A 922,746-nucleotide genomic window follows, 5' to 3' on the forward strand; every position below is an offset into this window, starting at 1 on the left:
GCTTCCCGTTTCTGCAAACTCGATGGAATGCAACATTAAGCCTAAATCGGTGTTTAAATCCGCTAAGGGGCGATCGCTATCTTCTGGTTCTGCAAAATAGGCAACAAACTCTCGACAACCTAAAAATGGTTGCTGAAAACATTGTCCTTTGGCTACACGCCGCTTAAAAATTTCCGTATATTTGGTTAACGGATCGGTCGCATGGGATTGTAGGCGAATTTCTAGGGTGATCAAATAGGCCACATTGCGTAAAATCAGGGCGTGACGTTGAGTTCGATCCTTTTCAATTTCGATAACGCTCCCCGTTTTTGCCGAACGATCCGATTGACGGGATTTGATCATATTGCGAAGAATTGAAGTCTTTTGAATGGGATGTAAAACACCAATTCGCACAATTTCATAGGCAATTTCGGGCTTCCAAAAAATGGCCTCGGCCACACCCTTAGCCGCCGTTGGAGTGATTACATCATAGGACACCTGTTCAGTTTTAAATTCAGGTCGAGTGAAAAGAGCGCGATCGCCCCAAACCTTAAAGGTAATTTCCATCAGAACTGCCTCAGCGTTGAACAGAAAACAAGACTTGCCAGGAGCAATTACGGTGACTATTTTGCGACAAACAGTAAACTTCCCATGATTGCGAACGATAGGGCATTTTCCCTTCACGTTTAGCGCGGTTTAGTGTTGCTGTTGAGACATTCACCAATGCTGCTGCCCGTTGAGTTGAGCAACAGGACTCGATCACAACCTTCTGGGGCATATCGAACACACTCAGTTGTTTAGCTACCATTAAACTAACCCCTTAATTTCTACTAAAAATATTATGTCCATTAAACCAACCTATTGACAAGGGGGGAGCAAAAAAATATTTTGGAGTGAGGATTGAAACAGTTTAATGGTTCATGATAAGTAAAAGCAAACCTCAGTTATCTGGGGCTTTGAGGATTTCAAGACTCCCTCATCAGGGACAAACCCAAACCGTCAAAGACCATCTCCTCGAAACAGGAGCGATCGCCGCCAGGAACCTAGAACATCTGAGCCAAATTAACCTGCTTGTTATTTCCCTCGCTCAGACCGCAGGCCACTGGCACGATTTGGGTAAATTCAGCAACGAATGGCAAAGCTATCTCAACCAAGGGATTCCCAAAAAGTCCCCTGGCCATGCCAAACAGGGCGCGATTCTAGCCTTTCAACAAAAATGCTATCCCGTCGCCAGTGCGATCCTGGGTCATCATGCCGGTTTGCACAATTGGACAAATGTCGATAGTTTGCAAGAAAAACTCAAAAATAAGTCTGATTGGGATGGGATTAAGGCGATCGCCGAGCAAGAATTTTCCCCCGAATTTTTTCAAGCTCCCGACTACAGCTTGAAGGATTCTAAAAATGAAATCTCTAAAGATGAACTACTAACTCGCATTATTTTTTCTGCCCTCATTGATGCCGATCACGAAAGTGTGGCCCGTTTTATGGGAACTTGGCAAGAACCGCAAACTGTTAGTTTAGAAACTATCCGCGATCGTTTTGAAAATTACGTTCAAAAATTAACGAAAAACTCGGAATCTAGCCCCATTAATCAGATTAGAACCGACATTTATCAAACCTGTCGTCAGTCAGCCTTAAATGAGCCAGGCTTCTTTCGACTCAGTACACCGACTGGGGGCGGAAAAACTCTCAGTGCCATGATTTTCGCTCTGGATCATGCCATTCACAATCAACAAAATCGGATTATTTATTGTCCACCTTATACCAGTATTATCGAACAATCTGCTGATATTTACCGTCAAGCCTGCGGTGAAGATGTTGTCTTAGAACACCATAGTGGCGTAATTTTTGAGAACGAAGAAGAATTAAAAAATTATGAAATAGCGTCTCAACGTTGGGATTATCCCATTATTGTCACTACCACCGTTCAATTCTTTGAAAGTTTGTTCAGTCGTCACCCTAGCCAATGTCGAAAAGTTCACCGTATCACCAACAGCGTTATTGTTCTAGATGAAATTCAAGTTTTGCCCGAAAAATATCTCGCTCCGATCATGCAAATATTACGTGAATTGGTGGAAGATTGGCATTGCACCGTTGTTTTTTGTTCCGCAACTCAGCCTTGGTACGGTGTATTAAAACCACCCACTTTTGAAGATATTATCCCTCCGCAAAAACGCGACCAACATTTTGCTATTCTTGGCCAACGAGTTCACTATCATTATCAGCCGACTCCTTGGACTTGGGAAGATTTACTAAGAGATATTCAACAAAATCAACACCCAAATGCCCTGATTGTCGTTAGCCGTAAAAAAGCAGCTAAAACAGGATTTGAGGCTCTTTCTCTGCTCGGCAATTGTTATCATCTTAGCACTAATTTATATGCTCAACACCGCCGCCAAATTATTCAAGAAATTAAACAACGCCTCAAGGAAAAATTGCCCACTTTTTTGATTAGTACCCAGTTAGTTGAAGCGGGAGTTGATCTTGATTTTGATGCAGGCTATCGTCTGATTACAGGTCTAGATTCTATTATTCAAACCGCAGGTCGTATTAATCGCAATCATCGCCCCTCAAGTTCTCCGTTAACTATTTTTGACCTAGAAAATTGTGAAAGATTACCCAGCGATCGCCAACGAATACTTTATACTCAAAAAAAACTAGAAGATTTACAAAAACAAAATAAAATTCAAGCCTTGGATCAAGAGGAAAATTGTTCGGGCTATTTTAAAACCTTATTTACGGCTAAACATACTCAGTCCTCTAACCAAGTCAACAATTTTGATGAAGAAGATATTAACTCTAAAAGATTAAATTATGAGTTTAAAAAGGTTAGTGAGGCCTTTAAACTAATTGAAGAAAATAACAAAATTGATGTCATTATTACCCGCGATCGCCGTGCTTCTGAACTGATTAATAAACTTAAGTCAGATAACTTTCTCAATCAAAAAGAATGGCGTGAACTTTATCAATATTCCGTTAGTGTGACAACCGCGATCGCCCAAGCCAAGGGGGAAATCATCAATCAGAATGTTTGCCTATGGAAAGGTGATTATGATCAGTCTCTTGGTCTTATTTCGACAAATTAGACGCATGATCAAGACCCTCTCAACAAAAATTAAAAATGGCTCAAGCGGGATTTGAACCTGCGACCTTGGGCTTATGAGTCCCCTGCTCTAACCACTGAGCTACTGAGCCTAGTTTTCACTTTTCCTATCCTACACCAATATTTGCATCTAAGTAAACCTTTCAGACAAACTTTTAAACAAAAAAGAGAGCCGTTTAGCTCTCTCTTTCTAAAATCAAAATATAGTTTATATGCTCTATTCAAGAGAATCTAACATTTTATCGTTGAGGCAAAAAGGCGATCGGATTGACGGCCCCTGTACCATCGGGACGAACTTCAAAATGAAGATGAGGCCCTGTGCTACGTCCAGTACTGCCCATCTCTGAAATTTGTTCTCCCTGGGCAACCATTTGACCTTCGCGAACCAGAACTCGGCTGTTGTGACCGTAATAGGTGACACTGCCATCCGCATGGCGAATTTTAACCAAGTTACCGTAACCACCAGAATTCCACCCTGCCGAAACAACCTCACCATGAGCCGCAGCAAATACGGGCGTGCCAATGGGGGCTGCAATATCGATGCCTTTGTGCATCCGACCCCAACGACGGCCAAAGCCAGAAGTAAGCACGCCTTTTGCGGGCCAAATATAACCCGTAAATTGGGTGGGGGCATCGGGAAACTCAGGAATTGATAGGGGGGGCAAATTGGGATTTACCTCTTGACCGACTGGAATACGAAAACCGTTGTTATATTCCTGGGGGTCAACGGGAGCAGATCCCACAATCTGAGATGAGGAAGTCTGGGAGTTTCTGACCGAAGGACGATATCCTCGTTGCAGTTGATTTAAAGTACTTTTGGGAGCGGTCATTCTGGCTGGCAAGTTTTGTTCATTACGCCATTCTGGATTGATATCCTCGCCTTCACTCTCTAGGCGATCGCCGCCAACGGATTGAGAAACCACTGGGATTGATTGAGAAGAAGAATCAAAAGAACGGCTTGTCGGTTGAATACGGGCCACGTCCGATTTTAATTGATTAGTAAAGGTGGGCGATTCAACGGCAATCGGAATGACAGCAACTGTATTCGATTTAGACTGCACTGGGGCTGACGATTGAAAAACCACAGGACGATCATTATCAACCGGTGCGAAAGTGGGATCTTCTTTAGGCGCGATCACCATTGCAGAACGACTGGGAATAATCAAACGTTGATTCGGCTTAATCAGATTAGGATTATTAAGCTTATTGGCTTGCAGAATAGCTGCGCTGCTAACACCATGCTGACGAGCAATCCCATTGAGGGTATCACCTTGGCGAACTCGATAATGGTCTTGACCTTGCTCCTCTGGAACAGCAGAAAGAACTGTCGGAGGGGCTGGCTCTTCTACGGCAACAGGCACAACTGGCAAGGTCTTGGGAGTTGGATTATTGATCGAAGCTTGCACTGTTCTCAACGGCTCTAAGGCGGGAGGGGTAGCTGTGTTTGCTGGCGGCATAACGGGAATAGTGATCGGCTTGTCAAAATTCTGAGCCGAAGGTGTGAGGGCAACCGGAGCAGGAGGGTTATCGATCTTGGTAACAGACTGATTAACAGCAACGGTGGAATTAACCGATGACGGAACTGACTTCTGGAGTGGGGGTAAAACCACCGGTAAAATGTTACGAGCCGTGGAGTTATTAGGAATCGACTGAACTTCAATTTCTCGTTTAATCGGCGCGATTACATTCGTTTCTGGGGTAGGAACAGCGATCGGAATAGGTTGATCGAAATTCGCCGCTACTCGAACTGGAACAGGAGAAGCCGCAATGGGGGGAATATTGCCAGACGTTATACCCGCTTTGCGAGCAGCCGGAATTAAAGTCCCTTGAATGTCCGGCGAAGGAGGTAGAATCACCTGAATGGGCTGACTGACATCGGATACCGTTGCAGAGGTCTCTGGCGAGGGAACTGGACTGGCTAGAGCGACCGGACTTGACACGGCAGTTGGGACTAGCACCGATGAATGAGAGACTGCATTGGGAATAACGGTTGGAGCCGAAGCGTTAGGAAGCGTTTGGACAGCAAGGGTTTGAATAGTTGAGTTTGACTGTTGTCTAGGGGCAGCTGTCGGGATATTAATAGTCTGTCCCGTTGTTAAGGACGCATTGCGAGATAGTTGATTGGAAGCGGCGATCGCTGCGGGTTGAACTTGAAATTCTTTACTAATTTGCCAGACGCTTTCCCCTCTTTGGACTTCGTATTTGAGGGTAGGAGAAGCCAACTTGCTACTGCTATCGGCAATATTAATATTATGGGTCGCAACCGTATTTTCTGAACTTTCTGAGGAAGTAGTATCCCTGGCCACCGGCGTTTCTGCATCGGCATGGCTGGGAAGATTTGTCAGTGTTGCCTGGGGGTTCCCGGTTGCAGTCGTGGCATTGGCTTTATGGGAAAGAATCATGCCGGTGGCACTCATCGAAATTGCTAACCCAATCATGGCCGCCGAACGACGAACCCGACGGTATCCCTCGCTTGGGGCTAATGAATCTTCTAATGACTTAACCCATAATGCAAAGGTATCCTCTGGCGGCTCGGTTAAGCATGAGGGGATCGGTGTGACCTTCTGTGTGAATACGTCTTTCAAGAAGAACCTCCTGGTGTGTGAATGAGCGTTTAACACGCTTTATTGACTGTGAAAAGTAGTCGCTAAACGAAAACAGCAGCAATGGAGTTGGAGCATGACCTAAGCCAATATACTCATTTAAGGGATTGCTAAAGCAGATTAGCGTGCTTTGAAAAATTAAACAAGTCTAGAGAAGTAGAGAGGAAACACGGCTCTATCTCTAAAATGACAAGGAGTTAAACTTGAGCAGATGACGTAACAAGACCCAGAATGTTTCAGAGAAAGCCGCTATTTTTCTTGATCCCCAAGGCTTTACCTCTGATCAAAAAATAGGATCTATCGTCTGAATCCAGCCGCTTTAATAATGAGAGATAACAATGATTGATGCAGAACGGGTTAGTGGTAAGTCGATATAAATTTCTTATCAGTTGTGGCAATATTTTGACCGTCCACTGCGTATTTCTGCGTAATTCCTGGAGGACAGAGAGCTCAGTTCCATCGAGACAAGTCAGAAGCCAATGATGGAAAACAGAAGCTTTGTATTATCTTGGTCGTGATGTCGGTGATGGGCTTCAGGGAAGGCTTTGAGGGGAATATTCAAGTTGTCGGTATGCTTCAAATAATCCGATCGCCACGCTTACAGAGAGATTGAGACTGCGAACAACCGGTTGAGGCATGGGAATATAAAGCAATTCTTTACATTTCTCTCGTAACTCACTAGGTAGTCCATCCGTTTCACTGCCAAAGACTAACCAATCGGAGGCTTGATAGTGGTATGATAAATAGTTTTGCCCGCCTGCCACACTAAAGCCAATGAGGTTTCCGCCTAAGGTCTGCCAATGGGCTTGAAATGCTTGCAGATCAAGGTGATAGTGAAGATTGACCTGGGGCCAATAATCTAGACCAGCCCGCTTCAAATAGCGATCGCTCAATTCAAAGCCTAAAGGGCCAACCAGATGCAATTCTGAAGCCATTGCAGCACAAGTTCGGGCAATATTCCCCGTATTAGGCGGAATTTGGGGGTTAATTAAGACTATTTTCAGCATTGACTGGCAATTACCTTGTTTTATGGCGTTTTATAAGCTTTGATGTCCGTTTAAAAGCTTTCTGGCTAATTAATCACAATTTCTTATCATTTGGTCATAACTATCCATTGATTAAATTTTATTAAGGTTTTAGACCACTCCCCAGGCTTGACAAAGATAATCTTCCAGGGAGGCCTCTTCGGTTTCTAGCCCCAAAATGGCCTGCTCTAAAATTTGGTTCAGGGAAAAACCCATCTCATACTGACTTAACCACTGTTGAGCCGTATTGCCTTGGCGAAGAATAGATTTAAGCGGCGACAGAAAGCAACTAAAGCCTTGTTGTTTAGCCAAAGGATAAACCGTTTCATAAAGTTCACTGATCCAATCCCTGGCTAAAAGAGGATGACCATCCTGCCAGTGCAACAGGGTTGCATCTAAACTATGCTGGGCGGCAGCGACTTCATTGGCATCGGTCAAGGTTAACAATTCCGTTGGTGATAACTGACTTTGTTGGAGAGGATCTAGAGAAGGATCCGCCAACATTTGCATCAGACGGGCTTCCAGCAGGGCAATAATGGCCAGTAGGGCAATAGGATTGGTCACGAGATCACAGATGCGTAATTCCAATCGATTGAGGTTGTAGGGTCGATTATCTCCATTAGGTCGCACGGAGGCCCAGAGATGACGCACATTTTGCATTGTTCCTAGGACTAACTGTTCCTCTGTCCATTGCACAAAATGAGCATGACTCGTGAAAAGTGGGACTTGAGCAGGGGTTTTCGGAAAAACTTGCCAACGGGTGGAGTGGGAACCCATGACCTGACCGTTGAAAAAAGGAGAGGAGGCACTCAGGGCTAAATAGAGGGGAGCTTCTAGACGAATAAGGCGACAGGCTCGTATTAATTGTTCAAGGTCAGCGATGCCAATATTAATGTGAATGCTGGCTGTCACGACTTTAGTGCCGTAGGTTTGCTCAATATAATCATGGTAGGGATTTTGGGGATCAGAACGATAGAAGCGATCGCCGCCACCGAGAGACAAACAACTACCAGGGATAAGAGTATAGTTCCCTTGCTTGGCTAAATATTCCCGCAATTGACGACGGGGCCGCAAAATCGCGCAGAGCAATCGTTCATAGTTACTGAAGGGAGCGGTGGTATATTCCACATTACGGCTGTCAGGTTCTCTGACAAATCCACTTAAATCTCGCACAATCCGATCTGATAGGCCGATGATTTCTCCTTGAGGAGTCCCTGTGTAAATTTCAATTTCAACACCTTTGGTTAATAGCACCCATCACTCCTGATGACAAACGTTCGCCACTCTTTATTATCTGGCATCTGGTTCAGGTTTGATTCACCCTAGCGGATGGGAATCAAGTTTAGGTCGGTCAACCGAATTAACCCGTCTTGCTTCGGTTCCCTTGAATCTCAATATTCCCCTCAGTCGTTCAGACAGAATCGATGTGAACAACGACTTTGAGTTTCATCGGTATCATACAGCGATCGCCCTCTGCTTTCCTATTCCAAGTAATGGCAATTTTAAAGTTTAATCAACAAGGTGACAGCGATCGCACTATAGTTACAGGAATCCGCGATCGCGATTTTAAAGTTTAATCAACATGGCGATCGCCAATGAATAAAAACCGACTCAATCTTATTCACTAATCGGCTTAAGATTTGGGCGGATCGGGAATCGTGATATCGATGGTCTGAACCTTTTCCCCTAAATCTTTTAAATTAGGTTGAAGGACCTTTCCATTCCCGACAATCAGGGTCAGAATTTTATCCGGTTGTAGATACTGATTGGCAACTCGTTGAACATCTGCTGCTGTTGTGGCTTTTATCTGTTTTTGATAATCAAAGATAAAACTGGGGGGATAATCATAGTATTCGTAGGTCATCAATCGAGTCAGGGTTTGACTAGGATTTTCAAATTTAAAGACAAAGGAATTGAGAATAGATTCCTTAGCGTAGGCTAATTCCTCTGGCGTGACTGAAGTGGTACGAATACGCTCAATTTCCTTAAGTAAAGATTGGACAAAAGGAATTGTGGTATCGGTGCGAGTCTGGCCACCGGCGATAAACAGGCCTGGATAATCATAGCCAGCATTCCAAGAACCATAGACGGAATAGGCCAAGCCTTGTTTTGAACGAATATTGTTAAACAATCGGCCACCAAAGCCATTTAAAACCCCATTCATGACACTTAAAGCCGGATAGTCTGGACTATTAAATTTGCCGCCCAGCTGTCCCAACAAAATATTACTTTGGGTTAATTGGGGCTGATCAACTAAAAAAGCTGCCTCGGTTTGTTTTTGATTGGCTGTCGGAACCGGTAAATCAGGTTTAGGTGTATTAACTTGCCAATTGCCAAAATATTGGCTTACTAAAGCCTTCATTGGTTCGAGATCAAAATCTCCGACAATCCCTAAAATGGCGGTATCGGGTCGAATATAGGTCTGATGAAAATTGACGATATCGTTACGGCTAATCGCGTTCAGGGTTGAATATTCAATGGTACGAGCATAGGGACTAGTGGCTCCGTAGATGAGCTTACTAAATTCTCGACTTGCAATATCATCGGGATCATCATTGCGACGGGCGATCGCGCCTTTGAGTTGATTTTTGGCGAGGTCAATTTTATCGACGGTAAAGGCCGGATTTTGAATAACATCGGCAAATAGTTGAAAGACCGTTTCTGTATCCTTACTTAAGGTGTCAAAGCTGGCAGAACCTGAAGAGGTTCCCATACTGGTTTCGATGGCCGCCGCTCGTTGCTCCAATAATTTATTTAACTCATCTGCACTACGAGTAAGGGTTCCTCCCGTCCGCATGGTGGTTCCCGTTATATCGGCTAATCCCACTTTGTTGGCCGGTTCAAGACGCGAACCCGTCCGAAATAGAGCCGTGCCTCGGACTAAGGGTAATTGACGATCTTGCATTAGATACACAACCAAACCATTCTCTAACTGATAGCGAACATACTTAGGAATTTGGATTTCCGGTAGAGGCGGAAATTTGAGATCGGTATAATGCAGTGGAGTGGCAGGAGAAGTAGGAGCAACATCCTTGGCGATCGCTGGGCTATGAATCAGAAGTGTCAAAACCAAGGTTGCACCAACCCAACCCAACCAGACAGAGTGTTTAAATAAGCGTTTAATCATCAGTTTTTAAGTCAATAGTCCCTAAGGCCAATCCGATTCGCCCTAACTATCATATCTTTTCCCTTTCCTACTCAGTTAAACTTCCCCACTTAGGGATTGGGAGATGTGGGTTTTAACTCCGCTGGGGACTTCGTTGATGGTTTTGAGGTCGGTTTAACCTTTGTCGTCACGGAGGGAACGTTGGCCTGGGTTGTCGCGCTTGATATTCCAGACGGTGTAGTGGCTTTGAGATGTTGATAGGCAGTACGAGACATATTTTGGATCAGGATGCGGGCATCATTGTCATTGAAGGGACGTTTAGCCATCACGACCCCAATATAGCGTTTACCATTGGGCATATCGATGATACCGGCATCGCCTAGTACCGTACCAATATCTCCCGTTTTATGAGCAATAATGGCCCCTGGTTCCAGTCCCTGGGGTAACAGAGTGCGAGTTTTAGTTTGCTGCATAATTCCCAAAAGGCGATCGCGGGATTTGAGAGAAAGTAATTCCCCTTGATTTACCTTTAATAGGGCCTGGGAAAGGTCGTGGGGACTGGTGGTATTGGTTCCTTCTAGATCCGGTAGGGCATTATGGATCACAGTATTGCTTAAACCCCATTGCTGAATGCGTTGGTTGACAGCCGCTTTACCCCCTAAACGTTTGATGATCATATTAGTGGCGGTGTTATCGCTAATGGCGATCATTTTGGTAACGGTTTCTAGAGCCGTAAAGCTTTTCTGACCTTGCTGGTACTGCATATCCCCCGAACCGGAGGCAATGACATCTTTCCCTATCGGTAACACTTCATCTAGTTTGATCTTGCCCGCATCCACATCCTGAAAAAAGGCGATCGCGACGGGAATCTTAATGGTACTGGCGGCGGCGATCGGGGTATCTGCATCCAAATTTACATATTTGCCATTGTCTAGATCCACAAAATAGGCTTGGGGAATGATTTTCGGTTTAGCCTTAGCCACTAAAGTCATCAGTTTTTGCTTCAGTGCTGTCATTTCCTCAGTGGTCTGAAATGTTGTTGTTGCCGGTAATGTAGCCGTTGAAGGTAATGAGGCTGAAGAGTGAGAGTTCGCAGAATTGACCACCATTGCCAAAATCGCCTGGGGTTTCAATCCAGTTTGAGAATTATTCACAGAGACAGAAGATTTCCCATCCCCTTTTAACGCAGAAGCCTGGGACGACAAAAAACGGGTCGGAGTAAAAGTCGTTAAAACAGTTCCAGCCGCTACCCCCAGACCCAAACCTAAAATTCCCAGACGCAACGCGTAGAGCATTCCCGATCGCAGCAGACTGGGGGGCTTGCTATTTTTGCGAGGACGAGGAACAGCCGTCGAGAGGACAGGAGTCGCTTCAACCGTTAGAGTTGTCGTCGGTTTATCGAAACTGCTGCTGGGAGATGGAACCAGACTAAGATTACGGCGACCAGAGCGACGGGAATTAGATCTAGACATAGTGGTTGAGGAAAAAAGAAAAATTACGACAAAAGAGGGGGCTTATTCTCAGACAAGGTGGCAAACAAAAGTGGCAAAAAGAAGCCTGGGTGATTGCAGATCGAAATAGATCGGAATCAAGAAAAAATATCTATCTTAAGGAGTAGGCTTCTGACTGAGACTATGGCTGGCGGGTAATTGTTGCCAGAGCCAATCAACCTGTCCTAAGATACCCCGCAAAAGGGCAACTTCTTCTGAAGTCAGTTGAGCGCGTTGATAAAGCCGACGCAGTTTTTCCATTCTGGCATGGGCCGTGTGGGGATAAAGCACGCCAATAGTAAGGAGATTTCTTTCAAGATGTTGATAATAACCTTCTAATTGTTCTGAGGTGGCTAAGTTGAGTCGGTCAACAGGCAAAGTAACTTGCTGGTCAGGTTGGTCTTGAGCTTGAGACAGTTCATAAGCACAAATAGCGACTGACTGAGCCAGATTTAACGAAGTATAGTTAGGATTAGCTGGAATCCCCACGAAACGGTGGGCCTGATTCAATTCATCGTTACTTAAGCCTCGATCTTCACGTCCAAAAATCAGAGCCGTTGTTAAAGAGGGTTGGATCAACCAGGGCAATGCTTGACGAGGCGTTTCTAAGGGAGTTTCCAGGCTACGAGAACGGGCCGTTGTGGCGATCGCTCGATGACATCCCTGTAAGGCGATCGCCAAGGAAGGAACCTGCTGGGCCTGCTCTAACAACTCAACGCCATGAACAGCCATCCGTCGAGCCTCTTCTCCTAGGGGGTCGCATTGGGGAGAAACTAAGACTAATTGACTCAATCCCATGTTCTTCATCACCCGTGCTACGGAGCCAACATTTAACGGCCCGACAGGTTCTACGAGAATAATTTTGATCCCATCCAGTGAAAACATAAAGAAAATTGTAAACAGCAAATTGTTTTAGTTTTGGTTTCGGCCATTGTAGTTTTCCCCGGAAATGACTCAACCAGATTCTCCATTGTATCTATCAACAAAAAAGAACAGGTGCTAAAATTGGAGCCGTGTTTGCCGATAAATCAAAGGAAAAGCCGTGGCGGATAGTTATTCTGAGCCAATCACTGAGGAAATTGAAGAATCGGGAACTACGCCTAAAAAAGGATTTAGTATCCGTCCTTTTATTCGGATGGCGATTCGTAAATCCTGGCTCATTATCCTAATTACCACCATTACGGGGTTAGGAGGATTGACTCTATCCTTTTTTAAGCCAACGACCTATAAAGGTAACTTTTATCTCCTCGTAGAACCGATCACCGCCGCCGCCAAACTTACCGATCCGACCACCCTAACGCGAACAGAAGGCATCCCTCAGCGTCAGGATTTTATGGCCCTAGATTATCCGACGAATCTTGCCTTCCTCCAAAGCCCTGGCATGACCTACCGGATCGCCCAGGATGTTCATAACAAGCTCGCTCACCAAACCGTACCTGCTATCTGGAAAGACCTGAGAGAAAATTTTAAAGTAGAGTGGATTCGTTCTGCTTCAGGGCAGGATGCAACCAAAATTTTTGAAGTTTCTTACCAAGGGGAAAATGCCAAGGAAGTTGAGACAGTTTTACAAGTAGCAGCCAGAACCTTCGTAAAATATAGTGCAGAAGATAGACAAACTAGCATTAAAGCTGGGGTCAAATTTATTGATCGGCAGTTACCCGCCTTACAACAAGGTCTAAATGTTCTCAAACAAAAGCAACAGTTGATTAGAGAACGTTATGAACTCGTTGATCCCGCCACAAAGAATGAGGCATTGTTAGTTCAACTCAATGAACTATCCATACAAAGACTCACCTTAAAACAACAACTTAGCTCTCAAATGGAGCTTTATAGAAGTTTACAAGGAAACTTAAAAATTGATTCTAATCAAGCGATCGCGGCGGCGGTTCTCAATCAGGATCAAGAACGATTAGGCCTGATTAAAAAAGTCCAAGAAGTTGATGCTCAAATTGCGGCGGCGGCAGCCCTGGTGACCCCAGATAACCCCCAAATGGTTAATCTTAAAATACAACGGGAGAATTTTCAAAGACTCTTGACCCAAAGGACTCTAATGCTTTTGGCGAGTATTCGTTCCTCTGTTGCACCAAACTCTCCAATTCTCGATTTTCAAGATCCGACTCGGATTAAATTAACCGAACAGTTAATTGATGCCAAAAACCAAATTAATAGTATTCAAGCCCAGTCCCAGTTATTAGAGACAAAGATTAAGCAAATTGAGAAATTGATCAGCGTACTTCCTGATGTGATCAACCAATTTAACACTATTGCCAGAGATATTCGTTTGACGGAAGAGATCGTTGATAAATTACTCCTACAGAGAGAAAATCTAAAAGTAGAAGCCGCTCAGGAATTACCTTGGCAATTGATTTCTAAACCTCAGATTCCCCTAGATCAGCATGGTAATCCCGTCGGAGAACCCCCTTCACGTCAGAAATTATTGATCGCTGGTGTTGCTGGTGGTTTATTCATCAGTTTGGCAATCATTTTCCTCTGGGAAAAACGCAAAAATATTTTTTACTGTGCTGAGGATATCCAGGATATTTTGGGTATTCCTCTCATTGGCCTTATTCCTAACGTAGTCTCTTCCTCCGCTTCTCTTCAGAAATCGGTTGTCAACTTACCATTACTAGAGGAAACAAAAGAAAAAAACACAGCCTCGTCAGAATTGAACGTTCCAGAGTCCCTCGCTGAAAATAGCACTCAGGCTAATCGAGAAAACGACTTTCTTCTCTTTCTTGATATTTTTGATGAGATTTATTCGGAACTATCCTTTTTCTATCGTCAGCCAGCCCTTCGCTCTTTAGTTATTTCTGCAATTCAGGTGGGAGATGGTCAATCTACGATCGCCCTCAATTTAGCGATCGCCGCTTCCCAACAAAGCAAAAAAGTCCTATTTGTCGATGCCAATTGGCAGAATTCTCCCACCTATCCCTGGCTGAATCTCCAAAATGAAAAAGGATTAAGTAATCTTCTCCAACAAGAAATTAGTTTAGAGTCCGTTCTTCAGGTTTCTCCAGACTACCCTCATTTATTTTTGTTAAGTTCTGGCCCTAAACTAAGAACAAAACATTTATGGTCTAATCACTTCCAATATTGTATGTCTGAATTTCAGGCACACTATGATCTAGTTATCTACGACTTACCGCCCTTCCTTGACAATACGGATATTTATTTTATTTCGACCTATAGTGACGGCTTAATTTTTACAATTGGTGTCAAGAAAACACCCCAAACCCTCGCCAAGGAAGCGGTGAAAAAAGCCCAGGAACTTCGTTTACCCGTTTTAGGTGCTTTTGCTAATTTTTCTTGATGTTCTATCTGAATTAATTTGAATTAGGGCCCGATCAAATCTATTAATCCTTTTGTTTAAGAAAGTTAGCGATCATTTGTTGTTGACTGCTTTCTTCGTAGGGAAGAGTTTGACGAGTATCGGTAATCAACCAATCTAAGGCGGCGGCCTGAACATCGATCGCCGCCCCCGTCTTATCCACACAATAACGGCCAAAAACTAACTTATCGACCAAGCGAACCCCCGGCCCCAAGCGGGAATACTCAAAAATCACACTGTTATCAACCACCGCACCACTGCAAATACAACAACTGGGGCCAATCATGGCAGGCCCGATAATGGTTGCGCCATCTTCAATGCGGGTCATGCCGCCAATATAGACGGGGCCTTCAATGTGAACCTTGTCCCAATTGACCGCCACGTTAATACCCGTATAAATACCTGGCTTAACTTCAATTCCTGGGATAGAGACATTTTTAATCTCTTGGGACAAAACCCCGCGAATGGCTTGCCAATAGTCTGGAACTTTGCCAATATCGACCCATTCAAAATCCATATTGACCGCAAAAAAAGCGGCTCCCTTTTCGACTAAACGAGGAAAGAGATCACCACCGAGATCATATTCCTGATTGGGGGGAATAAAATCAATAATTTCCGGTTCAAAAATATAGATGCCGGTGTTAATCTGAGTACTTAAAGCCTCATCTACCGATGGTTTTTCCTGAAAGGCTTGAATCCGGCCATCCTCATCCGTCACCACCACACCATAACTTGATACCGATTCTCTAGGGACAGACTTGGTGACAATGGTGGCGATCGCCCCTTTTTCCCGATGGTATTGCAACGCGGCTGTCAAATCCAAATCAATCAGAGCATCTCCACAGAGAACGACAAAAGTATCATCAAAAAAAGGATTAAAGTCCTGGATGCGCCGCAATCCTCCAGCCGATCCGATCGCTGCTCCCACTAGGCGACCATCCTCAATCTGGCCTTCAAAGGAATAGGCAATTTGCACACCAAAGCGTTGACCATCACGGAAATAACTTTCGATCTCTTCAGCCAGATGACTTACATTTACCATAATCTGGTCAAAACCATGCTGTCTCAGTAATTCCAGCAAAAACTCCATGACGGGTTTCTGCAAAATGGGAATCATTGGCTTAGGGATAGTATAGGTGATGGGGCGAACACGAGTTCCTTTGCCAGCGGCCAAAATCATGGCTTTCATTAAATATCTTCCTCAACCTCAAGCCTTTAGTTTAATGTACAAAAGTTAGGCTAGATCAAGATCAGTTTACCATCTCGTTTGAATGCTGATAACCTTTTAGTCAGTCTTGCTAGATCAGAATTTCCCTTGATTGGGATGGGGTTTGCATCGGGTGGGGATCGGAGGTTGTCAAGTGTCCTATGCTACTGTAGCGTAGAGTTTGGACGATTGGGACATCAATATACAAAAGACTTTAATAAATGACTGACTTTCTTTTACAAAATAGTTGGTTTATTCCCTTTTATAGCTTAATTGGCTCCTTTTTGACCCTTCCCTGGTCAGTAGGACTGGTTAAACGAACGGGGCCGCGCCCGGCTGCCTATTTCAATATTTTAATGACCCTGGTTTCTGTCTTGCATGGAACGGCTGTGTTTACGGCGATTTGGCAGAAACAGACGATACAGATTGTCTTTCATTGGCTCCAGGTAGCGGATCTGGATCTTTCCTTTTCACTTCAGATTTCGCCGGTGAGTTTAGGAGCCTTGGAAGTCGTCACAGGGATCAGTTTGTTGGCTCAACTTTATGCCCTGGGCTACATGGAAAAGGATTGGTCTTTAGCTCGTTTTTATGGACTTTTGGGGGTTTTTGAGGCGGCTCTGGGAGCGATGGCTTTGAGTGATTCCCTCTTTTTAAGTTACGCGCTCTTAGAAATTCTGACCCTTTCCACCTATCTATTGGTGGGATTTTGGTATGCTCAACCCCTGGTGGTGAGTGCAGCGCGAGATGCCTTTTTAACCAAACGGGTCGGTGACATTATTTTGTTAATGGGGGTTGTGGCTCTCTCTAGTTATGGAGAGGGTTTAACCTTTTCTCAGTTAGATAGCTGGGCCAATTGCTCTCCTATTCCGCCCTTAACGGCAACCCTCTTGGGTCTATCTCTGATTGCCGGGCCAACGGGAAAATGCGCCCAATTTCCCCTTAATCTCTGGCTAGATGAGGCGATGGAAGGGCCTAATCCGGCGGGAATTATGCGGAATTCGATTGTGGTTTCGGCGGGAGCCTACGTTTTAATTAAACTTCAGCCGGTCTTTGCCCTATCACCCCTAGTTTCTAATACCCTTATTGTGCTAGGCACGGTGACGGCTATTATTACTTCCTTGATTGCGATCGCCCAAATTGATATTAAGCGGGCCTTATCTCATTCCACCAGTGCCTATCTAGGTTTGGTGTTTGTGGCGGTGGGTTTGGGCCATGTGGATATTGCTTTTTTAATTCTCTTTACCCATGCGATCGCCAAAGCACTGTTATTTATGAGTGCTGGTTCGATTATTCAGACCACCAGTAATCAAAATATTACGGAAATGGGAGGATTGTGGTCACGGATGCCAGCCACTACCACTGCCTTTGTCGTTGGTTCTGCGGGCATTATTGGGGTGTTGCCCATGGGGATGTTTTGGACTTGGCAACGTTGGTTAAATGGTTCCTGGGACATTAATTGGTGGATATTAATCTTACTCTGTTTTTTAAATCTACTCTCGGCTCTCAATTTGACGCGGGTATTTCGCTTAGTCTTTTTAGGGCCATCCCAGAGTAAAACTAGACGTGCTCCCGAAGTTCCCTGGCCGATGGCGGTTCCGATGGTGACGTTAACGTTGGCAACCTTAATTGCTCCTTTGGCTCCGATTCGCTGGCCCCTTTGGCTTTCTCCCACCATGCCGCTAATGAATCAGGATAGTTGGCTCAGTCAGTGGGGAATGGTTGTGGTTTTTGTCGCCGGTTTAATCGGTTTTGGCATTGGTAGCACTATTAAATTAGATCGGGCATTGTCTCGTTCTATGCAATTATCGGTGCGCTTTTGCCAAGATTTATTTTCCTATGACTTTTATCTTGACCGTATTTATGCCGTAACGGTGGTAGCGGCGGTCGCGAGTATTTCCCGTTTAGCAGATTGGTTTGATCGCTATGTCATTGATGGAGCGGTCAATTTGATCAGTTTAGCGACCATTTTCAGTGGTAGTGCCTTGAAATATAATGCTTCCGGCCAATCTCAATTTTATTTATTAACTATTCTGATGGGAGTCAGTTTGTTATTTTGGGTTGTATTAAGTGGTCAGTGGTCATTGCTGAGGGAGTTTTGGTCATCATGGATGTAGTTAACTTTTGTGCTAATTTTGCTAACAATTATTTGCCTTTTAATGCGTTCTATTAATTAACTAATTTACGAATGTTTATGATCCTAAGTTTGCTGGTTTGGATTCCTATTCTCGGAGCAATTATCCTTGCTTTTTTCCCCAAAGAAGGCACTGCTAACCAATGGCGATCGCTGTCTTTAGTGATTGCGGGGCTAATTTTGGTTTTGAATGTGGTTTTAGGGCTGCAATTTGAGGTCAATAATCCCCAGATGCAGTTTGTGGAATCTTTTTCCTGGATTAGCGGTATTGGTCTGAGTTATCACTTAGGGGTGGACGGACTTTCTTTTCCTCTGCTTTGTTTAAATAGTTTATTAACGTTGATTGCTATTTATAGCACTAATGTTGATACCTTAATTCGTCCCCGTTTCTACTTTTCCTTGCTCTTACTATTAAGTGGTGGGGTGGCTGGAGCCTTTTTAGCCCAGGATCTGCTCCTCTTCTTTTTGTTCTACGAATTAGAAATTATTCCTCTCTATTTTCTGATTGCCATTTGGGGCGGCGATCGACGCGGCTATGCGGCCATGAAGTTTTTACTTTATACGGCGGTCTCTGGCTTTTTAGTCCTGGTCAGTTTTCTGGGCTGGGTCTGGTTAACCCATTCTCTCAATTTCGACTATGATCCCCTGCGATCGCAAACCTTGCCCGTTAATTTGCAACTGTTACTGTTAATTCCCTTGCTGTTGGGATTAGCGATTAAAATCCCTATTTTTCCTTTTCACACCTGGCTGCCTGATGCCCACGTAGAAGCTTCGACACCCGTTTCTGTTCTTTTGGCAGGCGTTTTATTAAAGTTGGGAACCTACGGACTTTTGCGCTTTGGAGTCGGTTTATATTTGGATGCCTGGGTGAGTATTGCTCCCTGGTTAGCGACCCTGGCTGCCATTAGTGCCTTGTATGGGGCCTCCTGTGCGATCGCCCAAAAAGATATGAAAAAAGTCGTGGCCTATTCTTCCATTGCTCACATGGCCTATGTGTTACTGGCGGCGGCGGCAACCACTCGTTTAAGTATTACGGCGGCGACAGCTCAGATGGTCAGTCATGGATTAATTTCGGCGATGTTATTTCTTTTGGTGGGCGTGGTTTATCGTAAAACGGGCAGTCGGGATGTGGATTATCTACGGGGCTTGTTAACACCCCAACGAGGTTTACCAGTTGTGGGCAGTTTAATGATTTTAGGGGTCATGGCCAGTTCAGGAATTCCTGGATTAGCAGGCTTTATCGCTGAATTTTTGGTTTTTAGGGGCAGTTTCCCCATTTTTCCCGTACAAACCCTATTTTGTTTAATTGGTAGTGGTTTAACGGCTGTTTATTTTCTCTTAATGGTTAACAGGGTCTTTTTCGGACGTTTAACACCTGAATTAGCAAAATTACCTAAAGTTTTATGGCGAGAACGTTTTCCAGCCATGATCCTTGCCCTACTTATTTTTGTTTTAGGTATTCAGCCCCATTGGTTAACCCTGTGGAGTGAACCTCAAGCTGCCGTACTATTAACAGGTCAAAGTGAGGCTGTGGCTGAAACTTTACCGTTGATCGAAAAGATCAACAGTTAAGGTAAGGGTTTGGTTGCCAAATCCCTAGAGCTTTAAGATTAGCTGTTCTCTTTCCTGATCTAATTGCCTCTCGTAGTATTTTGAAAGGAGCTAATACTGAATAACGTTCGCAATTACGGATCAAAGGGAGCTTGCATTAATCAAGAATGTTAAAATTTGAGTGGGATAAGCTTAAAAATCAAGAAAATTAAAGAAAGCATAATCTTAGTTTTGAGGAAGCTAAAACGATTTTCAATGATCCCTACGCAATCACAATCAATGATCCTCTCCATTCTCAAAGAGAAGCTCGATTGATTGATCTAGGAATGTCGATTAATAATCGTCTATTAACAGTTACTTATACAGAACGTCAAGACGTTATCCGAATAATTAGTTGCCGTAAAGCCACCTTAACAGAGAGAAAACTTTATGAACAATCCTAACTCCTCCTTAAACCTTGATAGTGATGAAATGCTACCCGAATATGACTTTAGTGTAGGAACACGTGGAAAACATTATCAAGCCTACCGTCAAGGTCATTCAGTTACGATTTACCAAGAAGATGGAACAACGATTGTCCAAGATTATCCTGCTATAGAAGAAGCTATAATTCTGTTAGACCCTGAATGTTAAACCCTATTTTCCCGATTCCCAAGCTGTTAATCATGCTCTCCGTACCCTTATTAATCTGGTGCGATCGCCGACTCCTTTGTGATTTTTACTATGGGTGAGTAACTTTCGTATAAAATAAAATTGCTTAGAACGACAGACTTTCACCATGAAAACTCGAAACAGTAACAGTTACAATCATTAATCAATATTAATTATCAACTATGATTAAAAGTTCTTTAGAAGTATCAAAACATCCCCTGGCTAACTATATTTATCAACTGGAAGCCGGTCAAGCCTTACTGAATGACTCTCCTCATAATGTGACAGAAGTGGTTGGTATTCTCAAAAGCTATGGTGTTGTTTTAGATGCCTACTCCCGTAATTTAATTTATATTGCCGAAAACCAGTTTTTAGTGTTATTTCCTTTTTTTAAATATTTTAATGGCAAAATTAATTTTCAAAATTTAATCAAACATTGGTTCCACGATCGCATTAACTTCGAGTATGCTGAATATTGCATGAAAACGATGTTATGGCATGGCGGCGGCGGTTTAGATAATTACTTAGACGGAGCCGAATTTAAACAGAATATTGAAGCAATCATTCAGGCTAAAATTAAAACCAATCCTTTCATTTTAACCCTCCACAAAATTTTTCCAGAGTTTTTACCAGAACAAATACGCATGATGGCCTACTATTCGGGATTAGGTCAGTTTTGGCGAGTCATGGCCGATATGTTTCTAAGCCTATCGGATCGGTATGATTGCGGTGAAATCACAACCATTCCCCAGGTCGTTCAGCATATTCAAGATGCTTTAGTTGCAGATGCCCAAAAGCCAATTATTTATCAGGTGCAAATTCGGGAAAAAATCTATGATGTCTTACCGTCCTCGGCGGGTTTAACCTTTTTAGTGGATACGGCTATTCCTTACGTAGAGGCTGTTTTTTTCCGAGGAACGCCCTTTCCTGGTACGGTTTCCTACAATGCCCAAGCCTATCAAATTCCCTACGATCAGGCAACTTTTACCTACGGAGCTTTATATGCTGATCCCTTACCGATTGGCGGAGCCGGAATTCCTCCCACGTTACTAATGCAGGATATGCGTCACTTTTTACCCGATTATTTACATCAAATTTATCGCCAAAGTTTTCGCCAGGAAGAAGATTTGTTAGTGCAAATTTGTGAGAGTTTTCAAAAATCGATGTTTTGCGTCACATCGGCAGCCATTCGAGGTTTAGCCCCCCATCCCTTAGATACCCAAAATAGTGAGGAAAAGCAGGCTAATCGTCTCTATCTAGAACAATGGCTAAGTCGTTTTACCACCTCTCGTATTCAAGCAGCCAATGATGGCTAACTCCGAAAGAGGCGAGTATATTGGCTTTCGTGACCCATCGAGGCTAAACCTAAACCCCAACTACAGGTCTGCAATTGCTGATCGGATAGTTGCAGGATTTCTGCCGTTATTTGCAACAGGAAGGGGTGAAGATTCCAGATGATTTTTTGGCCAGTGGTCTGTCCCAACGGCACTAAACGAACTCCAGCACTGATTAAATTGCTAACCCAACTGGATAAATAACCCAGGATGGCTAAAGAAACATCAATGTGACAATGGGCCGCTGCTAGTCCAAAGGCGATCGCATAATTACAGGGTGTTGATACCTGGGCAAAATCGGAATCCAGTTCAGGGATTAAATCCAATAACAGTTTGCGTATGGATTGACCCATTTGCCAACTTTGCTGTCTCAGTTCTAGGCTTTCCCGACTGGCCGATAAATAATCATTCCAGCGATTTAACAATGGCCAATCTTGATCGAGACTGGCCTGGTAGGCCCGTAGCGCGATCGCCGCTTCCACACGAATAGAGCCAAATTGAAGTTCTTGCCGCAGCCAATGGTCTAGGGTATTTTGATCCCGAATGATCTGATGTTCAATTAACCATTCCAACCCTTCCGAATAACTATAGGCTCCGACAGGTAAGGCGGGACTGATTAACTGCCAGAGAGCGAGAAGGGAAACAGAATTACTTGCCCCTTGACAAAGACCTGGCTTTGCTTGAAAAGATAAAGACATCTTTATTCCAACCAGTTAAATTAAAATACTCCCCATGAATTCTATACGGATTGGTAATGGTTATGATATTCACCGTCTGGTGGCAGGACGGGATTTGATTTTGGGCGGAGTTAAGATTGCTCATCATCTCGGTTTGTTGGGCCATAGTGATGCTGATGTGCTGACCCATGCCATTATGGACGCTCTCTTAGGAGCCTTAAGTTTAGGAGATATTGGACATTATTTTCCGCCAACCGATCCCCAATGGGCTGGAGCCGATAGTCTAAAACTGTTAGCTCAGGTAAATCAGCTTGTGCAAGACCAAGGATGGCAGATCGGCAATCTCGATACGGTCATTGTCGCAGAACAACCTAAATTAAAACCCCATCTCCCAGCCATGCGAGAGAAACTCAGTCAGGTTTTAAGCCTAGAACCTGATCAGATTGGTATTAAAGCGACCACCAATGAAAACCTAGGCCCAGTAGGGCGTGAAGAAGGAATTGCGGCCTATAGTGTGGTGTTGCTCGTCAAATAACTTTTCCCTCGGCTGTAATGTCCCCAAGAAAAACCCCTGGTCGTCTTTCCGTGTTTCGACACCAGGGGCTTTTTGTTTACTCCTCACACACTGCTCTAATATACCGCAAGGTGTAGAAATCCGCATCTATTAAGGGTGACGCTTTTCCGTTTGTCCAATATTGGCTTGTTTTGTCATGAAAACTTGATATTTGCGGTTTGACCACTGAGCGTGATCGCTCCGGCTAACACCGAACCCAGTTTATGTCATGAAATCATGATATTAGATCCCCTAAGATCCTTAATAATTCGTTGAAAGGCTTGAAATTAGCGGATATAACCCTTGACGTTAAGGGGTAAGAGAATGTTACATAAGGTTAAGCAAATGATCCCCGCCCTCGGCGATCGCGCAACTCCAAAAAAAAGGAAAGTTAATAAGACAGTTACTTCATTCAACCCTTGGGTTTGTTTAACCTGTCTTCTGTACTACTAGGAGTTCTAAATGATTGGAGAGTTTATCTCATGACCCAGGAACGTCCACTTCTCGAAGAAATGACGCTGCGACAATTGCGGCGGGTTGCTAGTGAATACAATATTTCACGATATAGCCGGATGCGTAAATCCCAATTACTGGCTTCTATCGAACAAGCAATTCAAGAAAACAATCAAAACAAAACCTTTTTAACGAATACTAATCACTCTCAGGAGGAAAAAGCTGTGGAAGCATCAAAATTTGAATTGGGCCAGGATGACAAATTTGGCGGTCCTTTCACTTCTGTTGATGAAAATTTAGGCGATTTTCCAGGCGGCTACGGCGAAAGCAGGATTGTGTTGATGCCTCGTGACCCTCAATGGGCCTATGCCTACTGGGATATTCCCAATGAACAGAAAAATGCTTTACGTAGTCAGGGTGGCCAGCAATTAGCCCTACGTCTCTATGATGTCACCGATGTTAATCTCAACTATCAAAGTCCCCATAGCGTTCAGGAATATCTCTGTGACGAGTTAGCACGAGAATGGTATTTGCCGATCCCGGTCAGCGATCGCGACTATGCCGTTGATATTGGTTATCGCACCTTTGATGGTCGTTGGTTGGTGTTAGCTCGTTCCATTCCCGTTCGTATTCCGCCTGTCTATCCCTCTGATTGGGTAGAAGATGTGTTTATCACAGTTAACTGGGATGAAGAACTGAAAGGAAGAACCCTCTATAACTTAGTTCCCCCCAGTAAGCGGGCAGTGGGTGTCGGTAATGCGATTCACGATCAAGTTTATGATCTGGCTCAATCTGCTGAAGCCCAACGGATGGCAGGTTCACTCTATGGCTCCATGCAACAAGTGCCCGGCTCCATCCAACACGTAGCTGGTTCAGTTCAACACGTAGCGGGTTCCATCCAACAGGTCGCTGGCTCCATCCAACACGTAGCCGGTTCAGTTCAACAAGTTCCTAGTTATATGCAGCACGTAGCCGGTTCAGTTCAACCGATTCCCAGTTGGATGCAGCACGTAGCCGGTTCAGTCCAACACGTAGCCGGTTCTATTCAGCACGAACAAGCTCTTAGCTCCTACATTTTCCCCTCTGGTGTCGGGATGTGGGCTGCCCCCAATGTATCGGGTCTAAATATGTCAGGGATCGGCTTAACGGCTTCTGGTGCAGGCTTTATGGCTTCTGAAGCTCCCATTCGTCCTCGTCAGTTCTGGTTAGTCGCCGATGCAGAACTCATTGTTTATGGTGCAACAGAACCTGATGCCACTGTGACGATCGGTGGTCGTCCCATTAAACTCAATCCCGATGGCACTTTCCGCTTCCAAATGTCCTTCCAAGATGGCTTAATTGACTATCCGATTATGGCAGTAGCAGCTGATGGTGAACAGACTCGTTCCATTCACATGAAGTTTAACCGTGAAACGCCTTCCCGTCGTACCAATACCAAGGAAGAGGCGGTTTTAGAATGGCCTGTTTAGAAAAAGTACGCTGAAAAATGTACTTACAAAGATTGCCAACCCAGTTTCCCTGATAGTTTTTGTCAGGGGATTTTTTTTGTAATTTTTTTATAGAATTTTTAGCATTTATGGCAATTTTCATGGTGGTGAGGTACATTTTGAGGGTTCAAACCTTGAACCCCTACCAACCCCTTCCGTAGAGGGTTCAAACCTTGAACGGGTGCGACCTTTAGTTGATAAAAGCTGTTGTAATCAGGGTTCTACAGGGAACCCATATTGATCAAGTTTTGCCCAAAATTGACTCCATCGTTCCTTGGTCAATACCAAAGCTCGTAGGCTCAAAATAATTCCTGCTCCTTTTTCCTTCCATCGCATCCCTGAACAACATAATCGTTGTTTGACCAACGTCTTACAAGCTGCTTCCGTAACACCTGAACCAATCGGATACTTTTTCTCTAAGTATTCAGCATAATCCATTTGATGCTGATGATTCTCGTAATAAGTAATCGCCGCTTGTAGTTTCTCGGTAAGATTCTTAGAATGACTTTTTTCTTCTTTGACTTCTTTCATCAGATTTAGCAGTTCTCCTGCTTTTCCTTTTTCATGCTTGAGTTCTCGACAATTTTCAGTCAACCATTCTTTTTGTTTTGACACGGTATTCGGATGCAACGCTTCTGCCAAGGCACCTAAGTAACCAGAGGCATGATAGAAATCTAATATCTGTTCTTCCGTTTGCTTTTCTAAAAACTTCCAATTTGATTCTGCCCCGTCTGCTATCCCGACCAATGTTGCCTCTGGATAACGGTTTTTCGCTCGCTCAATTTCTCTTTCTAATCTTTCTAGAAAACTCTTTTTTCCATACTCTGGTGCCGCACCTAGATAGATTGTAGGTTGACGTTCGCCTTCACTATCGTATAGGGAAACGGTTCCCACCATTGCTTCACGGTAGCCATCCTCACACATCAGCATACAGGTTCCATCTAATCCTATTCCCACTGTTGCAATTTGGCTATCCTCCTTGGGCGGGGCATAACTCCACGCTTCTTCTTTTGCCTGTACCACACTTCCTACTGCTTCACTCAATCTTTGGATATAGGATAGCGCTACTTTTCTACCATGATTTTCTAATAAATCATTTTTCACCTCTTTGCCTGCCATCCCTGACATTTTTGAGGATACCTGTTTTGCCAATAATGGCGTTGATGTTATGATTATCCTTGCTTCTCTTTCTAAGGGGCAATACGTTTTTCCTCAAAGGTGAACGCTGATATACATGACGATTCACTATAACCTCACCATAAGGTGTTTGATATTCTTTCGGTTGCTCTCCCTTACTCTTCCAGATTTCTTCACCGATTTTTAAGGGTGAACCATCTGTATCTAAATATTTCAAGGCTTCTTTGCTGGCGATGCAACCTACTTCGTTTAAGCCTTTTTGAATATTTATTTCTGTATCCAACATTGAACGACTGAGTTCTAATGTTAGTTCTATTTTTATCTTTGAACCCTCTACATTAATTAGTTTTGCTGTCATCATTGTTTCCTCTTTGTCACTTTTCATCCCATGTTAACACTTTTCTTTTCCTTCATCAACTAAAGGTCACACCCCCTTGAACCCCTACCAACCCCTTCCGTAGTAAGGCTTACGCCCAAATCCTAACTATAGCGTTTTGCGATTTAGTGAGCCCTCTATAAATTTTGCTAACAAGGAGCTTAAGCCTCTTGCCTGTACCTCGTCTTTCTAAAAATTGCTATAGTCCATATCTGGCAAAATATTGATCTGGAAAAAATGAATGGTTTTATCTGGAGTATTTTTTTAGGGGTTTGGTTAAGCCGATCGCTTTTTCTGACAGAATTTTCTCCTCGGTTATTCAGCACATTGCCTGATCTTCTCACTCAGATTTCTGCTCAAACCAGCTTTGAGGATCGGTTGATCGAAGGGATGGATCGCGGAATGCAAGGAGATTATGGAGGGGCGATCACTATTTTTTCTCGTCTGATTCGTGAATATCCCCATGCTGCTGAGGCCTACTACAATCGAGGTCTGGCTAAACAGAAATTGGGCGATCAAAAAGGCGCGATCGCGGACTATAACCGAGCGATTAAACTCGACCAGAAACTAACAGAGGCTTATCAAGCCAGAGGCCTACTCAAACAAGAACAGAACAAATTTACGGAAGCATTGCAGGATTTACAACAAGCAGCAAAACTCTATCAAGCTCAAAATAATACAACCAGTTATGAGGCTCTACAACCTAAAATTCAGGAATTACTTATCCTGAAGAAACAAGAAAAATGACTTGGGTGTGACCTTTAGTTGATGAAGGAAAAGAAAAGTGTTAACATGGGATGAAAAGTGACAAAGAGGAAACAATGATGACAGCAAAACTAATTAATGTAGAGGGTTCAAAGATAAAAATAGAACTAACATTAGAACTCAGTCGTTCAATGTTGGATACAGAAATAAATATTCAAAAAGGCTTAAACGAAGTAGGTTGCATCGCCAGCAAAGAAGCCTTGAAATATTTAGATACAGATGGTTCACCCTTAAAAATCGGTGAAGAAATCTGGAAGAGTAAGGGAGAGCAACCGAAAGAATATCAAACACCTTATGGTGAGGTTATAGTGAATCGTCATGTATATCAGCGTTCACCTTTGAGGAAAAACGTATTGCCCCTTAGAAAGAGAAGCAAGGATAATCATAACATCAACGCCATTATTGGCAAAACAGGTATCCTCAAAAATGTCAGGGATGGCAGGCAAAGAGGTGAAAAATGATTTATTAGAAAATCATGGTAGAAAAGTAGCGCTATCCTATATCCAAAGATTGAGTGAAGCAGTAGGAAGTGTGGTACAGGCAAAAGAAGAAGCGTGGAGTTATGCCCCGCCCAAGGAGGATAGCCAAATTGCAACAGTGGGAATAGGATTAGATGGAACCTGTATGCTGATGTGTGAGGATGGCTACCGTGAAGCAATGGTGGGAACCGTTTCCCTATACGATAGTGAAGGCGAACGTCAACCTACAATCTATCTAGGTGCGGCACCAGAGTATGGAAAAAAGAGTTTTCTAGAAAGATTAGAAAGAGAAATTGAGCGAGCGAAAAACCGTTATCCAGAGGCAACATTGGTCGGGATAGCAGACGGGGCAGAATCAAATTGGAAGTTTTTAGAAAAGCAAACGGAAGAACAGATATTAGATTTCTATCATGCCTCTGGTTACTTAGGTGCCTTGGCAGAAGCGTTGCATCCTAATACCGTGTCAAAACAAAAAGAATGGTTGACTGAAAATTGTCGAGAACTCAAGCATGAAAAAGGAAAAGCAGGAGAACTGCTAAATCTGATGAAAGAAGTCAAAGAAGAAAAAAGTCATTCTAAGAATCTTACCGAGAAACTACAAGCGGCGATTACTTATTACGAGAATCATCAGCATCAAATGGATTATGCTGAATACTTAGAGAAAAAGTATCCGATTGGTTCAGGTGTTACGGAAGCAGCTTGTAAGACGTTGGTCAAACAACGATTATGTTGTTCAGGGATGCGATGGAAGGAAAAAGGAGCAGGAATTATTTTGAGCCTACGAGCTTTGGTATTGACGAAGGAACGATGGAGTCAATTTTGGGCAAAACTTGATCAATATGGGTTCCCTGTAGAACCCTGATTACAACAGCTTTTATCAACTAAAGGTCGCACCCTCTTCGATTGTCCATCGTCTTCGATATAAATCACAGACCTCTTCGGCGGACAGTTGTTCGGGAGACAACACATTTGTTAAATACTGATACCAGATTGTTCCCCATAATACTGAGACTAATCTCACCGGATGCTTGCAAGGATTAGAACGGTAATTTCCCATAATGATAATCTCATCTCTGTAATGACTACCTTGAGACAATACTTGTTTGGTTTTGTAAGATGTACCCGCTCTAAATCTGGTTAGAAAAAACTTTTTAGCTTCTGTTAACAAATCAAACCACACAAAGCTAAAAAATCCCATATCTACGAGAATTAAACCATTTTCTGGTAATTTAGCTGCCAATTCTTCACACCATATTTTATCATTTGATTTATCATTTTCTGTGTACCATAAAGTAACGGGTCTTTGGGTAAAGGCTTCCACTACCATCATTATTTTACCCCCCAATTTACTCTTTTCTTCTTTACTTATTTTCATATTTTTCCTTATCTGCTCTAGCGTTTAGCCATCTGCTATCCACACTGCACTAAACTTTTCTCTTATTTTTTCCCATTTTTCTCCTACTTGGAGCTTCTTCCCTTTTTCGGCTGCTTTTTCTAACACTTCTTTTAGTAATATTGCAAATATTTCGGCTGGCACATTCATCATTCTTTTTGATACTGCCTGTTTGCTTACTTTTAATGATGCTACCCATAGCAATCCCTCTTCCTCTAACAGTCTTACCGCTTCACTTATACCCGCTATTTGACGATACACTATACTTAACACTAATGCCACCATTACTGGTAAATTTAACACCCTATCTCTCATCATCTTCTCATGAGTTCCCTGTAAATATTTTAATGGTGTAAACATTGTGGGTTCTAGTAATTCAAACAACTCTTTTGTTATTTCAGGGATTTCTACCCCTGGCTGATTTGTCTTACGACGTAAGTCTGGGTTTCCTTTTCTCCGAGGATGTTGTCTTGCCATTTGTTTTTTGCTCACTTTTTTATATACTAACCTTTTTTTCAGCCTACTCTTACTTCTGCCTGCTTTTAGGCTAATCTTTTGTGAGTAGGCATTTTGGCTTAAGTTGACACCAATGGAGACGGATACGAGCCTCAGCCGTCGTGAATTGCCAATCTACCGACTTTTGGAAATGATTGCGCTGAGTGTACCAAGCCGTTGTTTCTTGCTCTAAAGTTTCCCGATCTGGAATTCGACGAGCTAGGCATTGCCGAGTCATTGCGGACAGCTCGTTTTCAGCAATATTAAGCCAACTGCCATTAGGGCGAACGCATCTTAAATTTTCTCCCCGTAAAACCTGAAGAAGATAATCTTCGTCCCAACCAGCACGCAGTCGCTTACCCTATAATACCGAGTTTTAGTTTCTTCTCCGTATGTGAGCAAGTTCAGAGCAGGGCAAACGCATCTAAATTCTAGACTCCTTATCTGATAAGACTTTCAGCGTTTCATAAAAAATCAATCATGATCTCGGAAACCCTTATCCAGCCTACTGGTCTGTCAATTTTCTATTTGTGGATAAAGACGCTTGAGACGGATACGAGCCTCAGCCGTCGTGAATTGCCAATCTACCGACTTTTGGGAATGATTGCGCTGAGTGTACCAAGCCGTTGTTTCTTGCTCTAAAGTTTCCCGATCTGGAATTCGACGAGCTAGGCATTGCCGAGTCATTGCGGACAGCTCGTTTTCAGCAATATTAAGCCAACTGCCATGTTTTGGGGTATGGTGAATTTCCAACCGTTCGACTATACTGAACACGGTCACAAGTTGCGAATTTTAAAAATAAGAGATAATATAGTAAAAATAGAAAAAGTAGTCAAGAGGCTGAGAAATGATTAAGTTAGAATTTACGGAAGAAGACAAAAGACTGTTGTCTTACGGTCGGTTTAATCACCCGCATCCTAGAGTACAGCTAAAGATGGAAGTTTTATGGTTAAAAAGTCAGGGATTATCTCATCAAAAAATTGCTCAATTCGCAGGAGTTTCAGTAAATACGGTGACAAGCTATATCCGTGATTATCAAGAGGGCGGGATAGAAAAACTAAAAGAAATAAAATTTAATCGCCCGAAAAGCGAGTTAACAGAGCATCAAGGGAAAATTGAGGCATATTTTGAGTCAAATCCACCAGCAAGAATAAATGAAGCAGTAAAAAGAATAGAAGAATTAACGGGAATAAAAAGAAGTCCAACGCAAGTCAGAAAATTTTTAAAGTCAATAGGAATGAGGTTTCTAAAGGTGGGAACATTTGCATCAAAAGCAGATGTAGAAGCTCAGGATAGCTATAGAGAAAAAGAACTAGAACCAAGGCTAGAAGAGGCAAAAGCAGGAAAAAGGGCAGTTTTCTTTGTAGATGCCTCTCATTTTGTAATGGGAGCATTTGTAAATTTTATATGGTGCTTCAAGAGGATTTTTATTAAGTCACGATCAGGGAGAAAACGTTTTAATGTGTTAGGAGCATTAAATGCAATTACCCATGAAGTAATTATGGTAACGAACAGTTCTTATATTACGGGAACTCAGGTTTGTGAACTCCTAGAAAAGATAGCAGAATTAGGACTATTAATACCGATTACGTTGGTATTAGACAATGCTCGTTATCAAAAATGCCGAATTGTGCAGGAGTTGGCAGAATCATTAGGAATAGAGTTACTGTACTTACCTCCTTATTCTCCTAACTTGAATTTAATTGAAAGACTGTGGAAGTTTGTGAAAAAGAAGTGTTTATACGCAAAATATTATGAAGATTTTACGCAGTTTTCTGCAGCAATTTCAGGATGTCTTGAAGATGCTAACGTAAAATATAAGGAGGAGCTTGATTCTTTGCTCACCTTACGATTTCAACGCTTTGATAAATCTCAGATTATGAACGTTTGAAGTATAGACGACGAGCCGTGGAAGGCTCAAATGCTTCATATAGTGAGGCAAGTTTGTGAGTATTTAGCTGATCACATACTAAAATGACTTTGTCGTTATCAGCATAGTCGTTATCGAGTAAATTCTTAATTTCTGTTGCCCAGTCAACCGATGTTCTACGTTCACTGACAACTGTCTTTCGCCACCCAGACAAGGGTTCTGTAAACATAAAGATATTGGCTGTTCCATTGCGTTCATATTCGTAATCATGCGCCTCTGGCTGTCCAGGTTTGGCTGGTAGAGGAAGGCGGGTTTCTTTGACCAATTGTATAGGTTGCTCATCCATGCAAATCACTGGACAATTGGGGTCATAGGGTCGGTGATAAATTTCTAGAACATCTTCCATGTTAGACACAAATTCGGCACTCTTTTCTGGTGGAATCACGTACATCTGTCGCAGATGAGGTTTTAGTTCGTTTTTTTTAACACTTGACGCACGGTTTCGTGACTAATTGCTGGCACAATTTCTAACTCGACCGCCTTGTCGGCTAGTAACCTCAATGTCCAACGGGCTTGACCAGCAGGCGGTTCTCCACAACGTAAGGCGATTAGTTTTGCTTCTACCTCTCCATCAATAATCGGTTGACGAGGCGGCGTTTTGCGGGGCTTGCGGCTTAATGCTGACTCCACACCTTCATTGACCAATCGCTCCCTGAGATTGGCGACTGTGTTACGGTGACAACTAAAGGCGGCGGCAGCTTCCTCATCCGTCCATCCTTGTCCATTCACATCAATGTTTAACAGAATATTGGCGTGCTTAATTTTGTAAGCCGCTCCTTTGCCGATGGATACCAAATCTTTTAGGGTCTGACGTTCTTCTTGACTTAATCGGACAATATAGGTCTTGAGCATGGTTACTTAGGGCTTGCTGAAAAAAGCTGAAACCTTTACGGAGAAAAATAGTAGGCGAATTAAGAACCGCTAGAATGCACGAAAATAGGGTAGAATGCCTCAAAACCATTGCATTAAGAAGAGAGAAAGCAGATGTACCGAAAGCAACAGTACTCAATTGAAACACCAGAAAACTTGAAAAATCTGTTCGGCGGGCAGTTAGACGAAGAAAATCGTTGGATAGAAATGTCAAAAATGATTCCCTGGGAAGAATATGAGGAAGAATATGCAAAAAACTTCATAGAAAAAAAAGGAGCCCCAGCCAAGTCATTTAGAATGGCATTAGGAGCATAATTATCAAAGAAATTTCAGGAAAAAGTGACAGAGAAACAGTAGAACAAATAAAAGAGAACCCTTATTTACAGTACTTTATAGGAATGGAAAGCTATAGTAGCAAAGAAGCATTTAATGCGTCAATGATGGTTCATTTTCGTAAAAAAATAGGAATGGAATTAATAAATAAAATTAATAAAGAAATAGAAAAAAAGCGACGGGTGTAGCGTCAGAAAAAAAAGAAAATGAAGGAAAGTTATTGTTAGATGCGACTTGTACACCAGCAGATATAAAATATCCAACGGATATAGGAATATTGAATGATGCCAGAGAAAAAACAGAAAAAATAATAGATAAGCTGTATGAAGAAATAAAAGAGAAAAGGAAAGAAAAGCCGAGGACTTATAGGGAAGTGGCAAGAAAAGAGTACTTAGCCATAGCAAAAAAACGTCGTGTGTCAAAAAAAGAAAGAAGAAAAGGAACAAAAAAACAACTAGGATATATAAAAAGAAACTTGTCTCATATAGAAAAAATGATAGAAGAGGGAGCAAAGTTAGAAAAACTAACGAAAAAAGAGCAAGAAGAGCTTGTAACGATAGGAAAAGTGTATGAGCAACAGTTAGAAATGTATGAAAAAAAGACAAATAAAGTAGAAAACAGAATTGTGAGTGTAAGCCAACCTCACGTGCGTCCAATAGTGCGTGGAAAAGCGGGAAAAGCAGTAGAGTTTGGAGCTAAAATATCGGCAAGTAATGTGAATGGCTTTGTCTTCTTAGACAAATTAAGTTGGGATAATTAGGGCTTGCTGAAAAAGTCAAAAAACGAAAGAAATGTGGGTTAGGGAAGTATGGACTGAAAAAGCATAGATAACTTATCCTTATGGAAACAAATCAAAATACAGATTTTGTTTAATCTATTGTTCCTTTCTGTCTAAAAAGGTCAACACAAATCACTCCTCACAAAAGAGAGGAAAATTAACACCATTTTTCACAAGAAAAACGACTCTACAACTTTTTACTTTTTGTCTTCTGAAGTAGAGTAGAAAGATGCATTACCAAAAAGTTCATCGCAATTACCGTTTCCGAGGTCTCAGGTAGTTTGGCCATCACTCGACCAAGACTAAATTTCCTCTTTCCCTGTCCGAATTTACCCTCAATGGCATTACGCACTCTTTCATCTGAGCGTGCCTCTTTCTTTTTTTCTTTGCTCACCTCTTTCGGCGGTCTTCCCAATCGGGGACCACTCATTCTTATATCCCTTTCTTTACAATAAGCTCGATTCGCTTTTGTTCGATAGATTTTATCCACATGAACCGATTCCGGATAACATCCTGTTTCCCTTTTATATTCTTCTATTCGCGCTTGTAAATCTCCCGATTCGTTGTAATTATCCCAACTTAATTTGTCTAAGAAGACAAAGCCATTCACATTACTTGCCGATATTTTAGCTCCAAACTCTACTGCTTTTCCCGCTTTTCCACGCACTATTGGACGCACGTGAGGTTGGCTTACACTCACAATTCTGTTTTCTACTTTATTTGTCTTTTTTTCATACATTTCTAACTGTTGCTCATACACTTTTCCTATCGTTACAAGCTCTTCTTGCTCTTTTTTCGTTAGTTTTTCTAACTTTGCTCCCTCTTCTATCATTTTTTCTATATGAGACAAGTTTCTTTTTATATATCCTAGTTGTTTTTTTGTTCCTTTTCTTCTTTCTTTTTTTGACACACGACGTTTTTTTGCTATGGCTAAGTACTCTTTTCTTGCCACTTCCCTATAAGTCCTCGGCTTTTCTTTCCTTTTCTCTTTTATTTCTTCATATCGCTTATCTATTATTTTTTCTGTTTTTTCTCTGGCATCATTCAATATTCCTATATCCGTTGGATATTTTATATCTGCTGGTGTACAAGTCGCATCTAACAATAACTTTCCTTCATTTTCTTTTTTTTCTGACGCTACACCCGTCGCTTTTTTTCTATTTCTTTATTAATTTTATTTATTAATTCCATTCCTATTTTTTTACGAAAATGAACCATCATTGACGCATTAAATGCTTCTTTGCTACTATAGCTTTCCATTCCTATAAAGTACTGTAAATAAGGGTTCTCTTTTATTTGTTCTACTGTTTCTCTGTCACTTTTTCCTGAAATTTCTTTGATAATTAATGCTCCTAATGCCATTCTAAATGATTTGGCTGGGGCTCCTTTTTTTTCTGTGAAGTTTTTTGCATATTCTTCCTCATATTCTTCCCAGGGAATCATTTTTGACATTTCTATCCAACGATTTTCTTCGTCTAACTGCCCGCCGAACAGATTTTTCAAGTTTTCTGGTGTTTCAATTGAGTACTGTTGCTTTCGGTACATCTGCTTTCTCTCTTCTTAATGCAATGGTTTTGAGGCATTCTACCCTATTTTCGTGCATTCTAGCGGTTCTTAATTCGCCTACTATTTTTCTCCGTAAAGGTTTCAGCTTTTTTCAGCAAGCCCTAATTACAACGAATCGGGAGATTTACAAGCGCGAATAGAAGAATATAAAAGGGAAACAGGATGTTATCCGGAATCGGTTCATGTGGATAAAATCTATCGAACAAAAGCGAATCGAGCTTATTGTAAAGAAAGGGATATAAGAATGAGTGGTCCCCGATTGGGAAGACCGCCGAAAGAGGTGAGCAAAGAAAAAAAGAAAGAGGCACGCTCAGATGAAAGAGTGCGTAATGCCATTGAGGGTAAATTCGGACAGGGAAAGAGGAAATTTAGTCTTGGTCGAGTGATGGCCAAACTACCTGAGACCTCGGAAACGGTAATTGCGATGAACTTTTTGGTAATGAATCTTTCTACTCTACTTCAGAAGACAAAAAGTAAAAAGTTGTAGAGTCGTTTTTCTTGTGAAAAATGGTGTTAATTTTCCTCTCTTTTGTGAGGAGTGATTTGTGTTGACCTTTTTAGACAGAAAGGAACAATAGATTAAACAAAATCTGTATTTTGATTTGTTTCCATAAGGATAAGTTATCTATGCTTTTTCAGTCCATACTTCCCTAACCCACATTTCTTTCGTTTTTTGACTTTTTCAGCAAGCCCTACTTAGGGTCTGCTGAAAAAGTCCACAAAACGAACCTAGATGCCACAGGAGGCGAAAAATGGTGACTTCAGAGAGTAGTTTCCAATTTCAACCCCCAGTTTTCCAACGACGTGCATGGGCTTTGAGCCTCCAAAGGCCATAACCTTGCACCTGATCGTTTTTAAAATGCTTGAAAGCATTATCTGGCAAGGGTTCTATACTTATTCAGCAAGCCCTACTTATTACGATATCTGTTGAGGTAATGAATAGCCTCTCCATTTTCCCTCAAATTCACAATCTTTAGCTTGACAGACCACTACCTTTCAAAAATAAGATGCGTTCGCCCTGCAACTGCCATGTTTTGGGGTATGGTGAATTTCCAACCGTTCGACTAGACGACGAGCCGTGGAAGGCTCAAATGCTTCATATAGTGAGGCAAGTTTGTGAGTATTTAGCTGATCACATACTAAAATGACTTTGTCGTTATACTTGGCACGGTCATGGATTGAGATTTTCGCCCCCTGAATCCCCCAATGCTGGGGGACTTTGAAACCGATAAATAGAGAATGGTTCCCCCAACACTTGGGGGGCTAGGGGGGCTGAACTAAAAAACGCAAATTATCACCGTGCGAGGTATATCAGCATAGTCGTTATCGAGTAAATTCTTAATTTCTGTTGCCCAGTCAACCGATGTTCTACGTTCACTGACAACTGTCTTTCGCCACCCAGACAAGGGTTCTGTAAACATAAAGATATTGGCTGTTCCATTGCGTTCATATTCGTAATCATGCGCCTCTGGCTGTCCAGGTTTGGCTGGTAGAGGAAGGCGGGTTTCTTTGACCAATTGTATAGGTTGCTCATCCATGCAAATCACTGGACAATTGGGGTCATAGGGTCGGTGATAAATTTCTAGAACATCTTCCATGTTAGGGGTGTGACCTTTAGTTGATGAAGGAAAAGAAAAGTGTTAACATGAGATGAAAAGTGACAAAGAGGAAACAATGATGACAGCAAAACTAATTAATGTAGAGGGTTCAAAGATAAAAATAGAACTAACATTAGAACTCAGTCGTTCAATGTTGGATACAGAAATAAATATTCAAAAAGGCTTAAACGAAGTAGGTTGCATCGCCAGCAAAGAAGCCTTGAAATATTTAGATACAGATGGTTCACCCTTAAAAATCGGTGAAGAAATCTGGAAGAGTAAGGGAGAGCAACCGAAAGAATATCAAACACCTTATGGTGAGGTTATAGTGAATCGTCATGTATATCAGCGTTCACCTTTGAGGAAAAACGTATTGCCCCTTAGAAAGAGAAGCAAGGATAATCATAACATCAACGCCATTATTGGCAAAACAGGTATCCTCAAAAATGTCAGGGATGGCAGGCAAAGAGGTGAAAAATGATTTATTAGAAAATCATGGTAGAAAAGTAGCGCTATCCTATATCCAAAGATTGAGTGAAGCAGTAGGAAGTGTGGTACAGGCAAAAGAAGAAGCGTGGAGTTATGCCCCGCCCAAGGAGGATAGCCAAATTGCAACAGTGGGAATAGGATTAGATGGAACCTGTATGCTGATGTGTGAGGATGGCTACCGTGAAGCAATGGTGGGAACCGTTTCCCTATACGATAGTGAGGGAGAACGTCAACAGACAATCTATCTAGGTGCGGCACCAGAGTACGGAAAAAAGAGTTTTCTAGAAAGATTGGAAAGAGAAATTGAGCGAGCGAAAAACCGTTATCCAGAGGCAACATTGGTCGGGATAGCAGATGGTGCAGAATCAAATTGGAAGTTTTTAGAAAAGCAGACGGAAGAACAGATATTAGATTTCTATCATGCCTCTGGTTACTTAGGTGCCTTGGCAGAAGCGTTGCATCCGAATACCGTGTCAAAACAAAAAGAATGGTTGACTGAAAATTGTCGAGAACTCAAGCATGAAAAAGGAAAAGCAGGAGAACTGCTAAATCTGATGAAAGAAGTCAAAGAAGAAAAAAGTCATTCTAAGAATCTTACCGAGAAACTACAAGCGGCGATTACTTATTACGAGAATCATCAGCATCAAATGGATTATGCTGAATACTTAGAGAAAAAGTATCCGATTGGTTCAGGTGTTACGGAAGCAGCTTGTAAGACGTTGGTCAAACAACGATTATGTTGTTCAGGAATGCGATGGAAGGAAAAAGGAGCAGGAATTATTTTGAGCCTACGAGCTTTGGTATTGACCAAGGAACGATGGAGTCAATTTTGGGCAAAACTTGATCAATATGGGTTCCCTGTAGAACCCTGATTACAACAGCTTTTATCAACTAAAGGTCGCACCCCATGTTAGACACAAATTCGGCACTCTTTTCTGGTGGAATCACGTACATCTGTCGCAGATGAGGTTTTAGTTCGTTTTTTTAACACTTGACGCACGGTTTCGTGACTAATTGCTGGCACAATTTCTAACTCGACCGCCTTGTCGGCTAGTAACCTCAATGTCCAACGGGCTTGACCAGCAGGCGGTTCTCCACAACGTAAGGCGATTAGTTTTGCTTCTACCTCTCCATCAATAATCGGTTGACGAGGCGGCGTTTTGCGGGGCTTGCGGCTTAATGCTGACTCCACACCTTCATTGACCAATCGCTCCCTGAGATTGGCGACTGTGTTACGGTGACAACTAAAGGCGGCGGCAGCTTCCTCATCCGTCCATCCTTGTCCATTCACATCAATGTTTAACAGAATATTGGCGTGCTTAATTTTGTAAGCCGCTCCTTTGCCGATGGATACCAAATCTTTTAGGGTCTGACGTTCTTCTTGACTTAATCGGACAATATAGGTCTTGAGCATGGTTACTTATTACGATATCTGTTGAGGTAATGAATAGCCTCTCCATTTTCCCTCAAATTCACAATCTTTAGCTTGACAGACCACTAGCCTATCGTTCAAAAATTAAGATGCGTTTGCCCTGTAGTGAAAAGGGATGCCTCGGATTAAGATTTGCGACTATTTTCTAGGGGAGTGAAGAATTGCTTGATATAACTATAAGTAATGAGATTCCCTGATTTTTAGTTCAATGGCAATGATTTGAACAAAGAGACAAGGGAATTTTCCTATTGAATTAACTGGAGGGAGTAAATACATGATTAATGATTGGGTCTATCCGTTAGGGGGACTGTTCACCGTTGTCGGAGGAATCGGCCTGTTTTTGCAGATGCGTCGGGCTTCAGAAGAACAGCCGGTCGTTATTCTAGAGGAACACACTGATGCTGATAAGGCCGCGTTAGAAAAGTCTAAAACGGATCTCGAAACTCGTTTAAGCACTTCTGAGGAAGCGACTCAATCCTATAAGCAAGAAGCATTGTCTTTGCAGGGTAAAGTTCATCATTTAGAAAAAGACTTGGCCCATCTTCAACAACACTTGCAAGAACGGGAAGATGAGAATAGTCATCTGAGGCAACAAGCGGCACAGTTCAAGCAATCTAGTGAATCTTTACATCAACAATTTAGTCAGTTAGAAGTCTTTCACGAACAATTGAAGGCAAGCCATCAACGGGAGATCCAGGAACTTCAGAAGTCTAAGGAGGGTTTGTCCCTGCGGTTACAGCAGGAGATGTCTAAACTGGCAGATCTACGGAGTCAGATTTTAGGGCTGGAACAGAATCAAAAACGGCAGCAGCAACAGGCGGTTCGAGTTCAGGAATTGGAGAAATCTCAGCAGGATTGGAATACGGAAAAATTAGCCTTGGTAGCTCAGGGTCAATTGCAGTTGGAACGGGTTGAGACATTGGAACAGGCATTGGAGCAGGAACAGAATACTGTTAAAGTTCTCCATACCAAAATTGAGCCGTTGCAAAAGACGATCGCTGAACGGGAATCTCAATATCGAGCGGCGATCGCCTTAACAGATAGCCTCAATCTTCAAGTTCAAACCCTGGAAACCCAGAAAGGAGAATGGCAGGCTCTAGAAACTGATTTGCGTCAACAGTTGGCTAATCTGGAAAACCTAGAACAGCAAGCAAAGTCCCAGGGGGAAGTGTTAACTGCCCAGTTACAAACCCTAGAAGGTCAGATCAAAACCCTAGAAGAAAGCCTCGAAAAGGATCGCCAAGGTTTTCTGAATGCTCAAACTCAATGGGAAAGCGATCGCCAAGGTCTAGAAATGGTTCAAAAAAACCAAGAGTTGGCTTATCAATCGCTCAAGTCTCAATTCGCCCTACTTCAACAGCAATACGAGACCTTAAACGCAGATAAAACTCAACAAGAATCTCAATTGCAATTAGAACAGTCGAAGGTGGCCGATCTCGAACGTCAACTTATTGAACTACAAGTAAGTATTATTCTGGCAGATGACGATGACGAATCTGAAGAGATACAGGAGGAAGAAGAACCTTCCACACTGCCTAATGATGAACTTGAAAACGAACCAATCTTGCTTGCTGAAACAGTTACAGAGAGGGAAACACCTGCGGACACCGTTCCTGCGGCTACCGTTCCTGACATCGTAACCGAAGTTTCTCCCGTTGCTACTCTGGAAACCTCTGAACATAGTCCTGAAACTCAAACCGCTACGCCAGAAATAGTTCCCACTGAAACGTTTGAAACGTCCTTGGTAGGTAAAAAATTTATTATTTTGGGAACTCTGAACCAGATTAACCGCGATCGCGCCAAAGATTTAATCCAGACGGCGGGTGGAACTTTGATGAGTTCTCCCAGTGCGAAAACGGATTATGCTTTAGTCGGTAAATCTCCTGGTGAAAAGTTGAAAAAAGTTCAGAAACTCGGTATTTCTCAACTCTCTGAATCTCAGTTTCTAAAACTTTTGGGAATTGAATCTTAACATTGTTGCCCATTCAATCCGCATAATTACTCACCAAGCAAAGTCTGTAGCAAGGGGCCTAAACCCCTTGTTTGCAATCATTTTGGAAAACACGATTCTTGATTTTTATGGCGCGAGGGAAACCAGTCTAGGTAGGGAATAAAGCTCAGGGTTAACCGAACGAGAATGAGCGTGTTCAGTTGATAGGTGTTTCAAACTTAAAATCTTTTGTTCGATATGTCGCGCTAAGTCAAACAATTCATTTAATTCCGAAAGATGCCGTTCAGTCCAAGCAGAGGATGTCATTTTATCTCTTCTCCACCGTAATTAATGGATGTTTTCGAGGATAGGCAGTGAACTTTGTTTTGAGCTATTTTCTAGCACCTTTAATAGTCGCTCTGACTTCTCTGAAAAGGGTGATCCATAGTGACACTTTTGTGGCTGGCTCGATCCAGTTCGGCGATCGCTGATAACCAAGCCCATAGATAAGCTAATAACTAATGAGTTAAAACCTGTAATAATCTGTTACGTCTCGGTTTTGGCCAGCCGCCATTGCCTACAATAGAAACAATTGCAAATTTTAATATCGTGCTTCTAGAAATTTTATGACTAAAACGGTTGGGGAAGTGATGACCCCGAATCCCATCACCGTCAAACCCGAAACGCCGTTACAGGAGGCGATCAAGCTGCTGGCAGAAAAGCGGATTAGTGGACTTCCCGTTGTGGATGATCAGCAAAAATTAGTGGGCGTAATTTCTGATACTGATTTGATGTGGCAAGAGTCAGGGGTTGATACGCCGCCCTATATTATGTTGCTTGATAGCATTATCTATCTTCAAAATCCTGCTCGCCACGATAAGGAAATCCATAAAGCCCTTGGCCAAACGGTGGGGGAAGTCATGAATGATCATCCGATCACCATTAAGCCTACTCAAACTTTACGAGAAGCGGCTCATCTCATGAACGAGAAGAAAATTCGTCGCCTGCCGGTGGTTGATTCAGCATCGGGGGATCTCATTGGCATTTTGACCCAGGGCGATATTATTCGTGATATGGCTCAAAGTAGTTAAGTAAGTCGGCTTAATTAATTGTTAGATGGTGGAACAGGCTTCTAGCCTGTGAACGGGCAGGATGCCCATCCCACGTTTTATATTTAATTGCAACCAGCTACTTAACTGACTGAAGCGATCGCAGTTTTAAACAGCTTTAAAACAAATCATGTCTGAGCATTTACAAATTCGTCCGGCTCAACGCAGTGATGTAACAACGTTAATTCATCTGATTCGCGCGTTGGCCGATTATGAGCAATTAACCCATCTTGTGACGGCCAGTGAGAACAACCTAACCGAGCATCTTTTTGGCGATCATCCCTACGCAGAAGCTATTCTGGCAGATTGGGACGGAGTCACCGTCGGATTTGCCCTCTTTTTCACCAATTATTCAACTTTTTTGACTAAACCAGGACTTTATCTCGAAGATCTTTTTGTCTTGCCTGATTATCGTCAAAAGGGAATTGGCAAAGCACTTTTGGGTCAAGTAATTGATTTCGCTAAACAGCGAGGAGCCGGACGAGTGGAGTGGAGTGTTTTAGATTGGAATGAATCGGCGATCGCCTTTTATCGTCGTATGGGGGCCGAAGTTCTACCGGATTGGCGGATTTGTCGTCTCATTCCGGCCTCTGAGTAAATCACTGTAAATTACTGTAAATCAGCCGCTAAACCACACTACCGCGCTTGCGGGCTTCTTTGTAGGATGTTCCCACATTTTGCAAGCCCGTTTTTAACATTTGCTGTTCTAAGAGGGCAAAAAAACGAGCGCGATCGCCCCCTCGAACGACCGCCTGATTATGAGCTTCAGCAATGGCAACCGGATAACCGTAGCCTTTGTTGACCTGGGCTAACATAATACTCAAGGATTGCTCCAATAAAGAGGAATCTTCTACCACCCAGGCCGGAACTTCAACCCGTGCAATTTCAGTCCCCACATTGACATAACAAAAATAGATGCGTTGGTCAGTGGAATAGAGATCCAAAATACGAGCCGAACTTTGCCAGAGAGGACTACGTTGCCCAGGTTCAAGAAGATAACTCCAAAAAGTGGCATCTCGTAGAGGTTCAAACAGTTGGCAAGGAGTAGTGTCCTGTTCTAAACCACTGCAATGGAGTCCACAATTTGGCGTTTCATAATTGCAGGCTTGCAATCGTAAAAAGTTCATGGCTTCTGAACTACGGGAGGCACTGAGATAACCTAATAGCGGAATGCGAGCTATTTTTAACTCCTCCCAGGCGGCCAACAAGGGCAATAAAATTTGATCCCTAGCTTCCTGGGGTAAACTTTCTAAAAACCAATAAATAAGCGACCCATCTACCATCGCTAAATTGGGATCAGTATGGGGGCCGGGGGGTCTAACCCAACGACAGGCCATTTCCGCCAAATATTGGGCTTCTAAAACACCCCGTCGATAGCCCATCCATTCTTCTGTGCGGATGCCCCATTGTTTAGAGACATAGAGATCTTCGCGACGGTAATAAACTTCAGGAATACTATCTAATAAAGGATGTAAATTTTGCCCATAGTGCAGCATAATGCGCCCAATGTTGATCAGATAGCAATAGGCGATTTCATGATGAGAAGGGGCAATTTGGGAACCATCGGTAGCAAAGACACTATGACTTTTGGGGGCAGTGGCAATCCTAACTTTGGTATTTAATGGTTCAATCGGTAAGGCAACGGAAAAAAAGAGGCGATCGCGCCAAAGATGATAGCGTTCTGTTAAAAGGTTCTGCTGAGATTGGGCTAAGTCAAAGAGTTGCAAAGCCCTTTCCAGCCGTTGACGACTAGCTGCCACTTCTTTTTTAAAGTGTTGACTCATGCCTGGAATTTTGACCGCCAGTTTAGCGAGATCAAGCATTCTTTTAAACCTTTGATTGTTAGGTTTTTAGTCTAATTTGCTCATTAAGCTTTTAGGTAAAGTGCAGGATCGGATCATCGGCATCTCGTTGGAATTGGGTCATGTCAGAAAAATGACGAAGTTCCGCTTGACGAATTTTAAAAATTTGGGGTTCACTTTCTAACCAATGATCATTAATTTGATTAAGTTGTTCTGTTGTCGTTTCAATATTAAAATTAGCCGGTATTTCATCAAAATAGCCCAGGGTAATATGGGCTGTAAAATTATATTGTTGCTCAATACCCAGAGCCATCAAACTAGGATTTTGATAGAGGGAACGTCGCAATTCCCAAATTGGAGGATAGTCGATCTCGGTTTTGGGCACTAGGGCGATCGCTAAGGCGCGGGGTAGAACTAATACCCCTAAAATTTGCCACTCGATTATGCCAGTGTTATTGCCAGGCGATTTATAGTTATTAAAACTTTTTTGGATAGAACTTTTCAGTTGTTGGTTAAATTGGGGATTTTCAGCGATCGCTTCCTGGTATTTTGTATCCCAAATGAGATCGGCCAGGGTGAGATGAAAACTTTGAGGTGGAAGGGAGCCTAGACAAGAACCAAAGACGGCTTTGAGTTTTTGTTGAATTTCCGTTAACTGTTCGTAAAGGGGAAAATTATCTGCATCTTCTTCCCCAGGCGGTGTGATCACACTACAACCAGGAAAAGGAACCGGCTGACCTTGCTCAAACTTCGGAGACGGTTGAATATTGAGGAGTTGACTGTGATAGGTTGCGGTCAGGGTTAGGCGAGCAACCCGATTGACATAAATTTGATAGGTATCGTCCAAGCTAAATCCTCCGCGACTAAATAAGCCGATAGTGACAAGTTTACGGGTTTTAGGGCTGAGAAGTCTGTTCTCAGGGGCCTTGACAAGAAAAATTTAGCCTTGGGGCAAACTTAAGCCTTTGGTGGCTAACCATTCTGCATTATAAATTCGGGACTGGTAACGCGCTCCACCATCGCACAAAATAGTAACAATGGTATGGCCCGGCCCCATTTCCTTGGCCAAGGCGATCGCTGCCCCCACATTAATCCCCACCGAACCGCCCATAAACAAGCCATCCTGACGTAATAGTTGATAAATCACTCGCAACGCTTCAGGATCATCGATTTGTAGCGCATCATCAATGGGAACATCCTGCATATTAGCGGTAATGCGACTATTGCCAATGCCCTCCGTAATGGAATTGCCCTCAATTTTAATTTCTCCAGTTTTGATGTAGCTATAGAGACCACTCCCCAAGGGATCGGCCACCACACACTTAATCTGAGGATTTTTTTCCTTGAGGTATAGAGCCACTCCCGCATAGGTTCCCCCCGTTCCCGTCGAAGCCACCCAGGCATCTACCTTACCATCGGTTTGTTGCCAAATTTCAGGAGCCGTTGTTTTGTAGTGGGCCTGACGATTAGCCAGATTATCAAACTGATTAGCCCAGATAGCATTATCTAACTCCGCCGCAATCCGTCCCGAAAGTTTGACGTAATTATTTGGGTCACGATAAGGCACGGCTGGTACTGTTCTCACTTCCGCCCCTAGGGTACGCAATAGTTCAATTTTTTCCACGGATTGGGTATCAGGAATAACAATCAAGCATTTATAGCCCTTGGCATTACAGATATGAGCTAATCCAATACCCGTATTGCCCGCCGTTCCTTCCACAACGGTTCCCCCTGGTTTTAAAATGCCCTGACGTTCCGCATCTTCAATGATTTCCAAGGCAGCCCGATCCTTGACCGAACCGCCTGGGTTCAGAAATTCTGCTTTTCCGAGGATTTCACAGCCTGTTTCGTCACTAACGCTATTTAAACGAATGAGGGGGGTATTCCCGACTGTCTCAATAAAACCGTTTTTGATGTTCATTCTCGCCTGAGCAGTTAATCGTTATAGGGTGGCAAATATTTCTATCGTACCGTTAAACTTACCGCGATCAATGATACAGTCACGTTGGATCGAGATTAAAAAAAAGTACGATTAACTCGGTGTCTTTGCACTATAACAAGAGCATCTCGGTGAACAAGGCGATCGCGCCCTCCCCCACCAACCAGAAAAAAGCGATCGCTACTCTTGGGATAAAGTCCCCAACATTCCTGAATTAAATCACATGATGAATTATCTATAATATTGGCTCCAATAACTAATTGAATCCTAGAAAATTAAGCATAATTTTGATTGCTATAATGGGAGCAGTTAATTTAAACCAGGGGACAAAAAAATGGCCGATCCCATCACCATATTCACCGCCAGCGCGATCGCGGATTTAGCGTTTCGAGAGTTTATCAAGTCGGGAGCGGGTGAAGTTGCCAAGAAGTTTTCCGCAGGGGCGATCGCCAAAATGAATGATTTGCGTATAATGATTGTTCATAAATTACGGGGCAAAGATGAAAAGCTGGATGTGGCCCTGACCGAAGCAGAAAAAGGTGATGTTAACGCGATCGCAACGGTGGGTGAACATTTAGAATCTGCCATGCAAGATGAGGCTTTTGCTCAAGCAGTGCAATCATTGGCCCAGCAAATTCAGCAAGATATTGATATTCAGCAGGGTGCAGGGGGAGAGGTTTGGAATGTGATTGGTAAGGCGGAGAAGAATGTATTTACGGATAATAAAGCACCGATTATTAAAGATAGCAGTGGTACTGTAAACATTAACTACGGTATGCCACCTCAATAATTCTCTTTTGCCAATATTGTTCTATCCCTTTTTGAGCTACTGTGTACACAAATCTCTTTATATTCCTAGAGGTTTGATCCCCCTGCCTGCGGCATCCCCCTTAAAAAGGGGGACTTAGGTTACTCCTAGGAATTTAGCTTCCCTGATTAAGCTGTTCTTTACAAAAATCTCCCAATCTAAAAACTCAAAGCCATACACAGTAAGCATTTTATATTCTCCCCCCTTTTTAAGGGGGGCTGGGGGGGATCTACAGGCTAGAAACCTATTTCACTTACATAGGAGGAAAAAATGTCAAACGAAACACCCGCTTCTGAGTCTTGGAATGTAACAGGTAAAGCCGAGCAGAATCTCTTTACCGATAACAAAGCTCCCATCTTTAAAGATAATTCTGGCCCTGTCACTATTAACAACTATGGTCTAGAGGGAAAAAATTCTCTAGCAGGAAATCCTTTTGTACCACCGCAACCCCGCGAGGGAGGATTGATTGGTCGGGAAACAGAGTTAGACAGACTACATGAGTTATTGCAAACTAAGAAGAATGTCTGTGTGGTGTCGGGTATGGGAGGAGTGGGTAAAACGGAATTAGTGCGGAACTATGCCACAAGCGATGATTGTAAGGCGCATTTTTCGGGAGGAGTATTTTATGTTGATGCACGGAGTCGTGAGAATATTGCGGCGGAGATTGTGGCCGTGACACAGTATCATTTTCAGGCACAGATAGAGGATAGTTTATCGGATACCCAGAAAGTAACTCAGTGTTGGGAAGCCTGGAAAACCCAGACCGAAGCAGTGTTATTGATTCTTGATGATGTGTCTGGTTTAGCTAAAAATTTTAAGCAATATTTACCGCCTACGGATTTAGGAAAGTTGCGGTTACTGATCACTTCACGGGATACACCTGATCCACGTATTGCCGAAGAATTGCCTCTAGAAGTATTGTTACCTGGGGCGGCAGTAGCATTATTAGCTTTGATTATTGGCGAAGAAAGAGTGGCAAGAGAAATATCCGCCGCAGAAAGACTTTGTGAGGAGTTGGGTTATTTGCCTTTGGCGTTGGAATTGGTGGGTTATTACTTAGAAGATGAAGATTATCAATCCCTCTCTTTGTCAGCGATGGGGGATAAGTTAAAGGAAAAGGTTAAACATCCTGCTTTGTCACCCGAAGAAGTGCCGATGGCCATCAAAGCGACCAGGGGAGTTCAAGCGGCTTTTGATTTGAGTTGGGATGAGTTGACACCAGAAGCAAAATATCTTGCTTGTGTGTTGGGATCATTTGCATCGGCGGCGATTCATTGGGTTTTTGTGAAAGGCATCTATGAAAATTTACAGGGTGAATCTTTTAGTGAGGATCATCTGAAAGATAAGTGGCTAAAATCTCTCAGGAAACTGCACCTTGTGCTGACGGTGGAGACGGATATTTATGATTTGCATCCTCTGATTAGGGATTATTTAGCAGAACAATTTAAAAAGCATCCCCAACACAGCGAGATTAAACAAGCATTTTGTGATCTATTTTTGATCGTTGCTAGTAACGTCGAGCAATCAAATACCCTAGCAGAATTCAATCTGATTGAACCTCATTTAAAAAAAATGATTGATTGGTGTAAAGGGAATGAAGACCCTCAATTTGCCCTTAGCCTACATCAATTAGCATTTCTTTATAATTCCCAAGGGAAATACAACGAAGCCGAACCTCTCTATTTGCGTTCGCTTTCTATCTTGGAAAAGCAATTAGGAGAAAATCATCCCTTCGTTGCCAGCAGTCTCAACAATCTAGCTGAACTTTACAATTCCCAGGGGAAATACAACGAAGCCGAACCTCTCTTTCTGCGCTCGCTTTCTATCTGGAAAAAGGAATTAGGAGAAGATCATCCCGACGTTGCCGGCAGCCTCAACAATCTGGCTGACCTTTACCGTAAACAAGGGAAATACAACGAAGCAGAATTTCTTATGGCGAGATCGCTTTCTATCAGGGAAAAGCAATTGGGAGAAAATCATCCCGACGTTGCGCAAAGTCTCAACAATCTGGCTGAACTTTACCATTCTCAAGGGAAATACAATGAAGCTGAACCTCTCTATCGGCGATCGCTTTCTATCAAGGAAAAGCAATTAGGAGAAAATCATCCCTTATTTGCCACCAGTATCAACAATCTGGCATTACTTTACGATTCCCAAGGGAAATACAACGAAGCTGAACCTCTCTATCTGCGATCGCTTGCTATCAGGGAAAAGCAATTAGGAGAAAATCATCCCGACGTTGCCAACAGTCTCAATGGTCTAGCAGAACTTTACCGTAATCAAGGGAAATACAACGAAGCAGAATTTCTTATGGCGAGATCTCTTTCTATCAGGGAAAAGCAATTAGGAGAAAATCATCCCTTATTTGCCACCAGTCTCAACAATCTGGCATTACTTTATAAATCTCAAGGGAAATACAACGAAGCTGAACCTCTCTATTTGCGATCGCTTTCTATCTGGGAAAAGCAATTAGGAGAAGATCATCCCGACGTTGCCGCCAGTCTCAACAATCTGGCGAATCTTTATTGTGACCAAGGGAAATACAACGAAGCAGAACCTCTCTATCGGCGATCGCTTTCTATCTGGGAAAAGCAATTAGGAGAAAATTATCCTCACGTTGCCTCTGGTCTCAACGGTTTGGCAGAACTTTACCGTAACCAAGGAAAATACAACGAAGCCAAACCTCTCTATTTGCGATCTCTTTCTATTGATAAAAAAATCTATGGAGAAGATCATCCAGAAATTGCAACAGACCTCAACAATTTAGCGTTACTTTATAACGACCAAGGTAACTATGCAGAGGCAAAAAAACTGTCTCAACGAGCATTAATCATTCGTCAACAAAAGTTAGGAGATCACCATCCCCAAACTCAAAACGCTCTATTGGCAACAAAAATGTTGGACGTACAAATCCTTATGGATTGCGATACACAAACATTATTAGGTCTTCTAGAAGTCCTTACTCAACAAGCAAACGTTCCCTCTCTAGATACTGAAACAATGTTAATAATGTTAGAAATAATAGCAATCTATCCCCAACCATTGCAGAGCCTACGGAAAACATTGCATGGTTAAACAATATTAATTCTATGCCATACATTAATATTGTAGAGAGACACATTATTATTGTAGAGAGATACATCGTTATTGCATGACGACACATTAATATTGCAGAGCCGACAAGAAACATTGTAGGGGTTTGGTTTCCAAATCCTGCTCTAATCCTTTATTCAAACCCTTATCCAAACCCTTAAACCATTGGACTTGGCGACCAAGCCCCTACCTCATCCTTATCCAAATCCTTAAACTATTGGACTTGGCGACCAAGCCCCTACCTCGGATTAAAGATTAAGGACAGGCTAGAAGTTTGTTATAAAAGACAGCCTAGAAGCCCCACAAAATACTATTTTTGCTATTGCAGAGCCGATGGGAAACATTTGTAGGGATAAAGCGCGATCGCGTTTTTATTGCATTTAGGAAATGCGATCTTTTTTTTGTTTGAGCAGGGCGATCACATTTTATCGAGTTTAGGAAGAGCGATCTCCTCTGAAAAAATACAAAAATGTAATTATTTGGGCTATAATCGAGATGACAGTTAACTAACAAGGTAATTATCAATGCAATTAAAAGAAAAATATATTACTGACGAGCAGGGTAATCAAATCGGTATTCTTTTAGATATAGAGGAATATCGAAAACTACTACAAGACTCCGAAGAGTTAGATGCAATTAGAGCCTATGATTTAGCTATTTCGGAAGAAGAAGAAATCCCTTTTGAAGTAGCGATCGCTACCATTGAAAATAGTCGTCAATGAGTTATACTATTACAATTAAAAAACGAGCTTCTAAGGCTTTAGAGAACCTCTCCCAGGATGGCTATCAGAAAGTTCGAGACGGGATTAGAGCATTAGCTGAAAATCCAAGACCTCCAGGATGTCTAAAGCTGACAGGACGAGAAGGTTGGCGGATTCGGATTGGAGTTTATCGCATTATTTATGGAATAGATGATTCGGCAAAAAAGGTAATTGTTCTAGATATTGGACATCGCAAAGACATCTACCGATAGGCGATCACTGTTTCGTTAAATTCTGGAAGTGCGATCGCTGTTTTATTGTGGAGAGAAGAGAGAGTGATCGCTGTTTCGTTAAATTCTGGAAGTGCGATCGCTGTTTTATTGTGGAGAGAAGAGAGAGTGATCGCTGTTTTTGTGAAGTTTGAAGTGGCGATCGCGTTTTGTTGAGTTTGCGAAGTGCGATCGCTTATTTTAATAAACTTTCGTATTCTTCATGACTTCCTATCCAAACCCAAATATAATCTTCACCATCTTTAAAAGCTAAAGCTCGATAGTTAATACCAACTCTTGCAGACCAAAATTTTCCAACTTTTTTAAAAGATAAAGAAGGATGATTGAGATCATTTTTTAACAATTCAAAATTCTTCCTAGCCAATATCTGAATTGGTTTAGGTAACTGATAAAAACACTGCCAAAATCTTTGATTCGTTCGATGCACTTACAACTCCTTTAACTGACCTTTACTTTTTTCTAATAAAGATTCCTCAATCAAAAAATCAAGTCTTCCTGAATTAGAATCTTCCTCAATTTGATTTTCCCATTGTTGAGCATCTAATTCATTAATCCAATTTTTTAAACAGGTAAATTCATCATCCGTAAGAGTTTCAATTTCTGTTTGAATTAATTGTAACTTTGTCATATTAGTGATCCCTATAATAACAGCTTCTTATTTTATCATTTTTCTATGATAATGCGTACCATGTAACAGATCCCTTCAGAATCACTTTTTTGAAGAGAGTTAAGGGAAGGCTCTTTTTAGGGCCGTTTAAGGAGCGATCGCATTTTGCTAAGTTTGAGAAGGGCGATCGGTGTTTGGTTGTGGAGAGAGGAGAGGGCGATCGCTGTTTTGGAAAGCTTGAAGAGGCGAACTAATCTTGCTGTAAATTTTTCGTTGATTATGTCTGATGTTATCACGGAAGTCTTATCATCCCTTTTGACAGGAAAAGCTATCAACTAATTATTTACAGGTAGAATTTCTTCAATTTTTTGACTTTTTCAGCAAGCCCTAATTAACCTTCTTAGTTTGGACAGCAGTTCGACTCTGCTCGGCTCCATTTCAATCGTGCCAAACTTAATCCTCCACGAGGGCATTAACATCTAGGAGCATTTCTCCGGCCATGAGGCGTTGGGATGCTTCTAAAAGTGCTTCTTCGATATAAGGTTTAACGAAATAACCCTTAGCTCCTTTTTCAGCGGCCAGACGCTGCATTTTTTGAGCCCCCCGTGAGGTGATCATCGCCACTGGAATCCGAGATAATTGCGGATCATCCTGTAACCGGCTCAGAAGCTCTAAGCCATTCATACGAGGCATTTCAATATCGCAGAGGATTAAATCACAGGGCAGTCCTGAACGTAGTTTTTCCCAGGCATCCTGGCCATCTCGCGCCACTTCGGTATCATAACCAGCCTTACGGTAAGTCAAAGACAGCATTTCCCGCACCATAACAGAGTCGTCAATGATCAGAACCCTGGGCGACACATCCATCTCATCTTGGAGAGGTGGAAACTGACCTGGATTAGTCTGTTTGGCTTTCTTAAAACGAGACAGGAAAGAATGGGGTTGCTTGATACTTCCTTGCAGTAAGACCTCGCCTTGCATCATGCGGGCAGCGGCATCCAGAATGTCTTTTTCGGTATAGGGTTTGGTAAAATAACCACTGGCTCCCAACCTGGCAGCAACTTTTCGGTGACGGTCTGCTCCCCGTGAGGTTAGTAGAGCAATGGGAATATTGGCTAATTGCTCATCACTTTGCATTTGTGAGAGTAACTCCAAACCATTCATGCGCGGCATTTCGATGTCACAGAAGACGAGATCACAGGGCAATCCCGATCGCAGTTTTTCCCAGGCTTCCTGACCATCCCGTGCTTGTTCCACTCGATAGCCGGCCTTACTGAAACTGAGAGAAAGCAGTTCCCGTACCGTAATGGAGTCATCCACAATCAGGACGGTTGGCTCCATTTGTAGGTCTTGGTTAACAGGGGTTGCCGTTTTACGCCAGAGTCCACCACCAATATCAGTCCGAATACGCCCTTGGGCAATTTCAATGAGTTCGAGAACATCCCCAATCGGCATAATACTACCATCGCCTCGAACCGTTGCCCCAGCAATACCTGGCGGCTTGGGCACTGGCCCCTCAATCTGTTTAATAACAATTTCTTCTTCTCCTAATACGTTATCAACCTGAATCGCCAGTAAATTACTTGCGCCTCCTCGTAAGACCACAATCGAGACAATTTCTTCTTCTTTCTTGCCGCCATAGACTGTACCCCGACTGAGTTGGCGATTATAGTTCAGTAAGTCCCCTAGACGATAGATCGGTAGTAACATATCCTGCCAATGAATACGGGTGTGACCTTTAGTTGATGAAGGAAAAGAAAAGTGTTAACATGGGATGAAAAGTGACAAAGAGGAAACAATGATGACAGCAAAACTAATTAATGTAGAGGGTTCAAAGATAAAAATAGAACTAACATTAGAACTCAGTCGTTCAATGTTGGATACAGAAATAAATATTCAAAAAGGCTTAAACGAAGTAGGTTGCATCGCCAGCAAAGAAGCCTTGAAATATTTAGATACAGATGGTTCACCCTTAAAAATCGGTGAAGAAATCTGGAAGAGTAAGGGAGAGCAACCGAAAGAATATCAAACACCTTATGGTGAGGTTATAGTGAATCGTCATGTATATCAGCGTTCACCTTTGAGGAAAAACGTATTGCCCCTTAGAAAGAGAAGCAAGGATAATCATAACATCAACGCCATTATTGGCAAAACAGGTATCCTCAAAAATGTCAGGGATGGCAGGCAAAGAGGTGAAAAATGATTTATTAGAAAATCATGGTAGAAAAGTAGCGCTATCCTATATCCAAAGATTGAGTGAAGCAGTAGGAAGTGTGGTACAGGCAAAAGAAGAAGCGTGGAGTTATGCCCCGCCCAAGGAGGATAGCCAAATTGCAACAGTGGGAATAGGATTAGATGGAACCTGTATGCTGATGTGTGAGGATGGCTACCGTGAAGCAATGGTGGGAACCGTTTCCCTATACGATAGTGAAGGCGAACGTCAACCTACAATCTATCTAGGTGCGGCACCAGAGTATGGAAAAAAGAGTTTTCTAGAAAGATTAGAAAGAGAAATTGAGCGAGCGAAAAACCGTTATCCAGAGGCAACATTGGTCGGGATAGCAGACGGGGCAGAATCAAATTGGAAGTTTTTAGAAAAGCAAACGGAAGAACAGATATTAGATTTCTATCATGCCTCTGGTTACTTAGGTGCCTTGGCAGAAGCGTTGCATCCGAATACCGTGTCAAAACAAAAAGAATGGTTGACTGAAAATTGTCGAGAACTCAAGCATGAAAAAGGAAAAGCAGGAGAACTGCTAAATCTGATGAAAGAAGTCAAAGAAGAAAAAAGTCATTCTAAGAATCTTACCGAGAAACTACAAGCGGCGATTACTTATTACGAGAATCATCAGCATCAAATGGATTATGCTGAATACATAGAGAAAAAGTATCCGATTGGTTCAGGTGTTACGGAAGCAGCTTGTAAGACGTTGGTCAAACAACGATTATGTTGTTCAGGGATGCGATGGAAGGAAAAAGGAGCAGGAATTATTTTGAGCCTACGAGCTTTGGTATTGACCAAGGAACGATGGAGTCAATTTTGGGCAAAACTTGATCAATATGGGTTCCCTGTAGAACCCTGATTACAACAGCTTTTATCAACTAAAGGTCGCACCCCCTCATTCAAGACCACATCACTGGGCAGATAGTCTTTGGTATCTTCTACGCCATCCATCGGAAAGGCAATACGGGCGCGATCGCTGAGACAGCAAAGAGCTTTACAGATACTGAGGGTTAAGGGCAAACGAATGCTAAAGGTAGTTCCTTTTCCTGGTGTAGAATCAATGGTGACAGAGCCACGAATTTCCAGTAAACTGGTTCGCACGACATCAAGACCTACTCCCCGCCCCGAAAAGTCATCCGCCTTGTCTTTTGTACTAAAACCGGCATGAAACAGCAGATCATAGACATCCTGTTCATTCATGCTATGGGCTTCTAATGGTGTAATCACTCCTTTTTCGATCGCTTTGCGCTTAACCCGCTCGGCATCAATACCAGCCCCATCATCAGATACGGTAATTAAGGTTTGGTTACCCTGTAGAAAAGCAGAAATACTGACTTCACCTTCGGGGGACTTACCTTTTCTTTGTCGTTCCTCTGGACTTTCAATACCGTGAGTGATGGCATTATTGACCAGGTGGGTCATGGGATTATACAAATGCTCTAGGATCATCTTGTCAATCAAGACTTCCCGACCTTCTACTTGCAGTCCGACCTGTTTATTCAGTTTCATGGAAACTTCGCGAATGGCACGGGGGAGGCGATCGGCTGTTTGGGCAAAGGGAACCATCCGAGATTTGGTCATGCCCTCCTGAAGTTGGGTTGTGACTTGCCGTAGGGTACGGGCCACCTGATCGGTTTCATCCACCAGGTATTGAATATCAGAAGTGGATTCTCGAACTCGCACAATCAATTCAATCATTTCCTGAGACAGCAAATGGAAACCCGTAAAACGATCCATCTCCAACGCATCTAGGGGTTGATCGCCTCCTTGGGTCGCGCCAGAAAAACCACCGCGATCGCGCACGGTGACAGTGGCTTCCCCTGAGTAAGTTGATTTAGGAGACTGACGGTTAGTATGACGACTCGCTAATAAAGCTCCCTCTAACAATGTCCGCTCATAGAGATCCTGCATTCGGCCACCCACATCACTTAAGCTCTGGGCCTGATTGAGTAAATTATCTAAAAATTGTCGTAGGCGTTCCTGATCCTGCTCTAGGCGATTTCGTTTAACGACCAGTTCCCCAATCAAATTACTGAGATTATCTAACTGTTTGACCGGAACTCGCATGGTCTGTTCAAAAACCTTGGTCTTCCCTGGGCGGTTGCGGGGTTGAAGACGTTGACCTCCCACCGCAATCATGGTTGGCGGGCCTCCCATCGTGCGATCGGCCTGCTCCAATAGGGCCTCTAAATCCTTGAATTCATCTTCTGCTTCGTAGTTGGTATAGGCAGGAGTATAAACAGGGGCAACGGGCACAGGCGTTTCTGCTATGACTGGAGCGGTAATAACAGGGGAATCAATCAATGCTTCCAGAGCTTGAATATTTAATGGTTCCTCAAGGGGCTGGAAACGAGGTGGTTCTGCTAACAGGGATTCTAACTGGTCAATATCATCATAAAACTGTAAAGATTCAGGAACGGCATTCCAAGCTGAGACAGGGGGAGATAACTGAGCGGTACTTTCATTAAAGTCATTAAAAAAGGCATTCGTTTCGGATTCAGAGGAAGAACTCGTGACTCCTAATAACTCTCGTAAATCCTCTAGTTCCGAAGGTCTGAAAGTAGAACTGATGGAAAAACTGGATTCTAAAGATTGCGGCGTACTATTGGAGCTGGGGGAATGATCTTCATGGCCGTTCGTATGAGACGAGCCTAGCAACATTTCTTCGGGAATACTTAAGGCTAAATCCTCTTCCGCTTCCTGGAACAAATTGTCTAAATCATCAAATCCGACCAAATTATCATTATTCTGCTGACTGAAAATAGGGTTTAATTCTGAGGCTGGAGTTTCAGTCGGAGAGGAACTCGTTGAGATTAGACTATCAAGTTCTAACCAACTAGAGGTTTCGTAGGGATCGAGTTCTGCTTCTTCCAATTCCGCTGGATCTTCAAATAGGGCTTCTAGCTCTGCATCAGCTTGATCTAGGGAAAGCGTCATACGTTGAGGCGTTTCTACCCTGGCAATAGGGGCATCTAGCTCAAAGAGACTTTCATCAAAAGCACTCTCATCAAAAGCACTTTCGTCAAATAGATTATTGAGGTCATCAATTCCCTGGGCATCACCTTCTGAGGACGTTTCCTGTTCTAAGTCCTTAAGAATTCCCTCGATTTCATCGTCAAACCAATTGTCCATTTCCGGCATATCTTGGGGGTTACTGCTCATCGTCATATTGATCCTAACAAGGGTCACAGGGATTGCAAGGGATGTTACCTCTAGTTAAGGCTTTAGGTTCTTGCTCTTTAAATGTACCTAAAACCATCATTAAATGTAATGATTTGAAACGTTACATTAAACTTTTAAGAAATATCTTTAAGAATATCTCGGTACTGTATTAGATATATTTAATGAAGAAAAAAATATCTTTCACTAACTATATCATTCATCCATCAAGGCCAGAGAAACTGACGTTACCATCAGCAATATAATACTATCCTTGGATTATTTATCAATCACTTTGAATTTGGATGCTTCATTTGGATGTATTTTCACAGATTTAGAACATTACGCTAGTGTTGAATGAGTTCAATCTTGTAACCGTTGGGATCTTCCACAAAAGCAATCACGGTAGAGCCATGCTTCATGGGGCCCGGTTCACGGGTGACTTTACCGCCCTTGGCCTTAATCTTGTCACATGTGGCATAGATATCATCCACACCGATCGCCACATGACCAAAGGCATTACCCAATTCGTATTGTTCGACTCCCCAGTTATAGGTTAATTCAATCACAGCCTGCTGAGATTCATCGCCATAACCGACAAAGGCCAGGGTAAACTCACCTGTAGGATACTCTCGTTGGCGTAGCAGAGTCATCCCTAAAACATCGCAATAAAACTGTAATGATTGTTCTAGATTGCCAACCCGTAACATGGTGTGAAGCATTCGCATTGTAAAAACTAGCCTCCTAAGCAATGGTCAAAATCCAGTCGATCTTAGCAAAAATAAAAAAGCCCGGCTACTGCCAAGGCTAGTGGGAGAAATCCAATGGGAAACCTTTTGTGGGATAAACCGAAGAAAATAAAGAGTCGTTATAGAATTTTGTTTTTATATCGAGAGATTGCTTTTTGCTCTCATGTAAATAAATGTAACGTCTTTGTTGCGAATTGTAAAGATAACTTGACAAAGCAATCCTGATTAAAGTCATAAGCAAAAGTCATGGGCTGACATTGACGGAGCTTGACCGGCAAAAAAAACTTAAGGTTTAGAGAGGCTGAGGGCCTTAAGATCCAGCTTTTCTAGACGTTGATAGGCTTGATCAATAAATCCTTGACCCCGCAAAAAGCCGGTATTCGCGCCAGGACAAAGATAATTTAAGGTGGTTGCCGAAAAGCGATCGCGGAGTTTAGCGACACTATTAAGCTGCCGTTGCCAATGAAAGGTTTTGGAAAGACGCAGAGGAGTGGGTTGACCCTGCTGATCGCTTAGTAAATGGCGACCTGTAAAGAGAACACCCCCTAAAACCGAGGTGTAAAGACAAGTCGAGCCAGGGGAGTGGCCCGGTGTCCAGATTAATTGCAGTTCTGAGTTTAAATCCAAACTGTCTTGAAAAGTTGTCACGGCTAAATTGGGTAGCAGGTAGGACTCCTGTTCTTGAATCAGGACTTGACAATTAAGCGTCTGTTGTAGGACAGCTAGAGATGGACTAATACCACCGCGATGGCTCAACGCTAACCAACGCACGCCCCCCAATTCCGCTAAAAATTGTTGATTTTCTTTATCCCAGGCGGGACAATCAATTAAAACGTTGCCCCCAGAATGCACAAACAGATAAGCTGTCCCCCCTAAAATATCTCGATTGGGAGGAAAGGCATAGATACCAGGAAGAATGAGACGAGGCGGCTTAAACTTGCGCTCAGAGGGACTTGGAAGATTCGACTCATCAATCATGGTGGGTTAGGGGGATAGGATAGCCTGAATTTTAGATTAGCAATAAAGTTCTACCCTATTTATCATAGAAAGATAGAGATAATGGTCACTAGCTAATCATTGTTCTTCTTTAAACTGATTTAATGTCGCCGAACAGACGCAACTAACTTCAAAATGTGGCTCTTTTTATTTCTACTCGGATTCATTACCTACTTTGTCGTCAAAAGCAGTGCAGCTAATGTCACACGGACTCCCGTTTGGCTACTCTGGTTTGTATTAATGATTCCCGCTCTGATTTGGACACTTTGGTCGGTGGTCTATGGGGAGGATCAGCCCTTACCGTTACTACTGATTCTGGGGCCATTTTTGGTGTGTCCTGGACTCTACTGGTGGCTCGTTCAAAAGGGGCGAATTACTCCAGAGAAAAAAGAAGAGACATCTCTAAACCCTGGCAGCGAAGAAGATAAAACCACAACGGATACAAAAATTCGTCCGATCAATGTCCAAGAGGAAAAATCCTTACGGGACTGTTTTCCCTGGGGCGTTTATTATTTGCAACAATTGGACTATCGACCTCAGGCGATTCTCTGTCGAGGAAAACTGCAAACTGCTCCGGAGATGGCCTATGAGCGCATTAAGGATAATGTGGAAAATGTTTTCGGCGATCGCTTTTTAGTCCTATTTCAGGAAAGTTTACAGGGGCAACCCTTTTTCGCGCTCATTCCCAATCCCGTTACGGAATCTCAACCGGAAACCACTTCGGAACCGCTTTCCCGACCTTGGATAGCCCTAGCCCTATTAGTGATGACGATCTTTACCACTACCTTGATTGGGGCTGAGATGAGCGGAGTGACCTCCAAGGAATTGCAAGCCGACCCGATGGTTTTAAGCCAGGGTTTACCCTATGCCCTCGGTATTATTAGTATTTTAGGGATTCATGAATTGAGTCACTATTTGACAGCAATTTACTATAAAGTACGGACGACCTTGCCGTATTTTATTCCGATTCCTTTCTTTTTGGGAACCTTTGGGGCCTTTATTCAGATGAAATCCCCAGTTCCTCATCGTCGTGCCCTCTTTGATGTGGCGATCGCCGGGCCTTTAGGCGGGTTAGTGATTGCTCTGCCTCTACTCTATTGGGGGTTAAGCCAATCATCGGTGGTTCCAATCAGTTCCCAGGGAACCCTGATCCAGTTTCAGGCACTTGATCCCCGTTTTTCGGTGTTGTTGTCTTTAATCAGTAAACTCGCCTTGGGAGCTACCTTAAAACCAGGGATGGCCTTGGATTTACATCCTTTAGCGATCGCCGGTTATATCGGAATTATCGTAACGGCCTTGAATTTGATGCCCTTTGGTCAATTGGATGGGGGTCATATTATCCATGCCATGCTCGGTCAACGGGTTGCCATCATCGTCGGTCAGATGACTCGGATTGTGGTGGTGATTTTGGCTTTTATCCGTCGTGACTTCTTTCTCTGGGCCATTATTCTATTATTGATGCCGGTCAGTGATCAACCCGCACTCAATGATGTCACGGAATTGGATAACCGACGAGATTTTTTAGGGATTTTTGCCATGGTGATTTTGGTGAGTATTTTGCTACCCTTGCCCAAAGTGGTTGCCGCTTGGTTAGGAATTTAACGCTGTTGACGAACAAAATCTGACAGCCAATTTAGTAAATTCAGACGATGTAAAATAATTTGTCTCGCTTCGGCGATCGCTTCTTTGGCTTCATGCCAGGCATCCAAGGTTGATGTCACTTCTTGGATATAGCCTAATCCCTTTGCATCTAAACTAGGCAAGCGTAAAAAAGATCCTGGTGGCAAAAGGCGATCGGCCGCCGTTCCTCCGTAGTAAATCGGTAAACACCAAGCTAAGAGCGCATCCCATAACTTTTCACTCACATACCACTGATTACCCACATAGTTTTCAACCGCTAAATTATAATAATAGGGGGACATCACATTCCATTTATTATTGACATTCCCCTCCGATTTAATCTCAGTTGGTAAATTCCGGCCATAGATATCAACATCTAGATTTTGGGCTTGTAAAAGGGACATAAAATTAAGACGTTGCTGATGATTCAGAGAGCGATTAATGCCAGAGGTAATCCAACTACAGGTTTTCACTTTTAAAGGACTAGACATCTCATTTAATTCTCGAAATGAGACATTTAGATACCAGATTGCTGGCATATAATCAGGGTAAGGGGCGGCATCATCGGGGCCAGAAACGTAACCACAATGACGATTAGCCCAATGATAATTTTCTTGATTAATCGCCATTACTTTAGCGTCTAGAGGTGGTTCTCTTAATAAATAAATGACGCGCTCTTTAGGAACCCCCCGAAAATCCACAAAGTTCTCTAACGGTTGCTTGAGGGCAGACTGATGCCACCATTGCCACCAGAGGCTAGAGGTCACAGAAACAGGACGATCAAATTGATAAAGTAATAAGTAATCTGGCTCAGAAGTAGTTGCCAGCATTTGTATCTGTTGCCAATAGCCAAAGGGCTGGGGGGTTTGTTTCCATAACCAATCGGCTTGATTGAGGTTTGGATAACTGCTGATCATACCAATGATTTTAGATTTCATGTCTGGCTCCTATGGCTTTTCCTGCTAACCAGGCAGTTGTCCAGGCACTTTGGAAATTGAAACCACCTGTTACTCCATCAATATCCAAAATTTCCCCGGCAAAATAAAGATCTGAACATTTTTTACTGCTCATGGTTTTAAAATCAACTTCTGGTAAATGAACTCCACCACAGGTAACAAATTCCTCTTTAAAAACGCCTTTGCCCTGAATTTGATATTCTCCTAAAAGTAAGGCTTGTGACAAAGCTTGGACGTGTTTTTTAGACAAATCTGCCCAGAGGGTTTTAGGTGCAATGCCGATGAAATTGACTAAATTTTGCCATAATCTTTTAGGGAGATCAACGGGAGAGAAGGTTAAAATTTGTTTCCGTTCTTGCTGTTGTTTGGTTTTCCATAAAAGGGCTTGGCAGGTTTCTAAATTATGATTCGGTAGCCAATTAATCATTAAATTCATTTGATAATGCTGGTCATAGAGTAATCTCGCGCCCCAGGCTGACAATTTTAAAACAGCAGGGCCACTAATGCCCCAATGAGTGATTAATAAGGGCCCGGTTTGCTCTAGTTTTTTGCGGTCTGGACTCACTAAACTGAGGCGAACCTGCTCGACCGTAATACCCGCTAAATCTTCTAAACGGGGATCTCGCAGGTTAAACGTAAAGAGAGAGGGAACGGGAGTTTCAATTTGATGGCCGAATTCCTTAGCCCATTGATAACCGAGAGGGTTACTGCCAGTGGCCAACAGGAGGCGATCGCTCCTTAACGTTTCCCCCGATTTAAGGGTAATCAGAAATTCCGAAGCCTTTTTTTGAACGGTTTGTACCGGAGCTTGGACACGACAATGTACACCGTATTCCCTTGCGGTTTGCAGCAAACAATTGACAATGGTGGCAGAATCATCGCTAATCGGAAACATCCGGCCATCGGCTTCCGTTTTTAAGGCCACTTGACGGTCAGCAAACCAGGCGATCGTATTCTGGGGTTGGAAACGACTAAAGGCTCCTCGTAAGGCCTTACCACCTCTGGGATAATATTGAACTAATTGAGCCGGATCAAAACAATGATGGGTGACATTACAGCGTCCTCCCCCCGAAATTCGTACTTTGCTTAAAAACTGCTTTCCCGCTTCTAATAGCGTAATTTGGGCTTGAGGAAAGGTCATGGCGCAGTTAATGGCCCCAAAAAATCCCGCCGCTCCCCCACCAATAATGATTACCCTGGGATTCTGAACCATGTTATTTTGTCAGTTTAGGTTGATTACGATAAAACTTTCACAGTTTTTGCTATCCATTGAAATTATTAGTTACATTGGGTCTTCTACGGTAAAATAAGGAAGTACATTAGCCTGTCAAATTACTTTGTCCCTTATGTCCCTAGAAGTGATTGTGATAGCTTATCGTTCTGATCCCGTAGGTTTTCTACAGTAAGTTTACACAGCTCAAATTCGATTAGTTTTTCTACGTTAAGTTCACACAACTCAAATTCGATGTCAATCAACAATGACTTTTCTTCAATTAAACTTTGATATTTATCCTTAAGACTATTCTGAAGTTCAATATCTGTAAGACTATTCCGAAGTTCAATATATTCGTTCATATGTTTTGCTAGTTTGCTTTCTAGTTCTAGCTTTTCGATAAGTTTTTTTTCAAATAGAGGATTTGTTTCATATTTTGTTCTTGGGTCTCTTTGACATCTGCCTTGCTTAAGCTTCGTAAATTCCTCAAAAATCTCATCACTGCAAGCTTCCATATTTTGCTTTTTTCCATGTTCTTCCATTTTTTTTAGGATTCGTTTAATCGACTCGTTACGACGATTACTACTCAATCGTTTAGTCTCACTCCAGCTAACAAAAGCAATACCTAAAACAACAGTTATTGTTAGACCAAATGGAGATGGACGACCAGCCGTGATTAAAAGCACCATCGCAAGCCCAAAAGCAACTTGATAAGTTTGCTTAAATAAGGATTGTAAATTTAACTTGGCTTCTTGATACCGACTAACCGTATTATGAGAAATAATCGCCATAATAATTTCTTCCTTATTTCCGCCGAATATCTTTTAAATCAACAATAAAACGAGCAATAAGTCGTCCTGCGAGGATAATCCAGAGCAAAAAGTCTGATGTGACAATGATAAAACAAGCATATCGAGATGGCCCCAGAGCATTCTCTTGCAGACAGACATCAAAACTGGAAAAGTCTTTACCTATGATTATCTTACCAATCAAACTTGGAATTTGGAGTAACAAACCTAAAGCGATCGCATCTTGGATGGATAAATATAGAATTTTCCACAGATCCCCTAAAAGACGTTGTCCAATCAAATCAATGGGTTCCAGTATGCTATCAATGGCCTTTTCTACCCATTGTCCACCTTTGGTTTTAGGACTTTGTGGATTAGGCAAGGGAGCCTGGCTCATACAGAACAATCCTAGAAATCGCTGAGATCACAATGTAAATTACAATACTAGAGTTTTTTAGAGTATTAAGTAAATAGAATTAGATTCTTTGTTTCTCCATAGAACTTTAGAATAGAAAACGCCCAAAACCTTGTCCTTGTTCCCTAAATGCTTGAAAACCTTCCTATTCAGACCACCAGCCATCTCTTTCCCATTGCCGATCACTTTGCCCATCAAGGACGGATTACCGGTATAAAAAGTTTTGGTAACGGCAATATTAACGATACCTTTCTCGTTACTCTAGACGATTTGGCCCAAACCTGTTTTGTTCTACAGCGTATTAATACTCAGGTTTTTAAGCAACCCCAGGCCGTCATGGCCAATATGTACACTTTAACGGAACATATTCACCACAAACTGCAAACTAATCCGGGCGATCGCCGTTGGGAAGTGCCAAGAGTAATCCTAACCAAGGGCCAACGCGATCATTTTGATACAGGGGATGGTTCCTACTGGCGGGCCATTAGCTATATTGAAGGGTCAGAATCCTTTGATATCTTGAAAGATCAAGACCATGCCCAGGAAGTGGGTTATGCGTTGGGAAACTTTCATCATCTGATTAGTGATTTATCAACCGATCGCCTGGTGGATACCCTGGTGGGATTTCATATTACGCCCCAATATCTTCAGCATTACCAGGCCATCATGGCCCAAACCGCCGTTAAAATTTCCCCTGAGGTGCAACATTGTCTCAATTTTGTCAGCGATCGCGCTAATTCCTGTTCTGTTCTTGAAAAAGCCAAGGAAGCGGGCAAATTACCGTTACGCTTAATGCACGGCGATCCCAAGGTCAATAATATTATGTTTGACTGTCAAACGGGTAAGGCGGTAAGTGTGGTGGATCTCGATACCGTTAAACCAGGGCTAGTTCACTATGATATTGGCGATTGTCTGCGATCAGGCTGTAATCCCCAGGGAGAAGAAACGGCAGATTGGCAAAGCGTTTATTTTGATCTCGATCTTTGTCAAGCTATGTTACAGGGTTATTTACAGGTAGCTAAGGCTTTTTTGACGGAAAATGATTATGTTTATTTATTTGATGCGATTCGTCTGATTGCCTTGGAATTAGGATTGCGTTTTTTCACTGATTATTTAGCCGGAAGTGTCTATTTTAAGGTGAAATATCCTGACCATAATTTAGCGCGAGCCTTAGTACAATTTAAGCTAACAGAAAGCATTGAAAGACAAGAGACAGCCATCCAAAAATTAATTACCGATTTAAAATGACGGGTTCTTCGGTAGATACTATGCAATAAGCTTATCAAAATACCATAGCTTGTTCAAGTAGTTCCGTCATAATAAAAATGTGCAAGATGTTTTTTCTATCACTATTTTACAATCAGATCAAAGCGATCGCCATTCTCGAAGCAATCAACTCCTGAAACGCGATCACTATTTTTAAAACAATTAACTCTTGTAACGCGATCGCCCTTCTGTGGTCTGTGGAGCGACCACAAGACCAAAACTCCGAATCGAGTAGAGGCAGGTACTAAGAAGCCGAAACCTACATTGTGAGGTTTATGAATCACTATCCATTTACGGCGGTGAGGATCTCAAGTGGAAAGCATCGGCAATTCCCAATTTAATGTTCCTGATTTAGAAGCCCTAGCTCAGGCTTCCCACGACAAGGGCATTCCCTTAATTGTGGATAACACCTTTGGCTGTGCAGTTTGCTTAGTACGATTTATTAATTACGGAGCCGATATTGTTGTCCAGTCGGCGGCTAAAGGGATTGGCGGTCACGGAACCTCGGTTGGCGGCATAATTGTAGATTCAGGAAACTTTAACTGGGGTAGTGGCAAATTTCTTCTATTTACGGAACCCTTGCCTGGCTATCACAGTTTGAATTTTCAAGCGGTTTCTGGCCCTGATGATTCCTTCGATGATATTACTATGACTGAACTGCATTCCTTAGATTCTTGGCAACCAGAAGACTTAGAAAAAGCCTTGCTAAATTTTGAAGCAATTCAAGAAGAACTTAACTATCAACAGGCCCATCATACTCTACAAAATTTAGTGGCAGATCTCGATCTTAATGCCCAAGAAAAAATTGGTTTAGAGCAAGAAATCGATCATCTTTGTACAATGTTAGAAAAACTGGATCAATCGGTGATTCAAATTGCTGCTTTTGGCCTAGTTGGTCGTGGTAAATCATCGGTTTTAAATGCTCTATTGGGAAAGCCCTTTTTTGAAGCTGGCCCCCTGCATGGTGTTACTCAAAAAGTTGATTCAACCCATTGGCCAGTCAACGAAGATAATCCTTCAGCCTATGGTCAAACTTTTACTCTATCGGGTTGGGGAAATTCCAAAATTCAGTTAATCGATACTCCTGGCATTGACGAAGTTAAAGGAGAAAGTCGTGAAATTCTCGCTAAGGAAATTGCTCAAAAAACTGATTTGATTCTCTTTATCATTGCTGGAGATATGAGTAAGGTTGAATATCAAGCTCTAGCTCAATTACGGGAAGTGGGCAAACCAATGATTCTAGTGTTTAATAAAATTGATCAATATCCTGAAGTCGATCGCCTAACCATTTACCACAAAATTCGCGATGAACGAGTTAAGGAATTATTATCTCCTGAAGAAATCGTTATGGTTTCAGCTAATCCTTTAGTAAGCGAATTACAAAAAGATTCTTTGGGTAATTATCAACGTAAACAATATCGAGGTACCCCACAAATCACAGAATTACGGTTAAAAATTATCGAAATTCTACAACGGGAAGGAAAATCTTTAGTTGCTTTAAATACCTTACTCTGTGCTGATACAGTGCAGGAAAAATTAATAGATCGAAAAATGGAGCTACGTGATACTTTAGCTAATGCACTCATTCATAAAGCAGTGATGCTCAAAGCGGCGGCGATCGCCCTAAATCCGGTTACAGTATTGGATTTATTAACGGGAGCCGGCATTGATGTGGCCATGATTCTTTCCCTGTCTCGGCTCTATGGCATTACCATGAATCATCAAACCGCGATCGCCCTACTTCAAAAGATTGGAGTTAGCATGGGAGGGATTAGTGCAAGTGAATTTTTGGCAACCCTGGGCTTAAGTTCTCTAAAAGGTTTACTGGGTTTAACGGTTCCGATGACGGGGGGAATGGCGATCGCGCCCTATCTCTCTGTGGCTGTGACCCAGGCTGGTGTGGCTGGCGTTTCCGGTTATGCGATCGGCCAAGTAACCAAAACCTATCTAGCCAATGGAGCATCCTGGGGGCAAACCGGGCCCAAAACTGTCGTCACTCAAATCCTAGCAACCTTGGATGAAAAATCAGTTTTAAATCGAATTAAAGAGGAATTGAGAGCTAAGTTAAAAACTGCTGATTTTCAAAAATATTAATTAATACATTTACTAGAACGAACTTCTTAGAAAAGATGATATAATTAAGTTGCTTAGATGAGTCAAACTATTTCTACTATTTTTTATCAATGAGCAACCTTGATGATATTTTACGAAAACTCAAGAACTGTCTTGAAAACAAAACCTATGAGCCAATGGAAACTGATGCTTTTGAATTAAAAGATCTATCTACTAAGGGTAAGTGGGATGAATTATATAAATCTGCTTGTGCTTTTTTAAATACACAAGGAGGAATAATTATAGTGGGTATTCACGAAAATCTTAACTGGCCGAAAAGCTACCAATTAACGGGTTACAATGATAATAATGAAAGTAAACTCATCAGCTTAACTCAACAATTTTCAGATTGTAGGGATAGAAGTTCAAGACCTCAAAATCTAGATCTAAAAGAATTTTTTACATGGGAAATCCATGAATTTTTAGACAAGAGGATTTGTATTATTAAAATTAGAGCTTTGCCAGAGGATCAAAAATATGTATGTTGGCAAAAAATTGCCTATGAACGAGCAATTACAGGTGATCATCAGATTGGAGAGGATAGAATTAATGCCCAATTAGAACAACGGGAAGAATGGAGACGAGCAAGGGAACTTTTGCCTGTTCTCAATGCAACTCTTGAGGATTTAGATTTGGACAAGCTCAATGAGTATATTCAATCTCTTAATCAATCAACTCGCATTGAAACGCTTAAGTCGGAATTACAATCGGCTATTCCGTTCTTAACTCGTAAATTTTTTATTAATAAAGAGCAAAAACCCACACTTTTAGGAATGCTAGTTTGTGGTAAATATGTTGATGATTTTATTGGAGGACGTTGTCAAGTGGATGCCTATGTTCAAGTTGATTCTGCGATAGCGTTAGCAAGAAATAAAAAAATATTTAAAAATAATATCTTAAAATTAATGGATGACAGCTATGATTTTTGCTTACAAAATATTCAAATAGGTGTTAGCTATGCTCAAGGTGGGAGTAAATTACCTGAATATCCTCTTAAGTTAATTCGAGAAACGCTTAATAATGCCCTTGCCCATCGAGATTACCGAAGTGATCAATTTACAATTATTACGATTAAACCAAATAGAAGCTTAGAAATTCAAAATCCAGGTAATTTTCGTCAGCAGATATTAATTACAATTAATCAAACTCAAAATAATAATCAGCATAAACTAAAAATTCGAGCCATTATTCCAGAACCAAAACCCAGTAATCCTAAATTAGCAGAAATTCTTAAAGTTTATGATAAATGGGAAGGTCGCGGTATTGGTATGGCATCCTTAACAAATGCCTGTTTAAATAATGAAATTGATGTTCCCTACTATAAATTGGGACTAGAAACTGTTAGCTTAGTAATTCCTAGTGGTAAAGTCTATGATGAATCGGAGGAATATTGGTTAGATAGTTTTTCTGGCTATCTTAAAAGAAAATACGATGGTTACGAACCTACTACAGAGGAAAAAATTGTACTTTCTTATTTTTTTAAAACTGAAAAATTAAATCGCTTGGAATGCTATACGATTCTACTGACTCAAAGCAATAATCATTTTGCAGTCATTGCTAAATTAGAAGATAAAGGACTCATTTATAAACATCCAGAAAGTCCTTCACCTTATGCTGTGTATTTAGTTGACAGAGAGCTTGTCAAAAGTGAATTTACATCAGAACTTAAGCGAATTTTTGGACAAGACTATGATTATCTGAGTAAAGATTATAAAGAGGTCTTAAATGTGATCTATCATCTTAATAACTATAGTGATAAGGAATTCGCTAGTGCAAATTTAGTTGCAAAAATTATGTATCTTCGTGATTCTAAAACAGTAATTAATATTAAAAATTACGAATCTTTCAAACGTAAAATTAGAACAATTTTTAAACAGTTAGAGACTTCCCATCTTATTGTTAGACCAGACCAAAATAAGCGAATGTTTTATATCAACAAAAATTTTCAGCGATCGCCGCTCTTTTAATCTCTTTCCGTACAAGGCTCAGGGTTTACTACTGCCCTGGACAACCTGTTTTAAAGTGGTAAAGGTTTCCAGACCAATTAAGCCGCGACGATGACCCTTTTGATTAGAAATACCCAGAAAAAGAGATTCTCCCTGTTTTGGATTACGGGAAAAACGCGGGGAAGTATTAATATAAACTAACGCACTATCAATTCCCATCGCAAATTGACGGCTTTCTTGGTAGGATTCGGTAGCAATACAGTCTGCATGGCCACTACTATGTTGGTTAATCCAGGCGATCGCTTCTGACAGAGTAGAAATAGTCCGAAAAGCAACAATTTTTTCAAGATAGGGTTTATCCCATTCCGCTTCCTTTGCGAGGGAAAGATAATTGGAAAATTCTTGACAGATGGCCTCATCTCCCCGTAATTCAAACCCTTTTTCCTGCAAATTGTTAAAAAGACGGATTAATAAAGCACTATTCTGAGTTGGACTAACCAATACTTTTTCAATGGCATTAACTGGATCGGGTTCACTGGCATGACTATCCAAAATCATCCAACGGACTAATTCCAAATCGCCTTTAGCTGACCAATAGAGATAACAATTGCCCATCGCGGCTCGAAGAACTGGGGCCCCCGCTTGATGACTGACCCGTTCCACTAAACTGGGACGACCGTAGGGAATAATGAGATTAATATATTTATCCTGAACGACCAAATCTTGGATCACTGGCACTTCATCACTGGATAAACTGGCTAAACAGCCTGACGGAAAGCCCACATCCGCTAAACTTTCTTGCAATATCTGGGTAATTGTCGCTGCCGAATGACTGGAAACACCACAACCCCGCAAAATTAAACTATTCCCCGTTTTGACACAAAAACCTGCCGCGATCGCCGCTAGTTCAGGAAAAGCTTCATAAATTAGAGCAACGACCCCCAGGGGCATCAATTGACAATAGGTTTGGGACGGATTGAGTTGATAGGGTGCATTCATCACCCGTTGAATTGGATCAGGCAATTCGGCCAATTGTTCTAAAATTTCGACAGTAAATTCCAATCGCTCTGGCGTTAACTTCAGCCAATCTAAAAAACAATCGGAAATCGCCATTTCTCGACTCATCTCTAGGTCTAGAGTATTGGCTTCCAACACCTGGTCAAAGGAGGCCGCCAATCCCTTCGCCATTGCCTGGATACCTCGATTGCGATTCTGTCCAGAAAGTTGTCCCAATTCCAGAAAGGCATCTTTAGCAGCCTGTAAAGTGGGAATAAGAGACGGTGGCAGGTTATCTTGAGCCATAGATGTTTAACGCCGATAGACTAACCAAAACACATAGTTGAGAACCAACAAAAAAGTTGTTGCCATCATTATCCCTAAAATGACGCTCAATAAGGGGTAAGCATGTAGGGCAAAAAATAGTGATCCTAGCAGAACCATCAGCATCAGGGCGAACACTGTGGGCAAGGAATCTGCTTGAGAATGAGGATTAACAACTCGCCAACGATAGCCATTCCAACGCCATAGTCGTTTGGCCGGAGAGGGGGAAGAGACCAGTTCAATTTCTTGATTTTTTTCATCAACCACAAAAATCTGTTTGCAGCGATCGCAACCAAAAGCCTCCGTTAATACAATCGACAGCAAGCGGCCCCGACGACAGAAAGGGCAGGGATACTGATGGTTGAAATCAACCTTGATCGGCTTTCGAGAACGCACAGAAATTTAAGCAGGGTCAAATTGGCTAGAAAAATAGCTGGTGTCTAATCGTCAGTATAGTAACTGAGTGGGAAAATTGGAGAAGTCACAAATCGCCCAACCGTTTAAAAAACCTCATTAGGGCTTGGTATTAACGCTCACCGGCCCATTAACCAGGGTCTGACAGGCGAGACGGTAGGAGTCTGGTTTTTTGCGTAAAACCTTTTCCTCAAAAGCTGTTCTGGGTGACAGGTTTTCTATTCCCGTTACGATTTCCACAACACAGGTTCCGCATTGGCCATAACCCCCACAGTTCATCAATTTTCCCTTGAGAGTATAGAGATCAATACCATTTTGTAACGCTTTTTCCCGCAGATTTGCCCCATTGGCAACAACAACATCTTTATTTTCCTTGACAAAAGTAATGGTCATTCGGACTCCAGTAAATAGGGCAGTAGGGGGGGACTCTATTAAGAATCTTGACGTTATTTTAAGTTATTTTACGCCATCTCCGTTAGAAGCAAGTTGTCTATTCTTTAGAATCTATGCGTACAAAAAGACTAAGGCTCTTTTGATCAGGCTTTTAAAAAAGTTAAGATCAACCTAAAATTCGCGATCGCCGAGTTTCTGAGACTTTTCTGAGATTTTTCTGAGACTTAAGGGCGAACTTCAAAGAGATTATTATCCGGCAGGTTACTGACAAAGCGTTGTAGGCTATTCAGAGATTGGTTATAACCAATAATGGCTTGTAAGAAACGACCCCGGGCATTGGCAAGATCCCGTTGAGCATTGATTACATCAGTTTGAGTCCCGACTCCCGCCTGAAAACGTAACCGTGCTAAACGCAGAGCTTCCTCAAAACGACGAACATTGGTTCTCGTACTACTGATATTGTCTTTATTAGAAATGAGGTTGTAGTAAGATTGTTCGACATCATAGCGAATCTGATCCCGTTGTTTAGCAAATTCACTTTGGGCTAAATCCATCTGCCGATAAGCCTTGCGAGCTTCAGCAAAGGCCCGGCCACCATCAAAAAATCGCCAAGTCACTTTAGCAGCAAAGGAATAGCCATCCACTACCCCCACAGAGTTATCAAAATTATTCTGATAAGTATAGTCTGCCAGAAAATCCACCTTAGGTTTAATGCCAGAGAGGGCAATATAGCTGTCCTGTTCGTTAATTTCAATTTGCAACAATTGTTGTTCCAGTTCGGCTCGGTTTTTGTAGGCTTGAACAATAGTCTGATCTAAGGGCATATTCCAGTTTCCCGCTTCTGTAATTTCATCCGCCGCCGTGAGTTCGACCTGTTGACCCACACCGAGGATTTGGGCCAGTTTACGTCGGGCATTGCGTTGATCGGCGATCGCTCTGGTTAAAGCTTCGTTAGCAGTGGCCAGGTCGCCTTCAGCCCGTAGAACATCAAAAAGGGTTCCTAGACCAGCTTGCTCTAACAAACGGGCATCCCGTAAACTTTGGGACGCATCTTCAACCGAAGCCTGGGCGATCGCTACCTGAGCATCTGTTCCTTGTAGAGCATAATAGCGATCTGTGGCATCAAAACGAGTTTGTTCCGCAATTACTTCTATTTGCAACCGGCTATTTTGAACCAGCTTTTCTGCCTTTGCAATCTGGGCGGATCGCTCTCCCCCTGTATAAATATTATAGGTCAATTGAACGTTCCCCTGGGCATTGGTTGACTGTTCGTTCTGCAAAGGAGTTTGAAACTGGGGAAGAAGTGTTTGATTATTGGCCGTGATCAGGGCGTTGTTTAACTCGGTTGATGGACTACTATCCCGACTAAATTGAAATTGCGTATCAAGGGTCGGAAATAAAGCTGATCGAGCCGCTTCAAGGTTTGCCTGTTCTACTTCAAGGGAAATATTCGCCTTTTGGAGGTCAATATTATTTTTGAGAGCCAATTCAATCGCCTGATTGAGCGTGATTGCCTGACGAATATTTGTATCGACCTCCCTCGCTTTTGTGGGGAATAAGAGAGGATTGCCAGAGGAATTCAGGTTATTGGGAGCCGGATTTTTGGGCAGTCGTAGAGAATCCTGGGAGGTTGGGGCGGGAAAAGTGGCTGGTTGGGCTGATGGACTTAATGAATCCGGGGCGGGAAAAGCAGAAGGACTCTCAGCAGGGGACTGAACATCCGATGGAGCAGGGGCTTTATCACGATTGGGCGCACCGGTCGAAGTTGATTGAGATAATTCAGAATTGTTGACGGGAGTTGTACTGGGCTTATTTTTAAAATTCTGTATTAAATTAGTTCTCTTGTCCGAAGAGGGGGTTTTATCTAAAGATTTGGCAAGCAGTAAAGATATGTCACTATCCAGTTCCTGACTGAGGGAATTTTGCAAAGGAGAGTCTTTTAAAATCTTTTCATCAAATTGGCTATCTGGTAAAAGGAGAGTATCCAAGGAACTCCCCCCGACCAATGGATTGACTTTTTTCGTTTTTGACCAAGGTGCGGGCGCGAGAGAAGGGGCAGTCTGGGCATTTGCCGTCCAGTTAAAGGGAAGCATTAAAACAACACTGGTTCCCAAGGTCATAAGCGATCGCCAAAGGCGCAGATTCAGGGGATGCGACATAGTCATGGATAGTAACAGGCGGGTTGATTTCATGGGAGTTTGTCCAGAAAAGTCGTCTCTTAACTAGAGCAGATACATCGACAATAAACTTCTCTCGCTAAATAACTTACCGCATTCGCAAGGAAATTGAAAATTTCCTTTAGACAGAAAGTCCCTTCAGCCTAAATTAAGGACGAAGAATGATCAACATTGACTCGACGAAAAGTTCTGCTTTATTTGAAGATCATGTACTTCCCTTAAAACATTACCTTCAGATTCGGTAACGTCCAAGTTTACTAAGACCTGGGATCCGTTGAAAGGTTCCAGGCTGAAGATCGTACTTTATTTCTCAAAACCATGATTTACCTGTATTATAGTGCTGTGCTGTATTTAGGCAATAGGCTGGATCTCACCTGTTGATTAACCCTGTATTCAAGCTAAGTCAGTTTAAAACGCAGGGGTTCACAAAACTTAGTAACGTCAGTTTCTAGGGCATACAACACAATTGGAGTGGTGAGTAGAGGATGACAAAGTTTGCTTTCGATTAAATGTTCTACCGTCGCAGCAATATTTCCCGCCAATAGGTCTTCTTGAAAATCCCCTTCACAAATGGCAACGCGACAACGTTTGGCTAATCCCTCTAACCAGTCATTGCGATCCGGTTGTTGACCCACTTGAATGCCCAAGGAAAGAGCCGCGTCCTCTAGATCACCTTCACAGTCTTCAATGGTATCTAAGGCAATCAAAGCATCGGGAATATGGGCTAATTGGGAACGATATTGGGCGATCGCTTGAGATGTTAATAAAACCATAGGGAAATAGTGATAACGCGAAGAAATGGAAAATTAGGACTTAAAGTTGAGAGCTTTGCGGGATAGTCCCTGATGAAGTTGCTGGGTATCGGAGCGGCCAATTTTCTGGAGATGACGATTCATTTCTAAGCTACAGACTAGCATCACTGTCCATTCACCCAAAAGGATCATCAAAGCATAAAGAGGAGAGGCATTATCCCCCGCAATCATCGGTAAAAAAGTGAGAAACCAGAGATTCGCATTGGCAGGTAAATGAAGGTGAGAAACGATTACTCCCCAGATTGGGGTGATCACCAATAGCCCTACGACTCCTAAGGCAAATAGCTGACGTTTTCTGGTATTCAAGAGCAGAATTCGTTGATAAATGACAGCATAAACGCCGGTAATACTTAAACCGAGGATAAATTCTCCCCAGACGGGCCAACGATAGTTCTCTAAGGGGAACAATAAAATAGCCGGTGTTACATAGAGAAAGATAATTCCTAAATTGACGGCGATCGCTAAATTGGCAGGGCTTTTTTCTCCTAACAGATAATCTTGCCAGAGATGACGAACCTGGGCGGGTTGTTGATGACGATAACGGGCCCAAAGTTGTAACATTGGACGTTCGGGACTAAGGGTCAGGATTAAAACGGCAATAAAACCAAACAGCAGAAATTGGAAAATAATAAAATTAAAATACAGTTGACGAGTTCCCACCTCTTGAGGGACAAATCCTAGCCCTAAAATAACGAAAGCAAAGGTTAAACCATAACTTTGAATTTTACTCAAAAATAACTTTTGAGAACTCCGAAAACGGCGATTAATAGCTAGGGTTAGCCAATAAGTCCAGATACCATAATTGATTAACATAAAACCTATTCCTGTCCAAGCATTGGCAAAAATAGGCTGGCCATACCATTTTAAACTGGTTAATACTGGCTCAGAAAAATAGTTAACGGTTCTAAACGGTAAAAAGGTTGACTGTACCAAATAGCCTAGAGATTGGCCCGGATAGAAAAGATTAATCCAATTTAAGGGACTATGGAAATTCACATCGTCATTCCAAAGACTCATCAAGGTCATTAGAAACAAAAATAGAAATAGAGAACTACTAGTTGCAAAGGTTTGTAAGCCGACTAAACGTTGACCCATCAAGCCGACTAATAGCGCGATATGGTAGAAAAAAGCACAACTCGCTAATAAAACAAGATAAAATGCCAAAATTAAAGGCAAGGAAATTTGAGCCATCCATCCTGCCCAGAGATGAAGCGGCAAAGTCATCAAGGCTAATCCATACAGGAGGATCGGCACTCCCAGTAATTTACCCAGAAAAATAGTTTGAGCTGATTGGGGACTAAGACGAATAAAATTAAGGGTTCCCTTCGATTCTTCCTGGGCTAGATCATCAATTAATAAAAAAGTGCCTGCTACTAACAGCGTGATGATCCCAATTAAACTAATGGTAATAAAGAGATCTAGCCACCACAATTGCCAGTTAATGACTTTATGACCTAATAAATCTAAGACACAAAAATTATTAAAAATGGGATGTTGACTCGGATAATTTTGATAACCATTCCAGCCAGGAGGAGGACTACCGAGACAGTAGCGATTAAATGGATTGGGATCAAGCCGATTGTAAGATGGCAAAAATCCTCGGAAGAAAAAATAAAAGAGAACTTGAGAAATCACACCAAAAGTTGTCAATAACCAAAGGTTACGGGTTTTAAGGCGACTTTTCAATTCTCGCAATAATTGAGGATTCCAGTCTCCTAGATGATCTAGCATTTGATCGAATTGGTGATGAAAGACTGACATAGTGATAATTCTCCTAATTTGACTAATTTATTCAATAACTCTCAAGCAATAATTTTTAAGAAACCTGTTGATGCCCTAATTTTAAAAAGATTGCTTCTAAATCTTCCTGAATAGTATGAAATTCCGTTACCGCTAAACCAGAGCCAATCAGCGATCGCAGTAAGTCAGCACTGGCTTGAGTATCCCCTAAAAACTGAATTTTCAGGCTATTGTGTTCAGGAAGCGATTCCCAGGTTTTTACCCAGGGAGATTGTTTGACTTCGGTGATTAACCGCTCTAAATTGTCCAACACCGAAATTTGTAATTGACGACCGGCACGACGGTCATAAAGGGTGCTAAGGGGGGTGCTTTCCACCAAACAGCCTAATTCCATGATCCCGATCGCCGTACATAATTCTGCCAGATCACTTAAAACATGGGAAGAAATAAAAATGGTCATGCCACTGGCTTGGAGAACCTTAATAATTTCTCGAAACTGCATTCTTGCTAAAGGATCTAGCCCCGAAACCGGTTCATCTAATAACAACAGTAAGGGAGAATGAATGATAGTGCGGGCTAAACTCAAACGTTGTTTCATGCCCCGTGATAATTGGGCAATTAGACTATGGCGTTTACTGGTTAATTGCACTAATTCTAGAACTTCTTCTAAGCGTTGACGACGCAGGGGCGGTTTCAAGAAATATAAACGGGCAAAATAATCTAAATAATCCCAAACCGTTAAATCTTCGTAGAGGGGAAAATCATCGGGTAAATAGCCTAAATACTGTTTCAGTTTGGCATTACTCTCGCCTCTGATTAAGCGATCGCCGAAAAGATAAATTTCTCCGGTGCTGGCCTCTTCGGCCATGGCCAACATTCGCATCAAAGTCGTTTTTCCAGCTCCATTGGGGCCAATCAAACCATAGACTGTGCCGGTTTCTACTTCGAGGTCAACATTATTGACAGCCCGTTGTCTTTCAAATTGTTTCGTGAGGCCCTGGGTAGCGATCGCGGCAGTTTCAGTCATAGGGCTTGTCCTGATCTAGGCTTCTACTCTACCGTTAGCTTAACCTGTCTCTGTGGAGATTGTTTGGTCTGTGGCTAAATTTTTGACTGTGTTTGTGGGGGGGCTAATGATGGGACTGGCCATGGCTCCCACGGCTGCTTTTTATCTGGCTTGGCTGGCCCTAGCTCCCCTCTGGTTATTCATTCTCAATGCCCAAAAACGTCCTTTACCTGCTCAACTCAGACAAACGGCGATCGCGGCGATCCTTTGGGGAGTGGGATATTATGGGCTGTCTTTGTTTTGGATTACGGGCATTCATCCGATGACCTGGATGGGAGTTCCCTGGCTGGCTAGTTTAGCCATTGCTTTAGGCTGTTGGTTCTTGATAACACTTTTTGGGGTTGGTCTAGTCCTATTCTGGGCTTGGGGACTAGTGCTTTGGGACAGTTGGCCGCAGCAGTTTAGAGCCAAAAGTAGAGCAAAAGAACGGACAAAATTTTGGCAGGCTCTAATAATTAGTGCGCGTTTGCTTTGGGGGGTTACGTTCTGGTGTGGACTGGAAGCATTGGGCAGTGCGGGGCCACTTTGGTGGAATTCTTTAGCGGCGAGTCAGAGTCCCCATAATTTACTCATTTTGCAATGGGGTCAATTCTCTGGATTGAGTACCGTTACCGCCGCGATCGCCTTAGTGAATGGTTTAATTGCCGAGATCATCTTTTTCTGTCGTTATCATCAAGTTACACCGAGACAATTGGGATTAGTCAGCAGTTTCCCGGTCAGTATTTTTCTGAGCTTGCATTTTTTCGGTTTTTGGCTTTACCAACAGCCGTTAGGGGATAATCCGCAACAAGCCATTAAAGTTGGTATTATCCAGGGCAATATTCCCAATGAAATTAAACTCTATCCTCAAGGATTGCAAAGGGCGATCGCGGGTTATACCGAGGGATACCAAAAACTAGCAAAAATGGGGGCAGAAGTCGTACTGACACCGGAGGGAGCCTTACCCTATTTTTGGGAAGATATTGTGAAAAGTAGTGCCTTTTATCAAGCGATCTTGCAAACTAAAATTCCGGTTTGGTTAGGGGCTTATGGGACTAAAGACGATGCCTATACCAATAGTCTGTTTGCGGTGACAGGAGCCGGCAAATTAAGCGGTCGTTACGATAAAGTTAAACTAGTTCCCCTGGGTGAATATATTCCCTTTAGTGCTCTATTGGGCAAAATTATTGATCGTCTTTCTCCGCTTAAGGGGGAATTAACCCCTGGCAATCCTCAACAGATTTTTCAGACCTCCTTTGGTCAAGCTATTGTCAGTATTTGTTATGAATCTGCTTTTCCTGAACGTCTTCGTGATCAAGCGCGACGGGGGGGAGAATTTATACTTTCTAGTGCTAATAATGCCCACTATAGTCCTACCATGCCAGCCCAACACCATGCCCTTGATGTGATGCGAGCCATTGAAAGCGATCGCTGGGTAGCCAGGGCAACCAATACAGGTTATTCCGCTATTATTTCTCCCAGGGGTAAAACCCTTTGGTTATCAGACTTAAATCATTACCAACTGCATTTAGACACCATCTATCGACGCAGAACTCAAACCCTCTATGTTGCCTACGGCGATCGCCTAACGCCTCTGTTAGCCATACTGAGTTTAATCTTCTGGATGGTACGAACTGGACTACTCTATACCCAAGGCTTCTAAGCGTGCCTGGAGAGCCAGCAGTTTTTGTTCGGCGGCCTCCCGTTTTTGACGTTCTTGCTCTAACTGTTGTTGAGCTAAGATCGCAGCTTCCTCTGGGGTCGGTACTAAATCCCCTGCTGCTGTGAAATACCTTAATTGCTGACCATAAACACCCAAATACAGACCTAGTTCCTGGCTCCATAACCAACCCTGTTCATTGGCGGCGATCGTCTGATATTGACCTTCCACGAGACGAAAGCCTTCTAGGACATGACTTTCTGGATCAAACCAAAAATAATTGGGAGTCCGAAAAATATCCTGATAGATTTGTTTTTTTTCTCCTCGATCCACAGAGGCAGTGCTGTCTGAAAGAATTTCAACAATCACATTCGGATATTTACCGTCTTCTTGCCAAACTACCCAACTTCTACGGTCTAGTTTCCGTTCTGTACCGAGTACAACAAAAAAATCGGGGCCGCGAAAAAATTCTGATTTACGTTGTTTAGGGCTGTAATAAATGGTTAGATTACCCGCCGCAAAATAGTCTTGACGTTCCTGCCAACACCATTCCAGACATTGAATGAGAATTAAAATTTGTCGAAGATGTAAGTTACTTTCCAAGGGAGGTTCATCACTCCAGAAATCACCCGTCGGAAAAATTATCTCATGGTTAACAGCCGGAGTAATGTTTGGGGCATTTGGTGAAGAAATAACTGGAGGAGATTCAATAAGAACAGTGGAAGTCATGGCAATTGGCCGTGATCTGTGCTGATAAGACTGAGTTTCATTTTATAGGAGTTCTGGTGATGATAGGATCTAACCGACTCTAAATTAATTTTGTATTATCTTTGCTTTTATGCCTAGTTATCTTAAAACGGATCTGTTGGTGGTGGGAGGAGGAACGGGAGGCACGGCGGCGGCAATCCAGGCGGCTCGTCGAGGTGTAAAAACCATTTTAGTGAGTGAAACACCCTGGCTAGGAGGAATGTTAACCTCAGCAGGAGTGGCGGCTCCCGATGGTAGTGAATTGGCGGCTTGGCAAACAGGATTATGGGGGGCTTTTTTGCGATCGCTGCGACAGGAACAACGGGGCGGCTTAAATCATGCCTGGGTAAGTTTCTTTACGTTTACGCCCAGGGTAGGAGCCAGCATTTTTGAGCAATGGGCCAATCAGTTACCCAATTTAACCTGGATTAAAGATCAGGTTCCTCTGGAGGTTTTACGTCAGGGCGATCGCGTTACAGGAGTTCGTTTTGCCGACTATCAGATTGCAGCCTGTATTACCTTGGATGGTACAGAATTGGGGGATTTATTAGCCATGGGTGATATTCCTCACCGTTGGAGTTGGGAATGGCAAGCGGAATTTGATGAACCTTCGGCCCCCATTAAACCGAATGTAGTCAGCAATCGCTATCCAGTACAATCTCCCACCTGGGTATTTTTGATGCAGGATTACGGCGATCAACCTGCCCCCAAAATTTCTCCTTTACCTGGCTATGATCCGACCCTTTTTAAGGATGCTTGGAAAAACTATGGAGTAGAGCGGTTTTTAACCTACGGACGTTTACCGAATCAGCAATATATGTTGAACTGGCCCATTTTTGGCAATGATTACGGCCATGATTTGAATCGGTTAATTGGCACACCCGCAGAGAAGCAAGCCTTTTTACAAGAAGCCTATGAACATAGTTATCATTTTGCCTATTTTTTGCAACAGGAGACGGGTAAAAATTTGGGGTTGGCTCTAGATGCCTTTCCAGCCATTAATAATCGTTCTACGGCCTTTGCTCTCCATCCCTACTATCGTGAAAGTCGCCGTTTACGAGGTCAAGTCACGATTACAGAAAGGATGATTTTACCTCAAGCCGGTGGTGTAGTTGCTCCCTTACCGCTCTATCAAGATCAGGTTTCTAGTATTGCTGTTGGTAATTATCCCAATGATCACCATTATCCAGGGTTTGAATTTCCCCTCGCGCCTAAATCCCTACGTTGGGGCGGATATTGGACAGGAACTCCCTTTGCCATTCCCTATCAATCCTTGGTTCCTGAAAAAATTCAAGGTTTTTTAGTCTGTGAAAAAAATATTTCTGTTTCCCACATGGCCAATGGTAGTACTCGTCTGCAACCCTTAGTAATGAATATAGGTCAAGTCGCCGGAATGGCTGCGGCCTTATGTATTGAGCAAAACTGTGAACCGGAAGCTTTATCGGTGCGATCGCTGCAAGAGGCATTATTGACGGATTCATTGGCCCCAGCAGCCGTTATTCCCTGTTTCAATTTACCGCCGGATCACCCTGAATGGCTAACCTGGCAACGCTATTACTTAGATCATCCTCAAGACTATCCTTTAGATGGAAATTGTCCCTCTGTATCTCAACCTTATCAGTTTCAGGGAAGCGAAGTTTATGAGGGAATTTTTGAGAAAATTAATGAACAAGAATATCATTTTCATGTTAATCTTGAACCAACTGTAACTTGGCAATTAGTGACAACCAGACCAGAGATCAACGCTCAATTCCAACAACTAGAAACCGGGACAAAATTGACGCTATCAGGGGATTATAATGAGTCAGAAAATTGGTTTATTGTGTATTAAAAATCAGGAGAATATTAGTTAAGCTTCCTTGATTTTCAGTTTTATTACTAATTATGACTAATCATTACAAATGGAGATTGTACGAGTTATTGTCGGTCATAATGACTCGATTACGGCCAGCATTTTTGGCACAGAATAGGGCCGTATTAGCTACTTGGATAACTGTTGGCAGAGTTAATCCTTGTTCAGGAAAACAGGCAACCCAAAATTTGCTTTTTTGCTTTTTCTCATTTTACCTAACCATCAACTAATTATTTACAGGTAGAAATTTTTTGGGTTTATGCCTAATCCCTAAACAGCGATCGCCCCTTACCAATTCGATAAAAAGCGATCGCCGCTTTTCCCTTCACCCTGATTGACTGACAAAAGTTATGCAGAAAAGTACTGATAAGAGTGGATAGTGAATTCGAGACGATGCAGTCGCTGACGATGTTGTGGGCATGAAGCCATAGAGGGTTCGGAGTTAAAATTAGAAGAGGAACGGACTTGATGAATGAATGAGATTCCAGGCATTGAGAACAGCCACCTTAATCCAATCACAGCCAATCCGAAAATAACTGTTGCCGCGAAACCAATGAGTATCGACCCAGCGACGATGCCCTCCATCAACGACAGCAAGACCTTGAGAGGTGGCAAAAAGTGTAGCCACAGCCATGATAAAACAGAGGCGTGACCAGCAATTCTAAATTTGCGCTGTAGCAAGGGTTTCAGGTTTTAGTTCGCATAATACGGGGTAAAATTCAACGGGATTAACAAGTTCATTTTACGTTGCCCCAAGCTGTACACCAACAAACACAACGCCATAATGAAAGTCAATGCCATAATCCTCTCAGGGGTTTTGAGGAAAACACTCGAAGCAAAAAACAGATAATGAACTTGAGTCTAGATGAGAACAGCAATCCCAAATTCAAAACTTGATAGCTCTGAAAACCTTATACCAAGAGGACTTTACAATTCTTGACAATTTGGTGAATCGCTGAAACGACGCAAAATCGTTCTGAATTTATTTTTGCTGGTTTCGGGCTGAGCCTCAGTTCGTGAAGGTCTGTGGACAGAGAAGTGCCGTCACCTCTGGTAGAAGCAGATAAAAACCATTTTGTTAGCAAATGTTAGTGTTTTAGGAGCGGATCAATTCTAAGAACTGTCTGCGATGAACAGTTTTCAGGGCCTCATCCTCTTTTAAACTAAACACTCAGTTATAAAATTTTTACCAATTCAAATTCACTATGAGCAATACCAGCGACTACATCGGCGAAGAGGCAGCAACTAGAGTTCGGATTCTTAGTGAAGCTTTACCCTACATTCAACACTTTGCCGGACGGACAGTCGTGATTAAATATGGGGGGGCGGCCATGAAGGATAGCTCTCTCAAAGATAAAGTGATTCGAGATATTGTCTTTATGGCTTCCGTCGGTGTACGGCCCGTCGTGGTGCATGGTGGTGGCCCCGAAATTAATACCTGGCTAGATAAGTTAGGCATTGAAGCCAAGTTCAAAGATGGTTTACGGGTGACAGACGGCCCCACGATGGATGTGGTGGAAATGGTTCTAGTCGGTCGCGTCAATAAGGAATTAGTTTCTCTGATTAATCAAGCTGGCGGTCAGGCCGTCGGTCTTTGCGGTAAAGATGGTAATCTGGTCACGGCTCGACAAATCTCCAACAAAGATATTGGTTTTGTGGGAGAAGTCAGTTCTGTTAATGCGCGTTTAGTCGAATCCCTAGGGAAAAGTGGCTACATTCCAGTGATTTCCAGTGTGGCGGCGGATGAGTCGGGACAGGCCTATAATATCAATGCCGATACCTTTGCCGGTGAAGTGGCAGCGGCTCTGGGAGCCGAAAAGTTGATCCTACTGACCGATACTCGCGGTATTCTACGGGATTACAAAGATCCTTCGACTCTGATTACCAAATTGGATATTCAACAGGCCCGAGATTTAATTAAAGAAGGTGTGGTGGCTGGCGGCATGATCCCCAAGGTGAATTGTTGTGTAAGATCCCTAGCTCAAGGAGTACGAGCAACCCATATCATTGATGGTCGGTTGCCCCATGCCTTGTTATTGGAAGTTTTCAGTGATTTGGGGATCGGTTCTATGATTGTGGCCTCTGGCTATAAGTACTAGATGCCGGTGTGTTTTTAAAGGAAGTGTAGGGGACTCGTTTCTCAGTTCCGATTGAGTCTATTACGATGCGAATTATTGCCTATCTTTATAGTGATCCCTGCCTCGAATCCCCTCCCGATCGCTTTATGTGGGGAGTAGAAGTAGATCAGGTTTATGTGGACTTAGGCAATTATCAACAACTGGAAAACTTATTACAGGATTGTCAATTATCTCCACCGAATTATCTACTGGTTCGTCGTTTAGAGGAGTTGGGGGCTAATTTGACGCAAATCGGCGATCGCTTAACCACCCTAGAGTCCTTGGGAATTGAAATTATTGCGATCGAACAAGATTACAGTACCACCTCTCCCCCCTCCCGTCCGCAATGGCTCCAACTGTTAGAAAATATTCAGCAACAACAGCAACGTCAACGCCAAAAACAGGGTCATGCCCGTAATCGTGTTCAAGGCTTACCACCACCAGGGAAAGCTCCCTATGGCTATCGTCGAGAACAGGGTCGTTATATCTTAGATCGCACCACCGCCCCCATCATAAAAGATTTTTTTGAGCATTATTTACTGTACGCTTCCTTACGAGAAGCCATTCGTTATTTGGATAAACGTTATGGCAAAAAAATTGCTGTTTCAACAGGACATAATTGGTTAAAAAATCCTGTCTATCGAGGCAATTTAAGCTATCACAATCAAGATGTCATTGTTGGTAATCATCCCGCCATCCTATCCAGAGAAGAAGCCGCCCAAATTGATCGTTTATTGCGACGAGGTAGCGACTTTGCCGCTAGAACAGCCAGTGCCCCCCGTTCCCTAGCCGGTTTAGTTTTTTGCCAAGTCTGTCAATCCTCTTTTACCGTTAGTCAAGTTAAACCCCAAAAAACAAAGAATCCGGCAAAAACCTATCTTTATCTTCGGGCTGCCAACTGTCAGAGTCAACCGAAATGTCGCGCAATTAACTATGAGCAAATTCTCTTTAAAATTATTAGCCAAATTTGTCAAGATTTACCAGCCACCGTCGCTCAGTTAAATCTACCTAATCTGGATCAAATGAAACAAGGCATCCGCCACGCTATTCAGGAAAAGGAAGAAACGATACAAAAATTACCCACTTTGGAAAGTCAAGGTCTTTTAGATTCACAAATAATAGAACTGCAAATCTACAAATTCAAAACCGAAATTGCCCAATTACGACAACAGTTAGATCAATTACCTCCCGAAGAACTCAAGAAAATCATTAAGACAGTGGCCATACCACAATTCTGGCTAGATTTATCAGAAATAGAACGGCGTTTTTACTTTCGAGAATTTATCCGCCAAATCCAAATTACGCCACCCAAGAAGTCCACAAATTCTGATTGGCAAATTAAATTAGTGTTTGTATTTTAGGAAAAAAATCCCTATGAATTGACACCGAAAACTTGCTTTTGAGCAATCTTTGTTAATAGCCAGAAGTTGATGTGGGAATTTTAGCAGGCTGTAAACCATAGGTCGGTTGGCTATTATTAAAATTCTGGGAAGAATTGGGTGCAGTGCTATAGGGTTGACTAGTGTTATTAATAGGAGAACTAGGATTGTAGCCGTTATTCGGATTTACTCCGCCATAGTTCTGAGGCAGATTGGGGTTAGGATTACCATAACTTCCTCCTAACCCGTTATTGGTGTTGGGAAGACTATAATTCTGCCCGATGGGATAGGCATTATTTTCCCTGACTGAATTCGTAGAACGAGGAAGCTGACTAGAAGGATTGGTACCGAAATAACGATTATTATCGACAGCAGTAAGGGGTGGATTGGTCAGTGGCAGACTTCGAGCCGGTGTTTCTATTGGAGAAGGATTATAATTTCTGGGAACAGGAGCAAATTCATCCACAGATTTTTGTAGAGGGTTAGCTTCTTCACTGGATAATTCTGTTTTTTGAAGGGCTGAAGGAATTGTGGGACGAGTATTATTGGCAGAAGACGGCGGATTTTTTAGTAAGGCGGGAAATAATGATGCTTGGGGATCTCGGTTGGTCATTAAGGGAGACTGATTAGAATTATTGTCCGTCTTTTTAGTCTCATCGGTTTGAGTGGTTAGCTTAGGTAAGCCAGGGACATTTCCCAAAAGATCTTTATTTGGGTTGTTGGTCGGTATGAGTAAGGGTGACAGGGATGACTTTTGGGGCTGGACTTTTGTGACGCTAGGATCGATAGGCGGTAGGGGAACACCATTTTCGATCGCTTCTTCACCCAGGGGATTAGGGACGGAGGCAGGTGTCTGGGACTGATTGATTTGTCTTAACCATTCAGGATGGGATTGATATTGCCAAAGCCCAAAACCCAGCAAAAATAAAAAACCAGGAACCGCCCACCATTGCCACTGACGGAAACGTTTAGCGGAGGAAAGAGAAAAACGAGCATTGGGGTTATTCATCGAAAATTGGGTCAAAATTCAAGTTTGGTCAAAATTCAAGTCAGACGAAATTCAGAAAGCGGTTAAACCTTAGTAGGCAATTTGTAAGGTGACAGAACCCCGCACCGATTGATCACCGCCAATGACCGGAGTTGGAGCCGGAGCGGCCGCTGCTTGTACCATATAATCTGTACGAAAACGGGGGGGGATTGGTACATTCGCGCCATTAATCTGGACAGATATCACGTCTTTGGGGGTTAGGTTGAGAGCTTGAAAAACAGCATTAGCTTGGGATTGGGCATCTTCTGTTGCTCTTTTGAGCGCGATTTTTTGGGCGGCGGCGATCGCTTCCTCGGCGGACATAAAACTCACCCCATTAATGCGAGTAGCACCAACCTTGACTGACTGATCCAATAAACCGCCCACTGCTTCTGTGGGTAGGCGAAAGCTGACGGTATTTGTGCCAGTATAGCCATTTAACTTGCGTTGATTGTTGGCATATTCATAGTTGGGTTGTAATTGAATGCCCGTTGTTTGTAGCTTTTCCACTGACCGCGATCGCAGCAAATCCACCACCGCATTGGTTCGTTTAGCCACATCCTGCTGTACCTCGGTTGCCGTCGGAGCCGTGACTTCTACCCCTAACTCCACCTGGGCTAAACTGGTGGCAATATTTTCAACCCCTTCCCCCGTCACGGTTAAGGTTCGGATGACTTTATCCTCGGCCTGAGCAGGAGGAATCAGGGTCAAGAAGCCTAAGGTTGTTGCTAAAAAGAGAGATTGAACCATTTTGGTCGAAATGATCATAGATTTTGGGATTTTGGCGTAAATTCACTTATCCCATTCTAGCGAAACCGTAATATCACTAAACCTTAACCTTGAAGATTAAGAAACCCTTAAGGAGCAACAAAATAGGGATATTATTGAAAACGTTGGAGAATCCGGATCTCATCTTCCTTTTTACAGCCCAATCCTGGTCTTAGAAAGTCTTCAAATAAAGCCTTCTACCTTATTTTATAAGTTATTGCTGATACGGCAAGGATTAGTTCTATGCTTGTTCTCTCTTTGGTTTCATTGGCGATCGCCTCCATCTCGACCTTTATTTTTCTTAACGTACAGGAAGATGTCATTCGTCCTTGCTTTGCGGTGACAGCCGCCTTGGCCTTACTGTTAACCCTTTGTTTGGCCCCTTGGGCCTTGAAACTCACCCTAGTGGCCATTCCGATTACCTTAGAACGCCTTTACGGTGGGGCTGTCTAGGCCGCTTGCGGAAAAGATTGCACGCCTAAAACCTGACGATAATATTGCTGTAACTGTTGAGTTGCTGCCGCCCAACCCCAGCGTTCAGCCTCCAGTCGAGCATTTTGACGTAATCTTTCCCGTTCTTCCTTGGCATCTAATAGCCGTTGGGTTGCTTTCACTGCGCCCTGGCTGTCTTGAGGATCAAAAAGATAACCATTGACACCATCAGTCACAATATCGGGAATTCCGCCAGAGGCTGCTGCAACCACTGGACAACCGGCGGCCATGGCTTCAAGTAAGACTAAACCGAGGGTTTCGGTGCGAGAGGGAAAAATAAAGGCATCCGCCGTCGCAAAGGCCGCCGCTAATTCTAGTCCCTGCATATAACCAGCAAAATAGGTGGGGGTGCCAGCAAAATGACTGATCAGGGTTTCACGGTGGGGGCCATCCCCGACAATAGCCAAACGAGCATGGGGAATGGCTTCTAGGACAGGTTTAATTTCATCAATTTGTTTTTCGGCAGAAACTCGACCCACATAGAGGAGTAAAGGCGCGTCGGGGTTTCCCTGGGAAAGGCGCGATCGCATTTGTCGAGAAAAGAGATGGGGCTGAAATAATTCTGTATCTACTCCCCGTTGCCAGAGATCGACCCGTTCAATGCCATGATGACGTAATTCTTCTACCATGGCGGTCGAGGTGCAAAGGTTGAGACTGGCTTGGTTATGGCCAAGTTTTAACAGTTCCCACAATAGGCCTTCCAAGGCTCCTAAACCGTAATGCTGCAAATATTGAGGTAAATGGGTGTGGTAAGAAGCAACCAGAGGAATATTCAGGGTTTTCGCATAATAAATACCACCAAGACCTAAAACGGCGGGATTAACCACATGGATCAGATCCGGCTGAAACTTTTCAATGACGGTTCTCAGATGAGGGCGGGGAATGGCTAATTTTAGTTCCGGGTAGAGCGGTAAGGGCATTCCCGTCACGCCATGAATTTTAGCTCCTTTGTATTCTTTTAAGCCGCCTTCTGGGCAGAAGACGAGCACTTGATTACCCTGCCGTTGGAGGTGTTCAACAGTATGCTTAAGACGGGTGACAATACCATCGATTTTCGGTAAGAAAGTTTCTGTAAAGAGAGCAATTCGCATAAAAACCGGTGCGGCGGGGTGAGTTTTGCCAAAATTGAGATTAGGTTATCACAATTGCGGATCTCAAAATTTATGCCGTCAGCAATTCAGTGGCTATTTTTTGCCTGACTCAGGATTCGTAACCCTTGTATTAATCTTTCTGTCCCGGTTGTGACGTTTTCTTGATGTAAGGCTCCATAGGCAATACGGAGATAACAACCTTCTTTCATGCCAAAGGTCGAACCAGGTAAAACTGCCACCTGATGCTCTCGGATCAATCTCTGCACGATTTCTAAATCCGGGTAGGGGAGATGAACTTTAATAAAATTGTAAAAAGCTCCCTCGGTTATCACCCAATCACAAAGATCTGAAATTTTCCCTAGGGCAGTGAGTAATCTGTGACGACTATGGGTAATTTCGGGTAAAAACTGTTGGCAATAGGCAGAACCAGCCTCTAAAGCCGCGATCGCCGCATATTGACCAACGACGGGAGGACAGATCAAGTTAGTATCCTGAATTTTTTGGACTGCCAACAGTAAAGATTGGGGAATAACCATATAACCGATTCGCCAGCCGGCCATGCCATAGGACTTAGATAAACTAAATAGGGAAATGGTATGGGCTGCGCTGTGGGGCAAAGAAGCAGGAGAAAAGTGCTGAACACTGTCGTAGGTAAAGTATTCATAGGCTTCATCGCTAATGTGATAGAGACCTTGCACCTGACAAAGTTGATTAATTTCCTGAAGGGTTTGGGCTGAATATACAGCACCAGTGGGATTGTTGGGAGAAATGGTGACGATCGCACGGGTTCTTGGGGTAATAGCTGCGGCGATCGCTTCTGGCTGGAGTTGATAACAGCTATTCGTGGGTACACAGATCGGTTGACAACCGACCATACGAATGGCCATTTCATGATTGAAGTAGTAGGGCGTATTGAGAATGATTTCATCGCCTGGTGAGGTAATGGCTAAAATGGCATTCAGAAAACCCATATTGGCCCCAGCCGTTACCATGACAGCATTCTGGCTTGCCTCAATCGTGATCTGATTGTCCTGGGCTAACTTGGCAGCGATCGCGGTTTGTAAGGAGGGAATCCCTTGCACCGATTTATACTGATGGTTAGTGACATCCTCAAAACTGGTGGCGATCGCCGTTAAAATCTGGGGCGGTGGGGGATAAAAAGCAATACCCTGTCCGAGAGAAATGGTGCCAGGATTTTCGGCAATCAACTTTCCGACGAGAGGAATAACGGGAGATTGAACAGCATCCATACGAGTCAGCAGCGATCGCTTGTTCATCACAATTTAGGCAACCTAGGTCAACAGCAATAATGATATTCTATATCATTGTCTTTTCTGCTAATGTTTGATCTAGTACCTAGGGTTTTAAGGGCGGAAAATTGGTCTGCCAATAAGCCAATAATTCCTGCCAAACCGTTTCCAATTCTGTCTCACTGCCCTTTGCTCCCGTTAACGAAAGTTGACCCCAGAGACAACGGCGATCGCGAAGAGTTTGTTTTCCACTTAATAAATTAAACCATTGAGAAGGATTAAGATAAGGGCGATAAAAGTAGGCAATAAATTGAGGAATAGTCGCTGTACTTTTGCCATGAGAATTAATACAAGCTGTTAAGTAGCGTTTTTGTTGTTCAGAAAATTCTAAGTGATAACCGTTGGCATTCGCTTTTTCAATAATTGTTTTAGGAGAGGGCAAATTCGGCAAGCGACTGAATTGCTGATAATATTCCCTCACATCACCCAAGGTTATCGGAATATAGTATAAATTGATCGTTAAAGTCTGACCATCTTTTTTGTAAGAATAGATCTTTCCTGACAAAATATCCTTAGTCTTATCTACTTCCCCCTCGGTCGTTGGTTGAGCCGCTTCTGCCTCTTGTTCTGGTTGTTGCTGTGGCAGAGGAATAGATTCAGCGTTGATAAGTTGCCAACCTGTAATCGACAATTGGGAGGGGAATTGATAGACAACCTTTTTCTCTAGACCCATACTAGGATTCAGCCACAAATTTAATAAAATGATGACTAAACTGACACCTGTAAATATTATCCAGACAGGACGCGATCGCACGTTTTTAGGTAAAGTTCCAGTTGGAGAGGGCGAGGAAATATGACTAGGTGAAACCAGAAGAATAATTATCCCAAAGGAGAATAGAGAAAGGAATGCAAGGAGGTTACTCCCATTGACACCATGCCAATAGCTAAATGCAGATTTATCTGTTACTGCTAAAGCAAGAATGATCAGCCTAGAAATCGAAAAAGTAACACTAATAATCCCTGCAAGAAGAAAAGGTAAATACTTATTTCTGAGAAGGTAAGGAAAAAGAAAAGTTAGTAAGAAAGAAACTTTTAATAGCAAGATTAGAAGCGGTATTGCCGTACATTCTGATAGAACTTCAATTACACCATTATTCACATAAACCAGAGATCCCTGAGTTGCTGATTCAAAACCAAGATACCACAAAATAAAAGCGGTAAGTTTCGCAGAGATAACTGTGATTTTAAACAGCATCCCAAAGAGCTTTACTAAAATAGTAATTAACGGAAATACGGTAATAAGAAACAACTCTCGCCAAAATTGTTTAATTCCCTGAAAACCTGAAGCTAATAGTGCTAATCCAACCGCACTAACAACGGGAAGAAATAACCAAAAAATAGAGACTTCTTTTACTGCAAATTCAGGTTTTAAGAAAGGAATAATAACTAAACAGAAACCGAGAATACTGGACGGGAAAGAGTTAACAAGAGTTAGGCTAAATCTGCGTTGGTATAGATGCCAAAGGATACTCAGGTATAAAGATAACTGTAAAAACCAGTTATTGAAATCTTCTTGCACTCGCCAGAAGAGAGTTAATTGAATGGAGGCAATTAACCCAAAGAGGAATAAGAGCAGAACTTTTTGATTCATTGGGCGAATTTTACTTAGGTTTCTAAGTTCATATTTGATAGGCAATCTCATCGTAAAATTAGGACTAAAAACCTGGACTATTCTTAATCAGAAAATGATCAAGGTGATGCTAGTAATCAACATTATGTATCAGGGTTACTAACAGTGCTTTATCATAAACTAAAATCAACATGGAGGAGAGTAATCTACACTACTTGACAAATTCAGTCCATCAATATACCATAAACGGGAGAGTAAAATTAAGTCGTAGTTTTAGGTACGCAAAGGCATACCTGAGTTAATGCAGCGATTTGTCCTTTCACATTCAGCTCCATTTCTGACTATATCGTAGTGATTATGAATGCTAGCAAAATTGGTCTTTTAACAGGTCTATCCATTGCGGGGATTATTGGTAGCAGTTCATTGCAGGCTGCCTCTGCCCTTACTATTTCTCAAATTGTAAATACGCCTGGATACTCCGAAACCGTCAATGGCATTACTTTTTCTGAGTTTTCTACTACCAGTAGTGACGCTAACTGGTTGGCTTATACCGTTGGCATTAATACAGTTAACCCAGTTGCTACTGGGTGTGACCTTTAGTTGATGAAGGAAAAGAAAAGTGTTAACATGGGATGAAAAGTGACAAAGAGGAAACAATGATGACAGCAAAACTAATTAATGTAGAGGGTTCAAAGATAAAAATAGAACTAACATTAGAACTCAGTCGTTCAATGTTGGATACAGAAATAAATATTCAAAAAGGCTTAAACGAAGTAGGTTGCATCGCCAGCAAAGAAGCCTTGAAATATTTAGATACAGATGGTTCACCCTTAAAAATCGGTGAAGAAATCTGGAAGAGTAAGGGAGAGCAACCGAAAGAATATCAAACACCTTATGGTGAGGTTATAGTGAATCGTCATGTATATCAGCGTTCACCTTTGAGGAAAAACGTATTGCCCCTTAGAAAGAGAAGCAAGGATAATCATAACATCAACGCCATTATTGGCAAAACAGGTATCCTCAAAAATGTCAGGGATGGCAGGCAAAGAGGTGAAAAATGATTTATTAGAAAATCATGGTAGAAAAGTAGCGCTATCCTATATCCAAAGATTGAGTGAAGCAGTAGGAAGTGTGGTACAGGCAAAAGAAGAAGCGTGGAGTTATGCCCCGCCCAAGGAGGATAGCCAAATTGCAACAGTGGGAATAGGATTAGATGGAACCTGTATGCTGATGTGTGAGGATGGCTACCGTGAAGCAATGGTGGGAACCGTTTCCCTATACGATAGTGAAGGCGAACGTCAACATACAATCTATCTAGGTGCGGCACCAGAGTATGGAAAAAAGAGTTTTCTAGAAAGATTAGAAAGAGAAATTGAGCGAGCGAAAAACCGTTATCCAGAGGCAACATTGGTCGGGATAGCAGACGGGGCAGAATCAAATTGGAAGTTTTTAGAAAAGCAAACGGAAGAACAGATATTAGATTTCTATCATGCCTCTGGTTACTTAGGTGCCTTGGCAGAAGCGTTGCATCCGAATACCGTGTCAAAACAAAAAGAATGGTTGACTGAAAATTGTCGAGAACTCAAGCATGAAAAAGGAAAAGCAGGAGAACTGCTAAATCTGATGAAAGAAGTCAAAGAAGAAAAAAGTCATTCTAAGAATCTTACCGAGAAACTACAAGCGGCGATTACTTATTACGAGAATCATCAGCATCAAATGGATTATGCTGAATACATAGAGAAAAAGTATCCGATTGGTTCAGGTGTTACGGAAGCAGCTTGTAAGACGTTGGTCAAACAACGATTATGTTGTTCAGGGATGCGATGGAAGGAAAAAGGAGCAGGAATTATTTTGAGCCTACGAGCTTTGGTATTGACCAAGGAACGATGGAGTCAATTTTGGGCAAAACTTGATCAATATGGGTTCCCTGTAGAACCCTGATTACAACAGCTTTTATCAACTAAAGGTCGCACCCGTTGCTACTTAGATCAATTTTACTAATATTGGTGGTTCCAGTGTCAGCCCTGGTTCCTATGACATTAGCTATAGGGTGACAAGCTCTTTACCGATTCTTAGCATCGGTGCTAACGTCAATGCTGTCTCAACCACTCTCACAAAAAGTATTGCTCTGACTTCAGGTGGAAGTAATATTAGTGGTTTTCCGGTTGTCGCTACCGACACTACTGGACTAGTTACTCAAAGTGTTAATCCAACTTTAACGTCATTTTATGTTAATGATGTCAATTTTATTGCCGCTGGTGGTGATTTGACATCTTCCTCCAATCGGTTTGCAGTTCCTTGGGAAACAGACGCGCTGCCTGTGGTAGGAGCAACGATCGCCTTTGGTGCTGGTATTTTTGCCAAACGGAAATTCGCTTCCTTGAAAAGCAAGAATGTTAAGCTAGATAGCTAAAAAGTTCTTAAAATCGAACTCAAAATGTTTTTTAAAATCTCCTCTTTTTTCTAATGAAGAAGGGGATTATTTTATGGGAAAATTTGCATTGCGGAATGAAGTTCTCCTTCTAAGCCATGGGCTATGGGGATTGATGATTTATTTAAACCCTCTCGTTTTTAGTTTTTCTGAATCAGTATCTTGCTGCTCTGGGTTACACTATTCAGTTAGACTCCTCTGCTTTTTCTAAATTGGAAGAGGATGAAGCTATTTATTTGAAGTTTAATACCCCAAAAATGCCAGACTTAACCCCTTCCACGGTTGTCAATTCCCTATCCCAAAATCTAGCTCTATTGAAAAGCTATAGTTGTTTGACGGTCAAAGTTCCTGCTTCAACGACTGAAAAAGAGGCACTACAACAAGCCATCATTCAGGTTTGTCAAGCATCAGAATACGAAAATCTCGGCATTTGTGCTGATCGTCTGGATGTGGCCATTACGACTTTAAATCAGTATCTTGCTGCTTTGGGTTACACAGGTCAGCTAGATTCCTCTATCTTTCCTGAATCAAAAGAGTATGAACCGATTTATTTGAAGTTTAATACCCAAAAAATGAGTCACTACAGCGATCGCTATGAAGGAACCTATCGCGGTGTTTTAATTGCCTGTCAATCGGAAGATCAGACTTTAGCTGGAACCTATGGTTATTTTCCGCTAGATTTATTTGCACCATCTTAGTTCAACATTTTGCGCTAATAACCAGGAACCTATCGGGGCGATCGCTGTTTTTTACCCATTATTCATCTGGCTCAATGGTGCTAATCAACCCATGATGGTTGAGGGTTTCACAATAAAATTCAGCATGTTCTAGGGCACAGGTAATCACCAGGGCTAGACCGTTGGTGTGGGCTTCCATCATAATATCGACGGCCTGGGGTTGAGTGAGTCCTGCAATTGTTTGTATGAGGGTTTGAACGACATATTCCATCGAATTAAAGTCGTCATTATGCAGGAGAACCTTATAGCGAGGGGCCGGTTTACGGATGGTTTCAGAGACGGTGGAACGCTTTTCTAGGACTTCTGTGGACACGGCTTTCTTCCAATTTACAGTACAAACAATCTGATCATTGATAGAGATATTGGCGACAATCCCTCCTCAATGATATCTAATGGTTCCTTACTTTGTTAAAAATTTTGGCGATAACTTGGTCAGCAATTTACTCGCTTGACTGGCAATGGTTAATTTTTCTCCTGTCTCTAAACCCCACACAACAGTAATCTTGGCGATCTCGGCGGATGGTTGACAATACTCCCAGGCAAAACCTTTGCCACTTTTAGAGGGTAAAACGCTTGGATAAGAACAGTTTCTTCAAGGCACTTGTTATTAAAACGTGTTACGGTACGCTATAAAAAACTGAATTTTGCTTACTCTTGCCATGTTCAAATCCTATTCTTCCCCCTACTCGATTACTTGGCATCAAAGAATTGCAGATATTCCCCAATCCGCTTGGGATGCTTTAGCATTACCCCTCAAAACGCCTTTTTTAGAATGGGAATGGTTGAATAATCTGGAAACCTCTGGCAGTGCTACAGCTAAAACGGGTTGGCAACCTTCTCATTTAACGATTTGGAAAAATAAAGAATTGGTCGGTGCGGCGGCTCTTTATATTAAGGGTCACAGCTATGGTGAATTTGTTTTTGATCATCAGTGGGCTGATCTGGGTCATCGTTTAGGCATTCGTTACTATCCCAAATTATTGGGAATGGCTCCTTTTACCCCCGCCGAGGGTTATCGTTTTCTGATCGCACCCGATGAGGATGAGTGGGAAATTACGCAGCAGATGGTATCCGCCATTGATCATTTCTGTGATCGCCAGGGTTTATCGGGTTGCAACTTTCTGTTTGTTGATCCTGAATGGCGAAAAATGATGGCTCATCTAGGGTTTTCCCATTGGTTACACCATAGCTATATTTGGAAAAATCAAGGTTTTGAACAATTTGAAGATTATTTGTCTATTTTTAATGCGAATCAACGCCGCAATATTAAACGAGAGCGAAAATCTGTCGTTCAAGCCGGATTAAATATTAAGGTATTTGCTGGGGAAGAAGTGCCTCATCATCTTTATCCCCTGATTTATCGGTTTTATAGTAGTACTTGTGACAAGTTTTATTGGGGTAGCAAATATTTAACACGAAAATTTTTTGAACAACTTTATCCTAAATACCGCGATCGCGTTGTTGTGATTGCCGCCTACAATGATGCTTTTGATCAAGTTGAGAATGAACATCCTGTTGGCCTTTCTTTTTGTTTACGCAAGGGAGAAAATTTTTATGGTCGTTATTGGGGCAGTTTACAAGAGTATGATTGTCTTCATTTTGAAGCTTGTTATTATCAACCTATTGATTGGGCCATTCAACAAGGGATAACCCTCTTTGATCCTGGGGCGGGCGGACAGCACAAACGTCGGCGAGGTTTTCCGGCTACCCCTAATTATAGTTTGCATCGTTTTTATCATCCCAAGATGACCCAGATTCTACAATACTATATTGACGAGATTAATCAAATTGAACAGGCTGAGATTGAGGCAATTAATCAGGATTTACCTTTTAGTAAACGGGAAATTGAGCTTAAGCTTTAATCAAAATCAAGACTTTACAAGTTTGCGATTATATTAGTTCGCATAAGCTACTTCGCTGCTTCGACAACCTGCGGAATGTGGGATCTAATCTCACTCGCTGTCTAATTCTAACGCTGAGTATTGACACTTAGTACTGATTCCTCTTTGTTCATTTTTACACTGGTCATTCTATCATCCCTAAACTCCACTTCCCATTGTTGAAGGAGTTTAGTTTATCTAAAAATCCCTCAGTTAAACTGTAACCAGTTGGGGCATTAATCTTTCTAAAATTTGTTCTAAAACTATTGCTGTCCAATCAATATCCGCGATCGCCGTATCTTTGCCAAAGGTCAGACGAATTCCGCCCAAAGCCGTCGAAGTATCGTAACCCATCGCCAACAAAATCGGACTGGGATTTAACTTGCCACTGTTACAAGCAGCCCCCGCACTAATGCCAATACCCGCTAAATCTAATTGTCTAACCAGCGTTTTGCCCGTAATCCCTTCCTTTCTCGAATCCGCAATCACAAAACTGGCATGGTGAGGTAAACGATAAAGGCGATCGCCGGTTGGGTCAAGAAAAGGACAATTAGCCAATCGATCGAAAAGATGATCTCGCAGGGCCCTCAAACGAGGTGTTTCTGTCGCCATCTCCTGAGCCGCTAATTCTGCTGCCACCCCAAAACCGGCGATCGCTGGTAGAGCTTGAGTCCCTGAGCGAAGTTTTTGTTCTTGGCCACCTCCATTGATTAAGGGCAATAAATTCACACCTTCCCGCACATAAAGGGCCCCTGCACCCTGAATACCATAAATTTTATGACTGGAAAGTGAGAGTAAATCAACGGGTAAACGTTGTACATCAAGGGGAATACGCCCTGCTACCTGAACCGCATCAGTATGGAAAAGAATTCCCTGGGAACGAGCAATTCTGCCTAATTCTTCAATGGGTTGCAGGGTTCCCACTTCACTTTGTCCATAGATAATTGAAATTAAAACAGTATTGTCTTGAATCGCCGCCATTAAATCCAACGGATTGACACGACCTTGGCGATTAACTGGTAAACGAGTGACTTGCCAACCTTGCTGGGCCAGAAAACGGGCAGGTTCAGAAATAGCGGAATGTTCAACGCTAGAAATGATCAGATGCTGAGGTTGAGAATATTGACGAGCGATACCCATGATCGCGAAATTATCTGCCTCCGTTCCCCCAGAAGTAAACACAATACTGTCCGGGTTCGGTGCATTTAAAAAGTTAGCAACTTGTAAACGCGCAGTTTCTAAGCTTAAAGCCGCCCGTTGTCCCCACTGGTGCAGACTAGAGGGATTTCCCCAACCTTCTCCTAAAACCTTTCGTACCGTTGCTAACACTTCCGGGCGAGGTGGTGTGGTCGCGCTGTAATCAAGATAAATTTGCATCTGATTTTTCCTCCGTTCCTAGCCGTTAGCAAAGCGGCGAATCATTTTGGATTGGCCCTTTATCCACCTGGTTTACAGACATTGTAATCTTCGTGAGAAACAACGGATTCAGGAATCAAAAACGATCCCTGATCCCGACAAAGCAAACGATAATTACGAGTAACAGGAATACTGATGACAAAACGATCATGTCTTAACCGTTTGCCATGAAAATCCCGATAGTCCTGATGATTAGCCAAACCGTCTAAAATCTGTCGAGCTTTTAAGACCACATTTTTAGGGAGATCTCGTAGATCAATCGGATCTTGAAGAAAAGTGGCTTGCCAATCTTCCTTCTCTTGTTTTTTTTGTTCCCATTGAGTCTGTTTTTGGGCACAGGAATGACAAATTTGTCCATAGCCCTTGTGACCGCAGGGAAAGATTTTTTTGCGCCTAGACATAATGCTAAAACGACCTAGGTCAAGCAGAAAACTACAAGGTTATTGGGCAATTATGCCGCCCCTGTGACAGCAACTTCTCTAAAGTAAAGGGATTTCTGTGCAACTTTTAACCTCGTCAAAACTACTCAAAAATGAATAATCCGACTCAGTATAGCAACTAATCCAAGGACTAGAAGGTGGTTGCCCACAAAGTCTACAGTTTCCTGTAAGCACTTAGTTAAAAACGAACAGTCCTAACAGGGTGTTAGCGTCGTTTGTTAATCTGCTCTTAGCCTTTGAAAAAATTTTACCCGTCCCCAGGGAGGCTAAAAACTGGGCGGAACCCGCTATCTTTTGTTGTTTAGGTGCGTTGATCTGGATTTTAACCTAATTGACCGCTAGAAGGCAATGAAGAATGGGGTTAAATCGAACAACACTAGACTAAATAGACAAAGATGGGCAGTTTTGTTAAGAAAAAAGACTACCAGCAACTACCTCTAGCCTTACTTATCGATTTTGGGATTCTTTTTCCAGCATACCCGCTTCTGTGAGTCTGAGAAAGGGAATCCGCTCTCTGCAATAGGGCGAACGCATCTAGAAATGGTACAGACGAAAGAACGTCATAGGGGGATGGAGAAGGGAAGATAAGCTAAAGTCTATAGAAGGGTGTGACCTTTAGTTGATGAAGGAAAAGAAAAGTGTTAACATGGGATGAAAAGTGACAAAGAGGAAACAATGATGACAGCAAAACTAATTAATGTAGAGGGTTCAAAGATAAAAATAGAACTAACATTAGAACTCAGTCGTTCAATGTTGGATACAGAAATAAATATTCAAAAAGGCTTAAACGAAGTAGGTTGCATCGCCAGCAAAGAAGCCTTGAAATATTTAGATACAGATGGTTCACCCTTAAAAATCGGTGAAGAAATCTGGAAGAGTAAGGGAGAGCAACCGAAAGAATATCAAACACCTTATGGTGAGGTTATAGTGAATCGTCATGTATATCAGCGTTCACCTTTGAGGAAAAACGTATTGCCCCTTAGAAAGAGAAGCAAGGATAATCATAACATCAACGCCATTATTGGCAAAACAGGTATCCTCAAAAATGTCAGGGATGGCAGGCAAAGAGGTGAAAAATGATTTATTAGAAAATCATGGTAGAAAAGTAGCGCTATCCTATATCCAAAGATTGAGTGAAGCAGTAGGAAGTGTGGTACAGGCAAAAGAAGAAGCGTGGAGTTATGCCCCGCCCAAGGAGGATAGCCAAATTGCAACAGTGGGAATAGGATTAGATGGAACCTGTATGCTGATGTGTGAGGATGGCTACCGTGAAGCAATGGTGGGAACCGTTTCCCTATACGATAGTGAGGGAGAACGTCAACCTACAATCTATCTAGGTGCGGCACCAGAGTATGGAAAAAAGAGTTTTCTAGAAAGATTGGAAAGAGAAATTGAGCGAGCGAAAAACCGTTATCCAGAGGCAACATTGGTCGGGATAGCAGACGGGGCAGAATCAAATTGGAAGTTTTTAGAAAAGCAAACGGAAGAACAGATATTAGATTTCTATCATGCCTCTGGTTACTTAGGTGCCTTGGCAGAAGCGTTGCATCCGAATACCGTGTCAAAACAAAAAGAATGGTTGACTGAAAATTGTCGAGAACTCAAGCATGAAAAAGGAAAAGCAGGAGAACTGCTAAATCTGATGAAAGAAGTCAAAGAAGAAAAAAGTCATTCTAAGAATCTTACCGAGAAACTACAAGCGGCGATTACTTATTACGAGAATCATCAGCATCAAATGGATTATGCTGAATACTTAGAGAAAAAGTATCCGATTGGTTCAGGTGTTACGGAAGCAGCTTGTAAGACGTTGGTCAAACAACGATTATGTTGTTCAGGAATGCGATGGAAGGAAAAAGGAGCAGGAATTATTTTGAGCCTACGAGCTTTGGTATTGACCAAGGAACGATGGAGTCAATTTTGGGCAAAACTTGATCAATATGGGTTCCCTGTAGAACCCTGATTACAACAGCTTTTATCAACTAAAGGTCGCACCCCTATAGAATAGGACAGGGCGAACGCATCTTAATTTTTGAAAGGTAGGCTGGATAAGGGTTTCCGAGATCATGATTGATTTTTTATGAAACGCTGAAAGTCTTATCAGATAAGGAGTCTAGAATATTAGATGCGTTTGCCCTGTCCTATATTCAATAAATCAGGCGTGAATTAAGTCTGTCTCTGTTTCAATATTGAGAGCTTAAGATCAAAAATCTAAGTCAAATGAAAAATTGTCATGGTACAGCTAATGGATTTTAAAGAAAAAAACCAAAGACATTGGTTAGATATCGCTGAGTTCTCCTGTTCTATGGTAATGATATTGGCTTTGATCGTGGGCTGGTGGCTGCAATCATTTTGGTTCCCGTTAACGCTGGTGGCGATCGCCGTTCTGGTTTCACAACTCAATCGTCTTAGGTCAGAAAGACTTGATCGTAAGCGAGCCAGCCATTTTTCTAAGCAATTACAGCGTTTAAGCCAAATGTTTGAAGCGTTGGAACAGGCTGTCAACCGATCGCCTTTGCCCCTTTCGCTACCATTTTCACCATCATCCTCTCCACCCCTCTCTGCTGATCTGGATAGACTGCATAGCCTAGAAGATTCTCTCTCTGAATTGGTTAAATATTTTCAGCAACAGGCGATCGCCGAACGCCTAGAACAGTTAGAACGGCGTTATCAATGGCTGAGTGTGGAAGCAGAGACTAGCCCGACCTTTACTCCGCCCCTGCCCACAGATGCTTTTCCTAGTCCTGTCGCCCAGGCAGTTCCCAATGGATTAGGGGTTTCTAGCTCCATACCGGCGATCATTCCCCAAGTCAGAATGCTGCGTCAGATTCCAGCCCATCGTAATGCGGTTTCTTCTTTGGCCATCAGTGAGGATGGACGTTTTTTTGTGAGTGCAAGTTGGGATCAATCGCTGAAAATCTGGGAAACCGATTCTGGCAATTTATTGGGAACTATTATTGCCCATAGCCAGGGGGTTTTAGCGACGGTGTTTTTAGCGACAACGGCCAAACTTGAGGATTGTCGGTTAGCCAGTGGTAGTTTTGATCAAACTTTAAAATTTTGGCGTGTTAAATCCCGCTCTCAGACTGGGTATGACCTAGAGCTAGAAAGAACCTTGACTGCTCATACTGGCTCTGTTTATCAGTTGGCCCTAGCGGCTGATCACCAATTGCTAATCAGTGCGAGTTATGACCAAACCCTAAAACAGTGGGATAGTCGAAGTGGAGTTTTACGGGAAAGTTCTCTGGATTCTCTCGGCTCCATTGAAGCGATCGCTGTCCATGAAGAAAGGGAAATTATTGCAGCCGGTGGAGGAGACGGAACAGTTACGCTCTGGCAATTGGGGACGGGTCAGAAACTTGGTCATTTAGTGGGTAATATTTCTTCGATTAAAGCATTAGCCATTAATCACGCTGGCCATTGGATTGCGGCAGCTTGTACCGATGGCACTATCAAGTTTTGGCAATTACCTCTTACCCTGCCACCTAATTTATCACTGCACCCTCAACAGCAACTGCTGGCTCATCAGGGACAAGTAACCAGTCTGTGTTTTACCAGTTCTGAGCAATTATTGAGTGCTGGCAATGACGGCGGGATCAAACTTTGGCAATCGGAACAAGGGGAAGCGATCGCGGTGTTAGTAGAGCCATCCCTTTTCGCTGCTCCCAAAGACATCGTGTTATCGCTAACCTTAAGTCAAGATGAACAATTCCTGCTTTCTGGTCATGCAGATGGTACAGTATCCATCTGGCAGTTTTTTGTCCCAAATTCCTAACGTTTAAGGGTTTTGGTTTTGATTTTGATACAGGATGGATAGTTATACCGCAAAAAGAGGATGATTAAAATGCCGATAGGTCTTGAATATCAATGGGGAAGACCATGAGTCAAAAAAAAGAAACCTTAATCCTGTTGCTTTCTCTCTGTTTAACCCTGGGGGCAGTGGGCATAGGCGTTAAGTTGTTAATGCCATCTCCTAGTGGGATAACTCAGTCTTCGCAAAATCCAGGGCAGCAAGAGACTGATTTAAGGCAACGTATGAGCTATGGAGAACGATCTCTGATTCCTAGCCCCACAAATATTCATAAAAGTGTCGCGATCCAAGCCTTTGCAGAGGGGAATTTTCCCAAGGCGATCGCCGAATTTCAACAATATTTACAGCTTGTTCCCAACGATCCAGAGGCTTTAATTTATCTGAATAATGCCAAAATTAGCAAAAATGCCTTAGCTTTTGTGGTTTCTGTTCCCATTGGTAAGGATCTCAATGGTTCTCAAGAACTGTTGCGAGGGGTGGCTCAAGCCCAAACGGAAATTAATCAAAAGGGTGGTATTAAGGGAGTTCCCCTCAAAATTTTGATTGCTAATGATGACGATGACGTTGGTATAGCCCAACAATTAGGACAGCAGTGGGTTAAGAATCCAGAAATTTTAGGGGTGATAGGTCATTTTGGCAGTAATACGACGATTGAAACGGCGAAGAATGTCTATGAACCCCAAGGTTTACCGATGATCTCACCGACCAGTACTTCGACGGAAATTTCAGAACTGGGTAATTATATTTTTCGGACAGTCCCCAGTGATTTGTTTGCCGGCAATGCTCTCGCTAACTATATGTTAAAAGATCTGAAAAAAACGAAAGCCGCCGTTTTTTATAATTCCCAAAGTAGCTACAGTAAATCCTTGAAAAATGTTTTTACCACCGCTTTGTTGGGGAATGGGGGAGAAGTGACCCTGGAGGCCGATTTGATGGCGGCTGATTTTAATCCGGTTGAAGCGGTCAAACAGGCTAAGTCCCAGGGAGCGCAGGTTTTAATGTTAGCGATGAATACCTCTAGTGTCGATAAAGCGTTATTGGTGATTCAAGCTAATCAAGGACAATTACCTCTTCTCGGTGGGGATAGTGCCTATAGACCTCAACTTTTGCAAAGTGGTGGCAAAAATGCGGTCGGGATGGTGGTGGCGATTCCCTGGCACGTTCTGGCCCATCCCAATAGTCCTTTTGTACAAGAAGCAGCCCAGCTTTGGAAAACCAGCAATGTGAATTGGCGAACGGCGATGGCCTACGATGCCGCCCAGGCCTTTATTACCGCTTTGGGACAAGATCCTTCTCGTCAAGGCATTCAAAAAGCTTTATCGAGTCCCACTTTTACTGCGCCTGGAGCGAGTGGTAATGTGCGTTTTCTCCCTTCCGGCGATCGCAATCAATCGGTTCAGCTTGTGATTGTTCAACCAGGAGAGCGATCGGGCTTTGGTTATGATTTTGTGCCGGTGAACAGCAATTCCAAATTCAGAATGTAGCTAAAGACAAAAAAACTCAAGGTAATGTTTTAGACCTGTGGAGCACTTTTCTAGAACGTTGTCAGCGAAAGAATTGCAATTGGTCTTATCCACAGATTCAGAACACTACCGATTCAGATACTGTTTTTCAATCTCTGCGGCTGGCAGGGGTTTAGAAAATAAATAGCCTTGGCCAAATTCACAGCCCAACGTTTGGAGCCATTGCTGCTGTTGGGGAGTTTCGATCCCTTCGGCAATCACCGACAAGTTCAATTGTTGACTGAGGGCCAGAATCGTATTCACAACATGATAATTGCGATTATGATCTTGAATCTCCTTAACAAAAGAGCGATCAATTTTAAGATTATCCACTGGAAAACGATGTAAATAACTGAGGGAAGAATACCCTGTACCAAAATCATCAATGCTAATTTGAATCTGGCGCGATCGCAGTTTTTCGGTTAAGTGAATTGCCATTTCTGCATTTTCCATAATCGCGCTTTCGGTAATTTCAAGTTTGAGATGGGAGGGCTGAATTTGAGTTTCTGCCAAAATGCGATCAATATCAGCTAATAAGGTCTGGCTTCCAAACTGTCGTACCGAAAGATTGACACTCATACTGAGATCTGTCCAGCCTTTTTGTTGCCAAGTTTGGAGTTGTTCACAGGCTTGCTTCAAAACAAAAAGATCTACATTGACAATTAAGCCAGTGGCTTCTAAACAGGGGATAAACTCAATCGGAGCAATCATGCCTCGTTCAGGATGTTGCCATCGGACTAAAGCCTCAAAACCGGCACATTTTTGGGTTTGTAGATGGATGATCGGCTGATAATAAAGAACAAATTCTTGATTTTCGAGGGCACGTTGTAAGTCATTTTCCAGATTTAAACGAGTTACCATGGCCAGGTGCATCTGGGAGTCAAAAATTTGATAACTGCCCTTGCCCCGTAACTTGGCTTGGTACATAGCAGTATCAGCATCCTGGAGGAATGCTTCCGGTAGTTGACTCTTGCCATTGTCCAGAGCTACCCCAATCGAAACGGTCATAAAAATATCACAGTTGGCAATGGAAAAGGGAGTATGAAAACTGTGCAAAATGTCTTGAATAAAGCTCTCTAACGCTTCTTTTGTCTCAATCTGTTGCAATAAAAAACCAAATTCATCTTCTCCCAAACGGGCTAAAACATCTCCCGATCGCAAATGCTGTTGTAAACGGTCGGCGATCGCGATCAGTAACTGATTACCAACCTCGTGACCAAAGGAACCATTAACCAACTTGAACTGATCACAGTCTAGGGACAGAATGGCAAAAGATCTTGGCTCGAATTGACATTGCTCCACCAATTTTTGTAGCAAGAAAGTTCGACTGGGAAGCTTGGTCAGAGAATCCCGAAAAATCATGGACTGTAATTGAGCCGTTCGCTGTTTGACCTTGGCTTCTAAATTGGCATTAAAATGAGCTAATTGCTGATACTGTTCATGGATACGTAACATGGAGCGCACCCTCGCTTTTAACTCCAAACGATTAACGGGTTTACTAATAAAATCATCGGCTCCAGCACTTAAACATTGAGCCAAATCAGTCTTGTTGGTAAGAGCCGTAACCATAATAATGGGGACTCCTTCCCATTGCGGCATAGCTTTAATGCGTTGGCAGACTTCTATGCCATCCAATCCCGGCATCATCACATCTAGCAAAATCAGATCGGGCTTAATCGCGTTGAGAAAACTAAGCGCCTCTTGACCACTAGCAGAATAATGTAGAGAATAATCCTGATCATTTAAAAGGACTTCGATGACATCAAAGTTTTCGGGTTCATCATCAACGATCAGAATAGAAGACATAGGTAGCTGTGGTTAGATAGTTAATACTTTTGGGCAAAAATGAAATAAACTGGGACAATTAATCGCCTAATTGCCAATAATGGGGAGAGAAATTGTTACCTTTGTTTCTCGCTTATAGACACTCTGAATAGAGAAATGACCGCCAGCCAGTTGAACAATTTTCATCACGATTTTTAAACCAATCCCGATACCTGGTTGTTGATGCTCCTTGCGCTCAAATTGTCTAAAGGCATCAATTCTAGAAATTTGATAGGCTGTCATCCCTCGTCCCCAATCATGAATGGAGATATTCAGCATCCCGTCGATAATCTGGCTTTTAATCTGGATCTCGGTGCCACAAGCAGAATATTTCAAGGCATTATCGACTAATTCTTTCAGTAGGATCGATAAATATTTTTCGGGCAAAGATAGGGTGGCTTCCTTAAGCTCAAATTTTAGATCTTTATTGCGTTCATAGCTTTTGGCATGAATTTCCAAAGCCATCTTAATATCAGCCGCCGAAAATCGCGTTTGAGCCGTTCCCAGATCTTTGTGCTGACTGACGGTTATTTCCAATTGTAAATACAGCAGGAATTTTTTGGTTAGTTCATTAAGGCGATTGGCCGATTGATCTGCCCAACTTAGTATTTCCCGTACTTCGGTAATTTCCATGTCTTGAATATTATCCTTCAGCACTTCAATTACGCCGATAATGCCATTGAGGGGAGTATTCAGTTCATGGGATAAACTAACGGCCAAATTGCCCGTTAATTCTTCTAAATTTTGTCCTAGGATGTTAATGGTGTCTCGTTGAATGACAGAGAACTCTTGAATCCGATCATATTGCTGTTTGATGCGTAACATCGATTTGACCCTAGCCCGCAATTCAAAACGATTGACGGGTTTACTGATAAAGTCATCGGCTCCAGCTTCCAAGCACCGTGATAAATCTTCCTTAGACGTTAAGGCCGTGACCATGATAATAGGAATGGCTTGCCATTGAGATTTGGCTTTAAGTTGTTGGCAAACTTCAATTCCGTCTAAACCTGGCATCATCACATCCAGGAGAATTAGGTCTGGACTAAAAGTATTGAGTAAAATCAGGGCTTCTTGACCACTCGCTGCATAGTGCAATTGATAGTCGGCATCACTCAAAAAAGTTTCAATGACATCAAAGTTATCTGGTTCATCATCAATGACAAAAATCGATGGTACATTCATTAGCTATTGACCTAACTTTCCAAAAGGTTATGAATCGCCTTTACTAACTCTTTCATTTTAACAGGCTTACTCAAATAATCATTCGCTCCCGCAGTCAAACAACGATCGCGATCGCTCGGCATGGCCAGGGCTGTTAAGGCAATGATCGGAATTTTAGCAAGGTTTGGATCTAGACGAATCTGTTTAATCGCCTCTAAACCGTCTAAATCGGGCATTTGAATGTCCATCAGGATCAAATCGGGTTTTTGGGACTGACTGAGGGCGATCGCCTCTTTCCCGTTTCTGGCGAGGAGTAGGATAAAGCCTTTGGCAGTGAGATAACTGGAAATGGTGATTAAATTGGCTTCATTATCCTCGGCCAACAGAATTAAAGCGGCTTTTTCGGGTTTTGACTGACTCAGCGTCATAGATAGCTCGGCCAAGGGATCAGGGATTGAAACCCAATCTAAACAATCCTGACAGGGAAGATCCACCGTAAAGCAACTCCCCTGACCAACCTCACTCCTAACCCCCACCCGCCCACCATGAAGTTCTACCAGACGTTTGACAAGCGCTAGTCCCAAGCCCGTTCCCTCATATTGACGATTTAAGGCCCCATCAAGCTGTACAAAGGGCTGAAACAGTTTGCTGATATTTTCGGTAGCAATACCAATGCCTGTATCCATGACTGCGAGACGTAAAAAGGATTGAGGCGGAGAAAATGGTCTGACTTCTAGGGTAATCTGTCCTCCCTTGGGTGTAAATTTAACCGCATTACTCAGCAGATTGATCAGGACTTGGCGAATCCGTCGCTCATCAATCACTAAGTCAGGTAAATTAGGCGGTAATTTTAGCTCTACTTGAATTTGTTTCTGGGATGCCTGGGCTTGGATCAAGGCGAGACTGGCATGACAAAGAGGAGCAATGGCGGTGGGACGACAATCTAACTCAATTTTATCTGCGCCAATTTTAGCAAAATCGAGAATGTCGGTAATGAGCGAGAGTAAATGTCATCCGTGTCAACTTAACGTGTAACTCTTGCTAATTAAGGCTTTGGAACCGTTTGATGACGAGCCGTTGAGCCTTATTTCGGAGGATTAGAAACTATAACGCTTGATTAATCGTTGATTGATGATGGGTTAGCATCGCATAATCCATCCTACGATCCTTATTTAGTAAGGCTTTTGGCTTAAGTTGACACCAATGGAGTAAATGTGTGCCACTACGTTCAACTGTTTGAAGAGATTGACGTTGTTTCGCATTGATTGGCCCATAGATTTCTTCCTGTAGTCCTTCGGTCATTCCCAAAATGGCGTTGAGGGGGGTTCGCAGTTCATGACTCATGGTGGCCAAAAATTCATCTTTGAGACGGTTAGCACGCCACAATTCAGTATTGTTTTCCTCCAGTTGGATCTCGGCTTTTTTGCGATCGCTGATATCGATAACCAAACAAACACAATTGTCATCGTCAGGAGAAAGTAAAGCGACACTGAGCAAGATCGCAATGGGGTGGCCATTCTTATGGTAATAAGCTTTTTCCCAAAGCTCAATAAAACCCTCCAGTTTGAGTTGTTCAATGGTCGCCAAATCCTGTGGCATATATTCCGGTGGTGTTAGCTGAACCCAGTTAATCCGATTAGCCTGAAGATCCTCTCGACTGTAACCAATGATTTCCAAAAAACGATCATTGGCATCGGTTATCTGACCATTAAAATTGGCAAACATCATGCCAACAATATTCGAGTCAAAGACTCGACGAAAACGGGTTTCACTTTTACGCAAGGCTGCTTCTGCCCTGTCCCGTTCCTGGAGGGTTGCTTGTCGTTGGCTAATGTCCTGAAACGCAATGATCGCATGGCTAACCATCTTGTGAGCATCGAAAACAGGGGTTTCCCACACCTCTAAGGCGATTCTGCCGTTATCTTTAAGCATCTCTAAATCATCAATGTGGCTGGCCTTGCCTTGCAAAGCATGAACAATGGGACGGCGATCGCGGGGATAGGGCTGATCTGTGCCAGTAATATAAAACTTATAATTAAGTGCTAACCCATCGATCCGACTCCCCAAAGTGAAATGACTGCCCAATAGCTCTTTGGCAATGGGATTGCAATAAATAACAATGCCATCGGGCTGATAAATAATAATTCCCACCGGAATAGCGTTTAAAAACTGCTGAAGTTCTTGGTTATGATTATTTAAGACTTGCAGCGCATTTTGAAGACGAAGAGAAGATTCCCTGATATCCGCAGCCATGCGATTAAAAGATTCAGCTAGGATATAAAGTTCGGTGACTAAAATATTTTCCGTTGACAATATTTGTTGCTTGCCCTCAGCCACTAATTGACTCGCTTGGCTCAGTGATTGAATTGGCCTCGTAATGCCATTGGCGATCAGGATACCAATCGCAATAGATAGAAATAGCGTCAGTCCACACAAGATCAGTATTCGTTGATTATTGGCCTCAATGTCGGCCAGGTAATCAGATTGAGGTATGGCAATTATGACTAACCAGTCAATCCCAATTTGATGACGATAGGGAGTAATTTGAATAAATAGATCTTGATCTTGAATATTTATTTTAGTATTGAGAGTTTGTTTGGTTCGATGTAAACTCTCTAATTTCTGATTAACGATTTTATTGATAGCTTGGGAAAGGGGATCTTGAATGTCCGCTAATTTTATCCGGTGAGCCTTGCCATTGATGATTTTATTGGGGTTCTGAGTCGCGGAACTAGCAACCAATAATCCAGAACGCTCTAGGATGAAAACCTGTCCCGATTTGCCAACGGTAATATGTCGCAAAAACTGACTGATTTTGGCCAAACTCAAATCTATGCCCAGAATTCCTAATAGTTTGTGGGAGGAGTTATAGACAGGCGCAGTGGCAGAGATCGAGATCTCTTCTGGTACACCATTCCAATTATAGATGGAACTCCAACTCCAAATGGGTCGTTTTGCTTCTAGGGCCTTGAGATACCAATCCTCATTGGTAGGATTTTCTTGCTTTACTATGACAGGAGGATAGAGACGGTTGCCTTGATCATCGGGTCGATAAATAGTAATTGTACCCAGTTGCGGTTGTTTTATTTCAGCAATTTCTAAGTTACCATCCACATAGCCTGAGCCAATAAATTGTTTTTGAAGATTGCCATAATTCATATAGGAAAAATTATAGTTAGTAACTTGTTGCCAAAACAGTTTTCCTAGCTTGTTAAAATTATTAACATCTATTAATCCTGAGCCAATGAGATCTCGATTGCTTTGATTGACCTTCTGGGCTATATCTAGATAGGAGTCTAGATGTTCGATGACGTGTTCTTTGGTTTCAGCCATCAAATGATTGACCGAGGCTGCCACTGATTTTTGGCCAACACGATAGGATAAATAACCCACGAGTCCCACCGCCCCGACAATTTGCACCACAAAGGGAACAATGAGTAGCCAGCGTAGCGAGAGATGACGAAAGAAGAAAGGAGATTTTTGCATGAATTATAAAGTTGCTCCCGTCTTTAATTTTGCTGTTCTAAAAGCTGTTGAATGGTCGTAACCAGTTGTTTCATTTTAACGGGCTTACTTAAATAGTCATTGGCTCCCGCCGCTAAACAGCGATCGCGATCATTAACCATGGCAAAAGCTGTTAAGGCAATAATAGGAATCGATGCGGATAGAGGGGCCAGACGAATTTGTTTGATCGCTTCTAAACCGTCTAGCTTAGGCATTTGAATATCCATTAAAATTAGATCCGGCTGGGCAGATTGGGCCAACGCGATCGCTTCTTCTCCATCTTTTGCAAAAATCAACTGATAGCCCTTGGCCTTTAAATAACTTGAAATCGTCCTAACGTTAGCATCATTGTCCTCAGCTAAAAGAATCACGGCTGACATTTCCGATGTTTTCAGAACGGGGACATTAGAGGAACTATCCGCTTCGGACGGAAAATTTGCAGAAGCCCTGATGGGCTGAGATTCAGTACAGGGAAGGGTCATGGTAAAGCGACTGCCCACCCCTAGCTCACTAGTGACCCCCACCTGCCCACCATGCAGTTCAACCAAGCGTTTAACCAAAGATAGTCCCAGACCTGTCCCCTCATATTGCCGATTGAGCGCGCCATCAATTTGGATAAAGGGTTGAAACAGTTTGTCGATATTTTCCGCCGCAATGCCGATGCCGGTATCAATGACCGCCAGTTCTAAAAAGGGAGGAGGAAGGGGATCAATGGTCTGGGGAGGCCTAAGGGGGGTCACTTCGAGGATAATCTGGCCACCCTCTGGGGTAAATTTGACTGCATTGTTGAGAAGATTGATCAAAACCTGGCGGACACGCCGTTCATCCACTAACAGGGCTGGCAAATGGGACGGTAATTTGCTCTCTAATTGGATACGTTTATTGAGGGCCTGTTGTTTAATAAAGGCCAGACTGGAGTTACAAAGGGAGGCAACCGCGATCGCGCTACAGTCTAATTCAAGTTGACCGGCTCCAATTTTGGCCAGATCCAGAATATCGTTAATCAAAGATAATAAATGAGAACTACTGCGCTCAATGGTTTGCAGTGCCTTGAGTTGTTCTGAGTTAATCATCCCAAAAACTTTTTCCTGAAGTCCTTCGGTCATGCCGAGAATGGCATTGAGGGGAGTACGAAGTTCATGGCTCATATTGGCCAAAAATTCATCCTTCAAACGATTGGCACGAACCAATTCTGCATTGGTTATTTGTAACTGAGCCTCCGCTTGTTTCCGTTCTGCAATATCAGTAATCGTTCCAATTAATCTCAGGGCTTGATCCCCGACTGCCCCAAGAACACGTCCCCTGGATAAAAACCAAGTGGGGGTTCCATTCATCTGGAGGAGTCGATGTTCGCAGGAAAATTCGGGCGTTTTATCGTTTAAGTGCAAATGCAGGGTTTCTAAAAAGCAGTCTCGATCTTCGTGATAAATGTATTCTATCCAATCGTTAAAGTGGGCGGGTAAGGCTAAATCGGCATACCCTAGCCATTCCTGAATCCCTTGATCCAAGAGAAACTCGTCGCTCTGCATATGCCAATCCCAGACCCAGATCTTCGCGGCACGGGTTGCCAGTTCATAGCGTTGGGCAACTTCTGCATATTTACGTTCGGCGATCGCCAATTCCATCTGTTTGTAAGCTTTTACCTGTTCAAAGACAGAGGCTAGGGTTGTCCCCAAAAAACCAATTTCATTGTTAGGTAGGCGAGGCAGTAAAAATTTTTCTTGATGTTCACTTTTGGCGATCGCTCCGTTAATTTTGTCCAAGGGAGAGAGAACTAAATGTTGAATCAGCCAGCCCATAAATAACAAAATCATCCCGCCACTGATGATCAAGACCCAAACCAGTGAAAGCGCACCTTGTAGGGCATCCTGTTCCATTTCTTGAAGATTCATCACGGAGATCGCCACCCCTCGATGCTGGGTTGGGGACGGGGAATGCGGATTCTGAGGCGTAAATAAAGTGCCACTAAATGGCAGCATTTGAACTACTACTGGTTGACCATCCAGGGTCGTGCGAATATTCGTTTCAATGCCATTTTGGGAAGCTTCGTGTTGAGCGGCGGCTAGAGTCGGACGCAGTTGGGCATAGGAGGTAGCACGATTTTGAATCGCAAAGGCATCACTATGAGCCAGAATCATACCGTCAGGGGCGACAATAGACACTTCAATTACCGTTGGTAGGGTGGCATAGTTTTGAACTAAGCGTTCCACCAGATAGACATCCTGCCGTTCAATCAGTCCTTCTGAGGCAAATTCCAAACCTTCCGTGATACTCTCTGCCCGTTGTTGAACTTGCCGTTCTAAACTATTTCGCAAAGAATGATAGGCGATTGAAAAAGTTGCCAATCCAACTACCATTAAAGAGGCTCCAAAACCACTTAGTAATTGTTTAGCAAGTTGTTTTTTTGTCGATGGCTGAGACTGCTTCATTGCTGCCAATTGCGAGTTGCTTTGGTAATCGGGCCAGCATCAATTTTTACATCGTTACGTACAATTCGCCCATGTCGAAGATCGGACAATAATAGCTGGCGAGTTTGTTGATAGGCCTCCTCTAATCTTCCTTCCACAAACATCCGACGATTCATCTCTAGATCGCCTTTTTTAAGTCCCTGGAAATCCGTTGCAAAGGTCTCTGGGGTTACGCCTAATTGTTTGGCTACAGTAGCAAAAACGACTTGTGGTTGCTTATTAACCGCCTCCATCGTCTCAAACCAGGCTTCAATAAATTGGATCAATTCATCCTGTTTATCGGCAATAAGACTGGCGCGAGTTGCCAAGCCATCAATCACTAAACTATCAAGATCAGCAGTGGTATGAATTACCTTGCCACCAACGGCCTTGGCTGTATCCGTTAACAGGGGTTCCCAAAGGACAGCCGCATCAATTTTGCCCTGTTTGATGAGAGCGGCTCCTCGCTCATTGGCCACATCGACAATCTCTACGTCGGTGGGTTTGAGGTTATTCGCCTTAAGGGCTTCTAGTAGAATTAAGTGGGATACGGTGCTAAATTTAGCACTGACTTTTTTCCCTTTTAAGTCCTTGACTGAGGTGAGCTTCGGGCGAGCAGCAATGCCATCTGAACCGGCGGAAATATCCACTACCATGACAAAAACGGGTTTTTCCTGATTCCAATCCACTTGCATGACTTCGGACAAGGGCGCAAAACTGACATCCTGGGAACCGCGCATGGTGGCGCGAATATTATCTTGTTGATTGTTAAAGCGGATGAATTTAACATCTAGCCCATGTTGACGATAAATACCCGCTTCTTTGGCGTATAGGGCGATTTGATAGCCGGGCCAAGTATTGAGTCCGACCTTAAAGACTTTTAAGGATTGAGTTTGCTCAAAACCACAACCTTTCAGGGCGATCGCAATTGTTCCTACTAGGCAAAATAGCATTAGGAAACGAAAAAACTTAAATTTAATCATTAAAATCATAATTATTAAGGGATAATGTCGATTAGGGGTTTTCGGGATAGCCCCGCACTTCAAAATAATTAATCTCAGATAGCAAAAAACTCCAGTATCCTAGAAGGTATCCTAAGCCAACTAAATACTAGAGTTTTTATGCCCGACCAAGTATACGTCGGTCGAAAATCTGACAAGCCCATTGTAGCCCCTTCCCTCTAAGATGGATACACATTCTTAGAATCCCTTTCAGAGAAAGACAAGTATTGGGATGTGTGCGACCTTTAGTTGATAAAAGAGCGTTGCTTAATCAGGGTATGAAATAGAATTTTGCATACATCTAGAAACCAGTGTGAGTCAATGTTTTAAAAATTGCATCTTTAGAGATTCATACCTCAAGTCAGCAACGCCTAACGCTTCATCGCCCTTGCCATATCCCGTTGATCATCACGCTTTTTGATCGCATCCCGTTTGTCGTGTAACTTTTTACCTTTCCCTAAACCCAGGGACACTTTCACAAAACTGCCCTTCATATACATTTTAAGAGGAACTAGGGTTAGCCCTTTTTGTTCAACTTGACCAATCAGTTTGCGAATTTCCCGACCGTGCAGTAAGAGTTTACGGGTACGTCGAGGATCGTGATTAAAATACGCGCTACTGGCATCGTAGGGAGAAATATGAACATTAATTAGCCAGGCTTCACCGTTCCGCAACAGCGCGTAGCCATCCCGCAAATTCACTTTGCCCGCTCGAATCGACTTTACTTCCGTTCCTTTGAGTTCAATTCCGGCTTCGTAGGTTTCTAGAATCTCGTAGAGGTGACGGGCTTGGCGATTGTCGCTGATTAATTTAAAGGTGTCGTTTTGATTACCCATATCTTAACTAGGATAACATCTTCACTTCCGTTAACGGTAGACTGATCACAGTCTTTTTGAGAGTGAGCGATCGCCTTGCTTGGCAGGATACCCCCAATTTTCCCCATAAAATTTGCCCAATGTGTTGTACTTTGAGGGAGAAATTAGCATTAAGGGCAAACCCGGACGAATGGAAATACCTCAACTGATTTTTAATGGCATTGCTGTGGGCAGTATTATTGCTCTAGCGGCGGTCGGACTAACCTTAACCTATGGCATTTTAAGGCTTTCTAACTTTGCTCATGGTGATTTTATGACCCTGGGAGCCTATTTGGCCTGGTTAGCCAATACCAGTGGGGTGAATCTCTGGCTATCAATGGGTTTAGGGGCAGCAGGAACGGCGATGGCCATGTTACTGTCCGAGTGGTTACTGTGGAAACCCATGCGCGATCACCGAGCTAGTCCGACCACCTTGATTATTATTTCCATTGGACTGGCGTTGTTTTTACGCAATGGTATTTTGTTTATTTGGGGCGGCAATAACCAAAATTACGTGGGGCCAATTATTCCAGCTCAGGAATTTTTAGGCTTAAAACTTGAGTATAATCGCATTATTGTTATTGGTTTGGCGATCGCCGCGATGGTGGCGTTACATTTGCTCTTACAAAAAACCAAAATTGGTAAGGCGATGCGGGCAGTGGCCGACAATATCGATTTAGCACGGGTATCGGGCATCAATGTGGAATGGGTCGTGATCTGGACTTGGATTATTACGGCGGTACTAACGGCTTTGGGCGGTTCCATGTATGGGCTGATTACGACCATTAAACCCAATATGGGTTGGTTTTTGATCTTACCAATGTTTGCTTCTGTCATTCTCGGCGGCATTGGCAATCCCTATGGAGCGATCGCCGGAGGTTTAATTATCGGTATTGCCCAGGAGGTCAGTGTGCCTTGGTTTGGCCCCGATTACAAAATGGGGGTAGCGTTACTGATTATGATTGTTATTCTTTTAATTCGTCCCCAGGGTTTATTCAAAGGAACCACCTAAACATTTGCTACAGACCATCTTGAGCCAGCAGATAGTCTCGAACCCAGAGCGCGCTAGCAGGTGCTAAGAGAATGCCATTGCGATAATGTCCTGTGGCAATTAACACATTGTCGTATCCGGCTAAGGGTCTAAGAATCGGTGAGGATTCCTCCTGGGGTTGAGGACGTTGCCCTGACCAAGAATGCAAAATCCTAGCCTTGGCTAAATCAGGACAAAAAGCGATCGCGGTTTCCAAGAGTTTTTCTAAACTCAAGGGATCTGGCTGCAAACTTTCTGATGTTTCTAAAAATTCAACGGTAGCTCCTAACCAGTATTCTCCCTTTCCTAAGGGCACAATATGGACATCTTCCCCCGTAATCACCGGTTGAAAATGATTATGTCCTAGGATCTGAGGTAATTTAACCCGTAAGGCCTGACCCAGGACAGGTTCAAGCTTAACGGTTTGGTGTAATTGTTGGGTTAGGGTAAGAGACTCTAAGCCCGCCGTGATAATTACCTGATCGGCGACAAAATCCCCTTGATCAGTTTGAACTGATTGGACGACTTGACCATGGGAAGCCCTGTGAGCCGGATGGACAGTAAAATCCTGAACCGTTACGCCACTGCGATAATCAACGCCCTTTAAACAAGCGGCTGTCACCAAAGCTTCTGTAAATTGCCGAGGCTGGATTTGACGGTCTTGGGGAGAATAAACGGCACTGAGAATATTTTCTCCTCTGATTTGCGGACATTTGTGTGCAAGCATTTCCCGATCCCAAAGCTCTAAACGGTATCCCTCGGCCTGACGTAGGATTTGCCGCTTATGCCATTGATTGTGTTCCTCTTCAGAAAAGAGCAGCAAGACAATGCCCTGATCATTGATCTCCAAAGTTTGGCCCGTTAATTCTTGTAATTCCTGAAGAAGACTCTCGAAACGGGCCAGGGTTGCTTGTCTGAGTGTCCAGGCCCGACCCTTTGTTTTTTTGCTAATCACCCCCATGAGAACGCCTAAAGCAGCCCCACTCGTTCCACTGGCAGCCTGATTTTTTTCAAGCAGGGTAATATTCAAGTTCGGCAGCAAACTTAATTCGTAGGCGATCGCCGCACCAATAACGCCAGCACCAATAATTACAATCTCAGTCATTCGTCAATTTCTCCTTGCCGCTTTGCAGAAAAGTCTCTCAGTTGGGGGTAGGAATCGATTAGCATAGAGAATAAATTGTTGTTTTAGTAACCCTTCAAAGGAGAGCATCGTGAATAACGTCCCAAAGTTTGTCTCGCTCAATGAATCCGGACTGGGTTGTGCGTTAACGGTTTTATTGGTGAGTCTGTTACTGGGGGCAGTGGGCTTAGGCTGGGTCGTGAATAGTGTTTTAATTCTTTTGGCTTTATTAGCGGTTGCTCCTATTCTCGGCTTTTTGGGTTTGCGTTGGTGGATGAAGCGCAATTTAGTCGAGTCTGACTGCCCTGTCTGTGGTTATGAATTTACCAGTTTTAAGGGCAGTGAATGCCGTTGTCCCAGTTGCGGAGAGTCATTAAGAGTAATAGAGGGAAAATTTGAAAGGATATCACCCCCAAACACTATTGATGTTGATGCTGTAGAAGTCTCAGTACAAGTATTGGAAGATTAGCCCAAAAACAAAGGCGATCACTATCAATGAAGATCGCCTCAAAATTTTTCTTCTTCTTATCAGTTTGCAAGGAGCATTAACTTTCCTGGGTAGAGCCTCTTGTCCCTGGTAAATCCCAATTATCAAAGGAGAGAGCATCATCAGAAAAGAGTTCTTCTAAACCAGACTCAGAAGCGGGGTGATTTTCTGGCTCATTGGTTTGCCCAAAAAGCTCATCTAGCCCTGTTGTTAATAAATAGGGTTCAGGACTAAATAAATCCCCAAAGATATCATCCGATTCTTCGATGGGAGGACGCTTGGAAAAATCATCATCTTCCGTTTGCAGCATTTCTAAAAACTCCACATCGGACTTCTCTGGCGTTGAGTCTGAAAAATTAATAAAAGGGGTCTCACCACTCTGGCCAGGCTCGGACAAAGGAAGCTCCGGTAAAACTTCTCGATCAGCTTGATCCTCTGGGAACATATCCAATAAAGACAGATCTTCTGAACCTAATTCTAGCTCTGCTGATAGATCCGATAATTCTTCTAAACTTTCTAGATCCTGCATTTCAGAAAAAGCTAACAGGTCAGGATTTTCTGTAATCGCATCGTCTTGTTGGAGGTCTAAGAGAAAGTCTAATTCCGATTCGGCATTCAATTCTTCAGTCAAGGATTCGAGACTGGCATGATCTGAGGGAATATCGGCCAAAAAGTCTGCGGGTAATTCAAGAGAGTCCATTGTAGTATCAATGGCACTAATCTCTTCTAACACGAGCGGAAAATCATTGGCGATTGACATTTCCATCGCATTATCGCCTTCCGCCCAAGCTCCTAGATCTGGTTCACTGAAATTAACTTCTTCTAGAGGGATATCTACCGCATCCACCCAGTTATCTTCCTCTACCGAGATCGGTGTTTCTAATGAAGGTGAAAAGGGATCGTCAAAGGGAGAGGTTTGCTCGCTGAGCCAAGGGGATTCGTCCTCTCTAAAGCTTTCTTCCTCCGTCCAATCACTGAGATCCAGTTCTGCAACACTCGCAATTTCTGGAGCAATTTCTGGGGTTTCTGGAGAAAGCTCAAAAGCTTCTTCTTCAAAGAGAGAGGATTCTAGGTCTAATAAAGCAGGGGCTTCTGCTCTAAATTCTTGTTCTGAGGGAGCATCGATCGCATCAACCCAATTTTCTTCTGGGGCGGTTTCTTCAACAACTTCGGTTTCTTCTCTGGGGGGGGCAATGGCTTCAAGAGGCTCTTCTTGTTCTTCCCTGGCAGGGCTAGGAGTCTCAACGGCTTCTTCATGACCCAATAGTCCAGAAACAGCCGCACCAGCTAATCCAGCAACGCCAGCGATCGCGGCTCCACCAGCAACAGTCCCTAACCAGTTGGGAGTTTGAGAGGGTTCAGGAGAGGGGGCAACCTCCGTTGTAGTCGGTAAAGGGGGAGGAGATGCTTGAGTTAAGGAGGATTGGAGAGCAGCAATTTCCTGTTGATGATTATTCTGTAATTCTCGGATTTGAGTTTCGTAGGACTGTAAAGATGCCTGTTGTTCTTGAATTTGTTTTTCATATTCACTCACTTTGGCCTGATAGTCGGCTTCCATTGAGTGGATTTTTGCCTCGGCAGTTTGTAACGCTCCTGACTGGGACAATTGCTGCGATCGCAAGTTATCCATATCGTCCGTGGCCCGATTAGCCCGTTTTAATTTTCCTTCTGCACTAGCCAGTTGACGCTGAAGTTTTGCCGAAGAGAAGAAATAAACACCACCGCCGCCAATGACTAAACCCAAAATTGCAAATAAAATTTCTCTCATGATGATCTCCAAAATAATGTTATTGCTACTATGCCCAAAAATCTTGATTAAGTTAACATGGCATTGTCTCCATTTCTAAATAAGTAATTTAGTTTACTTTAACTTTTTAAGAAAATCTCTTGATCGCAAGATAGTATCTTAAACTGCTTTAACAGAGTTCAAAAAAATTGAGTGATTAAATGTTTTTCACTGACAATACAGGGGTTAAGAAATCTTAAAAGTTGATAGTCCCTAATTAAACCTGACCTTGACGATAGGCGGCATAAACCCCCTGTACGTTATACCAATTTAGGAAAATACGGGCAATTTCCAGAGCGAGTTGGGGACGATCGCGATCAATTAACCATTGCAGCAGAGGAGCCATTGTTCGTTCATTCAAAGTACCACCGAGAGATAACAAACCCCAAAGTAATCGGTGGAGCCAAGTCATTTGGATCATGAGGCGTACCTCCCAGGTCGGATGTTTTTGATAAAATAACACACCCATGCGGCCTCGCTGTATCTCTTGATCAATTAATTTAGGAATTTGCTCTAGGGAAAAGGGAGGATGCCAATGGTAGCCCACTGCCCCAGGACATTTGATTAATTTTAGCCCTAGTTGTTTGAGTCGCACCCCTAATTCCAAATCTTCCCAACCGTAAAGCTGAAAAACCGTGTCAAATAAACCGGCCTGTTCTAACCATTTTTTGGCGATCGCCACGTTTCCCGTCGCAAAGTAGGCAGCCGAAAAGTCGGTAATTTTGTAAGGTTCCGCCGTGGGATTGTCAAAATTACAAGTATTGATCACTGCCCCATAGGTAAATAGGCGATCGCTATCCAGTTGGGTCTGGCCTGCCAGTAAAGCATCGGCATGGGCTTGCAGAAATTGGCTTGTTACCACCAGATCACTATCAATAAAAATAATAGTATCTCCCTTAGCTTTGGCCACTCCAAGGTTTCTCGCGGCGGCTGGCCCCTGATGATCTTGAGCATAGGCCACAACCTTGGGAAAAGTGGCAGTATGAGCCGCCAACCAGTCCAAAGTGCCATCGGTAGAACCATCATCCACCACCACAATTTCGTAGCCAGCCACCTTGGTATCCCGCAACGCTTGTTGACTGAGAGCCAAAAGGCATTTTTCTAAAATGGGCCTACGGTTATAGGTAGGGATAACGATGCTGAAAAACATGAGTAGCCTAATCGATAGTAAAAAAAGAGGTTACGACTATCTTAAAGCTTACTGTTGCCGATACCGACTCTCTAAGCAGGCGACGTTTTCTGTAATAATCAGGATTGGACTTGTAACTTTTTTTTGATTCGCAAGCAATCCAGTTCTGCTTTCGGGCGCGAAGCGTGCCATTGGTATCGCCCCTTAACCGCTTTTAATACAGCAGAAAATTCTATCCTCTAGGAGAAATCTTAGAAACCTTTACAAAAATATACAATTTAGACGGTTCATTATGGCTCAACTTACAGGTGCGTCCGATGTCCCCGATTTGGGTCGTCGTCAATTTATGAACTTATTGACCTTTGGGACGATTACGGGAATTGCGGCGGGGGCTTTATATCCCGTAGTGAAATATTTCATTCCTCCTTCTAGTGGCTCGGCTGGAGGAGGCGTAACGGCTAAAGATGCCCTCGGTAATGATGTCAAGGTAGGGGAATTTTTAGCAGCCCATAATCCAGGCGATCGCACCTTAGCGCAAGGTTTAAAGGGAGATCCTACCTATATTATCGTGACGGGAGAGAAAACCATCACTGACTATGGCATTAACGCGATCTGTACTCACTTAGGCTGTGTTGTGCCCTGGAATGCCAGTGAGAACAAGTTTATGTGTCCCTGTCATGGTTCCCAATACAATTCCGAAGGGAAAGTTGTACGTGGCCCGGCTCCTCTTTCCTTGGCCCTAGCCCATGCAACCGTTACTGAAGACGATAAATTGGTCTTTACGCCCTGGACAGAAACAGACTTTCGTACCAATGAAGATCCCTGGTGGGCTTAATCGAGCTTACGTCAGCCCTTTGCCCCAGACAATGGGAAAACTGTTAACCCTTAAATTATTTTGACCTAAAGATGAGAACGCCTGATTTTTCGGGATTGTGGCAACGGGGACAAAAAGCCCTGCTGAATATTGCTTTGATAGCGATCGCCACTACCAGTCTATTTTTATTGAGTGATCTGGCTGCCCCCCAATCTGCCGCCGCCTATCCTTTTTGGGCCCAACAAACGGCTCCCGCAACCCCTAGAGAAGCAACGGGTCGTATTGTTTGCGCTAACTGTCACCTCGCCCAAAAACCGGCTGAAATTGAAATTCCCCAAGCTGTACTGCCCGACACCGTATTTGAGGCAGTGGTTAAAATTCCCTATGATCTCAATAGTCAGCAAGTATTAGGAGATGGCTCTAAGGGCGGTCTCAATGTCGGTGCTGTATTAATGTTGCCTGATGGGTTTAAAATTGCCCCCAGCGATCGCATTCCCGAAGAAATGAAGGAAAAGGTGGGCGGTGTTTTCTTCCAGCCCTATCGTGAAGATCAAGAAAATGTGGTAATTGTTGGCCCCTTACCGGGTGATCAGTATCAAGAAATTGTTTTCCCCGTTCTTTCTCCCGATCCCGCCACCAACAAGGCGATTCACTATGGTAAATATTCTGTCCATTTAGGGGCAAATCGTGGTCGTGGGCAACTCTATCCGACTGGCGAACCGAGCAATAACAATGCGGTTAAAGCTCCTAAAAATGGAACCATTGGCCAAATTACTAAGCAAGAAGCGGGCGGTTATGAAGTCGTTCTGTCTACGAGTGATGGCGATGAAACGGTGACAATTTTGCCTGGCCCTGAGTTAATTGTCTCGGAAGGTCAAACTGTTGCTGCCGGAGATTTCCTGACAACAAATCCTAATGTGGGTGGTTTTGGACAAAAAGATACTGAGGTTGTGCTACAAAATCCAACCCGCATCAAGTTCCTCGTTCTTTTCCTCGCAGCCATTATGTTGGCTCAAATTTTCTTAGTTCTCAAGAAAAAACAAATCGAGAAAGTTCAAGCAGCAGAATTAGAATTCTAGTTTCTGTCCTGTTTTTTAAAGCAAGTTAGGGCTGTCACTTAAGCAATTATTTTGAACAGATGTTCAGGAAAAAATCTTAAGGGCAGCTTTTTTAAATTTTACATTTATAAATAGTACTCATACTCAAGGTAACTCTGATTGAGTGTCAAAATGAATGATTATGACAGAACATTTGTTAACTTTATTAAATAATGCATCTCAAGCATGGCTTCTTTTGGCATATGGAGAAGAACAAAATTATATTGGACATTCCGGTTATCAGGATATTGTTGAAGAGGTTTATAGATACGATAACTCCGTGCCTAATTACAGAAGAATATCTGATGGTGATTTAGTACTTGTTCGAGATCAGGAAAGACTTTTGGGTATGGCAAAAATTATACGAATTGAAAAGGAGACAGGAGTTAAAGAACGCAAGAGATGTCCTTTTTGCAATACAGGCGACTTATATAAAAGAAGAACTAAAACTCCAATCTTTAAATGTAAAAAGGGTCATGAATTTGATGATCCAATCTATAAAAAGGAGTGCTGTGAAAACTATAGTGCTTATTTTGGCAATACTTTTATTAACGTTTATCCAGAAATTGTAATTGATAGACACCAATTAGCGCAGATGTGTCCTAAATACAACCAGCAGCTATCTATGCAATTTATTGACTTAAACAAAATTAAGAGTAATCTATTGCCAAAGGCTTATCAAATTAAACATCAAGAAAATCTAGTTGTTAGTCAGATAAATTACCCTGATAAAGTTAACGAGAATTTCCATGAAGGAAAGGTAAAAGAGGTTAAAGTCAATATCTATGAACGAAATTTAAAAGCGAGGGAAATCTGTATTAAAAAACATGGTCTTACTTGTTCAATATGCGGTTTTAGTTTTCGTGAAAAATATGGAGAAATCGGAGAAAACTTTATTCATGTTCATCATCTAAAGCCACTCTCTGAAATTAGGACAGACTATCAACTTGATCCTATTAAAGATTTACGTCCTGTTTGTCCTAATGGGTGCGACCTCTAGTTGATATTAAATAAGGTTTTTAAAAAGTTTACTGGACATCGATTTTTCAATCAATCGTAACATACGATGTTCTGAAGTATCTACCGGCAAAAGGACTCATTAAACAAGGATTTATCAATTAGAGGTCACACCCGTCCTAATTGTCATGAAATGCTCCATAGAAAGGAACCAGCATACTCTCTTGAAGAACTTATCAATATAATCAAGGAAAACACATCTGATGATTAAACAGTATCAGGATAGTTAAAAATGAAACTTTATTTTTGCGAAACAAGCATTGGCAAAATTGGGATTGCTGAAGATGCGGGTAAAATCACTAACGTTTATTTTGCAACTGATATCATTCCACCAGCATTAGCACTTGAAGAAACAGCTTTGATCCGTGATGCTTTTCGACAATTGAATGCCTATCTGAAGGGTACATTAACAGCCTTTTCCCTACCGATCGCGCCTGCCGGTACCATTTTTAGACAGCAAGTATGGCAATTACTCGTTAACACCCCCTACGGTACAACCGCTACCTATAAAGATATCGCGATCGCCCTGGGCAACCCCAAAAGTGTTCGGGCCGTGGGACAAGCTAACCACCAAAATCCGATTCCCCTATTTATCCCTTGCCATCGAATTATTGGCAGTAATAGACAACTCGTCGGATATCGAGGTGGATTGGCGATCAAGGCAAAGTTGCTAGAGATCGAAAAACAAGGTTTGGCTAATCCCTGAAACTTGGAATAGTCGATTTTCGATAAAATATCCAAAATAAAATGTAAGATAAGTAAACATTAACCTATCAACTCAACAATTTCCGATTCATCCGAGGCTATCCCCATGAAATCAAGATCATCAGAGAATTGGCAACCCATTATAGGGGGACTCATCGCCGCCTTATTAGTTTTACTCAGTTTAAATGCCTTTGTGATTATTACGCCTGGCCAGGCTGGAGTCCTAAGCATTTTAGGGAAGGCTCAAGGGGGAGAACTCCTGGAAGGATTGCACTATAAACCACCATTTGTTTCTTCGGTAGATATTTATGATGTAACCATACAAAAATTTGAGGTGCCGGCCCAAAGCTCTACGAAGGATTTACAAAATTTATCTGCCAGCTTTGCCATCAATTTTCGCCTTGATCCGACCAAAATCGTCAATATTCGTCGTACCCAGGGATCATTACAAAATATTGTAGCCAAAATTATCGCGCCTCAAACTCAGGAATCTTTTAAAATTGCGGCGGCAAGAAGAACCGTAGAAGAGGCCATTACTAAACGCAGTGAACTCAAAGAAGATTTTGACAATGCCCTCAATTCCCGCCTAGAAAAATACGGCATTATTGTTTTAGATACCAGTGTCGTCGATTTAACCTTTTCACCAGAATTTGCACGGGCCGTTGAGGAAAAACAAATTGCTGAACAACGGGCCCAACGAGCGGTTTATGTCGCCCAGGAAGCAGAACAACAGGCTCAAGCTGATATTAATCGCGCCAAAGGAAAGGCTGAAGCTCAACGACTTTTAGCAGAAACCCTTAAGGCTCAGGGGGGTCAATTAGTCTTACAAAAAGAGGCGATCGAGGCTTGGCGAGAAGGGGGGGCTCAAATGCCGCAGGTGTTAGTGATGAGTGGGGAAAATCACGGTGCAGTTCCCTTTCTTTTTAATTTAGGAGATATGGTGAAACAATAGAAAAATTTTCAGGAAAACGATAATGACTGCGTTAATTACGCCCCCAACCTTAACGGAATCGACTTCTCTGGATTTACTACAAAATTTGCAAAAGGTAGCTATTTCTATTCCCCTCTCGACAGCGAGTTTAGGGACAGCAGAAACCAAGACAATCCTCACTAGCTATGTAAAACAAGGACAGGCAAAACCGCCAATTCTTCTGCTGCATGGTTTTGATAGTTCGGTCTTAGAATTTCGACGTTTATTGCCTCAACTGGCAGACCATCGTCAAACCTGGGCGATCGATCTATTGGGATTAGCCAATCCTCCCTTAGCTGCCCGTTGGATGTTTCCGCCTCTCGACCGTTGGGCAACTAATTTTCTAGCCAATCCCCAGATCCGTCAACGGATTAGTCGAGCCGCCTATCATGATCCTACTTTTGCTAGTGTGGATGCTCAAACTTGTACCTCGTTACACCTCAATTGCGATCGCTGGCGTGAGAGCAAGATTTAATCCACGAATACCGACAGAATGCGCTACTATGCGCTAGAATGGAAGCGTCGAATTGAGGGATTTATTATCGCAAAATATGTTAAACCCAAAACCGCAGCAGGAATGCTCGGAGTCCACGTCCGAACCCTGGTTAAATGGGAGCAGGAAGGGAAAATCCAAGCAATTAAAACCCCGTCAGGACAAAGGCGATACGACATTGAATCCTACACGGGGAAATAGGTTGAGCCAACTAGAACTACCGTTATTTACGCTCGTGTCAGCAGTAGGGGACAATCCGAAGACCTCTCAAGACAAGTCGCCGTCCTCCAAGAAAAATACCCGCAAGCGGAAGTCGTCAGCGAAATCAGGGGAGGACTCAACTTCAAAAGGCAAAAACTTACAGCCTTATTGGAACGAGTCATGTCTGGAGATGTCGCAACAATTGTGGTCGCTCACCAAGATAGGCTTGCCCGATTTGGATTTAATTGGCTTGACTGGTTCTGCCGAAAGTTTGGATGCTCAATCGTGGTTCGATAGGGAGACAAATCTCTCTCCTGAAGCCGAAATGGTTGAAGACATCCTCGCCATTCTCGATTGTTTCTCCAGCCGATTATACGGACTCGGAAAGTATAAAAATCAGAGCAAGAAAGATAAAAGTTTATCCCAGTCTGGAGTTGAAGAAACAGTGGAATAAATGGATGGCGGCTTGTCGTTATTGCTTTAATCAAGCTATTGACTACCAAAAGAAAAATGGCAGGATTGGCAAAGGTAAATTAAGGAATATCATCATGCAATCTAATCTTCCTGAATGGGTAAAAGACACCCCTTGCCATATCAGGCAGAATGCCATTTTTGATGCTCACCAAGCCTATACTGCCAGTCGGGATTGTAAGTTTAGAATTTGTAAGGCTCCTAGAAAAACAATTAAATTCAACAACTGTAACTTTAGTCATGGAACATGGTATCCCTTGTTAACAAAGGGGCTTGGTTTTATTTCTTCAGAAGCAATTCCTGATGTTAGTCTTTATGCAACTCAACTAATTAGGGCTTGCTGAAAAAAGCTGAAACCTTTACGGAGAAAAATAGTAGGCGAATTAAGAACCGCTAGAATGCACGAAAATAGGGTAGAATGCCTCAAAACCATTGCATTAAGAAGAGAGAAAGCAGATGTACCGAAAGCAACAGTACTCAATTGAAACACCAGAAAACTTGAAAAATCTGTTCGGCGGGCAGTTAGACGAAGAAAATCGTTGGATAGAAATGTCAAAAATGATTCTTTGGGAAGAATATGAGGAAGAATATGCAAAAAACTTCACAGAAAAAAAAGGAGCCCCAGCCAAATCATTTAGAATGGCATTAGGAGCATTAATTATCAAAGAAATTTCAGGAAAAAGTGACAGAGAAACAGTAGAACAAATAAAAGAGAACCCTTATTTACAGTACTTTATAGGAATGGAAAGCTATAGTAGCAAAGAAGCATTTAATGCGTCAATGATGGTTCATTTTCGTAAAAAAATAGGAATGGAATTAATAAATAAAATTAATAAAGAAATAGAAAAAAAAGCGACGGGTGTAGCGTCAGAAAAAAAAGAAAATGAAGGAAAGTTATTGTTAGATGCGACTTGTACACCAGCAGATATAAAATATCCAACGGATATAGGAATATTGAATGATGCCAGAGAAAAAACAGAAAAAATAATAGATAAGCTGTATGAAGAAATAAAAGAGAAAAGGAAAGAAAAGCCGAGGACTTATAGGGAAGTGGCAAGAAAAGAGTACTTAGCCATAGCAAAAAAACGTCGTGTGTCAAAAAAAGAAAGAAGAAAAGGAACAAAAAAACAACTAGGATATATAAAAAGAAACTTGTCTCATATAGAAAAAATGATAGAAGAGGGAGCAAAGTTAGAAAAACTAACGAAAAAAGAGCAAGAAGAGCTTGTAACGATAGGAAAAGTGTATGAGCAACAGTTAGAAATGTATGAAAAAAAGACAAATAAAGTAGAAAACAGAATTGTGAGTGTAAGCCAACCTCACGTGCGTCCAATAGTGCGTGGAAAAGCGGGAAAAGCAGTAGAGTTTGGAGCTAAAATATCGGCAAGTAATGTGAATGGCTTTGTCTTCTTAGACAAATTAAGTTGGGATAATTACAACGAATCGGGAGATTTACAAGCGCGAATAGAAGAATATAAAAGGGAAACAGGATGTTATCCGGAATCGGTTCATGTGGATAAAATCTATCGAACAAAAGCGAATCGAGCTTATTGTAAAGAAAGGGATATAAGAATGAGTGGTCCCCGATTGGGAAGACCGCCGAAAGAGGTGAGCAAAGAAAAAAAGAAAGAGGCACGCTCAGATGAAAGAGTGCGTAATGCCATTGAGGGTAAATTCGGACAGGGAAAGAGGAAATTTAGTCTTGGTCGAGTGATGGCCAAACTACCTGAGACCTCGGAAACGGTAATTGCGATGAACTTTTTGGTAATGAATCTTTCTACTCTACTTCAGAAGACAAAAAGTAAAAAGTTGTAGAGTCGTTTTTCTTGTGAAAAATGGTGTTAATTTTCCTCTCTTTTGTGAGGAGTGATTTGTGTTGACCTTTTTAGACAGAAAGGAACAATAGATTAAACAAAATCTGTATTTTGATTTGTTTCCATAAGGATAAGTTATCTATGCTTTTTCAGTCCATACTTCCCTAACCCACATTTCTTTCGTTTTTTGACTTTTTCAGCAAGCCCTAATTAAGGACAAGTCGGGTGATTGGTTCTGTGTTTTCCTACAAGAAACAAAAACGACACCCCAGCCGGAAAATCGCATTATTGCTCTTGACCCAGGAGTAGAACTTTTCTGACAGGATTTGATGGGCAAAACTTCCTAGAAGTCGGTTCATCAGACATGGGACGAATCAACAGGCTATGTAAGTATCTTGATGACTTGATGAGTCGAATTAGCCTGTCAAAAGTTGCTAAAGAACGACAAAAGATGAGACGGGCAGCCTCTCGGTTACGAGGCAAGATTCGTGACTTAATTGATGACTGCCATAAAAAAACAGCAAGTTACTTAACAAAAAAATATCCAGCTATCTTGCTGCCAAAGTTTGAAACGTCAGAAATGACCAATCGTTCCAAGCGAAAAATCAGAAGTAAAACTGCCCGACAAATGTTGACCTGGGCGCATTATCGGTTCAAACAAGTCCTTAAAAATAAAGCTGAGTTAAGTGGCTGTCAGGTGTTTGACGTGACAGAAGAATTTACCAGCAAAACTTGTACGAAATGCGGACATATCCACACAAAACTAGGTGGTTCTAAGGTTTTTCGATGTCCCGTTTGTGACCACGTTATTCCACGCGATTGGAATGGTGCTTTGGGTATTATGCTCAAGGCTTTGTCGGGTACGACCTTCACTCTCAGTAACGAGGGTGATGCTATTGTTGCAAAATGCGGTAATATACCGCTTTCTGTCGCATAAATGTATCAGCATAAGCGTTATCCCTATAAATTAAATTCAAGAATATGTTGTTATGAATAAATCCTTACCACTGCAAGTGCAGGAACTAGAGCACAAAATTGACCATTTACACCACTTAGTGATTGAGATCAGTAAACAGTTGTCTCGCCTAACTTCTGGTTCAACAACACATTCTGAAAAAAGTGTTTCTCATGCCTCTGTCGTTGAGACCGCCAATGAATCACTTTCCTTTTCGAGGACAATGTTTCACAAAGATGTTTTGTTGGATGATGACGAAACCCTACCTTTTTGGATGCTTAATAGTGATCAACCTGTTTCTGCCGATCTACAAATTCGCCGTCTGACAGCCCAATTGACCGCGGCCTATCATCGTATTGCGGCCCTAGAAGAACAAATTATGGCTCAACGTTTGCAATCTTGAGTGAATCTTGAAAATTTTGGTACTTTCAGACTGAAGTGGGCGATCGCGATATAATTGGGGAAATCCTGAATTTATCAACCTTATTTTCTCAAGTTAGCCATGCGATCGCTTCTGCAAACCATTCTGGCAATGATCCGTCGCTGGTGGTCGGAATTTACATTACAGACCCGATTAATGGCGGCGGCAACCTTGGTTGTGTCTCTATTCATGAGTGGCTTAACGTTTTGGGCAGTTAATGCGATTCAACGGGATGCCCAAATGATTGATACTCGTTTTGGTCGAGATGTGGGACTTCTATTAGCCGCTAATGTGGCTCCCCTGATCGCCGAACAAAATTTAACTGAAGTAGCCCGTTTTTCCGGTCGTTTTTATCAGAGCACCTCGAATATTCGCTACATGATCTATGCCGATCAATCCGGTCAGATTTTTTTTGGCATTCCCTATTCGGATAACTCTGTTCGTAACTCCCTCGCTATTGAACGCAGTATCGAGCTACCTGTTGCCGATTTTGAACAGTCGGATTTACCCCTCATTCGCCAACATCTCACCCCCAATGGAGAAGTCACGGATGTTTTTATTCCCCTCAAACATGAAGGTCGTTATTTAGGAGTTTTAGCCCTGGGTATTAATCCCAATCCAGCCGTCGTCAATTCCTCGAATCTGACTAGGGATGTGACGATCGCCGTTTTTATCTCAATTTGGATCATGGTGATCCTAGGAGCCGTCTTTAATGCTTTAAATATTACGCAACCGATCAAAGAATTACTATTAGGGGTTAAAAATATTGCTGCCGGCAATTTTCAACAGCGGATTAATTTACCCTTTGGTGGAGAATTAGGAGAATTAATTGTCAACTTTAATGAGATGGCCGAGCGTTTAGAACGCTATGAAGAGCAGAATATTGAAGAACTGACGGCGGAAAAAGCAAAATTAGATACATTGGTTTCGACTATTGCCGATGGAGCCATGCTCGTAGATACTAATTTACAGTTATTGTTAGTGAATCCCACCGCCAGACGCTTATTTTCCTGGGAAGGACAGGATATTCTGGGCAAAAATATTATTGAATATTTACCGGCTGAAATTACGGCTCAGTTAACTCAACCCTTGAGAGAAATGGCCAAGGATCACAGTTCACGACCTAGCGGTGAAGAGGTAATTGAAGAATCAGAAACGCCTTTTTTACCAGAAGAATTTCGCTTAACCTTAACTCAGCCTATTCCCCGTACCCTTCGACTGATGTTAACCCAGGTCTTTGATCAGTATCGGGAAACGTTAAAGGGAATTGTGATGACAGTTCAGGATATTACGCGAGAAGTAGAACTCAATGAAGCTAAAAGTCAATTTATTAGTAATGTTTCCCACGAATTACGCACGCCGTTGTTTAATATTAAATCGTTTATTGAAACCCTCTGTGAGTTTGGGGAAGATTTAACCGAAGCTGAACGGCGAGAGTTTTTAGAAACAGCCAATAATGAAACTGATCGCCTAACTCGTTTGGTTAATGATGTGTTGGATCTATCTCGCCTGGAATCCTCTAGAATTTATCAGCTAGAGGCGATCGATATTCACCCCTTAATGGAACAAACCCTTCGCACTTATCAACTCAATGCTAAGGATAAGGAACTGCAATTATGTCTAGAAGTCGAATCCAATTTACCCTCTGTTCTCGGTCATTATGATTTACTGTTGCAAGTTCTAACTAATTTGGTGGGAAATTCGCTCAAGTTTACAACCGCCGGTGGAAAAGTTGTACTGCGTGCCTTTAAGTTCCTTGGCCATCCTGACACGATCTCCCTGGATTCTCCCCCAGAAATTCCCCCAACCTATGTACGAGTTGAGATTTCTGATACTGGCATTGGCATTGATCCTGAAGATCAAGCTGCCATTTTTGATCGTTTCTTCCGGGTTGAAAATCGGGTTCATACTTTGGAAGGAACGGGATTAGGCCTATCAATTGTGCGTAATATTATTGAAAAACATCATAGCCAAATCCATTTAGTCAGTGAAGTGGGGGTGGGAACTACCTTTTGGTTTGATCTAATGATCCATCAAGCCAGTTAAGTAGCTGGTTGCAATTAAATATAAAACGTGGGATGGGCATCCTGCCCGTCCACAGGCTAGAAGCCTGTTCTACCATCTAACAATTAATTAAGCCCACTTACTTAGTGATCTGGTGATCGCCAATTATCCTGTTAACTTAGAGCGAAATCCTAGACGAATGGCTCAAAAACTATAATGAAGGAAAGATCAACCTGTATTTTTAGCTCTGAGCGATGCCCCTGCCCCGTCTGATTACCTTAATTGTTGGTTTAAGCTTAATTCTTGGGCTAGTCATCTGGCTAATTAATGCCATTTTTCGGCTGTATTTCCAGGTGTCCTGGACGGCTCCCTTTTTAGCTAATTTGCTCGTTTTGCTGATTATTGGCCTCCTAGGATTATTGATCTACGCCTTTTTTTACTATTTCAATCTTTCCACACGTCCCAAATCGGGAAAGAAGTCTGGACGACCCAACATTAAATTACCCGATCAAAAAACGGAAACTGCTGCCGCTAATCTGCAAGCGGTTCGTCGTCAAGTCCAGCAAATTCAAGATAAAGTGGCTCAGGAAGCTCTACTGCGTAAATCTCAAGCCATTCAGGAAAGTTTGCATCGAGGCAATCTTCAGATCGTTGTTTTTGGCACTGGTTCGGCGGGTAAAACGTCCTTGGTTAATGCCTTAATCGGTGAAATGGTGGGAGCGGTGGCGGCAACAATGGGAACCACTCAAATCGGCGAAACCTATCATTTACCCTTGCCTGGGTTAAGTCGAGAAATTTTGATTACTGATACGCCTGGCATTTTAGAGGCGGGTATTGCCGGGACGGAAAGGGAAACTTTGGCGCGACAATTGGCCACGGAAGCGGATTTACTGTTGTTTGTGGTGGATAATGATCTACGTCAGTCGGAATATGAACCCTTACAAGCTTTGGCTGCTATTGGTAAGCGATCGCTGTTAATTTTTAATAAAACCGATCTGTATGTCGATGAGGATCAAGAAATAATTCTTAAAACCCTGACGCGACGGGTGCAAAGTTTTATTTCAGCTAATGATATTTTAGCGATCGCCGCCAATCCGCAACCGGTTAAGATTGCATCGGGATTAATGGTTAAACCTGATCCAGAAATTACGCCCTTAGTGAAACGTTTAGTAGCAGTATTACGGGCAGAAGGCGAAGATTTAATTGCGGATAATATTCTCTTGCAATCCCAACGTTTAGGAGAAGAAGCGCGTCAATTAATTGATCAACAACGGCGACGGGAAGCGGATAAAATTATCGAACGTTATCAGTGGATTGGGGCCGGAGTCATTGCGGTTACACCTTTACCCGTTGTAGATATTTTGGCAACGGCAGCAGTCAATGCTCAAATGGTGGTGGAAATCGGTCAGGTCTATGGATGTGAATTAAACAGCGATCGCGGTAAAGAATTAGCTTTTTCCTTAGGGAAAACCCTGGTGAGTTTAGGGGTGGTTAGAGGGGCAGTGGAATTATTAGCAAAAGTGTTACAAACCCAGATGGCCACCTATGTGATTGGCAAAGCCATTCAAGCAATTACGGCGGCCTATTTAACTCGTATTGCTGGTAAAAGTTTTGTGGAATATTTTCGGGCTGATCAGGATTGGGGCGATGGCGGCATGACTGAAGTGGTACAAAAACAATTTCAACTCAGTCGTCGAGATGAATTTATTAAAGCCTTTGTTAAAGATGCGATCGCCAAGGTTGTGCAACCTTTTAATGATATTTGGGAAGAGGCTGAAACGGAAGGGGAACCTCTACCAGATTTGTCCCAATTACCTCAAATTAAAGCGGAATTAATCACCGATCAAATGTCTGAAACGCCAGCAGAAATTGAATATGAACCCGTACCGCAATCTCGCTATAGTGATTGGGAAAAGCCGAAAAAATATTTAGATGATTGGTAAGCGATCGCCTATTCAATGACTATTTAAACAGAGGCGACCAAAATCTGATCAATGGGATAGTTAGTAATAAAAAGCTCATTCCCTTTCTTAGCTTGTTTTTGTTTATAGTTATTCATGCCATATTGTAATTCCCATTCGTAAATAAAAGCAAAATCAAAATTTTCTCTGACTTGTTCACAGTCATCATAGGTAATTAGCCATTGATGAGGACAGTTCTGCATCAACTTCGCAAAGCGGTTATGATCAAAAAAAGTATGTAAATCTCCTTTTTTTCCGTATAGCCTAGATTGACTATTAGCTAAATAGGGCGGATCTAAAAAAATGAATACATTTTCTCCTGGTTCTTCCAGAAGTTGCCTATAATCCAAGTTAGTTATTATCGTATTGACTAAGGATTGATTTAAAGCAGCCAACCTATCAATAGAGGAGTCAGTAAATCTTCCTAGAAATGAAGCTTCAGAATAACCACCACTTTCAATTGTTCCAGAAAAAGAGATACGATTCAAGACAAAAAAACGGGTCGCTCTTTCTAAAGAGGTCATTTTAGCCGTGTCAGCTTTAGCCAACTGATTGAATAATTCTCTGCCACAAGTCTTACTTTTTTTAACCTGCCAAACCCGTTCCACTAATGCCGGTAAGTTGTTCTGAGATTGCAGCCAAAAATGACAGAGTTCTTCGTTTAAATCATTGATCCAGTATTTTATATCAGTATAGGTTTGACGAATATGAAGAAATACCGAACCACCTCCAATAAATGGTTCACGAAATTCATGAAAGGATTGGGGTAAATAGTTGGCAATTTGAGCGATCGCTCGTTGCTTTCCCCCTGGATAGCGTAAGGGACTTTTAATCATTAATTTATAAAATTTTACGTTAGAGACATTTTATCTTTTCCCCTATCTCTACAAAAGGAATATTTTGCATTTCCGTGTCCAACGTCATCACATAAGGTTTCTCCTGATCCGTAAAAACTTCTGCTTGTTGCCATTGCTGTTCCAACAGATCAACCGTTGTATCGGAAATATCCCCACTACCTTGCCAAAGGCGATCGCGGAGAGTCGATAAATTGGCTTGACAATGAATAATTTCTAGGGAAATGTGTTGAGCTGGGGCAGCTTTAATGATGGTAGAACGCCAGCAATAACGGTCATTCATAGCCGTACTATATAAACTGACATCGCCTTTGGTTTGCAAAGAAATGCCCGCTAAATGTTTACGAACGGCATCGGAACGAATCTGAATGGCATTAAGTTGAGGCGCGAGATGATTAGCCACCGTACTTTTTCCCGAACCTGATAGACCTGACATTAAAATGGTTTTGCCCACAGGAATTTGGGTATAATGCCAAGCCAGTTGATAATAATCCTTGGCTAAGGCGATCGCTCAAATCGACTGAGAGGGGAAACGCTGAAAAAACTTCTAACAACGTTTAAATTGAAAGAAGCTTTAGAATAAACATAAACAAGAGAGCATTTAACACTCAAATATACGGAGAGGGAGGGATTCGAACCCTCGGTACGGCCTTACGATCCGTACAACAGATTAGCAATCTGCCGCTTTCGACCACTCAGCCACCTCTCCTCGCTAATCGTTTTTCAGTTTAGCAAATAATGGCTACGATGTCTGCAATTTTTTGAGAGAATTTTGGCAAGGATAAATTTTTAGTGTCTTTCATGCAAGAAACTCCCCTCGGTTCGGTTATTCAAGGTTCTCTGAGCCAAGGCTTAGAAGTTCGGCTTCACCCTGATGTCTCGGTAGAAGAAATGCGGGTTGGTAAGTTTTTAGTGGTTCAAGGGGTGCGATCGCGGTTTTTTTGTTTATTGACAGATGTTTCCCTCGGCACGGCGAATCCGCGTATTTTGGCGAATCCTCCCAGGTTAGAAGATACCTTGATGCGAGAAGTTTTGGCGGGCAGTGGCACTTACGGCACTATTGAATTAGCTCCCATGCTCATGTTTACGCCCATTGAAGGACAACGCTGGGGAGAAGCGATCGCCCACAGTAATGGGAACGGTTTAGCCTCCTATGAAGTACAAAGTAATGCGGAAGTGGAATTGCAGCCCGTTAAAACCATTCCGGCCCACTTTAGCCAGGTTTTTGATGCCAGCGAATCGGATTTTCGTACCGTCTTTGGTTGGGAAGATGATCCCCATCGCCGTAACTTTTCCATTGGGCAACCCTTAGATATGGAGGTGCCGGTCTGTCTAGATTTAGATCGTTTTGTGGAACGGAGTAATGGCGTTTTTGGCAAATCGGGAACGGGTAAATCTTTTTTAACGAGGCTATTAATTTCGGGTATTATTCGTAAGCAAGCCGCTGTCAATTTAATGTTTGATATGCACTCGGAATATGGCTGGGAAGCCATGCGGGAAGGTAAAACAGTTTCAACGGTGAAGGGATTGCGCCAATTATTTCCTGGGGAAGTGGAGATTTTTACCCTGGATTCTGAATCGACAAAACGGCGTGGTGTGAAGGGCGCACAGGAATTATTCCTGAGTTTTGAACAGATTGAAATTGAGGATATTCGACTGGTGAGTTTTGAATTGGGGGTTTCCGAAGCGGCTTTAGATAATGCCAATATTTTATATTCGGAATATGGTCGTTCCTGGATTTCCCAGTTATTGCACATGAGCAATGAGGATATTAAGATTTTCTGTGAGGAAAAACAGGGTCATGCCGGTTCGATTATGTCCTTACAACGCAAACTGAAACGACTGGAGGGTTTAAAATATCTTCGTTCCGTTTGTACCCATAACTATATTGATCAAGTATTGCAATGTTTAGAAGTGGGAAAAAATGTGGTGATTGAATTTGGTTCCCAATCCAATTTGCTCTCCTATATGTTGGCCACTAATATGATTACTCGTCGCATTCATGGAACTTATGTTAAAAAAGCAGAAAAATTTCTACAAACCAAAAGTCCCAGCGATCGCCCCCGTCAATTAGTGATTACCATTGAAGAAGCTCATCGTTTTCTCGATTCCAGTATTGTTCATCAGACGATATTTGGCACGATCGCCCGTGAAATGCGAAAATATTTTGTCACCTTACTCGTAGTTGATCAACGTCCATCTGGCATTGATAATGAAGTGATGTCCCAAATTGGAACCCGTATTACCTGTTTGCTAAATGATGAAAAAGACATTGAGGCAATTTTTACAGGGGTTTCCGGCGGTCAAAATCTGCGCTCCGTGTTAGCGAAACTGGACTCTAAACAACAGGCTCTCGTCCTGGGTCATGCCGTCCCCATGCCCGTTGTGGTCAGAACCCGTGCTTACGATCAACAGTTTTATCGAGAGATTGGCATAACGGATTGGGTGGCAATGGCTGATGAAGAGGTTTTGGCGGCGGCGGAACTTGCTAAGGCTGATTTAGGATTTTGATCAGATTCATTTTTCGCGCTAAAAGTTTCTAGGTAAAAGTTTCATGCAATCTTTTTTTATCAAGTTTTTCTACGTCGTTGGCCGCGATCGCAATAAACTGCTATTTGTGCTTTTTTTCTTTACCCTGACCTCTCTAATTGATGCCATCGGGATTGGCTTGATGGGGCCTTTTATTTCCATTGCCTCTAACCCCAGTATTCTCAAAACCAATGCGATCGCACAATCCCTAACCACCCACTTAAATCTATCTAAAAGCGAATATCTAATTCCCATTCTAGGCTTTATTATTGTTGTCATATTTTTATTACAATTCGTTTTATATGTTATTTCCCAACAGTATGTTTTTAATTTTATTTACCGCCTCAAAATGTCGCTCGTGATGCGACTCAGCAATGCCTATTTGTATGCACCCTACACTTTTCACTTAACCAAAAACTCTGCCAGTATCAACAAAAATGTTGTTATGGAGAGTCAAGCTTTTGCTTCTCGATGTTTATCCGCAGTGATGCGAGTGTTGACTAATACGATTATTTTAGTCATTTTATTACTATTACTGGCTAAAACCGATCTAACCTTTTTACTTCTCATCTTATTGACCACCATTCCCACTGTCATTGGCTTTCAGTTTTTTGCTCCTAAATTGAGAGCTTGGGGTAAATCAATGTCCTTAACCCAGGAGTCAATTCTTAAAATCCTCAGTCATTCTTTAGGCAGTATTAAAGACACGAAAGTGTTAGGAGTAGAAAATTACTTTCTAAATCAATTAGAAGAGCAGTCCCGAGAAGAAACGATTGCTTTCTCGCGCTTTCAAGTTGCCCAAGTTGTGCCTCCTTTTATTATTAAAAGTAGCTTAATTATTTTCCTGGTAATTTTTATCTCCGTGGTTACGGTCTTTAGTCAAGACAATATGCAGAATCTTGGCAGCACTATGGCAGTTTTTGCGATCGCTTCCATTCGGCTCATTCCCTCAGCTAATTTTATTGTGCAGGCCATGGGAGAACTGAAAAGCACTTCCTATACCTTAGATGTCCTTTATTTTGACCTGAAAGAGATTGAAGAACAACATTTAGAACTAACAGAAACCCCGCTTCCGTCTCATCAACAAATGGCTTTTCAGCAGAAAATTGTTATTCAAAATCTTGGTTATACCTATCCCAGTAGTCAAAAACCAGCGATTGAACAAATTAACCTAACCCTACAAAAGGGAGAATCGATTGCCTTGATTGGCAAATCAGGTTCGGGAAAAACGACCTTAGTGGATGTCATTTTAGGGCTATTAGATCCCCAACAAGGAGATATTTTAGTGGATGGCATTTCGGTCTATGAAAATTTGCGATCTTGGCAAAACCTAGTCGGTTATATTCCCCAATCTATTTTTCTGACGGATGAAAGTATTGAGCAAAATATCGCCTTTGGGGTTCCTGAACTGGAAATTGCTCCAGATCGTCTTGCCCAGGCTATTCACTCTGCCCAACTAGAAGAATTAATTCAACAATTGCCCCTGGGCGTTAAAACCTTGGTGGGAGAAAGAGGGGTACGATTATCAGGGGGACAGCGGCAACGGATCGGCATTGCCCGCGCTCTCTACCATGAAAGAGAAATTCTCGTGCTAGATGAAGCCACTTCTGCCTTGGATAATGAAACCGAAAAATTAGTGACGGAATCGATTCAATCCCTCGCTGGTCAAAAAACGATGATTATCATTGCCCATCGTCTCTCAACGGTTGAACATTGCGATCGCCTCTACGTTTTAGAGAAAGGTCACATTGTTCGCACAGGAACCTATCAAGAAGTGGTTCTTTCAGAATTAGCAGCAGAAAATTAGGGGTTAAGGATAAGTTTTTTCATGGGCTAATTGTCCCATAATATAGGTCGCATAAATTGCCCGATCATCTCCCATAATCATGAGGGTAAATACGGCATCTGCTAATTCTTCCATAGTGGTGGGTTTAGGACTAGGATTACGGAAGGCCATTAGAGGAGTTGCCCGTAAATCTAAAACAATAAAATCGGCTTCTTTCCCCACTGCAAAGTTACCAATATAATCCTGTAATTCTAAGGCTTTTGCTCCTCCTAAAGTTGCCAAATAGGGTTTGCCGAATAAAGGCAGAACCTTTATCAGATAAGCTTTTCAGCCATTTTGAACACGATTAGGTGCAAGCTTATGGCATTTGAAGGCTCAAAATCCATGCACTTTGCTAGAAAATTGTGGGTTAAAATCGGAAACTGATTTCTGAAGTCACCATTTTTCGCGCCCTGTGGCATCTAGGTTCGATTTGCAGACTTATTCAGCAAGCCCCAAATAGAGTGATTGGAAAGAGGTCGCTTTGTTTCCTCTTAATTGAGCCACTTTATAGGCTTCATTGGCAGTTTGTAAAATAGAGAAACTTGTGCCAGCACCAACATCGGTTCCTAAGCCGACTTTAACCGGATATTCTGTAGATTTTGCCTGTTCTAATTTAAAGAGTCCACTGCCTAAAAATAAATTTGAGGTGGGACAAAAGGCGATCGCTGATTTTGCTTCCGAGAGACGTTTAAATTCTTCATCAGCATTTGTAACAAAATTTAACATTCGCCCTAACCCTTATATCTACTAGCTTTGTAGTAATTGACCATTAGAACAGGGGGTTGCTTTTTTTGTATTTATTGTTGCTTTTTTTGTATTTATTGATAGACTATCGAAAGTTAGCCCACTCAGAATCCTATTTAATTTCAATATTGCTGGAATAACTTCTGTTGTTAGAGATTCTCTTTTTCGCGGCTCTAAAGTTTTTAGATCATTCTCAATCAATACTTAACTTGTTACTATTATGAGCATTAACTCTGCCTTGAGCCTTGCCTATGACCAACTTAGCAACTTTGCGGGTTTGGAAAATTTCTGGAATTTGTTTGATACGGCGTTTGGAACGCAATACGATTATTTAACGGCTTTCACGCTTAAATCGCAATGGTTGGCGGGAGATTTTAGTCAGTTTCCGACCATTGAGGTGGTGAGTGATGAGGTGTTGGGGACGGCGAATGGGGCCTATGGCAGCAATGATACAATTTATGTGTCAGAGCAGTTTTTGAGTACGGCGAGTGAGTCGTCTTTGGTGGCTTTGTTGTTGGAGGAGTATGGGCATTTTGTGGATGCTCAAGTTAATTCGGTGGATAGTGCGGGGGATGAGGGGGCGATTTTTGCGGCGTTGGTACAAGGGGAGGATCTCGGAATTTCAACTTTACAGGCGTTGAAGGTTGAGGATGATCACGGGACAATTGTGGTTAATGGGGATGTTATTTCGGTAGAGCAACAGAATTTTACGGGAACAAATGGCGACGATAATATTACGGGAACATCGGGCAATGACGTTATTAGCCCTTTATTAGGAAATGACAATGTAGATGGAGGAGCAGGTAATGATTTGTTAATAGTGGACTACTCTAGCAATAACCAGAGTGGTATTTCTTCTTCTCTCACGAGTAATGGTACAGGTGGGTTTAATGGCGAGTATCAAGCTTACAATGGAAGTAATTATGATACGGTTAGTTTCAAAAATATAGAGCAATTTCAAATAACAGGAACAGGAGTAAGTGACACGATTTATACAGGAGGTGGTAATGACACTGTTAATGGGGGTGCAGGTAACGATGCAATTTATGGTGGTTTAGGGAACGATAGTCTTAATGGAGGCACAGGAGACGATTACTTCGATGCTACTCAAGGTAGCGATACAGTCAATGGTGGGGATGGTATTGACACAATTGTCTATGACTTCAGTAGTAGCAGCAGTAATTTAACCATAGATACAACTCTAGGAACCTCTATTGCACCCGCAGGGAGTTCCTATACAAATATTGAAGCCTTTGTATTAACAACGGGTAGCGGTAATGACCAAGTTAAATTAGGAAATTACAATGACAATCTTTCCACAGGTGCAGGAAATGACACCATTATCAGTGGATTACGTTCTGATACAGTAGATGGCGGAACGGGAAATGATTTGTTAATTGTGGACTACTCTAGCAATAACCAGAGTGGTATTTCTTCTTCTCTCACGAGTAATGGTACAGGTGGGTTTAATGGCGAGTATCAAGCTTACAATGGAAGTAATTATGATACGGTTAGTTTCAAAAATATAGAGCAATTTCAAATAACAGGAACAGGAGTAAGTGACACGATTTATACAGGAGGTGGTAATGACACTGTTAATGGGGGTGCAGGTAACGATGCAATTTATGGTGGTTTAGGGAACGATAGTCTTAATGGAGGCACAGGAGACGATTACTTCGATGCTACTCAAGGTAGCGATACAGTCAATGGTGGGGATGGTATTGACACAATTGTCTATGACTTCAGTAGTAGCAGCAGTAATTTAACCATAGATACAACTCTAGGAACCTCTATTGCACCCGCAGGGAGTTCCTATACAAATATTGAAGCCTTTGTATTAACAACAGGTAGCGGTAATGACCAAGTTAAATTAGGAAATTACAATGACAATCTTTCCACAGGTGCAGGAAATGACACCATTATCAGTGGATTACGTTCTGATACAGTAGATGGCGGAACGGGAAATGATTTGTTAATTGTGGACTACTCTAGCAATAACCAGAGTGGTATTTCTTCTTCTCTCACGAGTAATGGTACAGGTGGGTTTAATGGCGAGTATCAAGCTTACAATGGAAGTAATTATGATACGGTTAGTTTCAAAAATATAGAGCAATTTCAAATAACAGGAACAGGAGTAAGTGACACGATTTATACAGGAGGTGGTAATGACACTGTTAATGGGGGTGCAGGTAACGATGCAATTTATGGTGGTTTAGGGAACGATAGTCTTAATGGAGGCACAGGAGACGATTACTTCGATGCTACTCAAGGTAGCGATACAGTCAATGGTGGGGATGGTATTGACACAATTGTCTATGACTTCAGTAGTAGCAGCAGTAATTTAACCATAGATACAACTCTAGGAACCTCTATTGCACCCGCAGGGAGTTCCTATACAAATATTGAAGCCTTTGTATTAACAACAGGTAGCGGTAATGACCAAGTTAAATTAGGAAATTACAATGACAATCTTTCCACAGGTGCAGGAAATGACACCATTATCAGTGGATTACGTTCTGATACAGTAGATGGCGGAACGGGAAATGATTTGTTAATTGTGGACTACTCTAGCAATAACCAGAGTGGTATTTCTTCTTCTCTCACGAGTAATGGTACAGGTGGGTTTAATGGCGAGTATCAAGCTTACAATGGAAGTAATTATGATACGGTTAGTTTCAAAAATATAGAGCAATTTCAAATAACAGGAACAGGAGTAAGTGACACGATTTATACAGGAGGTGGTAATGACACTGTTAATGGGGGTGCAGGTAACGATGCAATTTATGGTGGTTTAGGGAACGATAGTCTTAATGGAGGCACAGGAGACGATTACTTCGATGCTACTCAAGGTAGCGATACAGTCAATGGTGGGGATGGTATTGACACAATTGTCTATGACTTCAGTAGTAGCAGCAGTAATTTAACCATAGATACAACTCTAGGAACCTCTATTGCACCCGCAGGGAGTTCCTATACAAATATTGAAGCCTTTGTATTAACAACAGGTAGCGGTAATGACCAAGTTAAATTAGGAAATTACAATGACAATCTTTCCACAGGTGCAGGAAATGACACCATTATCAGTGGATTACGTTCTGATACAGTAGATGGCGGAACGGGAAATGATTTGTTAATTGTGGACTACTCTAGCAATAACCAGAGTGGTATTTCTTCTTCTCTCACGAGTAATGGTACAGGTGGGTTTAATGGCGAGTATCAAGCTTACAATGGAAGTAATTATGATACGGTTAGTTTCAAAAATATAGAGCAATTTCAAATAACAGGAACAGGAGTAAGTGACACGATTTATACAGGAGGTGGTAATGACACTGTTAATGGGGGTGCAGGTAACGATGCAATTTATGGTGGTTTAGGGAACGATAGTCTTAATGGAGGCACAGGAGACGATTACTTCGATGCTACTCAAGGTAGCGATACAGTCAATGGTGGGGATGGTATTGACACAATTGTCTATGACTTCAGTAGTAGCAGCAGTAATTTAACCATAGATACAACTCTAGGAACCTCTATTGCACCCGCAGGGAGTTCCTATACAAATATTGAAGCCTTTGTATTAACAACAGGTAGCGGTAATGACCAAGTTAAATTAGGAAATTACAATGACAATCTTTCCACAGGTGCAGGAAATGACACCATTATCAGTGGATTACGTTCTGATACAGTAGATGGCGGAACGGGAAATGATTTGTTAATTGTGGACTACTCTAGCAATAACCAGAGTGGTATTTCTTCTTCTCTCACGAGTAATGGTACAGGTGGGTTTAATGGCGAGTATCAAGCTTACAATGGAAGTAATTATGATACGGTTAGTTTCAAAAATATAGAGCAATTTCAAATAACAGGAACAGGAGTAAGTGACACGATTTATACAGGAGGTGGTAATGACACTGTTAATGGGGGTGCAGGTAACGATGCAATTTATGGTGGTTTAGGGAACGATAGTCTTAATGGAGGCACAGGAGACGATTACTTCGATGCTACTCAAGGTAGCGATACAGTCAATGGTGGGGATGGTATTGACACAATTGTCTATGACTTCAGTAGTAGCAGCAGTAATTTAACCATAGATACAACTCTAGGAACCTCTATTGCACCCGCAGGGAGTTCCTATACAAATATTGAAGCCTTTGTATTAACAACGGGTAGCGGTAATGACCAAGTTAAATTAGGAAATTACAATGACAATCTTTCCACAGGTGCAGGAAATGACACCATTATCAGTGGATTACGTTCTGATACAGTAGATGGCGGAACGGGAAATGATTTGTTAATTGTGGACTACTCTAGCAATAACCAGAGTGGTATTTCTTCTTCTCTCACGAGTAATGGTACAGGTGGGTTTAATGGCGAGTATCAAGCTTACAATGGAAGTAATTATGATACGGTTAGTTTCAAAAATATAGAGCAATTTCAAATCACGGGAACAGGAGTAAGTGACACGATTTATACAGGAGGTGGTAATGACACTGTTAATGGGGGTGCAGGTAACGATGCAATTTATGGTGGTTTAGGGAACGATAGTCTTAATGGAGGCACAGGAGACGATTACTTCGATGCTACTCAAGGTAGCGATACAGTCAATGGTGGGGATGGTATTGACACAATTGTCTATGACTTCAGTAGTAGCAGCAGTAATTTAACCATAGATACAACTCTAGGAACCTCTATTGCACCCGCAGGGAGTTCCTATACAAATATTGAAGCCTTTGTATTAACAACAGGTAGCGGTAATGACCAAGTTAAATTAGGAAATTACAATGACAATCTTTCCACAGGTGCAGGAAATGACACCATTATCAGTGGATTACGTTCTGATATAGTAGATGGCGGAACGGGAAATGATTTGTTAATTGTGGACTACTCTAGCAATAACCAGAGTGGTATTTCTTCTTCTCTCACGAGTAATGGTACAGGTGGGTTTAATGGCGAGTATCAAGCTTACAATGGAAGTAATTATGATACGGTTAGTTTCAAAAATATAGAGCAATTTCAAATCACGGGAACAGGAGTAAGTGACACGATTTATACAGGAGGTGGTAATGACACTGTTAATGGGGGTGCAGGTAACGATGCAATTTATAGCGGTGCTGGCAATGACACCATTAATGGTACTAATCAAACTGCCCTTACCCCTGGTTCAGGAGAAATAGATATTCTTTCGGGGGGGACAGGAAACGATCTTTTCATTTTAGGTAGTGGCAATAATCCTTACTACGATGATGGGAATAATCTCGCTGATGGTAGCAGTAACTATGCTGATATTACCGACTTCAATACAGGAGACATTATTCAACTCCAAGGCTCAAGCACTAACTATCTTCTGAACGTCGTCGGCGCAGACACCCAAATCCTAATCAATAAACCTGGCACCGAACCCGATGAACTCATTGGCATTGTCCGCAATCAAACAGCCCTAAATCTCACCAGCAATAGCTTTGTCTATGCCTCCCTCTCCACCATCACCCTAGCCGTCTCCCCCGCCAGCGTTACCGAAAATGGTACAACTAATTTAGTCTATACCTTCACTCGCACCAGCCCCACTACCAACGCCCTCACCGTTAACTACACCATTGGGGGAACCGCCACTAACGGCACTGACTATACGAGCATTGGTACAAGCGTCACTTTTGCGGCCAACGCCTCCACTGCCACCGTCATCATTGATCCCACTGCCGACAACACCATTGAAAACAACGAAACGACCACTCTTACCTTAGCCACAGGCAACTACAACATTGGTACGACTACCGCCGTTACAGGAACCATTACTAATGATGATTTTCCCGTCCTTTCCATCAATAACGTCACCGTCGTTGAAGGCCAAGACAATAATGCTCTACTAACCATCAGCTTTAACAATCCCATCAACCAAACCGTCACCGTTAACTACACCACCACCGCTATTAACGCAACGGCTAACGTTGACTACACAAGCAAAACAGGAAGCCTTACCATTGTTCCCAATAGCTACTTTGCTACCCTTAGCATTCCCCTGCTCAACGATAATCTCAACGAAGGCGATGAAGCATTCCTGGTAACCCTCTCCAGTCCAGTAAATGCAGTTCTCGATCCAAATGCCAGCATCGGCGAAGTCACCATTACCGATACGTTACAAACAACCATAACCCGCACCCTATCCGCCAACGTTGAAAACCTCAAACTCAATGGGACTGACCCCATTAATGGAACAGGTAACGCCGGTAATAATGTTCTAACTGGTAATAGCGCGAACAATATCCTCAATGGAGGAGAGGGTAACGATACTCTCAATGGTGGCGCAGGGAATGACACTCTAATCGGAGGTCTAGGCAATGATGTTTACCAAGTTGATAGCACCACCGATGTCATCACCGAAAATACTGGCGAAGGAACTGATACGATTCAATCCTCTGTCACCTTTAGCCTAGCTGCTTTCCCCAATATCGAAAACCTGACCTTAACCGGTTTTAGTACTATTAACGGTACAGGGAACGCTGCCAATAACATCCTCAATGGCAATACAGCCAACAATACCCTCAATGGCGGTGATGGCAATGACACTTTAAATGGTAATACAGGAGTCGATACCTTAATCGGTGGTTTAGGTAATGATATTTACCAAGTCGATAGCACCACTGATGTCATCACCGAAAATGCCAGCGAAGGAACCGACACTATTCAGTCCTCTGTCACCTTTAGCCTTGCTGCTTTCCCCAATATCGAAAACCTGACCTTAACCGGTTCCAGTGCTATTAACGGTACTGGCAATGCTGCCAACAATTCTTTAACAGGGAATACTGCTAATAACACCCTAGATGGCGGCGATGGTAACGACACCCTCAATGGCGGTGCTGGTAACGATACTCTCATTGGCGGAAATGGCAACGATTTTGCCTACTATTACAGTTCAACTGGCAGTGTCACCGTTAATTTAGCAACCGGAATTGCCAGTGATGGTTTAGGCGGAACCGATACCCTCTCCTTTATTGAAAATGTTCAAGGCTCCAATACCGCAGGCGATAATCTCACAGGCAATACCGGCGTTAACGTTCTCTATGGCTACGGCGGTGCAGATATTCTCACAGGAGGAGGCGGCAATGATCTGCTCTATGTCGGCAGTGATACCGTTACTGATACTGTGAACTATGCCAGTGGCGATGGGGCTGATACGGTTTATAACTTTGTGCGTGGAGCCGGTGGAGATCTGCTCAAATTTACCGGCATTACCGCTATTGATGTCCAGGTTTCTGGCACGAATACCCTATTTAAAGTGGGAGATGGGATCTCAGGTAACTCTGGCTTTGGTTCAGGAACCTTACTGTTAACCACCAGTGCCACGACGGGTTTTGTCGCTGCTGATGTCAACGTCAATCTCTCAGGGGCAACCTTTGCTTTTAGTTAACTAGAAATAAGAAGGCGATCGCGTTTTTAATGGATAATTGAGAATGGACAATGGATAATTATCAACTATTCATTATTAACTATCAATTAATCGGCGATCGCGTTTTTAATGGATAATTGAGAATGGACAATGGATAATTATCAACTATTCATTATTAACTATCAATTAATCGGCGATCGCGTTTTTAATGGATAATTGAGAATGGACAATGGATAATTATCAACTATTCATTATTAACTATCAATTAATCGGCGATCGCGTTTTTAATGGATAATTGAGAATGGACAATGGATAATTATCAACTATTCATTATCAACTATCAATTAATTAGCGATCGCTTTTTAAATGGATAATTGAGAATGGACAATGGATAATTATCAACTATTCATTATCAACTATCAATTAATTAGCGATCGCGTTTTTAATGGATAATTGAGAATGGACAATGGATAATTATCAACTATTCATTATTAACTATCAATTAATCGGCGATCGCTGAAAATGCTAAAATTTAGCCATGTTTGATAATATCTGTAAATTTCTCGCCGAAAACTTTTCTGAAGATTATGCCACTTGGTTACTCGGTCGCCCTGTTACGCTGACCAAACTGAGTCCAACGGAATTATCTTTAGAACCGATTCGTGCTGACTCTCTTATTCTCGAACAATCGGAAGATTTGGTTTTACATCTCGAATTTCAGACGGAACCTGACGAAACAATGGGTTTTCGGATGTTGGATTATCGAGTCAGGGTTTATCGTCGTTTCCCAACTAAAACCATGCACCAAGTGGTTATTTATCTGAAACCAACCAAGTCGGCCTTGGTCTATCAAGATAGCTTTCAGGTAGGAGAAACAAATCATCATTATCGAGTTATTCGTTTATGGGAAGAATCTTCAGATTTATTTTTAAAGAGTCGAGGATTATTGTCCTTAGCGGTATTGACCAAGAGCCAAGATACTACGGTAAGATTAAGGGAAATTGCCCAGATCTTAGATAAAATAGAGGATAAAAGGCTCAAGTCTAACCTCATGGCTGCAACGGCGGTATTTGCTGGCTTGGTGATTAAACCTGAAATCATTAAAACTATTTTAAGGAGTGATGCTATGAAAGAATCTGCTTTTTATCAGGATATTTTGCAAGAGGGTCGCCTAGAGGGTCGTCTAGAGGGTCGTCTAGAGGGTCGTCTAGAGGGTCGCCTAGAGGGTCGCCTAGAGGGTCGCCTAGAGGGTGAGCGAGAAGGTAAATTAAAGGTTGGGCAACAGCTTTTACATTTGGGGATGTCTTTGTCTCAGGTTGCTCAGGTGACGGGTTTCTCGGAGCAGGAGTTACAGCAGAGTTTGTCAGGTTAATGGTGGTTTGGCTTTTTTACCGTTTTTAACTGATCGCTGTTTCTCTGTCCCTTTCTCTGTGGTGTTTAACAGGTCACTTTCTACTCATTAGAGTTTGTAACAAAATTTAATATTTGTCCTAGCCCTTATATTGACTAGCTTTGTAGTAATTAATCATTAGAACAGGGGGTGCTTTTTTTGTATTTATTGATAGACTATCGAAAGTCTGCCCGCTAAGAATCCTATTCAAGTTTAGTATTTCTAGAAAAACTTCTGTTGTTAGAGGTTCTGTTTCTCGCGGCTCTAAGGTTTTAAAAATCATTCTCAATCAATATAGTCACTTAGCTCATTACTACTATGGCCATCAACCCTGCCTTGACTCTTGCCTATAACCAACTCAGCACCTTTGCGGGTTTGGATGATTTCTGGAGTCGTTTTGATACGGCGTTTCGTACCAATTATGACGCACAATGGCTGGCGGGAGATTTTAGTCTGTTTCCCCAGATTAAAGTCGTCAGTGACACTTTGCTGGGCAATGCCTCCGCGGCCTATAAAACCGAATCTAATACTGTTTATTTGTCGGACAGTGTTGTAAAAACAGTGACTCCTTCTGCGCTCAATGCCTTGATTCTCAAAGAAATGGGGCATTTTGTAGAGGCTAAGGTCAATCAATCTGAATACCCAGGGGAAGCGGGAAAATTATTTGCCCAGGAGGGGCAAAGTATTGATTTAAGTTCTAGTGCATTAAAAACAATCCTATTACAACAGCCATTCATTGCCGCCGCGACTCCAGTGGTATATGAAACCATTACCCTTTCTCTTAATCCTTACAGTACTTACAGTTATAAATATTCTGGCAGTAATGTGATTTGGGTCGATAGTAAAGGCTCTAATTCGGTGTTAAAGCTCTATAATGGCAGTACCACCACGGCCATTGCCAATAGTGCCTATAGCTCTATTAGCGATTATTCGATCTCTGGTAGCACGGTAGTTTATGCCAAGCAAAACGAAATTTACCGATACAGTGCTGGAACCACCACGAAGCTGACCAATAACACCATTTCTGACTATGCTCCCCAGATTGATGGCAGCACGGTTGTTTGGTATGCCAATGATGGTACGGATGTAGAGATCTTTCGCAATAATGGGACAACTACAACCCAATTAACCAATAACAGCACCAATGAATATGACCTCAAGTTATCTGGAACTTATGCTGTTTGGGCGGGCTGGGATGGTAATGACTACGAGATTTATCTTAATAATGGGACAACCACAACCCAATTAACCAATAACAGCACTGATGACTATAATCCTATTCTTTCGGGTAATCAGGTCGCCTGGTTGGGGTGGAATGGCACTGCTGAAAATTTGTTTTACTATAACGGCAGCGCGACGAGTCAAGTTACCAGCAATCTAGATGTCTATAATCCTCAAATTTCAGGAGATAAGCTGGTTTACAGCAAATTTGATGGTACAAATTATTCGCTTCAACTTTACAACGGAACAAGCAAAACAACGACTCAATTGTCTAGTTCGCTAGAATATAGCTATGGCGGTTTTGAAATTGATGGTAACTCAGTGGCTTGGATTGAAATAAGTACGGTTCCCAACAATTATGGCGTTTTTCTAAAACTTTATAATGGTACTTCCACTGCCACCATTACTACGACGAGTTATTATGACTTCACACTTGCGGGCAATAAAGTTGCTTACCTTAATTATGATCCTACTAGTGGTGGCAGTCAAATTTTCCTGTATGATGGCACACTGAGTACTCCTACTAACACCCAGATTACGGCAGAGGGGTTTAATTATAATTATCTGGCTATTGTTGGAAATAGTTTTATTTCACAAAAGGGCGGCGGCGGCCTTTATGTGACTCGACCTTCAACTAAGCCGATTCTGAGCATTAATAATGTCACCGTTGTGGAAGGCCAAACCTCTCCTCAAAACGCCGTTTTAGCGGTCACTCTCTCGGCTGCCAGTACTGTTCCCGTCACTGTTCAATACACAACATCCTCTGTTTCCGCTTACAGTGGTTTAGACTATACGACTACCACTGGCACTTTGAGCTTTGCGGCCGGAGAACTGAGCAAAAACATCAGTGTTCCTATCCTGAATGACGACTACTCAGAATATGATGAAACCTTTACCGTTAAACTTTCCAATGCCGTCGGAGCAGTTTTCGTTCCTAACCAAAATATCGGAACTGTCACCATTACGGATACTCTACAAACCAGCGTTACTACCATCTTACCGGCCGGAGTTGAAAACCTTACTTTAACAGGCACCGCAAATATCAATGGAACTGGCAACAGTAATAGTAACAAAATCCAAGGCAATAGTGGCAATAACGTATTGGATGGCCAGGGAACAACAGGGTATAGCGATCAGTTAATTGGTGGGGCTGGTAATGATACTTATATTGTGAGTGGGTCGTCTTATTCCACATACATTACTGAAAACGCAAATGAAGGAGTTGACACTGTTCAATTCTCATCTACCAATTCCTATGACAGTTATACTTTGGCAGCTAACCTAGAAAACCTGACCATTACTGGTACAATTGGCAATGGTGGTTATGGTAATTCACTGGATAATGTTATTACTGGCAATAGTAGTGGCAATTATCTAAGTGGTTACGCAGGAAATGACACCCTCAATGGTGGTACTGGTAATGATCAACTTTCTGGGGGAGATGGTAATGACATTCTTAATGGCGATTCAGATAATGATTCGCTGTATGGTGACGCAGGAAATGATACCCTTAATGGTGGTACTGGTAATGATTACCTGTTTGGTGGTACTGGTGATGATATCTATATTGTCGATAGTACGGCTGATTCTGCCCTCGAAAACCCCAACGAAGGAACCGACACTATTCAATCCTCTGTAACCTTCTCGCTTGCCACTTTCTACAGTTTAGAAAACCTGACCTTAACTGGCTCCAGTGCTATTAACGGGACAGGCGACACCAACAACAACGTCCTAACAGGCAATGGGGCCAATAATCTTCTCAATGGTGATACAGGTAACGACATTCTGACTGGGGCAGCCGGAAAAGATACTCTCACGGGTGGGGCAGGTATCGACAAATTTGGTTACAAAACCCTAACCGATTCTCTCTTAGCCAACTATGACCTGATTACCGACTTCAACGCAACGACTGGCAATGATCTGTTCCTTGTCACCACCGCACGAGCCGGATTTACTACTGGCTTAACGGTTGCTACCCTTGATGCAACAGGGATTGGCACTGCCTTAACCACTACGAGTTTTGCTGCGAATTTTGCTGCCCAATTTACCTTTACCAGTGGAACGACTACTCGTACTTTTGTGGCGATTAATGATGCAACAGCCGGTTTTAATGCCAGTACTGACTCCATTGTGGAAGTGACAGGTTTAACCGGAACCTTGGTAATGGGTAACTTTGTTACAGCTTAACTTCGGATTTTTTGAATCGGGCGCAAGCCTTGCGCCCCCTACACAATTGTTTTTTTAAATGGATAATTATCAACTATTCATTATCAATTATCAATTATCAATTATCAGCGATCGCTATTCAAAAAGCCACCCTAAGAAGAGTGGCCTAATGATACAAAGCTAATAGCTTAAAAAGTTAACAATCGTAATAGAGCGCAAACTCATAGGGGTGTGGACGCAGACGCATGGGGTTCACTTCATTATCTAGCTTGTACTCAATCCAGCTTTCGATAAAGTCGGTGGTAAAGACTCCTGTATCGGTCAAGAAGCCATGATCCTGTTCGAGGGCTTCTAGAGCAGCTTCCAAAGAGCCAGGTGTAGAAGGAATTTTGGCCAACTCTTCAGGGCTGAGATCGTAGATATCTACGTCAAGAGGTTCCCCTGGATCAATCTGGTTTTTAATGCCATCGATTCCGGCACAAAGCATCGCCGCAAAAGCGAGGTAAGGATTGGAAGTGGCATCGGGACAACGGAACTCTAAACGCTTGGCTTTGGGATTCGTTCCCGATAAAGGAATCCGCACAGAAGCAGAACGATTGCCCTGGGAATAAGCTAAGTTAACGGGGGCTTCAAAGCCAGGAACCAGACGTTTGTAAGAATTTGTTGTGGGATTGGTGAGAGCGAGAAGAGCAGGAGCATGTTTGAGGATACCACCGATATACCAGAGAGCCATCTCGCTTAAGCCCGCATATTTATCACCGGCAAAAAGTGGTTGACCGTTTTTCCAAATCGATTGGTGGGTGTGCATTCCCGATCCATTATCATTGAAAATCGGTTTGGGCATGAAGGTAACGGTTTTGCCGTACTTTTTGGCCACATTTTTAATGCAATATTTATAGAGCATTAAGTTATCAGCAGACTTGACCAAGGTATCAAATTTAATCCCTAATTCGTTTTGACCACCCGTTGCCACTTCATGGTGATGTTTTTCGATAGGAACCCCGAATTTAGCCATCGTCAATAGCATTTCGGTACGAATATCTTGAGCAGTGTCAGTCGGCGCGACGGGGAAGTAACCTTGTTTATAGCCAGGCTTATAACCGAGGTTGGCTCCTCCCTCTTCTCGTCCACTATTCCAGCGACCTTCAACACTATCGACATAGTAATAGCTGGTATTTTCAGTTTGACCGAAACGAACATCATCTAACAGGAAGAACTCAGCTTCAGGTCCAAAGTAGGCGGTGTCTCCAATACCAGTACTTTGTAAAAATTCAACGGCTTTAGCGGCGATCGTACGAGGGTCGCGGTTATACCATTCTCCAGTACGAGGCTCCTTGATGCTACAGATCATGTGGAGCGTTTTCTCTTGATAGAATTCATCAATATAAGCCGTTGTCGGATCGGGAACCATGCACATATCCGATTCGTTGATGGCTTTCCAACCGCGAATACTGGAACCATCAAAGGGAACTCCCTCTGTAAAAGAATTTTCATCAATTTGATCGTAGTAGAACGAACAATGCTGCCAAATACCAGGGGTGTCGATAAATTTTAGGTCAATAATCTGGATGTTTTCATCTTGAATCCATTTCAGGACATCTTGGGGGGTCTGGGGCATGGGTAACTCCTTGATTAAGGTTATCAATATTTTTCTGTCTCAAAACTCTGATCCTAGTAACTGATTTGTTCGGACTTTGTATCTAAATATACAGAAACTATGGGATCAATCTTAATTGACTGTGAAGAATCGGGAAATTCAGACAAGGAGTGCGATCGCTGCTATTCTGGAGACAATTAAGTTTAACTAACAGTACAGACGGCAATTCTTGAGTCAACTAACCATTAAGATAACCTGGTTTTGTTATCTAATGTGAAACTAATTTACCCATAGGGGTGTAAATAAACAAAAATGGCTACAACTTCTGATTCTCGTCATAAAAAGCGGAAAATGAGTTCTTTGTTACTGGCAATAGGAGCAACTTTTTTAACCCTCATTCCCGCCCAAGCTGCCGAAAAGATTTTTTTTACCTATGATCCCTTAAATGTTTCAGTGCGGGTTAGCTCCCTCGAACTATTTGCCAAAGAGGGAAAAATTGATAAAAATTTAGCCTTTTATCTGCAATTTGCGAGTTCAGAACAAAAACAAGCCTTCCGAGAAGCCTTGTCGAAAACAGTGCCTCTGTCCCCTGTGGTAATCTCCCGTTTTTTTAATACCAGCATCGGAGAAGATATTCTGACACGTTTAGGAGGCGGTATTACCATTCAAGGCGGCAGAAATGGAAAATATGCTTTAAGAGCCGCTTTTGTTCAGGCAGCCCTTGATCCGGATGGCTTTAGCTTAATAAATGTCCTCAGAAAATTGCCAACGGATATGCAGCTTCAAGGGCCACTTCTGTTGGGATTTGCTAAGGAAGCCACCCTGTTTATCGATGCGACAGAAACGTTAATTACTGAGTTTCGTAAGCTTACGGCAGAGGAAGCCGCAACCGATCCCCGTGTAGATTATTCTCAACTGCCCGATCTTCGTCAACCTGGCCCCTATCAGTTGACAAAACAGGTCTGGAACTTGACTGATGCCAGCCGTAATCGATCTTTATACGTCGATGTTTATATTCCCCAAAACTTGACAGCCGGAAAAACACCTGTAATCGTTTTTTCTCATGGATTAGCTTCTCGACCAGAGGATTACGCGCAGGGTCTAGAACGCTTGGCTTCCTATGGCTTTGTTGTCGCGGCTCCCCAGCATCCTGGTAGCGATAGCATTTGGGCCAAGGAAGTTTTAGAGGGCTATCATCGAGATGCGTTTGATCTGAATGATTTTATCAACCGACCTAAAGATATTAGTTTTGTCATTGATGAGCTAGAACGACGTAATGCTTCTCAGTTTCAAAATAGGCTGGATTTACAAAACGTGGGCATGGGCGGCCATTCCTTTGGGGGTTATACGGCTTTGGCGATCGCCGGTGCAGAAATTGATTTCGATCATCTCAAAAAAGAGTGCGATCGACTGTATAGCGGCGTTAATGTTGCCCTGTTATTAGAATGTCGTGCCTTAGATTTGCCCAGACAGTCCTATAATTTCCGAGATAAGCGGGTTACGGCGGTATTTGCAGCGAATCCTGTCAATCGTGGTATTTTTGGGCCAAAAGGACTCAGCAAAATCACGATTCCCATCATGCTTGCTTCCGGCAGTTATGATCCCGCAACGCCGCCTGCCTTGGAACAAGCTGCTTCTTTTACCTGGTTAGGGAGTCCTCAGAAATATTGGGCGATGGTAGAAGGTCAGGCCCATGTCAATTTTTCGGAATTGGATGCAGGTCTGAGTAAGAGCATTGAATCTCTAACGCAATTGACTTTACCCAGCCAGGATCTGATCATAGATTATGCTTCCTCTATTCAGATTCCCTTTTTTGAAATTTATCTGAATCAAAATGAAAAATTTCGTCCCTATTTACAATCTGCCTATGCGGAATATCTCAGTCAAGGTAAAGAGTTTAAATTGGATTTTATCAGCCAGGCTTCTGTCCCGAAGTTAATTGATGCGATTGAAAGATTTAAGCGGGAACATGGTGCATTTTCTCCTAAATAATCATGACAAATACAGATGACCCATCAAACACCCATTCTCTTGATAGCTAGTTTGAGCGAATTAGGATAAGATGAAGTATCTAAAAAGTGGATCGGGTAAATTCTGTTTATGAACCGAGACTTTCAACCACAATTGCAAAAATTGATTGAGCGGGATGGGCAATCTGGCCACATCAAAACGCTTCTGATGGTCAGTTTTTGGGCGATCGCGGGTGGAGTTATCGGACTGCCGGTGCAAGCTTTACCCCAATCATCATTGCCAATCCCTAGCCAAATTGCCGTTAATCCAGAGGATGTCGTTGTGAGTGGGGAAAAAGGGAACTACGTTGTGCGTTTATTCGTAAATAGTTCTAAGGAAAATGTGTGGAAAATCCTGACTGGCTATACCGAATTATCCCGTTTTATGCCGGATGTGATCTCTAGTAAAGTCATTGAAAGTAAGGGAAGCCAAAAAATACTCGATCAAGTCTATTCTAGTGCTTATACTTTAGGCTTAAAGGCAAAAGTACGATTACAGGTGACAGAATCCTATCTCAAAGGCCTTAATATTGAACTTGTTAAAGCCGATTATTTAAGAAGTTTTCACGGCACCTGGACAATTGAAAAAGCACCCAATCACCCGAAACAGTTACTTCTCACCCATGCGATTAAAATAGATCCCAAAATTGATTTTGGCAAAGATATTTTCTATCAATTTTATCGAGAGGGATTAGAAGAAACGATGATTCGTTTAAAAAAAGAAATTGAATCTGGTTCCTAATTCATCATTTATCACGCCAAAAAACGAGGCGATCGCTCAGGGATTGAATACGGGTACCAGGATAATAAAAAGAGAGAATTTTTTCCGGCGACCAGCCTAACTGAGCTAACTTATAGGAACCAAATTGACTCATCCCGACCCCATGCCCTAAGCCGCCACCGACAAAGGTGAATCCTAGTAATTTCTGATTTTTATCGTAAATGGGATCAACGTAAAATAGGGTACTACGAGGGGGTGAAAAAGCGCTGCGGGCTTCATTTTTGGCTAATTCAATTATGCCCTTATTCGTCGTTACCTGTAGGATCAAAACTCGTCCTGACGGCGATCGCTTAGTGATCTGGATATTTTGAATGGTGGTAAAATCCGCTAGAGGATGCTGACGTTTTTTCAGATAAGTATGCAGATCCTGATTAAGATCATCTAGTTTCGCTTGAACACGCCACCGAAAAACCGATCTTCCTGTCTCATTAAAACCGTCTTTGAGACCAATAAATTTACGAAATTCCGCTTCATTTTCGAGGGAGTTTTGAGCTAGATCCCAAACTTGTTGGGAAGAATCAATCAAGATTCGTAAATAGGGACGTTCGGCTCCGTTCCAAACATCGCTAAATTTAGCCGTCACCCCCCCCGTCGTTGAAGAATAGAGGGCATCCACCAACTCGTCATTGTAGGTCAGGACTAAGCCCTTGGTATCCGATATGGCTCGATCCGCCTGAAGATTCGTCTCTTTTAAACCGAAATAAACCTGACAATGGGTGGTAGCGCAAAGTTCGTAATTATCTGCCTCAAAACGTCGTAGATTTCGTAGGGCATAGGTACGAGCAATAATAGTTTGGGCCTTAGCCGCATTTTCCGGTGCATTTTGGCCAATTTCGTGGGGAACGACTCCGCGTAGGTAGGTTTCGAGGGGAACGTTATTCACCAGGGTATAGTCCCCGTAGGCATTGGTCTGTAGCTTTAAACTGCCGCCATAGAGTTGAGCCCGTTGTTTTCCCGCCGTCACCTGAATCAGATTAGTGGGGGTTGTGACTTCTAGATCGTTGGTGAGATAGGATTTGCCATTTACATTCAAAACCGCTTGAGGTTTAATCCGCACGACTTCACTGGAAAGATAGGGGATTTGATAACCCTTCTCCCGTAAACTTTGCAATAACCAACGTCTTACTAAAGGACTACTATAAACGTCTCGTTTTGCCCATACTTGCCAGCGATCGGGCTGGGTAATTTCGACGGGAACCCCTAAGGCTCGCCACTGATTCGCGCTGTCTTCCGCCGTTTCAAAGGTGGCATGGTCACTTAAGACCAGTCGTTCCTCTAAAAATGGGGCAGATAAATTTGTTTCAGCGATCGCCAACTGAGCCTGTTTACTTTCAATCGTCTGACGTTCTCCCTGTTCGTCCAGAAACCGAATCGTTAAAATCTCTCCTTTAGGGCCTTTTAAGCTCAATTGATCTTTATTTTCATCGCCAAATCGCTGAATAATACCCACTTTGAGGTCAATATCCTTTGCCTGGGCCGATGACATTGCCAACCCTAACCCTGGTAGAGAAACCAGAGAAAAGAAAAATAAGGATAGATAATACGTCAAGGACTTTTGATAGACGGCAATGGGCATGGATTGGTAATAGGGATAAACAAAAACAGTCAGCAATATCTTATAGGAGCAGCAATTCCAAATTCAGAATGTAGTCCAAGATACAAAGTCTTGAAGTGCTTACGGTCAAGGGGTTTTGTTTCAATATGTGGAATCAGCGTAATGCTCTATTTAGTGATTGATCAAGTTTGTTTGCAGGTTGCTGACTCTCCAAGAGGCTAAGATTCGAGGAGGAAGTACAAAAAACGTCAGAAATCAGCGAAATCTCTCTTGACTCCATAAAAGCGAGATAATGTCTGTATCTTATTTTATCGTTTGAATTTGGAATTGCTGCGAAAAACGGTAGTATCTTGCAATATTTTGTAATATTTCGTGATAATAATAAAATCTGCTTACCGATCGCCCCTTCCTTAATAACTATTTTTGTGAATATTTCTGTTCTGACTTCAACCTTGATTCTGACATTGCTATCCCTCATTGGTCTGATCTTTTTTATTCGAGCCTCGGTGAAAGAGCGATCTAGTCTGCTGCAATGTTTAGTGGCTGCTTCGGATAGCGATCGCCTCAGTCAATTACAAAACTACTTTACCCAGCGAGCCTATCAGATTATTCAGGTCAATGCCGAGCAACAACAAGTCATTCTTGAAGGGTACGTTCGTCCCAGTTATTTTCTCGCTATTTTTTTAAGTACGATGGCAGCCTTGGGATTACTCTGTTTTGCCCTCGTGTTAAATATGCTTCTGCCCAATCTAGGCAATAGTGCGATCGCGATCATTGTCCTCTTCCCCCTTGCCGGAATTTTCTATTGGCAAAAAGCCGGACGATTAGAACAAATTTCCCTCAGTGTTCACCCTCTCCCCACGGAGAAGCAAGCGGAGAATCGGCTAGAAAATCACCTTCTCAGTATTCGTGGTCATCGGGATGAACTAACCCAACTCAAACAAGCATTTCCTTGGTCATGGCTAGGTGATACCCATTCTTAATTCTTTTCTGTTAGTCTAGGAAGACATTTTTAGACCTCAAATACTGAAGTCCTTCCATAGCAAGACTTTTGAGCTATTAAGTTAGGAGAAAACACACAGTTTATTTTATTCTCAGAAATAACGACAGAATACTTATTGAGCAAAGGTTGTAGAATTTGAGATTTAAAATCATTTCCTAAAGTAACAAAAGAGAGTTATCGTGATTCTCTTGAATTTTCTCATAAAAATTATAAGCTCTATTTAGCAGTGATAACTTCAATATTTAATACGTTCTTTCAAAGAAAATTTATTCAGGCTGTCATTAGGCATCATCAAATTAACTTTATTGTTTTCAATGGTAAAAAAGAGGAAATTACTTCATGGATAAAATTACAAAATATCGAGGATTAATCAAGGATATTCTCACACAGTATGATCAATTGGTGCATAAATCCCCAGATTATGATGCTGAAACTTGTTTAGTATTTGATGAAAACCAAGATCATTATATTTGGTTAACTGTTGATTGGCAAGATGATAAACGGAGAAAGTCAACTCATGTTCATGTCCGCATTAAAAACGGAAAAATTTACATTGAGGAGGATTGGACGGAAGAAGGAATTGCGACTGAATTACTCAGGGAAGGTGTACCGAAGGAGGATATTGTTTTGGCGTTCCATGCTCCTGAAACTCGTAAGTTAAATGAGTTTGCTGTTGCTTAAGATTAAGTGTCTCAATGGTTTGGACTATGTTTCTATGAATGGGATGTGTGAGGAGTTTACCTAATTTACCCAGAATTGAGGATATTTTGGGGATAACTAATCAGTAAGGTGGAGATAAATTAATCTGTTTCTATTGCAGACCTTGAATCTCACGATAAATTTCATCTAGGGGAGATTGATAAACAGGTAGCTCAGGTTCATCGGGACAAAACTCTATTGTCATTTTGACTCGAACCTTGCCTTTTTTCCAACTTGATTCACCTAATTTTAAAATCTCACAGTCTAAACCTTCCTCAATCCATTTTTTTCTTTTGCCTAAATTTACATCATCTTCTAATTGTTGAATATTACTAACGTTTAATACATCACAAATCATCCGATTTCTAACCCACTGGGCTTTAACCATAGGATCAGAAATCAGAAGAGAGTTAGGTGAGTTTTCTTTTAAAACAATGATAGTTTCCATGTTGGAAATTTCAACAAAATTTTGTTCTTCCATGTTAAGCTCCACAAATAATCAGTAAGGTTGACGATAAATTAATCTGTTTCTATTGCAGACCTTGAATCTCACGATAAATTTCATCTAGGGGAGATTGATAAACAGGTGTCTCAGATTCATCGGGAATAAATTCGACAGATACTTTTATTTTCAATTTTCCTTTTTGCCAGCCATTAGTTCCAGCCTTTAACATTTTACAATCGACACCTTCATTAAACCAAACATCTCGTTTGATCTTCATTTTGTTTCCTATCTCTCGATACTTTAAATGATCAATCAATTTTTGCTGTATTGGTTCTTCAAATGAATCTTCTAGCGCAAACTTTAGATCTTTAGATTTAACTAACTGATTAAAAATTTCTAGCACATCATCCTCATTCAGCGTTTCTAGATAACGATTATAGTTGAGCGGCATAATATATAAAACTCCTGATTAAGCTGAAATAATGGCTGTAAATAAATAATAGCTTAAGAGCATCACTGTACAAGAGCAATACTCCTAAGCTTTATTGTACCGGAAAAAATGAAGACAAAGATTAACTAAACATTAAAATCTTGATCTTTTAAATTTCTTCCATTGAGTAACCCTCCCAATCTGAATCGATTTCTTCTTTAATTTCTACAAACTCCGCATCTGTCACTTCTTTCACTTCTACAACAGAAGACAGTGTATCAGTATCAGTATTGGTGATGAGCGGTAACTGATCGGCAATTTGCATCGCCTTTAAACAATCATTAATGCCCTCAATACTTTGCTGATAGAGATCGATTTTTTGTTGAATCTCTGCCTGGAGTCGAGAATTACGGGCAATCTTTTCCTCAGCCTCCTGTTCCAAAGTTTTTTCCAAATAAGACCGTGCCACATCATACTGATTTAAAATCGTTGCAGCTTGCTCGGCTGCCTTGGGCAATAGATGAGTTTTCAGGGCATTGTTAATCGTTTGGCGGAAATTTTTGCGAACTGTTGCAAACACCTTTTGTTCAAAATCTAACTTTAATAGCTGCTTAATCGCGGGTTCCGCTTCCACGATCGCCTGAATATCGTAACCTTGAGAAGTTTGTTGTAACGTTTGACGGAAATGGTAGATCGAAAAAGTTCCCTCATCATAAAAACGAGGACTTTCTAACACATAGCGATCGCATTCTGTTCGGGCCGCTCCGACCAATACCTTGGTTACATCCTCTTTAACTTGTTTTAAACAAACCTCAATACCCGCATCATTCCCCAACAAACGATAAACTTGATGATAGCAATCGGCCTTATGGAGACGATCAAAAAGACGTTGAAAGAAATCCTTCATCATACTTTCTACACTATCCACCAGCGTATCTTCTAATTCATTGGCAAGATAATACAATGCCTCAACTAAAATAGCAATTAAGGGCGCAGTGGCATTTCGTTCATGGCTTCGGGTCGCACGACTGTGGGCATTTTTAACCGAAAAAGTCGTGATCAATTCCTGTAAACGAGTTAACAGACGAGCCTTAAGACGGAGAAAATCTTCATCAAACGCTTTATCTTCATTGGTGACAACATCATTAACCTGTTCAGCAATAAAGATCTGAAAAGCAACACCTAACTCCTGCATTGTTTGATTAAGGGCCGTGAGTTCCTGAGCCTTCATTGCCTCAATTTCACGAGGTTGGCTATCTAATTTACGATACTCCTCTAGATAAAATTGTCGTAAAACAATGCACAACGGTTGCAGATCATTTGCTAAATTAGCAAACAGTTCGGGATACTTTTCTTCCGTCAAATAAAGACTAATCGCACTGCGAAAAGATTCAATGCCACTGTCATTAATTAATTGCTCAATTAAGGGCTTACCCCACTCGCCTAAAATACGGACATAGTTTTCGTTAGAGGTTTCATAGCCATTAACAGATACCCTCAGTTGCGTTGTCAGCAATTTCCCAGAGTTAGCACAATAATTATTAAACTCACTGACAAATTGGGGCGTTTCTTCTTCTCCTCCTAGCCCTTTCACACTCTCAGCAAAAATAGAATCTAAGCCAAAGCGATCGCGACTGGAAGTGTTTTTAATTTGACTCCCATAAAAACCGAGCAAACCACTGGTTTTATAAAGGCGTGCATTGTCCCGAAATTCCGTCTGAATTAAAGCATCTAAACGTTGTCGTAATTGAGCCGCATACCAGGTTTCATCAATGCGATTAAACACATAGAAAACTCGATTGCGAATGCCTGGATTATTGCGAATCCGTTCTAATAGTTCCGTTTCTTCCGTAGCCAAATCTCCGGCGGCGGCAGCTTTCAAAACACAAACCACAGCAGAAGTATTCGGATCTTCAATTTTGCGGTAGGCCAATTCCTTATCTTTTTGAACTGGAGCATCAATCCCTGGCAAATCCACTAAAACATTACCATCTTCGAGCAAAGAATGATAACAGTGATAATCTAAACGCTTTAAGACCGCACTATTAATCCCCTGCCTGGCATAACTGGCTGCCTCGGAAAGGTTAGAAAAATTTAACTGATCCATTGAATAAATGCTATTCTGCACCGTCTGAATCCGTTCTCGATTGTGGACATAACCGTCCAATAGCATCAGTAAAGCATTCGCTTGTTTAGCTCGCTCTGTTTTGACCTTGCCCCCTTCTTCGTTGATAATACGTTGACAGGATTGTTTTAAAAGCTCAACTGCATCGTGTTGATTAATATTGAACTCGCCTTTTAACTGCAATCGTTGACAAAGGGCCACAGCCTGTTCTCGAATTTCTACCTCACTCAGGAAGGTTAATACAACTTTTTCTTGGTTCGGTTTTGCGTACTCAATATGACACTCTGTTCCGGTGGCATGACCCTCAGCACTGTAGAGCAATTCCCGTTCCAAAAGCGCGTTAATTAACATCGACTTGCCCGCACTAAAGGCCCCGGCAAAAACAATTTCAAAATTGGGCGACAAGACTTTACCGAGAGTGGTTTCGATGACACTGGTGTCCTGTTGGCTTCTCAGGGTTGATTCCTGACGTAACAAGGCAATTAATTGGTTTACCTGTTCGCGCAGATGTTGGCATTGGGGTGCGATTTCTGTCATACAAACCTCAAAAAGTTCCTGCTTTTATAATACAAGATTATGCTTTTGCTCTGGGGATTCGGCCCTACTTTTCACAAAAATTGATAAATTGCTTGCGTTTTTAATTGAAACCCGTAGCTTTTGAGACTGTCCCCTTGTTTGTCGAAGCCGTATTATATCGATATAGAGCGGGCATTCCTTGGAGAGACTTACCCGAAAGGTTTGGAGATTTTCGAGTGATTCACACGCGTTTTACTCGTTGGACGAAATCAGGGGTGTGGGAAAAGGGGTTCAAGTACTTAGGGCTTGCTGAATAAGTATAGAACCCTTGCCGGATAATGCTTTCAAGCATTTTAAAAACGATCAGGTGCAAGGTTATTTCCTTTGGAGGCTCAAAGCCCATGCACGTCGTTGGAAAACTGGGGGTTGAAATTGGAAACAACTCTCTGAAGTCACCATTTTTCGCCTCCTGTGGCATCTAGGTTCGTTTTGTGGACTTTTTCAGCAGACCCTAAATAAATCGGAATGGTCGAATCAGGCTCCCCCCCGCATCGTGTCTGCTGTCCCAGAACCGCTCCCGCCCCCAGAACCCAGACGAAGACCCACCAGTCTGGATATGGGAACCCTCTGGTAGAAACAATACATCCCAGATACAACCTTCTTCTCTAAAATAGAAAGTGAAATTGTAACAAATTGTTAAGAAGTTCATGGCTGATCAATTAATTCGAGCAACCGCCGCTGGTGGAGGCATTCGGGCCGTTGGTGTTATTTCGACTCGTCTGGTGGAAGAAGCACGGCAACGACATCAATTATCCTACGTGGCAACGGCGGCTCTAGGGCGAACCATGTCAGCAGGTTTACTCTTAGCATCTAGTATGAAACGGGAAGGCGCACGGGTTAATCTCCGTATTAAGGGAAATGGCCCTTTACAAGGATTATTCGTCGATGCAGGGGTCGATGGAACAGTACGAGGCTATGTTTTTAATCCTCAGATCGAATTACCGCCCAATGCGTTGGGAAAATTAGATGTGGGAGGCGCGATCGGTTCAGAAGGCTTTCTTTATGTGGTACGTGATATTGGCTATGGCTATCCTTACTCCAGCACAGTCGAATTGGTTTCAGGTGAAATTGGCGATGATGTCACTCACTATTTAGCCAATTCAGAACAAACCCCCTCGGCTCTCTTGTTAGGTGTATTTGTAGGAGCGCAGGGGGTTACGGCTAGTGGGGGCTTATTACTACAGGTGATGCCTAAGGCCGCACGGGATGAAGAATTGATCGCCACCTTAGAGTCACGGATATTAAGCTTAAAAGGATTTACCCCCTTATTGCAGTCTGGAAAATCTTTAACCGATATTTTTGAAGAATTATTAGGGGATCTCGATCTTGTTATTTTCCCCGATACACAATTAGTGCGTTTTGACTGTCGCTGTTCTTTTGATCGGGTTTTAGGAGCCTTAAAAATGCTAGGGGAAGTCGAGCTTCAGGACATGATCGAAAAGGATGATGGCGCGAAGGCCACCTGTGAATTTTGTGGTGAAATTTATCAAGCTAGTAGCGATCACCTAGCCCAACTGATTCAGGATTTACAAGCTGATTGTGTTTAAAACTAATACAGTTAACAACGAAAAATGATCCGTTGTCATTCAATAACCAAGGGGATTTTTGGGTTCTCTTGGTTTGATGGTTTCCTCTCTATCAAAATGGAAAGAATGCGATCGCGGGTGTCAAGAATTAGCGCGCTTTTCCTCGCTGTTTTTTGTCTTAAATGACAAATATTAGCCTGGTTTCTTGTCTGTCAATCTCCTGTAAGATAGAGTAATAATCAGTTGAACTCATTTAAATGAACAGAACAAAAGTTCTCCTTGCTGTAAGTTTTTTGTTGATTATATTTTCTGATGCGATCGCGGAAGTCTTACTGTGCCGTTTCACCGGATAAGCTATCAACGAATTATTTACAAGTGGAACTCATCTAGGCGGTTGGTAAACTATCTTGAAAAGTAAATATTTTTTTATATAAATCAGCACTTCTAGCCAGTGATCTGATCGGAAATTGATCATTTTCCATTGCAAATACCCTAAGTAATATTGAATAAAGTGACCCAAGAATCGTTTTCTTTTTTGGATAATCCAATTAAATTCTCTTTGTTCTTTTTCTGTAATAGAAATACTATCTATTTGCTTAGAAAATGACTCATTCAGTATCCCTAAAACACGTTGTATGTGTATAAAGTTATTAAATGGGATAGCAACATGGTACTTTTGAAGGTTGCTAATGATCAATTCAAAATTAGCGTTTTGGTTCTGCTGAAATTGTTTTATAATCATGATTATATCAGCCAACCAATATAGAGTAAAATTAAAATCTAATCTTTTAATCTTTGAACAAATATGAATAATTTGATACGGAAAATCCAAAATGGTAAAATTCAGATCATTGTTATTTAATACAGTAGTTTTAGAGATTAAATTATTGTATAGAATACCTTCCCATAAACGCCAGTGTAAATGTAAACTATCACCAACTTCATTCCAAAGATAAATACTAGAATAAAATTCAAAAAATGATTTTTTAATGATCTCAACTCTAGAATGCCAACCTAACTCATTTAATACTCTAATTGTATTATCAAAATCTTCTACCGGGATCATTAATTCCAGGTTATTAATTACGCGATCGCCTAAATTAGAATAAACAGAAAGATTGATTGCCAGATCTCCTAAAACAATGCAAGCAATTCCTGCCTCAGAAAAAGCAGACCAAATCTGAGTTAACTGATCTAAAAAGAATTGATTTTTATACCAATTTTTGCGATAGACACCTTTCAATTGGGTAATTTCACTATCATTAATCTGATGAATCAATAAATTACGATAAAGCAAAGGCAGTAAATGATAGGAGTCTGAGTCAATATTGTCAATATCAACGCGAATTTTCCAATCATGCCAAGCGGTTAAGCATAGAGCCTCATCACCTAAAGCCGCTTGTAACAGCAGTTTTTTCTCTACAGACAAGTTGTCTTGATAGTCAATATGAATACTTTTTTGCATTGTCTTAATAATGTAAATTTACTTACTGGGGTGCAAATAACTAGAATTAACTAAAGAAAATCCATTGTCAATTTTGAGAATAGTTCCCGTTGTAAAGTAAGAAAAATAATCAGCACTTAAATAGACTGCCGCTCTACCAATATACTCTGGATTGATTGTGCTTTGACGTAGAGGACTACTTTTATGATAATAAAGATCGCCATTTTCTTGTTCTTTTGTCCAGCCTGGTGCAATACCATTCACACGAATACCATGCGGGGCTAATTTTAGTGCTAGTTCCTGAATTGTCATAGCGATCGCGGCTTTAGAAGAAGAATAAGCAATATCTTGAAAAGTTAAATCTTGATGAATAGAACTGAGAAAAAGAATAGAACCTTGAATTTGATGTTCAATCATTGTTTGAGCAATAGAATAAGTTAGTTGCAATGGGCCAAATAAATTTGTTTCAAAAACATCCCGAATTAATTGAAGGTCTAGTGGATTAAATTCTGCTGAACGTTGGCCATGGATTCCCACAGAATTAACCAAAGTATCTATGGTGATATTCTGTTCTTTCAAATCATTAATTAATTTATTAACCTGATCTGGGTTAGAAATATCAGACAAAAAACCTTTGCTGATTATACCCAATTGACTTAATTCTTGTTCTAAAAATTGAATTTTATCTACTTGAATATCGGTGAAATAAATATTAGCTCCCTGTTTAGCCATTTCTAGGGCAATACTGCGACCAATATTTTGGACAGCCCCAGTAATTAAAACATTTTTATTCGCTAAAATTTTATTGTTGGGATATAATTCCGATGTTCGATCTTGAACTTGTATTCGATGTAATATTTTTACTCGATTCGGATTTATAAATGTTTTGAGAGTTTCTTGAAGCCGAAATTTTAAACTTACCATAAAAATCTAAATATCTAGAAAATGAGCATATTAGGTTTGACGAATAAAATCAACTATTTCTGAATAATCAAGAATATCATCATCTAAATTATCTGAAGATATTTTTTTAAGATTCGTCTGCATGGGAAAAGTCTCTAACCTCAAGTAATTGAAAGCTTTATCAGCAGTCTTTTGATGATTTTTTGTATTTAATTTATTATCAATTATTGACTGAATATTTATCACTTTGAATTATATTTTAGGTATTTTTATATTCTTATTGAGCTATGAATTTTCTCTCTTTTTATTTAAAGCTTGCTTAATCACTTGAACATATTCACTTTGGCGATCTTTTTTGATAATACCTATGTTGTTTTGATGGATACGTCGTTTAAAAAGAATATTAGGAATGACCATCATCTCAAGATTTAACGCTTTAGCTCTAATATACCAGTCAATAAATTCCACTCGTTGCCAATGAGAATCAAAATATCCCACGCTTAAAAAAGATTGCTTTTTAATTAACATTGTTCCTCTATGAATTCCTTGTATAATTTCTTTAGGAATCTCAAATCGTTGTCGGATTACGTTATCCAATTCAGGACTAATAAACTGTTGTACGTGGCCAAATACTATATCTAAATGAGGATTTTTCGCAAAGCATTGAGATTGGATTATTAACTTGTCTTTTAACCATAAATCATCACTATCTAAAAACGCGAGAAAATCTCCCTGACTTCTAAGTACAGGACAAAAGGCTTGAAAAGTATAAGAGAAAGGGGTTTCATGGAAGATGAACGTAATGTAAGAAAACCCATGAACCAATATAACGCATTGAAACAAGCCCTAAAACCCCATTTGGGATGGCATGGTGCCAGACTCTCCTTCCTAGCCTTGTTCTTACTCGCCCTCCTCAAAGTGAAAACGGTTAACCTTAAAGAATTGGCCCTGGGTTTTGAAGGTCGGGCATTGGTGGATTCTCATTACAAACGCTTACAACGCTTTTTCTCAGGATTTGAGCTGGATTACCATCACATTGCCCGTATTGTAGTCAGTTGGCTGGATATCCCTCAACCTTGGGTATTAAGTATTGACCGCACAACCTGGGAGTTTGGCAGTCATGGTTATAATATCCTCACTGTCGGCATTGTCCATGAAGGAGTAGCCATTCCCATCTTGTGGTGGATGCTTAGCAAGAAAAAGGGCAATTCTAACAGTGATGAACGAATGCGTTTTATCGAGGAGATGCTCAAGATTTTTCCCACCGCCCTGATTCGTTGTTTATGTGGCGACCGTGAGTTTATTGGTCAGGCTTGGCTTCGCTATCTTCTGCTCGAACCGCTACTGGCTTTCTGTCTGAGAATTCGGGCTACGGACAAGATTGAGCACAATGGCAAGCTTTTGGCCGCCAAAGTCATTTTTGCCCATCTTGCAAAAGAGTGAATCTCAACGTCTTCAAGGGAGTTGTCGGGTTTGGGGATATCCTGTTTCTGTAGAGGCTCTTCGCTTGCCTGATAATTCTCTACTCATCGTCATTGGACATCCCGATTCCCAAGGTCTTATTCACGATTATGCCCTGCGTTGGGGCATTGAAACCCTTTTTGGCATCTTTAAGACTCGTGGCTTTTGCTTGGAATCTACTCACTTTACTGACCCCAAGCGTCTTCGTAAGCTTTTGGCTTTACTGACTTTAGCTTTGGCTTGGTCTCTCAAAACTGGTCTAGCAATTCATCATCTTCATCCCATTCCCCTCAAGAAACATGGTCGCCTAGCGCAGAGTCTTTTTCGTCTTGGTTTTGACCATCTTCGTCATCTTGTTCTTAATCCTTCTCTACCCAATTTTTCTCTTTTTCTCGACTCCCTACATTTTTTGTCCTGTACTTAGCCCTGACTTAGTTTAATTCCATAATTCAATGGACTAGAACAGCTACCACTGTTTGGTTGATAATAGTATTTTACAGAGGGAATAAAACTTTTTGCAATTTCAGCACTTTTATCTGTTGAACCATCATCAATAATTAAAATTTCTAGCGGTTGATAGGTTTGAGATAAAACACTTTCTATCGCTTCACCTAAATAGCGATCGCAGTTATAAACAGGAATAATAACACTAATTAAAGGTTGCTCTGCCATAGAATTTATTTGTTCTGAGATTTATAATTTTTAGTGATCACATCCGCCCCAATGTATTCACTGATGGTTATCAAGGGGTTAATGAGATTATTGCTCAATGTCGCTTTAGTGCGTAGTCGCTCTAAACGTTTTTTATAAATATAAAATAAACCTAATGATCTCGTATTTTTTCCATAGGTCATGCCTCCTTTATGAAGATGATAAAATAGAGTCGTTTCTGGAATTACTTTTTTAACAATATTATTCTCCCATGCACGAATATACCAGTCAACATCTTCACCATACATCATACTTTCATCAAATAGACCAACTTTTTCAAAGATAGAAGAACGATAGATAGAACTTCCGAGCAAAATATATTGATAGGGTTCATAATAATGGGAACTTAAAATCTCTCCTGTTTCTAATTCTAGATATTTAACTTTTTGAATTAAGCCCTGAACAATCTCCACGTCAGGATTTTCCTTCAAACATTGTAACTGTATCGCTAATTTATGATCTGACCATAAATCATCTACATCTAAAAAAGCAATGATATTTCCTTTTGCTAGTTTGATACCTCGATTTCTAGCCGCAGAAGGGCCTGCATTTGCTTGGTAATGATAAATAATATCGGGATACTGTTTAGCAATATTTGCAGTATTGTCAGTTGATCCATCATCAATGATAATAATTTCTAAAGGTTGATATTGTTGACTTAAAATATTATTAATTGCTCTCGCTAAAAAATTCTCACCGTTATAAACGGGAATAATTGCACTGACAAAATATTGCTCACGGGAAGTCATAGAAATTATCTGAGTAAATTGAGAATAACCTGGGGAATTTGAGCTAAGTCTGTTCCGAGATTGAGATAATAACTCGGTAGTTTTTGAGTGAGTTGAGTCATGCGATCGCAGGCTTCTTTTCCTGTTCCTGGTAATTGTTTAATTGTGCTGGGGACTAAAGCCGTTAGAGCCGCGATCGCTGAGGTAGGTTCTAAGTTAGAGTTAATTTGACCAGTAACACGGGGAATAAGGATTGCTTTAAGGGGAAAATCATTGATAAGCCTCTCAGAAAAATGTTCCGCTAAAAAATAAAGTGCTTTTTCTTGATCCAGATGATTCGAGTTATGAATTAATGACTTTAACCAGGGTAGTCGCTCGATATCATTAGGCTTTTTTTTTGCACTACTGTAAAGACTATAGGCATGGGGCAAGGAATGAGTAGAAACTAAAGTATAGTCATCACTGAGATAAAATAAATCCGACTTTAAGCAAGCTAGAGCCGTTGTTGATTTCCCCATTCCTCCTTTTCCCACAATCAACACGCCTCCTGTCGAAAGACCGACTGCTCCAGCGTGAATCATTTGTTGATTCTGTTGACTAAACCATTGTTGAAAAATATTTTTGAGAGGAGAACCAGTCTCCCAATAGGGCAATTCCTCTGGTTTATTAACCCAATAAATACCTAAATTTCTTTCTAAATCCAGAACACTGAGGGCATTAGCTCCCCATTGAAAATAAGTACAAATGCGCTCATTACTGAGGCTCGAAATTTCTCCTCGCTTCTGTAGATCTTCTCTTTGCCAAACAGGAGGAGGCATTCGTGTTTGTGTTGTTGTGCTATCCCATAAAAAAATAGTTAAATCGGGATTATCAACCGTAGGAATAACAAGATGAGCCAGGGCAGGAGCGATCGCTGAAACTAAACCCTTTCCTGCAAAAGATAAACAGATTTTAGACTCCGCAATCTGATAAAAATAATTAATTTGTCCTTCCGAAGCAGCGATCGCTTGTTGGGAAATATGATAAATATTTTCAAAAAAACTGAGAGGATCTTCTGTCGGTAATAATTCAAGTGAAATGAGCGATTCCATGAAAATAAGACTTTATTTTTAATCTATTTAAAAAATGCCTTCCAATTTTGCATTCGGCCAGCCCGTTTCATCTACTTCATGAATCGGATCTAGAGCCAATAAATCTTCCATATCTGTATATTTACTCAGTTTCGGCATTTCAAAAGGAGGCGGCTCTCCCCTTGTCTGTGTGTAATGTTATGTTAAGAGTTAAAGCAAGCTAACAATTTAAGCCGTAGATGCTCAAAATTAGCAAATCCATAACTTTTCCTTTTTATTAATTTAATTTTTGTATTCATCCCTTCCGTTAATCCATTAGTTGTATGGTTTTCAAAATAATTGCATATACCTGTCAAATGAGTTTTCAGCATACCCACACTTTTTTTATAGAATAGGCACGCTGTTCTCATCCATTTTTCAAATTTTCTCCTTGCACCATTTGTCGTTCTTGAATGCTCATAAATATCTCTAATCTCTTCCTTCATTTCATACGCTATTCCTAAACAAGGATACATTTTCAATATCTCTTCTAACTCTTCTCTTTTTTCTTTTTTTAACTCTTCTTTATTTTTCCATAATAGGTATGTTAAACCCTTTTTATGGATATTCATTTTCTTTCTCAATTTATTCAATTCTTCATTTATATTTTTCATTACATGAAATCTATCATAGACGATTTTAGCATTTACAAATAACTCCTTTATTGCTGACGTAAATCCCTCCCACATATCCACACTTACTTCCTTTACATTCTCTCTAACCCTTGCTGGCTGCACCTTTAGGGCTTCTATTATCTCTTCTTTTTTGTGTCCTTTTATTACTTCTAACAATTCCTTTTTATTTATATCTATCACTGTTGTAATAAAGTCTTTTTTTCCTTTTCTATTACTAAATTCGTCTAAACTTATCTTTTCTGGTAATTCCCATTCCTTCTTTTCTGCCTGCTTTGCATACTCTTCAAATATTGATTCCAATGTTCCCCAACTTATTTCTTCTTCTTGCCTTACCTCTTCTACATTTTTCTTTTTTACTTGCTCATAAATCTTTTCTTCATAACGAATTGTATAATGTTTTCTTAGCCGCATAAAGTCCAGTCTTTCTGTTATGTATTTCTGACATTTTTCACAATGGAACTGGCGGCGGGGCACTTCCAGATATACTTTCTTTCCCAATAGGGATAAATCCCGAACCAAATTATATTCTATTTGATTTATATCTTCCAATTCTTTATGACAATTTGGACATTCTATTACTTCGTTTTTCATTTTTAATTTTAAGAACAAAGCACCATCTATTTCTCGATAGTTTACGACTGTTACCTTTGGCAAACCTAGTAGCTCATCCAAGTTTATCCACATACTCCACCTCCTACTGTGGTATTACTATTATACACTTTCCACACAGTTGGGGGAAGAGCCAGGAGGCTTATCGATCCCATTATTGACAAATCCATGAGAGACTATTTCATTTTCTGGTGTATCTTCTGCCAACTCAGTAATAATACCTTCTTCAATCAGTTGGTCTATAAATCGTTGAACGCCTTGAGCAATAATTTCTGGTTCTTCGTGATAGTTTTGAATTAATTGGGCAACAATTTGAGCAGATGATTGTTCTCGTTCAATCTCTGTCCAAATTTCCGCAGAGGTGTTGAGCAAACTGTAGTAATCACCTTGCTTAAGATTGACAATGATTACTTCACCGTCAATCAGTTCATGCACAATATTAGGGGTATTGATTTTAAATTTCATGGCTTTGCGATCGCTGAGTGTTAGAGTTTTGCTGGTAAATAATTTGGAGATTGTAAACTAATTTAAGTCAAAATGCAACTCTCACTGAGATTTTTCTTGTAACCACTGATTTAATAAATATTTTCGTCTCGTTACCGCCGAAACTTCTGTATTACCCAGCATCGATTGTTGAGTGTATTGATAATAACGTTGCCATAGATCTCGAATCCGAATTAGGTAATAAAAATAAAGTTTGGGGTCAGTATATTTAGATTCCACAGGATATCTTTCAGACATCATCTGAGCGTTAAGAAATATTTGTTGAATCATTAATTTAATTTTTTCCATAAAATGCGGTTGTTCAATAAAGTTCACCAAAGGAATAGTCATTTTGAAGCTGAGGTGTTGATTATTAGTACTGCGATTGACAAATAATTCGTCCTTCGTGATCGCCAATGTTGGTTGATCAATTCCGCCATGCTCAATAGCTTGTAGAATCAAATTGGGTAAATCAACTCCTAAAGAATAGTGAGCAAAAGCTAACATAATATACAAACCTTTTTGCCATTGCCATCGTTCAGCCGTCGTTTGTAGTGCTTGCCAATCGAGTTGATCCTGAAAATGTTCAATAATCCTAGCTAAATCGCATAGAGGACGAACCCCAATATTGAATTTATGATGATAGGACGCATGATGACAGAGATGTAACATCAAATCCTCTGGAGCCAGAGCCAGAGCCGTTTCTCCAAAAAAATCCGTATTTTTTGCTCTCTGCCATAGTTCTGTAAGGTCAAATTGATAGGTTTCATTGGGATCACAAATTGTCCAGTGAATTTCTATTACAGGCAGTGCAAAAGATTTGCGAAAAGGAGGAAGTTGATGGCCAGATGATTTTTCAACCTCTAGCGAGGCATCATAATCACCAATAGATTGATAGTCTAATATCTCTAATAATTTAGCGGCTTGTTCAACTTTATCGTCAGGAACTAAAAGATCAATATCGACCATTTCTCTTAAACCAATTTTAGAATAAACTTCCTTAGCTAGATACGCTCCTTTTAAAACAATGACTGGAATTTTGTGAGAGTTAAAAAGATTTAAAATAGATTTCAACTCTCCCATTAAAGCCATGTTAAAAAAGGTGTTTTTTCGGTATATATCCTTGAGAGATTCCTGAATAATTAATGGAACTCTTAAATCAGGTAAAGATTGCAATTGAAAATATAATAAAGCCCCCACTTGTTGCTCGATCGCCTTATCTAGTAAACCTTGCCAATTTTCTGGGCTAATTAAATCTGAACTGATAGTTTCATGGTTTGGCGATCGCCCTGGCTTTAATTTTAATAACTCTAGTAACCATTGATTAATTTCAACGTCTTGCATATTTTTTAATATTGTAAATAGTAAGAAAATTTTAGTTAAAGATTAACATCTTTCATTTGTTGTTTCCATGATTGAGCATAAAGTCCTCCGAGACTTAATAACTGTTGATGAGTTCCCGATTCTACAATCTTTCCGCAATCCATCACATAGATTTGATCAGCTTGCATGGCTGTCGTAAAACGGTGGGTAATCATAATCGCAGTCCGCCCCGCCACCAATTCCCGAAAACGTGACATCCATTCGGCCTCTGCCCAGGAATCCATTGCACTAGTAGGTTCATCCAAAAGAACAATTTCGGATTGTCGTAAAAAAGCCCTCGCCAGAGCAATTTTTTGCCATTCTCCCACACTTAAATCTGCCGTGCCTAACCATTTGCCCAGAACTTCCTGATAACCCTGGGGTAAACGAGCAATGACTTTATCAGCCCCCGAAACCTGAGCCGCCTCTTCAATCCTAGAAAAAGAGGGATGATTATCCCAGTCGCCATAGGCAATATTATCGACAGCAGGCTCATTGTAACGAACGGGTTCTTGGAATAAAACCGTAATAATTTGTTGTAAAGATTCGATTTGTAGATCCTTTAAATTATGGTTATCAATAAAAATATTACCCTCTGTTGGGTCATAAAAACGACAAAGCAATTTCATCAAAGTACTTTTACCCGCTCCATTTGTCCCAACGATCGCCACAACCTGTTCCACTTTAATTGTCAGATCAAAACCATCTAAAGCCCAACGAGAACTATGGGGATAACGAAAACGAATATTCTCAAATTGAATAGAATCTTTAATGGGAATAGGAATTGGGTAAGAATTAGCAGTTTCTTTTAAGATTGGAGTTAGATTTAAAAATTCTTTTAAATTCTCAATAAATAAACTATTAAAATAAATTTTCCCCGTATTACTGAGAAGATTTTTGATCAAACTTTGCCCTTGATTAAAAGCTTGATAAAGTAGGGTTAAATCTCCCAGGGAAATCTGAGCTTGCAATGCTCGCCAAACCATTATCGCCATTACAATTCCTGTCACGGTAATAGACAATGTCCCTGCCGCTAAATCAGCAAACGCTTGATTACGAATTAATTGTAATTGTTCGTTGCGTAGGCGTTGGCGTAGATTTTGATAGACCTCTCGAAAATGGGAACTTAGATTAAATATACGAGTTTCTGTAACATTTTCCCTTTTGGTTAAAATATTTTCATAATAGCGACTTCTTCGTTGTCGGGTTGTTACTGTCATTTGCCATTGATGACGACGATAATTATAGTAAAAAGTGATATAAAGGGCAGGTAAGGTACTCACTAAAAGTGCCAGGGGAACCCAGATACCAAATGGGATTAAAATTCCTGACATTGCCACTAAGGTAATACTACTTTGAAGTAAGCTACTCAAGTTTTCCAGAAGAGTAACGGGACGACTAATAGCATCAACTTTAGCTCTTTCTAGGCAATCATAATAGTTGGGATCATCATAGAAACTTAAGTCCAATTCACTAGCTTTTTGATGAATTAAGTCATTAATCCGATCTTGTACTAAGTCGCTTTGACTGGTTCGTACCCAATCCATTAACCCTTGCAAGGTTTGGGATAAAATGAGAATAATTCCTAATGCAATAACTAGTATTAATATTGATTGTAAACTATCATTATTAAAATTATTTTTACTAACTGGTACTAAATGATTAACTAAATCCCTGGTCAGATAAATGTTAACAATGGGTAATAATCCTTGCAAGATAATTAACGTCAACCAGGCGATCGTCCAACGGTGTGCTGATTGCCACACTAAGTTAATAGCCCAGGGTAAGTATTGAATTGTGGCAATTACTTCTTTAAAAAGATTGATATTACTCACGTTTTATTTAAACGTCCATAGTCCCCTAGGTTAGAAGCGTTAGGATTTCAACTCCATCTTCGGTAATGGCGATCGTATGTTCAAACTGAGCGGAAAGTTTGCGATCCTTGGTAATGGCTGTCCAACCATCGGCTAACAGCAAATGTTCATAGGTTCCCTCATTGATCATCGGTTCAATGGTAAAAACCATGCCCGGACGTAACTTGCGCCCCTTGCCTCGCACCCCAAAATGAGGAACCTGTGGCGGCGTGTGGAAAACATGGCTAATACCATGACCGACAAAATCCCTAACCACTGAAAATCCGTGAGCTTCTGCATATTCCTGAATTGCGGCTCCAATATCGCCCATTGTGCCGCCCGGTCTCGCTGCTGCAATGCCAAGACGCAAACATTCTTCTGTCACAGCCACTAACTTTTGGGCGGTGGGGGAAGGCGTTCCCACCATGAAAGTACGGGAGGTATCGCCATGATAGCCGTCTAGAATGGGGGTGACATCAATGTTAATAATGTCTCCATCTTTAAGGATTTGTTTCGGACTAGGAATACCGTGACAAATAACCTCATTCACACTTGTACAAATTGACTTGGGAAAGCCTTTATAGCCCAGAGGAGCACTTTTTGCTCCATGAGCGATCGTCCAGCGTTCGGCTTCATCATTGAGGGTCTGGGTACTAACTCCTGGCTGCACTATCGGGGCAAGATGATCTAATAGTTGCGCGGCTAACTGGCCAGCTTGTCGCATCTTTTCAATTTCGCGCTTGGACAAAAGGGTGATAGTTTCTCCCATGTAGGTTGAGTCAGAGATGATTTGCTAAAATTTGTCACTAACTATTCTATCGGTAAATTTGCGTTGAACGCATCGACAACTTAGCTTTAACCCATTCCCTTTCTTTTTGTCGATTTTCGGCGTTTTACAGATAAAACCATTGTTTGCCTTGCCACAGCAACCAGCCTGTTACTAAGAGACAGGCGATACCAGCTAAACCAGCGAGGGGATATTTGCCAATGCCGACCATCCAATCTGGGGAAGAATCAGGATAGTGCAATAAATCGGCTGCATCGAGGGAAGCTAAACCCCAAATCCAGGCAGCATGGAGTCCCCAGGCTAGTCCTAAACTACCACTGTTAAGTATTCTGGCTTCCACTAAGATCATGCCCATTAACCAAAGACCTGGTAATTGGGGAAAAGTGTTTTTTCGTTCCCAGCTCAGATGCAGTAGGGCAAAGATCAGACTGGCGATCGCGGCGGCTAGGCCCACACCATAGTCTTTTTGAAGTTCGGTCTGAAAAATACCTCGAAAGATCAGTTCCTCAGTCCATCCGATCCAGAGTCCCAGTAGTAGCAGGGGAAGAGATAGTTTGAGGGCCTTGCTCCAATGGTGAGTTTTCCATCCGATCCAACCGCCCCAGGTCTCTAGTCCAAAGGTTAGGGCTAGTCCTCCCACGCCTAAGCCTAATCCCAGGAGTAGGGAGATTGCTAGCTCACGATTCCAGAGGATGCCATAGTCAGCCAATGCAATATTTTGGCTATGTAATAGTAACCAAAGCAAGGGTGGAAAAATCAGATACAGGGAAGCAACTAGGGGTAATTTTTGTTGGGGGGTTGTTTCCTGGAGAGGATGCCATTGTAAACGATAAGCTAGGGGAATAGCTAAAGGCAACCAGGCCAAAAACCAGATTAATAAAAATAGTCCGATTTTGGCGATCGCCGGTAGATCTAGTAATGAGTTCATAGACAATAATTACAGCGGCCAATCACTCATTAATTTGATGCTTAACGTCTGAATAATCGGTAAACTATCAATCACCATCGCTAAACATAATAACATCAGATAAAAAATGGAAAACTTAAACAGAGAACGAGCGACCATTTTATCCATGGGAGCCTGTTTTAATTCCCAAGCTTTAACAATAAATTGCCATCCTAAAATAACGGCGATCGCACCATAGAACCAGCCACAACTATGCAGAGGATAAACTAAAAATAAGGTTAAGGGAACGACTAGTAGGGTATAGATCCAGATCTGTTTGACCGTTGCTTCCTCACCTTCAATGACAGGTAACATGGGTACATTAACCTGAGCGTAATCATCCTTAATCATTAATGCTAAAGCCCAGAAGTGGGGAGGAGTCCAAAGAAAAATAATGGCGAATAATAACCAAGGCGTTAAACTCAGATCGCCAGTAACCGCAGCCCAACCGACCAGAGGAGGAATAGAACCAGCCGCGCCCCCAATGACAATATTTTGAGTTGTATGGCGTTTTAAAAAATGGGTATAGATGAGCATATAAAACACAATGCCCGACATTGCCAAACAACCACTCAAGAGATTGACAAAAACCGCAAATAAGCTAAAGGAAATCAGTCCTAAAATGAAGGCAAAAATGAGAGCATGACGAGGTTTAACACGACCAGCCGGAATCGGACGTTCCCTGGTGCGTAACATTTCGTAGTCAATATCTTGGTCATAAACACAATTTAAGGTTTGGGCTGAGGCCGCCGCCAAAGTTCCGCCAATAAGGGTGATAAACAACTTTAAAAGATCCACTCGTCCTTCCGACGCAATCCACATGGCCGCCGCCGTGGTAATCAGGAGCAAAGGAATAATGCGAGGCTTCGTTAATTGATAATAGCTTTTCAGGACTGCGGGGAAATTGGCGTGATGACGTTCAATTTTTGTGATAGTAACCATTGTCAATCGTGAAGTATTAAGGGATAGCGGAAATCGGCAAAATCGCAGTCTGAGAAGAAGGAGTTGAGGCAGTTAAAATAACTAGACAAAGTTGAGGCGATCGCCGTCGGCTTGGCCTTCAGAGGGCTGAATATGTTGAGCAACGGAGGTTTGATCTCGTAAAGCCAGTACCGTAAAGGCCAGCATTGTGCCTAAAAGACTGGCTCCAATCGTATGGTGAGCTATGGTTAGGGGTTCAACCTGTAAATGTAACCGTAATGTTGCTGTCCCTAGCAGAATTTGCAGGAAAAGTAAGGCGATCGCCGTTTTGGCCAAAGGACGTAATCCCGAACCTAAGGCCGGAGTGCGCCAGGTATAAAAAGCCGTTATCAATACAGCAAGAGTAGCCGGAACCACTCCTATCAGGTGACTATTCATAACCTGACAAAATTGAGTGAGAGCCACATTTAAACATTGATGGGCTGCCCAGCGAGAACCCACTAAGCCTCCTAATAAACATTGAACATAGATCAATACCGTTGCGATCGCCCCCAGATAACCTAACCGTCCAGCATTGCCATAATACTGACGAGGCATTAAATTTAACGCAATCGTAATCAGAGTGCAAAAGAAAAGCAAGGCTGTGCCTAAATGAGCCGTCACAATATCAAAGCGCAACAGTTGAATAACCGTTAATCCCCCCAATACACCTTGAAAGAGAATTAGTCCTAAAGAAGCCAGGGCAGCCCAGGGAAGCCAACGCGGTAGGGACTGGCGAAACCAGAAACTTAAACCGACAAAAGCCAGCGTGCTTAAACCAATCAAGGCCGCATCCAAACGATGGAACCATTCCAAAAAGACCTGAAGATTCATCTGTTGTCGAGGTAGCCATTGGCCATAACACAGGGGCCAATCAGGACAGGCTAATCCTGCATTCATTACCCTGGTAGCACTGCCGACAGCCATCAGAAATAAAGTGGCGATCGCAATTTTCCAAACCAAACGACGCATCCAGGTTTGAATGAGGGAAGAATCGGGTTCGATAGGGTGTTGAAACGTGGATTCGGTCATAGCAGTAAGTTCATCTGAGCGTTCCAATATTGACAGACTGTCAATACCGACAGATTTTAACCAAGTCTTTCCTGCTTAGGGTGTTTAATTTGTACAAGTTCGATGATTCTTTAGATTTATTTCAGGATCAGTAAAAAGTATAGATCCCTCAAAAGTGAGCCTTCCATCTTGGTCAGATAAGTTAAACTAAAAAACAATTTAGCGTAAACCTTTACCTTTCAACCCTGACAACCATTGTGGCTCCTTCATCCTCATCCTTAGTACGTACCCCTCTGTTTTCCCTGATTCAAGCCCAAAAGGCCAAATTCACTGAATTTTCTGGCTGGGAAATGCCGGTTCAATTTACGGGACTCAAACAGGAACATACCGCCGTTCGTTCTGGTGTGGGAATGTTTGATATTTCTCACATGGGTAAATTCCTGCTGACGGGAAAATCTGTCTTACAGGCGTTAGATCAACTTGTCCCTTCCGACTTAAATCGTTTAACCCCAGGTCGGGCCCAATATACAGTCCTACTCAATGAACAGGGTGGCATTATTGATGACATTATCATCTATGACCAAGGACAAACAGACGACGGCGACCAAAGGGTGACAGTCATTGTCAATGCGGGAACGAGAGATAAGGATAAAAACTGGTTACTTGCTCATTTAGATACAACCACAATTGACTTTCAAGATCAATCCGATGAAAAAGTGTTAATTGCCCTTCAGGGGCCCAAAGCTGTCAGCACTTTGCAATCTTTGCTGAAAACGGATCTCACTAATGTACCGGCCTTTGGCCATTTAGAAGCCAATTTATATGAAGAAAGTGTATTTATTGCTCGCACAGGTTACACCGGTGAAGATGGCTTTGAAATTATGCTTTCGGCAGAACTAGGAGAAGATCTATGGCGATCGCTGTTTGGTCTGGGAGTGATTCCCTGTGGATTAGGGGCAAGAGATACCTTAAGACTAGAAGCGGCCATGTGTCTCTACGGTCAGGATATGGACGATAATACTACTCCCCTAGAGGCCGGACTAGGATGGTTAGTTCATCTTGATAGTAAGGGCGATTTTATCGGGCGTAAGGTTTTAGAACAACAAAAACAGCAAGGCGTGAAAAAACGTTTAGTGGCCCTGGAAATGGAAGGTCGTCATATTGCTCGCCATGATTATCCGGTCAAAGTGGATGGGCAAGTCGTTGGCAAAGTCACCAGTGGCACTTTTTCCCCCACCCTCGAAAAGGCGATCGCCTTAGCCTATGTCCCCCCAGAATTGAGTAAACTTGGCCAGACGCTCGGAGTAGAAATTCGGGAAAAAGTTTATGGCGGGAAAATTGTCAAAAAACCCTTTTATCGTGCTGCTCATAAATATAAATAACGGCTTTTTCAAATTACTGGCAATGGTTCAGTCTGATTATTGGAATTGCATCAAACCTCTGTGCAGCAAGGGATACAACGATTTTTGCCCTGAATCACTAAAATCCTTACAGGGCAAGACTTTCAGGCTATTTAACAACTAGGCTGAACCAGTGCCAGACGTAACTTCTCCTTGGGTGCATCCCACTTAAGATAATACATTGACACTCAAAAGAGGAGACTTAAGATAATACATTGACACTCAAAAGAGGAGAGTGATTGAGATAAGCACATCGTAGCCGAAGAATACGAGAAACATTATGAAGATGCCAACGTGCTCCCGACAATTTAACCCTAGCTCCCACCTGTTTAATCTTAGACTCCACATCACCAGAACCAATCACAATACCAAGCTGTTGATAGTATTGGTAATCAGGGATACGCTGATAATGCTTCGTCAAATAGGCTTGAAAATTCTTTGCCCTCTTGCTTTTGACTCCATCAAACGCATCTATTGCCTTGTTCACAAAACCCCGCCACAGTAAATGCTCCACTGCTTCTAGCCGTTTGAGAGAGCCACCCACTTTGAACAGATTCTCCTTGAGATGATACCAATCCAACACCTCTCGTCGTATCAGCCACGATTGAGTGGCGAAACTCTCTACCGCATTCCAGATTCCGGGATGACCATCTCCCAAAAAGGTCACTATTGGGGACAAAGGTTGAACATTGCTCCAATTCTTTAAGCCCTCTGGGTCTTGGAAAAAGGCTTCACAGACATTGCCATGAAGACTCACCAGTTTATAATCTCGCCACTGTCCCCCTTCCTTCTCCTCGCCCCGCAGACAAATCTTTCCCCCATCTATACTGACCCCCGCACTCTCTGACTGAGCTTGAGCTAAGGGCAGTTCTGTCCGTTCTACCAAGCGATGTAAACTGCTATGTCCTACTTTTATCCCCATCAACTCCTCTATATCTTCTTCTGCTTGTTGGTAGGATGTTTTCGCACTGGCTCTTAGACAGCATTTCTCTAAACCTGGACTTAAGACGATTTTTGGCGACACCTTTAGTTTTCTGGCTTGTTTTTGGCTTATTTCCACTTCTCCGACTAGGGTTTTGATTTTTCGCTTGTTTCCAGACCGTTTTTTTCCCCCTTCTGAAAAAAAAACTCCCCCATTGTTGGCCCCACAATTTCTAACATCTGGGTTCTGACTTCTACTTCGATGCTTCCAAAGTCCTTCTGTTTCTCTGGTTCCGTATATTTGCGCAGGATACGGGCTGATTCGGTGAGATGCTGTTTTAACAGTGCTTTTTCTTCTGGGGGAATCGGTAACATACTTTTTTCGCTCATCAGTTTTTTTCCATTTTACCCCAGATTCTATGTACTACTTTATCCGGGATGTACCCCTTCTCCTTCCTCTCATCTATAATTTTAACTTAGCTTTCATCTATAACTTTTTTTACGCGATATACAACTAAGAACGGCAGAATTAGGGTTCTAGAAAATAATCTAAACTTTGCTGATGTCTAAAAGCTTTGTAAATCAAGAAAAAAACTAGTAGCATAGTCCTCACTTGTTCTATCAGTTTAAAATTTTACTGCGTTTAGTTAGTGCACAATTGCGTTTATTAGTGTACAATTTTGTATTGATTTAGCTCACTATATTGTGATGATTTAACTTTATATAATTTTATTATAATTACCAAGTCCTGCGATTCTATGATATTTTGAAATCTGACTGCAAAAACTACAAAACTGGAACAATACTAACAGGTAATGTTCAGTTAAAGACCCTATTTTTGCTGACAACATCGTACTTGTTTGATCTTGAAAGATTTGGAATTTTAGTTATTATCTTATGGCTAGTTTGTTTGATCTTAATCTGACCTCCGTTTACAACCAGCTTACCAGTTTTTCTAATTTAGAAAGTTTCTGGAAACTTTTCAGGACGATATTTGGCACCGAATATAATCATCGAGCAGCATCAATTCTGCGTTCCCAATGGAGAAAAGGTGATTTTAGCCAATTTCCCCAGATTAAGGTAATTGATAGTCGCGACCTTCAAAATGCCAATGGTGCTTATTCAACTAAAAATAATATAATTTACCTATCAGAACACTTTGTAAGGACGGCTAGTCAACAGTCACTCAATGCAGTGATACTAGAAGAATATGGACATTTTGTAGATGCTCAAATCAATCAGAGAGACTCACCTGGAGATGAGGGAGAATTATTTTCGGCTTTAGTACGAGGAGTCGTCTTGAGTTCCTCTGAGTTAACTCGTATGCAAACCGAGGATGACCATGCCAGGATTTCTGTGGGAGGAGAGTCCATCCTTGTTGAAGAATCTTTTAATACAACGGGCTACAAACAATTTGGTTCTTCCATGTCTGATCTAGGTAATGGAATTACGACTGACGAAAGTGGGAACATCTACGTGGTGGGTGGAACCTCTGGTAATTTACCTGGCTATAGCAATTTGGGGGTTAGCGATGCTTTTCTGACCAAATATACTGCCAGTGCCAGTGGTAATCCAGTTTGGACTAAGCAGTTCGGTTCATCCAGTTCTGATACTGCCAATGGAATTAGCATAGATGATGATAACAATATTTATGTTACTGGCTATACCTATGGTGATTTTTCAGGGAATGACAATTTAGGCGTTTGGGATGCTTTCATCACCAAATATGATGCTAGTGGCAATAAAGTCTGGGCCAAACAGTTTGGTTCATCGACCAATGATTATGCCACTGCTATTTATACTGACATTGCTGGTAACTCCTATATTACAGGTTACACCTTTGGCGTTGTATCAGGCACTAAAACGGCTGGGGTTAGTGATGTTTTTGTTGCCAGATATGATGCAAACGGTAATCAAATTTGGATTGATCAGTTTGGTTCATTTAGTTCTGATAATGCCAATGGAGTCACTATCGATAGTAGCAGCAATGTTTATGTCGTTGGCTATACAGCGAGTACTTTACCTGGTAATACCAAACTAGGTGTCAATGATGCTTTCATCACTAAATATAATGCTAGTGGTGATATCGTTTGGATTAAACAATTTGGCTCATCTGTTTCTGATATTGCCTATGGTGTTAGCATGGATACTAGTGGTGGTATTTATGTCGTTGGTCAAACTTACGGCGCTTTGGCTGGCAATAGCAGCCTTGGTAGTACAGATGGAATGCTTGCAAAATATAATGGGAATGGTACTCAAAAATGGATTCGTCAGTTTGGTTCATCTAACAGTGATAATGCTCGTGCGGTTACGACTGATAGTAGCGGTAATATTTATGTTGCTGGTGATACCTATGGTAGTTTATCGGGTTATACCAATTTAGGAAGTAACGATGGTTTTTTGATTAAGTACAATGCCAGTGGCACTCAACTTTGGGCCAAGCAGTTTGGTTCATCTGGTTCTGACAACATCAATTCAATCCGAATCGATAAAACTGGCAATATCTATGTTGCTGGCTATACTAGTGGTAGCTTGCCTGGTAATAATAGTTCAGGCAGCAATGATGCTTTTGTCGCTGGTTTTGATACGGAGGGGAATCTGTTGGATCTAAGCAATGATCTACCGTTGGTTAGCGTTAGCTTGAACTATGGTTCTCTTTCTGAGAACGTACCGAATAACTTTGTCTATACTTTTAGTCGTTCTGGTTTAACAACCAATGCTTTGACTGTCAATTTTACGATCGGCGGGACTGCTATTTTTAACACTGATTATGTTCAAACAGGAGCGACTAGTTTTACAGGAACGCAAGGAGTCATTAATTTTGCACCGGGGTCTAGCACTGTCACCCTCACCCTTAATCCGATAGATGATAGTATTGTTGAGGACAATGAAACTATTGATTTACAGCTGATTGCTGGTGCGAATTACGGAATTAACACTGGCACTGTCCCAACTGTCCCAACTGCTACGATTGTCAATGATGACGGCACTCGTCAACAGGTTGGAGGCGACTTGATAGATGTTCTTCAGGGTGGGGCCGCAGCCGATTATCTAACGGGAGGAAAGGGTAATGATGTTTTAACCGGTGTAGCTAATAGTGATACTTTTACTTTTGCGGGTCTTGATCTGGGCACTGATACCATCGCTGATTTCACCCCCAGTGAGGATACCATTTTAGTGGATGCCCAAGGCTTTGGTGGTGGTTTAGTGTCGGGTGGGATCTTAGCGGACAATCAATTGTTCATCGGGTCAAGTGCTACGAATGCTAGTCAACGTTTTATTTATAATCAGGGGACTGGTGCCTTAATCTTTGATTCTGATGGTGATGGGCCCAACACGCCCATCCGATTCGCTAACCTTAGTCCTAACTTGTCTCTCCAACCTTCGAATTTCTTTCTTAGCTAGGTGCTTGACTAGGGACGATACTGTTTTGTCCAAAGAGCGGCAATAATCCTTTAAGATATTGCTGACTGTTTTTGTTGATCCCTATTACCAATCCATGCCCATTGCCGTCTATCAAAAGTCCCTGACGTATTATCTATCCTTATTTTTCTTTGCTCTGATTTCTCTACCAGGGTTGGGGGTGGCAATGTCACCGTCTCAGTCCAAGGATATTGACCTCAAAGTGGGTATTATTCAGCGATTTGGCGATGAGAATAAAGATCAACTGAACTTAAAAGAACCTAAAGGGGAAATTTTAACGATTCGGTTTCTGAATGAACAGGGACAACGTCAGACGATGGAAAGTAAACAGGCTCAGTTGGCGATCGCAGCGTCAGAGCAGGCAACTATATGGGAGCGTCAAGAGTTAGAAAAGGCAGAAAAAGTAAGAATTAAAGCACTACAGGTGATCGCGCCTAAAGCTAATGCAATGTGGGCAGAAATTGACACCCTGTTAGTTGCACCCAAGGCCCAAAATTACGATCAAGCCCTGAAATTATTAATACAATTGCGAGATTTAGCCAACTATCAAAATCAAACTGTTATTTTTCAGGAAAGGGTGCAAAGAATTGCTAAGAAATATCCCAACCGAACCGGTTTACTGGATCGATTACGTAAAGCTGAATTATGTTAATCTCAACTGATCTATTACTATGGAAGCAATCTTAAAGCTCATTTTTCCGATCAAAATGATTAAGCAGGTACTAATTTTTCCTGTTCTTCCCAAAACCAGGCGATCGTTTTAGCTAACCCTGTATGTAAATTGGTGAGCGTTAGATCCGGCAAGACTTTTTGTAATTTTTCGACCTCTAAACATTTTGATTTGGCACCAACATAGCGACTTGTATCAAATTGAATTTTCTCAAAATCATAACCAACCTGCTCACAAATCACCTTGGCAAAGTGACGAATCGTAAATTCTTCTCCTGCCCCAATATTGATTAAATCATGATCAACAGTTTGGGCAAGTTGAAGGGCAATCTGGGCAAAATCTTCTACATAAACCAGTTCTCTAGATTGATAGCCATCTCCCCAGAGAATGACAGGTTCGCCGTAAAGTTTTGCTCGAATAATTTTGCGGATCAGATCAAAAATAAAGTGCATTTGCCGCCCATCTGTGTGGTAGCCAGCCCCATAGAGTGTGGAAGGGACTAAACATAAATAATTTAACCCATACTGTTTATGTAGTGCTAATAAACCAACATAAAGCATTCTCTTGGTCATGGCGTAGGTGAAGAGACTATCAATCGGAATGCCAGTTAAATAATTTTCTTCTCGCAAAGGTAAATTCGGATCGTAGGCACAACTGGTTCCCATGCAGATAAATTTTGCTTGAGGTTGATATTGTTGCCACCAGGTCAGCATATTGGTATTGATTTGTTGATTAATAATCCACTGTTCTCCTGGATGGAAAAGACAAAAATCACCAGCCTGAGTCCAGGCGGCTAAATGATAAATTTGGTCGTAGGAATGATGATTAAACTGATCGAGAGAGTCCGCTTTTCTCAGATCAGCATTTTTGGAGTTGATCCGCACTAATTCATGGCCCTGAGCTTCTAATTGAGAACATAATGTTGTTCCCAAAAATCCGGTTCCACCGGTGACTAAGATTTTCATTTAGTTTGCCAGCTTTTCTTTATTGGTTTGTTGTGTTGAGCATTATAAACGACTAAGGATCTTGGAAAACCCCACTTCTCCATTAGGGCGACACACCATAGAAGGGTAAGGCTTCTGACCAGGGCGATCGCTGACCGGCTTGCCATGACTGATGGGCTAAAAGCAAGATCTGATCAACATTTTGGCCCAGGGCTTCTGGTGCGAGCAAGGGATGGAGATCGGGATCAATTTGGGCTAATTGCCTTTGCCAGTCGGGAGGATCTAAAAGGCGATCGCCGAAAATAATCTTGATAGACTGATCTTGGATCTGATAAACCGCACCGTAGATTTGGCCACGAGTAGCCGCCATTTGCACCGCAATTAAGCCAGATGGGGAAAGATGATCCACTTTGGAAAGGGCGAAGGCCGCTAAACTCGACAGGGCAAAGACCGGAATATGCAATTGTTGCCCCAAAGTACGGGCTGTTACCAGACCAATACGAATACTGGTAAAACTGCCTGGCCCCTGAGCAACCGCTAGATAGGCCATATCTGACCAGGTTTGGGGTTGAATAAATTCTGCTAAATGGAGATGTAATTGGTTAGATAATTCCCGCCCCAAATCCCAGGTTTGACTGCGGCTAATCTCACCATTGACGGCGATCGCCAACCCCAATTGTTGACTACTGGTATGCAAAGCCAGCCCATAGATGGGAGTCGTCTGAGTCGTCATCACGTTCCAAATCCCTCTCTTCTCATAAAATTTACTTAAGTTAATGAAGTTTTGTATATCTCCTAACCGCAGGGGCCTTAGCGGATGAGATAGGATAGGAACTATGAACTCTATAAGCCGATGTTGTTCTTACGCAAGATTCCCTTCGCTAGTTTACTGGGTCTGTAGCCCACTGGCCACATCTTTCACCTCTAGTCTGTGTTTCCCTTAATTTGAAAACTCTTTCCTTGAGGTCAATCAGCCCTCTTGGTATAAATACTTACGGTAAAATCGGCAATCTACGTTAAACTTTGTTTAGATTTGTAAATTGCTTGCAATTAGGAAGATTCCATCATGCAAACAATCTCGCCTCCTACCTTAAATGGTTCTGTTTCCCGTTTTGAGCATCCCCTGAAAATTATTGCTATGGGGGACAGTTTGGTCTATGGCTACGGCGATCCCATTGGGGGAGGATGGGTAGAACGTCTGCGCCGTCTGTGGATGGAAGGTGATGGCCACGTTCTCTATAACCTAGGCATTCGCGGCGATCGCGTTTCCCAGGTCGCCGAGCGATTAGAATTAGAGTTTCGCTATCGAGGAGAAATTCGCAATAAGGTTCCAGACCTGCTTATCCTCTCGGTGGGGGTCAATGATTCTCCCCGTTTAGGGCGACCCGATGGCCGTTCCTTTACCGATTTATTGTTGTTTGAAAAACAGGTTAATCATCTTTTAGAACAGGCCCAGCAACTTTGTCCCGTCTTATTTGTGGGCATGGTTCCTGTTAATGAGTCCAAAATGCCTTTTCTAGATTGTTTTTATTTCAATCATGCCGATCAATATAAGTATAAGGAACTGAGTAAACAACTCTGTGCGGCGCACAATATTCCTTATCTCGATATTTTTGATCTTTGGCAACAGCGTGGTGAAGCTTGGATTAACTCACACCTAATGGAAGATGGTCTCCATCCCAATGTGGCCGGTTATAAAGCGTTATTAGATGATGTGTTAGCTTGGCAACCTTTACATCACAAACTCCGTCCAGTGGCCTCTTTCTTGCAAGGAGAGCTTGCTGTTAGATAAGCAGCTAATGATCTTAAACAGATAAGGGCAAGGGGCTTAAGCCCCTTGTTGGGGATTTTTCGGTAAAATCACCAGATAATTTAAGCGGGTGAAAGTTGATCTTTTAAAGTTAGAAGACTAGTATAATTGACTCTTTTAATCACTACGAAGGGCGATAATTGCATCAAGTTTGGCCGCATTACGGGCTGGAACCACACCAGCAATTAAACCCACTGTCACCGAAATACCGAAGCCGGAGGTAATTGACCAGATAGAGATGACCAAGGGAATTTTCATGGTCTGGGTTGAGCCGATCGCGATCGTAATACCCAGGACAATGCCAATCACGCCACCCACTGTCGAAACCACCACTGCCTCTGTTAAAAATTGGGACAAAATAGCGGTATAAGTTGCTCCCAAAGCTTTACGGAGTCCCACTTCTTTGGTTCTTTCCACCACTGAAACCAGCATAATATTGGCAATACCAATGCCACCTACCACTAAAGAAATACCAGCGATCGCTACTACCATAACTGTAAACATACTGACGACACTGGTGAAAGTATTAATCACATCCACCTGATTAATAATGCGAAAATCATCTAATTCGGGAGGATAAATATTATGGCGCAATCGTAATAAATTGGTCACTTGAAATTGAGTAGCATCCAGTTGATTCCCATCCTTGGCCGCCACCCAGATCCCTGAAATTGCAACACCAGAAATGGCATTATTGCCCACAATTCGACTGGACATATTACTAAGGGGAATAAAGATGCGATCATCTTGATCTACATTGCCAATTGCCCCTTTAGGCGGCATCACACCAATGACTCGATAAAGTTGATTTTGAATCCGAATTTCTTTACCAATGGGGGATTCTTTGCCAAATAATTGATCCCGAACTTTAGTTCCTAAAATGGCAACGGGTTGGGCATTATCTAAATCCGTCTGGGTAAAAAATTGGCCGATTTCAGGATAGGAATCTTTGACATCAGGATAGTTTAAATCGGTTCCCAATACCGAAGTGGCGATATTTTGACCGCTATAGACAACCTGTATATTTCCCCGTTGTAAAAAAGCAGTAACTTTTCTAGCGGCTGTCACCTGAGCAGCGATCGCCTTAGCATCTTCTAAGGTCAAGGTAGAGGCCGAACCAGCCCCCTGACTAATGCCGCCACTACTAGCAGCCCCCGCTAAAACGAGAATCACATCCGAACCGAGGGATTGAATCTGTTGCTCCGTTGCTTTTTTAACCCCTTCCCCTAAAGAGGTAATCGCCACCACCGAACTGATCCCAATCACCATCCCCAACATGGTTAGCCCCGTTCGTAACTTATTATTCCACAGAGATTGGACGGCCATGGTTAGAATTTCTGTCACCAGGGAACGATTTAAAAGCTGTTCCTCTGGGGTTAACCCTGACTGATCTTTCTGTTTTAAGGCTTCATTCTTTTTTTTCATATTAAGTAGCTGTTTACAATTAAATTAAAGATAGATTTTTTGCTTGATCCCCCTGCCACCCTTAATAAAGCTGCCGTGTACACATAAGTTTTTGGTTTTCTGTTTCACCTGATCCAGCCCCCTAAATCCCCCAATACTGGGGGACTTTGAACCGCGAAAGAGACCGATCTCCCCCAATTTTGGAGGGCTGGGGGGCAAAATTTGGCAGGATTATTTTTCAGCATTTTCTTCGCCCCAAACCCTATCTAGAACCACCACCTAAACCGGGCATACCAGGGGAGCCTGGAACTTTAGAACGAGGTCGTTTACCATCAGGAAAGGTAATTAAAATACGATCTTTTTCCTGTAAACCGGAGCTTATTTCTGTTTTGTCATTAACCGTTAAGCCCGTCTTAATCGGCACAAACTCGGCTTGATTATTTTTCCACAGATAAACGCCGGTTCCTTCTTCTTGGCGAACAATGGCCACTGTCGGGACAACTAAAACATTCTTAACTTGACCGGCTGCGAATTCCACTCGTACATTCATTCCTGATCTCAGTAAATTTTGAGAATCATTTAAAATAGCAACTTTCACTTCAAAACTGGTGACATTTTGTTGCACAATCGATTGGGGAGCAATTTGAATAACTTTTCCGACAAAGGTTTTGGTGGGATAGGCATCGGCTTTAATCAGGGCTTTTTGGCCTAAACTCATCTGGGCAATGTTACTTTCTGAAACGTTAGTCACAATTTGATTGCGTGCTGCTAATGCCAAAATAGAAGACGAGGTGGCCGAAGAGACAGCACTGCCAGCAGTAGTTGGGGTAACAAAAGCACCAGGATCGGCGTATTTACGAGCCACAATACCATCGAAAGGAGCGCGAATTTCCGTATCTTGAATTTGGGTTTGAACCGTTTTTAAATTCCCCTGGGCGATCGCGACTTGAGCTTGAGCTTGGGCAATATCTTCGGCACGAGAGCCAGATTTCATTAAAGATAAAGCAGCCTGTTTTTGAGCAACAACCTCTGCGGCCTGTTGAATTTCCTCTGGACGAAAACCGGATTTGATTAAAGATAGAGCGGCCTGTTTTTGGGCTACGACTTCTGCGGCCTGTTGAATTTCCTCTGGACGAGAACCAGATTTGATTAAAGATAGAGCTTGTTTAGCTTCCCGTACCTGGGCGGCGGCATTATCCCGTTGAGTGCGTGAATTTTCCCAATCCCTTTCAGCGATCGCGCCTTCTTCATTAAGAGTACGATTCTGAAGGAAAACCAGATCCGCCTGGCGTTGATTACTGAGGGCATTTTCTAAGCGGGCTTGGGCTTGAGCAATATCTTGAGGACGATTACCTCTTCTTAACTTGTCTAAATTAGCTTGGGCTTGACCGAGTTCGGCTTGAGCTTGGGCAATATCTTGAGGGCGATTGCCAGCTTTTAACTTGTCTAAATTAGCTTGGGCTTGACCAAGTTCGGCTTGGGCTTGGGCAATATCTTGAGGACGATTTCCCGCTTTTAACTTTGCTAAATTGGCTTGGGCTTGAGTGACTTGACCCTGACTTTGTAGGAGTTGACCCTGGAAATTTGAGTCATCCATTTTGGCTAGTAACTGTCCTTTTTGAACGCGATCGCCTTCTTTAACAAACAATTGTTTGAGAATGCCAGAATTTTTAGGACTCACATTGACGGAAAGTTGGGGTTGTACTGTCCCATTGGCCATGACGGTGACAGTTAAATTTTGACGTTGAACGGAAACCGTATTTTGGAGGTGTTTGGCTTTAATTTCAGGAACAACCACATTTTGTTGATAGAGAGTCCAGCCCCCCCAACCACAAAGTCCCAGCACCATTAAGGCCATTACCCCCTTGAGGGGATTGAGGAGAGGATGGGATTTGGTTTTGGCAGAGAAGGATTGGGTTACAGCAGGACTCTCAGTGGGATTCTCGGTGGGATTCTTAGTTAAATTACTGTGCATCGAAGTCAACAGTTAGGTAAAAGTATTGAAGCAATGGTCGCAAGAAACCCAGGTGTCTAGAAATCAGGTCTATATTTTTTTAGACTTGAACCTTGATCATAACGTTCAAAGGCTTGGGAATCCTGAGGGGCTAAGGTAATTTGGAAAAAAGTTCAGAGCTTTCACTTTTGCTTGAATTTTTTCGACTATGTCCTAACTGTCCCCTTCAAAACGGGCGATCGCGGCCTGGATAGCTTCAATACGTCGCACAATTTCTCGTAGTTCAGTAATGACAATATTGTAATCTCGAAGGTAAGGGCGTAATTGTTGACTATCTTGATGATTACTAATTTCGCTTAAACGGGCTTGCTGGAGAGTTTGAAGGTGAGAAAAAATGTCTTGTACCGTTTCATTTAAAGCTGGCAGGGGAAGCGGTTTTTGATTATTTTGTAAAGACTGGGACAGCATGGTGAGAGCTTCTGTCACCTGTTGAGTAAATAAAGCAATATTGGGATGAGCTTCACTGCCACGATACTGCTCTAATTGGGTCAATAAAATGGTAACGCCTCGACCTAAACGGGGAATATAATTCGCTAAGGTAATGGCAGGTTCTATTTTGACAAAAGGCGTACTGGGATCATCCATCAAACGTTCCAGGGCAGTTTGCAAACAAGTATTAGCAATTCTGGCTTTGTTACGACGCTGATGCAGTTCCTCCACTTGATAAACGGTTTTATCTAAAAAGGCTGTCATCACGGCTTGAAAATAGAGATTGACTTTGTTAAGAGCCGTAATCGCAACCGTTGAAAAACGCCATTCTTCTTTTTGACGGAGCAAACCAAAAGATAAAGAAAAGGCTAAAATTCCCCCAATCAAGGTGCAAACAATTCGGTCAGTGATGCCTAGGCTTCCAGATGTTTGACCAGAAATTTGATGCAAAATGAGGGCAAAAGCGGTAATAAAAAAGACGGCTAAACTATAGTGAAAACGAATTAAGGAAATGGCGATCGCCATCGAAATAATGCCAATCATTTCTAGCCAAAGGGGATCTTGAACCGTCACCAAAATAATATAAACGGCTCCTACCCCTAAGATCGTACCTAAAATACGGGAGAAAAAGCGTTGAAAGGTCAAACTAAAGTCTGGCTTGAGGACAAATAAGAGGGTTAAACCAATCCAAAAACCCTGTCGAATGGGCAATAAAGTATAAATTAAAATACCCAATACGGCTCCTATACTTAAACGGAGAGCATGACGAAAGAGTGGCGATTCTATACTAAAATTTTCTTTTAAAGGTTCCCACCACGGCTGTTTAGAGCTAATACCTAAAGCTTTTATTTCAGATTTATGACGAGATAAAATTTTGGCAATTTTTTCGCGATTTCCGATGGGTTGTTTATGACTATCTCCAAGCTGAAGTTCCTGGGTGGTTTGAACCGTTAATTGCAGTTGAGATTGTAATTTCTCTAGCCAAATATTTAATTGTTCTACCGTAATCCAACTGGTATAGTCATCCACATCCTGAGTCAAGGTTTGCTGTTGTAATTGCTGTTGGAGAGCTTTGATCAGTAATTGGAGGCGATCGCAATCAGGCTTTTTCTGTTTACCTAAAATCAGTTGAGCAATATCTTCACAAATCAGTGCAACTTGTTTTAAAACATCTTCTAATAAAATTTCAACGGTTGCTAATTGGGGGAGAGAATGGAGTGTAACAATCTCCCGCATAGCGGTTAACGTCGTCATAATGCGATCGCTATCTTCAATTAAAACGATTAACAATTCCCGTAAATCATTGTGTCCCCAACTGCCTAGACGAGTATAGGTAAGGGTCTCTCTGGATTTCAAAAGTAATTGACGAACCTGAACAAAAGACTGATCATTTTGTTCTCTATCCAGTTTGACCGTTGATACCCGTTGGAGATGTTGAGCAATACCTTGAAAATTTTGAGCAACAACTTTACGTAAAGGATAATTGGGCTGAAACGGCCAAATAAATAAGGCCAGAAAGATTGACCACAATCCTCCCATTAATCCTAACAGCGATCGCATTAAGGCTGTATCCAGACCACCCTGGGGCAAAGAAATGGCTAATAACAGCGTAAAACCTAGAACTACTCCGGCAGCCCCTCCATTTTCACCATAAACCGTTAAGTAACCCGCTAAAAATAAGCCTATTGATACCAGTAATAACGTCCAACCGAGGGAGCCACTCACCAAAGTTCCCAAAAATAAAGCTAGGAAAACCCCAACCGTTGTTCCTATCAGGGTTTTTGCCCGTTGAGCATAGAGTCCTCCCACATCCGCCAACATCATAATCTGGGCAAATAGGGTGATCGTCAGCCAGTCCTGTTGTTCATGTAGTACCAGACCTAGCAAGCTCGGAATGGCCATCGCCATCAATGTCCGAATGCCCCTAGTAATTTCGATTTTTCCACCGGGACGTAATAGAAACGCAAACCGCTTAATCAGCATTTACCACCCATCAGCAAGCTATCTAACTACGTTAAATTAAATGAACAGTCTTCTCATTTACAACCGCTAAAAACAACAATCCTGAAAACAAGATAACCATTGCATAGCCATCCCATCTTCAGGATCGTAATTGGGTTAACCCCTAGAGGACTTATTGACACTCTCAGGTCTGAAAACACTGAGATTCTTGAATAGCCCAAAGTTTGAGCCTCAAAGGTGTAGTCAAAGCACCTCTATCACTCAAAACAACTACCTCGCGGTGCTGCCATTGTGTTTACCTTTCTTTTTTTGCTTGTTTTCAGAGTCCATCACTCAGCCAGTTTGGTACGCTCCCCCACCTGCCATTGCTTGCCATTGTCTGTGTCACCTCTCAATAGGCTTACTCGATTAGCTGGGATTTCACCACACTAGGAGGGTTCAATGCGTAGATAGTTGTTCCTACTCACACCTAAATTATAGCGCAAGGGGAATAAATTCCCCTGAGTCGTTTTTCCTCTCAGGTCTAAAGACGCTGAGTTTCCAAACTCCCATCCTTTTCTTATGAGGGCAAGACTATGAAGCCTACCATCATTCGATTTATTGTTCAGCCGTAGCCAGTTCTGCCTCTGTGCTACCCTGACTACGACGACGGGTCACAGAATTAAAGAGCATAATCCCGATCGCCTTAATTAAATTGCCTTCAAGTTCATTAAACATTTTCATGTTCATACCAAAAGCCGCATTCGCCTCTTCCACAATGCGATCGGCCGTTGCTTGATCTATGGGCAGATCATTCATTGCTTGACGATAAGTATTCTTAAAAGCTTTCTCATCAGGAATATCCGCAAATTCATAGAAAGCGGTACCGCCATCCTGTAGATTCATGGCATTTTGAGCAATTTTCTTGAGAATTTGACCACCAGAGAGATCGCCCAAATAGCGAGTATAGGAATGAGCTACCAACAATTCAGGATTGGTTTGGGCAATTTCATGGATGCGATCCACATAGGTTTGACCGGCTGCGGAAATTTTTACCTCTTGTCGCCAGTTAGGGCCATAGTAAAACAGCAGATCTTTCTCTAGGCTTTGTTTACGATTGAGTTCAGCGTAATAGATTTTGGAGACAATCGAATGATCCTGTAACTTATCCATCTCTTCTTCCATTGCACCATAGACAAAGTAGAGATTGCCGACCAATTTACGGTAGGATGTTTTTTCGACCACACCCTTAAGAAAACATTTTACAAAACCAACATTTTCTGCCATCGAATGGGATTTTTTTGTCCCTTCGCGTAACTGAGTGGCTAAATTGACGCTCATGTTTAAAATATCCTGGGTCTTAGGTGAACTGAATAGGAGGCTTATGAGAGAGTTTTAAAAAAATTCGCCTAATGTTCTAGGGTAAACTGCTTTGATGAGAATTTTTATTAAGTTTTTTTACAAATTAGCAGTCAATTCGTTACACTAGTCATAGTTCTTTCAGGCTTGCGAGATCAATCAGCTATGGCACTTTTCGGACTTGGCAAAAAGACGGCCATGCCCAACCCTTCCAATGCACTCCCCGGACGGACAACGGCGATGCGGGTTCCTGCAACTCACTTTGTCAATGGACATCCCCTTAAGCCTCCCTTTCCCGATGGCTTAGAAGTCGCAATGTTTGGCCTCGGTTGTTTTTGGGGCGCAGAAAGGAAATTTTGGCAACTAGCAGGGGTTTACAGTACAGTAGTTGGTTATGCGGCCGGTTATACCCCGAATCCCACCTATCAGGAAGTTTGCTCTGGTTTAACAGGCCACAATGAGGTTGTACTGGTGGTTTTTGACCCCAAAATCATTAGCTATGGGGAACTGTTAAAGGTATTCTGGGAAAGCCATAATCCTACCCAGGGAATGCGCCAGGGCAATGATACAGGAACCCAGTATCGTTCAGGAATTTATACCTATTCAGCTAGTCAAAAACAGCAGGCTGAAGCTTCTAAGGGAATGTATCAACAAGCCTTACAAGCATCGGGTTACGGAAAAATTACCACCGAGATTCTGGACGCGCCCGAATTTTACTATGCAGAGGATTATCACCAGCAGTACCTAGCCAAAAATCCGAATGGTTACTGTGGACTAGGGGGAACGAATGTTAGCTGTCCTTTACCCGTTGGTGTGAGTGCTTAAGGTTTGAACATAGATTGGCCCGCCGTTGCTAAATTCTCTGCCCCTCGACGGCTGGGTCTTTTTATTGCCTTTTTATTGGCTCTTTGGCTACCGATCGCTGCTCCTCTGTATTTAGTTTTCAAAAGTGATGCCAACCTAGCCTCAATTGTAACGATGCTTCTCCTGTTTGGAGTCTTTTTACTCTTGTTGCGGTTTTGGAGTCGCCGTGTTTACGGAACGCAGCAGCCCTTCGCTTTTTATGGTTTAGAGGGAACTAGACAAAATGGGTTAGAGATATTAAAAGGTTTAAGTATTGGGCTATTATTTACCCTAGCTTTATTTATCACGGAATCTCTGTTGGGTTGGGTAAAAATCCAAGCTTCAGATCAGTTTTTGTTAAAAATTGTTCTGGAAGGAAGTTTAACGGGTTTAGGGGTTGGTTTTGCAGAGGAATTATTTTTTCGAGGTTGGTTACTAACGGAATTAGAGCGAGATTATACACATCAAAAAGCTTTGATTTTAAATGGATTTTTGTTTGCTATTCTTCATTTCCTTAAACCCTGGGGAGAAATAATCCGAACATTCCCCCAATTTCCAGCATTATTTTTATTAGGTACGGCCCTGGTTTTAGCAAAACGCGCTCATCAACAACGTTTAGGAATTTGTATTGGTATTCATGGTGGTTTGGTCTGGAGTTATTATATTTTTAATATTGGTCACTTAATTGATTATACAGAGCAAGTGCCTAATTGGGTGACAGGCATTGATCAAAATCCATTGGCAGGGAGCATGGGGATTATTTTTTTGAGTTTATTAGGAATTTGGATGGGCAAGACTAAGACTGTTAGTTAAACACCCTTGTATGTTGGAAGTGTAGGGAAAAGAGTTATCCTAACCTCAAGAAGAACAAAAAAAGAGTGACTCTGGGCGCACCCTAAAGCAAAAAGCTTGTCTCGTAGATAAAGAGCCTCATATTTGTTCTTCTGAATGTCACCTTCCGCAGACTGGACAGTAAGTGATCATGCAAAATTAATTAGGGCTTGCTGAAAAAAGCTGAAACCTTTACGGAGAAAAATAGTAGGCGAATTAAGAACCGCTAGAATGCACGAAAATAGGGTAGAATGCCTCAAAACCATTGCATTAAGAAGAGAGAAAGCAGATGTACCGAAAGCAACAGTACTCAATTGAAACACCAGAAAACTTGAAAAATCTGTTCGGCGGGCAGTTAGACGAAGAAAATCGTTGGATAGAAATGTCAAAAATGATTCCCTGGGAAGAATATGAGGAAGAATATGCAAAAAACTTCACAGAAAAAAAAGGAGCCCCAGCCAAATCATTTAGAATGGCATTAGGAGCATTAATTATCAAAGAAATTTCAGGAAAAAGTGACAGAGAAACAGTAGAACAAATAAAAGAGAACCCTTATTTACAGTACTTTATAGGAATGGAAAGCTATAGTAGCAAAGAAGCATTTAATGCGTCAATGATGGTTCATTTTCGTAAAAAAATAGGAATGGAATTAATAAATAAAATTAATAAAGAAATAGAAAAAAAGCGACGGGTGTAGCGTCAGAAAAAAAAGAAAATGAAGGAAAGTTATTGTTAGATGCGACTTGTACACCAGCAGATATAAAATATCCAACGGATATAGGAATATTGAATGATGCCAGAGAAAAAACAGAAAAAATAATAGATAAGCTGTATGAAGAAATAAAAGAGAAAAGGAAAGAAAAGCCGAGGACTTATAGGGAAGTGGCAAGAAAAGAGTACTTAGCCATAGCAAAAAAACGTCGTGTGTCAAAAAAAGAAAGAAGAAAAGGAACAAAAAAACAACTAGGATATATAAAAAGAAACTTGTCTCATATAGAAAAAATGATAGAAGAGGGAGCAAAGTTAGAAAAACTAACGAAAAAAGAGCAAGAAGAGCTTGTAACGATAGGAAAAGTGTATGAGCAACATTTAGAAATGTATGAAAAAAAGACAAATAAAGTAGAAAACAGAATTGTGAGTGTAAGCCAACCTCACGTGCGTCCAATAGTGCGTGGAAAAGCGGGAAAAGCAGTAGAGTTTGGAGCTAAAATATCGGCAAGTAATGTGAATGGCTTTGTCTTCTTAGACAAATTAAGTTGGGATAATTACAACGAATCGGGAGATTTACCTGACTTTTCCCGTTAAGTCCAAAATCCAGCAATGCAAACTTCTAGAGGCTTTATCTGGCAAGGGTTTGAGTAATGATTCTCTTGACAGGAAAAAAATATTCTGAAGCCATCATCCCGCTTATCGTTCAAATTTCAAAAACAAAGGATGAAGGGAGTATGAGACTGTAAAATGGAGAAAATCTTAAAGGGCAGGTCAAAAAATGTTGGAATGGTGGACAAAAAACTTTGCCAGTTGTGAATTGGGAGACGAGAGGCTAAACAATCGTGCCTTCTCGATTGGGAAAAAGTTAAGTGAGGGGTTTGGAAAAGCCTTATCAGAAGTGTTTAAGGGAGGAAACGAGTTAAAGAGGGCCTATGAATTTTTGGGAATCCGAAAACAGACTTTGTCAAGATAATAGAGCCGCACTGTGAAATGACAACTGCCGCCGTAGAAGAATATAAGATAATGCTATCAGTCGGAGATACGACCTTCTTAGATTATCGCAATATCAAGGAAAAAAGGGAAGGGTATGGGCCGACTGGAAAAGGAGGGAATGGATTAATACTGCATAGTGCTTTAGCAATTGAGCCAGAAAAAGGACAAGTATTAGGTTTATTATGGCAAAAACTGTGGAATAGGGAGGTAAAAGAAAAGCCCCCAACAGATGAAACGGCGAAGCAGAAAAAAGAAAGACAGAAAGAACAAAGAAAAGCAGCTCGTCAAAGACCATTTGAGGAAAAAGAATCCTACAAATGGGTAGAGGCTCTAAACACCTGTGAGAAACAGGTAGAAAGTTCAACGAGGGTAATTCATGTATTTGACAGAGAAGGAGATGTTTCAGAAGTCTTTGACTCAGTGCGTCAACTCAAGCATACAGGAGTGCTGGTCAGAGCGTCTCATAATCGTAGTTTAGACAAAAATAGTGAACGACTTTGGCAACATTTGGAATCAGAACCGATTCGTTTTCATCAAGAAATCGAGATTCCGAGTACAGGAAAAAGAAAAGCACGGAAGGTTAAGCTTGCCGTCCGATTTTGCTCAGTTAATCTACGAACTCCCTATCGTTTTGATAATCGTGACCCGTTGAATGTCTATGCTGTTTATGCGACAGAAATCGATTGTCCCGAAGGCGAAACTCCTTTATCTTGGATGCTTCTGACTACAGAAGTTGTTGAGACTATTGAGATGGCTGTCACTATTCTTCGTTGGTACACCTACCGATGGCGGGTTGAAGAATTTCATAAAGTCCTTAAGTCTGGTTGTCAGAGTGAGCGTTATCGACTTGCCTCTGATGGAATGAAAACTCTTTTGGGTTTTTTAAGTGTCATTGCTGTTGAACTTTTACACGTTACTTATCTTCATCGTACCCAGCCCGATGCTCTCGCGATTGAAATTCTTAATCCTCTTCAACTTCAGGTGTTAAAAGCAGCCGCCTCTCAAAAACTTCCCCCTATTTTGACTGTTGCTTGGGCTGTCGAGTCTGTTGCTTTTCTTGGTGGTTATCTTGAACATCGTCGTAAAACTCCTCTCGGTATCCAAGTCCTTTGGCGCGGTTGGTTGAAGTTGCATGACCTTTGCCAAGGCTGGCAGCTTGCAATCCGCACTTAACGGGAAAAGTCAGGGAGATTTACAAGCGCGAATAGAAGAATATAAAAGGGAAACAGGATGTTATCCGGAATCGGTTCATGTGGATAAAATCTATCGAACAAAAGCGAATCGAGCTTATTGTAAAGAAAGGGATATAAGAATGAGTGGTCCCCGATTGGGAAGACCGCCGAAAGAGGTGAGCAAAGAAAAAAAGAAAGAGGCACGCTCAGATGAAAGAGTGCGTAATGCCATTGAGGGTAAATTCGGACAGGTAAAGAGGAAATTTAGTCTTGGTCGAGTGATGGCCAAACTACCTGAGACCTCGGAAACGGTAATTGCGATGAACTTTTTGGTAATGAATCTTTCTACTCTACTTCAGAAGACAAAAAAGAAAACAAAAAGTAAAAAGTTGTAGAGTCGTTTTTCTTGTGAAAAATGGTGTTAATTTTCCTCTCTTTTGTGAGGAGTGATTTGTGTTGACCTTTTTAGACAGAAAGGAACAATAGATTAAACAAAATCTGTATTTTGATTTGTTTCCATAAGGATAAGTTATCTATGCTTTTTCAGTCCATACTTCCCTAACCCACATTTCTTTCGTTTTTTGACTTTTTCAGCAAGCCCTAATTACAACGAATCGGGAGATTTACAAGCGCGAATAGAAGAATATAAAAGGGAAACAGGATGTTATCCGGAATCGGTTCATGTGGATAAAATCTATCGAACAAAAGCGAATCGAGCTTATTGTAAAGAAAGGGATATAAGAATGAGTGGTCCCCGATTGGGAAGACCGCCGAAAGAGGTGAGCAAAGAAAAAAAGAAAGAGGCACGCTCAGATGAAAGAGTGCGTAATGCCATTGAGGGTAAATTCGGACAGGGAAAGAGGAAATTTAGTCTTGGTCGAGTGATGGCCAAACTACCTGAGACCTCGGAAACGGTAATTGCGATGAACTTTTTGGTAATGAATCTTTCTACTCTACTTCAGAAGACAAAAAGTAAAAAGTTGTAGAGTCGTTTTTCTTGTGAAAAATGGTGTTAATTTTCCTCTCTTTTGTGAGGAGTGATTTGTGTTGACCTTTTTAGACAGAAAGGAACAATAGATTAAACAAAATCTGTATTTTGATTTGTTTCCATAAGGATAAGTTATCTATGCTTTTTCAGTCCATACTTCCCTAACCCACATTTCTTTCGTTTTTTGACTTTTTCAGCAAGCCCTAATTACATACTCAGTCCCGAAGCCTTCAACCCATATTCCGTACATAAAAGAAGAACAAAGAAAATAAGAAAAGCACCTATGACAAAAGATAATACTGACAAGTAGTAGCCCCAAAAAAGCCTAAAAGCCTCTCTCGCTCAAGCGTGAGATTGATAATTTGGGGACAATTATCCAGTACAACCCAATGAATCCCCCTCAAAGTCTGAAAAATCCAACGCAGAGTCGGAGGTTGAGTCGGCGTTCCCAACTGATTAGGCACAGTCTCCTCCTGCTCTGCCAGAGCCTGTCTCAGTTTACGTTGCCCCAAGCTGTACACCAACAAACACAACGGCATAATGAAAGTCAATGCCATAATCCGCTCAGGGGTTTTGAGGAAAACACTCGAAGCAAAAAACAGAGGGTCTTTAAGAAAGCGAAAACCCCGCTCAACCCCTTGCTGTTGCTTGTAGTGGACAAGCATTTGCTCATCGCTCAACGAGGTTTTATCTAACTGATTCTTGCTGTAAAATTTTCGTTGATTACATCTGACGCGAGCTCGAAAGCCCTATCGTACCGTTTCACAGGATAATCTATCAACGAATTATTTACAGGTAGAATTATTTTGAGCCTACGAGCTTTGGTATTGACCAAGGAATGATGGAGTCAATTTTGGGCAAAACTTGATCAATATGGGTTCCCTGTAGAACCCTGATTACACCAGCTTTTATCAAGAAAAGGTCGCACCTGTTCAAAATGCGATCACCCCTTCCTTTCTCAACCAGGAAAAAGCGATCGCCGATCAATTTAAGTATGCAGAATTAGACAAGACCAACTAGTTTTTTGCTTAAATCCCAGAGCTTTCTGGCCTTGGCATCATCACTACCTTCCGCCGATAATTCCTGGACAAAAGCCTCCCGACCTGCTTTTTGACGATTGCCCCAACTCCAATGCACACCCGAATCTTTAAACTCAGGATCGGCAACCACCTCAGCTACCCGTTCCCCTGATAATTCTTGGGTGACATAGCCGCCCGTAATATTTTTCTGGAACCAGGGGAAAATGGTACGGAAAAGAGGGTAATGGTTGCGGAAAAGGGGCGTATCAGCCACACAACCTGGATAAAGCGAACTGAAGGTAATTCCCGTTTCCTGATGAAAACGACGATGAAGTTCCCGCGCCGTTAACATATTACAGAGCTTACTATCTTTGTAGGCTTTACCCGATTTAAACTTTTCGCCATTAATCATGGCGATCGGAGCCTTAAAACCCGCTTCAAACCCTTCCAATTTACCAAGATCAGGGGGAGCCGGAATGGGAATTTTACCGCCGAGTTCCTTGCTATTGGCGGTGACAGTCCCCAGGATAATCAAACGCTTATCATCACCAGGACATTGTTTGAGGTCTTCGAGCAGTAAATTACACAGGAGAAAATGCCCTAAATGATTGGTCGCTACCGATAATTCGTAGCCTTCGGGACTGCGTAGAGGCTGCTTTTGTAACGGTAAATAGACGGCGGCATTACAGACCAAGGCATTAAGCGGTCTGCCCAAAACCCGAAAATTATTAACAAACCGTTTAACACTTTCTAGGGAAGCTAAGTCTAGCAGCATAACGGTATAGCTGCCCTGGGGAAAATTTAGGTCAACGGCTGCATTTTGACCTTTGTTGACATCACGACAAGCCATAATAACGTGCCAGCCCCTTTCAACTAGGGCCTTAGCTGCATATAAACCGACCCCCGATGAGGCCCCAGTAACAATGACAGTTTGGGTCATTTTCTTAAACTCCTAGATTATTATTCAGAACACTTTACTAACTAGGATCGCACAGGATTGAACCTGATTTCGGTTCTTTTTCCAGCCCCGATTCTAATCAATGGTTACGATTCCTAGCAGTCTGGGATTAGGGGCGAACCAGCAAACACTGACCATCGGGGCAGATATCCTGTAACTCAATTTGCACTGATTCTATGTTCCAAATTTCCTGACAGTATTCCCGAATGGAGCGATCGCTGGAAAATTTACCCATCCGAGCCACATTGAGAATCGCCATTTTTGTCCAATGCTGGGGATCTTGGTAAGCCTGGCTAACCTTTTCCTGACAGTCTAGATAGGATTGGTAATCTGCTAAGAGAAAATAGGGATCTTGATGAAGCAAATTCTCGGTGAGGGGACGGAATAGTTCGGTATCACCATGAGCAAAGAAACCGGAATTAATCAGATCAATCACGCCTTTGAGATCCTCATTCCCTTGATAGTAATCCCAGGGATGATAGCCCGTTGCTTGGAGTTGAGCCACTTCAGGCGTGGTCAGACCAAAGAGGAAAAAGTTTTCGCTCCCCACTTCTTGCCGAATTTCCACATTCGCGCCATCAAGAGTACCAATCGTCAAGGCTCCATTCATGGAAAACTTCATATTACCTGTGCCAGAAGCCTCTTTTCCTGCCGTTGAAATTTGCTCTGAGAGATCCGCCGCCGGATACACCCGTTGTCCTAGTTTAACGTTGTAATTATTTAAAAAGACCACTTTAAGGCGATCGCCGATGGCTGGATCTCGATTGACCACTTCTGCCACTGCATTAATCAATTTAATAATCAACTTCGCCATCACATATCCTGGAGCCGCTTTACCCCCAAAGATAAAAGTACGGGGTGGAATCTCCAGATTAGGATTATTTTTCAGACGTAGATAGAGACTAATAATGTGTAAAACACTGAGATGCTGCCGTTTATATTCATGGATGCGTTTAACCTGAACATCAAATAGAGAATCAGGATCAACAACTAAATCATTGTTGAGCTTAATATAAGCAGCTAGATCCTGTTTGATGGCTTTTTTAATGTCTTGCCATCGTGCCTGAAAATGACTATCTTCGGCAAAAAATTCTAATTGTTTTAATTCGTAAAGATTCTTAACCCAATTTTCGCCAATTTTCTCGGTAATTAATTGACTAAGACGAGGATTACTGAGAAGTAACCAACGACGGGGCGTAACCCCATTGGTCTTATTACTAAATTTTTCCGGCCAGAGTTCATAAAAGTCCTTGAGAATCGTTTCCTTCAGTAACTCAGAATGCAAGGCAGCTACCCCATTAATGGCATGGGAACCCACACAGGCTAAATGAGCCATCCGCACATACTTTTCCCCACTTTCATCAATTAAAGAAAGCCGGGCCAATTTATTCCCATCTCCTGGATAACGAATGCGGACTTCATCTAGAAAACGTTGATTAATTTCGTAAATAATTTCCAAATGGCGCGGTAAAAGTGAACCAAACAAACTCAGGGGCCATTTTTCCAAGGCTTCCGGTAAAAGGGTGTGGTTGGTATAGCCCAGGGATTTTTGAGTAATGTTCCAAGCCTTATCCCAATCAAAAAAATGTTTATCTACCAACAAACGCATCAATTCAGCCACACTAATGGCGGGATGAGTATCATTGAGTTGAATCGCAGAATGTTCATGGAAATTATCTAAACTAGGCTGTTCCGCTAAATGGAGACGGATCATATCCTGAAGGGAACAGGAAACAAAGAAAAATTGCTGAGTGAGCCGCAATTCCTTGCCTTGAAGTTGTTCATCATTGGGATAAAGCACCTTGGTTAAATTTTCGGAGGCCACTTTTTCGTTAACGGCTCCGTAGTAATCCCCCACATTAAAGCGTTGAAAATCAAAGGATTCTGCGGCTTCAGCTCGCCATAGGCGCATCGTATTGGCCGTATTCACTTTGTAACCTAAAATCGGCGTATCGTAAGGAATGCCTTTAATCACATGGCCCGGAACCCAACGCACTCGATACTGATCCTGATTATCTTTATAGGATTCTGTATGACCCCCTAGTTCAACCTGTACGGCTGCTTCTGGACGGGCTAATTCCCAAGGATTGCCGTACTGTAACCATTTATCGGTAATCTCAACCTGCCAACCATCCCGAATTTCCTGGTCAAAAATCCCAAATTCGTAGCGAATACCATAACCGATCGCCGGAATTTCCAAGGTAGCCAGGGAATCCATATAACAAGCCGCCAATCGACCCAGGCCACCATTGCCGAGACCAGGTTCTTCTTCTATCTGAATCAGTTCTTCGAGATCTAATCCGGAATCAGTGACAGCCTGTTTAACCTGTTCATACAAACCTAAATTCACTAAATTATTGCCCAGGTGTGGCCCGACCAAGAATTCGGCCGATAAATAGCAAACTACTTTATTATCGTCACTCAGATAGGTTTGAGCCGTATTTAACCAGCGTTGTAAAAGGCGATCGCGGATGGTATAGGCCAGGGCCATATAACAGTCATGACGGCTGGCAATCAGGGGAAACTTCCCTTGTAGATAAAACAGATTATCCGCTAAGGCCCGTCTTAAGGTTTCGATACTCAAACCAGTGCGATCGTCTTCAACTTGAATGAGAGGATTGGTTGTAGGTAAATTCATGGGGCTATCCAGAAAAAGTTTAGGCGGAATCAAGGACAATCTCAGTCCTATGCTACCAACTCCCTCTAGATAACGTACCTAGAAAAAAGATAAAGAATTTATACAATCACAGAACAGGGCAAACGCATCTAAATTCTAGACTCCTTATCTGATAAGACTTTCAGCGTTTCATAAAAAATCAATCATGATCTCGGAAACCCTTATCCAGCCTACCTTTCAAAAATAAGATGCGTTCGCCCTGAATCACAGAACAGCAAAAATAAATTCAGAACGATTTTGCGTCGTTTCAGCGATTCACCAAATTGTCAAGAATTGTAAAGTCCTCTTGGTGTAAGGTTTTCAGAGCTATCAAGTTTTGAATTTGGAATTGCTGATCACAGAACTTACGCATTGACAAAAAGACTAAAATGTGCATAATTTAGTTTTGGTAGCTTTAGATACAATTTTCTCTGAACTCTTGACAAAATCCTCTCCGATCTGATTTCCTGACATAAGGGTGTCTCTTTTTACCGAACAAAGCCATGAGAAACATTACTAAGCCAACAACGGCTAAATGTAATAGGGCTATTTATACCTTATTTTTGCTCTGTGAGCCTAAATATGTAAGCTGTGTTCGGTTAGCTCAAATTCTGGGCAATTTATCTCATGACAGTATCAATCGGTTCTTGTGGCGAGAGGACTATACACCCAAGGATTTATTTGATGAAGTGGCTCCGCAAATTGAACTAGAAGGCGGAACACTCAGTGTAGATGACACGGTAATTGACAGGCCTTATAGTAACCAAGCCAAGGCTGAGTTAATCGATTACTTTTACTCAGGTAAACACAAAAAGGTAGTCAAGGGTATAAACGTGGTTACCCTATATTAGACCGACGGGCAGGGATTGTCAGTTCCTGTCAATTATCGAATCGTTAATAAACAGGAGGGAAAGACAAAACATGAATATTTCTTAGAGATGTTGGCAGAAGTAAAAGCTTGGGGACTGAAGGCAGAGACAGCCACAGGAGATAGTTGGTATGCTTCGAAAAACAACCTGAATACCATTAAAGACAAGGACTTTCAGGGATTGTTCGCTTTGGAAGCAAATCGTTTAGTCTCGGTTGAACTAGAAACTAAATATGTTCAAGTTCAAACTTTAGATATTCCTCAAGATGGCTTAATTGTTTATCTCAAACAAGTGGGATGAGTCAAGGTATTTAGAACGGTTCTCAAAAACGAAATTCGTTACTACGTGATGTTCGTCCCCAATTTAGATAAACTGGACTCAATCACCTGGAGAGAATTCCAGAAAATTCATGACCAACATTGGGGAATTGAGGAGTATCATCGCGCCTTAAAACAAGTGTGTAATATTGAGAGGTTTCAAGTGAGAGAAAGTCGGGCGATAAGGACTCATATCTTTTGTGCCATTCGCTGCTTTGTTCAGTTAGAATGCCTCCGATTTAAAGGGCAAATTATCAATTGGTATTCCTTCTCATCAGCATACTGAACCACATCTCAATTTGATTGAGCCAAGAGCAATGCTTGGGGGTGAAGTGGAAGACAATTTTATGACTGGGCTCTCGCAAAAATTCAGAACGGCTTTGCATTGATTGGAGAATGCCTGATTTTCCTTTGATGCCCAAGTCGGTCTCAAGTCCTTCGACTTGCGCCACCCAAGCCTACTAGTGATTCTGATTGATGGGTGTTCAAGCAATCCATCAGCAGGTGCCACTTGACAGTCTTTGGGTCACTGGCAACCAACTGTTGAACATGATTGAGATAGTCTATCTCAGTGCGCGTGTCTCCCACACTGGCTTGGGCAATCTGACCTGAAACCACATTAAAACTGGCAATTAACGTCTGGGTGCCGTGACGAATATACTCAAATTCTCGCCTTTCTGGTTTGCCAGGTCGCATTGGTTGGGCAGGAGCCTTTCGTTCCAAGGCTTGAATGCCGGTCATCTCATCAATGGAAATTGTCTGTTCTCCCTGTTCTGCTCGCTCCATTGCACTCAGGTAGGTCTGACAAATGTCACTAACTTTCTCATCAAACTCAGGGTCGGGGGGAGGATTTAACCAATATTGCGATTGGTGTGGTTTCAAGTCGGCTTCCGCCAGCAATCGTCCCACATGGCGAGGGGAGATGCTCTCAACAATGCCTTGTTTGAGCATTTCATCCGCCAGTTCCCGCGCTGTCCAATGACTGAGCGGTCGGTCATAATCCGCCGGTGGCTCACAAGCTATCGCAAATAACTGAAGAATCTGCTCTAAGCTAAAGGTCATGGGACCTCCCGGTCGAGGTGCATCCGTTAATCGCTCCACCACCGACAGGGGCTTGCCACTCAGCTCTAGCCAACGATTGCGCCATAGTCGGGCCATATCTCGACTGATGTTAAGGGCGCGACCAATCTCTCGATGATTCTGTCCAGCATCGGCTTGTAGAATAATCTTGGCTCTGAGGACAATTTGCTGGGAAGTACTGTGCCGATTGACCAAATGTTGCAGTTGCTCTCGCTCCAGTTCGCTTAGGTGCAGTGGCGTTGGTGCTAATCTAGGCATTGTCCTATCCTCTGTTTTAAGTTCTCCCTAAATGGTAGCTCTATTCACGCCCAAGCCTACTAGGTTATTTTAACTCACATCAGACGTATAGTTATAGATTCTAACCTGAAGAGCCATCTTGCTTGCGATGAACTTTTCCACCATAACGCCTAAAGCCCCTGTTCTATCCTATTCTGAGACAACCCAAAAACGTGCTCAACGTGCCTTGGCTTGTTCTCCTTTTCGTTTAGCTTTGTTTATCAGCATGGTCAGCGAGAGTGTTCCGTTACCTCTCATTGCTCATCAGTCAGGAGTTGATAAGGGCTTTACCCTCAATGGTCTTTCAGAAAGACGGGTAGAGTCAGAGTTGTCATGGCTAATTAAAGTCGGTTTACTGCGCCGAGAAGTGGATGGACAGGGCATCACGGATAGCTTTCGCTTAACTCCTTTGGGGAAACAAGTTGTTCAAGAATGGACAAATTTAGGGGATTTGCCCAAACCGACCTGGTGGGAACGATGTCGAAATCAAGTACGACGTTGGTTATCTTTATCGTTCTAAAGTCAAAGGATTGAGTTTTGACATCCTCTCGGCCGTAGAACGGCGAAGATTCCTAAACCTCACAATTTAGGTTTCTGCTCTATAGCAACTGCCTCCACCCCCAAGGAGTTTTATGAGGTGGCCCCCCAAAACTGGACAGTAGTGTAAGCTCTAAATCGAACTCAGGAGAGCTATGAGCAACAAGAAAAAACAGTATGGAGCCCAGTTCAAAGCCAAAGTCGCCTTAGAAGCAATTCGAGGAGAGAAAACGGTATCTGAATTAGCCAGTCAATATGAAATTCATCCAACAATGATTAATGGATGGAAACGAAAAGAATTAGGCTTAAATCGAGAATTGTCTGACACCAACCTATCCCACCTTGAATTTCCTTGTCTTTCCAGCTTAAATGAATCCAGTTTTGCGATCGGAACTGGACAGTGGGAAGTTCTCGAGCAGGGTAAGTGAGAAAAGAAAATCGGACATGCGATACCCAAGAGTGCCGTTATGTCCGAAACTGGCTGATATAGAAAATCGATAGCCAGTGCTATCTATCAATTATGCAACTATGTCAGCGACTAGAGCAAATCCTAGAGAATCTCCGTCCCGCCTTTAGCCGAGAAGCAACGTACCAATGGTTTATCCTATTAGCCTGGGGAGTAGTGCTCAACAGCCAACCGAGCGCAATAACAAGCTATGTCAATGCCTTAGGGTTAACAGAGAGCTACTACCATCAGGCACTACATTGGTTTGAATCCAAGGCATTTAACGTCAAAGGACTGACCTTGGGATGGTCGAAGTGGGTAAGTCAGCATGAAAATCTATATCGAATCAAGGAAAAACGAGTGTATGTGGGGGATGGAATCAAAGTGGGGAAAGAAGGGCGCAAGATGCCAGGGGTAAAACGACTACACCAAGAATCCGGAAATGTGGCGAAGCCAGAATGGATAAGGGGGCATTACTTCAATGCCTTGAGTGTTTTGGTGGGAGCAGGAAAAGCCTGCTTTGCCTTGCCCTTAGTGTTGCGGCTAGACGATGGCATCAAGTCCAAAGCAACGGCAAAGGAAGGGAAAAAAGGCAGCAAAAAAGAGAAGACTACTCTAGTCACGAAAATGGGGGAGCTTTGCACTACCTACGCAGAGGCGGGAAGCTATGTGATTTTGGATGCTTACTTCGCTTGTGGAGCAGTGCTCAAAAGTTTTCGCCAAAATGCCTTGCATCTCATCACCCGAGTGCGTTGCTCTACAGTGGCATATGCTCCCTTTTCTTCCGTTCCGACCTTGAGGGGGAAAGGACGACCACGGCTTTGGGGGAGTTCAATAAAACTAGAAAGCCTGTTTGCTCTTGTGGAGGATTTTCCCACCGCTAAAGTCTGGCTCTATGGTCAACAAGTCTCCGTTTCTTATCAGTGCTTTGAGTTCCACTGGGATAGTCCCCATCAGCTCGTTAAGTTTGTCCTCACCCAATTGCCCAACGGACAAAGACTGATTCTGCTTTCTACTGACCTCTGTTTGACTGGACCTGAGATTATTGCCGCTTACGGTCTCCGATTTAAGATTGAAGTCACTTTTCGTCAATTAATCCATCTTTTGGGCGGCTTTGCCTATCGTTTTTGGCTTAAGGCTCTTCCTACTTTACCGACCTGGCCTAGCAATCTTATCCTCCCTGACTATCCCCAAACTGTTCAGACTCAGATTTTAAACAAAGTAGAAGCCTTTGAGCGTTTTGTTAATCTTCATGTCATTGTTCTCGGCTTACTTCAAATTCTTTCCTTAGAGTTACCCCAGGGGATTTGGGCTAATTTCCCTCGCTGGTTTCGGACTCTACCCTCCCATGGCTATCCTAGTGAACGCATTGCTCAACTAGCCATCCAACATCAAGCCCCAATGATTTTTCCTCAAAGTCCACCTAGTCTGCTTTTGCCTAAATTCCTTGCCGCTAAACTTGACCCTTTTCCAAGTCCTGATAGACTTACTTTGGCCGCATAGTCATTACCTTCTCTGCCATCCATAAACTTCCCACTGTCCAGATCGGAAAACCTATGATAATTTGGGGTGATTAATCAAAGCTTAACCATCAATAAAATTTTGGTTAACAAAAGATTAACTCCCCTAAACCGCTTGAGATATCAAGACTTCTAGCCATTTCAAGGTGATGGGAGCTTATCAAGTAAAGATAATCAAGCCCCTTGAATTTTAAGCAAAACCCATTATAATATTTTTGGGATATTTGACTTTGAGCAAGTTGACTGACTGAATCATACAACTGTTCATTAAAATGTGTTACTTAAAACACATAGACTTGTAATGGGTCTAGTGAATATGCCAACCTAGAACTATTGATAGGTGTGAGGATTAAAATGATGAAAAAAGTACTATGGCAGACTGCCAAAGTAATACCAGTGGTGCTAGGAGCTTCCTTCTTAGCCACCCAAGGGGCAATGGCTGCTTCTGAAGATAATGTCGATGTATCTCAAACGCAAAATCTTGCAACCCCGACCCAAGAGGTTGCTCCCGCAGCGATGCCAGCCTTGGCAACTCAAGCTGATGCTCTAGAGTTAATTCGTCACCGTCAGAATTTAAAAACCTTTAATGCTGCTCCCAATGGTGAGCAGGGAATGTCTCAAGTAACCAGTGTTTCTGAACTGCGAGACGTACAACCCACCGAGTGGGCCTATGAAGCTTTAAAAAGTTTGGTTGAACGTTATGGTTGTATTGTCGGCTATCCAGACCGTACCTTCCGAGGGAATCGCGCCCTCTCTCGTTGGGAATTTGCCGCCGGTCTAAATGCTTGTATGAACGTCATGGAGCGTTTATTACAAGAAAACGTGGCAGTTATTCGGGAAGATATCGACAAACTCAAAGCCCTTGCCCAACAATTTGAACAGGAATTAGCGGCCCTAGGAGCACGGGTGGATAACCTCGAAGCTCGGACTTCTTACCTCGAAGATCACCAATTCTCGACGACGACCAAGTTAAACGCCAATGTTATTATTGCTGTTACCGATCAATTTGGTAATGATAAGGCCCTGAACTGGCGACAGCAGACTACTTTTAATAATAACCAAGCGGCTGGGCGTAATCCCCAAAAAACGCCGGTTGATGAAAATACCACTCTCAGCGATCGCGTTCGTCTTAACTTTGACACCAGTTTTACGGGGAAAGACCGACTGCGTACCCGACTCGAAGCCGGAGATGTGCCTAACATGGCCGGAGCAACGGGAACTAGTATGGCCCGTCTCGGCTGGGATACTACCAACTATACAGGGTCATTGGGCAGTCCCACCCCCAACAGTGTTAATGTTAGCAAACTTTTTTATCGCACTCCAGTTGCGGGCAATATTGTCGTCCATGTCGGTGCTGTCGGCTTAGATTTAGATGATGTCTTTGATGTTCATAACCCCTACTTGTCCAGTAGTGAGTTAGGTTCATTAAGTCGTTATGGACGCTTTAACCCTCTGCTCTATCGTGGGCCATCGGGTGCTGGTGCAGCATTTCAGTATAAGTTCAGTAAAGAGTTAGCTTTGACAGCGGCCTACCTAGCGGATTCTACCAACCTATCTTCTAGCCTAGGGGGGTCTTCCCGTGTGGGCAATCCAGAGAATGGCAATGGTCTGTTTAACGGCCAGTTTAGTACTGGAACCCAATTAGATTGGAATATCACTGATACTCTCGGTATTGGCGTTGCCTATCTCCACTCCTATTTCCGGGGTGCTTCTGCGGCGGACTATACCTCTGGACAAACCATTGATCTAGTCAATGGAACCGGTAGTGCCGTCGCCCGTGATCCCTTCTTTGGTGCTCCAACCGTTCGGGATAGCTATGGTGCCTCTGCCAACTGGCGTATTTCTGATGGCATGAACCTTTCTGCCACAGGGGCTTATGCTTATGCCTATGCGACAGGTTTAGACCGGAATGAAGTGTCTCGTAATGGTTATGGTGCTGATCTATGGACATGGAATGCCGCTTTGTCCTTCTTAGATTTAGGAACCCAGGGAGCCGTTCTCTCCATTGGTGGTGGTTTAATGCCCTACGCTCCCACTGTCACCAACCGTCCGGGTGATCCCATTAATAATGATCGCAATGCTCCCTATCAGATTGAAACTCAGTACAGGTATCCGGTCGCCAAGAATATTACCCTAACACCTGGTTTCTACGTCATCTTTAATCCAGAAGCCAATGGTAATAACTCTAGTATCTGGGTTGGTACTCTGCGGACAACCTTTGTGTTCTAAAACGCTGTAATTAGTTGTATATCACTCGCTAGATTTTTCTTTATAGGGAGATCCAGCGAGTTTTTTGGCTCTCTCCTTGTCTGTGTGTAATGTTATCAAAAAAAATACCATTAAAAATAATAGAACATTGGAGAGATGTTTACAAATAGTTATTTTTAGGATTGTTAGGCGATCGCTATTTAAATCCTAGAAAATAGTCAGGAGCGATCGCTGCTTTGATAAAAATAAGTTGTTACTCAATAGTGGGGTCTGTCGTTTCCACTTCGGAAAGAACTTCGGTTGATTCAGCATCGGGAACAACTTCTGTCGCCTCAGTTTCTGAGAGAATTTCTGTCGTTTCCGCTTCAGGAAGAACAATAGGAGCCTTTGCTTTACCTGGTTTAGGGGGTCTAGCCAAAGCTGGATTGACGATTTGCGGAGTTTTGTCTTCGCGGGAACCCTTTTTTCCTTTACCCTTATCTCTTCCACGAGCAGAACGATCCTGACGCTCCTCTCTAGACGGCTGAGGGGGCGTACCGTTGCTAGTATCTGAATTAGCTGGACGATCAGACTTTTTGATTGGACGTTCTACCATTGTTAAATCCTAGTGACTATTTGTATCCTAGCCTATTCGGGATTCCAACAACACTTACTCAACCGAAGGAATGCAAATCACCTTGATTTTTCTTTACAGTACAGTATGCGCGACAATGAATAAGATCAAATACTCTAGAGCCGGGTTTGAGTTAATATAACCAGATGTCTGGGTCTTCATCTCCATATTTTATTTCTAACTGTGTCTGACTCTTTCTCTAAGCTCACCTCACCTTTACAGCAACTATTGATCTACAGCCGAGCCTATCGAGACGATTTTTGGAAGGCGGTAGCCTGTTCTATTCTGAATAAGCTTTTTGATTTGGCTCCTCCGGCCCTCATTGGTATGGCAGTGGATGTGGTGATCCAGCAACACAATTCCTGGATTGCCCAGATCGGCATTAAAGATATTGCCGGACAATTACTCTTTTTAACGTTACTTTCGGCCTTAATTTGGGGGTTAGAATCCCTGTTTGAATATGCTTACCAACGTCTCTGGCGCAATTTAGCCCAGAATATTCAACATGATTTACGGTTGGAGGCCTATGATCACTTACAAAATTTAGAATTAGCCTATTTTGAAGAGCGCAGTACGGGTGGTTTGTTATCAATTCTTAACGATGATATTAACCAGCTAGAACGATTTTTGGATGTGGGTGCTAATGATATTTTGCAGGTATTAACCACCGTGATTGTGATTGGTGGTGTTTTCTTTCTCTTTACCCCTAATATTGCCTGGATGGCAATGCTGCCTATTCCTTTCATTTTAATCGGAGCCGTTGGTTTTCAATCTTTTCTAACTCCTCGTTATGCTTTAGTCAGGGAAAAAGTCAGTTTACTCAATAGTCGGTTAGCCAATAATTTGAGTGGCATTATGACGATTAAAAGCTTTACCACTGAAGCCTATGAATTAGACCGATTAAAGCAAGAAAGTGAAGCCTATCGTTATAGTAATCAATTGGCGATCGCCTTAAGTTCCGCCTTTGTTCCCATCATTCGCATCGTCATTTTAACGGGATTTACGGCCATTCTCTATTTTGGTGGTTTGGAGGTGGTGAGCGGCAAATTGGCAGTGGGCAGCTATAGTATGTTGGTCTTTCTAACCCAACGATTGCTCTGGCCCCTGACGGATTTAGGCAAAACCTTAGATTTATATCAACGGGCAATGGCTTCGACAAGACGGGTAATGAAACTGTTAGCAACCCCGATCGCCATTCCATCCGGTCATTTGTCGCTTTTACCATCCCAAATTCGGGGTGATCTAGAATTGCGGGCAGTTACCTTCGCCTATCAAGATTATCAGCCTGTTTTGCAAAATCTTTCCCTCACCATTCCCGCCGGTAAAACCACGGCCATTGTTGGGTCAACCGGATCGGGGAAAAGTACATTAGTGAAATTGTTGCTCAGATTCTATGAAATTCAAGCGGGAACCATTTATCTCGATGGCATAGATATTCAAGAAATTCAGCTAGGGGATCTGCGGCGCAGTATGGGGTTAGTGAGTCAGGATGTTTTTCTGTTTCACGGGACAGTCCGAGACAATATTGCCTATGGCAAAGCTGATGCCACAGTGGATGAGATTGTAACGGCGGCAGAAACTGCTGAGGCTCATCGCTTCATTTTGAACTTACCCTACGGTTACGACACCATTGTGGGAGAACGGGGTCAAAAGTTATCGGGGGGTCAACGGCAACGGTTAGCGATCGCCAGGGCCGTTCTGAAAAATCCCCCTATTCTCATTCTTGATGAAGCTACTTCTGCGGTGGATAATGAAACGGAAGCTGCCATTGTCCGTTCCCTAGATCGCATTACCCAAAATCGCACCACGATCGCGATCGCCCATCGTCTTTCCACCATTCGTCATGCGGATTGGATTTATGTCCTAGAAAAAGGGCAAATTATCGAGCAAGGACTCCATGAAGATCTTCTCTGCAAACAAGGGGTTTATGCGGGATTGTGGCAGGTTCAAACCGGCGAAAGTCCTATTTCAATGGACAATTGACAAGGGATAATGGACAATTGACAAGGGATAATTATCAACTATCCATTATTAACTATCAATTAATTAGCTCTGTTATTTTCACGAAATTCCCTAAATAAAGTTCACCATGAATTACCCGTTTCTCATTGCTGTTCGTCAATTTTGGATTCGCCTAGGTTTAACGTTAATGCTCACACTGGTTTTAACGCTAGGATTGGGCTTTTCCCAAACGGCTTGGGCCAGTATTGATGATGACCGTCTAGATGGGAATATTTTTGTGGTCTATGCTGGCAATGGTTCCTTGGTGCCTCCTCGCCTCAATTTAACGGAATCCTTTGCCCGTAAATTACCTGTTATTCTGGTTTACTACCTAGATGACAATAGTGATTGCAAACAATATGCTTTTATTGTTTCTCGTCTTCAGGAATTCTATGGACGGGCTGCCAGTATTGTCCCGGTGAGTGTGGATTCTATCTTGCCAAAATCTTCTTATAAAAAGAATGAACCTGGTTACTATTATCAAGGTGTGATTCCCCAAACCGTTATCCTGGATCAAAAGGGAAAAATGATTTTCAATGGCAAGGGACAGATTAAGTTTGAAGTTATGGATGATATCTTGCGGGATCTATTCAATCTGTTACCCCGTTCTCAGTCAGTTCAGTTAAAACAAAAGACGTTTAACGAATTCAATAGTGAACTAGTTGAGAATTAAAAAACAAGATTCACCTTGATTCCTCATCCTGATGACAGAATTGCCGAACAATTTCAGCCAGTCTTTTGAGCCGCACCGGTTTACTAACATATTCATTGATTCCGACGATAGAACATTTTTCAGCCACTTCGGGTAGGGCTAAATCGGTAACGGCAATGATAGGAATTGCGGCGATCGCGACATCACTTCTAATTTGGGTGATCACCTTTGACTCTTCCAGATCAGGCATTTGCAGATCCATTAAAATGAGATCCGGTTTATGGCTTTTCGCCAGTGCAAGCGTTTCCTGCCCAGAATAGGCTAACAGAATTCGATAGCCTTTGATTGTAAAGTAGTCCTCCAGGGTTTTGGTAGTGCTTTCATTATTGTCTGCTAAAAGAATTAAGGGCGGTGGGGTTGAGGTCGAGACAGACAAAACATTCTCTAATGGAGAACTGGCCGCGATCGGTGAGGCTAACGTCTCCGAAGACTGGATGGGAAGATGAATGGTAAAACAACTTCCCTGACCTAGGGTGCTTTCGACGGAAATTGTTCCCCCATGCTGAGTTACCAAACGCTTCACTAAAGCCAGCCCCAATCCAGTGCCAGTATATTGACGACTGAGACTACTATCAATTTGGACAAAGAGTTGAAAGAGCTTGCCCAGATCGGACTCCTGGATACCAATCCCCGTATCCCTTACCGAAAAGAGGATTTCTGTGGGTTCTTGCTGCACCGCTAGGGTGACATTGCCGCCGGATGGCGTAAATTTAATCGCATTGCTTAGAAGGTTTACCAGAACTTGACGCAGATAACGTTCATCCCCCCAAATTCGGTCAATATGGCTGGCGATCCGGGTGTGTAATTGGATATTTTTAGAGAAAGCCATCTGCTGGACAAGGAGCGTACTACTCTTGCAGAGGCTCTGGACAGCAATCGATTCTCTTTTGAGTTCTAATTTACCTGCTTCAATTTTAGACAAATCCAGAATGTCGTTGATCAAGTCCAATAAATGTTTGCCACTGCTTTCAATTAGAGCGATCGCCTCTTGCTGTTGGGGATTAATTTCGCCAAATATCGATTCCTGTAGCGATTCCGACATTCCCAAAATGGCATTGAGCGGAGTTCGTAGTTCATGGCTCATATTCGCCAAAAATTCATCTTTGAGACGAGTGGCTTGGGCCAATTGCTCATTGGTTTCTTGTAATTTCAGTTCGTCACGTTTGCGATCCGTAATATCATTAGAGCAACCTAGCAAACCCATAATATTGCCCTGTTGATCTCTGGTAATAGAGAGTCGCAGGCTGGTATAACGGCGTTCACCCGATTTAGTGACGTTGATCAATTCAACTTCATGATAGCCATTGGCCAAAAGTGGTTCAAGGACTTTTGTATGGAGTTCAGAGACGTTTTCATAAAGAATATCCACATTTTGACCGATCACTTCCTCGGCTCGATAACCAAAGAATCTTTCCGCTCCTTTGTTCCAGGTTTGGATATTGCCCTGAAGATCGGTAGAAATAACGGCATCATTGATCTCATCCAGGATATGGCTTTGGAATTGGAGTTTTTTTTCTGCTTGTTGGTAGTGATAAATCAGGTTTTGGAGTTGGGATGTCCTTTCGGTGACTCGTTTTTCCAAAGATGTGTTGAGATCCTGTAAATTTTGATAAAGTTCGGCCTGCTGCAAGGCGATCGCCAATTTTACCGATAGACGTTGCAATAATTCAATATCGACTTCATCCCAGATACGAGGTGCAGAACATTGATGAGCAATGAGTAAACCCCAAAGTAAGGATTGCTGATCCGGGGAAGCGGGCAAGAGAATCGGAACGACGAGGTTGGCTTTAACCTGAAAACGTTCCAGTAATTGGAGATGACAATCCGTTAAATTAGCACGATGGATATCGGCAGCTACAAAAATTCTCCCCTGCTGATAGGCCCCGCCTAAATTTTGCTGAAAACAATTATCGATCACCTCTGTATTTAGGAATGATAACCAGGGCGAAACCACATCTTCAGCGACAATGACACCACTCATATCCGGCAGAAATTTGTAAACCATAACCCGATCCGCCGTCAAAAAGCCTCTCACCTCAGTCACGATCGCCTGATAAATCTCCTCTAACTTGAGAAATTGACGAATCTGTAAAGCAATGCGAGAACTAATCTGCTCCTGTCGCTGTAACCGTTCTAATTCTTGAGAGAGTTTAAACTGGCGGATCACATTGGCGACACAACGGCCAAGCACAGAAGCCGTAATATCCTCTTTAACCAAGTAGTCGCTGGCCCCCAATTTCATCGCCCGCACGGCCATCCGTTCGTCTCCCTGACCAGTGATCACAATGACAGGTAGTTGGGGATGGTTGCCTCGAATCATTTCTAGTAGTTCTAAACCATTGCCATCGGGCAAATTAATATCGACTAAGGCGATCTGAAGCAGTTGGGAGGAATAAATCCCGCTCTGGAATGACTGCCAGAGTGACAAACCCTCCTCTAGGGTTTCTGCTTCCACAATGTGATAATCGAGGCTTTTTTCAGCCCGAAGATAGCGGATATAGGTGTAACGATCACTTGCCGAATCCTCCACCATGAAAAGCTTGATTGGGGTCGTTAAGGGTTGAGCAGCGATTGGAAGCACAATATCTGGCATAGGAAAACTAATCAGTCTGTGACATACTCCCAGCACTAACCGCTTAGGCGGTACAGTGTGGGCTTCTCCCACCAGAAAGTCGTTCTACGATGGAACTGGACTGGAGCGTTTTATAGTGAGACGGTGCCCAACCCCACTTTTTGAAATTTCTTTTTCATCCTATTTGAACCATGCAACGGAGTCGCTTGTTATTGATCGAATCTTCTTCATTGAAGAAGTGCCAACAATCAGAGGCTTATCAGACATCTTACGGGAAGGAAATCAACCCTTATGGCAATCAGGTTCTTTATTGCCTTGTCCAAATAATAGCATTTTTTGTTAATCTTCGCGGCATTGAGCCACTCGATTCAGCAATTCTCAGTTTTAGACACAGCAAGCCTTTTAGGGATTTAAAGAACATTTTAAAGGGGTTTTTGGGGCAATCCTAGATGTACTATTGTGCCTAAAAGCTTGAAGACTCGTAAAATGAACTTGTTAATCCCGTTGAATTTTCCCCCGTATTACGCGAACTAAAACCTGAAACCCTTGCTACAGCGCAAATTTAGAATTGCTGCACTCGATTAACTCGACTTTCATCCCATCGCTCACCTGTCGGTAGAGCGTGGGGCTTCCCATCGAACTAGCTAAATTGTTGAGACTTTGGGCAACGTCAGGATGGTCTGCTCCTAACTGTTTTTCCCTGATAGAAAGAGATCGCAGATAAAGCGGTTCGGCTTCTGTGTATTTCCCTTGAACGCGATAAAGTTCCGCCAGATTGTTGAGAATTTGGGCAACATCAGGATGATTTTCTCCTAATTGCTTTTCTCTAATTGCCAGCGATCGCAGATAAAGAGGTTCCGCTTCTGCGTATTTCCCTTGAGAGCGATAAAGACCCGCCAGATTGTTGAGACTAGTGGCAACATCAGGATGATTTTCTCCTAATTGTTTTTCCCTGATTGCCAGCGATCGCAGATAAAGAGGTTCCGCTTCTTCGTATTTTCCTTGAACGCGATAAAGTTCTGCCAGATTGTTGAGACTAGCGGCAACATCTGGATGATTTTCTTCTAATTGCTTTTCTCTGATTGCCAGCGATCGCCCTTTAATCAAGCGGTTCTGCTTCTGCCTACTCTCCATAGCGTGTTTTGCACGAATAAAAGGATTCCCATTTTTCTTGAGTAATGAGAATATAACTGCGATTTTCACGAATGATCGCTACTCCATCTGGTTCTTTTTCTGTGCGATCGCAGAGTTCTTCGAGGTTGGCTTTGGCGTAATCAACGGTGACTTGATACATAATTTGATGTTTAATTTAGGGTTTGTTTGATTATTTTACAGAGTATTGAGATATCGCAATTCGCCCCTACAATGATTGTCGTAGGTGCTGCAATAGTTGAGGATTGGTTGCAATTGTTTCTAGCAGGATTAACTTTGTTTCTGTATCTGAATTAGGAAGGTTTGCTTGTTGGGCAAGGGCTTGTAGAAGACCCAGCAATGTGCCTGAATCACAATCTAGAAGGACTTGTACGTTAAACATTTTTGTTGCAAATAGGACTGTTTGAGTATCGGGATGATGATTGCCTAATGCTTTTTGCAAAATGTTTAAGGCTCGTTGAGACAAGGTTTTTGCCTCTGCGTAGTTGCCTTGAGCGTTATAAAGAAACGCTAAATTGTTGAGGTCTGTCGCAATTTCTGGATGATCTTCTCCATAAACTTTTTCATCGATAGCAAGTGATCGCAGGTAAAGAGGTTCGGCTTCTGTGTAGCGTCCTTGGGATTCGTACAGTACGGCTAAATTGTTGAGACTGGTGCCAACGTGGGGATTGTCTACTCCTAATTGTTTTTCTCTGATAGCCAGCGATCGCCGGTAGAGAAGTTCGGCTTCTGTATAGCGTCCTTGGGATTCGTAAAGTATTGCTAAATTGTTGAGACTGGTGGCAACGTCGGGATGGTCTGCTCCTAAGTGTTTTTCCCAGATCGCCAATGATCGCAGAATGAGGGGTTCAACTTTTGCATAGTTGCCTTGGGCTTTATAAAGTATTGCTAAATTGTTGAGACTGGTGGCAACGTCGGGATGGTCTGCTCCTAACTGTTTTTCCCTAATAGCCAATGATCGCAGGTGGAGAGGTTCGGCTTCTTTGTGGCGTTCTTGAGAATCGTACAGTACCGCTAAAGTGCTGAGACTGGTGGCGACGTGGGGATGGTCTCCTCCTAAGTGTTTTTCCCAGATCGCCAGCGCTCGTAGGATAAGGAGTTCAGCTTCTGCGTAGCGTCCTTGGGATTCGTAAAGTAACCCTAAATTGTTGAGACTGTAGGCAACGTCAGGATGGTCTACTCCTAACTGTTTTTCCCTGATAGCAAGCAATCTCGCCAAAAGTGGTTCGGCTTCTTTGTAGCGTTCTTGTGTGTAGTACAGTACTGCTAGGTTGCTGAGACTTTCGGCAACGTCAGGATGGTCTGCTCCTAACTGTTTTTCTCTGATCGCCAGTGATCGCAGAATGAGGGGTTCAGCCTCTGCGTAGCGTCCTTGGGATTCGTAAAGTAACCCTAAATTGTTGAGGTTTGTTGCAATTTCTAGACGATCTGCCCCATAAACTTTTTCACTGATAGAAAGTGATCGCAGATAGAAGAGTTCGGCCGAAGAGTAGCGTCCTTGGTTACGGTATAGTTCTGCTAAATTGTTAAGACTTCGGGCAACGTCGGGATGGTTTTCTCCTAATTGTTTTTCCTTGATAGCCAGCGATCGCTGGTATAGGGGTTCTGCTAAACCGTAGCGTCCTTGAAATTGGTACAAATCTGCCAAGTTGTTAAGACTTCGGGCAACGTCGGGATGGTCTGCGCCTAAACGTTGTTCCGTCAATCTTAGACATTGCTCACAATAGGGAAGTGCTTCGTTGTAGAGGCCTTGACCTTCACAAAAGCGACGTAAACCAGCAAAAGGCCAAGCTAAATCCTTATCTTCTAGCCATTCGTTTAACTCCTCAGTTGCAATTTTCAGGTGATCAATCAAGGGTTCGATCTTCGCAACATCTTCCAAGGTCAAAGTTTGCTTAATTTTTTTAGCAATAAACACCATCACAATACAGTAAAGTTTTTTAGCTCTATCTTTAAATGTTGATTCCTCTAACTTATCCCGTAAATAGGGCTTGCTGAAAAAGTCAAAAAACGAAAGAAATGTGGGTTAGGGAAGTATGGACTGAAAAAGCATAGATAACTTATCCTTATGGAAACAAATCAAAATACAGATTTTGTTTAATCTATTGTTCCTTTCTGTCTAAAAAGGTCAACACAAATCACTCCTCACAAAAGAGAGGAAAATTAACACCATTTTTCACAAGAAAAACGACTCTACAACTTTTTACTTTTTGTCTTCTGAAGTAGAGTAGAAAGATGCATTACCAAAAAGTTCATCGCAATTACCGTTTCCGAGGTCTCAGGTAGTTTGGCCATCACTCGACCAAGACTAAATTTCCTCTTTCCCTGTCCGAATTTACCCTCAATGGCATTACGCACTCTTTCATCTGAGCGTGCCTCTTTCTTTTTTTCTTTGCTCACCTCTTTCGGCGGTCTTCCCAATCGGGGACCACTCATTCTTATATCCCTTTCTTTACAATAAGCTCGATTCGCTTTTGTTCGATAGATTTTATCCACATGAACCGATTCCGGATAACATCCTGTTTCCCTTTTATATTCTTCTATTCGCGCTTGTAAATCTCCCGATTCGTTGTAATTATCCCAACTTAATTTGTCTAAGAAGACAAAGCCATTCACATTACTTGCCGATATTTTAGCTCCAAACTCTACTGCTTTTCCGGCTTTTCCACGCACTATTGGACGCACGTGAGGTTGGCTTACACTCACAATTCTGTTTTCTACTTTATTTGTCTTTTTTTCATACATTTCTAACTGTTGCTCATACACTTTTCCTATCGTTACAAGCTCTTCTTGCTCTTTTTTCGTTAGTTTTTCTAACTTTGCTCCCTCTTCTATCATTTTTTCTATATGAGACAAGTTTCTTTTTATATATCCTAGTTGTTTTTTTGTTCCTTTTCTTCTTTCTTTTTTTGACACACGACGTTTTTTTGCTATGGCTAAGTAGGGCTTGCTGAAAAAGTCAAAAAACGAAAGAAATGTGGGTTAGGGAAGTATGGACGGAAAAAGCACAGATAACTTTTCCTTATCTAAGTACAGGACAAAAAATGTAGGGAGTCGAGAAAAAGAGAAAAATTGGGTAGAGAAGGATTAAGAACAAGATGACGAAGATGGTCAAAACCAAGACGAAAAAGACTCTGCGCTAGGCGACCATGTTTCTTGAGGGGAATGGGATGAAGATGATGAATTGCTAGACCAGTTTTGAGAGACCAAGCCAAAGCTAAAGTCAGTAAAGCCAAAAGCTTACGAAGACGCTTGGGGTCAGTAAAGTGAGTAGATTCCAAGCAAAAGCCACGAGTCTTAAAGATGCCAAAAAGGGTTTCAATGCCCCAACGCAGGGCATAATCGTGAATAAGACCTTGGGAATCGGGATGTCCAATGACGATGAGTAGAGAATTATCAGGCAAGCGAAGAGCCTCTACAGAAACAGGATATCCCCAAACCCGACAACTCCCTTGAAGACGTTGAGATTCACTCTTTTGCAAGATGGGCAAAAATGACTTTGGCGGCCAAAAGCTTGCCATTGTGCTCAATCTTGTCCGTAGCCCGAATTCTCAGACAGAAAGCCAGTAGCGGTTCGAGCAGAAGATAGCGAAGCCAAGCCTGACCAATAAACTCACGGTCGCCACATAAACAACGAATCAGGGCGGTGGGAAAAATCTTGAGCATCTCCTCGATAAAACGCATTCGTTCATCACTGTTAGAATTGCCCTTTTTCTTGCTAAGCATCCACCACAAGATGGGAATGGCTACTCCTTCATGGACAATGCCGACAGTGAGGATATTATAACCATGACTGCCAAACTCCCAGGTTGTGCGGTCAATACTTAATACCCAAGGTTGAGGGATATCCAGCCAACTGACTACAATACGGGCAATGTGATGGTAATCCAGCTCAAATCCTGAGAAAAAGCGTTGTAAGCGTTTGTAATGAGAATCCACCAATGCCCGACCTTCAAAACCCAGGGCCAATTCTTTAAGGTTAACCGTTTTCACTTTGAGGAGGGCGAGTAAGAACAAGGCTAGGAAGGAGAGTCTGGCACCATGCCATCCCAAATGGGGTTTTAGGGCTTGTTTCAATGCGTTATATTGGTTCATGGGTTTTCTTACATTACGTTCATCTTCCATGAAACCCCTTTCTCTTATACTTTTCAAGCCTTTTGTCCTGTACTTATGGAAAGAAGTCACAATACAGATTTTGTTTAATCTATTGTCCCTTTCTTTCTACAAAAAGTCAACAAAAATCACTCCTCACAAAAGAGAGGAAAATTAACACCATTTTTCAGAAGAAAAACGACTCTACAACTTCTTACTTTTTGTTTTCTTCTTTGTCTTCTGAAGTAGAGTAGAAAGATTCATTAGCAAAAAATTCATCGCTATCACAGTCTCAGAGGTTTCAGGAAGTTTGGCCATCACTCGACCTGACTTTTCCCGTTAAGTGCGGATTGCAAGCTGCCAGCCTTGGCAAAGGTCATGCAACTTCAACCAACCGCGCCAAAGGACTTGGATACCGAGAGGAGTTTTACGACGATGTTCAAGATAACCACCAAGAAAAGCAACAGACTCGACAGCCCAAGCAACAGTCAAAATAGGGGGAAGTTTTTGAGAGGCGGCTGCTTTTAACACCTGAAGTTGAAGAGGATTAAGAATTTCAATCGCGAGAGCATCGGGCTGGGTACGATGAAGATAAGTAACGTGTAAAAGTTCAACAGCAATGACACTTAAAAAACCCAAAAGAGTTTTCATTCCATCAGAGGCAAGTCGATAACGCTCACTCTGACAACCAGACTTAAGGACTTTATGAAATTCTTCAACCCGCCATCGGTAGGTGTACCAACGAAGAATAGTGACAGCCATCTCAATAGTCTCAACAACTTCTGTAGTCAGAAGCATCCAAGATAAAGGAGTTTCGCCTTCGGGACAATCGATTTCTGTCGCATAAACAGCATAGACATTCAACGGGTCACGATTATCAAAACGATAGGGAGTTCGTAGATTAACTGGGCAAAATCGGACGGCAAGCTTAACCTTCCGTGCTTTTCTTTTTCCTGTACTCGGAATCTCGATTTCTTGATGAAAACGAATCGGTTCTGATTCCAAATGTTGCCAAAGTCGTTCACTATTTTTGTCTAAACTACGATTATGAGACGCTCTGACCAGCACTCCTGTATGCTTGAGTTGACGCACTGAGTCAAAGACTTCTGAAACATCTCCTTCTCTGTCAAATACATGAATTACCCTCGTTGAACTTTCTACCTGTTTCTCACAGGTGTTTAGAGCCTCTACCCATTTGTAGGATTCTTTTTCCTCAAATGGTCTTTGACGAGCTGCTTTTCTTTGTTCTTTCTGTCTTTCTTTTTTCTGCTTCGCCGTTTCATCTGTTGGGGGCTTTTCTTTTACCTCCCTATTCCACAGTTTTTGCCATAATAAACCTAATACTTGTCCTTTTTCTGGCTCAATTGCTAAAGCACTATGCAGTATTAATCCATTCCCTCCTTTTCCAGTCGGCCCATACCCTTCCCTTTTTTCCTTGATATTGCGATAATCTAAGAAGGTCGTATCTCCGACTGATAGCATTATCTTATATTCTTCTACGGCGGCAGTTGTCATTTCACAGTGCGGCTCTATTATCTTGACAAAGTCTGTTTTCGGATTCCCAAAAATTCATAGGCCCTCTTTAACTCGTTTCCTCCCTTAAACACTTCTGATAAGGCTTTTCCAAACCCCTCACTTAACTTTTTCCCAATCGAGAAGGCACGATTGTTTAGCCTCTCGTCTCCCAATTCACAACTGGCAAAGTTTTTTGTCCACCATTCCAACATTTTTTGACCTGCCCTTTAAGATTTTCTCCATTTTACAGTCTCATACTCCCTTCATCCTTTGTTTTTGAAATTTGAACGATAAGCGGGATGATGGCTTCAGAATATTTTTTTCCTGTCAAGAGAATCATTACTCAAACCCTTGCCAGATAAAGCCTCTAGAAGTTTGCATTGCTGGATTTTGGACTTAACGGGAAAAGTCAGATCACTCGACCCAGACTAAATCTTCTCTTTCCCTGTCCGAATTTACCCTCTATGGCATTACGCACTCTTTCATCTGAGCGGGCCTCTTCCTTTTTTTCTTTGCTCACCTCTTTCGGTGGTCTTCCCAAGCGGGGACCACTCATTCTTATTCCCCTCTCTTTACAATAAGCTCGATTCGCTTTTGTTCGATATATTTTATCCACATGAACCGATTCGGGATAACATCCTCTCTCCTTTTTATATTCTTCTATTCGCTCTTGTAAATCTCCCGATTCGTTATAATTATTCCAACTCAATTTGTCTAAGAAGACAAAGCCATTCACACTACTTGCCGATATTTTAGCTCCAAACTCTACTGCTTTTCCTACTTTGCCACGCACTATTGGACGGATGTGAGGTTGGGTTATACTCACAATTCTGTTTTCTACTTTATTCGTCTTTTTTGCATACATCTCTAACTGTTGCTCATACACTTTTCTTATCGTTACAAGCTCTTCTTGCTCCTTTTTCGTTAGTTTTTCTAACTTGGCTCCCTCTTCTATCATTTTTTCTATATGAGACAAGTTTCTTTTTACATATTGTAGTTGTTTTTTTATTCCTTTTCTTCTTTCTTTTTTTGACACACGACGTTTTTTGACTATCTCTAGGTAGTCTTTTCTTGCTGCTACTCTATACGTTCTTGGCTTTTTTTTCTCTTTTCCTTGTATTTGTTTATAAAGCTCATCTATTGTTTCTTCTGTTTTTTCTCTTGCTTCATTCAATATTTCTATATCCGTTGGATATTTTATATCTGCTGGTGTACAAGTTGCATCTAACAATAGCTGTCCTTCATTTTCTTTTTTTTCTGACACTACTCCCTCGAACTTCTTTACCATTTCTTTATTAATTTTATTGATTAATTCCATTCCTATTCTTTTACGAAAATGAACCATCATTGACGCATTAAATGCTTCTTCGCTACTATAGCTTTCCATTCCTATAAAATACTGTAAATAAGGATTTTCTTTAATTTGTTCCACTGTTTCTCTATCACTTATTCCTAACATTTCTTTGATGATTAATGCCCCCAACGCCATTCTAAATGATTTCGCTGGTGCTCCTTTTTCCTCTGTGAAGTTTTTTGCATATTCTTCCTCATATTCTTCCCAGGGAATCATTTTTGACATTTTTACCCAACGATTTTCTGCGTCTAACTGCCCATCGAACGGATTTTTGAAGTTTTCTGGTGTCTTAGTTTCGTACTGTTGTCTTCCGTACATATGTTTTGCCTCCTTTTCCGGCAAGGTTTTCAAGCCATTTTAACCTATTTCCCTGTATTCTGCCTGTCCTTAATTCGGCTACTATCTTTTCTCCGTAAGAGTTTCAGCTTTTTTTCGGCAAGCCCTAAGTACTCTTTTCTTGCCACTTCCCTATAAGTCCTCGGCTTTTCTTTCCTTTTCTCTTTTATTTCTTCATACAGCTTATCTATTATTTTTTCTGTTTTTTCTCTGGCATCATTCAATATTCCTATATCCGTTGGATATTTTATATCTGCTGGTGTACAAGTCGCATCTAACAATAACTTTCCTTCATTTTCTTTTTTTTCTGACGCTACACCCGTCGCTTTTTTTTCTATTTCTTTATTAATTTTATTTATTAATTCCATTCCTATTTTTTTACGAAAATGAACCATCATTGACGCATTAAATGCTTCTTTGCTACTATAGCTTTCCATTCCTATAAAGTACTGTAAATAAGGGTTCTCTTTTATTTGTTCTACTGTTTCTCTGTCACTTTTTCCTGAAATTTCTTTGATAATTAATGCTCCTAATGCCATTCTAAATGATTTGGCTGGGGCTCCTTTTTTTTCTGTGAAGTTTTTTGCATATTCTTCCTCATATTCTTCCCAAAGAATCATTTTTGACATTTCTATCCAACGATTTTCTTCGTCTAACTGCCCGCCGAACAGATTTTTCAAGTTTTCTGGTGTTTCAATTGAGTACTGTTGCTTTCGGTACATCTGCTTTCTCTCTTCTTAATGCAATGGTTTTGAGGCATTCTACCCTATTTTCGTGCATTCTAGCGGTTCTTAATGGGTGTGACCTTTAGTTGATGAAGGAAAAGAAAAGTGTTAACATGGGATGAAAAGTGACAAAGAGGAAACAATGATGACAGCAAAACTAATTAATGTAGAGGGTTCAAAGATAAAAATAGAACTAACATTAGAACTCAGTCGTTCAATGTTGGATACAGAAATAAATATTCAAAAAGGCTTAAACGAAGTAGGTTGCATCGCCAGCAAAGAAGCCTTGAAATATTTAGATACAGATGGTTCACCCTTAAAAATCGGTGAAGAAATCTGGAAGAGTAAGGGAGAGCAACCGAAAGAATATCAAACACCTTATGGTGAGGTTATAGTGAATCGTCATGTATATCAGCGTTCACCTTTGAGGAAAAACGTATTGCCCCTTAGAAAGAGAAGCAAGGATAATCATAACATCAACGCCATTATTGGCAAAACAGGTATCCTCAAAAATGTCAGGGATGGCAGGCAAAGAGGTGAAAAATGATTTATTAGAAAATCATGGTAGAAAAGTAGCGCTATCCTATATCCAAAGATTGAGTGAAGCAGTAGGAAGTGTGGTACAGGCAAAAGAAGAAGCGTGGAGTTATGCCCCGCCCAAGGAGGATAGCCAAATTGCAACAGTGGGAATAGGATTAGATGGAACCTGTATGCTGATGTGTGAGGATGGCTACCGTGAAGCAATGGTGGGAACCGTTTCCCTATACGATAGTGAAGGCGAACGTCAACCTACAATCTATCTAGGTGCGGCACCAGAGTATGGAAAAAAGAGTTTTCTAGAAAGATTAGAAAGAGAAATTGAGCGAGCGAAAAACCGTTATCCAGAGGCAACATTGGTCGGGATAGCAGACGGGGCAGAATCAAATTGGAAGTTTTTAGAAAAGCAAACGGAAGAACAGATATTAGATTTCTATCATGCCTCTGGTTACTTAGGTGCCTTGGCAGAAGCGTTGCATCCGAATACCGTGTCAAAACAAAAAGAATGGTTGACTGAAAATTGTCGAGAACTCAAGCATGAAAAAGGAAAAGCAGGAGAACTGCTAAATCTGATGAAAGAAGTCAAAGAAGAAAAAAGTCATTCTAAGAATCTTACCGAGAAACTACAAGCGGCGATTACTTATTACGAGAATCATCAGCATCAAATGGATTATGCTGAATACATAGAGAAAAAGTATCCGATTGGTTCAGGTGTTACGGAAGCAGCTTGTAAGACGTTGGTCAAACAACGATTATGTTGTTCAGGGATGCGATGGAAGGAAAAAGGAGCAGGAATTATTTTGAGCCTACGAGCTTTGGTATTGACCAAGGAACGATGGAGTCAATTTTGGGCAAAACTTGATCAATATGGGTTCCCTGTAGAACCCTGATTACAACAGCTTTTATCAACTAAAGGTCGCACCCTTCTTAATTCGCCTACTATTTTTCTCCGTAAAGGTCTCAGCTTTTTTCAGCAAGCCCTAAATAAATCCGAATCAGGGTATGTAATTCATACCGACTATCTCCTAAAGATTTAACCAAATTAAGATGAACTAAACTATCCGTTAACCATTCCTCGATATCATCTTCATCGTCTTCAGGAAATAAGCCATCAATTAACGGTTTAGGGAAAGGAGCGAGAGCAAATAAACTGAGATACATCGCCAACCTTTGAGCATTGGGTTCACTCTCTAATTCTTGCCAACTCAGATCAAACGCCGCTTTAACACCTCTTTCTGCGGTCATTTCTGAATCAAACTTCGGATTTTTAATTAAACTTTGATCCGCTAAACCATTTTCTGCTAACTTTTCTCGAATTTTAGCAACTGTCCAATTGGTTCGCCGCCTCAATAATCGCGCCACTAATTCCAAAGCGAGGGGTAAATAACCCAAATCTCGACAAAGTAAATTCGCTTGCTCAAGTTGATCATTAATTCGGCCATCAGTCACATAGGAACGCAATAAATCCAGAGCCGCTTCTGGTTGCAATATATTCACATGAAGGGTTTGAATTTTGGCGGATAACTCCTTCAATCGCGTCGTAATAATGACCTTAAACCGTTGATCAGCTTGGGGCGGTAAATAATTTTTGATTTTTTGATAATCCCGCACATCATCAAAAATAATTAAGGTTTGATCCTGCTGATTTTTTAACCAACCTTGCCAAACAAAACGAACCCGTTCAACTAACTCTCCTTCTTCGGGCAACGTTAACCCTAAATGAATTTGAGCAAAACTTAAAATACTCAAACCAGGATCACTATCCGCCACATTTAGCCAACAAATCCCACCACGATAGGTTTCCTTTGACCATTCTTGCCAAGCATACTGCAAAGCCAACTCCGACTTACCAATGCCACCCATACCCGTCAAAGTGGAAATAGCAACGCGATCAATTTGCTGTAATTGCTGATCTAATTGCGCTAAAACTTCGGCTCGTCCCACAAATTGCGCGACACCACTATTCGGTAAATTGTGAGCATTAGGTTTATGTTTTCTTTCTCCCGTAACATTAAACGTATTGTGTTGAACATTACCGAAGCCATCCTGTCCAATCTTAATCTCCATAAAAGTTCCTATCTTCCTTGTAGAAATTGCTCTAATGTTAACCCAATATCACTGGCAATGACCCGTAATAAAGTCGGTGAAATATCACGCCCTTTATGAGAGGAAACCGTTGTACCCCGACCATCTTCATGGCGGAATTGCTTGTGGGAACCTCGCTGGCGGACTTCCACAAATCCTTGCTTTTCCAACAGACGAATGACCTCCGATGCTTTGAGAACAGGAATCTTACTCATATTAAGCAACGGCAATCTGTTGTGTGCCGACAAACTCAGCTTCAATCGAAATGTCTTGATCTTCCAATAACATTTCAATTACCTCTTGTAAATTTTCTCGTAACTCATCTAATGTTTCTCCCTGGGAATGCGCTCCCACAAATCCAGGCACATAACCGACATAGAGATTGGTATCTACATCCCTTTCAATGATCGCCGTAAAAAGTTTCATAAATTATCTTTCTTTTTTAGAAAATGATGATCTAAAATAGTTAAGTAGCTGGTTGCAATTAAATATAAAATGTAGGATAAGCATCCTGCCTGTCCACAGGCTAGAAGCCTGTTCTACGATCTGACAATTAATTAAGCCCACTTACTTACTCACAAGCTAAAAGTGTTATTTTGGCTATTACCGATTCCTGATTGACTGACCGTAACTTGCTTATTTTGATTGATCATTTGAATAACATAGGGATTAGATTCATTTTCTTTGGTGACTTGTTCCGCCACTTCCCGCAATTCTTGATCTTCCAATAAAGTGGCCATTACCTCAATCGTTTTAGGTAAGGCCGCAGGATTCTTGGCCGTCGCCTCTAATTGCTTCCATATTTCAGGAGACTTCACCACAATCAAATTCTTCAACTGCGCGATCGCTCCATCCAAAGACAGTTCACCAACACGGGTTAAAGCTCCCGTCAGAATAATCGTTACACCCGTAGCCAGTAGGGTTAAAGGTTCCATTATTCAACCTCGTTTAAAAAACTGTTCTTATTATAGTAAAGGATTGGGCGATCGCAATTTGCCCCTACGATTTTTGGGAAACTATTGTTCCCTCACCCATCACCTCCAGAGACTAAAGCGATCGCCTGATTGATAATCGCCTCGCGATCGACCATTGCCCCCAACTCAGCCGATTCATAATGTCCACCGAACGCCTCAGTCGCAGCCCAATCTAGAGCAAGAGCGTATATCTCACTAAATGTCTCAAACAATTCAGAATCAGCAATATATTTACCACCAGCTTTACGCCGCCGATTTGTTCTCTGAATTTCGTTAACCGCATTTTTAATTGACAGATCCCAAGATCTAGTTGTGCGTTTTTCCGCAGCCCGTTTAATCAAATGCAAGATGACAATCTTCGCGTAGCTAGAAATCTTGTTGATTTTGTCATCCTTACTCATTTCTGTCATCTCCTCCACCAATAACAAAGCATCGGAGATATTGCCACCCATCAGCAATGTCCGTAATTCTAACAACTCTTCCATACTTTTAACCCCTAGCTTCGTAGCCTAATCTATGGTTTGCTTAACTTTAAAAACAGTATCATCAGTCGCTTTCACATAACGGATCAGACATTTTCTTCGCTCCTTGTTAAAAAAACTGTTTTTATTATAAACACGCAATCAGGTAAACACAATTCGCCCCTACAAGTTTCGGAGATTACTCTGATAATAAAGCAAAAACTTCTTCACTGCTAACATTTTCATCATCAAGACCTTCTTCTATTGCCTTAGCTAAAGCAATATCTTCCATAACTTCATAGATTAAGTCAGTTAACGTTTCCCGTTCCTGCAATAACAATTCATGCAAACTTTCCTTGCAATAGTTTATCAATCAGAGGTTGCACCCAATCAAAGTTACTATGATCTCAATCGTTTCAGACGATACCGCCGCATTTTGATCCGCCCCTTGTAATCGTTTAAGAGCATCAGGCGACTTGGCCGCAATCAAGTTCTTAAGCTCCGCGATCGCCCCATCCAAAGATAGTTCACCGACACGGGTTAAAGCTCCCGTCAAAATAATTGTCGCCCCCATCGCCAGTAAAGTTAAAAGTTCCATTATTCAACCTTGTTTCAAAAACTGTTCTTATTATAGAGATATGAACAGGCGAACTTGCCCCTACGAGTACTGGGAAGCTGTTGTTCGCTCACCCATCACCTCCAGAGACTAAAGCGATCGCCTTTCACCCCACCGAACCCACTTTGGCCAGTAGTAGTAAAGACAGCAGCATTAAACAATGGGATTTAAACCGCTTTGACTGCACCGCGACTTGGAAATCTCCTCGACTCTACGAAAATATGAATATCACGGGGGTAACAGGTCTTAACGCGGCTCAAAAACAATCCTTAAAACAGTTGGGAGCCGTTGAACACAGATCTACTCGTTAGCTTCAAAACCTCAACGCTCGTCAAAGGTTCAGCCAAAGCTCATCACTCAAATCCAAACCGCGATCGCTTTCATAAGCAAAACCTATAACTGTGATAATGAGAAATATTGTTAAAATCCGTTACAAAGCTTTACAAATCCAAAAAAAGCCCCTATAGTGTAAACAGTCAATCATTCGTACCTTGACAAATACATACAGGAATCATAAACCAATGACAACGACCTTACAACAACGCGAAAGCGCGTCAGTATGGGAACAGTTCTGTCAGTGGGTGACATCTACCAACAACCGCATCTATGTCGGCTGGTTCGGTACCTTGATGATCCCCACCCTCTTAACTGCCACCACCTGCTTCATCATTGCCTTCATCGCCGCTCCCCCCGTTGATATTGACGGTATTCGGGAACCCGTTGCTGGTTCTTTACTTTACGGTAACAACATTATCTCTGGTGCTGTTGTTCCTAGCTCCAACGCGATCGGTCTTCACTTCTACCCTATCTGGGAAGCTGCTTCCTTAGATGAGTGGTTGTACAACGGTGGCCCTTACCAGTTAGTTGTTTTCCACTTCCTTATTGGCATCTTCTGCTACATGGGTCGTCAGTGGGAACTCTCCTATCGTTTAGGGATGCGTCCTTGGATCTGTGTTGCTTACTCTGCACCCGTATCCGCCGCTACTGCCGTTTTCTTGATCTACCCCATCGGTCAAGGTTCTTTCTCTGATGGGATGCCTTTAGGTATCTCTGGAACATTTAATTTCATGATCGTGTTCCAAGCTGAACACAATATCTTGATGCACCCCTTCCATATGTTGGGAGTAGCTGGTGTATTCGGTGGTTCTCTATTCTCTGCTATGCACGGTTCCTTAGTAACCTCTAGCTTAGTCCGTGAAACAACCGAAGTTGAATCTCAAAACTATGGTTACAAATTCGGTCAAGAAGAAGAAACCTACAACATCGTTGCAGCTCACGGCTACTTCGGTCGTTTAATCTTCCAATACGCTTCCTTTAACAACAGCCGCGCTTTACACTTCTTCTTAGGTGCTTGGCCCGTAATCGGGATCTGGTTCACTGCGATGGGTGTCAGCACCATGGCTTTCAACTTAAACGGTTTCAACTTTAACCAATCTATCCTCGACTCTCAGGGTCGTGTTGTCAGCACTTGGGCTGATGTTTTAAACCGCGCTAACATTGGTTTTGAAGTAATGCACGAGCGTAATGCTCACAACTTCCCCCTTGACCTCGCTTCTGGCGAACAAGCTCCCGTAGCTTTAACCGCTCCTGCGATTCATGGTTAATTCCTGAATGTAGCTAACTACAATCTGAATATTTAAACAAAAGCACTCTCTAGTTTCAGGGGGTGCTTTTGCTATAAGTAAGTGGGCTTAATTAATTGTTAGATAGTAGAACAGGCTTCTAGCCTGTGGACGGGCAGGATGCCCATCCCACGTTTTATATTTAATTGTAACCAGCTACTTATTGGATTTGAGCATTTTAGAATCTGGGAGGTGTTACATGGATATTTATACGATTAACTTTGATGGTATTACCAAGATTGACGATGAACAATTTTCTCAGCTTTGCCGTTACAATCCTGAATTAAGTTTAGAGCGGAACCAAAAGGGAGAAATTATTATTATGTCGCCCACAGGTGGAGAAACAGGGAAGAAAAATGCTGAGTTAATGATTGATTTTGGTCTTTGGAATCGTCGTCAAAAATCAGGACAAATCTTTGATTCTTCTACTTGTTTTAAACTTCCATTAGGGAGTAATCGTTCACCAGATGTGGCCTATATTCAACAGGAAAGATGGGAGCAATTAACCCAAGACGAGAGAGAATCATTTCCGCCGATCGCCCCTGATTTTGTATTGGAATTAATGGCTAAAACAGATTCTTTAAAGCGACTTCAAGAGAAAATGCAAGAATATATCGATAATGGGGTCAAATTGGGTTGGTTAATTAACCCCGAAAAAAAGCAAGTAGAAATCTATCGTCAAGGGCAAGAAAAAGAGGTTTTAGATAATCCTCTAACCCTTTCAGGAGAAGATATTTTACCCGAATTCATATTAGATTTAGCCCTGATTTAGAAAAATTAGCAAATAGGTTATCTTGACAAATTTGGCTAGGTGCTGACTAGTTACTATTCTTGAACCAGACCAAATTGAACGGCTTGACTGGTTTCATCCTTATTTTTCGCAACTGCTTGGATGGTGTATTGAGTTCCAGGTGCTAGGGTGGGAGGGGGAGGAACATCTACTTGAAAATTGCCCTGACTATCAGCAGTAATCGTTTCATCAACTAGAGTACTATTGGATAGATTAACAAAACCACCTAGGATGGATAGGCTGGCGGTGACTTTGACCTTAACTTGAGCATTGGGTTGAGTCTGTCCTGTTAAGATAAACCCTCTGGTATTAATGCGATCGCCGTTTTGGTGACTGGTAAATAGAGGACGGAGGGGACGATTATTGCTTTGTCCATTGTTTGGCCTTGTGGGCTTTTCTGGCTGATTGGGGTTATTGGGTTGAGTTGGGGGAATCTCACCTGAACTTGCTTGTTTACTCAGCACGAGGGGCTGACTAGCGGCTCTAAAGGTTGTCTGATTTTGACGTTGTAGGCGGGCAACCACAATTCCCTCAGAAATATTGTCATTGGCGGTAACGTTAAGCGTGGCAACATAGACACCAGGAGACACTTCTTGCACGGGTAACTGACGCACCCCTTTCCCATTTTCCACTAGCAATACTCTTGTGTTGGCATTGGGCGTTCCCTTGATAGTTGCCAAAAAGGTAGAACCTGGCCCTAGAGCCTTACTTTCTGCATTATGGGTGACAGAAGTAATTTCAACCTTTGCCTGGGGCTGTTGAACATCAAACGTCCAAATAACCGTTCTATCTTTACCCTTCTCGTCTTTATAGGCCACTTTAACCTGGTTAGTTCCAGGGGATAGGGGGCGATCGGGACGGTAGCTAAAAAAGTTAGCGGTGATGGTACTTCGATTGGTGACATCCTGATCATTTACATAAATCCTGACGGAATTAAGATCCACTCCAACCCCGTCTTTCTTCCTGAACACACCCGAAATCGAGGCATCAGCCGGTACATCATCACTGTTTAACCCTGGACTAACATTACTAACTTGTTGGGCTAAGAGAGGAGCGGGTAAAAGGGCTGGCAGAATTAGATAACTAGCAGAGATCAAGGCGATCGCACTTAGGGAGTGAGTAAAAGAGGATTTTTTCATTGCCACTCATAGAAATCTGAAGATTGAGAGTCTTATCAAAATAACACCCTGTCTATCAGTTTACTGAAGGACTCGTTCTTTCTTGCTGTCAATCTTCATTCCCCAGCCCTCTAACTCTGTCACAACTTTCTCGACTAACTCCTCTAAATTAGTCGCTACCGTCTCAGAGAGTCTGACCCCAGAGGCCAAAACCGCAGGCTCTATTCCCCAAACCACCAAATCCGACGGCATGGTTCCTCGTAACTGGCAGAGTGCCAAGACTTCTTGAAAACCGACCTGGTGCATCGAGAGCTTGAGGGCAAAGGCAGCCGGAACCTCTTCTCCTGCTAAACGAACTATCGTTCCTGGAGGCTGGCCGGTTTGTACCGCATCAATGATCAGCCATTTTGTCATGCCCTCGGCATAGGCTAGTAACTCTAAGCCCAGGACTCCTCCATCCAGAACTTGAATAGTGTCGGGGAGACAATAGCGTTCCTGTAGCTGTTCTAAGGCTCGAATGCCCAGCCCTTCATCTCCTAGTAAAATATTGCCCAGCCCTAATACAAGGATTTCCGGTTGCACTATCACCTCAGTTGTTACCCATCAATCAGGTCAATCATTCTTTAAACCACCCGTACTTTTGTCACCTCGCTTCCTTGACTATCGAGTACATGAACAGCACAGGCCATACAAGGATCATAGGAGTGAACAGTACGGAGTATTTCAATCGGTCGATTGGGATCCAGAACGGCTGTGTTGAGGAGGGCCTGTTCCCAAGCTCCCCGTTGCCCCTTACTATCCCTCGGAGAACCGTTCCAAGTCGAAGGAATCACAATCTGGTAGTTGGCGATTTTACCATTGGCAATACTAATCCAATGACCTAAGGCCCCTCGCGGAGCTTCCGTCATGCCCAATCCCTGAGCCGATGCGGGCCAGGAAGTGGGTTGCCATTTAGTTTTGTTGAAAACATCCAGTTTCCCAGTATTCAAATTGGTGTTGAGTTCCTCTATCCAAAGCGGTAACTGTTCTGCGATGACCTGGGTTTCCAAGGTGCGGGCAAGAACTCGACCTAGGGTAGAAAAGAGAGCCGTTTTTTGTAGTCCTAATTTGGCCAGACTGGCATCAATCACTTGTTTCACTTTGGATTGTCCAGAGGCATAGGCCACTAGCATACGGGAAAGCGGGCCGACTTCCATTACCGTTGCATTATAGCGAGGAGCTTTGCCCCAACTATATTTGTCAGTACTACCTGTATTCAGAAAACTATAGGGCGGTGTGGGGCCAGTATATTTCGGTTGGGTAACGCCTTGGGAGGGATGGAGAGGGGCGGTGGTGTTGAGATACCAGGCACGGGTAACGTCTTCTGTGATTTTGGTCTGATCCACTGCTACCACCTTGGTCAAATCTTTGCCCATGACAATGCCTTTGGGAAAATATTGGACACCCGTTGCATTGGGAAAATCTCCGTAGGAAAGGTAGTTACCGACTCCTACACCAATATTGGCCCAATCGAGATATTTAGAGGCAATGTATTGGGTATCGGTGACATAGACCTGATTGACAAAATTTTGGGTTAGAGTTGCCAAGCTTTTTAATGTGGCGATCGCCGAATTATTAATAGCGGCAGGACTATTTGGGTCAAGGGGAGAGGCCATACCCATTGGTGTCAACTTAAGCCAAAATGCCTACTCACAAAAGATTAGCCTAAAAGCAGGCGGAAGTAAGAGTAGGCTGAAAAAAAGGTTAGTATATAAAAAAGTGAGCAAAAAACAAATGGCAAGACAACATCCTCGGAGAAAAGGAAACCCAGACTTACGTCGTAAGACAAATCAGCCAGGGGTAGAAATCCCTGAAATAACAAAAGAGTTGTTTGAATTACTAGAACCCACAATGTTTACACCATTAAAATATTTACAGGGAACTCATGAGAAAATGATGAGAGATAGGGTGTTAAATTTACCAGTAATGGTGGCATTAGTGTTAAGTATAGTGTATCGTCAAATAGCGGGTATAAGTGAAGCGGTAAGACTGTTAGAGGAAGAGGGATTGCTATGGGTAGCATCATTAAAAGTAAGCAAACAGGCAGTATCAAAAAGAATGATGAATGTGCCAGCCGAAATATTTGCAATATTACTAAAAGGAGTGTTAGAAAAAGCAGCCGAAAAAGGGAAGAAGCTCCAAGTAGGAGAAAAATGGGAAAAAATAAGAGAAAAGTTTAGTGCAGTGTGGATAGCAGATGGCTAAACGCTAGAGCAGATAAGGAAAAATATGAAAATAAGTAAAGAAGAAAAGAGTAAATTGGGGGGTAAAATAATGATGGTAGTGGAAGCCTTTACCCAAAGACCCGTTACTTTATGGTACACAGAAAATGATAAATCAAATGATAAAATATGGTGTAAAGAATTGGCAGCTAAATTACCAGAAAATGGTTTAATTCTCGTAGATATGGGATTTTTTAGCTTTGTGTGGTTTGATTTGTTAACAGAAGCTAAAAAGTTTTTTCTAACCAGATTTAGAGCGGGTACATCTTACAAAACCAAACAAGTATTGTCTCAAGGTAGTCATTACAGAGATGAGATTATCATTATGGGAAATTACCGTTCTAATCCTTGCAAGCATCCGGTGAGATTAGTCTCAGTATTATGGGGAACAATCTGGTATCAGTATTTAACAAATGTGTTGTCTCCCGAACAACTGTCCGCCGAAGAGGTCTGTGATTTATATCGAAGACGATGGACAATCGAAGAAGCCTTTTTATTAACGAAAAGACTTTTAGGACTAGCCTATTTATGGGTAGGGAATAAGAATGGTGTCCAAATCCAGATTATTTGCACTTTGATTTTCTATACGGTCTTAAATCAATTGGTAGGGGAAGTGGCGATTGCTCTAAATCAACCGAAAGAAAAAATCTCAGTAGAGATGGTGTTTCGGAGTCTATACTATGTAGCGAAGGCTATTGCTAGAGGAGAAAAGCCTGATACAGTAACCTATCTGGCTGAACGTGCTAAGTTATTTGGTTTGGTCAAAGCTGAGAGAAAGCGACATCGAGAAAAGGCCGCTCTCAATCAACAAATTTGGGAACCCATTCCTTTAAGTTGACACGGATGGGCCATACCGCCCACAAGATAGGTTTGAGGATGGGGATTTTTCCCCCCAATAATGGCATGAATTTTAATAATATCCCGTTGCCAATCCAAGGCTTCTAAATAATGAGCCATTACCAATAAATTACCTTCGGGGGGCAGTTTATAAGCTGGATGCCCCCAATAGCCATTGGCAAATAAACCTAGCTGTCCACTGTCCACAAATGCTTTGAGTTTTGCCTGTACTTGACTAAAATAATCAGGGCTATTATTCCCCCAAGTAGAAAGTGATTTTTGCAAGTTACTGGTGGCACTGGCACTAGCTGTTAATGCACTGGTAATATCGACCCAATCGGGGCCATGTAGATGATAAAAATGTATAACATGATCATGGACATATTGAATGCCTTCCATGATATTTCGCAAAATACGAGCATTATCAGGAATAACAATTCCCAAAGCATTTTCCACTGCCCGCACTGAAGCCAAAGCATTAACCGTTGTACAGACACCGCAAATTCGTTGGGTAAAAACCCAGGCATCCCTCGGATCTCGATCCTTTAAAATCAATTCCAGCCCCCGAAACATGGGGGTACAACTCCAGGCATCTGTCACCTTACCGTTATCGACTTGAACTTCAATGCGTAAATGTCCTTCCACACGAGTAATGGGATCGATCGCAATTTTTGCCATTTTCTTTTTCCTCAATAGTCAATTTCTTAAAATTTCAACCAATACTTAATCATCCCCTTCTCGATAAAAAGGAGTCATATTATCCCAAAAATGATCGTTAACACAGCCAATACAGTTGTGACCAGCATGAATTGGCCAACTAGTCCCCTGATTCCAGTTTTTGGTATAACAATTGGATTTTGTTTCTGGGCCACGACAGCCCATTCCCTTCAAGCACCAACCCTTTTTATGTCCCTCATCTCCCCATTCTCTGACAAATAAATCGGCTTCATAGTATTGAAAACGTTCACAATTGCCTTCTTGATGAATTTTCTCGCCATAAACAAATAGCGGACGATGACTACCATCCATCGGTGGTAGGGTCTTAAAGGTCAAATAATACACAATTGCTGCCACTAAATTCACGCCATTAACGGGACAACCTGGCATATTAATTAATCCAGGCACATTGGGAACCGCCGCTTGTAAACCCACAGCCCCAGTTGGATTCGGTTTAGCTCCAGCAATTCCGCCATCTAAAGAACAGGAACCCACGGCAATATTGATCAAGGCACTACTACACACGGTTTTCGCAATACTAAGAGCGGTTTTACCAGCGATCGTGCAATAAACACCTCCATCTTTGGTGGGAATAGAGCCTTCTGTGATGCAGACATATTTGCCTTTATATTTTTGCACTGTATCATTTAAAGATTTCTCCGCCATTGCTCCCGATGGAACCATGAGAGATTCGTGATAATCCAGGGAAATAATATTAAAAATAAGGTCAACAACGCTCGGATCAAAACTCCGCAAAAAGGACTCTGTATCGCCCGTACAATCCTGAAAGGCTAACCAAATCACTGGAACACGCGGGGCGGCCGCTAAAGCCTTGGCAATATGATTGACATAGGTTTCCTGCAAAGCCAAAGTTCCAGCCATGAGTCCACAAAACTTCAAAAACTTACGGCGATCAATACTGCCGATAACCTGAGAGGATTGACGATTTTGAACTAGCATGGATGACTCTCCTAGAAAAATTGAGGTAAAATAAGGCTTGAAATCTCTCAAATACGCTTCATTTCAGACATCTATCGTTATTTTCTGTTTTTGATAAGAATTGACCAGAAAAACTTACTCACTCTCCGTCCACTCTATTCAATCAAAGTAAAGAAGTAGGGAAGATGAAATGCCTTTTACAATTTGTCAAAAAAAATTATTATTATCCGGACAGTGCGAAGTTCTAGGAAAATCAACGAGTTTACTAGGGTTTCAGCCCCCAACGTCCTTCAACCCTCTTCCAGACTCACAATCGCTAAAAGGCTTTCAATGCAAGACTTTTAAGCATTTTATCAAAATGTCTGACAGAGAACTTCGCACTGTCCAGTTAGGGAAAAATGTAAAATTTATCTGCAAGTTCTCCCCATTTGATAAATATTTTGCTGAGAATTTGCTAATTTAAACAGATACGTTAAATCCGCCTCGGCTCTTTCATTCCTTCTCTTCCCAAGACCTATGGCTCTCATTGTCCAAAAATACGGTGGCACTTCAGTTGGTACGGCAGAACGAATTCAGGCCGTTGCTCAACGGGTTAGCAAAACGGTTCGTGATGGTAATACCGTCGTCGTTGTCGTTTCTGCCATGGGAAAAACGACTGATGACTTGGTCAATTTGGCCCATGAGATTTCATCCCATCCCTCTCGTCGAGAAATGGATATGTTGCTCTCAACTGGAGAACAAATTTCCATCGCCTTACTCAGTATGGCCCTTCAGGAGATTGGACAACCCGCCATTTCTTTAACGGGAGCCCAGGTGGGGATTGTGACAGAAGCAGAGCATAGTCGCGCCCGCATTTTAGAAATTAAACCCGATCGCATTAATCAATATTTAGAACAGGGCATGGTTGTCGTGGTTGCCGGTTTTCAGGGAGTCAGTAGCCTAGAAAATTGGGATATTACGACTTTGGGAAGGGGAGGCTCAGATACTTCGGCAGTGGCCTTGGCGGCGGCACTCCAGGCGGATTACTGCGAGATTCATACCGATGTACCGGGTATTTTAACCACCGATCCCCGTCTTGTGCCTGAAGCCCAGTTGATGGCAGAGATTACCTGTGATGAGATGTTAGAACTGGCCAGTTTAGGAGCTAAAGTATTACATCCTAGGGCAGTGGAAATTGCGCGTAATTTTGGCGTTCCCCTGGTAGTGCGCTCTAGTTGGAGTGATGAACCCGGTACTAAAGTTGTGCCACCGCCAAGCCGACCTCGCTCTTTGGTAGGGCTAGAAATTACTAAGGCCGTGGATGCGGTGGAATATGATCCCGATCAGGCCAAGGTTTCCATCTTGCGTGTCCCCGATTGTCCTGGAATTGCCGCTAAATTGTTTGGAGAAATTGCTCACCAAGGTATTGACGTGGATTTGATTATTCAGTCCATCCATGAGGGCAATAGTAACGATATCGCTTTTACGGTAGTAAAAAAGGTTCTAGGTAAAGCCGAAGCAGTGGCCGAAGCGATCGCCCCTGCCTTAAGAAGTCATCCCTCCCAAACCCAGGAAGCAGAAGTGCTGGTGGAAAAACGGGTTGCCAAAGTGGCGATCGCCGGTGCTGGCATGATTGGCCGTCCAGGGATTGCCGCCAAAATGTTTAAAACCTTAGCCGATGTGGGCGTGAATATTGAAATGATTGCGACCTCGGAGGTCAAAGTCAGTTGTGTGATTGATGAAGCCGAAGCAGATCGGGCCATCGGAGCTTTATCTCAAGCCTTTGGTATTTCCCTAGCAGCAAATCCAATCTGCAATGGAACAGCTAATTTACCCCCCGTCCGAGGTGTCGCCATTGATCAAAATCAGGCTCAGATTGCCATTCGTCACGTTCCCGATAAGCCAGGAATGGCTGCTAAAATCTTTATGAAATTAGCCGAACATAACATCAGCGTGGACATGATCATCCAGTCCCAGCGTTGTCGCATTATTAATCAGCAACCGACGCGGGATATTGCCTTTATCATTGCTCAGGCGGATATTCACACCACCCAAGCTGTTCTCGAAAAATTAGCCCAACAAATCGGCAGCCAAGAAGTAGTCGTTAATCCAGACATTGCCAAGGTGAGTATTGTGGGTGCGGGTATGGCGGGCCAACCGGGTGTGGCGGCCAAGTTCTTTGATGCTTTGGCGAAGGAGGGTATCAATATTGAAATGATTGCGACCTCGGAAATCAAAATTAGCTGTGTGGTTCCTAAAAGTGAAGGGGTCAGGGCCGTTAAAGTTGTCCATGATGCCTTTGGTTTAGCCGGTTTAGAAAAAGTACAGGTTCCAGCCTGATTAACCCGAATTCAGACATTCTCCATCAACCTGACCAAATTTTGCGAAAATAGAAAACAACCTGCGTTAACCCCTTCGCTGATTGTATGCAAACCCTGGAAAGACCGATTATCTCCACCCCTGCCGAATTCGATACCACTATCCATCGTCGTCAGACCCGCCCTGTTAAGGTGGGAAGCGTTACCATCGGCGGTGGCTATCCAGTGGTTGTGCAATCCATGATCAATGAAGATACCCTGGATATCGATGGTTCGGTTGCGGGTATTCGTCGTTTACATGAAATTGGCTGCGAAATCGTTCGTGTTACAGTTCCCAGTATGGCCCACGCCAGAGCTTTAGCCGAGATTAAAGAAAAATTAATTAAAACCTATCAAGTGGTTCCCCTGGTTGCCGACGTACACCACAACGGCATGAAAATCGCGCTTGAAGTGGCCAAACACGTGGATAAAGTTCGTATTAATCCAGGACTCTACGTTTTTGAAAAACCCAACAGCGATCGCGAAGGTTTTAGTGATCTAGAATTTGCTGAAATTGGCGATAAAATCCGCGAAACCTTAGAACCATTAGTGTTTTCCCTCAAAGATCAGGGCAAGGCGATGCGGATCGGGGTTAATCATGGTTCGCTGTCGGAACGGATGCTCTTTACCTATGGCGATACACCGGAAGGGATGGTGCAATCGGCGATCGAATTTATCAAAATCTGTGAATCGTTGGATTTTCGTAATCTAGTGATTTCGATGAAAGCCTCCAGGGTTCCTGTCATGTTAGCGGCCTATCGTTTGATGGTTAAACGCATGGACGAACTAGGCATGGATTACCCCTTACATTTGGGTGTGACTGAGGCCGGAGATGGCGAGTATGGCCGCATTAAATCCACCGCCGGTATTGCAACGCTGTTGGCCGATGGCATTGGCGACACGATTCGCGTTTCCCTCACAGAAGCCCCAGAAAAAGAAATTCCCGTTTGCTATAGCATCCTGCAAGCTTTGGGACTTCGCAAAACAATGGTGGAATATGTGGCCTGTCCCTCCTGTGGCCGAACTCTGTTTAATCTAGAAGAGGTTTTACATAAGGTACGTGAAGCGACAAAACACCTGACAGGACTAGATATTGCGGTGATGGGCTGTATTGTCAATGGGCCTGGAGAAATGGCTGATGCCGATTATGGTTATGTGGGCAAACAAGCCGGTTATATTGCTCTCTATCGCGGACGGGAAGAAATTAAACGGGTACCTGAAGATCAAGGGGTAGTGGAGTTAATTAATCTGATTAAGGCTGATGATCGCTGGGTTGAACCAGAAGCCCGTATTTCGTACTAGTTTTGAAAAAATAAAAATAGATTCAAAAATGGCTACAGAATAGTTAAAATAAAAAAGCTAATAAACCCAAGAGAAAATGACCCAATTAAACGTTAAAAATCTCGACCATTTAGGAATAATCGCGGCGATAGTTGATGAACTAGGTCTAGTGGATTATATCAATGAACAACTAGGAGAAAATGACCGTGCTAAAATCAGTGCGGGTCTGGTAGTGAAAGCGATGATTCTCAATGGCTTAGGCTTTATCAACTCTCCTTTATATTTGTTCAGTCGTTTTTTTGAAGATAAACCAGTAGAACATCTTTTAGGAAAAGGAATAAAAGCCAGCGACCTGAATGATGACCGTTTAGGGAGAGTCTTAGATTTAATCTTTATGGCCGGCATCAGCCGTTTGTTTCTCGGAATTTGTCTAAAAGCCGTAGAAATCTTCAAAATAGTGATGAAAAGTTCCCATTTAGACTCCAGTTCATTATCGGTACAAGGGGAATATAAATTATCGGTGGAGAGAGAAGACAAAGAAAGCCAAATAATCCATATCACTCATGGCTATTCAAAGGATAAGCGACCAGACTTGAAACAATTTGTCTTGAATCTAGTCTGTTGGGGGGATGGCGACATTCCCGCTTTTCTCGAATTAGGAGATGGCAATCAAAGTGATAAAAAAGAGTTTGCTAAACTCTTGAAAAAGTTCAATGAGCAGTGGCAATTCGATGGTTTGTATATAGCAGATTCAGCCTTATACAGTGCCGATAACTTGCAAAAGTTAACCGGCATATACTGGTTATGTTCTGTGCCGAAAACGATTAGAGAAGTGCAGGATGCGGTCAGTCAATTAGCCTCGGAGCAATTCATCACAACTGATTTAGAGGGCTATCGTCTTACCTCCTTAGAAAGTGAATATGGGGGAGTCAAACAACGTTGGATAGTGGTAGATAGCGAGCAAAAAAAAGCTTTAGACCTCAAACAACTGACGAAGAAGACAGAGAAAGCAACGGCTCAAGCTCAAAGACAATTAGAACAATTACAGCGTCAGGAATTTGCTTGTCGGGAGGATGCTTTAACCGCCCTGAGCCGATGGGAGAAGAGTTTAGAATGGCATCTTCTTCAAGACCTAACTGTCGTCGAAAAATGTCATTACGGTCATCGAGGTAAACCCCGTCCCCATGAACAGCCCATTCGTCGTAGCTATCATGCCCAAGCCACTTTCAGCCTCAATAGTGCGAAAGTTCAAGCTTCAGAGCGGGCAGCAGGACGTTTTGTCTTGGCGACGAATCAGCTAGATGGAGACTCTTTGAGCGATGAGCAACTGCTTGTCCACTACAAGCAACAGCAAGGGGTAGAGCGAGGTTTTCGCTTCCTTAAAGACCCTCTGTTTTTGGCGTCCAGTGTTTTTCTCAAAACCCCTGAGCGGATTATGGCATTGAGTTTCATCATGGTGTTGTGTTTACTGGTGTACAGCTTGGGACAACGTAAACTGAGACTGGCTCTGGCAGAGCAGGAGGAGACTGTGCCTAATCAGTTGGGAAAGCCGACTCAGCGTCCGACACTGCGTTGGATTTTTCAGATGTTGAGAGGAGTTCATTGGGTTGTACTGGATAATTGTCCCCAAATAATCAATCTAACGCTTGAGCGAGAGAGGATTTTGCGCTTTTTTGGGGCTACTACTTGTCAGTATTATCTTTTGTCATAATGACTTTTCTTATTTTCTTTGTTCTTTTTTTATGTAGGGCTTGCTGAAAAAAGCTGAGACCTTTACGGAGAAAAATAGTAGGCGAATTAAGAACCGCTAGAATGCACGAAAATAGGGTAGAATGCCTCAAAACCATTGCATTAAGAAGAGAGAAAGCAGATGTACCGAAAGCAACAGTACTCAATTGAAACACCAGAAAACTTGAAAAATCTGTTCGGCGGGCAGTTAGACGAAGAAAATCGTTGGATAGAAATGTCAAAAATGATTCTCTGGGAAGAATATGAGGAAGAATATGCAAAAAACTTCACAGAAAAAAAAGGAGCCCCAGCCAAATCATTTAGAATGGCATTAGGAGCATTAATTATCAAAGAAATTTCAGGAAAAAGTGACAGAGAAACAGTAGAACAAATAAAAGAGAACCCTTATTTACAGTACTTTATAGGAATGGAAAGCTATAGTAGCAAAGAAGCATTTAATGCGTCAATGATGGTTCATTTTCGTAAAAAAATAGGAATGGAATTAATAAATAAAATTAATAAAGAAATAGAAAAAAAAGCGACGGGTGTAGCGTCAGAAAAAAAAGAAAATGAAGGAAAGTTATTGTTAGATGCGACTTGTACACCAGCAGATATAAAATATCCAACGGATATAGGAATATTGAATGATGCCAGAGAAAAAACAGAAAAAATAATAGATAAGCTGTATGAAGAAATAAAAGAGAAAAGGAAAGAAAAGCCGAGGACTTATAGGGAAGTGGCAAGAAAAGAGTACTTAGCCATAGCAAAAAAACGTCGTGTGTCAAAAAAAGAAAGAAGAAAAGGAACAAAAAAACAACTAGGATATATAAAAAGAAACTTGTCTGATATAGAAAAAATGATAGAAGAGGGAGCAAAGTTAGAAAAACTAACGAAAAAAGAGCAAGAAGAGCTTGTAACGATAGGAAAAGTGTATGAGCAACAGTTAGAAATGTATGAAAAAAAGACAAATAAAGTAGAAAACAGAATTGTGAGTGTAAGCCAACCTCACGTGCGTCCAATAGTGCGTGGAAAAGCGGGAAAAGCAGTAGAGTTTGGAGCTAAAATATCGGCAAGTAATGTGAATGGCTTTGTCTTCTTAGACAAATTAAGTTGGGATAATTACAACGAATCGGGAGATTTACAAGCGCGAATAGAAGAATATAAAAGGGAAACAGGATGTTATCCGGAATCGGTTCATGTGGATAAAATCTATCGAACAAAAGCGAATCGAGCTTATTGTAAAGAAAGGGATATAAGAATGAGTGGTCCCCGATTGGGAAGACCGCCGAAAGAGGTGAGCAAAGAAAAAAAGAAAGAGGCACGCTCAGATGAAAGAGTGCGTAATGCCATTGAGGGTAAATTCGGACAGGGAAAGAGGAAATTTAGTCTTGGTCGAGTGATGGCCAAACTACCTGAGACCTCGGAAACGGTAATTGCGATGAACTTTTTGGTAATGAATCTTTCTACTCTACTTCAGAAGACAAAAAGTAAAAAGTTGTAGAGTCGTTTTTCTTGTGAAAAATGGTGTTAATTTTCCTCTCTTTTGTGAGGAGTGATTTGTGTTGACCTTTTTAGACAGAAAGGAACAATAGATTAAACAAAATCTGTATTTTGATTTGTTTCCATAAGGATAAGTTATCTATGCTTTTTCAGTCCATACTTCCCTAACCCACATTTCTTTCGTTTTTTGACTTTTTCAGCAAGCCCTATGTAGGGCTTGCTGAATAAGGATGAAATCCTTGCTAGACAATACTTTCAGGCATTTTACAAACGATCAGATGCAAGGTTATGGCATTTGGAGGCTCAAAATCCATGCACTTTGCTGGAAAAATGTGGGGTAAAACTGGAAACTGATCTCTGAAGTCACCATTTTTCGCGCCCTGTGGCATCTAGGTTCGTTTTGTGGACTTTTTCAGCAAGCCCTATGTACGGAATGTGGGGTAAAGGGAGAGTGCATGACTTCAAGCTATTCCAAAATAGTGGAGTAAGAGTAGGAGATTTGATAAAAATGATAGCGGACAAGGGATATCAAGGAATTGCCAAAATTCATAAATTAAGTGAAACACCGATTAAGAGAAAAAAGGGTAAAAAATTAAGTAAAGAGGAAAAGCAATATAATCGGTTGTTAAACCGTCTTCGAGTAGTAGTAGAACACGTTAATCGACGATTAAAAATTTTCAGAATATTATCTTCAACCTATAGAAATAGACATCGTAGATACTGTGTTAAGTGTCAAGGGGAAACAGGCAAAAAATCAGTTTCCTCCTCTAAAACAACGTTAGGAAGAGCCAACTTAGTCTGGTCAAACGGTTTCCCTGACTTGAGAACCCCGTAAACAATCCGAATGAGTTTGTGCATTACAACCCCAACGATCTGCATTTTATTTTTTCCTGCCTCTAAAAACCGTTCTCGCAAGTCCTTCATGGGAGAACAATGACGCATAGAACTCAATGCAGGAAAATAAAGAGCCTTACGTAAATGAGGATTACCAATTTTACACAACCGAGTTTTCCCTTTAACAGAGGTTCCCGATTGATGCTCTTGAGGTGTTAAACCCGCAAATGCCGCTAATTGACGAGCAGAAGAAAACTGATTAATATCGCCAATTTCTGCCAGAATTGTCATTGCTGTCGGCTCACCAATTCCTACAATCGAAGTCAATAAATCTGCTTGACTTTTTAGGGAACTATATTCGTTCAACAATTCTTTTTGTCGCTTTTTTACATTGTCAATTTGAGTTTCTAAAAACACAAGATGAGCTTCAATATCTTCTATGAGACTCTCATCAACTGTTGTTTTTAAACGATTTTTTTCTTGAGTTGCCATCTGCTCTAACGCTCTTAATCGACGGCTATAAGACTGTAATTGTGCCATTTCTGGACTTGGAGGTGTCCAAGCTTGTGGTTTAAGGGCTGCACAGAATCGTGCAATCGTTGTGGCATCTGCTTGATCATTTTTTGTTCGACTCAAGCGACTTTGAGCAAATCCCTTAATTCGGGCAGGATTAACAATACTGACAATGTGACCTAAACTGTGTAAATAAGTTGCTACTGAATGACCGTACGTACTAGTTGCCTCTAAACAAGCATGAACTCTTTCCAGTTGGTTTTGCTCCAACCATTGTTTGAGTTGCTCGAACCCTTCAAGGTTATTGGCAAATTCTTTAACCTGACTTTTTTTCTCTCCTTTGAGTAAGGCGGCTGAGAATTTTTCTTTACTAATATCTATGCCGAGAATGGCTTCTTTTTCGCTCATGATTTAACTCCTTGTGAGTCAGAAAAATAGTTGTCACTCTGCCGCGCTATCCTTGCAAATACTAGGTTTTTTGAGAAAAGCCACGTTGATACTGTCCAGTCTGCGGAAGGTGACATTCCGAAGAACAAATAGGAGGCTCTTTATCTACGAAGCAAGCTTTTTGCTTTAGGTTGGGTTCAGAGTCACTCTTTTTCTTGTTCTTCTTGAGATTAGGATAGCTCCTATCCTCCATTCCCAACATACAAGGTTCGGTTTAAGAGCAAATTTAATAGCAGGTATTTATAACTACGAATTAGAAACAAAAGAGTTAAAAACTAAGGTGGAGATGAAAACAGAATAATTTATTCAAGATAATTTATTCTTTAAGTTCAGCTTTTGGAGACAAGCTGAGCGGATTGAGTGTGCCAATTTTTTGTTCTTCTACTTTAAGACCCACATTCCGTACATAAAAAAAGAACAAAGAAAATAAGAAAAGTCATTATGACAAAAGATAATACTGACAAGTAGTAGCCCCAAAAAAGCGCAAAATCCTCTCTCGCTCAAGCGTTAGATTGATTATTTGGGGACAATTATCCAGTACAACCCAATGAACTCCTCTCAACATCTGAAAAATCCAACGCAGTGTCGGACGCTGAGTCGGCTTTCCCAACTGATTAGGCACAGTCTCCTCGGGTGCGACCTTTAGTTGATAAAAGCTGTTGTAATCAGGGTTCTACAGGGAACCCATATTGATCAAGTTTTGCCCAAAATTGACTCCATCGTTCCTTGGTCAATACCAAAGCTCGTAGGCTCAAAATAATTCCTGCTCCTTTTTCCTTCCATCGCATCCCTGAACAACATAATCGTTGTTTGACCAACGTCTTACAAGCTGCTTCCGTAACACCTGAACCAATCGGATACTTTTTCTCTATGTATTCAGCATAATCCATTTGATGCTGATGATTCTCGTAATAAGTAATCGCCGCTTGTAGTTTCTCGGTAAGATTCTTAGAATGACTTTTTTCTTCTTTGACTTCTTTCATCAGATTTAGCAGTTCTCCTGCTTTTCCTTTTTCATGCTTGAGTTCTCGACAATTTTCAGTCAACCATTCTTTTTGTTTTGACACGGTATTCGGATGCAACGCTTCTGCCAAGGCACCTAAGTAACCAGAGGCATGATAGAAATCTAATATCTGTTCTTCCGTTTGCTTTTCTAAAAACTTCCAATTTGATTCTGCCCCGTCTGCTATCCCGACCAATGTTGCCTCTGGATAACGGTTTTTCGCTCGCTCAATTTCTCTTTCTAATCTTTCTAGAAAACTCTTTTTTCCATACTCTGGTGCCGCACCTAGATAGATTGTAGGTTGACGTTCGCCTTCACTATCGTATAGGGAAACGGTTCCCACCATTGCTTCACGGTAGCCATCCTCACACATCAGCATACAGGTTCCATCTAATCCTATTCCCACTGTTGCAATTTGGCTATCCTCCTTGGGCGGGGCATAACTCCACGCTTCTTCTTTTGCCTGTACCACACTTCCTACTGCTTCACTCAATCTTTGGATATAGGATAGCGCTACTTTTCTACCATGATTTTCTAATAAATCATTTTTCACCTCTTTGCCTGCCATCCCTGACATTTTTGAGGATACCTGTTTTGCCAATAATGGCGTTGATGTTATGATTATCCTTGCTTCTCTTTCTAAGGGGCAATACGTTTTTCCTCAAAGGTGAACGCTGATATACATGACGATTCACTATAACCTCACCATAAGGTGTTTGATATTCTTTCGGTTGCTCTCCCTTACTCTTCCAGATTTCTTCACCGATTTTTAAGGGTGAACCATCTGTATCTAAATATTTCAAGGCTTCTTTGCTGGCGATGCAACCTACTTCGTTTAAGCCTTTTTGAATATTTATTTCTGTATCCAACATTGAACGACTGAGTTCTAATGTTAGTTCTATTTTTATCTTTGAACCCTCTACATTAATTAGTTTTGCTGTCATCATTGTTTCCTCTTTGTCACTTTTCATCCCATGTTAACACTTTTCTTTTCCTTCATCAACTAAAGGTCACACCCGTCTCCTCCTGCTCTGCCAGAGCCAGTCTCAGTTTACGTTGTCCCAAGCTGTACACCAGTAAACACAACACCATGATGAAACTCAATGCCATAATCCGCTCAGGGGTTTTGAGAAAAACACTGGACGCCAAAAACAGAGGGTCTTTAAGGAAGCGAAAACCTCGCTCTACCCCTTGCTGTTGCTTGTAGTGGACAAGCAGTTGCTCATCGCTCAAAGAGTCTCCATCTAGCTGATTCGTCGCCAAGACAAAACGTCCTGCTGCCCGCTCTGAAGCTTGAACTTTCGCACTATTGAGGCTGAAAGTGGCTTGGGCATGATAGCTACGACGAATGGGCTGTTCATGGGGACGGGGTTTACCTCGATGACCGTAATGACATTTTTCGACGACAGTTAGGTCTTGAAGAAGATGCCATTCTAAACTCTTCTCCCATCGGCTCAGGGCGGTTAAAGCATCCTCCCGACAAGCAAATTCCTGACGCTGTAATTGTTCTAATTGTCTTTGAGCTTGAGCCGTTGCTTTCTCTGTCTTCTTCGTCAGTTGTTTGAGGTCTAAAGCTTTTTTTTGCTCGCTATCTACCACTATCCAACGTTGTTTGACTCCCCCATATTCACTTTCTAAGGAGGTAAGACGATAGCCCTCTAAATCAGTTGTGATGAATTGCTCCGAGGCTAATTGACTGACCGCATCCTGCACTTCTCTAATCGTTTTCGGCACAGAACATAACCAGTATATGCCGGTTAACTTTTGCAAGTTATCGGCACTGTATAAGGCTGAATCTGCTATATACAAACCATCGAATTGCCACTGCTCATTGAACTTTTTCAAGAGTTTAGCAAACTCTTTTTTATCACTTTGATTGCCATCTCCTAATTCGAGAAAAGCGGGAATGTCGCCATCCCCCCAACAGACTAGATTCAAGACAAATTGTTTCAAGTCTGGTCGCTTATCCTTTGAATAGCCATGAGTGATATGGATTATTTGGCTTTCTTTGTCTTCTCTCTTCACCGATAATTTATATTCCCCTTGTACCGATAATGAACTGGAGTCTAAATGGGAACTTTTCATCACTATTTTGAAGATTTCTACGGCTTTTAGACAAATTCCGAGAAACAAACGGCTGATGCCGGCCATAAAGATTAAATCTAAGACTCTCCCTAAACGGTCATCATTCAGGTCGCTGGCTTTTATTCCTTTTCCTAAAAGATGTTCTACTGGTTTATCTTCAAAAAAACGACTGAACAAATATAAAGGAGAGTTGATAAAGCCTAAGCCATTGAGAATCATCGCTTTCACTACCAGACCCGCACTGATTTTAGCACGGTCATTTTCTCCTAGTTGTTCATTGATATAATCCACTAGACCTAGTTCATCAACTATCGCCGCGATTATTCCTAAATGGTCGAGATTTTTAACGTTTAATTGGGTCATTTTCTCTTGGGTTTATTAGCTTTTTTATTTTAACTATTCTGTAGCCATTTTTGAATCTATTTTTATTTTTTCAAAACTAGTACGAAATACGGGTTAAGAGATTATTTTGGCTTGATTTTCGATGAGTTGTTCACCGTTTTTGACAGTCGAGGCGAATTTTCTAGATTAATAGCAGGTATTTATAACTACGAATTAGGGCTTGCTGAAAAAAGCTGAAACCCTTACGGAGAAAAATAGTAGGCGAATTAAGAACCGCTAGAATGCACGAAAATAGGGTAGAATGCCTCAAAACCATTGCATTAAGAAGAGAGAAAGCAGATGTACCGAAAGCAACAGTACTCAATTGAAACACCAGAAAACTTGAAAAATCTGTTCGGCGGGCAGTTAGACGAAGAAAATCGTTGGATAGAAATGTCAAAAATGATTCCCTAAGAAGAATATGAGGAAGAATATGCAAAAAACTTCACAGAAAAAAAAGGAGCCCCAGCCAAATCATTTAGAATGGCATTAGGAGCATTAATTATCAAAGAAATTTCAGGAAAAAGTGACAGAGAAACAGTAGAACAAATAAAAGAGAACCCTTATTTACAGTACTTTATAGGAATGGAAAGCTATAGTAGCAAAGAAGCATTTAATGCGTCAATGATGGTTCATTTTCGTAAAAAAATAGGAATGGAATTAATAAATAAAATTAATAAAGAAATAGAAAAAAAGCGACGGGTGTAGCGTCAGAAAAAAAAGAAAATGAAGGAAAGTTATTGTTAGATGCGACTTGTACACCAGCAGATATAAAATATCCAACGGATATAGGAATATTGAATGATGCCAGAGAAAAAACAGAAAAAATAATAGATAAGCGATATGAAGAAATAAAAGAGAAAAGGAAAGAAAAGCCGAGGACTTATAGGGAAGTGGCAAGAAAAGAGTACTTAGCCATAGCAAAAAAACGTCGTGTGTCAAAAAAAGAAAGAAGAAAAGGAACAAAAAAACAACTAGGATATATAAAAACTGGAGAGTGCGAAGTTCTCTGTCAGACATTTTGACAAAATGCCTAAAAGCCTTGCATTGAAAGCCTTTCAGCGATTGTGAGTCTGGAAGAGGGGTGAAGGACGTTGGGGGCTGAAACCCTAGTAAACTCGTTGATTTTCCTAGAACTTCGCACTGTCCAGTATAAAAAGAAACTTGTCTCATATAGAAAAAATGATAGAAGAGGGAGCAAAGTTAGAAAAACTAACGAAAAAAGAGCAAGAAGAGCTTGTAACGATAGGAAAAGTGTATGAGCAACAGTTAGAAATGTATGAAAAAAAGACAAATAAAGTAGAAAACAGAATCGTGAGTGTAAGCCAACCTCACGTGCGTCCAATAGTGCGTGGAAAAGCGGGAAAAGCAGTAGAGTTTGGAGCTAAAATATCGGCAAGTAATGTGAATGGCTTTGTCTTCTTAGACAAATTAAGTTGGGATAATTACAACGAATCGGGAGATTTACAAGCGCGAATAGAAGAATATAAAAGGGAAACAGGATGTTATCCGGAATCGGTTCATGTGGATAAAATCTATCGAACAAAAGCGAATCGAGCTTATTGTAAAGAAAGGGATATAAGAATGAGTGGTCCCCGATTGGGAAGACCGCCGAAAGAGGTGAGCAAAGAAAAAAAGAAAGAGGCACGCTCAGATGAAAGAGTGCGTAATGCCATTGAGGGTAAATTCGGACAGGGAAAGAGGAAATTTAGTCTTGGTCGAGTGATGGCCAAACTACCTGAGACCTCGGAAACGGTAATTGCGATGAACTTTTTGGTAATGAATCTTTCTACTCTACTTCAGAAGACAAAAAAGAAAACAAAAAGTAAAAAGTTGTAGAGTCGTTTTTCTTGTGAAAAATGGTGTTAATTTTCCTCTCTTTTGTGAGGAGTGATTTGTGTTGACCTTTTTAGACAGAAAGGAACAATAGATTAAACAAAATCTGTATTTTGATTTGTTTCTATAAGGATAAGTTATCTATGCTTTTTCAGTCCATACTTCCCTAACCCACATTTCTTTCGTTTTTTGACTTTTTCAGCAAGCCCGAATTAGAAACAAAAGAGTTAAAAACTAAGGTGGAGATGAAAACAGAATAATTTATTCAAGATAATTTATTCTTTAAGTTCAGCTTTTGGAGACAAGCTGAGCGGATTGAGTGTGCCAATTTTTTGTTCTTCTACTTTAAGAGATTATTTTGGCTTGATTTTCGATGAGTTGTTCACCGTTTTTGACAGTCGAGGCGAATTTTCTAGATTAAATGTATTTTTCATATCAACCGTTAAAAAACTTTTGCAAGAGGTCTACTATAAACTTTGGCTAAAATTTGTCGATCATCTTGGCTTAGAGTAATGGCCATCCCGTTGCGTAAATTATCCAGAGCTTCCGTTAAAATTCCTTCATCAATTTGGGCATTGTCAATAAATGTTTGCTCCTCTGGCTGTTGAATCATTTTTACCCGCACCAGACGACAACATTCCTGGGCAAGCCTAATTTAATGGAGAAAATGACGGATTCCAGTGAACACCATGACTAAACCTAATTCATTGGCAGCAGCAATGGAATCTTTGTCTCGCAATGACCCTCCTGGTTGAACGATCGCCGTTATACCAGCTGCGGCTGCGGTTTTAACAGAATCATCAAAGGGAAAGAAGCCATCGCTGGCCAGAAAAGCTCCCTGGGATTCTTCCCCGGCCTGTTTAATGGCAATTTCAACGGAACCGACCCGATTCATTTGTCCGGCTCCTACGCCTAAAGTCCTGAGATTTTTAGTAACCACGATCGCATTGGATTTGACGTGTTTTGAGACTTTCCAGGCAAAGAGCAATTCCGCTAACTGCTCAGGGTTGGGCTGTTTTTCAGTGACAACTTGCCAGTCGTTGGGATTTTCTACCCTATCATCGGAGGCTTGGGTCAGGAAACCACCGGCGATCGCCTTAACCGTTTGGGCTGGCCCGGTCGTTAAATCTGGCAAAATCAAGAGACGCAAATTAGACTTTTTCCCTAAAATGGCTTGAGCTTCTTCACTGCAACCGGGAGCAACGATACATTCTAAAAAAGTTTGAGTTAGAGCCTGGGCTGTTTCCCCATCAATCGTTTGATTCAATGCCACAATGCCACCAAAGGCAGAGACCGAATCAGCTTGCCAGGCTTTTTCATAGGCTTGGGCCAAGGTATCTCCTAAAGCCACACCACAAGGATTCGTATGCTTAAGAATGGCCGCCGCCGGTTCCGTCGCATCAAATTCCGTAATTAAACGGCGGGCAGCTTCGAGATCGACTAAATTGTTATAACTTAATTCCTTGCCCTGTAATTTTTCGGCACTGGCCCAGCCGGTGGCTTGACGACCTGTTTGATACCAGGTGGCACTTTGATGGGGATTTTCGCCGTACCGTAGGGTCTGGAGAACGGTTCCAGTCAGATCAAAAGTGGGGGGCGACTGATTATTATCTAAATTTGCAAAATAAGCGGCGATCGCGCGATCGTAGGATTGAGTTAGAGCAAAGGCTGCACCCGCCAATGTTTGACGTAAAGTTAGGGGAATTTCGCCCTGTTCCCTTAATACCTGCAAATAGTCGGAATATTGACTAGGATTCGATAAAATGACTGTATGGGCAAAGTTTTTAGCCGTTGCTCGAATCATCGCCGGGCCACCGATATCAATCTGCTCCACCGCTTCTATCATCGTCACATCCGGTTTAGCAATAGTTTGTTCAAAGGGATAGAGATTGACTACTACTAAATCGAGGGGACGAATATCCTGCCTTTCTAAATCTGCTAAATGTTCGGGTAAATCACGACGCGCTAAAATTCCCCCATGAATCTTGGGATGAAGGGTCTTAACCCGGCCACCGAGGATTTCTGGCGAACCCGTGTAGTCGCTGACCTTGGTGACCGGTAAACCAGCCGACTGAAGTGCTTTAGCGGTTCCTCCACTGCTGATCAGGTCAAATTGAAATTCCTGAACTAATTGCTGGGCTAACTCAATTAAGCCGGTTTTATCTGATACACTCAGCAGTGCTAGTCGTCGCATTACGATCTCCTCAGTCAAATTTCATCAGGTTTTAAAATCCCGTTGAATTTCATTATTGCTCAAATGCTTACCAAAGATGCGGCCAATCCCTTTCTGACTACCAATTTCCGAAAAAATAAGTGTAAAAGTTCAAATCTGGCATTAAACTAAACTGAAAACGTTTTTGAGAAGACCTAATGTTCAAACAGCTTACTATTCCTCTCTTAAGTTTTATGTTATTACTGGCAGGTGCTAAAGCCAGTTTTGCTGAAACGGTGATCGAAAAAGTCGCCCGAACGGGAGTTCTGACTGTGGGGGCAAATCTTGATAATATTCCCTACTCCTATGTCAATGAAAAAGGGGAACTAGACGGCTACTCCATGAGTGTTATTAATCTCATTAAGGAAGAACTAGAGAAGAAACTGGGCAAAACAGTGACTTTACAGGTAGTAGAAGCGGGAGATATTACGGAGCGTATCCCCAAATTATTAGCCAGGGAAATTGATCTCTCCTGTGATACAGCCTTTACCTGGAAAAGAGATGAATACGTGGATTTTTCGGTCAGCTACAGTGTGACGGGCGTTCGTCTGCTCATTCCTAAAGGCAGTTCCCTGGGTTCTGCGGAGTCCCTCATCGGTAAACGCATTGCCGTTGTCCCCAAAACAATCTATGAAAAAGCGATTAAATTAGCCCAACCTCAAGCGGAACTGGTTCCAGTCAAGAGTCTAGAAGAAGGAGTCCTGGCTCTAAAAGCCGGTAAAGTAGATGGGGTTGCAGGAGATAGTATTTTGCTCGATGGTTTACGCCAAAAAGTTTCTTTTGATGATACTCAACTAGTTCCGAAGTCACCCTACGCTCGCTATGGCGTTGCTTGTATGCTTCCCCAGTATGATCCGAGTTTTCTTCACTTAGTTAATTACACTATTGTGAAGTTTATGGAAAGTTACTTAGCTGGTGATAAAGGCTCCACCGACATGGTGAACCGTTGGATTGGCCCCGATGGCATTGTCAATGTTGATCCCCAGGATGTTCGTGATTTCTTTAATTACACGTTGATTACCCACGAACAAATTCCTCCCGCGCAGTAAAATGCTTAACTATTTCAGACTTAACAGGAGACGATTGTGAATCTTTCTACCAAAATGGGCTGGGCTGCTTTTTTGGTTGCCCTATCTGCTTTTCAACTTCCCCCTGCTGAGGCCAAAAATTGTGATGTTCAAGCCAGTCAAAACGCCACTCAAGAGACATCTCCTGCCAACGTCAGCGGCTCGCAAACGGGATCAGTGCAAGATCGCCTGACTCGGATTTCTTCGACCTTAAAAGCAAAAGCGAGTCAACTCCCTGAAGCAGAGTCCCAAATCCCATCGGATGCGATCGCCATTGGCTGGGGAAATCTTCGAGGCGGCGGTGGTTTTGTCAATGTGAATCGTCCTGCTTGGCGGAATGGCTGGGGCGATGGCGGTGGTTTTCTGAACCGTTCCTGGCCCAATGGTGGTTGGGGTAATGGGGGGGGCTGGCGTAATGGGGGGGGCTTTTTAAATCGTTAACTAAGGAACAAAACATTGCCAAAATGTTAATGGTTTGGAGGTAAAGAATTGAGAAAAAAATTACTTTATCTCCAAAATCTATCAGAATTCACCCTCTGCAAACTTCAAGAAAATTTTTATGAACATTACAAACAAAATTGGCTGGGCAGCATTTCTAGTCGCGATCGCAACCCTTAATCTATCGGCTGCTGAAGCGACAGTTTCTTCTCAACCCAATCAGGTATCAAAGCCAACAGTAGAAGCTCGTCTAGAACGTATTGTTAACGTTCTTAAAACGAGAGAAACTCAACTTCCCCAAACCGAGAGTCATCCTCTGAATTTAGAACTGGCTGTCGGATGGGGCAATACTCGTGGTAGTGGCTTTGTCAATACTCGTGGGCCGGGTTGGGGTAATGTAAGCGGCGGGGGCGGGTTTGTTAATGTGAATCCCTGGCGCAATGGCTGGGGAGATGGTGGCAGTTTTATCAATCGTCGTTAATATTTAAGGCGGAAGAGAATTTTACCAAAGCAATCCAATTTCTTCCGTTTTTAACTTATCAATAATCGTAGATTTTAATAAACTTTTTTGAATAATGAATAATGAATAATGATTATTACTGATCAAAGTAAAGAAAATTCTCAAACCCTTGATATTTCTCAATTTGGCCCGATTACTCTGGTGGTCATTCAACCGACTTCTTTTTGTAACCTAGATTGTGACTATTGCTATTTACCCGATCGCGCCTTAAAAAATCAGCTTTCCCTCGAACTCATTGACCCCATTTTTAAACAGATTTTTACCAGTCCCTTTGCCACTGAGCATTTCACTATTTGTTGGCACGCGGGTGAACCATTAACCACACCGATCGCCTGGTATCGAGAAGCATTTGAGTTAATTGAACAGGCTAATCAAAAGTATAATCAACGTCAAGTTTGCTTTGATCTGTCTTTTCAAACCAATGCGATTTTAATTAACCAAGACTGGTGTGATCTATTTAAGGAATATCCCATTCATGTGGGTGTCAGTATAGATGGCCCTGCCTTCATCCATGATGCTCATCGTAAAACCCGCACCGGCCTAGGGAGTCATGCGGCAGCCATGCGAGGCGTAGAATACCTCCAGAAAAACGATATTTGCACCAGTGTTATTGCCGTTTTAACCGACGATTCCCTCGATTATCCTGATGAAATATTTAATTTTTTTAAAGACACTGGTTTAACCAATGTGGGTTTTAATATGGAAGAAACCGAGGGGGTTCATGCTCAATCTTCCCTCGATAAAGCGGATAATTTAAAACGTTACCGAGCCTTTATTCAACGCTTTTGGGAATTAACAGCCGCCAGTCAAGGTCAATTTCAAGTGCGGGAATTTGAATCTCTTTGTAGCATGATCTATACCGAGGATCGTTTGAAAAATACGGATATGAATAAACCCTTTGTAATTATCAGTATTGATAACCAAGGTAACTTTACCACCTTCGATCCTGAATTATTATCGGTAAAAACAGAGAAATACGGTGATTTTGTTTTTGGCAATGTTTTAAGGGATAGTTTTGAATCGGTTTGTTATACGGAGAAATTCAAAACGATTTACCAGGATATTCAAGCAGGGGTGAACCTCTGTCAGACAACCTGTGATTATTTTGGACTCTGTGGGGGAGGGGCTGGCAGTAATAAATATTGGGAAAATGGGACTTTTAATTGTGCGGAAACCCTTGCCTGTCGTTATCGCATTAAAGAAATTTCCGATGTGGTGATTGAATCCTTTGAGCGATCGCTGGGCTTAGAATAGCCGACTTTAGATCAATACAAACTAAGCCCATTATCAGCAATTCCAAATTCAGAATGTAGCTAAAGACCAAAAAACTCAAACTCTTTACTGGAAAGGGTTTTACCCTGAAAAATTCCAAGTAAGAAGAAATTAAGAAGAATTGGAAGCCGCAGAAGAAACGGAGTCATCCAGCATAAACTCTAAGCTAACCTCAACGGAGCTAGACTCGGTGATGCTAACCTCTTCCAAGCTCCAAGCTCCAACAGCAATTCTAAATTTGCGCTGTAGCAAGGGTTTCAGGTTTTAGTTCGCGTAATACGGGGTAAAATTCAACGGGGTTAACAAGTTCATTTTACGAGTCTTCAGGCTTTCGGGCATAGTAGTATACATAGAATTGCCCCAAAAACCCCCTTTGAAATGTTCTTTAAATCCCTAAAAGGCTTGCTGTGTCTAAAACTTGAAGCTCCAAGCTAACCTCAAAGGTGCCGACCTAAGCAGTGCTAACATTTAGGGTGCCAACCTCATCAATGCCAAAAATCTAACCAACGAACAGATTAAATCCGTCTGTAATTGGCAAGAGGCTATATAGGGCTTGCTGAATAAGTATAGAACCCTTGCCAGACAATGCTTTCAAGCATTTTAAAAACGATCAGGTGCAAGGTTATGGCCTTTGGAGGCTCAAAGCCCATGCAGGTCGTTGGAAAACTGGGGGTTGAAATTGGAAACAACTCTCTGAAGTCACCATTTTTCGTGTCCTGTGGCATCTAGGTTCGTTTTGTGGACTTTTTCAGCTGACCCTAGGTAAAGGTTTCAGTGATCATGATTGATTTTTTATGAAATGCTAAAAGGCTTGTCAAATAAAGGGTCTAGAATTTTGATGCGTTCGCCCTGTCCTAAGTTACTCTTCCCTGCTCCTAATCTTCCAATACTTCCTTGGCTTTTTCTATGCAATTACCGCTCCCACAATCTATTAGTGATCATCGACCGCCTTACCATCTTGCGGAGGTGATTGAAACCACTAGCACAGATTTTTTAGCCCAATGTTTAGAACCAGAGGATCTCAGTTTTCCAGTGATGCCTCCCTTTGGTAGTTGGGTCAAAGCTGTAGATGAGGAATCGGGCAATACGATTGTTGCCGTTGTCAGTTATGTGACCACTTCTCCCATTGACTCTATTCATCGCGCTAGGGCGTTAGGATTGTCTTTACATGAGTTGCGGGAACAACAACCTCAAATTTTTGCGATGTTAAAAACGGAATTTCGAGCGGCAATTTTGGGTTTTGAAGTGCCTGCTAGAAGTCGAAATGGTAATCTTAAACAACAGCGAGGTCAAATCTATCATTATTTGCCACCCCGTCCCCCCCAAATCCATCAGGCAGTTTATCAATGCGATCGCGAAGATTTGATTCACTTCACTGAAAAACCAGACTTTTTAAGGATTTTATTACAGGTTAAGGATGCACCCGTGGATGCCCTGATTGCAGCAGTGATTCGGGATATTTATACGTTGCGAAAATGCGATCGCCCTTGGTTAGTGATGTTAGGACGCAATTTAAGTTTATTACTCAAGGATGACTATGATCGACTGCACTATATTCTGAGCCAAATCATGCCCAATCCTGGCTTTTAGCGGAGGAGATAAGCTTGCCTAAACCTAGGTTGAAACCGTCGGTAAAGAAAAAGATAAACCACAACTACAACTACTAGCGGTATTGGGATTGGTAAAACGAAAGCCACCTCCCATTAAATCTTCGGCATAGTCGAGTTTAATATTTTCGACAAAGGGAAAACTGGTTTCATTGACCAAAATGGTTAACCCCTGGCTTTCAAATTCGCGATCGCTGTTATCAATCTCTCGAACCAAGTCTAAGGTATAGTACCAACCAGCACAACCCCCAGGCTTTACCCCTAAACGAAAATAATGGTGGGTTTGACCGCGACTTCGTTGCAGACGTTTAATTTCCTGGGCCGCAGTGGTGGTCAGATGAATCATGGTTGAATTTAAAAACTCAGTTAACTCGTATGACGAGAATAATCGTCCTGAAAACGGATAATATCATCTTCGCCTAAATATTCCCCATTTTGAACTTCGATAATCACCAATTTGATCACCCCAGGATTTTCAAGACGATGGGCAGTACATTGAGGGACATAGGTTGACTGATTGGCCTCTAGTAATTCGATCATGTCGCCACAGGTAACTTTTGCTGTTCCTGACAGGACAATCCAATGCTCACTGCGGTGGTGGTGCATCTGGAGGCTAAGACGGTGGCCCGGATTGACTTCAATTCGCTTAATTTTATAGCCAACTCCCTCTTCAATCGTCGTAAAAGATCCCCAAGGACGAGTTTCTGTTTCTAATACATTCGTCACTGCAAAGGACTGAGAGACAGGGGACACATTGACTAGACTGGCTACCATGAAAATTTTCTCCTCAAAACGGCGATCACTTATTTTTAACAAAATAAACTGCATCGGCTAACAATAACCGCGACTACCTTAACACAAATTCTTCTACCTGTAAATAATTCGTTGATAGATTATCCTGTGAAACGGTACGATAGGGCTTTCGAGCTCGCGTTAGTGTAATCAACGAAAATTTTATAGCAAGGTTTGTTTTATCTGAATCTGCGCAGATGTGGTCGATTCTAACGATTCTTCTACAGTTCGTCGGATTTGCTGGCTATAGGTTTCGGCTTTCCCTTTCACTAAATGGTCTGGTCACTCAATAAGTTTTCTCCTGTTACTCGCTCCACTAATCCAGCCACATTCTCATAACTGAGCCGATTGGCGTAATAACCGCATAATTCCTCTAGTCTCTGACTCACAAACCTTTCCTGCAATTGCTCCGATAACTGAAAATAGTTGCTTTCTTTTTTATTCGTTTGATACTTTTGTAAGTAAAACTCAAACTTACCGTGTAATGTTTTTATCCATACTTTTCTCGTACCATTACACCACAAGTTTAGTTTTTTTTTACTTTTTTCGTGAACTCGTTTTGTGCCTGTGCCAGTAAGGTTGCCTCTATTTCAGGCAATACTTTCTGTTTCATCTGTTCTACGCCTCCCTCTATGTCATGTAAGCTTTGGGTTCCTATTTCCATTGCCAATCGACTATTTTGGCTGAGAATATTGCCTATTTCGTCACGAATTACGAATTCTATCGTTACTTTCATCGTTTTTACTCCTTTTTTTTAGATAATCTGATTTTTTACTTTCTCTTCATTTTATCTAATCATCAACTAATTATTTACAGGTGGTTTTTTATTGGCCTGATGAGGAATTGAGTCGTGTTGGACGCTGACTCGGTTCAGAAAATATGGCTCTAAATTGCTCTTGACGTTCAGGTGGGGTTTCCAGTCCTAAATTCCAAAGACTTTCATAGAAAAAGAAGGAGACTCCCGCAAAATCTTGAGATCTGGCCCATTGGACTTGCTCTTGGATTAACGGCATCGGAGTGGGACGACCTTTTAGCCCAGACAAAATACCTACAATGACAGGGATATGGTTTTTTGCCTTTTGGACTTCGGGCTGATTTAACTCTTTAATGAAATCCGCCATTTTGGAACGATAGACTTGTAACACTAATTCCTCAATGAGTCCCTGTCTTTCCCAGCTATACCAATCACTGAGAAAACAGTTTTTAGAAAAGGTTTGGGGATTAGGGGAAACCGAAATTAGAATGTTAGGGTTTTGGGCTTTAATTTGCTGAAAAAGAGTTTTGAAATAGGCACTAATTTTCTGCGATCGCCAATCGACCCAGGCTTGCCATTGCGGATCGGTGGTGACACAGTTTTCATTCGGATTGAGGGCAATTGGGTTAGGCGGTAGTTGGCCGTTGTGTTCCTCTTGGTAGAGAGCCAGGGTAAAGGGATCATAGCCAAATTCGGCAGGATAGCCAAAATGATCATCAAATTGAATCCCGTCAATGGGGTAACGGGCCGCCAAATCGAGGATTAAATCACTGATCAGTTGCTGCACCTCTGGATGCAAAGGATTTAGCCAAACTCGTGGGTGTTTTTTGCCCTCTAGCCAAAGGGTTTCACCATTTTGTGTTTGCGTTAACCAGGTGGGATGATGCTGGGCGATCGCGGATTCGGCTGGAGCCATAAAACCAAATTCAAACCAGGGAATAATGGTCATACCCTGTTTATGGCCTTGAGTCAGCATTTTTTGCAGCCAATCGGGGTTATTTTTGGTGATAGTCGGATCGGGTTCTATACCGTTTTTCTGAGCTACCTCACTGGGATAAAGGGTATGGCCGCCATTCCAGACAGTGGGATAAAGGGTATTAAAGTGATGTTGGGACAGAGCCGCGATCGCGGTTTGGGTGTTGGTGGGGGTAAAGAGAACTTCACTGTCAATATTGGTTAACCATACGCCCCGCATTTCGGAAGGAATTTCCGGTTGACCCAATAAGGGCATAAATTTTGACCAGATTAATATCCAGAGCAGCCCTGTTAAAAATCCTAGTAACACAAGTGAGGATAACGGCGATCGCCGCTTAAAAATTCTTTTCACAGCAAGATAAAAAAAGAATCAGGGATAAAAGCTGAAGATGTTCAAGAAAGAAATTAACTTTTCTCAGAATACATCATTTATTTTAGATTAGCCCAAAAATCATAGGAAAATTAACTGTATTTCTCTATTTTTTTTACCTTAATATTGAGGCTAAATCGTTGTTTTCTCCTGATAATTTACTCTCTTAAAGATCGCCTTGGAGAAAAGCCTACGAAAAAAACGGCGATCGCTGAGCATCCTCTAACGGGTGTGACCTTTAGTTGATGAAGGAAAAGAAAAGTGTTAACATGAGATGAAAAGTGACAAAGAGGAAACAATGATGACAGCAAAACTAATTAATGTAGAGGGTTCAAAGATAAAAATAGAACTAACATTAGAACTCAGTCGTTCAATGTTGGATACAGAAATAAATATTCAAAAAGGCTTAAACGAAGTAGGTTGCATCGCCAGCAAAGAAGCCTTGAAATATTTAGATACAGATGGTTCACCCTTAAAAATCGGTGAAGAAATCTGGAAGAGTAAGGGAGAGCAACCGAAAGAATATCAAACACCTTATGGTGAGGTTATAGTGAATCGTCATGTATATCAGCGTTCACCTTTGAGGAAAAACGTATTGCCCCTTAGAAAGAGAAGCAAGGATAATCATAACATCAACGCCATTATTGGCAAAACAGGTATCCTCAAAAATGTCAGGGATGGCAGGCAAAGAGGTGAAAAATGATTTATTAGAAAATCATGGTAGAAAAGTAGCGCTATCCTATATCCAAAGATTGAGTGAAGCAGTAGGAAGTGTGGTACAGGCAAAAGAAGAAGCGTGGAGTTATGCCCCGCCCAAGGAGGATAGCCAAATTGCAACAGTGGGAATAGGATTAGATGGAACCTGTATGCTGATGTGTGAGGATGGCTACCGTGAAGCAATGGTGAGAACCGTTTCCCTATACGATAGTGAGGGAGAACGTCAACAGACAATCTATCTAGGTGCGGCACCAGAGTACGGAAAAAAGAGTTTTCTAGAAAGATTGGAAAGAGAAATTGAGCGAGCGAAAAACCGTTATCCAGAGGCAAAATTTGTCGGTATAGCAGATGGTGCAGAATCAAATTGGAAGTTTTTAGAAAAGCAGACGGAAGAACAGATATTAGATTTCTATCATGCCTCTGGTTACTTAGGTGCCTTGGCAGAAGCGTTGCATCCGAATACCGTGTCAAAACAAAAAGAATGGTTGACTGAAAATTGTCGAGAACTCAAGCATGAAAAAGGAAAAGCAGGAGAACTGCTAAATCTGATGAAAGAAGTCAAAGAAGAAAAAAGTCATTCTAAGAATCTTACCGAGAAACTACAAGCGGCGATTACTTATTACGAGAATCATCAGCATCAAATGGATTATGCTGAATACTTAGAGAAAAAGTATCCGATTGGTTCAGGTGTTACGGAAGCAGCTTGTAAGACGTTGGTCAAACAACGATTATGTTGTTCAGGAATGCGATGGAAGGAAAAAGGAGCAGGAATTATTTTGAGCCTACGAGCTTTGGTATTGACCAAGGAACGATGGAGTCAATTTTGGGCAAAACTTGATCAATATGGGTTCCCTGTAGAACCCTGATTACAACAGCTTTTATCAACTAAAGGTCGCACCCCCTCTAACCTCTAACAGGATCAAAATTATTGTTTGTTGTTGACCCTTGACAACTCATTAATGTATAATCTATGCCTAAATTTACTCAATTTAAATCAAGTTATATGAAGTGTCGTTGCAATAGGACTGATTTTACCTTATTGATTCATCAAAATTTATGGGTGCGATTATTACTACTGATGGTACTATGCTATAAGGTTCGGTGTGAGTACTGTCGTAGAAGTCGAATTGTCTTTCTACCTTATTTTTGGCTGTCGATGCTATTTGAACGTTAAACGTTAGATTTAGTACCAGACTCCTGAGAGCAAGAATGAGACAAAATGTGTAGATTTGTAACAAGCTCATAGTAAGTGAATATACTTACCATGTTATTGTTATTGTTATAGTCAGACAATATTGGAATTTAACTCTATGGCGAATAAGTCATTCTGGGCGGCATTTTCTATTGATTTTTGTCGATTTTTGATAAGGCGATTAATCTTTAGTCGCTAATTTAATAGCCGTCATTTAAAAAAGACGAGTTGTTGTAGGAAAAAAGTTTGAGTGAATAGAGAAGTAATTAATAGACTTCTTTTTTACGTTTTTTTGCCTAGCTAAAAATCGGCATTATCAACGCTTGTTTTTTTACGCTGCTGCTGATAATAGTAGCAAAAATATAAGTCCCAATACTGTTCGAGGAGAACACTATGAATGAGAGAGGTAACATCTTGAACCAATTGGCCGAAAAACGATGGCAAGTATCCTTGCGCTTAACATTGGCCATGGTGTTGATCTATTTCGGATTTATCTTACTAGTCGCCTTTAATAAATCTTTTTAGGAGATAAGCTGTTACGAATTTAAATTGCATAACGATTTTTCTGAAAGTCTTCTAACAACAGGCTTAAGCCCCTTGCCTATATGCGTTTTAGATAGTGAACAGCTTACCCAATATCGAGAAGGCTTTCCGGCTGTCGATGTCGATGTCGAATTGTAAGTTATTAATCGCTCTCTTTAGGTGTGTTATCAGAATAATTCACCTAATTTATTCACTTTCAGAAGCAACACCAAATTTTCCCAGTTCATCCCATAAATTAAGTCGTTTTAAATTGTATGGTAATGAAAATTTTATAGAAATTGTACAAAAAATTTCCTATTTTAATCTCGTAACCACTGAGCAATTTGAGACGTTAAAAATAAACCCGCACAGCAATTTCCCTGGGGATCTAGAGGGGGGCTATAAACAGCGATCGCGCCTTGGTTAGGAACGAGAGCAAGGAAAATACCACTAACGCCTGATTTACTAGGAAAACCAACTTTTTGAGAAAAATGTTCAGAGGCTTCATAAAGCCCACAGGTACTCATAATTGCTTGGACAAGTTGACAATGTTTAGGCCGCAGAGGTGGGGGCGATGTAATTAGTAATAAACCCAATTGAGCCAAGCTGTTCACTGTCCCTGCTAGGCAACAAATAAAATTATAGGTTTCTAATGCCAACTCCCAATTTTCTAGATAGCCATAACGATTCATCTCCTTGGCTAAAGCCTGATTTTTACGATTAGGGAGCGATTGAACAGAAGCCAGCATTTCTTGATCTAAAAAACAAGGAACTTCTAGCCATTGATTTAACCAGTTTTGTAATCCCAAATAACGCTCTTGGGCTGTCTCTCCTGGTAAGGCTGCAGCTAATTGAATTGCGCCACTATTAATCATGGGATTACGGGGAAAACCTTGATCTTGCTGTAGTTGTAGCAGCGAGTTAAAACTCAGTTCAGAAGGTTGTTGTCCTACCTTTGCCAAGACCCATTTTTCACCCCTTAAATGTAAAAGATACAGTAAAGAAAAACATTTAATGACGCTCATCATCGGGAAGTTTATCTGAGTATCTCCTTCCTGAACAATTGCTCCTGTTTTGTCCCAGATGGCAAGACCTAATGACTGGGGATTCGCTTGCTGGAGCAGGGGAATATAACTCGGTAATCGGCCCAATTGAGCAGCAGCGATCGCAGCAGATAACCAATCAGGCCAGGGGGCAGAGGTTAAAGATTCTAAAGCTTTAGTCATGGTGAAGAAAATCGGCAATTTTTTCGACGGCAAGTGTTAAAACATCCGGTTCATGAACCAAGGCAAACCGCACATAACCTTCACCTTCCTTACCAAAACCGGCTCCAGGAGAAACGGCGACTCCCGTTTTTAATACTAATTGTTGACAAAACTGGATCGAATTCTGTTGCCAAGCTTGAGGTAATTTTGCCCACACGTACATTGTTGCTCTAGGTGAAGGTATAGACCAGCCAATTTTTTCTAAGGCTTCAATAAAAATATCCCGTCGTTTTTGGAAGGTTAAAACCGTTTCTTCGACCAAGGTCATTGGACTATTTAAGGCCGCGATCGCTCCGTTCAAAATCCCTCGATATTGATTAAAATCTACCATTGCTTTAATCCGACGCAAAGCCAAAATTAAATCCTGATTGCCAATCGCAAAGCCAATGCGAAATCCGCCCATATTATAGGACTTAGAAAAAGTAAAAAATTCGATACTAAGGGATTTTTGGGGATCGGCTTGTAACACTGAAGGAAACGCAGGTGTGCCAGCAAAGCCAAAATCTAAATAGGGAAAATCGTGAACCAAAACTAATTGATGTTTTCGACAAAAGGCAACGGCTTCTTCAAAAAAAGCCAAGGGCGCGATCGCGGTGGTGGGATTGTGGGGATAGCTCAAGACCATTAACTTTGCCTGGGCTAAAATTGCAGCCGGAATATTGGCAAAAACCGGCAAAAAATTATTTTCTGGCCGTAGCGGCATTCCATAAATTTGTCCTCCTGCTAAATAAACACCACCCGCATGGGAAGGATAGCCCGGATCTAGTAAGAGGGCAAAATCGCCAGGATCAAGAATCGCCAAAGGTAAATGGGCTGTGCCTTCCTGAGAGCCAATCAGGGGCAAAACTTCCGTTTCAGAATTAACGGACAAACCAAAGCGTTGTTGATACCATTGAGCAACCGACTCTCGAAAATTTTGGGTTTCTCGGTGCAGTAAATAACCATGAGTGCTGGGATCATGGAGCGATCGCCCAATTTCCGCCAAGATGCTGGGCGCGACGGGTAAATCCGAAGAACCAAGGGAGAGATCAATAATGGTTTTTCCCTGGGATTTAGCTAGAGCTTTAGCCCGATCCATATCAGCAAAAACATTGGTTTCTAGAGACTGCAACCGTTGAGCGAAGCGCATAATGGGGAGTTAAGGAAAAGAGGGGTTTGCTCCAGGGTACTGTAAATAATCGGTAATAGCTGTTTACAACTCAACTAAAAATTAACTTTGCCCCCTCTTTCTCCCTTGATAAACGGCTAAACAAGTTCGCGATCACTGCTTAACAACTGTTGGGCCGCTTCGAGGAGATCGGGGCCTAGGTCTTGGATATCTGGCCGATTATCAAGATAGGTTTTAAGGGCCACCATTGGATCTAGACAATGTCCTACTCCCAGTTCCGGCAGTCGTGGTCGGGCCAATTGGCTGACTAATTCAGGGCGAATGGTATAGGAATGGCTGGCCTTAAGAAGTGCGTAAATTTCCTGATTATTAAGGAGTTCTAATTGCTCCGATCGCACCTTGTAAATGAGACGAACCACCGCGTCTTTAATCTCTTTTTTGGCGATCGCCTGAAGCAGGATCTTTTGAGGATCATTAGCTTCAGATAGATCCACTTCTAAAGTCTGAAAAGAACGGGATGGTAATGGACAAAACTGCCATTGGACTTGTCCCTTTTCAATTTCTAAATAAATATAACCCTTCTCTTCTTTTTCTTCCCCAAAATCCACCCGTTCAATACTGCCTGGATAAACCATTGGCGGATTATTATGGGGATTAAGATTTTGATGTTTATGAACATGACCCAAGGCCACATAGTCCCATTCTGGACGCATTAAAAGGGCAATCGGAATCGTAAAACCCTTACCCACCGCCAGAAAACGTTCAGCCCCAAAACTGGCTCGATCTGCCATTAAATGGGCCAATAAAATTGTTGGTAATTGGGGATTTAGTTGACGAATTTCCCCTTCTAAAGCGGGTTGTAATTTAGTAATTAAAAGGGCATTAATTTCTTCTAGGGATAATCCTTCGGTTTCAGGACGGGTCAGCAAGGTTGAACGGGTTAACCAAGGTAAGGTGACAATTTGAATATCACCATTTAAGGTCGGAATTAGATGGGTTTTCAGGCGATCGCCGACAATAAAGCCTGGTACTGCTAAGGTACGATAAATGGATAAACTGGCTCCCCCATTACCCTGGGAATGTTGATCATGATTGCCCACTAATAAAACTGTGGGAATATTGGCATCAGCTAAACGACGAAATTGAGAGGCAAAAGCTTCTTGAACATAGGGCGGTGGTGTGGCATCGGGAAAAGCATCTCCGCCAAAAAGCACTAAATCCACAGGTTCGGCGATCGCGCGATCCAGACAAAGACTGAGAGCCTTGACAAAATCTTCTAAACGAGTGTTTAAACCGGTGGCCGGATTAATGCGACCGTGAGAGAAACCACTCCCTAAATGAATATCTGACAAATGCAAAATCTTAATCATTGACGAAAATCTATCGGTAGTCTGGAATACGGCAGGATTGTGAGGGAGTCAAATTTTGCGGTAAAGTGAAGACCAATGGGAACCCTTATAGAGAGACAAACACCATGGCCTACGAACTTCCTGCCTTACCTTTCGGTTATACCGAGCTTGAACCCCTCATCTCTAAAAGCACCTTAGAGTTTCATCATGACAAGCACCATGCCGCCTATGTCAACAATTATAATAACTTGGTAAAGGGAACAGATTTAGACGATCAACCCCTTGAAGAGGTGATCACGGCGATCGCGGGCGATGCTTCTAAAGCCGGTATTTTTAATAATGCAGCCCAAGCTTGGAACCATACCTTCTACTGGAATTCTATTAAGCCCAATGGTGGTGGTACGCCGACTGGAGACTTAGCCGCAAAAATTAATGCCGATTTTGGTAGCTTTGAGCAATTTGTTGAGGCCTTTAAAACTGCTGCCGCCACTCAATTTGGCAGTGGATGGGCTTGGCTAGTATTAGATAAAGGTACCTTAAAAGTGGTTAAAACCGTGAATGCCGATAATCCCCTCACCGCCGGTCAAACCCCTTTGTTAACCATTGACGTTTGGGAGCACGCCTATTATTTAGACTTCCAAAACCGTCGTCCCGACTACATCAGTGAATTTATTACCAAATTAGTCAACTGGGACTTTGTTGCGGCCAATCTAGCTGCGGCTTAAAATCCTGATAGCCTACTCATTAACCCTCAAGGGAGAGCAGTGAAAACCGTTAAGGACATTGCTCTCTTTTTTAGGAGAAATGCTTTCCTTGTTCTCTGTGAGACATTTAACAAAATACCTAAAAGCCTCGTTGTGAGAGCATTTCAGCGATTGTGACACTTAAGGAGCGTTAGAACCTGAAACCCTAGCAAGTAGTCGTGCAAAATAAATGACCCTTTACAGAAGCCTAAAAAGCTTGCTGCATAAGGCCTACTTGTGTAAATAGGGCTTGCTGAATAAGTATAGAACCCTTGCCAGATAATGCTTTCAAGCATTTTAAAAACGATCAGGTGCAAGGTTATGGCCTTTGGAGGCTCAAAGCCCATGCACGTCGTTGGAAAACTGGGGGTTGAAATTGGAAACTACTCTCTGAAGTCACCATTTTTCGCCTCCTGTGGCATCTAGGTTCGTTTTGTGGACTTTTTCAGCAGACCCTAAATAGGGCTTGCTGAAAAAGGCTAAAACCCTTATAGAGAAAAGAGTATAGCCATAAAAACAACGTCAAAGATGCAGGAAAATAAGCTAGAATGAGTTGGAAACCTTGCATCCCTCCCCTCAACAGTATGTATCGCAAAGAACAGTACACAGAAAAAACACTGGAAAACTTCAAAAACCTGTTTGAGGGGAAATTGGACGAAGAAAATCGTTGGATAAAAATGTCAAAAATGATTCCCTGGGAGGAATTTGAAGGAGAATATGCTAAAAATTTCAAAGAAGAAAAAGGAGCACCAGCAAAGTCATTTAGAATAGCATTAGGGGCATTAATCATTAAAGAAAGGTTAGGAATAAGTGATAGAGAAACAGTAGAGCAAATAAAAGAAAATCCGTATTTACAATACTTTATCGGAATAGAGAGCTACAGTAGCGAGGAGCCGTTTGAAGCATCAACGATGGTTAATTTTCGTAAAAGAATAGGAATGGAATTAACAAATAAAATCAATAAAGAAATGGTAAAGAAGGTTGAGGGAGTAGAAAAAAAAAGAAGAAAATGAAGGTAAGTTATTGTTAGATACGACTTGTACACCAGCCGATATAAAATATCCAACGGATATAGGAATATTGAATGAAGCCAGAGAAAAAACAGAAAAAATAATAGATAAGTTATATAAAGAAATAAAAGAAAAAAAGAAAGAAAAGTCGAGAACCTATAGAGAAAAAGGGAGAAAAGACTACCTAACGGTAGCGAAAAAACGTTGTCCGTCAAAAAATTAAAAAACAGCTACAATATATTAAAAGAAACTTATTGTATGTAAAAAAAATGTTAGATGAGGGAGCAAAATTGGAAAAACTAACAAAAAAGGAGAAGGAAATGATTATAATCATAGAAAAAGTGTATGAACAACAACTAGAAATGTATGAGAATAAGACGAATACAGTAGAAAACAGAATTGTGAGTGTAACGCAACCTCATATCCGTCCAATAGTGCGTGGAAAAGCGGGAAAAGCAGTAGAGTTTGGAGCTAAAATATCGGCAAGTAATGTGAATGGCTTTGTTTTCTTAGACAAATTAAGTTGGGATAATTACAACGAATCGGGAGATTTACAAGCGCGAATAGAAGAATATAAAAGGGAAACAGGATGTTATCCGGAATCGGTTCATGTGGATAAAATCTATCGAACAAAAGCGAATCGAGCTTATTGTAAAGAAAGGGATATAAGAATGAGTGGTCCCCGATTGGGAAGACCGCCGAAAGAGGTGAGCAAAGAAAAAAAGAAAGAGGCACGCTCAGATGAAAGAGTGCGTAATGCCATTGAGGGTAAATTCGGACAGGGAAAGAGGAAATTTAGTCTTGGTCGAGTGATGGCCCATCCGTGTCAACTTAAAGGAATGGGTTCCCAAATTTGTTGATTGAGAGCGGCCTTTTCTCGATGTCGCTTTCTCTCAGCTTTGACCAAACCAAATAACTTAGCACGTTCAGCCAGATAGGTTACTGTATCAGGCTTTTCTCCTCTAGCAATAGCCTTCGCTACATAGTATAGACTCCGAAACACCATCTCTACTGAGATTTTTTCTTTCGGTTGATTTAGAGCAATCGCCACTTCCCCTACCAATTGATTTAAGACCGTATAGAAAATCAAAGTGCAAATAATCTGGATTTGGACACCATTCTTATTACCTACCCATAAATAGGCTAGTCCTAAAAGTCTTTTCGTTAATAAAAAGGCTTCTTCGATTGTCCATCGTCTTCGATATAAATCACAGACCTCTTCGGCGGACAGTTGTTCGGGAGACAACACATTTGTTAAATAGGGCTTGCTGAAAAAGTCAAAAAACGAAAGAAATGTGGGTTAGGGAAGTATGGACTGAAAAAGCATAGATAACTTATCCTTATGGAAACAAATCAAAATACAGATTTTGTTTAATCTATTGTTCCTTTCTGTCTAAAAAGGTCAACACAAATCACTCCTCACAAAAGAGAGGAAAATTAACACCATTTTTCACAAGAAAAACGACTCTACAACTTTTTACTTTTTGTCTTCTGAAGTAGAGTAGAAAGATTCATTACCAAAAAGTTCATCGCAATTACCGTTTCCGAGGTCTCAGGTAGTTTGGCCATCACTCGACCAAGACTAAATTTCCTCTTTCCCTGTCCGAATTTACCCTCAATGGCATTACGCACTCTTTCATCTGAGCGTGCCTCTTTCTTTTTTTCTTTGCTCACCTCTTTCGGCGGTCTTCCCAATCGGGGACCACTCATTCTTATATCCCTTTCTTTACAATAAGCTCGATTCGCTTTTGTTCGATAGATTTTATCCACATGAACCGATTCCGGATAACATCCTGTTTCCCTTTTATATTCTTCTATTCGCGCTTGTAAATCTCCCGATTCGTTGTAATTATCCCAACTTAATTTGTCTAAGAAGACAAAGCCATTCACATTACTTGCCGATATTTTAGCTCCAAACTCTACTGCTTTTCCCGCTTTTCCACGCACTATTGGACGCACGTGAGGTTGGCTTACACTCACAATTCTGTTTTCTACTTTATTTGTCTTTTTTTCATACATTTCTAACTGTTGCTCATACACTTTTCCTATCGTTACAAGCTCTTCTTGCTCTTTTTTCGTTAGTTTTTCTAACTTTGCTCCCTCTTCTATCATTTTTTCTATATGAGACAAGTTTCTTTTTATATATCCTAGTTGTTTTTTTGTTCCTTTTCTTCTTTCTTTTTTTGACACACGACGTTTTTTTGCTATGGCTAAGTACTCTTTTCTTGCCACTTCCCTATAAGTCCTCGGCTTTTCTTTCCTTTTCTCTTTTATTTCTTCATACAGCTTATCTATTATTTTTTCTGTTTTTTCTCTGGCATCATTCAATATTCCTATATCCGTTGGATATTTTATATCTGCTGGTGTACCTGACTTTTCCCGTTAAGTCCAAAATCCAGCAATGCAAACTTCTAGAGGCTTTATCTGGCAAGGGTTTGAGTAATGATTCTCTTGACAGGAAAAAAATATTCTGAAGCCATCATCCCGCTTATCGTTCAAATTTCAAAAACAAAGGATGAAGGGAGTATGAGACTGTAAAATGGAGAAAATCTTAAAGGGCAGGTCAAAAAATGTTGGAATGGTGGACAAAAAACTTTGCCAGTTGTGAATTGGGAGACGAGAGGCTAAACAATCGTGCCTTCTCGATTGGGAAAAAGTTAAGTGAGGGGTTTGGAAAAGCCTTATCAGAAGTGTTTAAGGGAGGAAACGAGTTAAAGAGGGCCTATGAATTTTTGGGAATCCGAAAACAGACTTTGTCAAGATAATAGAGCCGCACTGTGAAATGACAACTGCCGCCGTAGAAGAATATAAGATAATGCTATCAGTCGGAGATACGACCTTCTTAGATTATCGCAATATCAAGGAAAAAAGGGAAGGGTATGGGCCGACTGGAAAAGGAGGGAATGGATTAATACTGCATAGTGCTTTAGCAATTGAGCCAGAAAAAGGACAAGTATTAGGTTTATTATGGCAAAAACTGTGGAATAGGGAGGTAAAAGAAAAGCCCCCAACAGATGAAACGGCGAAGCAGAAAAAAGAAAGACAGAAAGAACAAAGAAAAGCAGCTCGTCAAAGACCATTTGAGGAAAAAGAATCCTACAAATGGGTAGAGGCTCTAAACACCTGTGAGAAACAGGTAGAAAGTTCAACGAGGGTAATTCATGTATTTGACAGAGAAGGAGATGTTTCAGAAGTCTTTGACTCAGTGCGTCAACTCAAGCATACAGGAGTGCTGGTCAGAGCGTCTCATAATCGTAGTTTAGACAAAAATAGTGAACGACTTTGGCAACATTTGGAATCAGAACCGATTCGTTTTCATCAAGAAATCGAGATTCCGAGTACAGGAAAAAGAAAAGCACGGAAGGTTAAGCTTGCCGTCCGATTTTGCTCAGTTAATCTACGAACTCCCTATCGTTTTGATAATCGTGACCCGTTGAATGTCTATGCTGTTTATGCGACAGAAATCGATTGTCCCGAAGGCGAAACTCCTTTATCTTGGATGCTTCTGACTACAGAAGTTGTTGAGACTATTGAGATGGCTGTCACTATTCTTCGTTGGTACACCTACCGATGGCGGGTTGAAGAATTTCATAAAGTCCTTAAGTCTGGTTGTCAGAGTGAGCGTTATCGACTTGCCTCTGATGGAATGAAAACTCTTTTGGGTTTTTTAAGTGTCATTGCTGTTGAACTTTTACACGTTACTTATCTTCATCGTACCCAGCCCGATGCTCTCGCGATTGAAATTCTTAATCCTCTTCAACTTCAGGTGTTAAAAGCAGCCGCCTCTCAAAAACTTCCCCCTATTTTGACTGTTGCTTGGGCTGTCGAGTCTGTTGCTTTTCTTGGTGGTTATCTTGAACATCGTCGTAAAACTCCTCTCGGTATCCAAGTCCTTTGGCGCGGTTGGTTGAAGTTGCATGACCTTTGCCAAGGCTGGCAGCTTGCAATCCGCACTTAACGGGAAAAGTCAGGCTGGTGTACAAGTCGCATCTAACAATAACTTTCCTTCATTTTCTTTTTTTCTGACGCTACACCCGTCGCTTTTTTTTCTATTTCTTTATTAATTTTATTTATTAATTCCATTCCTATTTTTTTACGAAAATGAACCATCATTGACGCATTAAATGCTTCTTTGCTACTATAGCTTTCCATTCCTATAAAGTACTGTAAATAAGGGTTCTCTTTTATTTGTTCTACTGTTTCTCTGTCACTTTTTCCTGAAATTTCTTTGATAATTAATGCTCCTAATGCCATTCTAAATGATTTGGCTGGGGCTCCTTTTTTTTCTGTGAAGTTTTTTGCATATTCTTCCTCATATTCTTCCCAAAGAATCATTTTTGACATTTCTATCCAACGATTTTCTTCGTCTAACTGCCCGCCGAACAGATTTTTCAAGTTTTCTGGTGTTTCAATTGAGTACTTTTGCTTTCGGTACATCTGCTTTCTCTCTTCTTAATGCAATGGTTTTGAGGCATTCTACCCTATTTTCGTGCATTCTAGCGGTTCTTAATTCGCCTACTATTTTTCTCCGTAAAGGTTTCAGCTTTTTTCAGCAAGCCCTAAATACTGATACCAGATTGTTCCCCATAATACTGAGACTAATCTCACCGGATGCTTGCAAGGATTAGAACGGTAATTTCCCATAATGATAATCTCATCTCTGTAATGACTACCTTGAGACAATACTTGTTTGGTTTTGTAAGATGTACCCGCTCTAAATCTGGTTAGAAAAAACTTTTTAGCTTCTGTTAACTGTTAACTGTTAACGGGTGTGACCTTTAGTTGATGAAGGAAAAGAAAAGTGTTAACATGAGATGAAAAGTGACAAAGAGGAAACAATGATGACAGCAAAACTAATTAATGTAGAGGGTTCAAAGATAAAAATAGAACTAACATTAGAACTCAGTCGTTCAATGTTGGATACAGAAATAAATATTCAAAAAGGCTTAAACGAAGTAGGTTGCATCGCCAGCAAAGAAGCCTTGAAATATTTAGATACAGATGGTTCACCCTTAAAAATCGGTGAAGAAATCTGGAAGAGTAAGGGAGAGCAACCGAAAGAATATCAAACACCTTATGGTGAGGTTATAGTGAATCGTCATGTATATCAGCGTTCACCTTTGAGGAAAAACGTATTGCCCCTTAGAAAGAGAAGCAAGGATAATCATAACATCAACGCCATTATTGGCAAAACAGGTATCCTCAAAAATGTCAGGGATGGCAGGCAAAGAGGTGAAAAATGATTTATTAGAAAATCATGGTAGAAAAGTAGCGCTATCCTATATCCAAAGATTGAGTGAAGCAGTAGGAAGTGTGGTACAGGCAAAAGAAGAAGCGTGGAGTTATGCCCCGCCCAAGGAGGATAGCCAAATTGCAACAGTGGGAATAGGATTAGATGGAACCTGTATGCTGATGTGTGAGGATGGCTACCGTGAAGCAATGGTGGGAACCGTTTCCCTATACGATAGTGAAGGCGAACGTCAACCTACAATCTATCTAGGTGCGGCACCAGAGTATGGAAAAAAGAGTTTTCTAGAAAGATTGGAAAGAGAAATTGAGCGAGCGAAAAACCGTTATCCAGAGGCAACATTGGTCGGGATAGCAGACGGGGCAGAATCAAATTGGAAGTTTTTAGAAAAGCAAACGGAAGAACAGATATTAGATTTCTATCATGCCTCTGGTTACTTAGGTGCCTTGGCAGAAGCGTTGCATCCGAATACCGTGTCAAAACAAAAAGAATGGTTGACTGAAAATTGTCGAGAACTCAAGCATGAAAAAGGAAAAGCAGGAGAACTGCTAAATCTGATGAAAGAAGTCAAAGAAGAAAAAAGTCATTCTAAGAATCTTACCGAGAAACTACAAGCGGCGATTACTTATTACGAGAATCATCAGCATCAAATGGATTATGCTGAATACTTAGAGAAAAAGTATCCGATTGGTTCAGGTGTTACGGAAGCAGCTTGTAAGACGTTGGTCAAACAACGATTATGTTGTTCAGGGATGCGATGGAAGGAAAAAGGAGCAGGAATTATTTTGAGCCTACGAGCTTTGGTATTGACCAAGGAACGATGGAGTCAATTTTGGGCAAAACTTGATCAATATGGGTTCCCTGTAGAACCCTGATTACAACAGCTTTTATCAACTAAAGGTCGCACCCCTGTTAACAAATCAAACCACACAAAGCTAAAAAATCCCATATCTACGAGAATTAAACCATTTTCTGGTAATTTAGCTGCCAATTCTTCACACCATATTTTATCATTTGATTTATCATTTTCTGTGTACCATAAAGTAACGGGTCTTTGGGTAAAGGCCAGGGTAATCGCATCTTATTTGTTACAAAAAATACAGACAAAAAGAGAGAAATATAGTGTAAAAAAGAAGCAGTCATCTAAGAGAAGAAAAGGCTATTATTTAAAAAAAGTAAGTGAGTGAGGTCAAAGATGGCAAAAGGCTTCGGCGCAAGAGTTCTAACCCCACAACAAGAAAAAGAAGTCAAAATTATCAAAAGAAGCATACTGAAACATTTTCAGTGCCTAAAAGAACCGAGAACAGGGAGAAGGCAAGACCATAACTTAACAGCAATTGTCACCATAGGAATATTGGCAGTATTGTCAGGGGCAGATGGCTTTGTAGCAATTGAAGCCTATGGCAAAGCCAAACGAGAATGGCTAGAAATGTTTCTAGAGTTACCAAAGGGAATTCCCTCTCACGATACCTTTGGAAGAGTATTTGGAATGTTGGAAACAGAAGAACTAGAAAAAAGTTTTCTGAGCTGGATAAGCAGTCTAACGGAGAAAATGGACATAGAGCTGATACAGATAGATGGAAAAACGAAAAGAGGTTCTTATGATAGGGAAAAAGGACTAAATGCGTTACACAGCATAAGTGCGTGGAGTAGTGAGCGGGGACTGATGTTAGCGCAAAAGAAAGTAGATAGTAAATCTAATGAAATAAAAGCAGTCCCCTTGTTACTGAAGTTACTTAACATCAAGGGGGCAGTAGTAACCCTAGATGCAATGGGAACGCAGACAGAAATCGCAAAACAAATAAAGCAAGGTGAAGGTGACTATGTATTGGCTCTCAAAGGAAATCAGGGCAAACTTAATAAACAAGTTAGGGATTGGTTTAAACAAGCGGTCGCTCAGAACTGGCAAGGAATTGAATACAGTTATCATGAGAAGACAGAAAAAGGACATTACCGTTTAGAAACTCGTCAAGTCTGGACAGTGTCAATCAATCAGCTTTCCGCATTGCATCGCCAAAATCAGTGGGTCGGTTTAGCAACTGCTGTGATGGTTAAAAGTAAAACTCAATTCGGTCATAAAACAACAGAGACGTTTCGCTATTATATTAGCAGTCTTCCTACGGATGCCGAACGTCATAGCCATGTGATTCGTTCTCACTGGAGTATTGAAAATAGTCTGCATTGGGTTTTAGATGTCACTTTTAATGAGGATGCGAGTCGAGTGCGTCAAGGTAATGCGGCTGATAATTTGGGCTTGCTCCGTCGTTTAAGTATTAATTTGCTTAAACATGAGCCATCTCAAAAAAGCTTGAAGATGAAGCGTTATTTGGCGGCGATGGACAACAATTTTCTTCTACAGGTTTTAGCAGCTAGTTCACGGGAGTGATATTCATGAGTATATTTAGCTTCAAATAGGAGGATTGGCAAAATATTGACACCAACAATTATGAATTAGCGAAATTACTTAATCTTTTAGAGTTTAAGTTGATTTTCTTCTCTTTTTAGTTTTTGATATAGTCTATTTTTAAGCTAGATTTCTTTTTTGATTCCACTCTACTAATATGCGATTACCCTGGGGTAAAGGCTTCCACTACCATCATTATTTTACCCCCCAATTTACTCTTTTCTTCTTTACTTATTTTCATATTTTTCCTTATCTGCTCTAGCGTTTAGCCATCTGCTATCCACACTGCACTAAACTTTTCTCTTATTTTTTCCCATTTTTCTCCTACTTGGAGCTTCTTCCCTTTTTCGGCTGCTTTTTCTAACACTCCTTTTAGTAATATTGCAAATATTTCGGCTGGCACATTCATCATTCTTTTTGATACTGCCTGTTTGCTTACTTTTAATGATGCTACCCATAGCAATCCCTCTTCCTCTAACAGTCTTACCGCTTCACTTATACCCGCTATTTGACGATACACTATACTTAACACTAATGCCACCATTACTGGTAAATTTAGCACCCTATCTCTCATCATTTTCTCATGAGTTCCCTGTAAATATTTTAATGGTGTAAACATTGTGGGTTCTAGTAATTCAAACAACTCTTTTGTTATTTCAGGGATTTCTACCCCTGGCTGATTTGTCTTACGACGTAAGTCTGGGTTTCCTTTTCTCCGAGGATGTTGTCTTGCCATTTGTTTTTTGCTCACTTTTTTATATACTAACCTTTTTTTCAGCCTACTCTTACTTCCGCCTGCTTTTAGGCTAATCTTTTGTGAGTAGGCATTTTGGCTTAAGTTGACACCAATGGTGATGGCCAAACTACCTGAGACCTCGGAAACGGTAATTGCGATGAACTTTTTGGTAATGAATCTTTCTACTCTACTTCAGAAAACAAAAAGTAAAAAGTTGTAGAGTCGTTTTTCTTGTGAAAAATGGTGTTAATTTTCCTCTCTTTTGTGAGGAGTGATTTGTGTTGACCTTTTTAGACAGAAAGGAACAATAGATTAAACAAAATCTGTATTTTGATTTGTTTCTATAAGGATAAGTTATCTATGCTTTTTCAGTCCATACTTCCCTAACCCACATTTCTTTCGTTTTTTGACTTTTTCAGCAAGCCCTAAGTATTCAGCATAATCCATTTGATGCTGATGATTCTCGTAATAAGTAATCGCCGCTTGTAGTTTCTCGGTAAGATTCTTAGAATGACTTTTTTCTTCTTTGACTTCTTTCATCAGATTTAGCAGTTCTCCTGCTTTTCCTTTTTCATGCTTGAGTTCTCGACAATTTTCAGTCAACCATTCTTTTTGTTTTGACACTGTATTAGGATGCAACGCTTCTGCCAAGGCACCTAAGTAACCAGAGGCATGATAGAAATCTAATATCTGTTCTTCCGTTTGCTTTTCTAAAAACTTCCAATTTGATTCTGCCCCGTCTGCTATCCCGACCAATGTTGCCTCTGGATAACGTTTTTTCGCTCGCTCAATTTCTCTTTCTAATCTTTCTAGAAAACTCTTTTTTCCATACTCTGGTGCCGCACCTAGATAGATTGTAGGTTGACGTTCGCCTTCACTATCGTATAGGGAAACGGTTCCCACCATTGCTTCACGGTAGCCATCCTCACACATCAGCATACAGGTTCCATCTAATCCTATTCCCACTGTTGCAATTTGGCTATCCTCCTTGGGCTACTGGGTCGTGTTCTAAACCTGTGGAAAAGAGTAATAATAAATAAATGTAAATCTTAAAATTGGTGTGCCATGCTATTCAAAGCAATTGTTTGCCCAAGTTGTCAAAGTACGGATATTGTGAAACACGGCCCCTCTGGGGAGGGGAAAGAGCGTTACAGATGTCGTAATACAGAATGTAAGCGTTGCACATTTATCTTAAACTATACTTATAAAGGTTATTTGCCAGAAGTAAAGGAAAAGATTGCCGAAATGGCAATGAATGGTAGTGGCATAAGGGATACAGCCCGTGTGCTGAGGATTAGTCCATCAACAGTGATTAGTGAACTAAAAAAAAAGAGTCTAGTTTAGTATTCGTCAACGAAAAAAAACTAGCAGAACTGGAACCCAGTCAGAGTATTGTAACGCTCTGCCAATGGAATGACGTGGAAGCAGAACTCGACGAAATGTGGGGTTTTGTGAAGAGCAAAAAAGAGCAAAGATGGTTATGGCACGCTATTGCTCATAAGACAGGTGAGATATTAGCTTATGTTTTGTCTGGTCACAAAGACGAAGCATTTCTAAGGCTAAAAGAGTTGTTAGAACCTTTTGGTATTACTCAATATTATACAGATGGATGGGGGGCTTACGAACGACATATTGAGCCAGCATTGCATGAGGTGGGTAAGTATAATACTCAAAAAATCGAACGAAAGCACTTGACATTGAGAACTCGAATAAAGAGATTAGCGAGAAAAACGATTTGTTTCTCCAAATCTATTGTGATGCACGATATTGTCCTTGGATTATTTATCAATCGCTTTGAATTTGGATGTCTTATTTAGATGTGCTTCCACAGATTCAGAACACTACCAAGATTATCCCTACCGTTGCGACTATGCAGTTGTCTTTGATGTTCTAGGAATGATTCACATTGCATTAGAAACAGGCTGAAACCACCTAGTACCGCCTCTTTTAGGCTGTAGGTTGTATTTGGACTGGGTTGGCGAGGGTCTTTCATTTTCTCTATACTTGCTACCAAGTACGCTATCAGACCAGTCATACTGATTATTCCTTGCATCTTTTCTTCCTCTCTGGCTACCCTGACTTTTCCCGTTAAGTGCGGATTGCAAGCTGCCAGCCTTGGCAAAGGTCATGCAACTTCAACCAACCGCGCCAAAGGACTTGGATACCGAGAGGAGTTTTACGACGATGTTCAAGATAACCACCAAGAAAAGCAACAGACTCGACAGCCCAAGCAACAGTCAAAATAGGGGGAAGTTTTTGAGAGGCGGCTGCTTTTAACACCTGAAGTTGAAGAGGATTAAGAATTTCAATCGCGAGAGCATCGGGCTGGGTACGATGAAGATAAGTAACGTGTAAAAGTTCAACAGCAATGACACTTAAAAAACCCAAAAGAGTTTTCATTCCATCAGAGGCAAGTCGATAACGCTCACTCTGACAACCAGACTTAAGGACTTTATGAAATTCTTCAACCCGCCATCGGTAGGTGTACCAACGAAGAATAGTGACAGCCATCTCAATAGTCTCAACAACTTCTGTAGTCAGAAGCATCCAAGATAAAGGAGTTTCGCCTTCGGGACAATCGATTTCTGTCGCATAAACAGCATAGACATTCAACGGGTCACGATTATCGAAACGATAGGGAGTTCGTAGATTAACTGAGCAAAATCGGACGGCAAGCTTAACCTTCCGTGCTTTTCTTTTTCCTGTACTCGGAATCTCGATTTCTTGATGAAAACGAATCGGTTCTGATTCCAAATGTTGCCAAAGTCGTTCACTATTTTTGTCTAAACTACGATTATGAGACGCTCTGACCAGCACTCCTGTATGCTTGAGTTGACGCACTGAGTCAAAGACTTCTGAAACATCTCCTTCTCTGTCAAATACATGAATTACCCTCGTTGAACTTTCTACCTGTTTCTCACAGGTGTTTAGAGCCTCTACCCATTTGTAGGATTCTTTTTCCTCAAATGGTCTTTGACGAGCTGCTTTTCTTTGTTCTTTCTGTCTTTCTTTTTTCTGCTTCGCCGTTTCATCTGTTGGGGGCTTTTCTTTTACCTCCCTATTCCACAGTTTTTGCCATAATAAACCTAATACTTGTCCTTTTTCTGGCTCAATTGCTAAAGCACTATGCAGTATTAATCCATTCCCTCCTTTTCCAGTCGGCCCATACCCTTCCCTTTTTTCCTTGATATTGCGATAATCTAAGAAGGTCGTATCTCCGACTGATAGCATTATCTTATATTCTTCTACGGCGGCAGTTGTCATTTCACAGTGCGGCTCTATTATCTTGACAAAGTCTGTTTTCGGATTCCCAAAAATTCATAGGCCCTCTTTAACTCGTTTCCTCCCTTAAACACTTCTGATAAGGCTTTTCCAAACCCCTCACTTAACTTTTTCCCAATCGAGAAGGCACGATTGTTTAGCCTCTCGTCTCCCAATTCACAACTGGCAAAGTTTTTTGTCCACCATTCCAACATTTTTTGACCTGCCCTTTAAGATTTTCTCCATTTTACAGTCTCATACTCCCTTCATCCTTTGTTTTTGAAATTTGAACGATAAGCGGGATGATGGCTTCAGAATATTTTTTTCCTGTCAAGAGAATCATTACTCAAACCCTTGCCAGATAAAGCCTCTAGAAGTTTGCATTGCTGGATTTTGGACTTAACGGGAAAAGTCAGTCTGGCTACCTTGTTGTCCTTTCCCATTATCCTTTTTTTCTACAACCCTTACCTCGCCTTAAATTTAGAATTGCTGTTGTCTGTTTGCCTGAATCTCACCCCACTCTTTATGAGTTTTTGGACTATGCCGAGAAGATTGGAGAGGTTTACTCTTTCCATGAGCGTCGTCGTCATGGTCGCGATTGGCATGACTATCATTATCGTTGGACTTATCACTTGCCCCTAAGAGATGGTTCCGCCGCCCTCAATACTCATTGGTTCGAGGTTACCGTTACTCGCCGTTCTGACGGTCAGGTTCTCTTTCACAACGATTGGATTACCGACCTTTTTCCCCAAGCCGATAACATTGTTGAGTTAGTCAGTGTCGCTCGCTCTCGTTGGAAAACCGAAAATGAGAACCATAATACTCTTAAGACTCAGGGCTACCATCTAGAACACAATTTTGGACATGGTGACCACCATCTTGCTACCTTTTTGCTCACCTTAAATTTACTGGCTTTCTTGTTTCACACCGTTTTACAGCTTTTAGATGAGTCCTACCAACGTATCCGACTACTTTTAGGGACTCGAAGATGCTTTTTTTCCCATTTACGCACTCTTACTACCTATTTTGTCTTTGATAGCTGGCAACACCTTCTTGATTTTATGCTTGAGCCATTTGACTCTCTGCCCGCCACTAATTCCTCCTGATTTTTCAAATTTAGAATTGCTGTATCGGGGGAAGGTTTTGGCTGCTTAAATTTTATAGCACCCAAACTTACGCCTTGGACTACTAGTGGTCTGTCAATTTTCTATTTGTGGATAAAGACGCTTGAGACGGATACGAGCCTCAGCCGTCGTGAATTGCCAATCTACCGACTTTTGGGAATGATTGCGCTGAGTGTACCAAGCCGTTGTTTCTTGCTCTAAAGTTTCCCGATCTGGAATTCGACGAGCTAGGCATTGCCGAGTCATTGCGGACAGCTCGTTTTCAGCAATATTAAGCCAACTGCCATGTTTTGGGGTATGGTGAATTTCCAACCGTTCGACTAGACGACGAGCCGTGGAAGGCTCAAATGCTTCATATAGTGAGGCAAGTTTGTGAGTATTTAGCTGATCACATACTAAAATGACTTTGTCGTTATCAGCATAGTCGTTATCGAGTAAATTCTTAATTTCTGTTGCCCAGTCAACCGATGTTCTACGTTCACTGACAACTGTCTTTCGCCACCCAGACAAGGGTTCTGTAAACATAAAGATATTGGCTGTTCCATTGCGTTCATATTCGTAATCATGCGCCTCTGGCTGTCCAGGTTTGGCTGGTAGAGGAAGGCGGGTTTCTTTGACCAATTGTATAGGTTGCTCATCCATGCAAATCACTGGACAATTGGGGTCATAGGGTCGGTGATAAATTTCTAGAACATCTTCCATGTTAGACACAAATTCGGCACTCTTTTCTGGTGGAATCACGTACATCTGTCGCAGATGAGGTTTTAGTTCATTTTTTTTAACACTTGACGCACGGTTTCGTGACTAATTGCTGGCACAATTTCTAACTCGACCGCCTTGTCGGCTAGTAACCTCAATGTCCAACGGGCTTGACCAGCAGGCGGTTCTCCACAACGTAAGGCGATTAGTTTTGCTTCTACCTCTCCATCAATAATCGGTTGACGAGGCGGCGTTTTGCGGGGCTTGCGGCTTAATGCTGACTCCACACCTTCATTGACCAATCGCTCCCTGAGATTGGCGACTGTGTTACGGTGACAACTAAAGGCGGCGGCAGCTTCCTCATCCGTCCATCCTTGTCCATTCACATCAATGTTTAACAGAATATTGGCGTGCTTAATTTTGTAAGCCGCTCCTTTGCCGATGGATACCAAATCTTTTAGGGTCTGACGTTCTTCTTGACTTAATCGGACAATATAGGTCTTGAGCATGGTTACTTATTACGATATCTGTTGAGGTAATGAATAGCCTCTCCATTTTCCCTCAAATTCACAATCTTTAGCTTGACAGACCACTAGGGTCATTTTTCAGTCCTCTTTTTAGTGGTTTTTCCCTTTTTCTAGTTTACACTCGACTTGTGTGTACACAGTAGCCAACATTGGGGGGCTGGAGGGGGCAAAACGGGGTTGACAGGTAGATGTGTGTACACAGTAGCCTTTGAAAGGGGGGAATCTGTGAATAGTGATCGCTTTTTGAAGGGAGAAAATGGGAAATAGGCGATCGCGCTTTTGGACTGGCCGAGTTGGGCCGCGATAGAACATTTCCAAACAAAATTAAGATAAGGTCTGCGATCGCGGTTTGGCAGATGATCAAGAGTGGTCATGGGAAAAAAAAGAAGAAAGGGGCGATTATGTTGTGAAGTGGCGATCGCGTTACCATGGAAGATTGTTCAACCTTGAAATACCCTCAGAGGAAAAACTGTGACCGTTAGAGTTCGTATTGCCCCCAGTCCAACGGGAAACTTACATATTGGCACAGCCAGGACTGCTGTATTTAACTGGCTATATGCGCGGCATCATGGCGGCCAATTTATTCTTCGCATTGAAGATACGGACTTAGAGCGGTCAAAGGCAGAATATACAGAAAATATTGAATCAGGACTGCGGTGGTTAGGACTAGATTGGGATGAAGGCCCATTTTTCCAGACCCAACGCCTTGAGCATTATCGCCAAGCCATCCAAACCCTATTAGATAAAAAGTTAGCATACCGTTGCTACTGCACCTCGGCAGAACTAGAGCAAATGCGAGAACAACAAAAGGCTGCCAATCTTGCCCCCCGTTACGATAATCGTCATCGTCATTTAACCCCAGAACAGGAAGCTGCCTTTATTGCCGCAGGTCGCAAACCGGTGATTCGCTTTCAAATTGAAGATGACCGTGAAATTGTCTGGCAAGATCAAGTCCGCGATCGCGTTGTGTGGAAAGGGAGTGATCTAGGGGGTGATATGGTCATTGCCCGTACTGCCGATCAAGAAGGAGCAACCTTTGGCCAACCCCTCTATAACTTGGCAGTGGTGGTGGACGACATTGATATGGAGATTACCCATGTGATTCGGGGCGAAGATCATATTGCCAATACTGCTAAACAAATTCTGTTATACGAAGCCCTAGAAGCTAAAGTTCCTGAATTTGCTCATACACCCTTAATTTTGAATAAAGAAGGAAAAAAACTCTCTAAACGAGATGGGGTCACTTCCATTGATGACTTTAAAAAAATGGGTTTTGTCCCCCAGGCAATGGCCAATTATATGACCCTATTAGGTTGGACTCCACCGGACTCAACGCAGGAAATTTTTAGCTTGACCCAGGCGGCAGAAAGCTTTAGTTTAGAACGGGTTAATAAGGCCGGAGCTAAATTTGATTGGGATAAATTGGACTGGATCAATAGTCAATATCTCCATCATCTACCGGCTCCAGAGTTAGTTAAATTATTACTTCCCTATTGGCAAGAGGCAGGTTACAATTTCACCCTCGAACAAGATGGAGCTTGGTTAGAACAATTAACCGTTTTAATTGCCCCCAGTTTAACCCGTTTACAAAATGCAGTGGCAGAAAGCCAACTTTTATTAACAGAAACGGTTGAAATTAAAGAAGATGCCCAACATCAATTAGAACAGGCTGGTGCAAAGGAGGTTTTAAGGCAAATTTTAGCTTTTCTGCAAACAGGGGAAACCCTAACAGCAGATGTGGCCAAGGAACAGCTTAATCAAATTACCAAAAGCTTGGGAGTTAAAAAAGGAGTTGTGATGAAATCTCTGCGGGCGGGTTTAATGGGAACATTGCAGGGGCCAGATTTAACGCAATCCTGGTTACTGTTAAATCAAAAAGGTTGGGATCAAATCCGTTTAAGTCAGGTTTTAGCAAACGGTTAATTTGACTTGTGCCTCTTTTTGAGGGGAGTGACCAGGGAAGCGGCGATCGCCACTGCTTGCCAAAGCAGATCGGGATGTTGCTCTAATTGGGGAAAAGTTCGATCTCGTTTTTCTAGTTCATTTAAGAGCGGGACTAATTGGGAACGGGCATAACTCCCATAGGCAATACCAGCGATCGCTCGACCATTAGACGGAGAATTGTCTAGCAGGTTAAGACTTTTGAGCTTAGAGAGGGTGTGGGCATTGGTTCCCCCCGCTAACTGCACATAGCCTGGTAAATCGGATGCCAGCACTTTCTGGGCTAAACGGATCGCCGCATGGGTTGTGCCTTTGCCAATATCTCCACTCATGGAACGACCGTCGGTTTGCCAAATGAGGGGACAGGGTAACGGCTGAATCAAGTGATCTAAAAAATGGAGATAGTCCAAAACGTCTGGCTGTTCAGGACAACTAATGGCCAATATTTTCAAACGTTTAACGCTAGGCGCGATCGCTGACCAGAGGGTTTGAAATGCCTGTTGATGACCGACCTGGGTATGGAGTTCTAGGGCATCAATAGGATAGAGCCTTAACAGCGAAGCAATTTCCGTCGGGATAACTTGATGGGAATGGGCTGTAATCAAACCGAGGGGACAAATCGGCAGACAACGACCGCAACCATAGCAACGTTGGGGCATAATGCCATTGTTATTAATCGCTTGGGCGGGGCAAATACTCTCGCAGGGACGGGGACAGTTGGTCGGACAATAAATCGGGTCAAAATAGGCTTTCCGAAAATGAGGATCTTCGCCATCATTCAAGCTAACCATCAGCCAGGGCGAGCTAGAGGGAGAAAAGCCCCGTTTTTGGGCTTCAGTGACTAAATTTTGGGCCACAGTGATGCCTTCCTGAACTGCTTCGATTACTGCCCCATCAGCCGCCAGATCAATGCAATCTATTCCTGCCAAACCATAAGTGATCGCCAAACTCCGTAAAGCCGGTAAATCTTGAAAACTTGCCCCACCAATTAATTTGACCCAGGTTCCCGTTTGTAGCGATCGCAAAGGAGAGGTTGAACAATTAAGGGTCATTACTAAAGTTATGCCTGCAAAATTTGGGTCGCAGTCAATTGTAGATCGGGAAAGAGTAAAATATTTAGGGCTTGCTGAAAAAGTCCACAAAACGAACCTAGATGCCACAGGGCGCGAAAAATGGTGACTTCAGAGATCAGTTTCCAGTTTTACCTCACATTTTTCCAGCAAAGTGCATGGATTTTGAGCCTCCAAATGCCATAACCTTGCATCTGATCGTTTGTAAAATGCCTGAAAGTATTGTCTAGCAAGGATTTTATCCTTATTCAGCAAGCCCTATTTAAACTTGTTAGATCATCAAAAAATCCCCCTAAAAAAGGAGGATCAGTAGAGATTAAAGTTTTGAACCTAAAAGCGTTGTATTTGGATTAGGCCATCCATTCCGTATGGAAGAATTCTCCCCTGGGCTTATCAGTGCGTTCGTAGGTATGGGCCCCAAAATAATCCCGTTGAGCCTGGGTAAGATTCTGCGGTAAACTGGCTCGGCGATAACTATCAAAGTAGTCTAGAGAAGCACTAAAGGCTGGAACCGGAATCCCCAATTCATTGGCGAGGATTAACACTTCGCGCCAGGCTGCTTGCCGATCCAGAATACTTTGTTTAAATTCTGGTGCTAATAACAAATTCGGTAGGGCCGGATTATCATTAAAGGCTTTTTTGATCTTATCGAGAAAACCGGCTCGAATAATACATCCCCCTTTCCAAATCCGTGAAATTTCGGGCAAGTTAATATTGTAATTGAACTCAGCCGAAGCTTTGGCAATTAAGGCCATCCCCTGGGCATAAGAACACATTTTAGAACAATAAAGTGCGTCACGTACCTTGGGAATAAAGGCTTCTACATCACCACTATATTGATGGGTTGGCCCTCTTAACGCTTGGGATGCCGCTACCCGTTCAGCTTTAAAAGAAGACATTACCCTGGCATTCACCGCCGCATACATGGTTGGGATGGGAACGCCTAACTCTAGGGAGCTAACAATTGTCCAACGCCCTGTTCCTTTTTGACCCGCCGAATCCAAAATTAAATCAATAAGATGCTGTTGGGTTTCGGGATCTACATAGCTGAAAATATCCGCCGTAATTTCAATTAAAAAGGAATTGAGTTCATCGGTGGTATTCCATTCACTAAAAACAGAATGTAACTTCTCATTACTCAAACCTAACCCGTTGTGTAGCACATCATAGGCTTCGGCAATTAACTGCATGTCTCCATACTCAATGCCGTTATGCACCATTTTGACATAATGACCAGCACCGCCGGGCCCTACATAGGTGACACAGGGGCCATCATCCACTTGAGCAGCAATTTTAGTGAGGATTGGCTCTAGTTCCTGGTAAGCAGTTTGGGTTCCTCCGGGCATAAGGCTTGGCCCTTTAAGGGCACCTTCTTCACCACCGCTTACTCCCATGCCGACAAAACCTAATCCCGTAGATTCAAGATCCTTTGTCCGACGTTCCGTATCTTCGTAGAGGGAGTTACCGCCATCAATGATCATGTCTCCGGCTTCAAGCAAGGGTTTAAGTTGTTCAATGACCGCATCTACGGGGCCACCGGCTTTAACCATGACCAGAATTTTGCGCGGCCGTTCTAAGGTTTGCACAAATTCTTCCAGGCTATAGGCTGCTTTAACGTCTTTGCCCTGGGCACGAGTGGCCATAAAGGTTTGAGTTTTTTCAGGACTACGGTTATAAACCGCAATAGGAAAACCCCGACTCTCGACGTTGAGGGCTAGGTTTTCTCCCATAACAGCTAACCCGATAACACCAAAGGTTCGTTTTGTCATAATTACTTCCGATGAGGCTGTTGGCAAGGTAAATTCACTAAGGCAAATTCACTTTTTAGGGTAACTTGCTTTTTAGGATTACCCACCATTCTCGTCGGAGATTCTTAACAAATTCAGGGTGTCAGCAGGATTAATTGTCGTTGTTGTAGCGATCGCAGTTTATCGGGGGAAAAGGGACAAGTTTCTAGTAATTGACTGACTGGGGCTTGGGGATACTGCTCACAGGCCTGTAAAAAAGCAAATTCCTCATCATCTAGTTCAATCGGTCGATAGTCATAGTCAAACAAGCTAGGACTAGGCCAACCTGTCATGCAAGGGTGTCGTTCTGGAATGGCTGCCAATAGGTTTGCATCCTCCGACCAATCGGTGCGAAAGAAAGGTGGTTTAGCAAGGAAAAATTCGTAGTGAGTAATCTCTGGATCAAGCATTTCAATCAGTCGGTAGCGATCGCGTTCGGTGAGGGATTGAGCACGTTCCATGAGATCGGGAGCTTTTTCAAGAAGACGTTCTAGCTGCCAATAAAGGGGATTGGAAAAACCGACAAATTCCAGACCGGCCACGTCAATGAGTTGAAAAAGAGTGTGAATATTGTAATCGACTTCCCGGGGATGGACATACATATCCGCAAAGGATTCATCCCGATGATTTTCCATTGACCATCGTTCTTTTTCCCGTTTAACGAGGCGATTATTTTCCGGCAAACTGGCTAAAATTTCTCGTCCTACCTTGACTCCATCTCGATAATCTCCTTTTTTTTCTCCCTGAAGTAAGGCGATCGCCTGTTGCATCAGTTGAATTTCCCAGCGACCCAGTTCGGCATAAACGAAAATATGAAACAAACCGCCAGCCGCTAATTTACTGGCCAAGGCCTTAATACCGGCGATCGGATCGGGAAGGTGATGTAAAACGCCCACACAGTTGATATAGTCAAAAGTTCCAGGTAACTGGGCGGCATTTTCCAGGTTGAGATGCTGAAAACTGACCCCAGATCGTACCACTCCCGACTGTTGACAGCGTTTTTGGGCCACTTCTAAAGCCTTTTCGCTTAAATCAATGCCCACAATTTCCGCTTCAGGATTGAGATAAATCAGATATTCCGTACCAACTCCAGTGCCGCAACCTGCGTCTAAAATCCGAATATTTTGTTGGCTGGGTTTTCGTCCTGTACAAAAGCTATAGACTGCATTCCAGTTCCATCGCCAGTTATAGCCTGGGGGTGGTTCATCCAGTAGAGGTTCTGGTGGAAAGGGGTAGGTATTGTAAAGACCTTGGACAGCTTGGTGTTGGGGAGAGTGGGGCGTTATCGTCATGCAGTGGTTCTGGGAGGCAAGTTAACCAAAGACCATTCTATAGACCTGTTGGTCTTTTTTCTCTATTGATCGACTGCCAGGTCATAATGGGAAAAGATCTAGGCGTTATCAAGAGATTAAAGAAATATAATGCGTCATTGTTTTGTTTTTATCACCGTTTTTTCGGAAGAAGGCGGAATTCAGTCCTATGCCAAGGATGTTTTGGCAGCTTATTTAGAGGGATTAGACCAGTCACCGTCCTTAGATTCCTCATCTCCTGTAGCCGAGATTTTTCTATTACGCGATTCCTCGGATTGTCACAATCCTTTTAATGATGATCGACTAAAATTCCATTATCTCAAAACATTACCAGCCTGGCGGGGTCGTCTGAAATTAGCGATCGCCCTTCTACAGGCCTTTAAACTGGAAAAACCCCAACGGGTATTCTGTGGCCATAGTAAGTTATCTCCCCTCATTGCTCTGCTCTGCCGTCTTTTTGGCATTCCCTATATGGTAATGACCTATGGCAAAGAAGTTTGGGACCCCTTACCCATCCTAGAAAAACTGGCCTTACATCAAGCAGACGCGATCTGGACAATAAGCCGTTATAGCCGCGATCGCCTCTGTCAAGCCAATCAGATTGAACCAGAGCGAGTGCAAATCGTCCCCTGCATCGTGGATGGAGATGTGTTCTGTCCTGGCCCAGCGTCTCCAGCGTTAATGGAGCAATATGGGTTAGCGGGTCATAAAGTTTTAATCACCATTGCCCGTCTTTGGTCTGGAGATATTTATAAAGGTGTGGATGTCACCTTAAGGGCCTTACCGCAAATTTTATGCAACTATCCCCAACTTAAATATTTGGTGATTGGTCGCGGCGATGATCAACCCCGACTAGTCCGATTAACCCAAGAATTAGGGGTGACTGAACAGGTTATTTTTGTGGGTTTTGTCCCCTCCGAAAATTTAGTGGATTACTATCGTCTTGCGGATGGTTATGTCATGCCTTCTCAGGAAGGATTTGGCATTGTTTATCTAGAAGCGTTGGCCTGTGGTGTGCCGGTGATTGCCGGTGATGCAGATGGTTCGGCAGATCCACTTCAAGATGGCCAATTAGGTTGGCAAGTTCCTCACCGCAATGTAGATGCTGTTGCTAAGGCTTGTATTGAGTTATTAAATAACAAAAATTGTCAAACTCTAAAACCTCAATTAAGGGAGAAAACTCTCAAAAAATTTAGCAAGATTGCTTTAGTGCAAGTTTTACAGTCTGTCGTAGAGAATTAATCTATCCTTAGATAGAGGTAACGGTTTTTGATTTCCAGAAAACTGGGAAATATAGGTAAAAATGCACAAAAAAGATTAAAATTCGGCTAAAGTCTGAAGATTGTCACCTTGAGTTTAGAGAGTTGTGTCAAAAACCTCTCTGATCTCAATATATCTTTGCGACATTTTTGCTCTTACTCACACAACTCTAAGGTAATTTTCGATGGATGTACAACTCATCAATATTGGTTTTGGTAATATCGTCTCTGCCAATCGAGTGATTACGATTGTGAGTCCCGAATCTGCTCCCATTAAACGGATTATTAGTGACGCTCGTGAACGGGGACAATTAGTCGATGCTACCTATGGTCGTCGCACTAGAGCAGTAATTATTACAGATTCTAGCCATGTAGTGTTGTCGGCCATTCAACCAGAAACAGTTGCCCACCGCTTTGTTATTAGCAAGGAACCTGGCACTAACGGCACGTAATTGATTTTATATTGATTTTACGGCGATCACGCTTTGCAATTATTAAGTGAGAATTAATAAAATAACCTGAGTTCGGGATAAGCTAAAAGCCAGAAGCCTTGCTGAATAAGGGCTGTTATCGTATCCATGACTCTATTGGGTTCGTTCTGAACTCGTGCTGAGACCGTTTATCTGGAAAAGTCTCAATATTGGAACTTGTCGGCTCCATTTTGATACGACACGACAGAATAACGGAAAAATTGGAGAAACATACATCCTTATGGAGTCGCCGTCGATAAAATTTTCTCTAATAATTTGTCTAAACTCGCCGCTTGAACTTGTCCATTGAGCACTTCTCCATTTATTATAATAAAAGGAGTTCCTGGAATTCCCATACTTTCTGCTAAATCAGTATCTTTTTTAATGAAAGCATCAGCAGAACTGCTATGTCGATCATGATTAAACTGATTAATATCTATCCCCAATTCCTGAGCAATCGACAGATATAAGGCCTCTCCCAATTTATCTTGATGTGAAAATAATGCATCGTGGTACTGCCAAAATTTTCCCTGTTGACCTGCCGCCCAAGCTGCTTTTGCAGCAGACATTGCATTAGGATGAACTGCTGTAAGTGGGATATTTTTATAGATTAGTGCTACATCATTTCCATGCTTTTCAATAAACTGCCTTATCGGTTCCTGAGCCTGTGCGCAGTATGGACATTGAAAGTCAGAAAATTCTATAAGGATAATCTTGCTTTGCGGAGAGCCTTTAATAGGAGATTGACCTATCACACTCTGAGGATTTGTCTTCATTCTCTCTAAAAATGCCTGTCTTTCTTGCTGCTGTTTTCCCGCCTTCTCACGTTGGTATGTCTGGATCGACTGAATTAGTATTTCGGGATGATTTCGTATAATCTGTAAAACTTTTTGCTCCAAGTCTGGTGTATCTGCTCGACTTGAAACTGGCCAAGTTAACATCACGAGAAAAATAGAACAAACAAGAAATTTAAATAGAGTTAATGAACTATAAAAGCGATTATCTACTGAGTTAAATAATGCCAATTTTTTACATAGCAAGTCCATTTCATACTGATAGAATTTAATATGCATACTTGAAGTCATGCTAGGTAAGAAAGTTAGAATTTTATTAGTAATGGCAAGTCGCAAACGTTATAGATTTTCAGGTGAAAAAAGGAAAATTGAGAGTTTTAAGGCATTGCTTTGTCTTAAGCACCGATAAAATTTAATTTGTAACCTCAAAGCGTTACTAAGAAAAGGGGATAAGATTTTGTCGGAAACGTCATGTGGTTAAAATGGTCGCTTTTCAAGTCATAAAACAAAAAGTGGGAGCCTTTAATTCTTAATTCGGCGTTGTCAAAATTAAAGATGATCTAAATGGGCATAGAGTTGAAAACGCTTTGATAGCAAGGTTTTCGCCATGTTGCAATTCATAATTCATATTCTGATCTGACAACGCTCTTAATTCTGTCGCGATTCCAAACCTTAATCAGGCTGTACCAACGTTCGCCTCTCTCGCAGAGTTTAATCTTAAATGAAAATGGCTGGAAAGCTTTGTCAAGCAAGGATAAGTAGTTATGCAAAATAAACTACCCCTTAGACAAAGCTGGAAGCATTGCTGCCTAATGTTTTACAATGCTGCCATCCAGCCAATATTCACGAACTTATTTCGTGCATAGATAAGGGCTCGTATCGTTATTCGCAGTACTAATACTTCCACCACAGCTACTGCCATACTCACTCGCAGCACTTGGTGTTGGTATAGTACCCGCATAAATTGGGAAATTTCCGCCACAGGTATAACAAAGTGCCGCAGAGTTCAGTGTGACTGTCCCAGTACCGGTTCCTATGTGTGGAACTGGTGTGGACTGCTTATTTGGTAGGACAGGCGAAGGAGGATCGTTCTGTAATTGCTGATTGGGGGGGTACTTCGTCTGAGCAGTCACTGCTACTGTTGTTAAAAAAACTGGCATCAAAGCCAATAATGCAATGTGTTTAATATTCATGGGGATCTCCTTAACGCTGATATACTAATAGCTCAATGCTACGTCATCTTCGTGAAAATAAACAATGTTTATTTACAAGTCTTAACATTAGCCAGGTGGACGGACAGGATAATGGGTGATCGGAGCAGAATAAAACCCTTATCTTAGGCTAACGTTCGGCAATAAGCTGTTTTAGCCTTGGCGACCATATAGCAATGGAACAAAAACAATCTTTTTTTTACAGTAACCTAACCCTGTCTCTGACAAAGGGGCAATCATTAACAGCTTAAAGTGGCCCTGGCGAGGGCGATTAGTTGAGCATAGGGAGCTTGAGCCAGATTGACTTTTTTGGCCGTGGCGCGATCGCTGCCCATCAGTCCCTGGGTTTGCCCCAATTGCAGAGCTAAGACTTTGCCCTGATCATTTTGAATTTTTAATTCCTGGGATTGGCGATTGTAGCTACAGCGATAAATGCGACCCTGATAGTCAAAATGAGTAGGAGATTTAGAAATTACGGTAGAGTTTAGGGGTAAGCGAATCCCCACTAATTCTAATTGTAGCGTTGTGTTGCTCTTAAAATGATTTTCCTGTAATTTATAGGCAATATCCACAGAGGACGGCAAGGGAAAATATTCTCCCCAACGCCAGGCGATCGCGCCGATCGCAGTTTGGCTCGTAGAATCTAAAAGCTCCAAACGGAGATGATTTTTGCCAACAATCTTTTGTTCCAGAATGCGAACTTGAGGAGTCCAAAAAATAGGAAATTCATTACCAATGCCCCAGGGTTGGAGTTGTTCAATTTGCTGACAAAGTTCAAAAGTCAGTTGGGAAAAATTGGCTTGGGCATCAATTTTAATGAGAGGTTTTAACTGTTCTGGTTCTAGACATTGATTGGCAAAAATGGATAAACGCTCTTGAAAAGCAGTTAAATTTTGGGACGGTAAACTAAAACCTCCGGCGGCCCGATGTCCCCCAAATTTACCTAATAAATCTTGACAGAATACCAGTGCCTCAAAAATATGAAATTCATCAATACCCCGTGCCGAACCTCGAATATTTGCTTCTCCTTCCTCTTCTGTCCCAATAAAAACAGGCACACCATACCGTTCAACCAAACGGGAGGCGACAATGCCAATGACACCATGATGCCAATGGGGCTGCACAACCACTAAAACTCGCTCTTTTTCCCAGGGAAGGGATTTACCCTCAATGTAGGCGATCGCCTCGGTTTCAATTTGTTCGCAAAGTTCCTGGCGTTGTTTATTAATTTGTTCACATTGCATGGCCCGCTCTAGGGCAATTCCTTCATCTTCAGTGGTCAACAATTCAATCACCACTTGAGGATCACCAATGCGACCGATCGCGTTAATGCGTGGCCCTAAGCGAAAGCCAATATCATCCGGTTTGAGAGCCTTTTGCTGATCATTAACACCGGCTAATTGAATGAGAGCTTGTATCCCTTTAATTTGGGAATGGGGTAATCTTTTTAAACCTCGTTTGAGCCAACGACGATTGACACCGACGAGGGGAGCGAGATCAGCAATCGTTCCTAAGGTATAAAGTTCTAATAGGGATTCCGTTAAGCCCTTAATTTTCTCTAATTTTTGAGCCGTTGCGATCGCTAAAATGTAAGCCACACCCACTCCCGCAATCCCATAATAGGGAGAAATTTCGGGTAATAGTTTCGGATTTAAAATCGCATCAGCCGGCGGCAATTTTTCGGGTAAATCGTGATGATCAGTAATAATGACCCTTAACCCTAGATCTACCGCCAGGGCGATCGCCCCATAGGCCGCAATACCATTATCCACAGTCAAAATTAACTGAATCCCTGAAGCCGCAAACTCCCGTACAATTCGTTCATTAATGCCGTAACCATCCCTCATTCGACTAGGAATGGCATAGTCCACATCAGCCCCCAAATGACGTAGAGCACGCAACAATAAAGCAGTGCTAGTCATGCCATCCGCATCGTAGTCACCACAAATGGCAATTTTCTGCTTTTCCCGAATCGCAATAGTCAACAATTCCACACTTTTCGATAGATCTGGAAATTCCATCAGAGGATCGGGCAAGTGTTGGTTTTCTGGCTGACAATAAATTTGGGCTAAGGCAGGGGTCGTAATACCACGATTGATCAAGACCTGGGCCAGGAGAGAAGAGAGTCCCGTCTCAGTGACCAAGGTTTGAACGGCTTGGAGATCTTCTGGGGCAATTTTCCAGCGTTGTCGAGGTAGGGAAGGGGTCATCATTTTGTTGTTTTAAGTTCTGTAAAGTACTAGCCAGAAATAGGAGCATAATTTCTCAACCTCCGTCATAATAAAGACCAGTTCAATGCGATTTAGCAACGAACTTTTTGCGGTGGTGTGGGTTTGGATATAGTCATGTTACTTAAGTCGGATTTTCGCAGGACGGAAACCTCTTTAGTGCCAAGGCGAAAAAATTTGGTGAAGTGCCTCTGGTGGGTGTCTCCAATCGTCGCGTTGGGATTGTGGTGGGGTTATCAAGAAGTTAATCGTAGCTCAAGTCAGCCCCAGGCGATTTTTGTCCTCGGTGGCCATGAAAATCGGGAACGAGCAGCAGCGAAATTGGCGGAACGTTATCCCCATTTACCAATTTGGGTGTCCTCTGGTAGTCCAGAGAACTATGTTAAACGCATTTTTCGACGGGCAGGAGTTGAGTCTCGACGTTTACACCTAAGTTATCAAGCGAGGGACACCGTGACCAATTTTACTAGTTTAGTGGATACCATGAAAGCCCAGGGAATTCATAGTGTTTACCTTGTCACCTCGGAAAACCATATGACCCGTGCTCGCTTAGTGGGAGAAATTGTCTTTGGGAGTCGAGGCATTAGTCTGAATCCGATCGCGGTTCCCTCCCAAACCAGTCAAGAATCTCCTGATAAATGCGTGCGAGACATCCTGAGAGCCTTACTTTGGGTAACAACTGGACGAACTGGAGAAACCTTGCTCAAGCCACCGTCCTAATGTCTGTGAAGGGTGTGACCTTTAGTTGATGAAGGAAAAGAAAAGTGTTAACATGAGATGAAAAGTGACAAAGAGGAAACAATGATGACAGCAAAACTAATTAATGTAGAGGGTTCAAAGATAAAAATAGAACTAACATTAGAACTCAGTCGTTCAATGTTGGATACAGAAATAAATATTCAAAAAGGCTTAAACGAAGTAGGTTGCATCGCCAGCAAAGAAGCCTTGAAATATTTAGATACAGATGGTTCACCCTTAAAAATCGGTGAAGAAATCTGGAAGAGTAAGGGAGAGCAACCGAAAGAATATCAAACACCTTATGGTGAGGTTATAGTGAATCGTCATGTATATCAGCGTTCACCTTTGAGGAAAAACGTATTGCCCCTTAGAAAGAGAAGCAAGGATAATCATAACATCAACGCCATTATTGGCAAAACAGGTATCCTCAAAAATGTCAGGGATGGCAGGCAAAGAGGTGAAAAATGATTTATTAGAAAATCATGGTAGAAAAGTAGCGCTATCCTATATCCAAAGATTGAGTGAAGCAGTAGGAAGTGTGGTACAGGCAAAAGAAGAAGCGTGGAGTTATGCCCCGCCCAAGGAGGATAGCCAAATTGCAACAGTGGGAATAGGATTAGATGGAACCTGTATGCTGATGTGTGAGGATGGCTACCGTGAAGCAATGGTGGGAACCGTTTCCCTATACGATAGTGAAGGCGAACGTCAACCTACAATCTATCTAGGTGCGGCACCAGAGTATGGAAAAAAGAGTTTTCTAGAAAGATTAGAAAGAGAAATTGAGCGAGCGAAAAACCGTTATCCAGAGGCAACATTGGTCGGGATAGCAGACGGGGCAGAATCAAATTGGAAGTTTTTAGAAAAGCAAACGGAAGAACAGATATTAGATTTCTATCATGCCTCTGGTTACTTAGGTGCCTTGGCAGAAGCGTTGCATCCGAATACCGTGTCAAAACAAAAAGAATGGTTGACTGAAAATTGTCGAGAACTCAAGCATGAAAAAGGAAAAGCAGGAGAACTGCTAAATCTGATGAAAGAAGTCAAAGAAGAAAAAAGTCATTCTAAGAATCTTACCGAGAAACTACAAGCGGCGATTACTTATTACGAGAATCATCAGCATCAAATGGATTATGCTGAATACTTAGAGAAAAAGTATCCGATTGGTTCAGGTGTTACGGAAGCAGCTTGTAAGACGTTGGTCAAACAACGATTATGTTGTTCAGGAATGCGATGGAAGGAAAAAGGAGCAGGAATTATTTTGAGCCTACGAGCTTTGGTATTGACCAAGGAACGATGGAGTCAATTTTGGGCAAAACTTGATCAATATGGGTTCCCTGTAGAACCCTGATTACAACAGCTTTTATCAACTAAAGGTCGCACCCTCTGTGAATAGTATATTTAAGTTTTTTATTCTTCTTGCTTTTCATGTCTAATTTTGCCCTTACCTCTGCTCTCGATCTTACTCAACAGATTCGCAGAAAAGAGATTTCACCGCTAGAATTGACCCATTTTTTCCTCAACCGCATTGAAAATTTTAATCCTCAGTTAGGCAGTTTTTCCTATTTAGCGGCTGAAGCCGCGATCGCCGATGCCACCCAAAAAACAGAACAATTGGCTAAAATCCGCGATCCTCAACAATTGCCCCCTTTCTTTGGAGTTCCCACCAGTATTAAGGATTTGAATACGGTTGCTGGAATGCCGACCAGTTATGGTGTGGCAGGGTTACAAGGCAATATCTCTGCCTACGATGATGGGGTCGTGACTCGCATTAAACAAGCCGGTTTTATCATTTTGGGTAAAACTGCGACTTCAGAACTTGGTTCCTTTCCCTATACCGAAACGCCTGGTCTTCCTCCAGTTCGTAATCCCTGGCATTTAGATTACACGGCGGGTGGTTCTAGTGGTGGGGCAGCCGCAGCCGTAGCCGCCGGATTTTGTGCGATCGCCCAGGGATCGGATGGTGGGGGATCGGTGCGTGGCCCGGCCAGTTGTTGTGGATTAGTCGGACTCAAACCTAGTCGCGGTCGTATTTCCCTGGCACCCGTTGGAGATTATCAAAGTGGGATTGCAGTGGCTGGCCCCTTGGCTCGCACGGTGGCGGATGCAGCCGCTTGGTTAGATGTACTGGCCGGTTATACGACGGGTGATCCCTACTGGTTGCCGGAACCGGAAGTCTCCTTTCTAGACGCATCCCGTCAAACTCCGACTAAACTTCGCCTTGCCTATACTTTTTCAGTACCTCCCTTTACGGCGGTGGATGAGGTCTGTCAACGGGGGGTAAGATGGGCGATCGCAGAACTGGAGGCAATGGGCCATCATTTAGAGGAAGCCTGCTTTAGTGGGGAAGGTTTAGTGGAATCCTTTACTCAAATTTGGCAAGCTGGAGTCGGCGCGACAGGTTTACCGTTGGCAATGCTTAGTCCGGTTAATCGCTGGTTAGGCGAAACAATCGGATCGGCAGGAGATTATCTGCAAGCGGTTCGACAAATGCAAGTGCTTTCCCGTCAAATTGTGGCTTTCTTTGATCAGTTTGACGCGCTGATTTTGCCAGTCTATGGACACCAACCGATCAAAATTGGGGAATGGGCTGATTTATCTCCCGCGCAAACCGTTGAAAGGATTATTCATTGGATTTCTCCCTGTCCCCCTGCTAATGCGACAGGATTACCGGCGATCGCTGTACCGGTTGGTTTTGATGAAAAGGGGCTGCCCTACAGTGTGCAAATTCTTGGCAAACCGGCGGATGAAGCAACGATTTTAGCGATCGCCAGTCAGCTAGAGGGGGTTAGCTCTTTCCCTCAAACTGTTCCGAAGTTATTTGCCTAAAACCTGCCATAGTCACACAGGAATTTAGCCAATCTTACAATCTCAAATAGACAGGAACTGGGAGAAGCTTTTTTCTCCCGCATCCTGGATTTATCAGTCAAGTTTTTTGATCGACAATTCTAAATTTGCGCTGTGGCAATAGTTTAAGACTTTAGAATTATCTCTACTTTTGTCAAACTGGGTTAAAATCTTGATTTATCGTTGGCTGAAACGTTGTGATTTCGTCAAAATATCCTTCAGTGACACAAGAGAGTTAAATCGATGAAAACCATTTTTCTATAACTGCTTCAAATTCAATTTGGTATCCAAACTCGCGTGTTAACTCCGCAATAAGTTGTTCTTTATCATCTCCCCATAAATTCCCATTATCGTAGTCAGCTTGGGGCTCTGATTGAGCTAAGCGCTGAACTATACTACAAATAGAACTATCTGGAGGTAAAGCTGACAAAATAGCTACTAATAAAGTAGCGAAATCTTCGGTATTGACAGTTCCCATAATTGCAAACTCCTATATTGTTATTTTTCACCTACTGATATTATCACAGATTTTATTGGATTTTATTGGAAAAACAAAAAATATTTGAAAGATAAAAAAAATGGCTCTCCGCTATTGTGTGTGATAATTCAGGCTTATGAATTCATGGAATCGTTGCATAGCAAGTCTTTTACCCTTATCATTTGTGGATTAGTGACTCTTATGATCTCATTTTTCATACAGTCAAGGGAAGAGCCAAAAACTCTCCAAAAAACTGACAAAGTTTAAGTTTTCCAGAGAATTTTTCTCTAATTTATTGAGGATTATTTTTGAGCAAAGTAAGCGGTTAAAGCCTCCTCCACAATTTGATTCATGGGCCGTTTTTCCGCCAGAGAAGCCGCTTTTAATTTCTCAAATGTGCCATCAGGAACACTCACCCTTCGCTGATTTTTTCGTTCTTGAATCGGTTGATAACTGGCCGAAAATTCCCGTAAACTTTCAAAGCCCACGCGATCGCAGAATTCTCCAAAACTTTCCTGGGGTTTACGATCCTGTTTGAAATAAACAAACAATGGTTCAAAGAAACTTTCCAGTTGATTAACATTTAACTTATCGGTGTAGGCACGAGCCAACTGGGTTTGATTGGGTGTTCCTCCTAACCAAATTTGATAGGTTTCTGGCACAATGCCAACAAAACCAATTTCGGCCATGTAGGGACGAGCGCAACCATTGGGGCAACCCGTCATGCGAATGACAATACTTTCATCACCTAAACCGACTTTTTGTAACAGCTTACGAATCCTGGCATTAATACTAGGGATAGCCCGTTCCGATTCTGTGACGGCTAAACTACAGGTCGGCAACGCAGGGCAGGCCATGGAATAGCGCACCAAGGTATCAATTTTGTTAGGATCAGTGACAATACCGTGATTTTCTAACAGCTTGGCGATCGCTTCTTGATCTTTAGGATCAATTTCATAGAGCAGAATATTATGATTAGCGGTTAAACGCATTGGTAATTGATACTGTTCAATCACCTGACGTAAAGCCGTTTTTAATTGAAATTTGCCTTCATTTTTAATGCGACCATTTTCGACGGAAAGACCGAAAAATAATTTGCCATCTCCCTGTTCATTCCAACCCAAAAAGTCCAGATATTGCCAATGGGGTAAAGGCTTAAATTGTCCTAATTTTTTTCCCAAATAGACTTCTACTTGTTCACGGAATTTTTCCACACCCCAATCCGCTAACAGATATTTCATCCGCGCATGACGACGATTATGGCGATCGCCGTAGTCTCGTTGAGTAGCAACAATGGCTTTAACTAAATCATAGACATCGGCTTTATCTACATAACCAATGGGATCGGCAGAACGGGGGAACGTTTCTTCTTTATTATGAGTACGACCTAAACCACCGCCAGCGAGGATATTAAAACCCTCTAATTGACCATGTTTATTGGTGATCACAACCAAACTGACATCATGGGTATAAACATCAATAGAATTATCCCCAGGCACAGTCACACTACACTTAAATTTGCGGGGCATGAATTGAGTGCCATAAATCGGCTCTAGCTCATCGCCTGTGTTGCTACCATTGAGATTGCGTTGACGAGCCGCTTTCACTTCCGGGGCTTCTTCCGCACTGATCGCTTTTTCCCCATCCAACCAAATTTCGTAGTACGCACCACTTTGAGGGGCTAATAAATCCGCCACATTATTGGCATATTCCCAGGCATAACCATATTCAGGTTTGTTTTTAAACGGGGCGGGAGGAGCCATGACATTACGGTTAATATCGCCACAAGCTCCCAGGGTCGAACCCATATTATTAACAATAGTTGTGATCGCGGTTTTGAGATTTTTCTTGAGAATGCCGTGAATTTGCAGACCCTGGCGCGTTGTCACCCGTAGCGTTTGATTGCCATATTCAGTGGCAAGGTCATCAATGGCTAGATAGAGTTGCGGCGGAATAAAGCCCCCAGGGTTGCGGGTGCGTAACATAAATTGATAATCCTTTTCCTGCCCCTTAACCCGATTATCCCGATTATCCTGTTGATAGGAACCATGAAACTTAAGGATTTGAATGGCATCCTCGGTAAAGTGGGTGGTATCTTGCAAGAGTTCTGTGGCGACGGGTTCCCGAAGATAGTTGCTGCGTTCTTTGATGCCTTCTACTTTGGAGGGGCGGAGGTCTGAGGTAGTTACCATTAGTCGGTTCTGGGTCGAAGTTAGCGATACTCTGCACAAGTGATTTTCGTGCGTTTTCCATTGTAACCTGATTCTCGGCGATCGCACTTTACGTTTGGTATCGGTCGTGACAGCAGGGGGTGAACGCTACAATGTGATCTGAAATTCTTCAAAAACAGCTTAACTCAACTTTTGGGATAACTAAAAAATGCAAATTACCCTTAGTTCACAACAGAGTCAAATTCTTGAATCCCTTGCGCGACAGAGTGACGACCTTTCCATCGAAGATGCTATTGACATGGCTCTTGTCCTACTAGCTGATGAAATAACCTCATTCAATTCCGAAGAAGCACCAGAATATTTAGGTTGGGTAGAACAAACCCGATTGAAAATTGAAGAAGGGGTTCTGGCCGCAGCCCAGGGTGATGTGTTACAAGTCTCAGAAGTACTGGCTCGATTACGCAATAAAGTGGAAGTAGCTAGAACACAATCAGCATGAAGAATTTAATCATTACTCTCCCCGCTTGTCGTGATTTGGAGGCAATTTCTGATTATTTTCTGGCGAGTAGTGTAGATGCAGGCGATCGCTTTGTAAAAGCCTTTGAACAAAAATGTCAACATCTGGCTCGTTTCCCTTATATCGGTAAATCTTACGCTCGACTTAAGCCTAATTTAAGAGGGCTTTTGCTGATGGATTACATCATTTTTTATCAAGTTATTGAAGACAGTGTTGAAATTCTTCGAGTCGTTAACGGTTATCGGGATTTAAAAGATATTATTTGAGAAATTAGGCGGGTTTATTGCCGCGATCGCGTGGCAGCAAATTTTACCTTTAGTAATAGTTCTTATGATTTAATCGGTTTAATGATAATCACTGTTAAACTGAGTTTGACAAAAGTTTGTGCAAAACGGGGCTAGGAGTCAATGGTTTGGGCTGTGGGCAGGACAATCAAAGATGGGCAGTACACTATTCAAGAAGTATTGGGAGAAGGACGGTTTGGGATTACCTATCGAGCCAGCGATCGCGGTGGTAATTCTGTGGTCATTAAAACACCGAGGGATGTGGGTTTTAAGGTGTGGGAATCTGAGCGATTACAGAAACTTTTTTGGCAGGAGGCGAGTAAGTTAAAGGGTTGCGATCATCCCCATATTGTCAAGGTCAAGGAGTTATTTTCTGAAGGCAAGGCTAACTGTATGGTGATGGAATATATTGATGGGATGACTTTAGATCGGCGATCGCAGAAAATTCTGTCGGAAAAGGAGGCTTTACGCTACATTGAGCAGATTGGGCAAGCTTTGATGGTGGTACATAGTCGCGGTGTTCTGCACAGAGATATTCGACCTGGCAATATTATGATTCGAGCGGGCAAACCAGAAGCGGTATTAATTGATTTTGGTTTAGCGTTGGATTTTGATGAGGAATTAACCCGAACTCGTACCCAGGAATTAGCCGCAGGTTTTGCTCCAATTGAGTGTTATTCCCGTGATGCTAAACGCGGAGCTTTTACCGATATTTACAGTTTAGGAGCAATGTTATACGAACTTTTAACGGGTAAATTACCTGTTAATGCTATGACTAGAAAAATTGATCATCAGCCTTTAATTTCTCCTCAAGGTTTTAATACAGAAATTAGCGATCGCACGAGTAGGGCAATTCTTTGGGCATTGGAATTAGAGGCAGATAAACGTCCCCAGTCTATTCAAGCCTGGTTTAAAAAATTAGATACTAATTGGAAAGAAGAGGAATTTCGTCCGCATGATTGGGTACTAATTTGGACAAGTATTGGGGCGACGGCTACGGTATTGGGATTAATTGTGACGATTTTGGATGTACCAGGGTGGATTAAACAAAATTTTAATCATCAACCAATTCCAGCCGTTTCACCTCAAAAATCTCCTGCTTCTAAACCTTAAAAGAATCAAGGGTGATCGCAATGTCTAAACCCTAAACAATTAAGGGCGAACGCAATTCGCCCCTACAAAACCCAAATTTTACGAACGTAGGGGCGCAAGGTGGTCAGTGAGTTTATCGAACTGCTTGCGCCCAGAAAACTTTACCCCAGAAAACTAATTTTTGGGTAAAAGTAGATTTTTCGGTACAATGGAAAAAATTGCGTAAATTTCTATGGTTTGGCAAGCAGGACACCTCCTCAACAATGGCAAGTACGAGATCCTTGAGGTCTTGGGACGGGGCGGTTTTGGCCTGACCTACAAAGCACGACATCGCCAACTTGCAATGGTGGTGGTGATTAAAACTCCTGATATTTTGCAAAAAAGAGATACGGAATACGAAGATTATGTTAAACAATTTGAGGCAGAAGGGCGTAAGTTAGCCAAATTTTCCCAGACTCCCCATCCTCACATCGTCAGAGTTTGGGATATTTTCATGGAAGGTCAAGTTCCCTATTTAGTGATGGATTTTATTCAGGGCCAAACCTTAATGGAAAAAGTTAAGGCTCAAGGCAAATTATCGGAAGCGGAATGTTTGAAATATATTCATCAAATTGGTAGTGCTTTAGAGGCGGTTCATCAAGCAGGAATGGTTCATCGAGATGCTCACCCAGGCAATATTATGATTCAGCCTAATGGGAATGCGATCTTGATTGATTTTGGTATTGCTAAAGAGATTATTCCTGCTAGTAGTAGTTCGACGGATTATGCGGCCAATCCCAGTTTTGCACCCTATGAACAAATTTATAAAGGCAGTAAAGCGAATCGTCAGCCCAGTGTGGATATTTACGCCCTGGCGGCCAGTTTTTATTATGCGGTAACGGGTCAAAAACCGACTCCTTCGATGGAACGTCGTTTGTCTAATCGCCCTTTAAAATCACCTAAAGAAATTAATCCTAATTTGAGTGAGTATATTAGCACGGCTATTACTCTGGGAATGGCTTTAGAAAAAGAAAATCGCCCTCAATCAATGTCCGATTGGTTGCAACAATTGGAGTTACCACCGCCTGCCGTAGAACCGAAATATTGGCAAGAAACAATCAATCCTCCGCGATCTGTTAATCTCCAGAAAGAGCTAGAAGCGGCTAAACAAAAACCAAAAGTTAACAGAAGATCTGCTCAAAATTCTATTCAAGAAAAACTCAAAGATATTCCCTGGGGTTGGTTGATAGGTTTATTTCTTGTTTATGGTTTAAGTGGCTACATTTTAGGAGTAAATTCAGCACCCTGGCAGGCTTTGGCTGTGGTTGTGGCTGGGAGTGGGGCTGTAGCTGGGAATCCGAATATGGATTGGGCTGGTTCTGTGGCTGCGGCTCTTTCTATGACTGGGGTTATTGCTGGGTCGGTGACTTTTATGATGGCTGAGGTTCATGCGATAAAGGCTGGGACTCAGGCTATGTTTGGGACTGCGGGGTGGGCTAGGGCTGGGCCTCTGGTTATGGCTGGGATTGCGGCTTCGGTTGGGACTGCGGTTGAGGGTATGGCCGGAGAAAAATTATTAAAATATTTTAGTCGCTTTCATTCTTTTTTAATTCTTGCTAGCACAAGTTTAAGCGGTTTAGGAAGCGGTTGGTTATTGGGTTTTCTCCTGCATCCCAAAGGCTAACAAAATATAAAAATATCCTCACAATTCCGTAGGGGTTTGGTCTCCAAATCCCTTCCCCAATCAGAACACGAATTACAATAATTTCGCTAATTTCACCGATTTTTTATGATTAGAAAAATAACAAAAAATAATCTGTGTCATCCTTTAATCCGTTTTAATCCGCGTTCACACACTTCCCCAATTTAGGACTTGGAAACCAAGCCCCTACAGGAAATCAATCCCCTACCTTAAAATTGACCTACAATATTATTCCGTGCGATCGCCGATCTGTGGATTTTTTTAAAGAACAAATGCAATCAAGAAGTTATTGATAGTGTGATTCTCTTTAAAAGACGCGATTATCTTTAAAAGGCGCGATCGCTGATTTATAGATTAAGTAAAGGAACGCAACCCGAAAAGTCAGACCGTACATTTATCGGGTGCTCTGTCTAGCGTTATAATGAAAAATTATCAATAAATAAATTGAAATCTATGATTATTAGAGCAATTTTAGAATGGGATGAAGAAGCCAAAAGCTATTCTGCCACCTGTCCTGAATTAAATCATGTCTCCTCCTGTGGTGATACAGAAACAGAAGCTATTGAGAATCTAAAAGAGGCGATTCAACTTTTCTTAGAACCCATCCCTAATCATTTCATTAATCTAAACAGTCAGACAGATGCGATTGAAATCCTAATTTAACCGAAAAACAGTCAGGAATAACCTTTTTATAAAAAAGCGATCGCATTTTCAGATTGTTTTTAGAATTGGCGATCACTTTTCTAGATTGTTTTTAGAATTGGCGATCGTATTCTTGAGGAGAGAGAGATTACATCATTAAATTTTCTAGTTAGTCGGTGCTTTTTGCCAACCACTTTTACGAGCTTCCTCCTCCGTACAAAACCACCTCTCTCCCTTATTTGTATGAATCTGCGTTTTTTCATAGTCTTTCATACCTGGCAGATGATACCATTTCTTGCCTGAGCTTACTGAAATATTGCCTTTAATAAGACATTCAGACTTTTTTGTGGGGGGAGTAGAGGATTTTTTCTGTTGAGCATTTACGCTAAATGTTGTTGTGAAAAAAAGACTAATTCCAAAAAACACTAGTAACTTTTTCATAAAATAAATGACTAAATGGAAAACATTATTTTCTTCCATTTAAGATAAATTTTTTATAATCGTCAAGTTGAATAACGACGTAAAAATGGCGATTACCCAGAACTGACGTAAAATTGGAAAGGCGAATAACCCAAAATCGGCATTATGAAGGCAACAAGCGACATCCTCATCATCGGCGGCGGTATTATCGGTCTGGCGATCGCCGTTGAATTGAGACAAAGAGGAGTCCAGGTAACGGTTCTCAGTCGGGATTTTCAACAGGCAGCCAGTCATGCTGCGGCTGGAATGTTAGCCCCTCACGCCGAACAGATCCCCCCTGGCCCGATGAAAGAGTTATGTCTGCGATCGCGGTGGTTGTATGGCGATTGGGTGAGTAAATTAGAAGCTTTAACAGGCTTGGAAACAGGTTATAACCCCTGTGGTATCCTCGCCCCCTTTTTTGAAATACCTGAACAAAACGAATCTCCTTCCCCTGCGTCCCAATGGTTAGATCGGGAAACCTTGCGGCTTTATCAGCCAGGTTTAGGAGAAGAGGCGATCGGTGGTTGGTGGCATCCCGAAGACGGTCAAGTAGATAATCGCAAATTAGTTAGTGCTTTACGACAAGCTGCCCAACAATTAGGGGTAAATCTCCAAGAAGGCGTAACCGTTCAAGCTCTACCGCAAAAGAACAGTCGAATTCAAGCAATTTTCACCAATAAAGGCGAATTTCAAGCAAATACCTATATTTTAGCAACAGGTTCCTGGGCAAAGGAATTATTACCGCTTCCAGTCGAACCCATTAAGGGGCAAATGTTAGCATTGCGAATGCCCGTTGATCCCCATCAACCCTTACCTCTGCAACGGGTCTTATTTGGCCCGAACACCTATCTAGTTCCCCGACGAGATGGGCGTTTAATTATCGGGGCAACGGCGGAAAAGGTGGGTTGGCTTCCCCATAATACGCCCCAGGGCATTAATACCTTATTAGAACGGGCGATCCGATTGTTTCCCGCCTTAGCAGATTGGACAATTGAGGATTTTTGGTGGGGCTTTCGACCGGGTACACCTGACGAATGGCCGATATTAGGGACTAGCTCCTGCGATAATTTAATTCTGGCCACAGGTCACTATCGCAACGGTATTTTATTAGCTCCCGTCACTGCCCAATTGATCGCCGATTTAGTCACCACTCAACGCCGCGATTCCCTAATAGCAAACTTTAACTGCAAGCGTTTTTTCCGCAAATCTCAACCGACCCTATCTGGCAAAACCATGACCCTCCTCTCCCCATCTCCCCACCTTCCCATCTCCCCATCCACTCCCACCGAAGACGTACTAACCATTGCCGGTCGTCCCTTTGTTTCGCGGTTAATGACGGGAACGGGCAAATACCCCAGCATTGAGGCCATGCAGCAGAGCGTTGAACAAAGTGGCTGTCAAATTGTCACGGTAGCAGTGCGACGAGTACAGACAAATGCCCCAGGTCACGAAGGATTAGCGGAGGCTTTGGACTGGTCAAAAATTTGGATGTTACCCAATACGGCTGGTTGTCAAACGGCAGAAGATGCGATTCGTGTGGCCCGTTTAGGTCGAGAAATGGCCAAGCTTTTGGGACAAGAAGATAATAATTTTATTAAATTAGAAGTTATTCCTGATACTAAATATTTACTACCCGATCCCATTGGCACTTTGGAAGCGGCGGAACAATTGGTTAAAGAAGGGTTTGCAGTGTTGCCCTACATTAACGCTGATCCCCTATTGGCCAAACGCTTAGAAGAGGTGGGGTGTGCAACGGTAATGCCCTTGGGTTCTCCTATCGGTTCAGGGCAGGGTATTCGTAACGCGGCCAATATTGGCATCATCATCGAAGAGGCAAAAATTCCCGTCGTGGTAGATGCGGGCATTGGTACACCCAGTGAGGCAGCCCAGGCGATGGAAATGGGAGCGGATGCGGTCTTAATTAATTCGGCGATCGCCCTAGCGGCTGATCCTGTGAGTATGGCACGGGCGATGGGGATGGCAACAGTAGCGGGACGTTTAGCTTATTTGTCGGGACGAATGCCGATCAAAGCCTATGCCAGTGCAAGTTCCCCATTGACTGGCTTGATTGTTTAAGGAGTTAGAATTATGCCTTTAAGAATGAAATTAAAAGTCGGGCGATCGCTTTTGGGTAGTGATTCGATAGTAGTGGTGGTCTAAATAGGGCTTGCTGAAAAAGTCAAAAAACGAAAGAAATGTGGGTTAGGGAAGTATGGACTGAAAAAGCATAGATAACTTATCCTTATGGAAACAAATCAAAATACAGATTTTGTTTAATCTATTGTTCCTTTCTGTCTAAAAAGGTCAACACAAATCACTCCTCACAAAAGAGAGGAAAATTAACACCATTTTTCACAAGAAAAACGACTCTACAACTTTTTACTTTTTGTCTTCTGAAGTAGAGTAGAAAGATTCATTACCAAAAAGTTCATCGCAATTACCGTTTCCGAGGTCTCAGGTAGTTTGGCCATCACTCGACCAAGACTAAATTTCCTCTTTCCCTGTCCGAATTTACCCTCAATGGCATTACGCACTCTTTCATCTGAGCGTGCCTCTTTCTTTTTTTCTTTGCTCACCTCTTTCGGCGGTCTTCCCAATCGGGGACCACTCATTCTTATATCCCTTTCTTTACAATAAGCTCGATTCGCTTTTGTTCGATAGATTTTATCCACATGAACCGATTCCGGCACTGGTATCGTCTAGCTAGAAGCTATAAACGTTGCAATACAAGAGGTTCAACAAATCAGGCGAATTTGGAGTAAGTCCTCCCAAGTTAACCCTTTTTGAATTATACCGAGAGCTACCGCAGGAACTTTTTTCGTCGTAAAATGGCTGCGAACAAAGTTATGAACCATCCAGAAAATATCTAGCACTCGCTGTAATCCCACAACAGATTTAGCATAAGTATTTGTTCGACGACGAAAGGCGGCTAAATAGCGTCGTAGAGAACTATTAAATGCCTCAACGTGGTTGGCATGAACATCCTTGTCTTCTGGTTTTTCTGTTGTCTCAGGATGTTCAGTTTTCGGAGTTTCTACTTTCTCTAGTTTACCCTCAGAATCTCGACGTTTACTACTCTTATTTTTTAATCTTACCACCATACCCTTCGGTAATACTTTGGTGGGACGACCTCGCTTCCCAGTCCTTAATACTTCGTGACAAATATTAAATAGCAGTTGACTATATCGCTTTTCTCCATCTGTAAATAACTGGAGAGATTCTGCACTCCTTTCAAATAATTCCGCTACCGTCATCATTGCTTCTAGAAATAATTTCTGCTCTTTTTTACCACATTTTAAATGCCAAATAAAGCGGCTAGCCCTGTCCATGAGCACGATTGTCCACCCCTCAGAGGCACTTGCTTCTTTATTTTTTCCAACTTTTGTGTATAGTTCATCCCCTTCTATTACTAATTTAACAAATTCATTCACTAAGGCGTATAAAAATAATGTCTCTTGTAATCCTGATAATTTCTTTTCCCAATTCAATATTGTTGTTTTTGCGTAGCCGAATACTCGGGCTGCTGCATTTAATCCTATTCCTTCCATTCTGGCTTTTAATACTTTTACAATTTCACTTAATGGGGTTTCTAAGCCAGCGATTACGCTACCATAAGTCTCAGCAAAACAAGAACCACATTCTTGACAGATGAACATTTTACGTTCCCCGTTACCTTTCGTTTGGTAATGAGAATGTATTTTTACTTTTTCACTATAGCAATGAGGGCAGTTTTTCTGAAATAAGGCTTCCTCTTTCTCTTGAGGTAAGCCAATATCACTTAGGAGGTCAATTGAGCTTTTATTCAATGTTGACATTGCTTTCCGTTTTCCCTTTCTTTAATATAATGACAATAATAATAGTATAACAAAAACGGGAATATGTCCAGTCGTAAGTTATTTTCTATTTTCTCAAACTCTTACACCATAACTTTTTCTAGCTTTGATCACACGATACCAGTACCCCGATTCCGGATAACATCCTGTTTCCCTTTTATATTCTTCTATTCGCGCTTGTAAATCTCCCGATTCGTTGTAATTATCCCAACTTAATTTGTCTAAGAAGACAAAGCCATTCACATTACTTGCCGATATTTTAGCTCCAAACTCTACTGCTTTTCCCACTTTTCCACGCACTATTGGACGCACGTGAGGTTGGCTTACACTCACAATTCTGTTTTCTACTTTATTTGTCTTTTTTTCATACATTTCTAACTGTTGCTCATACACTTTTCCTATCGTTACAAGCTCTTCTTGCTCTTTTTTCGTTAGTTTTTCTAACTTTGCTCCCTCTTCTATCATTTTTTCTATATGAGACAAGTTTCTTTTTATATATCCTAGTTGTTTTTTTGTTCCTTTTCTTCTTTCTTTTTTTGACACACGACGTTTTTTTGCTATGGCTAAGTACTCTTTTCTTGCCACTTCCCTATAAGTCCTCGGCTTTTCTTTCCTTTTCTCTTTTATTTCTTCATACAGCTTATCTATTATTTTTTCTGTTTTTTCTCTGGCATCATTCAATATTCCTATATCCGTTGGATATTTTATATCTGCTGGTGTACAAGTCGCATCTAACAATAACTTTCCTTCATTTTCTTTTTTTTCTGACGCTACACCCGTCGCTTTTTTTTCTATTTCTTTATTAATTTTATTTATTTATTAATTCCATTCCTATTTTTTTACGAAAATGAACCATCATTGACGCACTAAATGCTTCTTTGCTACTATAGCTTTCCATTCCTATAAAGTACTGTAAATAAGGGTTCTCTTTTATTTGTTCTACTGTTTCTCTGTCACTTTTTCCTGAAATTTCTTTGATAATTAATGCTCCTAATGCCATTCTAAATGATTTGGCTGGGGCTCCTTTTTTTTCTGTGAAGTTTTTTGCATATTCTTCCTCATATTCTTCCCAAAGAATCATTTTTGACATTTCTATCCAACGATTTTCTTCGTCTAACTGCCCGCCGAACAGATTTTTCAAGTTTTCTGGTGTTTCAATTGAGTACTGTTGCTTTCGGTACATCTGCTTTCTCTCTTCTTAATGCAATGGTTTTGAGGCATTCTACCCTATTTTCGTGCATTCTAGCGGTTCTTAATTCGCCTACTATTTTTCTCCGTAAAGGTTTCAGCTTTTTTCAGCAAGCCCTAAATAGCTTATATGGCAGGGATGATGTAGAATATCAACTAATATAAATTTTTCTCAAATCTATCCCCTAAATCAACGTTTTTATGACTAACATTTTTGCGCTATTATTTTTTGTCTTAAATCAATTGACAGTAGAACAGCAATTGGCAGAGAAATATTGTCTCTCAAAGACTAATTTTAAACAGCCTTGCCCAAGTTGTGGCTCTTATCACACTATTAAGAATGGTTCCGCCCATAATGGTAAGCCCAAAAATCTATGTAAAGACTGTGGTCGCCAGTTTGTTATTAACTCTAGTCAGAAGGTAATCGTTCAGGGGGACAAAATCTGATAATCTAAAAGTCATGGAAGAAAAACAGCTACTAGAGACAGCCGAAATTGACGAAAATGATTGGGAGCAAACCCCAGTCAGCGTCAGAAATCTGGTGGTAAAATTATTCGATAAGATAGAGCAACTAGAAAAACACCTCAAAGAATTGCAGGAAACAAACGAAAAGATTAGCGAAAAAGTCAATCAGAATTCTCAAAACTCAAATAACCCTCCTACGTCAGAGCCGCTAAATGTTGAAATTCCCAAGAAAAAAAAGAAACGCGAGTCGGGAGCATCCCAGATTTGCAATGAGTAAAAGTACTCAGGCAATAGCTTCATTGAGATAAGCACAGCGTAATCTCAATATTTGAGGAACGTTTTCTGACTTCCAACAAGCCCCTGCTATTTGTATTCTCTTGCCAATTTGTTTGATTTTTGACTCTACACTTCCTGAGCCAATGCAGATACCTAAGTCTTGATAGAGTCCATAATCTGGCATTCTGCTTTCATGTTTCTTCATATAATTGATGAAGTTAATTGCTTCCTTTTGTTTTGAACCGTTCAATTCTTTAATTGCTGAATCTTGCTCCCCTTGCCATAAGTACGTCTCTATTTGCCTCTTTACCTTTTTTGAAACTTTCACTTTATGGATATTTTCCACCAAGTGATACCAATCCAATACTTCCCTTCTTTCGTCTTTATCCCTTATCTTTTCTATCAGATTCCAAATCCCATCATGTCCATCTCCTAAGCAAGTTACTACTCTCGCTAATGGTTGATTATTTGTCCAAGCGATTAATTCTTCCTGCGCTTGAAAAAATGCCGCACATACCTGACCATGTAAGCTTACTGCTTTATAATTTTTGGTTCTACCAGAGTTGCTAGGTAGGGCTTGCTGAAAAAGTCAAAAAACGAAAGAAATGTGGGTTAGGGAAGTATGGACTGAAAAAGCATAGATAACTTATCCTTATGGAAACAAATCAAAATACAGATTTTGTTTAATCTATTGTTCCTTTCTGTCTAAAAAGGTCAACACAAATCACTCCTCACAAAAGAGAGGAAAATTAACACCATTTTTCACAAGAAAAACGACTCTACAACTTTTTACTTTTTGTCTTCTGAAGTAGAGTAGAAAGATTCATTACCAAAAAGTTCATCGCAATTACCGTTTCCGAGGTCTCAGGTAGTTTGGCCATCACTCGACCAAGACTAAATTTCCTCTTTCCCTGTCCGAATTTACCCTCAATGGCATTACGCACTCTTTCATCTGAGCGTGCCTCTTTCTTTTTTTCTTTGCTCACCTCTTTCGGCGGTCTTCCCAATCGGGGACCACTCATTCTTATATCCCTTTCTTTACAATAAGCTCGATTCGCTTTTGTTCGATAGATTTTATCCACATGAACCGATTCCGGATAACATCCTGTTTCCCTTTTATATTCTTCTATTCGCGCTTGTAAATCTCCCGATTCGTTGTAATTATCCCAACTTAATTTGTCTAAGAAGACAAAGCCATTCACATTACTTGCCGATATTTTAGCTCCAAACTCTACTGCTTTTCCCGCTTTTCCACGCACTATTGGACGCACGTGAGGTTGGCTTACACTCACAATTCTGTTTTCTACTTTATTTGTCTTTTTTTCATACATTTCTAACTGTTGCTCATACACTTTTCCTATCGTTACAAGCTCTTCTTGCTCTTTTTTCGTTAGTTTTTCTAACTTTGCTCCCTCTTCTATCATTTTTTCTATATCAGACAAGTTTCTTTTTATATATCCTAGTTGTTTTTTTGTTCCTTTTCTTCTTTCTTTTTTTGACACACGACGTTTTTTTGCTATGGCTAAGTACTCTTTTCTTGCCACTTCCCTATAAGTCCTCGGCTTTTCTTTCCTTTTCTCTTTTATTTCTTCATACAGCTTATCTATTATTTTTTCTGTTTTTTCTCTGGCATCATTCAATATTCCTATATCCGTTGGATATTTTATATCTGCTGGTGTACAAGTCGCATCTAACAATAACTTTCCTTCATTTTCTTTTTTTTCTGACGCTACACCCGTCGCTTTTTTTTCTATTTCTTTATTAATTTTATTTATTAATTCCATTCCTATTTTTTTACGAAAATGAACCATCATTGACGCATTAAATGCTTCTTTGCTACTATAGCTTTCCATTCCTATAAAGTACTGTAAATAAGGGTTCTCTTTTATTTGTTCTACTGTTTCTCTGTCACTTTTTCCTGAAATTTCTTTGATAATTAATGCTCCTAATGCCATTCTAAATGATTTGGCTGGGGCTCCTTTTTTTTCTGTGAAGTTTTTTGCATATTCTTCCTCATATTCTTCCCAAAGAATCATTTTTGACATTTCTATCCAACGATTTTCTTCGTCTAACTGCCCGCCGAACAGATTTTTCAAGTTTTCTGGTGTTTCAATTGAGTACTGTTGCTTTCGGTACATCTGCTTTCTCTCTTCTTAATGCAATGGTTTTGAGGCATTCTACCCTATTTTCGTGCATTCTAGCGGTTCTTAATTCGCCTACTATTTTTCTCCGTAAAGGTTTCAGCTTTTTTCAGCAAGCCCTAGGTAAAATTAAGAAACAGAAGCAAAACTTAGCTCACATCGTAGCACAAAGTTGTCGAAGTTTCTAAACCCATAACTGCGTCTCTTAATTACCTTTAGCTTATTATTTATTCCTTCTACAACCCCTTGAGTTGTTCTATTATCAAAATAAGCCACTATCTCCCCTAACCATCTTCTTATTACCCCACAACTCTTCGGTAAATAGTATATCGCTTTTCGCATCCAGTTGGTTATTCTTAATAAACCATCCGCCCAGTTTTCACAGGTGTTAAATAGGGCTTGCTGAAAAAAGCTGAAACCTTTACGGAGAAAAATAGTAGGCGAATTAAGAACCGCTAGAATGCACGAAAATAGGGTAGAATGCCTCAAAACCATTGCATTAAGAAGAGAGAAAGCAGATGTACCGAAAGCAACAGTACTCAATTGAAACACCAGAAAACTTGAAAAATCTGTTCGGCGGGCAGTTAGACGAAGAAAATCGTTGGATAGAAATGTCAAAAATGATTCCCTGGGAAGAATATGAGGAAGAATATGCAAAAAACTTCACAGAAAAAAAAGGAGCCCCAGCCAAATCATTTAGAATGGCATTAGGAGCATTAATTATCAAAGAAATTTCAGGAAAAAGTGACAGAGAAACAGTAGAACAAATAAAAGAGAACCCTTATTTACAGTACTTTATAGGAATGGAAAGCTATAGTAGCAAAGAAGCATTTAATGCGTCAATGATGGTTCATTTTCGTAAAAAAATAGGAATGGAATTAATAAATAAAATTAATAAAGAAATAGAAAAAAAAACGACGGGTGTAGCGTCAGAAAAAAAAGAAAATGAAGGAAAGTTATTGTTAGATGCGACTTGTACACCAGCAGATATAAAATATCCAACGGATATAGGAATATTGAATGATGCCAGAGAAAAAACAGAAAAAATAATAGATAAGCTGTATGAAGAAATAAAAGAGAAAAGGAAAGAAAAGCCGAGGACTTATAGGGAAGTGGCAAGAAAAGAGTACTTAGCCATAGCAAAAAAACGTCGTGTGTCAAAAAAAGAAAGAAGAAAAGGAACAAAAAAACAACTAGGATATATAAAAACTGGACAGTGGGAAGTTCTCGAGGCGTGTAAGTGGAGAAAAGAAAATCGGACATCCGATACAAAAGAGTGCCGTTATGTCCGAAACTGGCTGATATAAGAAAATCGATAGCCAGTGCTATCTATCAATTATGCAACTATGTCAGCGACTAGAGCAAATCCTCAATAATCTCCGTCCAGCCTTTAGCCGAGAAGCAACGTTCCAATGGTTTATCCTGTTAGTCTGGGGAGTAGTGCTCAACAGCCAACCCAGCGCAATAACTAGCTATGTCAATGCCATTGGCTGAACAGAGAGCTACTACAATCAGGCTCTACATTGGTTTGATTCCAAGGCGTTTAGCGTCGAAGGACTAACTTTACAATGGTCAAAGTGGCTAAGTCAGCATGAAAGTCTATACAGAATTAAAGGGAAACGGGTGTATGTGGGTGATGGCATCAAAGTGGGGAAAGAAGGACGCAAGATGCCAGGTGTAAAACGACTACACCAAGAATCGGAAGATGTGTCCAAGCCAGAGTGGATAAGGGGTCATTACTTCAATGCCTTGAGTATTTTGGTGGGAGTAGGGAAAGCCTGCTTTGCCTTGCCCTTAGTGTTGCGGCTAGACGATGGCATCAAGTCCAAAGCAACCGAGAAGGGGGAGGGAAAAGGCAAAAAAAAGGTGAAGACGAGCCTGGTGACAAAAATGGCTGACCTTTGTGTTACTTACGCAGAGGCAGGGAGTTATGTAATTTTGGATGCTTATTTTGCTTGCGAACCAGTGCTCAAAAGTTTTCGCCAGAACGCCTTGCATCTAATCACAAGAGTGCGTTGCTCCACCGTCGCCTATGCCCCCTTTTGTTCCGTGCCGACGCTGACGGGGAGAGGACGACCACGGATTTGGGGGAGTTCGATAAAACTAGAAAAGCTGTTCGCTCTGGCGGCGGACTTTCCGACAGCTAAAGTCTGGCTCTATGGTCAACAAGTCACGGTTTCTTATCAGTGCTTTGAGTTCCACTGGGATAGTCCCCATCAGCTCGTCAAGTTTGTTCTGACCCAATTGCCTAACGGACGACGACTGATTCTGCTTTCTACTGATCTCTGTTTGACTGGACCTGAGATTATTGCCGCTTACGGTCTCCGATTTAAGATTGAAGTCACTTTTCGTCAATTAGTCCATCTTTTGGGCAGCTTTGCCTATCGTTTTTGGCTTAAGAGTCTTCCTACTTTACCTACCTGGCCCAGCAATCTTATCCTCAGTGACTATCCACAAGCTGTTCAGACTCAGATTTTAAACAAGGTAGAAGCCTTTGAGCGTTTTGTTAACCTTAATGCCATTGCTTTAGGGCTACTTCAAATTCTCGCCTTAGAGTTACCCCAGGGGATTTGGGCTAATTTTCCTCGATGGTTTCGGACATTACCATCCCATGGCTACCCTAGTGAACGGATTGCTCAACTAGCCCTTCAACATCAAGCCCAAATGATTTTTCCTCAAAGTCCACCCAGTCTGCTTTTGCCTAAATTCCTTACCGCTAAACTTGCCTCTTCCCCAAGCCCTGATATGCTTACTTTCGTCGCATAGTCATTACCTTATCTGGCATCCATAAACTTTCCACTGTCCAGATAAAAAGAAACTTGTCTCATATAGAAAAAATGATAGAAGAGGGAGCAAAGTTAGAAAAACTAACGAAAAAAGAGCAAGAAGAGCTTGTAACGATAGGAAAAGTGTATGAGCAACAGTTAGAAATGTATGAAAAAAAGACAAATAAAGTAGAAAACAGAATTGTGAGTGTAAGCCAACCTCACGTGCGTCCAATAGTGCGTGGAAAAGCGGGAAAAGCAGTAGAGTTTGGAGCTAAAATATCGGCAAGTAATGTGAATGGCTTTGTCTTCTTAGACAAATTAAGTTGGGATAATTACAACGAATCGGGAGATTTACAAGCGCGAATAGAAGAATATAAAAGGGAAACAGGATGTTATCCGGAATCGGTTCATGTGGATAAAATCTATCGAACAAAAGCGAATCGAGCTTATTGTAAAAAAAGGGATATAAGAATGAGTGGTCCCCGATTGGGAAGACCGCCGAAAGAGGTGAGCAAAGAAAAAAAGAAAGAGGCACGCTCAGATGAAAGAGTGCGTAATGCCATTGAGGGTAAATTCGGACAGGGAAAGAGGAAATTTAGTCTTGGTCGAGTGATGGCCAAACTACCTGAGACCTCGGAAACGGTAATTGCGATGAACTTTTTGGTAATGAATCTTTCTACTCTACTTCAGAACTGGACAGTGGGAAGTTTATGGATGCCAGATAAGGTAATGACTATGCGACGAAAGTAAGCATATCAGGGCTTGGGGAAGAGGCAAGTTTAGCGGTAAGGAATTTAGGCAAAAGCAGACTGGGTGGACTTTGAGGAAAAATCATTTGGGCTTGATGTTGAAGGGCTAGTTGAGCAATCCGTTCACTAGGGTAGCCATGGGATGGTAATGTCCGAAACCATCGAGGAAAATTAGCCCAAATCCCCTGGGGTAACTCTAAGGCGAGAATTTGAAGTAGCCCTAAAGCAATGGCATTAAGGTTAACAAAACGCTCAAAGGCTTCTACCTTGTTTAAAATCTGAGTCTGAACAGCTTGTGGATAGTCACTGAGGATAAGATTGCTGGGCCAGGTAGGTAAAGTAGGAAGACTCTTAAGCCAAAAACGATAGGCAAAGCTGCCCAAAAGATGGACTAATTGACGAAAAGTGACTTCAATCTTAAATCGGAGACCGTAAGCGGCAATAATCTCAGGTCCAGTCAAACAGAGATCAGTAGAAAGCAGAATCAGTCGTCGTCCGTTAGGCAATTGGGTCAGAACAAACTTGACGAGCTGATGGGGACTATCCCAGTGGAACTCAAAGCACTGATAAGAAACCGTGACTTGTTGACCATAGAGCCAGACTTTAGCTGTCGGAAAGTCCGCCGCCAGAGCGAACAGCTTTTCTAGTTTTATCGAACTCCCCCAAATCCGTGGTCGTCCTCTCCCCGTCAGCGTCGGCACGGAACAAAAGGGGGCATAGGCGACGGTGGAGCAACGCACTCTTGTGATTAGATGCAAGGCGTTCTGGCGAAAACTTTTGAGCACTGGTTCGCAAGCAAAATAAGCATCCAAAATTACATAACTCCCTGCCTCTGCGTAAGTAACACAAAGGTCAGCCATTTTTGTCACCAGGCTCGTCTTCACCTTTTTTTTGCCTTTTCCCTCCCCCTTCTCGGTTGCTTTGGACTTGATGCCATCGTCTAGCCGCAACACTAAGGGCAAGGCAAAGCAGGCTTTCCCTACTCCCACCAAAATACTCAAGGCATTGAAGTAATGACCCCTTATCCACTCTGGCTTGGACACATCTTCCGATTCTTGGTGTAGTCGTTTTACACCTGGCATCTTGCGTCCTTCTTTCCCCACTTTGATGCCATCACCCACATACACCCGTTTCCCTTTAATTCTGTATAGACTTTCATGCTGACTTAGCCACTTTGACCATTGTAAAGTTAGTCCTTCGACGCTAAACGCCTTGGAATCAAACCAATGTAGAGCCTGATTGTAGTAGCTCTCTGTTCAGCCAATGGCATTGACATAGCTAGTTATTGCGCTGGGTTGGCTGTTGAGCACTACTCCCCAGACTAACAGGATAAACCATTGGAACGTTGCTTCTCGGCTAAAGGCTGGACGGAGATTATTGAGGATTTGCTCTAGTGGTCTGTCAATTTTCTATTTGTGGATAAAGACGCTTGAGACGGATACGAGCCTCAGCCGTCGTGAATTGCCAATCTACCGACTTTTGGGAATGATTGCGCTGAGTGTACCAAGCCGTTGTTTCTTGCTCTAAAGTTTCCCGATCTGGAATTCGACGAGCTAGGCATTGCCGAGTCATTGCGGACAGCTCGTTTTCAGCAATATTAAGCCAACTGCCATGTTTTGGGGTATGGTGAATTTCCAACCGTTCGACTAGACGACGAGCCGTGGAAGGCTCAAATGCTTCATATAGTGAGGCAAGTTTGTGAGTATTTAGCTGATCACATACTAAAATGACTTTGTCGTTATCAGCATAGTCGTTATCGAGTAAATTCTTAATTTCTGTTGCCCAGTCAACCGATGTTCTACGTTCACTGACAACTGTCTTTCGCCACCCAGACAAGGGTTCTGTAAACATAAAGATATTGGCTGTTCCATTGCGTTCATATTCGTAATCATGCGCCTCTGGCTGTCCAGGTTTGGCTGGTAGAGGAAGGCGGGTTTCTTTGACCAATTGTATAGGTTGCTCATCCATGCAAATCACTGGACAATTGGGGTCATAGGGTCGGTGATAAATTTCTAGAACATCTTCCATGTTAGACACAAATTCGGCACTCTTTTCTGGTGGAATCACGTACATCTGTCGCAGATGAGGTTTTAGTTCGTTTTTTTTAACACTTGACGCACGGTTTCGTGACTAATTGCTGGCACAATTTCTAACTCGACCGCCTTGTCGGCTAGTAACCTCAATGTCCAACGGGCTTGACCAGCAGGCGGTTCTCCACAACGTAAGGCGATTAGTTTTGCTTCTACCTCTCCATCAATAATCGGTTGACGAGGCGGCGTTTTGCGGGGCTTGCGGCTTAATGCTGACTCCACACCTTCATTGACCAATCGCTCCCTGAGATTGGCGACTGTGTTACGGTGACAACTAAAGGCGGCGGCAGCTTCCTCATCCGTCCATCCTTGTCCATTCACATCAATGTTTAACAGAATATTGGCGTGCTTAATTTTGTAAGCCGCTCCTTTGCCGATGGATACCAAATCTTTTAGGGTCTGACGTTCTTCTTGACTTAATCGGACAATATAGGTCTTGAGCATGGTTACTTATTACGATATCTGTTGAGGTAATGAATAGCCTCTCCATTTTCCCTCAAATTCACAATCTTTAGCTTGACAGACCACTAGTCGCTGACATAGTTGCATAATTGATAGATAGCACTGGCTATCGATTTTCTTATATCAGCCAGTTTCGGACATAACGGCACTCTTTTGTATCGGATGTCCGATTTTCTTTTCTCCACTTACACGCCTCGAGAACTTCCCACTGTCCAGCCTATAAGTCCTCGGCTTTTCTTTCCTTTTCTCTTTTATTTCTTCATACAGCTTATCTATTATTTTTTCTGTTTTTTCTCTGGCATCATTCAATATTCCTATATCCGTTGGATATTTTATATCTGCTGGTGTACAAGTCGCATCTAACAATAACTTTCCTTCATTTTCTTTTTTTTCTGACGCTACACCCGTCGCTTTTTTTTCTATTTCTTTATTAATTTTATTTATTAATTCCATTCCTATTTTTTTACGAAAATGAACCATCATTGACGCACTAAATGCTTCTTTGCTACTATAGCTTTCCATTCCTATAAAGTACTGTAAATAAGGGTTCTCTTTTATTTGTTCTACTGTTTCTCTGTCACTTTTTCCTGAAATTTCTTTGATAATTAATGCTCCTAATGCCATTCTAAATGATTTGGCTGGGGCTCCTTTTTTTTCTGTGAAGTTTTTTGCATATTCTTCCTCATATTCTTCCCAGGGAATCATTTTTGACATTTCTATCCAACGATTTTCTTCGTCTAACTGCCCGCCGAACAGATTTTTCAAGTTTTCTGGTGTTTCAATTGAGTACTGTTGCTTTCGGTACATCTGCTTTCTCTCTTCTTAATGCAATGGTTTTGAGGCATTCTACCCTATTTTCGTGCATTCTAGCGGTTCTTAATTCGCCTACTATTTTTCTCCGTAAAGGTTTCAGCTTTTTTCAGCAAGCCCTAATTGAAAAAGGGTTAACTTGGGAGGACTTACTCCAAATTCGCCTGATTTCTTGAACCTCTCGTATTGCAACGTTTATAGCTTCTAGCTAGACGATACCAGTGCCGGAAGCTCGCATTATCTAAAATAATCACAATCTTCGGACCATTCTTTTCAAAGTCTTCTTTTTTATTTCCTTGTTCTATCCATTCTCTTTGTATGTCTTTGTAAAATTTTAATAATACACTCTTGAAGTTCTGAGAGTTACCAGTGGGAATCAAATCAACCCACCGTTTTTTGTCAGTATATCTAATACCACCCATTACATTGACTCTTCCTTTTCTTCTATCTCCCCTCACTTTTTTACGCTTTCCTTTTTTTGTCCAATGTTTTCTCCGTATTACTCTTAAGCTGAAGCCACTTTCATCCCAAAACCATATCTGGATTGATTCTGGCTTTTCTTTCAAAAGCTTCTTGTACTCTTCAACTTTCTTTCTAAATTCCTCTCTTTTTTGCTCATCTTTTTTATCTTCTAGACTATATTTTGCCCAAATATAGACAAATCGCTTTTTTTTAAGCATATTTCTAAGTTGTGTATTTCCTAACAATATACCCGTTTCTTTTTCCATATGAGTTGATAGTCTTGCTACTGTCCAACGTCCAAATTCATATCCAAACTCTTCAGGCTCTTTGATTATTATCTCCGTCAATTTCTCTATGTATTCTTCTGTTACTTTCCTGTGATTTCCTTTTTTTCTTTTGTCTCTTAAGCTTTCTATCTCTTTCGGATTTCCATTATTACACCAGTACCACACTTGTCGTTTGCAACATCCTAATAATCCTGATATTTCATCATACGTTTTTCCTTCATTTCTCAGTAACATAATCAATATTCTCTCTCTTGTAACTGCGTGCTCTTCCGTTTTAAGGGCTTTTTGTAGCTCTTTCTTGGTCTTTTGGTCTAAGAAGTTTAACGTCAGCATAGTCATACAAAAAAGTAAGTCTATATATTCTACCTTATATCCACTTAGGGCTTGCTGAAAAAAGCTGAAACCTTTACGGAGAAAAATAGTAGGCGAATTAAGAACCGCTAGAATGCACGAAAATAGGGTAGAATGCCTCAAAACCATTGCATTAAGAAGAGAGAAAGCAGATGTACCGAAAGCAACAGTACTCAATTGAAACACCAGAAAACTTGAAAAATCTGTTCGGCGGGCAGTTAGACGAAGAAAATCGTTGGATAGAAATGTCAAAAATGATTCTTTGGGAAGAATATGAGGAAGAATATGCAAAAAACTTCACAGAAAAAAAAGGAGCCCCAGCCAAATCATTTAGAATGGCATTAGGAGCATTAATTATCAAAGAAATTTCAGGAAAAAGTGACAGAGAAACAGTAGAACAAATAAAAGAGAACCCTTATTTACAGTACTTTATAGGAATGGAAAGCTATAGTAGCAAAGAAGCATTTAATGCGTCAATGATGGTTCATTTTCGTAAAAAAATAGGAATGGAATTAATAAATAAAATTAATAAAGAAATAGAAAAAAAAGCGACGGGTGTAGCGTCAGAAAAAAAAGAAAATGAAGGAAAGTTATTGTTAGATGCGACTTGTACACCAGCAGATATAAAATATCCAACGGATATAGGAATATTGAATGATGCCAGAGAAAAAACAGAAAAAATAATAGATAAGCTGTATGAAGAAATAAAAGAGAAAAGGAAAGAAAAGCCGAGGACTTATAGGGAAGTGGCAAGAAAAGAGTACTTAGCCATAGCAAAAAAACGTCGTGTGTCAAAAAAAGAAAGAAGAAAAGGAACAAAAAAACAACTAGGATATATAAAAAGAAACTTGTCTGATATAGAAAAAATGATAGAAGAGGGAGCAAAGTTAGAAAAACTAACGAAAAAAGAGCAAGAAGAGCTTGTAACGATAGGAAAAGTGTATGAGCAACAGTTAGAAATGTATGAAAAAAAGACAAATAAAGTAGAAAACAGAATTGTGAGTGTAAGCCAACCTCACGTGCGTCCAATAGTGCGTGGAAAAGCGGGAAAAGCAGTAGAGTTTGGAGCTAAAATATCGGCAAGTAATGTGAATGGCTTTGTCTTCTTAGACAAATTAAGTTGGGATAATTACAACGAATCGGGAGATTTACAAGCGCGAATAGAAGAATATAAAAGGGAAACAGGATGTTATCCGGAATCGGTTCATGTGGATAAAATCTATCGAACAAAAGCGAATCGAGCTTATTGTAAAGAAAGGGATATAAGAATGAGTGGTCCCCGATTGGGAAGACCGCCGAAAGAGGTGAGCAAAGAAAAAAAGAAAGAGGCACGCTCAGATGAAAGAGTGCGTAATGCCATTGAGGGTAAATTCGGACAGGGAAAGAGGAAATTTAGTCTTGGTCGAGTGATGGCCAAACTACCTGAGACCTCGGAAACGGTAATTGCGATGAACTTTTTGGTAATGAATCTTTCTACTCTACTTCAGAAGACAAAAAGTAAAAAGTTGTAGAGTCGTTTTTCTTGTGAAAAATGGTGTTAATTTTCCTCTCTTTTGTGAGGAGTGATTTGTGTTGACCTTTTTAGACAGAAAGGAACAATAGATTAAACAAAATCTGTATTTTGATTTGTTTCCATAAGGATAAGTTATCTATGCTTTTTCAGTCCATACTTCCCTAACCCACATTTCTTTCGTTTTTTGACTTTTTCAGCAAGCCCCACTTAGAGTGATGACAGCTTAGTTGCATAATTGATAGATAGCACTGGCTATCGATTTTCTTATATCAGCCAGTTTCGGACATAACGGCACTCTTTGGTATCGGATGTCCGATTTTCTTTTCTCCACTTACCCGCATCGAGAACTTCCCACTGTCCAGTTCCTATGACTCCAATCAATATTCCCCCTGTGCTGGCGGACTGGTGTTCACAGAGGCTGGGCCCCTTTACTGTTTTGAAAACCTATCTCCAGGAGCAAAGAGACTCCCCGGTATGGCGTTTATCCACAGAAGCAAAGATTGTCTATCTCAAGGCTTATCACAGCCTGACAAAATGGGGGATGGAAGTCCATGCCTATGAAAACTGGGTAGCAGCGTTAGGCACTCAAGCACCGCGATCCCTGGCCGTCTTGGCAGAACCGATTCCAGCTATTTTGCTCACAGAATTATCAGGGTCAACAATGGATTGTTTAAAGCTTGAGCCAGAACAAGAACAAATCCTTTGGCGATCAGCCGGTGCAACCTTAGCGCAACTTCATGCTCTACCCTCTGGCCAATGGTTTGGTGTTCCCTTACGAGATGGCAGTCCTTTAGCCGAGTTTCCAGAAACCAATCCTGTCAATCTCATCTCCAGTTCTCTAGAAGCTTGGCTCCGACGAGGTGTCAATGACAATTTGTTAATGGCAGATGAAATCCAAACCATTCAGCAAGCCCTGGCGATCGCTGATGTCTTTGCCGGAGAAGAGCCAACACCCTGTCATGGAGACTATCAACCTCGAAACTGGATAGTTGCTCAGTCAGGGATTTGGCAAGGCGTGATTGATTTTGAACACGCTCGTTGGGATTTAAAAATGAGTGATTTAGGCTACTGGTGGGATCGGGGTTTACGAGAACGTCCTCATTTAAAAGCTGCGTTCTGGGATGGGTATGGAAAGTTAGGGGAACTAGAACAAAGACAGTTAGTGATTATTCGTATTTTGGGAGCCACTGGTAGAGTCATCTGGGGTCGTCAATATGGCGATCAAGCTACGGAAAAACTAGGTCATTGTGTACTCAAGGAACTTTCACAAGCATCCATAGAACAAACCAGCTAAAAGCTTAAACTAGCTGCAAAGAAGACAAAACTTTCGTCTTGACAGTGGCCGGTTTGCTGGGTGCTGGGAGAGGACACTTGACCAAATCCGCTAATTCTTGAAGTTGACTAATGGCTTCTGCCCCTTCTAGCTTCATCAATTCTCGATCATCTCGCATCTCAGTCCAGGTAATCCCATAATCTGATACCAAAAAACGGATCAGATGATCGTCTCCCAAGCTAACCATAAAAGATGCACTGTTAAGTTGGCCGCCACAGGTATAGCAGGATGCAAGGTAGCCGCGATTTTCTAGCACGATCGCTAAGGCCTGCAAATTCATAACTAAATCTTGAACAAAATCTCGATGCTGTTGTGCTAGTCGGGTAAACACGTTGCCTCCTGGGTGACACTTCTAAAATCTTAATACTTTTTTAAGATTTTTTTCAATAAAATCGTGTAAGTAAAATATACATGGTTAAAAAAGAGGATGATATCTAGACTCCGTTAAGGCTAACCTAGATTACCCTTGCTGTCTCGTATCAATCGTTACCTCTGGACGACTTCTGTTAACAAGTCCTCAAATTTCGCTAAGGGAATTGTTAAAGGCGAGGATAATATCGCCGATGACGAAGGTGAGTTGGAGATGGTTTCGTCCTCCCTAACTCCATCATGCCCATTTTCCAGGTCATTTGATGATACTGGAGGAAATAACTTAACAGTTTTATGAAGAAATTGTTACAGATAGGTTTGCTTGCTCTAATGCTCAATATCCTCAATCAGCTTAGGAACACCACTGGTTAAGACTTCAGAGCCATTGTGAGTAACTAAAACATCGTCTTCAATACGAATGCCAATCCCTCGCCATTGCTCCGGCACTTCTGGCTGCCCTTCCGCCGGTTTGATGTCAGGGGAAATATAAATGCCAGGTTCGACAGTGAGTACATTGCCGGTCTGTAACGCCTGCCAAGTTTCTTCGCCGCTCTTATAAACGCCGACATCATGAACATCGAGACCAAGCCAATGTCCGGTGCGGTGCATATAAAAAGGTTTATATTTTTCCTCTTTAATAATTTCTTCGATATCACCGACTAATAAATCTAGTTCCATTAAGCCTTCTACAATCGTCCGAACGGCGGTATCGTGAATTTGATTGTAGGGATTACCCGGCTTTACCTGCTCAATGGCATTGAGTTGAGCCTGTAGAACAATTTCATAAAGGGTCTTTTGTTCTGGGGTAAATTTACCACTCACTGGAAAAGTACGGGTAATGTCGCCATTGTAGTAACTGTAGGAACAGCCTGCATCAATGAGAATGAGGTCATTTTCCTGAACGGCTTGATCGTTATTAATATAGTGGAGAATACAAGCATTGACTCCGGTGGCCACAATGGAAGGATAGGCTGGCCCTAAACCACCCTGTAGTCTAAAGGTATGTTCAATTTCTGCCTGAATTTGATACTCGAAATGACCCACCTGGGCAAATTCCCTAGCACGGTTATGGGCCTCGGCGGAGATAATACAGGCTTTTCGTAATAGTTCTAGTTCTGTCTCACTCTTAACCAGACGCATGGGGTGAAGGAGATGGTGGGGATTTTCCATTGCTTTGGGGCCAGTTCCTCGCTTGGGATAGGTGGCCATTAATTTTTGCCAATGGCTGAGAATAATTTCATTAAAATGATGATCCCGTCCTAGATGGTAATAGATGCGATCGCATTTTTCGAGATACTGGGGTAATTTTTCATCGAGTTCAGCGATGGAATAGGCTTCATCGGCTCCATAACGTTCTTTCGCACCTTCGACACCATGAAGATAGCCTGTCCAGGTTTCCTTTTCAGGATCTTTGGGCTGGACAAAAAGAATAAATTTATGTTCTGCGTGATGGGGAGCGAGAACAACCACCGCTTCTGGTTCGTTAAAGCCCGTTAAATAAAAAAAATCACTATCCTGCCGAAACACATATTCCACATCATTGTGCATTACCGCAGTCGGGGCACTTTGAAAAATCGCGGTTCCCTGTCCTATTTTCTCCATAAGGCGATCGCGGCGTTGACGGTATTCGGCTTGACTGATGTGCATAGGTGGAATCGAAAATCAGTGAGATAGGAGGATTGGTGATAGTTTTAACTACTGTAGCTCGATTGTTTGAACAGGGCAACGAGGGCAACGACCACCAGAAAAACCACTTTGGCATTGTAGTTGAGCGGTTACGATCTTAAATCGTGCTTATCCCGAAGAACCTAAAAGATAACCACCGAATCTAAATGTCTCAATTAGGACAAGCTAAACAAAACCAGTCTAAATTAAGCCAAGATTGACAAGGCGGAAAGCTGAGATCGTCCCCCGATAGTCTTCCATTGCAGAAGAGATTAACTGGCCAAATATTCCTGAATAGAAGATTTGCGTTTGCGGAGTTTGCTTAAGGCTTCTCGCTCTATTTGTCGAACTCGCTCACGGCTAATGTTCAGTAATGTACCAATTTTTGCCAGGGTTAGGGGTTGACCATCGGTTAAGCCAAAGCGGAGAGCCAAAACTTCTCGCTGTTGGGGCGTGAGATCAGCCATCAGATTTTCTAAATCCAATTGGAGAGAAGCATGGGTGGCAAAATCTTCCGGTTGAGGGCCGGTATCTTCTAAAAGTTCTCCTAGTTCCGTGTCCTGGTTATCACCCACCTTAAGGTCTAGGGACAGAGGCTGTCTGGCCCGTTCCAGGTATTCTCGGACTTGCTTGGGCGTAATTTCCAATTCCTGGGCCAATTCGACAACCGTAGCGGCCCGACCTTTTTCTTGCGCCAGTTGTCGTTGCGCTTTTTTGATCTTGTTGAGTTTTTCGGTGATGTGGATAGGTAAGCGAATAGTACGGCTCTTTTCCGCGATCGCCCTGGTAATGGCCTGACGAATCCACCAGTAAGCATAGGTTGAGAAGCGATAACCCTTGGTCGGATCAAACTTTTCGACCCCTCGCTGCATCCCAATAGTGCCTTCCTGAATTAAATCCAGTAAGTCTAAATTGCGCTTCAGATATTTTTTCGCCACTGATACCACTAGGCGCAGATTAGCTTCCACCATTTTGCGTTTGGCCGCTTCTCCCGACGCGATCGCTACCAAGAGTTCAGACTCTGATAAACCAGCCTGGTCAGCCCATTGAGCTTGACTCGGTTCCTGGCCCAACTGCTTGGTTAGGGTTGCCTTGAGTTCAAACAGAGCAACAGAACGCTGAATGCGCTTGGCATAGAGAATTTCCTCTTCATGGCTGAGAAGGGGAACACGACCAATTTCCCGTAAGTAAGCTCGAACCGGATCTGGGCTATTTTTCGCAGTCTTCATGACGAAATATAAGAATAAAAATTAGGTCTAAAGCAGAGTCAGGGTTAAACGAGAAAAACAAGACAACAAAATAACTGGGTAATCAAAAACGAAATTTCCTGGGTATCGATAATGACTAAGCCGCTAGTCCGAAGACCAAATTTTAAAAAGTTTACTGATCAAAGAGGATTCATTAAGGAGGCTTCCTTAACAATACTAAACAAATCTTTACATTTTGTAAAGTTGTCGTTAAGGTTCAGAGCAAAGTTCCCTGGCCCGGCCGACACAGAATATACGAACTAAAACTGCGGCAAGCCAGAGGGAGTCTTAGAATGGTCGTGCTGGCCTTGGAAACGGCTAGACATTTTGTTTTTTTTTAGATAATGGACTGAAATGCTGAGTAATAATACTGGGGCTACCGCAAGGTTTCTGTTCATCTGGTACAAAAAAATAAAAAAGGGTCTGATCTTCTCAAGATGCAATTTTTAAGCTCTGCCCCAGAACGATCCCATGCCAAGCACGGATCAAGACGGGAATTGACGAGTATGATGATGAAAGGCAATTTTATTGACCCTTGTATTTTCTCTCTGTTCCTTTTCTGCTATGCAATTAACCCCCCAGGAAAAAGATAAATTACTGATTTTTACTGCCGCCCTCCTAGCTGAAAGACGTAAAGCGCGTGGTCTTAAATTAAACTATCCTGAAGCTGTTGCCTACATTTCTGCGGCTATATTGGAAGGGGCGAGAGACGGTCAGACCGTTGCCGAATTGATGGGTTTTGGGGCAACCCTACTGACTCGTGCCGATGTGATGGAAGGCATTGCGGAAATGATTCCAGAGGTACAGGTGGAGGCAACTTTTCCTGATGGCACCAAATTAGTCACCGTTCATGATCCCATTCGCTAAGTTTACTGTCTTTTCTTTCACATTACTGCCAAACTTATACTAATCTAGACGACTTTGGGGAGACCATGACCATGATTCCAGGAGAAATAGTAACTGTCCCAGGAGAGATTGAAATTAATACCGGACGGGAAACACGACAAATACAGGTGGCCAATAGCGGCGATCGCCCCATTCAGGTGGGTTCCCATTTCCATTTTTATGAGGTCAATACGGCCCTTTTGTTTGATCGGGAAGTGACCAGGGGAATGCGTTTGAATATTCCGGCTGGAACGGCTGTTCGATTTGAACCAGGGGATGAAAAAAGGGTGGAATTGGTTGCTTTTGTGGGAGAACGTCGAATTTACGGCTTTAATGGTTTAGTGGAAGGTTCTTTGGATGGGTGTGACCTTTAGTTGATGAAGGAAAAGAAAAGTGTTAACATGAGATGAAAAGTGACAAAGAGGAAACAATGATGACAGCAAAACTAATTAATGTAGAGGGTTCAAAGATAAAAATAGAACTAACATTAGAACTCAGTCGTTCAATGTTGGATACAGAAATAAATATTCAAAAAGGCTTAAACGAAGTAGGTTGCATCGCCAGCAAAGAAGCCTTGAAATATTTAGATACAGATGGTTCACCCTTAAAAATCGGTGAAGAAATCTGGAAGAGTAAGGGAGAGCAACCGAAAGAATATCAAACACCTTATGGTGAGGTTATAGTGAATCGTCATGTATATCAGCGTTCACCTTTGAGGAAAAACGTATTGCCCCTTAGAAAGAGAAGCAAGGATAATCATAACATCAACGCCATTATTGGCAAAACAGGTATCCTCAAAAATGTCAGGGATGGCAGGCAAAGAGGTGAAAAATGATTTATTAGAAAATCATGGTAGAAAAGTAGCGCTATCCTATATCCAAAGATTGAGTGAAGCAGTAGGAAGTGTGGTACAGGCAAAAGAAGAAGCGTGGAGTTATGCCCCGCCCAAGGAGGATAGCCAAATTGCAACAGTGGGAATAGGATTAGATGGAACCTGTATGCTGATGTGTGAGGATGGCTACCGTGAAGCAATGGTGGGAACCGTTTCCCTATACGATAGTGAAGGCGAACGTCAACCTACAATCTATCTAGGTGCGGCACCAGAGTATGGAAAAAAGAGTTTTCTAGAAAGATTAGAAAGAGAAATTGAGCGAGCGAAAAACCGTTATCCAGAGGCAACATTGGTCGGGATAGCAGACGGGGCAGAATCAAATTGGAAGTTTTTAGAAAAGCAAACGGAAGAACAGATATTAGATTTCTATCATGCCTCTGGTTACTTAGGTGCCTTGGCAGAAGCGTTGCATCCGAATACCGTGTCAAAACAAAAAGAATGGTTGACTGAAAATTGTCGAGAACTCAAGCATGAAAAAGGAAAAGCAGGAGAACTGCTAAATCTGATGAAAGAAGTCAAAGAAGAAAAAAGTCATTCTAAGAATCTTACCGAGAAACTACAAGCGGCGATTACTTATTACGAGAATCATCAGCATCAAATGGATTATGCTGAATACTTAGAGAAAAAGTATCCGATTGGTTCAGGTGTTACGGAAGCAGCTTGTAAGACGTTGGTCAAACAACGATTATGTTGTTCAGGAATGCGATGGAAGGAAAAAGGAGCAGGAATTATTTTGAGCCTACGAGCTTTGGTATTGACCAAGGAACGATGGAGTCAATTTTGGGCAAAACTTGATCAATATGGGTTCCCTGTAGAACCCTGATTACAACAGCTTTTATCAACTAAAGGTCGCACCCCTTTGGATTAGCAAGCAAGATGGGCGATCGCCGAAAACTTAAACAGATGGCAGCCAATCTTCTCCTTAGTTTAGGAGGTGTTGGTTTTGGGATCATTGTCATGGAAATTGGGTTACGAATTGCAGGAATTAGTTATCCCAGTTTTTATCAGGTTGATCCCTATCGGGGTCACGCTTTAATTTCCAACTATTCCGCCCAATGGACTCATGAAGGCAACGGTTATGTTTCCCTTAATCAGGATAGTTTGCGGGACAAAGATCATGATTTCGTTAAACCGTCTAATACCTATCGGATCGCTATTTTAGGAGATTCTTTTTCCGAAGCCATTCAAGTCAACGCCGAAGAAACTTTTTGGGCAATTCTAGCAGAAAATTTATCCGCCTGTGCTGCTTTTACTGGTAAAAAAATAGAAGTGATTAACTTTGGAGTAGGAGATTACGGAACGGCTCAAGAGTTGATGACTCTCAAGCATGAAGTCTGGAAATATAAACCCGATCTGGTACTGCTAGAGATTTTTACGGGTAATGATTTAGTCAATAATTCTAAAGCTCTGAGTCCCAGCGATCGCTTTGCGCCGTTTCTTGTTAAAAAGCAAGGGAAATTTGAATGGGATATGTCCTTTCAAGACAGTGATACCTATCGTCGTCGCGGAAGTCAATTTCGCCAAGCCCTATTTTGGTTAATTAATCATTCCCGTGTTTTACAAGTTATTAATGAAGCTAAACGGGCCATTACCACCCATCAGCCCTTAGTGGGCAATGCCAGTAATAGTAATAAAGATGATAAAACTGCAATTATTCCGGCTCTAGATTTTGATGTCAATCTCTATCGAGAACCCCAGGATCAAAACTGGCAAGAGGCTTGGGAGATTACCGAAGCCTTATTAAAGGAAATGAATCAAGAGGTGAAAGCCAAAGGAGCTAAGTTTTTAGCCGTAACATTGAGTAATCCTCCCCAGGTTTACCCCGATCTTCAGGTTCGAGAAGCCTTAAAACGCCAAGGTGCTACTAATCTTTTTTATCCCGATCAGAGAATCCAAAAAATAGGTCAAAGCAATGGCTTTGAGGTACTCAATCTAGCTCCTACTTTTCAACGTTATGGGGATCAAAATAATGTCTTTTTGCATGGCTTCGATAATACGGCGATGGGGATTGGCCATTGGAACAAAGCAGGACACCAGTTAGGCGGAAAAATGATTGCTAATTATGTTTGTACTTGGCTGAGTCGTTAATAATCAGTTGAGTATAAACGTAGCTAAATTCACAGCCGAGGAAAAAGATTTGAAAAATCAGATAAATCCAGAGCAACAAAACCATCACATTACCAATCACACCGTAGGCTTGAAAACTTTCGCCAATGCGAATGATGCCATTGCTGACAAAATTTTGGAGTAACATTAATAATAAAGTTGTTAATAAGGCTCCTAGCCAAACACTTTGCCAGGTGATTCGACAGGAAGGTAAGACTTTAAACAGGGCCATGATCACGGTGGCAATCATGAGATAGGAGATACTAGCTTGCACACTTTTAAAGAGCAGCAAATCATCTAACTTCAACCAGGGTATTAAAGAGTGAAAATGATTAATGATTTCCATGACAATTTGCAGAATGAGATTGGACAGCATGGAGAGTAAAAAGACTAAAACGGTACTCAGAACCAATAAAAAGGCAAGAATCTTATCTTTAAAAAAAGCTACTATCTGATTTTTTAACCCTGATTGGGTTACGGATCTAGGTTCTAGTTTCCAGACTTTATTAACGCTACGGGTTAGGGCTTCAAAAATCTTACTGGCCGTCAGCAGTAGTAAGAAAAAACCGATCAAACCTGCCTCTAGACTGCTTTCATTGAGATTGAGTAATGTCTCCTGTACGATTTGATAGGGTTCAGGAGGAAGGGCATTTTTTGCCAAGATCAGTAATTGAGCATAGCTATCTGTTTTTGGCCCTAGTAACCATCCCAAAAGACTTAACATGACTAGACAGATGGGAAAAAGAGAAAAAAGAGCATAATAAGCAAGGGCTGCTCCCATTTCCAGGCAATCATCTTGCTGCCAATGCCAGACAGTTTGGAGTAGTAATTGAACGGGTTTGGATGGGAGAATTTGAGTTTGAAGAAACTTGATCACGGTAATTGTTTAATTTCACAAAGAAATGCTAAGAATATTAACGATTAAATTGATAAAGCCACAATTTTCTTAACATAACTTATCGGCTCGAATGTCTTAAACCGAATTCTGAAGTTCGATTCAGCGATCGCGTCCTTGGCAAGATAAAATAACAAGCGATGGCTCCTTCAACTGTGAATTGACTTAGACCTAATGAGACCCTATCTTGCTGCTGCCCTGCAAATGACCAGTCAACCAGACCTCGCTCAAAATCTGGCCGAGGCTGAAGAATTAATTGAACTGGCGGTACATCGCGGTGCAGAATTAATTGGCTTGCCAGAAAATTTTGCTTTTTTAGGGAATGAGAGCTTGAAATTACAGCAGGCCAAGGAAATTGCTGAACAGGCATCCCGATTTGCTAAAACCATGGCCCAGCGTTTTCAAGTGACAATCCTCGCCGGTGGCTTTCCGGTTCCAGTGGAAAATAATGAGGGAAAAGCCTACAATACCGCTATTTTAGTCTCATCCAATGGCGAAGAGTTAAGTCATTACCATAAAGTCCATCTATTCGACGTGAATGTACCTGATGGCAATACCTACTGTGAATCGAGTACGGTGATGGCCGGTCAGACCATTGCCCCTGTCTATGATTCTGAAAAGTTTGGTTGTTTGGGTCTATCCATTTGTTACGACGTACGTTTTCCAGAACTTTATCGCCATTTATCTCAGCAGGGCGCAGAGGTTTTCTTTATTCCAGCCGCTTTTACTGCTTTTACCGGCAAAGATCATTGGCAAGTGCTACTACAAGCGAGAGCGATTGAAAATACCTGCTATGTGATTGCTCCAGCCCAAACGGGTTGTCACTACGAACGCCGTTTTACTCACGGTCATGCCATGATTATTGATCCCTGGGGTGTTATTTTGGCCGATGCAGGGGAAAAACCAGGCATGGCGATCGCCGAAATTAATCCCATTCGTTTAAAACAGGTTCGTCAACAAATGCCGGCTTTGCAACATCGCGTTTTCTTGTGACATACTCCCAGCACTAACCGCTTAGGCGGTACAGTGTGGGCTTCTCCCACCAGAAAGTCGTTCTACGATGGAACTGGACTGGAGCGTTTTATAGTGAGACGATGCCCAACCCCACTTTTTGAAATTTCTTTTTCATCCTATTTGAACCATGCAACGGAGTCGCTTGTTATTGATCGAATCTTCTTCATTGAAGAAGTGCCAACAATCAGAGGCTTATCAGACATCTTACGGGAAGGAAATCAACCCTTATGGCAATCAGGTTCTTTATTGCCTTGTCCAAATAATAGCATTTTTTGTTAATCTTCGCGGCATTGAGCCACTCGATTAACTCGACTTTCATCCCATCGCTCACCTGTCGGTAGAGCGTGGGGCTTCCCATCGAACTAGCTAAGGCTCGCCGCCCCATTGGGAACAGTTGACAGACAAAGGGCGAGAATGTCAAGATAGGTTCTTCTCTTCTAGTACCGTTTGCGAACGGGCTTGCAACTTCCTAGATCATGGAACCCGAATCCGTCAGTGAACGAGTCCCGCTCTTGAATACCGCTAGTCCTGAGACGATTGGCTGGGTGCTGTCAGTGTCTGAAGAACAAATTTATGAGCCTCAATCGATACTCATTCCGCCGGATGGTTGGGGCAAGTCGGTTTCCTTCATTATTTCTGGTTGGGTGGTCATTTCCACTCAAGTTCAACAACAGGAAAAAACCCTAGAAGTTTTAGGACAAGGGGATTATTTTGGGGTAATGGCCGTTCTTGATGATTATCCGCCGCTCAGTCAAGCGATCGCCCTTTCTGAAACACGCTTGTTAACCATTCCGGCCCAACGATTTTTACAGTTATTGCTTAAAGATAATCAGCTTCAACAACGAATGCTGCAATTAACTATTCAACGGGTACGCCATCTTTATCGGCGACTCAAATCTACCTCTCAATCCTCCACGCGGAAGGTTATGAAAACCTTGGTTTATCTGGCGGAGAACTATGGCAAAAGTACCGATAAAGGGATTGCTATCTGGAAACTATCTGAACAAATTTTTGCCGATTTAATTAACACAGAACCGGAAGTGATTAGGATAGTTCTCCAGCAACTCAGGGAGAATCATCTACTGGTCAGTAGCGAGGAAGATAATCAATTTTATATTACCAATCTTAAGCAACTCTATCATTTTTCTAAACAGTTTTAATTTCAATCAAAAGAATGCCTAAATTTACCTATCAAGTGGCGATGCCACAACCTAATTCTCACTATTTTGAAGTTACCTTAACCGTAGAAAATTGGCAACTTTCTCAACTTAACTTAAAAATGCCCGCTTGGACACCAGGTTCCTATCTCATTCGAGAATATGTAAGACATCTTCAGGATTTTGCCGCCTATCAGGAAACCACGCAAAAATCTTTAAATTATCAAAAGATTGCCAAGAACCATTGGTGTATTCAAACTCCTTCGATTGACAAAATCATTGTTTTTTATCGCATCTATGCCTACGATCTATCGGTAAGAACGAATCACCTGGATTATTCTCATGGTTATTTTAATGGAGCGGCTCTCTTCTTTTTTGTTCCTGATTTTGAGAAGTTTCCCATCACCCTACGTATTGTTCCCCCCCAGGCAGATTGGCAAGTGGCTACGGGCTTAACCGCTCTTCCCACAACCCATTCTCTGCCAACCTTTATTGCACCGGATTTTGATACCTTAGTTGATTGTCCCGTCGAAATTGGCCCCCATACTCGTTATGAATTTCAGGTTTTAGATAAGCTTCATCATTTTGTCGTTTGGGGCAAGGGGAATCTGAACAGCGATCGCCTCATTGCCGATCTACAAAAAATTATTACCGTAGAAGCCAATCTTTTTGGAGGTCTTCCCTACGATTATTATTGCTTTATCCTGCATCTTGCTAGTCAAGGCTACGGCGGACTAGAACACAAAAACTCCTGTAGCTTGATTTATTCCCGTTTTGGTTTTCGGGAACCAGAAAAGTATCAAAATTTTCTGCAACTAGTGGCCCATGAATTTTTTCATCTCTGGAATATTAAACGTATCCGACCGCAAGCCATAGAAAACTTTGACTATGAGCAGGAGAATTATACCCCTTCTCTCTGGTTTTCCGAAGGAACCACCAGTTACTATGATTTATTGATTCCCCTACGGGCCGGAATCTATGACAGTAATACTTTTCTCAAAAAACTGGGTCAAGAAATAACTCGTTTTTTGCTAACTCCTGGTCGTCAGGTACAACCTTTGGCTGAATCCAGTTTTGATGCCTGGATCAAGCTCTATCGCCGTGATGCCAATAGTGATAATTCCCAGATGTCCTATTATCTTAAGGGTCAACTGGTGACATTACTCCTCGATTTAATCATCCGCGATCGCTTTCAAAATCAACGTTCTTTTGATGACGTATTGCGACAGATGTGGGAAGAATTTGGCCGTATTGAAAAAGGTTTTACCCCCACAGAATTAGAAACAGTGATTGCGGAGGTTGCTCAACAGGATTTGACTGAATTTTTCCAACGCTATCTTTATCACACTGAAGAATTACCCTTTAACACCTATCTTGCTCCCTTTGGACTACAACTCCAAGCTATTTTTGAGGAACCATCCCTACCCTATCTAGGCATAAAAGTTCAATCAGAAAATAACAAAGAACTGATTAAATTTGTGGCCCGTCATTCTCCTGCCGAACAAGCTGGCTTAAGTCCCGATGATGAATTACTGGCCTTGAATGGGCTACGAGTTAATGCCGAACATCTATTCCAGCGTCTCAAAGATTATCAAGCCGATGATATAATTCAAATAACCGTGTTTCATCAGGATACGTTAAGAACCGTTACTGTTCAACTGGCGGCTCCCCAACCCAGTCGTTATGAGGTTGTCAAGATTCAAAATCCCTCTAATGACCAAAGGAAAAAGTTTGTCGGCTGGTTGGAGTCCCCCTAATGTCATCCATCTCTTTCTCCAGCAATGTTTTTGGGCAATGTCTAGAGTAAAAACCAAAAGTGATTCGCGTTGACTAATATTTTTATCTCTGAGTTAATCCCTGATTTCTGCAATGCACCAGTTTCTCCCGATCGCCTACTTTAAAAATCAATTTGTTCCCTTTGAAAATGCCAATCTTTCGGTGGCCACCCATGCTTTACATTATGGAACCGCCGCCTTTGGAGGATTGCGAGGCATTCCTGATCCCCAAAATCCCCAGCAAATTCTTTTATTCCGCCTAGATCGTCATTGTCAACGCCTTAGTCAGAGTGCAACTTTTCTTAACTATCAGATTTCAGCCGCTAAGATTCAACAAATTATTATTGATTTTATTCAGAAAAATCAACCGACGACTTCCTTTTATATTCGTCCCCTGGTCTATAGTTCTGGTCTAGGCATTGCGCCCCGTTTACACAATATTGAAAAAGATTTCTTAGTCTATGGACTAGAAATGGGAGACTTTTTATCGGCTGATGGTGTCAGTTGTCGCATTAGTTCTTGGTATCGTCAGGAAGATCGCAGTTTTCCACTCCGGGGCAAAATTAGTGGGGCCTACATCACCTCAGCCCTGGCAAAAACAGAAGCAGTGGAATCGGGATTTGACGAAGCGATTCTCATGAATACCCAAGGAAAAGTCTGCGAAGCAACGGGCATGAACATTTTTGTGGTTCGCAATGGACAGCTAATCACGCCTGGTTTGGAACAGGATATTCTCGAAGGGATCACCCGTGATAGTATCCTCAAGATTGCTCAAGATTTAGGGATTCCCACCGTTCAACGCGCCATCGACAAATCGGAATTATTGATTGCTGATGAAGTTTTCTTGAGTGGTACAGCAGCCAAAATTACGCCCGTTAAGCAAATTGAAACCTTTCATCTCCCCAAAGCACATCCGATCACAGACAAACTCAAGGAAACCTTAACCACTGTGACAGAAAATCGTAATCCTAACTATCAAGATTGGGTGTTTATTATTCCCTTAAATTCTTAAACTAGAAAAGCTAGTTAGCCCTATTGGATCAATGGTGTCAGTGGTTAAATTTGCTACTTTTGGGTGCAAGCCTTGTACCCCTACGATTCCTTAAAAAACTTATGTAGGGCTTGCTGAATAAGTCTGCAAATCGAACCTAGATGCCACAAGGCGCGAAAAATGGTGACTTCAGAAATCAGTTTCCGATTTTAACCCACAATTTTCTAGCAAAGTGCATGGATTTTACGCCTTCAAATGCCATAAGCTTGCACCTAATCGTGTTCAAAATGGCTGAAAAGCTTATCTGATAAAGGTTCTGCCTTTATTCGGCAAACCCTATGTAGGGGCGAATTGCGATCGCCCTTGCACTTTGTTCTTTATTTAAGACTAAACGTTCGAGTAAAGGCTATTGCGGAGTAAGGTATAACCCTTAATCAATTCACGAATCCCCCGACCCAACGGCCATTCTGGCTCAAAGCCAGTACTTAAAATGCGTTGATTCGAGACAATATAATCCCGTTTGTCTGGATCTTCCCCAATGGGAGCCTCCAGATAGACAAAATTGGGTAAATACTTCTGAATTTCTGCACAGAGTTCTAACTTGGAAAGATTAGCATCCTCTAACCCCACATTATAGGGTTGGCCCTTCATGGCTTCAAAGTTCTCTAAACCATGTAGAAAGACCTTAGCAACATCTCGGATATGGATATAATTGCGCTTAAAATGTCCTTCAAAAATCACTACCGCCCGATCATAAACTGCTCGATAGACGAAATCATTGACTAATAAATCGACCCGCATCCGAGGTGACATCCCAAATACCGTTGCCAGTCGGAAAGTCATACTATTTTCTCGTTTTAGTACAGCTTTTTCTGCTTCCACCTTAGTTACACCATAGAGAGAAATCGGACGCAGAGGACTTTCTTCTGTACAAAATTTACCTGCCTCGCCAATACCATAGCCACTATTGGTAACAGGCATTAAAATCCGTTGCTGAGGACTGGCTAATCGACAGAGCATTTGCACAGCATCTTGGTTAATGCTACGAGTACCAATTTCATCCCGACTACAGAGAGGTGCGCCCACCAAAGCCGCCAGGGGAATAATCACATCAGCGTCCTTTAGCAAACCTTTCATCAGTGACTCATTACGACAATCGCCGCGCACAATTTCAAAGGTGTCGTAGTGGCAACAATCTGCCAAACTTGTCTGCCGAAAGATTAAACTATCCACAACCGTGACTTCATAGCCTTGGGCTAACAAAATTGGGGTTAAAACGGAACCAATGTAACCGGCACCACCCGTGATCAAAATTTTCATAAGGGAACAGTAGGGAATCTTAATCTAAATTAATTTATTGAACTTAATCAGGATGCTGGAAAAACAGCTTTTGTTAAAGTGGAGAATGATGGATCTCACTTTGCTTGACCGCTTCGAGGTAATGAGAAATGGTATCTTCCGTGCTACCCGAAAAACGAATTTTACCCCGATCCAGCCAGATGGCTCGCTCACAGGATTCTTGGATGAATTCTAGTCCATGTGATACTACCAGAATTGTGGTGTGTTGATCCCATAATTTATCCATACGGGCCTGGCATTTATGTTTGAAACTCTCATCTCCCACCGATAGCACTTCATCTAAAATCAGAATATCCGGTTTCACATCAGTGGCGATCGCAAACCCTAAACGAGCCGACATCCCTGAAGAGAGGGACTTAACGGGGGCGAAAGAATAATCTTGAAGTTCAGCAAAATCTAAAATTGAGGCAACCCGCGTCTTCATTTCTTGACGAGAAAAACCCAACATCACACCGTAAAGAATAATATTATCCTTGACCGATAAATCAGGATCAAAACCGGCCCCCAACTCAATCAAAGGAGCAATATCTCCTCTTACTCGCAAACTTCCCTTGGTGGGTTTCAAAATACCACTAATCACCTTCAATAGGGTAGATTTTCCCGAACCATTGGAGCCGATAATGCCAATTTTCTCGCCGGCATTCACTACCAAATCTAAATTGTCGAGAATTAATTTTTTAGTAGGTTTACGATATTTCCCTTCAAAAATGGAGAGAATTGTTCGTTTGAGATCGTAAGAAAATTCCTCTTGGGTTCTTCGATACAGGGTCACATTGTCTAGGCGAATAACTTCAGTCATCTAAGAAAAGGCTTATAACAGATCCATGAATTGATTTTGCCAAGCTCGAAAACAAAGCCATCCAAATAGCAATAAAATAATACCATTCAGAAGCGAGTGAACAATCAGTCCCATATTGGGTAAGTCACCTGAGAGGGAGATTTGACGAATGCTTTCAATAATAAAAAATAAAGGATTAATGACTAGAAAACGCTGGATCGGTTCCGGCACAATTTTGGCGGGGTAAAAGATAGGAGATCCCATCCATAGTAAAAAACAAACCAGTTCGTAGAAGTAGGGCAAGTCTCGAAAGAAAACATATAGTGCACTTACTAAATAACCGACCCCTGTACAGACAAGCGTGAGGGCCAATAGCGGCAGCAAGAGAGCTAGAACATTCAGAAGATTGTGAGAATGTAAAAAGGTAACGATCGCCAAGAGGGGTAAGGGGCCAACCACTAATTGAAAAATATTAGCCACAATCATTGAGAGAGGAAATACCGTCATTGGCAAACGAATTTTATTCATCAAGCCACCACTTCCTACAACACTAGCTAGAGCCTGATTGGTTGATGAGGAAAAAAAGTTAATAACAATGAGTCCGGTAAAAGCAGCCAAAATATAATTAAAAATCGAACCTTCGTAAAAGCTTATAAAAAAATGCCCAAAAATTGCTGCGTAGATCCCTGTCATGAATAACGGGTTTAAAAGCGACCAATAGACCCCTAAGAGGGAACCTCGATACCGACCTTTAAGATTGCGTTCCACCAAGATATGAAGTAGCTCTAAGTATCGCTGCACGGGCGACCACTGCAAGCGTGTGGGTACCGATAGGGCCATAGTAACATTAAACCAGGAATCAAGGGCTAAGGAGCCATTCTATAGACTAGAGTAGCATTTGTCGAGGTAAGTTAACCGAATAGGCTAGGATATTAATGCCTAGACAGGATTTACTTTAAGAGGAAGATAAGCATTTCGGCTGACAGTTCCAGGATAGGTGGCAAATTCCGCTACACTAAGAAATAGTTCATGTACGTTAATTGTTAATTATCCGAATATGGCAGTAGAGATTGGACAAAAAGTACAAGTTTATCGTCTAAGAGATCGAGTTTCTTCGGATGTTGTCGGCAAACTTGGCAAGGTTGGCGTTGTTAAAGATTTTAAGATGACTGATGGCAGCGGCATTGGGGCAGTGGTTGCCTTTGATGATAAAACAGCTACCTGGTTTTTTGAAGACGAATTAAAATCTTTGTGAAATACTAGTAGCCTAGCTCTTGAATCATAATGTAATCATAATGTCATGGCTTTAATTGTTACCTTTCTGGGCAAAGGTGGAACAGGCCGAACCACCACCGCGATCGCGATCTCGAAAAAGTTGGCCATGCTAGGCAGTCGTGTCCTTTTAGCAGGGCAAGATCCTACCCTCGGATGGCTTTGGTCAGTCCCCTTAACCCCTAGTGTGACGGTTATCGAACCCAATTTAAGTGGTGTTCATCTATGTTCAACGGTTTTATTAGAGCAGGGCTGGGAACAGATTAAAGAACTAGAATCCCAATATTTGCGATCGCCGACCTTGAAGAATATCTATGGTCAGGAACTCGGTGTATTGCCAGGCATGGATGAACTTTTAGTCTTAAACGCTCTGCGGGAATATGCAAAAGGGGGACAATACGATGTCATTGTCTATGATGGGCCTGGCCAGCTAAATGCACTCAGAATGTTAGGCGTGCCCGAAATTGCGGATTGGTATTGGCGACGATTCCGCCAAGTACTGCAAGATTCCGATGTGGTCAGAACCCTGGCTCCCTTTATCCAACCGATCACCGGTGCTTTATTTAATAACGTGACCTCGAATAGGGATAATTCTTCCCAAAGTTCCTCAAGTCCTGAAAAATTTCTTACTGACGGCAAACAATTTCTAAATGATCCCAATCGCTTTTCGGCCTACCTGGTTACTACTTCTCAGCCCGCCGCCGTCATGGTAGCCCAACGTTTATGGGGAGGAGCACAGCAGATCGGTTTGACCGTTAAGGGGGTATTGCAAACGCCAGGGGGAAGTCTGACCGATTTAACCCCTACGTTTCAGCCTTTAACCCTAACTTCTCTCCCCCAACATTCAGGCCAATCCTGGGATAATTTAATCGCCGCCGTTCCTGATGTCAGACAATGGGCTGATGTGCCTAAACCGTTAACCATTGATCTGGCGGCTCGTCAAGTCAAGGTCTTTTTGCCTGGCTTTGATAAGAAACAGGTTAAATTAATCCAATCTGGCCCTGAAATCACCATTGAAGCCGGAGATCAACGTCGCAATATCGATCTGCCAGTACCCTTGAATGGTCAGCCGGTGACGGGAGCTAAATTTCATGAGGGTTATTTAATCATTTCTTTTTAGTCTTTATCTTCCTTTAGCAGACTTTTTACACTTCATCCGTTAAAGATAAGCCTAAACCTTCCTTACGACTTTTGAGATCATAGTAAATAACGGCTTTGATCGCCTGCCAAAAAGGAATTAAGAGTGCGCCTAGGGCTACGGTTAAAATCAAATCAATGAGGGAGGCCAAGGGACTCTCATCCCCTAAAAATAAAGTACCAAGATTGCCAATAATGGCGGTGGGTAAGGTAATTAAAATAGCCACAAAGAAAATGATTTGCAGGCGAACCACATAGCCCTGGGTTAATTGCCAACTACGCTTGATCGCCTGGACAGGATCGGTAACTGATTCAATGGCGATCGCTAAATCAGCAAGGGCAACACGAGAGTAAAACCAGATATAGCCAAAGAGAAAAAAGAAGATTAAGACAATGAATAAAAGCACAAAAACAATTGCTAAGGGCGAACCTCGTTGACCACTAAATCCCGCAAATAAACCAACCATTCCCATTACTAAAACAGTAATAATCACGCCACCAAAAACCATTAAGCCAATTAAAAGACCCGTTAATAAAAAACTCCACAGTCTAGGCTTAACTCGCAGCCGAGCTTCAGGAATACTTTCGGGTTGTTCCAAAACTTCATAAAAGGCTAAACGACTTAATAATCCTTGAATGGCTAAACATTTCGCCCAACCATAAACGGGAACCAGAACCCATAAATAACTTCTGAGAGCTTCTAGATAATAGGGTTGAAAATGATCTCGATAGATTCGTAACCCTGCACTCACTACATTTCCAACGCTTAGCGATTCCCCCGTTGCCCGAAAATCATTATCTTTAGACATTCCTAAATCCTCATCAAAACTTTCCCGTTATCTTAGTTATCTTAAACGACTTTTTCCTCCCTATTGCCTTAATTTTTCCTTAACTTTTATGAACATTCAACGTTGGATTGCTCGCCGCGAGTCGGATTGGAAACAGCTTGAACAGTTATTAGATCAGGCGGAGAAAAAAAGTCTGAAATCGCTATCGGGGTAGCAGATACAGCAATTGGCCAGTCTTTATCGATCGCTGTCGGCGGATCTGGCCAGGGGCAAAACCTTTCAAGTCGGAACGATTTTACTCCAGAAATTACAAAGTTTAACCGCTAGAGCCTATAACCAAATTTATCAAGGCTCCCGTCATCAGGAATGGCAAGCCGCTTTAGATTTTTATCGCTGGCGATTTCCTACCGTTGTTCAACAAACCTGGCTTTATACCGCGATCGCCATCAGTATTTTTAGCCTCGGAGGACTGATTGCTTGGTGGTACGGTTGGCAAGATCCCAGTTTTCTCGCCTTAGTCGTGCCGGCAGATTTGATTCATAAAGTGCGCGATCAGAAGCAATTGTGGATGGGGTCAATTTTAGGGATGGAACCCCTGGCCTCTAGCGGCATTATGATCAATAACCTATCCGTTACGTTTCGGATGGTTGGTGGCGCAATCACCGCCGGACTTTTTACCCTTTATGCTCTCTTTTTCAATGGTTTACTTATGGGGGCGATCGCTATTGGTGTCAACTTAAGTCAAAAGCCTTACTAACTAAATAAGGATCGTAGGATGGATTATGCGATGCTAACCAATCATCAATCAACGATTAATCAAGCGTTATAGTTTCTAATCCTCCGAAATAGGAACTGGTATCGTCTGATCAAAGTTGGAAAAAGTTATGGTGTAAGGCTTTGAGAAAATAGAAAAATAGTTTAAGACTAGACATCGGCCCGTTTTTATTATATTATTATTGTCATTATATCAAAGAAGAAGGAAACAGAAAACAATGTCAATATTAAAGAAAAGCTCTATGGAAATCCTGAATGATGTTGGCTTTTGCCAAGAGAAAGAGGATGCGGAACTGGTATCGTCTGATCAAAGTTGGAAAAAGTTATGGTGTAAGGCTTTGAGAAAATAGAAAAATAGTTTAAGACTAGACATCGGCCCGTTATTATTATACTATCATTATTGTCATTATATCAAAGAAGAAGGAAACAGAAAACAATGTCAATATTAAAGAAAAGCTCTATGGAAATCCTGAATGATGTTGGCTTGTGCCAAGAGAAAGAGGATGCCTTATTCAAGAAAAACTGTCCTCATTGCTATAGTGAAAGCGTAAAAATACATTCTCATTATCAAACGAAAGGTAACGGGGAACGTAAAATGTTCATTTGTCAAGAATGTACTTCTTGTTTTACTGAGACTTATGGTAGCGTAATCGCTGGCTTAGAAACCCCATTAAGTGAAATTGTAAAAGTATTAAAAACCAGAATGGAAGGAATAGGATTAAATGCAGCAGCCCGAGTATTTGGCTACGCGAAAACAACAATATTGAATTGGGAAAAGAAATTATCAGGATTACAAGAGGCATTATTTTTATACGCCTTAGTGAATGAATTTGTTAAATTAGTAATAGAAGGGGATGAACTATACACAAAAGTTGGAAAAAATGAAGAAGCAAGTGCCTCTGAGGGGTGGACAATCGTGCTCATGGACAGGGCTAGCCGCTTTATTTGGCATTTAAAATGTGGTCGAAAAGAGCAGAAATTATTTCTAGAGGCAATGATGACAATAGCGGAATTATTTGAAAGGAGTGCAGAATGTCTCCAGCTATTTACAGATGGGGAAAAGCGATATAGTCAATTGCTATTTAATATTTGTCACGAAGTATTAAGGACTGGAAAGCGAGGTCGTCCCACCAAAGTATTACCGAAGGGTCTTGTGGTAAGACTAAAAAATAAGAGTAGTAAACGTCGAGATTCTGCGGGTAAACTAAAGAAAGTAGAAACTCCGAAACCAGAACATCCTGAGACAACAGAAAAACCAGAAGAAAAGGATATCCATGCCAACCACGTTGAGGCATTTAATAGTGCTATCCGACGCTATTTAGCCGCCTTTCGTCGTCGTACAAATACTTATGCTAAATCTGTTGTGGGATTACAGCGAGTCCTAGATATTTTCTGGATGGTTCATAACTTTGTTCGCAGCCATTTTACTACTAGAGAAGTTCCTGCTGTAGCTCTCGGTATAATTGAAAAAGGGTTAACTTGGGAGGACTTACTCCAAATTCGCCTGATGTCTTGAACCTCTCGTATTGCAACGTTTGTAGCTTCTAGCTAGACGATACCAGTGCCATTTACTCTTTCTTACTATGTTTATCTGACGAAGATTCAATACAATTTTACTTGAAATATTTTGATGATTCTCATCTTGGCAAGCTTGCTGAAGGTAACATAAATACGAGAATACAAGCAAAAGGAACTGCTTCATTTGAAACCCACATTCCGCAGGTAAGTCAAGAGACAAAGTAGTACCTTTGACATGAAGAGCCAAGAAAGGAAAGAATATGTTGGGAGCATCCATCCGTGTCAACTTAAAGGAATGGGTTCCCAAATTTGTTGATTGAGAGCGGCCTTTTCTCGATGTCGCTTTCTCTCAGCTTTGACCAAACCAAATAACTTATACTGAACACGGTCACAAGTTGCGAATTTTAAAAATAAGAGATAATATAGTGGCACTGGTATCGTCTAGCTAGAAGCTACAAACGTTGCAATACGAGAGGTTCAAGAAATCAGGCGAATTTGGAGTAAGTCCTCCCAAGTTAACCCTTTTTCAATTATACCGAGAGCTACAGCAGGAACTTCTCTAGTCGTAAAATGGCTGCGAACAAAGTTATGAACCATCCAGAAAATATCTAGGACTCGCTGTAATCCCACAACCGATTTAGCATAAGTATTTGTACGACGACGAAAGGCGGCTAAATAGCGTCGGATAGCACTATTAAATGCCTCAACGTGGTTGGCATGGATGTCCTTTTCTTCTGGTTTTTCTGTTGTCTCTGGATGTTCTGGTTTCGGAGTTTCTACTTTCTTTAGTTTACCCTCAGAATCTCGACGTTTACTACTCTTATTTTTTAGTCTTACCACAAGACCCTTCGGTAATACTTTGGTGGGACGACCTCGCTTTCCAGTCCTTAATACTTCGTGACAAATATTAAATAGCAGTTGACTATATCGCTTTTCTCCATCTGTAAATAACTGGAGAGATTCTGCACTCCTTTCAAATAATTCCGTTACCGTCATCATTGCTTCTAGAAATAATTTCTGCTCTTTTCGACCACATTTTAAATGCCAAATAAAGCGGCTAGCCCTGTCCATGAGCACGATTGTCCACCCCTCAGAGGCACTTGCTTCTTTATTTTTTCCAACTTTTGTGTATAGTTCATCCCCTTCTATTACTAATTTAACAAATTCATTCACTAACTGGACAGTGGGAAGTTTATGGATGCCAGATAAGGTAATGACTATGCGACGAAAGTAAGCATATCAGGGCTTGGGGAAGAGGCAAGTTTAGCGGTAAGGAATTTAGGCAAAAGCAGACTGGGTGGACTTTGAGGAAAAATCATTTGGGCTTGATGTTGAAGGGCTAGTTGAGCAATCCGTTCACTAGGGTAGCCATGGGATGGTAATCATTGGTGTCAACTTAAGCCAAAATGCCTACTCACAAAAGATTAGCCTAAAAGCAGGCGGAAGTAAGAGTAGGCTGAAAAAAAGGTTAGTATATAAAAAAGTGAGCAAAAAACAAATGGCAAGACAACATCCTCGGAGAAAAGGAAACCCAGACTTACGTCGTAAGACAAATCAGCCAGGGGTAGAAATCCCTGAAATAACAAAAGAGTTGTTTGAATTACTAGAACCCACAATGTTTACACCATTAAAATATTTACAGGGAACTCATGAGAAAATGATGAGAGATAGGGTGTTAAATTTACCAGTAATGGTGGCATTAGTGTTAAGTATAGTGTATCGTCAAATAGCGGGTATAAGTGAAGCGGTAAGACTGTTAGAGGAAGAGGGATTGCTATGGGTAGCATCATTAAAAGTAAGCAAACAGGCAGTATCAAAAAGAATGATGAATGTGCCAGCCGAAATATTTGCAATATTACTAAAGGTAGTGTTAGAAAAAGCAGCCGAAAAAGGGAAGAAGCTCCAAGTAGGAGAAAAATGGGAAAAAATAAGAGAAAAGTTTAGTGCAGTGTGGATAGCAGATGGCTCAACGCTAGAGCAGATAAGGAAAAATATGAAAATAAGTAAAGAAGAAAAGAGTAAATTGGGGGGTAAAATAATGATGGTAGTGGAAGCCTTTACCCAAAGACCCGTTACTTTATGGTACACAGAAAATGATAAAATATGGTGTGAAGAATTGGCAGCTAAATTACCAGAAAATGGTTTAATTCTCGTAGATATGGGATTTTTTAGCTTTGTGTGGTTTGATTTGTTAACAGAAGCTAAAAAGTTTTTTCTAACCAGATTTAGAGCGGGTACATCTTACAAAACCAAACAAGTATTGTCTCAAGGTAGTCATTACAGAGATGAGATTATCATTATGGGAAATTACCGTTCTAATCCTTGCAAGCATCCGGTGAGATTAGTCTCAGTATTATGGGGAACAATCTGGTATCAGTATTTAACAAATGTGTTGTCTCCCGAACAACTGTCCGCCGAAGAGGTCTGTGATTTATATCGAAGACGATGGACAATCGAAGAAGCCTTTTTATTAACGAAAAGACTTTTAGGACTAGCCTATTTATGGGTAGGGAATAAGAATGGTGTCCAAATCCAGATTATTTGCACTTTGATTTTCTATACGGTCTTAAATCAATTGGTAGGGGAAGTGGCGATTGCTCTAAATCAACCGAAAGAAAAAATCTCAGTAGAGATGGTGTTTCGGAGTCTATACTATGTAGCGAAGGCTATTGCTAGAGGAGAAAAGCCTGATACAGTAACCTATCTGGCTGAACGTGCTAAGTTATTTGGTTTGGTCAAAGCTGAGAGAAAGCGACATCGAGAAAAGGCCGCTCTCAATCAACAAATTTGGGAACCCATTCCTTTAAGTTGACACGGATGGATGGTAATGTCCGAAACCATCGAGGAAAATTAGCCCAAATCCCCTGGGGTAACTCTAAGGCGAGAATTTGAAGTAGCCCTAAAGCAATGGCATTAAGGTTAACAAAACGCTCAAAGGCTTCTACCTTGTTTAAAATCTGAGTCTGAACAGCTTGTGGATAGTCACTGAGGATAAGATTGCTGGGCCAGGTAGGTAAAGTAGGAAGACTCTTAAGCCAAAAACGATAGGCAAAGCTGCCCAAAAGATGGACTAATTGACGAAAAGTGACTTCAATCTTAAATCGGAGACCGTAAGCGGCAATAATCTCAGGTCCAGTCAAACAGAGATCAGTAGAAAGCAGAATCAGTCGTCGTCCGTTAGGCAATTGGGTCAGAACAAACTTGACGAGCTGATGGGGACTATCCCAGTGGAACTCAAAGCACTGATAAGAAACCGTGACTTGTTGACCATAGAGCCAGACTTTAGCTGTCGGAAAGTCCGCCGCCAGAGCGAACAGCTTTTCTAGTTTTATCGGGTGTGACCTTTAGTTGATGAAGGAAAAGACAAGTGTTAACATGAGATGAAAAGTGACAAAGAGGAAACAATGATGACAGCAAAACTAATTAATGTAGAGGGTTCAAAGATAAAAATAGAACTAACATTAGAACTCAGTCGTTCAATGTTGGATACAGAAATAAATATTCAAAAAGGCTTAAACGAAGTAGGTTGCATCGCCAGCAAAGAAGCCTTGAAATATTTAGATACAGATGGTTCACCCTTAAAAATCGGTGAAGAAATCTGGAAGAGTAAGGGAGAGCAACCGAAAGAATATCAAACACCTTATGGTGAGGTTATAGTGAATCGTCATGTATATCAGCGTTCAGTAGGAGGAAAAACGTATTGCCCCTTAGAAAGAGAAGCAAGGATAATCATAACATCAACGCCATTATTGGCAAAACAGGTATCCTCAAAAATGTCAGGGATGGCAGGCAAAGAGGCGAAAAATGATTTATTAGAAAATCATGGTAGAAAAGTAGCGCTATCCTATATCCAAAGATTGAGTGAAGCAGTAGGAAGTGTGGTACAGGCAAAAGAAGAAGCGTGGAGTTATGCCCCGCCCAAGGAGGATAGCCAAATTGCAACAGTGGGAATAGGATTAGATGGAACCTGTATGCTGATGTGTGAGGATGGCTACCGTGAAGCAATGGTGGGAACCGTTTCCCTATACGATAGTGAAGGCGAACGTCAACCTACAATCTATCTAGGTGCGGCACCAGAGTATGGAAAAAAGAGTTTTCTAGAAAGATTAGAAAGAGAAATTGAGCGAGCGAAAAACCGTTATCCAGAGGCAACATTGGTCGGGATAGCAGACGGGGCAGAATCAAATTGGAAGTTTTTAGAAAAGCAAACGGAAGAACAGATATTAGATTTCTATCATGCCTCTGGTTACTTAGGTGCCTTGGCAGAAGCGTTGCATCCGAATACCGTGTCAAAACAAAAAGAATGGTTGACTGAAAATTGTCGAGAACTCAAGCATGAAAAAGGAAAAGCAGGAGAACTGCTAAATCTGATGAAAGAAGTCAAAGAAGAAAAAAGTCATTCTAAGAATCTTACCGAGAAACTACTAGCGGCGATTACTTATTACGAGAATCATCAGCATCAAATGGATTATGCTGAATACATAGAGAAAAAGTATCCGATTGGTTCAGGTGTTATGGAAGCAGCTTGTAAGACGTTGGTCAAACAACGATTATGTTGTTCAGGGATGCGATGGAAGGAAAAAGGAGCAGGAATTATTTTGAGCCTACGAGCTTTGGTATTGACCAAGGAACGATGGAGTCAATTTTGGGCAAAACTTGATCAATATGGGTTCCCTGTAGAACCCTGATTACAACAGCTTTTATCAACTAAAGGTCGCACCCGTTTTATCGAACTCCCCCAAATCCGTGGTCGTCCTCTCCCCGTCAGCGTCGGCACGGAACAAAAGGGGGCATAGGCGACGGTGGAGCAACGCACTCTTGTGATTAGATGCAAGGCGTTCTGGCGAAAACTTTTGAGCACTGGTTCGCAAGCAAAATAAGCATCCAAAATTACATAACTCCCTGCCTCTGCGTAAGTAACACAAAGGTCAGCCATTTTTGTCACCAGGCTCGTCTTCACCTTTTTTTTGCCTTTTCCCTCCCCCTTCTCGGTTGCTTTGGACTTGATGCCATCGTCTAGCCGCAACACTAAGGGCAAGGCAAAGCAGGCTTTCCCTACTCCCACCAAAATACTCAAGGCATTGAAGTAATGACCCCTTATCCACTCTGGCTTGGACACATCTTCCGATTCTTGGTGTAGTCGTTTTACACCTGGCATCTTGCGTCCTTCTTTCCCCACTTTGATGCCATCACCCACATACACCCGTTTCCCTTTAATTCTGTATAGACTTTCATGCTGACTTAGCCACTTTGACCATTGTAAAGTTAGTCCTTCGACGCTAAACGCCTTGGAATCAAACCAATGTAGAGCCTGATTGTAGTAGCTCTCTGTTCAGCCAATGGCATTGACATAGCTAGTTATTGCGCTGGGTTGGCTGTTGAGCACTACTCCCCAGACTAACAGGATAAACCATTGGAACGTTGCTTCTCGGCTAAAGGCTGGACGGAGATTATTGAGGATTTGCTCTAGTCGCTGACATAGTTGCATAATTGATAGATAGCACTGGCTATCGATTTTCTTATATCAGCCAGTTTCGGACATAACGGCACTCTTTTGTATCGGATGTCCGATTTTCTTTTCTCCACTTACACGCCTCGAGAACTTCCCACTGTCCAGTCACTAAGGCGTATAAAAATAATGTCTCTTGTAATCCTGATAATTTCTTTTCCCAATTCAATATTGTTGTTTTCGCGTAGCCGAATACTCGGGCTGCTGCATTTAATCCTATTCCTTCCATTCTGGCTTTTAATACTTTTACAATTTCACTTAATGGGGTTTCTAAGCCAGCGATTACGCTACCATAAGTCTCAGCAAAACAAGAACTACATTCTTGACAAATGAACATTTTACGTTCCCCGTTACCTTTCGTTTGATAATGAGAATGTATTTTTACGTTTTCACTATAGCAATGAGGACAGTTTTTCTGAAATAAGGCTTCCTCTTTCTCTTGGGGTAAGCCAATATCACTTAGGAGGTCAATTGAGCTTTTATTCTATGTTGACATTGCTTTCTGTTTTCGCTTTCTTTAATATAATGACAATAATAATAGTATAACAAAAACGGGAATATGTCCAGTCGTAAGTTATTTTCTATTTTCTCAAACTCTTACACCATAACTTTTTCTAGCTTTGATCACACGATACCAGTACCAATATAGTAAAAATAGAAAAAGTAGTCAAGAGGCTGAGAAATGATTAAGTTAGAATTTACGGAAGAAGACAAAAGACTGTTGTCTTACGGTCGGTTTAATCACCCGCATCCTAGAGTACAGCTAAAGATGGAAGTTTTATGGTTAAAAAGTCAGGGATTATCTCATCAAAAAATTGCTCAATTCGCAGGAGTTTCAGTAAATACGGTGACAAGCTATATCCGTGATTATCAAGAGGGCGGGATAGAAAAACTAAAAGAAATAAAATTTAATCGCCCGAAAAGCGAGTTAACAGAGCATCAAGGGACAATTGAGGCATATTTTGAGTCAAATCCACCAGCAAGAATAAATGAAGCAGTAAAAAGAATAGAAGAATTAACGGGAATAAAAAGAAGTCCAACGCAAGTCAGAAAATTTTTAAAGTCAATAGGAATGAGGTGTCTAAAGGTGGGAACAATTCCATCAAAAGCAGATGTAGAAGCTCAGGATAGCTATAGGAAAAAAGAGCTAGAACCAAGGCTAGAAGAGGCAAAAGCAGGAAAAAGGGCAGTTTTCTTTGTAGATGCCTCTCATTTTGTAATGGGAGCATTTGTAAATTTTATATGGTGCTTCAAGAGGATTTTTATTAAGTCACCATCAGGGAGAAAACGTTTTAATGTGTTAGGAGCATTAAATGCAATTACCCATGAAGTAATTATGGTAACGAACAGTTCTTATATTACGGGAACTCAGGTTTGTGAACTCCTAGAAAAGATAGCAGAATTAGGACTATTAATACCGATTACGTTGGTATTAGACAATGCTCGTTATCAAAAATGCCGAATTGTGCAGGAGTTGGCAGAATCATTAGGAATAGAGTTACTGTACTTACCTCCTTATTCTCCTAACTTGAATTTAATTGAAAGACTGTGGAAGTTTGTGAAGAAGAAGTGTTTATACGCAAAATATTATGAAGATTTTACGCAGTTTTCTGCAGCAATTTCAGGATGTCTTGAAGATGCTAACGTAAAATATAAGGAGGAGCTTGATTCTTTGCTCACCTTACGATTTCAACGCTTTGATAAATCTCAGATTATGAACGTTTGAAGTATAGCACGTTCAGCCAGATAGGTTACTGTATCAGGCTTTTCTCCTCTAGCAATAGCCTTCGCTACATAGTATAGACTCCGAAACACCATCTCTACTGAGATTTTTTCTTTCGGTTGATTTAGAGCAATCGCCACTTCCCCTACCAATTGATTTAAGACCGTATAGAAAATCAAAGTGCAAATAATCTGGATTTGGACACCATTCTTATTCCCTACCCATAAATAGGCTAGTCCTAAAAGTCTTTTCGTTAATAAAAAGGCTTCTTCGATTGTCCATCGTCTTCGATATAAATCACAGACCTCTTCGGCGGACAGTTGTTCGGGAGACAACACATTTGTTAAATACTGATACCAGATTGTTCCCCATAATACTGAGACTAATCTCACCGGATGCTTGCAAGGATTAGAACGGTAATTTCCCATAATGATAATCTCATCTCTGTAATGACTACCTTGAGACAATACTTGTTTGGTTTTGTAAGATGTACCCGCTCTAAATCTGGTTAGAAAAAACTTTTTAGCTTCTGTTAACAAATCAAACCACACAAAGCTAAAAAATCCCATATCTACGAGAATTAAACCATTTTCTGGTAATTTAGCTGCCAATTCTTCACACCATATTTTATCATTTGATTTATCATTTTCTGTGTACCATAAAGTAACGGGTCTTTGGGTAAAGGCTTCCACTACCATCATTATTTTACCCCCCAATTTACTCTTTTCTTCTTTACTTATTTTCATATTTTTCCTTATCTGCTCTAGCGTTTAGCCATCTGCTATCCACACTGCACTAAACTTTTCTCTTATTTTTTCCCATTTTTCTCCTACTTGGAGCTTCTTCCCTTTTTCGGCTGCTTTTTCTAACACTTCTTTTAGTAATATTGCAAATATTTCGGCTGGCACATTCATCATTCTTTTTGATACTGCCTGTTTGCTTACTTTTAATGATGCTACCCATAGCAATCCCTCTTCCTCTAACAGTCTTACCGCTTCACTTATACCCGCTATTTGACGGGGTGCGACCTTTAGTTGATAAAAGCTGTTGTAATCAGGGTTCTACAGGGAACCCATATTGATCAAGTTTTGCCCAAAATTGACTCCATCGTTCCTTGGTCAATACCAAAGCTCGTAGGCTCAAAATAATTCCTGCTCCTTTTTCCTTCCATCGCATCCCTGAACAACATAATCGTTGTTTGACCAACGTCTTACAAGCTGCTTCCGTAACACCTGAACCAATCGGATACTTTTTCTCTAAGTATTCAGCATAATCCATTTGATGCTGATGATTCTCGTAATAAGTAATCGCCGCTTGTAGTTTCTCGGTAAGATTCTTAGAATGACTTTTTTCTTCTTTGACTTCTTTCATCAGATTTAGCAGTTCTCCTGCTTTTCCTTTTTCATGCTTGAGTTCTCGACAATTTTCAGTCAACCATTCTTTTTGTTTTGACACGGTATTCGGATGCAACGCTTCTGCCAAGGCACCTAAGTAACCAGAGGCATGATAGAAATCTAATATCTGTTCTTCCGTTTGCTTTTCTAAAAACTTCCAATTTGATTCTGCCCCGTCTGCTATCCCGACCAATGTTGCCTCTGGATAACGGTTTTTCGCTCGCTCAATTTCTCTTTCTAATCTTTCTAGAAAACTCTTTTTTCCATACTCTGGTGCCGCACCTAGATAGATTGTAGGTTGACGTTCGCCTTCACTATCGTATAGGGAAACGGTTCCCACCATTGCTTCACGGTAGCCATCCTCACACATCAGCATACAGGTTCCATCTAATCCTATTCCCACTGTTGCAATTTGGCTATCCTCCTTGGGCGGGGCATAACTCCACGCTTCTTCTTTTGCCTGTACCACACTTCCTACTGCTTCACTCAATCTTTGGATATAGGATAGCGCTACTTTTCTACCATGATTTTCTAATAAATCATTTTTCACCTCTTTGCCTGCCATCCCTGACATTTTTGAGGATACCTGTTTTGCCAATAATGGCGTTGATGTTATGATTATCCTTGCTTCTCTTTCTAAGGGGCAATACGTTTTTCCTCAAAGGTGAACGCTGATATACATGACGATTCACTATAACCTCACCATAAGGTGTTTGATATTCTTTCGGTTGCTCTCCCTTACTCTTCCAGATTTCTTCACCGATTTTTAAGGGTGAACCATCTGTATCTAAATATTTCAAGGCTTCTTTGCTGGCGATGCAACCTACTTCGTTTAAGCCTTTTTGAATATTTATTTCTGTATCCAACATTGAACGACTGAGTTCTAATGTTAGTTCTATTTTTATCTTTGAACCCTCTACATTAATTAGTTTTGCTGTCATCATTGTTTCCTCTTTGTCACTTTTCATCCCATGTTAACACTTTTCTTTTCCTTCATCAACTAAAGGTCACACCCATTTGACGATACACTATACTTAACACTAATGCCACCATTACTGGTAAATTTAATACCCTATCTCTCATCATTTTCTCATGAGTTCCCTGTAAATATTTTAATGGTGTAAACATTGTGGGTTCTAGTAATTCAAACAACTCTTTTGTTATTTCAGGGATTTCTACCCCTGGCTGATTTGTCTTACGACGTAAGTCTGGGTTTCCTTTTCTCCGAGGATGTTGTCTTGCCATTTGTTTTTTGCTCACTTTTTTATATACTAACCTTTTTTTCAGCCTACTCTTACTTCCGCCTGCTTTTAGGCTAATCTTTTGTGAGTAGGCATTTTGGCTTAAGTTGACACCAATGATTGCGTTCGCCCTTTGGATAAGTTGCCTTAAAGACGATCATGATCTAAGTTCTTTACAAAAACTAGGGATTGCTTAATATTGGTATAGCCATTTTTTTCATAGAATAAGTGAGTCTCCTGACGTTTGATATTAGAATAAAGCATTATTCCTGCACAACCAAGCTGATTGGCCCATTGTTCAATAGACTGGATTAATGCTTGGCCAATGCCCTGATTCCGATAGTTTTCATCTACTACTAAACCCCAAAGAATGACTTGATTGGAAAGCATTAATAAATCGGTGACAGAAGCATGACCCCATACAACCACATAGTCATTAATTACAGTGGCAACGTAGAGAATATGGGCAGCATTACTTTGAATTTTTTAAGACGCTGTTCTATCTGTTTGAGAGTAGAACTATAGCCCAATTGTTCAGATAGCATCCGTGTTCTATCGGCATCTTGAATGTGGGATTGCCTAATGTCAAAAGGTTCATTAATAGGGAATTTCTCGTTCATAACCTGTTACAGTACTTTGTCGTTAAATTCCGTACAAGGCAAGGACATAATATATTATGTCCCTACAAAGGTTTTACGCCAAAACTATCGGGTTGCAACGTCATACACCTCCTGTTCAATATCTACCTCGACAATATAAGGTTCAATAGGACGTTTAAAAAATTCCATATTCCCTGAATCAGCTTTTTTTAGGTGAACATGACCTAAGTACAGGACAAAAGGCTTGAAAAGTATAAGAGAAAGGGGTTTCATGGAAGATGAACGTAATGTAAGAAAACCCATGAACCAATATAACGCATTGAAACGGGTGTGACCTTTAGTTGATGAAGGAAAAGAAAAGTGTTAACATGGGATGAAAAGTGACAAAGAGGAAACAATGATGACAGCAAAACTAATTAATGTAGAGGGTTCAAAGATAAAAATAGAACTAACATTAGAACTCAGTCGTTCAATGTTGGATACAGAAATAAATATTCAAAAAGGCTTAAACGAAGTAGGTTGCATCGCCAGCAAAGAAGCCTTGAAATATTTAGATACAGATGGTTCACCCTTAAAAATCGGTGAAGAAATCTGGAAGAGTAAGGGAGAGCAACCGAAAGAATATCAAACACCTTATGGTGAGGTTATAGTGAATCGTCATGTATATCAGCGTTCAGTAGGAGGAAAAACGTATTGCCCCTTAGAAAGAGAAGCAAGGATAATCATAACATCAACGCCATTATTGGCAAAACAGGTATCCTCAAAAATGTCAGGGATGGCAGGCAAAGAGGTGAAAAATGATTTATTAGAAAATCATGGTAGAAAAGTAGCGCTATCCTATATCCAAAGATTGAGTGAAGCAGTAGGAAGTGTGGTACAGGCAAAAGAAGAAGCGTGGAGTTATGCCCCGCCCAAGGAGGATAGCCAAATTGCAACAGTGGGAATAGGATTAGATGGAACCTGTATGCTGATGTGTGAGGATGGCTACCGTGAAGCAATGGTGAGAACCGTTTCCCTATACGATAGTGAGGGAGAACGTCAACATACAATCTATCTAGGTGCGGCACCAGAGTATGGAAAAAAGAGTTTTCTAGAAAGATTAGAAAGAGAAATTGAGCGAGCGAAAAACCGTTATCCAGAGGCAACATTGGTCGGGATAGCAGACGGGGCAGAATCAAATTGGAAGTTTTTAGAAAAGCAAACGGAAGAACAGATATTAGATTTCTATCATGCCTCTGGTTACTTAGGTGCCTTGGCAGAAGCGTTGCATCCTAATACAGTGTCAAAACAAAAAGAATGGTTGACTGAAAATTGTCGAGAACTCAAGCATGAAAAAGGAAAAGCAGGAGAACTGCTAAATCTGATGAAAGAAGTCAAAGAAGAAAAAAGTCATTCTAAGAATCTTACCGAGAAACTACAAGCGGCGATTACTTATTACGAGAATCATCAGCATCAAATGGATTATGCTGAATACATAGAGAAAAAGTATCCGATTGGTTCAGGTGTTACGGAAGCAGCTTGTAAGACGTTGGTCAAACAACGATTATGTTGTTCAGGGATGCGATGGAAGGAAAAAGGAGCAGGAATTATTTTGAGCCTACGAGCTTTGGTATTGACCAAGGAACGATGGAGTCAATTTTGGGCAAAACTTGATCAATATGGGTTCCCTGTAGAACCCTGATTACAACAGCTTTTATCAACTAAAGGTCGCACCCATTGAAACAAGCCCTAAAACCCCATTTGGGATGGCATGGTGCCAGACTCTCCTTCCTAGCCTTGTTCTTACTCGCCCTCCTCAAAGTGAAAACGGTTAACCTTAAAGAATTGGCCCTGGGTTTTGAAGGTCGGGCATTGGTGGATTCTCATTACAAACGCTTACAACGCTTTTTCTCAGGATTTGAGCTGGATTACCATCACATTGCCCGTATTGTAGTCAGTTGGCTGGATATCCCTCAACCTTGGGTATTAAGTATTGACCGCACAACCTGGGAGTTTGGCAGTCATGGTTATAATATCCTCACTGTCGGCATTGTCCATGAAGGAGTAGCCATTCCCATCTTGTGGTGGATGCTTAGCAAGAAAAAGGGCAATTCTAACAGTGATGAACGAATGCGTTTTATCGAGGAGATGCTCAAGATTTTTCCCACCGCCCTGATTCGTTGTTTATGTGGCGACCGTGAGTTTATTGGTCAGGCTTGGCTTCGCTATCTTCTGCTCGAACCGCTACTGGCTTTCTGTCTGAGAATTCGGGCTACGGACAAGATTGAGCACAATGGCAAGCTTTTGGCCGCCAAAGTCATTTTTGCCCATCTTGCTATTGGTGAATCTCAACGTCTTCAAGGGAGTTGTCGGGTTTGGGGATATCCTGTTTCTGTAGAGGCTCTTCGCTTGCCTGATAATTCTCTACTCATCGTCATTGGACATCCCGATTCCCAAGGTCTTATTCACGATTATGCCCTGCGTTGGGGCATTGAAACCCTTTTTGGCATCTTTAAGACTCGTGGCTTTTGCTTGGAATCTACTCACTTTACTGACCCCAAGCGTCTTCGTAAGCTTTTGGCTTTACTGACTTTAGCTTTGGCTTGGTCTCTCAAAACTGGTCTAGCAATTCATCATCTTCATCCCATTCCCCTCAAGAAACATGGTCGCCTAGCGCAGAGTCTTTTTCGTCTTGGTTTTGACCATCTTCGTCATCTTGTTCTTAATCCTTCTCTACCCAATTTTTCTCTTTTTCTCGACTCCCTACATTTTTTGTCCTGTACTTAGGAACATGACAGAACCATTCCTCATTATTTTTATCGGGATAATCCAAACAATAATGATATAAACCCCAACGACTTTCCTTGCGAAAGAGAGAAGCTTTAGCGGCCATTTCTGCACAATCTCGAATAAAATACAGGCACTGGTATCGTCTAGCTAGAAGCTACAAACGTTGCAATACGGGAGGTTCAAGAAATCAGGCGAATTTGGAGTAAGTCCTCCCAAGTAAACCCTTTTTCAATTATACCGAGAGCTACAGCAGGAACTTTTCTCTTCTCTAGTCGTAAAATGGCTGCGAACAAAGTTATGAACCATCCAGAAAATATCTAGGACTCGCTGTAATCCCACAACAGATTTAGCATAAGTATTTGTACGACGACGAAAGGCAGATAAATAGCGTCGGATAGCACTATTAAATGCCTCAACGTGGTTGGCATGGACGTCCTTTTCTTCTGGTTTTTCTGTTGTCTCAGGATGTTCTGGTTTCGGAGTTTCTACTTTCTTGAGTTTACCCTCAGAATCTCGACGTTTACTACTCTTATTTTTTAGTCTTACCACCATACCCTTCGGTAATACTTTGGTGGGACGACCTCGCTTTCCAGTCCTTAATACTTCGTGACAAATATCAAATAGCAGTTGACTATATCGCTTTTCTCCATCTGTAAATAACTGGAGAGATTCTGCACTCCTTTCAAATAATTCCGCTACCGTCATCATTGCTTCTAGAAATAATTTCTGCTCTTTTCGACCACATTTTAAATGCCAAATAAAGCGGCTTGCCCTGTCCATGAGAACGATTGTCCACCCCTCAGAGGCACTTGCTTCTTTATTTTTTCCAACTTTTGTGTATAGTTCATCCCCTTCTATTACTAATTTAACAAATTCATTCACTAAGGCGTATAAAAATAATGTCTCTTGTAATCCTGATAATTTCTTTTCCCAATTCAATATTGTTGTTTTCGCGTAGCCGAATGCTCGGGCTGCTGCATTTAATCCTATTCCTTCCATTCTGGCTTTTAATACTTTTACAATTTCACTTAATGGGGTTTCTAAGCCAGCGATTACGCTACCATAAGTCTCAGCAAAACAAGAACTACATTCTTGACAAATGAACATTTTACGTTCCCCGTTACCTTTCGTTTGATAATGAGAATGTATTTTTACGTTTTCACTATAGCAATGAGGACAGTTTTTCTTGAATAAGGCATCCTCTTTCTCTTGGCACAAGCCAACATCATTCAGGATTTTCATAGAGCTTTTCTTTAATATTGACATTGTTTTCTGTTTTCTTCTTCTTTGATATAATGACAATAATAATAGTATAATAAAAACGGGCCGATGTCTAGTCTTAAACTATTTTTCTATTTTCTCAAAGCCTTACACCATAACTTTTTCCAACTTTGATCAGACGATACCAGTTCCGCTAGTTGAAAAACGCCCAACTACACCGACAGGAGTTTGTAGATTAACGGCTGTTCCTGCAATGATGTATTTTGATCCTCTGGGATCATCCTTTTCAACCCGAACAATACGGCCATTTAAAATTGCCGTTTCTACATCCATGATGGTTAGATAGTCTTCAGCCATTTCTTCCATTGCATGGGCTGACATATCGTATTGTTGGAATCGAATTTTTTGGCGGATACGTTCAATGTCGTTGTTCGGCAAGAGCTAGGCTTAGTTATAATTGGCTGATAATAGCAAAATTGATCGCATCTTATCAAGATAATCTTATTTTAAAGAGGAGATCCCAGTTCTCACAGCAATTCTCAGTTTTAGACACAGCAAGCCTTTTAGGGATTTAAAGAACATTTCAAAGGGGGTTTTTGGGGCAATCCTAGGCGTACTATTGCGCCTAAAAGCCTGAAGACTCGTAAAATGAACTTGTTAATCCCGTTGAATTTTACCCCGTATTACGCGAACTAAAACCTGAAACTCTTGCTACAGCGCAAATTTAGAATTGCTGCAGTTCTCAATCCCATTATTTAAGGCGATCACGGTTCCCAACCCTGTGTTAAAAAGATGATCGCAGTTCTCTATCCCATGTTTAAAGGTGATCGCAGTTCTCTATCACGTTTTACAGAGGCGATCGCCGTTTCTTATCCTGTTTTAAAGAGCGATCGCTATCTTTTGCTAGAATATGGTTAGATTCTGACCTTACCCAGTAGCTCTTAAATCGTGAACTTTGAAATTATTAGCGAAATTTCGCAAGTTGAGATTATTGCTGTTGGGCGTTCTATTCGGGATCTACCCCGTTTGAATAAAACCTATGGTTCAGGAAGATGGCGCAAATTAAAAGGTATCGCCACTATCCGTCTTGCTAATGGCAGTATTCGTCTAGCGGAATTACATTGGTACGAAGCTCATGGTATCGGCAAGCTGGAAATCAAACGAAAATGTTATCTCGATTAATAGGAGAAACTATGTCTAATCAACTTCCTCGCTTTGTAGTTTGTATTAATAATACTGACTATCCTGCGTCTTTGGAACGCCATAAAATTTATCAAGTAATTCCCGATCGCGGTATCGAAGCAGATGGAGATTTACGCATTATTGATGAGAGTGGAGAAGATTATATCTATCCTGCCAGTTACTTTGTTATGATCGAAGTTCCTCAATTATTGGCAGAATCTTTATTACAGGTGGCATAGTGGCGATCGCTTTTTAACTTGAGGTTTAAGGGGTGATCGCAATCTATTATTCAACACCTTAATCTATGCTAATTCTAAATGTGTAACTGGAATTCTTTCTGTTTTTTCAGGAGTTTTTGTACCAGTGGCTACAGCATGGACAGTATGCAGTATTTCAGCAGAATAATACCGATTGCCACAGCTATTACACACACCAATCGTCACGTCTTCAAGAATGACAAAACCATCTCGATGTTTGAAGGCTTCACGTTTAATCAAACGAGGTTTAACCGTTCCTTCACAGTATTCGCATTGATAGTCGTACATGGATTTAGCCCTCAAATTTGGTGATTTCATAAACTGTAATAATCAAATAACGTCCGCTAGTTGAAAAACGCCCAACTACACCGACAGGAGTTTGTAGATTAACGGCTGTTCCTGCAACGATGTATTTTGATCCTCTGGGATCATCCTTTTCAACCCGAACAATACGGCCATTTAAAATTGCCGTTTCTACGTCCATGATGGTTAGATAGTCTTCAGCCATTTCTTCCATTGCATGGGCTGACATATCGTATTGTTGGAATCGAATTTTTTGGCGGATACGTTCAATGTCGTTGTTCGGCACGAGCTAGGTTTAGTTATAATTAGCTGATAATAGCAAAATTGATCGCATCTTATCCAGATAATCTCATTTTAAAGAGGTGATCGCAGTTCTCAACCCCATTATTTAAGGCGATCGCAGTTCACTCTAACATTTTTAAAGGCGATCACACTGCCAGTAAAGGAAGTTGGGATGTTATTATGTTTAACGGTTGTTCTAAGTTAGGGGAGTTAGACCGATGCCTACCGTAACAGAAAACGATATTAAAGAAATTAAAGATTTGATTGTTGTCCAATCGGCTCAAATTGCGAATATTCAAAGTCAATTCACAGATTTTTAAACTCAGATTACCGATAACATTCCGTTACTGAAATTTCAAATTTAATTTTTTACCTACAAAATCATGAAACTATTTCGACGAAATTTTTCCATAAATATTCCTAAAAGCAAATCATGGGTTCCTAGAAGCAAATCATGGTGGTTATCTATTATTCTTTTTGTTATTTCCATTTTGTTGATCGTAATTCCAGCTCACCTAATCGAACAAAAATACGCTCAAGAGACTTTCATTACTCATTCTGCAACTGGCATTATCAAGAAAAAAATACTACTTACCATATTGTTTACCATTGGCTCGGCTATTTTTTCCTCATGGGTTTATTTCGTTTGGTTTCAAAAAATCATTGCTAAACAAGAAGAATTAGAACAAAAAGCAGCAGAAAAAATCCCATTTAGCAAACGTGAATTTATCGAAAAAATAGAGGATTCAAAATCAAATACCAGTATTATTATAATGGAAACATGGACTGAGCTATTGCTTGATGATCTTGGAGAAAAGTTTGAAAAGGCAATTATGAAGCTTTTTAATCATGAAAACTGTGGATTAAAAATTTTACTCCTTGATCCAGAGAAAGACGACTTGGTTAGAGAAAGACAAAATGCTTTAAATTCAGGGAAAAAACCGTCAGAATATATAAATGTTAAAGAAAAAATTTGTTTAAGTTTAAAAAAGATTGAATCTATTATTGATAAACTTGATGAAAAACATAAAGATAGACTGGAGGGAAAGCTTTATCAAACACCACCTTCTGTTGCGATTTATGCAGAGCAAACTGAGCTACGCGTAACCTTTTTTAAGCTGGGCAAACTGACAACATCAGATGATGTTATAAAGTTTGAGCGAGAATCTGATGGGGGTAGATTTTTCCTTGAACATTTTAATATGGTATGGAATCAGGAAAAAAGCATAAATATGTTAAAGATATTTTATCTCTCAGTAGAATACAATGCTAAACAATTTGACAAAATAAAATACGTTGTTTATGAGGAAACATATTATTTGTATAATTTGGCACTACAGTATAGCTTGCTTAATAATAGAAGTCAAAGCACTTTATTTTTTAACAATGAGGAATACTCTTTTGAGTTTTTACACGACGAACAAATTGCAGAACTTTTTTATAATAAATATTCAGGTTTAGGCAGTGGCATTCTATTAATTCGTTTGTTCAGACCAGATAGCGTCTAGAGCAAATTTACGGTAGCATTCCTAAATCTTAATAAATCAATTTGTTCAATTAACCGCCGAAAATTTTCATAAGTTTCCCCAGAATCAATTAGATACTCAGCTTTTTCTACTCCTTTACGAAGTTGGTTAATTAAATTCATTTCAGATTCGACAACACCATCATTGGCAACTAAAAGCAGAGAAGTGTTTGCAACTAAAAAATCTCTTGCTCCCTGTAAATTTTCTTTTTTACCGCGTAAAACTCGAATAAAAGTATCTCTCTCTTTCTTCAGTTCTTGCTCTTGAATAGTTGTATAATTTGCACGTTCTAATCCAATATCTTCAGGGGAAAATTCTGCGAATTGTGTCGTTTCAGAATCTATTTTTATGACTAGATTGTTAGGAAGGTTTATAGATGTATCTACATAGGTATTAGAAATTTCATCAATGCCATCATAACAGTGAGCAATAACGCCTTTACTGTTAAGATGAAGATAAATTCCAAGCACATAAGGAAGCATTTTTAAATGGCAAACCCCTGTTGAATGATGAACAGGATTGAGAACTTGTGCATTAGGAGAAACAATTTTAAAAATATCTATGCTGGTTTTTAAATCGAGATTTTTCACAACTTCTTGCCAAGCTCTAGTACCTTGTTGATAGCTATAATTAATTTGCTCAACACTTTTATTCCATAATTTTCTTCTAGCGTTTCTGAGTGAATCAGAGTAAGGAAAACCCAAATAATCAAGGGGAATATAAGCAAAACCATATTTACGAAGTAAATTATTTAAAAAATCAGCATTAATTTGAAATTGATCATACCCAAATTCTTTGATTGCCTGATTACTACCATGTAAAGAAGTTACATTTTTTGTTCCAGTCTTACAGATTTTAACTAAAGGTGCTGCAATGATACAAGCTGCGGTCGTTGCGTGCATAGTCTTAATTAAATCACCACCACTTCCAAAAGCATGGTCATGGGGAATCAAATTAAGCTGATGTTCATCCTCTTTAAGAAAATTAGTGACTTTACGACGCAAGTGATCTACTAGAATATTGACCTGCCTAAAACCGATCTTGCCATTGCCTGGCTCTAAACGAAGTAAAAACTCCAGAATTTCTTGCTCATTTTTTGTAGGATCACTACAAGCATCAAAAATATTTATGAGTTCTACTGTGTCAAGGGGGCTAAGACGATTTTCATTTTCGAGGAACTGTGCAAATACAGGCTTTAACGTTCCTAACTTATCTAACACCCTTGCCTTCTCAGCTTCAGACGCATCAGAGTAAATTAGCCTTAGCTCACTTTTACTAATTGTGGATAAAAAAGCAGTCATAGCAACAATAGGTTTTGCAGTTTGAATAAGGCACTAACGCCATTGTAACTTAAGTTCGTTCAAAACCTTTCATATTTGGTTTTAATATTATGACCAATAATGAGATTCGCTATTTTAGAGAACCCCTTCCTGATGTAATCTTGTTGCCAAAGTAGGTGTTTCAGCCCCAAAGCGTGGTGCGATCGCCATCGCGGTGGGGTGCGTTAATGAAATGTAACACGCCTTGTTTTGTTTGAATGAAAGCATTTTCAGAGTAGATTCCAATCAGTGAGATCGCCTAGTGCCGCCAAGTGGTAGCAATCATCAAAAAAAAGATCGCCGATTAGTTGATAATTGTTCATTGAAAAAGCGATCGCCTGATTAAACTCTAAACTCTGAATCCCAGTAGCGATCGTTTACACATTAAGGCATAATTTTGAGAAAAATCGTGAGCTAAACGCCTGATTTAGTCAGAAATATTGATGTCTAGACTATAGTTTGCCACTTCATTGCGACGAGCGGCATTTCGCATCAAATAAACTCGCACTTTGTAGTCACCCGTTTTAGGAAGTGTGCCTTCAAATTGGTTGCCATCATTGGAGCTATTAAATATCGCAACATTCGTTTCACCAGGAGCAATCAAATTAAAGTAAGCAGAACTATTTTTGCTTCCCAGGCTGATGTTCGCTGATTGACCTTTGCGAGCATTAATCACATAATCAACCGTTTGATCGCCCTTAATGCTACCTTTGATAACTTTGCTACTCGCTCCAGATTTAAATTGAACTCGTTCGGTACGGATATTACTTTCCGCCAGGGTGACAGCAGGAGTAACCACAACAAGACTGGTAATAAGTAAGGAAGCTGATAATTTGGAATTTAACATGGATGAATGGGAATAACGTGTGGACAATTGAGATTAACAACTTAAAAAACAGTACTAGCCTTTGTCACCGTACATAACGCTACCTTTTTTCACTGTGCCATTTTTGGTTAATGCTTTTTAATCATATAGTTTAAGACGGCGATCGCTTTTTTGAATTTTGTTTAAGCAGCGATCGCCCTTGATCACATCTACGGTTTTACAGCCCGTTATTTTTTATTTCTTAAAGTCTGCCTTCATCCGTTATAGAGAAAATATAATTATAAAACTCATCCCCTGTTTTTTTGTTGATGACGGTTACATGGCTTGTGCTTTTATCATAGATCACTCTTACTTGTCGATCTTCTCCAATGAATATATTGCCAGAAGTTCTTTTTAATGTTCCTTTAAATTTGAACTCAGCATCTTTGATGGTAACGGCAATTTGATCACGACTTTTTTTCGTCATGGTTGTTATCGGTGCTTGGGCCACAATTAGAGGTGATGCTTGGAGAGTGTCAGCTTTAACGGTTGAAATAATTCCCCCAGTGGTTAATGAAATAACACTAGCGGTAGCGAATACAATGGATGCTTTTTGAATGATGTTCATATCAATACGAAAAAGTCTGATAAGCGGAAAAATTAAACCTTGTTTCCCTCAGACGTTATTTTAATCACAATGTTCCATTCCCGATGATTCAGAATCTGAGCGTGATCGCTTTTTTGAATTTTGTTTAAGCAGCGATCGCCCTTGATAATGTATTAATTCTTAAAGCCCGTTACTTCTTGGCACAGTGAGTACTGGAGTCGGAAACAAATGATACCAAGATTTTCAATGCTTCCGACTTCCATACATATCTTAGGGGGGATTTTAGGCTCTATTCCCTAGACAGTTTTTCTCTCTAAAGATCACCTTCGGAGCCAGTGTAACTAACACCCTGTACCCGTCCATTTTTGTCTGATAAGCACGACCAAGGCTCTTTGACATTGGGTACTCGAATCGTTACTCCGATACCTGCTTCAGCACCTTTGACATCAATAACCGAAAGCTTACTGGGTTTGAGATCAACCTTCTTGGCCACAGCACTTAAGCAGGCAGATTCGGCTTTACTGGTACTAGAATGGGAGCCACTGGAATGGGAATTTGAATTACTTGATGCGGCTGTTGCTTCCGAGCAAATCCCGTTGTTTCGACCTGGCCCCGTGTAAGATACGCTGGGTGTACCATCAGGGTTAATGGAGAGAGAAATAGTGACTCCAGAACCCTTTGCTTCGTAGTAATTTTCATTGAATACTTTTAGTTTTGCCTCCTTGCCATTAATGTAAATAGGGCCATGCTCGTCAGCATGAACCTCAATTTTGCCAGGGCAAGTGTAGTTAAGTTGAGGAATAGCAGCAACACTGACGGTGGCGGTAATGGCAATCTGAGCAGCCGCAACAGTAAGAGCGGAGGAAGCAATGGAAATCTTGTTCATGGTGTTTGTTATTTTGTTGAAGAAATTCAATTTTTTTGAGGTTTTTGAGAGGATAAAGTCGGGATTTTACTGAGCAAGTGCGACAGGAACAATCTTAGATCAATCATCAACATTATATTGGATATTGATATTATAACTTTGATTGGAAATCCAGTAAATTTGATTAATCTTGTTCACAATTAGCCACGTTGATACCTGCTTCAGTCCCTTTTACGTTAATAACAGAAAGCTGACTCGTTTTAAGATTAACCTTTGCTGGGTGAGCAAATCCCGTTGTTTCGACCTGGCCCTGTATAGGATACACTTGGTGTACCATCAGGATTGATCGAAATAGAAATCGTCACACTCGACCCTTTTGCTTCATAGTAATTTTTATTAAATACTTTTAGCTTTGCTTGTTTACCATTGATGAAAACAGGGCCACCTTGATCAGCATGAACATGGATTTTTCCAGGACAGGTATAGTTGAGTTGAGGAATTGCTGCAAGGCTGGCAGTGGCAGTAATTACAATTTGAGCAGCCGCAATGGTAAAAGCAGAGGTAGCAATTAATAGCTTGTTCATAGGGAGTGTTTCTGAGTTTTAACTATTTTCAGAAAAATCATCCAAGACAAATAGTAATGTTAATGGAATGAAGACTTTTTGACAATTTTGGGATGACAATTTTGGAAATGTACAAAGTAACTAAGTTGGGAACAATCGAACCGCAAAATTTATCAGTATTTCCGATAAACTCGATTAATTTTGCTCACAATGAAGCCTTTTGCTTGTATATCCCTCGCTACAATGACGGCGATCGCCCTTTTGGGTTTCCTTCTAAAGTTGTAAGTTGCAAGTCAAGTATAGTTATAAAGCATAAATGCTGTTCCAGCGTTTCCTTTCATGCTTTTAGCAGCAGCGTTGATTTTTCACTCGATACTCATGGCTTTGTCTTCTTTTAGTTTTAGGCAGTGCTCTTGTGGATAAGACTAATCGCAACGAGCGGACGGACTGCTTTCTAAAAATGCGATCCACAGGTCTAGAACATAAACTTTTTTTCATCATGCGGACGGAGAGACTCGAACTCTCACATCAAGGATACTAGAACCTAAATCTAGCGCGTCTACCAATTCCGCCACGTCCGCAGGCGTTTCTTTAACACTATACCGAACTTTGTCCCGATTAACTAGCCTATGACCATTAATTTACCTGTCCCGACTCTGAAAATTGCTGTTGTAGGAGATATTCATGACCAGTGGGAAGAACTCGATAATTTAGCATTGCAAGCTCTAGCCGTTGATTTAGTGCTGTTTGTGGGAGATTTGGGCAATGAATCCCTCTCGGTTGTCCGACTGATTGCCGATTTGCCCTTGCCCAAGGCGGTCATTTTGGGGAATCACGATGCTTGGTACACAGCCTCCGATTGGGGACGCAAACAAGCTCCCTACGACCATGCTAAGGAAGATCGGGTACAAACCCAGTTAGATTGGCTAGGGGAAACCGAAGTCGGTTATGGCAAGTTAGATTTCCCACAATTTCAACTTTCGGTGGTGGGGAGTCGCCCCTTTAGTTGGGGTGGGCCAGAGTGGAAAAGTAAGCGGTTTCTGCGCGATCGCTATGGGGTCAGGAACTTTCAGGAATCGGCAGATAAAATTATTTCCCAAGTTCAGGCCAGTTATCATCAAAACCTTATTTTTCTCGGCCATAACGGCCCCTACGGTTTAGGGCATCAGGCAGAAGCAATCTGTGGTCGGGATTGGCCGCCCTTTGGCATTGATCATGGTGATCCCGATCTAGCAGAGGCGATCGCGGCCAGTCATAATCTCGGCAAAAAAATTCCCTTTGTCACCTTTGGTCATATGCACCACCGTTTGCGCCATACTCAGACCCACCTACGCACTAGGGTTGTTCGGGATGATCACGGCACTGTTTATCTCAATGCAGCTTCAGTTCCCCGCATTCTTAACCATAACGGTGATCGCCTTTGTAATTTTTCGATTGTCACCTTTAGTCATAATCAAGTTCAGCAAATTGATCTGATCTGGGTTAACCAACATTTCGATATAAAAAGTGAGGAATTACTCTATACTCCCTATGCTACAATGATGACTGGTTAACCTCTGGAGAGGTGGCAGAGTGGTCGATCGCACCCGACTTGAAATCGGGAGACTAGCAATAGTCCGGAGGTTCAAATCCTCTCCTCTCCGTTATTTTTGCCTAGGCTAAACGCCTTCAATCCAGGCAACGCCAGCAAAAACATAAAACAGCATTCCCCCGATCGCGGTAATTTGACGTTCGGAAATGCGTCCGGCGATGAATTTGCCTCCTAATACGGCAATCAAGGCACAGATGGTATGACCCAGGATCGCGCCCAGGATTACGCCCCAAACTTGATTGGAAGCTGCTAAAGCAATCGTCGCAATTTGAGTGCGATCGCCCCATTCCGCAATGAAGGTTAAAATAAAACTCTCTAAAAAAATGCCCCAACTTTGGGAATAGCGTTTAAGGTTTTTATCACTTTTTTCAATGGCCTCTTCTGCTTCTTCTAAAATTGCCAGATTTGGCTCGTCGGACATTTTCCAGGCATCGACTAAGAGTTTAGTTCCAAAGAGTAAGAATAGGAATATTTCGGCGTAATAAACATAGACCTTCGGCAAAAAAGCGATCGCTTGGCCGATGAGAACCGATAACAAGGTCATCGCCACCAACGCAGAAACCACTCCCGCAAAAACCCAACGTCGCGGGTAACGGGTGGCCAAGATCAGACCAATAAAAAAGGTCTTATCCCCTAATTCAGAGATGGTAATTAATAATAAAGAAGCCGTAAACGCAGTTAACATCGACTCAAACTCCATCAGGATTGATAACATTCACTTTCTGAGATGAGCTTGAGGAACTGCCCAAACACTCCACCCAAGCTCACCCTAAAGATGAACCCAAGTGAAGGTCTCGCTTTCAGATCAAAGAACTGATTACCTGAACCAGGCATGATGCCAGTATGTTGACTCAGGAACCTAGACAATGAATATCTAGCAGCTACTCCCCTTCAAATTCTATTGGAAATTTAGACTATCATAATTTAATGGCAATGACAAGGGAAATCAAGATTATTTTTTTTACAAGATCTCCTCATTATATTTTCATTTTTCTTTCACAAAATTTCTGGATTTTTCAACTCAATCCATTGATACTTTGGGGTTCTTCGGTATTTGTTATGCCAAATATGAGGTTATCTACTCCAGAAACCATGTGGGTACATCCCGGATAAAGTAGTACATAGAATCTGGGGTAAAATGGAAAAAAACTGATGAGCGAAAAAAGTATGTTACCGATTCCCCCAGAAGAAAAAGCACTGTTAAAACAGCATCTCACCGAATCAGCCCGTATCCTGCGCAAATATACGGAACCAGAGAAACAGAAGGACTTTGGAAGCATCGAAGTAGAAGTCAGAACCCAGATGTTAGAAATTGTGGGGCCAACAATGGGGGAGTTTTTTTTTCAGAAGGGGGAAAAAAACGGTCTGGAAACAAGCGAAAAATCAAAACCCTAGTCGGAGAAGTGGAAATAAGCCAAAAACAAGCCAGAAAACTAAAGGTGTCGCCAAAAATCGTCTTAAGTCCAGGTTTAGAGAAATGCTGTCTAAGAGCCAGTGCGAAAACATCCTACCAACAAGCAGAAGAAGATATAGAGGAGTTGATGGGGATAAAAGTAGGACATAGCAGTTTACATCGCTTGGTAGAACGGACAGAACTGCCCTTAGCTCAAGCTCAGTCAGAGAGTGCGGGGGTCAGTATAGATGGGGGAAAGATTTGTCTGCGGGGCGAGGAGAAGGAAGGGGGACAGTGGCGAGATTATAAACTGGTGAGTCTTCATGGCAATGTCTGTGAAGCCTTTTTCCAAGACCCAGAGGGCTTAAAGAATTGGAGCAATGTTCAACCTTTGTCCCCAATAGTGACCTTTTTGGGAGATGGTCATCCCGGAATCTGGAATGCGGTAGAGAGTTTCGCCACTCAATCGTGGCTGATACGACGAGAGGTGTTGGATTGGTATCATCTCAAGGAGAATCTGTTCAAAGTGGGTGGCTCTCTCAAACGGCTAGAAGCAGTGGAGCATTTACTGTGGCGGGGTTTTGTGAACAAGGCAATAGATGCGTTTGATGGAGTCAAAAGCAAGAGGGCAAAGAATTTTCAAGCCTATTTGACGAAGCATTATCAGCGTATCCCTGATTACCAATACTATCAACAGCTTGGTATTGTGATTGGTTCTGGTGATGTGGAGTCTAAGATTAAACAGGTGGGAGCTAGGGTTAAATTGTCGGGAGCACGTTGGCATCTTCATAATGTTTCTCGTATTCTTCGGCTACGATGTGCTTATCTCAATCACTCTCCTCTTTTGAGTGTCAATGTATTATCTTAAGTCTCCTCTTTTGAGTGTCAATGTATTATCTTAAGTGGGATGCACCCAACCATGTCCAGAGAGGGTTTCCTTGTCTTTACACTCAATTCATGCCAAATCAACTGATTGTAAAGTTTGTTCCCTTGGGAAAAACCCATATCCCGTACTAATTTTGAAAAAATAAAAATAGATTCAAAAATAGCAACAGAATAGTTAAAATAAAAAAGCTAACAAACCGAGGAGAAAATGACCCAATTAAACGTTAAAAATCTCGACCATTTAGGAATAATCGCGGCCGTAGTTGATGAACTAGGTCTAGTGGATTATATCAATGAACAGTTACAAGAAAATGACCGTGCGAAAATCAGTGCGGGTCTGGTGGTTAAAGCCATGATTCTCAATGGCTTAGGATTTATTAATTCTCCCTTGTATTTATTCAGGGAGCATCTCACCTCTGCAATAAGTAGAAATACTTAACGAGGTAAATGAAAGAGTCAAAAAAGGTAATCATTTAAATAGGAACAGCGATGACGAAGGACTTGTGGTACATTGTCAGAATTCCAACTCGCACCAGTAATTTTAAGACGATGACCAATTTGTTTAACTTGAGATTCGACAGAGCCAGAGCCAATGGAAATGCCCTCTGCCTGCAAATAACCATAATTGACAATCCGATGTTTATGCTTGTTTAAATAAATGATAAAATTCTCAGCTTGAGGCTCTGACCATCCCTCAAAACAGGAGATAGCGGCATCCACTTCACCCGTCCAAAGAAAAGACTTGACCTCCTCAATTCGCTGGAATGACCCCCCAACTTTATAGAGGTTTTCAATTAAGTGATACCAGTCCAAAATTTCAATTCGCTCATGTTTCTGTCCTATCTCACGAAATAAGTTCCAGATACCATCATGTCCATCTCCCAAACAAATTAAAGGCTTAGCCAAAATTTGAGAATTAACCAAATCTAATAAAGCCGAGTTATCTTGAAAAAAGGCAGCTACCCCCAATTGATGAAAACTGACTCCTTTATAATCACGCCAAATTAAGGGTTCTCCCTTGGGAGTTCTGAGTCGTACCTTCCCACCATCTATGCTAATTTCTTCGACTTCTGTGTTAGAGCCCGTATTCCGTACTAGTCTTGAAAAAATAAAAATAGATTCAAAAATGGCTACAGAATAGTTAAAATAAAAAAGCTAATAAACCCAAGAGAAAATGACCCAATTAAACGTTAAAAATCTCGACCATTTAGGAATAATCGCGGCGATAGTTGATGAACTAGGTCTAGTGGATTATATCAATGAACAACTAGGAGAAAATGACCGTGCTAAAATCAGTGCGGGTCTGGTAGTGAAAGCGATGATTCTCAATGGCTTAGGCTTTATCAACTCTCCTTTATATTTGTTCAGTCGTTTTTTTGAAGATAAACCAGTAGAACATCTTTTAGGAAAAGGAATAAAAGCCAGCGACCTGAATGATGACCGTTTAGGGAGAGTCTTAGATTTAATCTTTATGGCCGGCATCAGCCGTTTGTTTCTCGGAATTTGTCTAAAAGCCGTAGAAATCTTCAAAATAGTGATGAAAAGTTCCCATTTAGACTCCAGTTCATTATCGGTACAAGGGGAATATAAATTATCGGTGGAGAGAGAAGATAAAGAAAGCCAAATAATCCATATCACTCATGGCTATTCAAAGGATAAGCGACCAGACTTGAAACAATTTGTCTTGAATCTAGTCTGTTGGGGGGATGGCGACATTCCCGCTTTTCTCGAATTAGGAGATGGCAATCAAAGTGATAAAAAAGAGTTTGCTAAACTCTTGAAAAAGTTCAATGAGCAGTGGCAATTTGAAGGATTGTATATAGCAGATTCAGCCTTATACAGTGCCGATAACTTGCAAAAGTTAACCGGCATATACTGGTTATGTTCTGTGCCGAAAACGATTAGAGAAGTGCAGGATGCGGTCAGTCAATTAGCCTCGGAGCAATTCATCACAACTGATTTAGAGGGCTATCGTCTTACCTCCTTAGAAAGTGAATATGGGGGAGTCAAACAACGTTGGATAGTGGTAGATAGCGAGCAAAAAAAAGCTTTAGACCTCAAACAACTGACGAAGAAGACAGAGAAAGCAACGGCTCAAGCTCAAAGACAATTAGAACAATTACAGCGTCAGGAATTTGCTTGTCGGGAGGATGCTTTAACCGCCCTGAGCCGATGGGAGAAGAGTTTAGAATGGCATCTTCTTCAAGACCTAACTGTCGTCGAAAAATGTCATTACGGTCATCGAGGTAAACCCCGTCCCCATGAACAGCCCATTCGTCGTAGCTATCATGCCCAAGCCACTTTCAGCCTCAATAGTGCGAAAGTTCAAGCTTCAGAGCGGGCAGCAGGACGTTTTGTCTTGGCGACGAATCAGCTAGATGGAGACTCTTTGAGCGATGAGCAACTGCTTGTCCACTACAAGCAACAGCAAGGGGTAGAGCGAGGTTTTCGCTTCCTTAGAGACCCTCTGTTTTTGGCGTCCAGTGTTTTTCTCAAAACCCCTGAGCGGATTATGGCATTGAGTTTCATCATGGTGTTGTGTTTACTGGTGTACAGCTTGGGACAACGTAAACTGAGACTGGCTCTGGCAGAGCAGGAGGAGACTGTGCCTAATCAGTTGGGAAAGCCGACTCAGCGTCCGACACTGCGTTGGATTTTTCAGATGTTGAGAGGAGTTCATTGGGTTGTACTGGATAATTGTCCCCAAATAATCAATCTAACGCTTGAGCGAGAGAGGATTTTGCGCTTTTTTGGGGCTACTACTTGTCAGTATTATCTTTTGTCATAATGACTTTTCTTATTTTCTTTGTTCTTTTTTTATGTACGGAATGTGGGGAAAAACTGTCTTAACAGACTATTAGTATGTTCATTTAATTCTCTTTCCTAAAAACCTTACGGATTAACAAAATAGAGTTGGGCTGATAATACTTGACTTAATTCGGGCTTGCTGAAAAAAGCTGAAACCTTTACGGAGAAAAATAGTAGGCGAATTAAGAACCGCTAGAATGCACGAAAATAGGGTAGAATGCCTCAAAACCATTGCATTAAGAAGAGAGAAAGCAGATGTACCGAAAGCAACAGTACTCAATTGAAACACCAGAAAACTTGAAAAATCTGTTCGGCGGGCAGTTAGACGAAGAAAATCGTTGGATAGAAATGTCAAAAATGATTCCCTGGGAAGAATATGAGGAAGAATATGCAAAAAACTTCACAGAAAAAAAAGGAGCCCCAGCCAAATCATTTAGAATGGCATTAGGAGCATTAATTATCAAAGAAATTTCAGGAAAAAGTGACAGAGAAACAGTAGAACAAATAAAAGAGAACCCTTATTTACAGTACTTTATAGGAATGGAAAGCTATAGTAGCAAAGAAGCATTTAATGCGTCAATGATGGTTCATTTTCGTAAAAAAATAGGAATGGAATTAATAAATAAAATTAATAAAGAAATAGAAAAAAAGCGACGGGTGTAGCGTCAGAAAAAAAAGAAAATGAAGGAAAGTTATTGTTAGATGCGACTTGTACACCAGCAGATATAAAATATCCAACGGATATAGGAATATTGAATGATGCCAGAGAAAAAACAGAAAAAATAATAGATAAGCTGTATGAAGAAATAAAAGAGAAAAGGAAAGAAAAGCCGAGGACTTATAGGGAAGTGGCAAGAAAAGAGTACTTAGCCATAGCAAAAAAACGTCGTGTGTCAAAAAAAGAAAGAAGAAAAGGAACAAAAAAACAACTAGGATATATAAAAAGAAACTTGTCTCATATAGAAAAAATGATAGAAGAGGGAGCAAAGTTAGAAAAACTAACGAAAAAAGAGCAAGAAGAGCTTGTAACGATAGGAAAAGTGTATGAGAAACAGTTAGAAATGTATGAAAAAAAGACAAATAAAGTAGAAAACAGAATTGTGAGTGTAAGCCAACCTCACGTGCGTCCAATAGTGCGTGGAAAAGCGGGAAAAGCAGTAGAGTTTGGAGCTAAAATATCGGCAAGTAATGTGAATGGCTTTGTCTTCTTAGACAAATTAAGTTGGGATAATTACAACGAATCGGGAGATTTACAAGCGCGAATAGAAGAATATAAAAGGGAAACAGGATGTTATCCGGAATCGGTTCATGTGGATAAAATCTATCGAACAAAAGCGAATCGAGCTTATTGTAAAGAAAGGGATATAAGAATGAGTGGTCCCCGATTGGGAAGACCGCCGAAAGAGGTGAGCAAAGAAAAAAAGAAAGAGGCACGCTCAGATGAAAGAGTGCGTAATGCCATTGAGGGTAAATTCGGACAGGGAAAGAGGAAATTTAGTCTTGGTCGAGTGATGGCCAAACTACCTGAGACCTCGGAAACGGTAATTGCGATGAACTTTTTGGTAATGAATCTTTCTACTCTACTTCAGAAGACAAAAAGTAAAAAGTTGTAGAGTCGTTTTTCTTGTGAAAAATGGTGTTAATTTTCCTCTCTTTTGTGAGGAGTGATTTGTGTTGACCTTTTTAGACAGAAAGGAACAATAGATTAAACAAAATCTGTATTTTGATTTGTTTCCATAAGGATAAGTTATCTATGCTTTTTCAGTCCATACTTCCCTAACCCACATTTCTTTCGTTTTTTGACTTTTTCAGCAAGCCCTAATTCTTCCTGTCCACTAAATCCTTTGCCATTACAGGGCGAACGCATCAAAATTCTAGACTCTTTATTTGACAAGCCTTTTAGCATTTCATAAAAAATCAATCATGATCACTGAAACCTTTACCTAGCCTATCATTCAAAAATAAGATGCGTTTGCCCTGTTTGCCGTTATCACAGGTAAATGTTTTTGAATTGGTGCACCTTTGCTTGATTCATCTTTGTATCTGACAATATAAAAAAATTCCCCTATCTAAAAGCTACTGTGTACACACATCTACCTGTCAACCTCATTTTGCCCCCCCAGCCCCCCAACTTTGGGGGGAGAACGGTATCTTTCGCGGTTCAAAGTCACCCAGTATTGGGGGATTTAGCGATTATCTTGTTTGTCAAGGCCTTGATAGGATCGCTATCAAATAAAATTAGTCAAAACAAACAACTCATCCTCATACAACTCGTCAGAGAATGAGTTATGTTAACTCTTTCAACCAATATCAGAGAATTAGCACGCTTGCAGTTTTTCCTCCTTTGTCTCTATATTTTCAGGACATCGCCAAGGTTTTTGACTCTTGACTATAGCATGAAGAAATCCCAATAGCTTATGAGCGCAGGCAATTAAAGCTACTTTTTTGGCCTTACCTGCCTGGAGCAATTTTTGATAAAACGCCTTAATTACCGGATTGTGTTGTATTGCCACTAGGGCTGACATATACAGCACGGCACGCACCCTTGCTCGTCCACCGATAATACGTCGTTTTCCTCGCATTTGCCCACTGTCACAGTTCATGGGAGCAATTCCCACTAGACTCGACAGTTTCTTCAATGGTAGCTCTCCTAATTCTGGCAACATTGATAGCAAGGTCACGGCCGTTACTCTGCCCACTCCAGGTACACTGGTTAATAGCTCATACTGCTTTTTACTCTCTTCGTTGTCTTGCCGCAGTTGGTCTATCTGCTCATCCATTCCTTTTATCCTTTGTTTGAGCCATTGAATATTAGTCTCAATGTCAGCTTTCGCCGTGCTACTACGAACACTGTGCGCTCGTTTTTGTTCACTGTTTAGCATTTCCACTAACTGACTACGACGATTGACCAAATCGGATAAAGCTACTTGAGATTCTGATGCTAACGGTTTTGGGCTTGGTTGCAAGGCTTCTCCAAAATGGGCTAATACCTCGGCATCTATTTTGTCCGTTTTCGCTAGACGACCTGATGCCTTGGCAAAATCTCTGGCTCTTTTGGGATTAATCACTGCTACCTTGAATTCCTCTTTTTGCAGCTTGTGAGCCACTCCTCTTTCCATTCCTCCTGTTGATTCGATGATGATTAACTCAATTTTGTATTTTTTGAGTTGTTCGCTTAATTCCTGCCAGCCTGACTCTTGATTGGTTACTTGCAAAACCTTATTCGCTGGACGTAAAGCTATGTCCAACTTGGCTTTGCTGACGTCTATACCAACCCATTGGCTTGCTACTTGAGTTTCCATGCTTTTACCCCTTTACTTTGAGTTTTTATCTTCATTACTCGACCTTGTTCACTACGGGTTCGTGACCCTCTCGATTTTTCGAGTTTTTGAAGGATTGATGAGTGGCGACCTAGACTAAATCTCGGCTTTTATAACCAAGGGGGAATCGGTCTACCACTCTTCCTTTAAGATACAAGGGGGCTAAATAAGGTTAAACAGAAAACCAAAGACTTGTGTGTACACGGTAACTATTTAAAAGGAGGATAATCTCGATATGGTGAACTGGTAAGTTAGTAGGTTTCAACGTGCCAACGGTGTTCTTTCTTCATTTGTTTTTGGAAATCAGACCACTTGGTTCCGTTATTTTCTGCCATTGAGGTTAATGCCTCTTCAATACCCGTTTCCATGCCTTTCAAACCGCACATATAGGTATGGGTATTGGGACTCTGCATTAAATTCCACATTTCCTCGGCATTTTCGGCTACTCGATGCTGAATATACATCCGGCCACCTTCTGCATTCTTTTGCTCACGGCTAATGGCATAGGTTAGGCGGAAATTATCAGGGAATTCTGCGGCCAGTTTTTCCAGATCATCTTTGTAAAGAATATTCTCCGTCTTAGGAATACCAAAAATTAACCAAGCTAATCCTCGGAACTTATAATTTTCGTGTTGTTCCTTAAACATCCGCCATAAATAAGCGCGGAAAGGAGCGATCCCCGTACCTGTGGCCATCATTATAATGGTGGCATCTTCCTCTGGGGGTAACAACATCTCTTTCCCAACCGGGCCAGTGATTTTTAGCTCATCACCCACTTTGATATTGCAGAGAAAGGTCGAGCAGACCCCATAGACTTTTTCGCCGGTTTGAGGATGGTCGTATTCCAATTGGCGCACACAGAGAGAAACAGTCTTATCATCCCCAAAATCACCATGACGGGTAGAGGCGATTGAATAAAGTCTCAACTTATTTGGTTTACCCTTGTCATCTGTACCGGGTGGAATAATCCCAATACTTTGACCTTCGATATAACGAAGATCGCCACCAGACAGATCAAAGGTAACGTGCTGAACAATACCAATCCCGCCTTCACCGACCAGGGGATAGTTTTCAATACATTTACCCACAAAGGGATTATTAGGACGATAGATATTAACCGGAATATCTTCTTCGTGTTTGGCTTTCGCTGAAGTCATAGCTTTACTTGGCTGGGTTTCCAGACTAGCGGATGGGGTTGCGATCGCTTGGGGCGTTGCCACCGAGGGACTTTTGGTCAAAGGGAGAGGACTATCACCCGCAAGCGGTTTAATGCTGACAATCTGGCCCCCCATTTGAGTAATACGGCGCATCTCTTGGTTCATCCGTTTAAAAGGAACCGTAATAAAAACATTGCCGCTACGACGAATGGGGAAGTCTAAACCATCAGTCGCGGTGCTTTGACTCAGTCCCACCACTTCATAGACAAACAGACGATTGCCAGAACCGCTTGGCCCAAAAGAAGTAGCCGCATAACCTTCTCTGTACATTCTTGAATCTCTCCCTACTCAAACTGAAAATCAATAAATAGCAGTATTCTTTAGCCTACCACTGGAAGGTGATGGAAATAGTAGGGAACAAGATAGAAATACAGCCCGATAGTCAGCTTCAGCATAGCAAGTCCTTAAGGTTTAAACTGTCAAAACAGTAGCCATTTAGCGTCTTGTTCCCAATTTTCTCAAGAAAGGGGTGGGGGAAATCTTGTAGAAGCGAATACAATCCTGATATGATTATCGTTCAGTATCTAAGAATTTGAGCCGAAGTGAATTTCAACTCCTGACCAGGGGTTAAATCATTTCAGCTTTAGCCTTTGAGGCTATGGGAAAAATCCACCTTTATAGGGGTACAAAGTAACCTGTAGCATCAGGGGTGACTCTTCCAAGGATTGGTAGAGACTATTTTCAATGAAAACCGGGTTAACAATCAGTTTTGCATTTAGAGGGAAGTTATGACCACTCAGCCAGACCGCGTGGTTCTTATTGGTGTTGCCGGAGATTCCGGTTGCGGTAAATCAACCTTTTTACGCCGTTTAACGGATTTGTTTGGTGAAGAGTTTATGACGGTTATCTGTTTAGATGACTACCATAGCCTCGATCGCCAGGGGAGAAAAGTGGCAGGTGTTACTGCACTGAATCCCAAAGCCAATAATTTTGACTTGATGTATGAGCAAATTAAGGCTCTGAAAAGTGGTCAGTCGATCATGAAACCGATTTACAACCATGAAACCGGCATGATTGACCCCCCTGAACTGATTGAACCGAATAAGGTGGTTGTCATTGAAGGTTTACATCCCCTCTATGATCAGCGAGTACGGGAATTAATTGATTTTGGGGTCTATCTCGACATTAGTGACGAGGTTAAGATTAACTGGAAAATCCAGAGAGATATGGCAGAGCGAGGTCATAACTATGACGATATTATCGCCTCTATTAATGCTAGAAAGCCTGATTTTACGGCCTATATCGAAATTCAAAAGCAGTATGCCGATGTGGTCATCCAAGTCTTACCGACTCAGTTGATAGAAGACAAGGAAAGCAAACTATTACGGGTTCGTTTAGTGCAAAAAGAAGGGGTTCAGTTCTTTGAACCGGCCTATCTCTTTGATGAAGGTTCGACCATTGATTGGCGGCCCTGCGGACGGAAGTTGACTTGTACCTATCCAGGCATCAAGATGTATTATGGGCCGGATGCTTTTATGGGCAACGAGGTTTCCATTCTTGAAGTGGATGGTCAATTCGATAATCTTGAGGAAATGATCTATCTTGAAAGTCATCTCAGCAAGACAGGGACTAAATATTACGGTGAAATGACCGAGTTACTGCTCAAGCACAAGGAATATCCTGGTTCGGAAAATGGCACAGGATTGTTCCAAGTCTTAGTCGGTTTAAAAATGCGTGAAGTTTACGAACAACTGACTACGGTTGTTAAGGTTCCGGCGGCTGTGTAGTATTCCGCTAACTTTTAGCGATAAAAGCGATAAATTTGGATCGTGGGAGAAGCTATTTATCTCTCACGGTTTTTTCATTTTGAGGATTTCTGACAATGCAATTTTTAGTCTTGATCGTTTTTTTTCTCTTTGCAGGGGTGGAATTATTTCAATGGCTAAAGGGTGTGATTTTACCTTTGCCGATTTATGTATTGGCAGGTGCTTTTTTGGCGATCGCCTCTAATTACGACAAGGGTTTAGGGTTGTTATCCAGTCAGAATGTTGTCCCATTAGAGAATCAGACACCACCGCTTGAGGTGTTAGATGCAGAAGTAGCCTTGTTCCAGGCGGAACTAGAGAATAATATACTGTCAGGATCAGAGACTGTTGTAGAGAAGGGAAAAGGCGAAATTTCTTAAACCATGGCCATTAAACGTTCGACTCCTAAGCCTGGAAAAGATCAACCTCCATCCGAGGCATCTCCCTCAGAATCTACGCCCATTTTGCAACCAACGGCGATCGCCGAAGATCTAGAAGGGGTAGAGGATAGTATTCGTCCCCAGCGTTTAGGGGAATACATTGGCCAGAAAGATCTTAAGGAAGTGCTCAATATTGCCATTCAAGCAGCTAAAAATCGAGAAGAAGCCATTGATCATCTTTTGCTCTATGGGCCGCCCGGATTGGGAAAAACCACCCTAGCTTTGATTTTGGCCAGGGAAATGGGGGTGACTTGTAAAATTACGGCGGCTCCAGCCTTGGAACGTCCGAGGGACATTACGGGCTTATTAATTAGTTTGCAGCCAGGGGATATTCTCTTTATTGATGAAATTCACCGCTTAAATCGCCTGACGGAAGAGTTACTTTATCCGGCCATGGAAGACTATCGTTTGGATATTACGATGGGTAAGGGCAAAAGTGCTAAGATTCGCAGTCTGCCTTTGTCAAAATTCACACTGATTGGAGCCACGACTAAAGTGGGAGCCTTAACCTCTCCTCTACGCGATCGCTTTGGCTTAATTCAACGATTACGATTTTATGAAGTGGATGAATTGAGTCAAATTATCCGACGCACTGCCCAAATTTTAAAAACGGCTATTACCGACGAAGGAGCCAGCGAAATTGCCCGACGGGCCAGGGGAACGCCTCGTATTGCCAATCGTCTTTTAAAGCGAGTACGGGACTATACCCAGGTGAAAAAAGAGTCAGAGATTACCTTGGATTTGGCCCATAGTGCTCTAGATATCTATCAGGTTGATAAACGGGGTTTGGATTGGACAGATCGGTTAGTTTTATCCACCCTAATTGAACAGTTTCAAGGAGGCCCGGCCGGCTTGGAGGCGATCGCGGCGGCCACGGGAGAAGATGCTAAAACCATTGAGGAAGTCTATGAACCCTATTTGTTACAAATCGGCTATATCAATCGTACTACCAGGGGAAGGATTGCCACCGTTGCGGCCTATCGCCATCTGGGTTTAACCGTTCCCAAACGGGCCAATAATGAGCAATTAACTCTCTTTGAACCTGAAGTTTAAAACTCGTGATTCACAGAAAACAACATCAAAACTTAAGGAGAACCTGAAATCTGCGCGGTTTCTGTCGGCGGAGCCATATCTCCCATAATGCGATCTGCCCACCAAACGTTATGGCCCTTTTCTGGACTACGCCCATAGCTGGGTTTAAGACCATAGAGTATTCCCTCAGGATGATTGAGATAACGCCCAATCTTTTGATAAAGCTCTGTTACTTTTAATCCCCTCGGATCACAGTGCGTTCCAATAATTTTTCCATTACCCTGATCCAACCAATAGTGGGTCACCATCTGGGGAAAGCGACCAGCTTCTAGGGCGATCTTTAAATATAATCTTGCCAAGGATTCATACTGATTTTCCGTATAGGCCCGACGGGAAAGGGTTTCGAGGGGAATGGCCCGACCACTGGATAATTTGTGGGCATCATCGGCGATCGCGTTAAAGGCATTAACTTCCGCATCATTGACAAAACAATCAGAGCCTTCCATCTGCACAATTTCCACATTGACCGACGAAGCCAGACGGGTGCGATTCGCTTGTAGTAACGGATTAACTCGACGACAGGCATTGATCAAGGGTTTAACGGTTTGAGGTGATGCGGCCCATTGTTTGGCTTGCTGCTCTTGACTTAAGACCTGGGAACATAAACCGGCGATCGCCCAAATGGCAGTGGTTTTACCGCCGTCCACTTGGTGAGGATGATCCGCGAGGTAAGCATCAAAGGCACTATCGGAGGCTGCATTAAACCAGAGGGCAGTACGATTGGCTAAATCTGGGGGACGTTCCTTCAGGCTGGCAATGACCTGTTGAATGGCCTTTTGTCTGGCCTTGGGGCTGGCTGCATTCCATACCTGTCGTAATTGCCGATTGCGATCGCTTTCCGACATAAAATCTAGCCCTTTTTCGTAGGCCGTGGCGGTGGGACGATAGGACGTAAAAAATTCGGGGCGAGTAATAATCGGTTTTCCTTCACGAGGCACATAGACTGCTATCCCATCTCCTAAAGGACTACGGGTATATTGACGACGATTGAGCAATTCTTCTCGACTGAGTTGGCCCGCCGTATCATGCAAAATCATTAGGGGTGGTTGGGGGCCAGGGACAAAACTGCTTTTTCGGCGCGGAGATTCTCCCAGAATTAAAAGGATTTTTTCTCGTTCCCTTTCCGTTAACAGACGACCCACTGGACTGCCATCTTTATCCACCGTATCCTCGAAGTGACTGGGAACTTCCGGCACATTGTCATCACCAGAGAAATCTGGAAAAAACAGCGATCGCGCCAGGGGAGTTTGATCCGCAAAGAATTGATCCAGCCCTACTGCCATAAACATCGTGCCACAGGCAACACCGAGAATACGTCGTTTAGGGGGAATGGTCAAATTATCAATACTCTTGCGAATTTGTCCTAAAAAATGTTTAAATTTAGGATGGTTAATAAAGTGAGTCATCGTCCTAGCAAATCGTCGAGATTGGGGTGGACAGTCAGATAAGGGGAGAAAAGTCTAACCAGGAAGATGAAAAAATAATTAAAAAGATGTTTTTCTTATATCACAGTTTTAAAATTCAATCAACAAGGTGAAAGCGATCTCACTACGAAGCGGTGATCGCACTAAGATTTTACCTTTATAGTCCTTTATCTTCTACATCAGAGATTGTCGTTTGAGGTAAAGTATTTAACCAAGCCTCTGTAGTAGCTTGAACTATGGAAAAATCAAATTCACCCTTTCGAGCTTTTTCAAATACAGAATCAACACTCCCAAGCGAGAATGACAAAATTATTTTATATGCTTGCGCTTTACTGTCATCGTCATTATAAGTAAGTTTTTCCATTGTTAGATTTAAAGCAGAAAGAATTCTCTCCCAAATTACAACCTCTTTTTCAGGACGGAGATCTCGTTGGAAGCCCTCAATCCATTGTTCAAGCGAAGTATCTAAAAGCTGTCGCATGGCAAACCAAAGATTTTGAATTCGGATTAGCAGTGCTTTATCAAGATCATGATACCGAATTGGCCCAATCTTTAGATCGGCAATTGGAAAATTCTCGATATAACGAGTCTCAAAAACTTCAGAATTGGCCTCTATTTGTGATAGATCGATAAGGTTTTTATATAGCTGTGGTCTAATCGTACGCAATATTTCGAGTGCAGTCTCCTTAATATTATTTGAATCACTTACTATCGAGAGAAGATCCGCAAGTGATGGATTCAATTTTGCAACATCGCTTCTGTTTACATCCAACCAAATGGGAATAAGGCGAGTATTTTCCTCAACAAATCGATTGACGAGTCCACTTAGCTCGTAGCGCGTCCAAGGTTTTCCAATAAACGACTTACTGATTACAAGAACACCTGAACGAGTTGTAGCAAGTCCTTCTGCAATCTTTTCGGATAGACGATCACCAGGGACAAGAACGAATTTATCAAACCAAACACGTACGCCAAGTTTTTTTAATTCAATCGACAGTGGCTCTACGAAAGATTTTTTGTCATTACTTGAGTGGCAAATAAAAACATCCCAGTTTTGCATTGATTTATCTATTTTTGAAGAAAAAAGTTATATTGTTTAGTGCGATCGCCGCTCCTTTAACTTGGGTTAACGAACACAACCCAATGATAGCCTTATTGTCCGTTACTGCAATTACTTTCCCTCGTAAAATGCGGTCACTGTTCTTGTAGGGTCATTATAACTGTGTTTTTGGCTAATTAGTTAATTTAATTGATTTTTTGAGATAAATTACTCCATTTCCCAGTCTTCCAATTGTAGTTGTGGAATGCGTGAAAATTCTTTAGTATTATGTGTAACTAAGATCAAATTGTTCGCTAAAGCAATAGCAGCAATTTGTAAATCGTAAGCCCCGATAGGTGTTCCTTTAGCAGCAAGTTGGGCGCGAATTTCTCCGAAAACTACAGCAGATTGGTCATCAAATGGCAAAGACAAAAATTGGCTCAAAAATTCTTGCTGTAACCTCAGATTACGCTCTGGGTTAGCACTACGAAGTGATCCATAAAATAATTCATCCTTCACAACTGAACAAACAGCAATTTCTGAAAGTAGAATATTATCTAGCTTTTGTTTTAAATGAGAATTTTGGCCCTTAAGGTAAACAATACAGACATTGGTATCTAGTAGATAAATCATCAAAATGGCTCTCTTTCTGCTTGTTCTGGCTGTGGATGTCTGATAAATGTTTCATCTTGAATACAACCATAAAAATCACTCAATTTTGTTTTTTTTTGGGGTGCTGACTCATAAACAAGAATAATATCTAATTCCGTTCCTTCTGTTGTTTCGGGTAATTGAATTTGTAAAAGTCCATTTTTACCAATTAGCGATCGCACTCTTATACTTTGCATAACTATTCACCTTTAATAAAATGTTTCTATAAATAAAGCAAAATCAAAATTCAACCCAATCTCTTCTGTCAATCTAGGAGATTTGAATGCGATCGCCGCTCTTGTGGATTTAGGTTAAAGAAGGCAAAGCAAATTATGGAAAATTATAACCTCATTGTGGATTACTTTATACTAACTCAAATTCGATCACCAGTCTCACAGGTAAATGATAACTGTGTTTTTGGCTCATTGTCAAGTTACTGCGATCGCTTTCTCTGATGAAGTGCGATCGCTATAATAGAAAGATATTTACTTTTGGCTCAATACTTTTAATATGGAAATCACAGCGACCTTAAACGAAATTGCCAGCCTTAACCTGGAAGATAGAATTCAACTAGTTCAAATGATTTGAGATGGTATTGCCGCAGAACAAGCTTATCCTGAGCTAACCGAAGCACAAAAGCAAGAACTAGATAATCGAATTAATGATCATGAAATCAATCCCGATAACACAATGACCTGGGAAGAAATCAAAGCATCTATTAAAAAACAAGCATGAATTACGCACTCGTATTTCGCCCAAAAGTTCGTGACGAGTTTAAGGAAAATTGTGGGTTACTGCGATCATGTTTGAAAACCGCGATCGCTTTGACCTGATTAAAGTTATGCGATCGCCTTTTTAAAGTTTAATCAATGACAAGACAGCGATCGCCACCTCCAAAATGATCGCCCATTTGCCATTCACCTCTCAAAAACGAGATCGCCTCCTCCAATCCCATCCCCACAAAAAGCGATCGCGACTTCCAACAGGATCGCCTCTCCAACTTTCCTAACAAACGATCACAGACATTCTGTTTTAATGCTGTTAAAATAGGGCAAGGTATTTCTGGATTAAAATTATGACGCAAATTACAGTTGAACTTCCTGATGAATTGGCCATACAGATTCAATCACAAATTGCTCAGGGAGAGTTTAGTAATCTGGGTGAGTATGTTGTGTATTTATTGCAGCAAGAGCAATCACAGCTTCGTTCTACTGAGTTAGAAAAAATGTTTTTGGCAGGTCTTGATAGTGGAGAACTAATTGAAATAACTGATCAATGGTGGGAACAAAAACGCCGAGAAACTTTATCATGACTCACCGAATTTTAATTACGCCTCTTGCCAATCAAGATATTGATGCTCATGTTAATTATCTTCGTGTTTACAATGAAAAAGCGGCTTTTCGCTTATTTGATGCGATTCGTCTAACTCTTACACAAATTGCAAAAATCCCGAAAATTGGAGTTAGCTATCCTTTACAAAATTCTCGTTTAGCAGGTTTAAGAAAATGGCCAGTCAAAGATTTTAGTAATTACATTATTTTTTATCTGGAAAAACCAGAGCAAATAGAAGTTGTTCGTATTCTTCATGGAGCTAGAGATGTTCGCTTTGTTTTGGAGAATGATTCATCTTTAGATTAAAATAAAGCGATCGCCTCCTCTAATCTCATTCCCACAAAAAGCGATCGCACTACAAGATTGCACTTTCAAAAGCCAAAGCGATCGCAGTTTTAAAGCTTAATCAATTAGATTACGGCGATCGCATTATTTTTTTAGATATTTTGAGAAGAGTCCGTTCTCTCTGCAAAAAAATAGATTAAAATGAGTGTGTCAGCCTGATTAACAAAATGAGTTATGCCAACACCGACTATCATCGAAACTGATTTACGCGAAGTTCTAGCAGAAATGAATAAGAAGCTAGATACAATTTCTAAAGATGTCAATCAAGTACAGATTCGATTGGCTACTGTAGAAACCAAAGTTGATAATGTAGAGAAACGATTGGATTCAATGGATAAGCGATTCTGACTTTTCCCGTTAAGTGCGGATTGCAAGCTGCCAGCCTTGGCAAAGGTCATGCAACTTCAACCAACCGCGCCAAAGGACTTGGATACCGAGAGGAGTTTTACGACGATGTTCAAGATAACCACCAAGAAAAGCAACAGACTCGACAGCCCAAGCAACAGTCAAAATAGGGGGAAGTTTTTGAGAGGCGGCTGCTTTTAACACCTGAAGTTGAAGAGGATTAAGAATTTCAATCGCGAGAGCATCGGGCTGGGTACGATGAAGATAAGTAACGTGTAAAAGTTCAACAGCAATGACACTTAAAAAACCCAAAAGAGTTTTCATTCCATCAGAGGCAAGTCGATAACGCTCACTCTGACAACCAGACTTAAGGACTTTATGAAATTCTTCAACCCGCCATCGGTAGGTGTACCAACGAAGAATAGTGACAGCCATCTCAATAGTCTCAACAACTTCTGTAGTCAGAAGCATCCAAGATAAAGGAGTTTCGCCTTCGGGACAATCGATTTCTGTCGCATAAACAGCATAGACATTCAACGGGTCACGATTATCAAAACGATAGGGAGTTCGTAGATTAACTGAGCAAAATCGGACGGCAAGCTTAACCTTCCGTGCTTTTCTTTTTCCTGTACTCGGAATCTCGATTTCTTGATGAAAACGAATCGGTTCTGATTCCAAATGTTGCCAAAGTCGTTCACTATTTTTGTCTAAACTACGATTATGAGACGCTCTGACCAGCACTCCTGTATGCTTCTGACTTTTCCCGTTAAGTGCGGATTGCAAGCTGCCAGCCTTGGCAAAGGTCATGCAACTTCAACCAACCGCGCCAAAGGACTTGGATACCGAGAGGAGTTTTACGACGATGTTCAAGATCTGACTTTTCCCGTTAAGTCCAAAATCCAGCAATGCAAACTTCTAGAGGCTTTATCTGGCAAGGGTTTGAGTAATGATTCTCTTGACAGGAAAAAAATATTCTGAAGCCATCATCCCGCTTATCGTTCAAATTTCAAAAACAAAGGATGAAGGGAGTATGAGACTGTAAAATGGAGAAAATCTTAAAGGGCAGGTCAAAAAATGTTGGAATGGTGGACAAAAAACTTTGCCAGTTGTGAATTGGGAGACGAGAGGCTAAACAATCGTGCCTTCTCGATTGGGAAAAAGTTAAGTGAGGGGTTTGGAAAAGCCTTATCAGAAGTGTTTAAGGGAGGAAACGAGTTAAAGAGGGCCTATGAATTTTTGGGAATCCGAAAACAGACTTTGTCAAGATAATAGAGCCGCACTGTGAAATGACAACTGCCGCCGTAGAAGAATATAAGATAATGCTATCAGTCGGAGATACGACCTTCTTAGATTATCGCAATATCAAGGAAAAAAGGGAAGGGTATGGGCCGACTGGAAAAGGAGGGAATGGATTAATACTGCATAGTGCTTTAGCAATTGAGCCAGAAAAAGGACAAGTATTAGGTTTATTATGGCAAAAACTGTGGAATAGGGAGGTAAAAGAAAAGCCCCCAACAGATGAAACGGCGAAGCAGAAAAAAGAAAGACAGAAAGAACAAAGAAAAGCAGCTCGTCAAAGACCATTTGAGGAAAAAGAATCCTACAAATGGGTAGAGGCTCTAAACACCTGTGAGAAACAGGTAGAAAGTTCAACGAGGGTAATTCATGTATTTGACAGAGAAGGAGATGTTTCAGAAGTCTTTGACTCAGTGCGTCAACTCAAGCATACAGGAGTGCTGGTCAGAGCGTCTCATAATCGTAGTTTAGACAAAAATAGTGAACGACTTTGGCAACATTTGGAATCAGAACCGATTCGTTTTCATCAAGAAATCGAGATTCCGAGTACAGGAAAAAGAAAAGCACGGAAGGTTAAGCTTGCCGTCCGATTTTGCTCAGTTAATCTACGAACTCCCTATCGTTTTGATAATCGTGACCCGTTGAATGTCTATGCTGTTTATGCGACAGAAATCGATTGTCCCGAAGGCGAAACTCCTTTATCTTGGATGCTTCTGACTACAGAAGTTGTTGAGACTATTGAGATGGCTGTCACTATTCTTCGTTGGTACACCTACCGATGGCGGGTTGAAGAATTTCATAAAGTCCTTAAGTCTGGTTGTCAGAGTGAGCGTTATCGACTTGCCTCTGATGGAATGAAAACTCTTTTGGGTTTTTTAAGTGTCATTGCTGTTGAACTTTTACACGTTACTTATCTTCATCGTACCCAGCCCGATGCTCTCGCGATTGAAATTCTTAATCCTCTTCAACTTCAGGTGTTAAAAGCAGCCGCCTCTCAAAAACTTCCCCCTATTTTGACTGTTGCTTGGGCTGTCGAGTCTGTTGCTTTTCTTGGTGGTTATCTTGAACATCGTCGTAAAACTCCTCTCGGTATCCAAGTCCTTTGGCGCGGTTGGTTGAAGTTGCATGACCTTTGCCAAGGCTGGCAGCTTGCAATCCGCACTTAACGGGAAAAGTCAGGTGGACTGGGAGATGATTATCTCGTCGGGGATACGGGAAATGATACTCTGAATGGAGGGGCAGGAATAGACACTTTAATCGGGGGTGCGGGAATCGATGTTTTAGCGGGAGGGGCAGAAAACGATATCCTCACAGGGGGGACGAACCCTGATTTCTTTTACTTCAATTCTCTGAGCGATGGGATTGATCGAATTACTGATTTTTCTGTCATTGATGATACTATTCAAGTCAATAGAAGCGCATTTGGCTTATCTGTAAATGGTACGATTCTAAGCAATCAATTCAGTATTGGATCTTCCGCTACTAGCGCATCCCATCGATTTATTTACAATAGTGTTACGGGGGCGTTTTTCTTCGATGTCGATGGGTCGGGAAGTGTCGCCCAAGTTCAAATTGCACTTTTGAATACGGGATTATCGCTAACTAATAATGATGTTATCGCGGTATAACGAAGTGCGATCTCGCTCGCCGCTCATGTGGAGACAGGATCACTGCATTTTTGGCTAATTGTCGAGTTACTGCAATCACTTTCTCTGATGAAATGCGATCACATTTTGTGAGAGTTAAGTTGGCGACTTATCCTCAGAATCAGATTTCTCCACAACCGACCTGGCTAGTTTAACCAGCGATCGCAAAGCTTCATTAACGGCGGCCGAATCCCGAAAAATTTCTGCCATATCTGGCTCAAGTACAACAACATTCGTTGCCTGTTGATACGTCTCATAATACTTGCCACGAACACCACCTGAAAAATCATATTCCGTTCTCATTTCGTCATCAGCAGTGATGCTTAAATTAGAATCCTGATTCATAAATTTTCCTCTCATTTCGAGTTACTAAACGAGCACTAATTAAACGAACTTCATTCTGTCTTTCCGTATGAGAAACCACTAAGAGACGCTGTAACTTTGATTGCCCTGTTGTTAAGAGACGGCACTCTTCTATTGAGTGATCAGGGTCAGAAATGGTTATAGCAAAGGGATCGCTAAACACAGTAACAGCTTCTTCAAAAGAAATACCGTGCTTTTTGATGTTACTTGACGCTTTAGCTGGGTTCCACTGAAACTTCATATAGCTATTCTAGCCTAATTCCTCATTAAGAAGGGAGATGCCGTCACTAATAATAGGGGGGTGATCGTTTTGTTGGGATGAGATTTGGAAGGGAGATCGCTTTCTCTGGTGAAGTGCGATCGCTTTCTCTGAATGAAGTGCGATCGCTGTATTCATAGTGTGATCAAACAGAAACCACTCGAATTATCTTAGTACCTTCATCAACAGAATAAACTATAGCAATTGTCATTCAAATGAGGTACGAATAAGGGGCTTAAACCCTTTGCCAGCAAGGTTCGTTGATACCTCACCAAAATGAAAAACGCTATAAACGATGTTTAATATTAATGCAAAGCTCCCATAAACTCAGCTTCCGTGACCCAATCATCATTTTCTTCCGCTTCTTTGATAGATGCGACTAAACCTGAAACAGACTGCAAATAGAGCGTTTCTTGAATATTTTCCCATTCTTGTTTAGAAATTATCACAGCATCTCCCTGACTACTCACTAACAATCGAGGTAAATGATCTTGATTGATCTTTTGTAACAACCCAGTTAACACACTTTCGGATTTATTGATATTAAGAGTTTCTAAGTCCAGCATAAAGGGCAAAAATTCTCGCCAAAAAAACAGGCTGTCTTCATTATAGCAATCGCGCTTCCTCTTCTATTTTTATAAACTGCGATCGTCTAAATGAAATACAGATAGAAAAAAGCGATCGCCTTAAGAGTTTATCCCAGAAAGTAATAAAAGATGTGTCTCTAAATGAAAAAGTAGTGGATATTTATCTATCATAAGAAAAGGATGGGAGTTTGGAAACTCAGCGTCTTCAGACCTGAGAGGAAAAACGACTCAGGGGAATTTATTCCCCCGTAAAATATGGGTTAAAAACTATAGGAGTAACCATCTTTACGATGAATTGCCCGACAGTATTTATGCCCAATTCCTTGTATTAGCTGTGAGGATGTTGAAATATTGAAACTACCACTAGAACGAACAGCAACTCGTCCAACGTAAGTTACGATTTTCTTTCCAGAAGTTACGATTGCCTTAACAATGTCACCTGTCTGAAATCCTTTAATAAACTTAAGGCGAGGGACATAACGAGATGGGAAGCCAAATTTATCGGTGCGACACATTTGACGGCATCCATGTCCTGTTGCCTTAATCAATAAAGGCTGCTTGGTGACAATCCGTAAAGAATCAATCGTTCCTACACAAGCGGCATCAATCCAATGAGCTTTAGTTAATTTTAATCGAGTGCGATTAAACTTAGTTTGTCCACCAGATCCCGTAGAAACAGGTAATCCAGTGATCTTTAAGGCATTAAATAAAGCCCAACGGGTCGAATTAACGGCGGCGGCATCCTTTAAAGGAGACTTTGCCTGACTCAATACTCGTTTCAAGACATCAGGTTTTCCTGAAAGAAAGTCTTTAATATCCTGAGTTCCCTTGCCAATATTACAGGGTTCACAGGCTAAACAAAGATTGGAAATGCGATTAGTTCCGCCCTTCGCCTTGGGTTGAATATGCTCAACTTGGAGAGGGATGTTCTTTGCTCCACAATAGGCGCATTGACGGTTCCATTTTTCCAAGAGATATTCCCGCACTTCGTAACCCTGTAACTCTCCTTGTTGGTATTCAATACCAGAGATTTCAGGGTTTTCCATTTTCTGTAAATCGAATCGAACCAACTCCTGAACAATGCTAGTGACAGGACAGTAACGAATCAATTTCTTGACCAAGGTTAGCGTGGTATCTACTCGATGTTGGAGACTGGGAGTTAACCATCCCTTTTCCTTTTTCCGATTAAGGAATCGAGCAGGACGATAGCGAGTTTTACGATTTCGGCGATTACGACGAATAGCGCGACGGGAATCTAAGTCGGACTTGATTTGTTGTCCTCGGTGAGATAATTCGGCTCCCCAAATGACATCTTCTCCATTGAGAATAGCAATCCCTGTTGCTTGAGAGCCTGGGTCGATTTTAAGAGTCAACGAATTGACTTCTACATCTTCTTGCTTCTCCTTGAGAATAATGGTGAAGGGATACCGACGAAATACAGCAGCTTTTTTCTGATTCAGTAACAATCGTGCTTGAGCAGGATGCACTGGATTACAAGGCTGTTTATCGGTATCAATAACAAAAACATAATTAGACATAGATAACTCCAATTTCTTGGGTAATGTTAGCCTCGGTAATGTTTTAAGAGCTTGTTAGGCTGAAAGCACTTCCTTAACCCCGTAAAGATGTTTAACTTTCAACAACACAGCGACAAACTGGCTACGCATTCGTCGGTGTTATGACTCAAAAAACGTAGTCCTCGAAGGACTTAACCTGGTCAGCTAACTGAAGTTAGAGGCACGAAGCCCCCGTACTTCAGTCGGGGGTGCTGACTCCCATTAAATCCAATGACTTAGAAATTCTAACTGTCCCTGCATTTCTGCTGAGGACTTAGTGTTTATCAGCCTCAAAACCCCCCTCATCAAGTCACCAATTCCGTATCGTTGTTGGGGAGCTAAAATAATTCCCGCATGAGATAAACCTTTACTAACGAGAGTAGTATGCAATCGGTAAAAGTCTCTAGTATTGAAACTAAAGATCACTCGACCATTTTGCTTCGCCCAATCTAGCTGTTCTTCATCCGAACGATGGAACATTCCTGCATCCGCAACTGTTAAAACATCCACATTGCGAACTTTCAAAGCTTTTACAAAGTCTTCATCCATTGAGTCCTCGTCAATGTACAAAAGTATCTTACTCATCTAAAAAATTGTTAAGCTTTCTTGCTGTGTAATTCTGCCAACTTCCAATATTCAGCGTCCTCTTCTGCCAAATTTGCTTCAATTTCATCGCGGTTAGCATGATAATAAGCCAAAGCAGCATAAACTTGAGCAAGGCTTAGATGACTCATACGGCGAGCAATTTCCTCAGCAGTTGCACCTTGTTTGTATAAGACAACTACTCGACGGACAGAAGTTCTTGTCCCCGCAATAAATGGGCGACCGTTACCAATGTCTGGGGAACAGATGACTAATGTGCCGATGTCAGTAGTTGTAGGCATAGTTTATCGTTTGGTGGTGGGCTGCGCCTTAGTGCGATCGCCGATCTTCTAGGGACATGATAACTTTATTTTTAGCTAATTGTCGAGTTGCTGCAATCGCTTTCTCTGATGAAGTGCGATCGCATCAAAATTCTAGACTCTTTATTTGACAAGCCTTTTAGCATTTCATAAAAAATCAATAATGATTGCTGAAACCTTTACCTAGCCTATCGTTCAAAAATAAGATGCATTTGCCCTGATCCGAAAAAACGGAAGATTGAAAACTAAGCAACTTTAGCTCTCGGATAAAGGGGGACTATATTGGACAGAACGACCAGGGGGACGCACCGCGATCGCCTTTTTCTGTCCTAGTTCCTCTTCTGAAGGTGAAAAGGAAAAGTATTAAATTACCAGAAAAATGGGTAAAAGCCTGGCTCTCCCCTTGTCTGTGTGTAATGTTATGTTACGAGTTAAAGCAAGCTAACAATTTAAGCCGTAGATGCTCAAAATTAGCAAATCCATAACTTTTCCTTTTTATTAATTTAATTTTTGTATTCATCCCTTCCGTTAATCCATTAGTTGTATGGTTTTCAAAATAATTGCATATACCTGTCAAATGAGTTTTCAGCATACCCACACTTTTTTTATAGAATAGGCTCGCTGTTCTCATCCATTTTTCAAATTTTCTCCTTGCACCATTTGTTGTTCTTGAATGCTCATAAATATCTCTAATCTCTTCCTTCATTTCATACGCTATTCCTAAACAAGGATACATTTTCAATATCTCTTCTAACTCTTCTCTTTTTTCTTCTTTTAACTCTTCTTTATTTTTCCATAATAGGTATGTTAAACCCTTTTTATGGATATTCATTTTCTTTCTCAATTTATTCAATTCTTCATTTATATTTTTCATTACATGAAATCTATCATAGACGATTTTAGCATTTACAAATAACTCCTTTATTGCTGACGTAAATCCCTCCCACATATCCACACTTACTTCCTTTACATTCTCTCTAACCCTTGCTGGCTGCACCTTTAGGGCTTCTATTATCTCTTCTTTTTTGTGTCCTTTTATTACTTCTAACAATTCCTTTTTATTTATATCTATCACTGTTGTAATAAAGTCTTTTTTTCCTTTTCTATTACTAAATTCGTCTAAACTTATCTTTTCTGGTAATTCCCATTCCTTCTTTTCTGCCTGCTTTGCATACTCTTCAAATATTGATTCCAATGTTCCCCAACTTATTTCTTCTTCTTGCCTTACCTCTTCTACATTTTTCTTTTTTACTTGCTCATAAATCTTTTCTTCATAACGAATTGTATAATGTTTTCTTAGCTGCATAAAGTCCAGTCTTTCTGTTATGTATTTCTGACATTTTTCACAATGGAACTGGCGGCGGGGCACTTCCAGATATACTTTCTTTCCCAATAGGGATAAATCCCGAACCAAATTATATTCTATTTGATTTATATCTTCCAATTCTTTATGACAATTTGGACATTCCATTACTTCGTTTTTCATTTTTAATTTTAAGAACAAAGCACCATCTATTTCTCGATAGTTTACGACTGTTAACTTTGGCAAACCTAGTAGCTCATCCAAGTTTATCCACATACTCCACCTCCTACTGTGGTATTACCATTATACACTTTCCACACAGTTGGGGGAAGAGCCAAAGCCTCGCCCTTCTAGGGCGACTTCCAGATCAACTCAATTTTTTATCTGCAATCTTTTGTGATAAACTAAGGGAATGATAGTCAGAGAAGCCAAACTACTGAACGGAACAAAAGAGCAATACCAGTCTCTTGAGGAAGCCATTCGGACTGTACAGTTTATTAGGAACAAAGCGGTTAGACACTGGATGGATAATCAAGGAGTCGGTAAAGCCGATTTGTATGTGCTATGCAAAGAATTAGCCAAGGAATTTCCTTTTGCGAAAAAGTTAAATTCGGCGGCTAGACAAGCTAGTGCGGAACGTGCTTGGGCTTCTATATCCAGTTTCTACAGTCGTTGCAGAAAAGGGGAAAAGAAGAAAGGCTATCCCCAGTTTAAAAAACATTGTCGCTCTGTAGAATATAAAGTCTCAGGATGGAAATTGTCTGATGATTGCATGAAAATTGCTTTCACTGATGGTTTTAATGCTGGCTCCTTTTCCCTATATTGCAACATTGCAACAAAGAAACGAGAGAAGACCTGTTTCGATTAAAAATTAATCGGGTTCGAGTGGTGAGAAGGGCAGATGGTTATTATGCTCAGTTCTGCTTTGACGCTGACCGCAAAGAACAAGGGGAATATACGGGTAACGTTGTTGGTTTGGATTTGGGATTAAAATATTTCACCAGAGACCAAAACGACAATGCTGTAATCTATCCCCAGTTCTTAAGAAAATCTGAGCTTAAACTAAAAAAGACTCAAAAACGCTTAAGCAAAAAGTTTGTGAAAGGGGCTAAACCCCAATCCAATAACTACCATAAAGCACGAAAAAGACTGGGTAAAACCCATCTTAAAATTCAACGCCAACGGAAAGATTGGGCAATTAAGCAAGCCCGAAACGTGGTGGCATCTAACGATGTCGTGGTGTATGAAGATTTAAAGGTGTCGAACCTGGTCAAGAATCATCACTTGGCTAAGTCAATTTCTGATGCTAGTTGGTATCAATTCACCCAATGGTTAGACTACTACGGGAAAATCTGGGACAAGGCGGTTGTGGCGGTTTCGCCCAACTACACTTCTCAGGACTGCTCTAATTGTGGTCATCGGGCGAGAAAGTCATTGAGTACCAGAACTCATTCTTGTCCCAATTGTGGAATAGAGATTTGTCGTGATACAAATGCGGCAATTAACATCCTTAAAAAGGGAATGGGAATTCTGGGAAGGTCATGGCAAAACAGTACCTTTGGGCAAAAGGAATCTGCCTCGGAAGAGGGAAAGCATAGGGAGAGAACCACCTCTATCATTGAAGGGAAACCAACAATCGTAAGTGGATCTCTGTGAACTATGAATAAGAATTCCCCGTCGTTCACGCGGGGGAGTATGTCAAACAATCCAACTTAACGCGATCGCCCTTTTCTCTTAGTTCCCCTTATGAGAGAGGGGAATCACCTTTTTTTAAGTAGTAAGTAGCCACCCTTATCAAGGTAGGGCTGATTCATTCTCGAAGACGAAGAAAAAAAGTAAGGTGAACAAACTCATATAAGATGAAAAATGTTTACCTTATTTTTTTATACTATGCCGAGGCTAATCGAAAAATTATGCCAGATCAAATAATAATAGTTCACTATCGGTTGCAGCTGTTAGCTCTAGTAACGACTCTTGGCTAATAGCAACTCCATCTCCTGTTTCTAGACTTAAACCATTTAACAACAGATTTCCCTTCGCCACTTGTAACCAACCATAACGCTGGGAATCAAAGGGGTGTTGCAGATTAGTTCCTGATTTGAGTTGAGCGGTTGATAAACTTATATCCTGATGTACCGTAATGGTTTGATCTCGACCATCGCTAGTGGCGATCGCCTGAAAACAACCTATGGAAGGACTGAGATCGATTTCCTTTTCCTCGTAACTAGGGGTTAAGTCCGTCTGATTCGGTAAAATCCAAATTTGTAGGAGATGCACTGGTTCCTGGGCAGAAGGATTAAATTCACTATGTCTGATCCCTGTACCGGCGGTCATGCGTTGAATTTTGCCATGCTGAATCACCGAACCATTGCCCAAATCATCCTTATGTTCTAATTGTCCTTCTTGAACATAGGTAATAATTTCCATATCTCGATGACCATGAGTCGGAAAACCCGCTCCAGCCTGGACAAAATCTTCGTTAATGACCCGTAAACTTCTAAAACCCAGAAAATTAGGATCATAATAGTCCGCAAAGGCAAAGGTGTGATAGCTTTTTAACCAACCATGATTAGCATAACCTCGTTCTTGACTTTTGCGATGCTGTAGCATAATTCTCTCCGTATTGAGGTGAGGATTGAGATAACGTTCGTTGTTTCTGAATAAATTTAAAGTAACAAAATTATTGTTAAAGTTGGAAGAGGATACCCAAAAGTGGCTAAGTTCCCTCAAGGATACTAACTGTATTCAACCACCATGCAACGCGATCGCCTTCCTCTTAGTGAATTACCCTGTCCGGCGGAAAATGTTTTAAAAATGATTGGTGGCCGTTGGAAACTACAAATTTTGCGTCAATTATTTACTGGCGTAAAGCGTTTTGGTGAATTACAAAGATCCCTCTCTCCCATTACCCAAAAAGTCTTGACTCAACAATTACGAGAACTAGAACAGGATCAATTACTCCAGCGAGTTGTCTATGCAGAGATTCCGCCCAAAGTCGAATATTCCCTGACTGACCTCGGTAACAGTTTGCAGCCGCTCATCTACGTCCTACACGATTGGAGTTTGGAGCATCAGGAAGTCAATCAGGACTAACCAGAGAAAAAACTGCCCCCTATCATATCGTAAATCCTAGCGAGTCGGACTACAATAAAGTTCCCCCTTTAAAGTCTTCATGATCAGGAGCTTTAACCATTTATACGCCTCCCCTTGCTCGTTTGATTGAACAACTTCAACGTCTCCCTGGAGTTGGCCCCAAGTCAGCCCAAAGACTTGCTCTCCATCTACTCAAACGTCCTGAAAAAGATATCCAAATGCTAACCCAGGCGATTCTGGATGCCAAAAAGCAGGTTGGTCTCTGTCAGGTCTGTTTCCATCTGTCTGCCGAACCAGTCTGCGAAATTTGTCGCAATCCCAACCGTAACAGCCAAATGCTTTGTGTGGTGGCAGATTCTAGGGATGTCATTGCGCTGGAGAAAACCCGCGAATATAGTGGTAAGTACCATGTTTTGGGAGGAGTCATTTCGCCAATGGATGGCATTGGGCCAGAACAATTATCGATCCAAGCCTTGGTAAAACGAGTCAGTCAAGCGGGAATTGGGGAGGTGATTTTAGCGATCGCTCCTAGTGTAGAAGGAGAAACTACCACCCTTTATGTTGGCCAATTACTGAAACCTTTTACCAAAGTAACTCGTATTGCGTTCGGTTTGCCGATGGGTGGCGATCTAGAATATGCCGATGAAGTGACTCTGGCTAGGGCTTTGGAAGGACGCAGAGAATTGGTGTGATCTCCCTACTGATCGCCCCTGAACCCCACCCCTAAGAATACCGTCTAAAAACTTGGTCTCTATAATCATGATCCCGATGATCTATGATGGAGATAAATCAAAGTCATACCGACTTCGTTCTTATTTTAATCCGGGTTGTAGATGTTTAATCTCATTCTGGGAAAGATAGGAGTAGCAACAAAGCAGATCTTCTGTTGGTTTTTAAGGAGTTAATGCCGCAATGCCCACCGCTAACCTCAACACCATGACAAAACAACCTTCTTACTCGGCGGATATGGTGCGGACTTATCTGCATGAAATTGGTCGGGTTCCGTTACTCACCCATGAACAAGAGATTATCTACGGCAAACAAGTGCAAAAGATGATGACTCTTCTGGAGCAAAAAGAGATGCTTGCTCAAACCTTAGGGCGAGAACCTAACAATGATGAATGGCTTGAGTCCGTTAGTCTCAGTCAAGAGGAGTTAAATCGTTTGCTGCTCCAGGGCAATCGGGCTAAACAAAAAATGATTGAAGCGAATTTACGTCTGGTGGTAGCGATCGCCAAGAAGTATCAAAAGCGCAATATGGAATTTTTGGATCTCATTCAGGAAGGCAGCCTTGGTTTAGAGCGAGGTGTGGAAAAGTTTGATCCGACCAAGGGGTATAAATTTTCAACCTATGCCTACTGGTGGATTCGTCAGGCCATTACCAGGGCGATCGCGCAACAGGGCCGAACCATTCGTTTACCCATTCACATTACCGAAAAACTTAATAAAATCAAAAAAACCCAACGGGAATTAGCCCAACGTCTAGGCCGCAGTGCCACCCCTAGCGAAATTGCTGATGTCCTAGAACTTGAACCCGGACAAATTCGGGAGTATCTCAGCATTGCCCGTCAACCGATTTCCCTAGATGTGCGGGTAGGAGACAATCAGGATACAGAACTCTCCGAACTGTTGGAAGATGATGGCATTTCCCCCGATCTATACATCACCCAGGAGTTAATGCGCCAGGATCTGCATAGTATGATTGCGGAATTAACCCCCCAACAACAAGCTGTCCTGACCCTTCGCTTTGGTTTAGAAGATGGAAAAGAGTTATCCCTGGCTAAAATCGGGCAACGCCTTAATATTAGTCGGGAGCGGGTACGTCAATTAGAACATCAAGCCCTGGCCCAACTGCGTCGTCGTCGTTCCAATATGGAAGAATATATTGCGGCCAGTTAAGTCTCTCACGGGAAAGATTAAACTTTTTGTAGGGCCAATCCATTCCAAGGAAGTGTTTTCTACCTGTAAATAATTCGTTGATAGCTTTTCCTGTCAAAAGGGATGATAAGACTTCCGTGATAACATCAGACATAATCAACGAAAAATTTACAGCAAGAAATCATTTCCTAAAGCAACACAAGAGAGTTATTCCGTACAAGAAGAATCTTGGACTCCAGAAATCTAGGGCGTGTCATCAATCAGGGCAAACGCATCTTATCCGAGTAAAACCTTAAGGAGATAGTCCTCGTCCCAACCAGCGCGTAGCCGTTTATTCTTGATACCAAGTTTCAGAGTATTTTCCTTTGTGAGCAAGTTAAGAGCGATATGGCGTAAGACGGCTAAATTCTCAGGAGCAAAATCCTTACGAATGCGACAAGCATCCTCATTGAAGGCCAAGTCTAGAACCCAATGTAAAGAGTTTTCTATCAACCAATGACTACGAACAGATTGGGATAATTTTTGAGCATTACTCGGCAGGCTACTGATATAGTAGCGAGTCTCATACTCTGTTTTGTCTTTCAATCGTCTCTCCGCTTTAATCATACAGATGCTCGTCAACTTTGCCCATTTCTCCCCACCCAGCAAAAATTCTGTTTGTTCCATCGTCCAGCAACGGCGAATTTCAATCCGTCCATGTCCCTTGTCTATTGTTTGATGAAAATCATGCTTAATTCCCGCAAAATTAACCGATTGAGCATGAGCAAATAATTGTTCAACATCCTCACATAGATTACAGGGCGAACGCATCTAAAAATGATACAGATACAAGAACATTATAGAGGGATGGATAAGGGAAAATAAGGAAAAGTGCATAGAAAACAAAAGCGATGAAACTCCGACCCAAATATAGACTGGTAGAACACTTTGCCGAAATAGATGACCCTCGCATCGAACGAACAAAACGGCATAAACTCATTGATATTCTAACGATTGCCATCTTAGCCGTCATTTGTGGAGCAGAAGGTTGGGTAGCCATGGAAAGTTTCGGCAAGGCTAAACATCAATGGCTAAAAAAAATTTTGGAATTGCCGAATGGCATCCCCTCCCACGATACGTTTGCGCGTGTATTTGCTAGTAGTCTAAGGCGTAAGTTAAGATACTATTATTAGGCAACCGATAAAAAGATAAATATAGGTATATAGGAGAAAAAGTCATGCCCCGATTAGCCCCCAAAGAGTTAAAGTTGGAAGCAAAAGAACGAGAACATCTAGAAAAACTGATAAATCGTCATACAACAGAGCAGCAAATTGCCTTAAGGGCAAAAATAGTGCTTCTGGCAGATGAGGGAGAAAATAATCGAGAAATTGCTAGAAAATTAAAAATCAGCCGAAAAATGGCAAGTCAATGGAGAGAAAGATGGATAGCAGGACAGAAAAGTGAAATAGAAATAACAGAAAGAATCAAAGATGCTGAACGTAGTGGAGCACCCGCCAAGTTTAAACGCGAACAAATCTTGAAGTTGTTCAAATTAGCCTGTGATGACCCAAAGAATTATGAGCGTCCGATAAGTCACTGGACAGGACGAGAATTAGCCGAGGAATTAGTAAAGCAAGGAATAGTGGAAAGTATATCTCCTCGACAGGTAGGAAGATTATGGGAAGAAGCAGATATTCATCCGTGTCAACTTAAAGGAATGGGTTCCCAAATTTGTTGATTGAGAGCGGCCTTTTCTCGATGTCGCTTTCTCTCAGCTTTGACCAAACCAAATAACTTAGCACGTTCAGCCAGATAGGTTACTGTATCAGGCTTTTCTCCTCTAGCAATAGCCTTCGCTACATAGTATAGACTCCGAAACACCATCTCTACTGAGATTTTTTCTTTCGGTTGATTTAGAGCAATCGCCACTTCCCCTACCAATTGATTTAAGACCGTATAGAAAATCAAAGTGCAAATAATCTGGATTTGGACACCATTCTTATTCCCTACCCATAAATAGGGCTTGCTGAAAAAAGCTGAAACCTTTACGGAGAAAAATAGTAGGCGAATTAAGAACCGCTAGAATGCACGAAAATAGGGTAGAATGCCTCAAAACCATTGCATTAAGAAGAGAGAAAGCAGATGTACCGAAAGCAACAGTACTCAATTGAAACACCAGAAAACTTGAAAAATCTGTTCGGCGGGCAGTTAGACGAAGAAAATCGTTGGATAGAAATGTCAAAAATGATTCCCTGGGAAGAATATGAGGAAGAATATGCAAAAAACTTCACAAAAAAAAAAGGAGCCCCAGCCAAATCATTTAGAATGGCATTAGGAGCATTAATTATCAAAGAAATTTCAGGAAAAAGTGACAGAGAAACAGTAGAACAAATAAAAGAGAACCCTTATTTACAGTACTTTATAGGAATGGAAAGCTATAGTAGCAAAGAAGCATTTAATGCGTCAATGATGGTTCATTTTCGTAAAAAAATAGGAATGGAATTAATAAATAAAATTAATAAAGAAATAGAAAAAAAGCGACGGGTGTAGCGTCAGAAAAAAAAGAAAATGAAGGAAAGTTATTGTTAGATGCGACTTGTACACCAGCCTGACTTTTCCCGTTAAGTGCGGATTGCAAGCTGCCAGCCTTGGCAAAGGTCATGCAACTTCAACCAACCGCGCCAAAGGACTTGGATACCGAGAGGAGTTTTACGACGATGTTCAAGATAACCACCAAGAAAAGCAACAGACTCGACAGCCCAAGCAACAGTCAAAATAGGGGGAAGTTTTTGAGAGGCGGCTGCTTTTAACACCTGAAGTTGAAGAGGATTAAGAATTTCAATCGCGAGAGCATCGGGCTGGGTACGATGAAGATAAGTAACGTGTAAAAGTTCAACAGCAATGACACTTAAAAAACCCAAAAGAGTTTTCATTCCATCAGAGGCAAGTCGATAACGCTCACTCTGACAACCAGACTTAAGGACTTTATGAAATTCTTCAACCCGCCATCGGTAGGTGTACCAACGAAGAATAGTGACAGCCATCTCAATAGTCTCAACAACTTCTGTAGTCAGAAGCATCCAAGATAAAGGAGTTTCGCCTTCGGGACAATCGATTTCTGTCGCATAAACAGCATAGACATTCAACGGGTCACGATTATCAAAACGATAGGGAGTTCGTAGATTAACTGAGCAAAATCGGACGGCAAGCTTAACCTTCCGTGCTTTTCTTTTTCCTGTACTCGGAATCTCGATTTCTTGATGAAAACGAATCGGTTCTGATTCCAAATGTTGCCAAAGTCGTTCACTATTTTTGTCTAAACTAGGGCTTGCTGAAAAAGTCAAAAAACGAAAGAAATGTGGGTTAGGGAAGTATGGACTGAAAAAGCATAGATAACTTATCCTTATGGAAACAAATCAAAATACAGATTTTGTTTAATCTATTGTTCCTTTCTGTCTAAAAAGGTCAACACAAATCACTCCTCACAAAAGAGAGGAAAATTAACACCATTTTTCACAAGAAAAACGACTCTACAACTTTTTACTTTTTGTCTTCTGAAGTAGAGTAGAAAGATTCATTACCAAAAAGTTCATCGCAATTACCGTTTCCGAGGTCTCAGGTAGTTTGGCCATCACTCGACCAAGACTAAATTTCCTCTTTCCCTGTCCGAATTTACCCTCAATGGCATTACGCACTCTTTCATCTGAGCGTGCCTCTTTCTTTTTTTCTTTGCTCACCTCTTTCGGCGGTCTTCCCAATCGGGGACCACTCATTCTTATATCCCTTTCTTTACAATAAGCTCGATTCGCTTTTGTTCGATAGATTTTATCCACATGAACCGATTCCGGATAACATCCTGTTTCCCTTTTATATTCTTCTATTCGCGCTTGTAAATCTCCCGATTCGTTGTAATTATCCCAACTTAATTTGTCTAAGAAGACAAAGCCATTCACATTACTTGCCGATATTTTAGCTCCAAACTCTACTGCTTTTCCCGCTTTTCCACGCACTATTGGACGCACGTGAGGTTGGCTTACACTCACAATTCTGTTTTCTACTTTATTTGTCTTTTTTTCATACATTTCTAACTGTTGCTCATACACTTTTCCTATCGTTACAAGCTCTTCTTGCTCTTTTTTCGTTAGTTTTTCTAACTTTGCTCCCTCTTCTATCATTTTTTCTATATGAGACAAGTTTCTTTTTATATATCCTAGTTGTTTTTTTGTTCCTTTTCTTCTTTCTTTTTTTGACACACGACGTTTTTTTGCTATGGCTAAGTACTCTTTTCTTGCCACTTCCCTATAAGTCCTCGGCTTTTCTTTCCTTTTCTCTTTTATTTCTTCATACAGCTTATCTATTATTTTTTCTGTTTTTTCTCTGGCATCATTCAATATTCCTATATCCGTTGGATATTTTATATCTGCTGGTGTACAAGTCGCATCTAACAATAACTTTCCTTCATTTTCTTTTTTTTCTGACGCTACACCCGTCGCTTTTTTTTCTATTTCTTTATTAATTTTATTTATTAATTCCATTCCTATTTTTTTACGAAAATGAACCATCATTGACGCACTAAATGCTTCTTTGCTACTATAGCTTTCCATTCCTATAAAGTACTGTAAATAAGGGTTCTCTTTTATTTGTTCTACTGTTTCTCTGTCACTTTTTCCTGAAATTTCTTTGATAATTAATGCTCCTAATGCCATTCTAAATGATTTGGCTGGGGCTCCTTTTTTTTCTGTGAAGTTTTTTGCATATTCTTCCTCATATTCTTCCCAAAGAATCATTTTTGACATTTCTATCCAACGATTTTCTTCGTCTAACTGCCCGCCGAACAGATTTTTCAAGTTTTCTGGTGTTTCAATTGAGTACTGTTGCTTTCGGTACATCTGCTTTCTCTCTTCTTAATGCAATGGTTTTGAGGCATTCTACCCTATTTTCGTGCATTCTAGCGGTTCTTAATTCGCCTACTATTTTTCTCCGTAAAGGTTTCAGCTTTTTTCAGCAAGCCCTAAACTACGATTATGAGACGCTCTGACCAGCACTCCTGTATGCTTGAGTTGACGCACTGAGTCAAAGACTTCTGAAACATCTCCTTCTCTGTCAAATACATGAATTACCCTCGTTGAACTTTCTACCTGTTTCTCACAGGTGTTTAGAGCCTCTACCCATTTGTAGGATTCTTTTTCCTCAAATGGTCTTTGACGAGCTGCTTTTCTTTGTTCTTTCTGTCTTTCTTTTTTCTGCTTCGCCGTTTCATCTGTTGGGGGCTTTTCTTTTACCTCCCTATTCCACAGTTTTTGCCATAATAAACCTAATACTTGTCCTTTTTCTGGCTCAATTGCTAAAGCACTATGCAGTATTAATCCATTCCCTCCTTTTCCAGTCGGCCCATACCCTTCCCTTTTTTCCTTGATATTGCGATAATCTAAGAAGGTCGTATCTCCGACTGATAGCATTATCTTATATTCTTCTACGGCGGCAGTTGTCATTTCACAGTGCGGCTCTATTATCTTGACAAAGTCTGTTTTCGGATTCCCAAAAATTCATAGGCCCTCTTTAACTCGTTTCCTCCCTTAAACACTTCTGATAAGGCTTTTCCAAACCCCTCACTTAACTTTTTCCCAATCGAGAAGGCACGATTGTTTAGCCTCTCGTCTCCCAATTCACAACTGGCAAAGTTTTTTGTCCACCATTCCAACATTTTTTGACCTGCCCTTTAAGATTTTCTCCATTTTACAGTCTCATACTCCCTTCATCCTTTGTTTTTGAAATTTGAACGATAAGCGGGATGATGGCTTCAGAATATTTTTTTCCTGTCAAGAGAATCATTACTCAAACCCTTGCCAGATAAAGCCTCTAGAAGTTTGCATTGCTGGATTTTGGACTTAACGGGAAAAGTCAGGTACACCAGCAGATATAAAATATCCAACGGATATAGGAATATTGAATGATGCCAGAGAAAAAACAGAAAAAATAATAGATAAGCTGTATGAAGAAATAAAAGAGAAAAGGAAAGAAAAGCCGAGGACTTATAGGGAAGTGGCAAGAAAAGAGTACTTAGCCATAGCAAAAAAACGTCGTGTGTCAAAAAAAGAAAGAAGAAAAGGAACAAAAAAACAACTAGGATATATAAAAAGAAACTTGTCTCATATAGAAAAAATGAGGCTCTTCCCCCAACTGTGTGGAAAGTGTATAATAGTAATACCACAGTAGGAGGTGGAGTATGTGGATAAACTTGGATGAGCTACTAGGTTTGCCAAAGGTAACAGTCGTAAACTATCGAGAAATAGATGGTGCTTTGTTCTTAAAATTAAAAATGAAAAACGAAGTAATGGAATGTCCAAATTGTCATAAAGAATTGGAAGATATAAATCAAATAGAATATAATTTGGTTCGGGATTTATCCCTATTGGGAAAGAAAGTATATCTGGAAGTGCCCCGCCGCCAGTTCCATTGTGAAAAATGTCAGAAATACATAACAGAAAGACTGGACTTTATGCGGCTAAGAAAACATTATACAATTCGTTATGAAGAAAAGATTTATGAGCAAGTAAAAAAGAAAAATGTAGAAGAGGTAAGGCAAGAAGAAGAAATAAGTTGGGGAACATTGGAATCAATATTTGAAGAGTATGCAAAGCAGGCAGAAAAGAAGGAATGGGAATTACCAGAAAAGATAAGTTTAGACGAATTTAGTAATAGAAAAGGAAAAAAAGACTTTATTACAACAGTGATAGATATAAATAAAAAGGAATTGTTAGAAGTAATAAAAGGACACAAAAAAGAAGAGATAATAGAAGCCCTAAAAGTGCAGCCAGCAAGGGTTAGAGAGAATGTAAAGGAAGTAAGTGTGGATATGTGGGAGGGATTTACGTCAGCAATAAAGGAGTTATTTGTAAATGCTAAAATCGTCTATGATAGATTTCATGTAATGAAAAATATAAATGAAGAATTGAATAAATTGAGAAAGAAAATGAATATCCATAAAAAGGGTTTAACATACCTATTATGGAAAAATAAAGAAGAGTTAAAAGAAGAAAAAAGAGAAGAGTTAGAAGAGATATTGAAAATGTATCCTTGTTTAGGAATAGCGTATGAAATGAAGGAAGAGATTAGAGATATTTATGAGCATTCAAGAACGACAAATGGTGCAAGGAGAAAATTTGAAAAATGGATGAGAACAGCGAGCCTATTCTATAAAAAAAGTGTGGGTATGCTGAAAACTCATTTGACAGGCATATGCAATTATTTTGAAAACCATACAACTAATGGATTAACGGAAGGGATGAATACAAAAATTAAATTAATAAAAAGGAAAAGTTATGGATTTGCTAATTTTGAGCATCTACGGCTTAAATTGTTAGCTTGCTTTAACTCTTAACATAACATTACACACAGACAAGGGGAGAGCCAAAAATGATAGAAGAGGGAGCAAAGTTAGAAAAACTAACGAAAAAAGAGCAAGAAGAGCTTGTAACGATAGGAAAAGTGTATGAGCAACAGTTAGAAATGTATGAAAAAAAGACAAATAAAGTAGAAAACAGAATTGTGAGTGTAAGCCAACCTCACGTGCGTCCAATAGTGCGTGGAAAAGCGGGAAAAGCAGTAGAGTTTGGAGCTAAAATATCGGCAAGTAATGTGAATAGCTTTGTCTTCTTAGACAAATTAAGTTGGGATAATTACAACGAATCGGGAGATTTACAAGCGCGAATAGAAGAATATAAAAGGGAAACAGGATGTTATCCGGAATCGGTTCATGTGGATAAAATCTATCGAACAAAAGCGAATCGAGCTTATTGTAAAGAAAGGGATATAAGAATGAGTGGTCCCCGATTGGGAAGACCGCCGAAAGAGGTGAGCAAAGAAAAGGGTGCGACCTTTAGTTGATAAAAGCTGTTGTAATCAGGGTTCTACAGGGAACCCATATTGATCAAGTTTTGCCCAAAATTGACTCCATCGTTCCTTGGTCAATACCAAAGCTCGTAGGCTCAAAATAATTCCTGCTCCTTTTTCCTTCCATCGCATCCCTGAACAACATAATCGTTGTTTGACCAACGTCTTACAAGCTGCTTCCGTAACACCTGAACCAATCGGATACTTTTTCTCTAAGTATTCAGCATAATCCATTTGATGCTGATGATTCTCGTAATAAGTAATCGCCGCTTGTAGTTTCTCGGTAAGATTCTTAGAATGACTTTTTTCTTCTTTGACTTCTTTCATCAGATTTAGCAGTTCTCCTGCTTTTCCTTTTTCATGCTTGAGTTCTCGACAATTTTCAGTCAACCATTCTTTTTGTTTTGACACTGTATTCGGATGCAACGCTTCTGCCAAGGCACCTAAGTAACCAGAGGCATGATAGAAATCTAATATCTGTTCTTCCGTTTGCTTTTCTAAAAACTTCCAATTTGATTCTGCCCCGTCTGCTATCCCGACCAATGTTGCCTCTGGATAACGTTTTTTCGCTCGCTCAATTTCTCTTTCTAATCTTTCTAGAAAACTCTTTTTTCCATACTCTGGTGCCGCACCTAGATAGATTGTATGTTGACGTTCTCCCTCACTATCGTATAGGGAAACGGTTCCCACCATTGCTTCACGGTAGCCATCCTCACACATCAGCATACAGGTTCCATCTAATCCTATTCCCACTGTTGCAATTTGGCTATCCTCCTTGGGCGGGGCATAACTCCACGCTTCTTCTTTTGCCTGTACCACACTTCCTACTGCTTCACTCAATCTTTGGATAGGGTGTGACCTTTAGTTGATGAAGGAAAAGAAAAGTGTTAACATGGGATGAAAAGTGACAAAGAGGAAACAATGATGACAGCAAAACTAATTAATGTAGAGGGTTCAAAGATAAAAATAGAACTAACATTAGAACTCAGTCGTTCAATGTTGGATACAGAAATAAATATTCAAAAAGGCTTAAACGAAGTAGGTTGCATCGCCAGCAAAGAAGCCTTGAAATATTTAGATACAGATGGTTCACCCTTAAAAATCGGTGAAGAAATCTGGAAGAGTAAGGGAGAGCAACCGAAAGAATATCAAACACCTTATGGTGAGGTTATAGTGAATCGTCATGTATATCAGCGTTCACCTTTGAGGAAAAACGTATTGCCCCTTAGAAAGAGAATCAAGGATAATCATAACATCAACGCCATTATTGGCAAAACAGGTATCCTCAAAAATGTCAGGGATGGCAGGCAAAGAGGTGAAAAATGATTTATTAGAAAATCATGGTAGAAAAGTAGCGCTATCCTATATCCAAAGATTGAGTGAAGCAGTAGGAAGTGTGGTACAGGCAAAAGAAGAAGCGTGGAGTTATGCCCCGCCCAAGGAGGATAGCCAAATTGCAACAGTGGGAATAGGATTAGATGGAACCTGTATGCTGATGTGTGAGGATGGCTACCGTGAAGCAATGGTGGGAACCGTTTCCCTATACGATAGTGAGGGAGAACGTCAACCTACAATCTATCTAGGTGCGGCACCAGAGTATGGAAAAAAGAGTTTTCTAGAAAGATTGGAAAGAGAAATTGAGCGAGCGAAAAACCGTTATCCAGAGGCAACATTGGTCGGGATAGCAGACGGGGCAGAATCAAATTGGAAGTTTTTAGAAAAGCAAACGGAAGAACAGATATTAGATTTCTATCATGCCTCTGGTTACTTAGGTGCCTTGGCAGAAGCGTTGCATCCGAATACCGTGTCAAAACAAAAAGAATGGTTGACTGAAAATTGTCGAGAACTCAAGCATGAAAAAGGAAAAGCAGGAGAACTGCTAAATCTGATGAAAGAAGTCAAAGAAGAAAAAAGTCATTCTAAGAATCTTACCGAGAAACTACAAGCGGCGATTACTTATTACGAGAATCATCAGCATCAAATGGATTATGCTGAATACTTAGAGAAAAAGTATCCGATTGGTTCAGGTGTTACGGAAGCAGCTTGTAAGACGTTGGTCAAACAACGATTATGTTGTTCAGGAATGCGATGGAAGGAAAAAGGAGCAGGAATTATTTTGAGCCTACGAGCTTTGGTATTGACCAAGGAACGATGGAGTCAATTTTGGGCAAAACTTGATCAATATGGGTTCCCTGTAGAACCCTGATTACAACAGCTTTTATCAACTAAAGGTCGCACCCTTTGGATATAGGATAGCGCTACTTTTCTACCATGATTTTCTAATAAATCATTTTTCACCTCTTTGCCTGCCATCCCTGACATTTTTGAGGATACCTGTTTTGCCAATAATGGCGTTGATGTTATGATTATCCTTGCTTCTCTTTCTAAGGGGCAATACGTTTTTCCTCCTACTGAACGCTGATATACATGACGATTCACTATAACCTCACCATAAGGTGTTTGATATTCTTTCGGTTGCTCTCCCTTACTCTTCCAGATTTCTTCACCGATTTTTAAGGGTGAACCATCTGTATCTAAATATTTCAAGGCTTCTTTGCTGGCGATGCAACCTACTTCGTTTAAGCCTTTTTGAATATTTATTTCTGTATCCAACATTGAACGACTGAGTTCTAATGTTAGTTCTATTTTTATCTTTGAACCCTCTACATTAATTAGTTTTGCTGTCATCATTGTTTCCTCTTTGTCACTTTTCATCTCATGTTAACACTTTTCTTTTCCTTCATCAACTAAAAGTCGCACCCAAAGAAAAAAAGAAAGAGGCACGCTCAGATGAAAGAGTGCGTAATGCCATTGAGGGTAAATTCGGACAGGGAAAGAGGAAATTTAGTCTTGGTCGAGTGATGGCCAAACTACCTGAGACCTCGGAAACGGTAATTGCGATGAACTTTTTGGTAATGAATCTTTGCTACTCTACTTCAGAAGACAAAAAGTAAAAAGTTGTAGAGTCGTTTTTCTTGTGAAAAATGGTGTTAATTTTCCTCTCTTTTGTGAGGAGTGATTTGTGTTGACCTTTTTAGACAGAAAGGAACAATAGATTAAACAAAATCTGTATTTTGATTTGTTTCCATAAGTATAAGTTATCTATGCTTTTTCAGTCCATACTTCCCTAACCCACATTTCTTTCGTTTTTTGACTTTTTCAGCAAGCCCTAAATACCCATCAGTCAGAATCTTTGGTTCGCTATGTAGCAGAATTTGAGGGACTTAATCTTGAATTAGGAGAGAAGGGCAAGAGTGGCATCCTTCAATCAATGGCGAGTAGAGCAACTTTTCTCAGTGACCCCAATCATCGAATTGTTTTTCACTTCACACCGAAGCATTGTTCATGGCTCAATCAAATTGAGATTTGGTTTGGTATTTTAATGCGTAAGTTACTGAAACGAGGAAATTTTCCCAGTCAAGATGATTTAAGAACGCAAATTCTTGAATTCATCGACTATTTTAACCGCACTATGGCGCATCCGTGTCAACTTAAAGGAATGGGTTCCCAAATTTGTTGATTGAGAGCGGCCTTTTCTCGATGTCGCTTTCTCTCAGCTTTGACCAAACCAAATAACTTAGCACGTTCAGCCAGATAGGTTACTGTATCAGGCTTTTCTCCTCTAGCAATAGCCTTCGCTACATAGTATAGACTCCGAAACACCATCTCTACTGAGATTTTTTCTTTCGGTTGATTGGGTACATCCCGGATAAAGTAGTACATAGAATCTGGGGTAAAATGGAAAAAAACTGATGAGCGAAAAAAGTATGTTACCGATTCCCCCAGAAGAAAAAGCACTGTTAAAACAGCATCTCACCGAATCAGCCCGTATCCTGCGCAAATATACGGAACCAGAGAAACAGAAGGACTTTGGAAGCATCGAAGTAGAAGTCAGAACCCAGATGTTAGAAATTGTGGGGCCAACAATGGGGGAGTTTTTTTTTCAGAAGGGGGAAAAAAACGGTCTGGAAACAAGCGAAAAATCAAAACCCTAGTCGGAGAAGTGGAAATAAGCCAAAAACAAGCCAGAAAACTAAAGGTGTCGCCAAAAATCGTCTTAAGTCCAGGTTTAGAGAAATGCTGTCTAAGAGCCAGTGCGAAAACATCCTACCAACAAGCAGAAGAAGATATAGAGGAGTTGATGGGGATAAAAGTAGGACATAGCAGTTTACATCGCTTGGTAGAACGGACAGAACTGCCCTTAGCTCAAGCTCAGTCAGAGAGTGCGGGGGTCAGTATAGATGGGGGAAAGATTTGTCTGCGGGGCGAGGAGAAGGAAGGGGGACAGTGGCGAGATTATAAACTGGTGAGTCTTCATGGCAATGTCTGTGAAGCCTTTTTCCAAGACCCAGAGGGCTTAAAGAATTGGAGCAATGTTCAACCTTTGTCCCCAATAGTGACCTTTTTGGGAGATGGTCATCCCGGAATCTGGAATGCGGTAGAGAGTTTCGCCACTCAATCGTGGCTGATACGACGAGAGGTGTTGGATTGGTATCATCTCAAGGAGAATCTGTTCAAAGTGGGTGGCTCTCTCAAACGGCTAGAAGCAGTGGAGCATTTACTGTGGCGGGGTTTTGTGAACAAGGCAATAGATGCGTTTGATGGAGTCAAAAGCAAGAGGGCAAAGAATTTTCAAGCCTATTTGACGAAGCATTATCAGCGTATCCCTGATTACCAATACTATCAACAGCTTGGTATTGTGATTGGTTCTGGTGATGTGGAGTCTAAGATTAAACAGGTGGGAGCTAGGGTTAAATTGTCGGGAGCACGTTGGCATCTTCATAATGTTTCTCGTATTCTTCGGCTACGATGTGCTTATCTCAATCACTCTCCTCTTTTGAGTGTCAATGTATTATCTTAAGTGGGATGCACCCGGTTGATTTAGAGCAATCGCCACTTCCCCTACCAATTGATTTAAGACCGTATAGAAAATCAAAGTGCAAATAATCTGGATTTGGACACCATTCTTATTCCCTACCCATAAATAGGCTAGTCCTAAAAGTCTTTTCGTTAATAAAAAGGCTTCTTCGATTGTCCATCGTCTTCGATATAAATCACAGACCTCTTCGGCGGACAGTTGTTCGGGAGACAACACATTTGTTAAATACTGATACCAGATTGTTCCCCATAATACTGAGACTAATCTCACCGGATGCTTGCAAGGATTAGAACGGTAATTTCCCATAATGATAATCTCATCTCTGTAATGACTACCTTGAGACAATACTTGTTTGGTTTTGTAAGATGTACCCGCTCTAAATCTGGTTAGAAAAAACTTTTTAGCTTCTGTTAACAAATCAAACCACACAAAGCTAAAAAATCCCATATCTACGAGAATTAAACCATTTTCTGGTAATTTAGCTGCCAATTCTTCACACCATATTTTATCATTTGATTTATCATTTTCTGTGTACCATAAAGTAACGGGTCTTTGGGTAAAGGCTTCCACTACCATCATTATTTTACCCCCCAATTTACTCTTTTCTTCTTTACTTATTTTCATATTTTTCCTTATCTGCTCTAGCGTTGAGCCATCTGCTATCCACACTGCACTAAACTTTTCTCTTATTTTTTCCCATTTTTCTCCTACTTGGAGCTTCTTCCCTTTTTCGGCTGCTTTTTCTAACACTCCTTTTAGTAATATTGCAAATATTTCGGCTGGCACATTCATCATTCTTTTTGATACTGCCTGTTTGCTTACTTTTAATGATGCTACCCATAGCAATCCCTCTTCCTCTAACAGTCTTACCGCTTCACTTATACCCGCTATTTGACGATACACTATACTTAACACTAATGCCACCATTACTGGTAAATTTAGCACCCTATCTCTCATCATTTTCTCATGAGTTCCCTGTAAATATTTTAATGGTGTAAACATTGTGGGTTCTAGTAATTCAAACAACTCTTTTGTTATTTCAGGGATTTCTACCCCTGGCTGATTTGTCTTACGACGTAAGTCTGGGTTTCCTTTTCTCCGAGGATGTTGTCTTGCCATTTGTTTTTTGCTCACTTTTTTATATACTAACCTTTTTTTCAGCCTACTCTTACTTCCGCCTGCTTTTAGGCTAATCTTTTGTGAGTAGGCATTTTGGCTTAAGTTGACACCAATGACTATGGCGAAGCCCTTTCGATGGACGTATCGGGGGAAGGTTTTGGTTGCTTAAATTTTATAGCACCCAAACTTACGCCTTGGACTACTAGTCTGAATCCAGAGCAATTTCAAGACTGTTTTCTGCATTGGGTCAAAAGTATAGCGGAGGTAAGTGAAGGGGAAGTGATAGCGATTGACGGCAAAACCCTTCGCCACTCCTATGATAATGCCAACGGAAAGGGCGCAATTCAGATGGTAAGTGCATGGGCAACAGCAAATCGTCTAGTACTAGGACAGTGCAAGGTGGAAAGCAAATCGAATGAAATCACGGCGATACCCAAACTCCTGAAAATGCTAGAGGTCAAAGGTTGTATCGTAACGATTGATGCCATGGGAACTCAGACAAAGATTGCCCAACAGATAGTAGGGCGAGGGGGAGATTATGTTTTGGCATTGAAAGGCAATCAAGGTAATCTATGTGAGGATGTTGAACAATTATTTGCTCATGCTCAATCGGTTAATTTTGCGGGAATTAAGCATGATTTTCATCAAACAATAGACAAGGGACATGGACGGATTGAAATTCGCCGTTGCTGGACGATGGAACAAACAGAATTTTTGCTGGGTGCGGAGAAATGGGCAAAGTTGACGAGCATCTGTATGATTAAAGCGGAGAGACGATTGAAAGACAAAACAGAGTATGAGACTCGCTACTATATCAGTAGCCTGCCGAGTAATGCTCAAAAATTATCCCAATCTGTTCGTAGTCATTGGTTGATAGAAAACTCTTTACATTGGGTTCTAGACTTGGCCTTCAACGAGGATGCTTGTCGCATTCGTAAGGATTTTGCTCCTGAGAATTCAGCCGTCTTACGCCATATCGCTCTTAACTTGCTCACAAAGGAAAATACTCTGAAACTTGGTATCAAGAATAAACGGCTACGCGCTGGTTGGGACGAGGACTATCTCCTTAAGGTTTTACTCGGATAAGATGCGTTTGCCCTGCATAGATTACCTTGATTGCCTTTCAATGCCAAAACATAATCTCCCCCTCGCCCTACTATCTGTTGGGCAATCTTTGTCTGAGTTCCCATGGCATCAATCGTTACGATACAACCCACATTCCGCAGGTTGTCGAAGAGGAACACTAGTTCACGCGAGCTAGTATCGGTACTTGTGCATTGATTTCGGGCAAGGATAAAAAATGTCAATAAAGTTCTAAAATGGAGTCTTGTCTTAGATAGGCGCTGGTATCGTCTAGCTAGAAGCTACAAACGTTGCAATACGAGAGGTTCAAGAAATCAGGCGAATTTGGAGTAAGTCCTCCCAAGTAAACCCTTTTTCAATTATACCGAGAGCTACAGCAGGAACTTCTCTAGTCGTAAAATGGCTGCGAACAAAGTTATGAACCATCCAGAAAATATCTAGGACTCGCTGTAATCCCACAACAGATTTAGCATAAGTATTTGTACGACGGCGAAAGGCGGCTAAATAGCGTCGGATAGCACTATTAAATGCCTCAACGTGGTTGGCATGGATGTCCTTTTCTTCTGGTTTTTCTGTTGTCTCAGGATGTTCAGTTTTCGGAGTTTCTACTTTCTTTAGTTTACCCTCAGAATCTCGACGTTTACTACTCTTATTTTTTAGTCTTACCACAAGACCCTTCGGTAATACTTTGGTGGGACGACCTCGCTTTCCAGTCCTTAATACTTCGTGACAAATATTAAATAGCAGTTGACTATATCGCTTTTCTCCATCTGTAAATAACTGGAGAGATTCTGCACTCCTTTCAAATAATTTCGCTACCGTCATCATTGCTTCTAGAAATAATTTCTGCTCTTTTCGACCACATTTTAAATGCCAAATAAAGCGGCTAGCCCTGTCCATGAGCACGATTGTCCACCCCTCAGAGGCACTTGCTTCTTTATTTTTTCCAACTTTTGTGTATAGTTCATCCCCTTCTATTACTAATTTAACAAATTCATTCACTAAGGCGTATAAAAATAATGTCTCTTGTAATCCTGATAATTTCTTTTCCCAATTCAATATTGTTGTTTTCGCGTAGCCGAATACTCGGGCTGCTGCATTTAATCCTATTCCTTCCATTCTGGCTTTTAATACTTTTACAATTTCACTTAATGGGGTTTCTAAGCCAGCGATTACGCTACCATAAGTCTCAGCAAAACAAGAACTACATTCTTGACAAATGAACATTTTACGTTCCCCGTTACCTTTCGTTTGATAATGAGAATGTATTTTTACTTTTTCACTATAGCAATGAGGACAGTTTTTCTTGAATAAGGCATCCTCTTTCTCTTGGCACAAGCCAACATCATTTAGGACTTCCATAGAGCTTTTCTTTAATATTGACATTGTTTTCTGTTTCCCTCTTCTTTGATATAATGACAATAATAATAGTATAATAAAAACGAGCCGATGTCTAGTCTTAAACTATTTTTCTATTTTCTCAAAGCCTTACACCATAACTTTTTCCAACTTTGATCAGACGATACCAGTGCCCTTAGATAGAATCAACAGTAAAAATGAATAACCTAAATATTAAAGACCTCGACCACTTAGGAATCGTAGCGGGAATTATAGATGAAATGGGTTTAGTAGAAATTATCGATGAGGAAGTGGGAACTCATCCTCAAGAAAAGCTCAGTGTAGGTACAATAGTAAAAGCAATGATATTAAACTGCTTAGGATGTATTAATGCTCCGTTATATTTGTTTAGTGAATTTTTTAAAGGAAAAGCATTAGAACACCTATTAGGAGAAGGAATAAAAGCAGAAGATTTAAATGATGACAAGCTAGGAGACAAAATATACATTGAAGAGAGGTGTGAATATGACAAGGCGTTATGCGTTACGGGATGACCAATGGGTGTGACCTTTAGTTGATGAAGGAAAAGAAAAGTGTTAACATGGGATGAAAAGTGACAAAGAGGAAACAATGATGACAGCAAAACTAATTAATGTAGAGGGTTCAAAGATAAAAATAGAACTAACATTAGAACTCAGTCGTTCAATGTTGGATACAGAAATAAATATTCAAAAAGGCTTAAACGAAGTAGGTTGCATCGCCAGCAAAGAAGCCTTGAAATATTTAGATACAGATGGTTCACCCTTAAAAATCGGTGAAGAAATCTGGAAGAGTAAGGGAGAGCAACCGAAAGAATATCAAACACCTTATGGTGAGGTTATAGTGAATCGTCATGTATATCAGCGTTCACCTTTGAGGAAAAACGTATTGCCCCTTAGAAAGAGAATCAAGGATAATCATAACATCAACGCCATTATTGGCAAAACAGGTATCCTCAAAAATGTCAGGGATGGCAGGCAAAGAGGTGAAAAATGATTTATTAGAAAATCATGGTAGAAAAGTAGCGCTATCCTATATCCAAAGATTGAGTGAAGCAGTAGGAAGTGTGGTACAGGCAAAAGAAGAAGCGTGGAGTTATGCCCCGCCCAAGGAGGATAGCCAAATTGCAACAGTGGGAATAGGATTAGATGGAACCTGTATGCTGATGTGTGAGGATGGCTACCGTGAAGCAATGGTGGGAACCGTTTCCCTATACGATAGTGAGGGAGAACGTCAACCTACAATCTATCTAGGTGCGGCACCAGAGTATGGAAAAAAGAGTTTTCTAGAAAGATTGGAAAGAGAAATTGAGCGAGCGAAAAACCGTTATCCAGAGGCAACATTGGTCGGGATAGCAGACGGGGCAGAATCAAATTGGAAGTTTTTAGAAAAGCAAACGGAAGAACAGATATTAGATTTCTATCATGCCTCTGGTTACTTAGGTGCCTTGGCAGAAGCGTTGCATCCGAATACCGTGTCAAAACAAAAAGAATGGTTGACTGAAAATTGTCGAGAACTCAAGCATGAAAAAGGAAAAGCAGGAGAACTGCTAAATCTGATGAAAGAAGTCAAAGAAGAAAAAAGTCATTCTAAGAATCTTACCGAGAAACTACAAGCGGCGATTACTTATTACGAGAATCATCAGCATCAAATGGATTATGCTGAATACTTAGAGAAAAAGTATCCGATTGGTTCAGGTGTTACGGAAGCAGCTTGTAAGACGTTGGTCAAACAACGATTATGTTGTTCAGGAATGCGATGGAAGGAAAAAGGAGCAGGAATTATTTTGAGCCTACGAGCTTTGGTATTGACCAAGGAACGATGGAGTCAATTTTGGGCAAAACTTGATCAATATGGGTTCCCTGTAGAACCCTGATTACAACAGCTTTTATCAACTAAAGGTCGCACCCCTCTAAGAGACCGAGATTCTAGGAGGGAATGCAAAAAAACTCAGAGATTAGGTCAATATCTCTTGTATCCATAAAAACAAGATCGTGTCTGTATCCTATGTTACCGTTTGAATTTGGAATTGCTGGTCATCAATCAGCAATTCCAAATTCAGAATGTAGTCAAAGATACAAAAGGCTCGATGTATTTACTGGCAAGGGTTTTGCTATGAAAATTGCCAATTAATCAACTAGGAAGAATTCGAGACAGCGAGAGAAACTGAGTCATCAAGCATAAAATCTAAAAGATGATGCCAGCTTTCAAAGAACAGATATTTGGTCAAAGAGAGAATATCTTGAAAGAATCCCTTACGAGTGCCGCGTTGGACGCGAATTCTCTGGTAACGTTCATCAACCAAACCTAAAACCGTGTGCAAGAGAAAAGCCAGCAAATTCAGGATAAGCAAAACAGAGGCGAGGTGTTGTTTACCATGCCCAAAATTATGCTCTAAGTGATAGCCTCGATTTTTGAGAATATTGTGATTCTCGTTCTCAGTACGCCAACGAGTCCGTCCAGCACGACAGACATCAAGAACGATGTGAGGGGTGAGAAAATGATTGGTAATCCAACTATTGTGATAAAGAAGTTGAGCATCGGATTCGCGGTGGATTTTTAGCTCACACCAGTTAACCAACAAAGCAGGCTGTTGGTCTCGCAGGGGAATCTGATTGAGATAACGGCAGTGCCAAATCTCGAAATACTTCCCATTCCAACGTCGGTGTTGAGTGGTTTTGACTTCTCCATTAGCTTCTAAATAGGGCTTGCTGAAAAAAGCTGAAACCTTTACGGAGAAAAATAGTAGGCGAATTAAGAACCGCTAGAATGCACGAAAATAGGGTAGAATGCCTCAAAACCATTGCATTAAGAAGAGAGAAAGCAGATGTACCGAAAGCAACAGTACTCAATTGAAACACCAGAAAACTTGAAAAATCTGTTCGGCGGGCAGTTAGACGAAGAAAATCGTTGGATAGAAATGTCAAAAATGATTCCCTGGGAAGAATATGAGGAAGAATATGCAAAAAACTTCACAGAAAAAAAAGGAGCCCCAGCCAAATCATTTAGAATGGCATTAGGAGCATTAATTATCAAAGAAATTTCAGGAAAAAGTGACAGAGAAACAGTAGAACAAATAAAAGAGAACCCTTATTTACAGTACTTTATAGGAATGGAAAGCTATAGTAGCAAAGAAGCATTTAATGCGTCAATGATGGTTCATTTTCGTAAAAAAATAGGAATGGAATTAATAAATAAAATTAATAAAGAAATAGAAAAAAAGCGACGGGTGTAGCGTCAGAAAAAAAAGAAAATGAAGGAAAGTTATTGTTAGATGCGACTTGTACACCAGCAGATATAAAATATCCAACGGATATAGGAATATTGAATGATGCCAGAGAAAAAACAGAAAAAATAATAGATAAGCTGTATGAAGAAATAAAAGAGAAAAGGAAAGAAAAGCCGAGGACTTATAGGGAAGTGGCAAGAAAAGAGTACTTAGCCATAGCAAAAAAACGTCGTGTGTCAAAAAAAGAAAGAAGAAAAGGAACAAAAAAACAACTAGGATATATAAAAAGAAACTTGTCTGATATAGAAAAAATGATAGAAGAGGGAGCAAAGTTAGAAAAACTAACGAAAAAAGAGCAAGAAGAGCTTGTAACGATAGGAAAAGTGTATGAGCAACAGTTAGAAATGTATGAAAAAAAGACAAATAAAGTAGAAAACAGAATTGTGAGTGTAAGCCAACCTCACGTGCGTCCAATAGTGCGTGGAAAAGCGGGAAAAGCAGTAGAGTTTGGAGCTAAAATATCGGCAAGTAATGTGAATGGCTTTGTCTTCTTAGACAAATTAAGTTGGGATAATTACAACGAATCGGGAGATTTACAAGCGCGAATAGAAGAATATAAAAGGGAAACAGGATGTTATCCGGAATCGGTTCATGTGGATAAAATCTATCGAACAAAAGCGAATCGAGCTTATTGTAAAGAAAGGGATATAAGAATGAGTGGTCCCCGATTGGGAAGACCGCCGAAAGAGGTGAGCAAAGAAAAAAAGAAAGAGGCACGCTCAGATGAAAGAGTGCGTAATGCCATTGAGGGTAAATTCGGACAGGGAAAGAGGAAATTTAGTCTTGGTCGAGTGATGGCCAAACTACCTGAGACCTCGGAAACGGTAATTGCGATGAACTTTTTGGTAATGAATCTTTCTACTCTACTTCAGAAGACAAAAAGTAAAAAGTTGTAGAGTCGTTTTTCTTGTGAAAAATGGTGTTAATTTTCCTCTCTTTTGTGAGGAGTGATTTGTGTTGACCTTTTTAGACAGAAAGGAACAATAGATTAAACAAAATCTGTATTTTGATTTGTTTCCATAAGGATAAGTTATCTATGCTTTTTCAGTCCATACTTCCCTAACCCACATTTCTTTCGTTTTTTGACTTTTTCAGCAAGCCCTAAATAGGGTCTGCTGAAAAAGTCCACAAAACGAACCTAGATGCCACAGGAGGCGAAAAATGGTGACTTCAGAGAGTAGTTTCCAATTTCAACCCCCAGTTTTCCAACGACGTGCATGGGCTTTGAGCCTCCAAAGGCCATAACCTTGCACCTGATCGTTTTTAAAATGCTTGAAAGCATTATCTGGCAAGGGTTCTATACTTATTCAGCAAGCCCTAAATACAAACTCTGTCGAGGCGATGTGGCGACGATTGTTGAGCATCATGCTGTTGCTGAAGGAGAAGATGGTTATAGTTTGGAAGTGTTTAATGCGACGGGGGAAATGATCGCCGTTATTACGGTGGCAGAGTCACAAATTACTCCTCTCAGCCGTAATACTATTTTGAATGCTCGTCTGTTGGAAGTGGCTTAAAATCCACATCTTCATAAATATCTTGAATGGTCATTTCCAGATTTAAGATCGGCGATCGCAGTGTGGCTTGAGGATTTTCGTAGGTGCGATAAAGCCAGGTCTCATCATCGGTTTTGCAATATTGTTCAACTTGTAATTCAGATTGTTTCACCAGCCAATATTCCCGAAAACTGGGAATGGAACGATAAGCTTTAAATTTATCGCCTCGGTCATAGTCTGACGTGGATTGGGACAATACTTCGATAATCAAGACTGGATTCAGGATGGTATCGGTACGGTTTTCATAAAACTGGGGTTCATCGTGGATAACCAAAACATCGGGGTAGGTATAGCGACGGGTTTCAGGTATCCAGACCCGCAGATCACTGGCAAAAACTTTACCTTTGTTCGGTTTTAAGGCAATTCGCAAAAATGTACAGAGGTTGATAATAATTTGATTGTGAATCAGGGAACCACCAGTCATCGGGATAATTACTCCGTCTAGGTATTCATTTCTCTGTTCGGACTTTTCTTCTAGGGCTAAATATTCGGCGGGACTGTATAGTTTGGGGGGAGATTCAACTAAAGTAGGCATAATTTTAAGCGGTTACTAAAGGTAGAGCAAAGGATTGAAGATTAATTTCATCAACATTTTGAGAATAATTATCGAGGGTAATAGCCACTACCTTACCTTGCTCGTCATAGTCCAAAATAAGATCATCTGATACCGCATCAGTTAAAACAACGGGGTTACGGGTCAATTCAATGGCTAAAGTATCAGTTTCAGAAAAGTATTGAATTTTCATTATGGCTCATAATAATAAAACTAAAGTCAGTGTACTTGTCTATGTCTAATCTAACTCCCTTTGCCCTACGAGATACCCCAGCCCTAATTGAGCGCATCTTTCCCGCCCAGAAAATTTCGGCGGAGGCACAGAAGGAACGAAAGGCAGGAGCGGGGCAAACTTTAACGGCGTTGGGGTCGTACTGGAAGGGTCGTAAACCGTTGATTATGGTGCGGGCTATTGTCTTGGGCTGTTTGTTACCAGTAACGGAAGATTTAGAGGCAGATTTACAGATTTTTGAGCAGTTGATGGCGATCGCCGATGAGTCTTTTTCTCGCAGGGAACCGAAATTAAAGGTGGCGGAGTTGGCGGAACGGATTAGGTTGGAGAATCCCTGGGATTTTTTTGATTACATACTACCGAAGGGGAAAAATTTGCCTCTTTTTGAAGGGGGGGACAATGAAGACAATATTGCCAACCTAACTTTTCCTTTGCAAATACCGCTTAAGGTTCGTTGGAAGCGGGGTTTACCAGACGCAGAGAAGCAAAAAATCTATGGCTTGGCGTTGGAGGGGTTGACCTATGAAGAAAAGGTAAATCTCTGTAAGCGACCAGAGGAACTTGATCCAGAGATGTTGTATGGCCCCATTTGGCCAGCAGTAAATGCCCATTTAGGTCGGTTTGGGATTTCGGCTCAGTCCCATCAGGAGTTGGTGGAGCAGTTGGGGATTTTGCGGTTTGGGCATCGTCCGAAGGTGGGAGATACGTTTTGTGGGGGTGGCTCTATTCCCTTTGAGGCAGCGCGGTTGGGGTGTGATGTCTATGCGTCAGATTTGAACCCTGTGGCTTGTATGTTGACCTGGGGGGCGTTGAATATTATCGGGGCAAGCCCTGAACGGCGGGCGGAAATTGAACAGGCTCAGAGAGAAGTGGCGGAAGCAGTGGATCAAGAAATTGTGACGTTGGGGATTGAACATAATGAACGGGGTGATCGAGCTAAGGCGTATTTAGGGCTTGCTGAAAAAAGCTGAAACCTTTACGGAGAAAAATAGTAGGCGAATTAAGAACCGCTAGAATGCACGAAAATAGGGTAGAATGCCTCAAAACCATTGCATTAAGAAGAGAGAAAGCAGATGTACCGAAAGCAACAGTACTCAATTGAAACACCAGAAAACTTGAAAAATCTGTTCGGCGGGCAGTTAGACGAAGAAAATCGTTGGATAGAAATGTCAAAAATGATTCTTTGGGAAGAATATGAGGAAGAATATGCAAAAAACTTCACAGAAAAAAAAGGAGCCCCAGCCAAATCATTTAGAATGGCATTAGGAGCATTAATTAGGGCTTGCTGAAAAAAGCTGAAACCTTTACGGAGAAAAATAGTAGGCGAATTAAGAACCGCTAGAATGCACGAAAATAGGGTAGAATGCCTCAAAACCATTGCATTAAGAAGAGAGAAAGCAGATGTACCGAAAGCAACAGTACTCAATTGAAACACCAGAAAACTTGAAAAATCTGTTCGGCGGGCAGTTAGACGAAGAAAATCGTTGGATAGAAATGTCAAAAATGATTCTTTGGGAAGAATATGAGGAAGAATATGCAAAAAACTTCACAGAAAAAAAAGGAGCCCCAGCCAAATCATTTAGAATGGCATTAGGAGCATTAATTATCAAAGAAATTTCAGGAAAAAGTGACAGAGAAACAGTAGAACAAATAAAAGAGAACCCTTATTTACAGTACTTTATAGGAATGGAAAGCTATAGTAGCAAAGAAGCATTTAATGCGTCAATGATGGTTCATTTTCGTAAAAAAATAGGAATGGAATTAATAAATAAAATTAATAAAGAAATAGAAAAAAAAGCGACGGGTGTAGCGTCAGAAAAAAAAGAAAATGAAGGAAAGTTATTGTTAGATGCGACTTGTACACCAGCAGATATAAAATATCCAACGGATATAGGAATATTGAATGATGCCAGAGAAAAAACAGAAAAAATAATAGATAAGCTGTATGAAGAAATAAAAGAGAAAAGGAAAGAAAAGCCGAGGACTTATAGGGAAGTGGCAAGAAAAGAGTACTTAGCCATAGCAAAAAAACGTCGTGTGTCAAAAAAAGAAAGAAGAAAAGGAACAAAAAAAACAACTAGGATATATAAAAAGAAACTTGTCTGATATAGAAAAAATGATAGAAGAGGGAGCAAAGTTAGAAAAACTAACGAAAAAAGAGCAAGAAGAGCTTGTAACGATAGGAAAAGTGTATGAGCAACAGTTAGAAATGTATGAAAAAAAGACAAATAAAGTAGAAAACAGAATTGTGAGTGTAAGCCAACCTCACGTGCGTCCAATAGTGCGTGGAAAAGCGGGAAAAGCAGTAGAGTTTGGAGCTAAAATATCGGCAAGTAATGTGAATGGCTTTGTCTTCTTAGACAAATTAAGTTGGGATAATTACAACGAATCGGGAGATTTACAAGCGCGAATAGAAGAATATAAAAGGGAAACAGGATGTTATCCGGAATCGGTTCATGTGGATAAAATCTATCGAACAAAAGCGAATCGAGCTTATTGTAAAGAAAGGGATATAAGAATGAGTGGTCCCCGATTGGGAAGACCGCCGAAAGAGGTGAGCAAAGAAAAAAAGAAAGAGGCACGCTCAGATGAAAGAGTGCGTAATGCCATTGAGGGTAAATTCGGACAGGGAAAGAGGAAATTTAGTCTTGGTCGAGTGATGGCCAAACTACCTGAGACCTCGGAAACGGTAATTGCGATGAACTTTTTGGTAATGAATCTTTCTACTCTACTTCAGAAGACAAAAAGTAAAAAGTTGTAGAGTCGTTTTTCTTGTGAAAAATGGTGTTAATTTTCCTCTCTTTTGTGAGGAGTGATTTGTGTTGACCTTTTTAGACAGAAAGGAACAATAGATTAAACAAAATCTGTATTTTGATTTGTTTCCATAAGGATAAGTTATCTATGCTTTTTCAGTCCATACTTCCCTAACCCACATTTCTTTCGTTTTTTGACTTTTTCAGCAAGCCCTAAATAAGAGTTGGATAATCTGCAAAATTCGCTGGCCGAGTAGTCGTTTAGAGGCAAATAATTCAAATAAAGACCAACTGGTTAGAATGGCAATTAAAATTCTTGGGTTAATACGCCCTAAAATTGGCACGTTTGACCATAGATCATCCTGTAAAAGGCCAATCATCAGGAGTGGTAGGGCAATCCGCATTCCGGCGGCTGCTGAGGCCGATAAAATGGCTAAAACACCAATAAGCATTCAAAAAAAAGATGGTCGCCCTAAAAGCTTAAGACAAGTACACTGTGAGTAGGGTAAGTATATCGCCTTTTTGTAAGTGTAAATGTTTCTTCCTGATTTGAGATGAGCAAGAGTTGAGGTTTGATGACCGTCTGATCGGGCTATGAGAATTGACTAGAATAAATGGAGTTCCTGGTGAATCCTATGTCTATTTCCCTTCGTACTTTAACCAGTTTTTGGCTATTGGTTTTGCTTGCTGCTCCGGCGATCGCCGAAAATATTAATCAACTGGCGCAATTACTGAGTACAAAAAAATGTCCTATGTGCGACTTAAGTGGTTCTGGGCTGGTATTTGCCGATTTAACGGGGGCTAATTTAGCGGGGGCCAACTTGGCGGGGGCCAATCTCAGTCAGGCCAATTTGAGTGGGGCCAATCTCACGGGAGCGAATCTGAGTGGAACATCTTTTAACAGTGCGAATTTAACCGGAGCCGATTTGCGGGGCGCGATCATGAATGGCACAGATCTGCGAGGAGCCTATTTAACCAATGCCAATCTGACTGCTACCAATTTGGATTCTGCCTTTGTCCAGGGAGTGGTGGGAATGCCGACCAATGCCGGAACTCCCGAACTCTTCTTCGGTTGGGGGTTATTGGAAAGCCGTAAGGGAAATTTTAAGGCGGCTCTGAGCAATTACAACAAAGCTCTGGATTTAGATCCCCATTTCGCGCCGGGTTATCTAGGACGCGGCTTGGCCTTGTTAAAAATGGGAGATGAAACGGCGGCTAAACAAAATGTCGAATATGCTTCCAAATTGTTTGAGGAGGAGAAAAATACCGATGGTTATGATACGGCCCAAAATTTTCTGAAAAATCTACAAGCAATGCAAGATGCCCGCGCCAATGGGGCCGGCACTCCTCAATTAGATGCGATCGTCCGAGGGGTAGCTTCCCTGGCACTGCAATTTCTGCTGCGCTAGATTATCCACAAATTTTTCCAGGAGAGATTTGTATTTAGAGCCACCCATGCTATGATGTTAAATCGTCGGTAAAAAACCGATGTTAAAAAAGGAAACGGGGGTGTGGCGGAATGGTAGACGCTGCGGACTTAAAATCCGTTGAGCCTTATAAGCTCGTGAGAGTTCGAGTCTCTCCACCCCCATCTGTTTTTGCGATGTTGTGTGTTTTTAATAATCGACAATAAGCTCCAAAACGAGTTGAATGCTTTGAGTGTAAAGTTTTTTGTCCATTAGAATAGCTGATTTTGTCAGTAAACAACTTGTCAATTCTGATTATTAATGATACAATTGGGCTAAACAAATTTAAATTTTAAGATCTCTCTTTGCCAGGCCTCTCATAACGCAATGTAGGCCCTATCCCCCCTCTTTATAATTAAATTTATTTAAAATAAGCTTTGTGAACTTCGGTTTAAATGAAATACTGAGGTGAGTTCTGTCATTTTTGGACAGACTTAGCAGCCATCCTCTGTCTATTAATATATCAAACCCATTTAGCTGGTGAGTACGAAAGTCAGGAATCTCTCCTAACAAGTTGATAGTTGATAAGCCGTTACGAATTTAAATTACATCATGATTCTCTGCTGAAAGTCTTGTAAACAGAGGCTTAAGCTCCTTTCCTATAGATGTTTTAGATAGTGAACAACTTAGTTGATAATTAGGGCTTGCTGAAAAAAGCTGAGACCTTTACGGAGAAAAATAGTAGGCGAATTAAGAACCGCTAGAATGCACGAAAATAGGGTAGAATGCCTCAAAACCATTGCATTAAGAAGAGAGAAAGCAGATGTACCGAAAGCAACAGTACTCAATTGAAACACCAGAAAACTTGAAAAATCTGTTCGGCGGGCAGTTAGACGAAGAAAATCGTTGGATAGAAATGTCAAAAATGATTCCCTGGGAAGAATATGAGGAAGAATATGCAAAAAACTTCACAGAAAAAAAAGGAGCCCCAGCCAAATCATTTAGAATGGCATTAGGAGCATTAATTATCAAAGAAATTTCAGGAAAAAGTGACAGAGAAACAGTAGAACAAATAAAAGAGAACCCTTATTTACAGTACTTTATAGGAATGGAAAGCTATAGTAGCAAAGAAGCATTTAATGCGTCAATGATGGTTCATTTTCGTAAAAAAATAGGAATGGAATTAATAAATAAAATTAATAAAAAAATAGAAAAAAAAGCGACGGGTGTAGCGTCAGAAAAAAAAGAAAATGAAGGAAAGTTATTGTTAGATGCGACTTGTACACCAGCAGATATAAAATATCCAACGGATATAGGAATATTGAATGATGCCAGAGAAAAAACAGAAAAAATAATAGATAAGCTGTATGAAGAAATAAAAGAGAAAAGGAAAGAAAAGCCGAGGACTTATAGGGAAGTGGCAAGAAAAGAGTACTTAGCCATAGCAAAAAAACGTCGTGTGTCAAAAAAAGAAAGAAGAAAAGGAACAAAAAAACAACTAGGATATATAAAAAGAAACTTGTCTCATATAGAAAAAATGATAGAAGAGGGAGCAAAGTTAGAAAAACTAACGAAAAAAGAGCAAGAAGAGCTTGTAACGATAGGAAAAGTGTATGAGCAACAGTTAGAAATGTATGAAAAAAAGACAAATAAAGTAGAAAACAGAATTGTGAGTGTAAGCCAACCTCACGTGCGTCCAATAGTGCGTGGAAAAGCGGGAAAAGCAGTAGAGTTTGGAGCTAAAATATCGGCAAGTAATGTGAATGGCTTTGTCTTCTTAGACAAATTAAGTTGGGATAATTACAACGAATCGGGAGATTTACAAGCGCGAATAGAAGAATATAAAAGGGAAACAGGATGTTATCCGGAATCGGTTCATGTGGATAAAATCTATCGAACAAAAGCGAATCGAGCTTATTGTAAAGAAAGGGATATAAGAATGAGTGGTCCCCGATTGGGAAGACCGCCGAAAGAGGTGAGCAAAGAAAAAAAGAAAGAGGCACGCTCAGATGAAAGAGTGCGTAATGCCATTGAGGGTAAATTCGGACAGGGAAAGAGGAAATTTAGTCTTGGTCGAGTGATGGCCAAACTACCTGAGACCTCGGAAACGGTAATTGCGATGAACTTTTTGGTAATGAATCTTTCTACTCTACTTCAGAAGACAAAAAGTAAAAAGTTGTAGAGTCGTTTTTCTTGTGAAAAATGGTGTTAATTTTCCTCTCTTTTGTGAGGAGTGATTTGTGTTGACCTTTTTAGACAGAAAGGAACAATATATTAAACAAAATCTGTATTTTGATTTGTTTCCATAAGGATAAGTTATCTATGCTTTTTCAGTCCATACTTCCCTAACCCACATTTCTTTCGTTTTTTGACTTTTTCAGCAAGCCCTATTTATATTGTTTGGAAACTCATTGTCCTGAAACAGGTTGGTTAGTGCCAATGTCTCCGAGTTGGGCTGTCTCGAAAAGGCATAATGTATATGCAAAGCTTATTCCTAATCCCCAAGAAAAACGGTTTGAGATTGAGATTATTACTGGAGCAAGTCAGGAGGAAATGGAAACAGCAGAAAAGGGTACGGTACAGGACGGAAATTTGATTTATGAATTAGACGAGAAAGTTTATCAAACTTCGATTAAAACGATTCGGGGGGATTACAAGGATCAAGATAAAGTCAATCGTAATAAGCTTAGACAATGGGAAAAGTCGGATTTTAAACCCCGTCCCGATGATATTTTTCAAGAACGGCTCTATTGTATTCAATGGATTGCGAAAGAAACTTTGGGAAAATCAACCTTAGACACTTATTTTGCGGCAGTAACGGCTTGGGATTTAGCCAATGAAAAAAAGGTGGAAGATATTGTTGGAAAAAGTTTAAGAACTTGGCAAGATAAGGGTTTAGTCCCTGATATGGAAATCGAGGCAGGGGCTAAAACTGATGAGCCAATTAGGACAAGAGGTTGGCGTTATTGGCATCATTTATTTAATCCAAGAAATATATTACTTATCAGTAATTTGAAAAAAATAAGTAAAGAGTCTATACATTTCTTAGGAATAGCAAGATGCTTAGATTATAACAATAAGTTAACACGTTGGTTTACAGGTTCTCGAACTGACGGTGGATCTGATTTTACAACTAATATGTTTTCAAATCAGGCTCTAAATACTCTGATTAATTGGGGATGTAGAGGAAGTCTTGACGGAATTGAACCTTTTACCAGAAAGACTGTGACGATTAAAAACAAAATATTAAATAATCACTCTGTATTTGTATTAGATGTTAAATCTTTATCTATTCGTAATGACATTTTTATAACCGATCCCCCTTATGCCGATGCAGTCAACTATGAAGAAATCACCGAATTTTTTATTGCATGGCTCCGTAAAAATCCGCCGCCCCCCTTTGATCAATGGATTTGGGATTCCCGCCGTAGTTTAGCCATTAAAGGCGATGGAGAAGACTTTCGCCGAGGCATGGTCGCCGCCTATAGTGCCATGACCCAAAATATGCCCGATAACGGCTTGCAGTGCGTCATGTTCATCCATCAAGACACCAGCGTTTGGTCAGATATGGTTTCAATCTTCTGGGCCGCAGGCTTACAGGTCGTCAGTGCCTGTGGTATATCGCCACCGAAACCAGTTCAGCCCTCAAACAAGGCGGCTATGTGCAGGGAACCGTTACTCTGTTACTGCGAAAACGTTTAGAAACCGCCAGCACCTTTAAACAAAGACTATTGCCCAAAATTCGTCAGGAAGTAGCCGCCCAAATCGAAGCCATGCTTAATCTCAACGAAGAAGCCTCAATGTATGGGGAAAGCGTCTTCAACGATTCCGATCTGCAAATGGCTGGTTATGCCGCCGCCATGAAAGTCCTGACCCAGTACACCGTCGTAGATGGCCGAGACGTGACTGCCCTAGCCCTACAACCCCGCCAAAAAGGAGAAAATACCGTCGTTGATGACATCGTGCAGTATGCCTCGGAAATTGCCAATAACCTACTCATTCCTGATCGCCTCAAAGCCCTGAACCCCGAAACCTGGGGCGAAATCACAGGCGTAGAGCGTTTTTACTTGCGGATGTTAGCCATAGAACAAACAGGAGCCAGTAAACTCGATCATTACCAGAACTTTGCCAAAGCCTTCCATGTCGCCTATCAACCTTTAATGGCTTCCCTTAAACCCAATAATGCTCGTCTTAAGGGAGCCAAAGACTTTAAACCCCGTGAACTCGCAAGTGGTGAACTGGCTGGAACCCTCTTGAGTGAAATTCTGATGGCGATCCAAGAACTCCTGAAAGACAAAGACCCAAAGGTGGTGATTAGCCAAATTCGCACTAGCCTTGATGATACCTACTTCCCTAAACGTCCCCATTTAATCGCTATGGCCCAATACATCGCTGAAATGTTAGACAATCAACACTTCCAGGAGGCCCAAAAAGCTCAGATTATCAGCGATCGGATTCGTAACGAAGGACTCGGAACCTAATCTACAATTCACTTATTTTTAAATACAAGGACATAAATTAATGAAAACTATCGAGGTGATCGCCACTATTAATGCGAATGGACAAATTCAACTCAGCCAACCTGAGAACCTGCCCATTGGCAAATTCAAAGTTGTCATTGTGATTGATGAATCTACTGACCCCGAAGCTTTAGAAACTACCGAGGTTGATAATTCTTTTTTGAGTACCGCAGGAGATATTATCGGAAGCTTACAAAGTCTTCCTGCTGATTTATCCACTAACAAACAATATTTTGAGGGGCTTGTTCAAGGCAATCAAGAGTCTAACTGGGATCATCTAGCCAAAGAAATTGAACAGAAAAGTAGTTTGTCTCAACAACAAAAATTAAAGAAATTATTAACGTCTTGGCTAGAAGAAGGTGATCAAAATGAGCAGTCAGAAACCTTTAAAATTATGTCAGAAGCAGAAGGGATTTCTATCTAATGACTAACTTAATTGTTCTAGATTCTAATCCACTCGGTTTAATCACAAATCCAAAAGTTTCTCCAATAACTTTACAATGTCAACAATGGTTTAAAAATCTTTCTAGTAGAAATTACTTTCCTGTTCTTCCCGAAATTATTGACTATGAAGTAAGACGTGAACTAATTCGGGCAGATAAGCAATCTGGAATTAAAAGACTTGATCAACTCAAGGCAGAAATTATTTATTTGCCGATAACCACTCCTGTCATGTTAAAGGCAGCAGAACTGTGGGCGCAAGTCAGAAAACAAGGAAAACCAACCAGTGATGATAAAGCATTAGACGGTGATGTAATTTTAGCATCCCAGGCAATTTTACTATCTGAATTGGGGTATGAGGTTATAGTCGCAACCAGTAATCCTAAACACATCTCTCTCTTTATTACTGCAAAAAACTGGAATGAAATCTAAATTTATTTCATGAATTTATCTCCTATCCACCGTTACTCTTCCCGTACCCATCGCATCGATCATTCTGTTTTGGTCGAACATTTGAAAGGGGCAAAACGTTACCATCGCATTGCAGGGTATTTCACCAGTTCTCTCTTTGAAATAGCGGGGGAATATTTAGAAGATATTAAAGAAGTCAAAATTGTTTGTAACTCTGATGTCAGAGCCGAGGATATTCGGGTCGCTAAAGTTCAAGAAGCTAAACTATTAGGACGGTTAAATAGGGCTTGCTGAAAAAGTCAAAAAACGAAAGAAATGTGGGTTAGGGAAGTATGGACGGAAAAAGCACAGATAACTTTTCCTTATGGAAAGAAGTCACAATACAGATTTTGTTTAATCTATTGTCCCTTTCTTTCTACAAAAAGTCAACAAAAATCACTCCTCACAAAAGAGAGGAAAATTAACACCATTTTTCAGAAGAAAAACGACTCTACAACTTCTTACTTTTTGTCTTCTGAAGTAGAGTAGAAAGATTCATTACCAAAAAGTTCATCGCAATTACCGTTTCCGAGGTCTCAGGTAGTTTGGCCATCACTCGACCAAGACTAAATTTCCTCTTTCCCTGTCCGAATTTACCCTCAATGGCATTACGCACTCTTTCATCTGAGCGTGCCTCTTTCTTTTTTTCTTTGCTCACCTCTTTCGGCGGTCTTCCCAATCGGGGACCACTCATTCTTATATCCCTTTCTTTACAATAAGCTCGATTCGCTTTTGTTCGATAGATTTTATCCACATGAACCGATTCCGGATAACATCCTGTTTCCCTTTTATATTCTTCTATTCGCTCTTGTAAATCTCCCGATTCGTTATAATTATTCCAACTCAATTTGTCTAAGAAGACAAAGCCATTCACACTACTTGCCGATATTTTAGCTCCAAACTCTACTGCTTTTCCTACTTTGCCACGCACTATTGGACGGATGTGAGGTTGGGTTATACTCACAATTCTGTTTTCTACTTTATTCGTCTTTTTTGCATACATCTCTAACTGTTGCTCATACACTTTTCTTATCGTTACAAGCTCTTCTTGCTCCTTTTTCGTTAGTTTTTCTAACTTGGCTCCCTCTTCTATCATTTTTTCTATATGAGACAAGTTTCTTTTTACATATTGTAGTTGTTTTTTTATTCCTTTTCTTCTTTCTTTTTTTGACACACGACGTTTTTTGACTATCTCTAGGTAGTCTTTTCTTGCTGCTACTCTATACGTTCTTGGCTTTTTTTTCTCTTTTCCTTGTATTTGTTTATAAAGCTCATCTATTGTTTCTTCTGTTTTTTCTCTTGCTTCATTCAATATTTCTATATCCGTTGGATATTTTATATCTGCTGGTGTACAAGTTGCATCTAACAATAGCTGTCCTTCATTTTCTTTTTTTTCTGACACTACTCCCTCGAACTTCTTTACCATTTCTTTATTAATTTTATTGATTAATTCCATTCCTATTCTTTTACGAAAATGAACCATCATTGACGCATTAAATGCTTCTTCGCTACTATAGCTTTCCATTCCTATAAAATACTGTAAATAAGGATTTTCTTTAATTTGTTCCACTGTTTCTCTATCACTTATTCCTAACATTTCTTTGATGATTAATGCCCCCAACGCCATTCTAAATGATTTCGCTGGTGCTCCTTTTTCCTCTGTGAAGTTTTTTGCATATTCTTCCTCATATTCTTCCCAGGGAATCATTTTTGACATTTTTACCCAACGATTTTCTGCGTCTAACTGCCCATCGAACGGATTTTTGAAGTTTTCTGGTGTCTTAGTTTCGTACTGTTGTCTTCCGTACATATGTTTTGCCTCCTTTTCCGGCAAGGTTTTCAAGCCATTTTAACCTATTTCCCTGTATTCTGCCTGTCCTTAATTCGGCTACTATCTTTTCTCCGTAAGAGTTTCAGCTTTTTTTCGGCAAGCCCTAAATAGTCTGCCCATCGAAGCCGAAACTCTACTGAATAGACCCCGTTATCAGTGGCTTTATAATTTTTTGAACCAACATCCCCAAGCCATTCGGGTTGCGCCCGATAATATCTGCGGATTTGTTCACGGTAAGGCAGGAGTGATTGAAAAAGCCGATGGGACAAAGATCGGGTTTATCGGTTCCATGAACGAGACTAGGCACTGGTATCGTCTAGCTAGAAGCTAGAAACGTTGCAATACGGGAGGTTCAAGAAATCAGGCGAATTTGGAGTAAGTCCTCCCAAGTTAACCCTTTTTCAATTATACCGAGAGCTACAGCAGGAACTTCTCTAGTAGTAAAATGGCTACGAACAAAGTTATGAACCATCCAGAAAATATCTAGGACTCGCTGTAATCCCACAACAGATTTAGCATAAGTATTTGTACGACGACGAAAGGCGGCTAAATAGCGTCGGATAGCACTATTAAATGCCTCAACGTGGTTGGCATGGACGTCCTTTTCTTCTGGTTTTTCTGTTGTCTCTGGATGTTCTGGTTTCGGAGTTTCTACTTTCTTGAGTTTACCCTCAGAATCTCGACGTTTACTACTCTTATTTTTTAGTCTTACTACAAAACCCTTCGGTAATACTTTGGTGGGACGACCTCGCTTTCCAGTCCTTAATACTTCGTGACAAATATTAAATAGCAGTTGACTATATCGCTTTTCTCCATCTGTAAATAACTGGAGAGATTCTGCACTCCTTTCAAATAATTCCGCTACCGTCATCATTGCTTCTAGAAATAATTTCTGCTCTTTTCGACCACATTTTAAATGCCAAATAAAGCGGCTAGCCCTGTCCATGAGCACGATTGTCCATCCCTCAGAGGCACTTGCTTCTTTATTTTTTCCAACTTTTGTGTATAGTTCATCCCCTTCTATTACTAATTTAACAAATTCATTCACTAAGGCGTATAAAAATAATGTCTCTTGTAATCCTGATAATTTCTTTTCCCAATTCAATATTGTTGTTTTCGCGTAGCCAAATACTCGGGCTGCTGCATTTAATCCTATTCCTTCCATTCTGGCTTTTAATACTTTTACAATTTCACTTAATGGGGTTTCTAAGCCAGCGATTACGCTACCATAAGTCTCAGCAAAACAAGAACTACATTCTTGACAAATGAACATTTTACGTTCCCCGTTACCTTTCGTTTGATAATAAGAATGTATTTTTACGTTTTCACTATAGCAATGAGGACAGTTTTTCTTGAATAAGGCATCCTCTTTCTCTTGGCACAAGCCAACATCATGGGTGCATCCCACTTAAGATAATACATTGACACTCAAAAGAGGAGAGTGATTGAGATAAGCACATCGTAGCCGAAGAATACGAGAAACATTATGAAGATGCCAACGTGCTCCCGACAATTTAACCCTAGCTCCCACCTGTTTAATCTTAGACTCCACATCACCAGAACCAATCACAATACCAAGCTGTTGATAGTATTGGTAATCAGGGATACGCTGATAATGCTTCGTCAAATAGGCTTGAAAATTCTTTGCCCTCTTGCTTTTGACTCCATCAAACGCATCTATTGCCTTGTTCACAAAACCCCGCCACAGTAAATGCTCCACTGCTTCTAGCCGTTTGAGAGAGCCACCCACTTTGAACAGATTCTCCTTGAGATGATACCAATCCAACACCTCTCGTCGTATCAGCCACGATTGAGTGGCGAAACTCTCTACCGCATTCCAGATTGCGGGATGACCATCTCCCAAAAAGGTCACTATTGGGGACAAAGGTTGAACATTGCTCCAATTCTTTAAGCCCTCTGGGTCTTGGAAAAAGGCTTCACAGACATTGCCATGAAGACTCACCAGTTTATAATCTCGCCACTGTCCCCCTTCCTTCTCCTCGCCCCGCAGACAAATCTTTCCCCCATCTATACTGACCCCCGCACTCTCTGACTGAGCTTGAGCTAAGGGCAGTTCTGTCCGTTCTACCAAGCGATGTAAACTGCTATGTCCTACTTTTATCCCCATCAACTCCTCTATATCTTCTTCTGCTTGTTGGTAGGATGTTTTCGCACTGGCTCTTAGACAGCATTTCTCTAAACCTGGACTTAAGACGATTTTTGGCGACACCTTTAGTTTTCTGGCTTGTTTTTGGCTTATTTCCACTTCTCCGACTAGGGTTTTGATTTTTCGCTTGTTTCCAGACCGTTTTTTTCCCCCTTCTGAAAAAAAAACTCCCCCATTGTTGGCCCCACAATTTCTAACATCTGGGTTCTGACTTCTACTTCGATGCTTCCAAAGTCCTTCTGTTTCTCTGGTTCCGTATATTTGCGCAGGATACGGGCTGATTCGGTGAGATGCTGTTTTAACAGTGCTTTTTCTTCTGGGGGAATCGGTAACATACTTTTTTCGCTCATCAGTTTTTTTCCATTTTACCCCAGATTCTATGTACTACTTTATCCGGGATGTACCCAACATCATTCAGGATTTCCATAGAGCTTTTCTTTAATATTGACATTGTTTTCTGTTTCCTTCTTCTTTGATATAATGACAATAATAATAGTATAATAAAAACGGGCCGATGTCTAGTCTTAAACTATTTTTCTATTTTCTCAAAGCCTTACACCATAACTTTTTCCAACTTTGATCAGACGATACCAGTTCCCGAGACTAAGGCGGGCTGGCAGGAACATTATGAAATTGTTTGGCTAGATGAAAGTCCTGAAGGCGTGGATTGGATACAACCCACATTCCGCAGGTTGTCGAAGAGGAGCACTAGTTCACGCGAGCTAGTATCGGTACTTGTGCATTGATTTCGGGCAAGGATAAAAAATGTCAATAAAGTTCTAAAATGGAGTCTTGTCTTAGATAGAATCAACAGTAAAAATGAATAACCTAAATATTAAAGACCTCGACCACTTAGGAATCGTAGCGGGAATTATAGATGAAATGGGTTTAGTAGAAATTATCGATGAGGAAGTGGGAACTCATCCTCAAGAAAAGCTCAGTGTAGGTACAATAGTAAAAGCAATGATATTAAACTGCTGGCTCTCCCCTTGTCTGTGTGTAATGTTATGTTAAGAGTTAAAGCAAGCTAACAATTTAAGCCGTAGATGCTCAAAATTAGCAAATCCATAACTTTTCCTTTTTATTAATTTAATTTTTGTATTCATCCCTTCCGTTAATCCATTAGTTGTATGGTTTTCAAAATAATTGCATATACCTGTCAAATGAGTTTTCAGCATACCCACACTTTTTTTATAGAATAGGCTCGCTGTTCTCATCCATTTTTCAAATTTTCTCCTTGCACCATTTGTCGTTCTTGAATGCTCATAAATATCTCTAATCTCTTCCTTCATTTCATACGCTATTCCTAAACAAGGATACATTTTCAATATCTCTTCTAACTCTTCTCTTTTTTCTTCTTTTAACTCTTCTTTATTTTTCCATAATAGGTATGTTAAACCCTTTTTATGGATATTCATTTTCTTTCTCAATTTATTCAATTCTTCATTTATATTTTTCATTACATGAAATCTATCATAGACGATTTTAGCATTTACAAATAACTCCTTTATTGCTGACGTAAATCCCTCCCACATATCCACACTTACTTCCTTTACATTCTCTCTAACCCTTGCTGGCTGCACCTTTAGGGCTTCTATTATCTCTTCTTTTTTGTGTCCTTTTATTACTTCTAACAATTCCTTTTTATTTATATCTATCACTGTTGTAATAAAGTCTTTTTTTCCTTTTCTATTACTAAATTCGTCTAAACTTATCTTTTCTGGTAATTCCCATTCCTTCTTTTCTGCCTGCTTTGCATACTCTTCAAATATTGATTCCAATGTTCCCCAACTTATTTCTTCTTCTTGCCTTACCTCTTCTACATTTTTCTTTTTTACTTGCTCATAAATCTTTTCTTCATAACGAATTGTATAATGTTTTCTTAGCCGCATAAAGTCCAGTTTTTCTGTTATGTATTTCTGACATTTTTCACAATGGAACTGGCGGCGGGGCACTTCCAGATATACTTTCTTTCCCAATAGGGATAAATCCCGAACCAAATTATATTCTATTTGATTTATATCTTCCAATTCTTTATGACAATTTGGACATTCCATTACTTCGTTTTTCATTTTTAATTTTAAGAACAAAGCACCATCTATTTCTCGATAGTTTACGACTGTTACCTTTGGCAAACCTAGTAGCTCATCCAAGTTTATCCACATACTCCACCTCCTACTGTGGTATTACTATTATACACTTTCCACACAGTTGGGGGAAGAGCCAACTGCTTAGGATGTATTAATGCTCCGTTATATTTGTTGAGTGAATTTTTTAAAGGAAAAGCATTAGAACACCTATTAGGAGAAGGAATAAAAGCAGAAGATTTAAATGATGACAAGCTAGGAAGGTCATTGGATAAGGTATTTGGAGTGGGGGTAAAAAACCGGTTCACGAAAATAGTCCTAAAAGCGGCAGCAATCTTTGGAATAGAACAAAAGTCAAAGCATTTAGACTCAACCTCAATGTCTGTACAAGGGAAGTATAAGGAAAGGATAGAAGATGAGGAAGACGAGCAGACAAAAGCCATAAAAATAAAATTTGGTTATTCCAGAGATAAACGACCAGACCTAAAACAGTTTATGTTAAATATGATATGTAGTGGAGATGGTGGTGTCCCTCTCTTTATGCAATTAGGAGATGGCAATGAATCGGATAAAAAGGTGTTTCCCCAGATAATCAAAGACTGTCAAGAAACGTTGAATATGGAAGGTTTATCGGTGATTGATGGAGCTTTTTATACGGCGGAAAATGTGGGCATGGCGAGGTCAATTCAATGGTTAAGTCGTGTCCCTCTGAAAGAAGCCACTGAGACTTTGGCAAATATATCAGAAGACCAATGGCAGCAGGGTGAACAGGACGGTTATCGTTGGCAAGTGAGGGCTTCGGAATATGGGGGTGAACAGCAACGATGGCTTGTGGTCGAAAGTGCTCAACGTCTCCAGTCCGATAATAAAGCTATAAGTCAAAAAATTGAGAAAGCCGATAAAGTTGTCAAAAAAGAATGGCAGAAACCAGCAATTCCAAATTCAAATGGTATAAATAGAGACAGAAAAACTTTGACCTATAGGAAGTTATGAATAAAGAGAAAAGTGTCTACTGATTTTGCAGAGAGAAAGATGGAAGTAAACGACCTAAGTTTTGACGGAATCGTTCACTGTTTAAACGAGGTCATTGGGAAGATAGATGACCCCCGTTCGGTTAGTAATGCAACGAAATATAGTCTAAGAGAGGCGATACTGGGGGCATTTGCCGCCTTTTTTATGCAAAATGAGTCATTTTTAGAGTACCAACGTCAGCTTAACAGCCGTTGTGGGCGAGATAATGCTCAGAGCTTGTTTGGACTAGAAAAAATACCAACAGTAGAACAGATTCGCAACATTGTGGATGGGGTAGCAGCGAGTAGTCTATTCCCTTTGTTTGGGTTAATTTACCAAGCATTGAGGAGCATGGGATTCTTGAAAGCCTATGAAATATTGAGGGGAAATCTTCTAGTAGCAATGGATGGGACAAATTACTACAGTTCGGAAAAAGTAAATTGTCCATGCTGTTCAACCAAAACGTCAAAACAGGGAAAAGTCACCTACTTCCATCAGGCATTATTGCCCGTGATTGTTTCCCCAGACCATGAATCAGTTTTTTCCTTACCCCCTGAATTTATTACCCCTCAAGACGGTTCTGAAAAGCAAGATTGTGAGCAAAATGCGGCGAAACGTTGGATAAGTAACCATGCTAGTTTGTTTGCGGGACAGAAGATAACTCTGCTAGGGGATGACTTGTACAGCATTGGTGTCAACTTAAGCCAAAATGCCTACTCACAAAAGATTAGCCTAAAAGCAGGCGGAAGTAAGAGTAGGCTGAAAAAAAGGTTAGTATATAAAAAAGTGAGCAAAAAACAAATGGCAAGACAACATCCTCGGAGAAAAGGAAACCCAGACTTACGTCGTAAGACAAATCAGCCAGGGGTAGAAATCCCTGAAATAACAAAAGAGTTGTTTGAATTACTAGAACCCACAATGTTTACACCATTAAAATATTTACAGGGAACTCATGAGAAAATGATGAGAGATAGGGTATTAAATTTACCAGTAATGGTGGCATTAGTGTTAAGTATAGTGTATCGTCAAATAGCGGGTATAAGTGAAGCGGTAAGACTGTTAGAGGGGGTGTGACCTTTAGTTGATGAAGGAAAAGAAAAGTGTTAACATGAGATGAAAAGTGACAAAGAGGAAACAATGATGACAGCAAAACTAATTAATGTAGAGGGTTCAAAGATAAAAATAGAACTAACATTAGAACTCAGTCGTTCAATGTTGGATACAGAAATAAATATTCAAAAAGGCTTAAACGAAGTAGGTTGCATCGCCAGCAAAGAAGCCTTGAAATATTTAGATACAGATGGTTCACCCTTAAAAATCGGTGAAGAAATCTGGAAGAGTAAGGGAGAGCAACCGAAAGAATATCAAACACCTTATGGTGAGGTTATAGTGAATCGTCATGTATATCAGCGTTCACCTTTGAGGAAAAACGTATTGCCCCTTAGAAAGAGAAGCAAGGATAATCATAACATCAACGCCATTATTGGCAAAACAGGTATCCTCAAAAATGTCAGGGATGGCAGGCAAAGAGGTGAAAAATGATTTATTAGAAAATCATGGTAGAAAAGTAGCGCTATCCTATATCCAAAGATTGAGTGAAGCAGTAGGAAGTGTGGTACAGGCAAAAGAAGAAGCGTGGAGTTATGCCCCGCCCAAGGAGGATAGCCAAATTGCAACAGTGGGAATAGGATTAGATGGAACCTGTATGCTGATGTGTGAGGATGGCTACCGTGAAGCAATGGTGGGAACCGTTTCCCTATACGATAGTGAAGGCGAACGTCAACATACAATCTATCTAGGTGCGGCACCAGAGTATGGAAAAAAGAGTTTTCTAGAAAGATTAGAAAGAGAAATTGAGCGAGCGAAAAACCGTTATCCAGAGGCAACATTGGTCGGGATAGCAGACGGGGCAGAATCAAATTGGAAGTTTTTAGAAAAGCAAACGGAAGAACAGATATTAGATTTCTATCATGCCTCTGGTTACTTAGGTGCCTTGGCAGAAGCGTTGCATCCGAATACCGTGTCAAAACAAAAAGAATGGTTGACTGAAAATTGTCGAGAACTCAAGCATGAAAAAGGAAAAGCAGGAGAACTGCTAAATCTGATGAAAGAAGTCAAAGAAGAAAAAAGTCATTCTAAGAATCTTACCGAGAAACTACAAGCGGCGATTACTTATTACGAGAATCATCAGCATCAAATGGATTATGCTGAATACATAGAGAAAAAGTATCCGATTGGTTCAGGTGTTACGGAAGCAGCTTGTAAGACGTTGGTCAAACAACGATTATGTTGTTCAGGGATGCGATGGAAGGAAAAAGGAGCAGGAATTATTTTGAGCCTACGAGCTTTGGTATTGACGAAGGAACGATGGAGTCAATTTTGGGCAAAACTTGATCAATATGGGTTCCCTGTAGAACCCTGATTACAACAGCTTTTATCAACTAAAGGTCGCACCCGTTAGAGGAAGAGGGATTGCTATGGGTAGCATCATTAAAAGTAAGCAAACAGGCAGTATCAAAAAGAATGATGAATGTGCCAGCCGAAATATTTGCAATATTACTAAAAGAAGTGTTAGAAAAAGCAGCCGAAAAAGGGAAGAAGCTCCAAGTAGGAGAAAAATGGGAAAAAATAAGAGAAAAGTTTAGTGCAGTGTGGATAGCAGATGGCTCAACGCTAGAGCAGATAAGGAAAAATATGAAAATAAGTAAAGAAGAAAAGAGTAAATTGGGGGGTAAAATAATGATGGTAGTGGAAGCCTTTACCCAAAGACCCGTTACTTTATGGTACACAGAAAATGATAAATCAAATGATAAAATATGGTGTGAAGAATTGGCAGCTAAATTACCAGAAAATGGTTTAATTCTCGTAGATATGGGATTTTTTAGCTTTGTGTGGTTTGATTTGTTAACAGAAGCTAAAAAGTTTTTTCTAACCAGATTTAGAGCGGGTACATCTTACAAAACCAAACAAGTATTGTCTCAAGGTAGTCATTACAGAGATGAGATTATCATTATGGGAAATTACCGTTCTAATCCTTGCAAGCATCCGGTGAGATTAGTCTCAGTATTATGGGGAACAATCTGGTATCAGTATTTAACAAATGTGTTGTCTCCCGAACAACTGTCCGCCGAAGAGGTCTGTGATTTATATCGAAGACGATGGACAATCGAAGAAGCCTTTTTATTAACGAAAAGACTTTTAGGACTAGCCTATTTATGGGTAGGGAATAAGAATGGTGTCCAAATCCAGATTATTTGCACTTTGATTTTCTATACGGTCTTAAATCAATTGGTAGGGGAAGTGGCGATTGCTCTCAATCAACCGAAAGAAAAAATCTCAGTAGAGATGGTGTTTCGGAGTCTATACTATACTTCAAACGTTCATAATCTGAGATTTATCAAAGCGTTGAAATCGTAAGGTGAGCAAAGAATCAAGCTCCTCCTTATATTTTACGTTAGCATCTTCAAGACATCCTGAAATTGCTGCAGAAAACTGCGTAAAATCTTCATAATATTTTGCGTATAAACACTTCTTCTTCACAAACTTCCACAGTCTTTCAATTAAATTCAAGTTAGGAGAATAAGGAGGTGAGTACAGTAACTCTATTCCTAATGATTCTGCCAACTCCTGCACAATTCGGCATTTTTGATAACGAGCATTGTCTAATACCAACGTAATCGGTATTAATAGTCCTAATTCTGCTATCTTTTCTAGGAGTTCACAAACCTGAGTTCCCGTAATATAAGAACTGTTCGTTACCATAATTACTTCATGGGTAATTGCATTTAATGCTCCTAACACATTAAAACGTTTTCTCCCTGATGGTGACTTAATAAAAATCCTCTTGAAGCACCATATAAAATTTACAAATGCTCCCATTACAAAATGAGAGGCATCTACAAAGAAAACTGCCCTTTTTCCTGCTTTTGCCTCTTCTAGCCTTGGTTCTAGCTCTTTTTCTCTATAGCTATCCTGAGCTTCTACATCTGCTTTTGATGGAATTGTTCCCACCTTTAGACACCTCATTCCTATTGACTTTAAAAATTTTCTGACTTGCGTTGGACTTCTTTTTATTCCCGTTAATTCTTCTATTCTTTTTACTGCTTCATTTATTGTTGCTGGTGGATTTGACTCAAAATATGCCTCAATTTTCCCTTGATGCTCTGTTAACTCGCTTTTCGGGCGATTAAATTTTATTTCTTTTAGTTTTTCTATCCCGCCCTCTTGATAATCACGGATATAGCTTGTCACCGTATTTACTGAAACTCCTGCGAATTGAGCAATTTTTTGATGAGATAATCCCTGACTTTTTAACCATAAAACTTCCATCTTTAGCTGTACTCTAGGATGCGGGTGATTAAACCGACCGTAAGACAACAGTCTTTTGTCTTCTTCCGTAAATTCTAACTTAATCATTTCTCAGCCTCTTGACTACTTTTTCTATTTTTACTATATTATCTCTTATTTTTAAAATTCGCAACTTGTGACCGTGTTCAGTATATGTAGGGCTTGCTGAAAAAAGCTGAAACCTTTACGGAGAAAAATAGTAGGCGAATTAAGAACCGCTAGAATGCACGAAAATAGGGTAGAATGCCTCAAAACCATTGCATTAAGAAGAGAGAAAGCAGATGTACCGAAAGCAACAGTACTCAATTGAAACACCAGAAAACTTGAAAAATCTGTTCGGCGGGCAGTTAGACGAAGAAAATCGTTGGATAGAAATGTCAAAAATGATTCCCTGGGAAGAATATGAGGAAGAATATGCAAAAAACTTCACAGAAAAAAAAGGAGCCCCAGCCAAATCATTTAGAATGGCATTAGGAGCATTAATTATCAAAGAAATTTCAGGAAAAAGTGACAGAGAAACAGTAGAACAAATAAAAGAGAACCCTTATTTACAGTACTTTATAGGAATGGAAAGCTATAGTAGCAAAGAAGCATTTAATGCGTCAATGATGGTTCATTTTCGTAAAAAAATAGGAATGGAATTAATAAATAAATAAAATTAATAAAGAAATAGAAAAAAAAGCGACGGGTGTAGCGTCAGAAAAAAAAGAAAATGAAGGAAAGTTATTGTTAGATGCGACTTGTACACCAGCAGATATAAAATATCCAACGGATATAGGAATATTGAATGATGCCAGAGAAAAAACAGAAAAAATAATAGATAAGCTGTATGAAGAAATAAAAGAGAGAAGGAAAGAAAAGCCGAGGACTTATAGGGAAGTGGCAAGAAAAGAGTACTTAGCCATAGCAAAAAAACGTCGTGTGTCAAAAAAAGAAAGAAGAAAAGGAACAAAAAAACAACTAGGATATATAAAAAGAAACTTGTCTGATATAGAAAAAATGATAGAAGAGGGAGCAAAGTTAGAAAAACTAACGAAAAAAGAGCAAGAAGAGCTTGTAACGATAGGAAAAGTGTATGAGCAACAGTTAGAAATGTATGAAAAAAAGACAAATAAAGTAGAAAACAGAATTGTGAGTGTAAGCCAACCTCACGTGCGTCCAATAGTGCGTGGAAAAGCGGGAAAAGCAGTAGAGTTTGGGGCTAAAATATCGGCAAGTAATGTGAATGGCTTTGTCTTCTTAGACAAATTAAGTTGGGATAATTACAACGAATCGGGAGATTTACAAGCGCGAATAGAAGAATATAAAAGGGAAACAGGATGTTATCCGGAATCGGTTCATGTGGATAAAATCTATCGAACAAAAGCGAATCGAGCTTATTGTAAAGAAAGGGATATAAGAATGAGTGGTCCCCGATTGGGAAGACCGCCGAAAGAGGTGAGCAAAGAAAAAAAGAAAGAGGCACGCTCAGATGAAAGAGTGCGTAATGCCATTGAGGGTAAATTCGGACAGGGAAAGAGGAAATTTAGTCTTGGTCGAGTGATGGCCAAACTACCTGAGACCTCGGAAACGGTAATTGCGATGAACTTTTTGGTAATGAATCTTTCTACTCTACTTCAGAAGACAAAAAAGAAAACAAAAAGTAAAAAGTTGTAGAGTCGTTTTTCTTGTGAAAAATGGTGTTAATTTTCCTCTCTTTTGTGAGGAGTGATTTGTGTTGACCTTTTTAGACAGAAAGGAACAATAGATTAAACAAAATCTGTATTTTGATTTGTTTCCATAAGGATAAGTTATCTATGCTTTTTCAGTCCATACTTCCCTAACCCACATTTCTTTCGTTTTTTGACTTTTTCAGCAAGCCCTATGTAGCGAAGGCTATTGCTAGAGGAGAAAAGCCTGATACAGTAACCTATCTGGCTGAACGTGCTAAGTTATTTGGTTTGGTCAAAGCTGAGAGAAAGCGACATCGAGAAAAGGCCGCTCTCAATCAACAAATTTGGGAACCCATTCAGCAATTCCAAATTCAAATGGTATAAATAGAGACAGAAAAACTTTGACCTATAGGAAGTTATGAATAAAGAGAAAAGTGTCTACTGATTTTGCAGAGAGAAAGATGGAAGTAAACGACCAGCAATTCCAAATTCAGAATGTAGTCAAAGATACAAAAGGCTCGATGTATTTACTGGCAAGGGTTTTGCTATGAAAATTGCCAATTAATCAACTAGGAAGAATTCGAGACAGCGAGAGAAACTGAGTCATCAAGCATAAAATCTAAAAGATGATGCCAGCTTTCAAAGAACAGATATTTGGTCAAAGAGAGAATATCTTGAAAGAATCCCTTACGAGTGCCGCGTTGGACGCGAATTCTCTGGTAACGTTCATCAACCAAACCTAAAACCGTGTGCAAGAGAAAAGCCAGCAAATTCAGGGTAAGCAAAACAGAGGCGAGGTGTTGTTTACCATGCCCAAAATTATGCTCTAAGTGATAGCCTCGATTTTTGAGAATATTGTGATTCTCGTTCTCAGTACGCCAACGAGTCCGTCCAGCACGACAGACATCAAGAACGATGTGAGGGGTGAGAAAATGATTGGTAATCCAACTATTGTGATAAAGAAGTTGAGCATCGGATTCGCGGTGGATTTTTAGCTCACACCAGTTAACCAACAAAGCAGGCTGTTGGTCTCGCAGGGGAATCTGATTGAGATAACGGCAGTGCCAAATCTCGAAATACTTCCCATTCCAACGTCGGTGTTGAGTGGTTTTGACTTCTCCATTAGCTTCTAAATAGTTTAACCATTCATAGAGTGTGGGATGAGAAGTCGGTAAACAGACGAAGATAAAGTTGAAATCGTGGTCGAGACAGTGCTGACAAGTGGGCTGACGACTGTACAAGTCATCCCCTAGCAGAGTTATCTTCTGTCCCGCAAACAGACTAGCATGGTTACTTATCCAACGTTTCGCCGCATTTTGCTCACAATCTTGCTTTTCAGAACCGTCTTGAGGGGTAATAAATTCAGGGGGTAAGGAAAAAACTGATTCATGGTCTGGGGAAACAATCACGGGCAATAATGCCTGATGGAAGTAGGTGACTTTTCCCTGTTTTGACGTTTTGGTTGAACAGCATGGACAATTTACTTTTTCCGAACTGTAGTAATTTGTCCCATCCATTGCTACTAGAAGATTTCCCCTCAATATTTCATAGGCTTTCAAGAATCCCATGCTCCTCAATGCTTGGTAAATTAACCCAAACAAAGGGAATAGACTACTCGCTGCTACCCCATCCACAATGTTGCGAATCTGTTCTACTGTTGGTATTTTTTCTAGTCCAAACAAGCTCGGAACTGGTATCGTCTGATCAAAGTTGGAAAAAGTTATGGTGTAAGGCTTTGAGAAAATAGAAAAATAGTTTAAGACTAGACATCGGCCCGTTTTTATTATACTATTATTATTGTCATTATATCAAAGAAGAAGGAAACAGAAAACAATGTCAATATTAAAGAAAAGCTCTATGGAAATCCTGAATGATGTTGGCTTGTGCCAAGAGAAAGAGGATGCCTTATTCAAGAAAAACTGTCCTCATTGCTATAGTGAAAACGTAAAAATACATTCTTATTATCAAACGAAAGGTAACGGGGAACTTAAAACCCATATCCCGTACTAATTTTGAAAAAATAAAAATAGATTCAAAAATAGCAACAGAATAGTTAAAATAAAAAAGCTAACAAACCGAGGAGAAAATGACCCAATTAAACGTTAAAAATCTCGACCATTTAGGAATAATCGCGGCCGTAGTTGATGAACCTGACTTTTCCCGTTAAGTCCAAAATCCAGCAATGCAAACTTCTAGAGGCTTTATCTGGCAAGGGTTTGAGTAATGATTCTCTTGACAGGAAAAAAATATTCTGAAGCCATCATCCCGCTTATCGTTCAAATTTCAAAAACAAAGGATGAAGGGAGTATGAGACTGTAAAATGGAGAAAATCTTAAAGGGCAGGTCAAAAAATGTTGGAATGGTGGACAAAAAACTTTGCCAGTTGTGAATTGGGAGACGAGAGGCTAAACAATCGTGCCTTCTCGATTGGGAAAAAGTTAAGTGAGGGGTTTGGAAAAGCCTTATCAGAAGTGTTTAAGGGAGGAAACGAGTTAAAGAGGGCCTATGAATTTTTGGGAATCCGAAAACAGACTTTGTCAAGATAATAGAGCCGCACTGTGAAATGACAACTGCCGCCGTAGAAGAATATAAGATAATGCTATCAGTCGGAGATACGACCTTCTTAGATTATCGCAATATCAAGGAAAAAAGGGAAGGGTATGGGCCGACTGGAAAAGGAGGGAATGGATTAATACTGCATAGTGCTTTAGCAATTGAGCCAGAAAAAGGACAAGTATTAGGTTTATTATGGCAAAAACTGTGGAATAGGGAGGTAAAAGAAAAGCCCCCAACAGATGAAACGGCGAAGCAGAAAAAAGAAAGACAGAAAGAACAAAGAAAAGCAGCTCGTCAAAGACCATTTGAGGAAAAAGAATCCTACAAATGGGTAGAGGCTCTAAACACCTGTGAGAAACAGGTAGAAAGTTCAACGAGGGTAATTCATGTATTTGACAGAGAAGGAGATGTTTCAGAAGTCTTTGACTCAGTGCGTCAACTCAAGCATACAGGAGTGCTGGTCAGAGCGTCTCATAATCGTAGTTTAGACAAAAATAGTGAACGACTTTGGCAACATTTGGAATCAGAACCGATTCGTTTTCATCAAGAAATCGAGATTCCGAGTACAGGAAAAAGAAAAGCACGGAAGGTTAAGCTTGCCGTCCGATTTTGCTCAGTTAATCTACGAACTCCCTATCGTTTTGATAATCGTGACCCGTTGAATGTCTATGCTGTTTATGCGACAGAAATCGATTGTCCCGAAGGCGAAACTCCTTTATCTTGGATGCTTCTGACTACAGAAGTTGTTGAGACTATTGAGATGGCTGTCACTATTCTTCGTTGGTACACCTACCGATGGCGGGTTGAAGAATTTCATAAAGTCCTTAAGTCTGGTTGTCAGAGTGAGCGTTATCGACTTGCCTCTGATGGAATGAAAACTCTTTTGGGTTTTTTAAGTGTCATTGCTGTTGAACTTTTACACGTTACTTATCTTCATCGTACCCAGCCCGATGCTCTCGCGATTGAAATTCTTAATCCTCTTCAACTTCAGGTGTTAAAAGCAGCCGCCTCTCAAAAACTTCCCCCTATTTTGACTGTTGCTTGGGCTGTCGAGTCTGTTGCTTTTCTTGGTGGTTATCTTGAACATCGTCGTAAAACTCCTCTCGGTATCCAAGTCCTTTGGCGCGGTTGGTTGAAGTTGCATGACCTTTGCCAAGGCTGGCAGCTTGCAATCCGCACTTAACGGGAAAAGTCAGGTTGTAACACAAAGGTCAGCCATTTTTGTCACCAGGCTCGTCTTCACCTTTTTTTTGCCTTTTCCCTCCCCCTTCTCGGTTGCTTTGGACTTGATGCCATCGTCTAGCCGCAACACTAAGGGCAAGGCAAAGCAGGCTTTCCCTACTCCCACCAAAATACTCAAGGCATTGAAGTAATGACCCCTTATCCACTCTGGCTTGGACACATCTTCCGATTCTTGGTGTAGTCGTTTTACACCTGGCATCTTGCGTCCTTCTTTCCCCACTTTGATGCCATCACCCACATACACCCGTTTCCCTTTAATTCTGTATAGACTTTCATGCTGACTTAGCCACTTTGACCATTGTAAAGTTAGTCCTTCGACCCTAAACGCCTTGGAATCAAACCAATGTAGAGCCTGATTGTAGTAGCTCTCTGTTCAGCCAATGGCATTGACATAGCTAGTTATTGCGCTGGGTTGGCTGTTGAGCACTACTCCCCAGACTAACAGGATAAACCATTGGAACGTTGCTTCTCGGCTAAAGGCTGGACGGAGATTATTGAGGATTTGCTCTAGTCGCTGACATAGTTGCATAATTGATAGATAGCACTGGCTATCGATTTTCTTATATCAGCCAGTTTCGGACATAACGGCACTCTTTTGTATCGGATGTCCGATTTTCTTTTCTCCACTTACACGCCTCGAGAACTTCCCACTGTCCAGCTTCAGAAGACAAAAAGTAAAAAGTTGTAGAGTCGTTTTTCTTGTGAAAAATGGTGTTAATTTTCCTCTCTTTTGTGAGGAGTGATTTGTGTTGACCTTTTTAGACAGAAAGGAACAATAGATTAAACAAAATCTGTATTTTGATTTGTTTCCATAAGGATAAGTTATCTATGCTTTTTCAGTCCATACTTCCCTAACCCACATTTCTTTCGTTTTTTGACTTTTTCAGCAAGCCCTAAATATCTGTCTTAGCTTTTCTTTTAGGCGATACGTACTCCCCAGCTCCTCATAATTTTTGAGGATATCATCCATTTTTTTCACCTCTTCTTCTTCCAAGTCTTCCCGATTTTTCAGTAAGACATATTTGCTATTTTTAAGTATTTCTAACTGGCTTTTTAATTCCTGTTTCTTCTTTTTGTTTTTTGCTTTTTTGATCCTTAATTCCATTTCTCTTTTCGCACTTCTTCTCGCTTTATCTAACTCCTCATTAATCTGCTTCATTACATGAAATCTATCCACCACTACCTCCGCTTCTGGCATCATTTCTTCCGCCACTTTTTGATAGGGTCTCCACATATCTATACTTACCTCCTCAATACCTAAAAGCACTTCTTCCCCCCATTCTTTCATGTATTTTATCAATTCTTCCTTGTTTCGCTTTTCTAATATCCCTAACAGCTCCCCCGTTTCTATATTTACTAATACTGCACAATAATTCTGCTTACCTTTTTCTAACGCTATTTCATCTATCCCTAACTTTTTCAGCCCTACTGGCTTCCCCTTTTTTAGTTCTTCTCCTTTGTCTTTTAGCATTGTTTGAATTTCTTGCTCACTCACTTCATTATTGAGCGCTGTATTTTTTATGTCACTATTGATGACTTCTTTGATAATCTTCTCTACCATTCTATTGGTAAATTTTCTGTTTTTCTTCACATAGCTTAATTCTTCGACAAATTTATGACCGCACTTTTGACATCTCATTTGACGACGATTAATATTTAAATGAACCATTTTACCCATCATCGGTAAATCTCTAATCAACTGGCTATCATTTCTATTTACTCTACCCGTTTTGCTTTGACATTTAGGGCATTCTACTATTGGACATTTATTCTCCACTGAAATGACTAGACCGAACTCAGGTATGAATCCAAAATTGATGACTTTTACATCATCTAAGTCTAAACATTTAGTTAAAAGGCTTAATTCACTATTAGAAGGCATAGGTTAACTTTATTAAAATACAATGATAACTGAAAGGCAATAAAATGCTTTTGGAGAAAATCCAAAACTTTATATTATGCTTTAAAACCATTTCTGAGAAAGGATTACAGCAATTATAGCATAAACTTCCCATGAACTTTATTGAAGTTTTATAATCTAGTTTTACCTCATAAGTTCGGTAGAGCCTAATTTTTCCAGATACTTTCTTCGCCTACGCTCGTTCGTATTCTTACTGTTCCGCCATCTATGCTTAGACTTTCTATTTTCCCTTTACCTTGAGCTTCTTGAAATTCATACCCTAATGCTAATCGGTGTTGACTGCTTTTTGAGATGGACATTCCCGTCGTCATCTTGATTGTTTTTTCTCCTCTCTCAAATGACTCACAGGCTACAATATTTAAGCAGCATTTTTCTAAATAAGGACTCACTTGTTTATTTTTTTCTAACCCTAGCTTTTTCGCCTGTTTTTCTGTAATTTTTACTTTTCCGATAATACTGTCCACTGTTCTTTCTCTTCCTGCTTTTGTTCCTGTTGCTGTTTCACAAAAAAAACGGCCAATAGCTGGACTTACGACCGTCAACATTTGCTCTCGTACCGCTAGTTCTATACTTTCAAAGCTTTTCAAGTCTTCTTTTTGCGTATTTCTGACCATGATTTCTGCGATAGCTTTGAGATGGTCGTCTAATTTTTGCTTATCTTCAACGTTCATTTTTTGTACTCTAATTTTTATAACTTTTTAGATTATCCCCTTTTCCCTTCTTTGTAACTAAGCATTTATACTTACTGCAAATTTGGGATGCTCCCGTTTTTCTTGTGAAAAATGGTGTTAATTTTCCTCTCTTTTGTGAGGAGTGATTTGTGTTGACCTTTTTAGACAGAAAGGAACAATAGATTAAACAAAATCTGTATTTTGATTTGTTTCCATAAGGATAAGTTATCTATGCTTTTTCAGTCCATACTTCCCTAACCCACATTTCTTTCGTTTTTTGACTTTTTCAGCAAGCCCTAAGTAAGGATAAATTTGATGCTCAGGGTTTCGCAACGTTGTTCTTTTCTTGGGGTAAATTGCTTGTATTCCCATTTGATTCATCAATCGTATTACTCTTTTTCGATTTACCTCATAACCTAATGTGTTGAGGTATACTGTCATCTTTCTGCTCCCATAAAATGGTGTTTTCATATATTGTTCATCCAACAGTCTCAATAGTGTCAATTCTTCGGAACTAATTTCCTTTGGTTCGTAATAATAACTCGAACGATTTATTCCTAATAATTCACATTGACGTTGAATGCACAATTCAGAATGTTTGGGGGCTACCAAGGTTTTTCGGTCGGTAGCCCCAATTGTACCGACCTGTCCACTAAAAAATCTCGCTCGACTTTTAGCTTTCCTATTTGCCGATATAGCTCATTTATCTGAGTTTCAGCATTTTCTTTGATTTCTTTTCCTTGGTTTTCTGTTTCAAAGATTTGACTAGCTTCGTCTAATACTTTTCGTTTCCATCCATTAATCATTGTTGGATGAATTTCATATTGACTGGCTAATTCAGATACCGTTTTCTCTCCTCGAATTGCTTCTAAGGCGACTTTGGCTTTGAACTGGGCTCCATACTGTTTTTTCTTGTTGCTCATAGCTCTCCTGATTTCGATTTAGAGCTTACACTACTGTCCAGTTTTGGGGGGCCACCTCAGTCCCGCAAACAAACTAGCATGGTTACTTATCCAAGGTTTCGCCGCATTTTGCTCACAATCTTGCTTTTCAGACCCGTCTTGAGGGGTAATAAATTCGGGGGGCAAGGAAAAAACTGATTCATGGTCTGGAGACACAATCACGGGCAATAATGCCTGATGGAAGTAGGTGACTTTTCCCTGTTTTGACGTTTTGGTTGAACAGCATGGACAATTTACTTTCCCTGAACTGTGATAGTTGGTTCCATCCATTGCCACCAATAGATTTCCCCTTAATATTTCATAGGATTTGAAGAATCCCATGCTACTCAATGCTTGGTAAATTAACCCAAACAAAGGGAATAGACTCCTCGCAGAAACCCTATCCACAATATTGCGAATCTGCTCCACTGTTGGTATTTTTTCTAGTCCAAATAAACTCTGAGCATTGTCTCTCCCAAAACGACTCTTTAGTTGGCGTTGGTACTCTAAAAATGACTCATTTTGCAGAAAAAAGGCGGCAAATGCTCCCAGTATCGCCTCTCTTAGACTATATTTCGTTGCGTTACTAACCGAACGGGGGTCATCTATCTTCGCAATGACCTCATTTAAACAGCGAACGATTCCGTCAAAACTTAGGTCGTTTACTTCCATCTTTCCCTCTGCAAAATCAGCAGGCACTTTTCCCTTTTTTCATAACTCCCTATCGGTCACAGTTTTTCTGTCTCTTTTTATACCATTTGAATTTGGAATTGCTGAACAAAAAGCTAGCATAGGGTCAAGCAAAAGATAGCGAACCCAAGCCTGACCGATAAACTCACGGTCACCACATAGGCAACGAATCTCGGCGGAGGGAAAAATCTTGAGCATCTCCTCAGAAAAACTGTCCTCATTGCTATAGTGAAAAAGTAAAAATCCATTCTCATTATCAAACGAAAGGTAACGGGGAACGTAAAATGTTCATCTGTCAAGAATGTAGGTCTTGTTTTGCTGAAACTTATGGTAGCGTAATCGCTGGCTTAGAAACCCCATTAAGTGAAATTGTAAAAGTATTAAAAGCCAGAATGGAAGGAATGGGACTAAATGCAGCAACCCGAGTATTTGGCTACGCAAAAACAACAATATTGCTGATTCTAATTAATTGTGTGTTTTGGGTAAAAAGGGAGGAAAATGGGGGTATGACCATCAGAGAGAGAAGAGGTCGATATGAGCAAGTCGCCCCCAACCATTCCAGGAGACAAGACAATTTGTCTTCCCATAGCCGATGAAAAGGAGAACTCTACACTGGTAAAACAGACGAAGAAGGTTCGGCAATACCTTGACAAACAGATAGCTCTACATCCCGAACTATTTCCAAGGTAAATAGAAGCAGGGTATCGTTTTCACGGATTTCGCACCTCAGCTAAATTAAAATTAGAGAGTCGGAGGATAAGATTGCTAAGCAACGGAGAAGTGTATCAACTGCGCCCCGATTTTGTCATGCCCTACATGATAGGGAAAACAGAAGAGGTGGAGAAAGGATTGTATCTCCGACAGTTTGGAGTGCCTTATGAGGCGATAGCCTATGTGATGGGAAAAGACCCAATGTATTGGTATCGAGCGTCGTTAGCATTGGGAAGACCGTCTTTAGTAGGAACCACCGTCAAGGATGGCGAAGCAATCCCCCCCTCAGCTATTAGCCGATGAAAAGCATACTTGGTGGCGAGGCGACAAAGTCTATGTAGCAACCACCGTTGCCGAGGGTTGTCTGTTAGGGGCGGAATTATCACAGACAGCGGGGAGCGATGATTTGCAGGCGGCTTATGGGGTATTTGCTGACGAAGCGAGAGAACTCAATCCGGATTATCAACCCCAAACTGTCAACACCGATGGCTGGGAGGCAACCCAAAAAGCTTGGAAAGACCTGTTTTCGGGCGTTACCCTTATTCTCTGCTTTTTGCACGGCACTGGTATCGTCTAGCTAGAAGCTAGAAAGCTTGCAATACGGGAGATTCAAGAAATCAGGCGAATTTGGAGTAAGTCCTCCCAAGTTAACCCTTTTTGAATGATACCGAGAGCTACAGCAGGAACTTTTTTAGTAGTAAAATGACTGCGAACAAAGTTATGAACCATCCAAAAACATCTAGGACTCGCTGTAATCCCACAACAGATTTAGCATAAGTATTTGTACGACGGCGAAAGGCGGCTAAATAGCGTCGGATAGCACTATTAAATGCCTCAACGTGGTTGGCATGAACATCTTTTTCTTCTGGTTTTTCTGTTGTCTCAGGATGTTCAGTTTTCGGAGTTTCTACTTTCTCTAGTTTACCCGCAGAATCTCGACGTTTACTACTCTTATTTTTTAATCTTACTACCATACCCTTCGGTAATACTCTGGCGGGACGACACCGTTTTCCAGTCTTCAATACTGGACAGTGGGAAGTTCTCGAGCAGGGTAAGTGAGAAAAGAAAATCGGACATGCGATACCCAAGAGTGCCGTTATGTCCGAAACTGGCTGATATAGAAAATCGATAGCCAGTGCTATCTATCAATTATGCAACTATGTCAGCGACTAGAGCAAATCCTAGAGAATCTCCGTCCCGCCTTTAGCCGAGAAGCAACGTACCAATGGTTTATCCTATTAGCCTGGGGAGTAGTGCTCAACAGCCAACCGAGCGCAATAACAAGCTATGTCAATGCCTTAGGGTTAACAGAGAGCTACTACCATCAGGCACTACATTGGTTTGAATCCAAGGCATTTAACGTCAAAGGACTGACCTTGGGATGGTCGAAGTGGGTAAGTCAGCATGAAAATCTATATCGAATCAAGGAAAAACGAGTGTATGTGGGGGATGGAATCAAAGTGGGGAAAGAAGGGCGCAAGATGCCAGGGGTAAAACGACTACACCAAGAATCCGGAAATGTGGCGAAGCCAGAATGGATAAGGGGGCATTACTTCAATGCCTTGAGTGTTTTGGTGGGAGCAGGAAAAGCCTGCTTTGCCTTGCCCTTAGTGTTGCGGCTAGACGATGGCATCAAGTCCAAAGCAACGGCAAAGGAAGGGAAAAAAGGCAGCAAAAAAGAGAAGACTACTCTAGTCACGAAAATGGGGGAGCTTTGCACTACCTACGCAGAGGCGGGAAGCTATGTGATTTTGGATGCTTACTTCGCTTGTGGAGCAGTGCTCAAAAGTTTTCGCCAAAATGCCTTGCATCTCATCACCCGAGTGCGTTGCTCTACAGTGGCATATGCTCCCTTTTCTTCCGTTCCGACCTTGAGGGGGAAAGGACGACCACGGCTTTGGGGGAGTTCAATAAAACTAGAAAGCCTGTTTGCTCTTGTGGAGGATTTTCCCACCGCTAAAGTCTGGCTCTATGGTCAACAAGTCTCCGTTTCTTATCAGTGCTTTGAGTTCCACTGGGATAGTCCCCATCAGCTCGTTAAGTTTGTCCTCACCCAATTGCCCAACGGACAAAGACTGATTCTGCTTTCTACTGACCTCTGTTTGACTGGACCTGAGATTATTGCCGCTTACGGTCTCCGATTTAAGATTGAAGTCACTTTTCGTCAATTAATCCATCTTTTGGGCGGCTTTGCCTATCGTTTTTGGCTTAAGGCTCTTCCTACTTTACCGACCTGGCCTAGCAATCTTATCCTCCCTGACTATCCCCAAACTGTTCAGACTCAGATTTTAAACAAAGTAGAAGCCTTTGAGCGTTTTGTTAATCTTCATGTCATTGTTCTCGGCTTACTTCAAATTCTTTCCTTAGAGTTACCCCAGGGGATTTGGGCTAATTTCCCTCGCTGGTTTCGGACTCTACCCTCCCATGGCTATCCTAGTGAACGCATTGCTCAACTAGCCATCCAACATCAAGCCCCAATGATTTTTCCTCAAAGTCCACCTAGTCTGCTTTTGCCTAAATTCCTTGCCGCTAAACTTGACCCTTTTCCAAGTCCTGATAGACTTACTTTGGCCGCATAGTCATTACCTTCTCTGCCATCCATAAACTTCCCACTGTCCAGTTCAATACTTCGTGACAAATATTAAATAGCAATTGACTATATCGCTTTTCCCCATCTGTAAATAGCTGGAGAGATTCTGCACTCCTTTCAAATAATTCCGCTACCGTCATCATTGCTTCTAGAAATAATTTCTGCTCTTTTCGACCACATTTTAAATGCCAAATAAAGCGGCTAGCCCTGTCCATGAGCACGATTGTCCACCCCTCAGAGGCACTTGCTTCTTTATTTTTTCCAACTTTTGTGTATAGTTCATCCCCTTCTATTACTAATTTAACAAATTCATTCACTAAGGCGTATAAAAATAATGTCTCTTGTAATCCTGATAATTTCTTTTCCCAATTCAATATTGTTGTTTTCGCGTAGCCGAATGCTCGGGCTGCTGCATTTAATCCTATTCCTTCCATTCTGGCTTTTAATACTTTTACAATTTCACTTAATGGGGTTTCTAAGCCAGCGATTACGCTACCATAAGTCTCAGCAAAACAAGAACTACATTCTTGACAAATGAACATTTTACGTTCCCCGTTACCTTTCGTTTGATAATGAGAATGTATTTTTACTTTTTCACTATAGCAATGAGGACAGTTTTTCTTGAATAAGGCATCCTCTTTCTCTTGGCACAAGCCAACATCATTTAGGACTTCCATTGAGCTTTTCTTTAATATTGACATTGTTTTCTGTTTCCTTCTTCTTTGATATAATGACAATAATAATAGTATAATAATAACGGGCCGATGTCTAGTCTTAAACTATTTTTCTATTTTCTCAAAGCCTTACACCATAACTTTTTCCAACTTTGATCAGACGATACCAGTTCCGCCAGAAGCACTATTTTTGCCCTTAAGGCAATTTGCTGCTCTGTTGTATGACGATTTATCAGTTTTTCTAGATGTTCTCGTTCTTTTGCTTCCAACTTTAACTCTTTGGGGGCTAATCGGGGCATGACTTTTTCTCCTATATACCTATATTTATCTTTTTATCGGTTGCCTAATAATAGTAAGCTGTCATCACTCTAAGTGGATATAAGGTAGAATATATAGACTTACTTTTTTGTATGACTATGCTGACGTTAAACTTCTTAGACCAAAAGACCAAGAAAGAGCTACAAAAAGCCCTTAAAACGGAAGAGCACGCAGTTACAAGAGAGAGAATATTGATTATGTTACTGAGAAATGAAGGAAAAACGTATGATGAAATATCAGGATTATTAGGATGTTGCAAACGACAAGTGTGGTACTGGTGCAATAATGGAAATCCGAAACAGATAGAAAGCTTAAGAGACAAAAGAAAAAAAGGAAATCACAGGAAAGTAACAGAAGAATACATAGAGAAATTGACGGAGATAATAATCAAAGAGCCTGAAGAGTTTGGATATGAATTTGGACGTTGGACAGTAGCAAGACTATCAACTCATATGGAAAAAGAAACGGGTATATTGTTAGGAAATACACAACTTAGAAATATGCTTAAAAAAAAGCGATTTGTCTATATTTGGGCAAAATATAGTCTAGAAGATAAAAAAGATGAGCAAAAAAGAGAGGAATTTAGAAAGAAAGTTGAAGAGTACAAGAAGCTTTTGAAAGAAAAGCCAGAATCAATCCAGATATGGTTTTGGGATGAAAGTGGCTTCAGCTTAAGAGTAATACGGAGAAAACATTGGACAAAAAAAGGAAAGCGTAAAAAAGTGAGGGGAGATAGAAGAAAAGGAACAGTCAATGTAATGGGTGGTATTAGATATACTGACAAAAAACGGTGGGTTGATTTGATTCCCACTGGTAACTCTCAGAACTTCAAGAGTGTATTATTAAAATTTTACAAAGACATACAAAGAGAATGGATAGAACAAGGAAATAAAAAAGAAGACTTTGAAAAGAATGGTCTGAAGATTGTGATTATTTTAGATAATGCGAGCTTCCACAAAAAGCAAGAAATTCTAGACGAGAGCACGGAAGAAATGCCAAACATTATTTTGGAGTTTTTACCCCCCTATAGTCCCGATTATAATTTAATGGAATTGGTATGGCATTCAGCAAAAGAATATATTGCAAATAAATTATTCAAATCAATTGAAGAATTAGAATCTCTCATCCATAAACTTCTTAATGAAGGTGGATTGACAATATGTTGGGGACGTAAAATCAAAAACAAGGGCTCAAGTATTATTGCAAGTTAAACTGATGACAGCTTATCTTAACTTACGCCTTGGACTACTAGAAGATTTCCCCTCAATATTTCATAGGCTTTCAAGAATCCCATGCTCCTCAATGCTTGGTAAATTAACCCAAACAAAGGGAATAGACTACTCGCTGCTACCCCATCCACAATGTTGCAAATCTGTTCTACTGTTGGTATTTTTTCTAGTCCAAACAACCTCTGAGCATTATCTCGCCCACAACGGCTGTTAAGCTGACGTTGGTACTCTAAAAATGACTCATTTTGCATAAAAAAGGCGGCAAATGCCCCCAGTATCGCCTCTCTTAGACTATATTTCGTTGCATTACTAACCGAACGGGGGTCATCTATCTTCCCAATGACCTCGTTTAAACAGTGAACGATTCCGTCAAAACTTAGGTCGTTTACTTCCATCTTTCTCTCTGCAAAATCAGTAGACACTTTTCTCTTTATTCATAACTTCCTATAGGTCAAAGTTTTTCTGTCTCTATTTATACCATTTGAATTTGGAATTGCTGATTGATGACACGCCCTAACGAACCGTTTCCAAACTTTCGATTTTCTTAGTAAATAATTCCGTAAATAGACTCATAACGGTACGTTTTTCTCGGACTTTGATATTCGCGGTGATTGACATCCCTGACTGAAGGAGAATTTTACGATCTTCGGTTTTTAGATATTGATGATCCATCTTGATTTTGACCGGAAAACGATAATAACGGTGATTTTCATCAGGAGGAAGCGCGTCAGAGCCAATCGTATCCACTTTTCCCTTAATCTCTCCAAACTCGCTATAGGGAAAAGAATCAATGCGAACTTCTGCCTTCATACCAGAGCGTACAAAACCAATATCCTTATTGGTGACATCCACTTCCGCCACTAAATAATCATCCGGAACAATTTTCAAAAGGGGAATGGTTTGGTTAGGAGGGGTTACATAGCCTGGCGTTGCCTTGAGATCAAAAACCGTACCATTAACGGGGGATTTAATAGCTTGATATTGCAACGTCACTTGGGAACGACTAATCTGACTATTGAGTTCATTAATTTTCTTCTTGTTCTCAACAATAATTTTTGTCAGTTGACTATCAATATCAGCAATTCTTTTCGTATTATCAGCAATGCGATCATAGACTTCTTTTTCCGTAACTGCTCCTGTGTTTACTAACCGCGCCTTAGCTTGATTAATGAGGGCATTGATCCGTTTTTTCTCCTCCTTCAGACGTTCAATTTCGGCTTCACGAGTTTGAATTTGCTGCCGTTGCTTATCATACTCCACTGAACCATTGATTTTCTCTTCAATCATTCTTTGGTTGCGATCATTGACCGATTGTTGTTGTTTATCGACCTGTAATTTAGCCAACGCTCCTTCTTCTAAGAGGGGTGTGACACTGCCTAAAATTCCTTTTTCAATGTTTAAACTTTTTTCAGCTTCGGCGATCGCCTTTTGATTACGAGAATTGAGATCGGCAAAGATCTTTTTATCATCAATTAACTGTCGTTGGCCTGAGTCAAGTTGTACTTGTGCCTGTTGTAATTGTTTTTGCAATTGTTCAATTTCCATCTGGGCCGCAATCACCCGCGATCGCAACTCAAAACGGGTCATGCGTAAGCGTGCTTCCTGTTCGGGCGTTAATTGGCCAATCGCCGCCGATTGACCATCCAAAAGCGTTTGATAGAGGCGATTTTCTTCTACCAAGGCCGTGCGATTTTTGGCGAGAGCCGCTATTTCCCATGGCAACCTGAGTTGGGAAATGGCCAGATCTAATTGGTTAGAACTGATCCCTTCTTGTAATACCGAATAGTAAAAAGCATTTTCTTGGAGCGTTGCCTGTTTAATCTTGCGGGCTGATTCTAAATCCGAAACGGTGGTAGTAGAGTCCATGATCACTAACGGCTGACCTTGGCGGACTCGCTCATTATCTTTGACTAAGACCGTTTTCACGACCCCATTAACAGGAGCCTGCACTTCTTTGACCGTATCCAACGGTTTGAGTTGTCCCGTTGCTGGAATCACTTCCTCCATTGTGGCCACATTGGCCCAGATCAGGGAAATGACCGTAACGCCCACAATGCCCCAAACTACCCCCCGTGACCAAACCGAGGACTGACGCAGAATCATGGATTGTTCCGTTGTCCAATGATCGGGAGTCGCTTTGATATTATTAGAAGCTTTAGGGGGAACCTCTCTTTCTTGCACGTCCGCTAAAGTACCATCATCCTCAACGGGAGGTTGAACTTTACCATTAGCTCGGCCATTAGGGGGGGAAAGACGATTAGTCATAGAAATTTATGAAAGATGAACAGAGGATAATTGTTTTTAAATTCAGGGTCGTACTACCCTGCAGTCTCCCATCTGAAGGGGGAGAAATAATGCCCAAAACTATTCAAAAGTTGTTTCTCCTTGCTGTTGGTAGAGATAGTAGTAGCGTCCTTTTAGGGCCATTAACTCCTCATGAGTTCCCTGCTCCACCACAGTCCCTCCATCCATCATAACGATGACATCCGCACTTCGGACAGAACTGAGACGATGGGTAATAAAAAAGACGGTGTGATCTCGAAAGGCTTCTCCCAGATTTAAACAAACCTGTTGTTCGGTTGTATAGTCTAGAGCACTGGTGGCCTCGTCCAACACGAGAATGCGAGGACGTTGTAACACTGAACGAGCGATCGCAATCCGTTGTCGTTGACCCCCAGAAAGAGCCGAACCCCGTTCTCCGACCCTGGTGTTGTAACCATTGGGCAGAGACATAATGAACTCATGGGCCGCTGCGGTTCGGGCCGCCCCCACAATATCTTCGGTACTAGCATCGGGATTCGTGAGAGCAATGTTTTCCTGAACCGTGCCATCAAAGAGCAGGGTTTCTTGCGGCACAACTCCGATTTGACGACGCAGGGAATAAAGTTCTACTTTACTAATGTCGTAACTATCTAACAAAATACGTCCCCCTTCTGGTTCATAGAGTCGAGATAGTAACTTGGTCAGGGTACTTTTTCCCGCCCCACTCTGGCCCACTACGGCCACAAAGGTTCCGGCCGGAAAAGCAAGATTAATATTATTGAGATTCAGGGGGCCGCTAGGTTTAAAACGAAAAGAAACATTTTCAAATTTGACCGCTCCCGACACTTCCGGCATGGGAATATTAAAACGATCTTTTTCTGATTCTTGAGGTGTATCCACAATATCGGCTAAACGTTCCAAGGAGAGAGCGGTTTCCTGGAAATTTTGCCAGAGTTGAGTTAACCGTAAAACCGGCGAAGTCACATAACCCGCAATAATCCGAAAGGCAATTAATTGTCCCAGGGTCAAGTCTCCCTGAAGCACTAAATAGGCTCCCACCCACAACACCAGTAAACCCGATAATTGATTGAGAAAATGACTGGTAGAACCGGCCAAGGTTGAAGTCACAACGGTTTTAAAGCCGGCTCCCATGTAACGGGCATAACGATCTTGCCATTGCCACCGCGATCGCAGTTCAATATTTTGAGCCTTAACCGTTTGAATTCCCGACATCACCTCCACTAAATAGGATTGAGTTTCCGCATTCCGTTCTGCCTTAGCCCGTAATTGTCGCCGAATCAGAGGCGAAAAAACGAGAGTCAAAATGATAAATAGGGGAACAATTCCTAAGGCCACCAAAGTTAAAATGGGGCTATAGATAATCATGACAATGATATAAACGACGGAAAACAGGGAATCTAGTACCACTGTTAAGGCCGTTCCGGTCATGAATTGGCGAATATTTTCTAACTCATTTACCCTGGTTGAAATCTCTCCCACTGGCCGTTTTTCAAAGTAGCGCAGGGGTAAACGCAGCAAATGATCAATAATTTCTGCTCCTAAGCTCATGTCAATGCGATTGGTGGTATCGACAAAGAGATAGGTTCGTAAAGTACTCAGAATGGCTTCAAAGAGGGCAATTACCAGTAAAAAGACCCCTAACACTTGCAGAGTGTCCTGGCTATTTTGGACAATTACCTTATCAATGATCACCTGGATCATCAGGGGATTGGCTAAACCAAAGAGTTGGACAAAGAACGAAGCAATAAAAACTTCAATTAAAACACGCCGATGTTTGGTTAACTCCGGTATAAACCAACGAAGTCCAAAGCGTTCCTGGGGCGTTTCCTTGGATAGCTGGAGCAGTAAAACTTCGCCTTCTTGTTCCCAGGTATCTAAAAAATCCTTGGGTTTGCGGCGGATTAATCCCTTTTCCGGTACAACTAAAACAATTTGCTTATCACTAATTTCATAAACAACCGTGAGATACCCTTGCCAACGAATGATTACTGGTACATTAAGCTGGGTAAAGGAAAAATTGGGAATGCGAACCAATTGACTGGTTAAACCCATTAACTCGGTAATCGCTCCACAAATCGGTAGGGAAAGAGACTCGTTGCGTCGCAATTCCTCTGTCACCACGCGCTGGATCACCTCTTTACGGAAGGGCATCCCAAAATATTGGCTAATCATCTGAAAACAGGCAACGGCCGAATCCAGGGGGGTATTGCCTTGTACTACAGGATAGGACTTGCGACTTTGATGCTTAGAACGGGGTCGAATGGGTTGCCCTAGAAGACTCTCATCGGCATAGGGAACGTCCTCGTAGGAAGCATCTTCTGGGGGGAGGACTGTGACAGAAGCGGCTGGAATGACTTCGGGAGCAGAGGGACGTTTAAGGTGAAGTTCTTCTAAGATCGGAATACCGACTAAACGGGCGGCTTGTTCTCCTTTTACCTCTAGACTGGTTTGCGGCTCCCTGGGTAACGTCTGACCAGTGGGAAAACCAGTAATTTCTCCACTACTCACTAACCAGAGGCGATCGCTGTTCCAGAGAGAAACATGATTAACGAGAGAAGTTTTACCAAGGGGTAGATAGTAAACTTGAGACTGTTCTAGGGTTTTGAGGGTTAATTCTCGTAGATTAGCTTCTCCCTGGGCCTGTTGTTGGAGTTGTTCTCCTAATAAATCAAACAGTTCTACGGAGCCACAGTGGTATTGAAAGGCTTCCTGCAACACGGGAGATTCGTTACAAAGGGCCAAAAAATCCTCATGGGTAAGGCTGACACAGACAGATTCGGTAGAGGCGATCGCTGTTTCACAGGCCAAGCCCCGCATGACATTGACCCAACCAATCACTTCTCCTGGCTGTAGTCGCTCCAAAGTTGCCGGCATTCCCGTTCTGGGATCATAGCCCAAGGAACGAACCTGACCACTGAGTAAAATAGAGACGTAGGGCGAAAATTTACCCCGCATCAGAATGACTTGGCCCATGCGATAACGCCAGGGCTGGAGCTTATCGGCTAAGGTCGTCAGAATTGTTGGTGAAAGTTGATTAAAGGGATAAACCCCATTTAAAAAGGATTGGTAGTCAGTAACGGAATTTTTCATGTTTCAAGGGAGTTCCACAGGCCATCTGCAAACAATAGCAAGTCTATACTAAATTATTGACATTTTAAAAGAGATGTTTCCTAGTCTGTTCTTTCCGATACATAGCTAGGGCGATCGCCTTGGGTCTGAGTCAAAAACTGGGATAATTCTGGCCATTGTTCCTGTTCAATAAAATTTATCACTTGATCTAATTGTTGGCGATAACCCGACAGCGATCGCAACAAACTCACTTGGTTAAACTGAGCCATCATCATGCCTAATTCAGGATTGCCCCCCCCCACTCGACTCGTATCCCGAAAACCAGAACTAGCTAATTTTTGAGCTAATTGACGTATCTGAGAATTCTTTTCACCACCACAGGCTCCAATGAGACTAGCACTGACCATGACGGGTAAATGGGAAATCCAAGCAACGGCCTGATCATGCTCTTCAGGAGAACATTGGTATAATTTGGCCCCCAGGTTTTTAATCAGGTCAATCAGTAAGGAAAGTCCCTGATCGGTGGTCTTAGTCATGGGTGTTAACACATAGGGAGCATTCACAAATAACCCCGACTGGACTGCTTCAATGCCCTGTTCTGCGGTTCCGGCCATGGGGTGCCCACCGATAAAGTTGGGCCAGAGAGCGGTGCAGGCTTCGACAATAAAACCTTTGACGGAACCTACGTCTGTAACCAAGGTTGGGGGTGAGAGAATTGGCATTAATTTTTGTAGCGTCGGAACAATGGCGGCGATCGGTGTACAAAGGAAAATAATCTCAGCCTCTGCTAATTGCTCTAAATTCTGTCCCGCTTGATCAACAATGCCTCGTTGGATGGCAGTTTGACAGGTTTGAATTTGACGAGATACGCCCAGGAGATAATGACCCTGGGTTCGTAAATCAAACGCCAAGGAACCTCCAATTAAGCCTAAACCGACGATGCCAATTTTCATAAATGCGTAGAAGCGAAAGGCCGACAACCCAAACTGAATCAGACCAGACTGCTTGTGTTATCTTAGTCAAGTCAGGAGCAACTTCACTGTAAATTTTTACAACTTTATTATCTATTTGTTAGCTTAAATTCAGAATGAAGCGGTATTGCTAACCATGTCTATGGATTTTCCCCTTAAAATTGACTCTGCCCCCTCACTTACCCAGGTATTCACACCTGTTAATGTTGCGATCCTGACCTCTGTTGGTTTACACGCTTTTATTCTAGGATTAGCTCTACCCAGCTTGCAGTGGTCACAGCCAAATCAAGCCTCTGGGAAAGGGCGGGTTAATGTCATTCAATTAACAGATGCGGAACAGAGTCGTCTGCCTGAGACTTCCCCTTTTAGCAATAGCAGTGCTTTTCTACCGAATACGAGTAGCGAGCTTCCCAGTAATATTCCTGATCTTTCCAGTAACAATCCATCGCTTAATTTACCGACGACTTCTCCTCCCCTCCCTAGCACAGATTACAACTATAATTCCCTCCCCAGTCAAATTCCGTTACCACCTTCCTTACCAAATTTGCCTGGCTATCCCAGCAATTTACCGCCCCTCAGTAATTATGGCTACGGTAGTCTCAGTCGAGTCGCAAGGGGGACTCCCCCTATCTCGCTACCCCCTTTACCTTCTTTTCCCATGCCTTCCTATCGTCGAAGCTCAGAACGGCCATCTCTGCCTGGGATGAACAATCTACCTAGTGGGAATAGTAATCTGCCGAATTTACCTCGTCCTCAATTCGGGGAACAGCAACCCTTGAGAGGAACCGATTTTATTACCAGAGCTTCCCAAGGTAACGGCAATCCGGTCAGTACGGCTTCCCCTAATGAGCCTGAATTACAAGCTCAGGGAGAAGATACTCCTTCTATGCAAGCGTTACAAAATGATCTCAAATGGCGAGCCTCTTTAGGGCGTCAAAAGAGTTCTGACATTGAAGCGATTACCCTATATGGCAGTTATCCTCGCATTGCCTGTCGTAATCGCACGGAGGCAACGGTTGTTTATAACGTCGATCCCAACGGAAGCATCACGCCGGTCAGTCTTTCCCGTTATCCTATTTTTAACGAATTGGCCCAACAAGCTTTTCAGTCTCAACGATTTACTAGACCAACCAGGGTAAGGGTCAATTTTAATTATGATCCCAAGGTCTGTGGCAGTATGGCAACGGCGGCTCCTCCTTTGCTGAACAATCCCAGTAATAATAATCCGGCGATCGCCCCAAACCCATCTTTGCCGAATAATTCAACCGTAAATCCTCTCAATTCAGCTTACCGACGAGGGCCTGAGTTACCAACCCTACCGCGTTCTGGTGGAACCGTTCCTAATTCTTCCCCTGTCCAAGGGCCATCCCAAACCCCTGTTCTCAGCCCCCCCTCTGAAAATCGCAACCCTGGGTCAAGAACGCCTGACTCGAATCCCAATCCGACTAACAGCAATTCGTCATCTCCCTCGCTGCCCCCCGCTTCACCTGAAACGGCCACACCAACGCAGCCAGAGATGACCCCTTCTCCTGCGATTATGCCTCCTAAACCTGCTGCTGTCGCCCCAACCATCCCTCCCGTTGAATTAAAACCCTCTGTTACACCCAAACCAGAGTCCACCGCAACCCCTTCCGAAAATCGATCGCAGCCAGAAACGAAGCGATCGCGTCTCTTTAATAACAATAATCGTCCGACTGTTCGGCTAAGTCCCCGTTCCTCTGTCAATACAACTCCTGATACTACTCCTGCTGAGGTTAAACCGACTCCAGAAATAACTAAACCGACGGATGGGTCAACAGAAAGCAGTTCTCTCGCTGCACCAGCCGTAGGCAAGAAATAGGGATTTGCATTTTGCCCAATCCCAAAGATACTCTTTTAACGCCAGTTCTGAGTAGTGATTTGGTATTAAGAAATGTTTACCCCATCCCTTCGATACAACAGACACAACCCCTATAATAATCAAACAAGGGACTTGCACAAGGAACCTCCCTGGAGTTGCTGGAGAAACAAACAAGCATGGCTAAAGTAGTCGGTATTGACCTCGGTACAACTAATTCCGTTGTCGCAGTGATGGAAGGCGGCAAACCTGTTGTCATTGCCAATGCTGAAGGGATGAGAACCACACCTTCTGTGGTTGGTTTTAATAAAGAGGGGGAATTAGTAGTGGGGCAAATGGCTCGCCGTCAAGGGGTGTTAAATCCCCAAAATACCTTTTATGCCATCAAGCGTTTCATGGGGCGACGTTATGGGGAACTAACAACCGAATCTAAACGGGTTCCCTACACCATTCGACGAGATGAAGCGGATAATATTAAAATTCGTTGTCCACGCCAGAAAAAAGACTATGCACCGGAAGAAATTTCTGCTCTAATTTTACGCAAATTAGCCGATGAAGCCAGCCGTTATCTAGGCGAAAAGGTGACAGGGGCAGTGATTACTGTACCAGCCTATTTTAATGATTCCCAACGACAAGCCACCAGGGATGCTGGACGGATTGCGGGGTTAGAGGTGCTACGGATTATCAATGAGCCAACGGCTGCTTCTTTGGCCTACGGTTTGGATCAACGCTTGAGCAAGAAAATTCTGGTCTTTGATCTGGGTGGGGGAACCTTTGATGTTTCCGTGTTGGAAGTGGGGGATGGAATTTTTGAAGTTAAGGCGACCAGTGGAGATACTCAACTCGGTGGAGCAGATTTTGATAGACGTATAGTGGATTGGTTAGCTGAACAGTTTTTAGAGCAGGAAAAAATCGATCTGCGTCAGGATCGTCAAGCTCTGCAACGCTTAACCGAAGCTGCCGAAAAAGCCAAAATTGAACTGTCTGGGGTTAGTGTCACGGACATTAATTTGCCCTTTATTACCATCACAGAAGATAGCCCCAAACATCTAGAAACACGACTAACGCGATCGCAGTTTGAAGAACTATCAGGGGATCTGGTGAGTCGGTTGCGGCGGCCCGTTAAACGAGTCTTAAATGATGCCGGTTTAAGTCCAGTCCAAATCGATGAAGTGGTCTTAGTAGGGGGCGGAACCCGAATGCCCATGATTAAAGCCCTAGTCCGTAGCTTTATTGATCGAGAACCCAATGAAAATGTTAATCCCGATGAAGTGGTAGCGGTGGGGGCTGCCATTCAGGCCGGAATTTTGGGGGGTCAAGTTAAGGATATTTTGTTATTAGATGTCACGCCCTTATCCTTGGGACTGGAAACCATCGGGGGAGTCATGAAAAAACTCTTACCTCGTAATACAACCATTCCTGTCCGTAAATCCGACATTTTTTCGACGAGCGAAAATAACCAAACCGTTGTGGAAATCCATGTTCTCCAAGGGGAACGGGAAATGGCCAGTGATAACAAATCCCTCGGACGGTTTAAATTATCCGGTATTCCTCCGGCTCCCAGGGGGATTCCCCAGGTACAGGTCGCCTTTGATATTGATGCCAACGGGATTCTGCAAGTCACCGCCAGGGATAAAACCACAGGACGGGAACAAAGTATTACGGTACAGGGTTCCTCTACCCTCAGTGACCTAGAGGTTAACCGTATGATCCAAGAGGCGGAAAGTTTTGCCTCGGAAGATCGAGAACGACGGGAACGCATTGAAAAACGCAATAGTGCTAAAGCTCTTACGGATCAGGCCCAACGTCGTCTGAAGGAAGTCACCCTGGATTTTGGTAGTGCTTTTACGGTTTCCTACCGTCGTCAGGTGGATTCGTTATCGGCAGAAATTTTAGAGAGTTTAGAAAAAGAGGATGAACGTCGTTTGGATCGGGCCCAAGCGGATCTACAGGATGTTCTCTATGAGTTAAATCGGGAAGTTCGTTTGCAATATCAAGACGAAGATGAGGGCTTCTTTAGTGCAATTCGTAAAACCTTTACAGGGGATTTTGAAGATGATGAACCCTATGGCACTCGGCGATCAGATTATCGGGATGACTATGCTCCTCGCAGTGGTGTAAATACCAGTCGCGATCGCGCAGCGCCACTTCGTGATCGCGCAGCGCCACTTCGTGATCGCGCAGCGCCACTTCGTGATCGCGGTGCATCCTATCGCAGTACCCGTCGTCCTGACTCCCAGCCCAAGGATTATCGTGATTCTGGCTATGGGGATTGGGAAGAACCTCCCAGTCGTTCTGTTCGCAATGACAACCGAGGTAGCGATATTAACTATGCAGAGAATTATGATTATCGTTCCCCTGTCCCCCGTCGTCCTTCCCCATTAAATAGTTCAAATAGTTCTCGCCTAAATGATCGTACCAATGAACGAGGCAGCGATCGCAAGAATGATCGTTCTCCCAATCGCAATCGCCCTCGTAATTTGCCCCCAGAAAATAATTGGGATGATGACGATGATGATTGGTTTTAAGGCTTGCTAAACTGACCCTAACGATTTAATCAAGAATTGCACCAAGGATCTCATCAACGGTGATCGCCTAGATTAACCTAACTTTAGTGATTATTAGAACCATTTATCTAAATTTATGCAACAACTGCGGAATTATTATCAAGTATTAGGAGTTCCCAAGGATGCAACGAGTGAAGAGATAAAAAAGTCCTTTCGGAAGTTAGCGAGACAATATCACCCCGATGTCAATCCCGACAATAAGGGGGCAGAGGAAAAATTTAAGGATATTAATGAAGCCTACGATGTGCTATCAGACGAAGTTAAACGAGCAGACTACGATAGTCAATTTTTTGGACGGGGTAAACGCAAACCAACTTCACGCTTCCAAAATCCCCCCCGTGCAGAGAATGGCAGAACGTCTGCTCCTCCTCGACCAGCAGCAGAATATTGGCAGGACTATAGCCCAGGTACCGCCAAACGCACTAAACCGGTTACACCGCCACCTCGCACTCCCCCTAGAGATGTGGAGGCAAAATTAACGATTCCCCTCGAAAAGGCCTATCGCGGGGGACGAGAACGAATTCGTTTAGAAGATGGGCGATCCCTGGAAGTAGAGATGCCAGCCGGAATGATCGATGGCCAAAGGATTCGTCTCAAAGAACAGGGGATTAATGGCGGTGATCTCTATCTGAAAATTGGCATTGCACCCCACCCCTTTTTTGAACTACAGGGTTCAGATATTGCTTGTCAAGTTCCTGTCACCCCTAGCGAGGCTATTTTAGGAAGCTCCGTAGAAGTCCCTACCATTGATGGTCTGGTCAAAATGACCGTACCGAAGGGAGTTAAACCAGGTCAAAAGTTACGGTTAGCTCAGAAGGGTTATCCCAGTGGACGCGGTGAAGGAAGAGGCCCAATGGGCGATCGCGGTGATCAATTAGTCGAGATTCAAATTGCCATTCCTCCCGAACCTAGCCCAGAAGAAATAGAACTCTACCAAGCGATTCGGAATTTGGAACAGTATAATCCTCGCCAAAAGTTTCTGTCCTAAAATGTATTTAAAATTGTTTTTTAAGCAGGATTAAGTAGGGCTTGCTGAAAAAGTCAAAAAACGAAAGAAATGTGGGTTAGGGAAGTATGGACTGAAAAAGCATAGATAACTTATCCTTATGGAAACAAATCAAAATACAGATTTTGTTTAATCTATTGTTCCTTTCTGTCTAAAAAGGTCAACACAAATCACTCCTCACAAAAGAGAGGAAAATTAACACCATTTTTCACAAGAAAAACGACTCTACAACTTTTTACTTTTTGTCTTCTGAAGTAGAGTAGAAAGATTCATTACCAAAAAGTTCATCGCAATTACCGTTTCCGAGGTCTCAGGTAGTTTGGCCATCACTCGACCAAGACTAAATTTCCTCTTTCCCTGTCCGAATTTACCCTCAATGGCATTACGCACTCTTTCATCTGAGCGTGCCTCTTTCTTTTTTTCTTTGCTCACCTCTTTCGGCGGTCTTCCCAATCGGGGACCACTCATTCTTATATCCCTTTCTTTACAATAAGCTCGATTCGCTTTTGTTCGATAGATTTTATCCACATGAACCGATTCCGGATAACATCCTGTTTCCCTTTTATATTCTTCTATTCGCGCTTGTAAATCTCCCGATTCGTTGTAATTATCCCAACTTAATTTGTCTAAGAAGACAAAGCCATTCACATTACTTGCCGATATTTTAGCTCCAAACTCTACTGCTTTTCCCGCTTTTCCACGCACTATTGGACGCACGTGAGGTTGGCTTACACTCACAATTCTGTTTTCTACTTTATTTGTCTTTTTTTCATACATTTCTAACTGTTGCTCATACACTTTTCCTATCGTTACAAGCTCTTCTTGCTCTTTTTTCGTTAGTTTTTCTAACTTTGCTCCCTCTTCTATCATTTTTTCTATATCAGACAAGTTTCTTTTTATATATCCTAGTTGTTTTTTTGTTCCTTTTCTTCTTTCTTTTTTTGACACACGACGTTTTTTTGCTATGGCTAAGTACTCTTTTCTTGCCACTTCCCTATAAGTCCTCGGCTTTTCTTTCCTTTTCTCTTTTATTTCTTCATACAGCTTATCTATTATTTTTTCTGTTTTTTCTCTGGCATCATTCAATATTCCTATATCCGTTGGATATTTTATATCTGCTGGTGTACAAGTCGCATCTAACAATAACTTTCCTTCATTTTCTTTTTTTTCTGACGCTACACCCGTCGCTTTTTTTTCTATTTCTTTATTAATTTTATTTATTAATTCCATTCCTATTTTTTTACGAAAATGAACCATCATTGACGCATTAAATGCTTCTTTGCTACTATAGCTTTCCATTCCTATAAAGTACTGTAAATAAGGGTTCTCTTTTATTTGTTCTACTGTTTCTCTGTCACTTTTTCCTGAAATTTCTTTGATAATTAATGCTCCTAATGCCATTCTAAATGATTTGGCTGGGGCTCCTTTTTTTTCTGTGAAGTTTTTTGCATATTCTTCCTCATATTCTTCCCAAAGAATCATTTTTGACATTTCTATCCAACGATTTTCTTCGTCTAACTGCCCGCCGAACAGATTTTTCAAGTTTTCTGGTGTTTCAATTGAGTACTGTTGCTTTCGGTACATCTGCTTTCTCTCTTCTTAATGCAATGGTTTTGAGGCATTCTACCCTATTTTCGTGCATTCTAGCGGTTCTTAATTCGCCTACTATTTTTCTCCGTAAAGGTTTCAGCTTTTTTCAGCAAGCCCTAAATAGCTTATATGGCAGGGATGATGTAGAATATCAACTAATATAAATTTTTCTCAAATCTATCCCCTAAATCAACGTTTTTATGACTAACATTTTTGCGCTATTATTTTTTGTCTTAAATCAATTGACAGTAGAACAGCAATTGGCAGAGAAATATTGTCTCTCAAAGACTAATTTTAAACAGCCTTGCCCAAGTTGTGGCTCTTATCACACTATTAAGAATGGTTCCGCCCATAATGGTAAGCCCAAAAATCTATGTAAAGACTGTGGTCGCCAGTTTGTTATTAACTCTAGTCAGAAGGTAATCGTTCAGGGGGACAAAATCTGATAATCTAAAAGTCATGGAAGAAAAACAGCTACTAGAGACAGCCGAAATTGACGAAAATGATTGGGAGCAAACCCCAGTCAGCGTCAGAAATCTGGTGGTAAAATTATTCGATAAGATAGAGCAACTAGAAAAACACCTCAAAGAATTGCAGGAAACAAACGAAAAGATTAGCGAAAAAGTCAATCAGAATTCTCAAAACTCAAATAACCCTCCTACGTCAGAGCCGCTAAATGTTGAAATTCCCAAGAAAAAAAAGAAACGCGAGTCGGGAGCATCCCAGATTTGCAATGAGTAAAAGTACTCAGGCAATAGCTTCATTGAGATAAGCACAGCGTAATCTCAATATTTGAGGAACGTTTTCTGACTTCCAACAAGCCCCTGCTATTTGTATTCTCTTGCCAATTTGTTTGATTTTTGACTCTACACTTCCTGAGCCAATGCAGATACCTAAGTCTTGATAGAGTCCATAATCTGGCATTCTGCTTTCATGTTTCTTCATATAATTGATGAAGTTAATTGCTTCCTTTTGTTTTGAACCGTTCAATTCTTTAATTGCTGAATCTTGCTCCCCTTGCCATAAGTACGTCTCTATTTGCCTCTTTACCTTTTTTGAAACTTTCACTTTATGGATATTTTCCACCAAGTGATACCAATCCAATACTTCCCTTCTTTCGTCTTTATCCCTTATCTTTTCTATCAGATTCCAAATCCCATCATGTCCATCTCCTAAGCAAGTTACTACTCTCGCTAATGGTTGATTATTTGTCCAAGCGATTAATTCTTCCTGCGCTTGAAAAAATGCCGCACATACCTGACCATGTAAGCTTACTGCTTTATAATTTTTGGTTCTACCAGAGTTGCTAGGTAGGGCTTGCTGAAAAAGTCAAAAAACGAAAGAAATGTGGGTTAGGGAAGTATGGACTGAAAAAGCATAGATAACTTATCCTTATGGAAACAAATCAAAATACAGATTTTGTTTAATCTATTGTTCCTTTCTGTCTAAAAAGGTCAACACAAATCACTCCTCACAAAAGAGAGGAAAATTAACACCATTTTTCACAAGAAAAACGACTCTACAACTTTTTACTTTTTGTCTTCTGAAGTAGAGTAGAAAGATTCATTACCAAAAAGTTCATCGCAATTACCGTTTCCGAGGTCTCAGGTAGTTTGGCCATCACTCGACCAAGACTAAATTTCCTCTTTCCCTGTCCGAATTTACCCTCAATGGCATTACGCACTCTTTCATCTGAGCGTGCCTCTTTCTTTTTTTCTTTGCTCACCTCTTTCGGCGGTCTTCCCAATCGGGGACCACTCATTCTTATATCCCTTTCTTTACAATAAGCTCGATTCGCTTTTGTTCGATAGATTTTATCCACATGAACCGATTCCGGATAACATCCTGTTTCCCTTTTATATTCTTCTATTCGCGCTTGTAAATCTCCCGATTCGTTGTAATTATCCCAACTTAATTTGTCTAAGAAGACAAAGCCATTCACATTACTTGCCGATATTTTAGCTCCAAACTCTACTGCTTTTCCCGCTTTTCCACGCACTATTGGACGCACGTGAGGTTGGCTTACACTCACAATTCTGTTTTCTACTTTATTTGTCTTTTTTTCATACATTTCTAACTGTTGCTCATACACTTTTCCTATCGTTACAAGCTCTTCTTGCTCTTTTTTCGTTAGTTTTTCTAACTTTGCTCCCTCTTCTATCATTTTTTCTATATCAGACAAGTTTCTTTTTATATATCCTAGTTGTTTTTTTGTTCCTTTTCTTCTTTCTTTTTTTGACACACGACGTTTTTTTGCTATGGCTAAGTACTCTTTTCTTGCCACTTCCCTATAAGTCCTCGGCTTTTCTTTCCTTTTCTCTTTTATTTCTTCATACAGCTTATCTATTATTTTTTCTGTTTTTTCTCTGGCATCATTCAATATTCCTATATCCGTTGGATATTTTATATCTGCTGGTGTACAAGTCGCATCTAACAATAACTTTCCTTCATTTTCTTTTTTTTCTGACGCTACACCCGTCGCTTTTTTTTCTATTTCTTTATTAATTTTATTTATTAATTCCATTCCTATTTTTTTACGAAAATGAACCATCATTGACGCATTAAATGCTTCTTTGCTACTATAGCTTTCCATTCCTATAAAGTACTGTAAATAAGGGTTCTCTTTTATTTGTTCTACTGTTTCTCTGTCACTTTTTCCTGAAATTTCTTTGATAATTAATGCTCCTAATGCCATTCTAAATGATTTGGCTGGGGCTCCTTTTTTTTCTGTGAAGTTTTTTGCATATTCTTCCTCATATTCTTCCCAAAGAATCATTTTTGACATTTCTATCCAACGATTTTCTTCGTCTAACTGCCCGCCGAACAGATTTTTCAAGTTTTCTGGTGTTTCAATTGAGTACTGTTGCTTTCGGTACATCTGCTTTCTCTCTTCTTAATGCAATGGTTTTGAGGCATTCTACCCTATTTTCGTGCATTCTAGCGGTTCTTAATTCGCCTACTATTTTTCTCCGTAAAGGTTTCAGCTTTTTTCAGCAAGCCCTAAGTAATAGTTCATTAGCAAAACTTTGGCGTTTTTCAAAATATAATGACCTAAATTGGGAACTCCATACCTGTTGATGAGAATTGACATATATCTCTCTTTTGTTATTTTAGGAAATAATTTTAAATCTCAAATCTTACAGCCCTTGCTCAACAAGGATTCTGTCGTTATTTCTGAGTATAAAGTAAAATGTGTATTTCCTCTTAACTTAATCGCTCGGAAGTCTTTCCATAGCAAGACTTCAGTATTTGAGGTCTGAAAATGTCTTCATGGACTAACAGAAGAGAGATACTTCATAGAGATCCCTCTATGATAAAAATTGCCTACAAAAAACCATAAAAATAGTAACAGTAGATGTGGTGGCTTTATCGGAGGAATATTGGGGATACACTTTAGCCTAAAATGATTCTAGTTTTGTATATTTGAGGTAAAATAAAAATCTTAAGTTTTTAGTCGCATAAGGAGAGTCTTGAGTTATGGCAAAATCTCAAAGTTTTGAAGAAACCTATCCTAATCTTGCTCGCTTTATTGATGGCAGTAGTGGCGGCTGGATTGAGCTTGGCGATAGTGAACATATTAATTCTTTTGCCAGAGCCTATGATATGGGAGGAACAATCTATGAAGGAAAAAGCTCATATAAGACGGTAGATGCGGCTTTACAGGATTTAGAAAAGCACGTTGCTGAGTATATGGAAGAAAATGGTATTGATTGAATGATTGCTATAAGATTTATTTTTTTTGCTAAGGAGATTAATTTAAGTAGGGCTTGCTGAAAAAGTCAAAAAACGAAAGAAATGTGGGTTAGGGAAGTATGGACTGAAAAAGCATAGATAACTTATCCTTATGGAAACAAATCAAAATACAGATTTTGTTTAATCTATTGTTCCTTTCTGTCTAAAAAGGTCAACACAAATCACTCCTCACAAAAGAGAGGAAAATTAACACCATTTTTCACAAGAAAAACGACTCTACAACTTTTTACTTTTTGTCTTCTGAAGTAGAGTAGAAAGATTCATTACCAAAAAGTTCATCGCAATTACCGTTTCCGAGGTCTCAGGTAGTTTGGCCATCACTCGACCAAGACTAAATTTCCTCTTTCCCTGTCCGAATTTACCCTCAATGGCATTACGCACTCTTTCATCTGAGCGTGCCTCTTTCTTTTTTTCTTTGCTCACCTCTTTCGGCGGTCTTCCCAATCGGGGACCACTCATTCTTATATCCCTTTCTTTACAATAAGCTCGATTCGCTTTTGTTCGATAGATTTTATCCACATGAACCGATTCCGGATAACATCCTGTTTCCCTTTTATATTCTTCTATTCGCGCTTGTAAATCTCCCGATTCGTTGTAATTATCCCAACTTAATTTGTCTAAGAAGACAAAGCCATTCACATTACTTGCCGATATTTTAGCTCCAAACTCTACTGCTTTTCCCGCTTTTCCACGCACTATTGGACGCACGTGAGGTTGGCTTACACTCACAATTCTGTTTTCTACTTTATTTGTCTTTTTTTCATACATTTCTAACTGTTGCTCATACACTTTTCCTATCGTTACAAGCTCTTCTTGCTCTTTTTTCGTTAGTTTTTCTAACTTTGCTCCCTCTTCTATCATTTTTTCTATATCAGACAAGTTTCTTTTTATATATCCTAGTTGTTTTTTTGTTCCTTTTCTTCTTTCTTTTTTTGACACACGACGTTTTTTTGCTATGGCTAAGTAGGGCTTGCTGAAAAAGTCAAAAAACGAAAGAAATGTGGGTTAGGGAAGTATGGACTGAAAAAGCATAGATAACTTATCCTTATGGAAACAAATCAAAATACAGATTTTGTTTAATCTATTGTTCCTTTCTGTCTAAAAAGGTCAACACAAATCACTCCTCACAAAAGAGAGGAAAATTAACACCATTTTTCACAAGAAAAACGACTCTACAACTTTTTACTTTTTGTCTTCTGAAGTAGAGTAGAAAGATTCATTACCAAAAAGTTCATCGCAATTACCGTTTCCGAGGTCTCAGGTAGGGCTTGCTGAATAAGTCTGCAAATCGAACCTAGATGCCACAGGGCGCGAAAAATGGTGACTTCAGAAATCAGTTTCCGATTTTAACCCACAATTTTCTAGCAAAGTGCATGGATTTTGAGCCTTCAAATGCCATAAGCTTGCACCTAATCGTGTTCAAAATGGCTGAAAAGCTTATCTGATAAAGGTTCTGCCTTTATTCGGCAAACCCCAGGTAGTTTGGCCATCACTCGACCAAGACTAAATTTCCTCTTTCCCTGTCCGAATTTACCCTCAATGGCATTACGCACTCTTTCATCTGAGCGTGCCTCTTTCTTTTTTTCTTTGCTCACCTCTTTCGGCGGTCTTCCCAATCGGGGACCACTCATTCTTATATCCCTTTCTTTACAATAAGCTCGATTCGCTTTTGTTCGATAGATTTTATCCACATGAACCGATTCCGGATAACATCCTGTTTCCCTTTTATATTCTTCTATTCGCGCTTGTAAATCTCCCGATTCGTTGTAATTATCCCAACTTAATTTGTCTAAGAAGACAAAGCCATTCACATTACTTGCCGATATTTTAGCTCCAAACTCTACTGCTTTTCCCGCTTTTCCACGCACTATTGGACGCACGTGAGGTTGGCTTACACTCACAATTCTGTTTTCTACTTTATTTGTCTTTTTTTCATACATTTCTAACTGTTGCTCATACACTTTTCCTATCGTTACAAGCTCTTCTTGCTCTTTTTTCGTTAGTTTTTCTAACTTTGCTCCCTCTTCTATCATTTTTTCTATATCAGACAAGTTTCTTTTTATATATCCTAGTTGTTTTTTTGTTCCTTTTCTTCTTTCTTTTTTTGACACACGACGTTTTTTTGCTATGGCTAAGTACTCTTTTCTTGCCACTTCCCTATAAGTCCTCGGCTTTTCTTTCCTTTTCTCTTTTATTTCTTCATACAGCTTATCTATTATTTTTTCTGTTTTTTCTCTGGCATCATTCAATATTCCTATATCCGTTGGATATTTTATATCTGCTGGTGTACAAGTCGCATCTAACAATAACTTTCCTTCATTTTCTTTTTTTTCTGACGCTACACCCGTCGCTTTTTTTTCTATTTCTTTATTAATTTTATTTATTAATTCCATTCCTATTTTTTTACGAAAATGAACCATCATTGACGCATTAAATGCTTCTTTGCTACTATAGCTTTCCATTCCTATAAAGTACTGTAAATAAGGGTTCTCTTTTATTTGTTCTACTGTTTCTCTGTCACTTTTTCCTGAAATTTCTTTGATAATTAATGCTCCTAATGCCATTCTAAATGATTTGGCTGGGGCTCCTTTTTTTTCTGTGAAGTTTTTTGCATATTCTTCCTCATATTCTTCCCAAAGAATCATTTTTGACATTTCTATCCAACGATTTTCTTCGTCTAACTGCCCGCCGAACAGATTTTTCAAGTTTTCTGGTGTTTCAATTGAGTACTGTTGCTTTCGGTACATCTGCTTTCTCTCTTCTTAATGCAATGGTTTTGAGGCATTCTACCCTATTTTCGTGCATTCTAGCGGTTCTTAATTCGCCTACTATTTTTCTCCGTAAAGGTTTCAGCTTTTTTCAGCAAGCCCTAAGTAATAGTTCATTAGCAAAACTTTGGCGTTTTTCAAAATATAATGACCTAAATTGGGAACTCCATACCTGTTGATGAGAATTGACATATATCTCTCTTTTGTTATTTTAGGAAATAATTTTAAATCTCAAATCTTACAGCCCTTGCTCAACAAGGATTCTGTCGTTATTTCTGAGTATAAAGTAAAATGTGTATTTCCTCTTAACTTAATCGCTCGGAAGTCTTTCCATAGCAAGACTTCAGTATTTGAGGTCTGAAAATGTCTTCATGGACTAACAGAAGAGAGATACTTCATAGAGATCCCTCTATGATAAAAATTGCCTACAAAAAACCATAAAAATAGTAACAGTAGATGTGGTGGCTTTATCGGAGGAATATTGGGGATACACTTTAGCCTAAAATGATTCTAGTTTTGTATATTTGAGGTAAAATAAAAATCTTAAGTTTTTAGTCGCATAAGGAGAGTCTTGAGTTATGGCAAAATCTCAAAGTTTTGAAGAAACCTATCCTAATCTTGCTCGCTTTATTGATGGCAGTAGTGGCGGCTGGATTGAGCTTGGCGATAGTGAACATATTAATTCTTTTGCCAGAGCCTATGATATGGGAGGAACAATCTATGAAGGAAAAAGCTCATATAAGACGGTAGATGCGGCTTTACAGGATTTAGAAAAGCACGTTGCTGAGTATATGGAAGAAAATGGTATTGATTGAATGATTGCTATAAGATTTATTTTTTTTGCTAAGGAGATTAATTTAAGTAGGGCTTGCTGAAAAAGTCAAAAAACGAAAGAAATGTGGGTTAGGGAAGTATGGACTGAAAAAGCATAGATAACTTATCCTTATGGAAACAAATCAAAATACAGATTTTGTTTAATCTATTGTTCCTTTCTGTCTAAAAAGGTCAACACAAATCACTCCTCACAAAAGAGAGGAAAATTAACACCATTTTTCACAAGAAAAACGACTCTACAACTTTTTACTTTTTGTCTTCTGAAGTAGAGTAGAAAGATTCATTACCAAAAAGTTCATCGCAATTACCGTTTCCGAGGTCTCAGGTAGTTTGGCCATCACTCGACCAAGACTAAATTTCCTCTTTCCCTGTCCGAATTTACCCTCAATGGCATTACGCACTCTTTCATCTGAGCGTGCCTCTTTCTTTTTTTCTTTGCTCACCTCTTTCGGCGGTCTTCCCAATCGGGGACCACTCATTCTTATATCCCTTTCTTTACAATAAGCTCGATTCGCTTTTGTTCGATAGATTTTATCCACATGAACCGATTCCGGATAACATCCTGTTTCCCTTTTATATTCTTCTATTCGCGCTTGTAAATCTCCCGATTCGTTGTAATTATCCCAACTTAATTTGTCTAAGAAGACAAAGCCATTCACATTACTTGCCGATATTTTAGCTCCAAACTCTACTGCTTTTCCCGCTTTTCCACGCACTATTGGACGCACGTGAGGTTGGCTTACACTCACAATTCTGTTTTCTACTTTATTTGTCTTTTTTTCATACATTTCTAACTGTTGCTCATACACTTTTCCTATCGTTACAAGCTCTTCTTGCTCTTTTTTCGTTAGTTTTTCTAACTTTGCTCCCTCTTCTATCATTTTTTCTATATCAGACAAGTTTCTTTTTATATATCCTAGTTGTTTTTTTGTTCCTTTTCTTCTTTCTTTTTTTGACACACGACGTTTTTTTGCTATGGCTAAGTAGGGCTTGCTGAAAAAGTCAAAAAACGAAAGAAATGTGGGTTAGGGAAGTATGGACTGAAAAAGCATAGATAACTTATCCTTATGGAAACAAATCAAAATACAGATTTTGTTTAATCTATTGTTCCTTTCTGTCTAAAAAGGTCAACACAAATCACTCCTCACAAAAGAGAGGAAAATTAACACCATTTTTCACAAGAAAAACGACTCTACAACTTTTTACTTTTTGTCTTCTGAAGTAGAGTAGAAAGATTCATTACCAAAAAGTTCATCGCAATTACCGTTTCCGAGGTCTCAGGTAGGGCTTGCTGAATAAGTCTGCAAATCGAACCTAGATGCCACAGGGCGCGAAAAATGGTGACTTCAGAAATCAGTTTCCGATTTTAACCCACAATTTTCTAGCAAAGTGCATGGATTTTGAGCCTTCAAATGCCATAAGCTTGCACCTAATCGTGTTCAAAATGGCTGAAAAGCTTATCTGATAAAGGTTCTGCCTTTATTCGGCAAACCCCAGGTAGTTTGGCCATCACTCGACCAAGACTAAATTTCCTCTTTCCCTGTCCGAATTTACCCTCAATGGCATTACGCACTCTTTCATCTGAGCGTGCCTCTTTCTTTTTTTCTTTGCTCACCTCTTTCGGCGGTCTTCCCAATCGGGGACCACTCATTCTTATATCCCTTTCTTTACAATAAGCTCGATTCGCTTTTGTTCGATAGATTTTATCCACATGAACCGATTCCGGATAACATCCTGTTTCCCTTTTATATTCTTCTATTCGCGCTTGTAAATCTCCCGATTCGTTGTAATTATCCCAACTTAATTTGTCTAAGAAGACAAAGCCATTCACATTACTTGCCGATATTTTAGCTCCAAACTCTACTGCTTTTCCCGCTTTTCCACGCACTATTGGACGCACGTGAGGTTGGCTTACACTCACAATTCTGTTTTCTACTTTATTTGTCTTTTTTTCATACATTTCTAACTGTTGCTCATACACTTTTCCTATCGTTACAAGCTCTTCTTGCTCTTTTTTCGTTAGTTTTTCTAACTTTGCTCCCTCTTCTATCATTTTTTCTATATCAGACAAGTTTCTTTTTATATATCCTAGTTGTTTTTTTGTTCCTTTTCTTCTTTCTTTTTTTGACACACGACGTTTTTTTGCTATGGCTAAGTACTCTTTTCTTGCCACTTCCCTATAAGTCCTCGGCTTTTCTTTCCTTTTCTCTTTTATTTCTTCATACAGCTTATCTATTATTTTTTCTGTTTTTTCTCTGGCATCATTCAATATTCCTATATCCGTTGGATATTTTATATCTGCTGGTGTACAAGTCGCATCTAACAATAACTTTCCTTCATTTTCTTTTTTTTCTGACGCTACACCCGTCGCTTTTTTTTCTATTTCTTTATTAATTTTATTTATTAATTCCATTCCTATTTTTTTACGAAAATGAACCATCATTGACGCATTAAATGCTTCTTTGCTACTATAGCTTTCCATTCCTATAAAGTACTGTAAATAAGGGTTCTCTTTTATTTGTTCTACTGTTTCTCTGTCACTTTTTCCTGAAATTTCTTTGATAATTAATGCTCCTAATGCCATTCTAAATGATTTGGCTGGGGCTCCTTTTTTTTCTGTGAAGTTTTTTGCATATTCTTCCTCATATTCTTCCCAAAGAATCATTTTTGACATTTCTATCCAACGATTTTCTTCGTCTAACTGCCCGCCGAACAGATTTTTCAAGTTTTCTGGTGTTTCAATTGAGTACTGTTGCTTTCGGTACATCTGCTTTCTCTCTTCTTAATGCAATGGTTTTGAGGCATTCTACCCTATTTTCGTGCATTCTAGCGGTTCTTAATTCGCCTACTATTTTTCTCCGTAAAGGTTTCAGCTTTTTTCAGCAAGCCCTAAGTACTCTTTTCTTGCCACTTCCCTATAAGTCCTCGGCTTTTCTTTCCTTTTCTCTTTTATTTCTTCATACAGCTTATCTATTATTTTTTCTGTTTTTTCTCTGGCATCATTCAATATTCCTATATCCGTTGGATATTTTATATCTGCTGGTGTACAAGTCGCATCTAACAATAACTTTCCTTCATTTTCTTTTTTTTCTGACGCTACACCCGTCGCTTTTTTTCTATTTCTTTATTAATTTTATTTATTAATTCCATTCCTATTTTTTTACGAAAATGAACCATCATTGACGCATTAAATGCTTCTTTGCTACTATAGCTTTCCATTCCTATAAAGTACTGTAAATAAGGGTTCTCTTTTATTTGTTCTACTGTTTCTCTGTCACTTTTTCCTGAAATTTCTTTGATAATTAATGCTCCTAATGCCATTCTAAATGATTTGGCTGGGGCTCCTTTTTTTTCTGTGAAGTTTTTTGCATATTCTTCCTCATATTCTTCCCAGGGAATCATTTTTGACATTTCTATCCAACGATTTTCTTCGTCTAACTGCCCGCCGAACAGATTTTTCAAGTTTTCTGGTGTTTCAATTGAGTACTGTTGCTTTCGGTACATCTGCTTTCTCTCTTCTTAATGCAATGGTTTTGAGGCATTCTACCCTATTTTCGTGCATTCTAGCGGTTCTTAATTCGCCTACTATTTTTCTCCGTAAAGGTTTCAGCTTTTTTCAGCAAGCCCTAAGTAAACTTTTTTGAACTTTTGAGCCTTAAAAGTTAACTGTTAACTAAACTTAAGCTATAGACAGATTAGTCTATATTTTTAACGGAGAGACTTTATGTTTTGTGAACAATGCGAACAGACTGCAAGTGGGAATGGTTGTCATCAATTTGGAGCCGGTGGTAAAAGTCCAGAGGTGAATGCTATTCAAGACTTAATGGTTTATTGTTTGCGCGGATTGGCTCCCGTTGTCATCAAAGCACGAGAATTGGGCATGGAAACCCATCAAGCGGATGTTTTTATCTGTGAAACGCTATTTGCGACGATGACTAATGTGAATTTTAGTCCCAAGCGATTCACGACTTATTTAGAGAAATGTTTAGATTTACGAGAAAACCTACGCGCAGAAATTGCTCAAACTTCTTCTAAATCCATTGAATGGTCAAAAATCAGCAATTATCACCCCAATTTTGATCAAGATTTAGCAGAACAAGGAGAAGATGCTAATTTACATTTCTTAAGTCAGGCTCAGGATGTAGATATTTTTTCGCTCAAGTTAACCGTTCTCTATGGTGTAAAAGGGTTAGCTTCCTATACTTTCCATGCCTACGAGTTGGGCCAAGAAGATGATAAAATTTACGCTTTTATTGAGGAAGCCTTAGCTGATTTAGATCGTAATGATTTACCTATAGGTGATTGGGTTAGCCTTGCTTTAAAAGTCGGTGAAATGAATTTACGGGCGATGGAATTATTGGATTTAGGTCATACAAGCAGCTTTGGTCATCCTACACCGACTCCTGTGCCTTTAAATCACAAACCAGGCAAGGCAATTTTAGTTTCTGGCCATGATATTAAACAGTTAGCTGCAATTTTAGAACAAACTAAAGATCAGGAAATTACTGTTTATACTCACGGTGAACTTTTACCGGCTCATGGTTATCCTAAACTTAAAGCAAACTATCCCCATCTTTATGGTCACTTTGGTACGGCTTGGCAAAATCAAACTAAAGATTTCGCTGCTTTTCCAGGGGCGATCGCTGTTACAACCAATTGTTTAATGCCGCCTCATGAAAACTATGGTGATAAAATTTTTACGGTTGGGCCAGTGGGTTATCCAGGCTTAAAAGCATTGATGACTACTGACAATACCAGTCCAGATTATTCTCCTTTAATTCAAAAGGCTTTAGAATTACCAGGCTTTACCGAAGAAAGTGAATATCGGCAAGTTTTGACAGGCTTTGCCCATAACGCGGTAATGACGGTAGCGGATCAAGTTATTGATGCGGTAAAAGCAGGAAAAATTCGTCATTTCTTCCTCGTGGGAGGCTGTAACGGCGCCAAACCTGGACGAACTTATTACACCGAATTTGTGGAACAGGTTCCCGATGATTGTATCGTTTTAACCCTTGCCTGTGGTAAATTCCGCTTTTTTGATAAAGAATTAGGTAACATTGGCAACCTTCCGCGTTTAATGGATGTGGGTCAATGTAATGATGCCTATTCTGCGATTCAGATTGCGTTGGAATTGGCCAATGCCTTTAATATTGGAGTAAATGAATTGCCTTTATCTATGATTCTTTCCTGGTACAGCAATTCTAAATTTGCTCTGTAACAAGGGTTTCAGGTTTTAGTTCGCGTAATATGGGGTAAAGTTCAACGGGATTAACAAGTTCATTTTACGAGTCTTCCGGCTTTTAGGCACAGTAGTACGTGTAGAATTGCCCCCAAAACCCCCTTTGAAATGTTCTTTAAATCCCTAAAAGCCTTGCTGTGTCTAAAACTGAGAATTGCTGTTCCTGGTATGAACAAAAGGCGGTGGCGGTATTATTAACTTTGCTTTATTTGGGTATCAAAGATATTCGCTTAGGGCCAACCTTGCCCGCCTTTATTTCTCCCAATGTCTTTAAGTTATTATCAGAAACCTATAATTTGCAAGCCATTACTACTCCTGAAACGGATTTAGCCGCTTGTTTGGGTTGATCCCCCCCCAGCCCCCCGTTCGGCTGAGCTCACGGCCGAAGCCTTAAAAAGGGGGGAGAATATGACTAAGATTCATCAAGCTTTTTGTAATTATCCATTATCAACTATTCATTATTAACTATTCCCTATGTCTGTAATTACTCTAACCATTAACGATACCGCGATCGCCGTAGAAGAAGGAGCAACTATTTTACAGGCCGCCAAAGAAGCGGGGGTTCATATCCCGACTCTTTGCCATTTAGATGGAGTTTCTGATACCGCAGCCTGTCGTCTTTGCCTAGTGGAAATTGACGGTATTAATAAACTTTCCCCTGCCTGTGTAACAACGGTAACGGAGGAAATGGTTGTTCATACCGACACTCCCAAATTGCAAGATTATCGCCGCATGACGGTGGAATTAATTTTCGCTGAAGGCAATCACGTTTGTGCAATTTGTGTCGCGAATGGCAACTGTGAATTACAGAATATGGCGATCGAAGTGGGCATGGATCACAGTCGTTTTCCCTATCGTTTTCCTAAACGAGAAGTCGATTTATCCCATCCGCTTTTTGGCATTGATCACAATCGCTGTATTTTATGTACCCGTTGCGTGCGAGTCTGTGATGAACTTGAAGGAGCGCACGTTTGGGATGTCGCTTATCGCGGGGCAGAATGCAAAATTGTCTCTGGTTTAAATCAGCCCTGGGGGACGGTTGAAGCTTGTACTTCCTGTGGTAAATGTGTGGATGCTTGTCCGACAGGTTCGATTTTTCATAAGGGCATGACCACTGCCGAGGAACACAAAGATAGCGAAAAATTGGAGTTTCTGGCCGCAGCCCGCGATCGCCAACAATGGACACGATAGCTGATGTCAATTAGTAAACATAAATGGAGTCATCTTAATCGTTATGAACGTCTTTGTTTACAACCCATTATGGATGTATATGATCAAATTCAAGCAATGGAGGAAGATATTTTAATAATTGCTGAAAATTATCAGTTGCCAACTCAAGAAATTGAAAGAGCAAAAGATTATGCTTTTGGTAATGGTGTGGCTCGTTATCAATTTTATCCTGATATAGATATGAGTAGAGCCTGGCTTAGACTTGCAAAGGGAGAAGGAACCGACGTAGATCGAGTGTTACTATTACACGAAATTTACGAATCTCAACTTGTCATTATTCAGGGCATGAATCAACAACAAGCTCACTCAATGGCTCAAAAACATTATCCTTGGTCAGACCTATTAAATCCGTCTAGCTAGAACAATGATCAACCCTATTTTTGAAAAGAAATTTTTAGAAGCTCTGGATTTATGTAATTCATTGTCGGAATTTGCCCGTCAACCTTCTAGCTATCCTTGCCAAGCCATTCACTTATTTTGTGAGATTGGTACGGAACCCGAAAATTTATTGGAACTAAATGCTTTGTACGCAGATCGGGTTTTGATTGCCAAAAAATCCATTGAAAAATATGCTAGGACTATTGACAACTGGAAAACTGGGAATTGCCCTTTGGGGGGTAAAGATCATTGTAATATTGTTAACTTTTTTTTGAGCCTTAAAACTCAAGACTTTTACTTTTTCCGAGGAGATAATTTTACTCCAGAATTGATTTGTGAGTTTCTACAGGAGTGGAAGGGAATTAATTTATTTTCTTTAATTACGAACTCTCCTCAACTCGTCACCCATTAAAACCATTAAATGATTAGTTCTCAACCAATAAAATTATGAGTAAGATTCGATTTGCAACGGTTTGGTTAGCGGGCTGCTCTGGCTGCCATATGTCCTTCCTCGATATGGACGAATTTCTAATAGATTTAGCCCAATTAGTTGATGTGGTTTTTAGTCCCGTTGGCTGTGATCTCAAAGACTATCCTGATAATGTGGATGTTTGTCTGGTTGAAGGGGCGATCGCCAACGAAGAAAATTTGGAATTGGCCCTAGAATTACGCAAGAAAACTAAAGTTGTTATTTCTTTTGGCGACTGTGCTGTGACCGCCAACGTTCCTGGAATGCGTAATATGCTAAAAGGGGCCGATCCTGTGCTACGTCGCTCCTATCTAGAATTAGGAGATGTTACGCCTCAATTACCCGATGAACCTGGTATTGTTCCACCTTTACTCGAAAAAGTTGTGCCATTACATCAAGTCATTCCCGTAGATATTTTCATGCCAGGCTGTCCCCCTGATGCCCACCGTATTCGCGCTACCTTGGAACCTCTATTGAAAGGAGAACATCCCCTTATGGAAGGCCGAGAAATGATTAAATTTGGTTAATACAGTCTGGAGGTGATCGTGATATTACTGAAGATATTCTTGGGAATAGTGACTGTTATTCTCTTCTTCGTGAGTATGACTTTTTGTGGATGGATTGCTTTTGCCGTAGGCCCGATGAGGTGTTCACTACCTAATCAATGCACAGCATTACAAATCAACCTATACTCTATTCTCAGTCTTTTTGTAATGTCAATCCCCTTTGTTTTTATCATAATTTCCTTCAAAGGAATCAATCGATTGTAAGCATTCCATCATTAAAATTCAAGAGAATCTAATTATGTCTAGAACCGTTGTTATTGATCCCGTAACCCGTATTGAGGGCCACGCTAAAATCTCCATTTTCCTCAATGATCAAGGAAATGTAGATGATGCTCGTTTTCATGTTGTTGAGTATCGCGGTTTTGAGAAATTCTGTGAAGGCCGCCCCATGTGGGAAATGGCGGGAATTACCGCTCGCATTTGTGGTATTTGTCCCGTTAGTCATCTCCTTTGTGCGGCGAAAACAGGAGATAAAATTTTAGCGGTTCAGGTTCCTCCCGCAGGTGAAAAATTACGCCGTTTAATGAATTTAGGGCAAATTACCCAATCCCATGCCCTGAGTTTTTTCCACTTGAGTAGTCCAGACTTTCTGCTTGGTTGGGATAGTGATCCGGCTCAACGTAATGTCTTTGGTTTAATCGCGGCTGATCCCGATTTAGCTCGTGCGGGTATCCGTTTACGTCAGTTTGGTCAAACGATTATTGAATTGTTAGGTGCGAAAAAAATTCATGCAGCCTGGTCTGTTCCTGGTGGTGTGCGATCGCCGCTTTCAGAAGAAGGTCGTCAATGGATCTGCGATCGCCTACCGGAATCTAAAGAGACTTTATATGTAGCATTAAATTTATTTAAGAATTTGTTAGATAAATTTCAAACAGAAGTCGCTGAATTTGGTAAATTTCCCTCATTGTATTTGGGCTTAGTCGGCAAAAATCAGGAGTGGGAACATTATGGCGGCCACCTGCGCTTTACCGATAGCGATGGCAATATTGTCGCTGATAATTTAAGTGAAGATAATTACCAGGATTTTATTGGCGAATCCGTTGAAAAATGGTCGTATCTTAAATTTCCCTATTACAAACCCTATGGTTATCCTCAGGGAATTTATCGAGTTGGCCCTTTAGCCCGTTTAAATGTTTGTCATCACATTGGCACACCCGAAGCAGATCGGGAATTAATTGAATATCGTCAACGGGCGGGCGGTGTTGCCACCTCTTCTTTCTTCTATCACTATGCTCGTTTGGTAGAAATTCTAGCCTCATTAGAAGCCATTGAGTTGTTAATGGATGATCCTGATATTTTGTCGAAAAACTGTCGAGCAAAAGCGGGGATCAACTGTTTAGAAGCGGTTGGTGTTAGTGAAGCTCCGCGTGGCACTCTATTCCATCATTACAAAGTAGATGAAAATGGTTTAATCCAAAAGGTTAACCTGATTATTGCAACGGGCAATAATAACTTGGCTATGAATCAAACGGTTGCCCAAATTGCTAAACATTATATTCACAATAATGATGTTAGTGAAGGTTTTTTAAACCGTGTAGAAGCGGGTATTCGCTGTTATGATCCCTGCTTAAGTTGTTCTACCCACGCAGCCGGTCAAATGCCTTTACAAGTTGAGATTGTCGATAGTCAAGGTGCAGTGATTAATTCTCTGCGTCGGAACTGAAAAGTTTAATTTCCTGATGAGCTAGGGTAAGCAATTAGAAGCTATCACGCTTTTTTCCAGCCATTAGCGATCGCTTTTCCAGCCATTAGCGATCGCTTCCCAAGCTTTTTTTAAATTTGTTGAGATTGGTTGGGTTGTATAGGATTTCGGATAGAAGATTACAGTCTTTATTGTAAGGGGCAGTTTGCGGGGTGGGAGACGGTTTTCCCGATAAGCGAGTGGGGTTTTCCGTTTTTTGAGACCAGATAGCAAGTTATTTTACTGGTGAATCAAGGCATTATGCGTATAATATATGTATGATAAACGGAGATAAAAGTTTATGAGACAGGAATATGATTTTTCTCACGGTAAACGGGGGGCGATTGTCTCTTCTCAGGAAAAAACTCGTATTACAATATATTTAGATAATGAGATTTTAGAACATTTTCGAGAACAGGCTGAGGCGGCTGGAATGGGTTATCAAACTTTGATTAATCAGGTTTTAAAGGAACATATTCAGGGAGATTCTAAAGCTTCTTTAACGGAAAGTGATTTACGTGAGGAGTTACTTGCTCTTGGTAAATAGTGCGATCGCAAACCTCATTTTAATGCTGTTCTCAGGGGCGATCGCGTTGCAGGGTTAATGGATGCTTTCCGTGAGGAAGATATGCCCGATCATAAGGGTGTCGAATAATAATGAATTTTTGTTACGAAGTGGGGGGCGATCGAAGAATCGGTGCTATGCCAGTCAGTGATTTTATCTGATTGTTAATGTTCTGTTCAAAGGAGGTTGTTTGCGGTCATTGGTGTCAACTTAAGCCAAAATGCCTACTCACAAAAGATTAGCCTAAAAGCAGGCGGAAGTAAGAGTAGGCTGAAAAAAAGGTTAGTATATAAAAAAGTGAGCAAAAAACAAATGGCAAGACAACATCCTCGGAGAAAAGGAAACCCAGACTTACGTCGTAAGACAAATCAGCCAGGGGTAGAAATCCCTGAAATAACAAAAGAGTTGTTTGAATTACTAGAACCCACAATGTTTACACCATTAAAATATTTACAGGGAACTCATGAGAAAATGATGAGAGATAGGGTGCTAAATTTACCAGTAATGGTGGCATTAGTGTTAAGTATAGTGTATCGTCAAATAGCGGGTATAAGTGAAGCGGTAAGACTGTTAGAGGAAGAGGGATTGCTATGGGTAGCATCATTAAAAGTAAGCAAACAGGCAGTATCAAAAAGAATGATGAATGTGCCAGCCGAAATATTTGCAATATTACTAAAAGGAGTGTTAGAAAAAGCAGCCGAAAAAGGGAAGAAGCTCCAAGTAGGAGAAAAATGGGAAAAAATAAGAGAAAAGTTTAGTGCAGTGTGGATAGCAGATGGCTCAACGCTAGAGCAGATAAGGAAAAATATGAAAATAAGTAAAGAAGAAAAGAGTAAATTGGGGGGTAAAATAATGATGGTAGTGGAAGCCTTTACCCAAAGACCCGTTACTTTATGGTACACAGAAAATGATAAATCAAATGATAAAATATGGTGTGAAGAATTGGCAGCTAAATTACCAGAAAATGGTTTAATTCTCGTAGATATGGGATTTTTTAGCTTTGTGTGGTTTGATTTGTTAACAGAAGCTAAAAAGTTTTTTCTAACCAGATTTAGAGCGGGTACATCTTACAAAACCAAACAAGTATTGTCTCAAGGTAGTCATTACAGAGATGAGATTATCATTATGGGAAATTACCGTTCTAATCCTTGCAAGCATCCGGTGAGATTAGTCTCAGTATTATGGGGAACAATCTGGTATCAGTATTTAACAAATGTGTTGTCTCCCGAACAACTGTCCGCCGAAGAGGTCTGTGATTTATATCGAAGACGATGGACAATCGAAGAAGCCTTTTTATTAACGAAAAGACTTTTAGGACTAGCCTATTTATGGGTAGGGAATAAGAATGGTGTCCAAATCCAGATTATTTGCACTTTGATTTTCTATACGGTCTTAAATCAATTGGTAGGGGAAGTGGCGATTGCTCTAAATCAACCGAAAGAAAAAATCTCAGTAGAGATGGTGTTTCGGAGTCTATACTATGTAGCGAAGGCTATTGCTAGAGGAGAAAAGCCTGATACAGTAACCTATCTGGCTGAACGTGCTAAGTTATTTGGTTTGGTCAAAGCTGAGAGAAAGCGACATCGAGAAAAGGCCGCTCTCAATCAACAAATTTGGGAACCCATTCCTTTAAGTTGACACGGATGGTTTGCGGTACGCTAATCTGGCTAACACGCTTTTGGGCGTAATATACGGAAAGTTTCTTGCGATTATGCCAAAATGGAGTGATATGACGAAAGTTTCCATATATCATTACACTGGAGAGAGTTATACGGAAAGTTTCTGTATAATCAATAGTTGGGCAGATTGTATATTAACGCAAAAATTATGACAACAAATCCAAAAATTGAAACGGAAAGAATATATCTTCGCAAATTAAATTTAAATGATTGCAGTGATCTGGCAAAAGTTTTGTCTGATCCAGTATCTATGATTCATTATGGCGGTGCTTTTTCTTTTGATAAAGTTGAACAATGGATTTTTAAAAACACAAAAAGATACGAGACTGACGACTATGGATTATGGGCTATGATAAGGAAATCCGATGACGCATTTATGGGTGATTGCGGTATTACTAATCAAATTGTTGATGGTGAGCTAATTCAAGAAATAGGCTATCATGTCATCCGTAATTATTGCAATATGGGATATGCGACTGAATCAGCATTAGCCTGCAAAATACACGCATTCAAGAATCTGAAAATACCAATAATTTACTCATATACTAGGGTTGATAATTTAGCATCAAGAAGAGTGGCAGAAAAAATTGGCATGATTGAGACAAAACGTTTTATGTCTAATGGCCATGAACAAATATTGTATGGTGTAATTAACAAATTATCTGCCCAACAAGTCGATGCACCGGAGCCGGCCACAATGGTCTCTCCTGCTTCGCAAACATCACATCGGCCGGCCCGGTGATCTCTGACGTTATGCTGACCCGCAACGAAATAGGCTTAGGGTTCTTGTTGGATAGCTCGACTTAATTTACAAAGGCACGAAGGATAGTTTTTCAGGAAAAGATATATGAAATCAGAACTACAGACTGAACTAATTTGTGTTGATCTGGGAGAAGGAGTTATTGCTCAGATCTGTAGGTTAGATTAACGAAAGGCAACCCAACTTTTTTAATTATTACTCATCTAAAAACTCATTAACCGTCATAATTTTAACATCTTGAAAAGGACATAAAACCAATAAATCATTATCTCCTGTAATCAAATAGTCTGCTCTACCATTAATCGCCACTTCCAGAAATTTATTATCCTTTTCATCTCGACAAAGATCAACCCTTTCAAGAATCTCAACTAATTCTGATGCTAACCTCAGCCTAAAAATAAATTCAGAGCGAACTTGCAAAGAGACATATCTAGGGCTTGCTGAAAAAAGCTGAAACCTTTACGGAGAAAAATAGTAGGCGAATTAAGAACCGCTAGAATGCACGAAAATAGGGTAGAATGCCTCAAAACCATTGCATTAAGAAGAGAGAAAGCAGATGTACCGAAAGCAACAGTACTCAATTGAAACACCAGAAAACTTGAAAAATCTGTTCGGCGGGCAGTTAGACGAAGAAAATCGTTGGATAGAAATGTCAAAAATGATTCTTTGGGAAGAATATGAGGAAGAATATGCAAAAAACTTCACAGAAAAAAAAGGAGCCCCAGCCAAATCATTTAGAATGGCATTAGGAGCATTAATTATCAAAGAAATTTCAGGAAAAAGTGACAGAGAAACAGTAGAACAAATAAAAGAGAACCCTTATTTACAGTACTTTATAGGAATGGAAAGCTATAGTAGCAAAGAAGCATTTAATGCGTCAATGATGGTTCATTTTCGTAAAAAAATAGGAATGGAATTAATAAATAAATAAAATTAATAAAGAAATAGAAAAAAAAGCGACGGGTGTAGCGTCAGAAAAAAAGAAAATGAAGGAAAGTTATTGTTAGATGCGACTTGTACACCAGCAGATATAAAATATCCAACGGATATAGGAATATTGAATGATGCCAGAGAAAAAACAGAAAAAATAATAGATAAGCTGTATGAAGAAATAAAAGAGAAAAGGAAAGAAAAGCCGAGGACTTATAGGGAAGTGGCAAGAAAAGAGTACTTAGCCATAGCAAAAAAACGTCGTGTGTCAAAAAAAGAAAGAAGAAAAGGAACAAAAAAACAACTAGGATATATAAAAAGAAACTTGTCTGATATAGAAAAAATGATAGAAGAGGGAGCAAAGTTAGAAAAACTAACGAAAAAAGAGCAAGAAGAGCTTGTAACGATAGGAAAAGTGTATGAGCAACAGTTAGAAATGTATGAAAAAAAGACAAATAAAGTAGAAAACAGAATTGTGAGTGTAAGCCAACCTCACGTGCGTCCAATAGTGCGTGGAAAAGCGGGAAAAGCAGTAGAGTTTGGAGCTAAAATATCGGCAAGTAATGTGAATGGCTTTGTCTTCTTAGACAAATTAAGTTGGGATAATTACAACGAATCGGGAGATTTACAAGCGCGAATAGAAGAATATAAAAGGGAAACAGGATGTTATCCGGAATCGGTTCATGTGGATAAAATCTATCGAACAAAAGCGAATCGAGCTTATTGTAAAGAAAGGGATATAAGAATGAGTGGTCCCCGATTGGGAAGACCGCCGAAAGAGGTGAGCAAAGAAAAAAAGAAAGAGGCACGCTCAGATGAAAGAGTGCGTAACGCCATTGAGGGTAAATTCGGACAGGGAAAGAGGAAATTTAGTCTTGGTCGAGTGATGGCCAAACTACCTGAGACCTCGGAAACGGTAATTGCGATGAACTTTTTGGTAATGAATCTTTCTACTCTACTTCAGAAGACAAAAAAGAAAACAAAAAGTAAAAAGTTGTAGAGTCGTTTTTCTTGTGAAAAATGGTGTTAATTTTCCTCTCTTTTGTGAGGAGTGATTTGTGTTGACCTTTTTAGACAGAAAGGAACAATAGATTAAACAAAATCTGTATTTTGATTTGTTTCCATAAGGATAAGTTATCTATGCTTTTTCAGTCCATACTTCCCTAACCCACATTTCTTTCGTTTTTTGACTTTTTCAGCAAGCCCTATTTAGAAGCTAATGGAGAAGTCAAAACCACTCAACACCGACGTTGGAATGGGAAGTATTTCGAGATTTGGCACTGCCGTTATCTCAATCAGATTCCCCTGCGAGACCAACAGCCTGCTTTGTTGGTTAACTGGTGTGAGCTAAAAATCCACCGCGAATCCGATGCTCAACTTCTTTATCACAATAGTTGGATTACCAATCATTTTCTCACCCCTCACATCGTTCTTGATGTCTGTCGTGCTGGACGGACTCGTTGGCGCACTGAGAACGAGAATCACAATATTCTCAAAAATCGAGGCTATCACTTAGAGCATAATTTTGGGCATGGTAAACAACACCTCGCCTCTGTTTTGCTTACCCTGAATTTGCTGGCTTTTCTCTTGCACACGGTTTTAGGTTTGGTTGATGAACGTTACCAGAGAATTCGCGTCCAACGCGGCACTCGTAAGGGATTCTTTCAAGATATTCTCTCTTTGACCAAATATCTGTTCTTTGAAAGCTGGCATCATCTTTTAGATTTTATGCTTGATGACTCAGTTTCTCTCGCTGTCTCGAATTCTTCCTAGTTGATTAATTGGCAATTTTCATAGCAAAACCCTTGCCAGTAAATACATCAAGCCTTTTGTATCTTTGACTACATTCTGAATTTGGAATTGCTGGTCATCAATCAGCAATTCCAAATTCAAATGGTATAAATAGAGACAGAAAAACTTTGACCTATAGGAAGTTATGAATAAAGAGAAAAGTGTCTACTGATTTTGCAGAGAGAAAGATGGAAGTAAACGACCTAAGTTTTGACGGAATCGTTCACTGTTTAAACGAGGTCATTGGGAAGATAGATGACCCCCGTTCGGTTAGTAATGCAACGAAATATAGTCTAAGAGAGGCGATACTGGGGGCATTTGCCGCCTTTTTTATGCAAAATGAGTCATTTTTAGAGTACCAACGTCAGCTTAACAGCCGTTGTGGGCGAGATAATGCTCAGAGCTTGTTTGGACTAGAAAAAATACCAACAGTAGAACAGATTCGCAACATTGTGGATGGGGTAGCAGCGAGTAGTCTATTCCCTTTGTTTGGGTTAATTTACCAAGCATTGAGGAGCATGGGATTCTTGAAAGCCTATGAAATATTGAGGGGAAATCTTCTAGTAGCAATGGATGGGACAAATTACTACAGTTCGGAAAAAGTAAATTGTCCATGCTGTTCAACCAAAACGTCAAAACAGGGAAAAGTCACCTACTTCCATCAGGCATTATTGCCCGTGATTGTTTCCCCAGACCATGAATCAGTTTTTTCCTTACCCCCTGAATTTATTACCCCTCAAGACGGTTCTGAAAAGCAAGATTGTGAGCAAAATGCGGCGAAACGTTGGATAAGTAACCATGCTAGTTTGTTTGCGGGACAGAAGATAACTCTGCTAGGGGATGACTTGTACAGTCGTCAGCCCACTTGTCAGCACTGTCTCGACCACGATTTCAACTTTATCTTCGTCTGTTTACCGACTTCTCATCCCACACTCTATGAATGGTTAAACTATTTAGAAGCTAATGGAGAAGTCAAAACCACTCAACACCGACGTTGGAATGGGAAGTATTTCGAGATTTGGCACTGCCGTTATCTCAATCAGATTCCCCTGCGAGACCAACAGCCTGCTTTGTTGGTTAACTGGTGTGAGCTAAAAATCCACCGCGAATCCGATGCTCAACTTCTTTATCACAATAGTTGGATTACCAATCATTTTCTCACCCCTCACATCGTTCTTGATGTCTGTCGTGCTGGACGGACTCGTTGGCGCACTGAGAACGAGAATCACAATATTCTCAAAAATCGAGGCTATCACTTAGAGCATAATTTTGGGCATGGTAAACAACACCTCGCCTCTGTTTTGCTTACCTTGAATTTGCTGGCTTTTCTCTTGCACACGGTTTTAGGTTTGGTTGATGAACGTTACCAGAGAATTCGCGTCCAACGCGGCACTCGTAAGGGATTCTTTCAAGATATTCTCTCTTTGACCAAATATCTGTTCTTTGAACTGACTTTTCCCGTTAAGTCCAAAATCCAGCAATGCAAACTTCTAGAGGCTTTATCTGGCAAGGGTTTGAGTAATGATTCTCTTGACAGGAAAAAAATATTCTGAAGCCATCATCCCGCTTATCGTTCAAATTTCAAAAACAAAGGATGAAGGGAGTATGAGACTGTAAAATGGAGAAAATCTTAAAGGGCAGGTCAAAAAATGTTGGAATGGTGGACAAAAAACTTTGCCAGTTGTGAATTGGGAGACGAGAGGCTAAACAATCGTGCCTTCTCGATTGGGAAAAAGTTAAGTGAGGGGTTTGGAAAAGCCTTATCAGAAGTGTTTAAGGGAGGAAACGAGTTAAAGAGGGCCTATGAATTTTTGGGAATCCGAAAACAGACTTTGTCAAGATAATAGAGCCGCACTGTGAAATGACAACTGCCGCCGTAGAAGAATATAAGATAATGCTATCAGTCGGAGATACGACCTTCTTAGATTATCGCAATATCAAGGAAAAAAGGGAAGGGTATGGGCCGACTGGAAAAGGAGGGAATGGATTAATACTAGACATCTCCAAAAACTGGAAAGCCTAGTCTAGCAAGCAGTGTAGCTAAATCTAGACTCAGTAGACTTCTTGGTACATAGACGAGTTTACAGGGCTTTCAGACCTCCAAATTCAATTCTGGCAAAAAACAATGACTCATCTTTACCTCAATTACCTGCCCTGATTCGCTACATTTTATAATGCTTAATATCAGCGCATTTATCCTTAGTCTCACCAATCCACATACTGTTGAGATTAATGACTTATATCTTCCCTTTCTTAGTCTAAATTTTTCTTGCATCACTTTGAATACTTTGAGCAATCGAATCATATGTTCAACCACTACTCGTCGAGACGATAACCAACTATTTCTTTCTTTTTCTTCTTTGCTTAATTCTCGCCCCTTTGGTTTCTTTTTTGGTGTTGTTAATTGGAATTCTCCCTCGTAGGCTTTATCACCTAGAAAGCCTTGTTCTTGATGGAATTTAGCCAATCTTTGACGTAATATTTGTACATCGCTCTTTGAACCTATTTCTCCTATCACAACATCCACAATCTCCTTGATTTTTGGGCAAATGATTATTTGGCTTTTTGAGGTATGCCTTTTTTGTTTACCTGAGTAGTATGGTTTTTGTGCCTCCTGCCCTAAAGGTCTTTCTACTGGTTGTTCTGTCGCATCCACTATTAGTTCATGTTGGATTAGCTCCTCTTTAACTTTTTCTATTTCTTCTGGCAACTTTTTTAGTTGTTCAAATAGACTTGCTGGTAAATTTTCTCCGAATAGTGACTGCCAATAATTGAATATATTATGGGCAGACGATTCACTTATTTCAAACATTATTCCTAGTAGCTGAAAGGTCGGATAATGCCTTAAGTAAACTAGCATTAAAACTATTTGCTCCTCCTCTGATAATTTCGGTTTATTTCCACCACCTGCTTTAATCAGTGTGGTTTTGCTTTCTTCAAATTCTTTTTTAAGTAATTTGCCATAGGTTATAAGCTCTAATAATTTTGGGTACTCTATTCCTAACAACCTCTTTGTTTCTTGAGGCTGTTTTTGAATATAAGCCCACATATAGATGTATTCAGGCATAGTTACTCCTGTCTAAATTTCTATGATTATAGCATATTTGTCGATTTTATAGTATTATGGAGATGTCTACTGCATAGTGCTTTAGCAATTGAGCCAGAAAAAGGACAAGTATTAGGTTTATTATGGCAAAAACTGTGGAATAGGGAGGTAAAAGAAAAGCCCCCAACAGATGAAACGGCGAAGCAGAAAAAAGAAAGACAGAAAGAACAAAGAAAAGCAGCTCGTCAAAGACCATTTGAGGAAAAAGAATCCTACAAATGGGTAGAGGCTCTAAACACCTGTGAGAAACAGGTAGAAAGTTCAACGAGGGTAATTCATGTATTTGACAGAGAAGGAGATGTTTCAGAAGTCTTTGACTCAGTGCGTCAACTCAAGCATACAGGAGTGCTGGTCAGAGCGTCTCATAATCGTAGTTTAGACAAAAATAGTGAACGACTTTGGCAACATTTGGAATCAGAACCGATTCGTTTTCATCAAGAAATCGAGATTCCGAGTACAGGAAAAAGAAAAGCACGGAAGGTTAAGCTTGCCGTCCGATTTTGCTCAGTTAATCTACGAACTCCCTATCGTTTTGATAATCGTGACCCGTTGAATGTCTATGCTGTTTATGCGACAGAAATCGATTGTCCCGAAGGCGAAACTCCTTTATCTTGGATGCTTCTGACTACAGAAGTTGTTGAGACTATTGAGATGGCTGTCACTATTCTTCGTTGGTACACCTACCGATGGCGGGTTGAAGAATTTCATAAAGTCCTTAAGTCTGGTTGTCAGAGTGAGCGTTATCGACTTGCCTCTGATGGAATGAAAACTCTTTTGGGTTTTTTAAGTGTCATTGCTGTTGAACTTTTACACGTTACTTATCTTCATCGTACCCAGCCCGATGCTCTCGCGATTGAAATTCTTAATCCTCTTCAACTTCAGGTGTTAAAAGCAGCCGCCTCTCAAAAACTTCCCCCTATTTTGACTGTTGCTTGGGCTGTCGAGTCTGTTGCTTTTCTTGGTGGTTATCTTGAACATCGTCGTAAAACTCCTCTCGGTATCCAAGTCCTTTGGCGCGGTTGGTTGAAGTTGCATGACCTTTGCCAAGGCTGGCAGCTTGCAATCCGCACTTAACGGGAAAAGTCAGGTAAATGAAAGCTGGCATCATCTTTTAGATTTTATGCTTGATGACTCAGTTTCTCTCGCTGTCTCGAATTCTTCCTAGTTGATTAATTGGCAATTTTCATAGCAAAACCCTTGCCAGTAAATACATCGAGCCTTTTGTATCTTTGACTACATTCTGAATTTGGAATTGCTGGTCATCAATCAGCAATTCCAAATTCAAATGGTATAAATAGAGACAGAAAAACTTTGACCTATAGGAAGTTATGAATAAAGAGAAAAGTGTCTACTGATTTTGCAGAGAGAAAGATGGAAGTAAACGACCTAAGTTTTGACGGAATCGTTCACTGTTTAAACGAGGTCATTGGGAAGATAGATGACCCCCGTTCGGTTAGTAATGCAACGAAATATAGTCTAAGAGAGGCGATACTGGGGGCATTTGCCGCCTTTTTTATGCAAAATGAGTCATTTTTAGAGTACCAACGTCAGCTTAACAGCCGTTGTGGGCGAGATAATGCTCAGAGCTTGTTTGGACTAGAAAAAATACCAACAGTAGAACAGATTCGCAACATTGTGGATGGGGTAGCAGCGAGTAGTCTATTCCCTTTGTTTGGGTTAATTTACCAAGCATTGAGGAGCATGGGATTCTTGAAAGCCTATGAAATATTGAGGGGAAATCTTCTAGTAGCAATGGATGGGACAAATTACTACAGTTCGGAAAAAGTAAATTGTCCATGCTGTTCAACCAAAACGTCAAAACAGGGAAAAGTCACCTACTTCCATCAGGCATTATTGCCCGTGATTGTTTCCCCAGACCATGAATCAGTTTTTTCCTTACCCCCTGAATTTATTACCCCTCAAGACGGGTCTGAAAAGCAAGATTGCGAGCAAAATGCGGCGAAACGTTGGATAAGTAACCATGCTAGTTTGTTTGCGGGACAGAAGATAACTCTGCTAGGGGATGACTTGTACAGTCGTCAGCCCACTTGTCAGCACTGTCTCGACCACGATTTCAACTTTATCTTCGTCTGTTTACCGACTTCTCATCCCACACTCTATGAATGGTTAAACCCATATCCCGTACTAATTTTGAAAAAATAAAAATAGATTCAAAAATAGCAACAGAATAGTTAAAATAAAAAAGCTAACAAACCGAGGAGAAAATGACCCAATTAAACGTTAAAAATCTCGACCATTTAGGAATAATCGCGGCCGTAGTTGATGAACTAGGTCTAGTGGATTATATCAATGAACAGTTACAAGAAAATGACCGTGCGAAAATCAGTGCGGGTCTGGTGGTTAAAGCCATGATTCTCAATGGCTTAGGATTTATTAATTCTCCCTTGTATTTATTCAGGGAGCATCTCACCTTTGCAATAAGTAGAAATACTTAACGAGGTAAATGAAAGAGTCAAAAAAGGTAATCATTTAAATAGGAACAGCGATGACGAAGGACTTGTGGTACATTGTCAGAATTCCAACTCGCACCAGTAATTTTAAGACGATGACCAATTTGTTTAACTTGAGATTCGACAGAGCCAGAGCCAATGGAAATGCCCTCTGCCTGCAAATAACCATAATTGACAATCCGATGTTTATGCTTGTTTAAATAAATGATAAAATTCTCAGCTTGAGGCTCTGACCATCCCTCAAAATAGGAGATAGCGGCATCCACTTCACCCGTCCAAAGAAAAGACTTGACCTCCTCAATTCGCTGGAATGACCCCCCAACTTTATAGAGGTTTTCAATTAAGTGATACCAGTCCAAAATTTCAATTCGCTCATGTTTCTGTCCTATCTCACGAAATAAGTTCCAGATACCATCATGTCCATCTCCCAAACAAATTAAAGGCTTAGCCAAAATTTGAGAATTAACCAAATCTAATAAAGCCGAGTTATCTTGAAAAAAGGCAGCTACCCCCAATTGATGAAAACTGACTCCTTTATAATCACGCCAAATTAAGGGTTCTCCCTTGGGAGTTCTGAGTCGTACCTTCCCACCATCTATGCTAATTTCTTCGACTTCTGTGTTAGAGCCCGTATTCCGTACTAGTTTTGAAAAAATAAAAATAGATTCAAAAATGGCTACAGAATAGTTAAAATAAAAAAGCTAATAAACCCAAGAGAAAATGACCCAATTAAACGTTAAAAATCTCGACCATTTAGGAATAATCGCGGCGATAGTTGATGAACTAGGTCTAGTGGATTATATCAATGAACAACTAGGAGAAAATGACCGTGCTAAAATCAGTGCGGGTCTGGTAGTGAAAGCGATGATTCTCAATGGCTTAGGCTTTATCAACTCTCCTTTATATTTGTTCAGTCGTTTTTTTGAAGATAAACCAGTAGAACATCTTTTAGGAAAAGGAATAAAAGCCAGCGACCTGAATGATGACCGTTTAGGGAGAGTCTTAGATTTAATCTTTATGGCCGGCATCAGCCGTTTGTTTCTCGGAATTTGTCTAAAAGCCGTAGAAATCTTCAAAATAGTGATGAAAAGTTCCCATTTAGACTCCAGTTCATTATCGGTACAAGGGGAATATAAATTATCGGTGGAGAGAGAAGACAAAGAAAGCCAAATAATCCATATCACTCATGGCTATTCAAAGGATAAGCGACCAGACTTGAAACAATTTGTCTTGAATCTAGTCTGTTGGGGGGATGGCGACATTCCCGCTTTTCTCGAATTAGGAGATGGCAATCAAAGTGATAAAAAAGAGTTTGCTAAACTCTTGAAAAAGTTCAATGAGCAGTGGCAATTCGATGGTTTGTATATAGCAGATTCAGCCTTATACAGTGCCGATAACTTGCAAAAGTTAACCGGCATATACTGGTTATGTTCTGTGCCGAAAACGATTAGAGAAGTGCAGGATGCGGTCAGTCAATTAGCCTCGGAGCAATTCATCACAACTGATTTAGAGGGCTATCGTCTTACCTCCTTAGAAAGTGAATATGGGGGAGTCAAACAACGTTGGATAGTGGTAGATAGCGAGCAAAAAAAAGCTTTAGACCTCAAACAACTGACGAAGAAGACAGAGAAAGCAACGGCTCAAGCTCAAAGACAATTAGAACAATTACAGCGTCAGGAATTTGCTTGTCGGGAGGATGCTTTAACCGCCCTGAGCCGATGGGAGAAGAGTTTAGAATGGCATCTTCTTCAAGACCTAACTGTCGTCGAAAAATGTCATTACGGTCATCGAGGTAAACCCCGTCCCCATGAACAGCCCATTCGTCGTAGCTATCATGCCCAAGCCACTTTCAGCCTCAATAGTGCGAAAGTTCAAGCTTCAGAGCGGGCAGCAGGACGTTTTGTCTTGGCGACGAATCAGCTAGATGGAGACTCTTTGAGCGATGAGCAACTGCTTGTCCACTACAAGCAACAGCAAGGGGTAGAGCGAGGTTTTCGCTTCCTTAAAGACCCTCTGTTTTTGGCGTCCAGTGTTTTTCTCAAAACCCCTGAGCGGATTATGGCATTGAGTTTCATCATGGTGTTGTGTTTACTGGTGTACAGCTTGGGACAACGTAAACTGAGACTGGCTCTGGCAGAGCAGGAGGAGACTGTGCCTAATCAGTTGGGAAAGCCGACTCAGCGTCCGACACTGCGTTGGATTTTTCAGATGTTGAGAGGAGTTCATTGGGTTGTACTGGATAATTGTCCCCAAATAATCAATCTAACGCTTGAGCGAGAGAGGATTTTGCGCTTTTTTGGGGCTACTACTTGTCAGTATTATCTTTTGTCATAATGACTTTTCTTATTTTCTTTGTTCTTTTTTTATGTACGGAATGTGGGGTTAAACTATTTAGAAGCTAATGGAGAAGTCAAAACCACTCAACACCGACGTTGGAATGGGAAGTATTTCGAGATTTGGCACTGCCGTTATCTCAATCAGATTCCCCTGCGAGACCAACAGCCTGCTTTGTTGGTTAACTGGTGTGAGCTAAAAATCCACCGCGAATCCGATGCTCAACTTCTTTATCACAATAGTTGGATTACCAATCATTTTCTCACCCCTCACATCGTTCTTGATGTCTGTCGTGCTGGACGGACTCGTTGGCGCACTGAGAACGAGAATCACAATATTCTCAAAAATCGAGGCTATCACTTAGAGCATAATTTTGGGCATGGTAAACAACACCTCGCCTCTGTTTTGCTTACCCTGAATTTGCTGGCTTTTCTCTTGCACACGGTTTTAGGTTTGGTTGATGAACGTTACCAGAGAATTCGCGTCCAACGCGGCACTCGTAAGGGATTCTTTCAAGATATTCTCTCTTTGACCAAATATCTGTTCTTTGAAAGCTGGCATCATCTTTTAGATTTTATGCTTGATGACTCAGTTTCTCTCGCTGTCTCGAATTCTTCCTAGTTGATTAATTGGCAATTTTCATAGCAAAACCCTTGCCAGTAAATACATCGAGCCTTTTGTATCTTTGACTACATTCTGAATTTGGAATTGCTGGTCATCAATTAAGGCTCTTGACATTAGTGGACAATTATGCTGTTCAAGTGGAGCTACGCTAACCATATAACTGATGCTGCCAGATAGATGCCTCCTAGAAAATTGGCTGTGCGCTTGTCGTAACGAGTCGCAAGCGCACGATATTGTTTGAGTTTCGCAAAGAAGTTTTCGACTAAATGGCGGGCTTTATACAAAAATGTATCATAAGGGCGAGGTTCTTTTCGATTACTTTTCGAGGGTATCACAGGCACTATCTCTCTTTCTTCTAAAACCTTAATTACTCTCTCGTCTGCGTCATAGGCTTTGTCCCCTAGCATCGCTTCTGCTTCCACGTTAGGCAACAAAACATCGGCTCCGTCTAAATCACAGGCTTGACCCGGCGTTAGAAAAAAAGAGACCGGATTCCCCAATGCGTCCACTACTGCATGGATTTTCGTACTTAATCCTCCTTTACTCCTTCCTATATCTTCTTTCTCTGCACTACTGTTTTTTGCTCCTGCACTGTGTTGATGGGCTCTCACAATCGTTGCATCTATCATTGCGTATTCATTATCGGCATCCTGTGCTAAATGCTTAAATATCTTTTCCCACACCCCTGATTTCGTCCATCGCGTAAACCGCGTGTGAATCACTCGAAAATCTCCAAACTCTTCGGGCCAGCAGCAATTCTAAATTTGCGCTGTAGCAAGGGTTTCAGGTTTTAGTTCGCGTAATACGGGGTAAAATTCAACGGGATTAACAAGTTCATTTTACGAGTCTTCAGGCTTTCAGGCATGGTAGTACACATAGAATTGCCCCAAAAACCCCCTTTGAAATGTTCTTTAAATCCCTAAAAGGCTTGCTGTATCTAAAACTGAGAATTGCTGTCGGGCCAGTCTCTCCAAGGAATTCCCGCTCTATATCGATATAATACCGCTTCGACAAACAAACGATTATCTTTGGCCGTTACTCCCACATCTCCCTCTTTTCCGGGCAATAGCTCTTTGATTCTTTCCCATTGGTCAGGGTGCGACCTTTAGTTGATAAAAGCTGTTGTAATCAGGGTTCTACAGGGAACCCATATTGATCAAGTTTTGCCCAAAATTGACTCCATCGTTCCTTGGTCAATACCAAAGCTCGTAGGCTCAAAATAATTCCTGCTCCTTTTTCCTTCCATCGCATCCCTGAACAACATAATCGTTGTTTGACCAACGTCTTACAAGCTGCTTCCGTAACACCTGAACCAATCGGATACTTTTTCTCTAAGTATTCAGCATAATCCATTTGATGCTGATGATTCTCGTAATAAGTAATCGCCGCTTGTAGTTTCTCGGTAAGATTCTTAGAATGACTTTTTTCTTCTTTGACTTCTTTCATCAGATTTAGCAGTTCTCCTGCTTTTCCTTTTTCATGCTTGAGTTCTCGACAATTTTCAGTCAACCATTCTTTTTGTTTTGACACGGTATTCGGATGCAACGCTTCTGCCAAGGCACCTAAGTAACCAGAGGCATGATAGAAATCTAATATCTGTTCTTCCGTTTGCTTTTCTAAAAACTTCCAATTTGATTCTGCCCCGTCTGCTATCCCGACCAATGTTGCCTCTGGATAACGTTTTTTCGCTCGCTCAATTTCTCTTTCTAATCTTTCTAGAAAACTCTTTTTTCCATACTCTGGTGCCGCACCTAGATAGATTGTAGGTTGACGTTCGCCTTCACTATCGTATAGGGAAACGGTTCCCACCATTGCTTCACGGTAGCCATCCTCACACATCAGCATACAGGTTCCATCTAATCCTATTCCCACTGTTGCAATTTGGCTATCCTCCTTGGGCGGGGCATAACTCCACGCTTCTTCTTTTGCCTGTACCACACTTCCTACTGCTTCACTCAATCTTTGGATATAGGATAGCGCTACTTTTCTACCATGATTTTCTAATAAATCATTTTTCACCTCTTTGCCTGCCATCCCTGACATTTTTGAGGATACCTGTTTTGCCAATAATGGCGTTGATGTTATGATTATCCTTGCTTCTCTTTCTAAGGGGCAATACGTTTTTCCTCAAAGGTGAACGCTGATATACATGACGATTCACTATAACCTCACCATAAGGTGTTTGATATTCTTTCGGTTGCTCTCCCTTACTCTTCCAGATTTCTTCACCGATTTTTAAGGGTGAACCATCTGTATCTAAATATTTCAAGGCTTCTTTGCTGGCGATGCAACCTACTTCGTTTAAGCCTTTTTGAATATTTATTTCTGTATCCAACATTGAACGACTGAGTTCTAATGTTAGTTCTATTTTTATCTTTGAACCCTCTACATTAATTAGTTTTGCTGTCATCATTGTTTCCTCTTTGTCACTTTTCATCTCATGTTAACACTTTTCTTTTCCTTCATCAACTAAAGGTCACACCCTCTTAGAGAGTCAGTAACCTGCAAACAAACTTGATCAATCACTAAATAGAGCATTACATTGATTCTAAATATTGGCATTAAACCCCTTGACCGTAAGCACTTCAGGGATTTTATATCTTTAGCTAGGGCTTGCTGAAAAAAGCTGAAACCTTTACGGAGAAAAATAGTAGGCGAATTAAGAACCGCTAGAATGCACGAAAATAGGGTAGAATGCCTCAAAACCATTGCATTAAGAAGAGAGAAAGCAGATGTACCGAAAGCAACAGTACTCAATTGAAACACCAGAAAACTTGAAAAATCTGTTCGGCGGGCAGTTAGACGAAGAAAATCGTTGGATAGAAATGTCAAAAATGATTCTTTGGGAAGAATATGAGGAAGAATATGCAAAAAACTTCACAGAAAAAAAAGGAGCCCCAGCCAAATCATTTAGAATGGCATTAGGAGCATTAATTATCAAAGAAATTTCAGGAAAAAGTGACAGAGAAACAGTAGAACAAATAAAAGAGAACCCTTATTTACAGTACTTTATAGGAATGGAAAGCTATAGTAGCAAAGAAGCATTTAATGCGTCAATGATGGTTCATTTTCGTAAAAAAATAGGAATGGAATTAATAAATAAAATTAATAAAGAAATAGAAAAAAAGCGACGGGTGTAGCGTCAGAAAAAAAAGAAAATGAAGGAAAGTTATTGTTAGATGCGACTTGTACACCAGCAGATATAAAATATCCAACGGATATAGGAATATTGAATGATGCCAGAGAAAAAACAGAAAAAATAATAGATAAGCTGTATGAAGAAATAAAAGAGAAAAGGAAAGAAAAGCCGAGGACTTATAGGGAAGTGGCAAGAAAAGAGTACTTAGCCATAGCAAAAAAACGTCGTGTGTCAAAAAAAGAAAGAAGAAAAGGAACAAAAAAACAACTAGGATATATAAAAAGAAACTTGTCTGATATAGAAAAAATGATAGAAGAGGGAGCAAAGTTAGAAAAACTAACGAAAAAAGAGCAAGAAGAGCTTGTAACGATAGGAAAAGTGTATGAGCAACAGTTAGAAATGTATGAAAAAAAGACAAATAAAGTAGAAAACAGAATTGTGAGTGTAAGCCAACCTCACGTGCGTCCAATAGTGCGTGGAAAAGCGGGAAAAGCAGTAGAGTTTGGAGCTAAAATATCGGCAAGTAATGTGAATGGCTTTGTCTTCTTAGACAAATTAAGTTGGGATAATTACAACGAATCGGGAGATTTACAAGCGCGAATAGAAGAATATAAAAGGGAAACAGGATGTTATCCGGAATCGGTTCATGTGGATAAAATCTATCGAACAAAAGCGAATCGAGCTTATTGTAAAGAAAGGGATATAAGAATGAGTGGTCCCCGATTGGGAAGACCGCCGAAAGAGGTGAGCAAAGAAAAAAAGAAAGAGGCACGCTCAGATGAAAGAGTGCGTAATGCCATTGAGGGTAAATTCGGACAGGGAAAGAGGAAATTTAGTCTTGGTCGAGTGATGGCCAAACTACCTGAGACCTCGGAAACGGTAATTGCGATGAACTTTTTGGTAATGAATCTTTCTACTCTACTTCAGAAGACAAAAAGTAAAAAGTTGTAGAGTCGTTTTTCTTGTGAAAAATGGTGTTAATTTTCCTCTCTTTTGTGAGGAGTGATTTGTGTTGACCTTTTTAGACAGAAAGGAACAATAGATTAAACAAAATCTGTATTTTGATTTGTTTCCATAAGGATAAGTTATCTATGCTTTTTCAGTCCATACTTCCCTAACCCACATTTCTTTCGTTTTTTGACTTTTTCAGCAAGCCCCAAATAGGCTTTTCCATGCACTTCGGGTTGCTTCCCAACCATCCGTTGTCACCGTTAACGGTTGATAACTGGGGGAGATTTCCTTTGCCTCCTCTTTAAATTCACCATCGGCTTGCCCTAAACCTTCTTTGCCCGCATCTTCACTTATCCCCGCTCCCCATAGACAACCTTGCCCTGCTGTTAGGGCGATATAGACTTTTTTCCCTGACACTCGCTATGTTTTTCATCCGCTACCAAATGTTTCGGTAGGTTCTCTTCTCTTTTCGCTGTACTTCCTACAAGAGATATTCTGCCTAGACTTTGACAGGCATTGTACCAATGCTTTTCGCTTTTTCCTAGCACATGGGCTATTCCCTCGTAAGATAGTCCTTTACTTTTCAAATAAAGGGCTTTTTCTGCCAATTCCACCCTTTCACTCATATACGGCATCACAAAGTCGGGACGGATTTGATAGGCCTCCTTATTCCTTATTCCTTATTTGCCTTCAATCTGATTCGTCTGGTTGTTAGTTTCTGACGCTTTGAGGTAACTAAACCCTGTAGTTTATATCCTTTCTCTATTTCCTCGGGGAATATTTCTGGGTATTTCCTGAGCATTTTATCTAGGTAGCCTCGATATCCATCGGGGTTTTGTAACAACAAATCGTACTCTATCCCCTCTTCTATCGGCAGACAGATTGTTTTATCTCCTGCCATCCCTCTTTTTTTTCTTAATGGCATTTTCTTTTCTCTCCTACTTTTTCTTTATTCTACCTCAGACACAAACTCATGCGGAATCAGACTTATTATTATAATCTTTACTCTGACGAGATCACCATCTATATTTTAGAACTTAAACAGCGATCGCGTTCTAAGTTTTCAAGTTGCGATCGCGTTTTCTAGGGCAATTTTAAGGTTTGTGTTGGTGATCTCCTTCTTTCAAAAGAGTTAACTATAGTAGTCTTCATTTAAAATTTGTTCAAGACTGAAAGGGCAAGTTAGGGGATAATCTTTTTCATCGGGAATGGGAATACCAAAGGCTGCTAGTTTATCTTCTTTGATTGCCAGTTTTCGGCTTTTGGGATAACTTGTATTTAAAATAGTGGGTAAATAAGATTTGAGAGAAGGAATATTTTCTAATTGCATTAAAAGACGTTCTCGATGTTCAATTATTGAACGATACCAACTGCTTTTCATGGTATCTGGAGCATCAGCTTGAACCTTGAGTTTAAGTAAGTGGGCCAATAAAATGACTAAGTTGCTTTCTAGGGCATTTTTATCGGATTTTCCCAAGTCTTTTAACTCCTCAATTAAGTGGTCAATGTCCAAATCATTAAAGTCTTTCTGTTCTAACTGGTTAATGGTTTTTTCCAGCCATTGGTAAAAGTCTTGATCATAAAGGGTTTGAGTTAACATAATTAGAATTTAGTAAAAAAATGATAAATGGCGATCGCCTTGTCTTTTTAGAACTTAAACTGCGATCACTTTTTAGCTATTTAATAATTCAATAAATTCATCAACGTCTAAATTTACTTGTCGAATGATGGCTCGAAGGGTTCCTTTATCGAGAGTTTTATGATTAGGAATAACAACTTCTGCAAACGGCTCATCTCGACACAGAATCATGTGACTGCCTTTTTGACGTTTAACAAAGAAACCTGCTTTTTCGAGAGCTTTGATACAGTCTTTTCCTGAAATTTGAGGAAGTTTACTCATACGGCAAGCATCATAGTTTCAACTTGATCATCGGGAATGGCACGACCTTCTTCTTGAAGCATTTCAAGATAGAGTTCAATGGCTTCTTTTATGTTAGTGATCGCCTCTTGTTTTGTCTGACCTTGGCTAATACAGGGGGGAAGGCTAGGACATTGGGCAATCCAATAACCGTCTTCTCCAGGGTAAAGAATAATTTGTCTCATAATATTCAGCCTTTATATTTCTTTTTATTTTATCAGCAATGAAAATTTTTTCCAAGAGTTCGCCTTCTATTTTTAGAAATTAAACTATGATCGCGGTTTCTAGGGAAATTTTAAGGTTAGTATTTGCGGAAACTGTATAGTTAAGTTTTTCAAAACCGATCACTTCGCCTTGTTGATTTTTCATTAAAATAACTTCGTCTCCTGTTTCTTCACAGAGATATTCTGAGGTGCGATCGCCAAACCAAACGGTTAGGGTATTACCCATTGGATCATAATAAACGTTTACTTCTGCCATGAAATTTCTCCTTCTTTAATTGCATCGGTGGGATAAGTTGTAATTAGGAAGCCATCGCCATTGAGTTTTCGGATAATGGCACAGAGCCAGCGTTTTGGCCGTTGAAGTTTATAAAAAAGATAAACGTTCGGATCACTGCGGCTGCGTCGAATTTCATCAGGTTGGCTTAGGGTTTCTTGGACTAATTTTTCTTGTCCTTTCATTATGGGATGTTTGATCTGGGTAATAATTTCCCAATAGGCAACAGTTACGCGGATCGTACAATTAAGAGGGGTTAAAATCTCAAAAAATAGATCGTTTTTGCTCATGCTTTGTCCTCATCATCAAATTCTTGATAGAGGTGAGTAAATTGATTCAGATCAGGGGTGAGTTGTGATAGTTTTGATTGAAATTTAAGGAAGGCGATAAAATCAGCAATTTGTTTAAGTTGTTGATCATCAAGGCTATCTATGGCTTGTTTAAGGGTTTCTTTTGTAATGGTTTGCATTAGGTTTTCTCCTTTTAAAGTTGAATATTTAAGTTTTGGAGTTGTTGATTGATCCAATCAGTAGCGGTGGTTTCATCGGTTTCAATCGCTTTTTCGACGGCTGTTTTAGCAATTTTTAGGAACTTAGATGACTTTGTTTGTAATTCTGATCCATTATTAAGTAATGATAACAATTTATTTTGAGAATCCGTAGTCAATAAAGGAACAATTAAGTTGGAGAAATTTGCAATATTAACATAAGGTTGAACATTACCTGTTTGCTGTTTAACAAGCAGTTTTTTACCAATTGCTTTGATATAAAGTGCTAAAACATAAGGATTAATAATATTCTTATTACAGGTAAGTCTGACAACATTTTGATTGATAATTGCGGGAGAATTTATTGAATAAACGGCTACGCTTCCGATTGTGCCTGTCATGGAAACAATTACATCATCTTTCTTTACACTAATTGACTTGTATTTATTAAAAACATCATTATCTATAGAATAAAGTGATTCTTCATTAATTCCAAAAGATTGATTAAATGCTTCTGTTCTAACAAACTTAGGCTTGTTTTTTATGTATTCTTTAATAACATCATCTGGAGTAGTTCCATTTTTAATATCTGAAATCAAAACGTTTCTAACAAGTGTAAACCCACCTGAATACCCTTTAATTTTAGACTCCAAATCATCATATTTAGGTTGGTAATATTCAGCATCAAGACGACCAGAGGACAAAAAAGATTCAGCAAAACTTTTGACTGCAACAGTTTCTTCTGTGGGTTGCCAATCCTTTAAGCAAAGCTCTGATAATAGCAAATCTTCAGCTTGTTGATATGCCAAATCTGAAGAATCTAAAAAATCTTGAGAACAATGGATAATATTTTTAACGATTTCTTGAAATTTTTTAGACAAAATTGGAATCATTATCTGATCCATATCATCTAAAATTAAACCCATCTGTATTGCGCCACGAGTAAAACGCTCAATCTGACTTTGGCCAAATGTTGATTTTAAAAAAGTTGCAAGATATTCTGTTTGTGGAGTTTTTGGCCTCAGAATAGCTAACTTACAATTACAGGTCGCAAGCTGATCTGTTGCAACCATAGAAACTCCGCCAATTGTACCTATAATTGATAAGAGTATGTCTCCTTTCTGAAGATGTGATCTAACCATAAATGGTTGTTCATAAGCTTCTTTATTTATGTAAATTGGGTTTGCTCTTTCAATGAAAAAAGTATGAATATCTTGACCTCTATAATATGGAATTCCTGTATCTGAAAAATTATCGCTTATTTTTAGATGATTCCCATCAGAAATATTAACAAAATTAGTAAGAGGTTGACTCTGTTTCGCATTAATTGATTTTTCTACTTCAATATGTTTTTTTGTGAAAAATTCTGAATCAATTCTTAGTGTTCTTTCTAATTGTGCGTAATTAATTTCAACTGCTTCAAACTCACCCATCAACCGCTCATACTTAACAGCATCAAACGGCATAACAGATGAGCCTAAATCAAAAAAACTTAAAGCCTCCTTTTTTGCAAACTCCATAAACGCCTCAGCAATCCCATCCTGCGTTAACCCATCGTGATTAAACAAATCATGATCCACAATGCGATGACCATGTTCATCTAACAGAAAATCCCCCGAACCATCCGATCGCTTAACATAAATCTTATCTCCTGAATTATCCTTACCCGACTTCTGCATCGTCGCAAAAAAGATATTGTAATCTTCCTTTCTCGGACACAATGGGCCAACTGTTGGAGCATCATTCCACTTTTGTAAAAATAACACCGAAGTTTTCGTTCCCGTGTGCGGCTTAAACGTATTCCCATGTAACCCCACCACCGCCAAAATTCGACAACGTTCCGCAATAAAATCTCGAATATACTTATCCGAAGAATTATTAAACCGACCTTGGGGAAGAACCACCGCCATCCGTCCCCCAGGCTTCAAAAAATCCAAATTACGCTCAATAAATAAAATATCGCGTCCGACTCCCTTATTGCCCTTTCCAACCTTGTCCCTAACCAAATCATAACTAGAAACAATCACAGACTCCTTTATATCCCCCGCAAATGGAGGATTCGCCATCATAATATCAAACAGAAAATTCTTATAATCATCTTTCTTTCCTGCTTGAAACTCTAGAAAACGCCACAAACCCGTGCTATAAATCTTTTGCCATTCTGTATCTTCTATGCGTTCCTTCCAACGCTTATAATCCAAAGTATTCAGATGCAAAACATTGGTTTCACCATCCCCTGCAATTAAATTTAGCGTTCTGGCTACCCTTACCGCCTTTTCATCAAAATCAATTGCAAAAACCTTTTCCTTTACATAATCCACACAGCGCGGCAGTTTCTCCTCCGCCGTAAACATATCACTTTGCTCTAAACCCTCATCTTCATAAATTTGTCGCCAAACATGAAACATCGAATGAACAGGAAAACCCGATGATCCCGCCGCCGTATCAATCATTGACTCATGCTCTTTTGGATTGAGCATCTTTACACACATATCAATCACATAACGTGGCGTAAAATACTGCCCCTTTTCTCCCTTACTACTTTGATTAATTAAATATTCAAATGCCTCATCTACCACATCCAAATTAGAATTAAATAACTTGTAACGCTCCAAATAACTCACACAAACCATTAAATGAGAGCCAGTTAAGGTAATCTTATCATCCGTTTTAAAAACGCCGCGCCATTTTTTCTTAGCCGCATCAAACAAATTTTGGATCTTTTCCTTTAACTCCGTTTCCGTTTGACCCGAATTATAAAACTCTAACTGTCTTTTTCCACTCTGACCCTTACGACCAGAAGACCATTCATCAAAAAGCTTCGTAAAAATTAACTTAAAAACCTCCTCAAAAACATCAACGCCCGCATTCGCTAAAACCTCATCCTCCATTTCATCAATAATTTCTTTTAAAGTTGACTGATTACCTTCTTGAGCTAACGCTTTTAAATCATCTAAGGTAAATTTTTTCTGTAAAATATCCGCTAAAGTTTGATTAGCCGCAGGAATCGCTGGAATTTTTTCAAAAAAGTTAGGGTCTTTACGTTGATAATGTTCAACCTGCTCGCCATTCGTCCAAACCCCCATCGGCGAACCAGTGGCATTGCAGTAGGATTTAAGCTGATCTTTTCCGTCTTTTAGCTTCGGCTTTTTCAGTTCAACAATGATGTAAGGCGTATCCAGACGATCCTTATCCATTACGGCAATATCAGCCCGTTTTTTCTCCTTGCCAAACGTTACCGTGTATTCCACCTGCACACGACTCACAGGATACTTTAACCGCTCCGTTAAAATCCGTAAATATAACTGACGAATAACCTCCTCTGGGGTTAACTTAATTTCTTTTTGCCGTACCAGACAAATCGTGTAGGGAACCTCACTACCTTTAACCGTTTTGAGAGCGATCGCCTCTTCTAAATGCTCTATCTCAGCCTCCGAAAACTGGGAAAGCTTATAATTAGAATCCTTGAGAATATCGGCTAACTTCATCACAAATGAGAAACTGACAGGATAAAATAACTTCTTTTACTTATAACAGCTTAAGTCACCGTTAATCATTAAACACTTACTTTTCTTAACATTCAGCTAAGACGAGACAATAACCGCGATCGCCGTCTCTTTGTTGGTTAAAATTTAAAAATGCGATCACCCCTTACAAAGATAAAAAAGCGATCGCCTTTCAGTATGACAAAAATTAGGGGCAATCTAGCGACAATGATAATAATCAGTTATCCTAAGAGAAGATACCTATTATTGAAAATTGGTTATGCATACTCTTCTTGCTGAACAAATTATGCCCTTGACTGTTGCCGAACGCTTGCAACTGATTGAAGAAATTTGGAATAGCATTAGTAATAACGATAGTGAAATTGTTCTAACTTATGCACAACAACAAGAAATAGATAGACGTTTGGAATCCTCTAGCGATGTCAAAAATCAAGGTAAATCTTGGCAAGAAATTAAACAAAAATTTATCTAAATGATGTACAGTATCAAGATTTCTGAAGAAGCTGAACTAGATTTAGAAGAAACTTTCTCCTGGTATGAAAGTCAAGTTAAAAAATTGGGTTCTGAATTTATTAGAGTCATTGATCAGAGTTTAACAACTATTCAAAAAAATCCTTTAGCTTGCCCTCTTATCTATCGCAATGTACATCGGAAATTATTACCTAGATTTCCCTATATGTTGCTATATTTTATTGATGATAATATCATTTTGTTTTTGCCTGTTTCCATGTTAAGCGTGACCCAACACAGTGGAAACGTAGGCTTTAATCTAAAGGCGATCGCCCTTCCCCTATTGTTAAAAATTTAAAAATCTGATCATCCCCAACACAAATAAAAAAGCGATCGCCCTTAGTTTAAGAAGTGGTTTGAAAATTAGCCAACTTTTCCTCAATCCAGCCCTTAATAATAACTTGTGACGGTAAATTAAGACGCTGACTCTCTTGATTAAGAGCCTCTATCATCCAAGAGGGACACTCAATCACAATTGTTTGTTCCTCAGAATTAGAACGTTTAATTTTAGTTAAATCTAAATATTCGATGATACTTTCTCCATCATCAAACTTGCGATCAAATTCTTCAGCTTTCATAGATTTTTACCTCTTCAGGTCTGGAGCGTCGGACTGAAATAATGCGGATGTTGGCTTCACGATAGGTAATCACGGCTGACCAATGCTTGCTGTTGAGTTCATTTCTGTCTAATTACCATATTACGGCATAACTAACCCACTTTTAACGGCGATCGCCCTTCCTAAACTCAATAAAAACGCGATCGCCTTTCAGTCCCTTTGTCCCGTGCCTAGAATTAAGACATCATTAGGTTGATTAAATTGATTAAAATAGTTAAAAAGAATTGATATTTTTCTGCCTATGTTGACCGATCTCAATGAACTAATGCTACCGCCTTCCTTAAAAGCAGGAGATTTGGTCATAATCGTTTCCAGTAGTGGAGCCTTAAAAGAACTTGCTGCCTTTGAAAAGGGTTTAGATATCTGGCGATCGCGGGGTTATCGAGTTGAATTTGCCCCCCATTGGCAGGATCAAGTTAGTTATTTGGCGGGAACTGATCGGGCTAGAAGAGAGGCTTTGTTAGCTGCCTGGACAAATCCAGACTGTAAAGCAATTCTCTGTACAAGAGGAGGCTATGGAAGTATGCGGCTATTGGAAGATTGGCAATGGCCATCATCGATAACGACTCCTAAATGGCTAATCGGTTTTTCGGATATTACCGGACTGCTCTGGAGTTTGGCTCAAAACGGAATCATGGGAGTTCATGGCCCCGTATTAACCACCCTGGCAGAGGAACCAGGGCGATCGCAGCAACGGCTTTTTAATTTTCTCGCAGGCGGCGATCTCGATCCGCTTCAAGGCGAGGGTTGGGGAGGCGGAAAAGTGACAGGAAACTTAATTCCAGCCAATTTAACAGTTGCCAGCCATTTATTAGGAACGCCCTTACAACTGCCCTTAGCCGGTAGTATTTTAGCCCTCGAAGATGTAACAGAGGCCCCCTATCGTATCGATCGCCTCTTAACGCAATGGCGATTATCCGGTCTTTTGCAGCAGGTTAAAGGCATCGCCCTGGGTCGGTTTAGTCGTTGTCAAGCTCCCCTCGGTAGCAACAGTTGGACAATTACAGAAGTTCTCCGCGATCGCCTGGGAGACTTAGGGATTCCAGTAGTATCCGACTTACCCTTTGGCCATGATGGTGAAAATTCCGCCTTACCTTGTGGTTGGCCCGTTGAGTTAGACGGCACGACAGGAGTTCTGCGTTTTCAACCCCGTTCTCGTTAACCTCCAGCGATAGGATTTCTACGCCTTAAGGAGCTTGCCAAATGCGTTGATGATAATCTTCTAACTTGGCATAGGGATCAACCGCAGCATGGTCGTGACCATGACCGTGATCATGATGGGAATGACTATGATGGTGATGAGCATGATGATGGCCAGGATCGTGACTATGGCCGTCGTGATGAGAGTGATCCTGTCCCTGACTTTTGAAGGCCAGACGAAACTTACAAGCTTCACAGTTCATCTGCACCTGACCCAATTGGGTTTCCACTTCCCGTTCCCGAACCAGTTCCAATAGTTGGGATTGAATGCCCATTTCTGGTAAACAGATCATTTCAATATCGGGAAATTGAGCCTGTTGTTGCTCAGTGGTGATAAAAATCTTTTTGACTAAGGCCCCTGTAAAGAGAAAATAGGGCAGTACAATAATGCGTTTGGGGTGATAAAGTCTGGCCCGACGAAAGCCCTCTTCTAAGCGAGGATGGGTAATACCGATAAAACAGGTTTCCACCGTTAGATAATCACTTCCTTCCCAGAGCATTCGCGCCATTTTATAGACATCACCGTTAGCATCGGGATCGCTCGAACCTCTACCGACAAAGAGTAAAACCGTTTCAGCACGGGAAATTTGCTGCGGGTTAGCCGTGGGACTATCTAATTCCGTCAGGCGATCGCGCCATAGATCGAGAATGGCAGGAGTAATGCCAAAGTGACGACCATAGGAAAAACGAATTTGAGGATATTTTTCTCGACTGCGATCCAGTTCATTCGTTACATCAAATTTATTATGTCTAGCTGCAAAGAGCAGAATCGGTAAGGCAGAAACATCGGTATAGCCCTTTTCTACGCAATAATCGACTCCTACTTGGATAGAAGGTTCAGTCAATTCTAAAAAACAGGGAATCACGGGACGACTGGGATCAAGTTCTTGATAGACCTGAGCAAAATCTAAAAACGTTTGGCGGCCATCTTCATCACGAGTTCCATGGCCAATCATTAATAGAGGACGCTGATAGGGGAGTGGAGAAAAGGATAGACGAGGGGAAATGGAGTTTACAATAGACATTCTTGCGTCACAAAGATTAAGCTTCAGGGACTGTTCAGAGAATACAGGCTTTATTATCGCAGTTATTTCAGAGTTGCGTCCATGTAGTATGCTCAAACTCAGCAATCTTAGAAACCTCCCCTCCTTTTTGAGCAAAAGTTTGTACTAGACCTACACCCACTTAAAGAAAGTGCAGCTAAACTGAGTACACTGGTCACAATTACTCCTTAAGGATGTTTTTTTGTAAAGATTTGTATTGTTTGTTTAAAAAAAAGCGTTTTGTTCATTCTCTTTCGTCTTTTCTGCATCTCTAGGCCGCTAGGCATGGCATTGTTCCCCACTCTGATCATTCGGTCATAATTCGGCGATCATTCGGTCATAATTCGGCGATCGCCGTTAAGCACAAGAGCAAATTAGAACGAAAAATTTAAGGATGACTCCCTAAATAGTTGAGTTCCTACCGTCAACCGCTAAAATAGAAAGCGAAAACCCTCCCATTCCTCCCCTAAACAAGTGTCTCAGTCAAACATTGTGATGGACGTTGAAGAACTTTTAAGACGATACAGTGCCGGAGAAAGAGATTTTCCCTGTATTGATTTGCGTGATCAGGATTTATTGCAGCGATCGCTAAGCGAAGTCAATTTTTCTGGGTCAGATTTTCGTCAAGCACGATTGGGAAAAAGCCATTTAGTGCGGGCTAATCTTCAGCAAACCAATTTTAGTGAAGCCCTGCTCTGGGGAACGGATTTAGAGGGAGCCGATTTAAGCGATGCCATTCTCCGAGATGTGGATTTAAGTGGAGCCAATTTAATGGGAGCCAACCTGACTAACGCCTATCTCTACAAGGCCAGTCTCAGTGGGGCTAATTTGAGTCATGCCACTCTACGGAATGCAACTTTGCTGGATGCTGACTTTCGCCCTACCGCCGAGCAACGGACTAATCTAGAACAGGCAGATTTACAAGGAGCCGATTTGAGTTATGCCAATCTCAGCGCAGCCAACCTACATCAAGCTAATTTTGACCATGCTAAACTCTGTCGAGCCAGTTTTCATGCCAGTCTTCAGGCCGCTTCTCTGTTGTCCGACTTAACAGGGGCCAGTTTTCGCGGTGCAGATTTAAGCTATGCCGATTTAACGGGAGCGATTTTGCAAAATGTTGATTTTACCGGAGCCGATTTAACCGGAACCATCTTCACCCAGGCGGATCTCACCGGCGCAATTTTGCCTGCGGGTTTTCCTGTTCAATAAGCTAATTTCTGTTAAGTAAAAAATACTAGAGCCACGCGATTTCTCTCATGGTTAAACCGGCTTCTGTTAGTGACCTTGATCGGGAAATGATGCAGTCTTGTCTGCAATTAGCCAGGCTTGCCTTAGGAAAAACGGCTCCCAATCCGATGGTGGGTTCTATTATTGTTAAAAATGGTCAGATTATCGGTAGAGGCTTTCATCCCCAGGCCGGCCAACCCCATGCGGAAGTTTTTGCGTTGAGAGAAGCGGGAGAACAGTCTCAGGGCGCAACGCTTTACGTTAATCTTGAACCCTGTAATCACTACGGGAAAACGCCACCTTGTACAGAAGCTATTATTGCGGCGGGCATTGAAAAAGTAATTGTCGGCATGGTAGATCCAAATCCTCTAGTGGCAGGCAAAGGTATTGAGCGGTTAAGGCTCGCAGGCATTCAAGTGGAAGTAGGAATTGAAGAAGCAGAATGTCAGCGTTTTAATGAGGCATTTATTCATCGCATCCAATATCAAAGACCCTGGGGAATTTTGAAATATGCCATGACCCTAGACGGTAAGATTGCAACTCGCACGGGCCATAGTACTTGGGTAACGGGAAAAGCGGCACGGAATTATGTTCATCAAACCAGGGCCATCTGTGAGGCAGTGATTGTGGGGGGCAATACGGCACGAAAAGATAATCCGCAATTAACTAGTCATGGGATCAGTGAGCAGAATCCTTTGCGGGTGGTGATGAGTCGATCCCTGGATTTACCTGAACAGGCCAATTTGTGGGATCTGAGTTTGGCCCTGACGGTGGTTTGTGTGCCTGGGGGAGCCAATCCTCAAGGCCAAGCAATGTTAAGGCAGTTAGGGGTGGAAGTGGTGGAATTAGAACCCTATGGCCCAGATACGGTGATGCAGTGGCTTTACAAAAAGGGCTGTTTAAATGTGCTGTGGGAATGTGGTGGGACTTTGGCAGCAAGGGCGATCGCGGCTCAATCTATTCAAAAAGTAATGGCCTTTATTGCCCCTAAAATTATTGGTGGCCCTAAATCTTTTTCTCCCATCGGCGAATTAGGTTTTGAGCAAATGACCCAGGCATTAGCCTTGACGGAGGTGAAAACAAACTTTCTAGGAGAAGATATTTTGATTGAAGGTTACTTAGCCCGATCAACTTAGAGAACAAAATTCGCATTGCTGATCGCTAATCCGCTCTGTAATTTCTAGAATTTTCTTGCTAAATTAGAGGCACACAGAAAACGTAGTTAACCGAAGTTAAACAGAGTCAACTGCTTTATATTCGCTCCCCGATTGACCGATGGAGGCTTACGCTTCCTTGGTTCTAGGGTCTGGGACTTGCCTTTGTCCGTTTTCGCCTCCAATAATCAACTTCCTTGTGGTATCAATTACTGGAAACTTCCGAGTCCGTTCTAGCAATATTTCCTTTGTTTTTTAAAAAACAAGGAGGCGGGGAGTTCAAAATCCTCCATTCTTGCAGGATACCGTCGGCAACATTGGTATTTGAGTGCAATACGACCCCATTATCTCTGGTAAACTGCTCCCCAGAGCGAGCCTCTTTAAGAGTCTCGAACTGAGAATCGAGTTGTGACGTATCAACACTTGTCAATTCCAACAATCGCGCAACCTACGCGATTTGAAACTTAATAACGATTGTAGCAAAAAAAGGGGGGAATTCTCTTATCGACAAGATTCTTTTTGCTCCGATTAACCCCGTTATACTTCGTTATTCCATGATCAGGTGTGTTGACCTATTGAGGTTAGGTTAAACCTCCTGACCCTTAGGAGGACAAAGTTATGCGACTGGTAAAGACTTTATTAACGATTGGCATCATTGGCGGCGTATTTTTCGTTGGCATTGGTGATCGATTTTTGCCCAAACCCCTCAGTACCTATAGCCGTAATACTCGCAATAGTATCAATCAAAAATTATTAAGTCTGATGCCGAGACCTAATCTCAAACGGCCCAGTGCCGAGCGCGAAAAACAAGTGGAAGAGTTAGAAAGAAATGCCGGACAAGAAGCCAGCCCCTAATTCATCAGTCTAACTATCCTACTTTCTGATCGCGCCCTCAGAGCCAGTCTAGGACTATTTTAGCCAACTAAACATGGCCCGTAGATCTTTGCCCACTTCCTCGATCAATTCTTCCGATTCCCGACGACGCATAGCAGTAAAGCCTGGTTTGCCAGCCTGATTTTCTAAGACAAATTCACGGGCAAATTGACCTGTTTGAATTTCTCTCAGAATTTTCCGCATTTCGGCACGGGTTTCATCGGTAACGATGCGAGGGCCACGGGTCAGATCGCCATATTCGGCTGTATTAGAAATACTGTCGCGCATTTTTGCTAAACCGCCTTCAACAATCAGATCAACAATTAGTTTCACTTCATGCAAGCATTCAAAATAGGCTAATTCGGGCTGATAACCTGCTTCTACCAGGGTATCAAAACCAGCTTTAATTAGAGCGGTTAAGCCACCACAGAGGACAACTTGTTCTCCAAAAAGGTCGGTTTCAGTTTCTTCCCGAAATGTGGTTTCTAAAACCCCGGCACGGGTTCCACCAATACCTTTGGCGTAGGCCAGGGCGCGATCGCGGGCTTGACCACTGGCATCTTGAAACACAGCGAAGAGAGCCGGAACCCCTTGACCCTGTTCATAGGTACGACGGACGAGATGGCCGGGGCCTTTGGGGGCAACCATAACCACATCAACGGTCGGAGGGGGGATAATTTGGGCAAAATTAATGTTAAAACCATGGGCAAAGAAGAGTACTTTGCCTTCGCTTAAATGGGGTTCAATTTCAGCTTGATAAATGGTTTTCTGAACTTCATCGGGTAGCAGAATCATAATCCAATCCGCCGTTTTAGCGGCTTCTGCCACAGATAGCACTTTTAAACCCGCCTCTTCTGCTTTTTTCACGGATTTACTGCCGGAGTACAGCCCCACGACAACATTAACACCACTGTCCTTCAAGTTGAGGGCATGGGCATGACCCTGCGATCCGTAGCCAATAATTGCGACGGTTTTGCCTGCCAACAGGTCTAAATTGGCATCTTGATCGTAATACATCCGAGCCATCTGTCTCCTTCCTGCAACGGTAAATTCTGCAAACGGTTATCTACAAACTCTTTATTATATCAGGGTGCGATCGCCTTTAAGGCCCTTTTGGGTTTTGTCCCAGCAATTCTAAATTTGCGCTGTAGCCAGGGTTTCAGGTTTTAGTTCGCATAATACAGGGTAAAATTCAACGGGATTAACAAGTTCATTTTACGAGTCTTCCGGTTTTTAGGTACAATAGTGCGCATAGAATTACCCCAAAACCCCCCTTTAAAATGTTCTTTAAATCTAATCTCTAAAAAGCTTGCTGTGTCTAAACCTGAGAATTGCTGAAGAATTACTGCAAAAGAAACGATAACCAATCAATTTATAGATTAACTTCGCCGTTGTAAATTCTGAGACAACGGAATCGCTAACGGGAGCTAATTCCATCACATCACAGCCAATCACCTCATGGCGTTCAAATACCCGACGCAAAAATCGGAGTGTTTCGTGCCAACCCATACCGCCTGGCTCTGGAGTACCGACCCCTGGCATAAAGCCCGGATCGAGACCATCTACGTCAATGGTAATAAAGACCTTAGCCGTTTTGATTTTGCTCAAAGCTTCCTCAATCCAATGGGGATTAACCGCCATTTCTCGCGCCCAGATCACGGTCATTTGTTTTTCCCTAATCAGATCCGCTTCTTCTTTGCAAATGGCCCGAATACCAACAGGTAAAGTGGGCAAACCCATTTCTAAAACCCGACGCATCACGCAGGCATGGTTATGTTGTGAACCTTCAAAGGAATGACGCAGATCGCCATGAGCATCGATTTGAATGACCGTAAAGGGTTCTGCTAGGCTTTGCTGATAAGCTCGCACTACTCCTGTAGTAATGGCGTGTTCTCCTCCCACCGCTACAACAAACTTGCGATCGCCAATCAAGTCTAGAACAGTGCTGGTGGTGACGGTTAGCATCGGCTCGGCGGTTAGCCCAGGATTTTGACGAGTATCAGCAATGTAGGAACAGGTGTAAATACCCACTTCATGACAGGTTTCCCGTTGTAACTCTTCATCGTAGGCTTCCAACTGATTTGAGGCAATTAATACCCCTTCTGGCCCCTGCTCACAGCCTTTTCGATAGGTCGTCGTTGCTTCGTAGGGAATGGGAAGGATCACCGCCTGGGCGATCGCGTAGGGAGTTTCGGCTTCTGAACCGAGGAATTGTTGCATGGTTAGGGAATGGGGGGACTGGGAGATAGGGGGATTGGGGAGAGGGGGGAGTTAGTCAGTGCGTTCTAGTTGCCAGAGGATTTGATTACCTTCCCGTCGCACCCTAGAAACAACCCAATTACGCCATGACCAATGATCGCCTCTACTGGTGACAGCACTCGCATTAATATCCATCAGATCAGCCAACTCTGAACTAGTAATTAAATAGCCTTTATTGGCAACTTCATCGGCTACTCGTAGCGTTTCGATCAAGTTTTTAATCTGAGTCACTCGCTCTTCACGAGATAAAAGAGATTCTTCGCTGATACTTGTCGAGGCTTCTATCATAGAGTTTAGTTAAGTAAGGGGTGACAGCTGAGAGACGCACAATCTTAGGGAACAAGCCAGTTATGAATAAAATTGGAGAGGTTAGGAATATTAAAACGATTTTCAGCCTCGTATTACAGCATAACGAGTTTTCGCGTGACTGTTTAGGCTGAACCCATAACTCTTATCAAGAATAAATGACTTTCGTTCAGTCAAATCTAGTTTATGGAGAAACCATCATCTCTAGACACCGCGAATAGAGCATAATGAAAGATTATATCGGCTCGAAAACTTGAAAACGATTGAATAGAAGATTGTCATGGCTACCCTAGATAAACTGGAACCAGCAAACAAGGCAGATGTATTAGTTTATCAGCCCTACTATCCCAGTAAGGATAAACAGAAACTTCTTCCTCTCGCCCTGAGTCTCTACAACCAAGGGAGATTGGAGGGAAAACGCCGCATTGAGTCTGGAGAAGGGATTTCCTTGGCGGCTTCCTGGTATGTCTCAAAACTGCCGTCAGAATTAACTCGCTGTCGTGTCCAATTTGAAGGTCAAGCGGAACTCAGTTATGAAATCACGATTCTGAATTCTGAATTTATTGATTATCTGATTGATCTCATCTTTATTTTCCGAGAATCTAAAGAGGTGGACTTTCCCCAGGCTTTTTATCGTAAGTTATTGCGTTTTGATGAAGCAGCTAACGCTCCAGCGTAAATTTTTCTCGAATTTTTCTAGCCTCATTGTGTTTCGATGGTTAATTATTGCAATTTTTAAGGAGTATTTTCGTGGCCAATTCTGCCCAATGTTTGTTAATCGGTTCCATCGAAGCCTATAGTGGCAAATCTGGTACTATTTTAGGTTTAGCGCAACAACTACAGCGGGAAGGATTAGCGATCGCCTATGGTAAGCCCATTGGGAACTGTTCTGGTGATCAAGATAACCCTCAAGAGGATGCAGATATTGCCTTTGTCGCTGAAGTTCTCGGTTTAAGTGCAAATCAGATCTTGATGCCGCTTTTGACCCTCAATACCCATACCATTGAAGCGTGTTTGCGAGGAGAAGGGGCAGTTAACTACCGCGAAAAGTTTCAATCTTCTCTTCAAGATATCCAAGCAGATATTGTCATTTTGGAAGGGCCCGGCAATCTTTGGGAAGGCAGTTTATTTAATCTTTCCTTTTTAGAATTGGCTAAAACCATTAAGGCAGGGATTTTACTCGTTGCTCGTTATCATTCCCCTTTGGTGGTGGATGGCTTTCTCAAGGCCCATCAAGAATTGGGAGAGTCTCTTTGGGGAGTGGTAATTAATGATATTCCGCCTGAGTCCATGACAGAGGTTCAGACCCTGGTTAAGCCTTTTTTAGAAAAACAGCATATTTCTGTGTTGGGTTTATTGCCCCAGGATCGCTTATTACGCAGTGTCAGTGTTCGTGAAATTGCTCATCAGTTAAACGCGAAGGTTTTGTGTCGTCCTGATCGTTTAGATTTGATGGTAGAAAGTCTGACGATTGGCGCGATGAATGTTAACTCTGCCCTAGAATATTTTCGTAAAGGGGAAAATCAGGCTGTTATCACCGGCGGCGATCGCACCGATCTCCAATTAGCAGCTTTGGAAACCTCAACCAATTGTCTGATTTTGACGGGTCATGTTACTCCCCAACCTTTAATTATCAGCCGGGCAGAAGATCTAGAAGTGCCTATTTTGTCGGTGAATTTGGATACCCTGAGAACAGTCGAAATTGTTGATAATGCCTTTGGCACAGTTCGTTTGCAAGAATCGATCAAAGTAGAATGTATTCAAAAACTTATGGCTGACAATTTTGATCTAGCTACTTTCCAAAAAAAGCTCAATCACGTTAAGGCTTAAATCCTACGAATTACCGCTAAATTTCGACGGTGAAAATAGAACCCTGGGGCTGATTAGGTGAAAGAGTCAAAGTCCCTCCCTGGGCTTCTACCGCCATTTTACAGAAGGCTAGACCTAAGCCAATTTGAGTCGTATTTTGTTGGATGGTTCCGATCTCAAACTTTTGGAAAATTTTCCCACCTGTAAATAATTAATTGATGATGGTTCTTCGGTATTCGTTATGCCAAATATGAGGTTATCTACTCCAGAACCCATGCCAAGAAACAGGGCGAACGCATCAAAATTCTAGACCCTTTATTTGACAAGTCTTTAAGCCCACATTCCGTACATAAAAGAAGAACAAAGAAAATAAGAAAAGCACCTATGACAAAAGATAATACTGACAAGTAGGGCTTGCTGAAAAAGTCAAAAAACGAAAGAAATGTGGGTTAGGGAAGTATGGACTGAAAAAGCATAGATAACTTATCCTTATGGAAACAAATCAAAATACAGATTTTGTTTAATCTATTGTTCCTTTCTGTCTAAAAAGGTCAACACAAATCACTCCTCACAAAAGAGAGGAAAATTAACACCATTTTTCACAAGAAAAACGACTCTACAACTTTTTACTTTTTGTCTTCTGAAGTAGAGTAGAAAGATGCATTACCAAAAAGTTCATCGCAATTACCGTTTCCGAGGTCTCAGGTAGTTTGGCCATCACTCGACCAAGACTAAATTTCCTCTTTCCCTGTCCGAATTTACCCTCAATGGCATTACGCACTCTTTCATCTGAGCGTGCCTCTTTCTTTTTTTCTTTGCTCACCTCTTTCGGCGGTCTTCCCAATCGGGGACCACTCATTCTTATATCCCTTTCTTTACAATAAGCTCGATTCGCTTTTGTTCGATAGATTTTATCCACATGAACCGATTCCGGATAACATCCTGTTTCCCTTTTATATTCTTCTATTCGCGCTTGTAAATCTCCCGATTCGTTGTAATTATCCCAACTTAATTTGTCTAAGAAGACAAAGCCATTCACATTACTTGCCGATATTTTAGCTCCAAACTCTACTGCTTTTCCCGCTTTTCCACGCACTATTGGACGCACGTGAGGTTGGCTTACACTCACAATTCTGTTTTCTACTTTATTTGTCTTTTTTTCATACATTTCTAACTGTTGCTCATACACTTTTCCTATCGTTACAAGCTCTTCTTGCTCTTTTTTCGTTAGTTTTTCTAACTTTGCTCCCTCTTCTATCATTTTTTCTATATCAGACAAGTTTCTTTTTATATATCCTAGTTGTTTTTTTGTTCCTTTTCTTCTTTCTTTTTTTGACACACGACGTTTTTTTGCTATGGCTAAGTACTCTTTTCTTGCCACTTCCCTATAAGTCCTCGGCTTTTCTTTCCTTTTCTCTTTTATTTCTTCATACAGCTTATCTATTATTTTTTCTGTTTTTTCTCTGGCATCATTCAATATTCCTATATCCGTTGGATATTTTATATCTGCTGGTGTACAAGTCGCATCTAACAATAACTTTCCTTCATTTTCTTTTTTTTCTGACGCTACACCCGTCGCTTTTTTTCTATTTCTTTATTAATTTTATTTATTAATTCCATTCCTATTTTTTTACGAAAATGAACCATCATTGACGCATTAAATGCTTCTTTGCTACTATAGCTTTCCATTCCTATAAAGTACTGTAAATAAGGGTTCTCTTTTATTTGTTCTACTGTTTCTCTGTCACTTTTTCCTGAAATTTCTTTGATAATTAATGCTCCTAATGCCATTCTAAATGATTTGGCTGGGGCTCCTTTTTTTTCTGTGAAGTTTTTTGCATATTCTTCCTCATATTCTTCCCAAAGAATCATTTTTGACATTTCTATCCAACGATTTTCTTCGTCTAACTGCCCGCCGAACAGATTTTTCAAGTTTTCTGGTGTTTCAATTGAGTACTGTTGCTTTCGGTACATCTGCTTTCTCTCTTCTTAATGCAATGGTTTTGAGGCATTCTACCCTATTTTCGTGCATTCTAGCGGTTCTTAATTCGCCTACTATTTTTCTCCGTAAAGGTTTCAGCTTTTTTCAGCAAGCCCCAAGTAGTAGCCCCAAAAAAGCCTAAAAGCCTCTCTCGCTCAAGCGTGAGATTGATAATTTGGGGACAATTATCCAGTACAACCCAATGAATCCCCCTCAAAGTCTGAAAAATCAAACGCAGAGTCGGAGGTTGAGTCGGCTTTCCCAACTGATTAGGCACAGTCTCCTCCTGCTCTGCCAGAGCCTGTCTCAGTTTACGTTGCCCCAAGCTGTACACCAACAAACACAACGGCATAATGAAAGTCAATGCCATAATCCTCTCAGGGGTTTTGAGGAAAACACTCGAAGCAAAAAACAGAGGGTCTTTAAGAAAGCGAAAACCCCGCTCAACCCCTTGCTGTTGCTTGTAGTGGACAAGCATTTGCCATTGGTGTCAACTTAAGCCAAAATGCCTACTCACAAAAGATTAGCCTAAAAGCAGGCGGAAGTAAGAGTAGGCTGAAAAAAAGGTTAGTATATAAAAAAGTGAGCAAAAAACAAATGGCAAGACAACATCCTCGGAGAAAAGGAAACCCAGACTTACGTCGTAAGACAAATCAGCCAGGGGTAGAAATCCCTGAAATAACAAAAGAGTTGTTTGAATTACTAGAACCCACAATGTTTACACCATTAAAATATTTACAGGGAACTCATGAGAAAATGATGAGAGATAGGGTATTAAATTTACCAGTAATGGTGGCATTAGTGTTAAGTATAGTGTATCGTCAAATAGCGGGTATAAGTGAAGCGGTAAGACTGTTAGAGGAAGAGGGATTGCTATGGGTAGCATCATTAAAAGTAAGCAAACAGGCAGTATCAAAAAGAATGATGAATGTGCCAGCCGAAATATTTGCAATATTACTAAAAGAAGTGTTAGAAAAAGCAGCCGAAAAAGGGAAGAAGCTCCAAGTAGGAGAAAAATGGGAAAAAATAAGAGAAAAGTTTAGTGCAGTGTGGATAGCAGATGGCTCAACGCTAGAGCAGATAAGGAAAAATATGAAAATAAGTAAAGAAGAAAAGAGTAAATTGGGGGGTAAAATAATGATGGTAGTGGAAGCCTTTACCCAAAGACCCGTTACTTTATGGTACACAGAAAATGATAAATCAAATGATAAAATATGGTGTGAAGAATTGGCAGCTAAATTACCAGAAAATGGTTTAATTCTCGTAGATATGGGATTTTTTAGCTTTGTGTGGTTTGATTTGTTAACAGAAGCTAAAAAGTTTTTTCTAACCAGATTTAGAGCGGGTACATCTTACAAAACCAAACAAGTATTGTCTCAAGGTAGTCATTACAGAGATGAGATTATCATTATGGGAAATTACCGTTCTAATCCTTGCAAGCATCCGGTGAGATTAGTCTCAGTATTATGGGGAACAATCTGGTATCAGTATTTAACAAATGTGTTGTCTCCCGAACAACTGTCCGCCGAAGAGGTCTGTGATTTATATCGAAGACGATGGACAATCGAAGAAGCCTTTTTATTAACGAAAAGACTTTTAGGACTAGCCTATTTATGGGTAGGGAATAAGAATGGTGTCCAAATCCAGATTATTTGCACTTTGATTTTCTATACGGTCTTAAATCAATTGGTAGGGGAAGTGGCGATTGCTCTAAATCAACCGAAAGAAAAAATCTCAGTAGAGATGGTGTTTCGGAGTCTATACTATGTAGCGAAGGCTATTGCTAGAGGAGAAAAGCCTGATACAGTAACCTATCTGGCTGAACGTGCTAAGTTATTTGGTTTGGTCAAAGCTGAGAGAAAGCGACATCGAGAAAAGGCCGCTCTCAATCAACAAATTTGGGAACCCATTCCTTTAAGTTGACACGGATGAGCATTTGCTCATCGCTCAACGAGGTTTTATCTAGGGTCTGCTGAAAAAGTCCACAAAACTTACATCTTGCAGCAGAACAAAAGAACGACTGGCGGAAAGGGTCAAGAAAGTGGAAAAAGGAGTAGAAGTGAAAAAACAGCAAAACAATGGAAACCATTCTTATACAAGCCCAGACCCTAGTTTATACATTGCTAGGTTTGATGCCGACCTCCTATCAACGCGATAGTTTGCAGGCAATGTTGGGGCTATTCCTAGAAGCTCAAGGTCATCCTCTACCCCAACATAGTCAAACAAAATCACCCTCGGCCTTAAGCCGATTTTTGAATCAGTATGATTGGGGTACTCGCCAAATTATCCGAGCAGTGCGAAAAGCAATTCTCAAAGAACTACTTACCTATGCTCCAAGAGGAAGACGACCTTGGTTGCAGGTGATTGTGGACTTAACGACACTGGAGAAATGCGGAAAATTTAAGGCTTTTGAGCATTTAATTCATGTTCTTCACGGGAAGAGGGGTTTACATCTTTTGGTGATTTATCTGGTGATAGGAGAATTTCTAGTCCCCTGGGGATTTCGAGTTTGGAGAGGTAAAGAAACAAGAAGTCCCGCTCAACTCGCGGTGCGATTAGTGGATAGCCTACCCAAAGAACTCCTGAGTGCTTTTCGGGTTGTCATTTTAGCCGATACCGCCTTTAGTAGTGTGCAATTCCTTCAAGCGATGAAAAAACGCCGTCTTGCGGTTATCGTCGGTGTGCGTTGTGACCGTAAATTAGCTGATGGTCGTCAGCTTCGTGATTTGCTCAAAAAAGGACAACAGGTCACTCTTGATGGATTATCTTTCCCTGTTACTATCTCTTGGTTCTACCTCAAACGTAACGGCAAACTCGAAAAACGCTTCGTCTTATCGACTCGTCCTCTTAAGTCCAGTACCATTATCTGGTGGGGACGGCGAAGATGGAGTATTGAGGGCTTTTTCAAGACCGTAAAACATCGTTTTGGTTTACATCGTTTTGGTCAACAAACTCTTCTGGGGGTTTATCGCTGGTTGCTTCTTTCGATGATTAGTTTTCTTCTTGCCCATTGGGTTTATCTTTCTACTGACTCCTCTAAACCACCTGATTGGGGTCAAGCTTCTGCTTCTGCTCTTCAGACACTTTTTCCTGATGTTGCTCTTTGTTCCCTTTTTTCTCAAGTCGAGCGATTACGTCCACTTTTGCAATCTTTTGGACTCCAACTTCAGTTAGTTGCTGTCACAACTTAGAACATGAGTTTTGGTGCAAGATGTAAGCAAAACGAACCTAGATGCCACAAGACGCCAAAAATGGTGACTTCAGAGAGTTGTTTCCAATTTCAACCCCCAGTTTTCCAACGACGTGCATGGGCTTTGAGCCTCCAAAGTCTATAACCTTGCACCTGATCGTTTTTAAAATACTTGAAAGCATTATCTGGCAAGGGTTCTATACTTATTCAGCAAGCCCTATCTAACTGATTCGTCGCCAAGACAAAACGTCCTGCTGTCTGCTCTGAAGCTTGAATTTTATCAATATTGAGGCTTAAAGTGGCTTGAGCATGGTAGCTAAGACGAGTGGGCTGTTCATGGGGGCGGGGTTTACCCCGATGACCGTAATGAGGTTTTTCTACTATGGTTAGGGCGTGTCATCAATCAGGGCGAACGCATCTAAAAATGATACAGATACAAGAACATTATAGAGGGATGGATAAGGGAAAATAAGGGAAAGTGCATAGAAAACAAAAGCGATGAAACTCCGACCCAAATATAGACTGGTAGAACACTTTGCCGAAATAGATGACCCTCGCATCGAACGAACAAAACGGCATAAACTCATTGATATTCTAACGATTGCCATCTTAGCCGTCATTTGTGGAGCAGAAGGTTGGGTAGCCATGGAAAGTTTCGGCAAGGCTAAACATCAATGGCTAAAAAAAATTTTGGAATTGCCAAATGGCATCCCCTCCGACGATACGTTTGCGCGTGTATTTGCTAGTCTGAATCCAGAGCAATTTCAAGACTGTTTTCTGCATTGGGTCAAAAGTATAGCGGAGGTAAGTGAAGGGGAAGTGATAGCGATTGACGGCAAAACCCTTCGCCACTCCTATGATAATGCCAACGGAAAGGGCGCAATTCAGATGGTAAGTGCATGGGCAACAGCAAATCGTCTAGTACTAGGACAGTGCAAGGTGGAAAGCAAATCGAATGAAATCACGGCGATACCCAAACTCCTGAAAATGCTAGAGGTCAAAGGTTGTATCGTAACGATTGATGCCATGGGAACTCAGACAAAGATTGCCCAACAGATAGTAGGGCGAGGGGGAGATTATGTTTTGGCATTGAAAGGCAATCAAGGTAATCTATGTGAGGATGTTGAACAATTATTTGCTCATGCTCAATCGATTAATTTTGTGGGAATTAAGCATGATTTCCATCAAACAATAGACAAGGGACATGGACGGATTGAAATTCGCCGTTGCTGGACGATGGAACAAACAGAATTTTTGCTGGGTGGGGAGAAATGGGCAAAGTTGACGAGCATCTGTATGATTAAAGCGGAGAGACGATTGAAAGACAAAACAGAGTATGAGACTCGCTACTATATCAGTAGCCTGCCGAGTAATGCTCAAAAATTATCCCAATCTGTTCGTAGTCATTGGTTGATAGAAAACTCTTTACATTGGGTTCTAGACTTGGCCTTCAATGAGGATGCTTGTCGCATTCGTAAGGATTTTGCTCCTGAGAATTTAGCCGTCTTACGCCATATCGCTCTTAACTTGCTCACAAAGGAAAATACTCTGAAACTTGGTATCAAGAATAAACGGCTACGCGCTGGTTGGGACGAGGACTATCTCCTTAAGGTTTTACTCGGATAAGATGCGTTTGCCCTGTTCTGGGTAAATAGGGCTTGCTGAAAAAGTCAAAAAACGAAAGAAATGTGGGTTAGGGAAGTATGGACTGAAAAAGCATAGATAACTTATCCTTATGGAAACAAATCAAAATACAGATTTTGTTTAATCTATTGTTCCTTTCTGTCTAAAAAGGTCAACACAAATCACTCCTCACAAAAGAGAGGAAAATTAACACCATTTTTCACAAGAAAAACGACTCTACAACTTTTTACTTTTTGTCTTCTGAAGTAGAGTAGAAAGATTCATTACCAAAAAGTTCATCGCAATTACCGTTTCCGAGGTCTCAGGTAGTTTGGCCATCACTCGACCAAGACTAAATTTCCTCTTTCCCTGTCCGAATTTACCCTCAATGGCATTACGCACTCTTTCATCTGAGCGTGCCTCTTTCTTTTTTTCTTTGCTCACCTCTTTCGGCGGTCTTCCCAATCGGGGACCACTCATTCTTATATCCCTTTCTTTACAATAAGCTCGATTCGCTTTTGTTCGATAGATTTTATCCACATGAACCGATTCCGGATAACATCCTGTTTCCCTTTTATATTCTTCTATTCGCGCTTGTAAATCTCCCGATTCGTTGTAATTATCCCAACTTAATTTGTCTAAGAAGACAAAGCCATTCACATTACTTGCCGATATTTTAGCTCCAAACTCTACTGCTTTTCCCGCTTTTCCACGCACTATTGGACGCACGTGAGGTTGGCTTACACTCACAATTCTGTTTTCTACTTTATTTGTCTTTTTTTCATACATTTCTAACTGTTGCTCATACACTTTTCCTATCGTTACAAGCTCTTCTTGCTCTTTTTTCGTTAGTTTTTCTAACTTTGCTCCCTCTTCTATCATTTTTTCTATATCAGACAAGTTTCTTTTTATATATCCTAGTTGTTTTTTTGTTCCTTTTCTTCTTTCTTTTTTTGACACACGACGTTTTTTTGCTATGGCTAAGTACTCTTTTCTTGCCACTTCCCTATAAGTCCTCGGCTTTTCTTTCCTTTTCTCTTTTATTTCTTCATACAGCTTATCTATTATTTTTTCTGTTTTTTCTCTGGCATCATTCAATATTCCTATATCCGTTGGATATTTTATATCTGCTGGTGTACAAGTCGCATCTAACAATAACTTTCCTTCATTTTCTTTTTTTTCTGACGCTACACCCGTCGCTTTTTTTCTATTTCTTTATTAATTTTATTTATTAATTCCATTCCTATTTTTTTACGAAAATGAACCATCATTGACGCATTAAATGCTTCTTTGCTACTATAGCTTTCCATTCCTATAAAGTACTGTAAATAAGGGTTCTCTTTTATTTGTTCTACTGTTTCTCTGTCACTTTTTCCTGAAATTTCTTTGATAATTAATGCTCCTAATGCCATTCTAAATGATTTGGCTGGGGCTCCTTTTTTTTCTGTGAAGTTTTTTGCATATTCTTCCTCATATTCTTCCCAGGGAATCATTTTTGACATTTCTATCGGGTGTGACCTTTAGTTGATGAAGGAAAAGAAAAGTGTTAACATGAGATGAAAAGTGACAAAGAGGAAACAATGATGACAGCAAAACTAATTAATGTAGAGGGTTCAAAGATAAAAATAGAACTAACATTAGAACTCAGTCGTTCAATGTTGGATACAGAAATAAATATTCAAAAAGGCTTAAACGAAGGGGTGCGACCTTTAGTTGATAAAAGCTGTTGTAATCAGGGTTCTACAGGGAACCCATATTGATCAAGTTTTGCCCAAAATTGACTCCATCGTTCCTTGGTCAATACCAAAGCTCGTAGGCTCAAAATAATTCCTGCTCCTTTTTCCTTCCATCGCATCCCTGAACAACATAATCGTTGTTTGACCAACGTCTTACAAGCTGCTTCCGTAACACCTGAACCAATCGGATACTTTTTCTCTAAGTATTCAGCATAATCCATTTGATGCTGATGATTCTCGTAATAAGTAATCGCCGCTTGTAGTTTCTCGGTAAGATTCTTAGAATGACTTTTTTCTTCTTTGACTTCTTTCATCAGATTTAGCAGTTCTCCTGCTTTTCCTTTTTCATGCTTGAGTTCTCGACAATTTTCAGTCAACCATTCTTTTTGTTTTGACACTGTATTAGGATGCAACGCTTCTGCCAAGGCACCTAAGTAACCAGAGGCATGATAGAAATCTAATATCTGTTCTTCCGTTTGCTTTTCTAAAAACTTCCAATTTGATTCTGCCCCGTCTGCTATCCCGACCAATGTTGCCTCTGGATAACGGTTTTTCGCTCGCTCAATTTCTCTTTCCAATCTTTCTAGAAAACTCTTTTTTCCATACTCTGGTGCCGCACCTAGATAGATTGTAGGTTGACGTTCGCCTTCACTATCGTATAGGGAAACGGTTCCCACCATTGCTTCACGGTAGCCATCCTCACACATCAGCATACAGGTTCCATCTAATCCTATTCCCACTGTTGCAATTTGGCTATCCTCCTTGGGCGGGGCATAACTCCACGCTTCTTCTTTTGCCTGTACCACACTTCCTACTGCTTCACTCAATCTTTGGATATAGGATAGCGCTACTTTTCTACCATGATTTTCTAATAAATCATTTTTCACCTCTTTGCCTGCCATCCCTGACATTTTTGAGGATACCTGTTTTGCCAATAATGGCGTTGATGTTATGATTATCCTTGCTTCTCTTTCTAAGGGGCAATACGTTTTTCCTCAAAGGTGAACGCTGATATACATGACGATTCACTATAACCTCACCATAAGGTGTTTGATATTCTTTCGGTTGCTCTCCCTTACTCTTCCAGATTTCTTCACCGATTTTTAAGGGTGAACCATCTGTATCTAAATATTTCAAGGCTTCTTTGCTGGCGATGCAACCTACTTCGTTTGGGTGTGACCTTTAGTTGATGAAGGAAAAGAAAAGTGTTAACATGAGATGAAAAGTGACAAAGAGGAAACAATGATGACAGCAAAACTAATTAATGTAGAGGGTTCAAAGATAAAAATAGAACTAACATTAGAACTCAGTCGTTCAATGTTGGATACAGAAATAAATATTCAAAAAGGCTTAAACGAAGTAGGTTGCATCGCCAGCAAAGAAGCCTTGAAATATTTAGATACAGATGGTTCACCCTTAAAAATCGGTGAAGAAATCTGGAAGAGTAAGGGAGAGCAACCGAAAGAATATCAAACACCTTATGGTGAGGTTATAGTGAATCGTCATGTATATCAGCGTTCACCTTTGAGGAAAAACGTATTGCCCCTTAGAAAGAGAAGCAAGGATAATCATAACATCAACGCCATTATTGGCAAAACAGGTATCCTCAAAAATGTCAGGGATGGCAGGCAAAGAGGTGAAAAATGATTTATTAGAAAATCATGGTAGAAAAGTAGCGCTATCCTATATCCAAAGATTGAGTGAAGCAGTAGGAAGTGTGGTACAAGCAAAAGAAGAAGCGTGGAGTTATGCCCCGCCCAAGGAGGATAGCCAAATTGCAACAGTGGGAATAGGATTAGATGGAACCTGTATGCTGATGTGTGAGGATGGCTACCGTGAAGCAATGGTGGGAACCGTTTCCCTATACGATAGTGAAGGCGAACGTCAACCTACAATCTATCTAGGTGCGGCACCAGAGTATGGAAAAAAGAGTTTTCTAGAAAGATTAGAAAGAGAAATTGAGCGAGCGAAAAACCGTTATCCAGAGGCAACATTGGTCGGGATAGCAGACGGGGCAGAATCAAATTGGAAGTTTTTAGAAAAGCAAACGGAAGAACAGATATTAGATTTCTATCATGCCTCTGGTTACTTAGGTGCCTTGGCAGAAGCGTTGCATCCTAATACAGTGTCAAAACAAAAAGAATGGTTGACTGAAAATTGTCGAGAACTCAAGCATGAAAAAGGAAAAGCAGGAGAACTGCTAAATCTGATGAAAGAAGTCAAAGAAGAAAAAAGTCATTCTAAGAATCTTACCGAGAAACTACAAGCGGCGATTACTTATTACGAGAATCATCAGCATCAAATGGATTATGCTGAATACTTAGAGAAAAAGTATCCGATTGGTTCAGGTGTTACGGAAGCAGCTTGTAAGACGTTGGTCAAACAACGATTATGTTGTTCAGGGATGCGATGGAAGGAAAAAGGAGCAGGAATTATTTTGAGCCTACGAGCTTTGGTATTGACCAAGGAACGATGGAGTCAATTTTGGGCAAAACTTGATCAATATGGGTTCCCTGTAGAACCCTGATTACAACAGCTTTTATCAACTAAAGGTCGCACCCTATAAGAATGAGTGGTCCCCGATTGGGAAGACCGCCGAAAGAGGTGAGCAAAGAAAAAAAGAAAGAGGCACGCTCAGATGAAAGAGTGCGTAATGCCATTGAGGGTAAATTCGGACAGGGAAAGAGGAAATTTAGTCTTGGTCGAGTGATGGCCAAACTACCTGAGACCTCGGAAACGGTAATTGCGATGAACTTTTTGGTAATGAATCTTTCTACTCTACTTCAGAAGACAAAAAGTAAAAAGTTGTAGAGTCGTTTTTCTTGTGAAAAATGGTGTTAATTTTCCTCTCTTTTGTGAGGAGTGATTTGTGTTGACCTTTTTAGACAGAAAGGAACAATAGATTAAACAAAATCTGTATTTTGATTTGTTTCCATAAGGATAAGTTATCTATGCTTTTTCAGTCCATACTTCCCTAACCCACATTTCTTTCGTTTTTTGACTTTTTCAGCAAGCCCTAATTACAACGAATCGGGAGATTTACAAGCGCGAATAGAAGAATATAAAAGGGAAACAGGATGTTATCCGGAATCGGTTCATGTGGATAAAATCTATCGAACAAAGGGTGTGACCTTTAGTTGATGAAGGAAAAGAAAAGTGTTAACATGGGATGAAAAGTGACAAAGAGGAAACAATGATGACAGCAAAACTAATTAATGTAGAGGGTTCAAAGATAAAAATAGAACTAACATTAGAACTCAGTCGTTCAATGTTGGATACAGAAATAAATATTCAAAAAGGCTTAAACGAAGTAGGTTGCATCGCCAGCAAAGAAGCCTTGAAATATTTAGATACAGATGGTTCACCCTTAAAAATCGGTGAAGAAATCTGGAAGAGTAAGGGAGAGCAACCGAAAGAATATCAAACACCTTATGGTGAGGTTATAGTGAATCGTCATGTATATCAGCGTTCACCTTTGAGGAAAAACGTATTGCCCCTTAGAAAGAGAAGCAAGGATAATCATAACATCAACGCCATTATTGGCAAAACAGGTATCCTCAAAAATGTCAGGGATGGCAGGCAAAGAGGTGAAAAATGATTTATTAGAAAATCATGGTAGAAAAGTAGCGCTATCCTATATCCAAAGATTGAGTGAAGCAGTAGGAAGTGTGGTACAGGCAAAAGAAGAAGCGTGGAGTTATGCCCCGCCCAAGGAGGATAGCCAAATTGCAACAGTGGGAATAGGATTAGATGGAACCTGTATGCTGATGTGTGAGGATGGCTACCGTGAAGCAATGGTGGGAACCGTTTCCCTATACGATAGTGAAGGCGAACGTCAACCTACAATCTATCTAGGTGCGGCACCAGAGTATGGAAAAAAGAGTTTTCTAGAAAGATTAGAAAGAGAAATTGAGCGAGCGAAAAACCGTTATCCAGAGGCAACATTGGTCGGGATAGCAGACGGGGCAGAATCAAATTGGAAGTTTTTAGAAAAGCAAACGGAAGAACAGATATTAGATTTCTATCATGCCTCTGGTTACTTAGGTGCCTTGGCAGAAGCGTTGCATCCGAATACCGTGTCAAAACAAAAAGAATGGTTGACTGAAAATTGTCGAGAACTCAAGCATGAAAAAGGAAAAGCAGGAGAACTGCTAAATCTGATGAAAGAAGTCAAAGAAGAAAAAAGTCATTCTAAGAATCTTACCGAGAAACTACAAGCGGCGATTACTTATTACGAGAATCATCAGCATCAAATGGATTATGCTGAATACTTAGAAAAAAAGTATCCGATTGGTTCAGGTGTTACGGAAGCAGCTTGTAAGACGTTGGTCAAACAACGATTATGTTGTTCAGGGATGCGATGGAAGGAAAAAGGAGCAGGAATTATTTTGAGCCTACGAGCTTTGGTATTGACCAAGGAACGATGGAGTCAATTTTGGGCAAAACTTGATCAATATGGGTTCCCTGTAGAACCCTGATTACAACAGCTTTTATCAACTAAAGGTCGCACCCCGAACAAAAGCGAATCGAGCTTATTGTAAAGAAAGGGATATAAGAATGAGTGGTCCCCGATTGGGAAGACCGCCGAAAGAGGTGAGCAAAGAAAAAAAGAAAGAGGCACGCTCAGATGAAAGAGTGCGTAATGCCATTGAGGGTAAATTCGGACAGGGAAAGAGGAAATTTAGTCTTGGTCGAGTGATGGCCAAACTACCTGAGACCTCGGAAACGGTAATTGCGATGAACTTTTTGGTAATGAATCTTTCTACTCTACTTCAGAAGACAAAAAGTAAAAAGTTGTAGAGTCGTTTTTCTTGTGAAAAATGGTGTTAATTTTCCTCTCTTTTGTGAGGAGTGATTTGTGTTGACCTTTTTAGACAGAAAGGAACAATAGATTAAACAAAATCTGTATTTTGATTTGTTTCCATAAGGATAAGTTATCTATGCTTTTTCAGTCCATACTTCCCTAACCCACATTTCTTTCGTTTTTTGACTTTTTCAGCAAGCCCTACTTAGAGAAAAAGTATCCGATTGGTTCAGGTGTTACGGAAGCAGCTTGTAAGACGTTGGTCAAACAACGATTATGTTGTTCAGGGATGCGATGGAAGGAAAAAGGAGCAGGAATTATTTTGAGCCTACGAGCTTTGGTATTGACCAAGGAACGATGGAGTCAATTTTGGGCAAAACTTGATCAATATGGGTTCCCTGTAGAACCCTGATTACAACAGCTTTTATCAACTAAAGGTCGCACCCTTTCTATCCAACGATTTTCTTCGTCTAACTGCCCGCCGAACAGATTTTTCAAGTTTTCTGGTGTTTCAATTGAGTACTGTTGCTTTCGGTACATCTGCTTTCTCTCTTCTTAATGCAATGGTTTTGAGGCATTCTACCCTATTTTCGTGCATTCTAGCGGTTCTTAATTCGCCTACTATTTTTCTCCGTAAAGGTTTCAGCTTTTTTCAGCAAGCCCTATTTAGTATGACGGCGACGACAGTGGGATTATCTAAAGATAAGGGTAAGGGTTGGAGGATGGCTTTACGTTATGGTTTAGGGGATACTCCTCAATCGGGGATTCACTCTGCTAGGAAAGTTAAAAAGAAGCCAGGGTCAGAGAATATTTTTGAGACATTGCCCCTATTTCAATCGTAGATTTTAAAAAAGATGAAGTTACCTTTTTTCCGAATAAGGAGTCTTAACGTTATGGCCCGTATTCCGTACTAGTCTTGAAAAAATAAAAATAGATTCAAAAATGGCTACAGAATAGTTAAAATAAAAAAGCTAATAAACCCAAGAGAAAATGACCCAATTAAACGTTAAAAATCTCGACCATTTAGGAATAATCGCGGCGATAGTTGATGAACTAGGTCTAGTGGATTATATCAATGAACAACTAGGAGAAAATGACCGTGCTAAAATCAGTGCGGGTCTGGTAGTGAAAGCGATGATTCTCAATGGCTTAGGCTTTATCAACTCTCCTTTATATTTGTTCAGTCGTTTTTTTGAAGATAAACCAGTAGAACATCTTTTAGGAAAAGGAATAAAAGCCAGCGACCTGAATGATGACCGTTTAGGGAGAGTCTTAGATTTAATCTTTATGGCCGGCATCAGCCGTTTGTTTCTCGGAATTTGTCTAAAAGCCGTAGAAATCTTCAAAATAGTGATGAAAAGTTCCCATTTAGACTCCAGTTCATTATCGGTACAAGGGGAATATAAATTATCGGTGGAGAGAGAAGACAAAGAAAGCCAAATAATCCATATCACTCATGGCTATTCAAAGGATAAGCGACCAGACTTGAAACAATTTGTCTTGAATCTAGTCTGTTGGGGGGATGGCGACATTCCCGCTTTTCTCGAATTAGGAGATGGCAATCAAAGTGATAAAAAAGAGTTTGCTAAACTCTTGAAAAAGTTCAATGAGCAGTGGCAATTCGATGGTTTGTATATAGCAGATTCAGCCTTATACAGTGCCGATAACTTGCAAAAGTTAACCGGCATATACTGGTTATGTTCTGTGCCGAAAACGATTAGAGAAGTGCAGGATGCGGTCAGTCAATTAGCCTCGGAGCAATTCATCACAACTGATTTAGAGGGCTATCGTCTTACCTCCTTAGAAAGTGAATATGGGGGAGTCAAACAACGTTGGATAGTGGTAGATAGCGAGCAAAAAAAAGCTTTAGACCTCAAACAACTGACGAAGAAGACAGAGAAAGCAACGGCTCAAGCTCAAAGACAATTAGAACAATTACAGCGTCAGGAATTTGCTTGTCGGGAGGATGCTTTAACCGCCCTGAGCCGATGGGAGAAGAGTTTAGAATGGCATCTTCTTCAAGACCTAACTGTCGTCGAAAAATGTCATTACGGTCATCGAGGTAAACCCCGTCCCCATGAACAGCCCATTCGTCGTAGCTATCATGCCCAAGCCACTTTCAGCCTCAATAGTGCGAAAGTTCAAGCTTCAGAGCGGGCAGCAGGACGTTTTGTCTTGGCGACGAATCAGCTAGATGGAGACTCTTTGAGCGATGAGCAACTGCTTGTCCACTACAAGCAACAGCAAGGGGTAGAGCGAGGTTTTCGCTTCCTTAAAGACCCTCTGTTTTTGGCGTCCAGTGTTTTTCTCAAAACCCCTGAGCGGATTATGGCATTGAGTTTCATCATGGTGTTGTGTTTACTGGTGTACAGCTTGGGACAACGTAAACTGAGACTGGCTCTGGCAGAGCAGGAGGAGACTGTGCCTAATCAGTTGGGAAAGCCGACTCAGCGTCCGACACTGCGTTGGATTTTTCAGACTTTGAGGGGGATTCATTGGGTTGTACTGGATAATTGTCCCCAAATAATCAATCTAACGCTTGAGCGAGAGAGGATTTTGCGCTTTTTTGGGGCTACTACTTGTCAGTATTATCTTTTGTCATAATGACTTTTCTTATTTTCTTTGTTCTTTTTTTATGTACGGAATGTGGGTTATGGGCTACGAATTATTTTCTAGAGTTGCGTTGACAGAAAATTTACCTAAATAGGGTCTGCTGAAAAAGTCCACAAAACGAACCTAGATGCCACAGGAGGCGAAAAATGGTGACTTCAGAGAGTAGTTTCCAATTTCAACCCCCAGTTTTCCAACGACGTGCATGGGCTTTGAGCCTCCAAAGGCCATAACCTTGCACCTGATCGTTTTTAAAATGCTTGAAAGCATTATCTGGCAAGGGTTCTATACTTATTCAGCAAGCCCTAAATAGTTTAACCATTCATAGAGTGTGGGATGAGAAGTCGGTAAACAGACGAAGATAAAGTTGAAATCGTGGTCGAGACAGTGCTGACAAGTGGGCTGACGACTGTACAAGTCATCCCCTAGCAGAGTTATCTTCTGTCCCGCAAACAAACTAGCATGGTTACTTATCCAACGTTTCGCCGCATTTTGCTCACAATCTTGCTTTTCAGACCCGTCTTGAGGGGTGATAAATTCAGGGGGTAAGGAAAAAACTGATTCATGGTCTGGGGAAACAATCACGGGCAATAATGCCTGATGGAAGTAGGTGACTTTTCCCTGTTTTGACGTTTTGGTTGAACAGCATGGACAATTTACTTTTTCCGAACTGTAGTAATTTGTCGGAACTGGTATCGTCTGATCAAAGTTGGAAAAAGTTATGGTGTAAGGCTTTGAGAAAATAGAAAAATAGTTTAAGACTAGACATCGGCCCGTTATTATTATACTATCATTATTGTCATTATATCAAAGAAGAAGGAAACAGAAAACAATGTCAATATTAAAGAAAAGCTCTATGGAAATCCTGAATGATGTTGGCTTGTGCCAAGAGAAAGAGGATGCCTTATTCAAGAAAAACTGTCCTCATTGCTATAGTGAAAACGTAAAAATACATTCTCATTATCAAACGAAAGGTAACGGGGAACGTAAAATGTTCATTTGTCAAGAATGTAGTTCTTGTTTTGCTGAGACTTATGGTAGCGTAATCGCTGGCTTAGAAACCCCATTAAGTGAAATTGTAAAAGTATTAAAAGCCAGAATGGAAGGAATAGGATTAAATGCAGCAGCCCGAGCATTCGGCTACGCAAAAACAACAATATTGAATTGGGAAAAGAAATTATCAGGATTACAAGAGACATTATTTTTATACGCCTTAGTGAATGAATTTGTTAAATTAGTAATAGAAGGGGATGAACTATACACAAAAGTTGGAAAAAATAAAGAAGCAAGTGCCTCTGAGGGGTGGACAATCGTGCTCATGGAGAGGGCTAGCCGCTTTATTTGGCATTTAAAATGTGGTCGAAAAGAGCAGAAATTATTTCTAGAAGCAATGATGACGGTAGCGGAATTATTTGAAAGGAGTGCAGAATCTCTCCAGTTATTTACAGATGGAGAAAAGCGATATAGTCAACTGCTATTTGATATTTGTCACGAAGTATTAAGGACTGGAAAGCGAGGTCGTCCCACCAAAGTATTACCGAAAGGTATGGTGGTAAGACTAAAAAATAAGAGTAGTAAACGTCGAGATTCTGAGGGTAAACTAAAGAAAGTAGAAACTCCGAAACCAGAACATCCAGAGACAACAGAAAAACCAGAAGAAAAGGATATCCATGCCAACCACGTTGAGGCATTTAATAGTGCTATCCGACGCTATTTAGCCGCCTTTCGTCGTCGTACAAATACTTATGCTAAATCTGTTGTGGGATTACAGCGAGTCCTAGATATTTTCTGGATGGTTCATAACTTTGTTCGCAGCCATTTTACGACTAGAGAAGTTCCTGCTGTAGCTCTCGGTATAATTGAAAAAGGGTTAACTTGGGAGGACTTACTCCAAATTCGCCTGATTTCTTGAACCTCTCGTATTGCAACGTTTGTAGCTTCTAGCTAGACGATACCAGTGCCCTAACATTCAGGGGTCAAAATCCTGTAGTGAAACTGATAGAAAAAGTTTATGAGACAGGAGTGAAGCTGAGCAAGGCTGGGATGGAAAAGGTTGAAGCACGGATTAATCGCCTTCCTAGCCTTAAAAAATGGTTTGTGGAAATCTTTGCCAAACCGCTATAATCATTGGATCATCTTTTTTCTGGTGTTCTCTTAGGATTTTCTGATCATTGCCGCTTATTCAATCGGATTACGTTTTTGAATCTGTTCGATCGCCTTACCCACACTTTCGGGGAAAATAACCACCAAGCCGCCCCGTTCTACTTGATTGAGTGCCGTTTCTAGAGCCTCTGTTTCTTGAAGCATAGTTTCAACCTGGACATTAGGATTAGTTTGCACAACACCCTTGAGGATTAAATCGGCCACTTCTCCCTGATCCCGTCCCCGTTTATCATCATCCTCTTTGATAATAATGCGATCAAAAATACGAGCAGCAATTTCGCCTAGTTCAATTAAATCCTCATCGCGGCGATCGCCAGGGCCACCCACAACCCCTAAGCGTTGACCCTGCCAATTACGAACAAAACCACCCACTGCTTCATAACCAGCCGGATTATGGGCATAATCAACGAGAACATGATAGGAATCCAGATTAAACAGATTCATGCGGCCAGGGGTTTGTTCTGATGAGGTTTTAAAGGTTCGGACTCCCTGACGAATCTCTTCAATATCGACCCCATTTACAAAAGCAGCTAAACAAGCCGCTAAAGCATTAGCAATCATAAAGGGAGCCATCCCTCCCATCGTCATCGGAATTTGGGTCGCCTGCTCAATGCGTAACGTCCATTTGCCCTCCATAATCGAGAGATAGCCATTTTCATAAACCGCCGCCATTCCTTCTCGTCGAATATGGCTCTTAATGATCGGATTATCAGGATTCATGGCAAAGTAAGCCACTTTACCCTTAACGTTATCAGCCATGGCGGCGACGAGAGGATCATCGGCATTAAGTACGGCGTAGCCCTGGGGACTGACGACTTCCGCAATCACGCTTTTAACCTTGGCCATCTGTTCAATAGTATTAATATCCCCTAACCCCAGGTGATCCGCCGCCACATTGAGCACTACCCCCACATCGCAACTATCAAAGGCTAAACCTGAGCGCAAAATCCCACCCCTAGCAGTTTCTAATACCGCCACTTCCACCGTCGGATCGCGCAGAATTACTCCGGCACTTTGGGGGCCAGTATTATCGCCTTTCTCCACGAGAAACTCATTGATATAAATGGCATCGGTAGTCGTAAAACCCACTGTTTTGCCAGTTTGTCGGTAGATATGGGCAATCAAGCGGGTTGTGGTGGTCTTGCCATTGGTTCCGGTCACGGCCACGATCGGGACTCGACTCGGTGTACCAGGCGGGAAAAGCATATCTAAAACCGGAGCCGCCACATTACGAGACAGACCGCGACTGGGGGAAACATGCATTCGGAAGCCAGGGGCCGCGTTCACTTCCACAATTACCCCGTTCGTCTCCCGTAAGGGTTTAGAAATATCGGATGTAACCACATCAATCCCGGCAATATCGAGTCCAATGACCTTGGCCACTCGTTCCATCAACCAAACATTTTCAGGATGAATATCATCGGTGCGATCCACTGCAATGCCGCCGGTGCTGAGATTGGCTGTCGCCCGTAGGTAAGCCGTTTCGCCTGACTTTAAGACGCTACTGAGTTGATAACCCTGACGATCAAGGACATCCAGGGCCGTTTTATTGACCACAATTTTGGTTAACACATTGTCATGGCCATCGCCTCGATTGGGATCTTGGTTGGTAATTTCAATCAATTCTTCGATGCTGGAGCGACCATCCCCCACCACATGGGCTGGAATCCGTTCGGCAACAGCGACTAATTTGCCATTAACGACCAATACTCGATGGTCACTCCCTTGATAATAGCGTTCAATAATAATGGAGCGGCTTTTAGATTGTTCTGTGGCTAGATCATAGGCAGCGATCGCTTGCTCCCAGTTGGTGATATCAATGGTGATACCGCGACCGTGATTGCCATCTAAGGGTTTAATGACAATGGGATAGCCCCCCACATCGGTAATGGCATCCTGAAGATCTTCAAAATATTGGATAGTCGTACCACGAGGAACTGGAATACCTGCCTCCTGAAGCATGGTTTTCGTGCCTTCCTTATCACAGGCCAGTTCTACCCCCAAAATACCGGAATAGGAACTCAAGGTGGCTTGAATGCGTTGCTGATAAATACCGTAACCCAATTGTACCATTGCCCTGGCACTGAGTAACATCCAGGGAATTTTTCGCGCGTCGGCTTCGGTGACAATGGTGTCGGTACTGGGGCCTAGGGCCGAATTGGCTTGCAAATCTCTGAGATCAGTCAGATCCCGTTCTAGTTCTTCCTGGGGATAGGTTCCCGTGTCCACAATCGCTTGGCAAAGACGAACTGCTGCTCTGCCGGCATAGCGTCCTGCCTGTTCTTCGACATATTCATAGACAACGTTATAAACTCCAGGCGTAGCAGTTTCACGAGTACGGCCAAAACCGGCGGTCATCCCCACCATTTCCTGGAGTTCGAGGGCAATATGCTCAATAATATGCCCCATGTAGGTTCCTTCCTGTACCCGTTCTAGAAATCCACCTCGATGACCTGGTGAACAAAAATGCTCCACTAGACTGGGTAAAACCCCAATGAGACCTTGATAAAATCCAGGAATTTCATTAGATGGCTTCTCCGCAAGATCTTCTAGATCTAGGCGCATTACGATGAGCTTGTTACGTCGGACACTCCAGTAGTTGGGGCCGCGTAATGTGAGGGTTTTCAGAATTTTCATGGTCGCTGTTAATCAGATCCGCATTGAGAAGCACAAAAAGCCATTTATTATTGTCTAAGGAAAAAAGCCAACCAAACTGTTCAAGATGAACAATCTTATCAGAGTCTCATTTCCGCTATCAATAAGCCTCGAAAGGGTGATCGCTACCCCATCCTAACTGCTATGTTCATCGCTTCAACCTATTTTACCCAAAGGCTTATATTGACGAAGATGATAGGCCTCTCCATGAGAAAGGATGTGTAACCGCAAGTTATGGAAACTAAGGGGATTATTGGGGCCAACTTCCCCCGCATTGCTATAGGTCATTTCCCGCGCATCCACAAAAGTAACTGTCCCTTGCCCAATAACTTGAACTAATCCATCTCGCTCAAACATCGCGCAGGTGTCCTCGTCAATACCAATTCCGAGACGTTCCGGGTGATTGGAAATAGCACTTAACAAACGGGCCATGCGGTTACGATTATGGAAATGCTGATCCACAATAATTTCGGGAACAATCCCTAGTCCCATCGCCATATCGACTAGGGCACGATTAGGCCATTCTCCACTACTCCCCCCAGCAATCATATGATGGCCCATAACAGCCGCTCCGGCACTGGTTCCAGCCAAGCTAATTTGTCCCAATTGCACCCGTTGACGAATGCGTTCCATGAGAGGCGTATCGGCCAAGAGTCCGCAGAGTCGCAGTTGATCACCGCCGGTCATAAATACCCCTGTACATTCTTCAACAAAGGCTTGAAAGAAGGCATCTTCTCCCTGAACGCGATCCCGAATATCCATGACCTTAATCGATTTGGCTCCCATCTCTTCAAAGATCTGCTGATAGCGTTGACCAATCAGGACAGGTTCTCTAGAAGCAGAGGGAATAATGGCAATGGTTGCTTCTGGGCCACCAGATCTTGTCCAAAAGGTATGCAGAATTTCACGTCCGTGAACCTTGTCTTCAGCACCGCCAATAATCAAGACGGCAGTTTTTGTCGGGAAGGGCATGGGATTATGGGGAGATTGGGTCTCGACTTGCAATATCATATATCCTGAGAGGGGACGAGGAAAAACAGCAGACTTGTGAAAAAGAGAGGCTAACAACCAAACCTATGTGGAATGAAGGCTTGCAATCAAGGCACAGCGAGGGCATTGTAGTTAATGCTGGCTTAGAAGCAAAGTTTTATTATTATGACACGGGCAGCTAGGGAGAAGATCATTACTGATGCGAAAAGTTGATTACAAAGCCTCAATTAAGGGATTTTTCTCACAAACAGGTGATCGTCTGACGGGAGACAGTAAAATAGCATTACCTCAAAATTAAAGCCTCCAGATTATTGTTGTGCAGATTGATATTATTAGTCTTTTTCCTGAATTTTTTGCGTCTCCCTTGCAATCCGGGTTATTAGGAAAGGCCCTAGCTAAGGCGATCGCCGCCGTTAACGTCATTAATCCGAGGGATTTTACCACCGATAAACACCATCGTGCTGATGATGAACCCTATGGTGGGGGCGTTGGCATGGTACTAAAACTGGAGCCAATTTTTGCGGCCGTGGAATCGATTTCTTTCCTACCGAAACGGGAGATTATTTTGCTCACTCCCCAGGGAGAAACCTTAACTCAACCCCTTTTACAAGAATTAGTAACCTACGATCAGCTGATTCTGATTTGTGGCCATTACGAAGGCATTGACGAACGGATCAGTCATTTGATTACACGGGAAATTTCCCTCGGTGATTTTGTGCTTACCTGTGGTGAAATTCCGGCCTTAGCTCTAGTCAATGGTGTGGTGCGCTTATTACCTGGAACGGTGGGCAAAGAAGAGTCTTTAAAATTAGAAAGTTTTGAAAGTGATTTACTGGATTATCCCCACTACACGCGCCCTGCTGTTTTTCGCGGTTGGGAAGTTCCCCCTGTATTACGCTCTGGCAATCACCAGGCGATCGCCGAGTGGCGACAACAACAACAACAGGATCGGACACAAAAACGGCGACCTGATTTATGGCAACGCTGGTTGGACAAGACTCAATCAAGCTAACTTTACCGCCTTCACTTTTATCACCTCCTCGGTGACGAAGTTAAATAGTTATGTGGTAATATGGGCTGTATTAGGAAGTCCTGTGGTGGGAATCTTCCGCTTCAGTGGTTTTTTATTAGTGTCTTTATTTATTCGCGCTCCAGATTTAGGCTTTCCGAAAACCTTATACAGTAAGGCTCGATTTTTTATCTTTGACCCAGCGCGAAAGATTCGTAACACTAACGGTTTTCTGCTAGAATAATTGCAAATAATTATCATTAACCTCAAACTAATGACCCTCTTAGACCTTTCTGTTGGTAAAATCGCCCTCGTAGATCAAGTTAATTTAGGCTTATATGGCAAGGGTTTAGCCGCTCGTCTAGAAGCAATGGGAATTATTCCTAATAAACCGATTCGAGTCTTACGGAAAAGTTGGTTGGGCGGGCCACTTCATATTCGGGTAGGAACAACGACCGAAATTGCTATTCGTCGTCAAGAAGCGAAAAACATCCTTATTCAATCCCATAACTAAAATGACCTGCCATACTGTAAGTACTAATGTTGATGTAACCAAGGCGGTTAAACGGGTTGTCCTCATGGGAATGCCCAATACAGGAAAATCAACTTTTTTTAATCGCATTACCGGATCCTCAGCCTTTGTTGGTAATTGGCCAGGGATTACGGTTAGTTTTTTGCAGGCCCAGGTCAAAATTAATGGTGAGCTAACAGAATTTGTCGATTTGCCGGGCATTTATGATCTGAGTGGTTTTTCAGAAGATGAAAAAGTTGTCCGACGTTTTCTCGAAAAATATCCCGTCGATCTGGCCATTATTGTACTCAATGCTTCCCAGTTAGATCGTCAGATTCGTTTGCCGTTGCAATTTCAGGTTTTGGGAATTCCGGCGGTGGTGATTCTCAATATGGTGGATGAGGCCGAACGCTATGGTATTAAGATTCTGGCAGATGAGTTGGGCCAACGGTTGGCCATGCCAGTTTGTCTGATGAGTGCCAAATATGGACGCGGTTATACCAGAGCCTATCAGGCCATTTGTCAGTCCTTGGCGGCTGAATCGGTTCCTGTAGCGATCGCCGATACGACGAACCATTTATCAGAACTCGCCAATATTACGGCGGAATCCCTAGAGACAGTGCTTCAGGCGACGGTGTTTATGCCCTCCCAGATGGCCATTACCTTAACCAATCGTTTAGACCAAATTCTGCTCCATCCGCTCTTCGGTTTACCGCTATTTTTTGCCGGTATGTTTGGTGTTTTTTGGCTAATTTGGCAGTTTGGTTTGCCGTCCCAGGATCTTATGGATCAGTTGACTGGCTGGCTACAAGCGACCTTCATTGCTCCTTTAGTCAAACCCTTACCAGAACTGATGCAGAGTTTTTTGGTGGATGGTTTATGGGGGGGAATTGCCACGATCGCCTCCTTTGTCCCCTTATTAGTTTTATTTTTCATGGTCATGGCCGTTTTGGAAGATAGTGGTTATCTATCGCGCTCGGCCTATTTAATGGATGCCTTTATGGCCCGTTTAGGGTTAGACGGTCGTAGTTTTGTGATGCACATGATGGGCTTTGGCTGTAATGTCCCTGCCCTGATGGGAACCCGTGTGATGCGCTCCCAAGCCTTGCGTTGGTTAACGATGCTGGTGATTCCCTTTTCTCTCTGTTCTGCCCGACTACAGGTTTTTGTTTTTATTCTGGCGGCTGTCTTACCTGGCACCCAGGGCGCGATCGCCTTATTTTCCCTCTATATTTTGAGTTTTGTCGCCGCCATTGTCACGGCCTTTTCCTTTCAGGGAGTCTTTAAAAATAGTGAACCCTTTGTCTTAGAATTACCCCCCTATCGCCTGCCCACTGCTCAACAGGTATTGTTGCGAGGTTGGGGAGAAGTTAAACAATTTTTAACCAGAGCATCGGGTTTTATTGCTTTTGGTTGTGTAGCCATCTGGACTATTACCCATATTCCACCCGGAGCGACAGGAATTCATACCTTAGGCGGCCAGATCGGAGAATTTTTACAACCCATTATGCGGCCAATTGGGATTGATCCCTATTTAACCCTAGCCTTGATTTTTGGCATTATTGCCAAAGAAGTGGTACTGGGTTCCCTCGCCGTTATTTATGGATTAAATGCAGAAGCCGTTAATCAGTATTTAACCGCTAATTTAACCTGGATACAAGCCTACAGTTTTTGTATTTTTTGTCTTCTTTATACGCCTTGTTTAACCACCTTTGTGACCATCCTCAATGAATCAAAGTCATGGCGATTCAGCTTGTTCTCCCTGGTTTTCTCCTTGGTCTTAGCTTGGATTTGTAGTTTCGTATTTTATCAAAGTGCCTTACTTCTATCCACTCTTTAATCATTGATGAACAACAGTACACTGCTATTAATCCTGCTGGAAATTGCCATTATTATTGGTTTAGCTCGTCTAGTTGGGATGCTATTCTTCTACTTCAAACAGCCTCAGGTAATGGGGGAGATCGTGGCGGGGATTATGCTTGGCCCTTCCCTATTAGGTTGGATTGCGCCGAACTTTTTTAAAACGTTGTTTCCACCTACAACGGGTGTGACCTTTAGTTGATGAAGGAAAAGAAAAGTGTTAACATGGGATGAAAAGTGACAAAGAGGAAACAATGATGACAGCAAAACTAATTAATGTAGAGGGTTCAAAGATAAAAATAGAACTAACATTAGAACTCAGTCGTTCAATGTTGGATACAGAAATAAATATTCAAAAAGGCTTAAACGAAGTAGGTTGCATCGCCAGCAAAGAAGCCTTGAAATATTTAGATACAGATGGTTCACCCTTAAAAATCGGTGAAGAAATCTGGAAGAGTAAGGGAGAGCAACCGAAAGAATATCAAACACCTTATGGTGAGGTTATAGTGAATCGTCATGTATATCAGCGTTCACCTTTGAGGAAAAACGTATTGCCCCTTAGAAAGAGAAGCAAGGATAATCATAACATCAACGCCATTATTGGCAAAACAGGTATCCTCAAAAATGTCAGGGATGGCAGGCAAAGAGGTGAAAAATGATTTATTAGAAAATCATGGTAGAAAAGTAGCGCTATCCTATATCCAAAGATTGAGTGAAGCAGTAGGAAGTGTGGTACAGGCAAAAGAAGAAGCGTGGAGTTATGCCCCGCCCAAGGAGGATAGCCAAATTGCAACAGTGGGAATAGGATTAGATGGAACCTGTATGCTGATGTGTGAGGATGGCTACCGTGAAGCAATGGTGGGAACCGTTTCCCTATACGATAGTGAGGGAGAACGTCAACATACAATCTATCTAGGTGCGGCACCAGAGTATGGAAAAAAGAGTTTTCTAGAAAGATTGGAAAGAGAAATTGAGCGAGCGAAAAACCGTTATCCAGAGGCAACATTGGTCGGGATAGCAGACGGGGCAGAATCAAATTGGAAGTTTTTAGAAAAGCAAACGGAAGAACAGATATTAGATTTCTATCATGCCTCTGGTTACTTAGGTGCCTTGGCAGAAGCGTTGCATCCGAATACCGTGTCAAAACAAAAAGAATGGTTGACTGAAAATTGTCGAGAACTCAAGCATGAAAAAGGAAAAGCAGGAGAACTGCTAAATCTGATGAAAGAAGTCAAAGAAGAAAAAAGTCATTCTAAGAATCTTACCGAGAAACTACAAGCGGCGATTACTTATTACGAGAATCATCAGCATCAAATGGATTATGCTGAATACTTAGAGAAAAAGTATCCGATTGGTTCAGGTGTTACGGAAGCAGCTTGTAAGACGTTGGTCAAACAACGATTATGTTGTTCAGGAATGCGATGGAAGGAAAAAGGAGCAGGAATTATTTTGAGCCTACGAGCTTTGGTATTGACCAAGGAACGATGGAGTCAATTTTGGGCAAAACTTGATCAATATGGGTTCCCTGTAGAACCCTGATTACAACAGCTTTTATCAACTAAAGGTCGCACCCCCTACAACAACTCCTTTTCTTTATTTATTGTCAAAAATTGGGCGTTGCTGACTTGAGGTATGAATCTCTAAAGATGCAATTTTTAAAACATTGACTCACACTGGTTTCTAGATGTATGCAAAATTCTATTTCATACCCTGATTAAGCAACGCCAAAAATTGGTCTGATTTTCTTCATGTTTTTGGTAGGCTTAGAGTTAAATCCTAAATAGGGCTTGCTGAAAAAGTCCACAAAACGAACCTAGATGCCACAGGGCGCGAAAAATGGTGACTTCAGAGATCAGTTTCCAGTTTTACCTCACATTTTTCCAGCAAAGTGCATGGATTTTGAGCCTCCAAATGCCATAACCTTGCATCTGATCGTTTGTAAAATGCCTGAAAGTATTGTCTAGCAAGGATTTCATCCTTATTCAGCAAGCCCTAAATATCTACGCCATAAATTAAAAATAGCTGTTCTAACCTCTAATATTAGTATTTTACTACCTTTTATTTTAGGAGGGGTGCGACCTTTAGTTGATAAAAGCTGTTGTAATCAGGGTTCTACAGGGAACCCATATTGATCAAGTTTTGCCCAAAATTGACTCCATCGTTCCTTGGTCAATACCAAAGCTCGTAGGCTCAAAATAATTCCTGCTCCTTTTTCCTTCCATCGCATCCCTGAACAACATAATCGTTGTTTGACCAACGTCTTACAAGCTGCTTCCGTAACACCTGAACCAATCGGATACTTTTTCTCTAAGTATTCAGCATAATCCATTTGATGCTGATGATTCTCGTAATAAGTAATCGCCGCTTGTAGTTTCTCGGTAAGATTCTTAGAATGACTTTTTTCTTCTTTGACTTCTTTCATCAGATTTAGCAGTTCTCCTGCTTTTCCTTTTTCATGCTTGAGTTCTCGACAATTTTCAGTCAACCATTCTTTTTGTTTTGACACGGTATTCGGATGCAACGCTTCTGCCAAGGCACCTAAGTAACCAGAGGCATGATAGAAATCTAATATCTGTTCTTCCGTTTGCTTTTCTAAAAACTTCCAATTTGATTCTGCCCCGTCTGCTATCCCGACCAATGTTGCCTCTGGATAACGGTTTTTCGCTCGCTCAATTTCTCTTTCTAATCTTTCTAGAAAACTCTTTTTTCCATACTCTGGTGCCGCACCTAGATAGATTGTAGGTTGACGTTCGCCTTCACTATCGTATAGGGAAACGGTTCCCACCATTGCTTCACGGTAGCCATCCTCACACATCAGCATACAGGTTCCATCTAATCCTATTCCCACTGTTGCAATTTGGCTATCCTCCTTGGGCGGGGCATAACTCCACGCTTCTTCTTTTGCCTGTACCACACTTCCTACTGCTTCACTCAATCTTTGGATATAGGATAGCGCTACTTTTCTACCATGATTTTCTAATAAATCATTTTTCACCTCTTTGCCTGCCATCCCTGACATTTTTGAGGATACCTGTTTTGCCAATAATGGCGTTGATGTTATGATTATCCTTGCTTCTCTTTCTAAGGGGCAATACGTTTTTCCTCAAAGGTGAACGCTGATATACATGACGATTCACTATAACCTCACCATAAGGTGTTTGATATTCTTTCGGTTGCTCTCCCTTACTCTTCCAGATTTCTTCACCGATTTTTAAGGGTGAACCATCTGTATCTAAATATTTCAAGGCTTCTTTGCTGGCGATGCAACCTACTTCGTTTAAGCCTTTTTGAATATTTATTTCTGTATCCAACATTGAACGACTGAGTTCTAATGTTAGTTCTATTTTTATCTTTGAACCCTCTACATTAATTAGTTTTGCTGTCATCATTGTTTCCTCTTTGTCACTTTTCATCTCATGTTAACACTTTTCTTTTCCTTCATCAACTAAAGGTCACACCCTTTAGGAGTTATTTTAGCGTTCACAATTTTATATAAAATTAATAATCTTTCCCAGGTTTCCTTTGTTGCTTTTGCCTTGTTTGTGGGAGCGGCGATGTCAATTACCACTTTTCCCGTTCTCGCTAGAATTCTAACAGATAAAAAACTAGTAGTCTAAGGCGTAAGTTAAGATACTATTATTAGGCAACCGATAAAAAGATAAATATAGGTATATAGGAGAAAAAGTCATGCCCCGATTAGCCCCCAAAGAGTTAAAGTTGGAAGCAAAAGAACGAGAACATCTAGTAGTCTAAGGCGTAAGTTAAGATACTATTATTAGGCAACCGATAAAAAGATAAATATAGGTAGGGCTTGCTGAAAAAGTCAAAAAACGAAAGAAATGTGGGTTAGGGAAGTATGGACTGAAAAAGCATAGATAACTTATCCTTATAGAAACAAATCAAAATACAGATTTTGTTTAATCTATCCGACATTCCGCAGGTTGCCGCCACCCATAGAGTAATTAATTTAAACTACTCTATTCATGGTGTATTAAAACAAATTAACGCCATATAGAAAGAGCATCTATTTGTATTTATGCGCTATCTGTAGCGTTTGCGGAATGTGGGATCTATTGTTCCTTTCTGTCTAAAAAGGTCAACACAAATCACTCCTCACAAAAGAGAGGAAAATTAACACCATTTTTCACAAGAAAAACGACTCTACAACTTTTTACTTTTTGTCTTCTGAAGTAGAGTAGAAAGATTCATTACCAAAAAGTTCATCGCAATTACCGTTTCCGAGGTCTCAGGTAGTTTGGCCATCACTCGACCAAGACTAAATTTCCTCTTTCCCTGTCCGAATTTACCCTCAATGGCATTACGCACTCTTTCATCTGAGCGTGCCTCTTTCTTTTTTTCTTTGCTCACCTCTTTCGGCGGTCTTCCCAATCGGGGACCACTCATTCTTATATCCCTTTCTTTACAATAAGCTCGATTCGCTTTTGTTCGATAGATTTTATCCACATGAACCGATTCCGGATAACATCCTGTTTCCCTTTTATATTCTTCTATTCGCGCTTGTAAATCTCCCGATTCGTTGTAATTATCCCAACTTAATTTGTCTAAGAAGACAAAGCCATTCACATTACTTGCCGATATTTTAGCTCCAAACTCTACTGCTTTTCCCGCTTTTCCACGCACTATTGGACGGATATGAGGTTGCGTTACACTCACAATTCTATTTTCTACTGTATTCGTCTTATTCCCATACATTTCTAGTTGTTGTTCATACACCTTTTCTATGGTTATAATCATTTCCTTCTCCTTTTTTGTTAGTTTTTCCAATTTTGCTCCCTCATCTAACATTTTTTTACATACAATAAGTTTCTTTTAAATATATTGTAGCTGTTTTTTAATCCCTTTTCTTTTTTCTTTTTTTGACACACGACGTTTTTTTGCTATGGCTAAGTACTCTTTTCTTGCCACTTCCCTATAAGTCCTCGGCTTTTCTTTCCTTTTCTCTTTTATTTCTTCATATCGCTTATCTATTATTTTTTCTGTTTTTTCTCTGGCATCATTCAATATTCCTATATCCGTTGGATATTTTATATCTGCTGGTGTACAAGTCGCATCTAACAATAACTTTCCTTCATTTTCTTTTTTTCTGACGCTACACCCGTCGCTTTTTTTTCTATTTCTTTATTAATTTTATTTATTAATTCCATTCCTATTTTTTTACGAAAATGAACCATCATTGACGCATTAAATGCTTCTTTGCTACTATAGCTTTCCATTCCTATAAAGTACTGTAAATAAGGGTTCTCTTTTATTTGTTCTACTGTTTCTCTGTCATTTTTTCCTGAAATTTCTTTGATAATTAATGCTCCTAATGCCATTCTAAATGATTTGGCTGGGGCTCCTTTTTTTTCTGTGAAGTTTTTTGCATATTCTTCCTCATATTCTTCCCAGGGAATCATTTTTGACAGGGAGCATCTCACCTTTGCAATAAGTAGAAATACTTAACGAGGTAAATGAAAGAGTCAAAAAAGGTAATCATTTAAATAGGAACAGCGATGACGAAGGACTTGTGGTACATTGTCAGAATTCCAACTCGCACCAGTAATTTTAAGACGATGACCAATTTGTTTAACTTGAGATTCGACAGAGCCAGAGCCAATAGAAATGCCCTCTGCCTGCAAATAACCATAATTGACAATCCGATGTTTATGCTTGTTTAAATAAATGATAAAATTCTCAGCTTGAGGCTCTGACCATCCCTCAAAACAGGAGATAGCGGCATCCACTTCACCCGTCCAAAGAAAAGACTTGACCTCCTCAATTCGCTGGAATGACCCCCCAACTTTATAGAGGTTTTCAATTAAGTGATACCAGTCCAAAATTTCAATTCGCTCATGTTTCTGTCCTATCTCACGAAATAAGTTCCAGATACCATCATGTCCATCTCCCAAACAAATTAAAGGCTTAGCCAAAATTTGAGAATTAACCAAATCTAATAAAGCCGAGTTATCTTGAAAAAAGGCAGCTACCCCCAATTGATGAAAACTGACTCCTTTATAATCACGCCAAATTAAGGGTTCTCCCTTGGGAGTTCTGAGTCGTACCTTCCCACCATCTATGCTAATTTCTTCGACTTCTGTGTTAGAGGGTAATTCTTCAAAATGATAGCGATGTACAAGGCGTTGTTGCGTACTGTGAGAAACAGCAATTCCCGTCAATGATTGGATTTTCTTAGCTGCTTTTTCATAAGACTCATCGCCACTCAGTAGCAAACAGTTCTTCTCTAACATTGGACTCATCTGAGTTCGAGGCTTTAGTTCTAATTTCTTCGCTTGTTTTTCTGTAATGGGCAATTCCCCCAAAATACTTTTTACTGTTCGTATCCGACCTGTGGTTTCCTCGGTACTTGTTTTGACAAAAAAATACCTATTTCTGGGTTGACATACTGAATCATTAAGTCTCTGACAGTCTCCTCTATTTCGCCCAAATTATTAAATGTTTTAACTTGAGATTGTTGATAGAGACATTCTCCCAACTCTTGACATAACTCTTGAATCCTTTTTTCATTTTCTGATAACACTGATAACATGAGATTGTTCCTCAATTGGGATAGATTTTGGAAAGTGGGTCTCGACTATTATACTCTCATTTCTTTTTTTGATAAAGTTCGATAAAGTTCAAAGTCTTATTTTTCTGCCCCATAAGTATTAATACTTATGGCATAAGTGAGATGCTCCCGTGGTAAAGGGAGAGTGCATGACTTCAAGCTATTCCAAAATAGTGGAGTAAGAGTAGGAGATTTGATAAAAATGATAGCGGACAAGGGATATCAAGGAATTGCCAAAATTCATAAATGAAGTGAAACACCGATTAAGAGAAAAAAGGGTAAAAAATTAAGTAAAGAGGAAAAGCAATATAATCGGTTGTTAAACCGTCTTCGAGTAGTAGTAGAACACGTTAATCGACGATTAAAAATTTTCAGAATATCATCTTCAACCTATAGAAATAGACATCGTAGGTTCGGTTTAAGAGCAAATTTAATAGCAGGTATTTGTAACTACGAATTAGAAACAAAGGAGTTAAAAACTAAGGTGGAGATGAAAACAGAATAATTTATTCAAGATAATTTATTCTTTAAGTTCAGCTTTTGGAGACAAGCTGAGCGGATTGAGTGTGCCAATTTTTTGTTCTTCTACTTTAAGAGATTATTTTGGCTTGATTTTCGATGAGTTGTTCACCGTTTTTGACAGTCGAGGCGAATTTTCTAAATTAAATGTATTTTTCATATCAACCGTTAAAAAACTTTTGCGGCTCTTCCCCCAACTGTGTGGAAAGTGTATAATAGTAATACCACAGTAGGAGGTGGAGTATGTGGATAAACTTGGATGAGCTACTAGGTTTGCCAAAGGTAACAGTCGTAAACCATCGAGAAATAGATGGTGCTTTGTTCTTAAAATTAAAAATGAAAAACGAAGTAATGGAATGTCCAAATTGTCATAAAGAATTGGAAGATATAAATCAAATAGAATATAATTTGGTTCGGGATTTATCCCTATTGGGAAAGAAAGTATATCTGGAAGTGCCCCGCTGCCAGTTCCATTGTGAAAAATGTCAGAAATACATAACAGAAAGACTGGACTTTATGCGGCGAAGAAAACATTATACAATTCGTTATGAAGAAAAGATTTATGAGCAAGTAAAAAAGAAAAATGTAGAAGAGGTAAGGCAAGAAGAAGAAATAAGTTGGGGAACATTGGAATCAATATTTGAAGAGTATGCAAAGCAGGCAGAAAAGAAGGAATGGGAATTACCAGAAAAGATAAGTTTAGACGAATTTAGTAATAGAAAAGGAAAAAAAGACTTTATTACAACAGTGATAGATATAAATAAAAAGGAATTGTTAGAAGTAATAAAAGGACACAAAAAAGAAGAGATAATAGAAGCCCTAAAGGTGCAGCCAGCAAGGGTTAGAGAGAATGTAAAGGAAGTAAGTGTGGATATGTGGGAGGGATTTACGTCAGCAATAAAGGAGTTATTTGTAAATGCTAAAATCGTCTATGATAGATTTCATGTAATGAAAAATATAAATGAAGAATTGAATAAATTGAGAAAGAAAATGAATATCCATAAAAAGGGTTTAACATACCTATTATGGAAAAATAAAGAAGAGTTAAAAGAAGAAAAAAGAGAAGAGTTAGAAGAGATATTGAAAATGTATCCTTGTTTAGGAATAGCGTATGAAATGAAGGAAGATGGTTGAAGACATCCTCGCCATTCTCGATTGTTTCTCCAGCCGATTATACGGACTCGGAAAGTATAAAATTCAGAGCAAGAAAGATAAAGGTTTATCCCAGTCTGGAGTTGAAGAAACAGTGGAATAAATGGATGGCGGCTTGTCGTTATTGCTTTAATCAAGCTATTGACTACCAAAAGAAAAATGGCAGGATTGGCAAAGGTAAATTAAGGAATATCATCATGCAATCCAATCTTCCTGAATGGGTAAAAGACACCCCTTGCCATATCAGGCAGAATGCCATTTTTGATGCTCACCAACCCTATACTGCCAGTCGGGATTGTAAGTTTAGAAGTTGTAAGGCTCCTAGACAAACAATCAAGTTTAACAATTGCAATTTCAGTAAAGGAACATGGTATACATTGCTAACAAAGGGGCTTGGTTTTATTTCTTCAGAAGCAATTCCTGATGTTAGTCTTTATGCAACTCAACTAATTAGGGCTTGCTGAAAAAAGCTGAAACCTTTACGGAGAAAAATAGTAGGCGAATTAAGAACCGCTAGAATGCACGAAAATAGGGTAGAATGCCTCAAAACCATTGCATTAAGAAGAGAGAAAGCAGATGTACCGAAAGCAACAGTACTCAATTGAAACACCAGAAAACTTGAAAAATCTGTTCGGCGGGCAGTTAGACGAAGAAAATCGTTGGATAGAAATGTCAAAAATGATTCTTTGGGAAGAATATGAGGAAGAATATGCAAAAAACTTCACAGAAAAAAAAGGAGCCCCAGCCAAATCATTTAGAATGGCATTAGGAGCATTAATTATCAAAGAAATTTCAGGAAAAAGTGACAGAGAAACAGTAGAACAAATAAAAGAGAACCCTTATTTACAGTACTTTATAGGAATGGAAAGCTATAGTAGCAAAGAAGCATTTAATGCGTCAATGATGGTTCATTTTCGTAAAAAAATAGGAATGGAATTAATAACTGGACAGTGGGAAGTTTATGGATGCCAGATAAGGTAATGACTATGCGACGAAAGTAAGCATATCAGGGCTTGGGGAAGAGGCAAGTTTAGCGGTAAGGAATTTAGGCAAAAGCAGACTGGGTGGACTTTGAGGAAAAATCATTTGGGCTTGATGTTGAAGGGGTGCATCCCACTTAAGATAATACATTGACACTCAAAAGAGGAGACTTAAGATAATACATTGACACTCAAAAGAGGAGAGTGATTGAGATAAGCACATCGTAGCCGAAGAATACGAGAAACATTATGAAGATGCCAACGTGCTCCCGACAATTTAACCCTAGCTCCCACCTGTTTAATCTTAGACTCCACATCACCAGAACCAATCACAATACCAAGCTGTTGATAGTATTGGTAATCAGGGATACGCTGATAATGCTTCGTCAAATAGGCTTGAAAATTCTTTGCCCTCTTGCTTTTGACTCCATCAAACGCATCTATTGCCTTGTTCACAAAACCCCGCCACAGTAAATGCTCCACTGCTTCTAGCCGTTTGAGAGAGCCACCCACTTTGAACAGATTCTCCTTGAGATGATACCAATCCAACACCTCTCGTCGTATCAGCCACGATTGAGTGGCGAAACTCTCTACCGCATTCCAGATTCCGGGATGACCATCTCCCAAAAAGGTCACTATTGGGGACAAAGGTTGAACATTGCTCCAATTCTTTAAGCCCTCTGGGTCTTGGAAAAAGGCTTCACAGACATTGCCATGAAGACTCACCAGTTTATAATCTCGCCACTGTCCCCCTTCCTTCTCCTCGCCCCGCAGACAAATCTTTCCCCCATCTATACTGACCCCCGCACTCTCTGACTGAGCTTGAGCTAAGGGCAGTTCTGTCCGTTCTACCAAGCGATGTAAACTGCTATGTCCTACTTTTATCCCCATCAACTCCTCTATATCTTCTTCTGCTTGTTGGTAGGATGTTTTCGCACTGGCTCTTAGACAGCATTTCTCTAAACCTGGACTTAAGACGATTTTTGGCGACACCTTTAGTTTTCTGGCTTGTTTTTGGCTTATTTCCACTTCTCCGACTAGGGTTTTGATTTTTCGCTTGTTTCCAGACCGTTTTTTTCCCCCTTCTGAAAAAAAAACTCCCCCATTGTTGGCCCCACAATTTCTAACATCTGGGTTCTGACTTCTACTTCGATGCTTCCAAAGTCCTTCTGTTTCTCTGGTTCCGTATATTTGCGCAAGATACGGGCTGATTCGGTGAGATGCTGTTTTAACAGTGCTTTTTCTTCTGGGGGAATCGGTAACATACTTTTTTCGCTCATCAGTTTTTTTCCATTTTACCCCAGATTCTATGTACTACTTTATCCGGGATGTACCCATGTTGAAGGGCTAGTTGAGCAATCCGTTCACTAGGGTAGCCATGGGATGGTAATGTCCGAAACCATCGAGGAAAATTAGCCCAAATCCCCTGGGGTAACTCTAAGGCGAGAATTTGAAGTAGCCCTAAAGCAATGGCATTAAGGTTAACAAAACGCTCAAAGGCTTCTACCTTGTTTAAAATCTGAGTCTGAACAGCTTGTGGATAGTCACTGAGGATAAGATTGCTGGGCCAGGTAGGTAAAGTAGGAAGACTCTTAAGCCAAAAACGATAGGCAAAGCTGCCCAAAAGATGGACTAATTGACGAAAAGTGACTTCAATCTTAAATCGGAGACCGTAAGCGGCAATAATCTCAGGTCCAGTCAAACAGAGATCAGTAGAAAGCAGAATCAGTCGTCGTCCGTTAGGCAATTGGGTCAGAACAAACTTGACGAGCTGATGGGGACTATCCCAGTGGAACTCAAAGCACTGATAAGAAACCGTGACTTGTTGACCATAGAGCCAGACTTTAGCTGTCGGAAAGTCCGCCGCCAGAGCGAACAGCTTTTCTAGTTTTATCGAACTCCCCCAAATCCGTGGTCGTCCTCTCCCCGTCAGCGTCGGCACGGAACAAAAGGGGGCATAGGCGACGGTGGAGCAACGCACTCTTGTGATTAGATGCAAGGCGTTCTGGCGAAAACTTTTGAGCACTGGTTCGCAAGCAAAATAAGCATCCAAAATTACATAACTCCCTGCCTCTGCGTAAGTAACACAAAGGTCAGCCATTTTTGTCACCAGGCTCGTCTTCACCTTTTTTTTGCCTTTTCCCTCCCCCTTCTCGGTTGCTTTGGACTTGATGCCATCGTCTAGCCGCAACACTAAGGGCAAGGCAAAGCAGGCTTTCCCTACTCCCACCAAAATACTCAAGGCATTGAAGTAATGACCCCTTATCCACTCTGGCTTGGACACATCTTCCGATTCTTGGTGTAGTCGTTTTACACCTGGCATCTTGCGTCCTTCTTTCCCCACTTTGATGCCATCACCCACATACACCCGTTTCCCTTTAATTCTGTATAGACTTTCATGCTGACTTAGCCACTTTGACCATTGTAAAGTTAGTCCTTCGACGCTAAACGCCTTGGAATCAAACCAATGTAGAGCCTGATTGTAGTAGCTCTCTGTTCAGCCAATGGCATTGACATAGCTAGTTATTGCGCTGGGTTGGCTGTTGAGCACTACTCCCCAGACTAACAGGATAAACCATTGGAACGTTGCTTCTCGGCTAAAGGCTGGACGGAGATTATTGAGGATTTGCTCTAGTCGCTGACATAGTTGCATAATTGATAGATAGCACTGGCTATCGATTTTCTTATATCAGCCAGTTTCGGACATAACGGCACTCTTTTGTATCGGATGTCCGATTTTCTTTTCTCCACTTACACGCCTCGAGAACTTCCCACTGTCCAGATTAATAAATAAAAAAAATTAATAAAGAAATAGAAAAAAAAGCGACGGGTGTAGCGTCAGAAAAAAAAGAAAATGAAGGAAAGTTATTGTTAGATGCGACTTGTACACCAGCAGATATAAAATATCCAACGGATATAGGAATATTGAATGATGCCAGAGAAAAAACAGAAAAAATAATAGATAAGCTGTATGAAGAAATAAAAGAGAAAAGGAAAGAAAAGCCGAGGACTTATAGGGAAGTGGCAAGAAAAGAGTACTTAGCCATAGCAAAAAAACGTCGTGTGTCAAAAAAAGAAAGAAGAAAAGGAACAAAAAAACAACTAGGATATATAAAAAGAAACTTGTCTGATATAGAAAAAATGATAGAAGAGGGAGCAAAGTTAGAAAAACTAACGAAAAAAGAGCAAGAAGAGCTTGTAACGATAGGAAAAGTGTATGAGCAACAGTTAGAAATGTATGAAAAAAGACAAATAAAGTAGAAAACAGAATTGTGAGTGTAAGCCAACCTCACGTGCGTCCAATAGTGCGTGGAAAAGCGGGAAAAGCAGTAGAGTTTGGAGCTAAAATATCGGCAAGTAATGTGAATGGCTTTGTCTTCTTAGACAAATTAAGTTGGGATAATTACAACGAATCGGGAGATTTACAAGCGCGAATAGAAGAATATAAAAGGGAAACAGGATGTTATCCGGAATCGGTTCATGTGGATAAAATCTATCGAACAAAAGCGAATCGAGCTTATTGTAAAGAAAGGGATATAAGAATGAGTGGTCCCCGATTGGGAAGACCGCCGAAAGAGGTGAGCAAAGAAAAAAAGAAAGAGGCACGCTCAGATGAAAGAGTGCGTAATGCCATTGAGGGTAAATTCGGACAGGGAAAGAGGAAATTTAGTCTTGGTCGAGTGATGGCCAAACTACCTGAGACCTCGGAAACGGTAATTGCGATGAACTTTTTGGTAATGAATCTTTCTACTCTACTTCAGAAGACAAAAAAGAAAACAAAAAGTAAAAAGTTGTAGAGTCGTTTTTCTTGTGAAAAATGGTGTTAATTTTCCTCTCTTTTGTGAGGAGTGATTTGTGTTGACCTTTTTAGACAGAAAGGAACAATAGATTAAACAAAATCTGTATTTTGATTTGTTTCCATAAGGATAAGTTATCTATGCTTTTTCAGTCCATACTTCCCTAACCCACATTTCTTTCGTTTTTTGACTTTTTCAGCAAGCCCTAATTAAGGACAAGTCGGGTGATTGGTTCGGTGTTTTCCTACAAGAAACAAAAACGACACCCCAGCCGGAAAATCGCATTATTGCTCTTGACTTAGGAGTAAGAACTTTTCTGACAGGATTTGATGGGCAAAACTTCCTAGAAGTCGGTTCATCAGACATGGGACGAATCAACAGGCTATGTAAGTATCTTGATGACTTGATGAGTCGAATTAGCCTATCAAAAGTAGCTAAAGAACGACAAAAAATGAAAAAGGCAGCGTCTCGATTACGGGGCAAAATTCGTAACTTGATTGATGACTGCCATAAAAAAACAGCAAGTTACTTGACAAAAAACTATCCAGCTATCTTGCTGCCAAAGTTTGAAACGTCAGAAATGACCAATCGTTCCAAGCGAAAAATCAGAAGTAAAACTGCCCGACAAATGTTGACATGGGCGCATTATCGGTTCAAACAAGTCCTTAAAAATAAAGCTGAGTTAAGTGGCTGTCAGGTGTTTGACGTGACAGAAGAATTTACCAGCAAAACTTGTACGAAATGCGGACATATCCACACAAAACTAGGTGGTTCTAAGGTTTTTCGATGTCCCGTTTGTGACCACGTTATTCCACGCGATTGGAATGGTGCTTTGGGTATTATGCTCAAGGCTTTGTCGGGTACGACCTTCACTCTCAGTAACGAGGGTGATGCTATTGTTGCAAAATGCGGTAATATACCGCTTTCTGTCGCATAAATGTATCAGCAACCGTCTTGAAACGATGAATAGCAACTTAGGTTACATTAGTGATCGCGCTCTATTTTCTTATTCAATAATCTGTGGAAATTACCTTTTTAGGAACTAGCTCTGGAGTACCAACACGATCACGGAATGTATCGAGTATCGCCCTCCGATTACCGCAACGAGCCGAAGTATGGCTATTCGATTGTGGTGAAGGGACACAACACCAACTGCTCCGTAGTGAAGTCAGAATTTCCCAGTTAACCCGTATTTTTATTACCCATTTACACGGAGATCATATCTTCGGCCTAATGGGCTTATTGGCCAGTTGTGGTTTAGCAGGAGTTGGACAGGCGATCGATTTATATGGCCCCCCTGGACTGGCAGATTATCTCAAAGCCTGTAGTAAATATTCCCACACCCATCTCGCCAATCGTATTCGGGTTAACACCATTCAAGAAGATGGCCTCATTTATGAAGACGAGGAATTCAAAGTTTCCTGTGGCCTGCTCAAACATCGTATTCCAGCCTATGGTTATCGCATCGAAGAAAAAGATCGTCCCGGCCGCTTTCAAGTTGAAAAAGCCAAAGCTCTGGGTATTCCCTCTGGCCCTATGTATGGCCAATTGAAACGGGGAGAAACAATCACTCTGTCCAACGGTAAGCGCATTCGTGGCTCGGAACTTTGTGAACCAACGGAGCCAGGTCGCAAATTAGCCTATTGTACTGATACTGTCTTTTGTGAAGGGGCGATCGCCTTAGCCCAAGAGGTAGATGTGTTAATCCATGAAACTACCTTTGCCCATCAGGATGCAGAAATGGCCTTTGATCGACTCCATTCCACTTCCACGATGGCTGCTCAAGTTGCCCTCCTAGCCCAGGTCAAACAGCTATTATTCATGACCCATTTTAGCCCCCGTTATGCACCAGGCAACCCTCTACAATTAGAGCATTTACTAGCGGAAGCCAAAGCTATTTTTCCTCAAACGCGATTGGCATACGACTTTTTAACCTACGAAATCCCCCGTCATCGAAGTCCAGAAGCCTTGGTTTCCAGTTAACCCCTAGCCTGCGCTTGCTGCTCTCTCTTGTTCCAGAACTGTCTTGAGTTTGCTAAACCAATTAGAGCGATCCGGCTGAGGACTAAATTGATGAATGGTGCGATCTAAAAAGGTTGAGTCACGTTTACTCTCTGGTCGTGTATTAACAAAATTCTCTGCTTGGACAGTTAGAACGATTTCGGTATCTGGCAAAGTCGCTTCTGCAATCACCGTTTTTACACTTTGTACACGGTCTTCTGAGGTAAGACAATCCTGATGAGCTTTCCATTGAGGCAGTATCATCTCGATATCGGTAATCTCCTGAAAGTCAGGCACCCTTTCTGAATCGCGATCGCCAAGTAGAGGAGTCATTGCAGTTTGAGGCGCGATCGCCGGTGGATGTTTGCGCAGAATCGGCTCTAGTAAATGAGGAGGGGGAGGCAATTCCCATCGAACAGAGCGGGAGCGTGATACGTCTCGAATACTGGGAAGGGGCTGAAGAAGAATTTTGGGTAACTTATGGGAAATCAGCCGTTCAAAGTCGTGGTTAAAGTGGAAATGCGGATAACCCCTTTTTGTCCAAGACTGAAGCAAATGATCAATAGAAACGGCCTTATAACGCCCTAGATACAGGGCTTCTACCACTGCTAAACGAATCCATTGCACAGAATACTGGGCTAACCATTGCTCAATGAGAGTGAGTGGCGTTGAGTCCTTGAGATCAAAACCGTAACAGGTCAATAGGGCTAGGGTTTGTACTGTCTGCGAATCGCGGATAGGTTGGGTCATAAAGGTCTGATGCGGCCTTAGGTGACTTCAATATTACCAGAAAAATGGGTAAAAGCCTCGCCCTTCTAGGGCAACTTCCAGAGCAACTCAATGTTTTATCTGCAATCTTTTGTGATAAACTAGGGGAATGATAGTCAGAGAAGCCAAACTACTGAACGGAGCAAAAGAGCAATACCAATCCAGCAATTCTAAATTTGAAAAATCAGGAGGAATTAGTGGCGGGCAGAGAGTCAAATGGCTCAAGCATAAAATCAAGAAGGTGTTGCCAGCTATCAAAGACAAAATAGGTAGTAAGAGTACGTAAATGGGAAAAAAAGCATCTTCGAGTCCCTAAAAGTAGTCGGATACGTTGGTAGGACTCATCTAAAAGCTGTAAAACGGTGTGAAACAAGAAAGCCAGTAAATTTAAGGTGAGCAAAAAGGTAGCAAGATGGTGGTCACCATGTCCAAAATTGTGTTCTAGATGGTAGCCCTGAGTCTTAAGAGTATTATGGTTCTCATTTTCGGTTTTCCAACGAGAGCGAGCGACACTGACTAACTCAACAATGTTATCGGCTTGGGGAAAAAGGTCGGTAATCCAATCGTTGTGAAAGAGAACCTGACCATCAGAACGGCGAGTAACGGTAACCTCGAACCAATGAGTATTGAGGGCGGCGGAACCATCTCTTAGGGGCAAGTGATAAGTCCAACGATAATGATAGTCATGCCAATCGCGACCATGACGACGACGCTCATGGAAAGAGTAAACTTCCCCAATCTTCTCGGCATAGTCCAAAAACTCATAGAGAGTGGGGTGAGATTCAGGCAAACCGACAAAGAGATAGTGAAAGTGGTTTTGAAGAGCCTCTTCGCACATCGGTTGACGACTATAGAGGTCATCCCCCAATCATAGTAACGCTAAACGGGTCAAAGAATTCTCGATGTCTGTGGAGCCAACGTTTTGCCGCCGCTACCTCACAGTCCTGTTTCTCGTGACCATCTTGAATCAAATCATTAAAAATCATTAAGGGATAACGTTGATCGAGGTTTTGCCCGTATCCCCTGCACTTCAAAATAATTAATCTCAAATAGCAAAAAACTCCAGTATCCTAGAAGGTATCTTACGCCAACCAAATACTCGGAGTTTTTGTGCCTGACCAACTCAATATCGGTCAAAAATCTAATGTTCCCATTGTATCTTTTATTCATCAAGATGGATATACATTCTTAGAATCCCTCTCTGAAAAAGATAAGCCTTGGGATAAGCATCGGAAAAATGCCGACATCATCTCTAATTATTACAAGCAAGGGGGAATGGATTCTCACGCCGAGAGGGTTTCCCTTTGCTCTCAATTACTAGAATTCAAACTGGTTCCCGATAATAAGACAGGTCAACAGAGGTTAAAGTTGGCTTCTGCTAAATTCTGTCGGGTTCGCCATTGTCCGATCTGTCAGTGGAGACGATCGCTCCGTTGGAAGGCAAAAGCCTACGAGAATCTACCAAAGGTAGTTACTGATTATCCTGATGGGCGTTGGATTTTTCTGACGTTGACCATGAAAAATTGTGAGTTGACCGATTTAAGAGAGACATTGCATCATCTTAATCAGTCTTTTAGACGGTTAACCCAGTTGAAGGCATTCCCTGGGATAGGTTGGATAAAGTCGGTTGAGATTACAAGGGGACGCGATGGGCAATCAGCACATCCTCATCTCCATTGTCTAATCCTGTTGAAGGATAGCTATTACAAGGAAGATTATCTATCCAAGACTGATTGGATCGCTTTATGGAAACAATGCCTTCGAGTTGATTATTCTCCAATTCTGGACGTAAAAGCTGTTCAGGCTGAAAGTTCACCAGTGGGGTTGATTGCGGAAATCTTAAAGTACCAGTGCAAGGAAAGTGACCTTGTGGCTGATTGTGATTGGTTTTTGGAGTATGTTAAACAGGTACATGGTACAAGAGCAGTCGGGGTTGGCGGTGTTCTTCGGGACTATTTCAGAGAATTAGAAGAGGAGCCAGAGGATTTAATTGGCCATGATGAGGAATCAACGGAAGAGACTGAAGGCCCGTCTCTCTATTTTCGATGGAATAGGAAAATCAAAAAATATGTCATGGTTACGGCGACCGCGATAGGGATTGTCTGTAAGATTCCCGAAAAGGGATATGACGACACCACCTAACACCACTAAAACATGACTCTTTCTATACTCTAAACGGCTAAAAAATGGACTTATAAAAAAGGACTAAAATCCATTGCTAATAAGGCTTTTAGCCATTTTGAAAAAGTTAAGTTCTAACCCGTTCAGAGTATAACACTGGCTTTATCCATGTATTTCATGGATAATTTTTGCTATACTTTACCATGTATTACATGACATTTTCCATTACTTATGATAATGATGGTGTAACATAGTCAATATAGGAGAAAGAAAATGCCTAGAGGTGGTAAGCGTGTTGGCGCAGGAGGAAAGTTTAAGTGGAATCACGGGAAAACAAGAGTTATCAGGGTTCCCGATTCACTCGCTAATGATATTTTGGAGTTCGCTAGGCGATTAGACGCAAGCGACTATGATTGTGTTACAGAGACAAAAATCATTGATTTGTCAGGGGTGTCAGTTTTCACAAAGAATGGCAAGTCCTGTATATTTCTCAGTGATCTACTATTTTTGGGTTATGAGATTAAGCCAGATAAATTAACGGAAAGAATTATCTCTGAAGCTTATAAAGACCAGTTAATCAAAGGAATTTAGAGTATGAACACTAGAATTAAGACTATAGAGCGCAAAATTGAGGGAATTGCCATATATCAGCGAGAAACAGATGGATATGTCAATGCAACCCAGATATGTAAGGCACATCTGGAGATAACGGGAGAGAGAAAAGATACGTCCAATTGGCTACAAACAAAAATGGCACAGTCCGCCATCAATAAGCTTTCTCTCGTTACAGGAATTCCTGTAACGGAATTAATAGAGGTAAAGCAAGGTGGCAAATATCAGGGGACATGGATACATCCCCGTCTTGCTGTTCGTTTTACGATGTGGGTCAACGATGATTTTTCTTTGTTCGTAGAAGACTGGATTCATTCTTGGTTGGGTTCTGGCTATACTCCTGCTCAGATGGAAGCAGATATAGACAGGATTGCTATGCGTGATAAATTGAAAAATTCTAGCAGGACAGCACTGACAGATCAGGTAAAGTCGTTTTTAGAGGCATCCAACCAATACAACCCACGTTCTAAAGAAACAGGGATATTCTTTGGACGAGTCCACAACGAAGTCAATCTTGTTCTTACAGGAGAGAAGGCTTCTGACATGAGGCAAAGGCTGGAGTCTTCTTTAGGTAAGCCTGTTAGTGAAAATGAATTACTTCGTGATTATTTTCCTATTACTGATTTGGCTGATTATGCTGCGATTTGTCAGACAGCAGCAAACAACATAGAAAACGGGATGCACCCCATAAACGCCATAAAAATGGCCGCCAAGCAAGTTTTGCCTCCGAACCATGTTCCAAATCCAATTGACTTTACTGAAAAAATAAGTTTTGCAAGGTATCGCTTAGAGCAAGCTAGACGAGGACGGTTCTATCTTGAAGATGAAAAATAATAAATAATCAAGTAATACATGGATAGTGCTATCCTTTCGGTAATCAATCCTCTGACTTTCATGTATTACTCGGTATGACCCGCATTCGTGGTGACAACGGTAAATTTATTCAAAAGTCTAATGAGCTTCGTCCTGTCAGAAGCATTCGGGCGACAGATTCAACATGGGAAATGCTAGGAAATATAGCCGACAAACAGCGTATTACAAGGGCAGATTTGATTGAACATTTTGCATTAAACCATGTATTACATGAGAGTTTGGAAAAAGAAAACGAGAAACTGAAAGACGAGATGGCAGTATTGCGACTTCAGCTATCGGACATGGAGGGTAAGACTTCTTTCTCTAATCATGGAAATCCTCAACAACTAGATATGTTTTCAGGTATTAAGCAACTTGATCGTGATCTGCTACATCAGCTTCGAGATCGGGTTCTTGGGATGAAGATTTTGTCGGTTGGGGAACAATCCAAGTATTACAAGGAGACCGTAAAGGTGCTTAATAAGTTTATTAGCCTCCTGTTGAAAGAACTCTAGCCTTTTGCCATGTCTCTTTGATGCGGATCGAGACCTGTTTAAGTAGGGCTTGCTGAAAAAGTCAAAAAACGAAAGAAATGTGGGTTAGGGAAGTATGGACTGAAAAAGCATAGATAACTTATCCTTATGGAAACAAATCAAAATACAGATTTTGTTTAATCTATTGTTCCTTTCTGTCTAAAAAGGTCAACACAAATCACTCCTCACAAAAGAGAGGAAAATTAACACCATTTTTCACAAGAAAAACGACTCTACAACTTTTTACTTTTTGTCTTCTGAAGTAGAGTAGAAAGATTCATTACCAAAAAGTTCATCGCAATTACCGTTTCCGAGGTCTCAGGTAGTTTGGCCATCACTCGACCAAGACTAAATTTCCTCTTTCCCTGTCCGAATTTACCCTCAATGGCATTACGCACTCTTTCATCTGAGCGTGCCTCTTTCTTTTTTTCTTTGCTCACCTCTTTCGGCGGTCTTCCCAATCGGGGACCACTCATTCTTATATCCCTTTCTTTACAATAAGCTCGATTCGCTTTTGTTCGATAGATTTTATCCACATGAACCGATTCCGGATAACATCCTGTTTCCCTTTTATATTCTTCTATTCGCGCTTGTAAATCTCCCGATTCGTTGTAATTATCCCAACTTAATTTGTCTAAGAAGACAAAGCCATTCACATTACTTGCCGATATTTTAGCTCCAAACTCTACTGCTTTTCCCGCTTTTCCACGCACTATTGGACGCACGTGAGGTTGGCTTACACTCACAATTCTGTTTTCTACTTTATTTGTCTTTTTTTCATACATTTCTAACTGTTGCTCATACACTTTTCCTATCGTTACAAGCTCTTCTTGCTCTTTTTTCGTTAGTTTTTCTAACTTTGCTCCCTCTTCTATCATTTTTTCTATATCAGACAAGTTTCTTTTTATATATCCTAGTTGTTTTTTTGTTCCTTTTCTTCTTTCTTTTTTTGACACACGACGTTTTTTTGCTATGGCTAAGTACTCTTTTCTTGCCACTTCCCTATAAGTCCTCGGCTTTTCTTTCCTTTTCTCTTTTATTTCTTCATACAGCTTATCTATTATTTTTTCTGTTTTTTCTCTGGCATCATTCAATATTCCTATATCCGTTGGATATTTTATATCTGCTGGTGTACAAGTCGCATCTAACAATAACTTTCCTTCATTTTCTTTTTTTTCTGACGCTACACCCGTCGCTTTTTTTTCTATTTCTTTATTAATTTTATTTATTAATTCCATTCCTATTTTTTTACGAAAATGAACCATCATTGACGCATTAAATGCTTCTTTGCTACTATAGCTTTCCATTCCTATAAAGTACTGTAAATAAGGGTTCTCTTTTATTTGTTCTACTGTTTCTCTGTCACTTTTTCCTGAAATTTCTTTGATAATTAATGCTCCTAATGCCATTCTAAATGATTTGGCTGGGGCTCCTTTTTTTTCTGTGAAGTTTTTTGCATATTCTTCCTCATATTCTTCCCAAAGAATCATTTTTGACATTTCTATCCAACGATTTTCTTCGTCTAACTGCCCGCCGAACAGATTTTTCAAGTTTTCTGGTGTTTCAATTGAGTACTGTTGCTTTCGGTACATCTGCTTTCTCTCTTCTTAATGCAATGGTTTTGAGGCATTCTACCCTATTTTCGTGCATTCTAGCGGTTCTTAATTCGCCTACTATTTTTCTCCGTAAAGGTTTCAGCTTTTTTCAGCAAGCCCTAATTACTGTGGAAGATTAACCGATGAATTACATCAGACCAACAATCTACTCATAAGGGATTTGCCCATTTCTGGTCAAACGGTGTACCTACAAGTCCCTCGTCGTAAGTTTTATTGTAAAAAATGTCAAAGGTTTTTTACAGAAAACCTAGAATTTATGGAAGCACGTAGAAAATATACAGTGCGGTATGAAGAATATGTGTATAATCGAGTAAATGTGAGCAGTGTGGAACAAGTAAGCCGAGAAGAAGCCCTATCTTGGGATAAAGTTCATGGAATTTATCAACGTCAATGTGAAAAGAAAAAAAAGATTGGCAAGGGATAAAAAAAGTAGGAATAGATGAAATATCGAAACGAAAAGGTCATAAGAATTTTGTAACAGTGGTAGGAGACCTAGAAAAAGGAGAATTAGGGCTTGCTGAATAAGTCTGCAAATCGAACCTAGATGCCACAGGGCGCGAAAAATGGTGACTTCAGAAATCAGTTTCCGATTTTAACCCACAATTTTCTAGCAAAGTGCATGGATTTTACGCCTTCAAATGCCATAAGCTTGCACCTAATCGTGTTCAAAATGGCTGAAAAGCTTATCTGATAAAGGTTCTGCCTTTATTCGGCAAACCCGAATTAATAGAAGTAATTGATAGTCGGTACTGGTATCGTGTGATCAAAGCTAGAAAAAGTTATGGTGTAAGAGTTTGAGAAAATAGAAAATAACTTACGACTGGACATATTCCCGTTTTTGTTATACTATTATTATTGTCATTATATTAAAGAAAGGGAAAACGGAAAGCAATGTCAACATTGAATAAAAGCTCAATTGACCTCCTAAGTGATATTGGCTTACCTCAAGAGAAAGAGGAAGCCTTATTTCAGAAAAACTGCCCTCATTGCTATAGTGAAAAAGTAAAAATACATTCTCATTACCAAACGAAAGGTAACGGGGAACGTAAAATGTTCATCTGTCAAGAATGTGGTTCTTGTTTTGCTGAGACTTATGGTAGCGTAATCGCTGGCTTAGAAACCCCATTAAGTGAAATTGTAAAAGTATTAAAAGCCAGAATGGAAGGAATAGGATTAAATGCAGCAGCCCGAGTATTCGGCTACGCAAAAACAACAATATTGAATTGGGAAAAGAAATTATCAGGATTACAAGAGACATTATTTTTATACGCCTTAGTGAATGAATTTGTTAAATTAGTAATAGAAGGGGATGAACTATACACAAAAGTTGGAAAAAATAAAGAAGCAAGTGCCTCTGAGGGGTGGACAATCGTGCTCATGGACAGGGCTAGCCGCTTTATTTGGCATTTAAAATGTGGTAAAAAAGAGCAGAAATTATTTCTAGAAGCAATGATGACGGTAGCGGAATTATTTGAAAGGAGTGCAGAATCTCTCCAGTTATTTACAGATGGAGAAAAGCGATATAGTCAACTGCTATTTAATATTTGTCACGAAGTATTAAGGACTGGGAAGCGAGGTCGTCCCACCAAAGTATTACCGAAGGGTATGGTGGTAAGATTAAAAAATAAGAGTAGTAAACGTCGAGATTCTGAGGGTAAACTAGAGAAAGTAGAAACTCCGAAAACTGAACATCCTGAGACAACAGAAAAACCAGAAGACAAGGATGTTCATGCCAACCACGTTGAGGCATTTAATAGTTCTCTACGACGCTATTTAGCCGCCTTTCGTCGTCGAACAAATACTTATGCTAAATCTGTTGTGGGATTACAGCGAGTGCTAGATATTTTCTGGATGGTTCATAACTTTGTTCGCAGCCATTTTACGACGAAAAAAGTTCCTGCGGTAGCTCTCGGTATAATTCAAAAAGGGTTAACTTGGGAGGACTTACTCCAAATTCGCCTGATTTGTTGAACCTCTTGTATTGCAACGTTTATAGCTTCTAGCTAGACGATACCAGTGCCTGATAGTCATCAAAAAGATGAAATAATTGAAGCCCTGATGGAGAAACCATTAGAGGTAAGAGAAGCTGTCGAGGAAGTGAGTGTGGATATGTGGGGAGGATTTCCAAAAGTAATAGAAAAAGTGTTTCCTAATGCGGTAATTGTGACGGATAGATTTCATGTAATGAAAGCGGTGAATGAAGAATTAAATAAAATCCGTAAACAGACAAGTTTTACTCTAAAAATTAAGGGAGAAAAGTGGCTATTATTAAAAAATAAAAAAGACCTGACAGAGGAGGAATTACAAAAACTAGAATTGGTGTTAAAGCAATCAAATCGTTTACGAAAAGCCTATGAGTATAAAGAATCATTTCGAGAGATATATGAAAAAGTAAAGGACAAGGAGGAAGGACGTTTAAAATTCACAGAATGGCTAGAGAATGCTAAAAGCATTTATACAGATGTAATTAGGGCTTGCTGAAAAAGTCAAAAAACGAAAGAAATGTGGGTTAGGGAAGTATGGACTGAAAAAGCATAGATAACTTATCCTTATGGAAACAAATCAAAATACAGATTTTGTTTAATCTATTGTTCCTTTCTGTCTAAAAAGGTCAACACAAATCACTCCTCACAAAAGAGAGGAAAATTAACACCATTTTTCACAAGAAAAACGACTCTACAACTTTTTACTTTTTGTCTTCTGAAGTAGAGTAGAAAGATTCATTACCAAAAAGTTCATCGCAATTACCGTTTCCGAGGTCTCAGGTAGTTTGGCCATCACTCGACCAAGACTAAATTTCCTCTTTCCCTGTCCGAATTTACCCTCAATGGCATTACGCACTCTTTCATCTGAGCGTGCCTCTTTCTTTTTTTCTTTGCTCACCTCTTTCGGCGGTCTTCCCAATCGGGGACCACTCATTCTTATATCCCTTTCTTTACAATAAGCTCGATTCGCTTTTGTTCGATAGATTTTATCCACATGAACCGATTCCGGATAACATCCTGTTTCCCTTTTATATTCTTCTATTCGCGCTTGTAAATCTCCCGATTCGTTGTAATTATCCCAACTTAATTTGTCTAAGAAGACAAAGCCATTCACATTACTTGCCGATATTTTAGCTCCAAACTCTACTGCTTTTCCCGCTTTTCCACGCACTATTGGACGCACGTGAGGTTGGCTTACACTCACAATTCTGTTTTCTACTTTATTTGTCTTTTTTTCATACATTTCTAACTGTTGCTCATACACTTTTCCTATCGTTACAAGCTCTTCTTGCTCTTTTTTCGTTAGTTTTTCTAACTTTGCTCCCTCTTCTATCATTTTTTCTATATCAGACAAGTTTCTTTTTATATATCCTAGTTGTTTTTTTGTTCCTTTTCTTCTTTCTTTTTTTGACACACGACGTTTTTTTGCTATGGCTAAGTACTCTTTTCTTGCCACTTCCCTATAAGTCCTCGGCTTTTCTTTCCTTTTCTCTTTTATTTCTTCATACAGCTTATCTATTATTTTTTCTGTTTTTTCTCTGGCATCATTCAATATTCCTATATCCGTTGGATATTTTATATCTGCTGGTGTACAAGTCGCATCTAACAATAACTTTCCTTCATTTTCTTTTTTTTCTGACGCTACACCCGTCGCTTTTTTTTCTATTTCTTTATTAATTTTATTTATTAATTCCATTCCTATTTTTTTACGAAAATGAACCATCATTGACGCATTAAATGCTTCTTTGCTACTATAGCTTTCCATTCCTATAAAGTACTGTAAATAAGGGTTCTCTTTTATTTGTTCTACTGTTTCTCTGTCACTTTTTCCTGAAATTTCTTTGATAATTAATGCTCCTAATGCCATTCTAAATGATTTGGCTGGGGCTCCTTTTTTTTCTGTGAAGTTTTTTGCATATTCTTCCTCATATTCTTCCCAAAGAATCATTTTTGACATTTCTATCCAACGATTTTCTTCGTCTAACTGCCCGCCGAACAGATTTTTCAAGTTTTCTGGTGTTTCAATTGAGTACTGTTGCTTTCGGTACATCTGCTTTCTCTCTTCTTAATGCAATGGTTTTGAGGCATTCTACCCTATTTTCGTGCATTCTAGCGGTTCTTAATTCGCCTACTATTTTTCTCCGTAAAGGTTTCAGCTTTTTTCAGCAAGCCCTAATTAGCACAATTCGGAGTCATTTAGACTCTATTTGTAATTACTTTTTAAGTCGAACAACGAATGGGGCGATGGAAGGAATTAATGGTAGTGTTCTGAATCTGTGGATAAGACAAATCAAAATGAATAGAATGACTACGTTCTAGAAATACGATCCACCGGTCTAGAACATTACCCAGAGATCTTTGCTTTTCTACTTTTCTAAACTACGGGGATCAAGGGCATCCCGCAGACCATCACCTAACAAATTAAAACATAAAACGGTGATAATAATGAGGAGAGCCGGTGGCCAGATTAACCAAGGCTGTAAGACTAAAATGGAAGCATTAGTTGCTAAAGATAACAAATTTCCCCAACTTGGATCGGGCTGTTGAATACCTAAACCAATCAAGCTTAAAACCGATTCTGAAACAATAAAACCTGGTACTGCTAACGTCGCAGAAATAATAATATAACTAGCAGTTTGGGGTAAAATATGATGAACAATAATCCGTCCAGAGGTTGCTCCCATTGCCTGGGCAGCTTGCACAAATTCCTGTTCTTTTAAGGATAAAACTTGACCCCGAATGACCCTCGCTAATCCAGACCAACCAATAAAGGAGGTGATTAAGACAATTAATAAAAAGCGTTGAGCACTACTTAATCCAGGGGGCAAAACTGCTGCAAGAGCTACCAATAGATAAATCCCTGGAATAGTCATTAGCACTTCTACTAAACGCATTAAAATGGCATCTAGCCAACCGCCGAAATAACCGGAAATACCGCCAACAATCATTCCCAAGGGAAAGGAAATAGCAATACCCACTAATCCAATGAATAAACTAATTCTGCCGCCATGAACAAGACGACTAAACTGATCGCGGCCTTGTTCATCAGTTCCTAGCAGATTAATTTTACCTTGTCCCTTTGTCCCAAATAAATGACGATCAAAGCGAATACCTTGAAAGATTTCTACTTCTTTAAACTGGGGCGGTAAAGGTAATTTAAGTTGAAAGAGTTGATAGGGATCCCCTGTAACCCAGAAACCGAGAGGAGAAGGCTGTTGATAATCTGTTTTAAGGGGGCGATCGCCGGTTTGAAGATTAGTAGGACTTTGGGTAACAGGATAGACATGGGGCCCTAACCATTGACCTTGAGGACTGCGCCAATAGATAGTGGTAGGCGGTAGAAGAGAGCCATCTGTTTGGGAAAGATAGGGATTGTAGGGCGCGACAAAATCTGCCGCCATCACCATCAGATAAAAAATGATTAAAATTATGGCCCCTAAACGAGCTAGAGAATTATGTCGAAGTTTCTGCCACCAATTCATAATAATTGATAATGAATAATTGATAGTTGATAGTTGATAGTTGATAGTGAATAGTAAGCGGTCACGCATTGAGATTATATGGTGATGTCGCTTAACGTTTTATAACAAAAGATTTAATCTACTTAGATTACCTATTCTAGGTGATAATTTTCCGACCCAAAATAATTGTTAATTATCCATTGTCCATTGTCCATTGTCCATTTTTAAGGTATCGTTCAATTAATAAAATTGCCACAATATCATCAACGGGGCGAGGCGGCACTCGCAAACTTTTGGGAATAAGACGGGTTAAACCCTTCGGCGGATACATGTGCCAATAGCGATCGCGGGCTTCGACGGAACTGTTACGTTCATCCACCATTGCCACGGTAATTTGGGTTGATAAAATGCTTTCTAACTTTTCTTTCCACTGTTTAGAAGTCGTTTGATTACCCATTACCACCTGTTCAACCGGAAATTGTTCACAAAGTTTAGGAATTTCGGCTAAAACGGTCTCTGAGGTGAAAACTTGATGGAAGTGAATTTGGCGATCGCATTCCATAATGGCAACACCGCACTTATCTCGTCCCGGATCAAACCCTAAAAAAAACATGAGCAATTGCCGCTAGGCTAGAGAATAACTCCATTTTAGGAGGCTGAGTCCCGATTGTGATCGAGAGACTGTCAACTCTGTTCCCTTAGAGGCTCTGTTACATGAACTGTTATCACAGAGTTTGGAAGTTCTAAGCCTCGCTCCCCTCTTGTATTTGCTTGCTGTTGACATCCTTTAAGGCTCGGAACAGTGAAATTACAGGCGATCGCGGCCCTGAAAAAATGTCAGCCCAGGGAAAATTAATGTTCTTGTTTTATCGTTAACCAATCAGTAAATCCATGAGTGAGCAATTTCTACCTGTAAATAATTCGTTGATAGATTATCCTGTGAAACGGTACGATAGGGCTTTTGAGCTCGCGTCAGATGTAATCAACGAAAATTTTACAGCAAGGAATTTTTTGTTGAATGGGGTCAGAGATTTCTGGAGAAGTTTTAACAGCGGGTGTAGTCATAGGATACAATTCCTGTCAGTAAATTATGCACTAAAATACTAACTAGGATACCAGATTGCATTAATTTGTTCTATGACTTCGGTAACTTGTTTTGACAAGCAGTGGCGATCGCCGTCCAGCAAAACCGTAACATGACCCAACTTCCGACCCGGACGGGCTTCTTGTTTTTGATACCAATGAAGGTAAGTGTTAGGTAAGTCAGCTAATCGCGCTCTTTGTTGGGCATAGTCACTCTCAGCAACTTCATACCCCAACAAATTGACCATCACGGCCTGTTGACATTTGAGACGGGGCGATCCCAAGGGTAGATCCATAATGGCTTGTAACTGCATGGCGAATTGAGAGGTTTCACAGGCATCTAAACTATAATGTCCCGAATTGTGGGTACGAGGAGCCACCTCATTAATCAGAATTTGTCCCTCTGAGGTCAAAAAGAATTCCACCCCAAAAAGACCAATGACTTGCAGTTCTGTTAACAGCGTTTGGATCTGCTGCTCAATTTCCAGTTGTAATAGCGAGGGAATCTCGGCTGGAGCCTTTACCCAACGACAGACCTGGTTTTCTTGATAGGTCTCCACAATCGGATAAATGACGATTTCCCCGGCTTGATTACGGGCCGCGATCGCCGCCAATTCCCGTTCAAAAGGAACAAAGGCTTCTATCATCCAGCCGCTTGCTGGGATTTTTGTCAAGATTGCCGCTAACTCTGCTGCTGTTCTTACCACACAAGTTCCCTGACCATCGTAGCCATGACGACGGGCTTTTAAGACAAAAGGATAGTCCAAGGGGAGCGGTTGAGCCGGATCATAATTCCAGAAAGCCGGCACCGGCAAGCCAATACTGTTTAAATAGCTGCGTTGCTCATACTTATCCAGTAGCGGGGCAAGGGACTTTAAACTGGGACGAAAAATCACTCCCTTTTCCGCTAAAGTTTGCAAGGCGGCTAAGTTAACAAACTCATTCTCAAAAGTAATGACATCACAGATCTGGGCCAATTGGGTGGTTGCTTCAACATCATCGATCGCCGCTAAAATAACTTCCTGAGCTAGGGCGATCGCCGGATCATTAGCATGGGGCGTTTGGACAATTAAATCAAGATTTAAACGGGGAGCTTCTTGGGCCATCATCCAGGCTAATTGACCGCCACCAATCACCCCCACTTTCCGATTGATCATGTTCTTTTTCTATTGTTCTTAAAAAAGTATTACATCCCAATACCAGTGTTGTTCCTTACCCTGGCTAGTTTTCTAAAAAGATGAGGAAAGAATCTAGGAACAACCCAAAGATTCGCGAGTACTAACCCCTGTCTTAGAATTAACTCCCTCTGCCACCACACACAGTCGGCTAACTTGCTCAGTGTCTAACACTGCTAAACTAAAATCTGCTCCCGTAATTTGAGCATTCTTAAAGGTGCTTCTCATCATAATCGCTTCTGTGAACACAGCATCCCGTAAATCCGCCTCATTAAAACTGGTCAAATAGGCTAAACCATTGGTTAAATCAGCCCCTTGTAAATTCGCTCTCAACAACGAGGCCGCATTAAAAACAGCCCCTCGCAAATCCGCATGACTAAAATCGGCTGTAGAGAGATCCACATTGGTAAATTGGGAAGTTTGTAGGTTCTGTCCCTTAAAATCCTTTCCCTTCAAAACAGTATTCTCAAAGGTTGAACTCGTCCCTGTAACGGAGGAAGAACTTGCTGCCCAGGCTGATGCAGGTACAATGAACCAGAACAAGGTTATAAACACCATGACAAACTTGAAAAAGGACTTGATCATAAAACAGGGACTAGGATGTAAAGGTTAAAATTTATTACAATTCCATTTTATCGGAAAGCTGCTTTAAGTTTCTGGAAAGGCGATCGCCTTTATTTTTACCTTTATTTTGCTTGCTCAATATCGATGACGAACTCAGCCTTTTTCCAATTTGAACAGGATTTTGTTGATAACCTGCGCTGTATTCCTATGCTGGTCAGGATGAAACTCGACACCTGTGGTATCAAACTGAAGCTAAGTCACTGGCATCATTTAACCCCCGCAGAAAGGCAGCTTTTAGTGGATTGGCCCTGCTCCACTCCCACAGAGATCAAAGACTATCATCAAAAACTCCAAACCCTACTGATCGACAAAACCGGAGCCGCCGCCAGTGAACTTCCCCTGGATCCCCAGCCAGCCTGGTTAGAAACATCAATGATTCCCGAAAGTGTTCAAAGCAAAGCAGCCGAATTTGACGTAAATCTCAGCCTAGCTAACTGGCAACAATGCACACCGAGTCAACGTTTTGCTTTGATTAAATTGAGTTGTTCTAATCATGAAAATGCTAATTTTTACCCAGCCCTTCAGGAATTTGGACTTTTTGACACATCCAACGTTAAAGACTAATGATTCGGTTGCCATCTTCTCAACAAACTATCCCAACCCACCAACTAAAACAGGGGAAAGCTACCGATCCACAAAACAACTCAGATTGAACTAGAATCGCTTTGCCCATCAGAACTTTCCCCCGATGCTAATCACGTTTAGCAAACACTGACACTCAACTTAACGACGACGGGGAACCGACGAAGCAATGTCAATGTTGAGAGCCGAGATTTTAGGAGTGACAGCAGCAGTAGGATTGATACTGCGAACCATGCCTAAGAAATTAATCGGATCGCCAGCTTTTGCTTTTTTGTCTTGAGGGATAAAACGACGAACCTCGTTTTGCCAAACTATTTGGGGGAAGCCCAGTTGACGACGATGGTAAGCATCGTAACGGGGAGATTTGATATTAAAGGGTAATTCACCAGCTTCTCTGCCCGGAAGATTCCGGCGGCGTTGATAGGGTACGGTATCATAGCCAAAGTTGCTTAAATATTCATCGGTGTTGAGTAATTCATCAACGAAACCTTGAATACCCTTATTAACAACAACAATAGACCAGGCGATTTTTTCCCGCTCACTATAAACGTCCCGACCTAAAACCCGTTGAACGGTTTGCTCAACAAAGCGATAGTTACTGTTTTTGTCATAGAAGCTAGAACGATAGGTCTTGGAGAGTAATAATCCCCGAATGAAGTCCCGTACCGTCAACTGTCCATTGCGAAGTTGAGATTCGAGAACCGCGTCCCGATCGCATTTGAAGGCATGAAAGAAAATTTGACGATAAGCAGCTTCGATTAAATTCCCCATATCGGACGGCGAAAGCAGATTTTCGGTTGTGAAGATGACAGAATGCTCATCTCCTTTCACTTCAAATGCTGCTACACGCACGTTCTGGCTTTTGGGCCCGTACTCTAAAAGCGGAATAGCCAAGTTAGAACCTCCGTAATCTTAGAAAAGCTTTAAATTAAGATATCCTAAATCATAAGGGAGCAAGGGCCTCAACATCGTTAAATGTGACAATTTATTACAAAGCTTAAAGTTTGTTGGGGATGGTTTCTGGTGTGGGATTTGACCATTGCTTACCAGCCGCTAATCTGGTCATAGTCAACCCCAGCAGAATCAGGAGTTAAAATAGGCTGTTCGACTCGCATTTCTGTGCAAAAGGTCGCGGTGTTAAAGCCCCCAAATCGCTGTACTGTGCTAGTTCTGAGCCGAAGATGGGGACTGGCAAACCAAAAACGTTCAATGGTGGTCATGGTTTCGTAGTCTGTCACCAGCACTAAGGCCTCTTCTTCATCAAGATGGTAGCGGCCAGCAATGGGGACAATTTCTGCATAACCTCTTTCCCGTAAAAGCATTCCCTGTTGATGATTATCGGCATCGGGAATTAGGGCAAAAACAGTTGTTCCCTCGTGGTTTTCGTCTTCTTTGTCCCAAGCCATTGAACTTTCCCAGCGAACAAAAGCTCCACCGATCGCTCTACTGGGATCCACTTCATGTAACTGACAAATTTCTACTACTTTAGGATGATCCGCCGCGAGGGCCTCAACCAAAATCTCTGAAGTTCCTATTTCAGCCCGACGAAAAGCCAAATGATGGGTGGTGCGCTGCGATCGCCAATTACCCGCACTCTTTTGAAAAAATTCCATTGCATCCACAGTTTACTGATTCTCCTAAACTAGAATTAACGCTAATAGCATTGCCCTTAACGCTGATCATTCAGCCCAAAGTTTGAAATAATTAATACATAATAATATATCAAAATTCCAGCTCAATTTTATGGAATTGAGAAGAGTTTCTTCCCAACACTTACCTGATTCTCAAGATATTAAGGCTAATCGAGTTCGTCATCCCCAAAATCTTTGAAAATGATCTAAGCAGGGAGAGCTTTGAGAATATAACATTGGTCATAAAAATCTGATCAAGTAGTTTATTCTTAAGTAGAGCATTGAAGTAATGCGTTTAATTAAATGCCTAATGACTCATCACGGTAGTTTGCTCATTGAGTATAGAAATTTGAGATTGCCCTTCAGAGACTTCATCCTGTAGCACATTATATTCATTGAACAAATAGGTTAAGCAGTTTTCAATGGAAGTCATTTCTTCTCGCTTTTCTTGAAGCAGATGGGTCAGCGTAATTTCTTCATGACGTAGAGAATCCAGTCGTTGTTGCAAGGTTTGACAACTTGCCGTTAAGGAATTTTCTGCTTCTCAAAGAGAAGCTAATGTACAGTGCAGTGCTTGTTCCTTTTGGGTTAAATCTTGGGATTGCAAAATAGAATGTTGAATTTGTTGTTCTAGAACATTAATGGCACGACATACATTCTCTTTATATTGCATTTTTTCTAATATGTCTTGATTAAGCTGCTCTAATTCTTGACGAATAAAGGTACAACTATTCTCTACAACTTTTAGATTATAGCTTTTTTCTAAAAGTTCTTTTTCAATTTCTGATTTCTGATTATTTGCCGCTTTAATTTTTCGATCAAGCTCATCAAGCTTGGTTTGTAATTCCTCTTTTTGAGGATTTAATTCAGCACAATCTTGGACAAGGTCATGCCGTTTATTTTGTAAGGAGGAAATTTGCTCACTTAAGTCAAATCGCTCTGTTCTCAAGCGTTGATTTTCCGATTCTAAACTATGATTAAAATTCTGAGCCGCACTGATTGCTTGATAGACTTGTTCTTCATAATTTTCTAAGTCCATCAGACGAATTTCTATTCCCTGAATTTCTTTGGCTAAATTAGTCTGAGCATTCTGTTGACGTTGCTTTATCTGTATGGTTTTCAGGCGATCGCTGATATAACTAGCCGGAAGCATGAGTAAACCTAACAGCACAGATTGACGGGGATTACGAGTCACAAGCCAGGATAGGCTCATTGCCACCAGAACTATTATCAAGCTCCGCTCTAGAAAATGACTAAAAATAAGGGTATGAGCGCGGTTTTTAAAAGAATTTTTCATCGCAAAGCACCAATTATCAGCACTGAATCTTATTTTCAGTCTAGCCCTTATTTTAAGCTTTCGGGTATTAAAAACTCTGTTAACCAATCCTTTAAGATCCAGGTTGCTCGACAATCATCTTCGTTATAGCGCAGAATTAATTCCCGATAATGGCGATCGCCGCTTTGTAACCACTGATCGTACCAACACACCGATTGATCCCCACTGGCATCAGGATCGCGCCATTGAAAACCGAGCCAATTGGCCAAGGATTTGAGAGAATAACTTTCGACGGGTAGGATTACCGTATTAACCACATAACGGTGTAGATCAAAACACCTTCTGAGTAATGCGTCCTGTTGCTTTTTCGACGTTCCATAGAGTTGGGCTAAACGTTTAATGGTTTCTACTTCATATTCTGAAAAATGAAAAATAGGGGCCAAGGGATAACGATTCACCAAATCCAGAAAATCTTGCCAGATATTTTGTTCCATTTCGGGCTGATCAGCAAAAAAACCATAGAAATCTTCCTGCCCCGTTTTATGATTGACCACCACAATCCCTAGTAAATAATCTAAATTACGCTCTGGCTCGGCCTCAATGTCAAAATATAGTTCAATCGCGGACTGGGGAAGGGAATCGATTATTTTTTTATCATGCCGCAAAGGTTGGTTTTCCATTAAAGAAAAGGTTTGGCGTTGAAGTTGGAACGCCAGGGATTTGCCCAAAACCTCCTCTATCTCAGCCACGGAAACATTAGCTAGAGCCTGAATGTTCATAACCCCTAGGGACTGCAACGATTCATAGCGACTAGGCGTAACACCAGGCACTAAGGATAAATGCTGTTGAGATTGGGCAATTCCATAACAATGACTATGCCAATGGCAAAGACTACAACGTTGACGAGAGATAAAAACTTCAGGTTCTTGCTGTTGAATAAGGGTTTGAATAAAATTGCCTAGGGTTTCCTGAAGTCGGGGTCGCCATTCTTCTAAATCCACTCGATAGGTATTGTGACGACGTAAAATAATTTCCGCATAGGACGGCGATCGCCCCTGGCAGAGTTCCAAAAGTTCTCCATAGAAGGCTGCAATGATTTTATACTCTGGCTTTGGTCGGCGACCTAACTGAATACTAACCGGCAAATAGAACCAATTCCCCCACCGCGAAAAACCTGATTGCTTTACTAAAAGATGAGGATGTCCCAAGAGAACCAAAGGGTGCTGGGATGGTTCAGAAGAAGGGAAGGCATAGCTTAAACAACCATTATAAATACACTCCACTCCCAGCCCCATCAATGCCATCGTTTCCTGGCTCCGTTCTTGCCATTGTCTTTTTGGTGTGTGTGGTTCCTGGTAGGAAGGATAATAGTCACTTAACACTGCGGCAATATGTTTTTGGCTCTCTTTTCGCAGCTTGAACAGGAAATCTCGCTCTGGATTGCGATCTTGTATATCTCCATAGAGATTCAAATAGGCACGCCGTTGGCAGCGTTTATAATCCAGGAGCAGTGAGTCTGTTAATAACATCACTAGGAAATGCACCTAGCCATAACAGAAAGTTGATCGAAAAAGTGGGTGAACAAGGGTGGCGACTCCTAGCAGGATAAGTTGCGCTTAACTCTCCCTATTATTAACGATTACTTTCCCATCTGAAATATCGTTTAAGTGAGCAAGTCCGACGTCATCGTCGTCAATAATGGCAAAAAAACAAGATAAGTAAGTGGGCTTAATTAATTGTTAGATGGTGGAACAGGCTTCTAGCCTGTGAACGGGCAGGATGCCCATCCCACGTTTTATATTTAATTGCAACCAGCTACTTAGCCAAGACCAATCGTTTGGTTCCCTAACGCAAAAGAGAACTTACGCCCCTAATAAAAATAAACACTATCAATAGCCGTATTATCCTGTGATTGCTGGCTAGGTTTAAGTGTATTTGCGTAAGTCCTATTCTATGAGCTTCCCAGGATATTAGACCGTAGTAACCTCCCTAGATAGGAAAGGGGCTAGGCCGGTTGTAGCTCTTGTTTGAGAAGGCTGAGGTCTGCCATCTTATTGTAATGAAAATTGTCTTCGCCCGCGAGTAAAACACAGCCCCATTTTTCTAGACTGAAGACTTTGCCATAATGTTCTATTTTAGCGTCAGCGAGATAATGGGAATAGGCCTTGACATCGGTTTTAATAGCACGAAAGTTCAGTCCAAGGCGAGGTCTGTCACTAACGTTAGGTAAAGATGCGTGTAATGTCCGTTGAGTAAAAATGAAAAATTCTCCCGCCTTACAAGGACAATTCACTACCTTATCCGGGTCAATAGTCGTTTTGAGATCAACGCCATATCCAAAAAAGCCCTCTTTTTTATGCTCAAAGGCATCTTTACTGCGGTGCTTGATCGATATCTTCCTTTCCTCCTCCTTCGAGAACCTTACCGTACTTATCAACCAAGTCTCCCAATTTAACCTTGTGAGTTCCTGGCAAAAATTGCATACAGCCGTTCTCTACCATGCTATCGTCAATCGCGATCCAAACTGTTAATTGGAACAGATCGTTGGCATCTGGAGCATCCAAAATGGCCACATCAACAAATTCTTTAAATAAGTTGGCTTAATGCCAAACGGTTTCCGGCGCGCCAGGGGGTTTCGGAAATAGATCAGAACGCCAAATCAGAATGTCTGGGCCTAATAGCTGGGTCAGACGATTAGCGATCGCTGGATGGGTAACGAGTTTATGGATTGTAGGAGAACAAAGATGCCAATCCCGAACGGTTTCAAAGCCATAGAGTGGAGAGACTTGTCCTAATACGTTATTGTAAAATTCAGGACGATAACCTGCCATCTCTTCCGGCGAACAAAGCTGAAAAGGGCCAGCAAATCCATTTTCGTGAAAAAACTGAATTTCGTCGTCAGAAAGACGATCATTTGCACTAGTCATGCTACTTTCTGAATAATGGATTGAGGGTAATGGTTTCAATCACTATAGCAGTCATTTCCCATTGATGAAGTCTGGTAGATAGTATTTTTTTTAAAAAAGTCCCTGATAGTGATTTCACTTCGTTCACAATAAACACCACTACATATAGCATTACAAACTTTAGAGGTGTTAATTTTATACAATTGTCAATCGCTCCGAAATTTTACGTATATGGCTTTTGACAATCAATCTGAAACTAAGGACAATGTAATATTATTCTTATACAATATTGGCTATTACTTCTATAAGATGACGACTTTTCTTAAGTTATGTTATACTTGGCACGGTCATGGATTGAGATTTTCGCCCCCTGAATCCCCCAATGCTGGGGGACTTTGAAACCGATAAATAGAGAATGGTTCCCCCAAAACTTGGGGGGCTAGGGGGGCTGAACTAAAAAACGCAAATTATCACCGTGCGAGGTATACTTTAGCCGCAATGATTAAAGACGTGATTCCCCTTAGCGGATCAATTTGTTGAGCTAGGACATAAAGCTAATTTTTGGGATAAAACAATTTGGATACAAAAAACAACGTTAAATCACCTGTTTTTATTCTCGCGAATCCTCGATCATTTACCTCTCTAATTTGTGCCATGTTGGGACAACATCCAGAGGCTTACGGGGTTCCAGAGTTAAACCTATTAGTTTGTGACACCCTAGAAGCCTTAATGGGGCGGTTTAGCAATATTCGTCAGTTTCAACAACATGGACTCTTACGAACTGTTGCCCACCTCTATTCTGGGGAGCAAACGATCATGTCCATTGATATGGCCCGCCGTTGGGTTCTCGCCCACCTTAAATGGAGTACGGGAGAGGTTTATAAGAAGCTTTGTTGTCAGGTTGCACCTCTACGTATTATTGATAAGAGTCCGGCCTATGCCCTAGACATAGAAGTGATGGAACGTCTCTATCGAGTTTTTCCAAACGCCTATTTTATCCATCTGGTTCGCCATCCTCGTACTCAGGGTTTATCCATTATGAATACGGGAGATGGATTTATGGCCGTTGCCTCTAAATCCTATGATTACACCACCGATCCCCCCACGTTAGATCCTCAATTTGCTTGGTATGCAACCCAGAATCGTATTCTAAAATTTCTTTCTACTGTCCCATCGGAACAGCAAATGTTTCTCCGAGGCGAGGATCTGCTCAATGATCCTCCTGTTTATTTTGAGAAAATTTGCCAATGGTTAGGTTTTAGCTGGACAGAAGCAGCCTATGAGGCTATTCTCAATCCCGATGAATCTCCATTTGCTTGCCCTGGCCCCTATGGGACGACGATGGGCAATGATCCTAATTTTCTCAACTCTCCCTATTTTAAACAACGTTATGTTAAACCTAGTTCCTTAGAGGGAACCTTGGCGTGGCGTACTGATGATAAGGGCTTTATTCCTGAAGTCGTAGAACTGGCTCAAAGGCTTGGCTATCACTAGGATGATAATACTTTCCAACTGGGCCGATCGCGCCCTGGTTTAAAGTTTAAAGACTATGACGCTTGAAGAAGTTCCAAACGGTATTCGTTGCGGTTAAGTTGCGACTGGTCACACCCAACAAAAATTTAGGTTGGCGATCGCCGTTAGGCCAGGTATGGCCTCCCCCCTGAATAGTGTAGAGCAAAACTTCAGAACCATTACGGCAGCCCATATAACTTTCTAAAGTCACTTGAGTGGGATCAGCTTGATCTAAAGGCGTGAGAGTTTTCTCCTGGGGATTAGCACGGCAACCATTGTGTTTTTGCCAGAATTGCACTGCATTGGCGATCGATAAAATTTGTCCCCCAGCCCCTTTTGTCATTTGTCCTCCTTTCCAGGGAATAAATTGATCATCAGGACTATTAATCATCAAAATAGACACCGGTTTGGGAGGATTGCAGGTCTTGGATAAAGGAGCAGCCATACTAGCCGCAACGGGAGCGAAAGCCGCAATGCGATTGGATAATTCGCAGGCCAACCGTTGGGTAAAAAAGCCGCCATTGGAAATCCCGGTCGCGTAAATCCGGCGGCTATCAATAGAATAATCCTTCTCTAACTGATCCAGTAACGCGGATATGAAGTCCACATCACTAATATGGGGATGTAGTTTAGGCGTTCCACGGCCATCATTCCATTGGCCGTCAATCCCACTGGGATAAACAACAATAAATTTTTCTTGTTCTGCTAATTGATTAAAAGAGGTCGTCCTCGCAAATCCTTTGCCACTACCAATTCCACCGCCATGAAATCCTAAAACTAAGGGAACAGCTTGCCCTGCACGATAGGAACTCGGTACAAAAATAAAATAATTGCGGGTCATTCCCCCAGACGTGACACTGCCCGTTTGTAAACCACTATCGCCACCATTTCTAACTCCTTGAGAAGGCGATAACTGCCCATTTTGCGGTTGAGATCCCTCTTGCATACGCTCCCGAATCCGTTCTCGAATCCTTTCCCTTATACTACCATTAGGACTTTGGGGATTAGGACTCTGAGCACAAGCATAAAGCTCAAAGGAAATAATAGTGAGTAAAACAACTAGTAATATCGAGACTTTATTTCTGACGGGGTAATTCATAAGTTAGCCATGAGCAATGAAATTTGCCAGTTTATCGTCGCTTCAGCGCGGTGAGGATGTCAACAATCCATTATTTAATCGCATTACAGCAATTCTAAATTTGCGCTGTAACAAGGGTTTCAGGTTTTAGTTCGCGTAATATGGGGTAAAGTTCAACGGGATTAACAAGTTCATTTTACGAGTCTTCCGGCTTTTAGGCACAGTAGTACGTGTAGAATTGCCCCCAAAACCCCCTTTGAAATGTTCTTTAAATCCCTAAAAGCCTTGCTGTGTCTAAAACTGAGAATTGCTGCTTTGGGTAGTATCTAATTAACATACAAGAATCCTGATCAATGATTCTATGGCGACTCAATGTTTAAATCCTGATTGTTTGGTGGTTAATGCTGAAACCCACCGTTTTTGTCAGAAGTGCGGACAGAAGCTTTGGCTCAAAGACCGTTATCAAGCTCTTAAACTGATTGGGCAAGGCGGCTTTGGTAAAACTTTTTTGGCGATCGATCATGATAAGCCATCGAAACCTCGTTGTGTGATTAAGCAGTTTTTTCCCCAGAGTCAGGGAACGGGAGCCTTACAAAAAGCAGCAGAGTTATTTGCAGAAGAAGCCAAGCGATTGGATGAGTTGGGGAAACATCCTCAGATTCCAGAGTTATTGGCCTATTTTATCCATGAGGATCAGCGTCAATATTTGGTACAGGAATATATTGAAGGGGAAAACCTGGAGCAGGAGTTAAAAAGTCTGGGGGTTTTTAATGAGGCTAAAATTCGGGCTTTGTTAATGGATTTATTGCCTGTTTTGGGTTTTATTCATCAAAGAGGAGTGATTCATCGGGATATTAAACCAGAGAATATTATTCGTAGAAAGCAGGATAATAAGTTAGCTTTAGTGGATTTTGGAGCGGCTAAAGCGATCACTCCAGCCAATCGTTCGGTGACGGGAACGGTAATCGGTTCGGCGGAATATGTGGCCCCAGAACAGATGAATGGTAAGGCAGTTAATGCCAGTGATTTGTATAGTTTGGGGGTGACTTGTCTGTATTTATTGACAGGAATTTCGCCTTTTGAGTTGTTTGACATTGGCGAGCATGAATGGTGCTGGCGTGATTATTTAGTTAACAATCCAGTCAAAAATAATTTAGCGAATATTTTAGATAAATTGGTTATTTTTGGCACAAAGAAACGTTATCAGGAAGTTGGAGAAGTGTTAGGAGATTTAGGCATTTCACCGAATCCACAAAAGGTGACACAAATTCAACCATCAACGCCAGTTATTTCGGTTCCTGCCACTCCTCCCCAAAAAGTGACGCAAATTCAACAATCAACTCCCGTTATTGCGGTTCCTGCAACGTCTCGAATACAAGTTTCTCCAAGCCTTCAACTATTAACAGAGACTTTACCTGGGGGAATTAAATTAGAACTGATTAAAATTCCAGCAGGTAGTTTTATCATGGGGTCAAATGAATACAACAATGAAGAACCACCTCATAAAGTCATTTTAAAAGAGTTTTATCTAGGTAAATATCCTGTCACTCAGGAACAATATCAGGCGATAATGGGGAATAATCCCTCAAAGTTTAAAGCTGGTTTTTTAGGACAGAAATCAAACCCGAAACATCCTGTCGAACAGGTTACTTGGAATGATATTCAGAAGTTTTGTGAAAAGCTAAATCAACTAACAAGAAAAAAATATCGTCTCCCTACTGAGGCGGAATGGGAATATGCCTGTCGGGCGGGGAGTCAAACCCGTTATTATTTTGGGGATGATAAAAACCAGCTAGGAGAATATGCTTGGTTTAATGAAAACTCAGGTGCAAAAACCCATCCAGTCGGACTCAAAAAGCTAAATGCCTGGGGTTTATATGATATGAGTGGCAATGTGTGGGAATGGTGTGAAGATCATTGGCACGATAGTTATGCCAATAAACCATGGAACATCAAAAACAATGGTAACGCTATATGGTCAGGTAGTAATGAAGTCCGTCATCTACTGCGTGGCGGTTCTTGGTACGTCAATGCGGGGTTCTGTCGCTCGGCGTATCGGAGCAGGGACCTTGCGGACATTCGGCGCAATCACTACGGTTTTCGGCTTGCTCTTTCCTTCTCTCCATGATTGCCTTTGCCCTTTTGCCTGGATTTTTGAGAATCAACATGGTACACATAGACTATCCGTGTTCCTGTAGGGGCTTAGTCTCCAAGTCCGATGTTTGATGAAGTAGAAGTTTGGTCTCCAAATCCCCAATCTTCAATTCCCACCCCATACTCCAGTTCCCCCCTTTTTAAGGGGGGTTAGGGGGGATCAAACCTTTCAAACAGAAGAAAAATGAACAATCTTAACGACACAGACTTTCATCTTCCTTACAATCCGCAATTAGTAGAAAGAGCTAAATATCTCCGTAAAAACATGACCATTGCCGAACAAAAACTATGGAAAAATTACCTCAAAAACTTCAAATATAGAGTCTTAAAACAAAGACCGATAGATCACTTTATTGTTGATTTTTATTGCCCTAGTTTAAAATTAGTTATTGAAATTGATGGCGATAGTCATTTTACCGATGATGCAATAATTTATGATCAGGCTAGAAGCGAAAAATTAAAAGGTTATGGTTTGCAAATAATTAGATTCACAAATCAGGATGTATTGGATAATTTTGAAGAAGTTTGTGAGATTATTGAAGAAATAAATCCCCCCAACCCCTTGAAAAATGATCTGTTAGACAAAAATTAGTGAAAGCCTTGCCGGAAGGCGATCCCCCCAACCCCCCTTAAAAAGGGGGGCAGAAAGAGAGTTCTCCTAAAAAGGAGGTTTGAGTTTTTGTTAGTTTGATTTTTACTCCCTGCGACTGAAATCTTGAGCTTGTAAGCTTTGTAAACCTCTCAACTTCGATAGAAACCCCAAATTTTTCAAAACGCAATAAGTATAAAAAAATAACAATAATTCAAAAAGTATATGACTTAATTAAATTAATACTTAATTTAGTGTATCTTCATTAGGCATCAATGGTAACAACTCCACATCCTCATAGATCAACGATAGTGGACATCGAAAATCAACACTGCTTAACTCCAAAATATCAGGATTTTCTTTACTAACTCCCTCCTCTGGATAACTCGTTAACTCCCACTTTCCCCTATTCATGCGCCGATAACAATCAACGCTCACCTTTTCCGAATCAATCAACACATATTCCTGTAAACTCTCTAACCGCCGATAATAACGAAACTTATCTCCCCGATCAAAGGCTGCTGTACTAGGTGACAACACCTCCACAATTAACACAGGAAAACAAATCACCTGACGCGATCGCCGATCCTGCTCATTGCAACTCACCACCACATCAGGATAAAAAAACGGCCCCTTTTCCGAAATTTGCACCTTAGCATCCGACATTCTCACCTTACAGCCCTTTTCCCGTAAAAAACCCCGTAAAGCAGTCGTTAAATTCACCGCAATATCATTATGGGGTAACGTTCCGCCTGCCATCGCATAAACCACCCCGTTAATATATTCATGGCGGATCGCTTGCACTTCTTCCCAGCTTAAATATTCTTCAACCGTCAAAAAAGATTCCCTAAAATTAGCAACCATTGTCTTTGTTCTAACTCCTTTGTAAAGGATTCAATCTCTGCCGCATTTTTCATCAGTGAATAGCTCAGTTGTATGAAAATTGCGATAAACTCAATCCCCATTAATTTTCACCGGCATGATAGGAACTACGCACCAAGGGCCCCGATCGCACCTGACTAAATCCCAAAGAACGGGCGATGGCTCCCAATTCCTCAAACTCTGCGGGTGTCCAATATTTCTGCACAGGTAAATGTTCTAAAGAGGGTTGCATATATTGACCCAGGGTCAGGCGATCGCAATGGATAGCTCTCAAATCCTGCATAGTCTGGATAATTTCTGCCCAGGTTTCCCCATGACCTAACATTAACCCTGATTTCGTGGCAATCTGAGGAGCAAATGCCTTTACCCAACGCAGTACCGACAGCGATCGCTCATACTTAGCTCCCCGACGCACTTTACCCTGTAACCGTTCTACCGTTTCTATATTGTGGTTATAGCAAACAGGCTGGGCCTTAGCGACTGTCAAAACCCGCGATCGTTGACTCTCTTCTCGACCCACTCCACCCCAAAAATCGGGAGTTAAGACCTCAATCTGAGTCTCTGGATTTTCATAACGTACTGCTTCCATCACTTTTACAAACCAAGCCGCGCCGCCATCGGCCAGATCATCCCTGGTCACTGAAGTTAAAACCACATAACGTAGTCCTAACAGTTTGACCGACTCAGCCACTTTTTGAGGTTCATCCACATCCAATGGCATAGGGGCATGACCCTTATCCACCTGACAAAAGCCACAGGCACGGGTGCAAACTGGCCCCATTAACAAAAAAGTCGCTGTTTTTTGGGAATAACATTCACCTCGATTTGGACAACGTCCCTCTTCACAAATAGTATGGATCTGACGCTGTTTAATAATTTGTTGGACAGTAGAAAGTTCACTCGCTCTCCCGATTGGCCGTTTTAACCAACTGGGTAAGGTGGTCATTGAATCCTGGCGTTGGTCTTGGCTCAGAGTCATGGTTACAAAGATTCAGAGTTTCTCTTGGTTCAATGTCCCATGTTAACGTTAATTGTTTTCAGAGGGGTGAATGACAGCGATCACTCAGTAAAGCGGTATAACTCACCCCCTAAAATGCGGATCAGAGTACGAACTAGTCTTAAGCTTTCACCAAAATAGTGTCACCAGAAACCTTCGTTTGATAAGTCTTCAGAGCTTTTTTGGCCGGCCCTTCAGTTACAGCCCCAGTACTACTAAAAGTGGCATCGTGACAGGGGCAAACAAAACTTTTTTCCTCTGCCTTCCAATCCACCGTACAACCTTTATGGGGACAGGAGGGATTAACAGCAGTCAGACCCTTGCCACTCGGATTTTTAATGATCAGAACTTTGCCGACGGGCGTGTCTTTTACCAACAATTTCCCCGTTTTATCTAATTCTTTAACGGTTCCCACCGCGACAAAGTTGGCCGTTTCCGCACTAACAATTTCTGGCAGACAAGCGATCGCACCGCCCACACCGGCTAGGGTGACAAATTCACGACGATTCATGGGTTTAATATCCTTAAGAGTCCGAGGTTGAATAAAGGCAAGCTATTATGATAAGCCAATTTGCCTAGCTAATTTGGAGAAATAGTCCTTTATCCGTGTCACATTCAGGACAATCTTCAAAATTTAGAACGCTAGTAGTATAACCACATTCAGGACAGACATAAAAGCTTAAGCTAACGTCCTTCCAAGTTTCCAGGTTATCAACAGCCTGACGGTAATATTTAGCGTGTTCGGCTTCTGATTCCTGGGCATAGTCTAAGGTTTTGACTGCTGCGTTATTACCTGCCTTTTGAGCCTGTTGGATAAATTCAGGATACATTTTGTCCCGTTCGTAGGATTCGCCAGCGATCGCAGCTTCTAGATTAGCTTTAGTGGTGCCCACCGTTGGGGTTTCTATTTTAGCCGTGGGTGTTCCCCCCATTTGCCGAATGACGACTCCATGATTAGACGCATGGATAGCTTCGGCAGTGGCGGCGGCCCGAAAAAGAATGGCGACTTGTTTATAGCCTTCTTGATCCGCTTTTTTGGCAAAGGCAAGATAACGATGGTGGGCGTTACTTTCTCCATTGTAGGCAGCTTGCAGATTTTTCAGGGTTTCGTTTTTTTCCGTATCAGCTTGGGCAACCTGAGTTCCGATCAGAGGTAGATTGGTTAAAAATTGAGTGGAGTAGGCGATCGCGCCACTAATAGCAACGAAAGTAACAAATTTGCGACGATTCATACTGTCAATGTCCTGGGGTTTCTAAGTTTTGGTAAATACAAAAAAGTCTGGCCTGATTTGCCCGTTGATTTAAGCTGACAAAATCCGATTTATTGCCAAGAAGGCAAGATGCAAACCGAACGAAAAAAGAGGGAAAAGTCCCTAAAATCTATTCTGGATTTCGATTAATGGCAGGACGTTTTTTGAAAAGATTGGTCATTGTCATCCCTGTCACCAGTAATCCCACTAGTCCTAAGCCATTCAGTACTGGATAGAATTTATCTAGATGGATAATTTCTAAGGTATGCAATCCCAATAGTAATTCTGCCGCATCCCCCATTGCCAACCACTCTACCAGAATAGTATAAAGCATCCCAGTAATAACCGTTAGGAGCAACGGTAAGCAAAGAATAATTGCCAGAGTACGATGATATTTCCGAAAAGCTCGAAATAGTAGGTTCTGCATTTTAGTGGGAGTCACGTTAAAAACCATTATTTCCTTTTCAAAATAGGCCATCATTAATGATTCTAAGCCCTAACAGTAAAGAAAACGGAAAGATAGTTTTTTCGGGCGATCGCCGAAGATAGCCTTTAGCTCTGTCTAACCAGAATTTGTATTTCTCAGAGTTCAGGTTTTTGATTTGAGTGATTTTTCTTTGTCACCTCTCCCCTTCTACTATTTTAATCTCTTCTTCTGTCAAGCCATAAAGTTGATAAACTAAAGCATTGATCGCCTGTTCTAATTCGTTCGTATCAGCTTTAGGATCGCCTTTTTTAGCATCAAGACATTTCTGCACAAGTTTTTCCATTGCTGTACGTTGTGATTCGGTTGCGGCAGGAATGGTAACCTGAGAAACATAAATTGGTTTGAACTCAAGAAATCCTCCTTGTCTTAACGCGGCATTTTGAGATATTACATATTGAGCTGCTTTAGAATTTAGAATTGCTAACAAATAATTATTATTTTCTGAAACAATTAAATTAGCAGGAGCGCAAACATACGAATTAACTGGAGCAAGAGCGAATTGAGGTGAGGTTGCTAGATTGCCCCAAACAATTTTAGATTTTTCAAATTCTTGCCAGTACGCAACATTATCTTGAATTTCATACCATTCATAACTACCAGCTTTACGTCCTCCTTCTACGCCAGCAGTTAGTCGATCTCTATATTGACTAAGATATTTTTCAATTGCTGGATAATTTTTAATATTAATCCCTCGTCTTGTAAAAATTAAATATAAATCTTGATAATCAACACACCATCTTTTAACATCACGACCACGTAACAAAGGTTTAATTACTTTTGATGACGAAGGATGCTCATTAATTAATCTGTCACGGGTTGCGCGATCAATAACAAAAGCCTCATTTAATCCTGTCTTAATTCCATAATATAATGCACCATTTACATGCTCTCCTAAAGGTCTGCCAATATTTCGTAATTTAGTTAATAAATCAAAGTTTTGAGAAGATTCTAAACGCCAACCGTCAGGCTTTAAATTTGCTTGTAAAATCCTTAAACCGTCTTGCTCTAATATTGTTGCAAACTGCGCAATATCTTGTTTTTTAGCTTCATCCCATGACAAAGCTTGTACTTGATTATTTTCAGGTTTGGCTTTACTTAAAGTGATGATACTTGGATAGGCTATAGCCTCTTCAAAAACAGGATAATCCCCAAAATCAATTAAGTTATAAATAGTTGTTGAATCCGTCAAAAACTGGCGTAATTTCTCACCATAGCCAGCCCGAAAATATTTATTAGAAGAAATATATGTTAGATGACCATTTGGCTTTAATAAGTTTAAGCCCAACTCATAGAAATAAACAAATAAATCCGCAACACCCGTATAACACTGATAATTTCGTTCTAGGAATGGTTTCAATTCTTTAATTTCCTCTTGACGGATATAAGGCGGATTACCAATTACAACATCAAATCCGACAAAGTCACTATCGTCATTTAAAACTTGAGGAAATTCAAATCGCCATTCAAAAGTATTGCTGTATATTTCGTCTTTTTGAGCAGTCTTCTCTTTCTCCACTTGTTCCAGTTTCTTAATTTCAGATCTTAATTTGGTAATATCTTTGGCAACCTCATTGGGATCGATAACTGGAAGCGTTGATTGTTGCATCATATCTTCTAGCTTCTTACGCAGGCTTTTTAATTTTTTGGATTCTTTATGGGTTTGTTTTAGACAATTTTTCAAATTCGCCTTTTGCTTTTTCATGTTATTTCTAATATTGTGCTTTTCTATAGAGACTGTAGCACTAAAATAACTTTTTACTGTGTTTTTGTATTCATTTATCAGTGATTGGTTTTTCTGCTGAAATAAGATCAATTTCAAATCGACATCTATACCAAATTGACTAATTAGAGAATTTCCTTCTTTAATATTGATGTCAATATTTGGCAAAGTTTCCAGCTTCCCATCAACCCGATAATAAGCGTGTTTTAAAAGCTCAATCCACAACCGCAAACGACAAATATTTACCGAATTGGGATTAATATCTACCCCAAACAAACAACCCTCAATAATTGTCTGCTTCTCATGAAATAATGTCTCCTGTACTCGTTGTCTTTCCGCATTATTAGGACGATAATCAAATAACTTCCCCTCATCATCATAGACTAATAACTTATCATTCCGTACCTCCACTCGATAATCCCTTAACGACATACCCTCTTTATCTAATAAAACCCGTAACTCGCTCTTAATCGCAATCATTTCATTCAAAGCTGAAACCAAGAAATGTCCCGAACCCACCGCAGGATCGCAAATCTTGAGACTATTGATAATTGCATTTGCCTCCATTTTATCTTCAATTCTTCCATGCAAATCCCTGATTTTCTCACAATTCCAGCCCTTCACCTCATTAAACTTCTGCACCACCGCCCGCCGTATCGTCTCGCGGCACATATACATCGTAATGAAACTCGGCGTATAAAAAGAACCATCCTTATAACCATTAATCTTTTCAAAAATCAAACCTAAAACTGACGCATTAATTAACTTCTCACTGTCCTCTTGTGAATCTTCAGACTCATCCCGATCAAATCTGTAAGCACTCAAAAACTCAAATAAATACTTCAAAGTATTTATATTCCCTGATCGTCTATTGCCATTGCTATCTTTTAAAACAGTTGCTCCAAAAATAGGCAAAGCGCGATCTTTGAGATTACCCATTAAAATTGTTTCATGCTCAATCTCTAGTAGCTCAAATAATGAGCTATTTAGATAAGGTATATTTGCAAAAGTATCTTTAACATCTTTTTCTCTTTTATTTTCTTCTTTCGCTAAAATATCAAAGAACAGTCCATCAAGATCATTATAACTTTTGACTTTTTCTAAGTTCAAAAATGCAAATTCACGAATAGAATCTAGATCGCCTTGATGATATTTAATTAACTGCGCTTCCAATAACTTCAAAAACAAAATGCGATTAATCCAATTAATCGACAACCGCAATGCCACATTAAAAAGCCTCTCCTCATCCGTATCACCAAACTCTTCAGGCTTAGACAAGCGCGACAACTTACCCAAACTCTCCAAACGACTAATCGCATTCTCAATTAAAGAACCAGCTTGGCGATCGCCTTCCTTCACCCGTCCAATTAACTTCTTGCCCTTATCCTTAACTTCCGTCAAACCAATGATATACAGCAACTCATTATAAAAAGGCTTATTTAAACTATTGCTATCATTAACAAAAGGCAACTTGAGCAAATGCTCTGGCGTAAGAAACTTATACAGATCAATTAAATCCAGATTCTCCAGATCCCGCAAATCAAAATGCGTGAACTTAACGCGATCAATCACCTGGGCGATCGCTGGTTTAGCAATATTCTGATAAAAAAAGTCAGTTCGAGTTCCCGTTAATCCCCCCGCCATAAACTCTTCAAAGGTTTTAAGCAAAACTTTATCATTCGCAAAACAGCGTTCAAACTCGTGAGCATCAAACACAAACCACTCATAGCAATTGGTGATAATAAGATGCTTAAGCTCAAGATTTTTACCTGTCACCCGTTCCTGCAAAAAATAGAACAGTAATTGTTGTAAAGCCTTACCGTTAAGCTGTTCTGGTTTAGGCATTTCTGTCTTATTGGTCGGACTCTTCAATTCCAGAATCACACCGACCGCACTACTGCTATCTTTGCCCGTATGAATAACTAAATCGTAACGAGCTTTAGTATTAATAAAATACCGAGAATCATAATAGCTTTTCTTCAAAAAATCACTAATCAGATTCTTGTGAAACTCCTCACTTTCTGACTCCTGAATATTTCCCAGCAAAGCAAGCAAATTCTGGACAAAATGATTAACCTCATTGCCAACAGGATTAACTTTCAAAAATGCCTTATTAAGGGATTGACGAGGAGACCCGAAATTTACCATTAACCCAACTCCTGACTAAATCTGCTAACTTGCATAGGGCGATCGCTTATTTATTAAGAATAAATAGAGAATATTCTCTCCCTAGGAATCCAAAGGTTGATGGGGAGAGCGATCGCCTTTAGGTTGAGGCAGAATATTGTTAATAATCGAATTAAGGGGTTGAACTCGAAACCCAGGAGCTTGATAATCAGATTCAAGATAATTTTCAGGCATTGTACTTTGATTGCCATCCCTAAGGGCGGTGTAATGGGGAGACATAATTTCAATCCCGACTTCATTACATTTATCCTGAATATTTTGGTGTAGTTCCGCATAAATTTCCTTAATACGAATGGCTTGAGCCGTAGAAGCCCGTAGTTCGTAACTGACATAGAAATCATCCAAACTTGTCTGCCAAACACAGGGGGCTGGCTCTTCTAAAATATCCTGGGTGGCTAGGGCCGCATTAATCAGGGTTTCATGAACTTTACGCCAGGGAAGATCGTAACCGAGCGTCACCGTTGTATGAAGTACAAGGGGTTTTTGAATATCTCTGAGGCTGGCGGAATAATTGATGATACTACTAGCCACAATACTAGAGTTGGGAATGGTGACAATTTCATTGTTAGGAGTACAAATTCGTGTTGAAAGAATGGTTTTCTCAATTACAATTCCCGTGTAGCTATCTACCGAAATGCGATCGCCTAATTGAAAAGCACGGGTATAAATCATAATATAACCCCCCAAAAGATTCGCAATTGTACTGGCTCCTCCAACCGTTACCAAGGCCCCAATTAACAGAGAAATTCCTTGAAAAGCAGGCGAATCAAACCCCGGCAAATAGGGAAAAATAATTGCTGCTGCCATCGCTATGACCAGAAAAACTACAAGCTTATAGGTTGGTTGAGCCCATTCAGGATAGAATCCCCGTAGATGAATAGTCTGGTTTTCAAGGGCTTTAAAAAAGGGACGACAGAGACGAACGGTATAATAAGCAAGAAAGACAACTAATAAAAGAACAAATAAATTCGGTAAATAACCAACAAACGCTGACCAAACAGTATTAATTGCTTGGTAAAAAGAGGCTAAAACTTTCTTTGCCAAGCGTTCTGTTAAAGGAAAAAAGCTAAGAACGAGAGGAATATAAAAATATAAAATACTGAGAATAATTGCCCAGCGAAATACTCGTAATCCAGTAAAAAAAATTCCGGCTTCCTGCTCTGCCGATAAGATTTGCCACCGTTGAATATGAAGAGGACGAAAAAGAATCTCTCGACGCTGATTAATGGCCTGATAGATTTGTGGAAATAAAAACCCTAAAAATCGAAAAATCAATAAGACCACGATTGTTACAGCGATCGCTTCGATTGTTCCCCAAAGCAAACGACTCGGTTTACGACGTTCACGATATTGAATAATGGCATTGCGAATATCCTGTAGTCGATCCTGAGCCAGCTTATCCAAGGGCAAATTAGCTGCTTTTGCGTCAGCGTTAATAAACGAGACAATGGCATCTGTTTCTGTACCGATAATTCGTACTCCTTCCACTGAAAAAAGACGAATATCATCAGGAGATAAGCTATAGTCCTTAGCTACGTTTTCTAAATTCTTGATAACTCGTTTAACCCTTGGTGCCACTGGAATCCCAGGAATATCACCGAAAAAGTTGAAGACTGTTTCCCCATCTAGCATGACGGGATAAGGACGGGGAAAAGGAAGATTCGATGGCAGCGGTTGAGGCGTGATGGATGGCTGTGGTAAAGGATTTGCTGCTCCTAGAGAACTTTGGGCGATCGCCGGAACTAGGAAGGGAGAGCTAACGAATAAGTATCCGAGCAAAAAAAATAGACAAAGAACACACCCTAGCCGGTAAAGTCTTCTGATCATGGTAGGCAATCGCCTGTTAATTTAGGCTTTTTAGTTTAAGCGTTTAAAAAAGAGCCATAAGTCCCCCTTTGCAGAGGGATTTAAAGAGAGCTTAAAGCGTCAAAGATTGGGCATTAGTTTCAATCAACGTCGCTAAATCCTGTAGAAAAGCCGCAGCATGAGCACCATAAATAACGCGATGATCGCAGGTGACATTGACCATCATTTGACGTTTTACCCCGATCAAACCTTGATCATTAGCAACGACTTGTGAACGGGAAGCCCCGATCGCCAAAATACCACCTTGACCAGGGGGAAGAATGGCATCAAAACGATCCACGCCAAACATCCCCAGATTAGACAGCGTAAAAGTTCCAGAATTATATTCTTCCGGTTGCAACTGTTTAGCCCGCGCCCGCTCCACTAACTCCTTCCAACGACGAGATAGGGAATAAATATCCATTTGATCAGCATTTTGTAATACGGGTGTGATCAAACCACCATCGGGCATCGCCACCGCCATTGCCACATTGACCGAGGGATGATAGACAATTCCCGCATCAGAATAACTCGCATTGACAATGGGATGCTTTTTGAGCGTCACAGCCACTGCTTTCGCTAACAGAGCCGTCATAGTTACACCCTTGGCTTTAATTTGCTTGTACAGCTTATCCAGTTCGTCGGTGGTAATGGTATAACCAACCCGGAAAGTCGGAGCCTGCATGGCCGCTACCATGTTCTGTACCAAAGCCTTTTGGAAAGTGGTTAAAGGAACGGTTTCGCCTGGGGTGATAGTCGGAGTGACAACGGGGGCAGCTTTGGGCGTTGTGACAACGGGAGCCGAGACCACTGGAGCCGCAATAGTAGGGGTTTTACCGGCAGCTTTTTCCACATCTTCGGCCACAATGCGACCGTGAGGGCCACTACCTTTGAGAGTATTAAGATTAACGCTGAATTCTTTGGCTAATTTTTTAGCACGCGGGGAAGCGACAATTCTACCGTTGCCATTGGAAATAGTGGTTTCTGCTATAGGAGCAGCGATCGCTGGCAGAGGGGCCACTTCAGGAGTGGGAACTGACTTGGTTGTAGTTGGGGGTGTGGCAGCCGAGGAACCGCCTTTTTGTTGAGCTAGGGCAATTTCTTCTTGGGTTTCGGCAATATAGGCGATCGCACTACCCACAGGGGCTTCTTGACCGGCTTCTACCAAAATAATCGCCAAATAGCCCTCATAGAAGGACTCCACATCCATATCGGCTTTATCCGATTCTACGACCAGCACCGTTTCACCTTTGGCTACCTTATCACCAGGCGATTTTACCCAGGAAACAATCTTTCCTTCGGTCATGGTAGAACTGAGAGCAGGCATGAAAATATCGTGGATCATGGTGGAGTCTTCGCTACAGGTTCAAGATTGGATTTTAACAGAATTCGGCGATCGCAGCTTAGTACAAATAAACTTTGTTAAAGTTAATCCGGCCAAAAAGAAGCTTAGGAATGTAACGCTAAAAAAGCAACACTAGCGAGGCCTGATGCCGTCAGAAATATTGTTCTATTAGGAAGGGGATGATCCACCATAATCAGTAATCCCAATAAATAAACGTCCATAAAGACTCTTGTATAATTAAGGTAATAGTCTAAAATTAGTAAACTACTGACTGAAAAGAGTCCTAGATATAGCCAACTGCTCCAACGAATAGTATGATTATGGCTATGGAAATGATAACTTGACCAAATCGTTAAGCCAAAGACAATAATTAAAAGTCCAAAGAGATAACCTTCAAATAAATTTTTGCCCGTTAGTCCAGCTTGAAAGAGAGACATTCCCTTTTGAGCAATACCCACCAAGGGTAGGCCAAAATTGCCTGTGCCAGACGCGCCGGGTAATTTCAAGGCCAGAATATAAAGATGCCAAGCTAACCCAGGTATCAGGGCCAATAACAGAGGCAAAATAAATTTTTGTCTTTTCAGAACAATATTATTAATTAACAAAGCTAACCAAAGAATCAATAAAGTTTCGCGGGTTAAAATGGCTAAAGCCACCATAACAGCCATTAATTTAGCTTGATGACGATGTTCCCAATAGATAGCCGCAACCAGTAACAAACTGCCTAATAAATCTGCGGTTGAGAGGGATAAAACAATCCAAATGCCAGGAATAGCTAAGACCCCAATAGTCCTTTTCTCTGGTATCAAATGACCTTTAAAATAGGCCGTGACAAAACCGACAATCAAGGCGATCGCGATCGCATTTATGCCGACTAACGCATAGGGAATTAATTCGGGACTGCCTAATCCCAACAAATACCCCAATAGGGGATAGAGAATGCGACGATAGCGATAACTCGGATGATCTAAGGCGGCGATCGTGCCATCCTGTTTTAAAAAGGGATCGAGGGCAATACTCAAAAATTGCTGGCCATCGTAGCCCAATTCTCCTTTAAAAACAAAAGTTTGTTGTGGATCAAGGAGCGGCGAAAGGGGCAACACCGTCCCAATCCGAAAAAAGCCGGTAATATTGCCTGAAAACTGCTCAAAATACAGATAAAGAATGACAATGAGCGTTACCGCAAAGGCAACTAGCCCATAGATAATTTCAGACGGGAATCGAGAAAAGGTTTTATTCATCAAAAACTAAAAGACCCGGAGTTCACGCCTACCGTAAGCATCCCGTATTGCTGCTCCCTTCCGGGCCTGACAAGATTTGGGCGTTGCGATCGCATGAGTCCGAGTCAGAAACTAGCATAACATAGATTAGACAGACAAATTAATCTTCATCACTACTGAGGATTTGGGGAACCCGGAAAAAGTCCCCTTCTGGTTCGGGAGCTTGCTTGAGTAAATCTTCCCGATGGTCATAGAGAACCCGAACGTCTGGACGAGTAATATTGTTCAACTCAATGGCTCTAGTAGTGGGCTGTACATCTGTCGTATCTAACTCACTCAATTGTTCAAAATAGTCTAAGATACTACTGAGTTGTCCCGCAAACTGAATCTCTTCCTCTGGCGTAATTTCCAGACGAGCTAGATGAGCAATCTTGTGAACCTGTTCTTGATCAAGCATGAATTTAGGTAATAGTTAATAGTTGATAGTTGATAGTTGACAATTAATAATTAGCAACAAAAGATCTTTCCGCTTTACCTGAAAATCACTCCATCTGCCAATTTTCCCCCCTTATCAAGACTGCTGCGTACACACATCTATTTGCATCCCTAGAAGTTTGATCCCCCTGCCTACGGCATCCCCCTTAAAAAGGGGGACTGGGTTAAAGCCTTACATAGCAAGCTTTTTATCTTCTCCCCCCTTATCAAGGGGGGCTGGGGGGGATCTAGACTCAGCAAGGGTTTTAGAGACTTCTGTTTCTCCCCCCTTATCAAGGGAAGCTGGGGGGGATCTAGACTCAGCAAGGGTTTCAGAGACTTCTGTACAATGGATAACTTATCAGAAGGCATTGGAGGGGATCAAACCCTAGAAAAACACATCTATCTCCGATCGCCCTGTAATCTTCAGCCAATTTTGAGCCTCAATGTAATTATTCGGAGCCAAACGGATCGCCTGTTTCCAATACTCCGCCGCCTTATCAAAGAGAGATTCAGCCTCATCTTCATTGCCCATTTCCTTGGCCCGCTCCCCCTGATAGTGATAGATGACCGCCACATTATTAAGGGCAGAAGGCATTTGGGGATTAAGATCGATCGCCTGTTGATAGTAACCCAAGGCCCGTTCGTGTTCCCCATTACTGGCATGGATCAGAGCCATATTGTAGAGAATATAACTACGATCATTGGGATGCTCCTCTAGGGTGAGAGCCTCCTCATAATTTTCCAGAGCCTCCGCATATTCCCCTTCCGCCTGGGCAGACATACCATCACGGTAATAAACAAAGGCTTCCTTGGCTTTTTTGTTCGTTGGCAGAATTTTCAAAATGATATCCGCCATCACCGTAAAGCTCTTATCAATAAAATTGTCGTTCCGTTGAGTTCTAGGCATCGTCAGGTTTTTACAGAATTTCTCTAAAGTCTTGTGCTTGATCCTACCAAAGATTAACCGCTCCTGACTGCCCTAACCCCGAACTCTGTCACCCCTTTACCCCACTTCCCGCATCCGTCGGAATAATATAACGCTGTACAAAGATAAATAAAACAATAATGGGCGCGATCGAGATGATCGAACCTGCGGCAATTAACCGCCAGTCAAAGTCCAAGGCACTGGCCAATTTAGCCACCCCCAAAGGCAAGGTAAAATAATCGGGCTGATCTAGAACAATCAAGGGCCAGAGAAAATCACTCCAGGCACCAATAAACACAAAAATCGCCAAGGTGACTAAGGAGGGGCAAATGGCTGGAATCATCACGTGCCACCAGATGCCCAATTCCGTACAACCATCAATACGAGCAGCCTCTTCTAATTCCTTCGGAACCGCCTGAAAAGCTTGTCTCAACAGAAAAATCCCAAAAGCAGACGCTAGTCCTGGAAAAATCACCCCTAGATAGCTATTTCTCAAGCCAAATTGCACCGTTAGAATATACAACGGAATCATCACAATTTGAAAAGGAATCATTAAGGTAGCAACAATAACCGCTAAGAAGCTGTCACGTCCTCGAAAATTGAGTCGAGCTAAGGGGTAAGCCGCCAAAGCACAAAAGAATAGATTAAAGCCGACAGTTAAAACAGCAACAATTGTGCTATTAGCTAGGTAGCGACCAAAGGGATAATTTTGCAGAACTGCCAGAAAATTGGCCAAAGTCGCTTGTTCCGGCCAAATTTGCAAAGGTGAACCAAAAATATTTTCCGTTGGCGATTTTAAAGCAGTTCCTAGTAACCAGAGTAAAGGAAATAACATTAACAGGGCCATAACCCCTAGCAACAGATATATTCCGAAAGTCTTGACAAAACTGAACATTTTAACGGTGTTATTCATCTACATAAGTCACTATAATGGCATAGCGACTAGAATAATTTTTCCTGAAATTCCTGCCTCCCCCTTCTCCATCTATCTATGAAAATGAATTCCTGGATTCCTCAGACTTTAATCCTTACCACCTCTTTGACGGGGATGACGCTTCTACCCTTAAAAGTACAAGCAGCTAATATTGCACCCGTTTGCGACACGAGTACCACCTACGGATTTATGACCGTCTATCAGAATAGCAGCAATAACATCTGTCCTCCCTCTCCTGATTGGTCTAAGCAAATGGCCTTGGAATGGCGAGGAGGGGTAGTGGGACAGGCCGATTATGAATTTGGCTATGGAGAGAATGGTGCTAACGATCCACTGGCAGGCTCTATTTATCGAGATTGGACAAACAATGACAAGAATCAATTCTACAATTGGTCGGTGGACTATACCAAAGCCACAAAAACTTTTGTTTTAACCTTAGAATATAGTCCCAGTGAAATCTATACTCGCTCCTATACAAGTACGCTTGCCTCAGATCAGGTTAGTGCCTTGTCAATGTTGGCTAAGGTCAACGATAAAGCGGCCAATTACACCAGTTATATTTCCGTTGATCAGGTGATTTCTCTAGATGGTCAAGTGGCTCAAAATGGATCTTCTCCTTTAGCTATTGCCCAGTTTACCGGCAATAATAGCTCTAGTTCTGATCCTACTTTTACGGAACTCGCTTTACTCGGTCAATCTGGGACTGAAATTAAGCGGGTTCAGGGAAAATTTATGATGAATTGGTTAGGATCCATTAGTCCAAGTGATGCGGCCTTGCGCTCCAACATTACGATGGATTTTAAGCTTTTTGATGGCCAGAAAGTACCAGAATCGAATATGGCTTATGCTTTGTTGGCCTTACTGGGAGGCGTTAGTCTGAGTAAATTCTTAGGAAGAGGCCAAAAAAGATAAGAGATCCCAGTGAAGCTATGCCAAAAACGGAGTCATCTGCGGCTCTTATCCAGTCACCCGATCGCCTGGAGGCACGTTTGCAAGAAATTCCGGCGGATCCGGGTGTTTATTTGATGCGCGATCGCCTGGGAGAAATTCTTTATATTGGTAAAGCCAAGAAGCTACGGACTAGGGTAAGGTCTTATTTTCGGGAGTCCCAAGCCCATAGTCCGCGTATTGCGCTCATGGTGCAACAAATTGCTGAAATTGAATTTATTGTCACCGATACAGAGGGAGAGGCCTTGGCTCTAGAGGCCAATTTAATTAAACAACATCAGCCTCGCTTTAATATTTTATTAAAAGATGACAAAAAATATCCCTATGTTTGCATTACCTGGTCAGAAGATTATCCTCGTATTTTTATTACTCGCAAACGTCGTTTAGGAGCAGCCAAAGACCGTTATTATGGCCCCTACGTGGATACTCGACTACTGTCCCAAACCCTGCAACTAATTAAGCGAGTCTTTCCTCTGCGTCAACGTCCCAAACCGCTCTTTAAAGATCGTCCTTGTTTGAATTATGACATTGGTCGCTGTCCAGGGGTTTGTCAAAAATTAATTACGCCCGAAGATTATCATCAAACCTTGCAGAAAATAGCCATGATTTTTCAGGGTAGAACGCAAGAGTTAACCCAAAAATTACAACAGCAAATGGAGGCGGCCGCAGAAAATCTACGCTTTGAGCAGGCTGCTTTAATACGGGATCAACTATTGGCCTTAAATAGTCTCAATGCCGATCAAAAAGTGGCGTTACCGGATGATACGGTGTCACGGGATGCGATCGCCTTAGCGAGGGAGGGAGCCTATTGTGCCATTCAATTATTTCAAATTCGGGCCGGTCGTCTGATTGGACGTTTAGGTTTTTTTGTCGAGGGTGAGGAACTGGAGTCAGGCGCGATTTTACAACGGGTTTTAGAAGAACATTATTCCCAGGTAGAATCAGTGGAAATTCCCAAGGAAATTCTGGTTCAATATTCCCTACCGGATGAAGAAATTTTAGCCAATTGGTTAAGCGATCGCCGAGGTCGAAAAGTTAATCTTATTAATCCCCAACGTCAGGGTAAGGCGGATTTAATTGACCTAGTAGAAAAAAATGCCCGTTATGAATTAGAACGAACTCAACGGCAAGCAGAACAACATTTACAATCCCTAGAGGATCTAGCCGCAATTCTGGACTTAGCTGTTTTACCTAAACGCATTGAAGGCTATGATATTTCCCATATTCAAGGTTCTAATGCGGTTGCTTCCCAGGTGGTTTTTATTGATGGGATTGCCGCCAAACAACATTATCGCCATTACAAAATTAAAAATCCAGTTGTTACCATTGGTCATTCCGATGATTTTGCCAGTTTAGCAGAAGTCATTAGCCGACGCTTTAAACGTTATTTAGATCCTCAAACTAGTCGAGAAGATTTCCCTGATCTGGTCATGATTGATGGGGGTAAGGGCCAATTATCGGCAGTGGTTGCAGTTCTAGAGGAAATGAATTTTCTAGAGCAATTAACCCTGGTCAGTTTAGCTAAACAACGGGAAGAAATTTTTGTCCCTGGAGCATCTCAATCCTTGAATACCGATCCTGAACAAGCCGGTGTCCAACTTTTGCGCCGAGTTCGAGATGAAGCCCACCGTTTCGCTGTCACCTTCCATCGTCAACAACGACTAGCCAACAGTCGGCGATCGCGGTTAGAAGAAATTCCGGGATTAGGCTTTCAACGGCAAAAACAACTATTGGCCCATTTTCATTCCTTAGACTACATTCGAGAAGCTTCTCTAAAGCAATTACAAGAGGTAGAAGGCATTGGCAAACAGTTAGCAGCAGAAATCTATCACTATTTTCATCCCGTAACTTAAGGGTAAAAGGAGCTTGGTTTTCTCGCCGTAGGGCATATTTATAGGTAATCGCTTTACCGGCACTTTCATTGAAGGGAATTTCGCCAAACCAGATATTGGCATTTATGTATTCCAATGCATAGGCTTTACTGATATCCCAATTCCCTGTTTTAACTTGACAAAGACATTCTACAATCCTATAAGAAAAGGGTGGGTAAAGTTTAGATGTTAGATCGTCCTATCGCCTCACAGTCAATGCTGACCTGGGAACAAGCTAAAGCCGTTGCCGAACAAATTTTCTTCAAACGTTTTGGAGAACACTTAAAAGATGTTGAAATACAGGTGCTCCAAGGATCCTGGGAGGGTAAAACCTATGAAAAAATGTCCGATACTTATTTTCTCTCTGTCAATTATCTCAGAGGGGATGTTGGTAATAAGTTATGGCAAAAACTATCACAAGCTTTAGGAGAAGAGGTCACCAAAACAAATTTTAAAGGAGCTTTGGAGAGAGCCGCCCTATTGTTCAATTCTCCTTTATATTTTATGGTTGATACGTCTTTAGCCATTTCTACTTCATCACTAGAGAGTTTGAATTTACCCGATGGTGCCGTTAGTTTGAACTCACCCTTATATGTCATTAGAGATGGAGTTGAATCGGTTTGTTATCAAGCGATCGCCAAACCAGGAGCATTAATTCGGATTAAAGCGCCTAGACTGATGGGTAAAACATCACTAATGACCAGAATCTTGAACTGGGGACAATTTCTGAATTATCAGACGGTGTATTTAGATTTACAAAGTGTGGAGCGAGGAATTATCAGCGATTTGGATAGGTTTTTGCGTTGGCTATGTTTCAGGGTAGGAAAAGAATTAGCACTAGAAAATCAGTTAAAAGATCGTTGGGACACAGACATTTTAGGCAGTAATGATAACTGCACCGTTTATTTTGAGGAATATTTATTGCCTGCAAATCATTATCCCTTGCTTTTAACATTAGATAATATAGATCGAATTTTTCCTTTTGCAGAGGTCTTAGAAGACTTTTTAGGGATGCTAAGAAGTTGGCATGAAAGGGGAAAAGTGTCGTCCCATTGGAAACAATTACGTTTGGTTATAGCCCATTCCACGGAATGTTATCTTCCCTTAGATCTCAATCAATCTCCTTTTAATGCCGGAGTTCCAGTAGCATTATTGGAATTTAATGCCATACAAGTTCTTTCATTAGCCAGAATGCATGGATTGCTCTGGGAAGAATCGGCAATAGAAGCCTTGATGAGCATGGTGGAGGGACATCCCTATCTGGTGCGCTTGGCTCTTTATGAAATTAGTTCTGGACAAATTACACTAGAACAGTTATTGGCAGAAGCCGCGACTGAAGCAGGTATTTATAGTAATCATCTGCGGCGACATTTGGAGATTTTGCAAAAGGTACCTGAATTAGCTAAAGCATTTCAACAGGTGGTCACATCCTTGGAGCCGGTGGAGTTAGATTCAATGCAAATTTATAAGTTACATAGCCTGGGATTAGTGCAACAGCAGAATAATCAGGTTGTGCCTCGCTGTAATTTATATCGAGCGTATTTTCGTCGCGTTTTATCGGCTTAATTATGTCAATTTAATTAAGGCCTTTACCAATTTCCATGGCTTTTCAAGCTTTTTCCTTCACAACAGCAGCAATACAAATGCCCGCAGCAAATGACGGATGGCGATGCCGAAGGCACACTTCGTGACCGCGGCGTATGTTGATGAGATGGCCGATGGCAACAAAACCCTAACATTTCAAAGAACGGCAGAACAATATAGGTGAATTTTCAGCTTTTTGCACCTTTTTCAAAATTTTACTTGCTGTAAATTTTTCGTTGATTATATCTGATGTTATCGCGGAAGTCTTATCATCCCTTTTGACAGGAAAAGCTATCAACGAATTATTTACAGGTAGGATTTGCTTCTGGTTGATGATTTAAGCCTTGCGTTTTGACCCAACGCCCAAAAATGAAATAGAAAGGAAAAGTAACTGACTCTCCCTTTCTAACTTTTAGATCACGAATTGAGATAATTAATGGGCGATCGCCTTACGCTTCTGCTGCCGCTGCTGAATTAGCATTAGCCACATAGAAAAAGCTCAAATGATAAAGCGTCCGTTTCCAAGGATGAGATTGAATTTCTCGAATTAACGCCTTGCCTTCCCAGGATAAATCGGGAATTTTGACATCCACTAACGTTTCATTGGCTTTAGCATAACGAAGAAGGGTTACAGCTTCCTTAGAGCCAACAGTCAGGGAAATGGATTCCGTGCCATTGTGACCATAAAGCGTAGCAGGAATCAAACCTTCCCGACGTAGGGCTTTCGGATTGCTATTTTCAGGACGTTTTTGACATTCAATGGTAGTAACAGACATAGTATTCTAGGAAATGATAAAGTTAACAAAAAGCAGAAAAATTTAAGGCCGCTCACTTAAAGGCTATGACCCACTGGCGTACCATTTGCATCCAACAAAGCACGCTTTGGCCCATGGATCGGGTCTTCCACAATAATCGTTTGATCCCGACTCGCACCGAGAGAAATGATCGCAATCGGAACCGCCATCAACTCCGCCAGAAATTTCAGGTAATTTAAAGCTTGTTGGGGTAAATCCGCCAAGTCGCGACAGTTTTCCGTCGATTGTTGCCAACCAGGCAGAGTTTTATAAATAGGCTTGCAACGGGCAAACTCACTGGCATTGCCAGGAAAATGATCGCAGGTTTTACCATCTAGTTCATAGGCCACACAAACTTGAATCTCTCCCAGCTCGTCTAGGACATCTAACTTGGTAATCGCTAAACAATCCAAACCATTGATTCGTACTGCATAACGACAAATCACCCCATCAAACCAACCGCAACGGCGACGACGACCAGTGGTTGTCCCAAACTCAGCTCCGCGATCGCAAAGATGCTGATTTAGTTCGCCATATAGTTCGGTCGGAAACGGCCCTTCCCCCACACGGGTGGTATAGGCTTTAGCGACCCCGATTACCCGATCAATCATCGTTGGGCCAATCCCTGCCCCCACACAGGCTCCCCCCGCTACCGGACTAGAGGAAGTTACATAGGGATAGGTGCCATGATCGAGATCAAGTAACGTCCCTTGTGCCCCCTCAAACAGAATATTTTTCCGTTTTTGAATAGAATCATAAATCTTCAAAGAACTATCCACCACATGGGGGCGTAACCGCTCCGCATAATGCAGATACTCTTGGATAACAACTTCGGGGTCAAGGGGGGGAAGATCGTACAGCTTTTCTAAAACAACATTTTTATAATTGACCGTCCAGATCAACTTTTTGCGTAGGGTTTTCGGATCCATCAGATCAACGACCCGAATCCCCGTCCGTTCCGACTTATCCGCATAGGTGGGGCCAATGCCTCTCCCTGTCGTACCAATTTTATGCTTACCCCGTCGTTCCTCGGATGCTTGATCCAAAAGACGATGATAAGGCATCGTAACGTGGGCCGTCTGGGAGATATACAACTGTGAAACGGAAACCTGAAAGGCTTCTAGCTGATCAATCTCCTGCAAAAGGACTTTCGGATCAATCACGGTTCCTGAACCAATAATACATTCCGTGTTAGGGTAAAGAATCCCCGATGGAATGAGGTGCAGCTTAAAAGTCTGACCATTTACGACAATGGTATGTCCGGCATTAACTCCCCCCTGGGGACGAACGACCACATCGGCTGACCGACTCAATAAATCCGTAATTTTCCCTTTTCCTTCGTCGCCCCACTGAGCGCCGATTACAATTACGTTAGCCAAGAGCTTTTTCTTTGAAAATTACTAAATGAAAGTTTACACAAACTATCACTATCTCACTTTGCTTTCATCTTGTCAAGATCAAAATCAACATTTCCAGGGCGATCGCATCTTATTTTTGAAAGATAGGCTGGATAAGGGTTTCCGAGATCATGATTGATTTTTTATGAAACGCTGAAAGTTTTATCAGATAAGGAGTCTAGAATTTAGATGCGTTTGCCCTGTCAACATTTCAGCAATTCCAAATTCAAAATTTGATATCTCTGAAAGCCTTACAACAAGAGAACTTTACAATTCTTGATAATTTGTGAGAATTTTAACTCGCGGCTGAGTTTGTAGTCAATAATTACTAGATCTAGATATTCTCTAGATCTTATTTTTTTAGGGTATATTTAATAACTTAGAGTAAATCCAAGGAGAAATAACGTGATTGAACCACTTTTACTGGGCATTGTACTTGGCTTGATTCCCATTACCCTGTCAGGATTATTTGTGGCCGCTTACCTACAATATAAACGGGGTAATCAGTTCAATTTGGATTAGCGGTAGGGGGGCAAGACGGTTTGATTTGATGCCTGCTCACCGCCCCCATCTTCCCTGATCTGGGTATTCTGGGAAAACCGCGCTATGATCTCGCCTAAGAGATTTTAAGATTCAGGGTTATGCAGGAAAACACTTTTTTTGATTTTTTTGATTGCTGTATCGGCAGTTGGCAGACAGAGCGGACTTATCACTATCTCACCCATCAGGAAGTAGAGCGATCGCGCACAGAATTTACCATTGCAACCCTCAGTAATGTTCAGAAACAAAAAGTTTTAACCGATAATCAATATGATCTGATTGGCGAATTAGGCAACTTTCCTGGTTTCAATTTGGGGTTTTATACCCTTTCTGAAAAAGGGGAAGAGGTTTCTCAGAACTTGAATCTGATCTTTATTCCCCTCATTGAAACGCCAGATTACCTAGAAGGAGACTATTTGCGAGATCGGGCCTACGAAGAAGCCAAGCCAATTATTTCCCATTTTCGCTTTGATATGGCCAAACGAGAATTGGTGATGACCACCCAATATACCAGAGTCGTTTCTGTGGATTCGATTACCCTGATTAATCCCACCTTTCGTATTCGTCGCATTATCAATTACCAGCGTCCCGAACCAGGACAACCCTTGACAACTCCAAGCTTAGTGGGTTTTGGGGTGGAATTGAAGGTTGTTTAAACAGTATGGGCTTGACGCACTACGTCTGCTAATCTTTCGGCACTGTCTATCACGGCTAACCTACTAGCGGCCTCGGCCATCTGAGCTAATTTTTCCGGCGATCGCAGTAAATCTAGGACAACGCTTTCTAGGGTTTCAACGGTTAGCTGATTTTGACTATAAACCTGAGCAGCACCGCGATCGCCAAAAACTTGGGCATTAAAACGTTGATGATCTTCCGCCGCAAAGGGATAGGGAATTAAAATCGATGGTGTGCGAGTCACCGCTAATTCCGTTAAAGTACCGGCACCGGAACGACTAATGGCCAAATCAGCCCGTTGCAATAATCCGGCCATGTTGTCATAGAAAGGTAAAGCCAGATAATGGGGATGGCTGAATTTTTCCGCTTCAGGATCATTTTGTCCGGTTAAATGAACCACATAGGCCCCCGCTTTCACCCAGGCAGCCACACAGGGACGTACTTTTTGGTTCACAGAGACGGCTCCCTGGGAACCCCCGGCGACGACGATTAACTGGCGATCGCTGGGAATATCCAGATCTAGGGGTTGGGATTCCCGAAAAATGGAGCGAACTGGAGTGCTAACCCAAAGGGTAGGAATTCGCGTTAAATATTTAGCTGTTCCCTCAAAGCCCAATGCCACTCGATAGCACCAGCCCCCTAGCCAATAGGTCACTTTGCCTGGAATGAAATTAGCTTCGTGTAAGATAACGGGAATGCCTAAACTTTTAGCGGCAACAATGGTTGGCCCTGCAATATAACCGCCAGTTGTACAAACGACATCAATCCGTTGCTTTTGTAGTAATCTACGAACTTGAAAAACTGAGGCCACTAAACCCCAAAAAATTTTGATACTTTTGAGTTGCAATCCTCCCTGAAAACCTGCCACGGGAATGGTATGTAACGGGTATTCCTTGGGAACCAGGGTTTGTTCAAGACGATTAGGAACCCCTAACCATTCAATCTGGTAATCAGGTAACTGTTGGGCCAGAGCCAAGGCCGGAAAAAGATGTCCTCCTGTACCACTAGCTGCGATCAGTAAACGAATCGGTTCAGACATGCTTGCCAAAGTTCATTTGTCAGTTGTCAAGTGCAGGGTCATAATATAGCTTGTGGGGGTTAAATCCAAGGATTCATCTCTCGCGGGCTATTCAACTGTTTGTTACTCAACATCACTTTTCATGATACCACTTCAGTTTTCGGGCAGCCTCGCCTTGTCTTTTCCTCACATGAGAAAGCGATCGCTGGCTTTTTTGTTAAGTTTCGGTATAACCTTGACGGTGGCCCATCGTTTACAAGCGGCTGAACCCAGTAGTGCTCCCCCTCAGTTAACTACCGCTATTAGCAAAATTGATGCGACTGCCAATCAACACAATCTTGAGCAGTTAAAACAACTGTATAGCCCCAACTTTACCACCAGTGATAGCATCGACTACCCAACTTTTGAGGCGGCCCTACAATCCCTGTGGAAACGTTATCCTGATCTGAAATATAGTACCCAATTAAAGTCCTGGGAAAAAGATGGTGATACACTGGTGGCCCAAACCGTGACCAAAATGGAAGCGACTAGCCAATGGCAGGGAATGCCCGCTAAATTTCGGGGCGTAGTAGAATCCCGTCAAGTGTTTCAGGGAGATAAACTACTGCGGCAGGAGATCCTCAGCGAGAAAATGACCCTGACCTCTGGCGCGAATCCGCCCGAAGTCGATGTGCGTTTACCCGAAATGGTTAGACCGAATCAGGAATTTGATTTTGATATTATCTTGCGTGAATCGATTGGCAATAATTTATTGGCAGGAACAGCTTTTACCCAGGATATTGACAAAGCCAGTTATCTCAATCCCGTTAATCTCAATTTAGAACTGTTGCAATCCGGCGGTTTATTTAAACGGGCCAAGGCTCCGGCTAAACCGGAAGATCGTTGGCTATCTGCCCTGCTTGTCAGTGCTGATGGTGTTACCTTGGTGACTCAACGCCTACGGGTAGAAAAGTAAGTCAAAGGATAAGGAGATTGAATGTTCAAATTGCCCAAAACGACTTTAATCCTAGGCGGTATGGCAATTTTGCTGGCAGGGGGAGTTACGTTTCAGGAGATGCAACGGAATGCTACTCCGCCACCGATCGCGACAACGACGAAGCATTTTGATTTTACTCCCGATACTATTCAGGCGATCGCCATTGAGCATAAAGGCCAAATTTTAAAACTGTACCGAGGTTCCGAAGCTAAACCGACCTGGAAAATGGATCAACCAACACCCGTGGAAGTTAGTGAACCGGCTGTCAGTTTTTTGAGTAATCTGTTAGTGGATAGTCAAAGCGATCGCGATTTCACAACTGATGCCAAGAAATTGCAGGAATATGGTTTAGTGCAACCTCAAGGCAAACTGATCATTCAACTCAAGAATGGCAAAACCCATTATCTGCTGCTCGGTAATGCTGATTTTAAAGGTGATTCCCTCTATGCAATTGTTGATCCTCCCGATCCACCAACCGCCCAAGTAAAAATCCGTTTAGTCTCCAGAACCTTTCAAGATCTCATCCAGCGATCACTCCAGGATTGGCGCAAAGTCGATAGCTCTCAACCCAATCCAGCCCCATCTCCCCAGTCTCCCTCTCCCCCCACCTCCCAGTCTCCCCAAGATTAACCCTTTTCCCTCTTAAAACCCATGCCTCTTCCCACCGCCATTGCCACCGATCTGAGCACCCTTGCTCTAGCCCAAGCCCTCGCCGAACGTTTAGTTATTTCTCCCCAGGATTGGCATCGACTCAAAGCCAACCGTAAAGCCCAAGCCAGTCAAGATCTAGCGGCGGCGATCGTCTATTTACTGAATGATCACCCTGAAGAAGCTCTCAACCATATTAAACAAGCTGAGGGTTGGTTAGATCGCTCCATTTCTGCTCCCCCCTGTCCCAGCCATGGCCATAATCATCACACTAAATAAATTTCCTGGCTCTCTAGAATTGAGGTGCTTGAACAAGGGAATATTAAGCTGTCGTGCATTTAGATTGCATCGTGACCTGTTCTGAAAGCGTTATACTTCAAACGGCTACAATTTACGATTTTCATTAAAACGGTCTGATCCCCCTAAATCCCCCTTAAAAAGGGGGACTTGACCCTGAACTTTAAGAGTTCGATAAATTCAAACTATGACCGTTTAAAGTATATAAAAAGGGGCTTAATTCCCTTGCTTATGTGTTAGACAAAAATAGGGCTTAAGCAGATGTTATGTTAGATGATTTTCTCAAAATTCCCTTACTAGGTTTTTGTTTGCTTAACTTAAGCGGTTGCGATTGGATTAGCCGCCAAGTTTCTCCTCCTACTCAATTTACCGCTAAAAATTTGGCCGTTATTGTCAATGAAGCCGATCCGCTTAGTGTGCAAATTGGAGAATATTATCAAAGAAAACGTCGTATTGCTGCTCGTAATATTATTAAAATTTCCTTTCCGCCTCAACAAACGGCTCTAACACCAGAAACATTTAAGGAATTAAAGGCGGCAGTTGATGCCCAAACTCCTAGCATGGTTGAAGGTTATGCCTTAACCTGGGCGGCTCCCTATCGAGTCGGTTGTATGTCCATTACCAGTGCTTTTGCCTTTGGGTTTAATCCGGCTTTTTGTGCTAATGGCTGCAATCCAACGGCTGTCAATCCTTTTTTTAATCAAGAAACGATTCATCCTTACAAACACTTAAAAATCCGCCCAACCATCATGTTAGCGGCCACCAATTTTGAACAGGCAAAACAATTAATTGATCGCGGTGTGGCGGCGGATGAAACTTTTCCCACCGGAACAGCCTACCTTCTCAATACAACAGATAAAGCTCGTAATGTGCGATCGCAATTTTATCGTTTCATTACTAACTCAATGCCTTTTCAATTTGATATTAAAGAGATTAAAGGTGATGTGCTGGAGAATAAAACCGATGTGATGTTTTACTTTACTGGGTTAGCACAAGTCGAAAAATTAAATACCCTGCGCTTTCGTCCAGGCGCGATCGCCGATCATTTAACCTCCTTAGGCGGACAACTTACCGATAGTAGTCAAATGAGTAGTTTACGATGGTTAGAAGCTGGAGCAACGGGAAGTTATGGGGCAGTAGTAGAACCCTGTAATTTTCCGCAAAAATTTCCCTATCCTGCTATTTTGATTCAATCCTATTTGAATGGTAGTACCCTACTAGAAAGTTACTGGAAAAGTGTTGCTTGGCCAGGTCAAGGCGTATTTATTGGCGAACCGTTAGCGCGTCCTTTTGGCTATATTCATTAGTAATCTATCTCTGATGGATAATGAACTTCGTTTTTAAAAAGCTCTTGATAACCTTAAAATTTTAATTATTAACTTTATCTTTATTCATGTCATCAGGCAAACTCTATCTCGTCGGCACTCCCATTGGTAATTTAGAAGATATGACCTTTCGAGCTATTAAGACCTTAAATCAGGTGGATCTGATTGCGGCAGAAGATACTCGACATACGGGCAAATTATTACAACATTTTCAAATTAAAACCCCTCAAATTAGTTATCATGATCACAGTCATCAATCTCGCCTAGAAACCCTGTTAGATTACCTAGCCCAGGGACAAGACTTAGCTTTGGTCAGTGACGCAGGAATGCCTGGTATTTCCGATCCGGGCTATGAATTAGTGCAAGCCTGTTTAGGCAAACAAATTGAAGTGATTCCCATTCCGGGGGTGACAGCTTTAATTACGGCTCTAGTGGCTTCTGGCTTACCAACAGATCGCTTTATTTTTGAAGGATTTTTGCCCACAAAAGGAAAAGAAAGAGGCGATCGCCTGGAAAAATTAGCGACAGAACCTCGTACCTTATTATTTTATGAAGCTCCCCATCGTTTGCTAGAAACATTAATAGATTTAAAACTAATCCTAGGAACAAATCGTTCGGTAGTGACAGGTCGAGAATTGACGAAATTTCACGAAGAATTTTGGTATGGTAATCTAGGAGAAGCGGTTGATTATTATCAAAATACCATGCAACCTAAGGGAGAATTTACCTTAGTTGTAGCGGGTCAACCTGAAAATGAGAATCTTCCACCTTCAGAGTCGGTTTTGAAAGCAGAATTGGCCCAATTAATTGCCCAGGGAATGAGTCGCTCCCAAGCCAGCCGTCATTTAGCTGAACTCACCCAATTACCCCGCCGTCAACTTTATCAATTAACCTTAAACTTAGAAGTTCCTAACCCTTAAATTTTTTATCCCCAACTGTTCCCTATCAACTATTCCCTATCAACTATTCCCTATCAACTATCATGTCTTCTAACCCTAGTCAGGCCATTTTACAATCCCTCGATCATCTGATTCAAGTGGTCGCTAAACTGCGATCGCCGGATGGTGGTTGTCCCTGGGATTTAGCCCAAACTCAAGAGAGCTTAATTCCCTACGTGATCGAAGAAGCCTATGAAGTTGTTCATGCCATTAAAACAGGGGATCAAAAAGCGATCGCTGAGGAATTAGGAGATTTACTCTTACAGGTGATTTTACAGGCACAAATTGCCCAAGATAACGACTATTTTAGCCTACAGGAAGTGGCACAAGGAATTACGGAAAAACTCATTCGTCGCCATCCCCATGTATTTGGAGATGTAACGGTGGAAAATGTAGAAATGGTACGAGAAAATTGGGAAAAAATTAAAGCCACAGAAAAAGGCTTAGATGCTGATACTCAAAAACGCCTCAGTTTAAAATTAGAACGCTATAACCAAACCTTGCCTCCTCTCCTGGCGGGAACTAAAATTGCCAAAAAAGCGGCAGCCGTGGGTTTTGAATGGGAAAATATTGCGGGGGTTTGGGACAAATTTGAAGAAGAATTAGCTGAATTTCGGGCTGCTTTACAAACCGATGATCAAGCCCATCAGCAAGCCGAATTGGGGGATTTACTCTTCACCGTCATTAACCTGGCTCGTTGGTATGATCTTGATCCTTCTGAAGCTCTTCAGGGAACCCATCAACGTTTTATTCAGCGTCTTACTTTAATGGAAAACTATAGCGATCGCCCCCTAGACACCTATAGCTTGGCAGAACTGGAAAACCTTTGGCAGCAAGCGAAAAAACAACTTAACCATTAATCTCCAGCCCCAAAGAAGTTTGATTTTCCCAGACGTGACCGCGCCATTGCCTGTAATATGATATCTCTCTGGTAATTTTTACCCATTGTATTTATGTCTCCGATGTCTTTCCCCCCCAACCTTGACAAAATTGTTGAACGCTTTAAACGTCATAGCGATCCCAAAAAACGTTATGAACAACTGCTCTGGTATGCCAAAAAGTTAGAAGCTATGCCAGAAGAAGCTAAAATCCCTGAAAATAAAGTACAGGGCTGTGTTTCTCAAGTCTTTATCACTGCCAATCTTAAGGATGGTAAAGTTTGGTATCAGGGTGATTCCGATGCTCAATTGGTGAAGGGCTTAGTGGCTCTATTGATTCAAGGTTTGAATGGGTTATCACCGGAAGAGATTATGCAAGTTAGTCCTGATTTTATTGAAGAAACGGGTTTAAAAGTCAGTCTGACTCCTTCCCGTGCCAATGGTTTTTATAATATTCTGCAATTGATGAAGAAAAAGGCTTTTAATTTGGAAATGTCCTGAATTACGTTAATTCTAACCCAGGTAAATTGAGATTTTGCAGATCATTGAGACGAAGTTTTTGGGCGATCACTAAAGCAAAGACATTGATCCAAGCTTTGGCGTGATCACCAATAAGATGAGTGCCAATAATTTGTTGCTGAGGATCTAAAATGAGCTTACAAAATCCTGACGGTTGACTTTTTGATTGAGCAGAAAACGTAGAAAAACGCGATCGCTTGACTTGATACTGATTACCATAAAACCCTTGCGCCTGGGCTTCGGTTAAACCCACCCTGGCAAATTGAGGAGCCTCGGTCAAACAAACAGGAATGGGATAATAGTTAACAGCCGCTTGTTTTCCCACCAGCGTATTTTGCAGCACAAGACGAGCTTCATATTGAGCTAAACTGGGCAGATCATAACCGGCGATCGCTGATCCAATGGCATAAATTTCAGGACAATGAGTTTGCAATTGGGGATTAACAACCAGACGATTTTTGTTAAACTGAACACCGATCTCTGCTAAATTTAAGCCGCCTAAATTTACTTTGTTTTTCTGCGCCCAGAAAATATGATCAATATTATTTAATAGGAAATCCTGTTCTAAAAAATGATCTCGAATTTCCATCTGAAATTGTGCTGTTTGGGATTGAATGGCTTGCACATCGGTTTTGAGCAAAATTTTAACGCCGATCGCCTCTAACGATGACTGTAAAAAATGAGCAGATTCGCGATCCTCCTGGGGCAAAAGATGGGAATTACGAGTGCTCAAAGTTACTTTTTTTTCTAAAGTGGCTAAATGATGGGCCAATTCAATTCCTAACGGTTTTGCCCCGATAATGACCCAATCATTCCCCTCTTGCCAATCCGTACTATTGTCTAGAGTTTGCGCTGTCCAAATCGGTTTGGGAAAAGTAGTTTGAGAAAATTGTGATAGCTCCGAAAAATCAGGTTCCGATCCCATTGCTAATAAGTAGGCTCGCGATCGCAAGTATCGATTCTCCACTTCTAAAACAAGACTTGGCGTTTGGGTAAAAATTCCCTGAGCTTGAATAATATCCACTCCCTGGGCAGCTAATAGAGATAAATTTTCCTCTACCATCGCAGTTTGATAAATGATATCTGAGCCACTCAATAACGAAAAATACCGACGAAAAGAGGAGGCCGCGATCGCTGCTTGGGGTGAGAATCCCTGGGTTACTAAGGCAATCCGTTTGTCGGGAAATTGAATCGCTGCTTGGGCTGCGTAGATGCCTTCTAAGGTGGCTCCTAGAATCACTAAATCGTAGTTAAAAGTCATCGCTGAATCTTACTCTGCTACTAGCGTCGCTTGATTAATTTTACTTAAATGAGGGCTTAGCCAGAGCAAACTAACCACCATTAAAATAATGAAAATAATTTGAATAGAAACCATGCCAAAATAATGAGAAGCATAGCCTGCCAAAGCTGCACTAATGGACAAAGCTCCTTTGTTTAAACCGGAAATACTGGTCATTCTACCGCGAAAGGTTTCAGGAGAAAAAGATTGAATTAAACCCGAATCTAGATTAAGGGTAATCGCGCTACAGGCTCCAGCCAAACAAACAGACAAAGCGGCCCAATGAATGACTGGGGATTCAACAAACAAAAAGATAAATAGGCCAAACATCAGACTGGTATAAAAAAGCCATCGTCCTGATTGGGGATTATTGCCTAAATTAGTTGTCATTAACGTGCCGAGAAAACCGCCTAAACCGACCGCAGAAGAGAGAGCCGCAAATTCTGACGATCCCGCATGGAGAACTTTATGAGCAAACATCGGTAATAGGGTTTGGTAGGGCATCCCTAAAATCATGACAATACTCATCAACAAAATTAGGGTACGAACCTGTTCATTCTGACGAACATAACCAAGACCTTCAACAATACTTGTGAGCATCGGGATAGAAGGGCCTTGATGCGATTTGGCTCTGGGATGGGCATGGATAAAAAATAAACTGATTAACACGGGAATAAAACTGAAGGCGTTAAACCAAAAGGCGATCGCCGTATCTCCCAAACTTAACAATAATCCTCCCAGGGCTGGCCCTAAAATAGAAGTTGTATTAGCCGCCAACCCATAGAGTTGCTGGGCTTGAACTAAATCTTCCCCTGGGACTAACTCATTAATGAGCGTGGTACGGGCTGGGGTGTCAAAAGCAGAGATCGCGCCATTTAGGCCATTCATGAGAGCAAGAAACCAGATTGGGAAAAATTTGTCTGTTGCAAATAGGGCTAAAATCACAGCCAAAATCAAGGCTGAACTTTCGGTAATCACAAATACCACTTTTCGATTAAAGCGATCGCTAACGACCCCTCCAAATAATTGAAAAATAAATTGAGATAAACCATAGGCGAGGGTAATTGCCCCTAAACCAATCCCACCATGTTCTTTAACCGCAATCCAATTAATGGCTAAAACATAGGTTGATGTCCCAAAATTAGAAAATAGATTAGCACCCCACATCCAGAGAAACTGACGATGGCGCAGGGTTCTAAACATCGTTAGATTTAAACTTTTGTTCGGTTCAGACATTAATTTGGAAATTATTTATACGTATTGATAATCTTAGCTAAAATCCCCCTCAATTTTCGACTCGATGGACAGCAAGTCCAAATTTCAAATTTGATAGCACTGAAAGTCTGACCTCAAGAAAACTTTACGATTCTTAACAACTTGGTTGATCGCTGAAGCAACAAAATATGGATTTGCTAATTTTGAGCATCTACAGCTTAAATTGTTAACTTGTTTTAACTCGTAACATAACGTTACACACAGACAAGAAGAGAACCGATAAGATAAAGGTTTTAAACTGTATTAACCTTTTTCTCTGTTTTGGGGGAGTCTCTCATGTCCGTCCTCACTGGCCCGAAAACCCATCCTTTTGTGCAATTGCTTCAATGGTTGCGTGATCCGTTAGAGTACATGGATCGCAATGGCAGAGAGTTTGGGGCTATGTTTAGGGGTTACTTTACGGGTAAACCTTGTGTTATGGTCAGTAGTCCCCAGGGTTTACAGGAAATCTTGACAGGTTCCGCTTTTACCGCTCCAGGGACATTAAATGAGGTGGCTCGTCCCTTGTTGGGGTCTAATTCTTTGATTTTATTGAGCGATCCTGAACATCAACAACGACGCAAACTTTTAATGCCGCCTTTTCACGGCGATCGCCTATTTAGCTATGGACAGATCATCCAGGAAATCACAGAACAGGTGATGGCAACCTGGCAAGCTGGTCAGCCGTTTGATGTGCGTGAATCCATGCAGGAAATTACGCTCCGTGTCATTTTAAAAGCAGTCTTTGGTTTGCAAGAAGGCGATCGCCTAGAAAAATTAAAAACGGCTTTGGTTAAACGCTTTGAAATGACCGCTAAGGGTTTTGGATCAACCTTTATCTTTCTACCCTTTTTACAAAAAGACTGGGGAAAATGGAGTCCCTGGGGCCGCATTATGGCTCAACAAAAATACTGTGATGACCTAATCTATGCTGAAATCCGCGATCGCCGCGCCAATCCTGACAGCGATCGTATTGATATTTTAAATTTATTGCTAACTGCCACCGATGATGCAGGAGAAAGCCTCAGCGATGTTGAACTTCGTGATGAATTAATGACGCTCTTATTTGCAGGGCATGAAACCACCGCCACCGCTTTAAGTTGGGCATTATATCTAATTCACCAACATCCCGATGTCTATCAACAACTGATGGTAGAACTGGGAAACCTTGGGCCCAACCCAGACCCCATAACAACTTTTAAATTGCCCTATCTGACTGCTATTTGTAATGAAACGTTACGGCTTTATCCTGTGGGAATGCTGACCTTTGCACGACAGGCTAATCAGCCCGTTTCCCTTGGCGGTTATGACCTTGAAGCTGACACCGTTGTCATCGGTTCAATTTATCTTAACCATCGTCGTCCTGATATTTATCCCGAACCTGAAAAATTTAAACCTGATCGCTTTTTAGAACGTCAATTTTCGCCCTACGAATTCATTCCTTTTGGCGCAGGAAGTCGTCGTTGTATTGGCACAGCCCTCGCTCAATTTGAGATGAAATTAGTTTTAGCTACCTTACTCTCCCAACTGAAACTGGAACATTCTAGTCCTACTCATCCCTTAAAACCCTTGCGTCGAGGGGCCTTATTGGCAATGGAATCGGGTTTTACCATGATCAAATTATCAGCTGGTATTAACTGATAAAAATCCCAATAATCAACGTCAAAAAGCTCAATTAAATTTTAAACAGGGAGAAAAACAAAATGGTTGCTCAATTAACGACAATTAATTATCCTGAGAGTGACGGTAAACCGATGGCTGATAATACCAAACAATTTCACTGGATTACGGTCATTAAACAGAATTTAGATTGGCTTTTTGCTCAAGATCCCCAGGTTTTTATTGCAGGAGATTTATTTTGGTATCCCGTAGAAGGTCGTCCAGAAATTGTCACGGCTCCCGATGTTTTAGTGGTATTTGGCCGACCAAAAGGCGATCGCGGTTCCTATAAACAATGGGAAGAAAATAATATCGCGCCTCAAGTTGTGTTTGAAATTCTGTCACCATCCAATAGCAAAACAGAAATGGAGAAAAAGCTCATTTTTTATGATCGTTACGGCGTAGAAGAATATTATATTTATGATCCAGATCGCTGTCATTTGGAAGGTTGGTTAAGGTCAGAAAAGGAAATTTTAAATAATATTCCCATAATGCACAACTGGATTAGTCCACGTTTAGGTATTCGTTTTGAACAATCGGGGGAAGTTTTAATACTTTATCGTCCTGACGGTACGCCTTTTCATTCCTTTAATGAGGTCAATATTTTATTAATGGAAGAACAACAACGCTCTGAATCTGAACGTCAAAGCGCGAAAATCGAACGACAACGGGCTGAATCAGAGAAAGAAAGGGCTGATCGCCTGGAGGCTTTATTAAATCAATACCGTAATCAGTTTGGGGATTTGGAATCTCCTAATTGAAACCGCGATCGCCTTATTACAGATAAAATAGGAATTTAAAGTTATGCCTTTAAGTTGGAATGAAATTAAAAGTCGGGCGATCGCCTTTCAGAAGGAATGGGAAGGGGAGAGTTCCGAAAAAGCGGAGTCTCAATCCTTTTGGAATGAGTTTTTTAATGTGTTTGGTATTTCACGACGACGGGTCGCTAGTTTTGAGCAACCTATAAAAAAAGTAGATAAAAAGCAGGGTTTTATTGATTTGTTATGGAAAGGAACTATTTTAATTGAGCATAAGTCACGGGGTAAAAGTTTAGAGAAAGCAACCCAACAGGCTAAGGATTATTTTCCTAATTTAAAGAAGCATGAGTTACCTCGCTATATTTTAGTGTCAGATTTTCAACGGTTTAGACTGTGTGATTATGATTCGGATAATTATACAGAATTTGAGTTAAGTGATTTTGTTCAAAATGTTCATTTATTTGATTTTATTGCAGGTTATGAAAAACGGGTTTATAAGGATAGCGATCCTGTTAATATTAAAGCGGCTGAGTTAATGGGAAGATTCCATGATCGCCTCAAGGAAGTTGGTTATACGGGGCATGATTTGGAAGTTTATCTAGTGCGATTATTGTTTTGTTTGTTTGCCGATGATACTGGTATTTTTAATAAGGTTATTTTCTGGGAGTACATTGATTTGCATACAAAAGAGGATGGTAGTGATTTGGCGATGCACATTGCTTCCATTTTTCAGGTTTTAAATACACCAAAGGAAAAGCGATTAAAAAATTTAGATGAAAATTTAACCCAATTTCCCTATGTGAATGGCAAGTTATTTGAGGAGTCGTTACCCCTCGCGGCTTTTGATAGCAAGATGCGAGAAATGTTATTAGAGGCTTGTGCTTTTGATTGGGGACAAATTTCGCCAGCTATTTTTGGTTCTATGTTTCAAGCTGTAATGAATCCGAAGGAGCGGCGTAATTTAGGAGCGCATTATACTTCTGAGAAAAATATTCAAAAGGTGATTAAGCCCTTATTTTTGGATGATTTATATGCAGAATTTGAAAAGATTAAGTCTAATCAAAATAAGTTACAGGAATTTCATAAAAAGATTGCTAGTTTATATTTTCTTGATCCTGCCTGTGGCTGTGGCAATTTTTTAATTATTACCTATCGGGAGTTACGGGATTTAGAAATATTAGTCTTGAAAGAGTTAAATAAAAATGGGCAATTATGGACAAATGTTAGTGCAATTATTCAGGTGGATGTGGATCAGTTTGCGGGCATTGAATACGATGAGTTTGCGGTACGGGTAGCCGAGGTGGCAATGTGGTTAATTGATCACCAGATGAATATGAAGGTGAGCAATACTTTTGGCCAGTATTTTGTGCGTTTGCCATTAAAGAAAGCGGCGAAGATTGTTAATGGAAATGCGTTACGAATTGATTGGACAGAGATTGTGTCAAAGGAGAAGCTCAATTTTATTTTAGGGAATCCCCCCTTTGTGGGGAAACATTTACAAAATGCTGCTCAAAAGGCTGACATGAATCATGTTTTAGGGGGTGTCAAAGGAGCAGGGGTTTTAGATTATGTAACGGCATGGTATATCAAAGCGGCTGAATTTATTCAAAACACTTTAATCCGTTGCGCTTTAGTTAGCACCAATTCTATTTCTCAGGGTGAACAAGTTGGGATTCTTTGGCAAGAGCTTTATAAAAACTATAAAATTAAAATTCATTTTGCCCATCGTACTTTTAGCTGGAGTAACGAAGCAAAAGGGAACGCCGCAGTTCATTGTGTGATTATTGGTTTTGGCGTACAAGATATTGAGAATAAACGTATTTTTGATTATGCTGATATTAAAGGAGAAGCAACAGAGAAAAAAGCTAAAAATATTAATCCATATTTAACAGAAGGAAATGATTTAATCATTTTAAAAAAAATAAAACCCATTTGTAACGTGCCTGAAATGATCAAAGGCAGCCAACCTACAGATGGTGGTAATCTTCTAATGAATGACGAAGAAAAAGAACAGTATATCCGACAAGAACCTGATGGAAAAAAATTCATTAAGCTTTTTATTTCTGCTGATGAGTTTCTGAATAATAAAAGACGCTGGTGTTTTTGGTTAATAGAGATACAGCCTAAAGAATTGAAGCAGTTGCCCTTATTATTAAAAAGAGTAGAAGCTGTTAAAGAAATGCGTTTGGCTAGTTCTAAAGTTGCAACAATTAAATGGGCACAGTTCCCAACCTTATTTACTGAAGATAGGCAACCTACAACTGATTATGTATTAGTACCTAGAGTTTCATCAGAAAATAGAAAATATATTCCACTAGGCTTTTTCAATAGAAATATAATAGTTAGTGATACCTGTATTGCAATTCCAAGTGGTAGTATTTATCTCTTTGGTCTGTTAACTTCTGAAATGCACATGACTTGGGTTAAATATGTTTGCGGACGTTTAGAAAGTCGCTTTCGTTATTCCAATACAATTGTATATAACAATTATCCCTTTCCTGAAGCTCTCACCGATAAACAAAAACAAACCGTCGAAACCTGTGCTCAAGCAGTGCTGGATACCAGAGCTAAATATCCTGACAGTAGCCTTGCTAATTTATACGATCGCTTAACCATGCCTCCCGATCTAATCAAAGCTCACCAAAAACTCGATAAAGCCGTTGATTTATGTTATCGTCCCCAACCCTTTACCAGTGAATTAAACCGCATTGAATATCTCTTTGAACTCTACGAAAAATTAATGGCTCCCTTACTCCCCACCGCCAAACAAACACGAAAAAAACGCCCCAAGGCAAAATCCTAAAATAACCGCGATCAAAAATAAGGATTACTTAAAAATGCTCAAAGCAATTCATCTTAAAAATGTTGGCCCCGCTCCTGAAATTACTCTAGACTGTGCCTCTCGACTCAATATTTTAACAGGAGATAATGGACTCGGTAAAACCTTTTTACTCGATATTATCTGGTGGTGTCTTAACGGACAACAAGGGAAAAATCCTGTAAATTTTCATCAAAAACAAGAAAACAATACAGAAATCAAATCTCAAATCTTATCCCAAGAAAACCTCGTTATTTATAGTCGAGTTGACGGTGGCTTTTCTGTTTATATGCCCTATAGAGATAAATATTTTAATCTTTCTAATGATGAAGTTTGGAATGGCCGTAGAAAAGGCAATAAAGTCACTTGTTATGGATTGATTGACGATTGGATAAAATGGCAAAATCAACCTGATCAAACTAACTTTAACTTGCTATCAAAAGTCATTAAACGACTTTCCGCAACGGACGAACAAATTGAAATTGGCCTACCGACCCGTACCTCTTTAATAGATATTAGAGATATTCCCACCATTAAATTACCCTATGAAACGATTCCTGTCACCCATGCTTCGGCTGGAATCAAACGCATTTTAAGTTTAGCCTATATTTTAGTTTGGGTACAATCAGAAAACCTGATCACCTCAAAATTATTAAAAGAAGAACCTGCCCATCAACTAATTTTTTTAATGGATGAAACCGAAGCCCATTTACATCCTCGCTGGCAAAGAACTATCCTTCCTGCAATCTTAAACGTTATTGAAGGACTACAGGATAAAATGACTGTTCAAGCCTTTATTACCACCCATTCTCCCCTGGTCTTAGCTTCCGTTGAACCTATTTTTGATGCAGAACAAGATAAATTATTTTTATTTGAACTCAATCAAAAAGAAGTCAACTTAAATGAAATTCCCTGGGCAAAACAAGGCGATGTTATTGGTTGGCTAACTTCAGAAATTTTTGGACTCAAACAGGCTCGATCCAAAGAAGCAGAGCAAGCGATCGAAGCCGCCCAAGCCTGGATGAGAAAAGATGATATGAGTCAATTTCCAGAAAACTTAAACACAAAAGAAAAGATTCATCAACAATTGCTTAAACTCTTACCTGGTCACGACCCTTTTTCCCCCGTTGGATAGTCAGAATGGAGGCCGAAGATTAAATGCAGAAATTTATTCCGATTCCTGAACCTACCGAATTTGATCAAAAATGTCGTCAAAAGGGCAATACTTGGTTGGCAGAGCATCCTGATACAAAACGCCCCAGAGATTACTGGTCTCCCTTTAAAGCAGACTTAGCCAAAGGCTTTAATAACTTGTGTGGCTACTCCGTCATGTATGAACCCATTGGCACAGTTGACCACTTTCTATCTTGTCATAATTACCGTCATTTAAGCTATGAATGGTCTAATTATCGCTATGCAGCAGGCTGGATTAATAGTAGTAAAAAAGACTTAGACGATCGCCTACTTGATCCCTTTGAAGTTGAAGATACTTGGTTTGAAATTATATTGCCATCTTTGCAATTAGTGTTAACCGATAAAGTCCCTAAAGAGCAACGCCTAAAAGCTCAATTTACCCTGCAACATCTAGGTTTAGATTACAATGAAAGAATCCTACATCAACGCGAAGAATGGTTTAGAATGTATGAACAAGGTTAGATAACCCTAGATGGTTTAGCTAAAAAAGCTCCCTTGATTGCTCGTGCTATTGAAAAACAAAAGATTAACCCCTAAATTCTAAACAGGGAGAGGAACCAAATGGTCGCTCAATTAACAACAATTCATTACCCTGAAAGTGACGGTAAACCAATGGCTGATAATACCAAACAATTTCACTGGATTACGGTCATTAAACAAAATTTGGATTGCCTCTTTGCCCAAGACCCCCAAATTTTTATTGCAGGAGATTTATTTTGGTATCCAGTGGAAGGTCGTCCTAATATTGTTACAGCTCCCGATGTTTTAGTGGTATTTGGCAGGCTAAAAGGCGATCGCGGTTCCTATAAACAATGGGAAGAAAATAATATCGCGCCTCAAGTTGTGTTTGAGATTTTATCGCCATCAAATAGTAAAACAGAAATGGAGAAAAAGCTCATTTTTTATGATCGTTACGGCGTAGATGAATATTATATTTATGATCCAGACCGCCAACAATTAGAGGGATGGTTGCGGGGAGATAATGACAGTTTAGAAAATATTCCTACCATCTTTAATTGGGTTAGTCCTCGTTTAGGAATACGTTTCGAGCAATCGGAGCAGGAGTTAAAACTTTATCGTCCTGATGGTACGCCTTTTCATTCCTATAATGAGATAAATAGCTTGTTATTAGAAGAGCGTCAACGAGCCGATCGCCTGGAGGCTTTATTAAATCAATACCGTAATCAGTTTGGGGATTTGGAGTATCCTGAAACCTAGTTGAAACGCAATTGAAACCGCGATCGCCGCCTTCCAAGAGAAAACTATGGTGTTAAGAATGGCAGTCCTGTTAATTCTGAAATAAACATTTGTGGAGGTTCATTGCTTATTGTCGTCCCCCCAAAAGTCTGCAATTTTCTTAGAGGTGGCGTTACTGGCTTCTGCTGAACCGAACTCAGGTTAAAAATAGGCAAAAAAAAGCGGTTAGTGATTGAATGCTGATCAATTCCTAACCCAGGTGTCTTTCAAACACCCCGCTTATTTGAATCCTGCTTTATATTATCTATGAATCCATCGTTTGGTGCTACTGTATGTATCACGGTTCAGATGTGATTGTGATCACAGCACATTCAAAGAAGCTAGGATTTAAGCATTGGTAGAGATGCCCCTGATCTTGATTTCGGATGCTTGCCCAATCTTGACTCTTTTTAGTACATTGCGACTTAAATTTTATTGAAAAATGATCTCTGGTTTAACCACTAAATTTAAGGCTTTTTGAACCTCTAATAATTTGGTGAAACTTGCACCAGCGTAAAGATTTGCTTCATCCCGTTGTACCTGCTGTGGTTTGACGTGCAAAAGTTCTGCCAATTTTTCTTGGGTTAAGCCTCGTACAATACGGGCCTTGATTAGGGCTTGGGGTAACTCATGGAAAGATTCTAGGGTTAGTTGCTCGACGTTCCCTTTTTGTAGGGACTCATATTCAGCAATTTCTTCTTTAAATTCTTCAATAAAACTTTCTCTTGAATCAAGATGGGCTTTATAGCGGAGTTGCTCATTACGAGTAGTCGGTAGAGCAAGCTTTTTTAATTCAGCAACCGACTCTTCAAACTCTTTGAGCTTGGCTTTCGTAATTCGGTATTGACGTTCGTTTTGGATCATGATGAATCTATTAGAAAATAAAGGTTATAAAACATTGAATAAATTTTTCCTTACTTACAGGTCAATCGCGATAATTCCTTTGGCATTTCCTCTGACTTTATCTTTTTGAAAAAACGCCAAATAATCTTCAAAGAAATGAAGATCAGCAATATCACTAGCAAGGAATAGTTCGCCCCCATATTTGGCTTTTTGGGCGGCGCGTTGGTTTTTAAAATCGAGTAAAACTGGGTCTATTTCTGCTAATTTTTCAAGATCAACAGTCTCATCTGCCCAGCAAACATCAAAATCGCCTGGGAATTCTTTATTCGTAGCAAAACTTCCACCGATATAAATGCGGGGACAGCCAACCTGTTTTAAGGATTCGCAAGCCAGTTTTAAGCCAGACAATAATTCTTGACGGCGAGGATTGAAAGCCAGTATTTCTTTAACTTCTTGCCAGGTGGCCAGATGAATTCCTGCGGGTAAATTCCCGTGCGTATCGAAAGTCGGAAGAGACATCGAAGAAATCTCCAACAGTTAATAAATTGAATAAATGTAATTGCGAACATGGTTGATATTCTTCCTTGATACTTGAAGACTCAATTGTAACACAACATTTTTGTTTTGTCAATCCGTCGCGTAGGGTTTCCCCAATCCGAAACCGCGATCGCCTGCCACCGTAACGAGAATGGAAGGATCGGAGTAAAAACCATTACAATAGATTAAGATTTCTGACCTGTGCAGCCAAAATGACCGACGTTCCTGTTTCCCGCATTCGTAACTTTTCCATCATTGCCCACATTGATCACGGCAAATCTACCCTGGCGGATCGGATGTTGCAAATTACGGGAACCGTTCAACAGCGAGAAATGAAAGAGCAGTTCCTCGATAACATGGACTTGGAACGGGAGCGGGGCATTACCATTAAGCTTCAGGCCGCTCGCATGAACTACAAAGCCAGGGATGGTCAGGACTATGTTTTGAACCTAATTGACACCCCCGGCCACGTTGACTTTTCTTACGAAGTGTCGCGTTCTTTAGCTGCCTGTGAAGGAGCTTTGTTGGTAGTAGATTCCACCCAGGGCGTAGAAGCCCAAACCCTCGCCAATGTCTATTTAGCGTTAGAAAATAACCTCGAAATTATCCCCGTTTTAAATAAAATTGATTTGCCCAGTGCCGAACCCGAAAGAATCGCGGCAGAGATTGAAGAACTCGTTGGTTTGGATTGTAGCCAGGTGGTGAAAGCTTCTGCCAAAGCGGGTATCGGTATTGACGATATTTTAGAATCCATTGTGCATCTAGTTCCGCCGCCGCCGGATACCGTTGATCACCCCCTACGCGCTCTTATTTTTGATAGTTATTATGATGCTTATCGAGGGGTGATTGTTTATTTTCGGGTCATGGACGGACGGGTTAAAAAAGGCGATAAAGTGCGTTTAATGGCTTCGGAAAAAGAATATGTGATTGATGAATTGGGAATATTATCGCCGACTCAAATTCAAGTGGAAGAACTCCATGCGGGGGAAGTGGGTTATTTTGCGGCGGCCATTAAGGCAGTAGGCGATGCGCGAGTAGGCGATACCATTACCCTAGCAAATCAACCGGCGGCAGAACCCTTACCTGGTTATACTGAGGCCAATCCGATGGTGTTTTGTGGGCTATTTCCCATTGATGCCGATCAATATCCCGACTTGCGTGATGCCTTAGAAAAATTAAAATTAAATGATGCGGCTTTGTCCTACGAACCAGAAACGTCAAGCGCGATGGGTTTTGGTTTTCGTTGTGGATTTTTGGGTTTGCTGCACATGGAAATTGTCCAGGAACGTTTAGAACGGGAATATAATTTAGACCTAATTACCACCGCGCCTTCGGTCATTTATCGCGTTACCACTTTAGATGGGGAAGTGATCGAAATTGATAATCCCAGTGCCTTACCAGACATTCAAAAACGCACAAAAATTGAAGAACCCTACATTAAAGTAGAAATGATTACGCCTGAAACCTATGTAGGGACTTTGATGGAATTGTGTCAGGGACGGCGGGGCGTTTTTAAAGATATGCACTACTTCACTAAAAGTCGCACCGCTTTAGTTTATGAATTACCCTTAGCAGAAGTGGTAACAGACTTTTTTGATCAGTTAAAATCCCGCACTAAGGGCTATGCCAGTATGGAATACCAATTAATTGGTTATCGGGAAAATAATCTGGTTAAATTAGATATTTTGGTTAATGGCGATGGAGTGGATGCGTTGGCGATTATTACCCATCGGGATAAGGCCTATTATGTGGGTCGGGCAATGGTGGAAAAACTCAAAGAGTTAATTCCTCGTCATCAATTTAAGGTTCCCATTCAAGCAGCGATCGGGGCAAAGATTATTGCTAGTGAACATATTGCGGCTTTACGGAAAGATGTTTTAGCAAAATGTTATGGAGGGGATATTTCCCGCAAGAAAAAGTTACTCCAGAAACAAGCTAAGGGTAAAAAACGGATGAAGGCGATCGGAACTGTTGATGTTCCCCAGGAAGCTTTTATGGCGGTTTTAAAATTAGATCAACAAACTTGAGCTTTACACGGATATCAACTTAAGGCGGGACAGCTTACCCTGAAAGGTTTTTAGCGTTCGTCCTACAGAGTAAGCCTTACAGCCATTTTCGTTAGTGTCACGAATCTTTCGCGCTGGGTCAAAGATAAAAAATTGAGCCTTACTGTATAAGGGTTTCAGAAAGCCTAAATCTGGAGCGCGAATAAATAGGGCTTGCTGAATAAGGATGAAATCCTTGCTAGACAATACTTTCAGGCATTTTACAAACGATCAGATGCAAGGTTATGGCATTTGGAGGCTCAAAATCCATGCACTTTGCTGGAAAAATGTGAGGTAAAACTGGAAACTGATCTCTGAAGTCACCATTTTTCGCGCCCTGTGGCATCTAGGTTCGTTTTGTGGACTTATTCAGCAAGCCCTAAATAAAGACACTAATCTCTTTTTTACCTGGCAAAGAGCTTTCCCATTCTTGGTATCCTTGCCCGTTGCTTGTTGTCGTCATAATCAATTTTTTCCAGTTACATCACCTCTATTGTAGCCCGATCGCTTTTTCTCACTGTGGTTACGGGTCAAGGGATTTGCTGAGGGATGAACAAAAAAGAAGGGCGATCTCGGCTAACTTAATAATTGTTTTTGTTGATTCATATATTCACGCAAAGCCTGATTAATGTTTGTTTGATAACTCTTACTTTGGGGATGTTGTTTAAACCAGTCAATGAGATCAACATCGAGACAAAGGGTAATTTGTTGCTGATCAGGGCGGTAAAACATTCCATGTTTAGCATCACTCCAGTCTGTAATCTCTGGGATATCGTCTGTATTAATTTCATCATCCGACATCGCAGCTAAAGCTTCAAGTTCAAGCTGCTGTTCGAGGGTGAGATCAGAAATGACCTTCTTCATAAGCTCTCCGTTCATATTTAGTTGCTTTTCTAGCACTAATAATTCGTCCAATTATTTCGCCATTTTCAGACTCATATTCAGGTGAAGTGTGTACAACAAAAATAATAACGTAACCAGCTAGACTAACAGTTTGCCAACGTTCTTCATTGGGAAAGGGATCGCGCCGACTGTCCGCTAGAGGATCATTAAAGACAAGCTTGGCCGTCTCGAAACCAAGACCATGTTTTAGCTTGTTAGTTTTGTTTTTATCATCGTTCCAAGTCCACCTCAAGTTTGCCACTCAATTCTGACTTTATGATAGCAACTCTACTCAAACTCGTCAGGGATCGGACAATTGCCATTGATGAACAAAAAATAAGGGCGATCGCTCTCACTTACTTTATTAACTGTTTAAATAATCGCCTCTAATTTTTCTAAGGCATTGATCAATTTACGCTTAATTTGTATTTCTCCTGTCCAACTGACATATTCATCGTCGCCGCCTTCCAAGTCTTCTGCTGTCCAATGGTCAATAAAAAAGTCGGAAGATGTTTGATACTTTTCTTCAAATTTAAGGAGTATTTGATTGGTTTTGCGGAGAGAACGTTGTAAGTTTTTAATCTCGGATTCAATGGCCGTTTTAACTAGATTTTGAATACTTTCAATGTCGGAGGAATCAGATTTAATTTGTAGTTGTAACATGATTTTTTCTTGGATGTTTGGATTCTTATTGGAAATGGTGGTTAGGCGATCGCCTAAATTCAGAGTTATTCGTGAAGCATTAGCCAATCAATGAGTAGTAGTTTTAAATAATCTAATTTTTGTAAATATTGATAAATCAGGGAAAATTGTTCATTTTTTGTGAAGTAAAGTTCGGCAAGAGATGGATTTTTGAGGATACAAATAGCTCGTAAATTTTTTAGGGATTGATCAGGATTTTTGATTTGTTGATTAATTGTTATTTGACTTGCATAGCCCCTTAGATAGGTTGTCAATAAGTCAATTTCTTCGAGAATAGAAAATTCGTTATTATTAGGAGGAAAATTTTCTAATAGTGTTTTTTTGTCTTGTTGTAACACCTGTTGATAATCTTGGGTTAATAGGGTTAATAAATCAACAATTTTTTTTGTGCTTTGTTCTAGCGGGTTGACAGTGATGGTATTGAGCATTTTAGTTGACTCCGTAGGTGACTATTTTTTCAATCCCAGAGGGATCAAGGCGTACAATGAGGTATTCGTTGTTTTTGCGATAAACGGCTGATTGATCTTGCCGATAATCTTTGGGTGGAATGCGAGTGGCTCTTTTTTTATTGAAGTTACGGGCTTTACGGAGGAGTTTAAGGGGATCAATTTGTTTGCGATTAGCATGGTCAAGAATATTATGGGCAATACTGAGATCTAAGTACAGGACAAAAGGCTTGAAAAGTATACGAGAAAGGGGTTTCATGGAAGATGAACGTAATGTAAGAAAACCCATGAACCAATATAACGCATTGAAACAAGCCCTAAAACCCCATTTGGGATGGCATGGTGCCAGACTCTCCTTCCTAGCCTTGTTCTTACTCGCCCTCCTCAAAGTGAAAACGGTTAACCTTAAAGAATTGGCTCTGGGTTTTGAAGGTCGGGCATTGGTGGATTCTCATTACAAACGCTTACAACGCTTTTTCTCAGGATTTGAGCTGGATTACCATCACATTGCCCGTATTGTAATCAGTTGGCTGGATATCCCTCAACCTTGGGTATTAAGTATTGACCGCACAACCTGGGAGTTTGGCAGTCATGGTTATAATATCCTCACTGTCGGCATTGTCCATGAAGGAGTAGCCATTCCCATCTTGTGGTGGATGCTTAGCAAGAAGGGTGTGACCTTTAGTTGATGAAGGAAAAGAAAAGTGTTAACATGAGATGAAAAGTGACAAAGAGGAAACAATGATGACAGCAAAACTAATTAATGTAGAGGGTTCAAAGATAAAAATAGAACTAACATTAGAACTAAGTCGTTCAATGTTGGATACAGAAATAAATATTCAAAAAGGCTTAAACGAAGTAGGTTGCATCGCCAGCAAAGAAGCCTTGAAATATTTAGATACAGATGGTTCACCCTTAAAAATCGGTGAAGAAATCTGGAAGAGTAAGGGAGAGCAACCGAAAGAATATCAAACACCTTATGGTGAGGTTATAGTGAATCGTCATGTATATCAGCGTTCACCTTTGAGGAAAAACGTATTGCCCCTTAGAAAGAGAAGCAAGGATAATCATAACATCAACGCCATTATTGGCAAAACAGGTATCCTCAAAAATGTCAGGGATGGCAGGCAAAGAGGTGAAAAATGATTTATTAGAAAATCATGGTAGAAAAGTAGCGCTATCCTATATCCAAAGATTGAGTGAAGCAGTAGGAAGTGTGGTACAGGCAAAAGAAGAAGCGTGGAGTTATGCCCCGCCCAAGGAGGATAGCCAAATTGCAACAGTGGGAATAGGATTAGATGGAACCTGTATGCTGATGTGTGAGGATGGCTACCGTGAAGCAATGGTGGGAACCGTTTCCCTATACGATAGTGAAGGCGAACGTCAACATACAATCTATCTAGGTGCGGCACCAGAGTATGGAAAAAAGAGTTTTCTAGAAAGATTAGAAAGAGAAATTGAGCGAGCGAAAAACCGTTATCCAGAGGCAACATTGGTCGGGATAGCAGACGGGGCAGAATCAAATTGGAAGTTTTTAGAAAAGCAAACGGAAGAACAGATATTAGATTTCTATCATGCCTCTGGTTACTTAGGTGCCTTGGCAGAAGCGTTGCATCCGAATACCGTGTCAAAACAAAAAGAATGGTTGACTGAAAATTGTCGAGAACTCAAGCATGAAAAAGGAAAAGCAGGAGAACTGCTAAATCTGATGAAAGAAGTCAAAGAAGAAAAAAGTCATTCTAAGAATCTTACCGAGAAACTACAAGCGGCGATTACTTATTACGAGAATCATCAGCATCAAATGGATTATGCTGAATACTTAGAGAAAAAGTATCCGATTGGTTCAGGTGTTACGGAAGCAGCTTGTAAGACGTTGGTCAAACAACGATTATGTTGTTCAGGGATGCGATGGAAGGAAAAAGGAGCAGGAATTATTTTGAGCCTACGAGCTTTGGTATTGACCAAGGAACGATGGAGTCAATTTTGGGCAAAACTTGATCAATATGGGTTCCCTGTAGAACCCTGATTACAACAGCTTTTATCAACTAAAGGTCGCACCCAGCAAGAAAAAGGGCAATTCTAACAGTGATGAACGAATGCGTTTTATCGAGGAGATGCTCAAGATTTTTCCCACCGCCCTGATTCGTTGTTTATGTGGCGACCGTGAGTTTATTGGTCAGGCTTGGCTTCGCTATCTTCTGCTCGAACCGCTACTGGCTTTCTGTCTGAGAATTCGGGCTACGGACAAGATTGAGCACAATGGCAAGCTTTTGGCCGCCAAAGTCATTTTTGCCCATCTTGCAAAAGAGTGAATCTCAACGTCTTCAAGGGAGTTGTCGGGTTTGGGGATATCCTGTTTCTGTAGAGGCTCTTCGCTTGCCTGATAATTCTCTACTCATCGTCATTGGACATCCCGATTCCCAAGGTCTTATTCACGATTATGCCCTGCGTTGGGGCATTGAAACCCTTTTTGGCATCTTTAAGACTCGTGGCTTTTGCTTGGAATCTACTCACTTTACTGACCCCAAGCGTCTTCGTAAGCTTTTGGCTTTACTGACTTTAGCTTTGGCTTGGTCTCTCAAAACTGGTCTAGCAATTCATCATCTTCATCCCATTCCCCTCAAGAAACATGGTCGCCTAGCGCAGAGTCTTTTTCGTCTTGGTTTTGACCATCTTCGTCATCTTGTTCTTAATCCTTCTCTACCCAATTTTTCTCTTTTTCTCGACTCCCTACATTTTTTGTCCTGTACTTAGTACTGAGATAGGTTGCGGCTGACCATTCGGAGAGATAGCTTTTAATTTCAATGATTTCTTTTTCTGTGCAGTTTTGACAAAGTTTTTCTAAAAATGGATCGTTCATTGAGTGTTCATTGTTCGGGATATTTTAGGAGAAATTTAATCTGAATTTTTAATAGTCAAGATGCTAATAGGGTGATAAGTATCTCTCAAGTCATTAAGGTTCTTATGCAGATTTTTATCTTTTTGTCCGAGTTCTTGGTAAATTTCCCAGGTGTTGCCTTCAAAGAATAAGTATCTCATTGAGTTCTGCGATCGTGGGAGTGTAACCTTGATTTTGGCTATGGGTTGTCATAGATTTAGCGATTTTTTCCATAAGATTAATATCTTGCAAAATTGCTAGGGTTTCTTGTTGTCCCAATCTTCGGCACTGATGACAACAAAATCGTCTCCGTCTTGATTGGTGATTTTGAAGAGTTGACTGATGACTTGTTTGATTAAGTTTCGCAGGTTATTGGTAAATTGATTGATGGTGATAGAGTTCACAGTTTTTATCCTCTTACCTGAAATTCAAGAGTAAGTTTTTAGAAGCTTTCATTGACAAGATTGGTAAAATCATTAATCTCTTTGTATTTACTAGATTTTTTGTGTTTCATTTCGTTTACAATTTTTCTCAAGATATGACTTTAGTTCTGGAAAATCATCCCAATAATTTTCTGCTGATGGGTATTTTTTACCATCAAAAATCTCTCCATACCATACAGAATAAATTTGCTCCTTAAATTTTTCGGTATTATTTATAAATTTATCTTCAAAAGACGTTGAATCAAGACTTTTTAAAATATCAAAAGAGAGACACAAAATAGCACTTAATTGAGTTCTGACTAAATCTATTATCTTAATTAGTCCACCAAGCTTCCGTTCTCTTTCATCCTTTGATAAGTTAGCGTAATTATTCTTGTTGAATAAAAAATAATCATTACTGCTCTCATCTTTATAAAAATGAGTAATTAGGTGTTTATTTGTAGTAAATGAAATATTTTCTAAGTCCATAAAATACCTAATAATTTTCTGCGAAATTCCGTTATCGAAAATCTTAGAACTTGAAATAATTTCCTGAGCAATATATTTAATTTCTAATAGTTCTATCAATTCTTTACAGGATTGGATTGATGATGTAAAACAGATTGAATTACTGTTGATGGAAGGGCGCAAATTTTCAACAGAATGAGACAAGCTAAATAATCGTGATTTGTTCGCTCCAATAAAATACAAAATTACATTTTTAGTATCATTTCGAGTATTATTTCTTTGCAAGTCACTTGTATATCTTGCTACAAATAAGGTACCTAATATTGTCAAGATAACTATTATGATTTGCAAGATTGATGGCCAAATTAAACTGTCAAAGGAAGATTTATTTTCAATATTTGTAATTCTCTGACTTAAAGAATTTTCAATACTTGTGACCCTCTGGTTTAAAGAATTTAGTTCTTTTTGATTGACAATATTTTGATTAATATTTTTTTTAATGTCTAATAATTGAACGTTAATGTTGACCAAATCATTCTGTAAATCTTTCTGAAGATTAGAAGTTTTATCTTGTAAATTTGTTGTTGTGGAAAGCATAGTAAAAGATATTGTCAAAGATAATTGAGATTATAGAAAAACTATAAACAGATGGAAAAAAGTCAAAGATAAAATTGTGTAGGCTGCATACTGGAACGAAGTACAACCTCATACATCAGAACGAAGCTCTCTCCAATTTTTGTAATCGGCTTTAGGTGTTACCTTGCAATGCTTAACCCGTGACAATAAACCAGAAATTGCCAATAACTCCTGAGTTGCCGCTTCACTCTCCGCATCTGCCAAATAAGCCGCAAAATCTGCCACAACCTGTAACCGTTCAGGCGATAACTGTTGCAGACTATCCTCTAGTTGCGCCCGTACTTCTTGAGTACAATTTATCTTGCTTACTCTAAATGTAAAAAAGAATACCATAAATTTAACGCATTGAAACGCGATCGCCTTTTAAACATTAGGGAAAAAGCCAAACTTAATCACTGCACTGGCCACCGCCGTAAAAATAATGCCAATCAAAGCCCATATCTGACCGCGTTGGCTACCTCTAAGATCTTTAACCTCCTCTTTTACCGTCGTCAAATCAGCCTTAACCGTTGCCATATCAACCTTCAGATCCGTCAGATCGCTCTCGATTTTATCTAACTTCTGATCCAGACGGTCAAAACGTTGGTCTAGCTTATTGAGAACATCCTTTAAATCAGTTTCAATCATCATCGACATCGTTTTCTCCTCGTCACGTCCCTTTAATTTTAGATTAATAGATTAGAACTTGGGTAATAATAACAACATTAACGCATTGAAACGCGATCGCCGCTTATGCATCATAGGCTTCTCCGCGATGAACAATTTCTACAACTGAGACAACCATCACCTGAGCATCTATCGAATAAATTACCCGATAATCGCTTATTCGGTAACGATAATAACCAGACAAGCTTCCCTTCAAAGCCTTAATATTAGGATGAAATCGAGGATTTTGTTCTAATTGCTCTAAACATCGGGTAATTTTCTTGGCTAGAGTCTTATCTGCTCGAAGATAAAATGCTTGAGCCTTTGGATGAAGCACAACCTCATACATCAGAACGAAGCTCTCTCCAATTTTTGTAATCGGCTTTAGGTGTTGCCTCGCACTGCTTAACCCTATCCAATAAACCAGGAATTGCTAATAACTCCTGAGTTGCCGCTTCACTCTCCGCATCTGCCAAATAAGCCGCAAAATCCGCCACAACCTGTAACCGTTCAGGCGATAACTGTTGCAGACTATCCTCTAGTTGCGCCCGTACTTCTTGAGTACAATTCATCTTGCTTACTCCAAATATGGAAAAGAATACCCTAAATTTAACGCATTGAAACGCGATCGCCCTTTAAGTAAAATTTCAAAAAAAGTCAAACTTACCAAACTTGGGGTATAAACTCGGCATCATTCAAAATCACCACATTTTCTCCCGATTGCACCAACACAAACAAGCCCTGACGATACGCATAACTCGCTACCTCATCGGGAACAACCATCGCCGCTACAGCACCAAACCCCTTAACATCCTTAAAACGAGGCATTAATCGCTTAAACCGAGCCAAACGATGTAAATGCTCATCCACATCCCCTTGACTTAACTTAGTTTTTACCGCAATTAAGATAGCCTCTGAATCACTAGCGGCAAAAACATCAATATCTAAAAACGCCCCTTCTCTATGGACTGATACTCCTGAAGAGATGTAACAAAAATCAAAACCCCACTCCTGAAAAAGCTCAAACACAGAGGGATAGACTTGCCACGCGATAAAATCACCAAGTGGGTCGCTGAATTTGGCTAACTGCTTGTTAATGATTTCCATTTGTCTATTTTTTGCAGGTTTTGACTGTTCGGGAATGTCTTTTTTCCCTGGCAAATAGCCTTCCCATTCTTGGTATCCTTGCCCGTTGCTTGTTGTCGTCATAATCAATTTTTTCCAGTTAAATCACTCCTATTGTAGCCCGATCGCTTTTTCTCATTGTCGTTACGGATGATAGTGCCTACTCCAAATGTAGAAAAAAATACCATAAAGTTAACGCATTGAAACGCGATCGCCCTATTCGTAATGAGACCACATCATTAAAATCTTAACCCTGTGAGCCTGATTATCAACTTCATAAACAAGACGATGCTGAATGTTGATCCTTCTTGAGTACATTTCAGCTAAATCTCCCGTTAATTTCTCGTAAGGTGGTGGATTTTGATAGGGATTAGTCTTGAGAATATTAATTAACTGATCAACTTTAGGTTTTAAACCCGCACGAGTGACTTTTTTAGCATCTTTTAAAGCCCGTTTTGTTAATGCAATTTCCCACATTACCATTCCACCTTATCCAGTGGAACACAATCCTCCCAACTTGTATTCTTTCCCACAATTAAATCGTCCTTAACCCCTGGAATAGACGACAAATAAAGAGTTTCCTGTAAACCATTCCACTCCTCTAAAGAAACCAATACCGCCTGTTTCTGCTCATTAACTGTAATGAGTGTAGCTTGCTGATCCTGATTAACCTTATCAATGAGATCGGCAAGGGTCGGATTCGGCTCTTTGAGATTAATATGATTCATAGACAACACAGAAAATTTGTCCCCATTATAACTGGCCGAAGCTAATGGGTAAAGCTACCAAACCTGGGGCGTAAACCCCGCATCATTTAAAATTATCACGTTTTCCCCTGATTGCACCAAAACAAATAAACCCTGACGATAAGCATAACTCACCACCTTATCGGGAACTACCATCGCCGCTACCGCCCCCAAAGCCTTCACATCCCGAAAACGAGGCATTAACCGCTTAAACTTAGCCAAACGTTGTAAATGCTCATCCACATCTCTTTGGGTTAACTTACTTTTAACCTCCACTAAAATCGCATCTGTGTCATTAACCACTAACAAATCAATTTCTAAACCCTCATGGTCTCTTGTTACCGAAAGCCCAGGGTGAAACTCATGGACATCAATGCCCCGCTGCTGAAAAAGACGCACCACCGCAGGACGCACTTGATACTCAACAAACTCCCCTAAACGATTCCCCAACTCGCCTATCTGCTTACTAACACTTTTAATTTGTCTATCTGTTTCTTTTTGGGCTTGGGATAATTCTTGTTGGGATTGATTCAATTCTTGTTGGGATTGGGCCAATTTCTTTAGTATTTCCCGAATGTCGTCAATGGTGGTAGTCATAATCAATTTCCTTTTCAAGTTAAATCACCTCCATTGTAGCCCGATCGCTTTTTCTCACTGTGGTTACGGGCCAAGGGATTTGCTGCTGATGAACAAAAAAGAAGGGCGATCGCTTTTTTTGCTATACTTGTAGGACAACATTAACACTTTGCCTTTAACTTCAATGACAGAAATCGTTTTTTTAGTGGAAGATGATGTGGATGGCGGCTACATAGCTAAAGCTTTAGACCAGTCTATTTTTACTCAGGGTGACACAATAGATGAGTTAAAAGAGATGATTCGTGATGCTGTAATTTGTCATTTTGCTCAAAGTGTTTGTCCTGAGCGTATTCGATTGCAGTTTATTCGTGAAGAAGTATTAGCTGTATGAGATTACCACGAGATTTAACAGGCAAAAAATTTGCCAAAATGGTGGAAGTTCTTGGTTATAGAATTGAGCGACAAACAGGCAGTCATATTCGGCTTACAACGACAAAAAATGGAGAGCATCATATTACAATCCCTAATCATAGCCCAATTAAAGTGGGTACATTAAATGCTATTCTTAAAGATATTGCTAATCATTTTGAGACAACTCGTGAAGATTTGATTGATCAGTTGTTTTAGCCCGATCGCTTTTTCTCACTGTGGTTACAGGCTCAGGTATTTGCTGTTGATGAACAAAAAAGAAGAGCGATCGCTTTACTGATGGGGATCATCCCTTAATTTTTTATCAAAACAATATTGTAGAAAAACTTTTTTTGATACTCCAGCTTGGGCAGCCATAGACTTAACGAGAGTTTCACTAAAGGGAGCTTTGGGACAATCAACAGTGACTTTATATAATTTACCGTTGACAACTTTTTTCCAATGTTCGTGAGAAGTCCCATCCTGTTTTTGGGGTTCAAATCCCATATTTTTAAGGGCTGTTTTAACTTGTTTACAGGTAGGCGGTGCAAATTTCGTAAAAAATCCCAAGATATTCTCCTATACAACTTGAGATGGTAAGGTTTCAGAGAAAATTTGTAAATGGGTTGGATTGAAAGCCTTGATTTTTTGAATAAAAACAGCAAAATAATATTCTAAAATTAGTGAGAAAGGAGCTTTTCGAGATAGAAGTTGTTCGGCGTAGTTTTTATCTATTGTTAAGGCTTCGGTGACGTAGGATTTAATCATTGCCTCTAGCCTTTGTTTCGCTTCGTTAGAGGAGTCTGCCTGGGCAGCAAGGTTAAGATCAATACAGACAGCTACCCATTGATTATTTTCTTGTTTGATAAAGCAACGTAATAGCGGGGTTTTCATTATCTTTTTCTCTTTACTTATAATACACAGTATGTTGTTGTCTTATTCTGTCAAAATTTTGTATATGATGTCAAGCATAAAGGATTACCTTTTTTCTTTGGCTTACTGGGGGACTCGCTTTTTCTAACTGTGGTTACGGGCCAAGGGATTTGCTGCTGGTGAACAAAAAAGAAGGGCGATCGCTGTTTAGCAAATAGAGGAAAATAAGCAAGTAAATTTTTAAAAAATTAATGAAATTGCTGATTTTCATTCATAATGACTCCACATTCGTATAATCTTAATAATTTTCTTTTCAGGGAAAACTTGATAAACTAAACGATGTTGAATATTAATTCTTCGGGAGTAGTAATTAGCTAAATCTCCACTTAATTTTTCGTAGGTAGGGTAAGATTGAAAAGGATTAGATTTAAAAATTTTTAGCAATTTATCGGCTTGTTTGGATAATTCTATTCGCACCAATTTTTGAACATCTTTTTCCGCCTGCTTAGTAAAAAATAATTGCCAATTATCCATTTAAAATTGCCCTAATCACTTCTTCACTAACACAATCTTCTATGGGAGTTTTACCGCCTTCAATGATAGATTCCACCATACCAGGAATAGAGTATAGATAAAGCGTTTCCTGGATAGCATTCCAATCTTCTTCTGCAATTAAAACAGCATTTTTTTCAGTTCCTGATAATAGGATTGGCTGATGATTGTCATTAATATCATTAACTAATGTCTCAATCTGGCCTTGAGCTTCGATAAGGGTAATGGTTTTCATTGACTCAACGACTTTTGAATGATTTATGGATTTGATTTTAGCAAACCTTGACGGAATTAGGCGATCGCTGTTCTAATTTTAACCAGATCGCTGTCCTAATTTTAACCCGATCGCTTTTTCTCACTGTGATTACAGGCCGATGGATTTGCTGATAATGAACAAAAAAAGAAGGGCGATCGCCGAAACTAAACTTGACCTAGTAAATGTTTGGCCTTATTTAAACGATAAAGATTAACCCTCGAAGAACGATTTTCAACTTCTATTTGAGCAATCAATTCATCTAAAATCAAAATTTCTGCATCAGCCCGACGACAAATCGCTTGAACCTTAAGCGATCGCTGCTGTACCCGTTCTAAACTAGGAAGAGAAGACTGATTCATCGTAACCCCCAATCTTGCTTAATCTCTTGAATCGTTGCCTTTAGAGCAAAAACTGTTCCTTGAGCATCCTCAATAGAACGACTTAACAACGCTAGTGTAGCAGATGTTGCTGAAGGTTGAGAAGCTGCAATTTGACGGAGTAGCGTACTAAAACGAGAATAGTAGGTATCGGCACGTTGTTGAACATTATCGAGTTGCTCTAAATCGCTCAGAGTGGCTTCTGTCTCACCATAGTTTTCCAAAATCATAAACTGGAATGAAGTAGCATCATGGATGATAAAAAGCAGGTTTTGTTGCAATTCGAGAACTATTTTCTGTGTTTCTTCAGATAGTTGAGCCACAAAATAATAACTTTTGGGTGAGATAAAACTATTTGCATTCTAGCGTCTATTGGAAATTTGGCAAAAAGTTTAAGCTCTTAAATTTGCTGCTGATGAACAAAAAAGAAGGGCGATCGCTGTTCTAAATTTAACCAGATCGCTGTCCTAAATTTAACCTACTCGCTTTTTTTCATTGTGTTTACAGGCCAAGGGATTTGCCGATGATGAACAAAAAAGAAGAGCGATCTCTCTTAATTTTTGAAGGATTTAGGTCGCAAAAAAATACCAACAGGTTTATCATTATCGGAACTTTTAGAATTATTCTCTGTGATTTGATTGCTTTGAGTGTTGGATGAATCATTAGAGATTTTGTAAGAACCTTTAGGAAGTTTATTGAATAAATCTGATTTAATAAAGCTACTCACGGAAACCCCCAAGTTATCTCCATGTAATTCATCTAATTTAGGACATTTTTCCATATCATATTGTACATTTTTCTTTGCAGCCGCATGAATAGCAACTAACTCTTTTTTTTGATTAAAAACTCCACTTCCACTCATTCCTTCAATAGTTGGATTGCTATAGTTAATATTATGTCCATCTTGACTCTTGGAAGGGGTCAAAATAGCTTCTATTTTTCCCGTAGTCAATTCATACGTTGGTTGCTTATTGCAAAATTTCCACCCAGAAATAGTTACACTCTCTTGGCGTGAGATATTACCATTTAAAGTAAAAAAAGAGTGCTTTTTATCACTTTTAAATCTGATTAATACCAAATCAATTGATGGATTTTCACTACGGTAAACATCTTTATAATAATCAAACTCGTATTCTTCTTTATAATTTTTTCCATCCGAAAAATAAATTTTGTAAGGTTCTCTAATTTCTCCAGGTTTAATGTTAACAAGATGTTTAACTGTTAAAATGTAATAGTTATCACCGTTTTTAGCAATAACCACTCCTGAACCAATTTTGCCTATTCCTTTAATTTGTGGAGTATTGATAACTTCAGTAGTGTTTGTGTAAACAGTTGGTTGGCTATAATTGAATGCTTGCGGAAAATCTTTATTTTGAGACTGGCATCCAAAACAATACGTTGCTATCAAAAACAGCAGATTTAATAAATAGGCAGAATATTTTTTTTTGCTCATGTCTTTTGTCAGTAGTATTTACGGGGAAGAATTAGTTTTGACTCCGATGAATTGCTGTGGCAGGCAGTAAAATTATACTTAAATCTTATTTTAACTGAATCTCCAACACCCTCTTTATAAAGTGTAAATTTTGTCTCTTTTTCAATATTCTCAGCCAACTCGATAACATACTGACTTTGCCGAATTGGATTTGGATATACAACCATTAGCTCTAAAGGAACACTATTAGGATATTGTTTAAAAAAATTTTTCGGGTTAACAATTTTTTGGGGAAATGGAAGAACTGTAACATAACTGTTGGAAGTGCTAAATTCATAACCACCTTCAAGAAACTCTAGAAGACTAAAATCACCTTCATTAATCCAGTAACCGTCTTCTTCTTGGTGTTTTTTAAACGACAAATATCGTCTTTTTCTTCGGTTATAAAGATATTTATTAATCTGAACATAGTATTGATTTTGAGAACTATATATTATAAATTCAGCTATGAAAGTACGTTTCCTTCTCCTGTTATTCCAACAGACTGAGAAAACCCCAAAAAATAAGATTATAATTCCTAGTACAAGAAGCAATTTATTGTTTAAAAAAAAATTACGGTTTAAATTATTCGCGGGCAAAGGCACAGGAGACCTGCTTCGACTATTGTTCAATAAAACAAATAGTTCAAAATTTTGAGATAATGGCGGAATTTTCCTGATAAAATCACTCAACAGGTTGTCACGCTCCAAGCTTGAGTAATGCTCTATTGGTAATCCTAGTGCTAATGGTGCGTTATCTCTAATAATCTCAGGAACAACCGGTTGATCTGCATATTGATATTGAGGAACATCAACAACATCACTAGGTCTTCTACCTGTAATTCCTATTAATTTTCCTTGAATATTAAGGTTTGCTCCACCGCTCATGCCCTCTGATACTGGATTAGTAAATCCCAGTTGGTAACCATCTTTTAAAAGTTTGGGAGCCTTGAAAACCCTACCCGGTTCAAAAGTAAATTTAGCTGGACAATTAATAATTTCAACTGAAACATTGCAAGGGAAACCAGTTACAAAAAGTTGGCTTCCATCCTCTAATTTATCTGATGTTCCAATCACTGCTTTTTCATAACTATAGGGAGTATAAAAGCCTAACAAACCCAAATCAATTTTAATATTGTTTTTTTGAAATTTGGACGTTGGGTGAACAAAAGCCTTATGAATCAAACCATCGTGTGTTTTAATATAAAACTCTTTACTCTGAGAGGAAATATGATTGTTTGTCAAGACAAAATAAAGAAACAAAGAACCTTTTTTCACCTTTACTTCTTTCTTTTCCACAATTACTCCTGAACCACTGGATTTAATTGCGTTCGATTGTATATTTTCCCATGCCTTAGAATCAACACCAAAGACCCTAACAGTAATTAGTTCGGAGAGATCATGAATTTGCTCTTCGGGCAAGAATTTCCCTTGTTTCTCCTCAGATATTAAAAGCGTTTGATTGTCCAAAAAAGTAAAAGCTTGTACTGAAGAATTGAGAACCAACACAACAGCACAAACTTTTAGCAAAACAAAGGAGCGTATCCAGTTAATAAACTTCATGTATTAAACAAAAGACAGGCACAATTAGGTTACCGACAATAGGGTACATCCCGGATAAAGTAGTACATAGAATCTGGGGTAAAATGGAAAAAAACTGATGAGCGAAAAAAGTATGTTACCGATTCCCCCAGAAGAAAAAGCACTGTTAAAACAGCATCTCACCGAATCAGCCCGTATCTTGCGCAAATATACGGAACCAGAGAAACAGAAGGACTTTGGAAGCATCGAAGTAGAAGTCAGAACCCAGATGTTAGAAATTGTGGGGCCAACAATGGGGGAGTTTTTTTTTCAGAAGGGGGAAAAAAACGGTCTGGAAACAAGCGAAAAATCAAAACCCTAGTCGGAGAAGTGGAAATAAGCCAAAAACAAGCCAGAAAACTAAAGGTGTCGCCAAAAATCGTCTTAAGTCCAGGTTTAGAGAAATGCTGTCTAAGAGCCAGTGCGAAAACATCCTACCAACAAGCAGAAGAAGATATAGAGGAGTTGATGGGGATAAAAGTAGGACATAGCAGTTTACATCGCTTGGTAGAACGGACAGAACTGCCCTTAGCTCAAGCTCAGTCAGAGAGTGCGGGGGTCAGTATAGATGGGGGAAAGATTTGTCTGCGGGGCGAGGAGAAGGAAGGGGGACAGTGGCGAGATTATAAACTGGTGAGTCTTCATGGCAATGTCTGTGAAGCCTTTTTCCAAGACCCAGAGGGCTTAAAGAATTGGAGCAATGTTCAACCTTTGTCCCCAATAGTGACCTTTTTGGGAGATGGTCATCCCGGAATCTGGAATGCGGTAGAGAGTTTCGCCACTCAATCGTGGCTGATACGACGAGAGGTGTTGGATTGGTATCATCTCAAGGAGAATCTGTTCAAAGTGGGTGGCTCTCTCAAACGGCTAGAAGCAGTGGAGCATTTACTGTGGCGGGGTTTTGTGAACAAGGCAATAGATGCGTTTGATGGAGTCAAAAGCAAGAGGGCAAAGAATTTTCAAGCCTATTTGACGAAGCATTATCAGCGTATCCCTGATTACCAATACTATCAACAGCTTGGTATTGTGATTGGTTCTGGTGATGTGGAGTCTAAGATTAAACAGGTGGGAGCTAGGGTTAAATTGTCGGGAGCACGTTGGCATCTTCATAATGTTTCTCGTATTCTTCGGCTACGATGTGCTTATCTCAATCACTCTCCTCTTTTGAGTGTCAATGTATTATCTTAAGTCTCCTCTTTTGAGTGTCAATGTATTATCTTAAGTGGGATGCACCCCCGACAATACGCTTTGATTGTTTTATCCATCAGAACAGCATTATTGTCCACTACTAAGCGACATGACTGAATTAAAGGATTTCCACCAATATTTGTATCACTGAGGCTATAAAGAGTTTCAAGTAAATCTTTAGGCTGTTTTTTCCATTGTCCGCTCCAGCCGTAAGTGTTACCGTCTAGCGTAAATAACAAATTGTCACAGCCCTTACCCTGTTCATTTGTCGTACAAACAACGGGGTTATTATTCATGAAGCCATAGGTGGTGTACTGCCCCCCTTGAGAAAGATATTTATTAAGATTATATGTCACTTTGCTACAGCGACTTTCAGGAGTCTCACCTGCCTCCTTGCCGACATCATTGTACCATTTAATTAATACGCGGCGTTCGTTGTTCCATTGAGGGCTGATGCCAAAGGTAGTTGGTGCCCCGCTCTGTTTTCCGCACACAAACTTAACTTGGGGGGAAGCATTAGAAGAATGTAGGGGAGCAATAGCAAAAACCCAAGCTATGCCTAGCATTCCCAAGTAACGTACCGCATGATGAAAAAAGTTTCCCATTTTCTCCTCCTTTAGACATTTTTAGAAGTAGTTATACCATGTCGAACATTGTAACAACTGAATAATACTATTTGAGCCTAGTGACAAAAAGTCATGATTTCCTAACATAATGACGCTCCCCTAAAAGTCCATTGAATGCTTTTCAGGCACAAGGAATATTGGATTAACAAGAGCCGTTTCTGTTTGCTCAGGTGTTTCTCCCCTAGGCCGTTTGAAAATTAACTTTTGAGGTTTCACCTCAACAAACGTAAATTGTGAGCGACAAGACTCAAGCTCAGAATGCTGTTCACAAGCTATGCGAATGCTGGTACTGCTGTTTTCAAGGCTTTTGTGAGCAACAAATAAGCTTATCGCCCCTATGATTATAGGAGTGACTTTGAAAAATATATGATCTTTGTCAATTTTTATGTACATGGTCGCCCCAAAAATCAAGTCTACTAATAAATTATCATTTACTTGAAAGACTTGGGACGCTTAAACAAGATGTTTTCACTATCGGAGTTTTCTCTTGCTTTCGGAGATAGTTCTGAAGAAGCTTGGGGCGTTGGGGAACCTTGCATACTGGGATTTTCTGTTGCTGATGTAGAAGGATTTTTTTGAGGAATTTGGGAACTTGGAAAGTTTGGAGATGCTCCTGAAGAGGCTTGAGTTTTTGGAGAATCTTGCATATTGGGATTTTCCGTTGTTGATGTAGAAGGATTTTTTTGAGGAATTTGGGGACTTGTAGAATTTTGGACATCAGAAGTTTTGGTTGGTAATGCAGGAAGAATATTCGGCTGGTAAAAGACTTTAAATCCAACTATAAATCCCCCAATAGCTACAAATGGAACCAAGCAAACAAATATCAACCCTAACGGAATGTTCGTTCGTGGAATTCGAGTTTGTATGATGGAATTAATAAATGTTAATTGAGTATTGGGAGTTGGTCTAGCGACTATCAATGTTTGTTCCGTCGCTGATAAATCAGATAAAACTTCCTCGACTCGTTGATAGCGATCTTCAGAGTTTTCTTGAATCATTTTGTCTATAACATTAGACAATCGAGAACTTACTTTAATCCTAGATTCTTTCCAGTTAACGCTTTTATTCTTTCGATTGCGTTCTAAATCTCTTGGCTCTACACCCGTCAATGCCCTGATCGCAGTCATACCTAAAGCATAAATATCACTATTGAATTCAGGATAGCCGTTTACTTGCTCTTGTGGAGTATAACCCGTAGTAGAAATCTGGGTGAGTAAATTTGGAGATGGCTGATTTAAGCAGTTATTATTAAAAACTCTTTAACTCCTCCAAAATCAATCAAAACAAATTTTTGATCGGATTGACGACGCATAATATTATCGGGCTTAAGATCACGATGAATAATACCATTGCCATGAACATATTTAAGGACAACTAATGTATCCATTAAAAAGTCAATCACTAAATTTTCTTCTAATTTTCCCTTAGACTCTAACTCTTGAGCAAAAGATTCTCCTTCAATATACTCTTCGATTAGATAGAATTCATTGTTTTCTTCAAAGTAAGCAAATAAAAAAGGAATCTGGGGATGGTTTCCCAATTGAATTAATGTTTTTCCTTCTCTTTCAAATAATTCTTGAGCTTTTTTTAAAATACCTGGATTATGATGAGTATTAATAAGCTGCTTAATAACACAACAACTCCCTAAGCGTTGTAAATCTTCGGCAAGATAAGTCTCCCCCCATCCACCTGCACCAAGTTGACGTAAGATGGCATATCTTCCACCAATAATCTGATTATTGACTGTTGTTGGATTCATATTTATGTCTCAAGTTTAAGGTTTACAGACAACAATCAAAATTATACAACAATAAGAAAGTAAGCGTTTTACACAGATTTTACTGATCCGATACGCAAGGAGAGGGATTTGCTGATGACAAACAAAAAAGAAGGGCGATCCTACCAAACCTGGGGCGTAAACTCCGCATCATTCAAAATCACCACATTTTCCCCCGATTGCACCAAAACAAATAACCCCTGACGATAAGCATAACTCACCACCTCATCGGGAACCACCATCGCCGCTACCGCCCCCAAAGCCTTTACATCTCGAAAACGAGGCATTAACCGCTTAAACTTAGCCAAACGTTGTAAATGCTCATCCACATCCTTTTGGGTTAACTTACTTTTGACCTCCACTAAAATCGCATCTGTGTCATTAACCACTAACAAATCAATTTCTAAACCTTCACCATCTCGCGTCACCGAAAGTCCAGGGTGAAACTCATGGACATCAATGCCCCGCTCCTGAAAAAGACGCACCACCGCAGGACGCACTTGATACTCCACAAACTCCCCTAAACGATTCCCTAATTCGCCGATCTGCTTACTAACACTTTTAATTTGTCTATCTGTTTCTTGTTGGGATTGGGCCAATTCCTTTAGTATTTCCCGAATGTCGTCAATGGTGGTGGTCATAATCAATTTTCTTTCAAGTTAAATCACCTCCATTGTAGCCCGATCGCTTTTTCTCACTATGGTTACGGGCCAAGGGATTTGCTGCTGGTGAACAAAAAAGAAGGGCGATCGCTGTTACCTTAGATAAGAAAGTCTTCACTCTTGTTAAATCTTCCCAGGTCTATGAACGTCAACGCCTCTTCAGTTCCCAACCCTCAACCCCTGAAACCGTTTATGGGTCAGCCCTGGCTCGTGGAAGAACGGGATGCCTGCGGGGTCGGTTTTATTGCCGATGTCAACGGTAAGCCAAGCCATCAATTGATTGAGCAAACCCTCAAAGCTCTCGGTTGTATGGAACATCGGGGCGGTTGCAGTGCCGATAACGATTCGGGAGATGGAGCGGGCATTATGACGGGCATTCCCAGGGAGTTGTTGGCGGGTTGGTTCAAGCAACGTAATTTACCCCTGCCAGAGGTTGAACAGTTGGGCGTGGGTATGGTTTTCTTGCCCCAGGAACCCTCAGCGCGGGAAGTGGCCAGGGGATACGTCGAGGAAGTAGTACGGGCGGAACAGTTAACGGTGATTGGTTGGCGCGAAGTTCCCGTTCAGCCTGATGTTTTGGGGGTACAGGCAAAGGGAAATTGTCCCCATATTGAACAGGTTTTGGTCACTTGTCCGACGGGGTGTTCGGGGGATGAATTGGATCGCCGTTTGTATATTGCGCGGTCTATTGTCGGTAAAAAGTTAGCCGATGATTTTTATATTTGTTCCTTTTCCAGTCGCACTATTGTCTATAAAGGCATGGTACGCAGTGTGATTCTAGGGGAATTTTATTTGGATTTACAGAATCCCCTCTATCAAAGCTGTTTTGCTGTTTATCATCGTCGTTTTAGTACTAATACGATGCCCAAATGGCCCCTCGCTCAACCGATGCGTTTACTGGGTCACAATGGCGAAATTAATACGCTTTTAGGCAACATTAACTGGATGGCCGCACGGGAGCCGAAGTTAACGGTGTCGGGTTGGACGGATGCGGAGTTGCAATCTTTAACCCCGATTGTCAATACGGCTAACAGTGATTCCTATAATTTGGATAGTGTTTTAGAATTATTGGTACGAACGGGGCGCAGTCCATTGGAAGCGGCGATGATTCTGGTTCCAGAAGCCTATAAAAATCAGCCAGCTTTGAAAGATTATCCTGAAGTGGTGGATTTCTATGAGTATTACGCTGGTTTGCAGGAACCCTGGGATGGCCCCGCTTTATTGGTGTTCAGCGATGGTAAAACGGTGGGGGCCTGTTTAGACCGTAATGGTTTGCGCCCTGCCCGTTACTGTATTACCCGTGATGGTTATATTGTGGTTGGTTCGGAAGCGGGGGTAGTGGATTTGCCCGAAGCAGAGATTGTGGAGAAAGGGCGTTTGGCTCCTGGTCAGGCGATCGCCGTTGATCTGCAAGGGAATAAAATCCTCAAAAATTGGGATATTAAACAGCAAATTGCCCAAAAACAGCCCTACGGTCAATGGGTGAAGGAAAATCGTCAAATTATCTCTGCTTTGCCCTTTAACGAAGACTCTTCTCCCCCCTTATTAAGTTCACCCGAATCTTCTCCCCCCTTTTTTAGGGGGGCTGGGGGGGATAACCTCATCCAACAACAAACGGCCTTTGGTTACACTGCCGAAGATTTGGAAATGATCATTGTGCCGATGGCTAGTCAGGGTAAGGAACCGACTTTCTGTATGGGGGATGATATTCCTTTGGCGGTACTGTCGGATAAACCCCGTTTACTTTATGACTACTTCAAACAGCGTTTTGCCCAGGTGACGAATCCACCCATTGATCCTCTGCGGGAAAGTCTGGTGATGTCTTTAACCATGTTTTTAGGGGAACGGGGCAAAATTCTCGAAGTTCAAGCCGAGTCAGCACGTACTATTCAGCTTAATAGTCCCATTCTCAATGAAGCGGAACTGGCAAAGGTTAAAGAGTCTGGTTTGCAAGTGGCCGAAATTTCTACCTGTTTCCCCCTGACAGGAAAAGGCTCTGGCACAAATGCGATCGCAGACATGGTACAGGCTGCCGTTGATGCGGTAAAGGCAGGAGCTAAGATTTTAATTCTCAGCGATCGCGTTTCTACTCAATCAGGCCCATTAACAACCGAAACCAGTTTTATTCCCCCCCTGTTAGCAGTGGGAGCAGTGCATCATCATTTGATTCGTGCGGGTCTGCGTTTACAAGCCTCGTTAGTTGTAGATACGGCCCAATGTTGGAGTACCCATCACTACGCCTGTTTAGTGGGTTACGGAGCCTCGGCAGTTTGTCCCTATCTGGCTTTGGAATCAGTACGCCAATGGTGGTTAAGTTCTAAGACCCAGAATTTAATGGAAAATGGCAAGTTAGACAAAATTTCCTTAACCAAAGCTCTGGAAAATTATCGCAAGTCCGTTGAGGCTGGCCTACTCAAAATTCTGTCAAAAATGGGCATTTCCCTGCTGTCTTCCTATCACGGAGCGCAAATTTTCGAGGCGATCGGTCTAGGGGCTGAATTGGTGGAATTGGCTTTTGCAGGTACGACCAGTCGCGTTGGCGGTTTGAGTTTGGAAGAGGTATTTCGGGAGGTTTTAGTTTTCCATGCTAAGGCTTTCCCTGAGAGCAGTACGAAGTTAGAAAATTATGGGTTTGTGAATTACCGTCCTGGGGGTGAGTATCACATGAATTCCCCTGAGATGGCTAAGGCGTTGCATAAAGCTGTTAAGGCGTTTGGAGCGGGATCCCCCCCAGCCCCCCTTAAAAAGGGGGGAGAAGATTTGGGTGAGCTTAAAAATGGGGGAGAAGAGGAAGCCTATAATCACTATGAGGTTTATCGTCAATACCTGAAAAATCGCCCTGTGACGGCGTTGCGGGATTTGTTAGACCTCGAAAGTGATCGCCCTTCTGTTCCTATTGAAGAAGTGGAATCGGTGGAAAGTATTGTTAAACGCTTCTGTACGGGGGGAATGTCCCTGGGAGCCTTATCACGGGAAGCCCATGAAACCCTGGCGATCGCCATGAATCGCATCGGAGCCAAATCTAACTCTGGGGAAGGCGGCGAGGATACAGTACGGTTTTTAACCCTCGATGATGTGGACGAGCAGGGCAATTCAGAAACCTTGCCGAATTTATACGGTTTGCAAAATGGCGATACGGCTTGTTCTGCCATTAAACAGATTGCATCGGGACGGTTTGGGGTGACACCTGAATACCTGATGAGTGGGCAACAGTTGGAAATTAAGATGGCCCAGGGCGCGAAACCTGGGGAAGGGGGACAACTGCCAGGCCCGAAGGTGAGTCCCTATATTGCCATGTTGCGCCGTTCTAAGGCGGGAGTCACACTCATTTCACCGCCGCCGCACCACGATATTTATTCGATCGAGGATTTGGCCCAGTTAATCTTTGATCTGCATCAAATTAACCCGTCTGCTCAGGTTTCCGTCAAACTGGTGGCCGAGATTGGTATTGGTACGATCGCCGCAGGGGTAGCCAAAGCCAACGCTGATATTATTCAAATTTCAGGTCACGATGGTGGTACAGGAGCCTCGCCCCTCAGTTCCATTAAACACGCGGGTTCACCCTGGGAATTGGGTATTACAGAAGTACATCGAGTCCTACTGGAAAATCATCTCCGCGATCGCGTTTTATTGCGGGCCGATGGTGGTCTGAAAACGGGTTGGGATGTGGTTATGGCTGCGTTATTGGGAGCCGAAGAATTTGGCTTTGGTTCCATTGCCATGATTGCCGAAGGTTGTATTATGGCCCGCGTTTGCCATACTAATAATTGTCCTGTAGGGGTAGCGACGCAGCAGGAACGGTTACGCGCCCGTTTTAGTGGCGTGCCTGGTCAAGTAGTGAATTTCTTCTATTTCATCGCCGAAGAAGTGCGATCGCTGTTGGCCCATCTCGGTTATCGCCGTTTAGAGGAAGTGATTGGTCGGGCGGATTTGCTGAAAGTGCGTGCCGATGTGCAACTGAGCAAAACCCATTCCTTGCATCTCGACTGTTTGTTGAATTTGCCCGATGTTAAGGTTCACCGCGAATGGATTACCCCCGACTCGCCTAAAGCCCACAGTAACGGCCCTGTCCTCGATGATCAAATCCTAGCCGATACAGAGATTCAAGAGGCTTTGACCCATCAAACCCAGGTGTTCAAAACCTATAAATTGGTCAATACGGATCGTTCGGTGGGAACTCGGTTAGCAGGGGCGATCGCCAAGCGTTACGGTAATACGGGTTTTGAGGGACAAATTACGCTCAACTTCCAGGGCGCGGCGGGTCAAAGTTTCGGAGCTTTCAATATCAATGGTGTCACCCTCCATCTGCAAGGCGAGGCCAATGATTATGTGGGTAAAGGCATGAACGGCGGTGAAATTGCGATCGTTCCTCCCCAATCGGCGACCTATGCTCCCGAAGATAACGTCATTATTGGTAATACCTGTCTCTATGGGGCAACGGGCGGTCAACTCTTTGCCAATGGTCGGGCGGGTGAACGTTTTGCAGTACGAAATTCCCTCGGTCAAGCGGTGATCGAAGGGGCGGGCGATCACTGTTGCGAATATATGACGGGCGGTGTCGTGGTGGTTCTTGGCCCCGTCGGTCGTAATATTGGGGCGGGAATGACAGGCGGCTTGGCTTATTTTCTGGATGAAGATAATAGTTTGCCCGAAAAAATTAACCCTGAAATTATCAAGTTACAACGGGTTACGGCTCCTAAAGGGGAAGAGCAATTAAAGTCTTTAATTATGACCCATGTTGAACATACAGGCAGTCCTAAAGGTAAGCGTATTTTGGCAAATTGGGCTGAATATCTCGGTCAGTTCTGGCAAGCGGTTCCCCCTTCGGAAGCTAATTCACCAGAGGCTAATGGGGATGTTAGTTTAAATGAGGAGAAAAACTTAACTTCTGTTTAAGAACGCTTTGGTTTAGTTACTATGGGGAGGAAAGCAGTAGTTTTTCCTCCTTACTGAATCAATGGCTGATCGTCGTTGTTACCATGATTATAATGGAATATTTCCAATACTATGCCGACAACGCTAAGAACAGGAGCTTACCGCTTTTATTTCTATTCCTATGATTGTTATGAACCTAAACATACTCATGTGGATCGGGATGACAAGATGGCTAAGTTTTGGCTAGAGCCAGTGGTTCGTTTAGACGATAATCATGGTTTTAACGCCAAAGAACTCAGAAAAATTGAGCAAATTATTAATGATAATCAGGAGGTATTGATCAATGGTTGGGACAACTTTTGCGGGGGTATCGGTTCCAAGGATTATGACGGTTAGCATTGATGATGAGCAACTTACGTTATCGTTAGAAGATGGGCGAGTTGTGTCTGTGCCTTTAAGTTGGTATCCGCGTTTATGTTACGGGAGTCCTCAGGAGCGACAACATTTTCAGATTAGCGGAGCAGGTTTCGGCATTCATTGGCCAGACTTGGATGAAGATATTGGCGTTGAGGGGATTTTGTTAGGGAAAAAGTCAATGGAGAGTCAGTCCTCTTTTCAACAATGGATGGAGAAACGAAAAAATTTTAATGAATAAACAGCGATCGCAGTTCCATGCTTGTCTCAATTTACCTGATGCTAAGTTGGGTTAAAATAAAAGGAGATGTATCGGATGAACCAACCTGATTTTCAAGCAATGAGTCAAAAGGAGTTACAGCGTTATGTTCTTTCCCATCGAGAGGATCAAACCGCTTTTTATGCTTATGTTGATAAATTAAATACAGAGGCTAATTGGATTGAAATGCCACCTTTAAGTTCTGTAGAGGGTATAAACAATCATCCTGAGTTTGTCAATCGTTTTCGGAATAATTCTCAGCGAAATTGAGGAAATTAAGCTATGTCTGAAGTTATTGCAATTCCAATTGAACTTACCCACTTTCAGTTACCTCAAGCGGTTCAAGAACGTTTACAATCGCTTTTGGAGCGTCAGGATGAAGGTTATCCATTATCTTTGTCAGAGCGTCAGGAAGCAGAGGGACTGGTCAAATTAGCGGAGTTTTTCTCGTTTCTTAGTCTGCGTTCAACACGGGTGATGAAGTCGGCTTAAATGACAAAAATTTCAGCATCGAAAATTATACTTGGATATGTTACTGTAACATAAATATGTTTATTGTACAGATTTAGAAACACGAAAATTTTTAATATGAAAACTTTGCTAAATTGCGTCATTATTGCATTAATATTTTTTAGTAATAAAGTAACCATTGCTCAATCTGTTCCCAATAACAACGAAGCTGAAAAATACGCAAGAGCAGCATATAAGTTAATACAAAACAATGATTTTTTTCAAGCAAAACTTTATTTAGATAAAGCCATAGAATTAAGCCCAAATTACTGTCAATTGTATCAAATGAGAGGATTATTAAATCTTGAATCAGGATATGTATACGAAAATTCCGTAAAGGATTTTAGTTCAGCAATACATTGCGATATAAACAATCCATTTTATTACATTAATAGAGGGCTTTTGTATGGTAAGATTGGTCAATTTTATTTGGCAAAAAATGACCTTGAAAAAGCGGCAAATCTTTCTGGTGTATATGGAATCAGCGATGCTCATAAAAAGGCTCAAGATGGATTAAATAAAATTAAAGGTGAATTAAGTTACTGGGAAAATACAAAAATCAAGTCTGATAATTACGATGTTTATATCAGCAAGTCACGGCCCAGATTAAAAAAATTACCTCAAGTTGTTGTTTTCTACATGAAAGGCTTTTATCAAGCTCAAGAATTTGCTATAGACTGCAAGAGAAATATTTACACGAACAATGTTGAAATACTGCTTGATGGTAGTATTTCTATTAGTTATTCAGTCAAAGAAGATTGGAATTTTATTTCTTCTACATTTATGACCAGTCTTCGCGATTATGTTTGTCGCTAAGTTAAGTATAATTAACATTATTTTGTGCGGTCACTTTCTACTTATTACCCACCGCTCGCGTATTTTCTATGTTTAGAGTTTTATACTTCGGTAATTTACTATATGTGGTGACATCAGATAAGCTTATGATGCCATATCTAGTCTTTCGTTATCATTAAGGCACTACCTGTAGTAATCTGCGAAAGATGGGGCATTCTTAGGGTCTGCTGAAAAAGCCCACAAAACGAACCCAGATGCCACAGGACGGGAAAAATGGGGTAGTGTTGCAAACCTGTGAATTAATTTTCTGCATTGTAGTCATTGCAGTTATCAGGTAATGAATTATCCACAGATTTAGAACACTACCCAGAATTGTCATGTAAAAAGTGCAGCTATTTTAGAACAGGCAGTTGCAAGTGTTGCAATACTTGGAAGTACAGAGACAAGAGCATCCCAGTATTGACGAAGTTTTGATTTGTCTGGTTCTTTCGCCCTGACTTCATCCATAAAATTATTGAGTAAAGAACCTGCGGCTATATTGTTTGATTTTTCAACCACTTCTGCTATCTCAAGAAGAGCATCAGCCGTTTCTTCATTAACTCGTTCTTTAGTTTGATTAAAAGCATTTTCTACTGATGAACGGTTAATAATCGTCGAGTTGCTAATTTGCTCAAATTTGTCGCCCATAGTTACCTCACTATTTTGAATAAAAAACTGCTGTATTGTTTGCTTGGAAAAGTGATCTGTGGAAATTTCAGGATGTTTAATAGACCATTCCATTTCCTTAAACCCTTTATGAGTAATTGAGTAAGAAGGGCCTAATGTTACACATTCAATCAAGTTTTCATTGTTTAGATAACGTAATGCTGAAATCACTTCTTCTACCATCATATTATGATGCTGAACAAGAAAATTGATAATTTTACTCTCTTCTAACATTACATAGGTGTCTCCTTTTGTTGAGTCATAAAAGCACCGAAGCACTTTGTAGCGGGCATTTTCGTTGTTTTTAATTTGTTCTTGATCACTCATAGTAAAGCATGTCTAAATTTTAGAGAGAAGGTCAACTATTGTACTGTTTAATTTTTCGCTCTCCCAACGAGCAAAACACACACTGAAGCCACGCTCCACCTTACCATTCAATAGCCCTAATAAATCTAAAATAATCCTTGAATTTTGTTAAACTGAGCAAAACAGCCATGATCTCCGCTTACTTCAATATCAAAACTCCCCTCCATACCAATGAGCGACCTAAAACACGCCGACATCACCAAAAAAATCATTGGAGCCTCCTTTGAAGTGCATAAATTCCTGAGTAACGGCTTCCAAATTCATCAAAAGGACAGTCAACGGTGAAATATACAATTGTTATTCAATGGTCAGATGAGGACAATTGCTTTGTTGTCTTTTTACCAGAGTTTGAAACAGTGATGCAACCTGTTACTCATAGCGAAACCTATGAGGAGGCATTTCAGAATGCTCAGGAAGTATTGGCTTTATTAACGGAATCTGATGAAGAACCTTTATCGAGTCCCAAACCCCTTTTGTTTGTGGCATAAATACTTCACAGCGATCAAACCTTCGGCAATAACCCCAATAACTTAGCCAAACCCGTCAACGCCACCACACCAACCCCGATCAGAAAACCACGATTCAAAAACTCCTGAAAATCCAAACGTTTTCCCAAACCTGTAATTTTCTCATCCACGACATTAATTTTTCCAGAAAGACGTTCATCCACAGAATTAATCTGTCCTGTTAGCCGCTCATCCATAGTGTTAATCTGGCCAGTGAGCTTGGCATCTAACGCTTGAATTTGACCCGATAACCGCTCTTCCATACGGGCCTGATTGATTTTAAGGTCAGTGATTTCCGCATCAATCCGACTAAAACCTGCCGTAATCAGGTCTTTTAACTCCTTCAGGTCATTATCCGTAACAGTCGGCATAAAAAATAGCTCCTTACTTCTTTCTCCTTTTTAGCATACCTAGCTGGCATTAAAACGTCAAAAGAACCGCGATCACAGAGTCTAATGAAAAACCTTTACTCAGTTCTAAACCCCTTGTGCAATTGGCGTAAGTATTTCACAGCGATCGCTTAAAACATTAACATTCGGTATAATAAATTGATTCATTTGCTAAAATGGGCGAAGAGCGCGATACTTGCCTCTTTTCTAGTCTTATTCAGGAGAATTTCATTATGGTAGTACAACGTTGGACAGATGAAATGCTTGATGAACTCGCGTCCAGTGTGACGGAATTGCGAGAAGGTATTACGGATGTCAAGGATGGTATTGATGGTCTGCGAATTACCTCTCAGGCGTTGTTACAGGTAGCGGCGCAAAGTCAACGGGATATGGAAGCCATGAAAGAACGGCACGCTGAACTTGAGCAACGGCAAGCTGAAACGGATCAACGGTTTAATGTTTTGTTAGAAGAGGTTCGATTTTTGATTCGCGGGACTCAAGCAACAGATTAATTTTATGCTCAATTAAATTACTATTCTGTAATGTCGCTACACCGACCCCGATTAGAAAACCGCGATTAAGAAACTCCTGAACATCCAAACGTTTCCCCAAACCTGTAATTTTTTTCATCCACAAGGTTAATTTTGCCAGTAAGCTGCTCATCCATCGCGTTAATCTGTCCAGTGAGCTTGGCATCTAACGCCTGAATTTGACCCGATAACCGCTCTGAACTACGAGCCTGATTGATTTTAAGGTCAGTGATTTCAGAATCAATACGACTAAAACCCGCCTTAATCAGGTCTTTTAACTCTTTTAGTTCATTGTCTGTAACAGTCGGCATAGAAAACGGCTTCTTTCTTCTTTCTTCTTTCTTCTTTCTTCTTTCTTCTTTCTTCTTTTTAGTATACCTAGCTGGCATAAAAACGTCAAAAAAGCAGCGATCGCTAACTCCTGAAAACCAATTTATTAACGCGATCGCCCCTAATTTCAACTACTTCGGTTTAGGTATGACAGACGAAACAGAAATATAAAAAGAGTCAGAACGATCATCCAGTTCAAAGCCTGTAATGAATCGGTTATTATCCGCAAAAAATGTTAATTTTCGTTCAATAAACTCTTCTATAAGACTTTGAGTATCCTTCGCAAACTCAGGGTCTTGCTTGTTTCGTAACTTCTTGCTCATCATTTTTAACATTTTTTGGCGTTCGTTTTCAGGAACTATCGCCAGATTCCAACTAACAACTGCGACACTAAACAGAGCTTCTCGCCGTTGATGGCTGTTCGCTTTATCTAAAAAAGGTTTGACAAATTCGATTAATATCTCAGACATTTTTTCATAACCCTCTGGATTCTCAGCAAATGTCATTCCTGGCTCACCCAGACCGCTTTCAATTACAGTATTTTTCAATCGCTCAAAAGATTGTTTATCTCTTTTCTTAAGATTTTCTTGAGCAATTAGTTCACGGAAGCCTTTAGATTTTCTAGCCATAGCAATTCCAAAAATATTTTAGTGAGAGCATTACTTTTACAATCCGTCCCTAAAGCTCAAACACAGATAGCAAAGTACAGACTGATTCTATCGCTTAATAAGCACCCACAACTCTAACATCTCTTAAGTTTCAGCAATTCTCAGTTTTAGACACAGCAAGCCTTTTAGGGATTTAAAGAACATTTTAAAGGGGTTTTTGGGGCAATCCTAGATGTACTATTGTGCCTAAAAGCTTGAAGACTCGTAAAATGAACTTGTTAATCCCGTTGAATTTTCCCCCGTATTACGCGAACTAAAACCTGAAACCCTTGCTACAGCGCAAATTTAGAATTGCTGCTTAAGTTTTGTTAAACTGGCCAAAACAGCCATCATTCCCCCCTTATCTCAATATTGAGGCTCGTCCCCATACCAATGAGCAACCTGAAACAAGCCGACATCACCCAAAAATCATTGGAGCCTCCTTTGAAGTGCATAAATTCCTGGGTAACGGCTTCCAAAAAGTCATCTACCAACGCGCCCTACAGTACGAGATGCACCAGGCAGGCTTAACCTTTCAGCGACAAATAGGACAATCCATCTATTATAAAGACTTACCCGAACCCATTGGCGATAGAACAACCCATTTATTACAAAGACTTACCCGAACCCATTGGCGATCTGGCGATTGGGAGCATCTCACCTTTGCAATAAGTAGAAATACTTAACGAGGTAAATGAAAGAGTCAAAAAAGGTAATCATTTAAATAGGAACAGCGATGACGAAGGACTTGTGGTACATTGTCAGAATTCCAACTCGCACCAGTAATTTTAAGACGATGACCAATTTGTTTAACTTGAGATTCGACAGAGCCAGAGCCAATGGAAATGCCCTCTGCCTGCAAATAACCATAATTGACAATCCGATGTTTATGCTTGTTTAAATAAATGATAAAATTCTCAGCTTGAGGCTCTGACCATTCCTCAAAACAGGAGATAGCGGCATCCACTTCACCCGTCCAAAGAAAAGACTTGACCTCCTCAATTCGCTGGAATGACCCCCCAACTTTATAGAGGTTTTCAATTAAGTGATACCAGTCCAAAATTTCAATTCGCTCATGTTTCTGTCCTATCTCACGAAATAAGTTCCAGATACCATCATGTCCATCTCCCAAACAAATTAAAGGCTTAGCCAAAATTTGAGAATTAACCAAATCGTAATTAGTCACCGCAATAAAGAAGGAAATTATTGAGAATGAGAAGCAAATGAAAAAAGTAAAGAATAATGAAGAAAGGAAAGGCGGTTAAAGAGATAGGTTAGAATAGGGAGACTATGAAAAAACTAGACCCAGTTCCAGACTTAAACCAAGAAGAAGTGAAAATGCCATGGCAAAAAGAAGTGGCAAAAGATTGGTATGAAGATTATCAGAAAGAAAAAGAAGAGAACGAAAAGCTGAGAAAAGAATTGGTAGAGTTAAAGAAAGAGATAGAAAAGTTGAAAGAAAAGCTGAAAAAGCTTAACCAAAGAACGAGTGAAAATAGCTCTCAGCCCCCAAGCAGTGACGGTTACAAAAAGAAAGTCGCCAAAACCTTCGGTCAAAAAGGAAAAAAAAGAGGTCCAAAGTACGACCATGTGGGTAAAACCAGAAACGGGTTTGGTCGGGTAGATGAAATAGTAGATTTAAGGATGGAAAAATGCCCAAAATGTGGTGCGTCAGTGGAAAAGCAAAAGGAGACTATCATCAAAAAAAATCAAATAGCTGAATTAGTCAGTAAACCAGTAGAGGTAAGGGAATATGTTAGGGAAAAGTATCAATGCTCAAAATGTGATTGGGAAGGTTATGCCCCACTTCCTTTGGGATGTCGTGAAGATTTTAGCTACGGTGCAACCTTATCCAGCTTAGTGGGATGGCTGGGATATGGGGGAAATTTGACTTGGCTAAAACGGGTGTGACCTTTAGTTGATGAAGGAAAAGAAAAGTGTTAACATGGGATGAAAAGTGACAAAGAGGAAACAATGATGACAGCAAAACTAATTAATGTAGAGGGTTCAAAGATAAAAATAGAACTAACATTAGAACTAAGTCGTTCAATGTTGGATACAGAAATAAATATTCAAAAAGGCTTAAACGAAGTAGGTTGCATCGCCAGCAAAGAAGCCTTGAAATATTTAGATACAGATGGTTCACCCTTAAAAATCGGTGAAGAAATCTGGAAGAGTAAGGGAGAGCAACCGAAAGAATATCAAACACCTTATGGTGAGGTTATAGTGAATCGTCATGTATATCAGCGTTCACCTTTGAGGAAAAACGTATTGCCCCTTAGAAAGAGAAGCAAGGATAATCATAACATCAACGCCATTATTGGCAAAACAGGTATCCTCAAAAATGTCAGGGATGGCAGGCAAAGAGGTGAAAAATGATTTATTAGAAAATCATGGTAGAAAAGTAGCGCTATCCTATATCCAAAGATTGAGTGAAGCAGTAGGAAGTGTGGTACAGGCAAAAGAAGAAGCGTGGAGTTATGCCCCGCCCAAGGAGGATAGCCAAATTGCAACAGTGGGAATAGGATTAGATGGAACCTGTATGCTGATGTGTGAGGATGGCTACCGTGAAGCAATGGTGGGAACCGTTTCCCTATACGATAGTGAAGGCGAACGTCAACATACAATCTATCTAGGTGCGGCACCAGAGTATGGAAAAAAGAGTTTTCTAGAAAGATTAGAAAGAGAAATTGAGCGAGCGAAAAACCGTTATCCAGAGGCAACATTGGTCGGGATAGCAGACGGGGCAGAATCAAATTGGAAGTTTTTAGAAAAGCAAACGGAAGAACAGATATTAGATTTCTATCATGCCTCTGGTTACTTAGGTGCCTTGGCAGAAGCGTTGCATCCGAATACCGTGTCAAAACAAAAAGAATGGTTGACTGAAAATTGTCGAGAACTCAAGCATGAAAAAGGAAAAGCAGGAGAACTGCTAAATCTGATGAAAGAAGTCAAAGAAGAAAAAAGTCATTCTAAGAATCTTACCGAGAAACTACAAGCGGCGATTACTTATTACGAGAATCATCAGCATCAAATGGATTATGCTGAATACATAGAGAAAAAGTATCCGATTGGTTCAGGTGTTACGGAAGCAGCTTGTAAGACGTTGGTCAAACAACGATTATGTTGTTCAGGGATGCGATGGAAGGAAAAAGGAGCAGGAATTATTTTGAGCCTACGAGCTTTGGTATTGACCAAGGAACGATGGAGTCAATTTTGGGCAAAACTTGATCAATATGGGTTCCCTGTAGAACCCTGATTACAACAGCTTTTATCAACTAAAGGTCGCACCCGCTAAAACAACGATACTTGGTAGAAACGGTCTTTGGCATTCCTCTGTCTCAAGGGAGTTTAGCTAAAATGCACCGATGGTTTTGCGAAAGCTTGTATCCTAGTTATGAACAGTGGTGGACTTACATACAGGAGCCTGGAGTCCGTTGTGTGGACGAAACCAGCTATCGCGTCAATGGGGTTAACTATTGGATGTGGGTGGCTACTTCCTCCTCTGTTTGTGTTTTGTTTCTGGCTCCCAGCCGGAGTTCCGATGAGGTTCATTCCCTATTAGGTAAAGATTTTCATGGGCTTCTCAGTACGGACTGTTGGGGGGCTTACCATCGCCAAAATGCCCAGCATAAACAGAAATGTCTGGCTCATATTGGGCGGGAATTGAAGGCCTTGGAAACTTCCCACTTTTCTGAAAATAAACTTTTTGCTCAGAGAGTTTTTCCTATTCTAGAGCAAGCTCGTCAATCCCATCGAGATTATCATCAAGGCAAACTGAGCTTAGAAGCTTTACAACAACAGCGACCCCTAGTAGAAGCTCAACTTCAAGAGGTTCTGGATAATCCGCCGCCCACGGGATGGGCAAGTGATTCCCAATTGTTATCTAATCGCTTTCGACGTTATTGGCATGATTGGTTTACTTTTCTTACTTTTCCTGAAGTTAAACCTGATAACAATGATGCAGAGAGAGCCTTGCGTCCTGTTGTTATTCATCGTAAGGTTAGTGGCGGTGCTAGAAGTCATTGGGGCGGACAACTTGTTGCCATGATGTTTAGTTTTCTTGAAACCATGAGACTTCAAGGTAAAAGTGCGGTCGAACAGTTATCTCTTATTTTATCTTCCTCTGGTCTTTCTCCTCCTTCCATTGATGACTTTCTTCCTCTCTAGTATTTTTGGGGCTTAATGAGAATTAAGCCCCACTTATTGCTGTGACTAATTACCGTCATTGTTCTCCCATGAAGGACTTGCGAGAACGGTTTTTAGAGGCAGGAAAAAATAAAATGCAGATCGTTGGGGTTGTAATGCACAAACTCATTCGGATTGTTTACGGGATTCTCAAGTCAGGGAAACCGTTTGACCAGACTAAGTTGGCTCTTCCTAACGTTGTTTTAGAGGAGGAAACTGATTTTTTTCCTGTTTCCCCTTGACACTTAACACAGTATCTACCAAATTTTTGAGTACGATCTAATTGTGATGGAAAAGAGCGATCGCGGTTTTGTTATATGATTAAAAAAGGTGATCCCCTTGGGGAAATGTTAAAGTGCGATCACAATCTTTTTGTTGATTAAATGTTCAGAATGCGATCACTGTGTTTTTTAAAAGTGCGATCGCTGTCTTCTTGATTGATTAAACTAAAAGTGCGATCTCCCTGGGGAAGTGCGATCGCGGTTTTTAGTCGGGTTAAGAAACGCAAGCTAACAAAATAAAACAGTATAATTGGCTTATTTTGCCAACAACTCAAAAAAGGTTTCTTTGTTGAGTCCAATATCTTCAATCATTCCCATTAACGTACCTTGTTTAATATCTTTGCCAAAATGAAGCGGAATGATCACTCGATTACCATGATTGTCCTTGTAAATCGCATGACTACCCTTTTGGCGATCCAGATAAAAACCTAATTTTTTGATAACCTTAATAAAATCCTTAGCCTTTACACTTGGAAAATTACTCATACAAAAATACTTAACGATTTAACAATTAAATCCTCTTGTGGAATGGGTTGATGATCAGCAAGTAAACTTTCAACGTACAACTCAATTGCTTCTGTAATATTATCAATCGCTTGCTCAAAAGTATCCCCCTGAGAATGACACCCCTTAAGGATAGGACAAAACGCATGGTAGCCTCCATCCTCTTCCCGTTCCAAAAGTACCGTGTAATTGTAAATCTTTTTACTTTCCATAAGTTTTAAATAAATTACTGATCTTTTACTAGTTCTAACACGATCATAACGCATTCTTTTTTCCAATGCTTAAATTCCTGAAAGTGCGATCGCTGTCTTCTTATTGGTTAAAGTTTAAAACCGCGATGTCTTTGGGGAAGTGTGAAAGTGCGATCAGGCTTTCTTTTTAAGTCTGGGGTAAAGCTGTTAAGATAAAACGAATAGACGTTGCTACTACCGCCGTAAACAAAATCCCAATCAAAGCCCAAACCTGTTTACTTTGATTACCTTCTACTTTCTCAATTTGCTGTTCCATTTTGTCGAATCGTTTTTCTAGGTTATCAACTTTGGTTTCTACAGTAGCCAATCTGACTTGGACTTGATTGACCTCGCTAGAGAGAACCTCTAACTTCCTATTGATGTCGGCAGACATGGTATCTAGCTTCCTATTCATTTCTGCTAGAATTTCGCTTGCTGTAAATTTTTCGTTGATTATGTCTGATGTTATCACGGAAGTCTTACCATCCCTTTTGGCAGGAAAAGCTATCAACGAATTATTTACAGGTGGAAAAATTCACTAAACAAATATAACGGAGCATTTACACATCTGGTGAGTGCGAAGTTCTCTGTCAGACATTTTGACAAAACGCCTAAAAGCCTTGCTTTGAAAGTCTTTCAGCGATTATAAGTCTTGAAGAGGTTTGAAGGGCGTTGGGGGCTGAAACCCTAGTAAACTCGTTGATTTTCCTAGAACTTCGCACTGTCCAGTTACACATCCTAAGCAGTTTAATATCATTGCTTTTACTATTGTACCTACACTCAGCTTTTTTTGAGGATGAGTTCCTACTTCTTCATTGATAATTTCTACCAAACCCATTTCATCTATAATCCCTGCTACTAGACCTAAGTGGTCGAGGTCTTTAATATTTAGGTTCTCCATTTTTACTGTTAATTCCATCTACTACAAGACTCTATTTTAGAACTTTATTTATATTTTTTATCCTTACCCAAAATTAATGCACAGACACACATGCTAGCTCACGCGAACTACTTCGCCTCTTCGACAACCTGCGGAATGTGGGTTTTAACAAAATCTTCAAAAAAACAGTTCAAAAAAAGAGATACAAATGCCTGTATCTCCTTTTATACTTTAGTCTTTTTGGCATCACTACCGCATTTTTACGGATCTCTATTGTTCTTACTTAGGCGCGACTACCGGCCAATAAGGTCATGCCCATTTTGACTTTATCCACAATGGTTTTCTGAGAAAGACAGGTATAGAGACAGAGGCGATCGCAAGCAATAGTTTCTTGACGACGAACTTGGGCTTCATGACCTTCCCAAATTTCCTTGGCACTTTGGGTTTTAACATTACCAATCGGGGGATAAAACCAGCAGACTTCAACATCACCATTGGTGCGAATAAAATAATTCCGTAATCCGACTCGACAAGCACCTACAGAAGAAGGAGCCTGTTCTTCTCGGAAATGGGCTGGCCACAAACGCATTAAGACTTCACTATTCATAATGGGTGCGCCATTTTTTTTCTGCTCTAACAAATTTTCTACAACGGCTGCTAGTTCTTCAAAACGCTCTTCTCCAATCCAGAGTTCATCTTGGGTTTCCGGCGACCAACGATCAACCGGTTGAAAATTAATATTTGTCGCACCAATATCAGCGACCCATTGGGGCATTTGGGTCATGGTGTGTAGATTTTTAGCATGGACAGTGGGTTTGATAATAATGGGAAAATCGCCACCCTGTGCTTTTTTCTCTTTAACTAACATCCGAATATTGTCGGTAATTTTTTCTAAGGAACCTTTGACTCCCCTGGAATAATTATGAATTTCAGGAACAGGGCCATCCATAGAAATATTAATGTTAAAGGGTTTAGCCGCTACGACTCGCTTCACAATCGGCTCGGTTAGACAAGAGGCATTGGTCACAACCCCCCACTTAATATCATTCTGGTGACAGAACTCCAACAAATCGACAAACCCCTTCTTAATAAAAGGTTCCCCACCAGAGAATTGAATATGAAACGATCCCACATATTCCTTTAAACTGAGCAGGGCATTTTGCCATTCTTCAATGCTCATTTCATCAACATAGTTTTCCAGCCGCCAATACTCACAGTAGCGACATTTATAATTACAACGCTCATTAACCACTCCATAGAAAACGATCGGGCGAGTATTATCTATTCCTGTTCTTAGGTATAATTCCTCCATCAGATCATTGCGAAGATGCTTCATGGCCAGTTGGGTCAGATTGGCAAGTTTCATAGATTAACTTCCTCGGCTAATTTGAAGATGATTTTTCTTGAAGGACTGGCATGGATAAAGGCAAAAACAGGTAGCTTTGTTTTGTCTATCGTTACGATAGACTCAAGCCATATTTTAACCCCGTATGAGCATGCGAGATAACCTACAGTTTAAACGATATTCTTGAGAGTGGTTTCTGTCCAATTCCCTGAATAATGCTTTGATAATGCTTTTGAGGGGCGATCGCTGTGATCAATATCACACCCGCTAGGTGACTTTTACTATCGCATAAACCGAATCGTTACGAAACACTAGGAGTAGTAATAGCACTGAGTAAGCCCGTTATGTTGCAGACAACCCATACTCCTAAATTCAGATCCGAATTAAGCTTTGTCGAAACCAGAGCAGCTATTAAGGTTGAAGAATTAGAACGGTTATTGAAAAATGTGAACCTTGCGCCGCTAGCAGTAGTTGATCAGGAAACGAAACAACAAATCTTGCAATCCTTAGTGGTTCGGATGTACGGATTGTGCCAATTTCCTCGTCGCTCCGTTTTAAAACTGAAAGCGGTAAAATAGCCAGACGGGTGATAACTCGTCGAATTGACTGGCTTGCTGTTGAATTTAAGCCATTTTAATCCCCTTAAATTTAACACAATGGAGTCACCGAGAATTAGCCCTAGCCTTTGCGTTATTGAGGATAGTTTGTGAAGCTTGAGGAACGTCTAGTCAGCCATTTAAGCCACCATTTCGATAAATGGTTACTGGCAGGAGGGATTTTTTACCTCTGTGGTGTTAGCCTTTGGCTGGGGCAGCAAAATCGTTTGACTTTTTCTTCCCTGTGGGGACAGGCTTCTCCCTCCATAACCCTTAAATCTTCTCCTTCGGCAGCGGATCGCCAATTTATTAGCTATCTCCAGCAATCCCTGAAGGTAATTGAACAGTCTCCCTTGCCTCATTCTCAGTCATCTCCGGTTGTTTCGCCATCGGTTTCTAATCCGGCAACTTTGCCCACCCTGACGATTCAGTCTGCTCGTCCAGCCCCTTTGCCACCGATCGCGCCAGTTCCTAGAGTGGTCGAAAAATATTATTATCCGGTTTATCCAAGCGTTACTACGCCAGAACCGAGGGTGACAGTGCTTCAACAAAGGGTTTCCTCGGCGATCTCGCCCCCTTACTCCCCTCCTTCAGTGGTAGCGACCCAACCTCAATCTCCTCGTTCCCCCTTGCCAACCATGCCCCCTTCTTTGGCGATCGCGCCGAATATTTCCCCCTTGGTGACAGGTAAAGCCACTTATTCCTTAGTCGGTGTTTTGGAATCCGGCGATCGCTCCTCTGCTCTGTTTAACTGGAACGGTCTAACGCAAAGGGTTCAGATTGGAGAACCGTTGGGAGCCAGTGGTTGGGTACTCAAGAGCGTGAATAGTCAAAAAGCAATACTATCCCGTCAAGGCAAGACCCGATATCTAGAAGTTGGACAACGTTTTTAGCGTTGAGAACAGTAGATTTTAAAGATTTAAAAACCAATTGGTGCTTTTTTATGCCTACACTTTATAGTAGCATTCGGTTTTGAGCCAGCAGTTTTTATCACAAAGAGAGAAAATTAAGATGGGTGTATTTGATGAATTTGGCCGCTTTCTGGAAACCCGTCTGGAAGAATTTCTACGCAATAATCCTCACTTAGAATTACAGGCCCTGCTCGAACAACTTCGTGAACAGGAACAGGAAGCTCGCCAACTGAGCCAACGCTTAGAACAGCAAAAAAATCAATATGAGCAAGAAATCCTCTCCCTAGCTAAGGATATTCAAATTTGGCACGCTCGCATTGACAAGGCAAAACAAGCTGGACGGACAGATTTAGCAGAGGCAGCCCAGGAGCGGGAAGCCAGTCTTCTGCGTCAGGGCAATCAAGTTTGGGGGCAGCGAGCCGGTGTCGCAGAGCAATTAAAGCAATCCCATGAACTATTAGCACAAATTCAACAGCGACAAAAAGAAGTACAGAAAAAAGCGGAACAAATCAAAGCGGAGCAAGCAAAAACAGAACTGATGAAAACCACTAATTCTGATACGGTTGGTTGGAATCAAGGTCAACCCAACAGCCCCTATCAGCGTTCCCTGGATCCTTTAGAAAGCACCTTCCAACGTTGGGAATTAGATGATGAACTAGAAACCCTTAAACAAAACCTTAAGCGTTAAACCCACATTCCGTACATAAAAGAAGAACAAAGAAAATAAGAAAAGCACCTATGACAAAAGATAATACTGACAAGTAGTAGCCTCAAAAAAGCCTAAAAGCCTCTCTCGCTCAAGCGTGAGATTGATAATTTGGGGACAATTATCCAGTACAACCCAATGAATCCCCCTCAAAGTCTGAAAAATCAAACGCAGAGTCGGAGGTTGAGTCGGCTTTCCCAACTGATTAGGCACAGTCTCCTCCTGCTCTGCCAGAGCCTGTCTCAGTTTACGTTGCCCCAAGCTGTACACCAACAAACACAACGGCATAATGAAAGTCAATGCCATAATCCTCTCAGGGGTTTTGAGGAAAACACTCGAAGCAAAAAACAGAGGGTCTTTAAGAAAGCGAAAACCCCGCTCAACCCCTTGCGGTTGCTTGTAGTGGACAAGCATTTGCTCATCGCTCAACGAGGTTTTATCTACTGATTTTGGCGATGCAATGCGGAAAGCTGATTGATTGACACTGTCCAGACTTGACGAGTTTCTAAACGGTAATGTCCTTTTTCTGTCTTCTCATGATAACTGTATTCAATTCCTTGCCAGTTCTGAGCGACCGCTTGTTTAAACCAATCCCTAACTTGTTTATTAAGTTTGCCCTGATTTCCTTTGAGAGCCAATACATAGTCACCTTCACCTTGCTTTATTTGTTTTGCGATTTCTGTCTGCGTTCCCATTGCATCTAGGGTTACTACTGCCCCCTTGATGTTAAGTAACTTCAGTAACAAGGGGACTGCTTTTATTTCATTAGATTTACTATCTACTTTCTTTTGCGCTAACATCAGTCCCCGCTCACTACTCCACGCACTTATGCTGTGTAACGCATTTAGTCCTTTTTCCCTATCATAAGAACCTCTTTTCGTTTTTCCATCTATCTGTATCAGCTCTATGTCCATTTTCTCCGTTAGACTGCTTATCCAGCTCAGAAAACTTTTTTCTAGTTCTTCTGTTTCCAACATTCCAAATACTCTTCCAAAGGTATCGTGAGAGGGAATTCCCTTTGGTAACTCTAGAAACATTTCTAGCCATTCTCGTTTGGCTTTGCCATAGGCTTCAATTGCTACGAAGCCATCTGCCCCTGACAATACTGCCAATATTCCTATGGTGACAATTGCTGTTAAGTTATGGTCTTGCCTTCTCCCTGTTCTCGGTTCTTTTAGGCACTGAAAATGTTTCAGTGGGTGTGACCTTTAGTTGATGAAGGAAAAGAAAAGTGTTAACATGAGATGAAAAGTGACAAAGAGGAAACAATGATGACAGCAAAACTAATTAATGTAGAGGGTTCAAAGATAAAAATAGAACTAACATTAGAACTAAGTCGTTCAATGTTGGATACAGAAATAAATATTCAAAAAGGCTTAAACGAAGTAGGTTGCATCGCCAGCAAAGAAGCCTTGAAATATTTAGATACAGATGGTTCACCCTTAAAAATCGGTGAAGAAATCTGGAAGAGTAAGGGAGAGCAACCGAAAGAATATCAAACACCTTATGGTGAGGTTATAGTGAATCGTCATGTATATCAGCGTTCACCTTTGAGGAAAAACGTATTGCCCCTTAGAAAGAGAAGCAAGGATAATCATAACATCAACGCCATTATTGGCAAAACAGGTATCCTCAAAAATGTCAGGGATGGCAGGCAAAGAGGTGAAAAATGATTTATTAGAAAATCATGGTAGAAAAGTAGCGCTATCCTATATCCAAAGATTGAGTGAAGCAGTAGGAAGTGTGGTACAGGCAAAAGAAGAAGCGTGGAGTTATGCCCCGCCCAAGGAGGATAGCCAAATTGCAACAGTGGGAATAGGATTAGATGGAACCTGTATGCTGATGTGTGAGGATGGCTACCGTGAAGCAATGGTGGGAACCGTTTCCCTATACGATAGTGAAGGCGAACGTCAACATACAATCTATCTAGGTGCGGCACCAGAGTATGGAAAAAAGAGTTTTCTAGAAAGATTAGAAAGAGAAATTGAGCGAGCGAAAAACCGTTATCCAGAGGCAACATTGGTCGGGATAGCAGACGGGGCAGAATCAAATTGGAAGTTTTTAGAAAAGCAAACGGAAGAACAGATATTAGATTTCTATCATGCCTCTGGTTACTTAGGTGCCTTGGCAGAAGCGTTGCATCCGAATACCGTGTCAAAACAAAAAGAATGGTTGACTGAAAATTGTCGAGAACTCAAGCATGAAAAAGGAAAAGCAGGAGAACTGCTAAATCTGATGAAAGAAGTCAAAGAAGAAAAAAGTCATTCTAAGAATCTTACCGAGAAACTACAAGCGGCGATTACTTATTACGAGAATCATCAGCATCAAATGGATTATGCTGAATACATAGAGAAAAAGTATCCGATTGGTTCAGGTGTTACGGAAGCAGCTTGTAAGACGTTGGTCAAACAACGATTATGTTGTTCAGGGATGCGATGGAAGGAAAAAGGAGCAGGAATTATTTTGAGCCTACGAGCTTTGGTATTGACCAAGGAACGATGGAGTCAATTTTGGGCAAAACTTGATCAATATGGGTTCCCTGTAGAACCCTGATTACAACAGCTTTTATCAACTAAAGGTCGCACCCGTTTCAGTAGGCTTCTTTTGATAATTTTGACTTCTTTTTCTTGTTGTGGGGTTAGAACTCTTGCGCCGAAGCCTTTTGCCATCTTTGACCTCACTCACTTACTTTTTTTAAATAATAGCCTTTTCTTCTCTTAGATGACTGCTTCTTTTTTACACTATATTTCTCTCTTTTTGTCTGTATTTTTTGTAACAAATAAGATGCGATTACCCTGTCAGTAGACACTTTTCTCTTTATTCATAACTTCCTATAGGTCAAAGTTTTTCTGTCTCTATTTATACCATTTGAATTTGGAATTGCTGATTGATGACACGCCCTAGAGCAAGCTCGTCAATCCCATCGAGATTATCATCAAGGCGAACTGAGCTTAGAAGCTTTACAACAACATCGACCCCTAGTAGAAGCTCAACTTCAAGAGGTTCTGGATAATCCGCCGCCCACGGGATGGGCAAGTGATTCCCAATTGTTATCTAATCGCTTTCGACGTTATTGGCATGATTGGTTTACTTTTCTTACTTTTCCTGAAGTTAAACCTGATAACAATGATGCAGAGAGAGCCTTGCGTCCTGTTGTTATTCATCGTAAGGTTAGTGGCGGTGCTAGAAGTCATTGGGGCGGACAACTTGTTGCCATGATGTTTAGTTTTCTTGAAACCATGAGACTTCAAGGTAAAAGTGCGGTCGAACAGTTATCTCTTATTTTTATCTTCCTCTGGTCTTTCTCCTCCTTCCATTGATGACTTGCTGCCTCTCTAGTATTTTTGGGGCTTAATTCTCATTAAGCCCCACTTATTGCTGTGACTAATTACAGCCAAGCTAACAAAGATAAGCATGGCATAGATTTTATTGAAGCCCAAGCTTTATGGTTAGATTCCCAAAAAGTTAAAATTCCAGCCCAAACAAAGAACGAACCACGATTTGTTGTAATTGGTAAAATGGCCGGTAAGCATTGGTCAGCCGTGATTACCTATCGTGAAGCTGACATCCGTATTATTTCAGTCCGACGCTCCAGACCTGAAGAGGTAAAAATCTATGAAAGCTGAAGAATTTGATCGCAAATTCGATGATGGAGAAAGTATCATCGAGTATTTAGATTTAACTCGAATTAAACGTTCTAATTTGGAGGAACAGACCATTGTAATTGAGTATCCTTCTTGGATGATAGAGGCTCTTGATCAAGAAAGTCAGCGTCTTAATTTACCGTTACAAGTTATTGTCAAGGGCTGGATTGAGGAAAAGTTGGCTAGTTCTGTTCAAACTACTCATTAAATCAGGAGCGATCGCTCTTCCAAGTTTCAACAAAATAGACTGCGATCGCAGTTTTATTTCTTGTAAGGAATGATCGCTTTTTTATCTTTTGTTAGAGGCGATCGCATTTTTAAGTTTTAACCAAGAAGACGGCGATCGCATTACTAACATCCGTAATCAACTTTAAATTTAAAAGAAGACAATCTAATGCAAACCATCACGAAAGAAACCCTCAAACAAGATATAGATCACCTTAATGATCAACAACTTAAACAAATTGCCGATTTTATTGCCTTCCTTAAATTTCAATCAAAAATATCGCAAATAACTCCTGATTTTAGCCAATTTGCTAACCTTTATCAAGAATTTGCTGACGAAGATCGGGAACTAGCTGAAATGGGTATGAGCGAATATACGCAATCCCTAGAGCATGAGGATCAATTATGACAATAGAAAGGGGAGAAATTTGGTTAGCTAACCTTGATCCGACTCAGGGATCAGAACAGGCAGGAACTCGACCCATTATTATTTTTCAAGACAGCACACTATCTAAATTTACAACGACAATTATCACCATTCCTTTAACAACTAATTTGCGAAGATCAGCTTTACCAACCTGTTTAATAATTTCCAAAGGTCAAGGTGGCTTAAATCAAGACTCTGTTGCACTTTGTCATCAAATTCGTGTCCTTAATAAAACTCGATTAATCAAAAAATTAGGCAAATTAGAATTAGAGGTAATTGCAAATTTGGAGAATATTGTCTTGTTTACTTTAGGTTATAAAATTTAGCTAAACAGTTTCCACAAATACAAACATTAAAATTTCTCTAGAAACCGCGATCGCAACTTAAAAACTTAGAACGTGATCGCCTGTGTAATTAGGAATTCTAGGGATTTATTGGCTGTTAGAAAGCATTGCCAGTTTTAGGGAAGTGTCTTTTTCGTGATCATTTGAGTGAGTTCAATCACCGCTCTTAGGAGTTACGCCTTCAGCCATTGAAAGGAAACCCAATTCAGCAATAGACCGATCGCCAGCAACATAGCCATTAACGCGATTTGATACCAAATAATGGGTTGCACCATTAAATCAGCAATCAAATGGGCAAGATTTAATACGGTATAGAGGATGGTGAAGCCAAAGTGAAATTTTCGATAAGACTGGGAATTTGTAAAAGAAGTCGCAATAATCGCCGCGATCGGTGGCACAAAAAATCCAAGCATTAACCACATCACCGGAGCAATGTCTGCCATACTTTGAGCAGGGGAAACCGTTACACTCAAACCGTGAAAAAGTGGCATTAATCCCAAATCAGTATGAAATAATAGGCCTAATAAAAAGACCAGCCATAGAATAATCGTTTTATTGCGAGGAGTCATGATTAATCTCGTTTCAAAATAATGGTTATCTAACCTATGGTCAATTTCTGAGAAATGCTTTTTTCCTCTCCTCAGACCAATCTTCCCTGACACAATAATTGAGCAAATCCTTGACCTCTTGCACAGGAAAAATCGGTACATTTAAGGTTTGAGCCACCGTTTCAACCGTGAGATCATCTAAAAAACGTGTATCATCATGTTTCAGCATTAAAGCTGGCAGAAGAATGGCCTGACCTAGATCCCGATCTGATAATTTATCAATTAAATCCTGACCAGTTAACAAGCCAGTAACAGTTATTGCTTGACCCCAATAATCACTATTTAAAGCAGCTAAAGTAACCTGTAAACCAGCTACCCCATTCAGTTTTTGAACTAAAGGTGCAAAAGCTCTTTCGACTGCATTGCCCACTACCCAGGTCAAATGACGTTCAGGCTTAACTTGTGCCGGTAAAACACGATCAGCCAGATTCATAAAAGCTTTGCAAAATTGACGGATTGAGCCAACGCCATTGCCAATTTGAGGATAATCTTCATAATCAGATTCTGAGGGTAATTCAACTTGAGCAATGAGAAACCATTCATCGGCCAGCCAGGCAAAGTGACTGTTAAATCGTTGTTGGAATTGCTGCTGTAAAGCTTTAACCTGTTGAATCACTTCGATCGCTTTTTCTGGGCTAACCGGCATTAATAGATCTTCCGTGGGACGAAAACGGGTTAATCCCACAGGAACCACCGCCACAGAAATTACCGTCGGCAGATCACCTGAATGAAATTTGGCTAAATCTAATAAGGTTTTTTCTAACTGTTGACCATCATTGATACCAGGACAAACCACCACCTGGGCATGAATTTGTAAACGTCTCTCCTTAAACCACAACAATTGTTCTAATAGTTGACCGGCACGGGGATTTTTGAGTAACTGCGATCGCAGATCTGGATCAGTGGCATGGACGGAAACGTAGAGAGGAGAAAGACGCATTTGTTCGATGCGATTCCATTCCTTTTGCCCTAAATTGGTAAGGGTTAAATAACTCCCATAAAGAAAACTGAGGCGATAATCATCATCTTTAAAATAGAGACTTTCCCTTTTCCCCGGTGGCTGTTGATCAATAAAGCAAAAAGGACAGTGGTTATTACACTGAATTAAGCCATCAAAGAGAGCCGTTTCAAAACCCAGACCCAGATCTTCATCGTAGTCTTTTTCAATATCAAGATAATGCTTTCTCCCCTGACGATCTAGCACTTCCAATTCTAAATATTCATCGGCACAGAGAAATTGATAGTCAATCAGATCGCGGGGTTGAGTCCCATTAATCGCCACGATCGCATCCCCAGGTTCAAAGCCTACCTCCGCCGCCAGGGATTCTGGTCGAACAGAATGGATTTTAGCCGGACGAATAGTAGATTCACTCATGGGACAATAATGGGACAATACAATGATCGTAAATGCTTAAATTATATAGCGTTTATCCGTTCCCCTTCCCTCTGGTCGCCTTTTTTGCTAGTGTACTAAGGATAAGCCGTTAATATTCCCCCATAGCCCCGATAATTCTTTAAGAATGACTGGTGCTTAGTTCAAGGCCAATAGGAGAAATCGAAAATGTCCATTATCTTTCAACTTGCTTTAATTGCCCTCGTGCTATTTTCCTTTGTGATGGTGGTGGGTGTTCCCGTCGCCTATGCGTCTCCCCAAAACTGGTCTCAATCCAAGCCTTTACTGTACTTGGGGTCAGGTATCTGGGCCATTCTGGTAGTCTTGGTGGCTATTTTGAATTTCTTTGTTATTTAGTCTAATACACCTGATGGTGATTGGTTTTGGGGACGATACTCATGGCCAATCGCCTTATTTTTTTATTTGAGTACTTTTTGCCATGACAGTCTTTGAGGGATCTTTTGCCCAGAGCGATTACCCCTATAAATTTGCGATTATCATTGCCCGCTTTAATGACCTCGTGACCGATAAATTACTGTCCGCCTGCCAGGACTGTCTCAAACGTCATGGTGTGGACACGGAAACAACGGGTGAGCAGGTCGATTATGTTTGGGTTCCGGGCAGCTTTGAAGTGCCGTTGGTGGCTCGTCAATTGGCTTTGACTGAACGCTATGATGCGATTATCTGTCTAGGGGCCGTGATTCGGGGCCAAACAGCCCATTTTGATTTTGTGGCGGGGGAAGCGGCTAAGGGGATTGCGGCGATCGCGATGCAGACAGGCGTGCCAATTATTTTCGGAATTTTAACAACGGACACGATGCAGCAGGCTTTAGAACGGGCCGGTATTAAGAGTAATCATGGTTGGCACTATGCCCTGAACGCCTTGGAAATGGCCAGTTTAATGCGGCAATTGCGTCCTTCCCTAGCTCCTAAGTCGTGATTTTATTCTTGCTGTAAATCATTAGAAATATTGAGATAACGATTGATTCAGTGATCGCTTTTTATCTTCACCGTAAGGGGCGATCGCTCATTAATTAGGGTTTGCCGAATAAAGGCAGAACCTTTATCAGATAAGCTTTTCAGCCATTTTGAACACGATTAGGTGCAAGCTTATGGCATTTGAAGGCGTAAAATCCATGCACTTTGCTAGAAAATTGTGGGTTAAAATCGGAAACTGATTTCTGAAGTCACCATTTTTCGCGCCTTGTGGCATCTAGGTTCGATTTGCAGACTTATTCAGCAAGCCCTAATTATCGGCGGCGATCGCTGTTCGGATTCTGTAATTTTAAATGCCCATGTATTTGAATATATGGCTCGATTAGCCTTCACCCGACTTAATTTTTGTTATCCTGAACAAATACCAGTCTTCACACTAACTTATAGGGGACTAAAACCTATGTCAGAAGAGAGATTAGACCGTATTGAAGCCCTGCTCGAAAGGGTTGGCCAACTTGCTGAATCCAACACTCAAGCCATTCAAGCCCTGGGTAATAAGATTGATCAACTGGCAGAGTCCAACACCAAGAACATCGAAGCGTTGAATAACAAGCTTGATAAGCGCATCGAGTCTAACGCTAAAAGTATTGAAGCATTGACCCACAGTATGGCGGAGGAACGGGAACAACGCCGACAAGATCGGGAAATTTTACGCCGTGATCGCGCCCATGTATTTGAATGGATGGCTAGATTAGCTGCTGCCCAAGCCGATTTCTATGAAAGTCAAGCGGATTATCATAACCATTTAGATCGCCTAGAAAATCGTTTAATAGATATTCTGGATCGCTTAACACCTAAAAATGAAGATTGATTTTTAAGCTAATTTTTTTACTAATTGTATAATGTCTAAATATGACAATTACTTTTACCTTAAGGAGTCAAGAAACTCTCTTAACTTCTTGAAAGAGGAGCAGCTTCGAGAACAACGATCCAAATCCAGTATTTCGGCTAATTTAACGTTGCCATTAGTACTATAACGAGGTTTACGATTTTCTCCTTTGGATAACTCAATTAATTTTTCTTTTGGTTTAGCAATTAACTGAGGATTAGGATGAGCTTTTACTTTTTGACCTCCGACACTTTTAATAACATTAGAATCAGACCAAAACCAAGCTTCTAATTCTTCGATGGGAATACAAATATGTTTTTCAACTTTGTCAAACTTCGTAATACACTTTTCGAGATTTGTTCGTAATTTAGTTTCGTCGTTGAGAGAACCATCGGCAGGATTACGGTCTAAATCGTGGACGATAATAAAAGCATTACATCCTTCATTTGATAAAGCTACCATTTTGGCGGACAATTTGCGCCTCAAATGATGACAACCATTGGAAGCCCATTGTTTAGTTTGCGTTTTTTCTCCTAATACACGATGAACGATAATACGAACTGCCTCACAGTCCGTATTGTCTTCAGCAATCAAGGCAATTCGGATATTACTCATCAAGAATACCACTATAAATCCAGTCGCCTAAATCGCCTTCTTCATTGAGATATTCAACGACATTTTCAATTTCATTTGTAGCAAGTTTTCTTACAAAAGTTTGTCCATTTTTACGGTAAACTAAATTGATTTTGTCGGGTTGAGTCCAGGAAACGACCTGGGGAGAATGGGTAGATAAAATTAAATTTTGTCCATGGGTATAGGATTCAATCTCATTCAGTAACTTCTCTAACATTCCTGGATGAATTTGAGTTTCAGGTTCCTCAATCAGAAGAGTTGTTATTGGTTTTAAATTAATAAGGTCTAAAATAATGGATAAAATTCTTAGTGTTCCCTCAGAAAGCAAGCCAATATTGACTCCATCAAAAAGTATCTCAATGTAAGACATCTCATTTTCTAGCGGTCTTTCTTTTTTTGTTATGCTATTACCAAGACCTAGCCTTTGACAAACTCTTTCAAGCTCTTCTTGTTTATCATTTTCCATGAGTGTTAGTATCTCCCTGGCAAGTAAATCGGGCAATTCTTCTGGAAAGCGACCTCCTCCCCGATTTGGACGAATTAAAGTACAGGGTAAACGTTGAGATCGACGCAGAAACAAAGCATACTCACCGCAAAAAAGAATCTCGGTCAGAATGTCGTATATCCATTTAACTTCATCAGGCATTCCTGATTGTGAAGACAAAAAATCAAGTAAACTCGTCTGTCTGCGAAAAAAAACTGCAAAATCATTAAATCGTGACTGATTTGAACCTTTAATTTTCTCTATATTACTATCTTGAATTTTCCAGATAAACTCTCTTTTCTCGTCGAGATACTGACAATATTCATGAAATAAATACCGATGCTCCTCTAAAAAATAGATTGAATCATCCTCATCGGCAGTAGGTTTTTCAAAAAATTCGTATTTATATTCAATTCTGCGATTAGTTGGAGTCAAGACTTCGAGCTTTAATATTTTAGGAATATTATCTGGAATACTATCATCAATATTACGTTTAAGGAGATAAAAACTGTGAGGATCGTAAGCTTTATTTCTACCTACTGCCCTGTATGCAATAGCCCTAAATCCTTCAAGAATAGCTGATTTTCCCGCTCCATTACGACCCACTAAAACCGCAACGCCATCGTTCAATGTAATTGTTACTGGCCCACCTAAAACAGGCCAACCATCCAGCGTAAAGGATAAAAGACGGGGTAAGTCAGACATATTATTGATTACGATACCGACTAATTTCGTTAATTGTAGCCTATGACAGCTTTGGTTTTTGGATTGCTAAATAAAAAAAGGGGCTGAAGCCCCAGTTTAAAGGGAGCATCTCACTTATGCAATAAGTATTAATACTTATGGGCAGAAAAATAAGACTTTGAACTTTATCGAACTTTATCAAAAAAAGAAATGAGAGTATAATAGTCGAGACCCACTTTCCAAAATCTATCCCAATTGAGGAACAATCTCATGTTATCAGTGTTATCAGAAAATGAAAAAAGGATTCAAGAGTTATGTCAAGAGTTGGGAGAATGTCTCTATCAACAATCTCAAGTTAAAACATTTAATAATTTGGGCGAAATAGAGGAGACTGTCAGAGACTTAATGATTCAGTATGTCAACCCAGAAATAGGTATTTTTTTGTCAAAACAAGTACCGAGGAAACCACAGGTCGGATACGAACAGTAAAAAGTATTTTGGGGGAATTGCCCATTACAGAAAAACAAGCGAAGAAATTAGAACTAAAGCCTCGAACTCAGATGAGTCCAATGTTAGAGAAGAACTGTTTGCTACTGAGTGGCGATGAGTCTTATGAAAAAGCAGCTAAGAAAATCCAATCATTGACGGGAATTGCTGTTTCTCACAGTACGCAACAACGCCTTGTACATCGCTATCATTTTGAAGAATTACCCTCTAACACAGAAGTCGAAGAAATTAGCATAGATGGTGGGAAGGTACGACTCAGAACTCCCAAGGGAGAACCCTTAATTTGGCGTGATTATAAAGGAGTCAGTTTTCATCAATTGGGGGTAGCTGCCTTTTTTCAAGATAACTCGGCTTTATTAGATTTGGTTAATTCTCAAATTTTGGCTAAGCCTTTAATTTGTTTGGGAGATGGACATGATGGTATCTGGAACTTATTTCGTGAGATAGGACAGAAACATGAGCGAATTGAAATTTTGGACTGGTATCACTTAATTGAAAACCTCTATAAAGTTGGGGGGTCATTCCAGCGAATTGAGGAGGTCAAGTCTTTTCTTTGGACGGGTGAAGTGGATGCCGCTATCTCCTGTTTTGAGGAATGGTCAGAGCCTCAAGCTGAGAATTTTATCATTTATTTAAACAAGCATAAACATCGGATTGTCAATTATGGTTATTTGCAGGCAGAGGGCATTTCTATTGGCTCTGGCTCTGTCGAATCTCAAGTTAAACAAATTGGTCATCGTCTTAAAATTACTGGTGCGAGTTGGAATTCTGACAATGTACCACAAGTCCTTCGTCATCGCTGTTCCTATTTAAATGATTACCTTTTTTGACTCTTTCATTTACCTCGTTAAGTATTTCTACTTATTGCAAAGGTGAGATGCTCCCGCTCTCCCTTACTCTTCCAGATTTCTTCACCGATTTTTAAGGGTGAACCATCTGTATCTAAATATTTCAAGGCTTCTTTGCTGGCGATGCAACCTACTTCGTTTAAGCCTTTTTGAATATTTATTTCTGTATCCAACATTGAACGACTGAGTTCTAATGTTAGTTCTATTTTTATCTTTGAACCCTCTACATTAATTAGTTTTGCTGTCATCATTGTTTCCTCTTTGTCACTTTTCATCTCATGTTAACACTTTTCTTTTCCTTCATCAACTAAAGGTCACACCCGTTTAAACCAATCCCTAACTTGTTTATTAAGTTTGCCCTGATTTCCTTTGAGAGCCAATACATAGGGCTTGCTGAAAAAAGCTGAAACCTTTACGGAGAAAAATAGTAGGCGAATTAAGAACCGCTAGAATGCACGAAAATAGGGTAGAATGCCTCAAAACCATTGCATTAAGAAGAGAGAAAGCAGATGTACCGAAAGCAACAGTACTCAATTGAAACACCAGAAAACTTGAAAAATCTGTTCGGCGGGCAGTTAGACGAAGAAAATCGTTGGATAGAAATGTCAAAAATGATTCTTTGGGAAGAATATGAGGAAGAATATGCAAAAAACTTCACAGAAAAAAAAGGAGCCCCAGCCAAATCATTTAGAATGGCATTAGGAGCATTAATTATCAAAGAAATTTCAGGAAAAAGTGACAGAGAAACAGTAGAACAAATAAAAGAGAACCCTTATTTACAGTACTTTATAGGAATGGAAAGCTATAGTAGCAAAGAAGCATTTAATGCGTCAATGATGGTTCATTTTCGTAAAAAAATAGGAATGGAATTAATAAATAAAATTAATAAAGAAATAGAAAAAAAAGCGACGGGTGTAGCGTCAGAAAAAAAAGAAAATGAAGGAAAGTTATTGTTAGATGCGACTTGTACACCAGCAGATATAAAATATCCAACGGATATAGGAATATTGAATGATGCCAGAGAAAAAACAGAAAAAATAATAGATAAGCTGTATGAAGAAATAAAAGAGAAAAGGAAAGAAAAGCCGAGGACTTATAGGGAAGTGGCAAGAAAAGAGTACTTAGCCATAGCAAAAAAACGTCGTGTGTCAAAAAAAGAAAGAAGAAAAGGAACAAAAAAACAACTAGGATATATAAAAAGAAACTTGTCTGATATAGAAAAAATGATAGAAGAGGGAGCAAAGTTAGAAAAACTAACGAAAAAAGAGCAAGAAGAGCTTGTAACGATAGGAAAAGTGTATGAGCAACAGTTAGAAATGTATGAAAAAAAGACAAATAAAGTAGAAAACAGAATTGTGAGTGTAAGCCAACCTCACGTGCGTCCAATAGTGCGTGGAAAAGCGGGAAAAGCAGTAGAGTTTGGAGCTAAAATATCGGCAAGTAATGTGAATGGCTTTGTCTTCTTAGACAAATTAAGTTGGGATAATTACAACGAATCGGGAGATTTACAAGCGCGAATAGAAGAATATAAAAGGGAAACAGGATGTTATCCGGAATCGGTTCATGTGGATAAAATCTATCGAACAAAAGCGAATCGAGCTTATTGTAAAGAAAGGGATATAAGAATGAGTGGTCCCCGATTGGGAAGACCGCCGAAAGAGGTGAGCAAAGAAAAAAAGAAAGAGGCACGCTCAGATGAAAGAGTGCGTAATGCCATTGAGGGTAAATTCGGACAGGGAAAGAGGAAATTTAGTCTTGGTCGAGTGATGGCCAAACTACCTGAGACCTCGGAAACGGTAATTGCGATGAACTTTTTGGTAATGAATCTTTCTACTCTACTTCAGAAGACAAAAAGTAAAAAGTTGTAGAGTCGTTTTTCTTGTGAAAAATGGTGTTAATTTTCCTCTCTTTTGTGAGGAGTGATTTGTGTTGACCTTTTTAGACAGAAAGGAACAATAGATTAAACAAAATCTGTATTTTGATTTGTTTCCATAAGGATAAGTTATCTATGCTTTTTCAGTCCATACTTCCCTAACCCACATTTCTTTCGTTTTTTGACTTTTTCAGCAAGCCCTACATAGTCACCTTCACCTTGCTTTATTTGTTTTGCGATTTCTGTCTGCGTTCCCATTGCATCTAGGGTTACTACTGCCCCCTTGATGTTAAGTAACTTCAGTAACAAGGGGACTGCTTTTATTTCATTAGATTTACTATCTACTTTCTTTTGCGCTAACATCAGTCCCCGCTCACTACTCCACGCACTTATGCTGTGTAACGCATTTAGTCCTTTTTCCCTATCATAAGAACCTCTTTTCGTTTTTCCATCTATCTGTATCCAGCAATTCTCAGTTTTAGATACAGCAAGCCTTTTAGGGATTTAAAGAACATTTCAAAGGGGGTTTTTGGGGCAATCCTATGTGTACTACCATGCCTGAAAGCCTGAAGACTCGTAAAATGAATTTGTTAATCCCGTTGAATTTTACCCCGTATTACGCGAACTAAAACCTGAAACCCTTGCTACAGGGCAAATTTAGAATTGCTGATCTGTATCAGCTCTATGTCCATTTTCTCCGTTAGACTGCTTATCCAGCTCAGAAAACTTTTTTCTAGTTCTTCTGTTTCCAACATTCCAAATACTCTTCCAAAGGTATCGTGAGAGGGAATTCCCTTTGGTAACTCTAGAAACATTTCTAGCCATTCTCGTTTGGCTTTGCCATAGGCTTCAATTGCTACGAAGCCATCTGCCCCTGACAATACTGCCAATATTCCTATGGTGACAATTGCTGTTAAGTTATGGTCTTGCCTTCTCCCTGTTCTCGGTTCTTTTAGGCACTGAAAATGTTTCAGTATGCTTCTTTTGATAATTTTGACTTCTTTTTCTTGTTGTGGGGTTAGAACTCTTGCGCCGAAGCCTTTTGCCATCTTTGACCTCACTCACTTACTTTTTTTAAATAATAGCCTTTTCTTCTCTTAGATGACTGCTTCTTTTTTACACTATATTTCTCTCTTTTTGTCTGTATTTTTTGTAACAAATAAGATGCGATTACCCTGAGTCACTAAGGGAGTCACAGCCACCCATAACCAAGCCTTTTTTTTCTCTGGATTTTTGCCATCAGCATTTCCCTGCTTGAATCCTGTCTCATCCGCTTCCACTATTCTCTGACTTTGTACATAAACTTTGGCTTCCTCTACAGCTATTGATACGGCCTCACTGCCCTGATTTCTCAAACGACTAACTGTTCCTAATCCTATTTTCAATCCAAAATAATCCGACAGAGCTGACACTACCATACGGTGAGAATGACGATACATCCCACTCATCAATGACACTAGGGCTACTACTCTTTCCCCATAACCACTCCTTTCTACTTCTGGGGGTAATATCGCTCTCGTTTTTTGTCCACAATTATCACAAACTCTTTCATGTAGCCTATGTTCTACTATTTCTAGAACGATGGGCGGTATCTCTACTATTTGATGACGATAGGGGTTTGGGTCTATTCCCCTTGGTTTTTCACCGCAACACTTACAGCTATCAGGATGGTGTTCGATAATTTCCTTACACTTTTCTTCTGAATACAAAAAGCGGCTATGACCTTTATGACCTATTTGCCCTCCTCTCTTTTTTCCACCCAGTTTCTTTTTTTCTTGGGAATTTCAACATTTAGCGGCTCTGACGTAGGAGGGTTATTTGAGTTTTGAGAATTCTGATTGACTTTTTCGCTAATCTTTTCGTTTGTTTCCTGCAATTCTTTGAGGTGTTTTTCTAGTTGCTCTATCTTATCGAATAATTTTACCACCAGATTTCTGGCGCTGACTGGGGTTTGCTCCCAATCATTTTCGTCAATTTCGGCTGTCTCTAGTAGCTGTTTTTCTTCCATGACTTTTAGATTATCAGATTTTGTCCCCCTGAACGATTACTATTATGCTAAACCTTAAAATATAAAAATAAATCTAAAAATTGTCTATCTTAATCGAGGTAAAGTCTAAACTATGCCTAATTTGTTCATTATTAGTGGCGCAAATGGCTCAGGTAAAACTAAGTGCTTAGGTAAAATTATTTATACATAGCGATCCTTGTGTAGCAAGGCTTTCGGATTTATCTAAAGGGTAATTCATTTTGCATAACTACTTACTACTGCTAAAAAGATATTACCCCAAATTCTTGGTATTTATGAATACCTAAATGCAGATGAGATAGCAGCAGGATTATCCACTTTTAAGCCTGAAAATGTAGCTATTCAATCGGGAAAATTGATGTTACAAAGGTTAAATTATTGTGTTGTTCATCAAATGGACTTTGCCTTTAAAACAACTTTGTCAGGACAGAATTATATTCGTTTTTTAAAACAATGTCAGAACCAAAATTATCAAATAAATTTAATTTTTTTCTGGCTAAATAGTCCAGACCTTGCCATTGCGAGAGTTCGTCAAAGAGTTGCAAGTGGTGGTCATAATATCCCAGAAGATATTATTATTCGCCGCTATTATCGAGGACTAAAAAATTTAACTCAATTCTACCTTACTCTTTGCTATACTTGGAGAATCTACGATAACTCGACTTTTCCCTCACAACTGATTGTTGAAAAGGAACCTTCTCAAAATCCCATTATTTATAATACTACGATCTATCATCAAATTTGGAATATAAGCCATGAGTAATGATCCCCAATATCTCTCTAAACAACTTGAGCAAGGTATTCAAAAGGCGATTTTTGAGGATATAGAAAGACACCGTAAGTTAGGAGAGTCTATTGCTATCTCACAAAATGGAAAAGTTGTTATTCTTGCCCCAGAAGAAATCCCTAGTCTTACCCGCAAATATTTAGATGATAAGCGATCGCCGTCATAAACACTCTTAAAAAGCGATCGCCGTTGTAAATACTCTTGAAAAGCGATCGCCATTATAAACACCTCAAAAAGAGATCGCCGTTATAAATTACCTCAAAAAGCGATCGCCTTCATAAACACTTCAAAAACCAATTCTCCCCCCTTTTTAAGGGGGGCTGGGGGGGATCAACACCTCAAAAAAGAGATCGCCTTTCCGCCGTAGAGATTTAAAATCCCCAATTTTTCCTATTGTCAAATTTAATTTTCCTGATCCTCTTTTAATTCGGGATGTTGTTGTTCGGCATGAATAGTTAAAACCGCCGCCAGGGATTGAACATGACAGGGATCAGTGGGACATTCTTTAGTTACGGTTAATGCCTCTCCCCAATTGTTGAGATTAGCCCATGCTTGGGCAATACTAACTAAAGCCTCAGTTTTTTGATCTGTATCACCAATCTTGGCCGCAAGCTCGAAAGCTTGGTACAACAATTTTGTTGCTTCTTCGGGTTTCTTGAGTTTGGCATAAGCTTCTGCGATCGCGCTTAAGGCACGGGCTTTGGCGATCGCGCTTAGGACAGGGGCTTTGGTGAGCGCGCTTAAGACAGAATAGTCTTTGGGATAGTCATCTTGCATCTCGTTGGCAGAGTCGAGAACGAGTTTAAGCAATTTAGCCGCTTCTTCGGATTTATTGAGCTTGCCAATGGCTTCGGCGATCGCGCTTAAGGCATCGGCTTTGTAATTGTTATTTTGAATCTGGTTGGCAGAGTCGAGAGCGAGTTTGAGCAATTTAGCCCCTTTTTGGGGTTGATTAAGTTTTCCAATGGTTTCGGCGATCGCGCTTAAGGCATCGGCTTTGTAATCTTTGTAATTGTAATTGTTATCTTGAATCTGGTTGGCAGAGCCGAGAGCGAGCTTGAGCAATTTAGCCCCTTCTTCCGGTTGATTGAGCTTGCCATAGGCTTCGGCGATCGCCCTTAAGGCTTCGGCTTTGTAATTGTTATCTTGAATCTGGTTGGCAGAGTCGAGAGCGAGTTTGAGAAAATTGGCCGCTTCTTCTGGTTGATTGAGCTTGCCATAGGCTTCGGCGATCACTCTTAAGACTTCGGCTTTGGAATAGTCCTTTTGAATCTGGTTGGCAGAATCGAGAGTTTGTTTGAGCAATTTAGCCCCTTCTTCCGGTTGATTGAGCTTGCCAATGGCTTCGGCGATCGCGCTTAAGGCAGAGACTTTATAATCATCATCTTTAATCTGGTTGGCAGAGTTAAGAGCTTGTGTGAGTAAATTAGCCGCTTCTTGGGGTTGCTTGAGCTTGCCATAGGCTTCGGCGATCGCGCTTAAGGCAGAGGCTTTGGTGATCGCTCTTAGGGCAGAGGCTTTGGTGATCGCGCCGAAGACATAATAGTCTTTGGGATAGTCATCTTGTATCTGGTTGGCAGAGTCGAGAACGAGTTTAAGCAATTTAACCGCTTCTTCGGGTTGATTGAGCTTGCCAATGGCTTCGACGATCACGCTTAAGGCAGGGACTTTGAGATAGTCATTTTGAATCTGGTTGGCAGAGTCGAGAGCTTGTTTGAGCAATTTAGTCCCTTCTTCGGGTTGATTGAGCTTGCCAATGGCTTCGACGATCACGCTTAAGGCAGGGACTTTGAGATAGTCATTTTGAATCTGGTTGGCAGAGTCGAGAGCTTGTTTGAGCAATTTAGTCCCTTCTTCGGATTGATTGAGCTTGCCATAGGCTTTAGCGATCGCGCTTAAGACATCGGCTTTGGATCGGTCATCTTTAATCTGGTTGGCAATGTTGAGAGCCTGGGTAAGATCACCATCCTTCAAAAAAGCTTCCACTGCCTGAGTTTGATTTACTGGATCATTCACCTGTTCTGTCCAAGTAGCCAAATCTCGCCGAATCTGCCAGAGTTGCCCCGCTTCCGTATAGTTCAATCCGCCCCAGGTTCCGACCCCCAAGAGAAAAATCAACCCCATCACTCCCACCAAAAGAAACAAACGCTCTTGGCTTTTCTGAATCAATTTTTGCTTTTGGGATTGCTTATCTCCCCACAACAAATAGGCTTGCTGACGTTTGATTAACCATAACTCGCGCCACCCCAATAAATAACGGGAATTGTAGTTACTTTCTATCCAAAACTTGACCTGTTTATTCAGCAATTCATTCGCCTGATAAGCTTTCGGTAAAATTTTCCCTGATAATTTCATCACGGCGGGAATCATGCGCTCATGGGCCAATTGATAAACCGTTTCTTCGTCCTGGGTTAGGGGCGTAATTAATCGCTCCTGTTCCAACCAACGCAAGCTATCTCGAACGTCTTTTGGGTTAATCGTGCTTAATTTTTCCTGTAATTGCGCTACCGAAAAAGCCCCCGCACGAGTCAAACCATTGGCATCAATTAAGGCTAATAAAACATTGATTACCGCTTCTTTTTGAGTCTTGCTGACCGACTGTTCCCGAAAGCTTAACCGCTCGTCTAGATATTGATATAATAAGCCCTCAAAACGACCAATTTTATTCAAAGCGGCTTTTTCAAACTTGCGATTTTCTGATAATCCTTGCTTACCAATCACCAACGACAGAATTTGTAAATCCACTGGCGAAATCGGCTCATCAGATTTATCCTTACTTTGATCCACTAACTCCTGCTCAACAAAACTTTGAATTGCTTGACGATCAAACTCGATATTTTCAGTTTCCGCAATCACCGCTAATATCTTAGTTGCCTGTTCTACGGAAAATTTCTTTAATTTAATATTATTTCTGGAATCCAAAGAATAGTTTAAGACTTGCTGAATTTCGTACTGCTGATAAAATAAATCAAAGCGAAAACTCATCAAAATTTTAACCGCGATTTCTTCATCGTCATACCAATTCTTAAGAGCCATCACAAAAGGTTGTCGAGCTTCTGCTGATTGATAATGAACAAAAAACTGCTCAAATTGATCAAACAATAAAATCAATGGCTTTTGACTAACTTCAATTGCCTTCCTCAAAACTGACAGGAAATCTAACTGCTCTAACTCCTCATTGGATAAGGCTAGTTTTAACGTTTTATTTAATGCCTTTTTAGCCGTAATTAATGGCTCTTTATCGCTAAACTGAATATAAATTCCCTGCATTTGTCCCCGTTTTGTCAACTCAGGAATTAACCCTGCCTGCAAAAAAGAGGTTTTGCCACAACCCGACTCACCCCACAAAGCTCCTATCCGAAAATTGTCATCTTCCAACGAATTTAAACAACTTTTAATATCCTGATTGCGTTCCAAACGACTAAAAATCTCCACATCTCCAGGGCCAAAGGACAATAATCCCTTAATCGCAGGACGTTCGAGAGGATTTTCCTTGTTACTTACTAGGGAAGACTTCTGAAAAACTGCTACAACGACAGCTAGTACAAACAATAGCGCAACAACCCCAACCACTCCGATAAACCACTGGGAATTTTGCTCTCCAAAAAACTGGGCGATCACGGCTCTTCCCAAATAACCAAGAATTACCGCAGCTAAAACGAAAGAAATTAGTTCGATCCATTGCTTATCTCGAATCCAACCCGCTACCATCTTGACGAAACTGATAATGGTTTCAGTTGTCTTCTTTATGGACTCAATAATCCCATTCAGATCAAACGGTTGAGGAGTATCAGGCATCAGAAAAAGGCTCTCAGCAATAGATTTGCCCTAATATACCATTTTTCACCAAGTGAGGGAAAAAACCGATTTTTACGCCCTTATTCAGTCAAAGATAAATGCTTTAATATTTTAATCATTTGTTCTTCTGTGCGAGTTTGACGTTCAGATAACACCGCTAATTGATGATAATAATCGGCTTGAACTTCGTAGAAATTAGATTGTGCCGCCGCAATTCTGCCCAAATACTAATATAGCTGGGTTCGTTCTGCTCGTCGTTCTTCCCGATCCGCCGCGATCGCCTCTCGTTCGGTTGCCATTGCATCGGATAAAGCAGCAATAGATTTGGCGTTAGACTCAATTAATTGTTTCAATTGCTCATCAGTCATAATAATTATAGCGAACTATTTCATCTAGATTGATCACTTGTTTATCCTAGCATTCTTAATTTCTTGTTAAATGCGATCGCCGTCATAAATAACCTTAAAAAGCGATTTTTACGTCATTATTTATTCATTTAGAGATAAATACTTTAAAACTTTGACCCTTTGTCTTGTAGGGCAAGGCGATCATGAGATCTACAACAGTTTCATTGTATTTTGCCCTTAGCCCCAGATCACAAAGACCGATACACAAAAACGGCAAGCATGGTACATAGAGCCCCATTACCCTAGCCAGTCTTCACCCCAAACATTTAAAATCGAAACAATTCTTAACAAAGCCCCTGGTGATCCCCGAAACAGTCTAATCTAGATGCTGATTCATTTTTAACGATTTAATTTTATTCAGCCTTGCCGGGGCAGTATTATATCCCTCGTTTTAGGCATTCGCAATTTGTTAATGGGAGATAGTTGAAATCCAATGAGTGTTAAGGCAAGTGGTGGAAGCTCGTTAGCGCGGCCCCAACTCTATCAAACCGTTCCCGTATCAGCTATTACTCAAGCTGAACAACAGGATCGTTTCTTGGGTCGGTCAGAACTCAATGAGTTAACGGCTTATTTTCAATCCGGCGCGATCCGTCTGGGGATTGCAGACACGCTGACCCGTAATGCTGACTTAATTGTTTCTCGTGCTGCCAACCGTATTTTTACGGGAGGATCGCCAATGGCTTACCTAGAGAAGCCGGCTGTTACTGCCGTAGAGGGAGGACAGAGCCTACAGGAAACCATGAAGTTAGGGACTGTCACCTATGCCGACAGCAGTGGGAGTGGTAACGGCTTATTTGGTGGTTTGCGGACAGTTTTTAACAGTGCAGGCCCAACGCCTCCTGGTTTCCGTCCGATCAACATCTCCCGTTATGGCCCTAGCAATATGCAGAAGTCACTACGGGATATGTCCTGGTTTCTGCGCTATGTAACCTATGCGATCGTAGCGGGTGATCCCAGCATCATTATCGTTAATACTCGTGGATTAAAGGAAGTTATCGAGAATGCTTGCTCTATTGATGCGGCGATCGTGGCTATCCAAGAAATGCGAGCTTCCTCTCTAGACTATTTCCGTCAAGACAAAGCGGCCCTGCAAATTGTGGCGGACTATTTTGACATTTTGTTAGCGGAATTAAAAGCTCCTACCCCAGGCACCAAATTACGTCAAGGCCCCTCTGGAGACATTCAAGGTTTAGCGTTACCTCAAAGTTACTTTAACGCCGCCGAAAAACGACAAAAGTTCGTTATGAAGCCAGGGATGTCAGAAACCGAAAAATCTTCTGTGGTTAAAGCAGCCTATCGGCAAGTCTTTGAGCGGGATATCACCCGTGCTTATAGCCAATCTATTTCTGATTTGGAATCAAAGGTGAGAAATGGAGAGATTTCCACCAAGGAATTTATCCGTCGTTTAGGAAAATCGCCTCTCTACCGCAAACAATTTTATGAACCCTTTATTAACAGTCGTGCTTTAGAATTAGCTTTCCGTCACTTCCTTGGCCGTGGCCCTAGTTCTCGCGAAGAAGTTCAGAAGTATTTCTCTATTGTTTCTAGTGGTGGTCTGGGAGCCTTGGTTGATGCTCTCGTCGATTCCCAGGAATATTCGGACTATTTTGGCGAAGAAACTGTTCCCTATATTCGGGGTTTAGGGGTAGAGGCTCAGGAATGTCGTAATTGGGGGATGCAGCAAGACCTGTTTAGTTACAGTGCACCTTTCCGCAAAGTTCCTCAATTCATTACCACCTACGCACAATACGATCGCCCCTTACCGGATCAACACGTCTATGGTTCGGGCAATGATCCCCTGGAAATCCAATTTGGTGCAATCTTCCCGAAAGAAACCCGTAGTCCCAATAGTAGTCCTTCTCCCTTTGGTAAGGATACACGCCGTATCCTGATCCACCGTGGCCCGGCGGTTAATAATCAACTCAGCAATCCTGGGGCGCGAGGTGAACAACCTGGCTCCTTGGGCGCAAAAGTCTTCCGTCTCAATAACCAATTACCCGGCAGTGGCAAGAGCGGCAATATCAAGTTTGGGGAAATTTCCACTCAAGCTGTGATTGGAGCCGCCTATCGTCAAGTTTTTGGTCGGGATGTCTATGAGGGTCAACGGCTCTCGGTGGCAGAAATCCAATTGGAAAATGGTGACATTTCGGTACGTGAGTTTGTCAAACGCTTGGCTAAATCGGAATTGTTCCTGAAACTTTATTGGACTCCTTACTATGTTTGTAAGGCGATTGAATATATTCACCGTCGTCTCTTAGGTCGTCCTACCTATGGCCGTCAGGAAATGAATGCCTACTTTGATCTGGCTTCCAAAAAGGGTTTCTATGCCCTGGTTGATATCATGATCGACAGTAAAGAGTATGAAGAGGCCTTTGGGGAAGATACTGTTCCCTACGAGCGTTATCTCACTCCGGCTGGTTTACAACTGCGATCGCTGCGTCCTGGTAACATTGGTGAAGGAATCGGCACGAAGGTTGAGAAGGAAGAAACACCTCGCTTCATTGAACTGGGTCAAGTTTCCAGCCTTCGCACTGAACCTGAGATCCACTTCCGTATGAACCAAGGCGTTTCGACTCAACGTCAACAAAGCAAGGTCTTCAAACTGTTAACCAACCTGGATAAAGTGGCGGTACAAACCACTGTTCGGGCTGCTTACCGTCAGATCTTTGAGCGTGACTTGGAACCCTATATCATCCAAGCAGAATTTACGGCACTGGAAAGCAAACTCAGCAATGCGGAAATTACCGTTAAAGAGTTTATCGAAGCTTTAGGTTGCTCGGATCTCTATATCAAAGAGTTTTATGCTCCTCATCCCAATACAAAAGTCATTGAATTGGGAACTAAGCACTTCCTCGGTCGTGCTCCCCTCAATCAAAAAGAGATCCAGAAATATAACCAAATTCTGGCCAATCAAGGACTTCGGGCTTTTGTTACGGCCATGATTAATAGCATGGAGTACCTACAACTCTTTGGCGAAGATACGGTTCCCTATCGTCGCTTCCCCACTTTACCCGCCGCTAACTTCCCCAATACCGAGAAACTTTACAACAAGCTGACTAAGCAAGATAGCGAGTTAGTGGTTCCTAGTTTCAAGCCGGTTAAGACTGGGGTCTAAATGACTCTCCCCTAATTCTCTTTCCGAAAGAGGGAAAATAAATCGTCTAAGCTCGCTACGGCGGGCTTTTTCTTCTGGGGGAAGAATTTACGTTACCATAGACATTGCAGCTATTTTTTTATTGGCAGACACTGATGCAAAAACGGACTCCCTTTGATTCTTCTCATGTGATGTATAGCTCTGAAGAGTTACTTAAGGCTGCTTCTAATCGCTATCAAATTACGGTTCAAATTGCTAATCGAGCCAAACGCAACCGTTACCAAGATTTTGACAGCATGGACGATCCGATTATGAAGCCGGTGATTCGGGCGATCGTTGAAATGTGTGATGAATTAACTCAACCTGAAATTATCAGTGATTAGACTTCCGTTTATGATGCGTCGTCAATGGCAATGGGTAAAGTTGTTGGTATGGTTCTTGGCGGGATTACTGGCCATCCATTTCATCAGTTTTTCTTCTAAGGGGCTGATATCATCGGTCTTTGCCCAAAGCACTCCTCCTCAGCCATCCCCCACTATTCCACAGCCCCAGACTTCTCCGTCTAACAGTAGTCCATCTCCAGCATCCCCGATCAAACCGACATCAAGTTCAAGGGTAGAAGATATCGCTGCGATCGTTTATCAAAAACTACCCTTTCTGCCTCTCGAAAATCAGTATCGTCGTCAAGATACGGGGCAAGTTGATTCCGAACATACTTTGGTTAGTCGTTTCATTCGTTACCATCAGGATATTAAAAAAAGAGCGACTCGTTATCGATTGGATTGGAAACTAACTCTGGCAGATTATTTAGGAGAAAATGAGATTATTGTCACGGAGCGTTACCCTGGCAGTCTAACGTTACAAACCAATCCGATAGACAGTGATGTTAAGGCTATTCGTGCTCTGAATCGTCTTCAGCGTCTGGAATTAGTGAATCTATTCGCTCAAATTTATAAACCTCAGGTAGAAAAAACAACAACTGAGCAAAAACCGCAAAAACCAACCCAACCAGCAGTCGTTGATCCTAGTAAGCCTGGCTTGTCTCAGCCTGGAGACTCACAGTTGTTAAAATTCTAGGCTTTTAAAAGTGTTCATTGTCTTTGCAAAAATAATGTTAAAGACTTGTCTCGGAACAGAATTTGCAGAAAGGACAGCACTAACCAAAACATGTTTGCTAATTTCATCCATAATGCTTAACAGTGAAGTTTGAGAGTCCAGGGAATTTTTAACTTGTAAACTAGTAGTCTAAGGCGTAAGTTAAGATACTATTATTAGGCAACCGATAAAAAGATAAATATAGGTATATAGGAGAAAAAGTCATGCCCCGATTAGCCCCCAAAGAGTTAAAGTTGGAAGCAAAAGAACGAGAACATCTAGAAAAACTGATAAATCGTCATACAACAGAGCAGCAAATTGCCTTAAGGGCAAAAATAGTGCTTCTGGCAGATGAGGGAGAAAATAATCGAGAAATTGCTAGAAAAATCAAAATTTCCCCGCCGCAAGCGGACGGGGTATGGAAGATGTTTTGCTCGCAAACCGACGGTTTCCATTGCAACTTTAAATTTTTCGCTGCAAGCAGCGGGGAATTAACCCAAGAAAGATTAAAAATCAGCCGAAAAATGGCAAGTCAATGGAGAGAAAGATGGATAGCAGGACAGAAAAGTGAAATAGAAATAACAGAAAGAATCAAAGATGCTGAACGTAGTGGAGCACCCGCCAAGTTTAAACGCGAACAAATCTTGAAGTTGTTCAAATTAGCCTGTGATGACCCAAAGAATTATGAGCGTCCGATAAGTCACTGGACAGGACGAGAATTAGCCGAGGAATTAGTAAAGCAAGGAATAGTGGAAAGTATATCTCCTCGACAGGTAGGAAGATTATGGGAAGAAGCAGATATTAAACCCCATCAGTCAGGATACTGGCTGAATCCCCCCCCTGACCCAAATTTTGGGGAAAAAGTGAATGATATCTGCCAAGCCTATGAGAGTGCAATTTTAGGAGAGGAAAAGGGGGAACTGGTATCGTCTGATCAAAGTTGGAAAAAGTTATGGTGTAAGGCTTTGAGAAAATAGAAAAATAGTTTAAGACTAGACATCGGCTCGTTTTTATTATACTATTATTATTGTCATTATATCAAAGAAGAAGGAAACAGAAAAAAATGTCAATATTAAAGAAAAGCTCTATGGAAATCCTGAATGATGTTGGCTTGTGCCAAGAGAAAGAGGATGCCTTATTCAAGAAAAACTGTCCTCATTGCTATAGTGAAAACGTAAAAATACATTCTCATTATCAAACGAAAGGTAACGGGGAACGTAAAATGTTCATTTGTCAAGAATGTAGTTCTTGTTTTGCTGAGACTTATGGTAGCGTAATCGCTGGCTTAGAAACCCCATTAAGTGAAATTGTAAAAGTATTAAAAGCCAGAATGGAAGGAATAGGATTAAATGCAGCAGCCCGAGTATTTGGCTACGCGAAAACAACAATATTGAATTGGGAAAAGAAATTATCAGGATTACAAGAGACATTATTTTTATACGCCTTAGTGAATGAATTTTTTAAATTAGTAATAGAAGAAGATGAACTATACACAAAAGTTGGAAAAAATAAAGAAGCAAGTGCCTCTGAGGGGTGGACAATCGTGCTCATGGACAGGGCTAGCCGCTTTATTTGGCATTTAAAATGTGGTCGAAAAGAGCAGAAATTATTTCTAGAAGCAATGATGACGGTAGCGGAATTATTTGAAAGGAGTGCAGAATCTCTCCAGTTATTTACAGATGGAGAAAAGCGATATAGTCAACTGCTATTTAATATTTGTCACGAAGTATTAAGGACTGGAAAGCGAGGTCGTCCCACCAAAGTATTACCGAAGGGTCTTGTAGTAAGACTAAAAAATAAGAGTAGTAAACGTCGAGATTCTGAGGGTAAACTAAAGAAAGTAGAAACTCCGAAACCAGAACATCCAGAGACAACAGAAAAACCAGCAGAAAAGGACGTCCATGCCAACCACGTTGAGGCCTTTAATAGTGCTATCCGACGCTATTTAGCCGCCTTTCGTCGTCGTACAAATACTTATGCTAAATCTGTTGTGGGATTACAGCGAGTACTAGATATTTTCTGGATGGTTCATAACTTTGTTCGCAGCCATTTTACGACTAGAGAAGTTCCTGCTGTAGCTCTCGGTATAATTGAAAAAGGGTTAACTTGGGAGGACTTACTCCAAATTCGCCTGATTTTTTGAACCTCTCGTATTGCAACGTTTGTAGCTTCTAGCTAGGGCTTGCTGAAAAAAGCTGAAACCTTTACGGAGAAAAATAGTAGGCGAATTAAGAACCGCTAGAATGCACGAAAATAGGGTAGAATGCCTCAAAACCATTGCATTAAGAAGAGAGAAAGCAGATGTACCGAAAGCAACAGTACTCAATTGAAACACCAGAAAACTTGAAAAATCTGTTCGGCGGGCAGTTAGACGAAGAAAATCGTTGGATAGAAATGTCAAAAATGGTTCCCTGGGAAGAATATGAGGAAGAATATGCAAAAAACTTCACAGAAAAAAAAGGAGCCCCAGCCAAATCATTTAGAATGGCATTAGGAGCATTAATTATCAAAGAAATTTCAGGAAAAAGTGACAGAGAAACAGTAGAACAAATAAAAGAGAACCCTTATTTACAGTACTTTATAGGAATGGAAAGCTATAGTAGCAAAGAAGCATTTAGTGCGTCAATGATGGTTCATTTTCGTAAAAAAATAGGAATGGAATTAATAAATAAAATTAATAAAGAAATAGAAAAAAAAGCGACGGGTGTAGCGTCAGAAAAAAAAGAAAATGAAGGAAAGTTATTGTTAGATGCGACTTGTACACCAGCAGATATAAAATATCCAACGGATATAGGAATATTGAATGATGCCAGAGAAAAAACAGAAAAAATAATAGATAAGCTGTATGAAGAAATAAAAGAGAAAAGGAAAGAAAAGCCGAGGACTTATAGGGAAGTGGCAAGAAAAGAGTACTTAGCCATAGCAAAAAAACGTCGTGTGTCAAAAAAAGAAAGAAGAAAAGGAACAAAAAAACAACTAGGATATATAAAAAGAAACTTGTCTGATATAGAAAAAATGATAGAAGAGGGAGCAAAGTTAGAAAAACTAACGAAAAAAGAGCAAGAAGAGCTTGTAACGATAGGAAAAGTGTATGAGCAACAGTTAGAAATGTATGAAAAAAAGACAAATAAAGTAGAAAACAGAATTGTGAGTGTAAGCCAACCTCACGTGCGTCCAATAGTGCGTGGAAAAGCGGGAAAAGCAGTAGAGTTTGGAGCTAAAATATCGGCAAGTAATGTGAATGGCTTTGTCTTCTTAGACAAATTAAGTTGGGATAATTACAACGAATCGGGAGATTTACAAGCGCGAATAGAAGAATATAAAAGGGAAACAGGATGTTATCCGGAATCGGTTCATGTGGATAAAATCTATCGAACAAAAGCGAATCGAGCTTATTGTAAAGAAAGGGATATAAGAATGAGTGGTCCCCGATTGGGAAGACCGCCGAAAGAGGTGAGCAAAGAAAAAAAGAAAGAGGCACGCTCAGATGAAAGAGTGCGTAATGCCATTGAGGGTAAATTCGGACAGGGAAAGAGGAAATTTAGTCTTGGTCGAGTGATGGCCAAACTACCTGAGACCTCGGAAACGGTAATTGCGATGAATTTTTTGGTAATGAATCTTTCTACTCTACTTCAGAAGACAAAAAGTAAAAAGTTGTAGAGTCGTTTTTCTTGTGAAAAATGGTGTTAATTTTCCTCTCTTTTGTGAGGAGTAATTTGTGTTGACCTTTTTAGACAGAAAGGAACAATAGATTAAACAAAATCTGTATTTTGATTTGTTTCCATAAGGATAAGTTATCTATGCTTTTTCAGTCCATACTTCCCTAACCCACATTTCTTTCGTTTTTTGACTTTTTCAGCAAGCCCTAATTATGGTAACGAACAGTTCTTATATTACGGGAACTCAGGTTTGTGAACTCCTAGAAAAGATAGCAGAATTAGGACTATTAATACCGATTACGTTGGTATTAGACAATGCTCGTTATCAAAAATGCCGAATTGTGCAGGAGTTGGCAGAATCATTAGGAATAGAGTTACTGTACTTACCTCCTTATTCTCCTAACTTGAATTTAATTGAAAGACTGTGGAAGTTTGTGAAAAAGAAGTGTTTATACGCAAAATATTATGAAGATTTTACGCAGTTTTCTGCAGCAATTTCAGGATGTCTTGAAGATGCTAACGTAAAATATAAGGAGGAGCTTGATTCTTTGCTCACCTTACGATTTCAACGCTTTGATAAATCTCAGATTATGAACGTTTGAAGTATACCAATCATTTTCTCACCCCTCACATCGTTCTTGATGTCTGTCGTGCTGGACGGACTCGTTGGCGTACTGAGAACGAGAATCACAATATTCTCAAAAATCGAGGCTATCACTTAGAGCATAATTTTGGGCATGGTAAACAACACCTCGCCTCTGTTTTGCTTACCCTGAATTTGCTGGCTTTTCTCTTGCACACGGTTTTAGGTTTGGTTGATGAACGTTACCAGAGAATTCGCGTCCAACACGGCACTCGTAAGGGATTCTTTCAAGATATTCTCTCTTTGACCAAATATCTGTTCTTTGAAAGCTGGGGCACTGGTATCGTCTAGCTAGAAGCTATAAACGTTGCAATACAAGAGGTTCAACAAATCAGGCGAATTTGGAGTAAGTCCTCCCAAGTTAACCCTTTTTGAATTATACCGAGAGCTACCGCAGGAACTTTTTTCGTCGTAAAATGGCTGCGAACAAAGTTATGAACCATCCAGAAAATATCTAGCACTCGCTGTAATCCCACAACAGATTTAGCATAAGTATTTGTTCGACGACGAAAGGCGGCTAAATAGCGTCGTAGAGAACTATTAAATGCCTCAACGTGGTTGGCATGAACATCCTTGTCTTCTGGTTTTTCTGTTGTCTCAGGATGTTCAGTTTTCGGAGTTTCTACTTTCTCTAGTTTACCCTCAGAATCTCGACGTTTACTACTCTTATTTTTTAATCTTACCACCATACCCTTCGGTAATACTTTGGTGGGACGACCTCGCTTCCCAGTCCTTAATACTTCGTGACAAATATTAAATAGCAGTTGACTATATCGCTTTTCTCCATCTGTAAATAACTGGAGAGATTCTGCACTCCTTTCAAATAATTCCGCTACCGTCATCATTGCTTCTAGAAATAATTTCTGCTCTTTTTTACCACATTTTAAATACCAAATAAAGCGGCTAGCCCTGTCCATGAGCACGATTGTCCACCCCTCAGAGGCACTTGCTTCTTTATTTTTTCCAACTTTTGTGTATAGTTCATCCCCTTCTATTACTAATTTAACAAATTCATTCACTAAGGCGTATAAAAATAATGTCTCTTGTAATCCTGATAATTTCTTTTCCCAATTCAATATTGTTGTTTTTGCGTAGCCGAATACTCGGGCTGCTGCATTTAATCCTATTCCTTCCATTCTGGCTTTTAATACTTTTACAATTTCACTTAATGGGGTTTCTAAGCCAGCGATTACGCTACCATAAGTCTCAGCAAAACAAGAACCACATTCTTGACAGATGAACATTTTACGTTCCCCGTTACCTTTCGTTTGGTAATGAGAATGTATTTTTACTTTTTCACTATAGCAATGAGGGCAGTTTTTCTGAAATAAGGCTTCCTCTTTCTCTTGAGGTAAGCCAATATCACTTAGGAGGTCAATTGAGCTTTTATTCAATGTTGACATTGCTTTCCGTTTTCCCTTTCTTTAATATAATGACAATAATAATAGTATAACAAAAACGGGAATATGTCCAGTCGTAAGTTATTTTCTATTTTCTCAAACTCTTACACCATAACTTTTTCTAGCTTTGATCACACGATACCAGTACCGGCATCATCTTTTAGATTTTATTCTTGACGACTCAGTTTCTCTCGCTGTCTCGAATTCTTCCTAGTTGATTAATTGGCAATTTTCATAGCAAAACCCTTGCCAGTAAATACATCGAGCCTTTTGTATCTTTGACTACATTCTGAATTTGGAATTGCTGGTTTTTGAGGATACCTGTTTTGCCAATAATGGGGTTGATGTTATGATTATCCTTGCTTCTTTTTCTAAGGGGCAATACGTTTTTCCTCCTACTGAACGCTGATATACATGACGATTCACTATAACCTCACCATAAGGTGTTTGATATTCTTTCGGTTGCTCTTCCTTACTCTTCCAGATTTCTTCACCGATTTTTAAGGGTGAACCATCTGTATCTAAATATTTCAAGGCTTCTTTGCTGGCGATGCAACCTACTTCGTTTAAGCCTTTTTGAATATTTATTTCTGTATCCAACATTGAACGACTGAGTTCTAATGTTAGTTCTATTTTTATCTTTGAACCCTCTACATTAATTAGGGCTTGCTGAAAAAGTCAAAAAACGAAAGAAATGTGGGTTAGGGAAGTATGGACTGAAAAAGCATAGATAACTTATCCTTATGGAAACAAATCAAAATACAGATTTTGTTTAATCTATTGTTCCTTTCTGTCTAAAAAGGTCAACACAAATCACTCCTCACAAAAGAGAGGAAAATTAACACCATTTTTCACAAGAAAAACGACTCTACAACTTTTTACTTTTTGTCTTCTGAAGTAGAGTAGAAAGATTCATTACCAAAAAGTTCATCGCAATTACCGTTTCCGAGGTCTCAGGTAGTTTGGCCATCACTCGACCAAGACTAAATTTCCTCTTTCCCTGTCCGAATTTACCCTCAATGGCATTACGCACTCTTTCATCTGAGCGTGCCTCTTTCTTTTTTTCTTTGCTCACCTCTTTCGGCGGTCTTCCCAATCGGGGACCACTCATTCTTATATCCCTTTCTTTACAATAAGCTCGATTCGCTTTTGTTCGATAGATTTTATCCACATGAACCGATTCCGGATAACATCCTGTTTCCCTTTTATATTCTTCTATTCGCGCTTGTAAATCTCCCGATTCGTTGTAATTATCCCAACTTAATTTGTCTAAGAAGACAAAGCCATTCACATTACTTGCCGATATTTTAGCTCCAAACTCTACTGCTTTTCCCGCTTTTCCACGCACTATTGGACGCACGTGAGGTTGGCTTACACTCACAATTCTGTTTTCTACTTTATTTGTCTTTTTTTCATACATTTCTAACTGTTGCTCATACACTTTTCCTATCGTTACAAGCTCTTCTTGCTCTTTTTTCGTTAGTTTTTCTAACTTTGCTCCCTCTTCTATCATTTTTTCTATATCAGACAAGTTTCTTTTTATATATCCTAGTTGTTTTTTTGTTCCTTTTCTTCTTTCTTTTTTTGACACACGACGTTTTTTTGCTATGGCTAAGTACTCTTTTCTTGCCACTTCCCTATAAGTCCTCGGCTTTTCTTTCCTTTTCTCTTTTATTTCTTCATACAGCTTATCTATTATTTTTTCTGTTTTTTCTCTGGCATCATTCAATATTCCTATATCCGTTGGATATTTTATATCTGCTGGTGTACAAGTCGCATCTAACAATAACTTTCCTTCATTTTCTTTTTTTTCTGACGCTACACCCGTCGCTTTTTTTTCTATTTCTTTATTAATTTTATTTATTAATTCCATTCCTATTTTTTTACGAAAATGAACCATCATTGACGCATTAAATGCTTCTTTGCTACTATAGCTTTCCATTCCTATAAAGTACTGTAAATAAGGGTTCTCTTTTATTTGTTCTACTGTTTCTCTGTCACTTTTTCCTGAAATTTCTTTGATAATTAATGCTCCTAATGCCATTCTAAATGATTTGGCTGGGGCTCCTTTTTTTTCTGTGAAGTTTTTTGCATATTCTTCCTCATATTCTTCCCAGGGAATCATTTTTGACATTTCTATCCAACGATTTTCTTCGTCTAACTGCCCGCCGAACAGATTTTTCAAGTTTTCTGGTGTTTCAATTGAGTACTGTTGCTTTCGGTACATCTGCTTTCTCTCTTCTTAATGCAATGGTTTTGAGGCATTCTACCCTATTTTCGTGCATTCTAGCGGTTCTTAATTCGCCTACTATTTTTCTCCGTAAAGGTTTCAGCTTTTTTCAGCAAGCCCTAATTAGTTTTGCTGTCATCATTGTTTCCTTTTTGTCACTTTTCATCTCATGTTAACACTTTTTTCTCCCTTCATCAAATAAAGGTCACGCCCTCCTCTGCCATCTCCTATCCTTGCCCATGCCTCATACAGGTCACTTTCACGGTCTCCTTATGCGTCACCATCCCCGCTCCCCCCGCACTTAGATAGTTCTGGCTCTTGGTTGCTGATACTAGCCATTTGTTGGATTCCTTTTCCTCTATTGGTAGTTTCTGGTAGTTTCTTTCCTTCTTACTGGGGCGCGATTCTTCACGATTCCACAATTGTACCGAACTTATTCCCAAGGGAAAGCCATTTTTGCTATTTAGTACTAATGTGGGATGCAGAAAAAAGCCTATGTCTCGGTTATTTCCCACTACTCCCTGCCCTTCTGCCTTCAGTCGTCCTCTGTGTGCCTCCAAGTTAATTTCACTCGTATCATTTGCTGCTAATACGTGTAAGCCTTCTACTTGCTGCTCACAATGCTCCGATAAGCTTTGTATTAGCTCTGATACTGTCACCTTGTCATTCTCCAAAAAGCGGTAGTAACCTACTTGCTCGGCACGGTTTTTGCTCATTTGACGGATGTTTACCGATTGCTTCCGTAACATTGCCTCATACAATTCCGCCCCCTTTTTACTAAGCGTGGGTCTCCAAATGCTTTTCCTTTTGCCTGTTCCGCGTCAATGAGTATCGGGTTGGTCATTTTTCAGTCCTCTTTTTAGTGGTTTTTCCCTTTTTCTAGTTTACACTCGACTTGTGTGTACACAGTAGCCAACTTTGGGGGGTGCGTTTTGAACAGGGGATATTTTTATTGGAAAGCCAATATTTTGAGCCAGTAGAACCGGCAATTGACCTGGCCGAAGACATCCCCAAAACGGACTAAACCTTAAGGTTGGGTGGAAACGGTTGGTGCGTTCGGAGTTGCCTTCGTGCCTGATTTTGAGGCTGAGTGATTCAATGTACCTAGGGCCATTTTTTTGATAGTGTCCTTATATTGAACCGGCGCAAGCAGAAGGGCTTGTTGGAATAGGGGTTCGGCTGCTTCTTTTTGACCACTTTGATCTAACACTAGGGCCTTGGACAAAATTGGGCGAAAATCTTCTGAATTAATCTGGCTGGCGGTATCGTAGAGGGCGATCGCGTCGTCAAATCGCTTTTGTTGGAGATAAATTTCGCCTAACAGTAGTTGCAAAGAGGTGAGTTGGGCCGCCGTCTGTTCGCTAGGATCGTTGGCCTTGACTTTAATGGCTTGGGTAATAGCATTTTGGATCGTGAGAATTGCCTCTTGGGACTTGTTCTGAACCAAAAATAGATCACTCAGGCCTTTGAGCGTCCGAATATCAAAGGGTTTATTTTGCAACAGATTACGGTAAATATTGGCGGCTCCTTCATCGTCTTGAAGTTGCTGCTTAGTTTGGGCTAACAACAAGGTGTATTCCACTTGATCGGGTTGGAGTTGGGCTAATTGTTCCAGGGGCGTGATCGCGGCGGTTAGATCCCCCTGTTGTAAACGAGTATCCAGTAATCCTTGCCAAGCATTGACATTATCCGGTTCTCGCTCTAACACCAATTGATAACCCAAAGCTTGGCTTTCTAAACGGCGACTCAATTCCTCCGATGAACTCCCCCCTAAAGACTGAGCTTGATTTTGCTGCCAGATGCTCGTTGCTAGGGGCAAGATCGAAAAAAGAATTAAAGCTGCAATCATGAGAATTAAGACCCCATAGACCCAGCGACTCCGCTTAGACTCAGAAACTTTCATAATCTTGGTACTAAAAAATACTGACATCACCGTCAGAAGATGATGTTTCTTGTTCTTTTTAGCATACAGCTATCGTTGTCTGAATCATTCTCCCTAAGTTCTATGTTTTCCTATCTGATTAAACGTATTCTCATTTCCTTGGCAACCTTGTTAGGGATTAGCCTCGTTATTTTTACGATTTTAACCCTTGCACCGGGTAATCCTCTGGGGGAATTAGCCACTAACCCGAATTTGACGGAAGCAGTACGAGAAAACCTGCGGCGTAGTCTTGGTCTAGATCAACCGTTACCGATTCGTTATTTTAAATGGTTAACGTCACTGCTACAGGGTGATTTAGGTTATTCCTTTACTAGTCGTAGTCCGGTGAGCGAGTTAATTGGCCAACGTTTACCGACAACGCTTTGGGTGGTTGGCTCGGCCTATGTGCTGAGTGTGGCGATCGCCGTTCCCTGTGGCATTATTGGGGCGTTAAAACGCTATAGTTGGCTGGAGCAACTTCTAACTACTGCGAGTTTAATTGGCTTTTCCTTACCCACTTTTCTGACAGGATTAGTATTGATTTTACTGTTTAGCGTGCAATTACATTGGTTTCCCTTTATTTATGAAAGCACCCTAGAAGTAAATGATCTGAATAGTTTAGGGCAACAAATTCAGCAATCTTTTTTGCCGATTCTAGTCCTAACCCTTTATCAATGTGCTGTCTTAATGCGGTTTGTCCGTTCTGCTGTTTTAGAAGAATTACCCCAGGATTATATTCGGACGGCCTATGCTAAGGGGCTAGGCTCCTGGGGGGTGATTAAAAATCATTTATTACGTAATGCCTTGATTCCCGTTGTTACCCTGATTGCCTTGGATATTCCGACAATTTTTACCGGAGCATTAGTCACAGAACAGGTTTTTCGAGTTCCTGGCATTGGAGCGTTAATGATTGAATCCATCTATCGCAGTGACACGCCGGTAGTGATGGCTGTAACTTTTATCTATGCGGTTTTAATTGTTCTATTTAGCATTTTGGCAGATGTGGCCTATGTTTTGTTAGACCCCAGAGTAACCTTATAACAAGGGTAGTTCACTTAGGGAAAGTCGGTTTTGGCCATCCTTCTTCAACCCGTATTCCGCATTCCGGCCGCAATACCATTAATTGTCAACAATGCTCCTCGCAATAGTTCTTCCTTGGAATAGCGACGGTAACGTACCCCACTGGATTCCGCTTCCTGGGTCACTAACCGTAACCGTTTCAGTAAAGAAATTTGCAAAAATCCTAACGGTACAATAGTGCGATTGCGTAACTGCACCGATCCCTGAAGACTGCGATCGCCGTCCAGCAGATTTTGATGGCCCGTAATTTGTAAAATTAACTGACAAGTCAGATGATACTCTTCGGCAATACGTTGAAATAAACGTTCAAAGCGTTCGAGATCCTCGGCGGGCGAGAGTTCCTTAACATAGTGATGGGCAATGACCAAATCCACCTTAGAAAGGGTCATCTCCACCTTGGAAATCACCATATTAAAGAAAGGCCATTTGATATAGAAATAGCGCAACAATTTAAGATTTTTAACCGGATCTTGATCGATAAAGTTTTTAATCGCCGTACCGACTCCATACCAAGCCGGTAACAGAAAACGACTCTGTGTCCAACTAAAGACCCAGGGAATGGCTCGCAAAGTACTGAGGTCTCGTTTACCACTCTTACGACGGGCCGGACGAGAACTAATTTGTAATTCGCTAATTTCGGGAATGGGCGTAACGGACATGAAGAAATCCACAAAATCTGGCTCTTCATAAATTAAACCGCGATAAATTTGACGAGAAGAAGCCGATAATTCTTCCATAATGCGGTTCCAAGGCTCAATATAGTCAAAACCACTTTTCAGTAAACTGGCTTGAATGACCGCCGTCGTGAGGGTTTCCAAATTATAGAGAGCCAGTTCCGGCAGGGAATATTTAGAGGCAAGGACTTCCCCCTGTTCGGTAATCTTAATACGACCATTGACGGTTCCAGCCGGTTGAGCCAAAATTGCTTTGTAGGCTGGGCCACCGCCTCGACCGACCGATCCGCCTCGACCATGAAAGAGCCTTAGCAAAATACCATAGTCTTGAGAGACAGCCTGGAGAGCTTTTTGGGCCTTATGAATTTCCCAGTTACTACTTAAAAAGCCCGAATCTTTATTGCTATCGGAATACCCCACCATGATTTCCTGGAGATGACTCGGTTGCAGAACGACATCATTCCCAAAGGAGTTCGCGGGTGCCAAGTTGGCCTGATATTCTGCAAACACTTTATAACTGCCCGCCAGAGCCGCCCGATAGCAGGGTAGCTCATATAGCGTTGCCATGACTTCAGGAGCATGTTTGAGATCTTCTACGGTTTCAAAGAGAGGAACAATCCGTAGGGAATTGGCACTAGTGGCCGGATCATAAAGCCCCGCTTCCTTGGCTAACAGTAAAACTTCTAGTACGTCACTGGCATCATTGGTCATACTAATGATGTAGGTATGGCAAATCTCAATGCCAAATTCCTGTTGTAAGTGACGTAGAGTTCGTAGGGTTTCAACGGTTTCACAGGTGCGTTCAGAAAAAGGCATTTCCTGGGGAATGAGGGGCCGTCGGGTTTGTAATTCCATTTCTAGCCAATTAATTTTGTCCTGCTCTGACATTTGTTCATAGGGACAGGCCAACACTCCCATGTAGGAGCCTATTTCCGCGATCGCCTCAGCATGACGAGAGGATTCTTGGCGAAAATCCAACTGGGCCAGATTAAAACTATAAACTTCCACCTGGGTAATCAAATTTTCCAGTTCTAAACAACTTAAACCCGTTTCCCCTAGATTGCGCTGAATCATTTGCAGATCTTCTAAAAAGACTTGCCCAGAGGCATAGTGGGGTTGATTGGTGATTTTGGCAACAATCTGACGTTCATCGGGATTGCCCAGACGTTTATTGCGATGCAGGGTATTTTCTAAACGGCGTTGCACATAGGCCAACTTCATACGATAGGGTTCCTGACGATAGCGCAGCGAAACCTCGTCATAGACTTCCGGTAATTGGATGCGATCGCGTTCTAGAGAATCAAGAAGTTCCTGGGAAACCTTACTCCAATGAATAGAAGGGCTAAGTACTGCTGTCAGTTCACCAATGGAATGTAAATATTTTTTAATGACTAGATTGCGTTGATAACAGGCCGTTTGCCAGGTCACTTCCGGTGTGACAAAAGGGTTGCCATCGCGATCGCCCCCTACCCATGTACCAAAATAACAGAAACTTGCTTTTGGTGCTCGTAACCAGGGAAAGTTATCGCGAATTGCCTGTCCCAATCGTTTGGAGAGTTCAGGGATAGCCGTAAATAATACTTCATCAAAATAGTGGAGCGAATAATCCACTTCATCCAACACCGTTGGCTTAAATTGATGTAGCTCATCGGTTCGCCACCAGAAACGAATTTCCTCGGTTAACTGTTCAATCACAGCTTTGGTTTCCCAGGTGTTGAGCCAATCAGAGGTCGAGAAAGTGCTCTGGAGTTGATCCAATTTACGCAAGACGCGATCAATACGACGTTGTTTGCGGCGAATGGTATGACGAACAATCTCCGTGGGGTGAGCGGTGATCACGAGTCGAATATCTAGTTGATCAACCAAACGTTGAATTTGTTGCGGCGGAACATTCAGGTATTTCAGTTCAGCAAATAACCAATGAAAGGTTCCCACCTGCATCGAACTGGCATCTTCTCCCTCTCCCTTTTTGGTAAAACCGAGATCCCGATAAGGTATAACCCGTTCTTCGTTGCCGGCTTCCTCGGCAAAGGAAAGTTGCTGGGTCGCCTCCCAACGATTGCGTTCCTGTTCTCGTTTCTCGTAATGCTGTTCAACAATATTAATTAATTGAAAATAAAGCGCGAAGGCTCTGGCGGCTCGAATGGCATCATCTAGTTCCAACTTCTCAATCCGCTCTGTCACTTCCTCTAAAAGATTTTCAGCTTTGCCTAGATCTTGCTCCTCCGGCGATCGCCAGGAACGTAGCTCATTGAGCAGATCGACTAATTCTTGACCACATTCACTTTGTAAAACCTTTTCCCAGAGAGTTTCGACCAGGGAAAGACGATGGTAGAGGACTAATTCTTCCGGTGCCGGTGAGGCGGTGACAGGAGTATCCACAGTAACAGGATTGAGATTCATAGAAATAGAGGAAGACTGCATTACCGGACTCATAGAAACCTCAAAGTCTATCAACAAAAGCAGAATGATCAAGACAGCAACACTAGTCTAAGCTAAGACACAGGAAAATTACACTAGTTGAGTCGGTTTTTCCAAGACTATCCCAAAAGTGAAGTGAGTTTCTTTAATCTTTGATACTGTTTAAGATATCTGACAGCTTAGAGGGATGATAACCACAACCAGCCAGCCTCTATCCAAAAAACAGAGACGCTAGAAAACAAAGGGCTATCCAGGCTATTCTATCGGTTCTGGCTATTGAGTTCGGTATCAGGTCTTGCAAACATCAGGAAATGTTGATATTCCGAGCCGTCTAAATCCTGCCCGCATATTTACAGTGCTCCTGCCGCCGTTTTGTCCAACACTCCCCCTAGATGGGTGGTTAAATTGATGGCTTGCAGAATCGGGGTACTATCAAGCCCTTGGGGATAATCAATCACACTCACGCCACCATTGCCCTGTTTAATATTCCAGAAATTAGCGGGGGTTAAACCCAGTAGATAACACAAAATGACTTTGTTAATGGCATCATGGGCAACCACAATGCCAATGGTCTGTTCCTGATGCTGGCTATAGTAGCTAACTCGCTCTTCCCAACAGGCAATCGCCCGATCCCAGACCTGTTGTAGGTTTTCGCCTTCAGGCATTTGCACCGTTTCAGGGGCATTTTTCCACTGTTCCAAGAGACCCGGAAAATCGGCTTCAATTTCGCTTTCTAATTTGCCTTCCCACAGTCCATGACAAATTTCCGTGAGCGGTTCCTGTAAATCGAGGCTGACATTAGGATGATATTGGAGAATAATCTCGGCAGTTTCCTTGGGCCGTAGCATGGGGCTACTAATTCCTGTATTGATAATCACTTCCTTGAGAAAGTCGGCTGCCTTTTGGGCCTGACCTCGGCCATTGTCATTGAGAGGAATATCCCGAATTCCTTGAAAACGAGATTCTCGATTCCATTGGGTTTCACCGTGACGAATGAGCAGAAAACGCAAACGGTTTTGGCTGGAGCGAGGTAGCGGTAAGGGAATGTCAAGATGGGAAGTCTGATTTAAGGATTCGAGTTGAACGGGATCACCCCATTGGTTGGTGAAGTTTAGAACATTAATATTGCAATTGGACTGTTGAATGCGGTGGTAGTGGGAAGGGGGAGCAGCGATCGCCGACATAATTAGACAGCGATTAATACCGTTATGGGCCACAATGACAACGGTTTTGCCTTCGTATTGGGGAAGTAGGGTTTGCCAAAAAGCCTGGGCTTGTTCGTAGAGGGACAGTACGGGAAAAAATTCGGTTTGACCATCGGGTCGGAGCATTTTTAATGCCTGGGGCCGCTCATGCCAGCAATGGTACTCTTCAGGATATTGGGCTAATACGTCTTCTTTAACCCAATTTTCCCAGAGGGGGAGATCAATTTCGAGCAAATCCTCGGTGGGAAAAAGCGGTGGTGGATTATCAAAACTGGCTTGAATAATGTCAGCAGTGCTCTTAGCCCGTTTTAGGGGGCTGCAATAGATGGCATCGATGGGTAATTGGCTGAGAACTTGCCCCACTCGTTGAGCATCGGCTTTGCCTTTCTCTGTTAAGACCGACTCGTCACTGCGGCCTTGAATACGCTTTTGGGCGTTGTAACTGCTCTGTCCATGCCGAACAATAATCACGCGAGTAGCCAATCGCTTTTGCCTCCCCAGCAGAATTTTTTGCTCCGTTCATTGTGGCATTGTTGGGAAGCTCATGCAATACGCTCTGATTTTGATGCTCTTGAGGCGCGATCTCGCTTGTTTTAATCGGGGAATGCGAAAATTGTTTTAGAATGAGGGCATTGTTCCAGAAACAGGCGATTGGTGGTGATGGGCTTTTATGTCTGAAGAATTGATGACGGAAATTTATAATGTCTTTGATCCCTTTGATCCACCTCCAAAAGCGGCCTACGTTAACTGTGAGGAGGTGCGGGGACGTTGGGATGTGTTGCGCGAGTTAGGGCGAAAAATTACTCGTAGCAAGGGTACAACCTGTCAGCTTTATACGGGGCATCGCGGAGTAGGTAAATCAACGGAATTGTTGAAACTAAAGAAGTGGCTCATTTCTCAGAATTATTTTGTGGTTTATTTTGCGGCGAATGATGAGGATATTGATCCAGGCGATACGAAATATATTGATATCTTATTGGCATGTACTAAACATTTAATTCAAGAGATTAAATTAGCAGATGAAAATCCCCTGAAAGGTTTAACGGATTGGTTAGAGAAACGCTCAGAAAGTCTGAAGGATTTGTTATTAACACCCTTAACTTTGGATGGGTTAAGTTTGGAACAAAAAGTTAGTGAATTTACCAAGATTACCGCAACTCTCAAGACTCAACCCGATAATCGTCAAGAGATCCGCGATAAAATCAGCCAGAATGCTCCAACTCTTTTGCAAGCATTAAATGAATTTATTGCAGTAGCGAAAAAATCATTGCCTGATAATCGTAAGGATTTGGTTTTAATCGTTGATAACCTGGATCGAATTTCTGAAAAGAAAACTGCCGCCGATGATCCAAGTAATTATGATGAGATTTTTCTTAAACACCATGAACAATTGCGGGGCTTAGATTGCCATCTCATTTATACCGTTCCGATTTCGATTGTTTATTCAGAACGTTGCACAGAATTACAAAATAATTTTGATGAAACTTCTGTTTTGCCGATGGTGATGTTACGAAATAAAGATGACAGTATTAATGAAAAAGGACTTGAGAAATTTCGAGCAATGATCATCAAGCGTATTGAGGAAGTGACTTTAAAAGATCAGCCTCATATTGGTCAGGATTTAGCTCAAGATCTAGACAGCAAGGTTTTTGTTTCTCCAGAAGTATTAGATCATCTCTGTTTGATGAGTGGGGGTCATCTTCGTTTATTGATGAAAATGATTCGGAAGGCGATCGACTGGACAGATGATTTACCAATTACAAAACAGGCGGTTAATATTGCGATTGAAGAAGCAAAAAACGATTATCGTAATACAATTTTTGATGCACAGTGGGCTTTATTACAAGACGTTGCGGCGACTAAACAAATCCTCAATAATAAAAGCGATCACCAATATCAGCGTTTATTAGCAAGTCGTTGTATTTTGCAATATCGCTATTACGATGAAAATGATAAATTGCAACTTTGGTATGATGTACATCCTTTAGTAAAAGATCTAGAAAAATTTTCTTCATAGGCAATGGTTAATATTCTAAACACTGACATTTCTGAACGAACTACGACAGAGGGATATCAAGCTTTTGTCAGATCGTTGCGGCGACACAAGGGTTTTGGTTTATTGTTTGTGGAATCTACGCCTGTGGGAGGTTTTGATCTAATCAAAAAAGTTTCATTTGATTTACAGCAAAAGAAAATAAATGTTTTGGTACTAAGCAAAGCAATTAATAACTTGATTAAACTAATTGAAGTTTTTCCTGGGCAAGAGAATCTCAATATTTTATTTATTGTCGGCTTAGAAAAATCATTAGTGGAATATATTCGCCCTGGTTATGGTGGGAAAGGGGATTATTATAATTTAGATACTATTCCTCCGATTTTAAGTCATTTAAACTGGCAACGGGAAAATTTTCGAGATCGATTTCGGCATTTGTGTTTTGTGTTTATCTTGCCCAAGTATGCGATCAAATATATTTCACTCCGTGCACCTGATTTTTTTGATTGGGGTTCAGGAAAAATTCAAATTGCAACAGAACGAGATTTAGTTGAGCAGGAAGTTTTTCGTTTAGCTTGGCTAGATTCTGGTTTTGAAACCTATCAAAATTGGACATTTCAACAACGCCTAGAAAGACTTGCAGAAATCCATACTTATCTCCAAGAAAATCTTGATCCTAACGAAAAATTTGATCTTTATTTTGAACAGGCTTTAATTCTTTCTACAAATGGTGATTATGAAGAAGCGATCGCCTCCTATGATCAAGCCTTGAAATTTAAGCCTGATTACCATGAAGCTTGGAACAACCGAGGAGTTGCGTTAGCTGATTTAGGCAGAATAGAAGAAGCGATCGCCTCCTATGATCAAGCCTTGAAATTTAAGCCTGATTACCATGAAGCTTGGAACAACCGAGGAGTTGCGTTAGCTGATTTAGGCAGAATAGAAGAAGCGATCGCCTCCTATAATCAAGCCTTGAAATTTAAGCCTGATTACCATGAAGCTTGGAACAACCGAGGAGTTGCGTTAGCTGATTTAGGCAGAATAGAAGAAGCGATCGCCTCCTATAATCAAGCCTTGAAATTTAAGCCTGATTTCCACGAAGCTTGGTACGGGCGAGGAATTGCGTTAGGGAAATTAGGCAAAATGAATGAAGCGATCGCCTCCTATGACAAAGCCTTGAAAATTAAACCTGATTTCCACGAAATTTGGTTTAACCGAGGAATTGCGTTAGGGAAATTAGGCAAAATGAAAGAAGCGATCACCTCCTATGAAAAAGCCTTGAAAATTAAACCTGATGACCACGAAGCTTGGTTTAACCGAGGAATTGCGTTAGGAAATTTAGGCAGATTGGAAGAAGCGATCGCCTCCTACGACGGGTGTGACCTTTAGTTGATGAAGGAAAAGAAAAGTGTTAACATGGGATGAAAAGTGACAAAGAGGAAACAATGATGACAGCAAAACTAATTAATGTAGAGGGTTCAAAGATAAAAATAGAACTAACATTAGAACTCAGTCGTTCAATGTTGGATACAGAAATAAATATTCAAAAAGGCTTAAACGAAGTAGGTTGCATCGCCAGCAAAGAAGCCTTGAAATATTTAGATACAGATGGTTCACCCTTAAAAATCGGTGAAGAAATCTGGAAGAGTAAGGGAGAGCAACCGAAAGAATATCAAACACCTTATGGTGAGGTTATAGTGAATCGTCATGTATATCAGCGTTCACCTTTGAGGAAAAACGTATTGCCCCTTAGAAAGAGAAGCAAGGATAATCATAACATCAACGCCATTATTGGCAAAACAGGTATCCTCAAAAATGTCAGGGATGGCAGGCAAAGAGGTGAAAAATGATTTATTAGAAAATCATGGTAGAAAAGTAGCGCTATCCTATATCCAAAGATTGAGTGAAGCAGTAGGAAGTGTGGTACAGGCAAAAGAAGAAGCGTGGAGTTATGCCCCGCCCAAGGAGGATAGCCAAATTGCAACAGTGGGAATAGGATTAGATGGAACCTGTATGCTGATGTGTGAGGATGGCTACCGTGAAGCAATGGTGGGAACCGTTTCCCTATACGATAGTGAAGGCGAACGTCAACATACAATCTATCTAGGTGCGGCACCAGAGTATGGAAAAAAGAGTTTTCTAGAAAGATTAGAAAGAGAAATTGAGCGAGCGAAAAACCGTTATCCAGAGGCAACATTGGTCGGGATAGCAGACGGGGCAGAATCAAATTGGAAGTTTTTAGAAAAGCAAACGGAAGAACAGATATTAGATTTCTATCATGCCTCTGGTTACTTAGGTGCCTTGGCAGAAGCGTTGCATCCGAATACCGTGTCAAAACAAAAAGAATGGTTGACTGAAAATTGTCGAGAACTCAAGCATGAAAAAGGAAAAGCAGGAGAACTGCTAAATCTGATGAAAGAAGTCAAAGAAGAAAAAAGTCATTCTAAGAATCTTACCGAGAAACTACAAGCGGCGATTACTTATTACGAGAATCATCAGCATCAAATGGATTATGCTGAATACTTAGAGAAAAAGTATCCGATTGGTTCAGGTGTTACGGAAGCAGCTTGTAAGACGTTGGTCAAACAACGATTATGTTGTTCAGGGATGCGATGGAAGGAAAAAGGAGCAGGAATTATTTTGAGCCTACGAGCTTTGGTATTGACCAAGGAACGATGGAGTCAATTTTGGGCAAAACTTGATCAATATGGGTTCCCTGTAGAACCCTGATTACAACAGCTTTTATCAACTAAAGGTCGCACCCCCTACGACAAAGCCTTGAAAATTAAACCTGATTGCCATAAAGCTTGGAATAATAGAGGCAGTGCGTTAGATAATTTAGGCAGATTAGAAGAAGCGATCGCTTACTATGATAACGCCTTGAAAATTAAACCTGATAAACCCGAAGTTTGGAACAATCTAGGTATTGCGTTAAGACAATTAGGCAGATTGGAAGAAGCGATCACCTCCTATGACAATGCCCTGAAAATTAAATCCGATTTGCACGAAGCTTGGAACAACCGAGGGAATGCATTAGATGATTTAGGCAGATACGAAGAAGCGATCACCTCCTATGACCAAGCCTTGAAAATTAAATCTAATTTCCACGAAGTTTGGAACAACCGAGGGAATACGTTATTCAATTTAGGCAGATTAGAAGAAGCGATCACCTCCTATGACCAAGCCTTGAAAATTAAACCCGATCTTGCTATCGGCTATTTCCACAAAGCTTGTGCCTATGCCTTACAAGAAAATATTACCTTCGCTCTCAATAACTTAAAACAGTCAATTAATCTCAATTCTAAATATCTAGAAATGGCAAAAACTGACACCGACTTTGATAAAATTCGCAATGATTTCCGTTTTATTAATTTAACTGAAGGTTTTATTAATTTAATTAATTTCCAAAAATTTAACTCAAGGTTTTATTAATTTAATTAATTCCCAAAATCAGAATTTACAATGATGAAATCCTCTCTATACTTAACTACAACCGTCTTACCTGGCAACAAAATTGAGATTCAAACCCCTGAGCTTAACGTTGGTCAATCCGTAGAAATTGTAGTTCTAATTCCCGACTCTTCTCAATCTGAACTTTCCCTAGAAGACCGTATTGCTTTTTTAAAATTCCCTCTTTTGGAGCGACAAAAAATTCTAAAAGAACAAGCAGAATCAATGGTAAATCACTATCAAGAAAACTCTGAATGGAAAGAACTATTAACCAATGACATCATTGACTATTAAATTTATTTTCACCAAACTAAAACTATGACTCTCAAAGAACAACTTCTCCAAGAAATTGAACAAGCTCCCGATCCTCTTGTGTCACAACTACTTGATTTTTTACTTTTTATCAAAGAACGACATCTCGAAGAAGAGATTACCGAAACAGAACAAGCCAATATTATTGCGTCCCTTAAAGATTATCAAGAAGGGAATTATCTCACCCTTGAAGAATATGAGGCAATGCAAGCGTGACCTACAGAATCATTTGAAGTTGCAAGCCTTGTTTAAAATTTAAAAATCAAATCTACCTAAAATCATGGAGGCATGGAATGAACACTGCAATTGAGCCACGCTTATTAAATATCAAGATTACCGACGCTGAAATTATCGCAATCTTAGTAGATGGAAGAACCATTAGTGTACCTTTAGTTTGGTCATGGCGTTTATCGGAAGCAACCCCCGAACAACGACAAAACTTTGAAATTCTTGGTAATGGTGAAGGCATTCACTGGCCAGATATTGATGAAGATATTAGCGTTTTAGGAATGTTAACAGGTTCTCCTGCTGGTCGTTTTCATTCAACGACAATTCAAGCCGCTTAAATACTTTGTTTTAATACGATAAAAACGCGATCGCCGACTATAACAAAACTAGTCGTGATTCCCGTTTTATTTCGTTAACGTACAATCGGGATGACAGGATTTGAACCTGCGGCATCTTGCTCCCAAAGCAAGCGCGCTACCAAGCTGCGCTACATCCCGTTAGTTTAGAGTTCCATTGTAGGATAACTTGTCGCCAATCGGCAGATTTTACCGCTTTTTTTCCGAATCATTTCTAGAAAGTGACTGCTCCTCTAGATGATATCAGGGCCGAAAACCCATCTCCAGAGAGGATGACGGGGGTCTAGAGACTGAATTTTTTTAACTTGATTTTCCCAACGGAGTTGCTCCCTAGGTGAAATGCCCCAACAGAGATGCTGGCTGTGCCAGACAAGAACAGAACCCGTTAGACCAATACAGAAAAATAAGCAAAAGGCGGGGACTAATTGAAAGGCTAACCCGTAACGGATGGCAACCCAGGTAAAATGATCCTGTAATAACCCTAAATCCCCTCGCAATCGCCATAGAGACCAGGGGGCCAGAATTAACCAAGCACTGACTACCAAAAACCAACGTCCATAGAGGTTAAGTTGATAAAGTCTTCAGCAAAAATAAATTCAGAACGATTTTGCGTCGTTTCAGCGATTCACCAAATTGTCAAGAATTGTAGAGTCCTTTTGGTGTAAGGTTTTCAGAGCTATCAAGTTTTGAATTTGGAATTGCTGTAAAGTCTTTGAACCGGTTGAGATATATTTGAATTCATGGGATTGATCGCCTGGCCATGACAGGAGCGGATGACATGACAGAACAAGCTTATTGGTACATTCTTGAAATAGACGGTGGCAACTGTGAGATAAGCTGTCATCAGTTTAACTTGCAATAGTACTTGATCCCTTGTTTTTGATTTTGCGCCCCCAACGGATTGTCAATCCGCCTTCATTAAGAAGTTTTTTGATGAGAGATTCTAATTCCTCAAGTGACTTGAACAATTTATTCGCAATATACTCTTTTGGTGAATGCGGGTTAAAGTGTTGACAGCTTACAATCCTTCAAATTGCCATTGGGCACTGGTATCGTCTAGCTAGAAGCTACAAACGTTGCAATACGAGAGGTTCAAGAAATCAGGCGAATTTGGAGTAAGTCCTCCCAAGTTAACCCTTTTTCAATTAGGGCTTGCTGAAAAAGTCAAAAAACGAAAGAAATGTGGGTTAGGGAAGTATGGACTGAAAAAGCATAGATAACTTATCCTTATAGAAACAAATTAAAATACAGATTTTGTTTAATCTATTGTTCCTTTCTGTCTAAAAAGGTCAACACAAATCACTCCTCACAAAAGAGAGGAAAATTAACACCATTTTTCACAAGAAAAACGACTCTACAACTTTTTACTTTTTGTTTTCTTTTTTGTCTTCTGAAGTAGAGTAGAAAGATTCATTACCAAAAAGTTCATCGCAATTACCGTTTCCGAGGTCTCAGGTAGTTTGGCCATCACTCGACCAAGACTAAATTTCCTCTTTCCCTGTCCGAATTTACCCTCAATGGCATTACGCACTCTTTCATCTGAGCGTGCCTCTTTCTTTTTTTCTTTGCTCACCTCTTTCGGCGGTCTTCCCAATCGGGGACCACTCATTCTTATATCCCTTTCTTTACAATAAGCTCGATTCGCTTTTGTTCGATAGATTTTATCCACATGAACCGATTCCGGATAACATCCTGTTTCCCTTTTATATTCTTCTATTCGCGCTTGTAAATCTCCCGATTCGTTGTAATTATCCCAACTTAATTTGTCTAAGAAGACAAAGCCATTCACATTACTTGCCGATATTTTAGCTCCAAACTCTACTGCTTTTCCCGCTTTTCCACGCACTATTGGACGCACGTGAGGTTGGCTTACACTCACAATTCTGTTTTCTACTTTATTTGTCTTTTTTTCATACATTTCTAACTGTTGCTCATACACTTTTCCTATCGTTACAAGCTCTTCTTGCTCTTTTTTCGTTAGTTTTTCTAACTTTGCTCCCTCTTCTATCATTTTTTCTATATGAGACAAGTTTCTTTTTATATATCCTAGTTGTTTTTTTGTTCCTTTTCTTCTTTCTTTTTTTGACACACGACGTTTTTTTGCTATGGCTAAGTACTCTTTTCTTGCCACTTCCCTATAAGTCCTCGGCTTTTCTTTCCTTTTCTCTTTTATTTCTTCATACAGCTTATCTATTATTTTTTCTGTTTTTTCTCTGGCATCATTCAATATTCCTATATCCGTTGGATATTTTATATCTGCTGGTGTACAAGTCGCATCTAACAATAACTTTCCTTCATTTTCTTTTTTTTCTGACGCTACACCCGTCGCTTTTTTTCTATTTCTTTATTAATTTTATTTATTAATTCCATTCCTATTTTTTTACGAAAATGAACCATCATTGACGCATTAAATGCTTCTTTGCTACTATAGCTTTCCATTCCTATAAAGTACTGTAAATAAGGGTTCTCTTTTATTTGTTCTACTGTTTCTCTGTCACTTTTTCCTGAAATTTCTTTGATAATTAATGCTCCTAATGCCATTCTAAATGATTTGGCTGGGGCTCCTTTTTTTTCTGTGAAGTTTTTTGCATATTCTTCCTCATATTCTTCCCAGGGAATCATTTTTGACATTTCTATCCAACGATTTTCTTCGTCTAACTGCCCGCCGAACAGATTTTTCAAGTTTTCTGGTGTTTCAATTGAGTACTGTTGCTTTCGGTACATCTGCTTTCTCTCTTCTTAATGCAATGGTTTTGAGGCATTCTACCCTATTTTCGTGCATTCTAGCGGTTCTTAATTCGCCTACTATTTTTCTCCGTAAAGGTTTCAGCTTTTTTCAGCAAGCCCTACTTATACAGCGATTTCTCTTGACCTAACAAACGACGATCTTGACTCGACCTTACTAATAGATGCTCTCTTCTTCCATCTCCTATCCTTGCCCATGCCTCATACAGGTCACTTTCACGGTCTCCTATGTGCGTCACCATCTTCGCTCCCCCCGCATTTAAATAGTTCTGGCTCTTGGCTGCTGGGAACTGGTATCGTCTGATCAAAGTTGGAAAAAGTTATGGTGTAAGGCTTTGAGAAAATAGAAAAATAGTTTAAGACTAGACATCGGCTCGTTTTTATTATACTATTATTATTGTCATTATATCAAAGAAGAAGGAAACAGAAAAAAATGTCAATATTAAAGAAAAGCTCTATGGAAATCCTGAATGATGTTGGCTTGTGCCAAGAGAAAGAGGATGCCTTATTCAAGAAAAACTGTCCTCATTGCTATAGTGAAAAAGTAAAAATACATTCTCATTATCAAACGAAAGGTAACGGGGAACGTAAAATGTTCATTTGTCAAGAATGTAGTTCTTGTTTTGCTGAGACTTATGGTAGCGTAATCGCTGGCTTAGAAACCCCATTAAGTGAAATTGTAAAAGTATTAAAAGCCAGAATGGAAGGAATAGGATTAAATGCAGCAGCCCGAGTATTCGGCTACGCGAAAACAACAATATTGAATTGGGAAAAGAAATTATCAGGATTACAAGAGACATTATTTTTATACGCCTTGGTGAATGAATTTGTTAAATTAGTAATAGAAAGGGATGAACTATACACAAAAGTTAGGAAAAATAAAGAAGCAAGTGCCTCTGAGGGGTGGACAATCGTGCTCATGGACAGGGCTAGCCGCTTTATTTGGCATTTAAAATGTGGTCGAAAAGAGCAGAAATTATTTCTAGAAGCAATGATGACGGTAGCGGAATTATTTGAAAGGAGTGCAGAATCTCTCCAGTTATTTACAGATGGAGAAAAGCGATATAGTCAACTGCTATTTGATATTTGTCACGAAGTATTAAGGACTGGAAAGCGAGGTCGTCCCACCAAAGTATTACCGAAGGGTCTTGTGGTAAGACTAAAAAATAAGAGTAGTAAACGTCGAGATTCTGAGGGTAAACTAAAGAAAGTAGAAACTCCGAAACCAGAACATCCTGAGACAACAGAAAAACCAGAAGAAAAGGACGTCCATGCCAACCACGTTGGGGCATTTAATAGTGCTATCCGACGCTATTTAGGGCTTGCTGAAAAAGTCAAAAAACGAAAGAAATGTGGGTTAGGGAAGTATGGACTGAAAAAGCATAGATAACTTATCCTTATGGAAACAAATCAAAATACAGATTTTGTTTAATCTATTGTTCCTTTCTGTCTAAAAAGGTCAACACAAATCACTCCTCACAAAAGAGAGGAAAATTAACACCATTTTTCACAAGAAAAACGACTCTACAACTTTTTACTTTTTGTCTTCTGAAGTAGAGTAGAAAGATTCATTACCAAAAAGTTCATCGCAATTACCGTTTCCGAGGTCTCAGGTAGTTTGGCCATCACTCGACCAAGACTAAATTTCCTCTTTCCCTGTCCGAATTTACCCTCAATGGCATTACGCACTCTTTCATCTGAGCGTGCCTCTTTCTTTTTTTCTTTGCTCACCTCTTTCGGCGGTCTTCCCAATCGGGGACCACTCATTCTTATATCCCTTTCTTTACAATAAGCTCGATTCGCTTTTGTTCGATAGATTTTATCCACATGAACCGATTCCGGATAACATCCTGTTTCCCTTTTATATTCTTCTATTCGCGCTTGTAAATCTCCCGATTCGTTGTAATTATCCCAACTTAATTTGTCTAAGAAGACAAAGCCATTCACATTACTTGCCGATATTTTAGCTCCAAACTCTACTGCTTTTCCCGCTTTTCCACGCACTATTGGACGCACGTGAGGTTGGCTTACACTCACAATTCTGTTTTCTACTTTATTTGTCTTTTTTTCATACATTTCTAACTGTTGCTCATACACTTTTCCTATCGTTACAAGCTCTTCTTGCTCTTTTTTCGTTAGTTTTTCTAACTTTGCTCCCTCTTCTATCATTTTTTCTATATCAGACAAGTTTCTTTTTATATATCCTAGTTGTTTTTTTGTTCCTTTTCTTCTTTCTTTTTTTGACACACGACGTTTTTTTGCTATGGCTAAGTACTCTTTTCTTGCCACTTCCCTATAAGTCCTCGGCTTTTCTTTCCTTTTCTCTTTTATTTCTTCATACAGCTTATCTATTATTTTTTCTGTTTTTTCTCTGGCATCATTCAATATTCCTATATCCGTTGGATATTTTATATCTGCTGGTGTACAAGTCGCATCTAACAATAACTTTCCTTCATTTTCTTTTTTTTCTGACGCTACACCCGTCGCTTTTTTTCTATTTCTTTATTAATTTTATTTATTAATTCCATTCCTATTTTTTTACGAAAATGAACCATCATTGACGCATTAAATGCTTCTTTGCTACTATAGCTTTCCATTCCTATAAAGTACTGTAAATAAGGGTTCTCTTTTATTTGTTCTACTGTTTCTCTGTCACTTTTTCCTGAAATTTCTTTGATAATTAATGCTCCTAATGCCATTCTAAATGATTTGGCTGGGGCTCCTTTTTTTTCTGTGAAGTTTTTTGCATATTCTTCCTCATATTCTTCCCAGGGAATCATTTTTGACATTTCTATCCAACGATTTTCTTCGTCTAACTGCCCGCCGAACAGATTTTTCAAGTTTTCTGGTGTTTCAATTGAGTACTGTTGCTTTCGGTACATCTGCTTTCTCTCTTCTTAATGCAATGGTTTTGAGGCATTCTACCCTATTTTCGTGCATTCTAGCGGTTCTTAATTCGCCTACTATTTTTCTCCGTAAAGGTTTCAGCTTTTTTCAGCAAGCCCTATTTATCTGCCTTTCGTCGTCGTACAAATACTTATGCTAAATCTGTTGTGGGATTACAGCGAGTACTAGATATTTTCTGGATGGTTCATAACTTTGTTCGCAGCCATTTTACGACTAGAGAAGTTCCTGCTGTAGCTCTCGGTATAATTGAAAAAGGGTTAACTTGGGAGGACTTACTCCAAATTCGCCTGATTTTTTGAACCTCTCGTATTGCAACGTTTGTAGCTTCTAGCTAGACGATACCAGTGCCGGCTGCTGATACTAGCCATTTGTTGGATTCCTTTTCCTCTATTGGTAGTTTCTGGTAGTTTCTTTCCTCCTTACTGGGGCGCGATTCTTCACGATTCCACAATTGCACCGAACTTATTCCCAAGGGAAAGCCATTTTTGCCATTTAGTACTAGCGTCGGATGCAGAAAAAAGCCTATGTCTCGGTTATACTTCAAACGTTCATAATCTGAGATTTATCAAAGCGTTGAAATCGTAAGGTGAGCAAAGAATCAAGCTCCTCCTTATATTTTACGTTAGCATCCTCAAGACATCCTGAAATTGCTGCAGAAAACTGCGTAAAATCTTCATAATATTTTGCGTATAAACACTTTTTCTTCACAAACTTCCACAGTCTTTCAATTAAATTCAAGTTAGGAGAATAAGGAGGTAAGTACAGTAACTCTATTCCTAATGATTCTGCCAACTCCTGCACAATTCGGCATTTTTGATAACGAGCATTGTCTAATACCAACGTAATCGGTATTAATAGTCCTAATTCTGCTATCTTTTCTAGGAGTTCACAAACCTGAGTTCCCATAATATAAGAACTGTTCGTTACCATAATTACTTCATGGGTAATTGCATTTAATGCTCCTAACACATTAAAACGTTTTCTCCCTGATGGTGACTTAATAAAAATCCTCTTGAAGCACCATATAAAATTTACAAATGCTCCCATTACAAAATGAGAGGCATCTACAAAGAAAACTGCCCTTTTTCCTGCTTTTGCCTCTTCTAGCCTTGGTTCTAGCTCTTTTTCTCTATAGCTATCCTGAGCTTCTACATCTGCTTTTGATGGAATTGTTCCCACCTTTAGACACCTCATTCCTATTGACTTTAAAAATTTTCTGACTTGCGTTGGACTTCTTTTTATTCCCGTTAATTCTTCTATTCTTTTTACTGCTTCATTTATTGTTGCTGGTGGATTTGACTCAAAATATGCCTCAATTGTCCCTTGATGCTCTGTTAACTCACTTTTCGGGCGATTAAATTTTATTTCTTTTAGTTTTTCTATCCCGCCCTCTTGATAATCACGGATATAGCTTGTCACCGTATTTACTGAAACTCCTGCGAATTGAGCAATTTTTTGATGAGATAATCCCTGACTTTTTAACCATAAAACTTCCATCTTTAGCTGTACTCTAGGATGCGGGTGATTAAACCGACCGTAAGACAACAGTCTTTTGTCTTCTTCCGTAAATTCTAACTTAATCATTTCTCAGCCTCTTGACTACTCAGGGCAAACGCATCTTATCCGAGTAAAACCTTAAGGAGATAGTCCTCGTCCCAACCAGCGCGTAGCCGTTTATTCTTGATACCAAGTTTCAGAGTATTTTCCTTTGTGAGCAAGTTAAGAGCGATATGGCGTAAGACGGCTAAATTCTCAGGAGCAAAATCCTTACGAATGCGACAAGCATCCTCGTTGAAGGCCAAGTCTAGAACCCAATGTAAAGAGTTTTCTATCAACCAATGACTACGAACAGATTGGGATAATTTTTGAGCATTACTCGGCAGGCTACTGATATAGTAGCGAGTCTCATACTCTGTTTTGTCTTTCAATCGTCTCTCCGCTTTAATCATACAGATGCTCGTCAACTTTGCCCATTTCTCCCCACCCAGCAAAAATTCTGTTTGTTCCATCGTCCAGCAACGGCGAATTTCAATCCGTCCATGTCCCTTGTCTATTGTTTGATGAAAATCATGCTTAATTCCCACAAAATTAACCGATTGAGCATGAGCAAATAATTGTTCAACATCCTCACATAAATTACCTTGATTGCCTTTCAATGCCAAAACATAATCTCCCCCTCGCCCTACTATCTGTTGGGCAATCTTTGTCTGAGTTCCCATGGCATCAATCGTTACGATACAACCTTTGACCTCTAGCATTTTCAGGAGTTTAGGAATCGCCGTGATTTCATTCGATTTGCTTTCCACCTTGCACTGTCCTAGTACTAGACGATTTGCTGTTGCCCATGCACTTACCATCTGAATTGCGCCCTTTCCGTTGGCATTGTCATAGGAGTGGCGAAGGGTTTTGCCGTCAATCGCTATCACTTCTCCTTCACTTACCTCCGCTATACTTTTGACCCAATGCAGAAAACAGTCTTGAAATTGCTCTGGATTCAGACTAGCAAATACACGCGCAAACGTATCGTCGGAGGGGATGCCATTCGGCAATTCCAAAATTTTTTTTAGCCATTGATGTTTAGCCTTGCCGAAACTTTCCATGGCTACCCAACCTTCTGCTCCACAAATGACGGCTAAGATGGCAATCGTTAGAATATCAATGAGTTTATGCCGTTTTGTTCGTTCGATGCGAGGGTCATCTATTTCGGCAAAGTGTTCTACCAGTCTATATTTGGGTCGGAGTTTCATCGCTTTTGTTTTCTATGCACTTTCCCTTATTTTCCCTTATCCATCCCTCTATAATGTTCTTGTATCTGTATCATTTTTAGATGCGTTCGCCCTGCTTGACTACTTTTTCTATTTTTACTATATTATCTCTTATTTTTAAAATTCGCAACTTGTGACCGTGTTCAGTATATTTCCCACTACTCCCTGCCCTTCTGCCTTCAGTCGTCCTCTGTGTGCCTCCAAGTTAATTTCACTCGTATCATTTACTGCTAATACGTGTAAGCCTTCTACTTGCTGCTCACAATGCTCTGATAAGCTTTGTATTAGCTCTGATACTGTCACCTTGTCATTCTCCAAAAAGCGGTAGTAACCTACTTGCTCGGCACGGTTTTTGCTCATTTGACGGATGTTTACCGATTGCTTCCGCAACATTGCTTCATACAATTCCGCCCCCTTTTTACTAAGCGTGGGTCTCCAAATGCTTTTCCTTTTGCCTGTTCAGCGTGAAGGGTGCGACCTTTAGTTGATAAAAGCTGTTGTAATCAGGGTTCTACAGGGAACCCATATTGATCAAGTTTTGCCCAAAATTGACTCCATCGTTCCTTGGTCAATACCAAAGCTCGTAGGCTCAAAATAATTCCTGCTCCTTTTTCCTTCCATCGCATCCCTGAACAACATAATCGTTGTTTGACCAACGTCTTACAAGCTGCTTCCGTAACACCTGAACCAATCGGATACTTTTTCTCTAAGTATTCAGCATAATCCATTTGATGCTGATGATTCTCGTAATAAGTAATCGCCGCTTGTAGTTTCTCGGTAAGATTCTTAGAATGACTTTTTTCTTCTTTGACTTCTTTCATCAGATTTAGCAGTTCTCCTGCTTTTCCTTTTTCATGCTTGAGTTCTCGACAATTTTCAGTCAACCATTCTTTTTGTTTTGACACTGTATTCGGATGCAACGCTTCTGCCAAGGCACCTAAGTAACCAGAGGCATGATAGAAATCTAATATCTGTTCTTCCGTTTGCTTTTCTAAAAACTTCCAATTTGATTCTGCCCCGTCTGCTATCCCGACCAATGTTGCCTCTGGATAACGTTTTTTCGCTCGCTCAATTTCTCTTTCTAATCTTTCTAGAAAACTCTTTTTTCCATACTCTGGTGCCGCACCTAGATAGATTGTATGTTGACGTTCTCCCTCACTATCGTATAGGGAAACGGTTCCCACCATTGCTTCACGGTAGCCATCCTCACACATCAGCATACAGGTTCCATCTAATCCTATTCCCACTGTTGCAATTTGGCTATCCTCCTTGGGCGGGGCATAACTCCACGCTTCTTCTTTTGCCTGTACCACACTTCCTACTGCTTCACTCAATCTTTGGATATAGGATAGCGCTACTTTTCTACCATGATTTTCTAATAAATCATTTTTCACCTCTTTGCCTGCCATCCCTGACATTTTTGAGGATACCTGTTTTGCCAATAATGGCGTTGATGTTATGATTATCCTTGCTTCTCTTTCTAAGGGGCAATACGTTTTTCCTCCTACTGAACGCTGATATACATGACGATTCACTATAACCTCACCATAAGGTGTTTGATATTCTTTCGGTTGCTCTCCCTTACTCTTCCAGATTTCTTCACCGATTTTTAAGGGTGAACCATCTGTATCTAAATATTTCAAGGCTTCTTTGCTGGCGATGCAACCTACTTCGTTTAAGCCTTTTTGAATATTTATTTCTGTATCCAACATTGAACGACTGAGTTCTAATGTTAGTTCTATTTTTATCTTTGAACCCTCTACATTAATTAGTTTTGCTGTCATCATTGTTTCCTCTTTGTCACTTTTCATCTCATGTTAACACTTTTCTTTTCCTTCATCAACTAAAAGTCGCACCCAGCGTGAATGAGTATCGGGTTGGTCATTTTTCAGTCCTCTTTTTAGTGGTTTTTCCCTTTTTCTAGTTTACACTCGACTTGTGTGTACACAGTAGCACTATGAGCAGGGACGAGAGAATAAACCAAAGGGACACGGGCGTGACCTTTAGTTGATGAAGGAAAAGAAAAGTGTTAACATGAGATGAAAAGTGACAAAGAGGAAACAATGATGACAGCAAAACTAATTAATGTAGAGGGTTCAAAGATAAAAATAGAACTAACATTAGAACTAAGTCGTTCAATGTTGGATACAGAAATAAATATTCAAAAAGGCTTAAACGAAGTAGGTTGCATCGCCAGCAAAGAAGCCTTGAAATATTTAGATACAGATGGTTCACCCTTAAAAATCGGTGAAGAAATCTGGAAGAGTAAGGGAGAGCAACCGAAAGAATATCAAACACCTTATGGTGAGGTTATAGTGAATCGTCATGTATATCAGCGTTCACCTTTGAGGAAAAACGTATTGCCCCTTAGAAAGAGAAGCAAGGATAATCATAACATCAACGCCATTATTGGCAAAACAGGTATCCTCAAAAATGTCAGGGATGGCAGGCAAAGAGGTGAAAAATGATTTATTAGAAAATCATGGTAGAAAAGTAGCGCTATCCTATATCCAAAGATTGAGTGAAGCAGTAGGAAGTGTGGTACAGGCAAAAGAAGAAGCGTGGAGTTATGCCCCGCCCAAGGAGGCTACTGTGTACACACAAGTCGAGTGTAAACTAGAAAAAGGGAAAAACCACTAAAAAGAGGACTGAAAAATGACCAACCCGATACTCATTCACGCTGAACAGGCAAAAGGAAAAGCATTTGGAGACCCACGCTTAGTAAAAAGGGGGCGGAATTGTATGAAGCAATGTTGCGGAAGCAATCGGTAAACATCCGTCAAATGAGCAAAAACCGTGCCGAGCAAGTAGGTTACTACCGCTTTTTGGAGAATGACAAGGTGACAGTATCAGAGCTAATACAAAGCTTATCAGAGCATTGTGAGCAGCAAGTAGAAGGCTTACACGTATTAGCAGTAAATGATACGAGTGAAATTAACTTGGAGGCACACAGAGGACGACTGAAGGCAGAAGGGCAGGGAGTAGTGGGAAATAACCGAGACATAGGCTTTTTTCTGCATCCGACGCTAGTACTAAATGGCGAAAATGGCTTTCCCTTGGGAATAAGTTCGGTGCAATTGTGGAATCGTGAAGAATCGCGCCCCAGTAAGGAGGAAAGAAACTACCAGAAACTACCAATAGAGGAAAAGGAATCCAACAAATGGCTAGTATCAGCAGCCAAGAGCCAGAACTATTTAAATGCGGGGGGAGCGAAGATGGTGACGCACATAGGAGACCGTGAAAGTGACCTGTATGAGGCATGGGCAAGGATAGGAGATGGAAGAAGAGAGCATCTATTAGTAAGGTCGAGTCAAGATCGTCGTTTGTTAGGTCAAGAGAAATCGCTGTATAAGTATCTAGAAGAGCAACCCTGTGAGGGAACAGCAATTCTAAATTCAAACAGTAACATAAGATACAGACGTTATCTCGCTTTTATGAAGTTAAAAGAGATTTCGCTGATTTCTGACGTTTTTCGTACTTCCTCCTCGAATCTTAGCCTCTTGGAGAGTCAGCAACCTGCAAACAAACTTGATCAATCACTAAATAGGGCTTGCTGAAAAAGTCAAAAAACGAAAGAAATGTGGGTTAGGGAAGTATGGACTGAAAAAGCATAGATAACTTATCCTTATGGAAACAAATCAAAATACAGATTTTGTTTAATCTATTGTTCCTTTCTGTCTAAAAAGGTCAACACAAATCACTCCTCACAAAAGAGAGGAAAATTAACACCATTTTTCACAAGAAAAACGACTCTACAACTTTTTACTTTTTGTCTTCTGAAGTAGAGTAGAAAGATTCATTACCAAAAAGTTCATCGCAATTACCGTTTCCGAGGTCTCAGGTAGTTTGGCCATCACTCGACCAAGACTAAATTTCCTCTTTCCCTGTCCGAATTTACCCTCAATGGCATTACGCACTCTTTCATCTGAGCGTGCCTCTTTCTTTTTTTCTTTGCTCACCTCTTTCGGCGGTCTTCCCAATCGGGGACCACTCATTCTTATATCCCTTTCTTTACAATAAGCTCGATTCGCTTTTGTTCGATAGATTTTATCCACATGAACCGATTCCGGATAACATCCTGTTTCCCTTTTATATTCTTCTATTCGCGCTTGTAAATCTCCCGATTCGTTGTAATTATCCCAACTTAATTTGTCTAAGAAGACAAAGCCATTCACATTACTTGCCGATATTTTAGCTCCAAACTCTACTGCTTTTCCCGCTTTTCCACGCACTATTGGACGCACGTGAGGTTGGCTTACACTCACAATTCTGTTTTCTACTTTATTTGTCTTTTTTTCATACATTTCTAACTGTTGCTCATACACTTTTCCTATCGTTACAAGCTCTTCTTGCTCTTTTTTCGTTAGTTTTTCTAACTTTGCTCCCTCTTCTATCATTTTTTCTATATCAGACAAGTTTCTTTTTATATATCCTAGTTGTTTTTTTGTTCCTTTTCTTCTTTCTTTTTTTGACACACGACGTTTTTTTGCTATGGCTAAGTACTCTTTTCTTGCCACTTCCCTATAAGTCCTCGGCTTTTCTTTCCTTTTCTCTTTTATTTCTTCATACAGCTTATCTATTATTTTTTCTGTTTTTTCTCTGGCATCATTCAATATTCCTATATCCGTTGGATATTTTATATCTGCTGGTGTACAAGTCGCATCTAACAATAACTTTCCTTCATTTTCTTTTTTTTCTGACGCTACACCCGTCGCTTTTTTTTCTATTTCTTTATTAATTTTATTTATTAATTCCATTCCTATTTTTTTACGAAAATGAACCATCATTGACGCATTAAATGCTTCTTTGCTACTATAGCTTTCCATTCCTATAAAGTACTGTAAATAAGGGTTCTCTTTTATTTGTTCTACTGTTTCTCTGTCACTTTTTCCTGAAATTTCTTTGATAATTAATGCTCCTAATGCCATTCTAAATGATTTGGCTGGGGCTCCTTTTTTTTCTGTGAAGTTTTTTGCAGGAACTGGTATCGTCTGATCAAAGTTGGAAAAAGTTTATGGTGTAAGGCCTTGAGAAAATAGAAAAATAGTTTAAGACTAGACATCGTCCCGTTTTTATTATACTATTATTATTGTCATTATATCAAAGAAGAAGGAAACAGAAAACAATGTCAATATTAAAGAAAAGCTCTATGGAAATCCTGAATGATGTTGGCTTGTGCCAAGAGAAAGAGGATGCCTTATTCAAGAAAAACTGTCCTCATTGCTATAGTGAAAACGTAAAAATACATTCTCATTATCAAACGAAAGGTAACGGGGAACGTAAAATGTTCATTTGTCAAGAATGTAGTTCTTGTTTTGCTGAGACTTATGATAGCGTAATCGCTGGCTTAGAAACCCCATTAAGTGAAATTGTAAAAGTATTAAAAGCCAGAATGGAAGGAATAGGATTAAATGCAGCAGCCCGAGTATTCGGCTACGCGAAAACAACAATATTGAATTGGGAAAAGAAATTATCAGGATTACAAGAGACATTATTTTTATACGCCTTAGTGAATGAATTTGTTAAATTAGTAATAGAAGGGGATGAACTATACACAAAAGTTGGAAAAAATAAAGAAGCAAGTGCCTCTGAGGGGTGGACAATCGTTCTCATGGACAGGGCTAGCCGCTTTATTTGGCATTTAAAATGTGGTCGAAAAGAGCAGAAATTATTTCTAGAAGCAATGATGACGGTAGCGGAATTATTTGAAAGGAGTGCAGAATCTCTCCAGTTATTTACAGATGGAGAAAAGCGATATAGTCAACTGCTATTTGATATTTGTCACGAAGTATTAAGGACTGGAAAGCGAGGTCGTCCCACCAAAGTATTACCGAAGGGTATGGTGGTAAGACTAAAAAATAAGAGTAGTAAACGTCGAGATTCTGAGGGTAAACTAAAGAAAGTAGAAACTCCGAAACCAGAACATCCAGAGACAACAGAAAAACCAGAAGAAAAGGACGTCCATGCCAACCACGTTGAGGTATTTAATAGTGCTATCCGACGCTATTTATCTGCCTTTCGTCGTCGTACAAATACTTATGCTAAATCTGTTGTGGGATTACAGCGAGTCCTAGATATTTTCTGGATGGTTCATAACTTTGTTCGCAGCCATTTTACTACTAGAGAAGTTCCTGCTGTAGCTCTCGGTATAATTGAAAAAGGGTTAACTTGGGAGGACTTACTCCAAATTCGCCTGATTTGTTGAACCTCTTGTATTGCAACGTTTGTAGCTTCTAGCTAGACGATACCAGTGCCTTTTTGCATATTCTTCCTCATATTCTTCCCAAAGAATCATTTTTGACATTTCTATCCAACGATTTTCTTCGTCTAACTGCCCGCCGAACAGATTTTTCAAGTTTTCTGGTGTTTCAATTGAGTACTGTTGCTTTCGGTACATCTGCTTTCTCTCTTCTTAATGCAATGGTTTTGAGGCATTCTACCCTATTTTCGTGCATTCTAGCGGTTCTTAATTCGCCTACTATTTTTCTCCGTAAAGGTTTCAGCTTTTTTCAGCAAGCCCTAAATAGAGCATTACGCTGATTCTACATATTGATACAAAACCCCTTGACCGTAAGCACTTCAAGGCTTTTGTATCTTGGACTACATTCTGAATTTGGAATTGCTGTTCTGAATTCAGCAATTCCAAATTCAAACGGTAACATAAGATACAGACACTATCTCGCTTTTATGGTGTCAAGAGAGATTTCGCTGATTTCTGACGTTTTTTGTACTTCCTCCTCGAATCTTAGCCTCTTGGAGAGTCAGCAACCTGCAAACAAACTTGATCAATCACTAAATAGAGCATTACGCTGATTCCACATATTGAAACAAAACCCCTTGACCGTAAGCACTTCAAGACTTTTGTATCTTGGACTACATTCTGAATTTGGAATTGCTGTTCTGAATTAGTTTTGCTGTCATCATTGTTTCCTCTTTGTCACTTTTCATCTCATGTTAACACTTTTCTTTCCCTTCATCAACTAAAGGTCACACCCATCGGAAGTGATTACGGCCAAGGTCAGACGCATTCACCTTAAATCTCATCTTTTCCAAATTGCCCTCGACTTTCCCGATGCTTACCGTACGAGTAATCAAGTTGACCGACCGATGAATTACTTTGACCGTGTGCTTTATTCTATGCAATATTTTCACGGCAATCTAACATCGGCGAGATTAACTGTTCGCTCTCTTGCCTTATTGTGGAATTTTCGTCCTTACTGTCGTAAAACTCGTGTTCGGAAGCAGGGACAACTTTCTCCCTTTGAGAGTCTTAATGGTTTTCGTTATCATGACCATTGGCTTCGGAATCTCTTGATTGCTTCCTCTCTCAATGGTCGTCGTCCCCTCTCTTCTCATAGACACAAACCCCTGCGGAACTAGGTTCAAGTCACTTGAGGAATTAGAATCTCTCATCAATAAACTTCTTAATGAAGGCGGATTGACAATCCGTTGGGGGCGCAAAATCAAAAACAAGGGATCAAGTACTATTGCAAGTTAAACTGATGACAGCTTACAATAACGTATTGTTGAGTAGCGTAACCCATATCATCCCTATCCCAAAAATGAAAACCCTCCCCACTTGCATGAGAAAGGAATTGTTTATTGTAGAAAGAATAATCTTGGCATGGAGCTATTGTTCCAGAGGGCAACCCCAAAAGTATCGTCGCCGCAGACACGTTTCACAGCCGAGTTCGGGATGGGATCGGAGTGGTTCCATGACGCTAAACACACCAAGAAGTGGTTCTCACAAGAACCCTCAAGACTGCATAAAAAAGAGAAATAATTGAGATAAGAATAAGGTCAAGCCCTCGGTCTGTTAGTACTCCTTGACTTCGCATATTGCTACACTTCCATCTAGAGCCTATTAACGGGTAGTCTTCCCGTGACCTTACTGGCTTATGCCATGAGAGTACTCATCTTGAGGTGGGCTTCCCACTTAGATGCTTTCAGCGGTTATCCACTCCGCACTTGGCTACCCTGCGTTTACCGTTGGCACGATAACAGGTACACCAGCGGTGCGTCCTTCCCGGTCCTCTCGTACTAAGGAAGGCTCCTCTCAATACTCTTACGCCTACATCGGATATGGACCGAACTGTCTCACGACGTTCTGAACCCAGCTCACGTACCGCTTTAATGGGCGAACAGCCCAACCCTTGGGACGTACTACCGCCCCAGGTTGCGATGAGCCGACATCGAGGTGCCAAACCTCCGCGTCGATGTGAACTCTTGGCGGAGATCAGCCTGTTATCCCTAGAGTAACTTTTATCCGTTGAGCGACGGCCCTTCCACTCAGTGCCGTCGGATCACTAAAGCCGACTTTCGTCCCTGTTTGACCTGTTTGTCTCACAGTCAAGCTTCCTTCTGCTTTTACACTCTTCGACTGATTTCCAACCAGTCTGAGGAAACCTTTGCGCGCCTCCGTTACCTTTTAGGAGGCGACCGCCCCAGTCAAACTGCCCACCTGAAATTGTTCTCTCCCCCGATTAGGGGTCAGAGTTAGAATTCTAGCCTCACCAGAGTGGTATCTCACCGTTGACTCCATAGCACCCACAAGCACTACTTCAACGTCTCCCACCTATCCTGCGCAAGCAAAGCCCGAACCCAATCCCAAGCTACAGTAAAGCTTCATAGGGTCTTTCTGTCCAAATGCAGGTAGTCCGTATCTTCACAGACAATCCTATTTCGCCGAGTCTCTCTCCGAGACAGTGCCCAGATCGTTACGCCTTTCGTGCGGGTCGGAACTTACCCGACAAGGAATTTCGCTACCTTAGGACCGTTATAGTTACGGCCGCCGTTCACCGGGGCTTCAGTCGCTAGCTTCAGATTGCTCCTGACCAACTTCCTTAACCTTCCGGCACTGGGCAGGCGTCAGCCCCCATACCGCGTCTTACGACTTCGCGGAGACCTGTGTTTTTGGTAAACAGTCGCCTGGGCCTATTCACTGCGACCCCCATTGCTGAGGGCACCCCTTCTCCCGAAGTTACGGGGTCATTTTGCCGAGTTCCTTAGAGAGAGTTATCTCGCGCCCCTTGGTATTCTCTACCTTCCTACCTGTGTCGGTTTCGGGTACAGGTAATTATAAATTAACGTGGTTCGGGCTTTTCTAGGAAGCTTGACCTCATGCACTTCGTCTCCGTGGAGACTCCCCATCACACCTCAGCTCAAGACGTTTTCTCCGTCTCTCATCGCCTTGAATGCTTAGACCGGTAACCATCATCCGGCAGCATTAGCCTTCTCCGTCCCCCGCCACAATCTATAATCAGTACGGTAATATTGAACCGTTGTCCATCGACTACGCTTTTCAGCCTCGCCTTAGGTCCTGACTAACCCTCCGCGGACGAGCCTTCCGGAGGAACCCTTAGGATTTCGGGGCATTGGATTCTCACCAATGTTTTCGCTACTCAAGCCGACATTCTCACTTCTGTACTGTCCACACCTGCTTGCCGCTAGTGCTTCACCCTATACAGAACGCTCCCCTACCACTACATTCGTAGTCCACAGCTTCGGCACATCACTTAGCCCCGTTCATTTTCGGCGCAGGAGCGCTTGACCAGTGAGCTATTACGCACTCTTTTAAGGATTGCTGCTTCTAGGCAAACCTCCTGGTTGTCAATGCACTCCCACCTCCTTTCTCACTTAGTGATGATTTGGGGACCTTAGCTGGTGGTCTGGGCTGTTTCCCTCTTGACGATGAAGCTTATCCCCCACCGTCTTACTGGTCGTTTCTTCTTGGGTATTCTTAGTTTGCATCGCCTTGGTACCGGTCTCCCAGCCCGCAGCGAAACAGTGCTTTACCCCCCAAGTTGACTTTACAACCGCTGCGCCTAAACACATTTCGGGGAGAACCAGCTAGCTCCGGGTTCGATTGGCATTTCACCCCTAACCACAGCTCATCCGCTAATTTTTCAACATTAGTCGGTTCGGACCTCCACTTGGTTTTACCCAAGCTTCATCCTGGCCATGGTTAGATCACCCGGGTTCGGGTCTACAAATTGTGACTATCGCCCTTTTCAGGCTCGCTTTCACTTTGGCTTCGGTGCAACACACCTTAACCTGCCACAACCTGTAAGTCGCCGGCTCATTCTTCAACAGGCACACGGTCAGCCGTTTAATCAGCCTTCCATTGCTTGTAGGCTAACGGTTTCATGTTCTATTTCACTCCCCTCACTGGGGTTCTTTTCACCTTTCCCTCGCGGTACTTTTCTCTATCGGTCACACAGTAGTATTTAGCCTTACGAGGTGGTCCTCGCTGATTCAACCGGAATTCCACGTGCTCCGGCCTACTCGGGATTCAGCTAGGCTGCTTCGATTTTCGACTACAGGACTTTCACCTCCTCTGGTGCAGTTTTCAGCTGCTTCGTCTAATCTATTCAGTCCACGTTGCTGTCCCACGACCCCAACCTCCGTAGAAGTTGGTTTAGGCTGTTCCCTTTTCGCTCGCCGCTACTCGGAGAATCACTCAATTGTTTTCTTTTCCTCTAGCTACTAAGATGTTTCAATTCACTAGGTTGGCTCTTTCTCACCTATTTTATTCAGTGAGCAGTATTTAGGGTTGCCCCATTCGGACATCTCCGGATCAGTGCTTGTTTCCAGCTCCCCGAAGCGTTTCGTCGGTAACTACGTCCTTCATCGCCTCTGTGTGCCAAGGTATCCACCGTTAGCCCTTTGTAGCTTGACCTTTGGCTTTTATCCCTGCTTTTCTCTTTTTCTATGCAGTTTTCAAGGTTCTTACTGGTTTTTCAACCAGCATTCCCTCTATTACAGTTTTTCCTGTTTAGATAGGATGCCGATTCTTTTTACCAATCTTTACGCGCTCGTGATGATTAATCTAAAAGATTAATCCAGTGGGCCATTCTGGACTTGAACCAGAGACCTCACGGTTATCAGCCGTGCGCTCTAACCAACTGAGCTAATAGCCCTTGTCTGGTTTTTTCTAAGTTTTACCCTCCCTTTCGGAAAGTTAGTCTTAGGTACGAACCGACTCTAATAGTTTGAAAGTTTTTACCTTTTCTCCCTTGCACGACCTTGGGATAACCTACTTTTTTCTTATTTGCTGATTGCTTTCAGAATTCAGTGGGTACGGTCTCCCTATAAGGAGGTGATCCAGCCACACCTTCCGGTACGGCTACCTTGTTACGACTTCACCCCAGTCACTAGCCCTGCCTTAGGCATCCTCCTCCGCGAACGGTTGGAGTAACGACTTCGGGCGTGACCAGCTCCCATGGTGTGACGGGCGGTGTGTACAAGGCCCGGGAACGAATTCACCGCAGTATGCTGACCTGCGATTACTAGCGATTCCTCCTTCATGCAGGCGAGTTGCAGCCTGCAATCTGAACTGAGGCCGGGTTTGTTGGGATTCGCTTGTCCTCGCGGATTAGCTGCCCGTTGTCCCGACCATTGTAGTACGTGTGTAGCCCAAGACGTAAGGGGCATGATGACTTGACGTCATCCCCACCTTCCTCCGGTTTGTCACCGGCAGTCTCTCTAGAGTGCCCAACTTAATGATGGCAACTAAAAACGGGGGTTGCGCTCGTTGCGGGACTTAACCCAACATCTCACGACACGAGCTGACGACAGCCATGCACCACCTGTGTTCTGGCTCCCTAAGGCACTCCTAACTTTCATCAGGATTCCAGACATGTCAAGTCTTGGTAAGGTTCTTCGCGTTGCATCGAATTAAACCACATACTCCACCGCTTGTGCGGGCCCCCGTCAATTCCTTTGAGTTTCACTCTTGCGAGCGTACTCCCCAGGCGGGATACTTAACGCGTTAGCTTCGGCACAGTCCGGGTCGATACAGACTACGCCTAGTATCCATCGTTTACGGCTAGGACTACAGGGGTATCTAATCCCTTTCGCTACCCTAGCTTTCGTCCCTCAGTGTCAGTTTCGGCCCAGTAGCGCGCTTTCGCCACCGATGTTCTTCCCAATATCTACGCATTTCACCGCTACACTGGGAATTCCCGCTACCCCTACCGAACTCTAGTCTCTCAGTTTCCACCGCTTTTATGGAGTTAAGCTCCATTCTTTGACGACAGACTTGACAAACCACCTACGGACGCTTTACGCCCAATGATTCCGGATAACGCTTGCATCCTCCGTATTACCGCGGCTGCTGGCACGGAGTTAGCCGATGCTTATTCATCAGGTACCGTCAGAGCTTCTTCCCTGATAAAAGTGGTTTACAACCCAAGGGCCTTCCTCCCACACGCGGTATTGCTCCGTCAGGCTTTCGCCCATTGCGGAAAATTCCCCACTGCTGCCTCCCGTAGGAGTCTGGACCGTTTCTCAGTTCCAGTGTGGCTGCTCATCCTCTCAGACCAGCTACTGATCGTCGCCTTGGTAGTCCCTTACACTACCAACTAGCTAATCAGCCGCGAGCCCATCTTCAGACGATAAATCTTTCACCTTTCGGCACATCGGGTATTAGCAGTCGTTTCCAACTGTTGTCCCCATTCTGAAGGTAGGTTCTCACGTGTTACTCACCCGTCCGCCACTAAGTTCCCGAAGGAACTCCGTTCGACTTGCATGTGTTAGGCATACCGCCAGCGTTCATCCTGAGCCAGGATCAAACTCTCCATTGTTTTTACCAATTTATTAAGTCTATCGGCTCTTTTTTCTTGCTTTTTTCACTGATGTCTAGTAAACTAAACCACCAATGAAAGAATTAGTTTTTTAATTTACAAGGGTTTGGCTTTTTCTTTCAAACTATTGATTTGTCTAGGTTCGGCGCGTTTCCTTCGCTTCCGCTCTCAACCGCGCATTTACCAATATAGGGATCTTTCCCTGCTTTGTCAACCCTTTTTTTTAAAAAAGTTTTTCTCAACTCTACAACAACCCCTCAACTCCCTCCCTTCTTACTTTCTACAGACTCTTTCTTCTTTTGATGGATACGTTGGTAGATCTTCTGTATTGTCAATAGGGCGTGTTAAGGTGACAGAATATTGATGGCTTATATATGGTGTTTTTTCTTTCGGTTCGCTTTAAAGTTAAACTGCAAGCGTTAAAACCTAATTGAGTTGGTGCACGTTGCCAAGATCGCTTAGACGATCTTTCATCCTAGTAGCGATATCTAGGATTATTTTGTTAACCGTTATCGTGTATTTGACTGTGACTACGCAAACGCCTGCTTTTTCGCAAACAGCCGAGACTGATGTCCCATTCAATCTCACTAGTGGCTTAGAACGCCAAATTATTATCATTCTTGACTTTGGCTCCCAATATTCAGAGTTGATTGCTCGTCGTATTCGGGAGACCCAGGTTTATTCAGAGGTTTTGTCTTATCGAACTTCAGCCGAGGAGTTGCGACGGATTAACCCTAAGGGAATTATTTTGTCGGGTGGGCCTAGCTCGGTGTATGACGAGGGGGCACCTCAATGCGATCCGGCTATCTGGCATCTGGGGATTCCGGTGTTGGGGGTATGCTATGGAATGCAGTTGATGGTGAAACAGTTGGGGGGCAAGGTTGAGCGGGCCAAACGGGCAGAATACGGTAAGGCTTCTCTCAGGATTAGTGATCCGACGGATCTGCTGACCAATGTGGAAGATGCTTCGACGATGTGGATGAGTCACGGTGACTCTTGTTCGCTGCTACCGCATGGTTTTGAGATTCTGGCCTATACCGACAATACGCCTTGTGCTGCGATCGCCGACCATGAGAAGCGTTTATTTGGGGTGCAGTTTCATCCGGAGGTGGTGCATTCAGTAGGAGGAATTGCCCTGATTCGGAATTTTGTCTATCACATCTGTAAATGTGAACCGACCTGGACGACGGAAGCCTTTGTGGAGGAATCCATTCGAGAGATTCGATCGCAGGTGGGAGAGAAGCGTGTCCTTTTGGCCTTGTCGGGAGGGGTTGATTCTTCAACGTTGGCATTTTTATTGCATCGGGCCATTGGGGACAATTTGACCTGTATGTTTATCGATCAGGGGTTTATGCGAAAAGGGGAACCAGAACGTTTGGTAGAACTCTTTGATCGACAATTTCATATTCCGGTTCAGTATGTTAATGCTCGCGATCGCTTTTTGCAGCAACTAGAAGGGATTACCGATCCAGAAGAGAAGCGACGACGTATTGGCCATGAGTTTATTCAGGTATTTGAGGAAGAGTCTAATCGCTTGGGGCCCTTTGATTATCTAGCTCAGGGAACGTTATATCCAGATGTGATTGAGTCGGCTGATAGTAATGTTGATCCAAAGAGTGGGGAACGGGTGGCTGTCAAAATTAAAAGCCATCACAATGTGGGGGGACTACCGAAGAATTTACGCTTTAAATTGGTGGAGCCTTTACGTAAACTCTTTAAGGATGAAGTGCGTAAATTAGGCCGTTCCATTGGTTTGCCAGAAGAAATTGTCCGTCGTCATCCCTTTCCTGGCCCAGGTTTAGCGATTCGGATTATTGGCGAGGTGACATCAGAACGGTTGAATATTCTCCGAGATGCTGATTTTGTGGTTCGAGATGAAATTTCTAAACGGGGAATTTACCATGATTATTGGCAAGCCTTTGCGGTCTTATTGCCTGTCCGCAGTGTGGGGGTAATGGGGGATCAGCGAACTTATGCTCACCCAATCGTGCTGCGTTTTATTACGAGTGAAGATGGGATGACGGCGGATTGGGCTAAAGTTCCCTACGATATTCTAGAGGCAATCTCAAATCGTATGGTTAATGAGGTCAAGGGGGTAAATCGAGTAGTTTATGATATTACTTCCAAGCCGCCTGGCACAATTGAATGGGAATAGGATTGACCGGCTGTTGAATGCTTGAATGATTGACAGCAAAGACGACTGCAAGCCTTGCGGGGTTGAAATAATACCCTGCTCCTTGTAAATAGGGCTTGCTGAAACTGACTTTTCCCGTTAAGTCCAAAATCCAGCAATGCAAACTTCTAGAGGCTTTATCTGGCAAGGGTTTGAGTAATGATTCTCTTGACAGGAAAAAAATATTCTGAAGCCATCATCCCGCTTATCGTTCAAATTTCAAAAACAAAGGATGAAGGGAGTATGAGACTGTAAAATGGAGAAAATCTTAAAGGGCAGGTCAAAAAATGTTGGAATGGTGGACAAAAAACTTTGCCAGTTGTGAATTGGGAGACGAGAGGCTAAACAATCGTGCCTTCTCGATTGGGAAAAAGTTAAGTGAGGGGTTTGGAAAAGCCTTATCAGAAGTGTTTAAGGGAGGAAACGAGTTAAAGAGGGCCTATGAATTTTTGGGAATCCGAAAACAGACTTTGTCAAGATAATAGAGCCGCACTGTGAAATGACAACTGCCGCCGTAGAAGAATATAAGATAATGCTATCAGTCGGAGATACGACCTTCTTAGATTATCGCAATATCAAGGAAAAAAGGGAAGGGTATGGGCCGACTGGAAAAGGAGGGAATGGATTAATACTGCATAGTGCTTTAGCAATTGAGCCAGAAAAAGGACAAGTATTAGGTTTATTATGGCAAAAACTGTGGAATAGGGAGGTAAAAGAAAAGCCCCCAACAGATGAAACGGCGAAGCAGAAAAAAGAAAGACAGAAAGAACAAAGAAAAGCAGCTCGTCAAAGACCATTTGAGGAAAAAGAATCCTACAAATGGGTAGAGGCTCTAAACACCTGTGAGAAACAGGTAGAAAGTTCAACGAGGGTAATTCATGTATTTGACAGAGAAGGAGATGTTTCAGAAGTCTTTGACTCAGTGCGTCAACTCAAGCATACAGGAGTGCTGGTCAGAGCGTCTCATAATCGTAGTTTAGACAAAAATAGTGAACGACTTTGGCAACATTTGGAATCAGAACCGATTCGTTTTCATCAAGAAATCGAGATTCCGAGTACAGGAAAAAGAAAAGCACGGAAGGTTAAGCTTGCCGTCCGATTTTGCTCAGTTAATCTACGAACTCCCTATCGTTTTGATAATCGTGACCCGTTGAATGTCTATGCTGTTTATGCGACAGAAATCGATTGTCCCGAAGGCGAAACTCCTTTATCTTGGATGCTTCTGACTACAGAAGTTGTTGAGACTATTGAGATGGCTGTCACTATTCTTCGTTGGTACACCTACCGATGGCGGGTTGAAGAATTTCATAAAGTCCTTAAGTCTGGTTGTCAGAGTGAGCGTTATCGACTTGCCTCTGATGGAATGAAAACTCTTTTGGGTTTTTTAAGTGTCATTGCTGTTGAACTTTTACACGTTACTTATCTTCATCGTACCCAGCCCGATGCTCTCGCGATTGAAATTCTTAATCCTCTTCAACTTCAGGTGTTAAAAGCAGCCGCCTCTCAAAAACTTCCCCCTATTTTGACTGTTGCTTGGGCTGTCGAGTCTGTTGCTTTTCTTGGTGGTTATCTTGAACATCGTCGTAAAACTCCTCTCGGTATCCAAGTCCTTTGGCGCGGTTGGTTGAAGTTGCATGACCTTTGCCAAGGCTGGCAGCTTGCAATCCGCACTTAACGGGAAAAGTCAGCTTGCTGAAAAAGTCAAAAAACGAAAGAAATGTGGGTTAGGGAAGTATGGACTGAAAAAGCATAGATAACTTATCCTTATGGAAACAAATCAAAATACAGATTTTGTTTAATCTATTGTTCCTTTCTGTCTAAAAAGGTCAACACAAATCACTCCTCACAAAAGAGAGGAAAATTAACACCATTTTTCACAAGAAAAACGACTCTACAACTTTTTACTTTTTGTCTTCTGAAGTAGAGTAGAAAGATTCATTACCAAAAAGTTCATCGCAATTACCGTTTCCGAGGTCTCAGGTAGTTTGGCCATCACTCGACCAAGACTAAATTTCCTCTTTCCCTGTCCGAATTTACCCTCAATGGCATTACGCACTCTTTCATCTGAGCGTGCCTCTTTCTTTTTTTCTTTGCTCACCTCTTTCGGCGGTCTTCCCAATCGGGGACCACTCATTCTTATATCCCTTTCTTTACAATAAGCTCGATTCGCTTTTGTTCGATAGATTTTATCCACATGAACCGATTCCGGATAACATCCTGTTTCCCTTTTATATTCTTCTATTCGCGCTTGTAAATCTCCCGATTCGTTGTAATTATCCCAACTTAATTTGTCTAAGAAGACAAAGCCATTCACATTACTTGCCGATATTTTAGCTCCAAACTCTACTGCTTTTCCCGCTTTTCCACGCACTATTGGACGCACGTGAGGTTGGCTTACACTCACAATTCTGTTTTCTACTTTATTTGTCTTTTTTTCATACATTTCTAACTGTTGCTCATACACTTTTCCTATCGTTACAAGCTCTTCTTGCTCTTTTTTCGTTAGTTTTTCTAACTTTGCTCCCTCTTCTATCATTTTTTCTATATGAGACAAGTTTCTTTTTATATATCCTAGTTGTTTTTTTGTTCCTTTTCTTCTTTCTTTTTTTGACACACGACGTTTTTTTGCTATGGCTAAGTAGGGCTTGCTGAAAAAGTCAAAAAACGAAAGAAATGTGGGTTAGGGAAGTATGGACTGAAAAAGCATAGATAACTTATCCTTATGGAAACAAATCAAAATACAGATTTTGTTTAATCTATTGTTCCTTTCTGTCTAAAAAGGTCAACACAAATCACTCCTCACAAAAGAGAGGAAAATTAACACCATTTTTCACAAGAAAAACGACTCTACAACTTTTTACTTTTTGTCTTCTGAAGTAGAGTAGAAAGATTCATTACCAAAAAGTTCATCGCAATTACCGTTTCCGAGGTCTCAGGTAGTTTGGCCATCACTCGACCAAGACTAAATTTCCTCTTTCCCTGTCCGAATTTACCCTCAATGGCATTACGCACTCTTTCATCTGAGCGTGCCTCTTTCTTTTTTTCTTTGCTCACCTCTTTCGGCGGTCTTCCCAATCGGGGACCACTCATTCTTATATCCCTTTCTTTACAATAAGCTCGATTCGCTTTTGTTCGATAGATTTTATCCACATGAACCGATTCCGGATAACATCCTGTTTCCCTTTTATATTCTTCTATTCGCGCTTGTAAATCTCCCGATTCGTTGTAATTATCCCAACTTAATTTGTCTAAGAAGACAAAGCCATTCACATTACTTGCCGATATTTTAGCTCCAAACTCTACTGCTTTTCCCGCTTTTCCACGCACTATTGGACGCACGTGAGGTTGGCTTACACTCACAATTCTGTTTTCTACTTTATTTGTCTTTTTTTCATACATTTCTAACTGTTGCTCATACACTTTTCCTATCGTTACAAGCTCTTCTTGCTCTTTTTTCGTTAGTTTTTCTAACTTTGCTCCCTCTTCTATCATTTTTTCTATATCAGACAAGTTTCTTTTTATATATCCTAGTTGTTTTTTTGTTCCTTTTCTTCTTTCTTTTTTTGACACACGACGTTTTTTTGCTATGGCTAAGTACTCTTTTCTTGCCACTTCCCTATAAGTCCTCGGCTTTTCTTTCCTTTTCTCTTTTATTTCTTCATACAGCTTATCTATTATTTTTTCTGTTTTTTCTCTGGCATCATTCAATATTCCTATATCCGTTGGATATTTTATATCTGCTGGTGTACAAGTCGCATCTAACAATAACTTTCCTTCATTTTCTTTTTTTTCTGACGCTACACCCGTCGCTTTTTTTTCTATTTCTTTATTAATTTTATTTATTAATTCCATTCCTATTTTTTTACGAAAATGAACCATCATTGACGCATTAAATGCTTCTTTGCTACTATAGCTTTCCATTCCTATAAAGTACTGTAAATAAGGGTTCTCTTTTATTTGTTCTACTGTTTCTCTGTCACTTTTTCCTGAAATTTCTTTGATAATTAATGCTCCTAATGCCATTCTAAATGATTTGGCTGGGGCTCCTTTTTTTTCTGTGAAGTTTTTTGCATATTCTTCCTCATATTCTTCCCAAAGAATCATTTTTGACATTTCTATCCAACGATTTTCTTCGTCTAACTGCCCGCCGAACAGATTTTTCAAGTTTTCTGGTGTTTCAATTGAGTACTGTTGCTTTCGGTACATCTGCTTTCTCTCTTCTTAATGCAATGGTTTTGAGGCATTCTACCCTATTTTCGTGCATTCTAGCGGTTCTTAATTCGCCTACTATTTTTCTCCGTAAAGGTTTCAGCTTTTTTCAGCAAGCCCTAAGTACTCTTTTCTTGCCACTTCCCTATAAGTCCTCGGCTTTTCTTTCCTTTTCTCTTTTATTTCTTCATACAGCTTATCTATTATTTTTTCTGTTTTTTCTCTGGCATCATTCAATATTCCTATATCCGTTGGATATTTTATATCTGCTGGTGTACAAGTCGCATCTAACAATAACTTTCCTTCATTTTCTTTTTTTTCTGACGCTACACCCGTCGCTTTTTTTCTATTTCTTTATTAATTTTATTTATTAATTCCATTCCTATTTTTTTACGAAAATGAACCATCATTGACGCATTAAATGCTTCTTTGCTACTATAGCTTTCCATTCCTATAAAGTACTGTAAATAAGGGTTCTCTTTTATTTGTTCTACTGTTTCTCTGTCACTTTTTCCTGAAATTTCTTTGATAATTAATGCTCCTAATGCTATTCTAAATGATTTGGCTGGGGCTCCTTTTTTTTCTGTGAAGTTTTTTGCATATTCTTCCTCATATTCTTCCCAAAGAATCATTTTTGACATTTCTATCCAACGATTTTCTTCGTCTAACTGCCCGCCGAACAGATTTTTCAAGTTTTCTGGTGTTTCAATTGAGTACTGTTGCTTTCGGTACATCTGCTTTCTCTCTTCTTAATGCAATGGTTTTGAGGCATTCTACCCTATTTTCGTGCATTCTAGCGGTTCTTAATTCGCCTACTATTTTTCTCCGTAAAGGTTTCAGCTTTTTTCAGCAAGCCCTACATAGGGAAAGAAGAAAATGAAGGGTTTTTAGGGTGTATGGGAGATGGCACAGGGTTGTAAGGTGTAGGCTTTTTGAAGGATTTGATCAATGGTTTGGCGAAGTTCTGGAGCTGTGCGATCGCTATTGTTGACCAAAATACTAAAAATTAAGGTTTGATTCTGGATATTAGCGAGATAACCGGCAAGGCTAGTGATTCCTGAGAGGGTTCCGGTTTTAGCTTGTAATTTTCCGACTAAGGCTGTTTGTAAAAAGCGATTTTTTAAAGTTCCGTTTTGACCAGCGATCGCCAGGGAATCTTGATAGGTTTTGGCAAAAGGGGTTTTGTTAATTTGCAGTAATAATTGGCCCAATAGACGAGGGGAAACTAAATTTTGACGAGATAAACCAGAACCATCTTTAAGAAAATAAGTATTAGGATCTAAACCCAGGGATTGCAACGCTGTTTTAACTGGTTCTGAACCGGCTTTATGGAGTGGATTTAATAGGTTTAATAAAGATTCCGCATAGAGATTATTACTATCTTGATTAGTTGTTTGAATCATTGTCCCTAGCTTAGGAGACGTAATGGTCAGTAGAGGAATCTGAGTCCTATCAAGGTTGGCCTGATTAGTCATCATCACGCGATCAACTTGAATGCCCTGTTGTTTTAAAAGTTGCTGAAAAGTTTGCAGAAAATATAAGGTTGGATCGGGAATCGCCACACCATTAATCTCTTGAGAGCCAAGACTTAATTCCCCTGTCACAACCAGAGTATTCTGAGCAAGAAGCCCTTGGATTTGAATATTTTGGCTAGGATTAGCGGCAACAGTTCTGGTTTGATTAACCACTTGCCATTGTTGAGCTGCGAGGGGCTCAGACCAGGTAATTTGGGCTGGTTCGCCAATCTTCTTGCCCGTTAAAGTTAAGGTAACGGTATTTTGATTAAGAATAGCTCGATTGATGGGGGGAGCATAATCATAGTGAATATCTTCCCATTCCCAGGTCGGATTAAGACGATTTTCCGGTGCTGAATTATCTTCTAAAACTAAGGTTTTAATTGCGGTAATTCCCTTAGTTTGCAGTTGGGCAGCGATCGCGGTTAATGAATCCCTAGTCAGGGTGGGATCACCTTGAGCAATAATTGTTAATGCTTCCAGTACCGGTGCTTGGCCTTGACCATAGAAAGGGGTTTGAAGCTGATAATTTGGTCCCAGAGTCAGCAAAGCAGCCGCCGTGGTAAGGAGCTTGGTATTGGAAGCAGGGACAAATAATTGATCGGCATTGTGTTGATAAAGAACGGCTTGAGTTTTCTCCTCGGCGATAAAAATTCCCCAGTAACTACGAACAAACTCGGAACGTTGCAATAGGGTCTCAATTTCAGTGGCAAATTCTGTGGGACAAAAAGACTGATTGGCATAATCTCCGTTTTGGCTCAATTTGAGGGGCATGACAGGGGAAATCGCCGTCACCGAAGAAGCCCAAAAGAGAAATACCCCCATACTGAGGATCTGTATTCCCCATTCTCCGAGATAGATCTTAGAGCGCGAGGACTGGTTACGGTAAAAGAGGAATAATGATCTCAACAAAATTCTGTATTTAAACGGAGTCAAAAAATGAAGATGCAATCTTGGCAGCGATCGCTTAATAATCTGGGCATTAACCCATTGACCACTAGAGACGCACCAACGATCCATTCGGTTTCGACACTAGTAATAACACTGAAACACAATGTGTTTTTTGCTTTTGAAATCTTGATTTGTTCTAACTAACTTTCTTACCAATTAAAAAAAAAAGCATAGCAATCTTTGATTTTCTAAACCAAGGATTGGAATACTTGATTGACTTCTACTTTTTTCTACCTGTAAATAATTCGTTGATAGCTTATCCTTGGTCACGGCACGGTAAGACTTCCGCCATTGGATCAGAAGATATCATCAACGAAAAATTTACAGCAAGAATAACTTTTGGGTTAAAATCCCGTGTAGTTCATAAATAGAAACGCAAATTGGCAATAATATAATGCGCTTTTTGTTGCGTGATGTGGGAGGTTTCTGGCGATCACTTTTTCACGTTGCGACAATCAAGGGCGATCACGTTTTCAATTTGCTACAATTAAGGGCGATCGCTTGATGTACAATCTAAAGCAGTGGAATCTAAATCTTGACCCATGAGAGAAATTGTTTTTTATCGAACTGAATCAGGAGCCAGTCCTGTGGAAGACTTTTTCGATTCTCTCTCAGGCAAGCAAGCTCAAAAAGTGATTTGGGTGTTATCCTTAATTCAAGAAGTTGATCCCATTCCTAGCCAATATTTCAAAAAACCAGTAAATACAGATGATATATGGGAAGTCAGAATACAAGTCGGGAATAACATTTTTCGGCTGCTTGGCTTCCCTTTGTATAACAGAATAATCGTTTTAACTAACGGATTTGCTAAAAAGACACAAAAAACACCTTCTCAGGAAATCCATTTAGCAGAACAACGAAAACGAGATTATTTACGGAGGAACCTAAACTATGACTGACTTAGAACGTTATATTGACCAAAGAAAACAAAGAGATAATGAATTTGCTAAAAATTTTGAAGCAGGTTATCTAAGTTTCAAGTTAGGCTATCTTTTGGCTCGAACAAGGGAAGAAAAAGGAATCAGCCAAGAACAATTAGCTAATGATTTGAATTGGGAGCTATCTCTTATTTCTCAACTGGAAACTCAAACTGAAAATTTTGATATTTCTACTATAGAAAAGTATGTAAAAGCACTAGGAAAAAAACTTTTTGTGGAAATTAGAACCCCTGCTGTTAACTGAATTTTCAGACTGATTTTTATAGGAGTGGGACTGCGATCTCTTTTTCAATACCAAAATTAAGGGCGATCGCTTTTTATCACTGGGTAAAGGGCTAACAGGGATCGCGTTTTCAAGTTGCCAAGATCAAGGGCGATCGCTTTTTATCATTGGTTAGGGGGCTAAGGGGCGATCGCTTTTCTGAGTGACAATCAAGGGCGATCGCGTTTTGATGAGATGGTTCTCCTGAACAAAGAGTGATAATTAAAGCTTATCATGAAAAGCAAGCTAAAAAACGATTTCGCATATTATCAAAGTTCATAAATCCATAAGCTTGACGCTTGATTAGTTTAAGACGATTATTGATGCCTTCCATTGCCCCATTCGTCGTTCGACTCAAAAAGTAGTTACAAATAGAGTCCAAATTCCTACGAATTGTGCTAATTACATCTGTATAAATGCTCTTTGCATTCTCTAACCATTCTGTAAATTTTAATCTTCCTTCTTCCTTATCATTTACTTTTTCATATATCTCTCTAAATGACTCTTTATATTCATACGCTTTACGCAAACGAGCAGATTGCTTTAACACCAATTCTAGTTTTTCTAACTCTTCCTCTTTTAGGTCTTCTTTATTTTTTAATAATAGCCACTTTTCTCCCTTGATTTTTACATTCAATTTTGTCTGTTTACGGATTTTATTCAATTCTTCATTCAACGCCTTCATTACATGAAATCTATCTGTTACAATTACTGCATTCGGAAATACTTTTTCTATTACTTTAGGAAATCCTCCCCACATATCTACACTCACTTGTTCTACTCCTTCCCTCACCTCTAATTCTTTCTTCATCAGCACTTCGATGATTTTATCTTGTTGATGACTATCTATCACTTCTATTAATTCTCCTTTCTCTATATCTCCTAACACTGTTACAAAATTCTGATGACCTTTTCGTTTCGCTATTTCATCCATCCCGAGGTGTTTTACTCCTTGCCAATCTTTTTTTTTAGCTTCACATTGACGTTGGTAAATTCCATTCACTTGATCCCATGATAGAGATTCCTCTCTACCTACTTGTTCCACACTGCTCACATTTACTCGTCCATAAATATATTCTTCATACCTCACTGTGTATTTCCTACGGGCTTCCATAAATTCTAGATTTTCTGTAAAAAACCTTTGACAATCTTTACAGTAAAATTTACGACGAGGGACTTTCAGATATACCATTTGACCAGAGATAGACAAGTCCCTTACTAATACACTGTTCGTCTGATGTAATTCATCCGTTAAGCTACCACAATAATTACATTTGACTTCTTCCTCTTGACAACTCAGTATTAAAAACGCTTGTTTTCCCTCTTGAATCACATTTCTTATGTTTACTTTTGGTAAATTCAGAAGATTTTCCAGAAAAAATAACATTGATGTCGTCCTCATATAGTGTATCTTATTATACATCTTCTACCGCAAAGCCAGAAGAACCGATGAGATTAGGAAGGTTTTCTGGGGATCATACAATTTAGTAGTGATATACGGAAAGTTTCTAAAAAAAATGCGTATTTAGCGTGATATACACATTTTTCTGTATAATCTATGGTTAGTATGCCAATCAAGACCGTCTGAAATTGCAGCGTTCTTCTGACTTTGCTCCAAAAAGTAAACCTAATTTATTTGAGCCAAGATTAACTATGAGTAATATCGAGAATACCAACAATAATAAAACACCAAACTATGTCTTTAATGTGACGTTCAATCCAGAAATATTCAGGATTATTGGATATGTCGGGTTTATCGTTATGTTGGTTGTGGGTTCTTTTTTGACCAACAAATTTTCTGGTGTTGATCCCCAAACTACGACGATCTACAAGTTATTTGGATTCAACCATTCATGTTATGTCATAGACTACGAGCCAAGTCGGACAGTTTCGGCTATGCTTTTGCCATTTTGGGAAATTCCTTTTGTTTTATATATCATTTTTAGCTTTTTGCGAGTTCAGGATGCCTATCGCGAAAAAAAAGCTCCATTATTTGCATTTATTGTCTCTGCAATTTGCTTGCCAATTGCACTTTTGTTGACGGTCTGGGTAAGAATTGTGTTTGTCTGGAACCCAGAGGTGAATTTCATGAATCACTATCTCCCTTACATAGGGCTCCAGGTTCTTTTTTTTCTGATCGCTTTTGAAAATTTTCTATATTTCTATGCAATGAAGGCCTTACCCTTTAATAATAATTGGATCCTTGCTATTGGATATCTTGTCCTGTTACTTGTTGTTACATTATTGTATGTGGTATTTGGAATGTCAAGCGGCTTGGGTCATCCAATTCTTGATCTAATAAACAACAATGGACAACGATTATTCTTTCGGATATTGTCAAGCACTTATACTTTTTTGGTTCTTCCTATTCCTCTCATCCTGTCTTTTTGGGAAATCAGGAGATCGCCTAAGCATACATTATCCCTTGATTAACCCTCTTCTAGTGCGATCGCCGAATAATAATTCCCATGCACACACAACCATAAAATTTGATCGACTATGATACAGAAGTTGTCGGCAGCGGATGATGGGGAACGTTAGCCGTTAATTTTCTTAAACATCCTGAGCCAAGCATGGGAAGTACAATTACCGTAATTCTATGCCCCTCTGATTTGGTGATCTGCCATGCAAACTCTTTGCCGAAAGAGTAAATTAACCTGAGTTCAGGCTAAGGACTCTTCGGCAATCCCTTGAACGAAAGAATAAGCATTTGAGAGGTGTCATATCTAAAAAAATGGCTACGACAGGATAAGAGTTTCAGCTTATCTCGAACTGACGTTAAAATAGTAAGAGAACTGATCTCTGATTCCGTAGGGTGCATTACTTAAAATGTACCTTGTTTTGTTTAATCAATCGAGAAGAAAAGACATTGTTAGCAATTCAATCTTAGTTCTAAAAGAGAAAAATAAGAATCGGAAAATCGTCAAATTATGCCTATTCATCAACCTTGCTATAGTAAAAAGCGTTTACTCAACGGGGCAATTCTCTTTATGAAACCCAGATACACATCCTAAATTGTGTTATCCTGTTGGTTATCTAGCATTTAGTAATTGATGATGTTCTCAATTTCAGCCAGCTATGAGAATCATCTCCAAGCTCAAGCGGACTTTAACAAAGTCCTAGAGTAAGTTGAAAAAGTTGAATAATCTAAAATTTGCTTAGGAGTGTAAACCATGACTACTCAAACTCTCTATGAAAAAGACTTTAATCTTTGGATAGAACAAACTATCAATTATCTTAAAAATGGAGACTTAACTAACTTAGATCGAGAAAACCTAATAGAAGAAATTCAGTCAATGGGAAATAGTGATAAACGGGAAACGTTCAGTCGTCTTAAAGTATTACTCATGCACTTACTCAAATGGAAATATCAACCCCAAAAACGAACCTCTAGTTGGTTAAATACCATTGATGAACAGAGGGAACAATTAGAATTAATTCTTAAAAATAGCCCTAGCTTAAAACCTTATTTCCAAGAAATTTTGTCAGACTGCTATCAAAAAGCGATTCGTGCGGCGGTTAATGAAACCAATCTTCCCCGCAAAACTTTTCCCATTGAATGCCCCTTTAGCCAAGAGCAAATCTTAGATGCTGACTATTTTCCTGATTAAAAGGTAAGCTATGCAATTAACTCTAAATGAAGCCCAAAATCAACTACCCCAGTTACTGCAATCCGTATCTGAAGGACAAGAAGTATTAAAAATAGCGAAGGACAGAACTTTCAACTCATTTTGCTTCCTACTATTTCTAACAAACCTCAATTTGGCTGTGCAAAAGGTCTCGTTAAAATGTTGGATAATCTTGATGATCCTTGAGATGAATTTGTAGAGATGTTCAGTACTTTTATCTCCAGCTAACTCTTCACGAGATAGAATTGTAAAGTAACTATACTTTGACTTTCCTTAAAAAGATCAGTCCTCATTTTTGTATTAAAAAATCATCCAATTATGTCTATCTCTATATTTTATTCATGGCAAAGTGAAACACCAGAAAATCGTTCTTTTATAAAAAATGCTTTGGAAAAGGCATTAAAAAATATTTATAAAGATAAGAGTTATGATCTCAATGAAAGACTAGAGCTAGATCATGACACAAAAGATATTCCTGGAATCCCGAATATTACTGATACCATTTTTTCTAAAATTACAAACTGTCGTGTTTTTGTCGCTGATCTATCTTTAACTTCTACTTCCGATTTTAATAAATCACGTCACTGTGCTAATCCCAATGTTTTGATTGAAACTGGTTACGCACTTAGTGCTTTAGGAAACGAAAGGATAATTTTAGTAATGAATGAGGAATTTGGTGTACCAAAAGAGAATATACCGTTTAATCTTCAGTCTAATCGCTGGCCTATTACTTTTCGACTTGCTTCTAATACTGATTCAGAGACTCGAAAGTTAATAAAAGAAAAACTAGTTACTGATCTAGTTTCGGCACTCACAGTAATGATAGAACATGGTATCTTGCAATCTTCTCCAACTACAATATCTTCACGAGAACATGATCAACAAATATTTAATAAACTTCAAATAGATATTCCCTATGACGGAAGAGTAGTACGCTTTCTGCGTGAAGAAGACTGTAAAAATACACTTTTTACACAAGATTTACATGAAATTTACAACTTTGTGAATAAATGGAATAATCCTCATTTTGAGTTCCTTGATTCTGTTTTGGAAAAGCAACGTCAAGAATTTTTAACTCAATTAATCATATTTAAAAATGAATTGTTTGCAAACACATGGACAAACTATCATGATATAAACTTATCATCAATGGAATTACCTGAAGATGATTTTGGACATCCGCGTTGGGAAAAAGCAGAGGAAATGAATAAGTTAGCAACAAAAATTTATGGTTTGTACGAGAGTTTAATTCGAGATTGCAAAAGAAGAATTGGAACTCCCCTAATTTAACATTTCTAAAAACTCTTCCTCACTTAAGATAGTAATATTTAACTTTTGCGCCTTTTCTAACTTAGAACCCGCCGATTCTCCCGCCAAAATATAATCAGTTTTTGCACTTACCGAACTCGTTATCTTTCCTCCTGCTTGCTCAATTAAAGCCTGGGCTTCCTGTCGCTTTAAACTCGGTAAAGTTCCCGTCAAAACAAAAGTTTTACCCGCAAAAACTTGATTCTGACTATCTGCTTCTACCGACTTTTGAGCCTGAGCTAAGACAAAACCGATCGCCTGTAAACGAGTGACTAAACCCTGATTATTCTCATTACGAAACCAGTCATAAACCGATTGGGCAATCTCTTCACCGATACCATAAACCGCCGCTAAATTAGGGATAGAAGCCTGTGCCAATTGTTCCACCGTCGGAAAACTTTCAGCGAGAATCTTGGCATTAACCGCTCCCACATAGCGAATGCCTAAACCGTAGAGAATACGCGACCAGGGCTGTTTTTTACTATCTTGGATGGCGTTAACCAAATTTTGCGCCGATTTCTTGCCCATACGCTCTAATTCTGCTAAATTCTGCCAATCTAAACCGTAAAGACCATCAATAGATTGTACGAGCTTATTATTGAGCAATAAAATCACCATTTTTTCCCCTAAACCCTGAATATCCAAGGCATCCCGACTGGCCCAATGAATTAAACTCCCCCGCAAAATCGCTGGACAGGATTGATTAATACAACGAATCACCGATTCCCCCGCAGGACGGACTAAGAGTGAATCACACTCAGGGCAATGACTGGGCATTTGGTAGGGTTCCGTTTGGGCTGGACGCAACTCCTTCATCACTCGTACCACTTCAGGTATAATCTCCCCCGCTTTGCGAATGATTACCGTGTCCCCAAGGCGAATATCTAACTCGGCAATGCGATCCTGATTGTGCAAAGTTGCCCGTTGTACTGTAGTTCCAGCTAACTGCACAGGTTCCATTACCGCCAAGGGAGTTACAGCCCCCGTCCGTCCCACATTAACCAAGATTTCTCGTACTATGGTCGGAGCTTCTTCGGCAGGATACTTAAGCGCGATCGCCCAACGGGGAAACTTTTGGGTAAATCCCAATTCAGCCTGTAAAGTGTACTGATTAAGCTTGACCACCACCCCATCGGTCATATAGGGCAACCGTTGCCGCGCCCCTTCCCAATCCTCAAAATATTCCGTCACCGCCGCTAAATCGGGACAAAGTTGACAGTGGGAATTAACTGCAAAACCCGCTTTTTTGAGGTATTCCAAGGCTTCCCATTGACTGTGAATTTGCTCTTCCTGGTCGGGTAAATGTAATGTATAGGCAAAAAACTGTAATCGTCGCTGAGATACTCTTTTTGAATCTAATTGTCTTAATGTTCCAGCCGCCGCATTGCGAGGATTAGCAAACAAACTTTCGCCTTTTTCTTCCCGTTCTTGGTTAATGCGATTAAACTCATTTAAAGGTAAAAAAGCTTCACCTCTAACTTCTACCCTAGCAGGGGGATTCTCTAAATTTAAGCGGAGGGGAATGGAACGAATTGTCCGAATATTTTGGGTAATTTCTTCGCCCGTTGTGCCGTCTCCCCTGGTCACACCTCGTACTAACACCCCATTTTCATAGGTCAAGGCGATCGCCGATCCATCAATTTTCAATTCACAAACATATTCTGCCTGTTTAACATCGGGAGTAATCCGTTGCCAGCGTTCCTGCCATTGCTGTAATTCCTGCACATTAAAGGCATTTTCGAGGCTATACAGGGGAATATTGTGAGAGATCGAGGTAAATTGACTGGCGGGGCGTTCTCCCACCCGTTGCGTCGGACTATCAGGGGTTATCAGTTCAGGATGCTGGGCTTCTAGGGTTTGCAATTCCCGATAGAGTTGGTCATACAAGCTGTCCTCCATAATCGGTGCGTCGAGGACATAGTAGGCATAACTGGCGGTTTGGAGTTGTTGGCGGAGTTGGGAAAGGCGATCGCTGTTCATGGGGATAGCGGACTAAGAACGGGGATGTTGACTTTAATTTAGCTCAAAAGGTTACAAACGATTGTAAATACTGAATTTAAATTATGCTATAATCTAGATATCTAAATTAACCTAGTCCAATAATACTTTATAAAAAACTAAACAATATTAATTTGTATTTAGAGGATCGTTATGGAATTAGTTATCAAGAACTTGGGGCCAATTAAAGGCAATCAACAAAGCATTGATTTATCGAAGAAGTTTTTTATTTTCTTGGGTTATAACAATAGTGGAAAAACCTATGTTTCCCAGCTTTTATGGACTATTTTTAATCAAGATAAACATATTAAATTTATTAAATCTACTTTTGCTGATGGAGTTTTAGAAGAAGTTTGTGATGAAAATCATTCAGATGATTGGCAAATTGAACTTACTCAATCGCTACTTGATTCTATTCTTGAGAAATTTGGCTTGTTTCTACAGAAAGAAATTTTTACAGTTTATAACCAGGATCAACCTGATTCTGAACGAGATAAGTCTTCAATTTTTTTCAAAGCAACTGTCAATGATTTTATTGAAACCCAAGTTACTACTGTTGTAACTATTGACTTTCCAGGAAAATTAGAACTTGGCTATTCCCTTGAAACTCGTCGTTTACAAATTACAAAAAGTATAAATAGTTTGGTACTTAATGTTAAATGGCTTGAACCTTTTGATGAAGTACCTCAAGATTGCATTCGGTTACACTATAATAAAATTTCATCAGAAGCCACATCGAGAAAACTATCTTGTTTAATCCTAGCAATACTCCAGATTATACTAAATATGTCAGTAGGATTTAAGCATGGAAAACTTAGCTCTACTGTACAATTCTTTTTGCCTGCAAGTAGAGCATTTTTCTCTATGTTTTATACCTATATTTATGAAATTGAGAGAAACAAAGGAGAAGAAGATCGCCGTTTAATATCAGAACTTACATCTATTGAAGAAATTAGAAAAAAAATATTTAGACGTTCCTATACTCAGCCAGTTAGCCAAGCAATTGAAGCACTTTATGAGCTTAACCATAACCCTTTATCTTTGGGTATTTATAATGCTCGTCTAATCGAGTTAGCTGAAATTATGGGAGGTGATATTATCCTTGATCGGGTTGAAAATATTGGCCCTGTCCAGTTTTCTTTTCGATTTAAAGAAAATAAGCAAGAGATTGATTTGCCCATGTATCTTGCCTCTTCTTCGGCTAATCAATTAACATTACTTTATCTTTATTTCAAATATTGGGCTAGGGAAAAAGGTAATTTTCTGATAATTGACGAGCCTGAAGTTAACCTGCATCCCGAAAATCAAATTAAACTTTTAGACTTACTAATTAATTTTGTTAGTCAATCAGATAATAAAGTTTTAATTGCAACCCATAGCCCCTTACTTGCGGATGCGGTTAATAATTATCTTTACATAGATAACCTCAGACAATATTATGATAATGAGCAAATAAAAGAAATTATTGCTGATAATGAGCTTCAATACCTTTATCCAGATACTAAATTATCGAGGGAAGATTTAGGCGTTTATTTTTTTACAGGAGATGAAATTATTAGTTATGATCGTGGCCATTATGGTATCTATTTTAGAAATTTTAAGGATACAACAATTTCTTTAAAAAAATCTTCTGAAACTCTTACAGATTATATCTATGACAAAGAAAATGAATAAAGATAATTTAACTGAACATCAAAAACTTCTGAGAGAAGATAAGTCTTTGTCATCAATCCGTGATGATTTTCATCATTTTTTAGAAAAAAAAGGTCTTGTTACTAATGAAACAACGCGTCCTTTTATTGAGATTTTAGAACCTAAAAATAATTCCAAAAAAGAAAGTGATTCAACTTCGGATAATTCTTTTACAAAAAAGATAAATAGAAGGAACAAAAGAACAGCTAAAGAAAAAGACAGCACAGATTTTTCTTCAGATAAGATTGATTTGAAAAAGGTCACTATCAATAAAAATAAAACTCCCGAAAAGTACGGAATTCAAAATGTTTGGATGGTTAATTTGGAATTAATGAATAATTTTAACAAGAATTTTCCCTATTTTTTACTATCGGGAAAAACACCAGAAGTTGCATTATTAATACTTTGTAGAGAGCGAAATGGTGAAATTCACAAATTATATGTATGCTTGATTGAGATGAAATCTAATTTAAAGCAAGATAAACGTTGGAGTTGCTTAGGTGATGTCGAAAAAAAATTTGAAGATGGAATGAGCAAAATGTATTTTCTGTTAACTTTAAATAATCACTATAATCCTTTAAGAGGTTATGAAAATCAAAATATCACAGTTGTTTTTCGTGGTTTAGTTTTTTATAATAGAGATGATATTGTTCGCCCTGTTCAAATACAACCAGATGAAAACGAAAGAGGAGCTAAATTGTTGAAAATTTTAGATGAGCCGAAAGTTTCAATGAAATTAACTGTTACGACAGTGTTGGAAACAGAAGATAAAATTGAAATAAAGTTTTTTAAAAATACTAATGAAAATGCAGATGAAATGGAAGTTAGGATCCAAGATTTAATTACTTAGGTTGACATGATCGACAAATTGGAGTTGTTGGCTGAGTTGGGAAAGGCGATCATGGCTTATGGAAAGCATAAATCAGAAGTATCAAAGTTTATTGCCAGAATTTTTCGTTTAATAAAACCTCTATTGTTTCAGGAAAGGGCAAATGTTCAGGAAAGTTGATGTCGTAATCATCCTGAAGATTATCTACCGCATCTTGGTAACAATCATTAAGAATCGCTAAAAAATAATTTTTAAGACTGGGAGAATCGCGCAGATTCTTTTTAAGTTCTTTTTGAGTGCGTTTAAGGGTATTTTCCCAACCCCGATAACAATCTGTCATGGGAACATAACGGCGTTTGATGGCGTGTTCAAAGAGGGTTATTAAGCGACTTTCTAGTTCTCGTTTATCCTGTCTGCCCAAGGATTCTACCTCATTAATTAAATTTTCTAAGTCAAGTTCAGTAAAGTTTTTAGATTTTAATTGGTTAACAGTGGTTTCAATCCAGAGGGCAAAATCCTGGTCATAAAGCGGAATAGAAATATGTTTTGAATCCATCATTTTAATTTCATTGATGTTAACTTTCAATGTTAAATTGTCGCTGTCTCCATTCTACAAAAGTCAGATCAGACAAGGAAAGATGTAGTTGGTAAAATTTTCTGATTAACATTGCAGAGCGAGTGGAGAAAGGCGATCGCAATGCCACCGACAGAACGATGAGAAGCTCCCACTTTTGGGCCAGCTTCCTTGAGAATTTCGCGGGTTGTACCAAATAAACTGTATAGCGAGTTCAAATCCTCACAGAGCAGACCTTCTTCTTGCGCCAACGGCTCTACCGCAATGCGAGTCACCAATTCCACATACAACGACCAAGCCGCTCTCCGTTCAGTCCTATCGGCTTCCCATTCGGCTGAACTAATGCCAAAAGGAACACTAACAGATACTTTCTTTAATACAGCGCGATCTTTTGCCATAAACTCTATCCTCATCTCAGTTTCAATACTTATCAGTTTATACTAATTAGCTTTTTCTCACTCATCAACCACTGCGATCGCTTTTTATCATCGGTAAGGGGGGATCACTTTTGAGTTTTATGGAAATGCGTTACAATTTTGAATGATAACGTAGTTGATCTTTATTCACTATGCCAACCCCAACGATTATCGAAATTGATCTACGCGAAGTTCTAGCTGAGATGAACAAAAAGCTAGATCGTATTGATGACAATATTAGTGGATTGAAAGATGGTATAAATGGGCTAAAAATCGAGTTGGCTGATGTCAAAGGGGATATTAAAGCCTTAGACGGGAAAGTTTCTAGCTTAGATAAGCGTTTAGAAAAAGTAGAAGGGAGTCAAAATCGGCAAATTTGGGCTTTAATCGGTATTCTGTTTACGGCAATTTTAGGGGTCGTTATTCGTTTTGTATTGATGGGTTTACCAACAACTTAACCGCGATCGCTGTTTCAAGTTAAGAATTACAAATCAAGAATTGATTGCGTCTTTCAATTGAGCGAGGAGAACAAATTTTCCAAAGATCACTTTTCAAGATTTTTGATGTTGTCGAGAGCGTTACGATACCATATTGCCTTGCTGCGAGTAGAGTTGTTTTGGCGAATATTCATCAGACAATTTTCTTTATTTATTATTTTTGTTTACTGAATTTGATTATTCTCTAGCCACTTAGTAGCTTCACTAATAAACAATTTTGCATTTTCTAAAGTTTTGTCTGCTTGTTGTTGAGTGATGGGTATCGTTTCATCATAATCACTTAACTGTCTTAAATCAAAAGTTTCACTCAAGGTTCTTGATAGTTTTTGAGATAGTTCTCCTGTTTTAATAAATTACTGTCCAAATTGTTGAATCAATCCTCTGTGCGTTCGAGCATTGATGTTTTTAGCAGCTAGGAGAGCTTGTACCGTATGATATAATGAGTAATATGCACGAGAAATACAAGCACGATATAGAGTATTTTCTAACAAAATTTCAGCAGCATATAATTCTTCCTTAGCTAGACTTAGTAATGTTTGAATGCGGTTCATAAAGCTATACCTTCTCGGCGAATATTTTCTAATAAAGGAGTATCTTTACACAAAAAATCTTCTTCAGATATGGGCAAAACTGAGATGAGTTGATCGTATTTAAGGTTAATTTGATTTTTGACTTCTCCCATACGGAAAATTTCATCTCCAGGAGAAACAGGACTTTTTAAAATTACCATCATATCAATATCAGAGTCTTCGGTTGCATCGCCTCTTGCTTGAGAACCGTATAGAACTAAGTTTATTAATTTATCGCCATAGATTTGTTCTAGTGCTTGGCGAAATTCTGTGATAATTTTTTCGATTTTTTTCATAATTCATGCACTGCGCCGTAACCCATCAAATATAAATTTGTATATATACCAGCATTTTACCTCATTATGACGAGAGAGCCTACTTGTTAGGCAATAGTTGCTAATATTGATAGTCATCAATTGCATTCTATCAGTAAAATTCTTCTTCTTGGTGAATTTTAATAATGCCTGATCTTGCTATTTCAAGTTGAGAGATGGAAAGCGATCGCAGTTTTGGTTCAGGGTTAAGAAGGCGATCGCAACTTAAAAATTTAATAGTTATTCAAAAAGTCATCAAGAGAACGAAATTCAAGAGGCTGTTGACGAATTTTTTCTAAATATTCAAGGTCTTCTATGCCTTCAATTTGTTCTAACATTTGTTCATAAATGTCAATATCAAGAATGACAGCGACAGGTTTTCCGTCACGCATAATAATTTCTGGGTTTTTGGTTTGTGTTTTCATAATGTTTCTTTGGGTAAACTAGAATACTAAATAACTCATTTTTGGATGATAATCTTTCAACTAAAAAGTTGATCATATCTTATCAAGTTAATCTCATTATAAAAGCGGTGATCGCTGGTTCAGTTGATTTTACTTGTAAGAGAGCGACACCTTCAAACCATTTTCCCAAAACTTTAGCCCCATCATCTTGCAGTTTGTCATTAGCTGTTTCAGATTGATGTTGTCTATTTTAACAAAACCTCCCCTTTTGAAGTCAATTCCCAACGATCACGCGGCGATTCTTTTTCCACATAACGTTTGACTAAGCCTCGCTGGGAAAGATTTTTTAAGACTGTCATCATATCAGGTTCTCTAGGAACATCTCGGCGGGAAAGTGCGTTAGCTAATTCGTACCAACTCCATTTTCCTTTTCCTCTTTCAACTAATTGGAGAAGCACTAATTCAAGTTCTGACTTTTCCCGTTAAGTCCAAAATCCAGCAATGCAAACTTCTAGAGGCTTTATCTGGCAAGGGTTTGAGTAATGATTCTCTTGACAGGAAAAAAATATTCTGAAGCCATCATCCCGCTTATCGTTCAAATTTCAAAAACAAAGGATGAAGGGAGTATGAGACTGTAAAATGGAGAAAATCTTAAAGGGCAGGTCAAAAAATGTTGGAATGGTGGACAAAAAACTTTGCCAGTTGTGAATTGGGAGACGAGAGGCTAAACAATCGTGCCTTCTCGATTGGGAAAAAGTTAAGTGAGGGGTTTGGAAAAGCCTTATCAGAAGTGTTTAAGGGAGGAAACGAGTTAAAGAGGGCCTATGAATTTTTGGGAATCCGAAAACAGACTTTGTCAAGATAATAGAGCCGCACTGTGAAATGACAACTGCCGCCGTAGAAGAATATAAGATAATGCTATCAGTCGGAGATACGACCTTCTTAGATTATCGCAATATCAAGGAAAAAAGGGAAGGGTATGGGCCGACTGGAAAAGGAGGGAATGGATTAATACTGCATAGTGCTTTAGCAATTGAGCCAGAAAAAGGACAAGTATTAGGTTTATTATGGCAAAAACTGTGGAATAGGGAGGTAAAAGAAAAGCCCCCAACAGATGAAACGGCGAAGCAGAAAAAAGAAAGACAGAAAGAACAAAGAAAAGCAGCTCGTCAAAGACCATTTGAGGAAAAAGAATCCTACAAATGGGTAGAGGCTCTAAACACCTGTGAGAAACAGGTAGAAAGTTCAACGAGGGTAATTCATGTATTTGACAGAGAAGGAGATGTTTCAGAAGTCTTTGACTCAGTGCGTCAACTCAAGCATACAGGAGTGCTGGTCAGAGCGTCTCATAATCGTAGTTTAGACAAAAATAGTGAACGACTTTGGCAACATTTGGAATCAGAACCGATTCGTTTTCATCAAGAAATCGAGATTCCGAGTACAGGAAAAAGAAAAGCACGGAAGGTTAAGCTTGCCGTCCGATTTTGCTCAGTTAATCTACGAACTCCCTATCGTTTTGATAATCGTGACCCGTTGAATGTCTATGCTGTTTATGCGACAGAAATCGATTGTCCCGAAGGCGAAACTCCTTTATCTTGGATGCTTCTGACTACAGAAGTTGTTGAGACTATTGAGATGGCTGTCACTATTCTTCGTTGGTACACCTACCGATGGCGGGTTGAAGAATTTCATAAAGTCCTTAAGTCTGGTTGTCAGAGTGAGCGTTATCGACTTGCCTCTGATGGAATGAAAACTCTTTTGGGTTTTTTAAGTGTCATTGCTGTTGAACTTTTACACGTTACTTATCTTCATCGTACCCAGCCCGATGCTCTCGCGATTGAAATTCTTAATCCTCTTCAACTTCAGGTGTTAAAAGCAGCCGCCTCTCAAAAACTTCCCCCTATTTTGACTGTTGCTTGGGCTGTCGAGTCTGTTGCTTTTCTTGGTGGTTATCTTGAACATCGTCGTAAAACTCCTCTCGGTATCCAAGTCCTTTGGCGCGGTTGGTTGAAGTTGCATGACCTTTGCCAAGGCTGGCAGCTTGCAATCCGCACTTAACGGGAAAAGTCAGATTCAAGTTGGGTTAACTGTACGGTATTTTTCATGATTAATCCTCTGTCAGTAATTTTTACTTCTTGATAGGATAATTTAAGAATTTTACCTCCCGCTTTAGATGGTTCAAATAGTCTTCCACTAATAGCTCCTTTCTCTTGCATTATAGATTAATTTATCAGTCCTTTATTTTGATTTTTTAATTTCAGTAACAGCCATTGTTCATGGGAATAACCTTCCCCAAAATCATTTTTCAAGATTTTTGATGTTGTCGAGAGCCCGACGGTACCATGTCATATTGCCTTGCTGCGAGTAAAGTTGTGCCGCTTGATTGTAATCAGCGATCGCACCTTGCTTGTCTTCTAAGTCATCCTTGGCTAACCCACGATTGTAGTAGGCATTAGCATAGTCGGGTTTGATCTGAATGGCTTGATTGTAGTCAGCGATCGCACATTGGTAGTCTCCTAAGTCATCCTTGGCACTCCCGCGATTGAGGTAGGCATTAGCATAGTCGGGTTTGATTTGAATGGCTTGATTGTAGTCAGCGATCGCACCTTGCTTGTCTCCTAAGTTAGACTTGGCACTCCCGCGATTGAGGTAGGCTTCTGCATAGTCGGGTTTGATTTGAATGGCTTGATTGTAGTCAGCGATCGCACCTTGCTTGTCCCCTAAGTTAGACTTAGCACTCCCGCGATTGAGGTAGGCTTCTGCATAGTCGGGTTTGATTTGAATGGCTTGATTGTAGTCAGCGATCGCACCTTGATAGTCTCCTGATTGACCTTTGTTATAGCCAAGATTAAACCACTCTTTGGCGGTCAATCCACTGGTTTTATTGTTTAATTTAGATCGGATTTTATTAAAAAAACTGGCAGGCGGCAATTCCCCTCCAAGTACACCAGTCGTCTGAATATCTATAACTTGAAACCATATTTCACCATCTAACAAAAGCGGAAAAATAGGTTTTCTCAAATGTTGCGCAAAAGTCAGTTCGCGCTGTACCCAGTCAGACTCTTCGGAGCTAGGAGACATCACCAGCAGAAAAATCTGGCATTTTTTAATATTTTCTTTAATCTCTCTTGTCCATTGATCCCCGTAGTCAATTTTGTTATCTATCCACCAGGGCAATTCCTGTTCTCTAAGAGCTTCCACCAGCTTATTTACATAGTCTTGGTCTTTGCGACTATAGCTAATAAAAATAGACATTCTCAAAAAAATCCTAATCTAATTTTCGATTCCAGCAATATCGGCTAAAGCCAGGGAATACCTGTGCAAATTTCCCCTGAGAACTCCTAATTCTTTTCTTAATTCTAGGGCATCTGACCATTTTTGCTCATGTTCAGAAGGACTGACATCAACAGGGCGTTGGGACTCCCAAACCTGTAAACGAGGATGCCACTTGGCTAGAAAAGGACGCAAACCTCGATTCAAAACAGCTATGGCAATGCCACCCACAGAACGATGAGAAGTTCCCACCTCTGGGCCAGCTTCTTTGAGAATTTCGCGGGTTGTACCAAATAAACTATACAGCGAATTCAAATCCTCACGGAGCAGACCTTCCTCCCCCGCCAACGGTTCTACCGCAATGCGAGTCACCAATTCCACATACAACGACCAAGCCGCTCTCCGTTCAGTCAAATCCGCTTCCCATTCGGCTGAACCAATACCAAAAGGAAGACTAATAGATACTTTTTTTAATACAGCAGGATCTTTTGCCATAAACTCTATCCTCAATCTCAGTTTTGATTCTTATCAGTTTAGAGCAATCAGTCTATTTTTTCACTCATCAAACCCAGCGATCTCTTTTTATGATTGGGTAAGGGGCGATCGCTTTTTATCTTTTTATCATCGGGTAAGGAGCGATCGCTGTTTTAAGTTGAGGGATAGTAAGTGATCGCGTTTAGGTAATTCAAAAATAGTCAATCATTGGAAGTTTATGAAAAAATGGGCAATCGCCTTTAGATGACTTAAAAATAGGCGATCGCTTTTTTATGAATTAATTTTTAGTTTTTTGTTCAGAACTTGGTGTTTTTTTTACCGCAGATCCACCCGTTGGCGGTTTTCCAGGGGGTTTGTCGACCTTGGCGTGATAACCTCCAAAATCGAGCGAATCACTTTTTTTGGGTTCTTGCGACATTACAAATCCTCCGTAGAATCGTTCAAAAATTCAATATAACGAATTTCTTCGGCTTTGATCAAAATCCCAGACGTTTCGTTAACTCGTTCCCAAGGCTTATTTTCCAAAAGCTGATAAACACTTTCCAAATAAAGATCCCTTTCGGACGATTCCGATGAAGCAAATGAATTCTTCCCGAAACGACCTGCTACCTGACTTCCATCTTTAAGAGTTACTAAAACCCATAACGGTTCATTAATTCGACTAAATTTATAATCCCAGGCTGAAGGAAATCCCGATAAGATTTTAAAACCTAAGATTGCTAATCCTCTCTCTACTAGCTGTTGTTGATTTGCAAACCCGAATATTAATCCTAAAAGAACTGGACAGTGGGAAGTTCTCGAGCAGGGTAAGTGAGAAAAGAAAATCGGACATGCGATACCCAAGAGTGCCGTTATGTCCGAAACTGGCTGATATAGAAAATCGATAGCCAGTGCTATCTATCAATTATGCAACTATGTCAGCGACTAGAGCAAATCCTAGAGAATCTCCGTCCCGCCTTTAGCCGAGAAGCAACGTACCAATGGTTTATCCTATTAGCCTGGGGAGTAGTGCTCAACAGCCAACCGAGCGCAATAACAAGCTATGTCAATGCCTTAGGGTTAACAGAGAGCTACTACCATCAGGCACTACATTGGTTTGAATCCAAGGCATTTAACGTCAAAGGACTGACCTTGGGATGGTCGAAGTGGGTAAGTCAGCATGAAAATCTATATCGAATCAAGGAAAAACGAGTGTATGTGGGGGATGGAATCAAAGTGGGGAAAGAAGGGCGCAAGATGCCAGGGGTAAAACGACTACACCAAGAATCCGGAAATGTGGCGAAGCCAGAATGGATAAGGGGGCATTACTTCAATGCCTTGAGTGTTTTGGTGGGAGCAGGAAAAGCCTGCTTTGCCTTGCCCTTAGTGTTGCGGCTAGACGATGGCATCAAGTCCAAAGCAACGGCAAAGGAAGGGAAAAAAGGCAGCAAAAAAGAGAAGACTACTCTAGTCACGAAAATGGGGGAGCTTTGCACTACCTACGCAGAGGCGGGAAGCTATGTGATTTTGGATGCTTACTTCGCTTGTGGAGCAGTGCTCAAAAGTTTTCGCCAAAATGCCTTGCATCTCATCACCCGAGTGCGTTGCTCTACAGTGGCATATGCTCCCTTTTCTTCCGTTCCGACCTTGAGGGGGAAAGGACGACCACGGCTTTGGGGGAGTTCAATAAAACTAGAAAGCCTGTTTGCTCTTGTGGAGGATTTTCCCACCGCTAAAGTCTGGCTCTATGGTCAACAAGTCTCCGTTTCTTATCAGTGCTTTGAGTTCCACTGGGATAGTCCCCATCAGCTCGTTAAGTTTGTCCTCACCCAATTGCCCAACGGACAAAGACTGATTCTGCTTTCTACTGACCTCTGTTTGACTGGACCTGAGATTATTGCCGCTTACGGTCTCCGATTTAAGATTGAAGTCACTTTTCGTCAATTAATCCATCTTTTGGGCGGCTTTGCCTATCGTTTTTGGCTTAAGGCTCTTCCTACTTTACCGACCTGGCCTAGCAATCTTATCCTCCCTGACTATCCCCAAACTGTTCAGACTCAGATTTTAAACAAAGTAGAAGCCTTTGAGCGTTTTGTTAATCTTCATGTCATTGTTCTCGGCTTACTTCAAATTCTTTCCTTAGAGTTACCCCAGGGGATTTGGGCTAATTTCCCTCGCTGGTTTCGGACTCTACCCTCCCATGGCTATCCTAGTGAACGCATTGCTCAACTAGCCATCCAACATCAAGCCCCAATGATTTTTCCTCAAAGTCCACCTAGTCTGCTTTTGCCTAAATTCCTTGCCGCTAAACTTGACCCTTTTCCAAGTCCTGATAGACTTACTTTGGCCGCATAGTCATTACCTTCTCTGCCATCCATAAACTTCCCACTGTCCAGTAAAAGAAGAGGAGTAATAAAAATAATAACCAGAAAAATAATCGCTAAGTCAACAGTATTTTCTAAAACACTTTTATCCCAAGGTAAAAGATAAATAAATATCCAAGGCACATAATTTAAGCAACTAAAAGTCAGAAATCGTAACAAAATCAGAGGAACTTGCTCAGACTTTTTGTAGAAAAATCTAGATACTGTCAAATCGATCAAAAATCCGGGAACTAAAAAGCAAACTGTGTAAATGACAGCGTTAAAGGTGCTAAAGGTAAATCCAGTCAGAGATTGGGCAAGAAGGGGAAAGAACATTTTGTTTCATTCTATTTTGTTGATTTTTTCTACTGAAGGTCAGTTATTCAGCATTTTTATCAAAACAAATGCCGATAGATACTTTTTTAAATATAGCACGATCTTTTGCCAGAGACTCCACCCTCATCTCAGTTTCAATACCTACCAGTTTATACTAATTAGCTTTTTGTTACTCATCAAACCCCGCGATCGCTTTTTATGATTGGGTAAGGGGCGATCGCAATTTCCTGTGTGTTTTCTTCATAATTATTTATAAGCATCACCACGAGATTTGATTTTGGTGACAATATAGGTTTGATGTTCCTGATCTTCCTGATATAAAATCCGAAAATCACCTACTCTTAATCGCCACTTCAAATAGTTCTAATTCAATCTCTTCTAGTGATTTACCTTTATCGTTAACGTTGAGATAGTTTTGCCATTCAGATTCAGACTCAACTAAGTCTTGTGCAGAAAAATCCTCGATTTCAAATGCGGTATTGAATTTCTGTCTTAGCTTTTCAAAGAGAAGACTTTGTTCGCTGGGGTTAAGGTTATCAATTTGATTTAAGATGTCATTGTAGGTTGTCATCGTTTTATTTTATTTATTACAACGGCTGATTATAACATGATAAAGAATGAGTGCAATTATTGCAGGAAAGTCAAACCCTACAAAGCAGGATGATTGCTGAACGAGAGAACAAATCACCAAATTCTCGGTTTAACCTTTTTGCTATTGGCAATAATGACTGAATCCCCTGCGGGTTCAATTAAAAATAGTCCTTCCTGAGTGGCATAAACATCAGAGCGTTCGTCTATTTTAATTCCTGCTACGGCTCCATAGAGTTTGTAATCTTGATATTTGGGAAAAGCTATTTTAAAACGTTCTAAGGTCTGTAAAAATCGCTTGACATCGCGGACTTCTAAATGGGATTTAACTTCGATCGCCACCACTTCATTGGTATTTTCAACCAAAATATCTATTTCCAGGGAACCCTGGCTATCCTGAGCATCAACTCGCAAGGCGGTATGGTGAACATCAATACCCTGTTCTCGAAACAATTGGGCGGCGGCGGGTTTAACCAAATTCTCGACAAATTCTCCCCACCGACTGCTTAATCCAGCGACTTGTTTATTGGTTTGGGCAACAATCTGGCGGAGATCAGCGATTTCTTTTTCATAGGTACGTTGACGCTGCTCAAAGTCTTGCTGATATTCTTGGCGTTGCTGTTCACTGGCGCGGAACAGAGCATAAATGTCGTCTAAGGTAATCGCGTTTTCAGGCATGGGAAGTTGGGTATTAAAAAATATTGGGTTATTCTAATTATTCTAAATTAAGTTTTAAGGATCGCTTCCCTAATCCCAGTATTTTTCAGACTTAACGGGAAAAGTCAGGTAAGGCAACCGCGACTAAAAAAATAGCTAATTGTATGACGACAATGCTCGGCCCTGATGGTAAATTAAAACTTGCCGATAAGATCATCCCCAACACCGCACTTAAAGCACCGATCGCTGCCGAAAGAATCACATAGTTCGTAAAAGTTCGACTCAATAAACGGGCTGCACAGGCGGGAATAACTACAAAAGCACTGACCAACAAAACCCCGATCGCCTTAATCGAAATAGCCACCACAAGAGATAATAAAATAATAAAAATGGTGCGATGAGTTGAGACTGCCACACCACGAGCGATCGCACTAGGTTCGTGTAAAGTAATTAACATTTGGGTTCGCAAAGTTAACAATACAAAGACCGTACAAACGATTAATAATAAACCACTAAAAGCTAGATCGAGATCCTGTACCGCTAAAATATCACCAAATAGAAGATTATTTAAGCCCCCCTTATATTGCCCCACAAAACTTAAGGTAATAACCGCGATCGCCAAAGAAGCCGAATAAATAATATTTAACAGTGCATCTGTCCAAAGTTTAGTTCGCTCCAAAAGATAAGTGACACCCAGGGCAAATAACACCGCAAACGGTAAGACAATAAAAGAGGGATTGATCCCTAATAAAAAGCCAAGGCTAATTCCCAACAGGGCAGAATGGCCTAACGCATCACTGAAAAAAGATAATTGACGTAAAACCGTGAAACTTCCTAACATTCCTCCCATTAAACCTGTTGCTATTCCTCCTAATAACGCTCGTTGCATAAAGGGAAATTGAAACAATTCGATCACACGGGTTACTTCAGCCAATCCAGACACCTTGCTATTTTTCCTTACGAATGGGAATGACCATACCGGACAAATTCGGAACCATAGGCCACCTGAAGATTATCGTCGGAAAGGGCGATCGCCGGTGTACCTTGACAGAGAATAGTGCGGTTTAAGCAAATCACCCGATCGCATTGTCGTCGCACCCGTTCCAAATCGTGAGAAATCTGCACAATAGCCAATTCCTCTTCCCGTTTCAGTTGTTCTAACAGGTGATAAAACTCCGATTCACTACGCAGATCCAGACCGGCCGGAGCCTCATCCAAAATTAAAAGACGACGGGGACGTACTAAACAATAGGCCAACAAAACCCGCTTACTTTCTCCCCCCGATAATCCACTCAATAATTGACCTCGCAAATGGGTCGCATTTACCTGAATTAATGCTTTTTGTACCGCTTGACGACGGGCTCGATAACCAGACCAGGGTAATTGCAAGCCCAATCGATCCCAGCCTAAACTAACTAACTCCTCTACTGTCATGGGAATACGACGATCAAAGAGAAAATTTTGGGGTAAATAGGCGATCGCTTCTCGTACCGCAGTGGGTAAAAAACCACGACGACTGAGAGCGTGACCTAGCACAGAAATCTCTCCCGCTTGTCTGGGGATAATCCCCAAAATTGCCTGAATTAGCGTACTTTTACCGGCTCCATTTGGGCCCACAATGGCCGTATCTGTTCCTGATTGTAGAGAAAAAGAGATATCTTGAACGGCTGCATAGGTTTCTCGATAAACGGTTAAATTTTCAACAGCTAAGACAATGTCAGACAAGGTCTATCTCCTCAGATCAACGCTCTTAGAAATTATCAAAATTGACATCAAAATTAACGGGGTTGACCAGTAAAGGCTGACTTTAAATGGTTGAGATTTTGACGCATCTTGGTTAGGTAATAATCTGATTCTAAACCCTTTGCATCACTCTTCTCTAACGGGTCAAAAGTACTGATCTGTACCTTTAAATCCTTAGCCAAGGCTGAGAAAGGACTACCGGCCGTTTCTGGCTCTGTTAATAGGGTTTTAAGATTAGACTTTTCCACTGCCTTAATGACCCGTTTCACATCCTCTGGAGCCGCATTTTCTTCTGGAATCCCCACCAAATAATCTGTTTTGAGGTTATAGCTTTGGGCAAAGTAAGGAGCAAAATCATGGTAGGTGACAAAAGTTTTGCCGACAAAGGGTTTGAGTTTTTGACTAATTTCTGTATCCAATTGTTTTAATTTAAGACGATAGGCTACGGCATTGGCTGTATAGGTTTCTTTCCCGGCCGGATCGGCCGCAATTAATCCATCCCGAATATTGTCAACCTGCTGCATTGCCCGTTTGGGATCGAGGTAAATATGGGGATTAAATTCACCGTGATCATGCTCTTTTTCCGTTTCTAAATTCTGATGTTTTGGCTCAGTAATTTGGGTAATGGTTTTAATCCCTTGACTGGAATCAACCACTTTTAAATGAGGATTACCAGCATTGGCAACTAAATCATCTAAAAATTCTTCCATTCCCAAACCATTTTCCACTAATACTTGCGCTTTGGCTAACTTTTGAATATCCTCTGGCTTGGCCTGATAGTCGTGGGGGCCCACATTGGGCGGCAATAATTGGCTAACTTCAGCGCGATCGCCGGCCACTGCTTTCGTAAAATTAGTAATGGGAATAAAGGTCGTTACTACCTGCAATTTTGGGGAATTTAGACTGCTTGACTGGGGAGAGGGTGAGACGGCTGTTGGACTGGAAGGAGTATTATCTATACAACCGCCTAAACCGATGGCGATCGCCGCTAGTAGCAAAAGCGATCTGGATTGAAAAGCTAAAGCCGATCGGGGAAATGTTTGTTTGAGAGCGACGACGTTAAACCATTGCATAGGAAGGCATCGAATCACGTTGTAACGGTTGAGCTAGGGCTTCGTACCCGCATTATAACATAGAATGATAATCATTCTCATTTGCACCTCAGTCCTAGAGAAATCAAGTTACATTAAAGAAAATTGCGTCTTCTCCTTTTTTAATCCCATGCTGACCGTTGCTGAATATCTCTGCGATCGCTTAAAGGCCTTAAATGTGGATCATATTTTTGGTGTTCCTGGTGACTATGTTTTAGGGTTAATGGATGTTTTAGTGGCGAGTCCCATTGATCTAATTTGCACCTGTAACGAACTCAATGCCGGTTATGCGGCCGATGCCTATGCTCGATTGCGAGGAATTGGGGCGGTCTGTGTCACCTATGGCGTGGGAGGTTTAAGTCTGGTGAATGCAGTGGTGGGAGCCTACGCTGAACGGATTCCCCTGGTCGTTATCAGTGGTGCCCCTAGTCAGTCAGGTCGTCGTAATCATTTGCTGCTTCACCATACTACTGGTGATTTTAATTTGCAGTACTCGATTATGGAAAAGGCCACAGTAGCGGCAGTTATTTTAACGGATGCGAGTCAGGCGGCTAGTCAAATTGACCAAACCCTAGCCGCTTGTTTGCACCATAAACGCCCTGTTTATATTGAAATTCCGATGGATCTGGTTAATCAACCCTGTTTGGCTCCTGTCAGTACTATCTCTTTGGAATCAAAATTAACAGATTTTAATGCCTTAGCAGAAGCCGTTCAAGAAGCGGTGGATTTATTGACCCGTGCGGAACGACCCGTCATTTTAGCAGGGGTAGAATTTAACCGTTTTGATTTAGAAGATAAACTCATTAAACTCTTAGAAATAACGGGTTATCCGATCGCCACTACGCTACTGGGTAAATCCTGTATTTCGGAAATGCACCCCCAATTTATTGGCAATTATGTGGGAGCTTTAAGTCGAGATTATGTCCGCGATCGCATTGAAAATGCTGATTGTATTCTCTGTTTAGGGGCAATTATGTCCGATATGAATTTAGGGGTTTATACTGCCAGATTAGATGATAATCGCCTGATTAATGCCAATTCAGAAAAAGTTAAAATTAAACATCATTTTTATCAACCGATTTATCTCGGCGATTTTCTAGAGGGATTACTCGCCAAACTTCCCTCTATCCCCAGTTTAGAATTTCAGATCCAACCGGCTTCTCTCCTCTTAGCAGAAACCCTAACGCCTACTCCAGGGTGTAAACTGAGCAATGATTATTTTTATAAACGTCTCAATCATTTTATTGATGATAATTTTATTGTCATTTCTGACACGGGTGATGCGATCATTGCCACAATGGATTTAGTCATTCATAAGGATGCAGACTTTATTGGTCAAGCTTTTTACCTTTCCATTGGTTACTCTATTCCAGCCTGTTTAGGCGCAGCAATGGCTCTACCGAAAAATCGGCCACTGGTCATTGTCGGGGATGGTGCGTTTCAGATGACTGCCCAGGAATTATCAACCATTATTCGGAATCAGTTAAATCCTATTATTTTGCTGGTTAATAATGATGGTTATACCATTGAACGGGTGATTAAAGATAATGTCTATAATGATCTACAACCTTGGAAATATCATCAACTGCCCCAAATTTTTGGTGAATGTTGGAGTGCGGAAGTTTTTACCGAAGACGAATTGAAATTGCCTTGATTCAAGCGAAAAGTAATCTTCACTGTGTTTCTTTTATTGAAATTCATTTAGATCGTTTAGATTGTTCGCGTGGCTTGGCTGCTTTAGGAAAAGCCTTAAATAATCAAAACGCCTAGTTGAACTCTATCTAATTTGATCCCCCTAAATCCCCCTTAAAAAGCTACTGTGTACAAACATCTTAAAAAAGCACGCTTTGAGTTTTGATCCCCCTAAATCCCCCTTAAAAAGGGGGACTTGCTCCTGAATTAATATTCCTAAAAAAGGGGGACTTGCTCCTGAATTAATATTCCTAAAAAAGGAAGACTTGGCCCAAAAATATTTATAAATTTACATAAATTTAAGGAGAAAAGTGATCGCAATGACACTAACCGTTCAAGATCTAGGGGAACAGGGACTTTTAGCACGTTTACAGGCCTATTGTCCTCCCGACATCATTGGTGATGATGCAGCCATTATTTCCCTAGTGGTGGGTCAATCCTTGGTTGTTACCACTGATGTTTTAATCCAAGATGTCCATTTTAGCGATCGCACGACTCGGCCGGAAGATGTGGGTTGGCGATCGGCGGCGGCCAATTTATCGGATTTAGCAGCGATGGGAGCAACGCCGGTAGGGATCACGGTGGGGTTAGGCTTACCGAAAGATACCTCTGTACCTTGGCTAGAAGCCTTTTATCAAGGTTTACGGGACTGTTTAGATCCCTGGCAAACGCCTATTTTAGGGGGGGATATGGTGCGATCGCCCTTTATTTCTATTTCGATCACGGCTTTGGGTCATGTGTCACCGCAACGGGTCATTCGTCGTTCTACGGCTCAAGTGGGGGATTGTATTGTGGCGACGGGTTTGCATGGAGCCTCTAGGGCTGGTTTGGAACTGTTATTGCATCCTGAACGAGGAGAAAGGTTATCAGACAGCGATCGCGCCTATTTTATCCGAGCACACCAACGCCCCCAACCCCGATTAGACATTTTACCCTATCTTTTTAATGCTCCTGAACCCTTGAGAATAGCAGGTATGGATAGTAGCGATGGATTAGCCGATGCGATTTTACAAATTTGTCGCGCCAGTCAAGTGGGGGCTAATTTAGAGCAAGAAAATTTACCGATTTCTGAGCTTTTATTGGCTTGGGTCGGAGAAGAAAAAGCTTTAGACTGGACGTTGTATGGTGGAGAAGATTTTGAATTAGTTTTATGTTTATCGCCGATATTAGCTCCGTCTTTGGTGCAATATTTAGGGGAAAAAGCCAAGATTATCGGTCGAGTGACAGATAGCAAGCAAGTTATTCTTAGCAACTCTTTGGGTCAAGAAAAGTTATTATCCTTAGAAAAAGGTTTTCAGCATTTTGCGAGTGATTAATTGTCTAATTTATCTGCGTTGAAAATTTAGGTTTGTGCAATGGTTAAATTTTCGTGAGAAATCAGGTTGTTTTGTCGGAACAAATTGCGATCGCTTCTTCATTTCCCCAAATCAATGCCTTTAGAACCGCCCTCATTACGACAAGCATCTAATAACAAGACAACATTATCCGCCCCACAACGGCGCAATCTCTATCGCTCGCTGACATATACTTTAAACGGTCATAGTTTGAATTTATCGAACCCTTAAAGTTCAGGGTTAAGTCCCCCTTTTTAAGGGGGACTTAGGGGGATCAGACCGCTTTAATGAAAATCGTAAATTGTAGCCGTTTGAAGTATAACTCAGAGGAATCGCAGTTTCCTCAATTCCTTCTGGATGAGGATTACCATCGCAAGGCAACAAATAATCCTTTTCCCCATAACGCATTTCGTGACCACTAAAGAAAAACTAAAGTTATCTCCACTACTCAAAAAAGCTTTGTCAAAACGTACCCGTAAAAATCGCCCCAAGGAACCAAAAGATGGTTGAGAATTAAAGGGTTTACCCACATCGGTAAGGGAGCATCTCACTTATGCGATTGCTTCTTCTGGCTTTACGGTAGAAGAGGTATAATAAGATATAGTATATGAGGATGACATCAATGTTATTTTTTCTGGAAAATCTCCTGAATTCTACCTGTAAATAATTCGTTGATAGCTTATCCTGTGAAAAGGGATGATAAGACTTCTGTGATAACATCAGGCATAATCAACGAAAAATTTACAGCAAGAAAAAAATTAATTAGGGGTATGAGCCTCGATATAGGAAACTGCATCCTGGACAGATCTAATTTTTTCTGTGTCTTCATCAGGAATATCGATCTCGAAAGCTTCCTCAACCGCTAATACAAGTTCGGCTAAGCCAATGGAATCTGCGCCGAGATCATCAATAAAGGTTGCCTCTGGTTTGATGTCTTTTTCCTCAACATCCAGCTGCTCCTTGATTATTCGCTTTACCTCTGCGGTAATATAGCGTTTCATAAAAAATCAATAATGATTGCTGAAACCTTTACCTAGCCTATCGTTCAAAAATAAGATGCGTTTGCCCTGGGTTTTGGGAAAATTGTGAAAAGAGAGGCTCGAAAAATATTATAATTTTTGGGCGATCGCCTGGCTTAGAACTCAGCACTTGCGTATCTATTTTATTCAACAACTTTTAGGATTAACTCCATGTCCCAAAAACATCCCATCATTGCCGTGACTGGTTCTTCTGGTGCTGGTACAAGTACCGTTAAACGCTCTTTTGAGCACATCTTTGGGCGGGAGGGGGTAAAATCCGTCGTCGTAGAAGGAGACAGCTACCACAAATATAATCGCATCGAGATGCGCGAAGCCATGAGTAAGGCAACGGCCGAGGGCAGAAATATGAGTCATTTCGGGCCAGAAGCCAATGTTTTAGATAAGCTTGAAGCCCTATTTTATGAATATGGTGAATATGGTACGGGTAAAAAGCGTTTTTATTTGCACAATCCAGAAGAAGCCGAATATCATAATGCCCGTCTTAGCACAACTTGTCAGTCAGGAGAATTCACACCTTGGGAAGACATTGAAAACCCAACCGATATGCTTTTCTATGAAGGATTGCATGGCGGTATTGTCACCGAGGAGGTCAATGTTGCTCAGTATGTTGATTTGTTGGTAGGAGTTGTTCCCATCGTCAATTTAGAGTGGATTCAAAAAATTTATCGGGATAATGCAGAACGAGGTTACAGTGCAGAAGCCATTGTTGATACCATTTTGCGTCGGATGCCAGACTACGTTAACCACATTGCCCCGCAATTTTCTCGCACCCATATCAACTTCCAGCGAGTCCCCACTGTTGATACCTCTAACCCCTTTATTTGTCGAGATATCCCGCTACTAGATGAAAGCTTTGTCATTATTCATACCAATCGTTGCTTCCGCGAAAAGTATGAAATTAATTTCCCCTATCTGTTGAGTATGATTCATGGTTCCTTCATGTCTCGTCATACCACCCTCGTTGTTCCTGGCGGCAAAATGGGGTTTGCAATGGAATTAATTTTATCGCCTCTGATTGATGTGATGATCAGTAATTCTAGAAAGCTAAAATAATCCCATTAATTAGCGATAAAGAAAACCGTTGGGACTAGATGGTAAAGGAAGTCATTTGATGTCATCTCTCAATTACAGCATTAGAACAATGACCCGTGATGAAGTCAATTTGGCGATCGCCTGGGCTGCGTCAGAAGGGTGGAATCCTGGTTTGTATGATGCTGAAAGCTTCTATGCCACTGACCCAAACGGTTTTCTCCTCGGCGAAATTAACCATGAACTGATTGCCGTTATTAGCCTTGCGGCCAGAGATATAATAGGACAAATAAAATAATCCAAATTACATCAACAAAATGCCAGAATAACGACACGGCCCCCACGCCTCCATGACCTCCCACATAATTATCTGGAATCAGCGATCGCCGATACATGAACAACAATAAAATAACGCCCGTTAAAACGTGCAAACCATGAAAGCCAGTCAAGAGATAAAAAGTCGCTCCTGCTGCTCCATCACTTATTCCGAAGGGCATATTTTGCCATTCCATTGCTTGAAAAATGAGAAAAATGATTCCCATCAAAGCCGTTAATAACCATAGTCGTCGAAATCGAATTAAGCGATGCCGTTTTAGGGCTTTTTCAGCCCAGTAAATCACACCACTACTGGTAACTAAAATCACCGTATTCAGCGCGGCTCTAGGAATATCTAAACCAGAAACCCCAGGCGGAAACCAGAGCGGATTTTTCAGACGTAAAATAGTATAGGTAACAAAAAAGCTGACAAAAATAATGCTTTCGGACAAGAGAAAAAGGGGAAAACCAAAAGATAAATTATCCTTTTCAATGGGTTCAAGGGAATTTGTCATAATTAATCCAAGGTTAAAAATTCTCCCCATAGCCGTAGGGATCGGTTGTGATGATGGGAACAACTTCAAAATTTTCTACAGGTGGCGGTGAGGTCGTTTGCCATTCCAACCCCGTCGCTTGCCAGGGATTTTCACCAATTTTTTTACCTAAAAAGAGGGACGTAATAATGTTGGCAATAAAAGGTAAAGTGGACATTCCTAATAAAAAGGCTCCCAAACTGGCAATCACATTCCAACTCGTGAATTGAGGATCATAGGAAGAGACACGCCGTAACATTCCTTGTAAACCAATCGGGTGCATGGGAAAAAAGTTTAAGTTTGCACCAATAAAGGTTAAATAAAAGTGAATTTTACCCCAGTTTTCGTTATACATTCGCCCCGTCATTTTAGGAAACCAGAAGTAAATGCCGGCATAAATGGCCATGGTAATCGTGCCAAACACAACATAATGGAAATGACCGACCACAAAATAAGTATTATTAACGTGTAGATCAAACGGTGCTGAGGCTAACATTACGCCGGTAATTCCAGCAAATAGGAACATCACGATCGCTCCTAAGACAAAAAGCATGGGAGTTTGTAACCGTAGTTTCCCGCGCCAAACCGTTGCTGTCCAGGCAAGAACCTTGATGCCAGTGGGAACGGCAATTAACATGGTTGAGGCCATAAAAAACATTCGCATCCAACTGGGAACCGCACTGGTAAACATATGATGTACCCAAACAAAGGTTCCCTGACCAGCGATTAAAATCGAAGAAATAGAAACCGTTTTATAGCCAAAAAGTGGTTTTCTGGCAAAGGCGGGCACAATTTCTGAAATCACCCCAAAGGCCGGTAAGGCCATGACATAGACAGCCGGATGGGAATAAAACCAAAATAAATGTTGATAAATAATCGGATCGCCCTGTTTAAACGGCGAGAAAAAATCCGTTCCAAAGGAAAGATCAAAGAGCAACATAATTGCGGCTCCTGTTAAGGCCGGTAAGCAAAAAAGTTGCAGTAATTGAGCACTGAGAACTGTCCAGACATACACCGGCATCCGCAACCAAACCATCCCTGGCGATCGCATTTGGAAAATTGTCGTGACAAAGTTCACGCCCCCCATAATCGAAGACACCCCAGAAATCGCAACGGCCAATAACCAAACAAATTCCCCGTTAATGAAGTGACCAGAGGGATTTTGAATACTAACCGGCGGATAAGACCACCAACCGGCCTGAGCAGTACCACTGGGTAAAAAGAAACTCAGTAATAATAGGGTTCCAGCCACAGGCATCAACCAAAAAGCGATCGCATTTAAAAGGGGGAAAGCCATATCCTTCGCACCGATCATCAAAGGAACTAAATAATTAGCAAGCCCCACGTTGGCCGGAAAAATCCACAGAAAAATCATGATCGTGCCGTGCATGGTGAACAATCCGTTATAGAGACTGCGATCCACCACATCTAATTGCGGGGTCAATAGTTCAGCCCGCACAATCATGGCCAGTAGTCCCCCCACCAAAAAGAAGATAAAAGCCATAACAAGATACTGAATGCCAATCACCTTATGGTCAGTACTAAAACTAAAATAGCTTTGACCGCCAGGGGAAGATAACGGCTCATCGTTCAGACCAGCAATGGAGTTAGGGGTCATGCAGGATTTTCCTTAATTCTGGGCGGGTGTGACCTTTAGTTGATGAAGGAAAAGAAAAGTGTTAACATGAGATGAAAAGTGACAAAGAGGAAACAATGATGACAGCAAAACTAATTAATGTAGAGGGTTCAAAGATAAAAATAGAACTAACATTAGAACTAAGTCGTTCAATGTTGGATACAGAAATAAATATTCAAAAAGGCTTAAACGAAGTAGGTTGCATCGCCAGCAAAGAAGCCTTGAAATATTTAGATACAGATGGTTCACCCTTAAAAATCGGTGAAGAAATCTGGAAGAGTAAGGGAGAGCAACCGAAAGAATATCAAACACCTTATGGTGAGGTTATAGTGAATCGTCATGTATATCAGCGTTCACCTTTGAGGAAAAACGTATTGCCCCTTAGAAAGAGAAGCAAGGATAATCATAACATCAACGCCATTATTGGCAAAACAGGTATCCTCAAAAATGTCAGGGATGGCAGGCAAAGAGGTGAAAAATGATTTATTAGAAAATCATGGTAGAAAAGTAGCGCTATCCTATATCCAAAGATTGAGTGAAGCAGTAGGAAGTGTGGTACAGGCAAAAGAAGAAGCGTGGAGTTATGCCCCGCCCAAGGAGGATAGCCAAATTGCAACAGTGGGAATAGGATTAGATGGAACCTGTATGCTGATGTGTGAGGATGGCTACCGTGAAGCAATGGTGGGAACCGTTTCCCTATACGATAGTGAAGGCGAACGTCAACATACAATCTATCTAGGTGCGGCACCAGAGTATGGAAAAAAGAGTTTTCTAGAAAGATTGGAAAGAGAAATTGAGCGAGCGAAAAACCGTTATCCAGAGGCAACATTGGTCGGGATAGCAGACGGGGCAGAATCAAATTGGAAGTTTTTAGAAAAGCAAACGGAAGAACAGATATTAGATTTCTATCATGCCTCTGGTTACTTAGGTGCCTTGGCAGAAGCGTTGCATCCGAATACCGTGTCAAAACAAAAAGAATGGTTGACTGAAAAATTGTCGAGAACTCAAGCATGAAAAAGGAAAAGCAGGAGAACTGCTAAATCTGATGAAAGAAGTCAAAGAAGAAAAAAGTCATTCTAAGAATCTTACCGAGAAACTACAAGCGGCGATTACTTATTACGAGAATCATCAGCATCAAATGGATTATGCTGAATACTTAGAGAAAAAGTATCCGATTGGTTCAGGTGTTACGGAAGCAGCTTGTAAGACGTTGGTCAAACAACGATTATGTTGTTCAGGGATGCGATGGAAGGAAAAAGGAGCAGGAATTATTTTGAGCCTACGAGCTTTGGTATTGACCAAGGAACGATGGAGTCAATTTTGGGCAAAACTTGATCAATATGGGTTCCCTGTAGAACCCTGATTACAACAGCTTTTATCAACTAAAGGTCGCACCCTTCTGGGCAAAGGTTAGAGTTATTATAGAACGCCTTTGGAGCTAGGAATTTGATCGGCTCGACGGGGATCGATTTCCCAGGCCATACGGCTGGCCCTGGCAAAAGCTTTAAAGGTGGCTTCAATAATATGGTGGGAGTTCAAACCGTCCAATTGGCTAATATGCAAGGTCATCTGACTATGGTTAACCAGGGCCACAAAAAATTCCCGCACTAGCTGGGTATCGTAGGTTCCTACCCGTTCGGTGGGAATGGTTAGTCCATAACTGAGATGGGGTCGTCCTGAAAAGTCTAAGGCCACCTGAATCAAGGCCTCGTCCAAGGGAGCCATAAAATGCCCAAAACGGACAATACCTTTGCGATCGCCGAGAGCCTGAGCGAGAGCTTGTCCCAGGGTAATGCCCACATCCTCATTGGTGTGATGATCATCAATATCAATATCTCCTGTTGCTTTGACCGTTAGATCGATCAAGCCATGAGAGGCAATTTGATGTAACATATGATCTAAAAAAGGGATGCCGGTGGCGGTTGAACATTGTCCTTGGCCATCTAAATTCACACTCACCAGCACATCCGTCTCTTTAGTAGTACGGCTGACGGTGGCAATACGGTGGGGATAGGTTAAGGGTGAGGTGATTAGAGTGGCAGTCATAAAAGTTGGCAAAAATTGGGTTTCTATTTTCTTTTAGCTTACCTGACGGGAAGCTCCACATTCTAATCCTGAGGAGCAATGCGATCGCCTGATGCTGCCTAAATTGCATTAGAACGCTTACCAATCTTTTTTCATGCCACTCAAAAAAAATCCCCCCAGAAACTTCTAGGGGAAAAAAATGATCATTCACAATCAATTAATGACTGATTTTTAAAATTCGCTTATTCGCTTAAACGCTAACAGTTTGCTTGGCAGTGGCGTTCAACTCACCTTTGGCATACTTAGCTGCATAATCATCTAAAGTCATTTGTTTGATCTTGCTGGCATTACCGGCTGTCCAGAATTGTTGATACCGTTCTGCACAAACCTGTTTCATATATTTGATTGAAGGTTTGAGGAAATGACGGGGATCAAAATTAGCCGGATCTTTTGCCGCCGCTTCACGGAATGCCGCCGTAATGGCTAAACGGTTGTCGGTGTCGATATTGACCTTACGCACACCGCTCTTAATCCCTTTTTGAATTTCTTCAACCGGTACACCATAGGTTTCAGGAATTTGACCACCGTATTGGTTGATCATATCGATCCATTCCTGGGGAACGGAAGAAGAACCATGCATTACTAGGTGAGTGTTGGGCAGTAATTTGTGAATTTCTTCAATGCGGCTGATGGCTAAGACATCGCCTGTGGGTTTTTTGGTAAATTTGTAAGCACCGTGACTAGTCCCGATCGCCACAGCCAGGGCATCTACCTGAGTACGAGTAACGAATTCTACCGCTTCTTCCGGATCAGTTAAGAGTTGATCATGGGAAAGAGTTCCTTCAAAACCATGACCATCTTCTGCTTCACCAGCCCCCGTTTCCAAGGAACCTAAACAGCCTAATTCTCCTTCCACACTCGCGCCCACAGAGTGGGCCACTTTTACCACTTCTGCGGTCACGCTGACATTATAGTCAAAGCTGGCGGGAGTTTTCGCATCGGCTTCCAGGGAACCGTCCATCATGACACTGGTAAAACCGTTACGAATGGCAGAGTAGCAAGTCGCAGGGCTATTACCATGATCCTGGTGCATGGCGATCGGTAAATGGGGATAGGTTTCAGCCGCAGCAATAATCAGGTGACGGAGGAAATTTTCACCGGCGTAGCTACGCGCACCACGAGAGGCTTGTAAAATCACAGGACTGTCGGTTTCATTCGCAGCCTGCATAATAGAGATAATTTGTTCTAGATTATTAACGTTAAATGCAGGAATACCATAATCGTTTTCGGCCGCGTGGTCTAACAACAGCCGCATAGGTACAAGTGCCATACAATTTCCTCCCAGTTTAGTGCGTAAATTTAAGGTAGCTAGTTAAAACATTAACTTTGTCTGATGGGTTCAATCTTAAGATAGTTTTAACATCTTGACAATTCTTAATGAGCTATTCGACAAAAAAGGTGGGCTGAAATAACCCACCTGCCGTCCGTCAGCTAGAAAACTATTTGAGTTGGATGACTTTAGGCTGATCAAACAGGTGAACGGTATCCACAAAGCGAGCCGTTTTCGATTGGGTCGAGATCACTAAGCTCTGGGTTCGTGCTCCACCGTGAAAGAAACGAACACCTTCCATTAAAGTACCAGGGGTGATACCACAGGCGGCAAATAAAACTGTATTACCACTAGCTAATTCGTGAGTATCATAAACGCGATCAGGATTGGTAATGCCCATCGAGATTAAACGCTCTAGATTTCCTTCACGGCTTTCCCCAATTAAGCCAGTTTTAACCACTTCTGGATCATAAATTAATTGACCTTGGAAATGACCCCCTAAACAACGCATGGCTGCTGCGGAAATAACCCCTTCAGGAGCCGCTCCAATGCCCATGAGTGCGTGAATATTCGTTCCAGAGAAAGCACAGGAAATAGCCGCAGAAACATCGCCATCACTAATGAGACGAACCCGCGCACCAGCCTCCCGAATTTCTTGAATAAGTTCTTTGTGACGAGGACGATCCATGACGACCACCACCAATTCTGCCACATTCCGACCTAAGCAGTCTGAGAGAATTTTAAGGTTTTCGGTGGCTGATTTATTAATATCCACATGACCTTTAGCGGCTGGGGGAGCAGCTAATTTTTTCATATAAAAGTCTGGAGCGGCAAAGAGTCCCCCTTTTTCGGAAATCGCTAGTACGGCCATGGAACCATTTTGTCCATAGGCAACGAGGTTAGTTCCTTCGCAAGGGTCAACAGCAATGTCAATCTCCACTAATTCGTCAGGATTACAAAAAGTGTGAGCGTCTTCTTGGGTACAAATACCCACTTCTTCACCGATGTAGAGCATGGGAGCTTCATCCCGTTCGCCTTCACCGATAACGATGCGTCCACGCATATGGATTTTATTCATCCGTTCTCGCATGGCATCTACGGCAACTTTATCCGCCGTATCTTTTTCGCCTTTGCCCATCCATTTAGAAGAGGCGATCGCTGCCTGTTCAACGACTTCAATAATTTCTAAACCAAGTGTACTTTCCACGAGACAATCCTCCCAACTGCTGATTAGGTTTCCCTAGCCGATCTGTTTTTGTTATCAGTCAAAAGTCTATCAGAGTCGGGGGACAACCTTTGACCATAAACCCCACCTAATCAATAAGGACTAAGTGGGGTTAACGACAGAAGGGAACTGGTTCAAGAGAGTTCTAGGAGTACTACTTAAGGGGATGGTGTTCTGTTAGTATTTTTTCTACCCTAGCTTCATCAATGCGAGCAACAAGCTTCGTGTTTTGAATTTGGAATTGCTGGATGTCGGAGTACTTTGGGCGACTAGACGTTTAAGTTTTTAAATGTTTAATCTTTCTTGGGTTAATTCCCCTCTGCTTGCAGCGAAAAATTTAAAGTTGCAATGGAAACCGTCGGTTTGCGAGCAAAACATCTTCCATACCCCGTCCGCTTGCGGCGGGGAAATTTTGATTGAGGCGATCACCCTGGCAAAAAAACAGGCCGTTAACTGGACTTATGAAGGTTGCGGTCTGGTTTGCTATCCGTCTTGATATGGGGAATTACTAGGGGTTACAAAAAACGAGGGAAAGCGTCACCCCACATTCCGTACTTGGCACAAAGAACTTAAATTAATACAAGACAGCCTAGATTGGCAGAAGTGCTTCCCCGCAAAGGTTTCAGCAATTACAATCTGCTGATCAACAAAAACACACCTCTTTGCACAGTGCAAACGCCCTAGTGTATGTACTGCCATAACTCTTCTTTCTCTGTCTATATCTAGTGTCGTGATGGCTAACAATGCCTGCATATAGCGTGTGATTTTTAAATTATTTATTTTCTCCTAATTAGTACGAAATATGGGGTCACGATTACAACTCCTTAAACAACTCCCCTAGTAATTTAATAGCCCTTTGTTCAGCTTGTCATTTAGGGAAGCATAAACGGCGACGGGGAAATATTACACCTGGGCAATTAACCCTAAACATCGAGACAGCTACCAAACTGTAAAGTCTTGACTAGACACTCTATAAAACCCTTGCTGTATAAGCTTTTGGAAAATTTTACTAGGGGATAAGTTGTTAATGCTGTAATTCCCACGCTGTAAAGTAGATACCTGATAAAACCCTTGCTGTGATTGAGTTCTGGAATTTTACTACGGGATAAGTTATCAGTGCTGTAAACCTTGATTAATAAGTTTTGTAAAGTAGTTAATTGCGGCTTACTTTGTACTTTACCATTATGTCTAACGGTGTTTGACTTCGTTCTTATGACCAGTCAGAGAATAGCGTTAAGGTTGCCTAGTGCCTATACCAATTACTCGAATCCCACATCAACAATACTGGTGTGACTGTGACTAATGTTGTGACGGCGGCGTGCGTGAAACGTGCCAAAGGCATCGCGGCCTTGGAAAAGGGTTAATATTTCTTTGTATTAATTAAAAGGAAGATTAAGTAATGGAAAAGCATGAGTTAGTTCAATTTTCTCTAAAAAACGGGGCAACTCTTTTTGTAGAGGTTGAGCAACCTAGAGGGGGAGGGCTGAAACCTGTTGCTAGAGAAACGGGAGAAATAGCGGTTAAAGCTAAAAAAACTTTTGAAGATGCGATGAAAAATCTGGAACCGATGATTACTAGCATTAAGGAACAATTAGATGCGGCTAATCAGCCCGCCGATGAAGTTGAGGTAAAATTTGGAGTCAAATTAACTAGTGAAGTCGGTGCTATTTTGGCTTCTGTTGGAGGCGAAATCACTTATGAAATTACTTTGAAATGGAATAAAAAATCATGACAGAGAATTTTAAAGCTTTTACTTCAGTTGACGATATTATTGCTAAAATTTATAACAACGAATCGAAGGACGTTGTTGGTGCAGGTTTCTTGATCTCTTCTCACTACTTATTTACTTGTGCTCATGTTGTTATAGCAGCTCTTAAAACCCAACCAAAAGAAGAAACAGAAATACGCCAAATAGAAATACGCCAAACAGAAATACCTAAAGGCGTAATTAACTTATTTCTAAATCAAGAACTAACCGCCGAAGTCATCTTTTGGCGACCTTGTTCTTCTTCCGAGATTCAGAAGAGTCGATATGGAGAGGATATTGCAGTATTAAAGATAAAAGAATACGGAGGGTCTAATGAGACTTTTCATAACTTGTTATCTATAGACATAATTAAAGAAAAACTGATTAATATTATGGGTTTTCCAGGGGGAGATGAAATCGGTGTTTGGACAGAATACAAGGTAGCAAGTCCAGTTAGTGGCGGTCGTTTTCAGATGGAGAAAACAGAGCAGGGTAAGCCAAGCATCGTACAGGGCTTTAGTGGCGCACCTGTATGGGATAAAGACATAAAAAATATTATTGGAATGGTGATGGTTGCCAAATTAGGCGGTGAAGAGGAAGAAACACATATTGCTTTTGCAATTGCTTCATCAACTCTGATTGATACTTGCCTTAAATTTTTAGAGCTTCAAGACATATTATTAGAGTTAGATTTAAAAACGGTTAAAAAAGCCTATACAGAGTGTCGTCAACAAGATTCAGACAAACCCATTCCTGAAACAATTCAGGAGATGATTACAAGCTTTGCTGATGAAGCGAAGTTTAATTTACCAAAAAAGAATAAAAACCTGGATTTAAACCTATTTATTCAACACCTGATTATTAGTTTAAATCAAACGAAAGTTATTGAATGGGAAAAGAAATATATGGTTATCTTAACTATAGATACTGTAAGAGAAATAAATTATGACAGAATGAAAGTTCCTAATCCATTAAAGGATAAATATGGTTATATAGAAAGACCAGATATTGAAAGTAAATGTTATCAGAAAATTGCTACAGGAGATTTTATCAGAATAAAAGGTTCTGTAGGTATGGGCAAAACTTGGCTTCTTAAGCAAATGATTGAGTATGCTAAGAATCAAGGACATTTTACTATTCTATTAGATTTTAATGAGCCAGAAAAAGCTGTATTTGACGATTTAAAGATTTTTTATACATGGTTTTGTTACGCAATTGGTAGAACTTTAGGGATTCAACAATCTGAGAGTTTTATTCCTTATACCAATTACAACTCTACACCTTCTATTAATGCAAATACAAAGTATTATTTTGAAGATCATTTATTAAATAATCGAGACAATCAGCCCAAAATGGTATTAGCAATTGATAATGTGGATAGATTGTTCACCTTTCCCAAGATTGTTAATAGTGTATGTAATTTGTGGCGAGGTTGGTACGATGCGTATGATGAGAAAATTCGGAACAATATGATAATGCTCATTACTTATTCGACAGATGAGTACCCTAATTTTAATATTAATAATTCTCCGTTAGAAGGAATGGGTCATGAGTCTAATTTATCAGACTGGGAAGTTCTCCAAGTAGAATCTATTGCTCAACAGTATGGACTTGATCTGTCAGTTGAAGAAATTAATCAATTAATGACATTGATAGGAGGACATCCTTATTTAGTGAGAAAAGCGATAGAATATCTCCATCAAACACCGACAAATGTAGAAAATTTATTAAAAATAGCAACTAATGAAGATAGTCCATTTAGTTCCTACTTAGATCAACTTTTACAAAATTTGGAAAATTTACCAGAACTCTGCAAGATTTATAGTCAGATTACACGAGGATTTTCGATGAGATTAAATAGGACTTCCAAATTTCACTTAAAGTCTATGGGTTTGATTAAAACGCCAGGCGATCAAATATTACCCAAATATTCTTTGTATCACGACTATTTTTTAAAGCATCTTAATCAAGGAGATATAGTATCCGTTATGAGTAATCCTAATCCTAATCCTAATCCTAATCCTAATCCTAATCCTAATCCTAATCCTAATCCTAACCCTAATCCTAATCCTAATCCTAATCCTAATCCTAATCCTTATCTTTATGGTGGTGCAGTAAGAATAGGTAAGTTTATCTATGTCGAAAGAGCCGCAGATATAAAGTTATATGATGCTTTAAAAAGCGGAATTGTTTGCTGTGTTTTTAATGCTCGAAAGGCGGGCAAATCGAGTTTAAGAAATAATGTTATGAATCAATTAATTTCCTGTGAATATGAACATAAATGCGTAGTTGTTGACTTAAGCACAATAGGAAGTCCAGAAGATAATAAAGCAGGTGACTGGTATTTGAGTATATTATTTGACATTAATAGAACATTAGGACTTGAAAAGGAGTTTGACGTGAAACTGTGGTGGAAGCAAAACGAAAGTCTAACTAATTTATTAAAATTCTCTCTCTTTTTTGAAAAACAAGTATTATCTCGCTTTCAAAAACCAATAACAGTTTTTATAGATGAAGTTGATTTTGTGAAACAGCTACCTTTTCAAACAGATGATTTGTTTGTTTGGATCAGAGGAATTTATCAAAAAAGAAGTGAACCACAAAATAATGATAAATATAATCGTCTCAATTTTTGTTTATTAGGTGTAGCTAAAGTATCGGATTTAATCAAAAATACAGATATAACATCATTTAATCTAGGACAAGAAATTGAATTAACTGAGTTTAAACTTGATGATAATGTAAAAATGCCTGATTCATTAAAAGTTTTGATTACTCCAGAATTAGAAGCTAAAGTTGATAATCCTGAAGCTGTCTTAAAAATAGTGTTAGAGAAAACAGGAGGACAGCCCTATTTAACTCTAAAACTTTTAAATAAAATCGTTCAATCTACAACACCACACATCCATGAAGTTTCTCAGATAGAGCAAATTTTAGAATTGATAAATATATATATTACTAACAAAAACAACGATAGTTTTAAGGAGCATGATTATTTTGAACATACAGAAAAGCGTATTATGAATTATAAGCAAAAAAATAATATTAATGAATTTACAGATGAACTTACAGATGAACTAAAAACTTCTCGTCTGTTAAAATTGTATCGGCAAATTTTAGAAGGAGAAGAAATTAGATGGGATCGAAGTAATGATCAACTCGATTTACAGTTATCAGGTTTAGTATCTAATCAATATGGAAGACTTAAAACTATTTCTCCTATACATGAAGAAATATTTAATTTAGCATGGATAAATAAATGTCTAGAAAGCATTAGACCTCTTGGGTATCAAAAGAAAAAAACTGCTTGGGAAAAATCAAACTCTAATGATTCTTCCAAAAGAGACAAGTTTTATTTATTATATGGAAAGGAATTAAAAGATGCTAAACAAAAATATAAGAGATTAAGTCCAGAAGATGAAGCTTTTATTGAGAAAAGTAATAACTGCTTTAACGAGGATATAGGTGGATTAAGACATCCTAGATTTGCAATTGAACAACAAAAAGAAGTGATAATTAATAGGATGAGAGAGTTGACTAATTATGACAAGGATATATTTAATGAGTTAATTACCATTGTTAACCGTGATGATGATGATATTGATGATTTACCTATGGTTACAGAAAATAACTGGGTTGATAGCTTAAATGAGTGGGTTAATAATTTAGTAAAAACTCGTATAATTAACTACGGGTTAAAAAATATAGATATTTTAAGAAAAATTAATACAGAAATTGAAAATAAAGAAGAAGATGAGCGTTTTTCGTTGCTTGTAGTCTATGGAAGAATTTTAATAAAAGGGAAAGTAAAATTTTCTGAAGGAGATCAAGAACAAAAGCCTTTACTAGATACAGGATTAGTTAAAAAACGATATAGTGAAGATGGTTATTATATAAAAGTATCAAATCTTATTTATCAGTCTATCTTTAACGAAGGTTATATTAATGAAATGTTACCTAATAGGAGGGGATATGGTAAAAAATTAGGTATGTGGCTAATTACTCAAGATGCTCAATATCTTTTGTCAGTCGAAGAATTTAGCAATATTATTGATTCCTTAGCTGATCAGAATTTATCAGAGGATGAACATCGGTTTTTAATTGAAAGTCAACTTAATAGTATATAATTAAACTGAGGGTTAATTTACCAAAACCAGACATTGAGTAACTTAGACATAAAAAAAGCTTTTAAAATATGATTCAACAATCACAGCGATCGCCCAACCCTGAACCCAAAAAGATTCTTAGTGAAATTCTGCTAGAATTTGTTATAGAAATCCAAGAACCTCGGAAAGCGAGTAATCCTCAGATGATTGTCAAAAAAATCTTAGAATTAGTAAAACCACAATATTTTAAATGTGTTGAGATAATTTGTAATTTAATTCGTAAATCTGATGATTACATTAACGAAGGTAGGGAAGAACAAAAAATCACTAATTTAGTTGAAAATTTTGCTCAAAATTGGCAAGAAAGTGACGACAGCCAACATTTGCAAGAAATTAAAAACAAAATTATTGAGTCTCAACGTAGTCTTTCTTTGCTGAGTCTTTATAAGCAAATTATTATTAATCAAGATATACACTTAGATGGGACGAATAGTAACGACCTAGAATATCTAATTGACTTAGGCTTGGTCGTTCGGGAAGATACTGTTTTGAGAGTCTCAAATATTGTTTATGAAAAGGTATTTAATTTGAATTTTATTGAGCAAGAGTTGAACAGTCATGTTAATAAAATAGTATCAGAAAAATGGACATTTACTCTTGATTTAAGAGAGACACAGAAAGAACAAATTATTAATCTCATCACATTAAATATTCCACAGTTAGCAAAAAAAACTAACAATTTAGAAACTCTCATATCTTTAATCCTTACATCAAGTAAGCCCGATATTGCCTTATTAGAGTTATTATTAAAGTTGTTTGCTGAAACTGAAGATAAAAATTTTACTAGTGATAATGATCAAGAAAACCCAAAATCTCTGATACGCCCATATTTAATTGATAATTGGGAAACTAAGTCTAATTCTTTGTCAGTTTATTTTCAAGGAATTAAACAAAAATTAATCACTAATAATAATTGTGATGCTTTTTGGTTATTAGTTACCTATCGTTATGTTTTACAAGGGAAAGATACCCCATTTAATGCTGACCAAGAAACGCAAGAACTCTTAAATTTAAAATTAGTTTTAACTAATCAAGCTAATAAATTAACAGTGTCTAATGAGATTTATTATAAAGTAATTTTTAATGAGAACTGGGTTGGAAAACAGTTAGCACAAATCCCTAAGCCTCAGAGTCAGAATATATTAGCGTTGTTAGATAGTAATGATTTTGAGGGAGATATTACTATCCTCAAAAGCAAATTTCCCCATAATTTTAAAACTATTATTGAGGAAATTCTATCATGGACGCATGAGCATCAATCTCTAACTAAAAAAATAGTTGAGTTTGTTGGTAGTTTAGAAGTTGAGTCAGAAAATGTAAAAGACTGGTTTGAGAAAAATGTAATCTATTCTCAGAATCTTGGTGAATATCTCAGGGAAGCAGTTAATGATTTTAAAATTTTAATCAGGAGTAGAGTCGCTAAATTAGAAGGAGTCAAGGAAATCGATCAAATTAACCTTAGTTTGGTGAAATTGACTACAAAATTTAGGCAGAATCCATTGATTATCGCTAAGGCGATACTTGAGCATACCGATGGTGAGCCAGAATCAATCAAAAATCTTGTTGACTTAATTCTGCCAGATGATAGTATAATTAGGACTGAAGCCGATGGGCATAAAATCCCAGAGCTAGTTAAATCTTTAGAAAACCCTAACCTAGAGGTGGTATTAAGTATGCCAAAAATAAATATTGATCAATTGCTCAATCAAATCGTTGAAGAACAAGAAGGATTAGAGGCGATAGTTCTTATCAACTTAACCAAAAGTTTACCTCAGTATCATAATAGTGATTTAAGGTTAAACAACGAAAGGTTATTCAATGACCTTTTTCGAACTAATCGAGGTATATCAAAAGCTCTGGCAAACTTTGCATCTCTACAAAGCATTCCCAAAGCTCTTAACACTTTTGGTCAAGAAACTAATAAAGGGCAACTTGATTATGCAATATTTCTATTTAAGAATGAAGATAAAAAAAATATTGATTCAGGAGGGTTAATAGTAGTTTATTTTACTATTTTTGAAGGAGTGCCATTCGCAATTTGTTATATTGCTACAAAAGAAGCTTTTCTTGCTTCAATATTATTATCTTGTGAAGAGAGTATTGATCAGATCAGAGATGGACTAAAAGAAAAATATGAACAATATGAATAAACTGTTTTGTCTTTATTAAAAGTCTAAATAGCTGTTAACAACTTTGCGAGGATTAAAAATTATGGTCATTTTAGCAGGTGAATTTGGTGGTGAAAAAACTAAATTAGCTTTTTTTAGCCACAGATATGATGAGACTCTGAATAAAACAATACTTGTTGAGCAAACAGCATCTAAGTCTTTTGATACTATGGATTATGCTCACCAAGGACTAGAAAACATTATAGACGACTTTGTGCGAGAATTTCATGATGAAAAAGAACACATTTATTGTGCTTGTTTTGGTGTTCCAGCACAAGTTAAAGAGGGTTCTGCTACAATTAAGCGTTTAGGACAAGAAATGTCTTTGACTGAAAATGCTTGTAAGCAAAAATTGCCTTCCCGTTATCAAGTAATTCCTGTGAAACTTATTAATGATATGGTAGCTATTGGCTATGGAATGTTCTTAGGAAAAGGTGAATTGGAATTAGAACAACTTTACGAAGGAGAAAATGAAAAAGAAGCAAAATCTACGGATCGTCGTTCAATTATGCTGGTCAGCGATGGTTTAGGACAAAGTTTGTGGAAATGGGCTGAGAATGAAGAAGCATTATCCCCTACTAGCTCAGAAGGTGGACATTGCCGCTTTGCTGCTCAAACCGCTCAAGAATGGGAACTTTGTTTGTATATCAAAAAGGAGATTCAAAAAAAATTAAAAGAAAAAGGAAAGGAATCGCCTTTAGATAAAATTAAAGTGCGATTTGAAAATGTCCTCTCTCGTAAGGGTTTAGTTACCATATACACATTCTTGAGAGATACTGGAACTTATGGGGAAGAACCATCTAATTTAAGAGAAAAAATTCAGCAAAATGAGAATAATCTTGATCCTCTTGTTAAAGACATTGTTAGGGATATTATTGAAAATGCAATCCCGCTAGATACCTCAACAACTCCAAATGACTTATGTATGGCTACTCTTGAAATGTTTATTACAATTTGGGGAGAAAGAGCAGGTGATTTAGGAATAACATTTGAAGCTAAAGGAGGTGTATATATTGGCGGTATATCACTAGATATGACAAGACTAAAGGAAGGTCTTTTTGTAAAAGCTTTTCTTGAGAAAGACATAGAAAATTCTCGAAATTATGAAAACAACATAAATATTCCCCTTAAAATCTTCAAAGAAGAGGACATTGTATTGCTAGGATCAGCACGTTATATAGTTGAAGAAGTTCCTACTGGTAAATTTGCTCTTATGGCAATGGATTAACTTGAGATCGGAGTAAGGGAAAATTCAGAAACCTTGCTGAATAAGGATTTTCACGAATCCCTGACTATGTTTGGTTCGCTCTGAACCCGTTCTAAGAGAGCGTTTATCCAAAAACTTCACAACATTGAAACTCGTCTAGACTCATTTTCGTTGGCAGGACACAAAACAATTGTAGAAACATAGGGCTTTCAGCCATTGCTTATCCCGAACTGGCGTTAGATTAATATAAAAAATCTTGGTATGTGAGATACACGCACCAAGAAAAAGTGATTTTAAAAGTATCTTTTTTTACCTCTACATTTTAGTAGAGGCGTATTTTACTGCTCCAGTTAACCCTTCTAAATCTGAGACAATATGCACAGGAACTTTTGCTAGTAAAGCGGGGTTAACCCTTGCTTTCTTGTTAAAACCCCTCATAAACCCTCCGCTTTGCATCAGTTTAATATTTTTAGCAGCAATACCACCCGCAATATACAAACCACCAAAGGGTAATAAACTAACCGCCATATCTCCTGCTGCTGCACCGTAGGCTTCGGCAAAGATGTCCATTGTTTTTTGACAAAGAACATTACCTTGTTCCGCACCTGTTGCGATCGCCTGACCAATATCTTCTTGAGCTAAGAAATTACCAGCATCTTCGTTGGGGAATTGCTCACATAAAAATTTGAAAATGCTAACAATACCAGGCCCCGAAACTACTTTTTCTATATCAACTGTTCCATCAACCTGAAGATACTCTAATAATTTAGTCGCTAATGAATCGTAAGGTGCGAAATTTGCGTGGCCTCCTTCACTGGGAAAAACCTGATAACTATTACCGTCAGGAATAGCAAATGCTTTACCAAGACCAGTTCCCGCCCCAATAATTGCAATTGGAGTGTTCTTAATACATTCACCTTCTTGTAAGGTGACTAAAGATTCATTTTCTCCTAAAACGATGTTATAACCAATAGCCACGAAATCGTTAATCAAGGTTATTTTAGAAATATTCAGTTCATTTTGTAACTTTTCTCCGTCTAGTTCATCCCAAGGGAGATTAGTGATCTTGCATTTATTCTCAGAAACGAAACCAGCTACAGCAAAACAAGCTTTTTCTGGTTTAAATTCTGCACCGAGAAATTGTTGTACTAAGATTGCCAAGCCTTCATTACCACTAAGGTATGTTTCTTTTTTAATTGATGAGCCTAATTCATCATCCGTTTCCACTAGACGGAATCTAGTGTTAGTAGCACCAATGTCGCCTGCTAAAACTAACATAAACGAACTTTCTCCTTTAATTTAATTATTGAATAGTATAACAAAACGAGCATCAACTTGACGATGTAAAACAGTAGGGCAAACGCATCTAAATTCTAGACTCCTTATCTGATAAGACTTTCCGCGTTTCAGAAAAATTAACCATGATCTCGGAAACCCTTATCCAGCCTACCTTTCAAAAATAAGATGCGTTCACCCTGGGGGACTAAAATGGTCAAAAGATCACTTTAATAAATTCTGCTAGATAAATAAATCCGCAGAAACCGAAAAAAGAACTGCTAACTTTTTTGCCTGTTCCTTACTAATTTGTCGCTTACCATTAATCATTTCTGAGACAATCCCACTAGAACCAATTCCTGCCCTAACTAAATCCGCTTGAATCAAGCCCCTAGCTTCCATAAGTGTTTGAAGTATCGAAACAGGAGTAGAAGCTGAACCAGGCTGAAATCGGGCTTCTTCATATATCTCAATTAACACTTCCCACACATCCATGATTTGCTCCTCTAACTCATGGGGATTTTGCTTAAAAAAAGTGACTCGGCGATCGCCAGAGCCTGGTGATACTGCTCCTCAGTTTGAATAACGAAGGGAAGCATTGAAGTTTCTACGAGCGAGGGATTAAAAGTAAGGGTCATTTTTCCAATCCTCCTGGTCATATTCAGCGTGAGTCAAAACATACTTGATGTAAATTCTGGCTTTTTCATCGAAAAAAATGGGTCTGAAACAGGGCGAACGCATCTTATTTTTGAAAGGTAGGCTGGATAAGGGTTTCCGAGAGCATGATTGATTTTTTATGAAACGCTGAAAGTCTTATCAGATAAGGAGTCTAGAATTTAGATGCGTTTGCCCTGCCATATTGTATTTTAAGATTGCTTTTTTTGCATAGATCAAGTACAACAGTCAACAAATTCGTTTCCATAAGCATAAGCAAAAACTGTTTTTGGGCATGCACCGACATCTTCTAATCATCTCGAACGCCTATTTCGAGAATTTCGCACTAAGTCTGATGAAATTGGCGCTTTTCCTAACGAAACTAGTTGTCTAACTCTCTTTTGGCTTGTTGTCGAGCGTGACCATGCTAAACATGACCGTAGAAACTACGCGAATAATTCATGACACTAACGTTTGTTCATTAAATTCATCTTCTGGCATTAAAAGAATATCGTTTAGGAACGATCGCGTTTTAATGAATAATGGACAATTAACAATGGATAATTAATAATTAATCAGCGATCGCCTTAAGGGGTGAAGGGTAATTTAAGTTCGATTCCCGTTTTGCTTGCTAGATCGGTAATGTTATTCGTAAAGTCAGTGATGGCGGCGATCGGTGCACCAATGACAGAAGCGGCAGTAAATAGGGCAATTAATCGCATTTTGAGTTTAGGTAAGTTGCGATCGCTTTCTGGTTTTTGCAGTTCGGTTTCAACTTCGTTTAAATCAGCGATTACGCCTGCTTGAATATCGGGGGCAAATTGGGTTGCTGTTTGACGTAAGTTGTTAATAATTTGTAAAATTTCGGCGGTATTTGCATTATTAATTTGGGTCTGAATTTTATCACCCATAATTTTATCGCCAAGAACTTTATCACCCATAATCTTATCGCCATTGATGTGATCACCGTAATAAATATCAGTATTCGGGTTTGTACTCTGGGGCGGAACTTGACGGGTGGTACTGGTTCCATCGGCATGGTGAACGGTGACGGAGTAGCCTTGGCGCATGGCTTTAGCGTGTTTACCGCGCACTGGCTGACCTAATTGACTAAAATCGTATTCGGGCAGCATTTCATCGTCAAATTGGGTTGTTAAATTATCGGTTTGTTGCATAACGTTTTGCTTCTTGAACGGTAGATAAACGAGAACTAATAATACGAATTTTATTGTTACGTTCGGTATAGACTACAACCAAAAGCCGTCCTCTAGCCGACATTCCTATATCAATATAACGCGGTTCTTCTAGGGAATGAATAGGATCGTCATAGATTTGAGAGTTGGGGTCTAAAAAGATAGTTTGGGCTTCTTCAAAGGAAACACCATGTTTTTGTAAGTTGCGATCGCTTTTGTTGTCATCCCATTCAAACTGAAGATTCATTTTGGCTTATTCTCTTTTAATTTTATCACGGCCAATTTTATCATTGCCTACTTTATCATTTCCAATATTATCTCCTGTTCCCTGTTGATTGGCGAGTTCTTGATTAATATTAACGGTGGTATGGTGATCTTTTTGCAGGCTTTGACCGATAATCGAAAATAGCTCACTAACTTGCATTTCTAACGAGTTAATTCTTTGGCGATCTTTGTCGCTAACAATAGCAAATAATTCTTTAGCTTGTCGCAATTCTAATTCAGCAATTTCTAATTTATTTTTGAGGGCCATTACTTCAAAGGGATCGCTTAGCAAGCTTTCGGGAGGAAGTTGACGGGAAATGACCCTGATATAATCAGTAAAGGTTTTTTCTATTATCTCAGGTTTTCCGTCGGGTATGTCAATAATCATACGGAGTAATAGGCCCTCTTGTTCGATTTTAACTTTAATATTTTGATTGGGATATTTAACACTAAGAATATGACTAAAGTAGGACAAAATTGAGTTTCCTGCTGTCCAATATTCGGGGGGAAATTCTATACTACGTTCAATTTTTAAAGGGTTATTATCTTGATAGTAAGATGATTGCTGACCGAGAAAGTAACCTCTGATAGCATATATTCCCTTGTCTGTAATTTTTACAGGAGCATTTGTAATCGGGTTATTTCTTACATTTAACTCTTCTAAGTTTTTGATTGTGATAATTGCTTCTGGAATCTCGGTAATTTGGTTAGAACCGAGGTTAAGCTCTGTCAGATTCTCTAGCTCAGCAATCACGTCTGGAATCTCACTAATTTGGTTTTCACTGAGGTTAAGCACTGCCAGGTTTTTTAACTCAGCAATCGCGTCTGGAATCTCACTAATTCGGTTATAACTAAGGTTAAACTCTGTCAGATTTTCTAACTCAGAGATCGCGTCTGAAATCTCACTAATTCGGTTATAACTAAGGTTAAACTCTGTCAGATTTTTTAACTCAGCAATCGCGTCTGGAATCTCACTAATTCGGTTAAGACTAAGGTTAAACTCTGTCAGATTTTTTAACTCAGCAATCGCGTCTGGAATCTCACTAATTTTATTATAATAAAGGTCAAGCTCTGTCAGATTTTTTAACTCAGCAATCGCGTCTGGAATCTCACTTATTTGGTTAGAACGGAGGTTAAGCTCTGTCAGATTTTTTAACTCAGCGATCACGTCTGGAATCTCACTAATTTTGTTATCCTCAAGGTCAAGCTTTGTCAGATTTTTTAACTCAGTGATCGCCTCTGAAATTTCACTGATTTGGTTAAAACTCAGGTCAAGCTTTGTCAAATTTTTTAGATTGTAAACTTCTTCAGGTAATTCTGTTAGCCTCTGACGCGATAAATCTAACTTTTGCCCGCCTTCCGCCGCCGCTTGCTCAATTATTTTTAATACTGCATCACTTGTCATAACTAAACCTCTTAGAATTTTCTCATTTAATCTAAAATTTCTAATTTTAGTGCGATCACCCTTTGAAAAGATAGCTATTCATCATCATCAGGTAATAAAGGCTTTTGGGCTGAATGTCTAACAAAAAGAATTTGCACTTTATCCTCTGTAACTGTAAATAAAATTCTATAGGTATTCCGTCCTTTACCATAGATAAGCTGTCGAATTTCTTCTGCAAAAAAAGAATTTTCAAAAGCAAGAGAACAACGCGATGGCATTTGCTCCAGAGACAGAATTGATTTGTATAAACCTTCTAGCCAAATTCGGGCCTGTCGAGGAGATGAACAACTTAACCATAAATAAGCATCCTTAATTCCCTGTTCTGCTTCAGGCTGAATAATGACCCGATATTGACCAATCATTGTTCCATGTCCCACTGATCGAACAATTCCGCAAAAACTTCTTCTGCATTCCTACCTTGACCTTGCTTCATTTGTTCAAGGCCACGCTTAAGACCCTTAAGAGTTTCCAGCAATTCAGCCGCCTTGAGAAGTTCCTGATAGGACTCAGCATCCTGTACTACCAGTTCTGCTTTACCATTAACCGTGAGAATCACAGGATGTTTAGTTCGCTTTAAATTTTCTAAAAACTCGGTGGTATTTCGCTTGAAATCCGTGAGAGACCGTATATCTTGGGTTAGCTCAATCATTTTTTTAGCACATAATAGGCATTGAATTATATGCTATCACAAATTCATTCCTTCCCAATGCTCTCTTTTCCCAATTTCATCAAAACGCGATCGCCTTCTCTCACACAATCGGGACTTTGTAAGACTTTATTTTTATTAGATTCTTGCCATTCAGAAACCTTATCAATTGCAAATTGAGTACAATCTTCTAAAATATCTTCTTCTGCCAAAAAATCATCAAAAGACGAACCGATATAAGGATTATTAGTCATTGATTTGCCTCACTAAAGATTGTCTGTTACGAGCAATAATTAAATCTTGATTTTGGGCATCCTAGCAGAACGCTTTCAAAACAGCAAGATTGCAAAGAGAGCGAAAATTTTTCTCACATTCTTCGTCTTGCCCCAGCTAGTTCCCTCTCCATCAAATTTATCATCTTTTCAATCACTCCAGAATCATGCGATCGCCGTTTAGTGAATGAACAATGTGAACCGCGATCGCCATTTTTGTATTACCTCAATTTTGGGGCGGAGTCGGTTTTAAAACACCATTGCGATCAGTATCGTAGATTGATTGTTCTCTCTCAAGGGGGCGATCGCCCAATATCGCTACCCTTCGAGCTATCATAAACTGTATTCAGGTGATCCCCTAGAATCCCATGAGTCAAACTCTAGAACAACTAAAAACATCTCTGTTAGCCTTGCCCGTAAGTCAACAACAATGGCTCCTCGAACAACTCGGTCAAAATATTGCAAAATTAACCTCAGAACGAGAACTAGAAATAATGGCTAACGATCCCCATATCCAAGCCGAAATATTAGCCATTAATGAGGAATTTTTTGAAGTAGAATTAGATGGTTTAGAAACTCTATGACAATCCAGCGAGGCGAAATTTATTTTGTTAATCTCAATCCTATTCAAGGTCGTGAACAATCTGGGAAAAGACCTGTATTAGTTCTTTCTATTGATGCTATTAACAAAATGCCTCTTGTTATAACAGTGGTGATTGGCACAAAAGGGGCAAACATTTTACAGGATTATAAAACAAATGTTAGAGTGTCTCCAGAAGAAAGTGGGCTTCCCCTGGAAACGGTTTTTATGTGCTTTCAAATTCGTTCCATCTCCTCCGAAAGATTTCCAAATTCACCGGCAGGCAAACTAACCCTAGAAAAACTAACTGAAATTGAACAAGCTGTCAAATATTGTCTTGGATTATGATAAAAACAGAAAAATTTTGTCAATGAAGTCGATCGCCGTTTAGCAAATGAACAATGTGAACCGCGATCGCCAAACCACCCATTAGTTAACCCTATTTTTAGGACTTGATGAGATGCTCTTCAATAAAATTCGTATAAACATCGCCAGCCAAGAAAGCCGGTGTCTCTAGAATCCGTTGATGAAAACCAATCGTGGTCGGAATGCCAGTAATTGCACATTCCTGCAACGCCCGTCGCATCCGTTTAATGGCCATATCTCGATTAGGGGCCCAAACAATTAACTTACCAATGAGAGAATCATAGTAGGGTGGAATCTCATAATCAGTATAAACATGGGAATCAACCCGTACCCCTGGGCCACCAGGCGGCAAATAACCACTAATTTTTCCTGGATGAGGACGAAAATTTTGGGTAGGATCTTCCGCATTAATCCGACACTCAATCGCGTGACCATTAAGCTGAACTTGAGACTGATTAAAACTTAACTTTTCGCCTTGAGCAACCCGAATCTGTTCATTAATCAAATCCAAACTCGTAATCATCTCCGTCACCGGATGTTCTACCTGAATACGAGTATTCATTTCCATAAAGTAAAAATTACCCGCTCCATCCACCAAAAACTCTACCGTTCCAGCCCCTTGATACTTAATCGACTTAGCCGCTTTAATGGCTGCTTCCCCCATTTTTTTTCGCAGATTAGGCGTTAAAAAAGGACTAGGAGCCTCTTCCAGCAATTTTTGGTGACGACGCTGAATAGAACAGTCCCGCTCTCCCAAGTGAACCACATTGCCATAATTATCCGCTAAAATCTGAAACTCAATGTGGCGAGGACGTTCGATAAACTTTTCCAGATAAACTCCGGCATTGCCAAAAGCAGCTTCAGCTTCTCCTTGAGCCGCTCTAAATAATCGACCAAATTCACTCTCTTGACGTACCAGCCGCATTCCCCGTCCACCGCCACCAGCCGTCGCTTTAATAATGACAGGATAGCCAATTTTGCTCGCAATTTTTAGGGCTTCTTCCTCCGAGTCAATTAACCCCGGACTACCGGGTACCGTAGGCACACCAGCTTGCTGCATCGTTTTTTTGGCAGTGGATTTATCCCCCATTGCCCGGATCGCTTCCGGTGAAGGGCCAATAAAAATAATTTTATGATCAGCACAAATTTCCGCAAAACGCGCATTCTCCGCCAAAAACCCATAGCCTGGGTGGATCGCTGTGGCATTACGAGTCAGAGCCGCCGAAATGATATTGGGAATATTGAGATAACTTTTACCACTCGGTGGTGGGCCAATACAGACACTTTCATCCGCTAATTGAACATGGAGGGCTTGACGGTCAATGGAAGAATGGACAGCAACAGTAGAGATCCCTAATTCTTTACAACTATGCAAAATCCGCAGGGCGATTTCCCCTCGGTTGGCAATGAGAATTTTGGAAAATTGCATTGTTTAATCGTGCAGCTGAAAGAGTCTATTTAGTAGGATATCTGGTTTGGTTAACAAAAGTTACCCAAGGACTCGTTTTCCGTTCTCAAGCAGCAGTCAATTGAGCACCGAAGGCAATTAGGGTCGCCTGTTGAGCCTCTGTCAGATCGCGAATGTTTTCAATGATCATTTGTTCGTAGGGGCGTGACACTCTCCATTGGTGTCAACTTAATGTGTAACTCTTGCTGATTAAGGCTTTGAAACTACTTTAGAGCATCTCATTGAGCCTTATTTGTCAGTACTTGCGGCCATAACCCCTGATTAATCGTTGATTGATGATGTGTTAGCACCGCCTAGCCTATCCTACAATCCTTACTTAGGGCTTGCTGAATAAGTATAGAACCCTTGCCAGATAATGCTTTCAAGCATTTTAAAAACGATCAGGTGCAAGGTTATGGCCTTTGGAGGCTCAAAGCCCATGCACGTCGTTGGAAAACTGGGGGTTGAAATTGGAAACTACTCTCTGAAGTCACCATTTTTCGCCTCCTGTGGCATCTAGTGGTCTGTCAAGCTAAAGATTGTGAATTTGAGGGAAAATGGAGAGGCTATTCATTACCTCAACAGATATCGTAATAAGTAACCATGCTCAAGACCTATATTGTCCGATTAAGTCAAGAAGAACGTCAGACCCTAAAAGATTTGGTATCCATCGGCAAAGGAGCGGCTTACAAAATTAAGCACGCCAATATTCTGTTAAACATTGATGTGAATGGACAAGGATGGACGGATGAGGAAGCTGCCGCCGCCTTTAGTTGTCACCGTAACACAGTCGCCAATCTCAGGGAGCGATTGGTCAATGAAGGTGTGGAGTCAGCATTAAGCCGCAAGCCCCGCAAAACGCCGCCTCGTCAACCGATTATTGATGGAGAGGTAGAAGCAAAACTAATCGCCTTACGTTGTGGAGAACCGCCTGCTGGTCAAGCCCGTTGGACATTGAGGTTACTAGCCGACAAGGCGGTCGAGTTAGAAATTGTGCCAGCAATTAGTCACGAAACCGCGCGTCAAGTGTTAAAAAAAACGAACTAAAACCTCATCTGCGACAGATGTACGTGATTCCACCAGAAAAGAGTGCCGAATTTGTGTCTAACATGGAAGATGTTCTAGAAATTTATCACCGACCCTATGACCCCAATTGTCCAGTGATTTGCATGGATGAGCAACCTATACAATTGGTCAAAGAAACCCGCCTTCCTCTACCAGCCAAACCTGGACAGCCAGAGGCGCATGATTACGAATATGAACGCAATGGAACAGCCAATATCTTTATGTTTACAGAACCCTTGTCTGGGTGGCGAAAGACAGTTGTCAGTGAACGTAGAACATCGGTTGACTGGGCAACAGAAATTAAGAATTTACTCGATAACGACTATGCTGATAACGACAAAGTCATTTTAGTATGTGATCAGCTAAATACTCACAAACTTGCCTCACTATATGAAGCATTTGAGCCTTCCACGGCTCGTCGTCTAGTCGAACGGTTGGAAATTCACCATACCCCAAAACATGGCAGTTGGCTTAATATTGCTGAAAACGAGCTGTCCGCAATGACTCGGCAATGCCTAGCTCGTCGAATTCCAGATCGGGAAACTTTAGAGCAAGAAACAACGGCTTGGTACACTCAGCGCAATCATTCCCAAAAGTCGGTAGATTGGCAATTCACGACGGCTGAGGCTCGTATCCGTCTCAAGCGTCTTTATCCACAAATAGAAAATTGACAGACCACTAGGTTCGTTTTGTGGACTTTTTCAGCAGACCCTACTTAGTAAGAGTTTTGGCTTAAGTTGCACACCAATGAGTCTCTAAGTCCTATACTCTCTGAATTCGGGAGCCAAACCCCTACCCAAATTAAGGTAGCTTTAACAAAGGGTTAATTAACGGATTTCGTCTAAAGGCCTATCATCAGACATTATGCACTTCAAAATTGAATAGGCCACCGCTACGCTAAACCGTGTTTGGAATCAAATAGATCAAATTAAAGTTTCTCATACATATAATTTTGAGAATTTCAACTAAAATAGTTTAAATACCACTCTCAAGATACCATACGATCAAAAAGACTTTTATCTCCAAAATATTTTTAGAAGTATTCCTATGGCAATCGCAACCATTAATCCCAACACAGGCGAGTTAGTCAAAACCTTTGTTGCCCATAGTCCAGAAATTGTTAATGCTAAATTGGAACTTGCCCAGCAAACCTTTAAGCATTATCGTCATCTGGATTTTAGCCAACGTCGCCAATGGTTACTCAATGCCGCCATCATTCTCGAACAGCGCAAAGTAGAACTGTCCGAACTGATGACCCTCGAAATGGGTAAACCGATTACCCAGGCGATCGCCGAGGTGAATAAATGTGCATTGGGTTGTCGTTTTTATGCCGAAAAAGCGGCTGAATTTTTAGCGGATGAATTAGTAACGACGGATGCCAGTCAAAGTTTTATTCGCTATCAACCGTTAGGGGTGATTTTGGCTGTCATGCCCTGGAATTTTCCTTTTTGGCAAGTTTTTCGTTTTGCGGCTCCAGCCTTAATGGCAGGCAATGTGGCGGTTTTAAAACACGCTTCTAATGTTCCCCAATGCGCCTTAATGCTAGAAGAAATTTTTCGAGAAGCTGGTTTTCCAGAGGGGGTTTTTCAGACTCTTTTAATTAGTGGGCCAGCCGCTAGTCAACTGATGAGCGATCGCCGCATCAAAGGAGCCGCCTTAACGGGCAGTGAACTCGCAGGAGCCAGTTTAGCCTCGGCCGCCGGCAAAGAAATTAAAAAGACGGTGTTGGAATTGGGCGGCAGTGATCCCTTTATTGTGCTGGAAAGTGCGGACTTGGAACAGGCGGCCAGCGTGGCAGTTTTTGCTCGGATGCAAAATAATGGTCAATCCTGTATTGCGGCTAAACGTTTTATTGTGGCAGAAACCATCAGCGATCGCTTTTTTGACCTATTAACCGCCAAATTGGAACTGCTTAAGGTAGGCGATCCCACTGCTGAAAGTACGGACATTGGCCCCTTAGCCACCGAGTCCATTTTGCAAGATATTGAAAAACAAGTTAACCAAACCCTCGCAGCCGGAGCCAGATTACGCTTAGGGGGTAAACGCTTAGAGCAACCTGGCTATTTTTACTTACCCACGCTCTTAACCGATATTCCACCCACCGTACCGACCTACCGAGAAGAATTTTTTGGCCCCGTTGCCCTTGGTTTTAGTGTTCCCAATTTAGAAGCGGCGATCGCTCTGGCCAATGATATTCCCTTTGGTTTGGGAGCCTCTGCCTGGACAAATGATCCCCAGGAACAGCAACAATTAATTGATGGCATTGAAGCCGGAGCCGTTTTCATTAATAGTATGGTCAAGTCCGATCCCCGTATTCCCTTTGGTGGTATCAAGCGATCTGGCATTGGTCGGGAATTAGGCAAAATGGGCATTCTTGAATTTGTTAATGCCAAAACTGTCTGGATTCAATAGCAAATAGTGGCGTTGCTTAATCAAGGTATGAAAACAAATTTTGCTTTGGATAAGTTTTGTAAAAAAGGGCGATCGCCTTTTTAAATTAGTAACTAAACTGCGTGCGCGAAGCGTGCCTTTGGCATCGCTTAAAATCCGATAAAATAGTGATTAGGTGACATCAAGGAGAAAAATCATCTATGGCAACCACATCCGAAGACATATGGCAAATCTTAGCCGAGTCCGAAAGACAAATTAACAGATTCGGGGCTAAATTTGGCGGATTTACCGAAGGATTAGCTCTACCCTCAATGGAAGCTGTTCTCCGCGACCAATTTGGAATAAATGTAATCTGTCCGAGTGTAAGGATATGCAGAAACGGTGAAGAACAGATGAGAATTGATGTCCTTGCTTATGCTAACGCTCCCATTAATGCTGCCTACATTGTAGATGTCAAAAACCATCCTGTAGAAGACTCGATTACCCAACTTAAAAGCATCCTGCAACGTTTTCGATTTTTCTGCCCTGAACATAAAAATAAACAACTCTATGGCATTTTAGCCGCCGTTGATATGTCTCCTGAATTGCGCCAAAAAACTCTACAAGAAGGATTCTATGTTGCTCGCATTCACGACGAAGTATTTGAACTCGATATTCCTGAAAACTTTCAACCTCAAGGTTATTAACTTTTCTTGATTTATCATTAAACTGCGTGCGCGAAGCGTGCCTATGGCATCGCCCTTTTTCCACTTTACAAAAATAAACTGCGATCGCGTATTTTAAGCTATTTTTCACGCTATATTGGGTTAAATATTGTTGTTTGTCTGGATTTATGAACACTCCCGATCGCCTACTGTTCAATCATTGACTAGTATACTGGCGGCTAAACGGACTACTTTCTCAAAAAAATAGTAGCTAGTGGGAGCAGACAAATACAAAATCTCAATAAGCCAAGAGTTGATTTCTGAATCTTTTATCAAAAATGAGCTATAAAAACCATGAACATCAAGACAATTTGCTTAGGATTAACAGCCTCAACTTTAATAGCTTTGGGATTTTCATCGTCTGTTATGGCTGTTACCGCCACTCTCACTGCCAATGATCCTAATAGCAGGATTAATGTTCATACAGGCCCATCAATTGAATCTCCATTTCCCCAATATGGCTTACCTGGAGATATTGTAGAAATTTTACGGCAAACTAAAGGAAAGGACGGATATACTTGGTACTATGTAAAATTCAAAGTCTCAGGAGCTAAGGGATGGGTTCGACAGGATTTAATTAATTTATCTTCTTCTCCAAATTCATCTTCTCCACAGAATCATAACAATCGTCAGTCAACCGCTAATGCTCAACAGATTTGGACTTATCCAAAGTTCAAACTCATCAACCAAAAGAATAACCTTTCATTGTTTAGTAATATGTTTCCTCGCCACTTGCCTGCTGGTTTTGAAAAAGGGAAAGTTGTTATTGTAGAGTTTGGTAATTTCTGTGATGCTTATGTTATTGCGAAAGAAGGTGTTAGTCTATCAGGACTATCTTTGATTCCGTTCAAACAATACCCAACGATGAATATTGATAGGGTCGTTGGTAATGATTTTCCACCATTATCTAATTATGCGGCTTTTAAAGACGGATTACCTCAGAAGCTTTATAACTCAGGTTCTCTAATCTATGTTATGGGTTGTGGTGGGCGAGTAGATGGACCAGAATTTCGTAAGGAGGTTAAAACCTCTCAAAGATCAGAACTTCCTGATGGGAGAAAGGCTTTCTTTTCGAAGTCGAATGGGTTTCGATGGAAACCTTCCTGGTGTGTATTTGAGAAAGAATCTGAAAGTCAATCTGCTTTTATTTGTGTTGGCGTTGCTAATTCCCCCAAAACAGCCCTGGAAGTTCTAAAGTCGATTGTTAGCAAATAATTGGTTTTATTACAATAGCGATCGCCGAATTCTTTTAAGTTTTATTTCTTTTATAACAATAGGTACATTTCCCATGAAAAAAGTTTTATTTCCTTTGGTAACAGCATTAATGGTAGGATGTTTGCCCATGCAATCTGTTATGGCTAAAAAGCCTCAAGTAACTAATAATTATGATAGAGACCTCAAGATATGTACTGATTCAGTCAAAAATATAAAAATAAACCCTCCTGATAAAGTATATCGCTATGAAGAGACTAAAGTGTATCGCTATAAAAATGATTTCTCTTTTAGCTATCCGCGTGAATATCATCTTGAAAAGATGGGTACAGCATGGAATGAAGGAAGAGATGGTTTAATAATATATGATCCATACAACTGGAAGTATGGTCAGTGTAAAAAAAGCAATAATATACAAGATGATGAGCCATTACATATGGCGGATATTTCCATAATTAAGGCTCCTAATCTTCAGCAATATAAGAACTCAATGCAATCATATGCTTACTCTGATTTTCGTATTGAAAAATCAAACAATGGCTATCAAATAGCAAAATATATAAGTCATGGTATGAACGACTTATCCTGTGTGGCATTTGAACATCCTCGTAATCTTTATCTAGTCGCAGTTTGTGGTTTATTGAGTCTAAATGCACGTTCAGTTGATGATAAACCTGCATTTGATCGCATTGTATCTAAATTTTGTTTTCGGCAACCGAATAGTGACACCCTTCAGGATTGTGGTATCTGGAATAATTTAAAAAGAGATGAAGTCGCTCAACGTTTAGATGAGTTAATCAAAAATTCAAATCTTGTTGCACAAGAAGGCCTTAATTTGTGTGGGCCTGCGGCATTCTTTCAGATTTGGCTCAAACGCGATCCAGAAGCAGTAAGACGTTATGTTACGGAGTTATATAATACTGGTTCCAGTCATATTGGCAATCTTAAGATTACAGCTAGTGAAAAACTAAGAAGTCAAAACTTTGACGACGTAAAGAAAGCCGTTAAAGAAATTCAAGCTACAGATTGGATGATGATGACTGCTTTAAGAAGTACGAATTATCCCGAAACATATAAAGGAACTGATAATACTTGGTGGCAAACATTGCTATCATCTACTCCAACTGGCACAGTGGTTGACTGGTTAAAAGCAACAGGACTATATACAGAAGTTCAAGATAAGACCTTTTCTATTTATCCTGTTCCCATAAATCTCGATGCTTATCGTCATGCTACGTTGGAAGATGCTCAAGCTTTAGGTGATCCTTCTAAACAAGATATTATATTGAGTATTAAGCCTGGTATTTTAGGGGTAGATAGTTGGGGTGGTCACTTTATTGTGCTTGAAGAAACCCCGACTTTAGTAGAAGGCGACAAGGTAAAACTAAAGTATTGGACATGGGGCTATTCAGAAGTTCAGCCTCTTACATTGTCTAAAGAACAATTTAAAAAAGCTTACTTTGGTGGAATTGTTGCCACACCAAAAAAATAATTAGTGCGCTCTTTTTTTGAATGAACAATAGATAATTGACAATGTATAATTATCAACTATTAATGTCGGGGTTTGCTTTCTTAATCCAGAAATATTGGACTTAGAAACTAAGCCCCTACCCAAAAACTCAACCACCACATCGGCAGTTTTTTCGTGACACTCTTTAGTAGTGAATCTAACCGTTGGTATTCCCTCACGCAACATTAAGCGATCACCCGACGTTATTCTGGCTTAATGTGTATAATTTATATGGCAGAATGATATGCGATCTAGCTTCGATTGGGATGCTCAAAGAAACGCTGACAACCGAGCAAAACATGGAGTGGACTTCGAGACCGCTCAATATGCCTTCCTCGATCCCCATCGTTTGATTGTCCATGATGCCAACCACAGCAAAACAGAAGAACGTTGGTTTTGTATAGGCAAAGTCGAAGGGTGCGACTTTTAGTTGATGAAGGAAAAGAAAAGTGTTAACATGAGATGAAAAGTGACAAAGAGGAAACAATGATGACAGCAAAACTAATTAATGTAGAGGGTTCAAAGATAAAAATAGAACTAACATTAGAACTAAGTCGTTCAATGTTGGATACAGAAATAAATATTCAAAAAGGCTTAAACGAAGTAGGTTGCATCGCCAGCAAAGAAGCCTTGAAATATTTAGATACAGATGGTTCACCCTTAAAAATCGGTGAAGAAATCTGGAAGAGTAAGGGAGAGCAACCGAAAGAATATCAAACACCTTATGGTGAGGTTATAGTGAATCGTCATGTATATCAGCGTTCACCTTTGAGGAAAAACGTATTGCCCCTTAGAAAGAGAAGCAAGGATAATCATAACATCAACGCCATTATTGGCAAAACAGGTATCCTCAAAAATGTCAGGGATGGCAGGCAAAGAGGTGAAAAATGATTTATTAGAAAATCATGGTAGAAAAGTAGCGCTATCCTATATCCAAAGATTGAGTGAAGCAGTAGGAAGTGTGGTACAGGCAAAAGAAGAAGCGTGGAGTTATGCCCCGCCCAAGGAGGATAGCCAAATTGCAACAGTGGGAATAGGATTAGATGGAACCTGTATGCTGATGTGTGAGGATGGCTACCGTGAAGCAATGGTGGGAACCGTTTCCCTATACGATAGTGAGGGAGAACGTCAACATACAATCTATCTAGGTGCGGCACCAGAGTATGGAAAAAAGAGTTTTCTAGAAAGATTAGAAAGAGAAATTGAGCGAGCGAAAAAACGTTATCCAGAGGCAACATTGGTCGGGATAGCAGACGGGGCAGAATCAAATTGGAAGTTTTTAGAAAAGCAAACGGAAGAACAGATATTAGATTTCTATCATGCCTCTGGTTACTTAGGTGCCTTGGCAGAAGCGTTGCATCCGAATACCGTGTCAAAACAAAAAGAATGGTTGACTGAAAATTGTCGAGAACTCAAGCATGAAAAAGGAAAAGCAGGAGAACTGCTAAATCTGATGAAAGAAGTCAAAGAAGAAAAAAGTCATTCTAAGAATCTTACCGAGAAACTACAAGCGGCGATTACTTATTACGAGAATCATCAGCATCAAATGGATTATGCTGAATACTTAGAGAAAAAGTATCCGATTGGTTCAGGTGTTACGGAAGCAGCTTGTAAGACGTTGGTCAAACAACGATTATGTTGTTCAGGGATGCGATGGAAGGAAAAAGGAGCAGGAATTATTTTGAGCCTACGAGCTTTGGTATTGACCAAGGAACGATGGAGTCAATTTTGGGCAAAACTTGATCAATATGGGTTCCCTGTAGAACCCTGATTACAACAGCTTTTATCAACTAAAGGTCGCACCCAAGTCGAAGATAGAGTTTTAACCGTCCGCTTTACCTAGGGCTTGCTGAATAAGTCTGCAAATCGAACCTAGATGCCACAGGGCGCGAAAAATGGTGACTTCAGAAATCAGTTTCCGATTTTAACCCACAATTTTCTAGCAAAGTGCATGGATTTTGAGCCTTCAAATGCCATAAGCTTGCACCTAATCGTGTTCAAAATGGCTGAAAAGCTTATCTGATAAAGGTTCTGCCTTTATTCGGCAAACCCTACCTATCGTGGCAATGTAATTCGTATATTTGGAGCCGCCGAATGGCGCAAAAGTCGAAAACTCTATGAAAAACATAACTCCTGATCCCGCAGAACCCATTGGCGACCTCACCATCGTCAAAGATTTTTTGCCATCTCCAGAACAATTAGTCCCCAGAAAAACAACGGTACGAGTAACGATGGAATTTACCCAAGAAAGTATTGAATTTTTTAAGCGTGAAGCCAAAAATCACAATGCCTCTTATCAAGCCATGATTCGTAATTTAGTAGATACCTACGCCAAACAACAACAGCAATAAATCTGGAAATGATTGAGTCTCAAAGTGCGATCGCCTATTTCACCCCCAACACGCTCAAAAACTCAGTCACCACATCGTTGTTTTTTCATGGCACTCTTTAGCGGTGAATCTAACTGTTGTTATTCCCTCTCTTAACATCAGGCGATCGCTCCTTTAACCCATGAGTAAAGACCCCTTAGCCGAAGCAGCCAGAGCAGAAATTACCGTTTTGGAGGCACACAGAAAACGGAGTTAACCGAAGTTAAACAGCGTCAACTGCTTTATATTCGCTCCCCGATTGACCGATGGAGGCTTACACTTCCTTGGTTCTAGGGTCTGGGACTTGCCTTTGTCCGTTTTCGCCTCCAATAATCAACTTCCTTGTGGTATCAATTACTGGAAACTTCCGAGTCCGTTCTAGCAATATTTCCTTTGTTTTTTAAAAAACAAGGAGGCGGGGAGTTCAAAATCCTCCCTTCTTGCAGGATACCGTCGGCAACATTGGTATTTGAGTGCAATACGACCCCATTATCTCTGGTAAACTGCTCCCCAGCGCGAGCCTTTTTAAGAGTCTCGAACTGAGAATCGAGTTGTGACGTATCAACACTTGTCAATTCCAACAATCGCGCAACCTACGCGGTTTGAAACTCAATAACGATTGTAGCAAAAAAAAGGAGGGAATTCTGGCGTTGCTTAATCAGGGTATGAAATAGAATTTTGCATACATCTAGAAACCAGTGTGAGTCAATGTTTTAAAAATTGCATCTTTAGAGATTCATACCTCAAGTCAGCAACGCCTAATTTGCATTGGCTACGATTTGAAGATTAGGAGTTGTGTTTTATTGTAGCAAGCTTGTTATAGGCGATCGCCTAGTTATCTTATGGTTAAAAGGGCGATCGCTGACTTCTAGGATAATTTAAGGTTGTCAGGTCAGTATAATAATATTGACTCTCGGCTCACAGTTTGGTAATAATTTTATGACGCTACAAAGTTTAGAACCGCAATTACTCTCTTTAAGCCAAAATGAAAAAACGCGGGCAATTCAGATATTGGCTCAAAGTCTTGGCAATCCTTGGCGGGGCATTCAGAAAACCTTGGAGGTATGTGGTGGCGATGCCTGTATTGGTTCAACTCGTATTTCTGTGTGGGTTTTAGTTAATGCTCGCAATCTTGGTATTAGTGAATCTCAACTTTTAAAAGATTATCCCACTCTATCGGTGGGTGATTTAGCAAATGCTTGGTTTTATGCTTCTATGTATCCCGAAGAAATTGCTTTAGCGATTAAGGAGAATGAAGAAGCCTAATGGTTCGTTTCTATGCAGATGAGCAGTTTCCCTATGAGGTTGTAGAGCATTTACGCAATTTTGGGCATGATGTGCTTACTGTCCAAGAGGCGGGAAACGCTAATTTGAAAATTCCCGACGATCTCGTTCTTGAATTTGCGGCTATTAATAGGCGTGTCATGCTAACTTTAAATCGCAAGGATTTTAAGCGTTTGCATAGATCGGTTCCCGATCATGCTGGAATTATTATTTGTACAGATGACGGAGATAGAATGGCACTAGCGAAGAGAATTCATGCAGCTATTTTGGCAGACGAGATATTGCTAGGTAAATTGGTTAGTGTGGTGCGTCCAATGAAATAGGCGATCACGTTTTTAATTGAGATTGGGAAGGGTAATCGCCTTGTTATCTCATGGTTAAGCACATAAGCGATCGCGCTATATTTTCGAGGACTGCTGTGAAGGTCATGGGTGGGGACTAAGGGTTTTCTATTCTAGTTAAAATACAATCCCTTCGTAGATAAGCTCGATCGCAAACTCAAATTCAAGACTTAATAGGGTAATTGTCTCGCCAGCAATATAGGGATAATACAGCCACATTCTGCCTTCGCCGCGTGTGTAACGCTCTACTGATATTTTGTCGGAGTTGATGAGTAGATACTCTTGTAAGGTGGGGATGGTGAGATAGTTGGTGAATTTCTCACCTCGATCTCTCGCACTGGTTCCTGGAGAAAGAACTTCGGCAGTTATTGTAGGACTTTGGATAAATTTACGCGCGTTGAGATCTTGAGGATCGCAACTAACCACGACATCAGGATAGTAATAGGGGTTATTAGTTGCAACTTGTACTTTGACATCAGCGACGTTGATGCGACATCCGCGTGATCGCACTTTGGGATATAAAGTTCTGTAGAGGTTGAGGGTGATGTCATTATGAGCAAGTGTGCCGCCTGTCATGGCGAATACTTCACCATTGATATATGCATGGCGCAGATCTTGCTGGGGTTCCCATTCAAGATATTCTTTTATGGACATTCTGGGTTGTTGAGATATGGCAAGCATATTTTTCTCTTTGCCTAAGATTCAAGACCAATGAATTATTTTTAGTGTCACAATTTGGTTAATGGCGATCGCTCTTACCTTGCCAGCTTCTTGGACTGTCAGAACGTCATGTCCCATATTCCGAAGTAGTTGGCTGACTGCTCGTGGAAATTGTTCGTCTGCATATAGTCGTGCCATTGGTTAGGCTGCCTCGTTATTTGCAAGAATTACGGCGGTAATTTCTTCGGGATAGGCTTCGGCATAAGTCCAGGCATTGACGAGATCGGCGGCGGTGATGTGGGGATAGTCTTGTAGGAGTTGGGCTTCGGTGATGCCAAGTTGTTGGGCTTCGACTAGTAACCAAACTGCTATTCGGGTTCCTGCAATGCAAGCTTCGCCACCACAAACGCCTGCTGTTTTGGTAATTCCTTTGCCGCTTTTGTTTAGGGTTTTGGTGAGACGTTGCACGATCGCTGCTCGGTCGGCGAGTGATATATTGAGAAGTTGATGTTCGATTTCTTGAATGGTCATAGCGATTTTAGTTGATTAGAACTGTGTTTATTGTAGCAATCTGGTGAAGGGCGATCGCCTTGTCATCTTCTGGTTAAGTGCATAGGTTGTCATAGCTCTAGTCTTTTGGTAAGCCTAAATCGGGTAAATTTTTAACAATTTGAACAGCTTCTAAACTAATAGTAATCACTTTTTTGATGAGTCGCACGATATATTTCATCGTCTAAAGGGTTAGGATCGTTGACAACACCGCTCAATTTTCTACGAGCAAAATAAATCTTTGCTTTCTCCATAAACTAATTAACGTTTATCAATAGAGTTATCTAAAATATCTTGGAATAAAACTTTTAAGTCCCTACTGCCATGAATGACTCGAATAATTTTAATACCATTTTCAGCAGGATAGTAAAAAATAATATAGTCATCTATCACAAATCCTCGTAAATCAGGATCGAGCCAGGCGTAACTCTTGGACATACTCGGAAAAGAAGAAGCTAGCTTGCATTTCTCTCGCACCTCATCAAACCATTGACTAGCCAATCTTGGGTGAGTTTGGGCAAGAAATTCACAAATTTCTTCAATTTCTTCTATTGCCAAATCAGAAAAGCTATAATAACTCATACCTAATTACCTTTCATCTGTTTTAATTTCTCCTCAAGGCGTTGAAAAACAACTTCTCCATCAGTTATTTTGCCTTCTTCCATTTGCTGTTTACCTTCTAAGATTTTCTCGCGTAACCAAATGATTTCTTGTTCCTTTTGTTCATTTTCTTCCAAAAGTTGAAAAGCAGTAGCCAATAACTCCTCAGTGCTTTTGTACTTACCTTGTTGAAGCTTATCCATGATAAATTTTTCTTGCTCTTGTTTTAGTGTAATAGACATAAGCTTTGTTCCTAACAATAAAGTTTAAGATAGAAGTGTAAACGTTGCACTTCTGAGATTATGGAGACGGCGACGAGGATTTTCTAACGAATATATTAACACTAACTCCTACCTGAATGCCAAAAACATTATGAGTCGTTCCCGATAATTTGGCGATCTTCCTGGTAAGAGATTGTTTCTGGGGTGGGAATGTCTTGAAGTAATCGCTCTAGGGTTTCAGGGAGTTGCTCGCCTAGTTGTTGTAGTTTTTCGCCAGGGCGATCGGGGACTTCTAGGATGATTTGCATGGTTTGTGATTTGGAGATTGTAAGTTGTGTTTATTGTAGCAAGCTTGTTATAGGCGATCGCCTAGTTATCTCATGGTTAAGTTTATACGCGATCGCGTTTGTTTTGACGGAATATGATCCTTATTGCTTGAGGTAACATAAGACAATTTGTTACAATCTTGTGTAAGTTCATTTAGTTCATTTTATGGTTTAAACTGTATGACTTTTCAGAAACTTCACGAACAAGTACTAATGCTTCCTGAAGATGATCGTTGGGAATTAATCGATATCTTAATGAAATCTCTGCGGTCAAAACCTGCATTGATGAATAAATACAAGGGCATTGCATCAAGTTTAGTGGGTATTGCGAAGATTGATGCGCCTGCACCTACGGATGAAGAGGTTAAATCTATTTTAGAAACAAGGCTCTTGCAGAAGTAATGAAGGTCTTATTTGATACAAATGTCATACTAGATGCGGTGTTGGCGCGTGTTCCCTTTGTCGAAAATGCGGCGTATCTTTTAGAGTCTGTGGAACTAGGCAGGATTCAAGGGTTTATCTCTGCTACGACTGTTACGGATATTCACTATCTGGTAAAGCGTCATACTAAAAGCACAGAAATAGCGATCGCTATGATCTCAAAGTTATTGATTTTGATGGAAATTTGTGCGGTAGATCGCGGGGTAATCCAACAAGCGGTGGATTTGGGGTTGACTGATTTTGAGGACGCTGTGCAGGTTGCGGCGGCAATGAGGGCAAGTTTAGATGCGATCGTTACTCGTGATGTTGCGGGGTTTGTCGGTTCTCCAATTCTGATTATGTCGCCTGATGAGCTGGTGAAGCAGCTAAGTTAAATCATTGTCGTAAGTTTGTCAAAGGCGATCGCCTATCTCATGGTTAAGCGCATAGACGATCACTTTTATCATATTCCTTGTTAAAATTGTAATCTTGGATCTGAAATTGCGAAATGCTAGTGATAAAAATTTAGAATAGAATTTTTATCAAGTGTCAAAGGCTAATCATATTGCCGTCTTTATCGTATATTGGAAATACATATCCTGCGTGTAGACAAAATCTTAAGAATTTTTTGATTCGAGATATTTCATTATTTTGTCCCTGATCTAAACATTGAACATAAAGATTAGCAAACCATGCAAGTTGTGATATCCAGTTTTCCATTTCTGGGTGTTTACTTAAATTACCAAACTTTTCGCGGATGAATGATATTGCTATAGGCATTGTTTCTTCAGTAATAAGATCATCCATAACTGCTGCACCCCAAATATAAAGGGGATTATTTATAATTGATTCAGGTTTTAGATAGGGTAGATCTGGAACTAACTCTTCAATACTTGATAGAATGCTTTCTGCCAAAGGAGTAATTTCCTTTCTATCAACAGAAATCTCGAAAGGAAAGTTAAAGTCTAGAGATTCAGATCGTAAATCTTCTCCGCAAGATTGTTTTACCAACAGAGAATGTTCTTTAGATAGATCAATAGGATTAGGAGACAATGACATGAGATCATTCAACTTACGTTTTATGCCAGGAGTCTTTAGAATGAAAGAACTTTCTTTATTGAGTTTATGGTTGTACATAAAAGAGAAAACAGCAAAATGCTCATCTGTCATATTTGTGAGTTTATCTTTTTTGTGTATTTGATAAGCTCCATAAATAGAAGAAAACATATATGCATATAATCGCTTGTACTGATAGCACATATCATCAATGAGAGGATTGCCAATTAAATAGTACAGCTTTTGATTAATTCTATCAATATTGCATTCGCCACCCTTAATAAGCCAAGGTGGAACTTCTTTCAGAAAAAAACTCAATTGGTGATAAATTTTTATGACAAGATCTTCGCCATTTTCCGATTCCACATTAAATACTACTGCCGTACTGCCTACACCCGCAAGTCCAGTAACCTTCCATTTTTCCCGAATCTCCATAAAGTCATCAGGTAATTCAAATCTTAATGATTTTAACCAATCTTCGTCAAGCATAATAAACCTCAATTGTTCATTTATAAATTAGCGGTTTCTTGTAAAATCCAATCGTAGGTTCTAATCCGAATTCCCATTAAGTTATCGTTTGTCGATTGAATTTTTTTAAATACTTCAGGTGATAAATTTATTCTTCTGCCTAAGACTATATCACCAAAAAAATCTGATTTGAAATCTGGCAATGATTCTCGTGCTATCTTTAGATTTTGAGAAACCCAATTACGCAGTAGGTTAATATTGTCAATGCATTGCTCTATTGAATTTAAAATATCGCCATCAACTATTCCAAATTGAACAACACGCCATGAATGACGATGCGTTGTTGGGTAGTATTTACTTATACAAATATCAAAAATGTGGTTGTTTAGAGGACAATCCCATAAAATTAATGAATCTATTTCACAATCAAATGCCCGTTGTATTATTTTAGGGTGTTTTTTAAAAAATGCACGGATACTTGAAGGATCTGATCTCCTAGATAATAAATTTTCAAGTTCGCTTTTGACGGTTTCACTTTTTACGCTTTGATAAATTATATCCCCAATATGAATATCTTTTCCGTCAGCAATATTAATGTTAAATTTAGCAAGCTGCGCTTTAACTTCGGGATTTCCATCCTTAAGTAACGAAGGCAAAATAATCATATCTGCCTCGGTATGACTGCCTTCTAGAAATCGCGCAATGATACCGTTTAATTGCTCTGAGTCCATCATCTTAACCTTGAGATTAGAGGGTTAATGCCGCCGTCCAAATGTCATTTGTTGTAAACGTCACCAATATGCAATCCATGAGCCTCATTGATATTATTGATGTATTTACCGTTCTGTATAATGCTATCACCAATTTTGTTGATTTTCCGACTTTCCTTAGACTTCACCTCATCCTCTCCTTTTTCAGACAAACCCTTACCACCCCTCAATAACGCGATCGCAAAATCACCCGTATCAAAATCAAAATGTGGCGTTTGGTCGCGATTATAAACCTGTCTCGTCGTCTCAGGCACAGACTTACCCAAATAATTCATTAAATTGGAAACCCGCACCACGAGATCGCCCGCCTGATTACCCGCCCCCTGCAACGCCTCCAAAAAGTGAAACGTATAGATACTCAGTGATTGATCCTTGAGAATCCATGAGTTTTGATGCCCCTCCGAAGACGTAAATACAACTCGACCCTTACCCCGTTTCAGATCCTCAATTAACCCCTTAGAAAACGCCACACGCTCAAACCCATCAAACTCATCCATTAACTCAGCATCCTTAGAAGTTGCCATTCCTGCCGCATGACAGCTATCAATCACAACTAACAACCTTTCAGCCTCAATCTCGCGTATCGCATTTGTAAATACTTCAGCCGATAATGCCGACTCAGCCAACTTACTCGGCTTCACATCATGTTGTATCAAATAGTAGCAATTATCAGCTTTATCAACCCATCCATGCCCCGAATAATAAACGATAACAGTAGCCTCACCGTCAGATTCCACCTTTGCCTTCAGCCAGCTCAAACCCTGTAAAATGCCATCACGAGTAGCTTCATTATTATTAAGTATCCGAATCTGGTCTGGAGGATAACCACAAAGATCGCGGTCAGTTAGCACCCCATAAATCGCTTGCGTATCCTTAACCGTTACAGGCAAAGACAACTTTGCATATTGTGACTCGCCCACACCAATCAACAAAGCATAACCATGATTAAACGTTTCAGCCATCGTCTTGCCCCATAAACTAGCTTTTATTTTAATCGAAAAATCACATTTTAAAGATACTTTGAGTGCGATCGCCGATTTGATAAATTAGCTTAACAATCAGTTACGTTCCTTAACCTAAGTTATGAAAGTGGCTATCTTAATTTTTGAGTTTTAATAATTAACAGGCGATCGCTGTTTGAGAGGTTGAAGAAGGGCGATCGCGAATAAGTTAATAAAAAAGCTGGTTAATCATCCATTTGCCAGGGTTCCAAGAGATTATTTTCATCCAAAATACGCTTGGGCCGCAACACAACAATAACTTGACCTAAAAGAGCAACCGTAGGCGAACTTTCAAACCATTGAATAGCAACGGAATGATCAGAATCATCATCACTGATTAAAAAATAACTATTTTCATCCCAAGTCGTTGCCGCCCGATCAATAACCACTAACATCGTTTCATTTTTGCTGGTTAGCGTCTCAGAAACCTGGCTACCTTGACAAAAAAAGGCGAGGGGATCCACCGCTTTGAGGACAATTTGCCAACCCGGAAGCGGAACTAAAGCTCCTGAACCGTCATACTGCGCGACTCCAAAGGGTTCGGCGATCGCCAGGGGAGGTATGGCTGCAATCTGTTCACGACTGAGGGGTAAGCTGCCGGCCACCGGCACAAGACGAGAAACTTGCTCCTCCTGTTCAAGGCGATAGAGAGGCACTAGGGGAGCTTTTTTAGCGGAAGAAACCGTGATATCAGATAGTAATTGTTCGATCGCCGCTCTAGCAGTGGCAGAATGGGCAAATTTTAAACCCTTAGCAATGAGACGAGTTCGGGCCGCTAAATCCTTATTTTGTTTAGCTAATTTCCAGCACTGATAGGCCAGGGCATCACCAGGATGATTGGTAAAACCCGATGGCAATTGGGAAAAATGGGAAAAATCCTGAACGGCCCTGGCCAATTCCTTGGCACTTTCTGCATCTAGCTTTTGTGCCTGGGCTGTGATAGCAGCCGTCGCCCGTTGAACTTGGTTCAAAATCCGCAATTCGTAGAGTACATCACTCTTGGGGCCGAGGTAATAATTGAGGATGGTTTCCTCTACCGCTTCCCGTACTAAAGACTCATAGACCTGGGCGGCGACAATAATTAAATTTTGCTGAACCGTCTGAAATCCCGTTTGTTCAAAAATCGTCTGAGGGGAAAAACCCGCTTTTTGCAATTGTTGACAGGCTTTGCCCCAATCTACCCAGGTTCCCTCCTTATGCAGTAGGAAGCGTAGGAGTTCAGTCGTCGTTTCTTCAGAGAGTTGGGAAGGGTTGGAAGGCAAATTGTCGTTCATTGAAAGATTAGCAAAGATTATTGCAACCGAAGGAAATCTTCAGTTAAGTTTCATTGTAATAGGGATAGACTAGATGGTATCAAAGCAATTTACCCTCGTTCTAACGGCGCGAAACTGCCAAGATTGATTACTTAGGACTTTTTTCATGTCTAGCCTAAATCTCCCTCGTCCTCCGGCTCCCCAATATCAACGCGATCAACCGACTCGATTGGCCAGTGATAGTGCTTTAGGATTGGTTTCTACGAAGAGTTTTCCGGCGATCGTGGGGACAGCAGATATGATGCTGAAATCTGCCCAGGTAACCCTGGTGGGTTATGAAAAAATTGGTAGTGGTCATTGTACGGCAGTAGTACGAGGAAAAATTGCCGATGTGCGCCTAGCGGTGGAAGAAGGGGCCAGAACCGCAGAACAATTCGGTCAGTTAGTCTCAAAATTGGTGATTGCCCGTCCTATGCCCAATCTGGAGGCCGTTTTTCCCATCGGTAGTCATTTAGTGGAATTGGCTCAACAACAACAGGGCTATAGTCGTCTCAGTAATCGTTCTATTGGCTTATTGGAAACCAGGGGCTTTCCGGCCATGGTAGGGGCCGCAGATGCCATGCTCAAGTCAGCAGACGTACAACTAGCCTCCTATGAAATTATTGGCGATGGTCTTTGTACGGCCATTATTCGAGGCTCGGTGGCCAATGTGGCAGTGGCGATCGAAGCGGGAATGCAGGAAGCAGAACGCATTGGCGAACTCCATGCCGTGATGATTATCCCCCGTCTTTTAGAGGATTTGGAACATACCTTGCCGGTAGCCAGCTATTGGTTAGATGAAAAAGAGCCGTTACCCATGTTGCTTCCCAATGCTGTCCGCGAAAAACAACGAGAGTTAATTGCCCTGCCGGAATTGGAAAAGGCGGTGATGGCTCGTCCTCAAAAACTTGTACAGCCCACGGAAGATCGCCTACTTTAATGTCAGACTGTCATCCGATCGCTGATTTATCCAGGATGCCAACTCAACAGTGGTTTTCCTGTGCGATCGCCTTAGGGAGTAACCTGGGGGATTGCCAGCAAATCTTGGTCGCCAGTCTCAAGCAGTTGTCAGCATATCAGGGGATTCGTCATCTCCGCCATTCTCATTGGTACGAAACCCTGCCCGTGGGGCCACCCCAACCCAATTATTTAAACGGTTGTGCCATCCTAGAAACAAACCTATCCCCTCAAGCCTTATTGGCCGTACTGTTAAGCATTGAGGAACAGTTTGGACGGGTTAGAAAAGAACCCTGGAGAGCTAGAACCCTAGACTTAGATTTGCTGTTATACGATCAATGGCAACTGACTGGCCCTAACCTGCACATTCCCCATCCCCGTATGCGAGACAGAGCTTTTGTCTTAATTCCCCTGGCAGAAATCGCGCCAAATTGGATAGATCCCGTTTCTCAACAAACGATTTTGGAACTAAGTCAACGGGTAAATGCCGATGGAATTTTACAAGTCGTTATCTAGGGAATTTAAACGTGATCTTACTCTTTTTTATCTTGCACCTTTTTTAGTTTGGTACGATTCGATGAAAAATACCACTCCTCAAGTCTTAATCCTGGGCATTTCCCCCCTAATTAAAATTACCCTGATCAGCCTTTATGGTGTTCTGACTATTCCCTTACCCTTTCTAGCCGCTTTTACACAAGTTGCTATTTCTCCTATGGTTTTATGGCTAGGTATTGGTTTAGGATTGATTTTTCTGATCGGGGCTTTGAGCGAAAAAGTTATTCTAGATGAACAAGGTATTCAAGTTACCTATCCCGCTTGGCTTGCCTGGATTTTGCGGAAAAATTGGTCATTACAATGGCTAGAAATCAAGGCTCTTAAACTCAGAACAACGGGTCAAGGCGGTTTCGTTTATTATTTCACTACCATCCAAGAGGATCGAGCCTATTTATTACCCATGCGTGTGGCTGGTTTTAAGCAATTAGTGGAATTTGTTCAAGCTAAGACCCAGATCGATACGACTGACATTAAACCACTTGCCCAACCATGGATGTATTTTATCCTTTTAGCTCTAACTATTTTTTTAGGCTTGATAGATGCTTGGACAATCTGGACAACTCAGCAATTATAGCAATTTTCATAAAAGTGAGTTACGGGCAAGGGGCTTAAGCCCCTTGTTAGCAAGACTTGTAGAGATCTCACCAAAGTAAAAAACGCTATATCTTAATTGATTATTAATTACCCTGAAATTAGGGCGTAAATTTATCGCTAACGACTCACTATGGAAGTTCCGCGTCTCCATCCCGATACTGTCGAAGAGGTAAAACAACGGGTTGACATTGTGGATGTCATTGCCGACTATGTTGTGCTCAAAAAACGGGGCAAAGATTATCAAGGTTTATGTCCCTTTCATGATGAGAAAACCCCTAGTTTTAGTGTTAGTCCAGTTCGGCAGATGTATTATTGCTTTGGCTGTGGGGCAGGGGGCAATGCGATTAAGTTTTTGATGGAATTAGGCAAGCGTTCCTTTAGTGATGTGGTGCTAGATTTAGCCCAACGCTATCAAGTTCCCATTAAAACCCTAGAGCCGGAACAAAAAAAAGAATTACAACGCCAACTCTCTCTTCGCGAACAACTGTATGAAGTCTTAGCTGTTGCCAGTCATTTCTATCAACATACTTTGCATCAGCCCCAGGGAGAAAAAGCACTCAACTATCTTTATCAAACGCGGGGATTAACCGCAGGAACGATTCAACACTTTCAATTAGGTTACGCGCCTGATGGTTGGTCAACCCTTTATCGTTATCTCGTTGAACAAAAACATTATGCAGTGGCTCTAGTGGTCGAAGCGGGCCTGATTAAACCCCGTAAAAATAACGATGGTTACTATGATCAATTCCGCGATCGCCTGATGATTCCCATTGCGGATAGTCAAGGTCGAATTATTGCTTTTGGCAGTCGAACCTTGGGCAGTGATGAACCCAAATATCTGAACTCTCCCGAAACGCCGTTATTTAATAAAGGAAAAACTCTTTTTGGTTTAGATAAGGCAAAAAACAGTATTCAAAAAAGAGATAAAGCGATTATCGTAGAAGGCTATTTTGATGTTATTGCCCTTCAATCTGTTGGAATTACGAATACCGTTGCCGCTCTGGGGACGGCCTTAAGTCAAGAGCAAATTAGATTATTATTACGTTATACCGATTCTAAACAAATCATTTTTAATTTTGATGCTGATAAGGCAGGTGTCAAAGCAACTCAACGGGCGATCGCTGAAATTGAACCGTTGGTCTATAGCGGTCAGGTCAATTTAAGGATTTTAAACTTACCCGCCGGCAAAGATGCGGATGAGTTTTTAAAAGCCAGTAGTCAGGCGGTTGAAGAATACGAAAATTTAGTTAATAACGCGCCGCTTTGGTTAGATTGGCAAATTCAGCAATTACTCATTCATAAAAATCTTAAGCAAGCTGATCATTTTGAGCAAGTCGCTCAGGAAATGCTGAAATTATTAAACCAGCTTGAGGATGGCAATAAACGTACCTATTATCTGCAAAAATGTGCAGAAATTCTGAGTCAAGGAGATACACAAACTCTATCGATTCAAGCTAATAATTTATTGAGTCAACTGAAAAAAGGTTCCTCTATCATAGCTAGGCGGCCTATCCAAACATCTAAAAAAATAGAGAAAATTTCTCAAGAAAAGACTCGCCTAGAAATCGCTGAAGCCTTGTTATTAAGACTTTATCTACACTGTCCAGATTGTCGTACTGAAATCACTGAACTATTAGAAAGCAAAGATTTACTATTTAATTTTTATCCCCATCGTTTTCTGTGGCAAAAAATTCAAGAGATCCAAACCGATTTTCCTTCCCTAGCCGATCCCGACAATCAACTCCTTTCTCGCTTACAGGATATTGCTTTACTGTTTCCCGAATCTATGCAGCCTACTCAATATCTTTTTCATCTTAATGAAAAAACCAACGAAGATCTTTCCCGTCCCTCCCTTCACGTTTTAGATGCGATCGCCGTTTTAGAAATAGCTGTCTGGGAAAATTACTCTCAACACTGCCAGAAACAATTACAGGAATTTCATCAACGTCAAGCTACTGAAGGGAGTCAATATTATTGGCAGGAATTGAAAAAAGCTAAGGATAAAATAGAAACCTTAAACAAAGAACGTCTTAATCATAAACCCTCCGATTTTTAATACTTTTTTAGACGGATTGACAGGTTTCGACAAACACAATTTCTTTCTAGGTCTCAATATTGGTCAGTTTAAATCCCATTTGGCATTCATAAAGAATAGGCTGATGACTATCCACTGGCCTAACCGCATTACCACACTGAAGTCGCCCTGGTTGCCAGCGAGGTAATCCCTGTTGATCTGCCAGCAAACATCCCTGGCAAACTTGCCTTGCAGAGAAGACTTGTTCTTCATTAAGGATGACTAACATTAGACCTCTTGCAAATTCAAGAAAGTCCCCCTTTTTAAGGGGGATTTAGGGGGATCAAACGCTATTGTGCAAGACATCTATTATGTGAATTCGCGTTGCTTTTAGTCCATCCCTCTTATCCTAGAGCTTGCGGTGACTCTTTGTCAGTATTTGATGATACTTCACTCATTCTCCATTGGGGTTGCGTCATACTAGAGTATATGCTTTTCAATACCTAGGGCTTGCTGAAAAAGTCAAAAAACGAAAGAAATGTGGGTTAGGGAAGTATGGACTGAAAAAGCATAGATAACTTATCCTTATGGAAACAAATCAAAATACAGATTTTGTTTAATCTATTGTTCCTTTCTGTCTAAAAAGGTCAACACAAATCACTCCTCACAAAAGAGAGGAAAATTAACACCATTTTTCACAAGAAAAACGACTCTACAACTTTTTACTTTTTGTCTTCTGAAGTAGAGTAGAAAGATTCATTACCAAAAAGTTCATCGCAATTACCGTTTCCGAGGTCTCAGGTAGTTTGGCCATCACTCGACCAAGACTAAATTTCCTCTTTCCCTGTCCGAATTTACCCTCAATGGCATTACGCACTCTTTCATCTGAGCGTGCCTCTTTCTTTTTTTCTTTGCTCACCTCTTTCGGCGGTCTTCCCAATCGGGGACCACTCATTCTTATATCCCTTTCTTTACAATAAGCTCGATTCGCTTTTGTTCGATAGATTTTATCCACATGAACCGATTCCGGATAACATCCTGTTTCCCTTTTATATTCTTCTATTCGCGCTTGTAAATCTCCCGATTCGTTGTAATTATCCCAACTTAATTTGTCTAAGAAGACAAAGCCATTCACATTACTTGCCGATATTTTAGCTCCAAACTCTACTGCTTTTCCCGCTTTTCCACGCACTATTGGACGCACGTGAGGTTGGCTTACACTCACAATTCTGTTTTCTACTTTATTTGTCTTTTTTTCATACATTTCTAACTGTTGCTCATACACTTTTCCTATCGTTACAAGCTCTTCTTGCTCTTTTTTCGTTAGTTTTTCTAACTTTGCTCCCTCTTCTATCATTTTTTCTATATGAGACAAGTTTCTTTTTATATATCCTAGTTGTTTTTTTGTTCCTTTTCTTCTTTCTTTTTTTGACACACGACGTTTTTTTGCTATGGCTAAGTACTCTTTTCTTGCCACTTCCCTATAAGTCCTCGGCTTTTCTTTCCTTTTCTCTTTTATTTCTTCATACAGCTTATCTATTATTTTTTCTGTTTTTTCTCTGGCATCATTCAATATTCCTATATCCGTTGGATATTTTATATCTGCTGGTGTACAAGTCGCATCTAACAATAACTTTCCTTCATTTTCTTTTTTTTCTGACGCTACACCCGTCGCTTTTTTTCTATTTCTTTATTAATTTTATTTATTAATTCCATTCCTATTTTTTTACGAAAATGAACCATCATTGACGCATTAAATGCTTCTTTGCTACTATAGCTTTCCATTCCTATAAAGTACTGTAAATAAGGGTTCTCTTTTATTTGTTCTACTGTTTCTCTGTCACTTTTTCCTGAAATTTCTTTGATAATTAATGCTCCTAATGCCATTCTAAATGATTTGGCTGGGGCTCCTTTTTTTTCTGTGAAGTTTTTTGCATATTCTTCCTCATATTCTTCCCAGGGAATCATTTTTGACATTTCTATCCAACGATTTTCTTCGTCTAACTGCCCGCCGAACAGATTTTTCAAGTTTTCTGGTGTTTCAATTGAGTACTGTTGCTTTCGGTACATCTGCTTTCTCTCTTCTTAATGCAATGGTTTTGAGGCATTCTACCCTATTTTCGTGCATTCTAGCGGTTCTTAATTCGCCTACTATTTTTCTCCGTAAAGGTTTCAGCTTTTTTCAGCAAGCCCTACCTAGGCTCCATCACGCCTGAGTCTTTTCCCAAAATCTATGGTACTATACAGAGAGGAATTGTTTGAACGACAAATGCCCCACAAAACCTCAACCCTTAGTTAACGATGATTCTAAGAATAAAGACCTTGCGTGAAGAATTCGATAGTGCTGTTAGTGGTGGGTATGTGTACGGAGAAATAATACGCAAAAAACCTTTCCCTGTTTACGCTGATCTAGGTACGGAACACCCCTACGAACCATCTACCAAGGATGACCCCAATACGGAATACAAAATATTTAGAAACTGTTCTGCGTATGTAGCGGAAACAGAGGAAAAACTTGATCGCGGTGAATATGTTTCCAGTACGAAGGACACTACTGTAATCCTAAGTACAGGACAAAAAATGTAGGGAGTCGAGAAAAAGAGAAAAATTGGGTAGAGAAGGATTAAGAACAAGATGACGAAGATGGTCAAAACCAAGACGAAAAAGACTCTGCGCTAGGCGACCATGTTTCTTGAGGGGAATGGGATGAAGATGATGAATTGCTAGACCAGTTTTGAGAGACCAAGCCAAAGCTAAAGTCAGTAAAGCCAAAAGCTTACGAAGACGCTTGGGGTCAGTAAAGTGAGTAGATTCCAAGCAAAAGCCACGAGTCTTAAAGATGCCAAAAAGGGTTTCAATGCCCCAACGCAGGGCATAATCGTGAATAAGACCTTGGGAATCGGGATGTCCAATGACGATGAGTAGAGAATTATCAGGCAAGCGAAGAGCCTCTACAGAAACAGGATATCCCCAAACCCGACAACTCCCTTGAAGACGTTGAGATTCACTCTTTTGCAAGATGGGCAAAAATGACTTTGGCGGCCAAAAGCTTGCCATTGTGCTCAATCTTGTCCGTAGCCCGAATTCTCAGACAGAAAGCCAGTAGCGGTTCGAGCAGAAGATAGCGAAGCCAAGCCTGACCAATAAACTCACGGTCGCCACATAAACAACGAATCAGGGCGGTGGGAAAAATCTTGAGCATCTCCTCGATAAAACGCATTCGTTCATCACTGTTAGAATTGCCCTTTTTCTTGCTAAGCATCCACCACAAGATGGGAATGGCTACTCCTTCATGGACAATGCCGACAGTGAGGATATTATAACCATGACTGCCAAACTCCCAGGTTGTGCGGTCAATACTTAATACCCAAGGTTGAGGGATATCCAGCCAACTGACTACAATACGGGCAATGTGATGGTAATCCAGCTCAAATCCTGAGAAAAAGCGTTGTAAGCGTTTGTAATGAGAATCCACCAATGCCCGACCTTCAAAACCCAGAGCCAATTCTTTAAGGTTAACCGTTTTCACTTTGAGGAGGGCGAGTAAGAACAAGGCTAGGAAGGAGAGTCTGGCACCATGCCATCCCAAATGGGGTTTTAGGGCTTGTTTCAATGCGTTATATTGGTTCATGGGTTTTCTTACATTACGTTCATCTTCCATGAAACCCCTTTCTCGTATACTTTTCAAGCCTTTTGTCCTGTACTTAGACTGTAATCATATACTGCTAGTTTAAACCTTTACAGGAAGGACACGCCGCTTTCCCGAAGGCTTGGGCTGAGGCTTTATGTTATTGCCATGTTTCTCAAAAAATTCTTCTAATTCCTCTAACGGGAACTGCACTTCTGTTCCGTCTTTTAGCTTTCCAACGAACATAGTCTGTTTCCTTAAAATGACGATTTAAATAATCAACGACTTATGGAATCGAGACATCTACTTTCCCTGTAGTTGTCAAGCTCCTTATATCCTTATATTAAGTCTAGCTTGATTGTCAAGAAAAGTGAAATATTATCAAGAAAAGTCAAATTCTTACAGTTTCTAGTCGTTAGAGTCTTCTAACATAAAAAGAGGACACTAGATATGGTGTTCTCGGTTTGTCTGGCAGTCTTTAGATATGAATCCTAACTTCTAGAAATTTTTGATAAAAAATCTAACGCACAACAAGACTAGTTCCTATCTACTAAAATATGTTTTCGCTAAAATTAACATTGTGATCAGGGATAACCAAATGTTCCTATGAATTTTTCCTTCCCCCAAACCCGTATCTTACGCTATAATTGTCAGACTGTACCCTTATAATCCTCAAACTGTGACTGCTAAAGCCTAGACATAGTTCTATTAGCAGACTAAGAGCGACAAAACTGCCTTAATCCGACCTTATTGCTACGCACAGAGTCAGCACCCCGCACTGAAGTGAAGGCGGCTCTCTTGCCTGTAACTGAAGTTAGCTGACCAGCCTAAGTCCTTCGAGGACTACGTTATCTGAGTCAAGATACCCACGAATGCGTCGCTAGTTTGTGGCTCTATCGTCAACTATTAAACAGTTTTACGAGGGGTAAGACAGTGTAGTTGACCTAACAAGCTCAGATAACCTTGGCGAAGCGAACCTTACGTCGTACAGGATAGGCGGACTTCGGCTGAGAAGCGAGATAGGAACTGTACCTCTTCCTGTCTCCCCCTTTATGGGGAATAAATTCCCGATCTGCGTTTTTCCTCTCAGGTCTGAAGACGCTGAATTTCCAAACTCCCATCTTTTCTTATGAAAGCCCAAATCGAACCCCGCTTTGACTACGTAAAAATTGCGATCGCTTCTCCTGAAAGAATTCGTCAATGGGGAGAAAGAACCCTACCCAACGGAATGCTGGTCGGTGAAGTAACCAAACCAGAAACCATCAACTACCGCACCCTCAAGCCGGAAATGGATGGTCTGTTTTGTGAAAAGATTTTTGGCCCCTCGAAAGACTGGGAATGTTGGTGTGGAAAATATAAGCGCGTCAGACATCGGGGCATTGTCTGCGAACGTTGTGGTGTGGAAGTCACGGAGTCGCGGGTACGTCGTCATCGTATGGGCTTTATCAAATTAGCAGCCCCCGTCACCCACGTTTGGTATCTCAAAGGTATTCCCAGTTATCTCAGCATTCTGTTGGATATGCCTTTACGGGATGTGGAACAGATCGTTTATTTTAATGCCTACGTGGTTCTCAATCCAGGCAACGCCAGTAATCTGCAATACAAACAATTACTGACGGGAGATCAATGGGTCGAAATCGAAGACCAGATCTACGCTGAAGATTCTGAACTCTCTGGCATCGAGGTCGGTATTGGAGCCGAAGCTATTCAACGGTTATTGGAAGAACTGGCCCTAGAAGAAGAAGCAGAACGTTTGCGGGAAGAAATTCTAGCCAGTAAGGGTCAAAAACGGGCCAAGCTCATTAAACGCTTGCGGGTAATCGATAACTTTATCGCCACCAATTCCCTACCGGAATGGATGGTACTCAGTGTGATTCCTGTTATCCCCCCCGATTTACGCCCGATGGTGCAATTAGATGGGGGTCGGTTTGCCACCTCTGACCTCAATGATCTCTATCGACGAGTGATCAACCGCAATAACCGTCTAGCCCGCTTACAGGAAATTTTGGCCCCTGAAATCATTGTCCGTAACGAAAAACGGATGCTGCAAGAAGCGGTGGATGCCCTAATTGATAATGGTCGTCGGGGTCGTACCGTCGTCGGAGCCAATAACCGTCCCCTGAAATCGCTGTCGGATATTATCGAAGGAAAACAGGGTCGTTTCCGTCAAAACCTTCTGGGTAAGCGGGTTGACTATTCGGGACGTTCCGTCATCGTCGTTGGGCCAAACTTAAAAATTTATCAGTGTGGTCTGCCCAGGGAAATGGCGATCGAGCTATTCCAACCCTTTGTTATTAACCGTTTGATTAAACTCAATATTGTCAATAACATTAAGGCCGCCAAAAAATTAATTTTGCGTAACGATCCTCAAGTCTGGTCGGTGTTAGACGAAGTGATCACGGGCCATCCCATCATGCTGAACCGTGCGCCAACCCTTCACCGTTTGGGGATTCAAGCCTTTGAGCCAATTCTGGTAGAAGGTCGAGCCATTCAACTTCATCCCCTGGTTTGTCCCGCCTTTAACGCTGACTTTGACGGAGATCAAATGGCGGTACACGTTCCTCTGTCCTTAGAATCCCAGGCAGAAGCTCGATTACTGATGCTGGCTTGTCATAATGTGCTTTCTCCAGCTACGGGACGGCCCATTGTGGCTCCTTCCCAGGATATGGTTTTAGGCTGTTACTATCTCACTGCCACCAATCCTAAGACCCAGTTGGGAGAAGGACGCTACTTTGCCAATCTTGAAGATGTGCTCAAAGCCTATGATCAGGGACAGTTATCCCTCCATGCCGCCATTTGGGTTCGCCATAAGGAGACCGATGTCGTCACTGAAAAACCAGATAATGAGGTGATAAAAACAGAAACCCTAGAAGATGGTAGCGTTATGAAGTACTATCGCGAACGGAAAACAAGGGAAACGGCTACGGGAGAATTACTTGCCCAGTATATTTACACCACGCCGGGACGGATTATCTACAATAAAACGATTCACGAAGCCTTAGCGGTTATGGTTTAATTGGCCAGAAAGCGATGTTAGCAAGGGTTTGGAGTGCTTCTCTGATTGGCATTGAGGCTGTCAAGGTAGGGGTAGAAGTGGATGTATCGGGAGGATTGCCTTCGATTACGGTGGTCGGTCTTCCTGATACGGCTGTTCAAGAATCCCGCGAACGGGTTAAGGCGGCCCTCAAAAATGCGGGGTTTGCTTTTCCAGTGCGTAAAATCGTGGTGAATTTAACCCCTGCCGATCTTCGTAAGGAAGGCCCTAGTTTTGATTTGCCCATCGGTGTGGGCATTTTAGCGGCTTCAGAACAGATTGATCCCCAATTGTTAGGGGACTTTATGTTTCTGGGAGAAATGTCTTTAGATGGTAGTTTGCGATCTGTGGCTGGAGTGTTGCCGATCGCCGCTACAGCCCAGAAGTTAGGGTTAAAGGGCATTGTGGTTCCCGTTGATAATGCCCAGGAAGCGGCAGTGGTTAAGGGCATTGAAGTTTATGGATTCAAACATATCGGGGAAGTAGCCCAGTTTTTGGCAGAGCCAAACCAACATCAGCCTGTGCAAAAAGATGCGTTAACTGAATTTCGGCGATCGCCTTTACTGTTAGCGGATCTCAAGGATGTCAAGGGTCAAAATCATGCCCGCAGAGCCTTAGAAATTGCGGCGGCCGGAGGTCATAACTTGATTTTTGTAGGGCCGCCTGGCAGTGGCAAGACCATGCTGGCCCGACGTTTGCCCAGTATTTTGCCGCCTTTGGCCTTCGATGAAGCCCTAGAAGTGTCTCAGATTCATTCGGTGGCCGGATTATTAAAAGAACGGGGTTCCCTAATCCAAGCCCGTCCCTTTCGCAGTCCCCACCATTCCGCCTCTGGCCCTTCTCTTGTGGGTGGTGGCAGTTTTCCGCGACCAGGTGAAATCTCCCTTGCCCATCGTGGCATTTTGTTCCTAGATGAACTAACCGAATTTAAGCGCAATGTCTTGGAATTTTTACGTCAACCCCTAGAAGATGGCTTCGTTACCATTTCTCGTACTCGTCAATCGGTCATTTTTCCGGCTCAATTTACCCTGGTTGCGAGTACAAATCCCTGTCCCTGTGGCTATTTTGGTGATCCTATTCAAGCCTGTTCCTGTTCGCCTCGTCAACGGGAGATGTATTGGGCTAAGTTATCTGGCCCCTTAATGGATCGCATTGATCTACAGGTGGCGGTTAATCGACTGAAACCTGAAGAAATGACCCAACAAAGTCAGGGCGAAACCTCCCAATCCGTTCTAGAACGGGTCAACCAAGCCCGCGATCGCGCCCAAAAACGTTTTCAAGCTCAGGGGAAAATTGTCTGTAATGCAGAAATGCAGGCTAATCATCTGCGCCAATTTTGTCCCTTGGATGATGCTAGTCGTAGCCTATTAGAAGGAGCCATTCGTAAATTAGGACTATCGGCTAGGGCAATGGATCGAATTTTAAAAGTATCGCGGACGATCGCTGATCTGGCTCAATCTGACCCAATCCAAAGTCATCATCTAGCTGAAGCAATCCAATATCGCACCCTAGACCGTTTTAACTAAGTACGGTCATAGGTTGTGAATTTAAAAAAGAGGAGATAATATAAGAAAGAACAACAAAAACGAGTTAAAAGATTAAGAAGTGATTAAGCTAGAATTCACAAAATAAAGACGAAAAACTTTTAGGTTCTTCTGGCTATGCGGTAGAAGATGTATAATAAGACACAGTATATGAGGATGACATCAATGTTATTTTTTCTGGAAAATCTCCCTACCTGTAAATAATTCGTTGATAGATTATCCTGTGAAACGGTACGATAGGGCTTTCGAGCTCGCGTCAGATGTAATCAACGAAAATTTTACAGCAAGAAAAATGCTATAGCATTAATCAATTAAGCGGTGAATATCATCATTCAGTCCAATTAACACCATAATCATACCTCTATAAAGTCTTTCTGTCGGCATAGGATTAATTTTAAATTTCTCTTCATTCCCGATCGCTAAAATACTCACGCCATAATGTTGACGAATATTTAATTCAGCTAGGGTTTTATTACAAAACTGATCAGGAACCATCACTTCAACAATGCTATTTTCGGGATCGAGTTGAAAACGATCCACAATAGAAGGCTTGGTGAGACGATAGGCTAAATCTCGACCGGCATCCTGTTCTGGGAAAACAATTAAATCAGCCCCTAAACGTTTAAGAATTTTCTCGTGGGTTTCGGAAGACACTTTGGCAACCACATATTTAACACCGCCTTCCTTCAAATTGAGCACGGTAATAATACTCTCTTTGAGGTAATTTCCCACGGCCACAATTACCGTTTCAAATTCAAATATTCCAGCCTCTTTCAGCGCATTAACATCAGTAGAATCTAAACAGATAGCATTACTAACTACCCTCGCTGCTAATGCTTCAGCCACTAATTTTTCATCTTGATCAATACCTAGCACTTCATAGCCATTCTGATGTAAAGTGTCACAAACGGCTCTACCAAAACGGCCTAGACCAATCACCGCAAATTGACGGTTAACTTGACGAAGAAGATTAAAAAGAGTTTTAGTTTTCATTCACTTAAGTGTTAATTAACCGATTAACAAATTCTCTTCTGGATATTTGATCATACTGGGACGAGGATCTCCCAAAATCGCTGCCATTAATAAAATAACACCAACCCGACCAATATACATGGTCGCAATGATGACGAACTGGGAAAAGGCAGATAAACTGGCGGTAATTCCCATCGATAAACCAACCGTTCCAAAGGCAGAAACCACTTCAAATAGAATAGCGATCGTATCTAGAGCGGAAGGGAGTCTAGTTTCAACAAAGGCAATTAAGCTGGTGGCAATAATCACGGTCATGGCCGAGCCAAAAACAACCGCGATCGCCTTGAGAATTAGGGGCATAGGAATAGTACGACGGTAAATAATTACTTCTTCATTACCCCGTAGGACAGAACGAGTGCAGACCGCTAAAATACTTAAGGTAGTGGTTTTAATTCCTCCTCCCGTTCCGCTAGGACTGGCCCCGATAAACATTAACAACATGGTCATCAAGAGAGCATTAATTTCTAGTTTACCATTGTCAATGGTATTAAATCCGGCGGTGCGAGTGGTGACGGACTGAAACCAAGCCGCTAATAATTTATCCTTCCCATTAAAATCGGCGATCGTTTCGGGATTTTTATATTCGATAAACAGGAAAGCGATCATCCCCAAGACCAGTAAAATTAGGGTAGAGCGGATCACCACTTTAAAATTAAGGGAAAAATTAAAGCGTCGGCCTTTGCCAAATTTAAGGTTAGTTAGCCAGAGATATAATTCAATAATTACCTGATAGCCAATGCCACCAAAAATGATCAGTCCGGTAATCACCAAATTGACGATTAGGGAATCATAGTAACCCATTAAGTTATCTTTAAAAAGACTAAAACCAGCATTATTAAAAGCACTAACACTATGAAAAATTCCCAGCCAGAGAGATTCCCCTAAATTATAGCTTTGAGCAAATTTATAGGTGAGAAAAAAAGCTCCTGTCAATTCAAAAATCAGGGTAGTGGCAATAATTGACTTGACTAAATTACGACTGCCCTGCAAAAAGGGTCGATCAAAAGATTCTTGAATCGCAAACTTCTGCTGAAGATCAAACCTTCGGCCAATCAACAGCATTAAAAAAGTCGTTACCGTCATATAACCGAGTCCTCCAACCTGAACCAATAGCAATAAAATTAACTCTCCCCAAAAGGAAAAGTAACTATTGGGATCAACGACTGCTAAACCCGTCACACAAACGGCGGAAGTGGACATAAAAAGTGCCGTTAAAAAACTGCCCCAGGTGCCATCGGTAAGAGAAAAGGGCATCATTAAAAGCAAAGTTCCTAGTCCAATTACTGCCAGGAAACCGAGGCAAATGGTTCGAGAAATCGTCATCTCTAGGAAATCAAATGATTAAGGGTTAGGGAAGTATGAGTTTGGGCAAGAATATCGGTATAAAGTTTTTCCAGGCAATTAATATTTTCCGTAAAAGTATAACGTTCTAGGACTCGTTCTCTGGCTTTCCGTCCCAGTAATTCCGTGATTTCAGGATGATCTCGGAATAGAGGTAAAAGGGTTTTTAATTGAGTGGTGACACCCTGGGTGCTCAAAATGACACCGGCTCCAGATTCTAGGACTTCACCGTCAGCCCCGGCATCGGTAGCCAGACAAGCGGTTCCACAGGCCATTGCCTCTAACAGAGATAGGGAAAGGCCTTCGACAAGGGAGGGTAAAATGAAAGCATCAGCCCCCCGCAAAATTTGAATGCGAGTATCCTCATCGGCAATAAAGCCTAGCCAGTGAATTCCCTGTTCGATGCCATAGGAAGGTTGCAAGGTAGATTTAAGTAGGCCATCACCGACGATCAAGAGCTTACAATCATTTCCCAGATCAGACGCTTTCCAGGCTTTCAAGAGGGATTCAATATTTTTTTCGGGGGCGATTCTGCCGAGATAGACAAATAAGCGTTTAGCCTGATATTGGTTTTTAATCTCAGAGAAGCCTGGAGAATATTTATCAATATCAACACCATTGGGAATAATAATTAATTTCCGTCGAGGTACACCCAGTTTAACTAATAGATTGCGTTGCAGATGGGAAAAAACAATAACTTTATCGTATTGAGCTAGAAAAGGAGCATAGAGTTGATAGGTTAAAAATTGAGTACTAGAAGAAAGATTGCGAAGTTTACTATCAAAGGGTGGATGAAATGTCGCTATCAGAGGAATTTCCAGTTCTTCACAAATTTCCGGTAAACGAAAATCGAGGGGAGACAGAGTTAGGGAAGCGTGAACCAAATCAGGCTTGAGTTTTTGTAATGATTCCGTTAGAACCTTACTGGATTTAGGGGTAGGAATGGTATAAATAGTGGATTTGAAAAGAAAAGGCAGTAATACTTCTGGACAATCTGGCCAATCCGTATCACCGGAATCTTCCTGGGCAAAATGTAAAAAACTAACCCGATGTCCTCGGTCTAATAACGCATTGGTTACTTCCCGACCATAGGTTACATTTCCGCAAAATGGAGATTTTTTCCCCAACCAAGCAATGTGCATTGAGTTAACCGCAAGTTAAAATTGACTAATTATTTGGGTTGATTGAATAATTGCTCATCTTAGGGCAAAATCGCTACCAGAAACCATCTCATTCTCCCTGGCTTCCGATAGCGATCGCGGTATTGTCGGTTTAAGCACTTATTTAAGCACTTAAGAGACTACTCATGGCCCGACCCATATTGGCGGGTTTAAGGGCATCGATCGCCGCCGTCGGTTCATAGCCACAGTGAACCATACAGTCCGCGCATTTCGGATTGCCACTGGTATGGCCATAATTATCCCAATCGGTTTGATCGAGTAATTCCTGAAAACTCTGATAGTAACCTTCATTGAGCAGATAACAGGGCTTTTGCCAACCGAGAACGCTATAGCTAGGGCTCCCCCAAGGGGTACATTCATAATCCCTATCTCCCATCAGAAAATCTAAAAAGAGGGGATTATGGTTAAAATTCCATGGTTTTTGTCCTGTTCTCCAGGGAGCTAGAATGTCTCGGAAGAGGGCGCGGGTCTGTTCCCGTTGTAGAAAATGTTCTTGATCGGGGGCCCATTCATAGCTATAACCAGGGGAAATCATCATGCCATCGATGCCCAGGGTTTGCAGAAAATCGAAAAATTGCTGTACGTCTGCCGGCTTGGCCCCTTGAAAAACGGTAGTATTGGTTGTCACCCGAAATCCTTTGGCCTTGGCCACTTTAATGGCCGCGATCGCCTTATCAAATATTCCTTCTCGATCAACACAGCGATCGTGTTCTTCCCGTAGGCCATCTAGATGCACACTAAAGGTTAGGTAGGGCGAAGGCTCAAATTTATCCAGACTTTTTTCCAAGAGGATCGCATTAGTACAAAGATAAATGAACTTCTTACGGGCGACCAGTCCCCGCACAATTTCATCAATCTGAGGATGTAGTAACGGCTCTCCCCCAGGAATGGAAACAACGGGAACACCACATTCCTCTACTGCCGCAAAACAGGCTTCTGGGGACAAATTTTGTTTCAGAATTTCTGTCGGGTGTTGAATTTTGCCACAGCCCTGACAAGCTAGATTACAGCGAAATAGCGGTTCTAACATTAACACTAGGGGAAACCGCTTGCGTCCCTTTAAACGTTGGGCCACAATATAACTGCCAACCACTAGGGCCTGCTTTAACGAAACAGCCATTTAACGCCTCTCACCACAATATTTCTCGCCATTATAGTCGCTTTAACGCGATCGCACCGCTAGACCTGCTGTTTGCAGCAATTCCAAATTCAAAACTTGATAGCTCTGAAAATCTTACACCAAGAGGACTTTACAATTCTTGACAATTTGGTGAATCGCTGAAACGACGCAAAATCGTTCTGAATTTATTTTTGCTGTGCTGTTTGTCTTCATTTTGGTATTTTAACAAGAGAGTTTTTGATCTGTCTTAGTATTTCTAGGGGAGGGTGTGATACCAACAACACTACGATTCTAGCTTGATCGCTGTCTTAATTATTGATGATTTAAAAGTGCAAAAGTGCGATCGCGCTTGGCTGACAATGGGTTTTGATCGTAATCTTGTATTTTTCGCTAAAATCGGTACAATAGGGAAAAATTAGAGTTGACGGTTATGCCAGAAGAAGAAGCTAAAAAGGAAGAAACTAAGTCTGAAAAAGAAGAGGATGTGATCGCTCTTCCTGCTCAAGCTAAGACACAAAAATGGCTGAATACCGCGACTATCACCCTAATTCAGTGGTTTCCTTTGGGCAGTAGCGGCTGGTTATTGGTTTCCTTTATTAAAGATTCCCAAATCATGCAAGCTCTGATTACCTTTCCCCTAACAGGTTTAGCAGTGGCTTGGGCCGCCTATAGCAAGGGTTTTCTCGCAAAATTACAGACGCTTTATGAAAGTCGAGGAGATAAGGATGCAGAAAGTTTAGTCAATTGGCAAGACAAGCTGGATCAGTCCGTAAAATGGCAATTGGCGGGAACAGAAGATAAATATTTGCGTTGTCAGGGCAATGAGGTTGATTTCTCTCGCACGGAGGGTTTAAGTACCTTTAAGCCGTTATTAAAAGATGTTTTTGTACCATTAGAATTAAGTGGCACTGCCTGGCGATCGCCCGATGGTCACGATTTACCGATGCCTGGCGGGTTTTCCCAAAAAAGTATTCAGGAATTTCTCCAAAACGCCGATCAACTGAGGATTTGGGATATTTTGAAACGTAGTCCCCAGGAATCCATCTATCGCAGTATGGTGATCCAAGCCTGGGGCGGTTACGGCAAAACGACCCTATTGCGTCATATCACCTATATTTACTGCCAAAAACTGTATGGTCAGCCTCCCTACAAAGCTCCTAAATTATTGCCCGTTTTATTAGATTTTCGGCAATGGCAGAAGGTGATTCTCGAAGAAAAACCTGATTTACCGACTTTAATTGAAAAATACCATCTTCCCCACTTGCCAGGCGGAAAAGAGGTGAAACTCCCACCAAATTGGGCTAAACATTGGCTCAGTCAAAAGGATGGAATGTTGGTCATGTTTGATGGGTTTGATGAGGTCAAAGAGCAGGGAAAAGAAGGTGAAGAAAAACCCCGTTCTCTGGTGAGTCGGTGGGTCGGTCAACAGATGCGGGACTATCCCAATGCAGTGTTTATTTTAACCTCACGTCCTGCGGCTTACCGTTTAGATTTTGATCCCGAATTAAAGTTCAATTTGTCCTTTTATATCAAGGGTTTAAATGCCGATCAACGGGAACGATTTATCCAATGTTGGTATCTCAGCCGCGAAAAACATTTTAGTGCTGACCCTAATCATCCTGCGGTTGCGACGGAAGCCTATCGAAGAACGCAAGATTTATTACAGCAATTAACCAGTCGTCCCGAATTAGAAGATTTAGCAAAAAATCCTCTGATGTTGGCAATTATTGTCAATTTACACGCGAGTTATGATGGCGCGAGTCTTCCCGATCGCAGGGTTGATCTCTATCGAGCGATTATTCGTCTCCAACTCGGCGATCGCCCGTTAGCAAAGAAAATTGATCTGTTGTTACCCCTCCAAGATAGCCAACGAGTGTTACAGCAACTCGCTTTATTTATGGTGCAGGGAACCCTCAGTCGCATTGAGGAGCGTTCATTATTAGCTCAATTGCAAAAAGGGTTGGATTTTCTGGATTCGACAGTGGAAAGTGCGGAATTTTTAAAACAAATGGAAGAAGTCAGTGAACTTTTAGTCAAAGTTGACCATGAGTATGAATTTGCCCATCGTCATTTCCAAAGTTATCTATCAGCCTGTGAAATTATTGATGCAAATCAGGAAAGTTTATTGTTAGCAAATTGGCAAAAAACAGAATGGAAAGATACGATTTTAATGTATGCTAGTTTAGCAAATGCTACTCAATTTATTACGAATTTATTGGAATTTGAAGAACAAGCCGCGAGGGATTTAGCCTATGAGTGTTTTAAATGCTTAAAGGCGGCTAACCGTCGTATCGATTCTCGTCTAGAGCAGCAAATTCAAAAAGCAACTGATTTTGAATTAACTGGCGATGATATTAATTCAATAACTGTTAACATGACGAATGCTAACGAGATCCAATTCCGATCTCTTGATTGGTTAGTTCAAAATACTCTTTATCAACAATTGGAAACTTTTTTGAAAAATGGTCAATGGAAAGAGGCTGACAAAGAAACAGACCGCCTAATGCTACAAATAGTGGGCAAAGAACTTGATCAATATTTAGATATGCAGGATATTGAAAACTTTCCTTGTAATGAATTACGAACTATTGATAAGCTTTGGTTTGACTTTAGTGATGGTAAATTTTCCTTTTCAACACAAAAACAAATCTGGTTAGACTATGGGGGAATTCCGAATGAGCATGATTGGAATATTTATAGTAAATTTACTGAAAAAGTAGGTTGGCATATTTCAACGAAAAAAGAGGAATGGTTAAAAGAAAATGAAGATATTCTTTTTTCAATTGATCATTTATTTGCACATTATCCTTTCCTATTTCTTGCTAAAGGAAGAGATATGAGGGCAGGAGCAAGAAAATCTATGGGAATTGCTTTGTTTTCTCGTGATGACTTGATACATCCTCGCTATTACCAACTTGAAATATTTCTAAAAAATGGCCGATGGCGCGAAGCGAATGAGGAAACGACGCGGTTAATGTTGCTAATCGCCAAACGTGAAGATGAAGGCTGGCTAGATGTAGAAAGTATTGAAAAGTTTCCCTATGGGGAGTTACGGACGATTGATAAGCTCTGGGAAGATTACAGCAAAGGTAAATTTGGCTTTTCTGTGCAGAAAAAAGTCTGGATGGATTGCGGTGGTGTCCCTGGGGAGTATGATTATGAGGCGTATAAAAAATTTGCTGACCAAGTGGGTTGGCGTAGGGGCGGAGACTGGTTGAGCTATGATGAGCTAACTTTTTTGAGGAAGGGTAGTAAACACGCACACCTACCTTTTCCATTAACTACAAGGGGAAGTCAGTGGTTGGTTTATGGAAGGGATTTCTCTTTTCTCGCGCAGCGACTTGTAACCTGTAGCCTATCACAGATCGAAGAATTTTAAACCAGAAAAAAGCCCCCCTTATCAAGGCTTCGGCCGTGAGCTCAGCCGAACGGGGGGTTGGGGGGATCAAACCTCAAAATTCCCACAAACATTCCCCTGCTAACTGCAAAACTTATCAAAAATAACACCTTATTTTTTAATAGATAAAAGGGCGATCGCCTTTTAGTTAAGCTAAAATTCCCTGGGCGGCCTCTTCCCCCGTATTCAAAGCACCCTCCATAAAACCTTGCCAATCGGCGATATGTTCACCCGCAAAAGAGACATTACCAAACTTACGTTGTAACACAGGTTTAAGGGTAAACCACTGTCCCGTACCATAAATGGCATAGGCTCCCTTAGAAAATTGATCATTGCCCCAATAATAACTGGCCTGTTTTAATAAATAAGGTTCTGTGTTACCAAAAGCAGGTTTAATCGCATCGCTAATCATCTTACTTCTCCATTGATCGGTTTGACGGGCAATCACATCAGCTTTATCCCCAATGGTGTATGAAATTAACGCGCCTTTTTTCGACGGCTGATTCTTGGTCGCATGATAAAAGTAATGGGGGAGAACATCTGTCGCTAGATCAAAACTTTCATCTTGCCAAAAACGTTGATTATAAAGCAAGGCATTTTTATTAATCCGCGCATACTGTAAAGCATTAATCGCTTCCTGTTTGTCTTTCGGTAACATTGGTTCCCAACGGATTTGACTAATCGCAAAAGTCGGTAGGCTACAAATTACTTGATCCGCTTCAATTTTGAAACCATTTTCACAGGTAATTGTGACAGTTTTACCCGATTGAACAATAGAAACAACTTGATGATTCAGCAGAATTTTATCTTTGCCAATAATAGCGGCGAGTGCCTTAGCTAATTGATGGTTGCCACCTTTAATTTTGTAGTCCATCTCATTCTTTTCACTAGACTCTGCATATTCGGCCAAAGCAACATAGGCAGAGACTTTACGAATTGTTTCGCCAAAATCGGTACTGTCGAGGAGTTCCCTAATATCCAAATCTCGCTGCTCAATACCATTATTAACCAGGTAACGCCACCAATCCATTTTATCCAACTCCACTTTGTCGGCTTCACTTAGATTAGGATAGGCTTTAAGAATTTTGTCAAATTTACTTTTCCAGGCTCTGGAATAATCCCATTTATCGGGAGCAAAATACTCTCCCTTATAGAGTAAACGGGTATTAAACTGATTATTTTTTAGCTCTAAACCGAGTTCCTTACAAAGTTCAATTAATCGTTTATGGGATGCACCTACCCATTCCGCACCTAATTCAATTACCAGGTTATCTGTCTCATCAATCTTGTGGGAAAACACACGTCCACCAATACGAGAACGAGCTTCCAGTACGGTCACATCTATTCCCTGTTTAGAAAGAAGATGGGCCGCCGCTAAACCCGAAAACCCCGCACCTAAAACCACCACCTTGGGTTTTGTTGCTACCGCCGTTTGGACGGTATTTGAGGTCGGTGTATTAGCAGAACTAGGCAATCCATTCTGAAGGGCGATCGCGCCTAGAGTTCCGATGGTTCCGACTGAGCCATAGGTCAAAAATTTACGACGATTAATCATAAGAGTTTACTTTTTCGATGAAGGTAAAAACGAATTTTAGCAGTTTAACAGCATTTAAAAGTCAAGACAAAGAGACTTTGTTAATCAAATTATTCTTCTACAAAAGGGGAGGGCGATTGCCGAGATGGTTCACGGTATTATTGAGTAATGGCGTAGATTAGAATAACGGACAGAAAGATAAAGGGAGATTTTTACTATGACAACAACGGTAGAGGATGTATTGCAAATCTTGGAGAGATTGGCGGTGTCTCAGGCAGAGTCCCAGGCAGAGTTAACGGCTTCGCAACAGGAAACTCAGCGTCTTCTACAGGAACAAATCAAGGAAAACGATCTACGTTTCAAGGAGACTGAACGACTACTAAAGGAGCAAGGTCTGGAAACAGATCGCAGAATCTGACTTTTCCCGTTAAGTCTGAAAACGACGACAGAATAAGGGTTTCAAGCTCTTTGCTGTTGCCAACAAGCTAGACTTAATGATGATAGACAACGAGAGAATAGGGCTTTGAGATAGGGGAAAATTAGGTGATCGCTTAAATAAAAAGATAATGGGAAAAGTCAGATCGCAGAATCCGCGAAGTCAGCCAAGAAATACAGACTGTGAGTCTAAAAGTCAACAAAGAAATTGCCCAGGTTAATAAGCAAATTGGCGATCTAGGAGGAAAATGGGGCCGATTTGTAGAAAATATGGTTGCTCCAGCTTGTGAAACGCTGTTCTTAAAAAAAGGGATTCCTGTTCATCAGGTTGCTCAACGTTTGAAGCGACATTTAGCAGAAAAAACCTTAGAGATTGATGTGTTGGTGACAAATGAAGTCCATGTTTTAGTTGTGGAGGTTAAAAGCACGTTGGGCGTAACAGATGTTAAGGAATTTATTGAGGATCTAAGTCAATTCCGACTATTTTTTCCAGAATATGCTCAAAAAGATTTATATGGAGCCGTTGCAGGGATCGAAATTGAGAAAGGAGCGGCTAAATTTGCCTATCGTCAAGGTTTATTTGTGTTGGCACAATCAGGGGAAACGGTGACAATTTTGAATAATGACAATTTTCAACCGAAGTGTTGGTAATTCTTTTTGTTAAAAAAGCGATCGCCCCAGTACCATCCCCAAGGAAAGTACATTTGACCTAGTAAAAAGAGTGAAGAATGGAAAAATATCTTAAAATTCCGCCCTTTCGCCCCGTTGTCAGGCACGATTAGGAATAACCCTCAAGCCCAATTCAAAAATCGTTCTAAATCCTAATGCTCGAATACGATGTCGTTATTATCGGTGGTGGATTAGCTGGCTGTCGCGCTGCTCTAGAAATCAAACGTCTGAACCCTGACACCTCTGTTTCCCTCGTGGCTAAAACCCATCCCATTCGTTCCCATTCCGTCGCGGCCCAGGGCGGCATCGCTGCAACCCTCCAAAATGTCGATGCAGAAGATACTTGGGAAGCCCATGCCTTTGATACGGTCAAAGGTTCGGATTATTTGGCCGATCAGGATGCAGTAGAAATTCTGACCAGAGAAGCAGCCGATGTCATTATCGATTTAGAACACATGGGAGTGCTGTTTTCCCGCTTACCGGATGGCAGGATTGCTCAACGGGCCTTTGGAGGTCATTCCTTTAAACGAACTTGCTATGCTGCGGATAAAACTGGTCATGCCATTCTGCACGAATTAGTCAATAATCTGCGTCACAATGGTGTCATTATCCATGATGAGTGGTACGTAATGCGGCTTATCTATGAGGAGGGGGAAGCAAAAGGATTGATTATGTACCAGATTCAATCGGGGGTGATTGAAGTGGTTAGGGCTAAGGCTATTATGTTTGCAACAGGGGGCTATGGGCGCGTTTATAATACAACTTCTAACGACTATGCTTCCACAGGGGATGGTTTATCGATGGCGGCGATCGCCGGAATTCCCCTAGAAGATATGGAATTTGTGCAGTTTCATCCAACGGGATTATACCCAGTGGGAGTTTTGATTTCCGAGGCAGTACGGGGAGAAGGAGCCTATTTAATCAATAGCGAAGGGAAACGCTTCATGGAAGACTATGCCCCTAGTCGCATGGAACTGGCTCCCCGTGATATTACCTCCCGTGCCATTACCAAGGAAATCCGCGCTGGTCGAGGGGTGAATTGGGATGGTAGTGTCGGTGGCCCCTTTATCTATTTGGATTTGCGTCACTTAGGCCGAGAAAAAATCATGAGCCGTATCCCGTTCTGTTGGGAAGAGGCTCATCGTTTGTTAGGCATTGATGCTGTCAATGAACCCATGCCAGTTCGGCCAACCGTACATTATTGTATGGGGGGAATTCCCGTCAATACCGATGGTCGGGTGCGACGTAATGCCCAGAGTTTAACAGAAGGCTTTTTTGCGGCGGGGGAATGTGCTTGTGTTTCGGTACATGGTGGCAATCGTCTGGGTAGTAATTCCCTGTTGGAATGTGTGGTCTATGGTCGTCGCACAGGGCGCAGTTTAGCAGAATATGTGAAAACCCGTTCCCTACCTACTTTTGATGCTCAACAGTATCTTTCCGAGGCCCAGTCCACTATACAAGCCTTGTTAGAGCAATCTGGTTCGCTGCGGATTAACCAATTACGGGAAGAATTTCAAGATTGCATGACTGAGCATTGTGGAGTCTTCCGAACGCGATCGCTGATGGAGGAAGGGTTACAACAGATTCAAGCCTTAAAAGCCAAGTATAGCCAAATTTATTTAGATGATAAACAACCCTATTGGAATACGGAATTAATTGAGGCTTTGGAATTGCAAAATATTATGGTGGTGGGGGAATTAATCTTAACCTCAGCCCTAAAACGAGAAGAAAGTCGCGGTTCCCATGCCAGGGAAGATTTTACCGATCGCAATGATAGTCAATTTTTACAACACACCCTAGCAGCCTATGCAGAGACGGGCATTGAGATTGATTATATGCCGGTGGTGATCAACCGTTTTGAACCCCAGGAGCGTAAATATTAATTTAAATTGATCAGGAATGGTTAGTCATTCTTCCTGCGGGGAAATCCGAGCTTAGCTTCTCCTTGGCAAAGGCGATCGCTGTTAAAAATCCCTGTTAAAGAATCCTGCTGAAAATGCTAGTGCTAAAATTTCTTTATAACCTGAGCAATGAAGAAGTAGAGTATCAAGCTCATGACCGAGCATCGTTTAGAAGATTTTTAGGGCTAGAAGGGGAAGCCGAGATTCCCGATGCCACGACGGTGGATAACTTCGAGAAAAAACTGCAAGCGGAAGGTCTAATAGAAGTTGTGTTTGAGGAATTTGAAAGATTTCTACGGGAGTCGGGGTATGAAGCAAAGGGAGGACAAATTATTGATGCAACACTGGTACCAGTGGCTATTCAACAGAATAGGAAAGAGGAGAATGAGAAAATAAAGAAGGGAGAAATCCCAGAGGAGTGGCAGAACAAGCCGCAAAAGTTAGCACAAAAGGACGCCACAGCCCGATGGACACAGAAAAATGGGAAGAGCTACTTTGGCTACAAAAATCACATTAGTATTGACAAAGAGCATGGTTTCATCCGTCGTTACAGTGTGACAGATGCCTCAGTACATGACTCGCAACAGTTGGGAGCCGTGTTAGACCCCGACAATGAAGAGCGGGAGGTTTGGGCAGATAGTGCCTATCGTAGTGAGAACATAGAGGCTGGATTGGAAGCCCTCGGTCATATTAGTCATATCCATGAGCGGGCTTATCGCAATCGTCCACTGACTGAAGAAGCCATAGCCAGCAATCGGGAGAAATCGAAGACCAGAGCAAAAGTAGAACACGTATTTGGGGCTTGGGTAATGAGTATGGGAGGAAAGTTGATGAGAGGAATCGGACTGGAGCGGGTGAAGGCGCACATCGGACTCAAGAATTGGGTTTACAACCTCAGTCGTTATGTATTCTGGCAGAAACAGGAGTCCTGTGTGCTAGGGGGTCAGTGTGCTTAACCGTAGGGATAAAGTCCGATGAGGCTAGAAAATATAAGTTACGAAACACATTTTTAGTTGTTTAAAACTATTTTCCGTTGCTACTGTATGTCAAGTAATTTGCCTTGACCAGCTTTTTGTTAACAAAATCTTTTTTTCGAGGTTCCCTTAAGTCTGTGCGGGTTCATAAACGTTTGTTAGAGTGGGGAAAACTGTCTCAAACGAAGCGCAAGATTTGTGAGGTTTTGATTGTGGTTAAGGAAAATGCGGATAATTTAGTCAGTCAAAATACCCGTATTTTAAATGCGGAGGAATATTTTAATCGTGAGATGACTCGATTATTGATTAGCCAATTTAAGTTACAAAATATTAAGCTCAATGCAGAAACTTCTCATTATATTAATCATCTGGTGGTTAAGAAATATCTGAACGAGTTTAATGGATTGGGCTAAATTCGATATAATCTTGTATAATGATGATTAAGGTTTATTTAATCTACGGAGTGATTGATGACTCAAGCAATCTACCAAGAAGCCGAGCCTCAAACAAAATCTCAATCTGTCACTTTTGAGGAGTTTGTTCAATGGAAACCCGATAATAATCTTTATGAATTACATGATGGAGTGATTTTTGCTATGCCTCAACCGTTAGGGAAACATGAAGATGTTACTAATTTTTTAGCTGAAAAGGTAATGGTAGAGTATTTACGTTTAGGATTATCCTATCGGATACCTAAAACCGTTTTGATCAAATCTCTTAGTCGGTCTTCGGCCTATTCTCCTGATGTTTTGGTGTTAAATCGTCCCAATTTGGTGAATGAGCCGTTATGGGAAAAGGCTTCAACGGTGAGTCAAGGAGAGTCTATTCCTTTGGTGATTGAGGTGGTTCGTAGTAATTGGCGGGTGGATTATTTAACGAAGCTTAGAGATTATGAGGAAATTGGCATTAATGAGTATTGGATTGTGGATTACTTGGGGTTAGGAGGACGGCGTTTTATTGGCGATCCGAAGCAACCGACGATTTTAATTCACCAGTTAATCGATGGGGAATTTCAGGTTACAAATTTTCAAGGAGATGATAAGATTGTTTCTCGGATATTTCCTGATTTGAATTTAACGGCAAATCAAATTTTTCAGGCAGGAACGGGAGTTTAATTTTATGATAGAAGCGATCGCCGTCCCAAAATATACCCATGAATCCAACGCTTTTCGGACATAAGTATAATTACTTAATTGCATGAGTGAGATGCTCCCCTGATTGACTGACAAAAGTTATGCAGAAAAGTACTGATCCCACATTCCGCAGGTATTTTGACGATTTAAATATTTTTTGAAAGCCTTGTCCAGTAAGGCTTTTAGAAATCCACAATCTATTTAGTATTTTTGGCTTTAAGTATATAAAATAGTTGAATTTAACTTATTTTTAATTCCAATTCGTGAAAAATAACAAAATACTTCGAGCATTTGTTCTGCATCCTTCAAGTTCCTGTGGCTCATTACATAACTTGATTTTCTGGGAAAAAGGGGTAGCAGCGTAAAATGGGACACCTTGCTCTGGGTCTTGCCTAGTGGAAATAGCTGTAAGGCTTACTCTATAGGACGAAAGCTAAAACCTTTTCAGGATAAGCTGTCCCGCCTTAAGTTGATACCCGGAAAAGGGACTAAACTCCCTATCTGGCAGGAGTTAGATCCCAGATTCAGCCAATAAAATCATAAAAATGTTATTTTAAGCTAAAGGCAATTAAGGTAGGTAAAATGAAACCAGAAATACAAATAGATGTTCAAGATATAGACCACTTGGGAATAATAGCAGGAATTATAGACGAAATAGGAATAGTAGAAATCATCGATAAAGAGTTAGGGACTCATTCGCAAGAAAAGGTTAGTGCAGGTCAGGTGGTGAAAGCCATGATTATCAACTGTATGGGTTTTCTGACGGCTCCCTTGTACTTATTTAGTGAATTTTTTAGGGGAAAAGCAACAGAACATCTAATGGGGAAAGGAATAAAAGCAGAATATTTAAACGATAGCCGCCTAGGAAGGGTATTAGAGCAATTATACGAATATGGTGTAAGCCTTCTATTCATCAAAATAGCAATAGACCTCTTGCAAAAGTTTTTTAACGGTTGATATGAAAAATACATTTAATCTAGAAAATTCGCCTTGACTGTCAAAAACGGTGAACAACTCATCGAAAATCAAGCCAAAATAATCTCTTAAAATCGGCCTTGATAGTTTCCAGGTCTTCTTCCTGTAGCTTAAAAGCTTCCCCAATCCAACCTTCAGGATCAAGGGTGTTATCCAATTGATGATAAGCATTCTCTAAGCGGGTGACTCGCTTTTCAATACTGGCCACTTTCCAAAACAAATCGTAAAATCGAGGCCCCTCTAGTTTACTCATTAGTTTTGTTCTCTTTTTAAATCGCTTACTTACCCGTTAATTTAACCAATCCAATCCCACCAAAATACAGTCCAATGACTGCTCCAGCTAATAAAGATTGGGTTAATGGATCAGTGGAAGGCGTTAAAACTGCTCCCAAAATCACGCCACCAAGCACCACGTAACGCCAGCCTTGGAGCATTTTCTGGGAGGAAACAATGCCTAAATAACCGAGAATCAACTGAATAACGGGAATTTGAAACGCCAATCCCGTACTAAATAATAATAGTAAGACAAATTCAAAATAACGATCAATTGACCAAAGTTGTTCAACAACATCGGCTCCGTAGCTAATAAAAAAATTCAGGGCAGCCGGAATGAGGGCAATATAGGCAAACCCTAATCCGACCCAAAAAAGCAAACTCGATCCTAAAACCACTGGCCCCAATAATCGGCGTTCTCGTCGCGTTAAGCCAGGTAAGACAAACCGAATAATTTGGTAGAGAATAAAAGGACTCGCCACCAAGGCTCCACTATAACCAGCCACTTTCAGGGAAACAAAGAAAAATTCTCCAGGGGCCAGTTGCAAAAATTTAACCCCCTCGGCTGGTCGTTCTAAGATCTGCACTAAAGGTTTGACACCTAAAAAGCAAATTACCATACCTACGGCGATCGCCGCCAAAGAATAAAAAATTCGGAGTCTCAGTTCTTCGAGGTGATCGAAGAGGGACATTTCTACCTCATCCGGTAATTGATTGAGATAGTCATCAGGCGTATCAGCGATCGGAGTTTCCAGGTCTGGTAACGACATATCTGTCAGCAAATTAAGTTTGCAAGTCTATATTGTATCGGACTCAGAGAATCGTTCAGGCATTCTGGATAGGTAACCGCCGAAAACGGGGCAAATCAATCGATTTACGAATTACTCGCTGGGGCTGAATGGCAAAACTGAGGGAGTCGGACTGAGAATTTGGGGATGAACTAATCGGTAAGGAGGGGGCAACCTCTGGCAAGGGAACGGGTGCATTCATTTCCGGTAGGGCGGGTACGCTAACTTGAGACTTGACCACTTCTGATGTAACGGATGGGGGAGAGATCGCCGCTGGAACCGATTCTGGGGTAGAAGCAGGGGTTGAAATTTCGGCAACCTCTGGGGTTTTGTTTGGAGTCTGATTGGCAATCTTGTCCGTCAAATGCTCATCCACTAAAACGTTTTCTAAAACAGATTTGAGAGGAATCATCGCTTCTTCTGTCCCTGCTTTTGACCAGGGTTGAATACTGGCAGCTTTACCTGTAAAAGAAGCGATCGCCGTTGTGATATCAGAAGAGGGGTTAAGATTCGGGGTAGCCAAACATTGCTCTAAAGCAGCCTTATACTGCATGGCGTAGCGTTGTTGACGTTGCAGACGAGCGCGTAATTCTTGCATTTGCTTGTCCATTCGCAAGACTTGCTGATGACTGGTTTGATAGTTTTCTTGCAGCCTTACACAGTCCCTTTCCCGTTCAGCTAAAAGGTTTTGGGATTGGGCCAACTGTTCAGCCAGGGTTTCAATTTGCAATTGTTGTTTTTGAGCTTCTTGCTGATAAACCTGAATTTCTGCCACCGTATGAGTCAACTGTTCCCGACTTTTGCTAATTTCCTCGGCTTGCTGTTGAATCAAATCATCACAACTCAGCGATCGCCGCTCTTGACTCTCTAATTGTTTTTGAGCCTGTCGTAATGCTTCTTGCAGTTCTTGAAGCTTTTGACTGAGACCCTGGTATTCGACGAGAAAGGGGGGAAGGAGAGGAGATTGGGCGGACTGGGAGGATTGGGGAGATGGGGAGGACTGGGGAGACTGGGAGGATTGGGGGGAATGGGGAGATTGGAGAGTGGGGATGAAGTGTGACAATTCTTCTCCGGCATCCACTAAAGCAAAGGTTTCAAACAAATCTTCAAAACTATCTAGCTGATCCGCCCCATAGCTCTCTAAATTCTCTAGGTCAACGAGATCAACGGTTGTAGGTAAAGGCTCAGAAGTTCCGTTGCCCGACGAAAAAATAGCAAAAAAGTCAGTGTTATCAGTGTTACTCATATTTCGGATAGGAGAGCTAGGGCGGTGTGAATGATGAATATAGGGATGAAATTTTTCTGAATTTAGTTTCCGAAGAGATTAATGCTTAAAAATAGGAGAGAAATCTTGAGACTATCAGGGATTAGGAATTAATTTCATGCTCAGATCTAGCCAGTTAGAGCGAGTAATCGGGGCACTACTGGAAATATAATCAACGCCGGTTTTGGCCACTAACCGCAAATTATCCAGGGTAATATTGCCAGAGGCTTCGATACAAATTTCGGGATTGTCCCGCCGTATCAATTGTACTGCTCTTGCCATATCTTCCAAGGTCATATTGTCCAGCATAATAATATCTACCTTGGCCGCGATCGCCGCTTGAATTTCCACAAAATTACTCGTTTCCACCTCAATGGTCAAAGGATAGGGAATAGAACTACGGATTTGGGCGATCGCGGGAGCAATCCCTCCGGCCGCTAGAATATGGTTGTCCTTAATCATGACGGAATCATCCAGACCCATACGATGATTGGTTGCCCCCCCCACCTGTACCGCATATTTTTCTAAAATTCTGAGCCCAGGCGTGGTTTTACGGGTATCCACTAATTTGGTCGAAAGATCGGCAATAACCTCCACATACTTGCGCGTTAGGGTTGCAATGCCACTGAGCCGCATAACTAAATTGAGGGCAACCCGTTCTCCCATCAATAGACTATCCATCAGTCCGGTGACTTCAGCAATGACCTGTCCCTTTTCTGCGATTTCTCCCTCTCCTACCTGGGGAATAAAGATAGTACTGTGATCCAGTAACCCAAAAACCCGTCCTGCTAAGGTTAAACCGGCGATCGTGCCTCGTTCCTTGGCAACCCAGACAGCCTTACCTGGTTTGGATAGCTGTAATCCCTGGGTAGAGCGATCGCCGCGACCAATATCTTCCTGAAGCCAAGAGTTTAATAAAGGATCTAGAACAAGCCAGGGAGGTAAAATCGCCATGTCAGGAAAATCTCGATTAAAAAGCCTTTGGCCATTGTATAGCAATCATTTCGCTATTTCCTAGACTGATCTCTTTCCTTGGGTAGCATCGTCCAGGGCAGAAATCGATTAAGATATAAGCTTGCTTTGCCGCCGATGGTTAAAGATCATGCTTCAGCCTAAGTCAGGGGTACTTAATTTGCTTGTTTGATAAAAAAGTTTGCTGGAATTAGTTGAATTTAATACATTGTCGAAGCCTTCCTGTTATTTCCAGGAACTTCGTAACCCCAAATTAGGATCTCTCTGTAAGTTAAGTGTATGCTATTGCATAAGTTTGGTGTGAGGAGTTAAGTGAATGAACCTGCGTCATAATGCCCTAGAGGTTTTGAAGGAAACCAGTCGGACATTTTATATTCCCATTAGTATTTTGCCGGCGGGATTGTTAGAGGCTGTGGCTGGGGCCTACCTATGTATGCGAGCCATTGATGAGGTGGAAGACCATTCAGAACTTGATAACTTCACCAAAGCCAAGATTTTACGCCAGATTAGCCTCAATCTCCAAGCCGCAACAGAACATTCCACCTTAGAAGATTTTGCCTACGGTTTATCTATCTATCGGGGAGTTTTGCCAGATGTCACCCTACGGGTGGGTGAATGGGCCATGTTAGCCCCAGAAAGTATTGCACCCAGGGTTTGGGATGCTACAGCAGCTATGGCGGATCGAATGGCTAACTGGTCAACCAGTAACTGGGAAATTGAAACGGAAGCGGATCTGGATCAATATACCTTTAGTGTGGCGGGAGCCGTGGGTTTACTGCTGTCCGATCTCTGGGCTTGGCACGATGGCACTCAGACAAATCGCACCCAGGCGATCGGTTTTGGTCGAGGTCTCCAGGCAGTCAATATTGTCCGTAATTATCGGGAAGATTTGCAACGGGGCGTAAGTTTTTTTCCGAAGGGTTGGCGAGTTGAGGATATGCACCAGTATGCGCGTCGCAATTTAAAACTGGCGGATCAATATACTAAATCCCTGCCGAATGGGCCTGCTCAAAATTTTTGCAAGATTCCCCTAACCCTAGCCTATGGAACCCTAGAGGTATTGGCCTTAGGCAAGGATAAGCTCAGTCGTAGTGATGTGATGGCTTTGGTTAACCAAGCGACCCGTTAGCTCTCTATCGTCTTGATCAGCCTTAAAAAATGAGGAAAGTTCAAAATCTGGCTAGGTACTCATTAAAGGCCGTAATCCATGCGCTAGGATCACTGACAATGGTTTAACTGGCTCCCCTATGACCCAACCTTACTCCCAACAGCCTCTTAGTCAACTCGTTACCCAAGCGATTCAACGACTAGCCAGGCATAGCTCCAAGGTTGCTATCAAAAAAGGGGCTAGGGTTGCCAAACTTTTAATTAAAGATACACCTCAGGCGAAGACTCGTGACTATCCACTGCTCGGCGATCGCTACATTATTGGCCGGAGTTCCCGCACCTGCGACATCCTGATTGAAAATCCCATTGTCAGTCAGACCCATTGTTCTCTGCATCGTAGTTCTCAGAATCCCAACCAATTTGAGATCCGCGACGAAGATAGTACGAATGGCATTTATCTGGGGAGAAAACGGCTGCAATCTTTGGTCTTAAAATCTGGAGATGTGATTAGTCTAGGGCCTCCAGAATTGGAAAATGTCACCGAAATTACTTTCCACAATCCTGCTCCGGTTTGGTTGAAAAGTTTACGTTACGGCCTTTATGGGACGGGATTACTAACAGGACTAGCGGCTTTGGGGATCTTCTGGGCCAGTTCTGGTATTCAAGTCAAACCGCTCCCGCCTGGGGTTGTTGGCCCCGTTGTCATTTATGCCAATGATGGTAAGACTCCCCTTAACCCTGTTAAACAGGAAACCCATCACGAATTACGACAATTAAAAGAGTTTTCTCCCTATCTCGCTAAAGCGGTCATTGCCTCAGAGGACAGCCGTTTTTATTGGCATTTTGGGGTTGATCCCTACGGTGTTCTACGGGCGATTTTGATTAATAGTAAAGGCCGAATGCAGCAGGGAGCCAGCACTTTAACGCAACAATTGGCCCGGAGTTTATTTCCAGAAGTGGGACGGGAAAATACAGCGATGCGGAAACTGCGAGAAATGGTAGTGGCTCTCAAGTTGGAGGCCGTTTATAGCAAAGATGATATTCTCAAAGCCTATTTAAATCGTGTTTATCTGGGAGCCGGAAATTATGGTTTTGAAGATGCTTCTCAATTTTATTTTGATAAATCAGCCAAAAATTTAACCATTTCCGAAGCGGCAACTTTGGTGGCCATGTTACCCGCCCCTAATCTTTATAATCCTGTCCAAGATTACGATACTTCAGTTCAGTTTCGCGATCGCGTTATTAAACGCATGGTTTCCCAGGGCATGATTAGTGAACAGGAAGGCAATCGAGCCAGGCGATCGCGGATTGAAGTCAGTCCCAAGGCCCGTCAATCTTTGTCGAAACTGATTGCCCCTTATTTTTATAGCTATGTTTTTAGTGAACTACAACAATTATTAGGGGAAGAAATCGCCAAGGAAGGCAATTTTATTGTGGAAAGTGGTCTGGATATCAAGACTCAAAAAAAAGCGGAACAAGCCCTAAAACAAAATATTGCCACCAAGGGTTCCCAGTTTCACTATTCCCAAGGAGCATTAGTAACGCTTAACAGTAATAATGGTGAAATAGTGGCTCTAGTCGGCGGTGCGAATTATCAAAAAAGTCAATATAATCGTGTCACCCAGGCTAAACGACAGCCAGGTTCAACCTTTAAACTTTTTACCTATACAGCAGCCCTAGAACAGGGAATTTCTGCCAGTAGCATTTTTTCCTGTAAGGCTCTGTTTTGGCAGGGGCAAGCATTTAAAGGCTGTGAACGCAGTCAGGGCGAGATTACCATGACTCACGGTTTGGCTCAGTCAGAAAATGCGGTGGCCTTGCGAGTGGCTCAACGGGTGGGACTGGACAATATTGTTAACCTGGCAGAACGTTTAGGTATTCGCTCAACTTTAAATGCTTCCCCTGGTTTAGTCCTAGGGCAAAGTGAGACAACGGTGTTAGAAATGACAGGAGCCTATGGCGCGATCGCCAATCAAGGAAGGTGGAATAAACCCCACGCCATTCGTCGTATTTTGGACGGGGGAGATTGTCAAAATTATGACCAGCCCCAAACCTGTCGCCTAATCTACGAATTTAATCCGGATCAAGACGGTCAACGCCAAGTCATTCCTCAAAATATTGCTAATACAATGGCGGGAATGCTCAGAAATGCAGTGACATCTGGAACGGGACGGTCTGCCAATACAGTCGCCGGAGCCGCCGGTAAAACAGGAACCACGAACAAGGGGGTTGATCTGTGGTTTATTGGCTTTGTTCCCCAGATGAATCGGGTGACAGGTATTTGGCTAGGCAATGATGATAATACACCGACGCGCAGTAGTAGTGTTCAGGCCGCTAGTCTGTGGGGAACTTACATGAAGTCTCTTCTCTATTAAGAGAACCTCAAAACTCTCTGGGAAAAGACTGATCAAGTTACAATAAATTGTCTTTGTTTTGAGCTAACCAGACATGACTCGTAAACGCTTCATTATTGAGATGGGTATGGGCATTGATCAACATGGTCAAGACCCAACGGTAGCTGCGGCTCGTGCTGTTCGTAATGCGATCGCCCATAATGCACTGTTGGGTATCTGGGAAGTGGCTGGTTTGAGTCATCCCAATGAAATGATTGTCGAGGTGCAAGTGGCGGTTCCCTATCCTGAAGCGGTTCGTTCGGAAGAGGTGTTGGCAGTCTTACCCTTTGGCAAAAAAAGCCTAAACCTAGAAACGGGTGGCATGGTTGTCCCTGGTAGAGCGATCGCTGAATTAGTCGACAAAAATGATGAAATGTTGATTGCGGTGGCGGCTGTCACGGTATGGGTTGAAATGGATGAAAAAATTACTTAGCTTAAATTAAATTTAGACAGCATAGATCTTTAAAGGATTTGTAATCAGAATGGATTTATTGTATTGGTGGTTTGATATTTCCTGGCGAGTACTGAGAACCAGTTATTTATTAATGGCTTGGAATTTATTCCTAGCTGTTATTCCTCTCGTTTTAAGTGTTTGGTTATTTCGGATGGCCGAACGCCGTTCAATATTTTGGTGGCTAATTTTTGCTATTTTTGTCGCCTTTTTACCCAACGCGCCCTATATTCTGACAGACATTATTCACTATGTTAAGATTGCTCGTCTGGATGTTCCTGAAAGTGTCGTTATTTTTACCCTAACCCCACAATATTTTCTCTTTTTACTATCGGGACTCCAATGCTATGTTATGTCGCTTTTAAATTTGGGATATTATTTGGAGCGGAGAGATCAAGAACGCTTTATTCTTCCCGTTGAACTCCTCAGTCATCTTCTCTCGGCAATAGGAATTTATTTGGGGCGTTTTTTACGCTTTAACAGTTGGGATTTCATCACCGATCCCGATGGTTTAGCTCAGAGTTTGGCCCAAAGTCTCTCTCATAAGCAGCCGATTCTAGCGACTATCGTAACTTTTTTAATATTAACACCTTTATATTGGCTCACCAAACAAATTAATCTCGGTTTAGTATTACGCTACCAAGCCCATCAAGCTAACCGACGACAAGGCGATCGCTTTCCCTCTCAGGATAAAATAAAGAAATAGGCAATTCTAAAAAGGTATAACGCATGACCACAGAAAACCAGATTCCAAATCTACAGGGTTTAAATTTTATTCCCTACTTAACAGAGGACGGCAACCTTGATGAGACTTGGCAAGGAAAAATTGGCGTTTATGCTATCTTTGATCAGGAAAAAAACTTACAATTAGTTGCCTATTCACGAGATATTTATGCCAGCCTCAAACAGAATCTCGTCAGAAAACCCCAATATTGTTACTGGCTCAAAGTTCAAACCATTGAAAAACCTAACCGCACGATGTTAGAAAATATTCGTCAACAGTGGCTTAACGAAAATGGGAGTTTACTGTCGGGAAATGGGGAGACAGAAAAAGCTTGGACAGATCCTATTGATGCCAAGTTAACGATGACAGAAGACGAAAAAAACACCTATCTGCAAACCGATGAATTAGGGCAAGTGAAATTATTAAAAACGATCGCCCGTCGAGTGGAAGCCGAAATTCTGGAACAACTTAAACAAAGAGGCGTGAATATAGAAATTCGTTTCAATCCCAAGCTTAAAGAAAAAGGCTTACTCGACTTAAAATAATTGAAATAACCAGAATGCAGCAATATTGTCGAGAGATTGGGGCGATCGCCCAACGCATTTTAAGAGAATTAATGAGACGGAAACGGAGCCTGATTTTTTGGGCCGTTTTTCCGATTGCTGTACTCTTATTAAATGGCTTTATTTTTGCTGATCGATCAGGATTACCTCTCAACGAAGCAATGGAGTTTGCTGCCCCTGCCAGTTTAATTGGAGCCGCTCTATTCTTCAGTTGTGTGGGCGGCAGTGTAGCCACGATTGTCTCTGAACGGGAACAAAATACATTAAAAAGATTATTTATTTCGCCATTACGAGGAACTGCTTATTTTTTTGGTATTTTTTTAGCCCATACGGTCATTGCCATCGGTCAAGGTCTTTTGGTCTATAGCGTTGCTGTCAGCTTTGGCGCACAATTTCGAGGTTCTATTGCTTTAGGGATTACCATTATTATTCTCAGTATTGCTGCCTATGTTGGGATTGGCTTTATCTTAGGAACTCAATTAGCTCGTCGTACCGAAGATGTTAATGCTTTAGTGGCTACTTTTGGTGTGCCTTTATTAATTTTAGGAGGAGCTTTTTTCCCAGCTTCTATTTTTCCACCGACCTTGAAAGCGATCGCTGTTTATAATCCCATTTATCACATGACTACCGCTCTGAGTGGTGTTTGGGCAAACGGTTATTCAGCAAAGGATTTATGGCCCCATCTCCAATTTTTAATCATTTTTTCCGTTTTAATGGTGATTGGTGGTTGGTTTTCCTATCGACAGATGTTAGAACGGGAACGACGGTTATAATAATCATTGAATGAATGCTAGAAATGTTAAAATTTGTTAAAATTTCCCGCTCAATCAGCAATGTTATCCCTTGAAAATGTCTCCAAATATTACGGCGATCGCTTAGTTTTAGATCAGCTTAGTTTCAATATTAAAGCAGGCGAGATTTATGGCTTACTTGGCCCCAATGGAGCAGGCAAAACGACTATTATTAATTTAATTAGTTATTTACTGAAACCGGATCAAGGGCAGATTTTGATTGAGGGTAAGCCCGTTTCAGAAATGACAAAACGATGGCTAGGGGTTGCGCCCCAGGAAAATATTCTCTATCGTACTTTAACTTGTCAAGAAAATCTTGATTTCTTCGCTAAAATTTATGGCTTATCTGCCCAGGAACGTCGTCATCGCTTGGAATTTTGTTTGCAAGCAGTTAACTTATTAGACCGAGCGAAAACTCCTGTCGAAAAACTCAGTGGTGGAATGCAACGCCGTTTAAATATGGCGATCGCCCTTGTACATCAACCCAAATTATTAATCCTAGATGAACCGACCACTGGATTGGATATCGAAGCCCGTTATGATCTGTGGCAATTAATTCAAAACCTTAAACAGGAGGGGATGACTATTCTGTTAACCACTCACTTATTAGATGAAGCTGAACGTCTTTGCGATCGCCTGGGTATTTTAAAAGCGGGTAAAATTTTAAGCCAGGGAAGTTTAGCGGAACTGCAACAATTAATTCCAGCCAAAGAAATTCTAACCATTGAAACCACAGCAGAAAAGCAGATCTTAGAGCGGGCCAAAAGCCTGGGTTATCGCCATCGTCGTTATCGAGGAAACTTAGCTTTTTGGTTGCCTGAACCCTTGGAATTACGGGAAGTTTTAGTCGCCTTTGACGGTATTCCCATTGTGGCGATCGCCCGACAGCCAGTTCAATTAGAGCACATTTATCTAGAAATTACCCAGGCTCAAACGCTACCCTAAAAGGCGAACCAATTTTTTAAAACGGGTTATGAAACAATACTTTTTATCTACCTATTTCTCCTCTCTCCTCCCCTTCTCCTCTCTCTTGACAATTACCTTATCTCTTAACCTGCTCAATCCTGTATTAGCTGAAAACGGCACTGATAAAATTACCTTTGACCTATCCATGATTTCCGAAGCGGGATTAATCGGAGATGCCACTAGTTTAAGAGCAATGAACTATGAATTTTGTATTCCAGCCCAGGCTAAGTCCCTAGCAACAGTACAAAAAATTGATCCCAGCCTGATTTATTCCCGCAGTCCTGGTCGGATTGGTTGCCAGAAGGATCAGTATCTCTGCATCGGCAGCACCCATCAACCTCAATGGCGCGAGGTACTTTTACAATTAGCCGCTCTTTCTTTTGTTGAAAAAATTGCTCCTTTTTGGGGCGAGTAATCTGTCATGAATTTAGGTAGTACAGTCACCTATTCCGAAAGCTTGATCATAAGGGGTTTAAAACCCTTATCTATATTTTTCATTGAGTAGCTTAGTGGCAACAATTAGGGTATTCTTTCCTGGGGAATGCGGACAGTTACTGTGGTTCCTTCTCCTATTTGACTCTTAAAATTAAGTTGCCCTCCATGCAAACTTAAACATCGCTGGATAATGACTAAGCCCAGACCAACTCCTGTAATATTGCCCACATTGGAGCCGCGATGAAAGGGTTGAAATAAGTCTTCCCAATCTTCTTCAGGAATGCCAATACCGCGATCGCTAATTTGAAAAATAAGATAGTTTGGTTCTTGAGTAAAATAAAATTCAACAGAATTCTGTTGGGGAGAATATTTAATAGCATTGCTCAGAATATTTTCTAAAGTTTGTCTGAGTAAATAGGGATCAAAGGAGGCGATTAATCTCGTGCTTGGGTGTTGTGTGGATTGCTCTAACTGCCAAGAAAAATGAATGTGGTGATGACCTTTGGTTTCTAGAGATTGTTTCAGATTCTCACAGAAGCCAATAACATCTGTCGGTTCAGGGGTAAATTGAATTTTTTCATTATCAACGGAATTAATCATTAACATATCATCTAAAATCTTGGTCATGTATTGTACCGTTTTGATAATATTGGTAAGATGTTCCTCCTTTTTTTCAGCCGTTAGGCGATCGCTGTATTTTTTTACAAGAGCCGTTGCGGAATAAATGATCGTCAGAGGGGTACGAAATTCATGGGATGCCATGGTAATAAAATGCGATCGCAAATTATTTAATTTCTTCTCCTGCTCCAAGGACACTTGCATTTTGATTTCTACCTGTTTGCGGTTTGTAATATCTTCCACCATGCCAATGCCATAGAGTAGCTCTCCTTTCGTTCCTCGAATGGTAGTTGTCTTTAACTGTCCCCAAAAGTATTCCCCATTTTTCTTGCGATAGCGTTTCTCAATTTGATAACTAGTAATTTCTCCGGCAATCGCCTGAGCAGCCAACGGTGCTTCAAGAGCCAGATCCTCGGGATGAGTAATCTCATTGAAGTTTAATTGCAGTAATTCCTGATGACTATAACCTAGCATTTCACACAAGGTACGATTGACTTGATAAAATCGCTCAATATTCGCTTCTACCATCGCAATACCAATGGGAATTTCTTCAAACAATTGACGAAAGATTTTTTCGCTACGACGGAGATCTTCTTCTGCCTGTTTAATATCTGTAATATCAAAATTAGTCCCAATCATTCGTTGGGGATCTCCCTCGGCATTTCTCTGTACTAAAGCATAGCCTTTTAAATAACGAACTGTCTTATTTGGCCAGATGACTCTAAACTCAACAACCAGTTCTTGATCTCCCGTTAAACTCTTTTGGACAGCTTGATTGATCAAAGGTAAATCTTCCGGATGAACCCGTTTTTCCCAGGTTTTATAGCCTTGAAAGTCGGCGGGAAAAATTCCATAAAGCTCACAGTTGCTCTTGTCCCAAATTAGTTCATTGGTGTCAATATTCCAGTCCCAAATACCAATATGAGAAGATTTAAGAGCCAGTTCCAGGCGATCGGTCAATTTTCGATTTTCTCGTTCTAACTCGTAGCGATAGACTAACCGATTAACACTATGGCATAGAAAAAAGGCAGTAATTTCCTCCTTGATTAAATAATCCATCGCCCCTAATTTCATTGCCTGAATAATTGTCTGCTCATTGCGCTGCTCCATTAAGACAATAACTGGCAATTTTTGAATAAAACTTTCAGGAGCCATCATCTCCAAAAAAAACAAACCATTGCCATCGGGTAAATCCACATTAACCAAGACCACATCAGGCTGTTGTAATCGCCAAATTGCCTGCCCTGCTTCTAGGCTATCTGCCATCAAAAGGTGATACTGGGTGGTTTCATCTGCCTGTAGGTAGTCAGCATAGGTACAACGATCTTGCTTAGAATGATCGATCATTAAAATAGTAACCGTGGACTTTAGAGGCTGATCGGGGATCAGGCTAGACAGACTAGACATAAAGAGTAAGTCAAAAAGGCTTGAAATCGAAATCCATGCCACAAAAATAGTTTAATCTTAATTTAATTAAAACACTTCTAAGGTCTAGAGTTTGGTAAAATGCGAGGGCGGGTTTTTTGAGATTAAACCCCACAACCCCTTTTTGTATGATCAATCATTCCTTTCTGCTCGAAATTGGCACAGAAGAACTACCTGCTGACTTTGTAGCCAGCGCGATCGCCCAATGGCAGCAACGCATTCCCCACAGCCTAGCAGAAAATCTTTTAACTCCTCAAACGATTCAGGTTTACGGTACGCCACGACGATTAGCCGTTGTTATTGAGGGATTACCGTCTCAACAAAGCGATCGCGAAGAACTCCTCAAGGGGCCACCAGTGGCCTCAGCCTTCAAAGAGGGTCAACCTACCCCAGCCGCGATCGGCTTTGCCAAGAAACAGGGTGTTGAGATCTCAGATTTAGAAATTCGGACAACGGAGAAGGGAGATTTTATTTTTGTTCAGAAGCAAATTCCAGGTCTAGCAACCCAAGCACTATTACCAGACTTAGTTTTTAGCTGGCTAACGGGTTTAGAAGGGCGACGTTTTATGCGCTGGGGAGATGGCGATTTTCGCTTTCCGCGTCCCATTCGTTGGTTGGTGGCTCTGTTAGATGATCGGGTTTTACCCTTGAGTCTGAGTAATGGTTCCACCACTGTCAACAGCGATCGCCGCTCTAGAGGCCATCGGATTTTGCACCCAGGGGAAGTTCTAATCAGCCAAGCCCCAAATTATCAGGCAGAATTGCGTCAAGCGGCGGTAATTGTAGATCCCCAGGAACGTCGTCAAAGCATTGAGAAACAAATACAAACTCAGGCGAAATCTTTACAGGGAAAAGCTGAAATCTACGAAGATTTATTAGCTGAAGTGGTCAATTTGGTGGAATATCCAACGGCAGTATTAGGAGAATTTGATGATCAGTTTTTAAACTTGCCGCCAGAAGTGATTACCACCGTGATGGTGACGCATCAACGCTATTTCCCGATCAAAAAAGCAGATGGTAGTTTGTTTGCCAATTTTATTACCATTGCCAACGGCGATCCCCAAAAAGCCCAGGTCATTGCCGAGGGAAATGCGAGGGTGATTCGCGCTCGATTAGCCGATGCTCAATTTTTCTATCGCGGTGATTGTGATCAATCTTTGGATAATTATTTGCCACAATTGGAAACCGTTACGTTCCAAGAAGAGTTGGGAACCATGCGCGATAAGGTGGATCGCATTATGGACATGGCTCAACAAATTGCCGATCAATTACAGGTGACGGAACAACAGCGCAATGACATTGAAAGTACGGCCATGCTTTGTAAAGCCGATCTGGTCACTCAAATGGTCTATGAATTTCCTGAATTACAAGGCGTGATGGGCCAGAAATATGCTCTCGTGAGTGGGGAATCCGCTTCAGTGGCCCAGGGGATTTTTGAACATTATTTACCGCGCAATATTGAAGATCCTTTGCCTCAATCCTTGACGGGTCAGGTGGTCGGACTGAGCGATCGCCTCGATACTTTAATTAGCATTTTCGGTTTAGGTTTGTTGCCCACTGGTTCTTCCGATCCTTTTGCTTTGCGACGGGCGGCCAATGCGGTGATTAATATTACCTGGTTTGCCCATTTGAATATTAATTTGGGGCAATTGTTGGTGCAGGGAAGCAAAGCTTTTCTGACAGCCCATGCTGATAAAAATTCTCCTTTGGAGGATCTGAAAACCTTTTTTATGCAACGGTTACAAACCTTGCTCACCGATGAATTAGGGATTGATTACGATCTGGTTAAAGCAGTATTAGGCGACAATGATCTCGACTATACGAATCGGGCATTACGAGATTTATTGGATGTCCGCGATCGCGCCCAATTTCTGCAACAAATGCGGAATAATGGTCGATTAGCTTCTATCTATGAAACGGTGAATCGTGCTGCTCGTTTAGCCATTAAGGGGAACTTAGATACGGCCATTCTTAACCCCGAATCGGTCATTAATCCCCGTTTATTTGAGAAAAAATCCGAGTCAGCTTTTTATCAGGCTCTCATTCCCCTGTTACCCATTACCCAAACGGCTCAACGCGATCGCCACTATCAAGCCTTAGTGGATGCCCTGGCTGGAATCGCACCCACAGTAGCCGACTTTTTTGATGGAGCCGATAGTGTTTTAGTGATGGATAACAACCCTGAAATTCGTCAAAATCGCTTAAATCTCCTGGGTTTACTTCGCAATCATGCCAGGGTATTGGCCGACTTTGGCGCGATCGTCAAAGAGTAAGGCGATTCATTTAATTATTGACTTCAGCCATCTCAATGACTCGTCCTTCCAAATCCTTGACCAGGAAATTGAGCGGTTTCTCGCGGCGAATCTTATAACGTAAACGTCGAGACTGAACTCTTAACAAAATCTGTTCCAAACAGTCATGGTCAAAGCAGACATGGCGTTGTCGATCTTTGCTGCCAAAACTGGCTCCCCCAATAATATGAAGTTGGGTGTTTTTCTTGAGTTGATACCACAAACCTTCATTTTGACTAAAGCGGGTGGCTGGTGCAGCCGGAGAACTGCTTGCCATATAGAACGAATCCAGCCCTGCTGTACCTAGGGTTTGTTCGTAGTTATAGTAATAGTGCAAAGGAACGTCAGCGACATTCAGTTCTAATAATCCTTCATAGAATTGACGGGCGACTTCTAAATCCGACACCATGACCGTATGAACTTTGGGCGCACTAGTCAGGAACATCCACATGGCCAACGCATAGGCCGCCAATAGCATGACCATGATTCCCTGGGTGGAAAAAACGCTGTCCATCGGTAGGAAGGCTCCAAACAGTGGCCAGGAGATTAGGGTTTCACTTAGTTCATTGATCATTAGTATTGATCGCTCTATCCCAGAGCTTGTCTGTTAAATTTTTTGTTTATTGTAACGGCTTATTAACACTTTGAACACGGCGATGTCGAATGCACACTTCGTGACCGCGGCTATCCGAAGTCTTCAAATCTTTTTTCCTGAACGTTTGTCAATGTTTTTCTTCTAGAAGTAAATGATGGCTTAAGATGAGAATAACGAACAAGACCCAGCAAGTCCTAGACAACTCACTTCAAGGAAGACAACGATTGTAATCTGGTAGATTCTAAGTGCGACCTGCCCCTGACCTATGCTTATTTGTCCTCAATGCCATTCGGAAAACCCTAACCGCAATAACTTTTGTCAGAAATGTGGAAACTCCCTAACCCATCAATCCTGTCCTGATTGCGATACTAGCGTCTTACTGAGCGAGGCAACTTGCCCTAACTGTGGTGCGGTGACGGGAAAAGTTTTATACCTATTGCTCTATCAAAAATTGTCTGATGGGGATGAGTCAATTAAATATCCTGAGCTATATGAAGATTGTGTCGATATTGGCCAACGTTATCGTCTTTTGAAACGTAATGACTTAGAAAAAGAACAGGGAGACTGGCAAGTTATGGGTGATCATACGGCTGATGGTCGATATTTTTTAGCCAAGGTCGTCGATTGTCAACCCTTGCAACCCTCCATTCTGAAAATTCTATTATCCCAACACAATGAGTTTTTAGCCCGTCTGCCAGAACTACAAAGCAGCAATGATGATCCTACCTGGCAAACCTTAGCTCTACCAGAGTTAGCCTTTCCCTACTTTAAGTTAAGAGATCTCTATCCGACGATTCCTGATGTTTATGATGCTTGGTGTGAAGAAAATAATGAGTATGTGCTGCTGGCTGACCGACAATCCTGGCCCCATTTAATTGAACTGTTAGAACAGGAAGCGATCCCTCCCCTGCAACTTATTTTTTGGCTAAACCAAATGGTGATACTGTGGCAATCACTGGCCGATTTGCACTGTCTCCAGAGTCTTTTAATGCCGACCAATATTTACATCGACGAGGATCAGAACCTAGCGATTCAACAATTATTTCCTGATGTCGATCCGCCTCCTTCTCTCTCGCAATTGGGGCAACAGTGGCAGGACTGGTTAACAAAGACCCAAGAACATCCCCTAGAATCCCTCATAGCTGTACTCGAAGAAGTGGGTCAGGGGAAAATTGCGGCGATCGCAGAGTTTAAAAGTCGTCTGGAAGAACTAGGACAGCAATTAAATGCACCAGCAACTCTTGCCGATGAAGTATTTCCAGTATTTGAGACGGAGATGTTAGAGGATGATGGGCCACCGAGTACACCCCAAAGTACTTTACCCGATGCCAATCTAGCCGATGGTGCAGAAATTGATGATGCTTCCACGGCTGTTTTACAGATGCAGTTGATTAGCTTGAGTGATTCGGGCTACACTGATCGTGGCAAACAACGCCCCCACAATGAGGATTACTTTGGCTTGACCACCTTTGTTGAAACGCAACGCAATAATCAGGGCAAAAGTGTACAGGCAAAGGGTATTTATGTCGTCTGTGATGGCATGGGAGGTCACTCGGCGGGAGAAGTCGCCAGTCACATGGCAGTTAATACCTTACAAGCCTTTTTTAATGAGCATTGGCAAGCGCAATTTCCCAGTGCCAATGTTATTGCGGAAGGGATTTTATTAGCCAATGAAGTTATTTACGACACTAACCAAAAAAATGCAAGTTCAGGCAGTGGTCGGATGGGAACTACCCTGGTTATGGCTCTTGTCCAAAATACTAAAGTCGCGATCGCCCATGTGGGAGATAGTCGCATTTATCGTGTCACCCGCAAAGGGGGTCTAGAACAATTAACAGTAGATCATGAAGTGGGCCAACAGGCGATTCAAAATGGCCTTGATCCGAAGATTGCCTATTCTCGACCCGATGCCTATCAATTGACTCAGGCTTTGGGGCCCCATGATAGTCAATATGTTCAACCCGATATTCGTTTTTTAGAGATTGAAGAAGATACATTATTGCTACTCTGTTCCGATGGCATTTCCGACAATGACTTACTAGAAGCTAATTGGGAAAGTAAATTATTACCCTTACTCAGTTCTAGTCAGGATATTGACAGGGGATTGCGAAAACTAATGGAGTTTTCCAATGAGTACAATGGTCATGATAACTTAACTGGAGTATTAATTCGTCTTAAAGTTCGTCCCAAAATTCCGATTGATGTTTGGTGATATCTCTCATCAATATTGCCATTCAGAATAATGCTTGCCATAATTCTTGATAATAGTATTTAAACAATCCCTCCTATGACAAATACTCCAAACCTATTATTAATCGGAGCCGATGGTCAAGTCGGTCAGGAATTGCGTCAAACGCTTGTCAATTTAGGAGAAGTTATTCCCCTCACTCGTCAACAGATAGATTTAAGTCAAGGAGAAATTCTTCGCCAAACGATTCGAGATCTAAAACCCCAGGGTATTATTAATGCGGCTGCCTATACGGCGGTAGATCAAGCCGAAAAGGAACCCGATCTAGCCCAGGCAATTAATGGCATTGCGCCGCAAATTATGGCAGAAATTGCCCAAACATTAGGGGCTTGGCTATTACATATTTCTACGGATTATGTGTTTGATGGCACAAAAAGTACACCCTATTTAGACAGTGATTCTCCCCATCCTCTCAGTGTTTATGGACAAAGTAAATTAGCCGGAGAAATGGGTATTCAAGGGGCAATGGACAATTATCTCATTCTCCGAACCGCTTGGGTTTATGGACTGTATGGCAAAGGCAATTTTGTCAAAACCATGTTACGCCTTGGTCAGAGTCGAGAGGAAATTCGAGTGGTAGCCGATCAGATTGGGAGTCCCACCGCCGCCCTAGATATTGCAACGGCGATCGCGGCTCTCTGTCCCCAGTTAGAAGAAGGTAAAATCAAGGGTATTTATCACTTTACTAATAGCGGTGTGGCTAGTTGGTTTGACTTTGCTGTTGCTATTTTTGAAGAGGCAAAAGCGATTAATATTCCGCTTAAAATTAAACAAGTTATTCCGATTACTACTGCCGACTACCCGACTCCAGCAATCCGTCCGTCTTACTCGGTATTATCAGGACAAAAAGTTAGTCAAACTCTCGGTTATTATCCTCCCTATTGGCGTGATTCTTTGCGGAAAATATTAAAGCTGGGACAAAACCATGAACTATTTTAAAAGACAGAATCTTGTTAGTTTGTGTTAGAATACTTTACTGTTAAACATCACTGGCAAACATCAACTATTTTTATGAACAATTCCAAGGTTTTTCTAGCTGCTTTAAGTGCGATCGCCCTAACTTCTTTCATTCTCTGGGGCACTACTCATCCAGCCTTTTCTCAAGACCAAACACCTGCTGCCTCTGGTCAAGGCAACATGACGAATAAACAAGAGTGCATAAAACAACTTGATCTGAGTCGTCAACAGAAAATGCAGTTAATACAACTGAAGAAATCTTCTGAAGATAAAAAGGCCAAATTTGAACAATTAATCAGGATGCTTTCTCCTGCACAAAAAGATGAATTAAAGCAATGTATTTCTAAACAGTAAGGGATATAGTGAAGAAAACGAGAAAATTAAGCATGATTAATTGTCGTTAAATTGGTTAATGTTGACTAATTTTTCTCAGAAATTCTTCTGTTAATTTCATAAAGGCCTTAGATCCCTGGGTGTTAGGCATGGCAGTGACGACGGGCTGAAAAGTATCTACAGCTTTGGCCACATTGACATCCATCGGAATCGTATTCTCAAAAATTTGTTGGGGATCAAAGTCCGAATTAACCCGTCTCATTACCTGATTATAGTAACGACTTAACAAACCACCACTAGACAGAATAAAAACGACACCAATTAAATTAATATTGAGGGGATCATCTGAGGCTTTATGACTTTCTTTCAGTTTGGCGATGCGTCTTTCCAATAACTGTATGCCGACAATAGAAAGGGGTTCAGGTCGAGCGGGTAGTATATAAAAATTACTAGCGGCAATACCGCTACGGGTTAATAAATTATAGCCTGGAGCGCAATCTAAAATAATAAAGTCATATTCTTCTAAAACAGGATCTAAAATCTTCTTTATTAAAGATCCTTCAAATTTATTCCAAACAGCTTCAAATTCTAAATTTTCCTGTAATTTTGCTTCTTTATGGAGCATTTCAGAAACGAGATATTCATCGTAGAGTTCAATATCTCCTGGTAACAATTCTAAGCCTTCAATATCACAAACACTAGGGCAAATAATATCAAATATTTCTAGTTTACTGTAGGGATTGGGTTGAATAATATTTTCAATTAAATAGCTGAGAGTTTTCCGTTTTTTACGGGTTTGGGCAAAATCATGGGGAGACATGAGACTCAGGGTTGCACTAATTTGGGAATCTAAATCTAGAACTAACACCCGTTTTTGGTGATATTTTGCTAAACAAGTGGCGAGGTTCACGGTCAAAGTTGTTTTTCCAACTCCGCCTTTCATATTAACCGTACTAATAATGCTAACCATCAAAAATGCCTAGGGGGTAATAGAATTTTGGCTAGTTTAGCAGATTTGGTCGGGCTTGACTAGAGAGTGTCTTGCTATACTTCAAACGTTCATAATCTGAGATTTATCAAAGCGTTGAAATCGTAAGGTGAGCAAAGAATCAAGCTCCTCCTTATATTTTACGTTAGCATCTTCAAGACATCCTGAAATTGCTGCAGAAAACTGCGTAAAATCTTCATAATATTTTGCGTATAAACACTTCTTTTTCACAAACTTCCACAGTCTTTCAATTAAATTCAAGTTAGGAGAATAAGGAGGTAAGTACAGTAACTCTATTCCTAATGATTCTGCCAACTCCTGCACAATTCGGCATTTTTGATAACGAGCATTGTCTAATACCAACGTAATCGGTATTAATAGTCCTAATTCTGCTATCTTTTCTAGGAGTTCACAAACCTGAGTTCCCGTAATATAAGAACTGTTCGTTACCATAATTACTTCATGGGTAATTGCATTTAATGCTCCTAACACATTAAAACGTTTTCTCCCTGATGGTGACTTAATAAAAATCCTTTTGAAGCACCATATAAAATTTACAAATGCTCCCATTACAAAATGAGAGGCATCTACAAAGAAAACTGCCCTTTTTCCTGCTTTTGCCTCTTCTAGCCTTGGTTCTAGCTCTTTTTCTCTATAGCTATCCTGAGCTTCTACATCTGCTTTTGATGGAATTGTTCCCACCTTTAGACACCTCATTCCTATTGACTTTAAAAATTTTCTGACTTGCGTTGGACTTCTTTTTATTCCCGTTAATTCTTCTATTCTTTTTACTGCTTCATTTATTGTTGCTGGTGGATTTGACTCAAAATATGCCTCAATTGTCCCTTGATGCTCTGTTAACTCGCTTTTCGGGCGATTAAATTTTATTTCTTTTAGTTTTTCTATCCCGCCCTCTTGATAATCACGGATATAGCTTGTCACCGTATTTACTGAAACTCCTGCGAATTGAGCAATTTTTTGATGAGATAATCCCTGACTTTTTAACCATAAAACTTCCATCTTTAGCTGTACTCTAGGATGCGGGTGATTAAACCGACCGTAAGACAACAGTCTTTTGTCTTCTTCCGTAAATTCTAACTTAATCATTTCTCAGCCTCTTGACTACTTTTTCTATTTTTACTATATTATCTCTTATTTTTAAAATTCGCAACTTGTGACCGTGTTCAGTATATTAACATAAGGTGAAATGTTGCTTAGTAGTCCAATATTTAAAAGTACGGGTAAAATGAACGAGGTTAAGCAATCCTAATTATCAGCAATTCTCAGTTTTAGATACAGCAAGCCTTTTAGGGATTTAAAGAACATTTCAAAGGGGGTTTTTGGGGCTATTCTATGTGTACTACCATGCCTGAAAGCCTGAAGACTCGTAAAATGAACTTGTTAATCCCGTTGAATTTTACCCCGTATTACGCGAACTAAAACCTGAAACCCTTGCTACAGGGCAAATTTAGAATTGCTGTTCTATGATTATATTTATGCCCGAAATCGGCTTGTGGCACAGGGTAATCGCATCTTATTTGTTACAAAAAATACAGACAAAAAGAGAGAAATATAGTGTAAAAAAGAAGCAGTCATCTAAGAGAAGAAAAGGCTATTATTTAAAAAAAGTAAGTGAGTGAGGTCAAAGATGGCAAAAGGCTTCGGCGCAAGAGTTCTAACCCCACAACAAGAAAAAGAAGTCAAAATTATCAAAAGAAGCATACTGAAACATTTTCAGTGCCTAAAAGAACCGAGAACAGGGAGAAGGCAAGACCATAACTTAACAGCAATTGTCACCATAGGAATATTGGCAGTATTGTCAGGGGCAGATGGCTTCGTAGCAATTGAAGCCTATGGCAAAGCCAAACGAGAATGGCTAGAAATGTTTCTAGAGTTACCAAAGGGAATTCCCTCTCACGATACCGTTGGAAGAGTATTTGGAATGTTGGAAACAGAAGAACTAGAAAAAAGTTTTCTGAGCTGGATAAGCAGTCTAACGGAGAAAATGGACATAGAGCTGATACAGATAGATGGAAAAACGAAAAGAGGTTCTTATGATAGGGAAAAAGGACTAAATGCGTTACACAGCATAAGTGCGTGGAGTAGTGAGCGGGGACTGATGTTAGCGCAAAAGAAAGTAGATAGTAAATCTAATGAAATAAAAGCAGTCCCCTTGTTACTGAAGTTACTGGCTCTCCCCTTGTCTGTGTGTAATGTTATGTTAAGAGTTAAAGCAAGCTAACAATTTAAGCCGTAGATGCTCAAAATTAGCAAATCCATAACTTTTCCTTTTTATTAATTTAATTTTTGTATTCATCCCTTCCGTTAATCCATTAGTTGTATGGTTTTCAAAATAATTGCATATACCTGTCAAATGAGTTTTCAGCATACCCACACTTTTTTTATAGAATAGGCACGCTGTTCTCATCCATTTTTCAAATTTTCTCCTTGCACCATTTGTCGTTCTTGAATGCTCATAAATATCTCTAATCTCTTCCTTCATTTCATACGCTATTCCTAAACAAGGATACATTTTCAATATCTCTTCTAACTCTTCTCTTTTTTCTTTTTTTAACTCTTCTTTATTTTTCCATAATAGGTATGTTAAACCCTTTTTATGGATATTCATTTTCTTTCTCAATTTATTCAATTCTTCATTTATATTTTTCATTACATGAAATCTATCATAGACAATTTTAGCATTTACAAATAACTCCTTTATTGCTGACGTAAATCCCTCCCACATATCCACACTTACTTCCTTTACATTCTCTCTAACCCTTGCTGGCTGCACCTTTAGGGCTTCTATTATCTCTTCTTTTTTGTGTCCTTTTATTACTTCTAACAATTCCTTTTTATTTATATCTATCACTGTTGTAATAAAGTCTTTTTTTCCTTTTCTATTACTAAATTCGTCTAAACTTATCTTTTCTGGTAATTCCCATTCCTTCTTTTCTGCCTGCTTTGCATACTCTTCAAATATTGATTCCAATGTTCCCCAACTTATTTCTTCTTCTTGCCTTACCTCTTCTACATTTTTCTTTTTTACTTGCTCATAAATCTTTTCTTCATAACGAATTGTATAATGTTTTCTTAGCCGCATAAAGTCCAGTCTTTCTGTTATGTATTTCTGACATTTTTCACAATGGAACTGGCGGCGGGGCACTTCCAGATATACTTTCTTTCCCAATAGGGATAAATCCCGAACCAAATTATATTCTATTTGATTTATATCTTCCAATTCTTTATGACAATTTGGACATTCTATTACTTCGTTTTTCATTTTTAATTTTAAGAACAAAGCACCATCTATTTCTCGATAGTTTACGACTGTTACCTTTGGCAAACCTAGTAGCTCATCCAAGTTTATCCACATACTCCACCTCCTACTGTGGTATTACTATTATACACTTTCCACACAGTTGGGGGAAGAGCCAGTTACTTAACATCAAGGGGGCAGTAGTAACCCTAGATGCAATGGGAACGCAGACAGAAATCGCAAAACAAATAAAGCAAGGTGAAGGTGACTATGTATTGGCTCTCAAAGGAAATCAGGGCAAACTTAATAAACAAGTTAGGGATTGGTTTAAACAAGCGGTCGCTCAGAACTGGCAAGGAATTGAATACAGTTATCATGAGAAGACAGAAAAAGGACATTACCGTTTAGAAACTCGTCAAGTCTGGACAGTGTCAATCAATCAGCTTTCCGCATTGCATCGCCAAAATCAGTGGGTCGGTTTAGCAACTGTTGTGATGGTTAAAAGTAAAACTCAATTCGGTCATAAAACAACAGAGACGTTTCGCTATTATATTAGCAGTCTTCCTACGGATGCCGAACGTCATAGCCATGTGATTCGTTCTCACTGGAGTATTGAAAATAGTCTGCATTGGGTTTTAGATGTCACTTTTAATGAGGATGCGAGTCGAGTGCGTCAAGGTAATGCGGCTGATAATTTGGGCTTGCTCCGTCGTTTAAGTATTAATTTGCTTAAACATGAGCCATCTCAAAAAAGCTTGAAGATGAAGCGTTATTTGGCGGCGATGGACAACAATTTTCTTCTACAGGTTTTAGCAGCTAGTTCACGGGAGTGATATTCATGAGTATATTTAGCTTCAAATAGGGCTTGCTGAAAAAGTCCACAAAACGAACCTAGATGCCACAGGGCGCGAAAAATGGTGACTTCAGAGCTCAGTTTCCAGTTTTACCTCACATTTTTCCAGCAAAGTGCATGGATTTTGAGCCTCCAAATGCCATAACCTTGCATCTGATCGTTTGTAAAATGCCTGAAAGTATTGTATAGCAAGGATTTCATCCTTATTCAGCAAGCCCCAAATAGGAGGATTGGCAAAATATTGACACCAACAATTATGAATTAGCGAAATTACTTAATCTTTTAGAGTTTAAGTTGATTTTCTTCTCTTTTTAGTTTTTGATATAGTCTATTTTTAAGCTAGATTTCTTTTTTGATTCCACTCTACTAATATGCGATTACCCTGCTTGAAGAACTGGTGAAATTGCGCGAGGAAGCTCTCACCCTACGAGAAGATATGTCCAATATAATTAGGGCTTGCTGAATAAGTCTGCAAATCGAACCTAGATGCCACAGGGCGCGAAAAATGGTGACTTCAGAAATCAGTTTCCGATTTTAACCCACAATTTTCTAGCAAAGTGCATGGATTTTACGCCTTCAAATGCCATAAGCTTGCACCTAATCGTGTTCAAAATGGCTGAAAAGCTTATCTGATAAAGGTTCTGCCTTTATTCGGCAAACCCTAATTATTCACGATTTGCGTAATCCTTTATTAGCCATGCTTCTATCGGCAGAAATTATTAAAAAATACAGCGATCGTCCAAGCACCAAAGCTATTTTGATCAAAAAAGCAGAGCAAATTTTAACCTCTGGTAAACGCCTGCAAAATATGATTGATAGTTTACTGCTAATGGCCAAACTAGAATCAGGCAAAATTCTGTTTAATCCCGTGCCAACGGATTTATATGAGCTAGGGACAGCCATTTTAAACGATTTTGAATTATTCGCTAATACCCAGAAGATTGAGCTAACAGGAGATCTCCCTAACCCCAAAAGCAGCATCGTTATTGATGAGATTATTCTGCATCGTGTGATTGAAAATTTACTTTCTAATGCCCTAAAATTCTCGCCGTCGAATAGCCAAGTCCGTCTCAGAATTGAGTATTTACCCGAAAATCATCTCCGTATTCAGGTCATTGATCAGGGGCCAGGGGTCAGTCCCGAAAGAACCCAGGACATCTTTAAAAAGTTTGAAATCGGAGCCGTTAAAGCTAATGTCTCTCAAATTGGTTTAGGTTTAGCTTTCTGTAAAATGGCCGTCGAAGCTCAGGGAGCAGGGTAATCGCATATTAGTAGAGTGGAATCAAAAAAGAAATCTAGCTTAAAAATAGACTATATCAAAAACTAAAAAGAGAAGAAAATCAACTTAAACTCTAAAAGATTAAGTAATTTCGCTAATTCATAATTGTTGGTGTCAATATTTTGCCAATCCTCCTATTTGGGGCTTGCTGAATGGGTGCGACCTTTAGTTGATAAAAGCTGTTGTAATCAGGGTTCTACAGGGAACCCATATTGATCAAGTTTTGCCCAAAATTGACTCCATCGTTCCTTGGTCAATACCAAAGCTCGTAGGCTCAAAATAATTCCTGCTCCTTTTTCCTTCCATCGCATCCCTGAACAACATAATCGTTGTTTGACCAACGTCTTACAAGCTGCTTCCGTAACATCTGAACCAATCGGATACTTTTTCTCTAAGTATTCAGCATAATCCATTTGATGCTGATGATTCTCGTAATAAGTAATCGCCGCTTGTAGTTTCTCGGTAAGATTCTTAGAATGACTTTTTTCTTCTTTGACTTCTTTCATCAGATTTAGCAGTTCTCCTGCTTTTCCTTTTTCATGCTTGAGTTCTCGACAATTTTCAGTCAACCATTCTTTTTGTTTTGACACGGTATTCGGATGCAACGCTTCTGCCAAGGCACCTAAGTAACCAGAGGCATGATAGAAATCTAATATCTGTTCTTCCGTTTGCTTTTCTAAAAACTTCCAATTTGATTCTGCCCCGTCTGCTATCCCGACCAATGTTGCCTCTGGATAACGGTTTTTCGCTCGCTCAATTTCTCTTTCCAATCTTTCTAGAAAACTCTTTTTTCCATACTCTGGTGCCGCACCTAGATAGATTGTAGGTTGACGTTCGCCTTCACTATCGTATAGGGAAACGGTTCCCACCATTGCTTCACGGTAGCCATCCTCACACATCAGCATACAGGTTCCATCTAATCCTATTCCCACTGTTGCAATTTGGCTATCCTCCTTGGGCGGGGCATAACTCCACGCTTCTTCTTTTGCCTGTACCACACTTCCTACTGCTTCACTCAATCTTTGGATATAGGATAGCGCTACTTTTCTACCATGATTTTCTAATAAATCATTTTTCACCTCTTTGCCTGCCATCCCTGACATTTTTGAGGATACCTGTTTTGCCAATAATGGCGTTGATGTTATGATTATCCTTGCTTCTCTTTCTAAGGGGCAATACGTTTTTCCTCAAAGGTGAACGCTGATATACATGACGATTCACTATAACCTCACCATAAGGTGTTTGATATTCTTTCGGTTGCTCTCCCTTACTCTTCCAGATTTCTTCACCGATTTTTAAGGGTGAACCATCTGTATCTAAATATTTCAAGGCTTCTTTGCTGGCGATGCAACCTACTTCGTTTAAGCCTTTTTGAATATTTATTTCTGTATCCAACATTGAACGACTTAGTTCTAATGTTAGTTCTATTTTTATCTTTGAACCCTCTACATTAATTAGTTTTGCTGTCATCATTGTTTCCTCTTTGTCACTTTTCATCTCATGTTAACACTTTTCTTTTCCTTCATCAACTAAAGGTCACACCCTGCTGAATAAGGATGAAATCCTTGCTAGACAATACTTTCAGGCATTTTACAAACGATCAGATGCAAGGTTATGGCATTTGGAGGCTCAAAATCCATGCACTTTGCTGGAAAAATGTGAGGTAAAACTGGAAACTGAGCTCTGAAGTCACCATTTTTCGCGCCCTGTGGCATCTAGGTTCGTTTTGTAGACTTTTTCAGCAAGCCCTATTTGAAGCTAAATAGGGCTTGCTGAAAAAGTCAAAAAACGAAAGAAATGTGGGTTAGGGAAGTATGGACTGAAAAAGCATAGATAACTTATCCTTATGGAAACAAATCAAAATACAGATTTTGTTTAATCTAGGGCTTGCTGAAAAAGTCAAAAAACGAAAGAAATGTGGGTTAGGGAAGTATGGACTGAAAAAGCATAGATAACTTATCCTTATGGAAACAAATCAAAATACAGATTTTGTTTAATCTATTGTTCCTTTCTGTCTAAAAAGGTCAACACAAATCACTCCTCACAAAAGAGAGGAAAATTAACACCATTTTTCACAAGAAAAACGACTCTACAACTTTTTACTTTTTGTCTTCTGAAGTAGAGTAGAAAGATTCATTACCAAAAAGTTCATCGCAATTACCGTTTCCGAGGTCTCAGGTAGTTTGGCCATCACTCGACCAAGACTAAATTTCCTCTTTCCCTGTCCGAATTTACCCTCAATGGCATTACGCACTCTTTCATCTGAGCGTGCCTCTTTCTTTTTTTCTTTGCTCACCTCTTTCGGCGGTCTTCCCAATCGGGGACCACTCATTCTTATATCCCTTTCTTTACAATAAGCTCGATTCGCTTTTGTTCGATAGATTTTATCCACATGAACCGATTCCGGATAACATCCTGTTTCCCTTTTATATTCTTCTATTCGCGCTTGTAAATCTCCCGATTCGTTGTAATTATCCCAACTTAATTTGTCTAAGAAGACAAAGCCATTCACATTACTTGCCGATATTTTAGCTCCAAACTCTACTGCTTTTCCCGCTTTTCCACGCACTATTGGACGCACGTGAGGTTGGCTTACACTCACAATTCTGTTTTCTACTTTATTTGTCTTTTTTTCATACATTTCTAACTGTTGCTCATACACTTTTCCTATCGTTACAAGCTCTTCTTGCTCTTTTTTCGTTAGTTTTTCTAACTTTGCTCCCTCTTCTATCATTTTTTCTATATCAGACAAGTTTCTTTTTATATATCCTAGTTGTTTTTTTGTTCCTTTTCTTCTTTCTTTTTTTGACACACGACGTTTTTTTGCTATGGCTAAGTACTCTTTTCTTGCCACTTCCCTATAAGTCCTCGGCTTTTCTTTCCTTTTCTCTTTTATTTCTTCATACAGCTTATCTATTATTTTTTCTGTTTTTTCTCTGGCATCATTCAATATTCCTATATCCGTTGGATATTTTATATCTGCTGGTGTACAAGTCGCATCTAACAATAACTTTCCTTCATTTTCTTTTTTTTCTGACGCTACACCCGTCGCTTTTTTTTCTATTTCTTTATTAATTTTATTTATTAATTCCATTCCTATTTTTTTACGAAAATGAACCATCATTGACGCATTAAATGCTTCTTTGCTACTATAGCTTTCCATTCCTATAAAGTACTGTAAATAAGGGTTCTCTTTTATTTGTTCTACTGTTTCTCTGTCACTTTTTCCTGAAATTTCTTTGATAATTAATGCTCCTAATGCCATTCTAAATGATTTGGCTGGGGCTCCTTTTTTTTCTGTGAAGTTTTTTGCATATTCTTCCTCATATTCTTCCCAAAGAATCATTTTTGACATTTCTATCCAACGATTTTCTTCGTCTAACTGCCCGCCGAACAGATTTTTCAAGTTTTCTGGTGTTTCAATTGAGTACTGTTGCTTTCGGTACATCTGCTTTCTCTCTTCTTAATGCAATGGTTTTGAGGCATTCTACCCTATTTTCGTGCATTCTAGCGGTTCTTAATTCGCCTACTATTTTTCTCCGTAAAGGTTTCAGCTTTTTTCAGCAAGCCCTAAATATACTCATGAATATCACTCCCGTGAACTAGCTGCTAAAACCTGTAGAAGAAAATTGTTGTCCATCGCCGCCAAATAACGCTTCATCTTCAAGCTTTTTTGAGATGGCTCATGTTTAAGCAAATTAATACTTAAACGACGGAGCAAGCCCAAATTATCAGCCGCATTACCTTGACGCACTCGACTCGCATCCTCATTAAAAGTGACATCTAAAACCCAATGCAGACTATTTTCAATACTCCAGTGAGAACGAATCACATGGCTATGACGTTCGGCATCCGTAGGAAGACTGATAATATAATAGCGAAACGTCTCTGTTGTTTTATGACCGAATTGAGTTTTACTTTTAACCATCACAACAGTTGCTAAACCGACCCACTGATTTTGGCGATGCAATGCGGAAAGCTGATTGATTGACACTGTCCAGACTTGACGAGTTTCTAAACGGTAATGTCCTTTTTCTGTCTTCTCATGATAACTGTATTCAATTCCTTGCCAGTTCTGAGCGACCGCTTGTTTAAACCAATCCCTAACTTGTTTATTAAGTTTGCCCTGATTTCCTTTGAGAGCCAATACATAGTCACCTTCACCTTGCTTTATTTGTTTTGCGATTTCTGTCTGCGTTCCCATTGCATCTAGGGTTACTACTGCCCCCTTGATGTTAAGTAACTTCAGTAACAAGGGGACTGCTTTTATTTCATTAGATTTACTATCTACTTTCTTTTGCGCTAACATCAGTCCCCGCTCACTACTCCACGCACTTATGCTGTGTAACGCATTTAGTCCTTTTTCCCTATCATAACAGGGCGAACGCATCTAAAAATGATACAGATACAAGAACATTATAGAGGGATGGATAAGGGAAAATAAGGGAAAGTGCATAGAAAACAAAAGCGATGAAACTCCGACCCAAATATAGACTGGTAGAACACTTTGCCGAAATAGATGACCCTCGCATCGAACGAACAAAACGGCATAAACTCATTGATATTCTAACGATTGCCATCTTAGCCGTCATTTGTGGAGCAGAAGGTTGGGTAGCCATGGAAAGTTTCGGCAAGGCTAAACATCAATGGCTAAAAAAAATTTTGGAATTGCCGAATGGCATCCCCTCCGACGATACGTTTGCGCGTGTATTTGCTAGTCTGAATCCAGAGCAATTTCAAGACTGTTTTCTGCATTGGGTCAAAAGTATAGCGGAGGTAAGTGAAGGAGAAGTGATAGCGATTGACGGCAAAACCCTTCGCCACTCCTATGACAATGCCAACGGAAAGGGCGCAATTCAGATGGTAAGTGCATGGGCAACAGCAAATCGTCTAGTACTAGGACAGTGCAAGGTGGAAAGCAAATCGAATGAAATCACGGCGATTCCTAAACTCCTGAAAATGCTAGAGGTCAAAGGTTGTATCGTAACGATTGATGCCATGGGAACTCAGACAAAGATTGCCCAACAGATAGTAGGGCGAGGGGGAGATTATGTTTTGGCATTGAAAGGCAATCAAGGTAATTTATGTGAGGATGTTGAACAATTATTTGCTCATGCTCAATCGGTTAATTTTGTGGGAATTAAGCATGATTTTCATCAAACAATAGACAAGGGACATGGACGGATTGAAATTCGCCGTTGCTGGACGATGGAACAAACAGAATTTTTGCTGGGTGCGGAGAAATGGGCAAAGTTGACGAGCATCTGTATGATTAAAGCGGAGAGACGATTGAAAGACAAAACAGAGTATGAGACTCGCTACTATATCAGTAGCCTGCCGAGTAATGCTCAAAAATTATCCCAATCTGTTCGTAGTCATTGGTTGATAGAAAACTCTTTACATTGGGTTCTAGACTTGGCCTTCAACGAGGATGCTTGTCGCATTCGTAAGGATTTTGCTCCTGAGAATTTAGCCGTCTTACGCCATATCGCTCTTAACTTGCTCACAAAGGAAAATACTCTGAAACTTGGTATCAAGAATAAACGGCTACGCGCTGGTTGGGACGAGGACTATCTCCTTAAGGTTTTACTCGGATAAGATGCGTTTGCCCTGCCTATCATAAGAACCTCTTTTCGTTTTTCCATCTATCTGTATCAGCTCTATGTCCATTTTCTCCGTTAGACTGCTTATCCAGCTCAGAAAACTTTTTTCTAGTTCTTCTGTTTCCAACATTCCAAATACTCTTCCAAAGGTATCGTGAGAGGGAATTCCCTTTGGTAACTCTAGAAACATTTCTAGCCATTCTCGTTTGGCTTTGCCATAGGCTTCAATTGCTACGAAGCCATCTGCCCCTGACAATACTGCCAATATTCCTATGGTGACAATTGCTGTTAAGTTATAGTCTTGCCTTCTCCCTGTTCTCGGTTCTTTTAGGCACTGAAAATGTTTCAGTATGCTTCTTTTGATAATTTTGACTTCTTTTTCTTGTTGTGGGGTTAGAACTCTTGCGCCGAAGCCTTTTGCCATCTTTGACCTCACTCACTTACTTTTTTTAAATAATAGCCTTTTCTTCTCTTACTGGACAGTGGGAAGTTTATGGATGGCAGAGAAGGTAATGACTATGCGGCCAAAGTAAGTCTATCAGGACTTGGAAAAGGGTCAAGTTTAGCGGCAAGGAATTTAGGCAAAAGCAGACTAGGTGGACTTTGAGGAAAAATCATTGGGGCTTGATGTTGGATGGCTAGTTGAGCAATGCGTTCACTAGGATAGCCATGGGAGGGTAGAGTCGGGTGCGACCTTTAGTTGATAAAAGCTGTTGTAATCAGGGTTCTACAGGGAACCCATATTGATCAAGTTTTGCCCAAAATTGACTCCATCGTTCCTTGGTCAATACCAAAGCTCGTAGGCTCAAAATAATTCCTGCTCCTTTTTCCTTCCATCGCATCCCTGAACAACATAATCGTTGTTTGACCAACGTCTTACAAGCTGCTTCCGTAACACCTGAACCAATCGGATACTTTTTCTCTATGTATTCAGCATAATCCATTTGATGCTGATGATTCTCGTAATAAGTAATCGCCGCTTGTAGTTTCTCGGTAAGATTCTTAGAATGACTTTTTTCTTCTTTGACTTCTTTCATCAGATTTAGCAGTTCTCCTGCTTTTCCTTTTTCATGCTTGAGTTCTCGACAATTTTCAGTCAACCATTCTTTTTGTTTTGACACGGTATTCGGATGCAACGCTTCTGCCAAGGCACCTAAGTAACCAGAGGCATGATAGAAATCTAATATCTGTTCTTCCGTTTGCTTTTCTAAAAACTTCCAATTTGATTCTGCACCATCTGCTATACCGACAAATTTTGCCTCTGGATAACGGTTTTTCGCTCGCTCAATTTCTCTTTCCAATCTTTCTAGAAAACTCTTTTTTCCGTACTCTGGTGCCGCACCTAGATAGATTGTCTGTTGACGTTCTCCCTCACTATCGTATAGGGAAACGGTTCCCACCATTGCTTCACGGTAGCCATCCTCACACATCAGCATACAGGTTCCATCTAATCCTATTCCCACTGTTGCAATTTGGCTATCCTCCTTGGGCGGGGCATAACTCCACGCTTCTTCTTTTGCCTGTACCACACTTCCTACTGCTTCACTCAATCTTTGGATATAGGATAGCGCTACTTTTCTACCATGATTTTCTAATAAATCATTTTTCACCTCTTTGCCTGCCATCCCTGACATTTTTGAGGATACCTGTTTTGCCAATAATGGCGTTGATGTTATGATTATCCTTGCTTCTCTTTCTAAGGGGCAATACGTTTTTCCTCCTACTGAACGCTGATATACATGACGATTCACTATAACCTCACCATAAGGTGTTTGATATTCTTTCGGTTGCTCTCCCTTACTCTTCCAGATTTCTTCACCGATTTTTAAGGGTGAACCATCTGTATCTAAATATTTCAAGGCTTCTTTGCTGGCGATGCAACCTACTTCGTTTAAGCCTTTTTGAATATTTATTTCTGTATCCAACATTGAACGACTGAGTTCTAATGTTAGTTCTATTTTTATCTTTGAACCCTCTACATTAATTAGTTTTGCTGTCATCATTGTTTCCTCTTTGTCACTTTTCATCTCATGTTAACACTTTTCTTTTCCTTCATCAACTAAAGGTCACACCCGTAGAGTCCGAAACCAGCGAGGGAAATTAGCCCAAATCCCCTGGGGTAACTCTAAGGAAAGAATTTGAAGTAAGCCGAGAACAATGACATGAAGATTAACAAAACGCTCAAAGGCTTCTACTTTGTTTAAAATCTGAGTCTGAACAGTTTGGGGATAGTCAGGGAGGATAAGATTGCTAGGCCAGGTCGGTAAAGTAGGAAGAGCCTTAAGCCAAAAACGATAGGCAAAGCCGCCCAAAAGATGGATTAATTGACGAAAAGTGACTTCAATCTTAAATCGGAGACCGTAAGCGGCAATAATCTCAGGTCCAGTCAAACAGAGGTCAGTAGAAAGCAGAATCAGTCTTTGTCCGTTGGGCAATTGGGTGAGGACAAACTTAACGAGCTGATGGGGACTATCCCAGTGGAACTCAAAGCACTGATAAGAAACGGAGACTTGTTGACCATAGAGCCAGACTTTAGCGGTGGGAAAATCCTCCACAAGAGCAAACAGGCTTTCTAGTTTTATTGAACTCCCCCAAAGCCGTGGTCGTCCTTTCCCCCTCAAGGTCGGAACGGAAGAAAAGGGAGCATATGCCACTGTAGAGCAACGCACTCGGGTGATGAGATGCAAGGCATTTTGGCGAAAACTTTTGAGCACTGCTCCACAAGCGAAGTAAGCATCCAAAATCACATAGCTTCCCGCCTCTGCGTAGGTAGTGCAAAGCTCCCCCATTTTCGTGACTAGAGTAGTCTTCTCTTTTTTGCTGCCTTTTTTCCCTTCCTTTGCCGTTGCTTTGGACTTGATGCCATCGTCTAGCCGCAACACTAAGGGCAAGGCAAAGCAGGCTTTTCCTGCTCCCACCAAAACACTCAAGGCATTGAAGTAATGCCCCCTTATCCATTCTGGCTTCGCCACATTTCCGGATTCTTGGTGTAGTCGTTTTACCCCTGGCATCTTGCGCCCTTCTTTCCCCACTTTGATTCCATCCCCCACATACACTCGTTTTTCCTTGATTCGATATAGATTTTCATGCTGACTTACCCACTTCGACCATCCCAAGGTCAGTCCTTTGACGTTAAATGCCTTGGATTCAAACCAATGTAGTGCCTGATGGTAGTAGCTCTCTGTTAACCCTAAGGCATTGACATAGCTTGTTATTGCGCTCGGTTGGCTGTTGAGCACTACTCCCCAGGCTAATAGGATAAACCATTGGTACGTTGCTTCTCGGCTAAAGGCGGGACGGAGATTCTCTAGGATTTGCTCTAGTCGCTGACATAGTTGCATAATTGATAGATAGCACTGGCTATCGATTTTCTATATCAGCCAGTTTCGGACATAACGGCACTCTTGGGTATCGCATGTCCGATTTTCTTTTCTCACTTACCCTGCTCGAGAACTTCCCACTGTCCAGTTCTCTTAGATGACTGCTTCTTTTTTACACTATATTTCTCTCTTTTTGTCTGTATTTTTTGTAACAAATAAGATGCGATTACCCTGGCTTGTGGCAAGGTTTTCAAAATAGCTTGACATAAAACCTAATTTAGCAGTGGGTATGACCTTTAGTTGATGAAGGAAAAGAAAAGTGTTAACATGAGATGAAAAGTGACAAAGAGGAAACAATGATGACAGCAAAACTAATTAATGTAGAGGGTTCAAAGATAAAAATAGAACTAACATTAGAACTCAGTCGTTCAATGTTGGATACAGAAATAAATATTCAAAAAGGCTTAAACGAAGTAGGTTGCATCGCCAGCAAAGAAGCCTTGAAATATTTAGATACAGATGGTTCACCCTTAAAAATCGGTGAAGAAATCTGGAAGAGTAAGGGAGAGCAACCGAAAGAATATCAAACACCTTATGGTGAGGTTATAGTGAATCGTCATGTATATCAGCGTTCACCTTTGAGGAAAAACGTATTGCCCCTTAGAAAGAGAAGCAAGGATAATCATAACATCAACGCCATTATTGGCAAAACAGGTATCCTCAAAAATGTCAGGGATGGCAGGCAAAGAGGTGAAAAATGATTTATTAGAAAATCATGGTAGAAAAGTAGCGCTATCCTATATCCAAAGATTGAGTGAAGCAGTAGGAAGTGTGGTACAGGCAAAAGAAGAAGCGTGGAGTTATGCCCCGCCCAAGGAGGATAGCCAAATTGCAACAGTGGGAATAGGATTAGATGGCTACCGTGAAGCAATGGTGGGAACCGTTTCCCTATACGATAGTGAAGGCGAACGTCAACATACAATCTATCTAGGTGCGGCACCAGAGTATGGAAAAAAGAGTTTTCTAGAAAGATTAGAAAGAGAAATTGAGCGAGCGAAAAACCGTTATCCAGAGGCAACATTGGTCGGGATAGCAGACGGGGCAGAATCAAATTGGAAGTTTTTAGAAAAGCAAACGGAAGAACAGATATTAGATTTCTATCATGCCTCTAGTTACTTAGGTGCCTTGGCAGAAGCGTTGCATCCGAATACCGTGTCAAAACAAAAAGAATGGTTGACTGAAAATTGTCGAGAACTCAAGCATGAAAAAGGAAAAGCAGGAGAACTGCTAAATCTGATGAAAGAAGTCAAAGAAGAAAAAAGTCATTCTAAGAATCTTACCGAGAAACTACAAGCGGCGATTACTTATTACGAGAATCATCAGCATCAAATGGATTATGCTGAATACTTAGAGAAAAAGTATCCGATTGGTTCAGGTGTTACGGAAGCAGCTTGTAAGACGTTGGTCAAACAACGATTATGTTGTTCAGGAATGCGATGGAAGGAAAAAGGAGCAGGAATTATTTTGAGCCTACGAGCTTTGGTATTGACCAAGGAACGATGGAGTCAATTTTGGGCAAAACTTGATCAATATGGGTTCCCTGTAGAACCCTGATTACAACAGCTTTTATCAACTAAAGGTCGCACCCTTAGCAGTTGCAAAGGTGAGATGCTCCTACTGAGATATTGAGATTTAAAAAGTTATATTATCGTTGGTGATTAACACCTCAGTGTATTATAGTAATTTTCATTCAAATGAGGTACGGATAAGAGGCTTAAGGCCTTTGTGAGCAAGGCTCGTTGGTACCTCACCAAAATGAAAAACGCTTGTTGGATTACAGCGAGTTCTAGATATTTTCTGGATAGTTCATAACTTTGTTCGCAGCCATTTTACTACTAGAAAAGTCCCAGCTGTAGCTCTCGATATCATTCAAAAAGGGTTAACTTGGGGGGAGTTACTGCAAATTCGAGTGCTTTGTTGAACTCCTTTTATTGTCAGTCTTTTCGTCTCCAGCTAGGCAGCACCACTGTCTCAGCCTCCCCCCACAATGGTGACAATTTCTAGGCGATCGCCCTCTTGTAGTTGGGTTGTTGGCCAATATTGACGATGGAGAATTTCACCGTTGTATTCTACGGCTACTAAACGGGGATTCAGTCCAATTTGTTCTAAAAATTGAGGTAACAGGGTTTGGGATGAGCAAATTTGGCGATCGCCGTTGACCTGTAGGGTAATAGATGGTAGAGCAAAAGAAGTCATATTTTTAAGATTAAGAACAAAACTGTAAGAACAGCAATTTAAGCACGAAAACTCTATTTCTGAAGGGCGGCTTCAATCTCAGCCAGAGAGATCGGTTGATTAGTTCCTTGTTTAGAGGTTGCTGGAATTTCAACCACAATCATATAACCTTCAATTTTTCCGCCATTAACCTCAGCTAAGGTCTTAAGAATGTTAGGCATATCAGCTTTTGTTAACTGGCCTGTTTGATCATAGATTTCCTGGGCGGAAAGACAACCGATCGCCGGATTCCAACCATCACTTTGGGGAAAACGTTGATTATTAACAAAAAAACTAGTTGATTCTCCACTACCATGAATCCGAATCAGCGATCGCCCAAGACGGCCAGCCCAATAAGTTTGAGCAATAGGAGCGTATTGTTGCCAACTAGAAGGCAGCAAACTGTAATAGGAATTCAGAGCGCCAATCATTTGGTCCGGTTGAGTGGCAATAAAGTTCTGAACGCCGGATTCAAAGGGCATGAATACTTTTACTAGGGGAAATTGGCCATAGGCCGTAAAATAGGTGGCGGACGGACGAGGCATGGTTCCTTCTATACGATAAATTCCCTGGGGTGTTTGGCCTCGCACAAAATTCCAACGCAGACCATGTAAAGAACGAGTGAGTAACGGCACTGACAAAAGAGGAGCTTGGGGTTGAGAGGTTTCGCGGCGAAATTGACCATTGCCATCTTTTAACACTGTCCGACAAAGTAGCCCTCGATTCGGTCGGCAAAAGACGTAAAGTTGGGGGGATGAGGGAGCAATTTGCCAGGCGAGTAAATCTTGAAGAGGAGGCAAAGAAGACGGTTTTAATTGTTCGCTAATATCTTGTAACGCAACTTTAAAAGCAAGATTATCAACGCCTTGAAAACGGCTTTGAAGTTGTTGTAATGCTGTTTGAGCAAGGGACGGTTTTAAACCGGCTTGAACTAAGGCTGATAGGGCCATAACTGACCATTCGGGATCAGGACTGTTTTTAACAATATTTTGAAAGCGATCGCCGATCAATACCAATTTTTGAGGATTACCGAGATAGAGTTGGGTTCCCACCTGCATCGCCATTTGTACCGTCTTTGCTTGGGAAGGCGATAAGTTCGGATTCAGGGGCAGTTCTAAGATCTGGGCGATCGCCTCGATCACGATGGGAGACTGGGGTTCTAACAGAGCCGTTGCCCAAAGCGTTTGTCGCCACTTGGTTTCATTGGCCTCGGTGACGGGATAACGTTGCAGATCAAAGCGTTCCGGTGCAATCCGATCCTGTTGTTCCTGTAGATGCGATCGGCGGGCAGAAGTCGTTGCCCTAGGCTGCTGTTCTATGATCAAATCTTGGGGTTGTAGAGAAAAGGCCGTATTTTCTGCTGGTAATATTTTAGGAAAGATCAGTTCCAATCCTAACCATAGGACAGACCATTTTAGCCATTTTAATGTTTGACTACTGACAGGCATTGTTATTAATATTGACAGAGTTATGGCTCTTATTTTACCGCAATTTTAGAAGAAGTGACCAAAATGCTCTTTATAGCAAAATCTGATCCTCTTTAAATCTTCTTTAAAAATCAATTAAGCTTAATTATAAACCAAGTCTATTTTGAGAACTGAAGTTTTTTGAGATATATTTCAGGGACAAGTCCCCCTTTTTAAGGGGGATTTAGGGGGATCCACTTGCGTGATCAAAAATAATAGGTTTCGGTTTAAACGGGGTTTATTCATTATATTCATGATGTTAACAATCAATTTCTTAAAAATATTGTTTTGACTCTGCTAAATGTTTTTCTAAGGTGGTAGTCGGTAACGGGCCTTCAAGATGTTGCCAAGGTAATATTTGATCCAGGCTCCAGTCTTGATAAACATAGAAATCAAGGGGCGGCAGAGTTCCCTTTAATTCCTTAAAAGCTCGTTTATAACTGCCCAAAGTATCGCCATAGTGACGGGTGAGGGCTAACAGAGGAGCTAAACGGCGATCGCCCCTAGAAATGAGTGTTTGAATCACTGACCAATTATAACTTTCAGGACGAAAATCAATGCCCTGGGGACGCAATTGTTTTTGTAAAAATTGTAAACGCTTTTCGGCGGCTGGATTGACTCCAAACCATTGAAAAGGCGTATGGGCTTTAGGAACAAAAGTGCTACACCCCAAAGTCAGCCGTAGGCCTGTAACTTCTTTTTTAATCTGCTTTAATAAATCTACTGTAGCCTGTACATCCTCTAGATCTTCTCCTGGAATACCCACCATGCCATAAAATTTAATTCCTGTCAGACCACCCCGTTTGGCATTAATAGCAGCCTGTTTAATTTCAGCATTAGTTAACTTTTTATTAACAATTTGTCGAACTTTTTCAGAGCCACTTTCAATAGCAATGGTAATCGATTTGGTATCCCGTTGAGCAAGGGTTTTTGCCAATTTCTCGGTCACAGTATTAGTTCGCACAGAGGCAATACTTAAACGCACCTGTTCATACTGGGGTTGTGCTAAATAATCCAATAGGGTTTCAAATTCAGGATGTTGGCTAACAGAGGCTCCTAATAATCCCAAACGATTAGTGACTTTTAAACCGCGTTCAATGGCTGGAATTAAAGAGCCTTCTAAACTAGCCATGCGGAAAGGTAAAGTAAGATAACTTGCTAAACAAAAACGACACATTTCTGGACAACTTCTCACCACTTCCACCATATAAATATTTTCCCAGGCGGCTTTTTCAGTGACAACAGTGGAGGCTGATAAAACATTGCCCCGATAGGTTTGTTTTTTAATCCTGTTAGGAATGTTACTATCAATCGGTTGAATATCAGCGATCGCGCCTTCTGAACTATGATAGGTAACGTTATAGAGACTAGGAACATAAATGCCTGGCACTTGAGCGAGATGATGAAGTTGAGTGCGGCGATCGCAGTGACGTACCGTTTGATAAGCATCTATAAAATCTCCTAATAAATTCTCGCCATCTCCTAATAGAATGAGATCAAAAAAGAGGGCAAAGGGTTCAGGATTGGCGGTTAAAACTGGGCCACCTCCAAATATTAAGGGATGGTTTTGATCCCGTTCCTGGCTATCAATAGGAAGCTGTAATTTTTCTAATAGATTTAAAATATTGACGTAATCCAATTCCCAGGAAAAAGAAAAACCTAATAATTCAGGATTAGAGGGCAGGCTTTCTTTAGTATCTGTAAATAACCGGCTGACTTGAACATCTTGACGGCTCGATAAATTAGCCCAAATGAGTTGATAACCCAAACTAGTAATACCCACACTATACTCATTTGGAAAGGCAAAAATAGTTGGAATGGCATCACTGTCTGGATTAACTGGCGTAAATAATAATTTTTCTTGATTAGCTTCTTTCATATTGAATAATTAAAAATTAAAAAACAAGATCAACACCCTAACGCGATCGCTACTTAGATTACTTATGATTACATTTAAAACTGGCTTAGAATCTTTCTAGAAAATGAGCAACCCTTACATTAAAATCATCGGTATTGACCATAAATGACCAGTGATTTCCCGGCATCTTCTGTATCTCTAAATTTTTTAAATATTGTTGATAGGGTTTTAATTGCCAGGCGGTACGGTTCACCCCTCGGCTTGGTTGGATTAATAAAATCGGTATGGTCAAAGGTTGAGTTAAACCAGCCACTGTCATCACTTCCTCAAACACTTCATCCCTAGCTTGCTGAACAAATTTGCTGCTCCAAGTGCCATCTGCTTTTTCCTCAATACTAGCTTGAAAAACTTGTTGCTGTAGAGGACTCCAGCCTTGATATTCAGGGAGTTGTCGGGCTTTGCTTTCAATCGCCGTATAGGAAGAAAAGGACTGACTCAGTTTTAAAAACGAAAGAACTTTGTACAGCAACGGAAAAGTTAATTTAAAAATAGGGGGAATTTGCCCAATGAAAAAGGGATCGACTAAGGTTAAACTCCGAAATCTTTCTGGCTCTTGAGTTGCCCAAATACAAGCTAATTTAGCAGCCCAGGAATGAGCAACAATATGAGCAGAATTCCACTCCCTTTGGGCCATCAAATACTTCAGATCATCCAAATAATTCTCGAAATAATAACCTGTTGGTGGTTTACTACTTTCCCCATGACCGCGCAAATCAGGAGCCAGAATGTGATAGGAAGGAGCCAAAAAATCACCTAAGCTTGACCAGACTAAACTTTGATCGCCTAAACCATGTAAACAAAGCAAAGGAGTCTTCCCCTGAGACCATTCTAGGGTAGAAATAATGATTCCTTGACTCGAAAAGGTTTGGCGAATAAATGGCACGGAAAAAAGCAAAAAGCCTAAGGATTAGTGGGCACAGGTGGATTATTGATCCAATGGCTGGCATCTAAGCCAATTCGTAGCGTTAAGTCGGAAGCCAAGTCTCCTGTGGAGGAAGCTTCTACTTGTCCCAGTCCGAGCAACGCCTGTAGCTTATTAGCCGATCGCAGATCGCCTTTTTGGGCCACAATTTCTGTCTCGCCTAGCAGTTGAGGGGCATCATGGACAGTATAAACATTGCGGAAGTTATTTTGACGTAAATAGCTTTGTACCTTTTCCAGTAAAGCGGGATCATCCGTTGCATTCTGTAAAGCAATACTTAAACGCTTAATCGAACGATCGCTGGTTACGTCTGTTTGAGTCTGATCATTTAAGCCGAAATACTGCTCCATAACGCGATCGCGGCCAGCGTCTGACAAAATCCAATAGCTGCGACCATCAAATTCATCGGGCTGACTAAAACGGCCAGGCAACATCACCATATGAATTTGCGCCTTATCCAACTGTCGTCCAAAATTAGCCAGAGCCAGTATCTCTTCCATGGTCAAGTTCGTATCGACAGATTTCTGAAGAATATTAATAGCCTGGGGAATGCGAGGAATGATGGTTGGATTATTCAATCGCTTTTGCAGAGAAGTCAGCAAAATTTCCTGACGTTGCACCCGACCAATATCACCGTTCGCATCCTTACGAAAACGAGCAAATTGTTCCGCTTGATCGCCATTCAATACCTGTAAACCTTCCGCCAAATTAATATCTAGCTTTTGGGTAACATCCTTATACACCATTGGTCTTGGCACAAAAACTTCAATCCCTCCCACCAAGTCCACTAACTCTCGAAAAGCATTGGTCGTCACGCGCACATAGCGGTCAATGGGAACATTATTTAAGGTGTTACTAACCACATTAGCGGCCAGGGCAGGGCCACCGTGAACATTGGCATCATTGATCTTGGTATAGTCAAAACGGGGAATATCTACACGGGTATCGCGAGGAATAGACAGCAACTTCAGGGTATTATCTGTGGGATCAAAACGGAGTAATAACATCGTATCACTACGCCCACCAAAAGCTTCTAAACTGTCTGGTGGGGCATCTTCCACCCGATCAATCCCCATCACTAAAATATTAACGGGACGGCCCAGATGGTAAGGAAAAAGGGCGTTCCAGTTTTCCCCCGTCGCTAAAATGCTAAGATTGCCCCCTGGTAAATCAGTTGTGCGAGTTAGGGAAATGGGACTCCCTAGGGGAGTAAAAAAAGCCACCCCAACACCGGCTAAACCGGAGAGAAGAGCCGTGGTGCTAAATGCAGTGCCCCAAACCAATCCCCTCAGGAGCAGCGATCGCTTTTTCTGACGATAAGCAGAAGCTTTTAGACGTTGACTAGGTGGTGTAGGGCGATTACTCGGACGGACTTTAACAGAAACTTGCGACTTGACGGGAAACGGTTCGATGCTATTTGCCATACAACCTCAGTACCCCACACCCCCGAATCGGCTTAAGAGAATATTTAACCTAGGAGTTAAAATAAGCTCAAAAAGTTCCTAGGGACATGGATTGACGACTTATTTTAAGTATTTTTGCTTAAAATTGCAAAGGGGAATTTTACGGGAATTTTCGCCAGCTTTAGCCGTCTAGGAACTGGTATCGTCTGATCAAAGTTGGAAAAAGTTATGGTGTAAGGCTTTGAGAAAATAGAAAAATAGTTTAAGACTAGACATCGGCCCGTTTTTATTATACTATTATTATTGTCATTATATCAAAGAAGAAGGAATTAAAGAAAAGCTCTATGGAAATCCTGAATGATGTTGGCTTGTGCCAAGAGAAAGAGGATGCCTTATTCAAGAAAAACTGTCCTCATTGCTATAGTGAAAAAGTAAAAATCCATTCTCATTATCAAACGAAAGATAACGGGGAACGTAAAATGTTCATTTGTCAAGAATGTAGTTCTTGTTTTGCTGAGACTTATGGTAGCGTAATCGCTGGCTTAGAAACCCCATTAAGTGAAATTGTAAAAGTATTAAAAGCCAGAATGGAAGGAATAGGATTAAATGCAGCAGCCCGAGTATTCGGCTACGCGAAAACAACAATATTGAATTGGGAAAAGAAATTATCAGGATTACAAGAGACATTATTTTTATACGCCTTAGTGACTGGACAGTGGGAAGTTTATGGATGCCAGATAAGGTAATGACTATGCGACGAAAGTAAGCATATCAGGGCTTGGGGAAGAGGCAAGTTTAGCGGTAAGGAATTTAGGCAAAAGCAGACTGGGTGGACTTTGAGGAAAAATCATTTGGGCTTGATGTTGAAGGGCTAGTTGAGCAATCCGTTCACTAGGGTAGCCATGGGATGGTAATGTCCGAAACCATCAAGGAAAATTAGCCCAAATCCCCTGGGGTAACTCTAAGGCGAGAATTTGAAGTAGCCCTAAAGCAATGGCATTAAGGTTAACAAAACGCTCAAAGGCTTCTACCTTGTTTAAAAGGGTGCGACCTTTAGTTGATAAAAGCTGTTGTAATCAGGGTTCTACAGGGAACCCATATTGATCAAGTTTTGCCCAAAATTGACTCCATCGTTCCTTGGTCAATACCAAAGCTCGTAGGCTCAAAATAATTCCTGCTCCTTTTTCCTTCCATCGCATCCCTGAACAACATAATCGTTGTTTGACCAACGTCTTACAAGCTGCTTCCGTAACACCTGAACCAATCGGATACTTTTTCTCTAAGTATTCAGCATAATCCATTTGATGCTGATGATTCTCGTAATAAGTAATCGCCGCTTGTAGTTTCTCGGTAAGATTCTTAGAATGACTTTTTTCTTCTTTGACTTCTTTCATCAGATTTAGCAGTTCTCCTGCTTTTCCTTTTTCATGCTTGAGTTCTCGACAATTTTCAGTCAACCATTCTTTTTGTTTTGACACTGTATTCGGATGCAACGCTTCTGCCAAGGCACCTAAGTAGGGCTTGCTGAAAAAAGCTGAAACCTTTACGGAGAAAAATAGTAGGCGAATTAAGAACCGCTAGAATGCACGAAAATAGGGTAGAATGCCTCAAAACCATTGCATTAAGAAGAGAGAAAGCAGATGTACCGAAAGCAACAGTACTCAATTGAAACACCAGAAAACTTGAAAAATCTGTTCGGCGGGCAGTTAGACGAAGAAAATCGTTGGATAGAAATGTCAAAAATGATTCCCTGGGAAGAATATGAGGAAGAATATGCAAAAAACTTCACAGAAAAAAAAGGAGCCCCAGCCAAATCATTTAGAATGGCATTAGGAGCATTAATTATCAAAGAAATTTCAGGAAAAAGTGACAGAGAAACAGTAGAACAAATAAAAGAGAACCCTTATTTACAGTACTTTATAGGAATGGAAAGCTATAGTAGCAAAGAAGCATTTAATGCGTCAATGATGGTTCATTTTCGTAAAAAAATAGGAATGGAATTAATAAATAAAATTAATAAAGAAATAGAAAAAAAAGCGACGGGTGTAGCGTCAGAAAAAAAAGAAAATGAAGGAAAGTTATTGTTAGATGCGACTTGTACACCAGCAGATATAAAATATCCAACGGATATAGGAATATTGAATGATGCCAGAGAAAAAACAGAAAAAATAATAGATAAGCTGTATGAAGAAATAAAAGAGAAAAGGAAAGAAAAGCCGAGGACTTATAGGGAAGTGGCAAGAAAAGAGTACTTAGCCATAGCAAAAAAACGTCGTGTGTCAAAAAAAGAAAGAAGAAAAGGAACAAAAAAACAACTAGGATATATAAAAAGAAACTTGTCTGATATAGAAAAAATGATAGAAGAGGGAGCAAAGTTAGAAAAACTAACGAAAAAAGAGCAAGAAGAGCTTGTAACGATAGGAAAAGTGTATGAGCAACAGTTAGAAATGTATGAAAAAAAGACAAATAAAGTAGAAAACAGAATTGTGAGTGTAAGCCAACCTCACGTGCGTCCAATAGTGCGTGGAAAAGCGGGAAAAGCAGTAGAGTTTGGAGCTAAAATATCGGCAAGTAATGTGAATGGCTTTGTCTTCTTAGACAAATTAAGTTGGGATAATTACAACGAATCGGGAGATTTACAAGCGCGAATAGAAGAATATAAAAGGGAAACAGGATGTTATCCGGAATCGGTTCATGTGGATAAAATCTATCGAACAAAAGCGAATCGAGCTTATTGTAAAGAAAGGGATATAAGAATGAGTGGTCCCCGATTGGGAAGACCGCCGAAAGAGGTGAGCAAAGAAAAAAAGAAAGAGGCACGCTCAGATGAAAGAGTGCGTAATGCCATTGAGGGTAAATTCGGACAGGGAAAGAGGAAATTTAGTCTTGGTCGAGTGATGGCCAAACTACCTGAGACCTCGGAAACGGTAATTGCGATGAACTTTTTGGTAATGAATCTTTCTACTCTACTTCAGAAGACAAAAAGTAAAAAGTTGTAGAGTCGTTTTTCTTGTGAAAAATGGTGTTAATTTTCCTCTCTTTTGTGAGGAGTGATTTGTGTTGACCTTTTTAGACAGAAAGGAACAATAGATTAAACAAAATCTGTATTTTGATTTGTTTCCATAAGGATAAGTTATCTATGCTTTTTCAGTCCATACTTCCCTAACCCACATTTCTTTCGTTTTTTGACTTTTTCAGCAAGCCCTAAGTAACCAGAGGCATGATAGAAATCTAATATCTGTTCTTCCGTTTGCTTTTCTAAAAACTTCCAATTTGATTCTGCCTCGTCTGCTATCCCGACCAATGTTGCCTCTGGATAACGGTTTTTCGCTCGCTCAATTTCTCTTTCCAATCTTTCTAGAAAACTCTTTTTTCCATACTCTGGTGCCGCACCTAGATAGATTGTAGGTTGACGTTCTCCCTCACTATCGTATAGGGAAACGGTTCCCACCATTGCTTCACGGTAGCCATCCTCACACATCAGCATACAGGTTCCATCTAATCCTATTCCCACTGTTGCAATTTGGCTATCCTCCTTGGGCGGGGCATAACTCCACGCTTCTTCTTTTGCCTGTACCACACTTCCTACTGCTTCACTCAATCTTTGGATATAGGATAGCGCTACTTTTCTACCATGATTTTCTAATAAATCATTTTTCACCTCTTTGCCTGCCATCCCTGACATTTTTGAGGATACCTGTTTTGCCAATAATGGCGTTGATGTTATGATTATCCTTGCTTCTCTTTCTAAGGGGCAATACGTTTTTCCTCAAAGGTGAACGCTGATATACATGACGATTCACTATAACCTCACCATAAGGTGTTTGATATTCTTTCGGTTGCTCTCCCTTACTCTTCCAGATTTCTTCACCGATTTTTAAGGGTGAACCATCTGTATCTAAATATTTCAAGGCTTCTTTGCTGGCGATGCAACCTACTTCGTTTAAGCCTTTTTGAATATTTATTTCTGTATCCAACATTGAACGACTGAGTTCTAATGTTAGTTCTATTTTTATCTTTGAACCCTCTACATTAATTAGTTTTGCTGTCATCATTGTTTCCTCTTTGTCACTTTTCATCCCATGTTAACACTTTTCTTTTCCTTCATCAACTAAAGGTCACGCCCGTTTAAAATCTGAGTCTGAACAGCTTGTGGATAGTCACTGAGGATAAGATTGCTGGGCCAGGTAGGTAAAGTAGGAAGACTCTTAAGCCAAAAACGATAGGCAAAGCTGCCCAAAAGATGGACTAATTGACGAAAAGTGACTTCAATCTTAAATCGGAGACCGTAAGCGGCAATAATCTCAGGTCCAGTCAAACAGAGATCAGTAGAAAGCAGAATCAGTCGTCGTCCGTTAGGCAATTGGGTCAGAACAAACTTGACGAGCTGATGGGGACTATCCCAGTGGAACTCAAAGCACTGATAAGAAACCGTGACTTGTTGACCATAGAGCCAGACTTTAGCTGTCGGAAAGTCCGCCGCCAGAGCGAACAGCTTTTCTAGTTTTATCGAACTCCCCCAAATCCGTGGTCGTCCTCTCCCCGTCAGCGTCGGCACGGAACAAAAGGGGGCATAGGCGACGGTGGAGCAACGCACTCTTGTGATTAGATGCAAGGCGTTCTGGCGAAAACTTTTGAGCACTGGTTCGCAAGCAAAATAAGCATCCAAAATTACATAGGGCTTGCTGAAAAAAGCTGAGACCTTTACGGAGAAAAATAGTAGGCGAATTAAGAACCGCTAGAATGCACGAAAATAGGGTAGAATGCCTCAAAACCATTGCATTAAGAAGAGAGAAAGCAGATGTACCGAAAGCAACAGTACTCAATTGAAACACCAGAAAACTTGAAAAATCTGTTCGGCGGGCAGTTAGACGAAGAAAATCGTTGGATAGAAATGTCAAAAATGATTCCCTGGGAAGAATATGAGGAAGAATATGCAAAAAACTTCACAGAAAAAAAAGGAGCCCCAGCCAAATCATTTAGAATGGCATTAGGAGCATTAATTATCAAAGAAATTTCAGGAAAAAGTGACAGAGAAACAGTAGAACAAATAAAAGAGAACCCTTATTTACAGTACTTTATAGGAATGGAAAGCTATAGTAGCAAAGAAGCATTTAATGCGTCAATGATGGTTCATTTTCGTAAAAAAATAGGAATGGAATTAATAAATAAAATTAATAAAGAAATAGAAAAAAAAGCGACGGGTGTAGCGTCAGAAAAAAAAGAAAATGAAGGAAAGTTATTGTTAGATGCGACTTGTACACCAGCAGATATAAAATATCCAACGGATATAGGAATATTGAATGATGCCAGAGAAAAAACAGAAAAAATAATAGATAAGCTGTATGAAGAAATAAAAGAGAAAAGGAAAGAAAAGCCGAGGACTTATAGGGAAGTGGCAAGAAAAGAGTACTTAGCCATAGCAAAAAAACGTCGTGTGTCAAAAAAAGAAAGAAGAAAAGGAACAAAAAAACAACTAGGATATATAAAAAGAAACTTGTCTGATATAGAAAAAATGATAGAAGAGGGAGCAAAGTTAGAAAAACTAACGAAAAAAGAGCAAGAAGAGCTTGTAACGATAGGAAAAGTGTATGAGCAACAGTTAGAAATGTATGAAAAAAAGACAAATAAAGTAGAAAACAGAATTGTGAGTGTAAGCCAACCTCACGTGCGTCCAATAGTGCGTGGAAAAGCGGGAAAAGCAGTAGAGTTTGGAGCTAAAATATCGGCAAGTAATGTGAATGGCTTTGTCTTCTTAGACAAATTAAGTTGGGATAATTACAACGAATCGGGAGATTTACAAGCGCGAATAGAAGAATATAAAAGGGAAACAGGATGTTATCCGGAATCGGTTCATGTGGATAAAATCTATCGAACAAAAGCGAATCGAGCTTATTGTAAAGAAAGGGATATAAGAATGAGTGGTCCCCGATTGGGAAGACCGCCGAAAGAGGTGAGCAAAGAAAAAAAGAAAGAGGCACGCTCAGATGAAAGAGTGCGTAATGCCATTGAGGGTAAATTCGGACAGGGAAAGAGGAAATTTAGTCTTGGTCGAGTGATGGCCAAACTACCTGAGACCTCGGAAACGGTAATTGCGATGAACTTTTTGGTAATGAATCTTTCTACTCTACTTCAGAAGACAAAAAGTAAAAAGTTGTAGAGTCGTTTTTCTTGTGAAAAATGGTGTTAATTTTCCTCTCTTTTGTGAGGAGTGATTTGTGTTGACCTTTTTAGACAGAAAGGAACAATAGATTAAACAAAATCTGTATTTTGATTTGTTTCCATAAGGATAAGTTATCTATGCTTTTTCAGTCCATACTTCCCTAACCCACATTTCTTTCGTTTTTTGACTTTTTCAGCAAGCCCTACATAACTCCCTGCCTCTGCGTAAGTAACACAAAGGTCAGCCATTTTTGTCACCAGGCTCGTCTTCACCTTTTTTTTGCCTTTTCCCTCCCCCTTCTCGGTTGCTTTGGACTTGATGCCATCGTCTAGCCGCAACACTAAGGGCAAGGCAAAGCAGGCTTTCCCTACTCCCACCAAAATACTCAAGGCATTGAAGTAATGACCCCTTATCCACTCTGGCTTGGACACATCTTCCGATTCTTGGTGTAGTCGTTTTACACCTGGCATCTTGCGTCCTTCTTTCCCCACTTTGATGCCATCACCCACATACACCCGTTTCCCTTTAATTCTGTATAGACTTTCATGCTGACTTAGCCACTTTGACCATTGTAAAGTTAGTCCTTCGACCCTAAACGCCTTGGAATCAAACCAATGTAGAGCCTGATTGTAGTAGCTCTCTGTTCAGCCAATGGCATTGACATAGCTAGTTATTGCGCTGGGTTGGCTGTTGAGCACTACTCCCCAGACTAACAGGATAAACCATTGGAACGTTGCTTCTCGGCTAAAGGCTGGACGGAGATTATTGAGGATTTGCTCTAGTCGCTGACATAGTTGCATAATTGATAGATAGCACTGGCTATCGATTTGGCTCTTCCCCCAACTGTGTGGAAAGTGTATAATAGTAATATCACAGTAGGAGGTGGAGTATGTGGATAAACTTGGATGAGCTACTAGGATTGCCAAAGGTAACAGTCGTAAACTATCGAGAAATAGATGGTGCTTTGTTCTTAAAATTAAAAATTAAAAATGAAAAACGAAGTAATGGAATGTCCAAATTGTCATAAAGAATTGGAAGATATAAATCAAATAGAATATAATTTGGTTCGGGATTTATCCCTATTGGGAAAGAAAGTATATCTGGAAGTGCCCCGCCGCCAGTTCCATTGTGAAAAATGTCAGAAATACATAACAGAAAGACTGGACTTTATGCGGCTAAGAAAACATTATACAATTCGTTATGAAGAAAAGATTTATGAGCAAGTAAAAAAGAAAAATGTAGAAGAGGTAAGGCAAGAAGAAGAAATAAGTTGGGGAACATTGGAATCAATATTTGAAGAGTATGCAAAGCAGGCAGAAAAGAAGGAATGGGAATTACCAGAAAAGATAAGTTTAGACGAATTTAGTAATAGAAAAGGAAAAAAAGACTTTATTACAACAGTGATAGATATAAATAAAAAGGAATTGTTAGAAGTAATAAAAGGACACAAAAAAGAAGAGATAATAGAAGCCCTAAAGGTGCAGCCAGCAAGGGTTAGAGAGAATGTGAAGGAAGTAAGTGTGGATATGTGGGAGGGATTTACGTCAGCAATAAAGGAGTTATTTGTAAATGCTAAAATTGTCTATGATAGATTTCATGTAATGAAAAATATAAATGAAGAATTGAATAAATTGAGAAAGAAAATGAATATCCATAAAAAGGGTTTAACATACCTATTATGGAAAAATAAAGAAGAGTTAAAAGAAGAAAAAAGAGAAGAGTTAGAAGAGATATTGAAAATGTATCCTTGTTTAGGAATAGCGTATGAAATGAAGGAAGAGATTAGAGATATTTATGAGCATTCAAGAACGACAAATGGTGCAAGGAGAAAATTTGAAAAATGGATGAGAACAGCGTGCCTATTCTATAAAAAAAGTGTGGGTATGCTAGAAACTCATTTGACAGGTATATGCAATTATTTTGAAAACCATACAACTAATGGATTAACGGAAGGGATGAATACAAAAATTAAATTAATAAAAAGGAAAAGTTATGGATTTGCTAATTTTGAGCATCTACGGCTTAAATTGTTAGCTTGCTTTAACTCGTAATATAACATTACACACAGACAAGGGAAGAGCCTCGATTTTCTTATATCAGCCAGTTTCGGACATAACGGCACTCTTTTGTATCGGATGTCCGATTTTCTTTTCTCCACTTACACGCCTCGAGAACTTCCCACTGTCCAGTTATTCTAAGTTAGAGGAGTTAGACCGATGCCGACTGTAACAGAAAATGACCTTAAAGAAATTAAAGATTTAATTACGGCCCAATCGGCTCAAATTGCGAATATTCAAAGTCAGTTTACGGATTTTCAGACTCAAATTACTGATTTAAAAATTAGTGTCGGAAAGATAGAAGCAACTTTACAGACTCAACAAATTTATTTTTAAAAGGTACCTGATTTGGTGGAAAAAGTGGGAGAACTTAAAAACTGGAAACAGGTTGGTTTAATTATTATAACTGCAATGATTAGCTCAATAATGAGTGGAACGATAGGTGGTGCTATTGGTTGGCTAATTCGAGGATCAAGATTTGTCCCTTAAAGCGATCGCAGTTTCAACTAGATTTTAAAAGGGCGATCGCAGTTCTTCATCCCATTTTTAAAGAGGCGATCGCAGTTCCCAACTCTATGTTAGGGCTTGCTGAATAAGTCTGCAAATCGAACCTAGATGCCACAGGGCGCGAAAAATGGTGACTTCAGAAATCAGTTTCCGATTTTAACCCACAATTTTCTAGCAAAGTGCATGGATTTTGAGCCTTCAAATGCCATAAGCTTGCACCTAATCGTGTTCAAAATGGCTGAAAAGCTTATCTGATAAAGGTTCTGCCTTTATTCGGCAAACCCTATGTTAAAAAGATGATCGCAGTTTCAATTAACCTTTTAAAGAGGTGATCGCAGTTTCAACTAGATTTTCAAAGAGCGATCGCAGTTTTCAATGATGGCTTTAAAGGGCGATCGCAGTTGTTAATCCTATTTTTAGAAGCGATCGCAATTCTCAATCTAATTTTTAAAAGAGCGATCGCAATTCTCAATCTAATTTTTAAAAGAGCGATCGCAGTGATCTGTCCCATTTTGAAAGGTGATCGCGTTTCTCAATCTAATTTTTAAAGAGCGATCGCAGTTCTCTAACCCATTTTTAAAGACGATCGCAATTCTCAACTATTTTTACATGGGCGATCGCAGTCCCCTGTCCCATTTTTAAAGGCGATCGCAGTTTCCTCTAACATTTTTAAAGGTAATCGCAGTTTCAATCATATTTTAGGGTGCGACCTTTAGTTGATAAAAGCTGTTGTAATCAGGGTTCTACAGGGAACCCATATTGATCAAGTTTTGCCCAAAATTGACTCCATCGTTCCTTGGTCAATACCAAAGCTCGTAGGCTCAAAATAATTCCTGCTCCTTTTTCCTTCCATCGCATCCCTGAACAACATAATCGTTGTTTGACCAACGTCTTACAAGCTGCTTCCGTAACACCTGAACCAATCGGATACTTTTTCTCTATGTATTCAGCATAATCCATTTGATGCTGATGATTCTCGTAATAAGTAATCGCCGCTTGTAGTTTCTCGGTAAGATTCTTAGAATGACTTTTTTCTTCTTTGACTTCTTTCATCAGATTTAGCAGTTCTCCTGCTTTTCCTTTTTCATGCTTGAGTTCTCGACAATTTTCAGTCAACCATTCTTTTTGTTTTGACACGGTATTCGGATGCAACGCTTCTGCCAAGGCACCTAAGTAACCAGAGGCATGATAGAAATCTAATATCTGTTCTTCCGTTTGCTTTTCTAAAAACTTCCAATTTGATTCTGCCCCGTCTGCTATCCCGACCAATGTTGCCTCTGGATAACGGTTTTTCGCTCGCTCAATTTCTCTTTCTAATCTTTCTAGAAAACTCTTTTTTCCATACTCTGGTGCCGCACCTAGATAGATTGTAGGTTGACGTTCGCCTTCACTATCGTATAGGGAAACGGTTCCCACCATTGCTTCACGGTAGCCATCCTCACACATCAGCATACAGGTTCCATCTAATCCTATTCCCACTGTTGCAATTTGGCTATCCTCCTTGGGCGGGGCATAACTCCACGCTTCTTCTTTTGCCTGTACCACACTTCCTACTGCTTCACTCAATCTTTGGATATAGGATAGCGCTACTTTTCTACCATGATTTTCTAATAAATCATTTTTCACCTCTTTGCCTGCCATCCCTGACATTTTTGAGGATACCTGTTTTGCCAATAATGGCGTTGATGTTATGATTATCCTTGCTTCTCTTTCTAAGGGGCAATACGTTTTTCCTCAAAGGTGAACGCTGATATACATGACGATTCACTATAACCTCACCATAAGGTGTTTGATATTCTTTCGGTTGCTCTCCCTTACTCTTCCAGATTTCTTCACCGATTTTTAAGGGTGAACCATCTGTATCTAAATATTTCAAGGCTTCTTTGCTGGCGATGCAACCTACTTCGTTTAAGCCTTTTTGAATATTTATTTCTGTATCCAACATTGAACGACTGAGTTCTAATGTTAGTTCTATTTTTATCTTTGAACCCTCTACATTAATTAGTTTTGCTGTCATCATTGTTTCCTCTTTGTCACTTTTCATCTCATGTTAACACTTTTCTTTTCCTTCATCAACTAAAGGTCACACCCATATTTTAAAAGGGCGATCGCAATTCTCAAACTTTTCTAACGGAGATGATCGCAGTTCTCAACTCCATTTTTAAAGGCGATCGCAGTTCTTTACCCCCATTTAAAAGAGGCGATCGCAATTCTCAATCTAATTTTTAAAAGAGCGATCGCAGTTTCCTCTAACATTTTTAAAGGTAATCGCAGTTTCAATCATATTTTAAAAGGGCGATCGCAATTCTCAAACTTTTCTAACGGAGATGATCGCAGTTCTCAACTCCATTTTTAAAGGCGATCGCAGTTCTTTACCCCCATTTAAAAGAGGCGATCGCAGTTCTCCATCCTGTTTTCAATGGTGATCGCAATTCTCTATAACATTTTAAAGGAGCGATCGCAGTTCTCTATCCCATGTTGAAAGAGCGATCGCAGTTCTCAAAACTTTTTACAGAGATGATCGCAGTTCTCCATCCTGTTTTCAATGGGCGATCGCAGTTTCAACTTGATTTTTCAATGGTTATCGGACTTCTCCATCCGATTTTCAAGGGATGATCGCAATTCTCAAATATTTTTACAGGGGCGATCGCAGTTTTCAATCACGTTTTACAGGGGCGATCACAGTCTCCATTAACCTTTTAAAGAGTGATCGCAATTCTCCATCCCATTTTAAAAGAGTGATCGCTGTTTCAATCTAATTCTTAAAGGTGATCGCATTTCCCTCTAACGTTTTTAAAGGTGATCGCAGTTTCAACTTGATTTTTCAAGGGCGATCACAGTTCTCCCTAACATTTTTAAAGGCGATCGCAGTTCTTCATCCCATTTTTAAAGAGGCGATCGCAGTTCCCAACTCTATGTTAAAAAGATGATCGCAGTTTCAATTAACCTTTTAAAGAGGTGATCGCAGTTTCAACTAGATTTTCAAAGGGCGATCGCAGTTTTCAATGATGGCTTTAAAGGGCGATCGCAGTTGTTAATCCTATTTTTAGAAGCGATCGCAATTCTCAATCTAATTTTTAAAAGAGCGATCACAGTGCTCTGTCCCATTTTGAAAGGTGATCGCGTTTCTCAATCTTATTTTTAAAGAGCGATCGCAGTTCTCTAACCCATTTTTAAAGACGATCGCAATTCTCAACTATTTTTACATGGGCGATCGCAGTCCCCTGTCCCATTTTTAAAGGCGATCGCAGTTTCCACTCTCATTTTTGAAGGCGATCACAGTTTACCATGCCATTTTAAAGAGGCGATCACAGTTCTCCATCCCATTTTTAAAGAGGTGATCGCGGTTTTCGATTAGATTTTGATAGGGCGATCACGTTTCTCAATTCTGTTTGACAAAGGCGATCACGTTTTTCCCCTAAAACTAATTCGACTTGAATTTGTTGATCGGTATCTACAAAAAAGGAGATTGTGCTGAGTTGATAAAATGTGAAGAGAAACAGCGACCATAAATTATATTAGTGTATTAGGTTTAAAATTGGGAGTATTCGGAAGAATTTAAAGACCAATTTAACCATTCTTCTAAAATTAAAGAAATACGTTTTATTTGACTATTTACTTTATTATCTATTTCTTCAAATTTATAACCATTAAAAAAATATTCTACTAAGCTTTTAAAATTGAAATCAGAAGAAAAATCAAAATCAAGGAGTATTTTAGTTTCAATCTTGTAGTGTACAAAAATATTTCTCAACGTCGTTTTTGATTTAATCATTTTTAAATCTTCATTTTTGAGAATAGTTTTCAAAAAAACTTTAGAATCATCTGAAAGTATATTCTTGGGATAGCCATAATTTTGAAGCCTTTCTAAACTAGATGCTAAATGATAGAGCATAATAAATTTTATTTTAAATAAGCTATAAGCATGGTGTGATATTTTTACTCTTATAAATAGATGATCAATAAAGTTAGTCATTGAAAGAAATAACAAAAGAGTATAATTAATTGATTCATTACCAGTTTTATTAAAACTTAAAGATAAAAATTTTTCTGATTTAACATCTTGGTAATAAAGTTGAAAATCTTGGGTATCGTATTTAAAGCAATTAGTTTGTACAGATTGAAATTCAGGAAGTGTCTTTACCCAACCCAAGTATTTTCCAAGCTCTCTTGAGACTGTGTGTAAAACTTGGCCAATTCTATCAATTGAATCTCCAAAATCCTCTAATAATTCTATTTTTCTTAGACCACTTAAAAATAGTCCCGTATGTGTAGAACCAATAATATGATTCCCATAGAAGAAAATTCCCATATTTGAATAATTATCACGGTACAAATCTTCATGAAACTTAGCAATTTCATCCAGTAAATCAAAAGTTCCATTAACCTTGTTATTGCTATCATCAAAAAGTTTAATACGAACTCTAGAAGCTCGTATAATTAGTTCTTGTTCTTTCGGTAACTCGATCGCGTAATGAGGTAATATTTTTTGAATATATCTATAGGATTCAATTGTAAATAATGAGATATATGGAATAATTCCAAAAACAAGAATGTTTGCTGATTTATTTTTTGAAAATTGTTCCATAAAATCAAAATAAAAAGCCACGTCATTCTTGATTAGATCAGCTTCAACACTTCTTATTTTTCTTAATTTTTTTTGATTATTACTCATTGTTATAGAAGTCTAATGTGTTGCATTATAAAGGATTTCGGGCTAATTTATGATTACTCACGTAGAATTTCATCAATCAATACTTTCTGTTCATCCTTATTCATTTCATCCCAATTTTTATTTTTGTCCGCCGCAATTTGCCGAATATTAACCTGCCCAGATTGAGATAATTCAAGCCATTGACTCCAAGATTTTTGTAATAAAACTCGCATAAGTTTAGCCTGTTGTTGTTGAGGTAGTTGCTCCACTAACTGAATTGCCTGTTCATCCGTTAAAACAAGATTAGACATAGTTTCCTCTCTTTTTGAGAAGGTTAAAATTATAAAATGTTAATGATTTGTAGAATTAGACTATGGTAACACAATTATTCAGACATGAAATAGCGCGATCGCAGTTAAAGAACTTAATCGCCAATAATTAACGGTTCTTGATTTGGCAACCTGACAATAATTTCCATTGTACCTCCCAAAGCTTTAACCATCAATCGAAGTGAATTTAACTCTAAGCTTTGTTTTTGATCGAATTGTCTATCAAGAAATGTAGCTAAATCAGATGAAGACAAACCTAATTTCTCTCCGATTTGTCCAAGGGTAATTTCTTCCAAGTAAATTTCGGAAGCCCTTAATCGAATAGCCTCTTGTCTTTCCATTGAAAGTTGACTTAATTCTTCAGATAGAGTTGTATATTTTACCATTAGCTTTGATCCTCAAGGGTTTTCAAATAATTTTTATAGCGTTTTTCCGCGATAGGAATATTTTCTTTATACCATCGCTTTTTACCTGATTTGTTCCCCCCGACAAGTAAAATAGCCTGTCTTTGAGGATCAAAAATAAATAGAACGCGCCAAGGATTACCTTGATGCTGAATACGAATCTCCTTCATATTTTTAAAAGAGGAGCCTTCTAAGGTATCAACTCGTGGTCTTCCCAGATTAGGGACAAACTCAGCTAAAACAGTTAATACGGCAAAAATTTCATTCTGCAATCCTCGCTCTTGTTGATAAAACCAGATTCTAAAATCGGGATCAAAAATAATATTCCATTTCATAACCATAGTTTATCCCGTTGTTAAAATCTTGGCAAGATTTTAACAATTATAATCACCTTTTTAACCGTCCTTTTTAATCATCCTTTTAACTATCAATTATCCATTGTCAATTATCCATTCTCAACCATCCCTTACCAACAATGTTACAATAACAAGCCTGTAATCAACTGGGCATAGGAGCGCATCGGTCATCGTGGTATCTCAATATAACGCTGCTGACATCGAACAAAAATGGCAAAAATCCTGGACGGAGTTGGGACTAGACCAAACGCCGACGGATTCCGATCAGCTGAAATACTATGCGCTGTCTATGTTTCCCTACCCCTCTGGCAGTCTGCACATGGGTCACGTTCGCAACTACACCATTACCGACGTGATCGCCCGTGTTAAACGAATGCAGGGGTATCAAGTCTTACATCCGATGGGATGGGATGCCTTTGGTTTGCCCGCCGAAAATGCCGCTATCGATCGCGGTGTACCGCCGGCTCAGTGGACGTACCAAAATATTGCCCAGATGAAAGAACAATTGCAACAATTGGGGCTATCTTTGGACTGGGAACGGGAAGTGGCGACCTGCTCTTCTGACTATTACCGTTGGACACAGTGGTTATTTTTGCAATTCTATGAAGCGGGTTTAGCCTACCAAAAAGAATCGGCGGTGAATTGGGATCCCATTGACCAAACGGTTTTAGCCAATGAACAGGTAGATAATGAAGGCCGTTCCTGGCGATCGGGCGCGAAGGTAGAACGGAAATTATTGCGTCAATGGTTTTTCAAAATTACCGACTATGCCGAACAATTATTGACTGATTTAGACAAATTAACGGGTTGGCCCGATCGCGTCAAAACCATGCAGGCCAATTGGATCGGGAAATCCGTTGGAGCCTATTTGGAATTTCCGATCAAGGATAGTACGGAAAAAATCGCTGTTTTTACCACCCGTCCTGATACCGTCTATGGCGTGACCTATGTGGTACTCGCTCCTGAACATCCCCTCACCGCTTTGGTGACGACTGCCGCGCAAAAGGCAACGGTAGAAGCTTTTATTGAAGAAGTAGCCAGTGAAAGCGAGATTGAGCGTACTGCTGAAGACAAACCCAAGCGGGGTGTATTAACGGGGGGAATCGCAGTCAATCCTTTTAATGGCGAAGAAATTCCCATTTTGATTGCTGATTATGTATTGTATGAGTACGGAACAGGAGCCGTGATGGGGGTTCCCGCCCACGATGTCCGCGATTTTAAGTTTGCCAAGGAAAATGATTTGCCCATTCAGGTGGTGATTTTGCCTGACGAGAATGCCGATACAGAACTAAAGGCAGCCTATACGGAAGCAGGGATTATGGTTAATTCCGCAGACTTTACGGGCATGGATTCTATCAAAGCAAAAACGGCGATTATTGAGTATGCAGAAAAGAACGGTTATGGTAAAGCACGAGTACAGTATCGTTTGCGGGATTGGTTGATTTCGCGGCAACGGTATTGGGGTTGTCCCATTCCCGTGATCCATTGCGAGACTTGCGGTACAGTTCCCGTTCCCGATGCGGATTTGCCCGTAAAATTGCCCGATCAAGTGGAATTTAGCGGTCGTGGCCCTTCGCCTTTAGCAAAATTAAGCGATTGGGTTGATGTACCTTGTCCCTGTTGTGGTCAGCCCGCTAAACGGGAAACGGATACGATGGACACGTTTATTGACTCGTCCTGGTACTTTTTGCGTTACACCGATGCTCAGAATTCCCAACAGGTTTTTGACCGCGATCGCGTTAATCATTGGATGGGAGTCGATCAATATGTGGGCGGTATTGAACACGCCATTTTACATTTACTTTATTCCCGTTTCTTTACCAAAGTTCTCCGCGATCGGGGTTTAGTCAATGTGGATGAACCCTTCAATAAATTGTTAACCCAGGGTATGGTTCAGGGGCTAACTTATAAGAATCCAAAGACAGGTAAATATGTCATTGCTAAAGACTTAGAAACGGGTAAATTATTAATTGATCCCAGTAATCCCACTGACCCAGAAACAGGGGAAAAACTGCAAGTTTTCTATGAGAAAATGTCCAAATCTAAATACAATGGCATTGATCCGCAAGAGGTTTTAGCTAAATATGGAGCCGACACAGCGCGGATGTTTATTCTCTTTAAAGCTCCTCCCGAAAAAGATTTAGAATGGGATGATGCAGACGTAGAAGGTCAATTTCGTTTTCTCAATCGGGTCTGGCGATTAGTAGCGGACTATGCTGAAAAAGCGGTTAAACCTGTGACGGCCAAAAATTTAAGTAAAGTGGAAAAAGATTTACGTCGTTCCATTCACCAAGCGATTAAAGAAATTGCGGAAGACTTAGACGGGGATTATCAATTTAATACGGCTATTTCCGAGATGATGAAACTCAGTAATGCCCTCAGTTCGGCGACTTGTATGGAGTCCTCTGTTTATCGAGAAGGCATTGAAACCCTATTAATTTTAATGTCTCCTTTTGCGCCCCATATCACCGAAGAATTGTGGCAATTATTGGGTCATCAAAGTTCTATTCATCAGCAAAATTGGTTAACTTTTGATCCCGATGCGTTAGTAGTAGATGAAATTACTTTAGTCATTCAAATTATGGGTAAAACTAGGGGAACGATTCAGGTTCCAGCCAGTGCAACTAAAGAGGAGTTAGAAAAGTATGCTCTTAGCTCTGAAATTGCCCAAAAGTATCTACAAGGGAAGGAGATTAAAAAGGCGATCGTTGTGCCTGGTAAGTTAGTTAATTTTGTTGCAAGTTAAGGGAGGCTATTTTATGTCAACTTTACAGGAAGTTATCGGTTCTATTGAGCTTTTACCTGATGACGACAAGGAGCAATTGTTCGAGATACTTTATCAACGTCGGATCGAGGAGCGTCGGGCTGAAATTTTAGCGAATGCTCAGGAGGTTCGGCAAGCCTTTAAGGAAGGGAAAGCCAAAGTTGGAACAGTGGAGGATTTAATCGCTGATTTATTAGAGGATGACGATGAAAGTTGTTTGGAGTAGTGGATTTAAGCGATCCTTTAAAAAAATTACCAAGAAAAATTCTCGACTCAGTGACAAAATTATTGAGACTTTAAAATTATTGGCGGTTGATCCTTTTACTCCTTCTTTAAAATCTCATAAATTAGCAGGTCACATGGAGGGTTTATGGTCTTGTTCTGTTGCCTATGATTGCAGAATTATTTTCGATATTTCCGAAGACGGTCAATTATTAGAAATGGTTATTTTATTAATTGATGTTGGCAGCCATGACCAAGTTTATTAAAATGATGTGGGGCTTATGAACTCCAATCTTGCGATTCGATATGATAAAATGGATGACATTCTTTATCTGGATCAATGTTCACCCTATCCTGAACAAAGATCTGAAGAGATTGGCGATGAAATTGTCGCTCGTTTTAATCCTGAGAGTGGCAATATTGAAAATTTAGAGATTTTATTTTTCTCTAAACGTTTGGAATCTCAAATACAATTTGAATTACCATTAACGGCACAATTTTCTTTGGAGAATATGACTATTAATCACAATCAAAATTCTTTGGTTTTGTGAGGTTAGGGTTATGAATCCTAGAATTAAGCAAGTTACGCCGCTATCCAATTATAAGTTTAAACTCATATTTACCAATAGAGAATGGGGCATTTATGATTGTTCCAGTTTATTGAATTTTGGGGTGTTTCAAGAACTTCAAAATATCCATTATTTTAATCAAGTTAAGGTTATTGATGGGACGGTGGTTTGGCCCCATGAACAAGATATTTCCCCTGATACCCTTTATCTTGATTCGCTACGATATAAGGATTAAAAATTTAGTTTTTAAGGTTACAAATTTTTATGAATTTAGCGATTTCTTTACCAATAGAAAATTTACAATTATTCTGTCAGCATTGGCAAATTCAAGAGTTGGCGGTTTTTGGTTCGGTTTTGCGTGAAGATTTTCAACTAAATGAAAGTGATGTGGATTTTTTAGCAGTGTTTAAGCCGTCTTCTCATTGGAGTTTATTAGATCGTGTGCGGATGGAAAGTGAGTTAGAATTGTTGCTGGCTCGTCCTGTGGATTTATTGGATCGAGAGGAGGTTGAACAAAGTCCAAATTGGTTACGCCGTCAAGCAATTCTTGGATCAGCAAAGGTGATTTATGCTGCGTGATCAAGCGACGCTTCTAGATATTGTTCGTTTTGCCGAAGAAATTCTTGATTTAACGAAGGGAATGGATGAAATGATTTTTGCGAATAGTCGTTCCACTCAACTGGCGGTACTGTATGAAATTGCTGTTTTGGGAGAAGCAGTTAAGCGTCTTTCTTCTGAGTTTCGAGAGGATCATCCTGAAATTCCCTGGAAAGAGATCGCGGGAATGCGTGATAAGGTCATTCATCAATATGATCGTGTTAGAATTCCAGTAGTTTGGCAAGTCGTGATAGTTGATATTCCTGAGTTACTGGATCAACTTAAACCCTTGTTACCGCGAGAAATTTAATTGAGGAGAATCTAAAAATGACTGAACCATTAACGACGGGTTTGCTTGTAACTTTAGCGGTACAAGAATTTATTAAATCTGGGACGGGGGATTTGGCGAAACGGTTTACGGCTGAGGCTTTAGCTAAGATTCCTGTTTTATGGGAAAAGATCAAAACTCGACTAATGGGAAGATCGGCGAAAGTTAATGAAGCGATCGCAAAGGTTGAAGGCGGTGATAGTAAAGCCGTTGAAACCTTGACTAAACATCTGGATGTGATTTTAGATGAAGACCCTGATTTTGCGAAAGAGTTAAAAGTTTTAGCGCAGACGATCCAAGCAGGTAAAATTCAGGACAATAGTAGTATGATTCAAAAAAATTCTGATAATGCTAAGGGTTGGCAGACAAAAGTTGAGGGGGGAACTGCCTATATTGGGGAGATTCATATTAATCAATCGAAGGACTCTTAAGGAAATGTCAGATGGAAAAGGTAATTGAGAAATTATGTAGATTAGGGGCTGAGTTGATGCAACAGCATCCAGAGGCTAAACCTGAAGAGTTAGAGACTTTATTACAGCAAGCTTTACAAGTAGATGTAGAGTTAACGACAAGTTTACGTCAAGGAATGACGCAAAGCAATTCTGATAATGCTAGGGGTTATCAAACTTTAGTACAGGGTGGAGTCGCTTATATTGGTGATCGCTTTCAGGTAGATAATGAAACGTTACAGTCTGTTTTAGAAGCTTTTCTGAAAACAAATTTTAATCAGCTATCAATTCCCCAAGCTGAGAAACCAGCAGAATTACCCAATAATCTGAATCGGGCGCGTACTGGAGCAGTTAATTTTGTGGGGCGTGAGGACGCAATGACACAATTGCACGACCAGTTACAGCAACAAGAAAGAATTGCGATTACCGCCGTCGTTACAGGAATGGCAGGAGTGGGCAAGACAGAATTAGCTCTCCAATATGCTCTACATCATCGGGAAAAATCAACTTATGCAGGCGGTATTTGCTGGATCGGGGTACAAGGTGAAACAGTAGGGGTACAACTATTGGATTTTGCTAAGTCGCTGTTGGGTTTATTTCCCCCTGAAGATTTGAATTTGCGGGGGCAATTGGATTATTGTTGGGCGAGATGGCAACCGCCAGGGGATGTACTGCTAGTTTTAGATGATGTGCATCAATACACGGAAATCCAAGATTATTTGCCTCCCCAAGAACAACGATTCAAGGTATTGATTACGACTCGGCAACACTGGCTGGCCGCATCGTTTGAGCAATTGCGCTTACCCGTTTTAAGCGAATCAGCCGCCCTTGCTTTACTGGAATCTCTGATTGGTGCGTCGCGTCTGCAAGCTGAATTAGAGGTAGGGAAGGGGCTATGTGCCTGGCTGGGGTATTTGCCTTTGGGCTTGGAATTGGTGGGGCGTTTCCTCAAGCGGCGTACTAATTGGACATTGGCGAGGATGCAGCAACAGTTGATAGATAAGGGCTTACAGTTGTCAGCTTTGCAGAATCCTTCGGCAGATATGACGGCGCAAAGAGGGGTAGAGGCAGCTTTTGAGGTGAGTTGGGAGGAGTTAAATCAGTCAGCGAGAGATTTAGGGTGTTTCCTCAGTCTCTTTGCTTTGGCTCCTATGCCTTGGCGGTTGGTGGTAGAAAGGTGTTTGTCTGCTGAAGATGAGGAGGAGTTGGAATATATTAGAGAGGAGCAATTACTCAATCTTCATCTGTTGCAAGCAGTGGAAGGAGAAGTTTATCAGTTTCATCCCTTGGTGCGACAGTTTTTTCAAGCTAAGTTAGTACTGCGAGAGGATGGGGATGAGTTGAAACGATCCTTTTGTCGGGGTATGGTTGAGGAAGCAAATACTATTCCTGAGAGTCCAACTAAGGAGCAAATAGAAGCCGTCGCCCTATCTATTCTCCATATTGCGGAGTCAGCGACAGAGTTAGAACAATGGCTGGAGGATGAGGATTTAATTCCGTCTTTTAAGGGATTGGAGATATTTTATTATGGGCAGGGATTTTACGAACAGGCTGAACCTTGGTATAAGCAATGTCTAGAAGTAACTCGCCGCCGCTTGGGAGAAGAACATCTCGATGTAGCAACTTCCCTCAACAATTTAGCAGAATTATACCGTTCCCAAGGAAAATACAAAGAAGCTGAACCCCTCTATTTACAAGCTTTAGAATTGGATCAACGACTATTAGGGGAGGATCATCCCAATGCCGCTACTTTGCTCAACAATTTAGCATTATTGTACGCATCCCAAGGAAGGTACGAAAAAGCTGAACCCCTCTATTTACAAGCTTTAGAATTGAATCAACGACTATTAGGGGAGAATCATCTCTCTGTAGCTACCTCCCTTAATAATTTAGCAGAATTGTACAATTTTCAAGGAAGATATAAAGAGGCTGAACCTATCTATTTACAAGCTTTAGAATTGAGGAAAAGACTGTTAGGAAAGAATCATCCCCTTTTAGCACAATCCCTTAACAATTTAGGATTATTATACTGTTTGCAAGGAAAGTATGAAGAAGCTGAATCCCTCTATTTACAAGCTTTAGAATTGAGGCAACGACTATTAGGGGAGAATCATCTCTCTGTAGCTATCTCCCTTAATAATTTAGCAGAATTATACTATTATAAAGAAAGATACAAAGAAGCTGAACCTCTCCATTTACAAGCTTTGGAATTGAGAAAACAACTATTAGGAAAAAATCACCCAGATGTAGCTACCTCCCTCAACAATTTAGCATTATTGTACGATTCCCAAGGAAGGTACAAAGAAGCTGAACCCCTCTTTTTACAAGCTTTAGCAATTGCTGAGCAAGCTTTAGGAGAGAATCATCCCGATGTAGCTACCTCCCTTAATAATTTAGCACTATTGTACTATTATCAAGGAAGGTACGAAGAAGCTGAACCCCTCTTTTTACAAGCTTTAGCAATTGCTGAGCAAGCTTTAGGGGAGAATCATCCTAATACTGTTCAGATTCGGGAAAATTTACAAAAACATCCATCGTCTTAACTGTGATTGATGGGATTATGGGATGGACTATATTGTTAATACTGTTTTGTAGTGCAAAAAAGGTAATGAAAAATCATGAACAAACAACTATTACTCAATAAAATTAAACAAGCAGTACAAGCAATTGAGCCACAAGCACAAATATTCCTTTATGGTTCACGGGCGCGAAACGATGCTCAACCAGACTCTGATTGGGATATATTAGTGTTAGTTGATGGGATCACTAACCCCACTCGAACATCTCAAATCCGTCGTCAAATTTATGAAATCGAATGGGAAACAGAAGAGGTTCTTTGTACCATTGTTCGCAGCAAAAATCAATGGGAACATCCCTTATTACAAACTACTCCTTTCTGGCAATCAGTTAACAAAGAAGCCATTATGTTATGAGTAAAACTTCCCCTCACGATCAACTAATTAGGTATCGTTTAAATCGTGCAGAGGAAGCCTATCAAGTTGTAAATTTTCAAGTTGCGATCGCGATACAATTTAACAATTCACGAGTGCTGATTTTCTTGATGGAGTAAAACTAATGACCGCTTATACCATCAATCTTGATCCCATTTTGAAACTGAATAAAGAACAGTTTTACGAACTCTGTGCTGCTAATCCAGACCTTAAACTTGAACGCAATGCCAACGGAGAACTTGTCATTATGTCCCCCACTGGTGGTGAAACGAGTGCTTGGAATGCTGATATTAATCTTGACTTAGGAATGTGGAATCGCCAACAGCGATCGGGTAAAGTCTTTGACTCTTCTGGCGGATTTTCTCTTCCCCAAGGCTCTGAGCGATCGCCCGATGCCGCCTGGATACCCCTGGAAAAATGGAATGCCCTCTCTCCCGAACAGCGCAAGAAATTTTTACCCCTATGTCCCGACTTTGCGATCGAGCTTTTATCGCCGACCGATTCCTGGATTAAGGGTTTAGCCAAAATGCAAGAATATCAGGATAATGGCTGTCGTTTGGGTTGGCTCATCGATCCCGAAAGCAAACGAGTGGCAATTTATCGTTTAGGTCAAACTCCAGAGATTCTTAATGCACCAGCTAGTTTGTCAGGAGAAGAGGTGCTCCAGGGATTTGTGCTGAATTTAGAACCCATCTGGTCTGCCTCGTAAATCTCCCTGAAGTTAGCGAACTTGCTAAGATCAACGAAAGTAGCATCATTCGCCTAAAGCGTACCATCAAAACCTATGCGTCGATTTCTTAGCCTCTTGCTCATCTTGCTCCTGAGCGTAACCACAGTGGCCTGTGGTAGTGGATCGAACCAATCCCAATCCGGTAATAATGCTCCCAAAATTGAAAATCAAATTACCAGTGGACGTTATTCCGTACAACAAGCAACCTACGATGATAGCAATGGTGTTTATCGCCTCATGTTACTGGGCACTCCGGCCGGAAAATCTCCTACCTATCAAACGGAAGCTCTACAAATGGCTCGCTTGACCGATGAAGATATTAAAAAAGGAGAAAAAACCTATGTCCAGATCAATGGGGATCAAGCTGAACTGTACCTAACCGAAGATTTTAAAATTGAATACGTTCATAACGTCACCGAAGTTCAAAATAATCCCCAAACAGGCCAAAAAGAAACCGTTGTCGTCCGTCAAGAATCGAGCTTTTGGACACCCTTTGCAGGGGCTTTAGCGGGTCAAGCTCTGGGTAGCTTACTGTTTCGTCCCCAATATTATGTTCCACCGATGTATTCGGGTGGCCCTTTGACTGGCTATGGTGGTTCTGGTCGTAGCTACGGCCAAGCAGTAAATACCTATCGCGGTCGCTATAATTCGGCTCCTCCGGTGGAGAAAAATCGCCAAACCCTACGCACAACGGGCAATTTACGCCAATATCCTTCTTCCTCTGCCAATAAAGCCAATGGTAAACCCTCCTATAATTCCACCAAGTCCAGTGGTTCAGGTTTTGGTTCTAGTCGTCTGAAATCCTCAGGATCGTCCTATTCCAGCCCGCGACGGAGTAGTTTTGGTAGCAGTTCAGGTTCCCGTTCCCGTAGTTTTGGCAGTAGCCGTCGTCGCTAACTTTCTGTTCCGATATTTTCAGGAAAATCTAAACTAGCTCAAGGTTTAAGGGATATTAATTCTAATATCCTTTTTTATTCTATGTACTGGTTCAGCTTGGTTAAAGGCCCCAAGCTTGACTCGCTAGGGGTTTGAGAAATAAAGAAGTCTATGGGCGGAACTAGCATCATCCTGATCTGAACACGCTATAAATGTGAAGAAACGTAACGTATTTTGTCAAGTTTTATAGAGACTTGGGGCGTTTATGTCAGAACTTGACCACTAAAACCGTATAATTACCCCATAAATCTTAAGAATTCTTAAGAAATGTAAAGTAAAATTAACGTAACCGCTTCGATCCCTTGACCAATCCTTAAAGACAGTATGAATGTTTGTTTCTCTGCGACGGAATCTTTGGCTTTGACTCTGACCGATCCCCTCACCTCGCTCCAGCATTATCTACGACAACCTCAACGTTTGGTAAAGGCGATCGCCGATCCGAAGTTAATGGAAGTATTGTCGGAAAACCGCTTTCGTCTTAAGATGCGTCCCTTAAGCTTTATGGACTTATACCATTTTCAGCCAACGGTGGTGCTACGAGTCTGGAGTACAAGCACCGGAACTGTCTATTTGGAATCGGAAAGTTGTGAGATTCGCGGTATTGACTACATTAACCATCGTTTTTCCCTGCAACTAAAGGGTAAATTGGCTCCCTACGAACAAAATCAACAAACCTCTCTACAGGGCAAAGCTGATTTAAAAGTCAGTGTGGATCTTCCCCATGCCCTCTGGTTAACCCCCACCCCCCTACTGGAAATGGCAGCCAATGGTTTGCTTAGGGGGGTTTTAGGGCGCATCAAACAACGGCTGCTAACTCAACTGTTAGAGGATTATCACCATTGGACTCAGCAAACCTCCTCTGAATTAGCCTCTACTCCTCGTCTATCCTCTGCCTTAAACCCTTTGCTTTAGCTTTTAGCGACTAAGTAAGTGGGCTTAATTAATTGTTAGATAGTGGAACAGGCTTCTAGCCTGTGGACGGGCAGGATGCCCATCCCACGTTTTATATTTAATTGCAACCAGCTACTTACGACGCGCTTGACCAACAACCTTGACCACATCTACCAGCATTTCGATCGCAATGTCTTTGCCTGGACAAATTCTGCCTGCATGGCGATCGCCGACGGAATGGAAACCTAAATGATAAGGACAAAGATTTTCCCGTTCCGCATTAAATTCGTAGGTGCTGGGCCCCCAAACGGTCTCATCCAGTAACCCTAAAATCATCGGAATTAAAATTTTTGTTCCCGTCGGAAAAGTCAGGTTACGGCCAGCGATCGCGGCAGTAAAATCAGAGGTTGCCACATGGTGGGTTGCACTAACAGGGGCCCACAGACGGGCACACTCTAACAGATAACGTTGAATAGCGGGACGATCTTCTAGATCCAAACTATCCCAATGATCGGTAATTGAGATCTCAGCCGTTTTTTGGCCCGTATAGGCCGGTAGGGGTCGATAACCCAGGGCCGTATAACCAAGATGAAGGGGCCCCTGAAGAGCCGCAATATTCATAATCGCTGTCATCAGTTTGGCCAATTCCCGTCGCGTCATGGCTTGATACTGGTTTTCTGACGGTTGAAAATGGGCTAAGGCAGGGGATTGTTCATAAATAGTGGCCACTTCTTCAATTAAGTCAGCTAACTTTTCCCCTTTAAGACGATCCAAAATTTTCAGAATTAGTCCCGCTCCGACAAAATAATGCAGGGTTCCCTTACGGGTGTAATACAACTCGGTGAGGCGTTGCATAGTGGCGCGATCACTCGGATCAAGACCAAAAAGTACATAATGCAAATATCTGACTAAAAAAGCCATCCAACCCCGTTGATCATCGGTAAAAAAAGCCTGATCTTTGTCACCAGAGAGGGTCTGATAATCCTCGGCTAATTGGGCTAATAAAGCCTGGGCAGTGCCATCCCGTTGTCGAGCTTGGGCTGGCTCATTTAATAAATAGAACTGCATACATTGACGAAAGGCTTCATGGGCTCCTGTTCCTCCAGCCTCTTGATCCGATAGGGACAGTAAAAAGAGATTCCGTCCGCCCACGTCCTGATTCGGCGATCGCTGGGCCGATAAAATAGAAGTCCCTAAACGCCAAGTACGGGCCTGGGGTGAGGTGAGAGCCTGACTAATTTGGGTAAAATCCCCTAGAACCACCTGACCGGCACAGCAAAAATTAGCTCCCAATACCCGCCGCTTCTGATCCAAATAGGTAGGATTATTTGCTAACACACCTTCCACCAAACTAATGATCGGTAATAACCATTGACTACGCTTTTTCTGGGGATGTTGTAGGGCCCAACTTTGAAATTGGTTCAGGGTGACATCGATCAAAGATGGCGAGGATTGAGTAGTCATAATCGAGGATTGAGGCGTAAGGAATAGCTCCAATCATATCATTTTGGATTTCGCTTTTTATCTCTACTGCTGTGTGCTCATGTGTGCTTAAAAGAGACTTAATTGTTGAGGGGGATGGGCAAGTTTATCCCAGGGCAAAGGGTCAAGACCAATACACTCCTGTTGTAATTGTTGATAAAAATAGCGGGCAATCTGGGGAGAATGATCTTCAATCGGGCAATGAATAAAACAATAAACAGTGATATTTGTATTTAGCCAATCTTGAATTTTCTGTCCCCATTCTTTTAGGTAAAGATCATTGAGGACTAACTGAGGATGACTAATAAAACGAATCAGGACAAAGTTTGCGGTCAGGGTAAAGTTAACGGGGACATCCGGCTTAGGACGTTGGGAATGGCTCAGGGGATTATCTGAGCAACGATAAACGGGACGGGTATCTAAAATGACCTGGGCAACATTCAAGTTTTGTAAGCATTGATGTAACTTTTCTTGATACGGCGATCGCCACCAATCGAGATGACGAACTTCAACTGCTAAGGGAATATTGGCGAACAAAAGAGACGCTAAAAATTGTTGTAAATCTTCTAGATAATTGGGGCCATAACTGGGCGGCAATTGGGCAAAAATACAGCCGAGTTTATGATCAAGGACTTGCACCCGTTCGATAAATTGTTGGGTTTCTGCTAGGTTAGGAATTAAGGCTCCTTGATGGGTAATCGTCTGGGGAAATTTTAGGCAAAACTTAAAAGAGTTTGGGGTTTCTTCTTGCCAGCGTTGAACCGTTGCGCTTGAAGGCATGGCATAAAAAGTGGTATTTCCTTCAACAGTATGGAAGCGTTGACTATAGCAACTTAAAAAAGCTTTTTTCGGTGTTTTAGGGGGATAAAAAGTTCCAAGCCAACCATCGTAAGACCAGACTGCACAACCGAGATAAAAAGTCATGGGGTTTCTTTGAATTCCACTTTTCCCTATTTTTACCTATGCCAGGACAAAGCGATCGCCGAATCTAATTATAAACTGCGATCGCCCTATACTAAATATTCAATGAACTTAAGTCTTAAGCTTTACGGTCATTTTTGTTAGCACGCTTTTTAAAATAACTACCAAAAGCGACTGCCGCACCCGCACCCAGCATCGTTAAAGGCTCAGGTACTGCACCTGTTCCACCACCACCACCGGGAGGAGGAGGAGTAATCGTATCAACCGTGCTAGGTGCAAAACCTAATTCTTTCACACTGCCAGAACCACCAGTGGTAGGATTCGAGCCTGCTGTTTGAGCGCGAACAGCAAAAGCTTGATTGAGGAAGTTAGCAGTTGTGAGGGAAGCACTGGCAATTGTAAAGGAACTAAATTTCACTAAACCGCCAGATGAACCTGTAGAACCCAGTTTCATGCCAATATCAAAGGAGGAAGGCATCGTGCCACCATTGATGTTATTTCCACTTCCACAGCTTGTGGCATTAAAACAGACTTGAGTGATAGCATCGCCAGCCAGCTTCGTAAATTGACTAGCTGAGGTGATCCCAAAATTGCTGGCATTGCCGGGCTGTACGTTGAAAAATAGACCTAAGATATCGGCAGAATTGGGAGAAGTAGCGGCTTGATTGACATCAATTTGAACACCGCCAGCGATGTCTGAAATCTTGACATCGTAATCAACATCCACACTACCCGTAGCAGCCGTACCGACTTGGAAGGAAACAGTAGCAGCAGAGGCAGAACCGGCCATCATCGGGGCAGACATAGTAGCTAAAGCGATCGCGCCAGCAACGGAAAGAAGTCCTTGGGGAATATTATTTTTAATGTTTTTCATGCTAGTTGTCATTTTGTTAAAATTTCCTAATTAAAATAGGGGCGATTAAGTATAAACCGAAGCAGCTTCTCAATCTAGGCGTTTCGCTATCAGTGTATTTTCTCTACTTAAGTCAATATACTGAGGTTATTGGGGCGATGCACTGAGAAATCTCAAGCTCATGTACATAATCATACATAAGATTTACAGTTCTGTCACTATGTTTTTGTATATTTTTAAGTGTAAATACGTAAAGTCTGTGTATAAGAAGTTTTCTTGTAAAGAGACTATAAAGATGGGCGATCTTTGATGCCAGTTTTTAAAGGTTATGTAAGTTTTTTAGGACTGGTTCTATCACAAACTCCTTTATTGCACCGAAGAACTTAAGAACTGATTTGCCTCAAAGGGGTTATTGTATAACGATTAACTACTCTCTCCGCCCCATGAGAGGCAGGAAAAATCAAAAACAAATATCCAAAGTAGGACTTGCCAGCAAAAACAAGAACAAAAAGACTTGATCGTATCGGAGTTGCTCACCAAAATTATTTAAAGAAAAAATAAAGCTCAAATATTTATTTAAAGAAAAAATAAAGTTAGATAGCTATTTATTGCTTAGTAGGGGAAATTTTCTAGAAAAAATAAAGTTTCAACAAAGTTGGAAAGCAAGAGAAAGCACTTACAGTAGGTTCTAGAGAACAACTCCGCTATGAATCCTAACCACTGGCAAGCGACGAGCAAAGCATTTGTATTATTGCAAGCCTGTAGATCGAATTTTTGAAACGCTATTTGCATCGGCATCAGAAAGTCTGCCGACTATAGATTAAAAATCCCAGCCATAAATTTCAGAGTGCGAATTTAATGTTTAACCAATTAAAAATTAAAACCGACTCAGTCAACATTAACTCTCTTATCGGTACCGTAGCCGTTATTGCTCTGACAAGAATCTTCTTAAGCTCCGCTCCTGCGAATGCCGCCTCAATTACCTACAGCCGGTGGGCGAACATTGGCCCTCAAACAATTGGAGATGGGGATAATGGTAAATTTACTTTAAAAATAACTGATGGCGAGGATGTGGGACAGAAGGGAAAGGCCCTGTTTCAGTTTTCATCGAATACCTTAGCGGATGCTAACTACATTTCGACAGTTTACTTTCAAGATAAGGGCGGATTATTTGCAACGACGACGACGACAACAACAACAACAGCAAAGAATGGCAAGACCACGACCACTACGACCACTAAATATAACGCCTCAGTTTCAACAACCTTTAGTGATGCAGCGGCCAATACCAGTTCACTTAGTGGCTTAGATTTTGCCTACGGAACTGCCACTTTATCTCAAGGTAATAGCATTGGATTCAATACCTCTTTCTCTTTTGACAAGGCCGGATCTGGAGGAAATAAAAGCTCAATTTCACCAGGGGAAACTTTAGGAATATTGGTTGACTTGAGTGCAGGCAAAACCTTTAACGATATTCTGAACAGTCTAACTCAGAACGATAATCTAATTGTTGCTGCTCATATCATTGGTTATGCCAATAGCCGAAGTGATGGTTTTTATTACGGAAACCCCTTTGCTAAAGGTACTACACCTCCTGCTGGAACGGATTCACCAGTTTTCTATGATACCTATAAGACGACAAGTGATCCTAATCCGGCTACCGTAGCTTCCGCTCCTTCTGATACGGTTACTCCCCCTTCTAGCTCGGCAGTTCCTGAACCTTTCACAATTCTGGGATCGGCAACAGCCTTGGGATTAGGTGCATCTTTCAAACGACGTTTAGCCAAAGCGACAAAAGGGGAATAAAGTTCGGTAAATTGGTCGT

At 41.0% G+C, this 922,746-nt stretch carries 775 protein-coding genes, 7 tRNA genes, 3 rRNA genes, 1 other RNA gene and 159 pseudogenes (1 of these 945 only partly in view); 454 read left to right on the plus strand and 491 right to left on the minus strand.

Annotated features, from left to right (window positions below; all coding sequences use genetic code 11):
• Positions 1–546: the 5' portion of a type I-C CRISPR-associated protein Cas5c gene (gene cas5c, locus KA717_30500; GenBank protein ID UXE59980.1), read on the minus strand. It extends 57 nt beyond the left edge of the window; only the first 546 of its 603 coding nucleotides appear in the window; its start codon is at positions 544–546; its stop codon lies beyond the left edge, outside the window.
• Between the two features lie 353 nt (positions 547–899).
• On the opposite strand from cas5c, the gene KA717_30505 reads away from it, so the two are divergent.
• A complete protein-coding gene (locus tag KA717_30505; protein ID UXE59981.1) occupies positions 900–3,065 on the plus strand; it encodes a CRISPR-associated endonuclease Cas3'' in 2,166 nt (721 codons plus the stop codon).
• Between the two features lie 36 nt (positions 3,066–3,101).
• Here KA717_30505 and KA717_30510 read toward each other — a convergent pair.
• The 8 genes and pseudogenes from KA717_30510 to KA717_30545 form a co-directional block, all read right to left on the minus strand.
• Positions 3,102–3,174, minus strand: a tRNA-Met gene (locus tag KA717_30510).
• A gap of 147 nt (positions 3,175–3,321) precedes the next feature.
• Positions 3,322–3,693 (minus strand): annotated as a pseudogene (locus tag KA717_30515) (M23 family metallopeptidase).
• Between the two features lie 603 nt (positions 3,694–4,296).
• Positions 4,297–5,484: pseudogene (locus KA717_30520) on the minus strand (LysM peptidoglycan-binding domain-containing protein).
• A 734-nt stretch (positions 5,485–6,218) separates the two neighbouring features.
• Complete coding sequence (locus KA717_30525) at positions 6,219–6,692, minus strand: tRNA (cytidine(34)-2'-O)-methyltransferase (GenBank protein UXE59982.1); 474 nt, start codon at positions 6,690–6,692, stop codon at positions 6,219–6,221.
• 129 nt (positions 6,693–6,821) lie between these two features.
• Entirely contained in the window at positions 6,822–7,964 is a 1,143-nt protein-coding gene (gene gshA / locus KA717_30530) for a glutamate--cysteine ligase (GenBank protein UXE59983.1), read from the minus strand.
• Positions 7,965–8,343: 379 nt separating this feature from the next.
• Positions 8,344–9,777: an insulinase family protein gene (locus KA717_30535; protein UXE59984.1), complete on the minus strand. Its 1,434-nt coding sequence runs from the start codon at positions 9,775–9,777 to the stop codon at positions 8,344–8,346.
• A 149-nt stretch (positions 9,778–9,926) separates the two neighbouring features.
• On the minus strand, positions 9,927–11,288 hold the full coding sequence (locus KA717_30540; GenBank protein ID UXE59985.1) for a class A beta-lactamase-related serine hydrolase: 1,362 nt from the start codon (positions 11,286–11,288) through the stop codon (positions 9,927–9,929).
• Between the two features lie 135 nt (positions 11,289–11,423).
• On the minus strand, positions 11,424–12,191 hold the full coding sequence (locus KA717_30545) for an RNA methyltransferase (GenBank protein UXE59986.1): 768 nt from the start codon (positions 12,189–12,191) through the stop codon (positions 11,424–11,426).
• A 157-nt stretch (positions 12,192–12,348) separates the two neighbouring features.
• Here KA717_30545 and KA717_30550 point away from each other — a divergent pair, with 157 nt between their 5' ends.
• Positions 12,349–14,616 carry an AAA family ATPase gene (locus KA717_30550; protein UXE59987.1) on the plus strand — a complete coding sequence of 756 codons (2,268 nt, stop codon included), beginning with the start codon at positions 12,349–12,351 and terminating at the stop codon, positions 14,614–14,616.
• A 43-nt stretch (positions 14,617–14,659) separates the two neighbouring features.
• Here KA717_30550 and KA717_30555 read toward each other — a convergent pair whose 3' ends face one another.
• Complete coding sequence (locus tag KA717_30555; GenBank protein UXE59988.1) at positions 14,660–15,823, minus strand: NDP-sugar synthase; 1,164 nt, start codon at positions 15,821–15,823, stop codon at positions 14,660–14,662.
• 239 nt (positions 15,824–16,062) lie between these two features.
• Between KA717_30555 and KA717_30560 the strand changes: the two genes are divergently transcribed.
• The 5 genes from KA717_30560 to KA717_30580 all read left to right on the plus strand — a co-directional run bounded on the left by KA717_30560 (position 16,063) and on the right by KA717_30580 (position 21,490).
• Entirely contained in the window at positions 16,063–17,955 is a 1,893-nt protein-coding gene (locus KA717_30560; GenBank protein UXE59989.1) for an NAD(P)H-quinone oxidoreductase subunit F, read from the plus strand.
• Positions 17,956–18,035: 80 nt separating this feature from the next.
• Positions 18,036–19,544 carry an NADH-quinone oxidoreductase subunit M gene (locus KA717_30565; GenBank protein ID UXE64820.1) on the plus strand — a complete coding sequence of 503 codons (1,509 nt, stop codon included), beginning with the start codon at positions 18,036–18,038 and terminating at the stop codon, positions 19,542–19,544.
• Between the two features lie 254 nt (positions 19,545–19,798).
• Positions 19,799–19,966 carry a BrnT family toxin gene (locus KA717_30570; GenBank protein ID UXE64821.1) on the plus strand — a complete coding sequence of 56 codons (168 nt, stop codon included), beginning with the start codon at positions 19,799–19,801 and terminating at the stop codon, positions 19,964–19,966.
• Positions 19,953–20,156, plus strand: coding sequence for a hypothetical protein (locus tag KA717_30575; GenBank protein ID UXE59990.1), 204 nt, complete (start codon positions 19,953–19,955; stop codon positions 20,154–20,156). Before KA717_30570 ends, KA717_30575 begins: the two co-directional genes overlap by 14 nt.
• A 200-nt stretch (positions 20,157–20,356) precedes the next feature.
• Positions 20,357–21,490 carry a CO2 hydration protein gene (locus KA717_30580; GenBank protein UXE59991.1) on the plus strand — a complete coding sequence of 378 codons (1,134 nt, stop codon included), beginning with the start codon at positions 20,357–20,359 and terminating at the stop codon, positions 21,488–21,490.
• Here the strand turns inward: KA717_30580 and KA717_30585 are convergent.
• Positions 21,487–22,206: an urease accessory protein UreF gene (locus KA717_30585; protein ID UXE59992.1), complete on the minus strand. Its 720-nt coding sequence runs from the start codon at positions 22,204–22,206 to the stop codon at positions 21,487–21,489. The genes KA717_30580 and KA717_30585 overlap by 4 nt on opposite strands.
• Before the next feature lie 34 nt (positions 22,207–22,240).
• Between KA717_30585 and ispF the strand changes: the two genes are divergently transcribed.
• Together ispF and KA717_30595 are read left to right on the plus strand one after the other, a co-directional pair.
• On the plus strand, positions 22,241–22,720 hold the full coding sequence (gene ispF / locus KA717_30590; protein ID UXE59993.1) for a 2-C-methyl-D-erythritol 2,4-cyclodiphosphate synthase: 480 nt from the start codon (positions 22,241–22,243) through the stop codon (positions 22,718–22,720).
• A gap of 500 nt (positions 22,721–23,220) precedes the next feature.
• Positions 23,221–24,660, plus strand: a complete 1,440-nt coding sequence (locus tag KA717_30595) for a DUF4912 domain-containing protein (protein UXE59994.1) — start codon at positions 23,221–23,223, stop codon at positions 24,658–24,660.
• A gap of 231 nt (positions 24,661–24,891) precedes the next feature.
• Here the strand turns inward: KA717_30595 and KA717_30600 are convergent.
• A pseudogene (locus KA717_30600) lies at positions 24,892–26,173 on the minus strand (ISKra4 family transposase).
• Between the two features lie 255 nt (positions 26,174–26,428).
• On the opposite strand from KA717_30600, the gene KA717_30605 reads away from it, so the two are divergent.
• The gene (locus KA717_30605) at positions 26,429–26,938 is read left to right on the plus strand and encodes a tetratricopeptide repeat protein (GenBank protein ID UXE59995.1); all 510 of its coding nucleotides are present in this window, start codon (positions 26,429–26,431) and stop codon (positions 26,936–26,938) included.
• A 77-nt stretch (positions 26,939–27,015) separates the two neighbouring features.
• Positions 27,016–28,297, plus strand: a pseudogene (locus KA717_30610) (ISKra4 family transposase).
• 15 nt (positions 28,298–28,312) lie between these two features.
• Here the strand turns inward: KA717_30610 and KA717_30615 are convergent.
• The 4 genes and pseudogenes from KA717_30615 to KA717_30630 all read right to left on the minus strand — a co-directional run bounded on the left by KA717_30615 (position 28,313) and on the right by KA717_30630 (position 30,088).
• Positions 28,313–28,810 carry a transposase gene (locus KA717_30615; protein UXE59996.1) on the minus strand — a complete coding sequence of 166 codons (498 nt, stop codon included), beginning with the start codon at positions 28,808–28,810 and terminating at the stop codon, positions 28,313–28,315.
• Between the two features lie 24 nt (positions 28,811–28,834).
• Positions 28,835–29,320: a hypothetical protein gene (locus tag KA717_30620; GenBank protein ID UXE59997.1), complete on the minus strand. Its 486-nt coding sequence runs from the start codon at positions 29,318–29,320 to the stop codon at positions 28,835–28,837.
• Between the two features lie 55 nt (positions 29,321–29,375).
• Positions 29,376–29,603: pseudogene (locus KA717_30625) on the minus strand (IS630 family transposase).
• Between the two features lie 236 nt (positions 29,604–29,839).
• Positions 29,840–30,088 (minus strand): annotated as a pseudogene (locus tag KA717_30630) (transposase).
• An 82-nt stretch (positions 30,089–30,170) separates the two neighbouring features.
• On the opposite strand from KA717_30630, the gene KA717_30635 reads away from it, so the two are divergent.
• Positions 30,171–31,214, plus strand: coding sequence for an IS630 family transposase (locus KA717_30635; protein ID UXE59998.1), 1,044 nt, complete (start codon positions 30,171–30,173; stop codon positions 31,212–31,214).
• Here KA717_30635 and KA717_30640 read toward each other — a convergent pair.
• Both KA717_30640 and KA717_30645 read right to left on the minus strand, forming a co-directional pair.
• On the minus strand, positions 31,201–31,644 hold the full coding sequence (locus tag KA717_30640) for a transposase (GenBank protein UXE59999.1): 444 nt from the start codon (positions 31,642–31,644) through the stop codon (positions 31,201–31,203). The two genes, KA717_30635 and KA717_30640, sit on opposite strands and share 14 nt — an antisense overlap.
• Before the next feature lie 17 nt (positions 31,645–31,661).
• Positions 31,662–32,105 (minus strand): helix-turn-helix domain-containing protein, encoded by a 444-nt coding sequence (locus KA717_30645; GenBank protein ID UXE60000.1) that lies wholly within the window; start codon positions 32,103–32,105, stop codon positions 31,662–31,664.
• A gap of 132 nt (positions 32,106–32,237) precedes the next feature.
• On the opposite strand from KA717_30645, the pseudogene KA717_30650 reads away from it, so the two are divergent.
• Positions 32,238–33,213: pseudogene (locus KA717_30650) on the plus strand (IS5 family transposase).
• Positions 33,214–33,442: 229 nt separating this feature from the next.
• Here the strand turns inward: KA717_30650 and KA717_30655 are convergent.
• Positions 33,443–34,779, minus strand: a pseudogene (locus KA717_30655) (IS5 family transposase).
• Positions 34,780–34,903: 124 nt separating this feature from the next.
• Between KA717_30655 and KA717_30660 the strand changes: the two are divergent.
• Positions 34,904–35,287 (plus strand): annotated as a pseudogene (locus KA717_30660) (transposase).
• A 536-nt stretch (positions 35,288–35,823) separates the two neighbouring features.
• On the opposite strand, the pseudogene KA717_30665 reads toward KA717_30660, so the two are convergent.
• Together KA717_30665 and KA717_30670 are read right to left on the minus strand one after the other, a co-directional pair.
• Positions 35,824–35,952: pseudogene (locus KA717_30665) on the minus strand (IS630 family transposase).
• A gap of 125 nt (positions 35,953–36,077) precedes the next feature.
• Positions 36,078–36,401 (minus strand): annotated as a pseudogene (locus KA717_30670) (transposase).
• 76 nt (positions 36,402–36,477) lie between these two features.
• Here KA717_30670 and KA717_30675 point away from each other — a divergent pair.
• Positions 36,478–37,759 (plus strand): annotated as a pseudogene (locus tag KA717_30675) (ISKra4 family transposase).
• Positions 37,760–37,797: 38 nt separating this feature from the next.
• Here KA717_30675 and KA717_30680 read toward each other — a convergent pair.
• On the minus strand, positions 37,798–38,301 hold the full coding sequence (locus tag KA717_30680) for a helix-turn-helix domain-containing protein (GenBank protein ID UXE60001.1): 504 nt from the start codon (positions 38,299–38,301) through the stop codon (positions 37,798–37,800).
• Between the two features lie 292 nt (positions 38,302–38,593).
• Here KA717_30680 and KA717_30685 point away from each other — a divergent pair, with 292 nt between their 5' ends.
• Positions 38,594–40,291, plus strand: a complete 1,698-nt coding sequence (locus KA717_30685) for a hypothetical protein (GenBank protein UXE60002.1) — start codon at positions 38,594–38,596, stop codon at positions 40,289–40,291.
• A gap of 105 nt (positions 40,292–40,396) precedes the next feature.
• Here the strand turns inward: KA717_30685 and KA717_30690 are convergent, their stop codons facing one another.
• Complete coding sequence (locus KA717_30690; GenBank protein UXE60003.1) at positions 40,397–40,576, minus strand: hypothetical protein; 180 nt, start codon at positions 40,574–40,576, stop codon at positions 40,397–40,399.
• A gap of 299 nt (positions 40,577–40,875) precedes the next feature.
• Between KA717_30690 and KA717_30695 the strand changes: the two genes are divergently transcribed.
• Positions 40,876–41,340: a CBS domain-containing protein gene (locus KA717_30695; GenBank protein ID UXE60004.1), complete on the plus strand. Its 465-nt coding sequence runs from the start codon at positions 40,876–40,878 to the stop codon at positions 41,338–41,340.
• Positions 41,341–41,488: 148 nt separating this feature from the next.
• Positions 41,489–41,956 (plus strand): GNAT family N-acetyltransferase, encoded by a 468-nt coding sequence (locus tag KA717_30700; GenBank protein UXE60005.1) that lies wholly within the window; start codon positions 41,489–41,491, stop codon positions 41,954–41,956.
• Positions 41,957–41,984: 28 nt separating this feature from the next.
• Here KA717_30700 and KA717_30705 read toward each other — a convergent pair whose 3' ends face one another.
• From KA717_30705 to KA717_30715, 3 genes are all read right to left on the minus strand, one after another.
• Positions 41,985–43,181: a DNA double-strand break repair nuclease NurA gene (locus tag KA717_30705; GenBank protein UXE60006.1), complete on the minus strand. Its 1,197-nt coding sequence runs from the start codon at positions 43,179–43,181 to the stop codon at positions 41,985–41,987.
• A 52-nt stretch (positions 43,182–43,233) separates the two neighbouring features.
• On the minus strand, positions 43,234–44,007 hold the full coding sequence (locus KA717_30710; protein UXE60007.1) for a DUF1868 domain-containing protein: 774 nt from the start codon (positions 44,005–44,007) through the stop codon (positions 43,234–43,236).
• A 93-nt stretch (positions 44,008–44,100) separates the two neighbouring features.
• Positions 44,101–45,081, minus strand: coding sequence for a cysteine synthase A (locus tag KA717_30715; GenBank protein UXE60008.1), 981 nt, complete (start codon positions 45,079–45,081; stop codon positions 44,101–44,103).
• Between the two features lie 352 nt (positions 45,082–45,433).
• Here KA717_30715 and KA717_30720 point away from each other — a divergent pair, with 352 nt between their 5' ends.
• The 4 genes from KA717_30720 to KA717_30735 all read left to right on the plus strand — a co-directional run bounded on the left by KA717_30720 (position 45,434) and on the right by KA717_30735 (position 49,973).
• Entirely contained in the window at positions 45,434–45,889 is a 456-nt protein-coding gene (locus KA717_30720; GenBank protein ID UXE60009.1) for a hypothetical protein, read from the plus strand.
• 288 nt (positions 45,890–46,177) lie between these two features.
• A complete protein-coding gene (locus KA717_30725) occupies positions 46,178–48,982 on the plus strand; it encodes a tetratricopeptide repeat protein (protein UXE60010.1) in 2,805 nt (934 codons plus the stop codon).
• A gap of 542 nt (positions 48,983–49,524) precedes the next feature.
• Positions 49,525–49,722 (plus strand): hypothetical protein, encoded by a 198-nt coding sequence (locus KA717_30730; protein ID UXE60011.1) that lies wholly within the window; start codon positions 49,525–49,527, stop codon positions 49,720–49,722.
• Positions 49,719–49,973 carry a type II toxin-antitoxin system RelE/ParE family toxin gene (locus KA717_30735; GenBank protein UXE60012.1) on the plus strand — a complete coding sequence of 85 codons (255 nt, stop codon included), beginning with the start codon at positions 49,719–49,721 and terminating at the stop codon, positions 49,971–49,973. The genes KA717_30730 and KA717_30735 overlap by 4 nt, the downstream gene beginning before the upstream one ends.
• 193 nt (positions 49,974–50,166) lie before the next feature.
• On the opposite strand, the gene KA717_30740 is transcribed toward KA717_30735, so the two are convergent.
• The 4 genes and pseudogenes from KA717_30740 to KA717_30755 all read right to left on the minus strand — a co-directional run bounded on the left by KA717_30740 (position 50,167) and on the right by KA717_30755 (position 52,314).
• Positions 50,167–50,334 carry a hypothetical protein gene (locus KA717_30740; GenBank protein UXE60013.1) on the minus strand — a complete coding sequence of 56 codons (168 nt, stop codon included), beginning with the start codon at positions 50,332–50,334 and terminating at the stop codon, positions 50,167–50,169.
• Between the two features lie 84 nt (positions 50,335–50,418).
• Positions 50,419–50,619, minus strand: coding sequence for a hypothetical protein (locus KA717_30745; protein ID UXE60014.1), 201 nt, complete (start codon positions 50,617–50,619; stop codon positions 50,419–50,421).
• A 116-nt stretch (positions 50,620–50,735) separates the two neighbouring features.
• Entirely contained in the window at positions 50,736–50,894 is a 159-nt protein-coding gene (locus tag KA717_30750; GenBank protein ID UXE60015.1) for a hypothetical protein, read from the minus strand.
• A 157-nt stretch (positions 50,895–51,051) separates the two neighbouring features.
• Positions 51,052–52,314 (minus strand): annotated as a pseudogene (locus KA717_30755) (response regulator).
• 85 nt (positions 52,315–52,399) lie between these two features.
• Here KA717_30755 and KA717_30760 point away from each other — a divergent pair.
• Positions 52,400–53,681 (plus strand): annotated as a pseudogene (locus tag KA717_30760) (ISKra4 family transposase).
• Positions 53,682–53,758: 77 nt separating this feature from the next.
• Here KA717_30760 and KA717_30765 read toward each other — a convergent pair.
• From KA717_30765 to KA717_30775, 3 genes and pseudogenes are all read right to left on the minus strand, one after another.
• Positions 53,759–54,904, minus strand: a pseudogene (locus tag KA717_30765) (chemotaxis protein CheA).
• A 1,424-nt stretch (positions 54,905–56,328) separates the two neighbouring features.
• On the minus strand, positions 56,329–56,709 hold the full coding sequence (gene gloA / locus KA717_30770; GenBank protein ID UXE60016.1) for a lactoylglutathione lyase: 381 nt from the start codon (positions 56,707–56,709) through the stop codon (positions 56,329–56,331).
• A 306-nt stretch (positions 56,710–57,015) separates the two neighbouring features.
• Complete coding sequence (locus KA717_30775; GenBank protein ID UXE60017.1) at positions 57,016–57,708, minus strand: MBL fold metallo-hydrolase; 693 nt, start codon at positions 57,706–57,708, stop codon at positions 57,016–57,018.
• Positions 57,709–57,861: 153 nt separating this feature from the next.
• Here KA717_30775 and KA717_30780 point away from each other — a divergent pair, with 153 nt between their 5' ends.
• Positions 57,862–59,328, plus strand: a complete 1,467-nt coding sequence (locus KA717_30780; protein UXE60018.1) for a site-2 protease family protein — start codon at positions 57,862–57,864, stop codon at positions 59,326–59,328.
• On the opposite strand, the gene KA717_30785 is transcribed toward KA717_30780, so the two are convergent.
• From KA717_30785 to KA717_30800, 4 genes are all read right to left on the minus strand, one after another.
• On the minus strand, positions 59,325–60,284 hold the full coding sequence (locus KA717_30785; GenBank protein ID UXE60019.1) for a glycosyltransferase family 10: 960 nt from the start codon (positions 60,282–60,284) through the stop codon (positions 59,325–59,327). The two genes, KA717_30780 and KA717_30785, sit on opposite strands and share 4 nt — an antisense overlap.
• Positions 60,274–61,515 (minus strand): NAD(P)/FAD-dependent oxidoreductase, encoded by a 1,242-nt coding sequence (locus KA717_30790; GenBank protein UXE60020.1) that lies wholly within the window; start codon positions 61,513–61,515, stop codon positions 60,274–60,276. Before KA717_30790 ends, KA717_30785 begins: the two co-directional genes overlap by 11 nt.
• 131 nt (positions 61,516–61,646) lie before the next feature.
• Complete coding sequence (locus KA717_30795; GenBank protein ID UXE60021.1) at positions 61,647–62,306, minus strand: hypothetical protein; 660 nt, start codon at positions 62,304–62,306, stop codon at positions 61,647–61,649.
• Between the two features lie 13 nt (positions 62,307–62,319).
• Complete coding sequence (locus KA717_30800) at positions 62,320–62,700, minus strand: hypothetical protein (protein UXE60022.1); 381 nt, start codon at positions 62,698–62,700, stop codon at positions 62,320–62,322.
• Between the two features lie 147 nt (positions 62,701–62,847).
• Between KA717_30800 and KA717_30805 the strand changes: the two genes are divergently transcribed.
• The 4 genes and pseudogenes from KA717_30805 (at position 62,848) to KA717_30820 (ending at position 68,063) form a co-directional block, all read left to right on the plus strand.
• The gene (locus tag KA717_30805; protein UXE60023.1) at positions 62,848–63,966 is read left to right on the plus strand and encodes an aminoglycoside phosphotransferase family protein; all 1,119 of its coding nucleotides are present in this window, start codon (positions 62,848–62,850) and stop codon (positions 63,964–63,966) included.
• A gap of 330 nt (positions 63,967–64,296) precedes the next feature.
• Positions 64,297–64,479 (plus strand): annotated as a pseudogene (locus KA717_30810) (PLP-dependent transferase).
• Positions 64,480–64,632: 153 nt separating this feature from the next.
• Positions 64,633–66,078 (plus strand): GTP-binding protein, encoded by a 1,446-nt coding sequence (locus tag KA717_30815; GenBank protein ID UXE64822.1) that lies wholly within the window; start codon positions 64,633–64,635, stop codon positions 66,076–66,078.
• 89 nt (positions 66,079–66,167) lie between these two features.
• Positions 66,168–68,063: a putative DNA binding domain-containing protein gene (locus KA717_30820; GenBank protein ID UXE60024.1), complete on the plus strand. Its 1,896-nt coding sequence runs from the start codon at positions 66,168–66,170 to the stop codon at positions 68,061–68,063.
• Between the two features lie 18 nt (positions 68,064–68,081).
• On the opposite strand, the gene KA717_30825 is transcribed toward KA717_30820, so the two are convergent.
• From KA717_30825 to KA717_30855, 7 genes are all read right to left on the minus strand, one after another.
• Positions 68,082–69,344 carry a glutamate-5-semialdehyde dehydrogenase gene (locus KA717_30825; protein UXE60025.1) on the minus strand — a complete coding sequence of 421 codons (1,263 nt, stop codon included), beginning with the start codon at positions 69,342–69,344 and terminating at the stop codon, positions 68,082–68,084.
• Between the two features lie 6 nt (positions 69,345–69,350).
• Positions 69,351–69,686, minus strand: a complete 336-nt coding sequence (locus KA717_30830) for a hypothetical protein (GenBank protein ID UXE60026.1) — start codon at positions 69,684–69,686, stop codon at positions 69,351–69,353.
• A gap of 189 nt (positions 69,687–69,875) precedes the next feature.
• A complete protein-coding gene (locus tag KA717_30835; GenBank protein ID UXE60027.1) occupies positions 69,876–70,169 on the minus strand; it encodes a (2Fe-2S)-binding protein in 294 nt (97 codons plus the stop codon).
• Between the two features lie 224 nt (positions 70,170–70,393).
• Positions 70,394–72,334 (minus strand): TolC family protein, encoded by a 1,941-nt coding sequence (locus KA717_30840; GenBank protein UXE60028.1) that lies wholly within the window; start codon positions 72,332–72,334, stop codon positions 70,394–70,396.
• Between the two features lie 410 nt (positions 72,335–72,744).
• Positions 72,745–73,119, minus strand: coding sequence for a hypothetical protein (locus KA717_30845; GenBank protein ID UXE60029.1), 375 nt, complete (start codon positions 73,117–73,119; stop codon positions 72,745–72,747).
• A 33-nt stretch (positions 73,120–73,152) separates the two neighbouring features.
• A complete protein-coding gene (locus tag KA717_30850) occupies positions 73,153–74,751 on the minus strand; it encodes a hypothetical protein (GenBank protein UXE60030.1) in 1,599 nt (532 codons plus the stop codon).
• 223 nt (positions 74,752–74,974) lie between these two features.
• Positions 74,975–75,925 (minus strand): ABC transporter ATP-binding protein, encoded by a 951-nt coding sequence (locus KA717_30855; protein ID UXE60031.1) that lies wholly within the window; start codon positions 75,923–75,925, stop codon positions 74,975–74,977.
• Positions 75,926–75,995: 70 nt separating this feature from the next.
• On the opposite strand from KA717_30855, the gene lnt reads away from it, so the two are divergent.
• On the plus strand, positions 75,996–77,606 hold the full coding sequence (gene lnt, locus KA717_30860; protein UXE60032.1) for an apolipoprotein N-acyltransferase: 1,611 nt from the start codon (positions 75,996–75,998) through the stop codon (positions 77,604–77,606).
• Here the strand turns inward: lnt and KA717_30865 are convergent.
• The gene (locus tag KA717_30865) at positions 77,583–78,332 is read right to left on the minus strand and encodes a Uma2 family endonuclease (protein UXE60033.1); all 750 of its coding nucleotides are present in this window, start codon (positions 78,330–78,332) and stop codon (positions 77,583–77,585) included. The genes lnt and KA717_30865 overlap by 24 nt on opposite strands.
• A gap of 109 nt (positions 78,333–78,441) precedes the next feature.
• Between KA717_30865 and KA717_30870 the strand changes: the two genes are divergently transcribed.
• The 4 genes from KA717_30870 (at position 78,442) to KA717_30885 (ending at position 83,680) form a co-directional block, all read left to right on the plus strand.
• The gene (locus KA717_30870) at positions 78,442–80,181 is read left to right on the plus strand and encodes an FAD-dependent oxidoreductase (protein UXE60034.1); all 1,740 of its coding nucleotides are present in this window, start codon (positions 78,442–78,444) and stop codon (positions 80,179–80,181) included.
• A gap of 493 nt (positions 80,182–80,674) precedes the next feature.
• Positions 80,675–80,854 (plus strand): hypothetical protein, encoded by a 180-nt coding sequence (locus KA717_30875; GenBank protein ID UXE60035.1) that lies wholly within the window; start codon positions 80,675–80,677, stop codon positions 80,852–80,854.
• Positions 80,855–81,407: 553 nt separating this feature from the next.
• The gene (gene argB / locus KA717_30880; protein ID UXE60036.1) at positions 81,408–82,301 is read left to right on the plus strand and encodes an acetylglutamate kinase; all 894 of its coding nucleotides are present in this window, start codon (positions 81,408–81,410) and stop codon (positions 82,299–82,301) included.
• A gap of 65 nt (positions 82,302–82,366) precedes the next feature.
• Complete coding sequence (locus tag KA717_30885; GenBank protein UXE60037.1) at positions 82,367–83,680, plus strand: recombinase family protein; 1,314 nt, start codon at positions 82,367–82,369, stop codon at positions 83,678–83,680.
• Between the two features lie 52 nt (positions 83,681–83,732).
• Here the strand turns inward: KA717_30885 and KA717_30890 are convergent, their stop codons facing one another.
• Together KA717_30890 and KA717_30895 are read right to left on the minus strand one after the other, a co-directional pair.
• Entirely contained in the window at positions 83,733–84,707 is a 975-nt protein-coding gene (locus tag KA717_30890) for a hypothetical protein (protein ID UXE60038.1), read from the minus strand.
• 69 nt (positions 84,708–84,776) lie between these two features.
• Positions 84,777–85,493 (minus strand): SIMPL domain-containing protein, encoded by a 717-nt coding sequence (locus KA717_30895; GenBank protein UXE60039.1) that lies wholly within the window; start codon positions 85,491–85,493, stop codon positions 84,777–84,779.
• A gap of 243 nt (positions 85,494–85,736) precedes the next feature.
• Here KA717_30895 and KA717_30900 point away from each other — a divergent pair, with 243 nt between their 5' ends.
• On the plus strand, positions 85,737–85,946 hold the full coding sequence (locus KA717_30900; protein ID UXE60040.1) for a riboflavin synthase subunit alpha: 210 nt from the start codon (positions 85,737–85,739) through the stop codon (positions 85,944–85,946).
• Here KA717_30900 and KA717_30905 read toward each other — a convergent pair.
• From KA717_30905 to KA717_30915, 3 genes are all read right to left on the minus strand, one after another.
• Positions 85,943–87,076 (minus strand): glycosyltransferase, encoded by a 1,134-nt coding sequence (locus KA717_30905; protein UXE60041.1) that lies wholly within the window; start codon positions 87,074–87,076, stop codon positions 85,943–85,945. The two genes, KA717_30900 and KA717_30905, sit on opposite strands and share 4 nt — an antisense overlap.
• 86 nt (positions 87,077–87,162) lie before the next feature.
• The gene (locus tag KA717_30910; protein ID UXE60042.1) at positions 87,163–88,326 is read right to left on the minus strand and encodes a pyridoxal phosphate-dependent aminotransferase; all 1,164 of its coding nucleotides are present in this window, start codon (positions 88,324–88,326) and stop codon (positions 87,163–87,165) included.
• A 106-nt stretch (positions 88,327–88,432) separates the two neighbouring features.
• The gene (locus tag KA717_30915; GenBank protein UXE60043.1) at positions 88,433–89,977 is read right to left on the minus strand and encodes a cyanoexosortase A system-associated protein; all 1,545 of its coding nucleotides are present in this window, start codon (positions 89,975–89,977) and stop codon (positions 88,433–88,435) included.
• 336 nt (positions 89,978–90,313) lie between these two features.
• On the opposite strand from KA717_30915, the gene KA717_30920 reads away from it, so the two are divergent.
• The 4 genes and pseudogenes from KA717_30920 (at position 90,314) to KA717_30935 (ending at position 93,085) form a co-directional block, all read left to right on the plus strand.
• Positions 90,314–90,556 (plus strand): hypothetical protein, encoded by a 243-nt coding sequence (locus tag KA717_30920; GenBank protein ID UXE60044.1) that lies wholly within the window; start codon positions 90,314–90,316, stop codon positions 90,554–90,556.
• Positions 90,557–90,615: 59 nt separating this feature from the next.
• Positions 90,616–91,897: pseudogene (locus KA717_30925) on the plus strand (ISKra4 family transposase).
• A gap of 109 nt (positions 91,898–92,006) precedes the next feature.
• Positions 92,007–92,369, plus strand: coding sequence for a hypothetical protein (locus tag KA717_30930; GenBank protein UXE60045.1), 363 nt, complete (start codon positions 92,007–92,009; stop codon positions 92,367–92,369).
• A gap of 275 nt (positions 92,370–92,644) precedes the next feature.
• The gene (locus KA717_30935) at positions 92,645–93,085 is read left to right on the plus strand and encodes a DUF1824 family protein (GenBank protein UXE60046.1); all 441 of its coding nucleotides are present in this window, start codon (positions 92,645–92,647) and stop codon (positions 93,083–93,085) included.
• 58 nt (positions 93,086–93,143) lie between these two features.
• Here the strand turns inward: KA717_30935 and clpS are convergent, their stop codons facing one another.
• Positions 93,144–93,437 carry an ATP-dependent Clp protease adapter ClpS gene (clpS, locus tag KA717_30940; protein UXE60047.1) on the minus strand — a complete coding sequence of 98 codons (294 nt, stop codon included), beginning with the start codon at positions 93,435–93,437 and terminating at the stop codon, positions 93,144–93,146.
• 346 nt (positions 93,438–93,783) lie between these two features.
• On the opposite strand from clpS, the gene KA717_30945 reads away from it, so the two are divergent.
• Positions 93,784–94,986 carry a GNAT family N-acetyltransferase gene (locus KA717_30945; protein ID UXE64823.1) on the plus strand — a complete coding sequence of 401 codons (1,203 nt, stop codon included), beginning with the start codon at positions 93,784–93,786 and terminating at the stop codon, positions 94,984–94,986.
• Between the two features lie 231 nt (positions 94,987–95,217).
• Here the strand turns inward: KA717_30945 and KA717_30950 are convergent, their stop codons facing one another.
• Positions 95,218–96,381 (minus strand): cysteine desulfurase, encoded by a 1,164-nt coding sequence (locus tag KA717_30950; GenBank protein UXE60048.1) that lies wholly within the window; start codon positions 96,379–96,381, stop codon positions 95,218–95,220.
• 59 nt (positions 96,382–96,440) lie between these two features.
• Positions 96,441–96,821: a hypothetical protein gene (locus tag KA717_30955; protein UXE60049.1), complete on the minus strand. Its 381-nt coding sequence runs from the start codon at positions 96,819–96,821 to the stop codon at positions 96,441–96,443.
• 717 nt (positions 96,822–97,538) lie between these two features.
• Between KA717_30955 and KA717_30960 the strand changes: the two are divergent.
• From KA717_30960 to KA717_30970, 3 genes and pseudogenes are all read left to right on the plus strand, one after another.
• Positions 97,539–98,820, plus strand: a pseudogene (locus tag KA717_30960) (ISKra4 family transposase).
• A gap of 282 nt (positions 98,821–99,102) precedes the next feature.
• Positions 99,103–100,632, plus strand: a complete 1,530-nt coding sequence (locus KA717_30965; GenBank protein ID UXE60050.1) for a WD40 repeat domain-containing protein — start codon at positions 99,103–99,105, stop codon at positions 100,630–100,632.
• Positions 100,633–100,736: 104 nt separating this feature from the next.
• A complete protein-coding gene (locus tag KA717_30970) occupies positions 100,737–102,152 on the plus strand; it encodes an ABC transporter substrate-binding protein (protein UXE60051.1) in 1,416 nt (471 codons plus the stop codon).
• 105 nt (positions 102,153–102,257) lie between these two features.
• Here KA717_30970 and KA717_30975 read toward each other — a convergent pair whose 3' ends face one another.
• The 8 genes and pseudogenes from KA717_30975 to smpB form a co-directional block, all read right to left on the minus strand.
• Positions 102,258–103,976, minus strand: coding sequence for an EAL domain-containing protein (locus KA717_30975; GenBank protein ID UXE60052.1), 1,719 nt, complete (start codon positions 103,974–103,976; stop codon positions 102,258–102,260).
• 66 nt (positions 103,977–104,042) lie between these two features.
• Positions 104,043–105,176: a hybrid sensor histidine kinase/response regulator gene (locus KA717_30980; protein ID UXE60053.1), complete on the minus strand. Its 1,134-nt coding sequence runs from the start codon at positions 105,174–105,176 to the stop codon at positions 104,043–104,045.
• Between the two features lie 11 nt (positions 105,177–105,187).
• The gene (locus tag KA717_30985) at positions 105,188–106,051 is read right to left on the minus strand and encodes an ATP-binding protein (GenBank protein ID UXE60054.1); all 864 of its coding nucleotides are present in this window, start codon (positions 106,049–106,051) and stop codon (positions 105,188–105,190) included.
• A 310-nt stretch (positions 106,052–106,361) separates the two neighbouring features.
• Positions 106,362–106,562: pseudogene (locus KA717_30990) on the minus strand (hybrid sensor histidine kinase/response regulator).
• A gap of 60 nt (positions 106,563–106,622) precedes the next feature.
• A pseudogene (locus KA717_30995) lies at positions 106,623–108,488 on the minus strand (PAS domain S-box protein).
• A 176-nt stretch (positions 108,489–108,664) separates the two neighbouring features.
• Complete coding sequence (locus KA717_31000; protein UXE60055.1) at positions 108,665–111,004, minus strand: response regulator; 2,340 nt, start codon at positions 111,002–111,004, stop codon at positions 108,665–108,667.
• A gap of 80 nt (positions 111,005–111,084) precedes the next feature.
• The gene (locus tag KA717_31005) at positions 111,085–112,089 is read right to left on the minus strand and encodes an ABC transporter substrate-binding protein (GenBank protein ID UXE60056.1); all 1,005 of its coding nucleotides are present in this window, start codon (positions 112,087–112,089) and stop codon (positions 111,085–111,087) included.
• A 389-nt stretch (positions 112,090–112,478) separates the two neighbouring features.
• Positions 112,479–112,943 carry an SsrA-binding protein SmpB gene (gene smpB, locus KA717_31010; GenBank protein ID UXE60057.1) on the minus strand — a complete coding sequence of 155 codons (465 nt, stop codon included), beginning with the start codon at positions 112,941–112,943 and terminating at the stop codon, positions 112,479–112,481.
• 169 nt (positions 112,944–113,112) lie between these two features.
• On the opposite strand from smpB, the gene KA717_31015 reads away from it, so the two are divergent.
• Positions 113,113–113,973 carry a branched-chain amino acid ABC transporter permease gene (locus tag KA717_31015; GenBank protein UXE60058.1) on the plus strand — a complete coding sequence of 287 codons (861 nt, stop codon included), beginning with the start codon at positions 113,113–113,115 and terminating at the stop codon, positions 113,971–113,973.
• Positions 113,974–113,980: 7 nt separating this feature from the next.
• Here the strand turns inward: KA717_31015 and KA717_31020 are convergent, their stop codons facing one another.
• Positions 113,981–115,096: an FAD-binding oxidoreductase gene (locus KA717_31020; GenBank protein UXE60059.1), complete on the minus strand. Its 1,116-nt coding sequence runs from the start codon at positions 115,094–115,096 to the stop codon at positions 113,981–113,983.
• A gap of 109 nt (positions 115,097–115,205) precedes the next feature.
• Between KA717_31020 and KA717_31025 the strand changes: the two genes are divergently transcribed.
• The gene (locus KA717_31025) at positions 115,206–115,583 is read left to right on the plus strand and encodes a hydrogenase maturation nickel metallochaperone HypA (GenBank protein UXE60060.1); all 378 of its coding nucleotides are present in this window, start codon (positions 115,206–115,208) and stop codon (positions 115,581–115,583) included.
• 76 nt (positions 115,584–115,659) lie between these two features.
• Here KA717_31025 and KA717_31030 read toward each other — a convergent pair whose 3' ends face one another.
• Positions 115,660–117,369, minus strand: coding sequence for a hypothetical protein (locus KA717_31030; protein ID UXE60061.1), 1,710 nt, complete (start codon positions 117,367–117,369; stop codon positions 115,660–115,662).
• A 235-nt stretch (positions 117,370–117,604) separates the two neighbouring features.
• Positions 117,605–118,537 carry a glycosyltransferase gene (locus KA717_31035; GenBank protein UXE60062.1) on the minus strand — a complete coding sequence of 311 codons (933 nt, stop codon included), beginning with the start codon at positions 118,535–118,537 and terminating at the stop codon, positions 117,605–117,607.
• A 271-nt stretch (positions 118,538–118,808) separates the two neighbouring features.
• Between KA717_31035 and KA717_31040 the strand changes: the two genes are divergently transcribed.
• The 13 genes and pseudogenes from KA717_31040 (at position 118,809) to KA717_31100 (ending at position 131,421) form a co-directional block, all read left to right on the plus strand.
• Complete coding sequence (locus KA717_31040) at positions 118,809–119,351, plus strand: cytochrome b6-f complex iron-sulfur subunit (protein UXE60063.1); 543 nt, start codon at positions 118,809–118,811, stop codon at positions 119,349–119,351.
• 71 nt (positions 119,352–119,422) lie between these two features.
• Positions 119,423–120,409 (plus strand): apocytochrome f, encoded by a 987-nt coding sequence (petA, locus tag KA717_31045; protein UXE60064.1) that lies wholly within the window; start codon positions 119,423–119,425, stop codon positions 120,407–120,409.
• 160 nt (positions 120,410–120,569) lie between these two features.
• The gene (locus KA717_31050; protein ID UXE60065.1) at positions 120,570–121,427 is read left to right on the plus strand and encodes a hypothetical protein; all 858 of its coding nucleotides are present in this window, start codon (positions 120,570–120,572) and stop codon (positions 121,425–121,427) included.
• A gap of 249 nt (positions 121,428–121,676) precedes the next feature.
• Positions 121,677–122,150: a methylated-DNA--[protein]-cysteine S-methyltransferase gene (locus KA717_31055; protein UXE60066.1), complete on the plus strand. Its 474-nt coding sequence runs from the start codon at positions 121,677–121,679 to the stop codon at positions 122,148–122,150.
• A gap of 105 nt (positions 122,151–122,255) precedes the next feature.
• Positions 122,256–123,101, plus strand: coding sequence for a prohibitin family protein (locus tag KA717_31060; protein ID UXE60067.1), 846 nt, complete (start codon positions 122,256–122,258; stop codon positions 123,099–123,101).
• 22 nt (positions 123,102–123,123) lie between these two features.
• On the plus strand, positions 123,124–123,594 hold the full coding sequence (locus KA717_31065; GenBank protein ID UXE60068.1) for a hypothetical protein: 471 nt from the start codon (positions 123,124–123,126) through the stop codon (positions 123,592–123,594).
• A 51-nt stretch (positions 123,595–123,645) separates the two neighbouring features.
• Positions 123,646–124,267: pseudogene (locus KA717_31070) on the plus strand (IS607 family transposase).
• 4 nt (positions 124,268–124,271) lie between these two features.
• Entirely contained in the window at positions 124,272–124,628 is a 357-nt protein-coding gene (locus KA717_31075; GenBank protein UXE60069.1) for a hypothetical protein, read from the plus strand.
• Between the two features lie 112 nt (positions 124,629–124,740).
• A pseudogene (locus KA717_31080) lies at positions 124,741–126,078 on the plus strand (IS5 family transposase).
• A 384-nt stretch (positions 126,079–126,462) separates the two neighbouring features.
• A complete protein-coding gene (locus tag KA717_31085) occupies positions 126,463–127,035 on the plus strand; it encodes a zinc ribbon domain-containing protein (protein UXE60070.1) in 573 nt (190 codons plus the stop codon).
• A gap of 52 nt (positions 127,036–127,087) precedes the next feature.
• Complete coding sequence (locus KA717_31090) at positions 127,088–127,456, plus strand: hypothetical protein (GenBank protein UXE60071.1); 369 nt, start codon at positions 127,088–127,090, stop codon at positions 127,454–127,456.
• A gap of 99 nt (positions 127,457–127,555) precedes the next feature.
• Complete coding sequence (locus KA717_31095; GenBank protein UXE60072.1) at positions 127,556–129,520, plus strand: ATP-binding protein; 1,965 nt, start codon at positions 127,556–127,558, stop codon at positions 129,518–129,520.
• Between the two features lie 212 nt (positions 129,521–129,732).
• Positions 129,733–131,421, plus strand: coding sequence for a DUF697 domain-containing protein (locus KA717_31100; protein UXE60073.1), 1,689 nt, complete (start codon positions 129,733–129,735; stop codon positions 131,419–131,421).
• A 23-nt stretch (positions 131,422–131,444) separates the two neighbouring features.
• Here KA717_31100 and KA717_31105 read toward each other — a convergent pair whose 3' ends face one another.
• The 3 genes from KA717_31105 to KA717_31115 all read right to left on the minus strand — a co-directional run bounded on the left by KA717_31105 (position 131,445) and on the right by KA717_31115 (position 133,002).
• Positions 131,445–132,275, minus strand: coding sequence for a DNA adenine methylase (locus tag KA717_31105; protein ID UXE60074.1), 831 nt, complete (start codon positions 132,273–132,275; stop codon positions 131,445–131,447).
• A 19-nt stretch (positions 132,276–132,294) separates the two neighbouring features.
• Positions 132,295–132,729, minus strand: a complete 435-nt coding sequence (locus KA717_31110; protein UXE60075.1) for an AAA family ATPase — start codon at positions 132,727–132,729, stop codon at positions 132,295–132,297.
• A gap of 181 nt (positions 132,730–132,910) precedes the next feature.
• Positions 132,911–133,002 (minus strand) — tRNA-Ser (locus KA717_31115).
• Positions 133,003–133,094: 92 nt separating this feature from the next.
• On the opposite strand from KA717_31115, the gene KA717_31120 reads away from it, so the two are divergent.
• Together KA717_31120 and KA717_31125 are read left to right on the plus strand one after the other, a co-directional pair.
• Positions 133,095–134,804, plus strand: coding sequence for an ATP-binding protein (locus KA717_31120; protein UXE64824.1), 1,710 nt, complete (start codon positions 133,095–133,097; stop codon positions 134,802–134,804).
• Between the two features lie 43 nt (positions 134,805–134,847).
• Positions 134,848–136,629 carry an ABC transporter ATP-binding protein/permease gene (locus KA717_31125; GenBank protein UXE60076.1) on the plus strand — a complete coding sequence of 594 codons (1,782 nt, stop codon included), beginning with the start codon at positions 134,848–134,850 and terminating at the stop codon, positions 136,627–136,629.
• A 3-nt stretch (positions 136,630–136,632) separates the two neighbouring features.
• On the opposite strand, the gene KA717_31130 is transcribed toward KA717_31125, so the two are convergent.
• Together KA717_31130 and KA717_31135 are read right to left on the minus strand one after the other, a co-directional pair.
• Complete coding sequence (locus tag KA717_31130) at positions 136,633–136,890, minus strand: amidohydrolase family protein (GenBank protein UXE60077.1); 258 nt, start codon at positions 136,888–136,890, stop codon at positions 136,633–136,635.
• A 198-nt stretch (positions 136,891–137,088) separates the two neighbouring features.
• Positions 137,089–137,376 carry an amidohydrolase family protein gene (locus KA717_31135; GenBank protein UXE60078.1) on the minus strand — a complete coding sequence of 96 codons (288 nt, stop codon included), beginning with the start codon at positions 137,374–137,376 and terminating at the stop codon, positions 137,089–137,091.
• A 238-nt stretch (positions 137,377–137,614) separates the two neighbouring features.
• On the opposite strand from KA717_31135, the gene KA717_31140 reads away from it, so the two are divergent.
• The 3 genes from KA717_31140 (at position 137,615) to KA717_31150 (ending at position 149,573) form a co-directional block, all read left to right on the plus strand.
• Positions 137,615–144,796, plus strand: a complete 7,182-nt coding sequence (locus KA717_31140; protein ID UXE60079.1) for a hypothetical protein — start codon at positions 137,615–137,617, stop codon at positions 144,794–144,796.
• A gap of 517 nt (positions 144,797–145,313) precedes the next feature.
• Complete coding sequence (locus KA717_31145; GenBank protein ID UXE60080.1) at positions 145,314–146,147, plus strand: Rpn family recombination-promoting nuclease/putative transposase; 834 nt, start codon at positions 145,314–145,316, stop codon at positions 146,145–146,147.
• A gap of 354 nt (positions 146,148–146,501) precedes the next feature.
• A complete protein-coding gene (locus KA717_31150; protein UXE60081.1) occupies positions 146,502–149,573 on the plus strand; it encodes a hypothetical protein in 3,072 nt (1,023 codons plus the stop codon).
• Between the two features lie 175 nt (positions 149,574–149,748).
• Here the strand turns inward: KA717_31150 and glnA are convergent, their stop codons facing one another.
• Positions 149,749–151,170, minus strand: coding sequence for a type I glutamate--ammonia ligase (gene glnA, locus KA717_31155; protein ID UXE60082.1), 1,422 nt, complete (start codon positions 151,168–151,170; stop codon positions 149,749–149,751).
• Positions 151,171–151,461: 291 nt separating this feature from the next.
• Here glnA and KA717_31160 point away from each other — a divergent pair, with 291 nt between their 5' ends.
• Positions 151,462–153,141, plus strand: coding sequence for an alpha/beta hydrolase (locus KA717_31160; protein ID UXE60083.1), 1,680 nt, complete (start codon positions 151,462–151,464; stop codon positions 153,139–153,141).
• Positions 153,142–153,249: 108 nt separating this feature from the next.
• A complete protein-coding gene (locus tag KA717_31165; GenBank protein UXE60084.1) occupies positions 153,250–153,900 on the plus strand; it encodes a hypothetical protein in 651 nt (216 codons plus the stop codon).
• 4 nt (positions 153,901–153,904) lie between these two features.
• On the opposite strand, the gene KA717_31170 is transcribed toward KA717_31165, so the two are convergent.
• The gene (locus KA717_31170) at positions 153,905–155,551 is read right to left on the minus strand and encodes a SpoIID/LytB domain-containing protein (GenBank protein UXE60085.1); all 1,647 of its coding nucleotides are present in this window, start codon (positions 155,549–155,551) and stop codon (positions 153,905–153,907) included.
• A gap of 293 nt (positions 155,552–155,844) precedes the next feature.
• On the opposite strand from KA717_31170, the gene KA717_31175 reads away from it, so the two are divergent.
• Both KA717_31175 and KA717_31180 read left to right on the plus strand, forming a co-directional pair.
• Positions 155,845–156,477 carry a cofactor assembly of complex C subunit B gene (locus KA717_31175; protein UXE60086.1) on the plus strand — a complete coding sequence of 211 codons (633 nt, stop codon included), beginning with the start codon at positions 155,845–155,847 and terminating at the stop codon, positions 156,475–156,477.
• Positions 156,478–156,836: 359 nt separating this feature from the next.
• Positions 156,837–157,178, plus strand: coding sequence for a XisI protein (locus KA717_31180; protein ID UXE60087.1), 342 nt, complete (start codon positions 156,837–156,839; stop codon positions 157,176–157,178).
• A 130-nt stretch (positions 157,179–157,308) separates the two neighbouring features.
• On the opposite strand, the gene KA717_31185 is transcribed toward KA717_31180, so the two are convergent.
• From KA717_31185 to KA717_31195, 3 genes are all read right to left on the minus strand, one after another.
• On the minus strand, positions 157,309–157,677 hold the full coding sequence (locus KA717_31185) for a hypothetical protein (protein UXE60088.1): 369 nt from the start codon (positions 157,675–157,677) through the stop codon (positions 157,309–157,311).
• 49 nt (positions 157,678–157,726) lie between these two features.
• Positions 157,727–158,092: a hypothetical protein gene (locus tag KA717_31190; protein ID UXE60089.1), complete on the minus strand. Its 366-nt coding sequence runs from the start codon at positions 158,090–158,092 to the stop codon at positions 157,727–157,729.
• Between the two features lie 148 nt (positions 158,093–158,240).
• Positions 158,241–160,733 (minus strand): dynamin family protein, encoded by a 2,493-nt coding sequence (locus KA717_31195; protein ID UXE60090.1) that lies wholly within the window; start codon positions 160,731–160,733, stop codon positions 158,241–158,243.
• Between the two features lie 134 nt (positions 160,734–160,867).
• Between KA717_31195 and KA717_31200 the strand changes: the two are divergent.
• Both KA717_31200 and hslO read left to right on the plus strand, forming a co-directional pair.
• Positions 160,868–161,014, plus strand: a pseudogene (locus KA717_31200) (transposase).
• A 405-nt stretch (positions 161,015–161,419) separates the two neighbouring features.
• Complete coding sequence (gene hslO, locus KA717_31205; protein ID UXE60091.1) at positions 161,420–162,319, plus strand: Hsp33 family molecular chaperone HslO; 900 nt, start codon at positions 161,420–161,422, stop codon at positions 162,317–162,319.
• 361 nt (positions 162,320–162,680) lie between these two features.
• Here the strand turns inward: hslO and KA717_31210 are convergent, their stop codons facing one another.
• From KA717_31210 to KA717_31220, 3 genes are all read right to left on the minus strand, one after another.
• Positions 162,681–163,763, minus strand: a complete 1,083-nt coding sequence (locus KA717_31210) for a nucleotidyltransferase family protein (GenBank protein UXE60092.1) — start codon at positions 163,761–163,763, stop codon at positions 162,681–162,683.
• 18 nt (positions 163,764–163,781) lie between these two features.
• A complete protein-coding gene (locus KA717_31215) occupies positions 163,782–164,666 on the minus strand; it encodes an SDR family oxidoreductase (protein ID UXE60093.1) in 885 nt (294 codons plus the stop codon).
• Between the two features lie 264 nt (positions 164,667–164,930).
• A complete protein-coding gene (locus tag KA717_31220) occupies positions 164,931–165,242 on the minus strand; it encodes a hypothetical protein (GenBank protein ID UXE60094.1) in 312 nt (103 codons plus the stop codon).
• Positions 165,243–165,461: 219 nt separating this feature from the next.
• On the opposite strand from KA717_31220, the pseudogene KA717_31225 reads away from it, so the two are divergent.
• Positions 165,462–166,530: pseudogene (locus tag KA717_31225) on the plus strand (IS4 family transposase).
• Here the strand turns inward: KA717_31225 and KA717_31230 are convergent.
• The 11 genes from KA717_31230 to KA717_31280 all read right to left on the minus strand — a co-directional run bounded on the left by KA717_31230 (position 166,527) and on the right by KA717_31280 (position 177,321).
• Positions 166,527–166,778 (minus strand): glycosyltransferase family 2 protein, encoded by a 252-nt coding sequence (locus KA717_31230; GenBank protein ID UXE60095.1) that lies wholly within the window; start codon positions 166,776–166,778, stop codon positions 166,527–166,529. The pseudogene KA717_31225 and the gene KA717_31230 overlap by 4 nt on opposite strands.
• A 5-nt stretch (positions 166,779–166,783) precedes the next feature.
• Positions 166,784–167,566 carry a glycosyltransferase family 2 protein gene (locus tag KA717_31235; protein ID UXE60096.1) on the minus strand — a complete coding sequence of 261 codons (783 nt, stop codon included), beginning with the start codon at positions 167,564–167,566 and terminating at the stop codon, positions 166,784–166,786.
• Positions 167,567–167,571: 5 nt separating this feature from the next.
• On the minus strand, positions 167,572–168,636 hold the full coding sequence (locus KA717_31240) for a hypothetical protein (GenBank protein ID UXE60097.1): 1,065 nt from the start codon (positions 168,634–168,636) through the stop codon (positions 167,572–167,574).
• A 182-nt stretch (positions 168,637–168,818) separates the two neighbouring features.
• The gene (locus tag KA717_31245; protein UXE60098.1) at positions 168,819–169,973 is read right to left on the minus strand and encodes an ISL3 family transposase; all 1,155 of its coding nucleotides are present in this window, start codon (positions 169,971–169,973) and stop codon (positions 168,819–168,821) included.
• A 27-nt stretch (positions 169,974–170,000) separates the two neighbouring features.
• On the minus strand, positions 170,001–170,363 hold the full coding sequence (locus KA717_31250) for a PqqD family protein (protein ID UXE60099.1): 363 nt from the start codon (positions 170,361–170,363) through the stop codon (positions 170,001–170,003).
• 81 nt (positions 170,364–170,444) lie between these two features.
• Positions 170,445–171,581, minus strand: a complete 1,137-nt coding sequence (locus tag KA717_31255) for a nucleotidyltransferase family protein (GenBank protein ID UXE60100.1) — start codon at positions 171,579–171,581, stop codon at positions 170,445–170,447.
• Between the two features lie 179 nt (positions 171,582–171,760).
• Positions 171,761–173,578: an ABC transporter ATP-binding protein/permease gene (locus tag KA717_31260; protein ID UXE60101.1), complete on the minus strand. Its 1,818-nt coding sequence runs from the start codon at positions 173,576–173,578 to the stop codon at positions 171,761–171,763.
• Positions 173,579–173,603: 25 nt separating this feature from the next.
• Positions 173,604–174,365 (minus strand): type I methionyl aminopeptidase, encoded by a 762-nt coding sequence (map, locus tag KA717_31265; GenBank protein UXE60102.1) that lies wholly within the window; start codon positions 174,363–174,365, stop codon positions 173,604–173,606.
• Between the two features lie 124 nt (positions 174,366–174,489).
• Positions 174,490–175,311: a CPBP family intramembrane metalloprotease gene (locus KA717_31270; GenBank protein UXE60103.1), complete on the minus strand. Its 822-nt coding sequence runs from the start codon at positions 175,309–175,311 to the stop codon at positions 174,490–174,492.
• A 9-nt stretch (positions 175,312–175,320) separates the two neighbouring features.
• Positions 175,321–176,271: a heme o synthase gene (locus KA717_31275; protein ID UXE60104.1), complete on the minus strand. Its 951-nt coding sequence runs from the start codon at positions 176,269–176,271 to the stop codon at positions 175,321–175,323.
• A gap of 81 nt (positions 176,272–176,352) precedes the next feature.
• Complete coding sequence (locus KA717_31280) at positions 176,353–177,321, minus strand: heme A synthase (protein UXE60105.1); 969 nt, start codon at positions 177,319–177,321, stop codon at positions 176,353–176,355.
• Positions 177,322–177,557: 236 nt separating this feature from the next.
• On the opposite strand from KA717_31280, the gene gcvT reads away from it, so the two are divergent.
• Positions 177,558–178,682 carry a glycine cleavage system aminomethyltransferase GcvT gene (gene gcvT / locus KA717_31285; protein UXE60106.1) on the plus strand — a complete coding sequence of 375 codons (1,125 nt, stop codon included), beginning with the start codon at positions 177,558–177,560 and terminating at the stop codon, positions 178,680–178,682.
• A 220-nt stretch (positions 178,683–178,902) separates the two neighbouring features.
• Here gcvT and KA717_31290 read toward each other — a convergent pair whose 3' ends face one another.
• Both KA717_31290 and KA717_31295 read right to left on the minus strand, forming a co-directional pair.
• Positions 178,903–179,781, minus strand: a complete 879-nt coding sequence (locus tag KA717_31290) for an ISKra4 family transposase (protein UXE64825.1) — start codon at positions 179,779–179,781, stop codon at positions 178,903–178,905.
• Positions 179,769–180,011, minus strand: coding sequence for a hypothetical protein (locus tag KA717_31295; protein UXE60107.1), 243 nt, complete (start codon positions 180,009–180,011; stop codon positions 179,769–179,771). Before KA717_31295 ends, KA717_31290 begins: the two co-directional genes overlap by 13 nt.
• A gap of 507 nt (positions 180,012–180,518) precedes the next feature.
• On the opposite strand from KA717_31295, the gene KA717_31300 reads away from it, so the two are divergent.
• Together KA717_31300 and KA717_31305 are read left to right on the plus strand one after the other, a co-directional pair.
• Entirely contained in the window at positions 180,519–183,026 is a 2,508-nt protein-coding gene (locus KA717_31300; protein ID UXE60108.1) for an SBBP repeat-containing protein, read from the plus strand.
• Positions 183,027–183,084: 58 nt separating this feature from the next.
• Positions 183,085–183,696: a hypothetical protein gene (locus tag KA717_31305; GenBank protein ID UXE60109.1), complete on the plus strand. Its 612-nt coding sequence runs from the start codon at positions 183,085–183,087 to the stop codon at positions 183,694–183,696.
• Positions 183,697–183,755: 59 nt separating this feature from the next.
• Here KA717_31305 and KA717_31310 read toward each other — a convergent pair whose 3' ends face one another.
• Positions 183,756–184,679, minus strand: coding sequence for an NAD-dependent epimerase/dehydratase family protein (locus tag KA717_31310; GenBank protein ID UXE60110.1), 924 nt, complete (start codon positions 184,677–184,679; stop codon positions 183,756–183,758).
• Positions 184,680–184,761: 82 nt separating this feature from the next.
• Positions 184,762–185,391, minus strand: a complete 630-nt coding sequence (gene tsaB / locus KA717_31315) for a tRNA (adenosine(37)-N6)-threonylcarbamoyltransferase complex dimerization subunit type 1 TsaB (protein UXE60111.1) — start codon at positions 185,389–185,391, stop codon at positions 184,762–184,764.
• A gap of 333 nt (positions 185,392–185,724) precedes the next feature.
• Between tsaB and KA717_31320 the strand changes: the two genes are divergently transcribed.
• Positions 185,725–186,450 carry a GDSL-type esterase/lipase family protein gene (locus tag KA717_31320; protein UXE60112.1) on the plus strand — a complete coding sequence of 242 codons (726 nt, stop codon included), beginning with the start codon at positions 185,725–185,727 and terminating at the stop codon, positions 186,448–186,450.
• A gap of 135 nt (positions 186,451–186,585) precedes the next feature.
• Here KA717_31320 and KA717_31325 read toward each other — a convergent pair whose 3' ends face one another.
• The 4 genes from KA717_31325 to KA717_31340 form a co-directional block, all read right to left on the minus strand.
• Positions 186,586–187,893, minus strand: a complete 1,308-nt coding sequence (locus KA717_31325; GenBank protein UXE60113.1) for an ABC transporter permease — start codon at positions 187,891–187,893, stop codon at positions 186,586–186,588.
• 241 nt (positions 187,894–188,134) lie between these two features.
• Positions 188,135–189,847, minus strand: a complete 1,713-nt coding sequence (locus tag KA717_31330) for an efflux RND transporter periplasmic adaptor subunit (GenBank protein ID UXE64826.1) — start codon at positions 189,845–189,847, stop codon at positions 188,135–188,137.
• Positions 189,848–190,039: 192 nt separating this feature from the next.
• Positions 190,040–192,298 (minus strand): FUSC family protein, encoded by a 2,259-nt coding sequence (locus tag KA717_31335; GenBank protein UXE60114.1) that lies wholly within the window; start codon positions 192,296–192,298, stop codon positions 190,040–190,042.
• Positions 192,299–192,874: 576 nt separating this feature from the next.
• Positions 192,875–193,597 (minus strand): heme oxygenase (biliverdin-producing), encoded by a 723-nt coding sequence (locus KA717_31340; protein UXE60115.1) that lies wholly within the window; start codon positions 193,595–193,597, stop codon positions 192,875–192,877.
• Positions 193,598–193,780: 183 nt separating this feature from the next.
• Between KA717_31340 and msrA the strand changes: the two genes are divergently transcribed.
• From msrA to KA717_31375, 7 genes and pseudogenes are all read left to right on the plus strand, one after another.
• Positions 193,781–194,440, plus strand: a complete 660-nt coding sequence (msrA, locus tag KA717_31345; protein UXE60116.1) for a peptide-methionine (S)-S-oxide reductase MsrA — start codon at positions 193,781–193,783, stop codon at positions 194,438–194,440.
• Positions 194,441–194,443: 3 nt separating this feature from the next.
• Complete coding sequence (locus KA717_31350) at positions 194,444–195,271, plus strand: CPBP family intramembrane metalloprotease (protein ID UXE60117.1); 828 nt, start codon at positions 194,444–194,446, stop codon at positions 195,269–195,271.
• A gap of 307 nt (positions 195,272–195,578) precedes the next feature.
• Positions 195,579–196,576, plus strand: a pseudogene (locus tag KA717_31355) (IS5 family transposase).
• A gap of 202 nt (positions 196,577–196,778) precedes the next feature.
• Positions 196,779–196,973, plus strand: coding sequence for a transposase (locus tag KA717_31360; GenBank protein ID UXE60118.1), 195 nt, complete (start codon positions 196,779–196,781; stop codon positions 196,971–196,973).
• 17 nt (positions 196,974–196,990) lie between these two features.
• Complete coding sequence (locus KA717_31365) at positions 196,991–198,166, plus strand: IS4 family transposase (GenBank protein UXE60119.1); 1,176 nt, start codon at positions 196,991–196,993, stop codon at positions 198,164–198,166.
• A 16-nt stretch (positions 198,167–198,182) separates the two neighbouring features.
• A pseudogene (locus KA717_31370) lies at positions 198,183–198,560 on the plus strand (transposase).
• A 207-nt stretch (positions 198,561–198,767) separates the two neighbouring features.
• Positions 198,768–199,151: pseudogene (locus KA717_31375) on the plus strand (transposase).
• 283 nt (positions 199,152–199,434) lie between these two features.
• Here the strand turns inward: KA717_31375 and KA717_31380 are convergent.
• The 3 genes and pseudogenes from KA717_31380 to KA717_31390 form a co-directional block, all read right to left on the minus strand.
• Positions 199,435–199,833, minus strand: a pseudogene (locus tag KA717_31380) (IS1634 family transposase).
• A gap of 322 nt (positions 199,834–200,155) precedes the next feature.
• A complete protein-coding gene (locus tag KA717_31385; GenBank protein ID UXE60120.1) occupies positions 200,156–201,112 on the minus strand; it encodes a protochlorophyllide reductase in 957 nt (318 codons plus the stop codon).
• Between the two features lie 127 nt (positions 201,113–201,239).
• Complete coding sequence (locus KA717_31390; protein ID UXE64827.1) at positions 201,240–203,768, minus strand: glycogen/starch/alpha-glucan phosphorylase; 2,529 nt, start codon at positions 203,766–203,768, stop codon at positions 201,240–201,242.
• Between the two features lie 956 nt (positions 203,769–204,724).
• Between KA717_31390 and KA717_31395 the strand changes: the two genes are divergently transcribed.
• Positions 204,725–204,955 (plus strand): hypothetical protein, encoded by a 231-nt coding sequence (locus tag KA717_31395; protein UXE60121.1) that lies wholly within the window; start codon positions 204,725–204,727, stop codon positions 204,953–204,955.
• Positions 204,956–205,401: 446 nt separating this feature from the next.
• Here the strand turns inward: KA717_31395 and KA717_31400 are convergent, their stop codons facing one another.
• Positions 205,402–206,310 (minus strand): IS630 family transposase, encoded by a 909-nt coding sequence (locus KA717_31400; GenBank protein ID UXE60122.1) that lies wholly within the window; start codon positions 206,308–206,310, stop codon positions 205,402–205,404.
• Positions 206,311–206,437: 127 nt separating this feature from the next.
• On the opposite strand from KA717_31400, the gene KA717_31405 reads away from it, so the two are divergent.
• The 4 genes from KA717_31405 (at position 206,438) to KA717_31420 (ending at position 211,059) form a co-directional block, all read left to right on the plus strand.
• Positions 206,438–206,848 (plus strand): hypothetical protein, encoded by a 411-nt coding sequence (locus KA717_31405; GenBank protein ID UXE60123.1) that lies wholly within the window; start codon positions 206,438–206,440, stop codon positions 206,846–206,848.
• 172 nt (positions 206,849–207,020) lie between these two features.
• The gene (locus KA717_31410; protein UXE60124.1) at positions 207,021–207,293 is read left to right on the plus strand and encodes a transposase; all 273 of its coding nucleotides are present in this window, start codon (positions 207,021–207,023) and stop codon (positions 207,291–207,293) included.
• A 92-nt stretch (positions 207,294–207,385) separates the two neighbouring features.
• The gene (locus tag KA717_31415) at positions 207,386–208,813 is read left to right on the plus strand and encodes a transposase (GenBank protein ID UXE60125.1); all 1,428 of its coding nucleotides are present in this window, start codon (positions 207,386–207,388) and stop codon (positions 208,811–208,813) included.
• Between the two features lie 371 nt (positions 208,814–209,184).
• Positions 209,185–211,059, plus strand: a complete 1,875-nt coding sequence (locus KA717_31420; protein ID UXE60126.1) for an iron uptake porin — start codon at positions 209,185–209,187, stop codon at positions 211,057–211,059.
• A gap of 232 nt (positions 211,060–211,291) precedes the next feature.
• Here KA717_31420 and KA717_31425 read toward each other — a convergent pair whose 3' ends face one another.
• The gene (locus KA717_31425) at positions 211,292–211,633 is read right to left on the minus strand and encodes a hypothetical protein (GenBank protein ID UXE60127.1); all 342 of its coding nucleotides are present in this window, start codon (positions 211,631–211,633) and stop codon (positions 211,292–211,294) included.
• Between the two features lie 201 nt (positions 211,634–211,834).
• Here KA717_31425 and KA717_31430 point away from each other — a divergent pair, with 201 nt between their 5' ends.
• Complete coding sequence (locus tag KA717_31430) at positions 211,835–213,634, plus strand: ABC transporter ATP-binding protein/permease (protein ID UXE60128.1); 1,800 nt, start codon at positions 211,835–211,837, stop codon at positions 213,632–213,634.
• 94 nt (positions 213,635–213,728) lie between these two features.
• The gene (locus KA717_31435) at positions 213,729–214,325 is read left to right on the plus strand and encodes a thylakoid membrane photosystem I accumulation factor (GenBank protein ID UXE64828.1); all 597 of its coding nucleotides are present in this window, start codon (positions 213,729–213,731) and stop codon (positions 214,323–214,325) included.
• Positions 214,326–214,335: 10 nt separating this feature from the next.
• Here KA717_31435 and KA717_31440 read toward each other — a convergent pair whose 3' ends face one another.
• The 11 genes and pseudogenes from KA717_31440 to KA717_31490 form a co-directional block, all read right to left on the minus strand.
• Positions 214,336–216,957: a response regulator gene (locus tag KA717_31440; GenBank protein ID UXE60129.1), complete on the minus strand. Its 2,622-nt coding sequence runs from the start codon at positions 216,955–216,957 to the stop codon at positions 214,336–214,338.
• A gap of 528 nt (positions 216,958–217,485) precedes the next feature.
• Positions 217,486–218,070: a tetratricopeptide repeat protein gene (locus KA717_31445; GenBank protein UXE60130.1), complete on the minus strand. Its 585-nt coding sequence runs from the start codon at positions 218,068–218,070 to the stop codon at positions 217,486–217,488.
• Entirely contained in the window at positions 218,060–218,230 is a 171-nt protein-coding gene (locus KA717_31450) for a type II toxin-antitoxin system Phd/YefM family antitoxin (protein ID UXE60131.1), read from the minus strand. Before KA717_31450 ends, KA717_31445 begins: the two co-directional genes overlap by 11 nt.
• 66 nt (positions 218,231–218,296) lie before the next feature.
• Positions 218,297–220,009, minus strand: a complete 1,713-nt coding sequence (locus tag KA717_31455; GenBank protein UXE64829.1) for a tetratricopeptide repeat protein — start codon at positions 220,007–220,009, stop codon at positions 218,297–218,299.
• A gap of 272 nt (positions 220,010–220,281) precedes the next feature.
• A pseudogene (locus tag KA717_31460) lies at positions 220,282–221,037 on the minus strand (transposase).
• 77 nt (positions 221,038–221,114) lie between these two features.
• Positions 221,115–222,183: pseudogene (locus KA717_31465) on the minus strand (IS4 family transposase).
• 201 nt (positions 222,184–222,384) lie between these two features.
• Complete coding sequence (locus KA717_31470) at positions 222,385–222,498, minus strand: transposase (GenBank protein UXE60132.1); 114 nt, start codon at positions 222,496–222,498, stop codon at positions 222,385–222,387.
• A 21-nt stretch (positions 222,499–222,519) separates the two neighbouring features.
• Positions 222,520–223,695 (minus strand): IS4 family transposase, encoded by a 1,176-nt coding sequence (locus KA717_31475; protein ID UXE60133.1) that lies wholly within the window; start codon positions 223,693–223,695, stop codon positions 222,520–222,522.
• Positions 223,696–223,712: 17 nt separating this feature from the next.
• Positions 223,713–223,907, minus strand: coding sequence for a transposase (locus KA717_31480; protein UXE60134.1), 195 nt, complete (start codon positions 223,905–223,907; stop codon positions 223,713–223,715).
• 212 nt (positions 223,908–224,119) lie between these two features.
• Positions 224,120–225,367, minus strand: a pseudogene (locus KA717_31485) (IS5 family transposase).
• 86 nt (positions 225,368–225,453) lie between these two features.
• Positions 225,454–226,107: pseudogene (locus KA717_31490) on the minus strand (transposase).
• A 148-nt stretch (positions 226,108–226,255) separates the two neighbouring features.
• Here KA717_31490 and KA717_31495 point away from each other — a divergent pair.
• Positions 226,256–227,537: pseudogene (locus tag KA717_31495) on the plus strand (ISKra4 family transposase).
• A gap of 70 nt (positions 227,538–227,607) precedes the next feature.
• Here the strand turns inward: KA717_31495 and KA717_31500 are convergent.
• The 7 genes from KA717_31500 to KA717_31530 all read right to left on the minus strand — a co-directional run bounded on the left by KA717_31500 (position 227,608) and on the right by KA717_31530 (position 230,765).
• Positions 227,608–228,714 carry an NB-ARC domain-containing protein gene (locus KA717_31500; protein UXE60135.1) on the minus strand — a complete coding sequence of 369 codons (1,107 nt, stop codon included), beginning with the start codon at positions 228,712–228,714 and terminating at the stop codon, positions 227,608–227,610.
• Between the two features lie 8 nt (positions 228,715–228,722).
• The gene (locus tag KA717_31505) at positions 228,723–228,947 is read right to left on the minus strand and encodes a type II toxin-antitoxin system HicA family toxin (GenBank protein ID UXE60136.1); all 225 of its coding nucleotides are present in this window, start codon (positions 228,945–228,947) and stop codon (positions 228,723–228,725) included.
• A gap of 1 nt (position 228,948) precedes the next feature.
• The gene (locus tag KA717_31510) at positions 228,949–229,158 is read right to left on the minus strand and encodes a type II toxin-antitoxin system HicB family antitoxin (GenBank protein ID UXE60137.1); all 210 of its coding nucleotides are present in this window, start codon (positions 229,156–229,158) and stop codon (positions 228,949–228,951) included.
• A 149-nt stretch (positions 229,159–229,307) separates the two neighbouring features.
• Positions 229,308–229,667, minus strand: coding sequence for a eukaryotic translation initiation factor 3 subunit E (locus tag KA717_31515; protein UXE60138.1), 360 nt, complete (start codon positions 229,665–229,667; stop codon positions 229,308–229,310).
• A 92-nt stretch (positions 229,668–229,759) separates the two neighbouring features.
• Complete coding sequence (locus KA717_31520; GenBank protein UXE60139.1) at positions 229,760–230,191, minus strand: DUF29 domain-containing protein; 432 nt, start codon at positions 230,189–230,191, stop codon at positions 229,760–229,762.
• Positions 230,192–230,366: 175 nt separating this feature from the next.
• Positions 230,367–230,507 (minus strand): hypothetical protein, encoded by a 141-nt coding sequence (locus tag KA717_31525; protein ID UXE60140.1) that lies wholly within the window; start codon positions 230,505–230,507, stop codon positions 230,367–230,369.
• A gap of 33 nt (positions 230,508–230,540) precedes the next feature.
• Positions 230,541–230,765 carry a hypothetical protein gene (locus tag KA717_31530; GenBank protein UXE60141.1) on the minus strand — a complete coding sequence of 75 codons (225 nt, stop codon included), beginning with the start codon at positions 230,763–230,765 and terminating at the stop codon, positions 230,541–230,543.
• 539 nt (positions 230,766–231,304) lie between these two features.
• On the opposite strand from KA717_31530, the gene psbA reads away from it, so the two are divergent.
• Together psbA and KA717_31540 are read left to right on the plus strand one after the other, a co-directional pair.
• Entirely contained in the window at positions 231,305–232,387 is a 1,083-nt protein-coding gene (psbA, locus tag KA717_31535) for a photosystem II q(b) protein (protein UXE60142.1), read from the plus strand.
• Between the two features lie 217 nt (positions 232,388–232,604).
• The gene (locus KA717_31540) at positions 232,605–233,177 is read left to right on the plus strand and encodes a Uma2 family endonuclease (GenBank protein ID UXE60143.1); all 573 of its coding nucleotides are present in this window, start codon (positions 232,605–232,607) and stop codon (positions 233,175–233,177) included.
• 53 nt (positions 233,178–233,230) lie between these two features.
• On the opposite strand, the gene KA717_31545 is transcribed toward KA717_31540, so the two are convergent.
• Genes KA717_31545 through KA717_31555 form a run of 3 tightly spaced genes read right to left on the minus strand, consistent with a single transcriptional unit; the run spans position 233,231 to position 235,974 of the window.
• The gene (locus KA717_31545) at positions 233,231–234,334 is read right to left on the minus strand and encodes a hypothetical protein (protein UXE60144.1); all 1,104 of its coding nucleotides are present in this window, start codon (positions 234,332–234,334) and stop codon (positions 233,231–233,233) included.
• 60 nt (positions 234,335–234,394) lie between these two features.
• On the minus strand, positions 234,395–234,901 hold the full coding sequence (locus KA717_31550) for a HyaD/HybD family hydrogenase maturation endopeptidase (protein UXE60145.1): 507 nt from the start codon (positions 234,899–234,901) through the stop codon (positions 234,395–234,397).
• Between the two features lie 35 nt (positions 234,902–234,936).
• Positions 234,937–235,974: a nickel-dependent hydrogenase large subunit gene (locus KA717_31555; protein UXE60146.1), complete on the minus strand. Its 1,038-nt coding sequence runs from the start codon at positions 235,972–235,974 to the stop codon at positions 234,937–234,939.
• A gap of 112 nt (positions 235,975–236,086) precedes the next feature.
• Between KA717_31555 and KA717_31560 the strand changes: the two are divergent.
• Positions 236,087–237,412, plus strand: a pseudogene (locus KA717_31560) (IS4 family transposase).
• Here KA717_31560 and KA717_31565 read toward each other — a convergent pair.
• Both KA717_31565 and KA717_31570 read right to left on the minus strand, forming a co-directional pair.
• Complete coding sequence (locus tag KA717_31565) at positions 237,379–238,089, minus strand: nickel-dependent hydrogenase large subunit (protein ID UXE60147.1); 711 nt, start codon at positions 238,087–238,089, stop codon at positions 237,379–237,381. The pseudogene KA717_31560 and the gene KA717_31565 overlap by 34 nt on opposite strands.
• A 45-nt stretch (positions 238,090–238,134) precedes the next feature.
• Complete coding sequence (locus KA717_31570) at positions 238,135–239,088, minus strand: hydrogenase small subunit (GenBank protein ID UXE60148.1); 954 nt, start codon at positions 239,086–239,088, stop codon at positions 238,135–238,137.
• A gap of 495 nt (positions 239,089–239,583) precedes the next feature.
• On the opposite strand from KA717_31570, the gene KA717_31575 reads away from it, so the two are divergent.
• From KA717_31575 to KA717_31595, 5 genes and pseudogenes are all read left to right on the plus strand, one after another.
• A complete protein-coding gene (locus KA717_31575) occupies positions 239,584–241,386 on the plus strand; it encodes an aspartate kinase (GenBank protein UXE60149.1) in 1,803 nt (600 codons plus the stop codon).
• A gap of 86 nt (positions 241,387–241,472) precedes the next feature.
• A complete protein-coding gene (gene ispG / locus KA717_31580) occupies positions 241,473–242,705 on the plus strand; it encodes a (E)-4-hydroxy-3-methylbut-2-enyl-diphosphate synthase (GenBank protein ID UXE60150.1) in 1,233 nt (410 codons plus the stop codon).
• 76 nt (positions 242,706–242,781) lie between these two features.
• Positions 242,782–244,395: an IS1634 family transposase gene (locus KA717_31585; protein UXE60151.1), complete on the plus strand. Its 1,614-nt coding sequence runs from the start codon at positions 242,782–242,784 to the stop codon at positions 244,393–244,395.
• A 159-nt stretch (positions 244,396–244,554) separates the two neighbouring features.
• Positions 244,555–245,892: pseudogene (locus KA717_31590) on the plus strand (IS5 family transposase).
• A gap of 459 nt (positions 245,893–246,351) precedes the next feature.
• Positions 246,352–246,747, plus strand: a pseudogene (locus KA717_31595) (transposase).
• On the opposite strand, the gene KA717_31600 reads toward KA717_31595, so the two are convergent.
• The 3 genes and pseudogenes from KA717_31600 to KA717_31610 all read right to left on the minus strand — a co-directional run bounded on the left by KA717_31600 (position 246,645) and on the right by KA717_31610 (position 251,157).
• Entirely contained in the window at positions 246,645–247,667 is a 1,023-nt protein-coding gene (locus KA717_31600) for an IS110 family transposase (GenBank protein ID UXE60152.1), read from the minus strand. The pseudogene KA717_31595 and the gene KA717_31600 overlap by 103 nt on opposite strands.
• A 704-nt stretch (positions 247,668–248,371) precedes the next feature.
• Positions 248,372–249,653, minus strand: a pseudogene (locus KA717_31605) (ISKra4 family transposase).
• A 55-nt stretch (positions 249,654–249,708) separates the two neighbouring features.
• The gene (locus tag KA717_31610) at positions 249,709–251,157 is read right to left on the minus strand and encodes an IS1634 family transposase (protein ID UXE60153.1); all 1,449 of its coding nucleotides are present in this window, start codon (positions 251,155–251,157) and stop codon (positions 249,709–249,711) included.
• A gap of 318 nt (positions 251,158–251,475) precedes the next feature.
• Here KA717_31610 and KA717_31615 point away from each other — a divergent pair.
• Together KA717_31615 and KA717_31620 are read left to right on the plus strand one after the other, a co-directional pair.
• Positions 251,476–252,164, plus strand: a pseudogene (locus tag KA717_31615) (transposase).
• A 163-nt stretch (positions 252,165–252,327) separates the two neighbouring features.
• Positions 252,328–253,014: pseudogene (locus KA717_31620) on the plus strand (transposase).
• 439 nt (positions 253,015–253,453) lie between these two features.
• On the opposite strand, the gene KA717_31625 reads toward KA717_31620, so the two are convergent.
• Complete coding sequence (locus tag KA717_31625; protein ID UXE60154.1) at positions 253,454–253,624, minus strand: hypothetical protein; 171 nt, start codon at positions 253,622–253,624, stop codon at positions 253,454–253,456.
• A 42-nt stretch (positions 253,625–253,666) separates the two neighbouring features.
• A complete protein-coding gene (gene purH / locus KA717_31630; GenBank protein ID UXE60155.1) occupies positions 253,667–255,205 on the minus strand; it encodes a bifunctional phosphoribosylaminoimidazolecarboxamide formyltransferase/IMP cyclohydrolase in 1,539 nt (512 codons plus the stop codon).
• A 176-nt stretch (positions 255,206–255,381) separates the two neighbouring features.
• Between purH and grrP the strand changes: the two genes are divergently transcribed.
• The 5 genes from grrP (at position 255,382) to KA717_31655 (ending at position 260,110) form a co-directional block, all read left to right on the plus strand.
• Entirely contained in the window at positions 255,382–256,272 is an 891-nt protein-coding gene (grrP, locus tag KA717_31635) for an extracellular substrate binding-like orphan protein GrrP (protein UXE60156.1), read from the plus strand.
• 36 nt (positions 256,273–256,308) lie between these two features.
• Positions 256,309–256,731, plus strand: a complete 423-nt coding sequence (gene grrA / locus KA717_31640) for an rSAM-associated Gly-rich repeat protein (protein ID UXE60157.1) — start codon at positions 256,309–256,311, stop codon at positions 256,729–256,731.
• A 118-nt stretch (positions 256,732–256,849) separates the two neighbouring features.
• Complete coding sequence (gene grrA, locus KA717_31645; protein ID UXE60158.1) at positions 256,850–257,209, plus strand: rSAM-associated Gly-rich repeat protein; 360 nt, start codon at positions 256,850–256,852, stop codon at positions 257,207–257,209.
• A gap of 105 nt (positions 257,210–257,314) precedes the next feature.
• Positions 257,315–258,502: a GRRM system radical SAM/SPASM domain protein gene (gene grrM / locus KA717_31650; protein ID UXE64830.1), complete on the plus strand. Its 1,188-nt coding sequence runs from the start codon at positions 257,315–257,317 to the stop codon at positions 258,500–258,502.
• A 924-nt stretch (positions 258,503–259,426) separates the two neighbouring features.
• Positions 259,427–260,110, plus strand: a complete 684-nt coding sequence (locus tag KA717_31655) for a hypothetical protein (GenBank protein ID UXE60159.1) — start codon at positions 259,427–259,429, stop codon at positions 260,108–260,110.
• Between the two features lie 24 nt (positions 260,111–260,134).
• Here the strand turns inward: KA717_31655 and KA717_31660 are convergent, their stop codons facing one another.
• From KA717_31660 to KA717_31675, 4 genes are all read right to left on the minus strand, one after another.
• Complete coding sequence (locus KA717_31660) at positions 260,135–260,473, minus strand: iron-sulfur cluster assembly accessory protein (protein ID UXE60160.1); 339 nt, start codon at positions 260,471–260,473, stop codon at positions 260,135–260,137.
• A 20-nt stretch (positions 260,474–260,493) separates the two neighbouring features.
• On the minus strand, positions 260,494–260,955 hold the full coding sequence (locus KA717_31665; protein ID UXE60161.1) for a cupin domain-containing protein: 462 nt from the start codon (positions 260,953–260,955) through the stop codon (positions 260,494–260,496).
• A 490-nt stretch (positions 260,956–261,445) separates the two neighbouring features.
• Positions 261,446–261,655 carry a hypothetical protein gene (locus KA717_31670; GenBank protein UXE60162.1) on the minus strand — a complete coding sequence of 70 codons (210 nt, stop codon included), beginning with the start codon at positions 261,653–261,655 and terminating at the stop codon, positions 261,446–261,448.
• Positions 261,656–261,743: 88 nt separating this feature from the next.
• A complete protein-coding gene (locus KA717_31675) occupies positions 261,744–262,904 on the minus strand; it encodes a family 10 glycosylhydrolase (protein ID UXE60163.1) in 1,161 nt (386 codons plus the stop codon).
• A gap of 415 nt (positions 262,905–263,319) precedes the next feature.
• Between KA717_31675 and KA717_31680 the strand changes: the two are divergent.
• Positions 263,320–264,601: pseudogene (locus tag KA717_31680) on the plus strand (ISKra4 family transposase).
• Positions 264,602–265,769: 1,168 nt separating this feature from the next.
• Here the strand turns inward: KA717_31680 and KA717_31685 are convergent.
• The 3 genes from KA717_31685 to sbcD form a co-directional block, all read right to left on the minus strand.
• Positions 265,770–266,675 (minus strand): glutaminase, encoded by a 906-nt coding sequence (locus KA717_31685; protein ID UXE60164.1) that lies wholly within the window; start codon positions 266,673–266,675, stop codon positions 265,770–265,772.
• Complete coding sequence (locus tag KA717_31690; GenBank protein ID UXE60165.1) at positions 266,668–267,843, minus strand: LL-diaminopimelate aminotransferase; 1,176 nt, start codon at positions 267,841–267,843, stop codon at positions 266,668–266,670. Before KA717_31690 ends, KA717_31685 begins: the two co-directional genes overlap by 8 nt.
• A gap of 116 nt (positions 267,844–267,959) precedes the next feature.
• Positions 267,960–269,192: an exonuclease subunit SbcD gene (gene sbcD / locus KA717_31695; protein UXE60166.1), complete on the minus strand. Its 1,233-nt coding sequence runs from the start codon at positions 269,190–269,192 to the stop codon at positions 267,960–267,962.
• A 104-nt stretch (positions 269,193–269,296) separates the two neighbouring features.
• Between sbcD and KA717_31700 the strand changes: the two genes are divergently transcribed.
• Both KA717_31700 and KA717_31705 read left to right on the plus strand, forming a co-directional pair.
• Complete coding sequence (locus KA717_31700; GenBank protein UXE60167.1) at positions 269,297–269,896, plus strand: superoxide dismutase; 600 nt, start codon at positions 269,297–269,299, stop codon at positions 269,894–269,896.
• Positions 269,897–270,498: 602 nt separating this feature from the next.
• A pseudogene (locus tag KA717_31705) lies at positions 270,499–271,739 on the plus strand (IS5 family transposase).
• An 11-nt stretch (positions 271,740–271,750) separates the two neighbouring features.
• Here the strand turns inward: KA717_31705 and KA717_31710 are convergent.
• Together KA717_31710 and KA717_31715 are read right to left on the minus strand one after the other, a co-directional pair.
• A pseudogene (locus KA717_31710) lies at positions 271,751–272,275 on the minus strand (transposase).
• Positions 272,276–272,391: 116 nt separating this feature from the next.
• Positions 272,392–273,288, minus strand: a pseudogene (locus tag KA717_31715) (IS5 family transposase).
• Between the two features lie 206 nt (positions 273,289–273,494).
• On the opposite strand from KA717_31715, the gene KA717_31720 reads away from it, so the two are divergent.
• Both KA717_31720 and KA717_31725 read left to right on the plus strand, forming a co-directional pair.
• Positions 273,495–273,689, plus strand: a complete 195-nt coding sequence (locus KA717_31720; protein UXE60168.1) for a transposase — start codon at positions 273,495–273,497, stop codon at positions 273,687–273,689.
• Between the two features lie 17 nt (positions 273,690–273,706).
• Positions 273,707–274,882 carry an IS4 family transposase gene (locus KA717_31725; protein ID UXE60169.1) on the plus strand — a complete coding sequence of 392 codons (1,176 nt, stop codon included), beginning with the start codon at positions 273,707–273,709 and terminating at the stop codon, positions 274,880–274,882.
• A gap of 15 nt (positions 274,883–274,897) precedes the next feature.
• Here KA717_31725 and KA717_31730 read toward each other — a convergent pair.
• Both KA717_31730 and KA717_31735 read right to left on the minus strand, forming a co-directional pair.
• A pseudogene (locus KA717_31730) lies at positions 274,898–275,361 on the minus strand (transposase).
• Between the two features lie 123 nt (positions 275,362–275,484).
• Positions 275,485–275,673, minus strand: a pseudogene (locus KA717_31735) (IS4 family transposase).
• Positions 275,674–275,765: 92 nt separating this feature from the next.
• On the opposite strand from KA717_31735, the pseudogene KA717_31740 reads away from it, so the two are divergent.
• A pseudogene (locus KA717_31740) lies at positions 275,766–277,047 on the plus strand (ISKra4 family transposase).
• 320 nt (positions 277,048–277,367) lie between these two features.
• Entirely contained in the window at positions 277,368–278,558 is a 1,191-nt protein-coding gene (locus tag KA717_31745; protein UXE60170.1) for an ISAs1 family transposase, read from the plus strand.
• Positions 278,559–278,841: 283 nt separating this feature from the next.
• Here the strand turns inward: KA717_31745 and KA717_31750 are convergent, their stop codons facing one another.
• Positions 278,842–279,327 (minus strand): hypothetical protein, encoded by a 486-nt coding sequence (locus KA717_31750; GenBank protein ID UXE60171.1) that lies wholly within the window; start codon positions 279,325–279,327, stop codon positions 278,842–278,844.
• 88 nt (positions 279,328–279,415) lie between these two features.
• On the opposite strand from KA717_31750, the gene KA717_31755 reads away from it, so the two are divergent.
• Complete coding sequence (locus KA717_31755) at positions 279,416–279,532, plus strand: transposase (protein UXE60172.1); 117 nt, start codon at positions 279,416–279,418, stop codon at positions 279,530–279,532.
• Positions 279,533–279,666: 134 nt separating this feature from the next.
• On the opposite strand, the gene KA717_31760 is transcribed toward KA717_31755, so the two are convergent.
• Positions 279,667–280,278, minus strand: coding sequence for a hypothetical protein (locus KA717_31760; protein ID UXE60173.1), 612 nt, complete (start codon positions 280,276–280,278; stop codon positions 279,667–279,669).
• A gap of 99 nt (positions 280,279–280,377) precedes the next feature.
• Between KA717_31760 and KA717_31765 the strand changes: the two are divergent.
• A pseudogene (locus KA717_31765) lies at positions 280,378–281,129 on the plus strand (IS1 family transposase).
• Here KA717_31765 and KA717_31770 read toward each other — a convergent pair.
• From KA717_31770 to KA717_31780, 3 genes are read right to left on the minus strand one after another with little or no spacing between them, the layout of a single operon-like run.
• Entirely contained in the window at positions 281,126–281,434 is a 309-nt protein-coding gene (locus KA717_31770; protein ID UXE60174.1) for a hypothetical protein, read from the minus strand. The pseudogene KA717_31765 and the gene KA717_31770 sit on opposite strands and share 4 nt — an antisense overlap.
• Entirely contained in the window at positions 281,401–282,576 is a 1,176-nt protein-coding gene (locus KA717_31775) for an IS4 family transposase (protein ID UXE60175.1), read from the minus strand. The genes KA717_31770 and KA717_31775 overlap by 34 nt, the downstream gene beginning before the upstream one ends.
• A gap of 17 nt (positions 282,577–282,593) precedes the next feature.
• Entirely contained in the window at positions 282,594–282,788 is a 195-nt protein-coding gene (locus tag KA717_31780; protein UXE60176.1) for a transposase, read from the minus strand.
• Positions 282,789–282,956: 168 nt separating this feature from the next.
• Between KA717_31780 and KA717_31785 the strand changes: the two genes are divergently transcribed.
• On the plus strand, positions 282,957–283,679 hold the full coding sequence (locus KA717_31785; protein ID UXE60177.1) for a hypothetical protein: 723 nt from the start codon (positions 282,957–282,959) through the stop codon (positions 283,677–283,679).
• Positions 283,680–283,772: 93 nt separating this feature from the next.
• Here KA717_31785 and KA717_31790 read toward each other — a convergent pair.
• Positions 283,773–284,905, minus strand: a protein-coding gene (locus KA717_31790; GenBank protein UXE60178.1) for an IS630 family transposase whose coding sequence is annotated in 2 segments (ribosomal slippage) — positions 283,773–284,485 and positions 284,485–284,905 — 1,134 coding nt in all. Because the reading frame shifts where the segments join, the coding sequence is not laid out codon by codon here.
• 489 nt (positions 284,906–285,394) lie between these two features.
• On the opposite strand from KA717_31790, the gene gltX reads away from it, so the two are divergent.
• Entirely contained in the window at positions 285,395–286,846 is a 1,452-nt protein-coding gene (gene gltX, locus KA717_31795; protein UXE60179.1) for a glutamate--tRNA ligase, read from the plus strand.
• Here gltX and KA717_31800 read toward each other — a convergent pair.
• From KA717_31800 to KA717_31810, 3 genes are all read right to left on the minus strand, one after another.
• A complete protein-coding gene (locus KA717_31800; protein ID UXE60180.1) occupies positions 286,843–287,916 on the minus strand; it encodes a 4Fe-4S ferredoxin in 1,074 nt (357 codons plus the stop codon). The two genes, gltX and KA717_31800, sit on opposite strands and share 4 nt — an antisense overlap.
• Positions 287,917–288,284: 368 nt before the next feature.
• The gene (gnd, locus tag KA717_31805; protein UXE64831.1) at positions 288,285–289,703 is read right to left on the minus strand and encodes a decarboxylating NADP(+)-dependent phosphogluconate dehydrogenase; all 1,419 of its coding nucleotides are present in this window, start codon (positions 289,701–289,703) and stop codon (positions 288,285–288,287) included.
• Between the two features lie 113 nt (positions 289,704–289,816).
• On the minus strand, positions 289,817–291,007 hold the full coding sequence (locus tag KA717_31810; protein ID UXE64832.1) for a methyltransferase domain-containing protein: 1,191 nt from the start codon (positions 291,005–291,007) through the stop codon (positions 289,817–289,819).
• Between the two features lie 135 nt (positions 291,008–291,142).
• Between KA717_31810 and KA717_31815 the strand changes: the two genes are divergently transcribed.
• Together KA717_31815 and KA717_31820 are read left to right on the plus strand one after the other, a co-directional pair.
• Positions 291,143–292,273 carry a glycosyltransferase family 4 protein gene (locus tag KA717_31815; GenBank protein ID UXE60181.1) on the plus strand — a complete coding sequence of 377 codons (1,131 nt, stop codon included), beginning with the start codon at positions 291,143–291,145 and terminating at the stop codon, positions 292,271–292,273.
• A gap of 202 nt (positions 292,274–292,475) precedes the next feature.
• Positions 292,476–292,742 carry a DUF370 domain-containing protein gene (locus tag KA717_31820; GenBank protein ID UXE60182.1) on the plus strand — a complete coding sequence of 89 codons (267 nt, stop codon included), beginning with the start codon at positions 292,476–292,478 and terminating at the stop codon, positions 292,740–292,742.
• Positions 292,743–292,999: 257 nt separating this feature from the next.
• Here the strand turns inward: KA717_31820 and KA717_31825 are convergent, their stop codons facing one another.
• Together KA717_31825 and recJ are read right to left on the minus strand one after the other, a co-directional pair.
• Complete coding sequence (locus tag KA717_31825) at positions 293,000–293,890, minus strand: thioredoxin domain-containing protein (protein UXE60183.1); 891 nt, start codon at positions 293,888–293,890, stop codon at positions 293,000–293,002.
• Between the two features lie 1,114 nt (positions 293,891–295,004).
• Complete coding sequence (gene recJ, locus KA717_31830) at positions 295,005–296,978, minus strand: single-stranded-DNA-specific exonuclease RecJ (protein ID UXE60184.1); 1,974 nt, start codon at positions 296,976–296,978, stop codon at positions 295,005–295,007.
• Positions 296,979–297,191: 213 nt separating this feature from the next.
• Here recJ and KA717_31835 point away from each other — a divergent pair, with 213 nt between their 5' ends.
• The 3 genes and pseudogenes from KA717_31835 to KA717_31845 all read left to right on the plus strand — a co-directional run bounded on the left by KA717_31835 (position 297,192) and on the right by KA717_31845 (position 300,557).
• Positions 297,192–297,713, plus strand: a complete 522-nt coding sequence (locus KA717_31835; protein UXE60185.1) for a YdcF family protein — start codon at positions 297,192–297,194, stop codon at positions 297,711–297,713.
• Positions 297,714–297,797: 84 nt separating this feature from the next.
• Positions 297,798–299,079 (plus strand): annotated as a pseudogene (locus tag KA717_31840) (ISKra4 family transposase).
• Between the two features lie 77 nt (positions 299,080–299,156).
• The gene (locus tag KA717_31845) at positions 299,157–300,557 is read left to right on the plus strand and encodes an amidase (protein UXE60186.1); all 1,401 of its coding nucleotides are present in this window, start codon (positions 299,157–299,159) and stop codon (positions 300,555–300,557) included.
• 253 nt (positions 300,558–300,810) lie between these two features.
• Here the strand turns inward: KA717_31845 and KA717_31850 are convergent, their stop codons facing one another.
• Positions 300,811–301,053: a hypothetical protein gene (locus KA717_31850; GenBank protein ID UXE60187.1), complete on the minus strand. Its 243-nt coding sequence runs from the start codon at positions 301,051–301,053 to the stop codon at positions 300,811–300,813.
• Between the two features lie 302 nt (positions 301,054–301,355).
• Entirely contained in the window at positions 301,356–303,245 is a 1,890-nt protein-coding gene (gene sir / locus KA717_31855) for a sulfite reductase, ferredoxin dependent (protein ID UXE60188.1), read from the minus strand.
• Positions 303,246–303,432: 187 nt separating this feature from the next.
• On the opposite strand from sir, the gene KA717_31860 reads away from it, so the two are divergent.
• The 5 genes from KA717_31860 to KA717_31880 all read left to right on the plus strand — a co-directional run bounded on the left by KA717_31860 (position 303,433) and on the right by KA717_31880 (position 307,461).
• Entirely contained in the window at positions 303,433–303,723 is a 291-nt protein-coding gene (locus tag KA717_31860) for a hypothetical protein (GenBank protein UXE60189.1), read from the plus strand.
• The gene (locus KA717_31865) at positions 303,720–304,007 is read left to right on the plus strand and encodes a type II toxin-antitoxin system RelE/ParE family toxin (GenBank protein ID UXE60190.1); all 288 of its coding nucleotides are present in this window, start codon (positions 303,720–303,722) and stop codon (positions 304,005–304,007) included. Before KA717_31860 ends, KA717_31865 begins: the two co-directional genes overlap by 4 nt.
• A 141-nt stretch (positions 304,008–304,148) precedes the next feature.
• Positions 304,149–305,138: a serine/threonine protein kinase gene (locus tag KA717_31870; protein ID UXE60191.1), complete on the plus strand. Its 990-nt coding sequence runs from the start codon at positions 304,149–304,151 to the stop codon at positions 305,136–305,138.
• A 211-nt stretch (positions 305,139–305,349) separates the two neighbouring features.
• Complete coding sequence (locus tag KA717_31875; protein UXE60192.1) at positions 305,350–306,780, plus strand: serine/threonine protein kinase; 1,431 nt, start codon at positions 305,350–305,352, stop codon at positions 306,778–306,780.
• Between the two features lie 471 nt (positions 306,781–307,251).
• A complete protein-coding gene (locus KA717_31880) occupies positions 307,252–307,461 on the plus strand; it encodes a type II toxin-antitoxin system HicB family antitoxin (protein UXE60193.1) in 210 nt (69 codons plus the stop codon).
• Between the two features lie 144 nt (positions 307,462–307,605).
• On the opposite strand, the gene KA717_31885 is transcribed toward KA717_31880, so the two are convergent.
• Positions 307,606–307,920 carry a hypothetical protein gene (locus KA717_31885; GenBank protein UXE60194.1) on the minus strand — a complete coding sequence of 105 codons (315 nt, stop codon included), beginning with the start codon at positions 307,918–307,920 and terminating at the stop codon, positions 307,606–307,608.
• A gap of 105 nt (positions 307,921–308,025) precedes the next feature.
• Between KA717_31885 and thiO the strand changes: the two are divergent.
• Positions 308,026–308,997: pseudogene (gene thiO, locus KA717_31890) on the plus strand (glycine oxidase ThiO).
• A 237-nt stretch (positions 308,998–309,234) separates the two neighbouring features.
• Entirely contained in the window at positions 309,235–309,978 is a 744-nt protein-coding gene (locus tag KA717_31895; GenBank protein ID UXE64833.1) for a thiazole synthase, read from the plus strand.
• 293 nt (positions 309,979–310,271) lie between these two features.
• On the opposite strand, the pseudogene KA717_31900 reads toward KA717_31895, so the two are convergent.
• The 4 genes and pseudogenes from KA717_31900 to KA717_31915 all read right to left on the minus strand — a co-directional run bounded on the left by KA717_31900 (position 310,272) and on the right by KA717_31915 (position 312,918).
• Positions 310,272–310,589, minus strand: a pseudogene (locus tag KA717_31900) (transposase).
• Positions 310,590–310,637: 48 nt separating this feature from the next.
• On the minus strand, positions 310,638–311,717 hold the full coding sequence (locus KA717_31905; protein UXE60195.1) for an IS1 family transposase: 1,080 nt from the start codon (positions 311,715–311,717) through the stop codon (positions 310,638–310,640).
• A gap of 93 nt (positions 311,718–311,810) precedes the next feature.
• Positions 311,811–312,473 (minus strand): hypothetical protein, encoded by a 663-nt coding sequence (locus KA717_31910; protein UXE60196.1) that lies wholly within the window; start codon positions 312,471–312,473, stop codon positions 311,811–311,813.
• Between the two features lie 70 nt (positions 312,474–312,543).
• Positions 312,544–312,918: a transposase gene (locus tag KA717_31915; protein UXE60197.1), complete on the minus strand. Its 375-nt coding sequence runs from the start codon at positions 312,916–312,918 to the stop codon at positions 312,544–312,546.
• Between the two features lie 302 nt (positions 312,919–313,220).
• Here KA717_31915 and KA717_31920 point away from each other — a divergent pair.
• A pseudogene (locus KA717_31920) lies at positions 313,221–313,325 on the plus strand (IS1 family transposase).
• A 58-nt stretch (positions 313,326–313,383) separates the two neighbouring features.
• Positions 313,384–313,665: a hypothetical protein gene (locus KA717_31925; GenBank protein ID UXE60198.1), complete on the plus strand. Its 282-nt coding sequence runs from the start codon at positions 313,384–313,386 to the stop codon at positions 313,663–313,665.
• Between the two features lie 6 nt (positions 313,666–313,671).
• Here the strand turns inward: KA717_31925 and KA717_31930 are convergent.
• From KA717_31930 to KA717_31940, 3 genes and pseudogenes are all read right to left on the minus strand, one after another.
• Positions 313,672–314,214, minus strand: a pseudogene (locus tag KA717_31930) (ISKra4 family transposase).
• A gap of 250 nt (positions 314,215–314,464) precedes the next feature.
• A pseudogene (locus tag KA717_31935) lies at positions 314,465–315,802 on the minus strand (IS5 family transposase).
• A gap of 132 nt (positions 315,803–315,934) precedes the next feature.
• Entirely contained in the window at positions 315,935–316,147 is a 213-nt protein-coding gene (locus tag KA717_31940; protein ID UXE60199.1) for a transposase, read from the minus strand.
• A gap of 176 nt (positions 316,148–316,323) precedes the next feature.
• On the opposite strand from KA717_31940, the pseudogene KA717_31945 reads away from it, so the two are divergent.
• The 4 genes and pseudogenes from KA717_31945 to KA717_31960 all read left to right on the plus strand — a co-directional run bounded on the left by KA717_31945 (position 316,324) and on the right by KA717_31960 (position 319,323).
• Positions 316,324–317,013 (plus strand): annotated as a pseudogene (locus KA717_31945) (transposase).
• 130 nt (positions 317,014–317,143) lie between these two features.
• The gene (locus KA717_31950) at positions 317,144–317,299 is read left to right on the plus strand and encodes a hypothetical protein (protein UXE60200.1); all 156 of its coding nucleotides are present in this window, start codon (positions 317,144–317,146) and stop codon (positions 317,297–317,299) included.
• A gap of 129 nt (positions 317,300–317,428) precedes the next feature.
• Positions 317,429–318,571 carry a transposase gene (locus tag KA717_31955; GenBank protein UXE60201.1) on the plus strand — a complete coding sequence of 381 codons (1,143 nt, stop codon included), beginning with the start codon at positions 317,429–317,431 and terminating at the stop codon, positions 318,569–318,571.
• A 41-nt stretch (positions 318,572–318,612) separates the two neighbouring features.
• Positions 318,613–319,323: pseudogene (locus tag KA717_31960) on the plus strand (transposase).
• On the opposite strand, the gene KA717_31965 reads toward KA717_31960, so the two are convergent.
• The 4 genes from KA717_31965 to KA717_31980 all read right to left on the minus strand — a co-directional run bounded on the left by KA717_31965 (position 319,307) and on the right by KA717_31980 (position 323,772).
• A complete protein-coding gene (locus KA717_31965; GenBank protein ID UXE60202.1) occupies positions 319,307–320,449 on the minus strand; it encodes a transposase in 1,143 nt (380 codons plus the stop codon). The pseudogene KA717_31960 and the gene KA717_31965 overlap by 17 nt on opposite strands.
• Before the next feature lie 274 nt (positions 320,450–320,723).
• A protein-coding gene (locus tag KA717_31970; protein UXE60203.1) for an IS630 family transposase occupies positions 320,724–321,856 on the minus strand; the annotation gives its coding sequence in 2 pieces (ribosomal slippage) (positions 320,724–321,436 and positions 321,436–321,856; 1,134 coding nt in all).
• Between the two features lie 141 nt (positions 321,857–321,997).
• Positions 321,998–322,681, minus strand: a complete 684-nt coding sequence (locus KA717_31975; GenBank protein UXE60204.1) for a transposase — start codon at positions 322,679–322,681, stop codon at positions 321,998–322,000.
• A 152-nt stretch (positions 322,682–322,833) separates the two neighbouring features.
• The gene (locus tag KA717_31980) at positions 322,834–323,772 is read right to left on the minus strand and encodes an IS630 family transposase (protein UXE60205.1); all 939 of its coding nucleotides are present in this window, start codon (positions 323,770–323,772) and stop codon (positions 322,834–322,836) included.
• 164 nt (positions 323,773–323,936) lie between these two features.
• Here KA717_31980 and KA717_31985 point away from each other — a divergent pair.
• Both KA717_31985 and KA717_31990 read left to right on the plus strand, forming a co-directional pair.
• Positions 323,937–325,274 (plus strand): annotated as a pseudogene (locus KA717_31985) (IS5 family transposase).
• 459 nt (positions 325,275–325,733) lie between these two features.
• Positions 325,734–326,591, plus strand: a complete 858-nt coding sequence (locus KA717_31990) for an aminoglycoside phosphotransferase family protein (protein UXE60206.1) — start codon at positions 325,734–325,736, stop codon at positions 326,589–326,591.
• A gap of 4 nt (positions 326,592–326,595) precedes the next feature.
• Here the strand turns inward: KA717_31990 and KA717_31995 are convergent, their stop codons facing one another.
• The 3 genes from KA717_31995 to KA717_32005 all read right to left on the minus strand — a co-directional run bounded on the left by KA717_31995 (position 326,596) and on the right by KA717_32005 (position 329,893).
• Positions 326,596–326,961 carry a DUF1815 family protein gene (locus KA717_31995; GenBank protein ID UXE60207.1) on the minus strand — a complete coding sequence of 122 codons (366 nt, stop codon included), beginning with the start codon at positions 326,959–326,961 and terminating at the stop codon, positions 326,596–326,598.
• Positions 326,962–327,326: 365 nt separating this feature from the next.
• Positions 327,327–328,646, minus strand: coding sequence for an aminopeptidase P N-terminal domain-containing protein (locus KA717_32000; GenBank protein UXE60208.1), 1,320 nt, complete (start codon positions 328,644–328,646; stop codon positions 327,327–327,329).
• Between the two features lie 290 nt (positions 328,647–328,936).
• Positions 328,937–329,893 carry an RNA polymerase sigma factor, RpoD/SigA family gene (locus KA717_32005; protein UXE60209.1) on the minus strand — a complete coding sequence of 319 codons (957 nt, stop codon included), beginning with the start codon at positions 329,891–329,893 and terminating at the stop codon, positions 328,937–328,939.
• A gap of 582 nt (positions 329,894–330,475) precedes the next feature.
• Here KA717_32005 and ureA point away from each other — a divergent pair.
• The 4 genes and pseudogenes from ureA to KA717_32025 all read left to right on the plus strand — a co-directional run bounded on the left by ureA (position 330,476) and on the right by KA717_32025 (position 333,776).
• A complete protein-coding gene (ureA, locus tag KA717_32010) occupies positions 330,476–330,778 on the plus strand; it encodes an urease subunit gamma (GenBank protein ID UXE64834.1) in 303 nt (100 codons plus the stop codon).
• Between the two features lie 71 nt (positions 330,779–330,849).
• Positions 330,850–331,170, plus strand: coding sequence for an urease subunit beta (ureB, locus tag KA717_32015; GenBank protein ID UXE64835.1), 321 nt, complete (start codon positions 330,850–330,852; stop codon positions 331,168–331,170).
• Positions 331,171–331,229: 59 nt separating this feature from the next.
• Positions 331,230–332,511 (plus strand): annotated as a pseudogene (locus KA717_32020) (ISKra4 family transposase).
• A gap of 80 nt (positions 332,512–332,591) precedes the next feature.
• The gene (locus KA717_32025) at positions 332,592–333,776 is read left to right on the plus strand and encodes an SGNH/GDSL hydrolase family protein (GenBank protein UXE60210.1); all 1,185 of its coding nucleotides are present in this window, start codon (positions 332,592–332,594) and stop codon (positions 333,774–333,776) included.
• Here KA717_32025 and KA717_32030 read toward each other — a convergent pair.
• Entirely contained in the window at positions 333,745–334,575 is an 831-nt protein-coding gene (locus tag KA717_32030) for a YihY/virulence factor BrkB family protein (GenBank protein ID UXE60211.1), read from the minus strand. The two genes, KA717_32025 and KA717_32030, sit on opposite strands and share 32 nt — an antisense overlap.
• 288 nt (positions 334,576–334,863) lie before the next feature.
• Here KA717_32030 and KA717_32035 point away from each other — a divergent pair, with 288 nt between their 5' ends.
• The 4 genes from KA717_32035 to KA717_32050 all read left to right on the plus strand — a co-directional run bounded on the left by KA717_32035 (position 334,864) and on the right by KA717_32050 (position 339,647).
• Entirely contained in the window at positions 334,864–335,682 is an 819-nt protein-coding gene (locus tag KA717_32035) for a carbon-nitrogen hydrolase family protein (GenBank protein UXE60212.1), read from the plus strand.
• 497 nt (positions 335,683–336,179) lie between these two features.
• A complete protein-coding gene (locus KA717_32040) occupies positions 336,180–336,863 on the plus strand; it encodes a Crp/Fnr family transcriptional regulator (protein ID UXE60213.1) in 684 nt (227 codons plus the stop codon).
• Positions 336,864–336,877: 14 nt separating this feature from the next.
• Positions 336,878–338,617: a M61 family metallopeptidase gene (locus KA717_32045; GenBank protein UXE60214.1), complete on the plus strand. Its 1,740-nt coding sequence runs from the start codon at positions 336,878–336,880 to the stop codon at positions 338,615–338,617.
• A 112-nt stretch (positions 338,618–338,729) separates the two neighbouring features.
• Positions 338,730–339,647 (plus strand): branched-chain amino acid transaminase, encoded by a 918-nt coding sequence (locus KA717_32050; protein UXE60215.1) that lies wholly within the window; start codon positions 338,730–338,732, stop codon positions 339,645–339,647.
• A 366-nt stretch (positions 339,648–340,013) separates the two neighbouring features.
• Here KA717_32050 and KA717_32055 read toward each other — a convergent pair whose 3' ends face one another.
• The 3 genes from KA717_32055 to KA717_32065 all read right to left on the minus strand — a co-directional run bounded on the left by KA717_32055 (position 340,014) and on the right by KA717_32065 (position 342,603).
• Complete coding sequence (locus KA717_32055; protein UXE60216.1) at positions 340,014–340,946, minus strand: NAD-dependent epimerase/dehydratase; 933 nt, start codon at positions 340,944–340,946, stop codon at positions 340,014–340,016.
• A gap of 73 nt (positions 340,947–341,019) precedes the next feature.
• Positions 341,020–341,784 (minus strand): ABC transporter ATP-binding protein, encoded by a 765-nt coding sequence (locus KA717_32060; GenBank protein ID UXE60217.1) that lies wholly within the window; start codon positions 341,782–341,784, stop codon positions 341,020–341,022.
• Between the two features lie 12 nt (positions 341,785–341,796).
• Positions 341,797–342,603 carry an ABC transporter permease gene (locus KA717_32065; GenBank protein UXE60218.1) on the minus strand — a complete coding sequence of 269 codons (807 nt, stop codon included), beginning with the start codon at positions 342,601–342,603 and terminating at the stop codon, positions 341,797–341,799.
• Between the two features lie 217 nt (positions 342,604–342,820).
• Here KA717_32065 and KA717_32070 point away from each other — a divergent pair, with 217 nt between their 5' ends.
• Both KA717_32070 and KA717_32075 read left to right on the plus strand, forming a co-directional pair.
• Positions 342,821–343,018, plus strand: a complete 198-nt coding sequence (locus KA717_32070; GenBank protein ID UXE64836.1) for a DUF2862 domain-containing protein — start codon at positions 342,821–342,823, stop codon at positions 343,016–343,018.
• A 45-nt stretch (positions 343,019–343,063) separates the two neighbouring features.
• Entirely contained in the window at positions 343,064–344,155 is a 1,092-nt protein-coding gene (locus KA717_32075; GenBank protein UXE60219.1) for an ArsA family ATPase, read from the plus strand.
• 25 nt (positions 344,156–344,180) lie between these two features.
• Here the strand turns inward: KA717_32075 and KA717_32080 are convergent, their stop codons facing one another.
• Positions 344,181–344,981, minus strand: coding sequence for a DUF975 domain-containing protein (locus KA717_32080; GenBank protein UXE60220.1), 801 nt, complete (start codon positions 344,979–344,981; stop codon positions 344,181–344,183).
• Between the two features lie 205 nt (positions 344,982–345,186).
• Between KA717_32080 and KA717_32085 the strand changes: the two genes are divergently transcribed.
• Together KA717_32085 and KA717_32090 are read left to right on the plus strand one after the other, a co-directional pair.
• Entirely contained in the window at positions 345,187–345,717 is a 531-nt protein-coding gene (locus KA717_32085; GenBank protein UXE60221.1) for a stage II sporulation protein M, read from the plus strand.
• Positions 345,718–346,170: 453 nt separating this feature from the next.
• Positions 346,171–347,250, plus strand: coding sequence for an IS1 family transposase (locus tag KA717_32090; GenBank protein UXE60222.1), 1,080 nt, complete (start codon positions 346,171–346,173; stop codon positions 347,248–347,250).
• Positions 347,251–347,534: 284 nt separating this feature from the next.
• On the opposite strand, the gene KA717_32095 is transcribed toward KA717_32090, so the two are convergent.
• Entirely contained in the window at positions 347,535–347,684 is a 150-nt protein-coding gene (locus KA717_32095) for a hypothetical protein (protein UXE60223.1), read from the minus strand.
• A gap of 45 nt (positions 347,685–347,729) precedes the next feature.
• Positions 347,730–348,425: a hypothetical protein gene (locus tag KA717_32100; protein ID UXE60224.1), complete on the minus strand. Its 696-nt coding sequence runs from the start codon at positions 348,423–348,425 to the stop codon at positions 347,730–347,732.
• 325 nt (positions 348,426–348,750) lie between these two features.
• Between KA717_32100 and KA717_32105 the strand changes: the two genes are divergently transcribed.
• Positions 348,751–350,064, plus strand: a complete 1,314-nt coding sequence (locus tag KA717_32105; protein ID UXE64837.1) for an IS4 family transposase — start codon at positions 348,751–348,753, stop codon at positions 350,062–350,064.
• On the opposite strand, the gene KA717_32110 is transcribed toward KA717_32105, so the two are convergent.
• Positions 350,027–350,437 (minus strand): hypothetical protein, encoded by a 411-nt coding sequence (locus KA717_32110; protein UXE60225.1) that lies wholly within the window; start codon positions 350,435–350,437, stop codon positions 350,027–350,029. The genes KA717_32105 and KA717_32110 overlap by 38 nt on opposite strands.
• A gap of 222 nt (positions 350,438–350,659) precedes the next feature.
• Between KA717_32110 and KA717_32115 the strand changes: the two genes are divergently transcribed.
• Positions 350,660–351,940, plus strand: a complete 1,281-nt coding sequence (locus KA717_32115; GenBank protein UXE64838.1) for an ISKra4 family transposase — start codon at positions 350,660–350,662, stop codon at positions 351,938–351,940.
• On the opposite strand, the gene KA717_32120 is transcribed toward KA717_32115, so the two are convergent.
• From KA717_32120 to KA717_32130, 3 genes are all read right to left on the minus strand, one after another.
• Positions 351,913–352,455 (minus strand): transposase, encoded by a 543-nt coding sequence (locus tag KA717_32120; protein ID UXE60226.1) that lies wholly within the window; start codon positions 352,453–352,455, stop codon positions 351,913–351,915. The two genes, KA717_32115 and KA717_32120, sit on opposite strands and share 28 nt — an antisense overlap.
• Positions 352,456–352,584: 129 nt before the next feature.
• A complete protein-coding gene (locus KA717_32125) occupies positions 352,585–352,740 on the minus strand; it encodes a hypothetical protein (GenBank protein UXE60227.1) in 156 nt (51 codons plus the stop codon).
• 31 nt (positions 352,741–352,771) lie between these two features.
• Positions 352,772–353,098 carry a hypothetical protein gene (locus KA717_32130; GenBank protein UXE60228.1) on the minus strand — a complete coding sequence of 109 codons (327 nt, stop codon included), beginning with the start codon at positions 353,096–353,098 and terminating at the stop codon, positions 352,772–352,774.
• A 345-nt stretch (positions 353,099–353,443) separates the two neighbouring features.
• On the opposite strand from KA717_32130, the gene KA717_32135 reads away from it, so the two are divergent.
• Positions 353,444–354,487 carry an IS630 family transposase gene (locus KA717_32135; GenBank protein UXE60229.1) on the plus strand — a complete coding sequence of 348 codons (1,044 nt, stop codon included), beginning with the start codon at positions 353,444–353,446 and terminating at the stop codon, positions 354,485–354,487.
• Here KA717_32135 and KA717_32140 read toward each other — a convergent pair.
• From KA717_32140 to KA717_32160, 5 genes and pseudogenes are all read right to left on the minus strand, one after another.
• Positions 354,469–355,230: an IS4 family transposase gene (locus KA717_32140; protein ID UXE60230.1), complete on the minus strand. Its 762-nt coding sequence runs from the start codon at positions 355,228–355,230 to the stop codon at positions 354,469–354,471. The genes KA717_32135 and KA717_32140 overlap by 19 nt on opposite strands.
• 24 nt (positions 355,231–355,254) lie before the next feature.
• Complete coding sequence (locus KA717_32145; GenBank protein ID UXE60231.1) at positions 355,255–355,452, minus strand: hypothetical protein; 198 nt, start codon at positions 355,450–355,452, stop codon at positions 355,255–355,257.
• Positions 355,453–355,537: 85 nt separating this feature from the next.
• Positions 355,538–356,819: pseudogene (locus tag KA717_32150) on the minus strand (ISKra4 family transposase).
• Positions 356,820–356,874: 55 nt separating this feature from the next.
• Entirely contained in the window at positions 356,875–357,138 is a 264-nt protein-coding gene (locus tag KA717_32155; protein ID UXE60232.1) for a hypothetical protein, read from the minus strand.
• Positions 357,139–357,266: 128 nt separating this feature from the next.
• Complete coding sequence (locus KA717_32160; protein ID UXE60233.1) at positions 357,267–357,548, minus strand: GNAT family N-acetyltransferase; 282 nt, start codon at positions 357,546–357,548, stop codon at positions 357,267–357,269.
• Between the two features lie 570 nt (positions 357,549–358,118).
• On the opposite strand from KA717_32160, the gene KA717_32165 reads away from it, so the two are divergent.
• A complete protein-coding gene (locus tag KA717_32165) occupies positions 358,119–359,399 on the plus strand; it encodes an ISKra4 family transposase (GenBank protein ID UXE64839.1) in 1,281 nt (426 codons plus the stop codon).
• Between the two features lie 35 nt (positions 359,400–359,434).
• The gene (locus tag KA717_32170; GenBank protein ID UXE60234.1) at positions 359,435–360,484 is read left to right on the plus strand and encodes an IS4 family transposase; all 1,050 of its coding nucleotides are present in this window, start codon (positions 359,435–359,437) and stop codon (positions 360,482–360,484) included.
• On the opposite strand, the gene KA717_32175 is transcribed toward KA717_32170, so the two are convergent.
• The 3 genes and pseudogenes from KA717_32175 to KA717_32185 form a co-directional block, all read right to left on the minus strand.
• Positions 360,420–360,590, minus strand: a complete 171-nt coding sequence (locus tag KA717_32175; protein UXE60235.1) for a hypothetical protein — start codon at positions 360,588–360,590, stop codon at positions 360,420–360,422. The genes KA717_32170 and KA717_32175 overlap by 65 nt on opposite strands.
• 76 nt (positions 360,591–360,666) lie before the next feature.
• Positions 360,667–361,705, minus strand: a pseudogene (locus tag KA717_32180) (IS1 family transposase).
• Between the two features lie 177 nt (positions 361,706–361,882).
• Positions 361,883–362,074: a DUF4258 domain-containing protein gene (locus tag KA717_32185; protein ID UXE60236.1), complete on the minus strand. Its 192-nt coding sequence runs from the start codon at positions 362,072–362,074 to the stop codon at positions 361,883–361,885.
• Positions 362,075–362,656: 582 nt separating this feature from the next.
• Between KA717_32185 and KA717_32190 the strand changes: the two genes are divergently transcribed.
• Positions 362,657–362,890, plus strand: coding sequence for a hypothetical protein (locus KA717_32190; GenBank protein ID UXE60237.1), 234 nt, complete (start codon positions 362,657–362,659; stop codon positions 362,888–362,890).
• A gap of 11 nt (positions 362,891–362,901) precedes the next feature.
• Positions 362,902–363,129, plus strand: a complete 228-nt coding sequence (locus KA717_32195; protein UXE60238.1) for a hypothetical protein — start codon at positions 362,902–362,904, stop codon at positions 363,127–363,129.
• Between the two features lie 63 nt (positions 363,130–363,192).
• Here the strand turns inward: KA717_32195 and KA717_32200 are convergent, their stop codons facing one another.
• On the minus strand, positions 363,193–363,435 hold the full coding sequence (locus KA717_32200) for a YgiT-type zinc finger protein (GenBank protein ID UXE60239.1): 243 nt from the start codon (positions 363,433–363,435) through the stop codon (positions 363,193–363,195).
• A 4-nt stretch (positions 363,436–363,439) separates the two neighbouring features.
• Positions 363,440–363,664 (minus strand): DUF4258 domain-containing protein, encoded by a 225-nt coding sequence (locus KA717_32205; GenBank protein UXE60240.1) that lies wholly within the window; start codon positions 363,662–363,664, stop codon positions 363,440–363,442.
• A 451-nt stretch (positions 363,665–364,115) separates the two neighbouring features.
• Between KA717_32205 and KA717_32210 the strand changes: the two genes are divergently transcribed.
• On the plus strand, positions 364,116–365,240 hold the full coding sequence (locus tag KA717_32210; protein UXE60241.1) for a hypothetical protein: 1,125 nt from the start codon (positions 364,116–364,118) through the stop codon (positions 365,238–365,240).
• Here the strand turns inward: KA717_32210 and KA717_32215 are convergent.
• The 6 genes from KA717_32215 to KA717_32240 all read right to left on the minus strand — a co-directional run bounded on the left by KA717_32215 (position 365,237) and on the right by KA717_32240 (position 369,998).
• The gene (locus tag KA717_32215; GenBank protein UXE60242.1) at positions 365,237–366,559 is read right to left on the minus strand and encodes a hypothetical protein; all 1,323 of its coding nucleotides are present in this window, start codon (positions 366,557–366,559) and stop codon (positions 365,237–365,239) included. The two genes, KA717_32210 and KA717_32215, sit on opposite strands and share 4 nt — an antisense overlap.
• A gap of 445 nt (positions 366,560–367,004) precedes the next feature.
• Entirely contained in the window at positions 367,005–367,424 is a 420-nt protein-coding gene (locus tag KA717_32220) for a hypothetical protein (protein ID UXE60243.1), read from the minus strand.
• Between the two features lie 220 nt (positions 367,425–367,644).
• Positions 367,645–368,010, minus strand: coding sequence for a hypothetical protein (locus KA717_32225; protein ID UXE60244.1), 366 nt, complete (start codon positions 368,008–368,010; stop codon positions 367,645–367,647).
• Between the two features lie 292 nt (positions 368,011–368,302).
• Entirely contained in the window at positions 368,303–368,875 is a 573-nt protein-coding gene (locus KA717_32230; GenBank protein ID UXE60245.1) for a hypothetical protein, read from the minus strand.
• Between the two features lie 245 nt (positions 368,876–369,120).
• A complete protein-coding gene (locus KA717_32235) occupies positions 369,121–369,438 on the minus strand; it encodes a hypothetical protein (protein UXE60246.1) in 318 nt (105 codons plus the stop codon).
• A gap of 479 nt (positions 369,439–369,917) precedes the next feature.
• A tRNA-Leu gene (locus KA717_32240) sits at positions 369,918–369,998 on the minus strand.
• A gap of 48 nt (positions 369,999–370,046) precedes the next feature.
• On the opposite strand from KA717_32240, the gene KA717_32245 reads away from it, so the two are divergent.
• Together KA717_32245 and KA717_32250 are read left to right on the plus strand one after the other, a co-directional pair.
• On the plus strand, positions 370,047–370,970 hold the full coding sequence (locus tag KA717_32245; protein ID UXE60247.1) for a TIGR04168 family protein: 924 nt from the start codon (positions 370,047–370,049) through the stop codon (positions 370,968–370,970).
• 5 nt (positions 370,971–370,975) lie between these two features.
• A tRNA-Ser gene (locus KA717_32250) sits at positions 370,976–371,060 on the plus strand.
• Between the two features lie 15 nt (positions 371,061–371,075).
• Here KA717_32250 and KA717_32255 read toward each other — a convergent pair.
• Positions 371,076–371,693, minus strand: coding sequence for a TMEM165/GDT1 family protein (locus tag KA717_32255; GenBank protein ID UXE60248.1), 618 nt, complete (start codon positions 371,691–371,693; stop codon positions 371,076–371,078).
• Positions 371,694–372,160: 467 nt separating this feature from the next.
• Between KA717_32255 and KA717_32260 the strand changes: the two genes are divergently transcribed.
• From KA717_32260 to KA717_32270, 3 genes are all read left to right on the plus strand, one after another.
• On the plus strand, positions 372,161–372,403 hold the full coding sequence (locus tag KA717_32260; protein UXE60249.1) for a hypothetical protein: 243 nt from the start codon (positions 372,161–372,163) through the stop codon (positions 372,401–372,403).
• Entirely contained in the window at positions 372,391–373,269 is an 879-nt protein-coding gene (locus KA717_32265) for an ISKra4 family transposase (GenBank protein ID UXE64840.1), read from the plus strand. The genes KA717_32260 and KA717_32265 overlap by 13 nt, the downstream gene beginning before the upstream one ends.
• A 225-nt stretch (positions 373,270–373,494) precedes the next feature.
• Complete coding sequence (locus KA717_32270) at positions 373,495–373,725, plus strand: DUF4277 domain-containing protein (GenBank protein UXE60250.1); 231 nt, start codon at positions 373,495–373,497, stop codon at positions 373,723–373,725.
• 17 nt (positions 373,726–373,742) lie between these two features.
• On the opposite strand, the pseudogene KA717_32275 reads toward KA717_32270, so the two are convergent.
• A pseudogene (locus KA717_32275) lies at positions 373,743–374,357 on the minus strand (ISKra4 family transposase).
• Positions 374,358–374,460: 103 nt separating this feature from the next.
• Here KA717_32275 and KA717_32280 point away from each other — a divergent pair.
• Together KA717_32280 and KA717_32285 are read left to right on the plus strand one after the other, a co-directional pair.
• Entirely contained in the window at positions 374,461–376,074 is a 1,614-nt protein-coding gene (locus tag KA717_32280) for an IS1634 family transposase (GenBank protein UXE60251.1), read from the plus strand.
• A gap of 275 nt (positions 376,075–376,349) precedes the next feature.
• Positions 376,350–377,686: pseudogene (locus KA717_32285) on the plus strand (IS5 family transposase).
• Between the two features lie 726 nt (positions 377,687–378,412).
• On the opposite strand, the gene KA717_32290 reads toward KA717_32285, so the two are convergent.
• Positions 378,413–379,396 (minus strand): IS110 family transposase, encoded by a 984-nt coding sequence (locus tag KA717_32290; GenBank protein UXE60252.1) that lies wholly within the window; start codon positions 379,394–379,396, stop codon positions 378,413–378,415.
• Between the two features lie 269 nt (positions 379,397–379,665).
• Positions 379,666–380,901 (minus strand): ferredoxin-NADP reductase, encoded by a 1,236-nt coding sequence (locus tag KA717_32295; GenBank protein UXE60253.1) that lies wholly within the window; start codon positions 380,899–380,901, stop codon positions 379,666–379,668.
• A 458-nt stretch (positions 380,902–381,359) separates the two neighbouring features.
• Between KA717_32295 and KA717_32300 the strand changes: the two genes are divergently transcribed.
• The 3 genes from KA717_32300 (at position 381,360) to ruvB (ending at position 383,869) form a co-directional block, all read left to right on the plus strand.
• Complete coding sequence (locus tag KA717_32300) at positions 381,360–382,358, plus strand: phosphoribulokinase (GenBank protein ID UXE60254.1); 999 nt, start codon at positions 381,360–381,362, stop codon at positions 382,356–382,358.
• A 95-nt stretch (positions 382,359–382,453) separates the two neighbouring features.
• Positions 382,454–382,756: a hypothetical protein gene (locus tag KA717_32305; GenBank protein UXE60255.1), complete on the plus strand. Its 303-nt coding sequence runs from the start codon at positions 382,454–382,456 to the stop codon at positions 382,754–382,756.
• A 3-nt stretch (positions 382,757–382,759) separates the two neighbouring features.
• Complete coding sequence (ruvB, locus tag KA717_32310; GenBank protein ID UXE60256.1) at positions 382,760–383,869, plus strand: Holliday junction branch migration DNA helicase RuvB; 1,110 nt, start codon at positions 382,760–382,762, stop codon at positions 383,867–383,869.
• Between the two features lie 32 nt (positions 383,870–383,901).
• On the opposite strand, the gene KA717_32315 is transcribed toward ruvB, so the two are convergent.
• From KA717_32315 to KA717_32330, 4 genes are all read right to left on the minus strand, one after another.
• Entirely contained in the window at positions 383,902–385,314 is a 1,413-nt protein-coding gene (locus tag KA717_32315; protein ID UXE60257.1) for a hypothetical protein, read from the minus strand.
• A 175-nt stretch (positions 385,315–385,489) separates the two neighbouring features.
• Positions 385,490–386,392 carry a toll/interleukin-1 receptor domain-containing protein gene (locus KA717_32320; GenBank protein ID UXE60258.1) on the minus strand — a complete coding sequence of 301 codons (903 nt, stop codon included), beginning with the start codon at positions 386,390–386,392 and terminating at the stop codon, positions 385,490–385,492.
• 207 nt (positions 386,393–386,599) lie between these two features.
• A complete protein-coding gene (locus KA717_32325) occupies positions 386,600–387,004 on the minus strand; it encodes a type II toxin-antitoxin system VapC family toxin (protein ID UXE64841.1) in 405 nt (134 codons plus the stop codon).
• Positions 387,004–387,219, minus strand: a complete 216-nt coding sequence (locus KA717_32330) for a hypothetical protein (protein UXE60259.1) — start codon at positions 387,217–387,219, stop codon at positions 387,004–387,006. The genes KA717_32325 and KA717_32330 overlap by 1 nt, the downstream gene beginning before the upstream one ends.
• A gap of 878 nt (positions 387,220–388,097) precedes the next feature.
• Here KA717_32330 and KA717_32335 point away from each other — a divergent pair.
• The 3 genes from KA717_32335 (at position 388,098) to KA717_32345 (ending at position 389,047) form a co-directional block, all read left to right on the plus strand.
• Positions 388,098–388,334, plus strand: coding sequence for a type II toxin-antitoxin system ParD family antitoxin (locus KA717_32335; protein UXE60260.1), 237 nt, complete (start codon positions 388,098–388,100; stop codon positions 388,332–388,334).
• The gene (locus tag KA717_32340; protein ID UXE60261.1) at positions 388,331–388,660 is read left to right on the plus strand and encodes a type II toxin-antitoxin system RelE/ParE family toxin; all 330 of its coding nucleotides are present in this window, start codon (positions 388,331–388,333) and stop codon (positions 388,658–388,660) included. The genes KA717_32335 and KA717_32340 overlap by 4 nt, the downstream gene beginning before the upstream one ends.
• Before the next feature lie 213 nt (positions 388,661–388,873).
• Positions 388,874–389,047 (plus strand): hypothetical protein, encoded by a 174-nt coding sequence (locus KA717_32345; GenBank protein ID UXE60262.1) that lies wholly within the window; start codon positions 388,874–388,876, stop codon positions 389,045–389,047.
• A gap of 9 nt (positions 389,048–389,056) precedes the next feature.
• Here KA717_32345 and KA717_32350 read toward each other — a convergent pair.
• Positions 389,057–389,794, minus strand: a pseudogene (locus KA717_32350) (IS4 family transposase).
• Between the two features lie 324 nt (positions 389,795–390,118).
• On the opposite strand from KA717_32350, the gene KA717_32355 reads away from it, so the two are divergent.
• From KA717_32355 to KA717_32365, 3 genes and pseudogenes are all read left to right on the plus strand, one after another.
• Positions 390,119–390,313: a transposase gene (locus tag KA717_32355; protein ID UXE60263.1), complete on the plus strand. Its 195-nt coding sequence runs from the start codon at positions 390,119–390,121 to the stop codon at positions 390,311–390,313.
• Between the two features lie 17 nt (positions 390,314–390,330).
• On the plus strand, positions 390,331–391,506 hold the full coding sequence (locus tag KA717_32360) for an IS4 family transposase (GenBank protein UXE60264.1): 1,176 nt from the start codon (positions 390,331–390,333) through the stop codon (positions 391,504–391,506).
• Positions 391,507–391,518: 12 nt separating this feature from the next.
• Positions 391,519–391,635, plus strand: a pseudogene (locus tag KA717_32365) (calcium-binding protein).
• A 447-nt stretch (positions 391,636–392,082) separates the two neighbouring features.
• On the opposite strand, the gene KA717_32370 reads toward KA717_32365, so the two are convergent.
• The 8 genes and pseudogenes from KA717_32370 to KA717_32405 form a co-directional block, all read right to left on the minus strand.
• Positions 392,083–392,331, minus strand: coding sequence for a hypothetical protein (locus KA717_32370; GenBank protein ID UXE60265.1), 249 nt, complete (start codon positions 392,329–392,331; stop codon positions 392,083–392,085).
• Positions 392,315–392,590 carry a BrnT family toxin gene (locus KA717_32375; protein ID UXE60266.1) on the minus strand — a complete coding sequence of 92 codons (276 nt, stop codon included), beginning with the start codon at positions 392,588–392,590 and terminating at the stop codon, positions 392,315–392,317. The genes KA717_32370 and KA717_32375 overlap by 17 nt, the downstream gene beginning before the upstream one ends.
• A 323-nt stretch (positions 392,591–392,913) precedes the next feature.
• Positions 392,914–393,174 (minus strand): type II toxin-antitoxin system Phd/YefM family antitoxin, encoded by a 261-nt coding sequence (locus KA717_32380; protein UXE60267.1) that lies wholly within the window; start codon positions 393,172–393,174, stop codon positions 392,914–392,916.
• A 281-nt stretch (positions 393,175–393,455) separates the two neighbouring features.
• Complete coding sequence (iscB, locus tag KA717_32385; protein ID UXE60268.1) at positions 393,456–394,733, minus strand: RNA-guided endonuclease IscB; 1,278 nt, start codon at positions 394,731–394,733, stop codon at positions 393,456–393,458.
• 240 nt (positions 394,734–394,973) lie between these two features.
• The gene (locus tag KA717_32390; GenBank protein ID UXE60269.1) at positions 394,974–395,300 is read right to left on the minus strand and encodes a DUF5615 family PIN-like protein; all 327 of its coding nucleotides are present in this window, start codon (positions 395,298–395,300) and stop codon (positions 394,974–394,976) included.
• Between the two features lie 47 nt (positions 395,301–395,347).
• Positions 395,348–395,485, minus strand: coding sequence for a hypothetical protein (locus KA717_32395; GenBank protein ID UXE64941.1), 138 nt, complete (start codon positions 395,483–395,485; stop codon positions 395,348–395,350).
• Positions 395,486–395,497: 12 nt separating this feature from the next.
• Positions 395,498–395,635 (minus strand): annotated as a pseudogene (locus tag KA717_32400) (DUF433 domain-containing protein).
• A gap of 442 nt (positions 395,636–396,077) precedes the next feature.
• Positions 396,078–397,232, minus strand: a complete 1,155-nt coding sequence (locus KA717_32405; protein ID UXE60270.1) for an ISL3 family transposase — start codon at positions 397,230–397,232, stop codon at positions 396,078–396,080.
• Positions 397,233–397,368: 136 nt separating this feature from the next.
• On the opposite strand from KA717_32405, the gene KA717_32410 reads away from it, so the two are divergent.
• Both KA717_32410 and KA717_32415 read left to right on the plus strand, forming a co-directional pair.
• Positions 397,369–397,824, plus strand: coding sequence for a hypothetical protein (locus KA717_32410; GenBank protein UXE60271.1), 456 nt, complete (start codon positions 397,369–397,371; stop codon positions 397,822–397,824).
• 17 nt (positions 397,825–397,841) lie between these two features.
• Entirely contained in the window at positions 397,842–398,612 is a 771-nt protein-coding gene (locus KA717_32415; protein ID UXE60272.1) for a transposase, read from the plus strand.
• 255 nt (positions 398,613–398,867) lie between these two features.
• On the opposite strand, the gene KA717_32420 is transcribed toward KA717_32415, so the two are convergent.
• On the minus strand, positions 398,868–399,566 hold the full coding sequence (locus KA717_32420; GenBank protein UXE60273.1) for a pirin family protein: 699 nt from the start codon (positions 399,564–399,566) through the stop codon (positions 398,868–398,870).
• 144 nt (positions 399,567–399,710) lie between these two features.
• On the opposite strand from KA717_32420, the gene KA717_32425 reads away from it, so the two are divergent.
• From KA717_32425 to KA717_32435, 3 genes are all read left to right on the plus strand, one after another.
• A complete protein-coding gene (locus KA717_32425) occupies positions 399,711–400,049 on the plus strand; it encodes a helix-turn-helix transcriptional regulator (protein UXE60274.1) in 339 nt (112 codons plus the stop codon).
• 98 nt (positions 400,050–400,147) lie between these two features.
• A complete protein-coding gene (gene recR / locus KA717_32430) occupies positions 400,148–400,741 on the plus strand; it encodes a recombination mediator RecR (GenBank protein UXE64842.1) in 594 nt (197 codons plus the stop codon).
• Between the two features lie 220 nt (positions 400,742–400,961).
• Positions 400,962–401,948, plus strand: coding sequence for an RNA polymerase sigma factor, RpoD/SigA family (locus tag KA717_32435; GenBank protein ID UXE60275.1), 987 nt, complete (start codon positions 400,962–400,964; stop codon positions 401,946–401,948).
• 255 nt (positions 401,949–402,203) lie between these two features.
• Here the strand turns inward: KA717_32435 and KA717_32440 are convergent, their stop codons facing one another.
• A complete protein-coding gene (locus KA717_32440) occupies positions 402,204–402,737 on the minus strand; it encodes an ISAs1 family transposase (GenBank protein UXE60276.1) in 534 nt (177 codons plus the stop codon).
• 80 nt (positions 402,738–402,817) lie between these two features.
• On the opposite strand from KA717_32440, the pseudogene KA717_32445 reads away from it, so the two are divergent.
• Both KA717_32445 and KA717_32450 read left to right on the plus strand, forming a co-directional pair.
• Positions 402,818–403,063 (plus strand): annotated as a pseudogene (locus KA717_32445) (transposase family protein).
• An 80-nt stretch (positions 403,064–403,143) separates the two neighbouring features.
• Positions 403,144–403,644: a helix-turn-helix domain-containing protein gene (locus KA717_32450; protein ID UXE60277.1), complete on the plus strand. Its 501-nt coding sequence runs from the start codon at positions 403,144–403,146 to the stop codon at positions 403,642–403,644.
• Here the strand turns inward: KA717_32450 and KA717_32455 are convergent.
• Positions 403,611–403,925 (minus strand): annotated as a pseudogene (locus KA717_32455) (IS4 family transposase). The gene KA717_32450 and the pseudogene KA717_32455 overlap by 34 nt on opposite strands.
• Positions 403,926–404,048: 123 nt before the next feature.
• On the opposite strand from KA717_32455, the pseudogene KA717_32460 reads away from it, so the two are divergent.
• Positions 404,049–404,453, plus strand: a pseudogene (locus KA717_32460) (transposase).
• A gap of 74 nt (positions 404,454–404,527) precedes the next feature.
• On the opposite strand, the pseudogene KA717_32465 reads toward KA717_32460, so the two are convergent.
• The 4 genes and pseudogenes from KA717_32465 to KA717_32480 form a co-directional block, all read right to left on the minus strand.
• Positions 404,528–405,226 (minus strand): annotated as a pseudogene (locus tag KA717_32465) (IS4 family transposase).
• 231 nt (positions 405,227–405,457) lie between these two features.
• Positions 405,458–406,795: pseudogene (locus KA717_32470) on the minus strand (IS5 family transposase).
• 123 nt (positions 406,796–406,918) lie between these two features.
• Positions 406,919–407,398 (minus strand): annotated as a pseudogene (locus KA717_32475) (IS4 family transposase).
• Between the two features lie 17 nt (positions 407,399–407,415).
• Positions 407,416–407,610: a transposase gene (locus tag KA717_32480; GenBank protein ID UXE60278.1), complete on the minus strand. Its 195-nt coding sequence runs from the start codon at positions 407,608–407,610 to the stop codon at positions 407,416–407,418.
• A 206-nt stretch (positions 407,611–407,816) separates the two neighbouring features.
• Here KA717_32480 and KA717_32485 point away from each other — a divergent pair.
• From KA717_32485 to KA717_32495, 3 genes and pseudogenes are all read left to right on the plus strand, one after another.
• A pseudogene (locus KA717_32485) lies at positions 407,817–408,071 on the plus strand (IS5/IS1182 family transposase).
• A gap of 61 nt (positions 408,072–408,132) precedes the next feature.
• Positions 408,133–409,287, plus strand: coding sequence for an ISL3 family transposase (locus KA717_32490; GenBank protein ID UXE60279.1), 1,155 nt, complete (start codon positions 408,133–408,135; stop codon positions 409,285–409,287).
• Positions 409,288–409,322: 35 nt separating this feature from the next.
• Positions 409,323–409,775: pseudogene (locus tag KA717_32495) on the plus strand (transposase).
• Positions 409,776–409,808: 33 nt separating this feature from the next.
• Here KA717_32495 and KA717_32500 read toward each other — a convergent pair.
• A complete protein-coding gene (locus tag KA717_32500) occupies positions 409,809–410,639 on the minus strand; it encodes a hypothetical protein (protein ID UXE60280.1) in 831 nt (276 codons plus the stop codon).
• 84 nt (positions 410,640–410,723) lie between these two features.
• Between KA717_32500 and KA717_32505 the strand changes: the two are divergent.
• Positions 410,724–412,005 (plus strand): annotated as a pseudogene (locus tag KA717_32505) (ISKra4 family transposase).
• Here the strand turns inward: KA717_32505 and KA717_32510 are convergent.
• Complete coding sequence (locus KA717_32510; GenBank protein ID UXE60281.1) at positions 411,978–412,514, minus strand: hypothetical protein; 537 nt, start codon at positions 412,512–412,514, stop codon at positions 411,978–411,980. The pseudogene KA717_32505 and the gene KA717_32510 overlap by 28 nt on opposite strands.
• A 50-nt stretch (positions 412,515–412,564) precedes the next feature.
• On the opposite strand from KA717_32510, the pseudogene KA717_32515 reads away from it, so the two are divergent.
• Positions 412,565–412,723: pseudogene (locus KA717_32515) on the plus strand (transposase).
• A gap of 269 nt (positions 412,724–412,992) precedes the next feature.
• Positions 412,993–413,196 (plus strand): annotated as a pseudogene (locus tag KA717_32520) (transposase).
• Between the two features lie 89 nt (positions 413,197–413,285).
• Here the strand turns inward: KA717_32520 and KA717_32525 are convergent.
• Positions 413,286–413,495, minus strand: a pseudogene (locus tag KA717_32525) (IS4 family transposase).
• 56 nt (positions 413,496–413,551) lie between these two features.
• Between KA717_32525 and KA717_32530 the strand changes: the two are divergent.
• Positions 413,552–413,794, plus strand: coding sequence for a hypothetical protein (locus KA717_32530; protein ID UXE60282.1), 243 nt, complete (start codon positions 413,552–413,554; stop codon positions 413,792–413,794).
• Positions 413,782–414,660 (plus strand): ISKra4 family transposase, encoded by an 879-nt coding sequence (locus KA717_32535; protein UXE64843.1) that lies wholly within the window; start codon positions 413,782–413,784, stop codon positions 414,658–414,660. Before KA717_32530 ends, KA717_32535 begins: the two co-directional genes overlap by 13 nt.
• Here KA717_32535 and KA717_32540 read toward each other — a convergent pair.
• Entirely contained in the window at positions 414,652–415,812 is a 1,161-nt protein-coding gene (locus KA717_32540) for an IS4 family transposase (protein UXE60283.1), read from the minus strand. The two genes, KA717_32535 and KA717_32540, sit on opposite strands and share 9 nt — an antisense overlap.
• A gap of 192 nt (positions 415,813–416,004) precedes the next feature.
• Here KA717_32540 and KA717_32545 point away from each other — a divergent pair.
• Positions 416,005–416,883: pseudogene (locus KA717_32545) on the plus strand (ISAs1 family transposase).
• Positions 416,884–417,186: 303 nt separating this feature from the next.
• Here KA717_32545 and KA717_32550 read toward each other — a convergent pair.
• Complete coding sequence (locus tag KA717_32550) at positions 417,187–418,266, minus strand: IS1 family transposase (protein UXE60284.1); 1,080 nt, start codon at positions 418,264–418,266, stop codon at positions 417,187–417,189.
• A gap of 170 nt (positions 418,267–418,436) precedes the next feature.
• On the opposite strand from KA717_32550, the pseudogene KA717_32555 reads away from it, so the two are divergent.
• Positions 418,437–418,724, plus strand: a pseudogene (locus KA717_32555) (DUF4277 domain-containing protein).
• A gap of 127 nt (positions 418,725–418,851) precedes the next feature.
• Positions 418,852–420,133, plus strand: a pseudogene (locus tag KA717_32560) (ISKra4 family transposase).
• Positions 420,134–420,394: 261 nt separating this feature from the next.
• Here the strand turns inward: KA717_32560 and KA717_32565 are convergent.
• On the minus strand, positions 420,395–420,838 hold the full coding sequence (locus KA717_32565; protein ID UXE60285.1) for a hypothetical protein: 444 nt from the start codon (positions 420,836–420,838) through the stop codon (positions 420,395–420,397).
• Between the two features lie 246 nt (positions 420,839–421,084).
• Here KA717_32565 and KA717_32570 point away from each other — a divergent pair.
• Together KA717_32570 and KA717_32575 are read left to right on the plus strand one after the other, a co-directional pair.
• Positions 421,085–422,421 (plus strand): annotated as a pseudogene (locus KA717_32570) (IS5 family transposase).
• 393 nt (positions 422,422–422,814) lie between these two features.
• Complete coding sequence (locus tag KA717_32575; GenBank protein UXE60286.1) at positions 422,815–423,060, plus strand: DUF4926 domain-containing protein; 246 nt, start codon at positions 422,815–422,817, stop codon at positions 423,058–423,060.
• Here the strand turns inward: KA717_32575 and KA717_32580 are convergent.
• Both KA717_32580 and KA717_32585 read right to left on the minus strand, forming a co-directional pair.
• Positions 423,026–423,634, minus strand: coding sequence for a Uma2 family endonuclease (locus KA717_32580; GenBank protein ID UXE60287.1), 609 nt, complete (start codon positions 423,632–423,634; stop codon positions 423,026–423,028). The genes KA717_32575 and KA717_32580 overlap by 35 nt on opposite strands.
• Positions 423,635–423,638: 4 nt before the next feature.
• Positions 423,639–423,845, minus strand: coding sequence for a DUF2283 domain-containing protein (locus KA717_32585; protein UXE60288.1), 207 nt, complete (start codon positions 423,843–423,845; stop codon positions 423,639–423,641).
• A gap of 41 nt (positions 423,846–423,886) precedes the next feature.
• On the opposite strand from KA717_32585, the gene KA717_32590 reads away from it, so the two are divergent.
• From KA717_32590 to KA717_32600, 3 genes and pseudogenes are all read left to right on the plus strand, one after another.
• Positions 423,887–424,855 carry a DUF1156 domain-containing protein gene (locus tag KA717_32590; GenBank protein ID UXE60289.1) on the plus strand — a complete coding sequence of 323 codons (969 nt, stop codon included), beginning with the start codon at positions 423,887–423,889 and terminating at the stop codon, positions 424,853–424,855.
• 102 nt (positions 424,856–424,957) lie between these two features.
• Positions 424,958–425,161, plus strand: a pseudogene (locus KA717_32595) (IS5/IS1182 family transposase).
• Positions 425,162–425,285: 124 nt separating this feature from the next.
• A pseudogene (locus tag KA717_32600) lies at positions 425,286–426,624 on the plus strand (IS5 family transposase).
• 216 nt (positions 426,625–426,840) lie between these two features.
• Here the strand turns inward: KA717_32600 and KA717_32605 are convergent.
• Positions 426,841–427,089, minus strand: a complete 249-nt coding sequence (locus KA717_32605) for a DUF4126 domain-containing protein (GenBank protein ID UXE60290.1) — start codon at positions 427,087–427,089, stop codon at positions 426,841–426,843.
• A gap of 183 nt (positions 427,090–427,272) precedes the next feature.
• Here KA717_32605 and KA717_32610 point away from each other — a divergent pair, with 183 nt between their 5' ends.
• The 8 genes and pseudogenes from KA717_32610 (at position 427,273) to KA717_32645 (ending at position 433,709) form a co-directional block, all read left to right on the plus strand.
• Positions 427,273–428,046: a pentapeptide repeat-containing protein gene (locus KA717_32610; GenBank protein ID UXE60291.1), complete on the plus strand. Its 774-nt coding sequence runs from the start codon at positions 427,273–427,275 to the stop codon at positions 428,044–428,046.
• 96 nt (positions 428,047–428,142) lie between these two features.
• A tRNA-Leu gene (locus KA717_32615) sits at positions 428,143–428,228 on the plus strand.
• A gap of 638 nt (positions 428,229–428,866) precedes the next feature.
• Positions 428,867–430,204 (plus strand): annotated as a pseudogene (locus KA717_32620) (IS5 family transposase).
• Between the two features lie 239 nt (positions 430,205–430,443).
• Positions 430,444–431,745 carry a hypothetical protein gene (locus KA717_32625; protein ID UXE60292.1) on the plus strand — a complete coding sequence of 434 codons (1,302 nt, stop codon included), beginning with the start codon at positions 430,444–430,446 and terminating at the stop codon, positions 431,743–431,745.
• Positions 431,706–432,524, plus strand: coding sequence for a hypothetical protein (locus KA717_32630; protein UXE60293.1), 819 nt, complete (start codon positions 431,706–431,708; stop codon positions 432,522–432,524). The genes KA717_32625 and KA717_32630 overlap by 40 nt, the downstream gene beginning before the upstream one ends.
• Before the next feature lie 55 nt (positions 432,525–432,579).
• A complete protein-coding gene (locus KA717_32635; protein ID UXE60294.1) occupies positions 432,580–432,987 on the plus strand; it encodes a hypothetical protein in 408 nt (135 codons plus the stop codon).
• The gene (locus tag KA717_32640) at positions 432,987–433,436 is read left to right on the plus strand and encodes a hypothetical protein (protein UXE60295.1); all 450 of its coding nucleotides are present in this window, start codon (positions 432,987–432,989) and stop codon (positions 433,434–433,436) included. The genes KA717_32635 and KA717_32640 overlap by 1 nt, the downstream gene beginning before the upstream one ends.
• A 9-nt stretch (positions 433,437–433,445) precedes the next feature.
• A complete protein-coding gene (locus KA717_32645; protein UXE60296.1) occupies positions 433,446–433,709 on the plus strand; it encodes a hypothetical protein in 264 nt (87 codons plus the stop codon).
• A gap of 217 nt (positions 433,710–433,926) precedes the next feature.
• On the opposite strand, the pseudogene KA717_32650 reads toward KA717_32645, so the two are convergent.
• The 4 genes and pseudogenes from KA717_32650 to KA717_32665 all read right to left on the minus strand — a co-directional run bounded on the left by KA717_32650 (position 433,927) and on the right by KA717_32665 (position 437,802).
• A pseudogene (locus KA717_32650) lies at positions 433,927–435,264 on the minus strand (IS5 family transposase).
• 373 nt (positions 435,265–435,637) lie between these two features.
• Positions 435,638–436,669, minus strand: a complete 1,032-nt coding sequence (locus KA717_32655) for an IS1 family transposase (GenBank protein UXE64844.1) — start codon at positions 436,667–436,669, stop codon at positions 435,638–435,640.
• A gap of 24 nt (positions 436,670–436,693) precedes the next feature.
• Entirely contained in the window at positions 436,694–437,572 is an 879-nt protein-coding gene (locus tag KA717_32660; GenBank protein UXE64845.1) for an ISKra4 family transposase, read from the minus strand.
• Positions 437,560–437,802 carry a hypothetical protein gene (locus KA717_32665; GenBank protein ID UXE60297.1) on the minus strand — a complete coding sequence of 81 codons (243 nt, stop codon included), beginning with the start codon at positions 437,800–437,802 and terminating at the stop codon, positions 437,560–437,562. Before KA717_32665 ends, KA717_32660 begins: the two co-directional genes overlap by 13 nt.
• Positions 437,803–438,271: 469 nt before the next feature.
• On the opposite strand from KA717_32665, the gene KA717_32670 reads away from it, so the two are divergent.
• The gene (locus KA717_32670) at positions 438,272–438,466 is read left to right on the plus strand and encodes a DUF4277 domain-containing protein (GenBank protein ID UXE60298.1); all 195 of its coding nucleotides are present in this window, start codon (positions 438,272–438,274) and stop codon (positions 438,464–438,466) included.
• On the opposite strand, the gene KA717_32675 is transcribed toward KA717_32670, so the two are convergent.
• Positions 438,463–439,617, minus strand: coding sequence for an ISL3 family transposase (locus tag KA717_32675; GenBank protein UXE60299.1), 1,155 nt, complete (start codon positions 439,615–439,617; stop codon positions 438,463–438,465). The genes KA717_32670 and KA717_32675 overlap by 4 nt on opposite strands.
• A 93-nt stretch (positions 439,618–439,710) precedes the next feature.
• Here KA717_32675 and KA717_32680 point away from each other — a divergent pair, with 93 nt between their 5' ends.
• The 4 genes and pseudogenes from KA717_32680 (at position 439,711) to KA717_32695 (ending at position 443,925) form a co-directional block, all read left to right on the plus strand.
• On the plus strand, positions 439,711–440,532 hold the full coding sequence (locus KA717_32680) for an IS1634 family transposase (protein UXE60300.1): 822 nt from the start codon (positions 439,711–439,713) through the stop codon (positions 440,530–440,532).
• A 12-nt stretch (positions 440,533–440,544) separates the two neighbouring features.
• Positions 440,545–441,624, plus strand: coding sequence for a hypothetical protein (locus tag KA717_32685; GenBank protein ID UXE60301.1), 1,080 nt, complete (start codon positions 440,545–440,547; stop codon positions 441,622–441,624).
• 66 nt (positions 441,625–441,690) lie between these two features.
• A pseudogene (locus tag KA717_32690) lies at positions 441,691–442,972 on the plus strand (ISKra4 family transposase).
• A gap of 35 nt (positions 442,973–443,007) precedes the next feature.
• Positions 443,008–443,925: pseudogene (locus KA717_32695) on the plus strand (IS4 family transposase).
• On the opposite strand, the gene KA717_32700 reads toward KA717_32695, so the two are convergent.
• On the minus strand, positions 443,923–444,966 hold the full coding sequence (locus tag KA717_32700; GenBank protein UXE60302.1) for an IS630 family transposase: 1,044 nt from the start codon (positions 444,964–444,966) through the stop codon (positions 443,923–443,925). The pseudogene KA717_32695 and the gene KA717_32700 overlap by 3 nt on opposite strands.
• A 212-nt stretch (positions 444,967–445,178) precedes the next feature.
• Here KA717_32700 and KA717_32705 point away from each other — a divergent pair.
• Positions 445,179–446,520: pseudogene (locus KA717_32705) on the plus strand (IS5 family transposase).
• Positions 446,521–447,118: 598 nt separating this feature from the next.
• Here KA717_32705 and KA717_32710 read toward each other — a convergent pair.
• Positions 447,119–448,183 carry an ISNCY family transposase gene (locus KA717_32710; GenBank protein ID UXE60303.1) on the minus strand — a complete coding sequence of 355 codons (1,065 nt, stop codon included), beginning with the start codon at positions 448,181–448,183 and terminating at the stop codon, positions 447,119–447,121.
• A 199-nt stretch (positions 448,184–448,382) separates the two neighbouring features.
• Between KA717_32710 and KA717_32715 the strand changes: the two genes are divergently transcribed.
• The 3 genes from KA717_32715 to KA717_32725 all read left to right on the plus strand — a co-directional run bounded on the left by KA717_32715 (position 448,383) and on the right by KA717_32725 (position 450,288).
• Complete coding sequence (locus KA717_32715) at positions 448,383–448,559, plus strand: hypothetical protein (protein ID UXE60304.1); 177 nt, start codon at positions 448,383–448,385, stop codon at positions 448,557–448,559.
• Between the two features lie 341 nt (positions 448,560–448,900).
• The gene (locus tag KA717_32720) at positions 448,901–449,095 is read left to right on the plus strand and encodes a transposase (GenBank protein UXE60305.1); all 195 of its coding nucleotides are present in this window, start codon (positions 448,901–448,903) and stop codon (positions 449,093–449,095) included.
• A 17-nt stretch (positions 449,096–449,112) separates the two neighbouring features.
• Entirely contained in the window at positions 449,113–450,288 is a 1,176-nt protein-coding gene (locus tag KA717_32725; GenBank protein UXE60306.1) for an IS4 family transposase, read from the plus strand.
• A 9-nt stretch (positions 450,289–450,297) separates the two neighbouring features.
• On the opposite strand, the gene KA717_32730 is transcribed toward KA717_32725, so the two are convergent.
• From KA717_32730 to KA717_32765, 8 genes and pseudogenes are all read right to left on the minus strand, one after another.
• The gene (locus tag KA717_32730; protein ID UXE60307.1) at positions 450,298–450,591 is read right to left on the minus strand and encodes a hypothetical protein; all 294 of its coding nucleotides are present in this window, start codon (positions 450,589–450,591) and stop codon (positions 450,298–450,300) included.
• Between the two features lie 129 nt (positions 450,592–450,720).
• Positions 450,721–450,876, minus strand: a complete 156-nt coding sequence (locus tag KA717_32735) for a hypothetical protein (GenBank protein ID UXE60308.1) — start codon at positions 450,874–450,876, stop codon at positions 450,721–450,723.
• A 354-nt stretch (positions 450,877–451,230) separates the two neighbouring features.
• Positions 451,231–452,229 (minus strand): ISL3 family transposase, encoded by a 999-nt coding sequence (locus KA717_32740; protein ID UXE60309.1) that lies wholly within the window; start codon positions 452,227–452,229, stop codon positions 451,231–451,233.
• A 200-nt stretch (positions 452,230–452,429) separates the two neighbouring features.
• Positions 452,430–452,939, minus strand: a pseudogene (locus tag KA717_32745) (ISKra4 family transposase).
• A gap of 225 nt (positions 452,940–453,164) precedes the next feature.
• Complete coding sequence (locus KA717_32750; protein ID UXE60310.1) at positions 453,165–453,551, minus strand: IS3 family transposase; 387 nt, start codon at positions 453,549–453,551, stop codon at positions 453,165–453,167.
• The gene (locus tag KA717_32755) at positions 453,545–453,862 is read right to left on the minus strand and encodes a transposase (GenBank protein UXE60311.1); all 318 of its coding nucleotides are present in this window, start codon (positions 453,860–453,862) and stop codon (positions 453,545–453,547) included. Before KA717_32755 ends, KA717_32750 begins: the two co-directional genes overlap by 7 nt.
• Before the next feature lie 30 nt (positions 453,863–453,892).
• Positions 453,893–454,579, minus strand: a complete 687-nt coding sequence (locus KA717_32760; GenBank protein UXE60312.1) for a hypothetical protein — start codon at positions 454,577–454,579, stop codon at positions 453,893–453,895.
• A gap of 12 nt (positions 454,580–454,591) precedes the next feature.
• Positions 454,592–454,768 carry a hypothetical protein gene (locus KA717_32765; GenBank protein UXE60313.1) on the minus strand — a complete coding sequence of 59 codons (177 nt, stop codon included), beginning with the start codon at positions 454,766–454,768 and terminating at the stop codon, positions 454,592–454,594.
• 86 nt (positions 454,769–454,854) lie between these two features.
• Here KA717_32765 and KA717_32770 point away from each other — a divergent pair, with 86 nt between their 5' ends.
• The 3 genes from KA717_32770 (at position 454,855) to KA717_32780 (ending at position 455,858) form a co-directional block, all read left to right on the plus strand.
• Entirely contained in the window at positions 454,855–455,166 is a 312-nt protein-coding gene (locus KA717_32770) for a hypothetical protein (GenBank protein UXE60314.1), read from the plus strand.
• A 253-nt stretch (positions 455,167–455,419) separates the two neighbouring features.
• A complete protein-coding gene (locus tag KA717_32775; protein UXE60315.1) occupies positions 455,420–455,584 on the plus strand; it encodes a hypothetical protein in 165 nt (54 codons plus the stop codon).
• Positions 455,547–455,858 carry a hypothetical protein gene (locus KA717_32780; protein ID UXE60316.1) on the plus strand — a complete coding sequence of 104 codons (312 nt, stop codon included), beginning with the start codon at positions 455,547–455,549 and terminating at the stop codon, positions 455,856–455,858. The genes KA717_32775 and KA717_32780 overlap by 38 nt, the downstream gene beginning before the upstream one ends.
• Before the next feature lie 97 nt (positions 455,859–455,955).
• On the opposite strand, the gene KA717_32785 is transcribed toward KA717_32780, so the two are convergent.
• Positions 455,956–456,255 (minus strand): hypothetical protein, encoded by a 300-nt coding sequence (locus tag KA717_32785; protein UXE60317.1) that lies wholly within the window; start codon positions 456,253–456,255, stop codon positions 455,956–455,958.
• A 177-nt stretch (positions 456,256–456,432) separates the two neighbouring features.
• Between KA717_32785 and KA717_32790 the strand changes: the two genes are divergently transcribed.
• Positions 456,433–457,860, plus strand: a complete 1,428-nt coding sequence (locus KA717_32790; protein UXE60318.1) for a transposase — start codon at positions 456,433–456,435, stop codon at positions 457,858–457,860.
• Here KA717_32790 and KA717_32795 read toward each other — a convergent pair.
• Positions 457,844–458,572 (minus strand): hypothetical protein, encoded by a 729-nt coding sequence (locus tag KA717_32795; protein UXE60319.1) that lies wholly within the window; start codon positions 458,570–458,572, stop codon positions 457,844–457,846. The two genes, KA717_32790 and KA717_32795, sit on opposite strands and share 17 nt — an antisense overlap.
• An 86-nt stretch (positions 458,573–458,658) precedes the next feature.
• Positions 458,659–458,844: a hypothetical protein gene (locus KA717_32800; GenBank protein ID UXE60320.1), complete on the minus strand. Its 186-nt coding sequence runs from the start codon at positions 458,842–458,844 to the stop codon at positions 458,659–458,661.
• Positions 458,845–458,961: 117 nt separating this feature from the next.
• On the opposite strand from KA717_32800, the gene KA717_32805 reads away from it, so the two are divergent.
• Entirely contained in the window at positions 458,962–460,074 is a 1,113-nt protein-coding gene (locus KA717_32805) for an IS630 family transposase (GenBank protein UXE64846.1), read from the plus strand.
• 17 nt (positions 460,075–460,091) lie between these two features.
• Here KA717_32805 and KA717_32810 read toward each other — a convergent pair whose 3' ends face one another.
• The 4 genes from KA717_32810 to KA717_32825 form a co-directional block, all read right to left on the minus strand.
• Entirely contained in the window at positions 460,092–460,514 is a 423-nt protein-coding gene (locus KA717_32810; protein UXE60321.1) for a hypothetical protein, read from the minus strand.
• A 91-nt stretch (positions 460,515–460,605) separates the two neighbouring features.
• Complete coding sequence (locus tag KA717_32815) at positions 460,606–462,357, minus strand: HlyD family efflux transporter periplasmic adaptor subunit (GenBank protein ID UXE60322.1); 1,752 nt, start codon at positions 462,355–462,357, stop codon at positions 460,606–460,608.
• A 99-nt stretch (positions 462,358–462,456) separates the two neighbouring features.
• The gene (locus tag KA717_32820; GenBank protein UXE60323.1) at positions 462,457–465,465 is read right to left on the minus strand and encodes a peptidase domain-containing ABC transporter; all 3,009 of its coding nucleotides are present in this window, start codon (positions 465,463–465,465) and stop codon (positions 462,457–462,459) included.
• 80 nt (positions 465,466–465,545) lie between these two features.
• Positions 465,546–466,397: a prephenate/arogenate dehydrogenase gene (locus KA717_32825; protein UXE64847.1), complete on the minus strand. Its 852-nt coding sequence runs from the start codon at positions 466,395–466,397 to the stop codon at positions 465,546–465,548.
• Between the two features lie 154 nt (positions 466,398–466,551).
• On the opposite strand from KA717_32825, the gene KA717_32830 reads away from it, so the two are divergent.
• The 3 genes from KA717_32830 (at position 466,552) to KA717_32840 (ending at position 471,807) form a co-directional block, all read left to right on the plus strand.
• Positions 466,552–468,255, plus strand: coding sequence for a hypothetical protein (locus tag KA717_32830; protein ID UXE60324.1), 1,704 nt, complete (start codon positions 466,552–466,554; stop codon positions 468,253–468,255).
• A 176-nt stretch (positions 468,256–468,431) separates the two neighbouring features.
• Complete coding sequence (gene dnaK / locus KA717_32835; GenBank protein ID UXE60325.1) at positions 468,432–470,780, plus strand: molecular chaperone DnaK; 2,349 nt, start codon at positions 468,432–468,434, stop codon at positions 470,778–470,780.
• Between the two features lie 115 nt (positions 470,781–470,895).
• Positions 470,896–471,807 (plus strand): J domain-containing protein, encoded by a 912-nt coding sequence (locus KA717_32840; GenBank protein ID UXE60326.1) that lies wholly within the window; start codon positions 470,896–470,898, stop codon positions 471,805–471,807.
• Positions 471,808–472,071: 264 nt separating this feature from the next.
• Here the strand turns inward: KA717_32840 and KA717_32845 are convergent.
• Positions 472,072–473,409, minus strand: a pseudogene (locus KA717_32845) (IS5 family transposase).
• 302 nt (positions 473,410–473,711) lie between these two features.
• Here KA717_32845 and KA717_32850 point away from each other — a divergent pair.
• Together KA717_32850 and KA717_32855 are read left to right on the plus strand one after the other, a co-directional pair.
• Positions 473,712–473,816, plus strand: a pseudogene (locus KA717_32850) (IS1 family transposase).
• A 58-nt stretch (positions 473,817–473,874) separates the two neighbouring features.
• Positions 473,875–474,156 carry a hypothetical protein gene (locus tag KA717_32855; protein ID UXE60327.1) on the plus strand — a complete coding sequence of 94 codons (282 nt, stop codon included), beginning with the start codon at positions 473,875–473,877 and terminating at the stop codon, positions 474,154–474,156.
• A gap of 6 nt (positions 474,157–474,162) precedes the next feature.
• On the opposite strand, the pseudogene KA717_32860 reads toward KA717_32855, so the two are convergent.
• Positions 474,163–474,705: pseudogene (locus KA717_32860) on the minus strand (ISKra4 family transposase).
• Positions 474,706–474,955: 250 nt separating this feature from the next.
• A pseudogene (locus KA717_32865) lies at positions 474,956–476,293 on the minus strand (IS5 family transposase).
• 599 nt (positions 476,294–476,892) lie between these two features.
• On the opposite strand from KA717_32865, the gene KA717_32870 reads away from it, so the two are divergent.
• Positions 476,893–477,129: a hypothetical protein gene (locus KA717_32870; GenBank protein UXE60328.1), complete on the plus strand. Its 237-nt coding sequence runs from the start codon at positions 476,893–476,895 to the stop codon at positions 477,127–477,129.
• Positions 477,130–477,384: 255 nt separating this feature from the next.
• Here the strand turns inward: KA717_32870 and KA717_32875 are convergent.
• Both KA717_32875 and KA717_32880 read right to left on the minus strand, forming a co-directional pair.
• Positions 477,385–478,140 (minus strand): annotated as a pseudogene (locus KA717_32875) (transposase).
• 503 nt (positions 478,141–478,643) lie between these two features.
• Positions 478,644–479,915: pseudogene (locus KA717_32880) on the minus strand (IS5 family transposase).
• 599 nt (positions 479,916–480,514) lie between these two features.
• Here KA717_32880 and KA717_32885 point away from each other — a divergent pair.
• Positions 480,515–480,751: a hypothetical protein gene (locus KA717_32885; protein UXE60329.1), complete on the plus strand. Its 237-nt coding sequence runs from the start codon at positions 480,515–480,517 to the stop codon at positions 480,749–480,751.
• A gap of 255 nt (positions 480,752–481,006) precedes the next feature.
• Here KA717_32885 and KA717_32890 read toward each other — a convergent pair.
• The 3 pseudogenes from KA717_32890 to KA717_32900 form a co-directional block, all read right to left on the minus strand.
• Positions 481,007–481,762: pseudogene (locus KA717_32890) on the minus strand (transposase).
• A 503-nt stretch (positions 481,763–482,265) separates the two neighbouring features.
• Positions 482,266–483,537 (minus strand): annotated as a pseudogene (locus KA717_32895) (IS5 family transposase).
• Positions 483,538–483,645: 108 nt separating this feature from the next.
• Positions 483,646–484,274: pseudogene (locus tag KA717_32900) on the minus strand (transposase).
• Positions 484,275–484,494: 220 nt separating this feature from the next.
• Here KA717_32900 and hcp point away from each other — a divergent pair.
• The 10 genes from hcp to KA717_32950 all read left to right on the plus strand — a co-directional run bounded on the left by hcp (position 484,495) and on the right by KA717_32950 (position 493,319).
• Entirely contained in the window at positions 484,495–485,988 is a 1,494-nt protein-coding gene (hcp, locus tag KA717_32905) for a hydroxylamine reductase (GenBank protein UXE60330.1), read from the plus strand.
• A 158-nt stretch (positions 485,989–486,146) separates the two neighbouring features.
• The gene (locus tag KA717_32910) at positions 486,147–486,356 is read left to right on the plus strand and encodes a hypothetical protein (protein ID UXE60331.1); all 210 of its coding nucleotides are present in this window, start codon (positions 486,147–486,149) and stop codon (positions 486,354–486,356) included.
• A gap of 127 nt (positions 486,357–486,483) precedes the next feature.
• Complete coding sequence (gene hoxU / locus KA717_32915) at positions 486,484–487,200, plus strand: bidirectional hydrogenase complex protein HoxU (protein ID UXE60332.1); 717 nt, start codon at positions 486,484–486,486, stop codon at positions 487,198–487,200.
• Positions 487,201–487,203: 3 nt separating this feature from the next.
• Positions 487,204–487,599 (plus strand): hypothetical protein, encoded by a 396-nt coding sequence (locus tag KA717_32920; GenBank protein ID UXE60333.1) that lies wholly within the window; start codon positions 487,204–487,206, stop codon positions 487,597–487,599.
• A gap of 4 nt (positions 487,600–487,603) precedes the next feature.
• Positions 487,604–488,029, plus strand: coding sequence for a hypothetical protein (locus KA717_32925; protein UXE60334.1), 426 nt, complete (start codon positions 487,604–487,606; stop codon positions 488,027–488,029).
• 35 nt (positions 488,030–488,064) lie between these two features.
• The gene (locus tag KA717_32930; protein UXE60335.1) at positions 488,065–488,613 is read left to right on the plus strand and encodes an oxidoreductase; all 549 of its coding nucleotides are present in this window, start codon (positions 488,065–488,067) and stop codon (positions 488,611–488,613) included.
• A 277-nt stretch (positions 488,614–488,890) separates the two neighbouring features.
• A complete protein-coding gene (locus KA717_32935; protein UXE60336.1) occupies positions 488,891–490,315 on the plus strand; it encodes a Ni/Fe hydrogenase subunit alpha in 1,425 nt (474 codons plus the stop codon).
• A 319-nt stretch (positions 490,316–490,634) separates the two neighbouring features.
• Positions 490,635–490,880, plus strand: coding sequence for a BrnA antitoxin family protein (locus tag KA717_32940; GenBank protein UXE60337.1), 246 nt, complete (start codon positions 490,635–490,637; stop codon positions 490,878–490,880).
• Positions 490,881–491,210: 330 nt separating this feature from the next.
• Complete coding sequence (locus tag KA717_32945; protein ID UXE64848.1) at positions 491,211–492,536, plus strand: IS4 family transposase; 1,326 nt, start codon at positions 491,211–491,213, stop codon at positions 492,534–492,536.
• A 189-nt stretch (positions 492,537–492,725) separates the two neighbouring features.
• Positions 492,726–493,319, plus strand: a complete 594-nt coding sequence (locus tag KA717_32950; GenBank protein ID UXE60338.1) for a GNAT family N-acetyltransferase — start codon at positions 492,726–492,728, stop codon at positions 493,317–493,319.
• 213 nt (positions 493,320–493,532) lie between these two features.
• Here the strand turns inward: KA717_32950 and KA717_32955 are convergent, their stop codons facing one another.
• Entirely contained in the window at positions 493,533–493,757 is a 225-nt protein-coding gene (locus tag KA717_32955) for a putative toxin-antitoxin system toxin component, PIN family (protein UXE60339.1), read from the minus strand.
• A 136-nt stretch (positions 493,758–493,893) separates the two neighbouring features.
• Here KA717_32955 and KA717_32960 point away from each other — a divergent pair.
• The 5 genes and pseudogenes from KA717_32960 (at position 493,894) to KA717_32980 (ending at position 498,054) form a co-directional block, all read left to right on the plus strand.
• A pseudogene (locus tag KA717_32960) lies at positions 493,894–495,234 on the plus strand (IS5 family transposase).
• Between the two features lie 362 nt (positions 495,235–495,596).
• Complete coding sequence (locus KA717_32965; protein ID UXE60340.1) at positions 495,597–496,040, plus strand: hypothetical protein; 444 nt, start codon at positions 495,597–495,599, stop codon at positions 496,038–496,040.
• A 179-nt stretch (positions 496,041–496,219) separates the two neighbouring features.
• Positions 496,220–497,611, plus strand: a complete 1,392-nt coding sequence (locus KA717_32970) for an ISNCY family transposase (protein UXE60341.1) — start codon at positions 496,220–496,222, stop codon at positions 497,609–497,611.
• A 96-nt stretch (positions 497,612–497,707) separates the two neighbouring features.
• On the plus strand, positions 497,708–497,902 hold the full coding sequence (locus KA717_32975; GenBank protein ID UXE60342.1) for a transposase: 195 nt from the start codon (positions 497,708–497,710) through the stop codon (positions 497,900–497,902).
• 17 nt (positions 497,903–497,919) lie between these two features.
• Positions 497,920–498,054, plus strand: a pseudogene (locus tag KA717_32980) (IS4 family transposase).
• 96 nt (positions 498,055–498,150) lie between these two features.
• Here KA717_32980 and KA717_32985 read toward each other — a convergent pair.
• Positions 498,151–499,107, minus strand: coding sequence for a transposase (locus KA717_32985; protein ID UXE60343.1), 957 nt, complete (start codon positions 499,105–499,107; stop codon positions 498,151–498,153).
• An 84-nt stretch (positions 499,108–499,191) separates the two neighbouring features.
• On the opposite strand from KA717_32985, the pseudogene KA717_32990 reads away from it, so the two are divergent.
• From KA717_32990 to KA717_33000, 3 genes and pseudogenes are all read left to right on the plus strand, one after another.
• Positions 499,192–500,238 (plus strand): annotated as a pseudogene (locus tag KA717_32990) (IS4 family transposase).
• A 270-nt stretch (positions 500,239–500,508) separates the two neighbouring features.
• On the plus strand, positions 500,509–501,327 hold the full coding sequence (locus tag KA717_32995; GenBank protein UXE60344.1) for a hypothetical protein: 819 nt from the start codon (positions 500,509–500,511) through the stop codon (positions 501,325–501,327).
• A 62-nt stretch (positions 501,328–501,389) separates the two neighbouring features.
• The gene (locus tag KA717_33000; GenBank protein UXE60345.1) at positions 501,390–501,620 is read left to right on the plus strand and encodes a DUF4277 domain-containing protein; all 231 of its coding nucleotides are present in this window, start codon (positions 501,390–501,392) and stop codon (positions 501,618–501,620) included.
• 17 nt (positions 501,621–501,637) lie between these two features.
• Here KA717_33000 and KA717_33005 read toward each other — a convergent pair.
• A pseudogene (locus KA717_33005) lies at positions 501,638–502,252 on the minus strand (ISKra4 family transposase).
• A 103-nt stretch (positions 502,253–502,355) separates the two neighbouring features.
• Here KA717_33005 and KA717_33010 point away from each other — a divergent pair.
• Positions 502,356–503,969, plus strand: a complete 1,614-nt coding sequence (locus KA717_33010) for an IS1634 family transposase (protein UXE60346.1) — start codon at positions 502,356–502,358, stop codon at positions 503,967–503,969.
• A gap of 42 nt (positions 503,970–504,011) precedes the next feature.
• Complete coding sequence (locus tag KA717_33015; protein ID UXE60347.1) at positions 504,012–504,590, plus strand: hypothetical protein; 579 nt, start codon at positions 504,012–504,014, stop codon at positions 504,588–504,590.
• A 146-nt stretch (positions 504,591–504,736) separates the two neighbouring features.
• Here the strand turns inward: KA717_33015 and KA717_33020 are convergent, their stop codons facing one another.
• The 3 genes and pseudogenes from KA717_33020 to KA717_33030 all read right to left on the minus strand — a co-directional run bounded on the left by KA717_33020 (position 504,737) and on the right by KA717_33030 (position 507,003).
• Positions 504,737–505,315, minus strand: a complete 579-nt coding sequence (locus KA717_33020) for an IS5 family transposase (protein ID UXE60348.1) — start codon at positions 505,313–505,315, stop codon at positions 504,737–504,739.
• Positions 505,316–505,551: 236 nt separating this feature from the next.
• Positions 505,552–505,671 (minus strand): annotated as a pseudogene (locus KA717_33025) (IS5/IS1182 family transposase).
• Between the two features lie 50 nt (positions 505,672–505,721).
• A pseudogene (locus tag KA717_33030) lies at positions 505,722–507,003 on the minus strand (ISKra4 family transposase).
• 322 nt (positions 507,004–507,325) lie between these two features.
• Here KA717_33030 and KA717_33035 point away from each other — a divergent pair.
• Positions 507,326–508,662 (plus strand): annotated as a pseudogene (locus KA717_33035) (IS5 family transposase).
• Positions 508,663–508,878: 216 nt separating this feature from the next.
• On the opposite strand, the gene KA717_33040 reads toward KA717_33035, so the two are convergent.
• From KA717_33040 to KA717_33080, 9 genes are all read right to left on the minus strand, one after another.
• Positions 508,879–509,100 carry a hypothetical protein gene (locus tag KA717_33040; protein UXE60349.1) on the minus strand — a complete coding sequence of 74 codons (222 nt, stop codon included), beginning with the start codon at positions 509,098–509,100 and terminating at the stop codon, positions 508,879–508,881.
• 256 nt (positions 509,101–509,356) lie between these two features.
• Complete coding sequence (locus KA717_33045; GenBank protein ID UXE60350.1) at positions 509,357–509,608, minus strand: hypothetical protein; 252 nt, start codon at positions 509,606–509,608, stop codon at positions 509,357–509,359.
• A gap of 207 nt (positions 509,609–509,815) precedes the next feature.
• The gene (locus KA717_33050) at positions 509,816–510,283 is read right to left on the minus strand and encodes a DUF29 domain-containing protein (GenBank protein UXE60351.1); all 468 of its coding nucleotides are present in this window, start codon (positions 510,281–510,283) and stop codon (positions 509,816–509,818) included.
• A gap of 72 nt (positions 510,284–510,355) precedes the next feature.
• A complete protein-coding gene (locus tag KA717_33055; GenBank protein UXE60352.1) occupies positions 510,356–510,583 on the minus strand; it encodes a type II toxin-antitoxin system HicA family toxin in 228 nt (75 codons plus the stop codon).
• Positions 510,580–510,786, minus strand: coding sequence for a type II toxin-antitoxin system HicB family antitoxin (locus KA717_33060; GenBank protein UXE60353.1), 207 nt, complete (start codon positions 510,784–510,786; stop codon positions 510,580–510,582). Before KA717_33060 ends, KA717_33055 begins: the two co-directional genes overlap by 4 nt.
• A 79-nt stretch (positions 510,787–510,865) precedes the next feature.
• On the minus strand, positions 510,866–511,081 hold the full coding sequence (locus KA717_33065) for a DUF2283 domain-containing protein (protein UXE60354.1): 216 nt from the start codon (positions 511,079–511,081) through the stop codon (positions 510,866–510,868).
• A complete protein-coding gene (locus KA717_33070; protein UXE60355.1) occupies positions 511,069–511,389 on the minus strand; it encodes a hypothetical protein in 321 nt (106 codons plus the stop codon). Before KA717_33070 ends, KA717_33065 begins: the two co-directional genes overlap by 13 nt.
• Positions 511,386–511,568, minus strand: a complete 183-nt coding sequence (locus KA717_33075; protein ID UXE60356.1) for a hypothetical protein — start codon at positions 511,566–511,568, stop codon at positions 511,386–511,388. The genes KA717_33070 and KA717_33075 overlap by 4 nt, the downstream gene beginning before the upstream one ends.
• Positions 511,569–511,582: 14 nt before the next feature.
• Positions 511,583–515,074, minus strand: coding sequence for an N-6 DNA methylase (locus tag KA717_33080; GenBank protein UXE64849.1), 3,492 nt, complete (start codon positions 515,072–515,074; stop codon positions 511,583–511,585).
• Positions 515,075–515,384: 310 nt separating this feature from the next.
• Between KA717_33080 and KA717_33085 the strand changes: the two genes are divergently transcribed.
• Both KA717_33085 and KA717_33090 read left to right on the plus strand, forming a co-directional pair.
• On the plus strand, positions 515,385–515,564 hold the full coding sequence (locus KA717_33085; GenBank protein ID UXE60357.1) for an addiction module protein: 180 nt from the start codon (positions 515,385–515,387) through the stop codon (positions 515,562–515,564).
• Positions 515,565–515,900: a type II toxin-antitoxin system RelE/ParE family toxin gene (locus KA717_33090; protein ID UXE60358.1), complete on the plus strand. Its 336-nt coding sequence runs from the start codon at positions 515,565–515,567 to the stop codon at positions 515,898–515,900.
• A gap of 46 nt (positions 515,901–515,946) precedes the next feature.
• On the opposite strand, the gene KA717_33095 is transcribed toward KA717_33090, so the two are convergent.
• Positions 515,947–516,180: a BrnA antitoxin family protein gene (locus KA717_33095; GenBank protein ID UXE60359.1), complete on the minus strand. Its 234-nt coding sequence runs from the start codon at positions 516,178–516,180 to the stop codon at positions 515,947–515,949.
• A gap of 280 nt (positions 516,181–516,460) precedes the next feature.
• On the opposite strand from KA717_33095, the gene KA717_33100 reads away from it, so the two are divergent.
• Complete coding sequence (locus KA717_33100; protein ID UXE60360.1) at positions 516,461–517,381, plus strand: LD-carboxypeptidase; 921 nt, start codon at positions 516,461–516,463, stop codon at positions 517,379–517,381.
• Positions 517,382–517,406: 25 nt separating this feature from the next.
• Here the strand turns inward: KA717_33100 and KA717_33105 are convergent, their stop codons facing one another.
• Positions 517,407–518,444, minus strand: coding sequence for a sirohydrochlorin chelatase (locus tag KA717_33105; GenBank protein UXE60361.1), 1,038 nt, complete (start codon positions 518,442–518,444; stop codon positions 517,407–517,409).
• Between the two features lie 513 nt (positions 518,445–518,957).
• On the opposite strand from KA717_33105, the gene KA717_33110 reads away from it, so the two are divergent.
• The 3 genes from KA717_33110 (at position 518,958) to KA717_33120 (ending at position 521,698) form a co-directional block, all read left to right on the plus strand.
• Positions 518,958–519,671, plus strand: a complete 714-nt coding sequence (locus tag KA717_33110; protein ID UXE64850.1) for a pentapeptide repeat-containing protein — start codon at positions 518,958–518,960, stop codon at positions 519,669–519,671.
• A gap of 47 nt (positions 519,672–519,718) precedes the next feature.
• Positions 519,719–520,825 carry a bifunctional diaminohydroxyphosphoribosylaminopyrimidine deaminase/5-amino-6-(5-phosphoribosylamino)uracil reductase RibD gene (gene ribD / locus KA717_33115; GenBank protein UXE60362.1) on the plus strand — a complete coding sequence of 369 codons (1,107 nt, stop codon included), beginning with the start codon at positions 519,719–519,721 and terminating at the stop codon, positions 520,823–520,825.
• A gap of 636 nt (positions 520,826–521,461) precedes the next feature.
• Positions 521,462–521,698, plus strand: coding sequence for a hypothetical protein (locus KA717_33120; GenBank protein UXE60363.1), 237 nt, complete (start codon positions 521,462–521,464; stop codon positions 521,696–521,698).
• Positions 521,699–521,752: 54 nt separating this feature from the next.
• Here KA717_33120 and ilvC read toward each other — a convergent pair whose 3' ends face one another.
• From ilvC to KA717_33135, 3 genes are all read right to left on the minus strand, one after another.
• Entirely contained in the window at positions 521,753–522,742 is a 990-nt protein-coding gene (ilvC, locus tag KA717_33125; GenBank protein ID UXE60364.1) for a ketol-acid reductoisomerase, read from the minus strand.
• A gap of 267 nt (positions 522,743–523,009) precedes the next feature.
• Positions 523,010–523,936 carry an agmatinase gene (gene speB / locus KA717_33130; protein UXE60365.1) on the minus strand — a complete coding sequence of 309 codons (927 nt, stop codon included), beginning with the start codon at positions 523,934–523,936 and terminating at the stop codon, positions 523,010–523,012.
• Between the two features lie 51 nt (positions 523,937–523,987).
• Positions 523,988–524,206 (minus strand): hypothetical protein, encoded by a 219-nt coding sequence (locus tag KA717_33135; GenBank protein ID UXE60366.1) that lies wholly within the window; start codon positions 524,204–524,206, stop codon positions 523,988–523,990.
• Between the two features lie 355 nt (positions 524,207–524,561).
• Between KA717_33135 and KA717_33140 the strand changes: the two genes are divergently transcribed.
• Complete coding sequence (locus KA717_33140) at positions 524,562–524,960, plus strand: hypothetical protein (protein ID UXE60367.1); 399 nt, start codon at positions 524,562–524,564, stop codon at positions 524,958–524,960.
• Between the two features lie 71 nt (positions 524,961–525,031).
• Complete coding sequence (locus KA717_33145; GenBank protein ID UXE60368.1) at positions 525,032–526,111, plus strand: phosphotransacetylase family protein; 1,080 nt, start codon at positions 525,032–525,034, stop codon at positions 526,109–526,111.
• Positions 526,112–526,727: 616 nt separating this feature from the next.
• Here KA717_33145 and KA717_33150 read toward each other — a convergent pair.
• Together KA717_33150 and KA717_33155 are read right to left on the minus strand one after the other, a co-directional pair.
• Positions 526,728–528,064 (minus strand): annotated as a pseudogene (locus KA717_33150) (IS5 family transposase).
• Between the two features lie 59 nt (positions 528,065–528,123).
• A pseudogene (locus KA717_33155) lies at positions 528,124–528,549 on the minus strand (IS1634 family transposase).
• Positions 528,550–528,668: 119 nt separating this feature from the next.
• On the opposite strand from KA717_33155, the gene KA717_33160 reads away from it, so the two are divergent.
• From KA717_33160 to KA717_33170, 3 genes are all read left to right on the plus strand, one after another.
• The gene (locus tag KA717_33160) at positions 528,669–529,994 is read left to right on the plus strand and encodes an IS4 family transposase (GenBank protein UXE64851.1); all 1,326 of its coding nucleotides are present in this window, start codon (positions 528,669–528,671) and stop codon (positions 529,992–529,994) included.
• Positions 529,995–530,149: 155 nt separating this feature from the next.
• Positions 530,150–531,262: a transposase gene (locus KA717_33165; protein UXE60369.1), complete on the plus strand. Its 1,113-nt coding sequence runs from the start codon at positions 530,150–530,152 to the stop codon at positions 531,260–531,262.
• Positions 531,263–531,759: 497 nt separating this feature from the next.
• Positions 531,760–532,887 carry an ISAs1 family transposase gene (locus tag KA717_33170; protein ID UXE60370.1) on the plus strand — a complete coding sequence of 376 codons (1,128 nt, stop codon included), beginning with the start codon at positions 531,760–531,762 and terminating at the stop codon, positions 532,885–532,887.
• A gap of 255 nt (positions 532,888–533,142) precedes the next feature.
• On the opposite strand, the pseudogene KA717_33175 reads toward KA717_33170, so the two are convergent.
• Positions 533,143–534,392 (minus strand): annotated as a pseudogene (locus KA717_33175) (IS5 family transposase).
• A 48-nt stretch (positions 534,393–534,440) separates the two neighbouring features.
• Between KA717_33175 and KA717_33180 the strand changes: the two are divergent.
• Entirely contained in the window at positions 534,441–534,644 is a 204-nt protein-coding gene (locus tag KA717_33180; protein UXE60371.1) for a hypothetical protein, read from the plus strand.
• Here the strand turns inward: KA717_33180 and KA717_33185 are convergent.
• Complete coding sequence (locus tag KA717_33185; GenBank protein ID UXE60372.1) at positions 534,617–535,531, minus strand: ISKra4 family transposase; 915 nt, start codon at positions 535,529–535,531, stop codon at positions 534,617–534,619. The genes KA717_33180 and KA717_33185 overlap by 28 nt on opposite strands.
• Entirely contained in the window at positions 535,497–535,757 is a 261-nt protein-coding gene (locus tag KA717_33190) for a hypothetical protein (GenBank protein ID UXE60373.1), read from the minus strand. Before KA717_33190 ends, KA717_33185 begins: the two co-directional genes overlap by 35 nt.
• Before the next feature lie 108 nt (positions 535,758–535,865).
• Here KA717_33190 and KA717_33195 point away from each other — a divergent pair.
• The 6 genes and pseudogenes from KA717_33195 to KA717_33220 all read left to right on the plus strand — a co-directional run bounded on the left by KA717_33195 (position 535,866) and on the right by KA717_33220 (position 539,836).
• A pseudogene (locus KA717_33195) lies at positions 535,866–537,147 on the plus strand (ISKra4 family transposase).
• Between the two features lie 35 nt (positions 537,148–537,182).
• A pseudogene (locus KA717_33200) lies at positions 537,183–537,431 on the plus strand (transposase).
• Positions 537,432–537,617: 186 nt separating this feature from the next.
• Entirely contained in the window at positions 537,618–537,761 is a 144-nt protein-coding gene (locus tag KA717_33205; protein UXE60374.1) for a hypothetical protein, read from the plus strand.
• 55 nt (positions 537,762–537,816) lie between these two features.
• Positions 537,817–539,098: pseudogene (locus KA717_33210) on the plus strand (ISKra4 family transposase).
• A gap of 34 nt (positions 539,099–539,132) precedes the next feature.
• Positions 539,133–539,420: pseudogene (locus tag KA717_33215) on the plus strand (transposase).
• A 224-nt stretch (positions 539,421–539,644) separates the two neighbouring features.
• Positions 539,645–539,836: pseudogene (locus tag KA717_33220) on the plus strand (ISKra4 family transposase).
• Here KA717_33220 and KA717_33225 read toward each other — a convergent pair.
• Positions 539,809–539,964: a hypothetical protein gene (locus tag KA717_33225; GenBank protein ID UXE60375.1), complete on the minus strand. Its 156-nt coding sequence runs from the start codon at positions 539,962–539,964 to the stop codon at positions 539,809–539,811. The pseudogene KA717_33220 and the gene KA717_33225 sit on opposite strands and share 28 nt — an antisense overlap.
• Before the next feature lie 450 nt (positions 539,965–540,414).
• On the opposite strand from KA717_33225, the gene KA717_33230 reads away from it, so the two are divergent.
• The gene (locus KA717_33230) at positions 540,415–542,028 is read left to right on the plus strand and encodes an IS1634 family transposase (GenBank protein ID UXE60376.1); all 1,614 of its coding nucleotides are present in this window, start codon (positions 540,415–540,417) and stop codon (positions 542,026–542,028) included.
• 297 nt (positions 542,029–542,325) lie between these two features.
• Here KA717_33230 and KA717_33235 read toward each other — a convergent pair whose 3' ends face one another.
• The gene (locus tag KA717_33235) at positions 542,326–542,625 is read right to left on the minus strand and encodes a hypothetical protein (protein ID UXE60377.1); all 300 of its coding nucleotides are present in this window, start codon (positions 542,623–542,625) and stop codon (positions 542,326–542,328) included.
• 241 nt (positions 542,626–542,866) lie between these two features.
• On the opposite strand from KA717_33235, the gene KA717_33240 reads away from it, so the two are divergent.
• A complete protein-coding gene (locus KA717_33240) occupies positions 542,867–543,946 on the plus strand; it encodes an IS1 family transposase (protein ID UXE60378.1) in 1,080 nt (359 codons plus the stop codon).
• Positions 543,947–544,023: 77 nt separating this feature from the next.
• Positions 544,024–544,158 carry a hypothetical protein gene (locus tag KA717_33245; protein UXE60379.1) on the plus strand — a complete coding sequence of 45 codons (135 nt, stop codon included), beginning with the start codon at positions 544,024–544,026 and terminating at the stop codon, positions 544,156–544,158.
• 54 nt (positions 544,159–544,212) lie between these two features.
• Here KA717_33245 and cphA read toward each other — a convergent pair whose 3' ends face one another.
• Both cphA and KA717_33255 read right to left on the minus strand, forming a co-directional pair.
• Positions 544,213–546,834 carry a cyanophycin synthetase gene (cphA, locus tag KA717_33250; protein ID UXE60380.1) on the minus strand — a complete coding sequence of 874 codons (2,622 nt, stop codon included), beginning with the start codon at positions 546,832–546,834 and terminating at the stop codon, positions 544,213–544,215.
• A gap of 174 nt (positions 546,835–547,008) precedes the next feature.
• Positions 547,009–547,824, minus strand: a complete 816-nt coding sequence (locus KA717_33255; GenBank protein UXE64852.1) for a cyanophycinase — start codon at positions 547,822–547,824, stop codon at positions 547,009–547,011.
• Between the two features lie 334 nt (positions 547,825–548,158).
• Between KA717_33255 and trmD the strand changes: the two genes are divergently transcribed.
• The 5 genes and pseudogenes from trmD (at position 548,159) to KA717_33280 (ending at position 552,761) form a co-directional block, all read left to right on the plus strand.
• Positions 548,159–548,854: a tRNA (guanosine(37)-N1)-methyltransferase TrmD gene (gene trmD / locus KA717_33260; GenBank protein UXE60381.1), complete on the plus strand. Its 696-nt coding sequence runs from the start codon at positions 548,159–548,161 to the stop codon at positions 548,852–548,854.
• Between the two features lie 241 nt (positions 548,855–549,095).
• Positions 549,096–549,365: a ferrous iron transport protein A gene (locus tag KA717_33265; GenBank protein ID UXE60382.1), complete on the plus strand. Its 270-nt coding sequence runs from the start codon at positions 549,096–549,098 to the stop codon at positions 549,363–549,365.
• A gap of 1 nt (position 549,366) precedes the next feature.
• Entirely contained in the window at positions 549,367–551,202 is a 1,836-nt protein-coding gene (gene feoB / locus KA717_33270) for a ferrous iron transport protein B (protein UXE60383.1), read from the plus strand.
• Positions 551,203–551,208: 6 nt separating this feature from the next.
• Positions 551,209–551,424, plus strand: a complete 216-nt coding sequence (locus tag KA717_33275) for a cation:proton antiporter (GenBank protein UXE60384.1) — start codon at positions 551,209–551,211, stop codon at positions 551,422–551,424.
• A 55-nt stretch (positions 551,425–551,479) separates the two neighbouring features.
• Positions 551,480–552,761, plus strand: a pseudogene (locus tag KA717_33280) (ISKra4 family transposase).
• A gap of 565 nt (positions 552,762–553,326) precedes the next feature.
• Here KA717_33280 and KA717_33285 read toward each other — a convergent pair.
• The 3 genes and pseudogenes from KA717_33285 to KA717_33295 form a co-directional block, all read right to left on the minus strand.
• Positions 553,327–554,608, minus strand: a pseudogene (locus KA717_33285) (ISKra4 family transposase).
• 796 nt (positions 554,609–555,404) lie between these two features.
• Positions 555,405–556,648, minus strand: a pseudogene (locus tag KA717_33290) (IS5 family transposase).
• A gap of 54 nt (positions 556,649–556,702) precedes the next feature.
• Positions 556,703–557,760 (minus strand): ISKra4 family transposase gene (locus KA717_33295; GenBank protein UXE64853.1). Its coding sequence is split into 2 segments (ribosomal slippage): positions 556,703–557,604 and positions 557,604–557,760, totalling 1,059 coding nucleotides; the frame shifts between segments, so codons are not numbered across the junction.
• Positions 557,761–557,920: 160 nt separating this feature from the next.
• Here KA717_33295 and KA717_33300 point away from each other — a divergent pair.
• From KA717_33300 to KA717_33315, 4 genes and pseudogenes are all read left to right on the plus strand, one after another.
• Positions 557,921–558,292, plus strand: a pseudogene (locus KA717_33300) (transposase).
• 257 nt (positions 558,293–558,549) lie between these two features.
• Positions 558,550–559,434 (plus strand): annotated as a pseudogene (locus KA717_33305) (ISL3 family transposase).
• A 131-nt stretch (positions 559,435–559,565) separates the two neighbouring features.
• Complete coding sequence (locus KA717_33310; protein ID UXE60385.1) at positions 559,566–559,922, plus strand: hypothetical protein; 357 nt, start codon at positions 559,566–559,568, stop codon at positions 559,920–559,922.
• Positions 559,923–560,034: 112 nt separating this feature from the next.
• Positions 560,035–560,400 (plus strand): annotated as a pseudogene (locus tag KA717_33315) (transposase).
• 209 nt (positions 560,401–560,609) lie between these two features.
• Here KA717_33315 and KA717_33320 read toward each other — a convergent pair.
• The 4 genes from KA717_33320 to KA717_33335 all read right to left on the minus strand — a co-directional run bounded on the left by KA717_33320 (position 560,610) and on the right by KA717_33335 (position 563,091).
• Complete coding sequence (locus KA717_33320; protein UXE64854.1) at positions 560,610–561,488, minus strand: ISKra4 family transposase; 879 nt, start codon at positions 561,486–561,488, stop codon at positions 560,610–560,612.
• Positions 561,476–561,718, minus strand: a complete 243-nt coding sequence (locus KA717_33325; GenBank protein ID UXE60386.1) for a hypothetical protein — start codon at positions 561,716–561,718, stop codon at positions 561,476–561,478. The genes KA717_33320 and KA717_33325 overlap by 13 nt, the downstream gene beginning before the upstream one ends.
• On the minus strand, positions 561,718–562,806 hold the full coding sequence (locus tag KA717_33330; GenBank protein UXE60387.1) for a transposase: 1,089 nt from the start codon (positions 562,804–562,806) through the stop codon (positions 561,718–561,720). The genes KA717_33325 and KA717_33330 overlap by 1 nt, the downstream gene beginning before the upstream one ends.
• Positions 562,807–562,935: 129 nt before the next feature.
• A complete protein-coding gene (locus KA717_33335) occupies positions 562,936–563,091 on the minus strand; it encodes a hypothetical protein (protein UXE60388.1) in 156 nt (51 codons plus the stop codon).
• 140 nt (positions 563,092–563,231) lie between these two features.
• On the opposite strand from KA717_33335, the pseudogene KA717_33340 reads away from it, so the two are divergent.
• From KA717_33340 to KA717_33350, 3 genes and pseudogenes are all read left to right on the plus strand, one after another.
• Positions 563,232–564,202: pseudogene (locus KA717_33340) on the plus strand (IS5 family transposase).
• Positions 564,203–564,443: 241 nt separating this feature from the next.
• Complete coding sequence (locus KA717_33345; GenBank protein UXE64855.1) at positions 564,444–565,172, plus strand: transposase; 729 nt, start codon at positions 564,444–564,446, stop codon at positions 565,170–565,172.
• 83 nt (positions 565,173–565,255) lie between these two features.
• Entirely contained in the window at positions 565,256–566,218 is a 963-nt protein-coding gene (locus KA717_33350) for a ribonuclease Z (GenBank protein UXE60389.1), read from the plus strand.
• Positions 566,219–566,221: 3 nt separating this feature from the next.
• Here KA717_33350 and KA717_33355 read toward each other — a convergent pair whose 3' ends face one another.
• Positions 566,222–566,986, minus strand: coding sequence for a hypothetical protein (locus tag KA717_33355; protein ID UXE60390.1), 765 nt, complete (start codon positions 566,984–566,986; stop codon positions 566,222–566,224).
• A 202-nt stretch (positions 566,987–567,188) separates the two neighbouring features.
• Positions 567,189–567,872: a hypothetical protein gene (locus KA717_33360; GenBank protein UXE60391.1), complete on the minus strand. Its 684-nt coding sequence runs from the start codon at positions 567,870–567,872 to the stop codon at positions 567,189–567,191.
• 242 nt (positions 567,873–568,114) lie between these two features.
• On the opposite strand from KA717_33360, the gene KA717_33365 reads away from it, so the two are divergent.
• From KA717_33365 to KA717_33380, 4 genes are all read left to right on the plus strand, one after another.
• Positions 568,115–569,146 (plus strand): protein rep, encoded by a 1,032-nt coding sequence (locus KA717_33365; GenBank protein UXE60392.1) that lies wholly within the window; start codon positions 568,115–568,117, stop codon positions 569,144–569,146.
• 252 nt (positions 569,147–569,398) lie between these two features.
• A complete protein-coding gene (locus KA717_33370; protein UXE60393.1) occupies positions 569,399–569,716 on the plus strand; it encodes a hypothetical protein in 318 nt (105 codons plus the stop codon).
• A gap of 3 nt (positions 569,717–569,719) precedes the next feature.
• Complete coding sequence (locus KA717_33375; protein ID UXE60394.1) at positions 569,720–570,571, plus strand: KilA-N domain-containing protein; 852 nt, start codon at positions 569,720–569,722, stop codon at positions 570,569–570,571.
• Positions 570,572–570,645: 74 nt separating this feature from the next.
• Entirely contained in the window at positions 570,646–571,104 is a 459-nt protein-coding gene (locus KA717_33380; protein UXE60395.1) for a hypothetical protein, read from the plus strand.
• A 272-nt stretch (positions 571,105–571,376) separates the two neighbouring features.
• Here the strand turns inward: KA717_33380 and KA717_33385 are convergent.
• Positions 571,377–572,714 (minus strand): annotated as a pseudogene (locus tag KA717_33385) (IS5 family transposase).
• Positions 572,715–572,994: 280 nt separating this feature from the next.
• On the opposite strand from KA717_33385, the gene KA717_33390 reads away from it, so the two are divergent.
• The 3 genes from KA717_33390 to KA717_33400 all read left to right on the plus strand — a co-directional run bounded on the left by KA717_33390 (position 572,995) and on the right by KA717_33400 (position 575,219).
• On the plus strand, positions 572,995–573,162 hold the full coding sequence (locus tag KA717_33390; protein UXE60396.1) for a transposase family protein: 168 nt from the start codon (positions 572,995–572,997) through the stop codon (positions 573,160–573,162).
• Positions 573,163–573,629: 467 nt separating this feature from the next.
• Positions 573,630–574,709, plus strand: coding sequence for an IS1 family transposase (locus tag KA717_33395; GenBank protein ID UXE60397.1), 1,080 nt, complete (start codon positions 573,630–573,632; stop codon positions 574,707–574,709).
• Between the two features lie 45 nt (positions 574,710–574,754).
• Positions 574,755–575,219, plus strand: a complete 465-nt coding sequence (locus KA717_33400; protein ID UXE60398.1) for a transposase — start codon at positions 574,755–574,757, stop codon at positions 575,217–575,219.
• Positions 575,220–575,435: 216 nt separating this feature from the next.
• Here KA717_33400 and KA717_33405 read toward each other — a convergent pair.
• The 5 genes and pseudogenes from KA717_33405 to KA717_33425 all read right to left on the minus strand — a co-directional run bounded on the left by KA717_33405 (position 575,436) and on the right by KA717_33425 (position 581,000).
• A pseudogene (locus KA717_33405) lies at positions 575,436–576,773 on the minus strand (IS5 family transposase).
• A gap of 316 nt (positions 576,774–577,089) precedes the next feature.
• A complete protein-coding gene (locus KA717_33410; protein ID UXE64856.1) occupies positions 577,090–578,205 on the minus strand; it encodes an ABC transporter permease in 1,116 nt (371 codons plus the stop codon).
• Positions 578,206–578,377: 172 nt separating this feature from the next.
• Positions 578,378–578,797, minus strand: a complete 420-nt coding sequence (locus KA717_33415; protein ID UXE60399.1) for a pre-16S rRNA-processing nuclease YqgF — start codon at positions 578,795–578,797, stop codon at positions 578,378–578,380.
• A 490-nt stretch (positions 578,798–579,287) separates the two neighbouring features.
• Entirely contained in the window at positions 579,288–580,424 is a 1,137-nt protein-coding gene (locus tag KA717_33420; GenBank protein UXE60400.1) for a 5-(carboxyamino)imidazole ribonucleotide synthase, read from the minus strand.
• 93 nt (positions 580,425–580,517) lie between these two features.
• Entirely contained in the window at positions 580,518–581,000 is a 483-nt protein-coding gene (locus tag KA717_33425; protein UXE60401.1) for a pentapeptide repeat-containing protein, read from the minus strand.
• Positions 581,001–581,150: 150 nt separating this feature from the next.
• Here KA717_33425 and KA717_33430 point away from each other — a divergent pair, with 150 nt between their 5' ends.
• Positions 581,151–581,630, plus strand: coding sequence for a nitrate reductase associated protein (locus KA717_33430; GenBank protein UXE60402.1), 480 nt, complete (start codon positions 581,151–581,153; stop codon positions 581,628–581,630).
• 159 nt (positions 581,631–581,789) lie between these two features.
• Here the strand turns inward: KA717_33430 and KA717_33435 are convergent, their stop codons facing one another.
• The 7 genes and pseudogenes from KA717_33435 to KA717_33465 form a co-directional block, all read right to left on the minus strand.
• Positions 581,790–582,542, minus strand: coding sequence for a phycobilisome rod-core linker polypeptide (locus KA717_33435; GenBank protein ID UXE60403.1), 753 nt, complete (start codon positions 582,540–582,542; stop codon positions 581,790–581,792).
• A gap of 149 nt (positions 582,543–582,691) precedes the next feature.
• Entirely contained in the window at positions 582,692–583,270 is a 579-nt protein-coding gene (locus KA717_33440) for a phycobiliprotein lyase (protein ID UXE60404.1), read from the minus strand.
• Between the two features lie 316 nt (positions 583,271–583,586).
• Positions 583,587–583,787, minus strand: coding sequence for a hypothetical protein (locus tag KA717_33445; protein ID UXE60405.1), 201 nt, complete (start codon positions 583,785–583,787; stop codon positions 583,587–583,589).
• A 36-nt stretch (positions 583,788–583,823) separates the two neighbouring features.
• Entirely contained in the window at positions 583,824–584,576 is a 753-nt protein-coding gene (locus KA717_33450; GenBank protein UXE60406.1) for a hypothetical protein, read from the minus strand.
• Positions 584,577–584,623: 47 nt separating this feature from the next.
• Entirely contained in the window at positions 584,624–586,084 is a 1,461-nt protein-coding gene (locus KA717_33455; GenBank protein UXE60407.1) for a TM0106 family RecB-like putative nuclease, read from the minus strand.
• Positions 586,085–586,560: 476 nt separating this feature from the next.
• Positions 586,561–587,038: pseudogene (locus tag KA717_33460) on the minus strand (phytanoyl-CoA dioxygenase family protein).
• Between the two features lie 117 nt (positions 587,039–587,155).
• The gene (locus KA717_33465) at positions 587,156–587,482 is read right to left on the minus strand and encodes a phytanoyl-CoA dioxygenase family protein (GenBank protein UXE60408.1); all 327 of its coding nucleotides are present in this window, start codon (positions 587,480–587,482) and stop codon (positions 587,156–587,158) included.
• A gap of 555 nt (positions 587,483–588,037) precedes the next feature.
• On the opposite strand from KA717_33465, the gene KA717_33470 reads away from it, so the two are divergent.
• The gene (locus tag KA717_33470) at positions 588,038–588,955 is read left to right on the plus strand and encodes a sulfotransferase (protein ID UXE60409.1); all 918 of its coding nucleotides are present in this window, start codon (positions 588,038–588,040) and stop codon (positions 588,953–588,955) included.
• Between the two features lie 46 nt (positions 588,956–589,001).
• On the opposite strand, the gene KA717_33475 is transcribed toward KA717_33470, so the two are convergent.
• The gene (locus tag KA717_33475) at positions 589,002–590,072 is read right to left on the minus strand and encodes a hypothetical protein (protein ID UXE60410.1); all 1,071 of its coding nucleotides are present in this window, start codon (positions 590,070–590,072) and stop codon (positions 589,002–589,004) included.
• 340 nt (positions 590,073–590,412) lie between these two features.
• On the opposite strand from KA717_33475, the gene KA717_33480 reads away from it, so the two are divergent.
• Positions 590,413–592,179 (plus strand): bifunctional serine/threonine-protein kinase/formylglycine-generating enzyme family protein, encoded by a 1,767-nt coding sequence (locus tag KA717_33480; protein UXE60411.1) that lies wholly within the window; start codon positions 590,413–590,415, stop codon positions 592,177–592,179.
• Positions 592,180–592,389: 210 nt separating this feature from the next.
• Complete coding sequence (locus KA717_33485; GenBank protein ID UXE60412.1) at positions 592,390–592,797, plus strand: endonuclease domain-containing protein; 408 nt, start codon at positions 592,390–592,392, stop codon at positions 592,795–592,797.
• A gap of 243 nt (positions 592,798–593,040) precedes the next feature.
• Here KA717_33485 and KA717_33490 read toward each other — a convergent pair whose 3' ends face one another.
• From KA717_33490 to KA717_33550, 13 genes are all read right to left on the minus strand, one after another.
• Complete coding sequence (locus KA717_33490; GenBank protein UXE60413.1) at positions 593,041–593,658, minus strand: Uma2 family endonuclease; 618 nt, start codon at positions 593,656–593,658, stop codon at positions 593,041–593,043.
• 100 nt (positions 593,659–593,758) lie between these two features.
• Positions 593,759–594,655, minus strand: a complete 897-nt coding sequence (gene lipA / locus KA717_33495; GenBank protein ID UXE60414.1) for a lipoyl synthase — start codon at positions 594,653–594,655, stop codon at positions 593,759–593,761.
• Between the two features lie 139 nt (positions 594,656–594,794).
• Positions 594,795–595,184: a Rieske (2Fe-2S) protein gene (locus tag KA717_33500; protein ID UXE60415.1), complete on the minus strand. Its 390-nt coding sequence runs from the start codon at positions 595,182–595,184 to the stop codon at positions 594,795–594,797.
• 64 nt (positions 595,185–595,248) lie between these two features.
• Complete coding sequence (locus KA717_33505; protein ID UXE60416.1) at positions 595,249–595,905, minus strand: rubrerythrin family protein; 657 nt, start codon at positions 595,903–595,905, stop codon at positions 595,249–595,251.
• A 148-nt stretch (positions 595,906–596,053) separates the two neighbouring features.
• Positions 596,054–596,350 carry a peptidase gene (locus KA717_33510; GenBank protein ID UXE60417.1) on the minus strand — a complete coding sequence of 99 codons (297 nt, stop codon included), beginning with the start codon at positions 596,348–596,350 and terminating at the stop codon, positions 596,054–596,056.
• 193 nt (positions 596,351–596,543) lie between these two features.
• Positions 596,544–600,278 carry an Eco57I restriction-modification methylase domain-containing protein gene (locus KA717_33515; protein ID UXE60418.1) on the minus strand — a complete coding sequence of 1,245 codons (3,735 nt, stop codon included), beginning with the start codon at positions 600,276–600,278 and terminating at the stop codon, positions 596,544–596,546.
• 81 nt (positions 600,279–600,359) lie between these two features.
• Entirely contained in the window at positions 600,360–602,096 is a 1,737-nt protein-coding gene (locus KA717_33520) for a mechanosensitive ion channel (protein UXE60419.1), read from the minus strand.
• Between the two features lie 139 nt (positions 602,097–602,235).
• Entirely contained in the window at positions 602,236–603,507 is a 1,272-nt protein-coding gene (locus KA717_33525; GenBank protein ID UXE60420.1) for a 2-oxo acid dehydrogenase subunit E2, read from the minus strand.
• 104 nt (positions 603,508–603,611) lie between these two features.
• Positions 603,612–604,748: a hypothetical protein gene (locus tag KA717_33530; GenBank protein UXE60421.1), complete on the minus strand. Its 1,137-nt coding sequence runs from the start codon at positions 604,746–604,748 to the stop codon at positions 603,612–603,614.
• A 9-nt stretch (positions 604,749–604,757) separates the two neighbouring features.
• Positions 604,758–604,854, minus strand: an RNA gene (gene ffs, locus KA717_33535) — signal recognition particle sRNA small type.
• A 33-nt stretch (positions 604,855–604,887) separates the two neighbouring features.
• Positions 604,888–605,184 (minus strand): Asp-tRNA(Asn)/Glu-tRNA(Gln) amidotransferase subunit GatC, encoded by a 297-nt coding sequence (gatC, locus tag KA717_33540; GenBank protein ID UXE60422.1) that lies wholly within the window; start codon positions 605,182–605,184, stop codon positions 604,888–604,890.
• A gap of 405 nt (positions 605,185–605,589) precedes the next feature.
• Entirely contained in the window at positions 605,590–606,111 is a 522-nt protein-coding gene (locus KA717_33545) for a photosystem I assembly protein Ycf3 (GenBank protein ID UXE60423.1), read from the minus strand.
• A gap of 88 nt (positions 606,112–606,199) precedes the next feature.
• Positions 606,200–607,024 carry a carbohydrate ABC transporter permease gene (locus tag KA717_33550; protein ID UXE64857.1) on the minus strand — a complete coding sequence of 275 codons (825 nt, stop codon included), beginning with the start codon at positions 607,022–607,024 and terminating at the stop codon, positions 606,200–606,202.
• Between the two features lie 153 nt (positions 607,025–607,177).
• On the opposite strand from KA717_33550, the gene KA717_33555 reads away from it, so the two are divergent.
• The 3 genes from KA717_33555 to KA717_33565 all read left to right on the plus strand — a co-directional run bounded on the left by KA717_33555 (position 607,178) and on the right by KA717_33565 (position 611,448).
• Positions 607,178–607,975 carry a hypothetical protein gene (locus KA717_33555; GenBank protein ID UXE60424.1) on the plus strand — a complete coding sequence of 266 codons (798 nt, stop codon included), beginning with the start codon at positions 607,178–607,180 and terminating at the stop codon, positions 607,973–607,975.
• A gap of 17 nt (positions 607,976–607,992) precedes the next feature.
• Entirely contained in the window at positions 607,993–609,864 is a 1,872-nt protein-coding gene (uvrC, locus tag KA717_33560) for an excinuclease ABC subunit UvrC (GenBank protein UXE60425.1), read from the plus strand.
• Between the two features lie 204 nt (positions 609,865–610,068).
• Positions 610,069–611,448, plus strand: coding sequence for an AAA-like domain-containing protein (locus KA717_33565; protein ID UXE60426.1), 1,380 nt, complete (start codon positions 610,069–610,071; stop codon positions 611,446–611,448).
• 467 nt (positions 611,449–611,915) lie between these two features.
• Here KA717_33565 and rplY read toward each other — a convergent pair whose 3' ends face one another.
• Both rplY and KA717_33575 read right to left on the minus strand, forming a co-directional pair.
• The gene (gene rplY, locus KA717_33570; protein ID UXE60427.1) at positions 611,916–612,242 is read right to left on the minus strand and encodes a 50S ribosomal protein L25; all 327 of its coding nucleotides are present in this window, start codon (positions 612,240–612,242) and stop codon (positions 611,916–611,918) included.
• A 56-nt stretch (positions 612,243–612,298) separates the two neighbouring features.
• A complete protein-coding gene (locus tag KA717_33575; protein UXE60428.1) occupies positions 612,299–613,639 on the minus strand; it encodes an adenylosuccinate synthase in 1,341 nt (446 codons plus the stop codon).
• A 423-nt stretch (positions 613,640–614,062) separates the two neighbouring features.
• Between KA717_33575 and petG the strand changes: the two genes are divergently transcribed.
• Positions 614,063–614,179, plus strand: coding sequence for a cytochrome b6-f complex subunit PetG (gene petG, locus KA717_33580; GenBank protein UXE60429.1), 117 nt, complete (start codon positions 614,063–614,065; stop codon positions 614,177–614,179).
• 119 nt (positions 614,180–614,298) lie between these two features.
• Positions 614,299–614,853, plus strand: a complete 555-nt coding sequence (locus tag KA717_33585) for a phycobiliprotein lyase (GenBank protein ID UXE60430.1) — start codon at positions 614,299–614,301, stop codon at positions 614,851–614,853.
• Here KA717_33585 and murG read toward each other — a convergent pair.
• Positions 614,850–615,911, minus strand: a complete 1,062-nt coding sequence (gene murG / locus KA717_33590; protein UXE60431.1) for an undecaprenyldiphospho-muramoylpentapeptide beta-N-acetylglucosaminyltransferase — start codon at positions 615,909–615,911, stop codon at positions 614,850–614,852. The two genes, KA717_33585 and murG, sit on opposite strands and share 4 nt — an antisense overlap.
• Positions 615,912–616,032: 121 nt before the next feature.
• Between murG and KA717_33595 the strand changes: the two genes are divergently transcribed.
• The 7 genes from KA717_33595 (at position 616,033) to KA717_33625 (ending at position 621,453) form a co-directional block, all read left to right on the plus strand.
• The gene (locus tag KA717_33595) at positions 616,033–616,845 is read left to right on the plus strand and encodes a hypothetical protein (GenBank protein UXE60432.1); all 813 of its coding nucleotides are present in this window, start codon (positions 616,033–616,035) and stop codon (positions 616,843–616,845) included.
• Positions 616,846–616,875: 30 nt separating this feature from the next.
• Complete coding sequence (locus KA717_33600) at positions 616,876–617,496, plus strand: DUF4340 domain-containing protein (GenBank protein ID UXE60433.1); 621 nt, start codon at positions 616,876–616,878, stop codon at positions 617,494–617,496.
• Positions 617,497–617,517: 21 nt separating this feature from the next.
• The gene (locus KA717_33605; GenBank protein ID UXE60434.1) at positions 617,518–617,793 is read left to right on the plus strand and encodes a DUF6439 family protein; all 276 of its coding nucleotides are present in this window, start codon (positions 617,518–617,520) and stop codon (positions 617,791–617,793) included.
• A 284-nt stretch (positions 617,794–618,077) separates the two neighbouring features.
• Positions 618,078–619,118 carry a TIGR03790 family protein gene (locus KA717_33610; GenBank protein ID UXE60435.1) on the plus strand — a complete coding sequence of 347 codons (1,041 nt, stop codon included), beginning with the start codon at positions 618,078–618,080 and terminating at the stop codon, positions 619,116–619,118.
• 86 nt (positions 619,119–619,204) lie between these two features.
• Entirely contained in the window at positions 619,205–620,056 is an 852-nt protein-coding gene (gene rsmI, locus KA717_33615; GenBank protein ID UXE60436.1) for a 16S rRNA (cytidine(1402)-2'-O)-methyltransferase, read from the plus strand.
• A gap of 62 nt (positions 620,057–620,118) precedes the next feature.
• Entirely contained in the window at positions 620,119–620,934 is an 816-nt protein-coding gene (mazG, locus tag KA717_33620; GenBank protein UXE60437.1) for a nucleoside triphosphate pyrophosphohydrolase, read from the plus strand.
• Between the two features lie 93 nt (positions 620,935–621,027).
• On the plus strand, positions 621,028–621,453 hold the full coding sequence (locus tag KA717_33625) for a SufE family protein (GenBank protein ID UXE60438.1): 426 nt from the start codon (positions 621,028–621,030) through the stop codon (positions 621,451–621,453).
• Position 621,454: 1 nt separating this feature from the next.
• Here KA717_33625 and KA717_33630 read toward each other — a convergent pair whose 3' ends face one another.
• Positions 621,455–622,732: an FAD-dependent oxidoreductase gene (locus KA717_33630; GenBank protein ID UXE60439.1), complete on the minus strand. Its 1,278-nt coding sequence runs from the start codon at positions 622,730–622,732 to the stop codon at positions 621,455–621,457.
• 9 nt (positions 622,733–622,741) lie between these two features.
• Positions 622,742–623,986 (minus strand): MFS transporter, encoded by a 1,245-nt coding sequence (locus tag KA717_33635; protein ID UXE60440.1) that lies wholly within the window; start codon positions 623,984–623,986, stop codon positions 622,742–622,744.
• A 315-nt stretch (positions 623,987–624,301) separates the two neighbouring features.
• Here KA717_33635 and KA717_33640 point away from each other — a divergent pair, with 315 nt between their 5' ends.
• From KA717_33640 to KA717_33665, 6 genes are all read left to right on the plus strand, one after another.
• Positions 624,302–625,645, plus strand: a complete 1,344-nt coding sequence (locus KA717_33640) for a cytochrome P450 (protein UXE60441.1) — start codon at positions 624,302–624,304, stop codon at positions 625,643–625,645.
• A 62-nt stretch (positions 625,646–625,707) separates the two neighbouring features.
• Complete coding sequence (locus tag KA717_33645; GenBank protein ID UXE60442.1) at positions 625,708–626,424, plus strand: Uma2 family endonuclease; 717 nt, start codon at positions 625,708–625,710, stop codon at positions 626,422–626,424.
• Positions 626,425–626,467: 43 nt separating this feature from the next.
• A complete protein-coding gene (locus KA717_33650) occupies positions 626,468–629,224 on the plus strand; it encodes a class I SAM-dependent DNA methyltransferase (protein ID UXE60443.1) in 2,757 nt (918 codons plus the stop codon).
• 34 nt (positions 629,225–629,258) lie between these two features.
• On the plus strand, positions 629,259–630,374 hold the full coding sequence (locus KA717_33655; protein ID UXE60444.1) for an AAA family ATPase: 1,116 nt from the start codon (positions 629,259–629,261) through the stop codon (positions 630,372–630,374).
• A 23-nt stretch (positions 630,375–630,397) separates the two neighbouring features.
• A complete protein-coding gene (locus KA717_33660; GenBank protein ID UXE60445.1) occupies positions 630,398–630,895 on the plus strand; it encodes a hypothetical protein in 498 nt (165 codons plus the stop codon).
• 99 nt (positions 630,896–630,994) lie between these two features.
• The gene (locus KA717_33665) at positions 630,995–631,651 is read left to right on the plus strand and encodes a Uma2 family endonuclease (protein ID UXE60446.1); all 657 of its coding nucleotides are present in this window, start codon (positions 630,995–630,997) and stop codon (positions 631,649–631,651) included.
• A gap of 450 nt (positions 631,652–632,101) precedes the next feature.
• On the opposite strand, the gene KA717_33670 is transcribed toward KA717_33665, so the two are convergent.
• Both KA717_33670 and KA717_33675 read right to left on the minus strand, forming a co-directional pair.
• On the minus strand, positions 632,102–632,533 hold the full coding sequence (locus KA717_33670; GenBank protein ID UXE60447.1) for a helix-turn-helix domain-containing protein: 432 nt from the start codon (positions 632,531–632,533) through the stop codon (positions 632,102–632,104).
• 54 nt (positions 632,534–632,587) lie between these two features.
• On the minus strand, positions 632,588–633,031 hold the full coding sequence (locus KA717_33675; protein ID UXE60448.1) for a hypothetical protein: 444 nt from the start codon (positions 633,029–633,031) through the stop codon (positions 632,588–632,590).
• A 230-nt stretch (positions 633,032–633,261) separates the two neighbouring features.
• Between KA717_33675 and lepA the strand changes: the two genes are divergently transcribed.
• On the plus strand, positions 633,262–635,076 hold the full coding sequence (gene lepA, locus KA717_33680) for a translation elongation factor 4 (GenBank protein UXE60449.1): 1,815 nt from the start codon (positions 633,262–633,264) through the stop codon (positions 635,074–635,076).
• 594 nt (positions 635,077–635,670) lie between these two features.
• Here lepA and KA717_33685 read toward each other — a convergent pair.
• The 5 genes from KA717_33685 to KA717_33705 all read right to left on the minus strand — a co-directional run bounded on the left by KA717_33685 (position 635,671) and on the right by KA717_33705 (position 637,383).
• A complete protein-coding gene (locus KA717_33685; GenBank protein ID UXE60450.1) occupies positions 635,671–635,994 on the minus strand; it encodes a BrnA antitoxin family protein in 324 nt (107 codons plus the stop codon).
• Positions 635,939–636,238, minus strand: coding sequence for a BrnT family toxin (locus tag KA717_33690; protein UXE60451.1), 300 nt, complete (start codon positions 636,236–636,238; stop codon positions 635,939–635,941). Before KA717_33690 ends, KA717_33685 begins: the two co-directional genes overlap by 56 nt.
• Positions 636,239–636,348: 110 nt before the next feature.
• On the minus strand, positions 636,349–636,726 hold the full coding sequence (locus KA717_33695) for a hypothetical protein (protein UXE60452.1): 378 nt from the start codon (positions 636,724–636,726) through the stop codon (positions 636,349–636,351).
• The gene (locus tag KA717_33700; GenBank protein ID UXE60453.1) at positions 636,705–637,106 is read right to left on the minus strand and encodes a hypothetical protein; all 402 of its coding nucleotides are present in this window, start codon (positions 637,104–637,106) and stop codon (positions 636,705–636,707) included. The genes KA717_33695 and KA717_33700 overlap by 22 nt, the downstream gene beginning before the upstream one ends.
• Position 637,107: 1 nt before the next feature.
• Positions 637,108–637,383: a hypothetical protein gene (locus KA717_33705; protein ID UXE60454.1), complete on the minus strand. Its 276-nt coding sequence runs from the start codon at positions 637,381–637,383 to the stop codon at positions 637,108–637,110.
• Between the two features lie 28 nt (positions 637,384–637,411).
• Here KA717_33705 and KA717_33710 point away from each other — a divergent pair.
• The 3 pseudogenes from KA717_33710 to KA717_33720 all read left to right on the plus strand — a co-directional run bounded on the left by KA717_33710 (position 637,412) and on the right by KA717_33720 (position 639,878).
• A pseudogene (locus KA717_33710) lies at positions 637,412–637,810 on the plus strand (IS4 family transposase).
• A 58-nt stretch (positions 637,811–637,868) separates the two neighbouring features.
• Positions 637,869–639,150, plus strand: a pseudogene (locus tag KA717_33715) (ISKra4 family transposase).
• 37 nt (positions 639,151–639,187) lie between these two features.
• Positions 639,188–639,878: pseudogene (locus KA717_33720) on the plus strand (IS4 family transposase).
• Positions 639,879–640,496: 618 nt separating this feature from the next.
• Here KA717_33720 and KA717_33725 read toward each other — a convergent pair.
• From KA717_33725 to KA717_33765, 9 genes are all read right to left on the minus strand, one after another.
• Positions 640,497–641,507: a hypothetical protein gene (locus tag KA717_33725; GenBank protein ID UXE60455.1), complete on the minus strand. Its 1,011-nt coding sequence runs from the start codon at positions 641,505–641,507 to the stop codon at positions 640,497–640,499.
• 90 nt (positions 641,508–641,597) lie between these two features.
• A complete protein-coding gene (locus KA717_33730) occupies positions 641,598–641,861 on the minus strand; it encodes a hypothetical protein (GenBank protein UXE60456.1) in 264 nt (87 codons plus the stop codon).
• Positions 641,862–641,891: 30 nt separating this feature from the next.
• The gene (locus tag KA717_33735) at positions 641,892–642,164 is read right to left on the minus strand and encodes a hemolysin XhlA family protein (GenBank protein UXE60457.1); all 273 of its coding nucleotides are present in this window, start codon (positions 642,162–642,164) and stop codon (positions 641,892–641,894) included.
• A 94-nt stretch (positions 642,165–642,258) separates the two neighbouring features.
• Complete coding sequence (locus tag KA717_33740) at positions 642,259–642,522, minus strand: type II toxin-antitoxin system RelE/ParE family toxin (GenBank protein ID UXE60458.1); 264 nt, start codon at positions 642,520–642,522, stop codon at positions 642,259–642,261.
• The gene (locus KA717_33745; GenBank protein ID UXE60459.1) at positions 642,515–642,745 is read right to left on the minus strand and encodes a hypothetical protein; all 231 of its coding nucleotides are present in this window, start codon (positions 642,743–642,745) and stop codon (positions 642,515–642,517) included. Before KA717_33745 ends, KA717_33740 begins: the two co-directional genes overlap by 8 nt.
• Positions 642,746–642,836: 91 nt before the next feature.
• A complete protein-coding gene (locus KA717_33750) occupies positions 642,837–643,382 on the minus strand; it encodes a hypothetical protein (protein UXE60460.1) in 546 nt (181 codons plus the stop codon).
• Positions 643,383–643,514: 132 nt separating this feature from the next.
• Positions 643,515–643,775, minus strand: a complete 261-nt coding sequence (locus tag KA717_33755; protein ID UXE60461.1) for a Txe/YoeB family addiction module toxin — start codon at positions 643,773–643,775, stop codon at positions 643,515–643,517.
• Positions 643,775–644,026, minus strand: coding sequence for a type II toxin-antitoxin system Phd/YefM family antitoxin (locus tag KA717_33760; GenBank protein UXE64858.1), 252 nt, complete (start codon positions 644,024–644,026; stop codon positions 643,775–643,777). The genes KA717_33755 and KA717_33760 overlap by 1 nt, the downstream gene beginning before the upstream one ends.
• 54 nt (positions 644,027–644,080) lie before the next feature.
• Entirely contained in the window at positions 644,081–644,641 is a 561-nt protein-coding gene (locus KA717_33765) for a DUF3782 domain-containing protein (protein ID UXE60462.1), read from the minus strand.
• Positions 644,642–644,789: 148 nt separating this feature from the next.
• Between KA717_33765 and KA717_33770 the strand changes: the two genes are divergently transcribed.
• Entirely contained in the window at positions 644,790–645,011 is a 222-nt protein-coding gene (locus KA717_33770) for a 2-oxoisovalerate dehydrogenase (protein UXE60463.1), read from the plus strand.
• Positions 645,008–645,247 (plus strand): type II toxin-antitoxin system HicA family toxin, encoded by a 240-nt coding sequence (locus KA717_33775; GenBank protein ID UXE60464.1) that lies wholly within the window; start codon positions 645,008–645,010, stop codon positions 645,245–645,247. Before KA717_33770 ends, KA717_33775 begins: the two co-directional genes overlap by 4 nt.
• Before the next feature lie 75 nt (positions 645,248–645,322).
• Here KA717_33775 and KA717_33780 read toward each other — a convergent pair whose 3' ends face one another.
• The 8 genes from KA717_33780 to KA717_33815 all read right to left on the minus strand — a co-directional run bounded on the left by KA717_33780 (position 645,323) and on the right by KA717_33815 (position 650,065).
• Positions 645,323–645,598: a type II toxin-antitoxin system HicA family toxin gene (locus KA717_33780; protein ID UXE60465.1), complete on the minus strand. Its 276-nt coding sequence runs from the start codon at positions 645,596–645,598 to the stop codon at positions 645,323–645,325.
• Positions 645,599–645,607: 9 nt separating this feature from the next.
• Entirely contained in the window at positions 645,608–645,922 is a 315-nt protein-coding gene (locus KA717_33785; GenBank protein UXE60466.1) for a hypothetical protein, read from the minus strand.
• Positions 645,923–646,168: 246 nt separating this feature from the next.
• Positions 646,169–646,435, minus strand: a complete 267-nt coding sequence (locus KA717_33790; protein ID UXE60467.1) for a Txe/YoeB family addiction module toxin — start codon at positions 646,433–646,435, stop codon at positions 646,169–646,171.
• A complete protein-coding gene (locus KA717_33795) occupies positions 646,428–646,688 on the minus strand; it encodes a type II toxin-antitoxin system Phd/YefM family antitoxin (protein ID UXE60468.1) in 261 nt (86 codons plus the stop codon). Before KA717_33795 ends, KA717_33790 begins: the two co-directional genes overlap by 8 nt.
• Positions 646,689–646,873: 185 nt before the next feature.
• Entirely contained in the window at positions 646,874–647,068 is a 195-nt protein-coding gene (locus KA717_33800) for a hypothetical protein (protein UXE60469.1), read from the minus strand.
• Positions 647,065–647,409 carry a hypothetical protein gene (locus KA717_33805; GenBank protein ID UXE60470.1) on the minus strand — a complete coding sequence of 115 codons (345 nt, stop codon included), beginning with the start codon at positions 647,407–647,409 and terminating at the stop codon, positions 647,065–647,067. Before KA717_33805 ends, KA717_33800 begins: the two co-directional genes overlap by 4 nt.
• Positions 647,410–647,639: 230 nt before the next feature.
• Complete coding sequence (locus tag KA717_33810; GenBank protein UXE60471.1) at positions 647,640–648,539, minus strand: serine protease; 900 nt, start codon at positions 648,537–648,539, stop codon at positions 647,640–647,642.
• An 8-nt stretch (positions 648,540–648,547) separates the two neighbouring features.
• Positions 648,548–650,065 (minus strand): serine protease, encoded by a 1,518-nt coding sequence (locus KA717_33815; protein UXE60472.1) that lies wholly within the window; start codon positions 650,063–650,065, stop codon positions 648,548–648,550.
• A gap of 151 nt (positions 650,066–650,216) precedes the next feature.
• On the opposite strand from KA717_33815, the gene KA717_33820 reads away from it, so the two are divergent.
• Both KA717_33820 and KA717_33825 read left to right on the plus strand, forming a co-directional pair.
• On the plus strand, positions 650,217–650,459 hold the full coding sequence (locus KA717_33820; protein ID UXE60473.1) for a hypothetical protein: 243 nt from the start codon (positions 650,217–650,219) through the stop codon (positions 650,457–650,459).
• Positions 650,447–651,325: an ISKra4 family transposase gene (locus KA717_33825; GenBank protein UXE64859.1), complete on the plus strand. Its 879-nt coding sequence runs from the start codon at positions 650,447–650,449 to the stop codon at positions 651,323–651,325. The genes KA717_33820 and KA717_33825 overlap by 13 nt, the downstream gene beginning before the upstream one ends.
• A gap of 17 nt (positions 651,326–651,342) precedes the next feature.
• Here KA717_33825 and KA717_33830 read toward each other — a convergent pair whose 3' ends face one another.
• The 5 genes from KA717_33830 to KA717_33850 form a co-directional block, all read right to left on the minus strand.
• Complete coding sequence (locus tag KA717_33830; GenBank protein UXE60474.1) at positions 651,343–651,930, minus strand: COP23 domain-containing protein; 588 nt, start codon at positions 651,928–651,930, stop codon at positions 651,343–651,345.
• A 120-nt stretch (positions 651,931–652,050) separates the two neighbouring features.
• The gene (locus KA717_33835; protein ID UXE60475.1) at positions 652,051–652,344 is read right to left on the minus strand and encodes a hypothetical protein; all 294 of its coding nucleotides are present in this window, start codon (positions 652,342–652,344) and stop codon (positions 652,051–652,053) included.
• A 38-nt stretch (positions 652,345–652,382) separates the two neighbouring features.
• The gene (locus KA717_33840; GenBank protein ID UXE60476.1) at positions 652,383–653,078 is read right to left on the minus strand and encodes a hypothetical protein; all 696 of its coding nucleotides are present in this window, start codon (positions 653,076–653,078) and stop codon (positions 652,383–652,385) included.
• A 107-nt stretch (positions 653,079–653,185) separates the two neighbouring features.
• Positions 653,186–653,710: a protein kinase gene (locus KA717_33845; protein ID UXE60477.1), complete on the minus strand. Its 525-nt coding sequence runs from the start codon at positions 653,708–653,710 to the stop codon at positions 653,186–653,188.
• Between the two features lie 140 nt (positions 653,711–653,850).
• The gene (locus KA717_33850; GenBank protein ID UXE60478.1) at positions 653,851–654,369 is read right to left on the minus strand and encodes a hypothetical protein; all 519 of its coding nucleotides are present in this window, start codon (positions 654,367–654,369) and stop codon (positions 653,851–653,853) included.
• Positions 654,370–654,531: 162 nt separating this feature from the next.
• Here KA717_33850 and KA717_33855 point away from each other — a divergent pair, with 162 nt between their 5' ends.
• The 6 genes from KA717_33855 to KA717_33880 all read left to right on the plus strand — a co-directional run bounded on the left by KA717_33855 (position 654,532) and on the right by KA717_33880 (position 661,264).
• On the plus strand, positions 654,532–659,286 hold the full coding sequence (locus KA717_33855; GenBank protein UXE60479.1) for a glutamate synthase-related protein: 4,755 nt from the start codon (positions 654,532–654,534) through the stop codon (positions 659,284–659,286).
• A 111-nt stretch (positions 659,287–659,397) separates the two neighbouring features.
• Positions 659,398–659,661 (plus strand): DUF4160 domain-containing protein, encoded by a 264-nt coding sequence (locus KA717_33860; protein ID UXE60480.1) that lies wholly within the window; start codon positions 659,398–659,400, stop codon positions 659,659–659,661.
• Positions 659,662–659,707: 46 nt separating this feature from the next.
• Positions 659,708–659,920: a DUF2442 domain-containing protein gene (locus KA717_33865; GenBank protein ID UXE60481.1), complete on the plus strand. Its 213-nt coding sequence runs from the start codon at positions 659,708–659,710 to the stop codon at positions 659,918–659,920.
• 75 nt (positions 659,921–659,995) lie between these two features.
• Positions 659,996–660,208 carry a hypothetical protein gene (locus tag KA717_33870; GenBank protein UXE60482.1) on the plus strand — a complete coding sequence of 71 codons (213 nt, stop codon included), beginning with the start codon at positions 659,996–659,998 and terminating at the stop codon, positions 660,206–660,208.
• A gap of 12 nt (positions 660,209–660,220) precedes the next feature.
• Entirely contained in the window at positions 660,221–660,430 is a 210-nt protein-coding gene (locus KA717_33875; GenBank protein ID UXE60483.1) for a hypothetical protein, read from the plus strand.
• Positions 660,431–660,526: 96 nt separating this feature from the next.
• Positions 660,527–661,264 (plus strand): hypothetical protein, encoded by a 738-nt coding sequence (locus KA717_33880; protein UXE60484.1) that lies wholly within the window; start codon positions 660,527–660,529, stop codon positions 661,262–661,264.
• A gap of 354 nt (positions 661,265–661,618) precedes the next feature.
• Here KA717_33880 and KA717_33885 read toward each other — a convergent pair whose 3' ends face one another.
• Entirely contained in the window at positions 661,619–662,275 is a 657-nt protein-coding gene (locus tag KA717_33885) for a hypothetical protein (GenBank protein UXE60485.1), read from the minus strand.
• 320 nt (positions 662,276–662,595) lie between these two features.
• Between KA717_33885 and KA717_33890 the strand changes: the two genes are divergently transcribed.
• A complete protein-coding gene (locus tag KA717_33890) occupies positions 662,596–662,802 on the plus strand; it encodes a type II toxin-antitoxin system HicB family antitoxin (GenBank protein UXE60486.1) in 207 nt (68 codons plus the stop codon).
• A gap of 14 nt (positions 662,803–662,816) precedes the next feature.
• Here KA717_33890 and KA717_33895 read toward each other — a convergent pair whose 3' ends face one another.
• Complete coding sequence (locus tag KA717_33895) at positions 662,817–663,191, minus strand: hypothetical protein (GenBank protein ID UXE60487.1); 375 nt, start codon at positions 663,189–663,191, stop codon at positions 662,817–662,819.
• Between the two features lie 251 nt (positions 663,192–663,442).
• Here KA717_33895 and KA717_33900 point away from each other — a divergent pair, with 251 nt between their 5' ends.
• Positions 663,443–663,721, plus strand: coding sequence for a hypothetical protein (locus tag KA717_33900; GenBank protein UXE60488.1), 279 nt, complete (start codon positions 663,443–663,445; stop codon positions 663,719–663,721).
• Positions 663,722–663,786: 65 nt separating this feature from the next.
• Here the strand turns inward: KA717_33900 and KA717_33905 are convergent, their stop codons facing one another.
• Both KA717_33905 and KA717_33910 read right to left on the minus strand, forming a co-directional pair.
• Complete coding sequence (locus tag KA717_33905) at positions 663,787–664,200, minus strand: hypothetical protein (GenBank protein ID UXE60489.1); 414 nt, start codon at positions 664,198–664,200, stop codon at positions 663,787–663,789.
• Positions 664,201–664,698, minus strand: coding sequence for a hypothetical protein (locus tag KA717_33910; protein UXE60490.1), 498 nt, complete (start codon positions 664,696–664,698; stop codon positions 664,201–664,203).
• Positions 664,699–665,042: 344 nt separating this feature from the next.
• Here KA717_33910 and KA717_33915 point away from each other — a divergent pair, with 344 nt between their 5' ends.
• Positions 665,043–665,402, plus strand: a complete 360-nt coding sequence (locus KA717_33915; GenBank protein ID UXE60491.1) for a GxxExxY protein — start codon at positions 665,043–665,045, stop codon at positions 665,400–665,402.
• Positions 665,403–665,419: 17 nt separating this feature from the next.
• Here KA717_33915 and KA717_33920 read toward each other — a convergent pair.
• Positions 665,420–665,890 (minus strand): annotated as a pseudogene (locus tag KA717_33920) (ISKra4 family transposase).
• Between the two features lie 116 nt (positions 665,891–666,006).
• On the opposite strand from KA717_33920, the gene KA717_33925 reads away from it, so the two are divergent.
• From KA717_33925 to KA717_33940, 4 genes and pseudogenes are all read left to right on the plus strand, one after another.
• A complete protein-coding gene (locus KA717_33925; GenBank protein UXE60492.1) occupies positions 666,007–666,627 on the plus strand; it encodes a DUF6444 domain-containing protein in 621 nt (206 codons plus the stop codon).
• 66 nt (positions 666,628–666,693) lie between these two features.
• Positions 666,694–667,975 (plus strand): annotated as a pseudogene (locus tag KA717_33930) (ISKra4 family transposase).
• Positions 667,976–668,013: 38 nt separating this feature from the next.
• A pseudogene (locus KA717_33935) lies at positions 668,014–668,886 on the plus strand (IS66 family transposase).
• Positions 668,887–668,927: 41 nt separating this feature from the next.
• A complete protein-coding gene (locus KA717_33940; protein ID UXE64942.1) occupies positions 668,928–669,146 on the plus strand; it encodes a hypothetical protein in 219 nt (72 codons plus the stop codon).
• Between the two features lie 294 nt (positions 669,147–669,440).
• On the opposite strand, the gene KA717_33945 is transcribed toward KA717_33940, so the two are convergent.
• The 5 genes from KA717_33945 to KA717_33965 all read right to left on the minus strand — a co-directional run bounded on the left by KA717_33945 (position 669,441) and on the right by KA717_33965 (position 672,165).
• Entirely contained in the window at positions 669,441–669,671 is a 231-nt protein-coding gene (locus KA717_33945; protein UXE60493.1) for a type II toxin-antitoxin system HicA family toxin, read from the minus strand.
• Positions 669,668–669,955: a type II toxin-antitoxin system HicB family antitoxin gene (locus KA717_33950; protein ID UXE60494.1), complete on the minus strand. Its 288-nt coding sequence runs from the start codon at positions 669,953–669,955 to the stop codon at positions 669,668–669,670. The genes KA717_33945 and KA717_33950 overlap by 4 nt, the downstream gene beginning before the upstream one ends.
• 112 nt (positions 669,956–670,067) lie before the next feature.
• Positions 670,068–670,313, minus strand: a complete 246-nt coding sequence (locus KA717_33955) for a hemolysin XhlA family protein (GenBank protein ID UXE60495.1) — start codon at positions 670,311–670,313, stop codon at positions 670,068–670,070.
• A gap of 249 nt (positions 670,314–670,562) precedes the next feature.
• A complete protein-coding gene (locus KA717_33960) occupies positions 670,563–670,820 on the minus strand; it encodes a DUF4277 domain-containing protein (protein UXE60496.1) in 258 nt (85 codons plus the stop codon).
• Positions 670,821–671,082: 262 nt separating this feature from the next.
• Entirely contained in the window at positions 671,083–672,165 is a 1,083-nt protein-coding gene (locus KA717_33965; protein UXE60497.1) for a radical SAM protein, read from the minus strand.
• Positions 672,166–672,488: 323 nt separating this feature from the next.
• Here KA717_33965 and KA717_33970 point away from each other — a divergent pair, with 323 nt between their 5' ends.
• The 3 genes from KA717_33970 to KA717_33980 all read left to right on the plus strand — a co-directional run bounded on the left by KA717_33970 (position 672,489) and on the right by KA717_33980 (position 674,339).
• Positions 672,489–672,722: a hypothetical protein gene (locus KA717_33970; GenBank protein UXE60498.1), complete on the plus strand. Its 234-nt coding sequence runs from the start codon at positions 672,489–672,491 to the stop codon at positions 672,720–672,722.
• Between the two features lie 245 nt (positions 672,723–672,967).
• Positions 672,968–673,633 carry a hypothetical protein gene (locus KA717_33975; GenBank protein UXE60499.1) on the plus strand — a complete coding sequence of 222 codons (666 nt, stop codon included), beginning with the start codon at positions 672,968–672,970 and terminating at the stop codon, positions 673,631–673,633.
• A 118-nt stretch (positions 673,634–673,751) separates the two neighbouring features.
• The gene (locus KA717_33980) at positions 673,752–674,339 is read left to right on the plus strand and encodes a TIGR04376 family protein (GenBank protein UXE60500.1); all 588 of its coding nucleotides are present in this window, start codon (positions 673,752–673,754) and stop codon (positions 674,337–674,339) included.
• A gap of 48 nt (positions 674,340–674,387) precedes the next feature.
• On the opposite strand, the gene KA717_33985 is transcribed toward KA717_33980, so the two are convergent.
• Complete coding sequence (locus tag KA717_33985) at positions 674,388–674,786, minus strand: IS1634 family transposase (protein UXE60501.1); 399 nt, start codon at positions 674,784–674,786, stop codon at positions 674,388–674,390.
• 11 nt (positions 674,787–674,797) lie between these two features.
• Positions 674,798–675,553 (minus strand): ISAs1 family transposase, encoded by a 756-nt coding sequence (locus tag KA717_33990; GenBank protein ID UXE64860.1) that lies wholly within the window; start codon positions 675,551–675,553, stop codon positions 674,798–674,800.
• Positions 675,554–675,628: 75 nt separating this feature from the next.
• Between KA717_33990 and KA717_33995 the strand changes: the two are divergent.
• The 6 genes and pseudogenes from KA717_33995 to KA717_34020 all read left to right on the plus strand — a co-directional run bounded on the left by KA717_33995 (position 675,629) and on the right by KA717_34020 (position 678,979).
• Positions 675,629–676,910 (plus strand): annotated as a pseudogene (locus tag KA717_33995) (ISKra4 family transposase).
• A gap of 350 nt (positions 676,911–677,260) precedes the next feature.
• A pseudogene (locus KA717_34000) lies at positions 677,261–677,696 on the plus strand (transposase).
• 41 nt (positions 677,697–677,737) lie between these two features.
• Entirely contained in the window at positions 677,738–677,983 is a 246-nt protein-coding gene (locus KA717_34005) for a BrnT family toxin (protein UXE60502.1), read from the plus strand.
• Positions 677,973–678,209 carry a BrnA antitoxin family protein gene (locus tag KA717_34010; GenBank protein UXE60503.1) on the plus strand — a complete coding sequence of 79 codons (237 nt, stop codon included), beginning with the start codon at positions 677,973–677,975 and terminating at the stop codon, positions 678,207–678,209. The genes KA717_34005 and KA717_34010 overlap by 11 nt, the downstream gene beginning before the upstream one ends.
• Before the next feature lie 186 nt (positions 678,210–678,395).
• Positions 678,396–678,635, plus strand: coding sequence for a hypothetical protein (locus KA717_34015; GenBank protein UXE60504.1), 240 nt, complete (start codon positions 678,396–678,398; stop codon positions 678,633–678,635).
• On the plus strand, positions 678,632–678,979 hold the full coding sequence (locus KA717_34020) for a type II toxin-antitoxin system PemK/MazF family toxin (GenBank protein ID UXE60505.1): 348 nt from the start codon (positions 678,632–678,634) through the stop codon (positions 678,977–678,979). The genes KA717_34015 and KA717_34020 overlap by 4 nt, the downstream gene beginning before the upstream one ends.
• Before the next feature lie 191 nt (positions 678,980–679,170).
• On the opposite strand, the gene KA717_34025 is transcribed toward KA717_34020, so the two are convergent.
• Positions 679,171–679,566, minus strand: a complete 396-nt coding sequence (locus KA717_34025; protein ID UXE60506.1) for a hypothetical protein — start codon at positions 679,564–679,566, stop codon at positions 679,171–679,173.
• A 40-nt stretch (positions 679,567–679,606) separates the two neighbouring features.
• The gene (locus KA717_34030) at positions 679,607–680,980 is read right to left on the minus strand and encodes a TIGR03279 family radical SAM protein (GenBank protein ID UXE60507.1); all 1,374 of its coding nucleotides are present in this window, start codon (positions 680,978–680,980) and stop codon (positions 679,607–679,609) included.
• A gap of 186 nt (positions 680,981–681,166) precedes the next feature.
• Here KA717_34030 and psbZ point away from each other — a divergent pair, with 186 nt between their 5' ends.
• The 3 genes from psbZ (at position 681,167) to KA717_34045 (ending at position 682,805) form a co-directional block, all read left to right on the plus strand.
• The gene (gene psbZ / locus KA717_34035; GenBank protein ID UXE60508.1) at positions 681,167–681,355 is read left to right on the plus strand and encodes a photosystem II reaction center protein PsbZ; all 189 of its coding nucleotides are present in this window, start codon (positions 681,167–681,169) and stop codon (positions 681,353–681,355) included.
• Between the two features lie 82 nt (positions 681,356–681,437).
• Positions 681,438–681,938 (plus strand): 6,7-dimethyl-8-ribityllumazine synthase, encoded by a 501-nt coding sequence (gene ribH, locus KA717_34040; GenBank protein ID UXE60509.1) that lies wholly within the window; start codon positions 681,438–681,440, stop codon positions 681,936–681,938.
• Positions 681,939–682,394: 456 nt separating this feature from the next.
• Positions 682,395–682,805, plus strand: coding sequence for a hypothetical protein (locus KA717_34045; GenBank protein ID UXE60510.1), 411 nt, complete (start codon positions 682,395–682,397; stop codon positions 682,803–682,805).
• A 54-nt stretch (positions 682,806–682,859) separates the two neighbouring features.
• On the opposite strand, the gene KA717_34050 is transcribed toward KA717_34045, so the two are convergent.
• Positions 682,860–683,438, minus strand: a complete 579-nt coding sequence (locus tag KA717_34050) for a DUF4276 family protein (protein UXE60511.1) — start codon at positions 683,436–683,438, stop codon at positions 682,860–682,862.
• Positions 683,431–684,645 carry an ATP-binding protein gene (locus KA717_34055; protein UXE60512.1) on the minus strand — a complete coding sequence of 405 codons (1,215 nt, stop codon included), beginning with the start codon at positions 684,643–684,645 and terminating at the stop codon, positions 683,431–683,433. Before KA717_34055 ends, KA717_34050 begins: the two co-directional genes overlap by 8 nt.
• Positions 684,646–684,903: 258 nt before the next feature.
• Between KA717_34055 and KA717_34060 the strand changes: the two genes are divergently transcribed.
• Positions 684,904–685,961, plus strand: a protein-coding gene (locus KA717_34060) for an ISKra4 family transposase (GenBank protein ID UXE64861.1) whose coding sequence is annotated in 2 segments (ribosomal slippage) — positions 684,904–685,060 and positions 685,060–685,961 — 1,059 coding nt in all. Because the reading frame shifts where the segments join, the coding sequence is not laid out codon by codon here.
• Positions 685,962–685,978: 17 nt separating this feature from the next.
• On the opposite strand, the gene KA717_34065 is transcribed toward KA717_34060, so the two are convergent.
• Entirely contained in the window at positions 685,979–686,254 is a 276-nt protein-coding gene (locus KA717_34065) for a hypothetical protein (GenBank protein UXE60513.1), read from the minus strand.
• Between the two features lie 234 nt (positions 686,255–686,488).
• On the opposite strand from KA717_34065, the pseudogene KA717_34070 reads away from it, so the two are divergent.
• Positions 686,489–687,826: pseudogene (locus KA717_34070) on the plus strand (IS5 family transposase).
• 155 nt (positions 687,827–687,981) lie between these two features.
• Here KA717_34070 and KA717_34075 read toward each other — a convergent pair.
• The 4 genes from KA717_34075 to KA717_34090 form a co-directional block, all read right to left on the minus strand.
• Positions 687,982–688,308: an ISAs1 family transposase gene (locus KA717_34075; protein UXE64862.1), complete on the minus strand. Its 327-nt coding sequence runs from the start codon at positions 688,306–688,308 to the stop codon at positions 687,982–687,984.
• A 188-nt stretch (positions 688,309–688,496) separates the two neighbouring features.
• Positions 688,497–688,901 (minus strand): ISAs1 family transposase, encoded by a 405-nt coding sequence (locus tag KA717_34080; protein ID UXE60514.1) that lies wholly within the window; start codon positions 688,899–688,901, stop codon positions 688,497–688,499.
• A gap of 72 nt (positions 688,902–688,973) precedes the next feature.
• Positions 688,974–689,561 carry a transposase gene (locus tag KA717_34085; GenBank protein UXE60515.1) on the minus strand — a complete coding sequence of 196 codons (588 nt, stop codon included), beginning with the start codon at positions 689,559–689,561 and terminating at the stop codon, positions 688,974–688,976.
• 23 nt (positions 689,562–689,584) lie between these two features.
• Positions 689,585–689,860: a hypothetical protein gene (locus KA717_34090; protein UXE60516.1), complete on the minus strand. Its 276-nt coding sequence runs from the start codon at positions 689,858–689,860 to the stop codon at positions 689,585–689,587.
• Positions 689,861–690,236: 376 nt separating this feature from the next.
• Between KA717_34090 and KA717_34095 the strand changes: the two genes are divergently transcribed.
• Both KA717_34095 and KA717_34100 read left to right on the plus strand, forming a co-directional pair.
• Complete coding sequence (locus KA717_34095; GenBank protein ID UXE60517.1) at positions 690,237–690,641, plus strand: Zeta toxin family protein; 405 nt, start codon at positions 690,237–690,239, stop codon at positions 690,639–690,641.
• Positions 690,634–690,831, plus strand: coding sequence for a hypothetical protein (locus KA717_34100; GenBank protein UXE60518.1), 198 nt, complete (start codon positions 690,634–690,636; stop codon positions 690,829–690,831). Before KA717_34095 ends, KA717_34100 begins: the two co-directional genes overlap by 8 nt.
• Positions 690,832–691,067: 236 nt before the next feature.
• On the opposite strand, the gene KA717_34105 is transcribed toward KA717_34100, so the two are convergent.
• The 3 genes from KA717_34105 to KA717_34115 form a co-directional block, all read right to left on the minus strand.
• The gene (locus tag KA717_34105) at positions 691,068–694,463 is read right to left on the minus strand and encodes a hypothetical protein (GenBank protein UXE60519.1); all 3,396 of its coding nucleotides are present in this window, start codon (positions 694,461–694,463) and stop codon (positions 691,068–691,070) included.
• An 80-nt stretch (positions 694,464–694,543) separates the two neighbouring features.
• Positions 694,544–694,687 (minus strand): hypothetical protein, encoded by a 144-nt coding sequence (locus tag KA717_34110; GenBank protein UXE60520.1) that lies wholly within the window; start codon positions 694,685–694,687, stop codon positions 694,544–694,546.
• A 3-nt stretch (positions 694,688–694,690) separates the two neighbouring features.
• On the minus strand, positions 694,691–694,831 hold the full coding sequence (locus KA717_34115; protein ID UXE60521.1) for a hypothetical protein: 141 nt from the start codon (positions 694,829–694,831) through the stop codon (positions 694,691–694,693).
• 472 nt (positions 694,832–695,303) lie between these two features.
• Between KA717_34115 and KA717_34120 the strand changes: the two genes are divergently transcribed.
• From KA717_34120 to KA717_34155, 8 genes and pseudogenes are all read left to right on the plus strand, one after another.
• Positions 695,304–697,985, plus strand: a complete 2,682-nt coding sequence (locus tag KA717_34120) for a phycobilisome rod-core linker polypeptide (GenBank protein UXE60522.1) — start codon at positions 695,304–695,306, stop codon at positions 697,983–697,985.
• Positions 697,986–698,119: 134 nt separating this feature from the next.
• Positions 698,120–698,347 (plus strand): DNA-directed RNA polymerase subunit omega, encoded by a 228-nt coding sequence (locus KA717_34125; protein ID UXE60523.1) that lies wholly within the window; start codon positions 698,120–698,122, stop codon positions 698,345–698,347.
• A 40-nt stretch (positions 698,348–698,387) separates the two neighbouring features.
• Entirely contained in the window at positions 698,388–699,041 is a 654-nt protein-coding gene (locus KA717_34130; protein UXE60524.1) for a hypothetical protein, read from the plus strand.
• Positions 699,042–699,283: 242 nt separating this feature from the next.
• Positions 699,284–700,036 (plus strand): helix-turn-helix domain-containing protein, encoded by a 753-nt coding sequence (locus tag KA717_34135; GenBank protein ID UXE60525.1) that lies wholly within the window; start codon positions 699,284–699,286, stop codon positions 700,034–700,036.
• A gap of 86 nt (positions 700,037–700,122) precedes the next feature.
• Entirely contained in the window at positions 700,123–701,202 is a 1,080-nt protein-coding gene (locus KA717_34140; protein ID UXE60526.1) for an IS1 family transposase, read from the plus strand.
• 158 nt (positions 701,203–701,360) lie between these two features.
• A pseudogene (locus KA717_34145) lies at positions 701,361–702,698 on the plus strand (IS5 family transposase).
• A gap of 226 nt (positions 702,699–702,924) precedes the next feature.
• A pseudogene (locus tag KA717_34150) lies at positions 702,925–703,320 on the plus strand (transposase).
• A 5-nt stretch (positions 703,321–703,325) separates the two neighbouring features.
• Positions 703,326–703,652: pseudogene (locus KA717_34155) on the plus strand (ISNCY family transposase).
• 32 nt (positions 703,653–703,684) lie between these two features.
• Here the strand turns inward: KA717_34155 and KA717_34160 are convergent.
• The 5 genes and pseudogenes from KA717_34160 to KA717_34180 all read right to left on the minus strand — a co-directional run bounded on the left by KA717_34160 (position 703,685) and on the right by KA717_34180 (position 708,894).
• Positions 703,685–704,764 carry an IS1 family transposase gene (locus tag KA717_34160; protein UXE60527.1) on the minus strand — a complete coding sequence of 360 codons (1,080 nt, stop codon included), beginning with the start codon at positions 704,762–704,764 and terminating at the stop codon, positions 703,685–703,687.
• 279 nt (positions 704,765–705,043) lie between these two features.
• Positions 705,044–705,364: a hypothetical protein gene (locus tag KA717_34165; GenBank protein ID UXE60528.1), complete on the minus strand. Its 321-nt coding sequence runs from the start codon at positions 705,362–705,364 to the stop codon at positions 705,044–705,046.
• A gap of 286 nt (positions 705,365–705,650) precedes the next feature.
• A pseudogene (locus KA717_34170) lies at positions 705,651–706,988 on the minus strand (IS5 family transposase).
• A 231-nt stretch (positions 706,989–707,219) separates the two neighbouring features.
• Positions 707,220–707,740: pseudogene (locus KA717_34175) on the minus strand (IS4 family transposase).
• Between the two features lie 278 nt (positions 707,741–708,018).
• Positions 708,019–708,894: a tetratricopeptide repeat protein gene (locus KA717_34180; protein ID UXE60529.1), complete on the minus strand. Its 876-nt coding sequence runs from the start codon at positions 708,892–708,894 to the stop codon at positions 708,019–708,021.
• Positions 708,895–709,041: 147 nt separating this feature from the next.
• On the opposite strand from KA717_34180, the gene KA717_34185 reads away from it, so the two are divergent.
• Complete coding sequence (locus KA717_34185; GenBank protein ID UXE60530.1) at positions 709,042–709,953, plus strand: ABC transporter permease; 912 nt, start codon at positions 709,042–709,044, stop codon at positions 709,951–709,953.
• Positions 709,954–709,997: 44 nt separating this feature from the next.
• On the opposite strand, the gene ppc is transcribed toward KA717_34185, so the two are convergent.
• Together ppc and KA717_34195 are read right to left on the minus strand one after the other, a co-directional pair.
• A complete protein-coding gene (gene ppc / locus KA717_34190; GenBank protein UXE64863.1) occupies positions 709,998–713,069 on the minus strand; it encodes a phosphoenolpyruvate carboxylase in 3,072 nt (1,023 codons plus the stop codon).
• 368 nt (positions 713,070–713,437) lie between these two features.
• Entirely contained in the window at positions 713,438–714,775 is a 1,338-nt protein-coding gene (locus KA717_34195) for a histidine phosphatase family protein (protein UXE60531.1), read from the minus strand.
• A 187-nt stretch (positions 714,776–714,962) separates the two neighbouring features.
• Here KA717_34195 and KA717_34200 point away from each other — a divergent pair, with 187 nt between their 5' ends.
• From KA717_34200 to KA717_34230, 7 genes and pseudogenes are all read left to right on the plus strand, one after another.
• A complete protein-coding gene (locus KA717_34200) occupies positions 714,963–716,309 on the plus strand; it encodes an AAA family ATPase (protein ID UXE60532.1) in 1,347 nt (448 codons plus the stop codon).
• A gap of 186 nt (positions 716,310–716,495) precedes the next feature.
• Positions 716,496–717,674, plus strand: a complete 1,179-nt coding sequence (locus KA717_34205; protein ID UXE60533.1) for a tetratricopeptide repeat protein — start codon at positions 716,496–716,498, stop codon at positions 717,672–717,674.
• 59 nt (positions 717,675–717,733) lie between these two features.
• Positions 717,734–719,015 (plus strand): annotated as a pseudogene (locus tag KA717_34210) (ISKra4 family transposase).
• 48 nt (positions 719,016–719,063) lie between these two features.
• The gene (locus KA717_34215; protein UXE60534.1) at positions 719,064–719,717 is read left to right on the plus strand and encodes a tetratricopeptide repeat protein; all 654 of its coding nucleotides are present in this window, start codon (positions 719,064–719,066) and stop codon (positions 719,715–719,717) included.
• A gap of 30 nt (positions 719,718–719,747) precedes the next feature.
• A complete protein-coding gene (locus KA717_34220) occupies positions 719,748–720,029 on the plus strand; it encodes a hypothetical protein (protein ID UXE60535.1) in 282 nt (93 codons plus the stop codon).
• A gap of 24 nt (positions 720,030–720,053) precedes the next feature.
• Positions 720,054–720,263, plus strand: coding sequence for a hypothetical protein (locus KA717_34225; GenBank protein ID UXE60536.1), 210 nt, complete (start codon positions 720,054–720,056; stop codon positions 720,261–720,263).
• 77 nt (positions 720,264–720,340) lie between these two features.
• Positions 720,341–720,613 carry a DUF2442 domain-containing protein gene (locus tag KA717_34230; protein UXE60537.1) on the plus strand — a complete coding sequence of 91 codons (273 nt, stop codon included), beginning with the start codon at positions 720,341–720,343 and terminating at the stop codon, positions 720,611–720,613.
• An 85-nt stretch (positions 720,614–720,698) separates the two neighbouring features.
• On the opposite strand, the gene KA717_34235 is transcribed toward KA717_34230, so the two are convergent.
• Both KA717_34235 and KA717_34240 read right to left on the minus strand, forming a co-directional pair.
• A tRNA-Pro gene (locus tag KA717_34235) sits at positions 720,699–720,772 on the minus strand.
• A gap of 1,246 nt (positions 720,773–722,018) precedes the next feature.
• Positions 722,019–723,355, minus strand: a pseudogene (locus KA717_34240) (IS5 family transposase).
• Positions 723,356–723,809: 454 nt separating this feature from the next.
• Between KA717_34240 and KA717_34245 the strand changes: the two are divergent.
• Positions 723,810–724,766 carry an IS1 family transposase gene (locus KA717_34245; GenBank protein UXE60538.1) on the plus strand — a complete coding sequence of 319 codons (957 nt, stop codon included), beginning with the start codon at positions 723,810–723,812 and terminating at the stop codon, positions 724,764–724,766.
• Between the two features lie 155 nt (positions 724,767–724,921).
• Here the strand turns inward: KA717_34245 and KA717_34250 are convergent.
• Positions 724,922–726,258: pseudogene (locus KA717_34250) on the minus strand (IS5 family transposase).
• Between the two features lie 129 nt (positions 726,259–726,387).
• Here KA717_34250 and KA717_34255 point away from each other — a divergent pair.
• A pseudogene (locus KA717_34255) lies at positions 726,388–726,582 on the plus strand (IS1 family transposase).
• 53 nt (positions 726,583–726,635) lie between these two features.
• Here KA717_34255 and KA717_34260 read toward each other — a convergent pair.
• From KA717_34260 to KA717_34280, 5 genes and pseudogenes are all read right to left on the minus strand, one after another.
• Positions 726,636–726,818: pseudogene (locus tag KA717_34260) on the minus strand (IS4 family transposase).
• Positions 726,819–726,823: 5 nt separating this feature from the next.
• A complete protein-coding gene (locus KA717_34265) occupies positions 726,824–727,867 on the minus strand; it encodes an IS630 family transposase (GenBank protein UXE60539.1) in 1,044 nt (347 codons plus the stop codon).
• A 35-nt stretch (positions 727,868–727,902) separates the two neighbouring features.
• A complete protein-coding gene (locus KA717_34270) occupies positions 727,903–729,030 on the minus strand; it encodes an ISAs1 family transposase (GenBank protein ID UXE60540.1) in 1,128 nt (375 codons plus the stop codon).
• A 168-nt stretch (positions 729,031–729,198) separates the two neighbouring features.
• Positions 729,199–729,441, minus strand: a pseudogene (locus tag KA717_34275) (IS4 family transposase).
• Between the two features lie 110 nt (positions 729,442–729,551).
• A complete protein-coding gene (locus KA717_34280; protein UXE64864.1) occupies positions 729,552–730,832 on the minus strand; it encodes an ISKra4 family transposase in 1,281 nt (426 codons plus the stop codon).
• Positions 730,833–731,087: 255 nt separating this feature from the next.
• Between KA717_34280 and KA717_34285 the strand changes: the two genes are divergently transcribed.
• The 3 genes and pseudogenes from KA717_34285 to KA717_34295 all read left to right on the plus strand — a co-directional run bounded on the left by KA717_34285 (position 731,088) and on the right by KA717_34295 (position 732,431).
• The gene (locus tag KA717_34285; protein ID UXE60541.1) at positions 731,088–731,516 is read left to right on the plus strand and encodes a hypothetical protein; all 429 of its coding nucleotides are present in this window, start codon (positions 731,088–731,090) and stop codon (positions 731,514–731,516) included.
• Positions 731,482–731,688, plus strand: a complete 207-nt coding sequence (locus tag KA717_34290) for a hypothetical protein (GenBank protein ID UXE60542.1) — start codon at positions 731,482–731,484, stop codon at positions 731,686–731,688. The genes KA717_34285 and KA717_34290 overlap by 35 nt, the downstream gene beginning before the upstream one ends.
• Before the next feature lie 110 nt (positions 731,689–731,798).
• Positions 731,799–732,431: pseudogene (locus KA717_34295) on the plus strand (IS4 family transposase).
• Positions 732,432–732,821: 390 nt separating this feature from the next.
• Here the strand turns inward: KA717_34295 and KA717_34300 are convergent.
• Positions 732,822–734,024 (minus strand): annotated as a pseudogene (locus tag KA717_34300) (IS5 family transposase).
• A 149-nt stretch (positions 734,025–734,173) separates the two neighbouring features.
• Here KA717_34300 and KA717_34305 point away from each other — a divergent pair.
• Positions 734,174–735,253, plus strand: a complete 1,080-nt coding sequence (locus KA717_34305; protein UXE60543.1) for an IS1 family transposase — start codon at positions 734,174–734,176, stop codon at positions 735,251–735,253.
• Here KA717_34305 and KA717_34310 read toward each other — a convergent pair.
• On the minus strand, positions 735,227–735,445 hold the full coding sequence (locus tag KA717_34310; protein UXE60544.1) for a hypothetical protein: 219 nt from the start codon (positions 735,443–735,445) through the stop codon (positions 735,227–735,229). The two genes, KA717_34305 and KA717_34310, sit on opposite strands and share 27 nt — an antisense overlap.
• Before the next feature lie 605 nt (positions 735,446–736,050).
• On the opposite strand from KA717_34310, the gene KA717_34315 reads away from it, so the two are divergent.
• Positions 736,051–736,428: a hypothetical protein gene (locus KA717_34315; GenBank protein UXE60545.1), complete on the plus strand. Its 378-nt coding sequence runs from the start codon at positions 736,051–736,053 to the stop codon at positions 736,426–736,428.
• 237 nt (positions 736,429–736,665) lie between these two features.
• On the opposite strand, the gene rrf is transcribed toward KA717_34315, so the two are convergent.
• From rrf to KA717_34335, 4 genes are all read right to left on the minus strand, one after another.
• Positions 736,666–736,783 (minus strand): 5S ribosomal RNA (gene rrf, locus KA717_34320).
• 61 nt (positions 736,784–736,844) lie between these two features.
• Positions 736,845–739,726: ribosomal RNA gene (locus KA717_34325) — 23S ribosomal RNA — on the minus strand.
• 167 nt (positions 739,727–739,893) lie between these two features.
• A tRNA-Ile gene (locus KA717_34330) sits at positions 739,894–739,967 on the minus strand.
• Positions 739,968–740,139: 172 nt separating this feature from the next.
• A 16S ribosomal RNA gene (locus KA717_34335) occupies positions 740,140–741,632 on the minus strand.
• The 16S, 23S and 5S rRNA genes sit together here with 1 tRNA gene alongside, the layout of an rRNA operon.
• 607 nt (positions 741,633–742,239) lie before the next feature.
• Here KA717_34335 and guaA point away from each other — a divergent pair.
• From guaA to KA717_34350, 3 genes are all read left to right on the plus strand, one after another.
• Entirely contained in the window at positions 742,240–743,787 is a 1,548-nt protein-coding gene (gene guaA / locus KA717_34340; protein ID UXE64865.1) for a glutamine-hydrolyzing GMP synthase, read from the plus strand.
• Positions 743,788–744,092: 305 nt separating this feature from the next.
• A complete protein-coding gene (locus KA717_34345) occupies positions 744,093–744,287 on the plus strand; it encodes a transposase (GenBank protein UXE60546.1) in 195 nt (64 codons plus the stop codon).
• A 17-nt stretch (positions 744,288–744,304) separates the two neighbouring features.
• Positions 744,305–745,480, plus strand: a complete 1,176-nt coding sequence (locus KA717_34350; protein ID UXE60547.1) for an IS4 family transposase — start codon at positions 744,305–744,307, stop codon at positions 745,478–745,480.
• Between the two features lie 216 nt (positions 745,481–745,696).
• Here the strand turns inward: KA717_34350 and KA717_34355 are convergent.
• From KA717_34355 to dacB, 4 genes and pseudogenes are all read right to left on the minus strand, one after another.
• Positions 745,697–746,452 (minus strand): annotated as a pseudogene (locus KA717_34355) (transposase).
• A gap of 221 nt (positions 746,453–746,673) precedes the next feature.
• Positions 746,674–748,011 (minus strand): annotated as a pseudogene (locus KA717_34360) (IS5 family transposase).
• A gap of 108 nt (positions 748,012–748,119) precedes the next feature.
• Positions 748,120–748,748 (minus strand): annotated as a pseudogene (locus KA717_34365) (transposase).
• Between the two features lie 153 nt (positions 748,749–748,901).
• Entirely contained in the window at positions 748,902–750,353 is a 1,452-nt protein-coding gene (gene dacB / locus KA717_34370; GenBank protein UXE60548.1) for a D-alanyl-D-alanine carboxypeptidase/D-alanyl-D-alanine-endopeptidase, read from the minus strand.
• Between the two features lie 668 nt (positions 750,354–751,021).
• On the opposite strand from dacB, the gene KA717_34375 reads away from it, so the two are divergent.
• Together KA717_34375 and KA717_34380 are read left to right on the plus strand one after the other, a co-directional pair.
• The gene (locus KA717_34375) at positions 751,022–751,378 is read left to right on the plus strand and encodes a type II toxin-antitoxin system RelE/ParE family toxin (GenBank protein UXE60549.1); all 357 of its coding nucleotides are present in this window, start codon (positions 751,022–751,024) and stop codon (positions 751,376–751,378) included.
• Positions 751,371–751,661 carry a helix-turn-helix domain-containing protein gene (locus KA717_34380; protein ID UXE60550.1) on the plus strand — a complete coding sequence of 97 codons (291 nt, stop codon included), beginning with the start codon at positions 751,371–751,373 and terminating at the stop codon, positions 751,659–751,661. Before KA717_34375 ends, KA717_34380 begins: the two co-directional genes overlap by 8 nt.
• A 250-nt stretch (positions 751,662–751,911) precedes the next feature.
• Here KA717_34380 and KA717_34385 read toward each other — a convergent pair whose 3' ends face one another.
• Positions 751,912–753,066, minus strand: a complete 1,155-nt coding sequence (locus KA717_34385) for an ISL3 family transposase (protein ID UXE60551.1) — start codon at positions 753,064–753,066, stop codon at positions 751,912–751,914.
• 203 nt (positions 753,067–753,269) lie between these two features.
• On the opposite strand from KA717_34385, the gene KA717_34390 reads away from it, so the two are divergent.
• From KA717_34390 to KA717_34400, 3 genes are all read left to right on the plus strand, one after another.
• Positions 753,270–754,112: a hypothetical protein gene (locus KA717_34390; protein ID UXE60552.1), complete on the plus strand. Its 843-nt coding sequence runs from the start codon at positions 753,270–753,272 to the stop codon at positions 754,110–754,112.
• A gap of 740 nt (positions 754,113–754,852) precedes the next feature.
• Positions 754,853–755,290: a DUF29 domain-containing protein gene (locus tag KA717_34395; protein ID UXE60553.1), complete on the plus strand. Its 438-nt coding sequence runs from the start codon at positions 754,853–754,855 to the stop codon at positions 755,288–755,290.
• A gap of 336 nt (positions 755,291–755,626) precedes the next feature.
• Complete coding sequence (locus KA717_34400; GenBank protein ID UXE60554.1) at positions 755,627–756,598, plus strand: hypothetical protein; 972 nt, start codon at positions 755,627–755,629, stop codon at positions 756,596–756,598.
• Here KA717_34400 and ligA read toward each other — a convergent pair.
• Positions 756,590–758,596, minus strand: a complete 2,007-nt coding sequence (gene ligA, locus KA717_34405) for an NAD-dependent DNA ligase LigA (GenBank protein ID UXE60555.1) — start codon at positions 758,594–758,596, stop codon at positions 756,590–756,592. The two genes, KA717_34400 and ligA, sit on opposite strands and share 9 nt — an antisense overlap.
• A gap of 171 nt (positions 758,597–758,767) precedes the next feature.
• On the opposite strand from ligA, the gene KA717_34410 reads away from it, so the two are divergent.
• Positions 758,768–760,288, plus strand: coding sequence for an ATP-binding protein (locus KA717_34410; GenBank protein ID UXE60556.1), 1,521 nt, complete (start codon positions 758,768–758,770; stop codon positions 760,286–760,288).
• The gene (locus KA717_34415) at positions 760,281–761,156 is read left to right on the plus strand and encodes a hypothetical protein (protein UXE60557.1); all 876 of its coding nucleotides are present in this window, start codon (positions 760,281–760,283) and stop codon (positions 761,154–761,156) included. The genes KA717_34410 and KA717_34415 overlap by 8 nt, the downstream gene beginning before the upstream one ends.
• Before the next feature lie 88 nt (positions 761,157–761,244).
• Here KA717_34415 and KA717_34420 read toward each other — a convergent pair whose 3' ends face one another.
• Complete coding sequence (locus KA717_34420) at positions 761,245–761,694, minus strand: DUF29 domain-containing protein (GenBank protein ID UXE60558.1); 450 nt, start codon at positions 761,692–761,694, stop codon at positions 761,245–761,247.
• A 65-nt stretch (positions 761,695–761,759) separates the two neighbouring features.
• Positions 761,760–762,107, minus strand: coding sequence for a hypothetical protein (locus KA717_34425; GenBank protein UXE60559.1), 348 nt, complete (start codon positions 762,105–762,107; stop codon positions 761,760–761,762).
• A 221-nt stretch (positions 762,108–762,328) separates the two neighbouring features.
• Between KA717_34425 and KA717_34430 the strand changes: the two genes are divergently transcribed.
• Positions 762,329–762,583 (plus strand): hypothetical protein, encoded by a 255-nt coding sequence (locus tag KA717_34430; protein ID UXE60560.1) that lies wholly within the window; start codon positions 762,329–762,331, stop codon positions 762,581–762,583.
• 203 nt (positions 762,584–762,786) lie between these two features.
• Here the strand turns inward: KA717_34430 and KA717_34435 are convergent, their stop codons facing one another.
• From KA717_34435 to KA717_34455, 5 genes are all read right to left on the minus strand, one after another.
• On the minus strand, positions 762,787–762,933 hold the full coding sequence (locus KA717_34435) for a hypothetical protein (GenBank protein ID UXE60561.1): 147 nt from the start codon (positions 762,931–762,933) through the stop codon (positions 762,787–762,789).
• Positions 762,934–762,975: 42 nt separating this feature from the next.
• On the minus strand, positions 762,976–763,173 hold the full coding sequence (locus KA717_34440) for a HEPN domain-containing protein (protein UXE60562.1): 198 nt from the start codon (positions 763,171–763,173) through the stop codon (positions 762,976–762,978).
• Positions 763,170–763,487, minus strand: coding sequence for a nucleotidyltransferase domain-containing protein (locus KA717_34445; GenBank protein ID UXE60563.1), 318 nt, complete (start codon positions 763,485–763,487; stop codon positions 763,170–763,172). Before KA717_34445 ends, KA717_34440 begins: the two co-directional genes overlap by 4 nt.
• Before the next feature lie 251 nt (positions 763,488–763,738).
• Positions 763,739–763,930, minus strand: a complete 192-nt coding sequence (locus KA717_34450; protein ID UXE60564.1) for a type II toxin-antitoxin system Phd/YefM family antitoxin — start codon at positions 763,928–763,930, stop codon at positions 763,739–763,741.
• 224 nt (positions 763,931–764,154) lie between these two features.
• Positions 764,155–764,367, minus strand: a complete 213-nt coding sequence (locus KA717_34455) for a hypothetical protein (protein UXE60565.1) — start codon at positions 764,365–764,367, stop codon at positions 764,155–764,157.
• A 212-nt stretch (positions 764,368–764,579) separates the two neighbouring features.
• Between KA717_34455 and KA717_34460 the strand changes: the two genes are divergently transcribed.
• Positions 764,580–764,774 (plus strand): transposase, encoded by a 195-nt coding sequence (locus KA717_34460; GenBank protein ID UXE60566.1) that lies wholly within the window; start codon positions 764,580–764,582, stop codon positions 764,772–764,774.
• Between the two features lie 17 nt (positions 764,775–764,791).
• Positions 764,792–765,967: an IS4 family transposase gene (locus KA717_34465; protein UXE60567.1), complete on the plus strand. Its 1,176-nt coding sequence runs from the start codon at positions 764,792–764,794 to the stop codon at positions 765,965–765,967.
• 240 nt (positions 765,968–766,207) lie between these two features.
• Here the strand turns inward: KA717_34465 and KA717_34470 are convergent, their stop codons facing one another.
• The 3 genes from KA717_34470 to KA717_34480 all read right to left on the minus strand — a co-directional run bounded on the left by KA717_34470 (position 766,208) and on the right by KA717_34480 (position 768,520).
• Positions 766,208–767,164, minus strand: a complete 957-nt coding sequence (locus tag KA717_34470; GenBank protein UXE60568.1) for a tetratricopeptide repeat protein — start codon at positions 767,162–767,164, stop codon at positions 766,208–766,210.
• An 18-nt stretch (positions 767,165–767,182) separates the two neighbouring features.
• The gene (locus KA717_34475; GenBank protein UXE60569.1) at positions 767,183–767,677 is read right to left on the minus strand and encodes a hypothetical protein; all 495 of its coding nucleotides are present in this window, start codon (positions 767,675–767,677) and stop codon (positions 767,183–767,185) included.
• A gap of 417 nt (positions 767,678–768,094) precedes the next feature.
• A complete protein-coding gene (locus KA717_34480; protein ID UXE60570.1) occupies positions 768,095–768,520 on the minus strand; it encodes a DUF6338 family protein in 426 nt (141 codons plus the stop codon).
• 63 nt (positions 768,521–768,583) lie between these two features.
• Here KA717_34480 and KA717_34485 point away from each other — a divergent pair, with 63 nt between their 5' ends.
• Positions 768,584–770,011, plus strand: a complete 1,428-nt coding sequence (locus KA717_34485) for a transposase (protein UXE60571.1) — start codon at positions 768,584–768,586, stop codon at positions 770,009–770,011.
• Between the two features lie 675 nt (positions 770,012–770,686).
• Here the strand turns inward: KA717_34485 and KA717_34490 are convergent.
• From KA717_34490 to KA717_34510, 5 genes are all read right to left on the minus strand, one after another.
• Positions 770,687–770,926, minus strand: coding sequence for a hypothetical protein (locus tag KA717_34490; protein ID UXE60572.1), 240 nt, complete (start codon positions 770,924–770,926; stop codon positions 770,687–770,689).
• 113 nt (positions 770,927–771,039) lie between these two features.
• Entirely contained in the window at positions 771,040–771,621 is a 582-nt protein-coding gene (locus tag KA717_34495) for a DUF3782 domain-containing protein (GenBank protein ID UXE60573.1), read from the minus strand.
• Between the two features lie 91 nt (positions 771,622–771,712).
• Positions 771,713–772,543 (minus strand): metal ABC transporter permease, encoded by an 831-nt coding sequence (locus KA717_34500; protein ID UXE60574.1) that lies wholly within the window; start codon positions 772,541–772,543, stop codon positions 771,713–771,715.
• Between the two features lie 14 nt (positions 772,544–772,557).
• Entirely contained in the window at positions 772,558–773,325 is a 768-nt protein-coding gene (locus KA717_34505) for a metal ABC transporter ATP-binding protein (protein UXE60575.1), read from the minus strand.
• Positions 773,326–773,378: 53 nt separating this feature from the next.
• Entirely contained in the window at positions 773,379–774,416 is a 1,038-nt protein-coding gene (locus KA717_34510; protein ID UXE60576.1) for a zinc ABC transporter substrate-binding protein, read from the minus strand.
• Positions 774,417–774,564: 148 nt separating this feature from the next.
• On the opposite strand from KA717_34510, the gene KA717_34515 reads away from it, so the two are divergent.
• Entirely contained in the window at positions 774,565–776,088 is a 1,524-nt protein-coding gene (locus KA717_34515; GenBank protein ID UXE60577.1) for a thiamine pyrophosphate-dependent enzyme, read from the plus strand.
• A 358-nt stretch (positions 776,089–776,446) separates the two neighbouring features.
• Positions 776,447–777,442, plus strand: a complete 996-nt coding sequence (locus tag KA717_34520; GenBank protein ID UXE60578.1) for a thiamine-phosphate kinase — start codon at positions 776,447–776,449, stop codon at positions 777,440–777,442.
• A 776-nt stretch (positions 777,443–778,218) separates the two neighbouring features.
• Here the strand turns inward: KA717_34520 and acpP are convergent.
• Positions 778,219–778,461, minus strand: coding sequence for an acyl carrier protein (acpP, locus tag KA717_34525; GenBank protein ID UXE60579.1), 243 nt, complete (start codon positions 778,459–778,461; stop codon positions 778,219–778,221).
• Between the two features lie 189 nt (positions 778,462–778,650).
• Here acpP and KA717_34530 point away from each other — a divergent pair, with 189 nt between their 5' ends.
• Together KA717_34530 and KA717_34535 are read left to right on the plus strand one after the other, a co-directional pair.
• The gene (locus KA717_34530; GenBank protein ID UXE60580.1) at positions 778,651–779,553 is read left to right on the plus strand and encodes a phosphoribulokinase; all 903 of its coding nucleotides are present in this window, start codon (positions 778,651–778,653) and stop codon (positions 779,551–779,553) included.
• A gap of 88 nt (positions 779,554–779,641) precedes the next feature.
• Positions 779,642–779,827 carry a hypothetical protein gene (locus tag KA717_34535; GenBank protein UXE60581.1) on the plus strand — a complete coding sequence of 62 codons (186 nt, stop codon included), beginning with the start codon at positions 779,642–779,644 and terminating at the stop codon, positions 779,825–779,827.
• Here the strand turns inward: KA717_34535 and KA717_34540 are convergent.
• Both KA717_34540 and KA717_34545 read right to left on the minus strand, forming a co-directional pair.
• Entirely contained in the window at positions 779,787–780,359 is a 573-nt protein-coding gene (locus tag KA717_34540; GenBank protein ID UXE60582.1) for a heme-copper oxidase subunit III, read from the minus strand. The genes KA717_34535 and KA717_34540 overlap by 41 nt on opposite strands.
• Positions 780,360–780,372: 13 nt before the next feature.
• Positions 780,373–781,995 (minus strand): cbb3-type cytochrome c oxidase subunit I, encoded by a 1,623-nt coding sequence (locus tag KA717_34545; protein ID UXE60583.1) that lies wholly within the window; start codon positions 781,993–781,995, stop codon positions 780,373–780,375.
• Positions 781,996–782,093: 98 nt separating this feature from the next.
• Here KA717_34545 and KA717_34550 point away from each other — a divergent pair.
• A pseudogene (locus KA717_34550) lies at positions 782,094–783,376 on the plus strand (ISKra4 family transposase).
• Between the two features lie 56 nt (positions 783,377–783,432).
• Here KA717_34550 and hisB read toward each other — a convergent pair.
• From hisB to glpX, 3 genes are all read right to left on the minus strand, one after another.
• On the minus strand, positions 783,433–784,059 hold the full coding sequence (gene hisB, locus KA717_34555) for an imidazoleglycerol-phosphate dehydratase HisB (protein UXE60584.1): 627 nt from the start codon (positions 784,057–784,059) through the stop codon (positions 783,433–783,435).
• Positions 784,060–784,288: 229 nt separating this feature from the next.
• A complete protein-coding gene (gene fba / locus KA717_34560) occupies positions 784,289–785,368 on the minus strand; it encodes a fructose-bisphosphate aldolase class II (protein ID UXE60585.1) in 1,080 nt (359 codons plus the stop codon).
• A 169-nt stretch (positions 785,369–785,537) separates the two neighbouring features.
• Entirely contained in the window at positions 785,538–786,575 is a 1,038-nt protein-coding gene (gene glpX / locus KA717_34565) for a class II fructose-bisphosphatase (protein UXE60586.1), read from the minus strand.
• Between the two features lie 866 nt (positions 786,576–787,441).
• Between glpX and KA717_34570 the strand changes: the two genes are divergently transcribed.
• The 5 genes from KA717_34570 (at position 787,442) to KA717_34590 (ending at position 795,902) form a co-directional block, all read left to right on the plus strand.
• Positions 787,442–787,546 (plus strand): hypothetical protein, encoded by a 105-nt coding sequence (locus KA717_34570; protein ID UXE64866.1) that lies wholly within the window; start codon positions 787,442–787,444, stop codon positions 787,544–787,546.
• Positions 787,547–787,992: 446 nt separating this feature from the next.
• Positions 787,993–788,325 (plus strand): hypothetical protein, encoded by a 333-nt coding sequence (locus KA717_34575; protein ID UXE60587.1) that lies wholly within the window; start codon positions 787,993–787,995, stop codon positions 788,323–788,325.
• Positions 788,322–792,467 carry an AAA-like domain-containing protein gene (locus tag KA717_34580; protein ID UXE60588.1) on the plus strand — a complete coding sequence of 1,382 codons (4,146 nt, stop codon included), beginning with the start codon at positions 788,322–788,324 and terminating at the stop codon, positions 792,465–792,467. The genes KA717_34575 and KA717_34580 overlap by 4 nt, the downstream gene beginning before the upstream one ends.
• A gap of 68 nt (positions 792,468–792,535) precedes the next feature.
• On the plus strand, positions 792,536–794,656 hold the full coding sequence (locus KA717_34585; protein ID UXE60589.1) for a hypothetical protein: 2,121 nt from the start codon (positions 792,536–792,538) through the stop codon (positions 794,654–794,656).
• A 61-nt stretch (positions 794,657–794,717) separates the two neighbouring features.
• A complete protein-coding gene (locus KA717_34590; GenBank protein ID UXE60590.1) occupies positions 794,718–795,902 on the plus strand; it encodes a glucokinase in 1,185 nt (394 codons plus the stop codon).
• A gap of 294 nt (positions 795,903–796,196) precedes the next feature.
• Here KA717_34590 and glk read toward each other — a convergent pair whose 3' ends face one another.
• From glk to KA717_34635, 9 genes are all read right to left on the minus strand, one after another.
• Positions 796,197–797,159: a glucokinase gene (gene glk / locus KA717_34595; protein ID UXE60591.1), complete on the minus strand. Its 963-nt coding sequence runs from the start codon at positions 797,157–797,159 to the stop codon at positions 796,197–796,199.
• Between the two features lie 240 nt (positions 797,160–797,399).
• Positions 797,400–797,651, minus strand: coding sequence for a hypothetical protein (locus KA717_34600; protein UXE60592.1), 252 nt, complete (start codon positions 797,649–797,651; stop codon positions 797,400–797,402).
• 126 nt (positions 797,652–797,777) lie between these two features.
• A complete protein-coding gene (locus tag KA717_34605; protein UXE60593.1) occupies positions 797,778–797,897 on the minus strand; it encodes a type II toxin-antitoxin system HigB family toxin in 120 nt (39 codons plus the stop codon).
• Between the two features lie 500 nt (positions 797,898–798,397).
• Positions 798,398–798,985, minus strand: coding sequence for a hypothetical protein (locus tag KA717_34610; protein UXE60594.1), 588 nt, complete (start codon positions 798,983–798,985; stop codon positions 798,398–798,400).
• Positions 798,969–799,250 carry a BrnT family toxin gene (locus tag KA717_34615; GenBank protein UXE60595.1) on the minus strand — a complete coding sequence of 94 codons (282 nt, stop codon included), beginning with the start codon at positions 799,248–799,250 and terminating at the stop codon, positions 798,969–798,971. Before KA717_34615 ends, KA717_34610 begins: the two co-directional genes overlap by 17 nt.
• A gap of 6 nt (positions 799,251–799,256) precedes the next feature.
• The gene (locus KA717_34620; protein ID UXE60596.1) at positions 799,257–800,672 is read right to left on the minus strand and encodes a leucine-rich repeat domain-containing protein; all 1,416 of its coding nucleotides are present in this window, start codon (positions 800,670–800,672) and stop codon (positions 799,257–799,259) included.
• A gap of 74 nt (positions 800,673–800,746) precedes the next feature.
• The gene (locus KA717_34625; GenBank protein ID UXE60597.1) at positions 800,747–801,073 is read right to left on the minus strand and encodes a type II toxin-antitoxin system RelE/ParE family toxin; all 327 of its coding nucleotides are present in this window, start codon (positions 801,071–801,073) and stop codon (positions 800,747–800,749) included.
• Entirely contained in the window at positions 801,070–801,360 is a 291-nt protein-coding gene (locus tag KA717_34630) for a type II toxin-antitoxin system Phd/YefM family antitoxin (GenBank protein ID UXE60598.1), read from the minus strand. Before KA717_34630 ends, KA717_34625 begins: the two co-directional genes overlap by 4 nt.
• A gap of 44 nt (positions 801,361–801,404) precedes the next feature.
• Entirely contained in the window at positions 801,405–801,611 is a 207-nt protein-coding gene (locus KA717_34635; protein ID UXE60599.1) for a hypothetical protein, read from the minus strand.
• A gap of 386 nt (positions 801,612–801,997) precedes the next feature.
• On the opposite strand from KA717_34635, the gene KA717_34640 reads away from it, so the two are divergent.
• Both KA717_34640 and KA717_34645 read left to right on the plus strand, forming a co-directional pair.
• Positions 801,998–802,213 (plus strand): hypothetical protein, encoded by a 216-nt coding sequence (locus tag KA717_34640; GenBank protein UXE60600.1) that lies wholly within the window; start codon positions 801,998–802,000, stop codon positions 802,211–802,213.
• Positions 802,210–802,557 (plus strand): type II toxin-antitoxin system PemK/MazF family toxin, encoded by a 348-nt coding sequence (locus KA717_34645; GenBank protein UXE60601.1) that lies wholly within the window; start codon positions 802,210–802,212, stop codon positions 802,555–802,557. The genes KA717_34640 and KA717_34645 overlap by 4 nt, the downstream gene beginning before the upstream one ends.
• Before the next feature lie 97 nt (positions 802,558–802,654).
• Here KA717_34645 and accC read toward each other — a convergent pair whose 3' ends face one another.
• Positions 802,655–804,004, minus strand: a complete 1,350-nt coding sequence (gene accC, locus KA717_34650; GenBank protein UXE60602.1) for an acetyl-CoA carboxylase biotin carboxylase subunit — start codon at positions 804,002–804,004, stop codon at positions 802,655–802,657.
• A gap of 621 nt (positions 804,005–804,625) precedes the next feature.
• On the opposite strand from accC, the gene KA717_34655 reads away from it, so the two are divergent.
• The 9 genes and pseudogenes from KA717_34655 (at position 804,626) to KA717_34695 (ending at position 814,880) form a co-directional block, all read left to right on the plus strand.
• Positions 804,626–805,758, plus strand: a protein-coding gene (locus KA717_34655) for an IS630 family transposase (GenBank protein ID UXE60603.1) whose coding sequence is annotated in 2 segments (ribosomal slippage) — positions 804,626–805,049 and positions 805,049–805,758 — 1,134 coding nt in all. Because the reading frame shifts where the segments join, the coding sequence is not laid out codon by codon here.
• Positions 805,759–806,134: 376 nt separating this feature from the next.
• Positions 806,135–807,499 carry an NAD-dependent succinate-semialdehyde dehydrogenase gene (locus KA717_34660; protein ID UXE60604.1) on the plus strand — a complete coding sequence of 455 codons (1,365 nt, stop codon included), beginning with the start codon at positions 806,135–806,137 and terminating at the stop codon, positions 807,497–807,499.
• Between the two features lie 179 nt (positions 807,500–807,678).
• On the plus strand, positions 807,679–808,164 hold the full coding sequence (locus tag KA717_34665) for a DUF3782 domain-containing protein (protein ID UXE60605.1): 486 nt from the start codon (positions 807,679–807,681) through the stop codon (positions 808,162–808,164).
• Between the two features lie 312 nt (positions 808,165–808,476).
• On the plus strand, positions 808,477–809,397 hold the full coding sequence (locus KA717_34670; protein UXE60606.1) for an SH3 domain-containing protein: 921 nt from the start codon (positions 808,477–808,479) through the stop codon (positions 809,395–809,397).
• Entirely contained in the window at positions 809,384–810,886 is a 1,503-nt protein-coding gene (locus KA717_34675; protein ID UXE60607.1) for a hypothetical protein, read from the plus strand. Before KA717_34670 ends, KA717_34675 begins: the two co-directional genes overlap by 14 nt.
• A 507-nt stretch (positions 810,887–811,393) precedes the next feature.
• Positions 811,394–812,675, plus strand: a pseudogene (locus tag KA717_34680) (ISKra4 family transposase).
• A gap of 346 nt (positions 812,676–813,021) precedes the next feature.
• Positions 813,022–813,255, plus strand: coding sequence for a hypothetical protein (locus tag KA717_34685; GenBank protein ID UXE60608.1), 234 nt, complete (start codon positions 813,022–813,024; stop codon positions 813,253–813,255).
• Between the two features lie 957 nt (positions 813,256–814,212).
• Positions 814,213–814,539 (plus strand): DUF433 domain-containing protein, encoded by a 327-nt coding sequence (locus KA717_34690; protein UXE60609.1) that lies wholly within the window; start codon positions 814,213–814,215, stop codon positions 814,537–814,539.
• Complete coding sequence (locus KA717_34695; GenBank protein ID UXE60610.1) at positions 814,539–814,880, plus strand: DUF5615 family PIN-like protein; 342 nt, start codon at positions 814,539–814,541, stop codon at positions 814,878–814,880. The genes KA717_34690 and KA717_34695 overlap by 1 nt, the downstream gene beginning before the upstream one ends.
• A gap of 135 nt (positions 814,881–815,015) precedes the next feature.
• Here the strand turns inward: KA717_34695 and KA717_34700 are convergent, their stop codons facing one another.
• The 6 genes from KA717_34700 to KA717_34725 form a co-directional block, all read right to left on the minus strand.
• The gene (locus KA717_34700) at positions 815,016–815,552 is read right to left on the minus strand and encodes a Uma2 family endonuclease (protein UXE60611.1); all 537 of its coding nucleotides are present in this window, start codon (positions 815,550–815,552) and stop codon (positions 815,016–815,018) included.
• Positions 815,553–815,600: 48 nt separating this feature from the next.
• Positions 815,601–815,756, minus strand: coding sequence for a DUF5615 family PIN-like protein (locus KA717_34705; GenBank protein UXE60612.1), 156 nt, complete (start codon positions 815,754–815,756; stop codon positions 815,601–815,603).
• 3 nt (positions 815,757–815,759) lie between these two features.
• Complete coding sequence (locus KA717_34710) at positions 815,760–816,026, minus strand: DUF433 domain-containing protein (GenBank protein ID UXE60613.1); 267 nt, start codon at positions 816,024–816,026, stop codon at positions 815,760–815,762.
• A 342-nt stretch (positions 816,027–816,368) separates the two neighbouring features.
• On the minus strand, positions 816,369–816,689 hold the full coding sequence (locus KA717_34715) for a type II toxin-antitoxin system RelE/ParE family toxin (GenBank protein UXE60614.1): 321 nt from the start codon (positions 816,687–816,689) through the stop codon (positions 816,369–816,371).
• A 2-nt stretch (positions 816,690–816,691) separates the two neighbouring features.
• Positions 816,692–816,949, minus strand: a complete 258-nt coding sequence (locus tag KA717_34720) for a type II toxin-antitoxin system ParD family antitoxin (protein ID UXE60615.1) — start codon at positions 816,947–816,949, stop codon at positions 816,692–816,694.
• Positions 816,950–817,077: 128 nt separating this feature from the next.
• Positions 817,078–817,236, minus strand: a complete 159-nt coding sequence (locus KA717_34725) for a hypothetical protein (protein ID UXE60616.1) — start codon at positions 817,234–817,236, stop codon at positions 817,078–817,080.
• 231 nt (positions 817,237–817,467) lie between these two features.
• Between KA717_34725 and KA717_34730 the strand changes: the two genes are divergently transcribed.
• Both KA717_34730 and KA717_34735 read left to right on the plus strand, forming a co-directional pair.
• A complete protein-coding gene (locus KA717_34730; protein ID UXE60617.1) occupies positions 817,468–817,656 on the plus strand; it encodes a hypothetical protein in 189 nt (62 codons plus the stop codon).
• Positions 817,656–818,069, plus strand: coding sequence for a PIN domain-containing protein (locus tag KA717_34735; GenBank protein UXE60618.1), 414 nt, complete (start codon positions 817,656–817,658; stop codon positions 818,067–818,069). Before KA717_34730 ends, KA717_34735 begins: the two co-directional genes overlap by 1 nt.
• 154 nt (positions 818,070–818,223) lie before the next feature.
• Here KA717_34735 and KA717_34740 read toward each other — a convergent pair whose 3' ends face one another.
• The 4 genes from KA717_34740 to KA717_34755 all read right to left on the minus strand — a co-directional run bounded on the left by KA717_34740 (position 818,224) and on the right by KA717_34755 (position 822,243).
• Entirely contained in the window at positions 818,224–819,219 is a 996-nt protein-coding gene (locus KA717_34740; protein ID UXE60619.1) for a hypothetical protein, read from the minus strand.
• Positions 819,220–819,239: 20 nt separating this feature from the next.
• Positions 819,240–819,932 (minus strand): hypothetical protein, encoded by a 693-nt coding sequence (locus KA717_34745; GenBank protein ID UXE60620.1) that lies wholly within the window; start codon positions 819,930–819,932, stop codon positions 819,240–819,242.
• A 41-nt stretch (positions 819,933–819,973) separates the two neighbouring features.
• The gene (locus tag KA717_34750) at positions 819,974–820,930 is read right to left on the minus strand and encodes a caspase family protein (protein ID UXE60621.1); all 957 of its coding nucleotides are present in this window, start codon (positions 820,928–820,930) and stop codon (positions 819,974–819,976) included.
• Positions 820,931–821,154: 224 nt separating this feature from the next.
• Positions 821,155–822,243 carry a hypothetical protein gene (locus KA717_34755; GenBank protein UXE60622.1) on the minus strand — a complete coding sequence of 363 codons (1,089 nt, stop codon included), beginning with the start codon at positions 822,241–822,243 and terminating at the stop codon, positions 821,155–821,157.
• Between the two features lie 145 nt (positions 822,244–822,388).
• Here KA717_34755 and KA717_34760 point away from each other — a divergent pair, with 145 nt between their 5' ends.
• The 4 genes from KA717_34760 to dnaG all read left to right on the plus strand — a co-directional run bounded on the left by KA717_34760 (position 822,389) and on the right by dnaG (position 826,423).
• On the plus strand, positions 822,389–823,201 hold the full coding sequence (locus tag KA717_34760) for a carbon dioxide-concentrating mechanism protein (GenBank protein UXE60623.1): 813 nt from the start codon (positions 822,389–822,391) through the stop codon (positions 823,199–823,201).
• Complete coding sequence (gene folK / locus KA717_34765; protein UXE60624.1) at positions 823,201–823,734, plus strand: 2-amino-4-hydroxy-6-hydroxymethyldihydropteridine diphosphokinase; 534 nt, start codon at positions 823,201–823,203, stop codon at positions 823,732–823,734. The genes KA717_34760 and folK overlap by 1 nt, the downstream gene beginning before the upstream one ends.
• 61 nt (positions 823,735–823,795) lie before the next feature.
• Positions 823,796–824,347: a hypothetical protein gene (locus tag KA717_34770; GenBank protein ID UXE60625.1), complete on the plus strand. Its 552-nt coding sequence runs from the start codon at positions 823,796–823,798 to the stop codon at positions 824,345–824,347.
• A gap of 150 nt (positions 824,348–824,497) precedes the next feature.
• Complete coding sequence (gene dnaG, locus KA717_34775) at positions 824,498–826,423, plus strand: DNA primase (protein ID UXE60626.1); 1,926 nt, start codon at positions 824,498–824,500, stop codon at positions 826,421–826,423.
• 46 nt (positions 826,424–826,469) lie between these two features.
• Here dnaG and KA717_34780 read toward each other — a convergent pair whose 3' ends face one another.
• The 3 genes and pseudogenes from KA717_34780 to KA717_34790 all read right to left on the minus strand — a co-directional run bounded on the left by KA717_34780 (position 826,470) and on the right by KA717_34790 (position 830,012).
• Positions 826,470–826,670: a hypothetical protein gene (locus tag KA717_34780; GenBank protein ID UXE60627.1), complete on the minus strand. Its 201-nt coding sequence runs from the start codon at positions 826,668–826,670 to the stop codon at positions 826,470–826,472.
• A gap of 444 nt (positions 826,671–827,114) precedes the next feature.
• A pseudogene (locus tag KA717_34785) lies at positions 827,115–828,451 on the minus strand (IS5 family transposase).
• Between the two features lie 492 nt (positions 828,452–828,943).
• Positions 828,944–830,012 (minus strand): annotated as a pseudogene (locus KA717_34790) (IS4 family transposase).
• 1,126 nt (positions 830,013–831,138) lie between these two features.
• On the opposite strand from KA717_34790, the gene rpoC1 reads away from it, so the two are divergent.
• Both rpoC1 and KA717_34800 read left to right on the plus strand, forming a co-directional pair.
• Positions 831,139–833,025 (plus strand): DNA-directed RNA polymerase subunit gamma, encoded by a 1,887-nt coding sequence (gene rpoC1, locus KA717_34795; GenBank protein ID UXE60628.1) that lies wholly within the window; start codon positions 831,139–831,141, stop codon positions 833,023–833,025.
• Positions 833,026–833,039: 14 nt separating this feature from the next.
• Positions 833,040–834,569 (plus strand): YifB family Mg chelatase-like AAA ATPase, encoded by a 1,530-nt coding sequence (locus KA717_34800; GenBank protein ID UXE60629.1) that lies wholly within the window; start codon positions 833,040–833,042, stop codon positions 834,567–834,569.
• 321 nt (positions 834,570–834,890) lie between these two features.
• Here KA717_34800 and KA717_34805 read toward each other — a convergent pair whose 3' ends face one another.
• From KA717_34805 to hpnH, 4 genes are all read right to left on the minus strand, one after another.
• Positions 834,891–835,580, minus strand: a complete 690-nt coding sequence (locus tag KA717_34805; protein UXE60630.1) for a TrkA family potassium uptake protein — start codon at positions 835,578–835,580, stop codon at positions 834,891–834,893.
• A gap of 15 nt (positions 835,581–835,595) precedes the next feature.
• Positions 835,596–836,942 carry a TrkH family potassium uptake protein gene (locus KA717_34810; GenBank protein UXE60631.1) on the minus strand — a complete coding sequence of 449 codons (1,347 nt, stop codon included), beginning with the start codon at positions 836,940–836,942 and terminating at the stop codon, positions 835,596–835,598.
• A 2-nt stretch (positions 836,943–836,944) separates the two neighbouring features.
• Positions 836,945–838,102 (minus strand): glycosyltransferase family 4 protein, encoded by a 1,158-nt coding sequence (locus KA717_34815; GenBank protein ID UXE60632.1) that lies wholly within the window; start codon positions 838,100–838,102, stop codon positions 836,945–836,947.
• A gap of 142 nt (positions 838,103–838,244) precedes the next feature.
• Positions 838,245–839,261 carry an adenosyl-hopene transferase HpnH gene (hpnH, locus tag KA717_34820; protein UXE60633.1) on the minus strand — a complete coding sequence of 339 codons (1,017 nt, stop codon included), beginning with the start codon at positions 839,259–839,261 and terminating at the stop codon, positions 838,245–838,247.
• A gap of 430 nt (positions 839,262–839,691) precedes the next feature.
• On the opposite strand from hpnH, the gene KA717_34825 reads away from it, so the two are divergent.
• Entirely contained in the window at positions 839,692–842,640 is a 2,949-nt protein-coding gene (locus KA717_34825) for a GUN4 domain-containing protein (protein UXE60634.1), read from the plus strand.
• A 166-nt stretch (positions 842,641–842,806) separates the two neighbouring features.
• Here KA717_34825 and KA717_34830 read toward each other — a convergent pair whose 3' ends face one another.
• Positions 842,807–844,213 (minus strand): FAD-dependent oxidoreductase, encoded by a 1,407-nt coding sequence (locus KA717_34830; GenBank protein UXE60635.1) that lies wholly within the window; start codon positions 844,211–844,213, stop codon positions 842,807–842,809.
• A 196-nt stretch (positions 844,214–844,409) separates the two neighbouring features.
• Between KA717_34830 and KA717_34835 the strand changes: the two genes are divergently transcribed.
• The 7 genes and pseudogenes from KA717_34835 (at position 844,410) to KA717_34865 (ending at position 850,249) form a co-directional block, all read left to right on the plus strand.
• Complete coding sequence (locus KA717_34835; protein UXE60636.1) at positions 844,410–844,610, plus strand: hypothetical protein; 201 nt, start codon at positions 844,410–844,412, stop codon at positions 844,608–844,610.
• 200 nt (positions 844,611–844,810) lie between these two features.
• Positions 844,811–845,278 carry a DUF3782 domain-containing protein gene (locus tag KA717_34840; GenBank protein ID UXE60637.1) on the plus strand — a complete coding sequence of 156 codons (468 nt, stop codon included), beginning with the start codon at positions 844,811–844,813 and terminating at the stop codon, positions 845,276–845,278.
• A gap of 173 nt (positions 845,279–845,451) precedes the next feature.
• Positions 845,452–847,179: a succinate dehydrogenase/fumarate reductase flavoprotein subunit gene (locus KA717_34845; protein UXE60638.1), complete on the plus strand. Its 1,728-nt coding sequence runs from the start codon at positions 845,452–845,454 to the stop codon at positions 847,177–847,179.
• A gap of 113 nt (positions 847,180–847,292) precedes the next feature.
• Positions 847,293–848,153, plus strand: a complete 861-nt coding sequence (locus KA717_34850) for an IS5 family transposase (protein UXE60639.1) — start codon at positions 847,293–847,295, stop codon at positions 848,151–848,153.
• Between the two features lie 116 nt (positions 848,154–848,269).
• Positions 848,270–848,584 (plus strand): hypothetical protein, encoded by a 315-nt coding sequence (locus KA717_34855; protein UXE60640.1) that lies wholly within the window; start codon positions 848,270–848,272, stop codon positions 848,582–848,584.
• Between the two features lie 57 nt (positions 848,585–848,641).
• Positions 848,642–849,286, plus strand: a complete 645-nt coding sequence (locus tag KA717_34860) for a Uma2 family endonuclease (protein ID UXE60641.1) — start codon at positions 848,642–848,644, stop codon at positions 849,284–849,286.
• A gap of 600 nt (positions 849,287–849,886) precedes the next feature.
• A pseudogene (locus tag KA717_34865) lies at positions 849,887–850,249 on the plus strand (DUF4277 domain-containing protein).
• A 70-nt stretch (positions 850,250–850,319) separates the two neighbouring features.
• Here the strand turns inward: KA717_34865 and KA717_34870 are convergent.
• From KA717_34870 to nadC, 4 genes are all read right to left on the minus strand, one after another.
• Positions 850,320–850,532, minus strand: a complete 213-nt coding sequence (locus tag KA717_34870) for a hypothetical protein (GenBank protein ID UXE60642.1) — start codon at positions 850,530–850,532, stop codon at positions 850,320–850,322.
• A 25-nt stretch (positions 850,533–850,557) separates the two neighbouring features.
• Positions 850,558–851,322 (minus strand): twin-arginine translocase subunit TatC, encoded by a 765-nt coding sequence (gene tatC / locus KA717_34875; GenBank protein ID UXE64867.1) that lies wholly within the window; start codon positions 851,320–851,322, stop codon positions 850,558–850,560.
• 55 nt (positions 851,323–851,377) lie between these two features.
• Complete coding sequence (locus KA717_34880; GenBank protein ID UXE60643.1) at positions 851,378–852,586, minus strand: hypothetical protein; 1,209 nt, start codon at positions 852,584–852,586, stop codon at positions 851,378–851,380.
• A gap of 114 nt (positions 852,587–852,700) precedes the next feature.
• The gene (nadC, locus tag KA717_34885) at positions 852,701–853,558 is read right to left on the minus strand and encodes a carboxylating nicotinate-nucleotide diphosphorylase (GenBank protein UXE60644.1); all 858 of its coding nucleotides are present in this window, start codon (positions 853,556–853,558) and stop codon (positions 852,701–852,703) included.
• Between the two features lie 334 nt (positions 853,559–853,892).
• On the opposite strand from nadC, the gene KA717_34890 reads away from it, so the two are divergent.
• The 8 genes from KA717_34890 (at position 853,893) to KA717_34925 (ending at position 860,986) form a co-directional block, all read left to right on the plus strand.
• Positions 853,893–854,705: a phytoene/squalene synthase family protein gene (locus KA717_34890; protein UXE60645.1), complete on the plus strand. Its 813-nt coding sequence runs from the start codon at positions 853,893–853,895 to the stop codon at positions 854,703–854,705.
• Positions 854,706–854,823: 118 nt separating this feature from the next.
• Entirely contained in the window at positions 854,824–857,058 is a 2,235-nt protein-coding gene (locus KA717_34895) for a PBP1A family penicillin-binding protein (GenBank protein ID UXE60646.1), read from the plus strand.
• Positions 857,059–857,131: 73 nt separating this feature from the next.
• Complete coding sequence (locus KA717_34900) at positions 857,132–857,509, plus strand: Lin0512 family protein (protein UXE60647.1); 378 nt, start codon at positions 857,132–857,134, stop codon at positions 857,507–857,509.
• A 49-nt stretch (positions 857,510–857,558) separates the two neighbouring features.
• On the plus strand, positions 857,559–858,233 hold the full coding sequence (locus KA717_34905; GenBank protein ID UXE60648.1) for a DUF1361 domain-containing protein: 675 nt from the start codon (positions 857,559–857,561) through the stop codon (positions 858,231–858,233).
• Between the two features lie 23 nt (positions 858,234–858,256).
• A complete protein-coding gene (locus KA717_34910; GenBank protein UXE60649.1) occupies positions 858,257–858,796 on the plus strand; it encodes a GIY-YIG nuclease family protein in 540 nt (179 codons plus the stop codon).
• A 14-nt stretch (positions 858,797–858,810) separates the two neighbouring features.
• Positions 858,811–859,587: an ABC transporter permease gene (locus KA717_34915; protein ID UXE60650.1), complete on the plus strand. Its 777-nt coding sequence runs from the start codon at positions 858,811–858,813 to the stop codon at positions 859,585–859,587.
• Between the two features lie 60 nt (positions 859,588–859,647).
• Entirely contained in the window at positions 859,648–860,550 is a 903-nt protein-coding gene (locus KA717_34920; GenBank protein ID UXE60651.1) for an ABC transporter ATP-binding protein, read from the plus strand.
• 28 nt (positions 860,551–860,578) lie between these two features.
• Entirely contained in the window at positions 860,579–860,986 is a 408-nt protein-coding gene (locus KA717_34925) for a hypothetical protein (GenBank protein UXE60652.1), read from the plus strand.
• 104 nt (positions 860,987–861,090) lie between these two features.
• On the opposite strand, the gene KA717_34930 is transcribed toward KA717_34925, so the two are convergent.
• Positions 861,091–862,971, minus strand: coding sequence for a PAS domain S-box protein (locus KA717_34930; GenBank protein ID UXE60653.1), 1,881 nt, complete (start codon positions 862,969–862,971; stop codon positions 861,091–861,093).
• 206 nt (positions 862,972–863,177) lie between these two features.
• On the opposite strand from KA717_34930, the gene glyS reads away from it, so the two are divergent.
• The gene (glyS, locus tag KA717_34935) at positions 863,178–865,322 is read left to right on the plus strand and encodes a glycine--tRNA ligase subunit beta (GenBank protein UXE60654.1); all 2,145 of its coding nucleotides are present in this window, start codon (positions 863,178–863,180) and stop codon (positions 865,320–865,322) included.
• A 10-nt stretch (positions 865,323–865,332) separates the two neighbouring features.
• Here the strand turns inward: glyS and KA717_34940 are convergent, their stop codons facing one another.
• Positions 865,333–865,914 carry a glyoxalase-like domain protein gene (locus tag KA717_34940; GenBank protein UXE60655.1) on the minus strand — a complete coding sequence of 194 codons (582 nt, stop codon included), beginning with the start codon at positions 865,912–865,914 and terminating at the stop codon, positions 865,333–865,335.
• A gap of 286 nt (positions 865,915–866,200) precedes the next feature.
• Here KA717_34940 and KA717_34945 point away from each other — a divergent pair, with 286 nt between their 5' ends.
• From KA717_34945 to KA717_34955, 3 genes are all read left to right on the plus strand, one after another.
• A complete protein-coding gene (locus KA717_34945) occupies positions 866,201–868,147 on the plus strand; it encodes a serine/threonine phosphatase (GenBank protein ID UXE60656.1) in 1,947 nt (648 codons plus the stop codon).
• A 75-nt stretch (positions 868,148–868,222) separates the two neighbouring features.
• A complete protein-coding gene (rfbD, locus tag KA717_34950; GenBank protein ID UXE60657.1) occupies positions 868,223–869,122 on the plus strand; it encodes a dTDP-4-dehydrorhamnose reductase in 900 nt (299 codons plus the stop codon).
• Between the two features lie 21 nt (positions 869,123–869,143).
• Positions 869,144–869,494: a hypothetical protein gene (locus tag KA717_34955; GenBank protein UXE60658.1), complete on the plus strand. Its 351-nt coding sequence runs from the start codon at positions 869,144–869,146 to the stop codon at positions 869,492–869,494.
• 55 nt (positions 869,495–869,549) lie between these two features.
• Here KA717_34955 and KA717_34960 read toward each other — a convergent pair whose 3' ends face one another.
• Both KA717_34960 and KA717_34965 read right to left on the minus strand, forming a co-directional pair.
• A complete protein-coding gene (locus KA717_34960; GenBank protein UXE60659.1) occupies positions 869,550–870,443 on the minus strand; it encodes a ParA family protein in 894 nt (297 codons plus the stop codon).
• An 81-nt stretch (positions 870,444–870,524) separates the two neighbouring features.
• Complete coding sequence (locus KA717_34965; protein ID UXE60660.1) at positions 870,525–871,568, minus strand: IS630 family transposase; 1,044 nt, start codon at positions 871,566–871,568, stop codon at positions 870,525–870,527.
• Between the two features lie 541 nt (positions 871,569–872,109).
• Between KA717_34965 and KA717_34970 the strand changes: the two genes are divergently transcribed.
• Positions 872,110–872,703: an ISAs1 family transposase gene (locus KA717_34970; protein ID UXE60661.1), complete on the plus strand. Its 594-nt coding sequence runs from the start codon at positions 872,110–872,112 to the stop codon at positions 872,701–872,703.
• Here KA717_34970 and KA717_34975 read toward each other — a convergent pair.
• Entirely contained in the window at positions 872,683–873,837 is a 1,155-nt protein-coding gene (locus tag KA717_34975) for an ISL3 family transposase (GenBank protein UXE60662.1), read from the minus strand. The two genes, KA717_34970 and KA717_34975, sit on opposite strands and share 21 nt — an antisense overlap.
• Positions 873,838–873,938: 101 nt before the next feature.
• Here KA717_34975 and KA717_34980 point away from each other — a divergent pair, with 101 nt between their 5' ends.
• The gene (locus KA717_34980; GenBank protein ID UXE60663.1) at positions 873,939–874,553 is read left to right on the plus strand and encodes an ISAs1 family transposase; all 615 of its coding nucleotides are present in this window, start codon (positions 873,939–873,941) and stop codon (positions 874,551–874,553) included.
• Between the two features lie 696 nt (positions 874,554–875,249).
• The gene (locus tag KA717_34985) at positions 875,250–875,834 is read left to right on the plus strand and encodes an ATP-binding protein (protein ID UXE60664.1); all 585 of its coding nucleotides are present in this window, start codon (positions 875,250–875,252) and stop codon (positions 875,832–875,834) included.
• A 206-nt stretch (positions 875,835–876,040) separates the two neighbouring features.
• Here KA717_34985 and KA717_34990 read toward each other — a convergent pair.
• From KA717_34990 to KA717_35000, 3 genes and pseudogenes are all read right to left on the minus strand, one after another.
• Positions 876,041–877,322, minus strand: a pseudogene (locus tag KA717_34990) (ISKra4 family transposase).
• Positions 877,323–877,962: 640 nt separating this feature from the next.
• Positions 877,963–879,300 (minus strand): annotated as a pseudogene (locus KA717_34995) (IS5 family transposase).
• A gap of 141 nt (positions 879,301–879,441) precedes the next feature.
• Positions 879,442–880,242 carry an ISAs1 family transposase gene (locus KA717_35000; protein ID UXE60665.1) on the minus strand — a complete coding sequence of 267 codons (801 nt, stop codon included), beginning with the start codon at positions 880,240–880,242 and terminating at the stop codon, positions 879,442–879,444.
• Between the two features lie 80 nt (positions 880,243–880,322).
• On the opposite strand from KA717_35000, the gene KA717_35005 reads away from it, so the two are divergent.
• Complete coding sequence (locus KA717_35005) at positions 880,323–881,450, plus strand: ISAs1 family transposase (protein UXE60666.1); 1,128 nt, start codon at positions 880,323–880,325, stop codon at positions 881,448–881,450.
• Here KA717_35005 and KA717_35010 read toward each other — a convergent pair.
• The 3 genes from KA717_35010 to KA717_35020 form a co-directional block, all read right to left on the minus strand.
• A complete protein-coding gene (locus KA717_35010; protein ID UXE60667.1) occupies positions 881,439–881,879 on the minus strand; it encodes an ISAs1 family transposase in 441 nt (146 codons plus the stop codon). The two genes, KA717_35005 and KA717_35010, sit on opposite strands and share 12 nt — an antisense overlap.
• 295 nt (positions 881,880–882,174) lie before the next feature.
• Entirely contained in the window at positions 882,175–883,455 is a 1,281-nt protein-coding gene (locus KA717_35015) for an ISKra4 family transposase (GenBank protein UXE64868.1), read from the minus strand.
• A 66-nt stretch (positions 883,456–883,521) separates the two neighbouring features.
• Positions 883,522–884,796: a transposase gene (locus tag KA717_35020; GenBank protein UXE60668.1), complete on the minus strand. Its 1,275-nt coding sequence runs from the start codon at positions 884,794–884,796 to the stop codon at positions 883,522–883,524.
• 338 nt (positions 884,797–885,134) lie between these two features.
• On the opposite strand from KA717_35020, the pseudogene KA717_35025 reads away from it, so the two are divergent.
• Positions 885,135–886,389, plus strand: a pseudogene (locus KA717_35025) (ISKra4 family transposase).
• A gap of 417 nt (positions 886,390–886,806) precedes the next feature.
• On the opposite strand, the gene thiS reads toward KA717_35025, so the two are convergent.
• The 5 genes from thiS to KA717_35050 form a co-directional block, all read right to left on the minus strand.
• On the minus strand, positions 886,807–887,031 hold the full coding sequence (gene thiS, locus KA717_35030) for a sulfur carrier protein ThiS (protein ID UXE60669.1): 225 nt from the start codon (positions 887,029–887,031) through the stop codon (positions 886,807–886,809).
• Positions 887,032–887,084: 53 nt separating this feature from the next.
• Positions 887,085–888,497 (minus strand): hypothetical protein, encoded by a 1,413-nt coding sequence (locus KA717_35035; protein ID UXE60670.1) that lies wholly within the window; start codon positions 888,495–888,497, stop codon positions 887,085–887,087.
• A 292-nt stretch (positions 888,498–888,789) separates the two neighbouring features.
• Positions 888,790–890,394 (minus strand): B12-binding domain-containing radical SAM protein, encoded by a 1,605-nt coding sequence (locus KA717_35040; GenBank protein UXE60671.1) that lies wholly within the window; start codon positions 890,392–890,394, stop codon positions 888,790–888,792.
• 85 nt (positions 890,395–890,479) lie between these two features.
• Positions 890,480–891,316, minus strand: a complete 837-nt coding sequence (locus KA717_35045; protein UXE60672.1) for an alpha/beta hydrolase — start codon at positions 891,314–891,316, stop codon at positions 890,480–890,482.
• A 17-nt stretch (positions 891,317–891,333) separates the two neighbouring features.
• Positions 891,334–892,779: an LCP family protein gene (locus KA717_35050; GenBank protein ID UXE60673.1), complete on the minus strand. Its 1,446-nt coding sequence runs from the start codon at positions 892,777–892,779 to the stop codon at positions 891,334–891,336.
• A 323-nt stretch (positions 892,780–893,102) separates the two neighbouring features.
• On the opposite strand from KA717_35050, the gene KA717_35055 reads away from it, so the two are divergent.
• On the plus strand, positions 893,103–893,504 hold the full coding sequence (locus tag KA717_35055) for a hypothetical protein (protein ID UXE60674.1): 402 nt from the start codon (positions 893,103–893,105) through the stop codon (positions 893,502–893,504).
• Between the two features lie 330 nt (positions 893,505–893,834).
• Here the strand turns inward: KA717_35055 and KA717_35060 are convergent, their stop codons facing one another.
• Positions 893,835–894,263, minus strand: a complete 429-nt coding sequence (locus KA717_35060; protein ID UXE60675.1) for a hypothetical protein — start codon at positions 894,261–894,263, stop codon at positions 893,835–893,837.
• 135 nt (positions 894,264–894,398) lie between these two features.
• Between KA717_35060 and KA717_35065 the strand changes: the two are divergent.
• Positions 894,399–895,736: pseudogene (locus KA717_35065) on the plus strand (IS5 family transposase).
• Between the two features lie 155 nt (positions 895,737–895,891).
• On the opposite strand, the gene KA717_35070 reads toward KA717_35065, so the two are convergent.
• From KA717_35070 to KA717_35080, 3 genes are read right to left on the minus strand one after another with little or no spacing between them, the layout of a single operon-like run.
• Positions 895,892–896,443 carry a hypothetical protein gene (locus KA717_35070; protein UXE60676.1) on the minus strand — a complete coding sequence of 184 codons (552 nt, stop codon included), beginning with the start codon at positions 896,441–896,443 and terminating at the stop codon, positions 895,892–895,894.
• Entirely contained in the window at positions 896,409–896,837 is a 429-nt protein-coding gene (locus KA717_35075; protein ID UXE60677.1) for a hypothetical protein, read from the minus strand. Before KA717_35075 ends, KA717_35070 begins: the two co-directional genes overlap by 35 nt.
• 32 nt (positions 896,838–896,869) lie before the next feature.
• Positions 896,870–897,427 carry a hypothetical protein gene (locus KA717_35080; GenBank protein UXE60678.1) on the minus strand — a complete coding sequence of 186 codons (558 nt, stop codon included), beginning with the start codon at positions 897,425–897,427 and terminating at the stop codon, positions 896,870–896,872.
• 132 nt (positions 897,428–897,559) lie between these two features.
• Between KA717_35080 and KA717_35085 the strand changes: the two are divergent.
• Positions 897,560–898,897: pseudogene (locus tag KA717_35085) on the plus strand (IS5 family transposase).
• Positions 898,898–899,052: 155 nt separating this feature from the next.
• On the opposite strand, the gene KA717_35090 reads toward KA717_35085, so the two are convergent.
• A complete protein-coding gene (locus KA717_35090) occupies positions 899,053–899,436 on the minus strand; it encodes a hypothetical protein (protein ID UXE60679.1) in 384 nt (127 codons plus the stop codon).
• Between the two features lie 129 nt (positions 899,437–899,565).
• Positions 899,566–899,721 carry a hypothetical protein gene (locus KA717_35095; protein UXE60680.1) on the minus strand — a complete coding sequence of 52 codons (156 nt, stop codon included), beginning with the start codon at positions 899,719–899,721 and terminating at the stop codon, positions 899,566–899,568.
• Positions 899,722–899,810: 89 nt separating this feature from the next.
• Between KA717_35095 and KA717_35100 the strand changes: the two are divergent.
• The 4 genes and pseudogenes from KA717_35100 to KA717_35115 all read left to right on the plus strand — a co-directional run bounded on the left by KA717_35100 (position 899,811) and on the right by KA717_35115 (position 902,033).
• Positions 899,811–900,972: pseudogene (locus KA717_35100) on the plus strand (ISL3 family transposase).
• Positions 900,973–901,137: 165 nt separating this feature from the next.
• On the plus strand, positions 901,138–901,314 hold the full coding sequence (locus KA717_35105; protein UXE60681.1) for a hypothetical protein: 177 nt from the start codon (positions 901,138–901,140) through the stop codon (positions 901,312–901,314).
• 119 nt (positions 901,315–901,433) lie between these two features.
• A complete protein-coding gene (locus tag KA717_35110) occupies positions 901,434–901,574 on the plus strand; it encodes a hypothetical protein (GenBank protein ID UXE60682.1) in 141 nt (46 codons plus the stop codon).
• A gap of 312 nt (positions 901,575–901,886) precedes the next feature.
• The gene (locus KA717_35115; protein UXE60683.1) at positions 901,887–902,033 is read left to right on the plus strand and encodes a hypothetical protein; all 147 of its coding nucleotides are present in this window, start codon (positions 901,887–901,889) and stop codon (positions 902,031–902,033) included.
• Between the two features lie 187 nt (positions 902,034–902,220).
• On the opposite strand, the pseudogene KA717_35120 reads toward KA717_35115, so the two are convergent.
• The 5 genes and pseudogenes from KA717_35120 to KA717_35140 all read right to left on the minus strand — a co-directional run bounded on the left by KA717_35120 (position 902,221) and on the right by KA717_35140 (position 907,207).
• Positions 902,221–903,502: pseudogene (locus KA717_35120) on the minus strand (ISKra4 family transposase).
• Between the two features lie 1,515 nt (positions 903,503–905,017).
• On the minus strand, positions 905,018–906,160 hold the full coding sequence (locus tag KA717_35125; protein ID UXE60684.1) for a hypothetical protein: 1,143 nt from the start codon (positions 906,158–906,160) through the stop codon (positions 905,018–905,020).
• A gap of 53 nt (positions 906,161–906,213) precedes the next feature.
• Complete coding sequence (locus KA717_35130; protein ID UXE60685.1) at positions 906,214–906,450, minus strand: hypothetical protein; 237 nt, start codon at positions 906,448–906,450, stop codon at positions 906,214–906,216.
• Positions 906,451–906,563: 113 nt separating this feature from the next.
• Entirely contained in the window at positions 906,564–906,854 is a 291-nt protein-coding gene (locus KA717_35135; GenBank protein ID UXE60686.1) for a helix-turn-helix domain-containing protein, read from the minus strand.
• Positions 906,854–907,207 carry a type II toxin-antitoxin system RelE/ParE family toxin gene (locus tag KA717_35140; protein UXE60687.1) on the minus strand — a complete coding sequence of 118 codons (354 nt, stop codon included), beginning with the start codon at positions 907,205–907,207 and terminating at the stop codon, positions 906,854–906,856. The genes KA717_35135 and KA717_35140 overlap by 1 nt, the downstream gene beginning before the upstream one ends.
• A 193-nt stretch (positions 907,208–907,400) precedes the next feature.
• Here KA717_35140 and leuS point away from each other — a divergent pair, with 193 nt between their 5' ends.
• The 12 genes from leuS (at position 907,401) to KA717_35200 (ending at position 917,686) form a co-directional block, all read left to right on the plus strand.
• Positions 907,401–909,974 (plus strand): leucine--tRNA ligase, encoded by a 2,574-nt coding sequence (gene leuS / locus KA717_35145; GenBank protein UXE60688.1) that lies wholly within the window; start codon positions 907,401–907,403, stop codon positions 909,972–909,974.
• A gap of 13 nt (positions 909,975–909,987) precedes the next feature.
• Positions 909,988–910,218, plus strand: a complete 231-nt coding sequence (locus tag KA717_35150) for a hypothetical protein (protein UXE60689.1) — start codon at positions 909,988–909,990, stop codon at positions 910,216–910,218.
• Positions 910,199–910,480, plus strand: a complete 282-nt coding sequence (locus tag KA717_35155) for a type II toxin-antitoxin system mRNA interferase toxin, RelE/StbE family (GenBank protein UXE60690.1) — start codon at positions 910,199–910,201, stop codon at positions 910,478–910,480. The genes KA717_35150 and KA717_35155 overlap by 20 nt, the downstream gene beginning before the upstream one ends.
• Positions 910,481–910,528: 48 nt before the next feature.
• The gene (locus KA717_35160; GenBank protein ID UXE60691.1) at positions 910,529–910,765 is read left to right on the plus strand and encodes a DUF2283 domain-containing protein; all 237 of its coding nucleotides are present in this window, start codon (positions 910,529–910,531) and stop codon (positions 910,763–910,765) included.
• Positions 910,766–911,047: 282 nt separating this feature from the next.
• A complete protein-coding gene (locus KA717_35165; GenBank protein UXE60692.1) occupies positions 911,048–911,362 on the plus strand; it encodes a nucleotidyltransferase domain-containing protein in 315 nt (104 codons plus the stop codon).
• Positions 911,352–911,690 (plus strand): DUF86 domain-containing protein, encoded by a 339-nt coding sequence (locus tag KA717_35170; protein UXE60693.1) that lies wholly within the window; start codon positions 911,352–911,354, stop codon positions 911,688–911,690. The genes KA717_35165 and KA717_35170 overlap by 11 nt, the downstream gene beginning before the upstream one ends.
• 17 nt (positions 911,691–911,707) lie before the next feature.
• Positions 911,708–912,139, plus strand: a complete 432-nt coding sequence (locus tag KA717_35175) for a hypothetical protein (protein UXE60694.1) — start codon at positions 911,708–911,710, stop codon at positions 912,137–912,139.
• Positions 912,140–912,150: 11 nt separating this feature from the next.
• A complete protein-coding gene (locus KA717_35180; protein ID UXE60695.1) occupies positions 912,151–914,700 on the plus strand; it encodes a tetratricopeptide repeat protein in 2,550 nt (849 codons plus the stop codon).
• Between the two features lie 75 nt (positions 914,701–914,775).
• The gene (locus tag KA717_35185; GenBank protein UXE60696.1) at positions 914,776–915,090 is read left to right on the plus strand and encodes a nucleotidyltransferase domain-containing protein; all 315 of its coding nucleotides are present in this window, start codon (positions 914,776–914,778) and stop codon (positions 915,088–915,090) included.
• 142 nt (positions 915,091–915,232) lie between these two features.
• Entirely contained in the window at positions 915,233–915,817 is a 585-nt protein-coding gene (locus tag KA717_35190) for a Uma2 family endonuclease (GenBank protein UXE60697.1), read from the plus strand.
• Positions 915,818–915,892: 75 nt separating this feature from the next.
• On the plus strand, positions 915,893–916,735 hold the full coding sequence (locus KA717_35195) for a hypothetical protein (GenBank protein ID UXE60698.1): 843 nt from the start codon (positions 915,893–915,895) through the stop codon (positions 916,733–916,735).
• 363 nt (positions 916,736–917,098) lie between these two features.
• On the plus strand, positions 917,099–917,686 hold the full coding sequence (locus tag KA717_35200) for a DUF1997 domain-containing protein (protein UXE60699.1): 588 nt from the start codon (positions 917,099–917,101) through the stop codon (positions 917,684–917,686).
• A 111-nt stretch (positions 917,687–917,797) separates the two neighbouring features.
• On the opposite strand, the gene KA717_35205 is transcribed toward KA717_35200, so the two are convergent.
• From KA717_35205 to KA717_35215, 3 genes are all read right to left on the minus strand, one after another.
• The gene (locus KA717_35205; GenBank protein ID UXE60700.1) at positions 917,798–919,129 is read right to left on the minus strand and encodes a cytochrome P450; all 1,332 of its coding nucleotides are present in this window, start codon (positions 919,127–919,129) and stop codon (positions 917,798–917,800) included.
• A gap of 87 nt (positions 919,130–919,216) precedes the next feature.
• Positions 919,217–920,071, minus strand: a complete 855-nt coding sequence (locus tag KA717_35210; GenBank protein ID UXE60701.1) for a DUF72 domain-containing protein — start codon at positions 920,069–920,071, stop codon at positions 919,217–919,219.
• Positions 920,072–920,186: 115 nt separating this feature from the next.
• A complete protein-coding gene (locus tag KA717_35215) occupies positions 920,187–920,942 on the minus strand; it encodes a PEP-CTERM sorting domain-containing protein (protein UXE60702.1) in 756 nt (251 codons plus the stop codon).
• An 837-nt stretch (positions 920,943–921,779) separates the two neighbouring features.
• Here KA717_35215 and KA717_35220 point away from each other — a divergent pair.
• Entirely contained in the window at positions 921,780–922,727 is a 948-nt protein-coding gene (locus KA717_35220; protein ID UXE60703.1) for a PEP-CTERM sorting domain-containing protein, read from the plus strand.
• The last annotated feature ends 19 nt before the right edge of the window (positions 922,728–922,746 follow it).

Origin of the sequence: Woronichinia naegeliana WA131, from assembly GCA_025370055.1 — a bacterium.
Classification (GTDB): domain Bacteria; phylum Cyanobacteriota; class Cyanobacteriia; order Cyanobacteriales; family Microcystaceae; genus Woronichinia; species Woronichinia naegeliana.

Excerpts from the sequence above, each read along its gene's own strand:
- KA717_30505 (UXE59981.1), top strand. The coding sequence starts at position 900 with ATGATAAGTAAAAGCAAACCTCAGTTATCTGGGGCTTTGAGGATTTCA.
- KA717_30525 (UXE59982.1), bottom strand. The coding sequence starts at position 6,692 with ATGCTGAAAATAGTCTTAATTAACCCCCAAATTCCGCCTAATACGGGG.
- KA717_30540 (UXE59985.1), bottom strand. The coding sequence starts at position 11,288 with ATGTCTAGATCTAATTCCCGTCGCTCTGGTCGCCGTAATCTTAGTCTG.
- KA717_30545 (UXE59986.1), bottom strand. The coding sequence starts at position 12,191 with ATGTTTTCACTGGATGGGATCAAAATTATTCTCGTAGAACCTGTCGGG.
- KA717_30555 (UXE59988.1), bottom strand. The coding sequence starts at position 15,823 with ATGAAAGCCATGATTTTGGCCGCTGGCAAAGGAACTCGTGTTCGCCCC.
- KA717_30560 (UXE59989.1), top strand. The coding sequence starts at position 16,063 with ATGACTGACTTTCTTTTACAAAATAGTTGGTTTATTCCCTTTTATAGC.
- KA717_30575 (UXE59990.1), top strand. The coding sequence starts at position 19,953 with ATGAACAATCCTAACTCCTCCTTAAACCTTGATAGTGATGAAATGCTA.
- KA717_30580 (UXE59991.1), top strand. The coding sequence starts at position 20,357 with ATGATTAAAAGTTCTTTAGAAGTATCAAAACATCCCCTGGCTAACTAT.
- KA717_30585 (UXE59992.1), bottom strand. The coding sequence starts at position 22,206 with ATGTCTTTATCTTTTCAAGCAAAGCCAGGTCTTTGTCAAGGGGCAAGT.
- ispF (UXE59993.1), top strand. The coding sequence starts at position 22,241 with ATGAATTCTATACGGATTGGTAATGGTTATGATATTCACCGTCTGGTG.
- KA717_30595 (UXE59994.1), top strand. The coding sequence starts at position 23,221 with ATGACCCAGGAACGTCCACTTCTCGAAGAAATGACGCTGCGACAATTG.
- KA717_30605 (UXE59995.1), top strand. The coding sequence starts at position 26,429 with ATGAATGGTTTTATCTGGAGTATTTTTTTAGGGGTTTGGTTAAGCCGA.
- KA717_30615 (UXE59996.1), bottom strand. The coding sequence starts at position 28,810 with ATGAAAATAAGTAAAGAAGAAAAGAGTAAATTGGGGGGTAAAATAATG.
- KA717_30635 (UXE59998.1), top strand. The coding sequence starts at position 30,171 with ATGATTAAGTTAGAATTTACGGAAGAAGACAAAAGACTGTTGTCTTAC.
- KA717_30640 (UXE59999.1), bottom strand. The coding sequence starts at position 31,644 with ATGTACGTGATTCCACCAGAAAAGAGTGCCGAATTTGTGTCTAACATG.
- KA717_30645 (UXE60000.1), bottom strand. The coding sequence starts at position 32,105 with ATGCTCAAGACCTATATTGTCCGATTAAGTCAAGAAGAACGTCAGACC.
- KA717_30680 (UXE60001.1), bottom strand. The coding sequence starts at position 38,301 with ATGCTCAAGACCTATATTGTCCGATTAAGTCAAGAAGAACGTCAGACC.
- KA717_30685 (UXE60002.1), top strand. The coding sequence starts at position 38,594 with ATGATTAATGATTGGGTCTATCCGTTAGGGGGACTGTTCACCGTTGTC.
- KA717_30690 (UXE60003.1), bottom strand. The coding sequence starts at position 40,576 with ATGACATCCTCTGCTTGGACTGAACGGCATCTTTCGGAATTAAATGAA.
- KA717_30695 (UXE60004.1), top strand. The coding sequence starts at position 40,876 with ATGACTAAAACGGTTGGGGAAGTGATGACCCCGAATCCCATCACCGTC.
- KA717_30700 (UXE60005.1), top strand. The coding sequence starts at position 41,489 with ATGTCTGAGCATTTACAAATTCGTCCGGCTCAACGCAGTGATGTAACA.
- KA717_30705 (UXE60006.1), bottom strand. The coding sequence starts at position 43,181 with ATGCTTGATCTCGCTAAACTGGCGGTCAAAATTCCAGGCATGAGTCAA.
- KA717_30715 (UXE60008.1), bottom strand. The coding sequence starts at position 45,081 with ATGAACATCAAAAACGGTTTTATTGAGACAGTCGGGAATACCCCCCTC.
- KA717_30720 (UXE60009.1), top strand. The coding sequence starts at position 45,434 with ATGGCCGATCCCATCACCATATTCACCGCCAGCGCGATCGCGGATTTA.
- KA717_30725 (UXE60010.1), top strand. The coding sequence starts at position 46,178 with ATGTCAAACGAAACACCCGCTTCTGAGTCTTGGAATGTAACAGGTAAA.
- KA717_30730 (UXE60011.1), top strand. The coding sequence starts at position 49,525 with ATGCAATTAAAAGAAAAATATATTACTGACGAGCAGGGTAATCAAATC.
- KA717_30735 (UXE60012.1), top strand. The coding sequence starts at position 49,719 with ATGAGTTATACTATTACAATTAAAAAACGAGCTTCTAAGGCTTTAGAG.
- KA717_30745 (UXE60014.1), bottom strand. The coding sequence starts at position 50,619 with ATGACAAAGTTACAATTAATTCAAACAGAAATTGAAACTCTTACGGAT.
- gloA (UXE60016.1), bottom strand. The coding sequence starts at position 56,709 with ATGCGAATGCTTCACACCATGTTACGGGTTGGCAATCTAGAACAATCA.
- KA717_30775 (UXE60017.1), bottom strand. The coding sequence starts at position 57,708 with ATGATTGATGAGTCGAATCTTCCAAGTCCCTCTGAGCGCAAGTTTAAG.
- KA717_30780 (UXE60018.1), top strand. The coding sequence starts at position 57,862 with ATGTGGCTCTTTTTATTTCTACTCGGATTCATTACCTACTTTGTCGTC.
- KA717_30785 (UXE60019.1), bottom strand. The coding sequence starts at position 60,284 with ATGAAATCTAAAATCATTGGTATGATCAGCAGTTATCCAAACCTCAAT.
- KA717_30790 (UXE60020.1), bottom strand. The coding sequence starts at position 61,515 with ATGGTTCAGAATCCCAGGGTAATCATTATTGGTGGGGGAGCGGCGGGA.
- KA717_30795 (UXE60021.1), bottom strand. The coding sequence starts at position 62,306 with ATGGCGATTATTTCTCATAATACGGTTAGTCGGTATCAAGAAGCCAAG.
- KA717_30800 (UXE60022.1), bottom strand. The coding sequence starts at position 62,700 with ATGAGCCAGGCTCCCTTGCCTAATCCACAAAGTCCTAAAACCAAAGGT.
- KA717_30805 (UXE60023.1), top strand. The coding sequence starts at position 62,848 with ATGCTTGAAAACCTTCCTATTCAGACCACCAGCCATCTCTTTCCCATT.
- KA717_30815 (UXE64822.1), top strand. The coding sequence starts at position 64,633 with ATGACTGAACTGCATTCCTTAGATTCTTGGCAACCAGAAGACTTAGAA.
- KA717_30820 (UXE60024.1), top strand. The coding sequence starts at position 66,168 with ATGAGCAACCTTGATGATATTTTACGAAAACTCAAGAACTGTCTTGAA.
- KA717_30825 (UXE60025.1), bottom strand. The coding sequence starts at position 69,344 with ATGGCTCAAGATAACCTGCCACCGTCTCTTATTCCCACTTTACAGGCT.
- KA717_30835 (UXE60027.1), bottom strand. The coding sequence starts at position 70,169 with ATGACCATTACTTTTGTCAAGGAAAATAAAGATGTTGTTGTTGCCAAT.
- KA717_30840 (UXE60028.1), bottom strand. The coding sequence starts at position 72,334 with ATGACTATGTCGCATCCCCTGAATCTGCGCCTTTGGCGATCGCTTATG.
- KA717_30845 (UXE60029.1), bottom strand. The coding sequence starts at position 73,119 with ATGGTTTTATTAACATCTCAAGCGATCGCCCAATATCGTTCCCAATTA.
- KA717_30855 (UXE60031.1), bottom strand. The coding sequence starts at position 75,925 with ATGACTGAAACTGCCGCGATCGCTACCCAGGGCCTCACGAAACAATTT.
- KA717_30865 (UXE60033.1), bottom strand. The coding sequence starts at position 78,332 with ATGACTTCCACTGTTCTTATTGAATCTCCTCCAGTTATTTCTTCACCA.
- KA717_30870 (UXE60034.1), top strand. The coding sequence starts at position 78,442 with ATGCCTAGTTATCTTAAAACGGATCTGTTGGTGGTGGGAGGAGGAACG.
- KA717_30875 (UXE60035.1), top strand. The coding sequence starts at position 80,675 with ATGAATGAGATTCCAGGCATTGAGAACAGCCACCTTAATCCAATCACA.
- argB (UXE60036.1), top strand. The coding sequence starts at position 81,408 with ATGAGCAATACCAGCGACTACATCGGCGAAGAGGCAGCAACTAGAGTT.
- KA717_30885 (UXE60037.1), top strand. The coding sequence starts at position 82,367 with ATGCGAATTATTGCCTATCTTTATAGTGATCCCTGCCTCGAATCCCCT.
- KA717_30890 (UXE60038.1), bottom strand. The coding sequence starts at position 84,707 with ATGAATAACCCCAATGCTCGTTTTTCTCTTTCCTCCGCTAAACGTTTC.
- KA717_30895 (UXE60039.1), bottom strand. The coding sequence starts at position 85,493 with ATGATCATTTCGACCAAAATGGTTCAATCTCTCTTTTTAGCAACAACC.
- KA717_30900 (UXE60040.1), top strand. The coding sequence starts at position 85,737 with ATGCTTGTTCTCTCTTTGGTTTCATTGGCGATCGCCTCCATCTCGACC.
- KA717_30905 (UXE60041.1), bottom strand. The coding sequence starts at position 87,076 with ATGCGAATTGCTCTCTTTACAGAAACTTTCTTACCGAAAATCGATGGT.
- KA717_30910 (UXE60042.1), bottom strand. The coding sequence starts at position 88,326 with ATGGATGCTGTTCAATCTCCCGTTATTCCTCTCGTCGGAAAGTTGATT.
- KA717_30915 (UXE60043.1), bottom strand. The coding sequence starts at position 89,977 with ATGAATCAAAAAGTTCTGCTCTTATTCCTCTTTGGGTTAATTGCCTCC.
- KA717_30920 (UXE60044.1), top strand. The coding sequence starts at position 90,314 with ATGAATGCTAGCAAAATTGGTCTTTTAACAGGTCTATCCATTGCGGGG.
- KA717_30935 (UXE60046.1), top strand. The coding sequence starts at position 92,645 with ATGCCAGACTTAACCCCTTCCACGGTTGTCAATTCCCTATCCCAAAAT.
- KA717_30945 (UXE64823.1), top strand. The coding sequence starts at position 93,784 with ATGTTCAAATCCTATTCTTCCCCCTACTCGATTACTTGGCATCAAAGA.
- KA717_30950 (UXE60048.1), bottom strand. The coding sequence starts at position 96,381 with ATGCAAATTTATCTTGATTACAGCGCGACCACACCACCTCGCCCGGAA.
- KA717_30955 (UXE60049.1), bottom strand. The coding sequence starts at position 96,821 with ATGTCTAGGCGCAAAAAAATCTTTCCCTGCGGTCACAAGGGCTATGGA.
- KA717_30965 (UXE60050.1), top strand. The coding sequence starts at position 99,103 with ATGGATTTTAAAGAAAAAAACCAAAGACATTGGTTAGATATCGCTGAG.
- KA717_30970 (UXE60051.1), top strand. The coding sequence starts at position 100,737 with ATGAGTCAAAAAAAAGAAACCTTAATCCTGTTGCTTTCTCTCTGTTTA.
- KA717_30975 (UXE60052.1), bottom strand. The coding sequence starts at position 103,976 with ATGTCTTCTATTCTGATCGTTGATGATGAACCCGAAAACTTTGATGTC.
- KA717_30980 (UXE60053.1), bottom strand. The coding sequence starts at position 105,176 with ATGAATGTACCATCGATTTTTGTCATTGATGATGAACCAGATAACTTT.
- KA717_31005 (UXE60056.1), bottom strand. The coding sequence starts at position 112,089 with ATGATTAAATTTAAGTTTTTTCGTTTCCTAATGCTATTTTGCCTAGTA.
- smpB (UXE60057.1), bottom strand. The coding sequence starts at position 112,943 with ATGGGTAATCAAAACGACACCTTTAAATTAATCAGCGACAATCGCCAA.
- KA717_31015 (UXE60058.1), top strand. The coding sequence starts at position 113,113 with ATGGAAATACCTCAACTGATTTTTAATGGCATTGCTGTGGGCAGTATT.
- KA717_31020 (UXE60059.1), bottom strand. The coding sequence starts at position 115,096 with ATGACTGAGATTGTAATTATTGGTGCTGGCGTTATTGGTGCGGCGATC.
- KA717_31030 (UXE60061.1), bottom strand. The coding sequence starts at position 117,369 with ATGAGAGAAATTTTATTTGCAATTTTGGGTTTAGTCATTGGCGGCGGT.
- KA717_31035 (UXE60062.1), bottom strand. The coding sequence starts at position 118,537 with ATGTTTTTCAGCATCGTTATCCCTACCTATAACCGTAGGCCCATTTTA.
- KA717_31040 (UXE60063.1), top strand. The coding sequence starts at position 118,809 with ATGGCTCAACTTACAGGTGCGTCCGATGTCCCCGATTTGGGTCGTCGT.
- petA (UXE60064.1), top strand. The coding sequence starts at position 119,423 with ATGAGAACGCCTGATTTTTCGGGATTGTGGCAACGGGGACAAAAAGCC.
- KA717_31050 (UXE60065.1), top strand. The coding sequence starts at position 120,570 with ATGACAGAACATTTGTTAACTTTATTAAATAATGCATCTCAAGCATGG.
- KA717_31055 (UXE60066.1), top strand. The coding sequence starts at position 121,677 with ATGAAACTTTATTTTTGCGAAACAAGCATTGGCAAAATTGGGATTGCT.
- KA717_31060 (UXE60067.1), top strand. The coding sequence starts at position 122,256 with ATGAAATCAAGATCATCAGAGAATTGGCAACCCATTATAGGGGGACTC.
- KA717_31065 (UXE60068.1), top strand. The coding sequence starts at position 123,124 with ATGACTGCGTTAATTACGCCCCCAACCTTAACGGAATCGACTTCTCTG.
- KA717_31075 (UXE60069.1), top strand. The coding sequence starts at position 124,272 with ATGGCGGCTTGTCGTTATTGCTTTAATCAAGCTATTGACTACCAAAAG.
- KA717_31085 (UXE60070.1), top strand. The coding sequence starts at position 126,463 with ATGGGACGAATCAACAGGCTATGTAAGTATCTTGATGACTTGATGAGT.
- KA717_31090 (UXE60071.1), top strand. The coding sequence starts at position 127,088 with ATGAATAAATCCTTACCACTGCAAGTGCAGGAACTAGAGCACAAAATT.
- KA717_31095 (UXE60072.1), top strand. The coding sequence starts at position 127,556 with ATGCGATCGCTTCTGCAAACCATTCTGGCAATGATCCGTCGCTGGTGG.
- KA717_31100 (UXE60073.1), top strand. The coding sequence starts at position 129,733 with ATGCCCCTGCCCCGTCTGATTACCTTAATTGTTGGTTTAAGCTTAATT.
- KA717_31105 (UXE60074.1), bottom strand. The coding sequence starts at position 132,275 with ATGATTAAAAGTCCCTTACGCTATCCAGGGGGAAAGCAACGAGCGATC.
- KA717_31110 (UXE60075.1), bottom strand. The coding sequence starts at position 132,729 with ATGTCAGGTCTATCAGGTTCGGGAAAAAGTACGGTGGCTAATCATCTC.
- KA717_31120 (UXE64824.1), top strand. The coding sequence starts at position 133,095 with ATGCAAGAAACTCCCCTCGGTTCGGTTATTCAAGGTTCTCTGAGCCAA.
- KA717_31125 (UXE60076.1), top strand. The coding sequence starts at position 134,848 with ATGCAATCTTTTTTTATCAAGTTTTTCTACGTCGTTGGCCGCGATCGC.
- KA717_31135 (UXE60078.1), bottom strand. The coding sequence starts at position 137,376 with ATGTTAAATTTTGTTACAAATGCTGATGAAGAATTTAAACGTCTCTCG.
- KA717_31140 (UXE60079.1), top strand. The coding sequence starts at position 137,615 with ATGAGCATTAACTCTGCCTTGAGCCTTGCCTATGACCAACTTAGCAAC.
- KA717_31145 (UXE60080.1), top strand. The coding sequence starts at position 145,314 with ATGTTTGATAATATCTGTAAATTTCTCGCCGAAAACTTTTCTGAAGAT.
- glnA (UXE60082.1), bottom strand. The coding sequence starts at position 151,170 with ATGCCCCAGACCCCCCAAGATGTCCTGAAATGGATTCAAGATGAAAAC.
- KA717_31160 (UXE60083.1), top strand. The coding sequence starts at position 151,462 with ATGGCTACAACTTCTGATTCTCGTCATAAAAAGCGGAAAATGAGTTCT.
- KA717_31165 (UXE60084.1), top strand. The coding sequence starts at position 153,250 with ATGAACCGAGACTTTCAACCACAATTGCAAAAATTGATTGAGCGGGAT.
- KA717_31180 (UXE60087.1), top strand. The coding sequence starts at position 156,837 with ATGGATAAAATTACAAAATATCGAGGATTAATCAAGGATATTCTCACA.
- KA717_31185 (UXE60088.1), bottom strand. The coding sequence starts at position 157,677 with ATGGAAGAACAAAATTTTGTTGAAATTTCCAACATGGAAACTATCATT.
- KA717_31190 (UXE60089.1), bottom strand. The coding sequence starts at position 158,092 with ATGCCGCTCAACTATAATCGTTATCTAGAAACGCTGAATGAGGATGAT.
- KA717_31195 (UXE60090.1), bottom strand. The coding sequence starts at position 160,733 with ATGACAGAAATCGCACCCCAATGCCAACATCTGCGCGAACAGGTAAAC.
- hslO (UXE60091.1), top strand. The coding sequence starts at position 161,420 with ATGGCTGATCAATTAATTCGAGCAACCGCCGCTGGTGGAGGCATTCGG.
- KA717_31210 (UXE60092.1), bottom strand. The coding sequence starts at position 163,763 with ATGCAAAAAAGTATTCATATTGACTATCAAGACAACTTGTCTGTAGAG.
- KA717_31215 (UXE60093.1), bottom strand. The coding sequence starts at position 164,666 with ATGGTAAGTTTAAAATTTCGGCTTCAAGAAACTCTCAAAACATTTATA.
- KA717_31230 (UXE60095.1), bottom strand. The coding sequence starts at position 166,778 with ATGGCAGAGCAACCTTTAATTAGTGTTATTATTCCTGTTTATAACTGC.
- KA717_31235 (UXE60096.1), bottom strand. The coding sequence starts at position 167,566 with ATGACTTCCCGTGAGCAATATTTTGTCAGTGCAATTATTCCCGTTTAT.
- KA717_31240 (UXE60097.1), bottom strand. The coding sequence starts at position 168,636 with ATGGAATCGCTCATTTCACTTGAATTATTACCGACAGAAGATCCTCTC.
- KA717_31245 (UXE60098.1), bottom strand. The coding sequence starts at position 169,973 with ATGTGGATAAACTTGGATGAGCTACTAGGTTTGCCAAAGGTAACAGTC.
- KA717_31250 (UXE60099.1), bottom strand. The coding sequence starts at position 170,363 with ATGAAATTTAAAATCAATACCCCTAATATTGTGCATGAACTGATTGAC.
- map (UXE60102.1), bottom strand. The coding sequence starts at position 174,365 with ATGGGAGAAACTATCACCCTTTTGTCCAAGCGCGAAATTGAAAAGATG.
- KA717_31270 (UXE60103.1), bottom strand. The coding sequence starts at position 175,311 with ATGAACTCATTACTAGATCTACCGGCGATCGCCAAAATCGGACTATTT.
- KA717_31275 (UXE60104.1), bottom strand. The coding sequence starts at position 176,271 with ATGGTTACTATCACAAAAATTGAACGTCATCACGCCAATTTCCCCGCA.
- KA717_31280 (UXE60105.1), bottom strand. The coding sequence starts at position 177,321 with ATGACCGAATCCACGTTTCAACACCCTATCGAACCCGATTCTTCCCTC.
- KA717_31295 (UXE60107.1), bottom strand. The coding sequence starts at position 180,011 with ATGAGCGAAAAAAGTATGTTACCGATTCCCCCAGAAGAAAAAGCACTG.
- KA717_31300 (UXE60108.1), top strand. The coding sequence starts at position 180,519 with ATGGCTAGTTTGTTTGATCTTAATCTGACCTCCGTTTACAACCAGCTT.
- KA717_31310 (UXE60110.1), bottom strand. The coding sequence starts at position 184,679 with ATGAAAATCTTAGTCACCGGTGGAACCGGATTTTTGGGAACAACATTA.
- tsaB (UXE60111.1), bottom strand. The coding sequence starts at position 185,391 with ATGACGACTCAGACGACTCCCATCTATGGGCTGGCTTTGCATACCAGT.
- KA717_31320 (UXE60112.1), top strand. The coding sequence starts at position 185,725 with ATGCAAACAATCTCGCCTCCTACCTTAAATGGTTCTGTTTCCCGTTTT.
- KA717_31325 (UXE60113.1), bottom strand. The coding sequence starts at position 187,893 with ATGAAAAAAAAGAATGAAGCCTTAAAACAGAAAGATCAGTCAGGGTTA.
- KA717_31330 (UXE64826.1), bottom strand. The coding sequence starts at position 189,847 with ATGCACAGTAATTTAACTAAGAATCCCACCGAGAATCCCACTGAGAGT.
- KA717_31335 (UXE60114.1), bottom strand. The coding sequence starts at position 192,298 with ATGCTGATTAAGCGGTTTGCGTTTCTATTACGTCCCGGTGGAAAAATC.
- KA717_31340 (UXE60115.1), bottom strand. The coding sequence starts at position 193,597 with ATGAGCGTCAATTTAGCCACTCAGTTACGCGAAGGGACAAAAAAATCC.
- msrA (UXE60116.1), top strand. The coding sequence starts at position 193,781 with ATGGCACTTTTCGGACTTGGCAAAAAGACGGCCATGCCCAACCCTTCC.
- KA717_31360 (UXE60118.1), top strand. The coding sequence starts at position 196,779 with ATGTTGGAATGGTGGACAAAAAACTTTGCCAGTTGTGAATTGGGAGAC.
- KA717_31365 (UXE60119.1), top strand. The coding sequence starts at position 196,991 with ATGACAACTGCCGCCGTAGAAGAATATAAGATAATGCTATCAGTCGGA.
- KA717_31385 (UXE60120.1), bottom strand. The coding sequence starts at position 201,112 with ATGACCCAAACTGTCATTGTTACTGGGGCCTCATCGGGGGTCGGTTTA.
- KA717_31390 (UXE64827.1), bottom strand. The coding sequence starts at position 203,768 with ATGAATTTACCTACAACCAATCCTCTCATTCAAGTTGAAGACGATCGC.
- KA717_31395 (UXE60121.1), top strand. The coding sequence starts at position 204,725 with ATGTTGGCAGAAGTAAAAGCTTGGGGACTGAAGGCAGAGACAGCCACA.
- KA717_31400 (UXE60122.1), bottom strand. The coding sequence starts at position 206,310 with ATGCCTAGATTAGCACCAACGCCACTGCACCTAAGCGAACTGGAGCGA.
- KA717_31405 (UXE60123.1), top strand. The coding sequence starts at position 206,438 with ATGAACTTTTCCACCATAACGCCTAAAGCCCCTGTTCTATCCTATTCT.
- KA717_31410 (UXE60124.1), top strand. The coding sequence starts at position 207,021 with ATGAGCAACAAGAAAAAACAGTATGGAGCCCAGTTCAAAGCCAAAGTC.
- KA717_31415 (UXE60125.1), top strand. The coding sequence starts at position 207,386 with ATGCAACTATGTCAGCGACTAGAGCAAATCCTAGAGAATCTCCGTCCC.
- KA717_31420 (UXE60126.1), top strand. The coding sequence starts at position 209,185 with ATGATGAAAAAAGTACTATGGCAGACTGCCAAAGTAATACCAGTGGTG.
- KA717_31425 (UXE60127.1), bottom strand. The coding sequence starts at position 211,633 with ATGGTAGAACGTCCAATCAAAAAGTCTGATCGTCCAGCTAATTCAGAT.
- KA717_31440 (UXE60129.1), bottom strand. The coding sequence starts at position 216,957 with ATGCCAGATATTGTGCTTCCAATCGCTGCTCAACCCTTAACGACCCCA.
- KA717_31445 (UXE60130.1), bottom strand. The coding sequence starts at position 218,070 with ATGGAGAGTAGGCAGAAGCAGAACCGCTTGATTAAAGGGCGATCGCTG.
- KA717_31450 (UXE60131.1), bottom strand. The coding sequence starts at position 218,230 with ATGTATCAAGTCACCGTTGATTACGCCAAAGCCAACCTCGAAGAACTC.
- KA717_31455 (UXE64829.1), bottom strand. The coding sequence starts at position 220,009 with ATGGTGTTTATTGCTAAAAAAATTAAGCAAACTTTGACCTTGGAAGAT.
- KA717_31470 (UXE60132.1), bottom strand. The coding sequence starts at position 222,498 with ATGGCCAAACTTCCTGAAACCTCTGAGACTGTGATAGCGATGAATTTT.
- KA717_31475 (UXE60133.1), bottom strand. The coding sequence starts at position 223,695 with ATGACAACTGCCGCCGTAGAAGAATATAAGATAATGCTATCAGTCGGA.
- KA717_31480 (UXE60134.1), bottom strand. The coding sequence starts at position 223,907 with ATGTTGGAATGGTGGACAAAAAACTTTGCCAGTTGTGAATTGGGAGAC.
- KA717_31500 (UXE60135.1), bottom strand. The coding sequence starts at position 228,714 with ATGGAGATTAAGATTGGACAGGATGGCTTCGGTAATGTTCAACACAAT.
- KA717_31505 (UXE60136.1), bottom strand. The coding sequence starts at position 228,947 with ATGAGTAAGATTCCTGTTCTCAAAGCATCGGAGGTCATTCGTCTGTTG.
- KA717_31510 (UXE60137.1), bottom strand. The coding sequence starts at position 229,158 with ATGAAACTTTTTACGGCGATCATTGAAAGGGATGTAGATACCAATCTC.
- KA717_31515 (UXE60138.1), bottom strand. The coding sequence starts at position 229,667 with ATGGAACCTTTAACCCTACTGGCTACGGGTGTAACGATTATTCTGACG.
- KA717_31520 (UXE60139.1), bottom strand. The coding sequence starts at position 230,191 with ATGGAAGAGTTGTTAGAATTACGGACATTGCTGATGGGTGGCAATATC.
- KA717_31530 (UXE60141.1), bottom strand. The coding sequence starts at position 230,765 with ATGGAACTTTTAACTTTACTGGCGATGGGGGCGACAATTATTTTGACG.
- psbA (UXE60142.1), top strand. The coding sequence starts at position 231,305 with ATGACAACGACCTTACAACAACGCGAAAGCGCGTCAGTATGGGAACAG.
- KA717_31540 (UXE60143.1), top strand. The coding sequence starts at position 232,605 with ATGGATATTTATACGATTAACTTTGATGGTATTACCAAGATTGACGAT.
- KA717_31545 (UXE60144.1), bottom strand. The coding sequence starts at position 234,334 with ATGAAAAAATCCTCTTTTACTCACTCCCTAAGTGCGATCGCCTTGATC.
- KA717_31555 (UXE60146.1), bottom strand. The coding sequence starts at position 235,974 with ATGGGTATGGCCTCTCCCCTTGACCCAAATAGTCCTGCCGCTATTAAT.
- KA717_31565 (UXE60147.1), bottom strand. The coding sequence starts at position 238,089 with ATGGCAAAAATTGCGATCGATCCCATTACTCGTGTGGAAGGACATTTA.
- KA717_31570 (UXE60148.1), bottom strand. The coding sequence starts at position 239,088 with ATGCTAGTTCAAAATCGTCAATCCTCTCAGGTTATCGGCAGTATTGAT.
- KA717_31575 (UXE60149.1), top strand. The coding sequence starts at position 239,584 with ATGGCTCTCATTGTCCAAAAATACGGTGGCACTTCAGTTGGTACGGCA.
- ispG (UXE60150.1), top strand. The coding sequence starts at position 241,473 with ATGCAAACCCTGGAAAGACCGATTATCTCCACCCCTGCCGAATTCGAT.
- KA717_31585 (UXE60151.1), top strand. The coding sequence starts at position 242,782 with ATGACCCAATTAAACGTTAAAAATCTCGACCATTTAGGAATAATCGCG.
- KA717_31600 (UXE60152.1), bottom strand. The coding sequence starts at position 247,667 with ATGAGCGAAAAAGAAGCCATTCTCGGCATAGATATTAGTAAAGAAAAA.
- KA717_31610 (UXE60153.1), bottom strand. The coding sequence starts at position 251,157 with ATGACCCAATTAAACGTTAAAAATCTCGACCATTTAGGAATAATCGCG.
- KA717_31625 (UXE60154.1), bottom strand. The coding sequence starts at position 253,624 with ATGATTCAACAGCCAGAGGAGCAAACATTTATTGACAATGCCCAAATT.
- purH (UXE60155.1), bottom strand. The coding sequence starts at position 255,205 with ATGCGACGACTAGCACTGCTGAGTGTATCAGATAAAACCGGCTTAATT.
- grrP (UXE60156.1), top strand. The coding sequence starts at position 255,382 with ATGTTCAAACAGCTTACTATTCCTCTCTTAAGTTTTATGTTATTACTG.
- grrA (UXE60158.1), top strand. The coding sequence starts at position 256,850 with ATGAACATTACAAACAAAATTGGCTGGGCAGCATTTCTAGTCGCGATC.
- KA717_31655 (UXE60159.1), top strand. The coding sequence starts at position 259,427 with ATGCAATTACCGCTCCCACAATCTATTAGTGATCATCGACCGCCTTAC.
- KA717_31660 (UXE60160.1), bottom strand. The coding sequence starts at position 260,473 with ATGATTCATCTGACCACCACTGCGGCCCAGGAAATTAAACGTCTGCAA.
- KA717_31665 (UXE60161.1), bottom strand. The coding sequence starts at position 260,955 with ATGCAGTTTATTTTGTTAAAAATAAGTGATCGCCGTTTTGAGGAGAAA.
- KA717_31670 (UXE60162.1), bottom strand. The coding sequence starts at position 261,655 with ATGAAAGTAACGATAGAATTCGTAATTCGTGACGAAATAGGCAATATT.
- KA717_31675 (UXE60163.1), bottom strand. The coding sequence starts at position 262,904 with ATGCCCTTATTGGGTCAACCGGAAATTCCTTCCGAAATGCGGGGCGTA.
- KA717_31685 (UXE60164.1), bottom strand. The coding sequence starts at position 266,675 with ATGACTAAAGCTTTAGAATCTTTAACCTCTGCCCCCTGGCCTGATTGG.
- KA717_31690 (UXE60165.1), bottom strand. The coding sequence starts at position 267,843 with ATGCGCTTCGCTCAACGGTTGCAGTCTCTAGAAACCAATGTTTTTGCT.
- sbcD (UXE60166.1), bottom strand. The coding sequence starts at position 269,192 with ATGATTAAGATTTTGCATTTGTCAGATATTCATTTAGGGAGTGGTTTC.
- KA717_31700 (UXE60167.1), top strand. The coding sequence starts at position 269,297 with ATGGCCTACGAACTTCCTGCCTTACCTTTCGGTTATACCGAGCTTGAA.
- KA717_31720 (UXE60168.1), top strand. The coding sequence starts at position 273,495 with ATGTTGGAATGGTGGACAAAAAACTTTGCCAGTTGTGAATTGGGAGAC.
- KA717_31725 (UXE60169.1), top strand. The coding sequence starts at position 273,707 with ATGACAACTGCCGCCGTAGAAGAATATAAGATAATGCTATCAGTCGGA.
- KA717_31745 (UXE60170.1), top strand. The coding sequence starts at position 277,368 with ATGGCAAAAGGCTTCGGCGCAAGAGTTCTAACCCCACAACAAGAAAAA.
- KA717_31775 (UXE60175.1), bottom strand. The coding sequence starts at position 282,576 with ATGACAACTGCCGCCGTAGAAGAATATAAGATAATGCTATCAGTCGGA.
- KA717_31780 (UXE60176.1), bottom strand. The coding sequence starts at position 282,788 with ATGTTGGAATGGTGGACAAAAAACTTTGCCAGTTGTGAATTGGGAGAC.
- KA717_31800 (UXE60180.1), bottom strand. The coding sequence starts at position 287,916 with ATGACCCTTAATTGTTCAACCTCTCCTTTGCGATCGCTACAAACGGGA.
- gnd (UXE64831.1), bottom strand. The coding sequence starts at position 289,703 with ATGACAAAACGAACCTTTGGTGTTATCGGGTTAGCTGTTATGGGAGAA.
- KA717_31815 (UXE60181.1), top strand. The coding sequence starts at position 291,143 with ATGCGTCATTGTTTTGTTTTTATCACCGTTTTTTCGGAAGAAGGCGGA.
- KA717_31820 (UXE60182.1), top strand. The coding sequence starts at position 292,476 with ATGGATGTACAACTCATCAATATTGGTTTTGGTAATATCGTCTCTGCC.
- recJ (UXE60184.1), bottom strand. The coding sequence starts at position 296,978 with ATGATGACCCCTTCCCTACCTCGACAACGCTGGAAAATTGCCCCAGAA.
- KA717_31845 (UXE60186.1), top strand. The coding sequence starts at position 299,157 with ATGTCTAATTTTGCCCTTACCTCTGCTCTCGATCTTACTCAACAGATT.
- KA717_31850 (UXE60187.1), bottom strand. The coding sequence starts at position 301,053 with ATGGGAACTGTCAATACCGAAGATTTCGCTACTTTATTAGTAGCTATT.
- sir (UXE60188.1), bottom strand. The coding sequence starts at position 303,245 with ATGGTAACTACCTCAGACCTCCGCCCCTCCAAAGTAGAAGGCATCAAA.
- KA717_31860 (UXE60189.1), top strand. The coding sequence starts at position 303,433 with ATGCAAATTACCCTTAGTTCACAACAGAGTCAAATTCTTGAATCCCTT.
- KA717_31865 (UXE60190.1), top strand. The coding sequence starts at position 303,720 with ATGAAGAATTTAATCATTACTCTCCCCGCTTGTCGTGATTTGGAGGCA.
- KA717_31870 (UXE60191.1), top strand. The coding sequence starts at position 304,149 with ATGGTTTGGGCTGTGGGCAGGACAATCAAAGATGGGCAGTACACTATT.
- KA717_31875 (UXE60192.1), top strand. The coding sequence starts at position 305,350 with ATGGTTTGGCAAGCAGGACACCTCCTCAACAATGGCAAGTACGAGATC.
- KA717_31880 (UXE60193.1), top strand. The coding sequence starts at position 307,252 with ATGATTATTAGAGCAATTTTAGAATGGGATGAAGAAGCCAAAAGCTAT.
- KA717_31885 (UXE60194.1), bottom strand. The coding sequence starts at position 307,920 with ATGGAAGAAAATAATGTTTTCCATTTAGTCATTTATTTTATGAAAAAG.
- KA717_31895 (UXE64833.1), top strand. The coding sequence starts at position 309,235 with ATGACGGGAACGGGCAAATACCCCAGCATTGAGGCCATGCAGCAGAGC.
- KA717_31905 (UXE60195.1), bottom strand. The coding sequence starts at position 311,717 with ATGTCAACATTGAATAAAAGCTCAATTGACCTCCTAAGTGATATTGGC.
- KA717_31915 (UXE60197.1), bottom strand. The coding sequence starts at position 312,918 with ATGTACCGAAAGCAACAGTACTCAATTGAAACACCAGAAAACTTGAAA.
- KA717_31925 (UXE60198.1), top strand. The coding sequence starts at position 313,384 with ATGGAAGAAAAACAGCTACTAGAGACAGCCGAAATTGACGAAAATGAT.
- KA717_31940 (UXE60199.1), bottom strand. The coding sequence starts at position 316,147 with ATGCGAAAAGCGATATACTATTTACCGAAGAGTTGTGGGGTAATAAGA.
- KA717_31950 (UXE60200.1), top strand. The coding sequence starts at position 317,144 with ATGCAACTATGTCAGCGACTAGAGCAAATCCTCAATAATCTCCGTCCA.
- KA717_31975 (UXE60204.1), bottom strand. The coding sequence starts at position 322,681 with ATGTACCGAAAGCAACAGTACTCAATTGAAACACCAGAAAACTTGAAA.
- KA717_31980 (UXE60205.1), bottom strand. The coding sequence starts at position 323,772 with ATGACTATGCTGACGTTAAACTTCTTAGACCAAAAGACCAAGAAAGAG.
- KA717_32000 (UXE60208.1), bottom strand. The coding sequence starts at position 328,646 with ATGCACATCAGTCAAGCCGAATACCGTCAACGCCGCGATCGCCTTATG.
- KA717_32005 (UXE60209.1), bottom strand. The coding sequence starts at position 329,893 with ATGAAGACTGCGAAAAATAGCCCAGATCCGGTTCGAGCTTACTTACGG.
- ureA (UXE64834.1), top strand. The coding sequence starts at position 330,476 with ATGCAATTAACCCCCCAGGAAAAAGATAAATTACTGATTTTTACTGCC.
- ureB (UXE64835.1), top strand. The coding sequence starts at position 330,850 with ATGATTCCAGGAGAAATAGTAACTGTCCCAGGAGAGATTGAAATTAAT.
- KA717_32025 (UXE60210.1), top strand. The coding sequence starts at position 332,592 with ATGGCAGCCAATCTTCTCCTTAGTTTAGGAGGTGTTGGTTTTGGGATC.
- KA717_32030 (UXE60211.1), bottom strand. The coding sequence starts at position 334,575 with ATGGGAGCAGCCCTTGCTTATTATGCTCTTTTTTCTCTTTTTCCCATC.
- KA717_32035 (UXE60212.1), top strand. The coding sequence starts at position 334,864 with ATGAGACCCTATCTTGCTGCTGCCCTGCAAATGACCAGTCAACCAGAC.
- KA717_32040 (UXE60213.1), top strand. The coding sequence starts at position 336,180 with ATGGAACCCGAATCCGTCAGTGAACGAGTCCCGCTCTTGAATACCGCT.
- KA717_32045 (UXE60214.1), top strand. The coding sequence starts at position 336,878 with ATGCCTAAATTTACCTATCAAGTGGCGATGCCACAACCTAATTCTCAC.
- KA717_32050 (UXE60215.1), top strand. The coding sequence starts at position 338,730 with ATGCACCAGTTTCTCCCGATCGCCTACTTTAAAAATCAATTTGTTCCC.
- KA717_32055 (UXE60216.1), bottom strand. The coding sequence starts at position 340,946 with ATGAAAATTTTGATCACGGGTGGTGCCGGTTACATTGGTTCCGTTTTA.
- KA717_32060 (UXE60217.1), bottom strand. The coding sequence starts at position 341,784 with ATGACTGAAGTTATTCGCCTAGACAATGTGACCCTGTATCGAAGAACC.
- KA717_32065 (UXE60218.1), bottom strand. The coding sequence starts at position 342,603 with ATGGCCCTATCGGTACCCACACGCTTGCAGTGGTCGCCCGTGCAGCGA.
- KA717_32070 (UXE64836.1), top strand. The coding sequence starts at position 342,821 with ATGGCAGTAGAGATTGGACAAAAAGTACAAGTTTATCGTCTAAGAGAT.
- KA717_32075 (UXE60219.1), top strand. The coding sequence starts at position 343,064 with ATGGCTTTAATTGTTACCTTTCTGGGCAAAGGTGGAACAGGCCGAACC.
- KA717_32080 (UXE60220.1), bottom strand. The coding sequence starts at position 344,981 with ATGTCTAAAGATAATGATTTTCGGGCAACGGGGGAATCGCTAAGCGTT.
- KA717_32090 (UXE60222.1), top strand. The coding sequence starts at position 346,171 with ATGTCAATATTAAAGAAAAGCTCTATGGAAATCCTGAATGATGTTGGC.
- KA717_32105 (UXE64837.1), top strand. The coding sequence starts at position 348,751 with ATGGCAAGACAACATCCTCGGAGAAAAGGAAACCCAGACTTACGTCGT.
- KA717_32115 (UXE64838.1), top strand. The coding sequence starts at position 350,660 with ATGACAGCAAAACTAATTAATGTAGAGGGTTCAAAGATAAAAATAGAA.
- KA717_32125 (UXE60227.1), bottom strand. The coding sequence starts at position 352,740 with ATGCAACTATGTCAGCGACTAGAGCAAATCCTCAATAATCTCCGTCCA.
- KA717_32130 (UXE60228.1), bottom strand. The coding sequence starts at position 353,098 with ATGTTCATTTGTCAAGAATGTAGTTCTTGTTTTGCTGAGACTTATGGT.
- KA717_32135 (UXE60229.1), top strand. The coding sequence starts at position 353,444 with ATGATTAAGTTAGAATTTACGGAAGAAGACAAAAGACTGTTGTCTTAC.
- KA717_32140 (UXE60230.1), bottom strand. The coding sequence starts at position 355,230 with ATGAAAATAAGTAAAGAAGAAAAGAGTAAATTGGGGGGTAAAATAATG.
- KA717_32165 (UXE64839.1), top strand. The coding sequence starts at position 358,119 with ATGACAGCAAAACTAATTAATGTAGAGGGTTCAAAGATAAAAATAGAA.
- KA717_32175 (UXE60235.1), bottom strand. The coding sequence starts at position 360,590 with ATGGCCGCTAAAGCTTCTCTCTTTCGCAAGGAAAGTCGTTGGGGTTTA.
- KA717_32185 (UXE60236.1), bottom strand. The coding sequence starts at position 362,074 with ATGGAAGAAATGGCTGAAGACTATCTAACCATCATGGATGTAGAAACG.
- KA717_32195 (UXE60238.1), top strand. The coding sequence starts at position 362,902 with ATGTCTAATCAACTTCCTCGCTTTGTAGTTTGTATTAATAATACTGAC.
- KA717_32200 (UXE60239.1), bottom strand. The coding sequence starts at position 363,435 with ATGTACGACTATCAATGCGAATACTGTGAAGGAACGGTTAAACCTCGT.
- KA717_32205 (UXE60240.1), bottom strand. The coding sequence starts at position 363,664 with ATGGAAGAAATGGCTGAAGACTATCTAACCATCATGGACGTAGAAACG.
- KA717_32210 (UXE60241.1), top strand. The coding sequence starts at position 364,116 with ATGAAACTATTTCGACGAAATTTTTCCATAAATATTCCTAAAAGCAAA.
- KA717_32215 (UXE60242.1), bottom strand. The coding sequence starts at position 366,559 with ATGACTGCTTTTTTATCCACAATTAGTAAAAGTGAGCTAAGGCTAATT.
- KA717_32220 (UXE60243.1), bottom strand. The coding sequence starts at position 367,424 with ATGTTAAATTCCAAATTATCAGCTTCCTTACTTATTACCAGTCTTGTT.
- KA717_32225 (UXE60244.1), bottom strand. The coding sequence starts at position 368,010 with ATGAACATCATTCAAAAAGCATCCATTGTATTCGCTACCGCTAGTGTT.
- KA717_32230 (UXE60245.1), bottom strand. The coding sequence starts at position 368,875 with ATGAACAAGATTTCCATTGCTTCCTCCGCTCTTACTGTTGCGGCTGCT.
- KA717_32235 (UXE60246.1), bottom strand. The coding sequence starts at position 369,438 with ATGAACAAGCTATTAATTGCTACCTCTGCTTTTACCATTGCGGCTGCT.
- KA717_32245 (UXE60247.1), top strand. The coding sequence starts at position 370,047 with ATGACCATTAATTTACCTGTCCCGACTCTGAAAATTGCTGTTGTAGGA.
- KA717_32255 (UXE60248.1), bottom strand. The coding sequence starts at position 371,693 with ATGTTAACTGCGTTTACGGCTTCTTTATTATTAATTACCATCTCTGAA.
- KA717_32260 (UXE60249.1), top strand. The coding sequence starts at position 372,161 with ATGAGCGAAAAAAGTATGTTACCGATTCCCCCAGAAGAAAAAGCACTG.
- KA717_32270 (UXE60250.1), top strand. The coding sequence starts at position 373,495 with ATGACCCAATTAAACGTTAAAAATCTCGACCATTTAGGAATAATCGCG.
- KA717_32280 (UXE60251.1), top strand. The coding sequence starts at position 374,461 with ATGACCCAATTAAACGTTAAAAATCTCGACCATTTAGGAATAATCGCG.
- KA717_32290 (UXE60252.1), bottom strand. The coding sequence starts at position 379,396 with ATGGAAACTCAAGTAGCAAGCCAATGGGTTGGTATAGACGTCAGCAAA.
- KA717_32295 (UXE60253.1), bottom strand. The coding sequence starts at position 380,901 with ATGTACAGAGAAGGTTATGCGGCTACTTCTTTTGGGCCAAGCGGTTCT.
- KA717_32300 (UXE60254.1), top strand. The coding sequence starts at position 381,360 with ATGACCACTCAGCCAGACCGCGTGGTTCTTATTGGTGTTGCCGGAGAT.
- KA717_32305 (UXE60255.1), top strand. The coding sequence starts at position 382,454 with ATGCAATTTTTAGTCTTGATCGTTTTTTTTCTCTTTGCAGGGGTGGAA.
- ruvB (UXE60256.1), top strand. The coding sequence starts at position 382,760 with ATGGCCATTAAACGTTCGACTCCTAAGCCTGGAAAAGATCAACCTCCA.
- KA717_32315 (UXE60257.1), bottom strand. The coding sequence starts at position 385,314 with ATGACTCACTTTATTAACCATCCTAAATTTAAACATTTTTTAGGACAA.
- KA717_32320 (UXE60258.1), bottom strand. The coding sequence starts at position 386,392 with ATGCAAAACTGGGATGTTTTTATTTGCCACTCAAGTAATGACAAAAAA.
- KA717_32325 (UXE64841.1), bottom strand. The coding sequence starts at position 387,004 with ATGATTTATCTACTAGATACCAATGTCTGTATTGTTTACCTTAAGGGC.
- KA717_32330 (UXE60259.1), bottom strand. The coding sequence starts at position 387,219 with ATGCAAAGTATAAGAGTGCGATCGCTAATTGGTAAAAATGGACTTTTA.
- KA717_32335 (UXE60260.1), top strand. The coding sequence starts at position 388,098 with ATGACGCAAATTACAGTTGAACTTCCTGATGAATTGGCCATACAGATT.
- KA717_32340 (UXE60261.1), top strand. The coding sequence starts at position 388,331 with ATGACTCACCGAATTTTAATTACGCCTCTTGCCAATCAAGATATTGAT.
- KA717_32345 (UXE60262.1), top strand. The coding sequence starts at position 388,874 with ATGCCAACACCGACTATCATCGAAACTGATTTACGCGAAGTTCTAGCA.
- KA717_32355 (UXE60263.1), top strand. The coding sequence starts at position 390,119 with ATGTTGGAATGGTGGACAAAAAACTTTGCCAGTTGTGAATTGGGAGAC.
- KA717_32360 (UXE60264.1), top strand. The coding sequence starts at position 390,331 with ATGACAACTGCCGCCGTAGAAGAATATAAGATAATGCTATCAGTCGGA.
- KA717_32370 (UXE60265.1), bottom strand. The coding sequence starts at position 392,331 with ATGAATCAGGATTCTAATTTAAGCATCACTGCTGATGACGAAATGAGA.
- KA717_32375 (UXE60266.1), bottom strand. The coding sequence starts at position 392,590 with ATGAAGTTTCAGTGGAACCCAGCTAAAGCGTCAAGTAACATCAAAAAG.
- KA717_32380 (UXE60267.1), bottom strand. The coding sequence starts at position 393,174 with ATGCTGGACTTAGAAACTCTTAATATCAATAAATCCGAAAGTGTGTTA.
- iscB (UXE60268.1), bottom strand. The coding sequence starts at position 394,733 with ATGTCTAATTATGTTTTTGTTATTGATACCGATAAACAGCCTTGTAAT.
- KA717_32390 (UXE60269.1), bottom strand. The coding sequence starts at position 395,300 with ATGGATGAAGACTTTGTAAAAGCTTTGAAAGTTCGCAATGTGGATGTT.
- KA717_32395 (UXE64941.1), bottom strand. The coding sequence starts at position 395,485 with ATGAGTCATCTAAGCCTTGCTCAAGTTTATGCTGCTTTGGCTTATTAT.
- KA717_32405 (UXE60270.1), bottom strand. The coding sequence starts at position 397,232 with ATGTGGATAAACTTGGATGAGCTACTAGGTTTGCCAAAGTTAACAGTC.
- KA717_32410 (UXE60271.1), top strand. The coding sequence starts at position 397,369 with ATGATAGTCAGAGAAGCCAAACTACTGAACGGAACAAAAGAGCAATAC.
- KA717_32420 (UXE60273.1), bottom strand. The coding sequence starts at position 399,566 with ATGCTACAGCATCGCAAAAGTCAAGAACGAGGTTATGCTAATCATGGT.
- KA717_32425 (UXE60274.1), top strand. The coding sequence starts at position 399,711 with ATGCAACGCGATCGCCTTCCTCTTAGTGAATTACCCTGTCCGGCGGAA.
- KA717_32435 (UXE60275.1), top strand. The coding sequence starts at position 400,962 with ATGCCCACCGCTAACCTCAACACCATGACAAAACAACCTTCTTACTCG.
- KA717_32440 (UXE60276.1), bottom strand. The coding sequence starts at position 402,737 with ATGCGTTCGCCCTGTAATCTATGTGAGGATGTTGAACAATTATTTGCT.
- KA717_32450 (UXE60277.1), top strand. The coding sequence starts at position 403,144 with ATGCCCCGATTAGCCCCCAAAGAGTTAAAGTTGGAAGCAAAAGAACGA.
- KA717_32480 (UXE60278.1), bottom strand. The coding sequence starts at position 407,610 with ATGTTGGAATGGTGGACAAAAAACTTTGCCAGTTGTGAATTGGGAGAC.
- KA717_32490 (UXE60279.1), top strand. The coding sequence starts at position 408,133 with ATGTGGATAAACTTGGATGAGCTACTAGGTTTGCCAAAGGTAACAGTC.
- KA717_32510 (UXE60281.1), bottom strand. The coding sequence starts at position 412,514 with ATGAAAAGTGACAAAGAGGAAACAATGATGACAGCAAAACTAATTAAT.
- KA717_32530 (UXE60282.1), top strand. The coding sequence starts at position 413,552 with ATGAGCGAAAAAAGTATGTTACCGATTCCCCCAGAAGAAAAAGCACTG.
- KA717_32550 (UXE60284.1), bottom strand. The coding sequence starts at position 418,266 with ATGTCAATATTAAAGAAAAGCTCTATGGAAGTCCTAAATGATGTTGGC.
- KA717_32575 (UXE60286.1), top strand. The coding sequence starts at position 422,815 with ATGCTTGAAAGCATTATCTGGCAAGGGTTCTATACTTATTCAGCAAGC.
- KA717_32580 (UXE60287.1), bottom strand. The coding sequence starts at position 423,634 with ATGCCTACTTTAGTTGAATCTCCCCCCAAACTATACAGTCCCGCCGAA.
- KA717_32585 (UXE60288.1), bottom strand. The coding sequence starts at position 423,845 with ATGAAAATTCAATACTTTTCTGAAACTGATACTTTAGCCATTGAATTG.
- KA717_32590 (UXE60289.1), top strand. The coding sequence starts at position 423,887 with ATGTCTAATCTAACTCCCTTTGCCCTACGAGATACCCCAGCCCTAATT.
- KA717_32605 (UXE60290.1), bottom strand. The coding sequence starts at position 427,089 with ATGCTTATTGGTGTTTTAGCCATTTTATCGGCCTCAGCAGCCGCCGGA.
- KA717_32610 (UXE60291.1), top strand. The coding sequence starts at position 427,273 with ATGTCTATTTCCCTTCGTACTTTAACCAGTTTTTGGCTATTGGTTTTG.
- KA717_32640 (UXE60295.1), top strand. The coding sequence starts at position 432,987 with ATGACTAACTTAATTGTTCTAGATTCTAATCCACTCGGTTTAATCACA.
- KA717_32645 (UXE60296.1), top strand. The coding sequence starts at position 433,446 with ATGAATTTATCTCCTATCCACCGTTACTCTTCCCGTACCCATCGCATC.
- KA717_32665 (UXE60297.1), bottom strand. The coding sequence starts at position 437,802 with ATGAGCGAAAAAAGTATGTTACCGATTCCCCCAGAAGAAAAAGCACTG.
- KA717_32670 (UXE60298.1), top strand. The coding sequence starts at position 438,272 with ATGAATAACCTAAATATTAAAGACCTCGACCACTTAGGAATCGTAGCG.
- KA717_32675 (UXE60299.1), bottom strand. The coding sequence starts at position 439,617 with ATGTGGATAAACTTGGATGAGCTACTAGGTTTGCCAAAGGTAACAGTC.
- KA717_32700 (UXE60302.1), bottom strand. The coding sequence starts at position 444,966 with ATGATTAAGTTAGAATTTACGGAAGAAGACAAAAGACTGTTGTCTTAC.
- KA717_32715 (UXE60304.1), top strand. The coding sequence starts at position 448,383 with ATGTCAATATTAAAGAAAAGCTCTATGGAAATCCTGAATGATGTTGGC.
- KA717_32720 (UXE60305.1), top strand. The coding sequence starts at position 448,901 with ATGTTGGAATGGTGGACAAAAAACTTTGCCAGTTGTGAATTGGGAGAC.
- KA717_32725 (UXE60306.1), top strand. The coding sequence starts at position 449,113 with ATGACAACTGCCGCCGTAGAAGAATATAAGATAATGCTATCAGTCGGA.
- KA717_32735 (UXE60308.1), bottom strand. The coding sequence starts at position 450,876 with ATGCAACTATGTCAGCGACTAGAGCAAATCCTCAATAATCTCCGTCCA.
- KA717_32740 (UXE60309.1), bottom strand. The coding sequence starts at position 452,229 with ATGCCTTCTAATAGTGAATTAAGCCTTTTAACTAAATGTTTAGACTTA.
- KA717_32755 (UXE60311.1), bottom strand. The coding sequence starts at position 453,862 with ATGAGCAACAAGAAAAAACAGTATGGAGCCCAGTTCAAAGCCAAAGTC.
- KA717_32765 (UXE60313.1), bottom strand. The coding sequence starts at position 454,768 with ATGCTCAAGATTTTTCCCTCCGCCGAGATTCGTTGCCTATGTGGTGAC.
- KA717_32770 (UXE60314.1), top strand. The coding sequence starts at position 454,855 with ATGTTCATCTGTCAAGAATGTAGGTCTTGTTTTGCTGAAACTTATGGT.
- KA717_32780 (UXE60316.1), top strand. The coding sequence starts at position 455,547 with ATGGCGAAGCAATCCCCCCCTCAGCTATTAGCCGATGAAAAGCATACT.
- KA717_32785 (UXE60317.1), bottom strand. The coding sequence starts at position 456,255 with ATGGTAGTAAGATTAAAAAATAAGAGTAGTAAACGTCGAGATTCTGCG.
- KA717_32790 (UXE60318.1), top strand. The coding sequence starts at position 456,433 with ATGCAACTATGTCAGCGACTAGAGCAAATCCTAGAGAATCTCCGTCCC.
- KA717_32795 (UXE60319.1), bottom strand. The coding sequence starts at position 458,572 with ATGTCAATATTAAAGAAAAGCTCAATGGAAGTCCTAAATGATGTTGGC.
- KA717_32800 (UXE60320.1), bottom strand. The coding sequence starts at position 458,844 with ATGCCCCGATTAGCCCCCAAAGAGTTAAAGTTGGAAGCAAAAGAACGA.
- KA717_32805 (UXE64846.1), top strand. The coding sequence starts at position 458,962 with ATGCTGACGTTAAACTTCTTAGACCAAAAGACCAAGAAAGAGCTACAA.
- KA717_32815 (UXE60322.1), bottom strand. The coding sequence starts at position 462,357 with ATGACTAATCGTCTTTCCCCCCCTAATGGCCGAGCTAATGGTAAAGTT.
- KA717_32820 (UXE60323.1), bottom strand. The coding sequence starts at position 465,465 with ATGAAAAATTCCGTTACTGACTACCAATCCTTTTTAAATGGGGTTTAT.
- KA717_32825 (UXE64847.1), bottom strand. The coding sequence starts at position 466,397 with ATGAAAATTGGCATCGTCGGTTTAGGCTTAATTGGAGGTTCCTTGGCG.
- KA717_32830 (UXE60324.1), top strand. The coding sequence starts at position 466,552 with ATGTCTATGGATTTTCCCCTTAAAATTGACTCTGCCCCCTCACTTACC.
- dnaK (UXE60325.1), top strand. The coding sequence starts at position 468,432 with ATGGCTAAAGTAGTCGGTATTGACCTCGGTACAACTAATTCCGTTGTC.
- KA717_32840 (UXE60326.1), top strand. The coding sequence starts at position 470,896 with ATGCAACAACTGCGGAATTATTATCAAGTATTAGGAGTTCCCAAGGAT.
- KA717_32855 (UXE60327.1), top strand. The coding sequence starts at position 473,875 with ATGGAAGAAAAACAGCTACTAGAGACAGCCGAAATTGACGAAAATGAT.
- KA717_32870 (UXE60328.1), top strand. The coding sequence starts at position 476,893 with ATGGCAAAATCTCAAAGTTTTGAAGAAACCTATCCTAATCTTGCTCGC.
- KA717_32885 (UXE60329.1), top strand. The coding sequence starts at position 480,515 with ATGGCAAAATCTCAAAGTTTTGAAGAAACCTATCCTAATCTTGCTCGC.
- hcp (UXE60330.1), top strand. The coding sequence starts at position 484,495 with ATGTTTTGTGAACAATGCGAACAGACTGCAAGTGGGAATGGTTGTCAT.
- hoxU (UXE60332.1), top strand. The coding sequence starts at position 486,484 with ATGTCTGTAATTACTCTAACCATTAACGATACCGCGATCGCCGTAGAA.
- KA717_32920 (UXE60333.1), top strand. The coding sequence starts at position 487,204 with ATGTCAATTAGTAAACATAAATGGAGTCATCTTAATCGTTATGAACGT.
- KA717_32925 (UXE60334.1), top strand. The coding sequence starts at position 487,604 with ATGATCAACCCTATTTTTGAAAAGAAATTTTTAGAAGCTCTGGATTTA.
- KA717_32930 (UXE60335.1), top strand. The coding sequence starts at position 488,065 with ATGAGTAAGATTCGATTTGCAACGGTTTGGTTAGCGGGCTGCTCTGGC.
- KA717_32935 (UXE60336.1), top strand. The coding sequence starts at position 488,891 with ATGTCTAGAACCGTTGTTATTGATCCCGTAACCCGTATTGAGGGCCAC.
- KA717_32940 (UXE60337.1), top strand. The coding sequence starts at position 490,635 with ATGAGACAGGAATATGATTTTTCTCACGGTAAACGGGGGGCGATTGTC.
- KA717_32945 (UXE64848.1), top strand. The coding sequence starts at position 491,211 with ATGGCAAGACAACATCCTCGGAGAAAAGGAAACCCAGACTTACGTCGT.
- KA717_32950 (UXE60338.1), top strand. The coding sequence starts at position 492,726 with ATGACAACAAATCCAAAAATTGAAACGGAAAGAATATATCTTCGCAAA.
- KA717_32975 (UXE60342.1), top strand. The coding sequence starts at position 497,708 with ATGTTGGAATGGTGGACAAAAAACTTTGCCAGTTGTGAATTGGGAGAC.
- KA717_32985 (UXE60343.1), bottom strand. The coding sequence starts at position 499,107 with ATGTGGGCTTATATTCAAAAACAGCCTCAAGAAACAAAGAGGTTGTTA.
- KA717_33000 (UXE60345.1), top strand. The coding sequence starts at position 501,390 with ATGACCCAATTAAACGTTAAAAATCTCGACCATTTAGGAATAATCGCG.
- KA717_33010 (UXE60346.1), top strand. The coding sequence starts at position 502,356 with ATGACCCAATTAAACGTTAAAAATCTCGACCATTTAGGAATAATCGCG.
- KA717_33045 (UXE60350.1), bottom strand. The coding sequence starts at position 509,608 with ATGCCATTAAGAAAAAAAAGAGGGATGGCAGGAGATAAAACAATCTGT.
- KA717_33050 (UXE60351.1), bottom strand. The coding sequence starts at position 510,283 with ATGTTAACTCAAACCCTTTATGATCAAGACTTTTACCAATGGCTGGAA.
- KA717_33055 (UXE60352.1), bottom strand. The coding sequence starts at position 510,583 with ATGAGTAAACTTCCTCAAATTTCAGGAAAAGACTGTATCAAAGCTCTC.
- KA717_33060 (UXE60353.1), bottom strand. The coding sequence starts at position 510,786 with ATGAGACAAATTATTCTTTACCCTGGAGAAGACGGTTATTGGATTGCC.
- KA717_33065 (UXE60354.1), bottom strand. The coding sequence starts at position 511,081 with ATGGCAGAAGTAAACGTTTATTATGATCCAATGGGTAATACCCTAACC.
- KA717_33070 (UXE60355.1), bottom strand. The coding sequence starts at position 511,389 with ATGAGCAAAAACGATCTATTTTTTGAGATTTTAACCCCTCTTAATTGT.
- KA717_33075 (UXE60356.1), bottom strand. The coding sequence starts at position 511,568 with ATGCAAACCATTACAAAAGAAACCCTTAAACAAGCCATAGATAGCCTT.
- KA717_33080 (UXE64849.1), bottom strand. The coding sequence starts at position 515,074 with ATGAAGTTAGCCGATATTCTCAAGGATTCTAATTATAAGCTTTCCCAG.
- KA717_33090 (UXE60358.1), top strand. The coding sequence starts at position 515,565 with ATGATGTACAGTATCAAGATTTCTGAAGAAGCTGAACTAGATTTAGAA.
- KA717_33095 (UXE60359.1), bottom strand. The coding sequence starts at position 516,180 with ATGAAAGCTGAAGAATTTGATCGCAAGTTTGATGATGGAGAAAGTATC.
- KA717_33100 (UXE60360.1), top strand. The coding sequence starts at position 516,461 with ATGTTGACCGATCTCAATGAACTAATGCTACCGCCTTCCTTAAAAGCA.
- KA717_33105 (UXE60361.1), bottom strand. The coding sequence starts at position 518,444 with ATGTCTATTGTAAACTCCATTTCCCCTCGTCTATCCTTTTCTCCACTC.
- KA717_33110 (UXE64850.1), top strand. The coding sequence starts at position 518,958 with ATGGACGTTGAAGAACTTTTAAGACGATACAGTGCCGGAGAAAGAGAT.
- ribD (UXE60362.1), top strand. The coding sequence starts at position 519,719 with ATGGTTAAACCGGCTTCTGTTAGTGACCTTGATCGGGAAATGATGCAG.
- KA717_33120 (UXE60363.1), top strand. The coding sequence starts at position 521,462 with ATGCGACTGGTAAAGACTTTATTAACGATTGGCATCATTGGCGGCGTA.
- ilvC (UXE60364.1), bottom strand. The coding sequence starts at position 522,742 with ATGGCTCGGATGTATTACGATCAAGATGCCAATTTAGACCTGTTGGCA.
- speB (UXE60365.1), bottom strand. The coding sequence starts at position 523,936 with ATGCAACAATTCCTCGGTTCAGAAGCCGAAACTCCCTACGCGATCGCC.
- KA717_33140 (UXE60367.1), top strand. The coding sequence starts at position 524,562 with ATGGCTACCCTAGATAAACTGGAACCAGCAAACAAGGCAGATGTATTA.
- KA717_33160 (UXE64851.1), top strand. The coding sequence starts at position 528,669 with ATGGCAAGACAACATCCTCGGAGAAAAGGAAACCCAGACTTACGTCGT.
- KA717_33165 (UXE60369.1), top strand. The coding sequence starts at position 530,150 with ATGGAAACCATTCTTATACAAGCCCAGACCCTAGTTTATACATTGCTA.
- KA717_33170 (UXE60370.1), top strand. The coding sequence starts at position 531,760 with ATGAAACTCCGACCCAAATATAGACTGGTAGAACACTTTGCCGAAATA.
- KA717_33180 (UXE60371.1), top strand. The coding sequence starts at position 534,441 with ATGAAAAGTGACAAAGAGGAAACAATGATGACAGCAAAACTAATTAAT.
- KA717_33185 (UXE60372.1), bottom strand. The coding sequence starts at position 535,531 with ATGTCAGGGATGGCAGGCAAAGAGGTGAAAAATGATTTATTAGAAAAT.
- KA717_33225 (UXE60375.1), bottom strand. The coding sequence starts at position 539,964 with ATGTACCGAAAGCAACAGTACTCAATTGAAACACCAGAAAACTTGAAA.
- KA717_33230 (UXE60376.1), top strand. The coding sequence starts at position 540,415 with ATGACCCAATTAAACGTTAAAAATCTCGACCATTTAGGAATAATCGCG.
- KA717_33240 (UXE60378.1), top strand. The coding sequence starts at position 542,867 with ATGTCAATATTAAAGAAAAGCTCTATGGAAATCCTGAATGATGTTGGC.
- cphA (UXE60380.1), bottom strand. The coding sequence starts at position 546,834 with ATGAAAATTCTGAAAACCCTCACATTACGCGGCCCCAACTACTGGAGT.
- KA717_33255 (UXE64852.1), bottom strand. The coding sequence starts at position 547,824 with ATGCCCTTCCCGACAAAAACTGCCGTCTTGATTATTGGCGGTGCTGAA.
- feoB (UXE60383.1), top strand. The coding sequence starts at position 549,367 with ATGACCTGCCATACTGTAAGTACTAATGTTGATGTAACCAAGGCGGTT.
- KA717_33275 (UXE60384.1), top strand. The coding sequence starts at position 551,209 with ATGAACAACAGTACACTGCTATTAATCCTGCTGGAAATTGCCATTATT.
- KA717_33310 (UXE60385.1), top strand. The coding sequence starts at position 559,566 with ATGGCGGCTTGTCGTTATTGCTTTAATCAAGCTATTGACTACCAAAAG.
- KA717_33325 (UXE60386.1), bottom strand. The coding sequence starts at position 561,718 with ATGAGCGAAAAAAGTATGTTACCGATTCCCCCAGAAGAAAAAGCACTG.
- KA717_33335 (UXE60388.1), bottom strand. The coding sequence starts at position 563,091 with ATGCAACTATGTCAGCGACTAGAGCAAATCCTCAATAATCTCCGTCCA.
- KA717_33355 (UXE60390.1), bottom strand. The coding sequence starts at position 566,986 with ATGACCCAACCTATCCGCGATTCGCAGACAGTACAAACCCTAGCCCTA.
- KA717_33370 (UXE60393.1), top strand. The coding sequence starts at position 569,399 with ATGCCTAGAGGTGGTAAGCGTGTTGGCGCAGGAGGAAAGTTTAAGTGG.
- KA717_33375 (UXE60394.1), top strand. The coding sequence starts at position 569,720 with ATGAACACTAGAATTAAGACTATAGAGCGCAAAATTGAGGGAATTGCC.
- KA717_33380 (UXE60395.1), top strand. The coding sequence starts at position 570,646 with ATGACCCGCATTCGTGGTGACAACGGTAAATTTATTCAAAAGTCTAAT.
- KA717_33390 (UXE60396.1), top strand. The coding sequence starts at position 572,995 with ATGGAAGCACGTAGAAAATATACAGTGCGGTATGAAGAATATGTGTAT.
- KA717_33395 (UXE60397.1), top strand. The coding sequence starts at position 573,630 with ATGTCAACATTGAATAAAAGCTCAATTGACCTCCTAAGTGATATTGGC.
- KA717_33410 (UXE64856.1), bottom strand. The coding sequence starts at position 578,205 with ATGAATTGGTGGCAGAAACTTCGACATAATTCTCTAGCTCGTTTAGGG.
- KA717_33415 (UXE60399.1), bottom strand. The coding sequence starts at position 578,797 with ATGTTTTTTTTAGGGTTTGATCCGGGACGAGATAAGTGCGGTGTTGCC.
- KA717_33420 (UXE60400.1), bottom strand. The coding sequence starts at position 580,424 with ATGATCAATCGGAAAGTGGGGGTGATTGGTGGCGGTCAATTAGCCTGG.
- KA717_33425 (UXE60401.1), bottom strand. The coding sequence starts at position 581,000 with ATGGTGTTTATAACCTTGTTCTGGTTCATTGTACCTGCATCAGCCTGG.
- KA717_33430 (UXE60402.1), top strand. The coding sequence starts at position 581,151 with ATGACGAACTCAGCCTTTTTCCAATTTGAACAGGATTTTGTTGATAAC.
- KA717_33450 (UXE60406.1), bottom strand. The coding sequence starts at position 584,576 with ATGAAAAATTCTTTTAAAAACCGCGCTCATACCCTTATTTTTAGTCAT.
- KA717_33455 (UXE60407.1), bottom strand. The coding sequence starts at position 586,084 with ATGTTATTAACAGACTCACTGCTCCTGGATTATAAACGCTGCCAACGG.
- KA717_33465 (UXE60408.1), bottom strand. The coding sequence starts at position 587,482 with ATGACTAGTGCAAATGATCGTCTTTCTGACGACGAAATTCAGTTTTTT.
- KA717_33475 (UXE60410.1), bottom strand. The coding sequence starts at position 590,072 with ATGAATTACCCCGTCAGAAATAAAGTCTCGATATTACTAGTTGTTTTA.
- KA717_33480 (UXE60411.1), top strand. The coding sequence starts at position 590,413 with ATGGCGACTCAATGTTTAAATCCTGATTGTTTGGTGGTTAATGCTGAA.
- KA717_33485 (UXE60412.1), top strand. The coding sequence starts at position 592,390 with ATGAACAATCTTAACGACACAGACTTTCATCTTCCTTACAATCCGCAA.
- KA717_33490 (UXE60413.1), bottom strand. The coding sequence starts at position 593,658 with ATGGTTGCTAATTTTAGGGAATCTTTTTTGACGGTTGAAGAATATTTA.
- lipA (UXE60414.1), bottom strand. The coding sequence starts at position 594,655 with ATGACTCTGAGCCAAGACCAACGCCAGGATTCAATGACCACCTTACCC.
- KA717_33500 (UXE60415.1), bottom strand. The coding sequence starts at position 595,184 with ATGAATCGTCGTGAATTTGTCACCCTAGCCGGTGTGGGCGGTGCGATC.
- KA717_33505 (UXE60416.1), bottom strand. The coding sequence starts at position 595,905 with ATGAATCGTCGCAAATTTGTTACTTTCGTTGCTATTAGTGGCGCGATC.
- KA717_33510 (UXE60417.1), bottom strand. The coding sequence starts at position 596,350 with ATGCAGAACCTACTATTTCGAGCTTTTCGGAAATATCATCGTACTCTG.
- KA717_33515 (UXE60418.1), bottom strand. The coding sequence starts at position 600,278 with ATGGTAAATTTCGGGTCTCCTCGTCAATCCCTTAATAAGGCATTTTTG.
- KA717_33525 (UXE60420.1), bottom strand. The coding sequence starts at position 603,507 with ATGATCCACGATATTTTCATGCCTGCTCTCAGTTCTACCATGACCGAA.
- KA717_33530 (UXE60421.1), bottom strand. The coding sequence starts at position 604,748 with ATGAATAAAACCTTTTCTCGATTCCCGTCTGAAATTATCTATGGGCTA.
- gatC (UXE60422.1), bottom strand. The coding sequence starts at position 605,184 with ATGCTTGATCAAGAACAGGTTCACAAGATTGCTCATCTAGCTCGTCTG.
- KA717_33545 (UXE60423.1), bottom strand. The coding sequence starts at position 606,111 with ATGCCTAGAACTCAACGGAACGACAATTTTATTGATAAGAGCTTTACG.
- KA717_33550 (UXE64857.1), bottom strand. The coding sequence starts at position 607,024 with ATGTTCAGTTTTGTCAAGACTTTCGGAATATATCTGTTGCTAGGGGTT.
- KA717_33555 (UXE60424.1), top strand. The coding sequence starts at position 607,178 with ATGACGCTTCTACCCTTAAAAGTACAAGCAGCTAATATTGCACCCGTT.
- uvrC (UXE60425.1), top strand. The coding sequence starts at position 607,993 with ATGCCAAAAACGGAGTCATCTGCGGCTCTTATCCAGTCACCCGATCGC.
- KA717_33565 (UXE60426.1), top strand. The coding sequence starts at position 610,069 with ATGTTAGATCGTCCTATCGCCTCACAGTCAATGCTGACCTGGGAACAA.
- rplY (UXE60427.1), bottom strand. The coding sequence starts at position 612,242 with ATGTCTGTTACTACCATTGAATGTCAAAAACGTCCTGAAAATAGCAAT.
- KA717_33585 (UXE60430.1), top strand. The coding sequence starts at position 614,299 with ATGCAGGAAAACACTTTTTTTGATTTTTTTGATTGCTGTATCGGCAGT.
- murG (UXE60431.1), bottom strand. The coding sequence starts at position 615,911 with ATGTCTGAACCGATTCGTTTACTGATCGCAGCTAGTGGTACAGGAGGA.
- KA717_33595 (UXE60432.1), top strand. The coding sequence starts at position 616,033 with ATGATACCACTTCAGTTTTCGGGCAGCCTCGCCTTGTCTTTTCCTCAC.
- KA717_33605 (UXE60434.1), top strand. The coding sequence starts at position 617,518 with ATGCCTCTTCCCACCGCCATTGCCACCGATCTGAGCACCCTTGCTCTA.
- KA717_33610 (UXE60435.1), top strand. The coding sequence starts at position 618,078 with ATGTTAGATGATTTTCTCAAAATTCCCTTACTAGGTTTTTGTTTGCTT.
- rsmI (UXE60436.1), top strand. The coding sequence starts at position 619,205 with ATGTCATCAGGCAAACTCTATCTCGTCGGCACTCCCATTGGTAATTTA.
- mazG (UXE60437.1), top strand. The coding sequence starts at position 620,119 with ATGTCTTCTAACCCTAGTCAGGCCATTTTACAATCCCTCGATCATCTG.
- KA717_33625 (UXE60438.1), top strand. The coding sequence starts at position 621,028 with ATGTCTCCGATGTCTTTCCCCCCCAACCTTGACAAAATTGTTGAACGC.
- KA717_33630 (UXE60439.1), bottom strand. The coding sequence starts at position 622,732 with ATGACTTTTAACTACGATTTAGTGATTCTAGGAGCCACCTTAGAAGGC.
- KA717_33635 (UXE60440.1), bottom strand. The coding sequence starts at position 623,986 with ATGTCTGAACCGAACAAAAGTTTAAATCTAACGATGTTTAGAACCCTG.
- KA717_33640 (UXE60441.1), top strand. The coding sequence starts at position 624,302 with ATGTCCGTCCTCACTGGCCCGAAAACCCATCCTTTTGTGCAATTGCTT.
- KA717_33645 (UXE60442.1), top strand. The coding sequence starts at position 625,708 with ATGGTTGCTCAATTAACGACAATTAATTATCCTGAGAGTGACGGTAAA.
- KA717_33650 (UXE60443.1), top strand. The coding sequence starts at position 626,468 with ATGCCTTTAAGTTGGAATGAAATTAAAAGTCGGGCGATCGCCTTTCAG.
- KA717_33655 (UXE60444.1), top strand. The coding sequence starts at position 629,259 with ATGCTCAAAGCAATTCATCTTAAAAATGTTGGCCCCGCTCCTGAAATT.
- KA717_33660 (UXE60445.1), top strand. The coding sequence starts at position 630,398 with ATGCAGAAATTTATTCCGATTCCTGAACCTACCGAATTTGATCAAAAA.
- KA717_33665 (UXE60446.1), top strand. The coding sequence starts at position 630,995 with ATGGTCGCTCAATTAACAACAATTCATTACCCTGAAAGTGACGGTAAA.
- KA717_33670 (UXE60447.1), bottom strand. The coding sequence starts at position 632,533 with ATGATCCAAAACGAACGTCAATACCGAATTACGAAAGCCAAGCTCAAA.
- KA717_33675 (UXE60448.1), bottom strand. The coding sequence starts at position 633,031 with ATGTCTCTTCCGACTTTCGATACGCACGGGAATTTACCCGCAGGAATT.
- lepA (UXE60449.1), top strand. The coding sequence starts at position 633,262 with ATGACCGACGTTCCTGTTTCCCGCATTCGTAACTTTTCCATCATTGCC.
- KA717_33700 (UXE60453.1), bottom strand. The coding sequence starts at position 637,106 with ATGCTCAATACCATCACTGTCAACCCGCTAGAACAAAGCACAAAAAAA.
- KA717_33705 (UXE60454.1), bottom strand. The coding sequence starts at position 637,383 with ATGAAACCCCTTTCTCGTATACTTTTCAAGCCTTTTGTCCTGTACTTA.
- KA717_33730 (UXE60456.1), bottom strand. The coding sequence starts at position 641,861 with ATGGTATTCTTTTTTACATTTAGAGTAAGCAAGATAAATTGTACTCAA.
- KA717_33735 (UXE60457.1), bottom strand. The coding sequence starts at position 642,164 with ATGTCGATGATGATTGAAACTGATTTAAAGGATGTTCTCAATAAGCTA.
- KA717_33740 (UXE60458.1), bottom strand. The coding sequence starts at position 642,522 with ATGTATGAGGTTGTGCTTCATCCAAAGGCTCAAGCATTTTATCTTCGA.
- KA717_33745 (UXE60459.1), bottom strand. The coding sequence starts at position 642,745 with ATGAATTGTACTCAAGAAGTACGGGCGCAACTAGAGGATAGTCTGCAA.
- KA717_33750 (UXE60460.1), bottom strand. The coding sequence starts at position 643,382 with ATGACGACAACAAGCAACGGGCAAGGATACCAAGAATGGGAAGGCTAT.
- KA717_33755 (UXE60461.1), bottom strand. The coding sequence starts at position 643,775 with ATGTGGGAAATTGCATTAACAAAACGGGCTTTAAAAGATGCTAAAAAA.
- KA717_33760 (UXE64858.1), bottom strand. The coding sequence starts at position 644,026 with ATGAATCATATTAATCTCAAAGAGCCGAATCCGACCCTTGCCGATCTC.
- KA717_33765 (UXE60462.1), bottom strand. The coding sequence starts at position 644,641 with ATGACTACCACCATTGACGACATTCGGGAAATACTAAAGAAATTGGCC.
- KA717_33775 (UXE60464.1), top strand. The coding sequence starts at position 645,008 with ATGAGATTACCACGAGATTTAACAGGCAAAAAATTTGCCAAAATGGTG.
- KA717_33785 (UXE60466.1), bottom strand. The coding sequence starts at position 645,922 with ATGAAAACCCCGCTATTACGTTGCTTTATCAAACAAGAAAATAATCAA.
- KA717_33790 (UXE60467.1), bottom strand. The coding sequence starts at position 646,435 with ATGGATAATTGGCAATTATTTTTTACTAAGCAGGCGGAAAAAGATGTT.
- KA717_33795 (UXE60468.1), bottom strand. The coding sequence starts at position 646,688 with ATGAAAACCATTACCCTTATCGAAGCTCAAGGCCAGATTGAGACATTA.
- KA717_33800 (UXE60469.1), bottom strand. The coding sequence starts at position 647,068 with ATGAATCAGTCTTCTCTTCCTAGTTTAGAACGGGTACAGCAGCGATCG.
- KA717_33810 (UXE60471.1), bottom strand. The coding sequence starts at position 648,539 with ATGAGCAAAAAAAAATATTCTGCCTATTTATTAAATCTGCTGTTTTTG.
- KA717_33820 (UXE60473.1), top strand. The coding sequence starts at position 650,217 with ATGAGCGAAAAAAGTATGTTACCGATTCCCCCAGAAGAAAAAGCACTG.
- KA717_33830 (UXE60474.1), bottom strand. The coding sequence starts at position 651,930 with ATGGGAAACTTTTTTCATCATGCGGTACGTTACTTGGGAATGCTAGGC.
- KA717_33835 (UXE60475.1), bottom strand. The coding sequence starts at position 652,344 with ATGTACATAAAAATTGACAAAGATCATATATTTTTCAAAGTCACTCCT.
- KA717_33840 (UXE60476.1), bottom strand. The coding sequence starts at position 653,078 with ATGACTGCGATCAGGGCATTGACGGGTGTAGAGCCAAGAGATTTAGAA.
- KA717_33845 (UXE60477.1), bottom strand. The coding sequence starts at position 653,710 with ATGAATCCAACAACAGTCAATAATCAGATTATTGGTGGAAGATATGCC.
- KA717_33850 (UXE60478.1), bottom strand. The coding sequence starts at position 654,369 with ATGACCACCACCATTGACGACATTCGGGAAATACTAAAGGAATTGGCC.
- KA717_33855 (UXE60479.1), top strand. The coding sequence starts at position 654,532 with ATGAACGTCAACGCCTCTTCAGTTCCCAACCCTCAACCCCTGAAACCG.
- KA717_33860 (UXE60480.1), top strand. The coding sequence starts at position 659,398 with ATGCCGACAACGCTAAGAACAGGAGCTTACCGCTTTTATTTCTATTCC.
- KA717_33870 (UXE60482.1), top strand. The coding sequence starts at position 659,996 with ATGAACCAACCTGATTTTCAAGCAATGAGTCAAAAGGAGTTACAGCGT.
- KA717_33875 (UXE60483.1), top strand. The coding sequence starts at position 660,221 with ATGTCTGAAGTTATTGCAATTCCAATTGAACTTACCCACTTTCAGTTA.
- KA717_33880 (UXE60484.1), top strand. The coding sequence starts at position 660,527 with ATGAAAACTTTGCTAAATTGCGTCATTATTGCATTAATATTTTTTAGT.
- KA717_33885 (UXE60485.1), bottom strand. The coding sequence starts at position 662,275 with ATGAGTGATCAAGAACAAATTAAAAACAACGAAAATGCCCGCTACAAA.
- KA717_33895 (UXE60487.1), bottom strand. The coding sequence starts at position 663,191 with ATGCCGACTGTTACGGATAATGACCTGAAGGAGTTAAAAGACCTGATT.
- KA717_33900 (UXE60488.1), top strand. The coding sequence starts at position 663,443 with ATGGTAGTACAACGTTGGACAGATGAAATGCTTGATGAACTCGCGTCC.
- KA717_33910 (UXE60490.1), bottom strand. The coding sequence starts at position 664,698 with ATGGCTAGAAAATCTAAAGGCTTCCGTGAACTAATTGCTCAAGAAAAT.
- KA717_33925 (UXE60492.1), top strand. The coding sequence starts at position 666,007 with ATGAAAAAACTAGACCCAGTTCCAGACTTAAACCAAGAAGAAGTGAAA.
- KA717_33945 (UXE60493.1), bottom strand. The coding sequence starts at position 669,671 with ATGAGTAATTTTCCAAGTGTAAAGGCTAAGGATTTTATTAAGGTTATC.
- KA717_33950 (UXE60494.1), bottom strand. The coding sequence starts at position 669,955 with ATGCGTTATGATCGTGTTAGAACTAGTAAAAGATCAGTAATTTATTTA.
- KA717_33955 (UXE60495.1), bottom strand. The coding sequence starts at position 670,313 with ATGTCTGCCGACATCAATAGGAAGTTAGAGGTTCTCTCTAGCGAGGTC.
- KA717_33960 (UXE60496.1), bottom strand. The coding sequence starts at position 670,820 with ATGGAGAACCTAAATATTAAAGACCTCGACCACTTAGGTCTAGTAGCA.
- KA717_33965 (UXE60497.1), bottom strand. The coding sequence starts at position 672,165 with ATGAAACTTGCCAATCTGACCCAACTGGCCATGAAGCATCTTCGCAAT.
- KA717_33970 (UXE60498.1), top strand. The coding sequence starts at position 672,489 with ATGTTGCAGACAACCCATACTCCTAAATTCAGATCCGAATTAAGCTTT.
- KA717_33980 (UXE60500.1), top strand. The coding sequence starts at position 673,752 with ATGGGTGTATTTGATGAATTTGGCCGCTTTCTGGAAACCCGTCTGGAA.
- KA717_34010 (UXE60503.1), top strand. The coding sequence starts at position 677,973 with ATGAAAGCTGAAGAATTTGATCGCAAATTCGATGATGGAGAAAGTATC.
- KA717_34015 (UXE60504.1), top strand. The coding sequence starts at position 678,396 with ATGCAAACCATCACGAAAGAAACCCTCAAACAAGATATAGATCACCTT.
- KA717_34020 (UXE60505.1), top strand. The coding sequence starts at position 678,632 with ATGACAATAGAAAGGGGAGAAATTTGGTTAGCTAACCTTGATCCGACT.
- KA717_34025 (UXE60506.1), bottom strand. The coding sequence starts at position 679,566 with ATGACTCCTCGCAATAAAACGATTATTCTATGGCTGGTCTTTTTATTA.
- KA717_34030 (UXE60507.1), bottom strand. The coding sequence starts at position 680,980 with ATGAGTGAATCTACTATTCGTCCGGCTAAAATCCATTCTGTTCGACCA.
- psbZ (UXE60508.1), top strand. The coding sequence starts at position 681,167 with ATGTCCATTATCTTTCAACTTGCTTTAATTGCCCTCGTGCTATTTTCC.
- ribH (UXE60509.1), top strand. The coding sequence starts at position 681,438 with ATGACAGTCTTTGAGGGATCTTTTGCCCAGAGCGATTACCCCTATAAA.
- KA717_34045 (UXE60510.1), top strand. The coding sequence starts at position 682,395 with ATGTCAGAAGAGAGATTAGACCGTATTGAAGCCCTGCTCGAAAGGGTT.
- KA717_34050 (UXE60511.1), bottom strand. The coding sequence starts at position 683,438 with ATGAGTAATATCCGAATTGCCTTGATTGCTGAAGACAATACGGACTGT.
- KA717_34055 (UXE60512.1), bottom strand. The coding sequence starts at position 684,645 with ATGTCTGACTTACCCCGTCTTTTATCCTTTACGCTGGATGGTTGGCCT.
- KA717_34065 (UXE60513.1), bottom strand. The coding sequence starts at position 686,254 with ATGAAAAGTGACAAAGAGGAAACAATGATGACAGCAAAACTAATTAAT.
- KA717_34080 (UXE60514.1), bottom strand. The coding sequence starts at position 688,901 with ATGGCAAAAGGCTTCGGCGCAAGAGTTCTAACCCCACAACAAGAAAAA.
- KA717_34090 (UXE60516.1), bottom strand. The coding sequence starts at position 689,860 with ATGGAAGAAAAACAGCTACTAGAGACAGCCGAAATTGACGAAAATGAT.
- KA717_34095 (UXE60517.1), top strand. The coding sequence starts at position 690,237 with ATGTTACAAAGGTTAAATTATTGTGTTGTTCATCAAATGGACTTTGCC.
- KA717_34100 (UXE60518.1), top strand. The coding sequence starts at position 690,634 with ATGAGTAATGATCCCCAATATCTCTCTAAACAACTTGAGCAAGGTATT.
- KA717_34105 (UXE60519.1), bottom strand. The coding sequence starts at position 694,463 with ATGCCTGATACTCCTCAACCGTTTGATCTGAATGGGATTATTGAGTCC.
- KA717_34115 (UXE60521.1), bottom strand. The coding sequence starts at position 694,831 with ATGACTGATGAGCAATTGAAACAATTAATTGAGTCTAACGCCAAATCT.
- KA717_34120 (UXE60522.1), top strand. The coding sequence starts at position 695,304 with ATGAGTGTTAAGGCAAGTGGTGGAAGCTCGTTAGCGCGGCCCCAACTC.
- KA717_34125 (UXE60523.1), top strand. The coding sequence starts at position 698,120 with ATGCAAAAACGGACTCCCTTTGATTCTTCTCATGTGATGTATAGCTCT.
- KA717_34135 (UXE60525.1), top strand. The coding sequence starts at position 699,284 with ATGCCCCGATTAGCCCCCAAAGAGTTAAAGTTGGAAGCAAAAGAACGA.
- KA717_34140 (UXE60526.1), top strand. The coding sequence starts at position 700,123 with ATGTCAATATTAAAGAAAAGCTCTATGGAAATCCTGAATGATGTTGGC.
- KA717_34160 (UXE60527.1), bottom strand. The coding sequence starts at position 704,764 with ATGTCAACATTGAATAAAAGCTCAATTGACCTCCTAAGTGATATTGGC.
- KA717_34165 (UXE60528.1), bottom strand. The coding sequence starts at position 705,364 with ATGTTGGATACAGAAATAAATATTCAAAAAGGCTTAAACGAAGTAGGT.
- KA717_34180 (UXE60529.1), bottom strand. The coding sequence starts at position 708,894 with ATGAAAGTTTCTGAGTCTAAGCGGAGTCGCTGGGTCTATGGGGTCTTA.
- ppc (UXE64863.1), bottom strand. The coding sequence starts at position 713,069 with ATGAATCTCAATCCTGTTACTGTGGATACTCCTGTCACCGCCTCACCG.
- KA717_34200 (UXE60532.1), top strand. The coding sequence starts at position 714,963 with ATGTCTGAAGAATTGATGACGGAAATTTATAATGTCTTTGATCCCTTT.
- KA717_34220 (UXE60535.1), top strand. The coding sequence starts at position 719,748 with ATGATGAAATCCTCTCTATACTTAACTACAACCGTCTTACCTGGCAAC.
- KA717_34225 (UXE60536.1), top strand. The coding sequence starts at position 720,054 with ATGACTCTCAAAGAACAACTTCTCCAAGAAATTGAACAAGCTCCCGAT.
- KA717_34230 (UXE60537.1), top strand. The coding sequence starts at position 720,341 with ATGAACACTGCAATTGAGCCACGCTTATTAAATATCAAGATTACCGAC.
- KA717_34245 (UXE60538.1), top strand. The coding sequence starts at position 723,810 with ATGTCAATATTAAAGAAAAGCTCTATGGAAATCCTGAATGATGTTGGC.
- KA717_34265 (UXE60539.1), bottom strand. The coding sequence starts at position 727,867 with ATGATTAAGTTAGAATTTACGGAAGAAGACAAAAGACTGTTGTCTTAC.
- KA717_34270 (UXE60540.1), bottom strand. The coding sequence starts at position 729,030 with ATGAAACTCCGACCCAAATATAGACTGGTAGAACACTTTGCCGAAATA.
- KA717_34280 (UXE64864.1), bottom strand. The coding sequence starts at position 730,832 with ATGACAGCAAAACTAATTAATGTAGAGGGTTCAAAGATAAAAATAGAA.
- KA717_34285 (UXE60541.1), top strand. The coding sequence starts at position 731,088 with ATGAAAAGTGACAAAGAGGAAACAATGATGACAGCAAAACTAATTAAT.
- KA717_34290 (UXE60542.1), top strand. The coding sequence starts at position 731,482 with ATGTCAGGGATGGCAGGCAAAGAGGTGAAAAATGATTTATTAGAAAAT.
- KA717_34305 (UXE60543.1), top strand. The coding sequence starts at position 734,174 with ATGTCAATATTAAAGAAAAGCTCTATGGAAATCCTGAATGATGTTGGC.
- KA717_34310 (UXE60544.1), bottom strand. The coding sequence starts at position 735,445 with ATGTACCGAAAGCAACAGTACTCAATTGAAACACCAGAAAACTTGAAA.
- KA717_34345 (UXE60546.1), top strand. The coding sequence starts at position 744,093 with ATGTTGGAATGGTGGACAAAAAACTTTGCCAGTTGTGAATTGGGAGAC.
- KA717_34350 (UXE60547.1), top strand. The coding sequence starts at position 744,305 with ATGACAACTGCCGCCGTAGAAGAATATAAGATAATGCTATCAGTCGGA.
- dacB (UXE60548.1), bottom strand. The coding sequence starts at position 750,353 with ATGGGGGTATTTCTCTTTTGGGCTTCTTCGGTGACGGCGATTTCCCCT.
- KA717_34375 (UXE60549.1), top strand. The coding sequence starts at position 751,022 with ATGAGAGAAATTGTTTTTTATCGAACTGAATCAGGAGCCAGTCCTGTG.
- KA717_34380 (UXE60550.1), top strand. The coding sequence starts at position 751,371 with ATGACTGACTTAGAACGTTATATTGACCAAAGAAAACAAAGAGATAAT.
- KA717_34385 (UXE60551.1), bottom strand. The coding sequence starts at position 753,066 with ATGTTATTTTTTCTGGAAAATCTTCTGAATTTACCAAAAGTAAACATA.
- KA717_34395 (UXE60553.1), top strand. The coding sequence starts at position 754,853 with ATGACTACTCAAACTCTCTATGAAAAAGACTTTAATCTTTGGATAGAA.
- KA717_34400 (UXE60554.1), top strand. The coding sequence starts at position 755,627 with ATGTCTATCTCTATATTTTATTCATGGCAAAGTGAAACACCAGAAAAT.
- ligA (UXE60555.1), bottom strand. The coding sequence starts at position 758,596 with ATGAACAGCGATCGCCTTTCCCAACTCCGCCAACAACTCCAAACCGCC.
- KA717_34410 (UXE60556.1), top strand. The coding sequence starts at position 758,768 with ATGGAATTAGTTATCAAGAACTTGGGGCCAATTAAAGGCAATCAACAA.
- KA717_34415 (UXE60557.1), top strand. The coding sequence starts at position 760,281 with ATGAATAAAGATAATTTAACTGAACATCAAAAACTTCTGAGAGAAGAT.
- KA717_34420 (UXE60558.1), bottom strand. The coding sequence starts at position 761,694 with ATGATGGATTCAAAACATATTTCTATTCCGCTTTATGACCAGGATTTT.
- KA717_34425 (UXE60559.1), bottom strand. The coding sequence starts at position 762,107 with ATGGCAAAAGATCGCGCTGTATTAAAGAAAGTATCTGTTAGTGTTCCT.
- KA717_34430 (UXE60560.1), top strand. The coding sequence starts at position 762,329 with ATGAACAAAAAGCTAGATCGTATTGATGACAATATTAGTGGATTGAAA.
- KA717_34440 (UXE60562.1), bottom strand. The coding sequence starts at position 763,173 with ATGAACCGCATTCAAACATTACTAAGTCTAGCTAAGGAAGAATTATAT.
- KA717_34445 (UXE60563.1), bottom strand. The coding sequence starts at position 763,487 with ATGAAAAAAATCGAAAAAATTATCACAGAATTTCGCCAAGCACTAGAA.
- KA717_34450 (UXE60564.1), bottom strand. The coding sequence starts at position 763,930 with ATGAAAACACAAACCAAAAACCCAGAAATTATTATGCGTGACGGAAAA.
- KA717_34460 (UXE60566.1), top strand. The coding sequence starts at position 764,580 with ATGTTGGAATGGTGGACAAAAAACTTTGCCAGTTGTGAATTGGGAGAC.
- KA717_34465 (UXE60567.1), top strand. The coding sequence starts at position 764,792 with ATGACAACTGCCGCCGTAGAAGAATATAAGATAATGCTATCAGTCGGA.
- KA717_34470 (UXE60568.1), bottom strand. The coding sequence starts at position 767,164 with ATGTCTATTTTTATTAGCTATAGTCGCAAAGACCAAGACTATGTAAAT.
- KA717_34475 (UXE60569.1), bottom strand. The coding sequence starts at position 767,677 with ATGGCAAAAGATCCTGCTGTATTAAAAAAAGTATCTATTAGTCTTCCT.
- KA717_34485 (UXE60571.1), top strand. The coding sequence starts at position 768,584 with ATGCAACTATGTCAGCGACTAGAGCAAATCCTAGAGAATCTCCGTCCC.
- KA717_34490 (UXE60572.1), bottom strand. The coding sequence starts at position 770,926 with ATGACAACCTACAATGACATCTTAAATCAAATTGATAACCTTAACCCC.
- KA717_34495 (UXE60573.1), bottom strand. The coding sequence starts at position 771,621 with ATGCCTGAAAACGCGATTACCTTAGACGACATTTATGCTCTGTTCCGC.
- KA717_34510 (UXE60576.1), bottom strand. The coding sequence starts at position 774,416 with ATGCAATGGTTTAACGTCGTCGCTCTCAAACAAACATTTCCCCGATCG.
- KA717_34515 (UXE60577.1), top strand. The coding sequence starts at position 774,565 with ATGCTGACCGTTGCTGAATATCTCTGCGATCGCTTAAAGGCCTTAAAT.
- KA717_34520 (UXE60578.1), top strand. The coding sequence starts at position 776,447 with ATGACACTAACCGTTCAAGATCTAGGGGAACAGGGACTTTTAGCACGT.
- acpP (UXE60579.1), bottom strand. The coding sequence starts at position 778,461 with ATGAAACGCTATATTACCGCAGAGGTAAAGCGAATAATCAAGGAGCAG.
- KA717_34530 (UXE60580.1), top strand. The coding sequence starts at position 778,651 with ATGTCCCAAAAACATCCCATCATTGCCGTGACTGGTTCTTCTGGTGCT.
- KA717_34535 (UXE60581.1), top strand. The coding sequence starts at position 779,642 with ATGACCCGTGATGAAGTCAATTTGGCGATCGCCTGGGCTGCGTCAGAA.
- KA717_34540 (UXE60582.1), bottom strand. The coding sequence starts at position 780,359 with ATGACAAATTCCCTTGAACCCATTGAAAAGGATAATTTATCTTTTGGT.
- KA717_34545 (UXE60583.1), bottom strand. The coding sequence starts at position 781,995 with ATGACCCCTAACTCCATTGCTGGTCTGAACGATGAGCCGTTATCTTCC.
- hisB (UXE60584.1), bottom strand. The coding sequence starts at position 784,059 with ATGACTGCCACTCTAATCACCTCACCCTTAACCTATCCCCACCGTATT.
- fba (UXE60585.1), bottom strand. The coding sequence starts at position 785,368 with ATGGCACTTGTACCTATGCGGCTGTTGTTAGACCACGCGGCCGAAAAC.
- KA717_34575 (UXE60587.1), top strand. The coding sequence starts at position 787,993 with ATGGAAAAGCATGAGTTAGTTCAATTTTCTCTAAAAAACGGGGCAACT.
- KA717_34580 (UXE60588.1), top strand. The coding sequence starts at position 788,322 with ATGACAGAGAATTTTAAAGCTTTTACTTCAGTTGACGATATTATTGCT.
- KA717_34585 (UXE60589.1), top strand. The coding sequence starts at position 792,536 with ATGATTCAACAATCACAGCGATCGCCCAACCCTGAACCCAAAAAGATT.
- KA717_34590 (UXE60590.1), top strand. The coding sequence starts at position 794,718 with ATGGTCATTTTAGCAGGTGAATTTGGTGGTGAAAAAACTAAATTAGCT.
- glk (UXE60591.1), bottom strand. The coding sequence starts at position 797,159 with ATGTTAGTTTTAGCAGGCGACATTGGTGCTACTAACACTAGATTCCGT.
- KA717_34600 (UXE60592.1), bottom strand. The coding sequence starts at position 797,651 with ATGGATGTGTGGGAAGTGTTAATTGAGATATATGAAGAAGCCCGATTT.
- KA717_34605 (UXE60593.1), bottom strand. The coding sequence starts at position 797,897 with ATGCGTTCGCCCTGTTTCAGACCCATTTTTTTCGATGAAAAAGCCAGA.
- KA717_34610 (UXE60594.1), bottom strand. The coding sequence starts at position 798,985 with ATGCAACAAACCGATAATTTAACAACCCAATTTGACGATGAAATGCTG.
- KA717_34615 (UXE60595.1), bottom strand. The coding sequence starts at position 799,250 with ATGAATCTTCAGTTTGAATGGGATGACAACAAAAGCGATCGCAACTTA.
- KA717_34620 (UXE60596.1), bottom strand. The coding sequence starts at position 800,672 with ATGACAAGTGATGCAGTATTAAAAATAATTGAGCAAGCGGCGGCGGAA.
- KA717_34625 (UXE60597.1), bottom strand. The coding sequence starts at position 801,073 with ATGATTGGTCAATATCGGGTCATTATTCAGCCTGAAGCAGAACAGGGA.
- KA717_34630 (UXE60598.1), bottom strand. The coding sequence starts at position 801,360 with ATGATTGAGCTAACCCAAGATATACGGTCTCTCACGGATTTCAAGCGA.
- KA717_34635 (UXE60599.1), bottom strand. The coding sequence starts at position 801,611 with ATGACTAATAATCCTTATATCGGTTCGTCTTTTGATGATTTTTTGGCA.
- KA717_34640 (UXE60600.1), top strand. The coding sequence starts at position 801,998 with ATGAGTCAAACTCTAGAACAACTAAAAACATCTCTGTTAGCCTTGCCC.
- KA717_34645 (UXE60601.1), top strand. The coding sequence starts at position 802,210 with ATGACAATCCAGCGAGGCGAAATTTATTTTGTTAATCTCAATCCTATT.
- accC (UXE60602.1), bottom strand. The coding sequence starts at position 804,004 with ATGCAATTTTCCAAAATTCTCATTGCCAACCGAGGGGAAATCGCCCTG.
- KA717_34660 (UXE60604.1), top strand. The coding sequence starts at position 806,135 with ATGGCAATCGCAACCATTAATCCCAACACAGGCGAGTTAGTCAAAACC.
- KA717_34665 (UXE60605.1), top strand. The coding sequence starts at position 807,679 with ATGGCAACCACATCCGAAGACATATGGCAAATCTTAGCCGAGTCCGAA.
- KA717_34670 (UXE60606.1), top strand. The coding sequence starts at position 808,477 with ATGAACATCAAGACAATTTGCTTAGGATTAACAGCCTCAACTTTAATA.
- KA717_34685 (UXE60608.1), top strand. The coding sequence starts at position 813,022 with ATGAAAAACATAACTCCTGATCCCGCAGAACCCATTGGCGACCTCACC.
- KA717_34690 (UXE60609.1), top strand. The coding sequence starts at position 814,213 with ATGACGCTACAAAGTTTAGAACCGCAATTACTCTCTTTAAGCCAAAAT.
- KA717_34695 (UXE60610.1), top strand. The coding sequence starts at position 814,539 with ATGGTTCGTTTCTATGCAGATGAGCAGTTTCCCTATGAGGTTGTAGAG.
- KA717_34700 (UXE60611.1), bottom strand. The coding sequence starts at position 815,552 with ATGTCCATAAAAGAATATCTTGAATGGGAACCCCAGCAAGATCTGCGC.
- KA717_34705 (UXE60612.1), bottom strand. The coding sequence starts at position 815,756 with ATGGCACGACTATATGCAGACGAACAATTTCCACGAGCAGTCAGCCAA.
- KA717_34715 (UXE60614.1), bottom strand. The coding sequence starts at position 816,689 with ATGAGTTATTATAGCTTTTCTGATTTGGCAATAGAAGAAATTGAAGAA.
- KA717_34720 (UXE60615.1), bottom strand. The coding sequence starts at position 816,949 with ATGTCTATTACACTAAAACAAGAGCAAGAAAAATTTATCATGGATAAG.
- KA717_34725 (UXE60616.1), bottom strand. The coding sequence starts at position 817,236 with ATGCAAATCATCCTAGAAGTCCCCGATCGCCCTGGCGAAAAACTACAA.
- KA717_34730 (UXE60617.1), top strand. The coding sequence starts at position 817,468 with ATGCTTCCTGAAGATGATCGTTGGGAATTAATCGATATCTTAATGAAA.
- KA717_34735 (UXE60618.1), top strand. The coding sequence starts at position 817,656 with ATGAAGGTCTTATTTGATACAAATGTCATACTAGATGCGGTGTTGGCG.
- KA717_34740 (UXE60619.1), bottom strand. The coding sequence starts at position 819,219 with ATGCTTGACGAAGATTGGTTAAAATCATTAAGATTTGAATTACCTGAT.
- KA717_34745 (UXE60620.1), bottom strand. The coding sequence starts at position 819,932 with ATGATGGACTCAGAGCAATTAAACGGTATCATTGCGCGATTTCTAGAA.
- KA717_34750 (UXE60621.1), bottom strand. The coding sequence starts at position 820,930 with ATGGCTGAAACGTTTAATCATGGTTATGCTTTGTTGATTGGTGTGGGC.
- KA717_34755 (UXE60622.1), bottom strand. The coding sequence starts at position 822,243 with ATGAACGACAATTTGCCTTCCAACCCTTCCCAACTCTCTGAAGAAACG.
- KA717_34760 (UXE60623.1), top strand. The coding sequence starts at position 822,389 with ATGTCTAGCCTAAATCTCCCTCGTCCTCCGGCTCCCCAATATCAACGC.
- folK (UXE60624.1), top strand. The coding sequence starts at position 823,201 with ATGTCAGACTGTCATCCGATCGCTGATTTATCCAGGATGCCAACTCAA.
- KA717_34770 (UXE60625.1), top strand. The coding sequence starts at position 823,796 with ATGAAAAATACCACTCCTCAAGTCTTAATCCTGGGCATTTCCCCCCTA.
- dnaG (UXE60626.1), top strand. The coding sequence starts at position 824,498 with ATGGAAGTTCCGCGTCTCCATCCCGATACTGTCGAAGAGGTAAAACAA.
- KA717_34780 (UXE60627.1), bottom strand. The coding sequence starts at position 826,670 with ATGTTAGTCATCCTTAATGAAGAACAAGTCTTCTCTGCAAGGCAAGTT.
- rpoC1 (UXE60628.1), top strand. The coding sequence starts at position 831,139 with ATGAAAGCCCAAATCGAACCCCGCTTTGACTACGTAAAAATTGCGATC.
- KA717_34800 (UXE60629.1), top strand. The coding sequence starts at position 833,040 with ATGTTAGCAAGGGTTTGGAGTGCTTCTCTGATTGGCATTGAGGCTGTC.
- KA717_34805 (UXE60630.1), bottom strand. The coding sequence starts at position 835,580 with ATGAAAACTAAAACTCTTTTTAATCTTCTTCGTCAAGTTAACCGTCAA.
- KA717_34810 (UXE60631.1), bottom strand. The coding sequence starts at position 836,942 with ATGACGATTTCTCGAACCATTTGCCTCGGTTTCCTGGCAGTAATTGGA.
- KA717_34815 (UXE60632.1), bottom strand. The coding sequence starts at position 838,102 with ATGCACATTGCTTGGTTGGGGAAAAAATCTCCATTTTGCGGAAATGTA.
- hpnH (UXE60633.1), bottom strand. The coding sequence starts at position 839,261 with ATGGCTGTTTCGTTAAAGCAGGCCCTAGTGGTTGGCAGTTATATTGTG.
- KA717_34825 (UXE60634.1), top strand. The coding sequence starts at position 839,692 with ATGCCAGAAGAAGAAGCTAAAAAGGAAGAAACTAAGTCTGAAAAAGAA.
- KA717_34830 (UXE60635.1), bottom strand. The coding sequence starts at position 844,213 with ATGATTAATCGTCGTAAATTTTTGACCTATGGCTCAGTCGGAACCATC.
- KA717_34835 (UXE60636.1), top strand. The coding sequence starts at position 844,410 with ATGACAACAACGGTAGAGGATGTATTGCAAATCTTGGAGAGATTGGCG.
- KA717_34845 (UXE60638.1), top strand. The coding sequence starts at position 845,452 with ATGCTCGAATACGATGTCGTTATTATCGGTGGTGGATTAGCTGGCTGT.
- KA717_34850 (UXE60639.1), top strand. The coding sequence starts at position 847,293 with ATGCTAGTGCTAAAATTTCTTTATAACCTGAGCAATGAAGAAGTAGAG.
- KA717_34860 (UXE60641.1), top strand. The coding sequence starts at position 848,642 with ATGACTCAAGCAATCTACCAAGAAGCCGAGCCTCAAACAAAATCTCAA.
- KA717_34870 (UXE60642.1), bottom strand. The coding sequence starts at position 850,532 with ATGAGTAAACTAGAGGGGCCTCGATTTTACGATTTGTTTTGGAAAGTG.
- tatC (UXE64867.1), bottom strand. The coding sequence starts at position 851,322 with ATGTCGTTACCAGACCTGGAAACTCCGATCGCTGATACGCCTGATGAC.
- KA717_34880 (UXE60643.1), bottom strand. The coding sequence starts at position 852,586 with ATGAGTAACACTGATAACACTGACTTTTTTGCTATTTTTTCGTCGGGC.
- nadC (UXE60644.1), bottom strand. The coding sequence starts at position 853,558 with ATGGCGATTTTACCTCCCTGGCTTGTTCTAGATCCTTTATTAAACTCT.
- KA717_34890 (UXE60645.1), top strand. The coding sequence starts at position 853,893 with ATGAACCTGCGTCATAATGCCCTAGAGGTTTTGAAGGAAACCAGTCGG.
- KA717_34895 (UXE60646.1), top strand. The coding sequence starts at position 854,824 with ATGACCCAACCTTACTCCCAACAGCCTCTTAGTCAACTCGTTACCCAA.
- KA717_34900 (UXE60647.1), top strand. The coding sequence starts at position 857,132 with ATGACTCGTAAACGCTTCATTATTGAGATGGGTATGGGCATTGATCAA.
- KA717_34905 (UXE60648.1), top strand. The coding sequence starts at position 857,559 with ATGGATTTATTGTATTGGTGGTTTGATATTTCCTGGCGAGTACTGAGA.
- KA717_34910 (UXE60649.1), top strand. The coding sequence starts at position 858,257 with ATGACCACAGAAAACCAGATTCCAAATCTACAGGGTTTAAATTTTATT.
- KA717_34915 (UXE60650.1), top strand. The coding sequence starts at position 858,811 with ATGCAGCAATATTGTCGAGAGATTGGGGCGATCGCCCAACGCATTTTA.
- KA717_34920 (UXE60651.1), top strand. The coding sequence starts at position 859,648 with ATGTTATCCCTTGAAAATGTCTCCAAATATTACGGCGATCGCTTAGTT.
- KA717_34925 (UXE60652.1), top strand. The coding sequence starts at position 860,579 with ATGAAACAATACTTTTTATCTACCTATTTCTCCTCTCTCCTCCCCTTC.
- KA717_34930 (UXE60653.1), bottom strand. The coding sequence starts at position 862,971 with ATGATCGATCATTCTAAGCAAGATCGTTGTACCTATGCTGACTACCTA.
- glyS (UXE60654.1), top strand. The coding sequence starts at position 863,178 with ATGATCAATCATTCCTTTCTGCTCGAAATTGGCACAGAAGAACTACCT.
- KA717_34940 (UXE60655.1), bottom strand. The coding sequence starts at position 865,914 with ATGATCAATGAACTAAGTGAAACCCTAATCTCCTGGCCACTGTTTGGA.
- KA717_34945 (UXE60656.1), top strand. The coding sequence starts at position 866,201 with ATGCTTATTTGTCCTCAATGCCATTCGGAAAACCCTAACCGCAATAAC.
- rfbD (UXE60657.1), top strand. The coding sequence starts at position 868,223 with ATGACAAATACTCCAAACCTATTATTAATCGGAGCCGATGGTCAAGTC.
- KA717_34960 (UXE60659.1), bottom strand. The coding sequence starts at position 870,443 with ATGGTTAGCATTATTAGTACGGTTAATATGAAAGGCGGAGTTGGAAAA.
- KA717_34965 (UXE60660.1), bottom strand. The coding sequence starts at position 871,568 with ATGATTAAGTTAGAATTTACGGAAGAAGACAAAAGACTGTTGTCTTAC.
- KA717_34970 (UXE60661.1), top strand. The coding sequence starts at position 872,110 with ATGGCAAAAGGCTTCGGCGCAAGAGTTCTAACCCCACAACAAGAAAAA.
- KA717_34975 (UXE60662.1), bottom strand. The coding sequence starts at position 873,837 with ATGTGGATAAACTTGGATGAGCTACTAGGTTTGCCAAAGGTAACAGTC.
- KA717_34980 (UXE60663.1), top strand. The coding sequence starts at position 873,939 with ATGGGAACGCAGACAGAAATCGCAAAACAAATAAAGCAAGGTGAAGGT.
- KA717_35000 (UXE60665.1), bottom strand. The coding sequence starts at position 880,242 with ATGCGTTCGCCCTGTTATGATAGGGAAAAAGGACTAAATGCGTTACAC.
- KA717_35005 (UXE60666.1), top strand. The coding sequence starts at position 880,323 with ATGAAACTCCGACCCAAATATAGACTGGTAGAACACTTTGCCGAAATA.
- KA717_35010 (UXE60667.1), bottom strand. The coding sequence starts at position 881,879 with ATGGCAAAAGGCTTCGGCGCAAGAGTTCTAACCCCACAACAAGAAAAA.
- KA717_35015 (UXE64868.1), bottom strand. The coding sequence starts at position 883,455 with ATGACAGCAAAACTAATTAATGTAGAGGGTTCAAAGATAAAAATAGAA.
- KA717_35020 (UXE60668.1), bottom strand. The coding sequence starts at position 884,796 with ATGCAACTATGTCAGCGACTAGAGCAAATCCTAGAGAATCTCCGTCCC.
- thiS (UXE60669.1), bottom strand. The coding sequence starts at position 887,031 with ATGACTTCTTTTGCTCTACCATCTATTACCCTACAGGTCAACGGCGAT.
- KA717_35035 (UXE60670.1), bottom strand. The coding sequence starts at position 888,497 with ATGCCTGTCAGTAGTCAAACATTAAAATGGCTAAAATGGTCTGTCCTA.
- KA717_35040 (UXE60671.1), bottom strand. The coding sequence starts at position 890,394 with ATGAAAGAAGCTAATCAAGAAAAATTATTATTTACGCCAGTTAATCCA.
- KA717_35050 (UXE60673.1), bottom strand. The coding sequence starts at position 892,779 with ATGGCAAATAGCATCGAACCGTTTCCCGTCAAGTCGCAAGTTTCTGTT.
- KA717_35055 (UXE60674.1), top strand. The coding sequence starts at position 893,103 with ATGGAAATCCTGAATGATGTTGGCTTGTGCCAAGAGAAAGAGGATGCC.
- KA717_35070 (UXE60676.1), bottom strand. The coding sequence starts at position 896,443 with ATGTCAGGGATGGCAGGCAAAGAGGTGAAAAATGATTTATTAGAAAAT.
- KA717_35075 (UXE60677.1), bottom strand. The coding sequence starts at position 896,837 with ATGAAAAGTGACAAAGAGGAAACAATGATGACAGCAAAACTAATTAAT.
- KA717_35095 (UXE60680.1), bottom strand. The coding sequence starts at position 899,721 with ATGCAACTATGTCAGCGACTAGAGCAAATCCTCAATAATCTCCGTCCA.
- KA717_35105 (UXE60681.1), top strand. The coding sequence starts at position 901,138 with ATGCCGACTGTAACAGAAAATGACCTTAAAGAAATTAAAGATTTAATT.
- KA717_35125 (UXE60684.1), bottom strand. The coding sequence starts at position 906,160 with ATGAGTAATAATCAAAAAAAATTAAGAAAAATAAGAAGTGTTGAAGCT.
- KA717_35130 (UXE60685.1), bottom strand. The coding sequence starts at position 906,450 with ATGTCTAATCTTGTTTTAACGGATGAACAGGCAATTCAGTTAGTGGAG.
- KA717_35135 (UXE60686.1), bottom strand. The coding sequence starts at position 906,854 with ATGGTAAAATATACAACTCTATCTGAAGAATTAAGTCAACTTTCAATG.
- KA717_35140 (UXE60687.1), bottom strand. The coding sequence starts at position 907,207 with ATGAAATGGAATATTATTTTTGATCCCGATTTTAGAATCTGGTTTTAT.
- KA717_35150 (UXE60689.1), top strand. The coding sequence starts at position 909,988 with ATGTCAACTTTACAGGAAGTTATCGGTTCTATTGAGCTTTTACCTGAT.
- KA717_35155 (UXE60690.1), top strand. The coding sequence starts at position 910,199 with ATGAAAGTTGTTTGGAGTAGTGGATTTAAGCGATCCTTTAAAAAAATT.
- KA717_35160 (UXE60691.1), top strand. The coding sequence starts at position 910,529 with ATGGATGACATTCTTTATCTGGATCAATGTTCACCCTATCCTGAACAA.
- KA717_35165 (UXE60692.1), top strand. The coding sequence starts at position 911,048 with ATGAATTTAGCGATTTCTTTACCAATAGAAAATTTACAATTATTCTGT.
- KA717_35170 (UXE60693.1), top strand. The coding sequence starts at position 911,352 with ATGCTGCGTGATCAAGCGACGCTTCTAGATATTGTTCGTTTTGCCGAA.
- KA717_35175 (UXE60694.1), top strand. The coding sequence starts at position 911,708 with ATGACTGAACCATTAACGACGGGTTTGCTTGTAACTTTAGCGGTACAA.
- KA717_35180 (UXE60695.1), top strand. The coding sequence starts at position 912,151 with ATGGAAAAGGTAATTGAGAAATTATGTAGATTAGGGGCTGAGTTGATG.
- KA717_35185 (UXE60696.1), top strand. The coding sequence starts at position 914,776 with ATGAACAAACAACTATTACTCAATAAAATTAAACAAGCAGTACAAGCA.
- KA717_35190 (UXE60697.1), top strand. The coding sequence starts at position 915,233 with ATGACCGCTTATACCATCAATCTTGATCCCATTTTGAAACTGAATAAA.
- KA717_35195 (UXE60698.1), top strand. The coding sequence starts at position 915,893 with ATGCGTCGATTTCTTAGCCTCTTGCTCATCTTGCTCCTGAGCGTAACC.
- KA717_35200 (UXE60699.1), top strand. The coding sequence starts at position 917,099 with ATGAATGTTTGTTTCTCTGCGACGGAATCTTTGGCTTTGACTCTGACC.
- KA717_35205 (UXE60700.1), bottom strand. The coding sequence starts at position 919,129 with ATGACTACTCAATCCTCGCCATCTTTGATCGATGTCACCCTGAACCAA.
- KA717_35210 (UXE60701.1), bottom strand. The coding sequence starts at position 920,071 with ATGACTTTTTATCTCGGTTGTGCAGTCTGGTCTTACGATGGTTGGCTT.
- KA717_35215 (UXE60702.1), bottom strand. The coding sequence starts at position 920,942 with ATGAAAAACATTAAAAATAATATTCCCCAAGGACTTCTTTCCGTTGCT.
- KA717_35220 (UXE60703.1), top strand. The coding sequence starts at position 921,780 with ATGTTTAACCAATTAAAAATTAAAACCGACTCAGTCAACATTAACTCT.